Origin of the sequence: Mesorhizobium sp. M3A.F.Ca.ET.080.04.2.1 (assembly GCF_003952525.1) — a bacterium.
GTDB lineage: Bacteria > Pseudomonadota > Alphaproteobacteria > Rhizobiales > Rhizobiaceae > Mesorhizobium.
This window is the reverse complement of the sequence record NZ_CP034451.1, coordinates 4,785,875-5,696,812: the sequence shown is the minus strand read 5'-3', so window position 1 is coordinate 5,696,812 and position 910,938 is coordinate 4,785,875. Positions and strand designations below refer to the sequence as shown.

The 910,938-nt window shown below is 63.8% G+C and carries 828 protein-coding genes, 5 tRNA genes, 2 other RNA genes, 20 pseudogenes and 2 riboswitches (1 of these 857 running past the window's edge); of the genes and pseudogenes, 396 read left to right on the top strand and 459 right to left on the bottom strand.

Annotation, left to right across the window (positions count from 1 at the left end):
* The first annotated feature begins 53 nt into the window (after positions 1-53).
* Positions 54-992 (top strand): GlxA family transcriptional regulator, encoded by a 939-nt coding sequence (locus EJ074_RS27135; RefSeq protein WP_348627032.1) that lies wholly within the window; start codon positions 54-56, stop codon positions 990-992.
* Positions 993-1,013: 21 nt separating this feature from the next.
* On the opposite strand, the gene EJ074_RS27130 is transcribed toward EJ074_RS27135, so the two are convergent.
* From EJ074_RS27130 to EJ074_RS27075, 12 genes and pseudogenes are all read right to left on the bottom strand, one after another.
* The gene (locus EJ074_RS27130; RefSeq protein ID WP_095807092.1) at positions 1,014-1,358 is read right to left on the bottom strand and encodes a beta/gamma crystallin-related protein; all 345 of its coding nucleotides are present in this window, start codon (positions 1,356-1,358) and stop codon (positions 1,014-1,016) included.
* 140 nt (positions 1,359-1,498) lie between these two features.
* A complete protein-coding gene (locus tag EJ074_RS27125) occupies positions 1,499-2,347 on the bottom strand; it encodes a DUF1194 domain-containing protein (RefSeq protein WP_095807091.1) in 849 nt (282 codons plus the stop codon).
* Positions 2,348-2,433: 86 nt separating this feature from the next.
* Positions 2,434-4,995 carry an FAD-dependent oxidoreductase gene (locus tag EJ074_RS27120; RefSeq protein ID WP_095807090.1) on the bottom strand — a complete coding sequence of 854 codons (2,562 nt, stop codon included), beginning with the start codon at positions 4,993-4,995 and terminating at the stop codon, positions 2,434-2,436.
* A 156-nt stretch (positions 4,996-5,151) separates the two neighbouring features.
* Positions 5,152-5,907, bottom strand: coding sequence for an FkbM family methyltransferase (locus tag EJ074_RS27115; RefSeq protein ID WP_129553884.1), 756 nt, complete (start codon positions 5,905-5,907; stop codon positions 5,152-5,154).
* Positions 5,904-7,139, bottom strand: coding sequence for a hypothetical protein (locus tag EJ074_RS27110; protein WP_095807088.1), 1,236 nt, complete (start codon positions 7,137-7,139; stop codon positions 5,904-5,906). The genes EJ074_RS27115 and EJ074_RS27110 overlap by 4 nt, the downstream gene beginning before the upstream one ends.
* An 8-nt stretch (positions 7,140-7,147) precedes the next feature.
* A complete protein-coding gene (locus EJ074_RS27105) occupies positions 7,148-8,620 on the bottom strand; it encodes an aspartate aminotransferase family protein (RefSeq protein WP_095807087.1) in 1,473 nt (490 codons plus the stop codon).
* A gap of 30 nt (positions 8,621-8,650) precedes the next feature.
* Positions 8,651-9,658: an NAD(P)-dependent oxidoreductase gene (locus tag EJ074_RS27100; RefSeq protein WP_129553883.1), complete on the bottom strand. Its 1,008-nt coding sequence runs from the start codon at positions 9,656-9,658 to the stop codon at positions 8,651-8,653.
* On the bottom strand, positions 9,655-10,104 hold the full coding sequence (locus EJ074_RS27095) for an EamA family transporter (protein ID WP_095807085.1): 450 nt from the start codon (positions 10,102-10,104) through the stop codon (positions 9,655-9,657). Before EJ074_RS27095 ends, EJ074_RS27100 begins: the two co-directional genes overlap by 4 nt.
* A 122-nt stretch (positions 10,105-10,226) precedes the next feature.
* Positions 10,227-11,579: an FAD-binding oxidoreductase gene (locus tag EJ074_RS27090; protein ID WP_095807084.1), complete on the bottom strand. Its 1,353-nt coding sequence runs from the start codon at positions 11,577-11,579 to the stop codon at positions 10,227-10,229.
* A gap of 2 nt (positions 11,580-11,581) precedes the next feature.
* Positions 11,582-13,021, bottom strand: a complete 1,440-nt coding sequence (locus tag EJ074_RS27085; RefSeq protein WP_095807083.1) for a UbiA family prenyltransferase — start codon at positions 13,019-13,021, stop codon at positions 11,582-11,584.
* A gap of 249 nt (positions 13,022-13,270) precedes the next feature.
* A complete protein-coding gene (locus EJ074_RS27080; protein ID WP_165350019.1) occupies positions 13,271-13,534 on the bottom strand; it encodes a hypothetical protein in 264 nt (87 codons plus the stop codon).
* Positions 13,535-13,812: 278 nt separating this feature from the next.
* Positions 13,813-16,291, bottom strand: a pseudogene (locus tag EJ074_RS27075) (mechanosensitive ion channel family protein).
* A gap of 204 nt (positions 16,292-16,495) precedes the next feature.
* Between EJ074_RS27075 and EJ074_RS27070 the strand changes: the two are divergent.
* From EJ074_RS27070 to EJ074_RS27050, 5 genes are all read left to right on the top strand, one after another.
* Complete coding sequence (locus tag EJ074_RS27070) at positions 16,496-17,755, top strand: sarcosine oxidase subunit beta (protein WP_095807079.1); 1,260 nt, start codon at positions 16,496-16,498, stop codon at positions 17,753-17,755.
* 13 nt (positions 17,756-17,768) lie between these two features.
* Entirely contained in the window at positions 17,769-18,062 is a 294-nt protein-coding gene (locus EJ074_RS27065; protein WP_095807078.1) for a sarcosine oxidase subunit delta, read from the top strand.
* Positions 18,059-21,052 (top strand): sarcosine oxidase subunit alpha, encoded by a 2,994-nt coding sequence (locus tag EJ074_RS27060; protein WP_095807077.1) that lies wholly within the window; start codon positions 18,059-18,061, stop codon positions 21,050-21,052. Before EJ074_RS27065 ends, EJ074_RS27060 begins: the two co-directional genes overlap by 4 nt.
* A gap of 52 nt (positions 21,053-21,104) precedes the next feature.
* Entirely contained in the window at positions 21,105-21,692 is a 588-nt protein-coding gene (locus tag EJ074_RS27055) for a sarcosine oxidase subunit gamma (protein WP_095807248.1), read from the top strand.
* A 128-nt stretch (positions 21,693-21,820) separates the two neighbouring features.
* Positions 21,821-23,263 (top strand): MFS transporter, encoded by a 1,443-nt coding sequence (locus EJ074_RS27050; RefSeq protein ID WP_095807076.1) that lies wholly within the window; start codon positions 21,821-21,823, stop codon positions 23,261-23,263.
* Positions 23,264-23,268: 5 nt separating this feature from the next.
* Here EJ074_RS27050 and EJ074_RS27045 read toward each other — a convergent pair whose 3' ends face one another.
* Positions 23,269-23,973 carry a nitroreductase gene (locus EJ074_RS27045; protein WP_095807075.1) on the bottom strand — a complete coding sequence of 235 codons (705 nt, stop codon included), beginning with the start codon at positions 23,971-23,973 and terminating at the stop codon, positions 23,269-23,271.
* A gap of 227 nt (positions 23,974-24,200) precedes the next feature.
* Here EJ074_RS27045 and EJ074_RS27040 point away from each other — a divergent pair, with 227 nt between their 5' ends.
* The 5 genes from EJ074_RS27040 to EJ074_RS27020 are packed head-to-tail and all read left to right on the top strand — an operon-like array spanning position 24,201 to position 31,781.
* Positions 24,201-24,788, top strand: a complete 588-nt coding sequence (locus EJ074_RS27040) for an XRE family transcriptional regulator (RefSeq protein WP_095807074.1) — start codon at positions 24,201-24,203, stop codon at positions 24,786-24,788.
* 19 nt (positions 24,789-24,807) lie between these two features.
* Positions 24,808-27,261 (top strand): FAD-dependent oxidoreductase, encoded by a 2,454-nt coding sequence (locus EJ074_RS27035; protein WP_095807073.1) that lies wholly within the window; start codon positions 24,808-24,810, stop codon positions 27,259-27,261.
* Positions 27,258-28,163: a homocysteine S-methyltransferase family protein gene (locus EJ074_RS27030; protein WP_095807072.1), complete on the top strand. Its 906-nt coding sequence runs from the start codon at positions 27,258-27,260 to the stop codon at positions 28,161-28,163. Before EJ074_RS27035 ends, EJ074_RS27030 begins: the two co-directional genes overlap by 4 nt.
* The gene (locus EJ074_RS27025) at positions 28,156-29,337 is read left to right on the top strand and encodes a pyridoxal phosphate-dependent aminotransferase (RefSeq protein ID WP_095807071.1); all 1,182 of its coding nucleotides are present in this window, start codon (positions 28,156-28,158) and stop codon (positions 29,335-29,337) included. Before EJ074_RS27030 ends, EJ074_RS27025 begins: the two co-directional genes overlap by 8 nt.
* Positions 29,334-31,781 (top strand): FAD-dependent oxidoreductase, encoded by a 2,448-nt coding sequence (locus EJ074_RS27020; protein WP_095807070.1) that lies wholly within the window; start codon positions 29,334-29,336, stop codon positions 31,779-31,781. The genes EJ074_RS27025 and EJ074_RS27020 overlap by 4 nt, the downstream gene beginning before the upstream one ends.
* A 50-nt stretch (positions 31,782-31,831) precedes the next feature.
* On the opposite strand, the gene EJ074_RS27015 is transcribed toward EJ074_RS27020, so the two are convergent.
* The 7 genes from EJ074_RS27015 to EJ074_RS26980 all read right to left on the bottom strand — a co-directional run bounded on the left by EJ074_RS27015 (position 31,832) and on the right by EJ074_RS26980 (position 38,564).
* The gene (locus tag EJ074_RS27015; protein WP_095807069.1) at positions 31,832-32,419 is read right to left on the bottom strand and encodes an NAD(P)H-dependent oxidoreductase; all 588 of its coding nucleotides are present in this window, start codon (positions 32,417-32,419) and stop codon (positions 31,832-31,834) included.
* Positions 32,419-33,000 carry an NAD(P)H-dependent oxidoreductase gene (locus EJ074_RS27010; protein ID WP_165350018.1) on the bottom strand — a complete coding sequence of 194 codons (582 nt, stop codon included), beginning with the start codon at positions 32,998-33,000 and terminating at the stop codon, positions 32,419-32,421. Before EJ074_RS27010 ends, EJ074_RS27015 begins: the two co-directional genes overlap by 1 nt.
* Positions 33,000-34,397 (bottom strand): FAD-binding oxidoreductase, encoded by a 1,398-nt coding sequence (locus EJ074_RS27005; RefSeq protein ID WP_095807247.1) that lies wholly within the window; start codon positions 34,395-34,397, stop codon positions 33,000-33,002. The genes EJ074_RS27010 and EJ074_RS27005 overlap by 1 nt, the downstream gene beginning before the upstream one ends.
* Complete coding sequence (locus EJ074_RS27000) at positions 34,397-35,698, bottom strand: cytosine deaminase (protein WP_095807067.1); 1,302 nt, start codon at positions 35,696-35,698, stop codon at positions 34,397-34,399. Before EJ074_RS27000 ends, EJ074_RS27005 begins: the two co-directional genes overlap by 1 nt.
* Positions 35,699-35,884: 186 nt before the next feature.
* Positions 35,885-36,736: an ABC transporter permease gene (locus EJ074_RS26990; RefSeq protein WP_095807065.1), complete on the bottom strand. Its 852-nt coding sequence runs from the start codon at positions 36,734-36,736 to the stop codon at positions 35,885-35,887.
* Positions 36,723-37,541, bottom strand: coding sequence for an ABC transporter ATP-binding protein (locus EJ074_RS26985; RefSeq protein WP_095807064.1), 819 nt, complete (start codon positions 37,539-37,541; stop codon positions 36,723-36,725). The genes EJ074_RS26990 and EJ074_RS26985 overlap by 14 nt, the downstream gene beginning before the upstream one ends.
* 15 nt (positions 37,542-37,556) lie before the next feature.
* Positions 37,557-38,564: an ABC transporter substrate-binding protein gene (locus EJ074_RS26980; protein ID WP_095807063.1), complete on the bottom strand. Its 1,008-nt coding sequence runs from the start codon at positions 38,562-38,564 to the stop codon at positions 37,557-37,559.
* 253 nt (positions 38,565-38,817) lie between these two features.
* Between EJ074_RS26980 and EJ074_RS26975 the strand changes: the two genes are divergently transcribed.
* Positions 38,818-39,201, top strand: coding sequence for a RidA family protein (locus tag EJ074_RS26975; RefSeq protein ID WP_095807062.1), 384 nt, complete (start codon positions 38,818-38,820; stop codon positions 39,199-39,201).
* A gap of 70 nt (positions 39,202-39,271) precedes the next feature.
* A complete protein-coding gene (locus EJ074_RS26970) occupies positions 39,272-40,069 on the top strand; it encodes a creatininase family protein (RefSeq protein WP_129553882.1) in 798 nt (265 codons plus the stop codon).
* 7 nt (positions 40,070-40,076) lie between these two features.
* Here EJ074_RS26970 and EJ074_RS26965 read toward each other — a convergent pair whose 3' ends face one another.
* Together EJ074_RS26965 and cobD are read right to left on the bottom strand one after the other, a co-directional pair.
* Positions 40,077-40,589 (bottom strand): tyrosine phosphatase family protein, encoded by a 513-nt coding sequence (locus tag EJ074_RS26965; protein ID WP_095807060.1) that lies wholly within the window; start codon positions 40,587-40,589, stop codon positions 40,077-40,079.
* On the bottom strand, positions 40,586-41,638 hold the full coding sequence (gene cobD, locus EJ074_RS26960; protein WP_129553881.1) for a threonine-phosphate decarboxylase CobD: 1,053 nt from the start codon (positions 41,636-41,638) through the stop codon (positions 40,586-40,588). Before cobD ends, EJ074_RS26965 begins: the two co-directional genes overlap by 4 nt.
* On the opposite strand from cobD, the gene cbiB reads away from it, so the two are divergent.
* Positions 41,637-42,626, top strand: coding sequence for an adenosylcobinamide-phosphate synthase CbiB (cbiB, locus tag EJ074_RS26955; protein ID WP_095807058.1), 990 nt, complete (start codon positions 41,637-41,639; stop codon positions 42,624-42,626). The two genes, cobD and cbiB, sit on opposite strands and share 2 nt — an antisense overlap.
* Here the strand turns inward: cbiB and cobO are convergent.
* The 5 genes from cobO to EJ074_RS26930 all read right to left on the bottom strand — a co-directional run bounded on the left by cobO (position 42,623) and on the right by EJ074_RS26930 (position 45,748).
* Positions 42,623-43,252, bottom strand: coding sequence for a cob(I)yrinic acid a,c-diamide adenosyltransferase (gene cobO / locus EJ074_RS26950; protein WP_095807057.1), 630 nt, complete (start codon positions 43,250-43,252; stop codon positions 42,623-42,625). The genes cbiB and cobO overlap by 4 nt on opposite strands.
* A 1-nt stretch (position 43,253) precedes the next feature.
* Positions 43,254-43,775: a bifunctional adenosylcobinamide kinase/adenosylcobinamide-phosphate guanylyltransferase gene (gene cobU, locus EJ074_RS26945; protein WP_095807056.1), complete on the bottom strand. Its 522-nt coding sequence runs from the start codon at positions 43,773-43,775 to the stop codon at positions 43,254-43,256.
* The gene (locus tag EJ074_RS26940) at positions 43,768-44,559 is read right to left on the bottom strand and encodes a CbtA family protein (RefSeq protein WP_095807055.1); all 792 of its coding nucleotides are present in this window, start codon (positions 44,557-44,559) and stop codon (positions 43,768-43,770) included. Before EJ074_RS26940 ends, cobU begins: the two co-directional genes overlap by 8 nt.
* A 15-nt stretch (positions 44,560-44,574) precedes the next feature.
* Entirely contained in the window at positions 44,575-44,754 is a 180-nt protein-coding gene (locus tag EJ074_RS26935) for a CbtB domain-containing protein (protein ID WP_095807054.1), read from the bottom strand.
* A gap of 36 nt (positions 44,755-44,790) precedes the next feature.
* A riboswitch (cobalamin riboswitch) is annotated at positions 44,791-44,990 on the bottom strand.
* A 71-nt stretch (positions 44,991-45,061) separates the two neighbouring features.
* Positions 45,062-45,748, bottom strand: a complete 687-nt coding sequence (locus tag EJ074_RS26930) for a gamma-glutamylcyclotransferase (protein ID WP_095807053.1) — start codon at positions 45,746-45,748, stop codon at positions 45,062-45,064.
* Between the two features lie 156 nt (positions 45,749-45,904).
* Here EJ074_RS26930 and EJ074_RS26925 point away from each other — a divergent pair, with 156 nt between their 5' ends.
* Together EJ074_RS26925 and EJ074_RS26920 are read left to right on the top strand one after the other, a co-directional pair.
* Positions 45,905-46,909 carry a DUF1624 domain-containing protein gene (locus EJ074_RS26925; protein ID WP_095807052.1) on the top strand — a complete coding sequence of 335 codons (1,005 nt, stop codon included), beginning with the start codon at positions 45,905-45,907 and terminating at the stop codon, positions 46,907-46,909.
* Positions 46,906-47,376 (top strand): isoprenylcysteine carboxylmethyltransferase family protein, encoded by a 471-nt coding sequence (locus EJ074_RS26920; protein WP_095807051.1) that lies wholly within the window; start codon positions 46,906-46,908, stop codon positions 47,374-47,376. Before EJ074_RS26925 ends, EJ074_RS26920 begins: the two co-directional genes overlap by 4 nt.
* A 25-nt stretch (positions 47,377-47,401) precedes the next feature.
* Here EJ074_RS26920 and EJ074_RS26915 read toward each other — a convergent pair whose 3' ends face one another.
* Both EJ074_RS26915 and mgtE read right to left on the bottom strand, forming a co-directional pair.
* Positions 47,402-47,788 (bottom strand): MerR family DNA-binding transcriptional regulator, encoded by a 387-nt coding sequence (locus EJ074_RS26915; RefSeq protein WP_040969921.1) that lies wholly within the window; start codon positions 47,786-47,788, stop codon positions 47,402-47,404.
* 184 nt (positions 47,789-47,972) lie between these two features.
* Complete coding sequence (gene mgtE / locus EJ074_RS26910; protein WP_095807050.1) at positions 47,973-49,391, bottom strand: magnesium transporter; 1,419 nt, start codon at positions 49,389-49,391, stop codon at positions 47,973-47,975.
* 345 nt (positions 49,392-49,736) lie between these two features.
* On the opposite strand from mgtE, the gene EJ074_RS26905 reads away from it, so the two are divergent.
* From EJ074_RS26905 to sucD, 5 genes are all read left to right on the top strand, one after another.
* Positions 49,737-50,396, top strand: a complete 660-nt coding sequence (locus tag EJ074_RS26905) for a response regulator transcription factor (RefSeq protein WP_245420398.1) — start codon at positions 49,737-49,739, stop codon at positions 50,394-50,396.
* 131 nt (positions 50,397-50,527) lie between these two features.
* Entirely contained in the window at positions 50,528-51,718 is a 1,191-nt protein-coding gene (locus EJ074_RS26900) for an aminotransferase class V-fold PLP-dependent enzyme (protein WP_129553880.1), read from the top strand.
* A gap of 10 nt (positions 51,719-51,728) precedes the next feature.
* The gene (locus EJ074_RS26895; RefSeq protein ID WP_095809604.1) at positions 51,729-52,703 is read left to right on the top strand and encodes a CoA ester lyase; all 975 of its coding nucleotides are present in this window, start codon (positions 51,729-51,731) and stop codon (positions 52,701-52,703) included.
* A gap of 18 nt (positions 52,704-52,721) precedes the next feature.
* Complete coding sequence (locus EJ074_RS26890; RefSeq protein ID WP_095809605.1) at positions 52,722-53,906, top strand: malate--CoA ligase subunit beta; 1,185 nt, start codon at positions 52,722-52,724, stop codon at positions 53,904-53,906.
* Between the two features lie 13 nt (positions 53,907-53,919).
* Positions 53,920-54,819 (top strand): succinate--CoA ligase subunit alpha, encoded by a 900-nt coding sequence (sucD, locus tag EJ074_RS26885; protein WP_129553879.1) that lies wholly within the window; start codon positions 53,920-53,922, stop codon positions 54,817-54,819.
* Positions 54,820-54,930: 111 nt separating this feature from the next.
* Here the strand turns inward: sucD and EJ074_RS26880 are convergent, their stop codons facing one another.
* Both EJ074_RS26880 and EJ074_RS26875 read right to left on the bottom strand, forming a co-directional pair.
* Positions 54,931-55,914, bottom strand: a complete 984-nt coding sequence (locus EJ074_RS26880) for an acyltransferase (protein ID WP_165350017.1) — start codon at positions 55,912-55,914, stop codon at positions 54,931-54,933.
* A 313-nt stretch (positions 55,915-56,227) separates the two neighbouring features.
* Positions 56,228-56,312, bottom strand: a tRNA-Leu gene (locus tag EJ074_RS26875).
* A 181-nt stretch (positions 56,313-56,493) separates the two neighbouring features.
* Between EJ074_RS26875 and lipB the strand changes: the two genes are divergently transcribed.
* On the top strand, positions 56,494-57,237 hold the full coding sequence (lipB, locus tag EJ074_RS26870) for a lipoyl(octanoyl) transferase LipB (protein ID WP_095809405.1): 744 nt from the start codon (positions 56,494-56,496) through the stop codon (positions 57,235-57,237).
* Here the strand turns inward: lipB and EJ074_RS26865 are convergent.
* From EJ074_RS26865 to EJ074_RS26745, 25 genes are all read right to left on the bottom strand, one after another.
* Positions 57,137-58,498: a site-2 protease family protein gene (locus tag EJ074_RS26865; RefSeq protein WP_245454752.1), complete on the bottom strand. Its 1,362-nt coding sequence runs from the start codon at positions 58,496-58,498 to the stop codon at positions 57,137-57,139. The genes lipB and EJ074_RS26865 overlap by 101 nt on opposite strands.
* 477 nt (positions 58,499-58,975) lie before the next feature.
* The gene (locus EJ074_RS26860; RefSeq protein ID WP_176478509.1) at positions 58,976-59,659 is read right to left on the bottom strand and encodes an ABC transporter ATP-binding protein; all 684 of its coding nucleotides are present in this window, start codon (positions 59,657-59,659) and stop codon (positions 58,976-58,978) included.
* The gene (locus EJ074_RS26855) at positions 59,656-60,939 is read right to left on the bottom strand and encodes a lipoprotein-releasing ABC transporter permease subunit (RefSeq protein ID WP_095809407.1); all 1,284 of its coding nucleotides are present in this window, start codon (positions 60,937-60,939) and stop codon (positions 59,656-59,658) included. Before EJ074_RS26855 ends, EJ074_RS26860 begins: the two co-directional genes overlap by 4 nt.
* Positions 60,939-62,264 (bottom strand): proline--tRNA ligase, encoded by a 1,326-nt coding sequence (proS, locus tag EJ074_RS26850; RefSeq protein ID WP_095809462.1) that lies wholly within the window; start codon positions 62,262-62,264, stop codon positions 60,939-60,941. The genes EJ074_RS26855 and proS overlap by 1 nt, the downstream gene beginning before the upstream one ends.
* 574 nt (positions 62,265-62,838) lie before the next feature.
* The gene (locus tag EJ074_RS26845) at positions 62,839-63,123 is read right to left on the bottom strand and encodes a DUF1467 family protein (RefSeq protein ID WP_095809408.1); all 285 of its coding nucleotides are present in this window, start codon (positions 63,121-63,123) and stop codon (positions 62,839-62,841) included.
* Positions 63,120-63,524 carry a methylmalonyl-CoA epimerase gene (mce, locus tag EJ074_RS26840; protein ID WP_095809409.1) on the bottom strand — a complete coding sequence of 135 codons (405 nt, stop codon included), beginning with the start codon at positions 63,522-63,524 and terminating at the stop codon, positions 63,120-63,122. Before mce ends, EJ074_RS26845 begins: the two co-directional genes overlap by 4 nt.
* A gap of 128 nt (positions 63,525-63,652) precedes the next feature.
* A complete protein-coding gene (locus EJ074_RS26835; RefSeq protein ID WP_095809410.1) occupies positions 63,653-65,323 on the bottom strand; it encodes a ribonuclease J in 1,671 nt (556 codons plus the stop codon).
* 94 nt (positions 65,324-65,417) lie between these two features.
* Positions 65,418-66,239 (bottom strand): biotin--[acetyl-CoA-carboxylase] ligase, encoded by an 822-nt coding sequence (locus tag EJ074_RS26830; RefSeq protein ID WP_095809411.1) that lies wholly within the window; start codon positions 66,237-66,239, stop codon positions 65,418-65,420.
* Positions 66,240-66,243: 4 nt separating this feature from the next.
* Positions 66,244-67,686, bottom strand: coding sequence for an NADH-quinone oxidoreductase subunit NuoN (gene nuoN, locus EJ074_RS26825; RefSeq protein ID WP_095809412.1), 1,443 nt, complete (start codon positions 67,684-67,686; stop codon positions 66,244-66,246).
* 13 nt (positions 67,687-67,699) lie between these two features.
* A complete protein-coding gene (locus tag EJ074_RS26820; RefSeq protein WP_095809413.1) occupies positions 67,700-69,205 on the bottom strand; it encodes an NADH-quinone oxidoreductase subunit M in 1,506 nt (501 codons plus the stop codon).
* On the bottom strand, positions 69,205-71,178 hold the full coding sequence (gene nuoL / locus EJ074_RS26815; RefSeq protein WP_095809414.1) for an NADH-quinone oxidoreductase subunit L: 1,974 nt from the start codon (positions 71,176-71,178) through the stop codon (positions 69,205-69,207). The genes EJ074_RS26820 and nuoL overlap by 1 nt, the downstream gene beginning before the upstream one ends.
* Before the next feature lie 11 nt (positions 71,179-71,189).
* A complete protein-coding gene (gene nuoK / locus EJ074_RS26810) occupies positions 71,190-71,498 on the bottom strand; it encodes an NADH-quinone oxidoreductase subunit NuoK (RefSeq protein WP_095809415.1) in 309 nt (102 codons plus the stop codon).
* Position 71,499: 1 nt separating this feature from the next.
* The gene (locus EJ074_RS26805; protein ID WP_095809416.1) at positions 71,500-72,120 is read right to left on the bottom strand and encodes an NADH-quinone oxidoreductase subunit J; all 621 of its coding nucleotides are present in this window, start codon (positions 72,118-72,120) and stop codon (positions 71,500-71,502) included.
* 131 nt (positions 72,121-72,251) lie between these two features.
* On the bottom strand, positions 72,252-72,743 hold the full coding sequence (gene nuoI, locus EJ074_RS26800; protein ID WP_095809417.1) for an NADH-quinone oxidoreductase subunit NuoI: 492 nt from the start codon (positions 72,741-72,743) through the stop codon (positions 72,252-72,254).
* The gene (gene nuoH / locus EJ074_RS26795) at positions 72,743-73,786 is read right to left on the bottom strand and encodes an NADH-quinone oxidoreductase subunit NuoH (protein WP_095809418.1); all 1,044 of its coding nucleotides are present in this window, start codon (positions 73,784-73,786) and stop codon (positions 72,743-72,745) included. Before nuoH ends, nuoI begins: the two co-directional genes overlap by 1 nt.
* Before the next feature lie 2 nt (positions 73,787-73,788).
* Positions 73,789-75,870, bottom strand: coding sequence for an NADH-quinone oxidoreductase subunit NuoG (gene nuoG / locus EJ074_RS26790; protein ID WP_095809419.1), 2,082 nt, complete (start codon positions 75,868-75,870; stop codon positions 73,789-73,791).
* A 74-nt stretch (positions 75,871-75,944) separates the two neighbouring features.
* Positions 75,945-76,631 (bottom strand): NADH-ubiquinone dehydrogenase, encoded by a 687-nt coding sequence (locus EJ074_RS26785; RefSeq protein WP_095809420.1) that lies wholly within the window; start codon positions 76,629-76,631, stop codon positions 75,945-75,947.
* Between the two features lie 74 nt (positions 76,632-76,705).
* The gene (nuoF, locus tag EJ074_RS26780; RefSeq protein WP_095809421.1) at positions 76,706-78,010 is read right to left on the bottom strand and encodes an NADH-quinone oxidoreductase subunit NuoF; all 1,305 of its coding nucleotides are present in this window, start codon (positions 78,008-78,010) and stop codon (positions 76,706-76,708) included.
* A 10-nt stretch (positions 78,011-78,020) separates the two neighbouring features.
* Positions 78,021-79,298 (bottom strand): NADH-quinone oxidoreductase subunit E, encoded by a 1,278-nt coding sequence (locus tag EJ074_RS26775; RefSeq protein ID WP_095809422.1) that lies wholly within the window; start codon positions 79,296-79,298, stop codon positions 78,021-78,023.
* A gap of 33 nt (positions 79,299-79,331) precedes the next feature.
* A complete protein-coding gene (locus EJ074_RS26770; protein WP_095809423.1) occupies positions 79,332-79,736 on the bottom strand; it encodes a hypothetical protein in 405 nt (134 codons plus the stop codon).
* A complete protein-coding gene (locus EJ074_RS26765) occupies positions 79,736-80,926 on the bottom strand; it encodes an NADH-quinone oxidoreductase subunit D (protein WP_095809424.1) in 1,191 nt (396 codons plus the stop codon). The genes EJ074_RS26770 and EJ074_RS26765 overlap by 1 nt, the downstream gene beginning before the upstream one ends.
* 48 nt (positions 80,927-80,974) lie before the next feature.
* The gene (locus EJ074_RS26760) at positions 80,975-81,358 is read right to left on the bottom strand and encodes a four helix bundle protein (protein WP_095809425.1); all 384 of its coding nucleotides are present in this window, start codon (positions 81,356-81,358) and stop codon (positions 80,975-80,977) included.
* 25 nt (positions 81,359-81,383) lie between these two features.
* Positions 81,384-81,986, bottom strand: coding sequence for an NADH-quinone oxidoreductase subunit C (locus EJ074_RS26755; RefSeq protein ID WP_095809426.1), 603 nt, complete (start codon positions 81,984-81,986; stop codon positions 81,384-81,386).
* Between the two features lie 4 nt (positions 81,987-81,990).
* Entirely contained in the window at positions 81,991-82,572 is a 582-nt protein-coding gene (locus EJ074_RS26750; RefSeq protein WP_095809427.1) for an NADH-quinone oxidoreductase subunit B, read from the bottom strand.
* Entirely contained in the window at positions 82,563-82,928 is a 366-nt protein-coding gene (locus EJ074_RS26745; RefSeq protein ID WP_095809428.1) for an NADH-quinone oxidoreductase subunit A, read from the bottom strand. The genes EJ074_RS26750 and EJ074_RS26745 overlap by 10 nt, the downstream gene beginning before the upstream one ends.
* Positions 82,929-83,262: 334 nt before the next feature.
* Between EJ074_RS26745 and EJ074_RS26740 the strand changes: the two genes are divergently transcribed.
* The 8 genes from EJ074_RS26740 to EJ074_RS26705 all read left to right on the top strand — a co-directional run bounded on the left by EJ074_RS26740 (position 83,263) and on the right by EJ074_RS26705 (position 93,418).
* Positions 83,263-84,462: a winged helix-turn-helix domain-containing protein gene (locus EJ074_RS26740; protein ID WP_095809429.1), complete on the top strand. Its 1,200-nt coding sequence runs from the start codon at positions 83,263-83,265 to the stop codon at positions 84,460-84,462.
* A gap of 29 nt (positions 84,463-84,491) precedes the next feature.
* A riboswitch (cobalamin riboswitch) is annotated at positions 84,492-84,697 on the top strand.
* Positions 84,698-84,736: 39 nt separating this feature from the next.
* A complete protein-coding gene (locus tag EJ074_RS26735; RefSeq protein WP_095809430.1) occupies positions 84,737-85,165 on the top strand; it encodes a DUF1636 family protein in 429 nt (142 codons plus the stop codon).
* Between the two features lie 3 nt (positions 85,166-85,168).
* Positions 85,169-86,218, top strand: a complete 1,050-nt coding sequence (cobW, locus tag EJ074_RS26730; RefSeq protein WP_095809431.1) for a cobalamin biosynthesis protein CobW — start codon at positions 85,169-85,171, stop codon at positions 86,216-86,218.
* Positions 86,219-86,248: 30 nt separating this feature from the next.
* Entirely contained in the window at positions 86,249-89,776 is a 3,528-nt protein-coding gene (gene cobN / locus EJ074_RS26725; protein ID WP_095809432.1) for a cobaltochelatase subunit CobN, read from the top strand.
* Entirely contained in the window at positions 89,773-91,266 is a 1,494-nt protein-coding gene (cobG, locus tag EJ074_RS26720) for a precorrin-3B synthase (RefSeq protein WP_095809433.1), read from the top strand. Before cobN ends, cobG begins: the two co-directional genes overlap by 4 nt.
* A gap of 3 nt (positions 91,267-91,269) precedes the next feature.
* Complete coding sequence (locus EJ074_RS26715) at positions 91,270-91,902, top strand: precorrin-8X methylmutase (protein ID WP_095809434.1); 633 nt, start codon at positions 91,270-91,272, stop codon at positions 91,900-91,902.
* On the top strand, positions 91,899-92,657 hold the full coding sequence (locus EJ074_RS26710) for a precorrin-2 C(20)-methyltransferase (RefSeq protein ID WP_095809435.1): 759 nt from the start codon (positions 91,899-91,901) through the stop codon (positions 92,655-92,657). The genes EJ074_RS26715 and EJ074_RS26710 overlap by 4 nt, the downstream gene beginning before the upstream one ends.
* Entirely contained in the window at positions 92,654-93,418 is a 765-nt protein-coding gene (locus tag EJ074_RS26705; protein WP_095809436.1) for a precorrin-3B C(17)-methyltransferase, read from the top strand. Before EJ074_RS26710 ends, EJ074_RS26705 begins: the two co-directional genes overlap by 4 nt.
* On the opposite strand, the gene EJ074_RS26700 is transcribed toward EJ074_RS26705, so the two are convergent.
* A complete protein-coding gene (locus tag EJ074_RS26700; RefSeq protein ID WP_095809463.1) occupies positions 93,382-94,149 on the bottom strand; it encodes a cobalt-precorrin-6A reductase in 768 nt (255 codons plus the stop codon). The genes EJ074_RS26705 and EJ074_RS26700 overlap by 37 nt on opposite strands.
* Before the next feature lies 1 nt (position 94,150).
* Between EJ074_RS26700 and cbiE the strand changes: the two genes are divergently transcribed.
* Genes cbiE through cobT form a run of 7 tightly spaced genes read left to right on the top strand, consistent with a single transcriptional unit; the run spans position 94,151 to position 100,463 of the window.
* The gene (gene cbiE / locus EJ074_RS26695; RefSeq protein ID WP_095809437.1) at positions 94,151-95,392 is read left to right on the top strand and encodes a precorrin-6y C5,15-methyltransferase (decarboxylating) subunit CbiE; all 1,242 of its coding nucleotides are present in this window, start codon (positions 94,151-94,153) and stop codon (positions 95,390-95,392) included.
* The gene (locus EJ074_RS26690) at positions 95,389-95,775 is read left to right on the top strand and encodes a cobalamin biosynthesis protein (protein ID WP_095809438.1); all 387 of its coding nucleotides are present in this window, start codon (positions 95,389-95,391) and stop codon (positions 95,773-95,775) included. The genes cbiE and EJ074_RS26690 overlap by 4 nt, the downstream gene beginning before the upstream one ends.
* Complete coding sequence (cobM, locus tag EJ074_RS26685) at positions 95,772-96,536, top strand: precorrin-4 C(11)-methyltransferase (protein ID WP_095809439.1); 765 nt, start codon at positions 95,772-95,774, stop codon at positions 96,534-96,536. The genes EJ074_RS26690 and cobM overlap by 4 nt, the downstream gene beginning before the upstream one ends.
* Positions 96,533-97,348 (top strand): uroporphyrinogen-III C-methyltransferase, encoded by an 816-nt coding sequence (gene cobA, locus EJ074_RS26680; protein WP_095809440.1) that lies wholly within the window; start codon positions 96,533-96,535, stop codon positions 97,346-97,348. The genes cobM and cobA overlap by 4 nt, the downstream gene beginning before the upstream one ends.
* On the top strand, positions 97,345-98,661 hold the full coding sequence (locus EJ074_RS26675) for a cobyrinate a,c-diamide synthase (RefSeq protein ID WP_129553877.1): 1,317 nt from the start codon (positions 97,345-97,347) through the stop codon (positions 98,659-98,661). The genes cobA and EJ074_RS26675 overlap by 4 nt, the downstream gene beginning before the upstream one ends.
* The gene (cobS, locus tag EJ074_RS26670) at positions 98,658-99,428 is read left to right on the top strand and encodes an adenosylcobinamide-GDP ribazoletransferase (RefSeq protein WP_095809442.1); all 771 of its coding nucleotides are present in this window, start codon (positions 98,658-98,660) and stop codon (positions 99,426-99,428) included. Before EJ074_RS26675 ends, cobS begins: the two co-directional genes overlap by 4 nt.
* A gap of 24 nt (positions 99,429-99,452) precedes the next feature.
* On the top strand, positions 99,453-100,463 hold the full coding sequence (cobT, locus tag EJ074_RS26665; RefSeq protein WP_095809443.1) for a nicotinate-nucleotide--dimethylbenzimidazole phosphoribosyltransferase: 1,011 nt from the start codon (positions 99,453-99,455) through the stop codon (positions 100,461-100,463).
* A 123-nt stretch (positions 100,464-100,586) separates the two neighbouring features.
* On the opposite strand, the gene EJ074_RS26660 is transcribed toward cobT, so the two are convergent.
* Positions 100,587-100,662: transfer RNA gene (locus EJ074_RS26660), tRNA-Lys, on the bottom strand.
* 106 nt (positions 100,663-100,768) lie between these two features.
* Entirely contained in the window at positions 100,769-101,671 is a 903-nt protein-coding gene (locus EJ074_RS26655; RefSeq protein ID WP_095809444.1) for a PhzF family phenazine biosynthesis protein, read from the bottom strand.
* A 135-nt stretch (positions 101,672-101,806) separates the two neighbouring features.
* Here EJ074_RS26655 and EJ074_RS26650 point away from each other — a divergent pair, with 135 nt between their 5' ends.
* The 4 genes from EJ074_RS26650 (at position 101,807) to EJ074_RS26635 (ending at position 105,331) form a co-directional block, all read left to right on the top strand.
* The gene (locus tag EJ074_RS26650; RefSeq protein WP_095809445.1) at positions 101,807-103,096 is read left to right on the top strand and encodes an efflux RND transporter periplasmic adaptor subunit; all 1,290 of its coding nucleotides are present in this window, start codon (positions 101,807-101,809) and stop codon (positions 103,094-103,096) included.
* A gap of 4 nt (positions 103,097-103,100) precedes the next feature.
* Positions 103,101-103,805, top strand: a complete 705-nt coding sequence (locus EJ074_RS26645; RefSeq protein ID WP_095809446.1) for an ABC transporter ATP-binding protein — start codon at positions 103,101-103,103, stop codon at positions 103,803-103,805.
* A complete protein-coding gene (locus EJ074_RS26640; protein ID WP_095809447.1) occupies positions 103,802-105,019 on the top strand; it encodes an ABC transporter permease in 1,218 nt (405 codons plus the stop codon). The genes EJ074_RS26645 and EJ074_RS26640 overlap by 4 nt, the downstream gene beginning before the upstream one ends.
* 81 nt (positions 105,020-105,100) lie before the next feature.
* Entirely contained in the window at positions 105,101-105,331 is a 231-nt protein-coding gene (locus tag EJ074_RS26635; RefSeq protein WP_095809448.1) for a hypothetical protein, read from the top strand.
* Between the two features lie 13 nt (positions 105,332-105,344).
* Here the strand turns inward: EJ074_RS26635 and EJ074_RS26630 are convergent, their stop codons facing one another.
* Both EJ074_RS26630 and EJ074_RS26625 read right to left on the bottom strand, forming a co-directional pair.
* The gene (locus tag EJ074_RS26630; protein ID WP_095809449.1) at positions 105,345-106,061 is read right to left on the bottom strand and encodes a hypothetical protein; all 717 of its coding nucleotides are present in this window, start codon (positions 106,059-106,061) and stop codon (positions 105,345-105,347) included.
* A gap of 2 nt (positions 106,062-106,063) precedes the next feature.
* Positions 106,064-107,176 carry an endonuclease/exonuclease/phosphatase family protein gene (locus tag EJ074_RS26625; protein ID WP_095809450.1) on the bottom strand — a complete coding sequence of 371 codons (1,113 nt, stop codon included), beginning with the start codon at positions 107,174-107,176 and terminating at the stop codon, positions 106,064-106,066.
* Positions 107,177-107,339: 163 nt separating this feature from the next.
* Between EJ074_RS26625 and EJ074_RS26620 the strand changes: the two genes are divergently transcribed.
* Both EJ074_RS26620 and EJ074_RS26615 read left to right on the top strand, forming a co-directional pair.
* A complete protein-coding gene (locus tag EJ074_RS26620; protein WP_095809451.1) occupies positions 107,340-107,924 on the top strand; it encodes a BA14K family protein in 585 nt (194 codons plus the stop codon).
* Between the two features lie 171 nt (positions 107,925-108,095).
* Entirely contained in the window at positions 108,096-108,380 is a 285-nt protein-coding gene (locus EJ074_RS26615; RefSeq protein WP_095809452.1) for a PilZ domain-containing protein, read from the top strand.
* A 330-nt stretch (positions 108,381-108,710) separates the two neighbouring features.
* Here EJ074_RS26615 and ilvC read toward each other — a convergent pair whose 3' ends face one another.
* The 3 genes and pseudogenes from ilvC to EJ074_RS26600 all read right to left on the bottom strand — a co-directional run bounded on the left by ilvC (position 108,711) and on the right by EJ074_RS26600 (position 111,125).
* Positions 108,711-109,730 (bottom strand): ketol-acid reductoisomerase, encoded by a 1,020-nt coding sequence (gene ilvC / locus EJ074_RS26610; protein WP_095809453.1) that lies wholly within the window; start codon positions 109,728-109,730, stop codon positions 108,711-108,713.
* Positions 109,731-109,858: 128 nt separating this feature from the next.
* Positions 109,859-110,536 (bottom strand): TetR/AcrR family transcriptional regulator, encoded by a 678-nt coding sequence (locus tag EJ074_RS26605; RefSeq protein ID WP_095809454.1) that lies wholly within the window; start codon positions 110,534-110,536, stop codon positions 109,859-109,861.
* 134 nt (positions 110,537-110,670) lie between these two features.
* Positions 110,671-111,125 (bottom strand): annotated as a pseudogene (locus EJ074_RS26600) (MarR family winged helix-turn-helix transcriptional regulator).
* Between the two features lie 95 nt (positions 111,126-111,220).
* Between EJ074_RS26600 and EJ074_RS26595 the strand changes: the two are divergent.
* Together EJ074_RS26595 and EJ074_RS26590 are read left to right on the top strand one after the other, a co-directional pair.
* On the top strand, positions 111,221-111,526 hold the full coding sequence (locus EJ074_RS26595) for a Rieske (2Fe-2S) protein (RefSeq protein ID WP_095809456.1): 306 nt from the start codon (positions 111,221-111,223) through the stop codon (positions 111,524-111,526).
* 1 nt (position 111,527) lies between these two features.
* On the top strand, positions 111,528-112,241 hold the full coding sequence (locus tag EJ074_RS26590) for a glutathione S-transferase family protein (protein WP_165350016.1): 714 nt from the start codon (positions 111,528-111,530) through the stop codon (positions 112,239-112,241).
* On the opposite strand, the gene EJ074_RS26585 is transcribed toward EJ074_RS26590, so the two are convergent.
* Both EJ074_RS26585 and EJ074_RS26580 read right to left on the bottom strand, forming a co-directional pair.
* Positions 112,195-113,424: an NAD(P)/FAD-dependent oxidoreductase gene (locus tag EJ074_RS26585; RefSeq protein ID WP_095809458.1), complete on the bottom strand. Its 1,230-nt coding sequence runs from the start codon at positions 113,422-113,424 to the stop codon at positions 112,195-112,197. The genes EJ074_RS26590 and EJ074_RS26585 overlap by 47 nt on opposite strands.
* 92 nt (positions 113,425-113,516) lie before the next feature.
* Complete coding sequence (locus EJ074_RS26580; RefSeq protein ID WP_095809459.1) at positions 113,517-113,924, bottom strand: helix-turn-helix domain-containing protein; 408 nt, start codon at positions 113,922-113,924, stop codon at positions 113,517-113,519.
* Positions 113,925-114,060: 136 nt separating this feature from the next.
* Between EJ074_RS26580 and EJ074_RS26575 the strand changes: the two genes are divergently transcribed.
* Positions 114,061-114,954: an SDR family oxidoreductase gene (locus tag EJ074_RS26575; RefSeq protein WP_095809460.1), complete on the top strand. Its 894-nt coding sequence runs from the start codon at positions 114,061-114,063 to the stop codon at positions 114,952-114,954.
* 66 nt (positions 114,955-115,020) lie between these two features.
* On the opposite strand, the gene EJ074_RS26570 is transcribed toward EJ074_RS26575, so the two are convergent.
* The 3 genes from EJ074_RS26570 to EJ074_RS26560 form a co-directional block, all read right to left on the bottom strand.
* Positions 115,021-116,937, bottom strand: coding sequence for a potassium transporter Kup (locus tag EJ074_RS26570; RefSeq protein ID WP_129553876.1), 1,917 nt, complete (start codon positions 116,935-116,937; stop codon positions 115,021-115,023).
* A 146-nt stretch (positions 116,938-117,083) separates the two neighbouring features.
* A complete protein-coding gene (locus EJ074_RS26565; RefSeq protein ID WP_095808107.1) occupies positions 117,084-119,000 on the bottom strand; it encodes a potassium transporter Kup in 1,917 nt (638 codons plus the stop codon).
* Between the two features lie 92 nt (positions 119,001-119,092).
* A complete protein-coding gene (locus EJ074_RS26560; RefSeq protein WP_095808108.1) occupies positions 119,093-119,833 on the bottom strand; it encodes a pyridoxine 5'-phosphate synthase in 741 nt (246 codons plus the stop codon).
* A gap of 203 nt (positions 119,834-120,036) precedes the next feature.
* Between EJ074_RS26560 and EJ074_RS26555 the strand changes: the two genes are divergently transcribed.
* Positions 120,037-120,438, top strand: a complete 402-nt coding sequence (locus tag EJ074_RS26555; RefSeq protein WP_095808109.1) for an STAS/SEC14 domain-containing protein — start codon at positions 120,037-120,039, stop codon at positions 120,436-120,438.
* A gap of 9 nt (positions 120,439-120,447) precedes the next feature.
* Here the strand turns inward: EJ074_RS26555 and EJ074_RS26550 are convergent, their stop codons facing one another.
* From EJ074_RS26550 to EJ074_RS26500, 11 genes are all read right to left on the bottom strand, one after another.
* Positions 120,448-121,575: an ATP-dependent RecD-like DNA helicase gene (locus EJ074_RS26550; protein WP_095808110.1), complete on the bottom strand. Its 1,128-nt coding sequence runs from the start codon at positions 121,573-121,575 to the stop codon at positions 120,448-120,450.
* A 146-nt stretch (positions 121,576-121,721) separates the two neighbouring features.
* A complete protein-coding gene (locus EJ074_RS26545; RefSeq protein ID WP_095808111.1) occupies positions 121,722-122,072 on the bottom strand; it encodes a nitrile hydratase accessory protein in 351 nt (116 codons plus the stop codon).
* A complete protein-coding gene (nthB, locus tag EJ074_RS26540) occupies positions 122,059-122,718 on the bottom strand; it encodes a nitrile hydratase subunit beta (RefSeq protein WP_095808112.1) in 660 nt (219 codons plus the stop codon). The genes EJ074_RS26545 and nthB overlap by 14 nt, the downstream gene beginning before the upstream one ends.
* A gap of 11 nt (positions 122,719-122,729) precedes the next feature.
* A complete protein-coding gene (gene nthA, locus EJ074_RS26535; protein WP_095808113.1) occupies positions 122,730-123,335 on the bottom strand; it encodes a nitrile hydratase subunit alpha in 606 nt (201 codons plus the stop codon).
* Positions 123,336-123,402: 67 nt separating this feature from the next.
* The gene (locus EJ074_RS26530; RefSeq protein ID WP_095808114.1) at positions 123,403-126,567 is read right to left on the bottom strand and encodes an efflux RND transporter permease subunit; all 3,165 of its coding nucleotides are present in this window, start codon (positions 126,565-126,567) and stop codon (positions 123,403-123,405) included.
* On the bottom strand, positions 126,564-127,826 hold the full coding sequence (locus EJ074_RS26525; protein ID WP_095808115.1) for an efflux RND transporter periplasmic adaptor subunit: 1,263 nt from the start codon (positions 127,824-127,826) through the stop codon (positions 126,564-126,566). Before EJ074_RS26525 ends, EJ074_RS26530 begins: the two co-directional genes overlap by 4 nt.
* A gap of 262 nt (positions 127,827-128,088) precedes the next feature.
* Positions 128,089-128,685, bottom strand: a complete 597-nt coding sequence (locus tag EJ074_RS26520) for a LysE family translocator (RefSeq protein ID WP_095808242.1) — start codon at positions 128,683-128,685, stop codon at positions 128,089-128,091.
* A gap of 117 nt (positions 128,686-128,802) precedes the next feature.
* Positions 128,803-129,375: an acetolactate synthase small subunit gene (ilvN, locus tag EJ074_RS26515; RefSeq protein ID WP_095808116.1), complete on the bottom strand. Its 573-nt coding sequence runs from the start codon at positions 129,373-129,375 to the stop codon at positions 128,803-128,805.
* Between the two features lie 79 nt (positions 129,376-129,454).
* The gene (locus EJ074_RS26510) at positions 129,455-131,236 is read right to left on the bottom strand and encodes an acetolactate synthase 3 large subunit (RefSeq protein WP_095808117.1); all 1,782 of its coding nucleotides are present in this window, start codon (positions 131,234-131,236) and stop codon (positions 129,455-129,457) included.
* A gap of 260 nt (positions 131,237-131,496) precedes the next feature.
* Positions 131,497-132,087, bottom strand: coding sequence for an HD domain-containing protein (locus EJ074_RS26505; protein ID WP_095808118.1), 591 nt, complete (start codon positions 132,085-132,087; stop codon positions 131,497-131,499).
* Positions 132,084-133,235, bottom strand: a complete 1,152-nt coding sequence (locus EJ074_RS26500; protein ID WP_129553875.1) for a gamma-butyrobetaine dioxygenase — start codon at positions 133,233-133,235, stop codon at positions 132,084-132,086. The genes EJ074_RS26505 and EJ074_RS26500 overlap by 4 nt, the downstream gene beginning before the upstream one ends.
* 135 nt (positions 133,236-133,370) lie before the next feature.
* On the opposite strand from EJ074_RS26500, the gene EJ074_RS26495 reads away from it, so the two are divergent.
* The gene (locus EJ074_RS26495; RefSeq protein WP_095808120.1) at positions 133,371-134,225 is read left to right on the top strand and encodes a LysR family transcriptional regulator; all 855 of its coding nucleotides are present in this window, start codon (positions 133,371-133,373) and stop codon (positions 134,223-134,225) included.
* Positions 134,226-134,363: 138 nt separating this feature from the next.
* Positions 134,364-136,193 carry an ATP-binding protein gene (locus tag EJ074_RS26490; protein ID WP_129553874.1) on the top strand — a complete coding sequence of 610 codons (1,830 nt, stop codon included), beginning with the start codon at positions 134,364-134,366 and terminating at the stop codon, positions 136,191-136,193.
* 187 nt (positions 136,194-136,380) lie between these two features.
* Here the strand turns inward: EJ074_RS26490 and EJ074_RS26485 are convergent, their stop codons facing one another.
* Positions 136,381-137,172 carry a GGDEF domain-containing protein gene (locus EJ074_RS26485; RefSeq protein WP_095808122.1) on the bottom strand — a complete coding sequence of 264 codons (792 nt, stop codon included), beginning with the start codon at positions 137,170-137,172 and terminating at the stop codon, positions 136,381-136,383.
* Between the two features lie 122 nt (positions 137,173-137,294).
* Positions 137,295-138,236, bottom strand: coding sequence for a tRNA (adenosine(37)-N6)-dimethylallyltransferase MiaA (gene miaA / locus EJ074_RS26480; RefSeq protein ID WP_095808244.1), 942 nt, complete (start codon positions 138,234-138,236; stop codon positions 137,295-137,297).
* Here miaA and serB point away from each other — a divergent pair.
* Entirely contained in the window at positions 138,226-139,113 is an 888-nt protein-coding gene (gene serB / locus EJ074_RS26475) for a phosphoserine phosphatase SerB (protein WP_095808243.1), read from the top strand. The two genes, miaA and serB, sit on opposite strands and share 11 nt — an antisense overlap.
* On the top strand, positions 139,110-139,673 hold the full coding sequence (locus EJ074_RS26470) for a GNAT family N-acetyltransferase (protein WP_095808123.1): 564 nt from the start codon (positions 139,110-139,112) through the stop codon (positions 139,671-139,673). The genes serB and EJ074_RS26470 overlap by 4 nt, the downstream gene beginning before the upstream one ends.
* Here the strand turns inward: EJ074_RS26470 and EJ074_RS26465 are convergent, their stop codons facing one another.
* From EJ074_RS26465 to EJ074_RS26430, 8 genes are all read right to left on the bottom strand, one after another.
* A complete protein-coding gene (locus EJ074_RS26465) occupies positions 139,674-139,934 on the bottom strand; it encodes a toxin-antitoxin system HicB family antitoxin (protein ID WP_095808124.1) in 261 nt (86 codons plus the stop codon).
* A complete protein-coding gene (locus EJ074_RS26460) occupies positions 139,931-140,356 on the bottom strand; it encodes a putative toxin-antitoxin system toxin component, PIN family (protein ID WP_095808125.1) in 426 nt (141 codons plus the stop codon). The genes EJ074_RS26465 and EJ074_RS26460 overlap by 4 nt, the downstream gene beginning before the upstream one ends.
* Before the next feature lie 55 nt (positions 140,357-140,411).
* Complete coding sequence (locus EJ074_RS26455; RefSeq protein ID WP_095808126.1) at positions 140,412-141,923, bottom strand: DegQ family serine endoprotease; 1,512 nt, start codon at positions 141,921-141,923, stop codon at positions 140,412-140,414.
* A gap of 259 nt (positions 141,924-142,182) precedes the next feature.
* Positions 142,183-142,368, bottom strand: a complete 186-nt coding sequence (locus EJ074_RS26450) for a DUF2065 family protein (RefSeq protein WP_095808127.1) — start codon at positions 142,366-142,368, stop codon at positions 142,183-142,185.
* 5 nt (positions 142,369-142,373) lie between these two features.
* Positions 142,374-143,339: a protease modulator HflC gene (locus tag EJ074_RS26445; protein ID WP_095808128.1), complete on the bottom strand. Its 966-nt coding sequence runs from the start codon at positions 143,337-143,339 to the stop codon at positions 142,374-142,376.
* The gene (gene hflK, locus EJ074_RS26440; protein WP_095808129.1) at positions 143,339-144,451 is read right to left on the bottom strand and encodes an FtsH protease activity modulator HflK; all 1,113 of its coding nucleotides are present in this window, start codon (positions 144,449-144,451) and stop codon (positions 143,339-143,341) included. The genes EJ074_RS26445 and hflK overlap by 1 nt, the downstream gene beginning before the upstream one ends.
* A 246-nt stretch (positions 144,452-144,697) precedes the next feature.
* The gene (locus tag EJ074_RS26435) at positions 144,698-145,216 is read right to left on the bottom strand and encodes a dihydrofolate reductase (RefSeq protein WP_095808130.1); all 519 of its coding nucleotides are present in this window, start codon (positions 145,214-145,216) and stop codon (positions 144,698-144,700) included.
* Entirely contained in the window at positions 145,216-146,226 is a 1,011-nt protein-coding gene (locus EJ074_RS26430; protein ID WP_095808131.1) for a DUF4424 domain-containing protein, read from the bottom strand. The genes EJ074_RS26435 and EJ074_RS26430 overlap by 1 nt, the downstream gene beginning before the upstream one ends.
* A gap of 131 nt (positions 146,227-146,357) precedes the next feature.
* Between EJ074_RS26430 and cobF the strand changes: the two genes are divergently transcribed.
* Entirely contained in the window at positions 146,358-147,122 is a 765-nt protein-coding gene (gene cobF / locus EJ074_RS26425) for a precorrin-6A synthase (deacetylating) (RefSeq protein WP_095808132.1), read from the top strand.
* A 117-nt stretch (positions 147,123-147,239) separates the two neighbouring features.
* Here the strand turns inward: cobF and EJ074_RS26420 are convergent, their stop codons facing one another.
* The 6 genes from EJ074_RS26420 to EJ074_RS26395 all read right to left on the bottom strand — a co-directional run bounded on the left by EJ074_RS26420 (position 147,240) and on the right by EJ074_RS26395 (position 151,923).
* Entirely contained in the window at positions 147,240-147,581 is a 342-nt protein-coding gene (locus EJ074_RS26420; RefSeq protein WP_095808133.1) for a winged helix-turn-helix domain-containing protein, read from the bottom strand.
* A gap of 76 nt (positions 147,582-147,657) precedes the next feature.
* Positions 147,658-148,770, bottom strand: a complete 1,113-nt coding sequence (gene modC / locus EJ074_RS26415) for a molybdenum ABC transporter ATP-binding protein (protein WP_095808134.1) — start codon at positions 148,768-148,770, stop codon at positions 147,658-147,660.
* A complete protein-coding gene (modB, locus tag EJ074_RS26410) occupies positions 148,767-149,471 on the bottom strand; it encodes a molybdate ABC transporter permease subunit (protein ID WP_095808135.1) in 705 nt (234 codons plus the stop codon). The genes modC and modB overlap by 4 nt, the downstream gene beginning before the upstream one ends.
* Before the next feature lie 22 nt (positions 149,472-149,493).
* Entirely contained in the window at positions 149,494-150,285 is a 792-nt protein-coding gene (gene modA, locus EJ074_RS26405) for a molybdate ABC transporter substrate-binding protein (RefSeq protein ID WP_095808136.1), read from the bottom strand.
* Positions 150,286-150,669: 384 nt separating this feature from the next.
* Complete coding sequence (locus EJ074_RS26400; RefSeq protein ID WP_095808245.1) at positions 150,670-151,464, bottom strand: thymidylate synthase; 795 nt, start codon at positions 151,462-151,464, stop codon at positions 150,670-150,672.
* 147 nt (positions 151,465-151,611) lie between these two features.
* The gene (locus EJ074_RS26395) at positions 151,612-151,923 is read right to left on the bottom strand and encodes a DUF2853 family protein (RefSeq protein WP_129553873.1); all 312 of its coding nucleotides are present in this window, start codon (positions 151,921-151,923) and stop codon (positions 151,612-151,614) included.
* 167 nt (positions 151,924-152,090) lie between these two features.
* Here EJ074_RS26395 and ssrA point away from each other — a divergent pair.
* Positions 152,091-152,451, top strand: a transfer-messenger RNA (tmRNA) gene (gene ssrA / locus EJ074_RS26390).
* Between the two features lie 144 nt (positions 152,452-152,595).
* Here ssrA and EJ074_RS26385 read toward each other — a convergent pair.
* Positions 152,596-153,801, bottom strand: a complete 1,206-nt coding sequence (locus EJ074_RS26385; protein WP_095808138.1) for a multidrug effflux MFS transporter — start codon at positions 153,799-153,801, stop codon at positions 152,596-152,598.
* A gap of 174 nt (positions 153,802-153,975) precedes the next feature.
* Between EJ074_RS26385 and EJ074_RS26380 the strand changes: the two genes are divergently transcribed.
* The 4 genes from EJ074_RS26380 to EJ074_RS26365 all read left to right on the top strand — a co-directional run bounded on the left by EJ074_RS26380 (position 153,976) and on the right by EJ074_RS26365 (position 155,758).
* On the top strand, positions 153,976-154,659 hold the full coding sequence (locus EJ074_RS26380) for a TetR/AcrR family transcriptional regulator (RefSeq protein ID WP_095808139.1): 684 nt from the start codon (positions 153,976-153,978) through the stop codon (positions 154,657-154,659).
* A gap of 117 nt (positions 154,660-154,776) precedes the next feature.
* Positions 154,777-155,307 carry an SspB family protein gene (locus EJ074_RS26375; RefSeq protein WP_095808140.1) on the top strand — a complete coding sequence of 177 codons (531 nt, stop codon included), beginning with the start codon at positions 154,777-154,779 and terminating at the stop codon, positions 155,305-155,307.
* A 16-nt stretch (positions 155,308-155,323) separates the two neighbouring features.
* Complete coding sequence (locus tag EJ074_RS26370; RefSeq protein ID WP_095808141.1) at positions 155,324-155,521, top strand: DUF4169 family protein; 198 nt, start codon at positions 155,324-155,326, stop codon at positions 155,519-155,521.
* Positions 155,522-155,530: 9 nt separating this feature from the next.
* Positions 155,531-155,758 (top strand): ribbon-helix-helix domain-containing protein, encoded by a 228-nt coding sequence (locus EJ074_RS26365; RefSeq protein ID WP_095808142.1) that lies wholly within the window; start codon positions 155,531-155,533, stop codon positions 155,756-155,758.
* Positions 155,759-155,862: 104 nt separating this feature from the next.
* Here the strand turns inward: EJ074_RS26365 and EJ074_RS26360 are convergent, their stop codons facing one another.
* The gene (locus EJ074_RS26360) at positions 155,863-157,665 is read right to left on the bottom strand and encodes a chloride channel protein (RefSeq protein ID WP_095808143.1); all 1,803 of its coding nucleotides are present in this window, start codon (positions 157,663-157,665) and stop codon (positions 155,863-155,865) included.
* Positions 157,666-157,852: 187 nt separating this feature from the next.
* On the opposite strand from EJ074_RS26360, the gene EJ074_RS26355 reads away from it, so the two are divergent.
* Entirely contained in the window at positions 157,853-158,284 is a 432-nt protein-coding gene (locus EJ074_RS26355) for a helix-turn-helix domain-containing protein (RefSeq protein ID WP_095808144.1), read from the top strand.
* 51 nt (positions 158,285-158,335) lie between these two features.
* Here the strand turns inward: EJ074_RS26355 and EJ074_RS26350 are convergent, their stop codons facing one another.
* The 3 genes from EJ074_RS26350 to EJ074_RS26340 all read right to left on the bottom strand — a co-directional run bounded on the left by EJ074_RS26350 (position 158,336) and on the right by EJ074_RS26340 (position 164,562).
* Complete coding sequence (locus tag EJ074_RS26350; RefSeq protein ID WP_095808145.1) at positions 158,336-162,385, bottom strand: AsmA-like C-terminal region-containing protein; 4,050 nt, start codon at positions 162,383-162,385, stop codon at positions 158,336-158,338.
* Between the two features lie 198 nt (positions 162,386-162,583).
* Entirely contained in the window at positions 162,584-163,141 is a 558-nt protein-coding gene (locus EJ074_RS26345) for a hypothetical protein (protein ID WP_095808146.1), read from the bottom strand.
* Positions 163,142-163,143: 2 nt separating this feature from the next.
* The gene (locus EJ074_RS26340; RefSeq protein ID WP_129553872.1) at positions 163,144-164,562 is read right to left on the bottom strand and encodes an FAD-linked oxidase C-terminal domain-containing protein; all 1,419 of its coding nucleotides are present in this window, start codon (positions 164,560-164,562) and stop codon (positions 163,144-163,146) included.
* Between the two features lie 218 nt (positions 164,563-164,780).
* Between EJ074_RS26340 and EJ074_RS26335 the strand changes: the two genes are divergently transcribed.
* Both EJ074_RS26335 and EJ074_RS26330 read left to right on the top strand, forming a co-directional pair.
* On the top strand, positions 164,781-165,266 hold the full coding sequence (locus EJ074_RS26335) for a thioesterase family protein (RefSeq protein ID WP_095808147.1): 486 nt from the start codon (positions 164,781-164,783) through the stop codon (positions 165,264-165,266).
* 146 nt (positions 165,267-165,412) lie between these two features.
* Complete coding sequence (locus EJ074_RS26330) at positions 165,413-165,610, top strand: hypothetical protein (protein ID WP_095808148.1); 198 nt, start codon at positions 165,413-165,415, stop codon at positions 165,608-165,610.
* Positions 165,611-165,616: 6 nt separating this feature from the next.
* Here the strand turns inward: EJ074_RS26330 and EJ074_RS26325 are convergent, their stop codons facing one another.
* Positions 165,617-166,093 (bottom strand): Lrp/AsnC family transcriptional regulator, encoded by a 477-nt coding sequence (locus tag EJ074_RS26325; protein WP_095808247.1) that lies wholly within the window; start codon positions 166,091-166,093, stop codon positions 165,617-165,619.
* Positions 166,094-166,271: 178 nt separating this feature from the next.
* Between EJ074_RS26325 and EJ074_RS26320 the strand changes: the two genes are divergently transcribed.
* On the top strand, positions 166,272-167,096 hold the full coding sequence (locus EJ074_RS26320; RefSeq protein ID WP_095808248.1) for a DMT family transporter: 825 nt from the start codon (positions 166,272-166,274) through the stop codon (positions 167,094-167,096).
* A 16-nt stretch (positions 167,097-167,112) separates the two neighbouring features.
* On the opposite strand, the gene EJ074_RS26315 is transcribed toward EJ074_RS26320, so the two are convergent.
* On the bottom strand, positions 167,113-168,000 hold the full coding sequence (locus tag EJ074_RS26315) for a dienelactone hydrolase family protein (RefSeq protein WP_095808149.1): 888 nt from the start codon (positions 167,998-168,000) through the stop codon (positions 167,113-167,115).
* Positions 168,001-168,186: 186 nt separating this feature from the next.
* Here EJ074_RS26315 and EJ074_RS26310 point away from each other — a divergent pair, with 186 nt between their 5' ends.
* Complete coding sequence (locus EJ074_RS26310; RefSeq protein ID WP_095808249.1) at positions 168,187-168,621, top strand: hypothetical protein; 435 nt, start codon at positions 168,187-168,189, stop codon at positions 168,619-168,621.
* 6 nt (positions 168,622-168,627) lie between these two features.
* Here the strand turns inward: EJ074_RS26310 and EJ074_RS26305 are convergent, their stop codons facing one another.
* Positions 168,628-170,943 carry a glucose/quinate/shikimate family membrane-bound PQQ-dependent dehydrogenase gene (locus EJ074_RS26305; protein WP_095808150.1) on the bottom strand — a complete coding sequence of 772 codons (2,316 nt, stop codon included), beginning with the start codon at positions 170,941-170,943 and terminating at the stop codon, positions 168,628-168,630.
* Positions 170,944-171,123: 180 nt separating this feature from the next.
* Between EJ074_RS26305 and EJ074_RS26300 the strand changes: the two genes are divergently transcribed.
* On the top strand, positions 171,124-173,889 hold the full coding sequence (locus EJ074_RS26300) for a UvrD-helicase domain-containing protein (protein ID WP_129553871.1): 2,766 nt from the start codon (positions 171,124-171,126) through the stop codon (positions 173,887-173,889).
* 183 nt (positions 173,890-174,072) lie between these two features.
* On the top strand, positions 174,073-175,560 hold the full coding sequence (locus EJ074_RS26295; protein ID WP_129553870.1) for an esterase-like activity of phytase family protein: 1,488 nt from the start codon (positions 174,073-174,075) through the stop codon (positions 175,558-175,560).
* A 126-nt stretch (positions 175,561-175,686) separates the two neighbouring features.
* Here EJ074_RS26295 and EJ074_RS26290 read toward each other — a convergent pair whose 3' ends face one another.
* Positions 175,687-176,895 carry an MFS transporter gene (locus tag EJ074_RS26290; RefSeq protein ID WP_095808153.1) on the bottom strand — a complete coding sequence of 403 codons (1,209 nt, stop codon included), beginning with the start codon at positions 176,893-176,895 and terminating at the stop codon, positions 175,687-175,689.
* A gap of 139 nt (positions 176,896-177,034) precedes the next feature.
* Between EJ074_RS26290 and EJ074_RS26285 the strand changes: the two genes are divergently transcribed.
* Complete coding sequence (locus EJ074_RS26285; RefSeq protein WP_095808154.1) at positions 177,035-177,616, top strand: TMEM175 family protein; 582 nt, start codon at positions 177,035-177,037, stop codon at positions 177,614-177,616.
* 58 nt (positions 177,617-177,674) lie between these two features.
* Here the strand turns inward: EJ074_RS26285 and EJ074_RS26280 are convergent, their stop codons facing one another.
* Positions 177,675-177,956 (bottom strand): hypothetical protein, encoded by a 282-nt coding sequence (locus tag EJ074_RS26280; protein WP_095808155.1) that lies wholly within the window; start codon positions 177,954-177,956, stop codon positions 177,675-177,677.
* Between the two features lie 201 nt (positions 177,957-178,157).
* On the opposite strand from EJ074_RS26280, the gene EJ074_RS26275 reads away from it, so the two are divergent.
* On the top strand, positions 178,158-179,018 hold the full coding sequence (locus EJ074_RS26275; protein WP_095808156.1) for an SDR family NAD(P)-dependent oxidoreductase: 861 nt from the start codon (positions 178,158-178,160) through the stop codon (positions 179,016-179,018).
* Between the two features lie 7 nt (positions 179,019-179,025).
* Here the strand turns inward: EJ074_RS26275 and EJ074_RS26270 are convergent, their stop codons facing one another.
* The 4 genes from EJ074_RS26270 to EJ074_RS26255 form a co-directional block, all read right to left on the bottom strand.
* Positions 179,026-179,520, bottom strand: a complete 495-nt coding sequence (locus EJ074_RS26270; RefSeq protein WP_095808157.1) for a low affinity iron permease family protein — start codon at positions 179,518-179,520, stop codon at positions 179,026-179,028.
* 229 nt (positions 179,521-179,749) lie between these two features.
* Positions 179,750-180,388, bottom strand: coding sequence for a DapH/DapD/GlmU-related protein (locus tag EJ074_RS26265; protein WP_095808158.1), 639 nt, complete (start codon positions 180,386-180,388; stop codon positions 179,750-179,752).
* Positions 180,389-180,457: 69 nt separating this feature from the next.
* Positions 180,458-180,886, bottom strand: a complete 429-nt coding sequence (locus EJ074_RS26260; protein ID WP_095808250.1) for a CreA family protein — start codon at positions 180,884-180,886, stop codon at positions 180,458-180,460.
* A 137-nt stretch (positions 180,887-181,023) separates the two neighbouring features.
* The gene (locus tag EJ074_RS26255) at positions 181,024-181,530 is read right to left on the bottom strand and encodes a cytochrome b/b6 domain-containing protein (protein ID WP_165350015.1); all 507 of its coding nucleotides are present in this window, start codon (positions 181,528-181,530) and stop codon (positions 181,024-181,026) included.
* 219 nt (positions 181,531-181,749) lie between these two features.
* On the opposite strand from EJ074_RS26255, the gene EJ074_RS26250 reads away from it, so the two are divergent.
* The 3 genes from EJ074_RS26250 to EJ074_RS26240 all read left to right on the top strand — a co-directional run bounded on the left by EJ074_RS26250 (position 181,750) and on the right by EJ074_RS26240 (position 185,204).
* The gene (locus EJ074_RS26250; protein WP_095808160.1) at positions 181,750-182,325 is read left to right on the top strand and encodes an SCO family protein; all 576 of its coding nucleotides are present in this window, start codon (positions 181,750-181,752) and stop codon (positions 182,323-182,325) included.
* A gap of 64 nt (positions 182,326-182,389) precedes the next feature.
* Entirely contained in the window at positions 182,390-183,262 is an 873-nt protein-coding gene (locus EJ074_RS26245) for a 50S ribosomal protein L11 methyltransferase (protein WP_095808161.1), read from the top strand.
* Between the two features lie 97 nt (positions 183,263-183,359).
* A complete protein-coding gene (locus EJ074_RS26240) occupies positions 183,360-185,204 on the top strand; it encodes an aminopeptidase P family protein (protein ID WP_095808162.1) in 1,845 nt (614 codons plus the stop codon).
* A gap of 3 nt (positions 185,205-185,207) precedes the next feature.
* Here the strand turns inward: EJ074_RS26240 and EJ074_RS26235 are convergent, their stop codons facing one another.
* The 23 genes from EJ074_RS26235 to mraZ form a co-directional block, all read right to left on the bottom strand.
* Positions 185,208-185,504, bottom strand: coding sequence for an AzlD family protein (locus EJ074_RS26235; protein ID WP_095808163.1), 297 nt, complete (start codon positions 185,502-185,504; stop codon positions 185,208-185,210).
* A complete protein-coding gene (locus tag EJ074_RS26230; RefSeq protein WP_095808164.1) occupies positions 185,501-186,229 on the bottom strand; it encodes an AzlC family ABC transporter permease in 729 nt (242 codons plus the stop codon). The genes EJ074_RS26235 and EJ074_RS26230 overlap by 4 nt, the downstream gene beginning before the upstream one ends.
* A 105-nt stretch (positions 186,230-186,334) precedes the next feature.
* Positions 186,335-187,021 carry a TIGR02453 family protein gene (locus EJ074_RS26225; protein ID WP_095808165.1) on the bottom strand — a complete coding sequence of 229 codons (687 nt, stop codon included), beginning with the start codon at positions 187,019-187,021 and terminating at the stop codon, positions 186,335-186,337.
* Complete coding sequence (gene ligA / locus EJ074_RS26220; protein WP_095808166.1) at positions 187,021-189,228, bottom strand: NAD-dependent DNA ligase LigA; 2,208 nt, start codon at positions 189,226-189,228, stop codon at positions 187,021-187,023. The genes EJ074_RS26225 and ligA overlap by 1 nt, the downstream gene beginning before the upstream one ends.
* 131 nt (positions 189,229-189,359) lie before the next feature.
* Entirely contained in the window at positions 189,360-191,030 is a 1,671-nt protein-coding gene (recN, locus tag EJ074_RS26215) for a DNA repair protein RecN (protein WP_095808167.1), read from the bottom strand.
* Positions 191,031-191,038: 8 nt separating this feature from the next.
* Positions 191,039-191,908: an outer membrane protein assembly factor BamD gene (locus tag EJ074_RS26210; RefSeq protein ID WP_095808251.1), complete on the bottom strand. Its 870-nt coding sequence runs from the start codon at positions 191,906-191,908 to the stop codon at positions 191,039-191,041.
* A gap of 194 nt (positions 191,909-192,102) precedes the next feature.
* Positions 192,103-193,050 carry a UDP-3-O-acyl-N-acetylglucosamine deacetylase gene (lpxC, locus tag EJ074_RS26205; protein ID WP_095808168.1) on the bottom strand — a complete coding sequence of 316 codons (948 nt, stop codon included), beginning with the start codon at positions 193,048-193,050 and terminating at the stop codon, positions 192,103-192,105.
* 334 nt (positions 193,051-193,384) lie between these two features.
* A complete protein-coding gene (ftsZ, locus tag EJ074_RS26200; protein WP_095808169.1) occupies positions 193,385-195,037 on the bottom strand; it encodes a cell division protein FtsZ in 1,653 nt (550 codons plus the stop codon).
* A 67-nt stretch (positions 195,038-195,104) separates the two neighbouring features.
* Positions 195,105-196,412 carry a cell division protein FtsA gene (gene ftsA / locus EJ074_RS26195; protein ID WP_095808170.1) on the bottom strand — a complete coding sequence of 436 codons (1,308 nt, stop codon included), beginning with the start codon at positions 196,410-196,412 and terminating at the stop codon, positions 195,105-195,107.
* A complete protein-coding gene (locus tag EJ074_RS26190) occupies positions 196,409-197,347 on the bottom strand; it encodes a cell division protein FtsQ/DivIB (RefSeq protein WP_095808171.1) in 939 nt (312 codons plus the stop codon). Before EJ074_RS26190 ends, ftsA begins: the two co-directional genes overlap by 4 nt.
* Positions 197,335-198,261 (bottom strand): D-alanine--D-alanine ligase, encoded by a 927-nt coding sequence (locus EJ074_RS26185; RefSeq protein WP_095808172.1) that lies wholly within the window; start codon positions 198,259-198,261, stop codon positions 197,335-197,337. The genes EJ074_RS26190 and EJ074_RS26185 overlap by 13 nt, the downstream gene beginning before the upstream one ends.
* A gap of 399 nt (positions 198,262-198,660) precedes the next feature.
* The gene (gene murB, locus EJ074_RS26180) at positions 198,661-199,626 is read right to left on the bottom strand and encodes a UDP-N-acetylmuramate dehydrogenase (RefSeq protein ID WP_095808173.1); all 966 of its coding nucleotides are present in this window, start codon (positions 199,624-199,626) and stop codon (positions 198,661-198,663) included.
* Entirely contained in the window at positions 199,623-201,029 is a 1,407-nt protein-coding gene (murC, locus tag EJ074_RS26175; protein ID WP_095808174.1) for a UDP-N-acetylmuramate--L-alanine ligase, read from the bottom strand. The genes murB and murC overlap by 4 nt, the downstream gene beginning before the upstream one ends.
* Positions 201,026-202,150: an undecaprenyldiphospho-muramoylpentapeptide beta-N-acetylglucosaminyltransferase gene (gene murG / locus EJ074_RS26170; RefSeq protein ID WP_095808175.1), complete on the bottom strand. Its 1,125-nt coding sequence runs from the start codon at positions 202,148-202,150 to the stop codon at positions 201,026-201,028. Before murG ends, murC begins: the two co-directional genes overlap by 4 nt.
* 6 nt (positions 202,151-202,156) lie before the next feature.
* Complete coding sequence (ftsW, locus tag EJ074_RS26165) at positions 202,157-203,308, bottom strand: putative lipid II flippase FtsW (protein WP_095808176.1); 1,152 nt, start codon at positions 203,306-203,308, stop codon at positions 202,157-202,159.
* On the bottom strand, positions 203,308-204,708 hold the full coding sequence (gene murD, locus EJ074_RS26160) for a UDP-N-acetylmuramoyl-L-alanine--D-glutamate ligase (protein WP_095808177.1): 1,401 nt from the start codon (positions 204,706-204,708) through the stop codon (positions 203,308-203,310). Before murD ends, ftsW begins: the two co-directional genes overlap by 1 nt.
* A gap of 9 nt (positions 204,709-204,717) precedes the next feature.
* Complete coding sequence (gene mraY, locus EJ074_RS26155) at positions 204,718-205,800, bottom strand: phospho-N-acetylmuramoyl-pentapeptide-transferase (RefSeq protein ID WP_095808178.1); 1,083 nt, start codon at positions 205,798-205,800, stop codon at positions 204,718-204,720.
* Between the two features lie 26 nt (positions 205,801-205,826).
* Positions 205,827-207,260, bottom strand: a complete 1,434-nt coding sequence (locus EJ074_RS26150) for a UDP-N-acetylmuramoylalanyl-D-glutamyl-2,6-diaminopimelate--D-alanyl-D-alanine ligase (protein ID WP_095808179.1) — start codon at positions 207,258-207,260, stop codon at positions 205,827-205,829.
* Positions 207,257-208,711, bottom strand: a complete 1,455-nt coding sequence (locus EJ074_RS26145; RefSeq protein ID WP_095808180.1) for a UDP-N-acetylmuramoyl-L-alanyl-D-glutamate--2,6-diaminopimelate ligase — start codon at positions 208,709-208,711, stop codon at positions 207,257-207,259. The genes EJ074_RS26150 and EJ074_RS26145 overlap by 4 nt, the downstream gene beginning before the upstream one ends.
* Before the next feature lie 54 nt (positions 208,712-208,765).
* Entirely contained in the window at positions 208,766-210,490 is a 1,725-nt protein-coding gene (locus EJ074_RS26140) for a penicillin-binding protein 2 (RefSeq protein ID WP_095808181.1), read from the bottom strand.
* The gene (locus EJ074_RS26135; RefSeq protein WP_095808182.1) at positions 210,487-210,882 is read right to left on the bottom strand and encodes a hypothetical protein; all 396 of its coding nucleotides are present in this window, start codon (positions 210,880-210,882) and stop codon (positions 210,487-210,489) included. Before EJ074_RS26135 ends, EJ074_RS26140 begins: the two co-directional genes overlap by 4 nt.
* Before the next feature lie 4 nt (positions 210,883-210,886).
* Entirely contained in the window at positions 210,887-211,903 is a 1,017-nt protein-coding gene (gene rsmH / locus EJ074_RS26130; protein WP_095808183.1) for a 16S rRNA (cytosine(1402)-N(4))-methyltransferase RsmH, read from the bottom strand.
* Positions 211,900-212,358, bottom strand: a complete 459-nt coding sequence (gene mraZ, locus EJ074_RS26125; RefSeq protein WP_095808184.1) for a division/cell wall cluster transcriptional repressor MraZ — start codon at positions 212,356-212,358, stop codon at positions 211,900-211,902. Before mraZ ends, rsmH begins: the two co-directional genes overlap by 4 nt.
* A gap of 395 nt (positions 212,359-212,753) precedes the next feature.
* Between mraZ and EJ074_RS26120 the strand changes: the two genes are divergently transcribed.
* Positions 212,754-213,869 (top strand): cystathionine gamma-lyase, encoded by a 1,116-nt coding sequence (locus EJ074_RS26120; RefSeq protein WP_129553868.1) that lies wholly within the window; start codon positions 212,754-212,756, stop codon positions 213,867-213,869.
* Positions 213,870-213,874: 5 nt separating this feature from the next.
* Here the strand turns inward: EJ074_RS26120 and EJ074_RS26115 are convergent, their stop codons facing one another.
* From EJ074_RS26115 to EJ074_RS26090, 6 genes are all read right to left on the bottom strand, one after another.
* Positions 213,875-214,054, bottom strand: coding sequence for a type II toxin-antitoxin system RelE/ParE family toxin (locus EJ074_RS26115; protein WP_095808186.1), 180 nt, complete (start codon positions 214,052-214,054; stop codon positions 213,875-213,877).
* A 37-nt stretch (positions 214,055-214,091) separates the two neighbouring features.
* Positions 214,092-214,491, bottom strand: an RNA gene (gene rnpB / locus EJ074_RS26110) — RNase P RNA component class A.
* A 56-nt stretch (positions 214,492-214,547) separates the two neighbouring features.
* Positions 214,548-215,288: a transglycosylase SLT domain-containing protein gene (locus tag EJ074_RS26105; protein WP_095808252.1), complete on the bottom strand. Its 741-nt coding sequence runs from the start codon at positions 215,286-215,288 to the stop codon at positions 214,548-214,550.
* A 186-nt stretch (positions 215,289-215,474) separates the two neighbouring features.
* A complete protein-coding gene (locus EJ074_RS26100; RefSeq protein ID WP_095808187.1) occupies positions 215,475-216,242 on the bottom strand; it encodes an N-acetylmuramoyl-L-alanine amidase in 768 nt (255 codons plus the stop codon).
* On the bottom strand, positions 216,239-216,958 hold the full coding sequence (locus EJ074_RS26095) for a DnaJ family molecular chaperone (protein WP_095808188.1): 720 nt from the start codon (positions 216,956-216,958) through the stop codon (positions 216,239-216,241). The genes EJ074_RS26100 and EJ074_RS26095 overlap by 4 nt, the downstream gene beginning before the upstream one ends.
* A gap of 131 nt (positions 216,959-217,089) precedes the next feature.
* Positions 217,090-217,290 carry a hypothetical protein gene (locus EJ074_RS26090; RefSeq protein ID WP_095808189.1) on the bottom strand — a complete coding sequence of 67 codons (201 nt, stop codon included), beginning with the start codon at positions 217,288-217,290 and terminating at the stop codon, positions 217,090-217,092.
* Positions 217,291-217,480: 190 nt separating this feature from the next.
* Here EJ074_RS26090 and EJ074_RS26085 point away from each other — a divergent pair, with 190 nt between their 5' ends.
* The 3 genes from EJ074_RS26085 to EJ074_RS26075 all read left to right on the top strand — a co-directional run bounded on the left by EJ074_RS26085 (position 217,481) and on the right by EJ074_RS26075 (position 223,086).
* Entirely contained in the window at positions 217,481-221,092 is a 3,612-nt protein-coding gene (locus tag EJ074_RS26085) for a hydantoinase B/oxoprolinase family protein (protein WP_095808253.1), read from the top strand.
* 84 nt (positions 221,093-221,176) lie between these two features.
* Complete coding sequence (locus EJ074_RS26080) at positions 221,177-222,424, top strand: DUF3419 family protein (protein ID WP_176478435.1); 1,248 nt, start codon at positions 221,177-221,179, stop codon at positions 222,422-222,424.
* Positions 222,421-223,086, top strand: coding sequence for a class I SAM-dependent methyltransferase (locus tag EJ074_RS26075; protein WP_095808191.1), 666 nt, complete (start codon positions 222,421-222,423; stop codon positions 223,084-223,086). Before EJ074_RS26080 ends, EJ074_RS26075 begins: the two co-directional genes overlap by 4 nt.
* 6 nt (positions 223,087-223,092) lie before the next feature.
* Here the strand turns inward: EJ074_RS26075 and EJ074_RS26070 are convergent, their stop codons facing one another.
* Complete coding sequence (locus EJ074_RS26070; RefSeq protein WP_095808254.1) at positions 223,093-224,478, bottom strand: serine hydrolase; 1,386 nt, start codon at positions 224,476-224,478, stop codon at positions 223,093-223,095.
* 293 nt (positions 224,479-224,771) lie between these two features.
* Between EJ074_RS26070 and EJ074_RS26065 the strand changes: the two genes are divergently transcribed.
* Both EJ074_RS26065 and EJ074_RS26060 read left to right on the top strand, forming a co-directional pair.
* On the top strand, positions 224,772-225,566 hold the full coding sequence (locus tag EJ074_RS26065) for a GH25 family lysozyme (RefSeq protein WP_095808192.1): 795 nt from the start codon (positions 224,772-224,774) through the stop codon (positions 225,564-225,566).
* A 184-nt stretch (positions 225,567-225,750) separates the two neighbouring features.
* On the top strand, positions 225,751-226,929 hold the full coding sequence (locus EJ074_RS26060; RefSeq protein ID WP_095808193.1) for a lytic murein transglycosylase: 1,179 nt from the start codon (positions 225,751-225,753) through the stop codon (positions 226,927-226,929).
* 157 nt (positions 226,930-227,086) lie between these two features.
* On the opposite strand, the gene EJ074_RS26055 is transcribed toward EJ074_RS26060, so the two are convergent.
* Positions 227,087-228,307, bottom strand: a complete 1,221-nt coding sequence (locus EJ074_RS26055; RefSeq protein ID WP_095808194.1) for an alanine racemase — start codon at positions 228,305-228,307, stop codon at positions 227,087-227,089.
* A 126-nt stretch (positions 228,308-228,433) separates the two neighbouring features.
* On the opposite strand from EJ074_RS26055, the gene EJ074_RS26050 reads away from it, so the two are divergent.
* Both EJ074_RS26050 and EJ074_RS26045 read left to right on the top strand, forming a co-directional pair.
* A complete protein-coding gene (locus EJ074_RS26050; RefSeq protein WP_126063820.1) occupies positions 228,434-229,390 on the top strand; it encodes an IS481 family transposase in 957 nt (318 codons plus the stop codon).
* Positions 229,391-229,553: 163 nt separating this feature from the next.
* Entirely contained in the window at positions 229,554-230,474 is a 921-nt protein-coding gene (locus EJ074_RS26045) for a DMT family transporter (RefSeq protein ID WP_095808195.1), read from the top strand.
* A 370-nt stretch (positions 230,475-230,844) separates the two neighbouring features.
* On the opposite strand, the gene metF is transcribed toward EJ074_RS26045, so the two are convergent.
* Together metF and EJ074_RS26035 are read right to left on the bottom strand one after the other, a co-directional pair.
* The gene (gene metF / locus EJ074_RS26040; protein WP_095808196.1) at positions 230,845-231,762 is read right to left on the bottom strand and encodes a methylenetetrahydrofolate reductase [NAD(P)H]; all 918 of its coding nucleotides are present in this window, start codon (positions 231,760-231,762) and stop codon (positions 230,845-230,847) included.
* Positions 231,762-232,769 (bottom strand): metalloregulator ArsR/SmtB family transcription factor, encoded by a 1,008-nt coding sequence (locus tag EJ074_RS26035; RefSeq protein WP_095808197.1) that lies wholly within the window; start codon positions 232,767-232,769, stop codon positions 231,762-231,764. Before EJ074_RS26035 ends, metF begins: the two co-directional genes overlap by 1 nt.
* A 149-nt stretch (positions 232,770-232,918) precedes the next feature.
* Between EJ074_RS26035 and tsaA the strand changes: the two genes are divergently transcribed.
* The 3 genes from tsaA (at position 232,919) to EJ074_RS26020 (ending at position 234,822) form a co-directional block, all read left to right on the top strand.
* Positions 232,919-233,425 (top strand): tRNA (N6-threonylcarbamoyladenosine(37)-N6)-methyltransferase TrmO, encoded by a 507-nt coding sequence (tsaA, locus tag EJ074_RS26030; protein WP_129553867.1) that lies wholly within the window; start codon positions 232,919-232,921, stop codon positions 233,423-233,425.
* A complete protein-coding gene (locus tag EJ074_RS26025; protein ID WP_095808199.1) occupies positions 233,422-233,736 on the top strand; it encodes a DUF2293 domain-containing protein in 315 nt (104 codons plus the stop codon). Before tsaA ends, EJ074_RS26025 begins: the two co-directional genes overlap by 4 nt.
* Positions 233,737-233,859: 123 nt before the next feature.
* Positions 233,860-234,822, top strand: a complete 963-nt coding sequence (locus tag EJ074_RS26020; protein ID WP_095808200.1) for a D-amino acid aminotransferase — start codon at positions 233,860-233,862, stop codon at positions 234,820-234,822.
* Here EJ074_RS26020 and EJ074_RS26015 read toward each other — a convergent pair.
* Positions 234,810-235,445 carry an MOSC domain-containing protein gene (locus EJ074_RS26015; protein WP_095808201.1) on the bottom strand — a complete coding sequence of 212 codons (636 nt, stop codon included), beginning with the start codon at positions 235,443-235,445 and terminating at the stop codon, positions 234,810-234,812. The genes EJ074_RS26020 and EJ074_RS26015 overlap by 13 nt on opposite strands.
* 298 nt (positions 235,446-235,743) lie before the next feature.
* Here EJ074_RS26015 and EJ074_RS26010 point away from each other — a divergent pair, with 298 nt between their 5' ends.
* On the top strand, positions 235,744-236,178 hold the full coding sequence (locus EJ074_RS26010; RefSeq protein ID WP_245454751.1) for an isoprenylcysteine carboxylmethyltransferase family protein: 435 nt from the start codon (positions 235,744-235,746) through the stop codon (positions 236,176-236,178).
* Between the two features lie 108 nt (positions 236,179-236,286).
* On the opposite strand, the gene EJ074_RS26005 is transcribed toward EJ074_RS26010, so the two are convergent.
* The 3 genes from EJ074_RS26005 to ettA form a co-directional block, all read right to left on the bottom strand.
* Complete coding sequence (locus EJ074_RS26005; RefSeq protein WP_095808255.1) at positions 236,287-237,408, bottom strand: beta-ketoacyl-ACP synthase III; 1,122 nt, start codon at positions 237,406-237,408, stop codon at positions 236,287-236,289.
* Positions 237,409-237,537: 129 nt separating this feature from the next.
* Positions 237,538-238,305 (bottom strand): trans-aconitate 2-methyltransferase, encoded by a 768-nt coding sequence (tam, locus tag EJ074_RS26000; protein WP_095808203.1) that lies wholly within the window; start codon positions 238,303-238,305, stop codon positions 237,538-237,540.
* A gap of 38 nt (positions 238,306-238,343) precedes the next feature.
* The gene (ettA, locus tag EJ074_RS25995; RefSeq protein WP_095808204.1) at positions 238,344-239,993 is read right to left on the bottom strand and encodes an energy-dependent translational throttle protein EttA; all 1,650 of its coding nucleotides are present in this window, start codon (positions 239,991-239,993) and stop codon (positions 238,344-238,346) included.
* A 263-nt stretch (positions 239,994-240,256) separates the two neighbouring features.
* Between ettA and EJ074_RS25990 the strand changes: the two genes are divergently transcribed.
* Positions 240,257-241,525 (top strand): GGDEF domain-containing protein, encoded by a 1,269-nt coding sequence (locus tag EJ074_RS25990; protein ID WP_095808206.1) that lies wholly within the window; start codon positions 240,257-240,259, stop codon positions 241,523-241,525.
* Positions 241,526-241,565: 40 nt separating this feature from the next.
* Here EJ074_RS25990 and EJ074_RS25985 read toward each other — a convergent pair whose 3' ends face one another.
* Positions 241,566-242,570, bottom strand: coding sequence for a ribonuclease (locus EJ074_RS25985; RefSeq protein ID WP_095808207.1), 1,005 nt, complete (start codon positions 242,568-242,570; stop codon positions 241,566-241,568).
* Positions 242,571-242,765: 195 nt separating this feature from the next.
* On the opposite strand from EJ074_RS25985, the gene EJ074_RS25980 reads away from it, so the two are divergent.
* The 3 genes from EJ074_RS25980 to EJ074_RS25970 all read left to right on the top strand — a co-directional run bounded on the left by EJ074_RS25980 (position 242,766) and on the right by EJ074_RS25970 (position 246,670).
* Positions 242,766-243,698, top strand: coding sequence for an alpha/beta hydrolase (locus EJ074_RS25980; protein ID WP_095808208.1), 933 nt, complete (start codon positions 242,766-242,768; stop codon positions 243,696-243,698).
* Positions 243,699-243,848: 150 nt separating this feature from the next.
* Positions 243,849-245,024 (top strand): CaiB/BaiF CoA-transferase family protein, encoded by a 1,176-nt coding sequence (locus tag EJ074_RS25975; RefSeq protein ID WP_095808209.1) that lies wholly within the window; start codon positions 243,849-243,851, stop codon positions 245,022-245,024.
* Positions 245,021-246,670 carry a thiamine pyrophosphate-binding protein gene (locus EJ074_RS25970; RefSeq protein ID WP_129553866.1) on the top strand — a complete coding sequence of 550 codons (1,650 nt, stop codon included), beginning with the start codon at positions 245,021-245,023 and terminating at the stop codon, positions 246,668-246,670. Before EJ074_RS25975 ends, EJ074_RS25970 begins: the two co-directional genes overlap by 4 nt.
* 51 nt (positions 246,671-246,721) lie before the next feature.
* Here the strand turns inward: EJ074_RS25970 and EJ074_RS25965 are convergent, their stop codons facing one another.
* Positions 246,722-247,168 (bottom strand): CHRD domain-containing protein, encoded by a 447-nt coding sequence (locus tag EJ074_RS25965; RefSeq protein ID WP_095808211.1) that lies wholly within the window; start codon positions 247,166-247,168, stop codon positions 246,722-246,724.
* Between the two features lie 190 nt (positions 247,169-247,358).
* Positions 247,359-248,642 carry a cystathionine gamma-synthase family protein gene (locus EJ074_RS25960; protein ID WP_095808212.1) on the bottom strand — a complete coding sequence of 428 codons (1,284 nt, stop codon included), beginning with the start codon at positions 248,640-248,642 and terminating at the stop codon, positions 247,359-247,361.
* 124 nt (positions 248,643-248,766) lie between these two features.
* Here EJ074_RS25960 and EJ074_RS25955 point away from each other — a divergent pair, with 124 nt between their 5' ends.
* Entirely contained in the window at positions 248,767-249,225 is a 459-nt protein-coding gene (locus EJ074_RS25955; RefSeq protein WP_095808213.1) for an Lrp/AsnC family transcriptional regulator, read from the top strand.
* 128 nt (positions 249,226-249,353) lie between these two features.
* Here the strand turns inward: EJ074_RS25955 and EJ074_RS25950 are convergent, their stop codons facing one another.
* The 4 genes from EJ074_RS25950 to EJ074_RS25935 form a co-directional block, all read right to left on the bottom strand.
* On the bottom strand, positions 249,354-250,325 hold the full coding sequence (locus EJ074_RS25950; protein WP_095808214.1) for an ABC transporter substrate-binding protein: 972 nt from the start codon (positions 250,323-250,325) through the stop codon (positions 249,354-249,356).
* Positions 250,326-250,366: 41 nt separating this feature from the next.
* Entirely contained in the window at positions 250,367-251,521 is a 1,155-nt protein-coding gene (locus tag EJ074_RS25945; protein ID WP_095808215.1) for an ABC transporter permease, read from the bottom strand.
* Entirely contained in the window at positions 251,518-252,396 is an 879-nt protein-coding gene (locus EJ074_RS25940) for an ABC transporter permease (RefSeq protein WP_095808216.1), read from the bottom strand. Before EJ074_RS25940 ends, EJ074_RS25945 begins: the two co-directional genes overlap by 4 nt.
* A gap of 192 nt (positions 252,397-252,588) precedes the next feature.
* Positions 252,589-253,380 carry an ABC transporter ATP-binding protein gene (locus EJ074_RS25935; RefSeq protein ID WP_095808217.1) on the bottom strand — a complete coding sequence of 264 codons (792 nt, stop codon included), beginning with the start codon at positions 253,378-253,380 and terminating at the stop codon, positions 252,589-252,591.
* Positions 253,381-253,493: 113 nt separating this feature from the next.
* On the opposite strand from EJ074_RS25935, the gene EJ074_RS25930 reads away from it, so the two are divergent.
* On the top strand, positions 253,494-253,904 hold the full coding sequence (locus tag EJ074_RS25930; RefSeq protein WP_176478436.1) for a cupin domain-containing protein: 411 nt from the start codon (positions 253,494-253,496) through the stop codon (positions 253,902-253,904).
* 137 nt (positions 253,905-254,041) lie between these two features.
* Here EJ074_RS25930 and EJ074_RS25925 read toward each other — a convergent pair whose 3' ends face one another.
* From EJ074_RS25925 to EJ074_RS25905, 5 genes are all read right to left on the bottom strand, one after another.
* Positions 254,042-254,416, bottom strand: coding sequence for a hypothetical protein (locus EJ074_RS25925; RefSeq protein ID WP_176478437.1), 375 nt, complete (start codon positions 254,414-254,416; stop codon positions 254,042-254,044).
* Positions 254,417-254,418: 2 nt separating this feature from the next.
* Positions 254,419-255,870: a dihydropyrimidinase gene (gene hydA / locus EJ074_RS25920; protein ID WP_095808219.1), complete on the bottom strand. Its 1,452-nt coding sequence runs from the start codon at positions 255,868-255,870 to the stop codon at positions 254,419-254,421.
* Between the two features lie 79 nt (positions 255,871-255,949).
* Positions 255,950-256,129: a DUF559 domain-containing protein gene (locus EJ074_RS25915; protein WP_245420525.1), complete on the bottom strand. Its 180-nt coding sequence runs from the start codon at positions 256,127-256,129 to the stop codon at positions 255,950-255,952.
* A 258-nt stretch (positions 256,130-256,387) separates the two neighbouring features.
* Positions 256,388-257,638, bottom strand: a complete 1,251-nt coding sequence (locus EJ074_RS25910) for a Zn-dependent hydrolase (protein ID WP_095808220.1) — start codon at positions 257,636-257,638, stop codon at positions 256,388-256,390.
* A 69-nt stretch (positions 257,639-257,707) separates the two neighbouring features.
* Positions 257,708-259,036: an aspartate aminotransferase family protein gene (locus EJ074_RS25905; RefSeq protein ID WP_095808221.1), complete on the bottom strand. Its 1,329-nt coding sequence runs from the start codon at positions 259,034-259,036 to the stop codon at positions 257,708-257,710.
* 254 nt (positions 259,037-259,290) lie between these two features.
* Here EJ074_RS25905 and EJ074_RS25900 point away from each other — a divergent pair, with 254 nt between their 5' ends.
* Positions 259,291-259,920 carry a TetR family transcriptional regulator C-terminal domain-containing protein gene (locus tag EJ074_RS25900; protein ID WP_095808257.1) on the top strand — a complete coding sequence of 210 codons (630 nt, stop codon included), beginning with the start codon at positions 259,291-259,293 and terminating at the stop codon, positions 259,918-259,920.
* Positions 259,921-260,188: 268 nt separating this feature from the next.
* Here EJ074_RS25900 and EJ074_RS25890 read toward each other — a convergent pair whose 3' ends face one another.
* Entirely contained in the window at positions 260,189-261,061 is an 873-nt protein-coding gene (locus tag EJ074_RS25890; protein WP_129553864.1) for a helix-turn-helix transcriptional regulator, read from the bottom strand.
* A gap of 103 nt (positions 261,062-261,164) precedes the next feature.
* On the opposite strand from EJ074_RS25890, the gene EJ074_RS25885 reads away from it, so the two are divergent.
* Complete coding sequence (locus EJ074_RS25885) at positions 261,165-262,010, top strand: SDR family NAD(P)-dependent oxidoreductase (protein ID WP_095808222.1); 846 nt, start codon at positions 261,165-261,167, stop codon at positions 262,008-262,010.
* Complete coding sequence (locus tag EJ074_RS25880; protein ID WP_095808223.1) at positions 262,007-262,723, top strand: SDR family oxidoreductase; 717 nt, start codon at positions 262,007-262,009, stop codon at positions 262,721-262,723. Before EJ074_RS25885 ends, EJ074_RS25880 begins: the two co-directional genes overlap by 4 nt.
* Before the next feature lie 46 nt (positions 262,724-262,769).
* On the opposite strand, the gene EJ074_RS25875 is transcribed toward EJ074_RS25880, so the two are convergent.
* The 5 genes from EJ074_RS25875 to EJ074_RS25855 all read right to left on the bottom strand — a co-directional run bounded on the left by EJ074_RS25875 (position 262,770) and on the right by EJ074_RS25855 (position 267,410).
* On the bottom strand, positions 262,770-263,228 hold the full coding sequence (locus EJ074_RS25875; RefSeq protein WP_095808224.1) for a carboxymuconolactone decarboxylase family protein: 459 nt from the start codon (positions 263,226-263,228) through the stop codon (positions 262,770-262,772).
* Between the two features lie 11 nt (positions 263,229-263,239).
* On the bottom strand, positions 263,240-263,767 hold the full coding sequence (locus EJ074_RS25870) for an Rrf2 family transcriptional regulator (RefSeq protein WP_095808225.1): 528 nt from the start codon (positions 263,765-263,767) through the stop codon (positions 263,240-263,242).
* Positions 263,768-263,878: 111 nt separating this feature from the next.
* Complete coding sequence (preA, locus tag EJ074_RS25865) at positions 263,879-265,192, bottom strand: NAD-dependent dihydropyrimidine dehydrogenase subunit PreA (protein ID WP_095808226.1); 1,314 nt, start codon at positions 265,190-265,192, stop codon at positions 263,879-263,881.
* A 2-nt stretch (positions 265,193-265,194) separates the two neighbouring features.
* Entirely contained in the window at positions 265,195-266,559 is a 1,365-nt protein-coding gene (locus EJ074_RS25860; protein ID WP_095808227.1) for an NAD(P)-dependent oxidoreductase, read from the bottom strand.
* Positions 266,560-266,675: 116 nt separating this feature from the next.
* Positions 266,676-267,410: a gamma-glutamylcyclotransferase gene (locus tag EJ074_RS25855; RefSeq protein WP_129553863.1), complete on the bottom strand. Its 735-nt coding sequence runs from the start codon at positions 267,408-267,410 to the stop codon at positions 266,676-266,678.
* Positions 267,411-267,586: 176 nt separating this feature from the next.
* Between EJ074_RS25855 and EJ074_RS25850 the strand changes: the two genes are divergently transcribed.
* Complete coding sequence (locus EJ074_RS25850; protein WP_095808229.1) at positions 267,587-268,363, top strand: VOC family protein; 777 nt, start codon at positions 267,587-267,589, stop codon at positions 268,361-268,363.
* 34 nt (positions 268,364-268,397) lie between these two features.
* On the opposite strand, the gene EJ074_RS25845 is transcribed toward EJ074_RS25850, so the two are convergent.
* On the bottom strand, positions 268,398-268,886 hold the full coding sequence (locus EJ074_RS25845; protein ID WP_095808230.1) for a hypothetical protein: 489 nt from the start codon (positions 268,884-268,886) through the stop codon (positions 268,398-268,400).
* 210 nt (positions 268,887-269,096) lie between these two features.
* Here EJ074_RS25845 and EJ074_RS25840 point away from each other — a divergent pair, with 210 nt between their 5' ends.
* A complete protein-coding gene (locus tag EJ074_RS25840; RefSeq protein WP_129553862.1) occupies positions 269,097-269,495 on the top strand; it encodes a DoxX family protein in 399 nt (132 codons plus the stop codon).
* 20 nt (positions 269,496-269,515) lie between these two features.
* Here EJ074_RS25840 and EJ074_RS25835 read toward each other — a convergent pair whose 3' ends face one another.
* Entirely contained in the window at positions 269,516-271,942 is a 2,427-nt protein-coding gene (locus EJ074_RS25835; protein ID WP_095808232.1) for an FAD-dependent oxidoreductase, read from the bottom strand.
* A gap of 74 nt (positions 271,943-272,016) precedes the next feature.
* Complete coding sequence (locus EJ074_RS25830; RefSeq protein ID WP_145971899.1) at positions 272,017-273,555, bottom strand: trimethylamine methyltransferase family protein; 1,539 nt, start codon at positions 273,553-273,555, stop codon at positions 272,017-272,019.
* Between the two features lie 212 nt (positions 273,556-273,767).
* Between EJ074_RS25830 and EJ074_RS25825 the strand changes: the two genes are divergently transcribed.
* On the top strand, positions 273,768-274,358 hold the full coding sequence (locus EJ074_RS25825; RefSeq protein WP_095808234.1) for a hypothetical protein: 591 nt from the start codon (positions 273,768-273,770) through the stop codon (positions 274,356-274,358).
* A gap of 33 nt (positions 274,359-274,391) precedes the next feature.
* Here the strand turns inward: EJ074_RS25825 and EJ074_RS25820 are convergent, their stop codons facing one another.
* From EJ074_RS25820 to EJ074_RS25795, 6 genes are all read right to left on the bottom strand, one after another.
* Complete coding sequence (locus EJ074_RS25820) at positions 274,392-276,602, bottom strand: ABC transporter ATP-binding protein (protein ID WP_095808235.1); 2,211 nt, start codon at positions 276,600-276,602, stop codon at positions 274,392-274,394.
* Positions 276,603-276,654: 52 nt separating this feature from the next.
* Positions 276,655-277,812, bottom strand: coding sequence for an ABC transporter permease (locus EJ074_RS25815; protein ID WP_095808236.1), 1,158 nt, complete (start codon positions 277,810-277,812; stop codon positions 276,655-276,657).
* Positions 277,813-277,824: 12 nt separating this feature from the next.
* Positions 277,825-278,859, bottom strand: a complete 1,035-nt coding sequence (locus EJ074_RS25810; RefSeq protein WP_095808237.1) for an ABC transporter permease — start codon at positions 278,857-278,859, stop codon at positions 277,825-277,827.
* Between the two features lie 221 nt (positions 278,860-279,080).
* Positions 279,081-280,733 carry an ABC transporter substrate-binding protein gene (locus EJ074_RS25805; RefSeq protein ID WP_095808238.1) on the bottom strand — a complete coding sequence of 551 codons (1,653 nt, stop codon included), beginning with the start codon at positions 280,731-280,733 and terminating at the stop codon, positions 279,081-279,083.
* Between the two features lie 265 nt (positions 280,734-280,998).
* Positions 280,999-287,052 carry a translocation/assembly module TamB domain-containing protein gene (locus tag EJ074_RS25800; protein WP_095808239.1) on the bottom strand — a complete coding sequence of 2,018 codons (6,054 nt, stop codon included), beginning with the start codon at positions 287,050-287,052 and terminating at the stop codon, positions 280,999-281,001.
* A 2-nt stretch (positions 287,053-287,054) separates the two neighbouring features.
* Positions 287,055-288,983, bottom strand: a complete 1,929-nt coding sequence (locus EJ074_RS25795) for an autotransporter assembly complex family protein (RefSeq protein WP_095808240.1) — start codon at positions 288,981-288,983, stop codon at positions 287,055-287,057.
* Between the two features lie 279 nt (positions 288,984-289,262).
* On the opposite strand from EJ074_RS25795, the gene EJ074_RS25790 reads away from it, so the two are divergent.
* Positions 289,263-294,743: an alpha-2-macroglobulin family protein gene (locus tag EJ074_RS25790; protein WP_095808241.1), complete on the top strand. Its 5,481-nt coding sequence runs from the start codon at positions 289,263-289,265 to the stop codon at positions 294,741-294,743.
* 38 nt (positions 294,744-294,781) lie between these two features.
* On the opposite strand, the gene EJ074_RS25785 is transcribed toward EJ074_RS25790, so the two are convergent.
* Positions 294,782-294,958, bottom strand: a complete 177-nt coding sequence (locus EJ074_RS25785) for a hypothetical protein (protein WP_165349792.1) — start codon at positions 294,956-294,958, stop codon at positions 294,782-294,784.
* Here EJ074_RS25785 and pbpC point away from each other — a divergent pair.
* The 9 genes from pbpC (at position 294,957) to EJ074_RS25740 (ending at position 305,388) form a co-directional block, all read left to right on the top strand.
* Positions 294,957-297,047, top strand: a complete 2,091-nt coding sequence (gene pbpC, locus EJ074_RS25780) for a penicillin-binding protein 1C (RefSeq protein WP_245420527.1) — start codon at positions 294,957-294,959, stop codon at positions 297,045-297,047. The two genes, EJ074_RS25785 and pbpC, sit on opposite strands and share 2 nt — an antisense overlap.
* A gap of 187 nt (positions 297,048-297,234) precedes the next feature.
* Positions 297,235-297,975: a M15 family metallopeptidase gene (locus EJ074_RS25775; RefSeq protein ID WP_245420530.1), complete on the top strand. Its 741-nt coding sequence runs from the start codon at positions 297,235-297,237 to the stop codon at positions 297,973-297,975.
* 200 nt (positions 297,976-298,175) lie between these two features.
* Positions 298,176-299,204 carry a sulfate ABC transporter substrate-binding protein gene (locus tag EJ074_RS25770; protein ID WP_129553861.1) on the top strand — a complete coding sequence of 343 codons (1,029 nt, stop codon included), beginning with the start codon at positions 298,176-298,178 and terminating at the stop codon, positions 299,202-299,204.
* Positions 299,205-299,296: 92 nt separating this feature from the next.
* On the top strand, positions 299,297-300,148 hold the full coding sequence (cysT, locus tag EJ074_RS25765) for a sulfate ABC transporter permease subunit CysT (protein WP_095808660.1): 852 nt from the start codon (positions 299,297-299,299) through the stop codon (positions 300,146-300,148).
* The gene (cysW, locus tag EJ074_RS25760) at positions 300,141-301,025 is read left to right on the top strand and encodes a sulfate ABC transporter permease subunit CysW (protein WP_095808659.1); all 885 of its coding nucleotides are present in this window, start codon (positions 300,141-300,143) and stop codon (positions 301,023-301,025) included. Before cysT ends, cysW begins: the two co-directional genes overlap by 8 nt.
* Positions 301,026-301,037: 12 nt before the next feature.
* Positions 301,038-302,078 carry a sulfate/molybdate ABC transporter ATP-binding protein gene (locus EJ074_RS25755; RefSeq protein ID WP_095808658.1) on the top strand — a complete coding sequence of 347 codons (1,041 nt, stop codon included), beginning with the start codon at positions 301,038-301,040 and terminating at the stop codon, positions 302,076-302,078.
* Between the two features lie 196 nt (positions 302,079-302,274).
* On the top strand, positions 302,275-303,261 hold the full coding sequence (locus EJ074_RS25750) for a sulfate ABC transporter substrate-binding protein (protein ID WP_095808657.1): 987 nt from the start codon (positions 302,275-302,277) through the stop codon (positions 303,259-303,261).
* A 340-nt stretch (positions 303,262-303,601) separates the two neighbouring features.
* Complete coding sequence (locus tag EJ074_RS25745; RefSeq protein WP_095808656.1) at positions 303,602-304,051, top strand: Rrf2 family transcriptional regulator; 450 nt, start codon at positions 303,602-303,604, stop codon at positions 304,049-304,051.
* A gap of 182 nt (positions 304,052-304,233) precedes the next feature.
* Positions 304,234-305,388 (top strand): hypothetical protein, encoded by a 1,155-nt coding sequence (locus EJ074_RS25740; RefSeq protein WP_095808655.1) that lies wholly within the window; start codon positions 304,234-304,236, stop codon positions 305,386-305,388.
* 25 nt (positions 305,389-305,413) lie between these two features.
* Here the strand turns inward: EJ074_RS25740 and EJ074_RS25735 are convergent, their stop codons facing one another.
* The 7 genes from EJ074_RS25735 to EJ074_RS25705 form a co-directional block, all read right to left on the bottom strand.
* Positions 305,414-305,917, bottom strand: a complete 504-nt coding sequence (locus EJ074_RS25735) for a gluconokinase (RefSeq protein WP_245420594.1) — start codon at positions 305,915-305,917, stop codon at positions 305,414-305,416.
* Between the two features lie 44 nt (positions 305,918-305,961).
* Positions 305,962-306,948, bottom strand: coding sequence for an ABC transporter permease (locus EJ074_RS25730; RefSeq protein WP_095808654.1), 987 nt, complete (start codon positions 306,946-306,948; stop codon positions 305,962-305,964).
* Complete coding sequence (locus tag EJ074_RS25725; protein WP_095808653.1) at positions 306,945-307,925, bottom strand: ABC transporter permease; 981 nt, start codon at positions 307,923-307,925, stop codon at positions 306,945-306,947. The genes EJ074_RS25730 and EJ074_RS25725 overlap by 4 nt, the downstream gene beginning before the upstream one ends.
* Positions 307,922-309,469 (bottom strand): sugar ABC transporter ATP-binding protein, encoded by a 1,548-nt coding sequence (locus EJ074_RS25720; RefSeq protein ID WP_095808652.1) that lies wholly within the window; start codon positions 309,467-309,469, stop codon positions 307,922-307,924. Before EJ074_RS25720 ends, EJ074_RS25725 begins: the two co-directional genes overlap by 4 nt.
* Before the next feature lie 75 nt (positions 309,470-309,544).
* Positions 309,545-310,669 carry a sugar ABC transporter substrate-binding protein gene (locus EJ074_RS25715; RefSeq protein ID WP_095808651.1) on the bottom strand — a complete coding sequence of 375 codons (1,125 nt, stop codon included), beginning with the start codon at positions 310,667-310,669 and terminating at the stop codon, positions 309,545-309,547.
* Positions 310,670-310,964: 295 nt separating this feature from the next.
* Positions 310,965-311,993, bottom strand: coding sequence for a LacI family DNA-binding transcriptional regulator (locus EJ074_RS25710; RefSeq protein WP_095808650.1), 1,029 nt, complete (start codon positions 311,991-311,993; stop codon positions 310,965-310,967).
* A gap of 167 nt (positions 311,994-312,160) precedes the next feature.
* On the bottom strand, positions 312,161-313,393 hold the full coding sequence (locus EJ074_RS25705) for an MFS transporter (RefSeq protein WP_165350014.1): 1,233 nt from the start codon (positions 313,391-313,393) through the stop codon (positions 312,161-312,163).
* Between the two features lie 170 nt (positions 313,394-313,563).
* Between EJ074_RS25705 and EJ074_RS25700 the strand changes: the two genes are divergently transcribed.
* Positions 313,564-313,851 (top strand): DUF3175 domain-containing protein, encoded by a 288-nt coding sequence (locus EJ074_RS25700; protein ID WP_095808648.1) that lies wholly within the window; start codon positions 313,564-313,566, stop codon positions 313,849-313,851.
* A 42-nt stretch (positions 313,852-313,893) separates the two neighbouring features.
* Here EJ074_RS25700 and EJ074_RS25695 read toward each other — a convergent pair whose 3' ends face one another.
* Complete coding sequence (locus tag EJ074_RS25695; RefSeq protein ID WP_129553860.1) at positions 313,894-314,670, bottom strand: FadR/GntR family transcriptional regulator; 777 nt, start codon at positions 314,668-314,670, stop codon at positions 313,894-313,896.
* 99 nt (positions 314,671-314,769) lie between these two features.
* Positions 314,770-315,666: an NAD(P)-dependent oxidoreductase gene (locus EJ074_RS25690; protein WP_095808646.1), complete on the bottom strand. Its 897-nt coding sequence runs from the start codon at positions 315,664-315,666 to the stop codon at positions 314,770-314,772.
* A gap of 117 nt (positions 315,667-315,783) precedes the next feature.
* Here EJ074_RS25690 and EJ074_RS25685 point away from each other — a divergent pair, with 117 nt between their 5' ends.
* Positions 315,784-316,722 (top strand): NAD(P)-dependent oxidoreductase, encoded by a 939-nt coding sequence (locus EJ074_RS25685; protein WP_095808645.1) that lies wholly within the window; start codon positions 315,784-315,786, stop codon positions 316,720-316,722.
* A gap of 107 nt (positions 316,723-316,829) precedes the next feature.
* Here EJ074_RS25685 and EJ074_RS25680 read toward each other — a convergent pair whose 3' ends face one another.
* Positions 316,830-317,597 (bottom strand): FadR/GntR family transcriptional regulator, encoded by a 768-nt coding sequence (locus EJ074_RS25680; RefSeq protein ID WP_095808644.1) that lies wholly within the window; start codon positions 317,595-317,597, stop codon positions 316,830-316,832.
* Positions 317,598-317,769: 172 nt separating this feature from the next.
* The gene (locus EJ074_RS25675) at positions 317,770-318,759 is read right to left on the bottom strand and encodes a sugar-binding protein (RefSeq protein ID WP_095808643.1); all 990 of its coding nucleotides are present in this window, start codon (positions 318,757-318,759) and stop codon (positions 317,770-317,772) included.
* Between the two features lie 447 nt (positions 318,760-319,206).
* On the opposite strand from EJ074_RS25675, the gene EJ074_RS25670 reads away from it, so the two are divergent.
* The 7 genes from EJ074_RS25670 (at position 319,207) to pcaF (ending at position 326,901) form a co-directional block, all read left to right on the top strand.
* Positions 319,207-319,950: an ATP-binding cassette domain-containing protein gene (locus tag EJ074_RS25670; RefSeq protein WP_095808675.1), complete on the top strand. Its 744-nt coding sequence runs from the start codon at positions 319,207-319,209 to the stop codon at positions 319,948-319,950.
* A 49-nt stretch (positions 319,951-319,999) separates the two neighbouring features.
* Positions 320,000-320,998: an ABC transporter permease gene (locus tag EJ074_RS25665; RefSeq protein ID WP_095808642.1), complete on the top strand. Its 999-nt coding sequence runs from the start codon at positions 320,000-320,002 to the stop codon at positions 320,996-320,998.
* Positions 320,999-321,325: 327 nt separating this feature from the next.
* On the top strand, positions 321,326-322,327 hold the full coding sequence (locus EJ074_RS25660) for an ornithine cyclodeaminase family protein (RefSeq protein WP_095808641.1): 1,002 nt from the start codon (positions 321,326-321,328) through the stop codon (positions 322,325-322,327).
* The gene (gene hutH / locus EJ074_RS25655) at positions 322,324-323,805 is read left to right on the top strand and encodes a histidine ammonia-lyase (protein WP_095808640.1); all 1,482 of its coding nucleotides are present in this window, start codon (positions 322,324-322,326) and stop codon (positions 323,803-323,805) included. The genes EJ074_RS25660 and hutH overlap by 4 nt, the downstream gene beginning before the upstream one ends.
* Before the next feature lie 231 nt (positions 323,806-324,036).
* Positions 324,037-324,894, top strand: a complete 858-nt coding sequence (locus tag EJ074_RS25650; RefSeq protein WP_095808639.1) for a CoA transferase subunit A — start codon at positions 324,037-324,039, stop codon at positions 324,892-324,894.
* Positions 324,891-325,694 (top strand): CoA-transferase subunit beta, encoded by an 804-nt coding sequence (locus tag EJ074_RS25645; protein ID WP_095808638.1) that lies wholly within the window; start codon positions 324,891-324,893, stop codon positions 325,692-325,694. Before EJ074_RS25650 ends, EJ074_RS25645 begins: the two co-directional genes overlap by 4 nt.
* Before the next feature lies 1 nt (position 325,695).
* On the top strand, positions 325,696-326,901 hold the full coding sequence (gene pcaF / locus EJ074_RS25640; RefSeq protein ID WP_095808637.1) for a 3-oxoadipyl-CoA thiolase: 1,206 nt from the start codon (positions 325,696-325,698) through the stop codon (positions 326,899-326,901).
* A 71-nt stretch (positions 326,902-326,972) separates the two neighbouring features.
* Here pcaF and EJ074_RS25635 read toward each other — a convergent pair whose 3' ends face one another.
* Together EJ074_RS25635 and EJ074_RS25630 are read right to left on the bottom strand one after the other, a co-directional pair.
* Positions 326,973-328,025 (bottom strand): 3-carboxy-cis,cis-muconate cycloisomerase, encoded by a 1,053-nt coding sequence (locus EJ074_RS25635; protein ID WP_095808636.1) that lies wholly within the window; start codon positions 328,023-328,025, stop codon positions 326,973-326,975.
* 11 nt (positions 328,026-328,036) lie between these two features.
* Positions 328,037-328,147 (bottom strand): annotated as a pseudogene (locus EJ074_RS25630) (protocatechuate 3,4-dioxygenase subunit alpha); the annotation flags it as partial.
* Here EJ074_RS25630 and EJ074_RS30475 point away from each other — a divergent pair.
* Positions 328,133-328,261 (top strand): annotated as a pseudogene (locus tag EJ074_RS30475) (4-carboxymuconolactone decarboxylase); the annotation flags it as partial. The pseudogenes EJ074_RS25630 and EJ074_RS30475 overlap by 15 nt on opposite strands.
* A gap of 89 nt (positions 328,262-328,350) precedes the next feature.
* Here EJ074_RS30475 and pcaD read toward each other — a convergent pair.
* The 6 genes from pcaD to EJ074_RS25590 all read right to left on the bottom strand — a co-directional run bounded on the left by pcaD (position 328,351) and on the right by EJ074_RS25590 (position 334,185).
* A complete protein-coding gene (gene pcaD, locus EJ074_RS25615) occupies positions 328,351-329,163 on the bottom strand; it encodes a 3-oxoadipate enol-lactonase (RefSeq protein WP_095808635.1) in 813 nt (270 codons plus the stop codon).
* A 100-nt stretch (positions 329,164-329,263) separates the two neighbouring features.
* Positions 329,264-330,118: a sugar phosphate isomerase/epimerase family protein gene (locus tag EJ074_RS25610; RefSeq protein WP_095808674.1), complete on the bottom strand. Its 855-nt coding sequence runs from the start codon at positions 330,116-330,118 to the stop codon at positions 329,264-329,266.
* A 4-nt stretch (positions 330,119-330,122) separates the two neighbouring features.
* Complete coding sequence (locus tag EJ074_RS25605; RefSeq protein ID WP_095808634.1) at positions 330,123-330,899, bottom strand: ATP-binding cassette domain-containing protein; 777 nt, start codon at positions 330,897-330,899, stop codon at positions 330,123-330,125.
* Positions 330,896-331,888, bottom strand: a complete 993-nt coding sequence (locus tag EJ074_RS25600; protein ID WP_095808633.1) for an ABC transporter permease — start codon at positions 331,886-331,888, stop codon at positions 330,896-330,898. Before EJ074_RS25600 ends, EJ074_RS25605 begins: the two co-directional genes overlap by 4 nt.
* Before the next feature lie 160 nt (positions 331,889-332,048).
* On the bottom strand, positions 332,049-333,038 hold the full coding sequence (locus EJ074_RS25595; RefSeq protein WP_245420593.1) for a substrate-binding domain-containing protein: 990 nt from the start codon (positions 333,036-333,038) through the stop codon (positions 332,049-332,051).
* Positions 333,039-333,093: 55 nt separating this feature from the next.
* The gene (locus tag EJ074_RS25590) at positions 333,094-334,185 is read right to left on the bottom strand and encodes a LacI family DNA-binding transcriptional regulator (RefSeq protein ID WP_095808631.1); all 1,092 of its coding nucleotides are present in this window, start codon (positions 334,183-334,185) and stop codon (positions 333,094-333,096) included.
* 137 nt (positions 334,186-334,322) lie between these two features.
* Here EJ074_RS25590 and EJ074_RS25585 point away from each other — a divergent pair, with 137 nt between their 5' ends.
* Positions 334,323-335,354 carry a hydroxyacid dehydrogenase gene (locus EJ074_RS25585; protein ID WP_095808630.1) on the top strand — a complete coding sequence of 344 codons (1,032 nt, stop codon included), beginning with the start codon at positions 334,323-334,325 and terminating at the stop codon, positions 335,352-335,354.
* A gap of 116 nt (positions 335,355-335,470) precedes the next feature.
* On the opposite strand, the gene EJ074_RS25580 is transcribed toward EJ074_RS25585, so the two are convergent.
* On the bottom strand, positions 335,471-336,148 hold the full coding sequence (locus EJ074_RS25580; RefSeq protein ID WP_095808629.1) for a GntR family transcriptional regulator: 678 nt from the start codon (positions 336,146-336,148) through the stop codon (positions 335,471-335,473).
* Positions 336,149-336,290: 142 nt separating this feature from the next.
* Between EJ074_RS25580 and EJ074_RS25575 the strand changes: the two genes are divergently transcribed.
* The 8 genes from EJ074_RS25575 (at position 336,291) to EJ074_RS25540 (ending at position 345,085) form a co-directional block, all read left to right on the top strand.
* Positions 336,291-336,878 carry an amino acid synthesis family protein gene (locus EJ074_RS25575; RefSeq protein ID WP_095808628.1) on the top strand — a complete coding sequence of 196 codons (588 nt, stop codon included), beginning with the start codon at positions 336,291-336,293 and terminating at the stop codon, positions 336,876-336,878.
* Positions 336,871-338,661, top strand: a complete 1,791-nt coding sequence (locus tag EJ074_RS25570) for an alpha/beta fold hydrolase (protein ID WP_095808627.1) — start codon at positions 336,871-336,873, stop codon at positions 338,659-338,661. The genes EJ074_RS25575 and EJ074_RS25570 overlap by 8 nt, the downstream gene beginning before the upstream one ends.
* A gap of 5 nt (positions 338,662-338,666) precedes the next feature.
* On the top strand, positions 338,667-339,725 hold the full coding sequence (locus EJ074_RS25565) for an LLM class flavin-dependent oxidoreductase (RefSeq protein WP_095808626.1): 1,059 nt from the start codon (positions 338,667-338,669) through the stop codon (positions 339,723-339,725).
* On the top strand, positions 339,722-341,197 hold the full coding sequence (locus tag EJ074_RS25560; RefSeq protein ID WP_095808625.1) for an aldehyde dehydrogenase: 1,476 nt from the start codon (positions 339,722-339,724) through the stop codon (positions 341,195-341,197). The genes EJ074_RS25565 and EJ074_RS25560 overlap by 4 nt, the downstream gene beginning before the upstream one ends.
* Positions 341,198-341,260: 63 nt before the next feature.
* On the top strand, positions 341,261-342,265 hold the full coding sequence (locus tag EJ074_RS25555) for an ABC transporter substrate-binding protein (protein WP_095808624.1): 1,005 nt from the start codon (positions 341,261-341,263) through the stop codon (positions 342,263-342,265).
* Between the two features lie 84 nt (positions 342,266-342,349).
* Positions 342,350-343,210: an ABC transporter permease gene (locus tag EJ074_RS25550; protein WP_095808623.1), complete on the top strand. Its 861-nt coding sequence runs from the start codon at positions 342,350-342,352 to the stop codon at positions 343,208-343,210.
* Between the two features lies 1 nt (position 343,211).
* Entirely contained in the window at positions 343,212-344,012 is an 801-nt protein-coding gene (locus tag EJ074_RS25545; protein ID WP_095808622.1) for an ABC transporter permease, read from the top strand.
* Complete coding sequence (locus EJ074_RS25540) at positions 344,009-345,085, top strand: ABC transporter ATP-binding protein (RefSeq protein WP_095808621.1); 1,077 nt, start codon at positions 344,009-344,011, stop codon at positions 345,083-345,085. The genes EJ074_RS25545 and EJ074_RS25540 overlap by 4 nt, the downstream gene beginning before the upstream one ends.
* A gap of 5 nt (positions 345,086-345,090) precedes the next feature.
* On the opposite strand, the gene otsB is transcribed toward EJ074_RS25540, so the two are convergent.
* From otsB to EJ074_RS25520, 4 genes are all read right to left on the bottom strand, one after another.
* The gene (gene otsB / locus EJ074_RS25535; protein WP_095808620.1) at positions 345,091-345,873 is read right to left on the bottom strand and encodes a trehalose-phosphatase; all 783 of its coding nucleotides are present in this window, start codon (positions 345,871-345,873) and stop codon (positions 345,091-345,093) included.
* A complete protein-coding gene (locus EJ074_RS25530) occupies positions 345,870-347,663 on the bottom strand; it encodes a trehalose-6-phosphate synthase (protein WP_095808619.1) in 1,794 nt (597 codons plus the stop codon). Before EJ074_RS25530 ends, otsB begins: the two co-directional genes overlap by 4 nt.
* Positions 347,664-347,808: 145 nt before the next feature.
* Positions 347,809-349,971 (bottom strand): amylo-alpha-1,6-glucosidase, encoded by a 2,163-nt coding sequence (locus EJ074_RS25525; protein ID WP_095808618.1) that lies wholly within the window; start codon positions 349,969-349,971, stop codon positions 347,809-347,811.
* A gap of 38 nt (positions 349,972-350,009) precedes the next feature.
* Entirely contained in the window at positions 350,010-351,068 is a 1,059-nt protein-coding gene (locus EJ074_RS25520) for a glycosyltransferase family 4 protein (protein WP_095808617.1), read from the bottom strand.
* Between the two features lie 214 nt (positions 351,069-351,282).
* Between EJ074_RS25520 and EJ074_RS25515 the strand changes: the two genes are divergently transcribed.
* Positions 351,283-352,488 carry an ROK family transcriptional regulator gene (locus EJ074_RS25515; protein WP_095808616.1) on the top strand — a complete coding sequence of 402 codons (1,206 nt, stop codon included), beginning with the start codon at positions 351,283-351,285 and terminating at the stop codon, positions 352,486-352,488.
* A gap of 89 nt (positions 352,489-352,577) precedes the next feature.
* Here EJ074_RS25515 and EJ074_RS25510 read toward each other — a convergent pair whose 3' ends face one another.
* A complete protein-coding gene (locus EJ074_RS25510; protein WP_095808673.1) occupies positions 352,578-353,954 on the bottom strand; it encodes an aspartate aminotransferase family protein in 1,377 nt (458 codons plus the stop codon).
* A gap of 172 nt (positions 353,955-354,126) precedes the next feature.
* On the opposite strand from EJ074_RS25510, the gene EJ074_RS25505 reads away from it, so the two are divergent.
* Positions 354,127-355,254: an NAD(P)/FAD-dependent oxidoreductase gene (locus EJ074_RS25505; protein WP_095808615.1), complete on the top strand. Its 1,128-nt coding sequence runs from the start codon at positions 354,127-354,129 to the stop codon at positions 355,252-355,254.
* Positions 355,255-355,268: 14 nt separating this feature from the next.
* Here EJ074_RS25505 and doeB read toward each other — a convergent pair whose 3' ends face one another.
* The 10 genes from doeB to EJ074_RS25455 all read right to left on the bottom strand — a co-directional run bounded on the left by doeB (position 355,269) and on the right by EJ074_RS25455 (position 365,086).
* The gene (gene doeB / locus EJ074_RS25500) at positions 355,269-356,273 is read right to left on the bottom strand and encodes a N(2)-acetyl-L-2,4-diaminobutanoate deacetylase DoeB (protein ID WP_095808614.1); all 1,005 of its coding nucleotides are present in this window, start codon (positions 356,271-356,273) and stop codon (positions 355,269-355,271) included.
* A 5-nt stretch (positions 356,274-356,278) separates the two neighbouring features.
* Complete coding sequence (gene doeA, locus EJ074_RS25495) at positions 356,279-357,457, bottom strand: ectoine hydrolase DoeA (RefSeq protein WP_095808613.1); 1,179 nt, start codon at positions 357,455-357,457, stop codon at positions 356,279-356,281.
* A gap of 126 nt (positions 357,458-357,583) precedes the next feature.
* Positions 357,584-358,576, bottom strand: a complete 993-nt coding sequence (locus EJ074_RS25490; RefSeq protein ID WP_095808612.1) for a cyclodeaminase — start codon at positions 358,574-358,576, stop codon at positions 357,584-357,586.
* Positions 358,573-359,562 carry a hydroxyectoine utilization dehydratase EutB gene (eutB, locus tag EJ074_RS25485; protein WP_165350012.1) on the bottom strand — a complete coding sequence of 330 codons (990 nt, stop codon included), beginning with the start codon at positions 359,560-359,562 and terminating at the stop codon, positions 358,573-358,575. Before eutB ends, EJ074_RS25490 begins: the two co-directional genes overlap by 4 nt.
* Before the next feature lie 5 nt (positions 359,563-359,567).
* Positions 359,568-360,344, bottom strand: coding sequence for an ectoine utilization protein EutA (gene eutA, locus EJ074_RS25480; protein WP_129554093.1), 777 nt, complete (start codon positions 360,342-360,344; stop codon positions 359,568-359,570).
* 5 nt (positions 360,345-360,349) lie between these two features.
* Positions 360,350-361,009 (bottom strand): ectoine/hydroxyectoine ABC transporter permease subunit EhuD, encoded by a 660-nt coding sequence (gene ehuD / locus EJ074_RS25475; protein ID WP_095808610.1) that lies wholly within the window; start codon positions 361,007-361,009, stop codon positions 360,350-360,352.
* A 16-nt stretch (positions 361,010-361,025) separates the two neighbouring features.
* Positions 361,026-361,685: an ectoine/hydroxyectoine ABC transporter permease subunit EhuC gene (gene ehuC, locus EJ074_RS25470; protein WP_095808609.1), complete on the bottom strand. Its 660-nt coding sequence runs from the start codon at positions 361,683-361,685 to the stop codon at positions 361,026-361,028.
* A gap of 155 nt (positions 361,686-361,840) precedes the next feature.
* Positions 361,841-362,692, bottom strand: coding sequence for an ectoine/hydroxyectoine ABC transporter substrate-binding protein EhuB (ehuB, locus tag EJ074_RS25465; protein ID WP_095808608.1), 852 nt, complete (start codon positions 362,690-362,692; stop codon positions 361,841-361,843).
* 87 nt (positions 362,693-362,779) lie between these two features.
* Positions 362,780-363,565, bottom strand: a complete 786-nt coding sequence (ehuA, locus tag EJ074_RS25460; protein WP_095808607.1) for an ectoine/hydroxyectoine ABC transporter ATP-binding protein EhuA — start codon at positions 363,563-363,565, stop codon at positions 362,780-362,782.
* 135 nt (positions 363,566-363,700) lie between these two features.
* Positions 363,701-365,086 carry a PLP-dependent aminotransferase family protein gene (locus EJ074_RS25455; protein ID WP_095808606.1) on the bottom strand — a complete coding sequence of 462 codons (1,386 nt, stop codon included), beginning with the start codon at positions 365,084-365,086 and terminating at the stop codon, positions 363,701-363,703.
* Between the two features lie 83 nt (positions 365,087-365,169).
* Here EJ074_RS25455 and EJ074_RS25450 point away from each other — a divergent pair, with 83 nt between their 5' ends.
* The 8 genes from EJ074_RS25450 (at position 365,170) to EJ074_RS25415 (ending at position 372,267) form a co-directional block, all read left to right on the top strand.
* Entirely contained in the window at positions 365,170-365,652 is a 483-nt protein-coding gene (locus EJ074_RS25450) for an Lrp/AsnC family transcriptional regulator (RefSeq protein WP_095808671.1), read from the top strand.
* Positions 365,653-365,835: 183 nt separating this feature from the next.
* Positions 365,836-367,329 (top strand): NAD-dependent succinate-semialdehyde dehydrogenase, encoded by a 1,494-nt coding sequence (locus tag EJ074_RS25445; protein ID WP_095808670.1) that lies wholly within the window; start codon positions 365,836-365,838, stop codon positions 367,327-367,329.
* Positions 367,330-367,359: 30 nt separating this feature from the next.
* A complete protein-coding gene (locus EJ074_RS25440; RefSeq protein ID WP_095808605.1) occupies positions 367,360-368,739 on the top strand; it encodes an aspartate aminotransferase family protein in 1,380 nt (459 codons plus the stop codon).
* Between the two features lie 52 nt (positions 368,740-368,791).
* On the top strand, positions 368,792-369,895 hold the full coding sequence (locus tag EJ074_RS25435; protein ID WP_095808669.1) for an alcohol dehydrogenase family protein: 1,104 nt from the start codon (positions 368,792-368,794) through the stop codon (positions 369,893-369,895).
* Between the two features lie 190 nt (positions 369,896-370,085).
* A complete protein-coding gene (locus EJ074_RS25430) occupies positions 370,086-370,340 on the top strand; it encodes a DUF982 domain-containing protein (protein ID WP_095808604.1) in 255 nt (84 codons plus the stop codon).
* Between the two features lie 307 nt (positions 370,341-370,647).
* Positions 370,648-371,373: a DUF4142 domain-containing protein gene (locus tag EJ074_RS25425; protein WP_095808603.1), complete on the top strand. Its 726-nt coding sequence runs from the start codon at positions 370,648-370,650 to the stop codon at positions 371,371-371,373.
* Between the two features lie 21 nt (positions 371,374-371,394).
* Positions 371,395-371,994 carry a hypothetical protein gene (locus tag EJ074_RS25420; RefSeq protein ID WP_095808602.1) on the top strand — a complete coding sequence of 200 codons (600 nt, stop codon included), beginning with the start codon at positions 371,395-371,397 and terminating at the stop codon, positions 371,992-371,994.
* A 60-nt stretch (positions 371,995-372,054) separates the two neighbouring features.
* Entirely contained in the window at positions 372,055-372,267 is a 213-nt protein-coding gene (locus tag EJ074_RS25415; RefSeq protein ID WP_245420591.1) for a hypothetical protein, read from the top strand.
* Between the two features lie 139 nt (positions 372,268-372,406).
* Here EJ074_RS25415 and EJ074_RS25410 read toward each other — a convergent pair whose 3' ends face one another.
* Positions 372,407-372,670: a hypothetical protein gene (locus tag EJ074_RS25410; protein WP_095808668.1), complete on the bottom strand. Its 264-nt coding sequence runs from the start codon at positions 372,668-372,670 to the stop codon at positions 372,407-372,409.
* A 375-nt stretch (positions 372,671-373,045) separates the two neighbouring features.
* On the opposite strand from EJ074_RS25410, the gene EJ074_RS25405 reads away from it, so the two are divergent.
* The 3 genes from EJ074_RS25405 (at position 373,046) to EJ074_RS25395 (ending at position 375,849) form a co-directional block, all read left to right on the top strand.
* Positions 373,046-375,037, top strand: coding sequence for a protein-L-isoaspartate(D-aspartate) O-methyltransferase (locus EJ074_RS25405; RefSeq protein WP_095808600.1), 1,992 nt, complete (start codon positions 373,046-373,048; stop codon positions 375,035-375,037).
* Between the two features lie 94 nt (positions 375,038-375,131).
* The gene (locus EJ074_RS25400; RefSeq protein WP_095808599.1) at positions 375,132-375,335 is read left to right on the top strand and encodes a hypothetical protein; all 204 of its coding nucleotides are present in this window, start codon (positions 375,132-375,134) and stop codon (positions 375,333-375,335) included.
* A gap of 226 nt (positions 375,336-375,561) precedes the next feature.
* Entirely contained in the window at positions 375,562-375,849 is a 288-nt protein-coding gene (locus tag EJ074_RS25395) for a hypothetical protein (protein WP_095808598.1), read from the top strand.
* Positions 375,850-375,965: 116 nt separating this feature from the next.
* On the opposite strand, the gene EJ074_RS25390 is transcribed toward EJ074_RS25395, so the two are convergent.
* The gene (locus EJ074_RS25390; protein WP_095808597.1) at positions 375,966-376,280 is read right to left on the bottom strand and encodes a hypothetical protein; all 315 of its coding nucleotides are present in this window, start codon (positions 376,278-376,280) and stop codon (positions 375,966-375,968) included.
* A gap of 155 nt (positions 376,281-376,435) precedes the next feature.
* Between EJ074_RS25390 and EJ074_RS25385 the strand changes: the two genes are divergently transcribed.
* The 3 genes from EJ074_RS25385 to EJ074_RS25380 all read left to right on the top strand — a co-directional run bounded on the left by EJ074_RS25385 (position 376,436) and on the right by EJ074_RS25380 (position 377,930).
* Positions 376,436-376,639 (top strand): DUF2934 domain-containing protein, encoded by a 204-nt coding sequence (locus EJ074_RS25385; RefSeq protein WP_095808596.1) that lies wholly within the window; start codon positions 376,436-376,438, stop codon positions 376,637-376,639.
* 55 nt (positions 376,640-376,694) lie between these two features.
* Entirely contained in the window at positions 376,695-376,832 is a 138-nt protein-coding gene (locus EJ074_RS29840) for a hypothetical protein (protein ID WP_165350011.1), read from the top strand.
* A gap of 543 nt (positions 376,833-377,375) precedes the next feature.
* Positions 377,376-377,930: a response regulator gene (locus tag EJ074_RS25380; protein ID WP_245420589.1), complete on the top strand. Its 555-nt coding sequence runs from the start codon at positions 377,376-377,378 to the stop codon at positions 377,928-377,930.
* 44 nt (positions 377,931-377,974) lie between these two features.
* Here EJ074_RS25380 and EJ074_RS25375 read toward each other — a convergent pair whose 3' ends face one another.
* Positions 377,975-378,406, bottom strand: a complete 432-nt coding sequence (locus EJ074_RS25375; RefSeq protein ID WP_095808592.1) for a hypothetical protein — start codon at positions 378,404-378,406, stop codon at positions 377,975-377,977.
* A gap of 263 nt (positions 378,407-378,669) precedes the next feature.
* Here EJ074_RS25375 and EJ074_RS25370 point away from each other — a divergent pair, with 263 nt between their 5' ends.
* From EJ074_RS25370 to EJ074_RS25345, 6 genes are all read left to right on the top strand, one after another.
* On the top strand, positions 378,670-379,785 hold the full coding sequence (locus EJ074_RS25370) for a chemotaxis protein CheB (RefSeq protein WP_095808667.1): 1,116 nt from the start codon (positions 378,670-378,672) through the stop codon (positions 379,783-379,785).
* Positions 379,739-383,329, top strand: coding sequence for a CheR family methyltransferase (locus EJ074_RS25365; protein ID WP_095808591.1), 3,591 nt, complete (start codon positions 379,739-379,741; stop codon positions 383,327-383,329). The genes EJ074_RS25370 and EJ074_RS25365 overlap by 47 nt, the downstream gene beginning before the upstream one ends.
* The gene (locus EJ074_RS25360) at positions 383,326-383,712 is read left to right on the top strand and encodes a response regulator (RefSeq protein WP_095808590.1); all 387 of its coding nucleotides are present in this window, start codon (positions 383,326-383,328) and stop codon (positions 383,710-383,712) included. The genes EJ074_RS25365 and EJ074_RS25360 overlap by 4 nt, the downstream gene beginning before the upstream one ends.
* A gap of 822 nt (positions 383,713-384,534) precedes the next feature.
* Positions 384,535-386,484 carry a PrkA family serine protein kinase gene (locus EJ074_RS25355; RefSeq protein ID WP_095808589.1) on the top strand — a complete coding sequence of 650 codons (1,950 nt, stop codon included), beginning with the start codon at positions 384,535-384,537 and terminating at the stop codon, positions 386,482-386,484.
* Between the two features lie 20 nt (positions 386,485-386,504).
* On the top strand, positions 386,505-387,815 hold the full coding sequence (locus EJ074_RS25350; RefSeq protein WP_095808588.1) for a YeaH/YhbH family protein: 1,311 nt from the start codon (positions 386,505-386,507) through the stop codon (positions 387,813-387,815).
* Positions 387,816-387,825: 10 nt separating this feature from the next.
* Positions 387,826-389,376: a SpoVR family protein gene (locus tag EJ074_RS25345; RefSeq protein WP_129553859.1), complete on the top strand. Its 1,551-nt coding sequence runs from the start codon at positions 387,826-387,828 to the stop codon at positions 389,374-389,376.
* 7 nt (positions 389,377-389,383) lie between these two features.
* On the opposite strand, the gene EJ074_RS25340 is transcribed toward EJ074_RS25345, so the two are convergent.
* The 4 genes from EJ074_RS25340 to EJ074_RS25325 form a co-directional block, all read right to left on the bottom strand.
* On the bottom strand, positions 389,384-391,663 hold the full coding sequence (locus EJ074_RS25340; RefSeq protein WP_129553858.1) for a xanthine dehydrogenase family protein molybdopterin-binding subunit: 2,280 nt from the start codon (positions 391,661-391,663) through the stop codon (positions 389,384-389,386).
* 1 nt (position 391,664) lies between these two features.
* Positions 391,665-392,687: a xanthine dehydrogenase family protein subunit M gene (locus EJ074_RS25335; protein ID WP_095808586.1), complete on the bottom strand. Its 1,023-nt coding sequence runs from the start codon at positions 392,685-392,687 to the stop codon at positions 391,665-391,667.
* A gap of 1 nt (position 392,688) precedes the next feature.
* On the bottom strand, positions 392,689-393,309 hold the full coding sequence (locus EJ074_RS25330) for a (2Fe-2S)-binding protein (protein ID WP_095808585.1): 621 nt from the start codon (positions 393,307-393,309) through the stop codon (positions 392,689-392,691).
* A gap of 190 nt (positions 393,310-393,499) precedes the next feature.
* A complete protein-coding gene (locus EJ074_RS25325; RefSeq protein ID WP_095808584.1) occupies positions 393,500-394,108 on the bottom strand; it encodes an isochorismatase family cysteine hydrolase in 609 nt (202 codons plus the stop codon).
* A gap of 174 nt (positions 394,109-394,282) precedes the next feature.
* Here EJ074_RS25325 and EJ074_RS25320 point away from each other — a divergent pair, with 174 nt between their 5' ends.
* Entirely contained in the window at positions 394,283-394,714 is a 432-nt protein-coding gene (locus tag EJ074_RS25320) for a GFA family protein (RefSeq protein WP_095808583.1), read from the top strand.
* Positions 394,708-395,721, top strand: coding sequence for an ATP-dependent DNA ligase (locus tag EJ074_RS25315; protein WP_095808582.1), 1,014 nt, complete (start codon positions 394,708-394,710; stop codon positions 395,719-395,721). The genes EJ074_RS25320 and EJ074_RS25315 overlap by 7 nt, the downstream gene beginning before the upstream one ends.
* A 45-nt stretch (positions 395,722-395,766) precedes the next feature.
* Here the strand turns inward: EJ074_RS25315 and EJ074_RS25310 are convergent, their stop codons facing one another.
* Positions 395,767-396,978, bottom strand: a complete 1,212-nt coding sequence (locus EJ074_RS25310; protein ID WP_129553857.1) for an FAD-binding oxidoreductase — start codon at positions 396,976-396,978, stop codon at positions 395,767-395,769.
* Positions 396,979-397,124: 146 nt separating this feature from the next.
* Between EJ074_RS25310 and EJ074_RS25305 the strand changes: the two genes are divergently transcribed.
* Complete coding sequence (locus EJ074_RS25305; protein WP_095808580.1) at positions 397,125-397,406, top strand: hypothetical protein; 282 nt, start codon at positions 397,125-397,127, stop codon at positions 397,404-397,406.
* Between the two features lie 111 nt (positions 397,407-397,517).
* Here EJ074_RS25305 and EJ074_RS25300 read toward each other — a convergent pair whose 3' ends face one another.
* From EJ074_RS25300 to EJ074_RS25275, 6 genes are all read right to left on the bottom strand, one after another.
* The gene (locus EJ074_RS25300; RefSeq protein ID WP_095808579.1) at positions 397,518-398,342 is read right to left on the bottom strand and encodes a Ku protein; all 825 of its coding nucleotides are present in this window, start codon (positions 398,340-398,342) and stop codon (positions 397,518-397,520) included.
* Positions 398,343-398,347: 5 nt separating this feature from the next.
* Positions 398,348-398,527 (bottom strand): hypothetical protein, encoded by a 180-nt coding sequence (locus EJ074_RS25295; RefSeq protein WP_095808578.1) that lies wholly within the window; start codon positions 398,525-398,527, stop codon positions 398,348-398,350.
* Between the two features lie 80 nt (positions 398,528-398,607).
* A complete protein-coding gene (locus EJ074_RS25290) occupies positions 398,608-399,354 on the bottom strand; it encodes a metallophosphoesterase (protein WP_095808577.1) in 747 nt (248 codons plus the stop codon).
* Complete coding sequence (locus EJ074_RS25285) at positions 399,347-400,153, bottom strand: nucleotidyltransferase (protein WP_095808665.1); 807 nt, start codon at positions 400,151-400,153, stop codon at positions 399,347-399,349. Before EJ074_RS25285 ends, EJ074_RS25290 begins: the two co-directional genes overlap by 8 nt.
* 194 nt (positions 400,154-400,347) lie before the next feature.
* The gene (locus tag EJ074_RS25280; RefSeq protein ID WP_129553856.1) at positions 400,348-400,551 is read right to left on the bottom strand and encodes a hypothetical protein; all 204 of its coding nucleotides are present in this window, start codon (positions 400,549-400,551) and stop codon (positions 400,348-400,350) included.
* A gap of 69 nt (positions 400,552-400,620) precedes the next feature.
* Positions 400,621-400,836, bottom strand: coding sequence for a KTSC domain-containing protein (locus tag EJ074_RS25275; RefSeq protein ID WP_095808663.1), 216 nt, complete (start codon positions 400,834-400,836; stop codon positions 400,621-400,623).
* Positions 400,837-400,956: 120 nt separating this feature from the next.
* Here EJ074_RS25275 and EJ074_RS25270 point away from each other — a divergent pair, with 120 nt between their 5' ends.
* On the top strand, positions 400,957-401,562 hold the full coding sequence (locus tag EJ074_RS25270; RefSeq protein WP_095808576.1) for an alpha-ketoglutarate-dependent dioxygenase AlkB: 606 nt from the start codon (positions 400,957-400,959) through the stop codon (positions 401,560-401,562).
* 4 nt (positions 401,563-401,566) lie between these two features.
* Here the strand turns inward: EJ074_RS25270 and EJ074_RS25265 are convergent.
* The 4 genes and pseudogenes from EJ074_RS25265 to EJ074_RS25250 all read right to left on the bottom strand — a co-directional run bounded on the left by EJ074_RS25265 (position 401,567) and on the right by EJ074_RS25250 (position 405,333).
* Positions 401,567-402,906, bottom strand: a pseudogene (locus EJ074_RS25265) (sorbosone dehydrogenase family protein).
* Positions 402,893-403,345 carry a DUF2231 domain-containing protein gene (locus tag EJ074_RS25260; RefSeq protein ID WP_095808574.1) on the bottom strand — a complete coding sequence of 151 codons (453 nt, stop codon included), beginning with the start codon at positions 403,343-403,345 and terminating at the stop codon, positions 402,893-402,895. The pseudogene EJ074_RS25265 and the gene EJ074_RS25260 overlap by 14 nt, the downstream one beginning before the upstream one ends.
* 168 nt (positions 403,346-403,513) lie before the next feature.
* On the bottom strand, positions 403,514-404,590 hold the full coding sequence (locus EJ074_RS25255) for an HWE histidine kinase domain-containing protein (RefSeq protein ID WP_129553855.1): 1,077 nt from the start codon (positions 404,588-404,590) through the stop codon (positions 403,514-403,516).
* Entirely contained in the window at positions 404,590-405,333 is a 744-nt protein-coding gene (locus EJ074_RS25250; protein ID WP_165350009.1) for a Crp/Fnr family transcriptional regulator, read from the bottom strand. Before EJ074_RS25250 ends, EJ074_RS25255 begins: the two co-directional genes overlap by 1 nt.
* A gap of 212 nt (positions 405,334-405,545) precedes the next feature.
* Here EJ074_RS25250 and EJ074_RS25245 point away from each other — a divergent pair, with 212 nt between their 5' ends.
* Complete coding sequence (locus EJ074_RS25245) at positions 405,546-405,827, top strand: hypothetical protein (protein WP_245454750.1); 282 nt, start codon at positions 405,546-405,548, stop codon at positions 405,825-405,827.
* Between the two features lie 386 nt (positions 405,828-406,213).
* Positions 406,214-407,173: a dihydrodipicolinate synthase family protein gene (locus tag EJ074_RS25240; protein ID WP_095808571.1), complete on the top strand. Its 960-nt coding sequence runs from the start codon at positions 406,214-406,216 to the stop codon at positions 407,171-407,173.
* A gap of 115 nt (positions 407,174-407,288) precedes the next feature.
* Here the strand turns inward: EJ074_RS25240 and EJ074_RS25235 are convergent, their stop codons facing one another.
* From EJ074_RS25235 to EJ074_RS25190, 11 genes are all read right to left on the bottom strand, one after another.
* Positions 407,289-408,344, bottom strand: a complete 1,056-nt coding sequence (locus EJ074_RS25235; protein ID WP_129553854.1) for a GlxA family transcriptional regulator — start codon at positions 408,342-408,344, stop codon at positions 407,289-407,291.
* Positions 408,341-408,490, bottom strand: coding sequence for a hypothetical protein (locus tag EJ074_RS29835; RefSeq protein WP_165350008.1), 150 nt, complete (start codon positions 408,488-408,490; stop codon positions 408,341-408,343). The genes EJ074_RS25235 and EJ074_RS29835 overlap by 4 nt, the downstream gene beginning before the upstream one ends.
* A 2-nt stretch (positions 408,491-408,492) precedes the next feature.
* On the bottom strand, positions 408,493-410,046 hold the full coding sequence (locus EJ074_RS25230) for a trimethylamine methyltransferase family protein (RefSeq protein ID WP_095808569.1): 1,554 nt from the start codon (positions 410,044-410,046) through the stop codon (positions 408,493-408,495).
* 412 nt (positions 410,047-410,458) lie between these two features.
* Complete coding sequence (locus tag EJ074_RS25225; protein WP_095808568.1) at positions 410,459-410,881, bottom strand: cupin domain-containing protein; 423 nt, start codon at positions 410,879-410,881, stop codon at positions 410,459-410,461.
* Between the two features lie 73 nt (positions 410,882-410,954).
* Positions 410,955-411,995 (bottom strand): betaine/proline/choline family ABC transporter ATP-binding protein, encoded by a 1,041-nt coding sequence (locus EJ074_RS25220; RefSeq protein ID WP_129553853.1) that lies wholly within the window; start codon positions 411,993-411,995, stop codon positions 410,955-410,957.
* Positions 411,988-412,875: a proline/glycine betaine ABC transporter permease gene (locus EJ074_RS25215; protein ID WP_095808566.1), complete on the bottom strand. Its 888-nt coding sequence runs from the start codon at positions 412,873-412,875 to the stop codon at positions 411,988-411,990. The genes EJ074_RS25220 and EJ074_RS25215 overlap by 8 nt, the downstream gene beginning before the upstream one ends.
* A 146-nt stretch (positions 412,876-413,021) precedes the next feature.
* Entirely contained in the window at positions 413,022-414,014 is a 993-nt protein-coding gene (locus tag EJ074_RS25210) for a glycine betaine ABC transporter substrate-binding protein (RefSeq protein ID WP_095808565.1), read from the bottom strand.
* A gap of 135 nt (positions 414,015-414,149) precedes the next feature.
* Positions 414,150-415,421, bottom strand: a complete 1,272-nt coding sequence (locus EJ074_RS25205) for an FAD-binding oxidoreductase (protein ID WP_176478461.1) — start codon at positions 415,419-415,421, stop codon at positions 414,150-414,152.
* 73 nt (positions 415,422-415,494) lie between these two features.
* On the bottom strand, positions 415,495-416,382 hold the full coding sequence (locus EJ074_RS25200; protein ID WP_095808563.1) for a dihydrodipicolinate synthase family protein: 888 nt from the start codon (positions 416,380-416,382) through the stop codon (positions 415,495-415,497).
* 4 nt (positions 416,383-416,386) lie between these two features.
* Complete coding sequence (locus EJ074_RS25195) at positions 416,387-416,569, bottom strand: hypothetical protein (protein WP_095808562.1); 183 nt, start codon at positions 416,567-416,569, stop codon at positions 416,387-416,389.
* A complete protein-coding gene (locus EJ074_RS25190; RefSeq protein ID WP_095808561.1) occupies positions 416,566-417,279 on the bottom strand; it encodes a GntR family transcriptional regulator in 714 nt (237 codons plus the stop codon). Before EJ074_RS25190 ends, EJ074_RS25195 begins: the two co-directional genes overlap by 4 nt.
* A 449-nt stretch (positions 417,280-417,728) precedes the next feature.
* On the opposite strand from EJ074_RS25190, the gene EJ074_RS25185 reads away from it, so the two are divergent.
* A complete protein-coding gene (locus tag EJ074_RS25185) occupies positions 417,729-418,745 on the top strand; it encodes a 2-oxoglutarate and iron-dependent oxygenase domain-containing protein (RefSeq protein WP_129553852.1) in 1,017 nt (338 codons plus the stop codon).
* A 112-nt stretch (positions 418,746-418,857) separates the two neighbouring features.
* Here EJ074_RS25185 and EJ074_RS25180 read toward each other — a convergent pair whose 3' ends face one another.
* A complete protein-coding gene (locus tag EJ074_RS25180) occupies positions 418,858-419,736 on the bottom strand; it encodes a LysR family transcriptional regulator (protein ID WP_095808560.1) in 879 nt (292 codons plus the stop codon).
* Between the two features lie 134 nt (positions 419,737-419,870).
* Here EJ074_RS25180 and EJ074_RS25175 point away from each other — a divergent pair, with 134 nt between their 5' ends.
* The 3 genes from EJ074_RS25175 (at position 419,871) to EJ074_RS25165 (ending at position 423,314) form a co-directional block, all read left to right on the top strand.
* Entirely contained in the window at positions 419,871-421,109 is a 1,239-nt protein-coding gene (locus EJ074_RS25175; RefSeq protein ID WP_095808559.1) for an aromatic ring-hydroxylating dioxygenase subunit alpha, read from the top strand.
* 4 nt (positions 421,110-421,113) lie between these two features.
* Positions 421,114-422,181 carry a hybrid-cluster NAD(P)-dependent oxidoreductase gene (locus tag EJ074_RS25170; RefSeq protein WP_095808558.1) on the top strand — a complete coding sequence of 356 codons (1,068 nt, stop codon included), beginning with the start codon at positions 421,114-421,116 and terminating at the stop codon, positions 422,179-422,181.
* Between the two features lie 221 nt (positions 422,182-422,402).
* Positions 422,403-423,314: a LysR substrate-binding domain-containing protein gene (locus EJ074_RS25165; RefSeq protein WP_095808557.1), complete on the top strand. Its 912-nt coding sequence runs from the start codon at positions 422,403-422,405 to the stop codon at positions 423,312-423,314.
* Positions 423,315-423,409: 95 nt separating this feature from the next.
* On the opposite strand, the gene EJ074_RS25160 is transcribed toward EJ074_RS25165, so the two are convergent.
* From EJ074_RS25160 to acnA, 16 genes and pseudogenes are all read right to left on the bottom strand, one after another.
* Positions 423,410-424,732 carry an FAD-binding oxidoreductase gene (locus tag EJ074_RS25160; protein WP_095808556.1) on the bottom strand — a complete coding sequence of 441 codons (1,323 nt, stop codon included), beginning with the start codon at positions 424,730-424,732 and terminating at the stop codon, positions 423,410-423,412.
* Positions 424,733-424,743: 11 nt separating this feature from the next.
* A complete protein-coding gene (locus EJ074_RS25155; protein WP_095808555.1) occupies positions 424,744-426,270 on the bottom strand; it encodes an aldehyde dehydrogenase in 1,527 nt (508 codons plus the stop codon).
* Positions 426,248-427,192, bottom strand: a complete 945-nt coding sequence (locus tag EJ074_RS25150) for a dihydrodipicolinate synthase family protein (protein WP_095808554.1) — start codon at positions 427,190-427,192, stop codon at positions 426,248-426,250. Before EJ074_RS25150 ends, EJ074_RS25155 begins: the two co-directional genes overlap by 23 nt.
* 655 nt (positions 427,193-427,847) lie before the next feature.
* Positions 427,848-428,515 (bottom strand): annotated as a pseudogene (locus EJ074_RS25145) (TerC family protein); the annotation flags it as partial.
* A 231-nt stretch (positions 428,516-428,746) separates the two neighbouring features.
* The gene (locus EJ074_RS25140) at positions 428,747-429,328 is read right to left on the bottom strand and encodes an adenylate kinase (protein ID WP_095808551.1); all 582 of its coding nucleotides are present in this window, start codon (positions 429,326-429,328) and stop codon (positions 428,747-428,749) included.
* 158 nt (positions 429,329-429,486) lie between these two features.
* Positions 429,487-431,461: pseudogene (acs, locus tag EJ074_RS25135) on the bottom strand (acetate--CoA ligase).
* Between the two features lie 46 nt (positions 431,462-431,507).
* Positions 431,508-432,437: an alpha/beta hydrolase gene (locus EJ074_RS25130; RefSeq protein ID WP_095808550.1), complete on the bottom strand. Its 930-nt coding sequence runs from the start codon at positions 432,435-432,437 to the stop codon at positions 431,508-431,510.
* Complete coding sequence (locus EJ074_RS25125; protein WP_095808549.1) at positions 432,437-432,868, bottom strand: hypothetical protein; 432 nt, start codon at positions 432,866-432,868, stop codon at positions 432,437-432,439. The genes EJ074_RS25130 and EJ074_RS25125 overlap by 1 nt, the downstream gene beginning before the upstream one ends.
* Complete coding sequence (locus EJ074_RS25120) at positions 432,865-433,299, bottom strand: phasin family protein (protein ID WP_165350007.1); 435 nt, start codon at positions 433,297-433,299, stop codon at positions 432,865-432,867. The genes EJ074_RS25125 and EJ074_RS25120 overlap by 4 nt, the downstream gene beginning before the upstream one ends.
* A gap of 31 nt (positions 433,300-433,330) precedes the next feature.
* Positions 433,331-435,313, bottom strand: a complete 1,983-nt coding sequence (locus EJ074_RS25115; protein WP_095808547.1) for a CoA-transferase — start codon at positions 435,311-435,313, stop codon at positions 433,331-433,333.
* 2 nt (positions 435,314-435,315) lie between these two features.
* Complete coding sequence (gene phaC / locus EJ074_RS25110) at positions 435,316-436,425, bottom strand: class III poly(R)-hydroxyalkanoic acid synthase subunit PhaC (protein WP_095808546.1); 1,110 nt, start codon at positions 436,423-436,425, stop codon at positions 435,316-435,318.
* Positions 436,422-437,159, bottom strand: a complete 738-nt coding sequence (locus EJ074_RS25105) for a poly(R)-hydroxyalkanoic acid synthase subunit PhaE (protein WP_095808545.1) — start codon at positions 437,157-437,159, stop codon at positions 436,422-436,424. Before EJ074_RS25105 ends, phaC begins: the two co-directional genes overlap by 4 nt.
* A 21-nt stretch (positions 437,160-437,180) precedes the next feature.
* Positions 437,181-438,356 carry an iron-containing alcohol dehydrogenase gene (locus EJ074_RS25100; protein ID WP_095808544.1) on the bottom strand — a complete coding sequence of 392 codons (1,176 nt, stop codon included), beginning with the start codon at positions 438,354-438,356 and terminating at the stop codon, positions 437,181-437,183.
* A gap of 225 nt (positions 438,357-438,581) precedes the next feature.
* Positions 438,582-440,234, bottom strand: coding sequence for an acetolactate synthase large subunit (locus EJ074_RS25095; protein WP_095808543.1), 1,653 nt, complete (start codon positions 440,232-440,234; stop codon positions 438,582-438,584).
* Between the two features lie 56 nt (positions 440,235-440,290).
* Positions 440,291-441,313, bottom strand: a pseudogene (locus EJ074_RS25090) (isocitrate/isopropylmalate family dehydrogenase).
* 39 nt (positions 441,314-441,352) lie between these two features.
* A pseudogene (acnA, locus tag EJ074_RS25085) lies at positions 441,353-443,084 on the bottom strand (aconitate hydratase AcnA).
* A gap of 450 nt (positions 443,085-443,534) precedes the next feature.
* Here acnA and EJ074_RS25080 point away from each other — a divergent pair.
* From EJ074_RS25080 to EJ074_RS25055, 6 genes are all read left to right on the top strand, one after another.
* Positions 443,535-444,209, top strand: coding sequence for a response regulator transcription factor (locus tag EJ074_RS25080; protein ID WP_129553851.1), 675 nt, complete (start codon positions 443,535-443,537; stop codon positions 444,207-444,209).
* Positions 444,210-444,246: 37 nt separating this feature from the next.
* Positions 444,247-445,413 carry a sensor histidine kinase gene (locus EJ074_RS25075; RefSeq protein WP_129553850.1) on the top strand — a complete coding sequence of 389 codons (1,167 nt, stop codon included), beginning with the start codon at positions 444,247-444,249 and terminating at the stop codon, positions 445,411-445,413.
* A gap of 210 nt (positions 445,414-445,623) precedes the next feature.
* Positions 445,624-446,610 (top strand): ABC transporter substrate-binding protein, encoded by a 987-nt coding sequence (locus tag EJ074_RS25070; protein WP_165350006.1) that lies wholly within the window; start codon positions 445,624-445,626, stop codon positions 446,608-446,610.
* 422 nt (positions 446,611-447,032) lie between these two features.
* Positions 447,033-447,977 (top strand): tripartite tricarboxylate transporter substrate binding protein, encoded by a 945-nt coding sequence (locus tag EJ074_RS25065; protein ID WP_095806806.1) that lies wholly within the window; start codon positions 447,033-447,035, stop codon positions 447,975-447,977.
* A complete protein-coding gene (locus EJ074_RS25060; protein ID WP_095806807.1) occupies positions 447,974-448,459 on the top strand; it encodes a tripartite tricarboxylate transporter TctB family protein in 486 nt (161 codons plus the stop codon). The genes EJ074_RS25065 and EJ074_RS25060 overlap by 4 nt, the downstream gene beginning before the upstream one ends.
* 16 nt (positions 448,460-448,475) lie before the next feature.
* On the top strand, positions 448,476-450,017 hold the full coding sequence (locus EJ074_RS25055) for a tripartite tricarboxylate transporter permease (protein ID WP_129553849.1): 1,542 nt from the start codon (positions 448,476-448,478) through the stop codon (positions 450,015-450,017).
* Between the two features lie 121 nt (positions 450,018-450,138).
* Here the strand turns inward: EJ074_RS25055 and EJ074_RS25050 are convergent, their stop codons facing one another.
* The 4 genes from EJ074_RS25050 to EJ074_RS25035 form a co-directional block, all read right to left on the bottom strand.
* On the bottom strand, positions 450,139-451,236 hold the full coding sequence (locus EJ074_RS25050; protein WP_095806809.1) for a LacI family DNA-binding transcriptional regulator: 1,098 nt from the start codon (positions 451,234-451,236) through the stop codon (positions 450,139-450,141).
* A 126-nt stretch (positions 451,237-451,362) separates the two neighbouring features.
* Positions 451,363-452,904: an amino acid ABC transporter permease/ATP-binding protein gene (locus EJ074_RS30685; protein ID WP_095806810.1), complete on the bottom strand. Its 1,542-nt coding sequence runs from the start codon at positions 452,902-452,904 to the stop codon at positions 451,363-451,365.
* Between the two features lie 94 nt (positions 452,905-452,998).
* Positions 452,999-453,835, bottom strand: a complete 837-nt coding sequence (locus tag EJ074_RS25040) for an ABC transporter substrate-binding protein (RefSeq protein ID WP_095806811.1) — start codon at positions 453,833-453,835, stop codon at positions 452,999-453,001.
* A gap of 203 nt (positions 453,836-454,038) precedes the next feature.
* Positions 454,039-454,893, bottom strand: a complete 855-nt coding sequence (locus EJ074_RS25035) for a PfkB family carbohydrate kinase (RefSeq protein WP_095806812.1) — start codon at positions 454,891-454,893, stop codon at positions 454,039-454,041.
* A 102-nt stretch (positions 454,894-454,995) separates the two neighbouring features.
* Between EJ074_RS25035 and EJ074_RS25030 the strand changes: the two genes are divergently transcribed.
* Positions 454,996-455,991 carry an SIS domain-containing protein gene (locus EJ074_RS25030; RefSeq protein WP_095806813.1) on the top strand — a complete coding sequence of 332 codons (996 nt, stop codon included), beginning with the start codon at positions 454,996-454,998 and terminating at the stop codon, positions 455,989-455,991.
* Positions 455,992-456,093: 102 nt separating this feature from the next.
* On the top strand, positions 456,094-457,221 hold the full coding sequence (locus tag EJ074_RS25025; protein ID WP_095806814.1) for an FAD-binding oxidoreductase: 1,128 nt from the start codon (positions 456,094-456,096) through the stop codon (positions 457,219-457,221).
* A 182-nt stretch (positions 457,222-457,403) separates the two neighbouring features.
* Here EJ074_RS25025 and EJ074_RS25020 read toward each other — a convergent pair whose 3' ends face one another.
* The 5 genes from EJ074_RS25020 to EJ074_RS25000 form a co-directional block, all read right to left on the bottom strand.
* Positions 457,404-457,781 carry a RidA family protein gene (locus EJ074_RS25020; protein WP_095806815.1) on the bottom strand — a complete coding sequence of 126 codons (378 nt, stop codon included), beginning with the start codon at positions 457,779-457,781 and terminating at the stop codon, positions 457,404-457,406.
* A 97-nt stretch (positions 457,782-457,878) separates the two neighbouring features.
* Entirely contained in the window at positions 457,879-459,195 is a 1,317-nt protein-coding gene (locus tag EJ074_RS25015; protein WP_095806816.1) for an MFS transporter, read from the bottom strand.
* Between the two features lie 33 nt (positions 459,196-459,228).
* Positions 459,229-460,017 (bottom strand): SDR family oxidoreductase, encoded by a 789-nt coding sequence (locus tag EJ074_RS25010; protein WP_095806817.1) that lies wholly within the window; start codon positions 460,015-460,017, stop codon positions 459,229-459,231.
* A complete protein-coding gene (locus EJ074_RS25005; protein ID WP_207210055.1) occupies positions 460,014-461,030 on the bottom strand; it encodes a D-2-hydroxyacid dehydrogenase family protein in 1,017 nt (338 codons plus the stop codon). The genes EJ074_RS25010 and EJ074_RS25005 overlap by 4 nt, the downstream gene beginning before the upstream one ends.
* Positions 461,023-461,769, bottom strand: a complete 747-nt coding sequence (locus tag EJ074_RS25000) for an RraA family protein (RefSeq protein ID WP_095806818.1) — start codon at positions 461,767-461,769, stop codon at positions 461,023-461,025. The genes EJ074_RS25005 and EJ074_RS25000 overlap by 8 nt, the downstream gene beginning before the upstream one ends.
* A gap of 159 nt (positions 461,770-461,928) precedes the next feature.
* On the opposite strand from EJ074_RS25000, the gene EJ074_RS24995 reads away from it, so the two are divergent.
* Positions 461,929-462,876 (top strand): LysR family transcriptional regulator, encoded by a 948-nt coding sequence (locus EJ074_RS24995; protein ID WP_245420381.1) that lies wholly within the window; start codon positions 461,929-461,931, stop codon positions 462,874-462,876.
* 39 nt (positions 462,877-462,915) lie between these two features.
* On the opposite strand, the gene EJ074_RS24990 is transcribed toward EJ074_RS24995, so the two are convergent.
* A complete protein-coding gene (locus EJ074_RS24990) occupies positions 462,916-463,782 on the bottom strand; it encodes an MBL fold metallo-hydrolase (RefSeq protein ID WP_245420382.1) in 867 nt (288 codons plus the stop codon).
* A gap of 562 nt (positions 463,783-464,344) precedes the next feature.
* On the opposite strand from EJ074_RS24990, the gene EJ074_RS24985 reads away from it, so the two are divergent.
* The 13 genes from EJ074_RS24985 to dhaK all read left to right on the top strand — a co-directional run bounded on the left by EJ074_RS24985 (position 464,345) and on the right by dhaK (position 476,234).
* Complete coding sequence (locus tag EJ074_RS24985) at positions 464,345-465,676, top strand: ABC transporter substrate-binding protein (RefSeq protein ID WP_095806820.1); 1,332 nt, start codon at positions 464,345-464,347, stop codon at positions 465,674-465,676.
* A gap of 100 nt (positions 465,677-465,776) precedes the next feature.
* Entirely contained in the window at positions 465,777-466,745 is a 969-nt protein-coding gene (locus EJ074_RS24980) for a sugar ABC transporter permease (protein WP_245420383.1), read from the top strand.
* The gene (locus tag EJ074_RS24975; protein ID WP_095806821.1) at positions 466,742-467,692 is read left to right on the top strand and encodes a carbohydrate ABC transporter permease; all 951 of its coding nucleotides are present in this window, start codon (positions 466,742-466,744) and stop codon (positions 467,690-467,692) included. Before EJ074_RS24980 ends, EJ074_RS24975 begins: the two co-directional genes overlap by 4 nt.
* On the top strand, positions 467,689-467,895 hold the full coding sequence (locus tag EJ074_RS24970; protein ID WP_095806822.1) for a hypothetical protein: 207 nt from the start codon (positions 467,689-467,691) through the stop codon (positions 467,893-467,895). The genes EJ074_RS24975 and EJ074_RS24970 overlap by 4 nt, the downstream gene beginning before the upstream one ends.
* Before the next feature lie 2 nt (positions 467,896-467,897).
* A complete protein-coding gene (locus tag EJ074_RS24965; protein WP_095806823.1) occupies positions 467,898-469,004 on the top strand; it encodes an ABC transporter ATP-binding protein in 1,107 nt (368 codons plus the stop codon).
* On the top strand, positions 468,997-470,010 hold the full coding sequence (locus EJ074_RS24960) for an ABC transporter ATP-binding protein (RefSeq protein WP_095806824.1): 1,014 nt from the start codon (positions 468,997-468,999) through the stop codon (positions 470,008-470,010). Before EJ074_RS24965 ends, EJ074_RS24960 begins: the two co-directional genes overlap by 8 nt.
* A 62-nt stretch (positions 470,011-470,072) precedes the next feature.
* The gene (locus EJ074_RS24955; protein WP_095806825.1) at positions 470,073-471,716 is read left to right on the top strand and encodes a dihydroxyacetone kinase subunit DhaK; all 1,644 of its coding nucleotides are present in this window, start codon (positions 470,073-470,075) and stop codon (positions 471,714-471,716) included.
* A gap of 79 nt (positions 471,717-471,795) precedes the next feature.
* On the top strand, positions 471,796-472,395 hold the full coding sequence (dhaL, locus tag EJ074_RS24950; protein ID WP_095806826.1) for a dihydroxyacetone kinase subunit DhaL: 600 nt from the start codon (positions 471,796-471,798) through the stop codon (positions 472,393-472,395).
* Complete coding sequence (gene dhaM, locus EJ074_RS24945) at positions 472,395-472,784, top strand: dihydroxyacetone kinase phosphoryl donor subunit DhaM (protein ID WP_095806827.1); 390 nt, start codon at positions 472,395-472,397, stop codon at positions 472,782-472,784. Before dhaL ends, dhaM begins: the two co-directional genes overlap by 1 nt.
* Before the next feature lie 16 nt (positions 472,785-472,800).
* Entirely contained in the window at positions 472,801-473,103 is a 303-nt protein-coding gene (locus EJ074_RS24940) for an HPr family phosphocarrier protein (protein WP_095806828.1), read from the top strand.
* Between the two features lie 104 nt (positions 473,104-473,207).
* On the top strand, positions 473,208-474,782 hold the full coding sequence (gene ptsP, locus EJ074_RS24935; RefSeq protein ID WP_095806829.1) for a phosphoenolpyruvate--protein phosphotransferase: 1,575 nt from the start codon (positions 473,208-473,210) through the stop codon (positions 474,780-474,782).
* A gap of 16 nt (positions 474,783-474,798) precedes the next feature.
* Positions 474,799-475,221 (top strand): hypothetical protein, encoded by a 423-nt coding sequence (locus tag EJ074_RS24930; RefSeq protein ID WP_095806830.1) that lies wholly within the window; start codon positions 474,799-474,801, stop codon positions 475,219-475,221.
* Between the two features lie 26 nt (positions 475,222-475,247).
* Positions 475,248-476,234 (top strand): dihydroxyacetone kinase subunit DhaK, encoded by a 987-nt coding sequence (dhaK, locus tag EJ074_RS24925; protein ID WP_095806831.1) that lies wholly within the window; start codon positions 475,248-475,250, stop codon positions 476,232-476,234.
* 31 nt (positions 476,235-476,265) lie between these two features.
* On the opposite strand, the gene EJ074_RS24920 is transcribed toward dhaK, so the two are convergent.
* Complete coding sequence (locus tag EJ074_RS24920; protein WP_129553848.1) at positions 476,266-477,126, bottom strand: DUF1194 domain-containing protein; 861 nt, start codon at positions 477,124-477,126, stop codon at positions 476,266-476,268.
* A 185-nt stretch (positions 477,127-477,311) separates the two neighbouring features.
* Here EJ074_RS24920 and EJ074_RS24915 point away from each other — a divergent pair, with 185 nt between their 5' ends.
* Positions 477,312-482,117: a winged helix-turn-helix domain-containing protein gene (locus EJ074_RS24915; RefSeq protein WP_129553847.1), complete on the top strand. Its 4,806-nt coding sequence runs from the start codon at positions 477,312-477,314 to the stop codon at positions 482,115-482,117.
* A gap of 139 nt (positions 482,118-482,256) precedes the next feature.
* On the opposite strand, the gene EJ074_RS24910 is transcribed toward EJ074_RS24915, so the two are convergent.
* The 7 genes from EJ074_RS24910 to EJ074_RS24880 all read right to left on the bottom strand — a co-directional run bounded on the left by EJ074_RS24910 (position 482,257) and on the right by EJ074_RS24880 (position 488,010).
* Positions 482,257-483,387, bottom strand: coding sequence for an alcohol dehydrogenase family protein (locus EJ074_RS24910; RefSeq protein ID WP_245420396.1), 1,131 nt, complete (start codon positions 483,385-483,387; stop codon positions 482,257-482,259).
* Between the two features lie 59 nt (positions 483,388-483,446).
* The gene (locus EJ074_RS24905; protein ID WP_129554091.1) at positions 483,447-484,178 is read right to left on the bottom strand and encodes an SDR family oxidoreductase; all 732 of its coding nucleotides are present in this window, start codon (positions 484,176-484,178) and stop codon (positions 483,447-483,449) included.
* The gene (locus tag EJ074_RS24900; RefSeq protein ID WP_095806835.1) at positions 484,178-484,909 is read right to left on the bottom strand and encodes an SDR family oxidoreductase; all 732 of its coding nucleotides are present in this window, start codon (positions 484,907-484,909) and stop codon (positions 484,178-484,180) included. Before EJ074_RS24900 ends, EJ074_RS24905 begins: the two co-directional genes overlap by 1 nt.
* Positions 484,910-484,924: 15 nt before the next feature.
* Positions 484,925-486,028 carry a mandelate racemase/muconate lactonizing enzyme family protein gene (locus tag EJ074_RS24895; RefSeq protein WP_095806836.1) on the bottom strand — a complete coding sequence of 368 codons (1,104 nt, stop codon included), beginning with the start codon at positions 486,026-486,028 and terminating at the stop codon, positions 484,925-484,927.
* 40 nt (positions 486,029-486,068) lie between these two features.
* The gene (locus tag EJ074_RS24890; protein WP_095806837.1) at positions 486,069-486,620 is read right to left on the bottom strand and encodes a TetR/AcrR family transcriptional regulator; all 552 of its coding nucleotides are present in this window, start codon (positions 486,618-486,620) and stop codon (positions 486,069-486,071) included.
* Between the two features lie 348 nt (positions 486,621-486,968).
* Positions 486,969-487,688 (bottom strand): cytochrome c biogenesis CcdA family protein, encoded by a 720-nt coding sequence (locus tag EJ074_RS24885; protein WP_095806838.1) that lies wholly within the window; start codon positions 487,686-487,688, stop codon positions 486,969-486,971.
* A 10-nt stretch (positions 487,689-487,698) separates the two neighbouring features.
* Positions 487,699-488,010 carry a thioredoxin family protein gene (locus EJ074_RS24880; RefSeq protein WP_348626974.1) on the bottom strand — a complete coding sequence of 104 codons (312 nt, stop codon included), beginning with the start codon at positions 488,008-488,010 and terminating at the stop codon, positions 487,699-487,701.
* A 460-nt stretch (positions 488,011-488,470) separates the two neighbouring features.
* On the opposite strand from EJ074_RS24880, the gene dctP reads away from it, so the two are divergent.
* From dctP to EJ074_RS24865, 3 genes are read left to right on the top strand one after another with little or no spacing between them, the layout of a single operon-like run.
* Complete coding sequence (gene dctP / locus EJ074_RS24875; protein ID WP_095807028.1) at positions 488,471-489,589, top strand: TRAP transporter substrate-binding protein DctP; 1,119 nt, start codon at positions 488,471-488,473, stop codon at positions 489,587-489,589.
* Positions 489,590-489,649: 60 nt separating this feature from the next.
* Positions 489,650-490,753, top strand: coding sequence for a TRAP transporter small permease subunit (locus EJ074_RS24870; protein WP_095806840.1), 1,104 nt, complete (start codon positions 489,650-489,652; stop codon positions 490,751-490,753).
* Positions 490,754-490,756: 3 nt separating this feature from the next.
* Entirely contained in the window at positions 490,757-492,127 is a 1,371-nt protein-coding gene (locus EJ074_RS24865; protein ID WP_095806841.1) for a TRAP transporter large permease subunit, read from the top strand.
* A gap of 116 nt (positions 492,128-492,243) precedes the next feature.
* Here the strand turns inward: EJ074_RS24865 and EJ074_RS24860 are convergent, their stop codons facing one another.
* Positions 492,244-492,834 (bottom strand): hypothetical protein, encoded by a 591-nt coding sequence (locus EJ074_RS24860; RefSeq protein ID WP_095806842.1) that lies wholly within the window; start codon positions 492,832-492,834, stop codon positions 492,244-492,246.
* Positions 492,824-493,120, bottom strand: a complete 297-nt coding sequence (locus tag EJ074_RS24855) for a hypothetical protein (protein ID WP_095806843.1) — start codon at positions 493,118-493,120, stop codon at positions 492,824-492,826. Before EJ074_RS24855 ends, EJ074_RS24860 begins: the two co-directional genes overlap by 11 nt.
* 679 nt (positions 493,121-493,799) lie before the next feature.
* Here EJ074_RS24855 and EJ074_RS24850 point away from each other — a divergent pair.
* Entirely contained in the window at positions 493,800-494,225 is a 426-nt protein-coding gene (locus tag EJ074_RS24850) for a hypothetical protein (protein WP_095806844.1), read from the top strand.
* Between the two features lie 92 nt (positions 494,226-494,317).
* Entirely contained in the window at positions 494,318-494,872 is a 555-nt protein-coding gene (locus EJ074_RS30680; protein ID WP_095806845.1) for an SH3 domain-containing protein, read from the top strand.
* Positions 494,873-495,257: 385 nt separating this feature from the next.
* On the opposite strand, the gene EJ074_RS24835 is transcribed toward EJ074_RS30680, so the two are convergent.
* The 9 genes from EJ074_RS24835 to EJ074_RS24790 all read right to left on the bottom strand — a co-directional run bounded on the left by EJ074_RS24835 (position 495,258) and on the right by EJ074_RS24790 (position 504,732).
* Complete coding sequence (locus tag EJ074_RS24835) at positions 495,258-495,554, bottom strand: hypothetical protein (protein ID WP_129553846.1); 297 nt, start codon at positions 495,552-495,554, stop codon at positions 495,258-495,260.
* Positions 495,555-496,066: 512 nt separating this feature from the next.
* Positions 496,067-496,708: a hypothetical protein gene (locus EJ074_RS24830; protein WP_245420385.1), complete on the bottom strand. Its 642-nt coding sequence runs from the start codon at positions 496,706-496,708 to the stop codon at positions 496,067-496,069.
* Positions 496,709-496,838: 130 nt separating this feature from the next.
* Positions 496,839-497,360: a sigma-70 family RNA polymerase sigma factor gene (locus EJ074_RS24825; protein WP_245420386.1), complete on the bottom strand. Its 522-nt coding sequence runs from the start codon at positions 497,358-497,360 to the stop codon at positions 496,839-496,841.
* A 772-nt stretch (positions 497,361-498,132) separates the two neighbouring features.
* Complete coding sequence (locus tag EJ074_RS24815; RefSeq protein WP_040973253.1) at positions 498,133-498,846, bottom strand: ABC transporter ATP-binding protein; 714 nt, start codon at positions 498,844-498,846, stop codon at positions 498,133-498,135.
* Positions 498,843-499,580: an ABC transporter ATP-binding protein gene (locus tag EJ074_RS24810; protein ID WP_095806851.1), complete on the bottom strand. Its 738-nt coding sequence runs from the start codon at positions 499,578-499,580 to the stop codon at positions 498,843-498,845. The genes EJ074_RS24815 and EJ074_RS24810 overlap by 4 nt, the downstream gene beginning before the upstream one ends.
* The gene (locus EJ074_RS24805) at positions 499,577-500,569 is read right to left on the bottom strand and encodes a branched-chain amino acid ABC transporter permease (protein ID WP_095806852.1); all 993 of its coding nucleotides are present in this window, start codon (positions 500,567-500,569) and stop codon (positions 499,577-499,579) included. The genes EJ074_RS24810 and EJ074_RS24805 overlap by 4 nt, the downstream gene beginning before the upstream one ends.
* 1 nt (position 500,570) lies before the next feature.
* Entirely contained in the window at positions 500,571-501,443 is an 873-nt protein-coding gene (locus EJ074_RS24800) for a branched-chain amino acid ABC transporter permease (RefSeq protein WP_095806853.1), read from the bottom strand.
* A gap of 158 nt (positions 501,444-501,601) precedes the next feature.
* Positions 501,602-502,873, bottom strand: a complete 1,272-nt coding sequence (locus EJ074_RS24795) for an ABC transporter substrate-binding protein (RefSeq protein WP_095806854.1) — start codon at positions 502,871-502,873, stop codon at positions 501,602-501,604.
* Positions 502,874-503,262: 389 nt separating this feature from the next.
* Positions 503,263-504,732 (bottom strand): NAD-dependent succinate-semialdehyde dehydrogenase, encoded by a 1,470-nt coding sequence (locus tag EJ074_RS24790; protein WP_165350113.1) that lies wholly within the window; start codon positions 504,730-504,732, stop codon positions 503,263-503,265.
* A 162-nt stretch (positions 504,733-504,894) separates the two neighbouring features.
* Between EJ074_RS24790 and EJ074_RS24785 the strand changes: the two genes are divergently transcribed.
* Entirely contained in the window at positions 504,895-505,569 is a 675-nt protein-coding gene (locus EJ074_RS24785; protein ID WP_095806856.1) for an FCD domain-containing protein, read from the top strand.
* Positions 505,570-505,795: 226 nt separating this feature from the next.
* Here the strand turns inward: EJ074_RS24785 and EJ074_RS24780 are convergent, their stop codons facing one another.
* The 6 genes from EJ074_RS24780 to EJ074_RS24755 are packed head-to-tail and all read right to left on the bottom strand — an operon-like array spanning position 505,796 to position 510,643.
* Entirely contained in the window at positions 505,796-507,127 is a 1,332-nt protein-coding gene (locus EJ074_RS24780) for an FAD-binding oxidoreductase (RefSeq protein ID WP_095806857.1), read from the bottom strand.
* Positions 507,128-507,174: 47 nt separating this feature from the next.
* Positions 507,175-507,528: a cupin domain-containing protein gene (locus EJ074_RS24775; protein ID WP_095806858.1), complete on the bottom strand. Its 354-nt coding sequence runs from the start codon at positions 507,526-507,528 to the stop codon at positions 507,175-507,177.
* Positions 507,516-508,235 (bottom strand): ABC transporter permease subunit, encoded by a 720-nt coding sequence (locus EJ074_RS24770; protein WP_095806859.1) that lies wholly within the window; start codon positions 508,233-508,235, stop codon positions 507,516-507,518. Before EJ074_RS24770 ends, EJ074_RS24775 begins: the two co-directional genes overlap by 13 nt.
* Before the next feature lies 1 nt (position 508,236).
* Positions 508,237-508,950 carry an ABC transporter permease subunit gene (locus tag EJ074_RS24765; RefSeq protein WP_095806860.1) on the bottom strand — a complete coding sequence of 238 codons (714 nt, stop codon included), beginning with the start codon at positions 508,948-508,950 and terminating at the stop codon, positions 508,237-508,239.
* Between the two features lie 54 nt (positions 508,951-509,004).
* Positions 509,005-509,823 (bottom strand): transporter substrate-binding domain-containing protein, encoded by an 819-nt coding sequence (locus EJ074_RS24760; protein ID WP_095806861.1) that lies wholly within the window; start codon positions 509,821-509,823, stop codon positions 509,005-509,007.
* Positions 509,824-509,866: 43 nt separating this feature from the next.
* Entirely contained in the window at positions 509,867-510,643 is a 777-nt protein-coding gene (locus tag EJ074_RS24755; RefSeq protein WP_095807029.1) for an amino acid ABC transporter ATP-binding protein, read from the bottom strand.
* Positions 510,644-511,644: 1,001 nt separating this feature from the next.
* Between EJ074_RS24755 and EJ074_RS24750 the strand changes: the two genes are divergently transcribed.
* The 5 genes and pseudogenes from EJ074_RS24750 to EJ074_RS24730 all read left to right on the top strand — a co-directional run bounded on the left by EJ074_RS24750 (position 511,645) and on the right by EJ074_RS24730 (position 518,633).
* Positions 511,645-515,028 carry an adenylate/guanylate cyclase domain-containing protein gene (locus tag EJ074_RS24750; protein WP_095806862.1) on the top strand — a complete coding sequence of 1,128 codons (3,384 nt, stop codon included), beginning with the start codon at positions 511,645-511,647 and terminating at the stop codon, positions 515,026-515,028.
* Between the two features lie 25 nt (positions 515,029-515,053).
* Positions 515,054-516,356 (top strand): annotated as a pseudogene (locus EJ074_RS24745) (extracellular solute-binding protein).
* A gap of 169 nt (positions 516,357-516,525) precedes the next feature.
* Positions 516,526-516,825 (top strand): hypothetical protein, encoded by a 300-nt coding sequence (locus EJ074_RS24740; RefSeq protein ID WP_095806863.1) that lies wholly within the window; start codon positions 516,526-516,528, stop codon positions 516,823-516,825.
* 612 nt (positions 516,826-517,437) lie between these two features.
* Entirely contained in the window at positions 517,438-517,899 is a 462-nt protein-coding gene (rnk, locus tag EJ074_RS24735; RefSeq protein ID WP_095806864.1) for a nucleoside diphosphate kinase regulator, read from the top strand.
* Between the two features lie 170 nt (positions 517,900-518,069).
* Positions 518,070-518,633 (top strand): nucleoside-diphosphate kinase, encoded by a 564-nt coding sequence (locus tag EJ074_RS24730; protein ID WP_095806865.1) that lies wholly within the window; start codon positions 518,070-518,072, stop codon positions 518,631-518,633.
* A 323-nt stretch (positions 518,634-518,956) separates the two neighbouring features.
* On the opposite strand, the gene EJ074_RS24725 is transcribed toward EJ074_RS24730, so the two are convergent.
* Both EJ074_RS24725 and EJ074_RS24720 read right to left on the bottom strand, forming a co-directional pair.
* Complete coding sequence (locus EJ074_RS24725; RefSeq protein ID WP_095806866.1) at positions 518,957-520,375, bottom strand: amidase; 1,419 nt, start codon at positions 520,373-520,375, stop codon at positions 518,957-518,959.
* A gap of 61 nt (positions 520,376-520,436) precedes the next feature.
* Positions 520,437-521,798: a tetratricopeptide repeat protein gene (locus EJ074_RS24720; RefSeq protein ID WP_095806867.1), complete on the bottom strand. Its 1,362-nt coding sequence runs from the start codon at positions 521,796-521,798 to the stop codon at positions 520,437-520,439.
* A 236-nt stretch (positions 521,799-522,034) separates the two neighbouring features.
* Between EJ074_RS24720 and EJ074_RS24715 the strand changes: the two genes are divergently transcribed.
* Positions 522,035-522,958 (top strand): LysR substrate-binding domain-containing protein, encoded by a 924-nt coding sequence (locus EJ074_RS24715; RefSeq protein WP_095806868.1) that lies wholly within the window; start codon positions 522,035-522,037, stop codon positions 522,956-522,958.
* Positions 522,959-523,152: 194 nt separating this feature from the next.
* Here EJ074_RS24715 and EJ074_RS24710 read toward each other — a convergent pair.
* From EJ074_RS24710 to EJ074_RS24700, 3 genes and pseudogenes are all read right to left on the bottom strand, one after another.
* Positions 523,153-523,305 (bottom strand): annotated as a pseudogene (locus EJ074_RS24710) (aspartate aminotransferase family protein); the annotation flags it as partial.
* A 15-nt stretch (positions 523,306-523,320) separates the two neighbouring features.
* Positions 523,321-524,829 (bottom strand): CoA-acylating methylmalonate-semialdehyde dehydrogenase, encoded by a 1,509-nt coding sequence (locus EJ074_RS24705; RefSeq protein WP_129553845.1) that lies wholly within the window; start codon positions 524,827-524,829, stop codon positions 523,321-523,323.
* A gap of 285 nt (positions 524,830-525,114) precedes the next feature.
* On the bottom strand, positions 525,115-526,119 hold the full coding sequence (locus EJ074_RS24700) for a PLP-dependent aminotransferase family protein (protein WP_095806870.1): 1,005 nt from the start codon (positions 526,117-526,119) through the stop codon (positions 525,115-525,117).
* Positions 526,120-526,312: 193 nt separating this feature from the next.
* Between EJ074_RS24700 and EJ074_RS29975 the strand changes: the two genes are divergently transcribed.
* Together EJ074_RS29975 and EJ074_RS24690 are read left to right on the top strand one after the other, a co-directional pair.
* Positions 526,313-526,507, top strand: coding sequence for a hypothetical protein (locus EJ074_RS29975; protein ID WP_207210054.1), 195 nt, complete (start codon positions 526,313-526,315; stop codon positions 526,505-526,507).
* A 106-nt stretch (positions 526,508-526,613) separates the two neighbouring features.
* Complete coding sequence (locus EJ074_RS24690; RefSeq protein WP_207210053.1) at positions 526,614-527,408, top strand: LysR substrate-binding domain-containing protein; 795 nt, start codon at positions 526,614-526,616, stop codon at positions 527,406-527,408.
* A 665-nt stretch (positions 527,409-528,073) separates the two neighbouring features.
* On the opposite strand, the gene EJ074_RS29970 is transcribed toward EJ074_RS24690, so the two are convergent.
* Entirely contained in the window at positions 528,074-528,724 is a 651-nt protein-coding gene (locus EJ074_RS29970; RefSeq protein WP_207210052.1) for a hypothetical protein, read from the bottom strand.
* Positions 528,725-529,008: 284 nt separating this feature from the next.
* On the opposite strand from EJ074_RS29970, the pseudogene EJ074_RS24680 reads away from it, so the two are divergent.
* Together EJ074_RS24680 and EJ074_RS24675 are read left to right on the top strand one after the other, a co-directional pair.
* Positions 529,009-529,356, top strand: a pseudogene (locus EJ074_RS24680) (DUF5677 domain-containing protein); the annotation flags it as partial.
* Positions 529,357-529,390: 34 nt separating this feature from the next.
* A pseudogene (locus tag EJ074_RS24675) lies at positions 529,391-529,595 on the top strand (tyrosine-type recombinase/integrase); the annotation flags it as partial.
* 85 nt (positions 529,596-529,680) lie between these two features.
* Here the strand turns inward: EJ074_RS24675 and EJ074_RS24670 are convergent.
* Positions 529,681-529,756, bottom strand: a tRNA-Ile gene (locus tag EJ074_RS24670).
* A gap of 217 nt (positions 529,757-529,973) precedes the next feature.
* Here EJ074_RS24670 and EJ074_RS24665 point away from each other — a divergent pair.
* Positions 529,974-530,684 carry an SIMPL domain-containing protein gene (locus EJ074_RS24665; protein ID WP_095806872.1) on the top strand — a complete coding sequence of 237 codons (711 nt, stop codon included), beginning with the start codon at positions 529,974-529,976 and terminating at the stop codon, positions 530,682-530,684.
* Between the two features lie 230 nt (positions 530,685-530,914).
* On the opposite strand, the gene EJ074_RS24660 is transcribed toward EJ074_RS24665, so the two are convergent.
* Together EJ074_RS24660 and EJ074_RS24655 are read right to left on the bottom strand one after the other, a co-directional pair.
* Positions 530,915-531,262: a hypothetical protein gene (locus EJ074_RS24660; protein ID WP_095806873.1), complete on the bottom strand. Its 348-nt coding sequence runs from the start codon at positions 531,260-531,262 to the stop codon at positions 530,915-530,917.
* A 455-nt stretch (positions 531,263-531,717) separates the two neighbouring features.
* Positions 531,718-532,164 (bottom strand): YcgN family cysteine cluster protein, encoded by a 447-nt coding sequence (locus tag EJ074_RS24655; protein WP_095807031.1) that lies wholly within the window; start codon positions 532,162-532,164, stop codon positions 531,718-531,720.
* 195 nt (positions 532,165-532,359) lie between these two features.
* On the opposite strand from EJ074_RS24655, the gene EJ074_RS24650 reads away from it, so the two are divergent.
* The 3 genes from EJ074_RS24650 to EJ074_RS24640 all read left to right on the top strand — a co-directional run bounded on the left by EJ074_RS24650 (position 532,360) and on the right by EJ074_RS24640 (position 535,562).
* Positions 532,360-534,546 (top strand): OmpA family protein, encoded by a 2,187-nt coding sequence (locus EJ074_RS24650; RefSeq protein ID WP_095806874.1) that lies wholly within the window; start codon positions 532,360-532,362, stop codon positions 534,544-534,546.
* A 489-nt stretch (positions 534,547-535,035) separates the two neighbouring features.
* Positions 535,036-535,272, top strand: a complete 237-nt coding sequence (locus EJ074_RS24645) for a type II toxin-antitoxin system ParD family antitoxin (protein WP_095806875.1) — start codon at positions 535,036-535,038, stop codon at positions 535,270-535,272.
* Entirely contained in the window at positions 535,269-535,562 is a 294-nt protein-coding gene (locus EJ074_RS24640; RefSeq protein WP_095806876.1) for a type II toxin-antitoxin system RelE/ParE family toxin, read from the top strand. Before EJ074_RS24645 ends, EJ074_RS24640 begins: the two co-directional genes overlap by 4 nt.
* On the opposite strand, the gene EJ074_RS24635 is transcribed toward EJ074_RS24640, so the two are convergent.
* The 3 genes from EJ074_RS24635 to EJ074_RS24625 all read right to left on the bottom strand — a co-directional run bounded on the left by EJ074_RS24635 (position 535,559) and on the right by EJ074_RS24625 (position 538,066).
* Positions 535,559-536,425 carry an NAD(P)-dependent oxidoreductase gene (locus EJ074_RS24635; RefSeq protein WP_095806877.1) on the bottom strand — a complete coding sequence of 289 codons (867 nt, stop codon included), beginning with the start codon at positions 536,423-536,425 and terminating at the stop codon, positions 535,559-535,561. The two genes, EJ074_RS24640 and EJ074_RS24635, sit on opposite strands and share 4 nt — an antisense overlap.
* A 110-nt stretch (positions 536,426-536,535) precedes the next feature.
* The gene (locus tag EJ074_RS24630) at positions 536,536-537,183 is read right to left on the bottom strand and encodes a LuxR C-terminal-related transcriptional regulator (protein WP_095806878.1); all 648 of its coding nucleotides are present in this window, start codon (positions 537,181-537,183) and stop codon (positions 536,536-536,538) included.
* A gap of 7 nt (positions 537,184-537,190) precedes the next feature.
* A complete protein-coding gene (locus tag EJ074_RS24625; protein ID WP_095806879.1) occupies positions 537,191-538,066 on the bottom strand; it encodes a S1C family serine protease in 876 nt (291 codons plus the stop codon).
* A gap of 210 nt (positions 538,067-538,276) precedes the next feature.
* Between EJ074_RS24625 and EJ074_RS24620 the strand changes: the two genes are divergently transcribed.
* Entirely contained in the window at positions 538,277-539,227 is a 951-nt protein-coding gene (locus tag EJ074_RS24620) for a trypsin-like peptidase domain-containing protein (protein ID WP_095806880.1), read from the top strand.
* A 5-nt stretch (positions 539,228-539,232) separates the two neighbouring features.
* On the opposite strand, the gene EJ074_RS24615 is transcribed toward EJ074_RS24620, so the two are convergent.
* Complete coding sequence (locus EJ074_RS24615; protein WP_095806881.1) at positions 539,233-540,186, bottom strand: LysR family transcriptional regulator; 954 nt, start codon at positions 540,184-540,186, stop codon at positions 539,233-539,235.
* Between the two features lie 111 nt (positions 540,187-540,297).
* On the opposite strand from EJ074_RS24615, the gene EJ074_RS24610 reads away from it, so the two are divergent.
* The 3 genes from EJ074_RS24610 to EJ074_RS24600 all read left to right on the top strand — a co-directional run bounded on the left by EJ074_RS24610 (position 540,298) and on the right by EJ074_RS24600 (position 545,051).
* On the top strand, positions 540,298-540,939 hold the full coding sequence (locus EJ074_RS24610; RefSeq protein WP_095806882.1) for an FMN-dependent NADH-azoreductase: 642 nt from the start codon (positions 540,298-540,300) through the stop codon (positions 540,937-540,939).
* Between the two features lie 159 nt (positions 540,940-541,098).
* Positions 541,099-542,481, top strand: a complete 1,383-nt coding sequence (locus tag EJ074_RS24605; RefSeq protein WP_095806883.1) for a 3' terminal RNA ribose 2'-O-methyltransferase Hen1 — start codon at positions 541,099-541,101, stop codon at positions 542,479-542,481.
* Positions 542,478-545,051: a polynucleotide kinase-phosphatase gene (locus EJ074_RS24600; RefSeq protein WP_095806884.1), complete on the top strand. Its 2,574-nt coding sequence runs from the start codon at positions 542,478-542,480 to the stop codon at positions 545,049-545,051. Before EJ074_RS24605 ends, EJ074_RS24600 begins: the two co-directional genes overlap by 4 nt.
* A gap of 6 nt (positions 545,052-545,057) precedes the next feature.
* Here the strand turns inward: EJ074_RS24600 and EJ074_RS24595 are convergent, their stop codons facing one another.
* The 7 genes from EJ074_RS24595 to EJ074_RS24565 form a co-directional block, all read right to left on the bottom strand.
* A complete protein-coding gene (locus EJ074_RS24595; RefSeq protein ID WP_095806885.1) occupies positions 545,058-545,351 on the bottom strand; it encodes an HlyU family transcriptional regulator in 294 nt (97 codons plus the stop codon).
* 155 nt (positions 545,352-545,506) lie between these two features.
* Positions 545,507-546,184 carry a PadR family transcriptional regulator gene (locus tag EJ074_RS24590; RefSeq protein ID WP_095806886.1) on the bottom strand — a complete coding sequence of 226 codons (678 nt, stop codon included), beginning with the start codon at positions 546,182-546,184 and terminating at the stop codon, positions 545,507-545,509.
* 131 nt (positions 546,185-546,315) lie between these two features.
* Positions 546,316-546,696, bottom strand: a complete 381-nt coding sequence (locus EJ074_RS24585; RefSeq protein WP_176478390.1) for a DCC1-like thiol-disulfide oxidoreductase family protein — start codon at positions 546,694-546,696, stop codon at positions 546,316-546,318.
* Positions 546,697-546,762: 66 nt separating this feature from the next.
* Entirely contained in the window at positions 546,763-547,056 is a 294-nt protein-coding gene (locus tag EJ074_RS24580) for a GYD domain-containing protein (RefSeq protein ID WP_095807033.1), read from the bottom strand.
* A 198-nt stretch (positions 547,057-547,254) separates the two neighbouring features.
* Positions 547,255-549,282, bottom strand: a complete 2,028-nt coding sequence (rpoD, locus tag EJ074_RS24575) for an RNA polymerase sigma factor RpoD (protein ID WP_095806887.1) — start codon at positions 549,280-549,282, stop codon at positions 547,255-547,257.
* Positions 549,283-549,648: 366 nt separating this feature from the next.
* On the bottom strand, positions 549,649-551,592 hold the full coding sequence (gene dnaG / locus EJ074_RS24570) for a DNA primase (RefSeq protein ID WP_095806888.1): 1,944 nt from the start codon (positions 551,590-551,592) through the stop codon (positions 549,649-549,651).
* 137 nt (positions 551,593-551,729) lie between these two features.
* Complete coding sequence (locus EJ074_RS24565) at positions 551,730-552,092, bottom strand: RcnB family protein (RefSeq protein ID WP_095806889.1); 363 nt, start codon at positions 552,090-552,092, stop codon at positions 551,730-551,732.
* A gap of 362 nt (positions 552,093-552,454) precedes the next feature.
* On the opposite strand from EJ074_RS24565, the gene EJ074_RS24560 reads away from it, so the two are divergent.
* From EJ074_RS24560 to EJ074_RS24550, 3 genes and pseudogenes are all read left to right on the top strand, one after another.
* Positions 552,455-554,119: a Na/Pi cotransporter family protein gene (locus EJ074_RS24560; RefSeq protein WP_095806890.1), complete on the top strand. Its 1,665-nt coding sequence runs from the start codon at positions 552,455-552,457 to the stop codon at positions 554,117-554,119.
* Positions 554,120-554,232: 113 nt separating this feature from the next.
* Entirely contained in the window at positions 554,233-554,442 is a 210-nt protein-coding gene (locus EJ074_RS24555) for a DUF2061 domain-containing protein (RefSeq protein WP_095807034.1), read from the top strand.
* Positions 554,443-554,570: 128 nt separating this feature from the next.
* Positions 554,571-555,387 (top strand): annotated as a pseudogene (locus EJ074_RS24550) (MFS transporter).
* A gap of 12 nt (positions 555,388-555,399) precedes the next feature.
* On the opposite strand, the gene EJ074_RS24545 reads toward EJ074_RS24550, so the two are convergent.
* A complete protein-coding gene (locus EJ074_RS24545) occupies positions 555,400-555,957 on the bottom strand; it encodes a GNAT family N-acetyltransferase (protein ID WP_095806891.1) in 558 nt (185 codons plus the stop codon).
* A gap of 126 nt (positions 555,958-556,083) precedes the next feature.
* Between EJ074_RS24545 and EJ074_RS24540 the strand changes: the two genes are divergently transcribed.
* Positions 556,084-557,088 carry a hypothetical protein gene (locus EJ074_RS24540; protein ID WP_095806892.1) on the top strand — a complete coding sequence of 335 codons (1,005 nt, stop codon included), beginning with the start codon at positions 556,084-556,086 and terminating at the stop codon, positions 557,086-557,088.
* A gap of 54 nt (positions 557,089-557,142) precedes the next feature.
* Here EJ074_RS24540 and EJ074_RS24535 read toward each other — a convergent pair whose 3' ends face one another.
* Positions 557,143-557,592, bottom strand: a complete 450-nt coding sequence (locus tag EJ074_RS24535) for a GatB/YqeY domain-containing protein (RefSeq protein WP_095806893.1) — start codon at positions 557,590-557,592, stop codon at positions 557,143-557,145.
* A 270-nt stretch (positions 557,593-557,862) separates the two neighbouring features.
* Here EJ074_RS24535 and carA point away from each other — a divergent pair, with 270 nt between their 5' ends.
* A complete protein-coding gene (gene carA, locus EJ074_RS24530; protein ID WP_095806894.1) occupies positions 557,863-559,068 on the top strand; it encodes a glutamine-hydrolyzing carbamoyl-phosphate synthase small subunit in 1,206 nt (401 codons plus the stop codon).
* Positions 559,069-559,230: 162 nt separating this feature from the next.
* Here the strand turns inward: carA and EJ074_RS24525 are convergent, their stop codons facing one another.
* From EJ074_RS24525 to mntR, 4 genes are all read right to left on the bottom strand, one after another.
* Positions 559,231-560,499: a TCR/Tet family MFS transporter gene (locus tag EJ074_RS24525; protein WP_095806895.1), complete on the bottom strand. Its 1,269-nt coding sequence runs from the start codon at positions 560,497-560,499 to the stop codon at positions 559,231-559,233.
* 153 nt (positions 560,500-560,652) lie between these two features.
* On the bottom strand, positions 560,653-561,570 hold the full coding sequence (locus EJ074_RS24520; protein WP_095806896.1) for a neutral zinc metallopeptidase: 918 nt from the start codon (positions 561,568-561,570) through the stop codon (positions 560,653-560,655).
* Between the two features lie 134 nt (positions 561,571-561,704).
* The gene (locus EJ074_RS24515; protein ID WP_095806897.1) at positions 561,705-561,887 is read right to left on the bottom strand and encodes a hypothetical protein; all 183 of its coding nucleotides are present in this window, start codon (positions 561,885-561,887) and stop codon (positions 561,705-561,707) included.
* Positions 561,888-561,975: 88 nt separating this feature from the next.
* Entirely contained in the window at positions 561,976-562,428 is a 453-nt protein-coding gene (gene mntR / locus EJ074_RS24510; RefSeq protein WP_165350005.1) for a manganese-binding transcriptional regulator MntR, read from the bottom strand.
* 230 nt (positions 562,429-562,658) lie between these two features.
* On the opposite strand from mntR, the gene EJ074_RS24505 reads away from it, so the two are divergent.
* From EJ074_RS24505 to EJ074_RS24495, 3 genes are all read left to right on the top strand, one after another.
* The gene (locus EJ074_RS24505; protein ID WP_129553844.1) at positions 562,659-564,023 is read left to right on the top strand and encodes an Nramp family divalent metal transporter; all 1,365 of its coding nucleotides are present in this window, start codon (positions 562,659-562,661) and stop codon (positions 564,021-564,023) included.
* Between the two features lie 47 nt (positions 564,024-564,070).
* On the top strand, positions 564,071-564,922 hold the full coding sequence (locus EJ074_RS24500; protein WP_095806900.1) for a protein-L-isoaspartate O-methyltransferase: 852 nt from the start codon (positions 564,071-564,073) through the stop codon (positions 564,920-564,922).
* A gap of 88 nt (positions 564,923-565,010) precedes the next feature.
* Positions 565,011-565,661, top strand: coding sequence for a dihydrofolate reductase family protein (locus EJ074_RS24495; protein ID WP_095806901.1), 651 nt, complete (start codon positions 565,011-565,013; stop codon positions 565,659-565,661).
* A gap of 56 nt (positions 565,662-565,717) precedes the next feature.
* Here the strand turns inward: EJ074_RS24495 and EJ074_RS24490 are convergent, their stop codons facing one another.
* Entirely contained in the window at positions 565,718-566,584 is an 867-nt protein-coding gene (locus tag EJ074_RS24490; RefSeq protein ID WP_095806902.1) for a LysR substrate-binding domain-containing protein, read from the bottom strand.
* A gap of 100 nt (positions 566,585-566,684) precedes the next feature.
* Between EJ074_RS24490 and EJ074_RS24485 the strand changes: the two genes are divergently transcribed.
* The gene (locus EJ074_RS24485) at positions 566,685-567,284 is read left to right on the top strand and encodes a LysE family translocator (protein WP_095806903.1); all 600 of its coding nucleotides are present in this window, start codon (positions 566,685-566,687) and stop codon (positions 567,282-567,284) included.
* 48 nt (positions 567,285-567,332) lie between these two features.
* Here EJ074_RS24485 and EJ074_RS24480 read toward each other — a convergent pair whose 3' ends face one another.
* Positions 567,333-568,511 (bottom strand): MFS transporter, encoded by a 1,179-nt coding sequence (locus EJ074_RS24480; protein WP_095806904.1) that lies wholly within the window; start codon positions 568,509-568,511, stop codon positions 567,333-567,335.
* Positions 568,512-568,704: 193 nt separating this feature from the next.
* Between EJ074_RS24480 and EJ074_RS24475 the strand changes: the two genes are divergently transcribed.
* The 3 genes from EJ074_RS24475 (at position 568,705) to carB (ending at position 573,758) form a co-directional block, all read left to right on the top strand.
* Positions 568,705-569,061, top strand: a complete 357-nt coding sequence (locus EJ074_RS24475) for a helix-turn-helix transcriptional regulator (protein WP_095806905.1) — start codon at positions 568,705-568,707, stop codon at positions 569,059-569,061.
* Positions 569,062-569,194: 133 nt separating this feature from the next.
* Positions 569,195-570,001 (top strand): SH3 domain-containing protein, encoded by an 807-nt coding sequence (locus EJ074_RS24470; RefSeq protein WP_095806906.1) that lies wholly within the window; start codon positions 569,195-569,197, stop codon positions 569,999-570,001.
* A 253-nt stretch (positions 570,002-570,254) separates the two neighbouring features.
* Positions 570,255-573,758, top strand: a complete 3,504-nt coding sequence (gene carB / locus EJ074_RS24465; protein WP_095806907.1) for a carbamoyl-phosphate synthase large subunit — start codon at positions 570,255-570,257, stop codon at positions 573,756-573,758.
* Positions 573,759-573,813: 55 nt separating this feature from the next.
* Here the strand turns inward: carB and EJ074_RS24460 are convergent, their stop codons facing one another.
* The 3 genes from EJ074_RS24460 to EJ074_RS24445 all read right to left on the bottom strand — a co-directional run bounded on the left by EJ074_RS24460 (position 573,814) and on the right by EJ074_RS24445 (position 575,632).
* Positions 573,814-574,278, bottom strand: a complete 465-nt coding sequence (locus tag EJ074_RS24460; protein ID WP_129553843.1) for a cupin domain-containing protein — start codon at positions 574,276-574,278, stop codon at positions 573,814-573,816.
* Positions 574,279-574,778: 500 nt separating this feature from the next.
* Complete coding sequence (locus EJ074_RS24450) at positions 574,779-575,246, bottom strand: hypothetical protein (protein ID WP_095806909.1); 468 nt, start codon at positions 575,244-575,246, stop codon at positions 574,779-574,781.
* A complete protein-coding gene (locus EJ074_RS24445; protein ID WP_095806910.1) occupies positions 575,246-575,632 on the bottom strand; it encodes a DUF6152 family protein in 387 nt (128 codons plus the stop codon). The genes EJ074_RS24450 and EJ074_RS24445 overlap by 1 nt, the downstream gene beginning before the upstream one ends.
* A gap of 227 nt (positions 575,633-575,859) precedes the next feature.
* On the opposite strand from EJ074_RS24445, the gene EJ074_RS24440 reads away from it, so the two are divergent.
* Positions 575,860-576,180: a DUF1476 domain-containing protein gene (locus tag EJ074_RS24440; protein WP_095806911.1), complete on the top strand. Its 321-nt coding sequence runs from the start codon at positions 575,860-575,862 to the stop codon at positions 576,178-576,180.
* Positions 576,181-576,208: 28 nt separating this feature from the next.
* Here EJ074_RS24440 and EJ074_RS24435 read toward each other — a convergent pair whose 3' ends face one another.
* The 6 genes and pseudogenes from EJ074_RS24435 to EJ074_RS24410 form a co-directional block, all read right to left on the bottom strand.
* Positions 576,209-576,766 carry a DUF4142 domain-containing protein gene (locus EJ074_RS24435; RefSeq protein ID WP_095806912.1) on the bottom strand — a complete coding sequence of 186 codons (558 nt, stop codon included), beginning with the start codon at positions 576,764-576,766 and terminating at the stop codon, positions 576,209-576,211.
* A gap of 59 nt (positions 576,767-576,825) precedes the next feature.
* A complete protein-coding gene (locus EJ074_RS24430; protein ID WP_095807036.1) occupies positions 576,826-577,650 on the bottom strand; it encodes a carbohydrate ABC transporter permease in 825 nt (274 codons plus the stop codon).
* Position 577,651: 1 nt separating this feature from the next.
* The gene (locus EJ074_RS24425) at positions 577,652-578,566 is read right to left on the bottom strand and encodes a sugar ABC transporter permease (protein ID WP_095806913.1); all 915 of its coding nucleotides are present in this window, start codon (positions 578,564-578,566) and stop codon (positions 577,652-577,654) included.
* 122 nt (positions 578,567-578,688) lie between these two features.
* The gene (locus EJ074_RS24420; protein WP_095806914.1) at positions 578,689-579,957 is read right to left on the bottom strand and encodes an ABC transporter substrate-binding protein; all 1,269 of its coding nucleotides are present in this window, start codon (positions 579,955-579,957) and stop codon (positions 578,689-578,691) included.
* Between the two features lie 406 nt (positions 579,958-580,363).
* A pseudogene (locus EJ074_RS24415) lies at positions 580,364-580,851 on the bottom strand (N-acetyltransferase).
* A gap of 57 nt (positions 580,852-580,908) precedes the next feature.
* Positions 580,909-581,886 (bottom strand): transglycosylase SLT domain-containing protein, encoded by a 978-nt coding sequence (locus EJ074_RS24410; RefSeq protein WP_095806916.1) that lies wholly within the window; start codon positions 581,884-581,886, stop codon positions 580,909-580,911.
* 177 nt (positions 581,887-582,063) lie between these two features.
* Between EJ074_RS24410 and EJ074_RS24405 the strand changes: the two genes are divergently transcribed.
* On the top strand, positions 582,064-582,633 hold the full coding sequence (locus tag EJ074_RS24405) for a methylated-DNA--[protein]-cysteine S-methyltransferase (protein WP_129553842.1): 570 nt from the start codon (positions 582,064-582,066) through the stop codon (positions 582,631-582,633).
* Between the two features lie 34 nt (positions 582,634-582,667).
* Here the strand turns inward: EJ074_RS24405 and EJ074_RS24400 are convergent, their stop codons facing one another.
* On the bottom strand, positions 582,668-582,997 hold the full coding sequence (locus EJ074_RS24400) for a hypothetical protein (protein WP_095806918.1): 330 nt from the start codon (positions 582,995-582,997) through the stop codon (positions 582,668-582,670).
* Between the two features lie 279 nt (positions 582,998-583,276).
* Here EJ074_RS24400 and EJ074_RS24395 point away from each other — a divergent pair, with 279 nt between their 5' ends.
* On the top strand, positions 583,277-583,489 hold the full coding sequence (locus EJ074_RS24395; protein WP_095807037.1) for a cold-shock protein: 213 nt from the start codon (positions 583,277-583,279) through the stop codon (positions 583,487-583,489).
* Between the two features lie 373 nt (positions 583,490-583,862).
* On the opposite strand, the pseudogene EJ074_RS24390 reads toward EJ074_RS24395, so the two are convergent.
* The 3 genes and pseudogenes from EJ074_RS24390 to EJ074_RS24380 form a co-directional block, all read right to left on the bottom strand.
* Positions 583,863-584,471: pseudogene (locus EJ074_RS24390) on the bottom strand (glutathione S-transferase family protein).
* An 82-nt stretch (positions 584,472-584,553) separates the two neighbouring features.
* Complete coding sequence (locus EJ074_RS24385) at positions 584,554-585,414, bottom strand: EAL domain-containing protein (protein WP_129553841.1); 861 nt, start codon at positions 585,412-585,414, stop codon at positions 584,554-584,556.
* Positions 585,411-586,307, bottom strand: a complete 897-nt coding sequence (locus EJ074_RS24380) for an EAL domain-containing protein (RefSeq protein WP_095806921.1) — start codon at positions 586,305-586,307, stop codon at positions 585,411-585,413. The genes EJ074_RS24385 and EJ074_RS24380 overlap by 4 nt, the downstream gene beginning before the upstream one ends.
* Positions 586,308-586,510: 203 nt before the next feature.
* Between EJ074_RS24380 and EJ074_RS24375 the strand changes: the two genes are divergently transcribed.
* Positions 586,511-587,713, top strand: a complete 1,203-nt coding sequence (locus EJ074_RS24375) for a pyridoxal phosphate-dependent aminotransferase (protein ID WP_095806922.1) — start codon at positions 586,511-586,513, stop codon at positions 587,711-587,713.
* A gap of 60 nt (positions 587,714-587,773) precedes the next feature.
* Here EJ074_RS24375 and EJ074_RS24370 read toward each other — a convergent pair whose 3' ends face one another.
* Together EJ074_RS24370 and EJ074_RS24365 are read right to left on the bottom strand one after the other, a co-directional pair.
* On the bottom strand, positions 587,774-588,169 hold the full coding sequence (locus EJ074_RS24370; protein WP_095806923.1) for a cupin domain-containing protein: 396 nt from the start codon (positions 588,167-588,169) through the stop codon (positions 587,774-587,776).
* 82 nt (positions 588,170-588,251) lie between these two features.
* Positions 588,252-588,803: an isoprenylcysteine carboxylmethyltransferase family protein gene (locus EJ074_RS24365; RefSeq protein ID WP_095806924.1), complete on the bottom strand. Its 552-nt coding sequence runs from the start codon at positions 588,801-588,803 to the stop codon at positions 588,252-588,254.
* Between the two features lie 97 nt (positions 588,804-588,900).
* Here EJ074_RS24365 and EJ074_RS24360 point away from each other — a divergent pair, with 97 nt between their 5' ends.
* The gene (locus EJ074_RS24360; protein WP_348626972.1) at positions 588,901-589,809 is read left to right on the top strand and encodes an alpha/beta hydrolase; all 909 of its coding nucleotides are present in this window, start codon (positions 588,901-588,903) and stop codon (positions 589,807-589,809) included.
* A 332-nt stretch (positions 589,810-590,141) separates the two neighbouring features.
* Positions 590,142-592,193 (top strand): elongation factor G, encoded by a 2,052-nt coding sequence (locus EJ074_RS24355; protein WP_095806926.1) that lies wholly within the window; start codon positions 590,142-590,144, stop codon positions 592,191-592,193.
* An 804-nt stretch (positions 592,194-592,997) separates the two neighbouring features.
* Here the strand turns inward: EJ074_RS24355 and EJ074_RS24350 are convergent.
* Together EJ074_RS24350 and trxB are read right to left on the bottom strand one after the other, a co-directional pair.
* Entirely contained in the window at positions 592,998-593,894 is an 897-nt protein-coding gene (locus EJ074_RS24350) for a LysR family transcriptional regulator (protein ID WP_095806927.1), read from the bottom strand.
* Between the two features lie 72 nt (positions 593,895-593,966).
* On the bottom strand, positions 593,967-594,941 hold the full coding sequence (trxB, locus tag EJ074_RS24345; protein ID WP_095806928.1) for a thioredoxin-disulfide reductase: 975 nt from the start codon (positions 594,939-594,941) through the stop codon (positions 593,967-593,969).
* Positions 594,942-595,217: 276 nt separating this feature from the next.
* Here trxB and EJ074_RS24340 point away from each other — a divergent pair, with 276 nt between their 5' ends.
* The gene (locus EJ074_RS24340; protein ID WP_095806929.1) at positions 595,218-595,694 is read left to right on the top strand and encodes an Lrp/AsnC family transcriptional regulator; all 477 of its coding nucleotides are present in this window, start codon (positions 595,218-595,220) and stop codon (positions 595,692-595,694) included.
* Positions 595,695-595,768: 74 nt separating this feature from the next.
* Here EJ074_RS24340 and EJ074_RS24335 read toward each other — a convergent pair whose 3' ends face one another.
* The 5 genes from EJ074_RS24335 to EJ074_RS24315 all read right to left on the bottom strand — a co-directional run bounded on the left by EJ074_RS24335 (position 595,769) and on the right by EJ074_RS24315 (position 599,731).
* A complete protein-coding gene (locus EJ074_RS24335; RefSeq protein WP_095806930.1) occupies positions 595,769-596,398 on the bottom strand; it encodes an HAD family hydrolase in 630 nt (209 codons plus the stop codon).
* Positions 596,391-596,963, bottom strand: coding sequence for an SIS domain-containing protein (locus EJ074_RS24330; protein ID WP_095806931.1), 573 nt, complete (start codon positions 596,961-596,963; stop codon positions 596,391-596,393). The genes EJ074_RS24335 and EJ074_RS24330 overlap by 8 nt, the downstream gene beginning before the upstream one ends.
* A 7-nt stretch (positions 596,964-596,970) precedes the next feature.
* Positions 596,971-598,461: a D-glycero-beta-D-manno-heptose-7-phosphate kinase gene (gene rfaE1, locus EJ074_RS24325; RefSeq protein ID WP_095806932.1), complete on the bottom strand. Its 1,491-nt coding sequence runs from the start codon at positions 598,459-598,461 to the stop codon at positions 596,971-596,973.
* Between the two features lie 144 nt (positions 598,462-598,605).
* Positions 598,606-599,238 (bottom strand): LysE family translocator, encoded by a 633-nt coding sequence (locus EJ074_RS24320; protein WP_095806933.1) that lies wholly within the window; start codon positions 599,236-599,238, stop codon positions 598,606-598,608.
* A gap of 58 nt (positions 599,239-599,296) precedes the next feature.
* Positions 599,297-599,731, bottom strand: coding sequence for a thioesterase family protein (locus tag EJ074_RS24315; protein ID WP_095807038.1), 435 nt, complete (start codon positions 599,729-599,731; stop codon positions 599,297-599,299).
* Between the two features lie 235 nt (positions 599,732-599,966).
* Here EJ074_RS24315 and rfaD point away from each other — a divergent pair, with 235 nt between their 5' ends.
* Genes rfaD through waaC form a run of 3 tightly spaced genes read left to right on the top strand, consistent with a single transcriptional unit; the run spans position 599,967 to position 602,910 of the window.
* Positions 599,967-600,917 carry an ADP-glyceromanno-heptose 6-epimerase gene (gene rfaD / locus EJ074_RS24310; protein ID WP_095807039.1) on the top strand — a complete coding sequence of 317 codons (951 nt, stop codon included), beginning with the start codon at positions 599,967-599,969 and terminating at the stop codon, positions 600,915-600,917.
* Positions 600,890-601,897: a lipopolysaccharide heptosyltransferase II gene (gene waaF, locus EJ074_RS24305; protein ID WP_095806934.1), complete on the top strand. Its 1,008-nt coding sequence runs from the start codon at positions 600,890-600,892 to the stop codon at positions 601,895-601,897. Before rfaD ends, waaF begins: the two co-directional genes overlap by 28 nt.
* A complete protein-coding gene (gene waaC / locus EJ074_RS24300) occupies positions 601,894-602,910 on the top strand; it encodes a lipopolysaccharide heptosyltransferase I (RefSeq protein ID WP_095806935.1) in 1,017 nt (338 codons plus the stop codon). Before waaF ends, waaC begins: the two co-directional genes overlap by 4 nt.
* A 290-nt stretch (positions 602,911-603,200) precedes the next feature.
* Here the strand turns inward: waaC and greA are convergent, their stop codons facing one another.
* A complete protein-coding gene (gene greA, locus EJ074_RS24295) occupies positions 603,201-603,674 on the bottom strand; it encodes a transcription elongation factor GreA (protein ID WP_095806936.1) in 474 nt (157 codons plus the stop codon).
* Positions 603,675-603,946: 272 nt separating this feature from the next.
* Positions 603,947-604,489 carry a tetratricopeptide repeat protein gene (locus tag EJ074_RS24290; protein ID WP_095806937.1) on the bottom strand — a complete coding sequence of 181 codons (543 nt, stop codon included), beginning with the start codon at positions 604,487-604,489 and terminating at the stop codon, positions 603,947-603,949.
* A 178-nt stretch (positions 604,490-604,667) separates the two neighbouring features.
* Here EJ074_RS24290 and EJ074_RS24285 point away from each other — a divergent pair, with 178 nt between their 5' ends.
* From EJ074_RS24285 to EJ074_RS24260, 6 genes are all read left to right on the top strand, one after another.
* Positions 604,668-605,093 carry a DUF3775 domain-containing protein gene (locus tag EJ074_RS24285; RefSeq protein ID WP_095806938.1) on the top strand — a complete coding sequence of 142 codons (426 nt, stop codon included), beginning with the start codon at positions 604,668-604,670 and terminating at the stop codon, positions 605,091-605,093.
* A 135-nt stretch (positions 605,094-605,228) separates the two neighbouring features.
* A complete protein-coding gene (locus tag EJ074_RS24280) occupies positions 605,229-606,191 on the top strand; it encodes an extensin family protein (RefSeq protein ID WP_245420390.1) in 963 nt (320 codons plus the stop codon).
* Positions 606,192-606,299: 108 nt separating this feature from the next.
* Positions 606,300-607,124: an extensin family protein gene (locus EJ074_RS24275; RefSeq protein WP_095806940.1), complete on the top strand. Its 825-nt coding sequence runs from the start codon at positions 606,300-606,302 to the stop codon at positions 607,122-607,124.
* A gap of 148 nt (positions 607,125-607,272) precedes the next feature.
* Positions 607,273-607,980: an LssY C-terminal domain-containing protein gene (locus EJ074_RS24270; RefSeq protein ID WP_095806941.1), complete on the top strand. Its 708-nt coding sequence runs from the start codon at positions 607,273-607,275 to the stop codon at positions 607,978-607,980.
* A 196-nt stretch (positions 607,981-608,176) separates the two neighbouring features.
* On the top strand, positions 608,177-609,490 hold the full coding sequence (locus EJ074_RS24265) for a hemolysin family protein (RefSeq protein ID WP_095806942.1): 1,314 nt from the start codon (positions 608,177-608,179) through the stop codon (positions 609,488-609,490).
* A gap of 120 nt (positions 609,491-609,610) precedes the next feature.
* Complete coding sequence (locus EJ074_RS24260) at positions 609,611-610,912, top strand: glucoamylase family protein (RefSeq protein ID WP_095806943.1); 1,302 nt, start codon at positions 609,611-609,613, stop codon at positions 610,910-610,912.
* Between the two features lie 143 nt (positions 610,913-611,055).
* Here EJ074_RS24260 and EJ074_RS24255 read toward each other — a convergent pair whose 3' ends face one another.
* A complete protein-coding gene (locus EJ074_RS24255; RefSeq protein ID WP_095806944.1) occupies positions 611,056-611,661 on the bottom strand; it encodes an NADPH-dependent FMN reductase in 606 nt (201 codons plus the stop codon).
* An 89-nt stretch (positions 611,662-611,750) separates the two neighbouring features.
* Between EJ074_RS24255 and EJ074_RS24250 the strand changes: the two genes are divergently transcribed.
* Positions 611,751-612,143: a helix-turn-helix domain-containing protein gene (locus tag EJ074_RS24250; RefSeq protein WP_165350004.1), complete on the top strand. Its 393-nt coding sequence runs from the start codon at positions 611,751-611,753 to the stop codon at positions 612,141-612,143.
* Between the two features lie 450 nt (positions 612,144-612,593).
* Here the strand turns inward: EJ074_RS24250 and EJ074_RS24245 are convergent, their stop codons facing one another.
* Positions 612,594-612,989 carry an acyl-CoA thioesterase gene (locus EJ074_RS24245; protein WP_095806947.1) on the bottom strand — a complete coding sequence of 132 codons (396 nt, stop codon included), beginning with the start codon at positions 612,987-612,989 and terminating at the stop codon, positions 612,594-612,596.
* Between the two features lie 190 nt (positions 612,990-613,179).
* On the opposite strand from EJ074_RS24245, the gene EJ074_RS24240 reads away from it, so the two are divergent.
* Genes EJ074_RS24240 through EJ074_RS24230 form a run of 3 tightly spaced genes read left to right on the top strand, consistent with a single transcriptional unit; the run spans position 613,180 to position 616,921 of the window.
* Entirely contained in the window at positions 613,180-614,796 is a 1,617-nt protein-coding gene (locus tag EJ074_RS24240) for a GMC family oxidoreductase N-terminal domain-containing protein (protein WP_095806948.1), read from the top strand.
* Positions 614,793-616,004: a mandelate racemase/muconate lactonizing enzyme family protein gene (locus EJ074_RS24235; protein WP_129553840.1), complete on the top strand. Its 1,212-nt coding sequence runs from the start codon at positions 614,793-614,795 to the stop codon at positions 616,002-616,004. Before EJ074_RS24240 ends, EJ074_RS24235 begins: the two co-directional genes overlap by 4 nt.
* Entirely contained in the window at positions 616,001-616,921 is a 921-nt protein-coding gene (locus EJ074_RS24230) for an NAD(P)-dependent oxidoreductase (RefSeq protein ID WP_095806950.1), read from the top strand. The genes EJ074_RS24235 and EJ074_RS24230 overlap by 4 nt, the downstream gene beginning before the upstream one ends.
* A gap of 71 nt (positions 616,922-616,992) precedes the next feature.
* On the opposite strand, the gene EJ074_RS24225 is transcribed toward EJ074_RS24230, so the two are convergent.
* Positions 616,993-617,931: a diacylglycerol kinase family protein gene (locus tag EJ074_RS24225; protein WP_095806951.1), complete on the bottom strand. Its 939-nt coding sequence runs from the start codon at positions 617,929-617,931 to the stop codon at positions 616,993-616,995.
* Positions 617,932-618,783: 852 nt separating this feature from the next.
* On the opposite strand from EJ074_RS24225, the gene EJ074_RS24220 reads away from it, so the two are divergent.
* From EJ074_RS24220 to EJ074_RS24210, 3 genes are all read left to right on the top strand, one after another.
* The gene (locus tag EJ074_RS24220) at positions 618,784-619,305 is read left to right on the top strand and encodes a hypothetical protein (RefSeq protein WP_095806952.1); all 522 of its coding nucleotides are present in this window, start codon (positions 618,784-618,786) and stop codon (positions 619,303-619,305) included.
* 114 nt (positions 619,306-619,419) lie between these two features.
* Positions 619,420-619,677: a SemiSWEET transporter gene (locus tag EJ074_RS24215; protein ID WP_095806953.1), complete on the top strand. Its 258-nt coding sequence runs from the start codon at positions 619,420-619,422 to the stop codon at positions 619,675-619,677.
* Positions 619,678-619,729: 52 nt separating this feature from the next.
* Positions 619,730-620,224, top strand: coding sequence for a DUF2314 domain-containing protein (locus EJ074_RS24210; RefSeq protein ID WP_095807040.1), 495 nt, complete (start codon positions 619,730-619,732; stop codon positions 620,222-620,224).
* Between the two features lie 9 nt (positions 620,225-620,233).
* Here the strand turns inward: EJ074_RS24210 and EJ074_RS24205 are convergent, their stop codons facing one another.
* Both EJ074_RS24205 and EJ074_RS24200 read right to left on the bottom strand, forming a co-directional pair.
* On the bottom strand, positions 620,234-621,205 hold the full coding sequence (locus EJ074_RS24205) for a DUF3137 domain-containing protein (protein WP_129553839.1): 972 nt from the start codon (positions 621,203-621,205) through the stop codon (positions 620,234-620,236).
* Between the two features lie 81 nt (positions 621,206-621,286).
* Positions 621,287-622,336, bottom strand: coding sequence for a CapA family protein (locus EJ074_RS24200; protein ID WP_095806955.1), 1,050 nt, complete (start codon positions 622,334-622,336; stop codon positions 621,287-621,289).
* Positions 622,337-622,495: 159 nt separating this feature from the next.
* On the opposite strand from EJ074_RS24200, the gene EJ074_RS24195 reads away from it, so the two are divergent.
* The 5 genes from EJ074_RS24195 (at position 622,496) to EJ074_RS24175 (ending at position 630,092) form a co-directional block, all read left to right on the top strand.
* Positions 622,496-623,749, top strand: a complete 1,254-nt coding sequence (locus tag EJ074_RS24195; protein ID WP_095807041.1) for a hypothetical protein — start codon at positions 622,496-622,498, stop codon at positions 623,747-623,749.
* Positions 623,750-623,867: 118 nt separating this feature from the next.
* Complete coding sequence (gene uvrB / locus EJ074_RS24190) at positions 623,868-627,050, top strand: excinuclease ABC subunit UvrB (RefSeq protein ID WP_095806956.1); 3,183 nt, start codon at positions 623,868-623,870, stop codon at positions 627,048-627,050.
* Between the two features lie 331 nt (positions 627,051-627,381).
* Positions 627,382-628,908 (top strand): ABC-F family ATP-binding cassette domain-containing protein, encoded by a 1,527-nt coding sequence (locus tag EJ074_RS24185; protein WP_095806957.1) that lies wholly within the window; start codon positions 627,382-627,384, stop codon positions 628,906-628,908.
* 239 nt (positions 628,909-629,147) lie between these two features.
* Complete coding sequence (locus tag EJ074_RS24180; RefSeq protein WP_095806958.1) at positions 629,148-629,564, top strand: glyoxalase/bleomycin resistance/extradiol dioxygenase family protein; 417 nt, start codon at positions 629,148-629,150, stop codon at positions 629,562-629,564.
* 174 nt (positions 629,565-629,738) lie between these two features.
* A complete protein-coding gene (locus EJ074_RS24175; protein ID WP_095806959.1) occupies positions 629,739-630,092 on the top strand; it encodes a DUF1428 family protein in 354 nt (117 codons plus the stop codon).
* 97 nt (positions 630,093-630,189) lie between these two features.
* Here EJ074_RS24175 and EJ074_RS24170 read toward each other — a convergent pair whose 3' ends face one another.
* Positions 630,190-631,812 carry a tetratricopeptide repeat-containing sulfotransferase family protein gene (locus EJ074_RS24170; protein ID WP_095806960.1) on the bottom strand — a complete coding sequence of 541 codons (1,623 nt, stop codon included), beginning with the start codon at positions 631,810-631,812 and terminating at the stop codon, positions 630,190-630,192.
* A gap of 584 nt (positions 631,813-632,396) precedes the next feature.
* On the opposite strand from EJ074_RS24170, the gene EJ074_RS24165 reads away from it, so the two are divergent.
* The 3 genes from EJ074_RS24165 (at position 632,397) to EJ074_RS24155 (ending at position 633,642) form a co-directional block, all read left to right on the top strand.
* On the top strand, positions 632,397-632,609 hold the full coding sequence (locus EJ074_RS24165; protein WP_006202520.1) for a cold-shock protein: 213 nt from the start codon (positions 632,397-632,399) through the stop codon (positions 632,607-632,609).
* Between the two features lie 226 nt (positions 632,610-632,835).
* Positions 632,836-633,048: a cold-shock protein gene (locus EJ074_RS24160; protein WP_095807042.1), complete on the top strand. Its 213-nt coding sequence runs from the start codon at positions 632,836-632,838 to the stop codon at positions 633,046-633,048.
* Between the two features lie 192 nt (positions 633,049-633,240).
* Positions 633,241-633,642 (top strand): BA14K family protein, encoded by a 402-nt coding sequence (locus tag EJ074_RS24155; protein WP_095806961.1) that lies wholly within the window; start codon positions 633,241-633,243, stop codon positions 633,640-633,642.
* A gap of 69 nt (positions 633,643-633,711) precedes the next feature.
* On the opposite strand, the gene EJ074_RS24150 is transcribed toward EJ074_RS24155, so the two are convergent.
* Positions 633,712-634,353 (bottom strand): MBL fold metallo-hydrolase, encoded by a 642-nt coding sequence (locus tag EJ074_RS24150; RefSeq protein ID WP_095806962.1) that lies wholly within the window; start codon positions 634,351-634,353, stop codon positions 633,712-633,714.
* Positions 634,354-634,537: 184 nt separating this feature from the next.
* Complete coding sequence (locus tag EJ074_RS24145) at positions 634,538-635,431, bottom strand: branched-chain amino acid aminotransferase (protein WP_095806963.1); 894 nt, start codon at positions 635,429-635,431, stop codon at positions 634,538-634,540.
* A 260-nt stretch (positions 635,432-635,691) separates the two neighbouring features.
* On the opposite strand from EJ074_RS24145, the gene EJ074_RS24140 reads away from it, so the two are divergent.
* The 5 genes from EJ074_RS24140 to EJ074_RS24125 are packed head-to-tail and all read left to right on the top strand — an operon-like array spanning position 635,692 to position 639,629.
* Positions 635,692-636,225, top strand: coding sequence for a MarR family transcriptional regulator (locus EJ074_RS24140; RefSeq protein ID WP_095806964.1), 534 nt, complete (start codon positions 635,692-635,694; stop codon positions 636,223-636,225).
* Positions 636,212-636,931, top strand: coding sequence for a response regulator transcription factor (locus EJ074_RS24135; protein WP_095806965.1), 720 nt, complete (start codon positions 636,212-636,214; stop codon positions 636,929-636,931). Before EJ074_RS24140 ends, EJ074_RS24135 begins: the two co-directional genes overlap by 14 nt.
* A 51-nt stretch (positions 636,932-636,982) precedes the next feature.
* Positions 636,983-638,398 carry an ATP-binding protein gene (locus tag EJ074_RS24130; RefSeq protein ID WP_095806966.1) on the top strand — a complete coding sequence of 472 codons (1,416 nt, stop codon included), beginning with the start codon at positions 636,983-636,985 and terminating at the stop codon, positions 638,396-638,398.
* 56 nt (positions 638,399-638,454) lie between these two features.
* A complete protein-coding gene (locus tag EJ074_RS29830; RefSeq protein WP_165350003.1) occupies positions 638,455-638,619 on the top strand; it encodes a hypothetical protein in 165 nt (54 codons plus the stop codon).
* Positions 638,607-639,629: a glycosyltransferase family 1 protein gene (locus EJ074_RS24125; protein ID WP_095806967.1), complete on the top strand. Its 1,023-nt coding sequence runs from the start codon at positions 638,607-638,609 to the stop codon at positions 639,627-639,629. Before EJ074_RS29830 ends, EJ074_RS24125 begins: the two co-directional genes overlap by 13 nt.
* Positions 639,630-639,787: 158 nt before the next feature.
* Here EJ074_RS24125 and EJ074_RS24120 read toward each other — a convergent pair whose 3' ends face one another.
* From EJ074_RS24120 to EJ074_RS24110, 3 genes are all read right to left on the bottom strand, one after another.
* Complete coding sequence (locus tag EJ074_RS24120) at positions 639,788-640,147, bottom strand: tRNA-binding protein (RefSeq protein ID WP_095806968.1); 360 nt, start codon at positions 640,145-640,147, stop codon at positions 639,788-639,790.
* Positions 640,148-640,165: 18 nt separating this feature from the next.
* The gene (locus tag EJ074_RS24115; protein ID WP_095806969.1) at positions 640,166-640,666 is read right to left on the bottom strand and encodes a YbjN domain-containing protein; all 501 of its coding nucleotides are present in this window, start codon (positions 640,664-640,666) and stop codon (positions 640,166-640,168) included.
* 306 nt (positions 640,667-640,972) lie between these two features.
* Positions 640,973-641,275: an accessory factor UbiK family protein gene (locus EJ074_RS24110; RefSeq protein WP_095806970.1), complete on the bottom strand. Its 303-nt coding sequence runs from the start codon at positions 641,273-641,275 to the stop codon at positions 640,973-640,975.
* A 127-nt stretch (positions 641,276-641,402) separates the two neighbouring features.
* Here EJ074_RS24110 and lgt point away from each other — a divergent pair, with 127 nt between their 5' ends.
* From lgt to EJ074_RS24080, 6 genes are all read left to right on the top strand, one after another.
* Positions 641,403-642,257: a prolipoprotein diacylglyceryl transferase gene (lgt, locus tag EJ074_RS24105; RefSeq protein ID WP_095806971.1), complete on the top strand. Its 855-nt coding sequence runs from the start codon at positions 641,403-641,405 to the stop codon at positions 642,255-642,257.
* The gene (locus tag EJ074_RS24100) at positions 642,254-643,321 is read left to right on the top strand and encodes a class I SAM-dependent methyltransferase (protein WP_095806972.1); all 1,068 of its coding nucleotides are present in this window, start codon (positions 642,254-642,256) and stop codon (positions 643,319-643,321) included. The genes lgt and EJ074_RS24100 overlap by 4 nt, the downstream gene beginning before the upstream one ends.
* Before the next feature lie 88 nt (positions 643,322-643,409).
* Complete coding sequence (gene pgeF, locus EJ074_RS24095; RefSeq protein ID WP_095806973.1) at positions 643,410-644,204, top strand: peptidoglycan editing factor PgeF; 795 nt, start codon at positions 643,410-643,412, stop codon at positions 644,202-644,204.
* Positions 644,204-645,355 (top strand): Xaa-Pro peptidase family protein, encoded by a 1,152-nt coding sequence (locus EJ074_RS24090; protein WP_095806974.1) that lies wholly within the window; start codon positions 644,204-644,206, stop codon positions 645,353-645,355. The genes pgeF and EJ074_RS24090 overlap by 1 nt, the downstream gene beginning before the upstream one ends.
* Before the next feature lie 55 nt (positions 645,356-645,410).
* Positions 645,411-646,016, top strand: a complete 606-nt coding sequence (locus EJ074_RS24085) for a hypothetical protein (protein WP_095806975.1) — start codon at positions 645,411-645,413, stop codon at positions 646,014-646,016.
* 261 nt (positions 646,017-646,277) lie between these two features.
* A complete protein-coding gene (locus tag EJ074_RS24080) occupies positions 646,278-647,213 on the top strand; it encodes a ribose-phosphate pyrophosphokinase (protein WP_095806976.1) in 936 nt (311 codons plus the stop codon).
* Positions 647,214-647,317: 104 nt separating this feature from the next.
* On the opposite strand, the gene EJ074_RS24075 is transcribed toward EJ074_RS24080, so the two are convergent.
* Positions 647,318-648,202 carry a helix-turn-helix transcriptional regulator gene (locus tag EJ074_RS24075; protein ID WP_095806977.1) on the bottom strand — a complete coding sequence of 295 codons (885 nt, stop codon included), beginning with the start codon at positions 648,200-648,202 and terminating at the stop codon, positions 647,318-647,320.
* 126 nt (positions 648,203-648,328) lie between these two features.
* Here EJ074_RS24075 and EJ074_RS24070 point away from each other — a divergent pair, with 126 nt between their 5' ends.
* On the top strand, positions 648,329-649,558 hold the full coding sequence (locus EJ074_RS24070; RefSeq protein ID WP_165350002.1) for an MFS transporter: 1,230 nt from the start codon (positions 648,329-648,331) through the stop codon (positions 649,556-649,558).
* A 31-nt stretch (positions 649,559-649,589) separates the two neighbouring features.
* On the opposite strand, the pseudogene EJ074_RS24065 reads toward EJ074_RS24070, so the two are convergent.
* Positions 649,590-650,241 (bottom strand): annotated as a pseudogene (locus EJ074_RS24065) (glutathione S-transferase family protein).
* A gap of 382 nt (positions 650,242-650,623) precedes the next feature.
* Between EJ074_RS24065 and EJ074_RS24060 the strand changes: the two are divergent.
* The 5 genes and pseudogenes from EJ074_RS24060 (at position 650,624) to EJ074_RS24040 (ending at position 654,250) form a co-directional block, all read left to right on the top strand.
* Positions 650,624-651,268 (top strand): 50S ribosomal protein L25/general stress protein Ctc, encoded by a 645-nt coding sequence (locus EJ074_RS24060; protein WP_095806978.1) that lies wholly within the window; start codon positions 650,624-650,626, stop codon positions 651,266-651,268.
* 24 nt (positions 651,269-651,292) lie between these two features.
* Positions 651,293-652,018, top strand: coding sequence for an aminoacyl-tRNA hydrolase (gene pth, locus EJ074_RS24055; RefSeq protein ID WP_095806979.1), 726 nt, complete (start codon positions 651,293-651,295; stop codon positions 652,016-652,018).
* Positions 652,019-652,112: 94 nt separating this feature from the next.
* Positions 652,113-653,216, top strand: a complete 1,104-nt coding sequence (gene ychF / locus EJ074_RS24050; RefSeq protein ID WP_095806980.1) for a redox-regulated ATPase YchF — start codon at positions 652,113-652,115, stop codon at positions 653,214-653,216.
* A gap of 124 nt (positions 653,217-653,340) precedes the next feature.
* Positions 653,341-653,774 (top strand): annotated as a pseudogene (locus tag EJ074_RS24045) (MaoC family dehydratase).
* On the top strand, positions 653,771-654,250 hold the full coding sequence (locus EJ074_RS24040; protein WP_095806981.1) for a MaoC family dehydratase: 480 nt from the start codon (positions 653,771-653,773) through the stop codon (positions 654,248-654,250). Before EJ074_RS24045 ends, EJ074_RS24040 begins: the two are co-directional and overlap by 4 nt.
* A gap of 102 nt (positions 654,251-654,352) precedes the next feature.
* Here EJ074_RS24040 and EJ074_RS24035 read toward each other — a convergent pair whose 3' ends face one another.
* From EJ074_RS24035 to petA, 4 genes are all read right to left on the bottom strand, one after another.
* On the bottom strand, positions 654,353-654,898 hold the full coding sequence (locus EJ074_RS24035; protein WP_095806982.1) for an adenine phosphoribosyltransferase: 546 nt from the start codon (positions 654,896-654,898) through the stop codon (positions 654,353-654,355).
* A gap of 195 nt (positions 654,899-655,093) precedes the next feature.
* On the bottom strand, positions 655,094-655,966 hold the full coding sequence (locus tag EJ074_RS24030; protein ID WP_095806983.1) for a cytochrome c1: 873 nt from the start codon (positions 655,964-655,966) through the stop codon (positions 655,094-655,096).
* 19 nt (positions 655,967-655,985) lie between these two features.
* Positions 655,986-657,287: a cytochrome b N-terminal domain-containing protein gene (locus EJ074_RS24025; protein WP_095806984.1), complete on the bottom strand. Its 1,302-nt coding sequence runs from the start codon at positions 657,285-657,287 to the stop codon at positions 655,986-655,988.
* Positions 657,288-657,304: 17 nt separating this feature from the next.
* Positions 657,305-657,865 (bottom strand): ubiquinol-cytochrome c reductase iron-sulfur subunit, encoded by a 561-nt coding sequence (gene petA / locus EJ074_RS24020; protein ID WP_095806985.1) that lies wholly within the window; start codon positions 657,863-657,865, stop codon positions 657,305-657,307.
* Positions 657,866-658,176: 311 nt separating this feature from the next.
* Between petA and EJ074_RS24015 the strand changes: the two genes are divergently transcribed.
* Positions 658,177-658,521 (top strand): cupin domain-containing protein, encoded by a 345-nt coding sequence (locus EJ074_RS24015; protein ID WP_095806986.1) that lies wholly within the window; start codon positions 658,177-658,179, stop codon positions 658,519-658,521.
* On the opposite strand, the gene EJ074_RS24010 is transcribed toward EJ074_RS24015, so the two are convergent.
* Genes EJ074_RS24010 through EJ074_RS23995 form a run of 4 tightly spaced genes read right to left on the bottom strand, consistent with a single transcriptional unit; the run spans position 658,522 to position 663,188 of the window.
* Entirely contained in the window at positions 658,522-658,833 is a 312-nt protein-coding gene (locus EJ074_RS24010; RefSeq protein WP_095806987.1) for a DUF6665 family protein, read from the bottom strand.
* Positions 658,834-658,841: 8 nt separating this feature from the next.
* Complete coding sequence (locus tag EJ074_RS24005) at positions 658,842-660,725, bottom strand: ABC transporter ATP-binding protein (RefSeq protein WP_095806988.1); 1,884 nt, start codon at positions 660,723-660,725, stop codon at positions 658,842-658,844.
* On the bottom strand, positions 660,722-662,602 hold the full coding sequence (locus tag EJ074_RS24000) for an ABC transporter ATP-binding protein (protein ID WP_095807046.1): 1,881 nt from the start codon (positions 662,600-662,602) through the stop codon (positions 660,722-660,724). The genes EJ074_RS24005 and EJ074_RS24000 overlap by 4 nt, the downstream gene beginning before the upstream one ends.
* Before the next feature lie 25 nt (positions 662,603-662,627).
* On the bottom strand, positions 662,628-663,188 hold the full coding sequence (locus tag EJ074_RS23995) for a hypothetical protein (RefSeq protein WP_165350001.1): 561 nt from the start codon (positions 663,186-663,188) through the stop codon (positions 662,628-662,630).
* 283 nt (positions 663,189-663,471) lie between these two features.
* Between EJ074_RS23995 and EJ074_RS23990 the strand changes: the two genes are divergently transcribed.
* Both EJ074_RS23990 and soxR read left to right on the top strand, forming a co-directional pair.
* Positions 663,472-663,930 (top strand): tRNA (cytidine(34)-2'-O)-methyltransferase, encoded by a 459-nt coding sequence (locus EJ074_RS23990; protein ID WP_095806989.1) that lies wholly within the window; start codon positions 663,472-663,474, stop codon positions 663,928-663,930.
* Between the two features lie 148 nt (positions 663,931-664,078).
* Positions 664,079-664,522 (top strand): redox-sensitive transcriptional activator SoxR, encoded by a 444-nt coding sequence (gene soxR / locus EJ074_RS23985; RefSeq protein WP_095806990.1) that lies wholly within the window; start codon positions 664,079-664,081, stop codon positions 664,520-664,522.
* A 152-nt stretch (positions 664,523-664,674) separates the two neighbouring features.
* Here the strand turns inward: soxR and EJ074_RS23980 are convergent, their stop codons facing one another.
* Positions 664,675-664,932 (bottom strand): hypothetical protein, encoded by a 258-nt coding sequence (locus EJ074_RS23980; protein WP_095806991.1) that lies wholly within the window; start codon positions 664,930-664,932, stop codon positions 664,675-664,677.
* Between the two features lie 122 nt (positions 664,933-665,054).
* Here EJ074_RS23980 and hemF point away from each other — a divergent pair, with 122 nt between their 5' ends.
* From hemF to EJ074_RS29965, 5 genes are all read left to right on the top strand, one after another.
* Positions 665,055-665,969: an oxygen-dependent coproporphyrinogen oxidase gene (gene hemF, locus EJ074_RS23975; RefSeq protein ID WP_095806992.1), complete on the top strand. Its 915-nt coding sequence runs from the start codon at positions 665,055-665,057 to the stop codon at positions 665,967-665,969.
* Positions 665,970-666,228: 259 nt separating this feature from the next.
* The gene (locus EJ074_RS23970) at positions 666,229-666,489 is read left to right on the top strand and encodes a DUF1344 domain-containing protein (RefSeq protein WP_095806993.1); all 261 of its coding nucleotides are present in this window, start codon (positions 666,229-666,231) and stop codon (positions 666,487-666,489) included.
* Positions 666,490-666,758: 269 nt separating this feature from the next.
* The gene (locus EJ074_RS23965; RefSeq protein ID WP_095806994.1) at positions 666,759-666,944 is read left to right on the top strand and encodes a DUF1059 domain-containing protein; all 186 of its coding nucleotides are present in this window, start codon (positions 666,759-666,761) and stop codon (positions 666,942-666,944) included.
* 273 nt (positions 666,945-667,217) lie between these two features.
* A complete protein-coding gene (locus tag EJ074_RS23960) occupies positions 667,218-667,796 on the top strand; it encodes a hypothetical protein (protein ID WP_129553838.1) in 579 nt (192 codons plus the stop codon).
* A 78-nt stretch (positions 667,797-667,874) separates the two neighbouring features.
* Positions 667,875-668,861, top strand: coding sequence for a S8 family serine peptidase (locus EJ074_RS29965; protein ID WP_095806996.1), 987 nt, complete (start codon positions 667,875-667,877; stop codon positions 668,859-668,861).
* 53 nt (positions 668,862-668,914) lie between these two features.
* On the opposite strand, the gene EJ074_RS23950 is transcribed toward EJ074_RS29965, so the two are convergent.
* Genes EJ074_RS23950 through EJ074_RS23940 form a run of 3 tightly spaced genes read right to left on the bottom strand, consistent with a single transcriptional unit; the run spans position 668,915 to position 671,456 of the window.
* Positions 668,915-670,183, bottom strand: a complete 1,269-nt coding sequence (locus EJ074_RS23950; RefSeq protein ID WP_245420393.1) for a CCA tRNA nucleotidyltransferase — start codon at positions 670,181-670,183, stop codon at positions 668,915-668,917.
* Complete coding sequence (locus EJ074_RS23945; protein ID WP_095806998.1) at positions 670,180-670,812, bottom strand: CoA pyrophosphatase; 633 nt, start codon at positions 670,810-670,812, stop codon at positions 670,180-670,182. The genes EJ074_RS23950 and EJ074_RS23945 overlap by 4 nt, the downstream gene beginning before the upstream one ends.
* Positions 670,812-671,456, bottom strand: a complete 645-nt coding sequence (locus EJ074_RS23940) for a DUF1285 domain-containing protein (protein WP_095806999.1) — start codon at positions 671,454-671,456, stop codon at positions 670,812-670,814. Before EJ074_RS23940 ends, EJ074_RS23945 begins: the two co-directional genes overlap by 1 nt.
* Before the next feature lie 153 nt (positions 671,457-671,609).
* Between EJ074_RS23940 and EJ074_RS23935 the strand changes: the two genes are divergently transcribed.
* The 4 genes from EJ074_RS23935 to EJ074_RS23920 are packed head-to-tail and all read left to right on the top strand — an operon-like array spanning position 671,610 to position 678,450.
* A complete protein-coding gene (locus tag EJ074_RS23935) occupies positions 671,610-672,614 on the top strand; it encodes a MoxR family ATPase (protein ID WP_095807000.1) in 1,005 nt (334 codons plus the stop codon).
* Positions 672,614-673,546: a DUF58 domain-containing protein gene (locus EJ074_RS23930; RefSeq protein WP_095807001.1), complete on the top strand. Its 933-nt coding sequence runs from the start codon at positions 672,614-672,616 to the stop codon at positions 673,544-673,546. The genes EJ074_RS23935 and EJ074_RS23930 overlap by 1 nt, the downstream gene beginning before the upstream one ends.
* Positions 673,543-676,359: a DUF4159 domain-containing protein gene (locus EJ074_RS23925; RefSeq protein WP_095807002.1), complete on the top strand. Its 2,817-nt coding sequence runs from the start codon at positions 673,543-673,545 to the stop codon at positions 676,357-676,359. Before EJ074_RS23930 ends, EJ074_RS23925 begins: the two co-directional genes overlap by 4 nt.
* Positions 676,360-676,362: 3 nt before the next feature.
* The gene (locus tag EJ074_RS23920; protein WP_129553837.1) at positions 676,363-678,450 is read left to right on the top strand and encodes a hypothetical protein; all 2,088 of its coding nucleotides are present in this window, start codon (positions 676,363-676,365) and stop codon (positions 678,448-678,450) included.
* 61 nt (positions 678,451-678,511) lie between these two features.
* Here the strand turns inward: EJ074_RS23920 and clpS are convergent, their stop codons facing one another.
* From clpS to EJ074_RS23900, 4 genes are all read right to left on the bottom strand, one after another.
* Positions 678,512-678,817 carry an ATP-dependent Clp protease adapter ClpS gene (gene clpS, locus EJ074_RS23915; protein ID WP_095807004.1) on the bottom strand — a complete coding sequence of 102 codons (306 nt, stop codon included), beginning with the start codon at positions 678,815-678,817 and terminating at the stop codon, positions 678,512-678,514.
* A gap of 185 nt (positions 678,818-679,002) precedes the next feature.
* Positions 679,003-679,338 (bottom strand): hypothetical protein, encoded by a 336-nt coding sequence (locus tag EJ074_RS23910; protein WP_245420394.1) that lies wholly within the window; start codon positions 679,336-679,338, stop codon positions 679,003-679,005.
* 146 nt (positions 679,339-679,484) lie between these two features.
* Complete coding sequence (locus EJ074_RS23905) at positions 679,485-679,733, bottom strand: hypothetical protein (RefSeq protein WP_095807048.1); 249 nt, start codon at positions 679,731-679,733, stop codon at positions 679,485-679,487.
* A gap of 38 nt (positions 679,734-679,771) precedes the next feature.
* Positions 679,772-680,074 (bottom strand): hypothetical protein, encoded by a 303-nt coding sequence (locus EJ074_RS23900; protein WP_095807005.1) that lies wholly within the window; start codon positions 680,072-680,074, stop codon positions 679,772-679,774.
* A 235-nt stretch (positions 680,075-680,309) separates the two neighbouring features.
* Here EJ074_RS23900 and EJ074_RS23895 point away from each other — a divergent pair, with 235 nt between their 5' ends.
* The 3 genes from EJ074_RS23895 to EJ074_RS23885 all read left to right on the top strand — a co-directional run bounded on the left by EJ074_RS23895 (position 680,310) and on the right by EJ074_RS23885 (position 682,919).
* Positions 680,310-681,026 carry a response regulator transcription factor gene (locus EJ074_RS23895; RefSeq protein ID WP_095807006.1) on the top strand — a complete coding sequence of 239 codons (717 nt, stop codon included), beginning with the start codon at positions 680,310-680,312 and terminating at the stop codon, positions 681,024-681,026.
* Positions 681,023-682,432: an ATP-binding protein gene (locus tag EJ074_RS23890; protein WP_095807007.1), complete on the top strand. Its 1,410-nt coding sequence runs from the start codon at positions 681,023-681,025 to the stop codon at positions 682,430-682,432. The genes EJ074_RS23895 and EJ074_RS23890 overlap by 4 nt, the downstream gene beginning before the upstream one ends.
* Positions 682,433-682,538: 106 nt before the next feature.
* Positions 682,539-682,919 (top strand): YciI family protein, encoded by a 381-nt coding sequence (locus EJ074_RS23885; RefSeq protein WP_095807008.1) that lies wholly within the window; start codon positions 682,539-682,541, stop codon positions 682,917-682,919.
* A 27-nt stretch (positions 682,920-682,946) separates the two neighbouring features.
* Here EJ074_RS23885 and EJ074_RS23880 read toward each other — a convergent pair whose 3' ends face one another.
* Positions 682,947-683,183, bottom strand: coding sequence for a DUF1127 domain-containing protein (locus tag EJ074_RS23880; RefSeq protein ID WP_095807009.1), 237 nt, complete (start codon positions 683,181-683,183; stop codon positions 682,947-682,949).
* A 160-nt stretch (positions 683,184-683,343) separates the two neighbouring features.
* Here EJ074_RS23880 and EJ074_RS23875 point away from each other — a divergent pair, with 160 nt between their 5' ends.
* The gene (locus EJ074_RS23875) at positions 683,344-685,353 is read left to right on the top strand and encodes a BTAD domain-containing putative transcriptional regulator (RefSeq protein WP_095807010.1); all 2,010 of its coding nucleotides are present in this window, start codon (positions 683,344-683,346) and stop codon (positions 685,351-685,353) included.
* Between the two features lie 21 nt (positions 685,354-685,374).
* Here the strand turns inward: EJ074_RS23875 and EJ074_RS23870 are convergent, their stop codons facing one another.
* Both EJ074_RS23870 and EJ074_RS23865 read right to left on the bottom strand, forming a co-directional pair.
* Positions 685,375-686,853, bottom strand: coding sequence for an aspartate aminotransferase family protein (locus tag EJ074_RS23870; RefSeq protein ID WP_129553836.1), 1,479 nt, complete (start codon positions 686,851-686,853; stop codon positions 685,375-685,377).
* 90 nt (positions 686,854-686,943) lie between these two features.
* Complete coding sequence (locus EJ074_RS23865; protein ID WP_095807012.1) at positions 686,944-688,029, bottom strand: pyridoxal-phosphate dependent enzyme; 1,086 nt, start codon at positions 688,027-688,029, stop codon at positions 686,944-686,946.
* A 172-nt stretch (positions 688,030-688,201) separates the two neighbouring features.
* Here EJ074_RS23865 and EJ074_RS23860 point away from each other — a divergent pair, with 172 nt between their 5' ends.
* The gene (locus tag EJ074_RS23860) at positions 688,202-690,274 is read left to right on the top strand and encodes a transcriptional regulator (RefSeq protein ID WP_129553835.1); all 2,073 of its coding nucleotides are present in this window, start codon (positions 688,202-688,204) and stop codon (positions 690,272-690,274) included.
* Positions 690,275-690,313: 39 nt separating this feature from the next.
* Here EJ074_RS23860 and EJ074_RS23855 read toward each other — a convergent pair whose 3' ends face one another.
* The 4 genes from EJ074_RS23855 to EJ074_RS23840 form a co-directional block, all read right to left on the bottom strand.
* Entirely contained in the window at positions 690,314-691,351 is a 1,038-nt protein-coding gene (locus tag EJ074_RS23855; protein ID WP_095807013.1) for an MBL fold metallo-hydrolase, read from the bottom strand.
* A 196-nt stretch (positions 691,352-691,547) separates the two neighbouring features.
* Positions 691,548-692,729: a choline ABC transporter ATP-binding protein gene (gene choV / locus EJ074_RS23850; RefSeq protein ID WP_095807014.1), complete on the bottom strand. Its 1,182-nt coding sequence runs from the start codon at positions 692,727-692,729 to the stop codon at positions 691,548-691,550.
* Complete coding sequence (gene choW / locus EJ074_RS23845; protein WP_095807015.1) at positions 692,726-693,580, bottom strand: choline ABC transporter permease subunit; 855 nt, start codon at positions 693,578-693,580, stop codon at positions 692,726-692,728. The genes choV and choW overlap by 4 nt, the downstream gene beginning before the upstream one ends.
* A 112-nt stretch (positions 693,581-693,692) precedes the next feature.
* A complete protein-coding gene (locus EJ074_RS23840) occupies positions 693,693-694,628 on the bottom strand; it encodes a choline ABC transporter substrate-binding protein (RefSeq protein ID WP_095807016.1) in 936 nt (311 codons plus the stop codon).
* A gap of 235 nt (positions 694,629-694,863) precedes the next feature.
* Here EJ074_RS23840 and EJ074_RS23835 point away from each other — a divergent pair, with 235 nt between their 5' ends.
* Complete coding sequence (locus EJ074_RS23835) at positions 694,864-695,475, top strand: thymidine kinase (protein ID WP_095807017.1); 612 nt, start codon at positions 694,864-694,866, stop codon at positions 695,473-695,475.
* On the opposite strand, the gene EJ074_RS23830 is transcribed toward EJ074_RS23835, so the two are convergent.
* Positions 695,462-695,674 (bottom strand): hypothetical protein, encoded by a 213-nt coding sequence (locus EJ074_RS23830; protein WP_129553834.1) that lies wholly within the window; start codon positions 695,672-695,674, stop codon positions 695,462-695,464. The genes EJ074_RS23835 and EJ074_RS23830 overlap by 14 nt on opposite strands.
* Between EJ074_RS23830 and EJ074_RS23825 the strand changes: the two genes are divergently transcribed.
* The 7 genes from EJ074_RS23825 to EJ074_RS23795 all read left to right on the top strand — a co-directional run bounded on the left by EJ074_RS23825 (position 695,673) and on the right by EJ074_RS23795 (position 705,027).
* Complete coding sequence (locus EJ074_RS23825; RefSeq protein WP_095807018.1) at positions 695,673-696,062, top strand: cytochrome c family protein; 390 nt, start codon at positions 695,673-695,675, stop codon at positions 696,060-696,062. The genes EJ074_RS23830 and EJ074_RS23825 overlap by 2 nt on opposite strands.
* 301 nt (positions 696,063-696,363) lie before the next feature.
* The gene (locus tag EJ074_RS23820) at positions 696,364-697,452 is read left to right on the top strand and encodes a hypothetical protein (protein WP_095807019.1); all 1,089 of its coding nucleotides are present in this window, start codon (positions 696,364-696,366) and stop codon (positions 697,450-697,452) included.
* Between the two features lie 34 nt (positions 697,453-697,486).
* Positions 697,487-698,632 carry a hypothetical protein gene (locus EJ074_RS23815; protein WP_095807020.1) on the top strand — a complete coding sequence of 382 codons (1,146 nt, stop codon included), beginning with the start codon at positions 697,487-697,489 and terminating at the stop codon, positions 698,630-698,632.
* Positions 698,633-698,656: 24 nt separating this feature from the next.
* Positions 698,657-700,567, top strand: coding sequence for an AAA family ATPase (locus EJ074_RS23810; protein WP_095807021.1), 1,911 nt, complete (start codon positions 698,657-698,659; stop codon positions 700,565-700,567).
* Entirely contained in the window at positions 700,560-701,891 is a 1,332-nt protein-coding gene (locus EJ074_RS23805; protein ID WP_095807022.1) for a DUF6638 family protein, read from the top strand. Before EJ074_RS23810 ends, EJ074_RS23805 begins: the two co-directional genes overlap by 8 nt.
* 15 nt (positions 701,892-701,906) lie before the next feature.
* Positions 701,907-703,031, top strand: a complete 1,125-nt coding sequence (locus EJ074_RS23800) for a DUF2333 family protein (RefSeq protein ID WP_129553833.1) — start codon at positions 701,907-701,909, stop codon at positions 703,029-703,031.
* A 316-nt stretch (positions 703,032-703,347) separates the two neighbouring features.
* Positions 703,348-705,027 (top strand): formate--tetrahydrofolate ligase, encoded by a 1,680-nt coding sequence (locus EJ074_RS23795; RefSeq protein ID WP_129553832.1) that lies wholly within the window; start codon positions 703,348-703,350, stop codon positions 705,025-705,027.
* 79 nt (positions 705,028-705,106) lie between these two features.
* Here the strand turns inward: EJ074_RS23795 and EJ074_RS23790 are convergent, their stop codons facing one another.
* Positions 705,107-705,748, bottom strand: coding sequence for a cysteine hydrolase family protein (locus EJ074_RS23790; RefSeq protein WP_095809360.1), 642 nt, complete (start codon positions 705,746-705,748; stop codon positions 705,107-705,109).
* A 139-nt stretch (positions 705,749-705,887) separates the two neighbouring features.
* Here EJ074_RS23790 and EJ074_RS23785 point away from each other — a divergent pair, with 139 nt between their 5' ends.
* From EJ074_RS23785 to EJ074_RS23760, 6 genes and pseudogenes are all read left to right on the top strand, one after another.
* Positions 705,888-706,904, top strand: coding sequence for a helix-turn-helix domain-containing protein (locus tag EJ074_RS23785; RefSeq protein ID WP_095809359.1), 1,017 nt, complete (start codon positions 705,888-705,890; stop codon positions 706,902-706,904).
* Between the two features lie 48 nt (positions 706,905-706,952).
* Positions 706,953-707,414 carry a DUF4126 domain-containing protein gene (locus EJ074_RS23780; RefSeq protein ID WP_095809358.1) on the top strand — a complete coding sequence of 154 codons (462 nt, stop codon included), beginning with the start codon at positions 706,953-706,955 and terminating at the stop codon, positions 707,412-707,414.
* On the top strand, positions 707,411-708,787 hold the full coding sequence (locus EJ074_RS23775) for an FAD-containing oxidoreductase (RefSeq protein WP_095809357.1): 1,377 nt from the start codon (positions 707,411-707,413) through the stop codon (positions 708,785-708,787). The genes EJ074_RS23780 and EJ074_RS23775 overlap by 4 nt, the downstream gene beginning before the upstream one ends.
* A gap of 136 nt (positions 708,788-708,923) precedes the next feature.
* Positions 708,924-709,980 (top strand): annotated as a pseudogene (locus EJ074_RS23770) (succinylglutamate desuccinylase/aspartoacylase family protein).
* 250 nt (positions 709,981-710,230) lie between these two features.
* A complete protein-coding gene (locus EJ074_RS23765; protein ID WP_095809366.1) occupies positions 710,231-712,420 on the top strand; it encodes an anthranilate synthase in 2,190 nt (729 codons plus the stop codon).
* A gap of 5 nt (positions 712,421-712,425) precedes the next feature.
* The gene (locus EJ074_RS23760) at positions 712,426-713,373 is read left to right on the top strand and encodes a cation diffusion facilitator family transporter (protein ID WP_129553831.1); all 948 of its coding nucleotides are present in this window, start codon (positions 712,426-712,428) and stop codon (positions 713,371-713,373) included.
* 237 nt (positions 713,374-713,610) lie between these two features.
* Here EJ074_RS23760 and EJ074_RS23755 read toward each other — a convergent pair whose 3' ends face one another.
* Entirely contained in the window at positions 713,611-714,693 is a 1,083-nt protein-coding gene (locus tag EJ074_RS23755) for a hypothetical protein (RefSeq protein WP_129553830.1), read from the bottom strand.
* A 165-nt stretch (positions 714,694-714,858) separates the two neighbouring features.
* On the opposite strand from EJ074_RS23755, the gene EJ074_RS23750 reads away from it, so the two are divergent.
* The 5 genes from EJ074_RS23750 to EJ074_RS23730 all read left to right on the top strand — a co-directional run bounded on the left by EJ074_RS23750 (position 714,859) and on the right by EJ074_RS23730 (position 719,961).
* Positions 714,859-715,293, top strand: coding sequence for a DsrE family protein (locus tag EJ074_RS23750; protein ID WP_095809354.1), 435 nt, complete (start codon positions 714,859-714,861; stop codon positions 715,291-715,293).
* A gap of 72 nt (positions 715,294-715,365) precedes the next feature.
* Complete coding sequence (locus EJ074_RS23745) at positions 715,366-716,139, top strand: SDR family oxidoreductase (protein ID WP_095809365.1); 774 nt, start codon at positions 715,366-715,368, stop codon at positions 716,137-716,139.
* A gap of 48 nt (positions 716,140-716,187) precedes the next feature.
* On the top strand, positions 716,188-716,496 hold the full coding sequence (locus EJ074_RS23740; RefSeq protein ID WP_095809353.1) for a putative quinol monooxygenase: 309 nt from the start codon (positions 716,188-716,190) through the stop codon (positions 716,494-716,496).
* A 67-nt stretch (positions 716,497-716,563) separates the two neighbouring features.
* The gene (locus tag EJ074_RS23735; protein ID WP_129553829.1) at positions 716,564-717,667 is read left to right on the top strand and encodes an AbrB family transcriptional regulator; all 1,104 of its coding nucleotides are present in this window, start codon (positions 716,564-716,566) and stop codon (positions 717,665-717,667) included.
* Between the two features lie 182 nt (positions 717,668-717,849).
* Positions 717,850-719,961, top strand: a complete 2,112-nt coding sequence (locus tag EJ074_RS23730; RefSeq protein ID WP_095809351.1) for a TonB-dependent siderophore receptor — start codon at positions 717,850-717,852, stop codon at positions 719,959-719,961.
* 18 nt (positions 719,962-719,979) lie between these two features.
* Here EJ074_RS23730 and EJ074_RS23725 read toward each other — a convergent pair whose 3' ends face one another.
* The 3 genes from EJ074_RS23725 to EJ074_RS23715 all read right to left on the bottom strand — a co-directional run bounded on the left by EJ074_RS23725 (position 719,980) and on the right by EJ074_RS23715 (position 723,215).
* The gene (locus EJ074_RS23725) at positions 719,980-721,050 is read right to left on the bottom strand and encodes a siderophore-interacting protein (protein WP_095809350.1); all 1,071 of its coding nucleotides are present in this window, start codon (positions 721,048-721,050) and stop codon (positions 719,980-719,982) included.
* Between the two features lie 218 nt (positions 721,051-721,268).
* Positions 721,269-722,045, bottom strand: a complete 777-nt coding sequence (locus tag EJ074_RS23720; RefSeq protein ID WP_095809349.1) for an esterase family protein — start codon at positions 722,043-722,045, stop codon at positions 721,269-721,271.
* 3 nt (positions 722,046-722,048) lie between these two features.
* Entirely contained in the window at positions 722,049-723,215 is a 1,167-nt protein-coding gene (locus tag EJ074_RS23715) for an ATP-grasp domain-containing protein (RefSeq protein WP_095809348.1), read from the bottom strand.
* A gap of 395 nt (positions 723,216-723,610) precedes the next feature.
* On the opposite strand from EJ074_RS23715, the gene leuA reads away from it, so the two are divergent.
* The 4 genes from leuA (at position 723,611) to EJ074_RS23690 (ending at position 728,930) form a co-directional block, all read left to right on the top strand.
* Entirely contained in the window at positions 723,611-725,350 is a 1,740-nt protein-coding gene (gene leuA / locus EJ074_RS23705; RefSeq protein ID WP_095809346.1) for a 2-isopropylmalate synthase, read from the top strand.
* A gap of 191 nt (positions 725,351-725,541) precedes the next feature.
* Complete coding sequence (locus EJ074_RS23700) at positions 725,542-727,326, top strand: hypothetical protein (protein ID WP_095809345.1); 1,785 nt, start codon at positions 725,542-725,544, stop codon at positions 727,324-727,326.
* A gap of 114 nt (positions 727,327-727,440) precedes the next feature.
* A complete protein-coding gene (locus tag EJ074_RS23695) occupies positions 727,441-728,244 on the top strand; it encodes an alpha/beta fold hydrolase (protein ID WP_095809344.1) in 804 nt (267 codons plus the stop codon).
* 71 nt (positions 728,245-728,315) lie between these two features.
* The gene (locus EJ074_RS23690) at positions 728,316-728,930 is read left to right on the top strand and encodes a hypothetical protein (RefSeq protein ID WP_095809343.1); all 615 of its coding nucleotides are present in this window, start codon (positions 728,316-728,318) and stop codon (positions 728,928-728,930) included.
* On the opposite strand, the gene EJ074_RS23685 is transcribed toward EJ074_RS23690, so the two are convergent.
* A complete protein-coding gene (locus tag EJ074_RS23685) occupies positions 728,920-729,855 on the bottom strand; it encodes a metallophosphoesterase (protein ID WP_095809342.1) in 936 nt (311 codons plus the stop codon). The genes EJ074_RS23690 and EJ074_RS23685 overlap by 11 nt on opposite strands.
* Before the next feature lie 68 nt (positions 729,856-729,923).
* On the opposite strand from EJ074_RS23685, the gene EJ074_RS23680 reads away from it, so the two are divergent.
* Entirely contained in the window at positions 729,924-730,427 is a 504-nt protein-coding gene (locus EJ074_RS23680; RefSeq protein WP_095809341.1) for an NUDIX domain-containing protein, read from the top strand.
* Between the two features lies 1 nt (position 730,428).
* On the opposite strand, the gene EJ074_RS23675 is transcribed toward EJ074_RS23680, so the two are convergent.
* Positions 730,429-731,415 carry a glutathione S-transferase family protein gene (locus EJ074_RS23675; protein WP_129553828.1) on the bottom strand — a complete coding sequence of 329 codons (987 nt, stop codon included), beginning with the start codon at positions 731,413-731,415 and terminating at the stop codon, positions 730,429-730,431.
* Between the two features lie 291 nt (positions 731,416-731,706).
* Between EJ074_RS23675 and EJ074_RS23670 the strand changes: the two genes are divergently transcribed.
* From EJ074_RS23670 to EJ074_RS23645, 6 genes and pseudogenes are all read left to right on the top strand, one after another.
* Entirely contained in the window at positions 731,707-732,312 is a 606-nt protein-coding gene (locus EJ074_RS23670) for an N-acetyltransferase (protein ID WP_095809364.1), read from the top strand.
* A gap of 30 nt (positions 732,313-732,342) precedes the next feature.
* Positions 732,343-733,104 (top strand): 3-hydroxyacyl-CoA dehydrogenase, encoded by a 762-nt coding sequence (locus tag EJ074_RS23665; protein WP_095809339.1) that lies wholly within the window; start codon positions 732,343-732,345, stop codon positions 733,102-733,104.
* Positions 733,105-733,108: 4 nt separating this feature from the next.
* Positions 733,109-734,295: pseudogene (locus tag EJ074_RS30780) on the top strand (CaiB/BaiF CoA-transferase family protein).
* A 36-nt stretch (positions 734,296-734,331) separates the two neighbouring features.
* Entirely contained in the window at positions 734,332-735,093 is a 762-nt protein-coding gene (locus tag EJ074_RS23655) for a HugZ family protein (RefSeq protein ID WP_095809337.1), read from the top strand.
* Positions 735,094-735,267: 174 nt separating this feature from the next.
* Complete coding sequence (locus EJ074_RS23650; protein WP_095809336.1) at positions 735,268-735,606, top strand: metalloregulator ArsR/SmtB family transcription factor; 339 nt, start codon at positions 735,268-735,270, stop codon at positions 735,604-735,606.
* Between the two features lie 56 nt (positions 735,607-735,662).
* Positions 735,663-736,460 carry an RNA methyltransferase gene (locus EJ074_RS23645; RefSeq protein WP_095809363.1) on the top strand — a complete coding sequence of 266 codons (798 nt, stop codon included), beginning with the start codon at positions 735,663-735,665 and terminating at the stop codon, positions 736,458-736,460.
* A gap of 9 nt (positions 736,461-736,469) precedes the next feature.
* Here the strand turns inward: EJ074_RS23645 and EJ074_RS23640 are convergent, their stop codons facing one another.
* Together EJ074_RS23640 and EJ074_RS23635 are read right to left on the bottom strand one after the other, a co-directional pair.
* Positions 736,470-737,600: a hypothetical protein gene (locus EJ074_RS23640; RefSeq protein WP_129553827.1), complete on the bottom strand. Its 1,131-nt coding sequence runs from the start codon at positions 737,598-737,600 to the stop codon at positions 736,470-736,472.
* Positions 737,601-737,731: 131 nt separating this feature from the next.
* Positions 737,732-738,268 (bottom strand): EipA family protein, encoded by a 537-nt coding sequence (locus EJ074_RS23635; protein WP_245420711.1) that lies wholly within the window; start codon positions 738,266-738,268, stop codon positions 737,732-737,734.
* A 375-nt stretch (positions 738,269-738,643) separates the two neighbouring features.
* Between EJ074_RS23635 and EJ074_RS23630 the strand changes: the two genes are divergently transcribed.
* Together EJ074_RS23630 and EJ074_RS23625 are read left to right on the top strand one after the other, a co-directional pair.
* Positions 738,644-739,273 carry a histidine phosphotransferase family protein gene (locus EJ074_RS23630; RefSeq protein ID WP_095809333.1) on the top strand — a complete coding sequence of 210 codons (630 nt, stop codon included), beginning with the start codon at positions 738,644-738,646 and terminating at the stop codon, positions 739,271-739,273.
* A 234-nt stretch (positions 739,274-739,507) separates the two neighbouring features.
* Positions 739,508-739,876, top strand: a complete 369-nt coding sequence (locus EJ074_RS23625; RefSeq protein WP_095809332.1) for a response regulator — start codon at positions 739,508-739,510, stop codon at positions 739,874-739,876.
* Between the two features lie 107 nt (positions 739,877-739,983).
* Here EJ074_RS23625 and ctrA read toward each other — a convergent pair whose 3' ends face one another.
* Entirely contained in the window at positions 739,984-740,679 is a 696-nt protein-coding gene (ctrA, locus tag EJ074_RS23620) for a cell cycle two-component system response regulator CtrA (protein ID WP_006203583.1), read from the bottom strand.
* A gap of 445 nt (positions 740,680-741,124) precedes the next feature.
* Between ctrA and EJ074_RS23615 the strand changes: the two genes are divergently transcribed.
* Positions 741,125-741,502 (top strand): flagellar export protein FliJ, encoded by a 378-nt coding sequence (locus EJ074_RS23615; protein ID WP_095809331.1) that lies wholly within the window; start codon positions 741,125-741,127, stop codon positions 741,500-741,502.
* Positions 741,503-741,817: 315 nt separating this feature from the next.
* Here EJ074_RS23615 and EJ074_RS23610 read toward each other — a convergent pair whose 3' ends face one another.
* A complete protein-coding gene (locus EJ074_RS23610) occupies positions 741,818-742,093 on the bottom strand; it encodes a DUF1153 domain-containing protein (protein WP_006203587.1) in 276 nt (91 codons plus the stop codon).
* Between the two features lie 260 nt (positions 742,094-742,353).
* Between EJ074_RS23610 and mnmA the strand changes: the two genes are divergently transcribed.
* Positions 742,354-743,544 (top strand): tRNA 2-thiouridine(34) synthase MnmA, encoded by a 1,191-nt coding sequence (gene mnmA / locus EJ074_RS23605; protein WP_095809330.1) that lies wholly within the window; start codon positions 742,354-742,356, stop codon positions 743,542-743,544.
* 50 nt (positions 743,545-743,594) lie between these two features.
* Here mnmA and EJ074_RS23600 read toward each other — a convergent pair whose 3' ends face one another.
* Positions 743,595-744,560, bottom strand: coding sequence for a Gfo/Idh/MocA family oxidoreductase (locus EJ074_RS23600; RefSeq protein WP_095809329.1), 966 nt, complete (start codon positions 744,558-744,560; stop codon positions 743,595-743,597).
* Positions 744,561-744,802: 242 nt separating this feature from the next.
* Here EJ074_RS23600 and EJ074_RS23595 point away from each other — a divergent pair.
* Positions 744,803-744,879, top strand: a tRNA-Met gene (locus EJ074_RS23595).
* A 121-nt stretch (positions 744,880-745,000) separates the two neighbouring features.
* On the opposite strand, the gene EJ074_RS23590 is transcribed toward EJ074_RS23595, so the two are convergent.
* A complete protein-coding gene (locus tag EJ074_RS23590; protein ID WP_095806193.1) occupies positions 745,001-746,041 on the bottom strand; it encodes a proline racemase family protein in 1,041 nt (346 codons plus the stop codon).
* 158 nt (positions 746,042-746,199) lie between these two features.
* Entirely contained in the window at positions 746,200-747,033 is an 834-nt protein-coding gene (locus EJ074_RS23585; protein WP_129553826.1) for a GNAT family N-acetyltransferase, read from the bottom strand.
* Between the two features lie 303 nt (positions 747,034-747,336).
* Here EJ074_RS23585 and EJ074_RS23580 point away from each other — a divergent pair, with 303 nt between their 5' ends.
* Complete coding sequence (locus EJ074_RS23580; protein WP_095806195.1) at positions 747,337-748,224, top strand: hypothetical protein; 888 nt, start codon at positions 747,337-747,339, stop codon at positions 748,222-748,224.
* 9 nt (positions 748,225-748,233) lie between these two features.
* On the opposite strand, the gene EJ074_RS23575 is transcribed toward EJ074_RS23580, so the two are convergent.
* The gene (locus EJ074_RS23575) at positions 748,234-749,436 is read right to left on the bottom strand and encodes an ROK family transcriptional regulator (protein WP_095806464.1); all 1,203 of its coding nucleotides are present in this window, start codon (positions 749,434-749,436) and stop codon (positions 748,234-748,236) included.
* Between the two features lie 223 nt (positions 749,437-749,659).
* On the opposite strand from EJ074_RS23575, the gene EJ074_RS23570 reads away from it, so the two are divergent.
* The 6 genes from EJ074_RS23570 to ugpC all read left to right on the top strand — a co-directional run bounded on the left by EJ074_RS23570 (position 749,660) and on the right by ugpC (position 755,733).
* Positions 749,660-750,898 carry an extracellular solute-binding protein gene (locus EJ074_RS23570; RefSeq protein WP_095806196.1) on the top strand — a complete coding sequence of 413 codons (1,239 nt, stop codon included), beginning with the start codon at positions 749,660-749,662 and terminating at the stop codon, positions 750,896-750,898.
* A gap of 85 nt (positions 750,899-750,983) precedes the next feature.
* Positions 750,984-751,868, top strand: a complete 885-nt coding sequence (locus EJ074_RS23565) for a sugar ABC transporter permease (protein ID WP_129553825.1) — start codon at positions 750,984-750,986, stop codon at positions 751,866-751,868.
* Positions 751,868-752,713 (top strand): carbohydrate ABC transporter permease, encoded by an 846-nt coding sequence (locus EJ074_RS23560; protein ID WP_095806198.1) that lies wholly within the window; start codon positions 751,868-751,870, stop codon positions 752,711-752,713. The genes EJ074_RS23565 and EJ074_RS23560 overlap by 1 nt, the downstream gene beginning before the upstream one ends.
* Before the next feature lie 2 nt (positions 752,714-752,715).
* The gene (locus EJ074_RS23555) at positions 752,716-753,732 is read left to right on the top strand and encodes an SIS domain-containing protein (protein WP_095806199.1); all 1,017 of its coding nucleotides are present in this window, start codon (positions 752,716-752,718) and stop codon (positions 753,730-753,732) included.
* Entirely contained in the window at positions 753,732-754,670 is a 939-nt protein-coding gene (locus tag EJ074_RS23550; protein ID WP_095806465.1) for a PfkB family carbohydrate kinase, read from the top strand. Before EJ074_RS23555 ends, EJ074_RS23550 begins: the two co-directional genes overlap by 1 nt.
* Positions 754,657-755,733, top strand: a complete 1,077-nt coding sequence (gene ugpC / locus EJ074_RS23545) for a sn-glycerol-3-phosphate ABC transporter ATP-binding protein UgpC (protein ID WP_095806200.1) — start codon at positions 754,657-754,659, stop codon at positions 755,731-755,733. The genes EJ074_RS23550 and ugpC overlap by 14 nt, the downstream gene beginning before the upstream one ends.
* A gap of 71 nt (positions 755,734-755,804) precedes the next feature.
* Here the strand turns inward: ugpC and EJ074_RS23540 are convergent, their stop codons facing one another.
* From EJ074_RS23540 to EJ074_RS23505, 8 genes are all read right to left on the bottom strand, one after another.
* The gene (locus tag EJ074_RS23540) at positions 755,805-757,319 is read right to left on the bottom strand and encodes an aldehyde dehydrogenase family protein (protein WP_095806201.1); all 1,515 of its coding nucleotides are present in this window, start codon (positions 757,317-757,319) and stop codon (positions 755,805-755,807) included.
* 186 nt (positions 757,320-757,505) lie between these two features.
* Entirely contained in the window at positions 757,506-758,780 is a 1,275-nt protein-coding gene (locus EJ074_RS23535; RefSeq protein ID WP_095806202.1) for an RNA polymerase sigma factor, read from the bottom strand.
* Positions 758,777-759,151, bottom strand: coding sequence for a YciI family protein (locus tag EJ074_RS23530; protein ID WP_095806203.1), 375 nt, complete (start codon positions 759,149-759,151; stop codon positions 758,777-758,779). Before EJ074_RS23530 ends, EJ074_RS23535 begins: the two co-directional genes overlap by 4 nt.
* 105 nt (positions 759,152-759,256) lie before the next feature.
* Positions 759,257-760,351 (bottom strand): DNA topoisomerase IB, encoded by a 1,095-nt coding sequence (locus tag EJ074_RS23525; protein WP_095806204.1) that lies wholly within the window; start codon positions 760,349-760,351, stop codon positions 759,257-759,259.
* Between the two features lie 163 nt (positions 760,352-760,514).
* The gene (locus EJ074_RS23520; protein ID WP_129553824.1) at positions 760,515-761,399 is read right to left on the bottom strand and encodes a transglutaminase family protein; all 885 of its coding nucleotides are present in this window, start codon (positions 761,397-761,399) and stop codon (positions 760,515-760,517) included.
* 6 nt (positions 761,400-761,405) lie between these two features.
* A complete protein-coding gene (locus EJ074_RS23515) occupies positions 761,406-763,817 on the bottom strand; it encodes a circularly permuted type 2 ATP-grasp protein (protein ID WP_129553823.1) in 2,412 nt (803 codons plus the stop codon).
* A 6-nt stretch (positions 763,818-763,823) separates the two neighbouring features.
* On the bottom strand, positions 763,824-767,183 hold the full coding sequence (locus EJ074_RS23510) for a transglutaminase family protein (protein ID WP_095806207.1): 3,360 nt from the start codon (positions 767,181-767,183) through the stop codon (positions 763,824-763,826).
* A 272-nt stretch (positions 767,184-767,455) separates the two neighbouring features.
* Entirely contained in the window at positions 767,456-768,646 is a 1,191-nt protein-coding gene (locus EJ074_RS23505; RefSeq protein ID WP_095806208.1) for an acyl-CoA dehydrogenase, read from the bottom strand.
* Between the two features lie 100 nt (positions 768,647-768,746).
* On the opposite strand from EJ074_RS23505, the gene EJ074_RS23500 reads away from it, so the two are divergent.
* On the top strand, positions 768,747-769,658 hold the full coding sequence (locus tag EJ074_RS23500; RefSeq protein ID WP_095806209.1) for a LysR family transcriptional regulator: 912 nt from the start codon (positions 768,747-768,749) through the stop codon (positions 769,656-769,658).
* Positions 769,659-769,731: 73 nt separating this feature from the next.
* On the opposite strand, the gene EJ074_RS23495 is transcribed toward EJ074_RS23500, so the two are convergent.
* From EJ074_RS23495 to EJ074_RS23450, 10 genes are all read right to left on the bottom strand, one after another.
* Complete coding sequence (locus tag EJ074_RS23495; RefSeq protein ID WP_095806210.1) at positions 769,732-770,016, bottom strand: type II toxin-antitoxin system RelE/ParE family toxin; 285 nt, start codon at positions 770,014-770,016, stop codon at positions 769,732-769,734.
* Complete coding sequence (locus EJ074_RS23490) at positions 770,016-770,294, bottom strand: type II toxin-antitoxin system ParD family antitoxin (protein WP_095806211.1); 279 nt, start codon at positions 770,292-770,294, stop codon at positions 770,016-770,018. The genes EJ074_RS23495 and EJ074_RS23490 overlap by 1 nt, the downstream gene beginning before the upstream one ends.
* A gap of 62 nt (positions 770,295-770,356) precedes the next feature.
* The gene (locus EJ074_RS23485) at positions 770,357-772,678 is read right to left on the bottom strand and encodes a Tex family protein (protein ID WP_095806212.1); all 2,322 of its coding nucleotides are present in this window, start codon (positions 772,676-772,678) and stop codon (positions 770,357-770,359) included.
* 124 nt (positions 772,679-772,802) lie between these two features.
* On the bottom strand, positions 772,803-773,981 hold the full coding sequence (locus tag EJ074_RS23480; RefSeq protein WP_095806213.1) for a serine hydrolase: 1,179 nt from the start codon (positions 773,979-773,981) through the stop codon (positions 772,803-772,805).
* A gap of 25 nt (positions 773,982-774,006) precedes the next feature.
* Positions 774,007-775,203 (bottom strand): serine hydrolase, encoded by a 1,197-nt coding sequence (locus tag EJ074_RS23475; RefSeq protein ID WP_129553822.1) that lies wholly within the window; start codon positions 775,201-775,203, stop codon positions 774,007-774,009.
* Positions 775,204-775,439: 236 nt separating this feature from the next.
* Positions 775,440-776,474, bottom strand: a complete 1,035-nt coding sequence (locus EJ074_RS23470; protein WP_095806215.1) for an extracellular solute-binding protein — start codon at positions 776,472-776,474, stop codon at positions 775,440-775,442.
* A 28-nt stretch (positions 776,475-776,502) separates the two neighbouring features.
* Entirely contained in the window at positions 776,503-777,306 is an 804-nt protein-coding gene (locus EJ074_RS23465; protein ID WP_095806216.1) for an ABC transporter permease, read from the bottom strand.
* Positions 777,299-778,222, bottom strand: coding sequence for an ABC transporter permease (locus EJ074_RS23460; protein ID WP_095806217.1), 924 nt, complete (start codon positions 778,220-778,222; stop codon positions 777,299-777,301). Before EJ074_RS23460 ends, EJ074_RS23465 begins: the two co-directional genes overlap by 8 nt.
* Positions 778,222-779,316 (bottom strand): ABC transporter ATP-binding protein, encoded by a 1,095-nt coding sequence (locus EJ074_RS23455; protein WP_095806218.1) that lies wholly within the window; start codon positions 779,314-779,316, stop codon positions 778,222-778,224. The genes EJ074_RS23460 and EJ074_RS23455 overlap by 1 nt, the downstream gene beginning before the upstream one ends.
* A 125-nt stretch (positions 779,317-779,441) precedes the next feature.
* The gene (locus EJ074_RS23450; RefSeq protein WP_129553821.1) at positions 779,442-781,121 is read right to left on the bottom strand and encodes an amidohydrolase; all 1,680 of its coding nucleotides are present in this window, start codon (positions 781,119-781,121) and stop codon (positions 779,442-779,444) included.
* 259 nt (positions 781,122-781,380) lie between these two features.
* On the opposite strand from EJ074_RS23450, the gene EJ074_RS23445 reads away from it, so the two are divergent.
* The 4 genes from EJ074_RS23445 to EJ074_RS23430 all read left to right on the top strand — a co-directional run bounded on the left by EJ074_RS23445 (position 781,381) and on the right by EJ074_RS23430 (position 784,949).
* Positions 781,381-782,034, top strand: a complete 654-nt coding sequence (locus EJ074_RS23445; RefSeq protein WP_095806220.1) for a TetR/AcrR family transcriptional regulator — start codon at positions 781,381-781,383, stop codon at positions 782,032-782,034.
* A gap of 23 nt (positions 782,035-782,057) precedes the next feature.
* Positions 782,058-783,089: a histone deacetylase family protein gene (locus tag EJ074_RS23440; protein WP_095806221.1), complete on the top strand. Its 1,032-nt coding sequence runs from the start codon at positions 782,058-782,060 to the stop codon at positions 783,087-783,089.
* Positions 783,090-783,471: 382 nt separating this feature from the next.
* Positions 783,472-784,182 (top strand): helix-turn-helix transcriptional regulator, encoded by a 711-nt coding sequence (locus tag EJ074_RS23435; protein ID WP_095806466.1) that lies wholly within the window; start codon positions 783,472-783,474, stop codon positions 784,180-784,182.
* Entirely contained in the window at positions 784,179-784,949 is a 771-nt protein-coding gene (locus tag EJ074_RS23430; protein ID WP_095806222.1) for a helix-turn-helix transcriptional regulator, read from the top strand. Before EJ074_RS23435 ends, EJ074_RS23430 begins: the two co-directional genes overlap by 4 nt.
* Before the next feature lie 42 nt (positions 784,950-784,991).
* On the opposite strand, the gene EJ074_RS23425 is transcribed toward EJ074_RS23430, so the two are convergent.
* The 6 genes from EJ074_RS23425 to motA are packed head-to-tail and all read right to left on the bottom strand — an operon-like array spanning position 784,992 to position 789,862.
* Positions 784,992-785,429 carry a hypothetical protein gene (locus EJ074_RS23425; protein ID WP_095806223.1) on the bottom strand — a complete coding sequence of 146 codons (438 nt, stop codon included), beginning with the start codon at positions 785,427-785,429 and terminating at the stop codon, positions 784,992-784,994.
* A 19-nt stretch (positions 785,430-785,448) separates the two neighbouring features.
* The gene (gene flhB / locus EJ074_RS23420; RefSeq protein WP_095806224.1) at positions 785,449-786,531 is read right to left on the bottom strand and encodes a flagellar biosynthesis protein FlhB; all 1,083 of its coding nucleotides are present in this window, start codon (positions 786,529-786,531) and stop codon (positions 785,449-785,451) included.
* A gap of 21 nt (positions 786,532-786,552) precedes the next feature.
* On the bottom strand, positions 786,553-787,569 hold the full coding sequence (locus EJ074_RS23415) for a flagellar motor switch protein FliG (RefSeq protein WP_095806225.1): 1,017 nt from the start codon (positions 787,567-787,569) through the stop codon (positions 786,553-786,555).
* Between the two features lie 43 nt (positions 787,570-787,612).
* Positions 787,613-787,993 carry a flagellar motor switch protein FliN gene (fliN, locus tag EJ074_RS23410; protein ID WP_095806226.1) on the bottom strand — a complete coding sequence of 127 codons (381 nt, stop codon included), beginning with the start codon at positions 787,991-787,993 and terminating at the stop codon, positions 787,613-787,615.
* Between the two features lie 29 nt (positions 787,994-788,022).
* Positions 788,023-788,955 carry a FliM/FliN family flagellar motor switch protein gene (locus tag EJ074_RS23405; protein ID WP_095806227.1) on the bottom strand — a complete coding sequence of 311 codons (933 nt, stop codon included), beginning with the start codon at positions 788,953-788,955 and terminating at the stop codon, positions 788,023-788,025.
* Between the two features lie 34 nt (positions 788,956-788,989).
* The gene (gene motA / locus EJ074_RS23400; RefSeq protein WP_095806228.1) at positions 788,990-789,862 is read right to left on the bottom strand and encodes a flagellar motor stator protein MotA; all 873 of its coding nucleotides are present in this window, start codon (positions 789,860-789,862) and stop codon (positions 788,990-788,992) included.
* A 146-nt stretch (positions 789,863-790,008) separates the two neighbouring features.
* Between motA and EJ074_RS23395 the strand changes: the two genes are divergently transcribed.
* The 32 genes from EJ074_RS23395 to EJ074_RS23240 all read left to right on the top strand — a co-directional run bounded on the left by EJ074_RS23395 (position 790,009) and on the right by EJ074_RS23240 (position 819,722).
* Positions 790,009-790,785: a DUF1217 domain-containing protein gene (locus EJ074_RS23395; protein ID WP_165350000.1), complete on the top strand. Its 777-nt coding sequence runs from the start codon at positions 790,009-790,011 to the stop codon at positions 790,783-790,785.
* Between the two features lie 6 nt (positions 790,786-790,791).
* Complete coding sequence (gene flgF / locus EJ074_RS23390) at positions 790,792-791,514, top strand: flagellar basal-body rod protein FlgF (RefSeq protein ID WP_095806230.1); 723 nt, start codon at positions 790,792-790,794, stop codon at positions 791,512-791,514.
* 4 nt (positions 791,515-791,518) lie between these two features.
* The gene (fliI, locus tag EJ074_RS23385) at positions 791,519-792,928 is read left to right on the top strand and encodes a flagellar protein export ATPase FliI (protein WP_095806231.1); all 1,410 of its coding nucleotides are present in this window, start codon (positions 791,519-791,521) and stop codon (positions 792,926-792,928) included.
* Entirely contained in the window at positions 792,909-793,709 is an 801-nt protein-coding gene (locus EJ074_RS23380) for a hypothetical protein (RefSeq protein ID WP_095806232.1), read from the top strand. Before fliI ends, EJ074_RS23380 begins: the two co-directional genes overlap by 20 nt.
* 94 nt (positions 793,710-793,803) lie before the next feature.
* Positions 793,804-794,184 carry a flagellar basal body rod protein FlgB gene (gene flgB, locus EJ074_RS23375; protein WP_095806233.1) on the top strand — a complete coding sequence of 127 codons (381 nt, stop codon included), beginning with the start codon at positions 793,804-793,806 and terminating at the stop codon, positions 794,182-794,184.
* Positions 794,185-794,186: 2 nt separating this feature from the next.
* On the top strand, positions 794,187-794,606 hold the full coding sequence (gene flgC, locus EJ074_RS23370) for a flagellar basal body rod protein FlgC (RefSeq protein WP_095806234.1): 420 nt from the start codon (positions 794,187-794,189) through the stop codon (positions 794,604-794,606).
* A complete protein-coding gene (locus EJ074_RS23365; RefSeq protein ID WP_129553820.1) occupies positions 794,603-794,932 on the top strand; it encodes a flagellar hook-basal body complex protein FliE in 330 nt (109 codons plus the stop codon). The genes flgC and EJ074_RS23365 overlap by 4 nt, the downstream gene beginning before the upstream one ends.
* A 9-nt stretch (positions 794,933-794,941) precedes the next feature.
* Positions 794,942-795,730 carry a flagellar basal-body rod protein FlgG gene (gene flgG, locus EJ074_RS23360; protein ID WP_095806236.1) on the top strand — a complete coding sequence of 263 codons (789 nt, stop codon included), beginning with the start codon at positions 794,942-794,944 and terminating at the stop codon, positions 795,728-795,730.
* 6 nt (positions 795,731-795,736) lie between these two features.
* Positions 795,737-796,261, top strand: a complete 525-nt coding sequence (gene flgA, locus EJ074_RS23355; RefSeq protein ID WP_095806237.1) for a flagellar basal body P-ring formation chaperone FlgA — start codon at positions 795,737-795,739, stop codon at positions 796,259-796,261.
* A 149-nt stretch (positions 796,262-796,410) separates the two neighbouring features.
* Entirely contained in the window at positions 796,411-797,499 is a 1,089-nt protein-coding gene (locus tag EJ074_RS23350) for a flagellar basal body P-ring protein FlgI (RefSeq protein WP_245454887.1), read from the top strand.
* A gap of 8 nt (positions 797,500-797,507) precedes the next feature.
* The gene (locus EJ074_RS23345) at positions 797,508-798,065 is read left to right on the top strand and encodes a MotE family protein (RefSeq protein ID WP_095806239.1); all 558 of its coding nucleotides are present in this window, start codon (positions 797,508-797,510) and stop codon (positions 798,063-798,065) included.
* On the top strand, positions 798,062-798,766 hold the full coding sequence (flgH, locus tag EJ074_RS23340) for a flagellar basal body L-ring protein FlgH (protein WP_095806240.1): 705 nt from the start codon (positions 798,062-798,064) through the stop codon (positions 798,764-798,766). The genes EJ074_RS23345 and flgH overlap by 4 nt, the downstream gene beginning before the upstream one ends.
* Positions 798,767-798,784: 18 nt before the next feature.
* Positions 798,785-799,279 carry a flagellar basal body-associated FliL family protein gene (locus EJ074_RS23335; protein ID WP_095806241.1) on the top strand — a complete coding sequence of 165 codons (495 nt, stop codon included), beginning with the start codon at positions 798,785-798,787 and terminating at the stop codon, positions 799,277-799,279.
* Positions 799,276-800,007 (top strand): flagellar type III secretion system pore protein FliP, encoded by a 732-nt coding sequence (gene fliP / locus EJ074_RS23330; protein WP_095806242.1) that lies wholly within the window; start codon positions 799,276-799,278, stop codon positions 800,005-800,007. Before EJ074_RS23335 ends, fliP begins: the two co-directional genes overlap by 4 nt.
* A 224-nt stretch (positions 800,008-800,231) precedes the next feature.
* Positions 800,232-801,116, top strand: coding sequence for a flagellin (locus tag EJ074_RS23325; protein ID WP_095806243.1), 885 nt, complete (start codon positions 800,232-800,234; stop codon positions 801,114-801,116).
* Between the two features lie 239 nt (positions 801,117-801,355).
* Positions 801,356-802,240 carry a flagellin gene (locus tag EJ074_RS23320; RefSeq protein ID WP_095806244.1) on the top strand — a complete coding sequence of 295 codons (885 nt, stop codon included), beginning with the start codon at positions 801,356-801,358 and terminating at the stop codon, positions 802,238-802,240.
* 170 nt (positions 802,241-802,410) lie between these two features.
* A complete protein-coding gene (fliF, locus tag EJ074_RS23315) occupies positions 802,411-804,078 on the top strand; it encodes a flagellar basal-body MS-ring/collar protein FliF (RefSeq protein WP_095806245.1) in 1,668 nt (555 codons plus the stop codon).
* A 3-nt stretch (positions 804,079-804,081) separates the two neighbouring features.
* Entirely contained in the window at positions 804,082-804,699 is a 618-nt protein-coding gene (locus EJ074_RS23310; RefSeq protein WP_095806246.1) for a hypothetical protein, read from the top strand.
* Positions 804,696-806,156, top strand: coding sequence for a MotB family protein (locus tag EJ074_RS23305; protein ID WP_129553818.1), 1,461 nt, complete (start codon positions 804,696-804,698; stop codon positions 806,154-806,156). Before EJ074_RS23310 ends, EJ074_RS23305 begins: the two co-directional genes overlap by 4 nt.
* Positions 806,153-807,616: a chemotaxis protein MotC gene (locus EJ074_RS23300; RefSeq protein ID WP_095806247.1), complete on the top strand. Its 1,464-nt coding sequence runs from the start codon at positions 806,153-806,155 to the stop codon at positions 807,614-807,616. The genes EJ074_RS23305 and EJ074_RS23300 overlap by 4 nt, the downstream gene beginning before the upstream one ends.
* Positions 807,613-808,995, top strand: coding sequence for a flagellar hook-length control protein FliK (locus EJ074_RS23295; protein WP_095806248.1), 1,383 nt, complete (start codon positions 807,613-807,615; stop codon positions 808,993-808,995). Before EJ074_RS23300 ends, EJ074_RS23295 begins: the two co-directional genes overlap by 4 nt.
* On the top strand, positions 808,925-809,515 hold the full coding sequence (locus EJ074_RS23290) for a transglycosylase SLT domain-containing protein (protein WP_095806249.1): 591 nt from the start codon (positions 808,925-808,927) through the stop codon (positions 809,513-809,515). Before EJ074_RS23295 ends, EJ074_RS23290 begins: the two co-directional genes overlap by 71 nt.
* A 224-nt stretch (positions 809,516-809,739) precedes the next feature.
* Positions 809,740-810,408: a response regulator transcription factor gene (locus EJ074_RS23285; protein WP_095806250.1), complete on the top strand. Its 669-nt coding sequence runs from the start codon at positions 809,740-809,742 to the stop codon at positions 810,406-810,408.
* An 88-nt stretch (positions 810,409-810,496) separates the two neighbouring features.
* Positions 810,497-811,750 carry a flagellar hook protein FlgE gene (locus EJ074_RS23280; protein WP_095806251.1) on the top strand — a complete coding sequence of 418 codons (1,254 nt, stop codon included), beginning with the start codon at positions 810,497-810,499 and terminating at the stop codon, positions 811,748-811,750.
* 32 nt (positions 811,751-811,782) lie between these two features.
* Positions 811,783-813,237 (top strand): flagellar hook-associated protein FlgK, encoded by a 1,455-nt coding sequence (flgK, locus tag EJ074_RS23275; protein ID WP_129553817.1) that lies wholly within the window; start codon positions 811,783-811,785, stop codon positions 813,235-813,237.
* 3 nt (positions 813,238-813,240) lie between these two features.
* Complete coding sequence (locus EJ074_RS23270; RefSeq protein WP_095806253.1) at positions 813,241-814,290, top strand: flagellar hook-associated family protein; 1,050 nt, start codon at positions 813,241-813,243, stop codon at positions 814,288-814,290.
* Between the two features lie 22 nt (positions 814,291-814,312).
* Positions 814,313-814,660 carry a flagellar biosynthesis regulator FlaF gene (flaF, locus tag EJ074_RS23265; RefSeq protein ID WP_095806254.1) on the top strand — a complete coding sequence of 116 codons (348 nt, stop codon included), beginning with the start codon at positions 814,313-814,315 and terminating at the stop codon, positions 814,658-814,660.
* Complete coding sequence (flbT, locus tag EJ074_RS23260) at positions 814,657-815,094, top strand: flagellar biosynthesis repressor FlbT (protein WP_095806255.1); 438 nt, start codon at positions 814,657-814,659, stop codon at positions 815,092-815,094. Before flaF ends, flbT begins: the two co-directional genes overlap by 4 nt.
* Before the next feature lie 6 nt (positions 815,095-815,100).
* A complete protein-coding gene (gene flgD, locus EJ074_RS23255) occupies positions 815,101-815,508 on the top strand; it encodes a flagellar hook assembly protein FlgD (RefSeq protein WP_095806256.1) in 408 nt (135 codons plus the stop codon).
* Positions 815,509-815,528: 20 nt separating this feature from the next.
* A complete protein-coding gene (gene fliQ / locus EJ074_RS23250) occupies positions 815,529-815,795 on the top strand; it encodes a flagellar biosynthesis protein FliQ (protein WP_027165133.1) in 267 nt (88 codons plus the stop codon).
* A 246-nt stretch (positions 815,796-816,041) separates the two neighbouring features.
* Positions 816,042-817,904 (top strand): asparagine synthase (glutamine-hydrolyzing), encoded by a 1,863-nt coding sequence (gene asnB / locus EJ074_RS23245; RefSeq protein WP_095806257.1) that lies wholly within the window; start codon positions 816,042-816,044, stop codon positions 817,902-817,904.
* 174 nt (positions 817,905-818,078) lie between these two features.
* Positions 818,079-819,722: an MFS transporter gene (locus EJ074_RS23240; RefSeq protein WP_095806468.1), complete on the top strand. Its 1,644-nt coding sequence runs from the start codon at positions 818,079-818,081 to the stop codon at positions 819,720-819,722.
* Positions 819,723-819,725: 3 nt separating this feature from the next.
* Here EJ074_RS23240 and EJ074_RS23235 read toward each other — a convergent pair whose 3' ends face one another.
* Positions 819,726-821,507, bottom strand: coding sequence for a chloride channel protein (locus EJ074_RS23235; RefSeq protein ID WP_095806258.1), 1,782 nt, complete (start codon positions 821,505-821,507; stop codon positions 819,726-819,728).
* Between the two features lie 220 nt (positions 821,508-821,727).
* On the opposite strand from EJ074_RS23235, the gene flhA reads away from it, so the two are divergent.
* Genes flhA through EJ074_RS23220 form a run of 3 tightly spaced genes read left to right on the top strand, consistent with a single transcriptional unit; the run spans position 821,728 to position 824,949 of the window.
* Positions 821,728-823,815 (top strand): flagellar biosynthesis protein FlhA, encoded by a 2,088-nt coding sequence (gene flhA / locus EJ074_RS23230; RefSeq protein ID WP_095806259.1) that lies wholly within the window; start codon positions 821,728-821,730, stop codon positions 823,813-823,815.
* A complete protein-coding gene (fliR, locus tag EJ074_RS23225; RefSeq protein WP_095806260.1) occupies positions 823,812-824,564 on the top strand; it encodes a flagellar biosynthetic protein FliR in 753 nt (250 codons plus the stop codon). The genes flhA and fliR overlap by 4 nt, the downstream gene beginning before the upstream one ends.
* 1 nt (position 824,565) lies before the next feature.
* Entirely contained in the window at positions 824,566-824,949 is a 384-nt protein-coding gene (locus tag EJ074_RS23220; RefSeq protein WP_095806261.1) for a hypothetical protein, read from the top strand.
* 31 nt (positions 824,950-824,980) lie between these two features.
* Here EJ074_RS23220 and EJ074_RS23215 read toward each other — a convergent pair whose 3' ends face one another.
* A complete protein-coding gene (locus EJ074_RS23215) occupies positions 824,981-825,568 on the bottom strand; it encodes a transglutaminase-like cysteine peptidase (protein ID WP_129553816.1) in 588 nt (195 codons plus the stop codon).
* 447 nt (positions 825,569-826,015) lie between these two features.
* On the opposite strand from EJ074_RS23215, the gene EJ074_RS23210 reads away from it, so the two are divergent.
* The 4 genes from EJ074_RS23210 to EJ074_RS23195 all read left to right on the top strand — a co-directional run bounded on the left by EJ074_RS23210 (position 826,016) and on the right by EJ074_RS23195 (position 828,131).
* Positions 826,016-826,585, top strand: coding sequence for a rod-binding protein (locus tag EJ074_RS23210; RefSeq protein ID WP_245420351.1), 570 nt, complete (start codon positions 826,016-826,018; stop codon positions 826,583-826,585).
* A gap of 8 nt (positions 826,586-826,593) precedes the next feature.
* Positions 826,594-827,016, top strand: a complete 423-nt coding sequence (locus tag EJ074_RS23205) for a hypothetical protein (RefSeq protein ID WP_095806263.1) — start codon at positions 826,594-826,596, stop codon at positions 827,014-827,016.
* A gap of 79 nt (positions 827,017-827,095) precedes the next feature.
* Positions 827,096-827,620, top strand: coding sequence for a hypothetical protein (locus EJ074_RS23200; RefSeq protein WP_095806264.1), 525 nt, complete (start codon positions 827,096-827,098; stop codon positions 827,618-827,620).
* Between the two features lie 226 nt (positions 827,621-827,846).
* The gene (locus EJ074_RS23195) at positions 827,847-828,131 is read left to right on the top strand and encodes an SCP2 sterol-binding domain-containing protein (RefSeq protein ID WP_095806470.1); all 285 of its coding nucleotides are present in this window, start codon (positions 827,847-827,849) and stop codon (positions 828,129-828,131) included.
* Between the two features lie 77 nt (positions 828,132-828,208).
* On the opposite strand, the gene EJ074_RS23190 is transcribed toward EJ074_RS23195, so the two are convergent.
* Positions 828,209-828,823, bottom strand: a complete 615-nt coding sequence (locus EJ074_RS23190) for an N-acetyltransferase (protein WP_095806471.1) — start codon at positions 828,821-828,823, stop codon at positions 828,209-828,211.
* 217 nt (positions 828,824-829,040) lie between these two features.
* Positions 829,041-830,174 carry an ornithine/lysine decarboxylase gene (gene odc2 / locus EJ074_RS23185; protein WP_095806265.1) on the bottom strand — a complete coding sequence of 378 codons (1,134 nt, stop codon included), beginning with the start codon at positions 830,172-830,174 and terminating at the stop codon, positions 829,041-829,043.
* Positions 830,175-830,716: 542 nt separating this feature from the next.
* Between odc2 and EJ074_RS23180 the strand changes: the two genes are divergently transcribed.
* From EJ074_RS23180 to EJ074_RS23165, 4 genes are all read left to right on the top strand, one after another.
* Positions 830,717-831,916 carry an amidase gene (locus EJ074_RS23180; protein ID WP_129553815.1) on the top strand — a complete coding sequence of 400 codons (1,200 nt, stop codon included), beginning with the start codon at positions 830,717-830,719 and terminating at the stop codon, positions 831,914-831,916.
* Positions 831,917-831,919: 3 nt separating this feature from the next.
* Complete coding sequence (locus tag EJ074_RS23175; RefSeq protein ID WP_095806267.1) at positions 831,920-832,819, top strand: LysR family transcriptional regulator; 900 nt, start codon at positions 831,920-831,922, stop codon at positions 832,817-832,819.
* A gap of 143 nt (positions 832,820-832,962) precedes the next feature.
* Entirely contained in the window at positions 832,963-833,631 is a 669-nt protein-coding gene (locus EJ074_RS23170; RefSeq protein ID WP_095806268.1) for a DUF1007 family protein, read from the top strand.
* A gap of 7 nt (positions 833,632-833,638) precedes the next feature.
* Positions 833,639-834,841: a nickel/cobalt transporter gene (locus EJ074_RS23165; protein ID WP_095806269.1), complete on the top strand. Its 1,203-nt coding sequence runs from the start codon at positions 833,639-833,641 to the stop codon at positions 834,839-834,841.
* A gap of 28 nt (positions 834,842-834,869) precedes the next feature.
* On the opposite strand, the gene denD is transcribed toward EJ074_RS23165, so the two are convergent.
* Genes denD through EJ074_RS23145 form a run of 4 tightly spaced genes read right to left on the bottom strand, consistent with a single transcriptional unit; the run spans position 834,870 to position 837,836 of the window.
* On the bottom strand, positions 834,870-835,844 hold the full coding sequence (denD, locus tag EJ074_RS23160) for a D-erythronate dehydrogenase (RefSeq protein ID WP_095806270.1): 975 nt from the start codon (positions 835,842-835,844) through the stop codon (positions 834,870-834,872).
* 1 nt (position 835,845) lies between these two features.
* Complete coding sequence (locus EJ074_RS23155; RefSeq protein ID WP_095806472.1) at positions 835,846-836,052, bottom strand: hypothetical protein; 207 nt, start codon at positions 836,050-836,052, stop codon at positions 835,846-835,848.
* Between the two features lie 52 nt (positions 836,053-836,104).
* Positions 836,105-837,136: a cation diffusion facilitator family transporter gene (locus EJ074_RS23150; protein WP_095806271.1), complete on the bottom strand. Its 1,032-nt coding sequence runs from the start codon at positions 837,134-837,136 to the stop codon at positions 836,105-836,107.
* A gap of 13 nt (positions 837,137-837,149) precedes the next feature.
* On the bottom strand, positions 837,150-837,836 hold the full coding sequence (locus EJ074_RS23145) for a GNAT family protein (RefSeq protein WP_095806473.1): 687 nt from the start codon (positions 837,834-837,836) through the stop codon (positions 837,150-837,152).
* A gap of 83 nt (positions 837,837-837,919) precedes the next feature.
* Between EJ074_RS23145 and EJ074_RS23140 the strand changes: the two genes are divergently transcribed.
* Entirely contained in the window at positions 837,920-839,104 is a 1,185-nt protein-coding gene (locus EJ074_RS23140) for a pyridoxal phosphate-dependent aminotransferase (protein ID WP_095806272.1), read from the top strand.
* 11 nt (positions 839,105-839,115) lie between these two features.
* Here EJ074_RS23140 and EJ074_RS23135 read toward each other — a convergent pair whose 3' ends face one another.
* The 3 genes from EJ074_RS23135 to EJ074_RS23125 all read right to left on the bottom strand — a co-directional run bounded on the left by EJ074_RS23135 (position 839,116) and on the right by EJ074_RS23125 (position 841,892).
* Positions 839,116-839,877 (bottom strand): SDR family oxidoreductase, encoded by a 762-nt coding sequence (locus EJ074_RS23135; protein ID WP_095806273.1) that lies wholly within the window; start codon positions 839,875-839,877, stop codon positions 839,116-839,118.
* A 236-nt stretch (positions 839,878-840,113) separates the two neighbouring features.
* The gene (locus EJ074_RS23130) at positions 840,114-840,845 is read right to left on the bottom strand and encodes a tellurite resistance TerB family protein (protein ID WP_095806274.1); all 732 of its coding nucleotides are present in this window, start codon (positions 840,843-840,845) and stop codon (positions 840,114-840,116) included.
* Positions 840,846-840,962: 117 nt separating this feature from the next.
* Positions 840,963-841,892 (bottom strand): rhodanese-related sulfurtransferase, encoded by a 930-nt coding sequence (locus EJ074_RS23125; protein ID WP_095806474.1) that lies wholly within the window; start codon positions 841,890-841,892, stop codon positions 840,963-840,965.
* 160 nt (positions 841,893-842,052) lie between these two features.
* Here EJ074_RS23125 and EJ074_RS23120 point away from each other — a divergent pair, with 160 nt between their 5' ends.
* From EJ074_RS23120 to EJ074_RS23110, 3 genes are all read left to right on the top strand, one after another.
* Positions 842,053-842,691: a 2-dehydro-3-deoxy-phosphogluconate aldolase gene (locus EJ074_RS23120; protein WP_095806275.1), complete on the top strand. Its 639-nt coding sequence runs from the start codon at positions 842,053-842,055 to the stop codon at positions 842,689-842,691.
* 362 nt (positions 842,692-843,053) lie between these two features.
* Positions 843,054-844,529 carry a hypothetical protein gene (locus EJ074_RS23115; protein ID WP_245454745.1) on the top strand — a complete coding sequence of 492 codons (1,476 nt, stop codon included), beginning with the start codon at positions 843,054-843,056 and terminating at the stop codon, positions 844,527-844,529.
* Between the two features lie 127 nt (positions 844,530-844,656).
* Complete coding sequence (locus EJ074_RS23110; RefSeq protein ID WP_095806276.1) at positions 844,657-844,863, top strand: hypothetical protein; 207 nt, start codon at positions 844,657-844,659, stop codon at positions 844,861-844,863.
* Between the two features lie 108 nt (positions 844,864-844,971).
* On the opposite strand, the gene EJ074_RS23105 is transcribed toward EJ074_RS23110, so the two are convergent.
* Positions 844,972-845,046: transfer RNA gene (locus EJ074_RS23105), tRNA-Val, on the bottom strand.
* Positions 845,047-845,162: 116 nt separating this feature from the next.
* Positions 845,163-845,525: a response regulator gene (locus tag EJ074_RS23100; RefSeq protein ID WP_129554087.1), complete on the bottom strand. Its 363-nt coding sequence runs from the start codon at positions 845,523-845,525 to the stop codon at positions 845,163-845,165.
* A gap of 150 nt (positions 845,526-845,675) precedes the next feature.
* Between EJ074_RS23100 and EJ074_RS23095 the strand changes: the two genes are divergently transcribed.
* The gene (locus tag EJ074_RS23095; protein WP_095806277.1) at positions 845,676-846,632 is read left to right on the top strand and encodes an N-formylglutamate amidohydrolase; all 957 of its coding nucleotides are present in this window, start codon (positions 845,676-845,678) and stop codon (positions 846,630-846,632) included.
* 299 nt (positions 846,633-846,931) lie between these two features.
* Positions 846,932-847,705, top strand: coding sequence for a histidinol-phosphatase (gene hisN / locus EJ074_RS23090; protein ID WP_095806278.1), 774 nt, complete (start codon positions 846,932-846,934; stop codon positions 847,703-847,705).
* A gap of 34 nt (positions 847,706-847,739) precedes the next feature.
* On the opposite strand, the gene EJ074_RS23085 is transcribed toward hisN, so the two are convergent.
* Entirely contained in the window at positions 847,740-848,696 is a 957-nt protein-coding gene (locus EJ074_RS23085; RefSeq protein WP_095806477.1) for an alpha/beta hydrolase, read from the bottom strand.
* 467 nt (positions 848,697-849,163) lie between these two features.
* On the opposite strand from EJ074_RS23085, the gene EJ074_RS23080 reads away from it, so the two are divergent.
* Both EJ074_RS23080 and EJ074_RS23075 read left to right on the top strand, forming a co-directional pair.
* Entirely contained in the window at positions 849,164-849,631 is a 468-nt protein-coding gene (locus EJ074_RS23080; protein ID WP_095806478.1) for an Hsp20 family protein, read from the top strand.
* A 125-nt stretch (positions 849,632-849,756) separates the two neighbouring features.
* Positions 849,757-850,509 carry a sulfite exporter TauE/SafE family protein gene (locus EJ074_RS23075; RefSeq protein WP_095806279.1) on the top strand — a complete coding sequence of 251 codons (753 nt, stop codon included), beginning with the start codon at positions 849,757-849,759 and terminating at the stop codon, positions 850,507-850,509.
* Between the two features lie 8 nt (positions 850,510-850,517).
* Here EJ074_RS23075 and EJ074_RS23070 read toward each other — a convergent pair whose 3' ends face one another.
* Positions 850,518-851,570, bottom strand: a complete 1,053-nt coding sequence (locus tag EJ074_RS23070) for a low specificity L-threonine aldolase (protein WP_095806280.1) — start codon at positions 851,568-851,570, stop codon at positions 850,518-850,520.
* 489 nt (positions 851,571-852,059) lie between these two features.
* Here EJ074_RS23070 and gltB point away from each other — a divergent pair, with 489 nt between their 5' ends.
* Both gltB and EJ074_RS23060 read left to right on the top strand, forming a co-directional pair.
* A complete protein-coding gene (gltB, locus tag EJ074_RS23065; RefSeq protein ID WP_095806281.1) occupies positions 852,060-856,781 on the top strand; it encodes a glutamate synthase large subunit in 4,722 nt (1,573 codons plus the stop codon).
* A gap of 142 nt (positions 856,782-856,923) precedes the next feature.
* Complete coding sequence (locus EJ074_RS23060) at positions 856,924-858,378, top strand: glutamate synthase subunit beta (protein WP_095806282.1); 1,455 nt, start codon at positions 856,924-856,926, stop codon at positions 858,376-858,378.
* 106 nt (positions 858,379-858,484) lie between these two features.
* On the opposite strand, the gene EJ074_RS23055 is transcribed toward EJ074_RS23060, so the two are convergent.
* Together EJ074_RS23055 and EJ074_RS23050 are read right to left on the bottom strand one after the other, a co-directional pair.
* On the bottom strand, positions 858,485-859,696 hold the full coding sequence (locus EJ074_RS23055; protein WP_095806479.1) for a DUF459 domain-containing protein: 1,212 nt from the start codon (positions 859,694-859,696) through the stop codon (positions 858,485-858,487).
* A gap of 112 nt (positions 859,697-859,808) precedes the next feature.
* The gene (locus EJ074_RS23050; protein WP_095806283.1) at positions 859,809-861,029 is read right to left on the bottom strand and encodes a lytic murein transglycosylase; all 1,221 of its coding nucleotides are present in this window, start codon (positions 861,027-861,029) and stop codon (positions 859,809-859,811) included.
* A gap of 203 nt (positions 861,030-861,232) precedes the next feature.
* Between EJ074_RS23050 and galU the strand changes: the two genes are divergently transcribed.
* Positions 861,233-862,144 carry a UTP--glucose-1-phosphate uridylyltransferase GalU gene (gene galU, locus EJ074_RS23045; protein WP_176478380.1) on the top strand — a complete coding sequence of 304 codons (912 nt, stop codon included), beginning with the start codon at positions 861,233-861,235 and terminating at the stop codon, positions 862,142-862,144.
* 40 nt (positions 862,145-862,184) lie between these two features.
* Here the strand turns inward: galU and EJ074_RS23040 are convergent, their stop codons facing one another.
* Complete coding sequence (locus EJ074_RS23040) at positions 862,185-863,975, bottom strand: outer membrane beta-barrel protein (protein ID WP_129553814.1); 1,791 nt, start codon at positions 863,973-863,975, stop codon at positions 862,185-862,187.
* Positions 863,976-864,135: 160 nt separating this feature from the next.
* On the opposite strand from EJ074_RS23040, the gene EJ074_RS23035 reads away from it, so the two are divergent.
* Positions 864,136-865,137, top strand: coding sequence for a KpsF/GutQ family sugar-phosphate isomerase (locus EJ074_RS23035; RefSeq protein WP_129554086.1), 1,002 nt, complete (start codon positions 864,136-864,138; stop codon positions 865,135-865,137).
* Between the two features lie 41 nt (positions 865,138-865,178).
* On the opposite strand, the gene EJ074_RS23030 is transcribed toward EJ074_RS23035, so the two are convergent.
* The 11 genes from EJ074_RS23030 to EJ074_RS22975 all read right to left on the bottom strand — a co-directional run bounded on the left by EJ074_RS23030 (position 865,179) and on the right by EJ074_RS22975 (position 878,060).
* A complete protein-coding gene (locus EJ074_RS23030; protein WP_095806285.1) occupies positions 865,179-865,643 on the bottom strand; it encodes an NfeD family protein in 465 nt (154 codons plus the stop codon).
* Between the two features lie 28 nt (positions 865,644-865,671).
* The gene (locus tag EJ074_RS23025) at positions 865,672-866,622 is read right to left on the bottom strand and encodes an SPFH domain-containing protein (RefSeq protein WP_095806286.1); all 951 of its coding nucleotides are present in this window, start codon (positions 866,620-866,622) and stop codon (positions 865,672-865,674) included.
* A 135-nt stretch (positions 866,623-866,757) separates the two neighbouring features.
* The gene (hemH, locus tag EJ074_RS23020; protein WP_095806287.1) at positions 866,758-867,822 is read right to left on the bottom strand and encodes a ferrochelatase; all 1,065 of its coding nucleotides are present in this window, start codon (positions 867,820-867,822) and stop codon (positions 866,758-866,760) included.
* A gap of 144 nt (positions 867,823-867,966) precedes the next feature.
* A complete protein-coding gene (locus tag EJ074_RS23015; protein WP_129553813.1) occupies positions 867,967-869,985 on the bottom strand; it encodes a 5'-nucleotidase C-terminal domain-containing protein in 2,019 nt (672 codons plus the stop codon).
* Positions 869,986-870,333: 348 nt separating this feature from the next.
* Positions 870,334-870,708: a hypothetical protein gene (locus tag EJ074_RS23005; RefSeq protein WP_095806289.1), complete on the bottom strand. Its 375-nt coding sequence runs from the start codon at positions 870,706-870,708 to the stop codon at positions 870,334-870,336.
* Between the two features lie 85 nt (positions 870,709-870,793).
* Positions 870,794-872,239, bottom strand: a complete 1,446-nt coding sequence (locus tag EJ074_RS23000) for a homospermidine synthase (protein ID WP_095806290.1) — start codon at positions 872,237-872,239, stop codon at positions 870,794-870,796.
* Positions 872,240-872,350: 111 nt separating this feature from the next.
* Complete coding sequence (locus EJ074_RS22995; RefSeq protein WP_095806291.1) at positions 872,351-873,286, bottom strand: DUF3445 domain-containing protein; 936 nt, start codon at positions 873,284-873,286, stop codon at positions 872,351-872,353.
* A 35-nt stretch (positions 873,287-873,321) separates the two neighbouring features.
* Complete coding sequence (locus EJ074_RS22990) at positions 873,322-873,984, bottom strand: aminotransferase class IV family protein (protein ID WP_095806292.1); 663 nt, start codon at positions 873,982-873,984, stop codon at positions 873,322-873,324.
* A complete protein-coding gene (locus EJ074_RS22985) occupies positions 873,933-875,078 on the bottom strand; it encodes an aminodeoxychorismate synthase component I (protein WP_095806293.1) in 1,146 nt (381 codons plus the stop codon). Before EJ074_RS22985 ends, EJ074_RS22990 begins: the two co-directional genes overlap by 52 nt.
* A gap of 165 nt (positions 875,079-875,243) precedes the next feature.
* Positions 875,244-875,921, bottom strand: coding sequence for a proton-conducting membrane transporter (locus tag EJ074_RS22980; RefSeq protein ID WP_095806294.1), 678 nt, complete (start codon positions 875,919-875,921; stop codon positions 875,244-875,246).
* Between the two features lie 300 nt (positions 875,922-876,221).
* Positions 876,222-878,060, bottom strand: coding sequence for a M3 family oligoendopeptidase (locus EJ074_RS22975; protein ID WP_165349999.1), 1,839 nt, complete (start codon positions 878,058-878,060; stop codon positions 876,222-876,224).
* Between the two features lie 155 nt (positions 878,061-878,215).
* Between EJ074_RS22975 and EJ074_RS22970 the strand changes: the two genes are divergently transcribed.
* Positions 878,216-879,760 (top strand): sigma-54 dependent transcriptional regulator, encoded by a 1,545-nt coding sequence (locus tag EJ074_RS22970; protein ID WP_095806296.1) that lies wholly within the window; start codon positions 878,216-878,218, stop codon positions 879,758-879,760.
* 378 nt (positions 879,761-880,138) lie between these two features.
* Positions 880,139-881,974, top strand: a complete 1,836-nt coding sequence (locus EJ074_RS22965; protein ID WP_095806482.1) for a DUF882 domain-containing protein — start codon at positions 880,139-880,141, stop codon at positions 881,972-881,974.
* A 386-nt stretch (positions 881,975-882,360) separates the two neighbouring features.
* Here EJ074_RS22965 and EJ074_RS22960 read toward each other — a convergent pair whose 3' ends face one another.
* From EJ074_RS22960 to EJ074_RS22950, 3 genes are all read right to left on the bottom strand, one after another.
* Positions 882,361-883,332 carry a GDP-L-fucose synthase gene (locus EJ074_RS22960; protein WP_095806297.1) on the bottom strand — a complete coding sequence of 324 codons (972 nt, stop codon included), beginning with the start codon at positions 883,330-883,332 and terminating at the stop codon, positions 882,361-882,363.
* A gap of 9 nt (positions 883,333-883,341) precedes the next feature.
* Complete coding sequence (gmd, locus tag EJ074_RS22955) at positions 883,342-884,412, bottom strand: GDP-mannose 4,6-dehydratase (RefSeq protein ID WP_095806298.1); 1,071 nt, start codon at positions 884,410-884,412, stop codon at positions 883,342-883,344.
* A gap of 102 nt (positions 884,413-884,514) precedes the next feature.
* Positions 884,515-885,669, bottom strand: coding sequence for a dihydrodipicolinate synthase family protein (locus EJ074_RS22950; protein WP_095806299.1), 1,155 nt, complete (start codon positions 885,667-885,669; stop codon positions 884,515-884,517).
* 239 nt (positions 885,670-885,908) lie between these two features.
* Here EJ074_RS22950 and EJ074_RS22945 point away from each other — a divergent pair, with 239 nt between their 5' ends.
* The 14 genes from EJ074_RS22945 (at position 885,909) to EJ074_RS22875 (ending at position 902,191) form a co-directional block, all read left to right on the top strand.
* Positions 885,909-886,955, top strand: a complete 1,047-nt coding sequence (locus tag EJ074_RS22945) for a LacI family DNA-binding transcriptional regulator (RefSeq protein ID WP_095806300.1) — start codon at positions 885,909-885,911, stop codon at positions 886,953-886,955.
* Positions 886,952-887,968, top strand: coding sequence for a Gfo/Idh/MocA family oxidoreductase (locus EJ074_RS22940; RefSeq protein WP_095806301.1), 1,017 nt, complete (start codon positions 886,952-886,954; stop codon positions 887,966-887,968). Before EJ074_RS22945 ends, EJ074_RS22940 begins: the two co-directional genes overlap by 4 nt.
* On the top strand, positions 887,965-889,566 hold the full coding sequence (locus EJ074_RS22935) for an acyl CoA:acetate/3-ketoacid CoA transferase (protein ID WP_095806302.1): 1,602 nt from the start codon (positions 887,965-887,967) through the stop codon (positions 889,564-889,566). Before EJ074_RS22940 ends, EJ074_RS22935 begins: the two co-directional genes overlap by 4 nt.
* On the top strand, positions 889,559-890,335 hold the full coding sequence (locus EJ074_RS22930; RefSeq protein WP_095806483.1) for an enoyl-CoA hydratase/isomerase family protein: 777 nt from the start codon (positions 889,559-889,561) through the stop codon (positions 890,333-890,335). The genes EJ074_RS22935 and EJ074_RS22930 overlap by 8 nt, the downstream gene beginning before the upstream one ends.
* A gap of 9 nt (positions 890,336-890,344) precedes the next feature.
* On the top strand, positions 890,345-891,856 hold the full coding sequence (locus EJ074_RS22925; RefSeq protein ID WP_095806303.1) for an aldehyde dehydrogenase family protein: 1,512 nt from the start codon (positions 890,345-890,347) through the stop codon (positions 891,854-891,856).
* A gap of 58 nt (positions 891,857-891,914) precedes the next feature.
* The gene (locus tag EJ074_RS22920) at positions 891,915-893,168 is read left to right on the top strand and encodes an ABC transporter substrate-binding protein (RefSeq protein ID WP_095806304.1); all 1,254 of its coding nucleotides are present in this window, start codon (positions 891,915-891,917) and stop codon (positions 893,166-893,168) included.
* Between the two features lie 181 nt (positions 893,169-893,349).
* On the top strand, positions 893,350-894,309 hold the full coding sequence (locus EJ074_RS22915; protein ID WP_095806484.1) for a sugar ABC transporter permease: 960 nt from the start codon (positions 893,350-893,352) through the stop codon (positions 894,307-894,309).
* A complete protein-coding gene (locus tag EJ074_RS22910; protein WP_095806305.1) occupies positions 894,306-895,250 on the top strand; it encodes a carbohydrate ABC transporter permease in 945 nt (314 codons plus the stop codon). Before EJ074_RS22915 ends, EJ074_RS22910 begins: the two co-directional genes overlap by 4 nt.
* A gap of 23 nt (positions 895,251-895,273) precedes the next feature.
* A complete protein-coding gene (locus EJ074_RS22905; protein WP_095806306.1) occupies positions 895,274-896,389 on the top strand; it encodes an ABC transporter ATP-binding protein in 1,116 nt (371 codons plus the stop codon).
* 6 nt (positions 896,390-896,395) lie between these two features.
* The gene (locus EJ074_RS22900) at positions 896,396-897,913 is read left to right on the top strand and encodes a GMC family oxidoreductase (protein ID WP_095806307.1); all 1,518 of its coding nucleotides are present in this window, start codon (positions 896,396-896,398) and stop codon (positions 897,911-897,913) included.
* Between the two features lie 208 nt (positions 897,914-898,121).
* A complete protein-coding gene (locus tag EJ074_RS22890) occupies positions 898,122-898,883 on the top strand; it encodes a 3-ketoacyl-ACP reductase (RefSeq protein WP_129553811.1) in 762 nt (253 codons plus the stop codon).
* A 12-nt stretch (positions 898,884-898,895) separates the two neighbouring features.
* Positions 898,896-900,524 (top strand): choline dehydrogenase, encoded by a 1,629-nt coding sequence (locus EJ074_RS22885; RefSeq protein ID WP_095806309.1) that lies wholly within the window; start codon positions 898,896-898,898, stop codon positions 900,522-900,524.
* Between the two features lie 10 nt (positions 900,525-900,534).
* Positions 900,535-900,852 carry a Dabb family protein gene (locus tag EJ074_RS22880; RefSeq protein ID WP_129553810.1) on the top strand — a complete coding sequence of 106 codons (318 nt, stop codon included), beginning with the start codon at positions 900,535-900,537 and terminating at the stop codon, positions 900,850-900,852.
* 91 nt (positions 900,853-900,943) lie between these two features.
* On the top strand, positions 900,944-902,191 hold the full coding sequence (locus EJ074_RS22875; RefSeq protein ID WP_165349998.1) for an MFS transporter: 1,248 nt from the start codon (positions 900,944-900,946) through the stop codon (positions 902,189-902,191).
* A gap of 83 nt (positions 902,192-902,274) precedes the next feature.
* On the opposite strand, the gene EJ074_RS22870 is transcribed toward EJ074_RS22875, so the two are convergent.
* From EJ074_RS22870 to EJ074_RS22835, 8 genes are all read right to left on the bottom strand, one after another.
* Positions 902,275-903,120, bottom strand: a complete 846-nt coding sequence (locus EJ074_RS22870; RefSeq protein ID WP_129553809.1) for an EamA family transporter — start codon at positions 903,118-903,120, stop codon at positions 902,275-902,277.
* A gap of 4 nt (positions 903,121-903,124) precedes the next feature.
* Entirely contained in the window at positions 903,125-904,042 is a 918-nt protein-coding gene (locus EJ074_RS22865) for an endonuclease/exonuclease/phosphatase family protein (protein ID WP_095806313.1), read from the bottom strand.
* A gap of 204 nt (positions 904,043-904,246) precedes the next feature.
* Positions 904,247-905,797 carry a sodium:proton antiporter gene (locus EJ074_RS22860; RefSeq protein WP_095806314.1) on the bottom strand — a complete coding sequence of 517 codons (1,551 nt, stop codon included), beginning with the start codon at positions 905,795-905,797 and terminating at the stop codon, positions 904,247-904,249.
* 219 nt (positions 905,798-906,016) lie between these two features.
* Entirely contained in the window at positions 906,017-907,081 is a 1,065-nt protein-coding gene (locus EJ074_RS22855; RefSeq protein ID WP_095806315.1) for an ABC transporter ATP-binding protein, read from the bottom strand.
* An 11-nt stretch (positions 907,082-907,092) separates the two neighbouring features.
* Positions 907,093-907,884, bottom strand: coding sequence for an ABC transporter permease (locus EJ074_RS22850; protein WP_095806316.1), 792 nt, complete (start codon positions 907,882-907,884; stop codon positions 907,093-907,095).
* Positions 907,881-908,795 (bottom strand): ABC transporter permease subunit, encoded by a 915-nt coding sequence (locus EJ074_RS22845; RefSeq protein ID WP_095806317.1) that lies wholly within the window; start codon positions 908,793-908,795, stop codon positions 907,881-907,883. The genes EJ074_RS22850 and EJ074_RS22845 overlap by 4 nt, the downstream gene beginning before the upstream one ends.
* A 62-nt stretch (positions 908,796-908,857) precedes the next feature.
* Positions 908,858-909,964, bottom strand: coding sequence for an ABC transporter substrate-binding protein (locus EJ074_RS22840; RefSeq protein WP_095806318.1), 1,107 nt, complete (start codon positions 909,962-909,964; stop codon positions 908,858-908,860).
* A gap of 245 nt (positions 909,965-910,209) precedes the next feature.
* Positions 910,210-910,938, bottom strand: the 3' portion of a protein-coding gene (locus EJ074_RS22835) for an iron-containing alcohol dehydrogenase (protein WP_095806319.1). 444 nt of this gene lie beyond the right edge of the window; 729 of the gene's 1,173 nt are visible here — the last part of the coding sequence; its start codon lies beyond the right edge, outside the window; the stop codon is at positions 910,210-910,212.

The following is a 910,938-nucleotide window of genomic DNA, read 5'->3' as shown; positions in this document are numbered from 1 at the left end:
CAAAGCACCCGATCAAGAGATCTTTTGTATTCTTCCTCGTCCCCGACTTCACGATGATCGCCTTTGCGACGGCGCTCGATCCGCTGCGCTCGGCCAACCGGATGCTCGGCTACGACGCCTACAGCTGGCGTCTGGCAAGCATTGACGGCAAGCCGGTGCGCGCCTCGAATGGCGTCGAATGCGCCGTCAACACCTCGCTTGAGGAAGAGCGCAAGAAGATGTCGGGCGCGGATAGGCCGAACATGGCCATCGTGTGCAGCGGCGTCAATGTCGAGCGGTACTACAACAAGTCGGCTTTCGCCTGGCTGCGCGAGGAATACAATCGCGGTGTCGCCGTCGGCGGGCTTTGCACCGGCGCGCACATCCTGGCCGCGGCAGGCCTGCTCTCCAACAAGCGCTGCGCCATCCATTGGGAGAACCTGCCGGGCTTCTCGGAAGCGTTCCCGAAGGCCAATGTCTTTGCCGATCTCTTTGAGGTCGACCAGAACGTCTACACCTGCGCCGGCGGCACCGCCGCGCTCGACATGATGCTGAAGCTGATTGGCGACGATTTCGACGAGAGCCTCGTCAATCGCGTCTGCGAGCAGGTTCTGACCGACCGCGTGCGCAGTCCGACCGATCGCCAGCGTCTGCCGCTGCGCGCACGTCTGGGCGTTCAGAACTCGAAGGTGCTGACGATCATCGAACTGATGGAGGCGAACCTCTCAGAGCCGCTGTCGCTGATTGAGATCGCCGACCACGTCGATTTGTCACGGCGGCAGATCGAGCGCCTGTTCCGCACCGAGATGGGTCGTTCCCCGGCCCGCTATTATCTGGAGATCCGGCTCGATCGCGCCAGGCATCTGCTCATCCAGTCGTCGATGCCGGTGGTCGAGGTGGCTGTCGCCTGCGGTTTCGTCTCGGCCTCGCATTTCTCCAAATGCTATCGCGAGCTCTATGCGCGCTCGCCGCAGCAGGAACGGGTCGACCGCAAGCAGCTTCTCGCCGCCTGACCCGCACAGAGTGGGTGGGCTTCAGTACCGGTCGCAGTAGCACTCGGCCGACGAGATGCGATCGTTCCAGCCGGTGCCGCCGAAGTCCCGAACCCTGCGATTGAGCTCGATCGAACCGCCTCGCATTCCGGTGTGCTCATAGGCGACGAGCGTGCAACCGCGGCGCACCAGCACCGAGGAGATGCGATCATTCCAGAACTGGCCGCGACGGAAATTGACTGCGTCGTCGGGGCCCATTTCGAAGGAACGACCTCGGAAATTCGCGTGTTCGAACAAGACGCAGGCTGCCTCCCCGTAGAATTGGGCGCTCGCAGTGCCGGCAAAAATGGTCGACGCAACTGCGGTCAGGATGAACAGGCGTTTCATGTCATGCCTCATTGTTTGCTCGCTTCGAGCGATGGCGCCGATCCAGGCGCATTGCCACGGTAAGGTACTTAGAGCAAATCCAGGAAAAGTCTGTAGCGCTTTTCCGTCCCCAACTGCGTCGGGACAGATAGCTGGAACGGTCAGCGGGTGTCGTACATCCAGCTTCGGTTGCGCCACATTTTCTCGCCGGCCATGCAATCGGCGGCCGGCCTGTCGTCGGCAAGCACCACCGGCGGGCGCGCTGCCTGTTCGGCAGCCCATTGCGACGATGCAGGACCGGCAAGTTCGAGCACCAGCTTGCGCCGTACAGCCTCTGGAAATTGCGTCCAGTCATTGACCGGAATCATGAAGGCGCCCGCTCCCCCGATGACGCAGTCGCTGTAGTAGCGGTCGAGATTGTCGACGTCGAAGGCGCCGCCGTAGCCGCCTCGCGTCATCAGCGGCAGTCCGTTGATGGTGATGCCCTGCTTCACCACCTCGTCCCGCGTGATGTTGACCGGCGCACCCTGATTGTTGGGCCCATCCCCGGAAACGTCGATGACACGCTTGGTGCCCTGGAAACCGCTTTCGGCGAAAAGGTCGCTACCGAAGGTCAGTGCACCGGAGATCGACGTGCGCCGTGCACTGTCGGGCGGCCGCGCATTGAGCTGAGCGACGAAATGATCGGCGTCGGCGCGATTGGTGATCGGCGTCCACGGCACGATGACGCGCTGCCATGTCGTGCCGGCCCACTCGACATAGGTAACCGCGATCTTGCCATAGGTGCCGTCCGCGATGGCCTTCAGAACATTGTCGTGCGTCAGCGCGGCCGCGTAGCCGTGCCGCTGGATCTCGAGTTCATCCGGCGACATGGAGAGCGATACATCGACCGCCAGCACCAGTTCGACATCGACCGGCTCGACCGCGGTCGAGCGTGCCGTCAGGCCCAGGAACAGCGCCAGCGCGGCAGCGCCCGGAAGCCAGTGACCTCTGCGGCCGTAAGCGGACATGCCTTGACGGTAAGCGATATTCGATCTGTGGACAAAACAAAAAAGGCCCGGCAGCGACCGGGCCCTTTCGCGAACATTTGCAGCGCTCAGCTGCGCGGCTTGAGGTTCTCCGGGTCGTAGAGCGGCTTGTAGCCGACGCCGGCCACCTCCACCGGGTAGGTCTCGCTGAAATACTCCACCTGCAACTTCCGGCCCTCCTGGCAGTAGGCCCAGGGCAGATAGGCGAGCGCGATGTTCTTGCCGATCGTCGGGCCATAGGCGACGGAAGTGGTGAAGGAGCGGCGGCCAAGCTCGTCGACCAAAGTCTCACCGGTCGCGGGATCCTGCACCGGCATGGTGCCAACCGGATAGCGAGCAACGCCCTTGGAATCGAGGTTCTCGGTCATCACCAGGGTGCAGAGCATTGCCGGCTGGTGTTCGCGGGCCCGGTATTCAAGATGCTTGGCCTTGCCGCAGAAGTCGTTCTCCTTGACCTTCGGGCGGGCAAGGTCGGCCTCGAGCAGATTGTACTCCGTCAACAGGTCGGCGTTCTGCAGCCGCAGGCTCTTTTCCATGCGGCGCGTGTTGGCGTAGGTCTCGACGCCGAACGGCATGACACCGGTCGAGCGCAGCGCGTCCCAGACGGCCAGACCGTCCTCGTAGCGCATATGCAGTTCCCAGCCCTGCTCGCCGACATAGGAGATGCGGAATGCCGTCACGTCCTTGCCCCCGATGCGGATCGGCTTGATCGCGGCGAAGGGGAAATTCTCCGGCGTCAGCCCATTCGGATCCTCGACCACCTTCTGCAGGGTCGTGCGCGCGTTCGGCCCCCAGATACCGATGGTGACGTATTTCTCGGTCACGTCGGTGACGGTGACGTCGAAGCCTTTGTCCTGCGCGGTGCGCTGCATGTAGCGGAAGTCGCGTGGCCCGGCGTCGGCGCCGTCGATCACCCGGCAGCGGTCGGCCATCCGGATGACGGTGAAGTCGGCGCGCACCATGCCTTCCTCGTCGAGGAAGTGGGTGTAGATACCCTTGCCGATATTGTTGTCGCCGCCGATCTTGGCTGCGCACAGCCATTCCAGCAGGGCGACATGGTCTGGCCCTTCGACGTCGTACATCGAGAAGTGCGAGAGGTTGACGATGCCGCAATCCTCGCTCATCGCCAGATGCTCGGCATTGGAGACGCGCCAGAAATGGCGGTTGTCCCACTCGTTCTCGCGCACCGGCACGCGGTTGCCGTATTTTTCGAGGAGATGCTCGTTGGCGGCATAGCCGTGCGCACGCTCCCAGCCGCCCAGTTCCATGAAATAGCCGCCGAGCTCCTTCTCCCGCTCCCAGAACGGCGAGCGGCGGATGTTGCGCCCCTTGGAGAACGGCTCGCGCGGATGGACCGCCGGATTGTAGACCTTCATCGCCGTCTCGGTGCAGCGATCCCAGATGAACTGTTCCTTCGTCTGGTGCGGATAGAAGCGCGCATAATCGATGGCGTGATGGTCGATTTCAGTTCTGCCGTCGGTCATCCAGTCGGCGATCAGCTTGCCCATGCCTGGGCCGTCCTTGACCCAGATGGCGACGGCATACCAAAGGCCCCTCACCTTCTGGCTCTCGCCCATGGACGGGCCGCCGTCGGTCGTCACCTGCAGCAGGCCGTTGAAGGAATGGCCCTCATTGTAGCCGAGCTCGCCCAGGATCGGCGTCAGCTCCATGGCGCGCTCCAGCGGCGCCAGGATCTGCTCCATGTCGAGGTCGCGCTGCGACGGCGACAGCCGCGCCTGATCCTTCTCGAGCAGGTCGCGCGGATGGCAAAGGCGCGGATTGTTCTCCTCGTAGTAGCCCCACTCGATCTGCCCGCCTTCGGCCGTCTTGGGATCGCCGGTGTCGCGCATATAGGCCGAGTTGCCCTGGTCGCGCAGCAGCGGCCAGCCGATCTCCTTGCCGGTGCCGGCGAACTCGTTGTAGGGGCCGAAGAAAGTGAGCGGGTGGTCGATCGGCATGACCGGCAGGTCCTCGCCGACCATTTCCGCGGTCAAGCGGCCCCATATGCCGGTGCAGACCACGACATAGTCGGCTTCGATGGTGCCGCGCTCGGTCACGACGCCCTTGATGCGACCGTTTTCGACCATCAGCTCCTTGGCCGAGGTATTGGCAAAGGCCTGGAGCTTGCCGGAGGCTACACCCTGGTCGACGAGCTTGCCGGCAACCGTTTGTGAGCGCGGGATGACGAGGCCGGCGTCGGGATCCCACAACCCGCCCTGCACCATATGTTCTTCGATCAGCGGGAATTTCTGCTTGATTTCGGCGGGCTCGATCAGGCGGGCGCGAGTGCCGAAGGATTTGGCCGATGCGATCTTGCGCTTGATCTCGTCCATGCGGGCGTCGTCACCGACACGGGCAACCTCGAGCCCGCCGATGCGCGCGTAATGGCCCATCTTCTCGTAGAAATCGATCGAATAGAGCGTTGTCCAGCAAGACAGGAAATCGTGGCTGGTCGTATAGCAGAAATCGGAAGCGTGCGCGGTCGAGCCGATGTCGGTCGGTATGCCCGACTTGTCGATGCCGACAATGTCGTCCCAGCCGCGTTCGATCAGGTGATGGGCGACGGACGCGCCGACAATACCGCCAAGACCGACGATGACGACCTTCGCCCTTTTCGGAAATTCTGCCATTTCCCGCGACTCCAAAGTGGTAAGCAGGCGCGCCGGCGCCGGTTCGAATGGCGCACAATATGCAGACGAGGACGCTCGGGCTACCGCCTGTTTGCGACACGCGCCAAGGTGCGGCGCGACCCGGCGGGCTGGCCCGCTGTCACAGGAGATTTTGGCTCAAACGAAGGCCCAGATGTCCTCGGCCTGGAAGCCGACCTGGTAGCCGGCGGTCTTGAGTTTGACGATAACCTGACCGATCTCGGCGGCCGGCAGAGCGCCGACCTCGACCTTGATCATGCCGGGGCGGTAGCGCGTGAGGTCCAACTGATCGAACACCATCCAGTCAGCGCCTTCGCAATCGACCAGGAAAGCGTCGATATAGGTGATGCCGTTGCGGTCGAGCAGCGTCTGCAATGTTTCAGACGGGACCTCGATGTCCTTCAGATGCGGCGCGAACTTGTTGAAGTTGGCGTCCGCCTCGCCCCAGGCGTTTTTGCCGGACATCAGTTTGGTGTCGGTCACCGACGAGCAGCCGATGAACTCGATCGGCAATGTGCCCGACTCGAGCGCGACCGCGTCGAACGTGCGAACGGTGATGGTGCCCTTCGTCCTGGTCACCGCGACCGGCTCGATGACGAAGCGCTCGGCATCGGGATAGTTGGCGCGCAGCCGCTTCTGATTGTAGGGGATCGGCTCGACCAGCAGCGCACGCGCATGGGGAATGCGGCGCAGCCAGGGCGTCACATCGTCGAACAGCGCGCCGTCGCAGGCGCCGACATTGACCATCTGGAACGGCCGTCCGCCGCCGAAGCGGGCCGTGAGCGCCGCGCTGGCCAGGAACTTCGTGCCATGCAGGGCCGGTCCGCGATCGAGCAGGCCGGTGGGCAGGCCGAGCGACAGGAGAACACGCACGAGGCTGGACACCGAACTCATGATTTGTCTCCGGCGACTGCCTGCGGCGCGGCGCGGCGTCCGCCCTGGCTCGCTGACGCCCAGAGCCCGGTCAGCGGCACCACGAGCATAAGGAATGGCGGCAAGAGATTGGGAAAGTAGATGCGTGTATCGTGGATCGGGAAGACTGCGAACTTCGCCAGCACGCCGAGCACGAGCGCTGCAAGCAGGATCCCGGCGCGGCGGTCGAGCCGAAAGCCGGCGCGCCCGAGCCCAAACCAACCGGCCAGCGCCAGCACCGAGACCCCAACCCAACTGTTGAGGCTGACCGCACGAACCAATGAAGCGGCGAAGGCTTTGAGATAGGCCGCCACCGAGAAAGGCGGCTCGAAGCCGTCCATGTTGTAGTGCTGCTCGATGCTGGAGAACCACAGATGCGCCCACCAGCCGGGATGCTCGGCCCAGTGCGAAATGGCGAAATAGGCGATCAAGGACGCCACGAAGCCGGCCAGCGCGCCCCATGCCTTCTGCCGGAAAGCGACGAGCAGCACGGCGAAGATGGCGAGGAAGACGATGTTGTCGGGGCGCGCCAGAAAGGCGAGGAAGAGCAGGAGCGCGCTCGCCGCCTCGCGTTTGCTGAGATAGGCAAACAGTCCGCCGAGAAACAGCGCAGAGCACAAGAGGTCCGGCGTCGCGGCCCGCGCCACGTCGCCGAAATCGGCTATGATCAGAATGGCGCCCACGGCCGGCGCCAGCGCCAGCGCCCCCTGCGCGCGCAGCCAGAGCAGCGTGATGGCGCCGAATAGCAGCACCGAGAGCACCTGAACCAGGCGCATCGCCTCGACGGGCGAAACGACATGGCTGAGACTCGACAGGATCTCGGCATAGAGGAACTTGATGCGGTACATGCCCAGCAATGAATGGAAGTCGGCGGCGTTCTCGGCCATGTGGCTGCGGAAGCCGCCACCATCTTCGATCAGCGCCTGGTACTCGGCGGCCGGCACGCCGGCCTTGACCATGCTGTAGGCATAGTCGTGCAGCGCTTGCGGATCGGGGTGGGTGCGTTCCTCGGCGATCGCCAGGTAGGGCAGCATATCCCAATTGGCGTCAGGCATGATCCAGGCCGTCACTGCGGTGAGCAGGATATAGAGCGCGAAAGCTGCCGCCCCGATCGGCGCCGCAAATCGCGCATAGGTGCCCTCGCCCCAGGCCAGGCTGGCACCGGCGAGCCTTTCGAGCGGATTGGCGGGAGCAGCGGGCGGCCGGGTCAGCATCGCCTGCCTCAGCGGACCTGGCTTTTCACGAAGTCCTTCACGATCGCCACGATGCCGCGCGACAGCAGACTGTCGAAGGCGTCGACGAAGCGATCGACATGCTCGCGCTGGCAGATTAGGGGCGGCTCGAGCCGGATGACGTTGCGATTGTATTCGGTGAAAGCGACGAGCACGTCATAGTCGCGCAAGAGCAGGGCGCCGACGAAACCCGACAGCGATCCCTTCAGCTTGTCGTCGAGCACGCTTACCACCGGTCGCAGCACCATCGGCAGGGTCTGCGAGAAGTCGTGGAACTCGAGCCCGATCATAAAGCCCTTGCCGCGCACGTCCTTGATGATCTTTGGATATTTTTCCTTCAGCGCCTGCAATCGCTGCAAAAGGTATTCGCCCGTCGCAGCGGCGTTGTCGATCAGCCCCTCGTCATAGAGGACGTTCAGCCCCTCGATCGCGGTGACGCAGGCCTCGCCCATACCCCCGAAGGTCGCCATGGCATGGATCATCGCCGTCTTCGGCGTCCCGTAGGCCTTCATGTAAACATCGCGCTTGGCGATCATGGCGCCAACCGCGGCCTTGCCGGCGCCGAGCGACTTCGCCAGCGCCGTGACGTCCGGCACCACGCCATAATGCTCGAAGGCGTAGAAGCGGCCGGAGCGGCCGTAGCCGCACTGGACCTCGTCGGCGACCCACAGCACGCCATACCGGTCGCAGAGCGCGCGCAGCTTCTGCCAATATTGCGCCTCTGCCTGGATGATGCCGCCGCCGCCCTGGATGGTCTCGAGCACGATGACGCCGATCTCGGGATCGCTCTTGAACAGTCGCTCGACCGCGTCGATGTCGCCAAAGGGAACGCGCACGACATTGTCGGCCACCTTGAAGTCGGCGCGGTAGAGCTGGCCGTCGGTGATCGCCAGCACACCCTTGGTCTTGCCGTGGAAGGAATTCTCGGCATAGACGACCTTCGGCCGCTTCGGGCCTGCGGCGCGTTCGGCAAGCTTGACCGCCGCTTCCATCGCTTCCGAGCCGGAGGAACCGAGGAACACCATGTCGAGGTCGCCAGGCGAGCACTTGGCGATATTGTGCGCAAGCGCTGCCGCATATTGCGACATGAAGGCGATGGCGATCTCCTGGCGCTTTTCCTCCTGGAATTTCCTCCGTGCCTCCAGGATGCGCGGATGGTTGTGGCCGAAAGCCAAAGACCCGAAGCCGCCGAAGAAGTCGAGGATCTTGCGGCCGTTCTGGTCGATGTAGAACATGCCTTCGGCGCGCTCGATCTTGACCTTGTGGAAGCCGAGCAGCTTCATGAAATGCAGCTGGCCCGGATTGAGATGCGTCTTGAACAGGTCGGTGATGCGGGCGACATCCATCCCCTTGGCCTGCTCGACGCTGATCAGGTCGGGCTTGGCTATTGCTGCGGGCGCCAGCGCCGGCGCCTCCACTAGAGCGCGCGTGCCAGTGTGTTCCGGCTTGGCCATGACGGTCATCTCGAAAATCTCCCGTTGCCCTTCGTTGTCCTACTCGGCGGGCACATGATTGGTGGCGACTGCGTGGCCGTGTTTCTTGGCGCGGTATTCGCTGTAGGCGGCGATAAGCATGTCCTCGTCACGGTATTGCGGCACCCAGCGGAGCTGGCGCTCGGCCTTGGACACGTCGAGCACGCATTCCTCATCGGCTATCAGATACTGTTCCGGATCCATGATCGGCATGTTCATCAGGTCGAGCAGGTCCAGCGTGCGCTTGACCGCCCAGCCTGGCGTCGGCAGCAGGATCGACTTCGAACCGGCATGCTTGATCAGATGGCCGAGCAGCTTCCTGACCGGCGGCGGATTGAGCGAGCCGAGATTATAGGCCTCGTTCGGCACGCCGGCCTTCCAGGCCGCCCGCGCCGCCTCGGCGCAGTCGAACACCGAGATGAACTGGTAGGGATTCCTGCCGGAACTGATCATCGGCACCGGCAGATGCCAGTCGATCAGCTTGAACAGCTTTTCCAGGATGCCGAGACGGCCGGGCCCGATGATCAGGCGCGGGCGGAACAGCGAGATCGACATGCCGCGTTTGCGCCATTCGGCGGCGAGTTCCTCGGTCTTGAGCTTCGACCACCCATATTCGCCAAGCGGCGACACCGGATGATCCTCGGTCATCGGCAGCACCACGGTGTGGCCGTAAATCATGTCGGTCGTATAGTGGACGAGTTTCGATGCGCCGGCCTTGTCCATCGCCCGGATGATGTGCTCGGTGCCGTGGAAATTCACCGGAAAGAAGAAATCGTGCCGCTTGGCGCGCACCTGGATCGGCGACAGCATCTTGGCCGAGAGGTTGTAGACCATGTCATCGGCGCTGAGGCCAATCGCTGCGACCGACGCCGGATCGGTCACGTCGCAAGTGACGAAACGGACATTGCGATAATGCGACAGGTCGCTCTTGACGATGTCGGCGACGACGACGTCCTCGCCGTCCGCCGCGAGCTTCGGAGCAAGATGACGGCCGACGAAGCCGTCGCCGCCGAAAATCACATGTCTCATCGAACGATCTCGTTTGTGCCGATCTGGTCGGGGATGATGGAAGCCGTCTGGTGCTCGTGCCCTCGCCCGCCCAGATCGCGACCGCTCTGCGCGATCAGCACGGTGCCGACGCAGATGCAGGCGATGCCGGCGATGCGCCAGGCATTGAGGTCTTCGCGGAACACGAAATAGGCGAAGACCGCCACGGCGACATAGGCAAGGCTGAGGAAGGGATAGGCAAAGCTGAGCTCGACCTTCGACAATACATAGAGATGCGACGCCATCGAGATGACGAAGGTGCAGAGGCCGAGGAAAATCCACGGACTGAAGACGATCTGCAGCAGCTTGAAGAGCGGATTGACGCCCTCGAACGAGATCGGTCCCAGCGACATCATGCCTTGCTTCAGCATCAGCTGCGCCGCGGCATTCGTCATGACCGTGAACAGAATAAAGACTATGTATTTCATACGCTGCACCCGCCCCTGAGCGGTCCTACTACAAATCTGCAAACACTTCGTGAAGTCACAAGACGTTTTTGAGTAAACCGCGGTTTTAACGATTTGTTATCCATGATTTATTCAAGTTTTATCTATTCTGCGGCTTGCGCTGCCGCTTGGCTCACATCCAGTTTCTTTGCCGTCCGAGCCCAGAAGCTCGACATGAAGCCCGGGTCCCGAAGCGTCTCCAGCCGCTGCCATTCCGGGAAGGAGGCGGCGAAGGCCTCGGCGCTCATGCGTGCATCCTTGTAGGGATTGACGGCTCCGCCCGCCGCGACTGTGACGCGGTCCAGTTCCGCGAGCAGCCGCAGCGTCCTTTCGCCCCTGTTCGGAAAATCCAGCGTCAGTGTGTAGCCCGGTCTCGGAAATGACAGCAGTCCCGGCGAGCGAACGTCGCCAAAGCGCTTGAGCACAGTGAGGAAGGAGCTCTGCCCGGCTCGCCGCGTTGCTTCGAGCAAGGCGCGAACCGCGCTGCGCGCGTTCGCTTCGGGCACGACGCTCTGGTGCTGGAACAGGCCGCGCGGCCCATAGAGCCGGTTCCAGCCGCGAACACCGTCAAGCGGGAAGAAAAAGCTTTGGTAGCCGGCTTGGCGCGGCGTCGAGGACCGCCCCTTCCTCCATCGATAGGCTGCATTGAACAAGGTCAGGGACGTGCGGTTGAGAACATTGAACGGCGGCTGCACCGGCACTGCAAGGCGGCTGCCTGCCCGCGAAGCGGCATGCGAGCCGTGCTCGGCATGGTTGCCGGTCAACAGCAGGCCGCGCCCGCGCCCATGGCCGCCGGCAAGCTGGTCGATCCAGGCGACCACATATTCGTTGGCCTGGTCTGCCGCTTCGGCAAGCTCGAAGAATTCGCCGAGATTGCGGAACGGCGTCGCCTTCTCGACGATGTCGAGTGAGGGCACCCGCATCAATCGGATCGATGCCGACAGGATCACCCCGGTGAGCCCCATGCCGCCGACCGTCGCCCGGAACAGAGGGGCATTGTCCGTATGGGAGCAGCAATAGGTCCGCCCGTCGGACCTGAGCAGCGTCAGGCTTTCGACATGGCAGCCGAACGTGCCGCGCCGATGGTGGTTCTTGCCATGGACATCATTTGCGATCGCGCCGCCCAGCGTGACGAACTGGGTGCCGGGGACCACGGCCGGAAAGAAGCCGTAGGGCGCGGCGTGGGCGATAATCTCGCACAGCAGCACCCCTGCATCGGCCTCGATGATGCCGGTCTCGGCGTTGAAGGAGCGAATACGGTTCAGCGGCCGCATGTCGACCACTGCGCCGGCATGATTCTGGCAGCTGTCGCCATAGGAGCGGCCGTTGCCATAGCCAAGCAGCGAGCCCGGCTCGGCCGCGCCGCTCTTCAACAGCGCGATCGCCTCGTTGGCGGGAATCGCGCGCGGTGCCGACGGCGTCGCCCGTCCGAAGCTGCCGAAATGCTCAGCGGCCATCCTCACCAGCCCCAGCCGCCGGCGACCAGAAGGCTCGCGCCGAACAGCACGACGATCTGGCTGCGCCAGTCCCGGATGATGAAGACGACGGGATCGTCATGCATCTCGTCGCGGCGGGCGAGAATCCAGACGCGCATGGTGAGATAGAGCACGATCGGCGCCAGCGGCCACATCAGCCACGGGTGCGGATAGAGTTCGCGCACCGCCACGCTGTCCATGTAAAGCGCCAGCACCAGCGCCGAGGAGAAGGCGGAAGCCATGCCGGCCTGGGCAACGATCTCCTGGTCCTCCGTGCGGTAACCGCGGCCAGCGATGCGCTCCCCCGGCGGAATGGCCGTGGTGCGTAGTTCGACGAAGCGCTTCACCAGCGCCAGCGACAGGAAGAAGAAGATCGAAAATGCCAGCAGCCAGAAGGAGACGTCGACGCCGGTCGCCGCGGCACCCGCAAGCACGCGGATCGTATACAGGCCCGCGAGCGTCAGCACGTCGACCAGCAGCATTCTCTTGAACGACAGCGAATAGGCGGTGGTGACGACCATATAACCGCCGAGCACCCCGAGGAATTCGATCGGCAGCAGCCAGCCGGCCACGATACCGATCGCGAGCAGCACGCCTATGGCGCCAAGGCCGAACGGGATCGACAGCGCGCCGCTGGCGAATGGCCGGTTGCGCTTGGTGGGGTGCTTGCGGTCGAGCGCGAGGTCGAAGAAATCGTTGACGATATAGATCGCGGACGCAACGGCGCTGAACGACACGAACGCCAGCACGCAATCCCAGATCATGCTGACGTTGAAATATTCATGCGAAAGCACCATCGGCACCGCGATCAGCGCGTTCTTCAGCCACTGATGCACGCGCAGCATCTTGACGAAGGTCTTCGCAGTCGGCCTCGGCGTCGGCACCGTCTCGGCGCCATGCGCCGCCTGCCATCGCTGGGCGCTGCGGTCCGGGGCCACGACGATGGCGCGGCGCGCTGCGTCGAACACCTTGAGATCGTGGCGGCTGTTCCCGGCATAGTCGAAGCCGCCATCGCCATAGGCCGCAATCAGTGAAGCGCACTTCCTGCCCGAGGTCATGTTGTGCGGACCATCCGTCGCCAGCACGCGATCGAAGATGCCGAGATGAGAGGCGATCGCTTCAGCGAATTTGCGTGGCGTTCCCGTCGCCAGCACGATCCTGCGGCCTTCGCCATGCTCGGTGAGCAGGCGCTCCAGCAGCTCACGGCGATAGGGCAGCGAGGCGGCGTCGATATCGGTGCGGGCAGCGATCTCCTGCTTCAGCCTTGCCGGCCCCCCGGTCAGCCAGATCGGCAGCAGCAGAAGATAGAGCGGATTCTTCTTGATAAGTATGAAGAGACCTTCCCAGAGAAGGTCCGTTGCAATCAGCGTGCCGTCGAGATCGACCGCAAGCGGTATTGCGTTCCTTTCCGACCTCGCGTCCATTCCTGCCCTGCCTGGAGCGCATGACCCCGAGATTCCGATTTCGGAAAGGAATCATGCGCCGCTCAAAACCCGCGCCGTGCATCGGCGTCTTCGCGAACGATATAGCGGGGGATGGCGTAGCGAAGGTTAAACGCCCGGTTGTGGCGGACAGCGCGAGCGGTATTTCGGAGGCCATCGTTAAGCAGCGGCTACCAGAAACGATAAAAGGCCAGGCATCCGCCCGGCCTTTGCCCAGCCATGCTGCCGATGTTACTTGATGCGGGCCACGCCGCCCGAGATCTCGACCGTTTCCGAACCGGTCAAGGCTTCAAGGTCGCCATTGGGCAAGGTCACGAAACAGCCATTCGGACAGAACTCCACCGTCTCGCCGGCGGCCAGCGCCAGTTCGGTCTTGGCACCTCCTTCGGTCACCACCAGCGTTCTGGTCTGAGTGTCCCTGTTGATCGCGCTCGCCGCGAAAGCCGAGCCACTCGCGGCCAGAAATGCGATGCCGACAACGACAGACTTCCACATTTTGCGATACCGGTGTTTCCACCGCCTCTGTTCAATTGTGCAAGGCATTCTCGCCCTTTGCTGGTGAGCTTATATGAGATGCAAGCTGAACCGCAACTGAATGCCGCATTCATGCCACAATTGGTTTTCGCCCTCTGGATGAGGGCCGGTATCGGCTTACGCCCAATGTCCGGCAGCTACTGCATGCCGCGCAAAAGTGTGCAGCGGTTTTGCGAAAACGACATGCACAATACCAAAGACCTAAAGCCCGTCGCCAGGATCTCGCAGCGCTAAGCGCTTTAGTCGGGATCGGGCTTTCGTCCCTTCCGCTTCGTCTTCGCGAGACGCTCCCGCTCGGCAGCCGCTTCAGCCTCCAGCCGCTCCCGCTCGGCAAACTCGGCCTCGATCTTGTCGTCGTCGATCGGCCATGCCTCGTGCTTGGTGGGCTCGACGACCGCGCGCGGCGTCGACGGGATCTCGATGTGCTCCTTTTCGAAGATATCGAAGATGGCGAAGCGGATGTCGTTCTGCACGATGCTGCCGTTCAAGACGTCGGCAAGGAACACACGGATTTCGAATTCGAGCGCAGCCGCCCCAAAATTGGAGAACAGCACGAAAGGCTCGGGATTCTTCAGCACCATGGGATGGGCGCGCGCGATATCGAGAAGGAGGGCGTGGACGCGCTTGACGTCGCTGCCATAGGCAACGCCGATCTTGATCTCGACGCGACCGAGCTTGTTGCGGTGCGTCCAGTTGCCGACCGCGTTGTTGATGAGATTGGAGTTCGGCAGGATCACCGATTGCCGCTGGAACGTCTCGATCTCGGTAGCGCGCACGCTGATCCTCTTCACCGTGCCGCTTATCTCGCCAGCAACGATCCAGTCGCCAACCTTGAACGGCGAGCAGGATCAGGCCGGAGACGAAGTTGGAGACGACGTTCTGCAGACCGAAACCGATACCGAGCGACAGCGCTCCGGCAACCAGGGCAAGGTTGGAAAGATCGATTCCCGCCGCTGAAATGCCGACGAGGGCCGCGAGCGCCACACCGGCGTAGCCCACCGCCAGCCGGATCGAGTTGCGAACGCCGGCATCGACCTTGCCTCGCGCCATCACCGAGCCGTCGAGCCAGCCCTGGAACCAACGGGTCAGGAAATAGCCGATGACGAAGACGACGACGCCGGTCAGGATGCCGAGCACGGAAATGGTCACCGAACCGATCGTGACGCCCGTCGCCAGCTTGTAGGCCCAGGCCTGGATATCGCCGGGCTGGAAGCCCCACATCAGCAGGGTCAGCGGCAGGAAGATGAGCACGATCATCAGGTTGATGGCGATGCTGACCACAAGGCCGAGCTGGTCGAGCGCCGTATCCTCATAGCTGGAATTGGTGCTCAGCCAGCGGCCGACCGAGGTGTCGGCGAAACCGCCCTCCTCCCCGATCGCCCGCGCCGACAGAAAGCCGATATAGGCTGTGATCAGGACGGTGCCGGTTACCACCACTTGCAGCGAGACGAAGAGCGACAGACCGATATAGCCGAGCAGCGACGTTGCTATGGTGAACAGGCCGAGCCCGACGGCGATGAAGCGAAGCCAGGCCGGCCATGGGCGCCACGAGCCGTCACGGGCCCTGAATGGCCTCAGCAACCCCATCAGGATCAGGATGATGCCGACGACGATGGTGGCGACGAAGCTTCTGGCGATGGTCAGCGACAGCGGCGAGCCCATCTTGTCGTTGACGACCGAGAGGAAATAGTTGAAGCCGATGACCACGGCCATCGCCGTGGTCAGCCGGACCAGCCAGCGGGCCGGGCCGGTTTCAACCGGAATGAGGCGCCAGTTCGGCAGGCGCGGCTCCAAGGCCGCGTTGGTCAGGCGGTTGACGCAGAACACCACGCCGATGACAGACAGCAGCGCGTTGAGGAACAGGCCGATGTCGCCGCGCAAGACGTTGTAGTAGTTGAAGAAGAACACGGTCGAGGCGAGAAAGACCGCCAGCGCCATGCTCGGCAGCAGCGTCGACCAGAACGCCACCGAGAGCCGGCTGAGATAGGACGGCTCTTCGATGGAGGGGTTTGGCTCGAAGACACGTCCGAACAGCCGCCTGCCGCCGACCAGAAGCACAACCGCGAGCATCAGCGCCATCAGCGTCGCCGCAAGCATGGCCTGGAACTTGAACTTGATGGCGAAGCTCAGCCAGGACGCCACCGCCTTGTAAAGCCCGGTGAACTGCTCGTGCGCATCGGAAAAAGCCTGGGGACTCAGCGCATCGGTCAGTTCGTAGCGCTTGGTCAGGACGCTGCGGAACAGTTCGCTGCGCATGACGCTGATCCTGTCGACCAGTCCGTTGACGCGGATCGACAGGTTCTGCGCGCCGGCGACCACTGCATTGATCTCGGCCTTCTCGGACGCCAGCGCGGCGCGCTCATTGGCAACAATGGCCGGTTCCTGCTGCCCCTGCGCCGGCGGCGGCCCCAGCACCTCGATACGGCTGTTGATATCATTGAGGCGCGGACGAAAGGCGAGCGCGCTGGTCAGGGCTGCCCGCGATATCTCCTCGAGCTGCAGACGGATATCGACGAGGCCGGCATCGTCCTCGTCAGGATCGCTCACCTTCTTTTCGAGGCCGTCGGTCTTGGCCGCCAGGTCCTTGATGACCTTGGTCTGATCGGCGATGAGCTGCGCCGACCCCTGCCCGATGGCCTGCGCAACCGCGTCCAGCGAAGGCTGCGCCGCGGCGGCGACAATGACGACCAGGATCAGGCGTAGCAGTCGGAAGATCATGGGGTGACGGGCGAATCGCGGTCGAAAATTTTCGAAAATTCTGCCTTTGATAAAGACCGCCATACCGGGCGGCAAGCCGTCGCGGTTCCGCACCGCCAGGCGCAGTGGCGTCGGCCTGTCGAAAAGCGATGGCGCAATCTTGGCTTTACGCCTGCGGCCTGCTCTATAGTCTGCCGCCTTCGCACCAATAGGACGACAGGAAGAATGGCGGAATATTCAGCCTTTTCGCTGCTCAAGAACGCGCTGACCGGGAACCAGGATTGGAAACCCGCATGGCGCAAGCCCGACCCCAAGGCATCCTATGACGTGATCGTTATCGGCGGTGGCGGGCATGGCCTGTCCACGGCCTACTATCTCGCCAAGGAGCACGGCATCACCAATGTCGCGGTGCTGGAAAAGGGTTGGCTGGGTTCGGGCAATGTCGGCCGCAACACCACCGCCGTGCGCTCCAACTATCTGCTGCCGCAGAACACCCGCTTCTACGAACACTCGATGAAGATGTGGGAAAACCTGTCGCACGACCTCAACTACAACGTCATGTTCTCGCAGCGCGGCTGCCTCAACCTCGCACACACGCCGGCCCAGCTCGACGACTATGCCCGGCGCGGCAATGCCATGCGCCACCTCGGCGTCGACGCCGAACTGATGAGCGTCGGCCAGATCAAGCGGCTGGTCCCGGCTCTGGACGTGTCGGGCTCGGCGCGTTTTCCGATCCTTGGCGGGCTGATGCAGCCGCGCGCGGGCACCGCGCGCCACGACGCCGTCGCCTGGGGCTATGCACGCGGTGCCGACCGCCGCGGTGTCGACATCGTCGAGAACTGCGAGGTTACGGGCTTCCTGCGCGACGGTGACCGCGTCACCGGCGTGATGACCAGCCGCGGCGAGATCCGCGCCAAGAAGGTGGCGCTCGCGGTCGCCGGCAGCACAGGGCGCGTCATGCAACTCGCCGGAATTTCCCACATGCCGATCGAGAGTTATGTGCTGCAGGCCTTCGTCTCGGAATCGGTGAAGCCGATCATCGACACCGTGCTCACCTTCGGCATGGGCCATTTCTACATCTCGCAGTCCGACAAGGGCGGCCTGGTCTATGGCGGCGACCTGGACGGCTACAACAGCTATGCGCAGCGCGGCAGCTTGCCCATCGTCGACGAAGTGATGAGCGAGATGCTGGCGCTGTTTCCCGGCCTTGCCCGAGTACGCATGCTGCGCTCCTGGGGCGGGGTCTGCGACATGACGATGGATGGCTCGCCGATCATCACCACCGGTCCGGTGCCCGGCATGTATCTCAATTGCGGCTGGTGCTATGGCGGCTTCAAGGCCACCCCGGCCTCTGGCTGGTGCTTCGCCTGGACCATCGCCAAGGATGAGCCGCACGAGTTCAACGCGCCCTTCACACTCGATCGCTTCTATCGCGGCCTGATCATCGACGACAAAGGCCAGGGCGCGACGCCGCGGCTGCACTAGGGGTTGAAACACCATGCTCATCACCTGCCCCTATTGCGGCCCGCGCGACGTCATCGAATTCACCTATCAGGGCGACGGCAACCGCGAGCGGCCGCAGCCGGCCTCGCAGGACCTCGACGCCTGGAACGCCTATGTCTACGACCGGCTGAACCCGGCCGGCGACCACAATGAGATCTGGCAGCATTCCGGCGGCTGCCGCGCCCATCTGCGGGTCGTGCGCAACACCCTCACCCACGAGATCCTGAGCACGGCTTTCGCCCGTGGCGGACACAAGTCCGCGGGCCACAAGACCGAGGGCCGCTCGTGAGCCCGCGGCGCACCGAAACCGGTGGCCGCATCGACCGGCTGCGCACCATCCGCTTCACCTTCGATGGCGCGCCCTATACCGGGCACGCCGGCGACACGCTGGCTTCCGCGCTGCTCGCCAATGGCGTCACGCTGTTCGGCCGCTCCTTCAAGTACCACCGCCCGCGCGGCCTGCTCGCCGCCGGCGTCGAGGAGCCGAACGCGCTGGTGACGGTGCTGCGCGGCGAGGTGCGCGAGCCAAACATCCCGGCCACCATGGTCGAGATCTATGACGGGCTGGTGGCCGTAAGCCAGAACCGCTTTCCCTCGCTCGCCTGGGATATCAACGCCATCAACCAGCTCGGCGGCAAGCTCCTGTCGGCGGGCTTCTACTACAAGACCTTCATGGGGCCGGTGATCGGCCCGCTCAAGGGCACGCGCTTCTGGATGTTCTGCGAGCACTTCATCCGCCGTTCCGCCGGCCTCGGCAAGGCCGGTACTGCGCCCGATCCATCGCGCTACGAGCGCATGAACGCCTTCTGCGACGTGCTGGTGGTCGGCTCCGGTCCAGCCGGACTGATGGCGGCGAAGGCCGCGGCAGACCAGGGCGCGCGGGTGATCCTCGCCGAACTCGAAGCGCGTTTCGGCGGCTCCGCCAATTGGTCTGGCGAGACGATCGAAGCTGCGCCGGCCGCCGACTGGGCGCAGCGCATCGTTGGCCAGCTGGAGGGCAACGACAATGTGCGCCTGCTGCCGCGCACGACGGTCTGGGGCTATTACGACGGCAACACGCTTGCCGCGCTTGAACGAGTGACGGACCACAAGGAGGTCCCGGCCAAGGGTGAGCCGCGCCAGCGCTACTGGGCGATCCGCGCCAAGACGGTGGTTCTCGCCACCGGCTCCTTCGAGCGGCCTTTGGTATTTCCCGGCAACGACCGTCCGGGCGTCATGCTTGCCCATGCTGCCGAACGCTACGTCAATGAATTTGGCGTGCTGCCCGGCCAGCGCATTGCGCTGTTCACCAACAATGACAGCGCCTATCGCTCTGCCGTTGCGCTGAAGAAGGCGGGTGCCGCCGCCGTCGCCATCATCGACGTCCGAAGCGAGATTGCGAACGACATGCGCAGGTTGGCCAGCGAAGCCGAGGCCGAACTGCTGGCCGGCCATGCCGTGGTCGCGACCGAAGGCGGCAAAGTCCTGACGGGTCTCAAGGTGCGGCGCTTCGACACGATGAGCGGTGCGCTCAGCGGCGACGAGCGCAGCATCCATGCAGACTGCCTGGCTATGTCGGGCGGCTGGTCGCCGACCATCCATCTCGCCAGCCAGGCCGGCGCGAGAGCCGAGTGGGATTCGGCGCGGCAGGCCTTCCTGCCGCCGCAGCCGACGCAGCGCTGGATCGGCGCCGGCGCCTTTACCGGCAGCTTCTCGACGGCGCAAGCCATTGCCGAGGGCCGTGCCGCTGGCCTGTCTGCGGCCGGCGGAACGGCCTCGCTTGCTTCCCTGCCACTCGTCGAGCCCGCTCCCGGTGATCCTGATCCGGCGCCGGTGTTCGAGATCAAAGCCAAGGGCAAAGCCTTCGTCGACTTCCAGCACGACGTGACCGCCGAGGACGTGCGGCTGGCGCATCGCGAGGGCTTCGTGTCCGTCGAGCACCTGAAGCGCTATACCACGCTCGGCATGGCGACCGACCAGGGCAAGAATTCCAACGTGCCGGGCCTCGCCATCATGGCCGAGGCGCTCGGAAAGCCGATCCCGGAAGTCGGCACGACACGCTTCCGTCCGCCCTACACCGCCGTCTCGATCGGTTCGCTGGCGGCCGAGCGCTTCGGTGACTTGAAGCCGGAACGGCTGACGGCGATGCATGACTGGCACATCGACAACGGGGCGACCATGTATGCGGCCGGGCTGTGGTATCGTCCGATGATCTATGGCCTTGCCGGCGAGACGGTCGAGCAGGCGTATGTGCGCGAAGCCAAGGCTACGCGCGAGAGCGCCGGCATCGTCGACGTGTCGACGCTCGGCAAGATCGCCGTGCAGGGCCCGGATGCCGCCGAATTCCTCGACCGGGTCTATACCAACGTGTTCTCCACGCTGGCGGTCGGCAAGGCCCGCTACGGCCTGATGCTGCGCGAGGACGGTCTTGCCTTCGACGACGGCACCACTTGGCGGCTCGGCGAACAGGACTTCCTGATGACCACCACCACTGCCAATGCCGGCAAGGTGATGCAGCATCTGGAGTATTTTCTCGACGTCATCTGGCCCGAACTCAAGGTCACAGTCACCTCCGTCACCGACGAATGGGCGGGCGCCGCAATCGGCGGGCCGAAGGCCAGGGCGATCCTCGCCGCCTGTATTAGCGGCACCGCCGTCGACAACGCGGCCCTTCCGTTCATGGGCATCGTCCACGGCCGAATCGCCGGGGTGCCGGTGATGATCTGCCGCCTCTCCTTCTCCGGCGAAATGGCGTTCGAGGTCTATTGCGGCGCCGGCTATGGCACGCATGTGTGGGAGGCTCTGATCGAGGCCGGCAAACCGTTCGGCCTGGTCACCTACGGGCTCGAGGCGCTGGGCACGATGCGCATCGAGAAGGGCCATGTCACTGGCGCCGAGATCGACGGCCGCACCACGGCACGCGACCTGCATCTCGACTGGATGCTGTCGAAGAAGAAGCCGTTCATCGGCTCGGCCATGATGGACCGTGAGGGCCTCATCGCGTCCGATCGGTTGCAGCTCGTCGGCCTGATTTCTCTCGACAACCGGCCCTTCAACGGCGGCGCGCATATCGTCGAGGAGTTGGACGAAGCCGACCCGCACGATTCGATCGGCCACATAACCGCCTGCTGCTATTCGCCGGCGCTCGGCAAATACATTGCGCTCGCCTTGATCAAGGACGGCAAGGCGCGCCACGGCACGCGCGCCTTCGTTTCCGATCCGCTGCGCAACCGGTTCGGGCCGATCGAGATCGTCTCCAATCATTTCTACGATCCCGATGGGAGCCGCATGCATGGTTGATCGCCAATTACCCGAGCGCAAACTGCCCGAACGCCAGTTGCCGGATCGCCACCTGCCCGAACGCCTGTCGCCGCTTGAGCCGGTCTATCACCCGGGATCGCACGGCAATTTCGAACATGGTGTCGACGTCATTCTGTCGGAGACGCGGCCGGGCTCGATCCTGCAGCTTGCCGCATGGCCCGGTCAAGAAAAGCGTCTGATGTCCGCCATATACAAGGTTACCGGCCTTGCGCTGCCGGATGCCGCAGGCGGCGGTATCTCTAACGGAGCCAAGTCGGCATTCGGCTTCGCGCCGGGCAGGTTCACGGTGGTCGACGAAGCCGAGGGGCTGGCCTCCGCCTTCACAGGTGTCGTCACGCCTTTGGTCGGCACGCTCACCGACCTGTCGCATGGCCGCACGGCGATCCGCGTCGCCGGTCCGAAGGCCGAATGGGTGCTGGCGAAATTCTTCGCCATCGACTTCGCGCTGCCTGCCTTCCCGATGGGCGCCGGACGCTCGACCAACCATCACGACGTTTTCGTCCAGATCCAGCGCAGCGGCTCCGATCAGTTCGACATCTACGTCTTCCGCTCTTTCGCGCGCTCATTCTGGAAGGCCTTATGCCATGCCAGCGAGGAAGTCGGCTACGAGGTGCAGTAGGCGCAGCCGTCTGGCACCATCGACGGCCACGTCTGCTGCTTGAGCCTGAGCCCAGCGGGCGGGATAGATGGACAAACGCGGGCTTTTATCGAGGCGTGCGTCCAGGCAACCGGTTCGACCAATCTTCCATGACCGCAGAGACCACGGCGACAGCCACCACCCGCTTTGCTCCGGCGGGCGAGATGTCGATCCTGTTGCCGGCAACCGTCGCCTGCAGCGTTTTCATGACCAGCCTCGATCAGAATGTCGTGGTGACCGCTCTCCCCGGCATCGGAGAGAGTCTCGATCGGCCGGCAAGCCAGCTCGGTCTCCTGATCACCGTCTATGTCGCGAGCCTCATTGCCACAATGCCGCTGGGCGGCTGGTTGGCCGACCGTTTCGGCCTACGCAACGTCTATTGCTTTGCGCTGCTGGTCTTCGCCGGAGCTTCGGCGCTGTGCGGCGTGTCGGAAAACATCTGGATGCTTGTCGGCTCGCGCGCGCTGCAGGGTTTTGGCGGCGCGCTGATGGGCACCCTCGGGCAGGTCGTGATCCTGTCGAGCTTCCCGCGCGACCGAACGCTCAAGATCAACATGTACATCTCGCTCGCTGGCCAATCGGGGCCGCTGGTCGGGCCGTTGGTCGGCGGCGCGCTCACCACTTACGTCTCCTGGCGCTGGATCTTCTATATCAACATACCGATCGCGCTGACGGCAGCGTTGCTCGCCGCTTCGCTGTTTCCCTCGACCACAAAGCCGGCCCGCACGCCATTCGATTTTCCGGGCTTCCTGCTCGTCGGCAGCGGCATGGGATTGCTCGTCTTCGGCATGGATTCGCTCGCGGCCAAGGATGTCGCCGGCAGCATTGTCGGCGCCGAGCTCGGACTGGCGATCGCCATCCTGACCGTCGCCGCCTTCTATTGCCTGCGTGCCCGCAACCCGTTGCTCGACCTCAACCTGCTGCGCATCCGCACCTTCCGCATCAGCTTTCTCACCGGCGGCGGGCTCGACACGATCGGCCTGAGCTCCGTCGTCTTCCTGCTGCCCCTGATGTTCCAACTCGGCTTCGGGATGAGCGCCGTGGAGGCAGGATCACTGACCTTTGTCGCGGCGATCGGATCGCTGCTGATGCGCTTCTTCATGCCCCGCATCCTCAATCGCTTCGGCTTCAAGCGGGTGCTGGTCACCAACACGCCCATCGTCGCCGGCCTGGTCGCGGGCTTCGCCTTGATGCAAGCAAGCCTGCCGGCCTGGGTCGTGCTCGCCTACATCTTCACCTTCGGCGCCTTCCGCTCGGTGCAATGGGCATCGACCGGCAACCTGTCCTATTCCGACATAGCGCCGGAGCAGCTCGCCCGGTTCAGCGCGCTCTATTACATCCTGTGGCAGCTGGCAGTGGCGCTCAGCGTCGGCCTCGCGGCGGCGCTGCTGTCGCTTCTCGCCGGCAGCGGTCATGCCAGCGTCAACGACTTCCGCATCCTGTTCGTCATCGAAGGCTTGATCACGCTTTGCGCGCTATCGGCCTATCTCAGGCTCACGCCTCAGGACGGCGCCCATGTCAGTGGCCATGCCGCGCATATCAACGCTGAGTAGAGCGCCTATTCCGTGAACGTCACCCATTCCTCGAGTGGGGCGCGGTCGGTGCGGAATTCATTCTCGGGCTTGGATTTGTCCTCGTAGCCCAGCGCCATGCCGCAGACGACGATCTCCTCGTCGGGAATGTTGAGCACCGGCCGGATTTGGCGATGATAGGGAGCAAATGCGGCCTGCGGGCACGTATGCAGGCCCCTGCCCCGCGCTGCGACCATGATGTTCTGCAGGAACATGCCGTAGTCGATCCACGAACCCTTGTTCAGCCGCCGGTCGACCGTGAAGATCATGCCGATCGGCGCATCGAAGAAGACGAAGTTGCGGTCGTGCTGAGCCCGCATCCTGTCCACCTCGCGCCGGCCGATGCCGAGCGCGCCATAGAGGCCGAAACCATTGGCGCGGCGACGCGTCAGATATGGCTCGAAGAACTGGTCGGGATAATAGCGGTATTCGTCCCACTCCACCTTCTCGGCGCGGATGCCGGAATTGAGAATGGCGTCGCTGATGCGCTGCTTGACCTCGCCCTTGGTCACATAGACGCGCCACGGCTGCATGTTGGTCCCAGACGGCGCGCGCGAAGCGACGGAAAGGATATCGCGGATTGTGCCGTCGTCGACCATGTCCGGCAGGAAAGCGCGCACAGAGCGGCGCGACGTGATCGCCTCGTCGACGATCGCCGCATCTTTGGCAATCCGAGCGTTGTTCTCCAGCATGGGCCGTCCCTTCACGCATGGCCGGAACCCACAACCGGTTCCCGTGACGACCATCCGCAGACTTAAACCGACTTCCGAGCAGACGTCCCCAATCGCCGTTCGCGGGTGAGGCTTTGCATGAACCACAAAAAACGCGCAAGCTATTCTTGTGGCCCATGAAAAATCGCTTGATTTTTTCATGCGCTTACTCTCTCATGAAATTCACTCGATCTTTTTCACGAGAGACAATGGCCTCGACCGCAGTCAGCCCGGAACAGGACAATGGCGAGCGGCTGCTCGCCGGCGACATCCGCGCGCTGCGCAAGGCACGTGGCCTGACGCTCGCCGAAATCGCGCTCAGGCTTGGCCGTTCCGTCGGCTGGGTCAGCCAGGTGGAGCGTGGCCTCTCAGTGCCTTCGCTCGGTGATCTGCGGGCCTTCGCCGAGCTTTTCGGCGTACCGCTCAGCCTGTTCTTCAGCCACGACGTGCCGGTCGAGAAGGAGCGCGGCGTTGTCGTACGCTCGGGCAGCCGCCGCTCGCTTGGCACAAGCGAATCCGGCCTGGTGGAGGAGCTTCTGTCGCCCGATCTCGGAGGAAGCTTCGAGATGCTGCGCTCGGTCTTCGCCCCGGGTGCTGAACTCAAGACCCAGGCGCGCCGCCCGACCGAAGAAGCGGGCTATGTTGCCTCCGGCACTTTCGAGATCGAGATCGGCGGCGTCTGGCACCGGCTCGGCGAAGGCGACTCGTTCCGCTTCGAGGGCAAGCCGTTCCGCTGGCGCAATCCCGGTGCCGAGCCGGCGGTCCTCATCTGGGTGGTTTCGCCGCCGGTATACTGAATAGACTTTGGAGGAAAAAATGGCCGGTTTGCCGAGCACGGCACGCGTGGTGATCATCGGAGGCGGTGTCGTCGGCGCCTCGTCGCTCTACCACCTCTGCAAGGCGGGCTGGACCGATTGCGTGCTGCTGGAGAAGAACGAGCTGACTTCCGGCTCGACCTGGCATGCCGCCGGCAACGTGCCGACCTTCTCCTCGTCATGGTCGCTGATGAACATGCAGCGTTATTCGACCGAGCTCTACCGCGGCCTTGCCGAAGCGGTCGACTATCCGATGAACTATCATGTCACCGGCTCGCTGCGGCTCGCCCACAGCAAGGAGCGCATGCAGGAATTCCAACGCGCCAAGGGCATGGGCCGCTATCAGGGCATGGATATCGACGTCGTGGGCCTCGACGAGATCAAGCGCCGCTATCCCTTCATCGAGACGCACGACCTCGAGGGCGCGCTTTATGATCCGAGCGACGGCGACATCGACCCGGCGCAGTTGACCCAGGCGCTCGCCAAGGGCGCGCGCGACATGGGCGCCAAGATAATCCGCTTCTGCCCGGTCACCGGCGTTTCCCGTCAGAACGGCGAATGGCTGGTCACGACAACGCAAGGCGAAATCCGCTGCGAGATTGTCGTCAACGCCGCCGGTTACCGCGCCGCTGAGGTCGGAAAAATGTTCGGCCGAGAAGTGCCGATGATGGTCATGAGCCATCAGTACATATTGTTCGAGGAAATCCCCGAGCTTGCCGCCTGGACCAAAGAACAGGGCAGGAAGCTGCCGCTGCTGCGTGACGTCGACACGTCCTACTATCTGCGCCAGGAAAAGACCGGCATGAATCTCGGCCCCTATGAGCGCAATTGCCGCGCGCATTGGACCACACACAACGATCCGATGCCGGAGGAATTTTCTTTCCAGCTCTTCCCGGACGATCTCGACCGGCTGGAGCACTATCTCGCCGACGCTGTCGCCCGGGTGCCGATCCTCGGAACCGCGGGCCTCTCCAAGGTCATCAACGGGCCGATCCCCTACGCGCCTGACGGCAACCCGCTGATCGGGCGGATGCCCGGCGTGCCGAATGCTTTCGAGGCCTGCGTCTTCACCTTTGGCATCGCGCAAGGCGGTGGCGCCGGCAAGGTGCTGGCCGAATGGGTGACGGAAGGCCAGACCGAATGGGACATGTGGTCCTGCGACCCGCGCCGCTTCACCGCCTTCGCTTCGGCGCCCGACTATTGCGTCGCCAAGGGCATGGAGATCTACGGCAACGAATACGCCATCCAGTTTCCGCGCCATGCCTGGCCGGCGGGCCGCGACCGCAAGCACTCACCGCTGCACGAGCGCATCAAGGCGCTGGGTGGCCAGTTCGATCCCTATAATGGCTGGGAACGGGCCACCTGGTATGCGAAGCCCGGCGACGACACGTCGGAGGAATCGACCCTCACCTTCCGCCGCGACGGGCCATGGCAGCACCGCGTGCGCGAGGAATGCCTGGCGGTGCGCGACGCCGCCGGCATCCTCGACCTGCCCGGCTTCTCGCGCTTCAATCTCGAAGGCGAAGGCGCCGCCGAGTGGCTGGCGCTGCAGGTCACCGGCCTGGTCCCGAAGCCGGGCCGCATCGGCCTGGTCTATTTCGCCGACGACAAGGGCCGCATCGTCACCGAGATGTCGGTGGTGCGCCACAGCGAGGATCTGATGACGCTGATCACCGCCGCGGTGGCGCAATGGCACGATTTCGAATGGCTGAAGTCGCGCATGCCGGCCGATGCGGCCTTCACGCTGACCGATCGTACGGAGGAATACTCGACCCAGATCCTCCCCGGCCCGAACTCGCGCAATATCCTTGCCGAGGTATGCGGCGCGGATCTTGCGCTGCCTTGGCTGACGCATCAGGAAACCACCATCGCCGGCCGCTGGGCGAAGCTGGTGCGCGTCTCCTTTGCCGGCGAGCTCGGCTGGGAGATCCACACCAAGGTGGCCGACACCCTAACTGTCTTCGACGCCATCTGGGCCGCCGGCCAGAAACATGGCCTGAAACCTTTCGGCATGTATGCGCTGGATTCGCTGCGGCTGGAAAAGGGCTACCGTGCCTGGAAGGGCGACCTGTCGACGGATTATTCAATCCTGCAGGGCGGGCTGGAGCGCTTCGTCAAATGGGACAAGCCCGACTTCCGCGGCAAGACGGCACTTCTCAACGAGAAACAGCAGGGCGTGAAGAAACGCTTCGTGACATTGGTCGTCGAGGACCCCGGCGAATGCGATGCGCCTTACATGTCGACACTCTGGCATGACGGCAGCATCGTCGGCGAGACGACTTCCGGCGGCTGGGGCCACCGCGTCGGCAAGTCGATCGCGCTCGGCATGCTGCGTTCCGACCTTGCCCAACCCGGCACAGCCGTCGAGGTCGAGATCTTTGGCGACCGTTTCAAGGCCGTCGTGCAGAAGGACGAGCCGCTCTGGGATCCGAAGAACGAAAGGTTGCGGGCATGACGTCCGTCACTCTTACCGATGGCGGCATGGGCCAGGAACTGGTCCGGCGCAGCAAATCCGAGCCGACGCCTTTGTGGTCGGCCAGGGTGCTGATCGACGAACCGGACCTCGTGCGCGACCTGCATGCGGAATTCATCCGCGCTGGCGCCCGCGTCATCACCATCAACACCTATTCGGCGACGCCCGAGCGCCTGGCGCGTGAGGGCGCGGATGATCTGTTCAAACCCCTGCAGAAGCGCGGCATCGAACTCGCCCGGCAGGCCCGCGACGAATCCGGTGATGCCGCGATCGCCGGCTGCCTGTCGCCCCTGTTCGGCAGCTACGCGCCGGCGCTGACCATCTCTTTCGAGGAGACGCTTGACACTTATCGGCGCATCGTCGCGGAGCAGGTCGACGGCGTCGATCTCTTCCTGTGCGAAACCATGGCATCCGCGGACGAGGCGCGCGCGGCCGTCACCGCAGCGACGGAGAGCGGCAAACCTGTTTGGGTGTCGTGGACACTCGCCGATCATGGCATGCCGCGCCTGCGCAGCGGTGAAACCATCGCCGCCGCCTCGGCAGCACTCGGTGATCTGCCCGTCGCGGCGCGGCTGCTCAACTGCTGCCGGCCCGAAGCCATCGCCGCCGCTTTGCCGGAACTGATCGCCCTCGGCGGACCGGTCGGGGCCTATGCCAACGGCTTCACCTCGGTCGAGGCGTTGAAGCATGGCGGCACCGTCGAGGTGCTGCACGCCCGCCACGACCTTGATCCCGACGCCTATGCCGACCACGCAATCGGCTGGGTCGAGGCCGGCGCCGGCATCGTCGGTGGCTGCTGTGAGGTCGGTCCGGCTCACATCGCCGCGCTGCGAGACCGGCTCATCCAGGCCGGCCACCAATTATCCGGAGTATCCTATGCCTAGACCATCATCCCGTATCATCGGCATCGTGCCCTCGGGCAAGGATGGCTGGGAGGTTCATTTCGCCGCCTGGACGCGCAAGCAGGCCGGCGAAGACATCATCATGCTGTCGGTCGGCGACCATGACTTCGACACGCCGTCGGAAACGATCGAAGCCTGTGTGACCGCGGTTCGCGGCAGCAATCACCATTACACGCCGCTGCCCGGACTGCCGCGCCTGCGCAAAGCCATGGCGGCCGCCTCGACCGCTTGCACCGGTGTTCTGACGGACCCCGACGAAGTCATCGCCACCGCCGGCGGCCAGGGCGCGCTGTACGCCGCCGTGCAGGGCGTGCTCGACCCCGGCGATCACGCCATCGTCGTAGCGCCTTACTATGCCACCTACCCCAACACCTTCAGCGCCGCCGGCGCCAGCTTTACCGTGGTCGAGACGCCCGCCGAGGACGGCTTCCAGCCGCGCGCCGATAAGATCCGTGCGGCACTCAGGCCCAACACGCGCGCTATCCTGATTAACACGCCGAACAATCCGACCGGTGCTGTCTATTCGCGCGAACGGCTCGAACAGCTGGCGGGGATTTGCAACGAGCATGATCTCTGGCTGCTGTCGGACGAGGTCTACTGGACGCTGGGCGGTGGCGAGCACATCTCGCCACGTTCGCTGCCCGGCATGGCCGAGCGCACGCTGGTCATCAACTCCATGTCCAAGAGCCACGGCATGACCGGCTGGCGCATGGGCTGGCTGACCGGCCCGAAGGAAATGATCGCGCTGCTCACCAACCTCAATCTGGTGACGACCTACGGTTTGCCGGCCTTCATCTCCATCGCCTGCGCCGAGGCGCTCGAAAATCATTACGGCGTGGAGGAAATCGCCGAGCGCTACGCGGCGCGCCGCACCGCGATGCTCGATGCCGTGCGCGGCATGAATGACGTCACAGTGCACGGATCGAAAGGCGGCATGTATGTCATGCTCGACATATCCGCCATAGAGCCCGACGACGAGAAATTCGCCTGGGCGCTGCTCGAGAAGGAAAAGGTCGGCGTCATGCCGGGCTCGAGCTTCGGCGAGGCGGCCGCAGGCCATATCCGCATCAGCCTCTGCCAGCCCGAACCCGTGCTCAAGGAAGCCGCGCTTCGCCTGCGCCGCTTCGCGTCCCACTATCGCCGAGAGGCCGCATGACAAAGAGCGTTCCGTCCAAAGCCCGCGCTGTCATCATCGGCGGCGGCGTCTCCGGCTGCTCGGTTGCCTATCATCTTGCCAAGCTCGGCTGGACCGACATCGTGCTGCTCGAACGCAAGCAGCTCACCTGCGGTACGACCTGGCATGCGGCAGGCCTGATCGGGCAGTTGCGCGCCTCGCAGAACATGACGCGGCTGGCGAAATACTCGGCCGACCTCTACGTCAAGCTCGAAGCCGAGACCGATGTCGGCACCGGCATGCGCCAGGTCGGCTCGATCACCGTCGCGCTGACCGAGGAGCGCAAGCACGAGATCTACCGGCAGGCCTCGCTAGCCCGCGCGTTCGATGTCGACGTGCGTGAGATTTCGCCCGGCGAGGTCAAGGAGATGTATCCGCATCTCAACGTCTCCGGCGTCGTCGGCGCGGTGCACCTGCCGCTCGACGGCCAGTGCGACCCGGCCAACATCGCCATGGCGCTGGCCAAGGGCGCGCGCCAGCGCGGTGCTGCCGTCATCGAAAACGTCAAGGTGACCAAGGTCCATACCAGGAACGGCCGCGTCTCCGGTGTGTCCTGGGCGCAGGGCGAGGACCAGGGCACGATCGAGACCGACATCGTCGTCAATTGCGCCGGCATGTGGGCGCGCGAGTTGGGCCGGCAGAACGGCGTCACCATCCCGCTGCATGCCTGCGAGCATTTCTATCTCGTCACCGAGCCGATCCCCGGCCTCACCCGCCTGCCGGTGCTGCGCGTGCCGGACGAGTGCGCCTATTACAAGGAAGACGCCGGCAAGATGATGCTCGGCGCCTTCGAGCCGGTGGCGAAGCCCTGGGGCATGGACGGTATCCGCGAGGATTTCTGCTTCGACCAATTGCCCGAGGACATGGATCATTTCGAGCGGATCCTCGAAATGGGCGTCAACCGCATGCCGATGCTGGGCACCGCGGGCATCCACACCTTCTTCAACGGTCCCGAAAGCTTCACCCCTGACGACCGCTACTATCTCGGCGAAGCGCCGGAACTCACCGGCTATTGGATGGCGACCGGCTACAATTCGATCGGCATCGTCTCGTCCGGCGGCGCCGGCATGGCGCTGGCGCAATGGATCAATGACCGCGAGGCGCCCTTCGACCTCTGGGAGGTCGACATCCGCCGCGCCCAGCCCTTCCAGAAGAACCGCCGCTATCTCAAGGAGCGCGTCTCCGAAACGCTCGGCCTGCTCTATGCAGACCATTTCCCCTATCGCCAGATGTCGACCTCGCGCGGCGTGCGCCGCTCGCCCTTGCATGAGCACTTGAAGGCGCGCGGCGCCGTCTTCGGCGAGGTCGCCGGCTGGGAGCGCGCCAACTGGTTCGCCCGCGAAGGCCAGGAACGCGAATACCGCTACTCCTGGAAGCGGCAGAACTGGTTCGACAACCAGCGCGAGGAGCATCTCGCGGTGCGCAACGGCGTCGGCCTGTTCGACATGACCTCCTTCGGCAAGATCCGCGTCGAAGGCCGCGATGCCTGTGCCTTCCTGCAGCGGCTCTGCGCCAACGACATGGACGTGGCGCCGGGCAGGATCGTCTACACCCAGATGCTCAACGCCAAGGGCGCCATCGAGAGCGATCTCACCGTGACGCGGCTGTCCGAGACCGCCTATTTCCTCGTCGTGCCGGGCGCCACCTTGCAGCGCGACCTCGCCTGGCTGAGGCGGCACGTCGCCGACGGCTTCGTCGTCGTCACCGATGTGACCGCGGCCGAGGCCGTCATCTGCCTGATGGGTCCCGACTCGCGAAAGCTGATCCAGAAGGTCAGCCCCAACGACTTCTCCAACGACGCCAATCCGTTCGGCACCTGCCAGGAGATCGAGATCGGCATGGGTCTCGCCCGCGCCCACCGCGTCACCTATGTCGGCGAGCTCGGCTGGGAGCTCTATGTCTCGACCGAGCAGGCCGCGCATGTCTTCGAGGCGATCACTGAAGCCGGCGCCGATGTCGGCCTGAAGCTCTGCGGGCTGCATACGCTGGATTCCTGCCGCATCGAAAAGGCCTTCCGCCATTTCGGTCACGACATCACCGACGAGGACAATGTTCTGGAGGCCGGTCTTGGCTTCGCTGTGAAGACGGCCAAGGGCGATTTCATCGGCCGCGACGCGGTGCTGCGGAAGAAAGAGACTGGCCTGAGCCGGCGCCTGGTGCAGTTCCGGCTGCAAGATCCGCAGCCTCTGCTCTTCCACAACGAAGCGATCCTGCGCGACGGCAAGATCGTCGGTCCGATCACCTCCGGCAACTACGGCCACCATCTCGGCGGCGCGATCGGCCTCGGCTACGTGCCGTGCCAGGGCGAGAGCGAGGCGGATGTTCTTGGCTCATCTTATGAGGTGGAGATTGCCGGCGAGCGCTATGCGGCGGAAGCATCGCTGAAGCCGATGTATGATCCGAAGGCGGAACGGGTAAGGATGTGATCTCGTGATCTCTTCCTTCTCCCCGTTGAACGGGGAGAAGAGAGCTACTCTCAAAACCTCTCCAACCTCGCCCTGACCTTCGCCAGAAACGCCGCCCGGCTCTTCGGCGTCGAGGCATCCATCAGGTAATGCGCCAGGAAGAAGGTCTTGCACCGCGTCGCGCAGATCGCCCGCATGCCGCGCAGGATTGTCTTGCGTCCCGGCTGGCCGACGACGACGCTCCACCAGGTCGGCGCGCCGCAGGTGGTGATGACGCCGACCTTGGTGACATGCGTCATCAGCGATTTGATCCTGCCACCTCCGGGAGGCAGCTTGAAGGCGATGTCGGTCGCCCAGACGCGGTCGAACCAGCCCTTCAGCATCGCCGGCAGCCCGTACCACCAGGTCGGGTAGATGAAGAGGATCGCCTCGGCCCATTGCAGATGCTCGAAATGCGGCCCGAGCGCCGGATCGTCCGGCGCGTGATCATTGTAGGAACGTCGCTCTTCGCAACTCATCACCGGGTTGAAATTTTCCGCATAGAGGTCGAGCAGACGCACGTCCCAGCCTCTTCGCGTCAGCACCTCGACCGCAACGTCGCGGATCGCCGCGCAATAGCTTTCCGGCACCGGATGGCAATACACCACCAGCACGCGCATCAGAATTGATCCATTCTGGCCGCCACCTTGGCCATGAAGGCCTTTCGCGTCTCGTCGGTCGACAGGTTCATCGAGTAATGCGCGAGATAGGAGACGGGAGCATCAGGCTTGATGGTGGCCCGCAGCATGCGCTTGACGACCTTGCGCGGCGGATCGCCCATCAGCATGGCGCGAAAACGGCTGCCGCCATAGGTGGTGATGGCGGCGAGCTTGCCGATGTTGTGCAGCGTCGGCTCCACCTTGCCGTCGACCAGCTTGAAGGAGACGCCCGGCAGGAAGACGCGGTCGAAGAAACCTTTCAGGATCGCGGGATAGCCGTAGTTCCAGACCGGAAAGGACAGCACCAGCGCTTCCGCCTTGCGCAGCCTTTCGACATAGCCGGCGACGGCATCGTTCGGGCCGCGCTGGGCGTGGTAGCCGAGGCGCTCGGCACGTGTCATCCGCGGATCGAAATCCTCGGCATAGAGATCGCAGTCGTCGATCGCATGTCCCGCCGCGCTCAGCCGCTCGACGATCGTCCGATGCAGGCCGGCATTGAAGCTGGACTCCACCGGATGAGCGTAGAGCACGAGGACTTTCATCACCCCACCTTTTGCAGCCCCTTGAACAGGAAGGACTTGCCGGAGCGGTAGTCATAGGCCGGATTCTCCCAGGCGATCATCTTGCCGGGGTTGAGCAGCCCTTGCGGATCGGTCTCGCGCTTGAAGGCGAGTTGAACATCGTCGGTCCGCTTCATGCCGCCCTCCTCCAGCGTGTAGCGGTGCGGGTTGAAGATCCAGCAGCCATTGTCCTCATGGATGCGGATGATTTCATCCAACCGCTCCTCCGTGGTGAAGCGCACCAGCGGCAGGCCGGCCGCGCCGATCGCGCCGTCGAAGCGGATGAATTCGAGATGCGCCGGCACCTCGTCGCCGAAGCGGTCGACCATCGCCTTGACATGCGCGAGGTGATCCGGCGACGGATAGCGCGCCTGCAGATAGGTGATCGACGGATCGACCCGAATGGCCCGCAGCGTCGTGTGGTTCCAGGTCAATTCATAGGCCGGCGGCAATCCCTTGAGGTCGGCCTCCTGGTCGGCGCGGAACACGATCTCGCCCTTGCCGCTGCGTACCAAGGCGACGAACGCATCCATCGCATGCGGCGCGATCATGCACACCACGATGCTTTGTTCGCGCCGGAAGAACTTCTGGTGCCGCTTGAAATAGTCGTAAGGGATGGGCGCCGCGATCGGCGTGATCAGCTTGGCCAGTATGCCGTCCTGGACGGCGAGGTCGTTGCCGAAGCCGGCGGCGTCCATGAAATCGTCGAAGCCGACGATGACGTCGATCCAGTCGTAGCTTGCGGTCAGCGGCATCTCGACCTCGGTGATGATGCCGTTGGTGCCATAGGCGTGCATGACCTTGAGCACCTCGTCGCCCGTCAGTTCCATCACGCGCGGTTCGGCTTCCATTGTTACCGTCCTCAGCCGGATGACATTGCCAAGGTCGCGCAAGCCGCCCCAACGGATTGAGCCGACGCCGCCCGAGCCGCCGGCGACGAAGCCGCCGATCGAGGCCGTATTGTAGGTGGAAGGCGACATGCGCAATTCCTGCGCGGAATGCGCCCGCGTTGCCTTGTCGATCTCGGCCAGCACCGCTCCAGGCCCGGTCACCACGCGCCCCGGCGCGATGGCCTTCACCTCGTTCATTTCGGCAAGGTTGAGCACCACGCCGCCCGACAGCGGCATCGCCTGCCCGTAGTTGCCCGTGCCGCTGCCGCGCGGCGTCACGGGAACGCCATGGCGATGGCAGGCGGCGAGCACGCGGATCACCTCGGCCTCGTTCTTCGGGGTGACGATCAGATCACCCCTGACATGGTCGAGTTGCCGCTTGAGCACCGGGCTGTACCAGTAGAAGTCGCGGCTCTTCTGCTGCACGATGGCCAGATGGTCGTCGATCTTCAGCCCTTCGAGGTCGCGCTTCAGCGCTGCAATATCCATCATCCCACCATCAGTTCGTCGAGTTCGGCATAGTCGGGCAGACGTCGCTCGATCGCCCTGCCCTCGCGCACGACGATGCGGTCCGATTCCGGCCGCGACAGCAACTCGGTCCAGCTTCGCCCCTTGAAAAGGATGAAGTCCGCGCTGCCGCCGGTGGTAAGCGTGCCCGCACCGTCGAGCCGCATTACCTGAGCCGGCGTCGCCGCTACCGCCCGTGGCCAGTCGGCGACCGGATGATCGAAATGCAGAATACGCGTCGCCGTCCGGTAGACTTCCAGCATGTCGAGATCGCCATAAGCATAGAACGGATCGCGCGTGTTGTCGGAGGCGACCGCCACCTTGATGCCGCGCGCCTTCATCTCGTGCAGCAGCGTCACGCCGCGCCAGCGCGGGGTGGTGCCGTCGTTGCGCCTGTCCTGCAGGTAAAGATTGCACATCGGCAGCGACACCACGGCCAGGCCGGCTTTCGCCACCTTATCCAAAGTATCGAGCACCTCGAGATCAGGCTGGCGCGCCAGCGAGCAGCAATGACCGACCAGGATGTTGCCGTCAAAACCGTTCCACAGCGAGGCCTCGGCGATCTTCTTCAGCGAGACGGCCGCTGCGTCGTCGGTCTCATCGGCATGGAAGTCGAGGTCGAGCCCATGCTTGATCGCCTGCGCAAAGACCTGATCGAGCAATTGCTCGAGGTCGGGCACCATATAGGTGACGATGCCGAGCACCCCCTTGGCAGCCGCGACCCGTTTCGCCAGCCGCTCGAACCAGGCCTTGTCGCGCACACCCTCGATGCCGAGCAGGCAGGCGGCCTGCAGTTCGATACGACCACGCCAGGTTTCACGCATCGTCTCGAACACCGGCCACGAGATTTCCTCCTGCGGCGCGACGCTGTCGAGATGCGTGCGCAACGCCTTGGTGCCATGCGCGTAGGCGCAGCGCAGCGAAAAATCCATGCGGCGCGCGACATCGTCCGCGCTCCAGCGCGCGGCGCGGTCGACGCCGGTGGCATTGAGCGCGCCCATGAAGGTGCCGTCGGGATTGGGTTTTCGGGGCCAGATATGGCCCTTGTCGATATGGGTGTGGCAGTCGATGAAACACGGCAGCACGATGCGCCCGCCGAGATCGATGGCATCGGCCGGCGACTCGGCTTTGTCATGAGCGGCAATGCCTGAGATCTTGCCGTCGGCGACGGAGATGTCGGCAAGTGCGAAGCCGTCGGCGTCGAAGTTCCCGGCAAGGCCGGGCGTCAGCGACCAATGCAAGCGAGCATTGGTGAGATGGTAAGAACGAGAGGCTGGTATCAAGTCCTACCTCCCTCTGTCCTGCCGGACATCTCCTCCTCAAGGGGGGAGATCAGCAGCTTCGTCCATGCCGCTCTTGTTGCGACGTTTGTGATTGGCGAAATCCGAAATGAAATCCAATCTCCCCCCTTGAGGGGGAGATGTCCGGCAGGACAGAGGGGAGTGCTTCGCACCAACAACGAAATCACTCTAGCGCTCCTGCTTCAGCGCGCTCTCGTGCCAGCGGCGCAGGATCAGATGCGAGACCAGCGACAGCACCAGGAAGATGACGATGCCGGTGAGCGAGATCAGGATCAGCGCCGCGAACAGCCGCGGCGCGTTGAGCCGGTAGCCGGCCTCGATGATCCGCGAAGCGAGCCCGGACGACTGACCCTGCGCACCGGCGACGAATTCGGCCACCACGGCGCCGATCAGCGACAGGCCGCCGGCTATCTTCAGCCCGCCGAGGAAATAGGGCATCGCCGCCGGCAGGCGCAGATAGCGCAATTGCTGCCAGCGCGTCGCGCCATTGAGCTTGAACAGGTCGCGCAGATTGCGGTCGACCGAGTTCAGCCCAAGCGTGGTGTTGGAAAGGATCGGGAAGAAGGCAACGATCCAAGCACAGAGCAGAAGCTTGGTCGTCTGGTTGTTGATGTAGATGTTGATCAGCGGGAAGATCGCCACGATCGGCGTCACCTGCAGCACGATGGCGAAGGGGAAGAACGACATCTCCACCCATTTCGACTGCGCGAACAGCACCGCCAGTCCGACCCCGCCGATCACGGCGAGCAGCAGGCTGAGGAAGGTGATCCTCAGCGTCACCAGCAACGAGGAGAACAAAAGCCCGGCATCGTCATGCAGCGTCTGCAGCACCACGCCGGGGCGCGGCAGGATGTATTGCGGGATTTCGTTCCAGACGCAGATGCGGTCCCACAGCCAGATCGCCAGCACCATGATCGCCAGCGGCAGCACCCATTTGCCGATCCGCTCCAGGCGCTCCTGGCGGACGCGGCGCGCTTCCTCGGGATCCAGCTTCAGCGTGGCGTCTTCAATGGCCGTCATGGTGCAGTCCGGCGGTTGAGTTGATGGCTTTGACCAGCACGTCCGAGGCCTGCCGGCAAAGTGCTGCATAGTCGGGCGAAGTTCGAAATGCCTCATCGCGCGGATAAGGCGCATCGATCGCCAGTTCGCCGAAGACGCGCCCCGGCCGTGCCGCCATGACGACGACGCGGCTCGACAGGAACACGCTTTCGAAGACGCTATGCGTCACGAAGACGACGGTGAAGCGCTCGTCCTGCCACAGTTCCAGCAGGTCATTGTTGAGCTTGAAACGGGTGATTTCGTCGAGCGCCGCGAAAGGCTCGTCCATCAAGAGGATGCGCGGCTTGGTCACCATGGCGCGGGCGATCGAGACGCGCATCTTCATGCCGCCGGAAAGCTCGCGCGGCACGGCGTTCTCGAAGCCGGTGAGATGAACACGCGACAGCATCTCCATCACCGCCGGTTCGGCCTTGGTGCGCGACATTCCCTTGAGGCGAAGCGGCAGCCAGACATTATCGAAGACGCTCGCCCAAGGCAGCAGCGTCGGCTCCTGGAAGACGAAGCCGATATTCGACCGCTCCAGCGGGCCCCGCCAGTCGAGCTGACCGGAGGTCGGCGTCGACAGCCCGGCTATCAGCCTGAGCGCCGTCGACTTGCCGCAGCCCGACGGCCCGAGCAGGCTTAAAAAATCGCCTTCCCGGATCGCAAGGTCGACCTTGCTCAGCGCCGTAACACTGTTGGAAAAGACCTTGCCGACGTTGCGTAGCGAAAGCAGCATCGGGTTTTCACCCGATGCCGCAGCCGTCGCCACTTTCTCCTGGATCATGTCAGGCAGGCCGCCTTACTTTTTCTTCAGCTCCAGGCCGACGCCCTTGTTGATGAAGGCGAGCGTGTAGGCCTTCTTGATGTCGATGCCGGGCTGCGCGACCTTGGCCTTGACCATCTTGTCGTAGAAGCTCTGGATGCGCGCATCGGTCATGGCGCCAATGCCGAGCTTTTCCGAATCGCCGGAATCGACGACGCCGAACTTCTTCAGCTGCTCGATCGAGAAGGCGATCTGCTCATCCGTCATGTCCGGATTGTCCTTCTTGATCAAGTCGTTGGCGGCCTTGTTGTCGCCGTAGAGATAGTTGTACCAGCCCTTGGCCGAGCCATCGACAAAGCACTGGACGACCTCCGGCCGCTTGTCGATCGTGTCCTGCATCACCTCGACGGTGGTCGCATAGGTGTCCCAGCCATAATCGGCGAGCAGGAATTGATTGGGCACGAAGCCGCCTTGCTTCTGCACGGCGAAAGGCTCGGACGTCACATAGCCCTGCTGGATCGACTTCTTGTTGGCGATGAAGGGCGCCGGGTTGAAGGTGTAGGGCACGCGCTTGGCCGCGTCGAAACCGAGCTCGGTGACCATCCACTGGAAGAAGGTCTGCGCGCCCTCGTCGCCGAGAATATACTGGTCGGCATTCTTCAGATCCTCCCACTTGTCCAGCCCCTGCCCCGGCTGGGACATGATGACCTGCGGATCCTTCTGGAAGTCGGCGGCGACGACGCGCATCGGAATGCCTTGCTGGACTGCATCAAAAGCCGAGAGCAGGTTGCCGCCCATGTAGAAATCGATCTTGCCGGCGAGCAGCATCGGCCGGCCGCTGACCTGCGGGCCGCCCTGCATGATGGTGACGTCGAGCCCGCAGGCGGCATAGGTGCCGTCGGCCACGGCCTGGTAGTAGCCGCCATGTTCCGGCTCGGCCAGCCAGTTGGTGCCGAAGGTGACTTTCTCGTTGGCGGCCGCGCCCAGCGTGCTCGCCGCAAGCAGGGCAATCGCGCCCGCCAGCATCTTCTCTTTTCCGACCATTGACATCACCTTCTCTTGGCTCCGGCGCGCCACGCGCTGGGCTCGACTCCATTTGTTCAAGAAGCAAGACACATGCCACCGGCTGGGCCGCCTGATTGCGCGGCAGTCATTGCCAAGGCCGGAAGGGTCATGCTGTACGGCAGGCATCGTGCCCATTTTTCGGACGCCTGTCCATAATCGCCCGGGCGGCATGCACCGCATCTTGCAGGTTTCATGAATCGAGCCTTAGTCTGCCTCCCGACAGGAGATTGCCATGTTCAAATATCTCGCGCCCAAGTCGATCAAGCCGCCCTTCTCGCGCTACAGCCACGGCGTTGAAATCCCGGCAGGCAAGCGCCTGGTGCTGTGCTCGGGTCAGGTCGGTATCGGCCCGGATGAAACCGTTCCCGAGGATGCCGACGCGCAGACCGAGCTCTGCTTCAGGAATATCGCTGCGATACTGAGCGAGGCCGGGCTGACGCTGAACGACGTCGTACGCATCAACGCCTTCGTCACTAGTCGCGCGCATTTGCAAGCCTATATGGATGTCCGAAATCGGCTCTTTTCCGATCCCGCGCCGGCCTCGACGCTGATGATCGTCTCCGGCTTCGCCCGCCCGGAATTCAAGGTCGAGGTGGAGGTTCTAGCCGCAGGCTAGCAATTGCTTGCAGCCGCCAGGCGCTTTAGATCACCGCCAAGCCGAACAGCAGACCAATCGGGAGACGAAAATGACGACCGGACGCGTATGGTGGGGCGACTACCGGACGACCGAATACGCTTCGATCGATCCGGAAGCCACGATTGCCGTTCTGCCGCTTGCCGCGATCGAGCAGCACGGTCCTCACCTTCCGGTCTCGACCGACACCTCGATCATGATGGGGATGCTGGAAACGGTAATCGCTCGCCTGCCCGATGACCTCGATATCCGCATCCTGCCGGTCCAGGCGGTGGGCAAGTCGAACGAGCATCTGCATGCGCCGGGAACGCTCACCCTGCCGGCCGCCACACTGGTGGACGCCTGGACCGAGCTTGGCCTGTCGGTCGCCCGCGCCGGGGTCAGGAAGCTGATCGTCGTCAACTCGCATGGCGGCAATGAAGAGATCATGGGCATCACCACCCGCGAATTGCGCGTGCGCGCCAAGATGCTGGCGGTGAAGACGAGCTGGCAGCGCTTCGGCCGTCCGGCCGGCATGTATACCGAACTCGAGGATCGTCACGGCATCCATGGCGGCGATGTCGAGACCTCGCTGATGCTGCATTTCCGGCCGGACCTCGTCGACATGGGCAAGGCCGACAATTTCGTCTCGAATGTCGGCCGCGCCGAAAAGCAATTCGCCCTGCTGCGCCACACCGGCACGCATGCCTTTGCCTGGATCGCCAGCGACCTCAATCCGAACGGCGTCGTCGGCGATGCCGGCATCGCCACGGCCGAGAAGGGCCGCCTGACCGCCGAGCATCAAGCCGATGGTTTCATCGATCTTGTCAGGGATGTGCGCAAGGCCAAGCTTGCCGACTGGCTGCTCTAGGCGAGGATCATTGGGCCTGTAACGCGAGCTCGAACGGCGTTCCTTCAAAGGCATCCGCGCCGCGTCCGATCGCTTCGATCGCCGCGATCATGCGCCCATCGCGTCCGAGCAGCGCATCTGCGACGGCAATAAGCCGCGGATTGGGCGTCGCTGATGGCGAGACAAAGCGCAGCGTCTTGGCCAGTTCCGCCTCGTCGCGCCTCGGCGCCAGCGCAGCGGCAATGATATAGGCCGACGCCGTCGAGCGGCTGATGCCGGCATAGCAATGCACGACGAGCGGCTTCGCCCGGTCCCAACGGTAGGCGAAGTCGAGCAAGGCGCGCACATGCTCCTCGCCCGGCATGGTCATGCCCTCCTGGGCGACAGCGATGTCATGCATGACCAGATGCAGGTGGTTTTCCGCCAGGATAGAGGCCGGGCGGGTAACCTCGGTCCCCGCGGCAAGCAGCGACAGCAGCCGCTCGGCCCCGGTCCTCGCCACGGTCTCTTCGATCTTCGACAGGGGACAGACATGGATCATCGCGCGATCTCCTTCGGCCCATCCTCGCGCTGCGCGGCCCAGGCGGCAAGCGCGCTTTCGAGCCGTTGCCATTCCTCTTCGCCGGCCGGCAGGCCAGCCCGGAGGACTTGTGGCCGCTCGGCAAAATGACGAAGCAGGATGCCGCGCTCGCCAAGTGCCGAAAACAGGCCTGGAGCGTGAGGGAACGATAGATAACGGAACAAACTGGTGCCGCCAGCGACCGGAACTCCGAATCGACCGAGCAGCGCGTCGATGCGGTGGGCATCGGATGCCAGGCGTTGTCGCATGGCTGTTTGCCATTCCGTGTCTGCCAACGCGCGGATGCCGTATTCGAGCGCCGGTCCGGCAACAGCCCACGGGCCGAACTGCGCGTCCAGCCGCTCGGCCGTCAGCCGATCCGCAATCGCAAAGCCCAGCCTCACCCCGGCAAGGCCGAAGAACTTCCCGAAGGAGCGCAGCACCACGATGCCGCTCTCACGCGCGTCCCCGGCAATGCTGTGCTCCGTCGGGCCGACATCCATGAAGGCTTCGTCGACGACCAGGAGGCCGCCCTTGCTGCGCAGCCGCGCGGCAAGATCGAGCAGTCGATCCCGCTCGACGATACGGCCGTCCGGGTTGTTGGGGTTGACCAGCGCGGCGAGGTCGGCTTGCGCCAGCGCCTCGAAATCATTCACTTCGCCCACCGCGTGACCAGCGATCGCGGCGGCTCTGGCATGTTCGGCATAGGTCGGGCCGAGCACCAGCGCCTTGCCCGGCTTCACCAGCGAAGCGACGCGCGGCAAGAGAACCTGCGTGCCTGGCGCAGCCACGACCTGCTCCACCGACGGCGCGCCGTAAGCGGCGGCCGCAATTTCGGCCAATTCGCGCAGTTGTCCTGCTTCGGGCAATCGAGACAGGGCGGTGGCGGGCAGATCGAAAAGCGGATAGGAGTGCGGATTGATACCTGTCGAAAGATCGACGAAAGGCAGCGGTGCGTGAGGAAAGAGCGCCCTCGCCCGACCGAGGCTGCCGCCATGATCCACCGCCGCAATCCCTGCAAGAAGTTTCATGTCGATCCTGATCGCCTTCCTGTCACTTGCCGTTGAACTCGCCCTTGGTTATCCGGACTGGCTGTTCCGCGCCATCGGTCATCCCGTAACCTGGATCGGCAGGCTGATATCCTTTCTTGATCGCAGCCTCAACCGCGCCACCGATTCCGACGAATTGCGTCGTCGCCGCGGCGTCCAGGCATTGCTGGTCATCGTGCTGGTGCCGGCAGCCATCGGGCTGACGCTGCATATCCTGCTCTGGCTGATCTTTCCCTCTGGGCTGGTCGCCGCAGCCATACTCGGCTCCTCGCTTCTTTCACAGAAGAGCCTCGCCCAGCATGTCGAGGACGTTGCCGATGCACTCGAAACGGGCGGTCTGACGCTTGGCCGCATCGCCGTTTCGCGCATCGTCGGCCGCGATCCCGAAAAGCTCGACAAGGCAGGCGTCGCCCGCGCCGCGATCGAAAGCCTGGCCGAGAATTTCTCCGACGGCATCGTCGCGCCGGCCATCTGGACCGGCGTCGGCGGGCTGGCAGGCGGCGCCGCCTACAAGGCCGCCAACACCGCCGATTCGATGATCGGCCACCGCACGCCGCGCCACGAGGCGTTTGGCCGGGCGGCCGCCCGCTTCGACGACCTGATCAATCTGCCGGCCTCGCGGCTGACCGGCCTGCTCATCGTGCTGGCGGCCTTCCTCGTCAAGGGCGCCGATCCACGCAATGCCTGGCATGTGATGCAGCGCGACGCGAAGAAGCACCGCTCCCCCAATGCCGGCTGGCCGGAAGCCGCCATGGCCGGCGCCTTGGACCTGGCGCTCGCCGGACCGCGCAGCTACGCAGGCGTGATTGTCGAGGATGCCTTCATGGGCGAAGGCGGCCGCCGCGAAGCCGAGAGCACCGACATCCGCATGGCGCTAAGACTCTATCGCATCGCCGACCGGCTGCTGATTGCGCTGTTCGGCGTCTTGTCGGCGATCGTGATCTATCTGACCATTCTGATCAGCGGCTAAAACTCGATTCCCTGCTGCGCCTTAACCCCCGCCGTGAAATGGTGCTTGGTCAGCCCCATCTCGGTGACCAGGTCGGCCGCCTCCACCAGCAGCGGCTTGGCGTTGCGGCCGGTGACGACGACATGCAGGTCCTCGCGGCGCGCTTTCAGCGCCGCGACCACTTTCTCCAGATCGAGATAGTCGTAGCGCAGTGCGATGTTGAGCTCGTCGAGGACGACGAGGCTGATCGAAGGATCCGCCATCAGTTGCAGGGCCTTGGTCCAGGCAGCCTCCGCCGCGGCGATGTCGCGCTTCAGGTCCTGCGTTTCCCACGTGAACCCCTCACCCATCGCATGCCACACGACCTGGTCGCCGAAGGCGGCGAAAGCATCCTTTTCGCCGGTGTGCCATTTGCCCTTGATGAATTGGACGACGCCGACACGCTTGCCATAGCCGAGCATCCTCAGCGCCAGGCCGAAGGCAGCCGTGGTCTTGCCCTTGCCGGGTCCGGTGTTGATGATCAGCAGTCCCTTCTCGATCGTCTTGCCGGCCACCTCGGCATCCTGCACCGCCTTGCGCTTGGCCATCTTGGCGCGATGGCGTTCGGCGTCCCTGTCGTCGATGGTCTTGTCGTCGATCTCGGCCATGTCACTTCACCTTGAGCGGCAGCCCCGCCACCATCATCAGCACGCTGTCGGCGACGGCTGCGACTTGCTGGTTGAGGCGTCCGGCGGCGTCGCGGAACCGGCGCGCGAGCGCATTGTCCGGCACGATGCCGAGCCCGACTTCGTTCGAGACCACGGACCACGGTCCGCGCGGGCGCGACAGCACATCCGAGAGCCGTCGGCACTCTGCATCGATGTCATGGTCCGCCAGCATATGATTGGTCAGCCACAATGTCAGGCAGTCGATCAGCACCGGCTGGTGATCGGGCAAGGCCTCGATTGCGCCCGCCAGATCGAGCGGCGCGTCGATGGTGACCCAGCCTTCGCCGCGTCGCGCGCGATGCAGCGCGATCCGCTCGCGCATCTCGTCGTCATAGGTTTGCGCTGTGGCGATATAGGCCCAGGGCGACGGGCTTGCCGTCACCAGGGTCTCGGCATGCGCGCTCTTGCCCGAGCGCGCACCGCCTACGATGAAGGTCAGGCGACCTTCGGCGCGATCAGGCAAAGCTGTCGCGCAAGCTGGTCGCGGTGCCGGTGAAGCGTCCGCGCACCACGCCGACAACCGCGCCCAGAACCAGCCAGAACACCAGATCGGTGAGCGTCACGGCGACAACGAACTGGTGATGCAATCCTTCGGGAATCGCGGTCTCGAAGCTTTCCGGCTGCGGCGCGCCAATAATGTGAGGTGCCACGATCAGCGCCACGCCAAGAATGGCCAGCGGCAGCGACTTGCGGAAGGCAATCAGACCGAGCCCGGCCGCAGTCGCGATGACTGTCGAAACCCACCAGATCTGCCTCGGCAGCAGTTCGGCCGCCGGCATTGCCGGGAGTTCGGGCGGCAGGCCGAGGCCAGGCGCCAGTGTGAACACGGCAAAGCCAGCTAGGCCCCAGAACACGCCCTGGCGCCAGTTGCCGATGCCGCCCGCAAATTCCGAGACTGCGACCAGGATCAGCGCGAAGCCGATGCCGGTGACGATATTGGCGACGACATTGAAGGCGAATCGCTCGAAGCCGTCGGCCGGCGCCCAGCCCTCCTCCTCGGCTGGGGCAACTGCCTCGGCGGGCGCCGGGGCTGCGCTGCTCATCGCGCTGCCGGCGGCTGGAGCGGCTGCGCCCACAGGGTTGTCGTTGGTCGCGTGGTCATGGTGATGACCCTCGCCCGCCTTTTCATACACTTCCGCTTTGAGGATCAACGGAACGGTGGCATAGGCCTGCATGCAGGCGAGAACCACACCCGCCACGAGCCCGGCGATCGCCGCGATGAACACGACGTTGCGAAACAGATTCATGATGTCAAACCCTCGTCAGTGGCAGGGAAAAGCCATCGAGTGACGATAGTCGTGGGCAGCGTTGTGGACCGCATCGATATGCGAGAAGCCGACGAAGCCGACGACGAAAATGCCGAGCAGCGCGGCCATCGCCAGTTGCATGAAGCGCGACTGCGAGGAGACGGAAGCGCCGAGGGAAAAGGAAGCGGTATTCATGTCTTGTCCTTTCGCCCTCCACCCGAGGGCATAGAAGTCAACTTTCTTGTCGCCGGCAGGTCTCCTGGCTCGCGGATCCACGCCCTTCCCCACCTTCCCGAGGCAAATCCTCAGTGGTCTATGGGGCAGGACTACCGCACACAGTTGCGGGGGCAGCCACGGCTTTGGGCAGGAAGTCCACCCTCACCGCATTCCCTCTTGGCTCCAAAAACGGAACCGACGACATCGGCGACTATAGGCAGAATCGTCTCCCCCGGCAAACCAAATTCCGCCACGCTGGAGCGTGATTGCGGCACGGCTCGGTGTGCTAGGAGCCGGCGATTCTGGCAGCGACGAGCTGCTGCAGCCGCCACAGGTGAGCATCGTGAATGCCTCGGGCTTCGAGATTCCTGACGGTGTTGTAGAGATAGTCGGCGCCTGAACCCCAGTGGCCGCAGGAGGTCGCAAGCCTTCTGACCACCTCGCCTTCGCTGAGCACGCCGGTATAGGTGGTGCCCTTGCGGTTGATCACGAAGCCCAGGGCCCGAAATGGACCGCTGCCGCTGGCCAAGCTGAGCAGGCGCGGATGGTAGCTTGTCGGCTTGAGCGTCACCTCGCGCCTAAGCAGCTTGTTCAGCTGCTGACGGCGATCACCGTCGCTCAGCCGGAAGGCGACGCCCTTGCATTGCCCGCCGCGATCTAGCGCCATCATCAAGCCCGGGCTCTCTCTGGTGCCGCGCCAGCGTGTCATGTTCATACAGAAGGAACGGTGCCAGCCGCGCGCCACTGCGACCCGTTCCTCGACATGGTCGATCTCAGGCTTCCAGATCAGCGATCCGTAGCCGAACAGCCAGAGCGGCTCGGCGGCGGGGAGTTCAACCTCCAATGCATCGAGCATCGCTTCGTAGTCGGCGTCATCGAGATGCGCGGCATTTGGGTCGGGGCCACTGTCTTCGACGACCCGAAAACAACGGGCAACCAGTTCTTCGGTCAGAGACATCATTCTTGCGGACATTCGATGCACCTTGGGCCGCCGGCATCGCGCCGGCACTGACGGCGCGAGCTTAAGGGCCCCGAGCAGACGCCACAATGCGGGAGAGCAGCCATTCGCCCTCTGTTGTCGGCCCTAACCGTGATAGTCGTTGGGACGACTGAATCGGACTGCGAGATCATGAGCCTTCAAACGACGAACGAAGCCGTTCAGGACAAGCCGAAACACAGTCGCATCATCGCCATCGACATACTGCGCGGCATCGCGCTGATCGCGATGGCGAGTTACCACTTCACCTGGGATCTCGAAAACTTCGGCTACACCACACCTGGCCTGACCGCTTTCGGCTGGTGGAAGATTTATGCGCGCTGCATCGCCTCGACCTTCCTGTTCCTGGTCGGCGTCAGTCTGTTCCTCGCCCATGGCCGCCAGATCCGCTGGCCGGGCTTCTGGAAGCGTTTCGCCATGGTCGCCGCGTCGGCGATCGCCATCTCGGCTGTCACCTATGTCGCTACGCCGGACGGCTTCATCTTCTTCGGGATACTCCACGAGATCGCGCTGGCGAGCCTGCTCGGCCTTGCGTTTCTGCGGCTGCCGCCGTTGCTGACGGCGATCGTCGCTGCGGCCGTGATCGCGGCGCCCTATTATCTGCGGTCCGAATTCTTCGACCATCCGGCACTGTGGTGGGTTGGGCTGTCGGCGACCAACCCGCGCTCCAACGATTATGTCCCGGTGCTCCCCTGGTTTGGCGCGGTGCTTGCCGGCATCTGCGTGGCCAGGTTCGCATCGGCCTCCGGTCTTCTCGCTCGGCTGGGCGCCTGGATGCCTGGCCGCTGGGCCAATCCGCTCATCTTCATCGGCCGTCACAGTCTGGCCTTCTATCTTATCCACCAACCGCTGCTGTTCGGGTCTGTCTGGATATTGTCGCAGATCATGCCCGCGCCCCCGCAGGACAAGGAAGCGGGTTTCCTGAGCGCTTGCCAGGTATCCTGCGAGCAGCAACAGCAGGACACCAAGTTCTGTTCCAGCTATTGTGGCTGCATGCTGGGCGCGTTGAAGAGCGAAGGATCACTGGACAAGCTCTACAGCAACGATCAGACCGATATCTGGAAATCGCATCTTGCCGATCTCGCCAGCACCTGCACCTCGGCGACGGAAAGCCAGACGGAGGGAGGACAAGAATGAACGGAGCCAAGCACGGCATCATTCCCTGGCCGCCTGTGATCTATGTCGTGGCGATCGTGCTTAGCATCCTGCTCGGTTTGCTTTATCCCCTGCCCTGGATCGGCGACATCTTGGGCGAGATCCTGTTTGCCGCCGGCTGGGTCGCCCTGCTGGGGGTCGTTGCGCTTTGGATCACGGCGATCCGCGTCATGTTGCGGGCGAGAACCACGTTCGATCCCAATGCCGAGCCTGCCCATCTGGTTACGTCAGGTCCCTTCGGCATCACCCGCAATCCGATGTATCTCGCCAACACCCTGCTCTTGATCGGTGTGGCCTTCATCACCGGCATCGCCTGGTTCCTGCTCTTCGCCTTCCTCGCCGCCTTCGCCACGCAGAAGATGGCGATCGAGAAGGAGGAAAAAATCTTGGCGGCCAAATTCGGCAAGAAATACCGCGACTATGCCAAGCGAGTGAGGCGGTGGATTTGAGCGGGGGCCGCGCTCCCGTGAACGGTCAAGTGTTCACCCCAAGTTCGGCCAGTCGCTCGACACACGATTCCTCCGCCTGATCGAGCTCCGCCAGCGTTTCCTCGAGATCGCGCCGCTTCTGCCTAAGGTCTTCTCGTTTCTCTTCGATGCGCTTGATCATCAGCTTGAGCTGGCCGACCTCGCCGGGAGGCTCCTTGTACATCTGGATGATTTCGCGGATCTCGGCGATCGAGAAGCCGAGGCGCTTTCCGCGCATGATCTGACGGATGAGATGGCGGTCCGACGGGCGAAACAGCCGGGTGCGGCCGCGTCTGATCGGCTGCACCAGCCCTTCGTCCTCATAGAATCGCAGCGTGCGAGTCGACACGTCGAACTCGCGCGTCAGCTCGGTGATCGTATAATATTCCCGCATTCTCGCTCCCACGCCCAACGTCCAGGCATCGCCGCGCAAGAGCGTCGCCTTTCCCTCCGATCAACCCCATCATATGCCGGAATCGGCAGACGACCCCAAATCAGCCTCGCACGGCATTTACGTAAAAGTCAATTGACGGACGAGCCGAGGAGTTTGCATCGGCATCGCCTGAACCTCGGCAGCCTCATGGAACGCGGAACCACCATGTGGCGAGCCCGAGAAAAGCGAAGAAGCCGACGCAGTCGGTTACGGTGGTGACGAACACGGCGGAGGCCACCGCCGGATCGATCTTGAAACGATCGAGCACCAGCGGAATGAGGATTCCTGCCAGCGCTGCCGCGAACATGTTGATGATCATCGCGGCGGCGATGATCCCGCCCAGATTGGCATCGTGGAACCAGGTCCCGGCGACCATGCCGATCAGCACGGCAAAGACGATGCCGTTGATGAAACCCACCCCCAACTCGCGTCGTATGATGCGGGCGGCGTTGTAGATGTCGAGGTCTCTCGTCGCCAGAGCCCGCACGGTGACGGTCATGGTCTGCGAGCCGGCATTGCCGCCCATCCCGGCAACGATCGGCATCAGCACCGCCAGCGCCACGATGTGCTCGATCGTGCGGTCGAACAGGCCGATGACCGAGGCGGCCAGGAAAGCCGTAAGCAGGTTGACCAGGAGCCACGGCACACGCGAGCGCGAGGTTGCCAGGATGCTATCGGACAGCTCTTCGTCACCGACGCCGCCCATGCGCAACAAATCTTCCTCGGCTTCCTGTTGGATCACGTCGACGACGTCGTCGATGGTGAGCACGCCGACAAGCCGCTCGTTCTCGTCGACCACCGCCGCCGAGAGCAAGTCGTATTGCTCGAATTCGCGCGCCGCTTCTTCCTGGTCCATCGTGGCTGGAATGGCGTGGCGGGTCTCGCGCATGATGTCCTCGACCTTCACCGCGCGCTTGGTGCGCAGGATCTGGTCGAGGTCGACGGCGCCGACGAGCTTGAAGCTCGGATCGATGACGAAGATCTGGCTGAAGCGGTCTGGGAGGTTCTTATCCTCGCGCATGTAGTCGATCGTCTGGCCGACCGTCCAGAACGGCGGCACGGCGACGAACTCCGTCTGCATGCGCCGGCCAGCCGTCTCTTCCGGATAATCGAGCGCGCGCCTCAGCCTGATGCGTTCGGTGAAGGGCAGTTGCGACAGGATCTCGTCTTGGTCCTCTCGGTCGAGATCTTCGAGGATGTAGACGGCGTCGTCGGAATCGAGTTCCTGGACCGCTTGCGCAATCTGCTCGTTGGGCAGGTTGTCGACGATATCGAGACGGATCGCCTCATCGACCTCGGTCAGCGCCGAGAAGTCGAAATCGGTACCGAGCAGATCGACCAGCGCGCGACGCTGTTCGGGATGCAACGCTTCAAGCAGATCACCCAGTTCCGACTGGTGGAGGTCATCGACCTCGCGTTTGAGGGTCAGCGTGTCACGGTCGGCAATCGCCGCGCCGATCTGCGCCAGGAAGGATGCGCGCACGGCACCGTCCTCGCCATAGATGTCGGCGTGGTGCTCATCGGCGGGCGTGGCGCCGGTCGTCTCTCTGTCCTCGCCTTCCACCAGAGCCTCCCGCCAACAGCAATCCAGTAAGGGTGTGAAATCAGGTCTAGCGCATGACCCCGAAAACCGGAATCGGTTTTCGGGAACCCGAGCTTGGAGCAGCAGATAGCGCAACGCCCCGAATCGTCTTGGGAAGACGCCGCTCTAACACGCGGAATACTCGACAAAATGCGCCTGTTCCGCAACCGCCGGGATGCCACGAAGGGCAAAGGGATTCGCGTTCAGCCGGCGCGACAGCCCATGTCGCTGGGGAAAGAGCGTCACTGTGCGGTTGGGGCAGAATTGCTATGATGCAGGTCCAGAGGACCGCAACTGCGCAAGAATCGACAGGACAAACGGCAGGCCTTGAACCTCAAATCCAGGAAAACGAACGAAGCAGCGGGCGAGCAGCGCGTGCGCGTTGTCGTTGCCGAGCGCAATCCACTCGTTGTCTCGGCGCTCAGCGAAATGCTGGAATGCGATGGCCGTTTCGAGCTGGTGAGTTGCGTCCATGGCGGCCAGCAATTCCTGGAGCTGGCCGCGGACACCAAGTTCGATGTCGCGGTGATCGGCTGGAAACTCGCCGACATGGACGGTGCGGACATCCTGGCGGAAGTCCAGAACCGCAAGCTCGACATACGCATCACCGTCTTTTCCAACGATCACGACATCGGCATTCTGAAGCGGTGCGTGCGCCTTGGAGCCCAGGGCTATTGCTTCCAGTTCGACGATCCGCAAATCATCTTCGAGACCATTCTGGCGGTCGCGCACGGGCGCATCTGCATTCCCTATATCGACATCAACAGGGTCAACGACACGCCGCTTTCGCAGCTCACCGTGCGTGAGCGCGAGTTGCTTGCGGTGCTTGCCGATGGCTGGACCAATCTCCAGATTGCGACCCGAACCGGAATCTCGGAGAACACGGTGAAGTATCACCTCAAGAATCTCTACGACAAGCTCGACGTGCGCAATCGTGCCATGGCCGTAGCCCTCTATGCGACCGAGACGCGTCGAAGCCCAAAATAGCCGTTCGGGTAGTTTGACCGGGTAGGAGCGCACTACCCGCGCGTGGCGACATCCTATCCGGCAAGGTGTTGTTGCGACACAGCGATCGCACGACACTCCCCCGACAATCCAACGATCGGAGGAGTTCGCGCATGGCTGGGTTCACCCATCTTTTCATCCCTGGGCCCACCAACATTCCCGAAGAGGTGCGGCAGGCGATGAACCTGCCGATGGAAGACATGCGCGCTGCCTCGTTCCCCAACCTGACCTTGCCGCTGTTCGAGGACATCAAACGCGTGTTCAAGAACGAGACCGGCCGCGTCTTCATCTTCCCCTCGTCCGGCACCGGCGCCTGGGAAGCGGCGATGACCAATGTGCTCAGCCCCGGCGACCGGGTGCTGATGTCGCGCTTCGGCCAGTTCTCGCATCTGTGGGTCGACATGGCCGAGCGCCTCGGCTTCGAGGTCGACGTCATCGACTGCGAATGGGGCACCGGGGTTCCGCTCGATCTCTATGCCGAGAGGCTTCGCGCCGACAAGGCGCATCGCATCAAGGCGGTGTTCTGCACCCAAAACGAGACCGCGACCGGCGTCACCAGCGACGTCGCCGGCTGCCGCGCCGCGCTCGATGCGGCAAACCATCCGGCGCTTTTGTTCGTCGACGGCGTGTCGTCGATCGGCTCGATCGACTTCCGCCAGGAGGAATGGCGCGTCGACTGCGCCGTCAGCGGCTCGCAGAAGGGCTTCATGCTGCCCGCCGGCCTCGGCTTCCTGTCGGTCAGCCCGAAGGCGCTCGCCGCGGCGCGCGTCGCCACCCACCGGCGCTGCTACTTCTCCTTCGAGGACATGATCCGCGTCAACGATGCCGGCTACTTCCCCTATACGCCGGCCACGCAATTGCTGCGCGGCCTGCGCGCCTCGCTCGACCTGATCGCCGAGGAAGGGCTGGAGACCATCTTCGCCCGCCACCATCGCCTGGCCGAGGGCGTGCGCAAGGCGGTCGAGGCCTGGGGGCTGAAGCTGTGCGCCAAGGCGCCGCAATGGCATTCCGACACCGTCAGCGCCATCCTGGTGCCGGAAGGCATCGACAGCGCCGACGTCGTCAAGCGCGCCCACGGCGCCTACCAGACCTCGCTCGGCGGCGGCCTCAACAAGGTGGCCGGCAAGGTCTTCCGCATCGGCCATCTCGGCTGGCTGAACGAGGTGATGGTCTGCGCCTCGCTGTCGGCGGCCGAAATGGCGCTGCTCGACTGCGGCGTGCGCCTGGCGCCGGGCTCGGGCGTGGCGGCGGCGATCGAGCATTTCCGGCGCACGGCCGAAATGCCGGTCGCCCGGGCAGCGTGAGGGACGAGCCATGAGCCACACCATCAACCACCTCAAGAAACTGAGACTGCAGCGCAGCGAGCTGGCGGTGCCGGGCTCGAACCCGGAGATGATCGACAAGGCGGCCAGCAGCGCCGCCGACTTCATCTTCCTCGACATCGAGGACGCGGTGGCGCCGCCCGACAAGGAGCGCGCCCGCAACAACATCATCCAGGCGCTCAACGACATCGACTGGCGCGCCAAGGGCAAGACCGTGTCGGTGCGCATCAACGGCCTCGACACCCATTACATGTACCGCGACGTCGTCGACATCATGGAACAGGCCGGCGACAAGCTGGACACCATCCTGGTGCCGAAGGTCGGCGTGCCGGCCGACCTCTACATGGTCGAGGCGATGGTCAACCAGATCGAGATGGCCAAGGGTTACAAGACCCGCGTCGGCCTCGAGGCGCTGATCGAGACCGCGCTCGGCATGGCCAATGTCGAGGCGATCGCGGCCACCCCCGGCCGGCTGGAGGCGATGCATTTCGGCGTCGCCGACTATGCCGCCAGCACCAAGGCGCGCACCGTCAACATCGGCGGGCTCAATCCCGACTATCCCGGCGACCAATGGCACTTCGCGCTGTCGCGCATGACGGTGGCCTGCCGCGCCTACGGGCTTCGCGCCATCGACGGACCGTTCGGCGACTTCTCCGATCCGCAAGGCTACACGGCCGCCGCAAGGCGCGCCGCCGCGCTCGGCATCGAAGGCAAATGGGCGATCCACCCCTCGCAGATCGCTTTGGCCAACGAGGTGTTCTCGCCGCCGGAAAAGGAGGTCGCGCGCGCCCGCCGCATCCTCGAGGTGCTGAAGGAGGCCGAGGCGCTCGGCAAGGGCGCGGCCGCGCTCGACGGCAAGATGATCGACGCCGCCTCCGAGCGCATGGCGCGCAACGTGCTGGTGGTGAGCGAGGCGATCGAGCGCGCCGGCCAAGGCCATGGCGCGGCGCCCGGCCAGGCGCATTGAGATTCCCAGGAGGACAAGATGGACATTCACGAATACCAGGCCAAGGAACTGCTCGCCCGCCACGGCGTGCATGTGCCGCGCGGCGGGCTCGCCTACAGCCCCGAGCAGGCGACCTACCGGGCGCGCGAGATCGGCGGCTCGAAATGGGTGGTGAAGGCGCAGGTCCATTCCGGCGCGCGCGGCAAGGCCGGCGGCATCAAGCTGTGTTCCAATGACGAGGAGATCGCCAACGCCGCCGAAGCCATGCTCGGGCGCAAGCTGGTGACCCAGCAGACCGGCCCGCGCGGCAAGCTGGTGTCGCGGCTCTATGTCGAGGAGACGGTCAACATCGCGCAGGAGCTCTATCTCGGCTTCGTGCTCGACCGCAAGGCCGAGCGGGTCATGATCGTCGCCTCGGCCGCCGGCGGCATGGAGATCGAGGAGATCGCCGAGCGGCAGCCGGATTCGATCATCCGCGCCACCGTCGATCCCGGCGTCGGCATGCAGCAGTTCCAGGCGCGCGAGATCGCCTTCGGCCTCGGCCTGGAAAGCAACCTGATCGGCAAGGCCACCGAAACCATCATGGGCTGCTACCAGGTGTTCCGCGATTACGACGCCTCGATGCTGGAGATCAATCCGCTGGTGGTGACCCGCGACGGCAATCTGGTCGCGCTCGACGCCAAGATGTCGTTCGACGAGAACGCGCTGTTCCGCCGCCCGGAGATCTCGGAGCTGCGCGACAAGAGCCAGGAGGACCCGCGCGAGACCTTCGCCAGCGACCGCGGCCTGTCCTATGTCGGGCTCGACGGCAACATCGGCTGCATCATCAACGGCGCCGGGCTGGCGATGGCGACGATGGACATGATCAAGATCGCCGGCGGCGAGCCGGCCAACTTCCTCGACATCGGCGGCGGCGCCTCGCCCGAGCGGGTCGCCAAATCGTTCCGCGCCGTGCTCGGCGACAAGAATGTCGAGACCATCCTGGTCAACATCTTCGCCGGCATCAACCGCTGCGACTGGGTCGCCGAGGGCGTCATCAAGGCGATCCGCGAGGTCGGCGTCGAGGTGCCGCTGGTGGTGCGGCTGTCCGGCACCAAGGTCGAGGAAGGGCGCAAGATCCTGGCCGAGTCCGGCGAGGCGGTGATCGTCGCCGACACGCTGGCCGAAGCCGCCGAGAAGGCGGTCGCCGCCTGGCGCGAAGCCGCCAAGAAAAAAGCAGCCTGAGGGAGGTCGAGAAATGGCAATTCTGCTCAACCGCAGCACCCGCGTCATCGTGCAGGGCTTCACCGGCAAGATCGGCAGCTTCCATGCCGAGGACATGAAGCGCTACGGCACCAGGCTGGTCGGCGGCGTCACCCCCGGCAAGGGCGGCCAGAGCCATCTCGGCCTGCCCGTCTTCAACACCGTCAAGGGCGCGGTGCGCGAGACCCGCGCCGAGGCCAGCATCGTCTTCGTGCCGCCGCCCTTCGCCGCCGATTCGATCATGGAGGCGGCCGACGCCGGCATCAAGCTGTGCGTGTGCATCACCGACGGCATCCCCTCGCAGGACATGATGCAGGTCAAGCGCTACATGCGCCGCTACCGCTTCGAGGACCGCATGCGCCTCGTCGGGCCGAACTGCGCCGGGGTGATCACCCCCGGCCAGGCGCTGATGGGCATCATGCCGGGCAGCATCTACCTGCCCGGCCGCGTCGGCATCGTCGGCCGCTCCGGCACGCTCGGCTACGAGGCCGCCTCGCAGATGAAGGCGCTCGGCATCGGCGTGTCGACCAGCGTCGGCATCGGCGGCGACCCGATCAACGGCTCCTCCTTCAAGGACATTCTGCAACTGTTCGAGCAGGACGAGGACACCGACGCCGTGGTGATGATCGGCGAGATCGGCGGCCCGCAGGAGGCCGAAGCCGCGCTCTGGGCGCGCGACAACATGCGCAAGCCGCTGATCGCCTACATCGCCGGGCTTTCGGCGCCGAAGGGCCGCCGCATGGGCCACGCCGGCGCGATCATCTCGGCCTTCGGCGAATCGGCGCAGGAGAAGGTCGAGATCCTGAAGGAAGCCGGCGTCGTCATCGTGCCGACCCCTGCCTCCTTCGGCGAGGTCGTGGCCGAGACGCTGGCGCGGTCGAAGAGGGCGGCCTGAAAGACGGTCAGGCGGCGGGCGGGCAACTGCCAAAGTGCAAGGCGGTGGGGGTCGGCTCGTCTGGCCTTCCACCAACGCTTCCCGCTGTCCGGATCTTGCGGTGCCGAAGGATCAACTTGCGACAACGCGCGACTGCATGCGCAGCGTTCTCATCGGCACTTCCACAAGGCTATGGGTCAAGATCGCGAGTACTGCCGACACAATGACCGTTATGAGCAAAGTCGGCACCCACTCGTAGGATTGCCGCAACAGATACGCGATCGGAAAGTGCCAAAGATAAATCGAGTAGGATAGAAGCCCCACGCGGACGAGGACGGGCCGCGACAGGAAGCGATGGATTTCGGTTCGCCTGTCGGTCGCGGCAACCAGCAGCGCGGCCGCGCAAACCTCCACCAGTGGCTGCGCAATCACCAGTGAAGCTGGCGTATATATTTGCGTGCCTGCCATCACCAGCAGGATTGAGCATGCGGCGGCTTTGCCGATGCTGTCCAGCAGGGAGATGTCGTTGACGCTCGGCTTTGCCAAAGCCACGATCGTCCCCGCCAACAAACCCGTCAGACGAGCGTCAGGACGATAGTAAACCCATTCGCTAGGCAAGTTTTGCAGCAGCAAGAATCGCCAGATAGTTGCACCGCAGAAGATCGCGATCACTGCTGCGGTCGGCCGAGGCAGGCGCAGGATGACGACCAACGGCAATGGCCATATCAGGTAGAACTGCTCCTCGACGGCCAATGACCACGTGTGCCGAAGGGCTCCGTACTCAGGTTCATAGGGCGCGAAGAAGTCGGTCAGATAGACAGCCGCGATCAGCGTCTTTCCGGATGTCGCCTGACCAGCAAGCAGGACGGCAGCCAACATCAAATAGAGAGGCGGAGTGAGGCGCACCAGCCGGTTCCAATAGAAGCGGCCGAGATCGATGCTCTTGGTTTCGTCAAGCTCGTTGCGCAGTATGGATGTGATCAGAAAGCCGCTCAGCACAAAGAACAGATCGACCCCAAAAAAACCTCCGGCCAAGAACGGCACCTGACAATGGAACGCCACCACAGCCAGTACGCTGACTGCACGCAATCCGTCCAGCGGAGGATTGTGGATCACCAAAGCCTCCCCCGAGAAGTCGGGCGAAGGTATTACGACATTCTTTAACTTAGGGTTTCCTTGATCAGCGCGATGCACCGCGTGAAACGGACTCAGGCGACGCGTTTCAAGTCTTTGCTTGATCCATCATAGGGCCCCAGACGACGGCGCAGTTCTGGGCGGCAGGCACCACGCGGCAACGCTTCTTTGTGCCGCCGGCATGCTGTGGTTGTGGAACCGGCTCAACTCCATCGGCCCGGGCGCCGGACAGACACAACGCCGATCTGTGCGACCGCCGAGAATCGGCAGCAAGTCTGGATCTCAACGATTGAAATGGTGCGGTCGAGAAGACTCGAACTTCCACGGGTTGCCCCACAGCGACCTCAACGCTGCGCGTCTACCAATTCCGCCACGACCGCACGTGGTAGGAGCCGGAACCGACCGGCCCGGGGCCTGTAGCAAATCGTTTCCGGCGAAACAAGTGCGCCGTGCGGAATATTCGCCGCCGATATGCACAACCCTGCAAGGCCGGGTCGCCAGCCACCGGAACTGGACGTTTTAGCGGATTGCCGCCATATAAGCGCGAGTCGAGATCATGCCATGACAGAACGCAGCCAGATCGCCACGTCGTTCCTGCCCCTCCCCGGTTCGGCGCCGGTCGAATGGGTGATCGAGCCCGGCCTCACCTCCTATCCAGACGCGCTCGCCTTCATGGAGGCACGGGCCGACGCGATCCGCAATGGCGCTGCCGGCGAGATGGTCTGGCTGGTCGAGCATCCGCCGCTCTACACCGCGGGAACCAGCGCCCGCGTCGATGATCTGATCGACCCCGACCGGTTCCCGGTCTTCGCTGCCGGCCGAGGCGGCGAATACACCTATCACGGCCCCGGCCAACGCGTGGCCTATGTGATGCTTGACCTCAAGCGCCGGCGCGAGGACGTCCGCGCCTTCGTCGCCGCGCTCGAGCAATGGATCATCGGCACACTTGCCGCCTTCAACGTGCGCGGCGAGCGGCGTGAGGACCGCGTCGGCGTCTGGGTGGTGCGGCCGGACCGCCCCGCCCCGCCGGACGGTACGCCGGCCGAGGACAAGATCGCGGCCATAGGCATCCGGCTGCGGCGCTGGGTGAGCTTCCATGGCATTGCCATCAATGTCGAGCCGGAGCTCGGCCATTTCAGCGGCATCGTGCCTTGCGGCGTCTCGGATCACGGCGTCACCAGCCTGGTCGACCTTGGCCTGCCCGTCACCATTGCCGATGTCGACCTGGCGCTGAAAGCCGCGTTCGAGGATGTGTTCGGGCCTGCCGCTGCGCCTTTGGCGGAGCCGGAGCGCAAGGCCGGCTGATTTGCCTCAGGCCTACATCAGCCGCGCCAACGCCCACAGCACGCCGTAGCCATGGATGGCAAACCGCCAGCAGCGCGCCGGCCATGGCAAGCCTGTCGAAGGCATGGATCGGCTTCAGCTCGTGACGCGGCTTCACGCCGCTTCCCATGGTGAGCAGGCTGAGAATCGAGAACACCGCTCCCGCGATCAGCAGGAAACTGGGCGAAAAGCCGACATGCCAGCCGAGAGCAAGCAAAGCCGATAGCAGCAGGAACGACGCCAGCGCCAGCGCGATCGGCCCTGGGCAGATCTGGCGCAGCACCTGGCCGCCGTCGAACTTCCACACCGGCACCAGGTTGGCGATGTTGAACAGCGACGCGCAGCCGGCAAGCGTCGCCAGCAACGCGGCGGCCAGCCGATGGCCCTCGCTACCGGCAAGACCGCTAGCGGCGATCAGCACCGGCACCAGGAAAGCGGAGAAGCCTGCGCCCATCAGCGCCACGAAGGCGACTTCGAAGCGACTGTCATAAGGTCTTCCGCCGATGGCGACGCCGCCGAGCAGCGGAATGAAGATCATGCGCGCACGGCGATGCCCAGTCAGCCGGAACGCCGCCATGTGGCCGAGCTCGTGCAGCGCCACCACCGAGGTCAGGATAGCGGCGAGCGCCAGGCCACCAAGGTTGAGACCGAAGAAAGGCCACAGGATGAAGGCCGAGAGTACGGCAAAGCCGATCTGGCTCAGCGGATGCTCGAACCAGCCGCCCTTGCGATACTCACCGGTTCTTGCCCACACCTGCAGCTTGCCGAGCTCGCGGCGGAGCGCGAAGTAGCGGAAGATTAGGAAGGCAACGCCGCGATAGTGGTCGGTTTGCCTCAGCGTCACCCGCGTCGCATCGCCTTCGGATACGAGTTCGGCGGTCTCTCGATAGTTGGCCCAGAATGAGGGATCGAGCGCCGTGTCCTCAATGATACGCATCGAGAAACGGCTGCCCTCAACGACATCCTCGAACCGAGCCCTGCGCTCGATCGGCTGACCATCGCGGCCTTCCCAGGACAGTCTCAATCGCACAGCCCCTTCGCTATCCATGGCCTCGGCCGAGAGGATCTCGCCGGACCAGCCGGCGTCACGGCCGAGCGGCCACAGCGCCTGCCAGAGACGATGGCGGTCGGCCTGGACCAGGCGGCTGACGCGAACGGTGCACAGTCCCAGCGGCAGGCTCATCAAGAGAAAGATCAGTCCGAGATTTCCGGCCACGAGGATGACCGTCACAATGACCGACACTGCCTTTGCTCCCATGTCTGAAGCAGCAGCCTAGCGGGGGCAGGGCCAAGAAAAACTTAACAATGGGCGGGCTTGCCCGTCCCAAGGGCGGGCCTTTGCCCGCCCGCACAGCGGCGGTAACCGCCCCATCCTCACATGGCGCCGATCCAGAGCGCCATGGAAATGAGGAAGGTGCTCATGCAGACCAGCGAGATGACATCCTGAACCAGATCGGCCATAACTCTCTCCTGTTTGTGTAATGTTCATAATTTGTTCTAATTTTGTTCGAATGTCAACGATCGCCAATGGCGCGCCGGAACGAATCCGGCGATCCGTTCGGGCAAGGTTAAGGAAAGGTTGACGAAGCGTTAGGGCTCTATGGGAACGAGCCGAAGCCAAGTGCAGTCAAGATTGGGATCAGGCCGAGCCGAGGATGAAAGGGTCCGAAGCGCAGGAAACAGCCATACGGAAGCCGGCCGGCCCGAATATCGAACAGCCCTAAAGCGGCACTACCTTGCCGTCGGCCAGCGTCACGCGGCGGTCCATGCGGCCGGCCAGTTCGTGGTTATGGGTTGCGATCAGCGCGGCCAGACCGGACTGCCTTACCAGCGCCTCGAGCGCATCGAAAACGTAGGAGGCGGTGGTCGGATCGAGATTGCCGGTCGGCTCGTCGGCGAGAAGCACCAGCGGCGCATTGGCCACGGCACGCGCGATGGCGACGCGCTGCTGCTCGCCGCCCGAAAGCTCGGACGGCCGATGCTGCGCGCGCTTGCCAATCTGCATGTAGTCGAGAAGCTGGGCCGCCCGCTCGGCGGCGTCCTTGCGGCCGAGCCCTTTGATCAGCTGCGGCATCATGATGTTTTCAAGCGCGGAGAATTCCGGCAGCAGATGATGGAACTGGTAAACGAAGCCGACATCGTTGCGGCGGATCGCCGTGCGCTCCTCGTCCGACAGCCGGCCGCAGGCACGCCCGCTGAGGATCACGTCGCCGGCGTCCGGTCGCTCGAGCAGTCCCGCCGTATGCAGCAGGGTCGACTTGCCGGTTCCGGACGGCGCCACCAGTGCTACCATCTCGCCACGGTTGAGCGAAAAGTCCGCACCGTTGAGGATGGTGAGCTTGCGCGGCCCCTGGACATAGTGGCGCTCGACACCCTTCAGCTCGATTACGGCTTCGGCCATCACTCGTACCTCAAGGCTTCGACCGGATCGAGCCTGGCCGCCCGCCAGGCTGGAAACACCGTTGCCAGGAAGGACAGGCTCAGCGCCATGATGACGACATAGGTCGTCTCGCGCGCGTCCATTTTCGCCGGCAGCTGGCTGAGGAAATAGAGTTCCGGGTTGAACAGGATCCTGCCGGTCATCCAGGAGAAGAACTGCCGGATAGATTCGATGTTGAGGCAGATGACGACGCCGAGCAGCACGCCGGCTATGGTGCCGGTGACGCCGATCGCCGCCCCTGTCATCAGGAAGATGCGCAGGATCGCGCCCCGTGTGGCGCCCATGGTGCGCAGTATGGCGATGTCGTGTCCCTTGTCCTTCACCAGCATGATGAGGCCGGAAATGATGTTGAGCGCCGCCACCAGAACGATCAGCGTCAGGATCATGAACATGACGTTGCGCTCGACCTGCAGTGCCGAGAAGAAGGTCTCGTTGCGCTGGCGCCAGTCGACGAGGTCGATCGGCCGCTGCGCCGCCTGTTCGACCAGCGGCTTCAGCGCATCGACATTGTCGGGGTTGTCGACATAGATCTCGATGGTCTGCGCCCGCCCGTCCATGTTGAAGAAGAGCTGCGCTTCGGAAAACGGCATGTAGACGATCGAGCTGTCATACTCCGACATGCCGACCTCGAAAATCGCAGTGATCTTGTAGCCCTTCATGCGCGGCGTGGTGCCCAGCGGGGTGACGTCGCCGTCTGGCGAGATCAGCGTGATTGTGTCGCCGAGCACGAGGCCCAGATTCTCGGCCATCCGCTTGCCGATCGCCACGCCCTCGCCGGCGTCGAAGCCGTCGAGCGTGCCCTGCTTGATGTTGCCGGCGACAATCTGGATCTTGCCGAGGTCTTCGCCGCGAATGCCGCGCACCAGCGCGCCCACGCCGCCCCCGACATTGCCCTGCGCCAGCACCTGCCCGTCGATCAGCGGGATAGCGTATTTGACGCCGGCAACGCCATTGATGCGGCTCGCCACCTGGGCGTAGTCCTCCAGCGGCGAATCCAGCGGCTGCACGATCAGATGGCCATTGACGCCAAGGATGCGGGTGAGCAGCTCGGCGCGGAACCCATTCATCACCGCCATGACGACGATCAGCGTCGCGACGCCCAGCATGATGCCGAGGAAGGAGATCGAGGCGATGACCGAGATCACCGTCTCCTTGCGCCGCGAACGCAGATAGCGCCACGCCACCATGCGCTCAAAGCCCGAGAAGGCGCCTGCCGGAGATCGGACTGCAGCCGCCTCGCTCATCAGGCGATACCCAGGCGCTTCCCGGCGTCCGCGATCGGCAGCGTCTCGCGCTCACCGGTCCGGCGGTTCTTGATCTCGACTTCGCCGGCGGCCACGCCGCGCGGCCCGACAACCACCTGCCACGGCAGGCCGATAAGATCCGCGGTGGCGAACTTGCCGCCCGGCCGCTGGTCGCTATCGTCGTAGAGCACGTCCTTACCGGCCGCGGTGAGCGCCGCATAGAGTTCTTCGCAGACGCGGTCGCACTCTCCATCGCCCACCTTCATGTTGATCAGGCCGACGTCGAACGGCGCCACCGACTCCGGCCAGATGATGCCGTTCTCGTCGTGACTCGCCTCGATGATCGCCGCGATCAGCCGCGTCGGACCGATGCCGTAGGAGCCGCTCGAAACGAAATGGTCCTTGCCGTCCGGACCGGTCACCTTGGCGCCCATCGGCTTGGAGTATTTCTCGCCGAAATGGAAGATATGGCCGACCTCGATGCCGCGCGCGGAGAGCCGGTCGGCTTCCGGCACCTTCGTCCAGGCCTCCTCGTCATGCATTTCGTCGGTGGCGGCGTACGGGGTCGTCCACTGTTTCACGATGTCGCCGATCTCGGCGTCGTTGGAGAAATCGGTGTTCTCGCCCGGCACCGCAAGCGACAGATACTCGCGATCGCAGAACACCTGGCTTTCGCCGGTCTCGGCCAGGATGATGAACTCATGGCTGAGGTCGCCGCCGATCGGGCCGGTGTCGGCGCGCATCGGAATAGCCTGCAAGCCCATGCGCGTGAACGTCCTGAGATAGGAAACGAACATGCGGTTGTAGGCGGCCTTGGCGCCTTCATAGTCCAGGTCGAAGGAATACGCGTCCTTCATCAGGAATTCGCGACTGCGCATGACGCCGAAACGCGGCCTGACCTCGTCGCGGTATTTCCACTGGATGTGATAGAGGTTGAGCGGCAGGTCCTTGTAGGACTTGACATAGGCGCGGAAGATCTCGGTGACGACTTCCTCGTTGGTCGGCCCGTAGAGCATGTCACGGTCCTGGCGATCCTTGATGCGCAGCATCTCCTTGCCGTAATCGTCATAGCGGCCGCTTTCGCGCCACAGATCCGCCGACTGCACGGTCGGCATCAGAATCTCCAGCGCGCCAGCCCGGTTCTGCTCCTCGCGAACGATCTGGCAGACCTTGTCCAGCACCCGCTTGCCGATCGGCAGCCAGCTGAAGCTGCCCTGCCCCTGCTGGCGGATCATGCCGGCGCGCAGCATCAGCCGATGCGAGACGATCTCGGCCTCACGGGGGTTCTCTTTGAGAATGGGCAGGAAATAGCGCGACAAACGCATGGACTGGTCCGTGAGTGAGAATAGCGGCGCCGGAATCGGCGCAGCCGAGGCTGCTTGCCCGGGCTTCATAGCCATTTCATGACCGAATGGAAACCCGAGCGCCGCAAAGTGTTGCGGCCTTCTGGTACTCGCCGAAAAAGGGCTTCCGGGCCGCAAAATGCCGATTAAGCCAATTTGATCGATTCACAAGCAAGCCATGCCATACTATTGTGCAGTGCAGCACGATATTGCCCATTTGGAGGCAAAATTCTTCGTGACATTTTCACCTGCCTTGGTCTAGTGTGCGCCGATAACCGAGAGGGCGGAGAAAAATCTGCTCTCCTACGCGGTCAAAGTCTTGGGAGGATGCGATCTAGGCGCGGTAACTCGCTGCCGCCGGACACCGGAAACGGATCGGACGCGTTTAAATTGCAAGGCCTCGTGCCTTGCATTTTTTTTGGGCAATCATCTGCTTAGCACGATAAGTCGCCAAACCGCATTGCGCTGCGTCTGTCGCTGAAATCGGAAGCCGGCTTCCGATTCAACCGTCGCGCACGCATGCCGACATATACTTGCGAGAGACTGGCCGAGGCCCTTAATTGGCGTCGCTATGACTGAAGTTCGGCACGATGTGCGGGATGTCGTCGAAGCCCAGGCCGAGCCCTCTCGTCAGACCGTAAAAACCGCCAATGACGATCGCCGTGACGATCGTCGTGCGGATGACTGCGCGCAGCATATGCGGTCCGCGCGGTGCGCTCGAAACCGTGCCCAGCGTCACGTCTTTGTCCTCGTCCTGCGTGCGCAGGCTGAATGGCAGCACCGCGAACAGCACCAGCCACCAGGTGACGAAGAAGAGCGCTGCAAACGAAATCCAGCTCATGCCTGCTCCAGTTCGACCAGCGTGCCGAAGAAGTCCTTCGGGTGCAGGAACAGCACCGGCTTGCCATGCGCGCCGGTCTTCGGATTGCCGTCGCCGAGCACGCGCGCCCCGCTCGCCTTGAGATGGTCCCGCGCGGCCAGAATATCGTCGACCTCGTAGCACACGTGATGCATGCCGCCTGAGGGATTCTTCTGCAGGAAGGCGGCAATCGGTGAAGCGTCCCCGAGCGGCTCCAGCAACTCGATCTTGGTGTTGCCGACATCGACGAACACCACCGTCACGCCATGCTCCGGCAGCGCCTGCGGCTCGCTCAGCCGCGCACCCAGCGCATCGCGATAGACCGCGACCGCCGCAGCCAAATCCGGCACGGCAAGCGCGACGTGGTTAAGGCGTCCGAGCATATAACGCTCCGCGTTAGGGGAGTAAGGGAGTAGGGCAGTAGGGGAGTAGGAAAAAACAAGATTGAAGAACAGCAACTGCTCGCTCTTCCCTATTCCCCTACTGCCTTATTCCCCTATTCCCTTATTCGTCACCGCGTGACGAATACAGTCACCAGTGGCTTCTTGCCCCAGGCTTCATTGGCGGCGCCCCGCACGGCGCGGCGCACCGCCTCCTGCACCAGGTCGAGGTCTTTTCGGCGCTGGCGGGGGATGGAGTCCACCGCGCCGATTGCCGCATCGAGCATCAGGTCTTCCAGCGTCTCGCCGCTGGCATCGGCCTCGGCGACACCGATCGCCACCAGATCGGGATCGCCGGCAAGCTCGTATTTTTCGTCCAGCACGACATTGACTGCGACATGGCCGGCAAACGACAGCTTGCGCCGGTCACGGATGCCCATCGCCTGGTCGGTGCCGATCAGAATGCCGTCCTTGTAGAGGCGGCCGAACGGCACCTGGTCGATGATCGTCGCCGGGCCGGGCCAGAGCCTCAGCATGTCGCCGTCACGCACCTGCGCCACCTGGCCGATGCCCGACATCGACATCAGCGAACCCTGCGCCACCAGATGCGCCGCCTCGCCATGCACCGGCACGCCGATCTGCGGCCGCACCCATTCATACATCTTGCGCAATTCGCTGCGGCGCGGATGGCCGGAGACATGCACCAGCGCATCGCCGTCCTCAATGATCTTCATGCCAAGGTCGATGAGCCGATTCTTGATTTCGAGGATCGCCTTCTCGTTGCCGGGAATGGTGCGCGAGGAAAACACCACCGTGTCGCCGGCCGTAAGCGCCACCGATTTCATCTCGTCGCGCGACAGCTTCGCCAGTGCCGCCAGCGGCTCGCCTTGGCTGCCGGTGCAGATGATCACCAGGTTCTCGCGCGGGATGAAGCCGTAATCCTCCTCCGAGATGAATTCCGGCAATCCGTCCATATAGCCGAGCTCGGTCGCGACATCGATGACGCGCTTCAGCGAACGGCCGAGCACAAGGCACTGCCGGCCGGCATCGCGCGCCGCCCTGGCGATCGAGACGATGCGCCCGACATTGGAAGAGAATGTGGTGACCGCAACACGGCCCTTGGCCTTCTCGATCACCCCCTTCAGGCCTTCGCCTACCGCCACTTCCGAGGGCGACTCCCCTTCCCTCAGCGCATTCGTGGAATCGCAGATCAGCGCCAGCACACCCTTGTCGCCATAAGCGCGGAAGCGTGCCTCGTCCGTCTTCGGTCCGATCGTCGGCGCTGGGTCGATCTTCCAGTCGCCGGTATGGATCACCGTTCCGGCCGGCGTCGTTATCGCCAGCGACATCGGCTCGGGGATGGAGTGCGCCACCGGAATGGCCTCGATCTCGAAAGGACCGATCGTGAACTTCTCGCCGGCCCGATAAATCGTCGCGGGGATCTTCGGCGCGCCCTGCTCGCCTTGCCGCTTGGCTTCGAGCAGCCCGGCGGTGAACGGCGTCATCCAAACCGGGGCTTTGAGCTTCGGCCAGATGTCGAGCAGCGCGCCATAGTGGTCCTCATGCGCGTGGGTGATGACGATGCCGCGCAAGCCGTCCAGGTTCTCCTCGATGAAGCGCGTGTCGGGCAGGATCAGATCGACGCCCGGATGCGCGGTATCGGGGAATGTGACGCCGACGTCGACGACGATCCATTCGCGCGCATCGGCCGGCCCGTAGCCGTAGAGGGCGAAGTTCATGCCGATCTCGCCAACGCCGCCAAGCGGCGCGAAGACGAGTTCGGCGTTTCCGGTATTCGCCATGAATTCTTCCTTCCTGGCCGCTCAAGCCAAGCCGTTGGAGCAATTCCAGGAAAAGTGTGTCACGGTTTTCCGTCCGGAATTGCGCAAAAACAAACTATATCCGCGCCGATGCGACCGCGCCGAAATGCACGTCGCCGGCCGCGATCGTCAGAACAGATCCGTCCTCGTCGCGGATCACGAAACGGCAGTCCTCGTCAATGGTTTCAAAGACGCCGCGCACCACATTGCCGTCAATTCTGACAGCAACCTCACCGCCAAGGCCGGCCGCGCGCGCCAACCAGCGCTTCCTGATGGCCGTGAGTCCACGCCCGTCATCCCACAGCCTGGCATTCTCGCTCCACGCATCCGAAAGCGCCAGGAACAGCGTCTCGGCATCGCAATCGGCACCCAATGCCTGAAGCGATGTCGCCGGATAGGGCAGTCCCTCGGGATAGGCCACGACATTGACGCCGATGCCGACCGCGACCGCGAAACGGCCACCGTCCAGCATCGCCGATTCCAGCAGAATGCCGGCCAGCTTGGCGCCGGAGGCGAGCACGTCATTGGGCCATTTCAGCTCGAAGCGATTGCGTCCTTCGCTGCCGCCGTCGACAGCAACGGCGATCCGGCCTTGCGGGACGACGGCATCGAGCGCATCGGCAAGCGCAAGCCCGGCGACGAAACCGAGCGTCGCGGCGAGCGGCAATTCGCCGCCGGGGACCAGCAGCAATGTCGCCGCCAGATTGCCTTCCGGAGTGGCCCAGGCACGGCCGCGCCGGCCGCGGCCGCTTTCCTGCTTCTTCGATACGACCCAGAGCTTGCCGGGGTCGCCGGCGCGCGCATGTTCCAGCGCCAGCGCGTTGGTCGAGCCGACGCTGTCATGGGCCGCGAGCCGGAACCCCTCCGACGCCGCGGTTGGAGCCAGCCGAAATGCCATCCCGTCAGAAGAATGTCTTTGCGGCGGCTTCGGCCATCCCGCTGATCGAACCCCCGATCCAGGGCAGGATATAGAAAACCATGAAGGCGCCGCTGACGCCGAGCACGAGGCGCAACTCGCTTGCCATCGGCACAAAGCCGCCGACCGGCTCGTCGAACCACATGATCTTGATGATGCGCAGATAATAGTAGGCGCCAACCACCGAAGCCAACACGCCGATGATCGCCAGCGCATAGAGATGGGCGTTGATGGCGGCGAGGAACACGTACCATTTCCCCCAGAAGCCGGCGAGCGGCGGAATGCCGGCCAGCGAGAACATCATGATGGTGAGGATGGTGGCCATGACCGGGTTGGTCGAGATAAGGCCGGCCAGATCGCCGATCTGCTCGACATTGCCTTCCTTGCGCCGCATGGCGAGGATGAAGGCAAAGGTGCCGAGCGTCATCACCAGATAGATCAGCATGTAGATGGCGACGCCGCGCACGCCATCCTGGCTGTTGGCGGCAAGCCCGACCAGCGCATAGCCCATATGGCCGATCGAGGAATAAGCCATCAGCCGCTTGATGTTGGTCTGGCCGATGGCGGCAAAGGCGCCGAGCGCCATCGAAGCGATCGAAATGAAGACCACGATCTGCTGCCAGTCGGCGGCGATCGGCTTGAAGGCTCCCATGGTGACGCGCACGATCAGCGCCATCGCCGCCATCTTCGGCGCCGCCGCCAGGAAAGCAGTGATCGGCGTCGGCGCGCCTTCGTAGACGTCCGGCGTCCACATGTGGAAGGGCACGGCCGAAATCTTGAAGGCGAGGCCTGCGAGCACGAAGACCAGGCCGAAGACGAGGCCGAGCTGGCGCTCGCCGCCGCCCAGTGCTGTCGCGATCTCCTGGAAGCCGGTGTTACCGGTATAGCCGTAGACCAGCGATATGCCGTAGAGCAGCATGCCCGACGACAGCGCGCCGAGGACGAAATACTTCAGGCCCGCCTCGGTCGAGCGGATATTGTCGCGGTTGATCGCTGCCAGCACATAGATCGCCAGCGACTGCAGCTCGAGGCCGAGATAGAGCCCGATCATGCCGTTGGCCGAGATCATCAGCATCATGCCGAGCGTGCAGAGCACGATCAGCACCGGATATTCGAACTTGTCGAAATGCTCCTGCCTGGCGAAGCGCATCGACATGACCAGCGTCACCGCCGAGCCGATCAGCGCCAGCATCTTCATGAAGCGGCTGAAGGAATCCTGGACGAACGCGTTGCCATAGGCGGCCCCCTGGCCAGCGGAGAAGGCCAGCCACAAGCCGGCGACGACAAGCACGGCGACCGCGAGCCCGGTCACCGTCATGGTGTTGTTGGAGCGCGAATAGGCGCCCACCATCAGAAGGGCCAGCGCGCCGATGGCAAGGATCAGTTCCGGGGTCGAGAGCGAAAGGCTGGAGAGAAGGTCCGGCGTCATGGTATTTCCCCAGTCAGTTCGCCGCCGCGGTCTGCGCGGAATTGATGGATGCGGTGACGTTGGTGACGAGCGCTTTTACCGACTGCGTCGTGGCGTCGAACACCGGCGCCGGATAGACGCCGAAAAAGATGACCAGCGCCACCAGCGGGTAGATGATGACCTTCTCGCGCGCCGACAGGTCGAGCAGGTTCTTCAGGCTTTCCTTGGTCAGCGCGCCGAAGATGACGCGGCGGTAGAGCCAGAGCGCATAGGCGGCCGACAGGATGACGCCGGTTGCCGCGAAGAACGCCACCCAGGTGTTGACCCGGAACACGCCGAGCATGGTCAGGAACTCGCCGACGAAGCCGCTGGTGCCCGGCAGGCCGACATTGGCCATGGTGAAGATCATGAACACTGTGGCGTATTTCGGCATGTTGTTGACCAGCCCGCCATAAGCGTCGATTTCGCGCGTGTGCATCCGGTCGTAGATGACGCCGACGCACAGGAACAGCGCGCCGGAGACGAGGCCGTGGCTGAGCATCTGATAGATCGCGCCCTGCACGCCTTCCTGGTTCATCGCGAAGATGCCCATGGTGACGAAGCCCATATGGGCGACCGACGAATAGGCGATCAGCTTCTTCATGTCCTCCTGCATCAGCGCCACCAGCGAAGTGTAGATGATGGCCACCACCGAAAGCGTGAAGATCAGCGGCGCGAACATTTCCGAGGCGATCGGGAACATCGGCAGCGAGAAGCGCAGGAAGCCGTATCCGCCCATTTTCAGGAGGATGGCTGCCAGGATGACCGAGCCCGCCGTCGGCGCCTCCACGTGGGCGTCGGGCAGCCAGGTGTGCACCGGCCACATCGGCATCTTCACCGCGAAGGAGGCGAAGAAGGCGAGCCACAGCCAGGTCTGCATGTTGGCCGGGAAATTGTGCGTGAGCAGCGTGGTGATGTCGGTCGTGCCGGACTGGAAGAACATCGCCATGATGGCGAGCAGCATCAGCACCGAGCCGGCGAGCGTGTAGAGGAAGAACTTGAACGAGGCATAGACTCGCCGCTTGCCGCCCCAGACGCCGATGATGATGAACATCGGGATCAGGCCCGCCTCGAAGAAGACGTAGAACAGCACGATGTCGAGCGCGCAGAACACGCCGATCATCAGCGTCTCGAGGATCAGGAAGGCGATCATGTAAGCCTTCACGCGCTTCTCGATCGCCTCCCAGGAGGCGAGGATGCAGAGCGGCATCAGGAACGTCGTCAGGATCACGAACAGCATCGAGATGCCGTCGACGCCCATATGGTAGGAAATGCCCGAATCCAGCCAGGCGGATTTCTCGACGAACTGGAAGCCGGCCTGCGAATTGTCGAAGCCCTTCCAGATGAACAGCGAGACCACGAAGGTGAATGCCGTCGTGATGAAGGCGATGGCGCGGATGTTGCGGCGCGCGTTTTCACTGTCGTCGCTGATCGGCAGGATAAGCAGAACACCAACCAGCGGCAGGAAGGTGACCAGCGAGAGGATTGGCCAGTCGGTCATCAGAGCATCATCCAGGTGACGAGAGCGGCCACGCCGATCAGCATGGCGAAGGCGTAGTGATAGAGATAGCCGGTCTGCAGCTTGACGACCCGGTTGGTGACGTCGACGACGCGCGCCGAGATGCCGTCGGGGCCGAGCCCGTCGATGACGGCGCCGTCGCCGGTCTTCCACAGGAACCTGCCGAGGCGTTTCGCCGGCCGCACGAACAGGAAGTCGTAGAACTCGTCGAAGTACCACTTGTTGAGCAGGAAGCCGTAGAGCAGGCGGTGGTTGGCGGCGACGCTGCGGGGCAGTTCCGGCGAGCGGATATAGAACTTCCAGGCGATCGCGAAGCCGATGATCATGGCGACAAACGGTGCCAGTTCGACCCACAGCGGCAGTTCGTGCATCTCGTGCAGGATGTGGTTCTCCGGCAGCGTGAACAGCGATGCCTTCCAGAACTCGGCATAGGCCTCCCCGATGAAGGCGCCGTGGAAGATGATGCCGGCAAAGAGCGCGCCGGCCGCCAGTATGAACAGCGGCACCAGCATCACCGGCGGCGATTCATGGACATGGTGCATGACCTCGTGGCTGGCGCGCGGCTCGCCATGGAAGGTCATGAAGATCAGGCGCCACGAATAGAAGCTGGTGAAGCAGGCGGCGATCACCAGCAGCACGAAGGCAAGGCCGGCGACCGCGTTGTGGCTGGCAAAGGAAGCTTCGATGATCGCGTCCTTGGAGAAGAAGCCGGCAGTGCCGATCACCGTCGCCGGGATGCCGACGCCGGTCAGCGCCAGCGTGCCGATCACCATCATCCAGTAGGTTTTCGGGATAAGCGTCCTCAGCCCGCCCATCCTGCGCATGTCCTGCTCGTCGGAGACGGCGTGGATGACCGAACCCGAGCCGAGGAAGAGCAGCGCCTTGAAGAAGGCATGCGTGAACAGGTGGAAGATCGCCGCGCCATAGGCGCCGACGCCGAGCGCCACGAACATGTAGCCGAGCTGCGAGCAGGTCGAATAGGCGATGACGCGCTTGATGTCGTTCTGCACCAGGCCGACGGTCGCCGCGAAGAAGGCCGTGAAGGCGCCGATGAAGGTGACCACGGTCAGCGCCGAATGCGACAGCTCGAACAGCGGCGACAGCCTCGCCAGCATGAACACGCCGGCCGTCACCATGGTCGCGGCATGGATCAGCGCCGAGACCGGTGTCGGGCCCTCCATCGCGTCGGGGAGCCAGGTGTGCAGCGGCACCTGCGCCGACTTGCCCATGGCGCCCATGAACAGCAGCAGGCAGACGACCGTCAGCGCCGTGTGCTTGTCCAGCGCATGGCCGAGGAAGGTGAGCACGGCGGCTCCCTCCGGCGCGCCCTCTGCGGGAAGAAAGGATGCGGCATTGGCAAACACGGTGCCCAGATTGACCGAGCCGAACAGCACGAACACGCCGAAGATGCCGAGCGCGAAGCCGAAATCGCCGACGCGGTTGACGACGAAGGCCTTGATCGCGGCGGCGTTGGCGGAGGGCTTCTTGTACCAGAAGCCGATCAGCAGATAGGAGGCGAGGCCGACGCCTTCCCAGCCGAAGAACATCTGCACCAGATTGTCGGCCGTCACCAGCATCAGCATCGCGAAGGTGAACAGCGACAGATAGGCGAAGAAGCGCGGCCGGTTCGGGTCGTGGTGCATGTAACCGATCGAATAGATATGGACCAGCGCCGACACGGTGTTGACGACGACCAGCATCACCACGGTGAGCGTGTCGATCCTCAGCGCCCAGGCCACGTCGAGCCCGCCGGCCTGGATCCAGCGCAGCACCGGCACGGTGAACACCTCGCCATGGCCGTAGCCGACGGTGAAGAAGGCGATCCACGACAGTACCGCCGAGATCACCAGGAAACCGGAGGTGATGTATTCGGATGCCTTGGCGCCGAGCGAATTGCCGAACAGGCCGACAATCAGGAAGCCGAGCAGCGGAAGGAAGACGATGGCCTGGTACATGGTTGTTCCCGTCAACCCTTCATCTGGTTCACGTCTTCGACCGCGATCGAGCCGCGGTTGCGGAAGAAGACGACAAGAATGGCAAGCCCGATCGCGGCCTCAGCCGCGGCGACGGTCAGCACGAACAGCGCGAACACCTGTCCGACAAGGTCATGCAGCGCTGCCGAGAAAGCGACGAAGTTGATGTTCACCGCAAGCAGGATCAGCTCGACCGACATCAGAATGACGATGATGTTGCGGCGGTTCAAAAAGATGCCGAACACGCCGAGCGTGAATAGGATCGCCGATACGGTGAGATAATGCGCGATGCCGACGACCATCTCAGATGCCCTCGCCCGACTTGACCTTGCGGATTTCCATGCCCGTCGCCGGCGTGCGTCCGACCTGGGCGGCGATCGACTGCCGCTTGACCCCTTCCTTGTGGCGCAGCGTCAGCACGATGGCGCCGATCATGGCGACCAAAAGCACGAGGCCGGCAATCTGGAAGTAATAGAGGTAGTCCGTGTAGAGGATATCGCCGAGCGCCGCCGTGTTGGAGCGCGCCGCGAGATCCGGCGTCTGCTTGGCGACCGTCGAGGCCAGCTGCGGCGCAAAGCTGTAGCCGCCGAGCACGACGATCAGTTCCGCCGCCAGGATCAGTCCGACCATCGCGCCGATCGGTGCATATTGCAGCGCGCCCTGCTTCATCTCTGCGAAGTCGACGTCGAGCATCATGACGACGAACAGGAACAGCACCATCACCGCGCCGACATAGACGACGAGCAGGATCATCGCCAGGAACTCGGCGCCGGTCAGCATGAACAGCCCTGCGGCGTTGAAGAAGGTGAGGATCAGGAACAGCACCGAATGCACGGGGTTGCGCGACGAAATGACCATGAAGGCCGACGCCACGGCGACAAAGGCGAAGAGGTAGAAGAAGGCCGCCTCTAGTCCACTCAGCATGGGTTCCCCCGGGGTTCAAATTCCGATTCCGTTCCGCCTCGGATCCGAAATCGCGTGTTCCTTAGACGGGCGACGTTGCGCCGTCCACTTTTCTTGTTCCTTCTCCCTGTTGACGGGGAGAAGTGCGCCAATCACCGATAGGGCGCATCCAGCGCGATGTTGCGCGCCAGTTCCCGCTCCCAGCGATCGCCGTTCGCGAGCAGCTTTTCCTTGTCATAGTAAAGCTCCTCGCGCGTCTCGGTCGCGAACTCGAAATTCGGACCCTCGACGATGGCGTCGACCGGGCAGGCTTCCTGGCAGAAGCCGCAATAGATGCACTTCACCATGTCGATGTCGTAGCGCACGGTGCGGCGCGTGCCGTCGTTGCGGCGCGGACCGGCCTCGATAGTGATCGCCTGCGCCGGGCAGATCGCTTCGCATAGCTTGCAGGCGATGCAGCGCTCCTCGCCGTTGGGATAGCGGCGCAGCGCATGCTCGCCACGGAATCGCGGGCTGATCGGCCCCTTCTCGTGCGGATAGTTGATCGTCTCCTTCGGCGCGAAGAACTGGCGCATCGACAGGAAGAAGGCGCTGACGAAATCCTTCAGCAGCAGCGCCTTTGCGGCTTGGCCAAGAGCGGACATCAGGCAAACCCCGTGATCTTGAGGAAGGCCGCGGTGGCGACCACCATGAATAGCGACAGCGGCAGGAACACCTTCCAGCCCAGCCGCATCAGCTGGTCGTAGCGGTAGCGCGGCACGAACGCCTTCACCATCGAGAACATGAAGAACATCAGGCAGACCTTGAGCACGAACCAGATCAGCCCCGGCACCCAGGTGAATGGGGCGAAGTCGAACGGCGGCAGCCAGCCGCCCAGGAAGAGGATGGTGGCCAAGGCGCACATCAGCACGACGGCGACGTATTCGCCGAGAAAGAAGAGCAGGAACGGCGTCGACGAATACTCGACCATGTGGCCGGCGACGAGTTCCGATTCCGCCTCCACCAGATCGAACGGCGGCCGGTTCGTCTCGGCCAGCGCCGAAATGAAAAACACGATGAACATCGGGAACAGCGACAGCCAGTGCCAGTCGAGGAAGGTGTTGGGCAGGCCTATCCGCGTTCCCAGACCATCCTGCTGCGACAGCACGATGTCGGAGAGATTGAGCGAGCCGACGCAGAGCAGCACGGTGACGATGACGAAGCCGATCGAGACCTCGTAGGAGACCATCTGCGCCGCCGAGCGCAACGCGCCGAGGAACGGATATTTGGAGTTGGAGGCCCAGCCCCCCATGATCACGCCATAGACCTCGAGCGAGGAGATGGCGAAGACATAGAGGATCCCAACATTGATGTTGGCGATCGCCCAGCCCTGGTTGACCGGAATGACGGCCCAGGCCGAAATCGCCAGCACCGCCGAGACCAGCGGTGCCAAGAGGAACACGCCCTTGTTGGCACCGGACGGGATCACCGGTTCCTTGAACACGAATTTCAACAGGTCGGCGAAGGCCTGCAGCGTGCCCCAGGGCCCGACGACGTTCGGGCCGCGGCGCAACTGCACCGCCGCCCAGATCTTGCGGTCGGCATAAAGTATATAGGCGACGAAGATCAGAAGAACGACGATCAGCACGACTGACTTCAACAGGATCAGCAGCGCCGGCAGCACGTAGAAGGAGAAGAAGGTGTCCATGCTTATTCCGCCGCCTGCTTGAAGCCGCTCTTGGCCAGCGCCGAGCATTCGGCCATCACGGCCGATGCCCGCGCGATCGGGTTGGTCAGATAGAAGTCCTTCACCGACGAGGTGAAGCTGCCCTTGTTCAATCGGCCGCCGAGCTTCGCCACCCTGGCGACGTCCTCCCCGCTGCCGGCAAGCACCTGGTCGATGCGGGCGAGATGGGGGTATTCGCCATAGAGCTTGGCGCGTAGCTGCGCCAGCGAATCGAACGGCAGCTTCTTGCCGAGCACGTCCGACAGTGCTCGCAAGATCGCCCAATCCTCGCGCGCTTCGCCGGGCGCGAAGCCGGCGCGGTTGGTCTGCTGCACGCGGCCCTCGGTATTGACGTAGGTGCCGGACTTTTCGGTGTAGGCAGCCGCCGGCAGGATGACATTGGCGCGGTGCGCGCCGGCATCGCCGTGCGTGCCGATATAGACGACGAACGCCCCGCCGGTCTTGGCCATGTCGATCTCGTCGGCGCCAAGCAGGAACAAAAGGTCGGTCTCGCCGAGCATGCCCGCGACGCCTTTGCCGCCCTCGCCCGGCACGAAGCCGACATCGAGTGCGCCGACGCGAGCGGCTGCGTTGTGCAGCACCGCAAAGCCGTTCCAGTCGGCGGTGACGGCATTGACGGCTGCAGCGAGCTTTGCCGCCTGGCCGAGCACGGCCGCCCCGTCCGCACGCGCCAACGCGCCCTGACCGACGATGATCAGCGGATGCGCCGCCTGGTTCAGCACCTCGAAGAACTTACCGTTACCGGCGGCCAGATCCTTCAGCGACTCCGGACCGGCGCCGATAAGCTCATAGTCGTAGCGTGTGTCGCCGACCTCGCCGATGACGCCGACCGGCAGATTGCCGACGCGCCAGCGCTTGCGGATGCGGGCATTGAGCACCGAAGCCTCGAAGCGCGGATTGGCGCCGATGATCAGCACCGCGTCGGCCTGCTCGATGCCCTCGATCGTCGGATTGAAGATGTAGCTGGCGCGGCCGAGCGACGGATCGAGCGCGGCGCCGTCCTGGCGGCAATCGATGTTCCTCGAGCCGAGAGAGCCCATCAGAAGCTTGAGCGCGTAGATTTCCTCGACCGCCGCGAGATCGCCGGCAATGGCGCCGATCCGCTCCGGCGCCGTCTTCGACACCTCGTCCTTGACCGCCGCGAAGGCTTCCGCCCAGCTTGCCGGCACCAGCTTGCCGTTCTTGCGCACATAGGGACGGTCGAGGCGCTGCGTGCGCAGGCCGTCCCAGATGAAGCGGGTCTTGTCGGAAATCCACTCCTCATTCACCGCTTCGTTGACGCGCGGCAGGATGCGCATCACCTCGCGGCCCCTGGAATCGACGCGGATGGCGGAGCCGACGGCATCCATGACGTCGATCGATTCCGTCTTGGTCAGTTCCCACGGCCGCGCCTGGAAGGCGAACGGCTTGGAGGTCAGCGCGCCGACCGGGCAGAGGTCGATGACGTTGCCCTGCAGCTCCGACGTCATCGCCTGCTCGAGGTAGGTGGTGATCTCGGCGTCCTCGCCACGGCCGATCAGGCCGAGCTCGGAAATGCCGGCGACCTCGGTGGTGAAGCGGACGCAGCGCGTGCAGTGGATGCAGCGGTTCATCACCGTCTTCACCAGCGGGCCGATATACTTGTCTTCGACCGCGCGCTTGTTCTCGTGGTAGCGCGAGGAGTCGACGCCGAAGGCCATCGCCTGGTCCTGCAGGTCGCACTCGCCGCCCTGGTCGCAGATCGGGCAATCCAGCGGATGGTTGATCAGCAGGAATTCCATCACGCCTTCGCGGGCCTTCTTGACCATCGGCGTGTTGGTGAAGATTTCCGGCAGTTCGCCGTTGGGGCCGGGACGCAGGTCGCGCACGCCCATGGCGCAGGAGGCCTGCGGCTTGGGCGGACCGCCCTTCACCTCGATCAGGCACATGCGGCAGTTGCCGGCGATCGACAGCCGCTCGTGGAAGCAGAAGCGCGGCACTTCCGCGCCGGCGTCCTCGGCCGCCTGCAGCAGCGTGTAATGGTCGGGTACCGTTATCTCTTTCCCGTCGACCTTGAGCTTTGCCATTCGCCTCAAACCCTCGCGGATTTCCCGCAATCTCTCTTTCCGGACGCGACCGATGCCGCGCCCGGCATTTCATCTCACTGCTTCGCGGCCAGAGCCGCAGCTTGGCCAGTCCAGTCGTCGCGGCCAACGCGGCCGGCGAGCGACAGGTAGTCCTCGACCCAGGCGATCTCTGCCGCCGTCCAGGCGGCGATCTGGCCATAAGTCCAGATGCCGAGGCCGTTCAGCACCTTTTCCAGCTTTGGCCCGATGCCCGAGATCGCCTTCAGGTCAGAAGGCGTGGTGGGCTTCTCGATCGCGTTGGGCTGCTTGAAATCTTCCGGCATCAGGCCGGTCGCCGCCGCTTCCGCAACCGTGTCCGCGCCTGTCGCATCGAGCACCTTCTCGGTGGTGGTGCTTGCCACGATATCGGTCACGTCCCTGGCGAAAGTCTGCGCTTCTGCGATCAGCGTCTCGGTCGCCTTGCGTGCCTTGGACGAATGGGCGGCGGCTTCGCTCTGTGCCTTCAGATCGTCGAGGAACGGCTGCAGCATGCGCTGCGAGGCCTCGACCGCGCCGGAGACCGCGCCCATCCACATGCCGAAGGCGTGATTGGCCAGGCCGACGCCGAGTGCCGACACCGCTGCGGCGCCTGCAACGGGATGCGCGAAGAGATTGACGGCGCTCGCCATCTCCTTCGGCATCATTCTGGTCAGATCCTGGTTCATCTTCTCGAACTGGTTCAAATCGGGCATCAGTGAATAGGGTATCGAATAGGGCACCATAGACATCTCCTGGTCGTTTCCTCGTATGCCCCGTCCCTGCTTTCCGTCTCGGGCGATGCCCGTATTGCAAACTTCTACTCCGCCGCCACCATCACCGGCTCGACCCGGTGCGCGTTGCGTGAAAACTCGTCGATGCGGCGTTCCACTTCGCCGCGGAAATGCCGCATCAGGCCCTGGATCGGCCAGGCGGCCGCGTCGCCGAGAGCACAGATCGTGTGACCCTCGACCTGCTTGGTGACGTCGAGCAGCATGTCGATCTCGCGCTTCTGCGCTTCGCCGCGCACCAGCCGCTCCATCACCCGCCACATCCAGCCGGTGCCTTCGCGGCACGGCGTGCACTGCCCGCAGCTCTCATGCTTGTAGAAGTAGGAAAGCCTGGCGATCGCCTTCACGACGTCCGTCGATTTGTCCATGACGATGACGGCCGCGGTGCCGAGGCCGGACTTCAGGTCGCGCAGCGCGTCGAAATCCATCGGCGCGTCGATGATCTGCTCCGCCGGCACCAGCGGCACCGAAGCGCCGCCCGGAATGACCGCGAGCAGATTGTCCCAGCCGCCGCGGATACCGCCGCAATGCGTCTCGATCAGCTCGCGGAACGGGATCGACATCGCCTCTTCGAAAGTGCACGGATTGTTGACGTGGCCGGAGACGCAGAACAGCTTGGTACCGGAATTGTTCGGCCGGCCGAAGGACGAAAACCACGCCGCGCCGCGGCGCAGGATGGTCGGCGCGACGGCGATGGATTCGACATTGTTGACCGTTGTCGGGCAGCCATAGAGGCCGACATTGGCCGGGAACGGTGGCTTCAGCCGTGGCTGGCCCTTCTTGCCTTCGAGGCTTTCCAGCAGCGCCGTCTCCTCGCCGCAGATATAGGCGCCGGCGCCGTGATGCATGTAGACGTCGAAATCGTAGCCCGAGGTGTTGTTCTTGCCGATGAGCTTCGCCTCATAGGCCTCGTCGATGGCGCGTTGCAGCGCCTCACGCTCGCGGATGAACTCGCCGCGCACATAGATGTAGCAGGCGACCGCGCCCATGGCGAAACCGGCGACCAGCGCGCCCTCGACCAGCGTGTGGGGATCGTTGCGCAGAATGTCGCGGTCCTTGCAGGTGCCCGGCTCGGACTCGTCGGCATTGATGACGAGATAGCTCGGGCGCCCGTCGCTCTGCTTGGGCATGAACGACCATTTCAGGCCTGTCGGGAAGCCTGCACCGCCGCGGCCGCGCAAGCCGCTCGCCTTCATCTCGTTGATGATCCAGTCGCGCCCCTTGGCGATGAGTCCGGGCGTGTCGTCCCAGTGGCCGCGCGCCTGCGCTCCGGCCAACGACTTGTCGAACAGGCCGTAGATATTGGTGAAGATTCGGTCTTTGTCCTGGAGCATTGTTCGTCCCTCAGACCGGCTTTTTGCCGAAGACACGGATGTATTCGGCGACGCCGCCCTTGGCGAGCGCCTTGGCCTGCTTCACCCAATCGTCGCGCTCGATGCGGCCGCGGATATTGAGATAGCCGTCGACCCATTCGCGCTCGGCCTTTTTCCACGCAGCGACCTGAGCGAAAGTGTAGATGCCCACCGAATGCAGGACGCCCTCGATCTTCGGCCCGACGCCGGAGATCAGCTTGAGGTCGTCGACCGTTGCCGGCCGCGCGATGCCGGCGGGGCGATTCTTGTCGTCGAGCGACGGCTTTGCCGGCGCGGGCTGCTTGGCTTCCGGCGACTTGAACGCAGCAACCGGCTCTGCCTTGTTCTTCGGCCCGCTGCGCGGCTTCGAAACCGCCTCGACTTCCGGAGAAGCCTGGTTGGCATTGGCGGCGGAATGGCGCGGGGCCCTGACGCTCGCCGCCTTCTCCTCGGCCGGCGCGACCTTGACCGGCGACGGCGTGTTCAGCGCCGGGCTGGTTTCAGGCGCGTCTGTCTTCGGCTTGCCGGATTTCGATGGAGCGACCGGAGCCGCAGGGGCCTGTGAGATCACGGCCGCAGGCGCAATGGCAGGAGCTGCGGCTTTGGCTGCCTTTGCCGCAGCCTTCGATTCCTTCTCGCGGGTCGACTTCAGGATCGCCTTCTCGTTCTTCAGCGTCGTCAGGCCCGAGGCCGGTTCCGAGCCGGTGCGGCCGTTCTGCGGGCCAGGCGTGACCGAAGCGCCCTTGCCGCTTTCGTAGAGATCGATGATCTCGGCCAGCCGTTCCGGCGTCAGGTCCTCGAAGGTATCCTTGAAGATCATCACCATCGGCGCGTTGACGCAGGCGCCCAGGCATTCGACCTCCTCCCACGACAGCGTGCCCTTGTCGTTGGTGTGGAACTGGTCATGATGAATTTTCGACCGGCAGACATCCATCAGCGCTTCCGAGCCGCGCAGCATGCAGGGCGTGGTGCCGCAGACCTGGATATGGGCGCGGGTGCCGACCGGATTGAGCTGGTACTGCGTGTAAAAGGTCGCGACCTCGAGGCCGCGGATGCGCGGCATGCCGAGCATGTCGGAGATCGTCTCGATCGCCGCCTTCGTCACCCAGCCTTCCTGCTCCTGCGCGATCATCAGCAGCGGGATGATGGCCGACTGCTCGCGTCCCTTCGGATATTTGGCGATCCACTGCTGGGCCGCCGCCGCATTCGCCTCGTTGAAGGCAAAGGACGCTGGCTGGAGGCTGGCTTCTGCGAGACGGCGGACTGACATGATCTTCGCTTTATTGTTTCTGACTGATCCGAGTTAGTTGTAGGCGCGGTAGCATCGTTCAGACGGACTCAAAACGCACACGAACTCTTCCGGCCCGCGCTTCAAACGGACGTATTCATCATAGCGGTCGTATATCCAAGCGATCGGCTTGCAACGATAATAATCGGCATAAATCGAGGCGATGAGATTGTCATAGACGGCGCAGTTGTCTGCCGTAGGCGCCGTTCCGCCCACTAGAATACCCTCATCCATAAGCGGAACCTGCGTCTTCATGGCCCGCACTGTAAGCAAATCGCCTTCGGCAACTAGCTTGAAACCTTCATTGAGAAGATCAGCTGACGTGAGGCCACTTTCGGGCCCAGCAAGCGACGCGTCGGCCGAAACAGCAAAAAATGCTGCAGCCAGAAACGCCTTGGGTGCCCGAGTTGCCCCCACCATCACCGATCGACCTCACCAAACACGATGTCGAGGGATCCAAGCACGGCGGTGACGTCGGCCAGCATGTGGCCGCGGCACAGAAAATCCATGGCCTGCAAATGCGCGAAGCCGGGCGCGCGCAGCTTGCAGCGATAGGGTTTGTTGGTGCCGTCGGAGACGAGATAGACGCCGAACTCGCCCTTCGGCGCTTCGACCGCCGCATAGACCTCGCCGGCCGGCACGCGGTAACCCTCGGTGTAGAGCTTGAAGTGATGGATCAGCGCTTCCATGGAGCGCTTCATCGCCGCGCGCTTCGGCGGCACCACCTTGCCGTCGAGATTGGACACGGGGCCAGTGCTTTCCTTGCCGAGCAGCAGATCGATGCACTGGCGCATGATCTTCGCCGACTGGCGCATCTCTTCCATGCGCACGAGGTAGCGGTCGTAGCAATCGCCGTTCTTGCCGATCGGGATGTCGAAATCCATCTCGGAATAGCATTCATAGGGCTGTGACTTGCGCAGGTCCCAGGCCGCGCCCGAGCCGCGCACCATCACGCCCGAGAAACCCCAGGCCCAGGCATCCGCCAGCGAGACCGTGCCGATATCGACATTGCGCTGCTTGAAGATGCGGTTGGGCGTGAGCAGCGCGTCGAGGTCATCGATCGACTTCAGGAACGGGTCGATCCACTTGCCGATGTCCTCGATCAGCTGCGGCGGCAGATCCTGGTGAACGCCGCCCGGCCGGAAATAGGCCGCATGCATGCGCGAACCGGAGGCGCGCTCGTAGAAGACCATCAGCTTCTCGCGCTCGACGAAGCCCCACAGCGGCGGAGTCAGCGCGCCGACGTCCATCGCCTGCGTCGTCACATTGAGGATGTGCGACATGATGCGGCCGATTTCGGAATAGAGAACGCGGATCAACTGCCCGCGCTTCGGCACCTCGATACCGAGCAGTCGCTCGGCGGCGAGCGCGAAGGCGTGCTCCTGGTTCATCGGCGCGCAATAATCAAGCCGGTCGAGGTAAGGCACGGCCTGCAGATAGGTCTTGGCCTCGATCAGCTTCTCGGTGCCGCGATGCAATAGCCCGATATGCGGATCGACGCGATCGACCACCTCGCCGTCCAGTTCCAGCACTAGGCGCAAAACGCCATGTGCCGCAGGATGCTGCGGACCGAAGTTGATGTTGAAGTTGCGGACGGAGGTTTCAGCCATGGATCGCCCTTGGCGAATAGTGAATGGTGAATGGTGAATGGTGAACGGTCATTCGCGCTCTCCATCGAGCGACCGCACGAACGAGACCAAGCGTTTGCCGAGTCTGGTATATCCCGGCTCCATAGTTGCGACCTGCTCCTTGGACAACAGTCCAACGCGTCCGCAGAGCATGGTATGCGTTTCCAGTTCCTTCAACGAGCCTTGCGCTATGCGAAGGAATTGGATGAATGGCCGGCGCTGTGCGCGACCGAAACCTTCCGCAATGTTCGCCGGAATAGAAGCTGCACATCGCCGCATCTGGGCCGCTAATCCGAACATTTCCTCGCGCGGAAACCCACGCGTCAATGCGTAAACGGACTCGGCGATATCCATCGCCTCCTGCCAGACGATGAGATCGCGATAGTCGCGTATCTTTTCCGGCGTCTCGTCCATTCACCATTCACTATTCACCATTTACTCACTGTTTCGCCTTCTCATCGCCCGGAAGAACGTAATCCGTTCCCTCCCATGGGCTCAAAAAGTCGAAGTTTCTAAATTCCTGCTTCAATTCCACCGGCTCGTAGATGACCCGCTTGGCTTCGTCGTCGTAGCGCACCTCGACGAAGCCGGTCAGCGGGAAATCCTTGCGTAGCGGGTGACCCTCGAACCCGTAATCGGTGAGGATGCGGCGCAGGTCCGGATGGCCGGAGAAGAGTACGCCGTAGAGGTCGTAGGTCTCGCGCTCAAACCAGTCGGCGCCGGGATAGACGGCGGTCAGTGACGGCACCAACGTCTCCTCGTCGGCCTGCACCTTGAGACGAATGCGGACATTCTGCTTCGGCGACAACAGGTGATAGACGACGTCGAAGCGCCTGTCCCGCGACGGATAATCGGCGCCGCTGATGTCGATGAACGAGACGAACTGGCAGCGCGGATCGTCGCGCAGGAAGGTCGCAACCTCGATCAGATTGCCGGGCTCGACGGAAACGGTCAGCTCGCCATAGGCTAGCACCGCATCGCCGATGCGGCCGGTGAGCTTCTCGCCGAGATAGGTGGAGAGTTCGTTCAACGCCAGGGTCATCGGCTCACCGTTCGATCGTGCCGGTGCGGCGGATCTTCTTCTGCAGCAGAAGAATGCCGTAAAGCAGCGCCTCCGCGCTCGGCGGGCAGCCGGGCACATAGATGTCGACCGGCACGATGCGGTCGCAGCCTCGCACCACCGAATAGGAATAATGGTAGTAGCCGCCGCCATTGGCGCAGGAGCCCATCGAGATGACGTAGCGCGGCTCCGGCATCTGGTCGTAGACCTTGCGCAGCGCCGGCGCCATCTTGTTAGTCAGCGTGCCGGCGACGATCATGATGTCGGACTGGCGCGGGGACGCGCGCGGCGCGACGCCGAACCTCTCCGAGTCATAGCGCGGCATCGAGGTGTGGATCATCTCGACCGCGCAGCAGGCGAGACCGAAGGTCATGAACATCAGCGAGCCGCTGCGCGCCCAGGTGATCAGCGCCTCGGTGGAGGTGACGAGAAAACCCTTGTCGGCCAGCTCATTGTTGATTTCGAGGAAGAAGGGATCGTCCTCCCCCACCGGCCTGCCGGTGTTGGGATCGATGATGCCCTTGGGCTTCGGCGCGACGAGGGTGCCTGAACTCTCGTTCAATCCCATTCCAGCGCTCCTTTTTTCCATTCATAGGCAAAGCCGATGGTGAGCACCACCAGGAACACCATCATCGACCAGAAGCCGAGCATGCCGAGCTTGGCGAAGGACACCGCCCAGGGGAACAGGAAGGCCACCTCGAGATCGAAGATGATGAACAGGATCGACACCAGGTAGAAGCGGATGTCGAATTTCATGCGGGCATCGTCGAACGAGTTGAACCCGCACTCATAGGCGGAAAGCTTTTCCGGATCGGGATTGCGGTAGGCCACCAGAAACGGCGCGATGATCAGCGCCAGCCCAACGACCAGCGCCACGCCGATGAACAGCACAATAGGAAGATATGAACTTAGAAGTGCGCTCATGAGCGGATTTCCGTTGGCGGGCAATTCACTTGATTACAGCAACACACCCTATTGCGGAAGCGTGACAGATTAACCGCTGAACCGTTTTAGGGGGCCCTTGCTGCAACGCGGCGAGGGTTAGCGCAGCGTATCCGGCGAAGCAAGTCAAACCTTGCTCAAAACGCGGCCCTTGGCGCCATATCGGAAGAAACTGAACCGATCGGCTCCTGTTTGATTTCCTTCGTTTTTTACTCCACTTTTCTCTCCTGACACATCTGCCGCCATTTGGCTGCTAGCATGGTAGGAATCACCGGCCGGAAATCCGGGTAGAAGGGATCAGGGGCAAGGCACCTGGATGAAGGAACAAGTCTCGCTCGCCACGGCCAGGCGCGTCGCGCTCAGCGCCCAGGGCTTCAACGATGCGCGACCGGCCGGCACGCCGGATCGCCGGCACCTCGCCCGCGTGCTTTCCCGGACCGGCCTGCTCCAGATCGATTCCGTCAGCGCCGTTGTCCGAGCCCACTATATGCCGCTCTATTCGCGCCTCGGTCCCTATCCGCTTTCGCTGCTCGACAACGCTGCGCTCAATCGCAGGCGCACCGTTTTCGAATATTGGGCGCATGAAGCGTCCTTCCTGCCGGTCGAGACTTATCCGCTGATGCGCTGGCGCATGCAGCGTGCCGAGCGCGGCGAGGAAATGTATCTCGGCCTTGCCAAATGGGGTCGTGAGCGCAAGCAGATGATCGACGAGATCTACAGGCAGGTCGCCGACCGAGGACCGATCGCCGCCTCCGACATCGAGGGCCACAAGGGCAATGGCGGCTGGTGGGGATGGAGCGAGGCCAAGCACGCCTTCGAATGGCTGTTCTGGGCCGGCCGCATCACCACCGCCTACCGGCGCGGCTTCGAACGCTATTACGACCTGCCGGAGCGTGTTCTGCCGCAGGCTGTCCTCGACCTGCCTGTGCCTTCGGTTGAGGACGCCCATCGCGAATTGCTGCGCATTTCCGCCCGCGCCCATGGCATCGCCACCTATGGCGATCTGCGCGATTATTTCCGCCTGGCGCCGGGCGACACGAAGGACCGCATCGAGGAACTGGTCGAGATGGGCGAACTGCTGCCGATGAAAGTGGAAGGATGGGACAAGACCGCCTATCTCCACAAAGACGCCCGCTTTCCGCGCCGCATCGACGCGCGCGCCCTGCTTGCGCCCTTCGACCCCGTCGTCTTCGAACGCACGCGCACCGAAAAGCTGTTCGGCTTTCGCTACCGCATCGAGATCTACACGCCGGCCGAAAAGCGCCAGTACGGCTACTACGTGCTGCCCTTCCTGCTCGGCGACCGCATCGTGGCGCGTGTCGATCTGAGAGCCGACCGTCCGGCCGGCGTCTTGCGCGTCCACGCTGCTTATGCCGAACCCGGCGCACCGCCCGAGACGGCCGCCCAGCTCTTCGACGAGTTGAAGCAGATGCAGGGCTGGCTTGGCCTCGACAGCATCGAAATAACGCCGGCCGGTGACCTCGGCCCGGCGCTGGCCGACATCGCGGTGTCGTAGCCGCGCGTTGACAGGCCGGTACCTCTAAGCCTAAATCCGCCGCAGACGGTCTTCTCCCGGCAAAGGGAGGAGCCAAGAGGGAATGCGGTGCGGGCTTACAAAATCCCAAATCCGCGGCTGTCCCCGCAACTGTAAGCGACGAGCCTCGGCCGAACACCACTGGGCATTCCCGGGAAGGCGGCATCGAGGCGATGACACGCGAGCCAGGAGACCTGCCGTCTGAGACTTTACGTATCCGAACGCCCGGCGGGTTTTCCGGGCAAGGAGCCTGGTTTTGGATCGCAACGGCAGTTTTCCGGCCAATATCGCGGACTTTGCGTCCGAACCTGACGACGCCTTGGCAGGCGTCACCGTCATCGTCTGCTCGTCCTGCCGCGACGAGACCGGATCGGATGCGCATCCGCGCGCCGGCGCCCAGTTGGCCGAAGACGCGCGCCGTGCCGCATCGGGCGAAAGAGTCCGCATTCGAACGGTCGAATGCCTCGGCAACTGCAAGCGCCGTCTGAGCGCAGCACTTTTGCGCGACGGTTGCTGGAGCTACGTCTTCGGCGACCTCGACACGACCAGCGGCACCGATCTCGTCACCGGAGCAAAACTTTTCGCCACCTCGACCGATGGCCTCATCCCGTGGCGCGGCAGGCCCGATTCCCTCAAGCGCGGTCTGGTTGCCCGCCTCCCTCCCCTCGACCTCCTGAAGGACTGACCTATGGACGCCCCTAATTCGCCCAATCTTTCCCGTGTTCCCTGCACCGTCGTCACCGGCTTTCTCGGCGCCGGCAAGACGACGCTGATCCGCAACCTGCTTGAAAATGCCAAGGGCAAGCGGCTGGCGATCATCGTCAACGAGTTCGGCGATGTCGGCATCGACGGCGAGATCCTGAAAGGCTGCGGCGTCGATACCTGCCCGGAGGAAAACATCGTCGAACTGGCCAATGGCTGCATTTGCTGCACCGTCGCCGACGACTTCGTGCCGGCGCTCGACCAGATCCTGTCGCGCACGCCGAAGGTCGACCACATCCTGATTGAGACCTCCGGCCTGGCCTTGCCGAAGCCGCTGGTCCAGGCTTTTCAGTGGCCGAGCGTGAAGAGCCGCGTCACCGTCGACGGCGTCGTAGCCGTGGTCGACGGTCCGGCGCTGGCCGACGGCCGCGTCGCTTCCGACATGGATGCCCTGCAGGCGCAACGTGCCGCCGACGATTCGCTCGACCATGATGATCCGGTCGAGGAGGTGTTCGAGGACCAGATCGCCTGCGCCGACCTGATCATCCTGTCGAAGAGCGATTTGATGGACGCGGCCGGCTCGGAGCGCGCCAACGCGGTCATCGGCGAGCACGTGGCGCGCGCGGTCAAGGTCGTTCCGACCGCACAGGGCAAGGTCGACCCGTCGGTGCTGCTCGGCCTTGGCCTCGCCGTCGAAGACGACATCGAGAACCGCAAGACGCATCACGATGACGAGCTCGATCACGAGCACGACGATTTCGATTCCTTCGTCATCGATATCCCGTCGATCGCCAATCCGGATGAGCTTGCAAAGCGCGTCGCCGTTGCCGCCGAGCAGGAAAACGTGCTGCGCGTCAAAGGTTTCGTCGAGGTCGGCGGCAAGCCGATGCGGCTGCTGCTGCAGGCCGTTGGCCCGCGCGTCAACCATTATTACGACCGCGCCTGGACGGCGGAAGACGACCGCCGTTCGCGGCTGGTCGTCATCGGCCTCAAGGGGCTGAACCGCCCGGCGATCGAGCGTATCCTCGCCGGCTGAGGCCGATACGAAAGCCCGACACGACAAGCAATGCATATCCTCATCACGACATCCGCTTCGCTCGACGACCTCGCCGAGCCGATCGACCTCAGGCAGACGCCTGCGGATGTCGTGGCGCTGTCCTTCACCGACAGCGACCTCGCCGGTCTGGCTGCCGCCTGGAAGGGGAATGCGGAACACCTTCCGTCGATGCGGCTCGCGGCTTTGCGCGACCTCCGCCATCCAATGTCAGTCGATTTGTGGATCGACAGCGTCGCGCGTCATGCCAAGGTCGTTCTCGTCCGCATCCTCGGCGGCTATGACTGGTGGCGTTACGGCTGTGACCAGCTTGCGGCGGTGGCGCGCGACCGCGGCATAAAACTGGCGCTGCTGCCCGGCGAAAGCCATGACGAGGACCTGCGGCTGATCGAAGGCTCGACCTTGCCGCGTGCCGAACTCGACGCCCTGCTCGGCTATTTCCGCGAAGGCGGCCCGGCCAATATGGCGACGCTGGTTCAGAGATTGGCGCGGCTTGCCGGATCGGATGCGGCGGTTGCTGAGCCGGTCAGCGTGCCGAAGGCTGGATTTTACGAGCCGGAACGCGGCGTGGTCCCCCTCCCCCTTGAGAGGGAGGGAAATGCTGCCCCGATCATCCCCATCCTCTTCTACCGCTCGATGCTGCTTGCGGCCGACGTCGCGCCGATCGACGCGTTGGCCGAAGCTTTGCGGGCGCAGGGCATGACGCCCGTACCGATCTTTGTATCCAGCCTCAAGGATCCGACGTCTTTGGGCTTCGTCGAAACCGCCCTCGCCTCGCTGAACCCCGCAGCCATGGTCACTGCCACCGCCTTCGCCTCCGGCGCCGAGCCCGGTGCCGAAACCCTGTTCGACCGCGCCGCCGTGCCGGTGTTCCAGGTCATCGTCGCCACGACCAAGCGCGAGGTGTGGGAGCAAAACCAGCGCGGCCTGGCGCCCGCCGATCTCGCCATGCATGTCGTGCTGCCCGAGTTGGACGGCCGCATCCTGGCCGGCGCGATCTCGTTCAAGGGCGAGATCGAAGCCGACCCGGCGCTCGCCTTTCGAGCTTTCGCCAACCGGCCGGAAACGGATCGCGTGGCGCAGGTCGCGGCTCGCATCGGCGCCTTTGTCCGACTGCAGCGGACCGCGCGGGCGAGGCGCAAACTGGCCATCCTGATTCCGGATTATCCAAGCGCGCCAGGACGCACGGGGTACGCCGTCGGCTTGGATGTTCCGTCGAGCGTGCTCGCCATGCTGCATGACCTGAAGGAACAGGGCTATACGGTTGACAGGATTCCGCAATCGCCGCGTGGGTTGGTGGATGCGCTGAGGGTTGGTGGGCAGGGTCTTGCCTTGGAGGATTACCTCGCTCTGTCGGCAGAGCTTCCCGAAGCTTCGCGCGATGCGGTTGAGGCAGCTTGGGGAGGAGCTAAGCACGAAGCTCACGTCAATGCGCCCCCCTCTGTCCTGCCGGACATCTCACCCTCAAGGGGGGAGATTGAGCTGTCATCACAGCTTTCGCCAATCATCAGCGCTGCTGGGATCGCGCAGACGACAGAACTGCCAATCTCCCCCCTTGAGGGGGAGATGTCCGGCAGGACAGAGGGGGGTGTTCAAGCGCCGACCTCGACACACTTCCCCTTCCGCGCCGCGATCTTCGGCAACATCACGGTGGCGCTCGCCCCCGACCGCGGCCGCTCGGCCGACCGCCGCGCCGACTACCACGACCCAACTCTCCCCCCGCGTCATGACCTGATCGCTTTCGGCCTTTGGCTGCAAAAATCGCTCGGCGTGCACGCCATCATCCATGTCGGCGCGCATGGCACGCTCGAATGGCTGCCGGGCAAGACGGTCGCCCTCTCCGGCACCTGCTTCCCCGAGATCGTCACCGGGTCGCTGCCGGTCATCTATCCCTTCATCGTCTCCAATCCCGGCGAGGCGGCGCAGGCCAAGCGCCGGATTTCGGCCATCACGCTCGGCCATCTGCCACCGCCGCTGACCGGCGCCGGTCTCGACGAGGCGCAGCAGCGGCTCGAGCGGCTGGTCGACGAATACGCCCAGGCCGACGGACTCGACCGCCGCCGCCGCGATCGGCTGGCCAGGCTTATCGTCGAGACCGCGCAAAAATCCGGTCTGGCCGCCGAAGCGGGCGTTGGCGGCACCGATGCGCCGGACGAAGCGCTGCGCCGCATCGACGCCTGGCTCTGCGACCTCAAGGATTTCGCCATCAAGGACGGGCTGCACATCTATGGCCGCGCGCCGGAGGATGAACCCGATACCCTGCGGAGGCAAAGCGCGGAGGCCGAAAAGGCAGCCCTGCTCGCCGCGCTCGACGGCCGCCACATCAAGGCAGGGCCGGCCGGCGCGCCGGCGCGCGGCCGCTCCGACGTGCTGCCCACCGGCCGCAACCTCTTCACCGCCGACCCGCGCACCATGCCGACGCCGACCGCCTATGACCTCGGACAGGCGGCGGCGGAGGAAGTCGTGCGCAGCTACATGCAGAGCCATGGCGACTGGCCGCGCGCGCTGGTCATCGACCTCTGGGGCTCGGCCTCGCTGCGCACCGGCGGCGAGGAGATCGCCCAAGGCCTGGCTTTGATGGGCTGCCGGCCGCAATGGGATGCCGCCACCGGCCGCGTCACCGGCATCGAAGTGCTGCCGCCGGCGGCACTTGGCCGCCCGCGCATCGACGTCACCTGGCGCATTTCGGGCCTCTTCCGCGACATGTTCCCGACCCAGATCGCGCTGATCGACGCCGCCGCCCATGCGGTTGCCGGCCGCGATGAAGACGATTCCGAAAATCCCCTCGCCGCCGCGGCGCGCGCCGAGGGGAAAGTCAGCCCGCGCATTTTCGGCACCTCGCCCGGCACCTATGGCGCCGGTATCGAGGATCTGCTGTCGCGCGGCGAATGGGGTGCGCGCGAGGAGATCGGCCGCGCCTATCTTGAGGCCACATCGCACGCCTATGGCGGCGCTGACGGGGAAGCGATTTCCGCGCCCGGCGCCTTCGAGGGCCGCATTGCCGAAGCCGACCTTCTCGTCCACACCGGCGACGACCCGGGCCGCGATATCCTCGAAGGCTCGGCCGATGTCGCGTTCATCGGCGGGTTTTCTGCAGCACTGGCCGCGCTCGGCCGCAATGCCGACGTCATCGTGCTCGACACCACCGATCCGAAGAAGCCGAAACCGCGTTCGGTTGGCGAAGCGGTATCCCGCGTGGTGCGGGCGCGTGCCGTCAATCCGCGCTTCATTGCCGGCCAGATGCGTCACGGCCCGCGCGGAGCCTCGGAATTCGCTGAGACCGTCGATCGTCTCGTCGGCTTTGCCGAGACCACACATGCCATTTCCGCTGCGTTGATCGAAGCGGTGCATGACGCTTATGTGGGTGACCCGGAGGTTCGCGCCTTCCTCCTGCGCGAGAACCCGGCCGCCGCGAAAGTCATCGCGGAGCGGTTCCTGGCCGCGCGGCGGCGCGGCCTCTGGCATCCGCTCCGCAACTCCATCGACGACGATCTCGCCGCCTTGATCGCAGAGGCCCAGGCAAGCGGGGTGGCGGCATGAACGCCTTCTCGCGCCGCGGCGCCTGCCCTGCCTTGAGCGCGCCCATGCGAACCGGCGACGGATTGCTGGTGCGGCTCAATCCGGTCGCTGGAGGACTTGCCCTCAAGGCACTGATCGGACTCTGCGAATCCGCCCTGCGCCATGGCAACGGCATCATGGAGGTGACCGCGCGCGGCAGCCTGCAGATCCGCGGTCTGACGGCGGACAGCGCGCAGCTGCTGGCGGCCGAAGTGGATGCGCTGGGGATCGAGGTGCGGAGCGGCGTGCCGGTGGAGATCGGGCCGTTGGCCGGCATCGACCCGCAGGAGATCGCGGACCCGCGTCCGCTGGCGGATCGGATCAGGATTGCCATCCAAGAGGCCGGGCTGACGGCACGGCTGGGGCCGAAGGTGTCGGTGGTTGTCGACGGCGGTGGGCAGTTGGCCATGGATGCGGTGACTGCCGACGTAAGGCTGACTGCGGTGCGGACTGCAAGCGGCACCCAATGGAGCATGTCGGTTGCCGGCGACGCGCGCAGCGCAAGGCCGCTCACGATGGTCGATACGGACGGTGCACGCGATATCACCGTTGCGGCACTTCGGATGGTCGCTGAAAGAGGCCGCGAGGCGCATACGCGGGATTTGACGGAGCGGCAGTTGGCCTCCCTCGCAGGCTGGCATTCCTTCGCGCCCCCCTCTGTCCTGCCGGACATCTCCCCCACATGGGGGGAGATTGAGCTGTCGCCGCCGGTTTCGCTAATCGCAAACGCTGCGTCAACTTCGGACAAAAGAGGAGTGCCGGCGGCAGAGCTGCCAATCTCCCCCCTTGCGGGGGAGATGTCCGGGAGGACAGAGGGGGGTGTGAAGGAGCGCCAGCCTATAAGACGCCCCATTGGCACCTTCGATCTTGCGGATAGCCACGCCCTCGGCTTCGGCCTGCCCTTCGGCAGCATGCCGGCGCAAAATCTCATGGATCTCGCCGTTCAGGCTTCGGATCTCGGCACCACCGAAATCCGCTTTGCCCCAGGCCGCGCTCTGCTTTTCCTCGGCCTCACCGCATCCGCCTGCCCTGCCCTGCAAGCCTCAGCCGCCGCCCTCGGCTTCGTCACCAAGGCCGCCGATCCGCGCACCCGCATCGCCGCCTGCCCCGGAGCGCCCGCCTGCACTTCCGGCCGCATCGCCACCCGCGCCATCGCTGAAACGATCGCAACGGAGAGCCCCGACCTCTTCGATGCCTCGCTCACCCTTCACATTTCCGGCTGCGCCAAGGGCTGCGCCCATCCCGGCCCGGCAGTGCTGGCCCTGGTCGGCGACGAAAACGGAGCCGGACTTGTCGTGGACGGGACGGCAAAGGCCCTTCCTGCCGGATACAGGCCGGGCTATGACGCCGCGCGCGGGATCGCCGGCATTGCGGCGGCAACCCGTGGCGAACGACATCAAGGCGAGACCACCGCTGCCTGCCTGAGAAGGCTTGGCGCGGCCGGGGTCGCCGAACTCTATCGACGGAACTGAAGAATGGCCGCTTACGACTATATCCATGACGGGATGGCGATCTATGAGCGCTCTTTCGCCATTATCCGCGCCGAGGCCGACCTGTCGCGCTTCTCCGAGGCCGAAGCCGATGTCGCGATCCGCATGATCCATGCCTGCGGCCAGGTCGAGGCCGCCAGCCATTTCGTCTTTTCCAGCGATTTCGTCGCTTCTGCCCGGGCCGCGCTAGCGGCCGGCGCGCCGATCTTCTGCGACGCCGAGATGGTCGCACATGGCGTCACCCGTGCCCGGCTGCCGGCCGGCAATGAGGTGATCTGCACGCTGCGCGACCCACGCACCAGCGAAATCGCCAAGGAAATCAGCAATACCCGATCGGCCGCTGCAATCGACCTCTGGGGCGATCGCATGGCCGGCTCGGTGGTCGCCATCGGCAACGCGCCGACCGCGCTGTTCTATCTACTCGAAAAACTTCGCGACGGCGCGCCGAAGCCGGCCGCGATCATCGGCATGCCGGTCGGCTTCGTCGGCGCTGCCGAATCCAAGGATGCGCTGGCTGAGAACTCCTATGGCGTGCCTTACGCCATCGTGCGCGGCAGGCTTGGTGGCAGCGCCATGACGGCGGCGGCGCTGAATTCGTTGGCGAGGCCGGGCCTGTGAACGCTATATCCAAAGGACGCCTGATTGGCGTCGGCACCGGTCCCGGCGATCCGGAATTGTTGACGCTGAAGGCAGCGCGCGCGCTGGCCGAGGCCGACGTCGTCGCCTATTTCGCCAAGCGCGGCAACAACAGCAATGCGCGTGCCATCGTCGAGGCGCGCTTCCGGCCGGACATGATCGAGCTCCCGCTGCTCTATCCGGTGACGACCGAGATCGACAAGGACCACGACGACTACCGCTCGCAGATCACCGACTTCTACGAGCAGTCGGCCGAACAGGTCGCCGAGCATCTTGGCGCCGGCAGGATGGTTGCGGTGCTGTCCGAAGGCGACCCGCTGTTTTACGGCTCCTATATGCACCTGCACGTCCGGCTGGCGCATCGCTTTCCGACCGAAGTCATCCCCGGCATCACCGCCATGTCCGGCTGCTGGTCGGCGACCGGCCTGCCGATCGTCCAGGGCAACGACGTGCTGACCGTTCTGCCGGGCACGATGAGCGAGTTCGAGCTGACGCGCCGGCTGGCCGACACCGATGCCGCTGTCATCATGAAGGTCGGCCGCAACCTGCCCAAAATCCGCCGCGCGCTGGAAGCGACCGGCAAGTTGGCGAAGGCTGTTTATGTCGAACGCGGCACCATGCCCGGCAGCGTCTCGATGCGGCTCGCCGACAAGCCGGATGACAAGGCCCCCTATTTCGCCATCGTGCTGGTTGCCGGCTGGTCCGCCCGCCCTGGCGCTGCCGGAGCCAAGCCATGAGCGGCCGCCTCACCGTCATCGGTCTCGGGCCGGGCAATGCCGACCAGGTCACGCCGGAGGCAAGCCGCGCCGTGTCGGAAGCCTCCTTCTTCTTCGGCTACAAGCCTTATGTCGAGCGGCTGGAGTTGCGCCCGGACCAGATCCGTGTCGCCTCGGACAATCGCGAGGAGCTCGCCCGCTCCAACGAAGCGCTGGCCAAGGCCGCCGAAGGCCATAACGTCGCCGTCGTGTCCGGGGGCGATCCGGGCGTCTTTGCCATGGCGGCAGCCGTCTGTGAGGCGATCGAAGCCGGGCCGGCCGAATGGCGAGCGATCGACCTCGCGGTCGTTCCCGGCGTCACCGCCATGCTCGCCGTCGCCGCCCGCATCGGCGCGCCGCTGGGCCACGATTTCTGCGCCATCTCGCTCTCCGACAATCTGAAACCGTGGGACCTGATCGAGCTGCGCCTGCTCGCGGCGGCCGGCGCCGGCTTCGTCATTGCGCTCTACAATCCGATCAGCAAGGCCCGGCCCTGGCAGCTTGGCCGGGCTTTCGAATGCCTGAAGGCGATCCTGCCCGGCACCACGCCGGTGATCTTCGGCCGCGCCGCCGGTCGGCCCGACGAGCGCATCGAGGTGTTCCTGCTTGCTGATGCCGATGCGGAAAAAGCCGACATGGCGACCTGCATCATCATCGGCTCGCCCGAGACCCGCATCATCAAGCGCGGCGAACGCCCCGCGCTGGTCTACACGCCGCGCTCGGCAACGGGTTCGAAAAGATGATCGACGATTGCGGCCAGTTGATCGACCGTCTCGGCCGAACGAACGTCCGGCAGCGGCGGGCGACGCACCATGATGACCTCGATGCCGAGCGCCTGCGCCGCGGCGATCTTGCCATAGGTGGCCTCGCCTCCGCTGTTCTTCGATATGATGGCGTCAATGCCGTGTTTTTCGAGCAGCGCCCGCTCGTCGGCCTCTGGAAACGGTCCGCGCGCCAGGAGGTAGAGCGCGTCGGGCACCGCCAGCTTCGGCTCGACCGGGTCGACGCTGCGGATCAGATAGCGGTGTTGCGGAGCGGCCTCGAAGGCGGCCGCCTCCTGCCGGCCGATCGCCAGGAACACCTGTCGAGGCTTCGTGCCAAGCGCCTGCGCCGCTTCAGCAACGCTGTCCACCAGGGTCCAGCGATCGCCGGCAACTGGCTCCCAGCCCGAGCGCCTCAAGGCCAATATGGGAACGCCGGTTCGCCTGGACGCCTCGGCGGCATTGGCCGAAATGCGCGCCGCATAAGGGTGCGTTGCGTCGATCAGCAGGTCGACATGGTCCTGGCCGAGATAGGCGGCCATTCCTTCCGCGCCACCGAATCCACCGACGCGCACCGGCACGCCTTGGGCGACGGGGCTTTCCGTGCGGCCGGCCAGAGACAGCGTGACCGAGAAATCCTCCCGACGCACCAGCTTTCCCGCCAACTGCCGGGCTTCGGTGGTTCCGCCGAGGATCAGGATACGGTGGGTCATCATGCCTGCTAAGGGTCCGCGCGGCGCCAAGCTCACCTCAAAATGGCTAACGGTGGTCGGCCTCGGCGAGGACGGTGTAGCGGGTCTTGGCGATCCGGCCAAGCAGCGTATCGCGCAGGCCGACGTCGTTTTTGGCGGCAAACGGCACCTGGCGCTCGTTGCATCCTTGGCCAAGGGTGAAGCTCGCCCGTGGCCAACCCCCTTCGATGCCGAGATGCGCGATGTGCTGGCATTGAAAGGCAAGAATGTCTGCGTGCTCGCCTCCGGCGACCCGTTCTTCCATGGCGTCGGTGTCACGCTGGCGCGCAAGGTAAAGCCGGATGAGATGCTGGTCCTGCCGTCGCCGTCCTCCTTGTCGTTGGCCGCGTCCCGCCTCGGCTGGGCGCTGCAGGATGTCGAGACCATCTCGCTGCATGGCCGTCCGATCGATCTGATCCGTCCCTTGCTCCATGCCGGGGCGCGCATCCTTGCGCTGACATCGGACGGCGATGCCCCGGCGGCCATCTCGCGGTTACTCGAGGAGAATGGCTTCGGGCCCTCGCGGCTGACGGTCCTGGAAGCGGTGGGCGGTCCCGATGAGACGCGCCGCACCGCGCGCGCTGACGCTTTCGATCTCAAGAAGATCAATCCACTCAACGTGCTGGCGCTGGAAATTGAATCGACGCCGGATGCGCGCATCCTGCCCTTGACCGTCGGTCTTGCCGATCATCTGTTCGAGCATGACGGCCAGATCACTAAGCGCGAGATCCGCGCAATCACACTCTCGGCATTGGCGCCCCGCCGCGGCGAACTGTTGTGGGACATTGGCGCAGGCTCCGGTTCGGTCGGCATCGAATGGATGCTGGCGCATCCTTCGATGCGGGCCATCGCCGTCGAGGCCGACAAGGAGCGCGCCGCTCGTATTCACCGCAATGCCTCTCATTGCGGTGTGCCGGGTCTGGTCGTGATTGAAGGCTCGGCGCCCAAGGCGTTCTTCAAGCTGGAGACGCCGGATGCGATCTTCATCGGCGGCGGCGGCAGCGACGCCGGGGTGCTGGAGAAGGCGATCAAGGCCCTTCGTCCCGGCGGCCGGCTGGTCGCCAATGCGGTGACGCTGGAGCTGGAAGCGCTGCTGCTCGGCCAGCACACCAGGCGCGGCGGCGATCTCACCCGCATCGCGCTCTCGCGCGCAGCTCCGGTCGGCTCCATGCAGGCCTGGCGCCCGGCGATGCCGGTCATGCAGTGGAGTTGGGTCAAGCCATGATGGTCGCGGGCATCGGCAGCCGGAAAGGTGTGACGGCAAGCGACGTGCGCGCGGCGGTCGAGACCGCGCTCGAAGCGCATGGGCTGGCAATGACCGCGCTCTCCGCGCTGGCTACAGGCGAAACCAAACGCCAGGAGGAAGCCATTTTCCTGGCCGGGCGCGACCTCGCTCTCCCGGTGATCGTCGTTACCGACGACGCCTTGCAGGCCGCCTCCGCCGGCACGATCAGCCGATCCGAAACATCGCAGGCCCACGCTGGCACGCCGTCGCTATCGGAAGCCTCGGCTCTGGCGGCGGCCGGAAAAGGTGCAAGACTGCTAGGGGCCCGCACGGTGCTTGGCCCGGTCACCTGCGCCATCGCTCTTGGCGGAGGTGCCGCATGACCGTCCACTTCATTGGCGCAGGTCCTGGTGCTCCGGATCTCATCACCTTGCGCGGCAGCCGTCTGCTGGCGTCCTGCCCGATCTGCCTCTATGCCGGCTCGATCGTCGCGCCGGAACTGCTCGAGCATTGCGCGCCCGGCACCAAGCTGATCGACACCGCGCCAATGTCGCTCGACGAGATCGAGGCCGAATATGTTGTCGCCCACAGAGCCGGCCAGGATGTCGCGCGTCTTCATTCCGGCGATCTTTCGGTGTGGAGCGCGGTCGCTGAGCAGATCCGGCGGCTGGATAAGAACAGCATCCCCTACACCTTGACGCCCGGCGTCCCCTCCTTTGCCGCCGCGGCGGCGGCGTTGCGGCGCGAGCTCACCATTCCCGAACTTGCGCAAAGCCTGGTGCTTACCCGTGTCTCAGGCCGCGCCTCGAAGATGCCGCCGGGCGAGACGCTTGCCGGCTTCGGCCGCACCGGCGCCACGCTCGCCATTCACCTTGCCATCCATGCCATCGACCGCGTCGTTGCAGAGCTGACGCCGCTCTATGGCGCCGAGTGCCCGGTTGCGGTCGTCTTCCGCGCCTCTTGGCCGGACGAGCGCATCCTTACCGGCACGTTGGGCACCATCGAGGCGCAGCTGGCGGAAAATCCAATGGAACGCACGGCGATCATCTTCGTCGGCAGCGCGCTCGCGGCGCAGGATTTCGGCGAGAGCTCACTTTATGACGCCCACTACCAGCGGCGTTTTCGTGGACGGGACGGATTGTGAACGACAGCGCCTCGAACAGGATCGGACGGACGGTGGAGCAGGCGCTGGCGCGGCTAAACTTCAAGCCGCGCGAGCTGGAGCCCGGTCATGTCTGGCTGGCCGGCGCCGGCCCAGGCGATCCTGGCTGCCTGACGCTGGAGGTGCTCGCGGCGCTCGGGCAATGCGATGCGCTGGTCTATGACGCGCTGGTCTCGACCGATGTCGTCGCAGTCGCTGAAGGGGCCGAGCTTTTCTACGCGGGAAAGCGCGGCGGCCAGCCCTCGATGAAGCAGGACGATATCAACGCCCTGCTCGTCCGGCTGGCGGGCCAGGGCCGCCGCGTCGTGCGCCTGAAAGGCGGAGACCCCTATATTTTCGGGCGAGGCGGCGAAGAAGCGCTGGCCCTGGCACGAAAAAACATCCCGTTCCGGGTGCTGTCCGGCCTGACCTCGGGTCTCAGCGCGCTGGCCGCCACCAGCATTCCCGCCACCATGCGCGGCATCAACAAGGCCGTCATCCTCGCCACCGGCCATGCCGCCGGCACCGATGACGACATCGACTGGGCCGCAATTGCCCGCACCGGCCAGCCTGTCGTCGTCTATATGGGCATGGCCAATCTCCCGATCATCGCCGCCGCCCTGCTCAAGGGCGGCCTCGATCCCTCGACGCCGGCTGCAGTGATCGTCGCCGCGACCACGCCGCAGGAGCGGATTGTCGTCGCCACGCTCGCCACGATCGCCGAGAAAGCCGCCGCCGCCGGGCTTGCCTCGCCCGCGCTGATCGTCATCGGCGACATCGTCGCCATGCGCGCGACACTGGCGGGTGAGCGGTGACCGCCCGCGCGATCATCATCGGCGCGCCGCGCTCCGGCTCGGGCAAGACCAGCGTCACCATCGGCCTTTTGCGCGCGCTCGCCCGGCGCGGGCTGAAGGTGCGCGGGGCGAAGTCCGGACCGGACTATATCGACCCCGGCTTCCACGCAGCCGCGACAGGCCTGTCGGGCGTCAATCTCGACAGCTGGGCGATGTCGCCTTCCCTGCTCAACGCGCTGGCCGCGCAGGCAGCGGAGGACACAGAATACGTCATCCTCGAAAGCGCCATGGGCCTGTTCGACGGCATTCCCGCGCCGGAAGGGCGGACGGGCTCGGCAGCCGATCTCGCCCGGCTCTACGGTCTGCCGGTGCTTCTGGTGCTCGATGTTTCCGGCCAATCGACCACGGCGGCGGCTGTCGCCAAGGGTTTTGCCACTTACGATCCGGACGTGCGCATGGCCGGCGTCGTGCTCAATCGCCTGGGCAGCGAGCGCCATCGCCGGCTGTCGGGCGACGCCATCGAGGCGATCGGCCTGCCGGTGGTCGGCGCCATCATGCGCGACCCTACGCTCAATCTGCCGGAACGGCATCTCGGCCTCGTCCAGGCCGGCGAGTACGAAAACCTGATGGCGCATCTCGACCGCCTGGCCGACATGGTCGAGAAGTCGCTCGACATCGAAGCCATCCTGGCGCTGGCGACGCCGCTTGAGCCGGCACCCGGCAATTTCGGCGATGCATTGCAGCCGCCTGGACAACGCATCGCGCTCGCCGAGGATGCCGCCTTCACCTTCCTCTACCCGCATGTTGCCAGGCACTGGCGCAAAGCCGGCGCCGAGCTCGTTCCCTTCTCCCCGCTGGCCGACGAGGGGCCGGCGCAAGACTGCGATGTCTGCTGGCTGCCCGGCGGCTATCCCGAATTGCACGCCGGCAAATTGGCGGCCGCCGCCAAATTCCGGGCGGACACGACGCGTTTTGCCGCGACGAAGCCCGTGCACGGCGAGTGCGGCGGCTTCATGGTCCTGGGCGAGACGCTGGAGGACGCCGAGGGACAAAGCCACACCATGCTCGGCCTGCTTGGACATTCGACCAGCTTCGCCAAACGCAAGATGAACCTCGGCTACCGCGAGGCCCGCCTGCGTGCCGCCTGCCCGCTCGGGAGCGAAGGCACGCTCATCCGCGGCCACGAGTTCCATTACGCGCAGATGACTGCCACCGGCAATGACGAGCCGTTGGCCGATCTCGCTGATGGGCAGGGCAATCCGCTGGGTCCGTCGGGCTACCGGCGCGGCCAGGTCAGCGGCACCTTCTTCCACGCCATCGCGAGGGCCGCATGAGCGGCCTCTCCGAGCCCCGGCAATTGCTTGACGACATCTGCCTCAACATTGTCTTCTTCACGCGGCTGAGGCTGCCGTCGAGCGATTTCGGCGGCCGGAGCCTCGCCGATGCCATCTGGGCCGCCCCCTTTGCCGGCCTTGCAGTCGCCGTCATCGGCGCGCTCGCCTATGCGATCGCTGCCCAGCTCGGTGTTGCCCCCGGTCCGGCTTCGGCGCTCGCACTTGCCGCCACGATGCTCGCCACCGGCTGCCTGCACGAGGACGGGCTTTCCGACATCGCCGACGGCTTCGGCGGCGGCAGGACGCGCGAGAAGAAGCTGGAGATCATGCGCGACAGCCGCATTGGCGCCTATGGCGCCACCGCACTTGGCATTTCCCTGCTCATCCGCTGGAGCGCATTGTCCGAGTTGACCAACTCTGGGGAAGTTTTTCTGGCACTGCTTGCCGCGCATGCCGCCTCGCGCGGACTCTTCGGCGCCTTCATGCACCTTCTGCCGCCCGCCCGCGCCGACGGCCTGTCCGCCAATGCCGGCTCCGTGTCCGCCGAAACCGCCGTCATCGGAGCAGCCCTTGGCGCCGCCGTGGCCCTGCTGGCGCTCGGCCCCGGCGGCGCCATCGCCGCGCTGATCCTGCTCGGCCTGCTGTTCGCCGCCTTGCGTGCGCTTTGCCTCAGCCAGATCGGCGGCCAGACCGGCGACACGATCGGTGCGCTGCAGCAGCTCGGCGAGATCGCGGTCCTGCTCGTCGCTTCCGTTTGCCTTTCCTGATTCTGTTTCGGAGACCTTGCCCTGATGTCCTTCAAATCACTCGAAGACCTTCGCGCTGCCTGCCTCGATTTGCCGGCCGGAAGCGACGCCGCCGCCTCTGCCGTCGCCGGCCGCCAGGACACCCTCACCAAGCCGCAGGGCAGCCTCGGCCGGCTCGAATCGATCGCCGCCTGGTTGGGGCGCTGGCAGGGCCGCGACATGCCCAAATTAGACGAAGTGAAGGTCTTCGTCTTTGCCGGCAACCATGGCGTCACCGCGCAGGGCGTCTCGGCCTATCCGTCGGAAGTCACCGTGCAGATGGTGGCGAATTTCGCCGGCGGCGGTGCTGCCATCAACCAGCTTGCCCGCATTGCGGGCGCCAAGCTCGACGTCATTCCGCTCGATCTCGATCATCCGACCGGCGATTTCACGCAGGTGCCGGCGATGGACGAACAGGCGTTTCTCGCCGCTGTGTCGGCCGGTTACGACGCAGTGAGCAAGGACCTCGATCTCGTCTGCTTCGGCGAGATGGGCATCGGCAACACCACGCCGGCGGCGGCGATCTCGGCCGCCCTGTTCGGCGGCGGCGCGGAGAAATGGACGGGACGTGGCACCGGCGTCGACGATGCCGGCCTGATCCGCAAGATCACTGCGATCGATGCCGGCCTCGCCCGCCACGCAGGTTCACTGTCCGACCCGCTGAAGATCGCAGCCGCCCTTGGCGGACGCGAGCTTGCCGCGATTTTCGGCGCCACGCTTGCCGCGCGCCACAACAACGTGCCGGTGCTGCTCGACGGCTTTGTCTGCACCGCCGCCGTTGCGCCGTTGGCACGGCTGCATCCGACCGGCCTGGCCCACACCATTGCCGCCCATGTCTCGGCCGAATCGGGCCACCGCCGCCTGCTCGAAGCGCTCGGCCTGCCGCCGCTGCTCGACCTCGGCATGCGGCTCGGCGAAGGCTCCGGCGCCTGTCTCGCCGTCAACCTCGTGCGCTCGGCGCTGGAATGCCACGCCAGGATGGCGAGTTTCGCCGAGGCGGGTGTTTCGGAGAAGTAGTTCGGCAAACAAAGTGGCGGGCTGCCTTTCTGGCAGCCCGCCAGGCAAGCCTCAGACAGTCACCAATCGCCCAAGTGCCAGCCGTCTTAGACAGCGGATTTTCCATCGGATCTGAGAGAAATTTGGTGGGTGTGCACAGGATCGAACTGTGGACCCGCTGATTAAGAGTCAGCTGCTCTACCAACTGAGCTACACACCCACACTGCCGGGAAAACCCAGCGTCGGCGGCGCATATAGCCGCCGGTTTCGGCTATGTCCAGCCCTGCCGGATCATTTCCCGAGAAATCACCGAATTGCCGCAGCTGTCAGAGGGTTAACTTGCCTTCCGCGACTTTGACCGCATGGCCGCCAATGCGCGCGGAGGCCAGTTTTCCGCCGTCGACATTGAGCTCGAGCCGGATACGCGACGGCCTGCCCATCTCCAGTCCCTGCTCGATCCAGAGCTGCGAAATGCCGTCGGTCGGGCCGTCGAAATGCATGATCGCGCCAGCAAAAGCCGCTGCCGCCGAACCGGTCGCGGGGTCCTCGTAGGAGGGATTGCCGGGCACGATCATGCGCACATGGAAGGCGCTGTCGTGGTGCAGCGTCTCGCGGCAATAGATATAGGGGCTGGCGAAGGCCCATTCGCTTTTGCGCGGCGCGAGTTCCGACCAAGCCTGGTTGTCCAGCCTGGCCCGTGCCGCCTCTTCCAGGCCTGCAACCGGAATCATGACGTAGGGCACGCCAGCCGACCAGAAGGAGACGCGGTGATTCTCGAAGCCGAGCTCGTGCGGAGCGAGGCCAAGCGCTGCTCCGATTGCTTCCGGGTCGGCTTTGAGCTCCAACTGCTCCGGCAGTTTCGCGAGATCGAACTCCGCGAAGGTGGAACCGTCGTGCTTGCTCACCGCGCAACGCACGGGGCCGATATTCTCCTCCAGCACGAAGATGCCTGCCGCCTCGCCTGCCAGTTCCGCCAGGGCGATCGCCGTGCCGACCGTCGGATGGCCGGCGAACGGCATTTCGTAGTCGGGCGTGAAGATGCGGATCCGATTGCGGTGCTTGGGATTGTCGGGCGGCAGCACGAAGACCGTCTCGGAGAGGTTGAACTCGCGCGCGATGGCCTGCATGGCCGCGGTGTCCAGACCCTCACAGTCGAGCACCACGGCGACGGGATTCCCGGCCAGCTTTTCGGTCGTAAACACATCGTAAAGCAAGTAATTGCGCGCCATGGAGAAAACCTTCTGCCTCCGCCTCGAATGTCTGCGCCCAGCCCCAACATGAGCGAAATTTAATTTGAAATTCGAAGCTCGAAGCCTGATCTGTGCAAGATAGGGACATCGATTTTTTCACTATAGGGGTCCGGGGTGGACCAGCTTGTCAATCCGCCAAAGGCCGAATCCGATCCTTCCATCGAGGCGGCTCTCGGTCTCGACCGCAAGGGCATGAACCGCAAGCGCCGGCGCGGCTGGCTCTTTGCGGTGTTGACGCTCGCGTTGGTCGCTGCCGGCATCGGCGGCTACCAGTGGTATGCAGCCTCCCCGCCCAGGATCGAGTATACCACGGTCCCGGCGGCCATCGCCGACCTTACCGTTGCAGTGTCCGCCACCGGCACGCTGCAACCGCTGACGCAGGTCGACATCTCCAGCGAGCTGTCCGGCGTCGTCCGCTCTGTTGCGGTCAACGAGAACCAGCAGGTGAAGAAGGGCGACGTGCTGGCGACACTCGACACCGCCAAGCTCGAGGTGCAGATCGAGCGCGCCACCGCCTCGGCCAAGGCGGCTACCGCCGCCATCGAGAACGCCAAGGTCACGCTGCAGGAAGACGAGAATGCGCTTACCCGTGCGAGCGAGCTTACCAAGCGCGGCATGGCGACCGACCAATCGCTCGAAGCAGCGACCGCGACGCGCGACCGCTCCAAGGCGGCGCTGGACAGCGCCGAGGCCAATCTCGCCATTGCCCAGGCCGACCTCAAGGCGCAACAGACCGATCTAGCCAAAAGCACAATCTATGCGCCGATCGACGGCATCGTGCTGACGCGTTCGGTCGATCCCGGCCAGACGGTCGCATCCTCGCTGCAGGCGCCGGTGCTGTTCGTCATCGCCGCCGACTTGCGCAACATGGAACTGCAGGCGGCGGTGGACGAAGCCGATATCGGCACGGTCAAGCCCGGCCAGCATGCCCGCTTCACCGTCGATGCCTTCCCGGATCGTCCCTTCGATGCCGAGATCCGCGACATTTCCTACGCCTCGGTCACCACCGACGGCGTCGTCACCTACAACGCAAGGCTGGAGGTCGACAACAGCGAGCTGCTGCTGAGGCCCGGCATGACCGCCACCGTCTCGGTGGTCACCAGACAGGCCAAGGGCGTGCTTACCGTGCCGGCCACCGCCTTCCGCTATCGCCCGGCGCAGCAAATGGCCCGCGGCTGGAGCCTGCGCGATCTCTTCACCGGCCGCATGGGTCGCCCCAACTGGCGGCAGCGAGAGGTGACGAAGGCGCCGACCGACGGCTCGCGCACGCTCTATGTGCTGGAAAACGGCCGGCCGCGTCCGGTGAACGTCAGGATAGGCTCGACCGACGGCGAATTGACCGAGATCACGTCCGGGCTCGACGAAGGCGCTGAGATCATCACCGGCTCGCAGCAGCGGAGCTGATGTGATGTCGGCTCCCCTGCTCATCACTTTCGAAAAAGTCTGGAAGAGCTACGGGGAGGGCGAGGCGCGCGTGCACGCGCTCGCCGGTGTCGACCTCGCGATCCGCCGGGGCGAGTTCGTCGCCATCATGGGTCCGTCCGGCTCGGGCAAGTCGACGGCCATGAACATCATCGGCTGCCTCGACACGCCGACGGCCGGAACCTACAGCTTCATGGGCATCGATGCCGGCCGGCTCGACCGCAACCGCCGTGCCCTGCTGCGCAATCTCTATGTCGGCTTCGTCTTCCAAGGCTATAACCTTCTGCCGCGCACCACGGCGGCAGAAAACGTCGAACTGCCGCTGATCTATCGCGGCGTTGCCGCGCGCGAGCGTCGCCAACTCGCCATGCGGGCGCTGGCTGAGGTCGGCCTCACCGGACGCGAACATCACACGCCGGCCGAACTCTCCGGCGGCCAGCAGCAGCGCGTGGCGATCGCGCGCGCCATCGTCACCAGGCCGACGCTGCTCGTCGCCGACGAGCCGACAGGCAATCTCGACAGCGCGCGCACGCATGAGATCATGGAATTGCTGACCAGGCTCAACGCCGAGCTCGGCCTCACCATCGCCATGGTCACGCACGAGGCCGATGTCGCCGCCTATGCCGAGCGCACCGTGCGCTTCCTCGATGGCCATGTCGCCTCCGACACCGTGAACGCGGAGGCAGCATGATCTGGGAGACCATCCGCCTTTCGCTGATCTCCATCCGCAGGAACGTGCTGCGCTCCTTCCTGACGCTGCTCGGGATCGTCATCGGCGTTGCCGCCGTCATCGCGATGCTGACCATCGGCTCCGGCACCACCGAGAAGGTCAAGGCCGACATCTCCAAGCTTGGCAGCAACCTCTTGGTCGTCCGCTCCGGCCGCCCTGCCGGACCAGGCGGGCCGGGCGGGCTCGACCAGATCACGCGTCCCCTCGCCGCAAAAGATCTCGCAGCGCTCGTGGCGCATCTCAGCGGCGCCCGCGCGATCGCCCCAGCCTCGCAGAAGCAGGTCCGCGTCATCTTCGGCACGGAGAGCTTGACGTCCGGCGTCACTGGAACGGACAGCACCTATCTCGACGCGCGTGACTGGAAGCTCGTCTCCGGTCGCCCGTTCAGCGATTCCGAAACCCGGGCCGGCGCCGGCGTCTGCCTGATCGGCGAGACGGTGCGCCAGCAGTTCTTCGGTGCCGGCGATCCCGAGGGCGAGGTCATCCGCGTCAACCGCACCTCCTGCAGGATCATCGGCCTCCTCGAACCCAAGGGCTATACCGGTTTCGGCCAGGACCAGGACAATGTCGTGCTGATGCCGCTTGCCGCCTACCAGCGGCGCATCGCCGGCAACCGCGACATCGACTCGATCTACATCGCCGCCGACGACCGCACGCCGACCACCGAGTTGCAGCCCCGCGTCGAGGACATCCTGCGCGACACGCGCCGCATCACGCCGGACCGCGATCCCGATTTCTCGATCCGCGATATGACCCAGATAGCCGACGCGATGGCCAGCGCCACCACCACGATGACCGGCATGCTGGGCGCGGTCGCCGGCGTCAGCTTGCTGGTCGGAGGCATCGGCATCATGAACATCATGCTGGTGTCGGTCACCGAGCGCACCCGCGAGATCGGCATCAGGCTGGCGATCGGCGCGCATGAGAAGCACATCCTGATCCAGTTCCTGGTCGAGGCGACGGTGCTGTCGCTGCTCGGCGGCATCATTGGCATCCTGATCGGGCTGACGCTCGCCGGCCTCGCCGCGGCGACGCTGACCATACCCTTTGCGCCGAGCCCGGCGGTCATCCTGCTCGCTGTCGGGTTCTCGGCGCTGATCGGCATGGTGTTCGGATTCTTCCCCGCGCTGCGCGGTGCAAGGCTCGACCCTATCGAAGCCCTGAGGCATGAATAGGCAAAGTCGGCGCATTCGATCTGTTGCTCGACCACAGCCGATGGTAGACCGGGCACTAGGGCAGCATCGGGAACCAGGCGGATGAGCAAGAAGGCGCGTGTGATCCTTGCAGCGGTGGCTGTCGAAGCCATGCTGGGCGGCATCTGGTGGTATCTGGCCCGCTATGGGCTGGCCAATCCTGATCGCGTCGCCGCCAATTTCCAGGAAGTCGTCGGCCAGACGATGGGCATGGCGATGGGCGGCTTTCTCGGCCTTTGCCTGATCCTGTTTTTCGTTGCCGCCCGCAACGATCGCAAGGCGGCCAAATCATAGCTTGGCAGCAAAGCTAATCGCGGCCCGCAAAATGCCATTCGATGAGCGGCTTCATGTGACCCATCAGACCGTCCGGGAGATTGTCCGCATTGCGGATGACGACCGGCCCCTCGATCTCCGGCTCCGCTTCGGCGGCGATGAAGGCATTAATGCGCCGCGCGATCTCCTCGGCCGGCTCGGGGACATGATAGCGGCGGAAGATCACCGTGCCACTTGGGGCTGACAGGGCGTGATAGCGCCGGCCACGTTCGGCTCCCGAAAGGTCGAGTCCGGTTTCCTCGGCCACCTCGCGGACCATGTTGAAGTCGACATCGACGAGACCGTCACGGAAATCGATCGGCTCGAACGAGCCGGCGGCGAAGTAGATCCGGCCGGCATTGACCGTGTGCGAGCCCATGCGGATCGCCACCAGCGCATTGTCGCCGGCGACCAGCATGGCGTGCGCGTAAGCGTGCTCGGCGCCGCTCAGCGCGCGGTTCTTGCGCCACAGCATGAACGTCGAGTACTTCACGGCATGGCAGCGGCCGGTGAGCCTGTTGTCGCGATAGCCGAGCGCCGAAAGCAGCACCACGGTTCCGTCATAGAGCGCCGGCTTTGCGCTCGTCTCGCTTCGCCAGTTTTCGGCGATCGCAGCCCGGTTGCCTTGTTCGAAGGGATGCGGCGCGGGATCGAGCCGCACGTCGACTTCGTCGACCGGCAGGATGACGTTGCGCGGCAGATCGAAACTCACGGTCAGGCCATGTCCAGTGTAATAACAACCGGGCAATGGTCCGAGGCCTTCGGCCGATCCCAGCCGGCGCGCGGGTAACGCTCGACCTCCTGTCCCGCGGGAAAAATGGTTCGCCAGGGTTGGCCGTTACGGATGATGTCCGGAACAGCCGTGGCGTTCTTCGCCGCCAGCGCTTTCGACAGCAAGATGTAATCGAGCTGGCACAGGTGCCGCTCTTCCGGGCCGCGCGTGTGATAGAAGCTCCAACGGTCCATCTCCGGCCGCCGTTCAACGACATTCTCGCAGAAACCGCCGGCGGTGAGCACATTGATCGATGATTGGGCTTCGTCGACCACATGGAAGCGATAGCCGTCGAAACTGTCGCCCTCGATCTTCACCCGTTGCCGGTAGTCGTTCATATCGCCGCAGATCGCCCAGCGCTTGCCGGCGGCATGGTCCTTGCCGAAGCGATCCTCGATGATGCGGCGGACGGCCTGCGCCTCGGCGATGCGCAGCGGCATGGTCGCCTCGCGGCCATCGAGCCCGTTGCGCGGCGAGCCCATCGACTTGAAATGCACGAGATAGAGCGTCAGCGGCACGCCGCCGACAGTCAGATCGATTTCGAGGCAGTCGCGCCGGAAGATGCGGTCAGTCGCCAGATGCCCGAGCGTCGCGAGTTCCTGCGTGAACAGGCCGAACTGTTCGAAGGTGACATAGGCATGGCTGGTCATGCGCACGAACTCGATCGGCTGGCCCTGCGCGGTCTCGCTGCGCATCATCACCGCGACGTCGATGCCGCGAGTGTCATTGCCGGCAGTGGTGTACTTTTGGCGGTAGCCTTGGCCGATCATCTTGAACAGATAGCCGTATTCGAAGGCCTTCAGCGCCTCGATATTGTCGACTTCCTGCATGCAGATGATGTCCGCGCGGGTTGCAGCGATCGCGAGCGCGGTCAGCTGCCGCGTGTCGTCCGATTGGGCGATTGTGCGCGCCTGCTCGAGCGCCCTGTACTCGGCCTCGCTCTGGATATCGAACAGCGCCAGAGTGCGATCCTCATTGAGCTGGTTTCGATAACCGGAAAAATCGAACCTGTTCATCAGGTTCTCGACGTTGAAAGTGGCCAGGCGCAGCGACATGGCCGAGACCTTTGCCTAGAAGCCAAGACGAAGACAAGAGCCAGGCCCGCTCGGGATGGTTTACGGAACCTTTCTGTTCATCTTCCGTTCAGATGAAAAGTCCCATTAATAGGCCTCTTCCGGGGTGTGCTCGGCGTGGGGCCCTTAGTCCTTGGAGAGTGAAATGAAACCGCTCTTGTCTTCTCTCGGATCCGGGGCGATTTCCCTGGGTCTTCTTGCGGGCCTGACGGTGTCGTCGCTTGCCGGTCCTATCCTTCAACCTGACCTATCGACGGCGAGCAGCACGGCCGCACCGCAGATCATTCCTGTTCGCGACGATTGGGCCGGCGGCAACAACAATCAGCAAATGTATGACTGGCGCTGGCGCCGTGGAGGTGACTTCAGATGGCGGAACGATGGCTTCCGCGCACGCAATTTCTCCCGCAACTGGGACAACGGCAATTGGGATGGCAATTGGCGCTGGCGGCACCGTCATCGTCATCGGCATTTCGACAATGGTAGCGCGGCGCTTCTTGGGCTGGGACTCGGCCTAGGCCTGGGCAGCCTCGCCTACAACAACTACTACGACCCTTACTATTATGATCCCTATCCGCGTTATTACCAGCCGAGGCGGATCTACCGGACCGAGCGGCTCTCCAGGGCGCATGTCCGCTGGTGCTACAATCGCTACCGGTCGTATCGGGCCTGGGACAACACGTTCCAGCCCAACTATGGCCCGCGTCGCCAGTGCATCTCGCCCTACATCTGAGCCGCCCATCGGCATAGGAACGGAACGGCGCCAGATCTGGCGCCGTTTTATTTGGCAGTTCCGCATCCTCCCTGCCCAAGCGATAACTGTAAATTCATGAGGGGCATCTATCCATCCGGGCTGACGCCCACATCAGGATCGCAACGCAGCGATTGCGAGGACAGGCCCGCCATGGCCGAAAACGAAATCAGAGCCAAGCACCGGCAGCGCGTGCTCAAGGGCGCCGCAATCCTGACCGGCATCACCAATTCCGAGGTGAAGTGCACCGTGCGCAACATGAACCCCGGCGGAGCCGAATTGAAGGTGCCGATCGAAGCGCGCGTGCCCGACGAGTTCCTGCTCTATGTGCCGACCGATGGCATCGGCTACAAGGCGGTCGTCCGCTGGCGGCGCGAAGGCCGCATCGGCGTAGCGTTCACCGGCACTGAGCCGAAGCCGCATTGGCACTATGGCTGAGGCGATGGTGACCTCGGCCCGCGCGTGCCGAGCGAAGCGCGTTGTGTAGCACCCTTCTCCATCGCATGAGCACCAGAGCGCGAAAAGCCGGCGGATCGCTCCGCCGGCTCTGATCAACCAGCCATGGAATTTCGTTCTTGGCCTTGTCGCCCGGCTGTTCTTGGCGATCGCCCCAGCGCGACCGCAGGGCAAAGCCCGAGGACGCGCAAGGCAACGGAGCGTGGATCGCTTTAGTTCTTGGCCTTGTCGACCAGCTTGTTCTTGGCGATCGCCCCGCGCGACCGCAGGGCAAAGCCCGAGGACGCGCAAGGCAATGGAGCGCGGGTCGCTTTAGTTCTTGGCCTTGTCGACCAGCTTGTTCTTGGCGATCCACGGCATCATTGCGCGCAGCTTGGCGCCGACCTCTTCGATCTGATGGCTGTCATTGTTGCGGCGGATGCCCTTGAAGCGTGCGAGACCGGCACGGTACTCCTGCATCCATTCCGAGGTGAACTTGCCGGTCTGGATGTCCTTCAGCACGCGCTTCATCTCGGCCTTGGTCTCGGCGGTGATGATGCGCGGGCCCGAGACATATTCGCCCCATTCGGCGGTGTTCGAGATCGAGTAGTTCATGTTGGCGATGCCGCCCTCATAGATGAGATCGACGATCAGCTTCACCTCGTGAAGGCACTCGAAATAAGCCATTTCCGGCGCATAGCCGGCTTCCACCAGCGTCTCGAAGCCCGCGCGGATGAGTTCGACCAGGCCGCCGCACAACACCACCTGCTCGCCGAACAGGTCCGTCTCGCATTCCTCGCGGAAATTGGTCTCGATGATGCCCGAGCGGCCGCCGCCGACGCCGCAGGCGTAGGAGAGCGCCAGATCGAGCGCGTTGCCCGAGGCGTCCTGGTTGACGGCGACCAGGCACGGCACACCGCCGCCCTTCTGGTATTCACCGCGCACGGTGTGGCCGGGACCCTTCGGCGCGATCATGACAACGTCAACCGAAGCCTTGGGCTCGATGAGCCCGAAGTGCACATTGAGGCCGTGCGCAAAGGCGATCGCGGCGCCATCGCGGATGTTCGGCGCGATCTCGTTCTTGTAGATGTCGGCCTGCAATTCGTCGGGCGTCGCCATCATCATCAGGTCGGCCCACTTGGCGATATCCGCCACGCTCATCACTTTCAGCCCGTCGGCCTCGACCTTCTTGGCGGTCGCCGACCCCGGCTTGAGGCCGATGGCAATCTCCTTGACGCCGGAATCCTTCAGGTTGAGCGCATGCGCCCGGCCCTGGCTGCCATAGCCGATGATGGCGACCTTCTTGCCCTTGATCAGATTGAGATCGGCGTCACGATCGTAATAAACACGCATTTCGTCTTCCTTCCCGTTTGACGTTCAGACCACGATGCCGAAAAGTGTGAAGCGGTTTTCGGACGACATCATGCTCTATCTCTTTGATTTGGAGCCGGATTCAGATTTCAGGCCGACATGACCTGAAATCATCCGCCTCCAGGGCCTTGCGGCCGGTTGTTTGCTCCGAAAAGAGCGAGAAACTGCTGCGTCGCGCGTACGGCATCGCCGCCGATCGTCGCCTCAGTCGATTCCAGTCGGTCGCCCAGCAAAAGCCGGATCTGCACGTCGCGGGCGACCAGCCCGAAAAAAGTGCGGAACGCCGTCTCGGCGTCCTCGAAGTGGAGCAGCCCGGCCTGTCGGCCTGCTTCCAATACCGGTTTCAAACGCCTGGCAAGCGCGAAACGCCCATTCTGCAATACGATGGCGCCGAGGTCATCCTTACCCTCTTTGCGCTTGATTGGACCGGCACGGCCGACAGCGACGCGATTCAGCGCGACCGAGGTATCGCTGGAGATCACCTTCAGCCAGTCGGAGGCGAAACGTTCGAGGCTTGTCGTCAGCGAAGCGAGGTCGAGCCCCTTGCGGTCGACTTGCGCCACGCGCACCTTCGAGGCCTGCCATTGGACCGTCGCCGTCAGCAGCCCGTCGCGATCGCCGAACCATTTGTAGAGCGTTTCCTTTGAGCAGCTTGCCCGCCGCGCCACCGCGGTCATGGTCAGGCTGTCGCCCTCCTCGACCAGGAGACGCAGCACCGCGTCCAGAACGGCCTGCTGCCGCTCGGTCAAGGCCTCGCTGTTGTCGATCTCGGGAGCAGGCTGCAACACGCTTTCCCCGTTTCCTTGTAGGCGGGCACTGAAGCCGTACCGTACGTTACGGTTCGGCTTTATTGCGCATTCTGTCGTCCAACGCAAGGGCTATTGCCGAAAATCGAGACGAGGCGCGCCGAGAGGCCTCGCGGCTACTCGCCAATCCGGGGAACACGCAGCCGCCCGAGCAAATCGCCCAGCGCTTCCATCTCCTTGGCGGAGAGCTTGCAGCCCATCAGATCGGTGATGGCAGCGCCGTAGACCGCCCAAATACGGCGCCGCGTCTCCCGGCCGGCCGGCGTGATGCGCACGGTCTGGCCGCGGCCATCATCGGAGACAGCCAGCTTTTCCACCAGGCCCTCCGCCTCGAGCCGGGCCAAGAGCCGCGAAACGTTATACTGCGCCAAGAGCACGCGATCGATCAACTCGAAGGGCCGCAATCCCCCTCGCCGGCCTCGGCAAGCTCATGCAGCACGTCGTACCAGGCGAGCGGCGGCAGCCCGCCAGCCTTCAGTGCGTCCTCGGTCTTTTCGATCAGCTGGCGCGACACGCGCATCAGCCGGCCCCAGGCTTTGATGGCTTCGGGTGAAGGAGACTTCTTCGTCATCGCTGCAGCCTATTCGATAGATGCAATTGCATCAAGCTTGACGATCGATGCAGATGCATCCATATAGATGCAATTGCATTTAAAGGAGACATGCTGTGAAACATGAAATCTGCAAGATCGCCGACATTCCGCAAACCGGCAGCCTTGTCGCGCCTTTCTTCGGACGCGAGGTCCATGTCTGGCGCAGCGGCGAGCGCATCCGTGCCGCGGCCAACGCCTGCCTGCACTTCGGCGGGCCGCTCGCCTGCGAGGACGGCGCCTTCGTGTGCCAGTGGCATGGCGCCAAATTCGATATGGAAAACGGCGAACGGATCAACGGCCCGGCGCCGAAGGGCTCACGCCTGATGTTCCTGTCGACCCGCGTCGAGGATGGCGCCCTGAACTATGTCTGGGGAGAGTGAGATGACGACAAAACTCACCCTCGTCAGCCATCACCTGTGCCCCTACGTCCAGCGCGCCGCTATCTCGCTTGCCGAGAAAGGCGTGCCGTTCGAACGTGTCGACGTCGATCTTTCCAACAAGCCTGACTGGTTCAGGGCGATCTCCCCGCTCGGCAAGGTGCCGCTGTTGCGCGTCCAAAATAGTGACGAAGTGATCTTCGAATCCGCGGTCATCCTGGAGTTTCTCGAGGACACCGAGGCCAATCCATTGCATCCTGCCGATCCGCTGATACGGGCCAGGCACCGTGCCTGGATCGAATTCGGCTCGGCCATCCTCAACGCCATAGGCCGCTTCTATTCCGCTGCCGACGGAGCCGCTTTTTTCGCGGAAAGCAAGGCCCTGTCCGAAATGTTCGCGCGTGTGGAGGCGGAATTGTCGGCAAGGCAAAGCGGCCCATGGTTCGCCGGCGATCGTCTCTCGCTGGTCGATGCCGTCTACGGGCCGATCTTCCGCTACTTCGACACATTTGACGGCATCGGCGATTTCGGCATTCTCGCTGGCAAGCTTCGTGTTCAGGCGTGGCGCGATGCTTTGAGCACGCGGCAATCAGTGAAGGACGCAGTCGGCGCCGACTATCCACGGCGGCTGCTGGCCTTTCTGCGGGCGAAGGGATCCTATCTTTCCGAGATCATTCGGCTGCAGGCCACCGAAATTCCGCAAGCCCGATCCGCCTGAACGGGTCGATCACCGTCCCGGCGACCATGGCGGCGAGGAATTGCGGGCCCGGCGGGACTTTGGCCAGCATCGCCACCAGCCGGTCGCGGACCAGCGGCAGCGCCGCCGAGTCGGACTGATAGAACGGTGTCAGCGCCAATGACAGCGCCTGGAAGATGCGCACATGCCAACGGCGGGCAAGGGCGTAGGCTTCCAGCGCTTCGTCGATGCCGTTCGTCCGCGCCAGCGCCTGGCTGAGCGCGGCTGCATCGAGCAGCGCCATATTCGCGCCCTGCCCGAGTTGCGGGCTAGTCGAATGCGCGGCATCCCCAATCACCGCCATGCGTCGGCCGGTCGGTAGCTTCATGGTGTGGTGGCCATAGCGAGCCAGTGAAAGCTGCTCGAAATTCTCAACCTGGCGGGTGAAGACCTCGCATTCTGGCCACACTGAGACCACCCTCGCCTTCCAGGCGTCGAGCCCTGCCCTTTGGATGTTCTCGACGTCGGCCGGCTTCAGGCTCCAGAAGAAAGCGGCCATCTCTTCGGCGTCCGGTTCCGGCCGGCCGATCGGCAGCACGCCGACCATGATGCTTGCCTTGTCGTAGCGCTGCAGCAGCGCCCTTTTGTCGAAGCCGTTGCGCCAGCCGAGAGAAGCCCAGAAGGCGCCATAGGCGAGTGGCCGTGGCATTGCGGCGCCGCCAAGGTTCTGTCGCAGCCTGGAGCGCGCGCCGCTGGCATCGACGACCATTTCGAATGGTCCCAGCCGTTGTCCATTGCCGCAAACCAGCCTCGGCTGTTCGCCGATCTCCAGAGTCTCGATTTCAGTCTTGGTTTGGATCGCTATCGCTTCACGCTGCGCAGCGCGATACAGCACGCCGAAAAGGGCCGCTCGATGCACCGCGAGTCCGAAGCGGCCGCCGCGTCGCGCGCCGTAGCGGACATCGAGCACCGTGCGTCCGCTCTTCGCGTCCGTGCCGTGCAGCCGCTCAATGCGGCTTCCCAGCGACAGGATCTCGTCGAGCAAGCCGAGATCGGCGAGCACAGTCAGTCCGGTCGGCTGCAGGATCAGACCCGAACCGACCGGCTTCGGCTCGTCGAACCGTTCGAAGACGGTGACCTTATGCCCTGCCCGTTTGAGATAGAGCGCGGCGGCCAGCCCCGCCGGACCGGCGCCGGCAATCGCGATGTCGTAAGTTTTGTCCATGGCCCGCCCAGACCCAATCTGCGGGCACAATTCCTCATGGGCAGCGCCAAATCAACTTGGCGCATTGACGCTATCGCGGAAGAGACCGGGCCTCAGGCTCGGGCATCGAAGGCTGCCCGCGCTTCGCGCACCGCGTCATGGTTGAGTTCCGCCCACTGGACGAGTTGATACAAGGGAACCAACATCGATCGGCCCAGATCGGTAAGGCTATACTCGACGCTCGGCGGCTTGGTCGGGAATACCTGGCGATGGACATAACCGTCGCGCTGCAGCTCATACAGCGTCTGGGTGAGCATGCGCTGTGAGATGTCGGGCACCAGCCGCCGCAGCTCGCCGAAACGATAGGGTTTTTCCGCAAGCGCCATAACAAGCAACGAACTCCATTTGCCGTTGATGCCCTGCAACACGTCGCGAACCGGGCAGTCGGCCAAATTGGCGCCCTCCGTCATGGCCTTGTAGATCTCGATCTTGGATTTCAGATTGACGAATTTGCTGTCCATCGCCGGTTCCCTGGCTGTGCCTACCTCCCGAAAAACTGCCTTCTTTACGCCGGCTGGTCAATTCCTAATTTAGTGCTGGTCTCTTTTTGAGACCACCAATAGCACCCGCCTCCCGGCGCAAAATCAGGATCTATCTATGACCGAAACCCTTCTCGTTACCGGCGCCTCCGGCCAGCTTGGCCGTGGCGTCATCCGCCATTTGCTCGAAGCGCAAAAAGTCACGCCCTCACGCATCATCACCACCACCCGCGATCCGGAAAATCTCGTCGACCTGGCGGCGCTCGGTGTCACCGTCAGGGCGGCAGACTTCAACGACGCCGCCTCGCTGGAGAAGGCGTTTGCTGGCGCCGACCGTGTGTTGATCATCTCGACCGGCGAGCTCGAGCTTAAAAGCGGCCGGCGTCTCAAGCAGCATGAAGCGGCCGTCGCCGCGGCCAAGCAGGCCGGCGTCGCCCATCTTCTCTACACCTCGATGCCCAATCCCGAGCCGGGCTCGCCGGTTCTCTTCTCCGGAGATCACTACGGAACGGAGCAGGCGATCAAGGCCAGCGGTATCCCTTACACGATCTTCCGCAATGGCTGGTATCAGGAGAACCTGTTCATGGCGCTGCCACACGCCCTTTCGTCGGGCAAGTGGTACACTTCGGCAGGCGACGGGCGCATCGCCCATGGCTCCCGCGACGACATGGCCGCTGCGATTGCCGCAGGCCTGGCTTCCGATTCGAAGGCGAGCCAGATCTATACACTGACCGGTCCGCAGGCTTACACCACGGGGGAGATCGCCGCACTGGTAAGCGAAGTCACCGGCAAACCGCTAGAAGTCATTCAACTGCCGGATGAGGCGCTGACCGAGGGCGTCAAGGCGGCGGGTCTTCCGGAGGACCTCGCCCGTATCATCGTCTCCTTCGATGCCAACACGCGGGCCGGGCGTATCGACATGGTGACCGATGCGGTCGAGACGCTGTCGGGCCGCAAGTCGCGGACGCTCAAGGAGTTCGTGGAGGCAAACAAGGCCGCATTGCTCGGCTGAGGCCGGCAGCATTGCGAACGGCTGCCGCAGTGTGAAGGTCGCGCTCCTTGCGGGCGCGGCCTCTCTCTATATCGCCACCTGCGTGCCGATCTCGACGACGCGCCCCGTGGGGATCTGGAAGTACTCGGTCGCGTCCGCCGCGGTACGCGCAAGGCCGATGAACAGCCTGTCCTGCCAGACCGGCATGCCGGAATTGGGCGAGGCTTTCAGCGAGCGCCGCGACAGGAAGAACGAGGTCGTCATGATATCGAACTTCCAGCCCTGCTTGCGGCAGATCGCCAGCGCGCGCGGGATGTTCGGCTGCTCCATGTAGCCGAAGGTCAGCGTCACCCGCATGAACAGCTCGTTGACCGTCTCCATCTTGACGCGGTCGCTGTCCGGCACCACCGGCTGCGGCGCCGTCACCACCGACAGGATGACGTTCTGCTCGTGCAGCACCTTGTAGTGCTTGAGGCTGTGCATCAGCGCCGTTGGCGCGCTGAGCGGATCGCTGGTCAGGAACACCGCCGTGCCCGACACCAATTGTGGTTTTTTCTTCAGAAGGTTAGCCGCCAGCAAGTCGAGCGGGATCTCGTTGCGGCGGGTCTTGTCGAACAGGTAGCGGCTGCCGCGCACCCAGGTCCACATGCCGAGGATGATGGCGAAGGCCACCGCGAGCGAAGCCCAGCCGCCCTCGAACACCTTGACGATGTTGGAAGCAAAGAAGCCGATATCGATGAAGGCGAACAGCGCCGACAACGACGCAGCGACCCAGAACTGCCATTTCCAGATGCGGGTCATGACAACGAACAGCAGCACGGTCGTCACCAGCATGTTGCCGGTGACCGAGATGCCATAGGCCGAGGCGAGTTTGCTGGATTCGCCGAAGCCGACCACCAGCAGCATCACCACCAGCGCCAGCAGCATGTTGACGCGCGGCATATAGACCTGCCCGGACTGCTTTTCGGAAGTGTGCAGGATTTCCAGCCGCGGCAGCATGTTGAGCTGTACCGCCTGCCTGGTCAGCGAATAGGCGCCGGAGATGACAGCCTGGCTGGCGATCACCGTCGCCGCAGTGGCCAGCACCACCATGGGAATGAGCGCCCAGCCCTCGTTCATCTCGAAGAACGGGTGGCCAACGATGCCGTTCTTGGCGAGCACAAAGGCACCTTGCCCCGCATAGTTCAAGAGCAGGCAGGGAAACACGATCGCCAGCCAAGCCAACACGATCGGCTTGCGGCCGAAATGGCCGAGATCGGCATAAAGCGCCTCCGCACCGGTGACGGCCAGGAAGATGGCGCCGATGGTGACGAAGGCGACGTCCGGTGAGTGGATCAGGAAGGCGACAATGTAGTGCGGACTGATCGCCCACAGGATCTCGGGATCGGCAATGATGTGGTTCAGTCCGGAAAGACCGATAGCGAGGAACCAGACGGCCGTGATCGGACCGAAAATCAAGGCAACACCGCCCGTGCCAAACCGCTGCACGGCAAACAGGATGGCGAGGATCAGCAGCGTCAGCGGCACCACATAAGGCTGGAATGCCGGCGTCACCACATTCATGCCTTCGACCGCCGAAAGCACCGAGATGGCTGGCGTGATCACCGCATCGCCGAAGAAAAGCGATGCGCCGGCGATGCCGACGCCGAGAATGATCGCCGAGCGCGTCGCAAAACTGCTGCGTGCCAGTGCCATCAGCGACAGCACGCCGCCCTCGCCGCGGTTGTCGGCGCGCAGCACGAACATGATGTATTTGATCGTGACGATGATCGTCAGCGACCAGATGATCAGCGACAATACGCCCAGAATGTCGACACGATCCGCGACCTCGCCGCGTGAGGACGCCACAAGCGCCTCGCGAAATGCGTAGATCGGGCTGGTTCCGATGTCGCCATAGACCACACCGAGCGCGCCCAGCATCAGCACCTTGGTGCTGTGCTGCTCTATTTCCGGGTGGCCGGACGGATCGGCGGGTTCTGCCTCAGCACCGTTGGCAAGGGCCATGGACGACACTCCGATAAACGGGCGGTTCCTCTACGCTTGCTGCAGTGCAATATCAAGTGCCGTCACGTTAGGTCTCCCATGCCACCGGCGCAGGCCTCGCCGCATTTCAGCACGAGAAGAGGCGCATTGTCGGACGAACCGGGAGGTCAGATCGCCACCTGCGTGCCGATCTCGACGACGCGCCCCGTGGGGATCTGGAAGTACTCGGTCGCGTCCGCCGCGGTGCGCGCAAGGCCGATGAACAGCCTGTCCTGCCAGACCGGCATGCCGGAATTGGGCGAGGCTTTCAGCGAGCGCCGCGACAGGAAGAACGAGGTCGTCATGATGTCGAACTTCCAGCCCTGCTTGCGGCAGATCGCCAGCGCGCGCGGGATGTTAGGCTGTTCCATGTAGCCGAAGGTGAGAGAGACCCGCATGAACAGCTCGTTGACCGTCTCCATCTTGACGCGGTCGCTGTCCGGCACCACCGGCTGCGGCGCCGTCACCACCGACAGGATGACGTTCTGCTCGTGCAGCACCTTGTAGTGCTTGAGGCTGTGCATCAGCGCCGTTGGCGCGCTGAGCGGATCGCTGGTCAGGAACACCGCCGTGCCCGACACCAATTGTGGTTTTTTCTTCAGAAGGTTAGCCGCCAGGAAGTCGAGCGGGATCTCGTTGCGGCGGGTCTTGTCGAACAGGTAGCGGCTGCCCCTTATCCAGGTCGACATGATCAGTCCCATGACGCAGGCGACCGTGATCGAAACCCAGCCGCCCTCGACGATCTTGACCACGTTGGCGGAGAAGAAGCCCAAATCGATTGTGCCGAAGAGCAGCGCAAGCGCCAATGCGAGCGCAAGCTGCCATTTCCACAGCCAGCGCATCACCACGAATAGCAGGATCGTCGTCATCAGCATTTCGCCGGTCACGGAAATGCCATAGGCCGAGGCCAGCGCGCTGGAGCTGCCGAAGCCTACGACCAGCAGCATGACGCCCAGTGCGACCAGGAGATTGACGCGGGGCATGTAGATCTGTCCGCTTTGCATCTCGGACGTGTGCTGCACCTCGATGCGCGGCAACAGATTGAGCTGCACCGCCTGCCTGGTCAGCGAGAAGGCGCCGGAGATGACCGCCTGGCTGGCGATCACCGTCGCCGCAGTGGCCAGGCCGACCATCGGCATCAGCGCCCATTCAGGCAGCATCTGGAAGAATGGGTTGGTGGGCTTGCCCCCATGCGACAACACGTATGCGCCCTGACCGAAATAGTTGAGCAGCAGACAGGGGAAGACCACCGAAAACCAGGCCAGCACGATCGGCTTGCGGCCGAAATGGCCGAGGTCGACATAAAGGGCTTCGGCGCCGGTGACCGCCAGGAACACGGCACCGACCGTGACGAAGGCGCCCGTCGGCGTGGTGGCAAGATATGACACCGCATAATAGGGGTTGATCGCCAGGAACACGGAAAAGTCATCGACAATGTGGTAGAGGCCTGCAACGCCAATCGCCAGGAACCATATCGCGGTCACCGGTCCGAAAACGGCGGCCACCTTTCCGGTGCCGAAGCGCTGCACGGCAAAGAGCACCGCCAGGATCAGCAGCGTGATCGGAACGACATAGGCTTCGAGCGCCGGCGTGACGACCTTCAGGCCTTCGACAGCGGAGAGCACCGAGATGGCCGGCGTGATGATCGAATCGCCGAAAAACAGCGCGGCGCCGCAAAGCCCGATGCCCAGGATCAGCCGCGAGCCGTTGGGATAGGCGCTGCGGGCGAGCGCCATCAGCGACAGGGTGCCGCCCTCGCCCTTGTTGTCGGCCCTGAGCACGAAGGCGACATATTTGATGGTGACGATAATCGTCAGCGCCCATACGATCAGCGACAAGACGCCGAGCACATCTTCGCGGGCGACCAGTTCCCCGGAGGCGTGGAGCGCCTCGCGGAAAGCGTAGATCGGGCTGGTGCCGATGTCGCCATAAACGACACCGAGCGCGCCAAGCATCAGAACCTTGGTGCTGTGGTGGCGTTCGGTTTCAGCATGGTTCGACCGTTCGAGGGATTCTGCCTCGCTGCTGGCGTTGGCTAGTACCATGGACCCCACTTCAACACACGCGCCATCCCCCATGGTCGCCGCAATGAAAAGGACTCGCGAGAACCGCCGCAGCTACGCAAGGCTTGCTTGTCCTACCATCCACAGGCCTTCAAGAAACGCCCGACCGTACCGGCCATGCCATACTCCAGCGCATCGGCTGTCAACCCATGTCCGATCGATACTTCGGCCAATGCCGGAATGCGTTTGGCCAGCGCCGGCAGGTTGTTCGCCGTCAGATCGTGACCGGCATTGACATCGAGCCCGGCGGCAAGGGCGGCATCCGCGGTTTTTCCCAATCTTTCCAGCTCCTTCGCCGCCTTGGCGGAATCGGAATGGCAGCTGCCGTAGGGACCGGTATAGAGCTCGATCCGGTCGGCCCCGGTATTCAGTGCAGCAGTGACGCCAGCAGGATCAGCGTCGGAAAACAGCGACACGCGAAAACCACCCTTCTTCAGCCGTTTCACGATCGGAGTGAGGAACGCGGCCTGTGCGACGAAGTTCCAGCCGTGGTCCGATGTCGCCTGCGCCGGATCGTCGGGAACCAGCGTCACCTGCTCCGGCTGATGCTTTTCGACCAGGGCCAGGAAATCCTCGGTCGGATAGCCCTCGATGTTGAACTCCGCCCTGGGGAATTCGTCGTCGATGAGCGCCCTGATCTGCGGCAGGTCGGAATGCCTTGTATGCCGTTCGTCCGGCCGTGGATGCACCGTCAGCCCATGCGCGCCCGCGGCCAGCGCGATGCGGCCCAGCCCTGTGACGCTCGGCCATGGCAGGTCGCGTCGGTTGCGCAGCATGGCGACCGCGTTGAGATTGACCGAAAGCTTCGCGGGCATGATCCAGTGTCCAATTGAAGCAATTCAGGAAAAGGACTTTCCGTCCGGAATTGCGAAAGAACAAATACCAGAGCGGCTCAGCGGTTCTGTTGGAACGCTGAGCCCCTCTGCGTTCGCGCGCATCTATAGCGCCTTTGAAGGGAACAGATAGAGGGTTTCCGGTGTTCCAGATGACGAGATGGTGCCAACGCAAGGATTTGCCAGTGAATTTCCTCGAATCCGTGCCGGCGATACGCCGCATCGAGACCAATCGCGACGCGCTCTTTGCCATTGACGTGGTCGGCGATGTTTCGCCTGCCGACGCCGAGAACCTTTTCGGGCTGCTCCAGGCGGCCTATGCCCTCCACCCCAGGGTCGACGTGCTGGTGCGGCTGACCGACCAGGAAAGCGTCGATTGGGCGAACATTTCGCAGGAAACGCTCAAGCAGGGTGTGGCCGACGCCCTGGAACACGTCGTCCGCTGCGCGGCCGTCGGCGAACCCGACTGGGCATCCCTCGCCAGGGGCTTCCTCCCGAAGACTTTGCCTTTCGAATTCAGGCGTTTCGACGCTGAGGATGAAGAAGCCGCCTGGCGATGGCTGGGTGCCAGGCCGGCATCACAATGACGAATCGTTTCAACGCACGACAGTCAGCCGCTCGGCGGCACGCGTGATTGCAGTGTAGAGCCAGCGCTGCCTGGTTTCCTTGAACGCCCAGCTTTCGTCGAACAGCACGACGTTGTTCCACTGTGAGCCCTGCGCCTTGTGGACGGTCAGCGCGTAGCCGTAATCGAAATCGTCGAACCGCTTTTTCTGCTGCCAGGGGATTTCGGCGTCGGGATCTTCGAATGCCGCCTTGAGCAGCTTGATCTTCGCGACGCCGCGGTCGGGATCGTCCTCTTCCGGCGAGACCAGCAGGTTGATGCCGGGCTTTACCGTCTCGCGCGACGAGGTCATCACTTTCCACAGCGAGCCGTTGAGCAGCCCCTTGGCCGGGTCGTTGCGCAGGCAAACCAGCTTGTCGCCGGCCTGCGGATAGTCGGCATTGAACCCTTTGAGTTCGCGCAGCCGCTGGTTGTAGCGCCGCCGCGTGCGGTTGGTGCCGACCAGCACCTGGTCGGCCTTCATCACAAGCTCCTGGTTGACGCCTTCCCTGCCGATCACCTGCGCCGTGCCATAGTCGCCATGCATGAACTCGCGGCCCTCGCGGACGTCGAGGGCGAGGCGGATGATCGGATTGTCGCGCGCCTGGCGATGGATTTCCGTCAGCAGCACGTCCGGCTCGTGTTCGGTGAAGAAGCCGCCGCCAGAGATTGGCGGCAGTTGGGCTGGATCGCCCAGCACCAGGATCGGCGTGCCGAAGCTCATCAGGTCGCGGCCGAGCTGCTCGTCGACCATCGAGCATTCGTCGATGACGACCAGCTTGGCGCGAGCGATCGGGCTCTGCCGGTTGAGCGCGAAGGTCGGCGCGATCGACGTCTTGCCGGTCACCTCGTCCGCGACCGATTCCTCGCCCCTGGGCCTGTAGATCAGCGAATGGATGGTGCGGGCGTTGATTGCGCCCTTGGAGCGCAGCACCTGCGCTGCCTTGCCGGTGAAGGCGGCGAACTGCACCTGCCCGTCGACATGCTCGGCGAAATAGCGCGCCAGCGTCGTCTTGCCTGTGCCGGCATAGCCGAACAGGCGAAAGATCTGCGGCCGGCCCTCCTTCAGCCAGCGGCCGACCGCCTTCAAAGCTTCGTCCTGTTGGGGAGAGAACTCCATCAGCGCGACAGACCGGATTCGCGAGCGAAAGACAAGGTTGGAGCTCTCAACACAAGCATCGCCGACGGCGATCTCATTTCTTCAAGCGCGTGACGCTATCAGGCCATAACCAGAACGTAAAGTGAACACAAACTGAGTGAAGCGGCCTACCTGCCCAGCCCCGGATCATTCTCCAGCAGGATCGGCTTGCCGTGCGGCGTGGCGTGCGCGGCACGTTCCCAGGCCGCTGCAAGTACGTCGACCTCGCCCTTGCCGGCGACGCCCTTGGCCGAGAGCAGCCTTTCCAGCGCTGCCAGCCAATGCTCATAGTAATCATGGCCGTCTCCTGCGGCGCCGGGCTTCTTCACCTCGGCGGACAGGGCCTGCGCCCACTCGCTCCACGAGAACAGGCCCCTATCGTGCAGGGCCACGGTCATGGCAAAGGCCTGCGCCTGCCACGGCTCCGCGAAAACTGGATCGTCGAAACCCGTCGGCAGGTCGGCGTCATGCCGGCTCAAGATAGCTCTCCCAGGCATCGATAGAGACACTCAGCGTCGGATCGGCGCCCTCGCCCCAGATCTCCGTTCCGTCGAAGACAATCGTGTATACCCATTGCGGATTTTCGCCCTCGCCATGCGCATTGCTGTCGGGAAAGACGAAGCCGTCGCGCACGGCCTCGACGATTCCATTCTTGTCCCGTGCGTAACGTGGGAGGCGCGTATGGCTGATGGGATTGAAATTCTTCGTGCGCACGCGATCGCCCGTCCGGAAGCGTGCCGGCTTCGTGACCGGCCGATCGCACGGCCCACCTTTGGCGAGCACCGCCGGCACGTCCGCTGCTTTCAGCACTCTTTTGGGCGTCGCTGCCAGGTCCAGCGCCTTGCCGGCCTCAAGGTCGTTCTGCGTCACGAAACCGTGGCGCTCCAACAGAGTCTCCAGCGCCTTGATCCATATCTGATAGTAGCTCGAGCCGTAATAGTCGGCGGGGTGCAAGGATTCCCGCGCATGCCTGCTCTCATCAATGTTCCAGGCACCCATGGCACCGGCGGTCAGCGTGACGCCGAGCGCCCGCTTCTCCCACTCGGCATGGAAGTAGGGCTCGTCCGTTTCGGGCGCGACCGGGCCGAAACCCATCTGCCCACCGAGGTCCTGCGGCCCGTTCATTGAGGCTCCCTCTATTGCGGCTCTTTGGCCAGCGCGGTGCCGATCATCGCATCGCGGCTCACAAGCTCGGCCAGCCGCTCCGCGCTCCAGCCGTCGGTCCCCTTCGGCCGCATCGGCACCACAAGGTAGCGAAGCTCGGCCGTTGAATCCCAGACGCGGATCTTCTTGTCCTGCGGCAAAGTCAGTCCGAACTCCGCCAGCACGCCGCGCGGATCGATCACCGCTCGCGACCGGTAGGGCGGCGCCTTGTACCAGACCGGCGGCAGGCCGAGCACCGACCACGGATAGCAGGAGCACAGCGTGCAGACGACGAGGTTGTGCGTCTCCTCGGTGTTGAACACGGCCTGCATATGCTCGCCCTGACGGCCGGTGAAGCCGAGAGAGGCTATCGCCGCCGTGGCGTCGCGTTTCAGCCATTCGGCGTAGTCCGGATCGGTCCAGGCCTTCGCCACCACTCTGGCACCGTTGCGGGGACCGATCTTCGTTTCGTATGTGTCGACGATGGCGTCGATGGCCGCCGGATCGATCAGACCCTTCTCGGTCAGGATCGTCTCCAGCGCGCGCACACGCGCGGCGAACGGATCGAGCTCATTGTCGTGATCATGATCATGGGCCATGGCGCAAAACTAGAAGCGCGCGCTTTGCGCCGCAAGCATGTTACCTTGGGCCAACGGCGGCAGAAGGCTACTCGGCCGCCGCCTTTTGCAGTTCGACCACGCGATCGTCCTCCTGGTCGAACAGCGAGGGCTGCTCGCCGTTCTCGACGGCGTGCAGCGCCGGGCGGCTTTTCCTCGAGGAGAAGCTGAGCAGCCAGCCGGAGAAACGCTCGAAATAGACATAGATCACCGGCGTCACGAACAGGGTCAGCGCCTGCGAGGCGAGAAGACCCCCGACGACCGCCACACCGAGCGGCTGGCGCAACTCGGCGCTGGCGCCGGTGCCGAGCGCGATCGGGAAGGTGCCCATCAGCGCCGCCAGCGTCGTCATCATGATCGGCCGGAAACGCATCAGGCAGGCCTTATGGATGGAATCTACCGCCGACATGCCCTCGCGCCTGAGTTCCAGCGCCACGTCGACCATCATGATGCCGTTCTTCTTGACGATGCCGATCAGCATCAGGATGCCGATGACCGCGATGACGGAAAGGTCCATGCCGGCAAAGCGCAGCGCCACCACCGCGCCAAGCACCGCCGACGGCAGCCCGGTGAGGATGGTGAGCGGGTGGATGAAGCTCTCATAGAGCATGCCGAGCACGATGTAGATGGTCAGGATCGCGCCGCCGATCAGCAGGCCCTGGTTGGCGAGCGAATCCTGGAACGTCTTGGCGGTGCCGGCGAAGCTGGTGCCGATCGACCTCGGCATGCCGATCTGCTCCTTCAATTGGTCGATGCGGGCCACGCTGTCGCCGAGCGCCACGCCTTGCGGCAGGTTGTAGGAGATCGTCACCGCCGGAAGCTGGCCGAGCTGGTTGACGGTCAGCGCACCTGCGGTGCGGTCGACGCGTGCGAAACTGCCGAGCGGAACCAGGCTGCCGCTCGCGGTCCTGACCTGGATGGCGAGCATGCGCTCCGGCGACCATTCGATCCTGGGGTCGAGCTCCATGATCACTTCATAGCTGTCGGCCGAGCCGAAGATCGTCGAGACCTGGGCGGTGCCGAACCCTCCATAGAGGCTCGAGCGCAGCGTGTCGGTGTCGACGCCCAGCGTTGCCGCCTTGTCGCGATCGACGACCAGCGTCGCCTGCAGCGCGTTGTTCTGCAGATCGCTGGTGACGTCGGTGAAGTATTTATGGTCGGCGGCCATGGCGTCGTTCAGCTTCTGCGCCCAGACATCGGTCGCCCCGTTGTCGAGCCCTTGGACGACCAGCTGATAGGCGCTGGCGGAAGACCGCGAGCCGAGCCTCAGGTTCTGCACCGGCTGCATATAGGTTTCGATGCCCGCCACGTTGGACAGCTGCCGCCTCAGATCGGAGAGCACCTTCTCGATGTCGGGTCTCTGGTCCTTGTCCTTGAGCTGCACGTAAAGCTGGCCTTGATTGAGCGCATTGTTGCCGCTGCCGGCCGAATAGGCGACATGCGCCACGTAGGGCGAGTGCGAGAAGACGTTCGCCACCTGCCCCTGCAGCTTCGCCATGGCGTCGAAGGAAATGTCCTGGCGCGCGATGGTGGTCACCGAGATCTGGCCGATGTCCTCTTGCGGGAAGAAGCCTTTCGGCGAGACCTGGATCACCCAGACCGATGCCGCCGCGGTTCCGATGAAGAGGAGGAATACCAGGAAGGTATGACGCAGGCAGAAGCTGAGAACCCAGTCGTAGGCGCGCGTGAAAAGGTCATGCCTGTGACCGTCGCCATGCGCCTCGCGATCGGCCTTGGTGACCGACAGCAGCCGCGAGCACAGCATCGGCGTCAGCGTCAGCGAGACGAACATCGACGCCAGGATTGCCACGGTGACGACCACCGCGAATTCGTTGAAGATGCGGCCGATCACGCCGCCCATCAGAAGCACGGGGATGAACACCGCCACCAGCGAGATCGAAATCGAGATGATGGTGAAGCCGATCTCGCGCGCGCCCTTCAGCGCGGCATCGAATGCCGACAGCCCATCCTCCTCCATGTGCCGGAAGATGTTTTCCAGCATCACGATGGCGTCGTCGACGACGAGGCCGACCGCCAGCGTCAGCCCCATCAGCGAAATGTTGTCGACGGAGAAGCCGAACAGGAACATGGCCCCGAGCGTAGCGATCAGCGAGATCGGCACCGCCACGGCCGGGATGATGGTTGCCGTCACGCGGCGCAGGAACACGAAGATCACCATCACCACGAGGGCGATGGTCAAGAGCAGCGTGAACTGCACGTCGTCGACGGCTTGGCGGATCGATGTGGAGCGGTCGTTGAGCAGTTTGATGCTGGCGGCGGCAGGCATCTGCTCCTGGAAGGACGGCAGCATCGCCTTGACCTTGTCGACGACGTCGACGGTGTTTGCGTCGGGCTGTCGCTGCACCGCAAGGATGATCGCGCGCGTGCCGTCATACCAGCTCGCCGTGGTGGTGGTCTGAACCGAATCGACGACGCGGGTCACCTCGCCGAGCCGCACGGGATGTCCGTTCTTCGTGGCGATGATGATGTTGGAGAATTGCGCCGCGTTGTCGAGCTGCGTGTTGGCGGTGATGGTCAGCTGCTGCTTGTCATTCTGCAGCACTCCGACCGGTGTGTTGCTGTTGGCCGAAGCGATCGCCGTCTGCAATTGGTCGATCGAGATGCCGCGCGCGGCAAGCGCGGTTGGATCGATCTGGATGCGCACTGCATATTTCTGCTGACCGAAAATCGAGACCTGCGCCACGCCGTCGATCGTCGACAGTGACGGCGAGATTACGTTTTCGGCGAAGGCATCGAGATCGGTTAGCGGCACCGTGTCGCTGACCAGCGACATCAGAAGGATCGGCGCGTCGGCCGGATTGACCTTGCGATAGCTCGGCGGCGCCGTCATCTCCGGCGGCAGCGATTTCTGGGTGCGCGCGATCGCCGCCTGGACATCGGCCGCCGCGGCGTCGATGTCGCGATTGAGCACGAATTGAATGGCGATCGAGGTCTGGCCGAGCGAGTTGGTGGTCGAGATCGAGTCGATGCCGGCGATCGTGGCGAACTGCTTGATCAGCGGCGTCGCCACGGATGTCGCCATCGTCTCCGGTGAGGCGCCGGGCAACTGGGCCGAGACGTTGACCACCGGAAACTCGGCGCTCGGCAGCGCAGCCACCGGCAGGAACTTGTAGGCGAAGATGCCGCCCAGCACGAGCGCGAAGGACATCAGCAGGGTGGCGACGGGCCTGCGAATACAGAATTCGGAGATCATGGCCGCGCCTCGCCGCCCTTGTCGGCTTCCGCGAGCTTGGGAGCGGCCTGGCCGGTATCGTTGCTCGCCGCTTTGCCCTCATGCACGGCGGCGCCGTCCTTCAACCTTGTTTGGCCCTCGACGACGACCCTTTCACCGTTCTTCAGCCCCTGGCTGATGGCGCTGTTTTGACCTTCCGTCAGCGCCACCTGGACCGGCCGCATCTCGACCGTGTTGTCCGGCTTGACCACATAGACGAACGGCCCCTTCTGGCTGGGCTGCACCGCGACCGTCGGAACCGACGTCATTTGCGGCATCGTGCCGGCGTCGAGCACGACATTGACATACTGGCCCGGCCACAACGAAAGGCCGGGATTGGGAATGCTGGCCCTGGTCGCGATGGTGCCGGAAGCGGTGTCGACGCTGGAATCGACGAAATCGAGCGTGCCCTTGCCGATCGGCGTCGGATCGCCGTCCTTGGTCAGCGTCACGCCGCCCTCCTGCGGGTGAGCGAGCGCCTTGTGCAACAACGCAAGATTGCTTTCGGGCAGGGTGAAGTTCACCTGCAGCGGGTCCATTTGCGTGATGGTGACGAGCGGCGTTGCCGTGCTGTTGCCGTTGCTGGTGGTGACGAGGTCGCCGACGGAGACGTTGACGGCGCCGAGCCTGCCCGAAATCGGTGCCGAGATCGTCGCATAGCCCAACTGCACGGTGTCCGAATCGATCGTCGCCTTGTCGGCATCGATCGTCGCGGCCGCGGCCTTTTGCGCCGCCAATGCCTGATCGTAGGTCTGCTGCGTACCGGCCTGCTTGGCGACGAGGTCCTTGGCGCGCTGCAGATCCGCCGTAGCGCTGACCAGCATTGCCTGGTCCTTGACCAGCGCCGCCTGGTCTTTGGCCAGTTGCGCCTTCAACGCGCGGTCGTCGAGCGAGAATAGAAGATCGCCGGCCTTGACCATCTGGCCGTCCTTGACCGCAATCGACATGATCTGGCTGGAGACACGGGCATTTATGTTGACCACGGCGGGCGACGAGACAAAACCGATCGCGTAGCGGCGGATGGGGAAGTCCGCCGTCGTAGCCGTGGCGGCAACGATCGACGCGGAGCGCGCGCCGTTTCCGCCGGCCTTCTCGGACACCTTGGCCGGCTTGTCCGTCGCGGCGGCCGGTTGGCCTGAGATCAAGTGCTGGGCTTTGTCCCGCGCCGTGGGCGAAAGATACAGACCGGCTCCCGCAAGGCAGGCCACCGCAACCACTGCAAAGGCAATTTTTCCGCGCATCGACAACAAGCCCTCTCACCCGACACGCTGAATCCGGTGTCATATTTCAGCTCGTTCCGCGGCCATTTTCCCGCGAATTTCGCCGAATAGATAGGACACGGCTTTGGCGGAAAAGGGCCAAAGCGCGGCATTACGAAGATTTAATGTGCAGTGCACAATTGTTGTGCAGCCTGGATCAAGGCGATAAGGCCCGGCCCGCGGCGGCTGAAGGGAAGCGCAGGAACCACCATTTGCAGGCCCGCCCCACCTGAATATCGACGCACTAGCGAAGCATTGGCCACAGCGTCGCCGCGAGCAGTAAGCCCATGGCGATGTTGAACCATTTCAGCCGCGTCGGATCCGACAGGAACCCGCGCAGCGCCGTGCCGAAGCCTGCCCAGACGGAAACGCTGGGGAAGTTGACGATGGCGAAAGCGGCCGAGATCAGCACCACGGAGACGAACGGGTGATCGGGGTTGGTATAGACGGCCATGGCCGTAACGGCCATCACCCATGCCTTGGGGTTGACCCACTGGAAGGCGGCGGCATCGATGAAGCGCATGGGGCGCGAATTCGCCCCGCCACTGCCGTCCAAGGAGCGCGACCAGGCGATCTTCCAGGCCAGGTAAAGCAGGTAAGCGGCGCCAGCGACCTTGAGCGCGGTGTGCAGCGCCGGAAACGCAGTCAGCACCGCACCGAGTCCGAAGCCCACTGCCAGCAGCAGCAACAGAAAGCCGATGCTGATGCCCAGCATGTGTGGAACCGTCCTGACGAGGCCGAAATTGACTCCTGATGCCAGCAACATGAGGTTGTTCGGCCCCGGTGTGATTGATGTCACAAAGGCATAGACCAGCAGGGCAAGGAATGCGCTAAGTGACATCATATCCTCCCAGATATGTCAGCCTTATTGACCTTTCTTGCGGGACGCGCAAAGGCCACCACCGGGCGAGTGCCGGTCCAGAGAGGAGCAAAAGAGGCCGAGCGGCGATGGCCGCTATCACATGCCCTGCGGGCCGCGGTTCATCGCTGCGACGCCGGTGCGGCAGATCTCGACCAGTCCCAGCGGCTTCATGATGGCGATGAACTGATCGAGCTTGGAGCCCTTGCCGGTGATCTCGAAGATGAAATGCTCGACGTTGGCGTCGATGACGCTGGCGCGGAACGCATCCGCCAGCCTGAGCGCCTCGACGCGCGCCTCGCCGGTGCTGGCGACCTTGACCAGCGCCAATTCCCGCTCCAGCGGCCGCTCCTGGCCGAGTTCGTGCGCGCGAACGGTGAGGTCGACCACGCCGTGCACCGGCACGATGCGCTCCAGCTGATGCTTGATCTGCTCCAGCACATGCGGCGTGCCGCGCGTCACGATGGTGATGCGCGACAGGTGCTTCTCGTGCTCGGTCTCAGAGACGGTCAGGCTTTCGATGTTGTAGCCGCGCCCCGAGAACAGGCCGATGACGCGGGCAAGCACGCCCGGTTCGTTGTCGACCAGCACGGAAAGCGTGTGGTTTTCCGGCTTTTCGGTTTCCTTGGCGATGAAATAGGCCGAGCCGGTCGGTTGCAGCTGTGCGTTCATGACGTGAATCTCGATTTCAAACTCTTGATCTAAAGCTCTGTTTACAAACGGCTCCCCAGCCGCGGGTTCCGACCTTTGCCTACACCAATTCCCTGCCCTTGGCGTCGATGGCGTTGGCCACCGCCTCGTCGGTCGCCTCGTCCGGCAGGAGCATTTCATTATGCGCCTTGCCCGACGGGATCATGGGGAAGCAGTTGGCGAGCGTCGCGACGCGGCAGTCGAACAGCACCGGCTTCTTCACCGAGATCATTTCCTTGATCGCATCGTCCAGTTCATCTGGCTTGTCGCACCGTATGCCATGCGCGCCATAGGCTTCCGCCAGCTTGACGAAATCCGGCATCGCCTCGGTATAGGAATGCGACAGCCGGTTGCCGTGCAGCAGCTGCTGCCACTGCCGCACCATGCCCATGTATTGATTGTTGAGGATGAAGATCTTGATCGGCGCCTCATACTGCACCGCACAGCTCATCTCCTGCATCGTCATCTGCACCGATGCGTCGCCGGCGATGTCGATGACCAGTGCGTCGGGATGCGCGATCTGCACGCCGAGCGCTGCCGGCAAGCCATAGCCCATCGTGCCAAGGCCGCCCGAGGTCATCCAGCGGTTCGGCTTTTCGAAATGATAGTGCTGTGCCGCCCACATCTGATGCTGGCCGACTTCGGTGGTGATGTAGGTGTCGCGATCCTTGGTCAGCGCGTAGAGCCGCTGGATCGCATATTGCGGCATGATGACGTCGTTGTTCATCTTGAAGGCGAGCGAATCCCGCGCGCGCCATTTCGCGATCTGCTCCCACCATGGGTAGAGCGCCTTCTTGTCGGCCTTGGCGCTCGCCCGCCACAGCCGCACCAAATCCTCCAGCACGCGGCCGACATCGCCCAGGATCGGCACGTCGGCATGGACGTTCTTGTTGATCGAGGACGGGTCGATGTCGATATGGATCTTCTTCGAGTTCGGCGAGAACGCGGTGAGCCGGCCGGTGATGCGGTCGTCGAAGCGCGCCCCGATGCAGATCATCACATCGCAGTCGTGCATGGCCATGTTGGCTTCGTAGGTGCCGTGCATGCCGAGCATGCCGATCCAGTTCTTGCCCGAGGCCGGATAGGCGCCAAGCCCCATCAGCGTCGAGGTGATCGGGAAACCGGTGAGGTCGACCAGTTCGCGCAGCAGGTGGCTGGCTTCCGGGCCTGAGTTGATGACGCCGCCTCCCGAATAGATGATCGGGTTCTTTGCGCTCGCCATCAGTTCGACGGCGGCCTTGACCTTCTCGAGATCGCCCTGGATTTTCGGCTGATAGCTGGTGCGGGGCGCAGTCCGCGGCGGCACGTAGACGCCTTTGGCAAACTGCACGTCCTTCGGGATGTCGACCACGACCGGGCCCGGACGCCCGGTGGTCGCGACATGGAATGCTTCATGGATGGTGGCGGCGAGCTCGTTGACGTCCTTCACCAGCCAATTGTGCTTCGTGCATGGTCGCGTGATCCCGACCGTATCGCACTCCTGGAAGGCGTCGGACCCGATCAGCGAAGTCGGCACCTGTCCGGTCAGGCAGACCAGCGGGATGGAATCCATCAGCGCGTCCTGCAGCGGCGTCACCGCATTGGTGGCGCCGGGGCCGGAGGTCACGAGGAGAACGCCGGCCTTGCCGGTCGAACGGGCATAACCTTCCGCGGCATGGCCGGCGCCCTGCTCGTGCCTGACCAGAATGTGCTCGACCTCGTCCTGCTGGAAGATCTCGTCATAGATCGGAAGCACTGCGCCGCCCGGATAGCCGAAGACGTGCTTGACGCCGTTGTCCTTCAGCGCCTGCACCACCATTTCGGCGCCGGTCATCTCACGCCGTTCGTTCCGTTCGTTGCTCATCGGTCTGGTCCCGTACTGTTCGCTGTCTGGCGATTGCTGGTCGTTTAGTCGTGTTTCAGGCAATAAAAAAGGCCCCCCGGGGGAGCCTGTGTGATGCGCATGGGAGGTTTTCGCCCGGCGGTTACACCGCCTTGCCCACGCGCCTGCCTACGAGAATGAGTGCCGTTTTCATGGGCGCGGACAATAAGGGCGGTGGCGCGCCGCTGTCAACGGCCAAAGTTGACACATCGCGTGGACGCACCCAGCCTTCCTTCGGGACATTAGGCCGTCATTTCCTTCGCGAATTTTCGCACCACCCGTTCCAGCAGCGGCACGTAGTCGCGAAAGGCTCGCGTCTTCATGCCGGCTACCTTGCCGCCTTCGTCCCAGATGCGCACGCGCACCGCTTCCTCATGGAACGGGTTGCGGCGGAATTCGGCCACCTCCTCGGGGCTCATCGGCCCGCCTTGCAGCGACAGCGTATGGACCGAGGCCGGCGACAGCTTGCCGAAATAGGTCGGATCGGTGGCGCAGAGATAGCGTTTGGCCGAGACATGCAGCCTGACGCATTCGACGATGACCGGCGGGAAGAACGGCGCCAGCACCTCGCCGCCCGCCTCGTCGTGATGCTTGTCCTCGACGTCGTCCGGCGAGTAGGTGCCGAACTCGCTGGTGTAGTGGCCGATGTCATGGAGCAGCGCCGCCGCGACCAGTTCCTCCGGCGCGCCGTCCTGCTCGGCAAGCCAAGCGCCCTGCAGCATGTGCTCCGACATGGTGACGGGTTCGCCGAGATAGGATTCCGCCCCGCGGCGCTCGAAGATGTCGGCGATGAATTCGACGATGTTGCCGGCGTTCAGCTCGTTCGGGTTCATTCGGCTGCCTCGCTGAAGTTGTGCTCGATCGCCGCCAGGGTGGACAGCAGCCCGTCCTTGTCGGCGTAGCAACCCTGCAGCCAGCGTCTCCCGCTGCCCGAAAACGCCTTGCGCGCATGCATGACGCGGGTGTTGTCGACGATGAAGGACTGGCCCGCCTCCAGCTTGAAGGTCACCTCGAAGGCCGGATCCTCGATCAGCTCGGCGAACCGGCGGTAGGCGGCATAGTAGTGCTCCATGTCGGCGAATGGCACGTCGATCGCCGGTGCCAGCGAGCGGTTGTTGAAGCGGATGCAGATGAGCTCGCCATCGGGCCCGAGCTCGATCATCGGTCGTTTGGACTGGAGCCGCACTCCCGACGAGCCTGCATATTCGAAGCGTGCCGGATAGGAGGACAGCAGGCGAAAACCCTCGCGATCTTCGGCCTGCAGCGCGGCCGCCACTGCAAATCCGTCGACGACGCTGGATTCGCCGCCCTCGACCGTGTTCTCGATGCAAGCCAGTATCTGCAGCGTCGGCACCGGATCGCGGTAGGGATTGTCGGTATGCGCCTGCAGACCGAGATTGGTGTAGGCGAGATTGTTCGGGTTGACCTCGGCACGCACCTCGAACCAGCGCCCGTAATTGGTTTCGCGGATATAGCCGAAGAGGTCGGCCACCTTGCACAGCGCACCGGATTCCGCCGGCAGGCCGTCGATGACGGCGAAGCCGTAGGTCCGCACTGCCGCCAGCCATTGCCGCAGCGCGTTGCTGTCGCGGCTGACCTCCGCGTAAGAGGCGCGCGTGATGGAATTTTGCATCGAGGCCGAGGTCCAGCGCTTTATCGCGTCTTCGGTCCAGCCTGGCTGGCGATCCTCGCAACGATCATAGGCATGCGCGCGAAGCCAGCTTGCGGGGTAGCTGACCGTCTTGCCTTCCGGCAAAAACGTGACCTCGAGCGCCTCGCCTTTCATCGACGCTTCGCCGATGCGGGTCTCTGCCGGAATGTCGAGAATGGTGATCAGCCGCTGGCCGTTGCCGGTGCTGCGCGTCTTGCCGTCGAGCGCATTGTCGCGCAGCCACATGGCGTGGAAGCGGCTGCGTTTTCCGTCCTTCCAGGCAAGTTCGATCGTTCGCCCTCCGTCGCCAAGGGTTGCTGTCGTCAGCATGTCCGGAACCTCCAATCCCTAACCCGCCGTTGCGCGTGATTGCTTGCATGCTGGCGCCGACAGAGTCATAACTCAAATTATCGTTTTGTGGCCTATGACTCCGTATTTCTGATGGCTGCACCAGCTTTCGATAGAATGCCTCCACTTGACTGGCTGCGCAGCTTCGAGGCGGCCGCGCGCCTGTCGAACTTCACCGCCGCGGCCGCCGAACTTGGTCTGACGCAAGCCGCTGTCAGCCAGCACATCCGTCTTCTGGAAGGGCGTTTGAAGACGCGACTGTTCGCACGCTTGGCGCGCGGCGTGGCTCTGTCACCTGAGGGCGCCGCCTATCTCCCGCACATCCAGGCGGCATTCGCGACCATCGGCAACAGCACGTACGAACTGTTCGAGCCGCGCGCCGTGCAGACCGTCACCGTCCGTAATCCTATTTCCTTCGCCCTCTTGATGCTGGTCCCGGCTCTTCCCGATCTCGCGAAGGCGCTGCCGCTTGTCAGGCTCGATCTGGTGACCATCCACCGACCAACCGACTACGACCAGCCAGGCTCGGTGCTCGACATCCGCTTCGGCAATGGGTCTTTTCCCGGGCGCGAGGCGGCCCGGCTGACCGTCGAACGGCTTGTCCCGGTCGCCGCCCCAGACCTTGGTGGAAACAATGATTGGCTGTCGCTGCCCCTGCTTCTGGTCGCTGGCGCTCGCGAGATGTGGGCGGAATGGTTCGCAGCCGCGGGCCTTGTCGGACATCCCCGGCGCTCGCATCGCTTCGATAGTTTCGTCGCGGCAATGGAAGCGGCCAAGGCAGGCGCCGGAGCGCTGCTTGGCTCACGGCCTCTGATCGACGCTGCCCTCAAGGAGAAGACCCTTGTCAGCCTTTCGGATTTCGAGCTCTCGAGTCCATCGGGTCACTTCCTGACATGGCCCTTGTCATCCCGTCTCACCGGCGCTGAGCAGGATTTTCGCCGCTGGCTGCTTTCGCGCCTCGCCAAGGCCTAAAAATCGCACTGCCGCGAAAGAGCCTGTTCGATCGAATTTTCGCGACTGGCTTAACAGGCCTTACACCATTCGACCTCACCCGACTTTAACTCCAACCCGATAGGGTCGACCTTCAGGGGAATGGGATCAGAGTCACCGATGTTTGTCGAACGCGAAGCCTCCGTTGGGGAACCGACCTCGCAGGAGCGCCGCAACACTCAGCAGAACGACAAGCGCATCCTGGGCAATGTCGTCCAGTGCGACGGCGCGCGAGCGACGATCAGTGCCTATGCCGAGGATTCCGAAGGCACCGTCACCGGTCAGTGGACGGTCGGCAAGATGATATCGATCAATCTCGGCTCGACCCGTACGGTCGGCCTGGTCTACGCGATCGGCAAGTCGGATCGCGCGTGGAGCAGCGAGGGCCAGAACGCGATCGAGGTCAGCATCGAATTGATCGGTGAGGTGCGAGACGCCAGTGAACCGGGTGGCAAGCCGGTCTTCGACCGCGGTATCACCACCTATCCGCATATCGGCGCCATCGCCCACCGCATCAGGAGCCGCGACCTGCAGGCGGTCTACGATCTCGCCGGACGCCATTCGGTCACCATCGGCTCGCTGTCGCAGGATGAGGCGATCGACGCCAATATCGCCATCGACGACACGCTGGCGCGCCATTTCGCCATCGTCGGCACGACCGGCGTCGGCAAATCCACCGCTGTCTCGCTGCTCCTGCGCAAATCGATCGAGGCGCGGCCAGACCTGCGCGTGCTGATCCTGGATCCGCACAACGAGTTTGCCGCCTCGCTCCCCGAATATTGTGTGAAGGTCGATTCCAAGACGCTCGACCTGCCGTTCTGGATGTTCAGGCTCGAAGAATTCGCCGAGGTGCTGTTTCGCGGGCGCGAGACGGTGCCGGAGGAAGTGGACGTCCTGCGCGACCTGATTCCGGCCGCCAAGAACCTCTATCGCAATCCGAGCTCGGGCGCTTATGTGAGGCGCGGCAGCGATGCGCTGACAGCGGACACGCCGATTCCCTACCGCGTCGCCGACCTGCTCAAGCAGATCGACGAGCGCATGGGCATGCTGGAAAGCAAGAACGACCGACCGACCTTGAAGTCGCTGCGCACGCGCATCGAATCGGCAGCGGCCGACCCGCGCTACCGCTTCATGTTCAACTCGCGGCTGATCGAGGACACCATCCACGAGACGATCGGCAACATCTTCCGGGTGCCCAACCACGGCCGTCCGGTGACGTGCTTCGAGATGGCGGGCATGCCGTCCGAGGTTGTCAATTCCGTCTGCTCCGTGCTCGCCCGCCTGGCCTTCGACCTTGCGCTCTGGAGCGAGGGCCGGCTGCGGCTGCTGTTGCTTTGCGAGGAAGCGCACCGCTACATGCCGGCCGATCCGCGCCTCGGCTTCGCACCGACCAGGCACGCTTTGTCGCGCATCGCCAAGGAAGGCCGCAAATATGGCTGTTACCTCGGCGTCGTCACCCAGCGCCCGGGCGAGCTCGATCCGACAATTCTCTCGCAGTGCTCGACTTTCTTCGCCATGCGGCTCGCCAATGAGCAGGACCAGGCGATCATCCGCTCGGCGATCGCCGATTCCTCGGCTTCGACCCTCGCCTTCCTGTCTTCGATGGGCCAGCGCGAGGCCATCGCCTTCGGCGAAGGCGTGGCCACGACCATGCGGCTCAAATTCGAGAAGCTGGCCCCGGAATTCATTCCGGGAACAGCCAAGCGCGAGCAGACGCAGCCCGCCGAAGCCGGCGACGACGTCGATCTCGCCGCAATCGTCGAGCGGTTGCGCAACGTCCCGAAACCGCAGCAGTCCATGGCCTTCGCCGAGGCGGTCGATACCGGCCGCCAGGCCGGCGACCCCGACTACCGCAAGCCGGCTGCGCCGCGTCCTCCACCCGACGAGGACTTCGACCTGCGCTACGGCCTTAGGCCCTCGACCTTCGGCATGCGCCAACAGAACGACTAAGCCTGCATCTTATGATGTCCCTGAAAAGGACGGACGAGATGCAGACAAATTCCGCAAGGGAATTCGACAGGCTGAGGCGGATGGCACCGTTTGCGAGAACCGGAGCGGAGCGGACATAAGTCCGTGAGCACCGGAAGGGCAGGCAACGGTGGCATACGGCCAGCCTCACGAATTCAGTGGCGGAATTTCAGGCGCAGACGCGGTTGCGGCCCTGCTTCTTCGCCTCATAGAGATGGCGGTCGGCGCGGCGGTAGAAATCCTCGGCGCTCTCCTTGCGATCCCAGACGGCAAGGCCGACGCTGGTGGTGACCTTCAGCCGCACATTGCCCGAGACGATCGTCAGGTTCGCGATCGCCTTACGGATGCGCTCGGCGAAGCGCGCGAGCAACTCTGAATCCATGTTCGGCGTGACCACGGCAAACTCCTCGCCGCCCAGCCGCGCCACCACGTCGTGGTAGCGGGTCATGCCCCGCACGCATTGCGCGACAGTCCGCAGCACCTCGTCGCCGACATCGTGCCCATGGGTATCGTTGACCTGCTTGAAATGATCGAGGTCGAGGATCATCAGTCCGACCGGTCTGTTGATGCGGCCGAACTCCTCGAGATATTCCCGCAGCGCATCGTCGAAATAGCGGCGGTTCTGCATGCCGGTCAGGGCATCGGTGAGTGCCGCCTGCTCAAGCGTCAGCGAACGGGCGCTCAGCGAGACCGTCATGGCGCGCAGCTTGCCCTCCTCCCGCACCTGGCCGCGGATCAGCGGGTAGATGAAGAAGATGCCAAAGAACAGAGCCGCCCCCAGCAACGCCCCGGTCACGAACAGCAGCCTGTTGAGATAGATGATGCGTTCGAGACGCGACGCGGTATCGAGATCGGTCGCAATGTCCTGCAACTGGCCATAGGCGTGGAAGGTCACCAGGCCGGCGGCCAGGATCACGAAAATAAAGACAAAGAATGCGGATTCCGCCTTGTGGAAACGCATCAATTCCCCGCGGGAACAAACCCCGTGACGTTATGGCATCGCGTGGCCTTACGGATCGTTAACCTGAGCAATTCTGTGCAGGCTCAATCGCCCTTCAGGTCCCGATTGAGATCGCGAGTTGGTCAATCCCGGATTGGCCCGTCGCCAGCGCGAAGCCGCTGCCATTCCGCGCCCAGTTGATGCCTGAACCAGGTCATCTGGCGCTTGGCATATTGGCGCGTCGCGATCTTGGCGCGCTCGATCGCTTCCGGATAGCTTATGTGTCCGGCCATCGCAGCTTGCAATTCGCGAACGCCGATCGCCTTCATCGCCGGCAGGTCCGGATCGAGATCGAGCGCCATCAACTGCCGGACCTCATCGAGCGCACCTTTGTCGAGCATCTGGTCGAAGCGCGCGTCGATGCGCGCAACCAGTTCGGCGCGATCCGGCTCGATCATCAGGAGGCGCGCGCTGTCGCGGTCGATCAGCGGTTGACCACGCCCCGCTTGCCATTCCAGGATCGATCGTCCCGATGCGTCGAGCACTTCGAGCGCCCGCACGATGCGCTGGCTGTCGGTCGGTTTGAGTTGCGTGGCGACCGCGGGGTCCTCACGCATCAGGACCCGATGCAGTTGCTCGGCGCCCTGTTCCTTGAGCTTGGAGCGCCAGCGCTCGCGCACCGACGGCGGAATGTCGGGCATGTCCGAGATACCCTCGCAAAGCCCGCGAAAATAGAGGCCGGTACCGCCCGCGAAAATGACCGGCTGCCCCGACAGGACACCGTCTGCGATCAGTTTGCTCACATCGCGCAGCCAGGCCCCGGTGGAATAGGCGCTCGAGGGATGCACATGGCCGTAGAGCAAATGCGGCACGCGCGCCATTTCGGTGGTGCTTGGCCGTGCCGTGAGCACGTCGAGCACCGAGTAGACCTGCATGGAATCGGCATTGACGATAACGCCACTGTTGCGTTCGGCAAGATCGAGCGCCAGTGCCGACTTGCCGCTGGCGGTCGGTCCCGCTATCAGGATCGCGTTCTTCACGCGACCCTCGTCTGCCTGCTTGCCGGAATTTTCGATGCCGCTGATTGCCACGCTTGTGTCCCGTCCCGAAGACCGCGCCGTGTCGGTCCCGCTTGCGAATATGGCTTCGCGGGCGGCCGGCGCAAGCGCCGTTCGCTGGCTGGCTGAAGGCGTTGCCTGCGATCTCGCTTTGCCGGAGGTGCCGGAGATCGGTGAAATGACGGCCAACCTGCGCGCCGCGCTCGCCTCCGAGCCGATCGACGTCATCGTCCAGCCGGCCGAAGGCAGGAGGAAGAAGATCCTGCTTGCCGATATGGATTCGACCATGATCGACCAGGAATGCATCGACGAGCTCGCCGATGAGATCGGCGTCAAGGAGCATGTCGCGGCAATCACCGCGCGATCGATGAACGGCGAGATCGCCTTCGAACCCGCCTTGCGCGAGCGCGTCGCATTGCTGAAAGGCCTCGACACCATGGTGGTCGACCGCATCATCGCGAACCGGCTGACGCTCGCCGACGGCGCTCGCGCGCTTGTGCAAACGATGCGCGCCAACGGCGCCTGGACGGCTCTGATCTCCGGCGGCTTCGATGTCTTCACCAGCCGCATCGCGGCAATGCTGGGCTTCCAGGAAAACCGCGCCAACCGGCTGATCGAGGACGGCGGCAGGTTCGTGGGCACGGTGGCGGAGCCGATCCTCGGCCGCGCCGCCAAGGCCGAGGCGCTGCTCGACATTGCGGCAAGGCTCGGTTTGACGACGCAGGATGCCGTCGCGGTGGGCGATGGCGCCAACGATCTCGACATGATCCGGCTCGCCGGCACTGGAGTGGCACTGCACGCAAAGCCGGCCGTGGCCGAGCAGGCAAGAATCCGCATCGATCACGGCGACCTCACCGCGCTGCTCTACCTCCAGGGCTATCGCCAGGACGAGTTCGTACAGTGAAGCCCATTCGCACCGAGCGCCTCATCCTGCGCAACTGGGAAGAACGCGACCGCGAACTCTTCCATCGCATCAACTCCGATGAGCGTGTGATGGAGTTTTTCCCGTTCCGCCGCGACCGCGCCGCGGCGGATGCCAAGATGGACGAGGTCCGCGCCTGGATCGATCGGGATGGCTATGGTTTCGCCGCGGCCGAGATTGCCGCCACGGGCCAGTGCATCGGCTTTGTCGGGATAACCGGAACAGAGGATGTGGACGTCCTGCCGGACGGCATCATCGAGATCGGTTGGCGGCTGGCGCCCGAATTCTGGGGCAAGGGTTATGTGACTGAGGCTGCCGAGGCCTGGCTGGCCTATGGCTTCGAAACGCTGAGGGTGGACGAAATCGTCTCTTTCGCCGTCGCTGAGAACCACCGCTCCCTCGCCGTCATGAAGCGGCTCGGCATGCGCGCCGATCCAACTGCGGACTTCGATCACCCTGCCGTGCCGGACAGCCATCCTCATTTGAAGCGGCATGTCCTCTACCGGCTGTCGCGGAACGGCTGGCAAAAGAGGCGGTGCTGATCAATGTTCTCTTGAGGGCCGTTCATCGCCAGGCTGCGGTGAATCGTCTGGGACTCGATCAAGAAGGCTCGCGAAATCCTGCCCAGACGCATTGCCGGCCCGTTGGCGCAAGAAATCTGCAGCGGTCTCCACAGCACCGATCTTTTGTGCGACCGCGGAGGCGATCCATTGATTGAGTGACACACCGTCCGCCTTTGCCAGGCGCGCTGCCGCTTCCTTAACCGAATGGGGCAGCTTCAGCGGATAAGTTGCTTTGCTCATGTTCGAAATCCTTCCAACAACTGAGCCGGGGTTGCGACAAGGACGTTGAAGCGACCAACTGCAACCGAGAAATCTCGGCGGTTGTGTGTGACCAACGCATCCGCTCTACCATTGACGGCGGCCTCCAATACCATTTCGTCCTTAGGGTCAGCCAATTGCGGGCGCCAGAGGAAGTGGGGTTCAACAGGCTCCGCTAAGGCAGCGAAACCGGCTAGCAACCGATCCAGTTCAACGGCAGCCATGCCATGAACGGCCATCTGCTCCGGCCGCGCCAGCACTGCTTCGTACTCGAGAAACAACGCTGTCGTTACCAAGGGACGAAGCTGCCTTGCAGCGACCAACCGCAAGATCGCGAAGGAGGCACCATTCCTGCTTCGCAGTCCTGCCGTCAGAACGTTGGTGTCAAGGACGATCCGCTTCACAAGTCAAAATAGTACATCCTATGGGATGTTTCAACATGCAATGGATCGGTGAATGCTAATCCATGCGGATCGTCACGAAGCGCAATTCGCCGGACTTCGAGGCCAGCATCAGCAACGCGTTCTTGCGGCCCTGGTCCTTAAGCGCGCCGATCCGGTCCATGACATCCTTCGGCGTGCCGACCGATTCCTGTGCAATCTCGGTGATCACCTCGCCGGGCTGAATGCCGCGCTCGGCGGCGGCCGAATCCTTGGCAACGTCGGTGATGACGACGCCTGAGACATCGGCCGCGATGCTGAATTTCTGCCGCGTCTGCTCGTTGAGCTCGCCGATCGTCATGCCGAGCACCGAAGCCGTGGACACCGGAGCCGCCTTGTCGCCATTGTCCTGATCGGTATTGCCTTTCTCGCCACTGGCCAGCTTCTCGCCGTCCTCGAGCCGGCCGAGCGTCACCTTGACCGTCTGCTCGACGCCCTTGCGCACGATCACCACGTCCACCGCCTTGCCGACAGGGCTTTCAGCGACGACGCGCGGCAAGTCGCGCATCTCGTGGATGTCCTTGCCGTCGAATTTGATGATGACGTCGCCGGCCTGAACCGAACCGTTGTCGACCGGACCGCCCTTGATGACGCCGGCCACCAGCGCCCCCTTGGCGGTTGCCATGCCGAGGCTTTCGGCGATGTCGTCGGTCACCGGCTGGATGCGCACGCCAAGCCAGCCGCGCCGCGTCTCGCCAAACTGGCGAAGCTGGTCGACCACGCCCGCGGCAAGCTGCGATGGGATCGAGAAGCCGATGCCGATAGAGCCGCCCGACGGCGATATGATCGCCGTGTTGATGCCGATGACCTCGCCGATGCTGTTGAACAGCGGGCCGCCGGAATTGCCGCGATTGATGGCGGCGTCCGTCTGGATGAAGTCGTCATAGGGGCCGGAATTGATGTCGCGGTTGCGCGCCGAGATGATGCCGACCGTCACCGTGCCTCCGAGGCCGAACGGATTGCCGATCGCCATCACCCAGTCGCCGACGCGCATCTTGGTGGAATCGCCGAACTTCACCGCCGTCAGCTTGTGGCCCTTGGGATCGACCTTCAGCACCGCGACGTCGGTCTTGGTGTCGGTGCCGACAAGCGTCGCCTTCAGCGTCACGCCGTCTGAGAAATTCACTTCGATGTCGTCGGCATCGGCGATGACGTGGTTGTTGGTCACCACGATGCCCTGCTCGGCGTCGATGACGAAGCCGGAACCCAGCGACTGCACCTTCTGCCCGCCGCCTTTGTCACCGCCACGGTTCTTGAAGAAGTCGTCGAAGAAATCCTGGAAGGGCGAGCCTTCGGGAAGCTGCGGCATCGGCACCGCGCCCGGACCTTCCGTGCCTTTGACCGTCTGCGAGGTCGAGATGTTGACCACCGCCCCGAGCAGATGCTCGGCGAGATCAGCGACCGAAGGCGGCCCGTCTGCAGCGATCGTGGGGGCCACGAAAGACGGGACGGCAACAATGCCGACGACGAATGCGGTGGCGCCGGCGAAAAGCGTACGCCGCGCCGCGCGCAACAGGGTGTCGGATATCATCGTGGCCTCCCGGTGTTTCTGAAAGGGAACAGCGCTTCCGCAAAGACGCCTGTCCGGTTCATGTTGGCAAGAAATAAGGCACGTTTGCGGCTATAGCTATCGGCGAACGATAAATCGTCAATCGCCGCGGCACCAGGGCGCTGCCGAAAAGTGTGAAGCGGTTTTCGGATGACCTCATGCCCTATTTCTTTGATCTGGAAACGGATTCGGATTCCAGGTGGGTTCGACCTGAAGGTCATCCGGCTCTAAGGAATTTTCATTAGCCGCGCACCAGCCAGACGATGCCGACGCCGACTGCGATCGCGGCCAGCCCGCCAAATCGCAGCGCGCTCTCCGGCATCGACAGCACCTCCGCGGCGAGCTTCCGGGCCAGGCCCGGAAAGCCTCCATAGACCAGGCCCTCGATGACGAGAACCAGGCCGACTGCCGCAAGAAAATCCTGCACCGCCGCTACTGGGCGGTGCTGGGCTGCGTCGCCGGCGCCGCAGGCTGCGCCGGTCCCGGTTGCGGTGCTGCTGCCCCCGGTCCAGGGACAGGCTTGCTTTCCGGATCGCGGAAGAAGCGGAAGAACTCGGAGTTGGGCGACAGCACCATGGTGGTCCCGGTGTTGTCCAACGCCGTGCCGTAAGCGTTCATCGAGCGATAGAAGTCGAAGAAGGCCGGATCGCGCTGGTAGGCTTCCGCGAAGGTGGCACTGCGTTGCGCCTCGCCCTCACCGCGCAGGATTTCGGATTCCTTCTGCGCCTCGGCGACGATCTCGACGACCTCGCGATCGGCCCTTGCCTTGATGCGCTGCGCCGCCTCGTTGCCGCGTGCGCGAAGCCGCTCCGCCTCTGCGAGGCGTTCGGCCTTCATGCGGTCGTAGGTCTGCTGCGAGACTTCGGCCGTCAGATCGGTCCGGCGAATGCGCACATCCTCGATGTCGAGGCCGAGCGACGTGGCGTCCGGGCGCAACTGATCGCGCACCTCGCGCATCATGACGGCGCGCTCCTCGGAAAGCGCCGCTTCGAAGTCGCGCAAGCCGTAGACTCGCCGCAGCGCCGCGTCGAGGCGGGTCTTCAGGCGGGCTTCGGCCAGTTCCACCTGCCCCGACACCGCGGCGCGGAAGGTGCGCGGATCCGAAATGCGGTAGGCGATGAAGGCGTCGACCTCGTAGAACTTGCCGCCGGACACCTGGACGCGAATGTTGTCGAGATCGAAACGCATCACGCGCTTCTCGACCATCTGCACGCTGTCGGCGTCGAAGAAGGCGAACGGCGCCTTGAAGTAGACGCCGGGCTCGCTCTTGACGTCGATGATCTCGCCGAACCTCAGCACGATCGCCTGCTGGCCCGCGCTGACCACGAACACTGACGAATAGAGCAGGAAAAGAAGCACAGCCGCGATGACGGCGATGATGGGAAGACGGTTGGCCATCACTGGTTACCTCCCGTCGTGCCGCCCAGGGGGGCCGACGCCGTCGGCGCCTTCGGCTGCAGTGCCGGCAGCGGCAGATAGGGCAGCACGCCTTGCCCGTTGCCCTGCTCGACGACGACCTTGTTCGAGTCCTTCAGGATCTTCTCCATCGTTTCCAGATAAAGGCGTTTGCGCGTCACATCGGGCGCCTTGGCATATTCGTTGTAGACGGAGATGAAGCGCTGCGCCTCACCTTCGGCCTCCTGCACGACGCGGTTCTTATAGGCGGCGGCGTCCTCGCGGATCTGCGCCGCCGCGCCGCGCGCCTGGCCGAGTTTCTGATTGGAATATTGGTTGGCCTGCTCGACGAACTTGTCTTCGTCCTGCTCGGCCCGCTGCACCTCGTCGAAGGCATCGGCCACTTCGCGCGGAGGCGCCGCGTCCTCGATCGAGATCGCGTTGACCTGCAGCCCGGCCTTATAGCCATCGAGCGTCGTCTGGATGATTTCGCGCACCGAGGCAGCAATACCCTGGCGATCGTCGCGGAAGATGTCCTGTGCCGGCCGCCGGCCGACGGCCTCGCGCATGGCGCTTTCGGCCACTTGCGTCAGCATGCCGTCGGGATCGGACACGTCGAACAGATAGGCCCTGGGGTCGGAGACCTGATAAGCGACCGAGAACTGCACATTGACGATGTTCTGGTCGCCGGAGAGCATCAGCCCGGAGCCGCTGCTCGATCCGCCACCGATGCTGACCAGCTGTTCGGAAATCTTGGCCGTCTCGACCGTCTCGATCGGCCACCAATGGAAATGCAGGCCAGGCTGCGAAAGTTCTGCTTTCGGCTTGCCGAAGCGCAATTCCACCGCAACTTCGTCGGGCTGCACCGTATAGATTGCCTTGAAGGCCCAAAGCACGACCAGTGCCAGCGCGATCAGGCCGAAGACTGCGGGGCTGGCGCCGCCGCCGCCCGGAAGCGCGCGCCGCAACCTGTCCTGGCCGCGGCGGATGATGTCCTCGAGGTCGGGGGGTGAACCTTGCGGTCCGCTTGGCCCTTTCGGCCCCTGCCCCCAGGGTCCCTGATTGCCGCCGCCGCCCCACGGGCCGCCGCCGCCGCTCTTGTCGTTCCAGGGCATGAAAGTCCTTTCGCTCCGGTTCCCTCGGCCTTGCGGCGCAATCCTAACGCATGCCCCTGAAAACCGGTATCGGTTTTCGGAAAGGAATCACGCGCCAAATCAAAGTTTTACAGCGTCCTTTTGCGCCTCCGGTTGCAGGTGCGGCGCTGTATTGTCGTACTTCTATAGGGACGCCGTGCCGCGCTTTCAACGCGGTCTCCCGCCCGCGCCGTCCGATTTTGAGCCGGCAGCGACCCGTTATCCTCATCACCGATGGTCGCTGCGGCGCTCGTAGACGGTGTAGCGCGTCGCATGGCTGTCCTTTTCGCCCGCCGGAAAATCCTCGGCCCGCACGATCCGCCAGATGGCCGGATCGATCGGCGGAAAATGTGCATCGCCATCGACCTCGGCCAGCACATGGGTGACGTGGAGCCGGTCGGCAAGCGGCAGCGCCTGGGCATAGATTTCGCCGCCGCCGACGACGCAGATCTCCTCGGCGCCCGCCATGCAGCGGCCGCGCACCTTGGCCAGCGTGACCGCCTCGTCGAGCGAATGCGCGACCTCTATGCCCTCGGCGCGCCAGGTCTTGTCTCGCGTCACCACGATGTTGAGCCTGCCGGGCAGCGGCCGGCCGATGCCTTCATAGGTCTTGCGGCCCATGATGATGGGCTTGCCCATCGTGTCGGACTTGAAGCGCTTGAGATCGCTGGACAGCCGCCATGGCAAGCCGCCCTCGCGTCCGATCACGCCATTTTCGGCAATGGCGACGTAAATCGCGATGTCCATCAGCCGCCGTTCCCGCCGTCAGAGGGCTCGAGCAATAGAATATCGATGTCGTGCTCGGGATAAAAATCCTTGGCTGTCATCTCGAAGGTCGTGGGGCTCACCTTGCGGACATTGTGGCCGCAGAAGGAAACGAGATTGTTCGGGCTGCCCTTGTCGATCGTCAGCTTGAAATTGCCGATATTGCCTGATGCCCAATTGCCGCCGGTGGTCAGGATATAGGCGATCCGGTTCTCGAAATATTTCGGATAGCCGTCCGGGTCCGCCTTGGCCGCCTTTCGCACCGCGTTCTCGAACGCTTCGTCCATGCAGTAGCGGGTCTTGTAGGCGTCGTACTGACCCTGGAACTTGCCCTCATAATAGAAGTTGACCGAGGACGTGCCGCCAACGCTTGGCTTGTAGCTATGCGAGACATGGACGTCCTTGTTCGCGGGAAAAGTCGAGCCCCACCAATAGGTGGACCGCAACTGCCAGAACGGCGCGTAGGCGGTTTGCATCCCCGAGCCGTCATCGGCGGTGTCCTCGATGATGATGCCGCGGTTTTCCCAGTCCTCGGCGACATCCTTCGGCAGTTTCGCCAGCGCCGCCTTGGCGGCATCGCCGAACGGATAGAGCGGCACGTTCTGCGCCTTGAGATCGGCGGAGATGTCGATGCCCAGCGCAAACGCTCTTTGTTCAAGCTGCGGCTTTAAGTCCACGCCGTCGATCGTCACCTCGAAGCCGAGGAAATTGTCGCTCTGTGCTTCCGGGATGGCCGGCATCTCGTTTGGATCGCCCTCGATGTCGGGCATCGGGAAGGCGACGATGGCGTCGACATCCTTATCGGTGTTGTTGCGGAACACATAGTCGACCGTCACCTTATCCGGCGAGATGAAAAGGTCCTCGCTTTTCATGGCGACAGCGTCGCTGCGCGACAGGATCAGCCCTCCGGTGCCGAGTTCGGCGACGGAATCGTTGGCCAAGGCCGGCGCGGCCGAGAACATCAGGGCTGCGATGAGAATTGTGCGGAACATGGAATCCTTCTCGGCAAGACTGCCGGCGTCAGCCTAGCCGGTTCCACGCGGCGTTTCAAAGCCCTTCCGCGGCAGTCTGGGCAAGGGAGCCGTCTGGACACGCGAGGCCCGATCGGGCAGGAGAGCGCCTTATGCGCAAGCTTCTCGTCATCGGCATCGGCGCCGGCAATCCCGAACATCTGACGGTACAGGCCATCAACGGCCTGAACCGGGCCGACGTGCTGTTCATTCCCGACAAGGGCGCCAAAAAGAACGATCTCGCGGAGCTGCGTCGGCAGATCTGCGACCGCTTCGTCACCAACCCGCAGTCGCGACGGGTCGAGTTCGACGTGCCGGTGCGGGCCGAACCGACATCGTCCTACCGTGCGACCGTCGACGACTGGCACGAGGCGATCGCCGGGATCTACGAGACCCTGATCCGCGACGAGCTCGACGAAGACGGTTACGGCGCCTTCCTGATCTGGGGCGACCCTTCGCTCTATGACAGCGCGCTGCGCATCCTCGAGCGTGTGCGCGTCAGGGGCAATGTCGGTTTCGAGCTGGAGGTCATCCCCGGTATCACCGCCGTTCAAGCGCTCGCGTCAGCTCATGCGACGGCGCTGAACCGCATCGGCGATTCGATCCTGGTCACCACCGGCCGCCGCCTGACCGAGGAAGGCCTGCCGACCAATGCCGGTTCGACGGTAGTCATGCTCGACGGCAAATGCGCTTTCAATACGCTGGCCGACAAGGATGTGTTCATCCAATGGGGCGCTTATCTCGGCACGCCGGACCAGATCATCATCTCGGGGAGGCTCGGCGACGTTGGCGCCGAGATCGAAAGGGTCCGTGAGGAAGCCCGGCGCAAGCAAGGCTGGATTATGGACACGTATCTGCTGCGCAAGCCCGAGGAATAGGAATTAGGCAGTAGGGATTAGGCAGTAGGGCGATCGACAGTCGTCGATTCGCGCGCGTCGAGCAACTCGAGGACATCACTGCCCACTGCCTACTGCCTACTGCCTACTGCCTAATCCCTACCCTGCGTCGATTTCCGCCTGCAGGGCTTCCATATGCACGGCAGCCGCCGAGGTGGCAGCACGCTCTATGGCCCTGAAGCGGCTGACAACCGCAAGGCCGACTGCCGTCAACTGCGCGCCGCCGCCTTTCCTGCCGCCGGTCTGCGCCGCAACCAATGGCTTGCCGAACACCCGGTTCATGTCCTCCACAAGGTCCCAGGCGTGCTTGTAGGACATTTCCATGCCGCGCGCCGCGGCCGAGATCGAGCCGAAGGCCGCGATCTGCTCGAGAAGCTCGATCTTGCCGGGTCCAATTCGCCCATCTGGGTCTAGGTTTACGCGCAAACTCAGCGACGGCATCTCTTGTTCTCCGCGGTCATGCCGAGATTAACCCCTCTGCCGCCAAAGCGCTATTCCAATGCAACATAGCGATATTTCACCCATCGGCTTCGACCGGGAGCCCGGCCCCTGTCGTCGCGCTGTCGAAGCTCACCGTCTTGATGACGGCAAAGACCTTGCGGCCCAGCGCAAGGTTCAAGGTTCGTTTCGACTGGTCGGTGATGCGCGCCAGCACCGTCACGCCGTTGCAGTCGATGGCGATTTCCACCGTCGGTCCGATGCCTGGCCCGATCGCCGCGATCGTCCCCGCCAGTATGTTGAGCGCGCTGAGGCCCGCCGGATGCTCGGTTGCGATCATGACGTCGCGGGCACGGATCCGCAGCCGCACCGAAGCTCCTGCCAATTGCCCTAGGCGGGGCACGCGGATCTCGCCGGCAGGCGATCCCAGCACCGTCATGCCGAACGCCTCGTCATGACGCAGAACCTTGGTATCCAGCACCGCGCCGCCCTCGCCGCGCTCCTCCGCCGGCAAGAGATCCAGCCGCTGCATGATCGCTTCGGTCGCGCCGCAGGCTGCGACCTTTCCTTGCGCCAGCACCACGACGACGCTGGCCAGCCGTGCCACCTCGGCGATCGAATGGCTGACATAGACGATCGGGATCTTCGTCTCGTCGCGAAGCCGCTCGACATAGGGCAGTATCTCGGCCTTGCGCGCGTCGTCCAGCGAAGCGAGCGGCTCGTCCATCAGGAGCAGCCTAGGGCTGGCCAGCAGGGCACGACCGATCGCCACGCGCTGCTTCTCGCCGCCCGACAGTCTCGCTGGCCGCCGCTCGAGCAGATGGCCGATCCCGAGCAAGTCGACCACCGCATCCATATTGGCGTAGCGCTCGGCGGGCGGCGTGAACCAACGTCCATAGCGCAGATTTCCGGCGACGCTCATATGCGGGAAGAGCCGCGCATCCTGGAACACCATGCCGATGCGCCGCTTGTGCAGCGGCACGAAAACATCCGCAGCAGTGTCGACGAGTACGCGGTCGTCGGCCGCGATGCGCCCCTTGTCCGGTCGAATCAGGCCGGCAATCAGGTTGATCAGCGTCGACTTGCCCGAGCCCGACGGGCCGAACAGCGCCGTCAGCCGGCCCCCGCTTTCGAAATTCGCTTCGACGGCGAAATCGCCGAGGCGATGGCTGATGTCGACGGAGAGCGTCATTCGATATCCATCCGCCGGCCGACGCGTCGCGCCAGCACCTCCGAGGCGACCAGCGCCACCATCGAGATGAGGATGGAGATCAAAGTCAGTCGGAGTGCTCCGGCATCGCCCCCCGGCACCTGCGTAAAGGTGTAGATCGCCGAGGGCAGCGTCTGCGTCTCGTTGGGGATGTTGGAGACGAAGGTGATCGTGGCTCCGAACTCTCCCATGGCCTTGGCGAAGGAGAGGATCGCGCCGGCAATCAGGCCGGGCAGGATCAGCGGCAGCGTAATGGTGGCAAAGACCCAGAGCGGATTGGCGCCGAGCGTACCGGCCGCGGCCTCCATCTTGCGGTCGACGGCCTCGATCGACAGCCGGATCGCCCGCACCATCAGGGGAAAGCCCATGACGCCGCAGGCAAGGGCCGCGCCCGTCCAGCGGAACGAAAACACGATGCCGAAATGCTCGGCAAGGAAGGCGCCGGCGAGGCCCCGCTTACCGAAGGTGAGCAGCAGTAGATAGCCGGTCACCACCGGCGGCAAGATCAGCGGCAGGTGCACCAACCCATTGACAAGCGTCTTGCCCCAGAAACGGCCGCGAGCCAGCAGGAGCGCGATCAGGATGCCCGGTGGCAGGCTGGCGAACATCGCCACCGTTGCCACCTTGATCGACAGCCGGACCGCATTCCATTCTTCGGGAGTGAGGTCCAGCAGCCAATTCATGATTGCGTTTGCGAGGTCTTTCTCAGTTGCTCGGGCTGAGGATCGTGAAGCCCTGTTCCTTGAACAGCTCCGCAGCCTTGGCCGACTCGACGCACTTCAGGAAGGCAGCCGTATCCTTGTCCTTCGAATCCGCTGTCTGGGCAATCGGATAGATGATCGGCGGATGCGAATCTTCCGGGAAAGTGCCGACAATCTTCACGCCTTTTTCCGCATGCGCGTCAGTGGCGTAGACAATTCCGAGCGGGGCCTCGCCCGTCGACACCAGCTTCAGCGCGGCGCGCACGTTCTCGGCCTGCGCGACCTTGTCTTCGACCGAGGACCATATGCCCAGCGATTCCAGCGCCGCCTTGCCGTACTTGCCGGCCGGCACTGCCTTTATGTCGCCCATGGCGAGCCTGCCGCCGCCGATCAGCTTGGCGAGATCGAAGCCTTTGTCCACCTTGGCTTCGACCGTGGAATCCTTGGGCGCCACCAGCACGATCTGGTTGCCGAGCAGCTTCACTTCGGTGTCCTGCTTCGTCAGCTTCTTGTCTGAAAGATACTTCATCCAGTCGAGGTCGGCCGAGATGAAGACATCGGCGGGCGCGCCGCCTTCGATCTGCTTGGCCAGCGCCGAGCTTGCCGCGTAGGAAATGGTCGCCGCTTCGCCGACTTCGGGCTCGCACGCCTTGTTGACGGCATCAAGCGCGTTCTTGAGGCTTGCGGCGGCGAATACGATCACCTTGTCGCCGGCATGGGCAGGCGCCGACGCCATCAACGCCGCCGTCAGGCCGCCAATGGCGATCCTCTTCAATCCAAAACCGTTCCCCGTCATGAAACCTCCTGTTTGAAATTCGTCCGCCCAAAAGCCTTATCGATATATCCTGGAGAACATAACAATGAAAGCCTTTTTGCGCACAGTACCATTGAATGACGGGGCTTCCCAAGCCTCCGATAGACTCGAAACGATATAGCGGCGGCATCCGGGGTAGTTCGCTGCATGTCGCGCAAAAGTGTGCAGCGGTTTTGCGACCGAAAGCGCGTCGCCTGGATCCGTTTCAGCGCGGCGCGCTTTTTAATGGGCCTCGATTGCCAACGAAGCGGCCGCCGATCGGCAACTCGGAAAAAAGCAAGCTGGCTTCCGCGGTAAAGCTGCCGGGTCATGGGCGGCAGCACCTGCTGGCGGTCTTCTGCCGCGCCTGGAGCGGCCAATTTGGAGTCAGACCGCGATCGGCGCCTTGATGCTCGCGTCGGCAAAATAGTTCTCGAGGCGGAAATCCTCGAAGCGGAAGGCGAAAAGATCCTTCACCTCCGGGTTGATCCACATCGTCGGCAACGGCTTCGGCGTGCGCCGCATCTGCTCCCGCGCCTGCTCGAAATGATTCGAATAGAGATGCGCGTCGCCGAGCGTGTGGACGAAGTCGCCGGGCTTCAGCCCGGTCACCTGCGCCACCATCATGGTCAACAAGGCATAGGATGCGATGTTGAAGGGCACACCGAGGAAGATGTCGGCCGAGCGCTGATAGAGCTGGCAGGAAAGCCGGCCTTCCGAGACATAGAACTGAAACAGGCAGTGGCACGGCGGCAGCGCCATCGCCTCCACCTCGGCCGGGTTCCAGGCAGAGACGATCAGCCGGCGCGAATTGGGATTCTTGCGAATCTCCTTGAGGAGCCCCGCGATCTGGTCGATCTCGCCGCCATGCCCGTCCGGCCACGAACGCCATTGCTTGCCATAGACCGGACCGAGGTCGCCGTTTTCGTCGGCCCATTCGTCCCAGATGGTGACGCCGTTGTCGTTGAGATATTTGATGTTGGTGTCGCCCGCCAGGAACCACAGGAGTTCGTGGATGATCGACTTCAGGTGCAGCTTCTTGGTGGTGGTGACCGGGAAGCCGCGCGCAAGATCGAACCGCATCTGGTAGCCGAACACCGAACGCGTGCCGGTGCCGGTGCGGTCGCCGCGGTCGGCGCCGTTCTCCAGCACATGCTTCAGGAGGTCGAGATATTGGCGCATCGGCTCCGCCTCGATTCGGATGACAAGCAATCATAGCCGACTGGCCCACGGTAGAACACCGCAAAAGCCGGCCGCCAATATGAGCCCTGTAGCAGAGATCGACGGCGCCGGCACGATGTCGCCGTGCCGGCTGCCGAGGAACTTGCCTCAGAGGGCGCCGAGCTTGCCGAGATCCTTCGCCACAAGATAATAGAAAGTCACCCGGCTCTTGGTGTTGTCGGCGGCCATCGCCTTGCAGGCCTTCTCGATCGCACCGTCGGCCTTCTTGACGTCGGCGACGCCGAGCTTTTTGCCGACCCAGTTTTCCCGGACACGCTCGAGTTCCTTGGCGTCCGTGCAGGACACCAATGAGGAATCCCGATTCCTGAGCGCGATGCCCAGATGCTTGACGATCTTCTCGACCGCATCGGCGCTGGCGCCGGCGTCGTACTTCTTCACATCCGCAAGATAGTCGGCCATCAGATTTCCCCTGGTCGGCGCCACGGATCCGATCGATGAGGTTGTGGCGCGCCGCGCGACTTGTGCGCTAGGTCAGAAACTCCTCACCGGCAGCAGAGCTTCGATTGAGTGAACGCTCAAGTCAACCCTCGGCTGCACAGTTAGGCGAAGCGAACAAGTGCCGGTTTGGCCTTTCAATTTCCATCATCGATCCCTATATTCGCTTCGTCGGCTTGACCGACTATGGCGATAAACAGGCGATGAAATAAGCCGTTCGGACCCGGGGGCGGTACCCGGCGCCTCCACCAAAAACCGCTCTGGAGATCGGAGCGGCTTTTGCTGGGGGCGAAATAGGATCGACGAAGGTGTAAAGATCGTACTTTTGCCCGGCATTGTACCACCGTCATCGGGCTAAACTTATAGTTGCCAACGACAACTATGCGGAAGCTCGTCTCGCTGCTTAATGCAGTGCGAACGCTTCAAATCAAGTCCTAGAGGTTCGCACTTCTAGGCGGGGTTCGGAGGTACCTGGCAACAGAAACCTCCACCTTCTCTCTCTTCGCTCTCTTTCCAAATCCACCGAACGCTCGTACCGCGCGTATCCCGCCTTGGTGCTCGTGACATGGACGATGCGGCCAGTTCGTCACATGAAAAAGGCCGGTCTGCCCGGCCTTTTCATGTGACTGGCGGCTCTTACTCCGCAGGCGCTTCCACCGCTTCCCGCGCGCGGCCGAGCGTCACCTTGGCCAGGCTGAACGCGATGACCGCGCAGAGGGTGATTCCGGCAACCATCGGCAGCGGCGTGCCGTCGAAGAAGACGCCTGCGACGCCCATCGCCAGCGCGCCGATGGCGAAATGCAGCGTGCCCATCAGCGCCGAGGCCGTGCCGGCGATCTCGCCATGCTCTTCCATCGCCAGCACCGATGTGGTCGGAATGACGAGGCCGAGGAAACCGTAGCCGACGAAGAGCATCACCGCCATCACGTCGAGCCGGTCGACGCCCGAAGCCATGATCGCGAACAGCGCCACCATCACCGTGGCATAGCCGGTCACCGCGACCCAGACGACGCGCTTGAGGCCGAACCGATCCGCCAGCAATCCCGTCAGCTGCGACATGCCGATGAAGGCGACCGCGTTGATCGAGAAGAACACGCTGTAAACCGAAGGCGACAACCCGTAATGGTCGATCAGGATGAAGGACGAGCTCGACAGATAGACGAAGAAGCTCGCAATGCCGAAGCCGGCGATGGCCGTCAGCCCGAGGAAGTTGAGGTCGCCCAGCAGATAGCGGTAGGCCGAGAGCGCGGTTCCGAAGGACGAGCCGGCACGCTCCTCGACCGACCGCGTTTCCCTGAGCGAGGTGGCCAGTAGGATGGTAGCGAGCGCCGCAGCGCCGGTGACCGTCCAGAACACCGCGCGCCAGCCGAAGCTCTCGATGATCTGGCTGCCGGTCAGCGGCGCCAGAATGGGCGACACCGAGAACACCAGCATCAGCAGCGACATCAGCTTGGCTGCCTCGTTGCCGGTGTGCAGGTCGCGCACGATGGCGCGCGGCACTGCCATGCCGGCGCTGGCGCCGAGCCCCTGCAGGAAGCGGAACGCGATCAGCCATTCGATGGTCGGCGCCATCGCCGAGCCGACGCCGCCGACCATGAACAGTGCGAGACCGGCATAAAGCGGCAGCTTGCGCCCGACCATGTCCGAGATCGGACCGACGACGATCTGGCCGAAGCCCATCGACAGGAAGAAGATCAGCAGGCTCATCTGCACGGCGGCCGTGCCGGCGTGCAGATCCTGGCCGATCGACGGCAATGCGGGGAGATACATGTCGATCGCGAAGGGGCCGATTGCGGACAACAAGCCGAGCACGACCGCGATGCGGAGGAATTTGGGATTCATGATAGGGCTTCTTTCGGATCTGGTTGCCGCCGTGTTCCGGCGTCTACCCAAGGACGTTCCATCCCCGGAAAACCCGACATCCAAGAAACTCTCTGGTGAGCGGATTTCCCTTTATTGTGTCCACAAAATTAGACAGGCTTGTCCAATTCGTCAATCACCGCTATATAGATTTTTATGAAGCCGAGCGTTTCTCCTGACACTTTCCCGCCACGCAGCCACGAGGCCAAGCGCATATCGGTGGTCGGGGCTGCTGCTTCAGTTTTCTGCCGGGAAGGCTATGCCGGCGCCAATATCGACCTGATCGCGGCCGAGGCGGGCGTTTCGCGCCAGACCATTTATAATCATCATCGCGACAAGGAGAAGCTCTTCATGGCCGTGGTGCGCGACCTGACCGAGCGCTGCAACGCCGGCATCTTCGCCACCATCGCCACCTTCCCCGACCAGCCCGCCGATCTCGAGGCCGACCTGATCGCCTTCGCGGTGCGCATGAACCGCAACTGCATCTGCAACCGAGATGGCCGGTTCCTTCGCAAGTTGATTCAGGCCGAGGGCGAGCGCTATCCGGAACTCTTTGCCGAATGGCGAGAACAGGGGCCGGGCCGCACCTGGTCGGCGCTTGCCGCCCGCTTCGCCCGCCTTGCCTATGCCGGTCATCTCGCGATCGACGATCCCGACGTGGCGGCACGCCAATTCCTCGCGCTCGTCAATGCCGAATTGCAGATAACCTTCATGCTCGGGGGCACGCCGACGGACGACGAGGTGCTCCAATCCGCCACTCATGGCGTGCGCACGTTCCTCGCTGCCTTTGGCCTGCCGAAAGTGGCAGCCGTCAGGAAGGCCGCCCTCGCCCACGCTTGAGGGAATCAATTAACCGCGTCCCCCCTTGGCCTGAACGCTTCGCGCCTATATCCGGTTTACGCCGCGCCCAAGCTTGATTACAGCTATGGGGACGATTCAACGGAACCCGACCACCACATGGCCGACGACCACATCCGCTACGACATTCTCGCCCAGGAGGCATTGCGCGGCGTCATGCGTAAGGTTCTGGCGGAAGTCGCACGCACCGGCCTTCCGGGCAATCATCATTTCTTCATCACCTTCCTGACCGGCGCCCCTGGCGTGCGCATATCTTCGCGGTTGCGGGAGCGATATCCGGAGCAGATGACCATCGTCATTCAGTTCCAGTACTGGGATCTCAAAGTGACGGACACCGGCTTCGAGGTCGGCCTCTCCTTCTCCGACGTTCCGGAAAGGCTGGAGATTCCGTTTTCCGCCGTGCGCGGCTTCTATGATCCGTCGGTCAACTTCGAGCTTGAGTTTGACGTCAGGTCGGAAGGAAGCGCTGAGGACGAGGCTCCCACGCCGCCCGAGCCGGTCGCCGTGGTTGCTGAAAAGAAGCCGGAAACGAAGAAGAAGGCCGCCGAGGCCGAGAAGAAGACGGCCGTCGCCGATCCGGGCGGCAAGAGCGCCGACGTGGTTTCGCTCGACGCCTTTCGCAAGAAGTGAACGGACGGGCTGCGCAATGGGCGACGTCGTCAACCTTCGCCAAGCCCGCAAGCAGAAAGCGCGGATCGAGAAAGAACGCCAAGCCGGCCGGAACAGGACGCTGCATGGCCGCTCCAAGGCCGAGCGCGAACGTGACCGGCTGACTTCAGACAGAGTCGAAAAGTTCATGGACGGCCATCGCCGCGAAAAGCCCGGCGATCCCGGCGAACGCTGAGCACCTCGAATGGCTGCGGTCGAAAAACGCTCGGTGACGATCCGAGGCCACCGCACCAGCTTCTCTCTGGAGCAGCCGTTCTACGACGATCTTGTCGCCATCGCGGGGGCGCGTTCGATCTCGCTGGCAGCGCTTGTAGCCGAAATCGACGAAACGAGAACGCGCGACGCCAATCTCTCCTCCGCGCTGCGGCTTTATGTGCTGGCCTGGGCAAAGCGCGGGGGCAAGCCGCCTTGAGCAGCTCTAACATGTCTCCCGAAAGAGGGAACGGTTTCGGGACAAAGAGATGCGTAGAATCAAAAACCTAAAGCGCATGGAGCGAATCTGAAAGATCGTGCGCCTTACACTGGATCGCCGGCGCTCTGTCGCGCCTTGCGCTTGGCTCCGAAGCTGAGCAACGCTGAGCGCTCGCGCTCTTCAGCCTGCTTCTTCGAGCGCACCCGCATGAGGTCCTTCCAGCCGACATAGCCGACCAGCCGCTGCTCATCGCGCGAGACGACCGGCAGATGCGAGACATTGGCCAGGAGCAGCTTGTCGGACAATCCTTCGAGATATTCGTCGGGATAAGCGAGCGTGACCTTGCTGCCGGTAAGCAGTTCGCCGAGGGTCGTCTTGCGGTGCTTGCCGGCGCGGCGCCAGCGCAGGATCGCCGGCGGGTCGATGAGGCCGAGCACATGCCCGTCCTGGTTGATGACCGGGAAGCTCGGGTGCCTGGTGTGCGGCGCGGTCAGGAACGCCGCCGCGCCATGCAGCGTCATGGTCGACGGCACGCTCTCGACCTCGGTCGTCATCACTTCGCGCACCCTGGTCAGCGCGAAAGGATCGACCCGATACTCGCGGACGAGGTGATGCCCGCGCCGCGCCACCTTTTCGGTTAGGATCGAGCGCTTCATCAGCAGAACGGTGACGGCATGGGCGGTCGCGCAAGCCGCGATCAGCGGCACCAGCATATGAGTGTTGCCGGTGAGTTCGACCGCGAAGAACGTCGCGGTGAGGGGCGCGCGCATGGTGCCGCCCATGGTCGCTGCCATCGCGAGCAGCGGCCAGAAGCCCGGCGTCGCTTCCGGCAGGATGCCGGCAAGCACTGCTCCCATCGCGCCGCCCATGATCAGCAGCGGCGCCAGCACGCCGCCCGATGTTCCAGAACCCAATGCCACCGACCAGATGATGGCCTTCACCACGAGCAGCAGGAGTGCGGCGCCCGCGACGATACGGCCATCCAGCATGTTGACGATGTTGTCGTAGCCGACGCCGAGCGCCTGCGGTTCGATCAGCCCGCCGATGCCGACCACCAGGCCGCCGATCATCGGCCACCACATCCAGTGGATCGGCAGTTTTTGAAACGCATCCTCGCAGGCATAGACCATCTGCGTCAGCAAGCCCGAAAGAAGGCCGGCGGCGATGCCGATCAGCACCCAGCCGCCCAACCCGGCGACCGAAGCTTCCATGCTGCCCGCAAACGGAAAAATCGGCCCCGGCAGGTGCAGCAAGGTGCGCTCTACTTCTGCGATGATCGCCGCCACGGCGACAGGAATAAAACTGCGCGGCGTCCATTCGAACAGGAGCAGTTCGACGGCGAGCATGATGGCGGCGATCGGCGTCCCGAACACGGTCGTCATGCCGGCTGCAGCACCCGCCACCAGCAGCGTCTTGCGCTCATTGTCGCTGACCGGGAGCATCTGCGCGATCAGCGAACCGATGGCGCCACCGGTCATGATGATCGGGCCCTCGGCGCCGAACGGTCCACCCGAGCCGATCGAGATCGCCGACGACAGCGGCTTCAGCACCGCCACCTTGGCATCGAGACGAGAGCGGCCGAGCAGGATTGCCTCGATGGCTTCGGGAATGCCATGGCCGCGGATCTTCTCGCTGCCGAAACGAGCCATCAACCCGATAATCAGCGCGCCGATCACCGGGACGATCACGGCGCCATAGCCGAGCGGGGTGTCCTCAAGCCTGAGTTCGGCCAGACTGAACTGGCCGAAATAGGCAATGTTTGTGGAGAGCCGGATGAGCTTCAACAGCACGATGCCGGCGAACAGCCCGGCGGTCGCGACCACGACCGCTATGGCGGCGATGACGAGCACCCGCGCATCGGTGGTGAAGTCGCGAAGATGGCCGTTTCCGGCGTGAGACGTTTTCATTTCGGGAGCCTGAGCTTTCTGGCGGCGCAAGTGCCGTCCGGTTGTCGGCCGGCTTCATATCGTAATACGATATAATTCTTCAAGGCTGTTTTCGACCATCGCTCCGCGTCATTTTGGACAAGGATCGCGCCAGGCCCTGGCCTTCATAAGAGTTGAGCTTTGGCGCAAAAGAGCCATAAGTCGGGGTATGACGCATTCGCAAAAGCCGCGCCCCTCGATCAGCCAGGCCGAATACCAGCGGCTGTCGGAGTTCCGCTATCTAATCCGCCGCTTTCTGGAATTCAGCCAGCTTCAGGCGAATGAGGCCGGGCTCACGCCCCGCCAGCACCAGGCGCTGCTGGCGATCAAGGGTTACCCCAGTGGCGGGCCGGTGACGGTCGGCGATCTGGCCGAGCGGTTGCGCATCCGCCATCACAGTGCGGTCGAACTGGTCAACCGGCTTTGCGAGGCCGGTCTTGTTACGCGCGATCAGGACAAGGCCGACAATCGCCGCGTGCTGTTGCAGCTCACCCCCCTTGCCGACGACCGTCTTGCCGATTTGTCGGCCGCGCATCTCGACGAGCTTTCGCGCATCGAGCCCATGTTGCGGCGCCTGCTCTCTCGCCGGGAGCAGCCCTGAGCGCCATGGCCGGGAGGCGGCGAACGCCGCAGCCGTCCGAAGCGACCGCCGTCATCCGCCGTCCAGCGACTTCAGCAGATTCTCGATCGTGAATGGATTGGCATTGGGTTTCGGGAGCACTGGAGCGGAATCGTCGTTGACGCCGGGAAGCGAGCGGTCGACCTTCGGCTTCTGCTCAGCGGCCTTGCGCTCGGCTTCAAGCCTGGCCTGCTCGGCCTTCTTGCGATCCGCCGCGGCCTGGGCTTTCGCGGCCTCGTCGGCGGCCCCCTTGGCCTTCGCTTCTTCCTCCGCTCTGGCTTTGGCTTCGGCTTCTGCCTTTGCCTGCGCCTCGGCCTGAGCCTTGGCTTCAGCTTCTGCCTTGGCCCTCGCCTCTTCCTCCGCCCTGGCTTTGGCTTCGGCTTCTGCCCTTGCCTGCGCCTCCGCCTCTGCTTGAGCCTTGGCTTCAGCCTCCGCCCTGGCCCTCGCTTCTTGCTCGGCCTTGGCTTGCGCTTCGGCTTCTGCCTTTGCCTGCGCCTCGGCCTCGGCCTTGGCCTTGGCTTCAGCCTCGGCCTTCTGCCGCGCCTCTTCTTCCTGCCGGCGCAGTTCCTCCGCCGCCCGCTCGCGCTCGGTTTGCAGTGCCGCGTAATAGCGCGCCTCGCGCCGCAGCCTCTGCTTCTCGAGCAGCGACGCCTGCATTGCCTCGACGCGCTGCTGTTCCTTCTCCAGAGCACGCTGCGTCAGGAACTGCGCCAGCGGCTCGCTGTCGAACTGACGCGCCGTTGCGCCCAGCGGTCCGGCAACGCTGAAATTCATCGACGGCTCTGATCCCACCATCGCCTCGTCGCCGGCCCGGTAGTGGATCGTGCCGTTGGCTGTGACACTGCCGCCAACGAGGTCGGCGGTAACGTCGGCCGACAACGTTGCAGCCGGATTGTCGAGGCTGATCGGCGGCGCTCGCAGAACACCGCCGGCTACGGTGAAAGCGATCTCCGCGTCGCCTGCGGCGAAATTGCCGTCCCCGACGATCTGCGGCGCGAAACCGGCGGTCCTGGCCGCGTCCATGTCGCGGCCGATGACGTCGGCCTTGGCGATGATGGCGGCAAAGGCATCGGGATTGATGCCGGCGATGTGCAGCCCTTTCAGCGCTGCGGTGCCCGACCCGGACAAGGCGGCGATCATCGCATCGACCGACTTGCCGCTGGTCGACAGCGAGGCCGAAATGTCGGCGGCTCCGTTGATCCCGGTCTCAGGCAAGACCGCGGAGAGATCACCGCCGGCGAGTTTCATCTGCCCCGAAAACAGCCCGGTCCCGTCGGTGTTCTTCAGTTCGAACAGGCCGGTCAGTTCGCCGCCATAGAGTTTGGCCTTAAGATCCGAGACACGGATGCCTTCGCTGTCGAGCTTGAGGGTCAATGAGGCGTCGCGGGCCATGGCGAACGGTCCGGCGGCAAGGGCTGCCGTGTCGAGATCGAGATCGGCGCTGAACGGCAGGCTGGACTTCTGGCTGAAAGGCGCTGCCGGCCAGCCGCCCTTGGCGGCCATGAAAGACTGATCGCCGAACAGGGAAACCGCCAGAGGATCGAGATCAAGCTCATCGAGCGCCAGAGCGCCAGCCAGATGCGGCAACCCGTCCTTGACGTCGACATTCACATCGCCGGAAACCGCCGACTTGTTGATGGAGCCGTTGAGGCTGCTCAGCACCAGCAGCCCGTTGGCGAAATCGGCATCGGCCGCAAGCGATGTCGAGGTTCCGGTCCCCATGCCGGGCAGGCCGATGCCGGTCGTCATCAGCCAAGGCTCGATATCGGCGGCGTCAAGGCTGACCTTGCCCTTGGCGATTGCGCCTTGCGGCGGGTCCGCGATAGTGCCCAGGAAGCCGACCCTGAAGTCGTCGGCCGTCAGGCTGAAGCTGGTCGCCAGGCCACCGCCCAGCGTGCCCTTCGCCGACAAATCGGTGGTTGCCTGGCCGAGCATGCCGAGCGGCAGCGCCGGCAGGCCGTAGAGCGCCAGCAACGTCGTGGCGTTCGCATTCCTGGCGTTGAAAGTGAGCGCGACCGGCGCATCGAGCAGCCGGTCCGCGGTTCCCTTGCCGGACAACGAAGCCGAAAAGGCGGACCCGCCGGCCTTGCCTTGTGCGCTCAAGGCCAGCCCGGTCGTGCCATCGCCATTGTCGGCGGCGCTCGTCAGCAGATCGATACGGGCATCCTGGAACAGTTCGGGGTAGGCCGCCGCCCTGGCCGCCAGGCCCTTCAGCACTGCATTGCCGGGATAGTGTTGCGCCGCTACGTCGATCAGCGGCTTCAGGTCCACCGCCACAACCGAAGCGTCGAGCTTCCCGGTGGGGCTTTCCGGAAAATCCTTGACCCGGCCGGTGGCGCTGATCGATGCCCCGGCAAGCCCGCCGACCGAAAGCCTGTCGATCTCGAGCAGCCCTTGGCGCAGCCGCAGCGCCGTATCCACGGTGTCGGCCGTCAGCCCGCCGGCGCTGACCGGGCCCGCCCTGATCTGGAAATCGAGGTCGCGGTCCGAGAAGCGGTTGGCCCCCTTGTCGCTGACGAAGATCGAGGCGAAGGCCGCCAGCCCGTCGACGTCCAGGTCGCCGCCTTCCAGCCGCATCAGCACAGAGGGCCTTGCACCGTCGGGCTGGCTGGAATCGATGCTGCCCGAGAATCTCGCCTTGCCGAGAACCAGTTCGAGATCGCTGAAGGTCTGCCGGTTTTCGCTGAGGTCGACTTTGGCATGGAACCCCGCCGCCGGCAGCCGCCGGATCGCATCGTCAACGTCCTTCGACAGCCAGGCGGCAAAGCCGGACGGTTGCCCGACGGCAAGCAGCAGCGAGCCCTCAAAGCCAAAATGATCCTCGACGCTCAGCATGCCGTCCGCCTCCAGCGTCGCCCGGCCCGGCAGCGTCGCCGCAAGCGACTTCACCGACCAGCCACCCTCGACCGGCTCGGCCGACAGCCGCACATCGCGGACCGTGGTGTCGCCCGCCACCACCGCCGGCAGCCTGACCTCGACGGTGCCGGGTATGGTCGGCTTCGGCATGTGCAGCAGCGTTTGCTCGAGGCCCGCCATGCGCTGGTCGAGCGTCAGCCCGGTTCCGGCCGCTGCCCCCACCGCCTCGTCGAACTGGACCTGCGCGCCGCTCGCCTCAATCGAAAAGCGCGGCTTTGGACCAAGATCGACGGAAGCCTTGCCGTCGGCGGTATAGGGATTGTCGAGCGGACCGGTTTCGAAACGGAATTCGTCGATTCCGAGCTTTTGGTGATTGAGCGCGAATTTGCCGTTGATGCGAAAGCCCGGGTCCGGCTTGCCGGCGCTGACCTTGACCGGCTCGCCATCGGTGCCGCGTAGTTCGGCCGTGTTGCCGTCGGTGCCAGTGTTGTCGGAACTCGTGATCTTGAACTGGCCGGAATAGGCCGCCGCGCCCTTGACGATGCCGGCATTGCCATCGCTCTCGACGACCATCGGGTAGCCAGCTGGGTTGGCCTTCAGCCGCAGTCGCATCCGGCCGTCTGCCTCCACCTTGCCGGTGGAGGCGCTGACTTGCGCGCCCAATCCGTCGAAGCGCAGCGAGCCGTCCATTCGCCATGGCCCGGCAAGCGACTTCGCCGAAACGGCCGCGTTGATCTCGGAGATCAGATGACTGCGTCCGCCGGCGGCATGGCGCAGCTCGATCTGCCCTTCGGTCACCGTCAGCTTCTCGATCGCGATCTGGCCGGGATCGAAAGGCGTCGAGGGCCGTATCGCCCAGTCGACCGTGCCGTCGGCGGCGACATCTATGGTCCCTTTCGGATGCACCAGCCGCATGTCGAAGATCAGCAGCTCGCCGCGCAGAAACGGCGCGAGCTCGGCATCCATCGAGAAGGTCTCGACCGTCATGGCCGGCTGGCCCCCAGGACCGCCGGCAACCTCGACATTGGAAAACGTCACCGAAGGGAATGGCAGAAGCCGAGCCGTCGCGTCGCCTTTCACCGTCACCTTGCGGCCGAGAATGACGCTCGCCTCGCGCTCGAAATCGGCGCGGTAGCTGGTCCAGTCGATGAAATAAGGCACCACCAGCGCCGCGCACAGCACCAGCACGAAAAGTCCACCGAAGATCACGAACAGACGAGCGAGCATCGGCTCCAATGCGTCGGGTTAAGTCAGCCGCACTCTACCTGCATCCGCGTGTCGATAAAGAGGCAATTCGGCGGGGTCGGCGGGCAAACCGTGGGCGTCCCTGTGGCGGTCCAGAAGATATTGCAGCGATGCGTCTAGCGGGTCGCCGAACGCTTGCGACCAAACGGCAGCGCGATGAAGCACAAGCGAAACCGCTGATCAACCGCGTCGCAGAAGCCGTGTGAAAAATCCAGTTGGTTTGACGCGGTCCGCCGAAACATTGTGACCGATGATCTCCATCAAGGCCGTCAGTATCGCCCCCCTGCGAAGGCTCACCGCGAAATCTTTGGCGACAAATTCAAGCGTTGAATCGTGAAATGTCAGGATGAAATGCCGGTAGCCTGAGAACAGCTCAGGCATGTGCGACGGGTGAACCCGGTTTGCTTTTTCGAGGGATCCTATCCACGAGGAATTTCGGACTTCGAACGCGGAATACGGCTGCAGCCCAAGTCCGTAGAGACGATGACCGCTCAAGGCTTCGTCATTCGGCGGCCCGAATTGAACGGCGAGATAGGGATCTGCCGTCAGGATCGCGACGGACTGACCGCGGGTCGAAGGCGAAACAGAACGCGCATTCGTGCCGTCGAATCCCCGATCTGGGACGCTGACGATATAGGCGATCAACAGCCGCCCTTCAACCGCGAAAACATGCGGCAATGGAGCGCCTGCCGAGGATAGCGGCAGGTCGATCGGCGCCAGATTTTCCGCCTCTGACATCTCTATTGACGGGCTCCCGGCAATATCTTGCCCGGGTTCATGATGTTGAACGGGTCGAGCGCCTGCTTGATCGTGCGCATGACGTCGACGCCATGGCCGAGTTCGTGGCGCAGGAAGCCGATCTTGCCCTGGCCGACGCCGTGCTCGCCGGTGCAGGTCCCTTCCATGGCGATCGCCCGCATGTTCAGCCTGGCGACGAATTTTTCCGCCAGCGCGATTTCTTCCGGGCTGTCGGTATCCATCAGCACCAGCACATGGAAATTGCCGTCGCCGGCATGGCCGACGATCGGCGCGATCAGGCCCATTTCGGCAATGTCGGCTTCGGTCTCGGTCACGCATTCGGCCAGCCGCGAGATCGGCACGCAGACATCCGTCGACAGCCCCTTGGCGCCGGGACGCAGCGTCAGCGATGACCAGTAGGCATCGTGCCGCGCCTTCCACAGCTTCGTCCGCTCCTCGGCGACGCTGGTCCACAAGAACGATCCGCCGCCTTGCTCTTCGGCGATCATGCCGAATGTTTCGGCCTGCTCGGCAACCCCGGCGTCGCTGCCGTGGAACTCCACGAACAGGCACGGGCTTTCTGGATAGTCGAGCTTCGAATAGGCCTTCATGGCACGCATCTGCAGCGCATTGACCAGCTCGATGCGCGCCACCGGAATGCCCATCTGGATGGTCGCGATCACCGTGTTACAGGCCGCCTCCAGGCTTGGGAACGGACAGACGCCGCCGGAGATCGCCTGCGGAATGCCCTGCAGCCGAAGCGTGAGCGAGGTGATGATGCCGAGCGTGCCTTCGGAGCCGACCAGAAGCCGCGTCAAATCATAGCCCGCCGAGCTTTTCTTCGCCCGCTTGCCTGTGGTCACCGCCTCGCCGTCGGCCATGACGGCGGTCAGCGACAGAACGTTCTCGCGCATCGTGCCGTAACGCACGGCGTTGGTGCCGGAGGCGCGCGTCGCCGCCATGCCGCCAAGGGAAGCGTTGGCGCCAGGATCTATGGGAAAGAACAGGCCGGTGTCGCGCAAATGCCGGTTGAGATCCTCGCGCGTCACGCCGGGCTCGACCGTGCAGTCGAGGTCCTGCGGATTGACCGCGAGGATGCGGTTCATGCGCGAGGTATCGACCGAGACGCCGCCGCCCGGCGCATTGGTGTGGCCCTCGAGCGACGAACCGATGCCGAAGGGGATGACCGGCACGCGATGCGCCGCGCAGGCGCGCACGATTTCCTGCACCTCCGGAGTCGTCTCGACGAAGACCACTCCGTCCGGCGCCTGGGTCGGGATATAGGTCGTGGTGTGAGCATGCTGGCTGCGGATCGCCTCCCCGGTCTGAAAGCGCTCGCCGAACTGCTGCTTCAGGATGCCGAGCACCGCGGCGATGCCCTCCTCATTGCGCTCGACAGGATTGAGGTCGCTCAAAGCCATGGATTCCTCCGCGAATGGACCAGTGCCAACGCTTGTCATGAAGCTATGGATGATGCCTAAAGCAATTCCAGGAAAAGTGTGAAGCGGTTTTCCGTCCGGAATTGCCGCATAACAACGCAACTCAAGGAAAAGTGTGAAGCGGTTTCCGTGCGGAATTGCGCAGAACGACGAGAACCTCACCAGTTAGGCCCTGTCCAGCGACAATCAAGGAAGACCAGATGACGATCCCTGCCCCGTTCATTTCGCGAGCCATGGACATCGAGAAGGACTGGATCGACTACAACGGCCATCTCAACATGGCCTATTACAACGTGCTGTTCGACCGCTGCTCGGACGAGGCCTTCGAATTGATGGGCATGGGGCCGAATTACGCCAAGGAGCGCCGCCTCACCATCTACACCGCGGAGGTCCATGTCTGCTACGTGCAGGAGTTGCATCTCGACCACAAGGTCAAGGTCTCGTTCCAGCTCATCGACCACGACGAGAAGCGGTTGCGGGCCTATCAGGAAATCCGCCATGTCGACGGCTGGCTGGCCGCAACGTCCGAATCGCTCTCGCTGCATGTCGACATGTCGGGGCCGAAAGTCGCTCCCTTCCCGGCCGACGTGCTCGCCCGGATCGAAGCCATGCGCGCAGCCCATGCGGCGCTGCCGATGCCGGAGCGGGCCGGCCGCTCGATCGGCATCAAACGCAAGAGCGCTTGAAGGCCCCCGGCGCCCGCGTTAACCTTACCGAGGTTTTAACGTGAACAAGCCGATCGGGGCGTTGAGCGACTCAGCGGGGCGTTCGAGAAGGGACCTGATCGGGTTTGCGCGGGCGGCAGGGCGGAAATGCGGTTCGAGGAAAGTGCATGAAAACCGACATCAAGGTCGAGGTGGAGCGGCTGGCGGCCGATCCGCGCATCACCGACTATGATTTCTGGCGATCGCTCAAGAACGTCAACAACGAGATCTTCCACATTGCCAACAACAACGAGCCGATTCCCTTCGAGATGATCCGCTGGCGTGCGATCCTGAAACAGGCCCGCATGAAGCGCGGTCACGCCTGAATTCTTTTAACCCTCCTTCAGAATGCCCAGCGGCGAGCGCGGCTCGACCGGCGACGACTGTATGATCGCGGTGTTAGTCATCGCATAGGGAATGATCCTGTCGATCACCCGCTCGAGGTCCGTGACCGAGCCGACATGCGCCAGCGCGATGAAGCAGTCCTCGCCGGCCACCCGGTCGCATTGCGCGATTTCCGGCAGCTCGCGGATGATCTCCGTCACGATCGAGAGCTGCCCCGGTACCGGCCTGATCCTGAGCCAGGCCGAGAGCTTCATGCCGAGCGCCGCCGGATTGATCCTTACCGTATAGGCTTCGATCACGCCGCTCTCCTGGAGCTTGCGGATGCGCTCGGCCACGCTCGGCGCCGAGAGCCCCACGGCCCGCGCCAACTCGGCCGTGCTGGTCCGTGCATCCTTTTCCAGGAGCCGCAGGATCTTCAGATCCGCGCGGTCCAGATCGGTGTTTTCATTTCGAAGGCGTTTCAGGAAAACTAACTTTCTTCGATGCAGGATTAGGGTGGAGGAGCCTTTCATGACCCATATGATCGGCAGTTCTACCTGCGATAATGATCGCATGAAACCGCAAGGGCAAGTGCCCGCCGCAAACGTTATCACCCGCGAGGGGGATGCCCCGCGTCCCGCCCGCAGCGGTTGGTCCGATGCGCTGCCGCCGCATGTCTGGTTCTGCGTCAGTGCCGTGTTCCACTATCTCGGGCCGGCCTTCGCCGTGCTGCTTTTCGCCCAGGTCGGCGTGCTCGGCATGGCTTGGCTGCGCATAGCCACTGCCGCGCTCGTTTTCATGCCGTTGACGAAGCCATGGAGAGTGTTCGCTCACGCCGACCGCTCAGCACGCCTCCTCCTGCTGGCCTTCGGCGCCTGCCTGGCGGTGATGAACTGCTCCTTCTATCTGGCGCTCGACCGCTTGCCGATCTCGCTGGTCGCCGCGATCGAATTCGTCGGCACGATCGGTGTGGCGCTTGTCGGGTTGAGAAGCCAACGCAACTTTCTGGCACTCACCATCGCCGTCGCCGGAACCTTGCTGCTGATCGACGTCAAATGGTCGAGCGATCCGGTCGGCCTGTTTTGGGCCTTCCTCAACGGCGCACTCTTTGTCGCCTACATCGTCATCGGCCATCGCCTCGCCCAGACCGGTACCGGCATCGCCGGCCTCGGCGCGGCCATGGCAATCGCTTTCCTGGTCGTGTTCCCCATCGGGTTCAGCGAGGCGCTGCCGGCCTTCTCGGCCCCGCAGTTGCTGTTCGCCGCCGTTGGCGTCGGCGTCTGCTCCTCGGTCATCCCCTATATCTGCGACCAGCTCGCCATGGCGCAGCTGCCGCGGGCGAGCTTCGCGCTCATGCTCTCGCTGTTGCCGCTCACCGCGACCCTGATCGGCGTTCTCGTGCTCAGGCAGGTTCCCAGCCTCATCGAGTGTCTGGGCATCATGCTGGTGGTGACAGGCGTCGCCGTTCACAAACCATTGCAGGCGTAGTTCGCCGGCTTGCCCGTCAGGCGAGCTTCTCCTTCAGGAAGGCGATCGTGCGCGCCCAGGCCAGGTCCGCCGCCTTCTTGTCATAGCGCGCGGCCGAGGTATCGTTGTTGAAAGCGTGATTGACGCCTTCATAGACATGGAGCGTGTATTCGACATGCGCGGCATCGAGCGCCTTCTTATAGGCGTCGATGCCGGCGTCGATGCGCTCGTCCAGTCCGGCATAATGCAGGAGCAGCGCCGCCTTTATCTTGGGCACATCCTCGGCCTTGGGCTGCATGCCATAATAGGCGACGCCGGCGCTGAGGTCCGGCGCATTGACGGCCAGCGCATTCACCGCGCCGCCGCCCCAGCAAAAGCCGATCGCGCCGACCTTGCCGTTGCCGTCTTTGTCGCCCTTCAGATAGGCGACGGTCGCAACGCCATCGGCCGTTACCTGCTTGGCGTCGAGCTTGGTGAACAAGTCGCGGGCCTTGTCCTCGTCGGCAGGCGTGCCGCCAAGCGGCGACAGGAAATCCGGCGCCAGCGCGACGAAACCTTCCAACGCCACGCGCCGTGCGACATCGCGCATATGCGGATTGAGGCCACGGTTCTCGTGGACGACGATGACCGTGCCCAGCCTTCCAGACTGGCCCGCCGGCTTGACCAGATATCCCTTCATCTCGCCGCTGCTGCCGGGATAGGTGATGTCCTGCCCCTTAACGCGCGGATCGTTGTCCGCCACGATCGCCGCCTGCGCCGAATTCGCTGCCAGCATCGGCGCGATCGCGGCGGCCGCCGCGCCCGACCCCGCCAGCTTCGTCAGTTGCTCCATGAAACGGCGCCGGTCGAGCGTCAGATGGGTGTATTCGTCATAGGCGTCGATCATGGCCTGGGTGATGACGGGCTTGGCGACGGGTTCGGTCATGGCTCTCCTCGGCTTTTGCACGGCTTCGTGCGCAAGATAGGGTCGACGCACGCATGGTCCAGACGATGATGAGCATGCTGGGGCTCATCACGTTTTGGTCATTTCCGAAAGCCTTGTTGGTGCTGTCACAATGGGACGGGAAGCTGCCACATGCGCGGTCCGATCGGCGACGAAAGGAGAAGCTCCATGAACGTCCAGGACATCGTCAACACGGTTTCACAAAAGGCAGGCCTCGACCAGGCGACTACGGAAAAGGTCGTGGGCACTATTTTTTCCGTTCTCGAATACGAAGCCGAAGGCACCAGCGTTTCGTCTTTCTTCGACAAGATCCCTGGCGCCGGCGCGCTGGCGCAGCAATATGATGTGATGGCCGCTGGTGCGGCCGGTTCGGGCGGCGGCCTGCTGTCGTCGCTGCAGGGCGCGCTTGGCGGCGTGCTCGGCGAAAAGGCCGGTGCGCTCATCAACGGCGTCGCCGCGCTCAAGGCATCCGGGCTCGACATGGCGCAGATCCGCCAGGCCGGCGAAACATTGATCAAGCAGGCCGAAGCAGCCGCCGGACCCGATCTCACCAACCAGGTCCTCGGCCAGGTGCCCAGCCTCAGGGGCCATCTCGGCCTCTGATGTAGCCTACTGCGGCAGTGAATAAGCCATCACGTAGTCGCCAGGCTTGGTGCCGACCGAGCCGTGGCCGCCGGCGACGATGACGACGAACTGGCGACCGTCGGCGACCGTGTAGGTCATCGGCGTCGACTGCCCGCCCGCCGGCAACCTTGCCTTCCAGAGCTGTCGCCCGCTGGTGAGGTCATAGGCGCGCAGGAAATCGTCGACCGTTGCGCCTAGGAAAGCGACGCCGCCGGCGGTGATCATAGGTCCGCCAATGCCCGGCACGCCGACCTTGAACGGCAGTGGCAGCGGCGTCATGTCGTAGACGGTGCCGTTGCGATGCTTGTAGGCGATGTTTCCGGTCCTCAGGTCGACGCCGGCGACGTAGCCCCAGGGCGGCGCCTGGCACGGAATGCCGAGCGGCGACAGGAACGGCCCCATGACCACGGCGTAAGGCGCACCCTCGTTGCGGTTGAGCCCCTGTTCGCTGCCCTTGGCGTTGTCGCCCGGCGGGGGGACCTCCGCGCGCGGAATGAGCTTCGAGGTGAAGGCGAGATAGGTCGGCATGCCGAACATCACCTGCCGCAGCGGATCCACCGCGACACCGCCCCAGTTGAAGACGCCGAAATTGCCGGGATAGACCAGCGAGCCTTGCAGCGAGGGCGGCGTGTAGCGCCCCTCGTAGCGCAATTTCTTGAGCTCGATCCGGCACGCCAGCTGGTCGAACATGGTGATGCCCCACATGTCGGCCCCTGTCAGCGCCTTCGGGTTGAAGGAGAGATCGGATGCAGGCTGCGTCGGGGAGGTGTGGTCGCCCTCGATCGCACCGCCCGGCGCCGGCACTTCCTTTACCGGCACGATCGGCTCGCCGCTGCGCCGGTCGAGCACATAGATGTCGCCCTGCTTGGTCGGCCCGACCAGTGCCGGCACCTCGCCGCTCTGCGTCGTGATGTCGACCAGTATCGGCTGCGCCGGAACGTCCATGTCCCACAAATCGTGATGCACGGTCTGCCGCACCCAGCGCAATTGTCCTGTGTTGAGGTCGAGCGCCGTGATCGAGGAGGAGAATTTCTCGACATTGGCGCTGCGGCCCATGCCGAGCTGGTCGGGAGTCTGGTTGCCGAGCGGCACGTAGAGCAGGCCGAGCTTCTCGTCGGCACTCGGCGTCGACCACATGTTGGGCGAGTTGTTGGTGTAGTCTTGCCCTGCCGGCAGCGGGGCCGTCTGGTCCGGGTTGCCGGAATCCCAGTTCCACAGCAAAGCGCCGGTGCCGGCGTCATAGGCGCGGATGACGCCCGACGGCTCCTCCGTCGAATAATTGTCATTGACCGCGCCGCCGACGATGATCTTGCCGGCGACAATCAGCGGCGCCGATGTCGAATAGTAGTAGCCCGACTTCGGATAGGGCATGTTGGCCATCAGATTCAGCGTGCCGCCTTCGGCGAAGGACGGGCACACCTGGCCGTTCGCCGCGTCGAGCGCGATCAGCCGCGCATCGGACGTCGGCAGATAGATACGGCTTGCGCAAGGCTGCCCCGCCGCGATCTTGGGGTCGGCGTAGTAGGATACGCCGCGGCAGGTCTGGTGCTGCCGGTTGGGATCGAGCTTGATCTTCGGATCGTAGCGCCATTTCTCCTTGCCGGTCGCCGCATCGACGGCGATGGCGAAATTGTGCGGCGTGCAGATGAACAGCACATCGCCGATCTTGAGCGGCGTCACCTGGTAGGTCGTTTCGCCGATGTCGTCGGGACCTTTCACATCGCCGGTGCGATAGGTCCAGGCCGGCTGCAGCCTGGCGACGTTGTCAGGCGTGATCTGGTCGAGCGGCGAATAGCGCTGGCCGAACGGCGTGCGCCCGTAGAAGTGCCATTCGCCCGCCGGCATATCGCCGCCGAGATTGGCCGTCGGCGTCACCTTGTCTGTGCCGAGCGTTCCGCCGATATCCTTGGGGTCGGCGGTCATCGAATAGCCGGCAACCGCCAGCGATGCGAGCACCGCCAGGATGAGCGGCGCGCGTCCGTCCGGACCGGTGAAGCCCCGTCTTGCCCAAGGCGTCAGCAGCCACAGCGCGATGAGGACGATGACGCCGCCGCGCGGGCCGAGCTGCCACCAGTCGAAACCGGTTTCCCACACCGCCCAGCAAAGCGTGGCGAGCACGATCGCCGCGTAGAGCCACAGCCCTGCCGAGCTGCGCCGGAAAATGAGCCAGGCGGTGACCACGAAGGCGAGCCCGGCGATCAGGTAATACCAGCTGCCGCCCAGCGTCACGAGCCAAATGCCGCCACCGCCAACCGCCAGGCCGATGAGGAGAAGGACGACGGAGGTGAAGGTGACAGCCAAGATGATACTCCTTCGACTGTTTGCGCGCCTGCGGCGGCACGCCAGCAACGGCGCCGTCCCTGCCCAGCCGGCAGCTTTCTCTCGCAAGCTACGGCTGTCAAGCTGGCGTGGGACAAGGAGAAATAGAACAAAACGGAGACACTTCTAGCCTTTCGCTCCCGAATCACTACATTCGGGGTGATGCCCGGCTTTTCGGAAGATATGCCCTTCTTCGACGAACCGAATGCGCGGCCCGCGGCCCCGTCCGGCATTGCCGCGCGCGCCATGGCCGCCCGCAGCGCGCAGAATCGCGCGCCCGACTATCTCAACGGCCTCAATCCCGAGCAGCGGCTGGCGGTCGAAACCACCGAAGGTCCCGTGCTGGTGCTGGCCGGCGCCGGCACCGGCAAGACGCGCGTCCTGACCACGCGCATCGCCCACATTCTCAACACCAAAAAGGCCTGGCCCTCAGAAATTCTGGCCGTCACCTTCACCAACAAGGCCGCCCGCGAGATGAAGCAGCGCATTGGACTGCTGATCGGCGACGAGAATGTCGAGGGCATGCCCTGGCTCGGCACTTTCCACTCGATCGGCGTCAAGCTGCTGCGCCGCCATGCCGAGCTTGCCGGGCTGAAGTCCGATTTCACCATCCTCGACACCGACGACGTGGTGCGGTTGATCAAGCAGATCATCCAGGCCGAAGGGCTGGACGACAAGCGCTGGCCGGCCAAGCAGTTCGCCCAGATGATCGACAACTGGAAGAACAAGGGTCTCGGCCCCGACGAGATTGCGGAAGGCGATGCACGCAGCTTCGGCAACGGCAAGGGCCGCCAGCTCTACAGGGCCTATCAGGAACGGCTGCAGACGCTGAATTCCTGCGACTTCGGCGATCTGCTCTATCACCCGATCCGCATCTTCCGCGCCTATCCGGACGTGCTGAAGGACTATCACCGCAAGTTCAAATACATCCTGGTCGACGAGTACCAGGACACCAACACCGCGCAGTACATGTGGCTGCGCCTGCTGGCGCAAAGGCCAGGAACTTCGAGAAATGGGACTCCGGGCGGCCGCACACCGGGCGCTACGAAGTCGACTATCGATAGAACAGAGGGCGGTCACTACAGACCACCCGTTCCCGAAGAGGAACCGTTAGCCCGCAGCGATGAGTGGGATATTTCGGCCGAAGGCCGCAAGCCCGACCGGGCGTCCGAGCCGTTGCGAGGCCCCCGCAGAGGGCCCGCGCCGGCAGGCGCGGAACAGCCCGTGAGCGTAAATATCTGCTGCGTCGGCGACGACGACCAGTCGATCTATGGCTGGCGCGGCGCCGAGGTTGACAACATCCTGCGCTTCGACAAGGATTTCCCTGGCGCCACCATCATCCGGCTGGAGCGCAACTACCGCTCGACCGCGCACATACTGGGCGCCGCCTCCCACCTCATCGCCCACAATGAGGGCCGCTTCGGCAAGACGCTGTTCACCGACCGCAACGATCCCGAGGACGACAAGGTCCATGTCCATGCGGCCTGGGATTCGGAGGAAGAGGCGCGTGCCATCGGCGAGACCATCGAGGCCTATCAGCGCCCCGATAGAGAAGGCAATCGGCACAACCTCAACGACATGGCGATCCTGGTCCGCGCGTCCTTCCAGATGCGCGCCTTCGAAGAGCGCTTCATCACGCTCGGCTTGAGCTACCGCGTCATCGGCGGCCCGCGCTTCTACGAGCGCCTGGAAATCCGCGATGCGCTGGCCTTCTTCCGCGTCGTCGCCAACAGCGGTGACGACCTCGCCTTCGAGCGCATCGTCAACGTCCCGAAGCGCGGCCTCGGCGAGGCCACCATCCGCCAGATGCACGACACGGCGCGTGCCATGCGCATCCCGATGCTGGAGGCGGCCGCAACACTCGCCGAAAGCGACGAGCTGAAGCCGAAGCCGCGTGCGGCGCTGCGTGAGGTCGCAGCCAATTTCGAGCGCTGGCAAAAGGCGCTGGAAACGACGCCGCATACCGAACTCGCCGAGACCATCCTCGAGGAGAGCGGCTACACCGACATGTGGAAGAACGACCGCTCGGCCGAGGCGCCCGGGCGGCTGGAAAACCTCAAGGAGCTGATCCGCTCCATGGAGGAGTACGAGTCGCTGCGCGCCTTCCTCGAGCATGTCGCGCTGGTGATGGAGGCTGAGCAGGGCGAGTCGCTCGATGCGGTGTCGATCATGACGCTGCATTCGGCCAAGGGCCTCGAATTCGAGACCGTCTTCCTCCCCGGCTGGGAGGAAGGCCTGTTTCCGCACCAGCGCGCGCTGGACGAGGGCGGCCGCTCCGGGCTGGAGGAAGAACGGCGGCTTGCCTATGTCGGCCTGACGCGGGCGAAGAAGAACCTGCACATCTGGTTCGTCTCCAACCGCTTGATCCATGGGCTGTGGCAATCGACGATCCCGTCGCGCTTTCTCGACGAATTGCCGGAAACCCATGTCGATGTCGCCGACAGCGGCAGCAGCTACGGCGGTTATGGCAACCCTTACGGCGGCGGCTCTTTCGCCTCCGGCCGCGGCGGCGGCCGGCAAAATCCCTATGGCGCCTCGCGTTTCGACAATATCGGCACCGAGAAATCGGGCAGCTTCTCCAACACTTATGCGACCCCCGGCTGGCAGCGCGCGCAGGCGAACCGCACCGAGGCGACCGACCGCAACTGGGGCACGCGCTCCGGCCACCAGGTCGAACGCATCGGCTATGGCGAAACAGACTCCGGCTATGGCGCCGGCCGCACCAGCGTCAAGGGCCGCACCATCGAGGGCGAACTGGTGGCCAAATCGGTGGCCGACACCCCGTCCCCTTTCAAGCTCGGTGACCGCGTCTTCCACCAGAAATTCGGCAACGGCAACATCGCGGCCATCGACGGCAACAAGCTGACCATCGACTTCGACAAAGCCGGCCAGAAACGCGTGCTGGACGGTTTCGTCACCGGGGTCTGAGCTGCCCTGCCGCGCAAGTATCCGCCGACACCCGTCGCCTTCCATTAACATCAGCAACCCGCAGCCTCTGTCACGCAACCATCATGTTGGCGTCCTACACCGCTAGTCCTGGGTCTTCAGCGGCCCTCGAAGGCGGGCTCCACCTGCCCTTCAAACCAACCGTTATTGAAGGGGACATGAATCATGAAGACCCTGCGTCCGTCTGGGTATTGGCTGATCGCCGCAACGCTCGCTGCTTCCGCTGTTTCACATCCCGCGCTCGCCGACGGCACCGCTTACGTCAACAAGGGCCTCGTCGGCGTCGGCCGCATTCCGGCCAGCCAGAAGGATAAGTTCGGCGAGACCTTCGGCTCCGGCTCCGGCATGGCGATCGACACCAGGTCCTGGACGCGTGATGGCGCGACCTACAAAGGCTCGCTCTGGCTGCTGCCGGACCGCGGTTACAACGTCGTCGGCACCACCGACTACCGGCCGCGCCTCAACACGATCTCGATCGAGCTTGCCCCGACCGCGTCGGGCGCGGCACCCGCGGCTGGACAAGAACAGTCGGGCGTCAAGCCGACGGTCGCCGACACCATCCTCCTGACCGACGACAAGGGAGTGGACGCCACCGGCCTCGATCCGTTGAACGGCGTGCGTGCAGCCGCGGGCGACATGCCGATGCTGCCGCAGGCCGACAACGGCAAACTGGCCCTGGACGACGAGGCGATCGTGCGGCTGCCCGACGGCACCATGTTCATCTCCGACGAGTACGGTCCCAACATCTACCGCTTCTCGGCCGACGGCCACCTGATGTCGGCGACGCAACCGCCGGCCGCCCTGGTGCCGACGCGCCATGGCAAGCCGAACTTCGCTTCCGACAATCCTGGCGCGGGCGCCGCCGAGCCTGACCCGAAGGACCCCGACACCGGCCGCCAGAACAACCAGGGCCTCGAAGGCATGTCGATGACACCCGATGGCAAGTTCCTGATCGCCGTGCTGCAATCGGCGACCCGCCAGGATGGCGGCGATTCCGGCTCGACCCGCCAGAACACCCGTGCGCTGGTCTATGATACTTCCGACCTCGCCCACCTCAAGCTGGCGCACGAATATGTCGTGCCGCTGCCGGTGTTCAAGGACGCCAAAGGCAAGACCAAGGTGGCCGCGCAGAGCGAGATCGTGGCGCTGTCCGACAACAGCTTCCTGATGCTGGCGCGCGACAGCGGCAACGGCCAGGGCGTGAAGGGCGACGAGTCGATCTATCGCAAGATCGACATTGTCGATCTATCGGGAGCGACCGACATCGCCAACGGCCCGTTCGATGCCGCCGACAAGCCGGTGGCTGCGAAGGGCGTGCTCGATCCGTCGGTGACACCGGCCAAGCTCACCACATTTATTGACATCAATGACAAGGCCGAACTCGGCCGTTTCGGCCTGCATAATGGTGCGCCGAACGACAGGAACAACCTCTCGGAGAAGTGGGAGGCGATGTCGCTGGTCAGCGTGCTCGATCCGAAGCTGCCCGACGATTATTTCCTGTTCGTCGCCAATGACAACGACTTCCTGACCCAGGACGGTTTCCAGGTCGGCGCGGCCTACAAGGCCGAGGATGGCGCCGATGTCGACACCACTTTCCTGGTCTATCAGGTCACCCTGCCCGGCCTGTCGGGAAACAGCCTCGCCGCGAACTGACCCAATGGGGTATCATTTGGCCCAGCCCTGCGAGAAATTCATGGATGTCAGGCCTGCGATAGCATCGCGGGCCTGATCCATTTTGGGTGCCCTCGGCTTTCGCCGAAACGCCGAACCGGCTGATCGTTACTTTGCGTATTTGGCGCCGAACCCCAGTGCCACCATCGAGAAGATCGTGATCATGCCGGCAAAGGCGAGGCTCGCCGCGGTGGCGCTCGCCAAGCTCGACAGGATACCGATGCCGATGACCGGCAGCGCGTTGCCGCAGAAACAGCAGATGAAGAAGGCCGAGACCACTTCGGCGCGGCGGTTGCCTGGCGCGATCTGGTTCACCACCTGCAGGCCGCCTCGATAGCCGAGCGCCGCCGCCACGCCGCAGAGCGCGGTGGCAACGATCATAATCGCCATCGAGGCGAAGACCTGTGCCGCGACGATCAGCGCCACGGTCGGAATCATCAGGACGAGCGCGGCGAGCATGGTGAAGCGGCTGGGCAGCCGCGCCGTGACCAGGATCGTCGCCGCGGCCACGATCGACAGTTCGAAGAACAATCCGCCGGCCTCCGCGTGACTGGTCGCATTGAGTTGCTGCGCCAGGATGCTCGGCGCCAGCGCCGCATAGAAGCCGACCAGCGCCATCGCGCCGAAGCCGGTCACCGCAGGCGCCACGAACTGCGCGCGGATGCTGTCGGGAACCGAAAGCCGAGGTCGCATCGAGACATCGGAAATTCGCCCCGGCCTGGAGACCGTCTCTTGCGTGCGCCAGATCAGCAGGGTGATCAGCGCCAGCACGACAAGGTAGACGCCGAATGTCAGCCTCAACGGCCAGGGCGCATATTGGGCTAGCACCCCCGATAAGAGCGCGCCGACGCCCAGGCCGATGAAGTTGGTGCTGGTGGCGATAATGGCGGCGCGCGATTTGTCCTCACCTTCGATCAGTTCGGCAAGCCAGGCTGTCCCGGTTCCCGCGCCGACACCTATGCCAAGGCCGCTCAGGATGCGGGCGATGTCCAGCCATGCGAGATTTTCGGCGAAGAGAAAGAACAAGGCGCTTACGACGGCTACAGCCATCGCCGCCAGCGCGGCCGGACGGCGGCCGACAACATCCGACAGCCGGCCGAAGAACAGCAGCGCCGCCAGATTGCCGACCACATAGACGGCGTAGACCAGCGTCAACGTGATCTGCGAAAAGCCGAAGGCCTGCTTATAGATGACGTAGAGCGGCGTCAGCGCGGTGCTGCCGGCAAACAGCGCGGCGATCATTGCCGCGACGGCAGCCGTTCCGGCGCGGCCGCCGATTTCATTGTCGCGCGGCATGGTTTGGGTGTAGCTGGTCATGGCGACCTCCGGGAGTTGCAAGCCCAATCGCCTATATGGTGGCGCCGTTCCGCTTTCCCAACGCGCTGCTGACAATCCTGACAGTATGGTCTTATGCGGCGCCATTTCGTAATCTCGGACGATCCGCCAGGGAGGAACCATGGGCAAGGGACGGGTCGAAGCATTCACTGATGGCGTCGTCGCCATCATCATCACCATCATGGTGCTCGAATTGAAGGTGCCGCATGGCGAGGACCTCGCGGCACTGGCGCCGCTCTGGCCGATCTTCTTCTGCTATGTGCTGTCCTTCATCAATGTCGGCATCTACTGGAACAATCTGCACAACATGTTCCACACCGTGCAGCGCGTCGACGGACGCGTGCTGTGGGCCAACCTCAATCTTCTGTTCTGGCTGTCGCTGGTGCCGGTGACGACTGCGTATATGGGCGAGAACCACTTCGCGCCTGTGCCGGTCGCCGTCTATGGCATCGACCTTGTGCTCTGCGCCGTTGCCTACACCATCCTGGTCGTCAAGCTGGGCCATCTGCACGGCGCCGACACGACCTTCGCCAGAGCCATCGGCCACGACAAGAAGGGCAAGATCTCGCTGGTGCTCTACATTGCGGCCGTTCTGCTGACCTTGCTCAGCCAGTGGATCAGCGTGACGATCTACGTCCTGGTCGCCATCATCTGGTTTGTGCCTGACAAGCGGTTCGAACGCCTGATCGAAAGAAGCAGCTAGCGCCACTCCAGGAAAACTGCGCAGCGGTTTTCCGTCCGCAAAATGCGAAAAACAATGATTACTCCCGCATCGCCTTCAGCCTCTCGGCGACCGAGGCGGCAAGGTCGGCATAGCGCTCCTCCAGCCTTTCGGCCGCCTTGATGACCCGAAAATCATGGCCGAACTTCTCCAGTGCCATGCGTAGCTTCTCGGCGAAATCCGCCTGCTTCTCCAGTGCCGAAAACAACGTCTTGACCTGCGTCTCGCTGATATCGGGATTGCCAAGCATCTTGGGCACCTCGCGGCCCATCTGGTCGCCGGTGGCGGTCTGTTCCTTCAGGATGCCGATCCAGTCGGTCAATCGTCGAACTCCTCTTTGCCGGCAGAATGCGCGGCGCGCGCGGTCGCGGTCAACCCGTTGCCGCACATTGCGGGCAATCCGTTGCCGCCATTGCGGTCAATTCGTTGCCGCACATTGCGGTCAACCTATTGGGTCGAACCAGGCTTGTCTCGGCGCTGACCGGCGTTAAGTTCGGCCCGACTGAAAGCAAGGACCTCAATCATGACCAGCGATGCCGAAATCCAGTCTGCCCTGCCCGCCTTTGCCTCCGGCAACGTCGCCGTCATTACCGGCGGCGCCAGCGGCATCGGACTCGCCGCCGCGAAGCGCTTTGCGGCCATGGGCATGAAGACGGTGATTGCCGATCTCGGCGGCCCGCGTCTCGACCAGGCCCGGCAGGCGATCGCCGACTTCGGCGGCGATGTTCTCGCGCTCGCCACGGATGTTTCCAGGGCCGACGAGGTCGATCGGCTGGCCGAAACTGCCCATAACGCCTTCGGTGCGGTCTCGGTGCTGATGAACAACGCGGGCGTCGGCAACAACCCTGGCAAGCCATGGGAAAATCGAGATGCCTGGAAGCGACTTTTTGACATCAATTTCTGGGGTGTTGTGCATGGCGTCGAGGCTTTCGCGCCGCGCATGCTGGCGTCGGGAAAGCCCGCCCTGATCATCAACACCGGTTCCAAGCAAGGCATCACCACTCCACCCGGCAATCTCGCCTACAACGTCTCCAAGGCCGGCGTGAAGACCTTCACCGAGGGACTGGCACATGCGCTCCGCAACGAACCCGGCTCGAAGCTCGCGGCGCATTTGCTCATTCCCGGCTTCACCTATACCGGCCTGACCGAAGGCGCGACGGAGAAACCAGCCGGCGCCTGGACGGGCGAGCAGGTGATCGATTTCATGCTGGCGTCGCTCAAACGCGGCGATTTCTACATCCTGTGCCCCGACAACGAGGTCGCGCGGCCGACGGACGAAAAGCGCATGGCCTGGGCGATCGGCGACATCATCGAGAACCGCCCGGCCCTGTCGCGCTGGCATCCGGATCATAAGGATGCGTTTGCGGCTTTCATGGACCGCTGACGGACTCTCAGGCCGCCGCTTTCTTCTTGGAGCCGTTCTTCTTCGCCACGGCCTTCTTTGCGGCTGCGTCAGCGATCTTGCGGTCGTGGCTGGCCGCGGCCCTCCCAGCCACGGCTTTCTTGGCTGCTGTTTCGGCGATCTTGCGGTCGTGCCGCTTTGCCGCCGCTTCGCATTTGGAACGGATCTCCTCGACCTCGGATTCGGTCAGGTGCTCGATGCCGATGAAATGATTGTGAGCCTGGCTGACGCGGATCAGTTCGTCGAGCTTGGTCTGAATCGCGGCCCCATCACGGTTCTGTGTGTTCTGGATGAGAAACACCATCAGAAAGGTGACGATGGTGGTGCCGGTATTGATGACCAGTTGCCAGGTATCCGAGAAGCCGAAGAGCGGGCCACTGATCGCCCAGATCAACACGATCAGCACGCAGACGGCGAAGGTCGGCGGCGTGCCGGCCAGGTGAGCCACCCAATTGGCGACCCTGGTAAAATGTTTTTCGAGCATCCGATCCTCGTGAAACGCGGCGTTTCGGAAGAAACAGGCTCCAGCCCTCCCGGTTCCCAAGGAACATGTTTTCAATTTCCGCGCGTCTGCAACCGCGAAAGGCACTGAGGGATGAAAAGCAACCCGCCGGCGCCGGCTGGAAGACCTGCTCTCTCCGCTCAAAGCGGCTTATCCACTCCCTGCCGCTGGGCCGCATATCGAAACCACCATGGGCCGGAACAACCAGTGTTCAGGGTTGGCGTTCCCAGCGATCGAGGAAGGCCTCGATGGACATGGCTTGCACGTCGGGAATTGCCCTCGCCAGTTTGTCGGGCGTCCAGTCCCACCAGGCGAGGTGTTCGATGCGCGCAGCGATGTCGTCAGCGAAACGCTGGCGCAGCGGCTTCGCTGGAACACCGGTCACGATCGCATAGGCCGGCACGTCTCGCGTCACCACGGCATTGGCGCCGATGACCGCGCCGTTGCCGATAGACACATCGGGCATGACAACCGCGCCATGCCCGATCCAGACATCGTGACCGATGGCAACCGACTTGGCCTGCCGCCGCTCGCGAAACGCCGCATCGACGCCGAGCCAGCGGAAATATTCGTTCGGCCGGTAGCTGACCTTGTGCTGGGTCAGCCGCTCGATCGGGTGCTCCAGCGCATTGATGCGGCTGTTGGCAGCAATCGAGCAGAACTTGCCGATCGTCGTATAGATCGCCTCCGAATGGCGTTCGAAGTAAGAGAAGTCGCCCACCGTCACGTCGCGCAGGATCACCCGCTCGCCGATCGAGGCATAGCGGCCGAGTTTGCATCCCTTCAGCTCCGCGGTCGGATGGATGCGCGGCTCAGGATCCTTCAGGACGAGGTTTTCGGGGCGGTCCATGGCGCGGCTTTACGCCCCGGCGGCTGGTCCCGCAAGCCGGAGCCGATCGCCATCAGCCTTGGCCGGTCTCTATTGCGGCTTGCCCTTCGTCCACACCACGTTCTGGCCGTAGAGCGGAACGGTGGTGACGGACATCTTCGCCGAGCCGTTCTGCACCTGGCGCGAATGCGACAGGTAGATCAGCGTCTCGTTTTTCTTATCGTAGATGCGGTTCACCACCTGCTTTTTCCAGATCAGGCTGAGGCCTTGCTTGAACACCTCCTCGCCGCTTTCGCTGGTGTCGATGTCGCCGATGCTGATCGGACCGGTTTGGCGGCAGGAGATCGAGGAATCCGACGGATCCTCGAACCAGTTGCCCTTATGCAGCCGGTCGATGACACTGCGATCGAAATAGGCGACGTGGCAGGTGACCCCTTCGACTTTCGGGTCCTTGATCGCATCGATCATGATGTCGTTGCCGACCCAGTCGACACCGACCTTGCCGACCTCGTCCGCCATGGCAACACCGGCGCTCAGGGCAAGGAAGGCGGCGAAGACGCCGATCAGTTTTCGCAAGGAAGCCTCCTGGGTTCTCGTTTGCCGCAGTCAGGTGGGATAGGACCGTCGCATTTGCAAGCCGGTCGAGTCGAGGCACTCTAAGCTTGGCGGAATGCCAGCATCTGGCGCAGCACATCCGTCTTCAGGACGAAGTGCTGGACCAGCGCGCCCGCAATGTGCAGCAGCACCAGGTAGAGCAGGACGTTCTTGCCGACGACATGCACCAGGCCCGCTCCCGGCAACTGCAGGAACCAGGCGGCGGCGCCCGAGATCGGAACGACGAAGATGAGTGCGTAGATCGCGAAATGCGTTGCCTGGGCGAGCAGCCGCAGCGCCGGATGCTCCAGGCCCGAAACCGGTGGGACACCGCGCGTCCCCCGCAGCCAGAGCCGCCACGTTGCCAGGGCCAGCACCGCAAGACCAAGCACGACATGCATGTAGGCTAATGGCCAATCGCCGGCCGCAGCCTCTTGTCCCCGACGCAGTGAACGCCAGACATGCTCCATGCCGTCATGGGCAAGGAACTGGACCAGGATCAGCGCCGCGATGCTCCAGTGGAGCCATATCTGGGTCTTCGAATAGGATGCCACCGGCGAATCGGCCATCGTGCTGCTCCGTGAGGAAGAAGTCTTGCAACGCAGTCTGGAGGCGAAGTCGGTCAAAATAAGATCGGGCCGGCCGCGCATGGGCGGCCCTCCGATCCTGGCCGATTGCGGCAACGCGACATCTTGGCGCCGGCGGTCTCGAACCGTTAAGACTGTCGGCCAAAAGCACGTCAACTGAGCCGGAGCGGACGGCATGACAATCACGACGGACACTCCCTCATGATGCGTTCAATCCTGATCGGCATTCTTGTCCTGATGGCAGCGGGCATCGGCTGGCTCACCTTCGACTGGTACCGCAGTCACTATAGCGGCCAGCCGTTCGGCGCGCCCTTCACGCTGGTCGACCAGAAAGGCGCTCCGATCACCGAGGCCGCGTTCAGAGGTCATCCGAGCGCGGTCTTCTTCGGCTTCACGCATTGCCCGGAAGTGTGCCCGACGACGCTGTTCGAGCTGGCCGGCTGGCTGAAGACGCTTGGCGACGACGGCAAGAACCTGCACGCCTATTTCGTCACCGTCGACCCGGAGCGGGACACGCCGGAAGCCATCAACGCCTATGTCAGCAATTTCTCCGATCGTATCACCGGCATCACCGGAGAGCCTGACAAGGTGCATGCCATGGCCAAGGCCTTCAGCATCTACTGGAAGAAGGTGGACACCGGGAACGGCGACTACACGATGGACCACACCGCCTCGGTGCTGCTGCTCAATTCCAAGGGTGAGTTCTCCGGCACCATCGCCTATGGCGAAAGCGCCGACACCGCCATTGCCAAGCTGAAGCGGCTCGCGGCGGGCTAAGCATGATCCCAAAAAGTGGAACCCGGTTTCTGGAAAAGATCATGCTCGAGCAAGAGTCGACCTGATGCCGCAGACCAGGCTGCATCTCAACGCGACCAAGTCAGAGGCCGACCGCATCTTCGCAGCCCTTGCCGACGCCTTCGAAGATGACGGCCTGCCGATCGCAGTACTGGAGGTCGACGAAGACAAGGACATCCACGAAGTGTCGCTCTATGCCGATGGCGAGATCGATTCTGTCGAAGCGCGGATGAAGGACGTTCTCGCGGGCCTTGGCTTGCCGAAACCGGTGGAACGCGAAACGCTTCCCGAGATAGACTGGGTGGCACGCTCGCTGGAAGGGCTGAGGCCGGTGCGCGCCGGGCGTTTCCTCGTCCATGGTGCGCATGACCGCGGCAAGCGCCACAGCGGCGACATCGCCATCGAGATCGAAGCGGGGCTTGCCTTCGGCACCGGCCACCACGGCACCACCGCCGGCTGCCTCGAGACGCTGGAAAAGGTCGTGCGGCGCGAACATCCGCGCAATGCGCTCGATCTCGGCACCGGCAGCGCCGTGCTGGCGATTGCCTTGGCCAAGCTCGCGCATATCCCGGTGCTGGCGACCGACATCGACCCGGTCGCAGTCCGTGTGGCCGCCGCCAATGCGCGCCTAAACCGGGTCAAAGCACTCGTCGAGACGGTGACGGCGCCGGGTTTCCATCATCCGATCTTTCGCAAGCGCGCTCCCTTCGACCTGATCGTCGCCAACATATTGGCGCGGCCGCTGATGCGGCTGGCGCCGCAGATGGCCAGGCACATCACGCTCGGCGGCTCGCTGGTGCTCTCCGGCATTCTTGACCGGCAGCGCGAGGCGGTGATCTCGGCCTATGTCGGCCAGAGCTTCCGTCACGTGCGCACCTTGCACCGCGAAGGCTGGGTGACGATCCATCTCAAGCGTTGAACTGGACCAATCCTCACCCTCCGCGCGCGATCGAAAATCGATTCCGGTTTTTAGGACCATGCGCTACGGTTGTGGCAAGCATCGAGGAGAGGCCGTCATGTTCCAGACCTTTGATTCCGCTGGTGATCCGGCCGTGGGCAAGCCGCGCGTGGCGTTGCTGCGCCAGTGGCTGGCGGAGAACGGACTCGACGGCTTTATGGTGCCGCGCGCCGACGAGCATCAGGGCGAATATGTCGCCGACCGCTCGGCACGGCTGAAATGGCTTACCGGTTTCAGCGGCTCGGCCGGCGTTGCCGTCATTCTGCGCGACCGCGCCTTCATCTTCGTCGACGGCCGCTACACGCTGCAGGTGCGCAACGAGGTCGACCTCGGGATCTTCACCATCGAGAGCCTTGTCGACAACCCGCCGGCCACCTGGATCAAGGAAAATCTCGGCAAGGGCGCGCAGCTCGGTTTCGACCCATGGCTGCACACGATCGGCGAGGTCAAGGCGCTGAAGGCCTCGGCCGAACAGTCCGGCGCAACCTTGGTGCCGCTCGACGAGAACCCGATCGATATCGTCTGGAAGGACCAGCCCGGGCCGCCGCAGGCGCCGGTCGAGCTTCACCCGCTCAACTTTGCCGGCGAGCTCGCCAAGGACAAGCTGGCGCGGCTGGCGAGCGCGCTCCAAAGGGACGGCGCCACCCACGCCGTGCTCACCGACCCCTCTTCCATCGCGTGGGCGTTCAACATCCGCGGTGGCGACGTGCCGCATACGCCGCTGGCTCTGGGCTTCGCCGTGCTTGCAGCCGACGGCAAGCATCAGCTGTTCATGGACCAGCGGAAATTCTCACGCATGGTGGCCGCCTATCTCACCCAGCTTGCCGACCTGCACGATCCAGGTGAGTTCGAAACCGCCGTCGCTGCCCTGGCCGGGGACGGCGCCAGGGTCGCGCTCGATCCGGTGCTGGCGGCGGAAAAGCTGAAGATGCTGGTCGAGGACAATGGCGGCACGGTTGTTTCCGCGCCCGATCCGGCCCGCATTCCGCGCGCCACAAAAAACCAGGCCGAGATCAACGGCAGCCGCGCCGCGCACCGCCGCGACGGCGCAGCGGTCGCCAAGCTGCTCTGCTGGCTCGACCGCCAGGAGCCAGGCACGCTCGACGAGATTGCCGTCGTCACCAGACTCGAGGAGGTGCGCCGGCAGACCGGTGAGGAAACGCAGATGCCGCTGCGAGACATTTCCTTCGACACGATTTCCGGCGCCGGTCCGAACGGCGCCATCATGCACTATCGGGTATCGCGCGCCACCAGCCGCAAGCTTCAGAGCGGCGAGCTGTTCCTGCTCGATTCCGGCGCCCAGTACCAGGACGGCACCACCGACATCACCCGCACCGTGCCCGTCGGCCAGCCGACAGAGGAGATGCGCGAGCGCTTCACATTGGTGCTGAAGGGCATGATCGGCATATCGATGCTACGCTTTCCGGCCGGCACGCGCGGCTCGGAAATCGACGCCGTCGCGCGCATCGCGCTTTGGAGACATGGCTGCGATTTCGCCCATGGCACCGGCCACGGCGTCGGCTCCTACCTCGCCGTGCACGAGGGACCGCAGCGCATCGCCCGCACCGGCACCGAGAAGCTGCTCGCCGGCATGATGCTCTCCAACGAGCCGGGCTACTACAAGGAAGGCTCCTACGGCATCCGCATCGAGAACCTGGTCTTGGTAACGCCGGCCGAACAGATCGAAGGCGGCGACATCGCCATGCATGGCTTCGAGACGTTGACGCTGGCGCCTATCGACAAGCGCCTGGTCCGCACCGATCTGTTGACCCGCGACGAGTTGCACTGGCTCGACCAGTATCACGCACGTGTGCTGGCCGAGATCGGGCCCATGGTGGACGGCGAGACATTGGCGTGGCTGGAGAAGGCGACCGCGCCGCTGCCGCACGACACCAAGATCTGATTCTTATCCCACGAACTGGCGCGCAAGAATCAGAACTGCAGCGCCGGCCAGGAACATCGCCATCAGACCGCCACGCAAGGAGACGATGGCGGTGACAATCAGAGCAGCCCATTCGGCCGGGCCGGCGCTGAGTGCGGCGGGCGCGACCAGCGTCGTCAGCACCGCAGCCGGCACGGCGTTCAACCCAGCTTCGACGCGCGGATGAACGCTCTCGAAGCGCGAGATGACGAGGTGGCCACCGACACGGGTCAGATAGGTGGCGATCGCGCCGGCGATGATGATCCAGAATGTGGTGCTCATGGCCGCTCTCCCACGCCACTGTGATGGGGCGGCAGGATCACCGCCAGAAGCACGCCTGCAACAGCTCCGATGGAGACATGCCAGGGGGAGCCGACCGTCTTGTAGGCGATGATGGAGGCGATCGCGCTGGCGACGACCACGGGCGCCCAGAGCGGCCGCTTGCGGAAACCCAGGACTAGGCCGAGGAAGTAGATCGGCAGCAGGAAGTCGATGCCGAGCGCCTGGGTGTCGGGGATGAGCTTGCCGAACACCGCGCCCAGACCGCTTTCGATTACCCAGAGCACATAGACCGGCAGGCCGAGGCCCAGATACCAGGCAAAGCCGACCGTCTGTCCAGATGCGGCTCTCGCCTCGGCCACGGCATATTGCGGATCGGTCATGATGAAATAGCCGAGCGCCTGCTGCAGCACCGGCCAATGCGCGATGCGGCGGCCAAGGCCGGCGGAATAGAGCACGTGGCGAAAGTTCACCGCGAAGATCGACAGGACGATCAGCCACGGCGCCACATGCTGCCCGAACAGCTCGATCCCGACCATCTGGCTGGCGCCGCCGAAGATCAGCGCGCTCATCAGAAAGGCCTCGAGCACCGAAAATCCATTGTCGACGGCAAGCGCGCCGAACAGCATCGCGAACGGAGCCGCCGCGACAACGACGGGCATCGACAGCCGCACGCCATCCCAGAAATCGCTTCTGGCACTGCTATCGGAAATCGCTTCCGCCGACATCGACCGCTCCCTTGAGGCGTTTCATGTAGGGAGCGCGGGCTTCCTTGTCACACCAATTCGCTTGAGCCAACAATCAGCGGAACTGATCCCTGTGAGATGCGATCCCTAAACGGCGGTGCCCTGGATCGCCCTGCCCCAGTCGAGCAACGGCTTGGCGCGCAAGGTGAAGCCGACGAGGTCGTCGACCAGCGCCGGCGAATGGATCATGGTGGGATCGATGTCGTGTCGGACCACGAAATGCCGGTTGCGGACGGCTTGGGCAAGGTCGGCTTCGGCTACCTCTTCAAAACCGCGCGGCGCGCGTTTGAGGCAATCCTCGGGGTCGAGTGCGAGGCCGTTCTTCTTCAGCGACGTCACCATGGCGCGGAAGGCGGCCGGCTTGGTGACGATCGCCTTGCGCATCGCCTGCAGCAGTTCCGGGCTCGGTTGCCACCAGGCGACGCCGGCGAAACAGCTTTCGAGCCCGATATGGACGTAGAAAACGCCTTGCTCCATCTTGGTGCCGTCAGGCGACAGGATGGCCGACAGATGCCGGTTGTAGGGCCGCTTGTCCTTGGAGAAGCGCACGTCGCGGTTGATGCGGAACAGCGACTTCTTGCGATCTCCGCGCAGACCGAGCTTTGCCGCAGAAAAACGATCGCTGAGCGTCTCGACCAGAGCGCAGAACGGCTCGTGCAGTTCGCTCTCGTAGAGGTCGCGGTTCTCCTGGAACCACTCACGGCTCTGGTGAAAGTCCAGCGCCTTCAGGAACGGAATGGCTTTTTGCCCAAAACCCTTGAACACGCCGGCCATTAACCACCCCTGCCGATCCGCTGCAGCCAAGTGTCCTCGTCGATCACCTCGATGCCGAGGTCGGTCGCGGTCTTGAGCTTGGACCCGGCGCCTGGCCCCGCCACCACCAGATCGGTCTTGGCCGAGACCGAGCCCGCAACCTTGGCGCCCAGGCGTTCGGCCATCGCCTTGGCTTCCGAGCGCGTCATCTTCTCCAGCGTTCCGGTGAACACCACAGTCTTGCCGGAGACCTCGCTGCCGGCCGAAATCTCGACGACATATGGCTTCGGATGCACCTGAGCCAGCAGCGCGTCGATCACGTCGTCGTTGCGCTCGTTGCCGAAGAAGTCGCGCAACGCATTGATCACCGTATCGCCGATGCCGTTGATCGACGGGAAAACGTCATGCGGATCGTCAGCCTTTGCCGTCTCCTTCCCGACGCGGATCAGTTCTTCGATCGTTGAGAACTGCCGCGCAAGCACCGCCGCCGTCGTCTCGCCGATATGGCGGATGCCGAGCGCAAAGATGAAGCGGTCGAGCTCCGGCTCGCGCCGCGCATCGATCGCCGCAAAAAGCTTGTCGAGGCCTTCATAGTTTCGTTCCTCGACGCTGCGCACATTCTTGCGCGTCTTGCCGGACGCCTCTTCGCGCAGTCTCGCCTGCTCCTCTCGCCGCTCGGCCAGTGCCCTGGTAACGGCGGGGCGACGGTCCTTGAGCGTGAAGATGTCGGCGGCCGTCTTGATCAGGCCGGCATTGAAGAACAGGTCGATGTTCTCCGCGCCCAGGCCCTCGATATCCATTGCGCCGCGCGAGACGAAATGGCGCAATCCCTCCACGGCCTGCGCGGCGCAGATCAGCTCGCCGGTGCAGCGACGGCGCGAATCCTCCTTCCCGGTCTTCTCGTTGATCTCGCGCGTCGCCGGCGAGCCGCAGATCGGACAGGTGTGCGGGAATTGGTAGGGCACCGCGTCGGCCGGCCGCTTGTCGATGACGACGCTGACGATCTGCGGAATGACATCCCCTGCCCGCTGGATGACCACCGTATCGCCGATGCGCACGTCGATGCCGTCGCGGATCGGCTGGCCGTTGCTGTCGAAGCCTTTGATGTAATCCTCGTTATGCAGCGTGACGTTTTCGACGACGACGCCGCCGACCGTTACCGGTGCCAGCCGCGCAACCGGCGCCAGCGTGCCGGTGCGGCCAACCTGGATGTCGATCTTCTGCACGGTCGTCATCGCCTGCTCGGCCGGGAACTTGTGGGCGACCGCCCAGCGCGGCTCGCCGGTGACAAAGCCCCAGCGGCGCTGCAGCTCCAACTGGTCGACCTTGTACACGACCCCGTCGATGTCGTAGCCCAGCGCCGAGCGTTGCTCCTCGATCCGATGGTAGTGTTCGATCAGATTCTCGACCGATTTCGCCCGCACCATCAGCGGGCTGATCTTGAACCCCCACTCCGCGAACTTCTGCACCGAATCATATTGCGTCGGAGCGGGATCCGCAGTCGTGTAGCCCCAGGCATAGGCGAAGAATTTGAGATTGCGGCTGGCGGTGACGGCGGGATCCTTCTGGCGCAGCGAGCCGGCGGCCGTGTTGCGAGGGTTGACATAGTCCTGACCTCCGGCCGCGGTCGAGCGTTGCTTCAGCGCCTCGAACTCCGCGTAGGTCATGTAGACCTCGCCACGGATCTCGATGACCTCCGGCCAGCCCGAGCCCTTCAGTGTCTTGGGGATGTCGCCGATCGTCTTCAGATTGGCGGTGATGTCCTCGCCAACGGCGCCGTCGCCGCGTGTCGCGCCCTGCACGAACACGCCGTTTTCATAGCGTAGCGATGCCGACAGCCCATCGATCTTCGGCTCGGCGGTGAAGGCGATGTCGAGGTCCTTGTCGCGGTCGAAGAAGCGCCGCCCGCGCTCGATGAAATCGGCGACATCCTGGTCGGTGTAAGCCTTCGCCAGGCTGAGCATCGGCACCGCGTGGCGGACCTTGGCAAAACCTTCCGCCGGCGGCGCGCCGACCCGCCGCGACGGCGAATCCTCGCGCACGAGATCGGGAAATCGCTCTTCGATGGCGAGGTTGCGCCGCGCCAGCGCATCATACTCGGCGTCGGAGATCGTCGGCGCATCCTCGGCATGGTAGCGCCGGTCGTGCTCGGCGATCTCCCCGGCCAGACGCTTCAGCTCCTCCGCGGCCTCGCTTTCGCTCAGCGAGTCGACTGGTTTTTCCGACATGCGATGCTGTCCTCGACTTATGGCGCGCCACTATAAATCAGGATTCGCAGGCAGGGAGTCGACTTGCACAAAAATCATTCCTGAACAGCAGGATGCAGCCATCTGCTGACTCATCAAGGGAATCCGACTTTCTACGCCGCCGTGATGTTCTCGCGCAGCAACCGCTCCGCCGCCGCGCGTGCCTCCTCGGTGATCGTGGCGCCGGCAAGCATGCGCGCGATCTCTTCCTGGCGCGCGGCGCGATCCATCTCGGCAATGCCGGTGGCGACACGATCCTTGCCGGATTTGGAAATCAGGAAATGCGTTGCGGCACGCGCTGCCACCTGCGGAGCGTGGGTGACGGAAAGCACCTGCACCCGTTTCGACAGCCGCGCCAGCCGCTGGCCGATGGCATCGGCCACCGCCCCGCCGACACCGGTGTCGATCTCGTCGAAGACCAGGGTCGGCGCCGAGCCGCGATCGGCGAGCGCCACTTTCAACGCTAGAAGGAAGCGCGAGAGCTCGCCGCCCGAGGCCACCTTCATCATCGGCCCCGGCCTCGTGCCTGGATTGGTGCGCACCCAGAATTCGATCTGGTCGATGCCTTCTTCCATCCTGCTTTCGGCATCGCTCGCCAACTCGACGATGAACTCGGCGCGCTCGAGCTTGAGCGCCGGCAATTCCGCCATAACCGCCTTGGTCAGGCCGGCTGCCGCGCCATGGCGCAGCGACGACAGCTGGGTTGCCGAAATATCGTAGGCCTCGCGTGCGGCGGCCGCCTGCTTCTCCAGCCCCTGCAGGCGCTCCTCGCCCGCATCCAGGTCGGCAAGGTCGGCTGCCATCGTATCGCGCAACTGCGCCAGATCGTCGACGGCGACATTGTGCTTGCGCGAGGCGGCGCGCAGCGAGAACAGGCGCTCCTCCGCCTTTTCCAGGCGTTGCGGATCATATTCGGTGGCGCGCAGCGCTGCCTGCACGCCCGATTGCGCCGCATCGAGCGAGATCATCGCCTCGTCGAGGGACTTCAGCACATCCTCGAGCAGGCCCGGCGCCTCCCCCGCCTTGCGCTGCAGCCGCCGCAACAGGCTGGCAAGCTGCGGCAGCGGCGAGGACGGTCCCGACAGCACATCCTGGGCATCATGGATTTCGCCGGCGATCTTCTCGGCCCGCATCATCTGGGCGCGCAGTTCGGCAAGCTCGGTCTCCTCGCCCGGCTGCGGATCGAGCTTGGCCAGTTCGGCAACAGAGGCGCGCAGGTAGTCGGCCTCGCGCGCCGCCGCCTCGACCTTGGCGCGGTGCCTGGAGAGCTCCTGCTCGCAATTGCGCCAGTAGCGCCAAGCCTCGGCCGTTCCACGGACCGCGCCGAGATGGCCGCCGAAGCTGTCCAGCAATTCGCGGTGCGCGCCGGGATCGACGAGCGCGCGCTCGTCATGCTGGCCGTGGATCTCGACCAGCGCGCGACCGACATCGCGCATCAACGTCACGCTGGACGGCTGGTCGTTGACGAAAACGCGAGTGCGGCCGTCGGCCGTCTGCACGCGGCGCAGGATGATGTCGCCGTCGTCCTCGATATCGTTGTCGGCAAGCAGCAGGCGGGCGGGATGATTGCGCGGCACGTCGAACACCGCGATGACCTGTCCCTGCGCCGCTCCGTGACGGACCAGCGAAGCGTCCCCGCGCGCGCCGAGTGCGAGCGAGAGCGCATCGAGCAGGATGGATTTGCCGGCCCCCGTCTCGCCGGTCAGCACCGAAAGGCCGGGCAGAAAGTCGATGTCCAGCTTCTCGATCAGGACGATATCGCGGATCGAAAGTCTGGACAGCATCAGAAATGTCAGGCGCCGGTGATCAGCTTCCCGGCCTTGGATATCCACGATCCGGCATTCTCACGGGGCTGAAGCCCGTTGCTCTGCAGGAGCTTGTAGGAATCCTTATACCACTGGCTGTCCGGATAGTTGTTGCCGAGCACCGCCGCGGCCGTCTGGGCCTCCGAGGTCAGTCCCATCGCATAGTAGGCTTCGGTCAGGCGTGCGAGCGCCTCCTCGACATGGCGCGTGTTGGAGTAGGTCTCGACCACGGTGCGGAACCGCTTGACGGCGGCGATATATTCGCGGCGCTCGAGATAGTAGCGGCCGATCTGCATTTCCTTGCCGGCAAGCTGGTCGGTGGCAAAGCGGATCTTGTCCTTGGCGTCGTCGACATATTCGGAGGTCGGCCAGCGCGTCACCAGATCCTGCATGGTCTGAATGGTTTGGCGCGCTTCCTTCTGATCCTGGGTGACGTCCTTGATCTGGCGGTAATAGCTGAGACCGATGATGTACTGCGCATAGGCGGCCTCGTCGGTCGAGGGGTAGAGCGTCAGATAGCGCTTGGCGGTACCGATCGCCTCGTCGTAATTGCCGGCCCGATAGTCGGCGAAAGCCCCCATCACCATCGATTTGCGCGCGAATTCCGAATAGGGGTGCTGCCGGTCGACGGCATCGAACTTCTTGCTCGCCTCGTCGAGGCGGCCTGCGTTCAGATTGGCCAGGCCCTGATTGTAGAGAACGTCCGCCGGCTCGGTGTGATCGACATAGGTCGAGAGGTCGACATCCTTTTCGGACGACATGCAGGCCGACAGTACCAGCGAAGGGGCGATCAACGAAAACGCCAGGAAAACAGCCCGATGCGGCGCCTTCGATTGACCAACTCGCTTAAAGAACATGATTGGATTCCGCCCTTTCGGCGTCATTTCAGTCTGGGGCAGCAGCCATAAACCATAACTGCCTAATGCGGCAACGCTATCTGCGGCCAATCGCACATTTTTGTGGCGGCCCGGCGCGCTCCCCGAAGCTCAGCGATTTCACGGACTTGTGATGCAGCATTGCAACAGAGCCTGCCAGCCACGAGGCCGGAAAATCAGATCACCCAGGGCGCGTAGACCGGCCTGCTGACGGCAATCATCTCCGCGCTGCGGCCGCGCTCGCGCCGCGTCGTCTCGACGATTTCGAACGCCGCGCGATCCGAGAGCAGGCGCCGCAGCGCCGCCGCATTCATCCGGTGACCGCCGCGGTAGGAGCGGAAGCAGCCGATGAAGCGGGCGCCCGCCAGGGCCAGGTCGCCCATGGCGTCCAGTGTCTTGTGGCGCGCGAACTCGTTGGGGTAGCGCAGGCCGCCGACATTGATGACGCGGTTGTCGTCGCCGATAACCAGCGAATTCTCGAGCGACGAGCCGAGCGCGTAGCCGGCGGCCCATAGCCGCTCGACGTCCTTCATGAAGCCGAAGGTGCGAGCCCGCGCAAGGTCGCGGCGGAAGATGTCGGGATTGATGTCGGAAGCAAACAGCTGCCGGCCGATCGCCGGACTTTCGAAATCGATCTCGACCTCGAAGCGTGTGCCGTCATAGGGGCGGAACTCCGCCCAGGAGGCGCCGGCTTCGACGCGGACCGGTTTCACCACACGGATGTAGCGGCGCTTCACCGCCAAGATGTCGATGCCTGCATGGTCGATAGCCTCGACGAAGGCCATCGCGCTGCCGTCGAGGATTGGAACCTCCGGGCCATCGATCTCGATGACGAGGTTGTCGATACCAAGCCCGAACACCGTCGCCATCAGATGCTCGACCGTGCCGATGTGCGCGCCCGCTGGGTCGCCAAGCATGGTGCAGAGATCGGTAGCGCCGACTTCGGAGACCAGCGCGCGAAACTCGCGGCCTTCGCCCCCATTCAAGAGATGGAAGACTATGCCCGTGTCGGCATCGGCTGGCAGGAAATGAACCGTGACCGGCTTGCCGCTGTGCACGCCGGTGCCGGTCAGCGTCGCGCGCGATTTAACCGTGGTCTGATAGTCCTGCAAGACAAACCCCATAAGCCCTGATGCCCGTCCGCTTTGTCAGCCTGTTGAGCGTTTTGCAGCCAAATGGGAACAGATGGCGTCCGCGCGCTGCGGCAAAATGAACAAGGCTTGCGGCTCTGTATGATCGGCAGGCAGGGCCAACTCCCCGAATCCCGGCAAACCGACTTTAGTCCGGCGCGAAGATAGTCGCGCGTCCGGGAGACTCCAAATCACGCTTTCTTACCCCGTGTAACTGCTGCCCGGAGCGAGGAAACGCGCCTAACGATTTGATTTGTAAGGCATTTAAATGTCAACAGGCAGACGATTTCTCGTCTGCCTGTTAACAAGCGTTATATATCGTTAACGATCAGTTAGCCTGACGGCGCAGGAACGCAGGAATCTCCAGCTGATCGTCGTCCTGCACGGTGCGGCTCTGCGGCGTCAGCCGGCCCTGGTCGTCCAGTTGGCCGCGACGCGGCGCGTAGAGCTGCGGATCCTGGCTGGCGAGGCGACGCATCTCGGGTGCCGCCTGGCGCAGTTTCGGCTCGCGCGGCTGCGCCGGCTGCAGCCGTGCCGGCTCCTCCTCGCGGCGGGTCAGGCCGTTCGTCAGGCGCTTGATCAGCCCCATCGGCCCGCTGTTCTCATGATCGGCGGGGCGGCTCTTGGCTTCCACCTCGGCCTTCACCACCGGGGGAAAATCCTCGACACGCGGCATGCGCTGGGGCGCCGCGGCCATCGGCTGCGGCATCTCGCGCTGCGGCGCGGGCTGCACGACCTGCTGCTGCACTACTGGCTGCGGCGGCGCCGGCGGGGCCTGGAAGATCTTGCTCTGCGGCCGGAAGTCGTCGACCGGCGCCGGACGCGGCTGCGCCATCGCGGCCGCGTTTGCCTCGGCAAGCTGGATCGCTTCGGCGACCGGATCTACAGCGCGCGGCTCGTATGCGGCCTGCTGCTGAACCGGCGCAGGACGGCTTTCCTGGGCGGGCACCGCCGGGCGGTTCACCGGCTTCTGCGGCGCGCGGATCGAGATCGGCGCTGCGGCGATTTCGGCCGCCGACTTGTCGATGCCGGTGGCGACAACCGAGACGCGGATCACGCCTTCCAGTTCCTCGTCGAAGGTAGCGCCGAGGATGATGTTGGCGTCCTGGTCGACCTCCTCGCGGATGCGGGTGGCAGCTTCGTCGACCTCGAACAGGGTGAGGTCGCGACCGCCGGTGATCGAGATCAGCAGGCCCTTGGCGCCCTTCATCGAGGTCTCGTCGAGCAGCGGGTTGGCGATCGCTGCTTCGGCGGCGGCCATCGCGCGGCCCTCGCCCGAGGCCTCGCCCGTGCCCATCATCGCCTTGCCCATCTCGCGCATAACCGAGCGGACGTCGGCGAAGTCGAGGTTGATCAGGCCTTCCTTGACCATCAGGTCGGTGATGCAGGCGACACCGGAGTAGAGCACCTGGTCGGCCATGGCGAAGGCATCGGCGAAGGTGGTCTTGTCATTGGCCAGCCGGAACAGGTTCTGGTTCGGGATGACGATCAGGGTGTCGACGCATTTCTGCAGTTCCTCGATGCCCAGGTCGGCCGTCTTCATGCGGCGCTGGCCTTCGAAATGGAACGGCTTGGTGACGACGCCGACGGTGAGGATGCCCTTCTCGCGCGCGGCGCGGGCGACGACCGGAGCAGCGCCAGTGCCGGTGCCGCCGCCCATGCCGGCGGTAACGAAGCACATATGCGTGTTGGAGAGATGATCGATGATCTCGTCGATGCACTCCTCGGCGGCGGCGCGGCCGACTTCCGGCTGCGATCCTGCGCCGAGTCCCTCGGTGACATGCGCGCCGAGCTGGATCAGCCGCTCCGACTTCGACATGGTCAGCGCCTGCGCATCGGTGTTGGCCACCACGAATTCGACGCCGCGCAAGCCGGCGGTGATCATGTTGTTGACGGCATTGCCGCCGCCGCCGCCGACACCGAACACGGTGATGCGTGGCTTCAGCTCGGTGATGTCCGGCTTTTGCAGATTGATGGTCATTGTCTCCGTCCTTTGCCTTTCCCGCCGCTTCGCCGCTGCGGCCGCCTATGGGGCTGTCCCCGTCAAATTAAAAACTGTCTCTCAACCACTGACTCATGCGATGCAGTTTTCCGCCTGTTCCGGTCATCCTGAAACCGGAAAGTCCTTTCGCCGTATGGCTCTCGAAGCTCGCCATCTGCGGATAGATCAGCAGTCCGACCGGGGTCGAGAACGCCGGTCCCTTGGCCGCCTCGGGCAGGCCCGCCACGCCGAGCGGCCGGCCGATGCGCACGTTGCGTCCGAGGATGCGCCGCGCCGCTTCCGGCAGCCCCGCCAGCTGGCTGGCGCCGCCGGTGAGCACGACGCGTTTGCCGACGGCATTGCCGTAGCCCGACTTGTTCAGCCGGTCGCGCAACAGCTCCAGCGTCTCGTCGATGCGCGCGCGCACGATCCGCGTCATCACCGAGCGCGGTATCTGCAGCGGCACCTCGCCTTCCTCGCCGATCGGCTGGATCGATACCAGATCGCGGTCGTCGGCGCTGCCGGGCAGTGCCGAGCCGTGCATCACTTTCAGCCGCTCGGCGGCGTCGAGCGAGGTCGACAGGCCCTTGGCCATGTCGAGCGTGACATGGTTGCCGCCGATGGCGATCGCATCGCCATGCACGAACTTGCCTTCGGAGAACACCGAAATCGTCGTGGTGCCGCCGCCCATATCGATGCAGGCTGCGCCCATTTCGAGCTCGTCGTCGACGAGCGCCGCAAGCCCGCTGGCATAGGGCGTCGCCACCATCCGTTCGACCGACAGGTGCGAACGGTTGATGCAGAGTTCCAGATTGCGCATCGGCGCGGCATCGCCGGTCAGCACATGCATGTCGACGCCGAGCGCGTCGCCGACCATGCCGCGCGGGTCGCGAACGCCGCGTTCGGCATCAAGCGAGAACCCCACGGGAAGCGAGTGGATCACCTCGCGTTCGGCTTTCAGCGCCTGCTTGGCGCCCGCGGCGAGCACGCGCTTGATGTCGGCTTCCTCGGCCTCATGGCCGCCGAGATTGATGGTCGCCGAGAAGGCTTCGCTCTTCAGGCGCCCGGCCGTCATATTGACGATCAAGGAGTCCACGGTGAGCCCCGCCATGCGCTCGGCGGCGTCGACGGCAAGCCGGACGGCATGTTCGGCGCGGTCGAGGTCGACAACGACGCCGGACTTCACCCCTTGCGACTTCTGGTGGCCTATGCCGATCACCTGGATGCGGTGCGAGCGACCGCGCAGGAGCTTGCCGTCCTCGTTCGGCTTCAGCTTGGCCACCACACAGCAAACCTTGCTCGAGCCGACATCGAGCACCGTAAGCGTGCCCGACCGGCGCGAAGAAGCGTCACCGCTGCCGCCAAGCCAGCTCATATCTTCGTCTCCGGCTTGCGCTTGGTCAGGCTCTTCGGCTTTTCGCTGAGCGCAGCTTCGCGCTGCGTCGCCGCCTCCGGCGACAGCTCCACGACCAGCCGGTCGGACAGGCGCATGTCGACCGCGGCGATGTCGCGCGTCAAAAGCCCGTTGTCACGATCGAGCTTGACGAGTTCGGCGAGCGCCTGGTCCTCGCCGTCCTCCGGCAACTTGACCGTGATGCCGTTCTCCAGCTTCAGGTCCCAGCGCCGCTCGCCGACGCGGATATAGCCTTTGACCCGCGCGGCGAGTTCCGGGTAGCGCTTGACCTTGTCCACAAAACCAGGGGCAGCCGCCGGAGCGCCCGTGCCGACGATCAGCGGCAGCATCGCCTGCTTGCCGCCAGAGAAGGGCGCGATCACCTCGCCCGACCGCTCGATCACGGAAAGCGAATTGCCCTGCTGCCACAGGGCGAAAGCCTCACGCTCTTCGACGCGCACCTCCAGCGTGTGCGGATAGATCTTGCGCACCGCCGCGACCTCGACCCAGGGCAGCGTGGCGATGCGCTCACGCGCAGCCTCGGCGTCGAAGCCGATCAGCGACGTCCAGCCGTCGAGGCCGAGCCGGTCCAGGATGTCGATCTCCGACGTCTGGAGATTGCCGACGACCTTGATCTGATCGACGGCGAAGCCGGTGCGGGCCGTGACGCCCTGGACCACGACATCCGTGTAACCGCCGAGATAGGCGCCATAGGCGCCGCTCGAGCAGAGCAGCGCGGCCGAGAGGATCGCAGCCGAGAAGCGCGGCGGTTCGTATTCGCCGCTGCAGAGGCGCGCGAGCACCCGCATCGGCCGGCGAAGCTGACGCGGCAACACGAAATGATCGAACGGCAGCGGGATGCCAAACAGCACCGGACCGGCCCCGCCCTTGCCCTGTCCCCACCTCAACGCAGACACGAAGCGTCCTCCACCATCCAACTCAACAGATCGCCGAACGAATGTCCCGCGTGCGCGGCGATTTCAGGCACCAGAGACGTCGGCGTCATGCCCGGCTGGGTGTTGATCTCGAGCCAGACAACCTCGCCGTTTTCGGAGTGGCGGTCGTCGTAACGGAAGTCCGACCGGGAAACGCCCCGGCAGCCGATAGCAAGATGAGCCTTGAGGGCCAGTGTCTGTATTTTTTGGTAAATATTCGGTGAAATTTTAGCAGGGGTTTCGTGTTTTGATCCGCCGGCGACGTATTTTGAATCGTAGTCGTAGAAGGAATGACCCGTCGGGATGATCTCGCAGACCCCGAGCGCCACATCGCCCATCACCGCGCAGGTCAGCTCCCGCCCGTGGATGTAGCGCTCCACCATGACGGTCTCGCCGTACTTCCACTCGGGCGAGCCGATCACCTGCGGCGGATGCGACTGCCCTTCATGCACGATGACGACGCCGAAGCTCGAGCCCTCGTTGACCGGCTTCACCACATAAGGCGGCCTCATCGGATGCTTGCTCCGGATGGCGAAGCGGCTGGTCACCTTCGATTCCGCGACCGGAATGCCCGCCGCCTTGGCGATCTTCTTGGCCTGCTGCTTGTTCATGGCCAGCGCCGAAGCGAGCACACCCGAATGGGTGTAGGGGATCGCGAGATATTCGAGAATTCCCTGAATGGTGCCATCCTCGCCGAACGGGCCATGCAGCGCATTGAAGGCGACGTCGGGCTTAAGTTCGGCAAGCTCGGCTCCGACGTCGCGCGAAACGTCGACTCGAGTGACCTGATAGCCTTCCTTCTCGAGCGCATCGGCACACGCCTTCCCCGACGACAGAGACACGGGCCGCTCCGAGGAGAATCCTCCGAGGAGCACAGCCACATGCTTCTTCTTCATTCCCGTCATTCCCTCTCACGCCGGGCTGCAACCACCAGTTCCGCACCACATTCCCGAACATTGAGTCCGAGTCTTCCGGCAGGTTGCCCCCCAGACGGAAAACGCGACTTCACGCGTCGAACGACTCAAATCAGGAAACGCTTTAGAGCAGAGAATCAGAGAGTTGATTCCCTGGCAAGTGCTTATGATTCCGAGCGATTCACTTTCCGCGAAAACCGGCGCAAAAACCGTGTTGTGAGTCTTTGCGGCAACGGTCTTCAGGCCATTGCACCGCCTGAAGTTCAACCATCACTTGAACATCGCAAGGCGCTAATGCATGTTGCGCAGAAGCGCGCCGCGGTTCGGGGACATCGACACGCACCAAAGGCGTTCGCCTGAATGCGTTGCGGCGGGATGCGCCTAGAGCAGCTGTCCGAGGAATTCCTGGACGGCATGGCCCGGCCGGAAATTGCCGAGCCGCTTGATTTCCCAATGCAGCCGGATGCCCGAATTCTCGAGCACCCGCGCGCGCACCGTCTCGCCGAGATATTCGAGGTCGTAGCCGGTTGCGGTGCCGGTATTGATCATGAAGTTGCAGTGCATCGGCGACATCTGCGCGCCGCCGATCATCAGCCCACGACAGCCGGCCTTGTCGATCTCCTTCCAGGCCGATGTGCCATCGGGATTCTGGAAAGTCGAGCCGCCGGTCTTCTCGCGGATCGGCTGCACCGTCTCGCGATGGTTCTGCACGGCCTCCATCGCCGCCTTGATCGCGGCCTTGTCTTCCGGAAACCCCTCGAAGATGGCGGAGGTGAAGATCAGCCCTGCAGGCGCAGACGAGTGGCGGTAGGCATAGCCCATGTCGGCATTGCTCAGCGTATGGAGATTGCCCTTGCGGTCGAGCGCCCGCACCTCGACGACGCGCTCGCGCGTCTCCGTGCCATTGGCGCCGGCATTCATCCTCAGCGCACCGCCGACGGCGCCGGGAATGCCATGATAGAAATGGAATCCACCAATGCCCGCTTCATACGCGACAGCCGCGACGCGTTTGTCCGGCGTTGCCGCGCCCGCCTTGATTGTCGTGGGTCCGGTGACTTCGGCTTCGCCAAAGCCCTTGGCCGACAGTCTGATGACGAAACCCGAGATGCCGCCGTCACGCACCAGTAAGTTGGACCCGACGCCGACGACTGTAAGCGGGATCTCTTCCGGCACAGCGCTCAGGAAAGCGGCGAGATCCTCCTCGTCAGCCGGCTGGAACAGCGCCTCAGCCAGGCCGCCGGCGCGGAACCAGGTGATCTTGTCCATCTCGGCGTTGGGCGTGATGCGACCGCGCAGGCCGGCAAGCCGGTCGCCGAGTTTGTCGATCAATTCCTGCCCGCGCATCATGAGGGCGTCCCGCCGAGTTCCTTGGGCAGCGCATAGGCCCATTGCGTGATGTTGCCGGCGCCGAGGAAGACGACGAAGTCTCCAGGCTTGGCCAGATCGCGAATGGCCGGCGCGATTGCCGCGGCACCGTCGATATGGCGCGCGTCGCGATGGCCGCCGGCGCGGATCCGCGACACCAGCGCGTCGGAGGTCGCGCCTTCGATGGGCTCCTCTCCGGCCGGATAGACCGGTGCCACCATCACCGTGTCGGCGTCATTGAAGCAGACGGAGAATTCCTCGAACAGGTCGCGCAGCCGGGTGAAGCGGTGCGGCTGCGCGATGGCGATGACGCGCCCAGTGGTGGCGCTGCGGGCGGCCTTCAGCACGGCCGCGATCTCGACCGGGTGATGGCCGTAGTCGTCGAAGACCTCGACCCCGTTCCAGGAGCCGGTATGGGTGAAGCGTCGCTTGACGCCGGCGAAGGACGACAGGCCCTTCTTGATCGCCTCTGGCGAAAGGCCCAGCTCATGCGCCACGGCGATCGCCGCCGTCGCGTTGGCGACATTGTGCCGGCCCGGCATCGGCAACCGCAGTCCCTCGATCATCGTTGAGCCGCGCCCCTTGCGGTCGCGGATCACCACGTCGAACACCGACGTCGCCCCTTCAATGCGGTGATTGGTGAAGCGCACATCGGCCTGCGCGTTCTCGCCATAGGTGATGACGCGCCGGTCCTCGATCCGGCCGACCAGCGCCTGCACCTCCGGATGGTCGGTGCACATCACGCCGAAGCCGTAGAATGGCACGTTCTCGACGAATTGGCGGAACGCCTCGCGCACTTTGTCGAAGCTGCCATAGTGGTCGAGATGCTCGGGATCGATATTCGTCACCACGGCGATGTCGGCCGGCAGCTTCAGGAAGGTGCCGTCGCTCTCGTCGGCCTCGACCACCATCCATTCGCCGTCGCCCATGCGGGCATTGGTGCCATAGGCGTTGATGATGCCCCCGTTGATGACGGTCGGGTCGAGCCCCCCGGCCTCGAGCAGTGTCGCCACCATCGAGGTCGTCGTCGTCTTGCCGTGCGTGCCGCCGATCGCCACCGCCTGGCGGAAGCGCATCAGTTCGGCGAGCATCTCGGCACGGCGGACAACCGGAAGCAATTTTTCCCGCGCGGCCCTCAGCTCCGGGTTGGTCTTCTTGATGGCGGTCGAAACGACCACGACTTCGGCCTCGCCTAGGTTCTCCGCCTTGTGGCCGACGAAGCATTCGATGCCCTTGTCGCGCAGACGCTGCACATTGGCGCCGTCCGCCTGATCGGAGCCTTGCACTTTGTAGCCGAGGTTGTGCAGCACCTCGGCAATGCCGCTCATGCCGATGCCGCCGATGCCGATGAAATGCACGAGGCCAATCGTCTGCGGCATCTTCATGCGCGCGTCCTCCTGAAGTCCGAAACCGTTTTGCCGGACGCAATAGCCTCTGTCAGATCGGCGAGCAACCGCGCCGCGTCGGGTTTTCCGGCCGAACGGGCGGCCGCCGCCATGCCCGCCAGCCTGCTGGGGTCGTTCATGAGCCCTCCCACCAGCGCGGCGATCCGCTCGGCCGAAAGCGTCGACTGCGGGTGGAGCTCGGCACCGCCGGCGGCGGCGAGCGCCGCAGCATTCGCCGCCTGATCATGGTCCAGCGCGTGTGGATAAGGAACCAGCAGCGCCGGCCGGCCGATGACCGAGATCTCGGACACCGTCGAAGCGCCGGAGCGCGACATCACCAGATGCGCCGCAGCCATCCGTGCCGCCATGTCGGTGAAGAACGGCGAGACCTGCGCGTCGACCGCAAGCTCGGCATAGACGGCCTTCACCCGCCCGACATCTTCGGCGCGCGCCTGCTGTGTGATCAATAGCCGCTTGCGCTGCGCCTCGGGCAACAATGCGATCGCCGCCGGCACGGCATCGGAAAAGAACTGGGCTCCCTGGCTGCCGCCAAACACCAGAAAGCGGAACGGTTCGCCGTCCTTGGACGGCACATAGGGCGTTTTTGCCGCCTCCAGAACCTGCGGCCTGACCGGATTGCCGGTGGTCACCGTCTTGGCGCCGGCGGCACTCGCGCCTTCAGGCAGGAAGCCGCCGGCAATCGCATCGACACGGCCGGCCAGGGCTTTGTTCGCCCGGCCCATGACGGCGTTCTGCTCATGGATCAGCGTCGGCACCTTGCGCCGTGTCGCCGCATAGAGCGGCGGCAGCGTCGGATAGCCGCCGAAGCCGACCACGGCCTCGGGCTTGATCCTGGCCATGACCTCCCCCGCCTGCCGCACCCCTTGCCATATCCTCCAGAAGGACGAGAGCACAGCGATAGGATTCCTGGAGCCCAGAGTCGCCGATGCGATGGAGTGGACGGCGACGGCAGGGAACTGGCCGGAATAGCGCTCGGCGCGATGGTCGGTGGCGAGATGCACCTTCCAGCCGCGCTCGATCAGCTCATGCGCCAGCGCTTCGGCCGGAAACAGATGTCCGCCGGTTCCGCCAGCCGCAAGCAGGATGACACCCTTCGACATCCAGCCTCATTCCGCCGGCATGGCGCGTTGCGCGAAGACGAAGCCCATCTGCTTGCGCTTTTCAGGCCGCCTGCGCGTCAGCGCCAGCACCATGCCCATTGAGATGGCGATGGCGATCTGTGACGAGCCGCCATAGGAGATGAAGGGCAGCGTCATTCCCTTGGCGGGCATCAGCTGCAGGTTCACGCACATGTTGATCACCGACTGCAGGCCGAAGACGGTGACCAGGCCGCCGACCGCATAGCGCGTGAAGTCGTCATGTTCCTTGAGCGCCGTGTTGAGCCCGCGCAGCACGATGAAGGCAAAAATCGACATGATGAAGAAGCACATGATCAGCCCGAACTCCTCGCCCGCGACCGAGAAGACGAAGTCGGCATGACTGTCCGGAATCACCCGCTTGACGGTTCCCTCGCCAGGGCCGACGCCGAACCAGCCGCCATTGATCAGCGCCTCGCGGCCCATGTCGACCTGGAACGTGTCGCCCTCCCCGGTCAGGAACTTGTCGATGCGCGCGGCGACGTGCGGGAACACCGTGTAGGCGGCAAACAGCCCGGTCGCGCCGGTTATGCCGAGCGCCATGATCCACAGCCACGGCAGGCCGGCCATGAAGAACATGACGCCCCAGGTGCCGGTCACCAGCATGGTCTGGCCGAGGTCGGGCTGGGCAACCAGAAGCGAAACCACGAGGACGAGAAGCAGCAGGGCAAAGAGATTGCCGGGAATGTCCGGCTGGCGCTTGTGCTCGGCAAACAGCCAGGCGCAGATGATGACGAAAGCCGGCTTGAGGAATTCCGAGGGCTGGATGGAGAGGCCGGCGAGCGACACCCAGCGCCGCGCGCCCTTCACTTCGACGCCGACATAGAGCACCGCCACCATCAGCACCAGCATGATGGACAGGATCAGCAACGCCATTCGCCGGATCTGCCGCGATTCGAGAAACGAGACAGCCAGCATCACGCCAAGCGCCGGGATGGTGAAGATGATCTGCCTGGTGGCGAAATGGAAGCTGTCGAGACCGATGCGCTCGGCCACCGCCGGGCTGGCGGCGAAGGACAAAACGATGCCAAGGCCCATGAGCGACAGGAATGCCGCCAGGAACCAGCGATCGATTGTCCACCACCAGGTTGCGACCGGACTTTTGTCGAGACGGCTTTGCATCAACGTGGCCCTCCGATGGGTTTCACCCCATCAATAGCAGTCGCAGCTTGCCTGAAGGCTTCGCCGCGAACCTCGAAATTCTTGAACTGGTCGAAACTGGCGCAGGCGGGCGAAAGCAGCACCACAGCCTCGCCACCGCTATCGTTCGCGGCGTCGCGCGCGGCATGCTCGACCGCAGCGGCCAGCGTGCCGGAGATCTCGTAGGGCACCGCCTCACCGAGCGTTGCGGAAAAGACCGGCGCCGCTTCGCCGATCAGATAGGCCTTGGCGATGCGCGGGAAGAAGCCGCGCAAAGGCTCGATGCCGCCCTCCTTGGGCAGGCCCCCGGCTATCCAGTAGACGCGGCTGAAGCTGGATAGCGCCGGGGCCGCGGCGTCCGCATTGGTCGCCTTGGAATCGTTGATGAACAGCACATGATCCTTGCGGCCGACCTGCTCCATGCGGTGCGCGAGCCCCGGAAAGCTTTCGAGCCCCGCCTGGATCTCGCCGAGTTCCAGCCCGACTCTCAGGCAGGCAGCGACGGCGGCCAACGCGTTCTGCGCGTTGTGCTGGCCGCGCAGCGAACCGATGCCTTCCAGGAAGCCGACGCGGCTGTAGCGGCCATGTACGGCTTCCATCAGGTTGGTGCCGTCGGCGAAGTAGCCGTCGGTCAGCGGCAGACGCTTGGAAATGCGGATGACTTGCTTGCCGGCCCGCTCCAGCCGGTCGGCGATCTGGGCGCACCAGGAATCGTCGACGCCGATGATGGCGGTCTCGCTGCCGGCGACCAGCCTTTCCTTGATCGAGGCGTAATGCGCCATCGTGCCGTGGCGGTCGAGATGGTCGGGCGTCAGGTTGAGCAGGACACCTGCGGTCGGGTTGATCGAGGGCGCCAGATCGATCTGATAGGAGGAGCACTCGACGACATAGTGCCGGTCCGCCTTCGGCGGATCGAGCGTCATGATGGCGCGGCCGATATTGCCGCCCATCTGCGTGTCGCGCCCGGCTGATTTCAATATGTGGGAGGTCAGCGCCGTCGTCGTCGACTTGCCGTTGGTACCGGTAATCGCGATGAACGGCGCCGCCGGCGCCAGTTGGATGCGCTCGCGGCAGAAAAGTTCGATGTCGCCGATCACCTCTACGCCGGCGCCGCGCGCCAGTTCCACCGTCCAATGCGGCTTCGGGTGCGTGAGCGGCACCCCGGGCGACAGCACGAAGGCCGCGAAGCGCGACCAGTCGGCCGCGCGCAGGTCACCGGTTGCGATCCCCGCGGCGGCAGCCTTGGCAACGCTGTCCGGATTGTCGTCCCAGGCAAGGATTTCGGCGCCGCCCTCGATCAGCGAATGCGCGGTGGCAATCCCGGAACCGCCGAGCCCGAAGAGCGAAACGCGCTTGCCTGAGAAGGATGCGGCGGGGATCAACTGGTGTCCTTACCTGAGCTTGAGTGTGGAGAGGCCGACCAGGGCCAGGATGACGGCGATGATCCAGAAGCGGATCACCACCTGGCTTTCGGTCCAGCCGAGCTTTTCGAAATGATGATGGATCGGCGCCATCAGGAACACGCGCTTGCCGGTCATCTTGAAGTAGCCGACCTGGATGATGACCGAAAGGATCTCGACCACGAACAGGCCGCCGACGATGACGAGCACGATCTCGTGCTTGGTGGCGACCGCGATGGTGCCGATCAGGCCGCCCATTGCCAGCGAGCCGGTATCGCCCATGAAGATCGCGGCCGGCGGCGCGTTGAACCACAGGAAGCCGAGGCCGGCGCCGATCACAGCGCCGAGCACGACGGCGAGTTCGCCGGTGCCCGGCACGAAATGGATCTGCAGATATTCGGCGAACACCGCATTGCCCGATAGATAGGCGATGACGCCGAAGGACGCGGCCGCGATCATGATCGGCACGATCGCCAGCCCGTCGAGGCCGTCGGTCAGGTTCACCGCATTGCCGGCGCCGACGATGACGAAGCAAGAGAACGGCACGAAGAACCAGCCGAGATTGATGATGAATTCCTTGGCGAAGGGAAAGGTCAGCGACGAGGAGAACGGCGCCTGGCCGTTGTGCATGATCACCCAGGCGGCGATGCCGGCGATGACGAATTCGATCGCCAGCCGCGCCTTGCCGGAGAAGCCCAGATGCGACTGCTTGGTGACCTTGAGATAGTCGTCATAGAAGCCGATCGAGCCGAAGCCGACGGTGACCAAAAGCACCACCCAGACATAGATGCTGGAGAGGTTGGCCCACAGAAGCGAGGAGCCGATGATGCCGGACAGGATCATCAGGCCGCCCATCGTGGGCGTCCCCGCCTTCTTGAAATGCGTCTGCGGCCCGTCGGCGCGGATGGGCTGGCCCTTGCCTTGGCGCAGCCGCAGCGAATTGATGATCGTCGGTCCGAAGATGAAGACGATGAGCGCCGAGGTGATCAAGGCGCCGCCGGTGCGAAAGGTGATGTAGCGGAAGACATTGAAGGCCGAGATCTTGTCCGCGAAATCAACAAGTAAAGTGAGCATACGCTTCCGTCCCCCGGAGCCCGACCTCAGGTCGGTTCAATGGTTGTGGCTTCCGCCGGAAATTTGCCGAGCAAAGCCTCGACCAGCTTTGAAAATCCGATGCCCTTCGACGACTTGACCATCACCACGTCGCCGGGCTTGAGCGCCGACAGCAGGACCGGCTTCAGCTCTTCCGCTCCGGAGCGGTATTCCGTCTCGACGTCGGCCGGCAGAACCTCGGCCAGCGCACGCATCTCCGGGCCGCCGAGATAGACGTTGCGTGTTCCGGTGCCGATGATGAGCTCGGCGAGCGCTGCATGAAGTTTTGCCGAGTGGCTGCCGAGTTCCAGCATATCGCCGAGCACCGCGATGCGCCGTCCCTCGCCCCATACCGGCGTGGCGTTGAGCAGCGCCATGGCTGCCGCCATCGACGCCGGGTTGGCGTTGTAGCTTTCATCGATCAATGTGATCGGCCCCCTCGGATGGCGCAGTATGTGGCGCCTGCCGCGCCCGCGTTCGGCCGCGAGATCTGCGAGCGCCGCCACCACCTTGTCGAGATCGGCGCCGACCAGTTGCGCAGCGCCCAGCACCGCCAGCACGTTCTGCACGATATGGCGGCCGGGGGCGCCGACGCGAGCAGTCACCTCCCGCTTGCCGATCTTCGCGACGATGTCGGAATGATCGGCATGAAGCTCGCAATTGGTGAGCCGGAAAGTCGAGCGTGCGTTTTCGCCAAAGCCGAAGACATGCTCGATGCCGGCCTCTTTCGCCATTCTGTCGAGCAGCTTCCAGCGCGTGTCGTCGCGGTTGAGTAGCGCGGCGCCGCCGGACTCCACCCCCTCGAAAATCTCGGCCTTGGCATGCGCGATCTCGTCGAGGTTCCTGAAAAAGCCGAGATGGGCGGCAGCAATCAGCGTCACGATCGCGACATGCGGCCTGACCATCTTGACCAACGGCCGGATCTCGCCGGGATGGTTCATGCCGATCTCGAAGATCGCGTAGTCGCAATCGTCTGGCATCCGCGCGAGCGTCAGCGGCACGCCCCAGTGATTGTTGAACGACTGCGCCGAGGCGTGCACCTTCCCGACCGCCGACAGCACATGCCGCAGCGCTTCCTTGGTCGTCGTCTTGCCGGCGGAGCCGGTCACCGCGATGACCTTCGCCCGCGAGCGAGCGCGGGCGGCAACGCCGAGCTTCTCGAGCGCTGCAAGCACATCCTGCACCACGATCATCGGCGCCGTCAGCCTGCCGAGCGAGGGCAGCTTGCCTTCTGCGACCACCAGCACGGCCGCTCCGGCCTTGACCGCCGCGGTCGCGAAATCATGGCCGTCCATCGTCTCGCCCTTGATGGCGAAGAAGGCATTGCCGGGCTCGAGGCTGCGACTGTCGATGGAAATGCCGGTGATTCCTTCCGGCAGCGAGCCAATCGGCCTGCCGCCCATGGCTTCGACCAGCGCGTGCGACGTCCAGAGCAAGCTCATGCGGCGCGCTCCTTCAAGGCCTCGCGCACTTCCTCGTGGTCGGAGAAGTGGAAGGTTTCGGAGCCGATTGTCTGGCCTTCCTCATGCCCCTTGCCGGCGACGATCAGCGTGTCGCCCGCGTGAAGCATGGCCACCGCCTCACGTATGGCCTTGCGCCGGTCGCCGATCTCGATGGCGCCTGGCGCCGCCGCAAGGATTGCGGCGCGGATCGTTTCAGGGACTTCCGTGCGCGGATTGTCGTCGGTTACGATGACGACATCGGCAAGCCGGCTAGCGATCTCGCCCATGATTGGCCGCTTGCCGCGATCGCGATCGCCGCCACAGCCGAACACGACGACGACGCGGCTCGTGGTGAAAGGACGAACCGAGGCCAGCACGTTTTCCAGCGCGTCGGGCTTGTGCGCGTAGTCGACATAGACGGGAGCGCCGGCGGCGGTCGTACCGACGAGATCGAGCCGGCCCGGCGCCCCCTTCAATTTTTCCAGTGCAGCCAAGGCTTTGTCGACGGAAGTTCCAGTCGAGATGGCAAGGCCGGCCGAAACCAGCGCGTTGGCGATCTGGAAATCGCCGGCCAGCGGCAAGTCGATCTCATGCAGAACGCCGTCCACTTCGACCTCGGCGCGCTGGCGATGGCGCTCGTGCTCGACCCGCTTCAACATAAGGAAATCGCCATGGCGGCCGACCGTACGCACGGCCAATCCCGCCGCCCGCGCGGCATGAGCCGTCGGCTCAGACCATGGATCGTCGGCAAAGATGATGGCCGGCGCCCCCCTCGGCAGCAGCGTGTCGAACAGGCGCAGCTTGGCGCGGTGATAGTCCTCGACCGTCGGATGATAGTCCATGTGGTCGCGGCCGAGATTGGTGAAGCCGCCGGCGGCGAGTTTCACGCCGTCGAGGCGACGCTGGTCGAGACCGTGGCTCGAGGCCTCCATCGAGGCGCGGGTGACGCCGGCCTCCGCCAGTTCCTTGAGCAGCTTGTGAAGCGCCACCGGATCAGGCGTGGTCAGCGAGCCATATTCGTTGCGACCAGGGGCCACCACGCCGGTCGTGCCGATCGATGCGGCCGCCAATCCCGCCTGCTCCCAGATCTGGCGGGTGAATGCGGCGACCGACGTCTTGCCGCTGGTGCCGGTGACGGCGACCATGGTTTCAGGTTGTCGGTCGAAGAAACGCGCTGCGCTGAGCGCCAGCGCCAGGCGCGGGTCGTCCACCGCAAGAACCGGGATCGAAAGACCGGAGATTGTGCTGCCTTTGGCCGCCACGATTGCGGCAGCCCCGCGACGAGTGGCGTCCGCGGCATAACTCGCGCCATCCGCCTTGCTGCCCGCAAGCGCGAAGAAGACGACCCCCGGCTTAACCTGGCGAGAATCCGAGGAGAGACCGGTAACCTCCAGAGCGCGGGAAGCTGTTCCCTCGACAGGCAGGATACCGGCTAGATCTTTCAGATGCATCGAGTTCCGTTCACCGCAACAAAATAGCGCGCAGTTGCCGGCGCGCCCCAAGAATCACTGATAGGAAACCAGCGTTGCACCATTTTCATGGCTGAAATCTGGCTTAACGCCAAGCATGGAAGCCGCGCGCCTGATGATGTTTCCCGCCATGATGCCGGCGTTCGAGGCGGCGGTGGCCCCCATGCCGGGCTTTTCCGGCTTCGGTTCGTCGGCGATCGTCAGCACGATGTATTGCGGATCATCCATTGGAAAGGCCGCCACGAAGGCATTGAAATTCTTCTCTTTCGAGTAGCGGCCATTGACCACCTTCTCGGCCGTGCCGGTCTTGCCGCCGACGCGGAAACCCGGAACCCTGGCGCTCTTGCCGGAGCCCTTCTCGGCGTTGAGCGCATAGAGATAGCGCATCCCTTCCACGGTCTTGTCGCTGACCACTTGCTTGGCGACCTCCATCGCCTGCTCCGCGGTGCGCGGCAGGAAGGTCGGCTCGATCAGGTAGCCGCTCATCAGCGCCGCACAGCCAACAGCAGTCTGCAGCGGCGTCGTCGACACGCCGTGGCCGAAGGCGATGGTGATCGAATTGACCTGTTTCCAGACCTTCGGTTCGGTCGGGCGCGCCACTTCCGGCAATTCGGTCTGCATCTTCTCCAGCACGCCGAGGCGATGCAGGAATTCGCGGTGCCCCTCGATGCCCACCGCCTCCGCTTCCTTCGCGGAACCGATGTTGGACGAATAGATGAACACTTCCGGCACCGACAGCACGCGGCCCTTGCTGTGGAAGTCATGGATGGTCTGACGGCCGATGCGGATCGGCCGCGACGCGTCGAAGCGGCTCTCCAGCGTGACCTTGCCGGAATCGAGCGCCATGGCGGTGGTGAAGCTCTTGAAGGTCGAGCCCATCTCGTAGAGGCCGGCCGACATGCGGTTCAGCCGGTCCTTGTCCTGGGCATTGTAGGGATTGTTGGGATCGAAATCCGGGGCCGAGGCCATGGCCAGCACTTCGCCCGTCTTGATGTTGAGCACCACACCGCCCGCCGCGATCGCGTGGAACCGCTCCATGCCGGTGGCCACCTCATCGCGAACCACGTGCTGGACGCGCAGGTCGATCGACAGCTTTACCGGTTTCAAGTCCCTGGCGACGGCCAGTCCCGACGCCTGCAGATCGGTCAGGCCCTGGTCGTCGATATATTTCTCCATGCCGGAGATGCCCTGATTGTCGATATTGGTGAGCCCGACAATGTAGGAGGAGGTCTCGCCGCTCGGATAGAAGCGGCGTTTCTCGGTTCGGAAGCCCAGACCGGGGACGCCGAGCGCCATGATGTCGGCCTGCTGCTTCGGCGTCAGTTGCCGCTGCAGCCAGACGAAGCCGGCGCCGCTTTTCAGCTTGTGATAGGTCTGCTCGTAATCGATCTCGGGGAGCACCGTCGCCAGCTTTTCGATCGCCTCGTCGGCATCGACGATGCGGCGCGGCTCGGCGAACAGCGACGCCGTCTTGATGTCGGTCGCCAGCACCTCGCCATTGCGGTCGACGATGTCGGGCCGCGAAGCCGTAACCCTGCTCTGTGGGCCGCCTGACATGTCCGGGTTCTGCAGGCCAAGATAGACCAACCGGCCGGCGATGGTCGAATAGATGGTGAAGAATACCGCCATCGTCATGACGATACGTGTCTTGGCCTTGCCGCCGGTCGCCTTGCGGGCGGCGTCGACGACGATCGATCCGTCCTCGGTGGGCTTCTTGCGGCGCCTCAGCAGTTCACCGACCTTTGGAAGTCTGCCGATCATTGCGCGGTGCTCCCGGTAACGACCGGATCCTTGCCGGCCGAAGGACCCTTGCCGGAATTCTCGGCCATGGCGCCGGGCTCTTGCGACAAAAGATCCTGGATGTTGACCGGCTTCACCGGCACATCGTCGAGACCACCGATCTGGCGGGCGCTGACCGGCTCGAGCCCGAGCTGCGACTTGTAGGTTTCGGCAAGTTTCTGCAGCCGCGCCGGCTGCGTGAGCAGGCTCCAGTCGGCTTTCAGCAGATCGATCGTGTCTTCCTCATACCGGATCTGCGCCTGCAGCTTCTGCACCGACGCCAGCTGTTCCTCGGCCTCGCGCTTGGTCTTGTAGGTCAACGCCGCCGCCGAGACCATGACGGCGATCAGGACTATGTCGCTGGTACGAAACACGTGCTTACCTCTCCCCCGGCCGCTCGACAGCGGGAAGCTTTGGAAGGCCGAAGATCGAAAAGTCGCCTGCGCGCGCCGGCGCATCGGTGCGGATGGCCGCGCGCAGCCTGGCCGAGCGCGCCCGCGGATTGGCCTCGATCTCGGCTTCGCCTGGGGTGACGCCGCCACCGGATTTGCGGAAGGTCGCCAGCCGGGCCGGCGCGTCGGGCAGGTGGCGCGAGCCGGCCGCCGCATCGGCACGATCGGCGATGAAGCGCTTGACGATGCGGTCCTCCAGCGAATGGAAGGTGACGACGGCAAGCCGGCCGCCGGGCTTGAGTACGCGCTCCGCGGCGAACAATGCCCGAGCCAGCTCGCCAAGCTCGTCATTGACGAAGATGCGCAGCGCCTGGAAGACACGGGTGGCCGGATGGATCTTGTCCTTCGGCGCCCTGCCGATATGGGTGGCAATGGCGTCGGCCAGTTCGAGCGTGCGCTCGAAAGGGCGCTTCTCGCGCCGGCTCTCGATCATGCGCGCGATGCGGCCGGCATGACGCTCCTCGCCGAGGAAGCCGAAGATGCGGGCAAGATCGCCAGCCTTGAAGGTGTTGACGACATCGGCGGCGCTGAGCCCGGCCTGCGCCATGCGCATGTCGAGCGGTCCGTCGGCACGAAACGAAAAGCCGCGCTCCGCCTGATCGAGCTGCATGGAAGAAACGCCGATATCGAGCACGACGCCGTCGGCGCTCTCGACCTGTTCGTCCAGCGTCGAAAACGGCGCCTGCACGAGTCTCAGCCTGCCCGCGGCCTGTTCTTCCAGGGCCCGGCCCGCAGCGATGGCGTCCGGATCGCGGTCGATGGCGACGACCGAAGCGCCGCGCCCAAGAATGGCGGCCGTATAGCCGCCGGCGCCGAACGTTCCATCGACGATTGTCTCTCCTGGCTTGGGCGTCAGCGCCTCCAGCACCTCGGCAAGGAGGACCGGAATGTGGCGAGCCAGTCCGCCAACGGCGTGGGGATCATCGCCGCGGCCAGCCATCATTCCGGTCGCTCCCCGGGCTTCGTCCCCTGCCGAAGCTGCAACAGCCTGGCGCGTGCCTGCGCCCCATAGGCGGCAAGCCGGCCCGGCTCCCAGATCTGGAAGAAATTGCCGCGGCCGACAAAGGCCACCTCCGCCGAGATGCCCGTGTGCTCGCGGATGAAGTCGGTCATGCCGATGCGGCCGTCCTGATCGAGCTTCAGGAACATCCCGTCGCCATGGCAGAAGAACGACATGTCGTCCGCTGTCTGCAGGAAGGGATCCTCGAGCGCTATGCGTTGCTCGTAGCGGTCGAGCAGGTCGAGACCGCCGACGTCCATCGCAGGACGGTCGAGACAGCGCAGCGCATAGAGTTCCGAATAACCGCGCTTCTGCACGACCGAACGGAAATGCGCCGGAACGGACACCCGCCCCTTCGCATCGATCCTGTTGATTGCGTTCGACAGAAATCGGTCCACTACGCGTTACAGCCGCCGTCGCCGCTGTACCCCTTTCCATCTCTATACCCGCGCCGCCGCAGCGCGGTCCCTGCCCTGAACCCACCTTCGCAAGGGCAAAACCCGGCAAACGGGTGGCCGCTGCGGCTGCCCGATTGGCGTACGCTCCACCCTGACACGAAACGAAGGCTTGAGTATCGATATGGGATATCATGGGGCACTATGGGCGTCAACGGGAAGAGGCATCACAAACGCGTTCGACAACCAGGAAGGGCAGGCTACCGGCAAGTCTCGTCTTTATCGTCTATTAAGCCTAACGAAGCGTTTAGAGCCGTCTGGCCCAAAAGGACGCAGCTTGCCGCGGACTGCCGGCGCGCATAGCGTCGAGAGCTTCTGTTCAGCGAAGGATCGAGCCCATGTCGGAAACCGCGAACTCACGCGCTGCGGCACTTGTCCATCTGCGCAGCGGCGACTTCGCCAAGGGCGACCCCATCCCGTTGCCGCTGATCATGGCGTCCATCTTCCACTCGCCGGGTGACGCGACGGGATTCCACCAATATGGCCGTTTCAGCAATCCGACCTGGCATGCTGTCGAGCATGCGCTCGGCCATCTGGAAGATGCGCAATGCGTTGCCTTTCCCTCAGGAATGGCCGCGATTTCAGCGGTCTTCTTCGCGCTGCTGAAATCGGGGGACCGCATTCTGTTGCCTTCGGACGGGTATCACACGACCCGCGCGTTGGCAGAGCGCTTCTTGAAGCCGCTCGGCGTCGCCTATGACGTGAGGGCGACGTCGAACATGCTCGATGCCGGCTTTGCCGGCTACCGCCTGGTGTTCGTGGAAACCCCCTCCAATCCGCGTCTTGATATCTGCGACATCGCCGCCGCCGCCAAGGCCGCCCATGCGCAAGGCGCGATCCTCGTCGTCGACAACACGACGATGACCCCCTTTGGCCAGCGTCCGCTCGATCTCGGCGCCGAGATTGTCGTCTCGGCCGACACCAAGGCGATCAATGGCCACTCGGACGTGCTGTTCGGCCATGTCGCGACCCGCAATCCGGACATCGTCGCGAAAATCAAGGACTGGCGCGAGACCGCTGGCGGCATCCCCGGCCCGTTCGAAGCATGGCTCGTGCATCGCGGCCTCGAAACGCTGGAAATGCGTTTCGACCGCATGTGCTCCTCGGCGGAAACGATCGCCAGGCGGCTCAAGGCACATCCCGCGGTGAGCGGCCTGCGCTTTCCTGGGCTCGAGGGCGACGCCTCGCACAACCTCGCCCGAGCCCAGATGGAGCGCTTCGGCTTCATCATCTCCTTCGAATTGACATCTGAGGAAAAAGCCGAGGATTTCATCACCAGCTGCGCGTTGATCGAATCGGCAACTTCGTTTGGCGGCGTGCACACCGTGGCAGAACGGCGTTCGAAGCGCGGCGACTCCGTGCCGTCCGGCTTCGTGCGCCTGGCGATCGGCTGCGAACCGGTCGAACAGCTGTGGCAGGCGATCGAGGCGTCGTTGAATAGTGTCGGCAGCTAAGGCGATCACGGCGCCGGAACATCGGCTCCGATCTTGCGCCGACCGTGCAGCACGCGAACAATTTCGATATCGCTGTCGCTGACCCGATAGAAGCTAAGATATTCACCTAAGACGATGCGACGAATGCCCGGCGCAATGTCGTCTCGTGGAAAGCCTGAAAATGGTGGAGGGTCAACAACTCCCATCGCCGCTGCAAGCTGTTTGAATAGCTATAAGAACGAAAATGCCAGCTGGCCTGTAAGCCGGGTTCTGTATGGCCCCGCGCCTTGCGGCGCGAGAACGTGGCGGCCATTCATCTTGGGCGCATGTTGCCATGCGCCTCACGCAACCTACCCGGGCGGTGGGCCGGAAACAGCCCTCGAAGGTTTCCCCTCGCACCGCCCCTATTCGGTTTTGCTCCCGGTGGGGTTTGCCGTGCCGCTCCTGTTGCCAGTCGCGCGGTGGGCTCTTACCCCACCCTTTCACCCTTGCCGCAGCGCATACCGCGGCGGTTTGCTTTCTGTGGCACTTTCCCTGGGGTCGCCCCCGCCGGCCATTAGCCGGCACCGTGTCTCCATGGAGCCCGGACTTTCCTCACCCGCAGCCTTTCGGCTCTTGCAGGCGCGGCCGCCCGGCCAGCTGGCAAGGCGTATAAAGGGATTCCCGACTGAAAACGCAACAGAAAAGGCTGCGAATGTCTCAGGCGGGCGAACCCAGTGCTGCCATCTGCACCTTCACCTTGCTGCAATAGGCGGCCGAGATCGGGTTCATGCGCGTCGCGCCATGACCGGCATTGTATTTGAGGATCGTGCCGCAAGTCGTGCCGCCACCCAGACCCTGCGCCATGGCAAGATACTTCATGCCAAATTTGATGTTGGTGTCGGGATCGAAGAGGCCCTTGACCGAACCGGTATAGCCCATCATCCGAGCCGTTGCCGGCTTGATCTGCATCAGACCGATCTCGCCGGCGCCGCCGACCATGTTCGGCCGGTAATTGCTTTCGATCTTGATGACCGCCTTGGCGAGCGAAACGGGCACGCCATAGCTCGCCGCATAGCGGGCGATGATCTCCGAATATTGGCTGTCGCCGGCGGCAGAGGTCGGCGCCTCGACCTTTTCGGGGTGGATGGAAGCCGTCGCTGTCAGGTCGATGACCTGCCGGCTGCGCTTGGCGTGGCGCTTTGCGGTAGACTTCGCCGACTTCAGCGCGGCAACTTTCTGCGCTTTGCCCGGGGTGGCCTTCTGGATCTTTGCTGTCTTGTTCGGGGCCGCCTTCTGGGTCTTCGCTGTTTTGGCAGTCGGCGCTGCCTTTGGCTTCGCGGGAGCTACGGCAAAGCCGCTGTCCGCACGCGGGCTGAGGGCGGCGCTGTTCGCTGGGTTGAAGGCAAAAGTGATCACTCCGGCAGCAACGGCTGCCGCTACAACGGTCAATCTCTGCATGTAGTCCTGTTCTTTTAGAACCGCGCGAAGAATTTCGCGCAGCTTGGCCAACTCAACATCGGAGCATCCTGGGAGGATAGACGTCCGACAACTTTCGGGAGATGCGTTTGGAGAGCGAATTGGCACCAAAGAAGGCGAGGCAATTCACTTTCTATGACAAACTGTAATTTGGGCAGCTCGGATAGATTATCTGGACGAAGCTGCCTTCACCGAGGCCAGCAGCCTTTGCAAGGTGCAGATCGTCGAGTCATCGGCGGCGCCGTCAACCAAACGTCGGCGGAAATGCCGCTGAAACGCAGCGACGACGACTTCGGTCTGGCGATCGAAGTCGCCTGTGATTTCGACGCCGTAGCCGTAAAGCGCCAGCATCGACTGCAGCGCCTCGACATCTGTCCCGCAATCGCCGGCTTTCAGCACCGTGCCTGGCCTGACCGGCGCGGCAGGGACGAGGTGCCCGATACCGGCGGCAAAAAGCGCTTGCCAGGGGAACTTCTCGCCCGGGTCGACCTTGCGTCCCGGCGCCACATCGGAATGCGCGAGCACCCTTTGGGGCGGAACGGAATGTCGGCCGACAATTCCCGCGCACAGGCCGATCACGGCGTCGACCTGCCGCTTCGGGAAGGCTTTGTAGCCCAGGGCATGTCCGGGGTTGACGATCTCGATACCGACCGAGCAGGAATTGATGTCGGTGCGCCCGAACCACGAGCTCTTGCCGGCATGCCAGGCACGGTCGCTCTCGCGCACCATCTGGACGACGCGGCCGTCTTCGTGAACGAGATAGTGGGACGAAACCTCGCTCGCGGGATCGCACAGCCACGCCTCGGCGGCGGGGCCAGTGTCCATGCCGGTGTAGTGGAGCACGATCATGTCGGGCCTGAGCGTCTCGCGCCGGGGGCCGAAATTGGGTGATACCCTCACCTCGGCACCAGGCTGGTCCGGCAGGAAACCGCTCATGCGTGCCTGAGGCCTCGCTCGATCATCTCATAGGCGGCATTGATGGCAGCGACTCTCGTCGTGGCTATCTTGATGAACTCCTGCGGCAGGCCGCGTGCGATCAGCCGGTCGGGGTGATTGTCCGAAATCAGCTTGCGGTAGCGCTTCCTGACCTCCTCGAACGGCTTGCCCCGCTCGATGCCGAGAACAACATAGGGATCGGCGGCGCCCAGATTGACGTGCCGGGACAGGATGGCCTGGTAGTGCACCTCGTCGATCCTGAAGATTTCGGCGATGCGATGCAGGAATTGCCCTTCCCGTTCATGGACCATGCCGTCCGCTTTGGCGATGTGGAACAGCCCGTCGAGAATGTCTTCCAGCATCATGCAATTGGCGTGGCCGGAACCGCACAGCTGAGCCATGCGCTGGGCGTAAATCTCGAACCCCGCGACGTCGCGCTTGGCGAGGTCGTAAAGGCGGGCCACATTGCGTGTTTCGCTTGGCGGCACCTCGAAGATTTCCTGGAAAGCGCGCACCTCGTCCTGAGTGACGACGCCGTCGGCCTTGGCCATCTTGGCCGCGAGTGCGATCATCGCCACCGAAAACGCCACGCGGCGCCGCAGATCCGGGTCGCCGGAGAATACAGTCCGCACAGCCTCCACGACATCGGCGACGCCCGAGGACGCCGACGACGAAACACGAGCGATGAAGTCGCCGAGGCGGTCCCAAATCGACATGCGGCTTCTTAGTGCGAACCGGGCCTCGCTATCAAGCCGGGACGATGCCGCAGGAAAACTCGTCGACGGAGGTCCCAGGCAAGAGGAAGGCCGGCACAAGGCCGGCCTTCATGATTTCATCGGATTGAATTCTACTGCGCAGGTGCAGCAGGAGGTGTTGCCGGAGCCGGTTCAGCGGGCTTCGTGGTGTCAGGAGTGGCCGGCTTCATCGGCTGTTCGTTGGCCGGCGGATTGGTGCTCTGTGTGGTGGTATTGTCGGTGCCGCTGTCGCTACAAGCCGCGACCCCCAGCAGGGCGAGCGCCGAAACAGACGCCAGAATGAGCTTTTTCATGCTATCTCTCCTTCAGCAAACGCTCACATTTCGGTGAGCGGTCGCAGGGGAAATGCATCAGTCACGGCGCCGGTTTCGTAACGTTGCGTTTCCAAATGTAACATCAACTTGTGATTGCTGCAGCTGAAACGGCGAACTAACACAGCAGTCGCTCGCATCGATTGGACGATCAGAAATGCCGGAAGCCGCAATCAACAAGAAATGGGATTTCTGGATCGATCGCGGGGGCACCTTCACCGACATCATCGGCCGCAGTCCGCAGGGACAGTTGCACCCGCGCAAGCTCCTGTCGGAAAACCCTGAAGCCTATGCCGACGCTGCCATCCAGGGCATTCGCGATCTGCTGGGGCTGGCATCGGGCGCCTCTATTCCCGCCAACGTGATCGGCGACATCAAGATGGGCACAACCGTCGCCACCAACGCGCTGCTCGAGCGCAAGGGCGACCGCGTGCTCCTCCTCATCACCAAGGGGTTTCGCGACGCGCTGCGTATCGCCTATCAGGCGCGGCCGGACATCTTCGCCAAGGAAATCATCCTGCCGGAGCAGCTTTACGAGCGGGTGATCGAGATCGACGAGCGCGTGCGCGCCGATGGTTGCGTCGAGCGGCTGCTCGACATCGCCGCATGCCGCCCGGCGATCGAACAGGCCAAGGCCGACGGCATCGATGCGGTCGCGATCGTGTTCATGCATGCCTGGAAACATCCCGACCACGAGAAGGCGGTTGCCAAGATCTGCCGCAAGATCGGCTTCAGCCAGATCTCTGTCAGCCACGAGGTCTCACCGCTGATCAAGCTGGTGGGCCGTGGCGACACCACCGTGGTCGACGCATACCTGTCGCCGATCCTGTCGCGCTACGTGCAACGGGTAGCGGGGGAACTGGGCTCCGGCCCCCGGCTGATGTTCATGATGTCCTCAGGCGGGCTCACCGCTGCCGACATGTTCCAGGGCAAGGACGCGCTGCTGTCGGGTCCGGCCGGCGGTGTCGTCGGCATGGTCGAGACGGCGAAGCTCGCCGGCTTCGACAAGGTCATCGGCTTCGATATGGGCGGCACCTCGACCGACGTCGCCCATTTTGACGGCGAATACGAGCGCGCTTTCGACACCGAAGTCGCCGGCGTGCGGATCCGCGCGCCCATGATGCGTATCAACACAGTCGCCGCTGGCGGTGGATCGATCCTGCATTACGAGGCCGGCCGCTTCCGCGTCGGCCCCGACTCCGCCGGCGCCAATCCCGGCCCCGCTGCCTACAGGCGCGGCGGGCCGCTCGCCGTCACCGACGCCAATGTCATGCTCGGCAAGCTGCAGCCCGATTTTTTCCCGGCGATCTTCGGCCCAGGCCAGGACCAGCCGCTCGATGTCGCAACGGTCCGCGAGAAGTTCGCAGCACTGGCCGCCGAAATCGGCGATGGACGAACGCCGGAGGCGGTCGCCGAGGGCTTCGTCACCATCGCCGTCGAGAACATGGCCAACGCCATCAAGAAGATCTCGGTGCAACGCGGCTACGATGTCACCGAATACCTCTTGAACTGCTTCGGCGGCGCCGGCGGCCAGCACGCCTGCCTGGTCGCCGATGCGCTCGGTATGGAAGCCGTTCTCATCCATCCCTTCTCCGGCCTGCTTTCGGCATACGGCATTGGCCTGTCGTCGATCTTCGCCTCGCGCCAGCAGGCACTGCTCAAGCCACTCGCGGACGAGTCGCGATCGTCAATCGAGGAGCTCATCGCGGCACTTCGTGAAGACGTTGTCGCCGAGCTTGCGGCGCAGGGCATTGCGGAGACCGCCATTGTCTCGAAGCCGATCCTGCAGATCCGCTATGACGGCACCGACACGGCACTGCCGGTGAATTTCGAACACGGCTCGATCTTCCGCGCCAGAAACGATTTCGAGACCGCTCACAAGGCCCAGTTCGGTTTCGTCTACGAAGACAAGCCGATGATCGTCGAGGCGGTCGACGTCGAGGGCAGCGATGCCGTGGCAATCGGCCGTGACGAAAATGAATCAAGTCTCGAAGATGAGGCGGCAACTCCCTGGCAGACCCGGCAATTCTTTGCGGACGGCGGCTGGCGCGATGCCGGCATTTTCCGTCGTGAGGACCTGAAAGCCGGTCACAAGGTCGCTGGGCCGGCGCTCGTCATCGAGCCGAACCAGACCATCATTGTCGAGCCCGGCTGGCAGGCCGAAATCACGGCGAAAAACCATGTGCTTCTGCGCCGCATCGAAAAGAAGCGTCGGCAGGCCGCACTTGGCACCGAAGCCGACCCGGTGATGCTCGAAGTTTTCAACAATCTGTTCATGTCGATCGCCGAGCAGATGGGCGTGACGCTGCAGAACACCGCCTATTCGGTCAACATCAAGGAACGGCTGGACTTTTCCTGTGCGGTGTTCGACCGCCATGGCGCGCTGGTCGCCAACGCACCGCACATGCCGGTGCATCTGGGCTCCATGGATCGCTCGGTCGAAACCATCATCCGCCTCAACTCGGGCGACATCCATCCGGGCGACGTCTTCGCGCTCAACGCGCCCTACAATGGCGGCACGCACCTGCCCGACATCACGGTCGTGACGCCGGTCTTCGACGACACGCGCACCGAAATCCTGTTCTGGGCAGCCTCGCGCGGCCATCACGCCGATGTCGGCGGCACCGCGCCCGGTTCGATGACGCCTTTAGCGACAACCGTCGATGAGGAAGGCGTGCTGTTCGACAACTTCCGCATCATCGATCGCGGCCGTTTCCGCGAGAAGGAGCTCGAGACGCTTCTCACCGATCATCCCTATCCTGCCCGCAATCCCGCCCAGAATATCGCCGACCTGAAGGCGCAGATCGCCGCCAACGAGAAGGGTGTCGCCGAACTCCGAAAAATGGTCGCGCATTTCGGTCTCGATGTCGTGGAGGCCTATATGGGCCATGTCCAGGACAATGCCGCCGAAAGCGTGCGCCGGGTGCTCGAACGGCTGCCCGATAGCTCCGACTATGAATATCCCACCGACACCGGTCAGGTGATCAAGGTAAGGATCACCGTCGACCGCGAAAAGCGTGAGGCGACGGTAGACTTCACCGGCACCTCGCGCGTCATGAAGAACAATTTCAACGCGCCGGAGCCGGTCGCCCGCGCAGCCGTGCTTTATGCGTTCCGCGTCATGGTCGAGGACATGATCCCGATGAACGCGGGCTGCCTCAGGCCGATCAACATCGTCATTCCCGATGGCTGCATGCTCAAGCCCGCCTATCCCGCGGCAGTGGTGGCCGGCAATGTCGAGACCTCGCAGCACGTCACCAACGCGCTGTTCGGCGCCATGGGCGCACTCGCCAACGCGCAAGGCACGATGAACAACCTCACTTTCGGCAACCGGCAGTACCAGTATTACGAGACGATCTGCTCAGGCTCACCCGCTGGCCGAATGAATTCGGGCCGCGGCTTTGCCGGCACATCGGCCGTCCACACGCACATGACCAATTCGCGGCTCACCGATCCCGAAGTCCTGGAACTGCGCTTTCCTGTACTGCTGGAGGATTTCCACATCCGCGAGGGGTCCGGCGGCAAGGGCAAGTGGAACGCCGGCAACGGCACCAAGCGCACGATCCGCTTCCTCGAGAGAATGGAGTGCGCGATCCTCTCCTCGCACCGCAACCGGCCGCCCCAGGGTCTCGACGGCGGCGGCGACGGCCAGGCCGGATCGACCAAGATCCGGCGCAAGGATGGATCCATCGACACGCTGAAAGCCTGCGACCAGACGACGCTCGATCCCGGCGAGGCCGTCACCGTCATCACCCCGACGCCTGGCGGATTCGGCAGGGCATAAATATCAGCGCCGACAGCCTGTCACCCGCCTGTCATAACGCTGCGCTACCCGCTTGCGGTAATGCAAACGGGGAATCGCCTTGCCATGTCGGATGTTTCGGGAGACCTCGTTTTTCGCCGTGGCAAGGAAGTCGGAAAAGCGGTCTACCAGAACCGAGCGTTATCGAAGGAAGGCATTTCCGAGCGGCTTTTCGCCTTCCTGTTTTCCGGGCTTGTCTACCCCCAGATCTGGGAAGACCCGGATGTCGATATGGACGCCATGCAGCTCGGTGCTGGGCATCGCGTCGTCACAATCGCGTCGGGCGGCTGCAACATTCTGGCGTATCTTACCCGCTCGCCGGCCCGGGTCGATGCCGTCGATCTCAACGCCGCGCACATCGCGCTGAACCGCATGAAGCTGGAAGCGGTGCGCCATCTCCCGTCGCAAGGCGATCTGTTCCGCTTCTTCGGCTCCGCCGGGACCAGCCATAATTCGCAAGCTTACGACCGCTTCATCGCGCCGCACCTCGATCCGGTCAGCCGTCACTACTGGGAGCGTCGCAATTGGCGCGGCAGGCGCCGCATCGCCGTTTTCGACCGCAACTTCTATCAGACAGGGCTGCTCGGCCTGTTCATCGCCATGGGTCATCGCGTGGCGAAACTGTTCGGCGTCGATCCGGCCGGCATCATGAAGGCGCAGACCATCGCTGATCAGCGCCGCTTCTTCAACGAGCAGCTGGCGCCGGTCTTCGACAGGAAGCTCCTGCGCTGGGCGACGTCGCGCAAAGCCTCGCTGTTCGGTCTCGGCATCCCGCCGGCCCAGTACGACTCGCTGATCACCTCCGGCGACGGCAGCATGGCGAGCGTGTTGAGGGCGCGGCTGGAAAAGCTCGCCTGCGATTTTCCGCTGAGAAACAATTATTTTGCCTGGCAGGCCTTTGCCCGGCGCTATCCACAGCCCGGCGAGGCCGCACTCCCCGCCTATCTGGAGCAGGCCAACTATAAGACGATCCGCGCCAACATCGACCGCGTTGCCATCCACCATGCCAATCTGATCCAATTCCTGGCCGGCAAGGATGCGGGCGCTATCGATCGCTTCGTTCTGCTCGACGCGCAGGACTGGATGACCGACGACCAGCTCAATGCCCTGTGGACCGAGATCACCCGCACCGCGTCGGCCGGCGCACGCGTCGTTTTCCGCACGGCCGCCGAGCCCAGCCTGCTGCCCGGCCGCCTCTCCAGCTCGCTGCTCGATCAATGGCGCTATGAGGAAGAGGCCTCGCGCGAATATTCGGCGAAGGACCGCTCAGCCATCTATGGCGGCTTCCATCTCTATGTGAAGCGCGCCGCATGAGCGCGACCGACCTGCCGGCCAGCCACGCCGAACTGATGGATGGCGTTTATCGCTGGCAGCGCCACATCTACGATGTGACCCGCAAATATTACCTGCTCGGCCGTGACCGGCTGATTGCGGGGCTGGAGGTGCCGGAAGGCGGCTCCGTGCTCGAGCTCGGTTGCGGCACTGGCCGCAATATCGTTCTCGCCGCCAGCCACTATCCGGACGCCCGCTTCTTCGGCCTCGACATCTCGACCGAGATGCTGGAAACGGCCGGCGCCGCCATCGCACGCGAGGGCCTCTCGGCCAAGGTCAGCCTCGCCCGCGGTGATGCGACCGACTTCGACGCCAAGGCGCTTTTCGGCATCGAGCGCTTCGACCGCGTATTCGTATCCTACTCGCTGTCGATGATCCCTGGTTGGGAAAAGACCGTGGCGGCCGCACTGGCCGCACTTGCCCCAGGCGGCTCGCTGCATGTCGTTGATTTCGGCCAGCAGGAGGGCCTGCCGCGCTGGTTTCGGGCTATGCTGCGCGGATGGCTGCGGAAGTTCCATGTCGAGCCCCGCGCTTCGCTGCGTGACGTGCTGGAATCGGAATCTCAGCGCAGGAGCGCAACCTTCCGTTTCAAAACGCTTTATCGCGGCTATGCCTGGCTGGCTGTGGTTGGCTTTCGGAAATAGCAGGGCCTATTGATGTAGCGCCTTGACCAGCGCCGCTACCATCGTCTGCGGCCGGTAGCCGAGCTTTGCCGGCGTCAGGCCGAGCCGCACCACGACGAGTTGCTCGGACGGAATGATGGCGACGGTCTGGCCATCATGGCCTTCCATCCAGTAGGTGTCGTTTGGCAAACCGGCTGCGATGCCCGCGCCGGGGCTTTCCTCGTCGCCCGGGCCCTCGATCCACACCTGGCCTTTGCCATAGACCTTGGAGGCCGAGGCCGGCTGCCGCATCCAGTCGACGAAGCCGGCGGGGAGGATCTGCGTGCCGTTCCAGACGCCGCCCTGCAGCAAGAACTGGCCGAAGCGCGCCCAGTCACGGGCGGTGGCATAGAGGTAGGACGAGCCGACGAATGTCCCCTGCTCGTCGGTCTCCAGCACCGCGCTATGCATGCCGAGCGGTTCGAACAGCGCCGTCCGCGGCCATGCCAGCGCCTTCGCCTTGTCGCCGAGCGCGTCCTGCCACAGCCGCGACAGAATCAGAGATGTGCCGCTCGAATAGGAAAACGCCTTGCCTACCTCGCTGGTCAGCGGCTTGGCCGCGGCAAAACCCGCCATGTTCGGCTCGAGATAGAGCATGCGCGTCACGTCGGCGACGTCGCCATAATCCTCGTTGAATTCCAGCCCGCTCGACATCGCCATCAGGTCGGAAAGACTGATCGCCGCCCGTCCATCCGCTTTCCAGCCTGCGAACAGGTCCTTGTTGTCGAGCGCCAGCTTGCCGTCCTTCACCAGCGTGCCGACGATCGCGGCATTCACCGTCTTGGTCATCGACCAGCCGAGCAGCGGCGTTTTCGCCGAAAAGCCGTCGCCATAGCGCTCGGCGACGATGCGCCCGTTCTTCACCACCACGAGCGCGCGCATGCCGGCTCCGGCCATGGCCTGATCGTCGACGATCCTTGACACTTCGGGGTTTTGCGAAGCATCCACCCGCTCGCCCTCGGGCCAGAGCGCGTCCAGTTGGACCGCCGCCGACCGCGCAGCGCGCAATGACGTCTGCCTCGCTTTGCCGGTGTTGCCGTCTGGAACTGACGCGCAGCCGACCCCGTCACGCTCGACCGCGATGCTCTTGCCCAACACCCACAACAGGCCCGCCGAGACAAGCCCCCTCTCCTTGTCGACCGACACTTTCATCAGCTTGAGCAGCGGGTGACCCGGCGCCTGGACGTCGACCGCCAGCACGTCGTTCGCGTCTCGGCCGGCGATAAAGACATTGGAGCAGACGATCTTGGCCGAATAGCCGGCACCGACGCGGATCAGATCCGGCGGCGCGAAGTAGAGCCACGCCGCCACCGCGACCACCGACAGCACTGCGAGCCCCAGCAACCCTTTGATGAACCTTACGACAGCCCGCATCTTGCGCCCCCGCATCTTGCGCCTTGGATTTTCCGGCTCGCTTTGTGTCATTGATTTGCCGCCATTGCTTCCGCAAAATCGTCGGCGCTGTCGAGCGCGGTCAATGGATTATCAACCATGTTCGGCGATCAACAGTGGATGTCGCCCAAAAGTGCCAAGCGGTTTTGGGACAACGACATGCCGGAAGAATACGGGCGGTCCTGTGGGGCGACCGTTCGGAGGGGGCCAGCGCAAGCAACGGCCATCTGCAACGACCCATCAGCGGCCGGCTGAACCCGGCTCGGGGAACAGTGATGCGCCGTCTTGCGGCCGTATTGATGTTGACGCTGCTGGGCGCCTGCTCGACGGTAGACGATCTTTCGCCGCTGTCGCCGTCCAGTTCGGCGACCGTTGCCGTTCGCGCGCCCCGGTTCGAAGACTCCAAGCCGCATGAATGGGACAGCGGCGCGCCTTGGAACTACTCGATCCACGGTACAGACGTCTCCAAATACCAGACCTCCGTCGACTGGCCCACGGCCAAGGCCAGCGGCATCTCCTTCGCCTTCGTCAAGGCGACTGAAGGCGGCGACCGGTTCGACGATTATTTCAACGAGCACTGGGCCCGCACCAAGGCCGCGGGCATACCGCGCGCCGCCTACCATTTCTTCTATTTCTGCACGCCGGCCGCCGCCCAGGCGCGCTGGTTCATAGCCAATGTTCCGAGAGACGCATCAGCCATGCCGCCGGTTCTCGACATGGAATGGAATCCGAAGTCCCCGACCTGCAGGCTTCGTCCCGATCCGGCAACGGTGCGCAGTGAAATGAGCACCTTCCTGCAGATCGTCGAGCGCCACTACGGCAAGAAGCCGATCATCTACACCTCGCTCGATTTTTTCGACGACAACCAGCTTTCCAGCTTCCGCGGCTATCCTTACTGGCTGCGCTCGGTGGCGGGCCATCCGCGCCAGAAATACGGCAGCCACCCCTTCACCTTCTGGCAATACACCGGAACCGGCATCGTTCCCGGCATGGCGGGCAAGGCCGACATCAACGTTTTCAACGGCTCGGAAGCCGCCTGGAACAGGTGGCTACGGCAGAACACCCGTTGACATCGGGCTTTGCGCCTGCTTTTCGAGACCGCGGGGCGGCGATATATGCAACCGCTGATGATGCGGAGCGGTGCACCCAACCGGGTGCCGAACGGCGCTCCTGAACTTTGAAATCTGCGCAAGTTCCTGTCCAGACTCCGGATCGGGTCCAAGAGGGTCATGCGCCGATCTCGAGAGGAAAACGATGCGATTGCGCGTTGACGTCCTGGCGGCGCTGCTGGTTGCCGCTTTCGCCTGGCCCGCCGAGGCACAGGAATGCGGCGGCGATTTCGAAACCTGGAAGCAGGGAGTGGCGGCGGAGGCCAGGGCGGCAGGTGTCGGCAGCGTCGGGCTCGACGCCCTGGAAGCGGCCACCATCGATGAGAAGGTCCTGGCGCGCGACCGCGCCCAGGGCGTCTTTACCCAGACCTTCACCGAATTCTCGAACCGCATGATCTCGGCCTATCGCCTGAAGCAGGGCGCCGCGAATCTGAAAAAATATGCCGATGTCTTCGCGCGCGCCGACAAGGAATTCGGCGTGCAGCCAGCCGTCATTGCCGCTTTCTGGGGCCTGGAGACCGATTTCGGCGCCGTGCAGGGCGACTTCCACACGCTCAACGCTTTGGTCACGCTCTCACATGACTGCCGCCGCCCGCAGTTGTTCCGGCCGCAGGTGGTGCCGCTGCTGACGCTGGTCGACCGCGGAGTGCTGCCGGCCGACGTCAAGGGCGCCTGGGCCGGCGAGGTCGGCCAGACGCAGATCCTTCCCACCGACTATCTCGCGCGCGGCGTCGACGGCGACGGCGACGGCAAGGTCGACCTCCGCAACAGCGTGCCGGACGTGATCATGACCACGGCCAACAAGATCCTGTCGCGCGGCTGGAAGCGCGACCAGCCCTGGGTCGAGGAAGTGCGGGTTCCCGACGACATGCCCTGGGACCAGACCGGACGCACCAACAAGCTGCCATTGAGCCAATGGGCTCAGTGGGGCGTGACCAACCCCAACGGCACGCCGCTCGTCGACAACGGCCTGAAGGCCGGTCTCGCCTTGCCGATGGGCCGGAAGGGTCCCGCGTTCTTCACCTACGACAATTTCGACGTCTATTTGGAGTGGAACCAGTCCTTCACCTACGCGCTGACCGCGGCAGTGCTTGCGACGCGGCTTGCCGGCGCACCGCAATTCGACCCACGCACTCCTGAAACGGGTCTCAGCGGTGATCAGATGAAAGCGCTGCAGACCAAGCTCGAGGCCAAGGGTTACGACGTCGGCACGGTCGACGGCATTCTCGGAACGAACACCCGCGAGGCCATACGCAAGGAGCAGATGCGGCTGGGCCTGCCGGTGGATGGCTGGCCGACGCCGGATTTGCTGGCGAAATTGTGAATGGTGAATAGAGTGAATGGTGAATGGTGAATGGTGAATGGTGGATGGTGAATAGTAACGATTAAGCTTGCGATCTCGCGGTTAAGCCCACGAGCATCTCTCAATCACAGTTTCCTAATTCCCTATTCACCATTCACCATTCACTATTCACCATTCACTAATCCGCCATCGTCTCCAAACTCGCAAACCCCTCCGGCGCATCGCCTTCGTCGAACGGCGTCGTCAACTCGATGAATGTGTCGGGATAGAAGCCGTTGAAGCGCGTTCTGAGCGAGAGCGAGTAGGCGCCGATATGACCGATCTCGATCCAGTCACCGGTGTCGACCGTTTCCGGCAGCCAGAACGGCCGCGACAGTATGTCGACGGAATCGCAGGTCGCGCCGCAGACCTTGAACGGCACGATGTTCTTCTCGTCGCCATTGCGCGTGCGGATCGCGGGGTCCGGAATGAAGCGTGCCGGCAGCGTGATCTTGCCGGTCCATGAATCCGAGAGCGAGGCCCAGATGCCGTCATTGATGTAGAGCCGCTTGCCCTTTCGCAAGAGCACCCGCACGATCAGCGAAAGGCAGCGCGCCACGATGACGCGCCCTGGCTCCGCCACCAGCGGCAACTGGTCGAACTGGTACTCCTTCAGGTCGCCGGACAGCCGCGACATAAGCTGCCCAAGCGACGGCATCTCGATGTGCTTGCGATTGGGATCATGGCCATATTCGGCCGGAAAGCCGCCGCCGACATCGAGCCCGGCAATGTCGAAGGTCAGGCGATTGCGAACCCAGTCGGCCGAGGCCAGCGCCCGCTCATAGGTGTCAGGATCCTCGATCTGGCTGCCGACATGGAAGCAGAGGCCGACCTTGTAGCCGGTGCGGTTGAGCCGCTCTGCAAGCTCGACCGCATTGGCCGGACCTGCCCCGAACTTCTTCGACAACTCGTAGGCCGCATGCCCCTTCGTCTGGATGCGCACAAAGACCGTGATCGCGCCGGGATCGATGTCGAGCGCCCGCACCACGCGCGTCAACTTGGTGATCTCGTCCTCATGATCGAGCGAGATGACGCGAATGCCGTATTTCTCCAGGGCCAGCTTGATGTCCGACTGCGCCTTGATCGGATGCATGTAGAGCATCTCGGCTTCCGCAGAAACGGCGCGGACGGCGGCGAACTCGCCGGGCGAGGCGACGTCGAAGGCGCCGACGCCGGCTTCCACCAAGGTCCTGAGCACGATCTGCTCGCCATTGGTCTTGACCGCATAGGCGGTCTTGCCCGGGAACATGCCCATGAACTGCAAGGCATCGGCCTTCAGAACCTGCGGGCGGAAGCAGTAGACCGGATCGTCCGGGCGAAGCGCCAGTGCCGCTTCGCGAGCATTCTCGAATCGCTGCATGGACGAATCCTCAATCGGGCGCGCACAATTAATCCTAGCTAGCTGTGAGCTTTCGGGAGGTTGTCCATTCGGACCGGACCGAGGAGACTGGAGTTACCACGCTTCAGCATCCATCGGAGGATCCGAATGAACATCCATAAGAATGCCCGTCTCACACCGCTGCGTCGAGAGGAGATGGCGCTGTCGGTGATAGAAGGCGCTTTCTCCAAAGCCCATGCGGCGCGTGTCTACGGCGTGTCGGCCAAGATCGTGGCGCGCTGGGTCGAGCGCTACAAGTCCGAAGGGCGGGCCGGCATGATCGACCGTTCCTCGCGGCCCGCCCATATGCCGCAGGCCACCGCTGCGTTGATCGCCGAGCGCATCATGGCGCTGCGGCGGCAACGTTGGACCGGCAAGCACATCGCCCATGAGGTCGGCGTCTCGCCCGCCACCGTTAGCCGGGTTCTCAAGCGTGCCGGACTGTCGCGGTTGCGGGATATCGAACCGGCCGAGCCGATCCGACGCTACGAGCGCGAGCATCCTGGCGAGATGATCCATATCGATATCAAGAAGCTCGGTCGTTTCGAGCGCATCGGTCATCGCATTACCGGCAAGCGCACCGGCAATGCCAGCTCGCGCGGCAGCAGTTGGGAGTTCGTCCATGTCTGCATCGACGACGCCTCCCGCATCGCCTTCTCGCAGATCCTGCCCGACGAGAAAAAAGAAAGCGCCATCGCCTTCCTCAAGGCGGCGGTGGCCTACTACGCCAGCCTCGGCGTCACGATAGCCCGCGTCATGACCGACAACGGCTCCTGCTACAGATCAAAGGCCTTCGCCAAGGCCTGCCGCGATCTCGGCCTCAAGCACGTCAGGACAAGACCCTATACACCCAAGACCAATGGCAAGGCCGAGCGCTTCATCCAGACAGCACTGCGCGAATGGGCTTATGCCATCGCTTATCCGACTTCAGATCACCGCGCCGCAGAGTTGCCGGTCTGGCTGCACAGATACAATTGGCACCGTCCCCACGGGAGCCTAAAGTCCAAAACACCTATCAGTCGCCTCGCTCTAACCGAGGACAACCTGTTGAGGCTCCACAGCTAGCCGCCAAAGAAAACAGTTCTGTGTCTCCCCTTCCCGCGCGACCGGCCCCATCCTTTTCCGCCATGCTGAATTACCGCTCAGGTTTCGGGTGGCCCTTGCCGCCTGAGCGGATATCGGTTGCAGCTGTTCGGCGGCTGAGTTTGCCAGCGGCCTGGAGGTTTTGATGACGATGACGGCCGGCGCCGCGGCGACGCGCGGACCCATGACGCTCAAGGATTGGGCTCAGCTCCTGCTGCTTGGCGCGATCTGGGGCGGCTCATTCTTCTTCGCCCGCATTGCGGTGTCGGAAATTCACCCGCTGGCGTTGGTGCTGTTGCGTGTCGCGATCGCCGCGGCAGCGCTGCAGCTCTATCTGGCGATTCGCGGCCCCTCCTTCCGCCTCGCCTTGCCGCATGCCGGTTTCTTCTTCCTGCTGGGCCTTGCCAACAATGTAATCCCCTTCTCGCTGATCTTCGCCGGCCAGACCCAGCTCGGCGCCGGGATCGCCTCGGTCCTCAACTCGACGACGCCGTTCTGGACGCTGATCCTGGCCAATGCGCTGACAGTCGACGAGAAGCTGTCCTGGAACAAGCTCGCCGGCATCGCGCTGGGCATTGCCGGAACGGCGGTGATGATCGGCCCAGGCCTGCTTGCGGGGCTCGGCGGGCCGGTCTGGGCCAAGTTCGCTCTGATCGGCGCTTCGCTGTCCTATGCCATCGCGCTGATGATCGCGCGGCGCTTCAGAGGTGTCCCCTCACCGGTGATCGCGACCGGCCAGCTCACGGCCTCGACCATCATCATGATCCCATTGGTGCTCAGCGCGCTCGGCCCGGCCGGAGTGCTTTCGGCCTCGCCGCCCGTCTGGGCGGCAGTGCTGGCGTTGGCGCTGCTCTCGACCGCCTTCGCCTATATCCTTTATTTCAATCTCGTCGCCTCTGCCGGAGCCACCAACGCCTCGCTGGTGACATTGATCGTCCCGGTCAGTGCGATGCTGCTCGGTTTTCTCTTCCTTGGCGAGCGGCTGGAACTCTTCGAAATGGGCGGTATGGCGCTCATCGGACTCGGCTTGATTACCATCGACGGGCGTTTGCTCGGTCGATGGTAGCGGTTTCACGCCACACCGCCGCCACAATTTATTCACAACGGCCAAGCCCGGTTTTAGCGAAGAGTTTCAAGGCCTAACGGTAAATCGCAAGTCGCAAATTTCACAATCGCGTCGCATTGCAGCACATTTTCCGCTTGCCTGTGGCCCAAATGCCCCTAGAGTCCTGCCATAGCTCTTAAGAGGAGGCTATGACATGGGACTGACGAGGCCAATCAACGCATTGATGATTTGTGCAGCGTTCGCATTCATCGGAGCCCTTATCATAGGCGTTCTTCCCTGACCCGCCAAAGCCGGGAAGACCGAGCACCGAAAGCAGTCAACCAATTTGAAAAGGCCGGGTTCTACCCGGCCTTTTCCATGTCCGGCTGCTTCATGCGGCGGCCGACCCTGCCGCCTCTGCTTCATGCGAGCGGATGCCGATCATGTGGCAGACGGCGAACACCAGATCGGCGCGGTTCATCGTGTAGAAATGGAAATCGCCCACGCCGCGCTCGACGAGATCGAGCACCTGCTCCGCCGCCACGGCCGAGGCTACCAGCGCATGTGTCTGCGGGTCGTTCTCGAGTCCCTCGAATCGTTCGGCCAGCCAGGCCGGCACCAGCGCCCCGCAGCGTGACGAGAAATTGGCGACCTGGCTGAAATTGTGCACCGGCAGGATGCCAGGCACGATCGGGATATAGATGCCGGCGCGCCGCGCCCGCTCGACATAACGCTCGTAGAGGTCGTTGTCGAAGAAGAACTGAGTGATCGCGCGGGTTGCGCCGTTGTCGACCTTGCGCTTCAGCATGTCGATGTCGGTTGCGAAATCCGGGCTTTCGGGATGCTTCTCCGGATAGGCCGAAACCGAGATGTCGAAATCACCGACGCTCTTCAGCGCTCCGACCAGTTCGGCGCCATTGGCATAACCGTCGCGATGCGGACGGTAAGCAGTTCCCACGCCTGCCGCCGGATCACCGCGCAAGGCGACGAAACGGGTGACGCCCATTTCCGCGAATTCCTGGATCACCGTGTCGACCTGATCGCGGTCGGCATCGACGCAGGTCATATGCGCCGCCGGCGTCAGCGTCGACTCGGTGAGAATACGCCTGACCGTACGGGCCGTGCGCTCGCGGGTCGAACCGCCGGCGCCATAGGTGACCGACACGAATTTCGGCTTGAGCGGCTCCAGCCGGGTGACGGTGTCCCAGAGCCTTGCCTCCATCTCGTCCGTCTTCGGCGGAAAGAATTCGAACGAAACCCGGACCTTGTGGCCAATGTCGGGGCGGCGGGAAAAGCGGAACTGGTTCATCAGGCTGTTTCCCTTGCTTGGAACTGGTCGTTGGACGGATCGGCGATCAGCAGCCGGCGATCGCGGCCGAGCCAGAGCTTGACGGTGAGCCTTGCCTCGGCCTGGCCACGCGGCTCGAATTCCTGGCTGTCCTCAAGGTCGATGCCGGCTTCGGCGAACCAATCGGCGATCTGCCGGTCCGAGAAACCGAGCCGCATATGGGCGTGCTGGTCGCGCAGGAATTCCAGGCTGTGAGGCGCGAAATCGACGATGACCAGCCGGCCCGACGGGCGCAGCAGCCTGGCCGCCTCGCCGATGGCGCGGGCCGGATCGTCGAGATAGTGCAGCACCTGGTGGATCGTGACGAGATCGAAGGCGTTGCGCTCGACCGGCGGCGAAAAAATGTCGCCCTGGCGCACCTGCGCGTTGGCAACGCCGGCCTTGTCTAGATTGGCGCGCGCCACGGTCAGCATCTCGCGCGACATGTCGATGCCGACGCCGCGCCGGTAGAGCGGCGAGAATATCTCCAACAGCCGGCCCGTTCCGGTGCCCAGGTCGAGCATGGACTGGAATGGGCGTTTGCCGACCAGCTTGAGCAGGGCTGCTTCCACCGCCCGGTCCGGCACGTGCAGCGAGCGGATGCGGTCCCAACTCTCGGCGTTTTCCGAAAAATATTCGGCTGCCCGGTCCTGCCGCTTGCGCTTGACTGCTGCGAGCCGCTCCATGTCGCGCACCACCTGCGGATCGGTCTCGCGAATGCCCGAGACCAGACGCTGCACGAAGTCGCGTGAGTTGTCCGTATCCGTCAGCCTGAAGAAGGCCCACGATCCTTCCTGGTAGCGACCGATGAGCCCGGCATCGAGCAGCAGCTTCAGGTGGCGCGAGACGCGCGGCTGCGACTGGCCGAGGATTTCGGTAAGGTCCGACACCGTCAGGTCCCCGCGCGACAGCAGCACCAGGATGCGCAGGCGGCTGGATTCTGCCGCAGCCTTCAATGTATCTACCATCGTGTCGAGCGTGACGTGCATGGGCGGGTCTCGTTGAAAAGATATAAAGATATGTTTATGTCGATTTTGAAGCCCTGGCAAGCGCTATGTCGTTTCCGGACAAGAAAATGGCGCAGCCATGATCCGGGTGTGACCGGCGGTTCCTGCGCGGACTGAAAGGGACGAAGGCGATGTTCAAGACGCGCGAGGGTGAACAGCTCCTGGATGCCGATCCGGCGCACCTGCCGGCCGACAGCCATGTTGTCTTTATCGGCCGCGTCGTCTCCCCGTGGACGAGTCGCGAGGAATGCCCCAAGAACATGCGCGCTGCCCGTGAGGCAGAACGATCGGCAACCCTCCTGATCGATGAGCCCTACCGCCCAGGGCTGCAGAACCTCGACCGCGCGAGCCACATCGTCATCCTATCCTGGCTTGATCATGCGCCGCGGAATCTCATTGTGCAGAAACCCCGCCATGCGATTGAGCCGAAAGGCGTTTTCTCGCTGCGCTCCCCTGCCCGGCCGAACCCTGTCGGGCTGCATGTGGCGAGGATCGTGGCGTTCGATGGCAAGGCCGGCCGCATCGAGATCGACGCCATCGACCTGCTCGACGGCACGCCGCTCATCGACATCAAACCCTACTACGCTTCGACCGACGCTTTTCCGGAAGCGACGATCGCCGGGCGCGACGAGAAATGAGCGCGCCAACCGGCCGCCGCCGCGCCATCGCCAAGGCACTGACCGCGCTCTTGCCGCTCGGGCCATATGCCGACATGGAAAGAATCCGTGCCGACGCCGGTGCGGTGCATATGAAGACGTTGCCGCCGACGATCGCGGTATGGCTGGCGACCATCGCGCATGTCCGCCACGCCCATACCGACTACGAAAAGCTGCTCGCCGAAGGCTATGATCGCGACTCGGCGCGCTTCTTTGTCATCGGGCAGACCAATGAAGTGCTGACCCGCTGGCGAGCAACGCGCCTGCTCGATGAAGACGACGAGGACGGATGAGGCTGAAGCGGCCCCGGCATCCGTAGCCGCCCCGAGACGGCCAAGCAGGACCTGTGGCCTGGCTCTAGTTCGACAGGGACCGGAGGCTAGCCTGCCCTTGCCGCAATGACGAGAGGATCGAAAATGAGCCAAGCCGCCGAGCAAACTGGGTCGCTTCCCCTCCTCTCGGATCGTCACCTCGACCCGCACATCTATCCCGACGGTGTTGCCTTCCTGGATGGACAATATCTGCCGATGTCGCAGGCCAAGGTCTCGGTGCTGGACTGGGGTTTCCTGCATTCGGACGCCACCTACGACACGGTGCATGTCTGGGACGGCCGCTTTTTCCGCCTCGACCTGCATCTCGATCGTTTCTTCGGCGGGTTGGAAAAGCTGCGCATGACGATCCCCTTCGATCGCGACGCCGTCGCCGAAATCCTGCACAATTGCGTCGCGCTGTCCGGTCATCGCGCCGCCTATGTCGAGATGCTGTGCACGCGCGGCGCCTCGCCGACCTTCAGCCGCGATCCGCGCCAGGCGATCAACCGCTTCATGGCTTTCGCCGTCCCCTTCGGCTCGGTCGCCAATGCCGAACAACTGCGCCGTGGCCTGCATGTCGCCATCAGCGACAAGGTTCGCATCCCGCCCGCCTCGATCGATCCATCGATCAAGAACTATCACTGGCTCGATCTGGTGCGCGGCCTCTACGATGCCTATGACCGCGGCGCGGAAACCGCACTGATCCTCGACTTCAACGGCAACGTCGCCGAAGGTCCAGGCTTCAACGTGTTCTGTGTCAAGAACGGGAAGTTGTCGACCCCCGCGGACGCCGTGCTGCCTGGCATCACGCGCCGCACCGTGTTCGACCTGTGTGCCGAGCTGGGGCTGTCTGCCGCAGCGACGGACGTCAGCGTGGTCGCGCTCAAGACGGCGCACGAAGTCTTCATCACCTCGACCGCCGGCGGCATCATGCCGGTCACCACGATCGACGGCGCTCCGGTGGCCGATGGCAAGGTCGGCGCAACGACGGAACGCCTGATGCGACTCTATTGGCAGAAGCACGAGGACCCGGCCTGGTCGAGCCCGGTGGCCTATCAGGCTCTGTAGATCCACTGCTCCGGCACGCGGACCGAAATCTCCTCGCCGGACGTGATGACTCCGGGCTTCTCGACCCAGGCGACGAGGCCGCGCAGCCGCTTCGCCGCCTTCGGGAACAGCAATGCTCCGGCTTCGTGATCGGGCATGCGCGCATTCTCGGCGACGGAGCGGCCGGAGAGACGGCAAGGCCCGTTCTGCGCATCGACCTTGATGGTCACTCCACCCTTGAAGAACAGAAGTGAGCCCGCCGGCAGCATGGACAGATGCGGCACGCCCTCGATCAGCAAATTGGCGCCGATCCATTCCGGCTGGATCGCGGCAACACCCATGCGCTCCGCGACGATGGCAAGCTCGTCCGCCGCCACCAGCGACAGTTGCCTTTCGTTGCGCATCTCGGTGCCGCGCGGATACCAAGGCTCGCGCCCGCCGGAGCGCCGCGTCGCGCCGGCGTGGAAGTCCCCCTCGATGCCGTCGAAGCCAAGCCGCAGTTCCTCCACCGGTCTCGTCTCGAAATGATCGAAGGGCGCCTTGTAGAGCGCCGCCGCTCTCGCCGCGAGCTTGCGGCCCGGCACGATGTCGACATTCGGTTCGCTCACCGGGAAAAGCTCCGGGCTCGTTTTTGTATCCTGCATGTCGCCGGTCTAGACACCCTTTCCGATGCGGTCCAGTCGAAAGCACTGATGGTCCGATCAAGCGGCTTGATGGGCGTTCACGACTTTCTTACCTGAAATGCCATCGCCTTTCCGCATTGCCGCCGCCTGGCGGGATTATGTGACTTTGCGCATCGGAGGAGGAGACCATGCATCCCGCTCCCGCAATGGCCGCGCTCTGGCTGATCTGGGTCGTTACCTGGACGCTTGCAGCTTTGTGGCCGATCCGGCGCAAAAGCGGGCAGACCTTAGGGCGGAGGCCCGCTATCGGGCGCTGTGGATGGCCGGCACCATCCTGCTGTTCGTGCCGCCGCATGGCTATGCCGGCCGGCTGCGGCTGTGGACGCCAAGCCTTCCCGAGGCATGGATATGCGTTGCGCTGATCGCTGTTGGCCTGATTTTTTCCTGGTGGGCGCGCCTGCATCTCGGCAGGCTGTGGTCCGCCGCCGTGACAGCCAAGGCCAAGCATCGCGTGGTCGAAACCGGACCCTATGGCTTGGTCCGCCACCCCATCTATAGCGGCCTGCTGCTGGCAATCCTCGCTACGATGGCGGAAAAGGGCACCGTTTGGAGCATCGCCGGCGCTGCCCTGCTCATCCTCGGCATTTTCATCAAGGCACGGCTGGAAGAGAGTTTCTTGCGCGGCGAACTGGGCAGCGCCTATGACGACTATGCCAGGCGTGTGCCGATGCTGGTTCCGTTCGTGCCGGCTTGATGCATGTCGCCCAGAAGTGTGCAGCGGTTCTGGGGCAACGACATGCGTGAAAACAAGACCTAATGCACGTCGCCTGAATCCGTTTCAGCGCGATGCGCTTTAAGCCGGCTACAGCATCCGCAGCAACGCGCCGCCAATCGAATAGCCCGCGCCGAAGGCGCAGAGCAGGCCGAAATCGCCCGCCTTCATGTCGGCGTGATTTTCAGACAGCGCCACGATAGCGCCGGCGCCTGCCGTGTTGCCGAGCCGCTCCAGCACCATGGGCGCCCGGTCATGATCGACCTCATGCCCGAAGGAGAGCTTCAGGATCATCGCGTTCATGCGCGCATTGGCCTGATGCAGCCAGAAGCGGCGGATGCCTTGCGGTGTCAACCCGTGCTCGGCCAGGAATTCGACAATGAATTTGTGGCCCGCGACGGTGACTTCCTTGAACACCTTGTTGCCGACCTGCTTGATCAGGTTGCCCTCGAGATCGATCACGTAGGGATCGTCCTGGGCGGTGCGGGTGTGATAGCCGAGATTCGTACGGATGTTGTTCGACATCTGCGTCCAGGTCCGCGTATCGAGCACCTCGAAGCGCCCCGGCCGCTTCTCGCCCTGGTCCAGACCTTCGACGATCATGGCGACCGAGGCATCGCCGAAGATGAAATGCGTCTGGCGGTCGCGGAAATTGAGGTGGCCGGTGATGATCTCGGGGGTCGACACCAGGATGCGCTTGTGCGCACCCGCCCTGATGAGGTTGACCGCGACATGCAGCGCCGCCGCGGCGGAAGAACAGCCCAGCCCCATGTCGAAGCCGGCGCCCTTGGTGCCGAGCGCCTGCTGCATCTCGATGGCGATCGCCGGATAGGGCCGCTGATGATGCGAGGCCGAGCAGATCACCAGGTCGACGTCGGAGGGATCGACTCCGGCGTGGTCGAGCGCCTTTTTCGCCGACGCGATGCCGAACTCGGCTTGCAGCGACAGCGCCTCGTCGGGCCGCGCCGGGATCCGCGGTGACATCCGGGTCGGGTCCAGAATGCCTTCGCGCTCGATCACATGGCGGGTGCGGACACCCGATGCGTGCTCGATGAAGGCGCTGTCCGACTTCTGCAGCAACGCCTCGCCGGTGACGGCACGCCGCGCATTTTCGGTTTCGACCCAGCTGTTGAAGCTCTCGACCAGCTCTTCATTGGTGATGACGGGCTCAGGGATTTCGGCGCCGATGCCGCTGATGATGACGCGATGCATGTCCAACTGTCCGAGGCACGGGCTTGATGCGGGCACCGAACCGGCCCGCGCTACCCTTGTCGCATTTGCCCGGTTTATGCCAGCTTAAACCGCCGCTGGCGGCAGCTCTCGCGGCAAATTGAGCGGCGCTCAGGCCCGCTTGGCGATGATGAAGATGCGGGGAAAGCGCAGCAGCACCTTGCCGTTTGCCGTCTTGGGATAGGCCTTCGCGATCTTCGCCGTGTAGCTTTCGAGGAAGTGCTTTTTCTCCTCAGCATCGAGCGGATCGAGGAACGGCTTCAGCCCGGTCGACTTGACCCATTCGACGATCGCCTCGGCATCGGCCAGCGGATGGTTGTAGATCGTGTGCCAGATATCCACCCGATCCGCGAGCGGCGACAGAAGATCGTAGTAGAACGACACCGGCGGCAGCGGTGCACGCGCCGCGTGCTTGAGCTTGGCCGAGAACGGCATCTCGGCCGCCGCGTCCCGCATCAACTGGTGCGAAGGCTCTGCGAGATTGTCGGGCATCTGGATGGCCAAAGCGCCGCCCGGCGCCAGCAGTCCCACCAGTCGCTGCAACACCGCCGGATGCTCCGGCAGCCATTGGAAGACCGCGTTGGCGAAGATGACGTCGACCGGCTTCTCGGGCTGCCAACTGGCGGCATCGGCGAGCGCGAAATTGACATTGGGCAGCCGTGCCCTCGCCTTCTCGATCATGTCCGGCGAGGTGTCGAAGCCGCTGACCTCGGCATCCGGCCAGCGCTCGACCAGAAGCTCGGTCGAGTTGCCCGGCCCGCAGCCGATGTCGACGACGTGGCGCGGGAAATCGACGGGAACCTGTTGAGCCAAGTCCCGCGCGGGCCGCGTGCGCTCGTCCTCGAATTTGAGATATTGAGCGGCGGACCAGTCAGCCATTCGAGATTACCTCCCTTGTCTCGCCGCTCTCGCTTGGCTTATCGCGTCAGCCGCTTATGCGTCATGCGGTGCGGAGTGGCCGCTTCCGCGCCCAGGCGGCGAAGCTTGTCCTTCTCATATTCCTCGAAATTGCCCTCGAACCATTCGACATGCGCGTCGCCCTCGAAGGCGAGCATGTGGGTGGCCATGCGGTCGAGGAACATACGGTCGTGGCTGATGATGACGGCGCAGCCGGCATAGGCTTCCAGCGCGTCTTCCAGCGCGCTCAGCGTTTCGGTGTCGAGGTCGTTGGTCGGTTCGTCGAGCAGCAGCACATTGCCGCCGCCCTTCAGCATCTTGGCCAGATGCACGCGGTTGCGCTGGCCGCCGGAAAGATTGCCGACCTTCTGCTGCTGGTCGCCGCCACGGAAGTTGAAGGACGAGCAATAGGCGCGGCTGTTGACCTCGTGCTTGCCGAGCTTGATCACCTCGGCGCCGCCGGAGATCTCTTCCCACACCGTCTTGTTCGGGTCGAGCGCGTCGCGACTCTGGTCGACATAGCCGAGCCTCACCGTCTCGCCCTTGCGGATCGAGCCGGCATCCGGCGTTTCCTGGCCGGTGATCATCTTGAACAGCGTCGTCTTACCGGCGCCGTTGGGGCCGATCACACCGACGATGCCGCCCGGCGGCAGCCTGAACGACAGATCCTCGATGAGGAGTTCATCGGCGAAGCCTTTGTTGAGGCCCTCGACTTCGATGACGACATTGCCGAGGCGTTCGCTGGCCGGAATGACGATCTGCGTATCGGTCGGCTTGCGATTCTGCGACTGCTCGACCAGTTCCTCATAGGCCTTGATGCGCGCCTTGGACTTGGTCTGGCGCGCCTTCGGCGAGGACTGGATCCACTCGCGCTCGCGCCAGATCGCCTTCTGGCGGGAGTCGTCCTCGCGGCCTTCCTGGATCAGGCGCTTGGCCTTGGCGTCGAGATATTTCGTGTAGTTGCCCTCGTAGGGGATGCCGCGGCCGCGGTCGAGCTCGAGAATCCAGCCGGTGACGTTGTCGAGGAAGTAGCGGTCGTGGGTGATGATCAGCACCGAGCCCGGATAGTCGCGCAAATGCTTTTCCAGCCATTGCGTGGTCTCGGCGTCGAGATGGTTGGTCGGCTCGTCGAGCAGCAGCAGGTCGGGCTGCTCGAGCAGCAGCCGGCAAAGCGCGACGCGGCGGCGCTCGCCGCCCGACAGGTTCGTCACCTCGGAGTCGGCCGGCGGGCACTGCAGCGCGTCCATCGCCATCTCGACCTGCTGCTCGAGGTCCCACAGGTTGAGCCGGTCCATTTCGTCCTGGAGCTTGGCGGATTCCTCTGCCGTCTCGTCGGAATAGTTCATCATCAGCTCGTTGTAGCGCTCGATGATGGCGGTTTTCCTGGCAACGCCGTCCATGACGTTCTCGCGAACGGTCTTGCTGGCGTCAAGCTGCGGCTCCTGCGCGAGGTAGCCGACGGTGGCGCCCTCGGCCAGCCACGCCTCGCCCTGATACTCCTTGTCGAGACCCGCCATAATGCGCAGGATGGTCGACTTGCCCGAGCCGTTGGGCCCCAGAATGCCGATCTTGGCGTCCGGGTAGAAGGACAGGTGAATGTTGTCGAGCACCTTCTTGGTGCCGTAGGCCTTCGACAGGCCGGACATGTGATAGATGAACTGGCGAGCCACGCGCGCTTTCCCTGGAAACTGAAGTGTCAACTGAATGGGGATTTGCGCGCTATGTAGGCGATGAAGCGCCGAACGGCAATCGCTTTCGGCAGGCGCGGGCGATCCTGGAGGTTTCGCCGCATCGAAGCCTCCATCGCTTACGATCTTTTCGATCTGCGGCGCCGGTCCGCGAAAGCCGAGGTTAACCATTCCCCGTCAGAACGGATGACGTCGGGAAATCGCGGCCAAGATTGCGATTTCCGCAAAAAGATCGGGTCGATGGTTTGCTGAACGGTCTCCTGCTCCTTGCCGAAGCGGTTCTCTATTTCGGCGCCATGGTCACGCTCTTCCGTTTCAGGCGACGCATCGGGCTTGGCGTGTTCGTCTGCGCGATGGGCGTCATGCATTTCCTGGAAACCTATCTCGCCAGCGTCTTCTATGTGGCCCTGCCCTTCGGCATTGTCTCGCCGGGCTCGGCCGTTCTGTTTTCAGGCAAGCTGGTGATGCTGCTCCTGCTCTACATGAAGGAGGACGCCGCGACCGTCCGCCAGCCGATCTACGGGCTGCTGCTCGGCAACGCGCTGATGATCGGCCTGGTGCTGATCCTGCGTCTGCACGCGATCGCGCCGCTTCCCGATGGCCGGGTTCCCGACATCGCCTTCATCGACAAGATGGGCTGGCTGATGGTCTGGGGCACCTCGCTCCTTTTCGTCGACGCCATCCTGATGATCCTGCTCTATGAGAAGCTCGGCGCCTATCTGCGGAAGGTGCCTTTTGCACGCATCCTGGCGTCGGTCGCCTGCGTGCTGACATTCGACCAGGTCGGCTTCTTCCTGGCTCTCCATTTCGTCGCCGGCGCTCCGATCGAGGTCTTTTTCGGCGGCTGGTTCGCCAAGCTGGCGGCGGCGCTCGCCTATAGCAGCATGCTGGTCGCCTATCTCAGATGGGCCGAGGACCATGAGACCGCGCTGCCGCGCGGCCTTTCCGACGTCTTCGACACCCTCACCTATCGCGAGCGCTACGAGGCACTGGTCAAGCATGTCGGCCGCGATGGGCTGACCGGCCTGCTGCATCGCGGCAGCTTCGATGCCGACGGCGCTGCGGCCGTCGCGACGGCCATCAGGACCGCCAAGCCGCTCAGCCTGCTAATCGTCGATGTCGATCACTTCAAGTCGATCAATGACCGCTTCGGCCACGCCGAGGGCGACAAGGTGTTGAAATCGTTGGCTGCCGTGCTGACGGAGACTGTGGGCAGCAGCAATCAGGTGTTCAGGATCGGCGGCGAGGAGTTCGCCATTCTTTGCCCGCAACCGCATTCGCTGGCGAGACTGCTTGGTGAAACCATCAGGAGCGCGGTCAAGAGCTCTGCCCACACCAGCCGCTTCAACATCACCGTGAGCGCCGGAGTCTCCTCCGTAAGTGACACGACGAATTGCCTTGCCGACATCTTCGCTCTGGCCGACCAGCGCCTCTACAAGGCCAAATCGGGCGGGCGCGACCGGGTGATCGGCGAGCCGGGCTCCGAAGCCGTCACTTTACGAAGCCGCCCCTAGGACGATCCGGCCTCGGCGACCAGCACCTCTCATTCGCCGTTTACTGGAAACCGATCGCGTCGACCGTGCCCTTGGGACAGCCGGCCTTGCTGGTCGGGGCCGAGGCCAGAAGCAGATCGCCGAGCTTGCTGTCTGCGGCGATCGAACCGGACAGGCCGAGCGTCAGCTCGCCGATCATGCGCCTGCCGCTGGAAGGATCGACCAGGCACGAGACGCGCACGCGGTCTCCGGCACCGGCGCCGAAGGCATGGTCAAACGCGCTGCGGATCTGTTCCGAGGTCAGCTGCTTGCCGATGCTCCTGGTGAAAAGATCGCGCACCGCCGACGCGTTCACCGCGCGCATCAGATTGAGCGCGTCGGCGAAATATTCCTGCTGGCTTTTGCCGTAGCAGGTGCCGTGCTTGATCCACTCGTGGCGGTCCAGCTTGGAGGCGGTGCCCGGCATCACCCTGTCGAGCTCGGCGCGCGTTCCGGCATCGAGATCGACCGCCGGCAGCTCCTCCCAATGCGCGGGATTGTCATTCGCCTTGTCGCTCGCCGACACCTGGCAATAGAAATTGCCATTCGGCTGCGGCCAAAGCCCATGCAAGGTGAAATGGGTGGCCTCGAATTCGTTCCGGTTTTGGACCTTGCACTCAGGTTTGTTGGCCTTGGTTTCGCAGAAGGCTGGCTGCCAGCTCAGCGCGAAGACATATTCGGGTTTGCCCGAGCTAGGCTGCGGGGATTTGGCCGGGCCGGCGGGCGCCCCCGACGCACTGCCGCCGGTGACGTGACCGCAACTGGTCTTGACCCAGCGCCGCTCCGGGTCGGCGCCCGGCACCTGGATCAAGTAATGCGTGGGCTCGTCCTTGTTGCCGGCGAGCAGTTGATAGCTTTGTCCGGCCATGATTGAGATGTTGCCAGGATTCTTGCCGCTCTTGATGGCGTGGGTTGCGGGACAGGCCGCATCGGCCATGAACGAGCCGCTCATCTTCACATCGGCCCATGCAGTGCCGGTCAGCGCCGCCATGACCAGCGCCAGCGAGAAAGCCAAACCTGTCCGCATGATTATGTCCCGAATGAACGATGCCGCGGGGCCACACTGCCCCTGCATCCGTGTCAGAATTGCGATGGCGCGGATTGCAAGACAAGAGCGATCGACAGGCAATCAACGCAAATCCTTCGCGCCGCATTGACGCAAGTCCGGCGCCATCGCAAACAGGCTCGACATGTGCAGGAAAGCGCGCATCGGAGGGCAGGCATGTCGTTCAGCGAGCAACGCAGGGTGAAATCGCCGACAGGCGCCGAGATCAATCTCTACGTCAAGCTTGCCGAAGCCCGCCCACGTGCGGCGGTCCAGATCAACCATGGGCTTGCCGAGCACGCGGCGCGCTATGCGCGTTTCGCCGATTTCCTCAGCGAACGCGGCTTCCATGTCTACGCCCACGACCATCGCGGCCATGGCGCCACGAAGGCGCCCGACGCACCGCTCGGCAGGTTTGCGGATGTAGACGGCGTGGCCAAACTGATCGCCGATGTCGGCGCTGTTCACGACCTGATCGCAGCCGACCATCCCGAATTGCCGGTGATTGTCTTTGGCCATTCGCTCGGCGCCTCGATCGCGCTGAACTTCGTGCTGCGCCATTCCGAGCGCATCCATGCCGCCGCCATCTGGAACGGCAACTTCTCGCAGGGCCTGCTCGGCAAGTTCGCACTCGGCATCCTCGCCTGGGAACGAATGCGACTGGGCTCAGATGTGCCCTCGCGCCTGCTGCCCCGGATGACTTTCCAGGCCTGGGGCAAGGCAGTTCCCAATCACCGGACGCCGTTCGACTGGCTGTCGCGCGATGCGGCCGAGGTCGACAAATACATTGCCGATCCGCTCTGCGGCTGGGACGCCTCCATCTCGATGTGGCGTGACGTGGTCAATATGGCGCAGCACGCCGGCAACGATTCTAGCTTTGCCAACGTGCGCCGCGACCTCCACGTCAACCTTGTCGGCGGCGAGAAGGATCCTGCCTCGGACTATGGCAAAGCGGTGAACCATCTTGCCGGGCGCATGCAACGAATGGGCTTTTCGAATCTGGTTTCAAAGGTTTACGCCGAGACCCGCCACGAAAGCCTGAACGAGTTGAACCGAGATATCGTCATGAAGGATTTCGCCACCTGGGCGGACAGCGTGCTGAAGTCTTGATCGTGTGGCCCACAGTATGAGTCGTGACACAGCCGGTTACGATTGATAGTGCATGCGCCGAAAAGGGCGCAGCGGTTTGAATGCAGCGGTTTGAATAGAGACATGCCAAGAAAAGATGCGCGGCTGCGCGCCGTCAAACAACGGTGATCCATGACTGAGCCTCCGCTGAAAGGCATCCGCGTTATCGAGCTTGCCCGCATCCTTGCGGGCCCTTGGGCTGGGCAGTTGCTTGCCGATCTCGGTGCCGATGTCATCAAGGTCGAGAGCCCCGATGGCGGCGACGACACCCGCAAATGGGGTCCGCCCTTCGTCATGAGCCACGATGGCGAGAACCTGTCGGCCGCCTATTACCATTCCTGCAATCGCGGCAAGCGTTCGATCGCCATCGACTTCTCCAAGCCCGAAGGTGCCGATACGCTACGCCGCCTCGTCGCTGAGGCGGATGTCCTGATCGAGAACTTCAAGCTCGGTGGCTTGAAAAAATATGGCCTGGATTATGAGAACCTTAAGGCGATCAATCCGCGCCTTGTCTATTGCTCGATCACCGGCTTCGGCCAGACCGGGCCTTACGCGCCGCGCGCGGGTTACGACTTCATCATCCAGGCCATGGCCGGCATGATGTCGATCACCGGCGAGGCCGGCCGCGAACCGCAGAAGGCTGGCGTCGCCATCTCCGACCTGTTCACCGGTCTTTATTCGGTGATCGCCATTCAGGCTGCACTGCGCCATGCCGAGAAGACCGGAGAAGGCCAGCATATCGACATGGCGCTTTTCGACAGCCAGATCTCCGCGCTCGGCAACCAGAACCTCAACTATCTGGTTTCCGGCAAGTCGCCGGTTCAGATGGGCAACGCCCATATGAACATCGCGCCCTACGAGGTGTTGCCGGTTAGAGACGGACACATCATCCTCGCCGTCGGCAACGACGGTCAGTTCGGCAAGTTCTGCGCCGCGGTCGGTCTCAACGATCTGCCCGCCAACCCGGATTTCGCCACCAATCCCGCGCGCGTCGCCAATCGCGCGAAGCTGCGCGAACTGATCATCGAGACGCTGAAGACAGTCGATCGCGATCCGCTGCTGGCGAAGCTCGAGGCCGCCGGCGTACCGGCGAGCCCGATCAACAACATCGGCCAGATGTTCGACGACCCGCAGACGATTGCGCGTGGCATGCGGCTCGACCTCGACGACGGCCATGGCAATCTTCTGCCTTCCGTGCGTGCGCCGATGGTGATGTCGGGCACGCCGCTCGTCTACGAGCGCCCCTCGCCGCGCCTCGGCGAACACACGCAAGAGATCCTTGCCGAATTGGAGAGGTCAGGACGATGAAGACCGGCGGACGACTGATCGTCGAGGCGCTTGAAGCGAACGGCACCGACCGCATCTTCTGCGTGCCCGGTGAATCCTACCTCGCGGTGCTCGACGCGCTGCATGACTCGCCGATCCGCACCATCGTCTGCCGCCAGGAAGGTGGCGCCGCGATGATGGCCGACTGCCAGGGGCGGCTGACCGGCAAGCCCGGCATCTGCTTCGTCACCCGCGGCCCCGGCGCCACCAACGCCTCGGCCGGTATCCACATCGCCATGCAGGATTCAGTGCCGGTCATCCTGTTCATCGGCCAGGTCGCCAGCCACGCCAAGGAGCGCGAAGCCTTTCAGGAGGTCGACTACAAGCGCTTCTTCGGCGACATCGCCAAGTGGGTGGTCGAGATCGACGATGCTGCGCGCATCCTGGAATTCGTCACCCGCGCTTTCGCGGTCGCGACGTCGGGCCGTCCCGGCCCGGTCGTTGTCTCGTTGCCCGAGGACATGCTGACCAGCGAGGTCGAAGCGCCGGCTGCACTTGCCCACATGCCGGTGGAGACGCGTCCCGGCGAGGCCGAGCTCGATGCGCTGGAGAAACTGCTTGGCCAGGCCAAGCGCCCGTTCGTCATCCTCGGCGGCACGCGCTGGGACGCTGACGCGGTGGCGCAGATCCAGACAATCGCCGAGACATGGTCGCTGCCCGTCGGCTGCTCCTTCCGCCGCCAGATGCTGTTCGACCACCTTCATCCGAACTATGCCGGCGACGTCGGCATCGGCATCAATCCAAAGCTGGCGGCGGCGATCAAACAGGCCGATCTGGTGCTGCTCATCGGCGGCCGCATGGGCGAGATGCCGTCTTCCGACTACACGCTGCTGAAAAGCCCCTATCCTGACCAGGCGCTGGTGCACATCCATGCCGATGCTGGCGAACTCGGCCGTGTCTACCGGCCGACGCTGGCGATCAACGCCTCGCCCGCCGCCTTTGTCGAGGCCTTCGCCAGGCGCAAGCCGGCCGGTACGCCATCATGGGCAGCCGAGACGGCGAAAGCGCATGCCGACTATCTCGAATGGTCGACGCCGCCGGAGACCGGCCCCGGCGCCGTACAGATGGGCCCGATCATGAACTATCTGGAAAAGGCGCTGCCCGAGGACGCCATCCTATGCAACGGCGCCGGCAACTACTCCACCTGGGTGCATCGCTTCCACCGCTTCCGCCGCTTCGCCACGCAGGCAGCGCCGACCTCCGGCTCGATGGGCTACGGCACGCCGGCAGCGGTCGCCGCCAAGGCGCTGCATCCGGATCGCGAGGTCATCGCCTTTGCCGGCGACGGCTGCTTCCTGATGAACGGCCAGGAGTTCGCAACCGCCGTCCAGTACGACCTGGCGATCATAGTCATCGTCGTCAACAACGGCATCTATGGCACGATCCGCATGCACCAGGAGCGTGAGTATCCGAGCCGGGTCGTCGCCACCGACCTCAAGAATCCGGACTTCGCCGCCCTCGCCCGGGCTTATGGCGGCCATGGCGAGACGGTCGAGAAGACCGAGGACTTCGCGCCAGCCTTCGAACGCGCCAGCGCCAGCGGCAAACCGGCGATCGTCGAGATCAGGCTCGATCCCGAAGCGATCACGCCGACCCGCACGCTGACGCAGATCCGCGATAAGTCGTGACGGCAAGAACGAGGGGGCCGGCTGCCTCGTTCCTGCCCGCAAAAAAGTCCGCTACATCGATCCGGCGGCCTTCTCGATCTGCCCGCGGATCTCGCCATCCTTGTTGGCGGCGGTGTGGACGTTGACATAATATTTGCCGGCTTCGAGGTCGGCCGCCTGCGCATCGGTCAGCGTCGCCGATCCCTTGATCGGGCTCTTCAGCTTCTTGAACGGAATGACGGGCGGAGCGTTCTCACCCGCCGCGGCCGGACCGTGGATATGAGCGGCGACCGCCGGCCCGCTAAGACCGGAATATTTGACGTTCCAGCTGAGTTTCTTGCTGGTGGTGTCGAAGGTGAGCGTGGCTGTTCCCTTGCCCTTGGTGGTGACTGGCGGGCTCTGCTGGCTGCCGTCGAGCGTGGCCGTGTACTTCACGGTCTCGGCCATGGCCGGCGATGCGAGCAGGAAGGCGGTCGAAACGGCGAGCGCCGAGAGCATCGGCAAGAACTGAATGCGCATGAAGGACCTCCGTTTGGCTGGCGCAGCCGCCGCGGCTCCCCGGCATGCGGATGCGTCAACGAGAACGGTTTGGCGCCGCGATGTATCCCGCTACACGCATATTTTACCGCCGCCACGAAAAAAGGAGCCGTCACCCCGTTCGACCTCGGCGCGCAGCGCCCTGCCGCGCACCGACGCGAAAAAGTGGTGCTCAGACGCGTGCCAGCGCCTGCGCCAGGTCGGCGATGAGATCGTCGGGATGCTCGACCCCGATCGACAGCCTGACCGTGGTCTCAAGCACGCCGATGCGCTGGCGCACGTCGAAAGGAATACCCGAATGGGTCATGGCCGCCGGATGGCTGGCCAGCGATTCCGTCCCGCCCAGGCTTACCGCCAGCTTGAATATCTGCAGGCTGTTGAGAAAGGCAAAGGCTGCCGTCTGCCCGCCGCGTATATCGAAAGAGAAGGTCGAGCCGGCGCCACTGCACTGCGCCCGATAGGTGCGACCCGCGGGTGTGTCCTCGCCCACGAAGGGTAGATAGTGCACCTTCTCGACCTTGGGATGGTCGCGCAGAAATTCGGCGACAAGGCGCGCATTGTCGTTCGCTCGCTCCATGCGGATCGACAAGGTCTCGAGCGAGCGGCCGAGCATCCAGCAGGAATGCGGGTCGAGCTGCGTGCCGATTGCGCCGCGCAGCGCCTTGATCGGCTTGGTTATCGCCTTGCTGCCCATGGCAGCACCCGCGATCAGGTCGGAATGACCGCCGACATATTTGGTCAGCGAATAGAGGGACACATCCGCGCCGTGTTCGATCGGCCGCTGGAACACCGGCCCGAGCAGCGTGTTGTCGCACACGATGATTGGCGTCGCCCCTTGCCGGACGCCGATCTCGTCGGCGATCCTCCGCATCAGCTCGATGTCGACAAGGCTGTTGGTGGGGTTTGACGGCGTCTCGATCAGGATGACCGACACCCGGCCTTGGCTGACGGCTGCGTCGGCAGCGGCGCGCACCGCCCCCTCGTCGACCCCGTCCGCGAAGCCGACAGCATTGATGCCGAAGCCGGAAAGCGTGCGCGTCAGAAGCGTTTCGGTGCCGCCATAAAGTGGCTGCGAATGCAGGATGACGTCGCCCGGGCGAGTATAGGCGAGCAGCGTCGTCGCGATCGCCGACATGCCGGACGAGAACAGGATGCAGGCGTCCGTCCCTTCAAAGATCGCCAGCCGGTCCTCGACGATCTCGCTGTTGGGATGGTTGAAGCGCGAATAGACCAGGCCGGAAGCCGTGCCGCTCGGAGGTTCCTTGCGGCCGGAGGTGTAGTCGAAAAAATCGCGTCCCTCTTCCGCCGACTTGAACACGAAGGTCGAGGTGAGGAACACCGGCGGCTTGACGGCGCCCTCCGAGAGCTGCGGATCGAAGCCGTAGCTCAGCATCAGCGTCTCCGGGTGGAGCTTGTGGTTTCCAATGTGGGTTTTGGAAGGGCGCGGCGCGGTCATGGGCTTTTTCCTGCTTTTCGAGGAGTGTCGCACGGCAATTTAAGCCATCCAGATCAGGCAGTCCTTGCTATTTTTGGGCTCGTATGGCTGCCTTCCCGCAATCAATTGCCCGGAGAGGCCAAAAATGCCGCAGAAGATAGCCGACGACTTCGACCGCAAGATCCTGCGTGAACTGCAAGCCGACGCCCGCATCACCAACAACGAGCTTGCCGAGCGGATCGGTCTGTCGCCATCGCCCTGCCTGAGACGCGTGCGGCGGCTGGAAGAAGCCGGCGTCATCAGAGGCTACACCACGCTGGTCGATCCGGCCGCCTTCGGCTGGGGCATGGTCGCCATCGCCACCATCCGGCTCGGCCGTCAAAATGAGGACGAGATCGTCATGTTCGAGGACGCGATCCGCGGCTGGGAAGAGGTGCTGGAGTGCCACCTTGTCACCGGCTCGCGCGACTATGTGCTGAAGGTGGTCACCGGAAGCCTCGAACAATACGAGCGCTTCATCAAGGAAAAGATCGCGCGGCTGAAATGCGTCGCCTCGATCGAGACCAGCTTCGTCATGAACACCATAAAGGAACGGCGTCTCTGACACCGATGCATGTCGCCCAGAACTGCGCAGCGGTTTGGGGCAACATGGCGCAAAAAGAAAAAGAGCGGCTCTACAGAACCGCTCTTTCCAGAGGTCTCGTCCTCAAGCAACAGGACGTTGCCGTAGGCTTACTTGATCGCCTTGTCCGTGATCGCCGTCGTGTAAGCGCCGGAAGGCTCCTTGGCGATGATCTTCTGGTCGAGCAGCGCCTTGGCGGTGCGCTCATAGGTCGCCGGATCGAGCTTGCCGTCCGCGTTGTCGATCAGCTTGGCGACTTCGCCCATCATGCGCTTCTGGTGGTTCTCGTCCTGGCCGCCATTGTCCATGACGATCTCAGCCGCTTCATCCGAATTGTCGACGGCGTATTTCCAGCCCTTCATCGAGGCGCGCACGAAGCGCACCATCTTGTCCTCGAAGGCCGGATCCTTGAGCTTCGTCTCGAGCGCGTAGAGGCCGTCCTCCAGCAGGTCGTTGCCCATTGCCGAGTAGTTGAAGACGGTGAGTTGTTCCGGCTTGTAGCCGGCGTCGATCAGCTGCCAGTACTCGTTGTAAGTCATGACCGAGATGCAGTCTGCCTGCTTCTGGATCAGCGGCTGCACGTCGAAGCTCTGCTTAAGCACCGTGACGCCATCCTTGCCGCCATCGGTCTTGAGGCCGAGCTTGTTCATCCAGGCATAGAACGGATACTCGTTGCCGAAGAACCAGACGCCCAGCGTATGGCCCTTGAAGTCGGCTTCGGTCTTGATCGGCCCGTCTTTCGGGCAGACCAGTTCCATGCCGGCCTTCTTGAACGGCTGAGCGATATTTACGAGCGGCACACCCTTTTCGCGCGCGGCCAGCGCGCCGCCCATCCAGTCGACGATCACGTCGGCGCCGCCGCCGGCGATCACCTGCTCGGGCGCGATGTCGGGACCACCCGGCTTGATGTCGACGTCCAGGCCCTCGGCTTCATAGAACCCCTTGGCCTTGGCGACATAATAGCCCGCGAACTGGGCCTGCGTGACCCACTTCAGCTGCAGCGTCACCTTGTCGGCCGCCATCGCCTGGAAAGCGGCCAGCGACATTGCGCCGGCCAAGGCAGAAACTACAAGTCTTTTCATATTTTTACCCTCTGAGGTTAGCACCCTTGAACCCACCGCCCCTATCCACCACGGACAGAGGGATGCCAAAACGTGACGGCTCTCTCGGCGAGAGCGACCACGCCATAAAAGACCGAACCCGCAAGTGCTGCAACCGCGATTTCGGCCCAGACCATGTCGATGTTCATCCGCCCGACTTCCGTCGAAATGCGGAAGCCCATGCCGACAACCGGCGTGCCGAAGAACTCCGCGACGATGGCGCCGATCAGCGCCAGCGTCGAGTTGATCTTCAGCGCGTTGAAGATGAAGGGCGCCGCCGCAGGCAGCCTGAGCTTGATCAGTGTCGGCCAGTATCCCGAAGCATAGGTGCGCATCAGGTCGCGCTCCATGTGGCTGGACGCGGCAAGCCCGGCGACCGTGTTCACCAGCATCGGGAAGAAGGTCATGATGATGACCACCGCCGCCTTGGACTCCCAGCCGAAGCCGAACCACATGACCATGATCGGCGCGACGCCGATGATCGGCAGCGCCGACACCATGTTGCCGATCGGCAGCAGGCCGCGCCTGAGGAACGGCACGCGGTCCGCGGCGATAGCCGCAAGAAAGCCGGCGCCGCTGCCGGCGATATAGCCGAAGATCACCGCCTTGAAGATGGTCTGCTGCACATCGGCAGCAAGCACCGGCAGCGAATTGGCGATGCGGGCGCCGATGGCGCTTGGCGGCGGCAGCAGGATGAAGGGGATGCCGGCGCCGCGCGTCACCGCCTCCCAGATGATCAAAATCCAGGCGCCGAAAATCGCCGGAATGATCAGCCGCAGCGCCGTCCGAGCCCAGTTGGCCACGGGACGCAGAGAAGACAGCACCGCCACGCAGCGCCATCCGAGAAGCCACGCAGCAGCAAGGAGGAGGAAATACGGCGCCAGTGCCGTCCCTTCGAACCCGCCTATTCCGGCGATCAGTAGCCACGCCGCGAGATGCGCGCCGACGAACAGCACGACAGCCTCGAAGATGGGCGGCAGCCGCGTCATCGAGACGGCTGCCGCGATCAGCAGCAGGCCGAGAATGAGCCCCTTTGTCTCGAGATAGGGGGGTGCGACGGTGGCGGAGGGTTGTGCCAGCGCCGCGGCTTCCGGGCTCGACATCGGGCCAAGCGCCAGCGCAGCCAGGCAGAGCATCACCGCCAGCACCGGTTGCCAGGAGGGTCTTAGCCAATTCATGCCGGCCTCCCGCCCATAGCGCGGTCGACCAGGCGCCCGGCAATGCCGACCACGGTGACCAGCAGCGCCGCCACGATGGAGCCGGCCACGAGTGCCGACCAGATGTCGATCGACTGGCTGTAATAGGCACCGGAGAGCAGCTTGGCGCCGATGCCGGCGACGGCCCCGGTCGGCAGTTCGCCGACGATGGCGCCGACCAGGCTCGCCGCCACCGCGACCTTCATCGAGGTGAACAGGAACGGCACCGATGCCGGGACCCTGAGCTTCCAGAAGATCTGCGAGCGGCTGGCATTATAGGTATGCATCAGGTCGAGATGCATGAGCTCGGGCGAGCGCAGGCCCTTCACCATGCCGACGGCGACGGGGAAGAACGACAGATAGGTCGAGATCAGCGCCTTGGGGATCAGGCCCGTGATCCCGATCGCCGCCAGCACCACGATGATCATCGGCGCCACCGCCAGGATCGGGATGGTCTGCGAGGCGATGATCCACGGCATCAGGCTGCGATCGAGCGAGGCCACATGGACGATGCCGACCGCGATGATGATGCCAAGCGCCGTGCCGAAGGCAAAGCCGAGCAGCGTCGAGGACAGCGTCACCCAGGCGTTGTAGACGAGGCTCCGGTTCGAGGTGACGCTGCGCAGGAAGGTATTCTCGAAGAAATTCACCGCCACCTGATGCGGCGCTGGCAGCGTCGGCTTCGGCTGCGACAGCGTCTTGCCGATAAATTCGATCGTGCCAGGGTTCTGGTTGGCGCGTTGGTCGAGGTCGCGTTGGAACGGCGTGTTGAGGATGACGGCAAAGACGTACCAGACCACCACCAGGCCGGCGAGGATGGTGGTTACGGGGACGATCTTGGAGCGGAAGCTATCCATCAGCGCTCCCCTTCTCCTCTCTCCCGCGGGGAGAGAGTGGCCGGAGCGAAGCGAAGGCCGGGCGCCATCGTCTGGGGTGCTGCAACGTTGCTGTTCTTCGTCATCCTAGGGTGAAGCAAGGAGCGAAGCGACGCGGCGCAGATCCTAGGATGACGGAAGGCGCGGTTGGGCCGGTCCTCATCTCCCACCCCCTCAATCCTCATAGCTGTGCCCTGCCCGCAAACCATCGCGCACGCGCGCGGCGATCGCCAGGAATTCCGGCGTCTCGCGGATGTGGAGCGGACGCTTCCTCGGCAAGGTCGATTCGATGATGTCGGTGACGCGGCCGGGACGCGGCGACATGACGACGATGCGCGTCGAAAGATAGACCGCTTCGGGGATCGAGTGGGTGACGAAGCAGATCGTCTTGTTGGTCGAATCCCAGAGTTCCAGAAGCTGTTTGTTCAAATGATCGCGCACGATTTCGTCGAGCGCGCCGAACGGCTCGTCCATCAACAGAAGATCGGCGTCGAAGGCGAGCGCACGCGCGATCGAGGCGCGCTGCTGCATGCCGCCGGAAAGCTGCCAGGGATACTTCTTCTCGAAGCCGGACAGGTTGACCATTTCCAGCGTGCGCTTGATGCGCTGCGCCTGCTCGGCACTGCTGAGGCCGATGATCTCGAGCGGCAGCGCCACGTTGCGCTCGATCGTGCGCCAGGGAAAAAGGGCTGCGGCCTGAAAGACATAGCCATAGGCGCGTTTCTCGCGCGCCTGCTCCGGCGACATGCCGTTGACCGAGATCGCACCCGAGGTCGGCTTTTCCAGGTCGGCGATGACGCGCAGCAAGGTGGTCTTGCCGCAGCCGGACGGGCCGATGAACGACACGAACTCGCCCTTGCCGATGCTGAGGTCGACATCGGTCAGCGCCTGCACCGGACCGTCATTGGTCTGAAAGGTGAGGCCGAGCTTGCTTGCCAAGACGGCGGCTGGCGACTGTGCGGTCATTGGCTGCGGTCCGCCTGTCGCAGCCGCTGCCGCGCCGGCTGGAATCCGATTGCATTTGCCCTGATGTTGCTTTCCCCTTGTCCAATCCCACTCGATCGACGCCGCCCGGAGCCATGCCGATGTCGCCAGCACCCACTTGTCATGTTATTCGCCCTGATAGCACTTATGAAGGCAAGCAGGGGCTGAGCTATTTCGCCGGTATCGCCGCCGAGACCGTCGGCTCTTCCGGCATCTGCATGCATCTGCTCACCATGCCGCCCGGCGCCCGCGCCAAGGCCCATATGCATGACAACCACGAGACGGCGATCTATGTGCTCTCGGGCGAGGTCCATACCTGGTATGGCGACCGGCTCGAGCACCATACCGTCGTCAAGGCCGGCGACCTCTTCTACATTCCGGCAGGCGTGCCGCACCTGCCGGCCAATCTCAGCGGCGCGCCGTCTTCGGCGGTCATTGCCCGCACCGATCCCAACGAGCAGGAAAGCGTCGTCCTGCTGCCGGAACTGGATGCGCTGGTTGCCTAGAGCAATTCCAGGAAAAGTGTGACACGGTTTTCCGTCGGGAATTGCGGCAAGAGACAAGGCATTTTGCAGCCAAACGGAATCGCTTGGCGTCCCACAAATGCTGTCTCGCTTCGGAATCGAGGGAAAAACTCCAAGCGTCATTTGCACCGCGAGACTTCGCCCATCACGTTACCGTCCTCGCCGGCGATCACCAGCTTCTTGGCATTCTTCTTGCTGCGCTTGATGATGAACTTTATCGGCGACTGCCCCTCTTCGCCTTCCGCCTCGCATTTTGCCGTCACCACTAGCGATCCGTCGGCCTGCGCTTGGCTGTCGCTGAAGGTGCAGGCGCTGGCGGCCGTGATCAGCTCCTTGTCGGTCAGAAGCAGCATCCGATCGGCGGCGACTTCCTGGCCGTTTCTGTTGATGCAGCCATACTTGTCGCCATAAGGCTTGCTGAGGTCGATGCCGGCGGCAACGGCCGAGCCTCCGGCCAGCGCGGCCGCCGCGATTGCGAGAAAAATAGCGCGCACGCTCAAACTCCGGTCGCCGGAATGCCTGAACGCTCCACCTTGCGCGGAGCGGTGATGTCCTTCCAGGTCGACAGCGCCCGGTTGACCGCCGCGTTCGGCTCGCGGGCGACGAACTCGCCATGGCCGATCTTGGCTTTGATGTCCGCCTCTTCGATCGACAGTTCGCCGCGCGAGAAGACGAAGCGCGGCAGCCCCGTCACCTCGAAACCCTCGAACACATTGTAGTCGATCACCGACTGTTGCTTGTTGGCAGAGATCGTCTTCTTGCGCTTCGGATCCCAGACCACGATGTCGGCGTCCGCACCTTCGACGATCGCGCCCTTCTTCGGATACATATTGAGGATCTTGGCGATGTTGGTCGACGTCACCGCGACGAACTCGTTCATCGTCAGCCGCCCGGTGTTGACGCCTGTGGTCCACAGGATAGGCAAGCGATCCTCGAGACCGCCCGTGCCGTTCGGGATCTTGGTGAAGTCGCCGATGCCGTTGCGCTTCTGCTTGGTGGTGAAGGAGCAGTGGTCGGTGGCCACCACCTGCAGCGAGCCGGCCTGCAGGCCCGCCCAAAGCGAATCCTGATGCCACTTGCTGCGGAAGGGCGGGCTCATCACGCGGCGCGCCGCGTGATCCCAGTCCTTGTTGAAATATTCGCTCTCGTCGAGCGTCAGGTGCTGGATCAGCGGCTCGCCGAACACCCGCATGCCCTTCTGGCGCGCGCGGCGGATCGCCTCGTGGCTCTGTTCGCAGGAGACATGCACGACATAGAGCGGCACGCCTGCCATGTCGGCGATCATGATGGCGCGATTGGTGGCCTCGCCTTCCACTTCCGGCGGGCGCGAATAGGCGTGGCCCTCGGGACCGTTGTTGCCGGCAGCGAGCAGTTTTTGCGACAGTGCGGCGACCACGTCGCCGTTTTCGGCATGGACCAGCGGCAGCGCCCCAAGATCGGCGCAGCGCTGGAACGACGCATACATCTCGTCGTCGTCGACCATCAGCGCGCCCTTGTAGGCCATGAAGTGCTTGAACGAGGTGATGCCCCGATCGACGACGGTTGCCATCTCGTCGAACACCTGCTTGCCCCACCAGGTGATCGCCATGTGGAAGGAATAGTCGCAAGCCGCCTTCGAAGTCTTGTTGTCCCACATCTGCAAGGCTTCGAGCAGCGACTGCTGCGGCGCCGGCAGACAGAAATCGACCACCATGGTGGTGCCGCCGGAAAGCGCTGCCCGTGTGCCGGATTCGAAATCGTCGGCCGAATACGTGCCCATGAACGGCATTTCGAGATGGGTGTGCGGATCGATCCCGCCCGGCATGACATAGCAGCCGGTGGCATCGAACTCATGGTCGCCATGCAGGTCGGAGCCGATGGCGATGATCTTGCCGTGGCTGAACACCACATCGGCCTTCCACGTGCGGTCGGCGGTGACGATGGTGCCGTTCTTGATGACTTTGGTCATTCTCTTGTTCCCTTCTTCTGCACTTCTTTTGAGCGCTTCGGCTGTTCTCAAATCATCCGAGAGTTGGCCTGGACTGACGCTACATCACTCCAACTTGCCGCAATATCTCTTCCACGCAGCCGTCAAAGGAGCCCGCCAACTCGCCGGTCGAAAACCTGAGCACACGATAGCCCTGCCGGCCATGCCATGCATCGCGCGTTCGGTCTCTGTCCATCCGCTCCGGCGTAAAATGATGCTCTCCATCAACCTCGACGACCACGCCCTTCTCGTGCAGGACAAAGTCTGTATGGCCCGACGCAGCGCCCGTGCACGCTTGATGGCGACGGGATCGATCGCGGTCGGTGCCAAGGCGAGTACCCCCACCCTCAATCCCTCCCCACAAGGGGGAGGGAGGCTAGGCGTCGCGCTGTCATAGCCCAGTCATCAAAGCTCTGCGCAACAAGGAAAAGCGAGGACGATGCCAATTCCCCTCCCCCTTGTGGGGAGGGGTTAGGGGTGGGGGTACAGCGCCGAACCGTCACTCCACGATCCCCGCCGTCTCGACCACCGCGTGGAACAGCACGTCGGCGCCCGCCGCAGCCCATTCCTTGGAGATGTCCTCGGCCTCGTTGTGGCTGAGACCGCCGACGCAGGGGCACATCACCATGGTCGCCGGCGCGACCTTGGCCGCCCAGCATGCGTCGTGGCCAGCGCCGGAAATGATGTTCATATGGCTGTAGCCCAGCTTTTCGGTGGCCGTGCGCACGCGGCCGACCAGGGTCGGATCGAAGGTCACGGGATCGAAATGGCCCACCGCCTCGACCGAGCATTTCACCCCGAGCGGCTCGCAGATCTTCGGCGCCTCCTGCTCGATGCGGGCGCGCATGCTGTCGAGCTTGGCCTGGTTCGGCGAACGGATGTCGACGGTGAAGATCACCGTGCCTGGCAGCACGTTGCGCGAATTGGGCGAGAACTTCACTTGGCCCACCCCGCCGACGGCGCCAGGCTGGTTTTCCATGGCGACCGTCTGCACCATTTCCAGGATGCGCGCCATGGCGAGCCCGGCGTTGACGCGCATGTTCATCGGCGTCGAGCCGGTATGCGCTTCCCTGCCGGTCAGCGTGAATTCGAGCCACCACAGGCCCTGGCAGTGTGTCACCACGCCGATCTGCTTGTTCTCGGCCTCGAGAATCGGGCCCTGCTCGATATGATATTCGAAATAGGCGTGCATCTTGCGCGCGCCGACCTCTTCGTCGCCCACCCAGCCGATCCGCTTCAACTCGTCGCCGAAGGTCGCGCCGTCGAGATCCTTGCGGCCATAGGCGTAGTCGAGCGTGTGGACACCCGCGAACACCCCTGAGGCGAGCATGGCCGGCGCGAAACGCGCCCCCTCCTCGTTCGTCCAATTGGTGACGACGATCGGATGCTTGGTCTTGATGCCGAGATCGTTGAGCGAGCGCACGACCTCGAGGCCCGAAAGCACGCCGAGCACGCCGTCATATTTGCCGCCGGTCGGCTGCGTATCGAGATGAGAGCCGACATAGACGGGCAGCGCGTCCGGATCGGTGCCGGCGCGCGTCATGAACATGGTACCCATCTGGTCCACGCCCATCGCGAGCCCGGCCTCGTCGCACCAGGACTTGAACAGCGCTCTGCCTTCTCTGTCGGAATCGGTCAGTGTCTGGCGATTGTTGCCGCCGGCAATGCCGGGGCCGATCTTCGCCATCTCCATGATGGAATCCCACAAACGGTCTGAATTGATTCGCAGATTCTCGCCGGGGGCGGCCATTCCAAGTCCTCTCATTTCAATGTCCAACCGGGCGGCGGTTCCCGACGCCACCCGGTTGGTCGAAGCAGATTAGTCTATCGACCTCAGCACGTCCCTCACATGGTCGATCAGTTCGTTGATCTGGCCCTTGGTGATGATCAGCGGCGGCGACAAAGCGATGATGTCGCCGGTGGTGCGGATCAGCGCGCCACGTTCGAACGCCTTGACGAAGGCCGAGAAGGCGCGCTTGGTCGGGCTGCCGGCGATCGGCGCCAGCTCGATCGCACCGATCAGCCCGATGTTGCGGATGTCGATGACGTGCGGCTCGCCCTTCAGCGAATGCAGCGCATCCTCCCAATAGGGCGCCAACTCCTCGCCGCGGGCGAGCAGGCCCTCGTCCCTATAGGTGTCTAAAGTGCCGAGCGCGGCGGCGCAGGCGATCGGATTGCCCGAATAGGTATAGCCGTGGAAGAACTCGATCATATGCTCCGGGCCGGTCATGAAGGTGTCGTGGATCTCCTTCTTGACGAACACCGCGCCCATCGGGATGACGCCGTTGGAGACGCCCTTGGCCGTGGTCATGATATCGGGCGTGACGCCGAAATAGTCCGCCGCAAACGGCGTTCCGAGACGGCCGAAACCGGTGATGACCTCGTCGAAGATCAACAGGATGCCGTGCTTGGTGCAGATTTCGCGGAGCTTCTGCAGATAGCCCTTCGGCGGCAGGATGACGCCGGTCGAGCCTGCGACCGGCTCGACGATTACGGCAGCGATGGTCGAGGCGTCGTGCAGCGCGACGAGCCGCTCCAGCTCGTTGGCCAGTTCGGCGCCATGCTCCGGAACGCCCTTGGAGAAGGCGTTCTTTTCGGGCAAATGCGTGTGCGGCAGATGATCGACGCCGCCGAGCAGCGTCCCGAACATCTTGCGGTTGGTGACGATGCCGCCGACCGAGATGCCGCCGAAATTGACGCCGTGATAACCGCGCTCGCGACCGATCAGCCGGGTGCGCGAGCCCTCGCCACGGGCGCGGTGATAGGCGATCGCCATCTTCAGCGCCGTATCGACCGATTCCGAGCCGGAATTGGTGAAGAACACGTGGTCCATGCCCCGCGGCGCGATATCGACCAGGCGGTTCGCCAGCTCGAACACAATCGGATGGCCCATCTGGAAGGCCGGCGCATAGTCGAGCTCGGCCGCCTGCTGCTGGATCGCCTCCGTGATCTTCGGCCGGCAGTGGCCGGCATTGACGCACCACAGCCCGGCAGTGCCGTCGAGCACCTTGCGGCCGTCGCTGGTGGTGTAGTGCATGTCCTTGGCGGACACGAACATGCGCGGCGCCTGCTTGAACTGCCGGTTTGCCGTGAACGGCATCCAGAATGCGCTGAGATCGTTCGGCGTGACTTTCAGCCGGTTGGACATGACCAAGACTTCCCCTTGTAACCTGTTTCGGTGCGGCTAACGCTTGGTCTTCCCAGCACTTGGTCTTCGCGTCGTTTTCGTGCTACGCAAATTTTGACCGATTGGACAAACGTTAGCACCGCCCTGTCGGCGGTCAAGGGATTACTAGCGGAAATGGGGCATCGGAAGGGCGTTCCACAGGTCAAGGAAAAACTGGTCCAGAGAATTGGTCCAGATCGCCTGCAGGCCGGCGGCCGGCAAGGGTGACGGACACGATGGAAGGTTCAACTCCCCGTCGCACCCGTATCCAGCAGGAAAAGCGTGAACTTATCCTGGAAGCCGCGCTGGAAGTCTTCTCCACCAACGGTTTTCGCGGCTCGACCATCGACCAGATCGCCGAGGCCGCCGGCATGTCGAAGCCGAACCTTCTCTATTATTTCCGGCGCAAGGAAGACATTCACGAGACCTTGATGCAGCGCCTGCTGGACACCTGGCTGGCGCCGCTCAAGGAACTCGACGACATCGGCGATCCGATGACCGAGCTCAGGAGCTACATCCGGCGCAAGCTCGAGATGGCGCGCGACTTCCCGCGCGAAAGCCGGCTCTTCGCCAACGAGATCCTGCAGGGCGCCCCACGCATCATGCCGATGCTGGAGGGCGAACTGAAGACGCTGGTCGACGAGAAGGCCGCCCTCATCAAGAGCTGGATGCGCGCCGGCAAGATCGCCCGCACCGACCCGTGGCACCTGATCTTCTCGATCTGGGCAACGACCCAGCACTATGCCGATTTCGACGTCCAGGTGCGCGCCGTGCTCGGCCCCGACCGCGGCGGCGACGGCCGCTTCGAGGATGCCGCACGGTTCCTGGAGCAGTTGTTCCTGGATGGGCTGAAGCCGAAGGATTAGCGGACGTCCTCGTCGCTTGGCTGTTGCTATTCGTGCAAATTAGCCGAGGCCCTCGTCATTTCGTCATCCACGGGCGGAGTAAGGAGCGTAGCGACGCAGCGCAGACCCGAGGATCCATTCCGTGCCCTCGGAGCTCCGCTACCGTGCAGAATTCTGCATCGCTGCATCCCACGGCTAAGGTAACGGAACGGATCCTCGGGTCTCCGCGTCCGCTTCGCTCCCGCTCTGCCCGTGGATGACGAAGCCGATGGGCCTGTCACCAACCAACTCACGCGCTGCGGCGTTCGCTCGGAAGCCCCTCCAGCAACTTCTTGAGCTTGGCGATCGAGTTGTGCTCGGCGAGCGGCGTATAGACGATCAGCCGCATGTCCGAACCATCGTCGATCGAAAGGCTCATATGTTCGAAGGCCATCGCGCCGGCCGTGGGATGGCGGACATGCTTCACCCCCGCCAGTCTTCGCGCCACATCTCGCCTTGGCCACCAATCCCGGAACTCCGGGCTTGAGCGCATCATGAGCGCGATCAGCCGGTCGAAGTCTGGATCGCCGACATATTTGGCGCTCTCAGCGCGAAACGAAGCGAGCACAACGCGGGCGAGTTCTTCCCAGTCGACCAGCAGCCGGCGGTGATGCGGGCTGGTGAACACCAGATGGACGATGTTGCGGGCATCGCCCTCCAGCAGCTCATAGTCGCCGAACACAGCCGCAGCCGCTCGATTCCAGGCCAGCAAGTCCCAGCGCCGACCAACCACATAGGCCGGCTGCAGGACCAGGCTCTGCAACATATGCAACAGCGTGCCGTCGACCTTTTCGGGCACAGTCACGCGACGCTGTGGCTGCTGGCGGCCGGCAAGGATGAACAGATGCCGCTTCTCGACGCCATCGAGACGCAACGCCTCCGAGAGCGCCGAAAGCACCTCGACCGAAGGCCGCACGTCTCTGCCCTGCTCGAGCCAGGTGTACCAGGTCGTGCCGACACCGGCGATCATCGCCACCTCCTCGCGCCTCAGCCCGGGCGTGCGGCGTCTGCCGCCAGTCGCGAGACCTAAGTCCGCCGGCGACAGCCTTTCGCGGCGCGAGCGCAGGAAAGCGCCAAGCTCGCGGCGGCGACTGTCCTCAGCGGAATGGCTCACGGCATCCATGCCTCTATTATAGCAGTATCGATACCAGGATAAAGTTTGAACTGTTTGCGGTGCGCCCAGCGCCCCATCTTTCGCTCAGAGCAAGTGTAAGGAGGCTCTGATCATGGAACTCAAGGACAAGACCGTTCTGGTCACCGGCTCGACCGACGGCGTCGGCCGTGTCGTCGCCGAAAAGCTGGGTGCCGCCGGCGCGCGCGTGCTGGTGCACGGCCGCGACCAAGACCGAGGCAGGGCGACGGTGGCCGCCATCGAGGCAAGAGGTGGTAAGGCCGAATTTCTCACGGCCGACCTCGCCTCACTGGCCGAAGTGCACCATCTTGCCGATGCCGTGCGCGCCCGCACCGACCGGCTCGACATCTTGATCAACAATGCCGGCGTCGGCACCGGCGGCCAGGATGCGAAAAGGCAGGTCAGCGCCGACGGCTATGAGCTGCGCTTCGCCGTCAACTATCTCGCAGGCTTCCTGCTGACATCGCAATTGCTGCCCTTGCTCAAGGCAAGCGCGCATGCGCGCATCGTCAACGTCGCGTCAGCTGGCCAGCAGGCGATCGACTTCGATGATGTCATGCTGACCCACGGCTACAGTGGCGTGCGCGCTTACTGCCAGAGCAAGCTGGCGCAGATCCTGTTCACCATTGATTTGGCCGAACAGCTCAAAGGCACTGGCGTCAAGGCCAACGCGCTGCATCCGGCAAGCTACATGGATACCACCATGGTCAGGCAGGCGGGCGTCGAACCTTGGAACTCGGTCGAGACTGGCGCCGACGCCATCGTCAACCTCGTGGCTTCGTCGGCACTCGAAGTGCGCAGCGGCCTCTATTTCGACGGCCAGCGGGAATCGCGCGCCGATCCCCAGGCCTATGACGAAAGGGCACGCCATCGGTTGCGGACCTTGAGCCTCGAATTGATCGGACCTGCGTCCTCGACCTCCAGGGAACAGCACTCATGAACACCGAACACTGCGTGATCATAGGCGGCTCGTCCGGCATCGGCCTTGCCACCGCCAAACACTTGGCCAGTCCGACGATGAAAGTCACGATCACCGGCCGCAATGAGGAGAAACTGAAGAGCGCCTGGGAGAGCCTCGGCTGCACGGTCGGCAAGGCCGCTTTCGATGCGAGCAAGCCGGACGAGGTACGGTCGTTCTTCGAACGCCTGGGGCCGTTCGATCATCTCGTTCTCGCGGCGAGTGGCGGCAAAGGGCTTGGGCCGTTCGCAACCCTCGACCTTGCCGACATCGGCAGCGGCGTCGACGAAAAGATCCGCCCGCAACTATTCTGCCTGCAGGCCGCCTTGCCGACTTTGAACAGAGCCGGATCGGTCACGTTCATTTCGGCGGTCTCGGCCCAGCTCGCGATGCCTGGCATCGCTGGCATCGGCGCCGTCAACGGCATGCTCTTGACCGTGGCGCCGATCCTCGCGGTCGAACTGAAGCCGCTGCGCGTCAACGTCGTCGCGCCGGGGGTCATCGACACGCCCTGGTGGGACTTTCTGCCGGGCGAGCAGCGGCAGGCGGTTTTTGCCGAATATGCCGGCAAGACGCCGGTCGGTCGTATCGGTCGTGCCGAGGATGTCGCTTCGGCAATAGCTTTCCTGGTCTCCAACGGCTTTGTCACCGGCCAGGTGCTGACCTGCGACGGCGGCCTGCGCTTTAACGCGTGAACGACGAGGGCGCGCGGATCTTTCGTCCGCGCGCTGGCCGACCCGATCAAGCAGCCTTGGCAGCCGGCATCGGATGGATGGCATGGAACGGGACGCAAAGCCGGTTCCAGGTGTTGATCATGCCAAGCGCGACGGACAGCTTGACCAGTTCCTCTTCCGAGAAGTGTTCGAGCGTCCGGGCATAGAGTTCGTCCGACACGCCGTTATTGGCGATCAGGGTGACGGCCTCGGTCCAGGCAAACGCGGCGCGCTCGCGCTCGGAAAACAGCGGCGATTCCTTCCAGGCCGCCACCAGATAGAGCCGCGTCTCGGTCTCGCCGTCGTGCCTCGCCTCACGGCTGTGCATCTCGACGCAGTAGGAGCAGCCATTGATCTGCGAGGCCCTGAGCTTGACCAGATGCAGCAAGCTTTTCTCCAGCCCGCATTCGTCGACAGCCTTGTTGAGCGCCGACACCGCCTTCATGAGCTCCGGCGCCTTCGCGTAGAACTGCAGTCTCTGTTTCATGACCTTACCCTTCACACTTTGCTTGGTTGAAATTTTTGGCCCGATTTCTGCGGCCGCTGGTGTCGCTCGACGAAAGCGCAGCTTGCAGCGACCGAACGGGGATCGGCATCGCTCATGAAATCGGCAACGATGTTGGAAAGCTTCGCTTCGGCCAGCGCCGCGCGATAGGCGCGCTCGGCCTTCAGCATCGCGGCATTGATGCCGCACGGTTTCACATAGGCCGAGGCGTCGAGCTTTGCTGGGCCGCGCTGGCGGATCTCGCCGCATCGGAAGGCAGGGTCGCGCCCTTCGACCGCGAGCACGATGTCTAGCAGCGTGATGCGCTCGGCCGGCCGCGCCAGGCGGTAGCCGCCGGCAGGTCCCGGCACCGATTCCAGGATACGAGCAGTCGTAAGCTGATTGAGATGCTTCAACAGATAGCTCGGCGACAATCCGAAGGCTTCCGCCAGGGCGGCGCCCGATATGGTGCTGTTGCCTTTGACGCCGGCAAGTGTGGCGGCGCAGTGGATCGCCGCTTCGACGCCTTCCCCGAGTTTCATGGCCTGCCGCTCCTATTCATGGATAAGCTTTATCATGGATAATCCTTATCTGCAATAGGAGAGACAAAAACGGCGCCCGAAGGCGCCGCTGTTTCGCTCGACCGCGTGTCGCTATTCCGCGGCCACCTTGGCCATCGGGTTGTTCGGGTGCGTCGTCCAGTTGGCGTAGATCGGTGACACCGGCTTGCCGGTGCGCTGGTCTACCACCCCGGCGGCTAGGGGCTCCATGGTGATGCAGCCTTCCACCGGGCAGACATTGACGCAGAGATTGCAGCCGACGCATTCGGCCTCGATCACCTCGAAATGCCGCTTACCGTCCACCATGCTGGTGATGGCCTGGTGCGAAGTATCCTCGCAGGCGATGTGGCAGCGGCCGCACTTGATGCAGGCGTCCTGGTCGATATGCGCCTTGGCGACATAGTTCAGGTTGAGATACTGCCAGTCCGTGACGTTGGGCGTGGCGCGACCGATGATTTCGTTGAGCGAGGGATGGCCCTTCTCGTCCATCCAGTTCTCCAGCCCGGCGATCATCTCCTGCACGATCTTGAAGCCATAGGTCATCGCCGCGGTGCAGACCTGCACATTGCCGGCGCCGAGCGCCATGAACTCGGCCGCATCGCGCCAGGTGGTGATGCCGCCGATGCCAGAGATCGGCAGGCCGCGCGTTTCCGGATCACGCGCGATCTCGGCCACCATGTTCATGGCGATCGGCTTCACCGCGGGACCGCAATAGCCGCCATGCGAACCCTTGCCGTCGATGGTCGGCTGTGGTGCAAAACTGTCGAGATCGACGCCGGTGATCGAATTGATGGTGTTGATCAGCGACACGGCATCCGTTCCACCTGCGTGTGCCGCTCGCGCCGGCTTGCGGATATCGGTGATGTTGGGTGTCAGCTTGGTGATGACGGGCATGCGGGTGTTTGCCTTGCACCAGCGTACCACCATCTCGATATATTCCGGCACCTGGCCCACCGCCGAGCCCATGCCACGCTCCGACATGCCGTGCGGACAGCCGAAATTGAGCTCGATGCCGTCGGCGCCGGTTTCCTCGACCACCGGCAGGATCGCCTTCCAGCTCTCCTCCACGCATGGCACCATCAGCGAAACGACCACCGCGCGGTCCGGCCAGTCCTTCTTGATCTGCTTGATCTCGCGCAGATTGGTCTGCAGCTCTCGGTCGGTGATCAACTCGATGTTGTTGAAGCCGAGCAGGCGCCGATCGGCGCCCCAGATCGCGCCATAGCGCGGACCGTTGACGTTGACGACGGGCGGCCCCTCTTCACCAAGCGTCTTCCACACCACGCCGCCCCAGCCCGCCTTGAAGGCGCGCTCCACATTGTAGGCCTTATCCGTCGGCGGTGCGGATGCCAGCCAGAACGGGTTGGGCGACTTGATGCCGACGAAGTTGTTGCGGATGTCTGCCATGCTCATGCCCTCCCGTTAGAGGTCAGTGCCCGGTGGATGGATTCGGCGGCGTCGCGGCCTTGTGCCACGGCCGAAACCGTCAGGTCGTCACCGCCGAAGATGCAGTCGCCGCCGGCCCATACCTTCGCCAGCGAGGTGCGGCCTTCGGCATCGACCTTGATGCGTCCGCCCTCAAGCTCGATCTGCTCGCCGCTGCCGTTGAGTTGAGCCGGCACGAAGCTCTGGCCGATCGCCTTGAACACCTGGTCGGCGTTGAGCCTCAGCGTTTGGCCCGTGCCGGCCAGCTTGTCGCCATTCATGGCGGTGTATTCGAGTTCGATCGCCGACACTTTGCCGTTCTCGGCAATGACGCGCTTCGGCTGCAGCCAGTGTCGGATGGTGACCCCGTTGGCGGCGGCCAGATCCTGTTCGAAGCCGGAGGCGTTCATGTGCTCCTGACCGCGCCGGTAGCAGACAGTCACTTCTTCGGCGCCGAGCAGCTTCGACTGCACCGCGGCGTCGATTGCGGTCATGCCGCCGCCGATGACGACGACGCGCCGGCCGACCGGCAGGCTCGAAAGATCGCTCGCCTGCCTGAGTTCCGCGATGAACTCGACGGCGTTGGCGACGCCGTCAGCCTCCTCGCCCTCGGCGCGCAGCGCATTGACGCCGCCGAGCCCCAGGCCCAGGAATACCGCATCGTAGTTGCGGATCAGGTCGGACAGTTGGAAGTCGCGGCCGAGCGCCTTTCCGTTCTGGATGTCGATGCCGCCGATGGAAGTCACGTAGTCGACTTCGGCCTGGGCAAAATTGTCGACACTCTTATAGGCGGCAATACCGTATTCATTGAGACCGCCAGCCTTCGGCCGCGCCTCGAGGATCGTCACGTCATGACCATGGCGGGCCAGGCGATGTGCCGCAGCTAACCCCGACGGCCCGGCGCCCACCACGGCGACCGTCTTTCCGGTCGGTTCGGAACGCGTGTAGAACTGCTTGTTCTCGTCCATCGCGACGTCGGTGGCATAGCGCTGCAGCCGGCCGATCTGCACCGGCTTGCCTTCCGCGACCTCGCGCACGCAGACCTCTTCGCACAGCGTCTCGGTCGGGCAGACCCGGGCGCACATGCCGCCAAGGATGTTCTGATCGAAGATGGTCTTGGCCGATCCGAGCGGATTGCCGGTCGCGATCTGCCGGATGAACAGCGGGATGTCGATCGACGTCGGGCAGGCATTCATGCATGGCGCATCGTAGCAGAAATAGCAGCGATCGGCCTCGACCAGCGCTTCATGTTGATCGAGCGGCGGGTGCAGGTCGGAAAAATTGTCGGCATATTGCTCGGTGGACAGCCGGCCGCCGGCGATGCCCTCGATGAAATGACCAGTCGCCATTCCAGTTTCCCCTTTTGTTTTCATTTTGGGGAAGGCTAGCACGTTTTATTTTTTTATCAATTGGTCAATTTTCGGCCAAGTCCCTGTATTGCTTGCATAAAACTTGAGATTCTTACTCATGTTAAGGCCGCAGCCTCCAACGACGATGGTTCACCCCTGATCATCGCATGGCCATGGATCGACCTGATCTGATCAGCGACCAGTTCCTGCAGCCGCCACAGATTGCGGTCGTGGATGCCGAAAATCTCGAGGTGGCTGACAGTGTTGTAGAGATACTCCGCCCCGGAGCCGACATGGCCGCACGCGCGTGCCAGTATCTGCGCTACCCTTTCCAGCGGCTGCCGGAGCGACGTGCCTCGTCCGGACACTCCGACCCAGAAGCCCAGCGCCCGCAGCGATCCCCGTGCCGTGCGCACCGGAACCCACCTCACCGAACTGACGCTCTCGTGATCGTCGATCTCGCGCCGCAGCAGCCTCTCGATCTGGGCCGGCTTCTCGCCATCGGGCAGCCGGTAGATCACGCCATCGCAGCGCCCGCCGCGTTCGAGCGCCATCATCAGCCCCGGCTGCCCGGCGCTGCCCCTCCAGCGCACCAGATCCAGGCAGAAAGACCGATGCCAGCCATAGGCGGAAGCGCGCTGGTGCTCGACGGATTCGAAGACCGGCTTCCAGATCAGCGACCCATAGGCGAATACCCACAGCGGGCCTTCACCGGCTTCGCCGCAGAGACGCGCGGCGAGCGCGCGGAAATCGTCGTCGCCCAGTTGCGTCCAATCCCCGCTCGGACCAGGATCGACCTCTTCCCGATGGCACAGCGCCACAAGCTCCGGCGTGAGCGACATCCGACGCATGGAAAATACAGCCCCTCTTTGCCGGCAGCAAAGTCGAAAACCGCAGGATACGCAAGATCGCAGGCTCAACGCCTTGCCGTTCGCTATTTCTGGCCCAGATGTCGGTTTTCCGTCGCCGAGTTCGTCCTAGGATGGATCAACCGCGATCGCTGCCTGAACCGGTGAGGAGACCGACCATGCCGAATGCCCCCAAACCCTTCTTCTGGTACGAATTGCTGACCACCGACCTCGATGCCGCCGAGGCCTTCTACACCGCCGTTGTCGGCTGGCGCGCCGAGCCCTTCGACAGTGCGCCGGGCATGCCCCGCTACATCGTCATGAATTCCAGCGTGCGCGGCGTCGGCGGACTGATGACGCTGCCGGAGGAAGCCGCCAAGGCGGGAATGCCGCCTTCCTGGCTCGGCTATATCTACACCAAGGATGTCGACGCTTCGACGAAGGCGCTCAAGGACGCCGGCGGCGCTGTCCACCGCGCGCCGGACGACATCCCGGGCGTAGGCCGCTTTGCGGTGGTTGCCGACCCGCAGGGCGCGACCTTCATGTTCCTGCAGCCCAACCAGCCCGAACAGCCGCCGGTGCCCGCAACAACGGCAGGCCATATCGGCTGGCACGAGCTCTACACCTCCGACTGGAAGGCCGCCTTCGACTTCTATTCGGGACAGTTCGGCTGGACCAGCGCCGGCCAGTTCGACATGGGCGAGATGGGCACCTACCAGACCTTCGGCGCCGGCCCTGAATCGGGCGGCGGCATGATGAACAAGCCGCCGCAAATCCCGGTTCCGGTCTGGCTGTTCTATTTCAACGTCGACGCCATCGACGCAGCCGCCAAGCGCGTCACCGACAATGGCGGCAAGGTCTTGATGGGGCCGATGGAAGTGCCGAGCGCGCAGTGGATCATCCAATGCCAGGATCCGCAGGGCGCACATTTCGCGCTGCTGGCGCCAGGGCGATAACGCTCGCTCTGCTACAGCATCAACTGGCGCCGGATCATTCCGGCGTCAGCACCGCGACCTTGAGGCCGGGCTTCTTCGCGCCGCTGAGCTGCACGGTGGCCGGACCGGCGGACAGCTTGAAGCGCACGCTCTTGCGAATTCCCGGACAGGTCTTCACGCCGCTGTAACCCGTCGACTTCACGGTTTGGCCGTCCTGCACGACATCGATCCAGGCCTCATCAGACAGGCTGAACTGGAGCTCGCCTTCAGGTGGTACGGTCACGCTTGCGGTCGCGCCGAACGTGCCGGCCGCCGGTGCACGTCCCGGAGGCACTTCAAAGCTGACCGTGTCGACCGCTGCGAGCGAGAAACTCATCGCCTGCCCGACCCTCAATGCGGCGCCTGACTGAGCGGCGGGCGCCGCCGGAAACAGGGCCTGCTCGCGTGTGACCGGCCATTTGAAGGTATCACACCCGGTGTCGCCGGCCATGGCGAAGCTCGGGCTTGCAAGGATTGCGAAAAGGCTGATGACGACTTTTTTCATGGCAAAGGGAGCTCGCTCGTAGAGTGTATCTGCATATATATACAACTACAGAGGGATTTTTGCAACCACCGCGAGAATAAAAATATGGAGAGCGGCAGATCCAAGGGAACCGTTGCCAATCACCGATTGTTGATGGCAGGCCATGGGAAGTGAATGGTCCATTTCGGGCCGATAATTTATGGGCGGCGCAGGGGCAAAATGGAGTTTTAGATGAAGCTTTTTGAAGGGCTCGCCCGTTATCAGCCGCAGGCGCTCGCCGCGCTGCGGATCATGACCGCGCTGCAGTTCATCGAGCACGGCACCCAGAAATTGTTCAATTTCCCGGTCGGCGAGCACGCCGGCAGCTTGAGCGGGCTTCCGCTAGCGGCCGGGATCCTCGAATTCGCCGGCGGCATCCTGCTGGCGCTGGGACTCTTCACCCGCCCCGTGGCGTTCCTGCTCTGCGGCCAAATGGCGATCGCCTATTTCATGGCGCACGCGCCTCGCGACTTCTTCCCCGTCAACAATGGCGGCGACTCGGCGATCTCGTTCTGCTTCATCTTCCTCTATCTGGCATTCGCCGGGCCCGGCGCCTTCGCACTGGACAACCGCAACAACGCCAGGGCTTGACGGCAGGATACGCGCCCGCTTCAGGCGCGCATCCGCTGGAAGTTGGCATCGAACAACGGCGCAGCCTGAACGCGCGCCGCATGGCGCTTGCCGAGAATTTCGATTTCGAAACCGTCCGGCCGGTCGGCAATCTCCTTCGGCACATAGCCCATCGCGACCGATTTGCGCGAATTATGGGCATATCCGCCCGAAGTGACCCAGCCGCGCACAGCGCCATCGTGCCAGATCGCCTCGTCGCCGATGACGTCGGCATGCTCTGCATCGACAATGAAGGCGCGCAACCTGAGCTTGCCGCCCTGCTTGCGCTCGGCGAGCGCCGCCTCCTTGCCGATGAAATCTGCGTCCTTGCCATAGGCGACGAAACGATCGAGCCCCGCTTCGACCGGGCCGTAGATAGGCCGATATTCGCGCGCCCATGAGCCGTAGTTCTTTTCGAGCCTGAGCGCATTGAGAGCGCGCGCGCCGAACAGGCCGATGCCGAATTCCTGCCCGGCCGCCATCAGCGCCTGGAAGGCTGCGCGCTGATACTCCGGCGCCACCCAGATCTCGAAGCCCAGATCGCCAGTGTAGCTGACGCGGCCTACGAGGCACGGCGCCATGCCGATATCCATCCTTGCCACCGCCATGAAGGGGAACGCGGCGTTGGATGTATCGGCACGGGCGACCTTGGCCAGCACATCCCTCGCCTTCGGCCCGGCGATGGCGAGGCCGGTGAGTTTCTGTCCCAGCGCCTCGATGCGCGCGGATCCGTCCTTCGGCAGATGCGATTCGAACCAGCGCATGTGGTACTGCTCGGCGACGCCGGAACCGGCGATGAACCAGTCGCCGTCACCAACATTGGCCAGCGTGAAATCGCCGATCAGCTTGCCGTCATTCTTGAGCATAGGCGCGAGCGTCATGCGGCCGCGCTTGGGCAGTTTGCAGGCAAGCACGCGATCGAGCCACGCCTCGGCGCCCTGGCCGGTGACCCTGTATTTAGCGAAGCTCGAAATCTCCGCCAGGCCGACGCCCTTGCGAACGGCTGCGACCTCCTTGGCGACATGGTCGAAATCGCTCGAGCGCCGCCACGAGAATTCGTCCTTGACGCCCTCCGGCGCGTACCAAAGCGGCACTTCCAGCCCGTACGCCACGCCCCATTGCGCGCCCTCGGCCGACAGCAGATCGTAGACCGGCGTCGTCTTGAGCGGACGTGCGGCGGGCAGTTCTTCGTTGGGGAAGCGGATCGAGAAGCGGCGAGAATAGTTTTCGCGCACCTTGGCGTTGGTGTAGGCCATCGTCGCCCAGTCGCCGTAGCGCGCCACATCCATCGCCCAGATGTCGGCGCCCGGATCGCCCTCGATCATCCAGTTGGAGAGCGCCAGGCCGACGCCGCCGCCTTGGCTAAAACCCGCCATGACGCCGCAGGCGACCCAGAAGCCCGGCAGGCCGCGCACCGGGCCGACCAGCGGATTGCCGTCCGGCGCGAAGGTGAAGGGGCCATTGATGATCTGTTTGATGCCGGTTTTCTGAAAGGCCGGGAAATGACGGAAGCCGACTTCGAGTGATGGCGCGATGCGGTCGATATCGGGCTCCAGCAGCTCGTGGCCGAAGCTCCACGGCGTGGTGAATTCGGACCAGGGTTTGTTGGCCTTCTCGTAAGTGCCCATCAGCATGCCGCCGCGCTCCTGGCGCAGATAGAGCTCACCGTCGAAATCGACCGCGTGGATGATCTCGGTGCCGGTCTTCTGGTTCCAGTCGGCAACCTCGGGCATGTCCTCCGTGATCAGATACATGTGCTCCATCGCCAGCACCGGCAGTTCGAGCCCGACCATGCGGCCGACCTCGCGTGCCCACAACCCGCCGGCGTTGACCACGTGCTCGGCGATCACATCGCCCTTGCTGGTGACGACACGCCACAGCCCGTCGGGTCGGCGCACGATGTCCTCGACCTTGGTGAAGCGCTCGACCTGCGCGCCAAGCTTGCGCGCCGCCTTGGCGTAAGCATGCGTCACACCGGACGGATCGAGATGGCCATCCTCCTTGTTGCGAACCGCGCCGACGAATTGTTTCGGATCGATGAGCGGCATCAATTCGGCCGCCTCCTTCGCGGAGATCACTTCGAGATCGATGCCGAGATAGCGGCCTTTCGAGACCACGCCGCGCAGCCAGTCGAGCCGCGCCTCGGTGGCCGCCAGAAGCACGCCACCTGTGAGGTGCACGCCGGTCGCCTGGCCGGAAAGTTCCTCGATCTCCTTGTAGAGGGAGATCGTGTATTTCTGCAGCTTGGCGACGTTAGGATCGCCATTGATGGTGTGCATGCCACCCGCTGCATGCCAGGTCGAGCCGGAGGTCAACTCATCGCGCTCCAGAAGCACGACATCGGTCCAGCCATGGCGGGCGAGATGGAAGAGCACCGAACATCCGACGACACCGCCGCCTATCACCACGACCTTTGCATGCGACTTCATGGGATTTTTCTCGTTATTTCAGGGAGTCATGTAGACAAAGTGAATCGGAAAGGCAGCGCCAGGCGACGCTAACGTCACGGCTCGCCCTGCCCGATCGCTTCCTTGCGGCGTGCGACATAGGCTTCGAGAGCCTCGCGCACGCCGGGATCCATGATGGGCTCGACATATTCTTCCAGCGCCTTCTTCCAGAGCCGCGTCGCGCGCGCCGTCGCATCGGGCGCACCGGCCTCCTGCCAGGCTTCGTAATTCTGCCAGTTGGAGAGCATCGGCTGATAGAAGGCGGTGGCGTAGCGCTCCAGCGTGTGCGGCTCGCCGAAGAAGTGGCCGCCCGTCGGCACCGCGCCAAGCGCCTCGACGGCGAGTTCGTCCTCGTCGACCACAATCGGTCGCAGGAACTCCATCATGTGCTGGATCATCTCGACGTCGATGATCAGCTTCTCGAACGACGCCGTCAGCCCGCCTTCCTGCCAGCCGGCGGCGTGGTAGACGAGGTTGCCGTGGCCGAGCACCGCGCCCCACAGCGCCATCAGCGTCTCATAGGCGCCTTGCGCATCGGCGGCATTGGACGCCGAGCCAGGTGTCGTGCGGTAGGGCAGGTTGTAGCGCCGCGCCAACTGGCCGGAAGCGATGTTGGCCTTGGTGTTTTCCGGCGTGCCGAAAGCGGGCGCGCCCGACTTCATGTCGACATTGGAGGTGAAGGCGCCGTACATCACCGGCGCGCCCGGGCGAACCAGTTGCGTCAGCAGCACCCCGAACAAGGCTTCCGCATTCTGCTGCGCCAGCGCGCCGGCGAGCGTCACCGGGCTCATGGCGCCCATCAGTGTGAACGGCGTCACCGCCACCGACTGGCCGTATTCGGCCATGGTCATCAGCCCTTCCGCCATCATGTCGTCGAATCGGCGCGGCGAATTGACGGAAATGATGGTGGTAATGCCCGGATCATCCGCCATCTGTTCAAGCGTCAGCCCGCGTGAGATCGCCATCATCTCGATGCCGTCAAGCGCCCTGCCCCGGCCGATCGCCGAGACGTGGAAGCATTTGTCCGTCAGAGTCAGATTGGCAAAGTAAGTGTCGAGGTGGCGCGAGTTGGCCGGCAGCTCGATCGGCGCGCAGACCTGGTTGCCCAGCATGTGGATGCAGTTGAAATGCTGCGCCAGCCGGACGAGATCGCAATAGTCGGCGAGATTGCCGGCGCGGCGGCCGCGTTCCATGTCGTGCACGTTTGGCGGTCCGGCGACCAGCGTGAAGTTGATGGTGTTGCCGCCGAGATGAATGGCATGTGCCGGGTTGCGCGGCGTCAGCGTGTAGGAAGAACGCGTGGTCTTCAGCGCTTCGTCGACCATGCCGCGCTCCACGCGCACATTCATCGAGCCGTGATCGACCCTGGCGCCGGCACGTTCGAAGAGCGACAGCGCCCGCGGGCTCATCACCTCGATGCCGAAATTCTCGAGTATGTGCATCGAGGCCTGGTGGATCGCCTCGATCTGGTCGGGCGACAGCGGCGCCATCGGCGGATAGGGATTCACCACGCGCCGCAGCGGCAACTGGGGTATGGGGGATGGCCCGCGGTTGCTGCTCCGCTCGGGGCCGCGCTTGCGTCTTGGTTCTGTCATGGCGCCCATCAGAGCGCCGCCTTGCTTCTGCGGCTGTCAGAAATTCGTCATTTGCCGGCGCGATTTTAGCCGAGGCGGCATAAATCAGAATCGATGGCAAGAAAAGCGGCGCATCGGGTCGGAATATCGACAATGGATTTTTCTCGACGCCATGGCGAGCATTAAGGAACCGCGCAAGATTCCTTTTATGATTTCGGCCTATTCGTCTGATAATGCGTAGGTCGAGTTTTAGTAAAATTGTCGCCGTCTCTGTGCTGCTGGCGCTTTCCGCCTGCGCGACAGCGCCAAGCCATATCAACAATGTCTGTGCCGTCTTCGATCAGAACGACGGCTGGTTCGACAACTGGCAGGCTGCTGCCGAGCGCACCGAGCGGAAATACGGCGTGCCCGTTCCCGTTCTGATGGCGACTGTACGCAAGGAGTCCGGCTTCAAGAGCAACGCCCGGCCACCGCGCACCAAACTGCTCGGCTTCATTCCGTGGAAGCACGTCTCAAGCGCCGTCGGCTATTCGCAGGCGCTCGACGGCACCTGGTCGCAATATCAGATGGAGAGCGGCAACTGGGCGGCGCGTCGCTCTCGCTTTGCCGACGCGATCGATTTCGTCGGCTGGTATCATTCCAAGACCGCCGACACCCTCGGCGTCGCCCGCAACGACACCTACAACCTCTACCTGGCCTATTATCTCGGCTGGAGCGCCTATAGCCGTGGCAATCGCGGCGACGCCGGCGTGCAAAGCTACGCGCGCGCCACCGATCAGATGGCCCGCGACTACGCCGCGCAGCTAAAACAGTGCGGCAGTTGACCGGGGCGCGGAGCCGACGTTGGCGCTGCTCCCTTAGTTCGGCTTCGGCCTCTTGCCGCTCGGACGCTTCGGCGGCGTACCGGCGAAGCCCGGACCTGCACTGTTCGGCGCATCCTCCGGCACACCCTCATGCGCGGCATGCTCCTTGTCGAACTTGATGACCGGCTCCATCTTCGCCAGCACATCGTCCGACAGCCAGCAAAGGCTCATGTGACCGTCGCCGAGATTCTTCACCGGCGGCACCTTCGTCTCGCACAGATTGTCCGGCACCAGCCTCTTGTAGCCGCAGCGCGTCTGGAACGGGCAACCGGTCGGCGGGTTCATCGCCGAGGGTATGTCGCCTTCGAGCACGATATGCTTCTTGACCACGCTGGTGTCGGCGATCGGGATCGCCGACAGCAGCGCCTCCGTATAGGGATGATAAGGCGGCGAGAAGATCTGGTCCGTCGTGCCTTGCTCAACGATATAGCCGAGATACATGACGACGACCCGGTCGGCGATGTAGCGCACCACCGACAGATCGTGGCTGATGAACAGCATCGTCGTCTTGTTCTTGCGCTGGATATCCATCAACAGCTCGGTCACCGCCGCCTGGACCGAGACGTCGAGCGCCGAGACCGGCTCGTCGGCCACCACCACCTTGGCGTCACCGGCGAAGGCGCGCGCCACGCCGATGCGCTGCTTCTGGCCACCGGAGAGCTGGCGCGGCTTGCGCGTCTCGAACGCCCGCGGCAGCTTCACCAGGTCGAGCAGTTCCAGCATGCGCTTGCGCCGCTCGGCAACCGTGTTGCCGACGTTGAATTTCTCCAGCGTGCGGATGATCTGCGATCCGACCGTGTGGCTAGGATTCAGCGTGTCGAACGGGTTCTGGAAAACCATCTGGATCGACGACACCGTGTCGACACTGCGTTCCTCGATGCCGGTCGACTGGATCTCCTTGTTGGCCAGGGACACCGTGCCCGAGCTTGCGGTCTCCAGTCCGAGCAACACCTTGGCAAGCGTCGACTTCCCGCAGCCGGATTCGCCGACGATCGCAACCGTCTCCGACTCGCGCGCCGTGAACGAAATCGTTTCGTTGGCCTTGACGACGCGGCCTTCGCTCGAGCCGAACACCTCGCTGCCGCCGACCTTGTAGTATTTCTTCAGGTCCTGGATCTTGAGCACCGGCGCGCCGGGCTCGACCTTTTCGTTGACCTTCTTGGCGCCGGGCGGCAGCGCTTCCCAATCGATCTCGTTGAAGCGCACGCAGCGCGAGAAATGGCCCTCGTGCCCGTCGACCGCAATCATCGGAATTTCGGCGGCGTTGCAGACGCCCTCGACGAAATGGTGGCAGCGCGGCCCGAAATTGCACCCCTTCGGCCGCTCATGCGGCAGCGGCAATTGCCCGGGAATCGAAATCAGCGGCCGCGAATTCTTGTCGGCGCCGGGCAGCGGGATCGAGCGGAACAGCCCCTGCGTGTAGGGATGACGCATACGGTCGAACACATCCTCGATCTTGCCGGTCTCGACCGCTTCGCCGGAATACATCACCGTGATCTTGTCGCAGGTCTCCAGGATAAGCCCGAGATTGTGCGACACGAAGATCATCGAGGTGCCGAACTTCTCGCCCAGCCCCTTGACCAGTTCGACGATGCCGGCCTCGACCGTGACGTCGAGCGCCGTCGTCGGCTCGTCGAGCAGGAGCAGCGCCGGCTTCGACAACAGCGCCATGGCTATGACGATGCGCTGCTGCTGGCCTCCGGAAAGCTGGTGCGGATAGGAGCGCATCATACGCTCCGGATCGGGCAGCTTCACTGCCCGCACCATTTCGAGCGCTCGGCTATACGCCTCGTCCTTCGACACCTTGTCGTGGATCAGCGGCACTTCCATCAACTGCTGGCCGACCTTCATCGCCGGGTTGAGGCTCGCCATCGGCTCCTGGTAGATCATGGCGATCTTGTTGCCGCGGATGGAGCGAAGCTCCTCGTCGGACATTTCGCCCATGTCCTTGCCCTGGAACTTGATTCGTCCGCCCACGATCTTTCCGATGTTGGAGAGGTCGCGCATGATGCCGAGCGACACGGTCGACTTGCCGCAGCCGGATTCGCCGACAATGCCCATGGCCTCGCCGGGCATCACCGTGCAGGAAAAGTCCATCACCGCAGGTATCTCGCCCTTGCGGGTGAAGAAGGAAATCGAAAGGTTCTCGATCTCGATGATCGGCCCATCGGTTGGCTTGCCTGGATTTCGAACTGCCTCGTTCATGGGTCGCTCCAATCCTTGGTTCTTTTCCGGGCGAGGGCCAAAGACCTCGCCGTCAATCCTTCATCGACTGTTCACGCAGAGAGTCGGCCAAAAGGTTCAGTCCCAGCACGAACGACATCAGCGCAATCGTCGGCGGCAGCGCCGGATGGATGAAGGAGCGCAGCAGGCGGCTGGCATCCTTGATCGCGGTGCCCCAGTCCGGGCTCTCGGGCGCAAGGCCCAGGCCGAAATAGCCGAGCGTGCCGAGCAGGATCGTGGTGTAGCCGATACGCAGGCAAGCATCGACGATCAGCGGCCCGCGTGCGTTGGGCAGTATCTCCCAAAGCATGATGTACCAGGGCGATTCACCGCGCGTCTGCGCTGCCGCCACATAGTCGCGTGTCTTGATGTCCATGGTCAGCCCGCGCACGATGCGGAACACACCGGGACTCGATGCGAACACCACCGCCACGAAAATGTTGAGCTGGTTGGGATCGATATGGACGATCCGCAGCGGATCCTTGTCGAACACCAGGCCCGCATAGATCCAGCCGCCGAGGACCAGCGTCACCCCCATCAGGATATAAAGGCGGTCCGGCCGGTTCTTGAAGCGTGTCCAGAACAGCACGCAGAAGAAGATGATCGGGAACAGGAAGAACAGCCCGGCCATCGCATAGGGGATCGGCGTGTCCATGATGCCTGGCGTGACCAGGAGGTAGAACAGCAGGATAACCGGGAAGGCCAGCACCAGATTGGCCAGGAACGAAAGCACCGTATCGATCCTGCCGCCGTAGTAGCCGGCCGGCAGGCCGAGCGTGATGCCGACCATCAGTGCGAAACCGGTTGCCGCCGGCGCGATGATCAGCACGATCTGGCTGCCATAGACCATGCGAGAGAACACGTCGCGGGCCAGCTTGTCGCCGCCGAAATAGTAGACGAGCTTCGATGCCGGCTCGATCGCGCCGGGCAGCGAGTCCTTCATGATCGGCACCTGGGAGAGCGGATCGAAGGGCGAGATCGTCGAGGCGAAGATTGCGGTGAACAGCCAGAACAGGCAGATGCCCACGCCGGCGATGCCGACGCCGCTGTCGAAGAGCTGTCCATAGAGGCCGAGTTTCTTCTTGTAGACGAAGCTCGCCCCTATGACGATGACCAGTGCTATCCAGACAGGCCAGAAACGTCCCAGCACGCCGAGCACGACATTGAAGGCGCCGATATATTCGAACTGCATCCGCTTCGTCCCCTATTGAACTCTGATGCGCGGATTGAGGAATGCGTAGCCGACGTCGGAGATCAACTGCGTGATCAGCACGATGAACACCGAAACCAGCGAGCAGCCGAGCAAAAGGTCGATGTCGTTGTTGCCGGCCGCCTCGACCAGCGTGTAGCCGAAGCCCTGATAGCGGAACATCACCTCGACGATGACCACGCCGGTGAGCAGCCAGGGAAACTGAAGCATGATGACCGTGAACGGCGCGATCAGCGCGTTGCGCAGCGCATGCTTGACGACGACGGAGCTGAAGGAGAGCCCTTTGAGCCGCGCCGTTCGGATATATTGCTGCGTCATCACCTCGACCATCGAGGCGCGCGTCATGCGCGCGATATAGCCGATGCCGTAAATCGCTAGCGTCATCACCGGCAGGGTGAAATTGTAGAAGGTGAGGCCCTGGCTGGCCGAGGCGGCCGATCCGTTCAGCCAACCCAGCCATGACGCGAAGATGACGGTGAAGATGACGCCCGAGACATATTCAGGCGTCGCCGTCGAGGCGATCGAGGCAACGGACAGCGTGCGGTCGGTCCGCGATCCCTCCCGCATGCCGGCAAGGATGCCGACGAGCAACGAGATCGGCACCATCACCGCGAGGACCCAGAACATCAGAAGCCCGGTGGCGCTGAGCGCGGGAAAGAGCTTCGCGCCCACTGTCGTCTTGAATTTGGTCGAGCAGCCGAAATCGCCCTGCAGCACGCCGGAGAAGGTCGGCACCAGGGGGTCATTGCAGAACGAGAAGCGCTGCGCCGGCTTCCCGGTCGCCGGATCCGTCGCCGGCTGCTTGGGCAGGAGGCCCAGCCACTGACCGTAACGCACAAAGAAGTTCTGCCGGTAGCCATGCTCGACCAGCCAGCTCTCGAGCTGCTCTGCGGAGGTGTGCATTTCGGTCTGGCTGATCGCCAGCTTCTTCAGATTGGGATCGAGGTTGATCAGGAAGAAGACAATCAGGGTCAGGCACAGCATCGTCAGAGCCATTGTGCCGAGACGTCTCAGGATGAAAGAAAGCATGGCCGGCCCCTGCCGATGGGTTGGGGGAGCCTGCTTGCCCGTCCGGCCCGCCATGAGGCGGAGCAAGGCCGGCAAACAGACGATCGAATGCTGACGCCCTATTTTTGCACGAGCCAAGTCCGGGAGTCCGCAACTTTTTAGCTGCAGCGGCTCTCCGGCCGCGGATCAGGCAAGGAGGGGGACAAAGGGGCCGAATCGCCCCTTCGTCCGTTGGCTTTTGATCACGCCTGGTCGAGCCAGACCTTGCCGTAGTCGCGCTCGAAGGTCGGGTGCATCTTGTAGTTCTGCACCGCCTTCACGGAGTGGCTGTAGAGCTTGCGCCAGTAAGGCTGGATGATGATGCCGGAATCCTGCAGGATCTGCTCGATATCCTTCATCATCTCCTTGCGCTTGGTCGCGTCGGCGACCGCGAGCGCGGCGTTGAGCTTGGCGTCCCAGTCGGGGTTCGACCAAGCGGTCTCGTTCCAGGCCTCGCCGGTGCGGTAGCCGATCGCCAGAACCTGCACGCCCAGCGGCCGCATGTTCCAGTTGGTCGTCGACAGCGGATATTTCGTCCAGTCGTTCCAGAACGTCGAGCCCGGCAGAACGGTGCGCTTCACCTTGATGCCGGCGTCGCGCAGCTGCGCGGCGATCGCATCGCCGGTGTTCTTGTGCCAGTCCTCGTCGACCGAGATCAGCTCATGCTCGAAATCGGCCTGACCGGCTTCAGCCATCAAGGCCTTGGCCTTGGCTGGGTCACGCTTGATCTTCGCAAGCTCGTAATATTCCGGATGGATCTGGCAGACATGATGGTTCTCGGCCACCGTGCCGGCATTGCCGTAGCCGAGCTGGAGAACGACATTGTTGTCGACCGCGAGCTGCAACGCGTTGCGGACCTTCTGGTTGTCGTAAGGCTTGTTGTTGACGTTGGTGCGGCAGACGATCGTCGACGCCGTCACCACTTCCGACTTCACCAGATCCATGCCGTCGAGGATCGACACATAGTCGGCCGAGGTCTCGAAATTGGTGTGCACTTCACCCGCTTCGAAGGCGCTGACCATGGCAGCCGGGTCGGTGCCGTAGTCGATGAACTCGACGCCATCGAGGAACACTTCGCCGTCCCACCACTTGTTGTCGGCGCGGCGCTTGTAAACCACCTTCTGGCCGACATCGTAAGACACGAGCTCGAACGGACCGGTGCCGATCGGGCAGGCTTTGAAGTCGCCGCCTTTCTCGTCGAAGCTCTTATGGACGATGAGACCCGGATAGTCGCACATGTTCGGGATCAGCGCGATGTCAGGCTTGGCAAGCTTGAGCTTGATGGTCATGTCGTCGACCTTGGTCACGGCGCTCTCGTCGAGCTTGTCGTCCTTGACCAAAGTGCCGAGACGGCCGGGCATCGAGTTGCCCTCGGCCTTTTTGTCGGCCCAGCGCTTGAGATTGAATATGACGTCGTCTGCCGTGAAGGCGTCGCCGTTCGTCCAGGTCACGCCCTTGCGAACATGCAGCGTGTATTCGGTGGCGTCGTCGTTGACATCCCAGCTTTCCAGCAGATACGGACGGAACGTGTATTCGGTCGTGTATTTGACGAGCGGTTCGAGCGCCTGGCGCTCGGCATTGGCGATTTCCGACCAGTCGGATTTGCGCGGATCCTTCGGATCCTTGACCCACTGCGCGACCTTCAGGACGCCGCCCTTCTTGCCCTGCACGTCCTCGGCCCGTGCCGGTGTCGGATCGGCGAGACCGAGCAGCCCGTAAGCCATTGCCGTCGATGCGCCAAAAACGCTGGCGAGCGCGAGGAATTCGCGACGGTCGACATTGCCTGCCTTGGCTTCTTCGGCCAGGGCCAGGATGTGATCCGGGACGCGATCACCGTTACTCTTGTAGCTTGCCATGACTAACTCCCATTGTTGGCTTTTTGCCTTTTTAGCATTCCGCATCCAAACCGTGATGTCAAAGACGGTTTGAACTGAGAACATGTTGGCGAATGTGCAACTTTGGAATGAGGCCGGTTCGCGTGTTAGCGACAGCCCTGGCGCAAAATTGCTATTGCGTACCAGTTTTCGGACAAATATCGACGCCCGATTAAATCAATCTATTCGAGGGAACGCGGAATGCGCGAGCGCCGATCTTCGTCGCCTGCGCGCCACGGTGGGGGCGTCAGTATTCGCGTTCGTAGAAGATGCCGCCTTTGGCTTCGCCAGCATCGGTCGCCTCGCCGCGCAGCTTGACGCCACGCCCGACATTGAGGTCGATCGCCGCCTTGCCGGAACCCGGCTTGTCGCCCTTCTGGATCGTCACATAGGTGCGGTCGTTGAGGTATTTGCCGGCGGAGACGGCGGTGCCGCCCTTCTCGTCCGTGGTCACGTCCAGGTCGTCGACGCCGATGGCGCTGCGCAGGTTCTCGAGCAGCGACGTCGAGCCGCCGACGCCGGCCAGTTGCGCGGCCGCCTCGGCCAGCTGCGCGATCTGCAGCGGCGAAAGATTGGACATCGAGCGGCCGAAGATCAATTGCGCGAGCACCTCGTCCTCCGGCAGCGCCGGAACCGAGGAGAAGTTGAACTTCGGATTGGTCGCCTCGCCTTGGACCAGGATGGTGACGGTGGCGGTGCTCGTCGTCGTGGTCGCCGTCAGGTTGAGGTAAGGCACCAGCGAGCCGGAAAATCCGACCGTGCCTTCAGTGAAGGTCAGGCGCTTGGCGAGTATCGACAGCCGTCCGCGCTGCAGGGTGAAGGTGCCGACTGCTTGCGGCGACGATGCTGGGCCCGTCAGCCTGAGCGACCCGCCGAGCTCGGCGTCGACGCCCCTGCCCTGGATGAATATCTGGTTCGGCGCATTGACCGTCACGTCGAGGACGAGGCCGCCGCCGCCACCGCCGCCGCCGCTGGCGGACTCCGGGCGCAGCGCCTTGTCCTGCGCGCGCACGGCGCGGGGCGCGTTCTTGTGCTTGACATCGAGCGCCGAGAGCGACGCCGGCAGCTTGTCGGGGACGGTGATAACCGTCCGTCCCAGGTTGATGGTGCCGGCGATCACCGGCGCCGAGGCGAGCGGCCCCTTGATGGTCAGGTCGCCGCCGAGATTGGCGGTGACCACCCTGCCGTCGGTGTAACGCCCGTCGGTGAGCTTGACCGACAGGTCGGCGGGGAAGCCTTGCGCCGGATTGATGCCGACGGTGCCGCTGGCCGACAGGCTGCCGCGCGTCGACAGCGTGCCGGTCAGGCGGTTGATCCTGGCGACGCCGGAACCGATCGAAACCTCTGCGGCGATATCGTTGACCGCGAGCCCTGAGCGGGCGTCGATGAAACGGGCCCCCGAGGTGCTGACCGTGCCGCCTATGACGGGCGAGGACGCATGACCACGCACCTGCACGTTGACATTGGCCGTGCCGCTCAGCGCGAGCCCTTGCGCGGCAAGCTTCGCGGCGAGGAAGCTGAACGGCACTTTGCCGCTGAAGTCGAGCACCAGGGCCGGCGTGCCGGCCGTCATCACGGTGCCTCCACCCTTCAGGCCGAGTCCGGCGCCGTCGCTGATGTCGGCGTTGAAGGCAAGCTTGTTGCCGGCAAAGGTTCCTGTCGACGAGACGTTCAGGCCGCCAAGCCCTGCGGCGCGCGTCTGCGACGTCTGCACCCCGGCCGCAGTGATGTTGAAGGCCATGGACGGACTGGCGGCCGCGCCGGACACTTTCACGTTGCCCGAGATCGCGCCGGCCGCATCGAGGCCAGGCTTGAAACTGTTGGCGAGCGACGCCGGCACCTTGGCCAAAGTGGCGTTGATGTCGAGCGCCTGCCCGACCTTGCCCGTCGCGCTCGCCGTGCCGCCGCCGAGGTTGAGCACCAACCGGTCGAGCGTCGTCTGGCCGTTGGCGATGGTCACCGTCGATGCCTGCGCAATGGCCGCCTTGATGCCCTGGACCGTCGCCTGTCCGGAGGAGAGCTCGATCGTCGTCGTGCCGTTCACCACCTTCACGCGGCCGGTCGCCTTCGCGGGAATGTCTTTGATGGTGGCGCCGCCGGAGAAACCGGTCCAGTCGCCGTCTCGCTTCAGGTCGACATCGATGCCGCGGATTGTGGTTGTACCGGAGGTAATGCTCTCAGCGCGAACCTTGCCTGAGATAACGGGCGCGGCCAGATAATTGGCGATCTGAGCGTCGACGGTGACGTTCTTGGCGGCAAGGTCGCCGCGCCGGACCGCGGCCGTGCTCGCCTTGACCGCCACATTGGCCGAGCTGCCGGTTTTTGAGAAAGCGATCGTGCCGCGCACGTCGCCTTCCGCCTTTTCCAGGGCCAGCGCCGCCAGCGGCCCGATATCAGGCAGGTCGAGCGAGACGTTGCCGACCGGCACGAACGCCTCATCCAGCGCGAGATCACCGGAAATCTTGTTCTGACCCAGCGACAGCAACAGCCCGTTGATCGCGCTCTTGCCGTTGGTGGTCGCGAGCACTGCGCTGCCTTGCAGCGGCTGCCCGGCGACATTGCCCGTCAGTTGCACATTGGCCGCCGGATTGGCGGCGTCCGCCTTGCCGGTCGCCGTCAGCTTCAGTCCGGTGATCTCGCGCGCCGCGACCGTAAGGCGATCGCTGTTGACCGTCAGAGACAAGTCGGGCGCGGTGATGGGACCTTGCGCATTCATGGCAAAGGTAACGGCACCCTTGGCATCTTTCGACAGTGGCGAAACGTCGCTCAACGCTCCGGTGATGTCGGCGGCGAGCTTGCCACCGGCAAGGCTCGCCTGCCCGTCGGCGCTCAGCGCGCCCGAACTCAGCTTCAGGCCCTCGACATTGACATTGCCACTGGCATCGCGCTTCAGCGCGGCGCTCAACTGCGCGCGCTCGCCAAGCACGCCGCGCACGGCCGCTGGCAAGGCGGAAGACATGACCTCGGCCTTCAGATTGAGGTCGACGGCACCGTCGCCTAGCGATATTCGGCCGGCGACTTGGCTGTTGAGCGCATCGCTCTTGAGGGAGCCGCTGTTGACGGCGACGGCATCGCTGCTCAAGCGCCCGTCGACCTTCGCCGTAACCTTGCCGGCAATCAGCGGCGCGATCATGGGATTGTCGAGGGCGATCCTGTCCACCGACACCGTGCCGGAAACCGGACCAGCGCGCCCCTCGATATCGAACGCATCCGAATGCAGCACCAGTGTGAGGCCATCCACCTTGGCCTGGCTGGCTGCAATAGACGGCAGATTGGCGGAAACATCCAGGCGCGCTTGCGTGCTTTGGCCCGCCATCTTTGCCGACAACGACTGGACTTCGATCCTGACCGGGCTCTCGGCGCTGCCGACGGTCAGCGGAAGGCTGGGTCCCGATGACGCGAGGTCGAGCGAAAAGTCGCTGGCGCCATTTGGATTTATGGTGCCGGCTGCCTTGCCTGAAATCTTGTCGCCGGAAAGCGTGGCGTGGTCCAAGGCTACACCGCCCGCCAAGGTATAGGTGCCCGCGGCATCGAGGTTGAGCGGCCCGAGTCCGGCCTGCCGGGTCTGACTGGTCTCGGCCCCGGTGAGTTTTGCGTCGAAGCGAATATCGGGCCTGGACGATGCGCCCGTGACATGCGCCGTGCCGTTCAGGATTCCGGCAGCCTCGAGGCCTGGCACGAAATTGTTCGCAACCGCTGCCGGCAGATTGGCGAAGCCGGCCGCCAGGTCGAGTGTCGGGCCGGCGCTGCCGGTGACCGTCGCGGAGCCCCCACCCAGATTGAGCGAGAGCTTGTCGATGCTGGTCACGCCGTTGGCGATGGCGATGCTCGAAGGCTCGGCGATCGCCGCCTTGATGCCGCGCAGGGTCGCCTCGCCCGAAGCGATCTCGATGCTGGTCTTGCCATCGGCGATCTTCACGCGCCCGCTGGCCGTGGCCGGGATGCCCGACACCGTCGCGCCGCCGGCAAAGTTGGTCCAGTCGCCGTCGCGCTTCAGATCGATGCCGATGCCGCTGATCACCGTCGCGCCGGACGTCAAGCTGTCGGCCTTGATCGTGCCCGCAATCGCCGGGCTCTTGAGATAGTTGGCAATCAGCGCATTGACGGTGATCGTCTTCGCCGCCAACTCACCGCGCGCGATCGAGCCGCTGGCCGCATTGATGGCCAGCGTCGGAGCCTCGCCGTCCTTGGCGAAAGCGATCGTGCCATTGATGTCGCCTGTAGCCGACTGGCCGCCGAGGGCCGCCAGCGGAGCAATGTCGGGTACGGCAAGAGTCAGCGTGCCAAGCGGCAGGAAGTGATCGTCAAGCGCCAGATCTCCCGAAACCTTGTTGTCGCCGAGCGACAGGCTGAGCCCCTTGATCGAGCGCTTGCCGGCGGCGGTCACCAGCGACGCCCTGATGTCGAGCGACTGCTCCTCGACGCTGCCGGTCAAGGCGACGTCGGCAGAGGGGTTGGCGATGTCGGCCTTGCCTTTCGCCGACAGCTTGATGTCCTTCACCGTGCGGCCGGCTGCCGTCAGGCTGGCGCTGTCCGCCGAAACCGAGAAGTCCGGCGCCCAGCGCGGGCCGCTTGCGGTCAGCGCGAAATTGATCCCGCCGGCGAGCGGCGTGCCGGCAAGCGACGACAGCGTCGAGACATCGCCCAGCGTTCCCTTGACGTTGGCCTGGATGTCCGAGCCTTGCGCGCTGGCGGTGCCGCTGGCGCTGAGCGAGCCGGAGGTGAGTTCCAGCGCGTTGGCCGCGAACGCGCCTTGCGGATCGCGCGTCGCCGTAGCCGAGAACCTGACCCGTTCGCCCAGCAGCGAGCTGATCTGCGGCGGCAGCGCTTTTGACACGGCGTCGGCGTTCATCTTCAGCGTCATCGAAAGATCGGCGAGCGAGACGCCGGCCGTCAGAGATGCGTTGAGCGCATCGCTGCGCAGCGTGCCTTCATCGATGGTCACGGTCTCGCTGCTGATCGAACCGGAGAGATCTGCGGCGAGCTTGCCCGTGACCAGCGGCGTCAGCGTCGCCACATCGGTTGTCAGGCCCGCCGCCGCGAGCTTGACGCCGACCGGGCCGCTGCGGTTCTCGATATCGAAACCGTCGGAATGGATCGTTCCAGTCACATTGTTGAGCTGCGTGCCGCCGACGGCGACCGAGACCAGCGAGGCGCCGAGATCGACCATCGGCGCCTTGCCGTCGCCGAAGGCGCGCGCCGTGGCCTTTTCGACCGCGACGAGGATCGGCTGCGCGCTGGTGCCGACATCGATAGTGAACGGCTTGTCTTTGGCCGAGATCTCGACCGAGAGGTCGCTGGCGCCTTTCGGGTCGACATTGCCGGCGGCCGTGCCGTGCACGGAGTCGCTCTCAATGATGGCTCGTTCGATGTCCACCCCGCCGGTCGGGGTCGCGATGGCGGCGACATCGAAGTTCGTCTTGCCGGCAAACAGCGACTTGAACTTCTCCGGCAGGAAGCGCTCGAACTCGCCGTCCCCCTTGGCTTCGAAATAGTGGCCCTTGTCGCTCGACTGATGCCGGCCGGTGAGTTGGGTGACGATCTGCCGGTCGACGACGAATGTTCCGATGCCGCTCCAGTTGGCGAGCGGCCCGGTGCCCGACACGACGATGTCGACCGGCGGCGCATCGGGCAGCTTGAGCAGGTTGGCGATGATGCCGCCCGCGGGCTCCGAGGCCTTGAGGTCGACGTCGAGCTTGTTGTCGGCCGGCGCGAAATGGATCTTGGCGTCGACATTGCCCTGCTTGCCGTCGTGACGGGTGACGTTGAGCACCGTGTCGACCGCCAGCGGCGACGGATCGGCCTTGAGCGAGCCCTTGGCTGCAAGTTCCGCAATGCCGCTGCCTGCGAGTTCCTGCCCGAGCGCGATTTCGGGCAGGTCGATCTGCTTGACGTCGACCGAGACCGGCAGGCTGGTCGAGCCGGCTTGTGACGGCGTCTGACTTGCCTGCGGCAGCCGTGCCAGTTCGATGCGCTCGGCCGCGATCCGCTCGGCGTCGAAGTTGCGCGACAAGAGCGCGCTCGGCGACCAGTCGAGCGCCACCTTGCGCGCCACCAGCCAGGGACCGGCACGATCCTCCACCACCACATGGTCGAGCCTGAGCTGACCGGACCAGATGCCTTCTATGCCGTTGATGGTGACCTTGCGATCCTCGCTCGAGGCCATGCTCGAGATGATGCCGGCGAGATTCTGGCGGCCGCCCTCGGTGCCGGTCAGCACCGCGAGCGCGCCGACCGCCACCACCGCAAGCAGGAGCAGCGTGTAGAGGAATAAGCGAAGGATGCGCCAGAATATCTTCATGGTCAGAACGCCTGACCGATGCCGGCATAGATGCCGAAATGCGGATCGCCCGGGTCGCGGTTGAGCGGCACGGCGGCATCGATGCGCAGCGGCCCGAACGGTGTGAGATAGCGCAGGCCAACGCCGGCGCCAACCTTGACGTCCGAGAAATCCGGCGCCGATTTGGTCGAGACGCTGCCGGCGTCGACGAAAGGCACGATGCCGATCGTGTCGGTGACAGCAATGCGCATCTCAGCCGAGGTTTCGAAGAAGGAAAGGCCGCCGATCGGCTGGCCGTCGATGTCCTTCGGGCCGATCCCCTGATAGGCGTAGCCGCGCACCGAGCCGCCGCCGCCCGAATAGAAGCGACGATCTGCCGGCACGTCTTGCAGGCTGGCGCCGACGATGGAGCCGACAGAGACGCGCTCGGCCAAGACGAACTTGCTGGCCGTATCCAGCGACTGGTAGGCCGAGCCTTCGCCCTTCAGCTTCAGGAAGGTCGCGCCGTTGAGGATGTCGTAGCTCGGCTCGGCATAGGCGAGCAGCCTGAAACCCCTCGTCGGATTGAGCCGGTTGTCCCGGTTGTCATAGACATATTGTAGCGGAACGCTGGCGATCAGGTAGGTGTGCTTGCCGAAGACGTCGGTGATCTTCGAATAGTCGAGCGCGAATTCAGCCGAGACCCTCTGCTTCTTGGTCAGGTCATAGGAGACGCCCACATTGCCCTTGACCGAAAAATGGTCATAGGCGTCCGGATGCTCGAGGACCGTCTTGACGCCGGTGAAGAACTTCGACGCTGGCCCGAGCACGCCCGGTTTCTCGAACATGATGCCGGCATTGTAGTTGAGCTTTGAGATGTCATTGCTGCCGATCCCGCTGATCGAGCCGTCGATGCGAAGCTTCTCGGCCCGGCCAAACAGGTTGCGGTGGCCCCAATAGCCTTCCAGGCCCAGCCCTTCCGTGTTTGAGAAAGTGCCGCCAATGCCGAAAAAGCGCGGCTTGCGCTCGCTCACCTGGACATCGATCGGGATGTTGCCGCTGGCGTCGAGGCTGTCGTCTTCTTTGATGGTGACGCTGTTGAACACTTCGAGGCCGAGCAGCCGGTCACGCGCGTCGTCGATCTCCTGCGGCGAATATTGCTGGCCGCGCTTGAGGCCCGTCATATACTCCGTGAAATCGCGGTCGACTTTCTCGGTGCCCGCGACTGTCGTGTCGCCATAACCGGCGACCGGCCCGGCGGCCACGGTCAGCGTGACGTCGAGCGTCGAGGTGTCGTGATCGGCGACGATCTCGCGGCCCGTCACCTTGGCCAGCGGCCTGCCCTCCTCCTTTAGCGCCCGCACGATCGCCGCTTCGGCCTTGAGCACGGCACCGGATCCCGCATCGCCGCCCGCAATCAGGCCGAAATCGGCGCTGGCCAGACCGGCCGCGTCGCCCTTCAGCCTTATGTTGCCGAGCGTGAATTTCGGTCCCGCGGTTATGCTGATCGCCACCGGAATGGGTTGCGGGCCCTTGAACTCGGCATCGGGCGGCAGTTCGTCGATCGACTTGCCCTCGATGGTGATCGTGACCACGCCTTCATAGCGGGCATCGGCGTAGAGAGCGGCGACGAGTTGCTCGCGATCGCTGCGCGCCTTGGCCATCAGGCCGAGCGATCCCGAGACGGGACGCTCCTCGTCGCCCTTGAGCACGGAAGCGTTTTCCAACTTCTTGACCAGGTCCTTGTCGGCGTCGGGCGCATCGATAGTGACCGAATAGCGCAAGGGGTCGACGATGTCGGCGTCCTCGTCGCTGGATGAACCCCAGAGTTTGATGCCGAATATCTCGAAGGCGGCCGCCGGGCGCATTTCGCCGGCGAGCATGGTCGAGCAGGCCAACGCGAAAAGCAGGGCGCGCGGAAGCCCGCGCCCTGGCGCGATCCCCCCCGACATCTGCGTTTCATACGCCGGCATTAAGACAACCTAGTCGACAAAACTAAAATTGGAATGAAGTTTTGAAACGCTCGTAAAGGGGCCACAATCCAATTGTCTGAAATGGACCGGGCTTGGAATTCACACCTTTTACGCATTCGCAAGAAAGCGTGAACCCTTGTCCCGTGCAGGTTCTGTCGAAATACCGGCCTTTGGCCGGCGTGGAAACCGTTGGCGGGTTGAAAACCTGCCGCGTTCCGGCGTTGACAAGCTCGACTGAAGCTTGATCATGCCCGGACGCTAGCATGTCTGGAGGGTGATGTGGCAATGCGCGCGGCTCGGGGTCTCTCTTTCCTTCTCCTTCTCTTTTTCGCATTCAACGGTGCCGCGCAAGCGGCCGAAGCCCGAAGAATCGCGACCACCGACAATTCCGACTATTTCGGTTTCGACTTGAGGTCGGATCAGAATGTCAGCCTCGACCAATGCAAGACGACATGTCTCGGCGATCCCGCCTGCCGCGCCTTCACGTACAATACGAAGGCCAAATGGTGCTTTCTCAAATCCGACTACAATCAGCTCCAACCGTTCAGCGGCGCCGTCGCCGGCAAGATCGTCAATGTCGACGGCGACCCCGATATCGGCGCTCCGCCGGAACTTGCCTTCTTCCCCGGTTGGATGGCCGACCAGGCCCAGCAATTCCGCAACAAGCTGACCGACCCGGCCTATGACAAGCCGACCGAGGGACTGGCGGCGCTCGAGGCCGCGGCCGAGCAGGCGGCGTTGACCGGCGACCATCGCCTGGCCATGCAGAAGTATCAGGCAGCGCTTTCCGTCCTGCCGGACGACGGCGCTCTGTGGCTGGCGCTGGCGCGCGAGACCCTTGGCGTGCAACCGGCTGCCAACACCTCCGAGCCGTCGACCCTGCCGGCAAACGTCACCTCGGCCGCCTTCAATGCCTACAAGCTGGTTCGCTCCGCAAAGGCCCGCGCCGAGGCGCTGGCGCTGCTTGCCGCCGGCCTCGACAGGCGCGACCTCTTCCGGCCTTCGCTGCAAGCCTACGAGGCGAGCCTCGCACTGGTGAATTCGCCCGCGGTCCAGGCAGACTACGCCGACCTCAAGGCGCGCAAGGGCTTTCGCGTCATCGATCACTCGGTCGACGCAGATTCCAGCGCGCCGCGCATCTGCGCCCAGTTTTCCGAGGAATTGGTCAAGACCGGCATCGACTATTCGCAGTTCGTCACCGTCGACAACGCCGCCCCCAAAGCCGTCGAAGCCAAGGACAGGCAGATCTGCGTCGAAGGCCTGGAGCACGGCCAGCACTATGAGGTGACCTTCCGCGCCGGCCTGCCGGCGGCCGTCGGCGAGACCATCGCCGCCCCGGTCGTGCTGTCGATCTATGTCCAGGACCGCGCGCCGTCCGCCCGTTTCACCGGCGACAGCTTCGTGCTGCCGGCCGGCGCACGCCGCGGCATTCCGGTCGTCACCGTCAACATGAACGCCGCCAAAATGATGCTCTACCGCATCGGCGACCGCTCGCTGGCGCAGCTCCTGTCGGGCTACCAGTTCCTGCATCAGCTCGACGGCTACGACATCTCCAGCATTTCCGACCAGATGGGCGCTCCTGTCTGGGAAGGCACGCTCGAAATAACCAACGACCTCAACAAGGAAGTCACCACGTCCTTCCCGGTCGACGAGGCGATCCCGCAACGCAAGCCGGGCGTCTATGTGCTGACTGCGCAGCCGATCGACGACAAGGGCGACGACTACGGATCACGCGCCACGCAATGGTTTGTCGTTTCCGACATCGGCCTGTCCACCTATACCGGCCAGGACGGTCTTAACGTCTTTGCCCGTTCGCTCGGCTCCGCCAAGCCGATTTCCGGCGCCGAAGTGACGCTGCTGGCCAAGAACAACGAGATCCTCGGCACGTCGACCACGGACGCCGAAGGCCACGCCGTCTTCAACCCCGGCCTGACCCGCGGCGAGGGCGGCATGGTGCCGGCCGTGCTGATGGCCAAGCAGGGCGACAACGACTTCGTCTTCCTCGACATGGCCCGTGCCGGCTTCGATCTGTCGGATCGCGGTGTTGCCGGCCGCGCGTCGCCCGGCGCGCTCGACGTCTATGCCTGGACCGAGCGCGGCATCTACCGTGCCGGCGAGGACGTGCATGTCGCAGCCTTGGCCCGCGACGGTGCCGCCAAGGCGGTCGAGAACCTGCCGCTGACCTTCATCTTCACGCGTCCTGACGGCGTCGAGAGCCGCCGCCTCGTCAGCGATGGCGCCTCTGCCGGCGGCCACGCCGTCGATCTGCCGCTCGAGCCCAACGCCATGCGCGGCACCTGGACGGTGTCGATCTATACCGACCCCAAGCAGGCTGCAGTCGCGAGCCAGATGTTCTTGGTCGAAGACTTCGTGCCGGATCGCATCGAGTTCGACCTGACCGCCGACAAGACGGAGATCGCCCAGGGCGAGGCCGCCAATGTCAGCGTCGACGGCCGCTTCCTCTACGGCGCGCCGGCCGCAGGCCTGGCGCTCGAAGGCGAGATGACGCTGTCGACGACGGACAGGTGGGAAAGATTCAAGGACTTCACCTTCGGCCTCGCCGACGAGCAGTCGGCCGAGCCGTCGGTGACGCCGCTCTCGAACCTGCCCGCCGTCGGCGATGACGGCAAGGCGACCTTCCCGGTTTCGGCCGACCAGTTGCCGTCCACCACCAAGCTGGTCAATGCCAAGGTGACCGTGCGCATGCGCGAAGCCGGCGGCCGCGCGGTCGAGCGCTCGCTCAACATCGCGGTTCGTCCGCAAAAGGAGATGATCGGCATCCGCCCGAACTTCGCCGACGGTGAAGTGCCGCAGGGCGGCACCGCCAAGTTCAGCATTATCGCCGTCGATCCCAACGGCAAGCGTGAGGACCTGAAGGGCGCCCAGTGGTCGCTGGTCAAGGTCGAGCGCAATTACCAATGGTATCGCTCCAACAATTCCTGGAATTACGAGCCGGTCAACTTCACCAAGGCCGTCGCCAACGGCCAGGTCGACCTCAACGCCGACGGCGAAGCAAGCGTGTCGCTGCCGGTCGACTGGGGCCGCTACCGGCTCGAAGTCGAGACGGCTGATCCGGACGGTCCGGCGACCAGCTACGAGTTCGATGCCGGCTGGTATGTGTCTTCCACGACCACCGAGACTCCCGACGGACTGGAAATCGCCCTCGACAAGGACTCTTATGCTGCGGGCGAAGTGGCCAAGCTCAAGGTCTCGCCGCATTTTGCCGGCGAATTGCTGGTCACCATCGGCGCCGAAAAACTCTTGAAGACCGTCACCGCCTCGGTGCCTGCCGGCGGAAGCACGGTCGATATCCCGGTCGGCGATGACTGGGGCGCCGGCGCCTATGTCACGGCGACGCTGTTCAGGCCGGGCGATGCCCAGGAATCGCGCATGCCGGCGCGCGCCATCGGCGTCAAATGGCTGACCCTCGATCCGGGTTCGAAGAAGCTCGCCGTCACCCTGACGCCGCCCGAAAAGACGGCGCCCCGGCAGCAGCTGTCGATCCCGGTCGCCGTCAACGGCGCTCAACCCGGCAGCAATGCCTATGTGATGGTAGCCGCCGTCGACGTCGGCATTCTCAACCTTACCAATTACAAGGCACCCGATCCCGAGGACTGGTTCTTCGGCCAGCGTATGCTGGGCCTCGAGATCCGCGACCTCTACGGCCGCCTGATCGACGGCTCGCTCGGCACCACAGGCAAGCTGAGAACCGGCGGTGACGGCGCCAACATGCAAGCGCAAGGCAGCCCGCCGACCGAAAAGCTGGTCGCCTTCTTCTCCGGTCCTGTTCAGCTCGATGTCGATGGCAAGGCACGCGTTGATTTCGACATCCCCCAGTTCAACGGCACCGTGCGCGTCATGGCCGTCGCCTGGACAAAGGAAGCGGTCGGCCATGCCCAGACCGATGTCATCGTGCGCGATCCGGTGGTGATCACCGCCGGATTGCCGCGCTTCCTGGCACCCGGTGATGCCGCGACCATGCGGCTCGACATCGCCGACACCGACGGCCCTGCCGGCGACTATGCGCTGGCGGTTACCACCACCGGCGATCTGTCGACCGGCGACAAGCCCCTGCCTGAGAAGCTGACGCTCACCCCGGGCAAGCGGCAGACGTTGTTGTTCCCGCTCGTCGCCCATGCCGCGGGCGACGCCTCGATAACCGTCAAGCTTGCCCATGCCGACGGCACCAATGTCGAGCAGACGCTCTATCTTCCGGTGCGTCCGGCGCAGCTTCCCGTCACCAACCGCATGGTGGTCGACCTGAAACCCAAGGGCGGCGCTCTGCGGGTCGACAAGGAGCTGCTTGCTTCAAGCGTGCTCGACGGCGCTTCCGTCAGCGTCGGCATATCGCAGGCAGCCGCCTTCGACGTGCCCTCGCTGCTGATGACGCTCGACCGCTATCCCTATGGCTGCGCCGAGCAGACCACCAGCCGCGCCATGCCGCTGCTCTATGTCAACGACGTGGCTTCCAGCATTGGCATGGAGAGCGACCCCGACCTGCACGGCCGCATCCAGGATGCCGTCTACAAGGTGCTGAGCTATCAAGCCTCGAGCGGCAGCTTCGGCCTCTGGGGTCCGGGCTCCGGCGATCTGTGGCTCGACGCCTATGTCAGCGAGTTCCTGACCCGGGCACGCGAACAGAAATACGACGTGCCGGCGCAGGCGATGAACCAGGCGCTGAACAACCTGCAGAACTCGCTGGGCTACGATCAGGACGTCCAGGATCGCGGCAGCGAGATCGCCTATGCGCTCTACGTGCTTGCCCGCAACAAGAAGGCCTCGATCGGCGACCTGCGCTACTACGCAGATACCCAGCTCGAAGCTTTCACCAGCCCGATGGCAGTTGCCCAGCTGGCGGCGAGTCTGGCGCTCTATGGCGACACGCAGCGCTCGGAAGCCACTTTCCAGACGGCGTTGCGGCTGGCGCAGGCGAGCACGGAATACGACTACTACCGCTCCGATTACGGCTCGCCGCTCCGCGACGGCGCCGCGATGCTGGCGCTGGCGGCGGAATCGAAGCCGGTCCCGAGCATCGTGCCGCAGTTGATCAGGCTGGTCGCGAGGGAGCGCGCCGACGCCCGTTGGACCAGCACGCAGGATGAATCCTGGATGCTGCTCGCCGCCCGAGCCCTGAAGGAGGGCAATGATTCCATCGCGCTCTCCGTCAACGGCGCACCGCATTCGGGCGGCTACTCCGACCGTGTGTCCGGCGGCGACCTCATCGGCAGCCCGCTCACCATCGCCAACACCGGCACGACGCCGCTGCAGGCGGTGGTCACCGCGGTGGCGGCGCCGATGGATCCGCTGCCGGCCGGCGGCGACGGCTTCACCATCGATCGCACCTACTACAAGCTCGACGGCACCGAGGCCAACGTCACCGAGGCTAGGCAGAACGAGCGCTATGTTGTCGTGCTCAAGGTCTATGAGCAAAACAGCTGGCCCTCGCGCCTGCTGGTCACGGACCTGCTGCCCGCCGGCTTCGAGATCGACAATCCGAGCCTGGTCTCCAGCGCCCAATTGTCGAACTTCTCCTGGCTGGCGCAGACCGACGCCGCCCATCTGGAGTTCCGCGACGACCGCTTCGTCGCCGCCTTCAACCCCAACGAAGGCGACGGCGACCGCAATATCACATTGGCCTATGTCGTGCGCGCCGTGACGCCGGGCACCTACGCCCATCCGGCAGCAACGGTGGAGGACATGTACCGGCCGCAATATTCGGCCCGCACCGCCTCCGGCATGATGGAGGTCAAGGCGGAATAAGGTGCTTGCGAACATGACCGGGACGATGGCGCTGCCCCTCATCCGCCTGCCGGCACCTTCTCCTCGTATAGTGACGGGGAGAAGGGGTCTATCGCGACCGTCAGCATCTGTTCTGCAACGTTGGAAATTGGCGAAAGCCTCCGTGAAGGCTCTTTTCTCCCGGTCTCCATACGGGGAGAAATGCCCGGCAGCAGCGCGATGAGGGGCAGCGCCATGCTCTCAAAAAAATTCCTGCGCCGCACCGCCACGACTGCCGCCTCCTGCGCCGCCCTCTTGGCCCTTTCCGTCGTTGCCCTCTGGGAGCTCGACCGTGCCTTCCCACCGCCGCTGCCGGAGACGCTGACGGTCTCGACCGAAGTGCAGGATCGCGACGGCCAGTTGTTGCGCGCCTTCGCCACGCCTGACGGATATTGGCGGCTCGGAACCCGGCTCGACCAGGTCGACAAGCAGTTCGTCGACATGCTCGTCGCCTATGAGGACAAGCGCTTCTGGAATCACCGCGGCGTCGACGTTCTGGCGCTTTGCCGTGCCGCGGGCCAGTTTGTGAGCAGCGGCCGCATCGTCTCCGGCGGCTCGACCCTGTCGATGCAGCTCGCCCGGCTGATCGAGCCGCGCGACAGCCGCAGCTTCGCTTCCAAGGCCAAGCAGATCCTGCGCGCGATCCAGATCGAGCGGCGGCTTTCCAAGCGCGAAATCCTCGAGCGCTACCTGACGCTGGCGCCCTATGGCGGCAATCTCGAAGGTGTTCGTGCCGCCTCGCTTGCTTATTTCGGCAAGGAGCCGAAGCGCCTGACCGTCTCGGAAGCCGCCCTCCTCGTCGCCCTGCCGCAACTGCCAGAGAGGCGCCGGCCCGACCGCAACCTCGACATCGCGCATGCAGCGCGCGACCGCGTGCTCGCCCGCATGGTCTCGTCTGGCCTGCTCGGCGAGAGAGAGGCCGCGCGGGCCGCCCTCGACGACGTTGCCGGCCTGCGCCGCAAGCTGCCGGCACTGGCGGCACACGCTTCCTATGCCATGCTGCCCAAGGCCGAGCCCGGCAAGCCGCTGCAGCTCACTATCCGCAGGAGCGTCCAGCAAGGGCTGGAACAGGTGGCCAAGGAGGCAGCGAGGAAGCTTGGCCCGAAGCTTTCCATCGCCATGGTGATGGCCGATGCGCGCACCGGCGACATTCTCGGCGAAGTCGGTTCCGCCGATTTCTTCGACGCCAGCCGCTCCGGTTGGATCGACATGACCAAAGTCGTCCGCTCGCCCGGCTCGACGTTGAAGCCGTTCATCTACGGCCTTGCCTTTGAGCAGGGGCTGGTGGCGCAGGAGACCATCATCGAGGACAGCCCGGCCGATTTCGGCGGCTACCGGCCGAAGAATTTCGACATGGGCTATCAGGGCGACGTCAGCATCAGGCAGGCGCTGCAGCTGTCGCTTAACGTGCCGGCCATCCGTGTGCTCGACGCCGTCGGCCCGGCGCGGCTCACGGCGCGCTTCCGCCAGGCTGGCGTCCATCCGATCCTGCCGATCAACGAGGCGCCTGGCTTGGCGATCGGGCTCGGCGGTGTCGGCGTCACATTGCGCGATCTGGTGCAGCTCTATACGGGCCTCGCCAATGGCGGCAAAATGCACACGCTGCATGACGGCACCGAGCCGGCCGGTGCCCAGCGCACCACTGCCACCATCCTCGACGATCAGGCCGCCTGGCAGATCAACGACATCCTGTCCGGCGTGAAGCCGCCGGAAGGTGCCGCCCAGCGCGGCATCGCCTACAAGACCGGCACGTCTTACGGCTATCGCGATGCCTGGTCGGTCGGCTTCGACGGCCGCTACGTGCTGGGTGTCTGGGTCGGCCGCGCCGACGCCAGCCCTGTCCCCGGCCTGTCCGGCTATGTCTCGGCGGCGCCGATTCTGTTCGAAGGCTTCGTCCGCTCCGGTCTGGCCAGCGTGCCGCTGCCGAGCCGGCCGCCGGGTGCCTTCAATCCCAAACGCGACGAATTGCCGGTGACGTTAGCCCGCTTCGGCGCCGGTTCGGACGGGCTGGTGCAGGCCACGCCGACCGAACCGGCTCCCACCATTATCTTCCCGCCGAACGGCGCCCGCGTCGATCTCGGCACCAGTTCGGCCGCCGCCACGCCGCTGGTGCTCAAGCTGCAGGGCGGCCGTGCGCCGTTCCGCTGGCTCGCCAATGGCAAGCCGCTTGCCGGCATCGACCGACGCCGCACCGCGACTTGGCTGCCCGACGGCACCGGCTACTCGACGCTGACGGTGATCGACGCCGCCGGCCGCGCAGCCAGCGTGAAGGTTTTCGTTGAATAGAATGCGGCAAGCGATTCAGCGCCTTGTGCTTCTTGGCCGCATGTCCGGCGCGAGGCACCCCCCTCTGGCCTGCCGGCCATCTCCCCCTCAAGGGGCGAGATCATTCGCTTCACCGCCTTCGCCAATCTCCAACGTTGGAAAGATAGGGCCGGCGCGGGAGCTGCCGATCTCCCCCCTTGCGGGGGAGATGCCCGGCAGGGCAGAGGGTGGCGCCTCGCGCCAGCCTTGGTTGGTTGTATTCCTCGCGACGCTGGCACTCTTCTCCCCAGCCAGCGCCGATCCCCTGCCCTCAGGCTTTGTCAGGCTCGCCGATGTCGATGCGACCATTCGCCAGGATATCCGTTATGCCGGAGCCGACAATTTTCTTCGCCGCAAGGTCGATGGCTACGAGGCGCCGGTCTGCATCCTGACCGAGCAGGCCGCCAGGGCGCTTTCAAACGTGCAGAAAGCAATCGCGGCGAAAGGTCTAACCCTGGTGGTCTTCGATTGCTACCGCCCGGCGCGCGCCGTCGCCGATATGGTCCGGTGGACGATGCAAGGCGGGCCGCCCGATCCGCAATGGTACCTGAACGTCGACCGAGGTGATCTCATTGCCAAGGGATATGTCGGCGAGTTGTCCAGCCATTCGCGCGGCTCGACCGTCGATCTTGCGATCGCCGAGAAGAAAGGCAACGGCACGATACACCCGACCTGCGGAGCGCCCGACGCGGGCACGCTCGATTTCGGCACCGGCTTCGACTGTTTCGATCCGGCAAGCGAAACGGCCCGCCGCCCTCTCCCCATTGTCGCCGCGGCGAACCGCAAGATCCTTCTCTCCGCCATGCGCGCCGCCGGCTTCCGCAACTACGCGCGCGAATGGTGGCACTTTACGCTGGCGCCAGAGCCCTTCCCAAAACAGCGCTTCGATTTTCCGGTCACCGCTCAATAGCAGTAGACCTTGCCGCGCCCGGTGCCGGTTCTAGTTAGGCCGGCTGACGCGGGGTCCGGCCGCGCGCCGTTGAGGAAGTTATTTCCTCGACCAGCGATTGTCCGGCGAAAATTTGCTTCGAGGAGGTGAAAAAGGCAACATTCAATGCATCTAATTTCTATAAACTCGGTAGAGTTTGCAGCAGTTCAATGGAGGCGGAAATGACCAACCCTCATTTCAGGAAACTGCTCGGCGCGCTGGTCGCCACATCTGTCCAGTTCGGCACGCTCGGTTTCGCGCTCGCCGATACAACCATTCTGAACGTGTCCTACGACCCGACACGTGAACTCTACAAGGCCTATGACGAGGCCTTCGCCGCGCACTGGAAGGCCGAGACCGGCGAGACCGTCACCATCCAGCAATCGCATGGCGGATCGGGAGCGCAGGCCCGGGCCGTGATCGACGGGCTAGACGCCGACGTGGTCACGCTCGCGCTGGAAGGTGACATCAACGCCATCGCCACCAAGTCGAAAAAGATCGATCCTGACTGGCGCAAGAAGTTCGAGAACAATTCAGCGCCCTACACCTCGACCATCGTCTTCCTGGTGCGCAAGGGCAACCCCAAGGGCATCAAGGACTGGGGCGACCTGGTCAAGGACGGCGTCCAGGTGATCACCCCGAACCCGAAGACCTCGGGCGGCGCGCGCTGGAACTATCTGGCCGCTTGGGCCTATGCCAGCGCCAATGACGGCGGCGACGAAGCCAAGACCAAGGAGTTCGTTGCCAAGCTCTATGCCAATGCCCCCGTGCTCGACACGGGCGCGCGCGGCTCGACCGTGACATTTGCGCAGAAGGGCCTCGGCGACGTCCTGATCGCCTGGGAAAACGACGCCTATTTGGCGCTCGACGAGTTCGGCGCCGACAATTTCGACATTATCTATCCGCCGACCTCAATCCTGGCCGAGCCGCCGGTCGCCGTGGTCGACGCCAATGTCGACGCCAAGGGCACGCGCAAGGTGGCCGAAGCCTATCTCACCTACCTCTATTCCAAGGAAGGCCAGACCATCATCGCCAAGAACCATTATCGGCCTTCCAAGCCGGACTTGGTGCCACCGGAGGATCTCGCCAAGCTGCCACCGATCAAGCTGATCACCATCGACGATCCGCTTTTCGGAGGCTGGAAGAAAGCACAGCCTTACCATTTCGGCGACGGTGGTATATTCGACCAGATCTACAAGCCGGCCCAGTGAGGTCCGACGGTCGGCGAGCCTGACGTGGCATGCCTTTCGAAAGTGACGCGCGAAAAGCCATTCTGGTTGGATAAGAAGGGACGATCCAGCACATGACCACAGCACCCGCTCACGCGGGGTGGCGGTTCAGACAGCCGAGCGTCATTCCGGGCTTCGGATTGACGCTCGGCTTCTCGCTTGCCTACCTCACGCTCATCATCCTCATTCCGCTCTCCGGGCTGGTCTGGCGTTCGGCCGCGCTGGGCTGGACCGACTTCTGGGCGATCGCCACCGACCGCCGCACGCTCAACGCGCTCGAAATCAGCTTCGGCGCCGCCTTCATCGCCGCTGCCGTCAACGTCGTTTTCGGCACGCTCGTCGCCTGGGTGCTTGTGCGCTACCGCTTTCCGGGCCGGCGCATCGCCGATGCCATGGTCGACCTGCCTTTTGCGCTGCCGACGGCCGTGGCGGGCATCGCGCTCACCACTCTCTACGCCCCCACCGGCTGGATCGGCATGTTGCTGACGCCGCTGGGCCTCAAGGTCGCCTACACGCCGGTCGGCATTGTCGTGGCGCTTGTCTTCATCGGCCTGCCCTTCGTCGTACGCACCGTGCAGCCGATCATGGAAGAACTGGACAAGGAGGTCGAGGAAGCGGCCGCCACGCTGGGCGCGAGCCGCTTCCAGATCATCAGCCGCGTCCTCTTCCCGGGCCTGGCGCCGGCCATCGTCACCGGCTTCTCGCTCGCCTTCGCGCGCGGGGTCGGCGAGTATGGCTCTGTCATCTTCATCGCCGGCAATTTGCCGTTCAAATCCGAGATCGCGCCGCTTTTGATCGTCATCCGGCTGGAGGAGTACAACTATCCGGCCGCGACCGCGATCGCGGCGATAATGCTGGCGCTGTCCTTCCTGATGCTGCTTGTCGTCAATCTGGCGCAGACATGGAGCCGCAAGCGCTATGGCTGATCCCGAGATCAAATCCTACGAGCCGTTTCACGAGAGCCAGTCGGCCGCAGTCACCGAAAGCCGCCCGGCACGGGCCGTGCTGATGACCGTTGCCTTCGCCTTCCTTGCGATCTTCCTGCTCTTGCCGCTGATCATCGTCTTCAAGGAAGCCTTCGCCAAGGGCATCGAGGCCTACACGGAAGCGCTTACCAATCCCGACACACGATCCGCCATCCGGCTGACCCTGCTGGTGGCGGCGATCTCGGTGCCGCTCAACGTCGTTTTCGGTATCTCGGCGGCCTGGGCGATCGCCAAGTTCGAGTTCAAGGGCAAGGCCTTCCTGACGACCCTCATCGACCTGCCTTTCTCGGTCTCCCCGGTCATTTCGGGCTTGGTCTACGTCCTGCTCTTCGGCGCTCAGGGCCTGCTCGGCGCATGGCTCAAGGCGAACGGCATCCAGATTTTGTTCGCCGTGCCCGGCATCGTGCTCGCCACCATCTTCGTCACATTCCCCTTCGTCGCCCGCGAGTTGATCCCGCTGATGCAGGAGCAGGGCAATGGCGACGAGGAGGCGGCGCTCTCACTCGGCGCCAATGGCTGGCAGACCTTCTGGTATGTCACGCTGCCCAACGTCAAATGGGGCCTGCTCTACGGCGTGCTGCTCTGCAATGCCCGCGCCATGGGCGAGTTCGGCGCCGTGTCGGTTGTGTCGGGCCACATACGCGGCCTCACCAACACCATGCCCCTGCATGTCGAAATCCTCTACAACGAGTACAATGCCGTCGGCGCCTTCGCCGTGGCTTCGCTGCTTGCCGGCCTCGCGCTGGTGACGCTGGTTTTGAAAACACTTCTCGAGATGCGCTACGGCGCCGAGATCGCCGCGACGCGCGGACACTGAAAAGGGCCGATCATGGAAGTTCGCGTTGCCAACGTGCGCAAGGAATTTGAGCGGTTCCCGGCCCTCCACGACGTGTCGCTCGACATCAAGTCCGGCGAACTGATTGCGCTGCTCGGACCTTCCGGGTCCGGCAAGACGACCCTGCTCAGGCTGATCGCCGGACTGGAGCGGCCGACCAAGGGCGCCATCTTCTTCGGCGACGAGGATGCGTCGCAGAAGTCGATACAGGAGCGCAATGTCGGCTTCGTCTTCCAGCACTACGCGCTGTTCCGCCACATGACGGTCGCCGACAATATCGGCTTCGGCCTCAAGGTGCGGCACGGGGCGGCGCGCCCGTCCATGCAGGAAATCCGCCGCCGCGCTTCCGAGCTGCTCGACCTCGTCCAGCTTTCGGGTCTGGAGAAGCGCTATCCGGCACAGCTCTCCGGCGGTCAGCGCCAGCGCGTGGCGCTGGCCCGCGCCATGGCGATCGAGCCCAGGGTGCTGTTGCTCGACGAGCCGTTCGGCGCGCTCGACGCACAGGTGCGCCGCGAACTGCGCCGCTGGCTGCGCGAGATTCACGACGCCACCGGCCATACAACGGTCTTCGTCACCCACGACCAGGAGGAGGCGCTGGAGCTTGCCGACCGCGTCGTGGTGATGAGCCAGGGCCGCATCGAGCAGGTCGGCACCGCCGACGAGATCTACGACTCGCCAAACTCGCCCTTCGTCTACAGCTTCATCGGTGAATCGAGCTCGCTGCCGGTCAAGGTCGACAATGGCGAAGTCTGGATCGCCGACCGGCCTATCGGTGTGAAGGCGCCGCACGCCCCTTCCGGCCCCGCCCTGCTCTATTTCCGACCGCATGACGTCGATCTGCTGGACGACTGCAACGGCTGCATTGCCGGCACGGTTGCCGCCAGCCGCCGCGTCGCCGGCACCAGGCGCGTGGAATTGGAAGTGGGCGGCGAGCGTCAGCGCGTCGAGATCGAACTGCCGGTCGACCATCCGGCGGCGCAGAAGAGCAGGGTGGCGTTCAGGCCACGGCGCTGGAAGCTGTTCCCGGCTGCGTGAGCTCGCGCGTGTTGACTGCAGCCTCCCTCAAACATGCCCCAGTGAATCTGCTTGGACGAAAATCCTACCAAACAGCTGTTTCGACGGGGAATTTTCCGACCGACCGGGTTTGCTGCAGACAGCGTGTCTCGCCGTTCCGGGCTTTCCTTTCTATGGTCGCGCCATAATTCCCATCTCTCCCGAGGAGGCTCGTTTCATGAAACGCTTGTTGCTCGCCATTGCCACTGTCGCCGGCCTCGTCCTTACATCCTCCGAGGCCTGGACGGCCGACAAGCTGCTCAACGCCTCCTATGACGTCGGGCGCGAGTTGTTCGCGGAAGTGAACAAGGCCTTCATCGCCAAGCATCCCGGCGTGGCCATCGACCAATCGCATGCCGGAACCTCGGCGCAGGCGCGCGCCATCGCCGAAGGGTTGGCGGCCGATGTCGTCACCTTCAACCAGGTCACCGATGTCGACTTCCTGGTCAAGAAAGGTTTCATCTCGGCCGACTGGCAGAAGGACTTCCCGGACAACGCCTCGCCCTTCTACTCGCTGCCGTCCTTCCTGGTGCGTGCCGGCAACCCCAAGCACATCAAGGACTGGAACGACCTCGTGCGCGACGACGTGCAGGTGATCTTTCCCAACCCGAAGACATCCGGCAATGCGCGCTACACCTATCTCGCCGCCACCGCCTATGCCAAGGAAGCCTTCAAGGGCGACGACGCCAAAGTGAAGGAGTTCATCACCAAGCTGTTCAGCAACGTGCCGATCTTCGACACCGGCGGGCGCGCCGCCACCACCACCTTCGTGCAGCGCGAGATCGGCGACGTTCTGATCACCTTCGAATCGGAAACGCGCGGTATTCGCAAGGAATATGGCGACGACAAGTTCGAGCAGGTCACGCCCTCGGTGAGTCTGCTCGCCGAGTTTCCGGTGGCCATCGTCGACAAGGTCGCCGACGAGCATGGCAGCCGCGACCTCGCCAAGACCTATCTCGACTTCCTCTATTCGCCGGAAGGCCAGGACATCGCCGCCCGCAACGGCCTGCGAGCCCGCGACGCGACGGTGGCCGCCAAGTACAAGGCCGATTTCCCGGATGTTCGGCTGCTGACGGTCGATGAGGTCTTCGGTGGCTGGGACAAGGTGCAGAAGGAGCATTTCGCGGCAGGCGGCCTGCTCGACCAGGTCTACACCAGCCGCTAGCCGTTTCGCGCAAGACTGCGCAGCGGTTTTGGACGAACGACTGGGATCAACGATGCTGAAACGCGTCGCGCCTATCCCTTGCGTGACGCGGCTTCGGCCCTCAATCAGGAAGAGCAACAGGCCGGCATTTTGCCGGCTTTGTCGATGCCTCGTGCAGCGACGGGTCGGTTGCCGAAATTGCTGCGCCCATTGTGAAAAACATTACGAAGAATCAACGCGTTTATGCCTAAGCTGCGCTGGCAAATCGTTGGACCAGACAGCTCATTGGCCAATCTGTCATGATTTGCACACAAACAACCGCCAGATGCAGGCGATTGGGGTTTGATGAACTGAATCGGGCATGCTCACCAAAAAAGGCAAATACGGCCTCAAGGCCTTGGTGCATCTATCTGGATTGCCGGCCGGCCAGCTTGCATTCGTCAACGACATAGCGGTCGCCAACAACATCCCGAAGAAGTTCCTCGACGCCATCCTGGGCGAATTGCGCAATGCCGGCTTCGTGCAGAGCCGCAAGGGCAAGGAAGGTGGCTATCGCCTCGCCCGGCCGGCTTCCGAAATCAAGATCGGGCATGTCGTGCGCGTGCTCGACGGTCCGCTGGCGCCGATCCCTTGCGCCAGCCGCACCCAGTATCAGCGTTGCGACGACTGCGACGAGGCGACCTGCCAGGTCCGCCACATGATGCTGGAAGTGCGCCAGGCGATCGCAGAAGTTCTCGACAATCGCAGCCTTGCTGCCATGCGCGATGCCGACAACGACGATTTCCCGGCCGAACTGACGTCGCAGATTTAGCGCCATCCCGGGAAGCTCTTCCGCACACAACGGCGTGAAAACATTTGGTTGGAGCGGTTGCGGATTTCATCCAACGCCGAACCGCAGCGGCGCGCGTAGCGCAGGGTCCTGCCGCCGGTTGCGTCTGCGGCCTGGAGGCAGTAAAGCCGCTGAAGGATTGATCTGGGCTGGACACCTGACGAATGAGGCTGCCTTGGCTTCGCAAATCCCGCAAAGCCAACCGGAAGCCCTCTTCCGCCAACATCTATCATACCGAAATCATTGCCGACGTGCCGGTGCCCGAGCGCGGCGAATCCGTCCGTTTCTTCAGCCGCCGGCTGGTTCGCCCCGGCAAGCTGCGGGGCTTCTCGAACAAGGACTTTCGCGAAGGCCTGTTGTTCATTTTCTACCTCGGCGTCGCAGCCGTTCTGCCGATTGCCTGGTGGGCACCGATCTGCGGCTTTGTTTCGACGTTTCGGCGCAAGCGCCATTTCCGCAAGGAATTCGCGGCCTATGACGCCGCGGTGAGGGCAGTGCTTGGCGACGCTGTCGATGGAAAAAGCGTTTTCAAAGACTATCTTGCCGCTGCCCACCGCCGCCGTCTCATGCTGGCGGCCCATCTCGTTCCCGGCTGGCGCTGGTCGCCGGCGATCCGGCTGGAAGGCCTCGACGGCCTGCGCGAGGCCTTGCGGCAGGGCCGCGGCGCCATCGTCTGGTGCGATCAGTTCACTGCGCAGACCATCATCGGCAAACGCGCGCTTCATGAAGCCGGCATCGAAGCCCATCAGGTGAGCGTCAACTTCCACGGTTTTTCCGAAAGCAAGTTCGGCCTGCACGCGCTCAATCGTCCGCTGGTCAGGGTCGAGAACCGCTTTCTCAAGAGCCGCATCGTCTTCGAACGCGCCGATGCCTATCAGGTCACCGCGCGCATCCAGAAGACCCTGAAAGAGAACGGCGTCGTGCTGATGACCAACACCATCCATGCCGGGTCCGCCTTCACTGAAGCCGCCATGGGCGAGCGCGGCTGGACCCATCTCGCTGCGGCCCCAGCCAACTTCGCCGCGCGCGCCGGCGCGGCGCTGTTTGCCATGTCGACGCTCGAGACGGTGCCGTTCCGCGAGTACCGCGCGATCGTCAGCCCTGAACTGAAGCCTGACCTCGGCGGGACCGCACCCTCCCGGCCGGCCACAGACAAGGCGGCGAAGAACCTCGTGCTGCAGGCGGCGTATATTCTGCGCAAACGGGATCGCCTCTTGGAGGCGCTCAAGCTGCATCCGGAGCAGATGATGGCGTGGTCCGGCGCCAGCCGGCTCACCGAGCGGCAGGATCAACCCACGCTCGGCAGCGACGCGAGCTAATGGATGTCGCGCGCCTGAATCCTGCTTAGCCGAGCAGCTTCCTCGCAATGTCGGCAATGGAACGCGTCGCGTCCACCGTCACCGCCTGCTCATCAAGGCCCGGTTCTTCCAGAGTCGCGAACTGGCTGTCGACCAGGCTTGCCGGCATGAAATGCCCCTTGCGGCCGGCAACCCGGCGCCAGGCTGTCTCGCGATCGATCTTAAGGTAGACAAAGACGATGTCGGGAGAAAAGCGGCGCAGCCGGTCACGGTAGCTGCGCTTCAGCGCCGAGCAGGCTGCCACGGCCTTCTGCCCATCATGGACAGAGGCTGCAATGCGCTCGCCGATGGTATTGAGCCAGCCCTCGCGCAAGGCGTCGGTCAGCGGCTCGCCGCGCGCCATGCGCGCGACGTTTTCCGGCGGATGCAGGCGGTCGCCTTCGATGAAGACTGCCTGCAGCATGCCGGCCAGCGCCTCGCCGACGACCGTCTTGCCGCAGCCGGCAACACCCATCACCACAAGAGCTGGCGCCGAGCGGATATCGCTCATGCGCATCTCGCGAGGCGATTGTTCCTGCCGACGCTCATTCACCGTCAGCGGCTTGCCGGCGCCCGGCCATAGAGCAGCAGCATGGCGACGATGACGACGCCGTAGATGATCTGCCGCCCCGCTTCCGGCATCTGCATGACCGACAGGATCGACTGCAGCAGCGTGATCAGGATGACGCCGGCCACCGTGCCGAGATAGGAGCCGCGCCCGCCCAGGATCGAGGTGCCGCCCAGCACCACGGCGGCGATCGACGGCAGCAGATAGGCGTCGCCCATCGATTGCGCGGCCTTCGACGCATAGCCGGCCAGAAGCACGCCGCCGAAGGCCGACAGTCCGCCGGACGCCGCAAAGGCGATCATCACCACGCGGCGCGTGTCGATGCCGGACAGATAGGCGGCGCGCTCGCGGTTGCCGATGCCATAGACGGCCCGGCCGAAGCTGGTCCGGGTCAGCACGAAGACCATTGCCGCGCCGATCAGAGCCCAGATGATGACCGCATTGGGCACGGCGGGTATCGCAAAGCCGGTCGCCAGGTAGCGCATCGCCGCCGTCGCCGCGTCCTGCGGCGAGAACCCGCCCGTATAGACCACCATCAGCCCTTGCGCGACGGCATTGGTGGCCAAGGTGATGATCATCGAAGGAATGCGCAAATAGGCGACGCCGATGCCGTTGACGATGCCGATCGCCACGCCGCACAGGATGCCGAACGGAATGGCGAGCGCGACGCCGACCGGGCCGTAGGCAGCGGCGGCACTGGCCATCATGGCGCCGGTCGCCACGGCCCACGGCACCGAAAGGTCGATCTGCCCGAGCAGGATGACGAGCATCATGCCGGTGGCGATAACGCCCAGGAACGAGGCCACCTTGAGCTGCTGCAAGAGATATTCCGGCGACAGGAAGCTGCGCGAATAGAGGCTGCCGAGAAGCAGCAGCAGCAGGATGCAGGCGAAGGCCGTGACCACAGCGGGATCGGCGCGGCGAATGAACTTCGGCATGCGGCCGGCAATGCCGGCAAGCGTCGTTTCGCTCACAGGAACCACTCCAGCCGGTTGCGCACCCTGAACAGCGCGAAGGCGCCCAGGCTGACGGCGATCAACAGGATAACGCCCTGGAACAGAGGCTGCCAGAGCGGGTCGAAATCGAAGACGAACAGCAGGTCGCCGATCGTACGGAAGGCGAGCGCGCCGAAGATCGCGCCGATGGCACTGCCCTTGCCGCCGAACAGCGAGACGCCGCCGAGCACGACGGCGGCGATGGAAAACAGCGTGTAGGCGTTGCCGCTGGCATAGGCGGCCTCGCCCGTATAGGTGAAGAAGGTGAGGAACAGGCCGCCGATCGCGGCAAGCAGCCCCGCCAGCGTGTAAGCCAGGAACTTGCCCCTGCGGATCGGCACGCCGGACATATAGGCCGCCGTCTCCGAAGAGCCGGCCGCATAAGCCGCGCGGCCAAGCTCGGAGCGGCTGAACGGCACCCAGACGACCAGCACGACGACGAACAGCGCCACAAGGCTGGCCGGCACGACGCCGAAGAAGCGTCCCGTCAGGAAATCGGCGAGATCTTCATTGACCGAGCCGCCCGGAACCGGCCGAAGCAACAGCGCAAGCCCGAAGTAGACGGCACCGGTGGCGATGGTCGCGACGATCGGCTGCAGGCGGCCATAGATGACGATGGCGCCGTTGACGGCGCCGCACAGAAGTCCGGTGCCGAGCACGGCCACCACCCCGAAGGCGGATTCGAGCCCGGTGCCGATCACCAGCCAGGAAGCCAGGCAGTTGGTCAGTGTGAAGATCATGCCGACCGAAAGGTCGATGCCGGCGGTGAGCACGACCAGCGTCTGCGCCATCGCGACGAAGGCGAGAAGCACGCCCTTGTTCGCGGCCGTCTGCACGACGTTGGCGGTGAAGCCGGCCGGATGGTTGCCGCTGTAAATCGCGAACATGGCGATGAAGATGCCGAAGGCGAGCAGCGTCCCTCGCTGTTCGGCCAGCCAGTAGCGCCAGTCCTTCACGCCCCCTCCTCCTGCTTCATGCGGGCGGCCTCGCCATGGATGTTGAGCGCGCTGGCGATCAGCGCGCGCTCGGTGATCTCGGTTCCGACCAGCTCGCGCTTGACCGCGCCGTCATAGAGCACCAGCACGCGGTCGCAGCAGCCGATCAGCTCGTCATAGTCGGTCGAATAGAACAGGATCGCCGCGCCCCCATCGGCCAGCTTTCGCATCAACTGGTAGAGCTCCTGCTTGGTGCCGACGTCGATGCCGCGCGTCGGATCGTTGAGCAGGATGATGCGCGGCTGGCGCATCAGCCACTTGGCGATGACCACCTTCTGCTGGTTGCCGCCGGACAGCGCACCGACGGGGATGTCGAGACCCGCCGTCTTGATGGCCAGCAGCCCGACCATATCGTCGATCAGCCGCTGCTCGGCCGCGCGGTCGATGACGCCGGCTTTCGACAGTCTGTCGAGCGCGGCGAAGGATAGGTTCTCGCGCACCGTCATCGGCAGCATCAGACCCTCGGTCTTGCGATCCTCCGGGATGAGCGCCATGCCGATCCGGCCGTCGCTCGCTGCGGTCGGACTGGCGATCGAAACCGGCTTGCCGTCGACCAGGATCTGACCGGAGAGGCCGCGCAAAACGCCGAAGAAGGCCAGCAGCAATTCGCGCTGGCCTTGCCCGTCGAGGCCGCCCAGCCCCACCACCTCGCCGACGCCGACCGACAGCGAGACATTGTCCAGCCGATCGCTCCAGGACAGGTTGCGCGCCTCCAGCGCCGGAACCGCGTCGCTCGCCGCGCGCATCGGCTTTGGCGGGAAGATATGGCTGTATTCGCGGCCGATCATGAGCTCGACCACTTCATTGTCGCTCTTGGTCCCGGCAGCATAGCTGGCGACATTGCGGCCGTTGCGGAACACCGTGCATTGGTCGGCGAGTTCCGCGATCTCGTTCATGCGATGCGAGATGTAGAGTAGCGCGAGCCCCTCGGCGCGCAACCGCTTGAGCACGCCGAAAATCTTGGCGACGTCGGCCGCCGTCAGGGCCGAGGTCGCTTCATCGAGGATCAGGATGCGCGGCTTCCTGGCCAGCGCCTTGGCGATCTCGACCATCTGCCGGCGCGACAGCGGCAGGTCCTTGACCAGCGCCAACGGATGGATGTCGGAGGCGCCGGCGCGGGCAAGCGCTTGCTCGGCGATGCGCCGTTGAGCCTTGCGGTCGATCATGCCGAAGCGCTTCGGCGGGTCGGAGATGACGATGTTGTCGGCGACGCTGAGTTCCGGGATGAGCGATAATTCCTGGAAAATGCAGACGATGCCGGCCTGGTTGGCGGCAGCCGGCGAGGCGAACGTCACGTCGCGGCCGTCCAGCGTCATGCGGCCTTCGTCGGGAGCGGCGACGCCGGCCATGATCTTGATCAGGGTCGATTTGCCGGCGCCGTTTTCGCCGAGTATGCCATGAATGCTGCCAGCCGTGACCGTCAGCTCGGCCTTTTCCAACGCCCGCACGCCGCCGTAGCGCTTGGAGATGCCTTCCATGCGGAAGAGCGGAGCTGCGCCGTCCATCAGCCCTCCCAGGCCGGTTCGCGATTGGCATCAAGCGACCGGCGCCGCGGCTTCCTCGCGGCGCCGATTACAAGGCTACTTGTTTTCCTTGGTCTGGCCCATGATTTCCTGCGCGGTGAAATTGATGCCGCAAGTCGGGAAGGAATTGCCGACGAAGAAGTTGTCGGACTGGTCGGGGAAGTAATCCTGCCCCTCCTTGAAGTTCGGATCCTCGACGATTGCCAGCGGCAGCTTGACCGACTGCGGCACGACATTGCCCTCCAGCGCGGTGATCGCCGTTTTGATGGCGACAGCGACCTGGGCAGGTCCGGTGCCGGCCGAAGAGCATTTCAGGCCGTCGGCCGCATGGGCGGCGCAGAATTTGCGGAAGCCGTTTTCCGTCTCGCCGCCGAACGGCACGAAGGGATGCTTGGCGTCGATCATCGCCTGCACGATGCCGGTATCGCCGCCCTGCCCGGTGATGCCGACGAATGGGCCGTTGGTGGCGATCGCGTCGGCGGTAACCTTCTGCGCGGTCGGATCGTCCCATTTGCCTGCGACTTCGGTGACATCCCATTTCTTGCCCGAAGCATCCAGGACCTCATGGATGCCGTTGTGGCGGTCGGTGTCGACCGAGGTGCCGGCGACGCCGCGCACTTCGAGGATCTTGCCGCCGTCGGGGATATGGGCGATCAGCCACTTGGCCCACAATTCGCCGAGGCCCTTCTGGTCGACATTGACGTTGATGGCGTCCTTGGTGTCGAGGATGTTGTCGAAGGCGACGAGAACGACGCCGGCTTCCTTGGCGCGCTTGATCACCGGTCCGAACGCGGTCGGGTTCTGCGCGTTGACGACGATGGCGTCAAAGCCGGAATCGATGAAGTTGTTGATCGCCGATATCTGCGCCGGCACATCCTCGCCGGTCGACACCACCTTGAATTCCTTCAGCTTCTTGGCGACCTCGGGCTGCGCGGCATAGGCCTTGGCGGTCTGGATCATCTGGATACGCCAGGTGTTGGCGATGTAGCCATTGGCAAGTGCGATGCGGTACGGACCATCCTTCTTCGGATATTTGAAGAACTGCGTATCGGCCGCCCACGGCGCGAAACAGTCGGGCTCGGCCGCCGGCCCTTTTACGATCTCCGGTTCGGCGATCGCCGAAGAACTCAGCATGACGAATGCAGTGGCGGCAATGACGCCGCCAACCAGTGACTTGATCATCGGTATTCCTCCCAGTTGCAGTTCTGCTTTCTATGAAGTTCGAGCGCTTTCGGCAGGCACCTCCCGCCTTGTCCGAAGCGCGTGCCGGATGGCCCGAGCCGACCCGTGATCCTCCTCCATTGCCTCGCAGGGCGGCTCAGAAAACTATCATATTATCCATAATAAACAAGCTATTGCTGTTGCTTATGTATAATAAACAGCTTTCTCTTGCGATCTTGAACTTGCCCAAGCATCAAATGGTAGCGCTACCATCGTAGCGTGTAAACCGGCTTTCGCACAGTCGCGGATGTGTGTTTCAACGCGCTGTGCTTTCCCTGCGCATGAGTTCGTAGCCGAGATCCACGACCCGCTGCTGCGGTCTCTTTCCCGCGATCGCTGCAAGTGCCATCGCAATCGCCTGACGCCCGATCTCATAGCGATGCGTGCGGATGCTGGTGATCGACGGGAACGCCACCTGCATCATGTCGAGATCGTTGAAGCCGACGATGCCGATCGTCTTCGGCACCGCGATCGAGGCGCGATGGCACTCGAACAGGACGCCGAGAGCGATGTCGTCATTGTTGCAGAAAACCCCCTCCAGTGCAGGCACCTTGGCCAGCGCGTCGCGCAGCAGTTCGCGGCCAAGCGGCACGCTCGAAAGCAGCGGCGTCGTGGTGACGAGACGGGCGTCGAATAGGCCCGCGGCTTCCATCGCAGCGCGGTAACCGGCGAGGCGCCGCTGCGAACGCGGATCCATGCGGGCGCCGATGAAGCCGATCTTGCGGTAGCCGACCTCCAGCAAATGCTCGGTTGCCGCCCTGCCCCCGTCGAAATGCGAGAACCCGACCATCATGTCGACGGGGTGCGGTCCCGTCTCCATGACCTGCACCACCGGACAGCCGGCGTTTTCGAGCAGCTTGCGCGAGGTGGCGGTCTGGTCGATCCCGGCAACGATCAACGCGGCCGGACGCTGCGGCGCGAACACCTGCAGCAGCCGTTCTTCCTCCAGGCCGGAATAATGCGTGTTGCCAAGCTGGATGCGGAACGGGCTGTCGGAGAGGCTGTCATAGATGCCCCGCAACACCTCGGCGAAGACATTGTTGGTCAGCGACGGGACCAGCACACCGAACACCTCGGCACGCGCCGAAGCCAGCGCGCGGGCATTGGGGTCCGGAACATAGCCAAGCTCGTTGACGGCGGCCTCGATCTGGCGCCGCAGATCGTCCGAAACCCGGGCGGGCTCGCGGAGCGCGCGCGACACGGTAATTGCGCCCACGCCAGCCTTGCGCGCGACATCGGCAATGGTCGGACGGCCGCCGCCGCGGCGTGAGCGCGGCCGTGTCACGGCCCTGCCCTTTTCACCCAGAAGGAGGCAAGCAGCGCGTTGACGATCAGCACTTCAGTCCGCAGCCCCGTTTCGCAGCCCGTCCATTGCGGTCTGGGTCGCGCAGCCCATTGCCAATGTCAAGCGGATGGGGATGCGCCAGGCTGTCCAGTGGAGGTCGATGCCTCTCAGGCCAGCGCCTCGGCGCCCCGCCTCGCCCTCCACATCAGCAGCAGGATGGCGCCGAGGTTCATCAGATTCCAACCGATGCCGTTCAGGAAGGCTGCGGCATAGGAGCCTGTGAGATCATAGATCCAGCCTGACATCCAGCCGCCAACCGCCATGCCGAAGATTGTCGCCATCATGACGATGCCGACGCGCTGACCGGCCTCCTTTGCCGGCATGTAGTCGCGCACGATGATCGCATAGCAGGGCACGATGCCACCCTGCGACAGACCGAACACCAGCGACACGACATAGAGCGAGGCAAGGCCGTCGAACGGGATATAGAACAACAGCGACAGACACTGCAGCGCCGAGCCGATGAGCAGCGTCTTCACGGCGCCGATGCGGTCGGCGAGGAAGCCTGAGGCAATCCGGCTGACGACGCCCGCCGCCAACATGATCGACAGCATGTCGGCGCCGCGCGCCACGCCGTAGCCGAGATCCATGCAATAGGCGACGATGTGCACCTGCGGCATAGCCATGGCCATGCAGCAGCCAAAGCCGGCGATGACGAGCAGCACCTGAAGCGCTGACGGCGACAGCGAGATCGGCTGCACCCGCCGGCTGCCCGTGGAACCGGCATCGGTTTCACGGGGCGCGCCGCGCCTCAGCATCAGCGCCAGCGGCACCATGGTGACAATGCAGACGACCCCGATCGCCTGATAGGTGAAGCGCCAGCCTTCGGTTTGCATCAAATAAGGCATCACTGTCGGCCAGACCGCGCCGGCGAGATAGTTGCCCGAAGCCGCCGCTGTCACCGCGACGCCGCGCCGCCGATTGAACCAATGCGAGATGTCGGCGATCAGCGGCCCGAAGATCGCCGATGTGCCGACGCCAATCAAAAGCCCCTGCGCGAGGGTGAAGGCGAGGATCGAATTGGCGAGCGAGGCGAGCAGGAAACCGGCGCCAAGCGCCATGGCGGAGACCAATGCCGGAATCCAGAAGCCCAGGCGATCGATGGCGCGACCGACCAGCACGTTGCCGGCGGCAAAGCCGACCATTGTCGCGGTATAAGGCATCGAGGCCGCCGCGCGGTCGACGCCGAACTCAGCCTGCACGGCTGGCAGAACCACGACCACGGCCCACATGCCGACGGCGCCGATCGTCGCCATGAGCACTGAGATGGCGAGCCGCGTCCAGGCATAAGCGCTGTCGATGGCCGGGCTTTGTGCCCGGCTGGAGAGAGTTGTCCTCAAGGCGGCTCCTGTCCGCAGGTTCTGAAGTCCAGCGGTTCGGAGCTACTAATCGGTCCTTCGGCAAGGCAGCGAACAGCGCCACAACAGGCAATCCGTCGCGCCAGAATGGCGAGACGTCGCGGGAACCGGCATGCCAGCGCAGAGTTTTTCGAAGGAAAAGGAGTTCCGCCATGACTGCCAAGAGAAAATGGTCGGCCGAAGTGACAGAGCACAGCGATGCGCTGGATCTCGAGGAACACATATTCGAATCCGACGACGCCAGGAAGATCGCGGCCTCGCTCAAGCGATCGGCCGAACACAGCGATCGGCGCAAGGCCGAGCCGTTCCAGTCCGCCATGTCGATGCTGAATTTCTATATCAACCGCGCCGGCAGGAACCTGCCGGCATCGCGCAAGCGGGTTCTGGAAAGGGCCAAGGACGAATTGCGCATCGCTTTCGGGCGGGAAAAGGACGACTAGCCTCGGTGCGCAGGCCGACCAATCGGATATGGCCCTGCCGAACTATCTGGACTTTATGACCGCGTCGGTGTTGGCAAGCAGCTTGCGCACCGCGGCTCGCGCGGCTTCCGGACGCTGCAGCCGGATATTCCTCTCGATCGCCTCATGCAGCTTCTGCGCATGCTGCAGGTCGTCGACCTCCCGCGTCGTGAAACTGAACAGGTGGTCGAAAGCGGACTCGATCAAAACGCCGAGCGGCACCAGGAGGTCGTTGCCGGAAGCCCTCAGAATGGCGAGGTGGAAGCGCGTGTCGGCGCGTGTCCGCTCCTGCAGCGTCGCCGCCTCGCCCATCTCCCGGCAGGCCTGGCTGATCTCGGCCATCTGCTCTTCGGTGCGCCGCATCGCCGCGAAGGCCGTCGCCTCCGGCTCGATGATGTGACGGAATTCCTGCACGGTCTTCAGGAACACCTCGCGATCGGGCGAGGTCGCGTACCAGGCGAGCACGTCGCGGTCGAGCAGGTTCCAGCGTTCCTTCGGCTCCACCCAGCTGCCGATCTTCGGACGCGACGCCAGCAGGCTCTTGGCCATCAGCATCTTGATCGCCTCCCGCACAGCCGAGCGGCTGACGTCGAAGGTCTCCGACCATTTCGCCTCATTGGGCAGGATCGTGCCTGGCGGGTAATCCCCCCGCACGATCCTCAACCCGATCTCGCTGGCCAATGATGTATGCACACTGGCACCCGGGATGCGTGGCGCATTGGGCCGGCGATAGCCGGCATGGCGTTCGGCGGCCGCCGTTTGCGTCGGCTTTTTCTGATTGTTCGGCTTTGCATCCCGCATGTGTTCAGAAAGTCCGCTTTTCACAAGCTGTCAAGCACGGCAAGCCAGCTTTGCCTCAAGGCGCGCGGATGTGCACAACTGACCGGCGTTTGTCTGCCCTCATGCTGTCTTGACGTAGCGGCGCCAGCTGTGCTCGGGGCGGAAGCCGAGCACCTCCCGCGCCTTTCGGTTCGAAAGCAGCGTCTCGAATTCACCGAGCTCCGCCTTGACCGGCACGTTTGGATAGAACCGCCTCAACAGTTCGGCAGTCGGCAGGTCGGACGAAGTATCGTCGTTGGCCGCATTGAACACCTGATAGCCGAGCCCGTCCTTCTCGATGGCGCGCAAGGTGATCTGGCCGAGATCGCGGGCGTCGATATAGCTCCAGGCGATGCGCTTGCGGAAGCCAGGATCGGCGAACCATTTCGGGAACAGCGAATATTCGTGCGGCTCGATGACGTTGCCGATGCGCAGCGCATAGACGTCGAACCCGCTGCGCAGCGCGAAGGCGCGCGCCGTCTTCTCATTGACGATCTTCGACAGCGCATAGCTGTCCATCGGATCGACGTCATAGTCCTCGTCGAGCGGGAAATGCGTCGGATTGCGCGGCTCGTTGGCGAAGACCAGGCCGTAGGTCGTCTCGCTGGACGCGATGATCACCTTGCGGATGCCGAGCTTCACGGCCGCTTCGATGACATTGTAGGTGCCCATGGCATTGATGCGGAACACCTCATTGTCGGGTGTGATCATGATGCGCGGGATGGCGGCAAAATGGACCACCGCATCGACCGGCTGTGCTCGCAGCGACGGATCGAACTCATGCAGCCCCATATAGCTCGACAGCGCGTTGAACACCTGGCCGCTGTCGGTGATGTCGGTGATCAGTGTGCGCACCTTCGGATTGTCGAGCGGCTTGGTGTCGATGTTGAGCACCTGGCAGCCATGCTCGACCAGATATTGCACCACGTGTCGCCCGGCCTTGCCGCTGCCGCCGGTGAACATGATCCGCTTCGTCATTTTGCTCTCCACATTGCTCGGCCATTATGTGTATTGTCAGACAATATTGCATTCTGCAACGGTCTGCGGCAAGAAAAGCGGGCCAATTATCGATAATCCCAGACAGGACGATATGATATGACCACGACTGCCGCCCGCGAGAAAATCGGCTTCATCGGCCTCGGCCTGATGGGACACGGGATTGCCAAGAACATTGTCGACAAGGGCTATGCGCTGACCTTCCTCGGCCGCAAGAACCGCAAGCCGGCCGAAGACCTGCTCGGCCGCGGGGCACAAGAGGTTGCCACCCCGCGCGACGTGGCAACGGCTTCAGACATCGTGTTCATCTGTGTCACCGGATCGCGTGAGGTGGAAGCGATCATCCGTGGACCCGGCGGGCTGAAGGAAGGGCTTAGGCGTGGCTCGGTGGTCGTGGACTGCTCTACATCCGATCCGACCTCGACGGTGACACTCGCCGCCGAACTCGCAGCGCTTGGCGTCGAGTATGTCGACGCGCCGCTCAGCCGCACGCCGAAAGAAGCCTGGGAAGGCACACTCGATGCCATGGTCGGCGCGCCGGATGCGGTGTTTGCCAGGCTGAAGCCGGTGATCGAAACCTGGGCCGGCCGCATCGTCCATATCGGCGGCACCGGCGACGGCCACCGCATGAAGCTGCTCAACAACTTCATCTCGCTGGGCTACGCGGCGATCTATTCCGAGGCCCTGGCGCTGGCCGAGAAGGTCGGCATCTCGCCTTCCCGTTTCGACAGCGTCATCCGCAACGGCCGCATGGACTGCGGCTTCTACCAGACCTTCATGCGCTGGACGCTGGACGGCGACCGCGACGCGCACAAATTCACAATCGCCAACGCCTTCAAGGACCTTACCTACCTGGAATCGATGGCAGGCGCCGCCGGTATCGCCAATCCGCTCGGCAACGCCACCAAGAACGCCTTCGCCGGCGCCTTCGCAACCGGTCCGAAGGAACAATACGTACCGATGCTGGCAACGCATATCGCCAAGGTCAACGGCATCGATCTGAGCCCGATGAAGGATGGCAAGCGACAGGAGGTTTGACGGCTCGCGGGTCTTCTGCAGTCGCGGCGTCGCACTGGAGCTGAATCACATTCGCAAAGCGTGGCGGCATCCTGTTGTAGGAAATGGGTTTTCAAGCCGGTGCCGCGCTATCTCCTCGACCGCTCGATGACCTCGTTGGTGTTGGCAAGCAGCCTGTGCACGGCGGCTCTGGCGGCAGCCGGACGTTGCAGGCGGATGTTCTTCTCGATCGCCTCGTGCAGCGATTGCGCCCTGCGCTGATCGCTGTGCTCGCGCGTGACGAAGATGAACAGATGGTCGAGCGCCGACTCGATCAGCACGCCGAGCGGCACCAGCAGCTCATTGCCCGAGGCGCGCAGGATGGCGAGGTGGAAGCGCGTGTCGGCGCGCGTCCGCTCCTGCAGATGCGTCGCCTCGCCCATCTCGCGGCAGGCAGCGCTGATTTCGGCCATCTGCTCTTCGGTGCGCCGCATCGCCGCGAAGGCGGCGGCCTCCGGCTCGATAATGTGGCGGAACTCCTGCACCGTTTTCAGGAACACCTCCCGGTCGGGCGAAGTCGCGTACCAGGCGAGCACGTCGCGGTCGAGCAGGTTCCAGCGTTCCTTGGGCTCAACCCAGCTGCCGATCTTGGGGCGTGATGCCAGCAGGCTCTTGGCCATCAGCATCTTGATTGCTTCGCGCACCGCCGACCGGCTGACGTTGAAAGTCTCGGACCATTTTTGCTCATTGGGCAGTATGGCGCCCGGCGGGTAGTCGCCACGCACGATCCTCAGCCCGATCTCGGCGGCGAGCGAAGTATGCACGTTCTGCCCGGAGATCCGCGTCACGTCAGGATGACGCACGACGGCCGACTGGCCTGGCACGGCGGAGCGCTTCCTTGATTTGTCCTGTCGCATCGTCGTTCCGATGCGTCGGTCTTCCGCCGCAGGCCGGCGCCTGCAAAGATTGGCCGAACGCGCTTTTTTCGGGCGCGCGAAAGCGGGAGCCTGTCGCCCCTGCAGAGGTCGCGTCCATGTCCCAGGAAGGTGGCGGGGCGCCCGCAAAAAGGGGCGCCCCGGCGATCGAAGTCTACTTCTGTATGCAGGTGTCAACCGTATCCTTGGTGCATTCGTCGAGACCGGTGAAGACCGGATCGTCGACCTTCTTGCCTTCGATCAGGTCGATCATAACCGATGGCGCCTTGTAGCCCATTTCAAAAGGCCGCTGGCCGACCAGCGCGGTCACCAGACCGTCCTTGGCGATGGCCACTTCGTCGCCGATCGTGTCGGCGGCGCCGATGACGAATTCATTCTTGGCGATCTTGTCGGCCATCGGTTTGAACAGGTCGCGATAGGGCTGCGGCGCCCCGAACAGCGGCCAGCCGCCCATGATGCCGAAGGCATCGAGCTTCGGGTTGGCGGCGAGGATGTCGGTCATCGCCTGAACGCCCTTGGCCCCGTCGTCATTGGTGAACACCGGGCAACCGGCGACTTCCGTCCAGCCACCCTCGCCCTTCAGCTCCGCAAGGCCTTCCTTGCCCGACAGCGCATCGCGCATGCCCTGCGCGCGGCGCAGGATGTTGTCGGCCGCGGGATTGCCCTCGATGGTGCAGATCGTGCCGCCATTCGGCTTGGCCTTCTTGATGTACTCGCCGATCTTCTTGCCCATCAGGTAGTTGTCGGTGCCGAGATAGGTCTTGCGCAGCGCTGCGTCTTCCTTGGCCAGGTCAGCGTCGACGGTCATGATTGGGATCGACGGATTGGCGCTCTTGATCGTTTGCGCGATCAGCGGCGCGTTCGACGGCGAGATCGCCATCGCGACCGTGTCCGGCTTGCTCAGCATGTCCTGCACGATCTGCGCCTCCCCGGCTTCGTCCGAAGTCGAGGCCGGGCCGGTGTAGAAGCATTCATATTCGGAGCTGGCGTTTTCCTTGTTCCACTTCTCGCAGCCTTGGTGGATGGCTTCAAAGAACGGATTGTCGAGACCCTTTACCACGATGACGAGTTGTTTCTTGGCCAAAGCCGGCCCTGCCCCCAGCGCCATGGCGGCGACAGCGGCGAGCAAAAGTGATTTCCTCATATCAGTCCTCCCTTGAAAAAGACGGACACGGCGTGCCCGCCACACAAATCGACCTGAATACACGGCGACAGAGGGTCGTTCGCGAGCGCTCATGTCGCCGGGCCAAGCCGACAAGCATTTCCAGATGCGGCCAAAGGCCAGTTCGGCAAGTCTCTGCTGCCGGCCCCTTTCCGATTGCCTCCGTCGACAGAACCCCGGCCAGCCGCCGCGGCCTCGACATGATTTTCCTCCGACGCTCAGCTAATATCGGCTTGTCGCCAACGTCAATCTCTATTTGTCCTACAAAACTGATTTTTGGTGGGAAAGAAACCATGATTCATCCGACAATTGATTGACGCCGGTGCGGGCAATCGCATAATGGACTGAAAATCGCTGCCCCCGGGAGGAGCCTGGGAAGCGAGGCCGCGGCAGAAGCGCGAGCCGGATCACAGGGGAGGCTTAAGGGTGGTGTCGGTTCTCGAACTCACCAACATTTCCAAGCATTTTGGCGCGATCCAGGCGGTCAACGACGTCTCGTTCACGCTGGAGGCTGGCCAGGTCGTCGGCTTGATGGGCGACAACGGCGCCGGCAAGTCGACCCTGGTCAAGATGATCGCCGGAAATTTCCGCCCCAGCCACGGCACGATGCACATGGACGGCAAGGAGCTTGTCCTGCACAAGCCGGCCGAGGCCCGCCAGCACGGCATCGAGATCGTCCACCAGGACCTGGCGCTCTGCAACAATCTGACGGCGGCCGCCAACGTCTATCTCGGCCGCGAGCTGCGCAAGGGCGTCGGTCCGTTCCGCATCCTCGATTATGCTTCGATGTACAAGCGCGCCGGCCAGCTCTTCGCCGAATTGAAGTCCGAGACGCGCCCGCGCGATCTCGTCAAGCAGATGTCGGGCGGCCAGCGGCAGGCGGTGGCAATCGCCCGCACCATGCTGTCGCAGGCCAAGATCGTGCTGATGGACGAGCCGACGGCGGCGATCTCGGTGCGCCAGGTCGCCGAAGTGCTGAACCTCATCCGCCACTTGCGCGACCAGGGCATCGCCGTCGTGCTGATCAGCCACCGCATGCCCGACGTCTTCGACGTCGCCGACCGCGTTATCGTCATGCGGCGCGGCAGGAAGGTCGCCGACAAGAAAATCGCTTCGAGCTCGCCCGAGGAAGTCACCGGGCTGATCACCGGGGCCATCGAACAAGTCGCATAACGACGCCCGTGACGCTCATGCGTTTCACCTTGGGCAGGAAAGGTCGATAATGGCAGTCACTCTTGACCAGACCATCGCGCAGAAGCAGCACACCTTCGTGTCGCGCATGCTCTCCAGCCAGACTTTCTGGGTGGTGATTGCGGTCATCCTTGCGTGCCTGTTCCTGTCCTTCGCCACCGACGCTTTCGCCACGCAGAAGAACCTCTACAACATCACCCGCAACATCACCTTCGTCGCCATCGTCGCGCTCGGCATGACCTTCGTCATCATCACCGGCGGCATCGATCTGTCGGTCGGCTCGGTGCTCTGCCTGTGCTCGATGGTGCTGGCCGTCACCATGCACGCCGGCTACTCGATCGAGGTCGGCATCCTGGCCACGATCGTCACCGCTTTAGCCATCGGCGCTTTCAACGGCGTGCTGATCGCCTATCTCGAATTCCCGCCCTTCGTGGTCACGCTCGGCATGCTGTCGGTGGCGCGCAGCCTTGCCATGGTCGCCTCCAACAACACTGTCGTCTTCCAGTTCGGACCCGATCACGACAAGCTTCTGGCGCTTGGCGGCGGCGCCTGGGTGTTCGGCATCGCCAATCCGGTGCTCTACATGATCCTTCTGGCGCTGATCACCGGCTTCACCCTGCGTTGGACCAAATTCGGCCGGCACGTCTTCGCCATCGGCGGCAACGAGCACGCGGCGACGCTGACCGGTGTTCCGGTGCGCCAGATCAAGGTGGCAGTCTATATGATCTCTGCGTTCTCTGCGGGTCTAGCAGGTATCATTCAGACCGGTTGGCTGGGTGCGGTCACAACCAATCTCGGCAACGGCATGGAGCTTCAGGTGATTGCCGCCACCGTCATCGGCGGCGCTGACCTCGCCGGGGGCGTCGGCACCGCCTTTGGCGCCGTCGTCGGCGCCGCGCTGATCGAGGTGATCCGCAACAGCCTCGGCCTGCTCGGCATCAACGCCTTCTGGCAGGGCACCTTCATCGGCGGCGCCATTCTGCTGGCGGTGCTGTTCGACCGCATCCGCAACTTCCGGCGCAGCGACTGAAGGGCGGCCGGCGCTCGGCGCCGGCTTGCTCCTATCGCTCGGATTGGAACGCCCTCGCCGGTCGCTGTCTATGCGGGCTTGGCCCGAGACCTCGGCTCCGGCGTTGGCAGGCAGGGTCAGGAAGCGCATTGACGCCGCGAGCCCGATCAGGCCGATCGCGAGAAACACGATCCTGAAGTCCAAGACATCGGGTGCGGCTGCGCCTCTGGCAATCTGCGGCAGCTTGAGGACCAGCACAAGGCTGAGCCCGTCCAGAGCTTATCCAACAAACTTTCGTGCTGCCTCTCCGCCTGCTATGGGAGAGTGGGCTCGAGAGGGAAACTTGGGATGAAGCCCGTCTATATCGATTACCTCAACGCGCTCGATATCGAGGCGCTGGCGATGACCGATGCCGAGATCATCGGCGCCGTCGAGGCCGGGCTTGTGGCGCAGGGCAACGGCCAGACGGTGATCGAGCCGCGCGTCCATCTCGAGCCCGATCCCTCCTTTCACGGCCATTTCAACGTGCTGCGCGGCTATGTAGCTCCGCTCGATGTCGCCGGAGTGAAGATCGTCGGCGACTATGTCGACAACTACCTGCACGAGCTGCCCTCCGAATTCGGCATCCTCAATCTGTTCGATCCGCGCACCGGCATGCCGCGCGCCATCCTCGACGCCACCGCGATCACCGACATGCGCACCGGCGCCGTCACCGCCCTCGGCGCCAGGCATCTGGCTAAGAGATCATCGAAGGTGCTCGGCCATATCGGGGCGCGCGGCACCGCCTATTGGAACGTGCGCCTGCTCGACCATCTCTTCGACTTCGACGAGATCCGCGTCCATTCGCGGCGGCCGGAAAGCCGCGACGGCTTTGCCGCGCGGCTTGCCGGCGACCTCGGCAAACCGGTCATGGCCGCGGCGGACTGGAAAAGCTGCGTCGAGGGCGCAGACATCGTCGTCGAGGCTTCGCGGCTACCGGAGCCGCAGCCGCTGCTCAAGACCGAATGGATCAAACGTGGCGCGCTGGTGGTGCCCTATGGCACGATGAGCGCCGTCGAATTGTCGCTCACCGACGTCATGCAGAAGATCGTCGTCGACGACTGGGGCCAGTGCAAGGGCGGCAAGTTCGGCGCCTTGCGCGCCCATGTCGAAACGGGACGTCTGAGCGAGGAAACACTGCACGCCGAACTCGGCCAGATCGCAGCCGGCCTAAAGCCTGGCCGGCAAAGCGATGGCGAGACGATCCTGTTCTGGCATCGCGGCCTATCGCTCTCCGACATCGCGCTCGGCAAGGCGATGCTGGCCAAGGCCGCAAGCCGGGGCATTGGCCAGAGGCTGCGCTTCGCATGAGCCCGCTCGTTCTCACCGGCGCCGGCGTCAGCATCGAGGATGTCGAGGCTGTCGCGCGCAGGGCCTGCAGGGTCGAGGTCACGCCGACCGTCATCGAGCGATTGGTCAAGGCGCGCCAGGTGCTCGATGACGCTGCCGCGTCGGGGCAGCAGATCTACGGGCTGAATACCGGCCTTGGCGCCAATCTCGTCACCTCGGTTGAGGGCGACGCCGGTGCGTTCCAGCGGCAGTTGCTGGACGGCCGCGGCGCCGCGGTCGGCGCCGCGCTGCCCATGCAGCTCGTGCGGGCGACGATGTTTGCCCGCATCGCCATGCTTTCGGCCGGCGGCTCGGGTCTCTCGCCGCATGTGTTCAGCGCGCTGGTCGACGCGCTCAACGCCGGTATCCATCCCGTCATCCCGTCGCTGGGTTCGATCGGCGCCGGAGATCTTGTGCTGATGACGCCGATCGCCCGGGTGCTGATCGGCGAGGATGATGCCGACTATCAGGGCCGGCGCATGCCCGCGGCCAAGGCGCTGATGATGGCGCGCCTTGCCCCCGTCAGCCTGGCGGCGAAGGACGGCCTGTCGCTCATCAACGCCTCGGCCGTCTCCGTTGGCGCCGGCGCCTTGGCGCTTGTCGATGCCTTGTCGGCGCTGGAACAGCAGCAGCAGGCGGGCGCACTGTCCATGGCAGGCCTTGCCGCGAACCGCACAATTCTGGATCCCCGCCTGCACCTGGCACGACCTGCCGCCTGCCAGCAGGTGGCGGCTAGGACGCTGCGCGAGCTGCTTGCCGGCGACGAGGCGCTGGCCCCGACGGCCTTGCAGGATCCGCTGTCGGTCCGCTGCATGCCGTCTATCCATGGCGCCCTGATCCAGGCCATCGACCACGCTCGGTTGGCCGTAGAAATCGAACTCAACGCCGCTGCCGACAACCCGCTGGTGCTGGTCGATGATGCGCTTGTGCTGTCGACGGGCAATTTCCACACCGCGTCGCTGGCGCTTGCCTTCGAGACATTGGGTCTCGCCATCGCGCAGACGGCAGCGGCAAGTGCAGCGCGCTTTATTCAGCTCACCGGCTCGGGCCGCAACGGCCTGCCCAGATATCTGTCACCGCTGGGCGGGGTCTCCGCGGGCTTCGTGCCGCTGCAGAAGACCGCAACGGCGATCCTGACGGGTATCCGCCACAAGGCCAATCCGGTGATGCTCGACTTCCTGCCGGTGTCGGAAGGCGTCGAGGACCATGCGACGCAGACGCTTCTGGCCATCACCAAATGCGCCGATATGATCACGCTGTGGCGGCGGCTGATCGCGCTCGAACTGATGGCCGGCGCCCAGGCTGCCGACCTGCGCGAAGGCCTGACGCTGCCGCCGGCCACCGGCGTGATCCGTGCAGCGGTGCGCACCTTCGTTCAGCCGCTCAAGGAAGATCGGCCGCTCGGTCCTGAAGCCGAGGCGCTTTACGGCGCGCTCGCCGATGGCGGCTGGCTGGCCTGATGCATCCCGGACCTGTCAGCGCTGCCAGGCAAAAACCATGCATCAAATCAAAAACTTGAGCACGTCGCCTGAATCCCTAGCTGAGCGAGGCGCTTAGTGATGATAACTGCGACGAAGACAGCAGCCGCGAGCTGACGGCGAGCTTGGCATAGCCTGTTGCGATGCGTCGCCGGTCCGTAGAATACTTATATTCGGGATGCGAATTTTTCTCGAACCTCTGGGGCCGCGACCATGGTCAAGTTCCTGCCGCTGAAACAAGCCGTCGCGGAAAATCTGCATGACGGCGACGCGGTCGCGTTTGAAGGCTTCACGCATCTGATCCCGACCGCCGCCGCGCATGAGGCGATCCGCCAGGGTTTTCGCGACCTGACGCTGATCCGCATGACGCCCGACCTGATCTACGACCAGATGGTCGGCATGGGCATGGCGAAGAAGATGGTGTTCTCCTATCTCGGCAACCCGGGCGTCGGGCTGCTGAGGCGCGTTCGTGACGCTATCGAGAACGGCTACCCGCGCGAAGTCGAGGTCGAGGAGCACAGCCACGCCGGCATGGCCAATGCCTATGAGGCGGGCGCGGCCGGCCTCCCCTGCGCGGTGTTTCGGGGCTATCGCGGCGCCGGGCTTGCCGAGGTCAATCCCAACATCAGGACCATCGCCTGCCCTTTCACCGGCGAGCTGCTTGCCGCCGTTCCGGCGCTCAGGCCCGACGTCACCTTCATCCATGCCCAGAAGGCCGACCGCAAAGGCAATGTCCTGGTCGAAGGCATCGTCGGCATCCACAAGGAGGCAGTGCTCGCCGCCAAGCGCGCCGTGGCGACGGTGGAGGAAGTAGTCGACAATTTCAACGACTTGCACCCCAACCTCACAGTGCTGCCGAGTTGGACGATCGCAGCGATTTCGGTCGTACCGGGCGGCTCGCATCCCTCCTACACGCATGGCTATTACGAGCGCGACAACGCCGCCTATCTCGAATGGGACGAGATCGCTGCCGACCGCGACCGTTTCCAGGCCTGGATGCGGAACAACGTCATCGAGAGCAGCGCGGATGACTTTGCCGCCCGCGTCGAGCATCTGAGGAAGGCCGCATGAGCGACGGGAAGGAACTGGGCTTCACGCCCAACGAGATGATGACGATTGCGGCCAGCCGTGCGCTGACGAATGATGATGTCTGCTTCGTCGGCATCGGCGCGCCGTCTGCCGCCTGCAACGTTGCACGCCTGACGCACGCGCCCGACATCACGCTGATATACGAGAGCGGCACCATCGGGACCGCGCCCAATGTCCTGCCGCTGTCGATCGGCGACGGCGAATTGTGCGAGACCGCCGTCACCACCGTCACGGTGCCGGAGATGTTCCGCTACTGGCTGCAGGGCGGCCGCATTTCGATCGGCTTTCTGGGAGCCGCCCAGCTCGACAAGTTCGGCAACATCAACACCACCGTTATCGGCGACTACGCTCGTCCCAAGACGCGGCTGCCCGGCGGCGGCGGCGCGCCGGAGATCGCGACCTCGTCGCGGCAGGTCTACATCACCATGGCACAGTCGAAGCGCGGCATGGTCGAGAAGATCGACTTCTTCACCTCTTTCGGCCATGGCCAGGGCGGCGATCACCGCAAGCGCCTCGGCATCGACACCGCCGGCCCAACGCTCTTGATCACCGATCTTGCCATCTGGAGGCCGGACCCCGTTACAAAGGAATTTGCGGTCGTCTCCCTGCATCCGGGTGTCAGCCGCGAACAGGTGCAGGTGACCTGTGGCTGGACGGTCAAGTTCGCCGGGACCCTCGACGAGACGCCGGCGCCGACGGAACTCGAACTGAAGACGTTGCGCGACCTGCAGGCCCGCACCAGGGCCGCACATGCAGCAACCGGCAAAGGGAAAGCGGCATAGAATGGCCGAAGCATTCATCTGCGATTACATCCGCACGCCGATCGGCCGCTTCGGCGGTGCGCTGTCCTCGGTACGCGCGGACGATCTCGCCGCCATGCCGCTGAAGGCCCTCATGGATCGCAATGCCGGCCTCGACTGGGGCGCAGTCGACGACGTCATCTATGGCTGCGCCAACCAGGCCGGCGAGGACAATCGCAACGTGGCGCGCATGGCGCTGCTGCTCGCCCGGCTGCCGCAGGAGATTCCGGGTTCCACCGTCAACCGCCTGTGCGGTTCCGGCATGGATGCAATCACCATCGCCGCCCGCGCCATCAAGGCGGACGAAGCCGAGTTGATGGTCGCCGGCGGAGTCGAATCGATGACCCGCGCACCCTTCGTCATGCCGAAAGCCGACGCCGCCTTCTCGCGCAACGCCGAAATCTACGACACAACCATCGGCTGGCGCTTCATCAACCCGCTGATGAAGCAGCAGTACGGCATCGATTCCATGCCCGAGACCGGCGAGAACGTCGCCGAGGATTTCTCGGTCAGCAGAGCCGACCAGGACGCCTTCGCCCTGCGCAGCCAGGACAAGGCGATGGCCGCGCAGGCCAACGGCCGGCTGGCGAAGGAGATCGTGCTCGTGACGATCCCGCAGAGAAAGGGCCAACCAGTCCTTGTGTCCAAGGACGAGCATCCGCGCGCGGGAACGACCATCGAAGCACTGGCAAAATTGCCGACGCCGTTCCGCCGAGGCGGTACGGTGACCGCCGGCAATGCCTCGGGCGTCAATGACGGCGCGGCGGCTCTCATCGTCGCCTCGGAAGCGGCGGCCAAGAAGCATGGCCTGACGCCGCTTGCCCGCATCCTCGGCGGTGCCGTCGCAGGTGTAGCCCCGCGCATCATGGGCATCGGCCCGGCACCAGCCACGAAGAAGCTTTGCGCCCGCCTCGGCCTGACGCCGCACCAGTTCGACACGGTCGAGCTCAATGAGGCCTTCGCCTCGCAAGCCATTGCCGTCCTGCGTGAACTCGGTCTTGCCGAGGACGCTCCGCACATCAATCCCAATGGCGGTGCAATTGCGCTCGGCCACCCGCTCGGCATGTCGGGCGCCCGCATCACCGGCACGGCGGCGCTGGAGTTGCGCGAACGCGGCGGCCGCTACGCTTTGGCCACCATGTGCATCGGCGTCGGCCAAGGCATCGCGGTCGCGCTGGAACGGGTTTGACCGCCTTGTTGACGTTGTCCTTGTCGTAGCTGATGAAAGGCGACGTGCCGCGCACCCTTGGCCGACATGCGTTAGTGTCCGAGACTTTCGATTTGCGCGGCAAGCTCGGCCGCGAGCCTGAGCGCGGCAGCCGTCGCCACCACCATCTGCGGCAGGATGAGCCATTCCAGCGTCCAGGCGGAGCCTGAGCGCTCCTGCTCATGCACGAGCGCTTGGTGCGTTCCGGCAAGTTGCGTGGCATTGAAACGCGCGATCGCGACCAGCGCTTCGGCCTTCACCGGGTTGTGCCTTTGCGGCATGGCCGACGAGCCGCCGCCGCCGGACAGTTCGATGTCGGCGCCGGTCAGCGCCATCAGCGCGATGTCCTGGCCGAACTTGCCCAGGCTGCCGGTAACCAGCGACATCCAGGCGGCGAACTCGGCGAGCGCATCGCGCTGGCTATGCCATTGCGGCCCGTCGGCCAGCCCGAGCCTGGCAGCGAGGGCCGCGCGGACGGCGGGCGCTTTGTTGCCAAGTTTGTCGAGCGTGCCGGCCGCGCCGCCGAACTGCACCACGAGCAGCCGGCCCGCCTGTTCCTGGAAGCGTTGCTGGTGTCGCTCGAGCGGCGCCCGCCAGCAGCTTATTCGGTCTGCCACGGTGATCGGAATTGCCGGCTGCATGCGCGTCACCGCCATCAGCGCCCTACTCCCGAACTCCTCTTCGAGATTGGTAAGCCGCACGATATTTTCGCTGAGCAGCAGGCCGATATGCTCGACCGCCGAGGTCAGGCGCAGCACCAGGGAAGTGTCGACGACGTCCTGGCTGGTCGCGCCGAAGTGGACAAATTGCGCGTATGGCTCACCGACGGCCGCCCTGACCTGGCGCACCAGTTCCGGCACCACGATACCGTCATGAACGACCCCGGCGCGCAGCTTCGCCGTGTCCGGCCGGAACGCAGCCAGTGCCTGGAGGATCGCCGCCTCCGCATCATTCGGGATCACGCCGCATTCAGCCTCGGCTTCGGCCAGCGCCCGCTCGAAGGCGAGCATCGCCGCAATGTCGGCTTCTACGGAAAAATGCCGCGCCGCCTCTTCGTCGCCGAGCAGGCCGGAAAGCAGCGGATGATCGAAGGGCGATACGGTCATTTGGCCTACGGTCAGCTGTCGAAGAAGACCGTCTCCTTCTCGCCTTGCAGATGAACATCGAAGATATAGGTATCGCCCTGGCGCTCGGCGATCAGGGTGGGCAGGCGATGCGCGATGGCGGCAGCGCGACCGATTTCGACCGGCCGTTCCAGCAACTGATCACCGAGTCCGCCTGTGGGACGGTGTGGGCACGGCCCGGCCTGTCGAAGCGCGAGCGCTCGATCGTGACCCTGGCGTGTCCTCGGCACAGTTTACGTGCGCATCGCCGAGCACGGACCGGCGCACCTCGAGCCCGGCCTCGTACCGGGCGGCCCTCTTCGAGACATCATTCATGGGCCCGCCTTTCCTTGCCGAGCGAGGCGACGAAGCCGCGGACCAAGGTGGCGAGCGCGTCGGGCTGCTCTATGCAGGTAATGTGCCCGGCATCACGGATCACCTCGAAGCGCGCGCCCGGGATCAGACCGGCCAATGAGCGGACAAGGTCGGGCGGAGTGGAACCATCCTGGTCGCCGACGATGCAGAGCGTCGGCACCGCGATGCGGCGCGCGCTGTCGGTGAAGTCGGTATCGCGGACCGCGATGCAGGTGCCGACATAGCCAGCCAAGGCCTGCCTGGTCAGCATGTTGCGGCAGCCGGCAAGTTCGGCGCTGCGCCCCGCATGAAACTCCGGCGTGAACCACACTTTCATGACACCGTCGGCGATCGCCTCGATGCCGTCGCGCTCGATGGTTGCGATGCGGCTGTTCCAGCTTTCGTCTGTTCCGATCTTGTGCGCTGTATCGCTGAGGATCAGCGCCTCGACGCATCCCGGCCGTCGCGCATAGAACCGCTGCGCCACCATGCCGCCGACCGACAGGCCACAGAGCACGACCTTGTCGAAGCTGAAGTGGTCGATCAGGGCGCTGAGATCGTCGACGTGGTCGTCGATCGAACGCACGCCCTCGCCCAGATCCGACAGCCCATGGCCGCGCTTGTCGTAGAGCAGCAACGGCATTTCGCCGGCAAGCCGTGCGACGATCTCGTCCCAGATGCGGAAGTCGGTGCCGAGCGAGTTGATGAAGATGATTGGCCGCGCGCTAGCCGCCGCTTCGACATAGCGGTGGTGCAGCGTGACGCCGCCGATGCTGACGAATGGCACGAGTTCGATCCTCCAAGCTCACATTGCACGAGCTTGTTGCATCGGTAAATCCAAACCGTCCGGAATTGATCGCGCCGCCGTTTACCAGGAGTTCGGCTGCTTAGCCCAAAGTCAGCCCAGCCTTCCTCGCTTCCTCGCGCAGGAAGGGCAAGCCGACCTCGATGACGTCGCGCGGATCTTCCGCCACCGGCCGCCAGACGGCGAGCCCACCGGCGATATCGACATCGACATGGTTCATGCTTTCGAGCGTGATCGGCCCTTGATAGCCGATGTCGGCGATCGCCTTCATGCAGGCCGCCCAGTTCAGCATGCCGCGCCCCGGCACGCCGCGATTGGCCTCCGACACATGAACATAGCCGAGGAAGGGTGCTGCCGCCTCGAAGCCCGCGGCAAAGCTCTCTTCCTCGATATGCATGTGGTAAGTGTCGAGATGGATGAAGATGTTGTCGGCGCCGATGCGCTCGATGATGCGCGCCGCATCGATGCCGCGGTTCATGAGATGCGTCTCGTAGCGATTGCAGGGTTCGACACCGAGCTTCAGGCTGCGCGACTTCGCCGACTTCGCGGCACGTTCGAGGAAGCGGCACATGCCGTCGATCTCTCTTTGCGTCGGCGCCCGGCCAGTGGTCTTGCCGATCGTGCCATAGGTGACGCCGCCCAGCGCCTCGCTGCCGACCTCGTTGCACACCTTGAAGGCCGGTTGCAGGAAATCGAGCGCCTCTTCCGGGCGCTCGACCACGTCGAGCGCGCGCGGTAGCCCGAGCGACGGAATGAGCTGGACGCCGTAGTGACTGGCGAAGCCGCGGGTGCGCTTGGTGTCGATCTCCTCGGGTCTGAGCAGCGGGATTTCCATCAGGCCGATGCCGAGCTCCTTCAGCCTGTCCATCTGCGGCTCGATGCGGGCAAGGTCCCAGACCGGTGCGATGGCGAAAGTGTGCAGTCCAAAGGTGTTCATAAGCTCAGCCTCGTTGTTCATGCGCCGCCGCGGCGGCCGTGTCGCCGCCGCCGACGATGCGGCTGACGACTTCATTCATATTCGTCTTGGCGGTGACCAAGTCAGCGTCCGCGCGGCCGTGGCGGAGCACGACGATGCGGTCCGTGACCGACAGCACGTCGTTCAGCCGGTGCGAGATCAGGATCACAGCGATGCCTTCCGACTTCAGTCGGCGGATCAGGTCGAGCACGCTCTGCACTTCGCGCACGGCAAGCGCCGCCGTCGGCTCGTCCATGATGACGAGCTTCGGATTGAAAGTGAGAGCACGGGCGATCGCCACCGTCTGCTGCTGGCCGCCCGAGAACGAACCGACCGAGCGGTTGATCGAGGGCAGATGCGCCCCCAGCCGCGCGACCATCCGCGCTGCCTCGCGATCCATCGAGGCCTTGTCGACGAAGCCGGGGAAAAGGCCGAACAGCCGCTTCGTCGGCTCGCGGCCGAGAAAGATGTTGGAGGCGACGTCCTGTTGTTTGGCGAGCGAAAGATCCTGATAGATCATCTCGATGCCAAGTCGCCGCCGCTGACCGGGATCGAGCGCAAGGATGTCCTTGCCGTCGAACTCGATCGATCCGGTGTCGGCGCGGTAGATGCCGGTGATGGTCTTCATCAGCGTCGATTTGCCGGCGCCATTGTCGCCGACCAGCCCGACCACTTCGCCGGCCGCGACCGCCAGGTCGACGCCGTGCAGCACATCGACCGCGCCGAAGCTCTTCCGAATGCCGTGGAGCGAGAGAAGGGTCATACGCGCGACTCCTTCCTGACCTGATACTGGTCGATGAAGACGGCGAGGATCAGCACCGCGCCGATCGCCATCTGTTGGTAATAGGACTGCACCGCAAGCAGCGTCAGCCCGTTCTGCAGCACCCCCATGATCAGCGCGCCGATCATCGTGCCGAGGATCGAGGCGCGGCCGCCGAACAGGTTGGTGCCGCCGATGATCGCGGCGGTGATCGCGGTAAGCTCATAGTTGATGCCGGCGGTCGGGTCGCCGGCGTTGACCCGGGCGGTGAAGAGCAGGCCGGCAAGACCGGCGAGCGCGCCGGACAGCGTGTAGATGATGCGGCGGTGATGTTCGACCCGGATGCCGGCAGCGCGCGCCGCACCCTCGCTGTCGCCAAGCGCCAGCGTGTGCCGGCCGAAGCGCGTATAGGCGAGCACCGCGTGCGCGACGATCGCGGTGAGCACGAAGATGATCACCGGCATCGGAATGCCAAAGGGCCTCCCTTGCCCGATATAGACGATCTCGGGCGGCAAGCCATAGATCGCCCTGCCCTGCGAGATGACGAGCGCCAACCCGCGCGCCAGGCCGAGCATTCCGAGCGTGACGATGAAGGCCGGCACAAAGGCGCGGGTGACGAGTTGTCCGTTGATGTAGCCGGCGATGCCGCCTGCAAGGATGCAGACAATCACCAAGAAGACTGACGGCCAGCCGAGATTGACGACGACGAAGGCTCCCATCACGCCGGCGAGCCCCATCACCGAGCCGAGCGATAGATCGAGCCCGCCCGAGCCGATGACGAAGGTGGCGGCGATTGCCAGAACCCCAATCGTCGAGGTCGCCAAAAGGATGTTGAGGAAATTGCTGAGCGACAGGAAGAAAGGCGACAGCAAAGCCATCGCCGCGCTCAACCCCAGCAGCACCAGCAGCGACTCCAGCCTGATGTGGAGCCGTTCGACGGATGTGCGCTGCACCCGAGCCCAGAAACCGGGCTGCGCCGTTTCGGAAGACATGTGTTTCACCCTTCGGGTAGGGGAATAGGGGAGTAGGTCAGTAGGGGAGTAGGGAAATGCGGTAGCTCGGGACCCAATCGGAGAAGCGCAAACTATCGCCCCACCTACTCCCCTATTCCCTTACTCCCTTACTCCCTTACTCCCTTACTCCCTCTCTTCCTCACTTCACATACTGCAGCATCGGCTCCTTGCCGGCGTCGATCAGGTCCTTGGTCAGCACCAGGGTTGGCACGGCGACGCTCTCCTCGACCTTCTCGCCGGCCAGTGCCTTCTTGACGTTCTCGACCGCCTGCTTGCCGACCAGATAGGGAAGCTGCGCAACGGAGGCGTTGAGGCGGCCTTCCTTGATCGACTTCACCGCATCGACATTGCCGTCGACGCCGATGATCGTCACTTGCTCACCCTTGCCACCAGCATAGATCGACTCCACGGCGCCCAGCGCCATGGTGTCATTGGCGCAGAAAATGGCAACGAGATCGGGATGCGCCGTCAGCGTGTCGGTGGCGATCGAGGCCGACTTGTTGCGATCCCAATCACCCGGCAGCGAAGCGACGATCTGCAACCCGGGCGCCAGCTCCTTGAGCTTGTCGGCAAAGCCCTTGGCGCGCTTCTCGCCGGTGATGTTGCCCGACAGGCCTTCGATCACCAGCACCGGACCCTTGGCATCCTTGCCGAGCTTGGAGACGAGGTATTCGGCCCCTTGCGCGCCCGCAGCCACATTGTCGGAACCGATATGGAAGGTGACCTTGACGCCTTCCTTGTCGAGGACCGCCTGGTCGAGATTGTTGTCGAGGTCGACGATCTTGATGCCGGCGTCCTGCGCCGACTTCAGGCAAGGCAGGAGGTTGGTCGAGTTGATGGCAGCCGTGATCATCGCCACCGGCTTGCGTTCCAGCATGGTGTTGCAGAGGTTGAGCTGCGGCTCGGCCGCCTGGTCGCTTTCGGCCGCCTGCTGGAAGTATTTCACGCCGGCTTCCTTGGCGCCGTCGGCCACGCCCTGGGCCATAGCGCCCCAGAACGGATTGGCGAGCGTCTTCATCAGCACGCCATATTCGCCGTCCTCGGCCTTCGCAGCACCGATGGCCGACATTGCCAAAGCGACGCCAAAGGCAAGCGTAAATCGATTTATCTTAGGCATGAATGCTGTCATGTTTTCCTCCCTGTTGATGTCACGCGCCGCAAGCCAGAGCCAGGTGCGGCGCCACTCAGTTGTCGACAATGGGGCTATTGTCGGTCACCTCCCCCGAATGCGGGCCGCTGCCTGGCGAGCCAACGGATTCCCGCATCAACACCTTGCAGGGTTCGAGCCGCGCCCTTGGTGGGCCGCCCTGCCCTTCGATCCTGCGAAACAGAACCTCCATCGCATTGCTGGCGATCTCGTGCACCGGCTGCACCACGGCTGCAATTGCCGGCCATGTCACCTGCATCCATTCGGCGTCGTCGAAGCCGACCAGCGAAATGTCGTCCGGGCAGTGCCAGCCGCGCCGCCGAAATTCGGAGAGCGCCACCAGCGTGCCCTTGAGGAACAGCGAATAGACCGCGGTCGGCCGCTCGCCCTTGTCGACGCCCTTTGTGAAATAGTCGCGCAGCAGCGCCCGCAGCGGCTCGACCTCGCTTTCGGAAACCACCACGTCGATACGAATGTCCGGCGCCAGTTGCAGCGCCGTGCTGCGAAATCCTTCAAGACGAGCGCGCACCGTCGCCGCCTGCTGGCCAAGACCGACGACCAGGATGTGGCGGTGCCCTTTGCCGACAAGCGCGCGCGCCACCTCCGCGCTTGCCGCTGCGCTGTCGGCCGAGACGGTATCGAAGGCATCGTCGGCAAGCACGCGGTCGATGAGCACGCCGGTCATGCCGTTCGCCTTCATGAAGTCGGCCGCCGGTCCATGCTCGTTGCGCACCGGCGCCAGCACGACGCCGGCGACACGCCAGTCGTGCATGCGGGCCAGAATCTCCTTCTCGCGCGCTTCCGATTCGCGGCTGGAGGCGGCGACCAGCGTGTAGCCGCGCTGCTCCGCCAGGCTTTCCAATTGAGTGACCATCTGGCCGAAGAATTCGCTCTCGAACTCGGGCATGATGGCGCCGATGATGCGGCGCTTGGCCCGCCGCATGTCGGAGGCGAGCGGATCGACTCGGTAGCCGAGCAGTTCGACGGCATCGAAAACGCGTTGCGCGTTTTCCGGCTTCACCGTGGTGACGCCGGCCAGGACCTTGGAGACGGTGGCCGCGGACACGCCGGCATGGCTGGCCACGTCGTGGATCGACGGCCGCCGCTGCTGGGCCTCCTGTTGCGACATTTGATCTCCTCCCGCGGCGGGCGGCCACTCCAACCTTTGCCTAATCTAATCGATAAATCGATTTTTTGGTATTGTAAATCGTTTCATCAGGAGTAAAACACCGATAAGATGATCCAATCGCGCCGGGAGGATGAACCATGCCCGACAAGGCCTTGCCGCTGGTGATCAGCGCGCCCGAACCGCGCACACTCGACCTCATCTTCACACCCCCGCAGCTCGCGCTTTTCCGCAGGAAATATCGCATCGTCGAAACAACGCCAGAAGGCCTGTCCGAGTTGCCGACGGATATACTGGCCGAGGCACGCTATATCGTCGGTCAGCCACCCATCGCGCCGGAGACTCTGGAGAAGTTGCAGGCGCTGCGCTGCATCTTCAACGTCGAGACCAATCTCGTCAACAACATGCCTTATGAGACGCTGTTTGCCCGCGGCATCCACGTCGTGACCACCGGCCTTGTCTTCGCCGAGCCGGTGGCGGAGCTCGGTCTTGCCATGGCGCTCAACCTGGCGCGCGGCATCGTCGATGCCGATCTCGCCTTCCGGCAGGGCAAGGAACTGTGGGGCGGCGACGGCAACCAGACCGCCCGGCTGCTCTCCGGCGCCGAGGTGGGCATCATCGGCTTCGGCGACCTCGGCCGGGCGCTCAATCGGCTGCTCTCCGGTTTTCGCACACGAACCAGGGTCTACGATCCATGGCTGCCGCCATCGGTGCTCGTCGAGCATGGCGTCGAGCCGGCCAAGCTCGACAAGGTTCTCTCGGAAAGCGATTTCGTCTTCGTCGTCGCCTCCGTGACCAGCGAGAACCAGGGCTTCCTTGGAGCCGACGCCTTCGCGAAGATGCGGAAAGGGGCAGCCTTCATCCTGCTCAGCCGCGCCGGCGTCGTCGATTTTCCGGCACTGATGGCAGCGGTGAAGAGTGGCCATATCGTTGCCGCCAGCGACGTTTTTCCAGAGGAGCCCCTGGCCAAGAAACATCCGGTGCGCACCCTGCCCGGCTTCCTGCGCTCGGCGCACCGCGCCGGCGCGCTCGATATTGCCTTCAAGCGCATGGGCGACATGGTGCTGGAGGATATGGACCTCCTTGACCGCGGGCTGCCGCCGATGCGCTCCAAGCGCGCCGAGCGCGAGACCGTTTCGCGAATGCGCTCCAAGCCGGTCGACAGGAATTGATGAAGAGCACTTCTCGGAAATTGCGCAGCGGTTTTCCGGATCGGCAATCGTATCGAAGCTGAACCGCCGCAGCCGCCCGAGCGGCGGTGACTTCGAAATGCAAGATAGCGTGTAGCCTACACGGCGCCTCGCCGAAGCGCATTGCGGGCGATTCGCCAGGCGGTTTCGACATGCCGCCGTGCCGCCGCTTCGGCCTCCTCCGGCTTGCGTGCGCGGATCGCGTCCATGATCGCGTTCATCTCGGCAATGGCCGGCTCGCGGCGATTGGGGGATGCGATGGTCATGGAGCGCAACTGATTGATGCGCATGTTGAGCCCGTTGACGATTTCCCAGGCCATGGGTTTGTCGGCGGCTTCGAACAAAACCTCATAGAATCTTGCCGTCGCGCGCATCACCTCGACCGGCGCACCCGATGCCCAGGCCTCGACCAGCTTTTCCAGCGCCGCATCGAGCAAGGCGATCTGCTCGCGCGTCGCCGCCGCCGCGCACGCCTTCGCGGCCAGCCCTTCGAGCAAGGCGCGCAATTCGTAGATCTCGTCGGTGCGGCCGAGATCTGGCTTGGCCACGGCAGGGCCATGGCCCGGGACCATTTGCACCAGGCCCTCGGCTTCGAGCTGCCGCAACACTTCGCGCACCACCGAACGGCTGACCCCAAGCTGGTCGCAAAGCGGCCGCTCGACCAGCCTTTCGCCGGGCTGGAAGTGGAAGTCCATGATCGCCTCGCGCATGCGCTCCAGCGCCAGTGTTCTCAGCGTCTTTGCCGAGCGATCGATCCGCAGCGTGTCCTCAGTCATTCTCTTCGGCCTCTTACGTCGCTCAACAGAACAGATTCCATGGCCCGTTGACAAGGTACGCGACGTTCCGTAGTATGGTATACCATAAGATGATGTCAAAATCGATGCGACCCGCGACGCGGTGATTATCGGAGGAACTTCAGTGAAGCCGGCCATCCGCAAGATCGTGACGTATGTCGAGAACACGCTGATCGAGGGCGGCAAGGCAGCGCCGCAGCCGCTGCGCCTGATCGGCGTCGCCGCTGTTCTCACCAATCCCTGGGCGGGTCGCGGTTTCACCGAGGATCTATCGCCGGAGGTCCGCGCCTTTGCCCCCGTGCTCGGTGAAACGCTGACGCATGAAATCATCGCCGTCGCGGGCTCGGGCGAAGCGATCGAAGGCTATGGCAAGGCTGCCATCTGCGGCACGTCGGGCGAAGTCGAGCATGCGTCGGCGCTGATCCACACGCTGCATTTCGGCAATCACTATCGGCGCGCCGTCGGGGCCAAGACCTATCTCGCCTTCACCAATCTGCGCGGCGGCCCGAACACGCCGATCATGATCCCGCTGATGGACAAGAACGACGAGGGCCGCCGCTCCCACTATCTCACGGTGCATTTCCAGATCGGCGACGCCCCCGCCCCCGACGAGCTGGTGGTTGCGCTCGGCGCGTCCATCGGCGGACGCCCGCACCACCGCATCGGCGACCGCTACCAGGACCTGAAGGAACTCGGGGATCTGCATGGCTGACGCCGCGATGATCCGGAGCACGGCTCCCGATGGCACCGGCTTTATCCGGGCCGGTTCCGGCGCGCCTGTCCTTCTCATCCACGGCGTCGGCATGGATGCTTCGATCTGGCAGCCGCAGATCGCCTCGATGCAGGACCGGTTCGACCTCATCGCCATCGACATGCTCGGCCATGGCGTCTCCCCCCTGCCCCCGGAAAATGCCGGTCTGTCCGACTTCGCCGAGCAGGCTATCCGGCTGCTCGATCGTCTCGGCCTCAAGCGCGTCGCGGTCATCGGCCACTCCATGGGCGCGCTGGTCGCGCAGGAGATCGCCCTTCGTTCCCCCTCGCGCGTCAGTTCACTCGTCTGCCTCAATGCCGTGTTCCGCCGACCGCCCGAACTCGCACAGGCGGTGCGAGATCGAGCGGCCGCGCTCGGCGGCCCCGGCGATCCGTCAGCCATAGCCGCGACGATCGCCCGCTGGTTCGGCAATCCTGTCCCGCCCGCTCTGGAAGACGCGGCCGCGACGGCCCGCGCAGCGCTCGAAAGCGTCGATGCGGAAGGCTATGCACGAACTTATCGGCTCTTTGCATGCGCCGACACGGCGCATGCCGATCACCTGGCCGCTCTTGCCGCGCCGGCTCTTTTCATGACCGGGTCCGAAGACCGCAACTCGACCCCCGCAATGTCTGCCGCGATGGCGCGGCTCGCGCCGGCGGGGCAATGCCTTGTGCTCAATGGCGAAAAACACATGATGACAATCGCTTCGCCGGCAAAAGTGACTCAGCACATCACTGCATTTCTTGACCAAGTGGCGGACGTTTCGACAAGCGTTGACGTCGGCCCCGTATTCGACGTCGTCGAGTTCCGGCGTGCGCTCGGCTCCTTCCTGACCGGCGTCACCATCGTGACAACCATCGACGAGGCTGGCGACCCGCGCGGCTTCACTGCCAACTCCTTCACCTCGGTCTCGCTCGAACCGCCGCTCGTGCTTGTCTGCATCGCCAAGAAGGCTCTCGGGCACCAGGCCTTCTCGACTTCCAGGGGCTTTGCCGTCAACATCCTGTCGGAGGCCCAGAAGTCTGCGTCCGGCATCTTCGCCTCAAAGGCCGCGGACAAATTCGCCTCCGTGGTTTGGCAGCCCGGACAAACCGGAAATCCTCTGATCGATGGGTCGGTCGCGGTGTTCGACTGCGGCATGGAAAAGTTGGTCGACGCCGGCGACCATTCGATCCTCATCGGCCGCGTCCAGGCTTTCACCCATAGTGGCGCCCAGCCTCTCGGCTATTGCCGGGGCGCCTATGTCGCGCCGGGGCTCAGCCAGGAGGCCCTTGCCGCCGCACCGCCCGGAACCGAGGTCGGCGCCATCCTGGAAAGCGAAGGCCGCGTGCTGTTCTTCGAAACCGCCGACGGTTCTTATCAACTGCCGTCCGGACTTGGCCTTGGCACCGCCAGCGACGCTCGCAGCCTCAAGGGACGGCTCGCCGCCAAGGCCATCGATGCCGAACTCGGCTTTCTCTTCGCTGTATGGGACGATGCCAAGGACGCCGCCCGCACGCATGTCTATTATCGCGGCACGGTACAGGCTCCGCTCCCCGATGACGGCCAACTCCGCCTTGTCGATATCGAGCGGCTTGCCGATTTGAAGATCGCCGACCCGGCTGTCCGCTCGATGCTCGCCCGCTATGCGCGCGAACGCACCGAGGATCAGTTCGGCGTCTATATCGGCAACGAGGTCGAAGGCGAGGTCCGGCCGCTCGCCAAGCCAGCGCTGTCAGCGACAATCCATACCAGCCACGGGTGAGACCGATGAAGTTTTCGCTTTTTGTCCATATGGAGCGCTCGGACCTCGCCAAGCCGCATTCCGAGCTGCTGACGGAACTGGAAGAACTCGTCCTGCTCGCAGAACAGGCGGGCTTCGAAACAGCCTGGATCGGCGAGCATCACGGGATGGAGTTCACCATCTCGCCCAATCCGTTCATCAACATCGCCTATCTCGCCGCGAAAGCGAAAACCATCCGCCTCGGCACCGGAACCATCATCGCGCCCTTCTGGCACCCGATCAAACTTGCCGGCGAGGCGGCGATGACCGACGTCATCGCCGGTGGCAGGCTGGATCTGGGCATCGCGCGCGGCGCCTACAGCTATGAATACCAGCGCGTCTTCCCGGGGCTGGACGCCTGGGGCGCCGGTCAGCGCATGCGCGAAATGATACCGGCGATCCGCGGCCTCTGGGACGGCGACTACGAGCATTCCGGCGAGTTCTGGCAGTTCCCGCCAACCACATCCTCCCCCAAGCCCTTGCAAAAGCCCTACCCGCCGATCTGGGTCGCCGCCCGGGACCCGAATTCGCATGACTTTGCCGTCGCCAACCAATGCAATGTGCAGGTCACGCCGCTTGCCTCCGGCGACGGCGAGGTGGCGAGCCTCATGGATCGCTTCAACACTGCCTGCGCCGCCCATCCGCAGATCGCACGGCCGGAGATCATGCTCTTGATGCACACTTTCGTCGCCGAGGATGCGGCCGATGCCGACCGGCTTAGCCACGACCTGTCGACCTTCTATTGCCAGTTCGGCGCCTGGTTCCAGAACAAGAAGCCGGTGCATCAAGGCATATTGGCGCCGCTCACTGCCGATGAGACTGCGGCCATGCCGCAATATGCCCCGGACAAGATGCACCAGAACCTGGTCATCGGCGAAGCCGTCGAGGTGATCGCCAGGCTCAAGACCTATGAGGCGCAGGGCTACGACCAGTATTCGATCTGGATCGACAGCGGCCTCTCGCATCAGCGCAAGAAGAAATCGCTGCAGCTCTTCATCGACAGGGTGATGCCGGCCTTCCGGACGGCTGAAGCGAGGTCGCCATGAGCAGCACCGCCTTCAGGAACTACATAGACGGCCAGTTCGCCGAAGCGTCCTCCACCTTCGACAGCATCGATCCCTCAACGGGCATGCCCTGGGCGACGATGCCGGCCGCGACCATTGCCGATGTCGACCGCGCTGTGGAGGCCGCGCACCGGGCGTTGCGCTCCGGTCCCTGGGCGGCGATGACGGCGACCGCGCGCGGCAAGCTTTTGGTCAGGCTCGGCGATCTCGTCGCCGCCAATGCCGGCCGGCTGGCCGAGTTGGAGACACGCGACACCGGCAAGATCATCCACGAGACGCGCGCGCAGATCGCCTATGTCGGCGACTACTACCGCTACTATGGCGGGCTGGCCGACAAGCACGAAGGCGCCTTCATCCCGATCGACAAGGCCGACATGGAGGTCACCGTGCGGCCCGAGCCGATAGGCGTTGTCGCGGCGATCGTGCCCTGGAACTCACAGCTCTTCCTGTCTGCGGTCAAGCTCGGCCCGGCGCTGGCTGCCGGCTGCACCGTCGTCCTCAAGGCTTCCGAGGATGGCCCGGCGCCCCTCCTCGCCTTCGCCGAGCTCGTGCACGAAGCTGGATTTCCGGCCGGAAGCGTCAACATCCTGACCGGCTTCGGGCATGATTGCGGGCATCGCCTGACCAGCCATCCGCTGGTCGCCCGCGTCGCCTTCACCGGCGGCCCCGCGACTGCCAGGCGCATTGTCGCCAACACGGCCGAGAACCTCGCCTACACGACGCTCGAGCTCGGCGGCAAGAGCCCGGTCGTCGTCTTCGCCGACGCCGATCTCGACAGTGCCGCCAACGCTGTCGTGGCCGGCATCTTCGCGGCAACGGGGCAGAGCTGCGTCGCCGGCTCGCGGCTTCTTGTCGAGCGCTCGGCAAAGGACGACTTCCTTGCGCGACTGAAACAGAAGGCCGAAGCCATCGCCATCGGCGACCCGCAGGATCCCGCCACCGAGATGGGGCCGCTCGCCACCTCGCGCCAACGCGAACGTATCGAAGCGATCGTCGCGCAAAGCGTGGCCGGTGGCGGCCGGCTGGTCACCGGCGGCGGCCGGCCCGAGGGCAACTCTGTTGGCTTCTACTACGCGCCAACGATCGTCGAGGCGCCGGATCAGGCACTCGCCTGCGTGCGCGAGGAGTTGTTCGGCCCGGTGCTCAGCGTGCTCGCCTTCGACACCGAGGCGCAAGCGCTGGCGCTCGCCAACGACACGCCCTTCGGGCTCGCTTCCGGCGTCTTCACCAGCAATCTCGCCAAGGCGCATCGCGTGGCGCGCGGCATCCATGCCGGCGTGGTCTGGGTCAACACCTACCGCGCCGTGTCGCCCCTGGTCCCGTTCGGCGGCTACGGCCTTTCAGGGCTTGGCCGCGAAGGCGGCCTCGATGCCATCCGCGATTACACGCGCTCGAAGTCGGTGTGGATCCGCACCTCCGACGATCCGATCCCCGATCCCTTCGTCATGCGCTGAGGCGCCAAGGCGACGGTGCACTGAAGAACAACAAACGGAACAGACCAATCAGAGGAGAATGACATGAAGCTGATTTTCGCCGGCATCCTTGCCGGGCTGATGGCGACCACGGCCGCAAAGGCCGACGAAATGGTGTTCACCAGCTGGGGCGGAACGACCCAGGAAGCCCAGACGAAGTCCTGGGCAGAACCCTTCGCGGCCTCGTCCGGCATCAAGGTTCTGCAGGACGGTCCGACCGACTACGGCAAGCTGAAGGCCATGGTCGACGCCAAGAACGTGACCTGGGACGTCGTCGACGTCGAGATGGACTTCGCCATCAAGGCGGCCAAGGACGGCCTGCTCGAGCCGATCGACTTCGCCGTCGTGCCCAAGGCCGACCTCGACCCCCGCTTCAGCAACGAGCATGCCGTCGGCAGCTTCTACTATTCCTTCGTTTTGGCCTGGAACAAGGGCGCCGTTTCCGGTGAGCCGGCAAGCTGGGCCGACATGTTCGACACCAAGAAGTTCCCCGGCAAGCGCACCTTCTACAAATGGTCGGCGCCGGGCGTGATCGAGATCGCGCTGCTCGCCGACGGCGTGCCGGCCGACAAGCTCTATCCGCTTGACCTTGAGCGCGCCTTCAAGAAGCTCGATACCATCAAGTCGGACATCGTCTGGTGGGGCGGTGGCGCCGAATCGCAGCAATTGATCGCCTCCGGCGAAGCCGCCTTCGGCCAGCTCTGGAACGGTCGCGTCTTCGCGCTGGAGAAGGAGGGCGCCGATGTCGGCGTCTCTTGGAACCAGAACCTGACCGCCGCGGACGTTCTCGTGGTGCCGAAGGGCGCCAAGAACAAGGACGCTGCCATGAAGTTCCTCGCCGCAGCGGCCAGCCCGACCGGCCAGGCGAAATTCGCCGAGGCGAGCGGCTACGCGCCGATCAACACCAAGGCCAAGGCCGAGATGCCCGCCGACGTGGTCAAGGGTCTGCCCGACGCCCATGTCGACGGCCAGATCAACCTCGACATGAACTACTGGGCCGAGCATCGCGACGAGATCGCCACGCGCTGGTACGCATGGCAGGCGAAGTGACGTCCGCGCATTTCTGACAAGGATCGGGACGGCGCCGTCCCGATCCCCAACTCGGGATAGCGCCCACAACTTGGGAATACCGACATGTCGGTGGAAGCACGGCAAGGCATCGCGATCACGCGAGTACCGGCGGGCCTCGGCGGCCTGGTGCCGGCGCTGGCCCTGATCGGCCTGTTCTTCGTCGTCCCAGTTCTGGCGCTGCTGCTGCGCAGCGTCACCGATCCCGCGCCCGGCCTGCAGAATTATGCGGCGCTGCTGGGCGACGGCACTTACGCACGGGTGTTCTTCAACACCTTCCTGGTCGCCTTGGTCGTCACGATCGTCACGGTGCTCGTCGCGTTTCCGGTCGCCTGGATGCTGGCGATCATGCCGCCGGCGCTCGCCTCGATCCTGTTCGGCATCATCATCCTGTCGATGTGGACCAACCTGTTGACGCGAACCTATGCCTGGATGGTGCTGCTGCAGCGCACCGGCGTCATCAACCGGGCGCTGATGGCCGTGGGCATCATCGACCAGCCGCTGCCGCTCATCAACAATCTCACTGGCGTCACCATCGGCATGGTCTACATCATGCTGCCCTTCATGATCCTGCCGCTGGTCGGCAGCTTGCGGGCGATCGACCCGATGACGCTGCGCGCGGCCGCGCTTTGCGGCGCGAGCCCGCTCGCCGCCTTCCGGCGCATCCTGCTGCCGCTCTCGCTTCCCGGCATCGCCGCCGGCGGCCTGATGGTGTTCGTCATGTCGCTCGGCTACTTCGTCACGCCGGCGCTGCTCGGCGGCACCTCGAATATGATGCTCGCCGAAATGATCGCGCAGATGATCCAGTCTCTGCTCAACTGGGGGCTGGGCAGCGCCGCCGCTTTCATCCTGCTCATCGTCACCATGGCGCTCTATGCGCTGCAATTGCGCCTCGTTGGCGCCAAGCGCACGGCGGGAGGCGTCTGAAATGCTGCTCGACTATGACCGCCTCGGCTGGCTGAAACCTGCACTGCTCGCCTTCACCATGCTGGTCGCGGCCTTCCTGCTGCTGCCCGTGATCTTCATCGTGCTGCTTTCCTTCGGCTCGTCGCGGTGGCTGGCCTTTCCGCCGCCCGGCTGGACGCTGAAATGGTATCAGGAGCTGTTCGCCGATCCGTCTTGGATCGAGGCGGCGCTCACCAGCGCCCGTATCGCGGCGATGACGGCGGTGCTCGCGGTGGGCATCGGGATGCTCGCTTCTTTCGCGCTGGTTCGCGGCAATTTCGGTGGGCGCGAGATCCTGCGCGGTCTGCTGCTGACGCCGATGGTGCTGCCGGTCGTCGTCTTCGCCATCGCCATCTACGCTTTCTTCCTGCGTCTGGGGCTCGGCGGAACCACGGTCGGATTCGTCATCGCCCACACCGTGCTTGCGCTTCCCTTCGCCATCATCCCGATCGCGACGGCGCTTGAAGGTTTCGACAAGTCGATAGAGGACGCGGCCATCGTCTGCGGTGCGAGCCCTATGCAGGCCAAGCTTAGGATCACTCTGCCGTCGATTCGCATCGGCATCTTCTCCGCTGCGATCTTTTCCTTCCTCGCCTCCTGGGACGAAGTGGTCGTGGCGATCTTCATGGCCAGCCCCACCTTGCAGACCTTGCCGGTCAAGATCTGGGGCAGCCTGAGGTCCGACCTCACACCCGTCATCGCCGCCGCCTCCAGCCTGCTGGTCGCTCTGACGCTCGCCCTGATGGTCGCGACGGCACTCTTGCGCCGGAAGCTGCAGACATGACCCAGCCCTTCCTCTCGATCCGCAAATTGCGCAAGGCATTCGGTGCCTTCACGGCCGTTCATGACGTGACGCTGGACATTCCGAAGGGCCAATTCCTGACCTTTCTCGGACCGTCGGGGTCGGGCAAGTCGACGACGCTCTATGCCATCGCCGGCTTCCAGGATCCGACCGCGGGCGACGTGCTGCTGCAAGGGAAGTCGCTGCTTTCAGTGCCCTCGCACAAGCGTAATATCGGCATGGTGTTTCAGCGCTACACCCTTTTCCCGCATCTGAGCGTCGCCGAGAACGTCGCCTTCCCGCTCCGCGTTCGCCGTCGGCCTGACGTCGAGGTCAAGCGCAAGGTGGCCGACATGCTCGCCCTGGTGCGTCTCGAAAGCTTCGCCCAGCGGCTGCCGGCCGCGCTCTCGGGCGGCCAGCAGCAGCGCGTCGCGCTCGCCCGCGCGCTGGCTTACGATCCGCCGATCCTGCTGATGGACGAGCCGCTCTCGGCGCTCGACAAGAAACTGCGCGAGGAGATCCAGGCCGAAATCCGCCGCATCCACCGCGAGACCGGCGTCACCATCCTTTACGTCACCCACGACCAGGAAGAAGCGTTGCATCTGTCGGACCGCATCGCGCTGTTCAAGGAGGGCCGCATCGAGCAGATCGGCACGGGCGAAGACCTCTATCTCAGGCCGGCCACCGATTTCGTCGCCGGCTTCATCGGCAATTCGAATTTTCTCGCCGCCGAGCATCTGGAAACCGTAGGCGGGGCCTCCACCATCCGCCTCGGCGACGGCTCGCTTGTCTCCGGCATCAACGCAAATGGCAGCTTCGAGCGGGGTCAGAAAACCAGACTGATGATCAGGCCGGAGGCGTTTCGTCTCGAACGCGATGTGAACAACGCCGAGCTTTCCGTCGAGATCGTCGATGTCGCCTTCTACGGCGAGCGTCGACGCATCGTCGCGCGCACGGACGCCGGACAGGAAATCGACATCAGGCCGACATCATCGGCCGCGACAACGCATGATGCATCGCCCGGCCGGCGGCAGGTGTTTTTCGATCCGGGCAGTGCCTTCCTGTTTCCCGCTTAGCAGCGCTATGCAACCAGACCGCTGCGGCCTGCCTGTTTGGCCGGATCGCCGAAATTGGCCTCGAGCCAAGCGATCGCACCTGTGACGTCCTCAAGAACGAAGCGTGCCGCCGTCTCGCCCTGCGGCTTCACCCGGATCGACACCCCGCCGGCGGCATTGACCGTGTCGAAGCCGTTTTCATCCGATGTGTCGTCGCCGAGGAAAACCGGGCGCCGGCCGGTGAAGGGATCGAGTTGCATGAAGCGCCGGATTGCCGCGCCCTTGGCCGCTTCGAGCGGCATCAGCTCGACGCCGGCATTGCCGGCAATGACGCGATATCCTTGCGGCAATCGGGCAAGCGCCGTCTCGACCAGTTCCGTCGCGCGAGCCAGGAGATGCGGCGCCGCCCTTGTATGGATAGCAAGCACCGGGCCCTTGCGCTCGACATAGACGGCCTTGCTCGCCAGTTCCAGTTCGATCTCGTCGGCAAGTGCGGCCATGTCCGCCGGCTCGTCGGCGGCCTCGATCTGCCCGTCCGGCGTCAGCCTGTGCTCCAGCCCGTAGAGGCCGGCGATGCGCAGTTTCAAGGGCTTGAAAAGGTGGTCGACGGCCGCAATCGAGCGGCCGGTGATGAAGGCGAGCGCACCGTCCAGCTGGCGCTCGATCGTTTGCAGAAGCAGACGAAGCTCTGCGCTGACGGACACACTATCCGGATGCGCGGCGTGCTCCAGCAAGGTCCCGTCGATATCAAGGAAGAGCGCCCACCGGCCTTCGGGAAGGGCCGGCGTCAGGTCTGTTTGAATATTCATCGGTAACCGGCTGCCTGTCTGCGTTCGAAGATGGAGACGACATTGTCGTCGTTGGGGTTCGCCAACCGGTCGGACAAGGCCGTGACCCGGTCGAGCTCGCTGCGCTTTCGCAGTCGTGCCGCGTCGAGCAGCATGCTGCCGGCCCAGCGATAGACATTGTTGTCGCGCACGATCTCGCGCATGCGCCGCATGCGCTCGCGCTGTTCGTCCGGCCCCATGGTCAGCGCCTGCAGCATAGTCTCGCTCATCGTCGCCGCGTCGTAAGGGTTGACGATGAGCGCCTCCAGCAGCTCGCGCGACGCACCGGCGAAGGTGCTGAGCAGAAGAACGCCCTGCTCGTCGTCGCGCGCCGAGACGAACTCCTTGGCCACCAGATTCATGCCGTCATGCAGGCTGGTCACCAGGCAGATATCGGCCGCGCGGTAGATTTCGTAGACACCCTTTTGGGAATGATGCTCGGCCACCATGACGACGGGGCGGTAGGTCTCGTTGCCATAGCGCTCGTTGAGTTCATCGGCGAGGCGCAGGCATTCCTCATACAACTGCTTGTAGGCCGGCAGTGTGCCGCGGCTGGGCGCCGCGATCTGCAGGAACACCACCTTGCCGATCGTTTCCGGGTGTCGGATGAACAGCTCTTCCAGCGCATGGAAGCGGTCGAGGATGCCCTTGGTATAGTCGAGACGCTCGACCCCGACGCAGAGCTTGGCATCGGCCGGAATGCCGAACCGCTCGCGGACGTGCTCTCGGGACTCCTCGACCGACGGCAGGTTTTTCAGTAGCGCGACAGGCCATTCGATCGAGATCGGATAGGCATGCACCAGCGTCGTCTGGCCGCCATAGGACACGGCGGCATCGGCGCGTTCGATCCGGCTCTCCATGAAGCGGTCGACGCTCTCGGTGAAGTTGTTGGCGTGGAACTGGGTGTGGAAGCCGATGATCGAACTGCCCAGCAGCCCGTCGAGAATACGCTCGCGCCACGGGCAGATGCTGAAGACTTCCGAATTCGGCCAGGGAATGTGCCAGAAGGTGATGACGATCGCCTCCGGCAGGCGCTCGCGGATCATGCGCGGCAACAGTGCGAAGTGATAGTCCTGGACCAGCACGATCGGCCGTTCGTTGGTCGCCTCGGCCACCACCGTGTCGGCAAATTTCCGATTGACGGCTTCATATGCTTCCCAATCGGAGGCGCGGAAGATCGGGCGGGTGAAGGCGATATGGCACAGCGGCCACAAGCCTTCATTGGCAAAGCCGAGGTAATAGCCCTGATATTGGTCGTCCGTCAGCCAGACCCGGCGCAGCGTGTAGGAAGGATCGTCCGGCGGCACCTGCACGCGATCGTGCCTGTCGACGACGACATGGTCGGCGCTGCCGCCGCCATAGGCGATCCAGGTGCCGGCACAGGCGCGCGTGATCGGCTCGAGCGCGGAGACCAGTCCGCTCGCCGGAACCACCAGTTCCACACCGCCATCGTTGTTCTCGTTGTGGATATAAGGCTCGCGGTTGGAGACGACGATCACCTGCGCGTCCGGCAAGTCCTCTGCGAGGATCTTGCGCAGCGTTTCCGGTGACCAGGTAACGAGTGCTGCGTCGACGGACTGGCCGTTCTTCTCGAATTCGCGCAACACCTTGCGCGCGGCTTCCGAAGCGACATCGTCACCCGAGGCAAGTATGGTCGCCGCCTTTGAATGCTGACGATGGTGCCTGGATATTGAAAGAAAGATCGCGAAAGCGGAGAGTCCGAGACTTGCAAGGATAAGGACCCACAAAAGGTCGACGCCATACTGTGTCATTGAAGTGCCAGGTTGCCTCCGGCTGTCCGCTCTTTGTTTTCGTTTTTGCCGGCTACCGGGAGACCGGTCTAAGTTGGCAAACGCACGGCACGGGTATCGGTTCCGACATTTTTCGATTGCCGGATGTGCCTTGGGAAGTCTTGTTCTAGGTTCTTACGATGAGCGGCACCTGGCCCTCATGGCGGTCGGACAGGAAAGCAACCACGCGGTCGCCGACCCGCTGGAAGGTGAGATCCACCGCTTTGTCGCCGACGCTCAAATGCCGGAGCGTAAGCGTGTCGATGCCGATCGGCAGCCTCGGACGCGTGACCCGCAATTCGCCCTTCCAGCCGTCGATTTCCAGGCCGAGGCAGGCCTGCATCAGCATGAAGGCGGAGCCCGCCGACCACGCCTGCGGCAAACAGGCGACAGGATAGGCTATCGGCGCCTCGCCGGGCGCCCGGGTGAAGCCGCAGAACAGTTCCGGCAGCCTCATGTTGAAATGCACGGCCGACTCGAACGTGCCGCTCATCAGCCGCACCACGCTCTCGCGTTCGCCATAGCGGGCCAGGCCGACGCCGCAGAGCGCCGTGTCATGCGGCCAGATCGAGCCGTTGTGATACGACATCGGATTGAAGAAGATGGCGTCATCGGCGAGCGTCCTCAGTCCCCAGCCGGAATGGAAGGAGGCCGACAGCAATTGCTCGGCGACGGTCTTGGCGCGCTCCGGCTGCGGCAGGCCGACAAAGAGCAGATGCCCGGCATTGGAGGTCCGCACCTTGCAGGGCTCGCCATCGCCGTCGATGGCAAGAGCGTAGAAGTTGAGATCGTCCATCCAGAAGTCGCGCTCGACGGCCAGCCGCATCTCCTCGGCGCGGTTTTCCCAATGCTCGGCATCCGCAAACTCGCCGCGGCGGCGTGCGAGTGCCGCAAGCCCTCGGAAGGCGGCAAACACATAGCCTTGCACCTCGACCAGCGCGATCGGCCCCTTGGGGATGCGCCCGTCGGCATGGAAGACGGAATCGAAGCTGTCCTTCCAGCCCTGGTTGGCGAGACCGGACTCGGCGGCGCGCTGATAAGTGACGAAACCTGTGGCGCGGCTGGCCTCTTCCGTCCATTCGGCAGCCGCCTTGAGCGATCCCCAGAGCTTGTCGATGAAGGCCATGTCGCCGGTGCGGTCGGCATAGGCGGCGGCGAGATGGATGTAGAGAGGGGTGGTGTCGACGCCGCCATAGTAGCGGCCGAAAGGAAGCTCGCGCAGCGCCGCCATCTCGCCCTTGCGCGTCTCATGCATGATCTTGCCGGGTTGGGAGTCGCTGAAGGGCGACGTCTCGGTCGCCTGGTGCTCGGCCAGGAATGCCAGCACGCCGCGCGCCAGTCCGGGATTGAGCCAGAGCATCTGCAGGCTCGAGATCACGCCATCACGCCCGAAGGCTGTCGAGAACCAGGGAATGCCGGCGTAAGGATAAGGCCCGGTCGGGAGTTCGGTGGTGAGCAGCGCGACGTCGGCGCGGGCGCGCTCGACCCAGTCATTGAAGACGCGGCCGGAACTGCGGATGGTGGCGCCGTGCCGGCGCTTGGCGCGCATGCCGAAGCGGGCACGCGCGGCGGCGGCGCGGAAGCGGTCGCGGTTGGGAGCCTCGGAAGCTTCCGGCCCGACTTCGATATAAAGCAGCTTCTTGCTGCGCTTGGTCACCGCGATCAGGAAGTCAGCACGATTGTCCCCCAATTTGTCAGGCGCCTGCGAGAAGGAGATCGCCGACAGCCGCGGCAGTCCGTCAAGACCGTCATAGCCGAGCATGACGGACTCCTTCTCGGTCTTGGCGACATGCGCCGTGCCGCGCTTCGGCCGCGTCGACCCGCGCACCTCGAACATGTCGCGGAAATCGGCGGCGAAGTGCAGCGAGACCATGATGGTCGAATGCTCGCGGCTGTAGTTGGACAGCGTGATGCGCTCGAACAGCCTGTCCTGCCAGAGCAGCCTGACGCGTTCGATATGGATCGCGCCTTGCGGAATATCGCGCCCGGCGGCGCTCTGGATCGGCAGATTGGTCAGGTTGCTGGTGAACAGCACATTGTCCTGGCTGAGCGAGGCGCCGAGCAGCGACATCTGCCTGCCGCCGACGGTCAGCCGGAATTCGGAAAGCACACGGGTGTCATCGCGGAAGAAGCCGTCGCCGGCGCCCCTGATGTCGCCATAGGCGTCGGCGACCGCAAAACAATCACCCTGCTTGAGAGCGAACAGCCGGTGCGGCTCCCGTGGCGCCGTTTCGTCGAGTGAGGCAAGGGCCACAGCGGGATCGAGCTTTCGCTCGTCGAGCTCCATCATTTATCACCTCTTCGTGTTCCCGCCCGAAGCAGTGAAGGTCAGGAGGCTCTTGCCTCCTGGGCGCCGCTCAACCGCATATAGGCGGTGAGGTAGTCCCGCGCCATTCTGGTCGACGAAAACCGCTTTTCAAAGACCGCCCTCACCTGTCGCCGTTCGAGCCTTAAAAGGGAGGGAACCATCGCGACTGCGTCGTCCGCGGAGTCCACCACGAAGCCGGTCACGCTTTGATCGATGATCTCAGGCAGAGCCCCGCAATTCCAGGCGATCACCGGCGTGCCGCACGCCATCGCCTCGATCGCCGCAAGACCGAACGGCTCCGGCCAGTCGATCGGAAAGACGAGCCCGGCGGCATTGCCGAGAAATTCCGCCTTCTCATCTTCCGCGATCTCACCGACATAGTCGATCCGATCGCCGTCAATGAGCGCTTCGATCTCATCATGGAAATAGGCGCGGTCGTCGTCGCCGATCTTGGCCGCCAGCTTCAGCTTCAAGCCGGAACGCCGCGCGATCTCGATCGCCCGATCCGGCCGCTTGTCGCGCGAAAGACGGCCGAGAAAGGCCAGATACGGCTCTTCGGCTGGTGCGTCATAGTTGGGCTGGTAGGCGTCGATCGGGATGCCGTGATGGATCGTCGCGATCCAATTGGCCTCGGGCAATCCCCGCTTCTGGCTGTGCGAGATGGAGATCATCGGAAAGCGCGGGAAGCGTCGATAGGCCGGCGCGAGATCGACATAGTCGAGCCTGCCATGCGGTGTTGTCACCGTCCGTTCTGCAATGTGCTCGAAGAACGAGAAATGCTGAAAATGACTCAAGTGAAAGTGGATGACGTCGAACTCGCCGGCCCGCGCACGGACGTCCGAAAGCATGGCGAGATGCGCGGCGATCTCCGATTTCTTCGGTCTTGGATCGAGGCGTATGGCCTGATCGCGTCCCGGCACCAGGCGCGCCGACGTTTCGCTGTCGCCGCTCGCGAACAGCGTCACATCATGCCCGAGTTCCACCAGCGCTTCGGTGAGATACGAGACGATGCGCTCGGTGCCGCCATAAAGTCTCGGAGGAACGGATTCATAGAGCGGCGCGACATGGGCGATGCGCATTGCTTCCCTCAAACTGTTGATGGGAAGCAAAATGCGTCAGCCGCCATATCGTTCCTGCGCGATTGGCCGCAGTGCCGTAGAGCCGGATCGATGTTGGGTCGCGGGTCCATCTCAAAGGACCGGACCGACAATCCTCAACCCTCAAAGCTCTCAATTAAATCAACTTGATTTTCTTAAGTGGTATCATACACTTGCCTTGACTGGTACCTATCTCATGACGCTCAAGAAAGCCATCTCCGGCACCAATCTCGAACAGGCGAAGTCTCACAACAGGCGTGTCGTGATCGAAGCGATCCGTACCAACGGCGCTCTGTCTCGGGCGGCGATCGCGCGATTGACCGCGTTGTCGTCCCAGACCATCTCCAACATTGTCGAGGAGTTGGAGAAGGCCGAGCTGCTGCGGCCGGAAGCGACGCTGAGAGGTGCCCGCGGCCAGCCGGCTGTTCCCTATTCCATCAATCCAGATGGCGGCTATTCGATTGGGCTGCAACTCGACCATCAGCTCGCCGTCGGGGTCGTAACCGACCTCTCCGGCACGGTGCGCGGGCGCGTCGAGAAGAGCGTCGACCGTCCGACGCCGGCCGAAGCAATGCCGCTCCTGGCTGAGATCGCCCGCGAGCTGATCGACCTCACGCGCCTGGACCGGACGCGGCTACTGGGGATCGGCATGGCGATGCCCGGGCCGTTCGGCGTCGAAGGCATGACCTCGGTCGGTCCGACCGCCCTGCCCGGCTGGCACGACTTTCCGATGGCGGAAGAACTGGAACGGCTGACGGGCATTGCGGTGACTGTCGAAAACGATGCCACGGCGGCCGCCATTGGCGAACGGCTCTATGGCGTGGCGCGCAACCTCGACAGCTTCGTCTACCTGTTCCTTGGAACCGGGCTCGGCGCCGGCCTCTTTCTCGACGGCCATCTCTACAAGGGCAGCCGGCACAATGCCGGCGAGATCGGTCATATCATCGTCAAGCCGGACGGCCTGCCCTGCGGCTGCGGCAAGCGCGGCTGTCTCGAGCGCTACGTCTCCCTGCGCGCGGCTTACGAGAGACTGGATCTGCCCGATCCGGACCACGCATCGCCGGAAGTGCTCGAAGAGCTGCTGGCAAATGGCGACAGCCGGCTCGATGATTGGATCCAGGAAGCGGTCGATCCGCTGCGACAGGCGATCGACGTGGTCGAGATGGCGCTCGACCCGGAGACGGTGGTGCTGGGCGGCTTCATGCCGCTGCCGGTCATCGAGGCCCTCGTCAGCCGGCTCGAGCCACTGCATCTCTCGGTCAGCTCGACCAGCGCGCGGGTGACGCCGCGGGTGCTGGTCGGCGCCGCCGGCAAGGACACTTCCGTTCTCGGCGCCGCCGCGTTGCCGATCTTTTCGGAGACCAACCCGCAGTTCGACGTGCTGCAGAAGCCGGTCGGCTGATCAGCCATAAGAACGGCATCAACATTGTGGCGCGCTGAAGCGAGCAAGACTTGCGCTGGCTGGCCGATCGCCGGCGAGCCTCGGCCGTTTCATCGGTTCGGATGAACCTGCGGCAGGGCCGCATCGAGCGACCGCTCGAACGCGTCGACCACGGCATCGACCTGCGCCTCAGTGATGATCAGCGGCGGGCAGAAAGCGATGGCGTCGCCCATATTGCGCGAGATGACGCCGTTCTGCTGCAGCAAGCCGTTGACCAGCGCGCCGAGCGCGGCCGGCTTGCCCCACGGCGCCTTGCTCGCCCTTTCGGCGACCAGTTCGACAGCGGCTATGAGGCCAACGCCGCGCACTTCTCCGACCAGCGGATGCGCGGCGAGCTTGCGCAGCCGCGCCTGCAGATGCGCGCCGGCCTTGCGTGCATTGCCGACGAGGTCGCGTTCCTCGATCAGCTTGATGTTTTCCAGCGCCACGGCCGCGGCGACCGGATGGCCGCCGCCGGTGAAGCCGTGGCCGAAGGTGCCGATCCGGTCGCTCTCGTCGGCGATCGGATCGAACACCTTATCATTGATCAGCAGCGCCGAGATCGGCAGATAGGAGGAGGAAATCTGTTTCGACAGCACCATGATGTCGGGCTTGATGCCGAAGGTCGTCGAGCCGAACATCTCGCCGGTGCGGCCGAAGCCGCAGATCACCTCGTCGGCCACCAGCAGGATGCCGTATTTCGACAGCACCGCCTGGATCTTTTCCCAATAGCCGGCCGGCGGAACGATGACGCCGCCGGCGCCCATGATCGGCTCGCCGATAAAGGCGGCGATCGTGTCCGCCCCCTCTGCCAGGATCAGTTTCTCGAGGTCGTCGGCCAACCGGCTGGAGAATTGCTCCTCGCTTTCGCCGGGTTCGGCATCGCGCCAGTGATGCGGCGTCGACGTGTGCAGCACGTTGGCGATCGGCAGGTCGAAGGAAAGATGATTGTTCGGTAGGCCGGTCAGGCTGGCGGAGGCGATGGTGACGCCGTGATAGCCGCGCTTGCGGCTGATGATCTTCTTGCGCGCCGGCTGGCCGAGCGCGTTCGACCGGTACCAGATCATCTTGATCGCCGTGTCGTTGGCCTCGGAACCGGAATTGGTGAAATAGGCCTTGCTCATCGGCACCGGCGCCATCTGCACCAGCTTCTCTGCCAGGTCGATCAGCGGGACATGCGCCTTGGATCCGAAATCGTGATAGAAGGGCAGCTTCGACATCTGCCGGGTCGCTGCCTCGACCAGCCGCTTTTCCGAAAAGCCGAGGGCGACGCTCCACAGGCCCGCCATCGCCTCGATATAGCGGTTGCCGGCGATGTCCTCGACATAGATGCCGTCGCCCTTTTCGATGACGAGCGGACCCGCTTCCTGATGCTTGCGCGCATTGGTGTAGGCATGCAGATGATAGCGGATATCGCGGGCTTCAGGGGAATTCGGTCTGTCGTCCATGATGGCTCCTGTCTGCATTCGCGGCGGCCTGCTTGATGCATCATGGCGGGATGCGGCCGCAAGAGCCGCTGTGGCAGGATCGATAGCGCCATGAGATTTTCAAGACCGACAGAGACGGTATAGTCCCTGCTAAGGGCTGCGGCGCAGCGCATGCGCAAGCGAAGGGACATGCATGGAACAGGTTGACTGCGTAGTTGCCGGCGCCGGCGTGATCGGACTCGCGATTGCGCGCAGCCTGGCCGCGAAAGGCCTCGATACGCTTATCCTCGAGGCGGCCGACGCCATCGGCACCGAGACAAGTTCACGCAATTCCGAGGTCATCCATGCCGGGATCTACTATCCTCGAGGGTCGCTGAAGGCCGAGTTCTGTCTTGCTGGACGAGAGATGCTCTATCGCTACTGCGCGGAGCGCGCGGTTCCACATCGGCGCTGCGGCAAGCTGATCGTGGCGACGGATGAAGCCCAGGAGCCAGTGTTGGCCACCATCCACGCCAATGCCGCAGCCTGCGGTGTCGGCGATCTGCGTCTCCTCGCCGCCGCGGAAGCGCTGACCCTTGAGCCGGCGCTGTATTGCACCAAGGCGCTGCTTTCGCCGTCGACCGGAATCGTCGACAGCCACACGCTTATGCTGACGCTGCTCGGCGACGCCGAGGAAGGTGGCGCGATGCTGTCGCTCAACACCCGCATCGTTTCGGGCCGCATCGAAGCCGGCCGCATTGTTCTCCAGACGACCAATGCGACCACCGGTGAAAGCTTCGAGATAGCCACTTCGCGTCTCGTCAACGCCGCCGGCCTCGGCGCGGTCGCGCTCGCTGGCTCGCTTGATGGATTCGACCGGCAGTTCCTGCCCACGCTCCGCTACGCCAAGGGCAACTACTTCTCGGTGGCCGGCCGGGCGCCCTTCTCCCGGCTGGTCTATCCGGTGCCCGAGCCTGGCGGGCTCGGCGTCCACCTGACGCTGGACCTTGGCGGCACCGCCCGCTTCGGCCCCGATGTCGAATGGACCGATAGGCTTGACTATGGGGTCGATCCATCGCGCGGTGAGCGCTTCTATGCTGAAATCCGCAAATACTGGCCGGAACTCGCCGACGAAAGCCTGCAGCCCGCCTACAGCGGCATCAGGCCCAAGCTTTCCGGCCCGGGCGAAGCCAACAGTGATTTCGTCATCCAGGACGCACCGACCCACGGCGTTGCGGGTCTGGTCAATCTGTTCGGCATCGAAAGTCCCGGGCTGACGTCCAGCCTGGCGGTCGCAGAGCATGTGGCGCGCATCCTGATGCCTGACTCGCGCCGAGCCTGACGGATTGCCAAGAGTCAGCCGAGAACCTCGACGGCCAATACTGAAACGCAGTCGCCGGCCTTGACCAGCCCAGGAAAATGTCGCGCGGCCAGCAAGCCGGACATTCTGGCTCTGATCTCCTGAGGCGCGACGCCGGTGCGCCCGATCGAATGGATGCGCGCCACGACCTGGCCCTCTTCCACCGTCTCGCCGAGATCGACCATTGTCTCGATCATGCCGTCATCCTCGGCGAAGGCGAAGCAATCGCCCGAAGGCATGTCGAGCCACTGGGTTCTGCTCTTCTCGACCGCGCCATCGACAATGCCGGCATGGCGAAGCACGTTGAGGATGCCGCGGCGGGCGATGCGCACCGTCTCGGCCCGGGACGTGCCCCCGCCGCCGAGTTCGGTGGTGACGAAGACCTTGCCCATTTCCTCGGCCGCCGTGTCATACATGCCGACGGTGTCGATCTCGGCCATGCGCATCGAGAAGGGTGCCGAAAAAGCCTCCACCGCGGCAAAGGCCTTGGCTTCCTGCACCTTGTCCGGCAGCGTGTGCGCGGCGCAGAACGGCACAAAGTCCAGCGTCTTTCCGCCGGAATGGAAGTCGAACACGATGTCCGCGCGCGGCAGCAATTCGCGCTGGAAATAGTCGGCGATCTTCTCCGTCACCGTGCCGTCCGGCCGGCCGGGGAAGCTGCGGTTCATATTGCCTTTGTCGATCGGCGAGGTCCGGCTGCCGGCCCGGAACGCCGGATAGTTCATCGCCGGCACGATGATCACCGTGCCGGAGACATGCTGGGGATCGAGCGTGCGGGCGAGCTCGTAAAGCGCCAGCGGCCCCTCATATTCGTCGCCGTGATTGCCGCCGGTGAGCAGCGCCGTTGGCCCCTTGCCGTTGCGGACGACACAGATCGGGATGGTCACCGAGCCCCAGGCGGAATCGTCGCGGCTGTAGGGCAGGCGCAAGAAACCGTGCTGAACGCCGTCGCGCTCGAAGTCGACGGTCGCGGCGATCGGCGATGGACGCAGAGCTGACATCGGCCTCAGCCCTTCACGAACAGCTTGCGCGGCACGTTCGCCAGGCATTCGACGCCGGTCTCGGTGATCAGGATCGACTCGGTGATCTCCAATCCCATGGTTTCCAGCCACAGGCCGGTCATGAAATGGAAGGTCATGCCGGGCTTGAGTTCGGTGCGGTCGCCGGGGCGCAGGCTCATCGTGCGCTCGCCCCAATCCGGCGGATAGGAAATGCCGATCGGATAGCCGGTGCGGTTATCCTTGACGATGCCGTACTTCTTCAAGACGGCGAAGAAGGCATTGGCGATATCCTCGCAGCTATTCCCCGGCTTTGCCGCGGCAAGGCCCGCCTCCATGCCTTCGAGCGTCGCCTTCTCGGCGTCGAGGAAAGCTTGCGTCGGCTTGCCGAGGAAGACGGTGCGCGACAGCGGACAATGATAACGGTTGAAGCAACCGGCGATCTCGAAGAATGTGCCCTCGCCCGCCTTCATCGGCTTGTCGTCCCAGGTGAGATGCGGCGCCGAGGCGTCGGCGCCCGACGGCAGCAGCGGGACGATCGCCGGGTAGTCGCCGCCGATACCGTCGACGCCGCGCGTGCCGGCGTCGTAGATCTCGGCAACCAGATCGCATTTGCGCATGCCGACCTCGATCTTGTCGACGATGCGCTGATGCATGGCTTCCACGATGCGGGCGGCCTTGCGCATGTACTCGATCTCGGTCGGGCTCTTCACGGCGCGCTGCCAGTTCACCAGTGCGGTGGCGTCGACGAAGCGGGCGTTAGGCATATGCTTCTGCAGCGAGGCGAAGGCGGCAGCCGAGAACCAGTAATTGTCCATCTCGACACCGATGGTCAGCTTGTCCCAGCCGCGCTCCGCCAGCACGCTGGCGAGATAGTCCATCGGGTGCCGCTCGCTCGACTGCACATAGTGATCGGCGTAGCCGATGATGTTGTCATGCGCGAGGTAGGCGGTGCGCTTGGCACCGTTGGCATCCTGGCCGCGGCCATACCAGACCGGCTCACCCGACGGCGGCACGATGACGGCCTGATGCACATAGAAGGACCAGCCGTCATAGCCGGTCAGCCAGGCCATGTTCGAGGGATCGCTGACGATCAGCAGGTCGACCCCCTTGGCCTCCATGGCTTTCCGCGTTTTGGCGAGGCGATCGGCAAATTCGCTCCGCGAGAATTTCAGGTTTGGCTGCATCGTTCTTGGTCCTCGTTTGTTGGGCCTGGAGCCTGTTTCAACCTCGTTGAATGCGGCTCGTCTTTTGTCTGAGCCGATCTTCTCGGAAACCGGTTCTCAGTTTCCGGATCGCGCTGTGGCCAGGCATCAGCTTTCGAAAATGGTTCCGGCGTTCGTCGCCCGTGCGCGGTCGCGGGCCAACGTGGCGATCGCGGTGTCCTGGACCCCGGTGCCGGTGAGGTCGGCGATCGTGACGTCGCTGGCTGAACGCCTGCCGTGCCTGGCGCCGGCGATGATCTGGCCCAGTTCGGTGACTTGGGCGTCGGCCGCCATCACGCCTGCATCGATGGCATGATGAAGCTCGCCGAGACGCCGCGTCTGCCTGGCGCTGTCGGCGACGTAGAGGTCGGCCATGCGCAGGATTGCGGGTGCGATCTCGTTCTTGTGCTCTGCATCCGAGCCCATGGCGGTGATGTGCTGTCCGGCGGAGACGAAACCGGCCTTGATCAGCGGCTCGGTAGAAGGCGTCGTGGTGACGATGATGTCGGCGCCGGCCGCCGCATTCGCCGCATCCGGCTCAGCCCGCACCACGATGCCCAGCTTTTCGCGCAGGCGGGCGGCGATAGCCTCGGCCTTGGCCGCATCGCGTGCCCAGATGCGCGCTTCTTCGATCGGCCTGACGAGGCGCAGGGCCTCCAGTTGCAGATCGGCCTGCAGGCCGGCGCCGAAAATGGCCGCGACCGAGGAGTCTTCGCGCGACAAATACTTGGCTGCGACTGCGCCGGCAGCGGCGGTGCGGATGTCGGTGAGATAGCCATTGTCGAGCAGCAGCGCCTCGACCGTACCCGTCTTCGCCGAAAGCAGCACCATCATGCCGCCACCGCTGGGCAGGCCGAGCTTCGGATTGTCGAAGAAGCCGGAGCTGATCTTGACCGCAAATCCGTCAATGCCCGGCACATAGGCCGACTTTACATCGACCTCGCCATGGTTCTCGGGAATGTCGAGCCGCAGGATCGGCGGCATCGCCACCGGCAGCGTGGCCAAAGCGCGGAAAGCAGTCTCGACGCAGGCGACGGCATCGAGATCGAGCGTCACGACCTTGCGTAGCTCCGCTTCGGTGAGGATGGTCATGCGGCTCATGCGGCGCGCTCCGTTGCTGTGGCCGCCTCGCCGCAGACAATGCGGCGATGCAGGCCCATGTCGATGTTGCGGCCGGAAAGGATCAGCACCGTCTGGCCGCTGGTGCTCACCTTGCCGGAAAGCAGCGCGCCGATGCCGACAGCACCGGCGCCTTCGACGATCTCGCGCTCCTGTTCATAGGCATGGCGAATACCGGCGGCGATCTCGTCTTCGGAAAGCAGGATGACATCGTCGAGCAGGCGGCGGCACATGGCAAAGGTCAGCCGGTTGTCGAGGCCGATGCCGCCGCCGAGCGAGTCCGCCAGCGTCGGGAGTTCCTCGACCTGCACGGGCCGGCCGGCATCGAGGCTCGCCTTCATCGCCGCACCGCGCACCATCGAAACCCCGATGACTTTGCAGCTCGCACTCACGCCCTTCACCGCCGCGGCAACACCCGCCGCCAGCCCACCGCCGGAGAGCGGCACAAGCACGCTTGCTGCGTCCGGCACCTGCTCCATGATCTCCAGGCCGAGCGTGCCTTGCCCGGCGACGATGTCGGGATGGTCGAAGGGCGGCAGCATGACGAGCCCCTCCTGCGCCGCCAGCCTGTCGACCTCGTGCTGGGCATCGTCCTGGCTGTTGCCGACGATGCGGATCTCCGCGCCAAGGTGGCGGATGGCATCGACCTTGTTTTCCGGCACCAGCCGCGACATGCAGATCACGGCGCGGATGCCTTCGAGCTTTGCCGCATGCGCCAGCGCCAGACCGTGATTGCCGGTCGAAGCGGCGACAACACCGCGTGATCTCAGGTCAGGGCTCAACGCCGCGATCGCATTGGAGGCGCCGCGCAGCTTGAAAGCGCCGGTGGCCTGATGGTGCTCCAGTTTAAGGTGGACGGGATAACCAACCTGGTCTGAGAGGCTTCGCGACAAGACGGTCGGCGTCCGCTCGACCTTGTCGGCAATCCGGTCGCGGGCAGCGCGAATATGCTGAAGCGTGACTTCCATGTGGATCACTTGGCCAAGGGCTTGGTCATCAGGCGGCCGAATTCCGGACGCGCTGTCTCATCGCCGCAGAGCCGCAGGCAGTTCCAGGCGCTGGCCTGATTGCTGGTGACGACCGGGCGCCCGATCGCTTCTTCCATGCCGGGAACGGCAAGCGCTGCGCGCAGTGCCGTACAGGAGACGAACAGCGCATCGGCCTGGGCATGCGTGCTCTTGCGCGCCAGGCCAACGAGCGAGGCCGGCTTGATCCGCGCCATCTCGCGGTCATCCTCGAAGCCGAGGCAGGTGAAGCGGACGACGTCGAAACCGTGCGCTGCGAAATAAGCCGCCATCGGCCGGCTCGTCTCGACGGTATAGGGCGTAAGAATGCTGATCCGCTTCACGCCCAACGCGCTCAGGCCGCGCATGCCGGCCATGGGCGGCGTGACCACGGCAACGCCGGGCTTGGCCGCCTGGATCGCGGCCTCGATCTCGGCGTCGCCGATCACGACGGAAGCCGATGTGCAGGAGTAGCAGATGGCGTCGAGCGGCTCGTCCGGGAGGATGAGCGCCGCGCCAGCCGAAAGCGACGGCTGCATCTTGCGCAGGTTTTCCGGTGTCGTCGGATTGGCATAGGGAATGCGCGCGACATAGACCCCGATCCGCTCGCTCGCCACCATGCGGCGGAAATCCACCTCGCTGGTGTGGTCGGTGGCCAAGGCGATCAGCCCGACACGCTTTTCCAGCGGACGCGGATCAAGGGCGGGCCGGGTCGATGCCAGCCGGATTTCGGGCAGCGGTTTCATGGTTTTCATCTCTCGATCCTGCCGTAACGATGCTCCAGCCAGCGCAGGAGCACGACGGAGCAGAGGCTGATGACTAGGAAGAACGCGCCGACCAGCGTCATCGGCTCGATGTAGCGATAGTAGCTGTTGGCGACGCTCTTGGCCTGGTTCATCAGTTCGAGCACCGTGATCGCCGAGAGCAGCGGCGTCTCCTTGAACATGGCGATGAAGTAGTTGGCCAAGGCCGGGATCATCGGCGGGATCGCCTGCGGCAGGATGATGTGCGTCCAGGTATTGCGGCCGCTCAGATTGCAGGCCTTGGCGGCCTCCCACTGGCCGCGCGGCACATTCTCGATGCCGGCGCGATAGACTTCGGCCGTGTAGGTGCCGTAATGCAGGCCGAGCCCGATGACACCCGCCACCAGCGGCGGCAGCAGGATGCCGATGTCGGGCAGCACGTAGAAGATGAAATAGAGCTGCACCAGCAGCGGCGTGCCGCGGATGAACTCGGCGAACCAGCCGACGCTGCGCGCCACCAGCCGGTTCGGCGAACGCCGCGCCAGCGCGATTGCCAGCCCGACGATCGCCGCCAGGATCGAGCCGAGCACCGTCGCCAGGATGGTGATCTTCACGCCCTGGATCAGAGTCGGCATGATCTCGCGGACGAAATTCCAATCCCATTCCATTAGTGGGCCCATTCCATCAGACACGCACTCCGTCGAGACCGCGCGCCATGCGGCGCTCCAGCGAGCGCACGCCCCAGGAGATGATCAGCGCGAGCGCGAAATAGATCACCAACACGGAAACGAACGGCATCAGCGTGCTGCCCGTCTGCGAGCGCACCACCTGCGCCTGGAAGGTGAGATCGGCGAGCGAGATCAGCGACACGACGGAGGTCGCCTTGAGCAGTTCGATCGCGTTGTTGCCGAAGGTCGGCAGCATGATGAGCAGCGCCTGCGGCAGGATGACATGGCGCATGCCTTGCCAGCGGCCGAGATTGAGCGCCGTGCAGGCCTCGTATTGCTCGCGGCCGATCGACAATATCGCGCCGCGCACCACTTCCGCGCCATAGGCGCCGACATTCAAGCCAAGCGCCAGCACGCCGGCCTGCAGCGGCGTCAGCGACAGCCCGGCGAAAGGCAGCACGAAATAGGCCCAGAACAGCTGCACGAAGATCGAGGTGCCGCGGAAGAACTCTATGTAGATCGTGGCCAGCATCCGCACGAGGAAGAAGCGCGACACGCGCCCCAGGCCGGCGAGGAAGGCCATGATCAGAGCAAGCACCGATCCCATCAGCGTCAGCTCGATGGTGACGAGCGCTCCCTGCAATATCAGGCCGAGATAGCCGGACCACTGGGTCATTTGCGTTTCAAAATTTCCAATCGTTTGCGTTTGTGCGAGGCGGCGGTGACAGCAGATGAGGGGCGGAGCCAGCCTCGCAGAACTTCGCGCTGCCCCTCATCCGTCACTTCGTGACACCTTCTCCCCGTGGAACGGGGAGAAGGAAGAAGCATCCGCTACTTCGCCGCGCAGAGCTTCTCGCGCGTCGTCGACATCGCCGCCTTGGCCGAGAAGCCGTAGGGCTCGATGATCTTGGCGAACTCGCCCGACTTCTTCATCTTGGCGAGCTCGACGTCATAGGCATCGCGCAGCGCCTCGTCGCCCTTCTTGAAGGCGGCGCCGTCGCAATAGACCGGGGCGCCCTGCACCGGGGCGATCACTTCGAGGTTCGGATCATTGGCCTTCTTGATCAGGTCGTTGATCGAAAGGACCGGCAGCGAATAGGCGTCGATGCGGCCATCCTGCACCATCTTCAGCCCGCTCTGGCCGTCCGGAACGACGATGACGCGGTCGCGCGGCACGCCGGCGTTGAGCGCGAGTTTTTCCTCGGTGCCGCCGCCCGGCGCACCGATGGTGGCGGAGGCGTCCTTGGCGATGTCCTCATAGCTCTTGAAGCCTTTCGGATTGCCCTTCTTCACCAGCATCGCCTCGGCATCGCACAGCACCGGCTCGGAATAGGCAACCGCCGCGCAACGCTCCGGCTTCATGAACAGCCCCGCGGTGACGACGTCGAAGCGTCCGGCCTGCAGGCCAGGGATCATGGCGCCGTATTCGGAGATCGAGGCGACGATGTCGTTGACGCCGAGCCGCTTGAAGATCTCGCGTGCCACGTCGGGGGCGGCGCCCGAGACCTTGCCGTCGGCGGCCACCGCCGTGTAGGGCGGCTCGTTGGCGATGGCGACGCGGGCAAAGCCTTGCGCCTTGAGCTCCTCGAGCTTGGCGTCATCCGCCGAGCGCGCACCGGAGGCAAGCAGCATCGTGCTCACTGCGAGGCCGGCGACGCCAGCCAGAATGCCAAGTTTCTTCATCGTTCCCTACTCCTGTTTCTCTTCTGGTTTGCTCACTAGCGGCGATCTTGCCGCCTCGGGACGACTTCGTCGCCCGCTGCATAGCGGTCAGACGCGATGTCCGGCCGCGATGATCTTCTTCAGGAAGCTCTGCGTTCTTTCCTGTTTGGGATGGCGGAAAATCTCATCGGGCTTGCCTTCCTCCACGATCCTGCCGCGGTCGAAGAACAGCACGCGGTCGGCGAAGTCGTGGGCGAAGCCCATTTCATGGGTGACGAGCAGCATCGTCATGTCGGTCTCGGCCGCCAGCTTGCGCATGACGTTGAGCACCTCCTCGACCAGTTCCGGGTCGAGTGCCGAGGTGACCTCGTCGAACAGCATGATCCTGGGCGACAGCGCCAGCGCACGGGCGATCGCCACGCGCTGCTTCTGGCCGCCGGAAAGCTGCGCCGGCATGGCCTTGGCCTTGTCGGCCAGCCCGACCATGTCGAGCAATTCCATGGCCCGCTTTTCGGCCGCGCTACGGGCGACGCCCTTGGTCAGCATCGGCGCCAGTGTCACGTTGTCCATGACGCATTTGTGCGGAAACAGGTTGAACAGCTGGAACACCATGCCGATCTTCTGGCGCATTTTGGCGAGGTGCCGCTCGTCGGCCGGCATCAGCTGGCCGTTGCGCTCCATGTGGTAAAGCTGCTCGCCCTCGATCTGGATATGGCCACCGTCGATCTTCTCCAGCGTCATCAGGATGCGCAGGATCGTCGTCTTGCCGGATCCTGACGGGCCGATCAGCGCCAGTTTCTCGCCGGGCATGACCTGCATCGACAGGCCGTCCAGCACCTTGAAGGCGCCGAAGCTCTTCGAAATTGCATCGACCTTGATGATGGGCGCGGGCAATCAATTTCCCCGTTCTGGAGAAGCCTATGCCCTTAACGATGCGAAACGCGTCAAATCATGTCAATTAGGAAAATAATATCATGACAATATTTCCAGCGCGGCACAATTCCAGGGCAATGTGCGCTCCCTTGTGCATCAAATGGCGAGCAGGAGATGCTCCGGGTCGCCAAGCAGAAGCTTGGCGACAACGCTCAAGCCCGCGCGCAGTTCCCCCTCGGTGGTGGAACCCAGCGAGATTCGCACGGCGGGCTGCCAGGGCGTGTCGGCGATGCGGAACGAAGCGCCCGGCGCAATAGCCACGCCGCGCAGCCGCGCCTGTGCGACAAAACTCTCCTCGGCGCGGTCTCCCGGCAGTTCGAGCCAGAGATGCAACCCGTCGCGATGGCACCGATAGTCGACGCCCGCCAACATTTCCGCAACTATCTCCTGGCGCCGTCTGAGTGCCCCCCGCTGCCAGGTCACCAATTCCATCGCCGTGCCGTCATTGACCCACCGCGTCGCGATCTCCGCCACCATCGGCGTCGCCATCCAGTTCGACACCAGATGCCGGTTGGCAACCGCCGCGACATAGCGGTCCGGCACGGCGAGATAGCCGATGCGCAGGCCGGGCACCGTGATCTTGGTGAAGGAGGTGACGTAGAGCGTCCGTTCCGCCGCGAAAGCAGCGACGGCCGGCGGCCGCCCTTCGACCAGAGGCCCAAGCACATCGTTCTCGATGATGGCGATGTCGTGCTTGCGGGCGACCGCCGCGATCTGCTCGCGCCTTGTGGCGTCCATCAAGGTCGCCGTCGGGTTGATCACCGACGGCTGGATAAAGACGGCGCGGATGTCGGAGAGCCGGCACGCCTCGTCGAGCGCCTCGGGGATCAAGCCGTTGCCGTCGATCGGCAGGCCTTCCAGGTTGAAGCCGAGATAGCGGGAAAGCGGCACCAGCGTGTGGTGGCCGATCGCCTCGGTGGCAACCGTCGAGCCCGGGGGGGCCACGCTCATCAGCGCCACCGTCATGCCGGCCGTCGCGCCATTGGTGAGGCTGATGTTCTGCGGCGAGGCTTCAAGGCCGCAGAGCTTCAGCCATTCCACCGCGACGGCGCGATGACGCGGAAACACCATGTTCGGCCGGAACGACAGCGCCGAACTCGACGGCAGGTTCTCGGCCAGCCAACCCAGCGCCTGCTTCAGCTTCTCCAAGTGCATCGGCTCGCAGACCGGCTTCAGGATGGAAAGGTCGATGACCTCGCCCAACCGCTCCGGAATGTAGGGCGGCTCCGGCTCGCGGCGCTGCGTCTGGACGAAGCTGCCGCGTCCGACCTCGCCGGAAATCAGCCCACGCCGGATCAGTTCCTCATAGGCGCGGCTGACCGTCTGCACCGAAAGCTGCAGATCATCGGCAAGGCGCCGATGCGTCGGCAGCCGCGCGCCATTGGCAAGCCGCCCGTCATGGATCGCGCGCGCAATTTGATCGGCCAGCGAGAGATAGGCCGGCCGACGGATGAGAGCAGGATCTGGCCGCCATAATGTCATGACTTATTAGAGATCGAAATCAGTGCAATTGACAATCGAAATAATGCATCGTCATGGTGTCCCGGACAAAAGGCGAAGGCGGCATGGCGGCAGCGAAACTCGACCCGATCGACCTCAGGATCCTGGACGCCATCCAGCGCGACGGGCGCATCACCAAGCTGGCGCTGGCCGAGAAGGTCGGGCTGTCGCCGACGCCGGCCTGGATGCGGCTGCGCAAGTTGGAGAAAGCCGGCATCGTCTCCGGTTACCACGCAACGATCGCCATGCGCATCATCGCGCCCGTGGCGACAGTGCTGATGGAGGTGACGCTCGCCAATCACCGCCAGGCCGATTTCGACCGTTTCGAGCGCGCCGTACGCGACATTCCCGAGATCGTCGCCTGCTGGTCGGTGGGCGGCGGCGTCGACTATGTGCTGAAGGTCATGGCGCGCGATATCGACGCCTATCAGCGGCTGGTCGATTCCTTGCTCGAACGCGAGATCGGCATCGATCGTTATTTCACCTACATCGTCACCAAGACGGTCAAGGATGAAACCGTGCTGCCGGTCGCCGACCTGTTGCCGTGAGCAATAAGACGTCGCGGAGGCTGGGCCAATTTCACGGTTTGGCGTCATCAGCCGCCGGTCGAGCTATAGAGAGATCATCTGCTTCCGCGGGCCAATAGAGACAATCTCTCTACGGACGGACACTGAAACAGTCTCCTTTTTTGCCCGGCCCGATCGATGCTTGGACATCCAAGGGAGATGTCCATGTCCGCGCATTTTGCCCGCACGAACCATCATGAAGCGCTCGATCGCCTTGCCGATCGCCGGCTGCTGCGCGCGCTGGCCTACGTCGATGGCCATTGGACCGCAAGCGAGGCGGCGGAAAGTTTTGAGGTCACGGATCCGGCGACCGGCGCCACTGTGGCCTTCGTTGCCGCACTCGATGCAAAGCAGACGACGAAGGCAATCGACGCTGCTGCCCGGGCCTTGCGGGCCTGGCGCTCGGCCTTGCCGCAGGAGCGTTCGGCAACTCTAAGAAAATGGTTCGAGCTGATCGTCGCCGCCAAGGACGACCTGGCGCTGCTGATGACGCTCGAACAAGGCAAGCCGCTGAAGGAATCGCTGGGCGAGATCGACTACGCCGCCTCTTTCGTCGAGTGGTATGCCGAGGAGGCAAAACGCCTCAACGCCGAAAGCGTCACCAGCCACCTTCGCAATGCCGAGATGATGGTGCGGCGCGAGCCGCTCGGGGTTGTCGGCGTCGTCACGCCGTGGAATTTTCCTTCGGCCATGCTCACCCGCAAGGCGGCAGCGGCGCTCGCCGCCGGCTGCACGATTGTGGCGCATCCATCCTCAGAAACGCCGCTGTCGGCACTGGCGCTGGCCGAGCTTGGCGAGCGCGCCGGGCTGCCGGCCGGCGTCTTCAATGTCGTCACCGGCGATGCCCGCACGATTGTCGCTACGATGTGCGCTGATGCCAGGGTTCGCGCCATGAGCTTCACCGGCTCGACCGAAGTCGGCCGGCTGATCGCCGCCCAGAGCGCGCCGACGATGAAGCGGCTGGTCATGGAGCTCGGTGGCCACGCGCCGCTGATCGTCTTCGACGATGCCGACATCGACAAGGCCGTGACGATCGCCCTCGACGCCAAATTCGCCACCTCCGGCCAGGATTGCCTTGCTGCCAACCGCATCTATGTGCAGCGGGGAATCTATGGCCGGTTCTGCGCCGCTTTCGCCCGTCGCATCGAGCAGCTCCGCACCGGCAACGGGCTGTCCGGCGAGACCGATATCGGACCGCTGATGCATGAGCGCGCAGTCAAAAAGGTGGAAGAGCAGGTCGCCGATGCCCTCGCCCATGGCGCGCGTTGCCTGGCCGGCGGCAAGCGCCATGCGGCCGGGCCGCTGTTCTATCAGCCGACGCTGCTGGTCGATGTGCCGGACGAAGCGCTGATCATGCGGGAGGAAACCTTTGGTCCGGTCGCCGCTGTGACGCCATTCGAGGATGAGGCGGAGGTCGTTGCCCGCGCCAATGCCACCGAATATGGCCTCGTCGCCTATGTCGTGACCGAAAACGGCGCGCGGCAGGCGCGCCTGGGCCGTGCGCTGGACTACGGCATGGTTGCAATCAACCGGGTCAAGATCACCGGCGCGCCGATCCCGTTCGGCGGCGTCAAGCAGTCCGGCATCGGCCGCGAAGGCTCGCGCCACGGCCTGGAAGCCTTCACCGACCTCAAATACCTTTGCCTGGATGTCGCCTAAGCCACCCCCGGAATTTCAGGAGTCTCAAAAATGCTCGAACAATCCAACGAACTGTCAGCCTGGGACCGCGACCACTTCTTCCATCCCTCGACGCATATGGGCACCCATGCGCGCGGCGAATCGGCGGCTCGCGTCATGGCCGGCGGCGAAGGCGTCACCATCTGGGACAACACCGGCAAGAAGAGCATCGACGCCTTTGCCGGCCTCTATTGCGTCAATGTCGGCTATGGCCGCCAGAAGATCGCCGATGCCATCGCTAGCCAAGCGAAGAACCTCGCCTACTATCATGCCTATGTCGGGCACGGCACCGAGGCCTCGATCACGCTCGCCAAGATGATCGTCGACCGCGCGCCGAAGGGCATGTCGAGGGTCTATTTCGGTCTTTCCGGGTCCGACGCCAACGAGACCAACATCAAGCTGATCTGGTACTACAACAACGTTCTCGGCCGGCCTGAGAAGAAGAAGATCATCTCGCGCTGGCGCGGTTATCATGGCTCCGGCGTGATGACGGGCTCGCTGACCGGGCTGGAGCTGTTCCACAACGCTTTCGACCTGCCGCGCGCACCGATCATGCACACGGAGGCGCCCTATTATTTCCGCCGTGCCGACCGCTCGCAGAGCGAGGAGCAGTTCTCGCAATATTGCGCCGACAAGCTGGAGGAGATGATCCTCGCCGAAGGCCCGGACACGATCGCCGCCTTCATCGGCGAGCCGATCCTCGGCACCGGCGGCATCGTGCCGCCGCCGGCCGGCTATTGGGAAAAGATCCAGGCCGTGTTGAAGAAATACGACGTGCTGCTGGTAGCCGACGAGGTGGTGACCGGATTCGGACGTCTCGGCACCATGTTCGGCTCCGACCACTACGGCATCAAGCCCGATCTGATCACCATCGCCAAGGGCCTCACCTCGGCCTATGCTCCGCTGTCCGGGGTCATCGTCTCCGACAAGGTCTGGCAAGTGCTGGTCAAGGGTTCCGACAGACTGGGTTCGCTCGGCCATGGCTGGACCTATTCGGCGCATCCGATCTGCGTTGCCGCAGGCGTTGCCAATCTCGAGCTGATCGATGAGATGGATCTGGTCAGGAACGCCGGCGACACCGGCGCCTATTTCCGCGCCGAGCTTGCCAAGGCCGTTGGCAGCCACAGAAATGTCGGCGAGGTGCGCGGCGACGGCATGATGGCCGCAGTCGAATTCGTGAAGGATCGCGACAACCGCGTCTTCTTCGATCCGGCGCTGAAGGTGGGGCCGCAGATCGCCACGGCGCTCGCCGCAAGCGGCGTCATCGGCCGCGCCATGCCGCAGGGCGACATCCTCGGCTTCGCGCCGCCGCTCTGCCTGACGCGCGAGGAGGCTGACACGATCGTGGCCAAGACCGCCGACGCGGTAAACAGCGTATTGGCCGGCATCTGAAGCGAAACGGTTTTGCGTCCGGAACTGCGTGAAAGAAAAGGGACAGAGCGACGTGAATGCCATGACCGGAACCGTACCAGCAACAATGGCCGCCATGCTGCTCACGGGCCATGGCGGCTTGGAGAAGCTCGTCTACCGCACCGACGTGAAGGTGCCCTCGCCCGCTGCCGGCGAAGTGCTGATCAAGGTCAGCGCCTGCGGCATGAACAACACCGATGTCTGGGTGCGCCAGGGCGCCTACGGCACGGAAGAGGACGCGGGGGCCGTCTCGAGCTGGCGCCGGCAGGGCAACACGTTGACCTTCCCGCGCATCCAAGGCGCCGACACCGTGGGCATTGTCGTCGCCGTCGGCGACGGCGTGCCTGCCGCTCGCATCGGCGAGCGCGTCATGGTCGACTTCTCCATCTACAACCGCGACGACGATTCGCTTGCCGACATCGACTATATGGGTCACGGCCGCGACGGCGGTTATGCCGAATACCAGACCCTGCCGGCAGAGAATGCGCATGTCGTCGACACCGAGCTGAGCGATGTCGAACTCGCCACCTTCTGCTGCGCCTATCTCACCGGCGAGCAGATGCTGGAGCGCGCGGGCTTGAAGGCCGGCGAGCGTGTGCTGGTCACCGGGGCATCGGGTGGCGTCGGTTCCGGCATCGTGCAACTGGCGCGAGCGCGGGGCGCCATTCCATATGCGGTCGCCGGCAAGGGCAAGGAGCAGGCGGTGCTGGACATCGGCGCCGAGAAGGTGATCACACGCGGCGTGGCCGACTTGCCTGCAGCGGTCAACCAGGCGACGGGTGGCAAACCGATCGACGTGGTCGCCGATCTTGTCGGGGGCGCCGTCTTCAACGACCTGCTGCGCATCCTGCGGCCGGAAGGCCGCTACACGACGGCCGGCGCCATCGCCGGGCCGGTGGTGCAGCTCGATCTCCGCACCATGTATCTGAAGCAGTTGCAATTGCACGGTTCGAGCCAGGGCACGCGGGCGGATTTCCGCCGCATCGTGCGCTACATCGAGGAAAAGAAGATCCGGCCTCTGGTCGGCGGCGTCTACAAGCTCTGGGATTTCCACCGCGCCCAGACGGATTTCATGGGCAAGGACTTCGTCGGCAAGCTGGTGGTCGTGCCCGATTCAATGTGGAACGTACAGCCCTAGCCAGCGGCTCCATAGCCCGACCTGCTTGTCTCGTTCGTGACACAGGATCCGCAGGTCGGGCCATGCTCCGGCTCGACCGACCGGCAGCGATCCAACATTGCACCCGCGGCGCTCGCAAGGCCCTAACATACGTTGTTGCGAACCGTCTTTTGTCGGCGTCCTCTCTGGCAAAGCTGGACGGATCAGCGACATGCGGTCGAAACGGTTCCGAAAACCAGTGGTGGTGCAGCCAGGGCGCATCGATCGCGATCGCGTGGTTGCTTCGGTGTTCGATGCGGCTGACGTGCTGCTGCACGAGTGGCCGAGGCCGCATTCCCCGATGAGACGGCGTGCGCTCGAGGCCTGCCTCGCCGTGCTGCGCGATCAGAAACCACCACGGATAGCACGGCAGGCTTTCGTTACTGCAGCCAAGGATGCAAGAATCCTGCTGCGCGATCCAGGCTAGATGCTGTCGCCCAGAAGTGTGCAGCGCGCTTTAGTTTTTGTCTTGATGCATGTCGTTGTCTCAGAACGCCTGCACACTTCTGAGCGGCGCGCCTTAGATGCTGCGACACATCCCTTTGGCCGCCGGGGAAGCTGCTCTCGAGCGCTTGAACGTCGCAGCCCATCCCTCAGCCACCGCACCGGAATTCCCGAGCTGACGAGCGGGGGACGATCCACGCGCTCATGAGATTGCACCGCCGCGTTTGGCTGGGAACAAAGCCGAAGCACGATTGTTCGGCTCCACCCGTAAAGCAAAGGAGCTTGGGACCATGACCACGCCTAGAATCCTCGCCCCGTTGGCGATCGTTGCGGTGGCGTTTGCCTTTCCCGCTTTCGCGGCCGATGACGCGCAGAGCTTCGTCGACAAGGCCGCTAACGGCGGCATGTTCGAAGTGGATTCGAGCAAGATCGCGCAAGACAAGGCGAAGGACCAGCAGGTCAAGGATTTCGCCAAGAAGATGATCGCCGACCACGGGGCGGCAAACGAGAAGCTGCAAAGGATCGCCGGCGAGCAGAAGCTGAAGGTGCCGGCCGAGCCCGACGCGGCGCACAAGAGCGACTTGGAAAAGCTGCGGAACAGCAACGAGGGCGTGGACCAGCCCTATGTCGCGATGCAGCGCAAGGCCCACGCCGACGCGGTCAGTCTCTTCGAATTCTATGCCAGGGACGGTGACAATTCGAGCCTGAAGGCCTTCGCCGCCGAAACCCTGCCGACGCTCAGGATGCACCAGGACATGATCGAGAGGATCGCCGCCGCCGCAGGCATGCCGGCCGTCAAGTCAGCGTCGACACCGAAACCCGCCGCCCCGGTCCCCGGGGCCAACAGCTTCACCGAGACCCAGGCCAGGAACCGCATCCAGGACGCCGGCTACAGCGATGTCTCTGCGCTCGCCAAGGATGACCAGGGCGTCTGGCGCGGTCAGGCCAGGAAGGACGGCAAGAGCATCGCCGTTGCGCTCGACTATCAAGGCAACGTCTTTGCCGGCCAGCAGTAGACCACGAAGGGAGTCAACCAGATGCAAACGATCACCGCGCTATTCGACGACTATGACGATGCCTCCGACGCCGTAGGCGAATTGGAGTCCATGGGCGTGCCGGCGTCCAACATCAGCATCGTCGCGAACAACTCCGCCGGCTGGTACAAGGATGCACCCTCCTCGGCCGCCGAAGACGCGGCCGGCGGCGCCGGCATCGGCGCCGTCGTCGGCGGCGCCGGTGGCTTGATGACCGGTCTCGGCGCCATGGCTATCCCCGGGCTCGGCCCGGTGGTTGCGGCTGGCTGGCTGGCGGCGACCGCCGCCGGTGCGGTCGCCGGCGCGGTCGTTGGCGGAGCAGCCGGCGGCATCATCGGCGGCCTGACCGACGCCGGCGTGCGCGAGGACGATGCCCATGTCTATGCCGAGGGTGTCCGCCGTGGCGGCGCGCTGGTGACTGCGCGCGTCGACGAGGAGCTTGCTTCCAAAGCCCAGGAGATACTTCACAGTCCCAATGCGGTGGACGTCGCCGAACGTCGCGGCGAGTACGAAGCAGGCGGATGGGCCGTCTTCGATCCTGCGGCCGGCACCTATTCCGCCGAAGAAATCGAGCGCGAGGCAGCGCGTCGGCGCCGTGCATGACCTTCGTTGCCGGCTGACATGGTCGGCCGGCTCCCTCGACGAGCCAGGAAGGAACCCGGCATGAGACGAGTGCTGTTGCCGCTGATACTGACTGCGGCGGTTGTGCTGATCTGTTACTGGGCCTTCGTGTATGTCGGCACGAGCTGGCCCACGGCGCCCGTGAAGCGGGCGCCGGAACAGAACCAGGGCGGGAATGCGCCGCAGGATACGTCTCCGGCGGCCGGCGTGAAGAAGAACCCCCAGGATGCCAGCAAGATGCCGGGTGCCCAGTAAGCGGGTCCTGGACGAACCCGTTCGCGGTGACGCCAAACGTAGGGCGCTGAAACCGTGCAACGCTGAAAGGAGATGTGCAGACAAGGACTTAAGAAGGCAGCTTGAATCCGTTTCAGCGCGCGGTTCACTGACGGTCTCGTCATTCGCGCTCGACAAATTCGTTGAAACGGCTGGTGGCGCCGTCTGCAGTCATGTCCTGATGCAGGAAGGCAAGGTTGTTGTCGTCGAGTATCCGGAAGAAGTCGTCCCATTCTATCGGCTGCAGAGCCTCTTCCGCTTCGCCGAAATCGACCCGCAGGATCGCGCCTTTTCCTGATGTGCTGAGAACGGCGGGCCTGCCTCCGCGCGCTTCGATCCACGCCCGGATCACCTCGTGATTTGTGGTCTTCATAGCCTCGCTCATCGTGGTCTCCATGGCCCGTTGATACGCCAAGAAGAACCCGCACCCAGGCTCGATCGTTCCCGTATGCGTCGGCTTTCTCGAAGACCGGCTCGATCCAAATCACACACGAACAGTGCTGGGACAGCATGGGTGACAAGGGCCCGTCGCCATGATTGGCAACGGGCCCACGGCGGGGCTCGGATGGGACCCCGGATCGCTGGAGGGAAAAGCGATCTGCTACCGAACTGAACTGCGGTCGGAAAGTTCCGGGAAAAACTGCGGCAAGGAACCAACCGCGCGTCTGCTGGTTCAGCAAGTATCCAAGGCGATGATGCAGGCCAGCGAATACAGCGCGCCGGCGGATTTTCGCCCTACCGCGCGGCCGAGGAGACCCACATGCTCGATCTCACCCGCGAACGCCGTCGAATGGTCGATATCCATCTCAGCCGTCGTGGCATTCACGACCGCGAGATCCTGCAGGCAATGCGGGAGGTTCCACGCGAGGCCTTCGTCGACCCAGGTTTCGAGGAATTCGCCTACGAGGATGGCCCGTTGCCGATCGCCAACGGGCAAACGATATCACAACCTTACATCGTCGCCTTCATGCTGGAGATGGCAGCAGTCGGTCCCGGCGATCAGGTTCTCGAAGTCGGCACAGGATCCGGCTACGCGGCCGCCGTGATGAGCCGGATTGTCGACCACGTCTACACGATCGAACGCCACGCCGGTCTTGCCGAATCCGCCACGCAGCGCTTCCAGAAACTTGGCTACCGCAACATCGAAGTGCGGACCGGCGATGGCACCAAGGGCTGGCCCGAGGCTGCCCCTTTCGATGCCATCATCGTTGCCGCCAGCGGGCCGGGGGCGCCGCTGGCGCTGCAGCAGCAGCTCGACGTCGGCGGCAGGCTGGTCATCCCCGTCGGCGACGACCCCTACGAGCAGCGCCTGCTCAAGGTCACCCGCACAGGCGCCTCCACCTACAGCGAGGAGGATTTCGGCGCGGTACGCTTTGTTCCTCTGATCGGCGAGCAAGGCTGGCGGGAGGACCGCGTAAAAGGCGCCAGCCGGGTTGCCCCGCATCCGCGAACCCGCAGCCTGCCCGAGATGATCGCCGCGGCGGCCGAACCGCTGCCGGACTTCGACGATCCTGCCTTTGCGGAGCCGTTCGACCGCTTCGCCGAACGCAGGATCGTCCTGCTCGGTGAAGCCAGCCACGGCACCTCGGAATTCTACCGGGCTCGCGCGGCGATCACCAGCAGGCTGATCGAGAAGCACGGCTTCACCATCGTGGCCGCCGAGGCCGATTGGCCGGACGCAGCGGCGGTCGACCGCTATGTGCGCCACCGGCCGCCTTCGCCAACCGCCGGCCGGCCCTTCCAGCGGTTCCCGACTTGGATGTGGCGCAACACCGACGTCGCGGCCTTCGTGGCCTGGCTGCGCGGGCACAACGAAACGGTCGGGACCCCGACGCGCCAGGCAGGTTTCTACGGGCTTGACATCTACAACATGAGCGGCTCCATCGCCGCCGTCCTCGACTATCTCGATCGCGTCGACCCCGAGGCGGCAAGGATCGCGCGGGAGCGTTATGGCTGCTTGACCCCGTGGCAGACGGAACCTTCGACCTATGGCCGCGCAGCGCTCACCAGAGGCTACCGTCAATGCGAAGAGGCGGTGCTGCAGCAATGCCGGGATATGCTGGCGAGACAACTCGACGATGCCGGCATGGATGGCGCCGAGCTGTTCGACGCCGCACAGAACGCGCGGCTCGTCGCTTCCGCCGAGCGTTACTATCGCGCCATGTATTATGGCGGTTCGCAATCCTGGAATCTGCGCGACACGCATATGTTCGAGACCCTGGAACACATCCTGGAAGCGCATGGGCCGGAGGCGAAAGCCGTGGTATGGGCGCACAATTCCCACATTGGCGATGCGCGCTACACCGAAATGGGCATTTCGCGCGACGAAGTGAACATCGGCCAGCTTTGCCGCGAACGCTTCGGCAGCGCCGCCGCGCTGATCGGCTTCGGGACGCATACCGGGACTGTCGCCGCCGCGAAGGATTGGGATGGCGACATGGATGTGATGTCGGTACGCCCGTCCCGGGACGACAGCTACGAGCGGCTTTGCCACGACGCCGCCGTCCCGCGTTTCCTGCTCGATCTCGGACGCGACGTGAGCCTTTTCGATCGACTGACCGAGCGTCGGCTCGAGCGATTCATCGGCGTGATCTATCGGCCGGAAAGCGAATTGCACAGCCACTATGCCGACGCCTCGCTGGCCCGCCAATTCGACGCGTTCGTCTGGTTCGACGAGACCCGCGCAGTGACGCCTCTCGGGCCAGAGCACGCGGCGAGCGGGCTGCCGGAAACCTACCCGTTCGGACTCTAGGGCCGCAAGCCGGACAGCCGCTGATCGACTTTTTCCGTGGCTGGAACATCGGGCGCGTCTCGCTGTTGGGAGACCAAAGCAGTGAGGAAAGGCTATGAGCGGAAACCGACACACGAAATCGAGAAAGCCCAGCGATGCCGACATCGGCAGCGATCCTGGCATCGGCACGTCCAAAGGCACTTTCAAGGAAGGTGACGAGTTGGAGCGGGGCGAGAATACGATCGAAGGCGATGTCGAGAACGACACCACCGCCGCCGGCGGGATCGATCCGCGGCAGAAATTGCGAACGAACAAATGAAGCCGAAGGACCGTGAGTGTAGCGCTTAAGTTTGAGCACATCCAACCTGCATCGGTCACCTACTTGATGAACATAGAACAATTCATCAAGCGATGAACAAAGTCTCAATGCAGGCGAGATAAAGACTTCGTCCATGCCTTGATCACGAATTCTATCCTGCGGAACAGGGGCAATAGACCGGTGTTGTTCTCATATCGCAATCAGGCGATAAATGAGGAGATTTCCCATGATCAAACTTGTATCGGCATCTATTCTTGCTGTTGGTTTGGCCACGTCGGCCATGGCGCAAACCAGCGGCTCCGGCACCGGAACCGACAACAACGGCACCGGCACCGGCACGGTGACAGGCACCAACGGCGGTGCCGTCACGACTGATCCGAACACCACCAACAGCACAAACTCGACCGGATCCAATGGCATGAACGATCGCTGCAAGGACGCGGCGGGCAACGACGTCGACAACAACACCGCGACCGGCAACACGACCTCGGATATGCAGAACTGCAACAAGTAGCAGCGACGCACAATTCCCCCCTTGCGCCATTGAGCAAAGCCCGCCTGCCAGGCGGGCTTTCCACACGTGTCGCTCAGAAAGGCCCAGCCAGCAATGTCCGCACGCCGCTCTTTGGTTCAGTCCTTCGCGTAATCGCCGGGTTGGCGTCCACTCTTTGAGGCTTTCGCGTCCTTGGAGTGTTGCCCACTCGAGCGGCCGGCCCCAAAGCTCTTTTGCGTCGCCGCGCGGGGCGTTGCAGAGCCTGGAGGGTTCTGGCCATCGGATTGGTGGGTCTTGTCTTCCACCTCGCCACGCTTGCGTGTGAGACCGATAGCATCGTGCGGCTTTTCGTTGTTGGCCGCGGCTTGCGAAAATTGATCGGACGGATCTGGATCGGTATTGGCCGGGTATTTCCTGGCGCCGGTCTCGCGGCGGTTCTCACGCTCGTTCATGGCTGATCTCCGGTTGGCCTGTTGGATAACACGGCTGCGGGGGGAGCGTTCCCATAGGGTGCGGCCTGGTTACCTCCGGCTTTCGCGGCCATGGAACAAACCACCTCGCATCCGATTAGGCTGCGCGCGCCAGATCCGGCGCCCCGGAGGTAAGCATGGACCGGGAAGAACGCATCAGACGCCGCGCTCATGAGATCTGGGAGCGGGAGGGCCGGCCGGAAGGGCGGCAGCAGGAACATTGGGATCAAGCGGTGCAGGAAATCGAGGCGGAGGGCTCCGAGGCCGAACGCGGGCCGGTAGCGCCCGACCCGACAGTGGGCGCAGGCTCCGATCCAAACACCAACCGACCGGGAGGTTGAGCCCTGCGCAGCCAGGCAGAATCGTCTGGCCTGGGCGTCAATGGAGAGACTTCGAGTGCCACGTATCATTGCTTTGATTGCCATCCTGATCATCGTGCTGATCGTTGTCTGGACCTGGGTGGAGCGGGAACCGGAAGGCCCAGGCGGCGGGGCTCAGCAGCCGGCGCCCCATGCCATCGACCAGAACGGCTGAGGCGAAATGTCAGCCAGCGCCTGCAGCACGCCTTCCAGTATCAGCGACTTGCGGCCTCACCGGGTCTGCAGCCTGGTCTGCGGCGGCGGGCAGCGTTGGCTCGCAAGCCCCTGAAGAACGCCTCTGATACGACAGCAAGTCGACCGGCAGGGTCCCGGTCACTGCCATTGCGGCATAGGCCAGCGGCAACAGCAGGTGTTTCCCGGTTTCGAAGCGGCCGGACAAATGGTTCCGCCGCAAGGCCTGGCCCACCGGCAAAAGCATAGCGCGCCGGAACGACTCCATCCGCACCGCGTTCTAGGAACGACTTCCCTGGTGATTGCTATGTCCAAGCGTCCGCCCGAAACGAAACCGGTGCCGCAAGATCGACGGTCCCGGCAGCCGATTTTCAGCGAGGATGTGCCGCCTCGCATGCTCGACTTGGCCAGGCGCCTGGCCAAGGCCCTGCGCCAGCGGCCTGGGAACGCCGGTGCTGACGGCAAGGCGGGCCCTAACAAGGAAGCATGAAACGTGCGCGATCTGCGAGGGCTTCACATACTGATCGTGGAGGACGAGTGGCTCCTCGCCAGCGATCTGGCCCAGTTTTTCACCGACATGGGCGCCGTCATACTCGGCCCCGTCGCGACCGTGGAGCAAGCCGCCCGACACACCGAGGCGGCGGAAGCCGCCATACTCGACATCGATCTCCAGGGCCGGCGCGTGTTTCCGATTGCCGATGAATTGATGCGGCGAAACGTGCCTTTCGTTTTCTTCAGCGGCTACGAGGATATCGCTGTGCCGGAACACCTGAGATTCGCAAGCAGCCTCAGCAAATCCTCCAGCGGCGTCACTGTGGCGGATGCCCTTTTCCCCCCAGACCAGTCCCGGCCTGCGACCGACCGGCCAGACGACGACGTGTTCTCGCTGCTGCCCAAATTACGGCTTACGGCGCGTCTTTTGCTCGGCGACGTCAATGCCTCCGATCGGCTTGTCGAGCACACGCTTCAACAAGCCCTCGACGAAATCGACAGCCGGCCGGAGGGATCGACCATCGCCGACTGGTTGAACGCAATCATGCGCAGGTTGGCGCGAGCGCGCGGAGCAAGCCTGCTGCACTGACGCCTGGGCAGCCGAACCGCCGCAGGTCGTCAGGCGAGCGTCTTTCAATGCACGAACCGACTCCTCAGCCAGGCTAAGAGCCGATTGCCCCCCATGATCCTGCGAACCCGCGCCGCAGCCCAGCTCGCGCGCATGGTGGAGCCGGCGTGGCAGCTGCAGACGACTTCATGCAATTCCCAATCGGAGAGCTCGAAGAAGCGTCTCGCCTCGCCATACGTGTCCGAAGCCAGACCGGAGGCGCGCAGCAGCGGATCGTCGAACGCCACGGTGATCGGCGATCCCGGTGCCCGCGCTTCCTGTCGGACTGAGGGATAGAGATGCTCGGTACCGGTGAGCGCCGAAAGGCACCGCAGCGGGTTCTGGTCGAGCAGCTGCGCCCACCGCTCCAACCGCTGGTTTCTTGTTTCGAGCAGCGCCGGCGCAAGCGGATTGACCTCCGCGACAGCTTGCAATTGGTCGAGCGTCTGGTGCTTCATGACTGGCTCCTGTTCATCGTCGTCTGACCGGCTGTGACCGACCTTGGGAGCCCGCGTCCGAGGTGTGCAAGGCCGCGGGCCGATCAGTGTTGCCCACCGATCTCAGCAGGCGCCAAGCAGCGGCGCTTGCAGCGACACCAAACTGGCAGCCAATTCCAATGTTCCGCGCGCCCCATCGAAATTGACCACGGAACATCCCCTGACCCCCGTCGTTAACGGAAAGCTGCCCTCAATCTGAACTGGGCGTGATGTTGCAGGAAAACATGAACAGACCGCGGCCGCAGCCTGCCTCCGACCATCGTCGCAAGCCGGCCGCTGGATCCGAGCGGTCTCTTCGCCGCGCTTCTCGCGGGCATCACACCATCGTCATCGGCGCCTCCGCCGGCGGGATCGAGCCGCTGAAGCGGATCGTCAGCGACTTGCCGCCGGATCTGCCGGCAGCGGTTTTCGTCGTGGTCCATATCGGCCAGGTCAGCTACCTGCCGGAAATCCTCGATCGGGCGGGAGCGTTGAAGGCCTCGGTGGCCAAGAATGGCGCGACCGCCCAGACCGGCAATATTTACGTGGCGCCACCAGGTTTTCACCTGCTGCTCCATGGCGATCACATGATGCTGCGGCGCGGGCCGCGCGAGAACCTCGCCAGGCCGGCGATAGACCCGCTGTTTCGTTCGGCAGCGCTCAGCCACGGCGCAAGCGTCGTCGGTGTGCTGCTTTCGGGCGCGCTTTCCGACGGCACGGCTGGTCTGAGGGCCATCAAGGCCGTGGGCGGCCTCGCCGTGGTCCAGCACCCGAAGGACGCTCTCGTGCCGGCCATGGTGGAAAATGCGCTGCACTATGCCGAGATCGACCACTGCCTGCCGGCGGCGGAGCTCGGCGGTCTGCTGGGACAACTGGCGTCCGAACCAGCCGGCGAAACCTTTGCCGCCCCGCCGGGTGTGAGGCTGGAAGCGGCAATCGCCGCACAGGAGCACTCGACCATGAAAGATGAAGATCGACTTGGCGAACTGTCGGTGTTTACATGTCCCGAATGCCACGGACCGCTGTGGGAGATCGAAGACGGTGACATGCTCCGCTATCGGTGCCATACCGGGCATGCCTTCACGGCCGACGCGGTGATGGAGGCGCAGGCGATCGAGGCGGACGAGATCTTGTGGAGTCTGCTGCGGGCACATCAGCAGCGGGCCGCGTTTGCCCGGCGCATGGCCGAGCGGGAGCGGACACGGGATCGATCCGCGCTCGCGAGAGAGTTCGGCCAGCGGGCCAGGGAATATGAGGCGGATGCAGCCGTGATCGAGCGCATCCTCGAAAGCAGGCGGGTACAGGTACCAGACGATGGCGCAGTCGGCGAGGAAGGCAACGGCAACGAAGCCACGGACTAGTTCCCGCGAGCCGGCGCTAGAGCCCGCGGTCTTCCCCATCATCGGCATTGGCGCGTCGGCAGGCGGCATCGGCGCGCTGCAGAAATTCTTTCCGGAAGTGCCGGCCGATAGCGGCTTTGCCTATGTGGTCATCCAGCATCTCGATGCCGAGCACGAGAGTGTGCTTGCCAGCATCATCCAGCGCTGCACCGCGATCGAAACGCAGACCGCGGCCGAGGGTGTCCCGATCGAGCCGGACAATATCTACGTTATTCCGCCGGGCGCCTCTGTCACGATCGCGAACCGCCGTTTTCACGTGGCCAAGATGGCTGCGACGCGGGCCAAACGGACGCCGATCGACGATTTTTTCACCTCGCTGGCTCAGGAGCAGTCGGAGAATGCCGCCGGGGTCATCCTGTCCGGGACGGGCAGCGACGGCACCATCGGGCTCAGGGCGATCAAGGAGCGCGGCGGGCTGACGCTTGCGCAGGAAAGCGCAGAATATGACGGCATGATGCGCAGCGCCGTGCAGAGCGGCATGATCGACATGGTGCTTCCCGCGGAAGAAATGGCCGCGAAACTGGTCGGCTATTTCAGCCACGCCAAGCGCACCGAAAGCGAGCGCGACCGCCGCAAGCGCGACGTGGCCGAACAGCTTTCGCGCATCGCGGCACTGCTTCGCGTGCGCACCGGCCACGACTTCAGCGGCTACAAGGACAACACCATCTTGAGGCGCATCCAGCGGCGCATGCAGGTGCTGCAGATCGATGATCCCACCGTCTTCTACGAGCGGCTGCGCGACGAGCCGCAGCAGGTCGATCTTTTGTTCCAGGACCTGCTCATCGGCGTGACCAGCTTCTTCCGCGACCCGCAGGCCTTCGACGTGCTCGAACGCATGGTCATTCCCCAGTTGTTCGAGAACCGCAAGCCGGACGAGACGATCCGGGTATGGGTGCCTGGCTGCGCGACAGGCGAGGAAGCCTATTCGATTGCCATGCTGCTCAAGGAGAACGCGCCCCGGGGTGCCGCCTCGCCCAGCCTGCAGATATTCGCCACCGATATCGATGAGCGGGCGCTGGAAGTGGCCCGAGCCGGCCGCTACCCGGCAACGATTGCGACCGATGTCACGCCGAAGCGCCTCAAGGAGTTCTTCTCGCGCGAGGACGGCACCTACCGCGTCGCCGCCGAGTTGCGGGAGGTGTGCCTGTTCTCGGCGCACAATCTGTTGCGCGATCCGCCCTTTTCCAAGCTCGACCTGATCGCCTGCCGGAACCTCTTGATCTATATGGGCCCGGAACTGCAGGAAAAGATCGTCCCGATCTTCCACTATGCGTTGCGCAACAACGGCTATCTCTTCCTCGGCTCGTCAGAGAACGTCACCCGTCACGCGCGCCTGTTCTCGACCGTCGACAAGACGAGCCGCATCTTCCAGAAGCGCGGCGGGGTCGCCACGCAGCGGTTGCCGGAATTCCCGCTCGCGGCCGCGACCAGGCAGGCCGCCCCGCATGCTCGCCAGCGGACGACGACCGGAACCTTGCAGGAAATTGCCGAACGCCTGCTGGTCGAGCGCTACTCGCCGGCCTACGTGGTGATCAATGCCGGCGGCGAGTTGGTGCACAGCTCCGGCGGCACGGGCAAATATCTCGAGCTTGCCGCCGGCGCACCCGATCACAACGTCTTTTCCATGGCGAGGCGCGGCCTGCGCATGGATTTGCGGGCAGCGCTTCACAAGACCGTCAGCACCGGGCAGGTGGCGGTCCAGAACAAGATCAACATCGGCACCAACGGCGGACGCCAGACGATCAGCCTGGCCGTGCAGCCGCTGCCCTCCGACGGCTCGGCGGACCCTCTGTACATGTTGGTCTTCAGGGATGTCGGCGGCATCAAGCCTGAGGCCGATGACGAGCCCGTCCACACCACCGACGATGTCGAAAGCGCCAATGTCAACCAGCTCGAAAAGGAGCTGAGGGAAACCCGGGAGCGGCTGCAGATCACGACGGAGGAGCTTGAATCCTCCAACGAGGAGCTGAAGTCCTCGAACGAGGAGTTGTCCTCCATCAACGAGGAGTTGCAATCGTCCAACGAGGAACTGGAAACCTCCAAGGAAGAGCTGCAGTCGATCAACGAGGAGCTCCAGACCGTCAATGCCGAGCTCAACATCCGCGTCGACGAGCTCAGCCGCGCCAACAACGACATGGCGAACCTGCTCGAAAGCACGCAGATCGCGACCGTGTTCCTCGATCGCGACCTCTGCATCAAAAGCTTCACGCCGACGGCGCGCGACCTGTTCCGGCTGGTCGAAAGCGATGTCGGCCGGCCGCTCGCGCATGTCCGACCCCGCTTTCCCGCCGACGGACTTCAGACCGACATGGAGCAGGTGCTGCGCCGCCTCGGCACGATCGAGCGGCAGATCGAAGGCGCAGAGAGCGGCAGGCGCTACATCATGCGCGTGCTGCCGTACCGAACGGTCGACAACGTCATCGCCGGCGTCGTCGTCACCTTCGTCGACGTCACCCAGATCGCGCGGGCGGAGGAAAAGATCGGCGCGCTCACTCATGACCTGCGCAACCGCCTCGACAGCCTGGAAACGCTGCTGGACCTGGTGCCGGTGGGCATCTTCATCGCCGAGGACGGCGATGGCGAGGCGATCCGCGGCAACCGCTATGCGGTGGAACTCGCCGGCCGGCGAGCCACGGACGGCAAACTGACGACCGTGCCGGCCGAACTGCCGCTGATGATCAACGGCTCCGCGTTGAAACCCGACGACCAGCCTTTGCAGAAGGCGATGCGGACGGGCAAGGCTGTCCCCAGCTATGAGGCGCGGATCGCGCGGCAGGACGGCAGCAGCCTCGACGTGATGATGTCGGCCAACCCGCTGTTCGATGAGTCCGGCAGGGTTCGCGGCGCGATCGCGGCGCTGGTCGACATCTCGAACCACAAGGAGGCGGAGCGCAGCCAGGAGAGGCTGTTGCACGAGTTGCAGCATCGCGTGAAGAACATCCTGGCCACGATCACGGCGCTGACGTCGCGCATGATCCGCTCTTCGACCTCGATCGGCGATTTCTCGACCTCGTTCCAGGAGCGGTTGCACGCCATGGCACGAACGCACGAGGTGCTGTCGTCTTACAATTGGGGCGATGCCGACCTCGAGCAGTTGCTCAGGGGGACACTTACCCCATACGGCAGCAAGGAGCGGCAGAACATAATAATCCAGGGCAAACCGTTGCATCTGAGCGCAAGCGCCGCTGCGACGCTCGGCATGGTCTTCTTCGAGCTGGCCAGCAACGCCGCCAAATACGGCGCGCTGTCCACCGAGAGCGGCCGCGTCGAAGTCACCTGGAATGCCGATAAACCCGGGAAGTTGTCGATCCGCTGGAAGGAAATCGGCGGACCGCGTGTCAAGGAGCCGCCGCGGCGGAATTTCGGAACAAGCTTCATCCAGCAAAGTTTGGAGTATGAATTGGGTGGCAAGGTGGACCTGCGGTTCGAACCTTCCGGATTGGAATGCGATCTGGAAATACCGTTGTCCACGAATGCAGGTCCTTCGCTGCCCGGCAAGGAATGAATACGGACGCGCTTCTGACCGGCCTTAAGGTCCTCGTCGTCGAGGACACTTTCCTGCTCGCGCGCGATCTCGCCGATCAGCTGGCCGCGGCAGGATGCGCCGTGATCGGTCCGGCGCCCACTAACAAACAGGCGTTCGAGAAGATCGAGGGCGTCACCCTCGATGGAGCGGTCCTCGACGTCAATCTGCGTGGCGAACGCAGCTTCCCGCTCGCCGAGCATCTCTCCGCCTGCGGCGTCCCGTTTCTCTTCCTCACCGGCTATGACAGCGTGACTGTCTTTCCCGATCAGTTCCGGGACGCGCCGAGGCTCTCGAAACCGGTCGACCACAAAGTGTTGATCGACGCGGTGGCGCGGTTCCGCAAAAGCGCCGCCCCTGGCTGAGATCGCCCTTGCTCAGATCTTTCGTGCGGCTACGAGGCGCCGCGATCCTCGACCATCCGGCTTGCCATCTCGACGATATCCTCGATTGCCGCGGGCTTCGAAAAGTATGGCGCGCCGCGGAACACCTGGCCTGGAACGCAGGATCGTAGCCTGAATGCACGATGAAGGGCACGCCAAGGTCCTTGAGGCGGCTGGCAGCGATCCCGCGTTGTCCATCGAGCAGTTGGATATCTATGATGGCCACATCGGGTCGGTTGTCGTCCAACCAGCTTCCTGCTGCCCGTTCGGAGCCGGCGCAGGCAACTTCGAATCCTCTTGCCGCTAAGCCATTCGCCACGTCGGAGGCGATCAGATACTCGTCTTGTGCCAAGGGCGCCCTCATACCGGCCTCCTCAGCTTCAACTGTTCCTGCCGGCTTAACCGGACCGCCATCGGCCCGGTTCCATCAAATGGAACGGTACGGGCTGGCTCTCTCGAGGATGGAAGCGAAAATCGTCCAGGTGCCCCGGCGGCGATCGTCCCAGCCCTTCCCGTGCGCAATTCGCGGCCGCGGCGCTGTCATGCCTTGGCTCGCAGAGATGAGAACAGCTCCGGCTGCGCAAATCGCCAGTTGGAGCACGACATGACGCCCAGTGGTGGCGTTCCCAGCCTGAGCCTCGGAGGGGCGCAAAGGGCCGAAGGTGATAACCATCCATCGTCTTCAGTATTGCCGCCTGCTCTTATGAGCGTAATCTCGTGCCTGTGAAGGAACCACAATGACCTTCCGACAGTTGAAATGCTGGGTGCGGCTACCCCTCGACCCGCCCCCCTTGCGAGGCTGCCATGATTGAGAAAAAAAGCGACATCTTCGACTTATTCTCGGAGATCTACTCCAACGCAGCACAGGAGGAGATGAGCCTCCAGCAATATCTCCTAGCCTGCCGCGAGGACAAATCGATGTACGCCTCTGCGGCCGAGCGCATGGTGACCGCGATCGGCGAGCCGACTTTCTTCGATACCAGCGGCGACGAACGGCTTGGCCGGATATTCGCCAACAGGACGATCAAGATTTATCCGTCTTTCGCCGACTTCTACGGAATGGAAGACACGATCGAGCGCATCGCCGGCTATTTCCGCTATGCATCGCAAGGGCTCGAGGAACGCAAGCAGATCCTCTACCTGCTCGGGCCCGTCGGCGGCGGCAAGTCCTCCCTTGCCGAGCGTCTCAAGAAGCTGATGGAAGAGCGGCCCATCTATACTTTGAAAATTGGCGACAGGATCAGCCCGGTTTTCGAATCGCCGCTCGGCCTTTTCCATCCTGACCGCATGGGTGACCTTCTCGAGGACAAGTATGGCATCGCCCGGCGGCGGCTCAACGGCCTGATCTCCCCCTGGGCGTCGAAGCGGCTGGACGAACTGTCGGGCGACATCTCCAAGTTCAGCGTGGTCAAGCTGATGCCTTCGCGCCTGCGCCAGATCTGCATCGCCAAGACCGAGCCAGGCGACGAGAACAACCAGGACGTTTCGTCGCTGGTCGGCAAGGTGGACATCCGCCAGCTCGAAAATTTCAGCCAGTCCGATCCCGATGCTTATTCCTACAGCGGCGGGTTGAACCGGACGACGCAAGGACTTCTCGAATTCGTCGAGATGTTCAAGGCGCCCATCAAGGTTCTCCATCCTTTGCTGACGGCCACCCAGGAGGGCAACTACAACGGCACGGAGAATTTCGGCGCCTTCCCCTACCAGGGCATCATCGTTGCGCACTCCAACGAATCGGAATGGCTGCAATTCAAGAGCAACAAGAACAACGAGGCATTCCTCGACCGCATCCTGGTCGTCAAGGTGCCCTATTGCCTGCGCGTCACCGAAGAAAGACAGATCTACGAGAAGCTGCTGCGCGAGAGCGAACTGGCCGAAGCCCCGTGCGCGCCGGAGGTTCTCGACCTGCTCAGCCGGTTCACCGTGTCGACGCGCCTGGCCGAGCACGACAATTCGCCGCTCTATACGAAGATGCGGGTTTATAACGGGGAAAACCTGAAGGAGAGCGACCCGAAGGCAAAATCCATTCAGGAATATCGCGATGCCGCGGGTGTCGACGAAGGCATGACCGGGGTGAGCACGCGCTTCGCCTTCAAGATCCTGTCGCAGACCTTCAACTTCGACACCAAGGAAGTGGCCGCCGATCCTGTGCATCTGATGTACATTCTGGAAGCGGCGATCAAGCGCGAGCAATTCCCGAAGGAAACAGAAACCGCCTATCTCGATTTCATCAAGACAGAGCTTGCCGCTCGCTACGCCGAGTTCATCGGCCACGAGATCCAGAAAGCCTACCTCGAATCCTACAGCGAATACGGCCAGAACCTGTTCGACCGCTATATCGCCTATGCCGACGCCTGGATCGAGGATCAGGACTACAAGGATCCCGACACCGGCCAGATTCTGAACCGCGAGGTCCTCGACAACGAACTGTCGCAGATCGAAAAGCCGGCCGGCATCGCCAACCCCAAGGACTTCCGCAACGAGGTCGTGAAGTTCACCCTGCGCGCCCGCGCCAGGAACCACGGCCGCAACCCCTCTTGGACGAGCTATGAAAAGCTGCGGGAAGTCATCGAGAAGCGGATGTTCGGGCAGGTCGAGGATCTGCTACCGGTGATCAGCTTCGGCTCGAAGCAGGACAGCGTGACTGAGAAGAGGCACACCGAATTCGTGCAAAGGATGGTCGAACGCGGCTATACTAAGCGTCAGGTCCGCCGGCTGGTGGATTGGTATATGCGCGTGAACAAGGCGGGCTGAAACCAACCCCGGAAGTTCCGATGACCATCTTCATCGACCGCCGACTGAACCCGAAGGACAAGAGCCTCGGCAATCGCCAGCGCTTCCTGCGCCGTGCCCGCGCGGAGCTGAAGCAGACAATCCGCGAACGGATCCGGGCCGGCAAAATCGCCGATGTGGATGGCGAGCATGCCGTTTCGATGCCGGCAAACGGAACCAGCGAGCCACAATTCACCGACGCAAGGGACAGCGGCACGCGCCGTCATGTCCTGCCGGGCAACAAGCAGTTCGCTCCCGGCGATCGGATGCCGAAGCCGGGTGAAGGCGGCAATGTTGGATCCTCGCCGTCGATGAAGGAATCGGAAGACGACTTCCGCTTCGTCCTCAGCCGCGAGGAGGTGCTGGACCTCTTCTTCGAGGATCTCGAGCTTCCCGACATGGTCAAGCTCAATCTCAAGGAGATCGTCGCCTACCGGCCGCGGCGCGCCGGATTCGCTGCGACCGGCTCGCCTACCAACATCAACATTGCTCGCACGATGCGCAACAGCCATGGCCGTCGCATAGCGCTGAAGCGTCCCAAGCAGGAGGCGCTCGATGCGATAACCCTGGAGTTGGCAGCGCTCCAATCGGGCCCACCCGATCCCGCGGCGCGTCAACGCATCGTGGCGTTGCAGGAGGAACTCGATCGTCTCAAGCGCCGCCGCAGGGTGATCGCCTATGTCGATCCGGTCGATATTCGCTTCAACCGCTTCGACGCGCAGCCGCAGCCGAACGCCAACGCCGTGATGTTCTGCCTGATGGATGTTTCGGGTTCGATGGGCGAACGCGAGAAGGATCTTGCCAAGCGCTTCTTCGTGCTGCTGCACCTTTTTTTGAAACGGCGCTACGACCGCACCGAAATCGTCTTCATCCGCCATACGCATGAGGCTCAGGAAGTCGATGAGGACACATTCTTCTACAGCACGCAAAGCGGCGGCACCGTCGTTTCCACCGCGTTGGAGGAGATGCACCGCATCATCAGGAAGCGCTACCCGAGTCGCGACTGGAACATCTATGCTGCCCAGGCGTCCGACGGCGACAATTTCCCCACCGATTCCGATCGCTGCATTGCGCTCCTCGATGGTGAACTCATGCGCTTGTGCCAGTATTTCGCCTATGTCGAAATCATCGATGAGCGAGAGACGCACATCTTCGGCTCGACCGAGAACGGAACATCGCTTTGGCACGCCTATCAGGAGGTCAAGAAAGGCTGGCCGAACTTCCAGATGACGCGGATCGCCAAGGCCTCCGACATCTACCCGGTCTTTCGACAGCTCTTCACTAAGGAGAAGCCGCAGCGTGGAGGCGGCTGAAGGAGCACGGATGCCAAGGCTCGCTCCCAGTTCCGGTTTGCTGTTTTCCGGATCCGACTGGAATTTCCAGACCTTGTCGCGGGCTTACGACGCTATCGAGGCGCTCGGCATCGAAGAGCTCGGCCTCGACATCTATCCGGTGCAGATGGAGATCATCTCGTCCGAGCAGATGCTCGATGCCTATTCGTCCACCGGTATGCCGCTGATGTACCGCCACTGGTCGTTCGGCAAGCATTTCCTCTACCAGGAATTGCTGTACCGCAAGGGCGGTCGCGGCCTCGCCTATGAGCTGGTCATCAACTCCGACCCCTGCATCGTCTACCTGATGGAGGAAAACACCATGGCCCTGCAGGCCCTGGTGACGGCCCACGCGGCGCTCGGCCACAATCACTTCTTCAAGAACAACTATCTCTTCCGGCAATGGACCGATGCCGGCGCCATCCTGAGCTATCTGGACTTTGCCAAGGGCTATATAGCCCGGTGCGAGGAAAAGCAGGGCCTGGCCGCGGTGGAGGCCGTTCTCGATGCCGCGCACGCCCTGATGGGACAAGGCGTTTTCAGATATCGGCGGCCGCCGAAACTGTCCTCCGAAACGCAGCGCGAGGGACTGCGCGAGCGGTTGGAGTACGAGGAGCGCTCCTACAATGATCTCTGGCGGACCCTGCCCCAGTCGAAGGACGGCAAGAAGGCTGCCGAGACAGACGACGCGATCGCCGAGCGGAAGAAGTCGCTCCACCTTCCGGAGGAGAACCTGCTCTACTTCCTTGAGAAGAACAGCCTCATCCTGGAGCCGTGGCAGCGCGAAATCCTCAGGATTGTCCGCGTCATAGCGCAATATTTTTATCCACAGCGGCAGACGCAGGTGATGAACGAAGGCTGCGCGACCTTCGTGCATTACACGCTCATGAACGCCCTTTTCGATCGTGGCCGCATCAGCGAGGGCGCCATGCTCGAAATCCTGAGCAACCATTCGAACGTGGTGTTTCAGCCGGGCTTCGACGACCGGCGCTATTCCGGCATCAATCCCTACGCGCTGGGCCTCGACATGATGCAGGACATCCAGCGCATTTCGACGAACCCCACCGAGGAGGATCGCGACTGGTTTCCCGACTTCGCCGGCAATGGCAACTGGCGCGACACCTTGCTCGACGCCTGGGCCAACCATCGCGACGAGTCCTTCATCCGCCAGTTTCTCAGCCCGGCCTTGATCCGCAAATGGCGGATGTTCGTTCTTGCGGACGCGGCGAACGAGCCTTTCTACGAAGTCGCCTCGATCCACAATGAGCGGGGCTATGAAGCGGTCCGCAGCGCCCTTGCCCGCAGCTACGACATCGGCGCAAACAGCATGGACATCCAGGTCGTGGACGTGGACCTGCTCGGCGACCGTCATCTTCGCCTGCAGCACAAGGTCCATGACGGTATCGTTCTGGACGGCCGCAGCCGCGACGCGACGCTGCGCCATATCCGCAATCTCTGGGGTTACGAGGTGAGCCTCGAAGGCATAGACGCCCAGACAGGCGCCGCTCTTTACGAACGCTCCAGCAGCCAGGCCGGCGAATGACCGGCGGTCAGACCAGAAGCTGCTCTATCCTGATCGGCAGATCGCGGATGCGTATACCTGTTGCGTGATAGACCGCGCTGGCAACGGCGGCGGCCGTGCCGACATTGCCCAGTTCCCCCAATCCTTTGACGCCGGCCGGATTGACCGCGTGGTCGACCTCCGGCACCAGGATCACCTGCAGGTCCTTGATGTCGGCATTGACCGGCACGAGGTAGTCTTGGAGATCGCGGTTGACATAGCGCGCATAGCGCCTGTCGATCTCGGTCGCTTCATGCAGCGCCTGGCCGATGCCCCAGATCATGCCGCCCATCAGCTGGCTGCGGGCGGTGCGCGTGTTCATGATGCGGCCTGCCGCGAATGCACCGACCATGCGAGGCACGCGGATTTCACGCGTGTAGCGGTTGATCCGGACCTCGACGAATTCGGCGCCGAAGGCATATTTCACCGAATCCTCGTCCTGCTCGCCGCCATGGAATTCCGACTGGCCGGCATAAAGCTTTTTCAGCGCCTCGGGGCTCGCGCCCTTCGGCGCAAACTCGGCATATTCCTCGATCGCGCCGACTTGCATGAGCTTGAAGACGTCCTCGATCTTGGCCACAGCGCCGCCTTCCGCCGCGATCTTGCCATCGGCAAAGGCCAATTCCTCGTTGTGCGAGCCGGCAAGGGGCCCGCCTTCCTTCGTCGCGGCGGCTACGAGCTTGCTCCGGATCGCGTCGCAGGCCTTCAGCACCGCCGAGCACACGCTCGCGGTGGAGATCGATCCACCCGACACCGGCGCCGGTGGCAGGCTGCTGTCGCCCATCTCGACAGCCACCTTGTCGATCGCGACACCAAGGCGCTCGGAAGCCATCTGTCCGGCCACCGTGCGGATCCCGGTGCCGATTTCATGCGAGCCGCATTGCACCCGCACGCCGCCGTCGGAAGCTAGGCGCACGCGCGACGCGCAAGGGGCGACAGCGGTCGGATAGATCGCCGTGGCGCAGCCCACGCCGATCAGCCAGTCTCCCTCGCGCATCGCGCCGACTCCAGCATCCCGCTTCGCCCAGCCAAAGGCTTCGGCAGCCTGGTCATAGCACTGGATCAGCGAGCGGCTGGAGAACGGCCTCTTGCCGATCGGCTCCAGCTTCGGTTCGTTGATCCGGCGGAATTCGACCGGATCCATGCCGAGCGCCACGGCCATCTCGTCCATGGCGTTTTCCAGCGCGTAGACATACGGCGTCTCGGGCGGCGAGCGCATATAGCCCGGCGTGTTGCGGTCGGCCTGCACCAGCGAGACATGCGTCAGCACCGAGCCGTAGTCGTACATGCGGCTGGTCGCCGAAGTGCCGCCGACCACGTAGGAGTCCGGGCGTGACGTCACTTCCCAGCCTTCGTGGGCGAAAGCGGTGATGCGCCCGTCCCTGCCGGCGCCGATGCGGATGCGGTGGCGGGTTTCGGCGCGGTAGGTCTGGGTACCGAAGGCCTGCATGCGGCTCGTCACGCAGCGCACCGGCCGGCCAAGCCGCTTGGCGGCAACGGCTACGATCGCGGTGCGCGGCGTCATCGGCCCCTTCGAGCCGAAGGCGCCGCCGATGAAGGGACTGACGATGCGCACATTGGCCGGTTCGATCTTCAACTGCCTGGCGAGCTCCACCTTCCAGCCGGTGACGTTCTGCGACGGTTCGTGCACGATGAGCTGATCGCCCTGCCAGAGCGCCGTCGTCGAGAACAGCTCGATCGGATTGTGGTGCTGCGTCGGCGTCGAATAGCGAGCATCGATCTTCATCGCCGCTTGCGCATAGGCGGCATCGAAGTCGCCCGCTTTCACATCTTCCTTGTACATCGGGCTCTTGCCCGCGGCGGGAACGGTCTTCGTGCCCGCGCTGTCGAAGCTCGCGCTCGGCTTCTCCTCTTCGTATTCCGCGCGGATGAGTTGCGCGGCCTCTTCGGCCGCCTCGAACGTCTCGGCAACGGCGAGCGCGATGATCTGGCCGTCATGGAAGATCGTGCGGTCATGCAGCGGCCCGATCGACGTGGCGCCGGAGTTGCCGAATTTCGGCTTCTCGATCTTGTCCATGTCGCCATAGGTGACGATGTCGAGCAGGCCGGGTACCGCGCGGGCGTCATCCAGATGAAGCTTCGTCACCTTGCCCTTGGCGATGCTGCTGGTCGCCAGCGCGCCATAGGCGATGTTGGCTGTCGGCAGGTCCGCCGGATAATGCGCCTGTCCCGTGACTTTCAGCCGAGCATCGATGCGCGGCAGCGGTTCGCCCATGTTCTCCTTGGGCCTGGGAGCAGCTGCATTCATGTCACACCTTCATGTCACGGGTTTCCAGCAGCGCCCGCACCAGCGCTCGCTTGCCGAGTTCGATCTTGAACGCGTTGTGCCGGCCGGGATTCGCATGCGCGAAGGCGGCTTCCGCTGCTGTGCCGGCCGACATCTCGTCGAGCTTCTTGCCTTGCAGGGCTGCTTCCGCCGCGCTGGCGCGCCATGGCACCGTCGCCACGCCGCCCAGCGCGATCCGGGCCTCGCGAACGCTGTCGCCGTCGAGATCGAGCGCGACCGCCGCCGAGGCCAGCGCGAAGGCGTAGGATTGGCGATCGCGGATTTTCAGGTACATTGAACGCGCCGCCCACGGGAGGGCCGGCACCTCGATGGCGGTGACGATCTCGTCCGCCGCCAGTTCCGTCTCGATATGCGGCGTGTCGCCGGGCAGCCTGTGCAGCTTGGCAAAGGCAATGTTTCGCGCACCGCGCGAACCCTCCACACGGACCACGGCATCGAGCGCGATCAGAGCCTGGGCGAAGTCGCCGTGATAGGTTGCGATGCAGGCCTCGCTGGTGCCGAGCACTGCATGCTGGCGGTTGAAGCCTTCCATCGCCGCGCAGCCCGAACCCGGCACCCGCTTGTTGCAGGCCCAGGAAGTCTCGCGGAAATACTCGCAGCGCGTGCGCTGCAGCACGTTGCCGGCAAGGCTTGCCATGTTGCGGATCTGGCCGCTTGCCGCCAGTCGCAGACTGTCGGCTATGACCGGATAACGTCGTTTGACCTCGCTGTCGTCGGCCGCCTCTCCCATCCGCACCAGCGCGCCGAACCGAATTCCGTTGTCCCCGACCGTGATCTCCCGGAGCGCAGGCTCGTCCAGCCGATTGAGATCCAGCAGCCGGCTCGGCTGCGCGACGCCGAGCTTCATATAGTCGGCGAGATTGGTGCCGCCGGCGATGAATTGGGCGTCGGCCCGCGTTGGCTGATCGCCATCGGAGGCAAATCGGGACGCGACGGCGACGGCGGTGCGAATGTCCTGCGGCTGTTCATAGATGAAGGGGCGCATGTCAGGCTCCCCTCGTCTCTTCACGCGCCTGCACGACGGCCGCGACGATGTTCGGGTAGGCCGCGCAGCGGCAGATGTTGCCGCTCATATATTCGCGGATATCGTCTTCGGAGCCGGCGTGGCCTTCGTTGACGCAGCCGATGGCCGACATGATCTGGCCCGGCGTGCAGTAGCCGCACTGGAACGCGTCGTGATCGATGAAGGCCTGCTGCATCGGATGCAGCTTGCCGTCGCTCGATGCGAGCCCTTCCACCGTCGTCACCTCCCTGCCCTGGTTCATCACGGCGAAGCTCAGGCACGAGAGCACGCGCTTTCCGTCGACCAGCACGGTGCAGGCGCCGCACTGACCGTGGTCGCAGCCCTTCTTTGTGCCGGTCAGGCCGATATGGTCGCGAAGCGCATCGAGCAGGCTCGTCCTCGTATCCAGCGAAAGCTCGTAAGGCTGCTTGTTGACCCGCAGCGACAGGACGGCCGGCTCCCGCAGTTTCGACGCGGGTGCAGGCTGCGCCTCGGCCTTCGGCGGCGCCGCCAGCATCGGCGCGGCCGCGGCGACCGAAGCCGTGCCGGTCATGAAACGTCTTCGGCTGAGGCCAGTCGCGCTCGAGGTGGAGGTTCGGGACATGGCTCGCTCCTGGCTGGCTTGTATCGGGCGCTAACCTTTCAGCCGGCGTGTTGTTCCGGATTGATCGGTCCGAAACTCAGGCCGCTCACGCAGGAGTGACCGGCCCGTGGGGGAGCGCCGACGCCGCTGCCTCGCCTTTGGTAAGCGCCGAAGGAGCAGGCTGGGAGGTCGGACCGCGCTGCGCCCGCTCTCAGCTCCAGCTCGACAGGACTGTTTCCATCTCGACAGTTTCCACCTGCTGCGCGAAACGCTGATGGTAGACCGTCATCAGCGCGTCATGCGTGGCATCCGAGGAGCTGCAGAGCGCATCGGTGACCAGCACGACGCGATAACCGATGTCGATCGCGCCCAGGACCGTTGCCAGCACGCAGACGTCCGTCTCGCCGCCGGTGACCACCAGTGTGTCGATCCGGCGGGCGGCAAGCAGCGCCTGCAGCCTGCCCTCAGGCCAGGGGGAATAGACATGCTTGTCGATCACCTGCGCCGGCGGATAAAAAGCCGACAGCGGCGGCAGCAATTCGATCATCTCCCGGCCGACATTCTCGATCGTCATCGACGCCCAGCGCTCATAGTAGCGTCGCCAGCTGCCGACGCCCTGGCCGGGCCTCTCAGCCGGCACGAAGCGCGTGAAGATCGTCTGCTCGGCCTTCCTCTCGACAAGGCTGACAATCCTTGGCAGCACGCGGGTGATCCAGGGTGTCGCCCATTCCGATGGTTCGGCGAACAATCTTTGCATGTCGACGCAAAGATGCGCGCAATGCGTGCCGAGAGGACCATAGGTCAAGCCTGGAGCTGACATCAGGGTAGCAGCCGCGCTCGCTTCCCGCGGGACGGGGAAAACTGCGGGCGTCTCGATGGGGCGGAGCGGTATCTGGGAGTCAAGGTTTCATCCTCGGCAACAGTCGGACCAACGCTTTGCTTTGAAACCCGTTCCGCCCGGAAACCACATCCGCCCTCGAAACGTTCAAGCTGGATGAAAATGTCCGAAAATCCCGCCCAAGCCGCTCCTGTCGAACGCACAGGCGGATGCCTCTGCGGCAGAATTCGCTATCGCGTCACTGCAGATCCGCGTGTTCATTATTGCCATTGCGATATGTGCCGGCGCGCGACCGGCAGCGCGTTTGCCGTGCTCGCTTGGGTGCCGTTGGCCAGCCTGTCCTGGCGCGACGAAGAACCGGCCTACCGCCGATCCTCGCCGCTCGCCCGCCGCGCCTTCTGCCAAGCTTGCGGTTCTCCGCTTAGTCTTTCCTATGACGCGACGCAGGACGAGATCGCGCTCCACGTCGGAACTTTCGACGATCCCGCGGAACTGGAGCCTCGCTACAACTATGGATCGGGGCAACGGCTGGCATGGGTCTGCTGCGGCATCGACCTCCCGCATCACGACGCGGAAGAGCGATGGTAGCGGCCCCGAGGAATGGCTTCCCGCTGCCTCTGGACACGCCTCCCATGGAAGCGCGCACCGCCGATGAGCTGCCCGAGGAGAAAGGCACGTGGCAATACGAGCCGAAATGGGATGGGTTTCGCTGCCTCGCCTTCAAGGCCAGCGAAGCAGTGGACCTCAGGGCGAAGTCCGGCAAGCCGCTTGGCCGCTATTTCCCCGAACTCACAGCCATGCTGCGCGGTGTCGATGCGAAGAACTTTGTCATCGACGGCGAGATCGTCATCGAGATCGAGGGCCGCGCCTCATTCGATGCGCTGCAGATGCGGCTTCATCCAGCGGAGAGCCGGATAGCCAAGCTCAGCTTGGAGACGCCGGCGCAGTTGATCCTGTTTGACACCCTCGTCGCAGCCGGCGGCAGGCTGGTGCTCGAAGAGTCTCTGGCGGAGCGGCGGGCGGCAACAAAGGAGTTTGTGGCGAAGGCAGGCATATCCTCGCTGCGGCTCTCGCCATCCACCACCAACCTCGCAACCGCCCGGAAATGGCTGCAGGGCGCCGGTCATGGTTCGACCGATGGGGTCGTCGCCAAGGCGATGGCCGAGACCTATCGGCCGGGCGAGCGCGCGATGATCAAGGTCAAGCGGCTGCGCACGGCCGACTGCGTGGTCGGGGGATTCCGCTACCTCAACGGCAAGCAACAGGTGGGTTCGCTGCTGCTGGGTCTCTACAACGAACGCGGCCTGCTCGACCATGTCGGCTTCACCTCGACCATCGCCAATGACGAGCGGGCCGCGCTCACGGACAGGCTGGAGAAGCTGCGCGGCGGGCCGGGCTTCACCGGCAAGGCTCCGGGCGGGCCGAGCCGCTGGAGTACCGAGCGCAGCGGGCAATGGGAGCCGGTGCGGCCGGACCTCGTCGTCGAGGTCCGTTTCGATCACGTCACCGGCGACCGCTTCCGGCACGGAACAAAGCTGGTGCGCTGGCGGCCCGACAAGGCGCCGCGCCAATGCACGTTCGAGCAGATCGCGTAGGTCTCATTCGGCATGCTGTCGGGCACCACGGTGATTGGAGAGGTGTCACGCCTGGAAGGCGAACAGGTCCGCGTCGGCGTCTTCGCCGCCTCTGATCGAGGCCGAGACGATTTCGGAGGCGATCTGCGAAAAGAGGATGCCGTTGCCGCCATACCCCATTACCGCATGGACCCGCGGATGGCTTGGCAAAGTTCCTATGACGGGCAGGCCCGTGGTCGTCGAGCCAAACGAACCGCTCCAGGCAAATTCAGCCTCTGTGTCAAGCTGCGGGAAAATCCGGCCGAGTTTCCCGGCAAGGCGAAGCGTCTTTTCGGGTGTCAGGCTGTCGCGGCGCTCCTCGTCGGAAAAATCCTCATCCTCACCGCCACAGATGACGCGCCCGTCGATCGTCGCGCGGATATAGAGATACGGATCGGATGCCTCCCAGATCAGGGTCGTGCCCGGCCAGAGCTTCCCGGGTTGCCGACACGTCGCGATCGCCCAGGTCGAGATGACGCGGTGAGACACGTGCGGCACGATTTTCAGCAGCTCGTATCCAGTCGTCAGGACGAGGTGCCCCGCGCTGATGATTGGGCCGTGCCGCGTCGCAACCATCACGCCGAGGCGACCATCCTCGACCGCTGTCGCCTCCGCCGGAGCATAGAAGCGGGCCTTTCCTTTCAGCGTCTCAAGCAACAGTCCCGCGGTCAGCTTTCTCGGATCGAGGGCGAGATTGTCATGACTGAGAATTGCCGCCGCACGCCCGATGCCGAATTTTTCCAGCAAGGATGCACGGGATAGAAACCTTGCGCCGATGCCGACCTCGACGCGCGCTTGCGCTTCCTTGCGCAACTCGGACGGACCGAGCGTGTTGCCGGCGAGGTAAAGCGAGGGCGTGCTGGCCGCTTCGCAGCTGATGTCGAGTTCGCTGATCCGCCCTCGCAGATTGAGAAGGCCTAGACGTGACCTCCGCCATGCCCTGCGGGCGGCTGCGGCGCCGATCATAGCGGACAGCCTCGTCAAGGGTTGGTCGATTTCGAACTGCACCAACGCCGTCGTTGCAGCCGTCGATCCCTGGACCGGTCCGCGCCGGTCGATGCAGACGACGGAGTGGCCGTCACGCGTCAGCGCTTGCGCCATCATTGCGCCGCTGATGCCCATTCCGACGATGAGCACGTCCGTCTTGAGATCGCGAATGAGGCGGTTCACCGGCACATCGGGCGACCGATAGGTGGACCATACAGGCGTGCCGCTTCTGAGATCCAGCTTGCGATGCATGAAGTGTTCCCCGACTTTCAACCATAAGTCGGGGGACGCTTTGGCGTTCCACGCGCCACCATTGGGGAAGCACCTTGCTGCGGGCTGAAGGAACAACCGCCTGCCTGAGCGGTTCCTCAATGGAGGCTAGAATTGGAGGAACAAGGATGGACCCGCGCAACAAGCAACGATCGGCAAAACAGGACGAAGCCGAGGCTCCGGCCATCGAACAGCAGGATTGGGATACCCTTGAGGGCAACAGGATTCTGCCCGACAGCGTCGCCGTCAACGGCGACCCGCAGGACGATGTCGAAGCGGAGGGGACCCTCCCCGAAGAAGACGATGACAATCCCTACCAAAACAGCGACGAAGCCCTTCCCGAGGACGAGGAGGAGCGCGTCCTTTCGCGCGACCCGTCCAAGGAAGGAAGCCGGTTCGACGAGGTCTGACCAGATCAATTCCTGGGAAAGTGCGCAGTTGTTTTCCGTCGCAATGCCGCAAAACCAAACACTTGGAGCGGTTTCTTGTGAGAAGGTGAACCGGTCTGAATCCCGCCGGCCTCAAGCCGACTTGCGCTTGGCCTTGCTTTGCGCGCTCGGCTTGATGCCTTCCTTTGCCAGGCTCTTGCGCAGAACCGCGGCCAGGTCGATGACGTTCTCGCGCGGCTTCGGCGCAGCCTTCGGTGGCTTCTTGCCCTTGCGCTTGGCCTCGATCATCGCGATCAGCGCCTGCTCGTAGGTGTCCTCGAATTTCGAAGGATCGAACTTGGTCACCTTCTTGTCGATCAAAAGACCCGCGATTTCCAGCAGGTCCGGATCGTAGCTCTGCTTCTTCAAGCCTTCGAAGACGCTGTCCTCCGAGACCATTTCGTTGCGGTCGCGCAGTTCGGTGAGAAGCATGCCCTTGCCGAAGGGCTGGATCAGAACTTCGCGGCCGCGCTGGTAGAGGACGACGCAGGAGCGTGCTGCGACCCGCTTGTTCTTCATCGCCTCGCGCAAGACGGTGAATGCCTCCAACGCGGCGGAATCCGACGGCACCAGATAATAGGGCTTTTCCAGATAGCGTGTGTCGATCTCGGCGATGGGCACGAACTCGCCGATTTCCAGCGTGTGTTCGGAAGTCAGTTTCAGCGCCTTGATCTCGTCAGGCTCTACCTGGATGAAATCGTCCTTGTCGGTCTCGAAACCCTTGACCTGGTCCTCGGTGTCGACCGGCTCTCCGGTCTCTTCGTCTGCATAGACGCTTTTCACCGGCAGGCTGTCCTTGCGGTTCAAGATCCTGAAATGGATCTTCGACGCCTCGCTCGTGGCTCCGACGATCTTGACGCCGCAGGAAACCGACCCGACCTTCATGAAACCTTTCCAGACTGCGCGCGGCGCTGCCATTGCCCTTACCTTTCCCTTTGGCCGCCACCGGCATGCATTGGCGGCTCCTCGTTTTCATCCGGATTGGGCAATGGCGTCTCGTCAGGCAATTCATCCAGCGGCGGCTCCTTGACCGGGTCGGGCTTCCAGGTCGGAGCCGGCATCGGCGTGTCGCGGTCTGGATCTGGTTGTCTGGGGTCAGGCATTGAGGTCTTCCGTTGGTCACCGGCAAAACTCATGTCCGCCCGCATGGTTCCGAAGGGTGCCGCGGCCGCCGCGGGGCCGTTCAGATTTCAAGCAAGGCGTAGGGGCGGCCCGTCGGCTTGGTGACATGCTTGGCGACGTTGTAGACCCTGGCGCCGCCGGGAGTCCGGCCTTCGTAGGAACCGCGATGGGCGTGTCCGTGCACGACCGCGCTCACCTCGAATCGGTCGATCGTCTCGGCCAGCCGCGAGGATCCGAGGAACGGGAAGATTTCCAAGGGCTCGCCGGCAACGGTCTCGGCGATCGGAGCATAGTGCAGGATCACGAGCGTGCGCTTGGCGCGGACCTGGCGCATGGCATTCTCGAGCCGCATCGCCTCGTTGACGCTCTCGGCCACCATCGCCTTGATCGCGGGCTCGCCGAAGGAGCCGAGCATTCTGGGGCCGAAGCCGCCGACGAATCCCTTCACGCCGACAAAGCCGACATCGTTCAGTTCGACCGCCTGCCCGTCCAGGAGATGGACGCCGGCCTGGCGCAGCGTTGCCGAAACCTGTTCGACACAACCGCATTCGTAGTCGTGATTGCCGAGCACCCCGACGACGGGGATAGAGCATGCGCGCAGCTCCTCAGCCAGCAGCTCGGCCTCCCGGGGCTTGCCGAGGTTGGTGAGATCGCCGGTGAGGACAAGGACATCGGCTTCCCGAGACACCTCCCCAAACAGCTCGCGATAGGAGATGTCGGCATCTTCCTGGACATGCAGGTCGCCCATGGCGGCGACTTTGATGGTCCCGTTCCCGTTCGGCTTCGCTGATTTGGTCGGTTCAGGCATCACGTAGCTCTCCCACACCGCCGACGCCCGCAAACCCCCATTCCTTGACGTCGATCTCATAGTCGAGCTGCGACAGAAGCCGGCCGCGACAGACCTTGGTCCGTGAGGGCGGCAGCAGCCGTTGCCGCGCAAGCCGTTCCAGCAGATCGTCGAGCAGCCAGTCGGGAATGCGGTCGCGCTCGCTGGGATAGATCCATCGGAAACTGAGCAACTGCATCAGCAGCACTTCCCAATGGACGTCGAGATAGGTAAGCAGCCTTTGCCAGTCGATCTGGTCATGCGCTTTCAGGATCGTATGGGCGATATCGGCGCCGTCGTGGCGGCCTCTGTCCTGGATGAAGCATTTCGACCAGATCAGCTCGGTCGGACCGATGATCCTGACCCGGCTTCCCAGCAGTTCGATCTGACGGGCATGTTCCAGCCACTGGTCCTCGACCTGCATGGTGCCGTTGGCCGAAGCAAAGATCACGTCGAAGAAGTGCTTGCCATCGAAGACCTTTCCAAGCCAACGCTCGTCCCTGATCTCGACCGCATGGCCGATCTGCTTGAAATGGGCCAGAATGCGCGGACAGTCCCCGGCCTTGCAGAAGATATCGAGATCCTTGGTCGCACGGACAACGCCTGTGTAGGCGCTTACCGCATAGGTGCCGGCGACGAGAAAGGGAATGTCGGTGGCGGCGAGTTCGCGGATTGCATGCGTGTAGAAGGCTTCCGCCTCAGCGCTTTTTAGCGTCGGCTCGGCTTTGGCGTCGATGGCTGGAAGTGACTCCAACACGCCCGTCAACTCATCGTTGCCCATGAACCACTCCGGCTTCGGACCTTGTCCGTCTGCTCGATAACAGCCGGCGCCCTGGCTTGTTCCGTTGTCGGGTATTTCGTCCAGACCCCGCGCAATCGCGGCCAAGGCGGCAACGATCAAAACCTAAGCACCGCCCGTCTGCTCTGCAACCAAGCGAAAACAATGCCTTAAGGGCTATGAGCTTATCTGGCGCTCTAGTCTTTTTGCTCGCGATACAAACGCTCGGCGCCACGGTCGCTTTCGCGCCGCTCTACCAGTCCTCTGCGGCGACGGGTGGCGAGCGCATAGATGATCACAAGCAGAAGAATAACCGGCCCGCCGATCACAGCGAATGTCCACAAATCGGTGCCGAACATGACTTTCCCTTCCTGGTCGAAAGTGGCTGTTCCAGCAACCATGCGCTGGTCCTGGCTAACCGGCGAAGGATGGAAATGTTCCGGTTCGCCGGGCCGACGCCAATGCGCCGTTCAATGCCCGCGTCCGTGCTCGACCAATTGGAACCGGTAGCGATCGCGCACGAACTCGTTGAAGAACCGCCCTTTCGAGAAAGCAGATTTGAAGGCCGCATAAGTTTCGGGCTCGACCTCTTCATAGTCGTAGCGGTCGCCGCTCGGAACGAACCACACCGAAAGCGTCCTCGTCGCCGGATCATAGTGCATGTTGCGTATGGCGGTTGAAGGCATCTCCGGCATCCAGCTGGCGAATGCGTAATGCCCCGGCCGCTCCCTCGGTTCCGGGCAATGGGCATGATCATGCTGGTGGTGAAGCCTTGCAGGAAACCCTGAGCTCCCTATCTGGCAGCCATGCCAGCAATGAAACCCAGAACTATGACGTCGGCCCGGCAGGGCGATCTGTTCGCCCCCGCAGCCAGCTTGCCGCAAGGCTTTCTCTATCGGCCGGATCTGATCACGCGCGCCGAAGAAGACGAACTGGTTCTTCGCCTCGCCGGTCTGCCGTTCAAACCTTTCGACTTCCACGGTCATCTGGCCAACAGGCAGGTCGTCGGCTTCGGTTTGCGCTACGACTATGATCGCCGTCAGGTGGTGGAAGCGGACGCCATACCCGATTTCCTCTTGCCTCTTCGCCGCAAGGTCGCCGATTTTGCCCGCCGCCCGGCCGCGGAGTTCGCACAGGTTCTGATCAACGAATATCGGCCAGGCGCCGGCATAGGCTGGCATCGCGACAAGCCGCAATTCGAACTCGTCGCAGGTGTTTCCCTGCTGGCGCCGTGCAGCTTCCGGCTCCGGCGCAGGAACGGCGCGAGATGGGATCGGGAAACGATCGAGGTCGAACCAAGATCCGCCTATCTTATGGGCGGTCCGACGCGCGATGAATGGGAGCACAGCATTCCGCCGGTGGACCAGCACCGCTACTCGGTCACCTTCCGGACCTTGAGGCCCAATCCGTGACTTCCTACGAGGCCGGCGCCGCCGACGTCACCCGCCAGACGGTGTTGCCGACATCGTCGGCGATGAGCAGCGCGCCGGATTTGTCGACGGCGACGCCGACCGGCCGGCCCCTCGCCTCGCCCTTGTCGTTGAGGAAGCCGGTGACGACATCCTGCGCCATGCCGTTCGGATGGCCGCCGCTGAACGGCACGAAGACGACCTTGTAGCCGTTGAAGCGCTGGCGGTCCCAGCTGCCATGCTCGCCGACGAAGGCGCCGCCCCGATAAGCCTGCGGCAGGCTCGTGGCCGTGTAGAACGCCAAGCCCAGCGGCGCGACATGCGAACTCAGTGCGTAGTCGGGCGCAATGGCCTTGGCCACCATGTCCGGCCGTTGCGGCATGACGCGCGGATCGACATGCTGACCGTAGTAGCTGTAGGGCCAGCCGTAGAAGGCACCGTCCTTCACCGAAGTCATGTAGTCCGGCACAAGGTTCGGACCGAGCTCGTCACGTTCGTTGACAACCGGAGCGCTTTGCTCGTCGGCTCGAACGACAGGCCGTTCGGGTTGCGCAGACCGCTGGCGAAGATGCGCGACCGGCCCGTGGCGCGATCCACCTCCCAGATCGCCGCCCGGTCCTTTTCGGCCTGGATGCCGTTCTCGGTGATGTTGCTGTTCGAGCCGACGCCGACATAGAGCAAAGAGCCATCGGGGCTCGCGACCAGGCTTTTCGTCCAATGGTGGTCGATCGGACCGCCCGGGAGGTCCGTCAGCACCTTGCCCGGCGCGGTGATCTTGGTGTCGCCCGGCTGGTAGGGGTAGCGCACGATTGCGTCGGTGTTTGCCACGTACAGGTCGTTGCCGACCAGCGCCACGCCGAAGGGCGCGTTGAGGTGGTCGAGGAAGACGCCCTGATATTCAGGCTTGCCGTCGCCATTGCTGTCCCGCAGCAGGGTGATGCGGTTGCTGGACCCGGTGTTGCCGCCGGAAGTCACCCAGGACTCGACCCAGCCCATCACGATGTCTTTCGGCCGTTTGGCCGATGCTTCGTCGGGGGCTTTCGATTCCACAACGAGAATGTCGCCATTGGGCAACACATACAGAGACCGCGGATGCTGGAGGCCTTTGGCCAGGGACTGGATCTGCAGGCCCTGCGCGACGGCGGGCTTCTCGTCGTTCTTCCAGCCGACGACCGACGCCAGATGCATCGGTGGGAACAGATACTGGCGTATCTCCGGCAGTTTCGGATTTGGACCGATCTGGTCCTTCGGGTCCGTGTTGTCGTCGCTGCACCCGGCTGCGCCCAATGCGGCCGCACTCAGCAGCGCCGCCGTCGTCCATCTGATGGGTCCTTCAAATCGTCTCATCGGCCACTCCCACATGATGGCGATAGACCAGCCCCCAGCCGAGCCAGCCGGTGAACAACAGGATGACCACCACCAGGGCCGACAGGATCAGCCCGGTCGGGACCACGGAAGTCCAGGCGTCGCGCGTATGGACAAGCATGTTGAGGAAGGCGAGCACGAGCGCCACGAGATTTCCCCCCATGTGCAGCCATGCGGTCGGCTGCTCGCGTATGCGGCTTTCCCCGAGAAGATCGATCAAGCCCGCAAGGGCCGCCAGAATCCCGACGATGACACCGACCGTGACCAGCCAGGCCGAAAAATTGGCCCATGTCATTTCCGCGGTTCGCCAGTAGACGATGTCGGTGAGCAAGGTGCCGACAAAGCACGCGATGGGTATCGTGACAAGCATGGGATGGACGGGATGACCGGCTATTCTTGCCGTTGATCTTGGGTTTTTCATGCGGAAGCTCCTTTCCGCCAGACGCCGCGTTGGATTCAACAAGGCAGACAGGCGAATGTTCCTCCGAACCTGTTCCCGCGCTTCACTTGATCGTGAGGATTCGCTTGCGCCTGCGCGCCTCAGGCGGCATGCATCGGCAAGACATGGAAGCGTATGTCTAATTCCGCTTTAGGCCCGCGTGCGAATTGCGCGAAGAGGGATCTGGGCATCGAAACTGAGCCCCGTCGGCTCGATGCGCAAATCCACCGACGCTTCGAGTTCGTAAGGCAGCGTGCGGTGAAGGACCTCCCAGCCGAAGCCCTGTCGCGACGCCGGCTTCAGATCCTGCAAGCCGTTCTCGGTCCAGGTGAGCCGAAGCATGTCGTCATCATTGACGTTCCATTCGATGACGATCCGCCCTGCACGGTTGGAAAGCGCGCCATATTTCACGGCGTTTGTCGCCAGTTCATGCACGGCCAGACCGATGGTCTCGGCAGCCTTGGCCGCGAGCGCCAATGCGGGACCATTGATGGTCAGGTTCTCACCTTCCTTGGCCCCTGCGGCGCGCAACTCCTCCGCGATGATCGGCGCCAGTTCGACTTCGGACGAGCGATTGCGGGTGACAGCCGCCTGCACGCGCGCAAAAGCATTGATACGCCCGTCGAGATGCGCGGTGGCTTCGTCCAAGGACTCGCTCTGCTCCATGGTGCGCCGCACGATGGAACGGATCACCGCCAAGGTGTTGCGCACATGGTGCTGCAGTTCGGCAAAGCGTGCCTGCTGCTGTTCCCCGGCCTGTCTGAACCGGGTGATGTCCTGCCCGATGCCGCCGATATGGGCCACCTTGCCGGTCTCGTCGCGTATGGGGAAATCGGTGTCGCGCAGCCATCGCACCTCGTTGTCGCTCGGCCGGCATATGCGGTATTCGAAGACCACGCGCTCACCGTCGCGAACGCGCCGGATATGGGCAAGCACGTGATCGCGGTCCTGCGGCACGACCAGGTCGATCCATCTGGCAAAATTGTCGCCGGCAAGCGCCTTCTCTCGCGGCAGGCCATAGATCGCGTCGAATGGCGGTGTCAGGTACTCCCATTGCAAGGTCTCGGCATTGCGGATCCACAAAACGTCGGAAGCCGCCTCGCCGAACTGCCGCAGGTTTTCTTCGCTTTGGCGAAGGCGGACCTTGGCGCCTGCCCGCTCGTGCAAGGCCGCCCGAATTTCGGTCAAGTCGCGTTCGCGATGTTCATCTGCCGGGGTCTTGGACATCACTCCTCATTGGCATCGAGATGCCGGCCTTCCCGGTCAAGATGCAGATAGTTCGGATTGAACAACGCTGCGTCCTGCAGCGCCTTGAGATTGGGGATCATCAGGGTTCGATCTTTGAGGATGATGAGGTTTGATGCCCGCAATTCCTGCAATGTTCGATTGACATGCACCGTCGACATGCCGAGCGTCTCGCCAAGCTCGGTTTGCGTCAGCGGGAATTCGCAGCTGTTGTCACTGGTGCAGCCCGCGGCCTCAAGCCGAATGAAAAGTTCGCACAACAGGTGCGCCATCCGCTCCAGCGCATCGCGCTGGCCAAGGTTGACGGTCCACTCGCGCTGGATTGCCGCCGCGACCAGGGATTCCCACCAAAGCGCCTGGGTTATGCGGGGATGGCCGATCATCATTTCATCGAAGGACGTCCGCGAAATTTCGGAAACCGCCACCGGCGTGATCGCGCCGATCGAATGATCCATTTCCTTCAGGATGAACACATTGAGATCGCAAAGGTCGCCCGGCAGGAAGAAGGCGATGATCTGGCGGCGGCCGTCTTCCAGCGTCTTGTAGCGGCAAGCCCATCCTTCGTTGATAAGATTGATGAATTCCGGCTTCTCGCCCTCGTGGATGATGTCTTCGCGCGCGGCAAAGCGGCGCACGCGCTGCGCCGCGATCCTGACCAGCATTTCCTTGTCTGCCAGGGAAAGCCGCGTGAATTTTTCAAGCTTGCGGATCAGAGGCCGTCTCATCGCGTTGTCCTCTTGACCTGATACATCGATCGCGCGGCGTTTGACCTATCCTATGTTAACGTCGGGTGGTCGCACCGCAGTCCAAGGGTGGTTGTCCAGGAGACTCGTCATGGAAAATCCGCTTGCGATGCTCCGCGTGCTCGTGGCCGAAGACGAGTATTTCATCGCTCAGGATATCACGAACAGCCTTGCGTTGCTTGGAGCGACGGTGGTTGGCCCGGTCTCGAGCGGCAGCCCTGCGCGCCATCGCAGAACTCGATATCGACGCCGCGGTGCTGGACCTTAATCTCGAAGGGACCATCGACTTTGCGGTCGCCGACGAACTCACCCGCAGGAATCTTCCGTTCGTCTTCGCCACCGGCTACGACCCCGCCGTCATTCCCCCTCGTTTCGCCAGGATCGGCCTGTTCGAGAAGCCGTTCGACACCGCAGAATTGGCGCGGCACCTTCTTGACGTGATGCGTGACGATCCCCAGCCCGGCGCGAGCAATTGACCAAGTTGAGCTTGCCGCGCCGGCCCGCCCACCAGGTGGGCAGGGGCCGGGCCGGCTTGAGCTGGTTGCCACCATTGTCAGCCAAGATCCGAAACTAACTGAAGCCGGAAGTCGCGCCATAACCCTCGTTAACGATGCCTACCTGCATGTCGCGCAAAAGTGTGCAGCGGTTTTTGCGAAAACGACATGCATAAAGACAAAGCCCTAAGGCGCGTCGCCGGGATCCGTTTCAGCGCGACGCGCTTTAAAACCAACGATCCAGGTCTGCGACATCCGCGACCAGACGTGGCCGGCGGCAGCACCGTAGCCATAACTATTTGCTTGGCAAGCAGTGCTTCTCGGGGACAAACTGGCCAATCTGCCAGCCAGCCTCAAGGGGAATCCAAATGACCGCCAATGTGTTTTCCGGCTGCATGCCGGCGCTGATGACGCCCTGCACGAATGAGCGTCTTCCCGACTTCGACGCGCTGGTGCGCAAGGGACGCGAACTGATCGTCGCCGGCATGTCGGCGGTCGTCTATTGCGGTTCGATGGGCGACTGGCCGCTGTTGACCGACGCGCAGCGGATGGCCGGCGTCGAGCGCCTGGTTGAGGCCGGCGTGCCGGTGATCGTCGGCACCGGCGCGGTCAACACCGCCAGCGCCGTCGCCCACGCCGCCCATGCCCACAAGGTCGGTGCCCGCGGCCTGATGGTGATCCCGCGCGTCTTGTCGCGCGGCCCCTCGGTGGCGGCGCAGCGCCATCATTTCAAGGCCATTCTGGCGGCCGCGCCCGATCTGCCGGCGGTGATCTACAACAGTCCCTATTACGGCTTTGCCACGCGCGCCGATCTGTTCTTCGCGCTGCGCGCCGAGCACCCCAACCTGGTCGGTTTCAAGGAGTTCGGCGGCCCGGCGGATCTGCGCTATGCGGCCGAAAACATCACCAGCCGCGACGACGAGGTGGCGCTGATGATCGGCGTCGACACCGCCGTCTTCCATGGTTTCGTCAATTGCGGGGCTTCCGGCGCCATCACCGGCATCGGCAACGTGCTGCCGAAGGAAGTGCTGCACCTGGTGGGCCTGAGCCAGGCGGCGGCGAAGGGCGATGCCGAAGCGCGCCGCCTCGCCCAGGAGCTGGACGCCGCGCTGGCCGTGCTCTCCTCCTTCGATGAAGGCCCCGACCTGGTGCTCTATTTCAAGCACATGATGGTGCTCAAGGGTAACCCCGAATACCGGCTGCATTTCAACCAGACGGATGCCCTGAGCGACAGCCAGCGCGGCTATGCCGAGCAGCAGCTCAGCCTGTTCGATACCTGGTATGCGCAGTGGTCGCGACAGCCGCAGATGGCGAGATACGCCGCCTGATCATGGACGCGGCGCCGGGCTCGCCCGGCGCCGCCGCTTCGCGACGATGTTGATGTTCGCGCCGGGGAAGCAGGCGGAGTCTGATGGCCCCGCCAACAACCCTGCCGCAGGCTCGTCATCCCAGGCCCGGCCCGACCCAGGCGGGCACCGTGGCGCGACACTGCTGCGGCGAGAGCCCGTTGAAGGCTCTGAAGCACTTTGCAAAGTGCGAGGCGGATATGAATCCGCAGGCGATGGCGACATCGATGATGGGCATTCGCGTGCCTTCGATCAGGCGCTTGGCATGATCGACTCTGATCCGCAGGTAATGGCGCACTGGCGGCAGCCCCAGATGCACCGCAAACAGTCGTTCCAGTTGGCGGCGCGATATCCCTGCCCGGTCCGCCACCTCGTCCATGGGGAGCGGGAATTCGACGTTCTCCTCCATGATCCGCATTGCCATCACGAGCTTGTCGCTCACGCCGGTAAAGGCGAGACCCGAAGGCCCGGTCTGCCGGTTCGATCCTGAGCGCTGACCTTCGACGGTCGCGTGCCGGCACACCTCCTGCGCCACATACCTGCCTGCATGGCTGCCGATCAGGTCGACGGCAAGGTCGAAGGCGGCCAGTTCGCCGGCGCAGGTCGAATACTGCCCATCCTTGACGAAGAGAGAGTCGCGGATGCGCGGCTGGTTGAACATTTCTGAAAAAGCGGCAAGCCGCGACCAATGGATCGTGCAACGCGTGCCTGCCAGGAGACCGGTCTGGGCAAGCAGCCATGTCGCGGTTCCGACGGCTGATATCGCAACGCCACGGCGCGCCATCACCCGCAGAAACCGATTGAGTTGCGGGGTCAGTTGCCGCTCTACCGGTTCGCCTGCAACGACGGCAAGCTGGCCAAGTCTACGATCCTGTGGGTTGGAAGTCAGCTCATCGACGGTGACGTCAACGGGAATGGCGAGGCCGTTGGCGCCCTCGACCGGGCGCGCATCCAGGCCCGCGATCCGCCATCGGAAAAGCGGCAATCTCGATACCGTGTTGGCGATGCGGAACGGCTCGATGTAGGCGTGCAGCGCCAGATGCGAGAACCCCGGCAGCACCAGGACCACCAGGTCGAATGGCCGTTCCGCCGCCGCCGAAATTTCCGGCGTCGCCAACGACCTCATGGCGCTGATGTTGGCGGGTGCGTTCATCCGTATGTGACCAACGGTTTGCCGGACATGGCGTTCTGATCCTCGGCGTCTTCGTCCAGATATACCGGATGCGTGACCCTGCTGCGATAGACGCCGCCCTTGACCGGCAGCTGCGCCGCATAGACGTTGATCCGGTCAATGCGCACGCTCAGTAGTCCTCGTTCAGCGCGTCCACCGCCGGGATCTCGCGCGATCGACGGTCGATATAGGCGCGCAGTTCCTCGTCTTTCGCAATATCGAGAGTGGGCCCTTCATACTCGGCCAGCAGCCGACGGGCATGCTCAAGCGCCCGCTGCTTGATGTCCTTGGAGCCGTCCGCGTACCACTGCTCGATCGAGTTGTTGTCGAAAAGCTTTGGGATGAAGAAGGCCCGCTCGAAATTCGCCTGCGTGTGGGGGTGGCCGAGATAATGGCCGCCCGGGCCGACGTCGCGCACGGCAGCAAGAGCTTCGTCGAAGTCGTCCCACTGGACGCCCTGCGTCATGCGATAGCCCATCGAGCAGACCTCGGCGTCGACGACGAACTTCGCGATCGAGCAGTGCATGCCGGCTTCGTTCCAGCCGGCCGAATGCCAGATGTAGTTGGCGCCCGACATCAGCACCGCCATCATGGTCATGGCGCTTTCATAGCCGGCCTGCGCATCGAAGACCTTGGCGCCCCCGAGCAGGTTGGATGTGCGCCAGGGAACGTTGTAGCGGCGAGCCATCTGGCCGATCATGAAATTCATCAGCGAGATTTCCGGCGTTCCCGCCATCGGCGCTCCCGATTGCATCGACACGGTCGACAGATAGTGCCCATAGATTGCGGGGCAGCCTTTGCGGATCACCTGCGTGTAGGCGAGCGCCGAAAGCGCCTCCGCGTTGAGCTGCGCCACGGCCGCCGCCGTGGAGGCCGGCGTGTTGGCGCCGCCGAGAACGAAGGGCGAGCACAGCACCGGCTGGTTGCGCCGGCAGAAAGCGCGCATGGCGCCGAGCATGACCTGGTCCCAGACCAGCGGTGAATTGCCGTTGCAATTGCCCGTCGCCACCGCATGCGTCTCGAGAAAGCCTTCGCCGAAGAGGATCTCGCACATGTCGAGCACATCCTCGGCATTCTTGGGCGAGGTGGTCATGCCCATGAACATCTTGTCCGAATGCTTCATCGACGAATAGGTGATGTGCAGGTGCCGATGCGCAACGACAATGTCCATTGGCTCGACGATGTGGTGCGCCGACGAATGCAGCGCCGGCATCATGTGCGCCAGCTTGTGGAAGGTACCGAGGTCGGCGATCGTCGGGCCACGCCTGACGTCGTCGAGGTCGCGCATGTAGGGCGCGCCGGTCATCGGCACGAAAATCGACTTCGGCCCACCGAGTTCGACATTCTTCGCCGGATCGCGAGCGAAGTATTCGATCTTGGAAGGAATGGTCTTGATGAGTTCCATGACCAGGCCGCGGTCGAGATGGACGCGGTCGTCCGCGCGCACATCGGCCCCTGCCCTCTTCCAGTCCTCGATCGCGATCGGATCGCGAAACACCACGCCGACCTCTTCGAGGATCGCGAGCGAAGCCTCGTGGATACGCTCGACCTGCTCGGCATCCATCGGCTCCACAACCGGCAGGCCCCGCTTCAGCGTCGGCAGCATGTCGATCTTCGGTGCCGTGCGGATCGTGCGCCGCGCTTCCCGGCCGCCTCTACGAGAAACTTGCAGTTGAGCAGTCATACCGGCCTCCAGAAATAGCAACGCGGCCCGTTTGAGCCGGTCGGAACTATTGCCGGAGCCAGGAGATTTGACCAACTGCAAAAGTCTCACGCGTCTGTTGACTAAACTGCCACGCAGTTGCGCGCAGCCAGTTCGATCGCGTTGGAGGCTGATACGGGCTGCCCGTCAGCCTCGGCGCGATCTCGCTGAAGCAGCAGGACGCGTGCCCGGCCCCGGAGAAAATCCCAGCAAACCAGAGAAGGTTGACGATCGGGCTACCGCTGCACGGGCGCGCACTCGGCAAGCGGAAATAATGTCACGAGGCAGGCTATTTTTTGCGAGGCTCCAGGGCCGCGTCGCAAGCTCGCATCAGGTCGGAAGCTGACCTTCCGCCCTGCCTGGTTCTGGCGCAAGCCGCCCGAAGGCGGCCGCCTTACTCATCGGCGGCTGGTTCGCGTCTGGTGTAGATCAACAGAACCAGCGCCCCATCTTTGGACCCTGAACTGTGCGCGGCGTCCGGCGCCCTGCAACAATACTCACCCGGCCCAAGCGTGTGATCCTGATCGTAGAAGGATCCTTCGATCACATAGATCTGCTCGAACTCTCCCGGATGGGTGTGACTGCCCGCATATGCGCCGGCATCGACCTTCATCAGCATGGTTTTCTCGCCGCGCGCGGCATCTTCATACAGAGGCTTTATCCAAAATCCCGAAGCGTCCGTGGGCTCCCATTCCGCCGAGCTTGACGAAAAATATCGGGAGCCCAGGACAGGCGCTCGAATGCCAGATCTTGCTGAACTGCCACCTTCTATGGACCAGGTCTCCGCGGTGGACTCGCTGCGCTCATTGGCTTTCATGTTTTTCCTTTCGCTATCGAAATCCCCGGACGTTCTCGTAAACGATCATCGCGTCCGAGGGCCACTACATCCCTCACGCGGCGATGCCCGATGATAGAGCCGCCGTGATCTGACGAAGGGAAACCAGTCCGAGAGGCTGGTCGCTGTCGCCGGTGACGACGGCCGTGTCATGGGAAGAGTTCGTCAGTTCCTTGGCGGCGACTTCGAGCGTCGAGCCGGACTTCAGCTTCGGCAGCGACCTGTCGTCGGATCGCGGGGCGGGTTCCATGACGGCATCGATCCTTATGAAACGCCCGCGATTGACGTCCTTCACGAACCTCGCGATGTAGTCGTCGGCGGGTCTCAAGAGGATTTCCTGGCTGTCGCCCTGCTGGATGATCGACCCGTCCCGCAAGATGACGATCTGGTCGCCGAGCCTCAGCGCCTCGTCCAGGTCGTGAGTAATGAAGACGATGGTCTTCTTCAGCTCCGCCTGCAATTCGAGAAGCATGGTCTGCATATCGGTCCTGATCAGCGGATCGAGAGCCGAGTAGGCTTCGTCCATCAGAAGAATCGAGGCATCGTTGCTGAGAGCGCGCGCCAGCCCGACCCGCTGTTGCATGCCGCCGGACAATTCTTCGGGATAGCGCTGCTCAAACCCGACGAGGCCCACGCGCTCGATCCAGCGCGTGCCGATCTCGCGAGCCTTGCCCTTCTCGACCCCGCGGACCTCAAGCCCGAACGTCACGTTGTCGATCACGGTCCTGTGCGGCAGCAGGGCAAATCTCTGAAACACCATCGCCGTCTTGTTGCGGCGGAATTCCCGCAACTCCAGCTCGGACATTTCAAGAATGTTGCGTCCTTCGATTATGATCGAGCCGGACGTTGGCTCGATCAGGCGGTTGATGTGCCGGATCAGCGTCGACTTGCCGGATCCGGACAATCCCATCACGACCTGGATCTTGCCGGCGGGCATGGAGATGTTGATGTTGCTCAGCCCAAGAATATGTCCGTGCTTCTTTCCGAGTTCGGATTTTGACAACCCGTTCTGGACAGCGTTGACGTATCGCTCCGGAGACCGGCCAAATATCTTGTACAGATCGCGTATTTCGATCGACGCATCGCTCTTATTCATGTGCTGTACCCCGATGCTTCTGTAGGCGATGTCCGTAGGCCTGGCTGATGCGGTCGAAGATGATCGCGATGCCCACGATGGCAAAGCCGTTGAAGATGCCTTGTGTGAAATACTGGTTGGCGATGGCCTGCAGGACGTTCAGGCCGAGTCCCTGCACGCCGATCATCGAAGCAATGACAACCATTCCCAGCGCCATCATGATCGTCTGGTTGATGCCGGCCATGATCGTCGGCATGGCGAGTGGCATTTGGACCTTCCAAAGCTTCTGCCCGCGCGAGCAGCCATACGCGTCCGCTGCCTCCAGGACTTCCTTGTCGACCAGGCGGATGCCGAGGTCGGTGAGGCGGATGATCGGCGGGATGGCATAGATCACCACGGCGATGAAGCCAGGCACGCGGCCGATGCCCAGCAGCATGACCACCGGAATGAGATAGACGAAAGGCGGCATCGTTTGCATGACGTCGAGCACCGTCTGCATGGCGCCGCCCACGCGCTTGTAGCGGTTCATCAGGATGCCGAGCGGCAGGCCGATGGCAATGGAGAAGATCGTTGCCGTAAAGACGAGCGAAATCGTCTTCATCGCATCCTGCCACAGGCCGATGAGGCCAATCGCGATCAGCGTTCCCACGACGGCCAGAACCACGCTCCACTTACGCGCTGCAAACCACGCCACGGCGGCCAGCACAAGCACCACGAGCGGCCAGGGTGCGCTCGAAATTACCTCTTCGAAGAAGATCAGAACACGCTGCAGCGGGTAAAAGAAATTCTCGATCGACTCGCCGTAGACGCGTGTGAGGGCCCGGAGGGAACCGTCGATTGCCCGTTTGGCAGTCAGCAGGCCTTCAGGGTTCAATTGCGGGAATTTGAACAGCCAATCCATATCGCGATGCCCTATCGTGAGTGCGCCCGTTGGATACGCATTGCCGGCTACAGCCGACAGCAGAGATTAGACCCTATGCCGACACCGAGGCGCATAGGTGGAGGCCTCAAGAACGCTCGAAGCCCCCACCCGCTCGGCGCCAGACTTTAGAGCGCGGCCTTGACCTTTTCGGCGACGTCAGCCGGGACCCACTTGGTCCAGACTTCCGGCATGTTCTTGATGAACCACTTGGCCCCATCCTCGCCGTTCGCCTGGTTCTCGGTCATCCACAGCATCACCTTGCCGACTTCAGCCTGGGTCCAGCTGCGCTTGGCCAGATATTCCTTGACCGGGCCGACGTCGTCACGCTTGGTGAACTTGCTGCTGGCCAGCGTCACCATCTCAGCCTGTTTCCAATAGTTCGGCTTCGGGTCGGGGCAGTCCTGCTTCGAAGTGCAACGTGCCCACTCGGCGTCGTCATGCGCGCCTTCCAGACGCACCATCGGATACTTCACCAGAAGGGATGTCGGCGCCCAGTAAGCCGCGATAAAGCCCTGCTTGCGCTCGTAGGCCTTGGTGATGGCGCCGTCGAGAGCTGCCGCCGAGCCGCTCGGGATCAGCATGAAGCCCTTCTTGTCACCATCCATGGCCTTATACAGCTGCGCCGTCACAACCGTGTCGCCCCAACCCTGAGGCCCCTGGATGACGCCGCCTTTCGAAGGGTCTTCCGGAGCCGGAAACAGCTCCGGATGCTTCATGGCGTCGTCGACGGTTTTGATATCGGGATGCGCATCCGCGACATATTTGGGGATGTACCAGCCCGAAACCTGTCCGTCGCTGATCGCCGTGCCGATCTGGCTGATGCGTCCCTCGGCGGCGCCTTTGGTGTAGACGTCACCGAGCAGGCTTGGCGTCGATTCGGGCGAAATATCAGGCTGGCCCTTCTCGACCATCGCGGTGATGGTCGGCACGGTGTCACCCGCAACCGTCGTGGCGTTGCAGCCATAGCCGTTCGTAAGAATGAGCTTGTCGACATTGGACATGGCCTCGGCCGACTGCCAGCTGAACACCGCTAACGTGATGTCGCCGCAGGCCGCCTGCGCGGCACCCCCGCACAGCAGCCCTCCGAGGGCAACGGCAGAAAATAGTACTCTTCTCATGTAATCTCCTCCATACGCGTGGCTTTACTGACAAACCGACACCGAACCCACGCCGTCCGGCGAAACAGATCTCTGCGAGCAAGCAGGTGGATGCTAAGATGGTTTTCCTTCTTGTCGCGCCTCGGAACCGAGGCTTCACTCCAGGCCCGCCCTCCATTCACGAACCGCCATCTGGACCTTTGCGCCGAGCGTCGTGATTGGTTGAGGTGGCAGCATCCGCGGCGGCGGAAAGCTGGCGAAAATGCGGGTCAGGTCGGTCTGGACGCCTGTCGCGACCTCGGCGGCCGCTATCCCGGATGCGGTAGCCTTCGAAGCGCCAAGTCCATTGCAGCCGCAGGCGGCGAAAACCCCCTGCTCGACCTCGCCGAATGCGGGCACGCTGTTCCACGTCAGCGCCATGGCACCGCCCCAGCGGTGCTCCATGCCAACGTCCTTCAACGCCGGAAACCGCGCCGCAAACTTGCGCTCATGCAGAATGCCGGCGCTTGCGACTTCGCGATCTCCGGCGTTCAGGCCCGGATGGTACGAATAGCGCGATCGAACCAGAATGCGGTCGCCGCCCTGGGTGTTGATCCGGCGAACGGTCGTGCCCATCGGGAGGGCGGGCGTCGCGGCCCATTTCCTCTCTCCCGCCAGTCGCCTCGGGTCGAATTCCCTGGTCAGCGATGCATAGGTATAGACGTGCAGGAGCTGCCGCCGGAAGAAGCCGAAGCCCTGCGCATGACCGTTGTTCGCCAGGATGATCTTGGCCGCGCGGACGGACCCCTTCGGCGTCTTGACCAGCCATCCCGCACCGCTTTGTTCGAAGGAAATGGCAGGGGTGCGTTCAAAGACCTTCACAGGCCCCCTGAACGAGTCGGCAATGGCCCTGACATAAGCGGCTGGCTGAACGATCACCGTGCCTGGCGTGAATATCGCCGACGTGAATGTCTCAGTGCCCGTCACTGCGGCAGTTTCGGCCGCGCCTAGGAATTGATGGTCCTCTCCCAGCAGTCTTAGCTGTTCAGAATAAGCCACCAGGTGGCGGTCGCCTTCTGCAGTTGTCGCCATGCTGTAGCGGCCGCAGGGGTCGAAGATTTCGCGATCCCAGCCCTGCTCCTCCGCGAGTTCCTTGCCCAGCGAAATCGCTCGCCGATAGATGGCAATGTCTTGCTTGCTCTTTTTGGACGAGTCGCCGCTGAAGTCGTCGGACGAAACCTCGTGCGGCAAGTCGATGATGAAGCCGGAGTTGCGGCCCGCGGGGCCCTCGCCGACGACACCTGCCTCCAGCACCGCGACCTTCAGCCCGGGATCGAGCTGGGAAAGCCGGCGCGCCGCGGATAGCCCGGCGAAGCCGGCTCCGATAACCACGAAATCAACCGTCAGCGCACCTTCGAGCTGCGGTCGCTCGATACGCGGAGGCAGCATCGCAACCCATCCCGACACGCCAGGGTGTGTCGGGAAGCTGGAGGTTGCGAAGACTTTCGCTTTCGCGCTCACGTCAGGCCGCTTCCCTCTCGATAAGATTGCCGAGCGCCTGTCGCAGAGCCGCCACTTTGTCGGACGGGAGCGCCCGCAACGGCTTGCGGGGAATCCCCGCGCCATAGCCGGTCAGTTCGGCCGCGGCGTAAACCGACTGCACGTAGTCGCCTTCCCACAGAAGCGACATGACGGGCTCGAGCGACCTCCAGATCTCGCGGGCCTTGTCCCAATTTCTGGCGCCGGCCGCTTCAACCAAGGCTACGGTCGTCCTGGGGGCAAAATTCGCTCCGCCCCAGATGAGGCCGCTGCATCCCGCATAGAGCGCATAGGCGACCAGGTTGTCCGCGCCATTCATGACCGGAAGCCCGGTGCGGATCAGCGCGGCCTGCCTGCCGAGATCGCCGCTGCTGTCCTTCACCGCGCAGAAGCCGGGGATGGCGCAAAGTTCCTTGAGCAGCGACGGGGTGATCGCGACGCCCACCGCCTGAGGCACGTTGTAGCCGATGATTGGAAGTCCGCCATCGGCGACTTCCGAGTAGAAGTCCACGATACCCTGATCGTCCGTAGGCCCCTCGAAGAATGGCGGGAGCACCATCACGCCGTCCGCGCCGCTGCCTGCCGCGTGCCGGGTCTGCTCCACGACATCTTCCGCCAGCAGCGCCGAAGTCTGGGCGATGATCTTGGCGCGGCCGTTGATGAACTTCGCGCCCCGCTCGACCAGGGACCTCGATTCCTCTTTCGGCAGATAGACATGCATGCCGGTTCCGGAGCTCAGGACGAACCCCCGTACTCCGGCCGCGATGTAGCGTTCGATGTTTCGTTCGAGCCGTTGGAAGTCGATACGGCCTTGGGCGTCGAACGGTGTGGTGATGGCCAGGTTCAGGCCTGCAAAAAGAAAATCGGACATGCGCCTAAAACCTTTCCGGGCCGGACATTGTCAGATCCGACCAGATCGTTTTGAGCTGCGTGTATTGGTCGCGTGCCTGCAACGAGTTGCTCAAGCTGCCGAAACCCAATTGCTTGGGTCCGCCGAACGGCGTCGTCATCTCACCTTTGCCGAAGGAATTGACGCCGATGACGCCGGCTCCGATCATGTGACCGCCCCACCCAGATGCATATCCATTCCTTCTGGGGTCGCGTACATGGCAATGTTCTTTCGCGACAGATCGAGGTGAGCGCGAGTTATTTCAGCAGCTCGCTCGCCATTTCGAGATTCTATCGCCTCGATGATTTCATCATGCTGGTTCGATGCGGTGTCGAGGTCTCCCTGCATTTCCGCGTTGTTAGGGCGATAGAAGATTTTCGCGATACGCCCATGATCGATCAGCAGGCGACGCAAGCTGGGCAGCAGGTAGGGATTGTGCGCCATCTTGCCGATGCTCAAATGAAACTCGTCATTGAGGAAAACACGGCCATCGATGTCGCTTTGCCTGATCGCCTCTTTGAAACGGCTTTGGGTAAGCTTCAAAGCCTCGATCTCGGACGGCCTGGCGTTCTCTGCGGCAAGCTTTGTCGTCGCGACATAGATCATTGGCGCGACTAGGAAGAAATCCCGCAGCGACTGATAGCTCATCGACGCGACGCGGGCGGGCCGATTTGCCTCGAGCTCGATGTAGCCTTCCCCGGCCATCTGCCGCATGAGCTCGCGAACCGGCGGCCGCGACAAGCCAAACTCCTCGCTCAGCGCAACCTCGTCGACCACGGCTCCGGGCGCCAGTCGCATCGTCAGAATCCGTCGGCGCAGCACATGGTTCATCGTCGCCTTGCGGTCGGACGACAGAGGACTGCCTTCATCCATCTCCATTTGCGCTCCTCCCTCTGTCTACCTTAAGTCTACAAATTGTCTACAGTCAATAATAACTTTTGTAGACAGAGCTGGAAACGGGTCGAAATAACAGCCGCAACGCGATTCCAGGGCCGCCACACCTTGCCGCTGCGTGCCCCAATCGGGAGGCCGACAAGGTTCGGTTCAAGCACCTCGCTTCGAGACCATCGCGGCCGAGAGGAGCCCTTGACTATTGCCGGAACACGAAGGGGGTGACCTACTGCAAAAGTCTCACGCGCCTGTTGACTCAAGCGCCTGCGCCCTGGTCATTCCCCAGGGACCTGGAAAGCTCAACGCCAATTCCGCAGGCGGATGGTCACGAAGCGGCAGTTTACTTCACCTAACTTGGCCGAAATTTTTTTGCCGTTGTGGAGACTGGCAAACAGTCCAATATCGGCATGTCGCCCCTATCGCATGAAGGTGAATACATGTCCGTTGATCTGGTAGCCAAGCTTGACGACAAGCTGCGTGCAAAGCGCGAAAGCTTTGACAAGATCCCCGTGGTCGACATCGCGCCGCTTCTCGACGGCAGCGACAAGCAGGCGGTGGCCAAGCAGATCCGTTGGGCGCTGTCGAACACTGGATTCATGTATGTGAAGAACCACGGCATCGCGCGGGACTTCGTCGATTCCGTGTTTGACGTCAGTCGCCGGTTCTTCGAATTGCCCATGTCGGAAAAAATGGATTTGCACGTAAGCCAATCCGACGTGGCGCTGCGCGGATATATCGAGCCATTCGGAGAAAACACCGACCCAGGCAAGACGAAAGACCTGAAAGAGTGCTTTGACATTGGCCCCGAGCGGCCAACCCTGGAAGGGCCTTTCTTCGGCGCTAACCAGTGGCCATCAGGCTTCCCTGAGTTTCGCGAACTGACCTACGGCTATCACCAGAAGATGGTGGACCTGGCAAAGAAGCTGTTGAAGGGCATAGCGCTTAGCCTGGACCTTGCCGAAGATCACTTCGAGGGCTTGATGCACAATCCCATCAGCATTCAGCGCTTGCTTCATTACCCTCCGCAGACCGGCCATATAGGCGAAAACATCATCGGTATCGGAGCGCACACGGATTACGGCAACCTGACCATCCTGGCGCAGGACGACGTCGGCGGTCTCCAGGTGATGAACCGTGATGGTGACTGGGTCGAGGGCACGCCAATTCCCGGGACCTTCGTCATCAACATTGGCGATCTTATTCAGCGGCTGACCAATGATGTCTACCTCGCGAACATGCATCGCGTCGTGAATACCTCTGGGCGGGAGCGGTATTCGATCCCGTTCTTTATCGATGCAGACTTTGAAGCAACCATCGAGCCCCTGGCTTCTTGCGTCACCGTAGCCAACCCGCTCCGCTACAAGCCGGTGACATGCGGGCAGCATAAATTTGGGCGCTTTGCGGCCAGCTATGCCCACTTGGCAAAGGTGAATGAGCAACGGGTGGCAAGCTGAAAGAAGCCCACGCGGCATGCCTGTCGCCCAGCGCTGCGCAGCAGTTCTGGGCGAGACGCAAAGGACTCAAAGCGGTCGCCTGAATGTTCGGCGCGACGCGGTTTAGACGCCTTCAAGAACTTTCGGCGAGCCATTTGGCAAAAAGCCGTACTTTGGCCCCGGCCTTCGGGCGAATCTTCAAATAGAACGCCATGGGTGACGGCATTGCATCGGGCACAAGCTTGACCAGCCGTCGCTCGCGCATCAGGCTCTCGACCAGCCCGTCCCAGCCAAGGACCGCTCCGACATCGTCCTGAGCCGCCTGCAGCGCAATCATATAGTTGTTGACGGAGAATCTCCGACCCTTGGGATTGCCTTGTCCAAGCGCTTGAAACCAATCGTTCCAGTTGGTCCAATCGGTCTCCTCGTTGTTCATATGGATCAAGGGAACCTTTAACAGGTCTTCAACACTGGAAATATCGTGCTCCGAGGCAAATCTTGGAGTTCCAAGAGCGACGATCTGATCCCGGAACAGTTCGCGGCACTCATCGCCATCTTCCTGTGGAATTCCGTATTGAATGCTCAGGTCGCACCGAGTGGCCGCCCCGGGTACGTCGCTGACGATTTGCGCAACGGTAACGCTGGGGTGGCTTTTCCAGAATGCTGAAATTTTTGGCGTGAGCCACAATGAGCTGACTGCCGTGGTGGTTCGGATTGTCACGTCGACGGTTTCCGGCCGATCGCGTATCTGGGTGACGGCTTCCGAGATCGCCTCGAATCCGCGCTGAAGGGCAACGAACAAAAATGCGCCCTTTTCCGTCAGATCGACACCCCGGCTTCTACGCAGGAACAGGTCGCATTTCAGGTCGTTCTCGAGCGCCTTGATCTGGTGGCTGACCGCCGCGGGTGTGACGTTCAACTCCCGAGCAGCCTTCTTGAAGCTCCCGTTTCGCGCTGCCGCCTCGAAACAGATGAGAGCTGTCACCGAGGAAAGATCATAGGGTCTTGGCATCAGCGCCTCTGGACGGTTCGCTCAAACAGACAGATTAGATAAACTAAATCCGAACAAAAATTTATGCTATTGCCGAAATGAGGCCGGGGCGAAAAAATTGCAGCTTAAAACTCTGCAGCCCGTGGAATGCTTCTATGACCGCCTTCGCGCCCTCGATCTCAGACATGCTCAGACGCCGCTTGCCGGGCCATGCCCTTGAGCAGCCGTTCTACACCTCGCAGTCGGTTTACCAGATCGACCTTGAACAGATCTTTTACAAGCAATGGCTCTACGCGGCCCCGTCGTGCCAGCTTTCGAAACCGGGAAGCTATTTGACGGTGCGCGTCGGCGCCTACGAGGTGATTGTCGTTCGGGCACGCGACGGCCAGATCCGCGCCTTTCACAACTCCTGCCGCCATCGCGGCTCGATAATCTGCAAGGCGCGCGAGGGCCAGGTCGCCAAGCTCGTCTGCCCTTATCACCAATGGACCTATGAGCTCGACGGCAAGCTCATCTGGGCGAACGACATGGGGCCTGACTTCGACATGTCCAAGCATGGCCTGAAGCCCGTCCATCTGCGCGAGTTGGCCGGTCTGATCTATGTCTGCCTGTCGGACGATCCTCCGGATTTCGAGTATTTTGCCCGAACGGCTCTTCCCTATTTGGAAATTCATGACCTCAGCAACGCAAAGGTCGCCTACACGTCGACCATTGTCGAAAAGGCCAACTGGAAGCTGGTCTGGGAAAACAACCGCGAGTGCTATCATTGCAGCGCGAACCACCCGTCGCTCTGCCGTTCCTTCTCCCTCGACCCCGAGGTCGCGGGCGTGTCGCCGGACGGCTCCGTGTCAGCGGCTCTTCAGGCGCATTTCAACCGCTGCGAAGCCTCCGGCGCGCCGGCGCAGTTCCGGCTCGCGGACGACGGTCAATTTCGTCTGGCGCGGATGCCGTTGCAGCAGAAGGCCGTCAGTTACACCATCGATGGCAATGCGGCAGTCGCCAAGAATCTCGGGCATGTGGCTTTGCCTGACGCAGGCTCGCTGCTGATGTTCCATTACCCGACCACCTGGAATCACTTCCTGCCGGATCACTCGCTGACCTTCCGGGTGATGCCGCTCGGTCCGACGGAGACCGAGGTCACCACCACCTGGCTGGTGAACAAGGATGCCGTCGAAGGCAGGGACTACGACATCAAGCGCCTGACCGAGGTCTGGATCGCCACCAACGAGGAAGACCGCGAGATCGTTGAAGGCAACCAGCGAGGCATCTTCTCGCCCGCTTATGTCCCTGGGCCCTATTCGCCTGTGCAGGAAAGCGGCGTTTCGCAATTTGTCGACTGGTATGTGGCCTGCCTCGAGCGCTCGCTGGCGCCCAGGCTGATGGCTGCGGAGTAAGCGGATGAACGCCGTCACAAGACCCAATCTGGTCTTCTGGACCGACTTGGAAGAACTGGAATGCGCCTCCTTCCTTCCGGAGGCGCCGAACGTCCTGACCTTCTGCTTCCGGTCGCCGTCGGGAGGGCTGTTCAACTTCGAACCTGGGCAGTTCCTTACATTGGAACTGCCGGTCCCCGGCGGGCCCATCTATCGCACCTACACGATTTCGTCGTCCCCATCGCGGCCGACGTCATTGACGATCACGGTGAAGGCGCAGGCGGACTCGGCGGGAACGCGTTGGATGTTTGACAACTTACGTCCCGGCATGCGCCTGCGGGCAATTGGCCCCGGTGGCACTTTCTCGATCGCGCAACAGCCGGCTCGAAAGTATCTCTTCATCTCAGCTGGCTCGGGCATCACGCCAATGATGTCCATGACAACCCATTTGTACGATTCGGGGGTCGACCCGGATATCGTTTTTGTCCACTGCGCACGCAGGCCTTCCGAAATCATTTTTCGTGAACGGCTGGAGCATATGGCCTCGCGCGTAACCGGCATCGACCTGAAATGGGTGGTGGAAGAAACCGACCCCTACAAGCCTTGGACCGGCTACAAAGGCATGTTCAATCAGCTGATGCTGGGCCTGATGGCGCCGGATTATCTGGAACGCGAAGTGTTTTGCTGCGGCCCTGAACCCTTCATGCAAGCTGTGCGCGAGGCGCTGGCCGGTCTCGGCTTCGACATGGCGCACTATCATCAGGAAAGCTTTCGCGCGCCGCTCCCCGAGGCGGAGAACGTTCCGGACGATTTCATCCCTGGTGACAAGAACGAGGCCAAGATCGAGTTCGTCTTGTCCGGCGTTTCAGCAAGGTGCGTCGAGACGGATACGGTTCTAACAGCGGCGCGGTCGGCAGGGCTGGCGGTCCGATCGGGATGCAGCATGGGGATATGCGGCACCTGCAAGGTTCTGAAAACCGAGGGCCAGGTCCATATGGTTCACAACGGCGGCATCACGGAAGATGAGATCTCGGCCGGTTATATCCTTGCCTGTTGTTCCAACCCGATCGGCCTTGTGAAAGTTGACTTGTAGCCCGGGGAGCCATTACTGCTGGTCGGATATTGATTGGCGGGCGTCGCAGATCGTGAAGAGCGGTTCGGCGAATTTCCCTAATCTTGCGCCGCAATTGGATTTGGGAATCACGGCTGCAGTCGGTCGAACGCAGGCCATCGCGACGCCTTGCAACTAGCCCCTGAGCATCTCTTGCTCAAGTCGTGGCGTCGCGCGATCATCGCAGTGTTTGGGGGCTACAGATGGTTCGCCGTTATTACGACCTGCCGTCCTTGACCGCGTTGGCGGTTTTCGAGGCGTCTGCCCGGCATCTGTCGTTCAAGCTGGCAGCGGCGGAATTGAACGTCACCCCCGGAGCCGTCAGCCGACAGATCAAGGCGATCGAGGATGAGCTCGGCGTCCCGCTTTTTACGCGGTTGGGAACCGGTGTGGCTCTGACCAGCGCCGGCGAGGACCTTTATGGCGTGTTGGCCAGCAGTTTCTCGCGAGCGGCAGACATCGTCCGGAATGTAAAGCGCGGCGACCGTTCCAAGAACGTCACGCTGGCCTGCTCGGACGCCTTGGCATCGATGTGGCTGATCCCGCGCATGCCGGACTTCTGGGCGCGCCACCAGGACATATCCGTCGACCACCTTATCTCCGACAATCCTCGTGACTACCGCCGCGCCGAGGTCGAATTGCGCATCCGCTACGGATTCGGATCGTGGTCCGACGAAAATGCCGAGCTGCTTTTCGACGAGACGATTTATCCCGTTTGCGGGCCGGAATTTGCGAACAAGCACCGGGACGCGACGGCGGAGTCGCTGCCCGACCTGCCGCTGCTGCATGTTGATTGGGTTGATCCCGACTGGGCGAGCTGGGATGAGGTTCTGCGTCGCGCGGGCGTCCCGCACGGACCGACCCGGGGCCGGCGCTTCGGCAAATTCTTTGTGGCGCTCCAGGCCGCTCAGGCCGACCAGGGAGTTGCCGTGGGCTGGCACCGCCTGGTCAAAGCACAGATCGAGGAAGGCAAACTCGTCAGGCTGACGGATCTCGAATTGCCGGCACCGGGTGGCTACTATCTCACCTGGAATAACAACCGCACGCTTTCGCCTGCCGCCGAGACCCTGCGCGGCTGGATCCGGGAAGTCGCGGTACAAGAACGAGAGACCTGATATACACGGCCCAGAAGCGCCTTCGGTTCTGGGCAACCACATGCATCAAAGCAAATCGCGTCGCCTGGGTTCGTTTAGCGCGACGCGCTTCTATCTTAGAGTTCCTTGCCGGCGCGCTTCTGCATAGCCCATAGCTTCAGCGGCGCGCCGATCGACATCAACGGTTCTGGATAGAGGCGGGTCGGAGCCGGTTCGTTCAGGGCGTCCGCGATCATCGGCTCGTCGCTGCCGGCGGCAAGGTCGGCAGCCAGCATGCCATAGAGGGTACCCTGCACCGTTCCCAGGCCATTGCAGCATCCGGCGACGAACACCCGCTCCTCGATCTCTCCGAACGCCGGCGCGGAGTTCAGCGAGAGGCACAAATGCCCTCCCCACCGGTACTCCATCGGTATTTCGCCCAGCATCGGAAAGCGGGCCCGGAACGATCGATCATGCGCGTCGCCGATCTGATCGATCTGCTTCTCGCTCGTGGACATGTTCGGATTGTAGGTGAAGGTGTTGCGAACGACGATGCGATCGCCGATGCGACGGATGGTCGATCCCATCGGGTCGGCCGGAATCAAGCCCCAATGCGGCTCTCCACCGAGGGTCGCCTGCTCGCTCTTGGCAAGCGGCCTGGTCATGCTGGCATAGGTGAAGACGTGCAGCAGGCGCTTCTTGAAGAAGCCGAAGCTTTCGAGGTGACCGTTGACCGTCAGGATCAACCGCGGCGTGGTGATTTCGCCTTCCGTCGTTTTCACGGTGTGCAGCTTGCCGGTCTGCACGGAAGTGACTGCGGACTTCTCAAATATTCGCACGCGGCTCGACAAACCTTCGGCAACCCCGCGGACGAAGCCGGCGGGCTGTGCCATGACCGTGCCCGGCGTGAAGGTGCCGCCGACGAAGAAGTCGGTTCCGGTGATCTTTTTCAACTGCGGCGCGTCGAGCCGCTCGAATGGCTCGTCGAGGCCGGTCAGATGGTCCTCGAACTCGCGCAGGACGGCAAGTCCGCGATCGGTTGCGGCGCCGTGGAACTTGCCGGCGCGAACGAAGAACCGCTGCAATCCATATTCATCCGCCGCCGAGGCCGAAAACTCGATCGCGGCGCGATTCATGCGAATGCGCTTGCGGTCGTGGTTCTGGCTTCCGCCATAATTGTCGCCGCCAAGCTCGTGCGGCAGATCGATCATGAAGCCCGAGTTTCGCCCCGCCGCACCCCAGCCCACACGCTGGGCATCGATAAGGACGATGCGGTCTCCAGGCACGAGTTGCGAAAGCCGGCGGGCCGCGGCCAGCCCGGAAAATCCGGCGCCGACGATCACCCAGTCCGCCGTGTGCCGGCCGCGCAGCACCTCGGGCGCCTTGGGAGGCGGCAGGAGCCCGTACCAGCCGGACATGTTGATGTCGGCAGGCGTTCTTACAGCCTGATGTACGCTCATGGCCTGACGGGTTAGTCGACCGCGCGCGAGACCTTCTGGTCGGAGATGTCCGCCCAGATGGTCTTCAATTCGGTGTACTGGTCGTGGGCGTGCAGCGATTTGTCCCGTCCGCCAAAGCCCGAAAGCTTGAAGCCGCCGAATGGGGTCGAGATGTCTCCCTCGCCGTAGCAGTTGATGGTTACCGTTCCGGCGCGGATGTCGCGCGCGATGCGATGTGCCTTGCCGAGATTGGCGGTGAAGATCGAGGCTGCCAGCCCGTATTGCGTGTCGTTGGCGACCCGGACTGCCTCGTCGGCGTTGGCCACCTTGATGACCGACAGCACCGGCCCGAAGATTTCCTCTCGGGCGATCGTCATTTCGGGCGTGACGTCGTCGAACACGGTCGGCTCGATGAAATAGCCTTTGCCTTGCTTGTGGGCGTTGCCGCCCGTCACGACCTTGGCGCCTTCCGCGCGGCCCTTCTTGATGTAGCCCATGATGCTGTCGAACTGTTCTTTCGACACGATGGCGCCAAGCCGGTTGCCCGGATCCAGCGGCTCGCCCAGAGGCCATTCCTTGAGCTTGTGAAGCACGGTCTCGACCAGGCGGTCCTTGATCTTCTCATGGACGATCAGACGGGAATTGGACGAGCAGTTCTCACCCATGTTCCAGAACACGGCCTGCGTGACATGCTGTGCCACGACGTCAAGGTTCTCGGCGTCGTCCAGCACGATGCACGGGTTCTTTCCGCCGCATTCGAGCACGATACGCTTGAGGTTGGACCGGGCAGAATATTCCAGGAATTTCCGGCCGATATCGGTCGACCCGGTGAAGGCGACCATGTCGATATCCGGATGCATGCCCAGCGCCTTGCCGGTGATCTCGCCGGGACCGGTGACGATCTGCAGCACGCCCGGCGGCAGCCCGGCTTCATGCGCCAGTTCGGCAATCCGCAACGCCGACATGTTGGTCTGCTCGGCCGGCTTGACGATGACGGAATTGCCGGTCGCGAGTGCCGGACCGATCTTCCAGGCCAGCATCAGGATGGGGAAATTCCAGGGCAGCACGCAGGCCACCACGCCGAGCGGCTGGCGCACGATCATCGACACGACGTCATCGCCCGAAGGCGACGTCTGGCCGTAGAGCTTGTCGGTGGCTTCCGCGTGCCATTCCAGGCAGTGCAGCGCCTCGGGGATGTCTATGGTTTCGACGTCATAGATCGGCTTGCCGCTTTCGAGCGTTTCGAGCACAGCCAGTTCATGCACGTTGCGCTTCATCAGCTTGACGAGACGGCGCAGCACGCGCTTGCGCTCGCTGGGATGGGCGCGCGACCAGGCGCCGGAGTCGAATGCCAGCCGCGCCTTCTCGACAGCGAGATCGACATCGGCCTCGCCGCAGGAAGCGATTCTGGCGATGACCTGCCCCGTCGCCGGGTTGATGGTTTCGAAAGTATCGCCGGACTGAGCCGCCCGCGCCTTGCCGTCGATCACCGCATTGGTTGGCAGCGGCAGGCTGTCCGCCAGGTTCTGGTACTCATCACGCGTTAATAGCGATGACATTTTCGGAAGCCCTCTTTTGTGATTTTGCGGTGATGGAGGCAATGACGGCTTTGAGGGTGCGGATCGTCGTCTCGAGTTCCCGCTTCTGTTCGTCATCGAGCGCGCGCATCGGACGGCGCACGGGGCCAGCCGGCAGCCCGGCCAGTTCGCAGCCGAACTTGATGCTCTGCACGAACTTGCCGCCCTGCTCGAGAACGCGCATCAACGGCAGCAGCGCCGACATGATCTGCCGGCCCTTGGTGTAGTCCTTTTCGACCACGCAGGCTTCATAGAGGGCGATGTGCTCAGCCGGAAGGCAGTTGCCGGCGCCGCAGACCCAGCCCTTGGCACCCCAGGCGAAGAATTCGAGCGCCTGATCGTCCATGCCGCAGAACAGGTCGATATGCGGATAGTCGCGCGCCAGCGCGTGCAGTTGGTTCATGCTGCCGCTGGATTCCTTGATAGCGCAGAAATTGCTGCTGCGGCCGACACGGTCCAGGAATTCGAGGTCCATCATCGTGCTGGTACGGCCGGGATAGTTGTACAGCATGATCGGCAGATTGGCGGCCTTGTCGATCGCCAGCGCGTGATTGGCCAGTTCGAGCTGCGTCGGCACCGCATAGTACGGCGCTCCGATCAGGATCCCATCATATTTGAGATCCTTGGCGACCAGCGCATAGTCGATGCAATCCTCGGTGCGGATGGCGCCGACGCCCGCGATCAGGGGCACCTTGCCCTGCACCATGGTTTTGGCAAGCTTCAGCAGGCTGACGCGTTCATCGCGCGACTGGGCGTAATATTCGCCGGTCGTGCCGCCGACGATGATGCCGTGCACGCCCGACGACACCAGATGCTCAACCATGACGCAGAAGCCGTCGCGGTCGATCGATCCATCCGCGTGAAACGGCGTGGTGACGGGCGGAATAATGCCTTTGAACGACATCTACCTGGCTCCATTTTGCCTTTAGGCCGACGGTTATATGCAAGGATTGCGCGCTCGGCAGCCGAAATAATATCACGCGACAGGCTACTTTTTTGCGCCACGTTTGCCGAGCGACCTGCGCCACAAATTTTGCGCAAGGGGGTCTCTAAAAGCGCGTCGCGCTGAAATGGATTCAGGGGACGCGCTTTAAGTCTTTGTTTTGATGCATGTCGTTGTCCCAGAACCGCTGCACAGGGCGACATGCACTGGATGTTCAGATCCTGAAGATTGATCCAGCGTCGATCGGGTGCCACCAACGGCATTCGCGCGTGGCATGCGCAGCTTGGCGGCCGAGTACGCTATCGAGCCCGAGCCTATCAACCAGTGGAGGGCTCGCTCCTCACGACCGCATCGACTTCACCGTCGCAGGACTTATGGCGTCTGGCGGCATCACACCGCTGCGCCGGCTGGATGAGAAAGGGATCGCCGGCGCGGAGGGCTCCGCGCCGGCGTCCATCGCGCGTTCGCCGACCGCGCCGGACAGCGTTCAGATCGACTTGCCGCCCGCCCCCGGCATGTCGGCGAGTTCGAGCGCGCGGCGCTCGTCGCCGGCGCGCTCGGTCTCCTCCCCGTAGGGATTTCGCAGATGCACCGGGCGGGCGCGGCGGCGGAGGGCCATGTTGATCAGTTCGATGAACACCGAGAAGATCATGGCGGTGTAGATGTAGCCCTTGGGCACGTGCGCTCCGAATCCGTCGGCGACCAGCGCCATGCCGATCATGATCAGGAACCCGAGCGCCAGGATCTTCACCGTGGGATGGGCCTCGACGAACGAGGCTACCGGGCCGGAAGCGATCATGAGCACGATCATCGACAGGATCACCGCCACGGCCATGACCCAAATCTCGTTGGCCATGCCCACCGCGGTGACGATGCTGTCGATCGAGAAGACGAGATTGATCAGGGCGATCTGCGTGACGACGGCGGCGAAATTGGCCATTACCCTGGCACTGGCCTCGCCCTCCTCGCCCTCGAGGCTCGCGTGGATCTCATGGGTCGCCTTGTAGATCAGAAACAGACCCCCAGCGCCAGGATCAGGTCCTTGCCGGAGACCCCATGGTCGAAGAGATGAAATAGCGGCTCGGTCAGGCCAATGATCCAGCCGATGAACAGCAGCAGGACGAGGCGGGGTATCAGCGCCATCACCATGCCGGTATAGCGCGCCGACGCTTGCCGCTCCACCGGCAGCTTGCCGACGAGAACCGCAATCACCACCAGATTGTCGATGCTCAGCACCACCTCCAGCACGGTGAGGGTGAATAGGCTTGTCAGGGATTCCAGCATGGTGACCTCCTCAATTCGAGAACAGGGTTGGCACGCTCGCGTGCTCAAGGACGTGGCGCGTGGCGCGTCCGAGCAGCGCCTCGCGCGATTGGAAATGGCCGTAGCCGCCCGTCGGGGGCCAGGAAGTTTCGTTTGCGAGCACTACCGGCATGGCGGTGAACTTTCGAACTCTGCACTGGTCGGCCCCGTCGAGGCGCGCGATTGTGGGGCCGAAGACAGCTTCCAAAGCTGTCAAAGCCTCAGCTCTGCCAGCAGGTGGGAGGTCACATCATCCATGGGCAACAGGCCGTTGACCGTTCGAAGCAGACCGACCCCGCGATAGTATTCGGCGAGCGGTTCGGTCTGGGCCCGATAGGCATCCAGCCGAACCTTGAACGCCTCCGGATTGTCGTCCGAACGGATCGGCAGGCCTGCAGCCTTGGCCACGCACGCCCGATGGATGATGCGATCGAGAAGCGCCGCTTCGACCACCCTGAGCTCCAGCACAGCGTCAAGCTTGGACGCGGCATTTTCCAGCTCGGCATCGAAGGCCCTGGCCTGGCCGAGGGTGCGCGGAAAGCCGTCGAGGATGAAGCCGCTGGCCGCATCGGGATCGGCGATACGCTCAAGCACGCAGCCGATAACGATCTCGTCGCTGACGAGATCGCCGCGTTCCATGACCGCCTTTGCTGCACGCCCGACCGGCGTGTCCTTGGCGACGGCCGTCCGCAGCATTTCCCCGGTCGACAGCTGCGGGACGCCGAGCCGCTCCGCCAGCCGGGCGGCTTGCGTTCCCTTGCCGGCACCGGGTGGACCCAGCATGATCAATCTCATTCCTCTCCTCCTCAGATCCTCCAGGCAAGGCTGGTCGTGCTGGCGCAGCCGCAGGCCTTCACTGCCAGTCGCACCGATAAGCCGACGTTCCCGCCGGTGCCTTCGCTCCCATACGCGAGGCAGCCCGGGCTCCTCGGCTTGCGAAATGCGCCACGGGCTCATCGCACACTCTTGCGGTTCTGGCGGTTGTCGATGAGGTGGTCGATCACCGCCGGTTCGGCCAGCGTCGAGGTATCGCCAAGAGCTGCGAATTCGTCCTCGGCGATCTTGCGTAGGATACGGCGCATGATCTTGCCCGAGCGGGTCTTGGGCAGGCCGGGCGCGAACTGGATCTTGTCGGGGGTTGCGATGGGCCCGATCTCCTTGCGCACCCAGGCCGCGAGATCCCTGCGCAGATCGTCGCTCGGGTTTTCGCCCGCCATCAGCGTCACGTAGGCATAGATGCCCTGGCCCTTGATGTCGTGCGGGTAGCCGACAACCGCGGCCTCCGACACCTTTGGATGTGCGACCAGCGCCGACTCGACCTCGGCCGTGCCCATGCGATGGCCCGATACGTTGATCACGTCGTCGACCCGGCCGGTGATCCAGTAGTAGCCGTCCGTGTCGCGCCGGCAGCCGTCGCCGGTGAAGTACTTGCCTTTGTAGGTCGAGAAATAGGTCTGCACGAAGCGGTCGTGGTCGCCGAACAGCGTGCGCATCTGGCCCGGCCAGGAATCGGCGATGACCAGATTGCCCTCCCCCTCGCCCTGCAGGACCATGCCTGCGGCATCGACCAGTTCCGGCTTGACGCCGAAGAAGGGCAGCGTGGCCGAACCGGGTTTCAGATCGGTCGCGCCCGGCAGCGGCGTGATCAGGATGCCGCCGGTCTCGGTCTGCCACCAGGTGTCGACGATCGGGCAGCGGCGATCGCCGACGACGCGGTGGTACCACTCCCAGGCTTCCGGATTGATCGGCTCGCCGACCGAGCCGAGCACCCGCAGGGTGGCGCGCGAGGTCGCCTTGACGGGCTCCTCGCCGGCCGCCATCAGCGACCTGATCGCGGTGGGGGCGGTGTAGAAGATGTTGACCTTGTGCTTGTCCACGACATCCCAGAAGCGGGAAATCGACGGGTAGGTCGGGATGCCTTCAAAGATCAGCGTGGTGGCCCCGTTGGCGAGCGGCCCGTAGACGATATAGCTGTGGCCGGTGACCCAACCGACATCGGCGGTGCACCAGTAGACGTCTCCGTCGCGGTAGTCGAAGACGTATTGGTGCGTCATCGATGCGTAGACGAGATAGCCCCCGGTGGTGTGCAGCACGCCCTTCGGCTTGCCGGTCGAGCCCGAGGTGTAGAGGATGAACAGCGGGTCCTCCGCTTTCATCTCCTCCGGCGCGCATTCGTCGGCCACGGTGGGCGCGAGATCGTCGAAGTAGCGGTCGCGGCCCGGATGCATGTCCACCGGCGAGCCGGTGCGCCGGACGACGATGACGCTGGCGACCGTTTCGGGGATCCGCTCCAGCGCGGCATCGACATTGGCCTTCAGGGGCACCGTGCGGCCGCCGCGCAGTCCCTCGTCCGCCGTCACCAGGACGGCGCTCGAGGCGTCCGCGATCCGGCTTGCCAGGCTGTCGGGCGAGAAGCCGCCGAAGACGATCGAATGGACCGCGCCGATGCGGGCGCAGGCGAGCATCGCGAAGGCGGCCTCTGGTATCATCGGCAGGTAGATCGTGACGCGGTCGCCTCTCCTCACGCCCTGCGACTTCAGCACGTTCGCCCATTTTCATGACCCGGGCATGAAGCTCGCGGTAGGTGATGCTGAGATCGTCCTTGGGGTCGTCTCCCTCCCAGATGATCGCGACCTGGTCGGCGCGGTCGGCGAGGTGGCGGTCGATGCAATTGTAGGAGACGTTGGTGGTGCCGTCCTCGAACCATTCGATCGCGACATTGTCCGGAGCGAAGGAGGTGTTCTTGACTTTCGTGTACGGCTTGAACCAATCGATGCGCTTGCCGTGCTCACCCCAAAAGGCGTCTGGGTTCGTCACGGAGACATCATACATCGCCGCATAGGTCGCCTTGTCGGCGTGAGCCCGGCTCGACCACTCGACGGGCACGCGATAGGTCCCCGATTGCTGCTCCCTTGCACTTCCACTCATCTTTCCCTCCCGAAACTCATCGGCCGATGCAGGGCGTCAGCCGCCCTCAGCCAGTGTCCGTTGGCCGCCTCGCCATGAGGAAATCCGTGACCACCTTGATCTGATGCGGTTCGAAGAGCGGCGGGACGTGACCGCATTCGTCGAACCGGTGCACGACGGCATTCGGGTTACGCGCCAACATCTCGTCGCACAGTTGCGGCGTCAGCAGATCCGACTTGGCGCCGTGCAGGATCAGCGTCGGCACCTTGATCTGCTCCCAGTACTTCCAGATGTTGAGGCTGGCGAACCAGGCGCTGCGGAAGCCACGCGCGATCTCGCCGTCGCACAGCATGACGAACCGGTTGCGCTCATCGTCCCAGCGCACGCTGTGCATGGTGATATGGCGCCACTGCGGGTCGTCGAGGTCACCGTAGGGTGCCAGGATGCTGCGGAAGTACTCCTCCGCCGCTTCCATCGTCGCGAACGAAGCCGGCATGTCGCGCAGATAGCCGCCGATGCGCATCAAGCCGGTCGAAGAAACGAATGGCCCGATATCGTTGACCACCAGGCGGCGGATGCAGGAGCCGGGCATTCCTGCCAGAACCATCCCCACCAATCCGCCGAGGGACGTGCCGACCCAGTCGACCTCGCTTGCACCGAGCCGCGCGATCAGGGCGTTCATGTCGGCGCAATATTGCGGCAACGCATAGTCGTCGGGATCGGCCAGCGACGCGCTGCGGCCGCGGCCAGGCAGGTCGGGACAGACGACCCAGCGTCCGTGCATCGCCAACTCGGCCGCGAGAAAGTCGAAGTCCCTGCTTTGGCGGGTCAGCCCATGCAGGCAGAGGGTCGGAACGCCCCCCGCTTTGGGCGCCCATTCGACATAGGCGATCTTGTGGTAGCCCTTGGTCGAGAGGCCGAGCAGATAGTTGCTGCGGTCCGGTTCCAGCGGTTCCGGCGAGAGAGCGGCGCGTTGAAATGGAACGGTGTTGGACATCAGTAGAGGTCTTCGCGCCTTACGTGTCTGCGGATCTGCTGCACGCCCTCTATGGCGCGCTTGCGCGCCGTCCCAAAAGCCTCCTCCACTGTCGATGACACGATGTCATGGGCTTCGCAAAAGCCGGCCAATGTTGTGAACGCCGCTTCACAGGCAAGGTTTGCTCCGTGCTGCGGGGTGATTGGCCCTGCGGCGTATAGAGACTGCATGAGCGTCGACGCAGCCTGGAACATCTTGCCCTGCAGCTCGACCGCTCTGCCGAGCCCGTCACTTGCAGTCCTCAACATTGTGACGGCGGCATCGATATTCTTGGTGTGCTGATCGGCAACGGCTTCGGCGTTTATCCCAAGCACCTTGCCTTTCCAGACAACCGCCTCGAACTGATCGAGATTGAGCGCCGGCTGATGGTAACTCGCCATGCCGATTCTCATTTTTCCGTCGCCTTGCGGTCGAGATGCTTGCGGAACTCCTCAACCCCATCGGTGACCCGCCGCTTGGCGATGGAATAGGCTTCCTCGCTGGCCTTCGCGGTGATGTCATAGAGATCGCGCGAGCCGGCCAGCGCCGCCTCGAAGGCCTCCTTCGCCAGATTGGTCCGCTCTTCGGGCGTCAACTTCTGTTCAGTGAACAGGGACAGAAGCTGCGTCGAGGTGACGTGGAAGAGCTCGAGCTGCCGTTCGGCGACGGTATGGGTGCCCTTGCTGCCGACGCGCATGGCTTCGACGGCGGCGCCGATGTTCTTGCGCTGCTGTTCGACCATGGCCTGCGCATCGATGCCCGGCACCTTGAACTGGCCGACCATTTCCTTGATCTGGTCGCTGACGGCCTGAACGTCCGGGCCGAAGGATGTTGCTTTTGACATTTCGAGTTCTCCAGATCTGTTTGCAGCGGTTTCAGGGTCGGGCGGACAAGGCATGGGAGGCCTTTTGGGTCGGCCTTGCGGCCTTGGATTTCTCCAGCACGTGGTCGGCGGCCTCGTGCTGGCTTTCAAAGACGTGTGGGGCAACGTCGCGATCGGCGAGCGCCGAGCCGAGCTTGAGGCGAAGGAAGGCGCTGGTCGTGTAGCGGGAGACGTGGTCGTAGCACTCCCGCTCGACCTCGCTTGCCATGTTGAACCAGGCATCGCTCATGTAGGGCGCGATATCGATGGCGTCATAGTTGATGATCGCCGAGAAACGCCGGCCGACGCGCCGCGCCAATGAGTGCATGGCGTCCCTCACCGCGTTGACGTCGGCGCTGGTGTACACGCGGTAGCCGCCGAGGTTGAGGTAGAGAGTGTTGTGTCCCTCGTCGAACTCCATGCGCTCCGACAGGGGGCGATTGAGGAACAGCTCATCCAGTTTCATCGGCGCGTCGCCGAAGATCGCGGCGGCCATCAGGCGCGGCGAACGAACAATCGGCGTAAAGCGCATCTTCGAGAGGATGTCGCGCTCGATGTCGACGCCCGGCGCGACCTCGATCAGTTCGAGCCCCTCCTGGCCGAGCGAGAAGACGCAGCGCTCGGTGACGAACAGCACCGGCTGGCGCATCTGGCGTGCGAGTTGCCCGGAAAAGGTGATCTGCTCGACCTTGTCGACGAATTTCGATTGCTGGCCATCCTGCAGGATATGCAACTGGCCGTCCCTGACCTCGGTCTTGAGACCGCGTGCCGAGAAGGTCCCGCAGAACACCAGCCGCCGGGCATTCTGCGAGATGTTGATGAAGCCGCCGGCGCCCGCCAGCCGGTCGCCGAACTTGCTGACGTTGACGTTGCCCTGGGCATCGGCCTGGGCGAGGCCGAGGCAGGCGAGATCGAGCCCGCCGCCGTCATAGAAGTCGAACATCTGGTTCTGGTCGATGATGGCTTCTGCGTTGACCGCGGCGCCGAAATCGAGGCCGCTTTGCGGAATGCCGCCGATGATGCCCGGCTCCGCCGTCAGCGTGACCAGATTGATGATGCTCTCTTCCGCCGCGACCGCCGCGACCCCTTCCGGCATGCCGATGCCAAGATTGACGACACCGCCCATCGGCAGCTCGAAGGCGCAGCGGCGGGCGATGATCTTGCGCTCGTCCAGCGCCATCGGCACGTTGCGGTCGACCGGCGCGCGAAGCTCCCCCGAGAAGGCGCCGTTGTAATGTGTCGCGTAGGTTTGCGCATGGTGCTCGGGTTCGGCGACGACGACGCAGTCGACCAGCGCACCGGGGATCCTGACCGCGCGCGGATTGAGCGAATTGGCGGCCGCGATCCGCTCGACCTGGACGATGACGAAACCCTTGCAGTTCTTCGCCGCCATGGCCAGCGACAGGTTGTCGAGCGTCAGCGCCTCCTTCTCCATGGTCACGTTGCCATAAGGGTCGGCAGTGGTGCCGCGCAGGATCGCGACGTGAATCGGAAAGGCCTTGTAGAACAGCCACGGCTCGCCGCCGATCTTCATCAGCTCGACGAGGTCTTCGGTGGTGCGCGCGTTGAGCTTGCCGCCGCCGTTGCGCGGATCGACGAAGGTCTGCAGGCCGACCTTGGACAGGAGACCGGCCTTGCGGCCGGCGATCTCGCGAAAGAGGTGCGAGACGCAGCCGAGCGGCAGGTTGTAGCCCTCGCATTCGCCGCTGACCGCCTTGCGCGCCAGCTTTGGCACCAGCCCGAAATGGCCGCCGACCAGGCGCTTGACCATGCCGTCATGCGCCAGCCGGTTGAGGCCCTTCTCCGCGCCGTCGCCGGGTGCCGCGGCAAAGACAAGGCTCAAGTTGCGCGGCTCGCCGGTCTCGAGGAACCGCTTCTCCAATGCGCTGATCACGGCGTCCGGCGTGCCGACGCCGACGAAGCCAGAACTTGCGACCGTGTCGCCCGACCGGACGATGGCGACGGATTCGGCGGCGGAGACGATCTTGTTGCGCATCGTCAGCCGTCCCGCGCCTGGAGCCATTCGGCGATGCTCTTGGTGAGCGCGCCTTGCGATTTCGAGGACACGAACAGCCCGACATGCCCGCCAGGAAGCGGGATCTCGGTGTAGTCGGAACTGCCGACCTTCTTCGCCAGCGCCTTCGAGCAGGTGGGCGGGATGATGTGGTCGTCCAGCGCGAAGATGTTGAGCACCGGGACATCGATGGCGCCAAGATCGACCTCGCGCCCCGACAGCACGAACTTGCCCTGGTAGAGGCGGTTCTCCTGATAGAGTTCCCTGAGCCATTGCCGCCCCGCTGCGCCCGGATGGTCCGGCCTGTCGGCCAGCCACTTCTCCATGCGCAGGAAGTTCATCAGCTTGTCCTTGTCATCGATGATGTCGATGAGGTCGACATTGTATTTGGTCAGCGACCGCATCGGCGTCATCAGCGAGAAGATCGAGCTCATGAACTCGCCGGGGATGACGCCCAGCGCATCGACCATGCGGTCGATGTCTTCCGGCGAGAGGCTCCGCGTCCAGATGTTGAGGAAGCCGTGATGTGCCGCCGGATCGTCCACATCGGCATGAAAGTCGATCGGCGTGATCGTCAGCACGAGGTTCTTGACGCGCTCCTTGTGCAGCGCCGTGTAGCAGGTGGTGAAGACGCCGCCCTCGCAGATGCCGAGCAGCGTGATCTTGTCATGGCTCGTCTCGCGGCAGATGCGCTCCACGGCTTCGTCGATATAGTCGTCGACATAGTCGTCGATTGTGAGCCACCGCTCGTTGCGGCCGGGCTGCCCCCAATCGATGAGCCACAGGTCGAGCCCCTTGTTCAGCAGGCTGCGCACCAGAGAACGGTCGGGCTGGAGATCGGCCATGGTATAGCGGCCGATCAGCCCGTAGACGATCAGCACGGGCGTCTCGACCTGCTGGTCCGTCAGCGGTTCGTAGCGGAACAGCTCCACCTTGTCGCGGCGCTGGATGAGCGTCTTGGGCGTCGCGCCGACATCGACGTCGGCGTCCCGGATGCCGGCAAGCACATCCGCCCCCTTCTGCATCTTGCCCATGTTCTGGGCAAACTCCTCGAAGAAGCTGTTGAGCGCGGCACTGGCTTTGACGTCCGTCATGCCGCCCCCCTGTTCGAGCGCTTTCTGCCGACAGGCCGGGACATTTCGTTCCCTTCGGATAGAGCTTGACCGCTTGCGGGGCGCCGCTGTGCTCTCAGATGCGCGCGCAGCTCACGCCGTAGCTCGGTGACCTGCCGGGTCAACTCGTCGAAATCCTGCTGGGTCGGCAGACCGAACAGCTTGGCCATCTGATCGGCGATGCTCTGTTGTTTGAGACGAAGATCGAGCGCAGCGCGCAGCAGCTCGCGCTGCGCCGTCAAAAACTCTTCCGAGCGCTGGTTCCTGATCAGCTCCTCATTGGTGATGCCGCTCCACAGGTTGAACTGCTTGCGCCAGTCGTCGTTCGTCTCGGCGTCGCCCTTTGTGTCCTTGAGCGCCGCGCCGTAGCGGTCGAAGGCGCGGGTCCACGGCACCGAGACCACGGCGCGATAGGCAGCCATGCGCTGCTGGACCTCGATCCAGGCCGCCATCACCGCATAGATCTGCTTGTCCAGGCTCAGCATGTCGGCGAGCTGCGGGCCCTCGGCCATGCGCTTGATCGCTTCCGATATCTCACCGCCCTGTGCTGCCGCGAAAAGGCTGCTGTCGGCCGCGCGCGTGGTCAGAAACGGCATCATGGAATCCGACCACATCTTGCCTGCCGCCGCCGCCTTCTCCATCTGTTCGCGCCAGGCGTCGCTCATGCGAACGAACATCTGGGAAAGCTCCGGCTGCTTGTCTTGCCTGTCGGCCATGGCTTGCTTCGCCCTTCCCGATCAGGCCGCCGCACGGCGTCCGGCGAGCGCGTCGGCGTAGATCTGGAACGCCTGCTCATGCGTGAGCTCCCGCGGATTGTTGACCAGCAGCCGCGTCTGCTTCATCGCGTCCTCGGCCAGCTTGGCCAGGTCTTTTTCCGCAATTCCCACCGCCGACAGCGTGTCCGGCACCTCGCAGTCGCGGCAGATCGCGGTCATCTCGTCGATGAAGGCGGCAGCGGCCTCGGTCGCGGACGCCGGACGATGGTCGGGTTTCACGATCGCCAGCAGCTCGGCGTAGAGCACCGAAGCCGCCGGACGGTTGAATTCCAGCACATGCGGCAAGACCAGCGCATTCGACAGGCCGTGGGGCACGTGGAAGATCGCGCCGATCGGATAAGCCAGCGCATGCACGGCGGCGACCGGCGCGTTGGCGAAGGCCATGCCGGCCAGCATCGAGCCGAGCAGCATGCGTGAGCGTGCCTCCAGATCCTGGCCATTCGTGAAGACGGTCCGGATGTTGGCCGACAAGAGTTCCAGCGCCTTGCGCGCGAGCTGGTCGGACATCGGGTTCTTCTTGACCCTGCTCGTATAGGCCTCGATCGCATGCACCATGGCGTCGATGCCGGTCGCCGCCGTCACATGCGGCGGCAGGCCCAGCGTCAATTCGGGGTCGAGGATCGCCCAGTCCGGGATGAGACGCGGCGAGACCACGCCCTTCTTCTCCGTCGTCGGCGTTGTTACGATCGCGATCGGCGTCACCTCCGATCCCGTTCCGGCCGTCGTCGGCACGAGCAGCAACGGCAGGCGCTCGCCCTTGGCCATGCCGACGCCATAGATGTCGTCGAGCTTGTCCGGCGTCTTGGCGAGATAGGCGACGAGCTTGGCAGTGTCGAGCGCGCTGCCGCCGCCGATCGAGACGACGACGTCGACGCCCTGCCCGCGGCACAGTTCCGCCGCCGCTTCGATCACATGCGAAGGCGGATCGGCGACCACGTCCTCGAACACGGTCAAGGCGATGCCGGCCTCGGTGAGCGCCGCTTCCGCGCTCCGGGTCAGCCCCGCGCCTCGAACGCCCTTGTCGGTGACAAGCAGAACATGCCTGGCGCCATAACCCTTGACGAGTTCAGCGATCTTTTTCGATGCCCCTGCCTCGAAAAGAATGTTGGACGGCGCCTGGAAGGTGAATGGTGTCATGCTCAAATCTCCTGTCTCGCGCCTTCGGTCCTGTGCCTTGGCGCGGGACCTCATTCATCGCGGAGGCAAAAGCTTCCCCGCCCGGGCACCCCGACGGTGCCTGGCCAATCAAGAAGCCAATTCCTTGTTACAACCGCCCTGGGGGCGGTCCGGCTAAAACATTTCCGCTTTCCTCCGAAACGCGAAGTGCTCTAGCCTCGCACGGCCTCCGCCCGTGCAACTTGATCAGGCATCCGCAGGCTTCGACGTACGCCCCCGCAGTTCGTCGATGAGCACGCGAATGTTTTCCGAATAGTCGATCGGCACCGCCACGACATGAACCCCTCCGCCCTGGAAGGCGGCTTCGAGCGTCGGCGCGAACTCCTCCAGGGACTGGACCCGCGTGCCCTTCGCGCCATAGGCCTGCGCATAGGTCACGAAGTCCGGATTGCTGAAGGTCAGGCCGAAGTCCGGGAAGTTGTCGACCGCCTGCTTCCAGCGGATCATGCCGTAGGCGCCATCGTCGAGGATGAGCACGACGAGGTTCAGCTTAAGCCGAACCGCCGTCTCCAGCTCCTGGCTGTTCATCATGAAGCCGCCGTCGCCGCACACCGCCATGACGCGGCGATTCGGGTAGAGCATGGCAGCCATCATGGCCGAGGGCAGCCCCGCGCCCATCGTCGCCAGCGCGTTGTCGAGCAGCACGGTGTTGGCGACATAGGTCCGGTAGTTGCGCGCGAACCAGATCTTATACATGCCGTTGTCGAGCGCCAGGATGCCATTCTCGGGGATCACCCCGCGAATGTCGTGGACGAGGCGCTGCGGCGTCACCGGCCAGCGGTCCTCGTCGGCGCGATCCGCGATCTTGGCCAGGATCTCCTGGCGCAGCGGCAGCAGGGCGGCGGCGTTGGGCAGTTTGCCTTCGATCCGGTCCGCCAAAAGTTCGAGACTCGGGCCGACATCGCCCACCACCTCGGCATGCGGGAAGAAGACCTGCTCGACCGTCGCCGGCGTATAGCCGACATGGATCACCTTCGGTCCCTTCGGCCCCATGATGAAGGGCGGCTTCTCGACCGTATCGTGTCCGATCGAGATGATCAGGTCGGCCTTGTCGACCGCATCGTGCACGTAGTCACGCTCGGATAGCGCGGCGGTGCCCATGTAGAGGTTGGAGCCGCCGGGCACCGTGCCCTTGCCCATCTGCGTATTGAAGAACGGGATGCCGGTGCGCCGCACGAAGCTCGAGATACCATAGGTCCCGCGCGGCCGGCTGGCCGCGGCGCCGAACATGATCAGCGGACGCTTGGCCTGGATGATCATCTCGGCGGCGCGGTCGAGCGCGGTGCGATGCGCAACCGGAATCTCGATCGGATGGACCGGCACCACCGGCACGGCCTCCACCTCGTCGCCGGCGATGTCTTCAGGCAATTCGAGATGGACCGGGCCGGGCCGCTCCTCCATCGCGGTGCGGAAGGCATCCCGCACAATCGTGGGAATGCTGGCGGCACTGACGATCTGGCGGGTCATCTTGGTCAACGGCTTCATCGAGGCGATGACATCGACGATCTGGAAGCGCGCCTGGCGGCTGCTCATGATCGCCTTCTGGCCCGTGATCATGACCATCGGCATCGCGCCGAGATGGGCATAGGCCGCACCCGTCGAAAAATTGAGAGCACCCGGTCCCAAGGTGGAAATGCAGACGCCCGGCCTTCCGGTCAGGCGTCCGTAGGTGGCGGCCATGAATGCGGCGGCCTGCTCATGCCGGGTCAGGATAAGCTGGATCTTCGAATTGCGCAGCGACTCGACAACGTCGAGATTCTCTTCGCCGGGCACTCCGAAAATTCGATCCACCCCCTCGTTCTCGAGGGCGGCAACGAGAAGGTCTGATCCTTTTACCATCCGCATTTCGGTCCGCTTGTCTTGCTCGGGAGGAGCATTCGTTGTTTGCGTTTGTGTCATGCCAGTCGCTTTACGATCGCTGCCGCGAAGTCCTTCGTTGAGGTATTGCCGCCGAGGTCGCCGGTCCGGATGTTGTCGGTGTTCAGGACAGTGTCCACCGCCTTGCGGATCGCCTCTGCCTTCGCACCCTCGCCAACATGTTCCAGCATGAGGCAGGCAGCAAGCAGCAAGGCCAACGGATTGGCGATCCCCTTGCCCGCGATGTCGGGAGCTGACCCGTGGACCGCTTCGAAGATCGCGGCGTCGGGGCCGATATTGGCTCCCGGCGCCATGCCGAGACCGCCAACCAGGCCGGCGATCTGGTCGGAAAGAATATCGCCGAACAGATTGGTGGTCACGATGACATCGAACTGCTCGGGCTTCATGACGAGCTGCATGGCGCAGGCGTCGACGATGCGGTCGTCCATCGCGACGCGGCCTTCATATTCCTTAGCGATTTCCTTGCCGGCGGCGAGGAAAATGCCCGTGAGCGCCTTCAGCACGTTCGCCTTGTGTACGACCGTGACCTTCTTGCGCCCGTTGGCCAGCGCATAGTCGAAGGCGTATTTCACGATGCGCCGGCATTCGGCCTTGGTGTTGATGCCCTGCGAGATCGCCACCGCCTGCGGATCGTCGCCCACCGGGATGAAGTGCTCGAAGGCGACGTAAAGACCTTCGAGATTCTCGCGGATCAGCACGATATCGATGTCGTCATAGCGCCCGCCGGAGACCAGCGTCTTGGCCGGACGAACATTGGCATACAGTCCGAACGTCTCCCGTCACCGCACATTGACGGAGCGGAAGCCTCCGCCGACGGGCGTCGTCAGCGGACCCTTCAGAGCCAGCTTGGTACGGCGGATGCTGTCGAGCGTGGCCTGCGGCATGGGCTCGCCGCCCTGTTCGATGCCTGCCAGGCCGCCAAACTGACGGTCCCATTCGAACGGCGCGTTGACGGCGTCGAGAATCTGGACCACGGCATCCGAGATTTCAGGACCGATGCCGTCGCCGGGTATCAGGGTGGCGGGAACGGCTTTTGTCACGGTTCTTCTCCCTATCATGCTGAGATCGTTGATGTTTGATTACGCAGCCAGATCCCGCAGCACGTATTGCAGGATGCCGCCGTTCTTGAAGTAGTCGAGTTCGTCCAGCGTATCGATGCGGCAGACGATCGGGATGGTCTTCACGGTGCCGTCGCCATAGGTGAGCCTGGCCGCCATCTTCTGGCGCGGCTTGATCGCGTCGAGCCCGTCGATCTCGACCAGCTCGTCGCCCTTGAGGTTGAGCGAGGCCCAGGAGGTGCCGTCCTCGAAGACGAAGGGGATGACGCCCATGCCGACCAGGTTGGAGCGGTGGATGCGCTCGAAGGACTGGGCGATGACGGCGCGCACGCCAAGCAGGTTGGTGCCCTTGGCCGCCCAGTCGCGCGAGGAGCCGTTGCCGTATTCGACGCCGGCGAAGATGACCAGCGGCACGCCTTCCTGCTTGTAGGCCATCGCCGCGTCGTAGATCGACATCTCCTCCTTCGAGGGATAGTGGATGGTGTAGCCGCCCTCGCGGCCGTTCTCGCCCAGCATGTGGTTGCGGATGCGGATGTTGGCGAAGGTGCCGCGCATCATCACCTCATGGTTGCCGCGCCGGGTGCCGTACTGGTTGAAGTCGGCGACGCCGACGCCATGCTCGGTCAGGTACTTGCCGGCCGGCGAGGCGGCCTTGATCGAACCCGCCGGCGAGATGTGGTCGGTGGTGATCTTGTCGCCGAACAGGCCGAGCACGCGCGCGCCCCTGATGTCGCCGACCGTGCCGAAGCTGCGCGCCATGCCGGCGAAGTAGGGCGGGTTCTGGACATAGGTCGAGTTGTCGTCCCAGGCATAGGTCTGGCCTTCCGGCGCCTTGACCCCTTGCCAGTAAGCGTCGCCCTTGAAGACGTCGGCATATTTGCGCGCGAACAATTCGCGGGTGACGTTCTTCTCGATGAACTCCTGGATCTCGGCCGCGCTCGGCCAGATGTCCTTCAGATAGACCGGCTGGCCGTCGCGGCCCTCGCCGAGCGGCTCGGCAGTCAGGTCCCTGGTCACCGTGCCGGCCAGCGCATGCGCCACCACCAGCGGCGGCGAGGCGAGGTAGTTGGCCTGCACGTCGGGCGAGACGCGGCCCTCGAAGTTGCGGTTGCCGGACAGCACCGCGGCGGCGATCAGACCCTTGTCGTTGATGGTTTTCGAGATCGGCGCCGGCAGCGGGCCGGAATTGCCGATGCAGGTGGTGCAGCCGAAGCCGACCAGGTTGAAGCCGATCTGGTCGAGCTCCTTCTGCAGCCCCGACTTCTCCAGATACTCGGCCACCACCTGGCTGCCCGGCGCCAGCGAGGTCTCGCGCGAACGCCATCGGCGTGCCGAACTCGTCGACGATGACGGAATGGTCGATGACCAGGTCGACCGGCACCAGCGGATTGATCTTTTCCGGATCGCCGCCGAGCGCCTTGATGCCGTCGCGCATCGCCGCCAGGTCGACCACCGCCGGAACGCCGGTGAAGTCCTGCATCAAGACGCGCGCCGGGCGGTAGGCGATCTCGACGCCGGCGGTGCCCTTGTCGCTCAGCCAGCCGGCGACCGCCTGGATGCTCTGCCGGGTGACCGAGCGGCCGTCCTCGTTGCGCAAAAGGTTCTCCAGCAGCACCTTCATCGAAAAGGGCAGCTGCGAGACGCCGCTCAGACCGTTCTTCTCGGCCTCGGCGAGGTCGAAATAGACATAGTCGGCGCCACCCGCGGAGAGCGTGCGGCGGCAATTGAAGCTGTCGAGGGATTTGGCAATCATTTCCGCACTCCTCTCCGGGCGAGAATCCGCCTTGCCAAGCCCGCAGGCCAGAACGGCCTTATGCCGCTGAAGCCGGAGGATGCTTTGGGACCATTGCACAATAAACCACGAAAGGTGCGCCACCTGGAATATAGGCGCAAACCAGAGATAGCTGCACCTAACGCTTGTGTTGTTGAAATATATCTTTGCAGTTGTATGCCGATACCACAGGACATTCTTATAAAATTCATAAGAATATATCCTGGTTCGGCCCGCGCTGGAGCACAAACCAACAAAATTCCTCCCAGATTTTTGTCAGCCTCAACGAAGTATGAGTCTCGGCCGGATATTTGCTTGATATTGACCCGCAAAGCTGTCAGTAACCTGTCACTGAAGCGCCCCGAACGAACTGAAGGAGGTACGGGAAGCCCGGGGTGAGGTGCCTGCGACAGGGAGGGTTGTTCGGCAGCCATGCGTATTCTGTTTGTGGAGGACAGCGTCGATCAGGCCACGGCTGTGATCGGGCGCTTGCGACGTTCGGGCTATGCCGTCGACTGGGCGAAGGACGGCGAGAGCGCCAATCAGCTTTTCCAGGAGGGCGTATACGACCTGGTCCTGCTCGACCTGATCTTGCCAAAAGTGGATGGCGAGATTTTCCTCGGTCGTTTGCGAGCCAGGAAGGCAACTGTGCCGGTTCTGGTCATGACCGCACGTGGCGGGCTTGAGGAAAAGGTGCGGGTGCTCGACATCGGCGCGGACGACTATGTCGTCAAACCTTTCGAGCTCACCGAGATCGAAGCGCGGATTCGCGCGCTGCTCCTGCGCCCGCACGGCCATGCGAGCAGCACGATTACGATTGCAAATCTCACGTTCGACCTGGCTCGCCGGCGGGTGGAAATCGACGGTCATCACGTTCCCCTCGGGCAGCGGGAGTTCCGGCTGCTCGAACTGTTCCTTGGAAAGCTCGATCACCTGTTGACCAAGGATGCCATTCTGGATCACCTCTTCGCCTTCGATGAACCGGCGGCGCCGAATGCCGTCGAACTTTATGTTTCACGCCTGAGGAAAAAGCTCGCCGGCACACAGGTCGACATCAGGACGGTTTGGGGGGAAGGCTACGTCGCCGAACACAAAAAGCGGCAATGAAACGCATTCCATCCGCGCTCGATTGTTCGGCCGGCTGGTGCCGGTCTTCATCGTGCTCGGGCTCATCCTGTTTTCTTACATGCATTTCCACGCGCAGCGGGCGGCGGAGCGATCCTTCGACCATCTGATCGCCGCTTCGGCGCTGTCCATCGCTGACGCTGTCCAGTATGACGATGGCGCGCCGACGGTCGACCTGCCCTATTCGTCCCATGCAATCCTCGCAAGCCGCACCTCGAGCCGGATCTTCTACCGGGTCACCGCTCCGGATGGTTCGCTGATCACAGGCTATGGAGATCTCGCCGCCGATCTTCCACCCGCAAACTCCCCGAATCCCGAGTTCAGCAACGGGGTCTTTCTCGGCGTATCGGTGCGCATCTGCAAGCTCGGCCGCTTCATCTCGGGCGGCAGTCAATCGGGCTGGGTGACCATCGTCGTCGCGGAGACGGATGAGGAGCAGCAGCACTTTGCGTCGGATCTCCTGCGGCGATCGTTCGGGCCCGCGGCCGGCCTGATGCTGCTGGCGATCGGATTGGTCTGGCTGGCAGTCCGCGGCGCGCTGCAGCCGCTGGATACGATCGAGCGGGCGATTGTCGCCAACGACCCGTCGAGCCTCAAAGCGCTCGACATCCCGGTTCCCCGGGAAATCCGCCATCTGGTCGCGGCACTGAACTTCTTGATCGGGCGGTTGACCGCCCTGCATGCGCGCATGCAGAACTTCATCGCCGAGTCCGCGCACCAGCTTCGTACGCCGCTGTCCAATCTCAGCGTGCAGGTCGAATCGGCGATGGATGAACCTGACGGAAGCAGCGTGCGCCAGCATCTGCGCACCATCCACTGGAATGCGATCGTCGTCAGCCGCCTCGCCGATCAGTTGCTGGCCGACACGATGGTCGCGCACCGCGGCGAGATCGCGTCGCTGGTGCCGATCGACCTGCTGGAGCTGGTCGAACTCGCCACGGACGAGTTCGAGTCGCGGACGGGAACGAAGGTCAACCTGCGCATCGAAACCCTCGAAACCGCGCCGTATGTCGAGGGCGACGCCTTGATGCTGACCGAAGCGGTCAAGAACCTGCTCGACAACGCCCTGAAATACGCCGGCGCGGCAGAGCCCATAACGGTGCAGCTCAGTCTGGAGAACGGCCGCGCTGTCCTCAGGATAGAGGATCGCGGCCCCGGCATACGCGCGAGGACCGTCAGCACATAACCGAGCGTTTCGTACGCGGCTCACGCTCCCACAACACAGCGGGGAGCGGTCTTGGTCTTGCCATCGTCGCCAACGTCATGCGGCGCCACGATGCGATCCTGTCCTTCCATGATCGCGAAGGCGGAGGTTTGGTCGTGAAAATGGTCTTCCCCCCTATCAGCCTCCGGAAGAGTTCAGCCAATGAGGTGCCGGCTTCCGTTGGCGATGGGATTGGCGTTGATTTTCTGGGCGACCGCGTCGGCCGCCGACGTGGTGACCCGTTTCGGGCCGCAAGACGCCAGCTCGCACCTTGTGATCTGGGGATCGACCGATCTGCAGGAGCTGAAGCCCGTCATCGAAAGCTTCCTGAATCTCCATCCCAACATGTCCATCACCTATTCCGATCTCCAGTCGGCGGACCTTTACAACCGCATCAGGGCCGGCCGGCCCACCTCGCCGGACCTGACCATCAGCACGGCCGCCGACCTCCAGATCAAGCTCGTCAACGACGGATTCGCGCACGAACACTTCCTGTCGTCCGCAGCCTCCCCCCGTTGGCCCTCCTGGCGCAACGCGGCCTTCGCCATCTCGGCCGAGCCGGCAGTCACTGTCTACAACGTTGGCCTGTCGGCGCTTGGCCCACCCCCTCAGTCGCGCGAGCAACTTGCCCAGTTCATCGACCGAAACAGGGAGAAGCTGCGCGGCCGGGTTGCCACATACGACATCGGGCTGAGCGGCCTTGGCTATTTGTTCGCCACTCAGGACTCGATCCACTCCAACACATACACCGCGCTGGTGCAGAGCCTCGGCCGCGCGGACGTGGCACTTCATTGCTGCAGCGGCGAGATGCTGGACAAGGTCGAGAAGGGAGATGTCCTCATCGCCTACAATGTTCTGGGCTCCTATGCGCTCGCCCGCAAGCAGCGTGGTGCGCCCATCGAGATCGTCCTCCCGGCGGACTATACGCTGGTGCTCTCGCGCGTGGCGATGATTCCGCGCGAGGCCAAGCGTCCGGATCTGGGTGGAGCCTTTCTGGATTTCCTGTTGGCGCCGAAGATTCAGGCGCGCTTCGCGAGCTTGGAGAGTTATCGCCCGGCGGATTCGATACCATCGCAGCCGATTGCCCTGGACGCTTCGCTGCTGGTCTTTCTCGATCCCATCAAGCGGGCAAGGTTCATCAAAGCCTGGCAGGCCCTTATCCATTCGACGCGGCATTGAAGCGCTCTGCTCCTGGCTGCAATGCCGCGTCACTGCCATGGTCGAGAAAGGCGCACGGCCGTCGCCGGAGGGGTAACGTCGCCGCAGGCATTGCCGGCAAAGAGCCATCGCTGTCAGCGGCAGCATGCTTCCGCGGCGGACGTCGATCGGGTTTGGAACGTCAGGCTTTTGACAGCTTTGACGGCTAGCATCCCCAACTACTAACGGTCGCGACAGGCGACCGACGCTGTCGGGAGGGAGGAGACCTCGAGGCGGCAAGGGCTGCGCTCGAAATCAGTACGCCATTCGTATTCTCGTCGCGACCGACCGCGAATGCAGTGGATCATGACGCATCAAAACAGGACCTGTCCGGCTGGCACGGCTTGCATGAGCCTTGCGCGCAGGGTGGCGGGTCATTGGCAGGTCACAAGGGAGGAAGTTTGATGAAACATTACATTTTGGCTGCGCTTCTGGCTGGCGCGATGGCTGTGCCCGCCATGGCGGAGGACTATAAAATCCTGGCGCCGGCTGCGCCGGGAGGCGGCTGGGACCAGACCGCGCGCTCGATGCAATCGGCCCTGCAGGACGAGAAGATTTCCGGCAGCGTGCAGGTGACCAACGTTCCGGGCGCCGGCGGCACGATCGGGCTCGCCCAATTCGTCAACCAGGCCAAAGGCGACGCCAGCCAGCTGATCGTGGGCGGCTACGTCATGGTCGGCGCGATCCTCACCAACAGTTCGCCTGTGACGCTCGCCGAGGTGACGCCGATTGCCCGCCTGACCGGCGAGTATGAAGCCCTCGTCGTGCCCGCCGCGTCCGACATCAAGGACATGGCCGGTCTGGTGGCGAAGCTGAAGGCCGACCCGGGCTCCGTCTCCTGGGGCGGCGGCTCTGCCGGCGGCACGGATCACATCACGGCCGGCCTGATCGCCAAGGCCGCGGGTGTCGATCCGACCAAGGTCAACTACATCGCCTTCGCCGGCGGCGGCGAGGCTCTCGCGGCGATCCTTGGCAACCAGGTCACCGTCGGCCTTTCCGGCTACGGTGAGTTCAAGGAACAGATCAAGTCCGGCACCTTGCGCATTATCGGCATCTCCTCGGACGCCAAGATCGAGGGCATCGACGCCCCGACCTTCAAGGAGGCTGGAATCGACGTGTCGATCCAGAATTGGCGAATGGTCGCGGCCGCCCCCGGCATCTCGGCGGAACAGAAGACTGCCATCCTCGGTGACATCGACAAGATGGTGCAGTCGCCTTCCTGGCAGAAGGTGCTTGCGGACAAGGGCTGGGCCAACACCTACCTGGCCGGTGACGATTTCGCCGCGCAGCTCAAGAAGGACAGCGAGTCCACCTCGGAAATCCTGAAGCAGATCGGTCTGGTGAAATGAGCGATCCGCACCCGACCAAGAACGAACGCCGCCCCGACGGGGCGGCGTTCGCCATCGCCGCGGCCCTCCTGCTGGTCGCCGTCGGCATTGCGTGGAGCACGCTGAACAGTGGCGGCGTGGCCATATCCGCCCCAGTCGGGCCAAAGACGTTCCCCTATGTTGTCGCCACCGGCCTTTTCGTGCTCGGCGTGCTGACCGCGGTAGAGGCCTGGCGAGGCGACTTCCCCGAGCGCGGTGCTCAGGACCTGCCGCCGATGATCTGGATCGTTGGCGGACTCGCGGCGCAACTGCTGACCATGAAGACGTTGGGCTTCTCCATCGCGACCGGTCTGCTGTTCGCTGCCGCCGCCAAGGGTTTCGGCAAGGGGCCGCTGTGGCGGACGGTGCCGATCGGAATCGCGTTCTCCTTTGTCGTCTGGTTCGTTTTCGCCAAGGGCCTGCAGCTCTCGCTGCCAGCGGGTCCGCTGGAACAAGTTTTCTAGGCCCGGAGGCACGTTCATGGATACGTTTGCCCTGCTGGGACAGGGGCTGCTGACCGCCCTCGAACCGGCGAAACTTTTCTACGCGCTGATCGGCGTCACGCTCGGCACCGCGGTCGGCGTCATGCCCGGCATCGGTCCGGCGCTTACCGTCGCGCTGCTGCTGCCCGTAACCTACAAGCTCGATCCGGCGGGATCGCTGATCATGTTCGCCGGCATCTACTACGGCGGCATGTATGGCGGCTCGACCACCTCGATCCTGCTCAACACGCCCGGCGAAAGCGCCTCGATCGTGACCGCGCTGGAGGGCAACAAGATGGCCCGTTCGGGCCGCGGCGGCCCGGCGCTGGCCACCGCTGCCATCGGCTCGTTCGTCGCCGGACTGCTGGCGACGCTGGGCCTCGCCTTCATCGCGCCGAGCGTGGTCAAGTTCGCGCTGTCCTTCGGGCCGGCGGAATATTTCGCGCTGATGCTGCTCGCCTTCATGACCGTCTCGGCTGCCTTCGGCGACTCAACCCTGCGCGGACTGACCGCCCTTTTCATCGGCCTGGCGCTGGGGCTCATCGGCATCAACCAGCTGACCGGCCAGGCGCGTCTTTCGATGGGGTTCCCGAACTTGTTGGACGGCATTTCGGTCACCACCTTGGCCGTCGCGCTGTTCGCCATAGGCGAGACCCTTGCGGTCGTCTCGACCCATGCCTTCGGCGAGGAGAAGATCGAACGCGTAAAAGGCTCGGTCTGGATGACCCGCGAGGACTGGAAGCGCTCCTGGAAGCCGTGGCTGCGCGGCACCGCAATCGGCTTCCCGATCGGCGCCATGCCGGCCGGCGGCGCCGACATTTCGAGCTTTCTCTCCTATTCCGCGGAGCGGAGCTTTGCGAAACACCCGGAGGAGTTCGGCAAGGGCGCGATCGAGGGCGTCGCCGGTCCCGAGGCCGCCAACAACGCCTCGGCAGCCGGCACACTGGTGCCGCTCTTGACACTCGGCCTGCCCACCACGGCAACCGCGGCGATCATGCTGGCCGGCTTTCAGCAGTTCGGTCTTCAGCCCGGCCCGTTGCTCTTCGCCACCAATGCGCCGCTGGTCTGGGGGCTGATCGCCAGCCTGCTGGTGGCGAACTTCATGCTGCTGGTCCTCAACCTGCCGCTGATCGGCCTGTGGGTGAAGCTGCTCGCCATCCCCCGGCCGTGGCTCTATGCCGGCATCCTGGTGTTCGCGACGCTCGGCACGATCGGCGCCGACGGCTCGACCTACTTCCTCGGCCCGATCCCGATCTCGTTCGGCCTGGGTCTGTTGATGCTGTTCGGCATTCTCGGCTACCTGCTCCGGCGTTTCGGCTATCCGATCGCGCCGGTGGTGGTCGGCATGATCCTCGGGCCGATGTCGGAAAAGAGTCTCCGCCAGGGGCTGCAGATCAGCCAGGGCGATCCGATGTTCCTGTTCCACTCCTGGATCGCGGTGATCCTGTGGAGCCTGGCGATGACCGCGCTGCTCCTGCCGATGTACCTACGCTGGCGCGGCAGCCGGGCGCTGTCGCAATTCGGCGGCGACGAGGACTGATCGGGAGCCGCCCCGGCTACAAACGCAAACAAGGAGTTGGAGCGGTTCAACGTTCTGCGCAACGATGAACCGCTCCAATGCATGCGCTTAGAAGTGTGCAGCGGTTCTGAGACAACGTGCTCTATGGTTTCAACGGAGCAATCGACTGTCGTTCCAGAAAGCGCCCGGGCAGGATCACATGCTTGACCGGTCCTGATTGTCCCTCAATCCGGTCAAGCAGCATTTCCGTCGCGGCAACGCCGATCTGATGAGCCGGCTGGGCAATGGTTGCGATGCCAGGCTTCAGGAAGCTCATCCAATCCAGATCGTCGAAGCACACCAGTGAGAGTTCGCCAGGCAGGGCCAGACTCAATGAAGAAATCGCTTCCATTGTCCCGGTCGACATCACGCCGTCGGCCGCGAAAAGAGCCGAAGGCGGATCGCTCAGCTGAAGGACATCGATAGCTTCTTTGCGAGCACTGGCAGTGGAGTAGGCGCTCACACGCCTGATCAGCGCCGGATCGGGCTGAACGGCGAATGTCCGATGCGCCTCGAGGTAGCCCAGGAAACGCTGCCAGCTCGGATAGAGGTAGTGGACATTGGCGCCTGACAAAGGCACGTCGGCGAGAACCATCTCGAAATCGACCGAGGGCGTCGACCACAGCTCGGCGATGATGCCGATCCGGCGGTGGCCCGCTTCGAACAGCCGCGTCACGCAATCGCGCGCCGCCGCCACATTGTCGAGAACGACCGCATCGGTGTCGAGGCCCCGCACGATGCGGTCGAACTGCACGATCGGACAGCTCGAGGAGAGCGCGGTGCGCAAATGGCCGGCACCGTCCAGCGCAGCCGAGGACACCAAAAGCCCGTCCACCTGCTTCTCCAGCAGCAACTGGACAGCCTCCTGCTCGAGCTGCTCATTCTCGTCGCTGTTGGTGATGATCACTCCGAAGCCGCGCTTGCGCGCGACGTCGCTGATGCCTCGCAGCACGCTGGCGTAGAACGGGCTTTCCATGTCGCCGGCGACGACGCCGATGGTTTGCGTCTTGCCGGTGATCAGGCCACGCGCCAGGCGGTTCGGACGATAGCCGAGCGCCTCGGCTGCTTCGCGCACCTTCTGCTGGATGGCATCGCTGGCGTATCCATAGGAGCCAAGCACCCTGCCCGCCGTGGCCGGGCTCACGCCTGCCTTTCGTGCCACCTCGATGATGGTGACCTTGCTCGATGATCTGTCAGCCACCGTTCCGCCCTCTTACCCGCCGAGTCGCAACGAACATGCGCCCTCGGATCCTGCCCGCTGGTACAAGCTTCGCCTCCCAGGTGGCAAGCGGCTCAGACGGCCGGGCCGGGCCTGCCCGCCGGACGCTCAGAGCACCTCGGAAAGGAACCGGCGCAGCCGCGGGCTTTGCGGGTTGTCGAACAGATCCGAGGGGCGCCCGGCTTCCACGATGCGTCCTTCATCCATGAACACGACCTGGTCCGCGACCTTGCGGGCGAAGTTCATCTCGTGCGTGACGACCACCATCGTCATGCCGCGCCGCCCGAGATCGGCCATCAGGTTGAGCACGCCCTTGACGAGCTCGGGGTCGAGCGCGCTGGTGACTTCGTCGAAGAGCATCACCTCGGGATCGAGCGCCAGGGCCCTGGCGATGGCGACACGCTGCTGCTGGCCTCCGGAGAGATTCGCCGGCCGATGGTGCTTGCGCTCCAGCAGGCCCACATCGCGCAGCCGCATCTCTGCGATGCGCTCCGCCTTGTCCTTGGCCAGTCCTTTCACTTTGCGCAGGGCGAGCGTCACGTTGGCGAGCGCAGTCCGATCCGGAAACAGGTTGAATTGCTGGAAGACCATGCCGACGCGGCGCCTGAGCTGGTCGGGCGTCTGACGGTAGATGCTTTCGCCATCGAGCAGGATGTCGCCGGACCGGCATTCCACCAGCCGGTTCAGGCAGCGCAACAAGGTCGACTTGCCCGACCCGGACGGCCCGATCAGGCAGGTCACCGTGCCCGGCTGCACGGTCAGGCTGACATCGTGCAGCACCTGGACGGCGCCATATGCCATGTCGATGTTTCTCACATCGATGCCCCCTCCCCTAAAACTCGCGGCTTTCTCGCTGCCCGGTCCGGCCGGCGCGCCAGCCTCGCCCGAGACCTCGGCATCCGCGAGCTCCGCGACCTCCTTAAGGCCGCTGTGCACCTCGGTGAGGCGCCGCCCTGTCCGCATCCTTGCATCGATGTAGTTGACGAGGTGCGTGAGCGGCACGGTGATGACGAGATAGAAGATGCCGGCAAGCAGCAGCGGCGAGAGATTGCCGGTGACCACCGCCTGGTCCTGGCCGACCCGGAACAGCTCGCGCTCCGACGCCAGCAGGCCGAGGAAGTAGACAAGGCTCGAATCCTTCACATTGCCGATGAACTGGTTGACCAGCGCCGGCAGGACGCGCCGGATGCCCTGCGGAATCACCACCAGCCGCATGCCCTGGCCATAGGTCATCCCGAGCGTGCGCGTGGCATCGAGCTGGCCGCGCTCCACGCTCTGGATCCCGGCGCGGAAAATCTCGCCGATATAGGCGCCGGCGATCAAGCTGAGCGCCAGAATGCCGAGGGGATAGGGCGAAGGCCCGAAGAGATCACGGCCCATTCGCGCGAAGCCCTGGCCGATGATGAGGATGGTGACGATCGCCGGCAGGCCGCGGAATATATCGGTGTAGATGCGGGCGACGAGCTTGAGGGCCCGGTTGTCGGAAATTCCCATCACGGCCAGGACGATGCCGATCACGATGCCGAGCAGCGTCGAGGCCGCGGCAAGGATGAGCGTGTTCTTGAGGCCGACTGCGACCATCGTCGGCAGGACGGCGGCCATCGCCTCCCAGTCAAGGAAGCTGCGGCTAAAATGCTCGAACCAGCCCATTCAAACTCCATATGCGGAAAGAGCCGGGCCGCTGTGGCAGGCCCGGCCCGGTGTCAATCCTTTGCGCCGGTGTGGCTCGTAACAGGCCAGAACCTCAGGACTTCGGAAGGTACTCATCCGGCATCGGTGTGCCCGGGAACCACTTCTCGTGCAGCCGCTTCCAGGTGCCGTCCTGCATGGCTTCATGAAGCGCCTTGTTCAACGCTTCGCGGAAGGCATCGTTGCCCTTCTTCACGACGAATCCGGCCGGCGCATCGAAAGAAGGCACGTTCATGGTGATCTTCAGGCTGGGGTAGCGCTCGACATACTGCTTTGCCGATTCATAATCGGTGAAGTGACCATCGATCGTGCCGTTGTTGAGCGCGGCGACCGCGGAGTTGTTGTCGGGAAACTTGACGATGTCACCCTTCAGATTCTTCTCCGCATAGATCTCCTGCAACGTCCCCTGGATGACGCCGATGCGCTTTCCGGCGGTGCTCTCGTTGCTGCTGAGGGCGGGGTCGGCGGAGATGATGGAGAGGTAGCCGGCCAGATAGCCGTCGCTGAAATCCACCGTCTTCTTGCGCTCGTCCGTGGTTCCGATCGCGGCGACGCCGACATCGAAACGGCCGTTGGCTACCGAAGGCAGTAGGGCTGCGAAATCCATGCCGGTGAAGACGACCTGGTCCTCCTTGAAGCCGAGACGGTGCGCGACGTCGCGGAAAAGTTCCGCGTCGAAGCCGCTGAAAGTCCCGTCGGCCTCGGTGAAGACGTAAGGCTTGGCGTCGCCCATGGTGCCGACGCTGATGACGTTCGGATCGATGAGGTTGTAGGGATTGTCGGCCGCCTGGGCCTGCGGCGAACCGGTCACAGCCCCGAACGCCGTAAGCGCCGCGACTGCCAGCGCAAGGCCGCAGCCCGCCACCGCACGTCTGTTCAAGATTTTCTGCATTCAACTCCTCCGCGGAAAATGGTCACACATGAGATTTGACGCCGCGATCCCTCGTCCCTCAAACGTGGATTCTCCCGGCCAAACCAACGCACATCCGATCGAAAAGGCGCTCCATCAGCCCCATCGATATGAGAACGTTCTCATTTTGATATCAGCGAAGCGTGGCTTCGTCAACACGTCACTGGACATTGCAATATCGCGGCTCACCGCTTGGTCGACTCCGGCCCCGAGTGAGCACCGACATCTCTGCAGCCGATGTTGAGCTTTGCGGCATAGCCGAATGCGCCATAGTGGCCGCAGGTGGCGGCGGCTGCGATCGCCGCCTGGGCGAGGACATCCTGCGGATGCTCCTCTTTCAACAGGCCAAACAGCGTGCGCGCAATGAAGGTGTCGCCGGCACCGAGTGTGTCGACTGCATCGGTTGGCATTGCCGGCACCGAGAATCGGCCTTCGCTGCCGGCCAGCGTGGCCCCCTGCGTGCCGCGCGTGAGGAGCACCCATTTCGCCCCAACCGCGAGCAGATCCGTTGTGATGGCGGCGGCCTGAGCTTGCGAAAGATCACCCGCGGAGACCGAGGCGAGGAAACAGTGCGGCCCAATCTTTCCAAAGTGTTCGTGATCTCTGCGGGTCGAGAAGTCATAGGAAAGGCGCGTCATTGCAGCGGCCTTCTGGACATAGGCATCGAGCCCGCTCGACTGACCGACATGGACGGCCGAAAAGTCGCGAAGGAACATCTGGTCCCCTGATGAAGGCGCAAACATGGAGACGCCGAGATCGAAGCTGAGAAACACCCGGTCGTTCCCGCGATGGCCGATCAGGCAATAGGCGGTCGGTCCGTCGAGCCGCCGCAAATGGCTGATGTCGACCTGTTCCGCACTCAACGCCGCGTGGATGAGATCGCCGGCCGGATCCTTGCCGATGGCGCCGATATAGGCCGAGTGTCCGCCGAAGCGGCGGACATGGACGGCCACATTGAGGCAGTTGCCGCCCGGATACATCTGCGAGCGCGAGACATAGCAGTCGACCACATTGTCGCCCATGGCGGCGATCTTGACCATCTTGTCACTTTCGGACTATTGGATTTGTGAGAACGTTCGCACACTGCTCGACGCGATGTCAAATGGGGTGCGATCGATAAGCCATACGAGGAGCAAGCGGAAGTGAGACTCAACCCGGACGTCGGTCAGGCCCTGGCATCGCTGCACGCCAGGCGCGTCTCGCATGTCTTTCTGGTCGGCTGTGGCGGATCGCTCTCAGTCATGATGGCCGGCAAATATTTCCTGGACAGGCATGCGGCTTCGCTGGCTTCGGACGCCTACAATGCCGAGGAGTTCATCGGCCGCGACCCGCGAAGGCTCGGACCTGCCGCTGTCGTCATCTTGTGTTCGCAGACCGGCACCACGAAGGAAACCGTACGCGCGGCTCGACACGCCAGCGCGCGCGGCGCCGTCACCATCGGCATGACGCTCGATCCGAAGTCGCCATTGGCGGAAGCGGTCGACCACGTCGTCGGCTACCAGGCGTCCTACACAACGGGAGCGCCGATCGATTCCGCCTGCAGCAACTACGGCGTGCTCTACATGCTGCTCGCCGGCTTGCTCGACCAGACCGACGGATCGGCCCTGTTGCCGCCGCTGCTTGACAGCCTGGCACAACTCCAGCCGGCAATTGAACGTGCGCACCGCCGCTACGCCGGACTTTTCGAGGATTTCGCCCCGCGGTTTGCCGATCAGCAGGCGATATATACCGTGGCGAGCGGCGCGGCCTACGGCGCAGCCTATTCCTTTTCGATCTGCGTGCTGATGGAGATGCAGTGGTACGACTCTCAGGCGATCCATGCCAACGAGTTCTTCCACGGACCATTCGAGGTGGTCGACAGGGACGCCAATTTCGTCGTCATGCTCGGCCTCGACGAGACGCGCCCGCTTGCCGAGCGCGCGCGCGACTTCCTGCTGAAATACGGCAATCCCGACAGGATCCTGCTGATGGACGCGGCCGAGCTCGATTTGTCCGGCATGGACGCGCGCTTCAAGCCTTACCTGGTGCCGCTGGTGCTGTTCGACGCGTTGTGGCGCTTCGCCTACAGGCTGGCCGACCTGCGCCGGCACCCAATGCTGGAGGGGCGCCGCTACATGAAGAAGCTCGTCAACTATTGAAGATTGCCAAGCAATCGGAGGTCCCCTCCTCGAACCGCCTGACGTCCGTTGCACTCTAGCCTTCTTGGCCGGTCTAACGCCTCGCAAAACAAAGAGAGAGCCATGAACTCATCAGTCCAATCGCACCGTGTCGCCGTGGTGGGCGCCGGCATCTTCGGGGTGTCAACCGCGCTGCATCTTGCGCGCGCTGGTGCGCAGGTCACACTCATCACCGAAAGTACCGTCGCCAGCGGTGCTTCCGGACGCTCCCTGTCGTGGCTGAACTCGGCCCGCATACGCTCGGCCGCGTACCATGCCCTGCGCATGGCCGGGTTGGACCGGTACCGCACGCTGGCTCAGCAGCAGCCTGATGCCAACTGGCTGCGGTTCGATGGCGGACTGACGTGGGATGCAGACGACGAACGCAACGAAATCGCAGCCGTCTTCAAGCACGAGAAGGCGATCGGCTACGATGCGAGATTGCTGCGCCCGGAGGAGATCGCGGCTGTGACGCCGGGCATCGACACATCGGCCGTTACACCGCAGGGAGCGATTTTCAATCCAGCAGAAGGATGGGTGGATCTCCCCTCGCTCATCGGGCTGCTGCTCGGTGAGTTCAAGGCCCGTGGAGGAACGCTCCTGGAGAACGCCGGCCAGGCATCGGTGAACGTCGCCAACGGTCGCGCGCGCGGCGTAAGAAGTGCGCTCGGCGACCCCATCGAAGCGGACTCGGTTCTGGTCGCGACGGGCGCCGCGGTGCCGGCCCTTGTCGCCGAGTCCGGCGTCCGGATCCCGGACGCAACGCCGATCTCGCTGCTGGTGAGGACCAAACCCCTCAACTCACCTCTGAAGGCGGTCTTGAACACACCCCGCGTCGCCGTTCGACCCACCCTCGACGGCGCCCTGGTGCTGGACTCGGCATGGTCGGAAGAGGAGGTCGAAATCAACCCGGATGGGACCTACGGCGTCCGGGAAGAGACGGTGAAAGGCCTGTTGCATGCGGCCAGCCACGTCCTTGAAGGCAATCCTGAACTCGGACTCGATGGGTATGGGGTCGGACCGAAACCCATCCCTGCAGACGGCGAGCCTGTGCTCGGCCAGTTGGACTCTATCCCAGGCTACCATGTCGCGTTCAGCCACAGCGGGGCGACACTCGGCCTTATCGTGGGAGAACTGCTCGGCCAGGAGATCCTGACCGGCGAACCTCATCCAATGCTCGCCACCTTCCAGCCTGCCCGGTTTGTTTCGTGAAACAGGCCAGCAATCCATTGCCCGAACCAGCAGAACGATCCTGAGCTGCACGCCGGCGACTCTCGGCGCCGCGGTCGCCTTGCTGAGGAATCCGGTTTAACGTCGACGCGGCCAAAAGACGGCGATGGGCGTGAGGTCCCGCCCGGCGGCAAGAAATCTGGCGCGAGTACCTTGCGCCGAAATCAAGAGACAACCGCAACGAACTCGCATTGAACGAGTGACGGGCCGTCTGCCGTTAGCGGTCGAACATGGCGAGCCGGCCGCGAGTCCGGATCGGGGAACATCCGCAGCCATTCCTCATTCACGGCAGTTCTGTCGGTGCTGTCGCGGAGATAGACATCCACCTTGATGATGTCCTCCACGCTGCCGCCTGCGGCTTCGATGATGGCCCGCATATTGGCGAACACATTGGCTGCTTGACCCGCTAGCTCATCCGGCACCGCGCGCGTCGTCGGGCTGGCAGCGTGAATTGCTCCCGAAAAGACCATGCTGCCGATCCGGCAGGCATTGGGGATTGGATGTCTGTGGTTCAATCCTTCCACCGAAATGCTTTTGCGCATCGCGTCTGCTGATCCCTTGCGGACTTATTTCCAGGAAATGGTCGGCGACCGGCGGTGCCGTGCAACGTGAAGAGGGCCTGGGGCGCACTCGGGCGGGCTACCGTCTCGCGCGCAGGGCCGCGTCCTGACCCAGCCGCGAAGTGGCCCCAATGTCGGGACGTGACGTGGAAGGCTCATAGCCGGACGTCAGTTGAATTCCGCGCGTCTCTGGCAGCATGAGCGTCGCAGCAAACGCAATGCTGTAGCCCAGCAGCGCAACCAGGCCGATGGCCTCTGCCAGGCTGATATGCTGCGCCAATATCCCGATCGCCGATACAGCCGCCGCGCCGGCCGCTTTGCCGAAATTATAGGCGAAGCTCTGGCCGCTTGCGCGAATGGCGGAAGGGAAAAGCTCGGTGAAGAATGGTCCTAGCGCCGCATAGTTTCCGATCGTGAAAAAGCCGAACGGCGCGCCCAGGACAATCAGCGGCCAGCCCGAGAGGGGCAGGAACATGTAGGCGATGGTGATTGACCACGAGCACAACAGAAACAGCTGGAACGTCCGCCGCCGGCCCAGGCGATCGGCCAGATATGCGCTCGCCAGAAATCCGAAGAACGAGCCGCCCGTCACCACGAAAACGTAATATCCCGAAGCGCCAGGCGACAGCTCCCGCACCGTCTTCATGAAGGTCGGCAGCCAGTTGACGATCGCACCACCAACACCAATCACCCCGAATGCAAGCAGCGACGACAGCACCGTTATCGGCAGTGTTTCCGGCTGGAAGATCGCGCCCAATCCCGGACGATTTCCGGCTTTCTCGACGGACTCGCGCGTTTTGATGAAGATCTCCGGCTCCTCGATCTTGCGGCGCAGGTAGAGAACGAGAAGGCCAGGAAGGACGCCGATCATCAACAGAACACGCCAGCCATAGTCCTGGGGCAAATACGCCAGGACCAATCCTGCCAGTATAGCGGCCGCGCTCCATCCGACGCCGAATCCGCTCTGGACGGTGCCGACGGCCTTGCCGCGATGCTCGGCGCGGATGATCTCGCCCATGAGAACCGCGCCGGCGGCCCACTCGCCGCCGAAGCCCAGCCCTTGCATGATACGCAGGAACATCAGCTGCTGAAAATCCTGCGCAAAACCGGCGAGGAAGGTGAAACTGCAGAACCACAGGATCGTGACCTGCATGATGCGGGCCCGGCCAAAGCGGTCAGCCAGGTACCCGCAGGCCCATCCTCCGATCGCCGCGGAAAGCAGCGTTGCCGTCGCCAGATAGCCCGCCTGTGCCGTCGACATTCCCCAGGCCGCAATGAGAACCGGCAGCGCGAAGCTGAAGAGCTGTGCATCCATCGCATCGACTGCCCAGCCGGCGAAGCAGCCCCAGAAGGTGTCCCGCTCGCGGTTCGTCAACTGCTTGTACCAAGTGAACATTTCTTCCTCCCGTAGTGTCGTCGCGGCAGCCTGCTAAACGACCAATGGTGTGAGACCTCCGTCCATGGTCAGCGAAGCGCCCGTCACGTATGAGGACCTTGCGCTGGCGAGAAAAAGCACGGCGTCGGCCACTTCCTCGGGCCTGGCGTAGCGCCGCAGCGGGATCCGCTGCTCGTTCAGCCGCAGCAGCTCTTCCGGCGTCTTGCCGGTCATCTTGGATTCCACCTCGAGCGACAATTGCAGACGTTCGGTCATGGTGGCGGCGGGATTGAGCACGTTGACCCTCACGCCCGCGGGTCCCCATGCAGCCGCAAGCCCCGCGGAAGCGAGCATCAGCGCCGCGTTGGCGGCTCCGCCCGGCAGATGCATGGGCGAGGCGATTTTGCCGCCCGTGCCGACGATGTTGACGATTGTGCCGGCGCGCCTTTTGACCATCAGCGGCAGGACATAGTCCATCACGTTCATGTAGGTGAAGAATTTGGCATCCATCGCAATGCGCCATTTGTCCGGCGTCAACTCGTCCGGAGGAACTCTCCTGGCGCCTCCGGCCGAATTGACCAATGATGCAATCGGACCCACCCGTTCCTCGACCATGGCGACCATTTGCTTTGCGGAAAGTCCGTCCGAGAGGTCGGCGGCGAAGCTCGCAGCCGGCAGGCCATCGGCGGCGAGCTTTGCCTTTGCGGCGTCCAGGTTCTGCTGGCTGCGCGATACGATCACCACGCGGGCACCTTCTCTCGCGAAAGCCCGCGCGCAAGCCAGCCCTATTCCCTTGCTGCCGCCAGTTATCAGGACGACCTTGTCGTCGAGTTCGAGGTTCATGTCAGTGATCCTGTCTTAGGGCCATGGGCGCTATGGACGTTGATCGGGCTGCCCTTGGTGAATGCGATGATCTGGTCGAACGCGTTGCCGTAAGCGAACTCGTAGTTGTCCCGTTCAACATAGCCGAGATGCGGTGTGCACAGCGCGTTGGGAAGCCCGAGCAGGGCATCGTTCGCATCTGTGAGAGGCTCGCATTCGAATACGTCGATGGCAGCCTTTCCGGGGCGGCCACTCTTTAGCGCCGTCACCAGCGCTCCCGGCTGAATCAATTCGGCGCGGCTGGTGTTGACCAGCAAGGCGGTCGGCTTCATCAGGGCCAGATCATCAGGTCCGATCACACCGGCGGTCTCGGCATTCAGCCGCAGATGCAAACTGAGAACGTCCGACAGCCTGAACAGCGCCTCCCTGTCCGAAGCGGTCTCAAAGCCCTCGGACTGCGCGCGAGCTAGCGAGCCTTGGCGGCCCCAAACCAGCACCTCCATGCCGAAGGCCTTGCCGATCTGAGCGACCATCGCGCCCAATCGGCCGAAACCGTAGATGCCGAGAACACGGCCCCTCAGGCCCAACCCGATGGTCGTCTGCCAATGGCCTTGGCGCAGTGCCGCGGACTCGAATGGGATGTTGCGCATCGCTGCAATGATCAATCCCCAGGTCAGCTCAACCGTGGAATAGGACGGACGCGATGTGACGGCGGACGAAACGATGACGCCATGTCTGTCGCAGGCCTCCAGATCGATGTGGGGAATGTGGCCGTTCTGGCTGATGAGCTTCAGGTTGGGCAGACGACTGAGCAGGACTTCATCGACCCGGGTCCGCTCGCGCATCAGCACCAGCACATCGGCATCGTAAAGCCGACGGGCCAATACCTCGGCGTCATCGACGATATCGGTCCAGATGCTGATCTCATGGCCCTCCAGCTTGGCGAAGCAATCCAGTGTGCGGACCACGTCCTGGTAATCGTTGATGATGGCGACGCGCAGTTTTCGCGATGAAAGTTTTGCCGCGCTACGCATTGCTGGGCAGGTCCGCTACTGCGACGCCGGCATCGATCGCCTCGCACTTCGCCTCTTCGAACGCCGACTTTTTCAAAGCTTTCGCGAGAACCTCGGCGGCTCGGGCGATCGGGATGAAGCAGACGCCGGTTTCATCGGCGACCACGATGTCGCCCGGGCTCACCCTTATGCCGGCTATCTCGACGTCGCCATTGATCTCCACGGTCTCGATCCGCCATTTGCCGGTGACAGGCGTGATCTCGGTGGCCCAAATCGGATATCCGACACGCCGCGAATGCCCGAGGTCGCGGATTCCTCCAGAGACGATTGCTCCAGCTTCCCCTTGCCTGCTTCCCGTCTGGGCCGAAATTCCGCCCATGTTCGAAATGCCGGCGACGCCGTCTATGACGATCACGTCGCCCGGCAGCGCCAGGTTGTGAGCCTCGAATTCCGCCATTCGATTGACCTGATTTCTCGCCGTCTCGTAGACATGCTCGCGCTGCAGGATGTTGCGCACCGTTAGCGCCGGACCGACGATGGACGTCGAAGGCAAGGTCGGCTTCAGAATTGATGCGCTGATGGCGCCAGTGATGCCCAGCTCATCCATAATATCGGAAATAACGCTCGTGGCGTCGCCGATCCGCTGGAAGCCGTCGATCAACTCTTTGGGCGGCCGCGGCGCTCGCATCAGTCGGATGCGCTCAGGACTGATCTTGCCGGTGAGCTTCGGCAGCACGTCCGCGTAGGCGGGATCATTCATGGCGTATCCTCTGTTTTTGTACGGAGCTTTTACCACCGGCTGCGAGATGCGCGTATTCACTCGCATGTGTTCGGCTGCTCGTTCGAAACAGGATTGCCTGCCCGGTTCAGTGCGTCCAATTTAGATTCAGACACGAGCATCATTTCCCAGGTGAATAACGTGCGCCTCGATCTGAACCTGATCGCAGTCCTCGAAGCCATCATGCTGGAACGAAATGTGACGCGCGCGGCCTCCAGCCTGGCGATGAGTCAGCCCGCGGTCAGCAACGCCTTGCGGCGCGCTCGCAAGCTGACGAAAGACCAGCTCTTTCTCAAGACGGCGACCGGGGTCGAACCCACTTCACGCATGCTCGCGATGTGGCCCGAACTTCACCGCTCGCTGACGGCCATCCGCGCCTCCTTCGCACCTGACGACTTTGATCCCGCATCGGGCTCGACCAGTTTCCGGATCGCGATTACCGACAGCCTTGCGATGGAAGCGGTCAGCGCGATCGCGCTGAAGTTAGAGGCTGCATCCCCACGCGCCCGCGTCTCTTTTGCCGTCCATACCCATGAGGCCTCGCTGGACGCAATCGATCGCGGCACGCTCGACTGTGCGGTCGGCATGTTTGCCTCGCTGCCGCGGGAAGTGCACGTGCAAAGTCTGCGGACCGACCGCTATGTCTGCGTCATGCGCAGCGGGCACGAACTGGCCCAAGGCCTGACCCTGGACCAGTTCACCGCCGCGTCGCATGTCTTGGTGACCCCATCCGGTCTGGGACTGGGGTTGGTGGATGGCTGGCTCAGCCTGACCGGGCGGACGCGGACGATCGCCGTCGTGGTCAATCACTTTGCCGACGCGCTGAGAATTGTCTCTGGCAGCGACCTTCTCACATGCGTGCCGCTTGGCTTCTACTTGGGACCATGGCGCACCATCGCAGGTGAAAGTGGGCTCGTCGTGTGCGACCTGCCGTTCGAGACGGAGAAACTGCTCTACAAGCTGATCTGGCACGAACGACTGCATACCAATCCCGCCCACCAATGGTTTCGGGCACTGGTGGCAGACGTGTGCGGATCACCTTTGGATGAGCAGCCGAGTGGAGACGCAGCTTCCGCCGGCTTGGCATAGTGTGCCTTGCGAAGCGGAACGGCTTACTTGCGCAAACGCCTAGTCATGGCTCAAGGGCACATAGGTGTAGACATTCTCGGCGTCGCGGCGCACGCGGCCCAATCCGGGAAACGATATGTGCGCGCCACCCACAATATAGCCGTTCTTTGCCGCATCGGCGAATGCCAGCCTGTGCACGTTGGCCGCCTCCGAAGCGTTCCCATCATAGCCGATGGTTACGGAAGGATCTTTGAACTGCACTGCGGCGACATGCACGACGTCGCCCCATAGCACAACCTTCTCGCCCTTGCTCTCGACCACGTACATGGTGTGCCCCGGCGTGTGCCCGTAGGCCGCTTGCGCGCGTACGCCGGGGACGAGGTCGGTGTCGCCTTCGAAGACGGCGAGCTTGCCGGCTCGCATGTAAGGCGTGATCGATGCGGCCGCGGCTTCAAAGAACCGCTTCGCCTCAGCCGGAGCAGCGCGCATATTGGCCTCGCTAAGCCAGTAGTCGGTGTCTCGCTTGTCGGCGCGCACGATTGCATTGGGAAACACTCTATCGCCGCCGGCCATAAGACCACCGACGTGATCCGTATGCAGATGCGTGAGGTAGAGCTCGTCTACCTGCTCCGGGCGATACCCCGATGCACGCAGATTGCTCAACAGCTGACCTGTGGTCGGCCCCAGCAGCGACCCCGCGCCGGCGTCGATCAGGACCAGCTTGGCTCCGGTGTTCACAAGGAAGGAATTGTGCGAGGTCTCGACGACATCGCCGAGATAGTCGCGCTTCAAAGCGTCTTCGATCCTTGCCGGGTCGCCCTGCAGCAACTTCGTCGCGGGCAGCATATTGGTGCCATCGGACAGCGCCGTCACCTCGAAGTCGCCGACCATCAGGCGGTAAAACTTCGGCGCCCGGCTTTTCGCCATGGGCGCATCCGCGAACACGGGCCCGGCAAAGCTGCAGGCCAGGCACAGACAGCCAACCGCCAAGAAACCGCGACGGGTAGGATTGACGGCATCGCCGCCGGCAGGATGGGCGAAGCCTTCGGAGTCCGTGAACAAACGATCAAGTGTTTTCCGTGGGGCGACCATTTTCGAATCTCCGTCTGCGTTCCTGGCGCGTCACCGTTCTCGAAACGGCTAAGCCCGTCCAATTTCATTGTCAGGGCGGCCTCATTACTCCATTGAATAACCCCCGCTTGCTGCCCGGGGGGAGCGATCCCACCGGCTTCGATCGCCACGAACCGGACATGGTTCCGCGGCTGCCGGATCGCTAGGCAGCCATTTCTCAACGATTTCAAACACCGATCTTGCAATGCTGCAGTGCAGCAACGAATTTGCTTGCGTTGTTTAGTGAAAGTGCCATTACTAAACAAATCACTAAACATCGGCGAGGCACCGCACGCCACGTCAGGCCCTCGGAGGAGCGAGGGTCGAGGGGCTTTTTGAGACCGTCATCCGGACGCGTTTCGCAAATGGGAGGTAAGGCATGAAATCGACATTGAAACTGGCGTTGGGACTGGCCTCGGCCGTTACTGCGTCGACAGCCGTCTCGAGCGCCGCGCATGCGGAGGATCTCACACTGTGCTGGGCCGCCTGGGACCCCGCCAACGCCCTTGTGGAACTGTCCAAGGACTTCACAAAGGAAACCGGCATCGGCATGAAATTCGAGTTCGTCCCGTGGACGAACTATGCCGACCGTTTCCTCAACGAGCTGAACTCACACGGCAAGCTCTGCGACCTCATCATCGGCGACAGCCAATGGATCGGCGGCGCCGCAGAGAACGGCCATTACGTCAAGCTGAACGAATTCTTCGACAAGGAGAAGATCAGCATGGACGACTTCGTGCCGGCGACGGTCGTCGGCTATTCCGAATGGCCGAAGAACACGCCGAACTACTGGGCGCTGCCGGCCATGGGCGACGTCGTCGGCTGGACCTATCGCAAGGATTGGTTCTCACGGCCCGAGTTGCAGAAGGAATTCAAGGAAAAATACGGTTGGGACCTCGCGCCGCCGACCACCTTCGACCAGTTGAAGCAGATCGCCGAGTTCTTCCAGAAGCGGCAGATCGACGGCAAGACCGTCTATGGCGCGTCGATCTACACCGAGCGCGGCTCGGAAGGCATCACCATGGGTGCCATGGACGTGCTCTACAGCTATGGCTTCCAGTACGAGAATCCGAAGAAGGCCTACGAGATGGAAGGCTTCGTCAACTCCGAGAAATCGGTGAAGGGGCTGGAATTCTACAAGGCTCTCTATGACTGCTGCACGCCGCCCGGCGCCTCCAACAGCTATATGGGCGAAGGCGTCGATGCCTTCAAATCCGGACAGGTTGCGATGCACATGAACTTCGCATTCACCTGGCCCGGCCTGCAGAAGGACGAGAATGTCGGCGGCGACAAGATCGGCTACTTCGTCAACCCGAAGGGTCCTGACGGCGACCAGTTCGCCCAGCTCGGCGGCCAGGGCATTTCGGTGGTCTCCTACTCCGACAAGCAGGAAGCGGCGCTGAAATACATCAAGTGGTTCGCCAACAAGGATGTGCAGGCGAAATGGTGGTCGCTCGGCGGCTATTCTTGCCTGAACGCCGTCGTCAAGGACACGAAGTTTCCGTCCAGCCAGCCCTATGCACAGGCCTTTCTCGACTCGATGGCGGTCGTGAAGGACTTCTGGGCCGAACCCAGCTACGCGCCATTGCTGCAGGCCTCGCAGAAGCGCTTCCATGACTATGTCGTCGCCGGCCAGGGCTCAGCCAAGGACGCGCTCGACGGACTGGTCAAGGACTGGACGCAGGTTTTCCAGGACGACGGCAAGATGTAGTCGGGGCAAGATGTAAGGCTCCTCCCGAGCCAGACCGCAGCGTCCCGTGCCGCCCTGGCACGGGACGAGTTCAGACAAATTCCATCATCGAGACCGACCCGTGACCGAAGCAGGACTCACCATGCTCAATCGGACTGCGGACAGCGTTGCCCGGTCGACACCGGAACCGCTGGCCCGCAAGGTCCGTGGCATCAGCGACAAGGGACTCGCCTGGCTGTTCATCTCGCCGACGATCCTGCTGCTGCTCGCCATCAACATCTTTCCGCTGTTCTGGGCGATCTATCTGTCCTTCACCAACTACCGCGCCAATCGCCCCGGTGAGGTGGTGAAGAATCTGGGACTCGCCAACTACCGGCGCATCCTCGGCGACCAGGACATCTGGATCGCCATGCAGACGACGGCGCACTTCGTCTTCTGGACCATCCTCTTGCAGACGGTGATCGGCTTCACGCTGGCCTGGCTCATCGACCGCAAGTTCCGCGGTCACGCCTTCTGGACGACGATCATCCTGGTGCCGATGATGCTGTCGCCGGCAGTGGTCGGCAATTTCTGGCGCTTCCTCTACGAGCCGCAGATCGGACTCTTCGCTTATGTGGTGTCGTTCTTCACCGGCATCGCGCCGACGAATGTGCAGATGCTCTCCAACGTCGAGTTGGCGCCCTGGGCGATCGTCATCGTCGACACCTGGATGTGGACGCCCTACGTGATGCTGATCTGCCTGGCCGGCCTGCGCTCGATCCCCGAATACATCTACGAGGCGGCAGAGGTCGACCGCGCCTCCAACTGGCGCCAGTTCTGGTCGATCACGCTGCCGATGGCGCTGCCCTTCATCATGCTGGCGGTGCTGTTCCGCGGCATCGAGAACTTCAAGATGTTCGACATGGTCAACCTGTTGACCGGCGGCGGCCCCGGCTCGACCACCGAGGTCGCCTCGATCACGCTGAAACGGCAGGCCTTCGAGAGCTGGCGCACCGGCTATTCCTCGGCCTTCGCCATCATCCTGTTCGTCGCGGTGTTCGGTCTCGCCAACATCTACGTCAAGGCGCTCAACAAGGTGAAGCAGAGATGAGTCTGACCACTGCCCATTCCGTCGTCGCGCCGTCGTCGAACGCAAAGCGAATCTCTGGCGCGCTCGTCGTCGCCTATGCGCTGATCTCGATCGTGCCGCTGCTGTGGATCTTCGCCACCAGCTTCAAGACGCCGCCGGATTCGATCGCCTACCCGCCGAAGGTCGTCTTCCAGCCGAGCGTCGAAGGCTACTGCAACCTGTTCACCACCCGCACCAGGCAGACGCCGGAATACATCAACTCGCTCGGACCGGCGACGGGGCTCTGCGACGAGACGGTGCGCAAGCGCAACATGGTGATCGCCGGCCCTTCCAACTTCCTGCCGCGCTTCGTCAACTCGCTGATCATCGCCTTCGGCTCGACCTTCTGCGCGGTGTTCCTCGGCACGCTGTCTGCCTATGGTTTCTCGCGTTTCAAGGTCCCGCTCGCCGACGACCTTTTATTCTTCATCCTGTCGACCCGCTTCATGCCGCCGATCGCGGTCGCCATTCCCATCTATCTGATGTACCGCGAGATCGGCCTCTCCGACACCGCGCTCGGCATGATCCTGCTCTACACCGCCGTCAACGTCTCGCTCGCGGTCTGGCTGCTCAAGGGTTTCATCGACGAGATACCGCGCGAGTACGAGGAGGCGGCGATGATCGACGGCTACACGCGGCTCCAGGCCTTCTGGCGCACCGTTCTGCCGCAGGCGACGACCGGCATTGCCGCAACCGCCATCTTCTGCCTGATCTTTGCTTGGAACGAATATGCGTTCGCGGCGCTGCTGACTTCCGGCACGGCGCAAACCGCGCCGCCCTTCATCCCGACCATCATCGGCGAAGGCGGCCAGGACTGGCCGGCCGTGGCCGCCGGCACGACGATCTTCCTGGTGCCGATCCTCGTCTTCACCATCCTGCTCCGCAAGCAGCTCTTGCGCGGCATCACCTTCGGAGCGGTGCGCAAATGAGCACGATCCAGCCTGTAAAACGCAAATCGCGCTGGCCCGTCTGGGCAAGGCGCGGCCTGATGGAAAACATCGCCACGGCGCTGATCGCCATCGGTTTCCTGATGCTGTTCCAGCCCTTCGCGCTGTCGCTTTACAGCTACTCCTTCATCACCATGCTCACCGGCACCGTGATGTTCATCGTTGTCTCGAAGTTCCCGGAATAGTCATGGCCGAGATCCGTGTTCAAAACCTGAGGAAAGCCTTCGGCGCCTTTGTCGCCGTGCAGGATTCCAACTTCGTCGTCGAGGACGGCGAGTTCTTCGTCATGCTCGGGCCTTCGGGCTGCGGCAAGACGACGACGCTTCGAATGATCGCCGGCCTCGAACTGCCGACCGGCGGCAAGATCCTGCTCGGCGGCGAGGACGTCACCATGCGCCGCGCCCGCGAGCGCGACATCGCCTTCGTGTTCCAGCTCTTCGCGCTCTATCCGCATATGAACGTGCGCAAGAACGTCGGCTTCCCCCTGCTGGCGCAAGGCATCGCCTCGGCAGAGATTCGTCGGCGGGTGGAGGAAACGGCGAAGCTGCTGCGCATCGATCATCTGCTCGACAAGTCGGTTTCCGGCCTTGCCGGCGGCGATCGCCAGCGCGTGGCGCTCGGCCGCGCCATCGTGCGGCGTCCAAAATGCTTCCTGATGGACGAGCCGCTCGGCACCTTGGACACCGAGTTCCGGGATCTGATGGTGCACGAGCTGCGCGAGTTGCACACCCGCATCCGCGCCACCACGGTCTATGTCACGCATGACCAGATGGAAGCGATGTCGATGGCCGACAAGATCGCCGTGATGAACCACGGCGTCATCGAGCAATTCGGCACGCCGCGCGAAATTTACGATCGTCCGGCGACCATGTTCGTCGCCGAGTTCATAGGCTCGCCGCCGATGAATTTCTTGGGCTTCGGCGGCGGGCTCGCCAAGGGCGCGAAGGAAATCGTCGTCCAGGGCGCCAAGGTGGCGGTACCGGAGGTGCGCGAAGACGTAGCACCTACCGACATGGCGCTCGGGGTCCGTCCCGAGCACATCCGGTTCGACGATGCTTCGAAGCTGCGCGGCGCGATCTACGGCACCGAGTATCTCGGCACCACGCAGATCGTCGCGGTGGAGACCGCGGAGGGCATTATCAAGGCGCGGGTGCCGGCCGAAATCCGGCTAAGCCCTGGCTCACCGGTCGGGCTGGCGCTGAGCAGCGCACGATTGTCGCTGTTCGACAAAGGCTCCGGCCGCGCGGTGAAGACCGCCATACATGACAAGACAGCGGAGGCACGCCATGGCTGACGTCCATATGCAGGGTGTGACCAAGAGTTTCGGTGACACTGTCGCCATCCGCGACCTCGATCTGCAGATCAAGGACGGCGAGTTCGTGGTGCTGCTCGGCCCCACGGGCGCCGGCAAGACGACGACGTTGCGGCTGGTCGCCGGGCTGGACAGGCCGGACAGCGGCGCGATCCGCATCGGCGGTCGCGATGCGACCGCGCTGTCGCCGGCCGAGCGGGACACGGCTTTCGTCTTCCAGCAATATTCGCTTTACCCGCATCTGTCGGTGTACGACAACCTCGCCTTCCCGCTGCGCTCGCCGGCGCGGCGCTTCCCTGAGGAAGCGATCCGTCGCCGCGTCCAGGAAGTCGCGCGGCTGGTGCGCATCGACCACAAGCTCGAAAATCGCTCGACAAAACTGTCCGGCGGCGAAATGCAGCGCGTCGCCATCGGCCGTGCGCTGGTGCGCAAGCCTGCTATCTACCTGATGGACGAGCCGCTGTCGTCGCTGGACGCCAAGCTGCGCGCTGACCTCAGGCTCGAGCTGAAGCGCATCCAGTCCGAGCTCGGCGCCACCATGCTCTATGTCACGCACGACCAGATCGAGGCGATGACCATGGCCGACCGCATCGGCATCCTCTCCGACGGCGTTCTGGTGCAGATCGGCACGCCGCGAGCGATCTATTCTGAACCGGCAAATCTTCACGTCGCGGCCCGCCTCGGTCAGCCTGCGATCAACCTGTTGCCGGCCGGGCTGCTTCCGGACGGCGGCGCGCCCTCCGGAACAACGACGGTGGGCGCCCGCACCGAGCATCTGTCGATCGAGAAGGCAGCGAACGGCCATGCTGACGGCATCGTCGACTGGATCGAGCATCTCGGCGATCAGAACCATCTGCATGTGATGATCGGAGCAAAGAAACTGGTGACGCTCACCGATCCCGACACGCCGCTGGCAAAGGGTGACAGGGTGACGATCCGCTATCGCTCGCCGCTTTATTTCGGGTCTGACGGGCAAAGACTGATGTAGCCGATCCGCACTCCCATCCCGCACACCGATTGACGACCGCAGATACGGACTGGACGAAATCCATGAAGCACTTTTTCAACCGCAAGGACTCGATCGTAACCGAAGCGCTCGACGGCTTTCTCGCCACCGCAGGCTCGGGCACTCTGGCGCGGCTCGACGGATATCCGGAGGTCAAGGTCGTGCTCCGCCCCGACTGGGACAAGACGAAGGTCAGCGTCGTTTCGGGCGGCGGTGCCGGGCACGAGCCCTCGCATGCGGGCTTTGTCGGCGCCGGCATGCTGACCGCCGCGGTCTCGGGCGAGATCTTCGCTTCGCCCAGCGTCGAGGCGGTGCTGCAGGCGATCCGGGCGACGACCGGCGCGGCAGGGTGTCTGCTGATCGTGAAGAACTACACTGGCGACCGCCTCAATTTCGGTCTCGCCGCCGAGAAGGCGCGCGTCGAGGGTTTCTCCGTCGAAATGGTGATCGTCGCCGACGACATCGCACTGCCCGACATCGCGCAACCGCGCGGTGTCGCCGGCACGCTGTTCGTGCATAAGATCGCCGGGCATCTTGCCGAAACCGGCCATGATCTGGCGTCGGTGGCGGCTGCGGCGCGCGCGGCCGCAAAGGACATCGTTTCGCTCGGCATCTCGCTTTCCTCCTGCTCGATCCCCGGTCAGGCCCACGAAGACCGCTTCGGTGCCGAGGACGGCGAGCTTGGCCTCGGCATCCATGGTGAGCCGGGCGTCGAACGCATCGCGCTGCAGAGCGCCGGCAAGCTGGTCGCCATCATGGCCGAGCGTCTCGCCGCGCGAGTCGACACTGCAAGCCGTTATGCCTTGCTGATCAACAATCTCGGATCGGTGCCGCCGCTCGAAATGTCGCTGATCGCCAATGCGGTGCTGACCTCGCCGCTGGCACAGGCAGTGACCTTGACGATCGGGCCCGGGCATCTGATGACAGCGCTCAACATGAACGGCTTCTCCCTGTCGCTGATCAGGCTGGATGCGGCTCGCGAGGCAGCGCTGCTTGCGCCGGTCGGCCCGCATGCCTGGCTGCCGGCAAGACCCGTTGGTCCGGCAACCATCGTGCCGTTGGCCGAAACTTCCGACCCGGGCGTCGCGCCGACAGCCAGCCGCGACGCACGCGCCGAGCGGATCATAGCCGTGATCTGCGAGCGGTTGACCTCGTTGGAAGATAGGTTGAACGGACTGGATGCCAGAACCGGCGACGGCGACACCGGGTCAACGGTCGCGGCCGGCGCGCGCAGCGTGCTTGGCCGTCTCCCGACGCTGCCGCTTGCCGATCGCGCCTCCACTCTTGCTGCTGTTGGCGACACTCTGAGTTCGGCAATGGGCGGGTCCAGCGGCGTGCTGCTGTCGATCTTTTTCACCGCTGCCGCACAGACTCTGGGTTTTGGCGCGACTCTGCCCAAGGCGTTGCTGGCCGGCCTCGGCCGGATGTCTTTCTATGGCGGAGCCAGGGTCGGCGACCGCACGATGATCGACGCCCTGGAGCCTGCCCTGAAGGCGCTCGACGCCGGCAGCTTGGAAGAGGCCGCAAAGCAAGCGCGGCGAGGAGCCGAGGCCACCGCCGCGATGCACAGAGCGAAAGCCGGCCGGTCCGCCTATATTGGCGGTCATCTCGATGGCGTAGTCGACCCTGGCGCTTTCGCCGTTGCCGAGGTCTTCGCCGCCCTGGCGGAGTTGCACGCGACGGCCTAAGGCGGATAGCTATGTTCCAATTGCCTCTCCGGGAATCGTCCCATAGCGCGCAAGAAGGGCAACCAGGAGCACAGCCGGTATGGCCGCATCCGATTTCTCCAGATTGATCGCGTCGGCGGCGAATACCATCACGGCGCATGCCGATGAATTGACCGCGCTCGACCAGGCGATCGGCGACGGCGATCATGGGCTGAACATGAAGCGCGGCTTCGAGGCGGTGCGCGCCGAAGCGGACGCATTGGCTGCCAAGCCCCTGCCCGACGCGCTGAAAGCAATCGGCACCAAGCTGGTCATGACGGTGGGCGGCGCCTCCGGCCCGCTGTTCGGCACGCTGTTCATGACGCTCGGCAAGGAACTGCCCGCCGCCCCCGACCGCGCCGCGCTGAGCGCCGGACTGAACAAGGCGATCGAGGCAGTCGCGGCGCGCGGCAAATCGCAGCCTGGACAAAAAACCATGCTCGATGTGCTGCAACCGGTGTATGAGGCGCTGGCGCAGGGCAAGACGGCTACGGAAATCGCCGACGCCGCCGACCAGGCGGCGAACGCCACCGTGCCGATGAAGGCCCTGCGCGGGCGGGCTTCCTTCCTGGGAGAGCGCTCGATCGGGCATATGGACGCCGGAGCGCGCTCGACCGCGCTGCTGGTGCGGGCAGTCGCTGAAGTGATCGAGGGTTCTTGATGAGCAATGTCGGCATCGTCATCGTATCGCATTCGCCGCTGGTCGCCGAAGGCACGGCCGACATGGTGCGCCAGATGGTGGGCGACGAAGTGCCGCTTGCCTGGTGCGGCGGAAATGGTCATGGCGGGCTTGGCACCAGCGTCGAGGCGATCATAAGCGCGATCGACAAGGCCTGGTCGGATGCGGGCGTCGCGATCCTGGTCGATCTTGGCGGCGCCGAAACCAACAGCGAGATGGCAGTCGAGATGATCGGCGAACCGCGCGCGCACAAAATCGTTGTCTGCAACGCTCCGATCGTCGAGGGCGCGGTGATGGCCGCGACGGAAGCCTCCGGCGGCGCCTCGCTCAAGGAAGTCGTGGCGACGGCGCATGAATTGTCGCCGTCGTGATGAACGGGAACTGACGATGTCCGCATCTGCCGAAGCCACCGTTCTCATCACCCATGCCGTTGGCCTGCACGCACGTCCTTCGGTTAAGTTCACCAAGCTCGCCAAGTCGTTCGCGGCCGAGGTGGAAGTGGCGGTGGCGGCGAACGGTCCCTGGTTCGACGCCAAGAGCATCGTCAAGGTGATGGCAGCCAAGGCGCCGAAGGGAACGATGCTGCACATCCGCGCCAGGGGCGACGGCGCAGGCAAAGCGGTCGAAGCGCTGGTCGCTCTGGTGCAGCGCGACTTCGACGAGGATGCGGACCATGCCCGCTCCGCTTGAAACGGGCTACCCGGTGCAACAGTGCTGCAAGCTCTGTTTTTTGCGCAATTCCGGACGGAAAACCGCTATGCACGTTTCCTGGAATTGCTCTAGGAACGCGAGCCATGCGGATTGACGGTATTCCTGCCTCGGCCGGCTACGCCGAAGGACTGCTATTCGATCTCGACAGGCCGCCAGCGGCCTATCGAGGCAAGGCGAACGCGGCCGAGGAGAAGGCCGCGTTGGAGGCTGCCATCGCCAAGGCAGTGAGCCAGCTTGCCGCGATGCTCGAAACCGCCGATGGCGACGCCGCCGGCATTCTTGAATTCCACGTCGCCATGCTCGAGGACCATTCGCTCAGTGATCCAGCCTTCGCATCGATCGGTGCAGGACAGTTGGCCGACGCCGCCTGGAACCAAGCGCTTGACGCCGAGATCGCCGGATACGAAGCATCCGAGCAGGACTATTTTCGCGCCCGCGCCGCCGATTTGCGGGACATCCGCGATCAGGTGCTGCGGGCACTGAGCGAGGACGGTGAGAAGACCGCGCCGTCCGGCGCCATTCTCTATGGCGTCGACATCGCGCCGACACGTTTCATCGAGACCGATTGGAGCAAAGGCGGCGGCATTGCGCTCAAGGCCGGCAGCACGGCCAGCCACGTCGCCATGCTGGCGCGCTCGCGTGGCGTGCCGATGGTGGTGGGGCTTGGTGCTACGGCGGACAAGCCCACGGGGTTGGCGCTTCTGGACGCCGAGCATGGCGGCGTCGTATTCTCGCCCTCGCCGGGGGAGATCGAAGTCTTTCGGCGGTCGTCCTCCTCCTTCGCGGCCCGTCAAGACACGGCTCGGACCTTTCTGACGCAACCGGCGGTGACCAAAGCCGGCACCCCCGTGCGCGTCCAGGTCAACATCGCCTATCCTTCCGACGTCGACTGCATCGATATCGCGGCCTGCGATGGCGTCGGCCTGATGCGGACCGAGTTCCTGTTCGGCAAGACGCTGCCGGACGAGGAGACGCAATATCATGCCTATCGCAAGGTGCTGGAATGGGCGGGCAACAAGCCGGTCACCATCCGCACTATCGATGCCGGCGGCGACAAGCCGGTGCCCGGCTTCACCATCGAGGAGGCCAATCCATTTCTCGGCCTGCGCGGGATCAGGCTGTCGCTGGCAAGGCTCGACATCTTCCGGGTGCAAATCCGGGCATTGCTGCGCGCCGCCGTGCACGGCAATCTGAAGGTCATGTTTCCGATGATCGCCACGGCTGACGAATATGAGAGGGCTGCCGCGCTGTTCGCCGAAGAGCAGCAAGAACTGTCCGCGCTCGGCATAGCGCAGAAGATGCCGCCGCTCGGCATCATGGTGGAGGTGCCGTCGGTGGCGATCGCGCCGGAGGCCTTCGCCGACGTCGCCTTTTTCTCGATCGGCTCGAACGACCTGACGCAGTATGTCATGGCGGCGGCCCGCGACAATGCCGCCGTCGCAAACCTCAACTCGGTCCGCCACACGGCGGTGCTGCGGCTGATCGCTTCGGTTGCAGCCTTCGGACAAGCAAGAGCAATTCCCGTCAGTCTGTGCGGCGACGCGGGCGGCGACCCGACCGCCATTCCGGCGCTGCTCGACGCCGGACTGCGCGATCTTTCGGTCGCGCCCGCGCAACTTGCGATGGCCAAGGCGGCCATCGCTGAGGTCCCGGTCTAGGCGCGGTACGGTAGAGATGGACAAGACACCCGAAGCAGGCTCTGAAGAGGCGATCCGCGCCTATAAGACGATCCTGTCGCAGGTCATCGACCAGCGGCCGTCAGGCATGCGCCAACGCCTCGCCGATGCGCTCGGCAAACATCGCAGCTTCGTCACCCAGATCTCGAGCCCTGCCTATTCGATCCCCATTCCGTCAAAGCATTTGCCTTCCATCTTTTCCGTCTGCCATTTCAGCCCGGCCGAGCGCGACCAGTTTCTGGCCGCCTATCATCAGGCCCATCCCGGCAAGCTGCCGGCAGCCTCCGGTCCGCGCAAGACACGCCACGTCTCGCTCATCGTGCCGGATTTCGGCGACGACAAGCAGAATGCCGCGCTGGATCGGGCGATCAACGAGTTCATCCAGAAGATCACCAGCATCGCCAGCAAGGGCAGCGGCTGAGCGGGGAATTACTTGGGAGGACTGCCGTGAAAAAATTTCTCAATTCGGTGGACACGGTGCTCACCGAAAGCCTCGATGGCTTCGTCGCCGCCCATGCCGACATTCTCGCGCTCGGCGAGGGGCACAAATTTGTCCGCCGCAGAGCGCTCAAGCCAGGCAAGGTGGCGCTGATCTCGGGCGGCGGCTCCGGGCACGAGCCGCTGCATGGCGGGCTGGTCGGCCACGGCATGCTGGACGCCGCCTGCCCCGGCCAGGTGTTCACATCGCCGACGCCGGACCAGATGCTGGCAGCCCTACAGGCCGTCGACACCGGCGCCGGCTGCCTGTTCATCGTCAAGAACTATGAAGGCGACGTGATGAACTTCGACATGGCGGCCGAAATGTCGGAAGGCGTGCTGCAGGTGGTGACCAATGACGACGTCGCGGTCGAGAACTCATCCTATACGACCGGACGGCGTGGCGTGGCCGGCACGCTGGTGGTGGAAAAGATCGTCGGCGCCGCCGCCGAGCAAGGCATGGCCCTGCCCGAGCTCAAGGCGCTGGGCGATCGCGTCAACGCCGCGACGCGCTCGATGGGGGTGGCGCTGACCAGTTGCACTGTGCCGGCGGCGGGCAGGCCGACCTTCGAGATCGGCGACGGCGAGATGGAGTTCGGCGTCGGCATCCATGGCGAGCCCGGCCGGCGGCGCGACGCGCTGAAAAGCGCTGACGCGATTGCCGAGGAGGTTTGTGCCGCAATCGTCGGCGATCTCGCAGAACACGCCAAAGGACCGGCGCTGCTGTTCGTCAACGGCTTCGGCGGCACGCCGGCGATGGAGCTTTACCTGATGTACAACAGCGCCCGCAAAATCTTCGAGAAGTCCGGCGTCACCGTGACCCGCTCGCTGGTCGGCACCTATGTCACCTCGCTCGACATGGCCGGATGCTCGATCACCCTGACCATGCTTGACGAGGAGATGACGGCACTGTGGGACGCCCCGGTGCACACGGCGGCGCTGCGCTGGGGCATGTAGCCTCCGCGCCGTTCCACCCCATCGCCTGTCGTCATCGGCCCGGCGACTGAGCGATCATGTTGCAATCAACGGTACGGTCTGAACGCGCGGCGTAGCTGGCATGGATCACCTCGCCCATGTTCATGGAGATTTCACGCACCAGCTTTCGACGCACTGCGGTGGCGAACATGGCGGCCTCGGTGACGCCGATTGAAAATGCGTCTGGTCCGCCGATGACGCAGCGCTCGAAATAGGATTGCAGGTTGGAAGGGTCATACCTTGCAAACCCGTCCGCCCCGCCAATCCGGGGCAGTGCGATAGGGAGCCCGTTGATGGTCACACCTTCCGCGAGAAGGACCTGCCGGATGGGGTCAACGAGTGCTCCGGCATTGTTGGGTCCGTCTCCGGACACGTCGATAACCCTGCGCGGGCTGCGCAAGCCACTCTTCGCGAACAGATCTTTCGCGGCCGACAATGCGCCGGAGATCGAAGTTCCGCGGCCTTCAGTCAACGACAGAACCGCGAGCCTGTCTGCCAAAGTGAGAGCGTCCTGGCGGCTTTCGACAATTGTCCACGGCACAATGACGGTTTGCTGGCTTGGCCCTGCCCATTCCAGGTAGAGCACTGCGATTCTGCCTCGCTCTCCCGACTTGATCGCCCTCGCGATGTCCGCGTGGCGGAGGGCACCGACGTAGCCATCGCGCTGCACCCTTTGCTCGACTCGGCTCATCGAGGGCGAGACGTCCACGGCAAGGATCAGTTGCAGATCGACTTCGGCCAAGCCGCCCGCAGGACGGTTCGTCGAGTGAGCCTGTGGCGCTACCGCGAAGAACAGTGTGAACAGGCAGATGCCTGTGAGCCGCAGCAACGGTCCTGCACCCATACTTCCAGCAATCCACGCTAAGTAGTTCATGGCGAACCCCTCTCGCTGACAATGGAATTGTCGGTCCGAGGCGTCTCCCACGTCACGAACGGCTTCCGATCATTCGCCGAAATCGGCGCTCCCCAACCCGGTTTGGATGATGATGCCTCTCCGAACCGCCAAACCGTGCTAGGATCGAAGCATTGGACTGCGGCTTCGTGCTTGAGGGAACCGGCTTGAACAGCCCGCTGCCCACGACGTTCGAACTCAACGGCATTACCGCCGACGTGAGCAGCGAGACCTTGCGCGACAAGTCCAACAGGACAATCGCACTTCGCCACCAGACCTTCGCGGTGCTTCGTCACCTTTTGGAGAACGCTGATCGCGTCGTCACCAAGGATGACCTGATGAGGGCGGTCTGGAACGGGATCGCCGTCACCGATGACAGCTTGGTGCAATGCATTCACGAGATCCGTGCGGCGCTCAACGACGGTTGCCAGGCCATCGTGCAGACAGTGCCGAGGCGCGGCTACAGGTTGGTCCTTCCCTCAAATGCCGGACCGAGAATGACCACCATCCTGGCAGCAGAACTGGCCGCTGAGGGCCGCCCGGCAGACAAGGAGGAGCGGGGCGCTGCGGCACCTATCCGAGCGCACAGGCAGATCCTCGATCGCCTGCTGGTGCAACATGCGGGCCGTGTGTTCGCGAGCGCCGACGAAAGCGTCGTCGCGGAGTTCACGGGCCCTGTCGAGGCGTTGCGTTGTGCGAGTGAAATCCAGCATGAGGTCGACAGGCGGAACTGCGAAGTTCCCGAGGCAAAGCGCCTGCGCTTCCGCATCGGCGTTCACCTGGGTTATGTCATCGCTGATGGCGACCGCCTCGCGGGCGAGGCCGTGGAGGTCGCGGCTCAACTGCAAAGCCTGTCCCGACCGGGCGGAATTTGCGTCACGGAAGCGGTCCACGCCCAGGCTCACGATCGACTCCCGCTGGGATTTGTCGATCTCGGCGAGCACACGCTGAAGGACCTCGCGCATCCGTTGCGCATCTACCGCGTACCGCTTGCTGCGGAGGAGCCGGTCAGGTCGCCGTTTCGTGGTCTCGATGCCTTCGAATTCGAAGATGCCGATCTCTTCTTCGGCCGCGCGCGGGCGATTGCTGCCTGCACTGCCAGGCTGGAGCAGCAGGCAGCAAGCGGTACGGCATTCCTGCTCATCTACGGGATGAGCGGTTGCGGCAAGTCTTCCCTCCTGCGCGCTGGCCTGCTGCCGTCATTGACGCGGCCTGGAGCCGTGGCAGGCATATCCTTGTGGCGCCGCTGCCTGATCCGCCTCTCCGAGGGACCGGATGTATTCGCTGTGCTGGCTGCGGCCCTGCTTCACGAAGCTGCCGTGCCGGAACTCGCCTGCGAAGCAACAGCCGCAGAGTTTGCTCGGCTCTGCAGGAGCGCGCCGGATCAAGCGCTGGCGATGGTCCGACAGGCGCTTCGCAAAGCCGCCGGCCCGGCCCGCCCGCAAATCAGATTGCTGGTGGCCATCGATCAGCTGGAGGAGCTGTTCACCACGGAGAGGCAGCCGGCGACTCGCGAAGCCCTTGTGCGGTTCATGGCGGTGCTGGCCGCCAGCGGACTGGTCTGGGTGGTGGCGGTGATCCGTTCGGACTTCTTTCACCGCTGCGGCGAGGTCCCGGGTTTCTCGGCGCTCAAGGACGGCCTGGCCAGCTATGAACTGCTGCCGCCGACTGGCCCGGAGATCGCGCAGATCATCCGCGAACCAGCGGTCGTGGCCGGTCTCCGCTTCGAGGAGAGTGCCGAGTTGGGGCGGCTCGATGACGTGCTGCAGGCGGCGGCAGCTGCCGATCCCGGATCATTGCCGCTGCTCGAGTTTGTCCTCGACGCGTTGTACGAGGCCGGCCGCGAGCGCCGCGTTCTCACCTTTGCGCATTATCGTGCGCTTGGCGGGCTCGAGGGCGCAATCGCGAGCCGCGCCGACGAAGTCGTGGACTTGCTGGCGCCCGAGATCCAGGAGGCCTTGCCCGCGGTGCTGCGCGCCCTCACCACGGCAAGTCTGGGCGATGAAACGGTCACGGCACGTCCGGCCCTGTTCACCGAAATTGCAAGCACTTCGACGCGATCGGCCCTTGTCAGCGCCCTGATCGACGCACGGCTCCTCGTCAGCGATGAGGACGCCGAAGGGCACGTCTTCGTTCGCATTGCGCATGAAGCACTGTTGAGCCGTTGGCCGCGCGCCCGTGACATTGTGAATGCAAACCGGAACTTTCTCGCGACGCGCGAGCGCCTCAGGGCCGACGCCCACCGCTGGCACCTGGAGAGCAGGAATCGAGAGCTTCTCCTTCCGTCCGGCAAACGCCTGGCGGAGGGCGAGGAACTGATGCTGTCAAGACGCGAGGAGGTCGACGATGCCGTCCTTGAATACATCGAGGCGTCCTTGCGTGCCCATCGGCAGAAGGAGGAGGAGGACCGGCACGCAGAGCTGGCGCTGATCGAGGCCGCCGAAGAGGCAAAACGCGAGCGCCTGGAGCGCGAGGCCGAGCGCCGGAGCCTCGCGGCCACCGCAGCAAACCGGCTTGCCCGGCGGACGCGCAATGCCGCGATTGTGGCGCTGACGCTCGCTCTCATGGCGGGCGCAGGCGCACTGGTCGCCTTCAAAGCGCGGGAGGAAGCAAGGGGCCAACGCGACCAGGCGATCCGCAATCAGTTCCTTTCGCTCTCGTTCCTTTCGGAGCAGTCCACCGCGGCAGGCAACACCGAGGCTGCGATCCTGTTGGCGCTTGAAGCACTGCCCTCGAAAGACCAATCCGAGCGGCCATATCTCTTCGAGGCGGAGGCAGCCCTCTACAAGGCTCTGCTGGCGCACCACCAGATCAAAATCCTTCGACCTGGCGCCGGTGTGGCGGATGCGGCATTCAATCCGACCGGCGATCGCATCGTCACCGCATCCTACGATAAAACTGCAGCCGTCTGGGACATCTCCAGCGGCGCCGAAACTGCAGTTCTAAAAGGTCATGAAGAGGCCTTGGAGAGGGCCGAGTTCAGCCCAGACGGGAGCCGGATCCTGACGGCCGCGAGGGACGGCACTGCACGTCTCTGGGACGCCGTCTCGGGAGAACAGCTCTTCATCCTGCGGCCGGTAGGCAACTATCCAACGGCAATCTTTAGCCCGGATGGCACCCGGGTGCTGACGGCGGGGGAGGACAGCGATGTAACGCTCTGGGACGCTCGGACCGGAAAGAAACTCCTGAGTGTAGACAGCGACGGATATGCGCGCGCTGCTTTCAGTTCAGACGGCCGCAGCTTCGCGGCGGCACGCAAGCATCTTGTTTCGATCTGGAATACCGCAGATGGCGTACTGACGCGGTCAATCCCAGGGAACTGGCCCTACACCCTGGCGTTCAGCCCGGACGGAAGCCGAATGCTGGCCGGCCCGTGGGGTTGGCATTCACACCGCGACACTTCCAGCCTTTTCGATTTGTCGAAAGGAACGGAGATCGCAAAGTTGGCCGGCAGCAAGAGCGACACGCAATTGAACGGCGTGATTTTCAGTCATGGGGGCCAGCGAATCGCTACGGTATCCCTCGATGGCACTGCCCGGATTTGGGACGGAGCGTTGGGAACGCTGGATGATGTGCTCGGCCAGGAGGTTTCCGGGCTGAAGGCAGACACCGACACCGATGAACGCGATCAGGAGATGAACGGTGCTTTCACCCCGGACGACCGCTTCCTGGCGACCGCCTCGGTCAATGGGCCGATCCGCATCTGGGACGTTGAACGCGCCTCGTTGGTCACGACGATCGCCGGTCATGAATCTTTGGTTGAGCATCTGGAGTTCAGTCCGGTTGACGGCAACATTCTTCTCACGGCTTCACACGATGGCACCGCCCGGCTGTGGGATGTCGACGGTGCCCTGACGACAACGCTTTCTCATGAATATCGGCCGACTTTCGCGGTCTTCAGCCCCGACAATGTCCACCTGCTGACCGGTGGCGGCGACAGCGCGGCGCATCTGTGGAACGTCGTCAGCGGGCGCGAGACAATCCGGCTCGATACCCATGAGATCGTTCAAAACGCGGCGTTCAGTCCCGACGGAAGGCGCGTCGCGACGGCATCCCTTGGGGGCGAGGTCCGAATTTGGGATGTGGCGAGCGGATCCGAGACCGCCCAGTTCCGGTCCCATGGCGGCCTGATCCAGATCCAGTTTGGCCGCGATGGCAAATCGCTGCTTACCGCATCGATCAACGGTACCGCGCAGCTGTGGGACGCGGCGACCGGCACCGAGCTGGCCGCCATCAATACGAGCAGCAATCTGCCGCAGGCCATCCTTAGCCCCGACGGACGTCTGATCCTCGCGGCCAGGGAAGACAATGCCGGCCACATCCTTAAGACGGGCGGGACTGAACTCAAGGCGCTTGTGGGGCATCAGGATCGCATTACGGCAGCGGCCTTCAACCCGGATGGCCGACTGGTCGCCACCGGCTCCCTCGACCACACGGCCCGCATTTGGTCGACCGCGGACGGAGCAAACGTCGGAATTCTAGAGGGACACACCGGGGCGGTCACGGTGGTCGCCTTCAGCCCCGACGGTCAGTCGCTGTTGACTGGCTCACGCGATGGAACCGTCCGGATCTGGGGCGTCCCAGGAGGACCGGAAAGGGCCGTTCTGAGGGGCCACAGCGGCGCCGTGGACAGCGCCCGGTTCAGCCCCAGTGGTTTGTACGTCGTGACCGCGTCCTCGAAAGATCACACGGTCCGCCTGTGGTCGACGCAATCGGCGCGCCAGATTGCCGTCCTCGGCGGCCCGGACGAAGCAGCCGTTCGACCGGGCTTTACACGTGCAGCTTTCAGCTCCGACGGCACCCAGGTCGCGATTGTTTCCGGCGAAGAAATTGTCCGCATCGTCCGCCTCTTCCGGACCCCCAAGGACCTCATTGACTTCGCCCGGCGTGCCGTCCCTCGCCGACTCACCCCTTGCGAGCGGCGAAGCTTCTTCCTGCCTGCAGACCCTGCAACAGGTACTTGTCCGGGCTGAGACCAATGGGGCGCAGTGAACCGCCATCCCAAGAGACGGGCGCTTTGGTACGCCGATAGCGTTTGAGAACCCGTCATTCCAGCGCCTTTGGCCGGCGGCAGTGGCATGCCACCGCGAACGGCGAGCCCGAAATCAATCATCAAGCAGGGATTTCAAGCACGATTTTGCCGACGATGGATTTTGACAGAAAGTCTTGCTGGGCCTTGGCAATCTCCTCCAGCCGATAGGTCTTGGCCACGACAGGACGGATCTCTCCACGCTCGATGTAGGAGACGAGATTGTCGAAGACGATGTCTTCCTGGAAGGTGCAGCCGAAGAAGGTCAGATCCTTCAGATAAAGAGTGCGAATGTCGAGTTCGACAAGTGGGCCGGCAATCGCGCCAGCAACGGCGTAGCGGCCACCCTTCTTGAGAACATCCAGCAAAGCCGGAAAACCGGGGCCAGCCGCAACATCGATCGCAACATCCACCGCCTCCTTGCCAAGCCTGGCGACCAGGTTTTCGCCGCGCGCAACGACCTGATCCGCGCCGAGGTCCAGCAACAACTGTGCTTTTTGCCGTCCTGCTATTGCAGTCACATAGGCGCCGCGCCGCTTGGCCAGTTGAACGGCCGCGGAGCCGACACCGCCGGAAGCGCCGGTGATAACGACATGCTCTCCAGCCTCTACGCTGGCCCGATGCAGCATCCCTTCAGCCGTGGAATAGGCGCAAGGCATGGCCGCGAGTTCATTGTCGCTCCAGTCGCAATCGACCTTGAACGTTTCACGAGAGGGAGCCTTGGTGTACTGGGCGAAACCGCCATCGCATTCCGAGCCGAATGTCCAGCACTCGAAGGGCCGGTAATTGACATAGGTGCGGAGAAGATTTCGGACGATGACACGCTCTCCGATGCGGTCACGGCTCACGCCCTCGCCGACGGCGGCGATATGTCCGCAGCAATCGGCACCCTGGATACGCGGAAACGCAAGCGGAACGCCAGACCAGCTTGTGTCATCATCCTGGGCCGAAGCAAAGCCCTGCCTTGCACCGGAATCAGTGCCGCTCGTGACCGCCTTCGAATACCAGCCGATCCGCGTGTTGATGTCCGTATTGTTGACGCTTGCGGCCGAAACTCGGATCAGCACTTCGCCAGCGGCAGGCGTCGGAACCGGGAGGTCGGTGCGAAATTCCAGTTTGTCAAATCCGCCATGGCCAACCAGAACCACGCCCATCATGGTGGTCGGAATTTCGGCTTTGCTGCTGACGGCACCCTCTTTGCCAGGCCTGTTCATTTCACCAATACCCTTGGTTGGTGTTCCTGCAAGGCGGCTTTCGCTGTCATCCAAGCCGTTCAGGGCAGGCTGAGCTTTGCCATGCGGCCGCCATCGATGGTCCAGACCTGGCCGGTGACGAAGCCTGCTTCCGGCGAGGCGAGCCAGGCGACAAGCGCGGCGACCTCTTCCGGCTTGCCGGTACGTCCGACCGGATGGATGCGGCCGATCTCGTGGCGGAAGGCAGCTGGGTCCGGCATACTCTCGATGAAATCTTGGTTCAGGTCCGTGTCGATCCAGCCCGGCGCAACCGCATTGCAGCGGACACCCTCAGTCCCGTGATCGACGGCAACAGCGCGGGTCAACCCATGCAAGCCCGACTTCGACGCACAATAGGCCGCATGCTTCGGGTTCGATCCCAGCCCTTCGATGGAGCCGATATTGACGATGGCGCCTTTCGACGCCTTCAGATGCGGCATCGCGGCCTTGATCAGCATGAACGGAGTGGTGAGGTTGACGGCAACATTCCGCTCCCAGTCGGCAAGCGACATGTCCTCGACCAGCGCTTCCTGCATCATGCCCGCATTGTTGACGAGGACATCAAGCCGGCCGGCCTTGGCCACTACAGCCTCCACGGTCTTTCCAGCAGAACCTGGATCGGTGAAATCCGCCGCAATGCCCTCGAATTCCACGTCCTGCCCGCGCTGGGCAGTGAACACGCGTGCACCCTCGTTCCGGAGCCTCAGGGCGATCGCCCGGCCAATGCCGGACCGGCCGCCCGTGACCAGCGCCGCCTTGCCTTCGAACCGCATCACGCCACCGCCTTTCCGCCGTTGACCTCGACCAGCGAGCCGCACATGTAGCGCGCCGCATCCGAAGCAAGGAAAAGCACGACATCGGCGATATCTTCCGGCTCGGCGATGCGGCCGAGCGGCACGGTTTTTCCGAGTTCGGCAACCGCCGTGTCCGGATCAAAGCCGCGCTTGATGAAGCCGGTGCGCAGCATAGGCGTATTGACCTCATTCGGGCAGACGGCATTGATGCGAATGTTCTGGTGCGCGTGGTCTATGCCCATGCACTGGGTCAGCGAGGCGATCGCCGCCTTGGTCATGCAATAGACCGCATGGTTCGGGCCGGGACGAAGGCCCCAGCACGAAGCGGTGTTGACGATTGCGCCGCCGCCGCGCGCGGCAAGCAGCGGGATTGCGGCGCGGCTGATCCGGAATGGAGCCTGGACGTTGACGCCCACCGACAGATCCCAGTCGGCATCGGTCGTTTCGGTCACCTTGCCGCGCGTGATCACACCGGCATTGTTGATGACGATGTCGAGGCCGCCGAGCGCTTCGAAGGCCGCCTGGGGCAAGCCGTCGGCATAGGATGCTTCCAGCAGGTTGCCGGGCAAACGGGCATCGGCCTCGACACCGGACACGTCGCGGTCAGCAACCGCTACGCGGGCTCCCTCGGCTCGAAGCTGCCTCGCGATGACGGCGCCGATGCCACCGGCAGCCCCGGTTACAAGCGCGAGTTTTCCAGAAAATCTCATACTACTGTCCAAGGTTCAGAAGCTTGCGACGGGGCTACCGAAGATGCCTGCGTCAGGCGTCACGCCGAGACCCGGGCCCTTCGGAAGTGCGATGTGACCGCCTTCGATGCGGACACCGTTCCTGCTGTCGTAATTGCCCTCGATATACGGCTCCGCGATCCACACACCCTCGCACAGCTTGGGGCCAATGGTTGCACCTGCCTGCGCGCAGGCGGCAGCGAGAATATCGCCACCCCAGGCGTCGTCGCAGGTGTGCGGAAGATTGCGCGCGGCGCAGATGTCGCGGAAGGTCGCGAAGTTGTGCAGACCGCCAATGCGGGTCACCTTCATGCCGAACCCGTCGACGAGGCCGGTGCCGACTGCGGTGATCACGGTGCTGAGGTTGACGCTGTTTTCGTCCATGTAGATGCCGTGGTGCACCTGCGGCCGGATCTTCTGGAGGTCCTCAATCGTGTTGCACGGCTGCTCCATGATGAACGGAACATCGAGGCATTCACGGCTTGCCCGAAGCGCGTCACGCGTGGTCCAGCCGCGATTGGCATCGACCGCCAGGCGCATGCCCGATCCCTTGATCACTTCCCACACCTTGCGGACGACTTCGATGTCAACCTCAACCGGGCGACCGCCCACCTTGACCTGCAGGCGCGGATAGCCTTCTTCCATCTTCTCGCGGGCGATACGGGCAATGTCATCGGGAGTGCCGACACCGGTCGCGTAATAGGAGGGCACCTTGTCGGTTGCCGCGCCACCCAAAAGCTGGGCAACGCTCAAACCGAGCTTCTTGCCGATAAGATCGTGCGCCGCCATGTCGATGGCTGCCTTAGCGTAATTGTGCCCGTTCAGCAGGCTGTCCATCTGGCGCTGGAGAGAGAGCGGCCAGACTTCCGAGCCTACGAGCCCCGGAGCCATTTCCGTGAGCGCGGCGAGCGCACCACTGGCATGGGATTCGGCATAAGTCGGGCCAACGGGGCAGGTTTCACCCCATCCCTCGGTTCCATCTTCCCCGACGAGGCGGACAAGTGTCGTCCTCAACGACCACACCTTTGCATTCGCCATCGTATAGGGGCCGTTCTTTACCGGCAGATCGTGACTATAGACATCGATTTGCTTGATCTTCATGTGTCAGGCTCCCAAGCGCTCAGAACTGGTGGAAAGGAATTCATGCGATACCTTCGGCCGCAAGGGCTGCCTTCGCCGCTCGAAGGGCCGCAGCCGTCGCCCGATTCCGCCCCTGCAGGCGGGCTGTCTGTGTCATGCCTTCGTGAAGAAGGAAGAGCGTTTCGGCGACTTGCTCGATATCTCTGTCGGGCGCGATGGTTTGTAGACGTATGCGAAACTCATCGGCGAGCCGAGCCTTGTGATCCGTGACGATCTCTCGGATTGCGGCGCTCTCGGGATGCTCGGCCAAGGCATTCAGAAAGAGACAACCAGTGTTGGCCACTTCATTCAACCAGTCTCCGAGGCGGATGATTGGATAAAGGACATGATCGATCCCAGTTTCAGGGCCACCCGCAAGCCAATCGAAATAGGTCTTGTCACGATGCTCCAGCGCGCCCACCACCATGGCTTCCCGGCTTGGAAAATACTTGTAGAGCGTCCTCAGGGACACGTCGGCTCCCGCCCGCAGTGCTTCCACGCCTTGCTCGGCAAAACCTTGTTCGGCAAACTGCCGGTCGAGGTCGCTCGCGATCTTCTGTTTTGTCGTGCTCATGCGTCCAACGGTAGAGTGAACGCTCTACTTTGCTGGCTTGAAAGCGACTCCTTTTGGTAGGACAACGCCGCCCTGGAGCAAGGCGCGGTGGCGGGAATACTCCTGACGCAGTTCCGTGCGATCTCGCCGTTGATCTGGCTCGCACTCGCGTTTCGGGTACGGCCAGCAGGTGCTGCCGAGACCTCCACTACGTGAGTTTGCAATACTCAAACAGTTTTCTTACGCTGCGCATGTCGGCGTGAGTTTGCGCCGGGCACATGGGCTCGGCCCGCGATCGCGAGAACGTGTATTCGTGTTCCAGCAAGGAAAACGGACGGGGCATGCCGCCGCCGGAAGCCTTTAGGCGATTCAGAGCTGCGTTGTCAGCGCCGTCAGCCATTCGGGAGAGATATCGACCAGCACGGTCTCCAGCCTCTTCTCATAACCAGAAAGGATCGCCATGGCAGTCAGGATCAGCACGGCGCCCAGCGCGACCTTCAGGCCGCCGCCGGCACCGGCAATGCGGCCACGCCAGCGCAGCAAGGTTTCGCGCGACAGCTTGCCGAGGATCAACAGAGGCAGGGCGGCACCAATCCCGAACAGAACCATGGTTGCGGCAACCTGGCCGAGGTTCCGGCCCTGAGCGGCTAGAACGGAAGCCGCGCCGAGCGTCGGGCCGACGCAGGGGCTCCACACGGCGCCAAGCAGCAGGCCGACGCCGAACTGGCCCCAGGGGCCTGTGGCCGAAAAACTGCCGAAACGCTGCTCGATCCAGTTGCCGGCGGGACCGGCGGCCAGTGCGACCCGCGCCTGCAATCCCGGCAAGACCAGCGCCGCGCCGAGAACAAACATCAGCACCGCGGCGGCTCTGCGAAAGACTCCGCTATCTATTCCTATGGAAAACCCGATCGTGGCGACGAAAAGTCCGATCGCTGAAAAGGATATCGCCAATCCGGCCGCCAGCGCGGCGGGCCCGTAGCGATGCTGGGCGACAGCAGCGCCCAGCACGACCGGGATAAGCGGCAGCACGCAGGGCGACAGCGTCGACAACAGCCCTGCCAAGAACGAAAGACCGAAACCGAACGGCATCGCCCGTTGGTCAGCTTGTGCTGTCGAGCAACCGCTTGATGGCGTCCGCCTTGGTGACGCCGACGAGCCGGCCGACCTCCTTTTTGCCCTTGAAGGTGATCAGCGTGCTCTGCATCCGGGCACCAAAGGCGCGGACGACATCCTTCTGCGCATCGAAATCGACCTCGAAGACGGCTATGTCCGCGTATGCGGCCGACGGCAGTAGCTTGGCCAGGACCTGCTTCTGCGCCTTGCAGATTGGACACCACGAGGCGCTGATGTCGACCAGGATCGGCTTGCCCGCTTTCTGTGCGTCCTCGAACGCCTGCGGTGTATAGGCCATGCGATCGCCGGCCTTGGCCGTTTGGGCGCAAGCCAGGCTTGATAAGACGCTCAATGCTATGAGAAACCTGCGGCGGTCGAGCATTTTTCCTACTCCATGGCGTTGCGGACAGGCCCGACACGCGGGCATGAGATCACAGTTCGTTATTCGTGCCGCCACGGCCAATCGTTACAGGTTCGCGGCAACGTTGCCGATCCGCCGAGCAGCCGGAAAGATCAACGCCAAAAATGCCGTCTGAAATGTCTACTGGCGCGCGGTGCTTGAAAAAGTCTGCACCGTACTATGTTACCTTATAGGCTGTGGGGTTTCTTCCGCATCTTTGACGGCGCTTGCAGCTCGGCTGGAAACGATTGCGAGAAGGCAGGTTGGCCAGCAAAGGGTGTCTCTTGTGAGATTATCTATCATTTGAGGTCGGCAGCGGCTCAATCGTATGTCCGTTGCAGCGCAGGGAGGAAAGACGATGGATCGGGAAACGCATTCCAAATCAAGGCGAAGCTTTCTGAAGGCGAGTGGACTTGTCGCTGGGCTAACGGCGACGGCGGTTACGTCTCCTTGGGTTCAAAGGGCCGGAGCCGCCGACACGATCACATGGAAAATTCAAACCTCATGGCCTGCCGGTGTCGGGCTTGAAACTTTCCAGAACTGGTGCGGGACCATCAAGGAAAAGACCGGCGGCCAGCTCGAATTTCAGCCGTTCAAGGCGAAGGACATCGTCGGCGACTTTGAACTCCTCGATGGGGTGAAGAACGGCGTCCTCGAAGCGATGAACTCGTTTTCACTGTACTGGGCCGGTAAGCTTCCCGCTACGGCGTTCCTGTCCTCTTACACGATGGGGCTACGCTATCCGCACGAATGGGACATCTTTTTCTATTCGAAAGGCGGCCTGCAGGCCGCGCGCGACCTTTATGCCAAACAAGGTCTTTACTACGTCAACCGCATTCATCACGGCCCGAACATCATCCACTCAAAGACACCGATCCGCTCGATCGAGGATTTCAGGGATCTGAAGCTGCGTGTACCGGGCGGGATGATCGCAGAGACATTCGCGAAAGCCGGCGCCAAGACCACGCTGCTGCCGGGCGGCGAGGTGTTCTCAGCGCTGGAGAAAGGCACGATCGATGCGGCCGACTACACGGGACCGGCGGTAAACTGGGCGCTCGGCTTCCAGCAGGTGACCAAATACATTTCCATGGGACCGCCCGGACTGATGTCGGTGTATCAGCCCGTCGACCTGATGGATTTCGCCGTCAACATGAATGTCTGGAACCAACTCCCCGATAAGCTCAAGAAGTTCGTGGAAGACGAGATCCAGGTCTATTCGAACACCCATTTCGGGGCGATCCAGAAGGCCGACATGGAGGCCTGGCACAAATTCACCGACGCGGGCATTGAAATCAATCGGCTTGGACCGGAGGACCTCCAGAAGTTCCAGGAAATCGCGGTGCCGATCTGGTTCGAGTGGGCCAACAAGGACAAGGACGCGGCGCGCATTTTCAAGCTGCAGCTTGAGGTGATGGAGAATCCGACTGTCGGCTACGTAACGCCGGAAATGTATCAGGGACTATCGATCAACCTCTGAGGCTCTCCGCGCCCGGCCCCTGCCCGGGCGGGCGCACTCTCCTTCAAGAGGCAGTCGCCGATGCCCTCACTCACATTTGTGCTGCCGCACTGGCTCTACTGGTCGAGCCTCGTGCTTTTTCCGATTGCCGCGGTCTTCTTCGTCTATCGCGAGCGTGCTCGACCCGATGCCGGCCGAGCCAACCTGTTCCTCGCCTATTTCTTCCTGGTCACAGCCGGTTTTCTAGGCATGCACCGTTTCTACCTGAAGAGCCGCTGGGGGTTCTTGTTCATCCCGTTCTTCGTCGCTGTTCTCTGGACCAGTGCCCAGGTGCGGGATGGGCGCGAAACATTGTCTCTGACCCGCTCCCAGGCCGAACACGCCGAAAGAGCCCTGGCGCAAACCAGAGCCGACATCACGTCCGGCAAGAGCGGTGCTGCCGGTCGCCTCCCCAAGGCCGAGGCGGATGCGGCAACCACGCGTACCAATAACGCTGCCGCCCTCGCTGAGCTCGCCCGCTCGAACACCGTTGCCCGAATTGCCGGAATTCTCCTCGGCATCGTTCTCGCAGGCGACATCTTTCTGATGCCGGGCCTGGTTCGCCGCGCTCGCGAACGCGAGATTCAAGTGGCCCCGACCGGCACCCATCCTTTGGTGACCGACGTGCCTGCCACGCCGATCAAAGCTCCGCTCGCCGTCTTCCGTCCGGTCGACCGGCTGGTCAAAGTGACGGGCGAGTTGGTCGCCTACTGGTCGGTCCTCGCGGTCATCGCCTACTATTACGAGGTCGTGGCCCGTTACGTTTTCAATTCGCCGACGAACTGGGTGCATGAGAGCATGTTTCTTATGTTTGGCATCCAGTACATGCTGGCAGGAGCCTATGCCTATCGCGACGAGACCCATGTCAGGGTAGACATCGTCTACAGCCACCTCTCCGAGCGCGGTCGGGCCATCTGCGACATTATCACCTCGGCCTTCTTCTTCCTGTTCACGGGGACCATGCTGGTTACAGGCTGGCGTTTTGCCAGTGACGCCATGGCGGTTGGCGAACGCTCGTTCACGGAATGGGGCATTCAATACTGGCCGGTGAAGCTCGCGATCCCCATCGGGGCGGCGCTCCTGTTGCTTCAGGGTCTGTCCCGGCTGATGCGCGATATCGCCACTGCATTCGGAAGGACCAGCTGAGCGATGGGTCTCGAGCTTCCGATCCTTTGGCTCAGCATATTGATGTTCGGTGGTCTGGGCGTGCTTTTGCTGCTCGGATTGCCGATGGCCTTTTGCACCGGCAGCCTTGCCGTGCTTTTCCTCTTTCTGTTCGGCAATTCGGCCATGCTGAACATGCTGCCGTCTCGAGTCTTCCCGTTCATGACGGATTATCAGCTCTCGGCGGTGCCGCTTTTCATCTTCATGGCCGCGATCCTCGAGAAGGCGGGCATCATCGAGGAGTTGTTCGATGTCGTCTACAAATGGCTGGGCGGACTGAAGGGCGGGCTCGCTTCGGCCACGGTGATCTCCTGCACGCTGCTGGCCGCGATGGTCGGCGTGGTCGGGGCGACGGAAGTGACGATGGGCATGATCGCGCTGCCTGCCATGCTGCGCCGCAACTACGACGCCAAGCTCGCTTGCGGCTCGCTTCTTGCTGGCGGGACCCTCGGCATTCTCATACCGCCTTCCGTCATGGCGATCGTCTATGCCGTCGTCGCGCAGCAGTCGCTGGGCGAACTCTTGATCGGGTCGGTGTTTCCTGGGCTGCTGCTGTCCGGGATGTACGTCGTTTACGTGACGGCGCGCTGTTACATCAACCCCAAGCTCGGCCCAGCGTTGCCGCCGAACGAACGCATCGCCTTCGCCCAAAAACTCAAGCTTTTGCGCCGCACGTTCATGCCGATACTGCTGATCCTGCTTGTGCTCGGGGTCATCTTCATGGGCATTGCCACGCCCGTCGAGGCCGCCGGCATCGGCACGTTCGGTGCTTTCATCGTCTGCGCCGCACACCGGCGCCTAACCTGGGACACGATCCGGGAAGCCAGTGTCGCGACGCTCAAGGCCACGGCGATGGTCATGTGGATATTCTTCGGCGCCACCATGTTCGTCGGCTTCTTCATCCTCAAGGGCGGGCAGAACTTCGTCGCCGAATCCATACTCGGAACAGGCTTGGCGCCTTACGGCGTCCTTGTTCTGATGATGATCATCCTGTTCGTCCTTGGCATGTTTCTGGACTGGGTGGGCATTCTCCTTCTCACCGTGCCGATATTTCTGCCCATCCTTAAGTCGCTCGAATTCGGCGGCACGTTCGGCCTGGCCGGTGTGGCTCCTGAAGACGTGCCGCTGTGGTACGGCGTCATTTTCATGGTCAACATGCAGATGGCGTTCCTGAGCCCACCGTTCGGCTATTCGCTGTTCTATCTGAAGAGTGTTGCCCCGCCGGAGATATCGATGGCGACGATCTTCCGATCCGCGGTCCCCTTCCTGTGCCTGCAGGCGGTCGGAGTGGCACTGTGCATCGTGTTTCCCTCGATCGTCCTCTGGCTGCCGAAGGTCATGTACGGAGGCAATTGACCGCGTTTGCGGCTTTCGTCATCAACGCCGCAGATCTCTTTCGTCTGGCTCGGTCTCGACTTGAGCAGCAATGCGCCGTACTGGTGTCATCAAGAACGATCTGAACCATTCCCAATTCATACAGATCGCGACGCTTCTGGCGTGCGGTACAGAACAATGCGCCCTGTCGGAACGAGTTGGGAAAGAAAGTCGAAGTCCCGGACGTTCCCCGTGAGCACGCTTGCACCCAGTTGCCGCGCCTGAAGGAAAACCAGAGCGTCGTTGAGGAACTTGCGTTCGTAACCTTCGCCCTTTGGCAAATTGCTCGTTCGGAAGAGCAGGCCAGCGAGGATGCCGGCTTGCCCCCAGATTGCAATATCGGGGGCATGAATTCTGTGCTGCGGTATATCCGCGATCGTGGCTTGGATCGTTTCCAGAACAGCCTTCGTAGATGTATGCTTCGGATCCAGTCGGCCGAACATGTGTGTCAGTTCGGAAAGGCTCACCGCCGAATGGTGGCACAGCCGATACGTTAAGAGCGTATCCACCCCTGCCGGCGATCGACCCTGCAGAACATCCAGATAGACGGTGGTGTCCAGAAACAATGGACCGCCGATAATCGGTTCGTCGTCGCTCCATGGCAGATCGTCATCGGCCCGGCGCGCGAGTGTTCCCTGGCGTTTCTGGGGCTTGAGTGCTCGGAGGGTTTCGGAAAGATCAAATCCCAAGGTCGATATCCGAGGGGATGCTGCCTTTGCGCTTGACGAGACGAGCCCCGAAATCGTCCTCCAGCGCCAGGCGCGACAGCGCAAGCTCCAACAACTCGGTGTCCGAAGTGACGTGGGCGCGCTTCTTGGCCGCGGCGAGCAGGTCCGACGATACACGCCCCGACAAACGCGTGTTCTTAGCAGAGCCGAGCAGACCAACGGCCCTCGCCTGCTCAAGGACCAGCTTGTTACGGGTCAGCGCGACCTTTGCTTCGCTGTCTGCAGCAGTATGGATTTGAGCACCCATGCCAACCTCCTGCGTTGAACATAACGTAGTATACGTTCAACACATTTGCAAGAAGCACTCGAGTCTCTGCAAACTGTGCATGTAGACAGGTTGTTGACGTAAGGCGCATCGCGGATGCTCGAGCGCCGGGCTCGTATGCGCTCAGTCCAGCGAACCTCACATAGCTCAACAGGGTTCGCCGAGCCAAGCGGCACGGAGCGGATCACCGCGTCCCATATCTCTCCTTCAGACTTGCTTCGCCCAGCTATGGCCTCGTGTCGCCAGTGCCTGCCCCAGGATTCGTCCATGCTCGGAGGCAACGCGGCAAGACATGCTCTTGAGAGCTTGTCCTTGGGTACAGCCGGCGAAATGACGACAATGTTTGCGACTGGCTCGGAATAGTTTCCGGGCAAGCTTGGTATATGAAGCATCGAGGTGAAGTTTGTCCGCACTCACCATTCTTGAAAATTTCCGGGTGCTCAAGCACAGCATCTCAGGCGCCCGAATGCGGGAGATGAGCACGCGTGTGCGAGTATCTGCGCCGACCTGCTCACGACCGAAGATTCTGCCAATCGGACCGGGCGTCCCCCTGCCCCATCTTCCAAGCTGGGTCGCCCCTGCGGAGAAACGCCAAGTCGACCGATAGCCCGGCGGCGGAAATCAATCCGAAACAAGAACGCATTTCGAACGGGAGGAACACATGGCAAGCAATCAAACGATTTCGCAGCGCTTCGAAGAATACCAGCCCTCTAAGACACTCTGGTTTTGGTCGGTCGCGGGCGCCGTGGTGCTGACAATGATCGTCGGCTTCACGGCCGGCGGTTGGACCACGGCCGGAACGGCGTCTGAAATGGCGAAGACCTCGGCAATGAAGGCCAGGGCCGAACTCGTCGCCAATCTCTGCGTCCAAAAGTTTATCACAGCGTCGAACGCCGGCGATAACCTGGCCAAGCTCAAGGGAACGTCTTCCTACCAGAGAGACAGCTTCATCAGCGACGGCGGGTGGGTGAAACTGGCCGGAATGAAGAAAGACGCCCCGGGAGCCGCGGACCTGTGCGCGGAAAAATTGGCGGCAATGGACACGATCCCGACCAGCAACGTGGCTCAGGACAACAGCAAAGGTTGATCGCCACTTTTCGTCCGGAGTGCGCCATCGGGCGGCGTCTCCCACGGCTGACGAAGATGATCGATCCCTTTCGCATTCGCAGGTGAACGACCATGCATTCCGGTGTCGGTTTCTTGACAGTCCGCCGGCAGGTCAAACGACGGTTACACTTCGTATTCGTCCTTCTCATTCTTACAACTGCGTTGGTCTCGATACCCGCAACGACGACAGGGCTGCGGGCTGAGGTCCGGACTCTTCCGCTGCCCCGCTTCGTCTCACTGAAAGCTTCACCCGCCAATCTGCGCGTCGGGCCGGGCACAGGCTACGACATTGAATGGGTCATGACACGACCGGGCATCCCCCTGGAAATCTACCAAGAGTATGACAATTGGCGCCGTGTAAGGGATTGGGAGGGGACCACCGGATGGATCTACAGTCCGCTGTTGTCAGGGCGCAGAACCGGTATTGTCGCTCCCTGGGCGAACAATGAAGTAGCGCTGCGCAAGAAACCGACAATCGATGGTCCTATCACGGCCTGGCTCGAGCCTCGCGTCGGGGTCAGACTGACAGGGTGTGACGGGAAATGGTGCGCTGTTGCCCTAGGGATGACGACCGGCTTCGTCAGACAAACCGACTTGTGGGGCGCATATCCCGGCGAAGTGCTTTGAACGGTGCCATATATGACCGACCGAACCGTATTGATTTCCGGCGGAGGCATTGCGGGACCTACACTTGCCTTTTGGCTCGCAGCCGCCGGGTTCCGGCCGATTCTGATCGAACAAGCGCCTCGCTTGCGCACTGGGATCGAGGCGGACATCAATCGCGTCTTCCGATTTGATCCATTCACCAGGAGAGAGCGATTGAACATCGTAATGTCCGTCGGGCAGCCGTGCCGCAAGCCCGACGTAGCGGTAACAAGTGCCTGCTGAATCTTTGCCTGTGGCCGAGATCGGCCGCTCCGCAAGATAGCCCGCTATGGCACTTCCGACGCTAGCAGCATCGTCGCGGCGCGGATATCGGCAAGCCTTATGTCTCGGTCGTCCGATCTGGCCGTCACGACGGGAACTCGGGCCGATCCTTCGCCTGCGGGATATAATCCCGGATAGCGACGACCCAATCGTCCCTTACCGTGGCCAGGACCAGGCGGCAGCCTTGCGGATAATATCTCGGCAATGCCGCGGCCTGATCGGCGAGGATCGCTCCATTCAGCCCACACAACTCTCCCCCAAGCAGCCAACCTTGAGGTTTGTTGGTGCCCACCACCGCGATGTACTCCCCATCGCAGGGATACCCAATCAAACCAACTTCCTCGTAGTCGTTCAGTCTGCGCATCGCGTTGGTTTTATTCAAAACAAGTTACCTCTCCTTGGTTGAAGAAGTCGGCAAGCATCACGGTGTAACGGCCCGGCATCACCCCAGCCTGACGCCGGGCCGTGAGGAAGCGCCCGCGCGGTCGCACTTCCTGATCGTTATGACGCGGGGTCAAAACGCGGCCCCATGCGACAAGGTCTCGTTTGCGCAAGCTACGAGCGGTATCGCTGAACCGTGTTGGCGCGCCTGCGCCAGCCACACCCCGCGACTCTCCTGGGAGAGTCCCTTCATGGCGGCTCGCGCCGCCGAGGTGATTTCAAAGGCACCGCAAGAAGCACACTGAAACTCTACCTTGCGGAACGTGATTTCGGCCTCCAAAGCCGTTCCAGCGCAGACCGGGCATGAGGAGGGAAAATATCTCCTCTCAAAAGGCAAAATGTTCATCGTAAGGTCTCTCTAGAATCCTCTCCGAAGGCGAAGCGGCTAGACCGGAACGGTGGGCGGCTCTGGCGGATCGCGGACGGAATGCGGCTATCAATCCTGGGCGGTGATCAACCTCTTATCTTGTGAGAAACATTCCTCCGCGTAGCGACTTCGATCTGCTTTGCTTCCACTTCGAGCCTGTCCGGAGCGGCCGAGCCCATCAAGGCGTAGGCCGTACCCCCCGATTGCCAGTAGACCGTTGGGACGCGGCCGTCAGTGGCCGGAGTCGGCGGGACTGCGTCTTCGCCGTTCATTGGGGCGGCGACGAGGGTGATGCGCCCGACGCTTGGTGTGTCAGCCGTCACAACCAGGCTTTGTTGACCATTCCAGGGCTGCACCTGGACATCTTTGACCACCCAAACAGACGGAAGAGCCGGCATGCTGACGTTGACGGCGCCAACCAGCCGTTCGATCTTGTCCTGCTTCGGCTCGGCACCTTTCTCCGGGCCTGCATTGAGCTGCGCGACGCGCAAGGCGTCCCTCGCGGCCAGGATGAAGGTTTCGTCAGCCGTCTTGCCTCCCTGGCGAAGCGGCACGGTCAACGAGTTGGCCGACCAGCCGATCGCCACCAACGCGACCGCGGCGACTTGAAGCCGGAGCAGGCTAAGCACCTTCCTGCGGCGAAACGCTCCTTCCAGTCGCTTCGCCTTCTCCACGCTCGCGCTGGGCGGGAACAGCCGCCGCGGCTGGGAGTCGCGCAACGCCTCCATAGCCTGTGCGTGAGCAAAGACCTCCGCCGCCAGTTCCGGCTCTCGTGCAAGCCGGGCTTGCAGGTCGGATCTCTGCGACTGCGAAAGCTCACCGTCCAGCAGGCGGCCGATATCCTCTTCGGAAATCTTATCAGTGGGCCACATCGCGCCCTCCCACGATCTTGAAATGACGGGAAGACCCGCCGTCCGTATTTTCCAGGTTTTGCTTCAACGCCGCGCGAGCGCGGCTCAGGCGGGACATCACCGTTCCTGACGGCACGCCCAGCAGCTCGGCCGCTTCCGCATAGGTGAAGCCGAGTACCCCGACCAGATGCAGTATCTCGGCTTGATCGGCCGGAATTCGCGCCAGAGCCTTTCTTACATTGGAGAGTTCCGCAGAATGCTCTTGCGCAGGCGGCAATGCTGACTCGGACACATCCGCGAATGTTGCTAGGCGCTGCCGTTCGGCATGGGCCCGGCTAGCATGTGTGAGAAACGTGTTGCGAACGATCGTAACGAGCCAGGGCAGCAATGGGCGAGAACTGTCATAGCTGGTGGCCATTGACAGGGCGCGGACAAGCGCCTCCTGAACCAAATCATCCGCCTCAGAGTCGTTGCCGGTCAGGACGCGACCGTAACGCCAAAGATCCTCCAGGTACGGTATGACGTCCAACTTCGTTTTCATATCACCAGAGCTGTTTCTACTCCTTGGGCCACCCTAGCCAACCCGCTCGCGCCAAAGCGCGCGGCCCAGCGGTCAAGGACAGGGACAGGCAACCGCTGGGCCGGATGGGAGCGTACTCCTCCCGACTGCAAGAACTGAGAGCCATGCATCGTCAGTTGCTTGCGCCGCTCCCTGGTTCCGACATGGCCTCGAAACGCTTCCACGTCGGGCTCACCCTCCTTGCACCATTTACCAAGGCCGGTCGGAAACTATTCCAGACGACAGCGAAATTCTTTTTTTGGAGGGCGGGCAGGCCTCATCGGCAAAGGACTGCGGAATAGAGTCCCTTGCTCAAGGGTATCATAAGGAGCCGGGATTCACCCGAACGGCAAGGATCGATAGCGAGAGAGATCGCGAATGCAATTTGGCGAGATAATTGCAAACACGTTCGCCGCAATCTTGGTGATATGCGGTCTCGCCCTCATCTTCTTGGTAGCCGGAAGGCCGCTCTTCCCGAGGCGCCACGCGCGAATGGTCGTGATCTTGCCAGCCGATCAGAATACGACTGCCTCGACCTGCAACACCCATCCGCATCTGCCGACGACTTCAACCTTGCCCTCGCCCCGTCCCGGCCTACAGGAAGAATCTGAACTGTAATACGGACGAGGCAAGAGGCGGCGTGGGGCCGGTCAATACGAGGGCGGACAGACCTTGTGCGTGTTGCTCGGGCAAGCCGGCAGCATTCGTAGACGACTGGCAAGAAGGCGTCAGCTTAGAGGCTTCAGACTCCACCCATGTAAATGTCCATGATCTGACGGTCGTCGCGGACGTCTTGCGGGCTGCCCTCGAAGCGTTTCGAGCCGGCGGCCAAGATGTAGAGCTTATCTGCGATCGGCATGGCTTCACGGATGTTCTGCTCGACCATCAATATGCCGATGCCTTGCTTCGTCAGCGTCGTGATGCGCTCCAGCGTCTCGATCACCATGGCCGGTGATAGGCCGGCGGAAGGCTCGTCGAGCAGGATAAAGCGTGGCTCCGAAACCAGTGCGCGGGCCAGCGACAGCATCGCCTGCTCGCCGCCCGACAACGCGCCCGCCGCCGTTTTGCGCCGCCTGGCCAGCGACGGATACTGGTCGATCAATGTCTCAATGCGCCTTTCCACCAGCCGCTTGTCGGCGATAGCGTAACCGCCCATGCGCAGGTTCTCCATCACCGTCAGGCGCGGGAACACGCCACCGCCCTGCGGCATCAGCACCAGCCCCTGCCGTACCACCTCGTGCACGGGCAGATTGGACAGCACGGTCTCGCCAAGGCGGGCGGCGCCGTTCCACACCGGCAGCGCTCCGGCGATGGCCTTCAGCAAGGTGGATTTGCCGCAGCCGTTCGGCCCGAAGATGCAAGTGATTTTTCCGAGCTCGGCCGTTAACGAGATACCATGAACGATCTCCTGTTTGCCGTAGCCGGTGACGATGTTCTCGGAGGCCAGCGTGCTCATTGCGGGCGTCCCAGGTAGGTCTGCATGACTTCAGAATTGCGCACGATGTCCTCGAAGGCGCCGCTGGTTACCACCCGTCCCGAATCCATGACGATGATTCGATCGCAGACGTTGCGAACCATCTCCATGTCATGTTCGATGACGAGGAAGGACACGCCCTGTTTGCGCAGCCGGGCAATCGCTTCCAGGATGATCTTCCGGATGTTGGGGTGGACGCCTGCCGTTACCTCGTCGAGCAGGATCAGCGATGCTTGCCGCATGACGGCGCGACCAAATTCCAGCAGCTTCTGCTGACCGCCGGACAGGTCCGAGGCGCGGTTGTCGGCGACATGCTCGAGCTTGAGGAGGGTAAGTGTCTCGGCCGCGCGCTCGTGTGCGCCCTGCCAGTGACCTTCCGCCGCCGCCGCAAGAAGGTTCTCGGTCACCGTCATATTGTCGAAAAGGGCCGGGATCTGGAAGGTACGGGCCAGGCCGAGCCGGGCGACTCTGTGCGCGCTCATTCCGGCGACGGCATGGCCGTCGAAGCAGATCTCGCCCTTGTCCGGCATGATCGTGCCGGAAACGAGGCTGAACAGGGTCGATTTTCCGCAGCCATTGGGGCCGATGAGCCCGGCAATCTCGTGCCGCCCGACCGCCAGTTCGACGCCGTTGGCGGCCTTGATGCCGCCGAAATGCTTAAAGAGCCCGCGCACGCTCAGGATCGGATCGGCTGCCGACTGCATCCCGCCGCTCATGGGTGACCTCCCTCACCGCTGCCGATCAGCTTGTCCAGGACTTTGTCCAGCGCGTCGTTCTTGCGCCTTGCGAACAGCCCGGCGATGCCGTTGGGCAGAAACAGCACCACCAAGACGATGGCGGTGCCGAGGATGGCGATGTAGAAGGCGGTGTCGCCCCAATACATCCAAATCAGCCGGTTGACGACGAACAATGCGACGCCGCCGATGGCCGGTCCCCACAGCGTGCCCAGGCCGCCCAGCAGCACCATCACTACCATCTGGTCGGTGATGTCGCCGCCGAAAACGGACTTCGGATTGATGAAGGTAACCCAGTAAGCAAAGATGGCGCCGAAGACGGACGCCGTGACAGCGCTGAGCACGAAAGTCTGCAGCTTGACCAGGGCCGTGTTGATGCCCATCGCCTCTGCCGCTGGCTCGTGGTCGCGTAGCGCCTTCACCTTCAGCCCGAAGCGCGAACGCTCGAACAGCGCCCAGGTGAGGAAGTACGTCAGCACGGCGGTCCCGACCATAGCGAAATAGAAGAAGCGTTCGTTGAGATATGGAGGCAGTCCGATACCACCGATGCCGCCGGTGAAATCCATTGCCGAAGCGAACTGGATCAGCACCTCGGCAAAAGCCCAGGTGGCGATGGCGAAGTAGGCGCCACGCAGCCTCAGTGTCGGTGCGCCGATGATGACCGCGCACAATGCGGTCACCACCATGCCGGCGGGAATGGTAGCTGAGAAAGGCAACCCGAAAGGATCGCCCATCAGGAACGCGGTTACATAGGCGCCAAGACCGAAAAAGGCCGACTGGCCGAAATTGATGTAGCCGGCATATCCGCCCAGCATATTCCATGAGCAAGCGAGCCCCGCCCACATCAGCGCGCCTGTGGCGATGCGCAGCCAGTAATTGTTCACCGTCCATGGCAGGGCGCCTAGCACGACGATGATGATGGCGAGGAGAACGAGGCCTCGCCATTGCGCGTTTGTCGGTAGCAGCGCCATGTCAGAGCCCCCGCCGCAGGATCCCACGCGGGGATATCAAAAGAACTAGAAACAGCGTGGTAAAGATCGCCAGCAGCGAATAGCTGGCGCCGACATAGGTCGAGACGAAAGCTTCGATGACGCCTAGCAAAAGGGCCGCCACCAGCGCGCCCTCGACAGAACCCAGACCGGCAAGAACGGCTACGAAGAAGGCAAACAGCGTGTAGCGCAAGCCGACCTCCGGATTGACCGAGTAGATCGCCCCCATCAAGACCCCGGCCATGGCGGTGATGCCGGCATAGAGGCCATAGACATTGGCGCTCAGTCGTCCGATGTTGACACCCATCAGTGCGGCATTGTGCCGGTTCTCGGCAGTTGCGCGGATCGCCAGTCCGTAGCGGGTGCGATAAAGAAACAGGAAGAGCCCGCCGGCGATCGCCGCGGCGAACACCGCTGCCACAACCCGGATCAACGGAACCGTGACCGGGCCGATCGCCAGACTTTCGCCGCTCAGCGCGGTTGTGACGTTGCGGGTGTTGAAGCCCCACGCGGTCAGCATGCCGCCGCGCAGTAGCGTGAACAAGCCGAAGCTGAGCGCCAGGGCCATCAACTCCGGCCGCGCCGTGCGGCTGTTACGAACATTGTAAAGCACCGGGCCGATCAGATAACCGAGGGCGCCGAAAAGAACGAACGCCAGCGGGATCGCGAGGAAGCCGTCGAGCCCGAGCCACGCGGTGATGTAGTAGCCGAGATAGCCGCCCAGCACGACCCAGCCGCCGACCGCGAAGTCGATGACGTGCAACACCCCGAAGGCGAGCTGGAAGGCGATGGTAAAGGTGGCGATGACACCGCCGATCAGGAGGCCATTCAGCAAGGTCTGGAGAAAAAGATCCAAGGCGACATCCGTTTTTCGTCAAGCAACGGGAAGGCGGATATTCCGGCAAGCCCGGATGGGCAAAGCGGAACGGTCCATCGTTCTACAGCTATGCGCACCGGTGCCGCACCCATCGGCAGATGCGGGCGGCAAAACCGTCCGCATCTGCCCGTGCACGCCTATTTCCAGGCCGGCAGTGGGTAGATGTAGTCGGCTGCCGCGGCCTCCTTCGGCCCGACCGCGACAGTCTTGCCGCCCTGGATCTGGACCAGGACCGGCACGGGCTGGATGTTGTCGTGGTAATGCGGGCCGTCCTTCTCGAACTTGATCGGCCCGTAGAAAGTTTGGATGTCGGTTTCGGCGATGGCATCCTTCAACGCCACTCGGTTCTCGGGCGTCAGCGCCGGCTTCTTGCCCAAGCGCTTCAGCGCATCGCCCAGCACCAGACCGCTGGCCGCGCAGGCGGCGGCCGTGTAGTCCGGCTCGCCTCCCAGTTTCTTCTGCGCCATCTGGGCGAAGTCCTTGGCCGTGCCGAATACGTCGTCCTTGTAGGCCACTGTAGGCAGCCAGACCACCACGCCCGTCGTGCCGTCGGCATCGGCGCCGAGCGCCTGGGCGAAGGCCGGATTGGTGATACCGTAGTGCATGATCAGCGCCTTCGGCCGGTAGTTCAGCGACTTCGAGGTCTTGACCACATTGATCAGAACCTCCTCATGGCCACCGACAGCGACGATGTCGGGGTTGAGCGCCGCGATCTTGGAGATGATCGGCGTGAGGTCCCCTTCCGGCGGCACCAGCTCGTAGGTGGCCAGTTCGAGGCCGGCGGCCTTGGCGCCGTCGCGAAAACCTTCGCCCGTCTCCTTCGAGAACGGCTCGTTGACGCTGATCACAGCAACAGTCTTCGCGGCCGGTTTGGAAAGCTTCGCCAGCACGCCCAGCGACAGGCCCGAAGTCGTATCGACCGCCGGGATAATGCCGAAATTGAACTCAGGCTTCGCCTTCCAGACGTTGGGCGATTCGGCCGAACCGGAGATCATCGGCACCTGGTACTTCTGACAGATCGGCTGTACGGCAATGGTCGAGCCGCTGGTATAGGGACCGAACAGCACGTCGACCCCGTTTTGCACGATCAGCCGCTCGGCGGCGTCTGCACCCGTCGCCGGGCTGCTCTGGTCGTCGCCGTAGAACATCTCGACCTTGAAGCGGTCACCAGCTACCTCCACGCCGCCCTTGGCGTTGATCGCATCCGCCCAAAGGTCATAGCCCTGTTTGGTCAGGTTGCCGCCGAGGATGTTCTCGCCCGAGAGCGAGGTGATCACGCCCGCCTTGAAGGTCGCCGCTTGGGCGCGCGCCGTTCGCACGAACGGCATGCCGAGAGCACCGGCCGTGACGGCCATGGCGCTGCCGCCAAGGAACCGACGGCGCGAGAAAGAACGATCGATTGGAGCCATTTTGCAAATCCTCCCTTGCTTTTTATGGCGGTGATGCCGCTTTCGATAACCTTTCCCATCGATGCTCCAATTGGAAAATCGGTGGCACTTTTACTTCGTCTTGGGCAGCGCCCGTTCGCTCAGTGTAGAAGCCGGTTTAGATCAACACGACTTACTCCAGCCCGACTGGCCGATCGTGCAAGAGCTACCTCGATCGCCGGTTCGCCAAATCCATATATAGCTCCCGACTTGGCAGTTCCCATGTCTGAGCCGTCGCCTGGACAATTTTCTCCTACTTGCAGTTTTTCTGTCAGGCGGCGGAATTTTGGGGCCGTTTTGCTCGCAAACTTGCCATACGTGAGCGCAGTGCCGGCCGCTTTCGATCCCGGTTGCCGGGTCTGGTCATGTCGTTACCAGTTGGTCGCGATGTATTTTGGTTGGAGATATTCAAGCAGGCCATGATGCCCTCCCTCCCGGCCGAGCCCGCTCTGCTTCATCCCTCCAAACGGCGCTGCCGGGTCTGAGACTACGCCGCGATTGATGCCGACCATCCCACTTTCGATACGTTCGGCGACACTCAGGGCGCGCCTGAGATCACCACTGAAGACGTAGGATACGAGGCCATACTCGGTTTCGTTCGCTAGCCGTACAGCCTCGTCTTCCGTATCGAAGGGCGATACCGCTGCGACCGGTCCAAAGATCTCCTCCCTCGCAATATCGGAATCGTGAGATACGTCAGCAAGCACTGTAGGAGGATAGAAGAAGCCCACGCCAGACCGCGGTTTACCGCCCGTTTCGATACGCGCCCCGCGGGCAACGGCATCCTTCAGCAAGCGATCGACCTTCTCCACCGCGGTCGCTGTAATAAGCGGCCCGAGTTGGGTCGTCGCGTGAAGACCCGGCCCCACTGAAAGTGACGACATTTCCTCGGTAAGCCGGCGGACAAAAGCATCGTAGATGCCGCGCTGCACATAGAAGCGGTTTGCCGCGGTGCAGGCTTCTCCGCCGTTGCGCATTTTGGCGACCATGGCGCCGGCGACGGCATCCTCGAGATTCGCATCATCGAACACGATGAAAGGAGCGTTGCCACCGAGTTCCATCGAGCAACTGATGACCCGGTTGGCGGCCTCGCGCAGCAGGATGCGGCCAACGGCGGTCGAACCCGTGAATGACAGTTTACGCACCCGACTGTCGTGCAGCATCGCGCTCACCACAGGCCCTGCGGCCGTGGTCGTCACGATGTTGACGACACCTTCGGGCAGACCGGCTTCCATGAGGATCGCGCCGATCGTCAACGCGGTCAGCGGCGTCTCAGCCGCCGGCTTCAGGACGCACGTGCAACCGGCCGCGAGCGCCGGGGCGATCTTGCGGGTCGCCATGGCAGCAGGAAAATTCCAGGGCGTGACGAGCACGGCAATGCCAATCGGCTGGTATTGAACCAGGATTCGATTAGCGCCGCCCGGCGCATAGCCTATGTCGCCGAAAGTGCGCACCCCTTCCTCAGCATACCAACGGAAGAACTCTGCGGCATAGGTCACCTCGCCGCGAGCGTCCGGGAGTGCCTTGCCGTTCTCCAGCGATATCAGTTGCGCCAGCCTTTCGGCACGATCGAGCATGAGCTGATGGCAGCGCATCAGGATGTCCGATCGCTGGCGTGAGGGTGTTTGCCTCCACATCGTCGCAGAGGCCTCCGCAGCATCGATTGCCCGGATGCCGTCGGTGACTGCGCCGTCTGCGACAGATGCAATCGTGCGCCCATTGGATGGATCGGCGACATAAAACCGATTGCCGCCGGTTGCACTTGTCCATTTGCCGCCCACCAGCAGCTCCACAGGAGCGCCTGCAATGATAGCCCCAGCATCCGCCCTAAAAGGCTCGATGTCCCTTGCTGGCTGAGTCACACTCGACCTCTCGCGGTTTAGAAAACCCGTGCAACCAATCTGTGATTGCCCGGGACCAATATGAAATTGGTATTGAAACCGGTGTCAAGATAGATCAAATTGGTTGCGGAGAAAATTGCCGATTCGTCCAGGAGTGGGCCTATGACGGTCGTTCTGAGAGATTTCATTGAGGCGGAAGGATTGCAGCCAGGCGACCGGCTGCCCCCTGAGCGCGATCTAGCGGTCAAACTCGGTTTGCCGCGCACGGCCCTGCGGCGCATGCTGGCCGAGATGGAGCAAGAGGGGCGCCTTCTTCGGCATGTAGGGCGTGGCACTTTCGTCGCCGAGCGCGGCGCGACCGCAAGTGCTCCGTACCGCGCACAGAATGCCTCCCGGAAGGAACTGTGGACTTATCCCGCTGAGGTCTTCGAAGCACGATTAATCATCGAGCCGAAGGTGGCCGCGCTCGCCGCGTTGCGGGCGACGCCCTACGAAACCGAAGAGATGCAGAAAGTCATCCAGCATGGCAGCACCGCCGCGACGCTGGCGGAGTTCGAGCGCTGGGACGCCGCGTTCCATCAATTGGTAGTGGCGGCGGCCCGCAACGGATTGCTGGCCTCGCTCTACGAAGGTATTCACTCGCTTCGGGCGGGGCGGCTGTGGGGGCGCATGAAAGAGCAGTCTCTGACGAAAGAGCGTATGCAGGAGTATACGGCTCATCATCGCGCGATCCTGCAGGCGATCATTGACCGGGATGGCGGGCAGGCCGAACAAAGAATGCATAACCATATCTTGACCGCGAGAGCCAACATCCTCGGATCAGAGACAATGGCCTAGGAAGGTATCGCCAACAATACTGTCAGACTGCCGTATGAGCGGGATGGCGGCCCTTCGAACTCTGCTCGCTTGTCGCCCTATTCAAGGCGGGGCACCTTACACACTTTAACGGATCCACGGCGCGCGGATTGACCGCCCGTCAGTCCTGGACAATGAGTGCCAGGCAGATGCAATGCGAAAGGTTGCGGCGATGTGCACCCGGGCCTGACCGCAAGGAAGAGCAAGGTCATGGCCGCTTTTCTTCGCGCTGCCGGCGGCGCATGGCACGCTTATCCCGCCATTCATACAGGGAATAGACAAGCGGGATGAACCACGGCTTGCCGCGGTAGAATGGTACGGCCTTCGGCGCGGGGTCGAAATCGAAGGCGGACTGCGCCTTTTCGGCTTCACCGAGGATCTTGAAGGCAGCCTTCTTGCCCAGCCAGCGGGCCCAGACCACTCCGGAGCCGCAGAACCCGGTGGCGTAAACCGTATCGCCCGAGGTGAAAATCCGGGGCAACATGTCGCGATGCATGGCGACCTGGCCAAACCAACTATGCGTCAGGCCAACGCCCTCCAGCTCGGGGAAAATCCGGCCAAGTTCGCTGCGCAAATGGGTGGTCGGCGCCAGCGCGTCACCCGCCGTGGTGCCGTCCCGGCCGCCGAAGAGGATGCGCGATCCGTCCGCCGAAGGGCGATAGTAATAGCTGAGCTGGCGCATGTCGCCACACATCATGCGCCTCGGCATCAACCGGTCCATCGCTCCTTCTGCCAATGGCTCGGTAGCGATGATGCGGCTACGCACCGGCACAATACGGCGGCGCAGCCAAGGATCGAAGCCGTCAGTATAGGCATCCGTGCAGATCAGCACCTTCCTGGCGAAGACGTCGCCGCGCGATGTTCTCACGCGGACCCCGCCGGCCTCGGCGATTGTTCCGGTAACGGCTGTGTTCTCATGGATCACCGCCCCGGATGCGGTTGCCACCCGCAGAATACCAGCAAGCAGCTTGGCCGGATGCAGGCCACCGGTATCCATCCGCACGAATCCACCCGTGTAGAAATCCGTCCCGATGTAGCTCGGCACGTCCAACCGGGCGACGGGATAAGCCTCGATGCCAAGCAAACGCCGCAGTAGATCGGCGGAGCGACTGAGTTCGTCATATTCGTCCGCATTGATCGCGCCGACGAAGAGGCCGGAGAGATGGAAGTCACAGTCCACCTTCTCCTCCCTCACAAACGCCCATAGGTCTTCCCGCGCGGCCTTTCCCTCCATCAGGATCTCAGTGGCGCGGGCCTCGCCGAATCGTCTGATCAACTCCTTGCGCCCGGGTCGAATGCTCCCGCTCGCCATGCCGCCGTTACGGCTGGAAGCCGCCTGCCCCAGCGCCTGGCGATCAAAAAGCTGGATACTGCGACCGGCACGAGCAAGCTCGATGGCCGCCGAAAGTCCTGCATAGCCTCCCCCAACGATCGCCACGTCGCATTTGGGGACGACGGGGTGGACTGTGAGAGGAGCGAAGGTGCAATCGTCCCACCAATAGGGCGTGGATTTGAAGGGGTCAGCCGAATCTGCGGTCATTGGAAAAACCAGCTTTTGGTCGGACAAGCGCGGGCAAGCAAAACCGGTCAATCACGTGAGACCCAGAGTTTGCGCGTAGTTTCGATGGCGCGCCATACACCGGTGAACCCCGGATGCATGACGAAGGCATCGCCAGCCGCGATGCGGCGCGGCTCGCAGCCATCCTCAATGAGTTCGGAGACACCTGAAAGGATGTAGCAGAACTCGAAAGTCTCGCCCTTAATCGAACGATAGGCGCCGGGCGTGACCTCCCAGACTCCTGCCTTCACGCCGCCGTCGGCGGTCTGGGCGATATCCCAGCTCAGAAAACGTGGATCGCCCTCCACAAGGCGGTCAGGCAGAGGTTGCCCCTTGCGGGGGCACGGAAGAGCATCCTGGTCGATGAACGTCAACTTGGACATGGGGATGTGGCCTTTCTGCGGGTCAAACGCCGTTCGAACCAAAGTTGCCGTTCCAGAAGCTTCAAGGCGGTCAGTCCGACGACATTGAGGGTGAGATAGAAGACGGAAGTGATGATGAAGATGTCCATAATGGCGAAGGTTTCGCTCATCAGGCGTTTGGCCCAACCCGTGATTTCCAGCACAGCGATGGTTGAGGCGAGGCTGGATTCCTTGACGATGATGGCAACCTCGCCGCTGTAGGATGGCAGCGCTTGTCGCAAGGCCAACGGGAACGTGATCCGGCGCAAGACAATCCAGGGCGACATGCCGCACGCTTCCGCCGCCTCGATTAGCCCGCGCGGCAGCGACAGGAAGGCGGTGCGAAAGATTTCGGCTGTGTAGGCGCCGGTGTTCAACAGGACCGCGAGAATGGCTGCGTGCAAGCCGTCGCCGATAAGCCACCAAATCAGCGGGTTGGCGCGAAGGAACCCGACCTGCCCTAATCCGTAGTAGATCACGAATATCTGCACCAGCATGGGCGTGCCGCGAAAGACAGCGCAATAGGCGTCGGCCGCCTTGCAAACCAAGCGATTGCGCGAAGTGCGGGCGAGCGCCAGCAGGATGCCGAAGGGCAGTCCCAAGCCCACGCCGAACACCGAGATCAGAAGCGTGGTCTTTGCGCCGGTGAGAAGGAACGGGATCGCATAGGCAACAATGGTGAAATCCATTCTAACCTCCGCTGAAGCCGCGGTTGATATGGCGCTCAGCCAGGCCGAACAGGGTCTGGCTGACCGCTGTCATGGCGAAGAACAGAGAAGCGGCGATGCAGTAGAAGAGAAGTGGCGAGCGCGTGATGCCGGCCGCTATGGCCGCCATGCGCATCAGTTCCTGCATGCCGACGATGGAAACGAGCGAAGTATCCTTGATCGTCATCTGCCAGACATTGTTGACCCCGCCGAGAGCAAGTCTCAACGCGAGTGGCAGCGTGATCCTGAAAAAGGCGACCTGTGGCGGTAGCGCCAGAGACTTCGCGGCTTCAAGAAGGCCTTTGGGAACGGCTTCCAAAGCACCGCGCATCACCTCGACTGAATAGGCGCAGGAAATCGTCGCGATGGCGAGGATGCCGATGATGGAAGGATAGGCACTTTCAGCCATGTCCCGGTAGCCGAAGGCGACGGCGACCTTCTGCACCCAGTCGACGGAGCCGAAGAACAGGAGATAGATCACGAGAAGGCCCGGCACGCCCCGCACGACGATGCTGTAAACGTCGATCACCTGGGACAGCACCGGGACTCGCTGCCAGCGGGCGATGGCAAACGGGACGGCTGCGATCAACCCGATCACCATGCCGACCAGACCGATGCAGATCGTGACGAAGGCGCCGCGCAGCAAAGCGAGCCCCCAGCCCTGCTCCACAATCAGCGACCAGAAAGTTTCAAACATGGACGACACCCGTCAGGCCGTCGCGGACTGCGACGGCCGGTTGTTGCGAGAGGATCACTTCTTGCAGGCAATGGTGTAGTCGTCCTTGAACCACTTGAGGGAAGACTCCTTGATCTTACCTCCATTGATCATGTTGCAGAGCGCAGCATCTACCTTGGCCTTGAGTTCGGCATTGCCCTTGCGCATGCCGACGCCCATGCCGTGGCCGAGGGTTTCAGGATCGTTCATCGCCGTAATCTTCACGTCGATCTTCGTGAAGTTGGCGCCGTCAGGCGTAGCGAGGAAATCCATCCAGGTCGGGGAGTCGCCGAAAGCAGCATCCAGGCGGCCAGCCGCAAGGTCCGCGGTCTGCTGCGTGGTGGCATCGTAAGTCTTGAGATCGGCGCTGGTCGCCCGCTTGCCGATGAATTTGGCATAGGTCGTGCCTGTCACGACGCCGACACTCTTTCCGGCGAGAGCCTTTTCGATCTCCTCGAGATTCTTGAGCCCGGCAAGGGGCGAGTCTTTGGGGACCACGAAGTAGAGCGGCGTGGTGGCGTACGGGATGGAGTAGTCGATCTTCTTCTGGCGCTCGGCAGTGATTCCAAGGCCGGAAATGATCACGTCGAAGCGGTCGCTATCCATGGAGGGAACCAGCGAGCTGAAAGCCTGCACCACGAATTTGCACTTCATCTTGAGTTCGGCGCAGATGCCGTTGGCGACATCGGCGTCGAAGCCGGTGACGTTTCCGTTGGCGTCCGCCATGCTGAACAACGGCGCGTCGCCTTCCGTACCGACGCGTAGGACGCCTTCCTCGGCGCGCGCGGCACCGGCTGCGGCGGCGAGCATCAACCCCGACAGGAAAATCGAGCGAAACGCTTGCACTGAAAGCATGAGTGTTACCCCTTTTTCTTTGTTCTAGTGAAGAAAACCGCGTTCAGGCGGCGGCTGGCATGACGCTGGAGAGAAAACGTTTCACCGCCTCCGAGGCGGGGTTGCGAAACAACTCTTCCGGCGCATCGTCCTGCTCAAGGATACCTTTGCGCAGGAATATCATTCGGTTCGACACGTCGCGTGCAAACCGCATTTCATGGGTGACGAGAAGGATGGTCGCACCCTCCTCGGCAAGCGTGCGGATCACCTTCAGCACCTCGCCTACGAGTTCAGGATCGAGCGCGGATGTGGGCTCGTCAAAAAGCATGATCTTTGGTCGCATCGCCAGCACCCGCGCGATCGCCACGCGCTGCTGTTGACCGCCCGAAAGCTGACTGGGATAGCGATCGCGGAACTCGGCCATCCCGACCTTGGAAAGCGCCGAAAGCGCCAGATCCTCGGCCTCCCGCCTTCCTTTCCCGAGCACGTAGACGAGCGCCTCCGTCACGTTGCCGATCACAGTGCGGTGCGGCCAGAGATTGAAGCTCTGGAACACCATGCCAGTCCGCTGGCGAAAGAGTCGGATCTTCGCGCGGTTGGTGATTTCGCTCTTGCCCTGTCGATTGGAGGAGATGGAGATCGCATCGCCCATCACCTCGATCTTCCCCCAGGTCGGCGTCTCCAGAAAGTTTATGCAGCGCAATAACGTACTCTTTCCCGAGCCAGACGCGCCGATAAGGGAAATGACCTCCCCTTCGGGCATCTGGAAAGTGACGTCGTTGAGGACCCTGACTGCGCCGAAGGCCTTGCTGAGTTCATCAACCTTGAGAACCGGGCGCATGTCATGGCGCCTGGAGTCCCATTCAGCTTGCATCTTCTCGACAGCGGGCGCGGCCCAGTTGTCCGACATTTGCGCGAGTTCGTTAATTGCGGCTTGGCGACTGTGACCATCGCTACCGCTGCCCTCGGCGGCGGCGCCGGATCGATATCCCTTGCTGTCAGTCACACTCATCAGCTCCCTGCCTCCAGCAATTAGGCGCAACCAATCTTTGGATTGCTCGAACCAATATGACATTGGTATCGCAACCGGTGTCAAGATAGATCAAATTGGTTGCGCAAGAAATCTGCTGCACTTCAGCGGAAGCGGCCGTGTGACGGTTGTTTTGAGCCAGGCGATCGACTGCGTTCTGAGCGCGATCTCGCGGTCGAGTTCGGTTTGCCTCGCCCCGCCCCGCGGCATGATCGCCGAGACGGAGCAAGACGAGCGCCTTCTTCGTCATCCGGGGCGTGCACTTCGCTGCCGAGTACTGCGCGACCGCAGGCGCTCCCGCCGAGGTCTTCGAAGCGCGATTGATCATCGAAGCGAACGTGCGCTTGCGGCCCTACGGAGGACGCCCTACGAATCAAAGAGATCGGAAAGGCACACACGACAATCGTTTGTCGGAAGCAATGAGCACCACCGCTGCCTCCGCCCCGCCCGCATCAGCCCCAAGGCTGAGGCAGGAGGAGCGCTGGATCACGGTTGCCGCACTGCAGGCTATAACGCCGGGAACGCGCTATCATTTCATGCGCGCGGATGTCGTGATTGGAGCCGTTTGCGGATTGTTCGCTTTGTAGTGCAGGTAAGACCACCTCCATTTGATGTACTCGTCCCATTCGGGACCGAGTTCATCGAATTCAAGTCTCAGGATCCGCCCCGCGCGGACGTCATGCGGTCGGTGCGTGCGATAGGATCGCGCACGGCCCTAAGCTGGCACTGCTCCTCGCATAAGAGGCGCGACCCAACTTAGCGTTTGCGATATATTGCTCGGGCAAAGCCTCCGCCGCCTGGGAGGTAGGCACGTGGATGTTCGGGCATGGCTGGTGAGCCTCGGTCTCGGCGAGTATGCCGAGGCCTTCGGTGCCCACGACATCGATGAAGAGGTGCTCCCAAGCCTGACCGCCGACGATCTGACGGCGCTCGGGATCACGTCGATTGGCCATCGGCGCAAGTTACTCAGCGCCATTGCAGCCCTTGCCGAGGATCAGATCCGGCCCACCGCGGCTCAGCCTTCGCCTGCCGCCTCGGAATCTCGCGCAGAGCGGCGGCAACTCACTGTGATGTTCGTCGACCTCGTCGGCTCGACCCAGCTTACGCAGGCGCTCGACCCGGAAGACATGCGCGAAATCATTCTCGCGTATCAGCAGGCGGTTGCGCGCGAGATCGCTCGCTACGACGGGCGCGTCGCCAAGCTGATGGGCGACGGCGTGCTCGCCTATTTCGGCTGGCCACAGGCGCACGAGGATGACGCCGAGCGCGCCGTACGAGCCGGCCTTGCCGCTGTTTCGGCCACCGGTCGGCTGAACGCACCCGGCGGCAAGTCACTAGCGGCGCGAGTTGGCATCGCCACGGGACTGGTCGTCGTCGGCGACCTGGTCGGCGAAGGTGCTGCACAAGAGGAAGCCGTTGTTGGAGACACGCCCAACCTTGCTGCCCGGCTGCAGGCACTCGCAGAACCTGGCGCAGTCATCATCGCCGACACAACGCAAAGGCTGATCGCCGGGCTGTTCGCGACAGCTGACCTCGGTGAGCGTCTTTTGAAGGGCTTTGCCACTCCGATGCGATGCCAGCGCGTTGTCGGTGAAACAGCCACTGAAAGCCGGTTCGAAGCACGGCACTCCGTGCTTGCACCTCTGGTCGGGCGGGACCGTGAGCTGGCACTCCTGCTCGAAAGCTGGCACCGCTCGGCAACGGCGGAGGCTCGGGTCGTACTGCTCAGCGGCGAAGCGGGCATTGGCAAGTCGCGCCTGATTGCGGCCCTGGCGGAGCGGGTGGGTACCAAACCGCACGCCGAGCTGCGCTTCTTCTGCTCGGCCCATCACACGAACAGCGCGCTGCATCCTCTCATAATGCATCTCGAGCGAGCGGCGGGTTTTGTCAGTGACGACAGTGCCGATAGCAGGTTCGACAAACTCAGGGCACTGTGCGCCAGGCTGCAGTTGGAGGCGGGCGAGGTGCTGCCGCTGCTGGCTGTCCTGTTGTCGGTCGAAGCAGGCGAACGCTACCAGCCGCCCAGATTGCCGGCGCCGACGCTCAGGGCGCGCACGTTGGCGGCGTTGATACGGCTTGTCGAGGTGTCGGCAGCGAACAAGCCGGTGCTTGTGCTGGTCGAAGACGCGCACTGGATAGATCCGACGACGGCGGAGTGGCTCGCGATGCTGGTTGAGCGGCTCGCTGGCCTGCGCGCCTTGTTGGTGGTGACGGCACGACCGGAATTCGAGCCGCGCTGGAAGACTCTATCATCGATAGAGATGGTGCAGCTCGAACGACTCGAACGCGAACACGGCATAGCGATCATAGAGCGCGTTGCAGGCAACAAAAAGCTGCCTCGCGAGATTGCCGATCGGATCCTGGCCAATACGGAAGGTGTACCGCTGTTCGTCGAGGAGCTAACCCGGACGGTCCTCGACTCCGGGCTGCTGCGAGAGGCCGAGGGGCAGTATCTCGCGATCGAGCCGCTGCCCGACCTGGCAATTCCATCGACCCTGCAAGACTCGCTGATGGCGCGCCTCGACCGGCTGTCGCCGGTCAAGGAGACGGCTCAGATCGGCGCCTGCATCGGGCGCATCTTCGGCCGCCGGCTGCTCGCTGCGGTGAGCGGAACGGACCATGCGCGGCTCGACGATGCACTCCACCAGCTCGAACGGGCCGAGCTGGTGTTTCGCAGCGGCACCGCGCCGGAGACGACTTACACGTTCAAGCATGCGCTGGTGCGCGACACTGCCTACCAGAGCCTGTTGAAGAGCCGGCGCCAGCAAATCCATGGCCGGATCGCAGCAGCGCTCGAAGGCGAGTTCGCCGAAATCGCCGAGGCCGAACCCGAGACCGTGGCGCAGCATTACACGCTGGCCGGATTGGCGGCTGAGGCCGTGCCATGGTGGCTGCGGGCGGGGCAACGCGCGATGGCAAGATCTGCCAACCGCGAGGCCGCCGCCCACTTCTCCAAAGGGCTTGAGCTTATAGTGTCGCTGCCCGCTTCCGAAACCCGCCTCAGGCAGGAAGTTGCGCTGTGGACTGCGATGGGTTCGGCTCTCGTTCCGGCCAAAGGTTGGGCCGCCCCGGAGCCTCTGCAGGCATTTTCGACCGCGCGGGAGCTTGCCGCGCGGCTCGGCGACAAGATCCAGCTATTTGCCGCGGTACGCGGCGAGAGCGCCTGCCGAACGATCTCGGGCGACCTGCGCGCCGCCGAAGCGCTCGCTCACCAGTGCAGGACGCTTGGGATGGAGCTCGCCGAGGCATCCGCCGATTCGGAGTACTTGCTGGAGGGACATCATCAGCTCTGGGGCGTCAATTTTTATCTGGGCAAGTACGGACCGGCTGAATCCTTTGTCAGATATGGTCTCAGAACCTACGACTACGAGCGGCATCGGCACCTTGCGTGGGGTTATACGGGGCACGATCCCGGCGTTTGCTGCAGGTCCTTTCATGCGCAGATGCTATGCATATGCGGTAAGCCTGATGGGGCGATCCAGCAGGCAAGGGAAGCCGTCGCTCTGGCCCAGCGTGACTCGCACCCCCTTAGTTTGGCGCAGGCACAGATGGCGCTCGGCGTTGTCCACCTCCTCCGGCGAGAGCCCGGCGAGGCGCGATTCTGGACTGAAAAAGCCATTGCTGTGTGCACCGAGTTTGCCCTCCCGCTTCTGCTAGGACAGGCTCGCGCTTTCTTCGGCTGGGCGCTTGCCGGCCTGGGAGAGTTGGATGATGGGATTGGCGAGATGCGCGGTGGGATCGCAGCGATGGCCGCGACCGGCGCCGACATGGGGATGGCCGCTTATCTGTGTGCGCTAGCGCGGGCTTGCGGCGAGCGCGGCGAGACAAGCGAGGGACTGGCCGTTCTGGAGCAGGCGTTCGACACGCTCGCTAAATCAGGCTCTACATATCAGCTGCCCGAGCTGTTGAATGCGAAAGCAGAGTTGCTGTCACGGGTGGACCCGCCTGGCGACGCCGCCGAAGACCTTTTGCGGCAGTCTCTGGCCGCCGCCCGCGAGCAGGGCGCGGTGTTGGCCGAGTTGAGAGCCGCTTTTCGCCTCGCGGGACTTTGGGTCAATCGCGGCCGCGACAAGGAGGCGCGATCGTTACTCGCACCGGTCTATACGACTTTCAACGAAGGCCTCGACACGCCTGACTTATTGGAGGCCGGACTCCTGCTGCAACGGCTTTCGCAAGGAGCGACTGCGCAACCCTAAGGAGGATTGGGGCATGCTCAACCGAATGTGGATCGGCCTGTTGGCGGTCATTGCACTGCTGCCGCCTGGTGGCCGGGCTGTTGCGACCGAACTCACGATCCTGTGGGCGGAATGGGATCCGGCCAACTATCTGCAGGAACTCGCCAACGAGTATGAGAAGGAGACAGGGGTCAAGGTCACGGTCGAGACCGTGAACTGGCCCGACTTCCAAGATAAGGCATTCATGGAGTTCAATGCCCACGCCGACGCCTACGACATGGTCGTCGGCGATTCGCAATGGCTTGGAGCTGGTGCCACGGAGGGTCACTATGTCGAGCTGACCGACCTCGTCAAGGAGACCGATCTGACCAAGGTCATGACGCCGGCGTCGATGACTTACTATTCAGAATATCCAAAGGGCAGCGGACGCTACTGGGCCATTCCGCTCGAGGCCGACGCGGTCGGCTGGGCCTACCGCAAGGACTGGTTCGAGAATCCTGCCGAAATGAAGGCCTTCAAAGAGAGGTACGGCTACAATCTCGCCCCGCCGAAAACCTGGATGCAGTTGCGCGACATCGCCGAGTTCTTCTACCGACCACACGCCAATCCGCCGCGCTATGGCGTGGCGATCTACACAGAGCAGCACGGCGACGGTCTGATCATGGGCTTCATGTCCGAGTTGTTCAGCTATGGCGGCGAACTCGGGAACTACAGCACTTGTGCGATCGAAGGCATCGTTAACTCGCCGCAGGCCATCAGGGCGCTTGAGGCTTACAAGAAGCTCTACTCCTTCACGCCGCCGGACTGGGGCAATACCACCAATCGAGAGGAAGACCTGGCGATCACCGGCGGTCTGGCGGCAATGAGTATGAACTTCTTCGCCTTCTTTCCGGCACTGGTGAACCCAGCGACAAATCCGAACGCCTCCGTCACGGGATTCTTCGCCAGCCCGGCTGGACCGGACGGAGATCGATTCACGGCTCTGGGTGGCCAAGGTATCTCGATCGTGTCTTATTCGCGCAAGCAAGCGGAAGCCAGGAAGTTCCTCGCATGGCTCGTTCGCGATGACACCCAACGAAAATGGGCGGACCTTGGAGGCTATACCGCCGACGCCCGCATTCTGCAGTCGGAGACGTTCCGCAACGCTACACCGTACAATGAAGCGTTCTACCAGAGCCTATTCGTGGTGAAGGACTTCTGGGCAGAACCCTATTACGCCAAGCTCATCGAGCAGATGAACGCACGTCTGGCACCTTATGTGCTCAAGGATGGCGGATCGGCAAAGGAGACGCTTCGACGGGATCGCGGCCGACTGGAAGACGACCATCGCCGAAAACGGATGCAAATAGCGGCAAGCGGAACGGCAGCTTCGCATGGGGACACCAGCGAGCGGGATCGGCCCTTCCCTTTTCGGACGCGATACCCATTTTGACAGGTCGAGCGATCGCGCCGGAAGCGTACTCATTTTCACTAGAGGGGTGATTTCGCTCACGACGGCATCTGAAAAGGAATCTTACGATGATCACTGGTGCCCAATGCCGCGCCGCTCGCGCGCTGGTCGAATGGACCCGCGAAAAGCTCGCCAGCAATTCAGGCGTGGATGAGTTGGTCATCGAAGAATTCGAGCGTCGGATCACCCTCCCCGACCGGGACATCTGCGACGCACTGCAAACCGCGCTCGAAAAGGCCGGCGCTGTTTTCATTGCCGAAAACGGCGGCGGTATTGGCGTTCGCCTGAAGCTCAATCGCTCCGAGGTCCGGCGAATCGGCATTCTGGAGAATGAGGGTGGCATCGTCGGAACCGACGCCGTTCCATAGGCTCAGGTTTGCCAGGGATCGACGAATTCAGATCTCAGCCCCGTCAATGGGCAATTTCAGAATCCCGCGTTTGCTGACCGGGTGCAAGCAAGGAGATCGTCATGAAGGTTCTGTGGGGGTGATCTCACCGAGGAGGAGCAGACAGCGCCTAAGCTCATGAATCGCGGACCCTCCCGGCTCTATCGAAAGAATTGGCCGAACGGCTTGTCTTCGGGCTGGCGCAAAAGAGACCGCACGGGACCGGCATAAACAGGACTGGAAGAGAACTGGTGATAAAGACGCTGCTCGGCGGTCGCCGCGAATAGCTCAAGAGTGACACCGCTGAGGCGGCTGCCTTGACTTCCGGAATTGCTTCCCCAACTATGCTCTTATGAACGCCGCTGCTAAAATTCTTTGCGATTTTCTTTTCCGGGTTTGCCCCATCGCGGGATCTTAACCCCCGGCTCGGCTGGCATGTGCCCCGAGCCGAGGGGCTAGATTTCCATCGATATGGGATGATCCGCAGGGCTGCACGTCCCCGGGCATCGCCGCTTCGAGCAAAAAATTTCTTCGAATTGGCCCGTTTCCGCTACCTCGATAGCGGCTGACCCACCAGAAATTATGAGAATTCAAATGCTGCACAATACAAAAACTCGGCGTAAGCCGAACATCCGCATCTCGCAGTCGGATTACGCACGTCTGTCGGCGCTGGCGACCACTGTGGCCGCACGAAACCCAGTTGCGTCCGATGAACTGCTTGCCGAACTCGAGCGTGCGCGCGTCGTCGCCGATGGCTGGGTCTCTGCCGGCACTGTCCGGATGGGCTCGACTGTGACGTTCAAGCCCGACACAGGCGATCGGAAAACGGTCACGCTCGTTTATCCGGGCGAAGCGAACATTTCTGAGGGGAAGGTTTCAATCCTGACGCCTATCGGCACGGCCCTGATCGGCCTCTCGGCTGGACAGTCGATCATGTGGACCGCCCGAGACGGACGCCGGCACGAACTGTTGGTGCTTGGTGTGAACCATCCCACCCCGGAAGACGATAGCCCCGACCGCCTCGCACCTTCGTCTGCGATCGCGGCGAGCCTCTAAACATGGGCGTCTCGGTCCGTCTCCTCAATCACGCAGGCAGTCTGATCGCGGGAGTCTGACCCCTGAGCCGGCCTGTTCTGGTCCGGCGCAGGGGTAGCCTTCCACCCGCCGATCAATTGCTTGTTGCCGGATACCCTTGGAGAGGCCCGGCTGGAGACTGGAGACGCACCATGCCCAATATCGACACTTGCCAGCTGACCACCAAGGACTACACCATTCTTGAGGTGATCCGGGAGCGCCATCCAATCCGCGATGAAACCTTCTCGGCCATTCTCCAGCGGAAGATTTCGAGCGCAATTGTGATGTTTCGCGATGACATCCCGGCAAACGTCGTGACACTCAGCAGCCGGGTGGCCTATCGGGTGAACGACGGCCCTGCCGAAACCCGCATCGTCGCACATGACCAGATGCGCGGTCTGGTTGGCATGCTTTTGCCTATCACCAATCCGCGAGGCTTGGCGTTGCTCGGTCTGGCCGAGGGCCAGTCGATGTCTATTCCGACAGTGGACGGCAGCCTTGAAACGCTGACGGTGCATGAAGTGGTTTATCAGCCAGAAGCCGCAAGGCGCGAGAGGCTGAAGCTGGCGGGAGTTACCGCGCCCGGCTCGCACCGACTGGGCGGGCCGGGTCTGCGCATTGTCCATCGTTCCGATGAGCCCGATGGTGGAGCTCAGAACAAGGTTGCGGCGGCCTTCGACACCGGGTTCGACGACCCCGGGCCGTCGGCCGCCTGAGAACTCGACTATCGAGGCTGTGAAGGCGAGTAGACAAAGGTCCCGTCGATCCTCGCCCTCACGCCCTGTATGCCCCGGAATAGATGAATTCCGGCGCGCCTTGCCTCGATTGGGAAGTTGTCGACGCAAATAATTGCAGCGTCAGCTGCGCTCTGGTCGGTTATTGACGTTGGAGACTCCCCCGACGTGGTGATGTGCGCGCTCACAGCTGTCTGCGTACATGAAAGCGAGCAGCCTTCGAGTCGCTGCCCGAACGACATTGAAGGGAATGCGCGGGCGCGATGAAGTCCACCGGATCGCCTGTGAGAGCAACAATTTTGCACTTATGCGGCATTTAATTCCGTTTGCCTTCCAGGTCGAGCCTGCTCGAGCGAATAGGCGGCCTGCAGCACCTCGAGATCGGCGAAATTCGGACCGACGATTTGCAAGCCGATCGGCAGTCCCGATGATGACCACCCGCAAGGCACTGAGCAGGCAGGCTGCTGTGTAAGGTTAAACGGATAGCTGAAGCCTGCCCAGTCTGTCCAACGTGCGCCTTCGGCCGGATTGGGAACTTCTTGCCCAGCATCGAAAGCGACCACCGTGGTTGCCGGCGTCAACAACAGGCTGTAGCGCTGATGGAAGGCACGCATTCTGGCTCCCATCTCCGATCGATCCAGGGTAGCCTTCTGGAACTCGTGCAGGGAGATGCGAGCCCCTTCGACGGCAACCTCGCGAAGACCGGGATCGATCCTGTCGCGCTCTTCGTCGGGCACTGAACGCATGCGGTAGGCTGCACCTGCAAACCACAACGTGTTGAAAATGGCTTGGCACGGTCCGAGAGGCGGATCGACTTCTTCGAGAATCGCGCCCAATTCGCGGAACACATCGATCGTCTCGCGAAAGATGGCGACAATTTCGGGGTCGACATCGAGGTGGCCAAGATTGGCGCTGAAAGCAATGCGTTTGCCTGCGAGGTCTGCGGTGAGATTATCGTGGTAATTCAGCCCATCCGGCTTCAGGGCGTGCCAATCGCGACTGTCGGACTTGGATAGGATGCTCAACATAAGCGCGGCGTCACGCACCGTGCGGGTCATTGGGCCAGTATGAGCGACGGTACCGAAGGGGCTTGCCGGATAGGCAGGCACACGCCCAAAGCTCGGCTTCAGGCCAACGATCCCGCAGAAGGCGGCCGGAATCCTGATCGATCCGCCGCCATCGGTACCGACGTGCAGGCTGCCGAGATCGGCGGCCGCGGCCGCGGCGGCACCGCCGCTGCTGCCACCGGCGGTCTTGGTCGTGTCCCACGGATTGCGGGTGACACCGAAGCGGGGGGAATCCGTCACCGCCTTCCAGCCCATTTCCGGCGAAGTGGTCAGGCCGAGGATAACCGCGCCGGCCTCTTTCAGCCGGGCCACGGCCGGAGCGTCGAAATCTGCAGGTGCCCGGCTGTCAAAGACGTGGCTGCCAAAACTGGCGGCCCAATCCTTGGACAATAGCAAATCCTTGACGGTGCAAGGGACGCCGTCAATGCAGGAGAGCGGCTTGCCTGCCTTCCAGCGCTTCGCGGATGCCTCGGCCGCGGAAAGGGCCGGCCCTGGCAGCACCTGGGAGAACGCATTGATTGATGGATTGATGCGCTCAATGCGATCGAGAGCAGCCGCACACGCGTCAACCGGACTTACCGCGCCACTCTCAAAACCGGCGGTCAATGCTTGGGCATCCGGCTGCGTGCCGGTCTGTTGAACAGCTATACTGGTCATTGGCTCTGCTATTTGAATGCGGACTTTTGGCTCGGACTGACGGGCGTCCGTGACGAAAGTTCTAATTTATCGTAGAGATCCGGGCCTGGGCTTTTGCGGCTTCGCGGTTGAGGCCGAGGTTCTGGTAGACGTTGACCAGGGCTGTGTTGGCCGGCACCGAGTTGGGGTCGTATGCGCGCTCGGCTTCCAGCATCTGCTGGGCTTGGGAGTAGCGACCGGTCTTGATCGTGCTGTCGAGCAGTATCTGGTGGAACAGCGCCCTTTGCGCGTGGCTGCCGCCGATCTCGAGGATGCGCGGGATGGCCAGGGTCATCTTGCGGAAGGCAGTCTCGAAGTCACCACGGGCATGGGCAAGCAGGCCCTCGCAGGCGACGATGCAGACATCGCCCCACGCCTCGCGGGTGAGCGCCGGGGTCTTGGCCGAGAAGGCACGCAGGTTCTGCATCAGCTGGTCGGCCTCGGGCAACCCGGCCCGGGCCAGCCCGTAGACATACTGCATGGTCAGGAACGGCTGCACGAAGTCGTCGACACGCGGCTTGAGATAGGTACCGAGCTCCTGCCAGCGATTGCCGACGTCGGCGCCCACCAGCTCCAGCCGCATCAGCAGCGAGACCGCGCCGATCTGATCCTGGGAATATTCCTTCCACACGCCCCAGATACGCTCGTCATAGAGCCTGAGCGCGTCCTGGTAGCGGCCGAGATTGATGTAGTTGAGCGACAGGTGCCACCAATTGTGGGTCAGCATGAAGGAGTTGAGGTCGACCCAGGTCTTGCTGACATCGGTCAGGAACTCGACGCCCTCGTTTATGCGCCCCTGCGTGATCATCACATGCGCCAGCGCATGGTGAGCCCAAGGCTCCTTGCGCTTCATCTCGACGGCTTTCCAGGCCGAGGCTTCCGCGTCCTTCAGCAGATGGCACTGCTCATAGCCGAAGGCGGCGAGGCCGTGCATGTAGGGGATGTCGGCATTGTGGTCGATCACCTGCTCGGCCACCGCCAGCATTCCCGCGCAATTGCCGAGATTGAAATGATGGTACTGCGCCTGCTTGACGATGGCGAGGTCGCGGGGAAACTCCTCCAACGCCTGATGCGATAGCTTGATGGTTTTTGCGACATCGCCGTCGACCCAGGCGCGGACGATGGCGGTCGTCATCTGCTCGCGCCGGCTGGCGCCGGCTGCCGCGGCTTGCGCCTTCTCGATGAAGGGGCGGGCAAGGCCGGGAGCGTCCTTGCTTTCAAGAAACATGTAGAACATCGCCGCATAGGCGTTTGCGAGGCAGCTGTCGGGCTCTTCCTCGACCGCCTTGAGGATGCTGGCGGCCTTGTTCTCATAGGCCAGGAAGCCTTCGACAAAGTCGTTGATGCCGGCAACCGTCGCATCCGAGCTGGTCGTGACGGTGTTTCCGAGCCAATCCTGGCGCATGTTGTCCTCCAGTTTGCTTTCGTGTGCCCGCTGAGGCGATCAGCCGACATAGGCCGGTCGCGATCGAACAGGACAATCCTCCCGGCAAGGCGTCGAAGTCCCGATCCGGCACTGCTCGGATCCGACAGTGCACCCTACCTGCGTCTTACCACCAGAGGCAGCTTGCCTTCACAGGCTCGATATGAATAATGTTTTTTTGAGATTGCATTCACCGGTTTCTACGATGAAGGGCGGGGATGAAATTCAGCCTCCGGCAGCTCAGTTACGTGCGGGCAGCTGCCAGACATCGCTCTATTGCAACCGCCGCAAAACAGCTGAGCATTTCCCAGAGTTCGATCTGGGCGGCGATCGACAGTTTCGAATCGTCCTTTTCGATTCGATTGTTTGTTCGCCAGCCCAGCAAGGGGCTCGTGCTGACTCCCACCGGCAAGACCTTGCTTGAGCGGATCGAGTACCTTTTGCAGCAGGCCGAGACACTCGATGCCGAGCTTCTCGGCATTTCGGCACAGGTTCGTGGCGAATTGCATATCGGATGCTTTGCTCCCATAGCGCCGCTTACCCTGCCTTCGATCCTTCAGGGGATGACAGTGCGCTACCCGGATCTGAGGATCCAGGTTCTCGAGGGAGATCTGCCCTTCGTGAATTCACTGCTTGATGCCGGGACTGTGGACGTGATCCTCAGCTATGACCTCGGCTTGCCCAGCGGTGTCCTCTTCGAGAAGCTGGGCCAGGCCAGGCCACATGCCATTTTTGCCAGCGATCATCCGCTGGCCTCTCAAGATCGGATCTCGCTGCGGGACCTCGGGTCGGAACCCATGATCCTTCTCGATCTGCCGGAGTCGCGCACCTATTTCGACCTTTTGTTCAAGATAGCCGAGATGTCCCCGAACATCATCTATCGGACGGGAAGCTATGAGACGGTGCGAAGCTTCGTATCCGCAGGCCTGGGCTTTTCGATCCTGAACCTGCGACCTCAGATCGACCATGCCTACACAGGAAAGCAGGTCGCTTGCGTGCCGTTTGCGGAAGCGCTGCCGATGCCCTCCATCGGGGTCGGCTTGCGGCCGAACGATTACCCCTCGCCGGCGCTTAAGGAGTTCGTGCGGGAATGCCGGCGTTTCTTTACGCCTGAGCGGTGTAACAGGCTCTTCGTGACCTGAGGCGAAGACGGTCGAGGCGTTCCGCGTCCAGCGGCTTCAGGCCGTTTCCGCCAGCACTCTGCGCAGCGTATCGGACATTTGGTCGATTTCGGCCTCGCTCAGCATCAATGGCGGTGACAGCGCGATCGTGTCCCCGGTGACGCGGATCATCAGCCCTCTGCCCAGGCGCGCTTCATCGCCTCATAGCCTCGGGCGCACCACAGCCCGGCCGTGCCATCGAGGATCTTCCTGCCGTCCGACGACGTGTAGTACATCCCCTTCGCCGAGGCGATCAGCCTGGGATCCGCCTTGAAGTCGCGATTTGCCGTAAACGGCATCCAGAACTGATCGAGATCGTTAGGTCTCATTGCCTCGGCCGCCTCTCAAGCCTTGGTGTCGGAACCGGAATGGAAGTTGAAGACCGCGCCTTCGCGGATGCCGGAAGGCCAGCGCGTGGTCATCGTTTTGAGACGGGTGTTGAAGCGCACGCCCTCCATGCCATGGATGTGGTGATCGCCGAAGAGCGATCTCTTCCAGCCGCCGAAGGAGTGATAGGCCACCGGCACCGGAATCGGAACGTTCACGCCCACCATGCCGATCTTCACGCGGCTGAAGAAGTCACGCGCCGTATCGCCGTCGCGGGTGAAGATTGCGGTGCCGTTTCCATATTCATGGGAATTGATCATATCGACGGCCTCCGCATAACCCTTGGCGCGCACGACCGACACGACCGGCCCGAAAATCTCGTTCTTGTAGATCGACATGTCGGTGGTGACGTTGTCGAACAGGCAGCCTCCGAGGAAATATCCGCCCTCGTACCCCTGAAGCTTGAGATTGCGGCCATCGACCACCAGCTTCGCGCCCGCGGCTTCGCCCTCGGCAATGTATCCCTTGATCCGGTCGAGAGCTTCTCGGCTGATGACGGGTCCCATGTCTGAATTGGGATCGGTGTAAGGGGCGACATTGAGCGACTGCACCTTGGGGGTCAGCTTGGCGATAAGCCGATCGGCGGTCTCCGCGCCCACCGGGACCGCGACCGAGATCGCCATGCAACGTTCGCCGGCCGAGTCGTAGCCGGCACCCATGAGCGCGTCGACCGCCTGATCCATGTCCGCATCGGGCATGATGACCATGTGGTTCTTAGCACCGCACAGCGCCTGAACGCGCTTCCCGTTCGCGGTGCCGCGGGAATAGATGTACTGGCCGATAGCGGTCGAACCTACGAAGCTGACCGCGTCGACAAGTGGATGGTCAAGCAGAGCATCAACGGCTTCCTTGTCGCCATTGACGACGTTGAACACGCCTGCCGGAAGACCGGCTTCATGGAACAGTTCGGCAATTCGAAGAGGGACGGAAGGGTCGCGCTCTGAAGGTTTCAGCACGAACGTGTTTCCACACGCGATCGACACCGGATACATCCAAAGCGGCACCATGGCAGGGAAATTGAATGGCGTGATGCCGGCAACGACCCCAACCGGCTGACGGATCGCAAAAGTGTCCACTCCGCTTGCGACCTGCTCGGAGTACTCGCCCTTCAACAGCTGTGGGATGCCGCAGACAAATTCGACGACTTCGATCCCGCGCGCGATCTCGCCCTTCGCGTCGGGAATGGTCTTGCCATGTTCGGCCGAAAGCATTTTTGCCAGCTCGTCGATATGCTGGTTGAGCAGGTCGCGGAAACGAAACATCACCTGCGCACGTTTTGCCGGTGGCGTGGCGCCCCAGGCCGACTGGGCTTCCCACGCCACCTTCACAATGGCGTTGACCTCGGCCTTGCTGGCCAGCTGTACGGTCGCGATCTGCTCGCCGGTAGCGGGATTGAACACCTGGGACATGCGCTCGCCCTTGCCATCCACCCGCTTGCCACTCACGAAATGGCCAATCGTCGTCATGTGAGAACCCCCTCTGTCTGATCTGTGGCCGCACGCTTGGCGGCCTGAAATGCGAACGCGTCATGACCGCGAAGGTCACGGCGGCGTCATGCCGAACTTGGTCCCGCTGAGGACTAGTTGCGCGAAACGGCTGTCCAAGAGCTATGGACAGATTCCAGCAAACACCCGCGCAGATGATGCCAGATCGGACACGCCGAGCACGTCCGCATGGCTGGAGCCCTCAAACCGCGATGTCAGTCTACGATCTTCTTGCGATCGGCTCGATGGGCGGGCTTGGCTTGCTGCTCAGACGAGGGTCTCCGCGATCTCCCTCAGCCGGGCTATTCCGGGCCGGATTCGTTCCTTCGGGATGGAGGAAAAGGCCATGCGGAAGAAGCGATCGTTGGACGAGCCGCCGTGAAAAAGAGCGTTGCCCGGTTCGATCACGACCCCGGCGCCGAGCGCTTTCTGCGCCAGCTGGCTGGCGGAAAAACCTTTCGGTCCCTCGAGCCAGAAGGATGAACCGCCAAACTTGGTCTGGCGCTTCCATCCAGGGAAGTCGGCGTCCAAACCTGACGACAGTTCATGCCAGCGCTCCGCATAGACGCGCTTCATGCGCGAGAGATAGGCATCGTGATGCCCGAGCGCGAGAAAGAGAGCGACGGTGCGCTGATTGTTGCTGGGAGGATGGCGCATCATCAGTCCGCGCAAGCGCCGCAGCTCGGCAATCAAACGGCTGTCCGCAACCACAAAGCCAAGTCGCAGCCCTGGCATCAGCGACTTGGAAAAGCTGCCGACATAGATCACCCGGGAACTGCGGTCGAGCGCCTTCATCGGCATCGTGGCATCGCCGCTGAAATCGGTCTCGACCTCATAGTCGTCCTCAATAATGAGGGCGTCGGTGTTTTCGGCCCATGCAAGCAAGCGATAGCGCCGCTCGAGGCTGAGGGTCGCATTGGTCGGGAACTGATGGCTGGGTGTGGCGAAAACAAGTTCCGCCGAGCCGAGCTGATCGAGGTCCAAACCTTCATGGTCCACCGGGACGGCCTGGATGTTGGCCCCAGCCATCGCAAAGATGTCCCTCGCGGCATAGTAACCGGGGTTCTCCATCGCGATCTGAGTGCCGGGTCTAATCAGCACGGCACCGAGCAGATAAAGCGCATTTTGCGATCCGAGCGTGATCAGGATTTCCTCGGGCCGTGCAAAGATGCCGCGCTTGGTCAGAACCTTGGTCCGGATCTGCTCTATCAACAAAGCATCATCGGCCAGATAGAGATCGTCGGTCCAGGCATTGAACCATTTCTTGCTCATTGCCTGCCGGACGCAATCGCGCCAGGCCACGATCGGGAACAGCGACAGGTCAAGCTGCCCGTAGACGAAGGGATAGGGATATCCCGGTCATACGCCGGGAGCCGCTTTCTACACGCTGACCAGCAAGGGCGAGCACATCATTTTCATCGGCGACACGATCCACGTCGCGGCGGTTCAGTTTCCCGACCCGGACGTGACCATCGCCTATGACCAGGATGACAAAGGTGCCGCCCTGGTCCGCAAACAGGCGTTCGCCTCGTTCGCCGCGCACGGCGACCTCATCGCGGTACCGCATCTGCCTTTCCCGGGCATCGGCCATATCCGCGCCGATGGCAAAGGCGGCTATGACTGGGTACCCGTGACCTACACGAATCGAGACGCGCATTGATTTCAAGCAGCGCAAGCACGGCAAAATCGCCGGTCGGAATCTCCGCCGGCGATTTTCCTTGTGCATCCTTTGTTCAATGTTGGAGCGATGCACTATTGGGGTGGGATTGACCCGGCTGCGCACCCTGCTCGATGATCGCCTTTTCATCCCTGCGCCTAACGGGCGCGGTGTACTTCCCACGCCCCGGGCAGAAGCACTCATTCCGTTGGTTGCGGGCGTGCTACGCCAGATCAGAGCTATATTGGAACCGGCGACGTTTGACCCGGTGAGCAGCGACCGGGTGTTCACGCTAGCACTGGAAGAGAACCCGGCAATCATGCTTGGTCCGAGCCTAGTCCAGCGTGCTCGAGCAGGCGCGCCCAACCTTCGACTACGACTTGCTGTGCCGAACCGGAAGCAAATCCCGACCCTGCTCGAAAGTGGCGACGTCGATATCTTTGTGGGCATTGCAACGGGGGCGGAGAATGCCTGGATTGGGCGGAGGCTGTTTGACGACGATTTCGCCACTGCCCAGCGCAAAGGCCACCCTCGTGGGAGGGGGCCGCTCGATCTCGATGCGTTTTGCGGTGCCGCGCATCTGCTCGTTTCATCCGAGGGGAATCCGTTTTCCGGATTCATCGACAGGGCCTTAGGCGCGATCGGCCGCTCGCGCCTGGTCGCGATGTCAGTGCAAAGTTATGCAGTGGCGCCGACGATCGTCGCGGGAAGCGATCTCCTCTGCACCCTGCCGACAAGAATGCTTCGGCATTTCGATGCATCGCTCGATCTCTTCGCACCCCCGATTTCACTGAAAACTATCGGGATCAGCGCCTACTGGCATCCCAGGCATCAGGAAGATCCGGGCCATCAATGGCTGCGCGCGCAACTCTTTGCTGCGGCTGGCTCGGTTGAACTCAACTAGCTGAAGCCGAGTGGCATGGCGGTGCGTGCCGCGCGCGGCATGCCGGGCCTCAAGATCGTCCCGCAATATCGCGTTCGCCAATCCGGCCCATCCCATGGTGGTTCCCCACGAACATGCGGCATTCGAATTTCCGTCCCCTCCTCCCCAGTGAAGTCAAAGGGAAACCGGCCGCTCGTGTCGGACTGGCGCAATTCCAGACATGGCGGAACGGCCGTGGCAGAATACTGGAGACCTATGTCGATAGGCGCTGCGTAGAGATGTAGTCAGGTTCGAATTGACGCGGCGCTGAGGCCTGGGACCGCGCTCCACCACACCAGCCAGGTACCGGAACATCTCGCCGAAAAGTGCGGGGTAGCCTGCCAATATGCCCTCGCGCGCCATCCGGATAATGCGGTCGGGATTGTCGGGAAACAGGAACTCGGCGTCGAGCAAGATTTCCAGCGAGCTGCCTGAAGCGCGCCGAAGGCGCTCCCAACCTCGGTCGCGCCGCGCGGATGATCTCCTGCCAGCGGAAGGCGCTGTCAGTCACGATAGTGGCCCCGGTCGCCTGCGCCAGATACATAGCGATTTCGAAGTTCGGCCCATCTGCATCAGGCGCATCTGGCCGCCTTCCTTGCCGCCATTGAAGATGCCGTCCTGCAAGGCCGCAAGCGGGTCCTCCTCTTTCAGCCGCTCCAGCTCGGACAATATTTCCGCGATGCCGGCCGCATCCAGATCGGGAAACTTCTCACGCATCCGGCCTCGTGCGCGTTCCGGGGCCACATCAGCATGTCGCGCATGAAGTCGACACGCACCAACTCCTCCAGGCGCGGCTCTCCGCGGAGGCTTATGTCGATCCCAGCGGCACGGTCCTCCCCCATCGCCATGGTTTCGCGGCGGAGATGGTAGTCGAAGGTCCACGGGTCCGAAATGAGGTTGATCAATCCGGCGTCTACCAGCGGCATGACGTTGAGGAAGAATGCCACAGCCTTCAGGAATTCGAGATGGTAGCTGCGCGGATTCTCGGTCGGCCGGTACTTCTCGGCGATGGTGCCGGAGTGGACGAACGGCGTTTCGACGATCAGCTCGCCGAAGTAGAGCGACGCGCCCAGGGCAAACTCTACGATGGACTGCGGATGGAGCGATCCGGTGTATACCGCGCGCGGCCGCCCGTCGGGTTTTGGCAGGAGCGATAGAAGATCGGTTTCGAGCGGCCAGAGCGCCTCGTAGAGAAAATAGACTTCCCTGATCTGGTCATCGGTCAGCTCCCGTCTGACCACTGTCCAGTCCTTGCCCGCGTCTAAACCCAGGATCGAGAGGATGCCGCGATGAAACACGAGATTGCGCTCGCGGATGCTTTGTTCAGTTCAGCTTGGCCGCAGCGCCGATGGCCTGGACTTGCAACAGACGCGGTAGGGATGTCCTGACCCGCAACCGCAGGGCGCGCCCGACGCGAACTCCTTCGTCGGCGGGACCTTCTTAAGAGTTTCGCGTTCCTTCTCGGTCCGACCGAACGCATCTTGGTAACGGACGCTGCCGTCCTTGAACCCCACATAAGTTTCGCCACCGAAGTTCCAAAGTTCGTCGTGCGGCGGGAGCAGCGTAGCGGCAAGGCCGGCCCATGCGTCGCGCGCATCTGAACAAGGCGCTCTCTCACCTCCATGTCCGCGCGATCCAGATCGCGTCCGAGATGGAGAACGGCTATGCTGACGGCGCAATGGCCCGGTGGCGCACGCTTCACGAAGTTGCCTGCGTTGCGATGCTCCTGGACGATGGCGGCGAAGCGCTCGCCGAGCGCTACGTCGCGCATGAGATCGTTGAGGCGAAGAAGGGCCTCGGGCAATATCAGCAATGCCATACGCGCCTTGGTTATGCTCCCTTTGCGAAACGTGCCGCCGCGCGCATCGAAAAGGACTATGCCGATGCGATCCGCCGCTACGGCAAAGAGTTTGGCGGCGATTATGGCTGGGTCGTGGCGCATTTGGGGAACCCAAAGCCCAATTTCAGCAATATTGAGGATGCCGCGGGCGCCTGACTTTGCACGGGCTGAGAAAGTCGCTCGGCGTTTATCTGGCCGAAGCAGAAGCCTCGACCAGACAGCTCATGGACGTGCTCGGTCACGATGATATCGATCATGCCGAGCTCTATTCGCGCGAGGCATCGCAGGTTCGGCTGGCGGTCCAGGGGATGGATCGAGTCGTGCGCGTCTGGTCACCCGCAAGCCGATGCTTGGCGAACCTATTGGCGAACCTCGTGGCGAACCACCCTATAAATCATTGATAAATAACGATAATGGTGGGCCCGGAGGGACTCGAACCCCCAACCAAGCGGTTATGAGCCGCCGGCTCTAACCATTGAGCTACAGGCCCCACGCGGGCTGGCTTAGTGTTTTTCGGCTCGCGGCACAAGGCTTTCGAAAGCGCTGGCGGGGAATGCTAAAATCGGCCCATATTCCGGCGATAGATCGGCTTGCGCCCATTCGGGCGTGAACAGGTTCCGGGTATTGCAGGCAGTGCGACGAATCCAGGCTTTTTCGAGCCGAGTCCGTGCCGGCAAGGAATGGCCCAACCATATCGAGGAGGTTTCATGACCAGACGTCTTCTGACCTTTGCGCTCGCTGCTGCGGTCGCTTTTCCGGCGCTGGCGAGTGCCGCCGATTCGCCGACCCCTCCACGCATTGTCGTGTCGGGCGAAGGCGAAGCGACGGTCGCGCCCGACATGGCGATCCTGACGCTCAGCGTCATGCGCGAGGCCAAGACCGCGCGCGCCGCGCTCGATGCCAACAACGATGCCATGGCGGCGGTGATCGCCGCGATGAAATCCGCCGGCATCGCCGATCGCGACTTGCAGACCGGCGGCATCCAGATCAACCCGCGCTACAACTACACCAACAAGCCCGACGGCAGCCAGGAGGCCGAGCTTGTCGCCTATCAGGTGACCAACACACTCTCTGTGCGTGTGCGCGACATCGACAAGACCGGTGACATTCTCGACAAGGCGGTGTCGCTCGGCGTCAACCAGGGGGGCGGCATCGCCTTCACCAACGACGATCCCAAGGCCACCATCACCGAGGCGCGTAAGGAGGCCGTCGCCGACGCGATCGCCAAGGCCAAGACGCTCGCCTCGGCGGCCGGCGCCAGTCTCGGGCGGGTGCTGGAGATCACCGACCAGAACGTCGTGCCGGTGCCGATGCCGATGAACGCAAAAGCCTTTGATGCCGCGCGCGCCGCCGTGCCTGTGCAGGCCGGTGAAAACGCCTACACCGTCCAGGTGACCGTCACATTCGAGCTGAAATAGCCAAGTCCGACCTGATCAATGAACAAAAAACCCCGGAGGGAACCGATCCTCCGGGGTTTTTTCGAGCCGCGCGCTTCGGACATGCCGAAGGGGCTCCGCTACCAAAGACTGACCCTCATGTTGACCTTGACCGACCCTCCGAAGGCCATCCCTCCGGATCTTCGAAGAAGATCATGCACAGAGGGGATCGGCGAGGAGCGTGCTTCATGCCGCTCCCCGCCGATGAAGCCTCAGCGGTAGATCACCGGGCAACCGCGCACGTTGGCGAACACAACGACCACGCGATCGCCATACTGACGACCGGCCACCTTCACCGTGCGGCGGCTGACGTCGACGATCCGGACGCGATGCAGGCCCATGCGCTCAGCCTTGTCGAGGGCGCGGTCCGGCGAGCAGCGGTCGCGACGCCATTCGCGACGGTAATATCCGTCATCGTCATCGCCTGTGTAGACGCCGAAGCGCGGATCATGGTTGTTGCCGAAGCCGAGATAGAGGCTGTCCGCATGCGCCGGAATGGCGCCTAGCGTGCCAAGGCCGACAAGGGCCGAAAGGGCTGCCGTCTTGATGGTGTTGAACATCGTCTTCTCTCCTTGTTGAGGGCTCTCGCCCAGTCGGTGGTTGGCGAACTGGTGTTTGGCAAACCGATGACTGCAGAATGCCCCTTCCTGTCTGAACCATTTGCGAACCGGGCGTTCATGTCCGGTTCATGTGGCAGGAAAAGGGAATTCTCCCGCTGCCATCGCCCCTTCACTCTGAAACCTGCCGCCCAAACGCGTCGTCGCGCCGCCGGTTCCCGTCAAAACCGTCTTACGGCTTGTCAAAGGCAGACCGGTCAGGTTCGTCCTCAACGGGCGAACCGTCAGGGTTCGTCCTCAATAGGCGAACTCGTCAGGGTTCGTCCTCAACAGGCGAACCCGTCAGGGTTCGTCCTCAACAGGCGAACCCGTCAGGGTTCGTCCTCAACAGGCGAACCCGTCAGGGTTCGTCCTCAATAGGCGAACTCGTCAGGGTTCGTCCTCAACAGGCGAACTCGTCAGGGTTCGTCCTCCAGCATGTAATCGAAATAGTCGTCCGGCTCGGCCAGATCGGTTTCCTTGGCCCTCACCCGGCCGCGGATCGAAATTCCCGCCTGATGCACGGTCTCCCCGCTTCCGGAAACCAGCCGGTGCCACCAGTAGAGATCATGGCCTTCGGCGATCAGCCGGTAGGCGCATGTCTTGGGCAGCCAGCTGATGGTACGCACATTTTGCGGGGTCAGCCCGACGCAATCAGGCACGCGCGCCAACCGGTTGGCGTAGTCCGCACAACGACAGGTTTCTGCATCGAACAGCCGGCAACCGACGCTCGTCCAATAGATGTCGCCCGTATCTTCATCCTCGAGCTTCGACAGGCAGCATTTGCCGCAGCCGTCACAGAGCGATTCCCACTCGGCTGGGGTCATCGCCTCGAGCGGCTTGGTCTTCCAGAAAGGCGCATCCATGCCGGGGATTTGGCGCTGCCGGGCCTTTTGGTCAAGCATCGCAGTGAGCGCGGCCCAATATCAACATTAGAAAAACATGGAATTGCCTTCAAAACGCCCGCCGAGCAACCTTGGTTGGGGCCAATGCCTTGAACTGGAACCAATTGCGGTTGATGAAAGTTTGGGCAGGGATGGGACCCCAAAAGGAGAATTGAGATGAAACGCCAACCACGGATTCTGGCAGGCACGGCAATCGGCCTGCTGATGGCATCCGCGCCGTTGGGCGCGTTCCCGCTGCAGGGAAGTGCCGCTTTCGACACCCCGCGCGGAGCGCCACTGATTCTGGCGCAATCGAGCTGCGCCGAAGGCCAATCGGCCGAGGAATGCGCGCAAGGTGGTCAGCAAGGGGAAGCCCAGCAGCCGAAGAAGAAGAAGCGCGAGCAGCAACAACAGACCGAATCGGCCCCGGCCGAGCAGCCCGCCGAGCCGGAGCAGAAGCCGCGCAAGAAGCGGCAGGACCAGCAGCAGCAGATGGACACCGGCCAGGCCGGGGAAGCAGCGCCTGCAGAGCAGCAGTTCAAGCCGCGCAAGAAGCGCGACCAGCAGCAGCAGATCGAGGCTGCGCCGGCCGATCAGGGCGGCCAGCCCGCAACCGAAGAACAGCAGCTCAAACCGCGCAAGAAGCGTGACCAGCAGCAGCAGACCGAGACGGCTCCCGCCGATCAGGGCGGCCAGGCCACGACGGACGAGCAGCAGATCCAGCCGCGCAAGAAGAAGCGCGATCTCCAGCAGCAGCTCGAATCGGCACCGGCCGAGCAGGCTCAGCCTGCGCCTGCGAACGACAACCAGCAGCTCAAGCCGCGAAAGAAGAAGCAGCAGCAGATCGAGGCGGCTCCTGCCGAAGAGGCCGCTCCGAGCGAACAGGCTGCGCCGGCCACCACCGATCAGCAATTGAAACGCAAGAAGAAGCGGGATCAGCAGCAGCAGACCGAGACGGCTCCCGCCGAGCAGGCTCCAACCCAGAATGCTGAACCGGCGCCGGAAGAGCAGCAGGCAGCTCCCGCCCAAGGCGAAGAGCCGACAAACAAGCTGAAGAGGCGCAAGGCGCTCGGCCAGCAGCAACCGGCTGCCGAGCAGCCGGTGACCGGAGAACAGCCCCCGTCCGGCGAACAGCCGGCGACCGGCGAGCAGGCCGCGCCGGCGCAGGGCGAAGCCCCGGCCCAGGGCGAAGCCACCACCGCCAAGCAAGGTGAAGCTCCGCTTCTGGACAGCCAAAAGGACGTGCTGCGCCGGCATAAGGGGCGCAACGCCCAAGGCGCAGGCACCGGCGAAGACCAGAATGCTCAAGGCCAGGCTGAGCAGCAGGGCGCAAAGCAGGTCCAGAAACTGGCGCCGGTCGATCAGGGCCCGCCGCCCACCGACGACAAGGCGGCGCAGCAGGAGATCAAGCCTGAGAAGATCGTTCCTGTTACCGAGGAACAGGGCAAGCGGATCGAGCTTACGCCCGAGCAGGTTGTCCGCGAGCGCCGGCGGCCTGAGGGCGCGGACGTGGTGAAGCAGTTCGGCGACCGTGTGATCCTTCAGTTCAACAACCAGACGATCGTGGAAAGCAACGAGGCTCCTCGCATCACGCGCGGCGCCAAGGATGTCTACTACGAGGATCTGCCGCGTGGCCGCACCCGCGAAACCGTGCTGCGCGACAATGGCATCAGGATCGTCACCATTCGCAACCGCAATGGTGACGTCATCCAGCGTTCGCGCATCATGCCGGATGGCCAGGAATATATCCTGACCTATGTCGACGAGCGGTATTACCAGGATGTCGACGATTGGCGCGATCCGGGCGAGGACCTGCCGCCGTTGCGGCTCGACATTTCGCGCCGGGACTACATCCTGGATTCGGAGGATGTCGAGGATCCGGACGAGTACTACACCTTCCTCGAGCAGCCGCCCGTGGAGAGAGTGCAGCGCCTCTACTCGGTCGACGAGGTCAAGCGCTCGGCCCGCATTCGCGACATCGCCCGCCGTATCGACCTGGACACGCTGAACTTCGACTTCGGCTCGGCGACGATCTCCGATGAAGAGGTGCAGAAGCTTGAAGGCGTGGCCACCGCCATGGACAAACTTCTGAAGAAGAACCCGGCCGAAACCTTCCTCATCGAGGGCCATACGGACGCGGTCGGCACGCCCGATGCGAACCTGGCGCTGTCGGACCGGCGCGCCGAGGCGGTTGCCGAAGCACTGACCAACGCGTTCGGCATTCCGGCCGAGAACCTCACGACGCAGGGCTATGGCGAGGAGTACCTCAAGGTGGATACGTCCGGCCCGAACCGCGAGAACCGCCGCGTCGCGATCCGCCGCATCACCTCGCTGGTGGCGCCGGTGGCGAGCAACGAGCAGTAAAGCGCGTTTGATTTCAAGCTCCTGATCCGATTTCCGGAATCAGCACGAAAGGATGAAGGCCCGTCCACCCGGACGGGCCTTTTCGTTGAAGCGAAAGAAGAATTGTCCCTTTAGTCGCCGCGTTCATTGAATCGCCGCATTGCGACACCCAAATTCAAATCAGGGCGTTCCCTGCCCTGTCCCGACTCCAGCGGGACACATAGGCCCCGTCGGTCCCCTCTCCGGCGGGGCTTTTGTCTTTGAAACAAATCTCAGCTGCCGCAACGCCTTCGTCTTCTCGGCCTTCAGCCTCGTCAACTTAGCAAGGGTAAAGAGGGCTACTGCATGTCGCGCAAAAGTGTGCAGCGGTTTTGCTAAAACGACGTAAAAGCAAAGACCTAAAGCGCGTCGCCTGGATTTGTTTGAACGCGACGCGCTCTTAGAGAACAAGCGGCAACCTTGCCAACTTGAGCATACCTTGATACCATCTATTGGTATTGGAGATGCAGGATGTCCAAAAACACCTCCGTGACCCTTGGCGATCAGTACGACGCATTTATCCAGCGGCAGATAGCAAAGGGCCGCTTCGGCTCGGCGAGTGAAACAGTCCGCGCAGGTCTTCGCCTCCTCGAAGAACAGGAATTGAAGCTCGAGCAGCTTCGTGCCGCTATCGACGAAGGAGACATGTCGGGCAGCCTCGAGCCATTCGACATTGAGGCGTTTCTCAATGCGAAGAAGCGCCGATGAAAAGAACGGTCCGGATTTCGCCGCGAGCGAAGCGGGACCTCGATGGTATCTGGGATTATTCGCTGAATCAGTGGGGCGCTGAGCGGGCAGAAGCCTACATCCGCTCAATCCACTCCGTGGTCACGTTGATGGACCAGTTTCCAGCAATAGCGCGGAATGCCTCGGACGTCAGGCCTGGCCTGCTCAAATATGCTGTCGGTTCTCACGTGGTGTATCTGCGAATGAATCACCAATCCATCGATATTGTGCGCATTTTGCATCAACAGATGGACTACCCCAGGCACCTTTAGAAGGTTCGCGTTATCCTCGTTTCCGATTTGGCGAACACCTCGTCCGGCACGAAGAAATCGCCGGCCAGCGCCCCCTTGGCGCCGGGCGCATAGATCGAAAAATCGGTGACGCCTTCGGCGCGCAGCACCTCTTCGTCGATGTAGAAATTGCCCGTCGCATCGCGCGACGGCCGCAGGAAGATCGCATGCGCGGCATCGGCCATGATGTCGGGCGAGCGGCTCATCGCCGCTACGGTCGCGCCACCCAGAAGGTTGCGCACCGCGGCCGTGTCGATGGTCGAGATCGGCCATAGCGAATTGACCGCGATATCGTCTCTGGCAAACTCGGCGCTCATGCCCAGCGTGCACATCGACATGCCGAACTTGGCCATGGTGTAGGCGACATGGTTCTTGAACCACTTGGCCTTCATGTCGAGCGGCGGCGCCAGATTCAGGATGTGAGGATTTTCGGCCAACTTCAGGTGCGGAATGCACATTTTCGAGACCAGGAAGGTGCCGCGCGTGTTGATCTGATGCATCAGGTCATAGCGCTTCATGTTGGTTTCCAGCGTGCCGGTGAGCTGGATGGCGCTGGCATTGTTGACGCAGATGTCGATGCCGCCGAACCGTTCCACGGTCTTGCTCACTGCCTCGGCGACCTGGGCTTCCTCGCGGATGTCGCAGAGCACCGGCAGCGCCTTGCCGCCGGCCTGCTCGATCTCCTCGGCCGCACTGTAGATCGTGCCCGGCAGCTTCGGATGCGGTTCGGCGGTCTTGGCGGCGATCGTCACATTGGCGCCGTCGCGCGCTGCGCGCAGGGCGATCGCCAGCCCGATGCCGCGCGATCCACCCGAGATGAACAGCGTCTTTCCCTTGAGCGACATGCTTGTCTCCCTCTGCGATTTCGCGAGGCAACTTGCGCGGCCGACAGGCTCGGTGCAAGGCCCAAGAAGATTACGCTGCGTCGTGCGGCAACGGGGAAGCGTCGCCCGCTTCAGACCAGCACCAGCCCCTGCCGCATCGCAATGGCGATGGCATCGGTGCGGTTGGAAGCGCCGAGCTTGACCAGGATCGCAGCGACGTGGAACTTCGCCGTGTGGACCGAAATGTTGAGTCGCCGCGCGATCACCTTGTTCGGCGCGCCTTCCGCCAGCAGCGCCAGCACTTCCGCCTCGCGCGGCGACAATGCCGGGCGAACCTGGTCGTCGTCGAGTCCCTCGTCCTCGGACGGTTCTGTGTGGAAGTCGCCATGAGCGGCCACCGCCGACGGTCCGGCCCTGCTGATCCGATAACCGGACGCTGCCAGTCGCAAGGCGGCGGCAATCAGCAGGCCGTCGGCTGAGGGCGGCAGCACTGCCAGGACGTTGCCATTGAGCCCATCGCGGACGGCGCGTCGCGAAAGCAGAACCATCGGCATGGTCGAACCGGCGGCCCGGCTTTCCAATGCGGCCTCGTCCATTAGCGCGACATCGGCGACCTGGCTCATATTGCTTGCTGCGAGCGCCGGCAGCAGATCGTCGCTGGCCGCAAGCGCGTCGGCCAGTTGCTCGGCGCGCGCCGCGTCGCCGAGCGCGATCAGCACGGTCAGCCGGTGGGTAGCGCGATCCGGTCTTGCGATCGTTTGGGCTGCGCTGACGGCCATTTTCCTCTCAGCTCAACGGTTTTTCGCCGATGGTGATTGAGACGTCGCGCCGAGCGCCACCACTCGACACGCCGAGCGTCACCGTCGCGCCGGCGCTGTCTGGGCCGAGCCTGCGGATCAGTTCGCGCGGCCCATGCACGGCTTCGCCGTTCCAGGCCACGATGATGTCGCCGACATGCAGGCCGGCGGCCTTTGCCGGGCCACTGTCGTCGAGGCTCATGACCATGGCGCCATGCGTGTCGCCGTTTCGGATCGGGTGCAGCCCGGCGCCTAGATAGCCGCGCGCGACGTGGCCCTTCTCGCGCAGCGTCGTAGCCGCGCGTTCGATCGTCTCGTAAGGCATCACCAGCACCCGGCGGCGCGGTCCGAAGAGCAGCATGCCGATCAGCCCGCCTTTGGCATCGAGCACCGGGCCGCCCTCGAACCGGCTCCCGGTGTTGATGGCGAGGTTGATGCGCCGGTCGATGGTGCCGCCGCGCATCGAACGCCAGGCAGGACCGACCTCGCCGACAGTGCCGAAGACCGCAAGCCCGGTGCCTTCACTGTTGCCGACGGCGATCGCGATATTGCCGGCGCGCACAGGACCAGCCTGAGCCAGCTGCGGCAGGTCTGCTGTTGCCGCAGCCGGCTTGAGAAGCGCAACGCCCGTCGAAGGATCGCGGCCGACCATCTCCGCCTTGGCGGTTTCGCCCGACGCCAGCGTCAGCTCGATCTCTTCGCCGGCCTCAACCGCTTCCTCGGCGGTGACAAAGAAGCCGTCGCGCCAGTGGAAGGCGCTCGCGCTGCGGTGGTGATGCGTGGCAAAGCTCGCCAGCGCCGGCGCGGCGGCCGCCGCAGCATCGGCAATGGCGTCGGAAAAGGCTGCAAGGTCGAAAGCGCTCATGGCAATCATCTCCTGGGTTCGATGACCCAGATATCGCTCAGCGGCACGTCCTGCGGTACTCGCCTGACGGCTAGTCTGGCCGCCCACTGCCCATATGGTCAGGTCGCGGCAGCTGCGGCCGCTCCGCACATATAGTGCGTGCCGCTCAAAAGTACCGCGCGGTTTTGGAAACGGCATCCATCGCATTGCCGCAAGACACGGAGCACCGCCATGGCCTTCGCCGCCGAGAAATTCCAAGCCGATGACGTCTTGCTCGATGCCTATTCGGCGACCGTCGCGGATGCGGTCGACCGGATCGGTCCGGCCGTCTGCCGCATCGAGCGCACCGGTGACGCCGGCGGCCACGGTTCAGGCTTCGTCATCGCGCAGGACGGACTGGTGGTCACCAACTTCCATGTCGTCGGCGACGCGCGCGCCGTGCGGGTCACGATGCCGGATGGCGCCGTGCGCGACGGCCGCGTGCTCGGCCGCGATCCCGACACCGACATCGCGCTGGTCCGCGCCGACGGCAGTTTCGCCGATGTCGCGCCGCTCGGCGATTCCAAGCGTCTCCGCCGCGGCCAGATCGCGATCGCCATCGGCAATCCGCTCGGCTTCGAATGGACGGTCACCGCCGGCGTCGTCTCCGCGCTCGGGCGCTCGATGCGCGCCTCGACCGGCCGGTTGATCGACGACGTCATCCAGACCGATGCCGCGCTTAACCCCGGCAATTCCGGCGGCCCGCTGGTGTCGTCGGCGGGCGAGGTGATCGGCGTCAACACCGCGATGATCCATGGCGCGCAGGGCATCGCCTTCGCGGTCGCCTCCAACACCGCCAATTTCGTCATCTCCGAGATCATCCGCTTCGGCCGCGTGCGGCGCGCCTTCATCGGCGTTTCAGCCGATACGACCAACCTGCCCCGCCGCGCGGCGCTGCTGTCGCAGGTTTCCACCAACACGGCCGTGCGGCTGCGCAGCGTCGAGAAGAACGGGCCAGCGGCGAAAGCCGGTTTGAAGGAAGGCGACATCATCGCCGCCATCGACGGCCGGCCGGTCACCGGCGTCGACGATCTCGTACGCATGCTCGATGCCGAGCGGATCGGCCGTGAGACGCTCTGCACTGTCGTGCGCCGCACCGGCGTCAGCCAGGTGAGGGTGATACCGGTGGCAAGGGCTGGCTGAGAAAGTCATGCCTGTTGATGGGTCGTCTCCAGCCCCTCCTCCGTCCACACGCCCGGCTCCATCTCATGGAAGCAGCCTAGTTGTCGTTTGAACTGGTCGATGAGCCAGGCCGCCGCCGGTTTCGGGCTGCGATCGGTTCGGTGCATGGCATATAGGGGCGAACGCGCCTCGCTGTAGGGTTCGAGGTCGAGTTCGACCAGCCTGCCGCTGGCCAGATCTTCGGCCATCAGCCAACGCGGCAGGCCGCCCCAGCCCAGCCCCTCGCGCATCAGCGCATGCTTGGTGCGAACGTCGGTCAGTCGCCAGGTGCGGTAGGCGAAGACGCCGTAGTCGCGCCCCCGCGTCCGCTCCGACTGATCGAAGACAACGAGTTGAGTGTGCTCGCGCAGGTCCTCGATCGCGATCGGTTTCGGCAGCAGCGTCAGCGGATGGCCGGGAGCCGCAGCCGGCACGATCGAGACATGGCCGATGCGCAAGAGATGCACGTCGGCTTCGCCGAGCAGGCCTCCGATTCCCAGATCGGCATGCCCGCCGACAACCTGGTCGACGATCAGGCCGAGCGTCCCGACATGCAGTCGCAGGGTCACCGTCGGAAATTGCGCCTCGAACGCTCTCAGTACCCGAACCAGCACCGGCGAAGGCAGCGCCACGTCGACCGATATAGTCACTTCCGCTTCCAGGCCTTGCCGGTAGCCGTCGGCGCGCGAGCGGATGCGTTGCAGCACGCCCACCATGCGCCTTGCGTCCTCCAGCATCGCCTTGCCGACATCGGTCAGTTGCGGTTCGCGAACGCCTTCACGCTCGAACAATTTCAGCCCGAGTTGAGCCTCTAGGTTGGCGATGCCGTAGCTGATCACCGACTGCGCCCGGTTGAGCTTGCGGCCGGCGGCCGAGAAACTGCCGGTATCGGCCACCGCGACCAGGATCTGAAGCTGATCGAGAGTCGGATTTGGCTGCATGATCGATCCATGTTCTAGATGGGTTACATGCAAATTATACCTGTTTTTCAGATTGGTCAGCAATCCCATATTGGTGGGGAAAGTTCAATCCAACCCCAAAGGGACACCGCCATGTCTATTCTGCTTGTTACGTCCAGCCCGCGCGGCGCCGCTTCGCATTCGACTCACGTCGCCACCGATCTCGCGCAAAAGCTGCTTGCCGCCGATCCGTCGGCCAAGCTGGTCGTGCGCGATCTCGTCGCCAATCCGCTGCCCCACATCGACCCTGATTATGCGACCGGCATCTACACGCCCGTCGAGGCACGCAGTCAGCGCCAGGCCGAAGTGGTCGGCGTCTCCGACGCCGTGCTCGAGGAGCTGTTTGCGGCCGATACTGTCATTCTCGCCACCGGCTTCATCAACTTCAACATCTCGTCGACGCTGAAGTCGTGGATCGACCACATCGCCCGTTCGGGCAAGACCTTCGCCTATGGCGCGAACGGCCCGAAAGGTCTCGTCGCCGGCAAAAAGGTCTATATCGTGCTCGCTTCCGGCGGCATCTATTCCGAAGGTGCCGCCGTGCAGATGGACCACGCCATTCCCTATCTGCGCGGCGTGCTCGGCTTCCTGGGTATGACCGATGTCGAGGTCATCCGGGTCGAGGGTGTCGGCATGGGCGCCGACGCGGTCACCGCCGCGCTCGCCAAGGCGACCGCCAGGGTCGATGTGATCGCGGCTGGAACCGCCGGCAAACGTGTTGCGGCGGCGGCGTAAACGCACGCCATCCTTGGCCGAAATAAAAGGCAGGCGCCGGCCCGGCGCCTGCCTTTTTGCTTGCGCGCACTCGGTCAGTTGCATTGCGCCCAGCCGAGATCCAGCAGATAGCCGTGCAACGCCATTGGTTATTCTGCCGGTCTGCGCTATCGGTCGCGCATGTTCCTGTCCGTTGCTACAACGCATCGTCCGGCCACAGATCTCGGTTTCTTGCTGTACAAGCATCCCGATCGTCTGCACGAGACCGACCTGGCCTTCGGCAAGGCTTGGCTGTTCTATCCGGAGGCAACCGAACAGCGTTGCGAGGCTGCGCTTCTCCTCGACATCGACCCGATCGGACTCGTACGGGGCAAGGGTCAGGCAGAAGGCCTGCTGGACCAGTATGTAAATGACCGGCCGTACGCGGCATCGTCCTTCCTGTCAGTGGCGCTCAACAAGACGCTGCGGACCGCGATGACCGGCATTTCAAAGGAGCGCCAGGACCTGGCCAACAGCGACCTGCCGCTTGAAGCCGTGCTGACCCCGCTGCCGATGCTTGGTGGGGAGGCTCTAGTCCGAGAGCTGTTCGAACCCCTGGGGTGGACCGTCGACCTGACGCCGATCGAAAATGCCGGACATGGAGCCGGCAACCGGCAATACGGCCAACTGAAGCTGACGGGGAAAGGCCGGCTGAGCGGCTTGCTGAACCACCTCTATGTCCTGATCCCGGTCCTTGACGACGCAAAGCACTACTGGGTCGGCGAGGCCGAGATCGACAAGCTGCTGTCCAAGGGCGAGGGTTGGCTGGAAAACCATCCCGCCAAGGACGTGATCGTGCGGCGCTATCTGCGCAATCGCGGTCCGTTGGCCCGCATCGCCCTGGAGCGGCTGGCTCCCGAGACGGTGGGAGAATCGCTGCGTCCCGAAGTCAGGAGCGCACCCGAGGAGGCGCTGGAGATGCCTATTCGGCTGAACGACCTGCGCATGGACGCGGTGGTCGACGCCATTCGGGCAACCGGTGCAAACGTTATCGCGGATCTGGGATGCGGCGAGGGCAAGCTGCTCTATCGGCTCGTGCGCGAGCGATGGGTCCACAAGCTGTTCGGACTTGATCCCGCAATTCGCGAACTGGAGTGGGCTGCGAAGCGTCTCAAGCTGAATGAGTTCGGTGGACCGCCCGAAGGTCGGGTCACGCTGTTGCATGGATCGCTGACATACCGGGACAGCCGCTGGGCCGAAGCCGACGTCGCCGTGATGGTCGAGGTCATCGAGCACCTCGACGAAGACAGGCTGCCTTTGGTCGAACGCATCGTTTTTGGCGAGACGGCGCCGAAGTCGGTGATCGTGACCACTCCGAATGCGGACTATAACGCACTGTTTCCGAACCTGGGCGCGGGCAATTTTCGCCATCCCGACCATCGCTTCGAATGGAGCCGCGCCCAGTTCGAAGTCTGGGCGGCCAAGATCGGCGAGACCTATGGCTATGCCGCCGCCTTCAGCGGCATCGGGGCTGCCGACACCGTCCTGGGAGCGCCCACGCAGATGGCGGTGTTCACGCGATGAGAGAGCCCGACAAGACCGACCTTGCCATCCCTGATTTTGCGCTCGTCGTGCTGATCGGCTCGACCGGATCGGGCAAATCGACTTTCGCCGCCAGGCACTTCCTGCCGACCGAGGTCATCTCCTCGGATCGCTGCCGCGCACTCGTTTGCGATGACGAGACCGATCAGGACGTTTCGGCGGACGCCTTCGAATTGATGCGCGAGATTGTTGGCAAGCGGCTCAAGCACCGCAAGCTGGCGGTCATCGATGCCACCAACGTGCGGGCAGCCGACCGCAGGGCCTGGATTGAATTGGCACGCAAGTGGCACGCCCTGCCTGTCGCCGTCGTCATCGATCCGGGTGTCGACGTCTGCGTCGCGCGCACTGCGTCGCGACCCGACCGGCAGTTCGGCGCGGGAGTAGCCCAACGCATGACGACCGAGATCCGCAAGGGTCTCGGCGGCCTGCAACGCGAGGGCTTCCGCCAGGTCTGGAAGCTTGGCAGCGAGGCCAGCATCGAGGCTGCCAGGGTCTCGCGCCAACCGCTTTGGACCGACAAGCGGGACGACCCCGGACCGTTCGACATCATTGGCGACATCCACGGCTGCGCCGATGAACTTCAGACCCTGCTCGGCCAACTCGGCTACGGCGTCGCCTGGTCCGAGGATCGCGGTGACCGAACGGTCGTCGTCACTCCGCCAGAGAGCCGCAAGATCGTCTTTGTCGGTGACATCGTCGATCGTGGTCCCAACTCGCCCGACGCCCTGCGCATCGTCATGGGCATGGTGGCGGCCGGCACTGCCTACTGTGTCCAGGGCAACCACGAACGCAAGCTCGGCCGCTGGCTGGAAGGCCGCAAGGTCACGGTTGCTCACGGCCTGCAGCAAACCATTGACCAGTTGGAGACTCAAGATCGCGGCCTGCGAGAGGCCCTGCCGGCCTTCCTCGACGGTCTGCGCAGCCATGTCTGGCTGGACGGTGGACGCCTGGCCGTTGCCCATGCCGGCCTGAAGGAGGAAATGATCGGACGTGGTTCGGGCGCCGTGCGCGAATTCGCTCTCTATGGCGAGACCACGGGCGAGATCGATGAATTCGGCATGCCAGTCCGCGCCGACTGGGCCACGGCCTATCGCGGCAAGACGGCCGTCGTCTATGGCCATACGCCGATGCTGTCGGCCGAATGGGTCAACAACACCCTGTGCATCGACACCGGCTGCGTGTTCGGCGGCAAGCTGACGGCCTTGCGCTGGCCGGAGCGCGAGCTTGTCGAGGTGCCGGCACTCCAGGTCTGGTCCGAACCGATACGTCCATTGGGGGGAGCCGATCTCGGCAAATCGGCCCAGGCCGACGCCGACGGCGTCCTCGACTACCAGGACGTTTCCGGTCGCCGCTGGATCGAGACCGAACTGAGGGGCCGTATCGTCGTTGCCGAGGAGAACGCGTCGGCGGCGCTGGAGGTGATGAGCCGCTTCGCACTGGCGCCACAATGGCTGGTGTATCTGCCACCGACGATGTCGCCGTCCGAGACCAGCAGCCAAAGCGGCTGGCTCGAGCGCCCCGAGGAAGCCTTCGCTCACTTTCGCGAACGTGGCGTCGCTCAGGTCGTATGCGAGGAAAAGCATATGGGTTCGCGGGCGGTCATTGCGCTGTGCCGGGACGCGCGGACGGCGCGCGAACGCTTCGGCGTGTCGGGCAACGAGACCGGCGCGATCTGGACCCGGACGGGACGCTCCTTCTTCAAGGACGCCGCCGTGACGGAAGGCCTGCTTGCCCGTCTTCGCACCAGCGTCGATGCAGCGTATCTGTGGAACGAACTGAGCAGCGATTGGCTGCTGCTGGATGCCGAGATAATGCCTTGGTCAGCCAAGGCGGGCAGCCTGATCGAAAGCCAGTACGCGCCGGTGGCGACGTCCTCGGCCGCCGGCTTCCAGGCCAGCCACGAGGCGTTGGCTCGGGCTATGGCGCGCGGCGTCGATGCGGCCGGACTGCGGGCGCGGTTCGATGACCGGGCTGCGCGCGCGACCAAATACGCCGCCGCCTGGGCGCCCTACGTATGGCCGGTCTCAAGCATCGACGACCTCAAAGTCGCGCCATTTCACCTGCTCGCCAGCGAAGGACATGTCGGCTTCGACAAGGATCACGTATGGCACATGACGCTTGCGGCCCGCCTGGCCGCCGAAGATGGCGTGACTAGCACACGCTGGCGCACGGTCGATCTTGCCGACTCCGACGCGTGTGCGGAAGCAATCGCGTGGTGGGAGGCGCTGACGGGCTCGGGCGGCGAAGGCATGGTGGTCAAGCCGCGCGACTTCGTCAGCCGCGGCCAGAAAGGACTCATCCAGCCGGCGTTGAAAGTGCGTGGCCGGGAATACCTGCGCATCATCTACGGCCCCGAATACGATGCGCCGGACAACCTCGTTCGCCTGCGGGAGCGTGGCCTGGGTGGCAAGCGCAGTCTGGCACTCAGGGAGTTCGCGCTCGGTCACGAGGCGCTGAAGCGGTTTGTGGCGAAGGAACCGCTGCGGCGGACACACGAGTGCGTGTTCGGTGTGCTGGCCCTGGAGAGCGAACCGATCGACCCCCGACTGTAGAGATGTCTAACCGAACATCCGCTCACCCTGTTCGTCGACCAGTTGGATGCCCTTCTTGATCGAGATGTCGACGGCATCGTCCAGTCCGGCGAAACGGTCGGCCCGGATGAATCTGTGCTCCTTCACCACGCCGTCGATTTCCTTCGAGACGACGCCGCAGGTCTGGTACTGGCCCTCCGCCTTGTAGGGCGTGGCGCTGATCAGGAATCCCTTGTGCTCGACCTGTTTTGCCGGCTTTGCGCTTGCGGGCTCGTTCGCCTCACCACCGCCTCCGCCGAAAAGGCGTTTCAGAAATGACATAGCGCATCCTCCAACGGCAATCGTCCTGCATCACATAGCGTGTTGCAGGACGATTTTCACTACAGGAGCATCCCGAAAACTGTGCGGCGGTTTTCGCGGTCATGCTTTGCTGTCCTCGGGTTTCGCCGGCCAACGGCCGCCTCAGGCTCGCCGGCTCAGCGGCGCGACAGCGCCTCGAGTGCCGCCGCGGCGTCTTCCAGTATGCTGATCGCCTCGGCCTGCTTGTCTTCCGGCGCGTCGACGATATCGCCGAGCGCGGCGCGCAGCCGGTGACGCAGCGCGCGGAACCGGTCGCGCTTCTCATCCCGCTTTTCACGGCGACCGCGCCAGCCGCCATCCTCGTCGCCCCAGCCGAACCAGTCGCGCGCCTTGGCCATCTTGCGGCCAAAACGCTCGAGATGGTCGAGCACGTGGTCGATCATCTCGCGGTTTTCCTCGAGATGCGCCCTGCCCGCTTCGGTGATCGAGAACACCTTCTTGTTGCCTTCGCTCGAGGAGACGGCATAGCCCGCTTCTTCGAGGAAAGTCAGCGTCGGATAGACCACGCCCGGGCTCGGGCTGTAGATGCCGCTGGTGCGCTCCTCCAGGGCCTTGATGATGTCGTAGCCGTGGCGCGGCGCCTCGGCCAGAAGCGACAGCGTGATCAGCTTCAGGTCGCCATCAGCAAGCATGCGCCCGGCGCGGAACATCTCGCCGGGGCCACCGCGGCCGCCACCGCGCATGCCTTGCCCGAACGGCCCGAAGCCGCCGCCGCGGCCGCCGAATTTGCCGGCCATGTGCATGAACATGCGCTCGCCGAAATGATTGTGCCGAAAATGATCGTCTTTGTGCATGGATTGCTCCTCAAGTTCTATCTTACGATATATCTTAAATAACGCGCCACGCCTGCCGATTCAAGATATATCATACGATGTATCGTAGATGCACCCAGCGGCAGTTGACAGCACGGTTAAGCGCAGGCGCTCTACCAGCGGCCCTTGCGCCGATTCCAGGCATAGAGAAGGTCGGCGAAACGGTCGTAGACGAAGCGCGTCAGGGGCAGCACGGCAGGATTGCCGAACAGCACCGCCAGCCAGCTTTCGACTGGCGTCAACCGCCACACTGCGATCGCGACATCGGCGCCCGCAAGCAGCCTGCCTTCGGCATCGGTCGCATGCAGCCGGCGGCGGATGTCCTCCAGCGAGGCTCCGAATGCCGAGAGCGCGGCCGGCTCGAGATTTATGTCGCGGAATTCGATGCGGCCGGCCTTGACCGCCTCGATCAGCCGGCGCTTCTGCCGGACGATGCCCGCGTCGCAGACCGGGCAGCGTGTATTGTACCAGACGGTCAGCAGAGGCGTGGGCATGGCGCGACTATCGGGGATGCGGCGCGGCCCCGCAAGCACCGCGCCGGTGCATGCCCGAGCCAGACTTCACCCGAGCGAACTGATGATCTCGCGATAGGCGAATTCCGGAAAGGCCTTCATCGTCCGCGTCCTGACATTGCCGCCCGATGACAGCATCAGCGCGAAACGGGCAAGCACGGCATCGTCAGGCGCTTCGACCACGGCGACCATGTCGCATTCGCCCATGGTCAGATAGAACGCCTTGAACGATCCGCCCATGTCCCCCAGCAGCTTCTTGGCAGCATCGAGCCGCTTCGGCGACTCCCGCACATTCTTGGCTCCCATCTCGGTCCAGTTGATAAGCACGATGTAGGTTGTCACGGCACACCTCCCTCCGGCGCCACGGAGCTGGCGCCTGGCCGTTGCGACCGGCGCCGGGGCGGGCATCCGGCTTGTCGCCCACAAATGCATCCGACACCGAAATTATCCTCCCGGCGGGCACTCCCGGCAAGAGCGGCGCAGGCAAAGGAAAGGGCGCCACGAGGACGCCCTTTCGAATTCCTGGTCTGATTGTCGCTATCAGCTGTCGAGGAAGCTCCTGAGCTTGCGCGAGCGGCTCGGGTGCTTGAGCTTGCGCAGCGCCTTGGCCTCGATCTGGCGGATGCGCTCGCGCGTCACCGAGAACTGCTGGCCGACCTCTTCCAGCGTATGGTCGGTGTTCATGCCGATGCCGAAGCGCATGCGCAGAACACGTTCCTCGCGCGGCGTCAGCGAAGCCAGCACGCGGGTCGTGGTCTCGCGCAGATTGGCCTGGATGGCCGCGTCGATCGGCAGGATCGCCATCTTGTCCTCGATGAAGTCGCCGAGATGCGAATCCTCCTCGTCGCCGACCGGCGTTTCGAGCGAGATCGGCTCCTTGGCGATCTTCAGCACCTTGCGCACTTTTTCCAGCGGCATGGCCAGCTTTTCGGCCAGCTCCTCCGGCGTCGGCTCGCGGCCGATCTCGTGCAGCATTTGGCGCGAGGTGCGCACGATCTTGTTGATCGTCTCGATCATGTGCACCGGGATGCGGATGGTGCGCGCCTGGTCGGCGATCGAACGGGTGATCGCCTGCCGGATCCACCACGTCGCATAGGTCGAGAACTTGTAGCCCCGGCGGTACTCGAATTTGTCGACCGCCTTCATCAGGCCGATATTGCCTTCCTGGATCAGGTCGAGGAACTGCAGGCCGCGGTTGGTGTACTTCTTGGCGATCGAGATGACGAGCCGAAGGTTCGCCTCCACCATCTCCTTCTTGGCGATCGCTGCCTCGCGCTCGCCCTTCTGCACCTGGTTGACGATCTTGCGGAATTCCTGGATCGAGATCGCCGTCTCGGTGGCGAGGTTCTGGATCTCGGCGCGCAGTTCCTTGATCGCGTCCTTCTCGTTCTTGGTGAATTCCTTCCAGCCGCGCGAGGTGAGGTTGGCGATCGAGCGCGTCCAGTTCGGATCGAGCTCCGAACCCTGATATTCCCTGAGGAACTCTTCACGGCGCACGCCATAGCTCTCGGCGAGCCTGAGCAGCTTGCCCTCGTTCTGCACCAGACGCTTGTTGATGTCGTAGAGCTGCTCGACCAGCGCCTCGATGCGCGCCGCATTGAGCGACAGCGATTTCACCGCCTTGATCAGCTGGTCCTTCAGTTCCTTGAGGCGACGGTCCTGGCTGGGCGAAAGCGTGCCGGCCGCGGCGAGACGGTTCTCGACCTGCTGGTCCTGCAGCTTGCGCAGCTTCTTGTAGGTGTCGGCGATGACGTCGAGCGTCTCCATCACCTGCGGCCGCAGTTCCGCTTCCATCGCGGCCAGCGACAGGCTTGCCTCGTCCTCGTCGTCTTCCTCTTCCTCCAGCCCGCGCGTGTCGCCGCCGACATTGGTGATGTCGTCTTCTTCTTCGCGTGCGGCCGCGCGGCCGCGCGGCTTTTCTTCGGGCTTGGGCGTTTCCTCGATCCGTTCGACCACCGGCGCCTGCTTGGCCTCGGGGCCGGCATAGGTCGCTTCGAGGTCGATGATCTCGCGCAAAAGGATCTTCGATTCGTTGAGCTCGTCGCGCCAGATGATGATGGCCTGGAAGGTCAGGGGGCTTTCGCAGAGGCCCGCGATCATCGTCTCGCGGCCGGCCTCGATGCGCTTGGCGATCGCGATTTCGCCTTCGCGCGACAGAAGCTCGACCGAGCCCATTTCGCGCAGATACATGCGCACCGGATCGTCGGTGCGGTCGGTCGGCTCTTTCTTGGTTGTCGTGGTGGCGACGGCGGTGCCGGTCTGCTCGGCGAGCTCGTTGGCGTCGTCTTCGCTGTCACCGGCCGCCTCGGCCTCATTCTCCTCGCCAGCCTCGTCATCCTCGACGACATTGATGCCCATGTCGTTGAGCATGGCATTGATGTCTTCGATGCGATCCGGATCGGTCTCTTCCGATGGCAGCACCGCGTTCAGTTCGTCGAGTGTGACATAGCCGCGCTTCTTGGCGGCCTTGATCATCTTCTTGACAGCATCGTCGGAAAGGTCGAGCAGAGGGCCATCGGTGGCGCCTTCGCGTTCGGTCTCGACCTCTTCCTTTTCCTTTGTCGCCATTCTTTGTCGTCTCCAAGCGGCTGATATCGAAGCCGCGTAAGCTGCCGGACCGGTCATACCGGATGCGCTCGCGCCAGAACGCTTCTTACCGGGCCAGTAACCGCATCTCTCGTTAAGTCCAGATTAACCCTGGTATCTGTGGCAGGCCTTTTGCCTGTCCAGTCACCAGTTCCTCACATCGCTCAAAATTTCCCACCGACGCGGGGGCACGGTTAACGTTTCGAATCGTCCTGATTCCGCCAATCTGCCTGAAGGTCAAGCGCCTCTCGCATGATTCGCCTGAAAAAAGCGAATCAATTACCCGACTTAGGGGCGTCGATTCGACGCGCTGTGCATTTCCACTTCGATTTCGCGGCAGCCCAGGACCTAAACGCGCCCGGCTCTGCCCGACGAAACGCCGAACCCTTCGATCAGCGCTTCCGTTGCCTGTACATCATTGAATTGCGCTTGAATCTCGACGAGATGCCGGAAGTTTTCATCCGAAGGGTCTGCATCGAGCGCCGCCTGCGCCTGTTTCAGCTCTCTATGTAAGGTGCGCGCGCTGCGCTGCAAGTGCAGCGCCTGGTTGAAGGCGTCGCGGGCGTCGTCGAGCGCCGCGGTTTCGAGCGCCGGCCACTGCCGCGCACGCTTGATCAGCGCCACCGCGCGTTCCCAGATAGCACCACAGCCGGCGCGCTCGATGGTGGCAATGACGGCGTCGCGATCGTCGGCCGCGTCATGCGCCATGGCGTCGAGGATGGCAGCGTGCAGCCGCCGCAGGTCCGAATTGGCGAGGTCGAGGAATTCGACATGGGCGAAATTCTCGTCGATCAGCGCAGGATGATTGATCAGCGCCACGATGATCGTCGCCTCGCGCACCGACATGCCCTCGCCGGCCCGCTTGATCAGCGCCGAGCGTCCGAGGCTTTCGGTGATCGCCGTGCGCCCGCCGGCCGCCGGACCTCGCCCGAAGGCACCACCGGCAGCCTGGCCCTTGCCGCGCTCACCGGGCCGGCCGTCCGGCCGCTGTTGGCGCGCACCACGCTGCGTGCCGAAGAAGCTCAGCACCCGCTCGCGCATTTCTTGGCTGTAGTGGTAGCGCGTACTTTCGTCGCGGATGCGGCCGGCGAGCCCGCGCAGCGTCTTTTCGAGCTCCGCGCGCCGTTCCGGCGTGTCGAAGACGCCGCCCGCCGTCTCACGCATCCACAGCAGGTCGGCGAGCGGCCGGGCCTCGGCCAGCACCGCGCGGAAAGCGTCCGGTCCATCTGCCTTGACCAGGTCGTCCGGATCCTTGCCTTCGGGCAGCAGCGCGAAGCGCGCCGATCGTCCAGGCTGGACCCCCGGCAGCGCAAGGTCGGCGGCGCGCCACGCCGCCTTCAGCCCGGCCTGGTCGCCGTCGAAGCAGAGCACCGGCTCGCCGGCCATGCGCCACAAAAGCTCCAACTGGTTTTCGGTGAGCGCGGTGCCGAGCGGGGCAACGACATTCTCGAAGCCGGCCTGCGCCAGGACGATCACGTCCATATAGCCTTCGACCGCGATCACCGTGCCGCCCTTGGCCAGCGCCCTGCGGGCGCGGGCAAAATTGTAGAGCACGTTGCCCTTGTGGAAGAGCTCGGTATCGGGCGAGTTCATGTATTTGGCCAAAGCATCAGGCGCCAGAGCGCGCCCGCCGAAAGCGATGATCCTGCCGCGCGAATCCGGGATCGGGAACATGATGCGGTCGCGGAACCAGTCATAGGAAACCGGCACATCATCGCCGTGCCGCACCAGCCCGCAGGCCTCTATGTCGGCTTTCGGCACGCCCTTGGCGGCCAGATGTTCCTTCAGCGCGTTACGGCTGTCCGGCGCATAGCCGAGGCGGAAGGACTGCTGCGTTGCCGGCGTCAGTCCACGATCCCGCAGATAGGCCCGCGCCTTCGCCCCGTCGGCGCTCTGCAGCCGCTCCTGGAAGAAGACGGTCGCCATTTCCATGACGTCGGTCAGGCTGGCGCGTTCCTTCTCGCGCCGTTCCTCCTCTGCGTCGCGCACCGGCATCGGCACGCCGGCCATGTCGGCGATCTTCTCGACCGCTTCGGGAAAGCTAAGGCCGTCGAGCTCGGTCAGGAACCTGAAATGATCGCCCGACACCGAGCAGCCGAAGCAGTGATAACGCCCCTTCTTGTCCTCGCAGTGGAAAGACGGACTCTTCTCGCCGTGAAATGGGCAGCAGGCCCAGTAGTCGCCGCGCGACGCGTTCGTCTTCTTCCTGTCCCAGGCGACGCGCTGGCTGATCACCGATGATATCGGCACGCGGTCGCGTATCTCGTCGAGGAAGGCGGGTGGAAAGCGCATCGGAAAAGGCTCGTTTGCCCTCCATATAATCAAGCCGCCCGGGCGCGACGACTCGCAAAAAATCATCGTACCCGCTTTTCACAGACAAAAAGAAGGGCGGCCGCGGGACCGCCCTTTTTGGTGCGGACATTGCCCGATCAGTGCGCGGCGATGGCGCCGAAGATGACACCGGACACGATGCCGACCAGCAGGTAGTCGTTGCCGACGCGGATCCATTCCTGGCCGGGACCCGGGCGGCGCAGCCCGTAGCGGTTCCAGTCGCGCACCGCCTGGTGACGCTTCCATGCGGCATATCTCTGGCCGTTGCGCCAGTGGCTGCGCTTCACCACGACCGTCCTCTTCACCACCACCTTCTTCTTCACCACGACCGGCTTGTGCCAGTCGACCTGGATGACGTTCGACTGCATCGCGCTCGGCTGATTGAGCGGCGCGGCCTGGCCGGAAAAGGCCGAGGCGGCCAGCATGGAGGCCATGACGGCGGAAAGGATGAGGCGCTTCATGATCGGTACTCCTTGGTTGTCGATAGGCAAGGAGTAGCGGCGCCCGGATGAACCGAAACTGAACGATTGCATTACAATTCTGTAATGATTTCCGACGGTTATATAAACACCCTCATCAATGCACACGAATGGAATCAACACTCCTTGCGCCGACCGGTCTCCATCGGACCTGCCGTCCGGCTTGCCCATGCAACCAATGTGCTTTCATCCATTTCCGACACGCGCCGTCGCCTGTCAGCCACAGGCCAATTCGTGCATAATTTATTACCCGGCTAAAATCGGTTTGGAGTAACTTCGGCTCCTGAAATGCTTATGATTCGGCCTCTTTTCCGCCTGCCTGCCGCCTCGCCGCGAGGCCGCGCATGAGCGGGTCCGTCGTCCTGCTGCACCTTGCCGGCGCAGTGGCGCTGATGCTGTTTGCCACCCGCCTGGTCAAGACGGGCGTCGAGCGCGCCTATGGCGACATGCTGCGCCACAGGCTGCGCGCCACCATGCGCAATCCGATCATGGCGGTGCTGGCCGGCTGTGGCCTGGCCATCGCGCTGCAGAGTTCCACCGCCGTCACACTGCTGGTCGGCTCCTTCGCCGGCGCCGGCATCGTGTCGGGCGCCGCCGGGCAGCTCGCTGTGCGTGGCGCCGAGATCGGCTCTGCGCTGGTCGCCAAACTGCTCACCTTCGACCTGTCGCTCCTGGTGCCGTTGTGCCTGGTCGCTGGGACCGTCATGTTCATGGCCACCGAGCGGCGCGACTGGCGCCAGTCCGGCCGCATCCTGGTCGGCATCGGGCTGCTGATCCTGTCGCTGGAGATGATCGGCCAGGCCTCCGAGCCGCTGCGCGACAGCCAGCTCATGCCGGTCATCATCACCTATTTCTCCGGAGACGCCATAACCACTTACCTGCTGGCGGCGCTGATCACCTGGCTGTTCCAGTCGAGCATCGCAGCTGTCCTGCTGATGGCGACGCTGGCGGGCCGCGGCGTGATCACTCCGGAGCTCGGCGTGGTCCTCATCCTCGGCGTCAATCTCGGCTCGTCGGTCATCGCGCCGGTGCTGACCCGCTCGGCAGCGCCGGAAGTCCGCGTCGTGCCGATCGGCAACCTCTTGATGCGCGGGCTCGGCTCGCTCGTCATGCTGATCCTGTTCATGATCTTCAGGCCGCAGTTCGCCTTCCTCGGCGCGACCGCTTCGGACCAGATCGTCAACGCCCACATCCTGTTCAACGTCATCATCCTGCTTGCCGGCCTGCCGCTCGCCGGTCTGGTGTATCGCGCGTCGGAGAAGATCGTGGCGATTGGCGGCAAGGCCGAGCCGGCAGCCGGCCTCGACGTCGTCGAATTGTCGGCGCTCAACGAGAGCGCGCTCGACACGCCGAGCCAGGCGCTGGCCAACGCCACCCGCGAGGTCGTGCGGGTCTGCGAGATCGTCGAGATCATGCTGAAGCGCATCATCGAGCTCTACGAGAGCGCCGATGCCGGCAAGATCAAGGCCTTGGCGGCACTCGACGACCGCGTCGACCAGAAGCATGCGGCGATCAAGCTCTATCTCGCCAAGGTCACCAAGAACCCACTGACCGAGGACGAGGCGCTGCGCTGCCAGGAACTGATCGGCGCCTGCGTCAAGCTGGAGCAGGTCGGCGACATCATCGTGCGCAACATGCTGGTGCATGTCCGGAAGAAGCTCGAGCGCGGGCTGGAGTTCACGCCCGAGGGGTGGCGCGAGCTCTGCGCCTTCCACGCCTCGGTGCTGGCCAATGCGCGGCTGGCCTTCAACGTGCTGGTCTCGCGCGATCCCGAGACGGCGCGCCAGCTGGTGCTGGAGAAGGATCTGCTGCGCGAGCGCGAGAAGGAAACCAGCGCCAGCCATTTCCTGCGGCTGCGCGACGGCACCGCCAAGAGCGTCGAGACCAGCTCCATCCATCTCGACACCATCCGCGATCTCAAGCAGATCAACTCGCTGCTCGCATCGATGGCCTATCCCGTGCTCGAGGAGCGCGGACTGCTCGGCGGCTCGCGGCTGAAGGCCGGCTAGCGACAGTCGTGCGGCAAGGCTCGTCCGCAGCGGTGCAGAAATTAGGCTTTGCCCATCCTCGCTTCTCTCGGCTAAGAAGTTGGTCGAGTTAGTCTGGGAGGATGACCGCGTTGATAGACACCCATTCGCGCAGCTTCGCCAAAGCGCTTTCCTGGCGCGCCACCGGCACGATCGACACGATGATCATCTCACTGGTCGTCACCGGAAGCGTAAAGCTCGCGGCCACGATTGGCGTGACCGAAGTCATCACCAAATCGCTGCTCTATTATCTGCACGAACGGGCCTGGCTGAAGATCCCTTACGGCCGCCGAAAGGTCGCCTAGTTCCTGAACCGAGCAGACCCGTTTTGGGATCCGCTGAAGAAAAGCTAAAGCGGCGTCGACAATTTCTGCATTGCCGGCTGCGCTCCGGCATGATCTGAGGCGGTGCATTCCGTCCGACGCGTTTTTGAATCATGCTTGCGCTGATTGCCCTGTTCATCGCCGCCTTCGCCTTCGGCACCACCGAATTCGTCATTGCCGGCGTGCTGCCGGAGGTCGCGCGGGGGTTGGCGCTCGACCTTCTGGGTCATGGGAGCGCTGGGCCTCGTCGCGATCCTGGCCATGCTCGCCCTGCTGCCGCGCACGGCCGGGGCCGCGAACCGGCCGGCTGGCCTGGCGCGGGAAGTGCGTGTGCTGGGACGCCAGCAGGTCTGGACGTCGCTTATCCTGATGCTGATGCTGATGATCGGCCAGTTCGGCCTCTTCACCTACATCACCCCGACCCTGGTCGAGGTCACCGGCCTCGACGAGAACTTGATCCCCTGGGTGCTGCTGCTCAACGGGGTCGGCGCCACGATCGGGGTCTTCATCGGCGGCAAGCTCTCCGATTGGAAGCTGATGCCGTCCTTGATCACCATGCTTTGCCTGCAGGCCGTGATGCTGGCGGTGATCTATGCCGTCAGCCCCTATCCGGTGCCGATGGTTGTGGCGATCGTCATCTGGGGCGGCCTCAACTTCGCCATCGGCGCACCGATCCAGACCCGCATTCTCGCCTGGACCGCCGACGCCTCCAACCTTGCCTCCTCGCTCATCCCGTCCGGCTTCAACGTCGGCATCGCGCTCGCCGCCTCGCTCGGCGCGGCGATCCTTAATGCCGGCTACGGCTATCGCAGCCTGCCCCTGGCAGGCGTGCTCGCCATGCTGGTGGCCGTGACTGTGGCCGTCGCCTCGCAGGCGTGGGAATGGCGCAGCCGCGCGACGCCGCCGCTGCCGGCAGCGGCTGAGTAGAGCCGGGCCCGATCAAAGATCGATCCGGAACCTCAAGCTCTCGGCACCGCCATAGGCGGCATCCTCGAGGAAGCGCCCCACCAGCCTGCCGCCATTCGCGCTTATCACCTTCTGCGAGGCGGGGTTGCCCGGCTTGGCGGTGATCTCGACATACTCAAGACCGACCGCCCTCGCCTCCGCCAGCATCAGCCGCAGCGCCTGAGTGGCATAGCCCCGGCCTCGCTTCCACGGCACCACGGCATAGCCGATATGGCCAAGCACATGCGGCGGCAGCTCGGATGTGCCATTCTGCCAGCGAAGGCCAATCGAGCCGGCCGCTTCGCCATCCCAGATCCAGCGGCGAAAACCCGGCAGGCGCGGCACCTTGGTGCCGTCGGGCAAGGCGATCGGCGGCCCCTTCGCCTCGGGATCGTCGAGACTGGCGAGAAAGGCGACAGGATCTTGCGCGATGGCCGCCAGCTGCTCGCGCGTGGCTTCCAGCAGCCGCACATTGTCCGGCGACCAGCCGCGCTCCAGCGCCGCCTTGTAGGACGGCAGATGTTGGAGCGCAGGTTTGACGATTTCGATCATGACCGATCGCGGATTTCCAGCAAGCTGCACCTAAACTAGAAGTGTTTCGCCGATTGGCGCGATACCTCTTATGATCGTTCTCGGGTGATTCACCGCAAGTTAATTGTGAACGGGGGAATTGAGCTGGTGCGGTTGAAATTTGTTCCGCTGGGTGTCGCCACTATCTGCAGCGTCCTCATCGCCTTCGCGCTGGCGATGACACCTCGCTCCTTCGCAGCGTCGCGGGCCTCGGACATTCCCGACTGGCTGCAGCGCCATGTCGGCGATGGCGAAGGGCAGATCTCGCAAATAGTGTTGGAGCGGGCGCGCGCGCTTTACCAGAAGAAGGTCAGCGAAGGTTCGGTCGCGAATCCCTGCTACTTTGCCATGGACGCGACGCGTCCAGGCGATCTGGGCAACAGTGTGCTTGGCCAGCGTTACTACATCATCTGTGAAACCAAGCAGCTCTTTCGCGCGGTCTCGTCCGGCCATGGCAGCGGCCGCAACCTCAAAGGCGTTGCCAATTTCTCCAACGGCAGGCGTTGCGCGAAAAACTTCGGCAATGCGATGGACTCGGAGCTGACGGCCGGCGGCGCCTACATGACCGCCGAAGCGAAAACTTCGTTCAAGGGCTACTACCGCGTCGGCGCAAAGCAGGATGCGGTGTTCATGCGCACCTTCATCCAATTCGATGGTGAAGGCGAGACCGCAAACGCTAGGCAGCGCGTCATCGGTGGCCATCCGGCGGCACTGCTGCGGGGAATGTGCATGCGCAAAAATCCGCAAAGCTCTTACGCCGACCACGACGGTTTTGTCCCGTTTGGGAAATTGGTGAACTACGCCGGCGGGCGCAGCAATGGCTGCACCAGCTGGTCGCCCGCCGATGCCGAGCAGATCATCCCGCTGGTCAAGAACAACCCGACGACGCTCTACATCTATCCTGAATCGCGCGACATCGCGGCGATCGCCCGCGCCAAGGCCGCCGGCCAGTCGCTGTCAGGCGCTGGCCTCTATTGGAACGCGTCCTGCCTGAACGAGATCGGCTCGCCGAAATTCTGGCCGAAGAAGACGCTCGAGCCGATTATCGCGCAGTACAAGAAGGACCATCCGGCACCACCGCCGCAGCCGGTGCCGATCTGCAAGGGACCTTGAGACTGTCGCCGCTCGCCAGCGGCGGCGGCCACGTAGCAACGCAACAGCCTTTCGTTACTGCAGCAGCCCTTTGACGATGGCGCTTGCCTTGGCGAAGTCCATCTGTCCGGCATATTTCTGTTTCAGCGCGCCGATCACCTTGCCCATGTCCTTCTGGCTGGCAGCACCCATTGCAGCGATCGCTTCGCGCGCCGCCGCCGTGATCGCCGCGTCGTCGAGCTGTTGCGGCAGGAACTCGCGGATGATCTCCATCTCGCCGCGCTCCTGGGCAGCCAGTTCCGGCCGCTTGCCGTCCTCGAACGCCTTGGCCGACTCCTCGCGCTGCTTCACCATCTTGGCCATGATCTGCAGGATTTCTTCTTCGCTCGCCGCCGGCTTGCCGGCGCCGCGATTGGCGATGTCGCGGTCATGGATGGCGGCCTGGATCAGCCGCAGCGTCGGCAACCGGTGCTTGTCCTGCGCCTTCATCGCGCTCTTCATGGATTCGGCGATTTTCTCGCGCATCGTGCTTCTCCTTCGAACGCGGCGGACAATAGCTTTGCCGAACGGACAAGGCAAATCCCGGCAAGTATCTGATTTTGCTTGCCGAAATAAATCGATGCCGTTCGGAGGCAGCCTCATTGACCGCCTCGGTGCCTTCCCCTATGTACTGAGCCTCGCATGAACTGAAACTTTGGTTGCGCGCAGGCCCGCGAATTCGCCGCTGCGCGCTATTTGCTGCGCGGATCGTCCCGTGGACGGGATGGTCCGGAAGCAGTCTTTAGGAGTGCCGCCATGGCCGCCACGACTGCCCCCTGGGTCACGGAGAAGCCGACCGCCCTTCTGGTCCTTGCCGACGGCACGGTGATCGAAGGTCGCGGCCTCGGCGCCACCGGATCGGCGGTTGCGGAAGTGTGCTTCAACACCGCGCTCACCGGCTACGAGGAAATCCTCACCGACCCGTCCTATGCCGGCCAGATCGTCACCTTCACATTCCCGCATATCGGCAATATCGGCACCAACGACGAGGACATCGAGGACCTCAATCCGGCGGCGCGCGCCGGCGCTGTCGGCGCAATCTTCAAGGCCAATGTCACCGACCCCTCCAATTACCGGGCAGCCGGACATCTCGACCAGTGGCTGAAGCGGCGCGGCATCATTGCCCTTGCGGGCATCGACACACGTGCGCTCACCGTGCTGATCCGCGAGAAGGGCTCGCCGAATGCCGTCGTCGCGCATGCGCCCGACGGCAACTTCGACATCGACGATCTCAAGCGCCGCGCCGCTGCCTGGTCGGGCCTGGTCGGGCTCGATCTTGCCAAGGAAGTCACCTCTGGCCAGTCCTCCGTCTGGCGCGAGACACCTTGGATCTGGAACGAAGGCTTCGGCGAGCAGGACGAGCCCTCGATGCATGTCGTTGCCATCGACTATGGCGTCAAGCGCAACATTCTGCGCCTGCTTGCCGGCCTCGGCGCCAAGGTCACCGTCGTGCCGGCCAAGACCGATGCGGAAGAGATCCTTGCCATGCAGCCGGACGGCATCTTCCTGTCCAACGGCCCCGGCGACCCGGAAGCCACCGGCGGCTATGCCGTTCCGATCATCAAGGACCTGCTCAAGACCGACATCCCGGTGTTCGGCATCTGCCTCGGCCATCAGATGCTGGCGTTGGCGCTCGGCGGCAAGACCGAGAAGATGCACCAGGGCCACCATGGCGCCAACCACCCGGTCAAGGACCACACCACCGGCAAGGTCGAGATCGTCTCGATGAACCATGGGTTCGCCGTGGATGCCGACTCGCTGCCCGACGGCGTCGAGGAGACCCATGTCTCGCTGTTCGACGGCTCGAACTGCGGCATCGCGCTGACCGGCCGGCCGGTGTTCTCGGTGCAGCATCACCCCGAGGCTTCACCGGGACCGCAGGATTCGCACTACCTCTTCCGCCGCTTCGTCAATCTTATCCGCCAGCGCCGCGGCGAAGAAGCGCTGGCCGAACGGGCCTAGCGGCCTAAGGGTGTTGAGATTCAGGTCAGGCCGAATCGAAGACGCGAAGCGACCAAAATGGCGGGTTCCGAGATCGGAGCGGAGCGTACTTGAGACACGTGAGCACCGGAAGCGCAGGAAGCCGCCATTTGCAGGCCGGCATCACCTGAATATCAACACCCCTCAAACCGCGTCGGTCACCGCTTCCTGGGCGTGCATGCGCTCGACTTCCTTTGGCGTCGGCTTGGCCACCTTCGTCACGAAGACGATTGCCGCCAACGTCATGAAGATCGCGCCGAGCACGTAAGGCGCACCGCCGAACACCACTAGCGCGCTTGGACCGGTGAACCAGGAAAATATCCCCGTATAGAGCAGCGGCGTGATGATCGAGGTGATCGAGAAGATCGATGTCATCGCGCCCTGCAGTTCGCCCTGCGCCGAAGGTGGCACCTTGGCCGCGGCAAGGCTTCTGAGCGGCGGGTCGGCGAGCGACTCCAGGCAACCGGCGACGATCACCGCATAGATCATCCAGCCTTGCGTCGACAACGCATAGCCGAAGGCGCTGAGCGCGGTGAAGGTGAGGCCGATCGCCGCTGTCTTCCATTCGCCGAGCTTCGGGACGATCCTGGGCAGCACCGTCGCCATGACGATCGCCCCGCACAGGCCGAAGACTCCGAGCGAAAGGCCGATCTGCTGCTCGTTCCAGCCGTAGCGGTAATTGGAGACGAAGGACCATACAGCCGGATACATCATGTGCCCGAGCGTCATCAGGAAGAAGGCAAGGCCGATCCAGCCGATGCCCGGATAGTTGCGCATCTGGACGAGCGTGCCGACCGGGTTGGCCCGCTTCCATTCGAAGCGGCGGCGGTGCTTGTCGTCGAGCGTCTCCGGCAGAAAGAACAACCCGATGAGGAAATTCACGAAGGCGAGCCCCGCGGCGAAGTAGAACGGCACGCGCGGCCCGAAGGTGCCGAGCAGCCCGCCCAGCACCGGGCCGATGATGAAGCCGACGCCGAAGGCGATGCCGAGCAGGCCGAAGTTCTTAGCCCGGTTGTCGTCGGTGGAGATGTCGGCAATGAAGGCGGAGGTCGTCGAATGGCTGGCGCCGGAGATGCCGGCCAGCACTCGTCCGATGAACAGCATCGGATAGGACCAGGCGACGGCGCAGATCAGATTGTCGATGGAAAAGGTGAGCACCGAGGCAAGCAGGACGGGCCGTCGGCCGAAGCGATCGCTCAAGCCGCCGATGATAGGGGCAAACACGAACTGCATGGCTGCGTAGACGAAGAACAGCCAGCCGCCTTCGATCGCCGCCTCGCTGATGCCGACTCCGGTCAGTTCCCGCAGATAGGCGGGCAGCACCGGCATGATAATTCCGAAGCCGATGATGTCGAGCAGCAGCGTGGTGAAAACGAGGGCAAGTCCCCGCTTGGCCGTCTTGGGATCGATCATGATGGGGTCAAGCTCCTCGGCCGCCCTCGGACCAAGACGGGAGCACCTTATAGGCGAGCTTGTTGCCTGGAACAACAAGCGAGCAATAGCAAATACTCATTCTGGCAGTGAGTTGCCGGCAGCGCTGCCAAACGCCTGACGATAATGTGTCGCTCAGACCGGGTTGTTGAAAGTATCGCAGTCCGAAAGCTTCCCGCTCTTGTAGCCGCGGGCCAGCCAGGTCTGCCGCTGTGCCGAGGTGCCATGGTTGAAGCTTTCCGGAACGACATAGCCCTGCATCTTCTTCTGCAAGGTGTCGTCGCCGATCTGCTTGGCCGCGTTTAGCGCGCTTTCGATGTCGCCCTGCTCCAAAATCCCCTTTTGTCCGGTGTAGTGCGCCCACACCCCGGCGAAGCAGTCGGCCTGCAGTTCGACCTTCACCGACCATTGGTTGGCCTCGGCTTCGCTCATCCCTTGCCGCATCTGGTTGAACTTCGGCAGGATTCCGGTGAGGTTCTGCACGTGGTGGCCGACCTCATGCGCGATCACATAGGCCCTGGCAAACTCGCCGGAAGCTCCGAACTGCTGATCCAACTGCTGGAAGAACGTCATGTCGAGATAGACCTTGTGGTCGTTCGGGCAGTAGAACGGCCCCGCCGCCGACGAGGCGAACCCGCAGGCCGAGCGGATCTGGCTGCTGAACAGCACCAGCTTCGGATCTTCATAGGTTAAGCCGTTCGCTTTGAAGATGCCCGTCCAGGTGTCCTCGGTTTCTGCCAGCACCGTGGCAACGAACTGCTTCATCTCGTCGGAAGCCGGCGCGCCGCCCTGGGAACTGTTGTCTTCGGTGATCTGACCGCCGCCACCCGGCAGCGAGCCGCCGTCGCTCAACACTTGCAGCGGATCGATTCCGAGTGCCTTCAGGCCGAAATAGAGCACCACCAGGATGATAATGGTCGACATGGACATCCGTCCGCCGCCGGCACCACCACCGATCGGGATGCGGAACTGGCCAGGGCTGCCGCCGAAACCACCGCTGTCACCGCGCTGATCCTCAATATTGTCGCTCTGACGACGGCCTCTCCAAAGCATGGCAACTCCTCGCGATGCGTATGTCAGGTCCGGTCCGCGACCGCCCCCTCGTAACAATTAGCCCAATGTCACTTCAAGGCACAGCTTTTTTGGGTTGTGCGGAGGGTGAGATCCGGAGCCCGTCGTTTTCAGCCTCACTGCTTTGTGCCGGCGCTTTTGCCGTCGGAGCTTTTTGAGCGCTCCTCGGACCGCGCTGCGCCTTTCTTCAGCGGGCGGCCGGTTTCGGCCTCGGTCTTGCGCTTGTCCAAGGCTGCCGCCTGCCGTAATCCCTTTGCCGCCTCCTTGCCTTTTTCGGTCGGTGCGTGTTCGACGCCCATCGCATTCCTCCCTGGCCGCCATGATCGCGGACTGGAGACGAACGCGCTGGATGCTTGGCGGTTCCAGCTTGACTGGAAACCGAGGGGGTCAGCGCGCGGTCATCGCTCTGCGGAAAGCTTCCAGCGTCTCGGCACTGACATGGTGCTCGATGCCCTCGGCATCGATCCGCGCCGTCTCGGCGCTGACACCCAGCGAGCGCAGGAAGGCCTCGACCGTCTGGTGTCGGATGCGGCTTTCTTCGGCGACTTTGCGGCCTGTCTCGGTCAGGAACACGCCGCGATAGGGCTTTCTCGAGACCAGCCCGTCGGCGCACAGCCTGGTCAGCATCTTCGCCACGGTCGGCTGCGCGACGCCGAGCCTTGCCGCGATATCGACCTGACGCGCCTCATTGCCGTCTTCGATGAGATCGGCGATCAGTTCGACATAGTCTTCGACAAGCGCGCCGCGGCGCGCTTCCCGCGTCTGCCGAAAGCCCTCCGAGTGGATTTCGGCATCGGGGAGCGCGTTTTCGCGTCGAACCGGTCTGTTCCTCAGCGCCAATACGCGCCCCTCCTTGGGATTGAATCGGCTCCGCATTCATAGCACGGACCCGGCGTAGTCTGGCCGTTTATTTGCATTCCCACGCCGACGCAACCGGCCTTCGCGGCGGGTGGCCAAGCGCTGTTTGCGCATATCACGAAAGCACGATCAATGAAATATAGCCTATTGCATAATGTTGAGCCATGGCGTAAATAGAGGCGGTAATCCTACCCTCTTCACCGGAATGCCTCATGTCCGACGCCGATGCAGCAGCCGTAGCCCGATCCGCCTGGCGGTTTGACAGGGTCGACGACGAGCCACCGAGCCTGCGCGAGGTCAACGCCTCGATCAGGGTGCCGCAGACAGGGGTCTGGTTCCGTCGCCTGTTCGCCTTCATCGGACCCGGCTACATGGTTTCGGTCGGCTACATGGACCCCGGCAACTGGGCGACCGACCTCGCCGGTGGCGCCCAGTTCGGCTACACGCTGCTCTTCATCATCATGCTGTCCAACCTGATGGCGATCCTGCTGCAGGCGCTGGCCGCGCGGCTCGGCATCGCCACCGGCCGCGACCTGGCCCAGGCCTGCCGCGCCTACTATCCTCGCCCGGTCAACTTCCTGCTCTGGATCGCCTGCGAACTGGCGATCATCGCCTGCGACCTGGCCGAGGTCATCGGCACGGCGATCGCGCTGCAGCTGCTGTTCGGCATTCCGCTGATCGGCGGCGCCATCATCACAGCGCTCGACGCTTTCCTGCTGCTCTTCCTGATGAACAAGGGCTTCCGCTTCCTCGAAGCCTTCATCATCGCGCTTCTGATCATCATTTTCGGCTGCTTTGCCGTGCAGATCGTGGCCGCCGCCCCTCCGGTCGGCTCGATACTGCATTCCATGTTCGTGCCGTCGTCGCAGATCGTCACCAACCCGGAAATGCTCTACATCGCCATCGGCATCATCGGCGCGACCGTGATGCCGCATAATCTGTACCTGCATTCCTCGATCGTGCAGACCCGCGCCTATGAGCGCAACGACGCCGGCAGGCGCGACGCGATCAAGTGGGCCACGACGGATTCGACCATTGCGCTGATCCTGGCGCTGTTCGTCAACGCATCCATCCTCATCGTCTCGGCCGTGGCCTTCCACAACACCGGCCATCAGGATGTCGCCGAGATCGGCCAGGCCTTCGAACTGCTCTCGCCGCTGCTCGGCCTGGGCATCGCCTCAACGCTGTTCGCGGTGGCGCTGCTTGCTTCGGGCCTCAATTCGACGGTCACGGCAACGCTGGCCGGCCAGATCGTGATGGAGGGCTTTCTTAGGCTGCGCATCCCGCAATGGGCGCGCCGCCTGCTGACGCGCGGCATCGCCATCGTCCCCGTGGTGATCGTCACTGCGCTTTACGGCGAAAAAGGCACCGCCCAGTTGCTGGTCTTCAGTCAGGTGATCCTGTCGATGCAACTGCCCTTTGCCGTCGTGCCTCTGGTGCAGTTCGTGTCGGACAAGAAGAAGATGGGCAAGTTCGCCATTCCGCGTGCCGTCGCGTTGCTGGCCTGGGTGGTCGCCGCCATCATCCTGGTGCTCAATTTCAAGCTGCTCTACGACACGGTCACCGGTTTCGGCTGAGATCACGACCGGCGACAAACCGGCTGGCTGCGCTATGTTCGTAGGACATGACGCGTTCCGCCGAAGCTCGAAAATTCTATGCCAGACTGATGGCCGCCCAGGCGCGATCCGCCGGCCCCCGCCTTGAAGAAGCATTCGCCTCGGTGCCGCGCGAGGCATTTCTCGGCCCTGGGCCGTGGACGATCATCGCCGGCGACGGCCGGATCGAAACCCCGAGTGACGATCCAAGCTTCATCTACCAGAACGTGCTGGTTGTGCTCGATGCCGACAAGGGCATCAACAATGGCGAGCCGATCCTGCACGCCATGTGGATGGGCAAGATCGCGCCAAAGCCCGGCGAAGCCGTAGTCCATATCGGTGCCGGCACCGGCTACTACAGCGCGCTGCTGGCAAAGCTCGTCGAGCCCGGAGGGGCCGTTGCCGCCTTCGAGCTGGAGGCTGACCTTGCCGAGCGCGCCAGGCAGAACCTCGCGTCGTATCCGAATGTACAGGTCATCCATGGCGATGCGGTCGCCAGCGCGCTGCCGCCCTCCGACATCATCTATGTCAATGCCGGGGTCGCGGCCCCTCCCCTCAATTGGCTCAAGGCCCTGAACCCTGGCGGCCGGCTGGTCTTTCCATGGCGCCCGGCCGAACGCATCGGCCTTGCGGTTGTCGTCACCAGAACGCAGGCGGGCTTTTCCTGCGAGCCGTTCATGGGCTCCTGGTTCATCCCTTGCGTCGGCGCTTCCGCCGTTGGTCCGTCCGCGAAAATCCCCGACCGGGACAAGGCGGCGCGAAGCCGCTCGATCTGGCTTTCCGCCGACAGGACACCGGACCGCACCGCCACCGCCATCTTCGAGGATGTCTGGTTCTCGTCACGCGCCGTTCGCGCCGACAGCAAGCGCCAAAGAAATTGACAGACCCGTGTCGGAACGGAGCCTTGCGGCTCGTCCTTAGGCTGACAGCCCTGCCATGACGGCGCGGATAACGATAAGGGAGAGACAAATGCGAAAGATCATCGCCGCCACATTCGTCAGCCTCGACGGCGTCATGCAGGCGCCGGGCGGACCGGAAGAGGATCCGGTCGGCGGCTTCAAATTCGGCGGCTGGACGTTTCATTACTTTGATGAGGTGGCAGGCGCCGCTTTGGATGAATTATTCTCCAAACCCTTTGCCCTGCTGCTCGGCCGCAGAACCTACGACATCTTCGCCGCATACTGGCCGTATCAGAAAGATAAGATCGCAGATGCCTTCAACCCCGCGACCAAATATGTGGCGACGCACCGCCCGGATTCCCTGACTTGGGAGAACACCCACTCGCTTGGGCCAGATGTCGTGGCAAGGCTCCGGCAGCTCACAGAGGAAGACGGACCTGACCTGCTCATTCAGGGATCAGGCAATTTGATCCAGACTCTGCTCGCCAACGGGCTGATCGACGAGATCCGGCTGATGATCTTCCCGTTGTTGCTCGGCAAGGGCAAGCGACTGTTCGGCGACGGCGCGATGCCGGCTGCCTTCAGGCTCACCAGGTCGCAGGCCTCGAGCACCGGCGTGATCATGGCGAACTATGAACGCAGCGGCGAGATCCGCACCGGCTCGTTCGCCCAGGAGGAGCCTTCCGAGGCTGAGCTCGAGCGGCGCCGCACCTGGAAGTAGAACCGGCGATCCGTTCCTCGCCTCCACGAATGCGGAGGGGCGAGGGGAACTCGCGCTCACGCTGCCTGACGGTAGCGCGCCAAGCCTTTGCGGATATGATCCGCGAAGGCTTGCGCGGGCGGTGTGACGGCGTGTTTCGGCAGATGCAGGTTCACGGAAAACTCCGGCAGAGGCGGAAGGCCGGCATCGGACAGGATGTCGAGATCGACAGGCACCGTCGAGGCAAGCCACGTGGTCACCGCAAGGTCCGAACGCACCGTCGCCGTCGTGGCGTCGATATTGCCGTTTTCGAACACGGTGCGCCAGTCGAGCCCATGCTCACCGAGCGCGGCCAGCACCGCCGGTCGGAACGCGCAGGTGTCGGCGACGATCGAGACCGGCAGCGGTCGTTTCAGCCGTGCCGTTCCGCCTCTCGCGCCGACCCAGACCAGCCGGTCGACGAGCAGGCATTCGCCGCTTGATCGCCCGGCCCGCTCCTCGATGATGGCAAGATCGATTGTCCCTGCCGCAAGTGCCGCCGCGAGTTCGGGCGAGGAGGCGCAGACCAGCGAGATCTCCACCTGCGGAAAGGCTTCGGCATAGGCCTTCAGCACCGGCTGGAGCAGCGTGCCGACAAGATCGTATGGCACGCCGAGCCGCACCTGTCCGGCAACCACCTTGCCCCGGATCTCTGCCAGGATCTCGTCATTCAACTGCAACAGCCGCCTGCCGTTGTCGAGCAGCCGCTCGCCGGCGCGCGTCAGCCTCAGGCCTCGCCGGTCGCGCTCGAACAATGTCTGGCCAAGCACCTCCTCCAGCCGCTTGACGTGTTGGCTGACCGCGCCTTGGGTCAGATGAAGCGCGTTGGCGGCGGCCGTCATGCTCGCCTTCTCGGCTGTGGTCACGAAGGTGCGAATGAGGGTCGTGTCGAGATCGCGGATCATAAATGGCATTATATTTTGTAATTCAATCCATATCAAACATTGCATTTACTGATGATGCAGGACGGCTAGATTCCGACGCTCCTTCCACCGGGGAAGCCAGATGTCCGAGACCGTTATCCCTCTTGTCCTGTTCGCGCTGGTCTCGACCTCGACGCCTGGGATCGCGACAACCCTTTCGACGGCGTCCGGCGCGCAGTTCGGCTTTCGCCGGTCGGTGCCGCTGATGGCCGGCAGCGCGGCGGGATTGGCATCGGTGGCGGCTGCCGGCGCGGCAGGCCTCGCCGGACTGCTCACCGCCGTCCCTTCGCTGCAACTCGCGATGAAGATCGCCGGCTCGATCTACCTGATCTGGCTGGCGCTCAAGATCGGCCGCAGTGGCCCGCCCAATCTCGATGTCAGCATGGCCAGGCCGAACAGTTTTTTCGGCGGCGCCGGCATTCAGTGGATGAACCCGAAGGGCTGGGCGATGGGATTGGGTGCTGCCGCCTCCTTCGCGGCACTGGCCGACAGTCCCGTCCAGCTTGCGCTACTGCTCGGTTCGGTGTTCGGCCTTGCCGCGGCCTTTTCTTTGTCGCTCTGGTGCGTAGCGGGCACGCTGCTCGCCCGGCTGCTCAAGACCGAGCGGCAGTGGCGCGCGCTCAACATCGTCCTTGGCCTGCTGCTGGCCGCCTCGATCCTGCAGATGTGGCGGCCAGCTTGAGAGCGGCGTCGCACGACGTAGCGTCGCGCAAGGCAACCAGTTCCGATCTTATTCCGCCGGCATGGCGACTGGCCGGGCAAGCACCCGACCGGCAAGCACGACGCCCAATCCAGCGATAGGGAACAGCGCCGCGATCAGGCCGAGATCCGCCGGCGCGCCGAGGCGCAGCACGGCAGCGCCGACGATCGCGCCGAGCGCGACGCCGAAATAGAGCGCCGAAGCATTGAGCGACAGCACGATTGGCGCCGCATCAGGCGCGATCCTGATGATGCGGCTCGCCTGCGCCGGCGCGAAGGCCCAGCCGACGATGCCCCACGGCACCATCATGACCAAGAGTGCCGGGCCGGCGATCGTGTGCGGCAGGAAGGTCGGAATCAGCGAGAAGGTGACGAGCATCGCTGCACTCAGCGCCAGCGACCAGCCGACGGTGCGGGTCGCGCCGAAGCGGTCGGCCGCCTGGCCGCCGGCGATGTTGCCGATGACGGCGCCGATGCCGAAGGCGAGCAGCATTCCGGGCAGCGCCAGCGGGCTCAAGCCCACACCGTCGATGGCCAACGGCGCGATGAAGGCGAACACCGTGAAGGCGCCGGTCAGCGCCAGCACCGTCGTCGCCAGGATCGGCATGATGCCGGGACGGAGCGCCGCCGCCACCCGCGCCTTGAGCGGCAGCCTGGTGCCGATGATGCCGCGCGGCAAGCGCCACCACAGGATCGCGCCGGCAAGCGCGCCGAGGCCGGCGACTGCGAAGAAGGTGCCGCGCCAGCCGGCGATGGCCGCGACCAGCGCGCCGAGCGGCGCGCCGACCGCAACCGCCACCGTGGTGCCGCCGACGACGACGGCGATGGCGCGTGCGCGATGGTGATCATCGACCAGGGCTACCGCTGTCCCTTGGGCGGTCGCGGCGAACAGGCCTGACGAAAGCGCCATGACGATGCGGGCAATCAGCAGCAGCTCGAAGGACGAGCTGAGCGCGGCAGCAACATTGCCAACGACGAAGAACACCAGCGTCCACAGGATCACGCGCCGCCGGTCCCACTCGCCGGTCAGCGTCGCCAGGACCGGCGCGCCGATCGCATAGGCAAGCGCGAAGGCTGTGATCAGGGAGCCGGCGAGCGGAACGGAGATGCCGGCATCGGCGGCGATGTCGGGCAGGAGGCTGGAAATGACGAAGCCTTCGGTCGAGATCGTGAACGATCCGAGCGCTAGCCAGTAGAGCCGCTTATCCATGGGATCTGTCCTTAGTTCAAAAGTCATTGAACAATTGGACATGGCAGCACGTTATGTCAACGGACCCTGGGAAAAATAGCTGAACCCTGCTGACAGCTCTATGTCAGCACGAGGCCGGGATGAACGGATCGTCCGGGTCCGCCGAAGGAGGAGACGCGTTGAACTCGGCCGTGTTTGTGCTTAATTCTGGTCCATGACCTTGCCCCACCCCAACGCTGACCAGATCAGCCTGCCGATCGTGCTCGCCGTGCTCGGCGACCCGACCAGGCTTGCCATCGTGCGCTATCTCGCCAGCAAGGAAGGCGTGCCGCTGAGCTGCAGCAAGTTCCTCGATCTCGCCTCCAAGACCAACCTCAGCTACCACCTCGCCAAGCTGCGCGAAGCTGGCGTGACCCGCGCCGAGGTGGTCGGCACCAGCCGTCTGATCACGCTGCGCCGTGCTGATCTCGATGCCCGCTTCCCCGGCCTGCTCGACAGCGTGATAACGGCGGCCGGTGAGGACAAGGCGCTGCCGGTGATTGGCACAGCGGAGACCGAGATCGACGCCTGAATTGGTCATGACCCTTCGGCCCGGATTTTTCCGATGACATCGCGCAGCAACGTCTCCTATAAACGCCTCGGCTTGCGATGGCGCTCCTTGAGTCGCGCCGTGTGAATTGCAGTGCATTGCCCATGGCCGAAGGATGAGGCGCACAGTCACGCTCCGATCGACGCTGCAGATACTGTTCGCCGCTCAGCTGCTGGTGGCCGTCCTGCCGGCTTTCGCCCAGGACGCGCCAGAGACGGTCATCTCCATCATCGGCGGCCTGGCGCCGGACGACCTCCTCAACATTCGCGCCACCGCTTCAGCGGGCGGAAAGGTGACGGCGCGGCTGCCAAACGGAGTGGCTGTCAAGAATCTCGGCTGCAATGTCGTCAACGGCTATCCATGGTGCAAGATCGAGGACACCCAGGGCGCGAAGATCGTCGGCTGGGCGCCGGCGCGCTATCTCAGCCCCGGCAATCCGGCACCCGCGCCCGACGACAGCGCCGCCCCGGTCACCGAAGTCAGCGCTTCGCCCGCCGAAGCGCCGCCGCCCGATATCAGCGCGCGCCTGGGCAGCGCCGACCCGGCCGAGCCGCCCTCCGCTGCCGATATCGGCAGGACCGCCATGCAGGACGCCTATGGCCTCGCCTTCGCGGCGTCAGCGGCAACCTCGGGCTCCGAAGCTCCTGCCCCGGATGCCGCCGGCGGCATTCCCTGCGCGCGCCGCATCGGCCAGCCGATGACGCGCTGCCAAGTCTCGGTCGCGCGTGCAGGCGGCGACAGCGACGTGACCGTGGCCTGGCCGGACGGCGGCACGCGGCTCATCCTCTTCCGCGACGGCCAGCCGTCCGGCTCGGACTCGCCGGACAAGTTCCGTTTCACTCGCGAGGGCACGCTCAACATGATCCGCGTCGGCGTTTCCGAGCGGTTTGAGATTACGGATGCGTTGGCGCTGGGGGAATGAAATAGGGAAGTATGTTTCGCAGCCCGCTTGAACCTGTCTCCTCCCCTACTCCCCTACTCCCCTACTCCCCTACTCCCTCCCCTACTCCCCTACTCCCTTACTCCCCTACTCCCTCATTTTCGGGGTTACATCCGCCAAAACTCTTCCCTATAAGGCCCTCCTAGCCTGATACCAGAATCGCAAGCACAACCGGCCGGGTCCTCCCCCCGCCCGGTTTTTCGTGCAAGCCGCTCGCCGAACGGAACCTGTAGACATGCCAAGACGTACCGACATCAAGTCGATCCTGATCATCGGGGCCGGCCCCATCGTCATCGGCCAGGCATGCGAGTTCGACTATTCCGGCACCCAGGCGTGCAAGGCGCTGAAGGAAGAGGGCTTCCGCGTCATCCTGGTCAACTCCAATCCGGCCACCATCATGACCGATCCGGAGCTGGCCGATGCCACCTATATCGAGCCGATCACGCCGGAAGTGGTGGCCAAGATCATCGCCAAGGAACGCCCCGATGCGCTGTTGCCGACCATGGGCGGGCAGACGGCGCTGAACACGGCCTTGTCGCTGCGCCGCATGGGCGTGCTCGACCGCTACAGTGTCGAGATGATCGGCGCCGACGCGCATGCCATCGACAAGGCCGAGGACCGCGCCCTGTTCCGCCAGGCGATGAGCAAGATCGGCCTGGAGACGCCACGCTCGATGCTGGCCAACGCCACCGAGGTCAAGGACGCCGACCGCAAGATCCATGAGGCCGAGCGCGCCGCGCTCAAGGCCGAAAACCCGGAAAACCTCGATGCCGCGCTCGACGCGCTCGAAACGCGCTGGAACCTCGGCGAAGGCGACCGCAAGCAGCGCTACATCGGCCATGCCATGGGGGTCGCCGCCCAGGCGCTCGACCATGTCGGCCTGCCGGCCATCATCCGCCCTTCCTTCACCATGGGCGGCACCGGCGGCGGCATCGCCTATAACCGCGCCGAATTCTACGACATCGTCCAGTCCGGCCTCGACGCGTCCCCGACCACCGAGGTGCTGATCGAGGAGAGCGTGCTCGGCTGGAAGGAGTATGAGATGGAGGTTGTCCGCGACAAGGCTGACAACTGCATCATCATCTGCTCGATCGAGAACCTTGATCCGATGGGCGTGCACACCGGCGATTCCATCACCGTCGCGCCGGCGCTGACGCTGACGGACAAGGAATACCAGATGATGCGCAACGCCTCGATCGCGGTGCTGCGCGAGATCGGCGTCGAGACCGGCGGCTCCAACGTGCAGTTCGCCGTCAACCCGGCCGACGGCCGCCTGGTGGTGATCGAGATGAACCCGCGAGTCTCGCGCTCCTCTGCGCTGGCCTCCAAGGCGACCGGCTTCCCGATCGCCAAGGTCGCCGCCAAGCTCGCCGTCGGCTACACGCTGGACGAGTTGGAGAACGACATCACCGGCGGCGCCACGCCGGCTTCCTTCGAGCCGTCGATCGACTATGTGGTGACGAAGATCCCGCGCTTCGCCTTCGAGAAATTCCCCGGCGCCGAGCCGGTGCTGACCACCGCCATGAAGTCTGTCGGCGAAGTGATGGCCATCGGCCGCACCTTCCAGGAATCGCTGCAGAAGGCGCTGCGTGGTCTAGAGACCGGACTGACGGGCCTCGACGAGATCGAGATTCCCGGCATCGGCCACGGGACTGCGCCAGCCAGCCACGTCGACGACCGCAACGCCATCCGCGCCGCGCTCGGCACGCCGACCCCCGACCGGCTGCGCATGGTGGCGCAGGCGATCCGCATGGGCACGTCGCTCGAAGACGTGCACGCCATGTGCAAGATCGACCCGTGGTTCCTGGAGCAGATCGCCGGCATCATCGCCATGGAGGAGCGCATCCGCGAGCATGGCCTGCCGCAGGACTCGACCAATCTGCGCATGCTGAAAGCCATGGGCTTCTCCGACGCCCGCCTCGCGTCGCTGACCAAGACCGACCTGGAAGTGATTCAGAAGACTCGACAAAAGCTCGACGTTCATCCGGTTTATAAGCGCATCGACACCTGCGCGGCCGAGTTCGCCTCGCCGACCGCCTACATGTACTCGACCTATGAGGTGCCCTTCGCCGGCGAACTCGCCAACGAGGCGCGCGTCTCGTCGCGCAAGAAGGTCGTCATCCTCGGCGGCGGCCCCAACCGCATCGGCCAAGGCATCGAGTTCGACTATTGCTGCTGCCATGCGGCCTTCGCGCTGCGCGATGCCGGCTACGAAGCGATCATGGTCAACTGCAACCCGGAGACCGTGTCGACCGACTACGACACCTCCGACCGCCTCTATTTCGATCCGCTCACGGCGGAGGACGTGCTGGAGATCCTGCGCGCCGAGCAGGCCTCCGGCGAGCTCGTCGGCGTCATCGTCCAGTTCGGCGGCCAGACGCCGCTGAAGCTGGCCGACGCGCTGGAGAAGGCCGGCATCCCGATCCTCGGCACCTCGCCCGACATGATCGATCTGGCGGAGGACCGCGACCGCTTCCAGAAGCTCCTGCACAAGCTCGGCCTCACCCAGCCGAAGAACGGCATCGCCTATTCGGTCGAGCAGGCCCGCCTCGTCGCCGCCGAGCTCGGCTTCCCGCTGGTGGTGCGCCCGTCCTACGTGCTCGGCGGCCGCGCCATGCAGATCATCCATGACGAGGGCATGCTGCAGACCTACCTGCTCGACACCGTGCCCGGCCTGGTGCCGGAGGACATCAAGCAGAAATACCCCAACGACAAGACCGGCCAGATCAACACGCTGCTCGGCAAGAACCCGCTGCTCTTCGACACCTATCTGACCGGCGCCATCGAAGTCGATGTCGACTGCCTCTGCGACGGCAAGGATACCTTCGTCTCCGGCATCCTGGAGCATATCGAGGAGGCCGGCATCCATTCCGGCGACAGCGCCTGCTCGCTGCCGGTCCACGCTTTGCCGTCCGACCTCGTCGACGAGTTGGAGCGCCAGACCGCCGCACTCGCTCGCGCGCTCAATGTCGGCGGCCTGATGAACGTGCAGTACGCGATCAAGGACGGCACGGTCTATGTGCTGGAGGTCAACCCGCGCGCCTCGCGCACCGTGCCCTTCGTCGCCAAGACCATCGGCCGTCCCATTGCGAAAATTGCCGCCCGCATCATGGCTGGCGAGACGCTGGAAAACGCCTTCGCCCACTACGGCGCCATGCCCGACCCGCGCAATCCTGGCCACATCGCGGTCAAGGAAGCCGTCTTCCCCTTCGCCCGCTTCCCCGGCGTCGACATCTTGTTGGGGCCGGAAATGCGTTCGACCGGCGAGGTGATGGGCCTCGACCGCGACTTCGCCCTTGCCTTCGCCAAGAGCCAGCTCGGCGCCAATGTCGACCTGCCGCGCTCCGGCACCCTGTTCGTCTCGGTGCGCGACGAGGACAAGAAGGGCATATTGCCGGCGGTGAAGCGCCTCTCCGGCCAGGGCTTCAAGGTGCTCGCCACCTCCGGCACCGCCCGTTTCCTCGCCGAGAACGGGGTGGTGGCGGAAAAGATCAACAAGGTGCTCGAAGGCCGACCCCACATCGAGGACGCCATCCGCAACCGCCAGGTCCAGATCGTCTTCAACACCACCGACGGCCAGAAGGCGGTGTCGGACTCCAAGTCGCTGCGCAGGGCAACGCTGATGCAGAAGGTGCCTTATTACACGACGCTGTCGGGTGCGGCGGCCGTGGCAGAGGCGATTGCGGCGCTGCGGGCTGGGAACCTCGAAGTGCGGCCGCTGCAAGAATATTTTGGGTGAGGCTGCCAGCCCCTCCCTTCTCCCTTGTGGAGCCCACAAGGGAGAAAGCGGAACCTCACCCCTGCCCCTCATACGCCCTCCCATCCTTGTGCAGAAACCGTCCATCCGAACTCGGGCTCATCATGTCGATATTCGAGCAGGTGATGACATCGTCCGGGTTGCGCGAGCCGACTTCCAGGTAGCGCGCCGTGACCGATGACCGGTTGATCATGTGGTGGCCGTTGCCGCTGTTCTTGGCGAAGGCAGCACTATCGCCGGCCTTGAGCAGCGTTTCGCCGCCATCCTCGACCAGCGTCAGTTCGCCCTCCAGCACGTAGACGAGCTCGTCCTCATGGCTGTGCCAGTGGCGCTGGCTCGACCAGCCGCCGGGCGGCAGCGTCATCAGGTTGACGCCGAAATCCTTCAGGCCGCCCGCATCGCCGAGGCGGCGGCGGGTGCGCTCGGCGCAGGGCTGGTCGAAGGGTGGCGGATAGCCGGAGCCTTTGCGGACGGGCACAGCGGATAGGTCGATCTTGGGCACGGAACACTCCCGAATGATGTCGCAATTTAGTTCGCGGCGAGCGCAGCCACAGAGCCAGCTTGCGGAATTTGCCAGGATATTGGAGCGATGCCGCCCGCGACTGCGCTCTACGGCGCCCCCCTCTGTCCTGCCGGACATCTCCCCCACAAGGAGGGAGATCAGCCGTCATCGCGGCTTTCGCCAATCGTCGACGTTGCAGGATTGGCGAGGCGCCGAAGCCGCCAATCTCCCCACAAGTGGGGGAGATGTCCGGCAGGACAGAGGGGGGCGCCGTAGAGTGATTTCCGACCCCGTCTTCTCAGCGCACCACCGGACAGCGACGCTGGAACCGCACCCGCTTCCCGGCATTCTGCCCGTGGGCTAAAACCTTGCGATGGACGAGATGCCCGAAGACGAGATCGACCTGCGCTGCCCGCACGTCGTCGCCTTGACGTCGTCCGACTGCAACTTCTCCTCAGGGCGGATTCAGACCTCAGCACCGGCCTTCTGCGCGCCGCTCGCTACAGAAACCCGATGAACCGTCCGGCCAGCAGCACGCCTATCCACAGCGCCAGCGAAAGCGCCGCCAGCATGGCCGCCAGACCGCCCGCCGGCTCGTCTCCGCCGCGTCCGCGGCCGAGCCACAGGAAGCCGAGAAAATTGATCCCGGCGAGTAGGATCAGCGTCATCTTGGCGAGGAAGATCGGCATCGCCGCATAGGCGCTGGCCCGCACCGAAAACAGCAGCGAGCCGGTGACAAGCGCGCCGGCGAAAGCGACGAATGCCGTGCGGCGCAGCAGGCCGGTAAACGCCGCGTAGGGCAGCGCGCGGAACATCCCGCAGACCCTGAGATCCATCAGGGCGACGCTGGTCAGCAGCGCGCCGACCGCCAGGATGTGCAGCGCGTTGACGATCGGATAGGCGACAAAGGAGGCTTTCAGCCCTCGCACCAAGGCAAGCTGCTCGATGCCGGCCAGAAACTCCGCCATCAGGCCGGCGGCACACGGTCGGGATAGACGTCATAGTTCTTGCCGCCGACGCTGATGCGCACCGCCTTCATGCGCTTTTCCGACTCGTCGCGGGAGCGGTGGCCGATCGCGGTCACCTCGTCGCCGACCTTGGCGACCTCCTCCGTGAAGCCGGCGGCGATGGTGCGGGCGGGCGGCGCCATCTCCACCCGCCAGACCTCGCCCTCCGCATCGACGTCCAGCGTCGCATGCGGATTGCCGATATAGATCGCCGCGATCTTGCCCTTGAGCTGAAAGAAGTCGTCCTGCGTCCACGACCAGCCGTGATGGGCATACGCCGTCCCGGCGACAAGCATCAGCGATGCCGCCAGCGCGACGCCGCGTATCCGGTTGAAAGATGACTGCATCGCCAGTCTCCTCCACTCCTCCTGCCAGTGGTCGAAAGTAGGCCACGGCAGGGCCAGGTCAAATCACATCGGAGCTTCAGCCCGGCATGGCACGAATTTCGGTTCCGCGGCGTCCACGGCACGATCAGGCCTTGCTACAGGCCTTCATGCTCCCCACTTTCGTTTCTCCTGGCCGCTCTTTCTCATGCATCGGAGGCGGTCGAACTCACGTGTGAGCGAGGCAAACCATGAGCAGCATGAGGGACCGTCAGGAAGGTTTCGAAAAGAAATTCGCAATGGACGAGGAGACGAAGTTCAAGGCCGTGGCGCGCCGGAACAAGCTGCTCGGCCTGTGGGCCGCAGAAAAGCTCGGCAAATCCGGCGCGGATGCCGACGCCTATGCGAAAGAGGTGGTGCGCGCGGATTTCGAGGAAGCGGGCGACAACGACGTGTTACGCAAGGTCCGTGCCGATTTCGACGCGGCAGGCGTCGCCCAGTCGGATGCTCAGATTCGCCAGGCCATGGACGAGTTGCTGGCAACGGCGATCGAGCAGATCAAGGCGAGCTGAGGACCCGTTGCGGCGGGCAGAACCACCCTCACCCCTGGTGCGCCACCGCCAGTTCCTTGACATGCTTCTCGTGCATCTTCAGCACCGGCAGCGTCTTCTTGGCGAATTCCTTCATCGCCGGGTCGTCGCCCGAATTGGCGTAGGTGCTGAACAGCGCCACAGCATCCCTGTGCGCATCCGTCTGCATCTTGATGTATTTGGCGTCGAAATCCTTGCCGCTCGCGCTCTTCAACTCGTCGAGCATCTGCTGCTCCTTCGGCTGCAGCGCGGGGCCTGCGGGCTTGATCGAGGCCGTCGTCTGGCCCTGGCTCATCGCCGCCTTGAAATCCTCGGCGGCCTTGGTGTGGTCCTTGATCATCTCATCGGCAAAGGCCTTGACGTCGTCCGACGGTGACTTCTCCTCGGCCAGCCTGCTCGACTGAATCTCGAACTCGTTGGCGTTGGGCACGGTGGTGACGAAAGTCTGCGTGTCGACCTTGTTGTCTGCCGCCATTGGCGCGACGTCGTTGCCGTCGTTCGACTGGGCAAAGGCGGCCGGCGTGCCGGCAAGGAGCGCGATGGCGGTCGCGGTCAGAAGCGTTTTCATCTGGAATCTCCGATCAGCCCCTTCCACTTCCAACGCGAAATGGCGCTGCCGGTTGCGTCCTATCCCTTCACCCCGCCGGCAGTGAGCCCCGACACAATCTTGCGCTGGAAGATCAGCACCAGCACCACCAGGGGCACGGTGACGATGACCGAAGCGGCCATGATGTTGCCCCAGGGGATCTCGAATTGCGAGTTGCCGGACAGCAGCGCGATCGCCACCGGCACCGTGCGCTGCGCGTTGTTGGAGGTGAAGGTGAGCGCGAACAGGAACTCGTTCCAGGCGCCGATGAAGGCGAGCAGGCCGGTGGTGACCAGCGCCGGCCACATCAGCGGCAGGAAGATGCGGGTGATGATGATCCATGGCGTCGCGCCGTCGAGGATCGCCGCTTCCTCGACCTCGACCGGCAGGTCGCGCACGAAGGTGGTGAGCACCCAGACCGTGAACGGCAGGGTGAAGATCATGTAGGAGAAGATCAGCGCCACCAGCGAATTGTAGAGACCGGCCCAGCGGACCATCTCGAACAGGCCGGCCAGCACCGCCACTTGCGGAAACATCGACACCGACAGGATGGCGAGCATCAGCGCCGAGCGGCCGCGGAAGCGAACACGCGCCAGCGCATAGGCCGCGGTGACGCCGAGCAGCAGCGAGATCAGCACCACGGCGCCCGACACGACCAGCGAGTTGACGAGGTTGCGCAGGAAGGCGCCTTCGGTGAGCACATTGGCGTAGTTGGCGAGGCTGGGCGACTTCGGCCAGAGATTCGCCTCGAACAACTCGCTACCCGATTTTAGGCTGGTGACGATGGCATAGTAGAACGGAAACACCGCGACGAAGACGATCACCGCCACCAGCAGGTAGAAGGCCGCGCGCTTCAGCATCGCCATCTCAGCGGCCTCCATCCAGGCTGATGCGGGCGACGCGGATATAGGCGATGGTGAGCAGCGCCAGGATCAGGAACAGAAGCGTCGAGGCTGCCGAGCCATAGGCGAACTTGTCGAACTCGAACAGGTTCTCGCGCGCGAACACAGACATCGACTTGGTCTGCACATTGTTGGGCGTCAGCACATAGATCAGGTCGAAGATGCGCAGCGCGTCGAGCCCGCGGAAGATCACCGCCACCATCACCGCCGGGCGGATCAGCGGCAAGGTCACCCGCCAGAAGATCTGCCAGGGACTGGCGCCGTCGAGCCTTGCCACGTCGATGATCTCGCGCGGCAACATCTGCAACGCCGCCAGGATCAGGAGGGCCATGAACGGCGTCGTCTTCCAGATGTCGACGATCAGCACCGCGACCATCGCCGTGTCGGCGCTCGCGGTCCAGGCGATCTTGGTCTGGATCAGGCCGAGACTGAGCAGCACGACATTGATGATGCCGAACTGGTCGTTGAGCATCCACTGCCACATCTTGGCCGAGACGATCGTCGGGATGGCCCAGGGGATGAGGATCGCCGCCCTGACGACGCCCCGGCCGCGGAATTCCGCGTTCAGCACCAGCGCGACGATCATGCCGAGGATCGTCTCGCAGGTCACCGAGACGGCCGTGAAGCGCACGGTGTTCCACACGGCGCGCCACCAGACCGGGTCGACCAGCAGGCCGTCATAGATCACCCGGCCGCTTGGCATGCTGAGCACCGAGAAATAGTTGTCGAAGCCGACCCATTGCCGAGCCTCGAGATCGGCGAGCGAAGCATCGGTGAAGCTGAAATAGATGGTGCGGATCAGCGGCCAGCCGGCGACGGCGGCAAGCACCAGCAGCATTGGCGCAAGGAACAGCCATGCCGAGCGCACGCGCTGGCGCATCAGCCGCGAGGGCGGCGGCCGCGCGGCGACCGCAGGCGTTGGCGGCACTCGCGCTATCGCCGTTTCGCCGGCCCAGTTTCCACTGGTGCGAACAATTGGGCCGGACCGTGCCGGCTCTGTGGTCACCAGCCTTTGCCCTTCAGCTTGGTCAGCCTTGCTTCGAGATCGGCGAGGTTGTCGGCGGCATTTCCCTCACCCGACAAGGTCTTGTGCACGGCTGTCCAGAACTGGCTCGAGGCCTCGTTGTACTTGATCTTCACCGCGGCCGACGGGCGCGGCACGGCATTGAGGAACACCTGCTTCCAGCGTGGGATGATCGGCTGCTCCCTGGCGATGTCGGCATCCTCATAGAGCGCCTCGATCGTCGGCAGATTGGATGTCTTCAGCGTCCGGTATTTCTGCATTTCGGGCGAGGCGATGAACTTCACCATGTCGATCGCCGCATCCGGGTGCTGCGAATATTTGGAGACGGCAAGGTTCCAGCCGCCGAGCGTCGCCGCGGGCCGCGCGCCCTCGCCCGTGCCTGCCGGCAGCGGCACCACGTCGAACTTGCCCTTGATCGGCGAGTCCGCGCCATTGCCGAGCGCATAGGCATAGGGCCAATTGCGCATGAAGACGGCATTGCCGGTCTGCCAGACGCCGCGCGATTCTTCTTCCTGGTAGGCGAGCACGCCCGGCGGCGAAATGCTGCCGATCCACCCCTTGGCCATGTCGAGCACAGCCACGGCCTTTGGATTGTTGATTGAGACGGTACCGTCCGGCTCGATGATCTGGCCGCCGCCGTTCGACGTCACCCATTCGAGCGCGTCGCAGGTCAGCCCCTCATAGGCGTTGCCCTGGAAGACGAAGCCCCAGATGTCCTTGTTGCCGGCGGCCCGCTCCTTGTCCATGACGAGCCTGGCGCTGTCTGCCAGTTCCTTCCAGGTGGTCGGAACCTTGGCGCCGTACTTGTCGAGGAGATCCTTGCGGTAATAGAGCGCCGGCGCATCGGTGAAGATCGGCAGCGCCACCAGCTTGCCGTTGACGGTCTGCGACTGGATGATCGACGGGAAATGGGCGCCGACGACATCTTTTGTCGCTGCAGTCAGGTCGACCAGCTGGCTGGCCAGTTGCGGCGCCCAGATGACGTCGGTCTGGTAGACGTCGATGTCGGTGTTGCCGGCGGCGAGCCATAGCCTGTACTGGCCGAACTGGTCGGTCGTCGACGACGGCATGACCACGATGTTCACCTTGTTGCCGCTCTGCTTCTCGTAGCGGTCGAGGATCTCGCGAAGCACCTTGATGCCGTTGCCGGTGTCGCCGGAGACGATCGACAGGTCGACGGCCCACGCCGGAGCGGCCAACAGCAGGGCGCCGGCCGCAAACGCCACAAATGCGTGGAAGAGCTTCATGACGGTGGATCTCCCTGTGGAACCGGTGGCGCGGAGCTCCACACGCCGCCAGCTCATCGGGCCCTCCACCCCGCATCGGAATGCGGAACGTGCCTTTCGGTTCCCCGGCGCCGCCACACACGCGACAGGACCGGTGCCCCGCCGAACGGCTCCTGTTGGCTAAGTGCGACGCGACCTACGCCATCCGCTAAAGCGGGCGGACTCCGAAACCCACCGCCCCGGAGCCCGCCTTGGAGAGGCTTGTACATGCCGGCACAGCCCCCTCCGACGCCTTGCCTGCGTCGATCCACCGATCGGCCGCCCGGCGCCATGACGAATTAGCATGTTCTAACGTCAGGCTGTGTGAAGCGGTTCACAATGCCGCCGTGGATTTGGCGTGGAGCTCTCGGCAGGTGCCGGAAATTGGCTAGCCTTCCCAGGTGACCGGGATCATGCCGAGCCGCTCATAGAGCCTGAAGGCGGCGGCGTTCTTGACCGTATTGCTCTTGAGATCGACATGAGCCGCGCCCTTGTCGCGAAAGGTCAGGAAGACCTGCCGCATCAGCGCCTCGCCGATGCCGCGTCCCTGGCCTCGGGATGAACGGCGAGATTCTTGACGAAGCCGGATGTCCAGCAAAGCGCGGCGCCCGCCAGCAGGCCCTTGGCGTCGATGACGAGAAAGCAGAGTTGTGGATCGAACTCGGCATCGCCAGCAATACGCCCCCACCAGTCCTCGAACGGTCCGTCGGGGCCGTCGTCGAACACCTCTTCCAGCAGCGCGTGCAGCGCCTGCGCGTCCCTGTGCTCGAACGGACGCATCACGAAGCCGTCCGGCCAATGCGGCGGGGTCAGCGCATCGTCGAGAATCTTGCGAATGCGGATGTCGTTCGGGGCTGGCGGGCTAGGACTTTTCATACCGGTTGCCTAGGCGCCGTTCCAGCTTTTGGGCGTCAGCCGCCGAAGGCACGGCGCTCAGGCGTCGGGCGGCAGCCGGCGGCGCGTGCGATCGACGCCGAGGCCGGTGGCTTCGAGCAGACCCTTGCGCTTGGCGTCGTAGTAATAGCCGCTCTGGTAGAGCTGGTCGGCGCGCTTCTCATTGCCGCCCGACACCAGCCAGGCGCCGCGCAGATACTTGACGGCGTATTTCAGGTTGGTCTCGGCGTCGAACAGGCCGCTGGCCGGACCATCATAGCCCATGCCGCGCGCCGTCGCGTGCTTGATCTGCATCAGCCCCCAATGGCCGTGATTGTAGGCCTTCGGGTTGAAGGTGCTCTCACGGTTGACGACATGGCGCACCAGATCAATCGGCACTTCATAGATCGCCGAATATTTCTCGATCAGCCGCTCGATCTCTCCGCGCGGACCGATGGCGTGCTTCACTGGCTGACCAGGTGCGGCAAGCAGCGCCGGGTTCTCCGGCGACACATAGGCGACCTGCTGGACGCCCGGCATTGGCGCAACTTTTGCCGTCTGACCGGTGACGGGCATGGCGACGCCGGCCGTCGCATAGACGGCCGCGTGCTTGAGCGAGCCGGGTCCGGTCGGCGACGCGCCGGCCATCAGCACCGGCGGTGGCGGGAATTGTCCTGCAACAGGCGTCGAGCCGGCGAAGGCCGTGGGCTGCGTTGGCGGCGGCAGCGCCGCGCCGGGCTGAGCCGGGGGCGGCAGCGCCACGCCGGGTTGTTCCGGCGGCGGGAGCGCACCCGGAGTCCCGGTTGCTGAAGCATCGCCGGTCAGCGCTGCTGTCTGGACCTGCGCAAGACCGGAAGGTTCGGGCAGCACGGCAACGGTTTCGGGCAGCGCGACGGTCGGCGTGTCCTCTTCGACGGCAGGCGTGGACGCCGCCGCAAGCGCCGGCGTGGCCTTCGTCTGCGAGGTCGAGGTGCAGCCGCTGAGGCCAGCCGCGCCAACGAGCACGCCGATCGCCGTGAGGATGATTTTCGCTGCCAAGCCCTGCAGGTCCGCTTCGTCGGTTGTTAAGAAGTCCTTACACCAGCGATTCCGGCCGGGCAATCGGGACCACCCCGCGGTTTTCGGGTGGCGGGACTCGCAGCAAACTGCAATATTGTTCCCTATCTGTACCGTGCATGTACGCGGTTTTTCGCGGTTTGCGGAAAGGAGCGCGCCATGGAAAATGCATCATCGATCACGGCCGGCCACGCAGTGTTAGAAACAGTGATCGGCTTCATGGGCATAGCCTGGAGCGAAAATGGCCTGATCCGGCTCTGCCTGCCCGAGCACAGCCGCGAAGCGGTCGAGCGTCGGCTGTTTCGCCATGCCGGGGTTTCCGCCTCGACCCGGCAACCGCAATGGGTGGTCGAATTGATCGCCTCCATCAAATCCTACGCGGCCGGGGAGGATGTCGATTTCTCGAGCGTGCCGGTCGATCTCGCCGGCGTCGACGACTTCCGCCTCGCCATCTACGATGCCGCGCGCAAGCTTGGCTTCGGCGAAACCACCACCTATGGCGAACTGGCCAAGCGCGCCGGCCATGCCGGGCTTGCCCGCGAGACCGGAGCCGCCCTTGGCGCCAATCCGGTGCCGCTGGTTATTCCCTGCCATCGCATCCTCGCCGCAGGCGGCAAGATCGGCGGCTTTTCGGCGCCCGGCGGCTCGGCCACCAAGGAAAAGATGCTGGCCACGGAGGGCGTACGCCTCGGGCGGCCGCCCGCCGCCCAGGCTTCATTCGGGTTCTGAATCCAAACAGGACTGCCAGGCGGCGATCGGCCGTTTAGTCCTGCGGGAACAGGCGGCGGCGGAAACGCCGCTCGAAATCCGGCCGCTTGCAGACATAGACGGGACAAGACCTGGTGTCGGCGCTGGGCACATAGGCCCTCGCTCGCACCTCGCCCATCGTGCAGAAGCGCTCGTCGCGCACATAACGGTCATAGAGCGGCAGTCCCGGCACCCGCGTCGATTGATAGCGCAGGATGACGGCGCCCTGCCTGGCGATCGTCGCCCGCACGCGATCGCAGCTCATGCGCGTCGGGTCGTAGCGCGAGACGGCCTGCGCTTCGGCGGCGACCAGCATCAGGCAGGCGGCAAGCACAATGGTTCTCATGGTTGCTCTCCCAAAGACCGGCAGAACGCCGTTGCTCTCTATAACGCACGCCTGGACGCTAAATTTCCACACGGCCGGCGACCTCATTCAAGACGGCGGAACCGCCCTTGCCAATTCATCTTGTTTTCATCCGCGAACCATCCTATATGCGACCCATTGAAATTGGCCGATCGATCGGGCCTCGCGATCTTCGCGTTTGCTGACGTCTATCTCCAAAATTTCGATACCACCGGCCGGATCCGATCCGGTCAAACGAAGCAAATGCGAAGGACATTCTCAATGGCATCTGGAACGGTCAAGTGGTTCAACGCCACCAAGGGCTACGGCTTCATCCAGCCCGACAATGGCGGCGCGGACGTTTTCGTCCATATCTCCGCCGTCGAGCGCGCTGGCATGACCAGCCTCATTGAAGGCCAGAAGATCAACTTCGAGATCGAGCAGGACCGCCGTACCGGCAAGTCCGCTGCTGGATCTCTGAGCAAGGCAGCCTGATTTCGCTTAAGCATTATGCGGCCAAGCGTTATCGCTTGGCGTCGCAAGAATGCGACTAAGCAAGGCCGCGCACTGGGCGAGAGCCTGGGGCGCGCGGCAAGTCACGGATGTACTGACGGTCGCGCGACAAGCGCGCCGGAGCGGAAGGACCCGACAAGTCGAAGCAGCAGATTGCTGCCGGCCCGGCCCCGACGCTCCCGATCAGGCTACCGACATAGGAAGGCGGGCATTGTCCCGCCTTTTTTGTTGTCTGGATTTTGAACGTGGTGATTGGCGAAATGGCGGAGCTGCTTCCTTCTCCCGTCTCTATACGGGGAGAAGGCGCCGTCACAGAAGCTTTCCCCATTCGCCACGCTTCGCGCGAAAGAATTCCTCAGGGCAGCCACTCGATCGGCACATGCCCCTTGTCCGCCTCGACCCGTTTCAGCCACTCCACCACCGCCGGATAGGCATCGAGCTGAAAGCCGCCCATCTCGGCGGCGTGGGTGTAGGCATAAAGCGCGATATCGGCGACGCTGTAGCTGCCTGCAGCGAAAAAGGCGTTGGCTTCCAAGTGCCTGTTCATCACGCCGAGCGCCTTGTTGCCGCGCTCCAGCGTCAGCGCCAGCCTTTCCGGCGTCGCGTCCTTGGCACGTTCGGGGAAGGTGAGCAGCGCCTTGCGCACAGCGATTTAAGGCTCATGACTGTATTGCTCGAAGAACAGCCACTGATAAACCAGCGCCCGCTCGTACCTGTCGGCGGGCAGGAAGCGCGTGCCCTCGGCGAGATAAAGCAGAATGGCGTTGCTCTCGGCGACACGCCTGCCGTCATCGAGCTCGAGCAACGGCACCATGGCGTTCGGATTCTTGGCGATATACTCCGCCTTGCGCGTCTCGCCCGTATGCGAGCTTACCTCGACATTGGTGAAGGCGATGCCGAGCTTGGCCATCAGCAGCCGCGGCTTGTAGCAATTGCCGCTGTCGATCATGCTGTAAAGTATCATGGGCCCCTCCATCGCCGTGGCAAATGAAGAAAGCTATCGTGCTGGGAGCAGCGGCATCCAGTGATTTGTTTTGGCGCAACCATCAGCGGCGCTGATGCAACGGTACGACTTTGTCGTTGGCCTCAAGCAGCGAGTCGATCGACAGCGGCTCTTCGTTGAAGATCGTTCCGGCACGGGCCGGGCGAGCGAGCAAATATCCCTGCAGCAGGTCCACGCCGCCATCCAGCGCGACGCGCAGATGAGCGGCCTGCTCGATGCCTTCGACCAGCACCTTGGCGCCGCGGTCGTGCAGCATCGACACCAGCGGCCGGAAGAACCGCTCGGCCGCGGCATGGCGGCAGAACTCGGCGAACCAGCCGCCGTCGATCTTGACGATATCGGGCGAAAGCAAGTTGATCCGTTCCTCGGTCGAATGGCCGGTGCCGAAATCGTCGATGGCGATGCGAATGCCGCCACGCCTCATCTCGCGCACGAGGCTGACCAGAACATCGTCATCGGCCAGCTTTTCGGTGATTTCGCAGACCAGCAGTGCCGGCTCGAGGCCAAATTCGCCGAGCTGCCTGGTCATCACGCGGATCTCGGCCAGCGCCCGCCCGAGGTGATCGTTGATCAACGGATCGTAGTTGAAGAACAACGTCAGGTCGTCGACGCCGATATTGCTGTAGTTGCCGAGATGCAGCCTCCGACACATGGTTTCGACGAACAGGCGATCCGGCGCGGGCACGCTGTCGAAGAACACCGACGGTGCCACTGGCTGCGCGACCCGCCGCGGCTCGATCAGCGCTTCGACGGCGACGGGCTTGAGCGTCCTGCCCCGGGGCGCGAAGATCGGCTGATAGGCGCTCCACAGCCGGAACTCGCCATAGATGCCGAACTGGAGGCCGATCTCGTCGGCGAAGATCGCTTCGGCGACGTTGCGCCGTCTGTCGGGGCGCCTGTTCATGGCGATGCCTTGCGTCCGAACACCCTCGCCTGCCGAGCCGCTGGCGCCGATGCCGGGATGGCCGTGGCCTGCGACTTGATTTCTGCCGCCGAGGCCTGGGGGTCCTTGGTCAATCTGCGAAAGCTTGTGGGGGCAAGTTCTGGCCGGGCGAGGACATAGCCCTGCACCATCGAGGCGCCCGACTTCTCGGCAAGTTCGAGCTGCCAGTTCTCTTCGATGCCTTCGAAGACCGTGCGGATGCCCTGACTTTCGAAACTCTCAACCATCGCCGTAAGCAGCGCAAAGCCGGCGCCGGATTCCATCAGCTGGGAGATCCAGTGGGCGTCGAACTTGACGATGTCCGGCTTCAATTCCTTGACGCGGTTGATGTCGGACTCCTCAGCGCCGTAGTCGTCGACGGCGATGCGGAAACCATTGGCCCGAAGCGCCTCGACAAAACTGTAGAGCGTCTCTTGCGATGCCGATTTCTGCTCGGTGACTTCGCAGACGATGCGGCGCGGCTCGATGCCGGCCTCGTGCAGCACCAGCCGCATGTCGCGCAGCGCCTTGTCGACAACGGCTCGCTCGGTGAACACCGAAGGGTCGAAATTGACGAAGATGGATGCCTCGTCCGGCAGGCAGGCTCCGGCATTCAACAGATGCAGCGTGCGCGTCAACGCCTCGACATGCAGCCGATCGCTCGCCGGACAGGTGTTGAAGAAGCTCATGGGCGACTGCGGCTCGCCGTCGCGAAACGGCCGGATCAGCCCTTCGAAGGCGACGAGCGAAAGCTTGCCTTCGCTGAAGGCGAAGATGGGCTGGAACGCGCTCTGCAGCGAATGGATGCCCCAGACAGCGGTGGAGGTGCCGTCGTCCAGGCGGATGATGTGGGCAAGCCCGATGCTGCGCGACAAGGGTTCCTCGCTCCGCAAAACTTGGCGGAAATCAGTCCGCCATTCTGCCAGCGAAGGGTTTACCGGTCGTTGATGAACTTAGAATTGCCGCTCACCGCAGCTTGCGCGCTGCTTCATCCGACAAGGCTTGCGCTTGGGCCGATGATGCGACATGAGAGGCGCCGCGGCCGCTCCTGGCCGCGCCTTCCTGGAGACACTCTGTCATGGCCTTTCTTGCCGACGCCCTTTCCCGCGTAAAGCCTTCCGCGACCATCGCGGTGACGCAGAAAGCGCGCGAGCTGAAAAATGCCGGTCGTGACATAATCGGCCTCGGCGCCGGCGAGCCGGATTTCGATACGCCGGACAACATCAAAAATGCGGCGATCGACGCGATCCGCCGCGGCGAGACCAAATACCCGCCGGTTTCCGGCATCGCGCCGCTGCGCGAGGCGATTGCCAAAAAGTTCAAGCGCGAGAACAATCTCGACTACCGGCCGGAGCAGACCATCGTCGGCACCGGCGGCAAGCAGATCCTGTTCAACGCTTTCATGGCGACCCTGAACCCCGGCGACGAGGTCATCATCCCGCGTCCCTACTGGGTGAGCTACCCTGAAATGGTGGCGATCTGCGGCGGCACCTCCGTGTTTGCCAACACCTCGATCGACAACGGCTTCAAGCTGACGGCAGAGGTGCTGGAGATGGCGATCACGCCGAGGACCAAGTGGCTGCTGATGAACTCGCCGTCCAACCCTTCGGGCGCCGCCTACACCGAGAGCGAGCTCCGGGCGCTGGCCGACGTGCTGCTCAAGCACCCGCATGTCTGGACGCTTACCGACGACATGTATGAGCATCTGACCTATGGCGATTTCGTCTTCAAGACCATCGCCGAGGTCGAGCCGCAGCTGTACGAGCGCACGCTCACCATGAACGGCGTGTCGAAAGCCTACGCCATGACCGGCTGGCGCATCGGTTATGCCGCGGGCCCGGTTCCGCTGATCAAGGCGATGGACATGATCCAGGGCCAGCAGACCTCAGGCGCTTGCACCATCGCGCAATGGGCTTCCGTCGAGGCGCTGAACGGGCCGCAGGACTTCATCGCCAAGAACAAGGCGATCTTCCAGGGCCGGCGCGACCTTGTCGTGTCGATGCTCAATCAGGCGCGCGGCATCACGTGCCCGTCGCCGGAGGGCGCCTTCTATGTCTATCCTTCCTGCGCCCAGTTGATCGGCAAGAAGACAAAGAGTGGCAAGCTCATCGAGAGCGACGAGGCCTTCTGCTCGGAATTGCTCGAGGCCGAGGGTGTGGCGGTGGTGTTCGGCTCGGCCTTCGGCCTGGGCCCGAACTTCCGCATCTCCTATGCCACCTCGGACGCGCTGCTGGAGGAAGCCTGCACGCGCATTCAGCGATTTACGGCGTCGCTGGTCTGAGCTGCAACGCAGTCATCGATCAATGAAACCCGGTCTGAGGCCGGGTTTTGTCGGGCGCTCTCAGCCGCCATACTGCTCGTCGGAGACCGCCTCAAGCCAGTCTGCGTGGCTGCCGTCCAGCGCCTCCTGCATCGCGACATGGGTCATCGCGCTCTTCGGACCGGCACCATGCCAGTGCTTTTCGCCAGGCGCGAAGGAGATGACGTCGCCTGCCCTGATCACCTCGATCGGACCGCCCCAGGTCTGCGCCAGACCAGCGCCGGCCGTGATGTAGAGCGTCTGGCCAAGCGGATGCGTGTGCCAATGCGTGCGCGCGCCGGGCTCGAAACTGACCAGCGTCGCCCTCAGCCGCGCCGGATCCTCCTTTTCAATGATCGGCGTCTGCAGCACTCGGCCGGTGAAATACTTTTCCGGCGCGATGACGGTCGGCACGCTTCCGCAGGCAATGATCTTCATGGTCTTGATCCCTCGAACTGGCTGCACCCAACCGGATGGCCATCTCTTCGAGCCGACCGCCGGTCCCTTCGCGCCGACGGCATCACCAACGCAGTCGCGGCCAGAACAGCCCCGCGCGCTTCCGATGGGCGTCGTAAGCGCCGGCGAGCTCGGTACGCGAGAACTTCTTCTCCTCGTCGAGCGCCGCGATCAGATAGATGGCGAATATGCCGACAACCGGCATCACGGCCCATACCGACCAAGTGGCGGTGCCCCACCCGGCCCAGAATACGATGTAGGAAGTATAGAACGGGTGGCGGATATAGAAGAAGGGTCCCTCGGTCACGAGACCCTGTGGATTGCCGGCGTCGAAGGCAAAGCTCAGCCGCGCCCTGCGCGACCGCAGGATCGCCCACCAGAACAGCATGGAGCTCACAAGCTGGACAATCAGGCCGACGATCTTGGCCAGCGGTGGCTGTGGCAGGATCCAGATGATCGCCAGAAAGAACAGGGTCGTGATGGCCACGGACGCCGAGATGATCGCAGCGCCCAACGACATTTCGGACGACTGAAAATGAGCCCGCATCGACCAGAGATATTGGCCGACCGTGATGATGCTGGCGGTCGACACAAGAAGATCGAGCCAAAACTCCATGTCCCTCCTAAATCAGCCATGAAAAGGCTGAGCACATCCGGCCACGGGCATACATCCTTCCTTAACCAAAAATTTAAAGGAGGTGTAGACCGGGGAGATGCGAAATTGCCGGCAATGCAATCAGAAGGTTCAATCCGGCATGCCTGTGGCCGAGCGAACGATCCGGACACCAGAAGCTGATTTGCGCGTCAGCGATTCGTCTGGAAGTGGCTTGCCGATCGTCATGATCCACGGATCAGGCAGTTCGCGCGCAGTGTTCGCGCGACAATTCGAAAGCTCTTTGGCCGATCGGCATCGGCTGATCGCATTCGACCTGCCTGGACACGGCGATTCATCGGATGCCAGCGATCCGGTCGCGACTTACTCGCTCGGCGGTCTCGCCCAAGCGGCCGCTGAGGTTTTCGATCGCATGGCTATCGACCGCGCCATCGTTTTCGGCTGGTCGCTCGGCGGCCATGTCGCCATGGAACTGGCAAGCTTTCATCCTGCGTTCGCAGGGCTGATGCTCACCGGCGCGCCGCCGGTCTCGAAAGGACCTTTCGGGATGCTTCGAGGCTTCCATGCCAGCTGGGACATGTTGCTCGCTTCCAAGAAGGTTTACTCGGATCGCGACGCCGAAAGGTTCGAGGCACTGTGCTTTGGCGACAGCGCTGGTCCGTCATTTCGCCGGGCCATATTGCGGGCAGATGGTCGCTTACGCTCTGCAGTGACGCGCGGCATGTTCACCGGTCGGGGCGCCGACCAGAAACAGGTGGTCGAGCAGGCTCAATTCCCCGTGGCCATCGTCAACGGCGAGAACGACCTCTTCGTGCGGCTGAGTTACTTCGAAACGCTGGCTTGCCGCTCCCTCTGGGAACACTGTCACGTCATCCCCGGCGCGGGACACGCCCCGTTCTGGGAACGCCCGGAACTTTTCAATCCGTTGCTCGCGCGCTTCGCCGAAACGGTGGCGACACGCGAAGAAGGCGTGGCGAGGTCGGCCGCACGCGAGCTTCGGGTCGGCTGACCGCAACTGCGGACGGTTGCGACCGTCGCTGAGAGTGAGGACGGCGTAAGAATTCACGCTCGCCCCGGACACTGCAAGCGGTCCAGGGCGAGTCTCGCCAAACCGGCGCCGCGCGATAATACGAGCGCCCTGCGCAGCCGACAGTAAGCGCCCGCCCTGAGTGCGCAGGCAGACGCCTGACCAACCAAGCCGGCGCAGTTCCTATTTTTCTTGCCCTCCCCACGAACCCGTGTGACGATGGCATTGGGCAGGTGGTGAGTAAAAAGCCCCGCCCGCGACGGCCGAACAGGCCGGCCGCCGCTCACAGGGAAACGCCTGAGTGGAGGTCAGCCATGGGTACTCGCGCCGGAGGACGACGCACGGGACCGAAATGCATTGCCATAGTCGGTCCCTTCGCAAGCGGTAAAACGACACTTCTCGAAGCAATCCTCGCCCGCACGGGCGCCATCCCCCGCCAGAATCCCGTTTCATCGGGCAACACCGTTTCCGATCATTCGCCCGAGGCCCGCGCCCACGCCATGAGCGTCGAGGCGACTTTTGCCACCACGGAGTTCATGGGCGAGCAATTCACCTTCGTCGATTGCCCCGGCTCCATCGAATTCGCCTTCGAGGCCGAGCCGGTGCTTGCCGCCTGCGACGTCGCTGTTGTCGTGGCCGAAGCGGACGAAAAGAAGATTCCCGCCCTCCAGCTCATCATGCGCAAGCTCGACGATCTCGGCGTGCCGCGCATCCTGTTCCTGAACAAAGTGGACAAGGCGATCGCCGGCGTGCGCGAGACGCTGAAGCTGCTTCAGCCCGCGAGTTCGGTGCCATTGCTGCTGCGCCAGATCCCGCTGCGCAAGGACGGCGTCGTCATCGGCTCGATCGACCTGGCGCTGGAGCGCGCCTACGTCTACCGCGAATATGCCGAAAGCGAGGTTGCCGAAATTCCGGGCGACGAGAGGGCGCGCGAGCTGGAGGCACGCTTCTCGATGCTGGAGACCTTGGCCGACCATGACGACCAGTTGATGGAACAGCTGCTGGAGGAGATCGAGCCGCCGAAGGACGCGATCTTCGATGATTTGGCGGCCGATCTGCGCGGCGGCGCGGTGACGCCGGTGCTGATCGGCACAGCCGAGAAGGGCAATGGCGTGATGCGGCTGTTGAAGGCGATCCGTCACGACGCCCCGGATGTCGAGGCGACCAGAAAGCGCCTTGGAGCACCCGACGGCAACCAGACCGTCGTGCAGGTCATGAAGACCATCCACACGGCCCATGGCGGCAAGCTGTCGGTGTCGCGCGTGCTCTCCGGCCAGTTGGCCGACGCAGCCGAACTTTTCCTCTCCAACGGCGATTCGGCCAAGGTTTCCGGCATCTACAGGATGCTGGGCAAGGACCAGGCTAAGCTGACATCGGCCAAGGCGGGCGACACCGTCGCCCTGGGCAAGCTCGACAATGTCAAGACCGGCCAAACGCTGAGTTCGGTCAAGGGCGGCATCAAGCCGCTGATCACCCTGGAGCCGCCGCAACCGGTATTCGCCTTCGCGCTGCGCCCCAAGGAGCGCAAGGACGAGGTCAAGATGTCGGCCGCGATCCAGAGGCTTGCCGAGGAGGATCCATCGCTCAGCCTGCGCCACAATCAGGACTCGGCCGAAACCGTGCTGTCGGGACATGGCGAGATGCACCTGCGTGTCGTGCGCGAGCGCCTTGAAGGCAAGAACCAGATCCCGATCGAGGGTCACGCACCTGTGGTGCCCTACCGCGAGACGATCCGCAAATCCGCCCAGCAGCGTGGCCGCCACAAGAAGCAGTCCGGCGGCCATGGCCAGTTCGGCGACGTAGTGATCGAGATCAAGCCGTTGCCGCGCGGCTCGGGCTTCCAGTTCACCGACACCATCACCGGCGGCGTGGTGCCGAAGACCTACATACAGTCGGTGGAGACTGGCATTCGCGACTATCTGAAGACAGGCCCGCTCGGCTTCCCGGTCGTCGATGTCGCTGTCAACCTGTCGGATGGATCCTACCACGCCGTCGACTCCTCCGACATGGCATTCCAGATGGCAGCGAAGCTCGCCATGAAGGAAGGCATGGCGGCCTGTTCGCCGGTCCTGCTGGAGCCGATCATGAAGGTGGAAATCGTCACACCGTCCGATGCGACCTCGAAGATCATCGCGCTGATCCCGCAACGGCGAGGCCAGATCCTCGGTTATGACGCGCGGCCCGACTGGCCGGGCTGGGATGTGGTCGAGGCGACCATGCCTCAGGCCGAAATCGGCGATCTGATCATCGAGCTGCGCTCGGCGACGGCAGGCGTTGCCAGCTACAAGGCGTCGTTCGACCACATGGCCGAGCTGACCGGCCGCCTGGCAGACGAGGCGATGAACACCAACGGTAAGGCTGCCTGACTGATTTTGATGATGACAGGAAGACGGCGTCCGGATCCTCCGGACGCCGTTCATTTTGCGACCGTCTTCCTGTGAGGCAGATGGCAGGTCCGCCGCAGCAGGAAAAAATGGTTCGGACGCGGTAGCTGCCTGAGCCCGGCCCGTCCGAGTGATGCCCCCATCTCCCGAACTGACCAACCGCGTCCTATGCTGTGCTTAGCTGTCGGAGCGCGTCTTCGACATGTTACCCGATGTTACATGTCACTGTTACGTGGCTCTGATGGAGGCATTTTCGGTATCGTCGTGCTGCGGGCAACAAAAAAGCCGGATCAGTAAAGATCCGGCTGAGTTTGATTGGAAGTGCCGATTAGGGCTAACCTCCAGAGGGGAACACTCGGGGCGCTAATGGGAGGAGAACGCGCCCTGGAGATGAACTATATATGTGCTCATCATGCCCAAGAAACAAGCATCTATTTTGCAACACACGCATGCAAAAAGACGCAGGCTGTGGTCCAACCCATGCCGAAGACCGATAGGACCAGAAAAATCGCCGAATTCGGGGCCTTTCCGGCCCGAAAGCGATCGCTGATATGCAAGTCGACGCGGATTCTGTTCGGAAATACGCAAAATCGGAAATGATGTGGTTTCAGGCAGGTCGCGTTTATTTTTGCGGCAGCAGGGTCAGGCGGGCTCTTCCAGCCTCGGCCGCGCGCTGACCTTTGGCGCAGCACCCGCGCGGTCCCAGGCTGCAATCATGGCGGCTGGCTGACCATCATCGCATAGGGCTACGGGGGGAGCGACGAGCGGTCCGCGCCGCCTGGTATGTCAGTAAGACCAGCTGCGCGCCTTGGCGATGATGAAGTCGCGGAAGACGTGTAGTTTCGCTTGGTTCTTCATCGCATCTGGATAGGCGAAATAGGTGTCGAAGGACGGCACCTCCGTCTCGGGCAGCAGCTGGATCAGGTTGGAATCCTTGTTGATGACGTAGTCCGGCAGCATGGCAATGCCGGCGCCGCCCTGGACCGCGCGCTTGATCGACAGGATGTCGTTGATCTGCAGTGTCGGCACCCGTTGCCCGCCTTCGAAATCGCCGACGGTCTCCAGCCAGTTGAGTTCCGACAGATGCGAGGGAACGGGCACGCCGAAGGTGACGATGCGGTGATTTCTCAGCTCCGCGACCGAGGCCGGCTTGCCGAACTTCGCCACATAGGAAGGCGCGGCGTAGAGATGAAAATGCACGGTGAACAGCCGGCGCTGGATCAGATCCGGCTGCTGCGGCTGCCGCAGCCGGATGGCGCAGTCGGCCTGGCGCATGGTGAGGTCGAGTTCCTCGTTCGCAAGGATCAGCTGCAAGCTGATCTCCGGATAAAGCTCGATGAATTCCTGCACGCGCTCTGTCAGCCAGCCGGCTCCGAGGCCGACCGTAGTCGTCACCCTCAGCACGCCGGAGGGGCGATCCTTCGTCTCGGTCAGCCGCGACTTGATGGTTTCCAGCTTCATCAGCACGTCGTGGGCCGTGCGGAAGAGCATCTCGCCCTGCTCGGTCAGCACCAGGCCGCGAGCATGGCGATGGAACAACGGCACGCCGACGTCGTGCTCCAGCGCGCTGACCTGCCGCGAGATCGCCGACTGCGACAAATGCAGCGTTTCGGCGGCATGGGTAAACGACCCAGCCTCCGCCGCAGCGTGAAACACGCGTAGCTTGTCCCAGTCCAGCGCCATGATTCCCCTCTTGTTGCCTTTGGCGTCTGAATGAAAAATCAGGCTTTTAAACGGCTTTTCTCAGCCGATTGCTTATTCCGCCGCTTCGCGGTGAACCTCAATCCCGGCGAGATATTTTTCGGCCTCGAGCGCGGCCATGCAGCCGAGGCCGGCCGCCGTCACCGCTTGCCGATAGACGTCGTCGGTGACATCGCCTGCGGCGAAGACACCGGGAACGTCGGTGCGGGTAGAATTCGGCGCCGTCCACAGATAGCCGTTCGGCTTCTGCTTCAGCTTGCCGACGAACAGTTCCACCGCCGGCGCATGGCCGATCGCCACGAACACGCCGTCGATCTTCAGCCGCGAGACTTCTCCGGTCACCACATTGCGCAGGGAGAGCCCCTCGACCGAGGGCGGCAACGGGGCCTTGCCCGGCTGTCCGGTGATCTCGTCGACGACCGTATCCCAGATGACGCGCACATTGTCCTTCTTGAACAGCCGTTCGCGCAGGATCCGCTCGGCGCGGAAATCGCTGCGCCGGTGAATGACGGTGACGCTCTTGGCGAGGTTGGCGAGGTAAAGCGCTTCCTCCACCGCGGAATTGCCGCCGCCGACCACCGCGACGTCCTTGCCGCGGTAGAAGAAACCGTCGCAGGTAGCGCAGGCCGACACCCCGAAGCCCATGAAGGTCTGCTCCGAGGGGATGCCCAGCCATTTGGCCTGCGCGCCGGTGGCGATGATCAGCGCATCGGCCGTGTAGACCGTGCCGGAATCGCCGGTAGCGAGGAACGGCCGCACATTGAGGTCGACCTCGGTGATGATGTCGTTGACGATTTCGGTGCCGACATGCTCGGCCTGCTTGAGCATCTGCTCCATCAGCCAGGGACCCTGGATAGGATCGGCAAAGCCCGGATAGTTCTCGACATCGGTGGTGATCATCAGCTGCCCGCCCTGCTGCAGGCCGGCGACCAGCATCGGTTTCAGCATGGCACGGGCGGCGTAGATTGCCGCGGTATAGCCGGCCGGGCCGGAGCCGATGATGAGAACGGGAGCATGTTTGGTGTTCATAGAAAAGTCCCCTGCGGCCCAAAGCCGTGGTTTTGTCGTCGGTAATGTAAGTGTTGCCCGCCAAGCCAGCAAGGCAACTTACCTTTCGTCCCCGGAAAGCTTCCGACGTGCCTCGCGGTTCCGCGCACGATAGTTGGCAGCGCGCAGCCATGCGGAGCGCTGCCCGCCATATCGGGCAATATCGCGGCCAAGACCAGCAAAAATCATCCGCAAGGGATGGAATGCGACGCAAAGTCTAATTACAAACCGCGAAAGATTCTTGCGCGAAAGTCGACCATGCCGCTCAAAGCCGATCTCGATGCCATCGACTGGAAAATCCTGCGCGAGCTGCAGAATGACGGCCGTATGACCAATGTCGAGCTGTCGAACCGGGTCGGCATCTCGGCGCCGCCTTGCTTGCGCCGCGTCCGGCGCCTGGAAGAGGCCGGCATCATCCGCGGCTATCGCGCGCTCCTCAACGCCCCGGCACTTGGCATGGATGTCGTTGCCTTCTGCCTGATCGGTCTGCATCATCAGGCCGATGCCGAGTTGAAGACGTTTGCCGAGCGCACGCGCGGCTGGCCGATCGTGCGCGATGCCTGGATGGTGTCAGGCGAATCCGACTTCCTGCTGCACTGCGTGGCCAGCGATCTCGGCACCTTCCAGACGTTCGTCATCGAGGAGCTCGCCTCGGCCCCCAATGTCGACACGGTGCGCACCGCGCTGACGATCCGCCGCGTCAAGGACGAAGGGCTGGTGGCCTTTCCGGGCTGACTGGAGGCGCCGAGCTTCCAGCAAAAGCGCCGCAAAACCAGCGGCTTGGCGCTCGGCCCTGAATCACTATGCGATCAAAGCGCCCGTATCGCGGCGAGCAGTCCGTCGAGATCATGCGCATCGCATAATGGCGAAACGGAGAGCCCGCCCATCATCGAACCCTTGCCGTCGACCAGCCAGCCGCGTCCAAGGCCGGCGCGCTGGCCTGCTTCCATGTCGGCCGGCTTGTCGCCGACGATCAGCGAACGCTTCAGATCTATGCCGAGCCGGCGCGCAGCCTCGACCAGCATCCCGGGGTTAGGCTTCCGCATCGGATGGTCGGCGACCGCCAGCGGTCCCGAGCCGGCCTCGTGATAGGCACAGGCAAGCACCATGTCGACGGCGGCATTCCGCTCGGCAAGCAGGCCAAGCACCCGCCGGTTGACGGTCGCGAATACGTCCCAGCCGAAATAGCCCCGCGCGATGCCGGACTGGTTGGTGATCACGATAACCGGGATGCCCTGTCGGTTCGCGCCCTCTATGGCAGGCGCGATCTCGTCGCGCAGCACAATGTCGTCCGGATCGTCGGGATAGCCGGTATCGACATTGATCGTGCCATCACGATCGAGAAAGAGCGCCGGAAGGCCGGCTGGAAAGCTGCTGCTTCCGACTCGTTCGATCCAGAGGCCGGGCTCGGCGAGCGGATGGACGGCACCCTCAGCCATTGCTGAGACGCGCTTCCACCGCTTCGCACAGATGGTGATAGAGGCAAAGGTGCCCCTGCTGGATGATCGGCGTCGAGGTCGACGGCACGTTGAGCAGGATGTCGGTCAACGGCTTCAGCTTGCCGCCGGTGTCACCAGTGAGGCTGATCACCGTCATGCCCATGGCCCGCGCCTGCTCGGCGGCGGCAAGGATGCTGGGCGAATTGCCGCTGGTGGAGATGGCGAGCAGGACAGCGCCTTCCGAGCCGTGCGCCTCGACCTGGCGCGAGAAAACCGTGTCGAAGCCGTAGTCGTTGCCCCAAGCCGTCAGCACCGCCGCGTTGGCCGGCAGCGCAATGACATTGTAACCCTTGCGCTCCTTCAAGAAGCGGCCGACCAGTTCGCCGGCGATGTGGATGGCGTCGCTCGCCGAACCGCCATTGCCACAGATCAGCAAAGCCTTGCCCTGCGACAGCGCCTCGACGACGGCTGCAACCGCGCGTTCCATCTCCTCGGTGAGGTCGCGCTCGACCATCGCCGTGATCGCTGCCGCCGAGCGGACCAGATAGTCGTTCAGTTCTGACATGAAATCCTCAATTCGTGCCGCCGGCGCGCAGCTTGCCGATCGTGCCGGTCGTGCTCTTGCCGGCGACGAGGTCGACCAGCACCACGCGCCCGCCGGCCTTCTGCACCACCTCGGCGCCGACCACGGTCTCGATCGTGTAGTCAGCGCCCTTGACCAGGATGTCGGGCTTCAGCGCTTCGATCAGTTCGAGCGGCGTGTCCTCCTCGAACACGACGACCGCGTCCACGGAAGCAAGAGCCGCCAGCACGCAGGCGCGGTCGTGCTGGTCGTTGACCGGACGTCCGGAGCCCTTGAGCCGTCGCACCGAGGCATCGCTGTTCAGCCCCAGCACCAGCCGATCGCACTGGCTGCGCGCGGCGTGCAGCAGGCTGACATGGCCGGCATGCAGGATATCGAAGCAGCCATTGGTGAAGCCCACCGTCAGGCCTTCCTCCTTCCAGGCGGCCACCATCCTGGCCGCTGCGCCGGCATCGAGAACGGCGTCCTTGTGAGCGACCGGTCCGTGCGAGCGAAACAGCGCGCCGGACAGTTCTTCGACCGACAGCCGCGCCGTGCCGCGCTTGCCGACCACGACGCCGCCGGCCGCATTGGCGATGACGGCGGCATGGACGCGGTCGGCGCCCGCCGCGAGCGAAAGCGCGAAGGTCGCGATGACTGTGTCGCCTGCGCCCGAAACGTCGAACACCTCGCGCGCCTGCGTCGCGATATGGCGGGCATCTTCGGCGGTGACGACGCTCATGCCCTTTTCGCTACGCGTTGCAACGATGAAATCGAAGCCATGCGCGGCGATCAGGTCGCGCGCCGCCGCCACGATCTCGTCATCGCCAAACACCGCATGCCCGACCGCCTCGCCGAGTTCCTTGCGGTTCGGCGTCACGGCCGTGGCGCCGGCATAGCGCCCGTAGTCGCGGCCCTTCGGGTCGACCAGGACCGGCTTTCCGGCATCGCGGCAGATCGCGATCAACTCTCCGGCGACCCCGTCGAGCAGGATACCCTTGCCGTAGTCCGACAGGATGACGACGTCGGCGCGGGCGAGTGCCGCTTGGAAATGCTCGACCAGCATCGCCCGCTCGCCGCGGGAAAGCGGCTTGATCTCCTCCTCGTCGAAACGCAGCACCTGCTGGTTCAGCGCGCTGAACCGGCTTTTCGAAGAGGTCATGCGGTCCTGATGCTGCGCCAGTCCGTCGGTGTCGGCGCCGAGGTCGCCGAGCATGCGAACGAGATTGTCACCGGCTTGGTCGGCGCCGATTACCGACACCGGGATTGCCGCGCCACCCAATGAGACGATGTTGGAGACCACGTTGCCGGCGCCGCCCATGGCCAGCATCTCGCCCCGCCCATGCAGCACCGGGATCGGCGCTTCCGGCGAGATCCGTTCGATCACGCCACTGACGAAGCGGTCGAGAATGAAGTCGCCGACCACCAGCACCGTGACCTCGCCGAAGCGGGCGATGGTGCGATGCAATGGTTCCGGAGAAGGCAGATGGTGCTTGATCATCTCACTGGCATGCGCCCGAAAGGCTGGTCTGGAGTTGCAGCGCCAAAGTCGCAGCGCCGGTCGTTCTTCGCGATGCCGATATACCGCAAATCGGGCCAGCGCAACGGCGGGCCTGGGCCGGCTTGCGACTAGCTGGCAGTCGGATCAGCTCTTTTGCAGGGCAACATGAACGCCGAGGCCGACAAGCACGGCACCTCCCGCGCGCTGCATCAAGCGTTGCGCACGGCCCGAGCGCCGCAGCCGCGCAATCATCGCGCCGGCCAGCAAGACGCAAACAATGTCGGCCGAGGAGAACATCAGGTTGACGACGGTTCCGAGCACGATGAACTGCATCCAAATCGGGAACGCCGCCGAGGCATCGATGAACTGCGGCAGGAACGCCATGAAGAAGATCGCTGTCTTCGGATTGAGCACCTCGACGGCAATGCTCTCGAAAAAAGCGCGGCGGGCCGATTTCCGCTCGATGGCGGGCAGCGCCATATCGCCATCCGTGCGTTTGCGGAACATGGAGACGCCGAGCCAGACCAGATAAAGCGCGCCGACGAGCTTGACCGCCAGATAGAGCGGCGGCGCCGCATGGAACAGGACGGACAGGCCAGCGGCGGCCGCGAAAACATGCACATAGCCGCCGAGATGGATGCCCAGAGCCGCCGTCAACCCCGACCAGCGTCCGCGCGCCATGGTCTGCGCAGCGGCGTAGAGCATGGCAGGGCCGGGAATATAGGCGAAGATCGCCGTGGTGGCCAAAAACGCGATGAGCAGCTCTGTCGACGGCATCTGGTCCCTCACGATATGCCGGGCGGCGGGAGCCGACTGAAGCGGGAACTTTGCGGCCTCACTGTGGCGATGAACCGGTCCGCCCTGATTTGGCCAGAACGCGCGCCATGAACTTCTCACGGTCGATTACCGCGCGCTCGTGAAAACCTTCCCCGATCAGTCCGTTCTCGTCCCTGCACGACACCTTGAAGCGCAGCTTCCGCCCCTCCACGGCGACAAGCTCGACATCGGCGGTGACCGTCATACCGACGGGCGTGGCGGCAACGTGGCTTACGTCGACATGCGTGCCGACCGTTTTCTCATGGCTGCCAAGGAACGGACGCAACGCCTCGACGCACGCCCACTCGATGAAGCCGACCATGAAGGCGGTGGCGAAGACCGGTGGCATGTCGTTGAAGCCCGCGAAGGCCGGTGTCATGGCCGGCACCGTCAGGGAATCGTCGACCCGCACGGTTTGAAGATGGCGAAGGCCAGGCTTTAAATCGGATGTCATGATCATACCAAGGGCAAGAAGCGCACGCCGACGGTTCTTGCCGCGGCACTCGAAAGCGCCGTAGTTGCTTCGACTGACAAGCAGTTCGGCGCGCGGCAGAGCTTATGGCGCAAGCCGTTCCGCCGATCCAGCCCTACATTCGTCGTAGCCGATGGTCCGTGGCAGCGACCTTTATCGACACTACCACCGGCCTCGCCTATAAGGGCCGGATTCGGCAACGCAAGCAGAGGCCTTCATGATCATCGTCACTGGCGGCGCCGGTATGATCGGCTCCAACATCGTCGCCGCGCTCAATTCCGAAGGTCGTGACGACATCGTCGTCGTCGACGATCTGACCGATGGCCACAAGATCGCCAACCTGGCCGACCTTCACATTGCCGACTATCTGGACAAGGACGAGTTCCTGGCCCGGCTCGAAGACGGCCGGCTCGGCCGCATAGAGGCGGTTTTCCACCAGGGCGCCTGCTCGACCACCACCGAATGGAACGGCAAGTTCATGATGGAGGTGAACTATGCCTATTCGAAGCGGCTGCTGCATGCCTGCCTCGGGCTGCGCGTGCCCTTCCTCTATGCGTCCTCCGCTTCGGTCTATGGCGGCGGCAGCGAGTTCCGCGAGGAGCCTGAGTTCGAACGCCCGCTCAACGTCTATGCCTATTCGAAAAAGCTCTTCGACGACTATGTCCGCCGCAACGTGCTCGGCACCGATCATTCCCAGGTGGCGGGCCTGCGCTATTTCAACGTCTACGGGCCGCGCGAGGCGCACAAGGGCGCCATGGCCTCGGTCGCCTTTCACCTGTTCAACCAGGTCGGGCGCGGCGAAAACCCGAAACTGTTCGGCGCCTATGACGGCTTCGGCCCGGGCGAGCAGAGCCGCGATTTCATCCATGTCGGCGATGTCGCCGACGTTAATCTGTGGCTGTGGAAGCGCGGCACGAGCGGCATCTTCAACTGCGGCACCGGCCGGGCCCAACCGTTCCGAGCTATCGCCGAAACGGTGATCGGCACGCTCGGTAAGGGTGAGATCGAATTCATCCCCTTCCCCGACCATCTCAAGGGCAGCTACCAGAGTTTCACGCAGGCGGATATGTCCCGCTTGCGCGCGGCAGGATACAATGGACAATTCCGGACTGTCGAAACCGGTGTCAGAGACTATGTCGAATGGCTGAGAGCCCAACGATCCTCGTGATCGGCCCACGCTGGGTGGGCGACATGGTCATGTCGCAGTGCCTGTTCTCTGCGCTCAAAGAGCAGCATCCAAACGCCGCGATCGACGTGCTGGCGCCCGGCTGGGCGGCGCCGCTGGTCAAGCGCATGCCCGAAATACGCTATCAGATCGACTTCCCGCTGATGCCAGGCGCGCTCGAATTCGGCAGCCGCCGGCGCTTCGGCCGCCTGCTGCGCGGCCGCTACGACATCGCCTATGTGCTGCCGGGGAGCTGGAAATCGGCACTGATCCCGTTCTTTGCCCGCATTCCCCGCCGTGTCGGCCATCTCAGGGAGATGCGCTACGGCTTGCTGACCGACATCGTCCCCTTGCCTGACGCCCTCAAGCGGCGCACGGCACGCGCCTATTTCAGCCTGGCCCAGGGCGGCACGTTTCGCGCGCCGCAGTTCATAGTCGATGCGGACAACCAGGCGGCCCTGCTCGACCGGTTCGGGCTCGCTTCGGGAAAATTCGTCGCCTTGATGCCGGGGGCCGAGTTCGGCCCTGCCAAGCGCTGGCCCGGCGAATACTATGCCGAACTGGCTCGCGCCATGATGGCGAAAGGGCTCGGCGTCGCTCTGCTCGGCTCGAAGAAGGACGCCAGCGTCACCGGCGAGATTGCCGCGCTGGCGCCTGGCGCCGTCGACATCGCCGGCAAGACAAAGCTTGAGGACACTATCGACCTGATCGCCGCGGCGAAGCTCGCCGTTTCGAACGACAGCGGGCTGATGCATGTCGCGGCAGCCGTCGGCACGCCGATCGTCGCCGTCTACGGCTCGACATCGCCCGAGAACACGCCGCCGCTGAGCGACCGTTCGGAGCTGATCTGGCTCCACCTCTCCTGCTCGCCCTGCCACAGCAAGACCTGCCCGCTTGGCCATCTCAACTGCCTGAAGACGCTCGACGTCGCGAGGGTCGAAGCGGCGGCCGACCGATTGCTTGAGGTTGCGGCAGCCGCATGAGGGTACTGATCGTCAAGACGTCCTCGATGGGCGATGTCATCCATAGCTTCCCGGCCGTCGAAGATGCGCTTCAAAATTGCCCCGGCCTAAGCTTCGACTGGTGCGTGGAGGAGGCTTTCGCCGGCATAGTCGCCATGCACCCGGCGATAAAATCCATACACAAGGTAGCGATCCGGCGCTGGCGCAGGACGCTTTTCAATGGCCAGACGTGGCGCGAGATGGCCGTCCTGCGCCGCACGCTCCGCACGGCGCATTATGACCTGGTCATCGACGCGCAAGGGCTGTTGAAATCAGCGGTCGTCGCAAGACAGGCCGGCACGGCGACCGCCGGCTTCGATCGATCGAGTGCACGCGAGCCCTCAGCGACGTTGTTCTACAACCGCCGGTACGCCGTACCGCGCGACCTCCACGCCATCGAGCGCACGCGGCGGCTGTTCGGGCTGGCGCTTGGCTACGAGCCCGATCTTTCGCGCCTTGGCTCCGGCATCGTGCCGCCGCAAGGCAAGCTTCCCCTGCCCGAGGGCAGGCTTGCCTTCCTGCTCCACGGCACCAGCCGCGAAGACAAGAAATGGCCGGTGGAGGACTGGACCGAGACGGCACGGCAAATGGTGTCCCGGCACCTTACCCCGGTCGTCACCTGGTCGAACGAAGCGGAAAAGCGTGTGGCCGAGGCGATCGCCAGCGCCGCGCCAGGCACCGTGCTGATCCCCAGATCACCCCTTGTCGAGATCGCTGCCATCCTCGGCCGGTCGGCGCTGGTGATCGGGGCCGACACCGGCCTCACCCATCTCGCCAGCGCCTTCGGCCTGCCGACCGTGGCCATATTCCTGGCGACCGAGCCGGGTCTCACCGGCCCGCGCGGCCCGTACTCCTCGACCTTGCTGGCATCCGACGGCGGCAAGGTCACGCCCGCCAAGGTGATGGCTGAGGCTGAAATGCTGATGCAGCGGCAGACACTCGATCAGACGGCCGGCGCTGCCCCCCATTGCCCTACCGGGCATTTCTCCCCGTGAACGGGGAGAAAGAGGCTGGCCGAGATGCGGGCACCCATCTGCAAATGCTGAAAATTGGCGAACTCATCAACGACAGGCCCCTTCTCCCCGTTCACGCCCGTTCACGGGGAGAAGATGGCGGCAGCCAAATGAGGGCGGCGCCGGCGTTTGCAAATTGCAAAAGGACTGTAGGCCTAGAAGCGCGTCGCGCTGAAACGTATCCGGGCGGCGTGCTTTAAGTCTTTGATTTGATGCATGTCGTTGCCCCAGAACCGCTACACACTTCTGGGCGACATGCATTGGCTTTCAATTTAGATGAACTGCACCTGGACGATCTCGTAACCCCGCGCGCCGCCGGGCGCATTGACCTCGATCGCGTCGCCGACTTCCTTGCCGATCAGCGCGCGCGCGATTGGCGAGGAAATCGAGATGCGGCCGGACTTCACGTCGGCTTCCTGGTCGCCGACGATCTGATAGGTCTTCTTTTCCTCGGTGTCCTCGTCGACCAGCACCACGGTCGCGCCGAACTTCACCTTGTCGCCGCTGAGCTTCGAGACGTCGATGACATCGGCCCGCGCGATCAGGTCCTCGAGTTCGTTGACGCGGCCCTCATTATGGCTCTGCGCCTCCTTCGCAGCGTGATACTCGGCATTTTCTGACAGGTCGCCATGCGAGCGCGCTTCGGAGATCGCCTCGATGATGCGTGGACGCTCTTCCTGCTGGCGCCAGCGCAGTTCTTCCTTCAATGACGCGAACCCCTCGCCTGTCATCGGGACCTTGTTCATGTTGCCTGCCCTTTCCTGCCGCCACCCCCGCTTGCCGGGAATGGCCCTGTCGATGGGTACAAAAAGAAAACGGTCCGGCAGCCTCGGGCTAACGGAACCGTTTCACCACAATTTCCCCGAATATAGCGATCTTTTCGCGATTTTCACGCCCAAAAAACAAGTTTGGCAAAAACATCGCTGCTTTCGCAGGCTTACCCGGCGTCAATTGCAGCAGGGAACAGCAAAACCGGCTGTAATTGCTTACAGCCGGTTCGCGGGCTCCGGAGTTTCAATCAGCTTTTCAGGAAATGATCGATCTGCTCGGCCAACATCCCGTATTCGCGCGAGCCCTTGCCGGTCCGCTTCTCGATCTCGCTGAGCTGCTTCTGCGCGCCGGCAAGGTCGCCCATCTGCAGATGCGCCTCGCCGAGATATTCGCGCACCAGCGTGTAGTCGGGGTTGATGCGCAGCGCTTCCTCATAATAGCCGAGGCCGACGGTGATGCGGCCGGAGTGGCGGTGCGAATAGCCAAGATAGTTGAGGATGCGCGGATCTTGCTTGTTGGCGGCGAGCGTCAGCACCGAGATCGCCTCGTCATAGCGGCCGGCCATCGCGAGGTCGTGACCTGCCTCATAGATGCTGTCGTCATCGAGCATGCCGTACTGCGGCACGACGCATTTCTTCTTCTTCTTGTCCCAGACTTCGCCCTTCTTGCACTGGGTGGTGCCGCCACTGTTGCCGCCACCACCGCCTTCGCCTGCCGCAAAGGCGGGCGCCGCAAACAGCGGCAAGGCAACGGCAACAGCCATGACCTGAACAAGCAAACGTCTGCGCATCGAAGCCTCCTTGAGCGTGACAATGCGAGACTAACGCCGCTTTTGCTCCGTTTCATCCCCGAAAAGGCGCCGGCACCGAACTATTTTGCGGGCTTGGTAGCCGCTTTTTGTGTCCGGACGTGACGCCGGCCGCAAATCCGCTATCATCGGATCAAGCGCATCACGCGGAGAAAGGCCAGTGCAGCAGCGCCTCGAGAAGGAATGGGAGCTTTCCATCGACCCGGACACGGTGCGCCTGTTCATCCTCAAGGCCAAGGCGCTGAGCGCCGCCGTCAACGAGGATTACGACGACGGCGCCGAGCATGAGGTCGAGTTCGACGGCGACAGGCACGACAACCACCATCATGACGGCCTGATCGAGGAATCGTCGGAAGACCTCACCGGGGAAGAGTTTCGCCAACTCATCGATGACCTCAATGTCGATGAGGCGGCCGAGCTCATCGCGCTGGCCTGGGTCGGCCGCGGGGATTACGACGCCTCCGAGTGGGCGGACGCGGTGGCCGCCGCGCGTGAGCGTGTAAACAAGCGCACTGCAAAATATCTGCTTGGCCTGCCATTGCTCGCCGATTGGCTGGAAGAAGGCCTCGAAGCCATCGGCGCGTAACGCCCAAGTAATCGATTGTGATCGCTACGGCGCATCTTTACGGCAACTTCAACCCGCCGGCGCCGTTTCCGGGCGATGGCAACGCTTGGCCTTTCAGGATTCTGCAGACTGGCGCTGCGCTTGGCCGCGGCCGCCATGCTGATTTTGCCCGCGCAGGCCCGGCACCATCACCGGCATAAGAGCCATCTGCCGCCCGTCAGCCGGAATGCCACGCCGCAAATGCCGCCGACGGCGCCTATTCCGGAGCCGCGGCCCGACGCTGCCGACAGCACCGGTACGGGGACTTCTGAGCAGGGTGCCCAGCAGCAGCCGTCGACCCACGATGACTTCGTGCCACAAACGCCGGCAGTCGTTGCGACGCCCCCTGAAAAGCCGACAGAGCCGGAAGCGGAGCCTCCAAACGCGGCACCAGTGCCTGCGGAAAAGCCCCCCGAGATTGACAAGGGCGAGACTGGCAAGGACGAGAGTGGCAAGGACGAGACTGGCAAGGGTGAAACTGGCGAGGAGAAAATTCCCGCCGATCCGCGTTCAGCCGAGCTTCCCGCCGACAAGATGCCGGAGCAAGAGGTGGCATGCCGTGAACGGCTGAAAGCGCTCGGCGTCGACTTCGAGGAACACCAGGCCGAGCACGACGCCGAAATCGGCTGCTCGATCCCCTACCCTATCGTGCTGAAGACGCTCGGCAAATCCATCGCTATCGGCTCCGGCACCGAATTGAATTGCCAGATGGCCGAAGCTGCGGCGCGTTTTGCCGCCGATGTCATCCAGCCGGCGGCAAAGGCCGAGTTTGGGACGGACCTGAAGTCGATCGGCCAGGCGTCCGCCTATGTCTGCCGGCCGCGCCATAACGGCGGCAGGCTGTCGGAACACGCCTTCGGCAATGCGCTCGACATCGCCTCCTTCACGCTGTCGGACGGCCGCAAAATCGAAGTCGGTCCCGTGCCGCCCGAACAGGATGCAAAATTCCTGAACACCGTGCGCAAGGCTGCCTGCGGGCCGTTCAAGACCGTGCTCGGTCCAGGCAGCGATCCCGACCATTCGCTGCACTTCCACCTTGATCTCGAGCCGCGCCGCCACGGCGGCACGTTCTGCCAGTGAAAATCAAGAACAGTGCCGTAATTCGGCCGCAGGCATGAACGCCGGCGCTGATCTTTCCTTTACTCTTGCCGACTAGACTTGTGCCATCCGGGGACAGGATGCCTTTCGATGGCCACGAGACTTGGCGCCATGCTTGCCGTGGCGCGGCAGAACAATTGCGCCCGTATCGTCGCCGTCAGGCTGACCGCTGCGTTTGCGGTCGCGGCCGTGTCGGCCTGCACGACCGGCGACGTCTTCTCGCTCCAGCCGGCCGTCGACGTGGGCAGCCAGACAGCGGCGGTAGCCGAAGTGCCGCAATATTCCGGCATGCAGCGCCTCGTCCCGTCCGATCCCTATCTGACGACAGCCGCCTATCCGCGCATGGATGAGCCGATGTCGCCGCTCGAGCAGATGCCCGCCAGCGAGATCGACTGCCGCAACGAGTTGAGGCGTCTCGGCGTCGTCTACACCGACATCCAGCCGATCCATGAAGGCCAGTGCGGCATCGATTTCCCGGTGAAGGTCTCGGCCATCGGCAGCGTCCAGATGAAGCCGGCCGCCACGCTGACTTGCAACATGGCCGCCACCTTTGCCGCCTGGACAAGGAACGAGCTCGTGCCGGCCGCCCGCTGGCGCTATTTCTCCGGTGTCAGAACCATCCACCAGGGCTCGAGCTACTCCTGCCGCAACATTGCCGGCGAAGGCGTCCTGTCGGAGCACGGCAAGGGCAACGCGCTCGACGTCATGAGTATCGAGCTCAACAATGGCGACGACATCGACGTCCGCAAGCCCGGCCTGTTCGCATTCCGCACCCGCGGCTTTCTCAACAATGTGCGCGCCGATGGATGCCAGTATTTCAACACGGTGCTCGGCCCCGGCTATAATTACGACCACCGCAACCACTTCCATTTCGACGTCAAGTACCGCAGGAGCGGCCACCGCGCCTGCCGCTAGGAGCACGTCCGGGAAAGGGAAACGCTTAGGCTCGGCGGCCTTGCCGTAGCCCTGCGTCTGGAATTGCGCAAAAGCAAATAGTTAGAGCCCCTGCCCAATCAACCCGACGCCGCATAGAGTGGCCGGGTGTGGTCTTGGGAGTGGCCTTGTGAGCAAGCGAGGGCTGAGGCGGCGCGCAACGATCTGGCTGGTGGCGTTCTGCGCTTTCTATCTGGCGTTTGCCTATTTCGCTGCGCCGGAATTTTGGACCTGGCGGGAACGCGGCTTCCGCACCGCGCACTTCGAGATGGTGACGCACACTCCGCAGGGCATTCCCGGCGACCCGATCAATGTCGGGCTGGTCGGCACCAAAAAGGAAGTCGTCCACGCCTTTGCCGTTGCCGGCTGGGACACGGCCGATGCGGTGACGCTGAGGACCGCAATCGACATCGGCGAAAGTGTGCTGTTTTCCCGTCCCTATCCCGATGCGCCGGTGAGCCGACTGCTGTTCGAGGGTCGCGCCCAGGATCTCGCCTTCGAAAAGCCGGTCGGCGACAGCGCCGACCGGCGCCACCATGTGCGCTTCTGGCAGACCAACACGGCCGGCTACGACGGCCGTCCGCTCTGGCTGGGCTCTGCCAGCTTCGACCGCGGCGTCGGCTTCAGCCACGACACAGGCGCGATCACCCATCACATCGGTCCCGACATCGATGCCGAGCGAAACTTCCTGATCGGTGACCTGAGGGCGGCGGGCATGCTGATCTCGACCACCGAAATACCCGGCATCGGCGCCACCAAAATCGGACGCAATGGCGGCGGTGACCCTTATTTCACCGACGGCATGGCTGTAGTCGGCGTACTCAGACAATTGCCCTGATGCATGTCGCCCATAAGTGTGCCGCAGTTCTGGGCAACGACATGCATAAAAGCAAAGACCTAAGCGCGTCGCCTGGATCCGTTTCCGCGCGACGCACTCTAGCGTTTCGGGCAATTTCTTATTGGCAATGCGCAAGAATGGAAAAACATCCAAAGCGCTATTTTCGAATGCACTGCAGCAATGCTATTGACCGCGCATGCTTTACGTTGAAATCGCGATCGTGGCCGCCCTTATCTTGGTGAATGGCCTTCTGGCAATGTCCGAACTGGCCATCGTCTCGTCGCGACCGGCGCGCCTCAAGGCGATGATCGACAGAAACGTCAAAGGCGCCGGCCGCGCGCTGGCGCTCGGCTCCAACCCCGGCAAGTTTCTGTCGTCGGTGCAGATCGGCATTACCCTGGTCGGCGTGCTTTCCGGCGCCTTTTCCGGCGCCACCCTGGGCGAGCGGCTGGCTGCCTTCCTGGCATCCGCGGGCGTCCAGGAAAACATTTCCGACCCGCTTGGCGTCGGCATCGTCGTGGCTCTCATCACCTATGCCTCACTGATCGTCGGTGAGCTCGTTCCGAAGCAGATCGCGTTGCGGGACCCCGAGCGCGTGGCGGTCCGCGCCGCGCCAGCCATGACAATCCTCGCCACCGTTTCGGCGCCTCTGGTCTTCCTGCTCGATATCTCCGGCCGGGCCGTGCTCTGGCTGCTCGGCCATCGCGGCGAGTCGGAGGAGAAGGTCACCGACGAGGAGATCAAGATGCTGGTCGCCGAGGCCGAGCATCACGGCACCATCGAATCCGACGAGCGGCGCATGATCGCCGGCGTCATGCGTCTTGGCGACCGGGCGGTGCGCGGCGTGATGAGCCCGCGCACCGAGGTCGACTGGATCAACCTGCAATCGGACGAGGCAGCCATCCGGCGCCTCTTGATGGAGACCCAACATTCGCGTCTGCCTGCCGGCGACGGCAATGTCGATGCCATGATCGGCGTCGTTCAGACGCGCGATCTGCTGGCAGCGATCCTCGGCGGCAAGGCGTTGGAACTGCGCGAGCATGTACGCGCGGCGCCCATTGTGCATGACCAGGCCGACGCTCTCGACGTGCTGCAGAGGCTGAAGGAATCAGACGTGCCGATGGCGCTGGTGCATGACGAATATGGCCACTTCGAAGGCATCGTCACGCCGGCCGACATACTGGAAGCGATCACCGGCGTGTTCCGATCCGATGTCGATGCCGGCGAAGAGGAAAACGCTGTCAAGCGCGAGGACGGCTCATGGTTGCTCGCCGGCTACATGCAGGCCGACGAGATGGCAGACGTGCTGGGCATCGACCTGCCGGAGAACCGCGACTACGAGACGGTCGCCGGCTATGTGCTGTCGCATCTGCATCATCTGCCCACGACCGGCGAATGCGTCGATGCTGAAGGCTGGCGCTTCGAGGTCGTCGATCTGGACGGCCGGCGCATCGACAAGCTGATTGCCACCCGCCTGCCGGACGGCCACCGCCCGATGGCGCGGCGGTGAGCAATCGGCAAATTTGCCCGACCGTTGATCCATTGACGCGCTATGAGGCTCTGCTTTCCTCACTTATGATTGACCGGCACAAAGGTGCAAAGCGCAGCGACAGCGTCTATTTCGGCAACCATGGATGTATCGAGCGACCACCCGCTGACCGACGAGCTTCTCGCGAACGTCCAGCGCCTGTCGTTCGACTATTTCCTCAACGAGGCCAATCCGGTCAACGGCCTGGTCGCTGACCGCAACACCGCAGGATCGCCCGCCAGCATAGCCGCCGTCGGACTTGCTTTGTCGTCTTATCCGGTTGGCATCGAGCGTGGATACATGACGCGTGCTGCCGCCGTCGAGCGGACGCTCGCCACGCTTCGCTTCTTCCGGGACGCGCCGCAGGGGCCAGAGCCCGACGCCACAGGCTGCAAGGGCTTCTACTATCATTTCCTCGACATGAAGACCGGACGCCGCGTCTGGAATTGTGAGCTGTCCACAGTCGATACAGCGCTTCTGCTTGCCGGTGTCCTGGTCGCCGGTGCCTACTTCGACGGGGACGACGAATCCGAACTGGAAATTCGCCGGATTGCCGATGCGCTCTACCGCCGCACCGACTGGCGCTGGGCGCAGAATGGCGGCGCCACCGTCACCCATGGCTGGCGGCCCGAAAAAGGGTTTCTGCGCTACCGCTGGGAAGGCTATGACGAGGCGCTCATCCTCTACATGCTGGGCCTCGGCTCGCCGACCTTTCCGCTGCCCCCGGAGAGCTATGCGGCCTGGCTGTCCACCTACAAGTGGAAGAAGATCTACGGCCGGCAACTGGTCTATGCTGGTCCGCTCTTCATCCACCAGTTCTCGCACATCTGGATTGATTTTCGCGGCATTCGCGATGCCTTCATGCGCGATCACGGCAGCGACTATTTTGAGAACAGCCGCCAGGCGACCTATCTGCAGCGCGACTACGCCATCCGCAATCCGAAGGGCTTCGCCGGCTATGACGAGAATTGCTGGGGCTTGACCGCCAGTGACGGCCCGAGCCCGACGAAACGTCGAATCAGGATCGGCGGGCGCCGCTTCTACGGCTATCACGCCCGCGGCGCGCCTTTCGGTCCAGATGACGGCACCCTATCACCATGGGCGGCGATCACCTCGCTGCCGTTCGCGCCGGAGATCGTCCTGCCGACGCTGCGCTATTTCCACGAGATCGATCTGCACGAGGGCAACCCCTACGGCTTCACCGCAAGCTTCAACCCGACGATCGCCGCCATTGACGGTCGGGCCTGCGGTTGGGTGTCGCCTGACCATGTCGGCATAAATCAGGGGCCGATCGCCCTGATGATAGAGAACCATCGGTCCGGCTTCCTCTGGCAACTGATGAGCCGCGTGCCGGCGATCACCACAGGGCTGCGACGCGCCGGCTTTTCGGGCGGCTGGCTGTAGGAAAGCGCGACGAGTGAGCCCGTCGCACCCGGCAGTTTGATCGGCCGCATGCGTCATCCGGCGAGTTGGCCACTCCCCGGAAATGAAAAGGGCGGCGCAAGCGCCGCCCTGTATCCCTTGGGAGGATAAACTTGATCGGCGGCTCAGGCCGCCTTGGCTTCCGCGGCGATCGCATCGGCGGCACGGGCCGCCTTGAGCACCTTGGCCCACCAGGCAACATCGTTGATCAGAGTTGCGGCTGACTGGTTCAGATGCTCGATGTCTTCCAGCTTCTTCTCGCCCTGGCGAACGGCCAGGAAATCACCCCAGGCGATGTGGACGGCCGACTTGACCGGCGCCATCTGCAGCTCGACGGCATGCAGGCGCAGCTGCTCGACGGCGCGCGAACCGCCGACGCTGCCATAGCCGACGAAGCCGGCAGGCTTCTTGTTCCACTCATTGGCGGCATAGTCTATGGCGTTCTTCAGCACCGCTGTCGGCCCGTGATTGTACTCGGCGGCGGTGAAGATGAAGCCGTCGAACTCGGCCACCTTCTTCTGCCAGCGCTGCGCCACCTCGTTCTGCGACGGCGCCCAGGCGGAGGATGCGACCTCGTCGAAGAAGGGCAGCGGAAAGTCGCGCAGGTCGACGACTTCGACATCGATGTCGGCATGGGTCCTGGCGATCTTGGCGATCCACTGCGTCGGCACGTCGGCGAAGCGGGCGGCGCGCGTCGAACCGACGACGATGGCGATTTTGGGTTTGGACATACGGGACTCTCCTTGCGGTATTTTAGGTATCGTTTGGATACCGGCGCTATATGTGATACTGACAAAGCGCGATGCAAGGAGGCACATTTTTGTTACCGAGGCACCCGTACAACACCGAGGACTGCCGGGCCGTGTCGGAAATCCTGCAACGGGTCGGCGACAAATGGACTGTTCTGGTGGTCGGCAAGCTGGGCGGCGGAGCAATGCGCTTCAATGAATTGCGCGCGGCCGTCGGCGGCATTTCGCAGAAGATGCTGACCACCACCTTGCGTGGTCTGGAGCGCGACGGCTTCGTCACGCGAAAGGTGTTTCCAACCATTCCGCCGCGTGTCGACTACGAGCTCACCGAACTCGGGCACGAGCTGCTGGTGCCCGTCGGCGCGCTCGGCGAATGGGCGCGCAAGAACACTCAAAGGGTCAAGGCCGCGCGCGCGAAATTCGATGAAATGCAAAGCTACGGCCGTTTCTTTCCAACGACTTAGGCCTAGCGCCCTGTGCTGTATCAATCGTCTTGCGGGTTCGATGCTCCGACCTGCATAGGCCATCGGTCCGGCGTCATTCCAAGCTCCGGCCGGTCGATCGCAGAGTTCGCTGCTTGCTCGCCCCTGACACAATCGCTTGCCGCTCCTGCCGGTCCTCGCAAAATCGTCGCCGGGCAGATTGCACAGCTGCCCGCCGGCGTGCCAATGCCCCGGCCTCGGGAGACGCAGCCCATGTGGCCGTCGGCTTCCTTGATCTGCGTATAGGCAGTCGCTTCGAGCAGGCAAAACACTGCCGCAAGCGTCGCTGCGACCACGTTGTTCAGCGATAGTTGACGCACTGTCTTCCTGCCGTGCCAGGCGGTCATGGTCACGCAAATGTGCGATGCCGACTGTGAAGAGCATCACGCGGGCGTCGCCGATGCCGTTACCTGACCCGCAGGAATCTCGCGATCAGCTCTCAGCCGGAACCGGCTTCGGCTTGCCCTCACCGTCCAGCGCCACCATGACGAAGTCGGCATGGGTGACCATTTCCATCAGGTCGGAGAGATAACGCTGCGCCCAGGCCTCGACCTTGAGCGTCATCGAGGTGCGGCCCACGCGCTCGACATGGGTGTAGATGCAGAGCGTGTCGCCGATCTTCATCGGCTTGGCGAAGGACATTTCCTTCACTGCGGCCGTGACCACGCGGCCCTTGGCCCGTTCGGCCGCGCGGATGCCGCAGGCAAGATCCATCTGCGCCATAACCCAGCCGCCGAAAATGTCGCCGGCCGCGTTGGCGTCGGACGGCATGGCCAGCGTCCTCAGCGTCAGGTCGCCGAGCGGCTTTCCATCCGTATAGTGTACCATGCGAGGTCCTTCAGCCGCTGCTTTCCCGAAGCCGTAGCAATGCGGTTGCAATGTCGCAAGCTTTGCTGAAAGCGAAAAGCGCACCGCTCACTCGGTCGCTTTTTTCACAAGCCATGCCGGAAGCCACGGCGACGCCATAAGCCGGCAATGTCTAGGCTAGGCCCCGGATTTCGGAGCCCGCCCGCCCATCATGCAGACCTATGATTTCATCATCGTCGGCTCCGGCTCGGCCGGCTCGGTCCTTGCCGAAAGACTGTCGGCCTCGGGCCGCTTCTCGGTGCTGGTGCTGGAGGCCGGCGGAACCGATCGCAGGTTCTACGTCCAGATGCCGCTCGGCTACGGCAAGACCTTCTTCGATCCGGCCGTCAACTGGAACTACAAGGCCGAGCCCGACGCCGGTCTTGCCGGCAATACCGACCACTGGCCCCGCGGCAAGCTGCTCGGCGGTTCGAGCTCGATCAACGCCATGGTGTTCATCCGCGGCGCGCGCGAGGATTTCGACGCCTGGGCCGCCGCCGGCAATCCCGGTTGGAGCTATGACGACCTGCTCCCCGCCTTCAAGGCGCTGGAGGACAACGAAGCCGGCGCCGACCAGTGGCGTGGCGTCGGCGGTCCCTTGCACATCACCGATTGCTCGAGCGCGGTGCACCCGCTGACCAAGCGCTACCTGGCGGCGGCCCAGCAGGCCGGCCTGCCGCTCAATCCAGACTTCAACGGCGCCTCCCAGGAAGGCGTCGGCGTCTACCAGATCACAACCAGGAACGGCCGCCGCATGTCCGCAGCCCGCGCCTTCCTGCGTCCGGCGATGAAACGCGGCAACGTCCGCGTCGAGACCAACGCGCTGGCGACGAAAATCCTGTTCGAAGGCAGGCGCGCCGTCGGCATCGAGTACCAGCAGAACGGCGAGACGAGAACCGCGCGCGCCGGCCGCGAGGTCATTCTGTCGGGCGGTTCGATCAATTCACCGCAACTGTTGCAGCTTTCCGGCGTCGGTCCCTCGGCGCTGCTTGGCAGCCTGGATATCCCGGTTGTCCACGCCAACGAGAATGTCGGGGCGAACCTGCAGGACCATGTCGGCATCAACTACACCTTCAAGGGCAAGCTGCCGACGCTCAACCAGATCCTGCGCCCCTGGTGGGGCAAGCTCTTGGTCGGCATGCAATACATCCTGCTGCGCTCCGGCCCGCTGTCGCTGTCGATGAACAATGCCGGCGGCTTCTTCCGCACTGACCCGTCCTTGGCGCGCCCTAATATGCAGCTTTATTTCCAGGCCTTCTCCACGGTCATTCCGAAGAGCGGCGAGCGCCCGATCCTGACGCCCGATCCATGGCCGGGCTTTTCCATCGGCCTTTCCAACTGCCGCCCGTCGAGCCGCGGCGAGATCATGATCCGCTCGAAAAATCCGCGCGACTATCCACGGATCACGCCCAATGCCTATTCGACGAATGCCGATGTCGACGAGATGCTGGCGGCGGTGAAATTCGTGCGCAAGATCGCCTCGATGCCGGCAATGGCCGAGATCATCGAGGAAGAGGTTTTGCCTGGACCCTCAATCACTTCCGATGCCGATCTGATTCAGGATTTCAGGAAGCGTTCGGGCACCGTCTATCACCCCGTCTCGACCTGCCGCATGGGGCCGGACGCCGCGCGCGCCGTGGTCGATCCGCGGCTCCGAGTGCACGGGTTGAGCGGCCTGCGCGTCATTGACGCCTCGATCTTTCCCGACAACATCACCGGCAACACCAACGCCGCCTCGATCCTCACCGGATGGAAAGGCGCCGAGCTGGTTCTGGAGGATCAGAAATGAAGATCAGCGACGTCAAGACCTGGGTTGTCGGCAATCCGCCACCCGGCATCGGCGGCAAGTATTTCATCTTCGTCAAGCTCACCACCGATGGCGGCGTGGTCGGCTACGGCGAGGCCTACAACGCGACCTTCTCAGGCCATGTGACCGCCAGGATGATCGAGGACATGGCCGAGCGTTATCTGGTCGGCCGCGACCCGCACGACATCGAGAACCTCTTCCGCCGCGTCTATTCCTCCGGCTTCACCCAGCGCCCCGACGTGTCCGGCATGGGCTGCTTCTCGGCGCTCGAAATGGCCTGCTGGGACATCATCGGCAAGGAAGCGGACAAGCCTGTCTACAAGCTGCTCGGCGGCCGGGTGCACGAGACATTGCGCTCCTACACCTATCTCTATCCGCAAACCGGCAGCGTTCATTCCGAGGATGCGCGCGGCAAGAACGTCTACAACGATCCCGACATGGCCGCCGCCTGCGCGCTGGAATATGTCGAGCAGGGATTCAACGCCGTGAAGCTCGACCCAGCCGGCCCCTACACCGCTTTTGACGGGCACCAGCCGCGCCTTGTCGACATCGACCTCTCTGCGCGCATGGTCAAGGCGATCCGCGAGGCGGTGGGCACCAGGGCCGACATCCTGTTCGGCACGCATGGCCAGTTCACCGCTTCGGGCGCGCTGCGGCTCGCGCGCGCGATCGAACCTTACGATCCGCTGTGGTTCGAGGAGCCGGTGCCGCCTGACATGCCTGAAGTGATGGCGCAGGTCGCGCGCGGTACGTCGATCCCGATCGCCACCGGCGAGCGGCTGACGACGAAGTTCGAGTTCGCACGCATCATCGAGAACCGGGCCGCGACCATCCTGCAGCCGGACCTTGGCCGCTCCGGCGGCATCCTGGAGACCAAGAAGATCGCCGCCATGGCCGAGGCCTACCACATCCAGGTCGCGCCGCATTGCTATTGCGGGCCGATCGTCGGCGCCGCCAACATCCAGCTCGCGGTGACCTTGCCCAATTTCCTCATCCTGGAATCACTGAAGCAGTGGGACGGTTTTCACGCCACGCTGCTCAAGAAAAAGATTGAATGGCAGGACGGCAACGTCATCCCGTCGAAGGAGCCGGGTCTCGGGGTCGAGCTCAACGAGGCGGTCTGCGAGGCGCATCCCTATGACGGCAAAGACCTGCATCTGCAGATGATGCAGACGCCGCTGATGCCGTGACCGCGCGCCTCGCCTACGGCTTCATCGGCCTTGGCCATCTCGGCGGCAATCTCGCCGCCAGCCTGCTGCGCAACGGCTTTACCGTCACCGTCTTCGATCGCGAGCCAGCGGCGATAGAGCGTCTTGTTGCGCTCGGCGCCACGGCGGCGGTCAGTCCTGCCGAGGCCGCCTGTGCCGGCAATGCGATCACCTGCCTGCCCTCTCCAAGAGTGAGCGAGGCGGTGCTCGCCGGCCCCGACGGATTGCTTCAAGGCCTGCCCGCGGGCGGCACCTGGATCGAGATGTCGACCAACGGCCGCGACGAGATCCTGCGGCTGGCGGAACTGGCTTCGGCGAAGGGCATCGAAACGCTGGAATGTCCGGTCACCGGCGGCGTGCATCTGGCGGCGGCAGGAAGAATCACCGCGCTGGTCGGCGGCGATGCCGCGCTCTACGAGCGGCACCGGCCGGCGATCGAGGCAATGTGCGCGAAGTCCTTCCTGATGGGCCCGGTCGGCTCCGCGGCGGTGATCAAGGTCATCACCAACATGTTGGCCTTCATCCACCTCGTTGCCGCCGGCGAAGCGCTGATGCTGGCCAAGCAGGGCGGGCTCGATCTCGCGCAAGCCTACCACGCCATCGTCGCTTCCTCCGGCAACAGCTTCGTTCATGAGACCGAGAGCCAGTTGGTGCTGAACGGTTCCTACGACATCGGCTTCACCATGGAATTGGCGCTGAAGGATCTCGGCTTCGCGCTTGCCATGGGCAAGGATCTCGGCGTCCCGCTCGATCTCGCCGCTCGCGTCAACGCCATTTTCGAGCAGGGCAAGCGGACCTATGGCGGCGACGCCTGGTCGACGCAGATCGTCAAGCTGCTCGAGGATGCGGTCGGAACCGAGCTTCGCGCTCCGGGCTTTCCGGCCACGCTGCAGCCATAGCCGGCAAATTTTTTGCCAGCCATTTCAGCAAGCTAGCGGCGCTCGCGGAATCTGCCCGAGAGGGAGTTGATTCAACATCTCAGCGTCAGCGCCCCGGGCAGGATCTCGAAGGTTGCCGGGATCCGCCCCGGCGACTCGCCGTCTATGTCGACCAGGGCGCCGTTCTTCTCGGCATCGCCCACCGGTTCCACCAGCACCTTGCGGCCACGCAATATGGCGATCGCAGGATGGTTGCGATGACGGCCGCCATAGAGCAGGCGAATGTCCCGGATCAGCCCCAGCTTGTTCGCCGCCCGAACGATCACGATGTCGAACTCTCCGTCGGAGAGGTCGGCGTCCGGCGCGATCATCATGCCGCCGCCGAAGAACTTTCCGTTGGCTACCGCCACCAGCGCCATGCGCGCCTCGACCGCATCGCCGTCATCGATGGTGATCCTGACATTCTGAAAGCGGTAGCGCATGAACTCCAGCACCGTGCGCCAGAAGAACAGCGCCTTGGCTGAGACCCTGCCCTTGCGTTTGTCAGCGTTGACCGCGCGGTCCGTCGCGCCGGAGAGGCCGAGGCTGGCGATGTTGATGAAGTGGCGGCTGGCCAGCGCGCCGTGATCATCGATATAGCAGACGCGCCCGGCATCGACTTTTCGCGTGTCGGCCTCCGCAATGTGCTTCAGCGTGGCGTCGATGCCGCGCGGCAAGCCGAGCCCTCGCGCGAAATCGATCCCCGTGCCGCAGGGCAGGAGCGCGAGCGCGCTCGTGCGCCCGCTCTCCTGCTTGACCTGCAGCAGGCCGTCGGCAACCTCGCTGGCTGTGCCGTCGCCGCCTGCCGCGATCACCAGTTCGCAGCCATTGGCCGCGAGGTCGATCGCCAGCCGTTCCGCATCGCCGCTGGTCTGTGTCTCGCGCAGATCGAATTCGCCGAAATGCCTGTTGAGCGATGCAGCCGCCTCCGGCCAATGGTGTTTGAGCCTGCCGCCCCCGGCAATCGGATTGAGAACCACTCCGACCTTCAAACGCACCTCCCCGAAGCAGTGTCGCTCGAAACCGTACGGCGGTTTGGATCAGCGACATGCATCATCAAGAGCCTGGAGCGGCCCCGGCAATTCCTTTGCCGGCATTGAAACGCGGGCCGGCTGGGAGGGCAAGGCTCCAGTGTCCAGGGGCCGCAGAATAACGAGAGCAGGCTGGCCAAGCGGTTCGGAGCTTGAGTCGGTGGACTTGTTCACGATGGTCCCCGATAATCCCGCTATCCACAGCTTCGCGGGCATTCCGCAAGGCCCTTACCCGGCGTACATTCAACCCATCTCAGGCGGCTACCTGACGCCCCGCCGAAAGGCAAAGCGCAAGGCGGATTTCCTGAGGCCCGTATGGCCCTGATCAAGAGCAGGTTCGCCTGTTGGAGGGATGGATGCATACGGGGCCGCGGAAAGCGTGCGAACGCCGACGGCGGACCGATGCTGCCATGAAGGCGGTGAAACCTTCGATGGCGCGCTGAGCGAAGCTCGCGAGAGTGGAGTTCGGCGTGGTCTGGAACGGGCGCCGCCCTGGGTGGCGACTGGCAGGGCCGTCAAAATCAAGGCTGGCCTGGCGCGACATCTTTCGGGAGTTGCTGCCGAGACCGGATCCTGATCTGACAGGGAGGCGCTGGGAGAGATCCCAGCGCCGACTGTCTTTCGGTCCTGCCCGGTCCGTGATCTCTCGCTGTTTCACGCCCTGCATCCTTAGCGGTTGGGCTGCTGCCGATGCTATCGTGCAACAGTCGGAGGCCGAGCACCGCGCCGTCATGCACAATTCATAATCGCGGCCAAATCCCGCCTTGTTCGACGGCCATTGATCGTCGCGAAGGAATCCGAAGGGACAGGACCGTGATCAAGACCGCCCTTGTCGCAATGACCATTGTCGGTTGCGACTGCGACGCCAAGCTCTGCGAATTTATTGGCGAGACGCCAGCCAAATGGGCGACGATCGCCGACTGCGAGGCGGCGATGAAGAGCCAGATGCTGCACCAGCGCAACTTCGGTTATCCGCTGGTTTCGGGCATCTGCCGCACCAAGGGCTCGGCATCGTCCTCCGAACTCGCCGCGAAAGCATCGGGACCGGAGCTGAAGCCGGTCGACAGCACCGTCGAGACCACCGCTCCATTGCCGCCAGAACTCAGCCATCGCCCAAGCGTGCCCCTCGGAGCGACGGTGACGGCCAGCGAGACCGAAGCCGCGCGACCGGTTGCCTTCGAGGCTGCGCTCGACGGCGGCAGCGCCGTGCTCTACCGCACCAAAGCCGGCTACGCAGTGGTCAAGACCGATCTCGGTCGCGCCGCCTCGGCGACGGTAGACATGGCGAAGCGCTCGGCGAACTGGCTGGCCGGGCTGCTGCCGAGTGGGCTATAGGCGCCTAGAACCAACGAACCCTTCGTTGGTCCAGCCGAACGAAGTCCTTTCCAGGACTCGCCCGCTCTGGCATATGCTGCGCAGCACAATCGTGCTTATCGAAAGTTTCCCGCTTTGCATCCCGCAATTGAATTCATCGGTGCGCTGGCCGCGCTCATCACCACGCTTGGCTGGATTCCGCAGGTCGCCAAGGTCGCACGCGAGCGGCGGGCGGGCGACATTTCGCTCTTTGCCACCGGCTCCATCGCCACCGGCGTCTTCCTGTGGACGCTATACGGCGTGATGATTGCGTCGTGGCCGGTCATTCTGGCCAACGGCATCACCTTCCTGTTCGTGATCGCCATCATTGGCATGAAGCTTCGCTTCGGTTGAAAATTCCGGCTCGATGCTGGATGATCCGCGCATCCGGGAGGGGGACCGTTTCATGAGATTTGCCGTTCGTGCCGTACTGTGCCTGCTGTGGGTGTTTGCCTCGCAGCCGGCCGGGGCGCAGGCCACCGATGCGAGTGACGATCACGTCACAATCTTTGCCCCCGGCGATCCGGAAATGGCGGCGGCCACGCAAAAGGCGCTTGCCAGCCTGGACGAGTTCCTGGCCCTCGCCGACGCGCCGCCGCCGGGCACCTCGCGCTTCAAGCTGAAGGTCAAGATCAAGGACGGCAACGTCACCGAACATTTCTGGGTCGTGCCCTTCCGCCGCACCGAAACCGGCTTCGTCGGAATCTTGTCGAACCAGCCCGCCGAGGTCCACACCGTGGTGCTCGGCCAGATCATTGAATTCACCAGGAATGACATCTCCGACTGGGGATACACAAAGGCGGGCCACCAGGTCGGCAGCTTCACCGTCTGCGTGATGCTCAAGAGGATGTCGGAAGACGAGGCGGACTATATGCGCAGCAAATTCGGCTTCGACTGCTGAACTGGCGCTTTATCCGATCTGCTCGTCCCGCGCTCCGATCTTGCGCACCAGCGCTGCCGTCGCCAGCATCGTGCCGAGGTCGGCAATCATCGGCGCGACATGCGTGTTGTAGTCGATCGGCATCGAAATATCCGGCAGTTCGAAAAAGTTCTTGGCTCGCGGCATCAACAGGAAGCCGTCGCTGCCGTTCAGCGCCACTCTCGCCTGATCCTGCGGCGAGGTCTCGACAAGCCAGGTCAGGGCCTGCGCCAGTCGCCCTGTGACCAGAGGCCGTGCCGCTTCGACATTGTCGGTGCGGAACTCGTAGACATCGTCGAGTTCAGGCACGCCGCAGGTCAATTCCTGCAGTCTGTTCGAGAATATGCCGCGGAAGAAACCGACCACCCTGTTGGCCTTGCGCGCCGCCACCAGCATGCCCGGGAATGGCTCGATGGTTTCGAAGGCGACGACAACGCCCTTGAAGACCGTCCTTTCGCTCTTGCCGGATCCTTCCGACAGCCTTGCCTCGAAAAGCTCAAACGGAAAATTTTCGTAGCGCCCCGATATAGTGTCGTCGAAGCTCTGCCGGTTGAAGGCGCCGACCGTCTCGCGCGGCAGCCTGTCGAAGGAGTTCGGCCGCGCACCGTGCTGGTAGCGCACCTCCCGCACGAAGCCGAAGATCATCGGCAGGAGCGTGTCGCGGAAGGACTGCTGCAGCCGCGTTGCCGGCTTCATCGCCTGGAAATAGAGCAGCATCGCCGCTACGAACCCGCCGAAATAGAGAAAAACATGCGGAGTCGAGAACCATCGCTCGTTGGGATCGGCTAGCTTGCTGAAAAGCCAGGCGACAACGCCGATAAAGAGGACGAGCAGGCCGAGGAACAGCGGCACCCGCCAGCGGACCTGCCGGTAGGCCGTGGCCCGCTTCGCCTCATAGGCCTCGATGTCGCGCCTGATGCCGGCGATGACCGCCTCGCTCGGCATGAAATCCGCTGCTTCCATGGCTTCCCCCCAACCGCTGCCGGACAACGGCCATCATAGCGGCTTTTCACGCGAAAATCGCCATGCCTGGCGGATCTGCATTCAAGACCGCGGGCCTGGAAAGATCACGCCAAGGCGCGTTTCGGCTTTGCGTTTCAAGTCCCCCTTCAGCCCTTCCAGCGCAACCAGCCTTTCATCGTCGCCGGCGCGGAGACGCATGAAGAAATGCATGCGGTAGGCGGCGATTGCACCGCGCGTTCCGGCATCGGCGCTGATGTCGACGACCAGGATCGAGCCGATGCGACCCGGCCATGGCTGCCTGGCAAAGGCGGTGCCGAGGAAATCGCCCAGGCCGTAGGCCACCAGACTGCGGCCGATCCGTTCGATCGGCTGCACGACATGGGCGTGATGACCGGCGATCAGGCCGACGCCATGCCCCGCCAGCCGTCTAGCCAGTTCCCGCTCGCCTAGCCGGGGAAAGTGACGGAACTCCCAGCCCCAGTGCGGCACCGCACACACAAGGTCGAGTTCCGCGAGCGCTTCGCGCGGCCATTCAGCCGGGTCGCTCGCCATCGAAACTCGACCCTGGAATGCCTCTTCCCCGGCATTGCGCCAGAGCGTGAAGGCCGCGAAGCCGATCGACAGCGGCCCAGCCGCGAGGCGCTGGACTTGTCCGCCCGCGACGGTGCCGATGGTGCGGATGCCCAGCCTGTCGAGCGCCGCAACCGTCTCTTCGAAGCCGACGACTCCCTGGTCGAGCGCGTGGTTGTTGGCGAGCGACAAGACCAGCTTGTCACGGGCGATCCCAGCAGCCGCAACCGCATCAGCCAGGAAGCGTTCGGTCATTGCGTGGCGGGCTCCGAGCCTGGTGCCCAGGACCGCTCGTGGCCGCTCGACGATCGGGCTCTCGCAATTGCCGATAACCAGATCTGCTGAAGCGAGCAGCGCCGAGATCATCGGATCGAATTCCGGCGTGCCGCTGTTGGCCACCGCCGAAATGTCGCCAATGAAAGCAAGCCTTACCCTTTGCACTGGCGGCGGATCGATCAGCATTGCGGACGAGACTGCGAACCCATGCCTGTCGCCGCCAAGCGACGGCTTCAGGAAACGCGGCAGCCAGGACAGCTTGTAGGAAAGCGGATAGTTCGACACGCGATGCCCATTCGTTTGCCTTGTGTAGACGGTTCCTCCGAGCGGTTGAAGCGGTCCCACGGGCAGGCGTTCGGTTAACACCAGGCGCAGATCCACCTCCCGACAGGCATCAACGGCCAAACAGGTGTATGTTGGCTGCGTTGTGAATGGAGAATGACGATGACGCGCACGGTCGGCCTGGTGGTTGTCGCCTTGTTTTTTTCCTTGCCGATCTCCTCGGTCGCTGCGGAAATGCCGGGGGCCGCCAAAACACTGTTCGAGGCGAAGACCGTTTCCGAGCGGAACTCCGCTCTTTCCGCGCTGGAGGCTGCAGCTCCTGGCAGTCCGGCATCGGCCTATGCCGCCGGCGCCGGCGAATTCTTCACCGCCCTGGAAATCCTGGCGAGTGGCCTTCACCGCCACGGTTTCGAGAGCCCGCAGTCCTTCATGCTGCCGCTGATGCGGCTTCCGGTGCCGGACAATCCCAACCCGCAGCCGCTGACTTATGAACAATTCCGCGCCATCCTGGCTGCCTTCCGCGACCGGCTGGAGAAATCCGCCGCTACGCTCGGCTCCGTGCCCGGCGATGCCGACATAGGCATGGTGGTCGACCTCACGCGCGTCGGCATCGATCTCGACGAGGACGGCAACATCGCACCGGATGAGAGTGCCGCAGCGATCATGGCTGCCCTGTCGCGCGGCGGCACACCGGATTCTGCCGTCCCTTCACTCACTTTCCGGTTCGACCGCGCCGACGGCTACTGGCTTCAGGGCTACGCCGAGTTCCTGATGGCCCAGGCCGATTTTTGGTTGGCGCATGACTTCCGCAATGCCTTCGACGGCTCCTTCCACATGCTCTTCCCGCGCGCGCGACTGCCGCTGCAGGATTCGCTCGTGCCGCTGGACGGTGGCATGAGCGGCAACATCTTCTCGTCGGAATGGCGCTTCGCTGACTTCATCTCGCTGGTGCATCTCGTCAACTGGCCGGTGATCGAGCCGGAGCGTCGGCAAGCAGCGCGTCGCCATCTCCTGGAGATGATCCGGCTTTCGCGCGAGGACTGGAAAGCCATCCGCGCTGAAACGGACAATGACCGCGAATGGCTGCCGGGTCCGCAGCAGAAGGGCCTCAATCCTCTCACCGGCCTCGAGGTCGGCGAGGAGCAGTTGCAGGCATGGCTCGCCACTTTAACTTTGGCCGAGGACCTTCTGGAAGGTCGCGTGCTGCTGCCGCATTTCCGCATCGCCGGCAAAGGCATCAACATGAAGCGGTTCTTCGACGAGCCGAAACCCTTCGACCTCGTTCTGTCGATCACCGGCCCAGCCATCGCGCCTTATCTCGAGAGCGGCAAGATCCTCACCAGCGACGACTTCGATCAGATACAGCATGAGTTCGGCGGCGCCGGCTTCCTGACTTTCGCGCTGTGGTTCAATTGAAGGTGGCGTAGCTGCTCGACACCACTCCTGACAGCCCTCTGTCAGCAGCGTCGGTGCCGGTAGCTTGCCTCACCACTCCGCTCTTTCCATTTCGGGCGAGTCCTCCCATATTCCGCCCATGGCCAAACTCCCCGACAAGAAAACGCCGTCCCAGGCGCCGGACGATCATGGCACGCCGAAGCGGCGCAGCCCACTGACCGAATTCCTCGACGCCGCCGAACCGTTGGAACGTGGCGGCTTTTCCGAAGCACCTCAGGCCGAGTTCGCGGGCGCGCCGCTGACCGGCTCGATCGCCGATTGGGCCGGGCAGATCGAGCGCGAGGCGGAAAAACAGCCGAAGGCGAAAACGCCCAAGAAGATCCCCGAACGCTCCGCTGCCCCCGGGCGCACCGCGCGCGGCACTTCGATGGGCGGCGCCGCCTCCGCGAAGGAACGCGCGGCCGCCGGCCTCAACCCGGTCGCCGGGCTCGATATCAGCCTGGAGGACGCCGAGCAGGTTTCGTCCAGCGGCGTCACCGCCACGGTCGCCGCCCTTTCGGCGCTGATCGAATCCGGCAACCCGCTGCACAAGGACGGCCAGCTCTGGACGCCGCACCGGCCGGCCCGGCCGGAAAAGTCCGAGGGCGGCATCGCCATCAAGATGGTTTCGGACTTCGAGCCGGCCGGCGACCAGCCGACCGCGATCAAGGACCTTGTCGAGGGCGTCGACCAGAACGACCGCACCCAGGTGCTGCTCGGCGTCACCGGCTCCGGCAAGACGTTCACCATGGCCAAGGTGATCGAGGAGACGCAGCGCCCCGCGCTGATCCTGGCGCCCAACAAGACACTGGCCGCGCAGCTCTACGCCGAGTTCAAGAAGTTCTTTCCCGAGAACGCGGTCGAGTATTTCGTCTCCTATTACGACTACTACCAGCCGGAGGCCTACGTTCCGCGCACCGACACCTACATCGAGAAGGAATCTTCGATCAACGAGCAGATCGACCGCATGCGCCACTCGGCGACGCGCTCGCTGCTGGAACGCGACGACGTCATCATCGTCGCCTCGGTCTCCTGCATTTACGGTATCGGCTCGGTCGAGACCTATACGGCGATGACCTTCCAGATGCAGATCGGTGACAGGCTCGACCAGCGCGCCCTGCTCGCCGACCTTGTCGCCCAGCAATACAAGCGACAGGACATTAACTTCGTGCGCGGCTCCTTCCGCGTGCGCGGCGACACGATCGAGATTTTTCCAGCCCACCTCGAGGACCGCGCCTGGCGCATCTCGATGTTCGGCGACGAGATCGAGGCGATCACCGAGTTCGATCCGCTGACCGGCCAGAAGACCGGTGAGCTGAAGAGCGTCAAGATCTACGCCAACTCGCACTATGTGACGCCGCGCCCGACCTTGAATCAGGCTATCAAGTCGATCAAGCAGGAACTGCAACATCGCCTGCAAGAGCTTGAAAAGGCAGGGCGTCTATTGGAAGCGCAGCGGTTGGAGCAGCGCACGCGCTTCGACCTCGAAATGTTGGAAGCGACCGGTTCCTGCGCCGGCATCGAGAACTATTCGCGCTATCTCACCGGCCGCCAGCCGGGCGAGCCGCCGCCGACATTGTTCGAATATGTGCCGGACAACGCACTGATCTTCATCGACGAAAGTCACGTCACCGTGCCGCAGATCGGCGGCATGTATCGCGGCGACTTTCGCCGCAAGGCGACGCTGGCCGAGTACGGCTTCCGGCTGCCCTCCTGCATGGACAATCGCCCGCTGCGCTTCGAGGAATGGGACGCCATGCGCCCGCTCTCGGTCGCGGTCTCGGCGACGCCCGGCGGCTGGGAGCTCGACCAGTCCGGCGGCGTCTTCGCCGAGCAGGTCATCCGCCCGACTGGACTGATCGACCCGCCGGTCGAGGTGCGTCCGGCCAAGACCCAGGTCGACGATGTCGTCGGCGAAATCCGCGACACCACCGGGCAGGGTTATCGCACGCTGGTCACGGTCCTCACCAAGCGCATGGCCGAGGACCTTACCGAATATCTGCATGAGAACGGCATCCGCGTCCGCTACATGCACTCGGACATCGACACGCTGGAGCGTATCGAGATCCTGCGCGACCTGCGCCTCGGCGCCTTCGACGTGCTGGTCGGCATCAACCTTTTGCGCGAAGGCCTAGACATCCCCGAATGCGGCTTCGTCGCCATCCTCGACGCCGACAAGGAAGGGTTCCTGCGCTCGGAAACCTCGCTGATCCAGACCATCGGCCGCGCCGCCCGCAACGTCGATGGCAAGGTCATCCTTTACGCCGACCAGATCACCGGCTCGATGGAGCGCGCGATGGCGGAGACCAACCGTCGCCGCGAGAAGCAGATGGAGTGGAACGCCGCCAACGGCATCACGCCGGAATCGGTCAAGTCGCGCATCGCCGACATCCTCGACTCGGTCTACGAGAAGGACCATGTGCGCGCGGACATCTCGCAGTTCACCGACGATGCCGGCGCGATGGTCGGCAACAACCTCAAGACCCATCTCGAGGCGCTCGACAAGCAAATGCGTGATGCCGCCGCCAATCTCGACTTCGAGAAGGCGGCCCGCATCCGCGACGAGATCAAGCGGCTTCGCGAGATGGAACTTGCCATCTCCGACGACCCGCTGGCGCGCGAGGTGGAGGGCCAAAGTCCCGCCTCGGGCCGTGAGAAGGGCAAGCACAACAAGGGCGTTGCCAAACACCGTACGGCCGAAGAACAGGAGCGTTTCCGCAGGCTCGACGAAGCACGCGCCGCCGAAGAGGCGGCGAAGGCTGCCCGGCCCAACATGTTTCGCAAGCCGCATCTCGACGAGATGGGCGCCGATGGCGCAATGCCGGTGAAGAAGCCGCTCTTCGCCAAGCCCTCGATCGACGACATGGGGCCTGGCACCGACATGCCGACGCCGGCGGGCGCGGTGTCGCGCTCGTTGTTCAAGAAGCAGTCGGCCGCCGAGGCGCACGGCTCCGACTTCGGCATTCCCGGTGACCCCAGCAAATCGCTGTTCAAGAAGAACTCACTCGACGAGATGACCGTGCGCCGCACGGAAAAGCCCGTCGAGGGAAAGGTCCCGGCGAATCCCCAGCCGATTTCCCCCCAAATCGGGAAGATGTCCGGTTCACCTTCCGGAGCTGCAGCGCAGCCGCAGCGAAGGACGGGCAGGACAGAGGGAGGCGCGAAAGAACGCGACGACAAACCAATTGTCCGTCAGCGCGTCGGCATCGGCTCTCACGAGGATCCGGCCGACGAGCGTCGACAGAAACGCCGGCCCGGCAAGACGGGGCGCCCAGGGCACTGACAGCGTCTTCACCTTCTCTCCTTGGGGAGCTATGACCCGGCCAGTTCCCGGCCGACATGGCCCTTGCCATTCGCCCCTTCCCGGTATACCCAACCTCCTAACTCGAACGTCTGGAAAGGAGGGCTGCGTGTCTATCGATCACCACCGTCAGCGCGGCCCTGTCTGTGCCCTGCGAGCTTGCTTGCAGGGCTGACCAGGACGGTCCGGGATTTTCCCCGCTTCGATTTTTGGTCTGCCCTTCGTGGTGCCGCCGAGTTTGGCCTGATGGCCTGCCGGCACACCGTCAAAGTGCATCAACCGGAGTTTCTCCGGGCAGACCAGAGAAATCGACATGGCCCTGATCAGCCTTAGATCGCTCGGCGTCACTATGAGTGCGCCGCTCTTTTCCAACCTCGACCTCACCATCGGCTCCGGCGACCGGCTCGGCATCGTCGCCGCCAATGGCCGTGGCAAGACCACCCTGCTGAAATGTCTGGCCGGCGAGGTCGAAGCCACCGCCGGCGACATCACCAGGTCGAGAGGCCTGCGCGTCGGCCGCGTTGAGCAGTCCGTGCCCGGCGCGCTGTTCGACCGCAGCTTCCATCAGGTCGTCGCCGGTGCCTTGCCGCCGGAGCAGCCCGACAGCGAACTCTGGCGCGTCGACGTGGTGCTGGATTCACTCGGCGTGCCCGAGGAAATGCGCGGCCGGCCGATGCGGGCCTTGAGCGGCGGTTGGCAGCGGCTGGCGCTGATCGCCCGCGCCTGGGTCACCGATCCGGACGTGCTCTTGCTCGACGAGCCGACCAATCATCTCGACCTTGCCAGGATCAGTCAGCTGGAAGGCTGGCTCAACGCTTTGCCGCGCGAGGTGCCGGTGATCGTCGCCAGCCACGATCGCGCCTTCCTCGACGCCACCACCAAGCGCACACTGTTCCTGCGCCCGGAACAATCGCCGGTGTTCCCCCTGCCCTATTCTCGCGCCAAACATGCGCTCGACGAGCTCGACGCCTCGACGGCGCGCAGGTTCAAGCGCGACATGAAGATCGCCCGGCAATTGCGTCGCCAGGCCGCCAAGCTCAACAACATAGGTATCAATTCCGGCAGCGACCTGCTGACAGTGAAGACAAAACAGCTCAAGGAACGCGCCGAGAAGCTGGAAGATGCAGCCACCCCGGCACATCGCGAGCGCTCGGCCGGCGCGATCAGATTGGCGAACCGCGGCACCCACGCCAAAGTGCTTATCACACTCGACGATGCGGCGGTAGAAATGCCTGACGGCACGCTGTTGTTCAGGACGGGCAAACGCCACATCTGCCAGGACGACCGCATCGTGCTGCTCGGCCGCAACGGCGTCGGCAAATCGCGCTTCATCGCCATGATCCGCAACGCCATCGTCGAGCCCGGAGCAGTGCAGAACATCAAAGTGACGCCATCGACGGTGCTCGGTTACAGCGACCAGGCACTGTCGAGCATCGGCGACGCCGACACGCCGCTGGCAATGCTTTCGCGAACCTTCGACGTCGGCGAGCAACGCGCCCGTTCGCTTCTTGCCGGCGCCGGAGTCGCCGTCGAGATGCAGGAGCGCAAGATCGGCGCGCTATCTGGAGGGCAGAAGGCGCGGCTGATGATGCTGGCGCTCAGGCTCACCGACCCAAACTTCTACCTGCTCGACGAGCCGACCAACCACCTCGACATCGACGGCCAGGAAGCGCTGGAACAAGAATTGCTGAAGCATCAGGCAAGCTGTCTGCTCGCCTCTCACGACCGTTCCTTTATCCGCGCCGTCGGCAACCGCTTCTGGCTGATTGACAAACGGCGGCTGATGGAAATCGACAGCCCGGAGGCGTTCTTCCGCTCCGTAGCTGAAACGCCCAGTTGAGCGAGCGGCCGGCACTCCGGCGGGCCTAGCCACTTCTCCAGCCCTCGCGGCGCGACAATTGCGCTCTTATTGGAGCCTGCCGATGCAAGTTCGTTTTGCGCCTTTCGGTCTAACGAACCGTTGTTGCCCGGCTCATCCAGCGCAGGCCTTCTAAAAATTCCTCGCGACCGTGTAGGATAGGTGTCGCCTCGTCCGTCCTATGGTCGCAACGCCAATCAACCGAGAAGAGGACCCCGCAGATGACTGACCAGACCCCACCCCGGGCGAAAGTGCTTGGCGGATTGACCCCCTATTTGCAGGTCGACGGCGCCATCAAGGCCGCCGAATTCTACAAGAAGGCCTTCGGCGCGGAGGAGGTGTTTGCCTATCCGCCGGACGAACAAGGCCGCACCATGCATATCCATCTCCACGTCAACGGCTCGACGCTGATGCTGGGCGACGCCTATCCCGAGCACGGCCATCCGCATCAGGCGGCGCAGGGCTACACGCTGCAGCTCCATCTCGGCAGCGACGACATCGACGCCTGGTGGAAGCGCGCGGTCGACGCCGGCTGCGAAGTCGTCACGCCGCTCCAGGTGATGTTCTGGGGCGACCGTTGGGGCCAGGTGAAGGACCCCTTCGGCGTCGCCTGGGCGATGAATGCGCCGGTGAAGTAAACTCGGCTTGTCTGCCTCTGCCCAGTTTGAGAGGCCGGATCGCCCTGAATAGCCCTTCGCAATTCGGCTGGCAATCCGTGTGAGAGGTAGCGGCGCATCTTGCAATCCTCGTTCGACCTCGCATCGCCTTCTCTCAAGAACCTGAGAAGGTTGGTCGCTAAGAAAGGAACCCCAATGTCCTATGTCGATGGCTTCGTGCTTGCCGTGCCAAAGGCAAATCTCGAGCAATACAAGAAGATGGCTGAAAAGGCCGGCGCCGTCTGGAAGGAACACGGCGCGCTCGCCTATGTCGAATGCACCGGCGACGACGTGCCCTACGGCGAACTCACCTCGTTTCCGCGCGCCGTGCAGGCCAAGGAGGATGAGATCGTTATCTTCGCCTGGGTCGTCTATGCATCCAGGCAGAACCGCGACGCTGTGATGGCCAAGGTGATGGCCGACGAGCGCTTGAAGGCGGACTGGGCGACGATGCCCTTCGACGGCAAGCGCATGATCTTCGGCGGCTTTCAGCCGTTCATCGAGCTGTAGGCGCGAGACAACGCCAGCGTCGGCAGATCACAATCCTTTGCGATTGGCCGAGATGCTCGTCGAAGCCGAGAGGCGTCGGCCGAACGGCGACGAGTGACTAGCTCAGCCTGTCCAGCAGCGGCTTCAGCCGGTCGCCGTAGCGCTTCCACAGGTCGACGGAGCCCTGATACATCGGCTGGCGCACCTGCGCCGCCGATGCCGTTCGCACCGCACGGTCGGTCTCGTGGAACGACAGCACCTTGTCGTCCCAGGGCAGGCCGAGATGGGCCATCAGCGCCCGCGTCTGCGCTTCCTGGTCGGCGACGAAATCCTCATAGCGCACATCGTGCACGACACCGGACAGCACCTTGTGCCAATGCGCCATGATGTCGGTGTAGAGGTTGTGGAAGTCGGCAAGCTCGGCGAGATCGTAGCCATAACGATGGCTGTCGCCGCGGAAATGCACCTTGAAGATCGAGAGACACGTGGCCGCCGCGTCGCGCGCGCAATGCACGATCTTCGCCTTCGGCAGCATCATATGCAGGAAGCCGACCAGCAGGAAGTTGCCCGGCATCTTGTCGGTGACATGACGGAAGCCCGGATAGCGGGTGTGCAGCATGTCGAGATAGGCCTGCCCGGCTTCGGCAAAAGCCGTGTCCGGCATGTCGGCGATTCCCGACGGAAAGCCGCCCGGCATGCTCATCGGGAACTGCTTGCCGACGACCGTCTTCAGGATGCTGAGCTCGCCGGCGCCAAACACCTGCGGATGGCTGGCGATGATCTGCTCGACCAGCGTCGTGCCGGAACGCGGCATGCCGACCACGAAAATCGGCGCGTCGTCGGAGATGTCGCTCGGCCGGTGCTTGTCGAAGAAGGCCTTGTCGAACACCGCCTTCATCGCCTCGAACTCATCGCGCGTCCTGGCCGGATCGTAGTCGATGCCCTTGCGGCGAATGGCGTTGCCCTCGGCGAAATAGTCGAAGGCGCGGCCGTAGTCCTTCAGATCGTCATTGGCCTTACCGAGGCCGAAGGAGAGCTGCATGCGCGCGAGGCTGTCCTGCGGCGCCTTGCTATGCTGGGCCTCCATGCCGGCAAGCTCGCCATCGCGCTCCGTCTGGCGCTTGACTTGCGTCAGCAAAAGCCAGGCCTTCGCCATCGCGGGAGCGATCGCCACCGCCTGGCGGGCAAGATCGGCAGCCTCGGAGAGCTTGCCCTTCTCCATCATGGCCACGCCAAGCCCGTAGAGCAGTTCCGCATCCTTGGGCCGGATCGACAGCGACTCGCGGAACAGGGCGATCGCGTCGTCCAGCCGCCCGGCTTCCTGCAGTGTTTCCGCAAGGCCGATACGGGCGCGGACATGGAACGGGTTGCGGCCGATGGTGCCGCGATAGATCTCCTCGGCCGCCTCGAACTGGCCGAGTTGTTTCAGCGACGAGCCGAGATTGTCGCGCGCGGCAAGCTGGTCCGGACGGATGTCCACCGCGCCGCGGAAGAAATCGACGGCGGCAGCGACACGACCGAGGTCGCGCATGACGGTCCCCATATTGTTGAGGAAGTCCGCATTCCTGGGCTGCAGCGTCACCGACTGCTCTATGAGGTCGAGCCCCTCCTCGCTTCGGCCGGTCTGATGCAGCAGCAATCCGAGGAAGTGCAGCGCTGCGGCGTGGTCCGGCTTCTGTCCCAGCACCTGCCGGTAAAGCGACTCGGCTTCCTGCCGGCGCCCGGCCTGATGCAGTTGCAGCGCTCTCTGCGCATAAGGATCGAGCGGGCTTGCCGAACCGGCTTTGCCACTCGCGCCCGCCGCTCTTCTCTGATCTCTGTTAATGGGAAACCTGCCGTGTTTGTCCGCCCGCCGAACTAAGCCATGCGGGCCGGAGATTCAAGACTGGCCTGACGTATGAGCCTGCACGGCACGCCGATCCTCGTCGTTCCGACATCGGTTGCAACTCCAGTTTGCACGTTTGGCGCCGCGGAAAATCAAAGCGCCAGGAGGGCTATACTGACCTATGCTTGAGCGTGCGCTGACCCCAGATATGAGGTCTATTCGAGAGGCAGCGTCAGGCGTGCCGGGGGCCGCCCGCGAAGGTTGTCTTGCCACTATCACGTTTCCGTGTAATAAATTTCGTGTTCGGGCATTTGCGACCCGGAGAGCGGCACGTTTTGGACGACCTTTCCCCGATAGTGTGAATCTCTGACGGCCCCGTATTTCGGCGGGGGGTTTGACCATGCGCAAATGCATGACTGCCGAAGCAACCACCAGGACTTGCCCAAGGCGCAAGGCAGCGGGCAGACCACAACACTGATACGGGTGAAGGAGTTTCCCCAATGGCCCAGACCGGCACCGTAAAGTTCTTCAACGCCACCAAAGGCTTCGGCTTCATCACGCCCGACGGCGGCGCCAAGGACGTGTTCGTCCACATCTCGGCGATCGAGGCTTCGGGTTTGCGCACCCTCGTCGATGGCCAGAAGGTCACCTTCGACGTCGAGCCGGACCGCATGGGCAAGGGCCCGAAGGCGGTCAATCTGCGCGCTGCCTGATTGTCCGCCGGCCCGCGATCAAGGGCCCGGCACGATCGTGAACCGGCTTCAGTGCCGGGCTGAATTTCGAAGGCGCGGCGGTTCCGTCGCGCCTTTTTCGCGGCCGCAAAATCCCGCCCGAGGGAGCGAAAACTTTCTCTTGCCGATAGCGCTAAAATAAAGGACAAATTTCCTCTCGGGCATTTGCCGGCCCGAGACTGACTTGATGGGATCAAAGGAGTTTCCCATGCCGCAGACCGGCACCGTCAAATTCTTCAACCATGCCAAAGGCTTCGGCTTCATCACGCCGGATGATGGCGCGAAGGATGTCTTCGTCCACATTTCGGCTGTGCAGGCGTCGGGTCTTCCCGGTCTTGAGGATGGGCAGAAAGTGACATTCGACACCGAGCCGGACAAGCGCGGCAAGGGTCCGAAGGCCGTCAATCTGTCGATCAGCTAACCCGGCTCAGGACAGATCGGACGGAGGTTGATGAGGCGGGTACGCTCTCGCCCGGGTAAGATTTTGCCCAAGCCGCGAAGTTGTCCAGCCGAATTCCGTTCAGCCTCCGTTCAGCCACGGTCTTCTATTAATCTTTGCTAAAGCCGGTCCGCATCCCCGAACATACCCGGGCCGGCGCGAAGGAGACCGAAAATGAACCGAATTCTCAAGACCGCCATTTTGACCGCGGGCATTGCCGCAACCACCTTGGCCACCTTCTCCGCGGCCAATGCGGATGACTGGCGTTGGCATCGTCACCACCATGGTGATGCGCTCGCGGCCGGCGTCGTCGGCCTGGCGGCAGGCGCCTTGATCGGCAGCGCGCTCAGCAATCCCGGGCCGAGATATTATGATCCAGCCTATGATGATGGCTATTATGTCGACCCGCCGGTCCGCCGCTACTATGCGCCGCGCGTGGTCTATGCCGACCGCTATGCCGAACCGTGGACCCGTGCCTGGTACGAGTATTGCTCGGACCGTTACCGCACCTTCAATTCGCGCACCGGTACCTTTACCGGCAATGACGGCGAGCAGCATTTCTGCGTCGCCAACTAAACATTTAAGTTCCCTGCCCCAGCAAAGGCGCCGCCATTGAGCGGCGCTTTTCTTTGCCGGTTACGCAGATCAGATGAGAAACGGATTGGTCCGTCGCTCCTCACCGAAGCGGCCGCCCGGCCCGTGGCCGCAGATGAAGCCGATATCGTCGCCGAGCGGCAGCAGCTTGTCCTTGATCGAGGCGATCAGCGCGGCGTGATCGCCGCCCGGCAGATCGGTGCGGCCGATCGAGCCGCTGAACAGCACGTCGCCGACATGGGCGAACCTAGCCACGCGGTTGTAATAGACGACATGGCCGGGCGCATGGCCCGGGCAGTGCAGCACCTCGAACACATGCTCGCCGAACGACACCATGTCGCCTTCGCTGAGGAAACGGTCCGGCACGCAGTTGCGCACCGGGTCGGTAAGGCCGAAGCGCCTGGCCTGGTTTTCGAGATTGGCAAGCAGCGGCCGGTCGGCCTCGTGCGGTCCGATGATGTCGAGGCCGAGCGCATCCTTCAGGTCCATCGCGCCGCCGGCGTGATCGATATGGCCATGTGTGATCCAGATCGCCCCGGCGGTGATGGCATTGTCCTTGAGCACCGCCAGTATCTTGTCGACATCGCCGCCGGGATCGACGACGACGCCGGCCTTGTCGTCCATGTCGAACAGGATGGTGCAATTCTGCTGGAAGGGCGTGACCGGCACTATGCCGGCGTTGAGCTGACCCATGGCTTTCCTTTCCAAGTCTGGCTGGAGCGCCTCAGCTCTGCACAGAATCGCTGAGCCGCTCTAAGTGTTTGTTTTTGCACAATTCCGGACGGAAACCGCTACGCACCATTCCTGGAATTCTCTAGTGAAAACAAACAGGGGCGGCTCGAAAACCGCCCCGTTGCGTCAGAACCTGCGACTGTTTCTATTCTGCGGCGATCGCGTGCTTTGGTTGCACGGCAGCGGAATAGTCGTTCATCAATGTCTTGGCGATCTCGCCGACCTCGAATCGGTATGGGCCGATTTCGGAGACCGGAGTGACTTCGGCAGCAGTGCCGGTGAGGAAGCACTGCTCAAAACCCTCGAGTTCGTCCGGCATGATCGCGCGTTCGATCACTTCCACACCCCGGTCCTTGGCAAGCCCGATCACCGTGCGGCGGGTGATGCCGTCAAGGAAGCAGTCGGGCGTCGGCGTGTGTATCTTGCCGTCCTTGACGAAGAAGATGTTGGCGCCCGTCGCTTCCGCGACCTGGCCGCGCCAGTCGAGCATCATGGCGTCGGCATAGCCCTTGGCTTCCGCCGCATGCTTGGACAGGGTGCAGATCATGTAGAGGCCGGCGGCCTTCGACTTGGAGGGCGCGGTGCGCGGATCGGGCCGGCGCCATTCGGCGATGTCGAGACGGATGCCCTTGAGCTTCTGCGCCGGATCGAAATAGCTCGGCCACTGCCAGATGGCGATGGCGCAGTTGATGCGGTTGTTCTGCGCCGAGACGCCCATCTGCTCGCTGCCGCGCCAGGCGATCGGGCGCACATAGGCGTCCTGGAAACCCTGCTTCTTCAGAAGCGTGCGGCAGGCCTCGTCGATCTCGGCCACCGAATAGGGAATCTTGAAGCCGAGCAGGCGCGCCGACTCGTGCAGCCGCTCATTGTGCTCGGTCAGCTTGAAGATCTGGCCGCCATAGGCGCGCTCGCCCTCGAAGACGGCGCTGGCATAATGCAGGCCATGGGTCAGCACGTGGATCTTGGCGTCGGTCCATTTGACGAACTCGCCGTTCATCCAGATAAAGCCGTCCAGTTGATCGAAGGGAACGGATGCCATGGGAACCTCCCGCGGGCGCGGCCCGCATATCATTGTGTCGTTCAGCGTTTCGTGTCAGCCGCGCGACGGCGTCTGGAACGTCAGCCGGTGCCCGCAAGCGTAGGCGGATAATCAAAGCATGGCAAACTCAGGAAGTTCCAGAAAAACGACTTCCGCTTGCCTTTTCGATCGCAATCCGCCGAAAAGCTTGTCAAAAATTACCATTACCGGGAAATTACGTCAACAGTGCTGACATAATTTCCGTTTCGCATGGAGAAGAGATGACGGATCGAAACCCCGCAGCCGGAAAACCGATCAGGACGGCGGTCACCGACGAGGACGGTATCGACTTCGCCATCATCGAGCTGTTCTTCTTCGCCTACCGCGATTTCACTTCCGATCCCGACCAGATCCTGGCCGATTACGGCTTCGGCCGCGCCCATCACCGCGTGCTGCATTTCGTCAACCGCAGGCCCGGCCTCACGGTTGCCGAGTTGCTGGACGTGCTGAAGATCACCAAGCAGAGCCTGGCGCGGGTGCTGAAGCAGTTGATCGACACCGACCATATCGTCCAGCTGCAGGGTCCGCGCGACCGCCGCCAGCGCGAGCTCTACCCCACCGCCAAGGGCCGCGCCCTGGCGCTAGCGCTCGCCCGGCCACAGTCGCGCCGCATCCGTGCTGCATTGGAGGATTCCGGTGCCGCCGAACGCGCTTCGATCGAAAGATTTCTGGAGGCGATGGTCAATCCGGAACTAAGAGCGCAGATCGACATTGTGCCTGCGCAGACATCGGGGAAAAACCATGGAGACCAGTGAGAAGGTAGATCATCCGGCGGCGCCCGACGATGATGCGCCGCATCTGCTGGTGGTCGACGACGATACCCGCATCCGCAACCTGCTCAAGCAGTATCTGTCAGAGAATGGCTTTCGCGTCACCGTCGCCGGCAATTCCAGCGAGGCCCGGCGCAAGCTCGCAGGGCTCGATTTCGACCTGCTCGTGCTGGACGTGATGATGCCCGGCGAGACCGGCGTCGACCTCACCAAGGCGTTGCGGGCCGAGAAGAACGTGCCGATCCTGATGCTGACGGCGCTCTCGGAGACCGACAGCCGCATCACCGGGCTAGAGGCCGGCGCCGACGACTATCTGCCGAAACCTTTCGATCCGCGCGAATTGATCCTGCGCATCAACAACATACTGCGCCGCGGCGGCCCGACGGCGACGCCCAAGGTCGAGCAGCTGGTGTTTGGCCCCTATACATTCCAGATCGCCAAGCGCGAGTTGAAGCGCGGCGGCGAGGCGCTGAAGCTGACCGACCGCGAACAGGAGATCCTGGCCATCTTCGCGGCGCGCGCCGGGGAGACCATACCGCGCCACGAACTCGTCGGCGACGAATCGGACGTCGGCGAGCGCACGATCGATGTCCAGATCAACCGGCTGCGCCGCAAGATCGAGCGCGATCCGTCCAACCCGGTCTGGCTGCAGACCGTGCGCGGTATTGGGTATCGGCTCAGCGTGGAATAACATGCTCATCGACGGCCTTTGGTGAACGGCCATCGACGAGCGGAAGGGCGAATGGCGACCACGCAACTGGAACAGCCCGAAGGCGGCGGCCACGGCGAACTCGCGATGCGCACGCTAAGAGCGATGCCGCGCGCCTGGAACCGGTTCTGGCGCCTGGTCGCGCTCTACATGCCGAAGCGGCTCTATGCTCGCTCGCTGATCATCGTCATCGCCCCGATGATCCTGTTGCAGTCGGTGGTCGCCTTCGTCTTCATGGAACGCCATTGGCAGACGGTCACCCAGCGCCTGTCGCAGGCGACCGTGCGTGACATCGCCGCCATCATCGACATGATGGAGACCTATCCGCACGACGCCGACTACGCCAACATCATCCGCATCGCTCAGGATCGCATGCAGCTGAAAGTGGATCTGCTGCCGCCCGATCCGCTGCCGCCGCCCGGCCCAAAACCGTTCTTCTCGATCCTCGACGAGGCCCTGTCGTCGGAGATCACTAGGCAGATCAACCGACCCTTCTGGATCGACACGGTCGGCAATTCTAACATCGTCGAAGTCCGCGTGCAGTTGGAAGGCAAAGTCCTGCGCGTCTTCGTGCGCCGCAGCCAGGCCTACGCCTCGAATACCCATATCTTCCTGATCTGGATGGTCGGCACCTCGCTGGTGCTGCTGATGATCGCCATTCCCTTCCTGCGCAATCAGATCCGGCCGATCCTCACGCTCGCCGAGGCTGCCGAGAGCTTCGGCAAAGGGCGGCCGATGCCGCGCGATTTTCGTCCGCGCGGCGCCGAGGAGGTGCGCCGTGCCGGCTTTGCCTTCATCCAGATGCGCGAGCGCATCGAGCGCCAGATCGAGCAGCGCACGGCGATGCTCACTGGCGTCAGCCACGACCTCAGGACCATCCTCACCCGCTTCAAGCTGCAGCTGGCGCTGGCCGGCGGCAAGGCCGAAACCAAGGCCGCGCTCAACCAGGACATCGACGACATGCAGTCGATGCTGGAGGGCTATCTCGCCTTCGCCCGCGGTGAGGCTACGGAAGACGCCGGCCGCTTCGACCTGCAAGCCTATTTCCAGAAGCTCGGGGAAGAAGCTTTGCTGCGCAGATGCAAGCTGTCGACAACGCTTGTCGGCGATCCGACCGTGCATGTGCGGCCCAACGCCTTTGCCCGGCTGCTCTCGAATGTGATCGGCAACGCCTTCCGCTACGCCAAGACCGTCGAAGTCGATGCCAATCACGGTCGCGGCTCGCTGACGGTCACCATCGACGACGACGGTCCGGGCATTGCGCCCGAAAAGCGCGAGGAGGTGTTCAAGCCGTTCCTCAGGCTCGACGAGGCGCGCAACCTCGATGCCAGCGGCACCGGCCTCGGCCTGTCGATTGCCCGCGACATCGCCCGCAGCCATGGCGGCGACATCAGCCTCGAAGACAGCCCGCTCGGCGGCTTGCGCGCCGTGATCAAGGTGCCCGCGTAAGTCGGGGCAAGGACGGGAGTCATCCGCCCGTCATGAAACCATGGTCAAGAGCGCGCATGAAGCGCGCGACCCAGATCGATTCGGCCCTGCCGCCAGGCTTCGATCCCGTGCCCGCCCGGGTGCGCTGGAGCGAAGCGCAAGCTGCTGCCTGGTCGCCGCTCCGCCATCACAAGGGCTGGGCTAAAAATCTTTCCAGCGAAGGGCAGCCATGCGCATCCTGATGGTCACCGACGCCTGGCGGCCGCAGGTCAATGGCGTCGTGCACACGCTGGAACGGCTGACCGAGACACTGAAAACTTTCGACGTCCAGGTCGACTTCCTGACGCCGAACACTTTCCGCACCTTGCCGCTGCCGACCTATCCGGACATCCGCCTGGCGCTTACCACGCCAAGCCGCGTGGCGCAGCTGATCGATGCGCGCAAGGCCGACCATATCCACATCGTTACCGAAGGTCCGCTCGGCATCATGGCGCGCCGTTATTGCCGCAGGGCCGGCCGCCCCTTCACCACCAGCTATCACACGCGCTTCCCCGAATATCTCAGCGCCCGCCTGCCGGTGCCGGAGCGTTGGACCTACAACTGGCTGCGCGACTTCCACAATTCCGGACACGGCACGCTTGTCGCCACGCGGTCGCTGGCGGACGATCTGGCCGCGCGCGGCTTCGACAAGCTGAGGCCTTGGACGCGCGGCGTCGACACCGAGCATTTCCGGCCGGAAAAGCACAAGCAGACGAGCTTTCCCCGTCCGGTCTTCCTTTGCGTCGGTCGCGTCGCGATCGAGAAGAACCTGAGCGCCTTCCTCGACCTCGACCTGCCCGGCAGCAAGGTGGTGGTCGGCGAGGGACCGGAATTGGCGAAGCTCAAGGCACGCTATCCGAACGCGCATTTTCTCGGCCATCGCCCGAACGACGAACTGGCGGAAATTTACGCATCGGCCGACGTGTTCGTCTTTCCGAGCCGCACCGACACGTTCGGCAACGTCATCATCGAGGCTTTAGCCAGCGGCACGCCGGTGGCCGCCTACCCGGTGACCGGTCCGATCGACATCGTCGGCGACGGCATCGGCGGGGCCGTGTCCGAGGACCTAGGCGAGGCCGCGCTCAAGGCGCTCCAGGTCGACCGCGCCGAGGCGCGCCAGCGCGCTCTGCGCTACAGCTGGAAGGCCTGCGCCGAAATGTTTCTCGACGTCGTCGAGGAAGCGCTGGGAAAGACGCGCAAGCTCGCGGCGTGAACGCCTTGGCGTATAGGATGCGTTGAGATTCAGGTCAGGCCGAGCTGAGAATGGTGGGCTCCGAGAACCGGAGCGGAGCGTCGTCTTTGGATATGTGAGCACCGGAAGCGCAGGAGACTGCCGTTCGCAAGCCGCCCTCACCTCAATATCAATGCATCCTAAAACAGCCGCCCGCCGTCCGGCACCCTGCGCTCGATGGCGCCGAGCACCACGGCGCCCTCCTCGTCGGGAAAGCCCAGCGTCAGCACTTCGGACATGAAAGGGCCTATCTGGCGCGGCGGGAAGTTGACCACGGCAAAGACCTGCCGGCCGATCAGTGTCTCCGGCGCATAGTATTTGGTGATCTGCGCCGAAGATTTCTTCACGCCGATCACCGGGCCGAAGTCGATCTTCAGCTTGAATGCCGGCTTGCGCGCCTCGGGGAAAGGCTCGGCTTCGATGATCGTGCCGGCGCGGATATCGACACGGTCGAAATCGGCAAAGCTGATCTCGGGCTTGCGCGCGCCACTTGAACTCATTGCAAATCCCGGCGGCGTTCAGGCAGTTCCATGCGTTTCGAACAGCACGCTGGACAGCGCGTCCTTGGCCGACGTGCCGGACCAGACGACGAACTGGAAGGCCTGGAAATAGCATTCGCAGGCTTCGAGCGCCGACGACAGCAACACCTCGACCTGCTGGCTCGACGGCTCGACCCCGCCGGCCAGCAGCAGCGACTGCCGGAACATGATGGCGCCTTCCTGCTCCCAGAGGTCGAAATGGCCGAACAGCATCTGCTCGTTGATCAGCGACAGGAGCCGCATCACTTCGAGCGTGCGCATCTCCGGCACCTTGATGTCGAAGGCGCAGGCCAGATGCAGCGCCTCAAAATCCTCCATCCACGAGAAGGAGACGTGATAATCGGTCCAGCTGCCTGCCACCGAAATCGAGATCTCGTCGTCGCCGGCGCGCTCGAAAGCCCAGTCGTTGTTGTGCGCCACCTGCTCGATCACATCCACCGGGTGGATTTCGCGGGAGAATTCGAGTTCGAGGAGTTCCATGAATGCTTCCTGTGTTCAGGGGAGCGCCACACGCTCCGCGGGGCACACACGACGAACAATCCTGTCCAGAACTCGGACGGCCGGGGCTTTCACAGACCCCAACCGGACCCCACCGCCCGGCGCATGACCCAGCTTCGAATCATGCAACAAATTCAGTCTATTGATCGGGAGTCGCGTGAACAGCCCAATTTTTCGCACTGCGTCATTCGCATGTGGAAAGGCGCTGTCACAAAGATTCATGCAATGCCGGTAAGCGATTCACGGCAAAGCGATTTTTCGGATCGCGCTTTGTGGAAAAGTTTACGATTATTTTTTCGTTTTGGGCTTCGCCGCCGCCGTAGGTGCGGCCTGTCCCGTCAATTCGGCGAGCTTTGCCTCCAGCGCCTCGATGCGCGCCGCAAGCAGGATGTTGTCTTCCCTGGCCTTGACGGCCATCTCGCGCGCGGCCTCGAACTCCTCGCGCTGCACCACATCCATTGAGTTGAGGATGCGCTCCGCCTGGCCCCGGAAGGCCGTCTCCACCTCGCGCCGCACGCCCTGGGCGGCGCCCGCGGCATCGGTCATCAGCTTGGCGAATTCATCGAGAATGCGGTTCGGTCCGTTCGACATGGCAGATCCTCGCTTGCTGAGTTTGACGTAGTGGCGAGCGGCGCCGAATGCAAGCGAAGCCTGCCTTGACCCCGCCAAAAGCCTGCCGCATGGTCCGCGCCGATCGATCACCCACCGGGAGACCAGTTTGAGCGAATACTTCCTGCTGCCGCTGGCCTCCCTGCCCTTCCCAAACATCGATCCGGTGATCGTCCATGTCGGACCGCTGGCGGTGCATTGGTATGGCGTCGGCTACATCGTCGGCATCCTGTTTGCCTGGTGGTACGCCAAGCGGCTTGTCACCAATCCGCGGCTTTGGCCGGATGGCAAGCTGCCGATGAAGGCGGAAGATCTTGACGACTTCATCGTCTGGGCTGCGATCGGCGTGGTGCTCGGCGGGCGCACCGGCTATGTGCTCTTCTACGACTTGCCGCGCTACATCGCGCATCCGCTCGACATCTTCGCGGTCTGGCAGGGCGGCATGTCTTTTCACGGTGGGTTGCTCGGCGTGATCCTCGCCATGACGCTGTTTTCGCTCAGGCGCGGCATTCACACCTGGACGCTGTTCGACGTCGTCTCGGCCGGGGTGCCGGTTGGCCTCGGCCTCGTACGCCTCGCCAATTTCGTCAATTCCGAGCTCTGGGGCCGGCCGACGGACGTGCCCTGGGCGATCGAATTTCCCAATGGCGGCCCGTTCACTCGTCATCCGAGCCAGATCTACGAGGCATTGCTGGAGGGCCTCATATTGTTTCTGGTGCTGCGTTTCCTCACCCATTCGCGGCTCAAGCTGAAGACGCCGCGCTTTGTCGGCGGCGCTTTCATCTGCGGCTACGGCCTGTCGCGCATCTTCGTCGAGTTCTTCCGCGAGCCGGATCAGCAGCTCGGCTATCTGCTCGGCACCAACTGGCTGACCATGGGCATGATCCTCTCCACGCCGATGGTGCTCGCCGGTATCTGGGCCATGGCAACCGCAAAGCCGGTGACGCAGCCGCAGGCGGCATGACCCGGCTGAAGGACCGCATCGTCGACCTGATCGGCGCGGTGGGGCCGATCCCGGTCAGCGAATACATGGCGCTCTGCCTGTTCGATCCCGAGCATGGCTACTACACGACGCGCGAGCCGTTCGGCGCCGCCGGTGACTTCATCACCGCGCCGGAGATCAGCCAGATGTTCGGCGAACTCGTCGCCGTCTGGCTTTACCAGTCCTGGCAACGCATCGGCCGGCCGCTGCCTGTCACCGTGGCCGAGATCGGGCCGGGGCGCGGCACGCTGATGAAGGACATGCTGCGCACCTTGCTGCGCCTCGATCCGGCTTTCGCCGGCGACGCCTCCTTTGCCATGGTCGAGACCAGCCCGCGCCTGACCAAGATCCAGCAGGCGACCCTTGCCGGCCAGCCGGTGAAGCTCGCCTGGCATGAATCCGTGGACGCGCTGCCCCGGCAGCCGCTGATCATCGTCGGCAACGAGCTGTTCGACGCCGTGTCGATCCGCCAGTTCGTTCGCACTGGAGCAGGCTGGCGCGAACGCCTGGTGGGCCTCGATGACGCCGACCGGTTGCATTTCTTCGCCGGTGCCGGCTCGGTCGACCCGTCGCTGCTGCCCGACGACGCTGTTGATGCGCCGGAAGGATCTATCGTCGAGATTGCCCCTGCCCGCGCGGCGCTTATGTCGGCGATTGCCGAACGGATCGCGGTCCAGAGCGGCGCCGGGCTGTTCATCGACTATGGCTATTTGCGACCGGGTGTCGGCGACACCTTGCAGGCCTTGCGCAGACACGATCACGAAGATGTGCTGGCCAATCCGGGCGAGGCCGACCTCACCGCCCACGTCGATTTTGCCGCCCTTGCCGCCACCGCGCAAACACACGGCCTCGCGGCACAGTTGGCGACGCAGGGTGACTTCCTGCTCGGCATGGGCCTGCTCGAGCGTGCCGGCGCGCTCGGCGCCGGTGCGGACAGCAAGACCCGGCAGACCATCTCCGATGCCGTCGAACGCCTCGCCGGCCCCGACGCCATGGGCAAGCTTTTCAAGGTCCTGACGATCCTCCCGGCGGTGGAGGCCGGCTGACATCGGCCCCAAACCCATACAGGCTGGTCCGGCCACTTGCCGGAACTTCGCCTTGACGAAATGGCCGCCAGAGACAACAAACCCATCCATGCTGAATCAGACGAAACCAGATCCAGTAAGGTCGCCTCATCTGGACGAGGTGAAGGCGAAAGGCATCCGCCACGGTTACTTCACCCGCATCGGCGGCGTTTCAAGAGGCATCTACCGTGGCCTCAACATCGGCATGGGGTCGAACGATGACCAGGCGCTGGTTGCGGAGAACCGCCGCCGCGTCGCCGAATGGATGGGTGTCTCGGTCGACCATCTCTTGACTGCGCATCAGGTCCACTCCCCGGACGCCGTCATCGCCCGGGAGCCTTTCGCAGGCCCGCGCCCCACGGCCGACGCCGTCGTCACCGATCGGCCCGGCATCGCGGTCGGCGCCTCGACCGCGGATTGCGGGCCGGTGCTGTTCGCCGATGCCGAGGCCCGCGTCATCGGCGCAGCACACGCCGGATGGAAAGGCGCCTTCACAGGCGTGCTCGAAAACACCATTGCGGCGATGGAGGGCTTGGGCGCCCGCCGCGACCGCATCGTCGCTGTTCTCGGCCCCTCTATCGGACCCGAGAACTATGAAGTCGGACCGGAATTCGTCGCCCGCTTCGCTGAGGCCGACGCCGCCAACCACAGCTATTTCAGGCCGTCGGCCAATGCGGGCCGCTCGATGTTCGATCTCAACCGATATACGGTCGATCGGCTGCGCAAGGCCGGCGTGATCGCTGAAGGGCTCGGTCGCTGCACTTACGCGGAGGAAGACCTTTTTTATTCTTACCGGCGCACCACCCACCGCGGGGAAGCGGATTACGGGCGGCAGGTATCGGCAATCGTTTTGGAGAAAGAGTAATGGCGCTGCATTTCGAACGTTCGGAATTCGACGCGCGGCGCGACCGCCTGCTGATCGAGATGGCCGAAAAGAAGCTCGACGCCGTGCTGCTGTTCGCCCAGGAGAGCATGTATTGGCTGACCGGCTACGACACGTTCGGCTTCTGCTTCTTCCAGTGTCTGGTGGTGAAGGCTGACGGCTCGATGGTGTTGCTCACCCGCTCCGCCGATCTCAGGCAGGCGCGCCAGACCTCGATCATCGACAACATCACACTGTGGACCGATCGAGACGGTGCAAACCCGGCGATCGACCTGCGCAACCTGCTCAACGACCTCGATTTGCTGGGGGCCCGCATCGGCGTCGAATATGATACGCACGGGCTCACCGCTTACAATGGCCGCCGCCTCGACGAGCAGTTGCAGACCTTCGGGCAGATCGCCGATGCGTCCGGCATCGTGGGCCGGCTGCGACTGTTCAAGAGCCCGGCCGAAATCGCCAAGGCGGAGAAGGCGGCAGGTCTTTCCGACGACGCCCTCGATGCCGCCTTGCCGCTGATCAAGCAGGGGGGCGACGAAGCGCTGATCCTCGCCGCCATGCAAGGCGCGATCTTTGCCGGCGGCGGCGACTACCCGGCCAACGAGTTCATCATCGGCTCCGGCATCGATGCCCTGCTTTGCCGCTACAAGTCCGGACGCCGCAAGCTGAACAAGAACGATCAGCTGACGCTGGAGTGGGCGGGCGTCTTCCACCACTATCACGCTCCTATGATGCGCACGGTGCTGACCGGCAAAGCCTCGAAGCGCCACCAGGAACTGTTCGATGCCGCCCGCGCCGCCATTCTCGCCGTCGAGAAGGCGATGACGCCCGGCAACACTTTCGGCGACGTCTTCGACGCGCATGCCCGCACGCTCGAGGCGCACAATCTCACCAAGCACCGCCTGAACGCCTGCGGCTATTCGGTCGGCGCCCGCTTCACCCCGTCCTGGATGGACATGCCGATGTTCTACCAGGGCAATCCCGAACCGATCGCGCCCAACATGACGCTGTTCGCTCACATGATCATCATGGACTCAGAAACCGAGACCGCGATGACGCTCGGCCGCACCTATCTCACCACGGAATCGGCGCCGAAGCCGCTCTCGCGCCATGATCTCGACTTGATCGTGCAGTGAATCCATAATGATGGGCTCACGCGGGGGCGTTCGCCAGCAGGGAGTTTTCAGGCAAATGAGACGATCGCAGGTGACGACCGTGTCATTGCTTGCGGCGCTGGCGCTTACCGCTTGCACCAATGCCAAGGACGTGCTGGAGCCGTCCGCCATCACACCGCCGGCGAGCTCCGCCCAATCCGTGCCCGCCGCCCAAGGCGCATCGGCCGCCACATCGCCGACGACGAGCTCGCCGGCTCCGGCACCGGCAGCTTCGGCACCCGCCACGCCGGCTCAGACTGCCGCCCTGGCCAAGACCCGGCTCCAGGTTGCCCCGATCGTCGGCGCCTCGGTGGAGGCCGCAGCCCCGCTGACGGCGGAACTGCAGACGCGTGCCAAGCAGCGTGGCGTGACGCTGGTCGGCAGCACCGACCAGACGGCAACGCATGTGCTGAAAGGCTATTTTTCCACCATGACCGAAGGCAAGGACACCACGGTCATCTATGTCTGGGACATCTACGACCCGTCCGGCAACCGGCTGCATCGCATCAATGGCCAGCAAAAGTCGGCTTCGGCGGGCAGTGGCGAAGGCTGGCCGGCGGTCGCGCCCGCGACCATGCAGGCCATCGCCGACCAGACGATCGACCAGTTCGCTGCTTGGCTTGGCACCGGCGGCGCCGGCTGAGCAACGGTTCCAGGAAAGTGCGCAACGGCATTTCGTTCGCAACTGCATCAAAGCAGAGAGGCGGAGCGTTCAGAGATTCTGCCGGGCGCCGAACCGGTCCCGCGGACCTGTTGCCGGCTTGCGATGCTCTCGGCCTTTGATGCAGCCGGCTGAAGGATTCCCAATTACGAGGCTTGCAATACCGGCGCGGGCCGCTAAAAGCCCGCATCAAAGGCTCACGAGAGTCTGTCAGGTCTCTCCATCCTTCACCAGGAACGGTGCATGAAGCTTTTCGCGGGCAATTCCAACAGGGTGCTGGCCGAAGCGGTCGCTCGCTATCTCAACATCCCGCTGGGGAAAGCGAGCGTCAGACGCTTCGCCGATCAGGAGATCTTCGTCGAGATCCAGGAGAATGTCCGCGGCGAGGATGTCTTCATCTTGCAGTCGACTTCTTATCCGACCAACGATCATCTGATGGAACTGCTCATCATGATCGACGCCTTCATGCGCTCTTCGGCCCGGCGCATCACGGCTGTCATTCCCTATTTTGGATATGCCAGGCAGGATCGCCGCGCCTCCGGCCGCACGCCGATCTCGGCCAAGCTGGTCGCCAACATGATCACGCGCGCCGGGGTCGACCGCGTCCTGACGCTCGATCTCCACGCCGGCCAGATCCAGGGCTTCTTCGACATCCCGACCGACAATCTGTTCTCGGTGCCGGTCATGGCGCGAGACGTGAAGGCCAAATACAAGCAGCTCGCCAATGTCGTCGTCGTCTCGCCCGACATCGGCGGCGTGGTCAGGGCGCGCGCGCTGGCCAAGCGCTTCGATGCGCAATTGGCGATCGTCGACAAGCGTCGCGAACGCCCAGGCGAATCCGAGGTCATGAACATCATCGGCGCCGTTGCGGGCAAGGACTGCCTGCTGATCGACGACATCGTCGATTCCGGCGGCACGCTCTGCAACGCCGCTGACGCGCTGCTTGCCAACGGCGCCACCAGCGTCACCGCCTATATCACCCATGGCGTGCTCTCGGGCGGCGCGGTCGCCCGCATTGCTGGCTCGAAGCTGCAGGAACTGGTGATCACCGACTCCATCCAGCCGACCCAAGCCGTGCTCGACGCCCCCAACATCCGCGTCATCTCGATCGCCGACCTGATGGGCGAGGCGATCTCGCGCACGGCAACCGAAGAATCGGTGTCGAGCCTGTTCGACTAAAGCGCGTCGCGCTGAACAGATTCGAAAGGCGACGCACTTTAAGTTTTTTTTATTTGATGCATGTCGTTGCCCCAGAACCGCTGCACCCTTATGGGTGACATGCATTAGACCGCCCCAGCTTCCGACCTTGCAGGGCCGCTGGGCCGCTTGTGTCCCTCGCTCGGTTCGCGCGCGCCCCGCATATAGCCGCGGGGTGAGGTTCCAAGCATGCGCTTGAACATGGTGATGAAGGCCGGCACGCTGTCATAGCCGAGATCGAGCGCCACCCTGGTGATCGGCTCGCCGTCGGCAAGCCTGGGCAGCGCTGCGAACAGGCAGGCCTGCTGGCGCCAGGTCGACAGCGGCAGGCCGGTCTGGCGGTGGAAAGCGCGGGTGAAGGAGCGCCGGCTCATGCCTGCGGCATTCGCCCATTCGTCGATCGTCGCATGCGGCGACGGGGCAGCCACAAAGCGCCGGCAGAGTGCGGCCAGCCTCGGATCCGACGGGAACGGCAGGCCGAGCGGCCGTTCCGGCAGGTTGGGGATCTCATGCAGCAAAAGCCCCATGATCAGCCCGCCGCGGCCTTCCAGTTCGGCGCCCTGCGGCAGCTTTTCCGATTCCACGATCAGGCTGTGCATCAATTCGGTGATGCCGACGACACGCAAGCCCTCCGGCAGCCCGGCAATGGCCCCGGGCGTGACATAGACCGAACGCATCGAGACATCGCCCAGCATCTCGACGGAATGCTCGATGCCTGCGGGGATCCACATCGCATGGTCTGGCGGCACCATCCACCGCCCGTGCTTTGTCGTCACCAGCACGACGCCTACCAGCGCATGCAGCAACTGGCTGCGGCTATGGCGGTGCAGGGGTACATGATAGCCGTCGGGATACTCGTTCGGAAGCGCTACCGCAGGCGCGACGACTTCCTCCAGCCACTGCCAGCGCGTTTGATGCAGCCGGCCAAGCTCGGCCGCATCGCCCCTGAATATCTCCCTGCCGTGCGGCATGGTTGTGGCCCACTCGCGAAACAATTGGACCAAACCACGAAAGAAGTCGCCATTCAAGCAGAATATAAGGCACCCAGCCTATACGGCTGGCCGCGGTTTGCCGCCAGAAGTCCACGGAGCATTGCCTTGACCGATACGACCGCCACCACCGTCGCGACGCCAGCGACGGCAACCAACATCTCGGCGCAGGCGACGGCATTCACCGTCATCCTTGCGGTGAGCTTCTGCCACTGCATAAACGATATCATGCAGTCGCTGTTGGCGGCCATCTATCCGCTGCTCAAGGAAAACTACGGTCTCGATTTCTGGCAGATCGGTCTTTTGACCTTCACCTTCCAGGTGACGGCATCGCTGCTGCAGCCGCTGATCGGCATGATCACCGACAAGCGGCCGATGCCCTATTCGCTCCCCTACGGCATGGCTTCGTCGCTGATCGGCCTGGTCGTGCTCGCTTATGCCGGCCATTACTGGCTGCTCCTGATCGGCGCCTCGCTGATCGGTATCGGTTCGGCGATCTTCCATCCGGAATCCTCGCGCATCGCCCGCTTCGCCTCTGGCGGCCGCTTCGGCCTGGCGCAATCGCTGTTCCAGGTCGGCGGCAATTTCGGCCAGGCGATGGGCCCGCTGCTGGCAGCCTTCATCGTCGTGCCCTTCGGCCAGACCAGCATTTCCTGGTTCGCCATCGGCTCGCTGATCGGCATCATCGTGCTGTGGCAGGTCGGCGGCTGGTACAGCCGGCTGCGCGCCTCGATGGCCACCCGCAAGCAGCCTGTTCACGTCTCACCCTTCGCGCGCAAGAAGGTGATGGGCGCGCTCGCCGTGCTGACGCTGCTGGTGCTGACCAAGAACGCCTACATCGCCTCGATCTCCAGCTACTACACCTTCTACGCCATCCATAAGTTCGGCGTTTCGGTGCAGATGTCGCAGGTGATGCTGTTCCTGTTCCTCGGCGCCTCGGCGCTGGGCATCCTGCTCGGTGGCCCGTTTGGCGACCGCTACGGACAGAAGGCGATGATCTGGTTCTCGATCGTCGGCGTGCTGCCGTTCACCCTGGCGCTCCCCTACGCCAACTTCGAATGGACGATGGTGCTGACGGTGCTGATCGGTCTGATCCTGTCGTCGGCCTTCTCCAACATCGTCGTCTTCGCTCAGGAACTGGTCCCGGGCCGCGTCGGCATGATCGCCGGCATCTTCTTCGGTTTCGCCTTCGGCATGGGCGGCATCGCCGCGGCGGTGCTCGGCGTCATAGCCGACATGAAGGGCATCGACTTCGTCTACCAGCTCTGCTCCTACCTGCCCTTCCTCGGCCTGCTGACGGTCTTCCTGCCGAACATGAGGGAGGCGAAGAAGGCCTGACGTCCAGAATTGGAATTGTCGGGCCGGGCAGTCAGTCCGGCTCGGCCGCGCTCCTGACTGGTGGCAGCTCCGGCGCTTCCAGTCCGCCGAAAGGATCGCGCCAGGCATCGATCGCCTCGAGCCGCCGGTACCAGCGGCTGACAGACGGATAGTCATCGAGCGGCAGCCTGGCGACACTGTTGAAAGGCAGCAACGTCGCCATGCGAAAGTCTGCATAGGATACCGTCTCCAACCAGCCACACTTGTTGTGAAAGCGCCGTATCCAGGAGTGCAGCGGCCGTGTGGAACCGCCTCAGTCCCTCCTCGACCAGCGCTTGGTCGATCGGGCCGAGCCGGTAGCGCTGCTTGGTGCCGCGCTCGAAATGCACCATGTCGCAGGCCCGGACAAAATTCTCCTTGCCCCAGCTCAGCCACCGGATCATGTCCGGTTCGTCGTCGCCGCTGCGCCAGAAATCCGAACGCGCGTCGCGCGAAAGCCGGCAGGCGATTGCGTCGGCTTCCCACAGGCTCCATCCCGGGCCGGCTAGTATGGGTATGGTCAGGTTTGGGTTGAGCGCGCGGTAATGCTCGGTTTGCCCGGGCGCCATGGGCGCGGCGAATTCGAACGCGATTTTCGCCTCGAGATGCCGCGCCACGGCAACGGCCAGGCGAGGATTGGGATTGCGGCTGAACAATAGTTTCATGTCGGTCCACACAGATCTTTCGGATGTCCGCCCCCAGGACGATTGAAATCCGCCCAATGCTACATCCAATGCTTTCATCCGGAGAGGTGTCGCGCGACCGAGGTGGAACTTGTATGAAGCCGAAGCGTCGGCCATGCCCTGCCGGAAATTCTCATGAACGCCCAGCCAAGCTTCCGCGGCTTGCACCCTCGCCCGCCTTCCGCTATAGAGCCGCCACCCGCGTAGACACCCTTGGAGGCAACGCGGAGGAAGGCCGGCTAGGCCTGCATGATCCCCAAATCGGATTTTGGACCAGATCGTGCAAGGCCATGACGGCTTTCGACGTTTACGGCGGAGCATTGAGCTTGCCGCGGACGCTCCATAACACGCGAAAGGAAATGCCATGAGCCACGATACTTACGAGCTCAAGGCCGAAGCGCGCGAACAGGTCGGTAAGGGGTCCGCCCGTGCAGTTCGCCGCAACGGTAAAGTGCCTGCAGTCATTTACGGCGACAAGCAGCCTCCCCTGGCGATTGCGCTGAACTACAAGGACGTCTTCTACAAGATCCACGGCGGCGGGTTCCTGACCACGATCGCCACGATCGATGTCGACGGCAAGAAGATCCAGGTCCTGCCGAAGGACTTCCAGCTCGATCCAGTCAAGGACTTCCCGGTCCATGTCGACTTCCTGCGCATCGGCAAGGACACCGAGGTCAATGTCGACGTTCCCGTTCACTTCATCAACGAGGAGAAGTCGCCCGGCATCAAGCGCGGCGGCGTGCTCAACATCGTTCGCCACGAAGTCGAGTTCCACTGCCCGGCCAATGCGATCCCGGAATTCATCACCGTCGATCTTACCGGCACCGACATCGGCGATTCGATCCACATCTCGGCGGTTACCCTGCCGGCCGGCGTCAAGCCGGTGATCTCCGACCGCGATTTCACCATCGCGACCATCGCCGGCTCCTCGGCGATGAAGCCGGAAGCGGCGGAGACCACCGAAGTGGCCGAGCCTGAAGCGGCGGCTGCTGCGGCCGAAGAGAAGTAAGCTCTTCCGCGCCCGGAGGCGACGATGCTTGTCTTTGCAGGCCTCGGCAATCCGGGCGCGAAATATGAGAACAACCGGCACAATGTCGGCTTCATGGCGGCGGACGCGATTGCCCGCCGCCATTCCTTTTCGCCCTGGTCGAAGAAATTCCAGGGCCTGATTTGCGAAGGCGTGCTCGGCGGCGAGAAGATCCTTCTGATCAAGCCGCAGACCTTCATGAACCTGTCCGGACAGTCGGTTGGCGAGGCACTGCGCTTCTACAAGCTCGGGCCTTCCGATCTGACCGTCTTCTACGACGAGATCGACCTCCCGGCCGGCAAGGTCAGGATCAAGGTTGGCGGCGGCTCCGGCGGCCATAACGGCATCCGCTCGCTCGACCAGCATGTCGGCAAGGATTTTCGCCGCGTGCGCATCGGCGTCGGCCATCCAGGCGTCAAGGAGATGGTGCATGGCCATGTGCTCGGCGACTTCGCCAAGGCCGATCGCGAATGGCTCGACGTCCTGCTCGACGCGATTGCCGACGATGCCGGATTGCTGGCCAAGGGCGACGACAGTTCCTTCATGAATCGCATCACGCTGGCGCTGCGCGAAAAGCTGGTGCCGACCGGCGACGACGACCGACCGCCGCCGAAGCCGCCGAAGGCCCAGAGCCACATCCGTCAGGCGCGCCAGCACCAGGCGCCGGCAAAGTTGCCTGAAAGCGGGCCGATGGCTGCGATGCTGAAGAAGCTGTTTGGCGGCAAAGACTGAGGCCGACCAGGGATCGCAGCGCAGGACTTGACGATCGTCGCCGCTTTCGCCCATAGCCCTCACCAAATCGAACTCCCGATAGGACCGAAAGAACATGGGTTTCAAATGTGGCATCGTTGGCTTGCCCAACGTCGGCAAGTCGACGCTGTTCAATGCGTTGACCAGGACGGCCGCCGCGCAGGCCGCCAACTATCCATTCTGCACGATCGAGCCGAACACCGGCGAGGTGGCGGTGCCCGATCCACGTCTGCAGAAGATCGCTGAGGTCGCCAAGTCCAAGGAGATCATCCCGACCCGCATCTCCTTCGTTGACATCGCCGGTCTGGTGCGTGGCGCCTCCAAGGGCGAAGGGTTGGGCAACCAGTTCCTGGCCAATATCCGGGAGGTCGACGCCATCGTGCATGTGCTGCGCTGCTTCGAGGATGACGACATCACCCATGTCGAGGGACGCATCGATCCGGTCGCCGACGCCGAGACCGTCGAGACCGAGCTGATGCTCGCCGATCTCGAAAGCCTCGAACGCCGCATCGTCCAGATCCGCAAGCGCGCTGCCGGCAAGGACAAGGAAGCAATGACGGTGCTGCCGCTCATGGAAGCCGCGCTCGAGCTGCTGCAGGGCGGCAAGCCGACCCGCATCCTGCTCGAGGGCATCGCGGCCGAGGACCTGCGCATCCTGCAGGGGCTCAACCTGCTCACCTCGCATCCGGTGCTTTATGTCTGCAACGTCGCCGAGGCCGATGCCGCGACCGGCAACGAGCACAGCAAGGCCGTGGAAAAGATGGCTGCCGCGCAGGGCGCCAGCACCGTGGTGATCTCGGCGGCGATCGAAGCCGAAGTCGCCCAGCTTTCCGACGAAGAGGAAATGGAATTCCTAGCCTCGCTCGGCCTCGATGAGCCGGGTCTCAACAAGGTGATCCGGGCCGGCTACGAGCTGTTGCAGCTCATCACCTACTTCACCGCCGGGCCGAAGGAGACGCGCGCCTGGACCGTGCACAAGGGCGCCAAGGCGCCACAGGCCGCCGGCGTCATCCACACCGATTTCGAGCGCGGCTTCATCCGTGCCCAGACGATCGCCTATAACGACTTCGTCACGCTGGGCGGCGAAGTCGCGGCCAAGGAAGCCGGCAAGGCGCGCGACGAAGGCAAGGAATATGTCGTCCAGGACGGCGACGTCATGCTCTTCAAGTTCAACACCTGATTTTGCCCGGCAATTGGCTGGTGGCTGCGCTCGGCTCCGCTCACCAGAAATCACTTGACCGAATTGCCTTGAGCCTTCATCCGGGATGCCCAACCTTGGGGATCACGCATTCCGGATTGTCGACATGACCCGAAAGACCTGGGCCTACGAGGATTTCGTCGAGGGCGCCACGCTCGACCTCGGCAGCAAGGATGTGAGTGCCGCCGAGATCATTGAATTCGCCAGCGAATTCGACGCCCAGCCGATGCATCTCGATGAGGAGGCCGGCAAGGCGAGCATCCTCGGTGGTCTTTCGGCTTCTGGGTGGCACACCTGCGCGATGTTATTCGACTCGCAGGTCGCCGGGATCGAGCATGTGAAGTGGAAGAAGCCGTCCTGGCCGGCGACCGGCTCACCGGCACAGTCACCGTGCTTTCCAAGCGCCAGTCGAAGTCCAGGCCGCAGCTCGGCCTGGTTGCCATGCGCAGCGAGCTCTTCAACCAGCGCGGCGAGAGTGTCTTCGAGCTCGAGAACACTGGCATGTTCCTCGCGCGTGATGCCGCACAGGGCCTGTCATGACTTTGGACGAGTTCTTCCTGATCGGCGAAACCGTCACGCTCGGCTCGCACAAGTTCGAGGCCGACGAGATCAAGGCCTTCGCCCGCAAGTACGACCCGCAGGCCTTTCATGTCGATGAGGAAGCCGCGCAGAAGAGCGTTCTCGGCGGGCTCTGCGCCTCCGGCTGGCACACCGCCGCCACCTGGATGAAATACAATCTGCAAAAGCGCATGGAGACCGAGGGCGTCCGCTGGACCGGCCCTGGACCGCAGCCGGAATTCGGCCCCTCGCCCGGCTTCCGCAACCTGAAATGGCTGAAACCGGTCTATGCCGGCGAGACAGTGACCTTCACGCGCACCGCGCTCGCCCATCGCCCGCTTGCCGCGCGCCCCGGCTGGAACCTGCTCACGCTGCGCTCGGAAGCGTTCGATTCGACAGGCGCCAAGGTGATCGAGTTCGACAGCGCTGTGTTGGTGAGGGTGAATGGTGAATGGTGAAGGGTGAATGGTGAATAGTAAGTAGTAAGTAGTAGCCAGGGAGCTACTATTCACTATTCACTATTCACTATTCACTATTCACTATTCACCATTCACCACCAATCAATGCCCCTCGAAGCCGATCAGCGTCCGGACCGGCACGCCGAGCGCTTCCAGCTTCCGGCGCCCGCCGAGATCCGGCAGGTCGATTACGAAGCAGGCGGCAACGATGTCGGCGCCGATCTGCCTGAGCAGCTTCACCGCCGCCTCCGCCGTACCCCCGGTGGCGATCAGATCGTCGACGAGGATGACCTTCTCACCCTCCGAGACGCCATCCTTGTGCATCTCCATCTCGTCGAGCCCATATTCGAGGCTGTAGGCGACGCGCACGGTCTCGTAAGGCAGCTTGCCCTTCTTGCGGATCGGCACGAAGCCCGCCGAAAGCTGGTGCGCCACCGCACCGCCGAGAATGAAGCCGCGCGCCTCGATGCCGGCGATCTTGTCGATCTTCAGCCCGGCGTAAGGATGCACCAGTTCGTCGATGGCGCGGCGGAAGGCGCGCGCATCGCCAAGCAAGGTCGTGATGTCCCGGAACAGGATGCCGGGCTTGGGATAGTCGGGGATGGTGCGGATCGCGGCAAGCAGCGTGTCTTCGAGCGACGATTTCATCAGGCGGCTCCCCGGCCCATGATCTGAGATTCGGGCAATGATCGTGAACGGACCGATCGTAGCCGCCCGCAAGGATGACGGCTACCGCCTACCGGAAAATTGTCTGGCAAATGATCAGATCGGCGTGCCGAGGCAGTTGAAAGACAAAGGGCGCCCTGCGGCGCCCTTCAAGATCTTGTGGGACTGGTCGCGGGCTCAGTGCGCCACGTCGGCCCACACCCGGCGCTTGGTGAGATAGACCAGCGCGCCGAACAGAACCAGGAAGATCAGCACGCGGAACCCGGTCTTCTTGCGGTCTTCCAGATGCGGCTCCGCGGCCCACATCAGGAACGCCGACACGTCGCGCGAATACTGGTCGATCGTCTGCGGCGAACCGTCGTCATAGGTCACCTGGCCGTCTGAGAGCGGCTTGGGCATCTTCAGCGACACGCCGGACAGGAAGTACGGATTGTAGTGCGTGCCTTCCGGGATCACCATGCCGGCCGGCGGCGTCTGGTCGTAGCCGGTGAGCAGCGAATGAATGTAGTCCGGACCGCCCTGGGCGTACTGGGTGAAGATGTCGAAGACGAAGCGCGGGAAGCCGCGCTCGACACCGCGCGCCTTGGCGAGCAGCGACATGTCGGGCGGAGCGGCGCCGCCATTGGCGGCGGCGGCTGCCTGCTCGTTCGGGAACGGCGCCGGGAAGTGATCCGACGGCTTGCCCGGGCGGTCGAACATGTCGCCGGCGTCATTGGGACCGTCATGGATCGTGTAGCTGGCGGCAAGCGACTTCACCTGCGCGTCGGAATAGCCGAGGTCCTCTAGCGTACGGAACGCCACAAGGTTCATCGAGTGGCAGGCCGAGCAGACTTCCTTGTAGACCTTCAGGCCGCGCTGCAGCTGGGCCTTGTCGTAGGTGCCGAAGGGACCCGCGAAGCTCCAGCCCATTTCCTTCGGTTCATTGATCGGGAAATGCGTCGGCGCGGCCGCGTTGTGTTCCTCCTCGGCGGCAAAGGTCCCTGCACCTGACATACAAGTACCCGCGACCACCAGGCCAAACAAAGCCAGCGAGGTGAGAATCTTCTTCATGCCAAATCCCCTCAGATTCTCAGCCTTTGGTTTCCGGCGCGGCCGTCGCGCCCGCCGGATGCCCGCTGCCGCCCTTTTTCTTTTCCAGCACCGCCTCGGTGATCGAGTTCGGCAGACGCCGCGGCGTCTCGATCAGGCCGAGCACCGGCATGATCACCAGGAAGAAGGTGAAGTAGAACAGCGTCGCCATCTGCGCCATGAACACATAGCTGCCCTCCGCCGGCTGCGAGCCCAGCCACCCGAGCAGGATTGCGTCGGCCACGAACAGCCAGAAGAACAGCTTGTACCAGGGCCGGTAGACCGCCGAGCGCACCTTCGATGTGTCGAGCCACGGCACCAGGAACAGCATGGCGATGGCGCCGAACATGCACAGCACGCCGCCGAGCTTCGAGTTGATCGGCCCGATGTTGAAGGTGATGGCGCGCAGGATCGCGTAGAACGGCAGGAAGTACCATTCCGGAACGATATGGGCCGGCGTCTTCAGCGGGTTGGCGATCGTGTAGTTGTCCGGATGGCCGAGATAGTTCGGCAGGTAGAAGACGAAATAGGCGAAGAAGAACAGGAACACGATCATGCCGAACGCGTCCTTGATGGTCGCATAAGGCGTGAACGCAACCGTGTCGGTCTTCGACTTGACCTCGATGCCGGTCGGGTTCGACTGGCCGACGACATGCAGCGCCCAGATGTGCAGCACGACGACGCCTGCGATCATGAAGGGCAGCAGATAGTGCAGCGCAAAGAAGCGGTTGAGCGTCGGATTGTCGACGGCGAAACCGCCAAGCAGCAGTTCCTGGATCCAGTTGCCGACCAGCGGAATGGCGCTGAAGAAGCCGGTGATGACGGTGGCGCCCCAGAAGCTCATCTGGCCCCATGGCAGCACGTAGCCCATGAAGCCGGTCGCCATCATCAGCAGGTAGATGATGCAGCCCAGGATCCATAGCAGCTCGCGCGGCGCCTTGTAGGACCCGTAGAACAGTCCGCGGAAGATGTGAATGTAGACGGCGACGAAGAAGAACGAGGCGCCGTTGGAATGGAGATAGCGCAGCAGCCATCCCGAGTTCACGTCGCGCATGATCTTCTCGACCGAATCGAAGGCGAGATTGGTGTCGGACGTGTAGTGCATGGCCAGCACGATGCCGGTCAGGATCTGCGAGGCCAGCATGATCGACAGGATGCCGCCGAACGTCCACATGTAGTTGAGGTTGCGCGGCACCGGGTAGGAGACAAAGCTGTCATGGACCAGCCGCGGCAGCGGCATGCGCGCGTCGAACCAGCGCTCGATACCGGTCTTGGGCGTATAGGTCGAGTGTCCCTCGCTCATCGAATTATCCCCCTGCCTCAACCGATAAGGATCTTGGTATCGGAAATGAATTTGAATACCGGGATCGCCATGTTCTCCGGCGCCGGACCTTTGCGGATGCGGCCGGCAGTGTCGTATACCGAGCCATGGCAGGGGCAGAACCAGCCGCCGAAATCGCCTTCCTGGCCTAGCGGGATGCAGCCGAGATGGGTGCAGACCTGCACCATGACCATCCAGGCTTCCTTGCCGGCCGTTGTGCGGTTGGCATCGGTCGCCGGGGCATCTGCAGGCAGGTTGGCGTTGCGCGCGATCGGATCCTTCAGCTCGTCAAGGCTTACCGCCTCGCCGTCCTTCATTTCCTTTTCGGTGCGGTTGCGCACCACGACCGGCTTGCCGCGCCACTTGACGATCAGCGAGCTGCCGGGCTGCAGCGAGGAGACGTCGACTTCGACCGAGGCGAGCGCCAGCGTCGAGGCATCCGGCTGCATCTGGTCGATGAACGGCCAAGCGACGGCGCCCGCACCGACCACGCCGGCCATGCCGGTGGCAATATAGAGAAAATCGCGACGGTTGGGATCGTGGATGTCGGTTGCGCTCACGGGTGCCTGATCCTTTCGCCTCTTTCCGTGCCGGCGGCCGAGCCTTGTCCCGCTCAATCGCGCCGGCCCGACAGCGCATGGCGAACAGGCTAGCGAATTCCTCCGGCATTTGGAGTTCGGTTTATGCGTGAAGCCCGTTTTTGTCCAGACGGGTGAAGGCACAAGGGCAGATTGTCGCGGGTGCCTGGCGCGGCCCCGCCAAGCGGTGCGCCGACTGCCCCTCGAGCGCCCCGAAACAACGGGAAATCCTGCCCGTTTTCCAGCCCCTACCCGGCTCGACAGCGGCAGATGGCGCGGGCTATTCTGGAGCCATGGCGCATGTCATCGAGCGTGACAGATGGGCGCAAGCGCCCGACCGTTGGCAAGGTGAGCTGCAATGCGGCGCCTTCGGCTCCAATAGCTGCCTGATCTTCAACTACCTGCCCGAGATCGGCGGCGGCCCGCGCCTGCACAAGCACCCCTACGCGGAGATCTTCATTGTCCGCTCCGGCACCGGCCTGTTCACGGTCGGCGACCAGGAGATCGAGGCCTCGGCCGGGCAGATCCTCATCGTGCCGCCCGGCACGCCTCACAAATTCACCAATCTCGGCCCCGGTCCGCTCGAGACCATCGACATCCACGAGAATGGCAGCTTCATCACGGAATGGCTGGAGTAGCTAGCTGGCCCCCAGCCTGACCAACACCGCCCGCGGGATATCGTACTCGCGGATCGCGGCGTCATGCTTGCGAAAACCGCAGAGCTCGCGCTGGATGAAATATGCGTGGACGGCAGCCGCCGCTTCCTTGAGCAGCCGGCTGCGATGCTCGCCCTCGCCGTTCTCGCGCAGCTTCGCCAGAGTCTGCTCGACGCGCTGGCCGGCGCGGCCAAGAGCGGCCGCCTTCTCGGCGAGGATTTCGTGGCCGAGCAGGTCGAACGCACTTTCCTGGGCGCCGCTTCGTCCAAAATTCGTGGGCATCCGTACCGACATGGCCCGTTCTACTCCGCCGGCCGCGTCTCTTCCAGCGCGCTTTCCTCGTTGAACAGGAAGCCGCCGGACTGCCGTTTCCACAGCCGCGCATAGAGCCCGTCGAGCGCGACCAGCTCGTCATGCGTGCCTTGCTCGACGATGCGACCGCCGTCCAGCACCACCAGACGATCGAGTGCTGCGATGGTCGACAGCCGGTGAGCGATGGCAATCACTGTCTTGTTCTCCATCAGCCGCGCCAGATTTTCCTGGATCGCGGCCTCGATGTCGGAATCGAGCGCCGAAGTCGCCTCGTCGAGGATCAGGATCGGCGCGTCCTTGAGGAACACGCGCGCGATCGCGACGCGCTGGCGCTGGCCGCCGGAGAGCTTCACGCCGCGCTCGCCGACATAGGCCTCGTAGCCGACGCGCTCGCGGTTGTCGCGCAGCCCCATGATGAACTCATGCGCCTCGGCCTTTTTCGCCGCGGCGATCACCTGAGCGTCGGTCGCATCCGGCATGCCGAGCTTGATGTTGTCGCGCAGCGAGCGATGGAACAGCGCCGTGTCCTGGCTCACCACACCGATATTGGCGCGCAGCGAATCCTGCGTCACATGCGCGATGTCCTGGCCGTCGATCAGGATCTTGCCGCCTTCGAGATCGTAGAGCCGCAGGATCAGATTGGCCAAGGTCGTCTTGCCGGCACCCGACGGACCGACCAGTCCGACCTTCTCGCCCGGCCGCACGACGAGATCGATGCCGTCGAGAACGCCCGCTCCCTTGCCGTAATGGAAGGTGACGCGACTGACGTCGATGCGTCCCCCGTTGACGAACAGTTCGCTGGCGTCCGTCGCATCGATCAGCCCGAGCGGCTGCGAGATCAGCGCCTTTGAATTTTCCAGCACGCCGAGATTCCTCAGGATGCTGTTGAGCTGCATCATCAGCCGGCCAAGCAGCATGTTGAGCCTGAGCACCAGAGAAAGCGTGAAGGCGACGGCGCCGACGGTGATCGAGCCTTCCACCCAGAGATAGATGGCAAAACAGGCGATCGCCGTGATCATCACCCCCGAAAGCGTCGTCAGCGCCATGCGCACCCCGGTCAGCCGGCGCGTGAACGGCCGCAGCGCATCGAGATAGATGTCGAAGCCGTTGCGGATATAGCGGTCGTCGCCATCGGCCGAAAACAGCTTCAGCGTCTGCACGTTGGAATAGGAATCGACGATGCGGCCATTGATCATCGAACCGGCCTCGGCCGTCGCCTCGGCATGCTTGCGGATCGCCGGCAGATGAAGCCTGGCCAGCCAGGCGAAAGCCACGATCCAGATGACCACCAGCACCGCCAGCCTGAGATCGAGGCCGGCGACCAGCGCCAGCGTCGTCACCGTGTAGACGATCATGAACCAGACGACCTCGAGGAAGCTCTCCATCAGGTCGCCGGTCGCCTGCCCCGCCTGCCAAACCTTTGTCGCGATGCGGCCGGCGAAATCGTTCTGGAAGAAGGCGTAGGACTGACGCGAGACATGCCGGTGCGCCTGCCAGCGCACCAGATTGTAGAAGCCCGGCGTGATCGTCTGCTCGTCGACCAGCGCCGACAGACCGACCACCAGCGTGCGGATGACGAGCACCACCGCGCCCATGAACAGCAGCTCGGGACCGGCGGCCGCCCACAGCGCATGCCAGCTGCGCTGTCCGGGCAACTGGTCCAGTATGTCGACCAGCCGACCGACGAAGTAGAACAGCCCGGCTTCGACCAGCGGCGCGACGCCGCCGATGACCAGCATGGCGAAGAAGGCGAGCTTTGCCTGCCCGACATAGTGCCAGATGAAGCCGCCGACGCTGGCAGGTGGCCGAAGTGTCGCCGGCTCGCGGAACGGGTAGACCCAGCGCTCGAACCAGCGGTAGACGGCCTTCATCATTCGGCGGCTTCACCCTTGGCTATCGCATCGTTGGCGGCATCGGTGGGCGCGTCGTCGAGCAGGAAGCCACCGGACTGGCGCTGCCAGAGCTGGGCATAGAGCCCGCCTTTGGCGACCAGTTCGTCGTGCGACCCTTCCTCGATGATGCGGCCCTTGTCCATGACGACGAGCCTGTCCATCGCGGCGATGGTCGACAGCCGATGCGCGATGGCGATCACGGTCTTGCCCTGCATGAGCCTGTAGAGGTTCTCCTGGATCGCCGCCTCGGCTTCGGAATCGAGGGCCGAGGTCGCCTCATCGAGGATGAGGATCGGCGCGTCCTTCAGCATGACGCGGGCAATTGCGATGCGCTGGCGCTGGCCCCCGGACAGTTTGACGCCGCGGTCGCCGACATAGGCGTCGAAATTCTTGCGGCCTTCGGAATCGGAAAGCTCGGCGATGAAGTCCAGCGCCTCGGCCCGCTTGGCCGCCTCGACCAGCATCTCTTCAGTCGCGTCGGGCCGGCCGTACAGGATGTTTTCACGCACCGAGCGGTGCAGCAGCGAGGTATCCTGTGTCACCATGCCGATCTGCGCGCGCAGCGAATCCTGTGCCACCGCCGCGATCTCCTGGCCGTCGATCAGGATCCGGCCGGCTTCCAGGTCGTAGAAGCGCAGCAGCAGGTTGACCAGCGTCGATTTGCCGGCGCCCGAGCGGCCGACAATGCCGACCTTCTCGCCAGGCTTCACAGTCAGCGACAGGTTCTCGATGACGCCCTTCTGCCTGCCGTAGTGGAAGCGGATATCTTCGAAACGGATCTCGCCCAGGCTGACGGCGATGTCCTTGGCGCCCGGCCTGTCTTCGACCAGGCGCGGCAGCGAGATCGATTGGATGCCATCTTGGACCGTGCCGATATTCTCGAACAGGCCAGACATCTCCCACATGATCCATTGCGACATGCCCCACATCCTGAGCACCAGGCCGATGACAACGGCCACCGCCCCGATCGTCACCGCATCGCCGAGCCATAGCCACAGCGACAGCGCCGTGACGGAGAACAATAACAGCGCGTTCAAGATGTAGAGCAGGCCGTAGAGGATGGTCACCAGCCGCATCGAGCGGTAGACCGTCTCGAGGAAACCCGCCATGCCTTCTCTGGCGAAGCCCGCTTCGCGGCGCGCGTGGCTGAACAGCTTTACCGTCTGGATGTTGGCGTAACTGTCAACGACTCGACCAGTCATGGTCGAACGCGCATTGGCCTGCTCTTCTCCGACCCTGCCCAATCGAGGGATGAAATAACGCAGCAGGGCGATGTAGCCGACCAGCCACACAGCCAGCGGCGCCGCCAGCCGCACGTCCGCCGAGCCGACGATGAACAACATGCCAAGGAAGTAGACGATGACGTAGTTGAGAACGTCTATGATCTTCATGACGCAGTCGCGCACGGCAAGTGCGGTCTGCATCAGCTTGGTGGCGATGCGGCCCGCGAACTCGTCCTGGTAGAAAGCCATGGACTGTTTCAGCAGGTAGCGATGCACCTGCCAGCGGATGCGCATCGGATAGTTGCCCATCACCGTCTGCTGGTTGAGCAACGAACGCAACCAGACGGTGCCGGGCAGCGCAACCAGCACGATGAAGGCCATGCCGGCGAGCTTCCAGCTCTCTGTCTGCAGAAAGGTTTCGCGGTTCTGCGCCGACAGCCAGTCGACGATGCGGCCCATGAAACCGAACATCCACACTTCGGCGACGGCGATTGCCGCCACCAGCAAGGCGTCCAAAATGATGTAGGGCCAGACGCCGCGCGTGTAGTGCACGCAGAAGGCGACCAGCGTCTTCGGCGGCTCGACCGGCTCCGCGGCGGGAAACGGATCGAGCCTTTTTTCAAACCAGCGGAACATTTCCGGGCACTCGACTGTCTTGCGCTCACGCGGCGCGGGATTGATGGACAAGCTTGCCTGGCCGCGCGGCGCCGCGGGCCGGCGATACGGAATCGACCGCATCGCCGGCCCTGCTTCGCGCAATATAGGGTGTCGCGGGCTTTTCGCCGACAGGCTGCCGGGCCGATGATCCTGACGACAAGCTGTCGCCGGCCCGTGCTTTGTTGCCCGGCCGGATCATCCGGATGATGCGGCGCACCAGCGAAGGCCGGCTGGGGTCGGGCACGGCATGCGAGAAATCGACGTCCGGAAGCATGCCGCGATGCGGACGTCGGCGCGTCTCGGCGTGCACCGCTGACGAATAGGTTTCGCCGATCAGCAGCGCCCAAGTCGCCATCTTGCGCTCGTGCAGGGTTCTCGAGCCGGGTATTTTGTAGGGATCGAACACTGGTCCGTCCTCCATGTGCAATTGCGATAAAAAGGGTGAAACGAACACGACCGCCGGCATTCGGCCGGAGGCACGGAATGCGTCGGTCCAGACACGACAGACGTCGGCCGTGACACGTTCAGGTGGGACGTGGCGTCCCTTTGGCAGTTTGAAAAACATCGCGAGATTCCTTCGAGAGCCGAAACTGGGCTCGGCGGGAATCGGTGCGATGAGGACTTAAAGTGTCAGGAAAATCGTCGTACCGAAACCGCCGTCGGGCGTAGATGGCCCCAGGAGAGGCGCTGGATGTGCATAGTCATCATGTGGTCCCCTCCCTTCGGTTCGGGTTGACGATGAGTGGCATATACTCGATTTCGCAGAATATGGCCACCCGCCAGTCCAGAAATCGGAAAACCCGCGAAGCCGCTGTGGCCGATCTGCCACTTATTAGAAGGATGCGGAAATGAACGATTGTCTCCGCATCGCGCTCTACCAGCCGGATATTGCCGGCAACACCGGGACAATCCTGCGCTTTGCCGCCTGTCTTGATCTGGGGGTCGACATCATCGAGCCGGCCGGCTTCCCGCTCTCCGACCGGACGCTGAAGCGGGCCGGCATGGATTACCTCGAAATGGCGGCGCTTTCCCGCCATGCCGACTGGCACGCCTTCGAGGATTGGCGCCGGACGAACGCCCGCCGCCTCGTGCTGCTCACCACCAAAGCCGCGATTCCCTACACCGATTTTGCTTTCGCCGCCGGCGACGTCCTTCTGTTCGGTCGCGAATCCGCTGGCGTGCCGGAACAGGTTCACCAGGCGGCGGATGCGCGACTGACCATTCCGATGCGCCCTGGCGCGCGGAGTATCAATGTCGCGCTGTCCGTCGCCATGGTCGCCGGCGAAGCCCTCCGCCAGTTCGGATAGGATCCTCAGGCCTTCCCCGCTCTGGCTTACCGCCTCGGCTCCAGCCGTCACTTTCACCCAGGCGCACATTCGCTTTCTCCTGCATTTGCCCTGTCAGGATTTCTTCGCTACAAGCTCAACTTAACTTGAGGTCAAGCGGAAAATTCGAATGACTCCGGCAAAGGAATTGACGGTCGGCCAGGTGGCCATGCGCAGCGGCGTCGCGGTATCGGCGCTGCATTTCTACGAAGCGCGCGGCCTGATCCGCAGCCACCGGACATCGGGCAACCAGCGGCGCTACGGCCGCGACGTGCTGCGGCGCGTGGCGATCATCCGGGTCGCCCAGGAGGTCGGCATCTCGCTTGCCGAGATCGCCGCGGCGCTCGGGTCGCTGCCCGAGGGGCGTACGCCGACGCGCGAGGATTGGAATCTGCTTTCAACGGCCTGGCGCGACGGACTCGACCACAAGATCAGCCAGTTGAAGAAGCTGCGCGACGGCCTGACCGACTGTATCGGCTGCGGCTGCATGTCGATCGACAAATGCCCGCTCAGGAACAAAGAAGACCGTCTGGCGCGAGAGGGTACGGGCGCAAGGCGGCTGGCGGTACGCTGATGGTCTAGCTCCAAGGCGCGTTGAGATTCAGGTCAGGCCGAGTCGAAAATGGTGGTTTCGAGAACCGGAGCGGAGCGTACTTTTCGTACGTGAGCACCGGAGCGCAGGAAACCGCCATTTGCAGGCCGGTCTGACCTGAATCTCAACGCGCCTTAATCCGCCGCCGGCAGCCGCCGCATGGTGAATTCGATGACGTCGCCCGGCCGTTCGAACCAGCTCTCGATCTCGGTCCAGTAAGCTTGCTTGGGGAAGCGCTCGAACCATTCCTTCGCCTTGAGCCGCGCCGCCGGTCGGGGCAGCACGAAGGTCTCGCGCAGGAATCCATCGCGAGGCTGCCCTTCGCGCTCGGCACGCGAGCGCTCCAGCCTCTTCTTCAGTCCATCCAGCGGCGGTCTTGCCGGCGCGCGCACGAAGGAAACTCCTTGCAGCTTGGTCAGACAGGACTTGACCCTTGCCCTTAAGAGATTAGGGATCGCGCGCGGAAAAAACGAGTCATTTGTCAGGCAAGTGGTGCCTGCGACTGGAGAAAGAATTGCAACGACGTGACCTTCCCCCGGAGCTGCCGGCCGACATCGAACAGAAGAAGATGAAGGCCCGCCTCTGGTTCGAGGCGCTGCGCGAGCGCATCTGCGGCACGTTCGAGCAGATCGAAGAGGAGCTTCAAGGGCCGCAATCCTCATGGTCGCCAGGTCGTTTCGAGAAGACGCCGTGGGAGCGCGACGAAGGCAAGGGCGGCGGCGGCACGATGTCGATGATGCACGGCCGCGTCTTCGAGAAGGTCGGCGTGCACACCTCGACGGTTCATGGCGAGTTCTCGCCCGAATTCAGGAACCAGATTCCCGGCGCCGAGGAGGATCCGCGCTTCTGGGCGAGCGGCATTTCGCTGATTGCGCACCCCTGGAACCCAAACGTGCCGGCCGTGCACATGAACACGCGCATGGTTGTCACCACGCGCCAGTGGTTTGGCGGCGGCGCAGACCTGACGCCGGTTCTCGACCGGCGCCGCACTCAGGACGATCCGGACACGCTGGCTTTCCATCGCGCCATGAGATTCGCCTGCGAGAAGAACGCCGCAGTCGCCGACTACGAGAGCTACAAGGCATGGTGCGACGAGTACTTCTTCCTGCCGCATCGCGACGAGCCGCGCGGCATCGGCGGCATCTTTTTCGACTGGCTGCACTCGGACGAGGACAAGGGCGGCTGGGATGCCGATTTCAACTTCGTCCAGGACGTCGGCCGTTCCTTCCTCGTCGTCTATTCACACCTGGTGCGGGCCAATTTCAACGACAACTGGACCGATGGCGAACGCGACGAACAGTTGATCCGCCGCGGCCGCTACGTCGAATTCAACTTGCTTCACGATCGCGGCACCATCTTCGGCCTGAAGACCGGTGGCAATGTCGCATCGATCCTGTCCAGCCTGCCGCCGGAGGTAAAGTGGCCGTAACAATCTGGTGAATCGAAGGCTGGCCTCATTGATGTCCCATTCGCCGAATCTTGGCGGGCAATGTGGCGGGGATGATTTCTTTTTCGTCTAATATCCTTTTGAAAAAATTGAGTTATTTAACGTTGGCGGGTCGGGAAGCGCCGGCGGCCGGAGTGAGAATCATGAACTCTCACAGGCCGCGACCCGACGCGACCGGACGACCCTGATAGAGAGGGGTGCCTTGCCAAACGGGTGCCCGCATTTCCAGGAGAGCATGCCAATGCGCAAGCTTATTGTGACGGCAGCAGCCGCTGCCTTTCTCGCCTCCAGTGGCGCCGCGTTCGCGGCGGTCAAGCACACCACCGGAACGGTAAAGAGCTTTGATGGAACGGCCATGAGCCTGGTTCTGGACGACGGGTCGACCTTCACCCTGTCCAAGGACTTCAAGGATCCTGGCATCCAGACGGGTGAGAAGGTGCGCGTTTCCTGGGACAAAAGCGGCAAGAACAAGATCGCCGAGGCCGTCAAGATCATGAAATGACGTCCTGCTCTTCACGAGCAGATTCTATCGTTCTCAGGCAGCAAGGAAGGCGGAGCAGCAACAGCTCCGCCTTCCGTTCGAATGCAGCCCAAGAATGGCGATTTGCCGTTTGGCTTTCGATGCAACCGAAACCGGCGGCATGTGTTATTGTTGTCCACCTGAGCAATTCCAGCAAAGTGCGCACCGGTTTCCGCGCGGGGATTGCATGAACGACTGATAGCTGGAGCCGGTCAGATCTGGGCCGCTTCGAAGCGAGGAAAGGAAAGCCCATGAAGGAATTCCAGTGCGGATCGCTCGTCCCGGGCTGTGAATGGCATACGCGCGCCGAGGAGGAGGCGGAGGTCATGCGCCGCGCAGTGGAGCATTTGCGTGAGACACATGGCGAAACGATTATTCGCGAGACGATGATCGAGGCGATCCGCTCGCGCATCCAGAAGGTCCGCGACGCGGCTTAGATTTCCCGCCTGCGTCACCGCCTGCCAGCGGCGGCAGCCCCCGTCGGCGCCTGACGTTGTGCCCGCCGTCAGCGCTATGTTGGCGAGCGGATACCCGAGGGCGGATTTTAGCCCGGCAACCCGCTCAAATCATATTTCAGCCCGCTAAATAAACCTCGCGGTAACTAGGCCGTGCGATCGTCGGACCAATAATCCGGCTGCACCGGGCCACCCGAGAAGCCCCTCGCCATCCAGGCGCTGACCCGGAGACAGAGAGGCGAGGTATTTTCGCGGATGCGCGAAAGGCACGGCAGTCGGGACAGGTTCAGCGTGGTGGCGCTTCTGCTCTGCGCGCTCCTTGCAGCGTCTCCGGCAGCGGCCCAGGAATTCACGACATCGCTGGTCGACATCCACCAGGGCTCTTGGCTCAGTGACAGGGCGAGAGGGCTAGGCAACGGCGGCTACGAGCTGCAGAACGGGAGCTGGGTCTCGTTCAACCAGTGGTACCGCACGAGTTGGGTCGACATGCATGTCGACCTGCTTACCCAGATCACCGAGGACACCGGCATTCTGTGGGGTTTCGGCACCGGCGAAGAAGGCGAGAAATATCGGATCGAGCCCAGCCTGAAGCTGGGCTTCCTTACCCAGGTGCATCCGAGTGCCAACAGCATTCTGTCCTTCTCCTTCACCACGGTCATCGGCGGCAATCTGAGCGAGAAGTCGTGCGAGGCCGATTACGGCGATCCGGGCACCTACAACGTCAACTGTCGGCTCGCGGCCGGCCTGTTGGCACCCGAGGAGACCTTGAAATATCTGGTTAACGCTAAACCAGAGACCCAGCGTCTCTGGCTCAACTACCGTGTTACGTTCTGATCGGGGCGCGCGCGTGAGAGCAGCCGCCGAAATTCGCGATCATCCGTCCTGGCTCTTGTCTTGATCTGGAGTAAGAACATGCCGTGCAATCCTTGGAAGTTGGGCGTCGCCGTAGCTCTGGCCCTGCTGCCGGCATCGATGGCGATGGCGGATGATAAGCTCGGTCCGGACCCGCTGTCTGCGATTTGCAACGGCGGTCAGTCCGATCAGGCCATATGCCTGAGCGCCACGGTACCAACCGCGACGACGCAGGCCGTGCAAGGCTGGATGAGCCCTGATGTCGGCGCCGCCTGGGCCGCCGGCTACAAGGGCAAGGGCGTTACGATCACCGTCGTCGACGACTTCTCCAGCAGCTCGCGCTTCAGCGGCAATCTCGGCCTCGGCACGCAGTATCAGCGGCATGGCGAATGGACCCGCGAGGAAGCAAGCATGATTGCTCCCCTGGCGACCATCAAATCGAAGGACTTCAGCACCAATTCGGCCGTCACGCTGGCGCCGGGGCTGAACGTGCTGAACCTTAGCTACGGCATGTATGCCAAGGCCGGCTACAGCGTCAGTCAGATCAGGTGGAGCCCGGAGGAGTCTTCAATCATCTCCTACGCCACCAATGGGAAAGCCGTAGTCGCGAAGGCGGCCGGCAACGACTCGGTCGCCGTCGGCGGCATCACGGGCGGCCAGCAGGACTATCTCGACATCGCCCTGGTCGGAAAGGCCTCGGCGATCTTCGTCGGCGCGCTGTCCACGAACGGCACGACGGCCAACCCGGCCCAGCTCGCCTGGTATTCGAACTATGCCGGTTCCAACCCGCTCGTGCAGAGCCACTTCCTGGTGGTCGGCGTCGACGGCAGCAAGACCGGCCTCTATGGCACGTCCTTCGCCGCGCCCATCATAGCCGGCTACGCCGCCATCATCGGCAGCAAGTTCACCAGCGCGACGGCCACTCAGATCACCAATGACCTGCTCAAAACGGCCCGTACGGACACGCTGGCCAACTATAACCCCTCGATCTACGGCAAGGGCGAAGCAAGCCTTTCGCGTGCCCTGGCTCCGGTGTCGATCAAGTAGGAAGATGCCGCGCCAGGCCGATCCGCCATGACGCGGTCCGGCTGGGAATAGCGTTACGTTCCAAGTGCCTGTGCGGCGCGTTCGAGCAGCGCGTCGCGCCCCAGCGCGAAGCCCGACTCGACCCATTCCTTTTCGAGATTCTTCAAGGTGGCGCCGAGCTTCGGGCCGGGCGACGCGCCGAGCGCCGTCAGGTCGGCACCCTTGACCGGAAACACCGGCCTCGCCCATTTCCGGGCGAAAGCGAGCTGGCGCGACAAGCCGCCCGCTTCCATCATCGCCTGATTGTCCTCGACGGCACGTGATCGCGCGGACGCCAGCGCAAGCCTCAGCCGGTCGATAAACCCACCCGGGTCACCGAAGTAGAGCTTCTTTGCCAGTTCCGTTTCGGTCGTCCTGGAGTCCGGCGCAACGGTCAGCGCCCAACGCCGCAGGCGTTCGATCTCGTCCTTCGAAAATCGCAGCCGTTCGCCGAGCGTCCTCATGCGCGCGGCATCGGGCGGGACGATGGCTTCCAGCCTGAGCAGCGGATCGGCCGGCCAGGCCAGGTCCTTCTCGGTCCTTACCAGCCCGTGTATGGCATCGATGCCCCATTTCTCGCTCTCTGGCAGAACGGCAGAGAGAACGCCCGCCTGGCGCATCCACAACAGGGCGCGCGAGGGATCGGGTGCCGAAAACAGCTTCTTCAGCTCCGACCAGACGCGCTCGGCCGAAAGCCGGCTCAGTCCGTCCTTCAGCCTGGCGCAGGCCTTTAGGCCCTCGGCATCGGGCCGACCGTCGCCATACCAGGCAAAAAAGCGGAAGAAGCGCAGAATGCGCAGGTAATCCTCGCGGATGCGCGCTTCCGCATCGCCGATGAAACGCAGCCGCCGCGCCTCGATATCGGCGACGCCGCCGACATGGTCGACGACCGTCCCGTCGGCTTCGGCATAGAGCGCGTTGATGGTGAAGTCGCGCCGCTCGGCGTCAAGCTTCCAGTCGCGCCCGAAGATCACCTTCGCCCTGCGGCCATCGGTCTCGACATCGGCCCTGAGCGTCGTGACCTCGTAGGCCTTGCCGCCGCCGATCGCCGTGATCGTGCCATGCTCGATCCCGGTCGGCACCGTCTTGAACCCTGCCGCCTCGGCGCGTCGGATTGTCTCTTGCGGCACTGTCGTCGTGGCAATGTCGATGTCTGCCACCGGCTGGCCGATCAGTGCGTTGCGCACCGCCCCGCCGGCCACGCGCGCCTCCTCGCCACCCTCCTTCAGCGCCCCAAGCAGTCGCTGCAGGTGCTTTTCGCCGAGCCAGTCTGCCCTGCCTGAAAGAGATACCGTGGCGCTCACCCATAAAGCCTTTCGTAGAGCGTGCGAATGATGCCCGCGGTCACGCCCCAGATGCGCTGGCCGCCATAGGGCATCTCGTAGAAGAACCATTCGAGATCGTTCCACATGCGGCTGTCGCGAGCGTGATTGGCGGGATCCATCAGGAAGCGAAGCGGCACTTCGAAGACGGCGTCGACCTCATCGGCATTGAGCGTCAGGGAAAACCCCGGGCGCACCACCGAAAGCACCGGAACGATGCGGTAGCCGCTCCCCGAGACATAGTCCGGCATGCGGCCGATGATCTCGACATGAGCACGGTCGAGACCGATCTCCTCGAAGGTCTCGCGCAGCGCCGCCGCCTCCGGCCCGGGGTCTGTCGGATCGATCGTGCCCCCGGGAAAGGCCACCTGCCCCGAATGGCTGCGCAACCTCTCGGCCCGCTTGGTCAGCAGCACGGTGGCGCCGTCGGCATGATCGACCACCGGGATCAGCACCGCGGCATCGCGCAGTGGCTTTATGTGCTTGAGCCTTGGGTGACCGGGATTGAAGCGGTGGTCGCCGAACTCGTCGCCGGTTTGCGCCTCGGCCTGCGCCGCGACGCGGACGCGAAAATCCGCGATCGAGAACGGCATTGGCGCCATCTGGTCCATCACGCGCTCAGCCGCCTGAGCTTCTCGGCCGGCATGATCGGATAGACCTCGCCACCGGAGCGGACGGCAAACATGGTCCTGCCGCCAATATCGATTTCCTCGCCGTGCTCGACGAGTTCGTACATCACCGGTCTGGCCACCAGCGCTTCAAGGCGCCCGCGCACCAGGACATAGGGTTTCAGCCCGCCGGTCGCGTCCTCGTCGACGAACCGCAGCGGATGGCCCGGGCCGGCCTGGACGACATCACCGACATTGGTGCGGAAGGTGATGACCTGGCCGTCGCCAACTCCCGAAACGTTCATCTCGACGGCAATGAACGGCGCGTCGGCGACGCGGATGCCGACGCGCTCCACCGGGGTCACCAGATAGGTTTTCCCGTCTGCGTCCTTGCGCAGCACGCTGGAGAAGAGCTGCACCAGCGGCATGCGCCCGATCGGCGTGCCGAGATAGAACCAGGTGCCGTCGGCCTTGATTTCCATGTCGAGATCGCCGCAGAACTCGGGATTCCAGCGCTCCACCGGAGCCGGTCCCTTGCCGGCCCGGGCCGCCCGCGAGATCAGCGCTTCCAGCCCACGCGCCTCGGTGGCGCCAATCAGGCTTTGCTCGCCCAGGCCCTGTTCGCGATGTCGGGATTGATCGGTCATCGTCACGAAATAGTCACTGTTGTCCCGCTTGTCAGCCTTGTCAGCCCAAGTCTGTGATTTAAGTTCAAACCCAGACGCCAGGCGAGACCGAATCGCGGCATTCTGCGACCTTGAGAATGCGGGCCGGTATTTCCAACCACAAGGATCAACGGCATGAGCGTGATGATCAAGGAAAGCCCGATGAGCGAAAAGGCCATGATCGACCAGGCCGAAAAGGCGCTGGCCGACATCTCGAAGGTTCGCGATGCCGTCGGGCGGGTGATCTTCGGCCAGGAAGCCGTCGTCGAGCGCACGCTGGTGGCGCTTCTTGCCGGCGGCCACGCGCTGCTGGTGGGCGTGCCGGGCCTCGCCAAGACCAAGCTGGTGGAGACGCTTGGCATCGTGCTCGGTCTCGATTCCCGCCGCATCCAGTTCACCCCCGACCTGATGCCGTCGGACATTCTGGGATCCGAGGTGATGGAGCAGGACGAGTTCGGCAAGCGCTCCTTCCGCTTCATTTCCGGGCCGATCTTCGCGCAATTGCTGATGGCGGACGAGATCAACCGCGCTTCGCCGCGCACCCAGTCGGCGCTCCTGCAGTCGATGCAGGAGTATCACGTCACCATCGCCGGCGCGCGCCACGACCTGCCCTCGCCCTTCCATGTGCTGGCGACGCAGAACCCGCTGGAGCAGGAAGGCACCTATCCGCTGCCTGAAGCCCAGCTCGACCGTTTCCTGATGCAGGTCGACATCCTCTATCCGGAGATCGACGCCGAGCGCCGCATCCTGCTCGAGACCACGGGTGTCGACGAGGCCAGGGCCGGCAATGTGCTGCAGCCGGCGCGGCTCAAGGAGATCCAAACTCTGATCCGCCGCATGCCGGTGCCGGAAAGCGTCGTCGAAGCGATCCTCAAGCTGGTTCGCTCGGCCCGTCCGGGCCAGGGCAATGCCGATACCGACAGGCACGTCGCCTGGGGTCCTGGGCCGCGCGCCAGCCAGGCGCTGACCCTGTGCGCCCGCGCCCGCGCCCTGTATGATGGCAGGCTGGCACCGTCGGTGGACGACATCCGGGCGCTCGCCGAACCGGTGCTGCAGCATCGTATGGCGCTGACATTCGCCGCCCGCGCCGAAGGCACCTCCGTGCGCGACGTGGTGGCGAAACTGGCAAAAGGCATCTGATGGGTCGAATAGGCGAGGTCCAGGCACCGGTTGCGACGCGCGACGCGCTCGCCCGCGGCCGGTTGCGGGCTTCGCTGGTGCCGGACCTGCTGGTCGAGGCGCGCCGTATCGTCAACACGGTGATCGCCGGTTGGCACGGCCGCCGCAAGCGCGGGATCGGCGAGAACTTCTGGCAGTTCCGGCCCTATGTCGAAGGCGACTCCTCGCGCATCGACTGGCGCCGCTCGGCCCGGGACGACCATACCTATGTGCGCGACCGCGAATGGGAGGCTGCCCACACCGTCTGGCTGTGGGCAGACCCCTCCTCTTCCATGCTCTACAAATCGGCCGGCGCCACCGTCTCGAAGGAATCGCGCGCGCTGGTGCTGGCGCTCGCCATGGCCGAGCTTCTGTCCCGCAGTGGCGAACGCATCGCCTGGCCGGGCCTGAGTGATCCATTCACCGCGCGCAATGGTGCCGAGCGGATCGCAGCGCAGCTCAGCCATGCCGCTTCGTTGCCGGCCAAGCCCGATCTGTCCGCCATCCGCCGCTTCTGCGACATCGTCATCGTCAGCGATTTCCTCGATCCGGTCGAGGAGACCAAGGCCTGGCTCGACGTGCTTGCCCGCCACGGCGTGCGCGCCCATCTGATCGAGGTCGCCGATCCGGCCGAGGAGAACTTCCCCTATGCCGGCCGCACCGAATTCACCGACCCCGAGACCGGCGACAAGCTGACCGCCGGCCGCGCCGAAATGCTGGGTGAGGAATACCGTCTGCTCTACACCGCCCGGCGCCAGGAACTGGCCGGCTGGTGCAAGCGACTCGGCTGGAGCTTCACCGTCAACCACACCGACCGGCTCGCATCGGAAGCGCTGGTGCGCGTCCACCTGGCGATGACCGCCAGCAGCGGTCATTCTGGATTGGCCGCCGCTGGCGGAAAGGCAGTCGCATGAACTGGCTGCCGCTGTCCTTCGGTGCGCCCATGGTGCTGTGGGGCCTCCTGGCTCTGCCTGTGATCTGGTGGCTGCTGAGACTGACGCCGCCGAAGCCGCAGATGGAGGTCTTTCCGCCGCTCAAGATCCTCGCCCGCGTCCTGCGGCGCGAGGAGACCCCGCAGCAAAGCCCCTGGTGGCTGACCCTGCTCAGGCTGCTGATGGCCGCCCTGATCATCATCGCGCTCGCCGAGCCGGTCTTCAATCCGCGCGAGAAACTGCCTGCGGAGGGTTCGGCCCTGGCGCTGGTCATCGACAACGACTGGGCAAGCGCATCCGATTGGGGCAAGCGCGTCGCCACCGCCGAGCGGCTGATTGCCGATGCCGGGTCGAACGGCGTGCCGGTCGTCATCGCCTTCACTGCCGAGAAGCCGAACGCCGAGATCGGTCCTTTCGATGCGTCGGCCGCCCTCGATCGCCTGCGCGCCGCAAAGCCGCGTCCGATCCCGACCGACCGGCCGGCCGTTTATGCCCGCGTCGCCGGTGCCTTGGAACGTCTGCCCGGCGCCAGCGTCGCCGTGCTTGCCGATGGGCTCGCTGCCAAGGGCGACGACGCCGCGTTCAAGACGCTTCTGGAAAAGAACGCGTCCCGGTTGGTCTGGGTTACGTCCGACCGGCTTGCGCTGACCGGCCTGACCGGTGCCGACAACCAGGTCGACGGCTTCGCGCTGACCGCCATCCGAGCGGCAGGGGATCCGGCACCGGCGCAAGTGACGGCGGGCGCCTTCGACGACAAGGGCCGTCGCATCGCTGACGCGACGCTGACCTTCGCGCCCAACCAAACCACCGCCACCGCCACGATGGCAGTGCCGTTCGAGCTGCGCAACGACTTCGCCTCTGTCGCCCTCGACGGCGAGCATCAGGCGGGTGCCGTGCGCGTCCTCGACGAAAGCTCGAAGCGCCGCCGCGTCGGACTGCTGTCGCAGGCAGAGGCCGACCAGGCACAGCCGCTTCTGTCGCCGCTCTACTACATCCGCCGCGCGCTGCAGCCCTTCGCCGATCTGGTCGAGCCGTCGAGCGCCGATCTGGCCGACGCCATTCCGCAACTTCTCGACCAGAAGCCGGCGATGATCATCATGGCCGATGTCGGCACGATCCCCGAGCAGGTCCGCCAGCGGCTGGTCGACTGGGTCGACAAGGGCGGCACGCTGGTGCGCTTTGCAGGATCGCGGCTCGCCGCTTCCGGCAATGACGACGACCTCTTGCCGGTCAGGCTGCGCAGCGGCGAGCGCGCGCTGGGCGGCGCTTTGTCGTGGACCACGCCGCAGCCCGTCACCGAATTTCCGAAGACCGGACCTTTCGCCGATCTGGCGCCGCCGACCGAGGTGACGGTGAGCAGGCAGGTGCTGGCCGAGCCGACGCCCGACATCGTCGAGCGCACCTGGGCGACCCTTGCCGACGGCACGCCGCTGGTGACGGGCCTGAAGAAGGACAAGGGCACGCTCGTGCTCTTCCACGTCACGCCGGAGGCGACCTGGTCGAACCTGCCGATCTCCGGTAGCTTCGTCGAGATGCTGAGACGCATCGTGCAATTGTCGCGCAACCAGGGTGCAGCTGTAGCCAACGCCGAGGCCGCCGCTGCGTCGCTGGCGCCTTATCGCATGATCGATGCCGACGGCATGCTGGTGCCGCCGACTCCCGATGCGCGGCCGCTGGTGCCAGCCGCCGGCCCGCTGCCGGTCACCCTGGAAAACCCGCCCGGCCTCTACGGCTCGGAGACCGGCGTTTTCGCCCACAACCTGCTCAATGCCGCGAGCACGTTTGCACCGCTCGTTCGCCCGCAGGTCTCGCTGCCGGTCACCGCTATTCCCTATGCCTTCGATGAATCCGAGAACCTCAAGGGTCCTCTGGTGGCCACGGCGCTCCTGCTGATGGTGCTCGACACGCTTGCCGTCTTTTGGATGGGAGGGCTTTTGTCGCGCCGGCCGCGTCGCGCCGCAGCAGTCGCCGCTGCCGTCCTGATCGCGCTCGGCGGGGTCTTCGGTCACGCCGACCTTGCCCGCGCCGACGATGCAAAGCCTGGCGATTCGCAGGCGATCGACGACATTTCCAAGACCCGCATCGCCTATGTCATCACCGGCGAGCCCGGCGTCGATTCGATCAGCCGCGCCGGCCTCGAGGGGCTGACCCGCTTCCTGATCGAAAAGACGGCGCTGGAGCCTGGCCCGCCTGCCGGCGTCGACATAGCCAAGGACGAGTTGTCCTTCTATCCGCTGATCTACTGGCCGATCGACGCCACCGCGCCGATGCCGAGCCAAGCGTCGATCGCCCGCATCGACGCCTATATGCAGCAGGGCGGCACGGTCCTCTTCGACACCCGTGACCAGTTCTCCAACGGCATCGGCGCCAGCTCGGCGAGCCCGGCGACAGAGCGTCTGCGCGACATCCTCGGCAATCTCAACGTGCCGCCATTGGAGCCGGTGCCATCCGATCACGTGCTCACGAAATCCTTCTTCATCCTTCCGGAATTCCCGGGCCGCTTCAATGGCAGCCCGCTCTGGGTCGAGACTTCGCTCGACGCCAGCAACACCGAAAACCGTCCGGTGCGCACCGGTGACGGGGTGTCGCCGATCATGATCACCGCCAATGATTTTGCCGGTGCCTGGGCCATCGACGAGAATGGCGATCCGATGCTGCCGACCGTGCCCCCGGATCCGATGCAGCGCGTCTATGCGCTGCGCGCCGGGGTCAACATCATGATGTATATGCTGACCGGCAACTACAAATCCGACCAGGTGCATGTGCCCATCCTGCTCGAACGGCTGGGCCAGTAGCTCATGAACTGGTCGATATCCTTTGAGCCGCTGGTTTCCTGGCCGCTTTTCGGCCTTGTCTTTGCGCCGCTCTTGTTATTGGCGCTGGCCGGCCTGTGGTTCCGCCAGCGCGGCTCGCTGCTGCGCTGCATCGCGCTGCTCGCGCTTGGCGCGGCGCTGCTCAATCCCGTTTTCCTCGACGAGGAGCGCGAGGCGTTGAAGAGTGTGGTCGCGGTCGTGGTCGACCGCAGCCAGAGCCAGGACATCGGCGACCGCACCAGGCAGACCGACGAGGCGCTGGCTGGCCTTCAGCAGCGCCTCGGCCGTTTCAAGCAATTCGATGTGCGCGTGGTCGAGGCCGGAAAGTCGGAAGCCGCCGAAGAGCGCACCGAGACCAGGCTGTTCAGCGCGCTGGAAAGCGCATTCCGCGATGTGCCGCCCTCGCGCATCGGCGGCGCCATCATGATCACCGACGGCGAGGTGCACGACGCCCCGGCCGGCGCTCCGGACTTCAACGCCCCGCTGCATGCCCTGATCACCGGCGAGGAGCATGAGAAGGACCGCCGCATAAGGTTCGAGAACGCGCCGCGCTTCGGCCTTGTCGGCAAGCCGCTCGACATGAGCTACCGCGTCATTGCCAGCGACGGTGAAACCGGCCCCGTCGACGTCCGGGTCTCGGTCAATGGCGAGCAGGTCTCGGTCGAACACGCGACCATCGGCCAGCCGATGAAGCTTGAAGTCACCATCCCCAATGCCGGCCGCAACATCGTCGAGCTCGCCATCGACCACGAACCGGGTGAGCTGACCGACGCCAACAACCGCGCCATCGCGCTCGTCGACGGTATCCGGGAGAATCTGCGCGTCCTGCTCGTCTCCGGCGAGCCGCACGCCGGCGAGCGCACCTGGCGCAACCTGTTGAAGTCCGATGCATCGGTGGATCTGGTCCACTTCACCATCCTGCGGCCGCCGGAGAAGCAGGACGGCACGCCGATCAACGAGCTGTCGCTGATCGCCTTCCCGACGCGTGAGCTGTTCGTCGAGAAGATCAAGGATTTCGACCTGATCATCTTCGACCGCTATCAGCATCGCGACGTGCTGCCGATCCTCTATTACGACTACATCTCCGAATATGTCGAAAAGGGCGGCGCGCTGCTGATCGCGGCCGGCCCCGAATATGCCGGCGAAAGTTCGATTGCCCGCACGCCGCTGATGTCGGCGCTGCCGGCCATGCCCAGCGGCGAGATCGTCGACAAGGCCTTCTATCCGCGTCTTACCGATCTCGGCCAGCGCCATCCCGTGACGCGCGGCCTCGATGGCGCCGCCAGCGAGCCGCCGCACTGGAGCCGCTGGTTCCGCACCATCGGGGTCAAGAACCCCGAGGGCGAGGTGGTGATGAAGGGGGCTGACGAGCGACCGCTGCTTCTCCTCGACCGCAAGGGCGAAGGCCGTGTCGGCATGCTGCTTTCGGACCAGGGCTGGCTGTGGGCGCGTGGCTTCGAGGGCGGCGGACCGCATGTGCAGCTCTACCGCCGCATTGCCCATTGGCTGATGAAGGAGCCGGAGCTTGAAGAGGAACGGCTGACCGCTGACGGCCGTGGCATGGTGCTGGAGATCCGCCGCCAGACGATGAGCGACGATCCCGGGCCCGCCCAGGTGATCACGCCGTCGGGCAAGGCGATGACGGTCAAGCTCGAAAAAGCCGAGCCCGGCATCTTCACCGGCAGCCTGCAGACCAGCGAGATCGGCCTCTACCAGGTCGGCAATGGCGACCTCACCGCGCTTGCCCATGTCGGTCCGATCAACGCGCCCGAATTCTCCGACGTCATTTCCACCGAGGACAGGCTGAAGGCCCCTGCGGAGGCGACCGGCGGCAGCGTTCGCCGGCTGGCGCAGACCTCCACGCTCGGCAGCCTCGCCGGCGGCGTGACCTTGCCGTCGATCGTGCCGGTCCGCTCCTCTGGCGCTGCTTCCGGCGACGACTGGATCGGCCTGCGCACCACCGACGACAGCACCCTCAAGGCCGTTTCGCGCGTGCCGTTGTTCGGCGGCTTTCTCGGCCTCGGCCTGCTGCTGCTGGCAATCGGCTCCATGTGGTATCGGGAGGGGCGCTGAGCTTCTTACCTCTCCCCTTATGGGGAAGTCGGATTGCCCCGATTTGCCCTGCCAGAGCGCCCTACTCTTCCGGCTCGGTCGTGAACAGCAGCGGATAGCCCTTGGCCTTGCCGGCATCGGTGGCCCGCGCGGCCTTCGTCTCGGCGACATCGCGCGTGAACACGGCGACGACGCACACACCGCGTGTGTGCGCGGTGATCATGATGCGATGGGCCTGGTCCTCGCTGAGCTTGAATTCACCCTTGAGCACCGTCACCACGAACTCGCGCGGCGTGAAATCGTCATTGACCAGGATGACCTTGTAGAGCTTTGGCCGCTCTGTCTTCGGCTGCGTCTTGGCACGGGGTTTGAGGACGGTCTCGGGCATCGCAATCGGCCAGTTGTGAACCAAAGCAATTCCAGGAGGAGTGCTCAGCGGTCTTCCGTCCGGAATTGCGCAAGATAACCGCCATGCACGCTTCCATTTTCTCACGCTGGAGAGCATACGTCCATTTCTCCGCCGGAGATGGCAGATTGCAGACGGACTCTATGTGGGGGAGCGCTGAATGGCGTTCAACGGCCCTGCCGTCCGGCAGTGCGGCGGATGCCGGATCGCCCGGAGCCGCCATCGCCCATGCCGGAAGCGCGCTCCCGGAGCGCGGCAACCATCCAGGCGGCAAAGCTTATCAGGGTCGCGCCGGTCAGCACGATCAGCATCCAGCTCTGCGCCGGCGTGATGTAGTCGAAGCTCGATGAAATCACCGGCGCGAAGAGTTCCGGCTCGGTTCTGCCGCTGGCGGGATCAGGCACAGGGCTGGCCGTGAAGATGATCAACGCTCTTGCCGCCGCGGTGGCGACCAGGCCGCCGAGGGTCAGCGAGCGCATCAGGGACGAAAGCCGCTTCTTCATGCGGATTGTCCTACGGCACCGGCATTGCTATCGGGTTAAGGATCGGAGCGCGCGGCGGAAGCTCCGGCGTCAAGCTTCGGCCGCCAGAAAGCCGCCCCAGCCACAATGGCTGGAGCGGCTTGCAAGATCAGCTGCGAGAGCCTGGATCAGGACTTCTTCACGTCCTTCTTCGGCGCCTTCTTCACCGGGCACTTGTGGGTCTTGGTCACCTTGCAGACCTTCTTGGCGGAAACCTTCTTCGGAGCGGTCTTGGCCGGAGCGGCAGCGGCCGGAGCCGTGGTGGTCGTCGAAGCAGCCGGAGCAGCGGTCGTGGTCGCGGCAGCATTGCCGAGAGCCGGCATCGAGAAGGCGAGAGCAACACCGAGGCCGAGGGCGGAGAGGAGGGACTTTTTCATGGTTTCATTTCCTTTTTTCGTGCGGGTCGAGGTGAGCGTCACTGAACCGGGTCGATCGGTGTCACTCCAAGCAGCTTCAAAGCATTTGCGAGCATCCGGATGCCCTGTGCCTGTTTCTTGGCGGCGCAGAACCGGTTTCCCTTTCTTTGCAGTGCTTTCGCCGCGGTGACCTGCGTTGCCGCGGCATGGGTTTCGAGGGCTTCGTCAACTTGACGGCTGAGATTGGTGCAGCGCTCGGTCCGGGTGATCGGCGTAACCTTTGCGTTGGAGGCACCGGCCGCGGCTGTGATGAGCGACATGCTGAGCAACGCCCCCATCAAGCTGATCGTGAACCTCTGCATTGGCCTTGTCCGTTACTCCGGAAACTCGCGTCGCAGCCGATGACCTGACCGCCACGGCACCGGTTATGCCCTTGTAATTTTTCACGAGTTTTTCCCGACTGTAGAATTTTGTTTCTAAATTGTTTCTGGGGAGGCCAATGCGGCCACTATCGCCGCCCCTGGCCAAGATGTGGCCCGAATTCTATCGTGTGGGTGTCACCGAAAGACGGCTTGGCCAAGCAACCGCGGGGTTCTCGTGAAATCCGACGCGCACATACTCATCGTCGATGACGACAAGGGCATACGGGACCTGCTTCAGGAGTTTTTCCAGAAGCGGGGGCTGCACACGACGGTGGCCGCCGACGGCACCGAGATGGAAGCGATCCTGCGCCGAGCGCAGGTCGACCTCATCGTTCTGGATGTCATGCTGCCCGGCAAAAGCGGACTGGAGCTCTGCCGCGAGATCCGCGCCAACTACACCACCCCGATCATCATGCTGACGGCGGTCACCGAAACGACGGATCGGGTCGTCGGCCTCGAAATGGGCGCGGACGACTATGTCCCGAAACCCTTCGACCCCCGCGAGCTCCTGGCGCGCATCCGGGCGGTGTTGCGGCGCAACGGCGCGGCCGAGCCGCGCCGGCCCGCGGCCAGGCAGGTCTACCGCTTCGCCGGCTGGACCATGGACTGCTCACGCCGTCGTCTGACGGCACCCGACGACGTCCGCGTGGAGCTGACGATGGCGGAGTTCAACCTGCTGCAGACCTTCGTCAAGAGCGCACAGCGCGTGCTCACCCGCGAGCAGCTGATCGAGCTGTCCGGCGGCGATACCGGCTACAGCTTCGACCGCAGCGTCGACATCCTGGTGAGCCGCCTGCGCCGCAAGATGGAGGACGACCCCAAGACGCCGAAGCTGATCCTGACCGTGCGCAGCGGCGGCTATCAGTTCCTGCCTGAAACGACGTCCGAATGAGACGCTTCCTGCCGCAAACCCTGCCGGTCTGGGTGCTGCTGATCGTGATTGCCGGCCTGATGATCAGCCAGGTGGCAACGCTCTACATCGTCTCGCGCGACCGCGCCGCAGCCAATGACGTGGTCGATCTCTACCGTCTCAACGACCGAGCCTATTCGCTCGTGCAGCTGATGCATGACGCCACGCCGGAGGAGCGCAAGGCGACCGCGTCCGGCCTGTTCAACGCCACCTATGCGCTGACGGTCACGGACACGCCGGCGGTGACCTCGTCGATCGCAGGTGATGACCAGCTCGCCGAGCTGGAGGATATCCTGGTGGGCCGCTTGTCCAAATTCGGCATCACTGACGCGCGTGTGCGGCGCGACCCCGCCACACAGGAGGCCGACATTCCCGACGGCCGGGTCGCGAACAAGGACGTCGGCCAGGTCGAGCGCGACCTTCTGGTGCTGGCCGCGGATTTCGCCCAGAGCGACAAGCTGACCGCATCGCTGCGCTTCGCGGACGGGCAGTGGCTGAACTTCACCGAGCCGATCACCCCGGCCGGACCGATCCTCAGCTTCGACAGCCTGCCGCTCTATGTCCTGATCGCCGGGCTTGTGGTGGTGATGTCGATCTGGTCGCTGCGCCGCCTGACCGCGCCCTACCGGATGATGGAAACCGCGGTCAACCGCATTGGCAAAGACCTGAAGAGTCCGCCCATCGCCGAGACCGGCAGCCGCGAGATCCGCGCTGCTGCAAAGGCGGTCAACGCCATGCAGAGCAGACTGCGCGACTATGTCGAGGATCGCGAGCATCTTGCCGCCGCCCTGGCCCACGATCTGCGCACGCCGCTGACCAGGATGCGATTGCGCCTCGAACTGCTGCGGAAATCGCCGGCGCGCGAGGCGCTGGCGCACGACCTCGCCGACATCGAGAGCATCGCCAGCTCGGTCATCGACTTCGCCAAATTCGAGGTCACCGAGGAAAAGGCTGAGCGCATCGACTTCTGGTCGTTGGTGGAGGCGGTCGCCGACGCCTTCGAGGACGCCTCGTTCGACGACGACGCAGCGCGCTCGCGCGGCCTGATCTGCACGGCGCGACCGGTGGCGCTGCGTCGCTGCGTCACCAATCTCGTCCAGAACGCCGTGACTTACGGCAAGAAGGCTCATCTCAGCGTGCAACGCTCGGGCGATGCGATCAAGCTCACCATCCGCGATGAGGGCCCGGGCATCCCGCAGGCCAAGCTGGATGAGGTGTTCGGCTCTTTCGTGCGCATAGAGCAATCGCGCAACCGCGAGACCGGCGGCCTGGGCCTCGGCCTCACCATTGCCCGCAACATCGCCCGGGCCGCAGGCGGCGAGATCAGTCTTTCCAATCATCCCGGCGGCGGCCTGCTGACGGAACTGCGCCTGCCGCTGGCAGCTTGAGTCAGCAGGCGGCCAGTCGCCTGCCCTCCAGGGCCGGATCGGGGCTGGATCGGCGGCGCCATCCTTGTGATAGTGCCGCGCCACAACGGCTCGAGGAAACCGAACCATGTTCTACGCAATCCTTGCCTATCACGTCGAACAGACCGTGCAGTCCTGGACGCCCGAGGAGGATGCGGCGCTGATGAAAGACCTGCTCGAGATCAACGACAGGCTGACCCGCGCCGGCAAGCTTGGACCGGCGGCGAGGCTGGGCGCGACCGCGCAAGCCGTCACCCTGCGCGGTCCCGGCGACGGCATGGTGATCGACGGTCCCTTTGCCGAAACCAAAGAACAGTTGCTCGGCCTCTATGTCATCGATTGCGCAAACCAGGATGAAGCAATTGCGGTGGCGCGCGACCTCAGGCGCGTCAATCCCACGGCCGTCTACGAGATAAGGCCGATCATGCTTTATCTGCCGGGGGCGCCGCTGCCTGCTGGGGCAGGCTGAGGACAGCCAGCCCGGCAACATCGGGGGTCACCGCAATGGGCGCTGCCGGGTGAGGCGGCCGCCAGCCGCGACATCGGCCGGGGCTTCATCGGCAGGGTAGCCGAGATCCTTCAGTTCGGGCATCGACAGGCCGGCCAAGGCCCTGCGCTGCATGGCATCCCGGTATCGGCGCCGCAGCGCCGCGAGGACGGTCGCGATATTGGCGGCGAACGTGCCGGCATGGCGGGTGGTCGGCTGGAAGGTCCTCAAGCTGATATAGGTCATTGTCACGCTCCCTCGTTGGAACTCACGAGGGCAATGTCCCGCCGGCGCGCTTTGCCAACGTTCATCCACGTGTGAAACCTTCGGAAAAACCGCGCTAAATCGTCGTTAAGTCGGCGGCGGGACGTGATATTCTTCCAACGGCTGTTTCACGGGGGCCGGAGTGCACATTCGATTGCTTGGCGGCATCGAGGTTGTCTCCGCAGACGGACAACCTCTGCACTTCGCGACGCGCAAGACGTCGCTGCTCTTTGCCGCGCTCGTTCTGGCCGGACCCAAGGGGGTTCGCCGCGAAAGGCTGGCGGCTATGCTGTGGGCCGACAGCGGCGAGCAGCAGGCGCGAAACAGCCTGCGCCAGGCCCTGGTCGACATCAGGCGCCTGTTTCCGTCCACCGGCGACGAAGCCATTCGCATTGAAGGCAATGCCGACACCATCTGGCTGGCGGCGAATGCCGAGGAAACCGACATCTGGATTTTCGACCGGAAGATTCAGGCCGAAGACGGCACGAGCCTGACGGCGGCAGCCGACCTCTACTACGGTGACCTGCTCGATGGGCTGTCATTTCCCGGCGAGATCGACGAATGGTTTGCGCCACTTCGGGCGAGCTATACCCGTAAGGCGCTGGAGTTGGCCGAGCGGCTGAGCCTCTTGCCCGAGTTGGGGCCGCGCGAGGAACAAGCCTGTGAAACACTGGCCGAACGGTTGGTCACGCTCGATCCGTGCGCCGAGCAGGCCCACCGGGCCCTGATCCGCATCCTGCGCCGCCGCGGCAAGACCAATGATGCCTTCCGACAGTTCCTGACCTGCAAGGACGCGCTGCAGCGCGAGCTCGGTGTCGAGCCCGAAGAAGCGACGCGGGCGCTGGTCGAACGCATTGAAGCGCCCGTCACAGCGCGCCTGAAAGAGCCGACGCCCGAGGTCGAACCGTCCCGCCTGGAAGCGACGGCGGAGCCGCCGCACCCGACTGCCTCGGTGCCGGAAAAGCCGTCGATTGCCGTCCTGCCGTTCCAGAACATGAGCGGCGACCCCGAGCAGGAATATTTCACCGACGGCGTGGTCGAGGAGATCACGACGGCGCTGTCGCATGTGAACTGGCTGTTCGTCATCGCGCGCAATTCCGCCTTCGCCTACAAGGGCCAAGCCGTCGACGTCACGCGCGTAGCGCGGGAACTCGGGGTGCGCTACGTGCTGGAGGGCAGCGTCCGCAGGGCGGGCAGCCGGCTGCGTGTGGCAGGCCAGCTCATCGAGGCGGCGGCGGGCGTGAGCCTCTGGGCCGACCGTTTCGAAGGCGATGTCTCCCAGGTGTTCGAACTGCAGGACCTCGTCGCATCCAGCGTCATCGGTGCAATTTCGCCCAAGCTCGAACAGGCCGAGATGGCGCGCGCCAAGCGCAAACCCACCGAAAGTCTCGACGCCTACGACCACTATCTGCGCGGCATGGCAAGCCTTTACCGCTGGACGAAAGAAGGATTGGAGGAGGCTCTGCCGCAGTTCTACAAGGCTATCGAGCGCGACCCCGATTTTGCCGCCGCCCAGGGCGCGGCCGCCTGGTGCTATTTCTGGCGAATGGCGAATGGCTGGATGAGCGACCGCCAGAAGGAAGCCGCCGAGGTCTCCCGGCTGGTCGGCAACGTCGCCATTTCAGGCCAGGACGACGCGGTGGCGCTGGCCTTCAGCGGCCTGGCGCTGGGCTATATCTTCGGCGACTACGAGGCCGGCTCGGCACTGGCCGACCGCGCGCTTGTGCTCAACCCGAACTGCGCTGCCGCCTGGAGCGCCAGCGGCTGCCTCAAGGCGTGTCACGACGATCCCGACATCGCCATCGAGCATCTGTCGCGGGCAAGACGGCTGAGCCCGCTCGATCCGCTGACCTTCTTCATGCAGACTTTTACCGCCTTCGCCCATTTCGTAGCCGGGCGTTACGATGCCGCCTGGCCGCTCGCCGAGGCGGCTTCCCGCGCGCAGCCCTATTATCTCACCGGATTGCGCGTGGCGGCGGCCAGCAACGCCATGGCCGGCAGGCCCGATGCCGCGCGCAAGTATATCGCGCGTTCGCTGCAGCTCGACCCGGAACTGACGCTCTCCAGCCTCAAGCACCGCGTTGGGCAGATCAGGCCAGCCTATTTCGCCAAATATGTCGAGGCGCTGCGGCTGGCCGGCTTGCCCGAATGAGGCGGCTTGAACGGGCTCACGTCAGATGAGGCCCGCAACCTCGACTTCCCTGCCGATGCGAAGCGTTTCACGCACCAGCAGGTCGAGATCGTCGCGCCGCGTGCGGTGATTGGTGATCGCCACTCTCAGGCAATGCCGGCCGTGAATCGTGGTGTCGGACAAGGCGGCGATGCCTTCTTCCTGCAGGCGCAGCATAAGCTCGGTGTTGAAGGCCTTGAGCTGTTCCTCGGAAGCGCCCTCCACCCGATGACGGAAGCAGACGATGTTGATCGTGGTCGGCACTGTTAGTTCGAGCGCCGGCTCTGCTTCGATCAGACTGGCGAGATAGCGTGCCTGCGCGATGTTCTGGTCGATGAGCCGGCCGAACTTCTCGACGCCGTGCTCCTTCAGTGCCATCCAGATTTTTAAGGCGCGGAAACCACGTGATGTCTGCAGACCGAAATCGTGCAGCCATTGCCCTGAGGCGAGACCGCGCGGCGTCGATTCCAGATATTCCGGCGTGACAGCGAAAGCGTTGCGGTGTGCGGATGCGTCGCGCACCAGCGCGCATCCCGCCTCGAACGGCACGTGCAGCCATTTGTGCGGGTCAAGCGCAATGGAGTGGGCCTGCTCGATGCCGGCCACAAGCGACGCGTTCTGCGGCGCGATGGCGATCAGCGCACCGATGCAGCCGTCGACATGGAACCACATGTCTTCCTCGGCCGCCAACGCGGCCAACGATCGAAGATCGTCCAGGGCGCCCGTGTTGACGGTGCCGGCGGTGCCAATCACGCAGGCCGGCTTGAAACCTGCCTCACGATCCTCCGCGATTGCGCGCTTGAGCGCATCGACGTCGATCCGCAACGCGGCATCCGTTGGAATGCGCCGCAGCGCCCGGTTGCCGAGGCCGAGCACCTCCATCGCCTTGCGATGGCAGGAATGGACCTGGTCGGAAGCGTAGAAGCGCAGCGGCTTCGGGATCGCGCCGACGCCACTCTCCCGAACATCGACACCTGCCTTGGCGTTGCGCGCCACGGTCAGTCCGATGATATTGGCCATCGAGCCGCCGCTGACCAGCGTGCCGCTGGCCGAGGCCGGGAAACCGACCATCTCCTTCAACCAGTCGACCACCTGGCTGTCCATCAGCCCGGCGGCATGGTTGCCGCCGCCGAGATTCGAGCCCTGGATCGCCGCCAGGAAGTCGCCGAGCGCGCCGGTGAAATTGCTCGAGCCCATATACCAGGACCAGAAACGCGGATGGATGTTGCCCATCGGATAGGCCATGACATTGCGGGCAACCTCGCCGTAGACGTCGGCGATCAACGACGGTTCGTGCGGCAGCGGTGCTGAAAAGAACGCGCGAACCTCGGCCGGCATCTCGCGCCACACAGGACGTTCCCGCACATCCCGCAGATGTCCGATGGCGTCGTCGACGATCCGGTGCGACAGAGCCTGAACATCGGCCCAGTCCGCCGGATCGAGCGTTTCTTCAGTGGCCATTAGTTCCCGCAAGCTGTCCATGCGATTTCTCCCACAGCCTTTCCCAGATCGGCCGATGTGCAACCAATCACGGCGGCGCCACCCGAAAACGAATGGCGCCGCGACTTGGCTTCAGGCGTCGAACTGGCAGCTCGGCGTCGACCGCGACAGCGCCGTTTCCTCCGCATCCATCTCGGCCTCGATGCCGTCGAAAAGCGGCGTCGACATGTAGCGCTCGCCGGTGTCGGGCAGCATGCACAGGATCACCGACCCGGCCGGCGCAGTTCCGGCGATCTGGCGCGCCACGGCGAAGGTGGCACCGCCTGAGATGCCGGTGAAGATGCCTTCCTGCTGCGCCAGCGCCTTCGCCCATTTGATGCCTTCGGGACCCGCAATCGGCACCACCTCGTCATAGTAGCGCTTGTCGATCGCCTCCTGCAGCACGTTGGGAATGAAGTCCGGCGTCCAGCCCTGGATCGGATGCGGCTCGAAAGCCGGGTGGCTCGCCGCCGGCGCGCCGCCGGCGCCGCGCTCCTGCCCTTTGCCGCTGCCGATCAGCTGCGCGTTGGCCGGTTCGGCCAGCACGATCTTGACCTCCGGTCGCTCGCGGCGCAGCACGCGGCCGACGCCGGCCACCGTGCCGCCGGTGCCGTAGCCGGTGACCAGCACGTCCAGCCTGGAGCCCGCGAAATCGTTGATGATCTCGCGCGCCGTCGTCGCCTCGTGGATAGCGGCATTGGCTTCGGTTTCGAACTGGCGGGCCAGGAACCAGCCATTGGCTTCGGCGAGCTCGACCGCCTTCTTGTACATCCCGAAACCCTTCTGGGCGCGCGGCGTCAGCACCACCTTGGCGCCGAGCATGCGCATCAGCTTGCGGCGTTCGACGGAGAAGCTGTCGGCCATCGTCACCACCAGCGGATAGCCCTTTTGCGCGCAAACCATGGCGAGCCCGATGCCGGTGTTGCCGCTCGTCGCCTCGACCACGGTCTGGCCGGGCTTCAGCTTGCCGCTGCGCTCGCCTTCCTCGATGATGTTGAGCGCCAGCCGGTCCTTCACGGAGGCCGCCGGATTGAAGAACTCGGCCTTGACATAGATCGTCGCATGGGCCGGGCCGAGATTGTTGATACGGATCACCGGCGTGTCGCCGACCGTGTCCAGAATGCTGTCGAACAGCCGGCCGCGACCGGCAGTGGTCCTGATTTTTAACTTCTGCAGCATGGGCTTCTCTCCTCGATATCTCACATGCCGGTTACAAACCGGCGGCTTCGGCGGCGCGGTTTCGACACGTTGCCGCGCTAGGGTTGCTCGACCTGCCGCGGATGCGGCAACGGCGGCATTCCGGCACGGAATGGGGCTGCCGGATGCTTCCTGTCGTCTTTGGTGATAGAACATGGACCAACTGGTGAGCGTTGGAGAGAGCGTGGAAACATACGTGGAATCCACCCGATCGAGCCTGAACGACACCGTCGCCGGCCTGTCCGTACGACTGCTTGGGCAACTGGCGATTGCTCGTGGCGGCGCGCCCGTCACGCTGCCTTCCTCGCGCAAGCTGCGCGCATTGCTTGCCTATCTGGCGCTCGCGCCACACCCGGTCAGCCGCAGCCGGCTTTGCGAACTTCTCTGGGATGTGCCCAACGATCCGCGCGGCGAGCTTCGCTGGTGCCTGAGCAAGCTTCGCGGCGCCTTGGACGAGCCGGGCCGCCACAGGATCGAGACCGAAGGCGACACGGTGGCGCTTCGCCTCGTCGATTTGCATGTCGATGCCCTCGAAGCGGCCGCCGCGGCGACGGAAGGTATCGATACGCTCAGCCTCGAACGCCTGCGGGCGCTCGAGCAACTTTTTGCCGGCGATTTCCTCGACGGGCTGGAGCTCGATCGAAGCCCGCATTTCACCAGCTGGCTGACCGCTCAACGCCGCCGTTTCAGCTCATGCCACGTCGCCGTTCTGGAGCACATCATCGGTCTTCTCCCGCAGGGCGCCGATGAAGCAGGCGTCTATCTGGACAAATGGCTGGAGCTGGCGCCGTTCGACGGGCGCGCGCATGTCGCGCTGCTGGAAAGTCTCGCACGGCGCGGACAGATCGGCGCCGGCGAGGAGCACCTTGCCACCGCGGCGGAGCTGTTCCACTCGGAAGAGCTGGATTTCACCCCGTTGCGCGAGGCATGGCAGGAGATCAGGGCCCGCAACCTCAGCGCGACGCCCTGCGCCCGATCCGGGCTGCCGTTCCTGGCTCCGCAACCGCCGATCGTTGCGGCCGATTCCGAACCGGCTGCGACGCGCCGGGCCTCGCTGGCGGTGATGCCGTTTGCGGAAGCCGCCGGCATCGGCACTTTCCGCGGTGGGCTGGCCGACGGCCTGACGCACGACATCATCACGCGCCTCGCCAAGCTTCGGGATTTCTTCGTCATCGCCCGCGGCTCGGTCTTTGCGCTCGCCGAGAAGGACATCGCACCCGAAGACGCCGGGCGCAGGCTCAATGTCGACTATGTTGCGACGGGCTCGGTCCGCAGCCTGTCCGGCCGCGTCATGGTCGCGGTCGAGCTCGTCGAAGTGCGCACGGCCAGAATTGTCTGGACCGAGACCTTCGAGCACAGGCCGGATGAAATCTTCACCGTCATCGAGGGCATCGGCAACAGCATCGTCTCCTCGATCGCGGCCGAGATCGCGATGGTCGAGCGCAATCGCGCGATGCTGAAGGCGCCCAACTCGCTCAATGCCTGGGAGGCCTATCATCGCGGCCTCTGGCACATGTACCGCTTCACCCGCCAGGAGAACGAACTGGCGCAGCAGTTCTTCAACGAAGCGCTGAAGCTCGACCCCACCTTCGCCCGCGCCTATGCCGGGCTTTCCTTCACCCATTGGCAGAACGCCTTCCAGCGCTGGGGCGATCGCGACCGGGAGGCGGCCCTTGCCTTTGAAAGCGCCGGCCAAAGCCTTCTCGTCGACGACCGCAACCCGGCCGCGCACTGGGCCATGGGCCGGGCGCTATGGATGCGCGGCGACGGGGACGGGTCTTTGCTCGAGCTGTCGAAGGCCGTCGACCTCAGCCCGAACTTCGCGCTCGGCCATTATGCATTGTCCTTCGTGCACTCGCAGTCCGGCGACCCGCAATCGGCGATCGGCTCATCCGACCACTCGCGCCATCTCAGCCCGTTCGATCCGCTGCTGTTCGGCATGATGGGCGCGCGCGCCATGGCCCATGCGCGGCTGGGCGAATTCGAGCAGGCCTCGGAATGGGCCCTGAAGGCGGCAGCCCGGCCCAATGCCCATGTCATTATCCTGGCCATCGCCGCGCATTGCCTGGCTCTGGCCGGGCGACTGGACGAGGCGCGGAAGTTTGCCGCCGCGATCCGCAACACCTTGCCGGATTACCGGGCCGACGATTTCATCGCCACCTTCCGCTTCGATCGTGACGGCCAAGCCCTGTTCCGCAATGGCGCCAAGCTCATCGGATTGCATTGATCCACCGGCAACGCCGGCATCACCTGAACATCGGCACGCCTAGCGCATGAGCGGTCCGCTCGCCTTCCTCCACGCATCGATGCCGCCCTGGATGTGGCGGGCGCTGGCAATGCCGACGTCCTGGGCCGCCTGCACGGCCATCGCCGAGCGTTCGCCGAAGGCGCAATAGAACAGGATCTGCTTGGTCGTCGATTTTGCCAGCTCGTGCAGCATGCCGCCCGGGGTGATGTTTTCCTGCAGCCGCGCATAGGGCAGATGGATCGCGCCCGGAATGACGCCGTGGCGCTCGCGCTCGGTCTGCTCGCGCAGGTCGATCAGCGCCACATCGGGCCGTCCGACCAGCGCCAGCGCCTCTTCGGCGGTCACCGACCAGCCGCGACTGGCGATGTCGTCCTGGTGCAGCCCGACCCTCATATTGGCCGGCACCGCGACATCCATCATCTTCGGGTTGGAAAGCTTCAGATTGTTCATGATCTCGACATATTCGTCGACCGATTTCACCTGCAGGCGCGGGTTGAAAGCTTTCTCCTCGCCGATGGTCGACACGGTCTCCCCCTTGTAGTCGTGCGCCGGGAAGATCAGCGTCTCGTCCGGCAGCTTGAGCAGGCGGCCGAAGATCGACTCATACTGCTGCCGCGGATCGCCGTTCTGGAAATCGGTGCGCCCGGTACCGCGAATGAGCAGCGTATCGCCGGTGAAGACGCGGTCCGGCAGGATGAAGCTGTAGGAATCGTCGGTATGGCCAGGCGTGTAGATGACGTCCAGCGCCAGCCCCTCGATGGCCAGCTTGTCGCCGTCGGCAAGCCGCATTGACACCACGTCCGCCTTGGTCTGCTCGCCCATGACGGTGACGCAATGCGTCTTGTCGCGCAACGCGCCGAGACCGGTGATGTGATCGGCATGGAGATGCGTGTCCACCGCCTTGACCAGCCTGAGATCGAGCTCGTTGACCAGTTGCAGGTAGCGCTCGACCTTTTCCAGCACCGGATCGATGATCAGCGCCTCGCCGCCGCGGCGGCTGGCGAGCAGGTAGGAATAGGTGCCCGAAACGGAATCGAAGAGCTGACGGAAGATCATCCACGCCCCCTTGCGGCTGCCGGCCTAGATCGGCTCCCCGGCAGCATAAGACAAGCATGGGATGCCCGCCAGCGGAACACCCCATGCTAGGCCTAAAGGCTGAGGCTTCATGCAGTCGCCCACAAGTGTGCAGCGGTTCTGGCGACATGCAAGCACCAACGCGCGTCGCCTCACTCCGCTCGGCACGACGCGCTTTCTAGCGCCGTAAGACCGCGCTCAGCACGTCCCGGACGCCGATCGCGCCGACGAAGCGCGACTGCTCGTCGAACAGCGCCACCGGCGCTGTCTGCGACCGGTGCATGGCCAGCATCACCGTCTTCAGAGACGTGCCGGGATTGGCCCAGAACACTTGACCGCCTTCGTCCGGCTGCCTCTCGACATCGGCGCAGGACACCCAAACCGCAGGCTTTCCGTGGCGTTCGGCCGCCGTCACCAGCCCATGCTCATCGATCTTGAAGCGCGTCGTCTTGCGGCGGTCGAGCCACACCCAGCCATTCTCGCCTTGTTCGAGATCCCGCCGGTCGCGCATCACGTTCCAAGCTGTCAGCACCGAAAGCGGATTCACATTGGCGATGAAGTCCCGGACGTAGTCGTTGGCGGGCCTGAGCACGATGTCTTCGGGCGCACCGGTCTGGACGATCCGACCGCCCTCCATGATTGTGATGTGGCTGCCGATCTTCAGCGCCTCCTCGAGGTCGTGGCTGACGAAGATGATGGTCTTCTTCAGCTCCGCCTGAAGCTGCAGAAGCTCGTCCTGCAGCTTGGTGCGGATCAGCGGATCGAGCGCCGAGAACGGCTCGTCCATCAAAAGGATCGGCGCCTCGGTGGCGAAGGCCCGAGCAAGACCGACACGCTGCTGCATGCCGCCCGAAAGCTCATGCGCGTATTTCTTCGACCACTGGTCGAGGTTGACGAGCTGAAGCTGCTTTCTGACCCGCTCCTTGCGCTCGGCTTCCGGCACGCCGGCAAGCTCGAGGCCGAAGCCGACATTTTCCTCCACGGTGCGCCATGGCAGCAGACCGAACTGCTGGAACACCATCGCGACCTGCTTCTGCCGCAACCGCCGCAACGTCGCTTCGTCGCACGTCACGACGTCGACGGTGCGGTCGCCGTCCTTGACCAGCACCTGCCCGCGCGACACGACATTGAGCCGATTGACGGCCCGGAGCAGCGTCGACTTGCCGGAGCCCGACAGGCCCATCAGCACCGAGATCTCGCCTTCATGCACGGTGAGGCTTGCACCCGCGCAGCCCAGCACATTGCCGGTCTTTTCGAGGATCTCGGCGCGGCTGGCCCCTTGATCGATCAGCGCCAGCGACCCAGCCTGGTCGGCGCCGAAGACGATATCGACATTCTTGAAATCAACGGCGACGGTCATTTCTTGCCTCCAACGCCGATGCGGGTCATGCGGTCGAGCACGATAGCGAGCACGACGATGGCGAGGCCGGCTTCAAGTCCGAGATCGATGCGGCGCGAGCCGAGCGCGCGGTTGATTTCAGTGCCGAGGCCGCCGGCGCCGATGAGCGCGGCAAACACCACCATCGACAGTGACAGCATGATCGACTGTGTCAGTCCCGCCATGATGGTGGGCAGCGCCGAGGGCAATTCAACCTTCCATAAAAGCTGGCTCTTGGTGGCGCCAAAGGATTCGCCGGCCTCGATGATCGCCTTCGGCACCGAGACGACGCCCAGATGGGTAAGTCTGACGGCGGTCGGGATGACGAAGATGATGGTGACGATCAGGCCGGGCGCATTGCCAAGGCCGAACAGGGTCAGCACCGGGATCAGGTAGACGAAGGTCGGCAGCGTCTGCATCAAGTCCAGCACAGGCAGCATGAAGCGATAGACCTTCGGCTTATGCGCCGCCCAGATGCCGAGCGGCACGCCGATCGCCATGGCCATGGCAGCCGCCGCTACCACCAGCACCAGCGTTTGCACCGTCTGCTTCCATAGGTTCTGGTTGATGATGAAGAGAAGGCCGATGAAGACCGCGATGGCCAGCGGCCGCGAGCGCTGCAGGAACCAGGCGATGACGGCTATGACCAGCGCCAGGAGCACCGGCGGCACCAGGAGCAGAATGTCGACCAGACCGTCGAGCAGGAAATTCAGGCCGTTGGAAAAAGCCCTGAAGATGGTGTCGAAATTGTCGGTGAGAAACCCGAAGAAAGCCTTTCCCCACGGACCTATGGGGATTTTGTAGGCGACCAGAAATTTCGAAATTGGATCCATCTTCCCCTCATTGATCTTCGCTGTCCTTGCCGGACAGTCTCACAGCATATGAAAAAGGGCAGCCTTTTCCAGTGGCTGCCCTTCATTCGATCATGCCGACCTCAAAGCCGGCTCAGCCCCCGAGCGCGGTCTTGACCGCGGCGGCGGCGTCGCCGCCGTCGAAGGTGGTGACGCCGGCGATCCAGGGCGTCACTGCATCCGGATGCTTCTTCAGCCAGTCCGTCGCGACGGTGTTGGCATCGCCACCCTTGAGGATGGCGTCCATCATTTCGCCTTCCATGTCGAGATTGAACTTGAGATTGGCGATGAATTTGCCGACGTTCGGACACTCGGTGGTGTAGCCCTTGCGCACGTTGGTCGAGACGGTCGCGGCGCCGAAGCCGCTGTCGCCCATGCCGTCGAGGTAGGTGATCTTCATGGCCCCCATGACGGGATGCGGCGTCCAGCCGAGGAAGGCGATCCATTCATTGTTCTTCATCGACTGCTCGGCCTGCGTCAGCATGCCGGCCTCCGAGGATTCCACCAGTTCGAAGCCTTCCAGATTGTCCTTCGGGTTCTTGATCATGTCGAGGATGATGCGGTTGCCGTCATTGCCGGCCTCGATGCCGTAGATCTTGCCGCCGAACTTGTCCTTGAACTTGCCGAGGTCGGTCAGCGTCTTGACGCCGGCATCCGCGACATAGGTCGGCACGACGATGCCGTAACCGGCGCCAGCGAGGTTCTGGCTGATGGTTTCGACCGAACCGTCAGCAGTATAGTCCTTGATGTCGTTGGTCATCGACGGCATCCAGTTGCCGAGGAAGACGTCGAGGTCCTTGTTCTTCAGCGAAGCATAGGTCACCGGCACCGAAAGCTGGATCACCTGCGGCTCGTAGCCGAGCGCGGTGAGCAGCACCGACGCCAGACCGGTCGTGGCCTGGATGTCGGTCCAGCCGACATCCGACAGCCGCACGGCCTTGCAACTCGCCGGATCGCCCGCGTAAGCAGCGGTCGTAGACAGAAGCGCCGCCAGGCCGAGCCCGGCGACGAAAGATTTCATACGCGACATCAACTTTTCTCCCATTGCGATTCTTAGGCGATGCGAATTCACGGTTCTTGCGCCGCCTTGTTTCGTCAGCCAAACATCATTTTGAAGTGGTTTCAAGCGGTGCCACATCACGATGAACGCCGCGCGCTGGCCATTCAGCGACATGCCGTCGCTTTTCCGATAGGTGTCGCTTTTTTGGTGGACGGTGCAGCCGCCCCCTCCCCGCCGCTCGGCAAGTCGTCTTAAAAGGACAGCCATGGCAAAGCTGTATTTCCACTACGCGACGATGAACGCCGGCAAGACGACGATGCTCCTGCAGGCGTCCTACAATTATCGCGAGCGCGGCATGACGACGATGCTGTTCGTCGCCGGCCACTATCGCAAAGGTGACAGCGGGCTGATCTCGTCGCGCATCGGCCTCGAGGCCGAAGCGGAGATGTTTCGCGACGGCGACGATCTCTATGCCCGTGTCGCCGAGCATCACCAGCACCAGAACGTCCATTGCATCTTCGTCGACGAAGCGCAGTTCCTCGAGGAAGAGCAGGTCTGGCAGCTTGCCCGCATCGCCGACCGACTTAACATTCCGGTCATGTGCTATGGCCTGCGCACGGACTTCCAGGGCAAGCTGTTTTCCGGCTCGCGCGCGCTGCTCGCCATCGCCGACGAGCTGCGCGAAGTGCGCACCATCTGTCGCTGCGGCCGCAAGGCGACGATGGTGGTGCGCCTCGGCCCCGACGGCAAGGTTGCGCGACAGGGCGAGCAGGTGGCAATCGGCAAGGACGTCTACGTCTCGCTCTGCCGCCGGCACTGGGAAGAAGAGATGGGCCGCACCTTGCCCGACGATTTCATCGGCTTCATGAAGCGTTGAGCGGATCGGCCGCGTCACGTCGCATAAATCGCCAGCCGAGCCGCATGCCAAGCGTCGCCAGCGCGATCAACCGCCACGCCCGTGTCGGCCCGAGTGCATGCGCCTGATCCGCAGAGATCGCGCCGCCATCGCGAGCGTAGCGTTTGTTAAGGCTTCGGCCGTATAAGGCCGAGAGCCAGAATTCTTCGGGATCAGCCATGCTTCGCGCCATTTCGTCTGCCGTCATCTTCCTGCTTGCCGGCGGTCTTGCCGCGCATGCGGGTGGCGACGCGGCGCTCGGCAAGAAGGTCTTCAATCGCTGCATCGCTTGCCACGAGGCGGCGACCGACCGCGACAGGGTCGGCCCGCATCTGATGGGCGTCGTCGGGCGCAAGGCCGGCTCGGCGGAAAGCTTCGCCAGCCACTATTCGCAGGCCATGAAGGAGGCTGGCGCGGCCGGGCTCGTTTGGGACGAAGCCAACCTAGCCGAGTATCTCAAGGCGCCCAAGCAGAAGGTTCCCGGCAACAAGATGGGCTTCAGCGGACTGACCAGCGACGAAGACATCGCCAATGTGATCGCCTATCTCGAGGCCGACCCGAAACCGTGAGCAGCGCCAAGAGGCTGGCATCGGCCATGTTTGAAGCGATCATTTCGGCGACAATTCGATGGTATGCCTCAAGCGGACTAAGGCGCCGTAAAAACAGGAAGTTAAGTCATATCAGCTAAAGCCGGACGAAGGCGACGCGCACTACTGGCGCCATTGGCATGCTTGCCTTGTCTTTCAAGGGCCTGAGCAATTCTTTTGTTTTGACGCGCCTCCTTGTCTTCCTTCTTTCAATCGCCTGAGGCGCCACATATATTCGCCGCCACGTGCGACACGAAACCGGATGCCGAAGCGGGAGGCCCCTATGGCGACATTGCAGAATTTCGATGCCGAGATTGCCAAGACCAAGCAGGTCGTCGATGACATGCGCACCAAGATCGAGCAGTCCGGGACAGTGCTCGATACACTCGCCCAGGCCGACAAGAAGATCGGCGACGCCAATTTCGACATCGAGAACGCCCGCATCGAAGACGTGGTGAAGCAGCAGAAGATCATGGAAGGCAACATTGCCGACCTGATCATCGGGCTTGAGGACGCCACCAATGTCTTCGGCGCCGAATTCGAGAGCATGAAGAACTATACCGGCTGGGAAAACTTCGTCGGTGTCTTCTCGGAGCAGAGCAAGCAGCGCATGCGCACGGACCGCGTACGCAACATGTCGCTAGCCGGCAACCTGCAGGAACTGCTCGCCAAATCCGACACCATCGTCGGCATCCTGAAAGCCCAGAAGCAGATCCTCGACCAGCGCTACAAGACGTCGGAGGCCAGCCTGTCGCAGGTTATCGAACGCCGCAAGGCGACCATGGCCAACCTCGAGGCGGTTCAGAAGCGCATCGAGGAGTTGAATCCGATGCTGCTCGACATCGAGAACAAGATCGCCGCTTCCACCAGCCAGAAAGATCGCACCCAGCTCGAAGGCGAGCGCTCGAAAATGGCGACCGAATACAACGAGAAACAGGCCAAGGAGCAGGAGCTGCTCGCCGAGAGCCAGACGCTGGAGCGATATACCTCGATGTTCCAGACCTTCGTGGACTCGCTGAACAATCAGATCGCGGCGCAGTCGACGCTGATCAACAAGCTGACCATCGATACCGAGCAGCGCATCGTCCTCTACAAGGCGCTGGAAGATTCGCTGAAGACGGCCGCCCAGCAGGACGTGGCCCACAAGATCAACACGCTGGGCAGCCAGGTCGACAACACGGCCGAAGAGACGATGGCCGGCATCGGCGCCGCCTCGCAGAAGCACATCGGCGACCTGCTCGAGATGCATGAGAAGAACATGGTGGCGAGCGCCGACATCCAGCGCCGCAAGAAGCTGGCTGACGATGCCTTCGCCCGCCGCTTCGACGAGGTGATGAAGAAGCACAATTCGGCGAACTACGTGCAGCAATAGGCGGCGCGCCCGCAGTCTTTTCCAGGGCAGCGAAATGACCCCTGAAAACGAAGCGGCGGCACGCTATTTCTCCGCCATCACGGCGGCGCTGAGCGGGCTGGAAGTGTTCATGCGCGACGACCGCTCGCCGCTCTACCGGCATGGCATCGTGGCCAGGATCGTCGCCGAATACATCGCCCGTCTGGACAAATCCTTCGCCTGCTGGCGCAACCGGCTCGGCTTCATGGACACGTTCCGGATTTCGCGTGCCGACAGCGGCTATCCCGTCTTCCAGAACCTGCTTGAACTGGAGAACGATCGCCGCCAGGCCGATGCGCGACTTGCCAATATCCCGCTGGCCGGCGAGTTGCGCGACGAGATGGCCGACTTCATCCTGCGCCACAAGGAATTTCCGGAAGCGCTGCAGAGGTCGATGGCCGAGCGCCTCTACCTTGAGGATGTCAAGAGCGAGGCGACCTTCGGCCCGTTCATTCTTGCGCAGACGGCGAAGGTCTCGGTCAACCCCAAGACCTTGCGGCCCTATTACCTCGTCCACTGGGCCTCGTTCGACGGCACCGCCAACCTGCCGCTGATCTATATGGTGACCGTCGAGGACTCCTCGGAGAGCATGATACGCCAACTGGTCGATGCCAATGGCAAGCTGAACGAGCGGGTCGAGATTCCGCTTCCTGTGGACGGCCTGCTCAATCCCGAGCTCGCGCACCGCTTCGACGACTTCACCGAGAAGAACTCGGCCTATTCCCTGTCGCCGGCGACCATCGCGGTCAATCTCGACAAGGATTTCGAACCACTGCATCCCAAGCAACTCCGGCGCGTCGTGCTTGGCCCCTTCTATTCCGCCGGCATCACCGAGAACAATTCGACCGTGGCCGAGGTTCTGTCCAAGGTGCGCAAGCCCGAGAATGCCTGGCTGCTCACCTGGACCATCCAGGAGGTCTATTCCAAGGGCGAGAAGCCGGGCCGCAAGGGTCTCTTCTCCAGCGAGAAGTCGACACAGGAATTCTTCATCGACACCGACAATCTCGAAGCCGCGCGACAGGGCGTTTCGAGCTACGAGAACCATGCGCTGATCCCGCACGAGGCCTACCAGGCGCTCTATGCAGCCGGCGAGGCACAGCGGATTTTTTCCGGCTACAAGGTCCACATCCTGTCGAACGGGCAGGTCATCAGCGATGTGTGACCGTCAAACCGCGGAGCATCCTTCATGGACACCGGCCTGACCACCATCCCCGAAGCGGCAATCGAGAAACACCGCGCCACGGCGCAGAGCTTCATCACCCGTATTGTCGTGCTGGAGGACCCTTCGCGCGAATCCGGTACCGTGCTCGCCGGCACCAACCGCCGTTTCGTCTCGACCGTGTCGGTCGGCTCGGTACGGCGCACACGCGAGGTCGAGCTGTCGAAAACGGTGGCCGCGGTGCATCCCGACGACCAGTTGATGACCATCCCGCAGCACACGCTGCTCTACCGCGCCCGGCGCGGCCTGGCGATCGCGCTCGCCATCTCGGATGTCTTCGCCGAAGGTTCCGACCTCGAAAGCCTGCAGGCGAAGAATGCGCGCGCACCGCTCGAAGGCGACGAGGCTGCGACCTTCAAGAAGCTCCTGTCGGCCTCTGCCTATGTTTCGGCGTTCAGCCTTGCGTCCTATCTGTTCCAGCTTATCGACAGCGACGGCGAAGCGCCGAACGACATCCCCGAACCCGACTTCCTCTTCGACACGCCGCAGGATGCGGTGAAGTCGATCGTGGCTGGCCTCGACAAGGCGATTGCCGGCTCGAAGGACGATGCCGACCTGATGACGCGGGCGCGCGCCTTTGCCCGCGTCGCCATCGACGGCCTGCTCGCGCGAAAAGGCCGCTTCGACGGCATCGGGCCGTTCGAGAACGCTCACATCCGCATCGACGTGGACGATTTCACCCTCGACGGCTTCGACGTGGCGCCCGGCAAGCGATCGAAGCCGCTGGTGATGACCTTCAAGAAGCCGGAAGAAGTGGTCGGCAACCACATCGCCAAATTCCAGTCGGTCAGGCTCGCCAAGATGCTCATGGCCTATGACTTCGAGCGCGAGCTCAATCCCTTCGTCGAGCTCGGCGGCTTCCTGTTCACCTTCATTGGCGACGGCGCGCCGGGCACCGGCAAGACGACGCTGATCCAGATGATCGCCGGCCTCGTCAACGGCTACTGCCAGGTCGCCGGCTATCCCTTCGCCTACGAGAATTTCGGCGTCGATCAGATCTCGTCCTACCAGGGCAAATCCGGCCAGAACTGTCGCCAGTTCATCAACAACGTGCTCAATCCGCGCGCCATTGGCTTCGGCACCATCGACGACATCGACCAGGTGGCGGCGCGTCGCTCCGACGACCGCGCGTCGGCCGGCCAGCAAGAGATCACAGGCGTCTTGATGGACGCCTTTGCGGGCGCCTCGACGGTGGTACGCGGCAATTGCTCCTTCGGCATGTTCTCCAACTACCCCGAGAACGTCGACGACGCGCTGCGCCAGCGCGCCGGCGCCCGCTGGCTGGTCGACGGCCCGCAGACCCGCGACGACTACATCGACATTTTCGTGCTGCTCGCCGGCAAGAACCACAAGATCCCGCTGGGCAATCACAAGCTCTATGCGGCGCAGGAGATCCAGCGCGCCGTGGCCGAGGCCTATGAGGAGCATGAGAAGCCGCAGGAAGACGGGCTGATGAAGGTCTATGAGCGCTACATGAAGGAGAACGGCGCGCCGAAGACGCTGGCCGATATCGGCACCTATCTGCACATGATCAAGGACGCCGAGCCGCGCTTCACCGGCCGCGCCATCAAGAACGTCACCGACGCCATCAAGATGCGTGCCATGGACATCGAGCTGCCAGACGACTGGTTCGAGAAGCCGGAAGCCTTCATGCACAAGAGCTACGACGACAAGAAGGCGATGATCGAGGAACTGCGCGGCCCGTTCTCGATGGAGATGGTCATGCAGGAGATCAACCGCTATGCCGATTCCGAATTCCGCTATTCCGACAAATCCGATGACGCGGCGGTCGAGAAGCTGCTGCGCGACGCACGGCTGCGCGAACGCGCCGCTCGCGAGATGGACGAGCTGAAGAAGAAGGGCCTGTGGGATGCGTAGACCTTCGTCGGCGGCGGGCACGCCCGCCACCCAAAAACCCGACCTTCTGCGCGACAACGAGCTGATCTATGGCAGGCTGCTTCCTGTCGACGAACCGCATCTCATCCAGCGCTACAACAAGGCGCTCGTCGCCTTCGGCCTTGAGCCCACCAAGCTGCAGAGCTTCCAGATCGACCGCACCGGCTTCTCGCCCGAGATCGCCGAGGAGTGCGGCGACCATGACTATCTCGATCCCAACGAGGTCAACCGCCGCTTCATCATCCTGACGCCGGCGCAGATCGACCTGCCGGTGGTGCACACCGCCTTCTCCAACACCTCGCAGCTGATGTTCGAGTTCATGTCCAAGAACCGGCGCGCCATCGATGCGCTGACCATCAAGGACGTCATCTACGGCGAGATCGAGGACTCCGTTCCCAAGGTCAACGACATCGAGGACCTGCTGTCGATCAACCAGGTCGAGTTCAAGGTGCTGTCGGCCGAGGATGTGCTGGGCAAGGCGGCCGAGCTCGGCAAGCTGGTCGACCGGCTGAAGCAGGAGCCCGATGCCTGGCGCGACAATGCCATGCTTGAGCGCATGGTCGACTTGGCCAAGGTCTGCGGTGATATCCGCGAGAACGCGCTGGTCCCCGACCAGGTGATCTTTCGCCACAACGCGTACTGGACCAGCCATTTCGGCGGGCTTTACGTGTTCGTCGACCCTGATCTGACCACCGTCATCAGTGACCCGGCCGCGCCCGGCTTCCGCCGCTCGCGCCCCTGGCAGGTGAGTTATCTGTCGATCAACGACGCCGACAGGGTGTTCCGCTTCCTCGCCGAAACCGGCCGCCTCGACCTGCCCCGCGCCTCCTGGATCGAAGCGTCAGGTTACCTCGAGCACCGCGCCGAGATGGTGGTCCGGGCGCTGATCCGCGAAGCCGAGCCCAACCGCAACCTGACCAACGTGGACAAGGTCTGGCTGCAGACCTGGATCCATGGCCATGCAGACCTGATCACCCAGGACGGCAACTTCCCTTTCCTTAATGCAGCCAAGCGCGAAATCGCCCAGTTTGGCCATCTCAAGGTCGAGGACGTCCCTCCGCGCCAGCGGTTCCTGGTCGTGCGCGCCAGGCCCGATCACCCCGATGCCTGGCTGACCAACCAGCTGATCTCGGATTTCGTGCCGCAGGATTTCGTCTCGCGCTACGTCTTCAACAAACCTGGTTTCTACCGGGACTTCGACGGCTTCAGCGACGCCTGGCGATCGCATGTTGTCGACGTTCTGAAAACCACATATTTGAAGGACAAGGCGGCGTTCCGGACGCGCCTTTACGGCTTGACTGATTGAGGGGTGACGAGAGCCATGCTTGATCCGATCGTGAGTTTCTTCACCCGAATCTTCCAATGGATCGGCCGCGGCATCGGCGTCGTCATCGGCATCCTCCTGTGGCCGTTCGTCTGGGCGGGCCGCTGGTATGGCCAGCGCGGCTGGATCCTGAAGGCCGTCGTGGGCCTCGCCCTTCTGGTGCTGATCGGCCTCTACGCCAACTTCTTCTACGCCACCCAGTGGTGGAACAGTTTCGACCCGAACTATCCCGACAAATACACCTTCGAGAAGCGCAACGTTTCGGCCGGCGAGCAGGTCACGGCCGGCGCCGGCACCGACACCGCCAAGACCTGCGGCAACTCCGCCGTCGCCCAGGTGGCTGCCGATTTGACCGACTTCAATGTCAATCAGAATGCCTGGGTCTCCTCGATGATCCTCTACAAGCTCGGCTTGTTCGGCGTCGACTGGGACCATACCCCCTGGATGGACAACAAGGCTTCCTTCCAGCGCGGCATCAACCAGGCCGTGCGCCGCACCGCGACCGAGCTTGCCGACAATCTCGGCCGCGTCCGCACCACCTCGCAGATCGACGCAGACCTGCAGGACGCGCGCGGCAATCTGCAGTTCGATGAGGAAACCTGGTATTTCGGCCTGAACCCGTTCGGCCCCAAAACGCCGACGCCGAGCTACTACCGCGATGCCGTGCGCAAGCTGCGCTCCTTCAATGCCCGGTTAGCCGCCTGCCAGGCGACGTTCGATGCCCGCGCAGACAATCTGAAGCAGTATATCGACCGCATTTCCAGCGACATCGGCTCGACATCGGCGATCCTCAAGGAGCGCGCCGAGAACCACAATAATGGCTGGTTCGATTTCCGCGCCGACGACCGCTTCTGGTTCGCCTACGGACAGCTTTATGCCTATTACGGGCTGATGAAGGCCGCCCAGGCCGACTTCGAGGACGTGATCAAGGAAAAGCACCTGCAGAACCTTTGGGACACGATGGACTCGCAATTCGTCTCGGCGCTGCGCATTCAGCCCCTCATCATCGCCAATGGCCGCGAGGACGGCTGGCTGCTGCCGACGCATTTGACGACCATGGGCTTCTACATACTGCGCGTGCGCTCCAACATGGTCGAGATCAGCAATGTCCTGAGCCAATAGCGCGAGAGCCGACCGTCGGGCGATGGCGGATTTGCGGCGTCGCTTCTGTCGCTTTTCGCGCATTGCACGGCTGTTTTGAGACTGCGGAACGGCAATCGCTCTGGCTTCTATACGGCCCAACGACCAGGGGCCAAAGACGCCGCGAAGGTCGATCGGCAACAGCAATCGTCTTTCTTTGCAGGAAACTTATTTGCATGAAAGTTGACGCCGCGACAGCGACAGGGTTAGAACATGCCCTTGCGTCCGGGCGGCGTTTCGAGCATGCACAAATCATCGAACCCCTCCCCTCCACTGCCCAATCCAGAGGAAAGCCGTCATGGCCGAAGTGAAGTCCGACATCGAGATCGCGCGCGCCGCCAAGAAGAAGCAGATCCAGGAGATCGGCGCCAAGATCGGCATTCCGCACGAGCATCTTTTGCCCTATGGCCATGACAAGGCGAAGGTCTCGGCCGAGTTCATCAAGTCGGTGAAGGGCAACCGGGACGGCAAGCTGATCCTGGTCACCGCGATCAACCCGACGCCGGCCGGCGAGGGCAAGACCACGACCACGGTCGGCCTCGGCGACGGCCTGAACCGCATCGGCAAGAAGGCGATCGTGTGCATCCGCGAGGCCTCGCTCGGCCCGAACTTCGGCGTCAAGGGCGGCGCTGCCGGCGGCGGCCTGGCGCAGGTGGTGCCGATGGAGGACATGAACCTGCATTTCACCGGCGACTTCCACGCCATCACCACCGCCCACAACCTGCTGTCGGCGCTGATCGACAATCACATCTACTGGGGCAACGAGCTCGGCATCGACACCCGCCGCGTCGCCTGGCGCCGCGTCATGGACATGAACGACCGCGCGCTGCGCGAGATCATCTGCTCGCTCGGCGGCGTCGCCAACGGCTACCCGCGCGAGGCCGGCTTCGACATCACCGTCGCCTCCGAGGTGATGGCGATCCTGTGCCTGGCCACCGACCTCAAGGACCTCGAGAAGCGCCTCGGCGACATCATCGTCGCCTACCGCCGCGACAAGTCGCCGGTCTATGCCCGCGACCTCAAGGCCGACGGCGCCATGGCGGTGCTTTTGAAGGACGCCATGCAGCCCAACCTGGTGCAGACGCTGGAGAACAATCCGGCCTTCGTGCATGGCGGCCCGTTCGCCAACATCGCGCATGGCTGCAACTCGGTCGTCGCCACCACGACGGCGCTCAAGCTTGCCGACTACGTCGTCACCGAAGCCGGCTTCGGCGCCGACCTCGGCGCCGAGAAGTTCTTCGACATCAAGTGTCGCAAGGCGGGGCTGAAGCCGGCGGCGGCCGTCATCGTCGCCACCGTGCGGGCCATGAAGATGAATGGCGGCATCAAGAAGGAAGAGCTCGGCAAGGAGAACATCGAGGCGGTCAGGAAGGGCTGCCTCAACCTCGGCCGCCACATCGAGAACGTCAAGCAATTCGGCGTGCCGGCGGTGGTGGCGATCAACCACTTCACCACCGACACCGAGGCCGAGGTCCAGGCGATGAAGGACTTCGTCAAGGCGCAGGGCGCCGAGGCGATCCTGTGCAAGCACTGGGCGCAGGGCTCGGCCGGCATCGAGGACCTGGCCAGGAAGGTGGTCGAGATCGCCGAATCCGGCGCTTCGCAGTTCTCGCCGCTCTATCCCGACGAGATGCCGCTGTTCGAGAAGGTCAACACCATCGTCAAGCGCATCTACCGCGGCGACGAGGCGATCGCCGACAAGTCGATCCGCGACCAACTGCATGCCTGGGAGCAGGCCGGCTACGGCAAGCTGCCGGTGTGCATGGCCAAGACCCAGTATTCCTTCTCCACCGATCCCAACCTGCGCGGCGCGCCGACCGGCCACACCGTGCCGGTGCGCGAGGTCAGGCTGGCCGCCGGCGCCGGTTTCGTCGTCATCATCTGCGGCGAGGTCATGACCATGCCCGGCCTGCCCAAGGCGCCGTCCTCGGAAAAGATCTTCCTCAACGAGACCGGCCAGATCGAAGGCCTGTTCTAGATCTAACTTAGGATCGGCTGACCCGACTGCCAAAGGGCGCCGCGGCAACGCGGCGCCCTTTTCGCATTCCGCGCCGCGGCTACGCCGCGTTGCGGGCCAGCGCCCGCTGGTTCGACGCATAGATCGAGTCGCGTTCCGGGAGGGCGCCGGTCTTCAGGCAGTCGATCCATTCGGCGGTCTTTAGCACCGCGGCGAAGCGCGATTGCAGCACGACACTCACCACGCGATGAATGTCCTCGGCCGACGCGTAGCCGGCGCTGTTGGCGTAGGGCACCGAACCGCTCGCGTCCGATAGGAACTCGACCGAGAAGCCCATATGCACGGCATGGATGATGGTCGACAGATCGCAATTATGCGTCATGTAGCCGACGACCGTGATCGTATCGATGCCGTTGCCGCGCAGCCAGTCTTCCAGGTTGGTGCCGGTGAAAGCTGAGGGCAGCTTCTTTTCGACATAGTGGTCGCGGACACGCCGGGCGATCTCGGGATGCAGGTCCCCGCCAGGGCTGCCGCTGGCGAAGATCGGCGAAGTCTCGGGCGCCATCTGCCTGACGACGACGACCTTGATGCCGGCCCTGGCCGCGGCATCCATGGCGCGCGCCACGTTGGCGACACTATCGGCGAAGGGCGGATGCTGGATGGCGAGATTGCCGCCGTCATAATCGTTCTGGACGTCGACGACGACGAGCGCGCGGCGCGGCTGGCTGGCTGGTGCTGACATGGCGGTTTCCTTTCGACCGGGTTGACGACCGGAAGCTAGACTGGACATGCTGGCCTAGAAAGTGGCCCGATTGACATTATTCAAAAGAATTGGGACACTTCTCCATCCCAAGCCTTGCCTCACTCCCACGGTGTCTGACTTGCGCAATCCGATCATCGCCGCGATCGCCTTTGACGGCATCAGCGCCTTCCACCTTTCCGTGCCATGCCTGGTTTTTGGTGCGGACCGCACGCAACTTGGCTTGCCGCGCTTCGACTTTCGCGTCTGCGCGATAGAGAAAGGGCAGATCCATACCGACGCCGGTTTGACCATTTCGGTCCCACACGATCTCTGTGCGTGTGATGAAGCCGATATCGTCATCGTGCCAAGCTGGAAGGATCTCGATGTGCCTTTGGCGGAGCCGCTCAAGCATGCGCTGCGCAAGGCGCATCGGCGCGGCGCGCTGATCGTGGGCCTATGCCTCGGCACCTTCGCGATCGCCGCCGCCGGACTGCTTGCCGGGCGAAAGGCGACGACGCATTGGGCCTATGCCGACCAGTTGCAGGCTCTTCATCCCGACATCGCTGTCGATGCCGACGTTCTCTATGTCGACGACGGCGACATCGTCACTTCGGCCGGCGTCGCCGCCGGGCTCGACTGCTGCCTGCACATCGTGCGGGACCGCTACGGCGCCGCGGCAGCGCTTCGCCTCGCCCGCCACGTCGTGCTTTCGCCGCACCGGCAGGGCGGACAGGCTCAGTTCATCGAACGCCCGCTGGCGCCGACGCCCAACGCCGACCGGTTCACCAAGGCCCTCGACGAGGTGCGGACGACACTCGGCCAAGCCCACAGCCTCGATAGCGTGGCTGACAGCGCCGGTCTCACCCGACGTACGTTCACGCGCCGCTTCCAGAAGTCGATCGGCGCCAGCTTCGGTGAGTGGCTGGCCGACCAGCGCGTGGGCCTGGCGCAGCGGCTGCTGGAAGAGACCGACAAATCGATCGATGTCGTGGCCTTCGAGGCCGGCTTCGGCAGTGCCACCTCGTTGCGCCAGCATTTCGCGGCGCGGCTCAAGATCTCACCGCTGCAATACAGGCGAGAGTTTTCCAGGAATGATCGTGACGAGCATCCAGCTCTGGCTGGGAAAAGCCGTGGCCAGAAGCACGGCCTATGCTAGCTTGCCGTCCCCGGACCGCGCAACGATCCGCGAATTGAGGGGTCGATCATGCTTTACATCCTTGCATTGCTGATTGGTGTCGTCGCCGGCCTGCGAGCCGGAACGGCGCTTGCCGCCACCGCTTGGGGCGCCTGGCTCGGCTGGCTGCCGGTCGCGAACAGCTGGGCAAGTTTCATGGGCCACTGGATCGCCGTAGGCATCTTCACCATCCTGGGAATTGTCGAGCTCATCACCGATCAATTGCCGTCGACACCCAGCCGCAAGGTGCCGGAGCAATTCGGCGCCCGTATCGTCGTGGGTGCCTTCTGCGGAGCCGTGATCGGCGCCCCTGCCGGCGCCACCATCGGCGGCCTGATCGCCGGCGCGATCGGCGCGGTGGTCGGCACGCTGGGCGGCGCGGAAGCGCGAGCGCGCTTGGCCGCTGCATTCGGCAGGGATCCGCCCGCCGCCTTCATCGAGGACGCGGTGGCGATCGCCGGCGGCCTGCTGATTGTAGCCGTCCTCACATGACGGCCAGGAGCTTCGACGCCATCATCATCGGAGCGGGCCAGGCCGGCCCGTCTCTCGCCGGCCGGCTTGACACTGCCGGCATGAGCGTTGCGTTGATCGAGCGCAAGTTCGTCGGCGGCACTTGCATCAACACCGGCTGCATGCCGACCAAGACGATGGTGGCAAGCGCCTATGCGGCGCATCTTGCCCGCCGCGCCGCTGACTATGGCGTCGCGCTCTCCGGTCCTGTTGGCGTCGACTTCAAGCGGATCAAGGCGCGCAAGGACAAGGTGACAAACGACGCACGCGCCAATCTGGAAAGCTGGATCGCCGGGATGAAGGGCTGCACGCTTTACCGTGGTCACGCCCGCTTCGAATCCGCGAGCACCGTGCGCGTCGGCGGGCATCTGCTGACCGCACCAAAGATCTTCCTCAACACTGGAGGGCGCGCCTCGGTGCCCGAACTGCCCGGCGTCAAGGACATTCCCTATCTCACCAATTCCTCGATGATGGATCTCGATGTACTGCCCAGCCATCTCGTCGTCGTCGGCGGCAGCTACATCTCGCTCGAATTCGCGCAGATGTTCCGCCGTTTCGGTTCGAAGGTCACGGTGATCGAAAAGGCGCCGCGGCTGACCGTCCGCGAGGACGAAGACGTCTCGGCCGCCATCCTGTCCATCCTCGAAAATGAAGGCATCACTGTCCATGTCGGCGCCGATGACATCGGCTTCGCCAGACAAGGCAACGACATCGCCGTAAGCTTCGGTGCCGGCAAGCCTCCGGCCGTCGGCTCGCATGTGCTGCTGGCGCTGGGACGCAAACCCAACACCGACGATCTTGGCCTCGACAAGGCCGGCATCGAGATCGACAAGCGCGGCTACATCGTCGTCGACGACCAGCTTCGCACCAGCGTGCCAGGCATTTGGGCAATGGGCGACTGCAACGGCAGGGGCGCCTTCACTCACACCTCCTACAACGACTACGAGATCGTCGCCGCAAATCTGCTCGACAACGATCCGCGCAAGGTGAGCGACCGCATCGATGCCTATGCGCTCTATATCGATCCGCCGCTCGGCCGCTGCGGCATGACGGAGGCCGCTGTGAGGAAGGCCGGCCGCCGCGCAGTGGTCGGCCAGCGGCCCATGACCCGTGTCGGCCGCGCCATCGAAAAGGGCGAGACGCAAGGCTTCATGAAGATCCTGGCAGATGCCGACACCGGCGAAATCCTCGGCTGCTCGGTGCTCGGGCCGGGTGGCGACGAGGCGATCCATTGCGTGCTCGATCTGATGTATGCCAAGGCGCCGATCTCGACGCTGGCGCGTGCCATGCATATCCACCCCAACGTCTCCGAGCTTCTGCCGACCATCGCCCAGGAGCTGAAACCGCTGGTCTGAGCTAAGGTCTGTTGCTCTCCCCTCCGGCGCTGCCTCACCGCCAAATGGTTCGGATTGCGCCTACAGCGCGGCTTGCGCTGGACCACTGACAACCGGCTGCGAACATGCATCGCTGGCCTTCCATCGGAGGCACCTCATGCAAAAGACGATCGAGCGCATCGCCGGCGACAGCGAAGGCGTCGCCTACGAATTCCCGGTCTTCCGTTTTGAGGGCAGCGACAAGGCGGCTCCGACCGCCTATCTGCAGGCAGCCCTCCATGCCGGCGAACTGCCGGGCGTCGTCGCCATCGATGCGCTGATGCCGATGCTTGCCGGGGCTGAGACCGAGCGCCGTATCAGGGGTTCGATCACCGTCGTGCCATGGGCGAATCCGATCGGCCGAGCCCAGTATCATTTCGGCGAGCACCAAGGCCGCTTCAATCTCGGCACCCGCACCAATTTCAACCGCGCCCTTCCCGCTGCTTGCCGCGCCGGACGCCAAGCTCCTGCCTGACGCAAGCCTTGGCGGCGCCGACCGCCGGTTGAAGACGCGGCTGCTCGAGCTTTCGCTTGGGCACGACATCGTGCTCGATCTGCACTGCGATGACGAAAGCCTTGCCTATCTCTATATCCACACCAGCCTGTGGCCGGCGATGGCCGATTGCGCGGCCGCCATGGGGGTCGACACGGTGCTGCTGTGGAGCGAGGACAGCAGCGGCACCTTCGAGGCCGCCTCGATCATGCCCTACCAGATTCAGCCGGCGAGCGTCGCGCGCTTCGACCGGCGCGTCGTCACCACGGTCGAGTATCGCGGCATGCTCTACGTCGACGGCGCGTTGGCTGCTTCCGACGCGCAAGGCCTCTATCGCCTGCTGGTGACGCGCGGCGTCATCGATGATCCGTCAGTCGCCAGCCCCCGCAGCTTCACAGGAGCCGTCGTGCCGCTGGAAAACATCGATATGATGCCCTCTCCCAGGGCCGGCGCGATCCTCTACGACGTCAAGCCCGGCGACCGGGTCGAGACGGGCGCCAGGCTGGCCACAATCGTCCATTCACCCGGCGAGGTGGACGGGCGCACGGAGGTGTTCGCCCCGCAGGCTGGATTCATTCTGACCCGGCGTTCGCGCCGCATCATCCGCGCCGGCGAGGACCTGCTGAAGCTTGCCGGCGACAAAAGGAGCCGCGATGCGCGCTCCGGCACGCTGGAAGACTGAGCGCCGTTCTCGACGGCGCCCTACCTTCACCGTCTGTATTGAATCCAGTTGCGCGGCAGCCCGTTCGCCGCTATGGGAGTCGCCATGAACATGCGTTCGAACAAGACCGTTTGGTGGTGGGCTCGCTGACAGCGGCCAGTTCGAACGCGCGTGCGTAAAGAGAGGGTGGCCGCAGCGGAATGTCCGGGCGGCCATTTGTTTTTTCAAGCCATTCCCGGGTCCGTTGCCCAAAACGCTGATGGAGACGGCAATGACGACAACAGTTCTGGACAACGGGGCGGAGCGCTTCGTCACTGCGGGCGGCGTGACGATCACCCGCGAACGCCATCAGCAGCCCTATGAAGGCGCGATCGACGCCTATGTCGACGGCCTGAATTCCCGTCGTGGCGCGGTCTTCTCCTCGAACTACGAGTATCCGGGTCGTTACACGCGCTGGGACACGGCCATCATCGATCCGCCGCTGGTGTTCTCGGCGCGCGGCCGCGCCATGCGCATCGAGGCGCTGAATGCCCGCGGCGAAGTGCTGTTGCCGGCGATCGGCAAAGCGCTGAGCGGACTTGCCGAGGTCTCCATCACCGAGACTTCGAAGCGGCTTATCCGCCTCGATGTCGCCAAGCCAGGCCGCGTCTTCACCGAGGAGGAGCGCAGCCGCGTCCCGTCGGTCTTCACCGTGTTGCGCGCCGTCACTGCGCTGTTCAGGACAGGCGAGGACGCCAATCTCGGCCTCTACGGCGCCTTCGGCTATGACCTCGCCTTCCAGTTCGACCCTGTCGACCACAAGCTCGAACGCAGAGAGAGCCAGCGCGACCTGGTGCTGTTCCTGCCCGACGAGATCCTGGTCGTCGACCACTATTCGACCAAGGCCTGGACCGACCGCTACGACTATTCCGGCGAGGGTTTCTCGACCAACGGCCTGGCGCGCGACGCCGCCGTCGAGCCGTTCAAGACCGCCGACCGCATCCCGCCGCGCGGCGACCATGAGCCGGGCGAATATGCGAGCCTGGTGCGCCGGGCGATGGAGAGCTTCAAGCGCGGCGACCTGTTCGAGGTCGTGCCGGGCCAGATGTTCTACGAGCGCTGCGAGACCCAGCCCTCCGACATTTCGCGCAAGCTGAAGTCGATCAACCCCTCGCCCTATTCGTTCTTCATCAATCTCGGCGAAAACGAGTATTTGATCGGCGCCTCGCCGGAGATGTTCGTGCGCGTCAATGGCCGCCGCGTCGAGACCTGCCCGATCTCCGGCACCATCAAGCGTGGCGACGACGCCATTTCCGACAGCGAGCAGATCCTCAAGCTGCTCAATTCCAAGAAGGACGAATCCGAACTCACCATGTGCTCGGACGTCGACCGCAACGACAAGTCGCGCGTCTGCGAGCCGGGTTCGGTGCGCGTCATCGGCCGCCGCCAGATCGAGATGTATTCGCGCCTGATCCACACCGTCGACCACATCGAGGGCCGGCTGCGCGAAGGCATGGATGCCTTCGACGCCTTCCTTTCGCACGCCTGGGCGGTCACCGTCACCGGCGCGCCGAAACTCTGGGCCATGCGCTTCATCGAGCAGAACGAGAAGAGTCCGCGTGCCTGGTACGGCGGCGCGATCGGCATGGTCAACTTCAACGGCGACATGAACACCGGGCTCACGCTGCGCACCATCCGCATCAAGGACGGCATTGCGGAGGTGCGTGCCGGCGCCACGCTGCTCTTCGACAGCGTGCCCGAGGAAGAAGAAGCCGAAACCGAACTGAAGGCATCCGCCATGCTCTCCGCCATCCGCGACGCCAAGACCGGCAACGCCGCTGGCGCCGAACGCACCACCGCGCGCGTCGGCGACGGCGTCAACATCCTGCTGGTCGACCACGAGGACAGCTTTGTCCACACGCTAGCCAATTACTTCCGCCAGACCGGCGCCAATGTCTCCACCGTGCGCAGCCCGGTGCCGGAAGAGGTGTTCGAGCGGCTGAAGCCCGATCTCGTCGTGCTTTCGCCCGGCCCGGGCACGCCGAAGGATTTCGACTGCGCCGCCACCATCAAGAAGGCGAGGAGCCGCGAGCTGCCGGTCTTCGGCGTCTGCCTCGGCCTGCAGGCGCTGGCCGAAGCCTATGGCGGGGAGCTCCGGCAACTGCACATCCCGATGCACGGCAAGCCGTCGCGCATCCGCGTCTCGAAGCCCGGGATCATCTTCTCGGGGCTCCCGAAGGAAGTGACGGTCGGCCGTTACCACTCGATCTTCGCCGATCCGGTGCGCCTGCCCGACGACTTCGTCGTCACCGCCGAGACCGAGGACGGTATCATCATGGCCTTCGAGCACCGCAAGGAGCCGATCGCCGCGGTTCAGTTCCATCCCGAATCGATCATGACGCTCGGCCACAATGCCGGCATGCGCATCATCGAGAACATCGTTGCGCACCTGCCGCGCAAGGCCAGGGAAAAGGCTGCCTAGCAACGATGGCCTCGATGGAAGACACGACGGCGGTCGCGGCGAAAGCCGCCGCGAAGCGCAAGGTCGCCGGCCTCGCCTTCTGGTCGATCGTCATCGCCTTCCTGGTGATGGGGCTGAAGTTCGTTGCCTGGCAGAGGACCGGCTCCGTCGCGCTTTATTCGGACGCCCTGGAGTCCATCGTCAACGTGATCACTGCGGCTGCCGCCTTTTGGGCAATCCGCATCAGCCATAAACCGGCCGACACCGATCATCCGTTCGGTCACCACAAGGCCGAATACTTTTCCGCCGTGCTCGAGGGCGTGCTGATCGTCGTTGCGGCGCTGCTGATCATCGCCAAGGTCTGGCAGTCACTCCAGAACCCGGCATCGCTCGAACAGCCCTGGCAGGGTCTGGCGATCAATGCCGGCGCGGCTCTGGTCAACGCGATCTGGGCCTTCGTGCTGATCCGCAACGGCCGCACCGAACGCTCGCCGGCTCTGGTCGCCGACGGCCAGCACATCATGACCGACGTGCTTACCTCGCTCGGCGTCATCGTGGGACTTGTCGCCGCGGTGATGACCGGCTGGCACATCCTCGACCCCCTGCTTGCGCTGCTCGTTGCGCTGAACATTCTCTATCAAGGTTGGAAGCTTACCGGAGAATCGTTGAGCGGCCTGATGGACCGCGCCGTCGACACCCAGGAGCATATGCATATCCGCGACATCATCTCGGCCAATTCGAAAGGCGCGCTCGAGGTGCACGACCTGAAGACCCGCATTGCCGGCCGCGCGACCTTCATCGAATTTCATCTGGTCGTCGATGCCGACATGACGGTCGGTGCCAGCCACGTCATTTGCGACCGCATCGAGGATGCGCTGAAAGCCGAGATCCCGTCGGTGCGCGTCACCATCCATGTCGAGCCGGACGACGAGGCGAAGCTGCCGAAAGGCACCTCGGCGGTGCCCTTCGCCTGAGACTCGCCCTTAGCTTTACCCTTCCTAAGGCCTGTTGAGATTCAGGTCAGGCCGAGTCGAGAACGGTGGCTGCCGAGAACCGGAGCGGAGCGTACTTGAAGTACGTGAGCACCGGCCTCCGCCGGCCGAAGCCTTGTCTTACTCCCACGTCACTTTCATGAATGCTTCGGCCGGCGAAGGCCGGAAGCGCAGGAAACCGCCGTTCGCAGGCCGGCATCACCTGAATATCGACAGGCCTTACGGCGAGCAGGCCGACTGCGGCATTGGATTCAGCCGGTAGATCTTGTCGTCGGATCTCGTCTTGCCGTCCGCCGCCCTCGAGCAGAGGTCGACGATGGCAAGCGCGCTGTTGGGGTTGGCCAGCATCATCGTGCCGTTGGCGCCCCGCTTGAGGAAAATCTCCTTCTGCGAGATGTCGCAGGCGAAATCGCTCATCTTGGCGCTTGCCGAACAGCGCCATTGGTCGGCCTCGCCCTGGCAGGAATAGGTCTGCGTGACCTTGGCTCCCTTCTGGCGGGTGGTGACTGAAACGGCGATGTCGGCGCCGTCGGGCCAATTGGCGGCATCGCCGGTTGACGCGAAGGAGGCGAGCTCGATCGGGCCGCGGAAGACGCGGATCGATTGCGTCGCTTGGTCGGGATGCGACTTCAGATGCGCGTCATCGTAGTCGCGGCCATAGCAGAAGGGCTGGTCGGCCTTCAGCCGCTCGCGCAGCGGATCCCCCAGCGCCGGATCGATCGGGTCGATACGCGCGAACTCCGCCTTGCAGGTGTCGGTCGGCATCGGGTCGAGGCGGAAATTGTCGTCGTCGCTGCCCAGCGCCTGCTTATCGTACTCCGCCGCGCCGAGTTCCTCCTCCGCGCCGGCGTCGAGATAGACATCAGCCTGAAGGTTGGAGACGATGAGCCGGCCCTTGTCGTCGACCTTGAGCGAGGCAAGCGTGCGGTCGCATTCCATGCCGCAACGGATGGCGCTCGCCTTGTCGCTCGGATCCTCCTTGTTGCACCAGCCAGCGGCCCACTCCGGCTTCGTGGCGCCGCGCACCCTGGTGGTGAGAAAACCGTTATAGGCGACGTCCGACATCGTGCTCGGTTCTTCGTTCGGCCGGCTGACCGGGTCGCGACCGTAGTAGAAAAAGATACGCGCCACCTTCTGGTGCGGATGTGCCTTGAGGTGGGCGGCATCATAGTCGCGGCCGAAGCAGGCATCGGCGCCATTGGGACTGAGTTCTGTGAGCTTGGGAGCATCTTCGGCAAGTGCCGATCCGGCAACGAACAACACAGCGCCCAGCACTGCGCCCACCGCAATCTTGGACGTCATGTGATCCCTCCTCGCACCGCAGGACGTAGTCGCAACTTATGCTAGTCTAGGGAGAATTCCAGGAGAAGTGTGTAACGGATTCCGCCCGCAATTGCGCAAGAACATACGGTTGGCGAAGCTGGGGCCACGCAGGACTGCGAGAGCCGGCCGATCGAGGAGGATGCGATGCTGCGCCGTGATATTTTCCGCGCCGGCCTGGCCGGAACAGCAAGCCTATTCGGCCTGCGCCGGGCAAGTGCCGCCACGGGCGAGGAACGGCTGAAGGTCGCCTACCACCTCAGCGACGTCGACAAGGTCAATTTCGTGCTCGGCAACATCAAGAACCACTACGAGGGCACCGGCGGCAATGTCGACGTCGTGCTGGTGGTGCATGGCCCGGCGCTCGCGGCCTTCAAGGCGAAAAGCGCGTCCGGCGCGACGTCCAGCCGGTTTGCCGGCCTCGTCCAGCAGGGGCTCACGCCGCAGGCCTGCGGCAACACCATGGACGGCATGAACCTCACGCTCGCCGACCTGCTGGCCGGCTTTCACGTGGCCGACAAGGGCGGCGTGGTCAAACTCGCCGAACTGCAGCGCCAGGGCTATGTCTATCTCCGGCCTTGAGCAACAGCGAGCTTGAACGCCGGGTCGGCAATGGCCTACGAAAGGGCGGGATATTTCGGAGGCCAGACCATCATGACGACACTTGTCATTCCCGACCTGGCCGGCAAGGTGGTGCTGGTCACCGGCGCGTCGACCGGCATCGGCGCTGCACTTGCCCATGCCTATGCCCGGCAGAAATGCCGCGTGGCGCTCCACTACAATTCGAGCCGCGACGCCGCCGAAAGGCTCGCCAATACCATCCGTGACGATGGCGGCGAGGTGTTTCTCACCCAGGGCGACTTTTCGCTGCCGTCCGATGTCGAGCGTGTGGTGGAGGAAAGTGCCGGACATTTCGGCCGGCTCGACGGGCTGGTCAACAATGCCGGCGGCATGCTCGGCCGCGTTGCCTATGCCGACCAGGACGAGGCGCACTACGACGCGGTAATGGACCTCAACGCCCGCTCGGTGCTGACCGCTTCCCGAAAAGCCATCCCGTGGCTGAAGCGCCAGGGCGGCTTCATCATCAACACCACTTCGATAGCCGCCCGCAACGGCGCCGGCGGCGGCGCCGGCCTTTACGGCTCATCCAAGGCCTTCGTCTCCAATGTGACCCGCGGCTTGGCCAAGGAGTTGATCGGCTTCGGCATCCGCGTCAATGCGGTCGCCCCCGGCACCATCCTCACGCCCTTCCATGAACGCTATTCGACCGCGGATCAGGTCAAGGCCATGGTCGCCACCATCCCACAGGGCCGCGCTGGAACGGCCGAGGATTGCGTCGGCGCCTATTTGTTCCTGTCGTCCGAGCTGCTGAGCGGCTACATCATCGGCCAGGTGATCGAGGTCAATGGCGGCCAGTTGATGCCGTGAGCCGCCGACTGCATACTCGCATGGCGCGCAACCTGGAGGGAGTGAGGAATGTACGGACTGATCGGCAAGATGCGGGCGGCGCGCGGCCAGCGCGACGCGGTCATGGACGTGCTGCGCGAAAGCACCGCCGCGCTCCCTGGCTGCCTCAGCTACATCATCGCCACCGACCCGGTCGACGCCGATGCGATCTGGGTGACCGAGGTGTGGACCGACCAGGCGAGCCACAAGGCCTCGCTGCAATTGCCGCAAGTCCAGGCAGCGATCGCCAAGGCGAAGCCCTTCATCGCCGGCTTCGAGTTCCAGGTCGAGACGCAGCCGGTGGGCGGCTTCGGCCTGCCCGCCGATAAGTCTGGCTGACCTGCGAAGCATATTTTCGCCGGAGAAACGGGTTCGCATTTTCCCGCGATCGGTCTAAGAGCGCGATATGGACTCCTCGCCAGAGCAGCCGCCTCTCGACAAACAGCCCATTGAACGCATGGCGCGCATGCGCTCGCCACAGCAGTGGCTGGCGCTGCTGGCGGTCTCGCTGCTGTTCGCCGCTGCGCTGGAACTCGCAGCACTGCCAGCGGCGCTGCTCATTGGCCCGATGCTGGCGGCGATCCTCGCCGGCACCAATGGCGCCACCGTGCGCGTGCCGCGCCTGCTCTTCGGCTCCGCGCAGGCCGTGGTGGGTTGCCTAGTCGCCGCTTCGATCTCGGCCGACATCTTCCCGGTCTTCTATGCCGAATGGCCGCTTTTTCTCGGTGCTGTCACGGCCACGCTCGCGGCTTCCAGCCTGCTCGGCTGGCTGATCAGCCGCTGGCGCATTTTGCCGGGCACCACGGCAGTCTGGGGCTCCTCGCCGGGTGCCGCCACCGCCATGGTGCTGATGGCGGGCGCCTTCGGTGCCGACCAGCGACTCGTCGCCTTCATGCAGTATCTGCGCGTCATCTGCGTCTCGATGACGGCTGCGCTTGTCGCGAAGATGTGGGTCGACACATCCGGCGTCGAAGTGCCGCCGATCATCTGGTTTCCGCCGATCGAACCGCTGCCGTTCGCCGCCACCATCGCCATCGCAATCGTCGGCGGTCTTGCGGGAAAACTCTGCCGGCTGCCCTCGCCATTTTTTCTCGGCACCTTCATCTTCGGCGCGGTAGTCCATCTCGGCCTCGGCGTGCCGATGCAACTGCCGCCCTGGCTGCTGGCCATCAGCTACGCCATGGTCGGCTGGTCGATCGGATTGAACTTCACGCGGCCGATCCTGCGCCACGCGATGCGGGCACTGCCGCAGATCGTCGGCTCGATCGTGGTGCTGATCGCCTTCTGCGGCGGCCTTGCCTTCCTCATCAGTCACCTGACCGGCGTCGATCCGCTGACCGCCTATCTGGCGACCAGCCCCGGCGGCATGGACAGCGTCGCCATCATTGCCGCCGCGGCGCAGAACGTCGACATCTCCTTCGTCATGGCGCTGCAGTCAGCCCGCTTCCTGATCGTGCTGCTGCTTGGGCCGAGCATGGCCCGCCTGATCGCCAGAAGCGTTAGGGAATAGCGCCCGTCGAATCCCGACGCCGCTAAACAGCTTCCGAACAATCGCCCTCCGACGCGCCCGACCAAAGTGCTTTGGCGGCAGTACGGGCCGATATCTCAACAGGCGCAAAAAATACTTGACTCTTATACTCATATTTGAGAGCGCGGGATCGCAATCAAGCATGGGACAGTGGAGACGAGTTGATGCGCAAACGGCCGACGACATGGCGCCAGGAAATAGCAGTGCTGGCCGGAGCCGCCGTGCTTAGCCAGGCGTTACCGGCCGCAGCGCAGGACAGCGCCGACGCCACGGTGCTCGGCAACATCGACGTCACCGCCGAGAGCGATGATATCCTCGTGCAGGACGGTTATGTCGCCAAGAAGGACCGCATCGGCACCAAGATTGATACGCCGATCGCCAAGATCCCGCAGGCGGTTTCGGTCGTCACTCAGAAGCAGATCGAGGATCAGAAGCCGCGCACGCTGAACGATGCGCTGGGCTACACGGCGAGCGCCAATCCCAACAGCTTCGGCTTCGACACCCGCTACGACGCCTTCTTCCTGCGCGGCTTCCAGGCCTTCTACAACGGCATGTTCCGTGACGGGCTGCGCCAGTACAACGGACCTTCGGCCTGGTTCAAGACCGAGCCCTACGGCATCGAGGGCGTGACCATTCTCAAGGGCCCTGCGTCCTCGCTCTATGGCATCAGCGGGCCCGGCGGCATCGTCAATGTCGTCACCAAGCGCCCCAAGGACGAGCCGTTCCACGAGATCGAATTGCTGGCCGGCGAGCACAACCGCTTTCAGGCTGCACTCGATGCCTCCGGCCCGGTGAACGGCGACGGCAGCCTGCTTTACCGCTTCACCAGCCTCGGCCGCCTGAGCGAGACAGACCTGCCTGCCTATCCCGACGACAAGCTCTATCTGGCGCCGGCCTTCACCTTCAAGCCGGACGAGGACACCAAGCTCACCATTCTCGGCGAATATTCGAAGTCCGTCACCGGCGGCACCGCGGCCTTCTACAATTCGGCCTATGGCGTGCTGTCGAATGTCTATGAAGGCGATCCTGCCTGGAACGATTTCAGCCAAGACCAGGGCCGCCTCGGCTATGAGTTCGAGCACCGCTTCAACGACGTGCTGACGGTACGGCAGAACCTGCGCTACGACGCCGTCGACAGCGACATCGAGTATAGCGGCCACTATTCGATCGGGGCCAACCAGCCGCTGCAGCGCTACTGGGGCCACTATACCGAGAAGATGAAGAACTTCGTCGTCGACAACATGGCGCAGTTCGAGTTCGACACTGGGCCGATCAGGCACACCGCGATCGCCGGCCTCGACTATGCGTGGTCGAACTATGACGCCGGCAGCGGCGTGTCCTTCGTCTCCGTCGAAGACATCGAATCCGCGCCGGTTCCCTACTATGGCGGCCAGCGGATGAACCAGCTCGGCACCTATCTGCACGACCAGATGGAGTGGAACGACTTCACCCTGTTCGCCAGCGGCCGCTACGACTGGGTGGACACCACTTCCACTGCTGCCGATTCCAGCCAGTCGAGGCAGAAGGACAGCGCCTTTTCCGGCCGGGTCGGCCTCTCCTACCAGACCGAATGGGGCATCACGCCCTACGTGAACTACTCGACCTCGTTCTCGCCCAACATCGGCTTCGTCTATGACGACATCAACAGCGACGTCAGCCACGTCGCCCGGCCGACCATTGCGACGCAGAAGGAGATCGGCGTCAAATACGAGATACCGGACCGCAATGCCACGGTCAGCGCTGCCCTGTTCGACATCCACCAGCAGGACGGCGTCGTCTTCGATGCCTCGACCGGCATCAACAAGCAGCGTCAGCTTGACCTCAACTCGCGCGGTTTCGAGCTGGAGGGAAATGCCTCCCTCGCCAACGGCTTCAGCTTCATCGCCTCCTACACCTATCTGCGCATGAAGATCGAGCGTGGCGCGGAAGGCACGGTCGGCAAGGAGCTCTCGGCAACGCCGAACCATATCCTGTCGCTCTGGGGCCACTACCAGTTCGAGAACGGCGCGCTGGGGGGACTGGGCCTTGGCACCGGCCTGCGCTTCGCCGGCGCCAGTTACGGCGACGACACCAACACTTTCAAGAACGACGCGCGCGCCTTCGTCGATGCCTCGCTGTCCTACGATTTCGGCTATCGCAATGCCAAGCTGGAAGGCGTGAAACTTCAGGTCAACGCCAAGAACCTGTTCGACAACCAGCAGACGATCTGCTCCGCAGGCTATTGCTACCGCGACGAAGGCCGCTCGCTGTTCGGGAGCCTGCGCTACCGCTTCTGATCTGGTGGGGGGCGGCGACTACTCCTCGCCGCCCTCTGCGCCCTGCGCACCCCGGCGCCAATAGGCGGTGGCCAGATGCCGCTCGCGCGGCAGGCCCCATTCCTTGCGCAGGATTTTTCGGATCTCGCGGAAGTCGGAAAACTCGCACCCGGCCCAAACATAGAAATCTCCGGCCGAAGGCCCGCGCTCGCGCAGCGCGGCCGGCAAGAGACCGGCCGTGCCGGCCTCTTGGCCCTGCCGGTAGAGCCAGTTGACGGCGATGTTGTCGTCTTCCGTAAGCGCAATCCGGTCCTCCGGACCATCGACCTCGACAAGGACCTCGGCGCGGATCGACGGCGGAATTTCCTCCAGGATTCTGCCAATGGCCGGCAGCGCCGTGTCATCGCCGAGGAGAAGCAGATTTTGCGCCTCCGGGACGCCGCCGCCGCCGGGACCGATCATGCCGACGACGTCGCCGGCCCGCGCGCTCAGCGCGAAATCCGCCGCCGGCGTTTCGGTGCCTGGATGCAGCACAAAATCGATGTCGAGCCAACCGCCGGCGACGTCCAGCGCCCGGATCGTGTAGACCCGGACCGTGAGCGCGTCCTCGCCCGAAGGCCACACCATCATCCCGTCGACGCCCATCAACGGCCACACCGGCTGTCGACCGGCGGGCGGCAGCAGGAGCCTCACATGCAGCCCGCCATGGGCGAAACGGCCGAGATCGCGGCCCGCGAAGCGCACGCGCTGCATGTGCGGCGACAGCCGCGTCGAGGATTGCACGCTGATCTCGCGGAAGAAGACGGGTGTGCCGGCATGGCTGCCGTCACCCTGCCAGCGCAGGCCGTTCGTCGTCCCCAACTGCCCGGCTATGTGACCAGCAACGATCATCTTCATATAGGCCAAGCAGGTCTCGTCCTGGGCGGCGACCCGGATCAGCATGCCCCCCTCCTCGGCAGCGGCATGCAGCGAGCCGTAATGCATACGGAGCGCCCACTGATCCGCGTGGCCGATTTCGATTTCGCAGACGCTGTGCTCGGCGCGCAGCCTGTCCATGACCGCCTGGATCCCGTCGTTTCGGATATGGGTTTGCGCGCTGAGCTGAACCATCGCCAGGCCTTTCGACAAAGGTGGAGGCGATCGGCCCTCAGGCCGATGCCATCGTCCCGGCGGGCATGCCACAGCGTCTGCGATGTTTCCACAAAAAGATGACAGGAACAGTCATATTTTTAGATCAATATCGGCGGATGACCGGCACGACGGCTTCAGTTGCAGAAGGCGATCCGATCGGCGCCCAGCGAAAAGGTCATGTCACCGACGCCTTGGCATCAGTCCAATCGCTTCATCAGGTCGTCATCCAGCCAGCGGCCGAAGAAATAGACGAGTTGCTTGTGCCACCATGGCCAGTCATGGCTGACGTCGCCGCCCCAATAATCCACCCAGGCCGGAATGGACTTGTCGCGCAGCACCTGCTCCAGCTCGCGCGTTTCGACCAGCATGCGCTCCTCCCACGCGCCCTGCCCGCAACAGAAGATCAGTCGTAGGGCGCGCAGCCGCCCGAGCAGCTTCTGGTCGACGATGCCGGGCAGATAGTCGAGCGGCGAGTTGAAGTAGACATTGCCCTCGAGCATCCGCCCGAAGAAGTCGCGGGTCGAATAGACGCCTGACAATGAGATCACGCCGCTCGCCAGCTCCGGGAAGCGGAAGACGAAATTCGACGAGTGGTAACCGCCCATCGAGCAGCCGCAGAACAGCGGCTTCAGCGTGCGCCCGCCATTGGCCTTGGCGGCAACCGCCGAAAGTTCCGGCAGCGCCTCCTCGCGCACATAGCGGAAATACGCCTCGTGGCGCGCGATGCGATGGGTCGCATCACCATGCTTGTCGAAGAAGGATTCCGAATCGATCCCGTCGAGTGTGAACAGCTGGATGCGGCCAGTGTCGATGAATTCGCTGAGCGCGCCGACGCCGCCCGAATCCTCGAACTGGTAGAAGCGCCCCTGCGAGGTCGGGAACACCACCACCGGCCGTCCGGCATGGCCGTAGCGCTTGTATTCCATGTCTCGGCCAAGGTTGCGGGCATGTCCCTTATGGTAGGAGACGTCCATCGCTCATGCCTTTTCCGCGTGGATATAGTCGACCGCCTGGCGCAGCGCCTTCGGGTCCTTCGAACGCATCTGGTAGGCGTAGTTGCCCATGGCGCGGCTGAAAACCTCTTCGATGGCCTGGTGGTGGACGATCTTGTCGCCGTGGGCGGCTAGCACGTCCTCATGGCTGTGCAAATAGTCGACATGCCGTTTGCGGCTGGCATAGGCGGTGAAATACTTGCCCTTGTAGGGACCGCCGGCAGCGTTCTTGACCACCATCTCGGCCCATGCCGCATAGACGTCGATGTCGAAGGTGTAGTTGATTGCGTCGGTCATCCAGGCCCCGGGCGGGCGCATGTTGACCTCCAGCGCGATGATGCGCTTGTCGCTGGTCTCGAACAGCTCGATGTGGAAGAAGCGCTCGCGCACGTCGAACGCCTTGAGGATCTTTCGGCCTGCCTGCTCCACCGCCGGCGTGATCTCGGGGAAGCAGGTGTAGCTCATATGGCGGTCGCGGTTGACCACCTCCATGACGCTCTGGTCGTAGCGGTGGCTGGCCGCCAGCACCACCTCGCCGTCGCGGTTGACCAGCCCGTCGAAGGTCACCACCAGGCCCTCGATGAACTGCTCCATGACGAAGCTGACCCCCTCGGGCTTGTCCTTGAAGAACTGGTCTAGTTCTTTTGCGTTGGAGATCTTGAACGTGTTCGAGGCGCCGGAACCTGAATCCGGCTTCACCACCACCGGATAGCCAACCCGCCGGATGAAGGTCATGGCGCCGGCACGGTCGGAGCATTTGCGCTGCGGAATGGTCTCGACGCCGCTCTTGCGAAAGAACGCGCGCATGCGGCTCTTGCGCTTCAGGTTTTTCACGAAATCGAGCTTGGTGCCGAAGACGTTGAAGTCGGTGCGGATGTTGGCCTCGAGTTCCAGCCAATGCTCGTTGAGGGACTCGAAGCGATCGATACGGCCCCACTTGTGGATGAAATGTCCCATCGCCCGGAACACCGTGTCGTAGTCCTCCATGTCCGCCACGCGGTAATACTCGGAAAGCGCCGCCTTGAGCTTGCCGCTCAGCGTTTCATAAGGAGCATCGCCAATACCGAGCACGGTGGCGCCGGCCTTCTTCAGCCGGTCGCAGAAATCGGCGCCGTTGGCCGGAAAATGCGGCGAGAAGAACACGAAATTCATGCACGACCTCCTCCGGGCCACGATGGACCGCGTCGGGCAAGTGTGGCGTATTTGCCTGATGCGGGGAAGAGCCCGCGATCCGTTCGGCAGGGCGGCACTTGCCTCCGGAAAGCCGCTCCTGTAAGAGACCGCCATGGCTACGCGTACCCGCTTCGTCGCTTCCTCTCGCACCGGCTTTGCCGGCGAGACCGTGCGCGCGCTCGCTTCGACCCTGCTTCTTCTCGGCCTTATCGGCGATCGCCGGGCTCGCTGAAGGAGCGCCCGGCGGTCGATGCCCGCCGCTAGAGGCGCACGCTCCTTGGCAAAGTCACATCAAGCGAACGAAATTCTGGTAGAGGCGACGCTCGCCACCAACCCGCCCAAGGCGGGCATGCGAGCCGTCCGGAGAAACGACGATGAACGCAAGAGAAGAAATTCGCGCCGGCGAGGCTGAAAGCGAGAAGCGCACGGCCGGCCACATGCCGGAGGCAGCCCGTAAATACCAACCCTACCCCACCGTCGGCCTCACCGACCGGACCTGGCCGGCCAAGGTCATCGAAAAGGCGCCGATCTGGTGCTCGGTCGACCTGCGCGATGGCAACCAGGCACTGATCGACCCGATGGGCCACGAGCGCAAGGCGCGTATGTTCGCGCTGCTGCTCGACATGGGCTTCAAGGAGATCGAGATCGGCTTTCCCTCGGCTTCGCAGACCGACTTCGATTTCGCCCGCTGGTGCATCGAGGAAGGTGGCGTGCCCCGGGACGTATCGCTGCAGGTGCTGGTGCAGTGCCGGCCCGAGCTGATCACGCGCACCTTCGAGGCGCTGAAGGGCGCGCATCGGCCGATCGTGCATTTCTACAACTCGACCAGCGAGTTGCAGCGCCGCGTCGTCTTCGAGAAGGACGTGCCCGGCATCAAGCGGATCGCCACCGACGCCGCCAAGATGATCACCGACATGGCGGCCAAGGCGGGCGGCGGCTACCGCTTCGAATATTCGCCGGAAAGCTTCACCGGGACCGAGCTCGAGGTCGCGCTGGAGATCTGCAACGCCGTCACCGAGATCGTGAAGCCGACGGCGGAGAACAAGCTGATCATCAACCTGCCCTCGACCGTCGAGATGTCGACGCCCAACGTCTATGCCGATCGCATCGAATGGATGTGCCGCAACCTCGACAATCGCGAGAACCTGATCATCTCACTGCACCCGCACAACGACCGCGGCACCGGCGTCGCCACCACCGAGCTTGGCCTGATGGCAGGCGCCGACCGTGTCGAGGGAACGCTGTTCGGCAATGGCGAGCGCACCGGCAATGTCGACATCGTCACCCTGGCGCTCAACATGTACACGCAGGGCGTCGATCCCGAGCTCGACTGCTCCGACATCAACCGGATGAAGGACGTCTACGAATATTCGAACCAGTTGAAGATTCCGGAGCGCCATCCCTATGTCGGCGAGCTCGTCTATACCGCTTTCTCCGGCTCGCACCAGGACGCCATCAACAAGGGCATGAAGGCGCTGCGCAAGGCCAACACACCGGTCTGGGAAGTGCCTTATCTGCCGATCGACCCGGCCGATGTCGGCCGCACCTATGAGGCGATCATCCGCATCAACTCGCAATCCGGCAAGGGCGGCATCGCCTATGTGCTGCATGCCGATTACGGCCTCAACCTGCCGCGCAACCTGCAGATCGAGTTCAGCCAGGACATCCAGGCGATCACCGACGCGGAAGGCAAGGAGGTTCCGGGCAAGCGCATCCATGACCGTTTCCTCGAGACCTATGTCGATCAGCCCGGCGCGCGGCTGAAATTCCTCGATCACCAGACCTATCCCGATACCGAGGTCAAAGGCCGGCGCGTGGTCGAGGCGGTCATCCTCGACAACGGCAGGGAAGTGACTATCACCGGGACCGGAACTGGCCCGATCGATGGCTTCATCGACGCGCTGTCGCGTCATATCGGCATCGAGATGTCGGTTCTCGACTATTCCGAGCATTCGCTCCAGCGCGGCTCCAATGCCTCGGCCATCTCCTATGTCGAGATGGAACATCCGGCCGGCAAGCTGTTCGGCGCCGGGATAAACACCAACATCGTCGCCGCCTCGCTGGAGGCGGTGGTTTCGGCCGCCAACCGCATCCTCGAGCGCAAGGCCGGCTGATCATTCAAGCCCTTGGGCGCGGCGCGTTCGCGAGAGCGCGCCGGCTCTCGGAACAGATGCCCGCCACTTCGTTAACCGAGCGGGAACTTTCCCGTGGCTTACGCGATCGCATAATACAAGCATTCTTGTGTGCCGGCCCGGGCCCTATATGATCGCGCCCTAACCTGTGCCGACTTCGGAAGGATCGACACTTGGAGCCTGCCACGCCTGCCGCCCCCGCAGTGCGCGAGACATTGGAGCGACTGCTTGCCAGCGAAACGTTCGGACGGTCCGAGCGCGCGCGCCGGCTGTTACGCTACCTGGTCGAGCGCGAGCAGGCCGGCGAAGGCGACAGGCTCAAGGGCCTCTCCATCGCCATGGATGTCTTCGGCAAGGATCGGGATTTCGATCCTGCGACCGATGCCGTGGTCAGGGTCCAGGCCGGGCGGCTGCGCGAGCTGTTGGCGCATTATTTCGACAACGAGGGCGTTGCCGAGCCGGTGCGCATCGCCATCCCTCGCGGCGGCTATGTCCCTTCCTATGAGCTGAATGGCATCCGCCTGCCGGCCGAAGCCGAGCATGCCAAGCCCGGCAAGAGCGCCTCGCCGCCAACCGACGTTGTAGAGCCCGCGCCGGACCGGTTCGAGACCTTGGCGGCAGCGGACGCCGCGCCGCTGATGACCACCACTGCCGCGCCGTCGCTGACGCGCCAATTGCGATTCTTCTGGGCCGCCATGGTTCTCGTCATCGCCATGCTGGGTTTGCTCATCTTTCGTCAGGGCGGCCACATCTTCGCCGGCGGCAGCGACAAGGTCGTGCCGGTCCAGACTGCCGGCACGCCGACCGCCCCTGCCTCAGCCGCCTTTGACGGCTTGCCGCTCATCTACATAGCCCTCAGAGCCGAGGGCCCGGAAGCAGCCCGTGTCGCCCTTTCGCTGCGCGCCGGACTTGCCGGCTTCGACACGATCGACTTCATCGGACGTGACGCCGACGCAAGCCGCGATGAAACGGCTGATCCGATCAGCTTCGTTTTCGAAGTCACGCCCGGACCTGACAGCGGCGACGTGACTGTGGAACTGCAAAGCGTTGCGACCGGACGCGTTCTCCTGTCGCGCAACCTGACCCCGGCCGAAAACGCGCCTTCAGCGGTCGAAGGCAGCATCGCCGGCCTTCTGACGTCGACCATTCCCGCCTCCGGCCTGATCTACAGCTACATCGACCAGAGCGGAGTCCAGACCAGCCAGATCCAATGCCTGGTGCTCGACGATCGTTATTATCTCGACCAGAGCGCCAAGAGCCACGAAGCGGCCTATCGTTGCCTGGAGAAGCTCGTCAGCCAGAGCACCAAGTCGTCGCTCGTCTATTCGGAGCTGGCTTCCCTGCATTTGGAGGCCGTCACCGATCACTACGCCTACCCGCCCGTAACGTCGATCGAGCAGGCAATGTCGTTTGCCCATCGCGCCATCCAGATGGGACCGATGAGCCCGCATGCCCATCGCGCCTACGGCTACATCAATTCTCGCCTCGGCAATACCGACGAGGCGATCCGCTGGATGCGCAAGGCCTATGAACTCAATCCATACGATCTCGGCATGGCCGCTGCCTATGGCTACGGCCTCATCTTCGCCGGCAAGTACCAGGAAGGCACACCGATCCTCGGCCATGCCGTCGACGCCTTCAGCGGCCATCCGACCTGGTGGGACTACGGTCTTTTTATCGGCGCCTTTATGCAGGGCGACATGAAAAGGGCCGCGATTGCCAGCGAGTCGCTCAGAACGACGGCATCGAAGTCGCATTATCTGGCCGCACGCCTGATCGGCGCCAAGATTTCCGGCCGTGACAAGCTCGCAAGCGAGCTCGTCAACGAACTCACCGCCGAATTCCCTAAATTTGCCGCCGATCCCCGAGCGACCTTCGCCGACAGGAAGTATCCCGCCGACCTGATTGACCGGCTGGTGCAATCCTTGCGTGCCGCAGGGCTCGGCAACCCGAGCTGACGGTCACGACAGACCAGCAATCGCGAAGATTTTACTGGCTAACGATCCGGCCAGGGAGCATCCAGCCACGGTCAGGCAATTGCTCCTCGTTTTGCTCCCCAGCCAACTCCGTCCATGCCACTCTACCCTCATGCCGCCGAATGCGGCGTTGGCCCGAAAACGATCGTCTTCCTGCACGGTTTCGGTGGCTGTCATGAGATCTGGCGCGCGGTGATCGCCGCACTGCTGCCGGCCGTCAGGGTGCTGGCCTATGACATGCCGGGGCACGGGCTTTCCCTGGATTGTCAGGCAACGGGCGGCGCCAAACAGGCTGCACTGACCATCCTTGCGGATCTGGCAGACCGCCGTCTGGGAAAAGTGCACCTTGTCGGCCATTCCATGGGCGGAGCCATCGCGACGTTGATGGCGCTTGCCGAGCCCGAAAAAGTGGCCTCGCTGACGCTTCTGGCGCCTGGCGGTTTCGGTCGGGAGATCAACGCGCCGTTGCTGCGCCGCTATGCTGCGGCGGTCGACGCGGACAATATCCGCGCCTGCCTTGCCGCCATGTCCGGACCGCAGAGCGTGCCTCCTGCCGAGACGCTGGACGTGCTGTGCCGGATGCGCGGGCGACGAGGTCAGTCGCGGAGCCTTGTCGAGACGGCGGCGATGATGACCAGGGATGGCCGCCAAGGTATGATCCCGCGGGAACGGCTGGAAAGGCTCGACATGCCGGTCATCGTGGTATGGGGAACCGAGGATCCGCTTCTGCCCGTCTGCCAGGCCGATAGCCTGCCGGCGCATTTCCATCTGCATCACGTGCTGGATGCCGGCCACATGCTGGTCGAGGAAGCGCCTGACTTGATTGCTGAGGTCGTTCGCCGCAACACAAGACGCCGCGGCAGGCGTGTGAGGCCGGCATTCGGCGCGGCCGCCAGCTGACCAGCCGTCCTGCCGTGCATTTTGTCGTAGGCTGTGTTAACTCGCTGTTAACCAACAGCGAGGCAGTCGCCATGGACAGCGGCGAAAAAATCACCCCCATCGAACCGTCGCGAAAGCTGGCGGACGCGATCCGCGACGTCAAGAATGCCTTTGCCGACCGCGACGACGTGGTGGTCGACATGCGTGAGGCGCATCGCATGCGGCTCGATCTGATCGCCGGAGAGCTCGCGCCGGTCTTCGCCGAGGTGCCGGCGGACATCGACAATTTCGACTTCACCGTTTCGTCCGGCCTGCAGCCGCGGCTATGGATCGATGCCGTGAGCCATGTCGCCATGGGGCGCGACCGCCGCACCTACCGGTTCCTCAGGGACACGCGCATCGGCCGCGTGGTGCTGGCCGAATCCACCGACATGAAGTCGGTAGCCGATGCCGTGACGCGCTACGTGGCCGAGCGCGTTGTCGAGCGGCAGCGGATGATGGAAGGCGTGTCACAAAGCGCCGCGCCTGGCCTGCATCGCGCGGCGGTCCTGGAAGCCGAACCGCCGCTCCAATCCGAGACCCGGCGAAACGGCTGGACGACCTTCTTCGCGGGCCTTGGCCTGATTGCCGCCGGCGCGCTGGTCGGCCTGGCGGTTTCGCTCGTGCTGTTCTGGGACCGCATTGCCCAGATGAAGGTCAGCTTCTGACCAGCTGACGAACCGTTTCGGCCGGCACGGCAAGGTCCAACGTCTGCAGGTCCGAGGGCGGCAATGCCGGCCCGGTCAGGCCGCGACGTGTCAGCCGGATGTCCCAACGGCCCGGTTCGCCGTCGATTTCGAACAAATTGTACTGCGCCGCCGGATGCTTGCCGCCGGGCGCCTGGCCGGCGGCGGCGACGCCGACCACCGGGACCTTGGCGCCACGAGTCCCAACGGTGAACAGCGTCGGCAGATGCGAATGTCCATGCAGGACAAGCTCGGCGCCGTGCCCTCGAATGATCTTGTTGAACCGCGCAATGCCGAACAGGCGCTTGTGCTGCGAGACCGCGCCACGCACCGGCGGATGATGGATCATGATGGCTCGGAAAAGCCCTTGTTTAGACGTGTTGTCGAGGATCTTGCCGAGCCGGTCTGCCTGACCCTCCATGAAGAAGCCATTGGCCATGAAGGGAGCCGTGGCGCGCGCCGTCGTGACGCCGATCAGCGCGACATTGCCGCGCACGCGCAGATAGGGAAAGGAATTGCGGTCGACCGGACTGTTGACCCCGTCTCCCGTCATCCACGCCGCCCATGAACGGCATACCTTGTCGAACGCGCCCGGCACATAGGCGTCGTGGTTGCCGGGCACCACGGACACGTCGTTCGGCGAGCCGAGCGTCTCCAGCCAGTGCTTTGCCATCTCGATCTCGCCGTCGAGGGCGAGGTTGACGAGATCGCCGGTCACGGCGAGGTGGTCGGGCGCATTGGCCTTGATGTCGGCGACGATCGAGTCGATGACCGCGTCGTGCATATGGCGACGGCGGTTGCGTTGCCAGTTGACGTAGCCCAGCACGCGCTTGGACGCGAGGTCGCGATAGGTTACATCGGGCAGCGGCCCCAGATGGACATCGGAAATATGCGCGAGCCTGAACATAGCTCATTCTTAAGCGACCCCGCTCGGCCTTTCTACTCACCGTTTCCTGCCAGCTTGCGGTTTCGTGGATGACCGGCGCTACGGATCCAGAAGAAGCGTTCCGCCAGACCGGCTGGCCGGGGTTGAGAGCGAAGCTGTTCCACCTCTATTTTCTGTTGCGGCGTCCGATGACGCTTGGCGTGCGCGGCCTGGTCTTTGACCGGGGCTCGAACGCGATCTTCCTCATCCGCCACACCTATGTTCCGGGCTGGCAATTGCCGGGCGGCGGCGTCGAGGTTGGCGAGACGCTTCTTCAAGCGCTGGCGCGCGAACTGGCCGAGGAAGGCAACATCGCGCTCACCGCGCCGCCGGTCCTGAAGTCGATGCATTTCAACCGGCGCGCCAGCCGGCGCGATCATGTCGCCCTTTATCTGATCGAGACCTTCAGTCAGACCGCACCGAAGCGCCCTGACCGTGAGATTGCCGAAGCCGGCTTCTTCCGGCTCGACCGCTTGCCCGAAGGCACGACGCCCGCAACCCTGCGGCGAGTTGCCGAGATATTCGGTGGGGAAAAGGCCTCGGCCTACTGGTAGTTCACGCCGCCTTCCTGAACCTGCCGCGGTCGTGCGGCGCGGCATAGTCCAGCTCGGGCCCCAAGGGAATGATCCCCGTCGGGTTGATCGATTTGTGGCTGCCGTAATAATGCGACTTGATGTGGTGCAGGTTGACCGTGGCTGAGACGCCCCGCACTTGATAAAGGTCGCGCAGATAGTTCGACAGGTTCGGATAGTCGGCGATGCGGCGCAGATTGCATTTGAAGTGGCCGACATAGACCGGATCGAACCGGACCAGGGTCGTGAACAGCCGCCAGTCGGCCTCGGTGAGGCGATCGCCGACCAGATAGCGCTGTTTTGACAGCCGCTCTTCCACCATGTCGAGAGCGCCGAACAACTCGCCGAACGCCTCCTCATAGGCTTCCTGCGTTGTGGCGAAGCCGGTGCGATAGACGCCGTTGTTGATAGCCGGATAGACCAGCGCATTGATCCTGTCGATCTCGGAACGCAGCGCCTTCGGGTAGAAGTCGCGGCTCGCGTCTCCCCAATCGTCGAACGCGGAATTGAGCATCCGGATGATCTCGGAGGACTCGTTGCTGACGATTGTCTCCTGGCTTTTGTCCCAGAGCACCGGCACCGTCACCCGGCCCGAATAGGCTGGATTGGCCTTGACGTAGATCTGGTGGAGGTAGTCGAGCCCGTAGAGCGTATCGCCGGTGGCACCGTCCTCGGCTTTGAAGGTCCAGCCGTTCTCGCCCATGAAATGATGCACGACAGAGACGGAAATGATGCCTTCCAGCTTCTTCAAGGCGCGGAAGATCAGCGTGCGGTGCGCCCATGGACAGGCAAGCGAGACATAAAGGTGGTAGCGGCCAGGCTCGGCCTTGAAGCCCTGCTTGCGACCCTCCGCCGGCGCGCCGTCGCGCGTCACCCAATCGCGCCATTGCGCTTCCGCACGCACGAACCTGCCGCCACTGTCGACGCTCGGCGCCCGATCCGTCCACTTGCCTTCGACCAGCAATCCCATGCGGAATCTCCTCGTGCGTTTCATCAGTATTTAGGCCTATTGCGGGGTTGTCGAAGCCCACAGACGCTGAACAGTTCGTCAAACGACCAACCAGACCGTCAAGCGGCGGCAGAAAGGTCGAAAGCGCCAATTGCGGAGGCAGGAAATTGATGGTAGCGGAGGCGCCCATGTTCGACTTTGCCTCCATCCGGTTCGACCGACGACGAAAGGGCGCCCGCGCTTGATGAAGCGCTGACTGGCGAACGCTGCCGCTTGCAGCAACCTTTCCTCGCATACCGGAACGCAAAGACCATGAGCCTTGCCGACGTGAAATACCTGCCGGAAACCCCGGCGCATGATCCTCAAATCGAAGACATCAACGAGGAGGCCTTCGGCCCCGGCCGTTTCGTGCTCGCCGCCTACAAGATCCGCGAGTCCGGTGGGCATGACCGGTCGATGTCCTTTGTCGCCGTCGACGGCGACACGGTGGTCGCCTCGGTGCGCATGACGCGCGTTGCCGCCGGCGCCGGGCGCGCCATGATGCTCGGCCCGCTCGCCGTTCGTCCCGCCTTCAAGAATCTCGGCATCGGTCGCAAGCTTGTCGCGATCGCGGTCGAAGCGGCGGCGAAGGCGGGCGCGCCGGCGGTGATGCTGGTCGGCGACGAGCCCTATTATGGTCCGCTCGGCTTCAAGCGGTTTCCACGTGGCCAGGTCACCATGCCGCGTCCGGTCGATCTCGACAGACTGCTCCACCATGAGATCAAGCCGGGCGCGGTGGCCCGCTTTGCCGGAGAGGTCTGCCATGCGGACACGGCGCGAGTTGCGGACCTGGCGCCGGCTGCGGGCCGGACATCGGTCAATCCGCAGGCCTCGATCGATCCGGTCATTCAGATTGCGTCCCAGCAGCGCGCCTCGTAGCATGACGCGAAATCCTGGGAGGATGCAGGCATGAACCCCAATGGCCAGATCGCGATCGTCACCGGCGGCGGCTCTGGCCTCGGCGAGGCGACGGCGCGCACGCTTGTTGCCCAGGGCGCCAGCGTCGCCATACTGGACGTCGGCATCGAGCGCGCGACGAAAGTGGCGGCCGATATCGGCGGCATCGCCGTTCAATGCGACGTTAGCAGCGGCGACAGCGGCACGGCTGCCGTCGCCGAGGTGGCGAAGACGCTCGGCGAGCCGCGCATCCTGGTCAATTGCGCCGGCATCGCCATTGGCGTGAAGACGGTCGGCAAGGACGGTCCGCACCCGCTCGACCAGTTCCGCAAGGTAATCGAGATCAATCTGATCGGCACCTTCAATATGATCCGTCTGGTCGCCGATCGTGCGGCGAAGCTCGATCCTTTGCCTGGCGGCGAGCGTGGCGTCATCGTCAACACCGCTTCCGTCGCCGCCTATGACGGCCAGATCGGCCAGGCCGCCTATGCAGCCTCGAAAGGCGGCGTCGTCGCCATGACGCTGCCGGTGGCGCGCGATCTCGCTCGCTCCGGCATCCGCGTCTGCACCATCGCGCCCGGCATATTCAAGACGCCGATGATGGCCGGAATGCCCCAGGAGGTTCAGGATTCGCTGGGCGCCGCGGTGCCCTTCCCGCCCCGTCTCGGCGAACCTTCCGAATATGCAGCGCTCGCCTTGCACATCATCGAGAACCAGATGCTGAACGGCGAAACGATCCGCCTCGACGGCGCCATCCGCATGGCGCCGAAATAGCGGCATGTCTGGAGCGCCGACAAACATCGGCGTCACCGCCGAGAAGACCGGGCCGCTGGCCGGCCTGAAGGTCATCGAATTGGCCGGCCTTGGTCCGGTGCCGCTCGCCGCATTGATGCTGTCGGAGATGGGCGCAGAGGTGCTGCGCATCGAGCGGACCGGTGGCGATCAACCGCTTCTGCCGCTCCCGGAAGAGTACGACCTGGACCGCCACGGCCGCGCCATCCTGCGCGTCGATCTGAAACGGCCGGGTGGCGGCGAACTGTTGCTGCGCCTTGTGGAGAAGGCCGACATCCTCCTCGAAGGCTTCCGTCCCGGGGTCATGGAACGGCTGGGCCTGGGGCCGGATGCGGCGCTCGAACGCAACCCGGCGCTGATCTACGGCCGCTTGACCGGGTTCGGCCAGCATGGACCGCTTTCCGGCCGAGCCGGTCACGACATCACCTATCTTGCCTATGCCGGCCTCCTGCACGCCTTCGGCCGGCAAGGGTCGCCGCCCGTGCCGCCGCTCAACCTCGTCGCCGACCAGGGCGGCGGCGCCATGATGCTGATCGCCGGCGTGCTGGCCGCCCTCTTCCGGCGTTCCCGCACCGCAAGGGCGAGGTGATCGACGCTGCGATGGTTGAGGGCGCGGCGATGTTGGCCGCACCCATCCACGCCTTTATGGCCGCGGGCTTATGGAAGGACAGGCGCGGTGAGAACCTGCTCGATTCCGGCGCACCCTTCTACGACACCTATGAGACGGCGGACGGCCGGCATGTTGCGATTGGCTGTCTCGAACCCCGCTTCTTCGCCGAATTCGCCAGCCTGCTGCCGCTCGACCGCGCTTTCGTCCACAGCCAGTACGACCGGAGCTCCTGGCCTCAGATGCGAGCCGCCATAGCCGCCAGGATCAGGCAAAAGACACGCGACGAATGGGCCGGATATTTCTTTGCAACCGACGCCTGCGTCGCGCCGGTGCTTTCATTGAGCGAGGCAAGCGACAACCCGCACAATCGCGCTCGGCAAAATTACGTGACTTCCGGTCCCCTGCACCGGCCAGCCCCAGCGCCACGCTTTTCCGTTGCAGTGCTTGAGCCTGCCGTGGCGCCGAGCTCCGCCGATCGCCAGCCGGAGCTTGTGCTAAAGCGGTTCGGCTTGCTCGAGAGCGACGTCGCGGCCCTTGTCAAATCGGGACTTCTAGACCGATAACCGGATGATGAATATCAACTTACAGCGGTGAGCGCTTTGCCCGAGCAGAAGAAGGCTGTCATCCGCGAGACCGACGCCGGGGCGATCAGGCTGGCGAAGACGCTGCTCCGCTCGGCCCGCTTCGGCGCGCTCGCCGTGATCGAGCCCGGCACCGGCTCGCCTTTGGCAAGCCGGGTCGGCTTGGCGACCGATGTCGACGGGACGCCTCTGATCCTGGTTTCGATGCTTTCGGCCCACACCGGTGCCCTTCTTGCCGATCCGCGATGCTCGCTGCTCGTCGGCGAGCCTGGCAAAGGTGATCCGCTGGCGCATCCGCGCATGACCTTGATATGCCGCGCACGGCGCCTGGACCGCGGGGCGCCCGATCACGCCCGCGCCGAACGGCGCTACCTCAATCACAATCCGAAGGCGAAACTCTACGTCGGCCTTGGCGATTTCTCGCTGTTCCGGCTCGAGGCCGAACACGCCAGCCTGAACGGCGGCTTCGGCAAGGCTTATCTTCTCGATCGCACCGACTTCATCACCAGCGGCCCCCTTGCCGAGGATTTGGCAGCCGGCGAACAGTCGGCGCTCGATCACATGAACGCAGACCATAGCGACGCGATCGCCCTCTATGCCCGTCATTTCGCGAAGGTCGAAGGCGACGGCTGGATCGCTACCGGTTTCGATGCGGACGGGATGGATCTCGCCTGCGCGGACATGACCTGCCGGGTCTTTTTTCCCCAGCCTCTCGAAACGGCGGGTGAGTTGCGCTCCATGCTGGTCGAGATGGCCAGGACCGCGCGCGCAGCCAGCTAGCCACATACCGACAGTTAATCGTCTTGAATCAAAAGCAACTCTTGAGATTTAGATGAAATGATCTACCTTTCGTTGCAGCGCTGATTCAGCGGCGCATATGCGAATCTGAACTTATTGAATCAGGCTCCATTGCCCCCATGGCGCCTTGGATGAGCCGGAATTCATGGGGGATCTATGATCTCGAACAAGCTAATCGCCAATGCCGAACCGGCGGCCGCGTTTCTGACGCTCATGGGCAATGAGAAGCGGCTGCTGATCGTGAGCTACCTGATCGACGGTGAAATGTCGGTCGGTGCCATCGCCGAAAAGGTCCAACTGAGCCAGTCGGCGCTCTCGCAGCATCTCGCCAAGCTTAGGGCGCTGAACCTCGTCGAGACGCGCCGTGACCGGCAGATGATCTATTATTCTTGCAAGTCGGACGCGGTGCGCGAGTTGCTTCGCATGCTGGAAGGCATTTTCGGCGAGGACGATCTTTCCCAGATGGCCTATAGGATGCGTCGCGCCGGGGCTTGACGATCGCTTCTGTCCTTCACTACCTCGCTGACGATTTCCTCGCCGGCGAGCATCGCATGAACCTCATCCCGATCGACGATCCGCACGACCCGCGCGTCGCCGCCTATCTCGATATTCGCGAGCGCGATCTCGTCGGCCGCCATGGGCGCTTCGTCGCGGAAGGCAAGGTGGTGCTCGATCTTCTCTTGTCGAGCCGACGTTTCGCGGCCGAATCCGCTCTCATCCTCGAAAACAGGCTGGCCGGACTCGATCCCGTCTTGCGCAAGGCCCCAGCGGACTTCCCGGTCTATGTTGCCACAGGCGAGGTCATGGACCGGATCGCCGGCTTCCACATGCATCGCGGCATACTGGCGATCGGCAGCCGCGGCGATCCCCAGCCCGTCGAGGCCCTGTTGGCGAGAATGCCCGCCAGCGCGCTGATCGTCGTTCTCGTCGGCATATCCAATCATGACAACATGGGATCGATCTTTCGCAACGCCGCAGCCTTCGGCGCGCAGGCCGTGCTTCTCGATCCCACTTGCTGCGATCCGCTTTACCGCAAGGCGATCCGCGTCTCAGTCGGCGCGGCCCTGAAGGTTCCCTTCGCCGCCTTCAGCGATAGCGCAGGTTTCACCGCAGCACTTGATCGGTTTGGCTTCAGCCAGTTCGCGCTGTCGCCGCGCGGCGAGACCGACATCCGTTCCGCGGACCGCCCGCCACGACTGGCGCTATATCTCGGCACGGAGGGCGAGGGGCTGCCGGAAGATCTGCTTGCTCGCCTGCGCACGTTGCGGATCGGCATGGCGGAAGGCTTCGACAGCCTCAATGTCGCGGCTGCGTCCGCGATCGCCCTGCATCACTTTTCCAAGAGGTAGCAGCGCGTCTCAGGTCGACGGATCGGCCTTCTGCAGCGCCCTCACGCGATCCGCAAGACTGATGCCGCGCTCGCCGGCGCCTTGTTGCCCTTCACGGGACGTTGCCAGGGCTTTGGCGATCGGCGAATCCGGTCCGTCGAGTCTCATGGTCAGATTGACGACCTCCGCCGCCAACTCGTTCATTTGTTCGCGCAGCGCCGCGCCGGCTTGAACGGCATCGCTGCCTGGCCTGGCCGCACCGGCGAGATCAGTCTTCAGCCGCTTGTTCTCGCGGGCGAGCGCCATCAGCCTCGCCTCGAGGCGCTCCCGATCGCCTTCGAGCTTTGCGATCGCCTGCTCGACGCCCTCGCTTGCGCCGACTGGGCGGCGGGTGCCGTTTGCGGCCTCCTGTTTCGGGCGCTCGCGAAACTGCGCGAGCGCCTTCTGTTGCCGATCGAGCTTCTCCTCGCGATCGGCGAGCGTCGCAAGCAGGCGCTCGACTTTCTTGTCCAGTTCGGCGGCTCGCTTCTTCTCAGCTTTCAACGCGTCGCGCACGACCCTGCCCTCGGCTGCGATCTCCTGATTGCGCCGGTCCGCTTCCTTGCGTTGGCTGCGCAGCGTTGCAATGTCGCTGGCAAGTTTTTCCAGCTCCGATTCCCGCGCCACGAGCTCGATCTGGCGATTGCTGGAGGAAAAGCTGGCGTCGTCGTACATCTGCCCGAGCTTTTCGAGCTCCAGCCCCCGCTTTTCAAGCGCGCGCTCGGCCTGCGCCAGCTTTTCGGAAAGGCGCTGCAGCTCTTCCCCGCGCCGCTGAAGCTCCTGGTTCTTGGCTCCAAGATCGGACAGGGCCTGGTCCTTGTCCTTCCTCTCGACTGCAAGCCCTTTCAGGGCCTCCTGGCCGCGGCCGATCTCGACCAGTTGCTCGGCCACCTTCTCCTGCAGGCCCTTGACGGTCATCTCGAGCCTTCGCGTCGTCATTGCGAACTCGGCCCGGACCCCGTCCTTGTCCGCCTGGATCTCGGCCCGGGTCAACGGCATCGAGCGCTCGAGGCGCCGGCGCGTCAGGACGACGGCGCGACGCCAGATAGCGGGCGCGACCAGCGACACCAGAAAGACCGCGCAGAGAAAGCCGAGGGCGAAGAACAGGGCCGACTGGACCAAGGTGGACTATCCGATAGCAGGGTGACGGTGCTCGACTGTGCTGCCCTTGGCATGGCGGAAATCCGCCGCCACGGCAAGAGCGTGCCGAGGCGCAGCGGGAGTTATCCGGTCGCTTGAACGACGTGGACCGATCAGAACGGATTCCAGGTCGGCCTCTGCGTCAGCTTCAGATAGCCGAGGTTGACGCCAAGCCGGGCGCCGACACCGGTGCGGATCGGCACCAGCAGCACCCGGTTACTCTGCAGCACGTTGAAGCCGACGCCCGCCACGACATAGGCCGAGCCGGCAACACCGCCGAAACGGTTGTAGAGGCTGCTCACGTCATCGAGATTATAGACCAGGATCATCACCCGCGAGCCCTCGCCGCCGAAATCCCAGCCGAGCGACGGACCCTGCCAGAACACCTTATGGTCGCCGGCGTTCTTGGTATAGAGCGTGCCTTCGCCATAGGTCAGGCCGCCGATCAGCGCCCCCGATCCCTCCTCGCCGAGCAGGTAGCCGTTGGGCAGGCCGTAGGAGGCGAAGATCTTCTCCACCACGGTGGCCAGGCCGCCGGACGTCGCGCCGAAGAATTTGTGGCCGGAATCGACAATCTCCTGGGCGGTGTATTCCTGGGCCCGCAACGTGGAGGCTGAGAAAACGAGGACCCCCAGGAGGGCAATCGTCATGGTGAGGACGCGGACGCAGGTCCGGTCATAGAATCGGGAAAACATGCTTCCAAATCTCCGTCAGGGAGCACTTTCGCCGACGCCTCGCATCCCCCTACGGCTCTTGCCGGCCGCTTGAGATGACTATCACTGGCAAACTATGCCGTAATCCTTTTTCAACCATTAAGCTTCCACAGGAAGATGGCGGTTCGAAGGCTCCCTTCGCGGCCGCTTGCGGGCGCGGACACCATTTTCACCAGCGGCAATTCTGGATTTGTTGATGCAGGGGCGGGCGCTGTGTATTCAGAATGTCTTGGAAAAGAGCGTGATTCGCGTAGGCGGGCGCGAAAATCGATCGCTCGGCCATGAAATTGTGAACTAGCAGGGATTTCTAAGATGGCCGAGCTCTTCACCCTTACCGCCCCCGACCTGGCAGCTCTTCTGTGCAGCCGAGTCTGCCACGACATCATTTCGCCGGTAGGCGCGATAAACAATGGCCTCGAGCTGCTCGACGAAGGCGGCGCCGACGAAGACGCCATGAAGCTGATTCGCCAGAGCGCGAGGAACGCTTCGGCGCGGCTGCAGTTCGCGCGCATCGCCTTCGGCGCGGCGGGTTCGGCCGGCATGATGATCGACACCGGCGACGCGGAAGCCGTGGCGATTGCCTTTCTCAAAAACGAGAAGCCGGAGCTTGTGTGGAACGGCCCCCGCGCGCTGTTGCCCAAGAACAAGGTCAAGCTGCTGCTCAATCTCATCCTGGTCGCCAACGCCGCCATTCCGCGTGGGGGCAAGCTAGTGGTCACGCTGGAGAATCTCGAGACCGAGCCGCGCTTTTCACTGTCGGCCAGCGGTCCGATGCTGCGCGTGCCGCCGAAATTCCTCGAACTCCATTCCGGTCATAAGCCGGAGGAGCCGATCGACGCCCACTCCGTCCAGCCTTACTACACCCTCCTCCTGGCCCGAGAGGCCAATATGACGATCTCGATACACGCGACGGCGGACGAGATCGTGCTGTCGGCGGCCTGAAGGTACGGTCAAGAACAGGCAAAGTACTGACCCGCGCCGATACTGCGGCCGACCGCGCCAAGGACAGCAACGGCCGATGTTGCGTCGGTATTGGGTTCGGCCGCAGAAAACTGCCTGGCCGCGTCTTTGCAAAAACTTTACCTAACGGCTTTCCCGCTTCTTTACCAGTTTGATCTATGATCCTCCTGGTTACCCGGACGTGCCGGTTCGCCGGTTGGGATAGAGGACCCGGAAATGAAGCGCTGCCTGTTCGTCGACGATTCCAGCGTCATCAGAAAGGTCGCAAAACGCATCCTTGGCGGCTCGGATATTGCGGTCATTGAAGCGGCCAACGGCCTTGAGGCCGCCGAAATTTGCGCGACCGACATGCCAGACGTCATCGTTGTCGATGGCGGCCTGCCGGACATGCCGGCGGTGGATCTCATTCGCCGCATCCGTGCGATGGATGGAGCGGTCAAGCCGCAGATTCTGGTTTCCCTGGTCGAGGTCGATGTCGCCTCGATCATGCGCGCCAAGCGGGCGGGTGCCCAGGGCTACCTGCTGAAGCCGTTCAACCGGGCGCAGTTGCTCGATAGCTTCCGCTCGCTCAAGATCGCTGCCTGACCAAGACGTTTCCAGCCGAAAGACGTGGCGGTTTTCCGTCCGGAATGCCGACAACAAAAAACCCGGCCGGAGCCGGGTTTTTTCCCAAACAATCGTGAAAGGCTTGCTCAGGCGCTGACCCGGATGTCTTCCGGCTCGCGCAGAACATAGCCGCGACCCCAGACGGTCTCGATGTAGTTCTGGCCGCCGGACGCCGCGTCGAGCTTCTTGCGCAGCTTGCAGATGAAGACGTCGATGATCTTCAGTTCCGGCTCGTCCATGCCGCCATAGAGGTGGTTGAGGAACATTTCCTTAGTGAGCGTGGTGCCCTTGCGAAGCGAGAGCAGCTCCAGCATCTGGTATTCCTTGCCAGTCAGATGCACGCGCTGGCCACCGACTTCCACCGTCTTGGCGTCCAGGTTGACCACCAGGTCGCCGGTGGTGATGACCGACTGCGCGTGGCCCTTCGAGCGGCGGACGATGGCATGAATGCGCGCCACCAGCTCGTCCTTGTGGAACGGCTTGGTCATATAGTCGTCGGCGCCGAAGCCGAGGCCGCGAACCTTGTCCTCGATGCCGGCCATGCCGGAGAGAATGAGGATGGGCGTCTTGACCTTGGAGAGCCGAAGCGTGCGCAGCACTTCGTAGCCCGACATATCGGGGAGATTGAGATCGAGAAGGATGATGTCGTAGTCGTAAAGCTTGCCGAGATCGACGCCTTCTTCGCCGAGATCGGTCGTATAGACGTTGAAGCTTTCCGATTTCAGCATCAGCTCGATGCTTTGTGCGGTTGCACTGTCATCTTCAATCAGCAGAACACGCATTTCATTCCCCTTTTCTGCTTCCGGGCCGTGTCATGACCGCCCGGGACCGGAGCAGCGTTTGCCTGAACAGAAGGTGCCACCGACTGGTTAACAAATCCTAATTTCGTGTCGACCACGATAGCAGAATTTTTAACCCCTTTCTACACCCGCTTGAATCTAATAACGAATCACAGACCCAAATCGCTAATGCACCACATTAATAAGCCACGCTAAGTGACTCCAGAGACTCGCAGGCCGCGTTTCCCACCAGCGCCGGAATTTTTACCCGGCCTTAAGTCCTCGGCCGTATGATTAACAATGCCCGTAAACGAATGGTTACCGCCGGCAAAAATCTTTAGGGCTTTGTTTTCCATAGCGCTGGGAAAGCCGGGGGACACGGGCGACGCTTGGGCCTTTCGGGGCGGATTGGACGATATGCAGGTGTGCGTTTGCGGAGTATCGAATCATGAAGTCACGTGAAAACCTCGTTCGGCTGAAGCAGTTTCAGGTGAATGAGAAGCGGCGCCAGTTGCTGCAGCTCGACATGATGATCGCCGAGTTCGAGCGCATGGCCGTCGAGTTGGAGCTTCAGATCGCCGCCGAAGAGAAGAAAGCCGGCATCACCGATATCAATCATTTCGCCTATCCGACCTTCGCCAAGGCGGCGCGCCTGCGCCGCGACAACCTCAGGAATTCACAAAGCGACCTCGCCCTGCAGCGAAGCACTGCCGAATCATTACTCGGCGAAGCTGAAGCGGAGCTTTCCAAGGCGGAGATGCTGGAATCCCGCGACAGCAAGATCCGCGAGGCGGAACTGGGCGGCCGCAGCGCCATGATCGGCTGATCGCCGAACGCCACCATTTCTGTCGGCGAGAATTCCCGGCATGCCGCTAAGCCGCGAGCCAGTTTAACTGCCCCGCCACCGGCGGGCCAGCGTCACGACATTACCGCCATCGTCTCGGTTCGCCGGTCCGCACGGGCATCCTTGGTGCTGTGTTTCGAGCAGTGCCTGTGCTGGGCAACCCACGAGATCGCGGCGGAACTGCCGCAGGCCTTTTTGCGACCCATCCGCCGCAGGCCTTGCAAGGCTAAGCTGGAGCGCCAACAGCGAAAAGGGCGCGAATTTCGCGCCCTTTCCTGTTTCCGGCGATCTAAAAGCCTAGTGCCGGTATTGCTGGATTCGCGTTGTCCGCAACCCGGCAAGACCGTATTCGTCGATCGATGCCTGCCAGGAGAGAAATTCTTCGGTGGTAAGCTTGTAGCGCTGGCAGGCTTCCTCCAGGCTAAGCAGTCCACCGCGCACCGCCGCCACCACTTCCGCCTTGCGCCGGATAACCCAGCGCCGTGTATTCGTCGGCGGCAGATCGGCTATCGTAAGAGGGCTGCCGTCGGGCCCGATAACATATTTGACTCTAGGTCTAACCAGATCGGTCATCGTACTCTCTACAAAAAACTCAAAGACCCAATCCCCGCCACAGTACCGCCACAGCTTTAAAATTTGCCTAAGCGAACCCTAATGACTAGGTAAGGATCGTGAATGTCGCGTTAGGGTTTTGTTCGCAATTTGAATAAATCGCCGGCCGCCCTTGAAATTGCTGGCAGAAATCGCCTCCGGCGGAGCGAAGCTGGCGCACCCGAAAGGCTTGACCTATATTCCCGCCATTGGCATTCAGCGCCATGCACGATGATAGCACCATGAACAGCCTCGATCTCCCTGGACGTCCCGAAGACACCCGCGTCGTCGTCGCCATGTCGGGTGGCGTCGATTCGTCCGTCGTCGCCGGCATCCTGAAGCGCGAGGGTTATGACGTGGTCGGCGTCACCCTGCAGCTCTACGATCATGGTGCGGCCACCCATCGCGCAGGGTCCTGCTGCGCTGGCCAGGACATCGACGACGCCCGCCGCGTTTCGGAGACGCTGGGCATTCCCCATTACGTGCTTGATTACGAGGAGCGCTTCCGCAAGGCGGTCATCGATCCTTTCGCCGAGAGCTATGTCGCCGGCGAAACGCCGATCCCTTGCGTGTCTTGCAACCAGACGGTCAAATTCGCCGATCTTCTTGCCACCGCGCAGGATCTCGGCGCCGATGCGTTGGCCACCGGCCACTACATCCGCTCGCGCGCCAATGGCGCGCATCGCGCGCTCTACCGGCCGGTCGATGCCGACCGTGACCAGAGCTACTTCCTGTTCGCCACCACGCAGGCTCAGATCGACTATCTGCGCTTCCCGCTGGGCGGTCTGTCGAAGCCGCAGGTGCGGGCGATTGCCGAAGAGATGGGGTTGACCGTTGCCGCCAAGCAGGACAGCCAGGACATCTGCTTCGTGCCGCAGGGCAAATATTCCGACATCATCGCCAAGCTGAAGCCGGCAGCCGCCAATCCGGGCGATATCGTGCATATAGACGGCCGCGTGCTCGGCCGCCACGAGGGCATCTTGCGCTACACGATCGGCCAGCGCCGCGGCATCGGCATCGCCTCGGGCGAGCCGCTCTATGTCGTTCACCTCGACGCGGACCGGGCGCGCGTCGTGGTCGGCCCGCGCGAGGCGCTGGAGACGCACAAGATCTATTTGCGTGCCATGAACTGGCTGGGCGATAATCCGTTGTCGGACATTCCCGCGGGCGGGCTCGAGCTTTTCGCCAAGGTTCGTTCGACCAAGCCGCCACGCCCTGCCGTGCTGCATCATCGCGACGGCGTGACCTCGGTGGAACTGGTCGATGGCGAGTCCGGCATCGCGCCCGGCCAGGCCTGCGTGCTCTATTCGGATGACGGCAACGAGGCGCGTGTCTTCGGCGGCGGCTTCATCGAACGCTCCGAGCGCGGCGCCGAGGCCGAGGCCATGCTTTCCAAGCTGACGCAGCGGCCCGCGCAAGTCCCGGCCGAGTAGCCTACGCCCTCGACCAGCCGCCCCAACTCAGGATTGCCTTTATGGACGGCTCAGGCGGACGGACCGCTATGCGTCACCGTGCCCGCGGTCAGGATGCGCAGCACCCTGATCGCTTCCTCGCCGTCGGTGCGCGGTTCGGCGCGCGTTTCGATGCACTGGATGAAATGGGCGAGTTCCCGCGTCAGCGGCATGCCTTCGCCGACAGGCACGTATGACGGTTCGTTGGCGGTGAAGGCCCACTGGCCGCTGTCCTGCCATACGGCGTGCCGATAGACGGCAAGCTTGCGTTCCCAGGGTTCCACGTCGTCGAACACGGCCATGGCCTTGGTGCCGACGACGGTCAGCCGCCGCTCGCGGTAGGGATTGAGCCGCGAAGCAAAGAGATGGCTGCGCAAGCCGTTCGGAAAGCGCATGTGCAGATGCGCGAAGTCGCTCAGATTGTCGAGCAGCGCCGCGCCCTCGCCCCTCACCTCGATCGGCTCGGTGCCGGTGATGGCGAGGATCATCGAGAGGTCGTGCGGCGCGAGGTCCCAAAGCGCATCGTTTTCGGTATGGAACTTGCCGAGGCCCAGCCGGTGCGAATGGATGTAGCGCACCTCGCCGAGCTCGCCACTGTCGATCAGCCCCTTGAGCGTCTCGAAGGCCGGATGAAAGCGCAGCACATGGCCGACCATGAAGACGCGGCCATTGTCCCTTGCCGCCTGCACCGAGCGTTCGGCGTCGGCAACGGTCAATGCGATCGGCTTTTCCACCAGCACGTCCTTGCCGTTCTCGATCGCGCGCACCGCCGTATCGGCGTGGAATTGCGGCGGCAGCGCCATGACGACGGCGTCGACATCTGTGCGGCTGAACAGCTTGTCCGGTTCGATTGCCAGGCAGTCCTGCTCGCTGGCGAAGCCTTCGGCTCGAGCGCGGTTCTCATCGGACACGGCATGGAGCGCGCCGAGCGCCTTGAGGGTGCGGATATGGTTGCTGCCCCAGTATCCGCAACCGAGGACTGCGATGCGCGGCTTCATTCGCTCAAGCTCTAGAGTTTCATCGCCGATGACATAGCGACGTGCCCCGTCGAACTCAACCCCGGCGCATGCGCTCATCCATCTGCCAGGCAACGCATTTCCGGGAGGAGATTATGCTGGCATGCCTGCCGCATCCGCGCTTGACAGCTTTGCCCCGCCAACCTTATATCCGCGCGACCTTGGCGATAGCCTCGAAATTGCCCGCTGAAGCGGGCGGTTCCCTCGAGCTCCTCGCCACTCCTGGCGGAGTAGCTCAGTTGGTTAGAGCACGGGAATCATAATCCTGGGGTCGGGGGTTCAAGTCCCTCCTCCGCTACCATCTCTCCCCTTGTCCGACCCGGAGACATAGGTAACAGCTTGTCCCTAAGACATGGGTGACAACCCTTCGGCGTCTCCTTCGGCCAGACCTGCGGGGCGGCACGCAGGCTTGGCGTTTCGCACTACTGCTTCACCGAGGTCGAGGTGCCCCACGTGTCCGACAGCACGTAGCCCTGCGGGTACGGGTCCGTCGGATCAAGATAGTAATTGTGCTCGCCGGTGATCCAGGCGCGGCCGGTGATCTCCGGAACGACCGCCTTGCGCCCCGCAATGTCCGCAAGCTCCACGATCCTGCCGGTGAAGCGCGAGCCGATGATCGATTCATGGATCAGCACGTCGCCCACCCCCATCAATCCGCGGGCCCGCAGCACCGCCATGCGGGCCGATGTCCCGGTTCCGGTCGGGCTGCGGTCGGAGCGTCCCGGCGACACGATGCAGGTGTTGCGGGTGACGTTGCCGGGGCCCTGGAAAGGCATCGCGAACTGCACGATCGACACGCCGCGCACATTGTCGAATTCCGGATGCACGACATCGAGCTGTTCGCGCGCCGCGCGGCGGATCTTCTCGCCGGCCACCGCCAATTCGCGAGCCTCGTCGGGGGTGACTGAGAAGCCGAGCGCCTTGGCATCGACGATGGCGTAGAACATGCCGCCATAGGCAATGTCGACCTTCAGCGTTCCGAGCCCCTCGACCTCGATGCTGGCGTCGAGGCGCTCGGCAAAGGCGGGCGCGTTGCGGAAGGTGATCGACAGGCATTTGCCGTCGCGGCATTCGGCGCGCACCTCGATGACGCCGCCCGGCATGTCGAGCTTGAAGCGCGTCTCGGGCTCGTGCATCGGCACCATGCCGGTCTCGAGCAGCACGGTGGCGACGCAGATCGTGTTGGAGCCGGACATCGGCACGTATTCCGTCGGCTCCATGATGATGGCACCCGCTGCGCAATCCTCGCGCGTCGAGGGCACCAGCAGATTGACATGCCGTGCGACGCTGCCGCGCGGCTCGCAGATAAGCATGCGCCGCACATGGTCGTGATCGCGTTCCATGGTGATCATCTTTTCCATCATCGTGCGGCCCGCCGGCGGCAGGACGCCGCCAACGATGACATCGCCGACCTCACCTTCGGCATGGCAGCCGACGACACGAATGCTGGCTTTCGTACGCATTGTTGCTCCTTGGCGACCCGGACTACTTGCCGGAAAGATAGCGTGGATAGCCGCGCGAGTCCTGGATGACCACCGTTTTCAGAACACAAATTCCTCGGCCGCAAACCGGCTCTGGCGCATGCCGCCGCCGATCGGCACCTCCGACGGCACATCCGGCGTCAGCCCAGTTCCAGCGTCGTGATCCCGAAGACCTTGGCGGCGACATTGTCGGGCGTGCCGCCTTTGTACATCCGGGTCGTGGTGAAGCCTGGACGCATGCCGGCGGACTCGAGCGCGGCGATGAGCCCGCCATTGCTGGCTGGCACGTCGACATGCAGCGTCTCGCCTTCCACGCTCTCGGCGAGCTCAGCCAGCAGCCCCAGCGCAACCTCCGTGCCGTCGGCGAACAGCGGCCCGATCTTGAAGCCGTCGCGGCATCGCCGCGCGACGCCATAGCCTGCAATGCCGGTACGATCGCTCGCGATCAGCGCCATCCGCGGCGCTCGCAGCCATCCTTCGAGAAACACCCGCCGCGGTGCTGGAAAGCACTGACGGTCGTAGGCCTGGATAGCCGCGTAGCTCTCCGGCGTCGCTGGCCGGATGTCGGCGCCGCGAATCAGGCCGTCGGGTCGTCCGCTGTAGCGAACCGTCTCATAGGCTGGCACGAAGCCCATGCGCTGGTACTTGGCCCGCTGCTCGGCCACGCCATCGAGGCCGATGATCCGGCCACCGAGCCTTGTCATGCCGGCATCCCAGACTGCCTTGCCATGGCCTTGGCCGCGGTTGCCCGGTCGGCAGATGTAAAGGCCGATGAACCCAAAGCCGGCGCCATAGGCAACGGCCGAAATGCCGGCCACCATCTCGCCGGCGACGAAGGCGCCGATGAACCCTTCGGGATCGGCTGCCCGGAACAGGCCGGCGTCGTCGATGCCTGGGTTCCAACCCTCCCCGGCCGCCCAATCGACGAGCGTTTCCACCTCGCTGGCGGTCAGCGTCCTGATCTCTCTCAGCATTGTTTCACTCGGGCAGCGAACCAGTCGAAAGAACTCTCGCCACGATAGGTCGCGGCCCGCGGCTTTGCAAAGGCTGCACTTTCACGTACGCCCGTCGGAGCGTCGAAGATCACGCTTGCAAGATTCAACGCAGGGCTGTAGGCCAGACTACGGCAGAAAGGGCGTTTTTCCGAGCCAAGACAGACGGTTAGAAAAAACGGCCGCTGTCGTCGGCGATTGTTCCAACGGGCAGCTGGACACAACCGGCGAAGGCTATAAATCTGGATTCGGTCGGGGTGGGCGACGGAAGGGACACCGCAGGGAATGGCGCTGACAGCCGAAGAAATCGCTGGTCATCCGGCAGCGCTTCGCAGTGTTCAGGAGCAATCGCGCGCACTCATCGGCGTCTATGAGACCAGCCCAAGGCTCGCGGGCGTCTTTGCCACTCAGCAGCGCTGGCTGCTCGGCCATGTCGGGCTCGCCATGCATTTCAGGTACGATCCCCAGGACCGCCGTACTGAACTCACAGCCGCCCGCTTCATCGATGTCGTAAGACGCAACTCCGTCGCCAGCCGCAACACTGCCGAGGCATTTCTCAAGGAGATGCTGCACTACAACATCGCCGAATATGTTTCGACGGGCAGCGATGGGCGCGCCCGTCCCATGCGGCCGACCGCTGCCACGATAGAGACATTCGCCGCCTGGATCCATGCCCACCTCAGAACCCTGGACCGCATCGATGATGGAAACCGGCTGGCAAGCTTCCTCGAGCGGCCCAAACTGGTGGCGAGACTGCAGCCGCTGATCTGCGACGGACTGCTTCAGTGCGAGCCGGTGCGGGAACCTGAGCAGACTTTCTCGCTGTTTATCTGGCTGAACAATGGCGGCATCGTCATGGACTGGCTGATGTCCGGTATCGATCCGGAAGACGTCAATTTGGACAGGATCCCGACCGGCGTGATCTCGATCAGCGAATTTGCGCATTGGCTGAAGCTCTCGCGCACCCATCTGGCGCGCAAGCTCCGCGACGCCGAAGCGCTTGGCAGCATCGGCTGGGTTGGCCAGCGCGGACATTCCGTCATGTGGATTTCGCGGAAGTTCTACGAGGAATACATGGCCGCCCAGGCCGCCAAGCTCGCTGTCGTCGACACGGCTTTCGAGGCATGTTTTTCGGGCTGCGGACAAGCTGGCCCCAATGCCGGTTCAGGCTGACCTCGCTGCCTATCCAGCCTTGAGGATCGCCGAGAAGCGCGGATCGAAGGCGCGGCCGATCGGCTCGGCCGCGGCACCGACCGCGATCGCCCAGGGGTCGGTGATGCCGAGTTGCAGGCGCGGCAATCGCCGTCCGGGACGATCGGCGATGGACGGCAGCAGCGGATGCATGGCCTGCAGCAGGCGGCGGGCGAGCGAAGCAGGGGCGCCGCTCGTGAGGATGACCGTCTGTGGATCGAGCATCGTTTCGATCAGATGCACGCTCCAGCGCAGATCGTGCGCGGCAGCCTCAACCCAGGCCGCCACCTTCGGATCGTCGGCCAACGCCAGCGTATCCAGGCGTTCGTAAAGCTGCGCGTCGGCGGGATTGAGTCCCAGGTGCTGGTAGAGAGAAGCCAGCGAGGCTCGGTGTTCGAGCGGCGTCGAGCCTGGGCCCGCCGGCGACAGCAGCGCCAGGCCGATCTCGCCGGCATTGCCGTTGCCGCCGGTGTAGAGTTCGCCGTTGAGTATGAGCCCGGCGCCGATGCCGTAGCCGACATAGAGGCAGACCGCGTGGTCGATGCCATGCGCCGCGCCGACGATGCGTTCCGCCGTGGCGCAGGCGGCGGCGTCGTTCTGCAGGCCGACATCCAGCCCGGTGCCCGCGGCGAGCGCCTCGAGCAACGGGAATTGCTGCCAGGCTGGCATCATCCATTTGTCGTCGGAATTGTTCAACCCGAACGGTCCCGGCATGGCGACGCCGAGCCCGACCAGCCGTCGCTCCGATTGCGCGGAGATGCCTGCCAGCTCATGCCGGACGCGGGCAACGAGATCGAGGATGATCTCGACGCCTGCCGACGGTTCGTCGAAGGGCAGGTTGGCCTCGGCGCGCGCCATCACCTTGCCGATCAAATCGACCACCACCACCCGTCCCAGGTGGCGGTCGATCTGCAGCCCGACGGCGAAAGCGCCCTCGGGCACCAGCCGGTAAGGCGTGAAGGGCTGCCCCCTGCCCTTGCGCACCGTATTCAGCGCCACTACCAGACCGTCGCGCTCGAGATCCTCGATGATGTTGGAAACCGCCTGCTTGGTCAGTTGCGTCGCGCGCGCCAGGTCGGCGCGCGACAGCTGGCCGTTGAGCCGCAGCGCCTCGATCATGACGCGGCGATTGTGGGCACTGGTGCCCTCTTGGTTGGTGCCGCTTTTGGCGCGGATGGGACTGATGTCGTGCACCGTCGTTTCCCCTCTTGACTCCATTTAAGGATTGATCGACTAATTAAGTCAAGCGAATTGACTTAATGGCGCAAGCCCGGCGGATTGAGAAAAAGACGGCAAGGCCAGCAAGCCTCTTGCCGCGCCCCGACGGCAGACCGAGGTCACACGCGATAGTCGTTCGAGAAGGTGGTGCCTTGCCTTTCGCCGCCAACTCGCCAATGCCGAAAATGGGAGATGACAAATGCTGAAATCGATCGGTAGGACAATTCTGGGCGCGGTCTTTGCGGGCGGATTACTGGTGCCGCACGCCTTCGCCGAAACGACTTTGAACGCGCTGTTCATGGCGCAGGCCGCCTACAGCGAGGCCGACGTACGCGCCATGACGGAAGCCTTCACCAAGGCCAATCCCGACATCAAGGTCAATCTGGAATTCGTTCCTTACGAAGGCCTGCACGACAAGACCGTGCTCGCCCAGGGCTCCGGCGGCGGCTATGACGTCGTGCTGTTCGACGTCATCTGGCCGGCCGAATACGCGACCAACAAGGTGCTGGTCGACGTCTCCTCGAAGATCACCGATGACATGAAAAAGGGCGTGTTGCCCGGCGCCTGGACCACCGTCCAGTACGAGGGCAAATATTACGGCATGCCCTGGATCCTCGATACCAAATACCTGTTCTACAACAAGGAGATCCTGGAAAAGGCCGGCATCAAGGCGCCGCCGAAGACCTGGGACGAGCTCAGCGAGCAGGCCAAGATCATCAAGGACAAGGGCCTGCTTGCCACTCCGATCGCCTGGAGCTGGTCGCAGGCCGAGGCCGCGATCTGCGATTACGCCACACTGCTCAGCGCCTACAAGGGCGACTTCATCAAGGACGGCAAGCCCGACTTCCAGAACGGTGGCGGCCTCGAGGCGCTGAAATATATGGTCGCGAGCTACAAGTCCGGCCTGACCAATCCGAACTCCAAGGAATTCCTCGAGGAGGACGTGCGCAAGGTTTTCCAGAATGGCGACGCCGCCTTCGCGCTCAACTGGACATACATGTACAACATGGCCAACGACCCGAAGGACTCCAAGGTCGCCGGCAAGGTCGGCGTCGTGCCGGCGCCGGGCATCGCCGGCAAGAGCGAGGTCTCGGCCGTCAACGGCTCGATGGGCCTCGGCATCACGGCCGTCAGCAAGCACGCGGATGAGGCCTGGAAATACATCGAGTTCATGACCTCGCAGTCGACGCAGAACCAGTACGCCAAGCTCTCGCTGCCGATCTGGGCGTCCTCCTATGACGACCCCGCCGTTGCCAAGGGTCAGGAAGAGCTGATCGCCACGGCAAAGGTCGGTCTCGCCGCCATGTATCCGCGGCCGACAACGCCGAAATACCAGGAGATGTCGACAGCGCTGCAGCAGGCCATCCAGGAATCGCTGCTCGGCACGGCCTCTCCGGAAGATGCCCTGAAGACGGCTGCCGAAAACAGCGGTCTCTGAGCCATCGATCCTCGAATCGCGGGCGGCTTTATGGCCGCCCGTGTTGTTCGGGCCTGCATCTCCAAGAACGGGAAGAGGCGCCTCAATGTCGGGCACCTGGATGACGACACGTGCGTGGCTGCTGATGCTGCCGCTTCTCGCGGTCATGGTCGCCGTCATCGGCTGGCCGCTCGTCGACACGGTCGGCCTTTCCTTCACCGACGCCAAGCTGGTCGGCACGGCGGGCAATTTCGTCGGCATCGACAATTATGCGAAGATGCTGACCAGCTCGAATTTCTCGCGCACGCTGGTCACCACCACCTGGTTCGCGGTCATCTCGGTCGCCGCCGAGATGGTGTTCGGCGTGCTGGCGGCACTGTTGCTCAACCAGGAATTTCGCGGCCGCACGGCGCTGCGCGGGCTGATGATCCTGCCCTGGGCGCTGCCGACTGTCGTCAACGCCACGCTCTGGCGGCTGATCTACAATCCAGAGTATGGCGCGCTGAACGCGGCGCTGACGCAGCTGCACGTCATCGACACCTACCGCTCCTGGCTGGGCGAGCCCGGAACGGCACTGGCTGCGCTGATCGTCGCCGACTGCTGGAAGAACTTTCCGCTGGTGGCGCTGATTGCGCTGGCCGCGCTCCAGGCGGTGCCGCGCGACATCACCGCCGCCGCTTTGGTCGATGGCGCCGGTCCGTTCGCCCGTTTCCGCTTCGTCGTCCTGCCCTATCTTGCCGGGCCGCTGATGGTCGCGCTGGTGCTGCGCACCATCGAGGCCTTCAAGGTCTTCGACATCATCTGGGTGATGACCCGCGGCGGGCCCGCCAACAGCACCCGCACGCTGTCGATCCTCGTCTATCAGGAAGCCTTTTCCTTCCAGCGCGCCGGTTCCGGCGCCTCGCTGGCGCTGATCGTCACCCTGCTCGTCACCGTGCTCGCAGTCGCTTACGCGGCTCTGGTCCGCAAGACCGCGGGGAGTGCCGCCTGATGGAACGCAGGAGCCCGGGCTTCACCGCCTTCATTTATGTCAGCGCGGTTCTGCTCGCCGCAGTGATCCTGGCGCCGCTGGTCTGGCTCTTCGTCATGAGCATTTCGCCGGCGGCCGATCTTGCCGCCAAGCCGCTGCGCTGGTGGCCGCAGAGCGCCGACTTCTCGCGCTATGCGCAATTGCTTTCGACCGCCGAAAACAGCGCCGGAGCCGCTTTCACCGCATCGCTGCGCAACAGCCTGGAGGTCGCCGGCATGGCGACGCTCGCTGCCATCCTGCTTGCGGTGCCGGCCGGCTGGGCTGTCTCGCGCACGCCATCCGTCGGCTGGTCGCTGTCGATGGTGATCGCCACCTACATGCTGCCGCCGGTGGCGCTTTCCGTGCCGCTCTATATGGGCCTGTCCTATCTCGGCCTGCTCAACAACGTCTTTGGCCTGGCGCTGATCTATCTGACCATCCTGGCGCCCTTCACCACCTGGCTGATGAAGTCGGGCTTCGACGCCATTCCCCGCGAGATCGAGGCCGCCGCCATGATCGACGGTGCCGGTCTGTTCCAGACCTGGCGTATGCTTACGTTGCCGCTGGCCGCGCCTGTGGTGGCGACATCGGCGCTGTTTGCCGTGCTGCTCGCCTGGGACGAGTTCTTCTATGCCTTGCTCTTCACCTCGGACCAGCGGGCCAAGACGCTGACCGTCGCCATTGCCGACCTCGCCGGCGGCCGGGTTTCAGACTACGGGCTGATCGCCACGGCCGGCGTCATCGCCGCCCTGCCGCCGGTGCTGATCGGCCTCGTCATGCAACGCGCGCTGATCTCGGGACTGACCAGCGGCGGCGTGAAAGGATAGTGATGACTGCTGAAAGACCCCGCCCCTCCGGGCTCGTCGCGATCGACCGCGAAATGGCGCGCCAGCATGGGGATGCGATCGCCTCGTTCGAGAACAACAGAGATATCGCCGGCAAGGTCGCGGCTTCGCTAACGACAAATGGCCGGCTGCTGCTGCTCGGCATGGGCGGCTCGCATGCCGTCGGCCGCGCTGTCGAGCCGATCTATCGCGCCCATGGCATCGACGCCGTGGCGATCCCGCTCTCAGAGCAGCTCGGCCAGCCATTGCCGCTGACCGGCAGGATGGTCCTCGTCACCTCGCAATCCGGCGAGAGCGCCGAAGTCGTGCGCTGGTTTGCCGAAGCCGGCTTGCCCGCAGATACGTTCGGGCTGACGCTGGAAGCCAGTTCCTTCCTGGCCCGCACGGTCCCTTGCCTCGTCGGCGCCGGCGGCACCGAGCTAGCGTTTGCCGCGACCCGCAGCCTGACCGTCAGCTTCGCACTGCACCTCGCCATCCTGGCCGCGCTCGGCCATGACCCTGCCGCTGCGCTTGCAGCACTGCAAAACCCGCAAGCGATCGAAACCGACGCCGCCTTGGCTGCGCTGAGCGATGTGGCGGCCATCGTCACCTCCGGCCGCAGCCTGCAGGGCCTGGCCGAAGCGCTGGCGCTTGGCCTCACGGAGCTTTCGCGCCTGCCCTGCTATTCCCTCGAGGGCGGTCAGCTTCGCCATGGACCGATGGAGATGCTCGGCCCCAACATCGGCGTCATCCTGTTTCGCGGCGACGATCCGACATCCGACCTCGTCACCGCAATGGCGGCTTCCGTCGTCGAGGCCGGCGCGCCGCTGGTCATCTTCGATGCCTCAGGCAAGCCGCCGGTCGCGGGCGCGGTCACGCTTACCTTCAAACCGGCTTCCGGGCTGGCCGCGATCTTCGCCATGCTGCCTGCGGCGCAGCGCCTGATGATCGCCTTCGCCGATGCCCATGTCGAGAATGCCGGAACGCCGGTTCGCTCCACCAAGATCACTCGGAGCGAATGATGCGGCCGCTTGCAGTGATCGGCAACGTCAATGTCGACCTGATCGTCGGCCCGGTCGCGCCATGGCCGAAGGCGGGAACCGAGACCGTCGTCGAACATGACGATTTGCGCGTCGGCGGACAGGCCGGCAACACGGCGCTCGCCTGGCAGGCCCTGGGCATCGACTTCGACATCGCCGCCAATCTCGGCGACGACCAGTTCGGCCGCTGGCTGCGCGAGGCTTTTGGGTCTCGTGCGGAGACATGGCCGGTTCATCCCGAAGGGACGACGCTGTCGGTGGGCATGACCCATCCGGACGGCGAGCGCACCTTCTTCACCACGCGCGGTCACCTGCCGCGCTTCAGCCTCGGCGACGTGCTTGCCGTTCTGGACGGCAACCGGCTCTCGGGCGGCTATGCGCTGCTCACCGGCTCCTTCCTGACTGACGACCTGACGCAGCAGTACGCCGCGCTTTTCGACTGGGCCGATCAGCATCAGATTGCCGTCGCCCTCGACACCGGCTGGCCGATGGAGGGTTGGACCGCTGCCAACTGCGCTGCGGCCCGCGCGTGGCTGTCGCGATCCGATCTGGCTCTCTTCAACGAGGTCGAGACGACGACGCTAGCGAGCCTGCGGAATCCCGCGCAGGCGGCTCGCGAGATCCGTCACGGCATGAAGGAGCGCGCGACCGTCGTCGTCAAGCGCGGACCGGAAGGTGCGCTTGCCATCGGCCCGGATGGGCAAATCGTCGAAATGTCTGCGCCTCGCGTCACCGTCGTCGACACGATCGGTGCCGGCGATGTCTTCAACGCCGCCTTTCTGGCCGCCCTGGCGCAGGAGCGGCCGCTCGCGTCCTGCCTTTCCGCGGCCACCCGCGTAGCGTCCCGCGCCATCTCAACCTTGCCCCGCGACTATGGCGGGCCGATGCTTTTCGAGGAAGCCGTCAATGAGCGCGCTTGAGATCCGAGACATCCGCAAGAACTACGGCGCCGTCGAGACGCTGAAGGGCATCGACATTGCGTTGGAAAGCGGCGAGTTCCTGGTGCTGCTCGGCTCCTCCGGCTGCGGCAAGTCGACCTTGCTCAACATCATTGCCGGTCTTGCCGAGGCAACGAGCGGTGACGTCTTGATCGGCGGCCGCTCGGTGCTGGGCGTTCACCCGAAGAACCGCGACATCGCCATGGTCTTCCAGTCCTATGCGCTCTATCCGAACCTGACCGTGCACCGGAACATCGGCTTCGGCCTGGAGATGCGCAAGGTCCCGGTGGCCGAGCGCGACAAGGCGGTGCGCGAGGCGGCCAGGCTCTTGCAGATCGAGCCCCTGCTCGACCGCAAGCCTGGCCAGCTATCCGGCGGTCAGCGCCAACGCGTCGCCATCGGCAGGGCGCTGGTGCGCAAGCCGCAAGTGTTCCTGTTCGATGAGCCGCTCTCCAATCTCGACGCCAAGCTGCGGCTGGAGATGCGCACCGAGCTCAAGCGCTTGCACCAGATGCTGCAGACCACGGTCGTCTATGTCACCCACGACCAGATCGAGGCGATGACGCTGGCGAGCCGAATCGCGGTCATGCGCGACGGCCGCATTGAGCAGCTCGGCACGCCGGAGGAGATCTACAACCATCCGGCCACGCTTTATGTCGCGGGCTTCGTCGGCGCTCCGTCGATGAACATGCTGCAAGCGGAGATCCAGGATGGCAAACTTGCCATCGTCGGCGCGAATACGCGGCTGGCGCTGCCGCCCCGCTACGCGAAGCTGTCCGGAGACGACGCTCCGGTCGTCGTCGGGATCAGGCCCGAGGCGCTCAGGCTTGGACCGGGCAGCGGCGCTGAACTGTCCTTGCCGGTCGAGGTCGACGTCGTCGAGTTGACCGGACCCGAGCAGGTCACCACCGCCCGGATCGGCGCACAAAGGCTGACGGCAACCTTGCCGCCGCAGGTCCGCGTCGCCAAGGGCCAGCGATGCACCTTCATTTTCGACGAAGACGCGCTTCGCCTCTTCGATCCCGCGACCGGCAACGCCCTCTGAGCAAGCAGGTCGGCCGGCGGAGAGGTGGGGCGGATCAGCGTTCGGCGGAAGGCTGATCCGCTGCAAGGACCTCAGTCGATGTCGAAGGAGACGCCCTGCGCCAGAGGCAGCGCCTTGGAGAAGTTCACCGTGTTTGTGGCGCGGCGCATATACGCTTTCCAGGCATCGGAGCCGCTCTCACGGCCGCCGCCGGTCTCCTTCTCGCCGCCGAACGCGCCGCCGATCTCCGCACCGGAAGTGCCGATATTGACGTTGGCGATGCCGCAATCCGAACCGTCCACGCCGAGGAAACGCTCGGATTCCTGCAGGTCGCGGGTGAAGATCGACGATGACAGGCCGGCGCCGACCGCATTGTGCAGGTCGAGGGCCTCATCGAAATCGGAATATCTCATCACATAGAGGATGGGCGCGAAGGTCTCTTCCGTCACCGGGGCAACCTGCTTCGGCATCTCGACCAACGCCGGGTGCACATAGTAGGCGTCGGGATGACCGTTCTCGACGCGCGTGCCGCCGGTGACTTTGCCGCCATGCGCTTCCGCCTCCTTCAGCGCCTTCTGCATGTTGTCGAAGGCCGCCTTGTCGATCAGCGGACCGACCAGCGCCGATGTCTCCAAGGGATTGCCAACGGAGACGCTCTCATAGGCCTTCTTCAGTCGCGGCAGCAGCGCGTCATAGACGCTGTCATGCACGAACAGGCGCCTGAGCGTCGTGCAGCGCTGGCCGGCCGTGCCCATCGCGCCGAACGCGATCGCGCGCAGCGCCATGTCGAGATCGGCGGTCGGACAGACGATGCCGGCATTGTTGCCGCCAAGCTCCAGCACCGCACGCGCAAAGCGCTTCGCCAGACGCGGGCCGACCTCGCGGCCCATGCGGGTCGAGCCGGTGGCCGAGACCAGCGGCACCTTCGAATGATCGACCAACGCCTCGCCGACGGCACGATCGCCGATCAGCACCTGCAGCAGGCCTTCCGGCGCGTCGGCGCCGAAGCGCTTGGCGGCGCGCTTGAAGATCGCCTCGCAGGCAAGTGCGGTCAGCGGCGTCTTTTCCGACGGCTTCCACACCACCGCGTCGCCGCAGACCAGCGCAAGTGCTGCGTTCCACGACCACACCGCGACCGGGAAGTTGAAGGCCGAAATCACGCCGACGACGCCGAGCGGATGCCAGGTCTCCATCATGCGGTGTCCAGGACGCTCGGTGGCGATGGTGAGCCCATACAGCTGGCGCGAAAGACCGACCGCGAAATCGCAGATGTCGATCATCTCCTGCACTTCGCCGAGGCCCTCGGACGGGATCTTGCCGACCTCGATCGAAACCAGCCGGCCGAGTTCCGCCTTATGCGCGCGCAGTTCCTCGCCGAGCAGGCGCACCAGTTCGCCGCGCTTGGGCCCCGGCACCAGCCGCCAGGCCTGGAAAGCCTTGTGCGCGGCATCGATTGCCCTGCCCGTATCGGCCGCCGAAATGGTCCTCAGCGCCGCGATCTGCTCGCCAGTCACCGGGCTGCGCACAACGAGGTCGCCGCCGGAAAGCGCGTCTTTGCCGACGCCGAGCTTTTCCAGAAGTGAAGCCGTTTCCTTCGCTATGGTCATTGTTATCCCTTTCACATCCCGCCGCTCAGTGGCGATGGGGAGACACCTTGAATCATGCCTGTGGGTGCCGGTTCCGGCACAGTCGGCGCTTTGATGGCGTGGAATTACTCGTTTCAGGGAAAAACCGCCACCCCGGCATGGTCCAACCCCGGTCTGCAAAATTGGGCCAGGCTGCGGAGGTGCGGATCAGCGCGCTTTCTTCTGGATCGGCTTCGCGGCGCTTTCCTTGATCAGCCGGTCGATATGCATGCGGATATGCGCAGCCTCTGCGGCGGTATTGGCAAGCGCGATCGCCCGGTCGAACGCCACACGCGCTTCCTCGTTGCGGCCAAGCTGCATCAGCAGGCCGCCCCGCAGTCCGAAGAAGTGGAAATAACCGGACAGTCTCTCTTCCAACGGCTCGATCAGGGCAAGTGCCGCCTCCGGCCCGCGCACCTTGCTGACGGCGACGGCGCGGTTCAGCGTCACCACCGGCGACGGCTGCATCTGCTCCAGCAGGCCGTAGAGCAGGTCGATCTCGGTCCAGTCGGTCTGCTCGGGCGTTGCCGCCCGCGCATGCAGCGCCGCGATTGCGGCCTGCACCTGATAGGGACCAGGCTGGCGATGGCGCAGCGCCTTGTCGACCAGCGCCAAACCCTCGTCGATCATCTTGCGGCTCCACAGCGACCGGTCCTGGTCCTCCAGCAGCACGATCTCGCCATTCTGATCGAAACGCGCCGGCGCGCGTGCATGCTGGAGAAGCAGCAGCGCGGTCAGCCCCATGATCTCGGGTTCCGCCTGGAAGAGCCGCAGCAGCAGGCGCGCGAGGCGGATCGCCTCCTCGCAGAGCGGAGCTCGCGCCGGCGCCTCGCCGCCATTGCTCGAATAGCCCTCGTTGAAGATGAGATAGATCATAGCCGCGACCGCCGCGAGCCGCTCCGAGCGCTCGACGGCACCCGGCGTCTCGAACGGTACGCCGGCGTCGGCAATCCGCGCCTTGGCACGGGTAATGCGCTGTTCCATGGCGCTTTCGCCGACCAGAAAGGCGCGCGCGATCTGCTTGACGGTGAGACCGGAGACGATGCGCAGCGCCACCGCGATTTGCTGCGTGGCCGGCAGGTCCGGATGGCAGCAGATGAACAACAGCCGCAGGATGTCGTCGCGGTAATGCGCGCCGTCCAGCCGCTCGGCAATGTCGCTCTCGGCATCCTCCAGATCGGAGATATGCTCCTCTTCCGGCATCGGCGCCTGCTTAGCCCGCTTGCGCACCGCGTCGATGCCGCTGTTGCGCCCGACGAAGATCAGCCACGCCGCCGGATCGCGCGGCGGTCCGTTCTTCGGCCAGTTCTTGAGTGCCCTCAGGCATGCATCCTGGAAAGCTTCTTCCGCTGCATCGAGGTCGCGGAAATAGCGCAGCAGCGCGCCCATCGCCTGCGGGCGGGCGGTGCTGATCGCGTTGCTGATCCAGGCAAGCTCGGTCATGCTGGGACCTTGGTCGGGTTGAAGATCGAGATCGGCCTGATCTCGTAGGATCCGCCGCTCGGATTGACTTCGGACAGCTCGCGCGCAAACGCCACGGCCTCATCGAGATCGCGGCAATCCAGCGTGTAGAAGCCAAGGAATTGCTCCTTGGTCTCGGCAAACGGACCATCGAACACGACCGCCTCGCCCTTGACCTTTCGCAGCGTCGTCGCGGCGGTCGTCGGCAACAGCCGCGCCACCGGACCGAGCCGGCCCGCCTTGGCATATTTGTCCTGGACGTTGAGGAGCTTTGCCATGACCTCGTCGTCCTGTTCCTTGCTCCAGGAGCAGACGACGTCTTCAGAGGCGTAGCAGAGGATGGCGTAGAGCATGGTGCGTCCTTTCCGTATCAAAGGACGCGACAGTAGGACCCTTCCCGACACAAGGTCGACAAAAAAATTCATAGGACGATCACGGACTTACTGTGGCGGCGTTCGTCAGGCTCCGTGCGCCTGCAGCCACCTCAGAACCAGCGTCTCCTCCTCGTCGAGGCCGTTGATAAGGCGCTGTCGCTTGTTGGCTTCGGCCATCTCGTTGAGCAGCCTGCCTTCCGACCACGCTTCGAAGACCAGCGGATGGATGTAGCAACGGCGGCACACGGCTCGCGTATTGCCCAGCCTTTCTGCCACCTTGTCGATGATGCTGTTCATCGCCCGCTTCCGCTGGGCGGCACTCTCCGGAAGTTCGGCCTGGGCGAACAGCGACGCCGCATGGATGGTGCCGCCCCATGTGCGAAAGTGCTTTGAGCTGAATTCGGCGCCAGCGGCCGCGCGAATATAGGCGTTGACGTCCTCCGAGCGAACGGGCCGCCGATTGCCGTCTTCGCCGAGATATTGGAACAGCTTCTGGCCGGGCAGATCCTGCGCTCCTCGTACCACTCTCGCGATGCGGCGATCGACCAGCTTCAGCTTCCATTCCTTGCCGGACTTGCCCTTGAAGGCAAAGCGCAGGCTGGAACCTTCGATGTCGACATGGCGGTCGCGCAGCGTGGTCAGGCCGAAGCTCTTGTTGTCCCGGGCATAAGCGGCGTTTCCGACGCGGATCATCGTGTTGTCGAGCAGCCAGACGATCGAGGCGACGACGCGTTCCAGCGGCAGGCCGCGCCGGCGCAAATCGGCGTCGACCTGGCGCCGCAGCCCAGGCAGGCTTTCCGCAAAAGCGACGAGGCTGGAATATTTGACGCCGTCCCGCTCCTCGGTCCATTGCGCATGATAGCGATACTGCTTGCGGCCGCGCTGGTCCCGTCCGGTCGCCTGGATGTGGCCGTTCGGATCGGGGGAGATCCACACATCCGTCCAGGCGGGCGGAATGACGATCGCCTTGATGCGGTCAAGCGTCGCTGGATCGACGGCGCGGCCGTTCGGTCCGAGATAGGAAAATCCCTTGCCTTTTATCAATCGGCGAATGCCGGGATCGGCGTCGCTCACATAGCTCAACGAGGCGCGTTCGGCGGACGTCTGCGCACCGTTCTTCTGCGTTTCCTCGTTGACTGCCAGCTGGTCGGAGGACGGTTGTGCTCGTTGTTGCAACATGATGGCTCCACGGAACTGCGTCCGTAGATAAGCCGCGTGCCCGGGCCTGGTTCCCGCGACGCCGATCGATCGGCTTCAACTCGGCCGTTCGCGTCTCATCAAATGCGCTGCGGTTGGCATTCTGAGGTCGGGAAGCAATCGTGGTCCGCACCGCTATTGGGCGTCACACGTTCTCGACCGCGACCGGGATGACGTCGACGGCTTGCTCGCCGACTTGGCCGCCCGTGGTTTTCAGCACGCCGACGATCGGTGCCACGTCGGAATAGTCGCGGCCGTAACCTGCGGTGATGTGGTCGTTGCTTGCCCGCATGCCGTTGGTCGGATCGAATTCCTGCCACCCGGCGTCCCGACCGCACCAAGCCTTGACCCAGGCATGCATGGCATCAGCCCCTTCGAGCCGCGGTTTGCCTTTCGGCGGTATCGTACGAAGGAAGCCGCTGACATAGCCGGCCGGAATGCCGAGCCCGCGCAGGCCGGCGATCATGATGTGCGAGAAGTCCTGGCAGACGCCACGTTTCAGCGCGAAGGCGTCGCTCGCCCGCGTCTCAACCGTGGTCGCTTTGCCGTCATAGGTGAAATCGCGGTGGATGCGGTTGCAGAGGTCGATGGCGATGGCGACCGTGGAACCCGAGAGACTTTGCCGCGCATAGTCGGTGATCGCCGCATCGATGCCGGCATGGTCGCTGGCTGCGAGGAAGTGATGCGGCGCCGATGGCGACAGCGAGCGCACCGAATCGAGCTCCGTCTTCAGGCCATGAACGTCCGGGGACACGTCGAGGCCGGGTTCCGGCCGCGAAACCGACACGCGCGCGCTCATCCTGATGTCCAATTTCTCGTGCGCGTCGCGAAAGGCGATCGAGGTGACGCTGTTGCCGAAGAAATCGGCGAAATCGGCGCGCTCGGCCGGCGATGGCTGGAAGGACAGCGAGGCGGCGATCACCCGCTGCACACCGGCGATCGTCTGCGGCATCACCCGCACCTGGTGCCGCCCCCCGCCGGCGGCAGTGGCATAGTCGTAATGCAGATGAAGCCTGATGTCGTACAGCATCGCCGCTTATCCGAAATAGGCCTTGGCCAGCCTGCTGTAGAGGTCGCCGATCTGGTTGGCGAGTTCGTCGAGCACCTGCGCGGTCATATCGGAGGGCTCCATCACGGCGATGGCAGTGTTGAGCTGCAGGACTTCCTTGGCAGCGGGCGACATGTGCCCCTCGCCGCCGACCGAGGGCAGCATGCCGATCTCGGCCTTCAACCGTTCGAGCTGGAACAGGATCGAGCGGGGATTGAGCGGGTCGAGCGCCAGAAGGTCGATCACGGTGCGCCGCCCCGCCTGCACGGGATACTGCCGGCGATGGGTCATGACGCTGTCGCCGATCTCCAGCATCATGTCGAGCGCGCCGTCGGGAGCGTCCGCCCTGGTCAGGCAGGCGAGCGTGCGGGCGATCTGGATGCCGCGCTCGAGCCGGCGGCCAATCTCCAGGAAGCGCCACCCGGCGAAGCGGTACATGTTTTCGTGCAGCAGGCCGGAAAAGCCGGCGAGCTTGCGCAGCATCACCGTCATCGCCCGCGTCGCGTCGTCGCCGGGCGCCACTGTGCTGGCGAATTGGTGGATCGTCTTCGACAGGTCCTTCAGCGCCAGCCAGCCATCCGGCGAGAAGCGGTCGCGGATCTGGCCGGCGCTATAGACGGCGCTGTCCAACGTGCTGATCAGCCCCAGTGGGATCGCGGATTCAACCTCGATGCCGAACGGTTCGAGATAGTCCCTAATGTCGGCGAGCAGCGGCATCTCGGGATCGGAGGTTTCCGCCAGCCGCACGTGATAGGCGCGCAGGATACGCACCGTGTCTTCCGACCGCTCTATGTAGCGGCCAAGCCAGGTCAGGTTCTCCGCTGCACGGCTCGGCAGGCTGCCGGGCATGGTGCGGATGAAGCCGTCGCTTTCCTGCGGCAGCAGGGTCTCGCGCTCGACCGGCCTGTCGCTGACCACCCAGACGTCCGCCGCCTGGCCGCCGCGCTGCATGGCGATCGCCGTCGGATCGAGCGAGAAGCCGACCCGAGCGAACCCGCCCGGCATCACCGTCCAGCCGTCGGGCGTGCGCGCCAGATAGACGCGCAGGCTGGCCGGGCGCGGTTGCAGCCGGCCGTCGGCGAACACCGGGGTCGTCGAAAGCGTCACCGCTTCCTGGCCGACGAAGGCTGCGCCTTCCCTTTCGATGCGCGCGACCAGTTCCGCCCGCTCCTCCGCCGAAAGCGCTGAGCCCAGTCGTGTCGCGCCGTCGTCTTCGAAAGCCACCCGTGTCGACAGCGCCGGACCGACGACCAGGCGCTCGATATTGGCAAGCACATGGTTGCGCTCGGCCTGCTGCCCGCACCACCAGGTGGCGACGTTCGGCAGGGACAAATCCTCGCCCCGCAATTCGCGCGATATCCTGGGCAGGAAGGAAAGCAGCGCTCGCGTTTCCATCAGGCCCGAGCCAAGCGCATTGACCGCCGAGACGGCGCCACGGCGGATCGCCTCGACCAATCCGGGCGTGCCGATCTGCGAATCCGCGTTGAGTTCGAGCGGATCGGCGAAGGCGGCGTCGAGCCGCCGCCACAGCACCCCGATCGGCTTCAGACCAGAGACGGTGCGCACCATCAGCTTGCCGCCGGAGACGGTCAGGTCCTCGCCCTCGAGCAGCATGATGCCGAGATAACGTGCGATATAGGCGTGCTCGTAATAGGTCTCATTGAGCGGTCCAGGCGTCAGGATGGCGACGCGACCGCCGGATTCCTTCGCCATGCCGTTCAGCGCATCGCGAAAACGGCGAAAGAAGCCGGCCAGGCGGTGCACATGCATCTCGCCATAGATGTCCGACAGGGCTCGCGTGGTGGCGACGCGGTTCTCCAGCGCGAAACCGGCGCCCGATGGCGCCTGCGTTCGGTCGCCCAGCACCCACCAGCGACCGTCAGGACCACGGCCAAGCTCGAAAGCGAGCATATGCAGGAAATGGCCGCTGGCCGGCCGGGTGCCGACAACCGGACGCAGATATTCCGGGCTGGCCGCAATCAGCCTGGCCGGCAGGATGCCTTTCTCGACCAGGCGGTTCGGGCCATAGATGTCGGCGAGGATCGCCTCGAACAGATCGGCGCGCTGGATGAGGCCGGCACTGATCTCGGCCCACTCCAGCTCATCGATCAGCAACGGGACATGCGCCAGCGGCCATGCACGCTCGTTGGCGCCGGCCTTGTCATAGACGCGATAATAGACGCCGGCGTCGCGCAGATACTGGTCGGCGCGGGCAAATCGCTGTGCGAGCCTGTCCGCGCCCAGGTCGCCGAGAGCCTCGATGAAGGACCGCCAGGCCGGGCGCGGATTGCCTGAGGCGTCGACCATCTCGTCGACGACCCCTTCGATCGGCCGATAGTGCTCCAGCAGGCTGTTCGCCTGCGGCCTACCGCGCACCCTCTTCTGATTCCCCTTTGCCATTGCCGATCAGAGTCTCTGAGGCCGCCGCAGGTCAAGGGTCATCGGGAACTCCTCGGAAGCTTCCTCTTGTCGCAGCTCATAGGTTCCAGGCGTATGACCGCGCGGCTCGAACCGGGCAAGCCGCCGGGCTTCGGCCTCATTGCCGTTCACCGGGAAGGTGTCGTAGTTGCGACCGCCGGGATGCGCGACATGGTAGACGCAGCCGCCGACCGAGCGGCCCGACCAGCGGTCGTAAATGTCGAAGACCAGCGGCGTGTTGACGGGCAAGGCCGGATGCAGGCCTGAGGCCGGCTGCCAGGCCTTGAAGCGCACGCCCGCCACGGCCACCTCGCGATTGTCGGTGACTTTCATCGGCACGATGCGTCCGTTGCAGACGACGGCGTGACGCTCCGGATTGAGCCCTTCCGTCTTCACCTGCAGCCTTTCCACCGAGGAATCGACGAAGCGGACGGTCCCGCCGATGGCGCCCTGCTCGCCCATCACATGCCAGGGCTCCAGCGCCTGCCTGAGTTCCAGCTTGACACCGGCGTGCTGCACCTCGCCGCAAAACGGGAAACGGAATTCGAGCTGGGCGGCGAACCATTCGGAACGGAAGTCGAAGCCGTTGAGCTTCAAGTCCTCCAGAACGTCCAGGAAGTCCGCCCAGACATAATGCGGCAGCATGAAGCGATCGTGCAGCGAGGTCCCCCAGCGCACGAACCGTCCGTCGAGCGGGTTCTTCCAGGCGCGTGCAATGATGGCCCGGACCAGCAATTGCTGGGCGAGCGACATGCGCGCATTGGGCGGCATCTCGAAGCCGCGGAACTCGACCAGTCCGAGCCGGCCCGTTGGACCGTCCGGCGAGAACAGTTTGTCGATGCAGATTTCCGAACGATGCGTATTGCCGGTCACATCGGTGAGCAGGTTGCGGAACAGCCGGTCGACCAGCCACGGCAAGGGCGCCTCGCCCTTGTCGGGATGCGGGACCTGCGCCAGCGCGATCTCGAGCTCGTAGAGGGAATCGTGCCGCGCCTCGTCGAAGCGTGGCGCCTGGCTGGTCGGGCCGATGAACAAGCCTGAGAACAGGTAGGACAGCGACGGATGGCGCTGCCACTGCAGCACCAGGCTTTTCAGAAGGTCCGGCCGGCGCAGGAATGGACTGTCGTTGGGTGTGGCGCCGCCGACCACGACATGGTTGCCGCCGCCGGTGCCGGTGTGGCGGCCGTCGATCATGAACTTGTCGGTACCAAGTCGCGACTGCCTGGCTTCCTCATAGATCGCCGTGGTCGTGGCGACGCATTCCTGCCAGCTGGCAGCCGGATGGATGTTCACCTCGATGACGCCGGGATCGGGCGCCACGCGGATGACATTGAGGCGCGGATCGTGCGGCGGGGCGTAGCCCTCGATGTGCACAGGCAGGCCGATGGCCTTGGCCGCGTTCTCGGCCGCCGCCACGAGTTCGAGATAGTCTTCCAGCGCCTCGACCGGCGGCATGAACACGCAAAGCCGCCCGTCGCGCGGCTCGACGGTGAGCGCGGTGCGCACCGCGCCGCCGATCTCGGTGATCTCTTGTTCGATGCGGTCCTGCTGGCCGGTCGCGACGGTGAAGGACACCGCCTGCTGGCGCCGCGCCATTTCATCGGCGCCGTCAGGCTCTGCCTGGGCGGCTCTCGGCAGGATTGTCTCGCGCGCCGGCAAGGCCCCGCGCGGCACCGACGGATCGACCGGCACGATATAGGGAAATTGCGCCGGCGGCACGTAAGGAAGTGCGCCGAGCGGCAGGCGGTAACCCACCGGAGAATCGCCCGGCACCAGGAACAGGCGGCCGCGCCGCGTCTTCCATTTCTCCGAACGCCAGCGCTGCCCCGCGGCTTGGCTGTTCCAGCGCTGGACCGGCAGCACATAGCCGGAGGGCCTGGTCAGCCCGCGCTCGAAGACGCGCGCCATGCGGCTGCGCTCTTCCGGGTCCTCCAGCTTCGAGTTGGAAGGGTCGACATTGTCCGGCAGCTTGCCTTCCTTGAGCAGCCATTCGCCCGGATCCTCATAAGCCTCGCTGACCAACGACGGCTCGATGGCGAGTTCGCCGGCGATCGCCTTGAGCAGCTTCTCTGCCTGCTCCGGCCCGACAGCGGTGTTGCCCGTCTCCCGTGCGATCAGCGAGGGGTCGCTCCACACCGGCTCGCCATCGGTGCGCCAGTAGAGCGAGAAGGTCCAGCGCGGCAGGCTTTCGCCCGGATACCATTTGCCTTGGCCGTAATGCAGGAAACCGCCCGGCGCAAAGCGTTCGCGCAGCCGGCGGATGAGCTGATCGGCCTTGTCGCGCTTGGTCGGGCCGACCGCCGCGGTGTTCCATTCGGCGGACTCGAAATCGTCGATCGACACGAAGGTCGGCTCCCCGCCCATCGTGAGCCGCACGTCCTGCTCGCGCAAAATGGCATCGACCTTGTTGCCAAGCGCATCGAGCGCCTCCCAGCTTTCGTCCGAGAACGGCTTGGTGATGCGCGGATGCTCGGCGATGCGGTCGACCCGCATGTCGAAGCCGAAATCGACATTGGCGAAGCTCGCCATGCCGGAGATCGGCGCGGCGTTGCGGTAGTGCGGGGTCGCGGCCAGCGGCACATGGCTTTCGCCGGTCAGCAAGCCGGAGGTCGGGTCGAAGCCGATCCAGCCGGCGCCCGGAATATAGACCTCGCACCAGGCGTGCAGGTCGGTGAAATCGACCGAGGTTCCGGGCGGTCCGTCCAGCGAGACGAGATCCGGCTTGAGCTGGATCAGATAGCCGGAGACGAAGCGCGCGGCGATGCCGAGATTGCGCAGGATCTGCACCAGCAGCCAGCTCGAATCGCGGCACGAGCCCTTGGCCGCGGCGAGCGTCTCCTCCGGCGAATAGACGCCTGTTTCCATGCGCACGATATATGCGATCTCGCGCTGCAGCCGCGCGTTGAGGCCGACGAGGAAGTTGACCGTGTTGGTCGGGCTCCGATCGATGCTTTCCAGGAATTTCGACAGCAGCGGCCCGGCCGGTTCCGGCGTCCGGTAGATGGCCAGGTCTTCCCGGATCTCTTCCGGATAGTCGAACGGAAAGGTTTCGGCCGCCTCCTCGACGAAGAAGTCGAACGGGTTGTAGACCGTCATGTCGGCGACGAGGTCGACCTCGATCTTGAGCTCGTTGACTGGCTCCGGGAAGACGAAGCGGGCGAGGAAATTGCCGTACGGGTCCTGCTGCAGGTTGACGAAGTGATTCTTCGGCTCGACCTTCAGCGAGTGGCTGAGCACCTTGGTGCGCGAATGGGGCGCCGGCTGCAGCCGGATCACCTGAGGGCCGAGCACCACCGGCCGGTCATATTTGTAGTGGGTCAGGTGGTGGACGGCTGCCAGAATTGCCATGGGTCCCCGGAGAATGGCGTTTCAACCGCCTGACCCTGACACAAGTCCCGGGCATTCTCCAAGCGGATGTTGCGCTGCACTTCGTAAGTCCAGGGCGGAGCGACGCGAAGCGGAGCGCAGACTCCCGAATCCATGCCGCGACCTTGGCCGAATCCACAGCGGCTCAGAAGATGGGCTGCTGGGTTGCGATCCTTCGCAGTGTGCACCGCAGCGGCCCTCGATGTCAGGGCATCGATGCTCGGGTCAAGGTCCGAGGATGAGCCATCGGCCGCTCAGAAAAACGCCTGCAGCCCGGTTTGCGCCCGTCCCAAGATCAGCGCATGCACGTCATGCGTGCCCTCATAGGTGTTGACCGTCTCCAGGTTCTGCGCATGGCGCATCACGTGATAGCCGATCTGGATGCCGTTGCCGCCATGCATGTCGCGGGCCTGGCGGGCGATATCGAGCGCCTTGCCGCAATTGTTGCGCTTGACGATGGAGATCATCTCGGGCGCCATTTTGCCTTCGTCCATCAGCCGTCCGACGCGCAACGAGCCCTGCAGGCCGAGCGCGATCTCGGTCTGCATGTCCGCGAGCTTCTTCTGGAACAGCTGCGTGCCGGCGAGCGGCTTGCCGAACTGCTTGCGGTCGAGGCCGTATTGCCGCGCCCGATGCCAGCAATCCTCGGCAGCGCCCATGGCGCCCCAGGAGATGCCGTAGCGTGCGCGGTTGAGGCAGCCGAACGGACCTTTGAGACCCGAAACGTTGGGCAGCAGCGCCTCCTCGCCGACCTCGACGCCTTCCATCACCACCTCGCCCGTGATGGAGGCCCGCAGCGACAGCTTGCCGCCGATCTTCGGCGCCGACAGCCCCTTCATGCCCTTGTCCAGCACGAAGCCGCGGATCTGGTTGTCGTGCGCGGCCGACTTGGCCCAGACGACGAAAACGTCGGCGATCGGCGCGTTGGAAATCCACATCTTGGAGCCGGAGAGCTTGTAGCCGCTCGCCGTCTTCTCGGCCCTTGTCTTCATGCCGCCGGGGTCGGAACCGGCATCGGGCTCGGTGAGACCGAAGCAGCCGATCCACTCGCCCGACGCCAGCTTCGGCAGGTATTTCCTGCGCTGCTCTTCCGAGCCATAGGCATGGATCGGAAACATGACCAGCGACGATTGCACGCTCATCATCGAGCGGTAGCCGGAATCGACGCGCTCGACTTCCCGCGCCACCAGCCCGTAGGTCACGTAATTGGCACCGAGCCCGCCATATTCCTCCGGAATGGTGATGCCCAGCAGGCCGGCCTCGCCCATCTCGCGGAAAATCGAGGGATCGGTCTTCTCGTCGGCGTAAGCTTCCTCGATACGCGGTGCGAGCTTGTCGGCCGCGAATGCGGCCGCGCCGTCGCGCACCATGCGTTCGTCCTCGGAAAGCTGATCCTCGATCAGGAAAGGATCGTTCCACACGAAGGCGTTCTTCTCGGCGGCCATGGCTCCAGTCTCCAGATTGAGATGCCCCGGCTTATCGGCCTGGGGGTCAAAAAAATCAAACAAAATTGCATCACCGATCAATGAGCGTTAGTAATAGATCATGAACGTTCAACGCCGCCTGCTGCCGAACATCAGCGCCCTTGCCGCCTTCGAGTCTGTGGCGCGTCTCGGCTCCTTCACCGCCGCCGCCCGCGAACTCGATCTGACGCAGGGCGCCATCAGTCGGCAGATCAGCCTGTTGGAGGAGCAGTTCGGCCGCCGGCTGTTCGAGCGCGACAGCCGCAATGTCCGGCTCTCGACGGCCGGCGAGATCTATGCCGAGGCGGTGCGTTCAGCGCTTGGTCAGTTGCGCGATGCGGCGCTGGGATTGATGAGCAATCAGCATAGCGGGGTGCTCAACCTCGCCATCCTGCCCACCTTCGGCACGCGCTGGCTGATGCCGCTGATCCCTGATTTCGTCGCCCGCCACCCCGACATCACCATCAATTTCGCCACCCGCATCGGCCGCTTCGACTTCGCCCGCGAGCGCCTCGACGCGGCTATCCATCACGGCCTGCCCGAGTGGCCGGACGCCGATTGCACGCTGCTGATGCGCGAGACCGTCATGCCGGTGGTTTCACCCGAATTTCTGGCTCGCGGTGCCATCGCGACGCCGGCCGATATCAGCCGCCTGCCTTTGCTGCACATGGCGACGCGACCCGGTGCCTGGAGCGAATGGTTCGAAGAGCAGGGTCTCAGCGCGCCGACCGGCCCCGGCATGCAGTTCGAGCAATTCGGCACGGTCGCCCAGGCCTGCATGGCGGGGCTCGGCGTGGCGCTGCTGCCGGAAATCCTGATTGCCGGAGAATTGCAGCGCGGCCAGTTGCTGCCGGCGCCGGGCCAGCCGATGCAGAGCCGCAGCGCCTATTATCTGGTCGTGCCGCATGACAAACGCGGCTATCCGCCGGTCGTCAGTTTTCGCGACTGGCTGCTGGGCCAGATCGCCAAGGAGCCGGCTGTCCTGGCGTGGTAGCTACTTGCACTTCATCGTCTCCGCGAGCGCCGCGCCAAATGCGCGCGCGTCGCCGTTGCATCTCGACGTTCAGTTAAAGCAGTTCCTGCCACCGCCGCGCACCATGAACGACGCGCACGATCTCGGCCCCGCCCTCGATCTGGCGATAGAGGATAAGGTAATTTCCTACAGGAAACGTGCGTAAGTCCGCCCGTACTTCCGGCCGGGCAACGCCCATTCCCGGCATTTCGGCGATGCGCTGGCAATGGGTGAACATCTCGTCATACCAGCGCAACGCCGCCGACGGACTATCCTCGGCGATGTAAAGCGCGATCGCCTCGATATCGGCCTCTGCTTCTGGTCGTAAGCGCAGTGTCATTACGACTTGCGTTCGGCGATTTTCGCTTCGAGCTTGTTTTTGATCCGGGTGAAAGCCTGATTGCCGTCGACCGCGTTGCCGCTTGCCATGCCTTCATCCCAAAGACGGCCCAGTTCGTGGATAGCCTGATCGCGCTGTGTCCTGCGAAATTTCCAGTCGCGCAATGCCTCCCGCATGACTTCGCTTGCCGAGGCGTATTCGCCAGCAGCGACGACTTCCCGCATCATGTTTGCCATTTCGGGAGTGAGGGCAACACTCACTTTCTCTACATTCGCCATGCAGATATGGTAGGCAACCTTACTACCGATTGCAAGGAAGGAACTCTTTACGCGTCCGCCCGCTACTTCCGCTTCATCGCCTCGGCAAGCGCCGCGCCGAAAGCACCCTGCGCCGGCCGTTCGGGCTGGCGCTGCGGCGCCGGCGAGCGCGGTGCGGGCTTGCCGCCGCTGCTGTCACGCTGGCCGCCCCGAGGCGCCCCACCCTGGCCGCCATCCTTGCGCATCGAGAGGCCGATACGATTGCGCTTGATGTCGACATCGACCACCCGCACCTTCACGACATCGCCGGCCTTCACCACTTCATGGGCATCCTTGATGAAGCGGTCGGCGAGTTGCGAGACATGCACCAGCCCGTCCTGGTGCACGCCGATATCGACGAAGGCGCCGAAGGCGGCGACATTAGTGACCGTGCCTTCGAGGAGCATGCCGGGCTTCAGATCCTTGATGTCGTCGACACCCTCCGCGAAGGTCGCCGTCTTGAAGCCGGGGCGCGGATCGCGGCCGGGCTTCTCCAACTCGGCGATGATGTCGCGCACAGTCGGCAGGCCGAAGCGCTCGTCGACGAAGACGCGTGGATCGAGGGCCTTGAGCGCGGCGCTGTCGCCCATCAGCGAACGCACGTCGCGGCCGCAGGCGGCGACGATCTTCTTCGCCACGCCATAGGCTTCCGGATGGACAGAGGACGCATCGAGCGGCTCGGCGCCGTTCGGGATGCGCAGGAAGCCGGCGCACTGCTCGAAGGCGCGCGGCCCGAGGCGCGACACGTTCAACAGTTCCCGGCGCGTCGCGAATGGACCGCCCGCGTCGCGATGCGCGACGATGGCTTCCGCAAGCGAGGGCCCCAGCCCCGAGACGCGCGCCAGTAGCGGCGCCGATGCCGTGTTGAGGTCGACGCCGACGGCGTTGACCGCATCCTCCACGACGGCCTCGAGAGAGCGCCCGAGCCGGTACTGGTCGACATCATGCTGGTACTGGCCGACGCCGATCGACTTCGGCTCGATCTTGACCAGCTCGGCGAGCGGGTCCTGCAGTCGTCTGGCGATCGACACCGCGCCGCGCAGCGACACGTCGAGCCCGGGGAATTCCGCCGCCGCCGTGGCGGAGGCCGAATAGACCGAAGCGCCGGCTTCGCTGACGATCACCTTCAGCGGCTTTGGCCCGCCGTCCGCAGGCAGGCTGGACAGCATGTCGGCCACGAGTTTCTCGGTTTCGCGGCTGCCGGTGCCATTGCCGATCGAAATCAGCTCCACCTTGTGCAGGCGGATGAGCTTCGCCAGCTCGGCCTGCGTTCCGCGCACGTCATTCTTCGGCGGAAACGGATAGACAGTGCTCGTCGCCACCAGCTTGCCGGTGCCATCGACCACCGCCACCTTGACGCCGGTGCGGATGCCGGGATCCAGACCCATGGTGGGCCGCGAGCCGGCGGGAGCGGCAAGCAAAAGATCCTTCAGATTGCGGGCAAAGACATGGATCGCCTCGTCCTCGGCCCGCTCGCGCAGGTCGCGCATCAAATCGAGGGTCAAGTGTAATGACAACTTGATGCGCCAGGTCCAGCCGGCGACCTCCATCAGCCAGCGATCGCCGGGCAGGCTGGCGCCGATCGCGTAGGCATTGGCGATCATGCGCTCGACCGGCCTCACCGGCGAGGCATCGTCGGCATCGACGTCGATATCGAGCGACAGCACCTCCTCGTTGCGGCCGCGCAGCATCGCCAGCGCGCGATGGCTGGGCACATTTGCCCAGCGCTCGACATGGTCGAAATAGTCGGAGAATTTCGCGCCTGCCTCCTGCTTGCCGTCGACAACGCGAGCGCGCAGGAAGGCGCGTTCCTTCATATAGCTGCGCAGCTTGCCGACCAGGTCGGCATTCTCGGCGAACTGTTCCGACAGGATATCGCGCGCGCCTTCGAGCGCCGCCTTGGCGTCGGCTACCTCTTCGGTGACATAGGCGAGCGCCAGTTGGGCCGGAACTGCGGAACGGTCGGCCAGGATCGCCTCGGCCAACGGACCGAGCCCACGCTCCTTGGCGATCTCGGCCTTGGTGCGGCGCTTCGGCTTGTAAGGCAGGTAGATGTCTTCGAGCTCGGCCTTGGTGTTTGCCGCGGCGATCTTGGCCTCGAGCTCTTCAGTCAGCTTGCCTTGCTCGCGGATCGAGCCGAGGATCGTCTCGCGGCGCGCGTCGAGCTCACGCAGATAGGCAAGCCGTTCGGAAAGGTCGCGCAGCTGCGTGTCGTCGAGCCCGCCGGTGACTTCCTTGCGGTAGCGCGCTACGAACGGCACCGTGGCGCCCTCGTCCAGCAGACCGATCGCCGCCGCGGCCTGCTCAGGCCGCGAGCCGATCTCGGCCGCGATGATTGCTGCGATGCGCTTGATGTCCGATGCCATGCCGGTCCCTGTCGAAAAGAACGGGCGACCATAGGCCGGGATGCCGGCCGCGCCAACCGCGCTGTTTTCACCTGGCAGAGAAGGTCCACAGGAAACAGCGACATGGGATCAAGAGTCGACGGTCTCAGACCATCCCGCTGAGCGCCTCGAAAAACGCCACGAGAGCGAGGTCGAGCCCGTTGTCGACTGGCTCCGCCTGAGACGACATCTTGGCGATGACCACCTCGGTCTTCGGGTTGACGTAGAGCCATTGGCCATGGATGCCGATGCCGCAGAAGGCGCCGCTTGTCGCGCCGGTCTGGTACCATTTGTTGCGGTAGCGCCCCTTGGGAAACAGGAACGCCATGGTGCCTCGTTGCCAGGCTTCGTGGCTGCCGCCGGCGGTGATCGTGTCGCGCACCCAGTCTTCCGGCACGATGCGGCGGCCGTTGGCCGTGCCGCCCTGCCGCATCATCTCGCCGATGCGGGCGAGGTCGCGCGGCGTCATCGACATACCGCCGGCGGTACGCGCCGTGCCTTCCATGTCGACCGTGACCGACATTTCGCTGGCGGCGCCGAGCGGCCGCCACAGTTTCTCGGCCAACAGATCGCCGATGCGCTTGCCCGACGCCCGCTCCAGCAGGATACCGAGCAGGTCCGAGTTGGGCGAGCGGTAGCGATAGGTCAAGCCGTGTGGCTCGGCGAGACGCGGCAGCGTCAGCAGGAACGCCGCAAGGCTTTCCAAACCGCCGCCGGGGTTCCACAGGGTCGCACGGCGATAGCGGGCGAAAGCGTTCTCGGGATCGAGATAGTCCTCGTCGAAATCGAGGCTGACGCTCATGTCGAGCACATGCCTGACCCTCGCATCGCCATAGGCCGAGCCTTTTGCCTCGGGCATGTATTGCGTCACCGGCGCTTCAGGATCGAACAGGCCCTCGCCTTCCAGGATGCCGGCGAGAATCGCCGTCACCGACTTGCTGATGGAGAAGACGATATGGCGCGCGCCGAACGCCATGTGCGGTGTCGACCAATCGCCGACCATGCGGCCGGCCTTCATGATCGTCAGCCCGTCGGTATCGGAACGATTGAGGAGGGCTTCGACGGTTTCTGCCCCGCCGGCCAAAGCGAGCTCTTCTTCGAGCAGCGCACCGAGAGGCTTTGCCGGCTCCTCGCCATCCGGTGCGGCTGCAACAGGCACGCTCGGCACCAACTCGCCGACATTCTGGAACGACCATTGGCTGAACGGCCTCAGCCGCCAATTGTCGAGCCGCACATCCTTGCGGGCAAAGCCATAATTGATCTCGAACGCAGTGTTGCCGGCCACGATCTTGTCTTTCTACAGCGAGACGTCAGGCCAGTGCGGCGGCCATAGCGTGCACGGCCTTCAGCGTCGCCACCGAATAGGCGATGTTGGTGAAATCCGGATAGCTCGAAAGCTTCACCACCACCATCCTGTTGCCCCAGTCGATATGGATCAGCTGTCCGAACACACCGCGGCACATCAATGCGCGCGAGCGCGGATCCTCGATCCAGAACTGGTTGCGATAGCTGCCTTCCGGCAGGCTGGGATTGAAGGTGGACGCATGCTTGCCGCTGCGCGTCGCCTCGATCCATTCGCCCGGGATCACGCCGCCCCCATTGTCGAGGATCAGTTGGCCGAAACGGCCATAGTCGCGCAGCGTCGCGTTGAAGCCGCCATCGGCCACCGCGTAGCCGGCGCTGTCGACGGTGAAGCAGGCGCTCTCGTCGGCGCCGAGCTTCTGCCAGAGCTCTTCCGAGACAAGCTGCGCCAGGCGCTTTCCGGTGACCCGCTCCATGACGAAGGCGAGCACGTCCGTCTCGATCGAGCGATACTGGAATGCCTCGCCATGCTCCCGCACCTTGTCCTTCAGCCGCAGGATGAGTTCGAACAGATGCGACGGCCACTGGAAGTCGGGATCGCTGTCCGGCGGGATCGGCTTCCAGCCCGTGGCGACATCGACCTGGCCGATTTCGGAATAGCGATCGGTATACTCCTCGCAGAAGCGCACGCCGGTCGTCATGTCGAGCACGTGCTGCACGCTTGCGCCTTCCCAGCCCGTCGCACCGAGTTCCGGGAGATAGTCTGTCACTAGTTTGGCGGGATCGATCAGCCCGCGGCCGACCAGGATGCCGAAGACCGAGCCGGTGATCGACTTCGCCATCGACTGCGACAGATGCAGCGTGCGCTCGTCCATGCCGTTGAAGTAGCGCTCATAGGCGATCTTGCGGTCCTTCAGCACCAGAAAACCGTCGGTGTAGGTCTCGTCGAGCAATGCGGCGAGCGTCGTCGCAGCACCGTCGCTGTCCAGCACCGGCAGTTCGTCGAGGTCGACCTCGGCCCGCTCGAAACGATGGCGGTGGCCGCTGCCGCGCCAGACCTCGGCGGTCGGCAGGAATTCGCGGATGTGCTGGAAGGCCCAGCGGTTCCACGGCGGCCGGTCCCACTCCAGCTTCGGCAAGACCATTGCCGGCGGCGAGCCCTGCATGATCGGCGGTCGCGGATCGGAATTTCGGTACGACTGCATGAGAATTTCCTTGCCGCATGTGACCACCGCTCTCCTGTTCGCCGCGGTGAGGAGCGGCCAGCACAGCGGACGAAAAGTTCTCGAAGGGCCTTTCCAGTGACGAACACCCGAAGCCATGGCGACAGCAGTGCCGCCAGGCAGATCAGGGGCGGCGCGACGCTGCGAGTTCAGCGCCGCCCCTCATCCGGCCCTTCGAGCAGCCTTCTACCCGCAAGCGGAGAGAAGGAAGAGTGCTGCTACTTCTGAACGTCCGTCCAGATGCGTGTGTAGAGTTGCTGCACCTCGGGCGAGCAGGGGGTGATGAACTCGCCCACTTTTTCGAACTCCGGCGGCACTACCAGTTCGGGCGCATCCTTCATATCATCGGGCATAAACGCCTTCGACCCCTTGATGCCATTGGCATATTTGGCGAATGCGGAGATCATGGCGGCATTCTGGGGATCCATGATGAAGTTCATGAAGAGCTTTGCGTTCTCGACATTCTTCGCATCTTTCAGGATGGCAACACTATCCATGAAGAAGGGGAAGCCCTCCTTCGGGTAGCCGAACTTGACATCGGGGTTCTTGATGCGCGAGCGCATGATGGCGCCGTTCCAGTAGTAGACGGCCGAATAGTCGCCGGCCGGTAGCTTCTCGGTCACGCTGTAGTCCATGGCCAGCCATTTCGGCTTGGCCTCGACGAGCTTGTCGCGCACTTTTTTGAGCAGTTCCTTGTCGTCCGTGCACCAGTTGCCGCCGAGATACTTGATGGCGGCGAACATCACGTCGTTCATTTCCGGTGCGACGTTGATCTTGCCGACCAGTTCCTTCGGCGGATCGAGGAAGATGGCGGAAGTGTTGATGTCGCCGCTATAAACCTTGGTGTTGACGCCTATGCCGGTCAGGCCCCACTGCCACGGAACCGTATAGTGACGGCCCGGATCCCAGGGAACGTTCACCCAGCGCTCGTCGACATTCTTGAAATTCTCCATCTGGTCGGGCCGAGCCTCGAGCAGAAGCCCTTCCTTCACCCAGATCGGCACGTAGTTGGCCGAAGGCACCACGATGTCGAAGCCGTGACCACCGGCGCGCACCTTGGCGAGCGCGGTGTCGTTGGAATCGTAGTCGGTGACCGTTACCTTGACCTTGTAGGTGTCCTCGAACTTCTTGATCATCTCGGGGCTGGTGTAGTCGCCCCAATTGAAGATGTTGAGTTCGCCTCCCGCATACGCACTTCCGGCAAAAGCAAACAATGCTAATGCCGCCGTGGCTGCCGTTGTCTTCCATTTCATTGCTGTTCTCCCGTTTGGCAATGGTTGGTCATGGTTTGCGCCGATTGACGAAGTAGAAAACGGTTACGAGCACCACCGAGAGCGCCAGGAAAACCGTGGCGATGGCATTGATTTCCGGACTGGTTTCGCGTCGCAATTGGCCGAGCATGTAGGTGGGTAGCGTATCCTGCCCGCCGGACTTGACGAATTCGGTGATGACGACGTCGTCGAGCGAAATGACGAAGGCGAGCATGAGGCCGGCGATGATGGCTGGCCTCAAGAGCGGCAGCGTCACGAAACGGAAGGCTTTCCAAGGCGTGGCGTATAGATCGGCGGCTGCGCGCTCCAGAGTCAGGTCCATGCTCTCCAGCCGTGCCCGGATCGGCAGGTAGGCGAACGGGATGCAGAAGGCGGTGTGCGCTGCGATCAGATAGCCGAGCCCTGAATAGCCGGTCCAGACCTTGATGCGCGAGAACACGATTAGGAGCGCGACACCAGTGACGATCTCCGGCACCATCAGGGGCTGGTTGATGAAGGCGTATTTGAAGGTCAGGCCGGGATACGGCGGCGTGCGGGTCGTGGCCAGCGCAGCCATGGTGGCGACAATCGTCGAAAGCGCGGCAGCCGAGATCGCCAACACGAGCGATCGGACGGAGGCGTCTTGCACGGCCGAATTGTGCCAGGCCGAAATAAACCAGCGCAGCGAGAAGCCGTCCCAGCGCGACAGCGAATCCGCCGCGTTGAACGAATAGGCGACGAGCGCGGCCATCGGCAGATAGAGCGCGAAGAACGTCACAAGCGCCACGAAGCCAAAGCCGGGCTGCGCCTGTATGTCGAACGGTCGCTTAGCCATGGACGCCCTGCGAGCGGGAAGCGTTGCGCACGTAGAACAGCAGCGCAATCATCACCAGCGCCATCAGCGTGATCGAGATGGCCGCGCCCAGGGGCCAGTTGCGGCCCGCGCCGAACTGCAGTTCGATTAGGTTGCCGAGCATCATGTTCTTGCCCCCGCCCAGCACACGCGGAATGACATAGGCGCCGAGCGAGGGGATGAAGACCAGGATCGAGCCGGCGATGAGGCCGGGCTTGACCAGCGGAATGATGATACGGCGCAGAACCTGCCAGCGGCCGGCGTAGAGGTCATATCCGGCCTCGACCAGCCGGAAGTCGAGCTTCTCCATCGAGGCGTAGATCGGCAGCACCATCAGGGGCAGATAGACGTAGACCATGCCGAGCAGGATGGCTGTGTCGGTATTCATGATCTGCAGCGGTTGTTTGATAATGCCGAGCGCCATCAGCGCTGTGTTGACCAGGCCTTCGTTGCGGATCACCTGTTGCATGGCGAAGGTGCGGATCAGCAGGTTCGTCCAGAACGGAATGGTCACGAGGAAAACCCAGACCTCGCGCGTCTTCGGCGGTCGCGTGGCAATGAAATAGGCCGTGGGAAAGCCGAAGAGCAACGTCAGTACGGTGGTGTAGGAGGACAGGCTGATCGAACGCCAGAGGATGCTCAGGTGCGCGTCCGCCATGCCCAGCGTATCGTCGAAGATGTCACGCTGGAACAGGACCGATGTCCATCCGTCCAGCGAGAAGGTACCGAACTGCACGTCGCCGTAGTCGCCCTTCAGCATGAAGGAATAGGCCAGCATCACGAAAAGCGGCCCGGTGGCGGCCAGAAGGATGATGACGAGCGCCGGCGTCGACAGCAGCCAGCGCGTGCGCACGTCGCGCCGCTCCGCTTCCTTGGCGACTTGTTCCGCGCTGGCCATCAGTCCCTCAGCACCTGCGCTGCGTCGTTGCCGATCGAGATGCCGACCTTGTCGCCGCGCTCGAAGCCGCAGCCGGCGCTGCGCGAGTTCTGCTGGCGCACGGTGAACGCTTCGCCGCTGTCCAGGCGGACATGGATATGCGTATCGGTGCCGAAATAGACGATGTTTTCGACCGTGCCCGACAGGTCGCCCTTGCCGCTGGTCAGTTTGGCGTGTTCCGGCCTGACCACGACGGTGGCATCGCCCTTCGGCGTGAATCCTTCGGCCAGGGTCGCTTCGATCGTGGCACCGGATTTCAGTGTCGCTCGCGCCTTGCCATTGCCGATGGTGGCGATCGCCGCGGTGAGGAAATTGCTCTCGCCGATGAAGTCGGCGACGAAGCGTTCCGCCGGCTTGTCGTAAATGTCCCAGGGCGTACCGACCTGCAGGATCTTGCCGGCCGACATCACCGCGATGCGGTCGGACATGGTCAGCGCCTCTTCCTGATCGTGGGTGACGAAGATGAAGGTGATGCCGGTCTCGTGCTGCAGCCGTTTCAGCTCGATCTGCATCTCCTTGCGCAGCTTGTAGTCCAGGGCCGACAGCGGCTCGTCGAGCAGCAGCACCTTCGGCTGCGGCGCCAGCGCCCGGGCCAGCGCCACGCGCTGCTGCTGGCCGCCCGAGATCTGGCTGGTGCGGCGCCCCTTCAGCGCCTCCATCTTGACCAGCTTCAGCATCTGGGCGACGCGCGCCTCGATCTCGGCTTTCGGCTTGCCGAGCATTTCCAGGCCAAAGCCGATATTTTGCGCCACCGTCATGTGCGGAAACAGCGCGTAGCTCTGGAAGACGGTGTTGACCGGGCGCTTGAAGGGCGGCAGCGGCGCGATGTCCTGGCCATGCAGCAGGATCTCGCCAGCGGTTGGGAAATCGAAGCCGGCGATCAGTCTCAGCAGCGTCGTCTTTCCGCATCCGGACGGGCCGAGCAGCGTGAAGAACTCGTTCTCGCGGATCGACACCGAGACCGTGTCGAGAGCGGCTACCTCGTTTTCACCGGTTCCAAATACCTTGCGTACACCGCGAACTTCAATCGCGTTCTTATCCGGTTGTTCCGGCACGAGTACCCCATTGAGAGAGCCTGCTCTTGGCGGCAGATTTGTTCCTGTTCGATTGTCACCATAAGCCAATCGGCTTGGCAACTGCGGAGCTTCACTGGACCTAGAGAGCAATTCCTGTGCCATCGTCAGGCCTGATAAGTGATCCTTCCACCACAGATGGTGGTCGCGGTTCGAACGGTGTGCAACGCTTCCGGCGCGGTCTTCTCGATATCGGCCGACAAGACGACGATATCGGCGAGGTATCCGGTTCTCAGGCGCCCCTTGCGATGTTCCATGAACTCGGCATAGGCGCCCTCCACGGTGTAGGCGGCAAGCGATTCATGCAGCGAGAAGCGCTGGTCCGGATCGGTTTCTGCCCACGATTTGCGTGTCATCGCCGCCTGAATGGCTCGGATCGGATCGATCGGCGATACCGGCCAGTCAGAAGCGAAGACGACATGGGCACCCGCTTTCTTCAGGGTTCGCCAGGCATAGCTCAGCGGCCAGCGGGCCTGCCCGATGCGCGCCACGGTCGGCTGCAGCGGAAAATCCATGGCCCCGGGCGCATGCGGCGGCTGCATGGAAGCGACGACTCCGAGTTCGGCGAAGCGCGGCACGTCGACCTCGGTGATGACCTCGATATGTTCGATGCGGTGCCGGCTGTCGCGCTTGCCGTTCGCTCTCTCAGCCGCTTCGTAGCCGTCAAGCACGGCGCGTACGGCGCCGTCGCCGATCGAATGCACCGCGATCTGCAGCCCGCGTTTGTCGATGGCGGTGGCGAGATCGACGAATTGCCGGGGCGTGAACAGCGGCTCGCCGGCCCAATCCGATCGGTCGGCATAGGGCTCGATCATGACAGCCGTCCAGGAATCGAGCACGCCGTCATAGAACACCTTGACGATGCCCGACGACAGCCATTCGCTGTTGTAACGCTCGGCCATGGCTGAGGCCTTGCCGAGCATGTCGAGCGTCATGAAATTCTTGTAGTGGAACGGGACCTGCACGCGGCAGGGCAGGCCTTCCTCGGCCTCGATCTCGGCCAGCAGTTCGAGCTGGTAGAGGTTGCCATCCATGTTGTGGATGGAGGTGATGCCGTGGCGTGCGCACCAGGCAAGTCCCCGCCGCATGATATCGCGGTCGGCGGCACGTTCTTCCACCGACGGCATCGTGTCCGGCTCACCGCCGGTGGACAGCCCCAACCGCACACGCCCCTCGCCGGCAAGCTCGAGCACTGGACCGAACGCCTCGCCCTCGCGCAACTCGCCTTCGGCCATACCGTCGTCGCCCATGACGATTTCATTGCCCGGACCGAGCTCGCGCCCGTGCAAAACCCCTGCCCTCTCCAGCGCCCTGGTGTTGGCCCACATCGTGTGGTGGTCGGGAGCGGCCATGACGAAAGGCCGGTCCGGCAGGATCGCATCGAGATGGTGGCGCGTTATCCTCTCGCCATCGAGCACGGTGTAGTCGACGCCCTGTCCAACCAGCATCTTGGCGTCGGGGCGCGCTTGCGCGTAGTCGCGGATCGCCTTTTGCAGCGTTTCGAAACCGTGGACGCCAGCCAGTTGCAAATGGGCAAGCTCGGCCGCACCCGAGAACAGATGCATATGCGCTTCGATGAACCCCGGCAGGACGGACCCGCCCTGGGCGTCGACAACATTGGTAGACGGTCCCTTCAGCTCTTCGACTGCTGCACGGCTGCCGATGGCAATGATGGCGCCGCCCTTGACGGCAACGGCCTCGGCGGCGGGATTGTCAGCGTCCATGGTCAGCACCGGACCGTTGATGACGATCAGATCGGCATGTTGACCCGCACCCGTGACAGACATCGCGACTCCGCGCTTTTGACGGCTGGCTGAGACCGACGCCCGTTGTGCCCAACCACCTGCACTCCGCCGGAGCGGCGGTGTCGGACAAGAAATGATGCCGGCACGCCGTCTTCGAAATTCCCCTTGTTATCCTTGGAGACAGCGTTGATAAAGAATGCGACTAATCATTCGCGTTTGTCAACGTTCGGAATTTCGAATGTATTGTGGACACCACCCTCCGCCTGTTTTGGGACCGGGCGGGGAACGAGGACATCGAGCAGTGAAGCGCAGTTTCGACCGCAAAACCAAGATAGCGCTCGAACCGCGCAAGCAGCCGCGGCAGCAACGGTCGAGCAAGGTGGTCGACAGGATTCTCGACGCGGCGCTGATCTTGACGCGGGAGCAAGGGACCAGGACACCGACGACACTTGCGATCGCACAGCGTGCCGGCCTGTCGGTCGGTTCGGTCTACCAATATTTTCCCAACAAGGAAGCCATTCTTCTCGACCTTGCCCGGCGCTGGCTGTCGTCCTTCCCCGAGGTAATAGCCAAGCGCATCAAGGTCGCTCCGCCCACCAACCGCGAAGAGTTTCGGCGGGAAGTCCGCAAGCTCTTCATCGATACATCCAGGCTCTATCTCGAAAACGCCACCCTGATGCCGGTGATCGAGGCGATATCCGGCAACGCCGATCTCAGGCCAATTCAGAACGAATATGACGACCAGATCATCGCTCTGTACGCCGCATGGCTGCAGCATGTGAACCCGGCTCTCGAAGGCAAGATCGCCAGCCGGCTCGGCCTGGTGATGATGGAAGTCGGGCATGCCTGCCGGCTCGTGGGGCTGAAGAGGGATCGCAGGACGTTCGACCTCATCGAGGACGACGTGGAAGCCATGTGGCTCGCCCTATTGAGCCCCTATCTCAACCTCGACTAAGCCCCCGTTTGGAAAGGAATTTCATGAAGACTGTCTATTCGCCTTTCCATGCCGGGCACGCAGGGCAGATGGAACTGGTTACGTCGCAGATCGTGCCGGGTTTCGAGAAGCCGTCGCGGGCGGAATTCATCAGGGCGCGGGTGGAGAGAGAGAAGCTCGGGCCGATCATCGGGCCGGTCGAGCACGATCTTGCGGCCGCCAAGCGCGTCCACGAAACCGACTACATCGATTTTCTGCCGACGGTGTGGCCGGAATGGGTCGCCGCCGGCTTCAAGGGTTCGGCCATGGGTTTCGCCTGGCCGACGCGCGGCCTGCGCGGTAATGTGCCGCCCAAACGCATCGACGCCTTGCTGGGCTACTATTCCTTCGATGCCGGCGCCACCTTCGTCGAAGGCACCTGGGCCGCGATCAAGTCCTCCTATGACGTCGCCCTGACCGCGGCGGCGCTGGTCAGGGGCGGCGAGCGGAGCGCCTTCGCGCTCTGCCGTCCGCCCGGTCATCACGCCGGCGCTGCCTTCATGGGCGGCTACTGCTTCATCAACAACGCCGCCGTGGTCGCGCAATGGTTCCGCGACCAGGGCGCCAGGCGCGTCTCGATCCTCGATGTCGACTACCACCACGGCAACGGCACGCAGGAGATCTTCTATCGCCGCGGCGACGTCCAGGTGCTCAGTCTGCACGGCGACCCGATGGTCGAGTACCCCTTCTTCCTCGGCCATGCCGACGAACGCGGCGAGGGTGAAGGCGAAGGCTTCAACGTCAACTATCCGATGCCCTTCGGCACCGGTTGGGGCGCATGGAGCGCTTCGCTGGAAGACGCCTGCGCCAAGCTTGCTGCCTATGCGCCGGACGTCGTCGTGGTGTCGCTTGGCGTCGACACTTTCGAGAAAGATCCGATCAGCCAGTTCAAGCTGAAGAGCGAGGACTATCCCAGGATCGGCCGCCGCATCGCCAGGCTCGGCCTGCCGACGCTGTTCGTCATGGAGGGCGGCTACGCGGTGGAAGAGATCGGCGTCAACGCCGTCGGCGTGCTGACCGGCTTCGAAGATCGCTGACGCATCGGGCGAAGGACGAGCCCTCCACGGAGCATCCGAGCGGAGATTTCTTCGCCGCCAGGCAATATAGCCCCGGCTACTGAGTCGCGTCGCGAGTCCATCAGATTCGATTTTGTCAAATCGCGTTTGATGTCGGATTCATCTGCGGGTAGATTAGACCCGAATCAGCCGGTCCACGGGGGGCGCGGCGACCACCCAAAGTCTCAAGTTCCGGCATACGGCCGGTACCAGACGCGGACGGCTTCGCGTTCCCCAAAGGATTCGGCTTGATTGGGCGCTGCGCGCCCTTGTGTGTGTCTTCGTAAACGTGACGCGTTTCGGGTCCGGGCGCTGGCCGATGCCAGCACCGGGCACAGGGATCGATTCCGGCCAGAATATCAAAATGAGCAGTCCCGCCGCGCTTCTCAAATCCGATGCATCAGGTTCACGCCTTGCGTCCCGCGGCGATCTCACCGGCTTCTTCATGCAATTGGCCGCCGAGATCGGCGCCGACAGCTACATGCTGGTTGCCATCGTCCACGACGAGGATCGCAACGATGCGCGCATCGTCGCCTCGAATTGGATCTTCGACGCGATCGAACTGATCGGCAAAAAGCTGATCGCCGGCCTCGCGCTCGGGCCATTGACGGCCGCTCCCGGCACACGCCCGAAGGCTCTGGTGGCGGCGCATGCGCCCGACGCCGGCACCCTGCTGACCGGCGAGGAGGCACGGCTGCTCGACGTGCTCGGCCATGCCGAAGTCTATTCATTGCGGCTCAATGTCGGTCGTCAGCGCCTGTTCGCGCTCTTCTCGGCCGCGGAGCCCGGCAAGATCGACCTGCCGGCGCTGATGAAGGCGCAACTGAAATGCTGCTACGCGCTGTCGGACATCCCGCAACTGATCGCCGCCGCCGCCATGCAGGATCCGCTTTCCGACCGCGAGCGCGAATGCCTGTTCTGGGTGTCCGAAGGCAAGACCACGGATGAGGTGGCGCTCATCCTCGGCGTCTCGTCCAACACCGTCAACAGCTACATCACCCACGCCATCCAGAAATTCGCGGCCAGCAACCGCGCCATGGCGATCGCAACGGCGATCAGGAGCGGCATCATTTGAAACACGCGCATATCAAAGCGACCGCCGAAGCTCTGTTCAACGATCAGCGCAATCCGTTCGGCGCCTTCTCCCTCGGCTCCGAGACCCATCACGCGGTCACGGTTCCGGACGCCGTGCGGCGCTGCCGCTGGATCGCCGTCGACATTAACGCCTCCGCCTTCGGACTGTTCTTCGTCAGCCCGTCGCTCGAGCGGGCGCGCCTCGTTGCCTGCTTCGATTCCGACTACCCTGCAACGGCCGTCGCAACGAAGTTCATCTCCGGCGCCAATGGCGAGGAGATGGTCCGCCACAGCCGCATCTCGACGGCACCGCGCTGGTGGGCCGACGATGTCATTGCCGGCTCGCAGCACACCCTCCAGAACCTTGCCTGGGCTGAGCGCACCGTAGCTCTTGCGCCCGGCACGAACGGAATTGCCTTCCCGGTCCACGCCGAGCGCGGCCAGTGTGGCCTGGTGGTTTTCCTGGGGTCGGAAATGACCCTGTCCGACGACATCATGTATGAGATCCATGCGCGATGCTTCACGCTGTTCGCCGCGGTCGCCCGCATCCGGCCGAGCGATGCCGGTAGGACGCGGTCGATTTCCAAGCGCGAGCTCGAATGCCTGAAGCTGACCGCCAATGGCAACACCAGCGAAGAGATCGCGAAGCTTTTGAAGCTCTCGGTCCACACCGCCAACCAGTATCTCACCCAGTCGACGCAGAAGCTCAATGCCGTCAACCGCAACCAGGCGGTGGCCAAGGCGCTGCGGCTCGGCCTGATCGAGTAGGCCGCTCAGGCCAAAGCGTTCGAAAGCTCTTCGAAATCTTTCTTACGGACAGGCGAGCGGCTCGCTCTTACGCAGGCGGGCCTGTTCGACGGCATCCTCGAGCAGCGCGGTGTTGTGCTCCGGGGTTTCGCCCGGCTTCTCGAACGACACGTAGTTGACCACCACCGAGGCTCCGTGTTCGTTCAGCGTCAGCTGGAAATAGATAGTGACGCCGCGCGGTCTGAGTTCGAGATCGAGCACGATGCGCGGATGGCCGCTCCAGTCGACATGCGCTTCGCCGCCATGGCCAAGCCTCAGCGTGCCCGGCTGGAAGAAGAGCTCGGCCGCCGAGTCCACCAGATCCGACAGGCAGGCGAAATGCTCCAGCCGGATGAAGGCGATGTAGTCGGCGACCTCGATCAGCCTGAGTTCGCCCACCACGCCTTCGATGGCCTTGGCGACGATGAGCTCGCGTGAATTGGCGTGTGGTTGCCGGTTCATGGATAGAAGCAGCTTCCGTTCATGAGGTTACTCTGCGCTCGGCCTTTTTCGAGTAGACGATCCGCACCAGCTCGGCCACGGCCTGGTAGAATTGCGACGGGATCACGCTATCAACCGAAACTTGCTTGTACATGGAGCGGGCGAGCGCGACGTCCTCGAAGATCGGAATGTTGTGTTCGGTTGCGATCTCGCGGATCTTGAGCGCCACCAGATCCTGGCCCTTGGCGACGACCACAGGAGCGGAGTCTTCCTCGCGCACATATTTCAGCGCGATCGAATAGTGTGTCGGGTTGGCGATGACCAGCGTTGCTCGCGGCACCGCCGTCATCATGCGCCTGCGCGCCCGGTCGCGCGCCAGCGAGCGCAGGCGGGACTTCACGATCGGGTCGCCTTCCGACTGCTTCAGCTCGTCCTTCACTTCCTGCTTGGTCATGCGCAGGTCCCGCCGCCAGTGGAAGCGCGACCAGACCAGGTCGGCCACCGCGATCAGCCCCGTGACAAAGACGATCGCCACCAGGATGTCGACGGCGATGCCGCGGATGACCATGCCGAACGCGATCGGATTGGTGATCATGCCGGCGAGCAGCTTGCGATGATCTTCCGACAGCGTGAAGGCAAGCACCGCGATGGCAAAAGCGAGCTTGGCCAGCGATTTCGCGAACTCGACGAGGCCCTGCACCCCGAACAGCCGGCTCCAGCCCTTGGCGATCGAGATGCGCGACAGCTGCGGCCTGACGCGCTCGCCGATGAACTGCGGAAGGTTCTGGAACACCGAGGCGCCGACGCCGGCGACCACCAGCAGCACCAGCAGGCTCACCACGGCCCGGCCGATCTCGATCAGCACCTGCTTGTAGAGCGCGATCACGTCGGTCTCGGTGTCCATCGGCCAGGCCTCAGGCTTTGCCAGGAACATCGACAGGAACATGCCGAGGTCGACGATGGCGTCCTTGGCGTAAAACACGGTGAACACCAATATGGCCAGGAAGGAAGCGAAGATCGCCGTCTCGCGCGAATGGGGCAGCTTGCCCTGCTCGATCGTGTCGCGGATCTTCTTTTCTGTGGCTTCCTCGGTTTTGGAATCCTTGTCGACCGCCTCAGCCATGGTGTCCTGACCGAATTGTCGTCAGGCAGCTTCGGCCGGGCTTTGCGTCGACGGAAGCTCGAAAGCCCCCTCGCGCGACAGCCGGACGGTCGCCACCGCGATGGTCTTGCGGGCCGCCATGATGTCGGCCAGCGCGATGCCTTCCGACCCTTGTCCGAGTTCGGATTCGATCATGCGCCGCGAGCGCGCGCCGATCGCCGACAGCACGGATTCGGTGAGCGCCGGCGGCGCGCCGCGCAGCGCCAGCGTGACGAGTTCCGTCGACAGGCCGTCGAACAGCAGCACGCGCGCCTTCTGCGTCAGCAGCGGCAGATCGTCGAAGGCAAACAGCCGCGACTTAACCCCGGCTAGATCGGGCGTGCCGGCTTCCTCCAGATCCTGCATGAGCTCGTCGAGTTCCGGCTTGGCCATTTCATTGAGCAGGCTGGCGACGCGCTCCTGACCGGCCGAGGTGTCCTTGGTCGTCTTCTCGGACAGCACGCTGGCGCGCAGCTGGTTCTCGACGATCCTGGTTGCCGCGTCCGGAATGTTGGCCATCGTCACCATGCGCTTGATGATCTGGCTGCGCATCGGCTTTTCCATGGTCAGCAGCACATTGGCGGCCGCCTGCGGCGCAAGCTTCGACAGCACCATGGCCGCGGTCTGCGCATGCTCGCCCGCCAGATAGGTCCCAAGGCGCGACGGCTCTAGCTTTTCGAGGTCCGGCCAGATCGGTGGCGGCCCCTCGGCCACGGGCTCGAACTTCCTGTCGCCCATGATGGCGCTCATCTCTTCGGGCGACAGAGACTCGTTGAGGATCGTGTCCATCCTGTCGGCGGAATCGAGCAGGCCGGCACCCTCGGTGAACTCGGCTTCGAATTCGGCGACAATGCGCTCGAGATCGTTCTGGGGAATGGTGCGCAGCAGCCGGGCGCCCTCGATCAGCGCCTTCAGCTCTTCCTGCTTGAAGAATTTGAGCAGCCGGCTGGCCGAGGGCTTGCCCATCGCCACCAGTATTGCGGCCGCCTTCTGCGGACGCGTCAGCGTCAGATTCGTCATCCTGCCTGCCCCTGCCCTCGCCGCATGCGTCCGCCGTCCATGTCTATGCGCTCTTGGCCGCGGCGATGATCTCGGTCAGCCGGATGCCGAAGCGGGAGGGATCGTTCTCCAGAACCGTGATTTCGCCGCGCGCGATCTTGCGGCCGTTGACCACCACGTCGACCGGCTCGCCGATGCGGCGATTGAGCGCCACCGTCGAGCCCTTTTGCAGCGCCATCAATTCCGAGACCGGCATCTCGGTGCTACCGAGAATGATCTGCACGTCGACCGGAATGCTCATGATGATGCCTGAGGTGGCGCCCGTCGGGGAGGAGGCGTCGGGGCGCCTCTCTTCCTCCCGAAGCACGCCGCGCAGTTCCTCGATCGCGCGGTCGAGCTGCTCGTTGGGCTGATCCGGTTCGGCTTCCAACTGGGTCTGTGCCATGCGTCGTCTCCAAGAATTCCGGCCTGGCATCAGCCAGGTATCAGTCCGTCGATGAAGTCCTGTCCGGCATCGAAGGGATGCCTGATGCGGACGGTGTAGTTTTGTCCGAGCTTTCCGAACTCACAGACGAACAGCGTCCTGTCGCGGGCGCTGAGCCTTGCCTGCGCGTGCGCGTGTTCCTCGAATTCGATCACCTGGCCGGGTTGGAAGCCGTCGAGATCGCCAAGCGTCAGTCTGGCCAGCGGCATGGTGGCTTCCAAACGCACCGTCGAGCGCATGACCTCTTCCGAGAAGCGTGCCCGCCAGTCGCCCGTCTGATCGTCCTCGCCGCTGTGGGCCGTGGCGCCGCGCGTGGCCAAGAGAATACGCTGCGGGATCATCACCGTGACCGTGCCGGTGTCCGTCGGGGTTGAGACGCCGAAGACGATGCGGATCGAAGCGCCGTCGCGCAGCACGCGCCGCCTTGCCTCGATGCCCGACATGGCCCGGGGCACCGGCAGGCGCAGTTCGAGCGAACGGCGCCCCGACCCGTTCAGCGCCACTGCCACCTCCTGGAATACCATCGTCGCGACATCGGTCTCGATCTGCGACAGCTCGCGTTCTATGGGGGACACGGGCTGATCGGGATCGCCGCCGAACAGGGCGCAGACCATGACCGCAATCGCTGGCGCGTCGATCACCAGGGTCATGGCATCGGCCGATGTCGGCGACGGAATGATGGTCATGGCGAAGGTTTCGCCGGCGCGCGAGCGCGCCTCGGGAACACGGCCGACTTCCACCGCCTGCAGGTCGACCGTGACCGGTGCGCCGAGTTCGCCGGCAAGGGCTTTCTGCAGCAGCGGCAGCGCCCGTTCCGCCATGCCCCGTCCGACGCCGATCACCTGCGCGGCCTCGCCGCTGTCGCCGACGAGACGCTCGATGATCAGGGCCCGGGTTTGTGACGGACTGCCCGGACTGGTCATGACGGCAAGCGGTCCTGACTGTCTTCGCGCATGATCAGGCCGCCTTCTTCTCGGCGCCCGTGTTCATCGTGCTCTGCTCGACGGCGTCGATCGTCGGCCGCTCATAGGACGAGATGGTCTTGCGGCCGAACTCGATCGCCACCTGCGGCAGGGCGCCGTTCATGTAGGCAAGCAGCGTCTGCTTGACGATGATGTAGAGGCGGTTCCTCTTCTCGCGCACCGTCTTGATCTTGGTGGCGACCGGACCGACCACCGCATAGGAGAGGAAGATGCCGAGGAAGGTTCCCACCAGCGCGGCGCCGATCAGCCCGCCGAGGATTTCCGGCGACTGGTCGAGAGCCCCCATCGCCTTGACCACGCCGAGCACCGCGGCCACGATGCCGAGCGCCGGCAGGCCGTCGCCCACCGCCACCATGGCGTGATAGGCCTTGAGCTTGTCGGTGCGGATGGTCTGGATCTCTTCGTCCATCAGCGCCTCGATCTCATGCGAGCGGGCATTGCCGATGATGATGATGCGGCAATAATCGCAGATGAAATGCGTGAGGTCGTGGTTCTTCAGCACGGTCGGGAATGCCTGGAAGATGGCCGACTCGTCCGGGTTGTCGATATGCGCCTCGACCTCGCTGCGCGATTTCGACCGCAGCTCGCGCATCAGGCTGTGCAGAACGCCGAGCGTCTCGAGATAGTCCCGCTCCTTCGGCACTGCCTGCTTGAAGGCTTCCAATATGCCCTTGCCGGTGTCCTTGACGGTCTTCATCGGATTGGCGACGAGGAAGGTGCCGAGCGCGGCGCCGCAGATGACCACCGCTTCCCAGGGCTGGACCAGCACGTGGAGGTGCCCGCCCATGGCCATGAAGCCGCCGAGGACGCAGCCGAGCGTCACCACAAGTCCGATCAGAATGCCCACGACAGGTCCTTCCGCATGTCACGTCGTCGGATCAGGCTAGTCTTCGTGCCTTGTGTGAGGCTTGAATCCTGCTCCGGAACCCGATTCAGCTTCGCGCAAGGAAACCTGGCTATCGTTTCGTCATAGCTTCGGCCGGAGGCGCCCGCGTGTTGAACACCTATACGAGCTACCAGCTCATCGCCAAGGACATTCCCAAGGCCATCGATCAGGTCGAGTCGCAGCCGGCCGTGAAACGCGAGACCGAGTACTATCTCGCCAACATCGGCAACGCCAAAACCATCGACGATTTCGTCGGCAACACCCGCCTGTTCAACTATGCCATGAAGGCATTCGGACTCGAAGACATGGCCTATGCCAAGGCTTTCATGGTCAAGGCGCTCAAGGAGGGCGTCTCCGACGAGGACAGCTTCGCCAACAAGTTGACCGACAAGCGCTACGCCGAATTCGTCAAGGCGTTCAACTTTGCCGCCCATGGCGAGACCGCCACGATCTACACCTCCGCCCAGCAAGGCACGGTCGACAAGTACATGCGCCAGACGCTGGAGGAAAACGCCGGCGAGACCAATCAGGGCGTTCGGCTGGCGCTCTACTTCCAGCGCAAGGCGCCCACCATCACCAACTGGTACGACGTGCTCGCCGACACCGCGCTCTCCAGCGTGGTTCGCACCGCGCTCGGCCTGCCCGATTCCTTCGCCTCCGCCGACATCGACAAGCAGGCGCAACTGTTCGAGCAGAAGCTCGACATCGCCGATTTCAAGGACACGGACAAGCTGAGCAAGTTTCTGACCCGCTTCACCAGCCTGTGGGAGATCAACAACCCCACATCCACGGCGCAGACGTCGGTCGGCGTGTTGTTCGCCCAGCCAACCACGGTCGGCATCTCCACCGACCTGATGATGGCCATGCAGAAGCTGAAGTTCTGAGGCATCATGCAGGACAGTCTCTACGTCGCCCTCTCCTCGCAGATCGCGCTCGAGCGCCGCCTCGACACCATCGCCGACAATGTCGCCAACGCCTCCACCATCGGCTTCCGCGCCACGGGCGTGAAATTCGAGGACGTGGTTTCCGGCACCGGTCTGAAGTCGGTCTCCTTCGCCTCCTCGGGCAAGACCTATCTTTCCACTGCCCATGGCTCGATGACCGAGACAGGCAATCCCTTCGACTTCGCCATCCAGGGCGATGCCTGGTTCGCCATCCAGACGCCGGCGGGTACCGTCATGACCCGCGACGGCCGTTTCTCGATGAACGAGAATGGCGAACTGATGTCGATCGAGGGCTATCCTGTGCTGGACAGCGGCGGCGCGCCGATCCAGCTCGATCCGCGCAACGGGCCGCCCAAGGCCGGCGCCGACGGGTCGCTGCGGCAGAACGAGCAGCTGGTCGGCGCCATCGGCCTCTACACGTTCGATCCGGGCGAGAACTTCGTCCGCTACGGCAATTCGGGGATCGTTCCCGCGCGCACTCCGGAGCCGGTCACCGACCGCTCCGACGTCGGCGTCGCGCAAGGCTTCCTGGAAGAATCAAACGTCAATCCGGTGCTGGAGATGACGCGGCTGATCATGGTTCAGCGCGCGTTCGAGAACACGGCGGCGCTGATCCGGCAGACCGACGCTTCCAGCGACGAAGCCATCAAGACGCTCGGCTCGAAATAGCGGCATGGCCACCGCACCTTCCTTGATACGCGCTCCTGAGAAGCCGGCGGAGGACCGGCTGGCCGGGCTCGAGCGCATCTGGCGGCGGTTCGACAATCCGCAGACGCTGCTCAGCCGCGGCGGCCGTGTCAGCGAGATCTCTCCCACCCACTACAAGGTGCGCGGGCTTTCCGACATTGCCCGGCTCGGCGATATCGTCGAGCAGCGCGGCAACGCCGGCAGCCGCCGCGGCGAGATCGTCAAGATCGGTCGCGACGAGGTCGTGGTCGCGCCGTTCGAGCGCAGCGCCGACGCCGGCATCGGCGACGCCGTGTTCCGTCGCGGCCCGCTCGCGGTCACCCCGCATGCCTCCTGGCGCGGGCGGGCCATCGACGCACTGACCCGGGCGATCGACGGCGGCCCGCCGCTGATCAGGCCGAATGCCGCCTATGATGCGGAGGCTGCTACGCCGGGCGCCATGTCGCGCCAGCGCGTCGGCACCGGCTTTCTCACCGGCGTGCGCGTCATCGACATCTTCACCCCGCTCTGTTTCGGCCAGCGGCTTGGCATCTTCGCCGGCTCCGGCGTCGGCAAGTCGACGCTGCTCGCCATGCTTGCCGGCTCCGAGGCCTTCGACACGGTCGTCGTCGCTTTGATCGGCGAGCGCGGCCGCGAGGTGCGCGAGTTCCTCGAGGATACGATCGGCGTCGAAAGCATGGCCAAGACCGTCGCCGTCGTCGCCACCAGCGACGAGAGCGCCATGATGCGTCGGCGTGCGCCCGACACCGCCATGTGCGTGGCCGAGCATTTCCGCGACCAGGGCCACCGCGTCCTTCTGGTACTCGATTCGATCACCCGCTTCGCGCACGCCTTGCGGGAGGTGGCGACTGGGACCGGCGAGCCGCCGGTCGCGCGCGGCTACCCGGCCTCGGTCTTTACCGACCTGCCGAAGCTGCTCGAGCGCGCCGGACCCGGTGCCGAGGGCCCCGGGGTTAGAGGCAAAGGCTCGATCACCGCCATCATCTCCGTGCTGGTCGATGGCGACGACCACAATGATCCAGTGGCAGACTCGGTGCGCGGCATTCTCGATGGCCATGTCGTGCTCGACCGCTCGATCGCCGAGCAGGGTCGCTATCCGCCGGTCAATCCGCTGTCGTCCATCTCGCGTCTCGCCGACAAGGCCTGGAGCGCCGAACAGCGCATGCTGGTGACCCGGTTGAAGTCGATGATCTCGCGCTTCGAGGACACGCGCGACATCCGCCTGCTCGGCGCCTACCAGAGCGGCGCCGACGCCGAGCTCGACATCGCCGTGCGCCAGGTGCCGCTGATCTACGAAGCGCTCACGCAATCGCCGAGGGACCGTGCCTCGGCGGATCCGTTTGCCGACCTCGCCCGCCATCTCAAGGGGAAGCTGAATGGCGATCAAGGAAACTGAGCTTCAGTACACCGAGCGCCTTTTGCGCGAGATGATCGCCGAGGCCCGGGCCGCAGAGGAAGCCGAAGCAGACATTGCCAGAGCTGCCAACGCGAAGGCTGCCCGCGCCATGGCTGGCAGGGCCGCCGCCATTCTCGCCAGGGCAACCAGGCCTCCCCTGCCCAGGGCTCCGCAGCCTGAGACCGTCGAGACCATGCAGGCCAGCCGCGAGTCGCTGATCGATGGGCTGTTTCCGCGCACCGATTGGCCGCAGCCGCCGCGATCCGAGTTCCCGCGCCTGACAGACAAGACGGCCGACCGGCGCAGCGATTTCGTCATCGCCGCCCTCGGCATCGCGCTCGGCCTGATCTGTGCGCTGTTTCCGTGGTACATCTTCTTCAATCAGGACCAGTTCGGCGTGCAGGCGATCAAATTCGGCGGCAGCGGCACCAATGACGGGCGCGTTGCCGGCGAATCGCAGCTGGAGAATCGAGGGGCGCCGCCGACGTCAAAGAACGTTCCCGATCTCGACCTGCTCGCCACCGGCACCTTGCAGGACGAGCCGGAAGACCCCGACAAGGCGCCCGGGCTCGACGAACAGCCCTTCCCTGCCGCGGTTTCGGAATTCAAGATGGTGCATGTCGCCAATGGCCGCGCCATGATCGAGGACGACACCGGCCTGTGGATCGTTCAGCGCGGCTCGGTGCTGCCCGATTCCAGCCGCGTCAGCTCGATCGAGCAGCGCGGCGGCAAATGGGTCATCGTCACCAGCACCGACAAGGTGATCGAGCTTTCCAGGTAATCGACGGTGGACAGCGCTGGCGGCTGCGGCCTGCCGCGCAAGGTCCGCGCAAGACTGGCCACCTAGTCTTGTGCGCACTCGCCCGGAGATTCCCATGGAACCCGTCAACCTATTCGATCTCGCCACCAGGCAGTCGCAGTGGCTTGCCGTTCGTCAGTCCACGGTTGCATCCAACATCGCCAATGCCAACACACCGGGCTACACGGCAAACGATGTCGAGCCGTTCGAAAAGGTTCTGGACCGGACCGCGGTCACGCTCAGCGCCACGCAGTCCGGGCATCTTGGCGCCGAAACGGCCAATGCCGGTTTCGCCGTCAAGCCGCAGGAGGACAACGGCTCGATCATGCCGTCGAAGAACACGGTGGTGCTCGAGGACGAGTTGATGAAGGCGGGCGAGATCCGCCGCTCCTTCGAGCTCAACACGGCGATCGTCAAGGCCTTCCATTCGATGCTGACGATGGCGGCGAAGGGCTGACGATGGACGCGCTGACCGCAGCCCTCAAAGTCGCTTCGTCCGGCCTTGGCGCCCAGTCGGAGCGCCTGCGCGTGGTGTCGGAAAACCTCGCCAACGCCCAGTCGACCGGCACCTCGGCGGGCGCCGATCCCTATCGCCGCAAGACGATCACCTTCGCTTCGGAGCTCGACCGCGCCACCGGCGGCTCTCTGGTCGAGGTCAACTCGATCGACCGCGATCCATCGGACTTCCCGGTCGAATTCCAGCCCGGCAACGTGGCTGCCGACGAACGGGGATATGTCAAGATGCCCAATGTCAACGTGCTGGTCGAAATGGCCGACATGACGGAGGCCAACCGCTCCTATGAGGCGAACCTCCAGGTCATCAAGCAGGCGCGCGATCTGATCTCCATGACCATCGATCTGATGAGGAACCAGTCATGATCGGCGGTATCGGCGCGCTGCAGTTCAAACCGGCAATCGATGGCGCCGACGCGGCGGCGCCTGGCCTGCTGCCTGGCGGCGTGGGTCCGCAAGCCGGCGAGAGCGTCGGCAGTTCCTTCGCCGACCTTCTCAGCCAGGCCGCATCGAAGACGGTGGGCACGCTGCAGAACGCCGAACAATTGTCGATCCAGGCGCTCAAGGGCGATGCCGACACGCGCCAGGTGGTCGATGCCGTGATGAGCGCCCAGCAGGCGCTGCAGACGACGATCGCCATCCGCGACAAGGTCGTCTCCGCCTATCTCGAAATCAGTCGCATGAATATCTAGGACCGCGTCATGAAAGCCCTTGCCATCGCCGCGACCGGCATGAATGCCCAGCAGACCAATCTCGAGGTCATCGCCAACAACATCGCCAACATCAACACCACCGGCTACAAGCGCGCCCGAGCCGAATTTTCGGACCTGCTCTACCAGGTCGACCGCACGCAAGGGGTGCCCAACCGCTCGAACACCTCGCTGGTGCCGGAAGGCGTTTCCATTGGTCTCGGCGTCAAGACCACGGCCGTGCGCAACGTCCACACCCAGGGCGAGCTGACCAGCACCGGCAACAGCTTCGACCTGGCGCTGACCGGCAGGGGCTGGTTCCAGATCGAGGGCGCCGACGGCGGCACGCTCTACTCACGCGCCGGCGCCTTCAACACCAACGCCACCGGGCAGTTGGTGACCGTCGACGGCGCCAACGTGATCCCGGCCATCACCGTGCCGACCGACGCGGTCGAGGTCATCGTCAACAAGACCGGCCAGGTCTTCGCCCGCATCGAGGGCCAGACCGACCTCCAGCTCCTCGGCCAGCTCCAGCTCGCCAATTTCGCCAACGAGGCCGGCCTGGCGCCGCTCGGCGACAACCTGTTCCAGGAGACGGCGGCCTCCGGCCCGGCCAATGTCGGCGTGCCCGGAGATCCCGGCTTCGCCACGATCGAACAGGGCTATCTGGAGTCGTCCAACGTCGATCCGGTCAAGGAGATCACCGAACTGATCTCGGCGCAGCGCGCCTACGAGATGAACTCCAAGGTGATCCAGGCTGCCGACGACATGGCGTCCGTGGTTTCCAAGAACATCAGGTAGCGCACCATGGCGAAGCCGATCTCCTGCTCCGCATTCCGCTGCGCCGCGCTGGCACTGGCGCTGGTCGCCGGCGGCATGCCGGCATTTGCGCAGGACTCGGACGGTCAGTCGGCGAACCAGATCGCGGCCGGTCAGGCGGCCGGCGAAGCGGTGCTGATACCCAATCGCGTCATCTATCCCGGCGAGGCCATCGAGCTCGCCGCGCTCCAGCAGGTGACGCTTATTGCGGGCAAGCACAGACCGGACGGCATGGCGACACGCGCCGAGGAACTTGAGGGCAAGGTTGCCAAGCGCACCCTCGTGCCCGGCCGGTACATTCCGACAGCCGCCATACGCGATGCCTGGCTTGTCGAGCAGGGTGCCTCGGTGCAGGTCTACTTCACCGCCGGCGCGCTCACCATTTCGGCGACGGCCGTCACCTTGCAGCCGGGCGCTGCCGGCGACCTAGTCAAGGTCCGCAACGTCGACAGCGGCAAGATCATTTCCGGCACGGTGATGGCGGACGGCAGCATCAGGGTCGGCGCGTCGTGATGCGTGCATTGGCCATCCTGCTGAGCGCGGCAATCGGTCTTCAGCCCGCGCTCGCCGATGGGCTCACCCCCAAGGCCAAGCGCGAGCTTGTTTTGAAGAACGGCACTGCCTCCAGCGATCCGGAATACGACCCCGAGACCACCACGCGCATGTTCCGCGTCTCGACCGGGCCGAGCACGCTGCCGCCCGGCCAGGTCGCCGCGCGCATCAAGGACATCGCCCAGCTGCAGAGCGCGCGCGACAACCAGCTCGTCGGCTACGGCCTGGTCATCGGCCTGGCGGGAACCGGCGACAGCCTGCGCAACTCGCCTTTCACCGAACAGTCGATCCGCGCCATGCTGGAGAATCTCGGCATTGCCACCGAAGGCGGCAGCGCGCGCGCCAAGAACGTCGCCGCCGTCATCGTCACCGCCAACATGCCGCCCTTCGTCCAGTCGGGCGCCCGCATCGACATGGACGTCTCCTCGATGGGCGACGCCTCCTCGCTTGCCGGCGGCACGCTGGTGATGACGCCGCTGAAGGCTGCGGACGGCGAGATCTATGCCGTCGGACAAGGTTCGGTGATCGTCGGCGGCTTCAGCGCCAAGGGCCAGGCCGAACAGCTGACACAAGGCGTTCCGACCGCCGGTCGCGTGCCGAACGGCGCCATAGTCGAGCGTTCGGTGCCGGCCGAATTCGACGACCAGGGCGTGCTGACGCTGCAATTGCGCAATCCCGATTTTTCCACCGCCATCCGCATTGCCGACGCCATCAACGACTATACGTCGCAGCGTTTCGGCATGCGCGTCGCCGCCGAGCGCGACGCCCGCACCGTGCAGATCAGGCGGCCGAAGAACGTTTCCGCTGCGCGCTTCTACGCCGAGATCGAAAACCTTGTCGTGGAGTCGGACGCGCCGGCGCGTGTCGTCATCGACGAGCGTACCGGGACCATCGTCATCGGCAACAACGTCAGGATCTCGCGCGTGGCCATCAGCCACGGCACGCTCACCGTGCGCATCACCGAAGCGCCGAAGGTCGTTCAGCCCGCGCCCTTCTCCAAGGGGCACACAGCGGTCGAGCCCTTCACCGCGATCGAGGCGACCCAGCCCAATGCCCGCGTCGCAGTGCTCGACGGTCCCGATCTCGAAACGCTCGTCTCCGGCCTCAACCGCCTCGGCGTGAAGCCCGACGGCATCATCGCCATCCTGCAAGGCATCAAGTCGGCCGGTGCCCTGCAGGCCGATCTGGTCCTCCAATAGGCACGCCGATGATCGACCTCTTCTCCCCGAACAAGCATAGCCTGCTCGCCGCCGCCGTGCTTGCCTTGATGGCCAGTGCCTCCGGGCATGCGGAGGAAGTGCGTCAGGTGCTGCCCGGCGGCCAGGCGCCGGCACAGCCGGGCCAGCTGGCACACCAGAAGGCACCGGACGAAAGCGAGATCCAGCGCTTCTGCTCCAACATCGCCGACGCCGCGCGCGACCGCCGCTATGCCTTGCAAGCCGAGGAGCTGAAGCAGCTTCAGGCCGGCGTCGACGAGCGCATCAAGGCGCTGGAGGAAAAGCGCGCCGAATACGAGCAATGGCTGAAGCGCCGCGAAGTCTTCCTGGCCCGCGCCGAGGACAGCGTCGTCAAAATCTATGCCGGCATGAAACCCGACGCCGCGGCGGAGCGCCTGGCAATGGTCAATGCCGAGCTCGCAGCCGCCATTCTGATGAAGCTCGATTCACGCAAGGCCGGCGTCATTCTCAACGAAATGGACCAGAAGGCGGCGGCGGCGCTCACCGGCATCATGGCCAGTGCGGCGCGAAGGGTTGATCCATCATGAGAAGCAGGTTCCTCGTCCTTCTCGCCATCGCGGCACTTTCCGGCTGCGGCACCGACCTCAAGGAGGTCGGCCGGGAACCTGCGCTGTCGCCCGTCGGCTCCGGCATCGGCAATGGCGGCGTGGCCCCCTACAGCTACCCCGAGCCGCCGGCCGCACCAGTCAAAAAATTTTCGCTCTGGGACGACCGCCAGAGCCGGCTCTTCACCGATCCGAGGGCGCTGCGCGAAGGCGACATCCTGACCGTCAACATCAAGCTGAACGACAAAGCCAATTTCAAGAACCAGAACGACCGAAGCCGCACCGCGGCACGCAAGCTCGGCTATGACGTCATGCTCGGATGGGACGGCACGAGCACAAGCGGCAAGGGTGACGCCGGCCTGAGCTCCAGCACCGAAACCAATGCCGATGGCGAGATCAAGCGGTCGGAGAATCTGGAGCTCAACGTCGCGGCGGTCGTCACCGCGGTGCTGCCCAACGGCAACCTGATGATCAGGGGCTCGCAGGAGGTGCGCGTCAACTACGAGCTTCGCGTGCTGACCATCGCCGGCATGGTGCGGCCGTCCGACATTGGCGCCGAGAACACGATCCCCTATGAGCGGATCGCCGAAGCGCGCATCTCCTATGGCGGCCGCGGCCGCGTCAGCGAGATCCAGCAGCCGGCCTACGGCCAGCAAATCCTCGACCAAGTTCTTCCATTCTAGCACGGGGGCACCGCGGACGTGGCGAATGTCGAGCAGGCGCAGCCCAGGAAGGGACCATCTCTTGTGGTCCAGCTCGCCATGCTGCTGGTCATGACGGGCGCCGCGGTCGGCATGGGCTGGGTCTCCGGCGGCTATCTCAAAGAGGGCGAAGGCCCGAAGCCGGTCCCCGTCGCACCGGAAAACGCCGGCGAGGGCGAAAGGCCAGCCGAAACCGGCAAGCCGGTTGCCGGTCCCACGGTTGTCCCGCTTGCGGCGATCACCACCAATCTCGCCTCGCCCAGCGAGGTCTGGATGAGGCTGGAGGCATCGGTGCTCTATGACGCGCCGCAATCGTCGGAAATGACCGACCAGATTCATCAGGACCTGCTCGCGTTCATACGCACGCTGAAGATGCACCAGATCGAGGGCGCCAGCGGCTATCAGCATCTGAAAGCCGATCTCGAGGAGCGCGCGGCACTGCGCAGCGGCGGCCACGCCAAACAGATACTGATCAGGACGATGCTGCTCGAATGAGAAAGTTCCTCGTCGCCACGGCGCTCGTCGTCCTCACCACTTCGCTCGCCACGGCCCAGCAGCTCGATCTCGGCGGCATCGGCCGGGCCGACGGCACCACCGTCGGCTACATCATCCAGATGTTCGGCCTGCTCACCGTGCTCTCGGTGGCGCCGGGCCTGTTGATCATGGTGACGAGCTTCACCCGCTTCGTCATCGCCTTCTCGATCCTGCGTGCGGGCATCGGCCTGCAGTCGACGCCGGCCAACCTGATCCTCATCTCGCTGTCGCTGTTCATGACCTTCTACGTCATGGCGCCGACTTTCGATCAGGCCTGGAATACCGGCGTCAAGCCGCTGATGGACAACCAGATCACGCAGGCCGAGGCCTTCGACAAGATTTCCGACCCGTTCCGCACCTTCATGCTGCACAATGTGCGCGACAAGGATTTCGACCTGTTTGCCGACCTGGCCCGCGAGCGCGGCCAGACCGTCTCGCGCGAGACCGTCGACCTGCGCATCCTGGTTCCGGCTTTCATGATCTCGGAAATCAGGCGCGGCTTCGAGATCGGCTTCCTCATCGTGCTGCCGTTTCTCGTCATCGATTTGATCGTCGCCACCATCACCATGGCCATGGGCATGATGATGCTGCCGCCGACGGTGGTCTCGCTGCCGTTCAAGATCCTTTTCTTCGTGCTGATCGACGGCTGGAACCTTTTGGTCGGCAGTCTGGTGCGATCCTTTACCTGACTGCCGCATGCGGCGCCGGGCTGGTGCCGTCACGCGCAACTATCGCACAAATACAGCTTCGATTAACCGTCGGGTTTAGCTCTTTGGTAGGGACTCATCTGCATAGTCCCTCCAGATGGCGGGTGATCGGGTCTCAGCGATCATTGGCATGATGCCGCACCGTCATACCGGAAGAGCCGGTATGTCAAAAAAACCAGCGTAAAAAAATCAAGGTACGAGTAGCCATGTCCAGTATCATGACCAATTCTGCGGCTCTGACCGCCCTCCAGAGCCTGAACAACACCAACAAGCAGCTCGAGATCACCCAGTCGCGCATTTCGACCGGTTATCGCGTCGCCACCGCTTCCGACAACGCCGCCTACTGGTCGATCGCCACGTCGATGAAGTCCGACAACAAGGCTCTCTCGGCCGTTCAGGATTCGCTCGGCCTCGGCGCCGGCAAGGTCGACACCGCCTATACCGCCATCAACGACGTCAAGGACCAGGTCGACGAGATCAAGACCAAGCTGGTCACTGCCCGCGGCGCCAGCCAGGAAGACCAGCAGAAGATCGCGACCGAAATCAAGGCCATCCAGGACCAGATCAAATCGTCGGTCACCAACGCCAACTTCGCCGGCTCGAACCTGCTGCAGAACGACGGCACGGCGGCGTCCGACCTGAAGATCGTCGCTTCCTATAACCGTACCGGCGCGACCGTCACCATCGACACCATCAACGTCGCTGCTGCCGACACCCAGGTTCTCGACGTCGCCGGCACCGGCGGCATCGTCGGCGGCCTGCTCGCCGCGACCTTCTTCGACCCGAGTTCGGCTGCCGTCGCTGACACGGCCATCGACACCGCGCTCGGCACGGTTGAAACGGCGCTCGGCAAGCTCGCTACCGGCGCCGCCTCGCTCGGTGCCGCCAAGTCGCGCATCGATACCCAGCAGAGCTTCCTCTCGAACCTCTCCGACTCGATCGACAAGGGCGTCGGCTCGCTGGTCGATGCCGACATGAACAAGGAATCGACCCGTCTGCAGGCGCTTCAGGTGCAGCAGCAGCTCGGCATCCAGGCGCTGTCGATCGCCAACGGCAACTCGCAGTCGATCCTGTCGCTCTTCCGCGGCTGATCGCTCCAAACGCTCCAGTCATTTGCATCGGGCCGCGCGACCAGCGCGGCCCGATTTTCGTTGCGTGAATGTTTGCCTTCCCGTGTTCAGAGCATGGCTTTAACGCGCCATTAACGATGACGCGCTAGTTATGGTTAACCAATCGCTATGACGGGCAGACCGGTAGGTCGAAAGGCATGACGCCCCCGCCGAAGGTTGACCGGCATGCGCAGGCATGTCTGCTTTGAAAGGGGTGTATCTTGGCAAGCATCATGACCAACGCCGCGGCATTGACCGCGCTTCAGAGCCTGAACAACACCAACAAGCAGCTCGAGACCACCCAGGCGCGAATCTCGACCGGCTATCGCGTCGCAACCGCTTCCGACAACGCCGCCTATTGGTCGATCGCCACGTCGATGAAGTCCGACAACAAGGCTCTCTCGGCCGTTCAGGACGCGCTCGGCCTCGGCGCCGGCAAGGTCGACACCGCCTATACCGCCATCACCGACATCAAGGACCAGGTCGACTCGATCAAGGCCAAGCTGGTTACCGCCCGCGGCGCCAGCCAGGACAACCAGCAGAAGATCGCGACCGAAATCAAGGCCATCCAGGAACAGATCAAGTCGTCGGTCACCAATGCCAGCTATGCCGGCTCCAACCTGTTGCAGAACGACGGCACGGCCGCTTCCGACCTGCAGATCGTCGCCTCCTACAACCGTACCGGCACGACGGTAGCCATCGACACGATCAACGTTGCGGCCACCGACACGCAGGTGCTCGACATCGCCGGCACTGGCGGCATCGTCGGCGGCCTGCTCGCCACGACCTTCTTTGATCCGAGCTCGGCTGCTGTCGCTGACACGGCAATCGACACCGCCCTCGACAGCGTCGAAACGGCGCTTGCCAAATTAGGGACCGGCGCTGCCTATCTCGGCGCCGCCAAATCGCGCATCGACACCCAGCAGAGCTTCCTGTCGAACCTCTCCGACTCGATCGACAAGGGCGTCGGCGCGCTTGTCGACGCCGACATGAACAAGGAATCGACCCGCCTGCAGGCCCTGCAGGTGCAGCAGCAGCTGGGCATCCAGGCGCTGTCGATCGCCAATGGCAACTCGCAGTCGATCCTGGCCCTGTTCAAGAGCTGATCCCCAGCCTGACTTCCTCGCTCTTCGGAAGGCCGCGCCCCCAGCGCGGCCTTTTTTGTTTCGCGGCGGGTCGGTTCCACCGCACGGGCGTCGGACAGCGCACTATCATCCTCGCACAAGCTTCACCGTCTAGTCTGCCGGCGGACAGTCATGCTGGGAGCGGTTGAATCGTGCCGGAACAGATCCAGAGCATCATTGCGAATCTGCGCAACTTCGGCGTCAGGCGTCTCGCTCTGATGGGCGGCATCGCTGCCCTGGTCATGACCGTCATCGGCGTCGCCTCGATCTACCTCAACCGTCCCGCCTACGAGACGCTCTATGTCGGGCTCGATCGCTCCGATGTGAACCAGATCGGCCTGGTGCTGGGCGAGGCCGGCATCGGCTTCGATGTCGGTGCCGACGGCACCTCGGTGCTGGTGCCCGCCGGGACCACGGCGCAGGCGCGCATGCTGCTGGCCGAAAAAGGCCTGCCCACCAGCGCCAATGCCGGTTACGAGCTGTTCGACAATGTCGGCTCGCTCGGCCTGACCTCCTTCATGCAGCAGATCACCCGCGTGCGGGCGCTGGAAGGCGAGATCGCACGCACCATCCAGTCGATCGCCGGCATCAAGGCAGCCCGGGTCCACATCGTGATGTCCGAGCGGGCCAACTTCCGCCGCGACGAGCAGCAGCCTTCGGCATCGGTCGTCATCCGCTATTCCGGCATTGACGCCCAGAAGAGCGCGATGTCGATCCGTCACCTCGTCGCCGCGGCGGTGCCCGGGCTCTCGGCCGACAAGGTCACGGTGCTCGATTCCAACGGCAACCTGCTTGCTGCCGGTGACGATCCCTCCAACACCAGCGCCGCCCGCACGCTCGGCGTCGAGCAGACGGTCGAGGCGCAGATCGGCGACAACATCCGCCGGGCGCTGACGCCCTATCTCGGTCCCGACAATTTCCGCGCCAGCGTCAAGGCCGACGTCAACACCGATACCCGCCAGACGGAAGAGACCATCTTCGATCCGGAATCGCGCGTCGAGCGGTCGGTGCAGTCGGTGCGCACCAACGAGGCCAGCAACCAGAAACAGGCCACGACCCCGACCAGCGTCGAGCAGAACCTGCCCCAGACCGAGGCGCCCAGCACCGAAGGGCCGCAGTCGTCCTCACAGAACGATCGCAAGGAAGAGATCACCAACTACGAGATCAACTCGAAGAAGATCGCCACCGTTTCCAACGGCTATTCGGTGAACAAGATGTCGATCGCGGTGGTCGTCAACCAGGAGCGGCTCAAGACCATCCTCGGCAAGGACGCCACGCCGGAGCAGATCGCCAAGCGCGTCGCCGAAATCCAGAAGATGGTGGCTTCCGCCAGCGGCTTCGACGACAAGCGCGGCGACGTCATCGACGTCTCTGCTGTCGAGTTCATCGACGGCCTCGACGGCGAGCCGGTCGACCAGCCTGGTATCCTCGCCTCCATCGGCACGTACACCGGCACGCTCATCAATGCCGGCGCCTTCATCATCGTCGTCTTCCTGGTCGCCTTCTTCGGCCTGAAACCGATGGCTGCCGCGCTGACCGCCTCGGCCAAGCCGGCGGCTCTCACCGGCCCGAGCTTCGACGACGTCCAGCGCTCGCTGCCGACACCCGAAGCACCGGTGGCCGCGATCACCGCCGAGGCCCCGCCGCCGTCCATCGGCGCCATACCGGGAACACGCCCCGGCGCCACCCCGCTCGATGACCTGCGCCAGAAGATCCGGCCGGCTCCGCAGGAGCGGCTGGCGCGCATGGTCGACCTCAATGAGGAGCGCACCGCGCAGATCCTGCGCAAATGGGCTGCAGCGCCGGAGGCAGCGGTATAGGCCATGGCTTCGGCACTCTTCGATCTCCTGCCCGATTTCGGCGCGCGCGCTCCTCGCGCCGGCCAGGCGCCGCCCGCCGCCGAGCACAAGCCGGCCGAACCGGCGCCGCAAGCCGATATCGGCGCGCTGATCGCCGAGGCGGTCGCCGATGCAGAAGCCGCGCTGGAGGCGCGTCTGGCGCTGGCGCACCAGGCGGCGCTCGACGCCGAGCGCCAGGCTAACGACGAGGCCGCGCAAGCATTTCTGGAAAGTTTCGGCGGCGATCTTGGAGCGGCGGTCGCCGCCCGCATCGACACCATGGAGGCCCGCGTCAGCGAACTCGCCGGCGCGACCATTGCCCGCATCATCGGTGGCCTCCTCAGCGAGGATCTGCAAAAGCGTTCGCTGGCCGCGCTTTCCCGCGCGATAGGCGCCGCAGTCGCCGACAGCGAGGCGGTGCGCATCGGCGTTCGCGGACCGCTTTCGCTGTTCGAACCGCTGAGGCAGGCGCTTGGGTCCCGTGCCGCCAATCTCGATTTCGCCGAAGTCCCGGGCTTCGACCTCACCGTGACGATCGATGAGGCGGTGTTCGAGACGCGCATCGCCGAATGGTCGGCCTCGCTTTCGGAGGCCTTGTCATGAGCGCCGTCGACCACGGCGAGGCCGTTCACGAGATCATCATCGTCAAGCGCAATCACGACGGGCATGACGACGGCCACCACGGCGGCGTCTGGAAGATCGCCTTCGCCGACTTCATGACCGCGATGATGTGCTTCTTCCTCGTCATGTGGCTGATCAATGCAGCCAACGAGCAGACCAAGGCCGCCGTCGCCAGCTACTTCAATCCGGTCGAGTTGATCGACCGCAACTCCAGCCGCAAGGGCCTGGAGGACCTCGGCGACGGCCCGAGCAAGGTGGGCCTGACCGCCGACAACCCGCAGGATGGCGCAAGCAAGGCGGGCGAGGACGGCAAGGGCGGTGCCGGCTCTTCCGATCGCAAGCAGACGAAACAAGCCACGCAGAAACCGTCCGACTTCTCCGACGAGCATCTATTCGCCGATCCCTATGCCGTACTCGCGGAAATCGCCACCGACACCGGCGTGATGCAGAACGTCAGCGCCAAGGGCGAAGGCGGCGCGCGGAATGCCGGCCCGGCGACCGGCGCCTCCGGTGGCGAATCCTATCGCGATCCGTTCGCGCCTGATTTCTGGTCGCAGCAGGTAGCCACGCCCGGTGCCGAAGCCAGTGCCGAACGACAGAAGATCGAAGGCGATCCGGCCAAGCCCGGAGACAAGATCGCCGAGAGCCAGGTGCCGAAGGTCAAGGCCGTGCCACCGGCGCCGCCGCAATTGGAAGCGCCGCTCGAGCCCTTGACGGGGCCGCAGAAGCCGGGCGCCAAGCCAGTCGCCGGATCGGCTGGGGCGAAAGGCGCGGCCGGCGAAGGCGAAGAGAGCAAGGGCGAGAAAATCCGGGGACGGATAGCCGAGGTCGACAAGGCTGAGGCCGAACAAGCTCAGGCCGAACAGGCCATCGCGACCGATGCGAAAACCGAAATCGAACAGGCCGAGCCGGCCAAGCCGGAGATGGCAGAGGCTGAGCCGGTTTCCGACAAGGGCGAAAGGGGCCCGAGCAGCGCCGCCCTCGAGGCCGCGGCCGAAATCAAGCAGGAATTGGCCAAGGCCTTCGCGCCGGGCGAGAAGCTGGCGGAGGGCGTCTCCGTCGAGGCCACCGACAAGGGCGTCGTCATCTCGATCACCGACCAGCTCGACTTCGGCATGTTCGAGATCGGCTCCGCCGTGCCGCGACGCGAAATGGTGCTGGCGATGGAGAAAATCGGCCACATCATCAACGAGAAGAAGGGCACGATCACCATCGGCGGCCATACCGATGCGCGGCCGTTTCGCAGCGATGCCTATGACAACTGGCGGCTGTCCACCGCGCGCGCCCATTCCGCCTACTACATGCTGGTGCGCGGCGGCGTCGACGAAAGCCGCATCACCGAGGTCGCCGGTTTCGCCGACCGTCAGCCCAAGATCGCAACCGATCCGCTGGCGGCGGCCAACCGCCGCATCGAGATCCTGATGGCGACCGGCGGATGAGAGCCAGGACCGTCATCGGCCGCGCCATCGGTCTGCTGCTGCTCGGTGCAGGATCGATTCCCGCGGCCTTCGCGCAGGACGCCTTGCAGCCTTACCAGCTGGTCCGCTCGCTGCAGTTGGTCCAGGATCGCATTGCCGGCGGTGACCATGCCGCGCTGCCCATGCAGGCCAAGCTTCTCGAGCTGGCCGATGCCAGGCTGCGCGCCGCCGATGCCGAGGACTTCAAGGACCCCAAGAACTTTCGCGCGTTGCTCGTCTACGGCATGAGCGGCGGCAATCCCGTCACGGTCGCGGCAGCGGCTTCGCGTGCGACGGCCGACCCGCAGAGCCTCACCATCGCCAAGGGCATCGTTGCCTACCTGAACGGCCAACCCGCGGTGGCGATCGAAATCCTGAGGCCGATCGATCCGATGAGCGTCCCGAGCGACCTTGGTGCCTTCCTGGCCTTGGTCAAGGGTTCGCTGCTTGCGCCCGAACAGCCCACCGCGGCGCTTGCCCTGCTCGACGAGGCCCGCCTGCTCAGTCCCGGCACTCTGGTCGAGGAGGCGGCACTTCGCCGTTCGGTCGGCATCGCGGCGGCGCAGGGCGACGCGGCACGCTTCGCCCTTGCCTCGACCCAGTATGTCGAAGCCTTTCTCTATTCGCCCTATGCCAGCCAGTTCGCTGATTCCTTCGTTTCCGGGGTCATCGCGCTGCATATGTCGATCAGCCAGGACAAGCTCGCCGACATCACCGCGATGATGGATCCCGAGCGCGAGAAGGTGATCTATCTGCGCATCGCCCGCCGGGCCGCGATCGATGGACTTGCGGACCTTTCCGCCTTCGCCTCGGCGCGTGCCGAGCAGGGCCGGGACGGCAACGACAATCAGGACGATCCCCGTGCCCAGCTCTACTCCAGCCTGTCCACGGTGACCTCGGCCACCATAGAAGACGTACGCCAAAAGCTCGGCAAGATCGACCGCGGCAAGCTCTCCGAGGGCGATCGCGCTTTGCTCGACGCAGCGCAAGCCATCGCCGACGGGGTCGTTGCGCGGCCTGCCGCTGCCTCGCCAGAAGCGGTAGCAGCAGGCCTTGCGCCCAAGCCCGTCGAGGTGCCTGAGCCGCAATCGGCGGCTGACAACGCCGCGGAGACCGACCCAGACGCGGCGGGCCTGCCGCCGGTGGAAGGCGCGACGTCCGAGAAGCCGGCCGTCGCGGCATCGAGCGAGCCAGCCGCGCCCGCGCCTCTGGACGCCTCGGCACCTGGCGACGCGCCCCCAACAGCACCGGCATCGGCAGAGCCGACGGCCGCCGCCGCGGAACCGGCAGCGCCGGGAACGGTCGTGCCGGCCCCCGTCGTGCCAGCTTCGGCATCGGCGCCGGCAGGGCTCGATCCCCACGACCCCACCGACGCCGCCATGATGACCGCGCGCCGAAAACTCGAACAGATCGACCAGCTACTTGGAGCAGCTCCCCAATGACCCCCAGCCTTGGCCAGGCCCTTTCGGGAATTGTGTCCGCCGCTGCCCACTCGAAGCCGTCCGCTGCGGATGCCAAGAGCAAGGATGACAGTTTCGGCGACATGGTGAAGGGCACCGAAAAGCAGCCGGGCCGGCACGCTCAGCGGCAGGCAGCACTGCAGACCACGCCACCGTCGGCGCGCGCAGCCAGGGATTCCGCGCAGACGAAACTGGCCGACGACGAACCGGACGCCGCTGCTTCTTCAGGACCGACGGCCGGCAAGGCCGAGAAGGAGCACCGCGAGCCTGGGCAGCTCGACGCCGGCGTCGGCGGCGACGCGACCGGCGTGGCCGCGAATATGCCTTCGCTTCAGGACCGGCTACCGCTGCTCGTAGCGCTGCATGAGATGAGGCAGTTCTCGACCTCGCCCGGCGCCGCCACGGACGAAGTCGCTGCGGAAACCTCGGTCCCGGCTGGGACCCACGAACCGCGAATTCCCGAACTCTTGGCTGCCGGCGATAAGGCGCAATCCGTGCTGGCCGAAGATGCCGCCGCCGGCGCCGTCGCTCGCTTCAGCCGCGCCACCACCGCCACTGCGTATTCGGCTATCGAACGCAGCCAGGCATTGACTGCCGGGACCGGGTTCGACGAACCGGTGCAGCGTGGCGATCGGTCGCCTGCACAGCAGCAGGACCGTGACGCAGTCGATATCGCGGAGCTGACCTCCAAGCGGCCGGCGCCGGAGACGAAGGAGCCCGAGACAATCAAGCTGTCCACCTCGTCCGCGCAGGTGAAACAGGCTTCGTCGGCCGGGCGCATCGATGTGGTCGCCCAGCAGAGCTTTCCCGTGCCGGCGCAAAATCCGATGAGCCAGACGGCATCGGCGCTGATCGAGGCGATCGCCTCGGACGAAGGCGTTCAGCAGGCCTTCTCGAGCGCTCCGACGCGCTCACAGCCGACCAATTCTGTTGCCGTTCCGACACATGTCCTGAAGATCGAGTTGCACCCTGCCGAGCTTGGCGCGGTGACGGCCAGCCTGCGCCTCTCCGGGGAGCAGCTTTCGATCGAGATGAAGCCGGAGACGCACGAGGCTCACCGCCGTCTGACCGCCGACAGCGATGCCATCGTCAAGTCCATGCGCAGCCTCGGCTTCGACGTCGACACGGTCACCATCCTGCAACCCTCGATAGCAGCCCATGCGGCCGGCCGCGCCGATGCAACCAGCGCGTCGCCGCTGTCGGGGGGCCGTGATCAGCCTTCGTTCCAACCGGGGAATTCGGGAGGCAACAGTGCCGGGGGCGACCGGCAACCGGGAAGGAACGACGGCCATGGCGCACAGGAATTCGGCCGCGCGGCTTCGCCTCTTCGCGAGCGCGCTGGCGACGATATGTATATTTAGCGTCGGTTCCGGCGCCGCAGCCGCGGCCGCCAACCCATGCGAGCCGGAGATCCTGCGCGCTGCCGATCGTTATGGCGTGCCGGCCGGGATCCTTTATGCGGTCGGCCTCACCGAGACCGGCAAAAAGGGCAGCCTTCAGCCTAACGCCATGAATATAGAAGGAAAAGCCGTCTTTCCGCGCAGCCGGGGCGAGGCGCTTGCCAGGTTCGAGAGTGCCCGCCGCGAAGGCAAGACGCTGATCGACCTCGGCTGCATGCAGATCAACCATCGCTATCACGGCGCGCAGTTCAGCAGTGTTCAGGACATGCTCGACCCGCACCAGAACGTCGATTACGCGGCGCGCTTCCTGGCCAGTCTCCATGCCCGTCACGTGACCTGGTCGATGGCCGTCGCCCGCTACCATGCCGGCCCCGACAACGACCCCGCGCAGAAGATCTATGTCTGCCGGGTCATCGCCAACATGGTCGCGACCGGCTTCGGCAAGTGGACGCCGAACGCCAGCGCTTTCTGCAACCAATAGTTGCTACGTCGGACGGCGGCCAACCATCCTCTCCGCGCGCCGTTCTCAGAGGCCCGGCGTCGCCTGCGCCTTGTCGCTGCCACGTCACCCGCGCGACCGCTTTATTACGGCTCTCCAAAAAACTCCCAAGAAAATAGCTACAAGAAATGACGGTTTTTCAGGATTCGCCGCACCCGCTAGGCCTTTCCGCACGGGGCAGATGAGATGATTCGGAGGGCGGGCCGATGATCGTGATCGTTGATGAGCGCGAGCTCGTAACTGAAGGCTACAGCTCACTTTTCGATCGCGAGGGCGTTGCCACCGCGGGGTTCGCGCCGGGCGAGTTCGGCGAGTGGGTGAGTTCCGCAGCCGACACCGATCTGAGATCGGTCAGGGCCTTCCTCATCGGCGACTGCCGCGAAGGCGCCATCTCGCCGCGCCAGATCCGTGACCGCACCGGCGCGCCAGTGATCGCGCTCAGCGAACAGCATTCGCTCGAACACACATTGCGGCTGTTCGAAAGCGGCGTCGACGACGTGGTGCGCAAGCCTGTCCATATCCGCGAGATTCTGGCCCGCATCAGCGCCATACGCCGCCGAGCCCATGAAGAAGCGGCCTATACCGAGGTCGGCTCGATGCGCATCTTCATGGACGGGCGCGATCCGGAGATCGATGGCGAGCCGCTGCCGCTGCCGCGCCGTGAGCGCCGGATACTGGAATATCTGGCCAGCAATCGCGGCCGGCGCGTGACCAAGACACAGGTCTTCAACGCCATCTACGGCATCTTCGACGAAGAGGTCGAGGAGAACGTGGTGGAGAGCCACATCAGCAAGCTGCGCAAGAAGCTGCGCGAGAGGCTCGGTCACGACCCGATCGATTCCAAGCGGTTCCTCGGCTATCGGCTGGTGTTTTGATGGCCGGCGCAACCATTTGCCCCGCCAGCCTCGCGCAAGACAAGAGGCATAGCTTGTAGCTTCCACCAGGCACTGCGGAGAAGTATCGATGAGCCTCTACGGAATGATGCGGACCGGCGTTTCCGGCATGAATGCCCAGGCCAACCGCTTGTCCACCGTGGCTGACAACATCGCCAACTCCGACACCACCGGCTACAAGCGCTCCTCGGCGGAATTCTCGACGCTGATCATGCCGACCACCGGCGGCGCATACAATTCCGGCGGCGTCACGACCACCATCCGCTCGGCCATCGGTTCGCAGGGCGTGCTGCAATACACGACCTCGGTCTCGGATCTCGCCGTCAACGGCGACGGTTTCTTTGTCGTGCAGGATGCCGGCGGCACCCCTTATCTCACGCGCGCCGGCGCCTTCGTGCCGGACGCCGAGGGCAAGCTGGTCAACGCCGCCGGCTATCAGCTGATGGCCTACAGCTACGCCAATGGCGATCCGGCGGCGACCGCCAACGGTTTCGAAGGCCTCGTGCCGGTGCAGATCTCCGATCAGGAGATGACGGCGACGCCGAGCACGGAAGGCAATTTCAATGGCAACCTGCCGGCCGGCGCGACGCCGCCCTCCGGTCCCTTGCCCTCCAGCAACGATCCCACCGCCGAGTACACCTCGAAGTCCTCGCTGGTTGCCTACGACAATCTCGGCAACAAGGTGCTGCTCGACGTCTATTTCACCAACACCGGCACCGGCACCTGGGAGGTCTCGGTCTTCGACCAGTCGCAAGCGACCGCCGGCACGTCCTTCCCGTACACGGGCGGCGCGCTGGGCACAGCCAATCTCACCTTCGACACCACCACCGGCAAGCTCACCGGTGCGACCACGGGCATCTCCTTCACGGTGCCGAACGGCGCGACCCTCGACCTCGATCTGTCCAAGCTGACGCAACTCGGCGCCGGCTTCACCGTCTCCAATGCCAACGTCAACGGCAATCCGCCAAGCACGATCGAGAAGATCCAGATCGGCAGCGACGGCATCATCTACGCACAGTTCGAGGACGGCTCGACCAAGCCGCTCTGGAAAATCCCGCTGGCCGACGTCCAGAGTCCCGACAACCTCACCGCCATGCCCGGCAATGTCTACGTGCAGAGCGCCGACTCCGGCACTGTGCGCATCGGCTTCGCGAATGAAGGCAAGCTTGGCTCCATCGTCTCGGGGGCTTTGGAGAACTCCAACGTCGATATCGCCGAGGAACTGACCAACATGATTGCAGCGCAGCGCAGCTACACTGCCAATTCCAAGGTCTTCCAGACGGGTTCCGATTTGATGGATGTCCTGGTCAACTTGAAGAGATAACCGGCGGGCGCCGGCCCGCGTGAAAGACCCGCATGTCGCTTTCCACCGCATTGAGCATCGCCCAGTCGGCGCTTCTGGCCACTTCGAAGCAGACCAGCGTTGTTTCGCGCAATGTCGCCGACGCGTCGAACACAGACTATGCTCGCCGCGTCGCCGTGGTCACCAGCACGGCGCCCGGCGCCCGATCGGTGGAAATCCAGCGGGCGACCAACGATCTCCTGTTTCGCCAGAACCTGAGCGCGCTTTCGGCTTCCAGCGGCCAGAGCGCGCTGTATGCCGGCATGGACCAGCTCGACCTGTCGGTCAACGGCGTCGACAACGCATCGTCCGCCTCGACCGCGATCGCCAATCTGCAGCAGGCGCTGCAGCTTTACGCGACGACGCCGTCGAACCAGAACCTCGGCGCCAACGTCATCGACGCGGCCAAGCAGGCGGTGCGATCGCTGAACGACGGCACCACGGCAATCCAGGACTTCCGCACCCAGACCGACAGCCAGATCGCCACCGCCGTCAGCGATCTCAATTCGCTGCTCGGTCAGTTTCAGGACGCCAACAAGGCTGTCATCTCGGGCACCCGCTCGGGCACCGACGTCTCCGACGCGCTCGATCAGCGCGACGCGATCCTGAAGAAGATCGCCGAATACGTTCCGATCTCGACCTTCACGCGCGGCGACAACGACATGGTGATCACCACCACCGACGGCACGACGCTGTTCGAGACGGTGCCGCGTTCGGTGACATTCACGCCGTCGTCCGGCTATTCGGCCGGCGCTGCCGGCAGCAGGGTCTACATCGACAACGTGCCGCTGTCGGCCGGTTCCGGCGACAACACCACCGCCGTCGGCAAGCTTGCCGGCATGATCAAGCTGCGCGACAGCGTCGCCTCGACCATGCAGAGCCAGCTCGACGAAATCGCCCGCGGCCTCATCACCGCCTTCGCCGAGACCGCGCCGGCACAGCCCGACGCCGCGGGCCTGTTCACCTGGTCGGGCGCGCCGTCGATCCCGCCGGCGGGCACGTTGGTCGACGGCCTCGCGGGTTCGATCAGCGTCAACGCCGCCTTCGATCCGAGCGCCGGCGGCAACCCCGCGCTCCTGCGCGACGGGGGTGCCAACGGGTTGGCCTATGTCTCAAACACCGCTGGCGCCGCTTCCTATTCCGACCTGTTGATCGCCTACTCCGACAGGCTGGATCAACCGATGGCATTCGATACGTCTGCCGGCATCACCATCACCTCCGGCGTTTCCGACTATGCGGCCAACGCGATCGGCTGGTTCGAGGGCGTGCGCCAGCAGGCATCGACCAATGCCGACGCCAAGGAGGCGCTGGCCACGCGCACGGCCGAGGCGCTGTCGAACGACACCGGCGTCAATGTCGACCAGGAAATGTCCCTGCTTCTCGACCTCGAGCACACCTATCAGGCATCGGCCCGCATGATGAAGACCGTCGACGACATGCTGGATGCCCTGCTGGGCGCGGTGGGATAAGCCATGAAAGCGACAGCCGTTTCCTCAGCCGCCATCTCCAACGCCCTGCGCTACCAGCAGATGCGCATGCAGGCTGATCTCGTCAAAGCGACGACGGAAACCCAGACCGGCAAGGTGGCGGATGTCGGCCTCGCGCTTGGCGGGCGCACGACCCAGGCCGTCACCTTCCAGCGCGATCTCGACCGGCTCAACGGCATCATCGATTCCAATTCGCTGGTCGCCGCGCGCCTGACATCGACGCAGGATTCGCTTGGCCAGCTGTCGGATGTCGCGCAGGACCTGCTGACGGCGCTGACCAGCGCCGTGTCGGGCGACTCCTCGACCAGCGTCACGCAGACCTCCGGCGCCACCGCGCTGCAGCAGATGACGGCCATCCTCAACACCAGCGTGAATGGCGAATATCTGTTTGCCGGCACCAACACCGACGTCAAGCCGATAGACGATTTCAGCGCCGCCGGTTCACCCGCCAAGGCAGCGTTCGATGCTGCCTTCACCAGCTACTTCGGATTCCCCCAGAACGACCCGGCCGCCGCGGGCATCACCGCCGCCCAGATGGACGATTTCATCACCACCGCCGTCGAGCCGCAATTCCTGGGCTCCGGCTGGCAGACCAACTGGTCGAGCGCGACGGACGATCAGATCACCAGCCGCATCGCCTTGAGCGAGACCACCCAGACCTCGGTCAGCGCCAACGAGCAGGGCATCCGCAAGCTCGCCATGGCGGCTGCCATGGTCAGCACTCTCTTTACCGGCAAAATCAGCGAGGCGGGCCAGAACACGATCGTCAGCCGCGCGCAGAAGCTGGTCGGCGAAGCCATCGGCGGCATCGTCCAGGTGCAGTCCGAAGCCGGCCTCGCGCAGAAGCGCGTTTCCGACGCCAGCGACCGCATGAAGACCCAGGTCGATCTCTTCGAGAAGCACATCATCGACCTCGAAGGCGTCGATCCCTCCGAGGCCGCGACCCGCGTTGCCGACCTGACGCAGCATATTGAGACGTCCTTCGCCCTGACCGCGCGCCTGCAGCAACTCAGCCTGTTGAACTACCTGACCTGACAACCGGAACCGAGCTTCCACGATGTATCAATTCTCCTACGCCGACATCCAGACCGACTCCGTCGCCGATGCCAAGGACCGGGAGCGGCAGCTCTTGACCCGTTCGATCGACATGTTGGCCGCCGCAGCGGCCGTCGGCCATGACTCGATGGAAGCGGTCGAGGCGCTGCATTTCACCAATCGCATCTGGACCACCTTCGTCGAGGATCTCGGCTCCAGCGAGAATGCCCTGCCGAAGGAACTGCGCGCCAACCTGATCTCGATCGGCCTGTGGCTGCTGCGCGAGACGGAGGACATTCGGCAGGGCCGAACCAGCAATTTCGAAGGCTTGATCGAGGTGTCGCAGATCATCCGGGACGGTATCCAATGACCAACACGCTCAAGATCTCGCTGAAGCCGAACGAGAAGATCTACATCAACGGTGCCGTCATCCGCGTCGACCGCAAGGTCTCGCTCGAGCTGATGAATGACGTCCAGTTTCTGCTGGAGAGCCATGTCATCCAGGCCGACCAGGCCTCGACGCCGCTGAAGCAGCTCTATTTCATCGTGCAGATCATGCTGATGAACCCGCAGGGCGCCTCCGAAGCCCGCGAGATGTTCCGCCGCTCGCTGCCCTTGCTGATCGCCAGCTTCGAAGACGGTGAAATCTGCAGCGCGTTGAAGCAGATCGATCGCATGGTCGGCGAGGATCACATTTACGAAGCGCTGAAGGCGATCCGGGCGCTGTATCCACTGGAACGCCGCGCGCTTGGCGGCAATGACGACGTTGTGGAACCGCCGCGCGCGCTGGCAATGGGAGCATAGGGGACGATGACCGTTGACATGACGACGACCATTCCGGCGGGCGCCAACTCGACCACCACGGCGACCTCCAAGACCGCGGTCGACTACCAGTCGTTCCTGAAGCTTCTGATTGCCGAGATGAAGAACCAGGATCCGACCAAGCCGATGGACTCCACGCAATATGTCGCGCAGCTCGCGACGTTCTCGCAGGTGGAGCAGTCGGTCCAGGCGAACACCAAGCTCGACCAGATCATCCAGTCCTCGGCGCTGTCGCAGGCAGACGCCCTGATCGGCCGCTCGATCACCTCCGCCGACGGCAAGACGACCGGAACGGTTGCTTCGGTGAAGCTCGCCAGTAGCGGCCTGATCGCCGTGCTGCAGAACGGCACGGAAGTCCCGGTCGGCACCGGCGTCTCGATCAAGCCGGCCAGCTAGGCAGACAGCGCGATCCAGCCATGAACGAGGCCGACGCCCTCGATATCGTCCAGTATGCGGTGTGGACGGTGCTCACCGCCTCCGCGCCGGTGGTGCTGGTGGCGATGGCGGTCGGCATCGGCATCGCGCTCATCCAGGCGCTGACCCAGATTCAGGAGATCACGCTGACCTTCGTGCCGAAGATCGTCGCCATCATGCTGGTGGTGGCGTTGACCGGCCCGTTCATCGGCAGCCAGATCTCGGCCTTCACCAATGTGATCTTCGAGCGCATCGAGCACGGCTTCTGATCCGTGCCCGTCACCTCGATGTCCTGAGCCGGAAGACCGCTTGCGGCCCGTCTTGTCGCGGCTAGAGCAATTCCAGGAAAAACGTGAAACGGCTTTCCGTCCGGAGTTGCGTCAAAACAAAGGGATAGAGCGGTTTGCCGTTTCCGTGAAACGGTGAACTGCTCTAGATTGTGACCCGCGCCGTCTTCGGCGGTGTAGGACGGTCTTCGGGGACGCGATGGATCAGGCAAAGGCGGCCGAGGGGCCATGTGCGGGATAGCCGGCGTCTGGCGAAAGCGCGCTCCGATCGGCGCCGGTGATCGTTCCGACATTGCCCGCATGATGCAGGCTCTGGCGCATCGCGGCCCTGACGATCACGACAGCTGGAGCAACGCTAGGCTGGCGCTCGGCCATCGCCGGCTCAGCATCATCGACCCCTCCCCTGCAGCGCGTGAGCCGATGCTGACCGCGGCCCGCGACGGCGTGCTGTGCTACAACGGCGAGGTCTTCAATTACCGCTCGCTGCGCAAGAACCTGGAAGCGGAAGGCCTGCAATTTCGCACCGTCTCCGATACCGAGGTGGTGCTCCTGGCCCTGCATCACTGGGGCCCTGACAAAGCCGTGCCGCTGTTCGACGGCATGTTCGCATTCGCCTATTTCGATGCCCGCGACGGCGCGCTTTGGCTTGCCCGCGATCGGCTGGGGATCAAGCCGATGTCGTTCGCCGACACCGGCCAGCGGCTGCTGTTTGCCTCCGAGGATAAGGCGATCCTCGCCTGCGCCGGCTTTGCGCTGAAAGCAGACGCGCGTGAGATCACATTGCGGCTGGCCTGGCAGAGCCGCGATTCGAGCTTCAGCGTCTTCGACGGTATCGAACGCCTGCCGCCTGCGGGGCTCTGGAAGATCACCGAAGACACGGTCGAGAAACGCCGGTACTGGCATGTGCTCGACGTCCTCGACACATCGCGCATCGTCGGCGACAGGACGTCCGACGCCGAGCAGATGGCGGCGCTTGCGGGACTGCTGGAACAAAGCGTGGAGCTGCACTGCATCGCCGACGCCAACCTCGCCACCGCCTGCAGCGGCGGCATCGATTCCGGCCTGATCACGGCACTTGCGAGGCGCTACAGGCCTCGGATGCACGGCTATGTCGTCGATCCAAAGCTCGGCCGCAGCGAGGCTGGGAGCGCCGAGCGGACCGGACGCCACGTCGGCGTCAGTCTCCGCCGCGTGCCCATCGACCGGGACGGGTTCTTCGATCTCTGGCCGCGCGCGATCTGGCATCTCGAAAGCGACGGCTGGCACGCCAGCGTGGCCGGCCTGTTGGCGCTCGCCGACCGATGCCGGGCAGATGGCGTCAAGGTGCTGCTCACCGGCGAGGGCGCGGACGAACTGTTCGGCGGCTACAAATGGCAGGCGTCCACCATGAGGTTGTGGCGCCCCTCGTGGCTGCGGCGCCTGCTTCGCTCAAAGTCGGTCGATCGGAAATTCGCGCAGCTTCGCCGCGCTCCTTTCCGCAACTCGATCGGCCGCGGCTCGCCATGGGATCGCAACATCGTGCTGAGGGCCTTGTCGCCGGAGTTGAATTTCCTGCAAACCAAGCTGTTCGACCGGCTCGAGGGCGTGAACCCGGAGAGCGACCGCGCCTTCCTGGCAAGTTGCCTTTACGATCTCTATTCGCATCTGCAGGACCTGCTGCACCGGCATGACCGTCTCAGCATGGCTGCGTCCGTCGAGCTTCGCGTTCCCTTCCTGGAGAACCGGCTGATCGATTTCGCCATCCATCTGCCGAGGCGTCAGAAGTACCGCAACAGAACCGGCAAATGGCTGCTGAAGAAGGTCGCGGAACAGCACCTGCCGCGAGAAAACGTCAATGCGTCAAAGATCGGTTTTGAGATGTCAGCGGCATTCTCGGCCGGAACGCAAGGCCTGCTGCGCGGCGGTCACTTGCGTGACGCTATGAAATGGTCGGCATCCGAGCTGGATGATCTTATCGAGCTGGCAAGGAGCCAGGAATCGTCCCGGCTGCGGCTCGTCGGCATGGAAATGCTGCTGCGCCTCAATACAGGCGGCGAAACGATCAGCGGCCTGACTGAGGCGCTGCACGCCGCAGCAAGGGACGGCCGCTAGCGCAGTTTCAGGAAGGGCTGGTTGGTCCAGACCCGCAAGATGCTTGGCCTAAGGCCGCACCGACGCATTTTCGCCTTTGCCTTACTGTTGTTGGACCACGATCCTTGGCGAGTCGCCGCGCGGCCGAGGCTTGTGGGGCGGGCGGAAACCTGCAGCAAAGGCGGGACAACGATCATGATCGATGACGAGCCGGAAAGCGAACGCGTCTCCGCGCTGGCGCCTTTCCAGCACGGCATCTTCCGCGCCGTCTGGTCGGCCAGCCTGGTGTCGAATTTCGGCGGCCTGATCCAGGGCGTCGGCGCCGCCTGGATGATGACCACCATTGCCACCTCTTCCTACCAGGTGGCGCTGGTCCAGGCCTCCACCACTTTGCCGATCATGCTTTTCGCGCTCGTCGCCGGCGCTATCGCCGACAGCTTCAACCGCCGCAAGGTCATGCTGGTGGCACAGATCTTCATGCTGGTCGTCTCGGCGCTGCTCACCATGTTCACCTGGTTCGGCTGGATGACACCGTGGACGCTGCTTGCCTTCACCTTCCTGATCGACAGCGGCACGGCGCTGAACAGCCCGTCCTGGCAAGCCTCCGTCGGCGATATTGTGCCGCGCGCCAAGGTGCCGGCCGCCATCGCGCTCAACTCGATGGGTTTCAATATCACGCGCAGCGTTGGCCCGGCGATCGGCGGCGTCATCGTTGCCGCCGCTGGCGCAGCCGCCGCCTTCGCCGCCAACGCCATCAGCTATATCGGCCTGATCTTCGTGCTGTTCCGCTGGAAGCCGAGCCTGCCCGAGCCGACGCTGCCGCGCGAGTCGCTTGGCGCCGCGATGGGCGCCGGCCTGCGCTATGTCGCCATGTCGCCCAACATCGCCAAGGTGCTGGTCCGCAGTTCGGCTTTCGGCTTCAGTGCCGGCGCGGTGCTGGCGCTGCTGCCGCTGGTGGCGCGCGATGTCGTCAAAGGCGATGCATTGACCTACGGCATCATGCTCGGCGCCTTCGGCATCGGTGCCGTCGGCGGCGCGCTGATCAGCGTCAGGCTGAGACAACTGCTATCCAGCGAGATGATGGTGCGCATGGCCTTCGCCGGCTTCGCGCTCTGCGCCTTCAACGCTGCCGTCAGCCTCAATGCCTGGCAGACATCGGCGGGCTTGCTCATCGGCGGCGCCTGCTGGGTGATTGCGCTCTCGCATTTCAACGTCACGGTGCAGATGTCGACGCCGCGCTGGGTGGTCGGCCGCGTGCTTTCCGTCTACCAGACAGCGACTTTCGGCGGCATCGCGCTGGGCAGTTGGATCTGGGGTGTCGTCGCCGACGCGCATGGCGCCGAGACCGCATTGATCGCGGCCGCGGTCGCGATGCTGGCCGGCGGCGCCATCGGCTTCTTCCTGCCGCTGCCGCAGCAGCCGACGCTCAATCTCGATCCGCTCAACCGCTTCAAGGAACCGATGCTGGCGCTCGATCTAAAGCCACGCAGCGGCCCCATCGCCATCATGATCGAATACATCATTCGCGAGGAGGACGTGCCGGAGTTCCTCGCCACCATGGCCGAGCGCGGCCGCATCCGCCGCCGCGACGGCGCCCGCAACTGGACGCTCGCCCGCGATTTGGAAAATCCCGGCATCTGGATCGAGCACTACCACACACCGACCTGGATCGAGTACATCCGCCACAACCGGCGTGCGACCCATGCCGACGCCGTCGTCGGCGAGCGCATCCGCGCTCTTCACAGCGGCGAGAACCCACCGCGCGTGCGCCGCATGATCGAGCGCCCGACGACCGCCGGCACGGCCCTTGTCTCGCCAAAGGGCCCGATCGAGCACTGACTTCTACCCCTCGCCGGAGAGATCCCGCCGCGCCTTGTCGAGTTCTTCGGCATAGCGCCGCATCAGGTGGCTTTCAGTGAGCAGACCAAGAACGATGCGATCGTCGAAATCCTCCACCACGGCCAGTTCCTCGGCGCCCGCGCGCTGGAAGGTTTCGGCGGCCGACTGGACGTTCATCGACGGCACCAGCACCGCATCCTTGAATTGGGCCATCGCCCGCACCGGTGTGGCGCCGTCCGACAGATCGCTGTGCAGTTCGGCGACCAGCAGCACGCCGACATAGTGCTGGCCCTGCTCGACCGCGATGACGCGCTGCGCCGAGCCGAGCGGGATTTCCTTGCGGAACTCGGCCAGCGTCGTCGCGGCATCGATGGTGCGGACGTCCTTGCGCATCATCGACCCCGCGGTGAGGCTGCGCATCCAGCCGACGTCGTGGGCGCTGCGGATGGTCTCGCCGCGCAGATGGAAGCGCCAGGTCGAGAACGAATACCCGAAGGTTTCGCGCACCAGGATCGCCGATATGATCGAGGCCGCCAGCACCACGCCTGTCAGCGTCAGGTCGCGTGTCGATTCCAGCGCCAGGAAGGTCATGGTCAGCGGGCCGCCGACGACGCCGACGGCAAGCGAGGTCATGCCGACGACGGCGGCGACCGCCGGGTCGATGCCCGTCGCCGGCGCGGCCAGCGCCATCACGCCGGCAAAGACTTTTCCGAGCAGCGCACCCAGGAACAGCGAGGCGAAGAACAGGCCGCCGCGAAATCCCGAGCCCAGCGAGATGGCGGAGGCGGCAAGTTTCAGTACGAAGACGCTGGCTACCACGCCAATCGCATAGTTCATCGCGAATTCGCGGTGCAGTGCGCCGTGGCCGCTGGAAAGCACCTGCGGCGTGACCAGCCCGAGCAGCCCGACGACGATGCCGCCGATGAAGGGTCGAAGCGAGGCGTCGATCGTCAGTCGCACGAACAGGCGTTCGACGATGCTCACCAGATGCATGATGGCGATCGAGGCGGCGCCGCCGAGCAGACCGAGCAGCAGGAACGGCACATATTGGCTGGCGGTCAGCGTCGGCAGGCCGGACAGTTCAAGCGGAAACGGCACGCCGCCGAACATTTCCGCCGTCAGCGAGGCCGCGATCGATGCCGTCATCACCGGCGCGACATTGGCGACGGAATAGATGCCGATGACCAGCTCGAAGCCGTAGAATGCCCCGGTCAGCGGCGCGTCGAAGGCGGCCGCGATCGCACCCGCGGCGCCGCAGCCGACCAGGACGCGGACGTCGTTGCGGCGCAGTTTGAAGGCGCGCGCCAGCCGCGAGGCGATGCCGGAGCCGATCTGGGTGTACCCTGCCTCGAGCCCGACCGAGGCGCCGAAGCCGCTGGAGATCATCGTCTGGCCGACGATGATGAACGTATCGGTGAGCGACATGCGCCCGCCATAGAGCGCATTGGCTTCGATCGGGTCGACCGGCGTGCGGAATTTCCGCTTCCGCAGCCAGATCACGGAGAGGCCGAGCAGCAGGCCGCCGATTGCCGGAAATGTCGCCTGCGCCGGGCTGGCCAGCGAAAACATCGCCGAGAGCCTTCCGCCCGGCTGCACGTCGAAGAGCAGCCAGTGCATGCCTTGCACGAACTCGCTCATGCCGGTGACCAGCGCGCCCGCGATCACGCCGACAAGGCCCGCCATCAGCACGATGACGATGCCGCGCGCCTCGAGCACGGGGATCGAACTGATCAGCACCGCGCGAAGCCGGCGGGCATAGACTTGCGGTTCGTTTCTGGCAGGCAACGGAGCGGCTCGCCGGCGTATGCGGGTGATGGAAAGCTGCCGTGCCTGATACGCCCGGCGGCATTGCGTGGCAACCGCAATGCCGATCGCTTGTGGCGCCATTTTGGCGCTGCGCCGAAATACGAAGCTCGGGACGTAGCCGGTCTCCCACCTTCGCGCAAGCTTGGAGGACTACGGTCGAAAGGCTGCCTTGCGCGGCAGACTGGAATTTGGGGACGATATGGCGATCAGCGAAACACTCCCGTCGGGCCTGGTGGCCAAGAACGGCCGCGACGTCTTCTTCGCCCTCGGCATCGTCGTCATCCTGGCGGTGCTATTCCTGCCGATCCCGGCCTTCCTGATCGACATCGGCCTCGCCTTCTCGATCGCGCTCTCGGTGCTGATCCTGATGGTGGCGCTGTGGATCCAGCGGCCGCTGGATTTCTCGTCCTTCCCGACGGTGCTGCTGATCGCGACCATGCTGCGGCTGTCGCTCAACATCGCCACCACCCGCATGATCCTGTCGCATGGCAACGAAGGCACGCATGCCGCCGGCTATGTGATCTCTGGCTTCTCCAAGCTGGTGATGTCGAGCGACTTCGTGATCGGCCTCATTGTCTTCATGATCCTGATCGTGGTGAACTTCATCGTCATCACCAAGGGTGCCACCCGCATCGCCGAGGTCGGCGCGCGCTTCACCCTCGATGCCATCCCCGGCAAGCAGATGTCGATCGACGCCGACCTCTCGGCCGGCATGATCGACGAGAAGACGGCGCAACTGCGCCGCCGCGAGCTGGAGGAGGAATCCTCCTTCTTCGGCTCCATGGACGGCGCCTCCAAATTCGTGCGCGGCGACGCCATCGCCGGCCTCATCATCACCGCCATCAACATCGTCGGCGGCATCGCCATCGGCTACCTGCGCCACGGCATGGGCCTCGGCCAGGCAGCCGATGTCTTCATCAAGCTGTCGGTCGGCGACGGTCTCGTCACCCAGATTCCGGCGCTCATCGTCTCGCTCGCGGCTGGCATGCTCGTCTCCAAGGGTGGCACCCGCGGCTCGGCCAACCAGGCCGTTTTCGGCCAGCTCGGCGCGCATCCGCGCGCGCTTTATGTGGCGGCCTCGCTGCTCATCATCCTGGGCCTGATGCCCGGCCTGCCGCTGTTCCCGTTCTTTGCGCTCGCCGGCGCCATGGCCGGTCTCGGCTACGTCATACCGCTGCGCCACAGCCGGGCGCTGGCCGTCGCCGAAGCCCAGAAGAACAAGGAGAAGGCCGACAAGGCCGAGGAAGAGAAGAACTCGGTCAAGGCCTCGCTTGCCACCGCCGAGATCGAGCTTTTGATGGGCAAGCAGCTGTCGACCAGGCTGCTGGTGGCGCACCAGGAGCTGGTGTTCCGCATGTCCAAGATGCGCAAGAAATTCGCCCAGCAATACGGCTTCGTGGTGCCGGAAGTGCGCGTCGCCGACGACTTCGCCATTCCGCCGAAAAGCTACCAGATCAAGGTCCACGGCACGGTCGTGGCCGAGTACCAGATGCGGGTCGGCGAGATCATGGTGCTGCTCGGCACGCGTGGCGTGCCCGACATCCCCGGCGAGGAGATCCGCGAGCCGGCCTTCGGCATGCGCGCCTATTCCGTGCTGGAGACTTTCGCCGAGGATCTGAAACGCGAGAACTTCACCTTTGCCGACAACATGTCGGTGCTGCTCACCCATCTCTCGGAGGTCATCCGCAACAACCTGCCGCAGCTCCTGTCCTACAAGGACATGAAGGCGCTGCTCGAACGCCAGGACCCCGAATACCGCAAGCTCGCCGACGAGATCTGCACCTCGCATATCTCCTATCCCGGCCTGCAGGCGGTGCTGAAGCTGCTGCTTGCCGAGCGCGTCTCGATCCGCAATCTGCACCTGATCATCGAGGCCATCGCCGAGATCGCGCCGCATGTGCGCCGCACCGAGCAGATCGTCGAGCATGTCCGCATCCGCATGGCGCAGCAGATTTGCGGCGACCTCTCGGAGGGCGGCATGCTGAAGGTGCTGCGCCTCGGCAACCGCTGGGACCTCGCCTTCCATCAGAGCCTGAAGCGTGACGCCAAAGGCGAGGTGCGCGAGTTCGACATCGACCCGCGCCAACTCGAGGAATTCGGCCAGGACGCCACCAAGGCGATCCGCAAGCATCTGGAGGCCGGCGAGCGCTTCGTTCTTGTCACCGCGCCGGACGCGCGCCCCTATGTGCGCATGATCATCGAGCGGCTGTTCACGACGCTTCCCGTGCTCTCCCATGTCGAGATCGCCAAGGGCGTCGAGATCAAGGTGCTCGGGACGATCTCGTGAACGCGCTCTCGCAAGGCGTCGTCATCGCCGCCTTCCTCGCCTTCTGCCGCATCGGCGCCTGCTTCATGCTGATGCCGGGCCTGTCGAGCGCCCGCGTGCCGCTCCAGGTCCGGCTGTTCGTTTCGGTCGCCGCCACCGGCGGCCTGCTCGCCTTCCTGTGGGACCGCATCTTCCCCTTCGTCGATCCGCGTCCGCAGATCCTGGCGCCGATGATCGTCTCGGAGCTTCTGGTCGGCGGGCTGATCGGCGCCATGACCAGGCTCTACATGGAGGCGCTGCGCTTCATGGGCTCGGCTATCGCCATGATGATCGGCTATGGCGGCTCCGGCGGGCCGGCGATCGAGGAGCCCGAGCCGCAGGCGGCGCTTGCCGCCATCATCTCGTTTTCGGCGCTGCTTCTGCTCTTCGTCTTCGATTTCGACCACGAGATCGTGCGCGCGCTGGTCGCGTCCTACACGGTCGCCCCGGTCAACGTCTTCTTCAACCCGCAGGCCGCGCTGGTCGACCTCACCGACACGGTGTCGGACGCGTTCTTCCTGGTCATCCGCCTCGGCAGCCCCTTCGTCGCCTATGCCATCCTGGTCAACCTGACCATCGGCTTCGTCAACAAGCTGACGCCGCAGATTCCGGTCTATTTCATCTCGCTGCCCTTCGTCATCGCCGGCGGGCTGATCATCTTCTATTTCGCCATCGGAACCTTGCTGTCGCTGTTCGTCGATGGGTTCGTCGACCTGACGCTGGCGAGGTGAAATGACCACGCGCAAGGATCGCCTGAAGAAGCTGGTGCTGGTGCAGGAGCAATTGAAGGCGCTGCACGAGACCCGCCATGCCGGCTTCCTCGCGGCCGCCGCCGCGGCCGAAGCCGAGGCGAGGCAGCTTACCGAGCGTTTCGACGCCGACGGCTCGCTGGCCGGCCTGTTTCCGGAGCTATACCATCGCCGCATCGCCAATGCGCTGGAGCAGCAGGAGGCGAACCTTGAGAGTGCTCGCCAGGAAGCGGCGCTGATCGCCACCGCGACGGCACGCACCAACATGGTCGAGCGCGCCTACAAGGATGTTCGCCGTCGCGACGAGCGCGAGCGCACCGACCGCGAGCGGCTGGACCTCATCAGCCAGAAGCGGGGACATGAATAGAAGCGGTCTACCGCGGCGAGGAAAACTCGCGTCAGCTGCCAGTCGCGGTCGTCCCGACCGGCTTGGCGGCCCCGATCCGCTCCCAGCGCCTGCCATTCCCCTGCGCCTGTCGAGCGAAATAGCTGTAAGGCGTGCTGGCCCAGTCGCGAACGGAGTTCGTGAGATTGTCGAGCACCAGATCGCCTTCGCTGGTGCGCACCGTCAGCACCGTGTGCCCTTCGCCGTGACGGCTTGCCACGGTAAGCAGCAGCGCCGAGGGCGGCCAGCCGCGCTTCATCAGCTCAAGCTTCTTCAAGATCGCGATATCCTCGCAATCGCCGGAAACGGTCGGCACGCGCCACTCGTCGTCCTTGCCCACTGTGGCTTGGTCGCTTAGCTCGGTGATGCGTGAATTGACCGAGCGGTTCACCTGGTTCAATTGCGCGCTCAGCCCAGGCCGCAGCGTGACGACCTTTTTCTCGCCCGCCGTGCTGCACAGGCCGGGTTGGCGGCTGCAAAACGAATAGAAGGCGGGCGGTGCGAACACCTCGCCGCTGGTCTCCATCATCGTCCCGGCCTGCGCGGCAAATGGGCAGGCAAGCGACAGCAAAAATGCGAACAGCGCGACATCGCGTTTCACAATCGAGGTCTCCAATGCGTGGCTTTAAGGATGAGCGGGCCGAGTTAATGAGCGGTTTCTAAAGCGCCAAATCTGGCCGGCAGCGGGGCACGGTCGCTAACATATTACAACGTCGGAAAATAACACTTGAGCTATGAGCGGAAAGCCAAGGCCGTGCAGGATGGGCTTCGGCCGCGTTCAGACGCTCCCGCGGCTTTCAATATGAAATACTATCCATGTCACCACATTGATGCGTTCGGTCATCGGCGGGATCGAAACGAAGCGGACTCGGCCATGGCCCAAGCAGGACCGGGTTCGGCCGCGACATAGAAGGAGATCCCAAGCGGGGCCGCCGCTTGTGATTCTTACAGCAGAGTGTGCCTGCCGCCTTTCCGCTCCTCGCAAGCCTGCCACAAGCTTGTTGAGCCATTGTGCAGATACCAAAGCGCGGCAAAAGGCGGACCCTTCTTGGCGATCTCACCCCCCAGCGACATCGTGATGGACGTTGCGCGCGCCGCCGAGCCGGCCGATGTCGAGGCTGCGCGTGCGGCGCTCGCGAAGCGCGTTGGCGCTGCGGCGGGACCGTTCTCGGTTGACCAGACCGCATCCGTTGATGCCGGTTCGCTGCTGTCGCGCGCGACGGCCGACAAGGCCGAAGCGGCAAACCCTGCGAAGAAATTCCAGCGCTTCGAGGCGATGGTGCTGCAGACCTTCATCCAGAACATGATGCCTAAGGATGTCGAGGGCGTTTACGGCAAGGGCCTGGCCGGCGACATGTGGAAATCGCAACTATCGGAACAGCTCGCCAATGTCATGGCGGCGCGCGGCGGCATCGGCATCGCGAAATCGATGCTGACCGACCACTATCTCGACGGACAGCGCAAGGTGCCGGTCGGCCCGGTTTCCGGCGGGCCGCAGAAGACGGAGATCGACCAGCAAACCAGACTGTCTATCTCGATGCTCGAGGAACTCGAGCGCAAGGCCGCGCGGTCGATGACCGGCGACGACGCGGCAACAAAGACTGACATCAATATCTAGGGACATACATGGCCGAACAATCGGACTATTCCTATCTGCCTGCACGGACCGGCGCGCCGGAAACGCCGGCCGCCTTCGCGCGGCCGGGCAACCTCGCCGCCATCATCGGCCGCATCGAGGAAGCGGTGGATGAGGAGACGGCCGGCATCCGCAGTGGGACCAGTTACGACCTGAAGGCTTCGAATGCGCGCAAGAGCCGCTATCTTTACGAACTGACCCGCGCCTTGAAGGGCGCCAACGAGATCGAATTCCTCGAGCAGCATCGCGAGGGTCTGTCGAGGCTGCGCCAGAAGCTGGCCAAGAACGAGGCCGCGATCCTTGCCCACCTCAACGCCGTCAACGAGGTCGCCACGCTGCTGAAGAACGCCATCCAGCGCGCCGATGCCGACGGCACCTACTCCGCCAGCGAGTTCGGATGGGCAAGAACATGATCCCGGACCGCTGGACTGCGTGGGCAAAAAGTGCTGCCGGTCCTTGGACAGGCATCATGCTCAGACAGACCGATAAAGCATGATCAAGTTCATCGCCGCCGCGCTGTGGATCTGCGCCGTGACGCTCGGCGCAGTCTTCTTCTCGTTCCAGGCGGCGAGCGAGCGAGGCGTCGGCGAACCGCCGAAGCCGATGCTGGGCGGTCTCGACTACGTCAAGACCGACATCATCTCGGTGCCGCTGATCCGCAACGCCAGGATCGACGGATACTTCCTGACCAAGCTGGTCTACACGGTGGAGCCGGACCAGATAAAGAAGCTGTCGATCCCGGCGCCCGCGCTGATCACCGACCAGGTCTATTCCTACCTCTACTCCAACCCGCAGATCGACTTCACCAAGAAGGACACGATCGATCTCGATGCCTTCCGCAAGGCCCTTCGCGACACCATCAACGCCCGCGTCGGCGTCGAACTGGTGCATGAGGTGCTGATCGACCAGGTCAATTTCCTGTCCAAGGACGAGATCCGCGACAACGCCCTGCGCCGCCGCAAGGGCGCCGGTGAAACCGCGCAGGAAATGACCAAGGCATTCAAGACCGAGCATTGATCGCGCGATGCATGTGGCCCAGAAGTGTGCAACGGTTCTGGGACAACGACATGCATCAGAATAAAGGCCTAAAGCGTCCTTCGCGCGGCGGCGCGACATGGCGCATGGCGACCGCGTTGACGTAAACGTCAATCCGAAGCTATATGCGGCAGCGACCGTGGTCGCGACATGCGGCTCGGCCGAGAAAGCGCCGATGCGCTTCAATGCAATGAATAGGAGAACCGCCATGGGCGTTCAGGAGATTGCCGAAAGCATCAGGTCGCGCGTGGCGAGCGCGGGGTTCGAGCATTCGGTCAAGTTCGACACCGGCAGCGACGGTGTCATCGTCATCGACGGCGCCACAGTCTCGACGACCGACGCCCCGACCGATTGCACGGTCAAGCTTTCGCTCGAGGACCTCGACTCGCTGATCGCCGGTGACCTCAACCCGACCATGGCCTTCATGGCCGGCAAGCTGAAGGTCGAGGGCGACATGACGGTCGCCATGGCGCTCAGCCAGCTGCTCGGCTGATCGACCATAAGAAGTTGGCGCGATGCGGCGCCGCGAGACGCCGCATCGGCAGCACCAGGTGACGAGTTCGTTCCGCGTCAGGCGGCGAAGCCCAGCGCCCGCCCCTTGATCTTGCGGCCCGCCGCCCTGATCGTGCCCTTGACGCCGTTCAGCGCACCTTCCTTCAATTCCAGCGCAAGCAACCGGTGCCGCTCGTAAGGGCCAGGCATCGCAAGGGAGCCGGTGCGATCGGCCGAGAAGCCGAACCGCCCGTAATAGGGCGCATCGCCGACGAGCAGGATCGCGCCATGGCCGAGCCGCGCCGCCTCGGCGATTGCGTGCTGCATCAGCGCCGAGCCGATGCCGGCGTTCTTGGACGTCGGCTCGACGGCGAGCGGGCCAAGCAGGAGCGCTGCCGGACCATTCTCGCCAAGCGTGATGTCCCAGAGCCGCACGGTCCCCACGATCGCGCCCGACAGATCGCGTGCCACAAAGGCGAGGCCTTCCGACGGCCGCCGGCCGCGCCGCAGCTTCTCGGACGACTTCTTCTTGCGCTTCGGCCCCATGGCCCGGTCGAGCAGAAGCTCGCGCGCCGCCACGTCGGCGATGCCTTCGGCAACAATCGAAAACGCGCGGGCAATCTCGCCGCTCGAGTGAGAAATGTCGCCGAAGTCGACTGAGGGGGTCGCCGCGCGTGGAGCGCCCCTGTCCATCTGCCGCAGGCGGCCGAGTCGGGTCAAACCGACCCCCTCGGGCCGATGCGCGGCAATCTCTCCCTCGAGGGGAGAGACTACCCAGCGCACGGAATTCTCAACTATGAAATCTGCAACGTCCATATCCGCGATCCTTCACCGGCGGAGATCTGTTCCACAAGCGAGCCGGAGCGGGCGGTGAATTCGCCCGCACCGGATGATCTGAAGGCTTGCGCCTTCAGATCACGTAGGATCGGAGAGGCTCGAAGCCGTTGAACGCCACCGACGAATAGGTCGTGGTGTAGGCGCCGGTGCCCTCGATCAGCACCTCGTCGCCGATGGTCAGCGACAAGGGCAGCGGATAAGGCGTCTTCTCGTACATCACGTCGGCCGAGTCGCAGGTCGGACCGGCGAGCACGCAAGGCGCGGTCTCCGAGCCGTCATGGCGAGTGACGATCGGATAGCGGATCGCCTCGTCCATGGTCTCGGCGAGGCCGCCGAACTTGCCGATGTCGAGGAACACCCAGCGCACGTTGTCGTTGTCGGCCTTCTTCGAGATCAGCACAACTTCCGACTTGATGACGCCGGCGTTGCCGACCATGCCGCGGCCCGGCTCGATGATCGTCTCCGGCAGCGCGTTGCCGAAATGCTTGCGCAGCGCCGAGAAGATCGCCTGGCCATAGGCCTGTGCCACCGGCACGTCCTTCAGGTAACGGGTCGGGAAGCCTCCGCCCATGTTGACCATCTTCAACACGATGCCTTCCTCGGCGAGCGTCGCGAACACCTTCTTGGCATCGCCCAGCGCGCGATCCCAGGCCGTCAGATCCGTCTGCTGCGAGCCGACATGGAACGACACGCCGTAGGCGTCGAGTCCCAGCCCCTTGGCGTGGCGAAGCACATCCACCGCCATCGCCGGCACGCAGCCGAACTTGCGCGACAGCGGCCATTCGGCGCCCTCGCCGTCGGTGAGCACGCGACAGAACACGCGCGAGCCCGGCGCGACGCGAGCGATCTTCTCCACCTCCTCGACGCAATCCACCGCATAGAGGCGGATGCCCAGCTGATAGGCGCGCAGGATGTCGCGTTCCTTCTTGATGGTGTTGCCGAAGGAAATGCGGTCCGCCGGCGCGCCGGCATCCATCGCCATCTCGACCTCGGCAACGGATGCGGTGTCGAAGGACGAGCCCATCGAAGCAAGCAGGCGCAGGATCTCCGGTGCCGGATTTGCCTTCACCGCATAGTAGATCCTGGAATCGGGCAACGCCTTCTGGAAGGCGCGGAAATTGTCGCGCACGACGTCGAGATCGACGACGAGGCAGGGGCCGTTGGGACGTCGGGTGGCGAGAAAGTCGAGGATGCGCTGGGTTGCCATCAAAGTCTCTCCATCTGCGCCTTGCGGCGCGCACAAAGGCTGCGGGACGCGGGCGCTCGGCCTCGCGAACTCGCGGTGGACAAAGGCGGGACGGAAAATCCATGGAACCAGCCGGTGGAGACCCCGGAACCACGGATCGCCGTCTCGCGGCGGTGAACCTTGGCCTTGCCCGGCCTCGGTTCGCTTTGTCTGCCTTGGCTTGGATGGGAGAACCCGTCCGCACTGCCGGCAATGAAGGTGTGCCTCTTTAGTAACCCCGGTCTTTGGACAACCGGAAGAGAACCAGAAAGGCCCGCACCGTCGTTGCTTCAAGGTGTCCTCGATCTTGTGGTTGGCCACTGACCGACTGGAGTGGTTGGCTCCAGTTACCTTACCGATTGCCCTCACCATTCGAGGATCGGCGGACACCCACAGGCACGTGCGACTTTGGGCAACCGCGATATAAGAGCGAAGGTTTTCACAATCAATAAAAATCGTAGGCGCCGGTTGTAAAATTTGCGGCATCGAACAATCTTTGGGACACCGTATCCGGAAATCGAACGATGCCAACAACTCATGGCCCACTGAACGCCTTCCTCGATTTAGGCCAACTACCCGTAATCAATGCGGAATCTGGTCCGCTTGCCGGCCTGCGCCTGGCCATCAAGGACATCTACGACGTCGCCGGCTTCCGGACCGGCTGCGGCAACCCGCGTAAGTTCGAGGATGCTGCCGCCGCCAGCCAGACGGCGGCCGCCGTGCAGGTGATTCTCGATGCCGGCGCGCGATTCGTCGGCAAGACGCAGACCGACGAGCTTGCCTTCTCGCTGATGGGCCAGAATGCGCATTTCCCCTTCCCGGTGAACCCGGCCGCGCCCGAGCGCGTCACCGGCGGCTCGTCGTCGGGCTCGGCTGCGGCAGTGGCGGGCGGGCTCGCCGATATCGCCGTTGGCTCCGACACCGGCGGCTCGATCCGAGCGCCGGCCAGCTTCTGCGGCTTGATCGGACTGCGCGCAACGCACGGCCGCATCTCGCTCGACGGTGCGATGAAACTTGCCCCCAGCTTCGACACATTCGGCTGGTTCGCGCGCGACATCGATATTTATGAGAGGGTCGGCAAGCTCCTGCTGGGGGCCGATCCGCATCAGCAGGCGCTCGATCGTCCATTGTCGATCGGCTGGCTGGACGCCTTCGTCGCCGGTCCGGCCGAAACCGGCGAATATGGGACGATGAAGGCGCGAGCAGCCGACGTCTTCGGCGAAACGGAGGCCGTCGATCGTCAATTCGCCTCCTCGCCAGACGAGCTCTATTGGTGCTTTCGCCGGCTGCAGGCTTTTGAAGCCTGGCAGGTGCATGGCGAGTGGATTTCGAGCGGCGATCGTGGGCTGGGCCTCGGAGTCGACGAGCGCTTCGCTTTCGGCCGCGCGATCGACGCCAAGACTGTCGAGACCGAGACCGCTCGTCGGCTGGCCTTCCGCTCCGAGCTCGCCGATCTGCTCGGCGCCAATAGCTTTCTCGTGCTGCCGACGGTTCCGGGCGCGGCCCCGCTCATCGGCAATTCGCCGGACCAGTTGCAGGCCTATCGTGAGCGGGCGCTGCATCTTCTTTGCCTCTCCGGCCTGTCCGGCTTCCCACAGATCACGCTGCCGCTCGGGTCTGTCGACGGCGCGCCATTCGGTCTGTCGCTGCTAGGCCCTTCCGGCAGCGACATGGCCTTGATACGGCTCGGCCGCAAACTTCTCGAGGCGGCGCGAAAGGCCTGAGCCATGGACACATTGACCCGCATGCGCGCCTTCATCGACGTGGTCGAGGCGGAAGGTTTCTCGGCCGCCGCGCGCAAGATCGGCCGCTCGAAGGCGCTGCTGTCGAAATATGTGCGGGAATTGGAGGACGAGCTTGGCGCGCTGCTTCTGAACCGCACCACGCGGCAGTTCTCGATGACCGAGGCCGGCCACACCTACTATCAGCGCGCCTCGGAAATCGTGCGCGAGGTCGACAGCCTGGCCGATGCCGTGCGCGAATCCTCCGGCGACGTGCGCGGCAGGATCAAGCTTTCCGCGGCCCGCACCTTCGCCGATGCGCCGATCGGCCAGTCGCTGATCGACTTTGCCAAGCAGCATCCCGACATCGTGCTCGACATCCATCTCGACGACCGCTTCGTCGACCTTGTCGAGGAGGGCTTCGACCTTGCCGTGCGCATTTCGCGGCTGGAGAATTCGTCGCTGATCGCCAGGCGCCTGGCGCCGTTCTCGGTCAGGCTCTGCGGGTCGCCGGAGTTCCTTGCAAGGCATGGCAAGCCGACGCGCCCCCAGGATCTCGCCAGCATGCCTTGCATCGTCGACACCAATGGCCGCTCGCTCGCCAACTGGCGCTTCAAAGGTGACGGCGAGGATACGGTGAGCGTGACCGTCTCCGGCCCGATCGAAGTCAACAGCCCGATGGCGGCTCGGGCTGCTGCCGTGTCGGGGCTGGGGTTCACCATCCTGCCCGATTTCATCGCTGCTCCCGACATCGAGGCCGGCCGGCTGGTCAGCGTTCTCGACGATCGCATCCTGTCGGGCAGCGGCATCTTCGCCGTCTACCCGCACCGCCGCTATCTGCCTGCCAAGGTGCGTGTCTTCGTTGATTTCCTGGTGCACTGGTTCAGGACCCGCGACGGCGCGTGATGCATGTCGCCCAGAAGTCTGCAGCGTAAGAGCGCGCCGGCTGAATCCGTTTCGCGCGACACGCTTTGGCGGCACGTCCCAATTTCGCCCGCTTTCTGATAACTCTCGGGGCCACCTCCGAAATCGATGGAATCGCAGCCAGAATGAACTTGAAACGGCACGCAGCCATGCTGGCTTCGGCCATTGCCGCAACATTCACCACGGTCGAACCTGCCGAGGTGCATCCGCATGTCTTTGCCGAAGCCCGCCTCGACGTCATTCTGGGTGAAGATCACCAAACTGTGAAAGCGTTGCGCCATCTCTGGCGTTTCGACGACCTTTTTTCGAGTACGGTGATGATGGAGTTCGACAAGAACTCCGATCTGAAGCTTGACGACAACGAGCTCAAGCAAGTGGCCGACACCGTCCATTCCTCGCTTGCCGAGTTCAACTATTTCCAGCTTGTCACCCAGGACGGCAAGGACGTGCCGATGGTTCCGCCGCCGCATCTGATGGCCAATTTCGACAATGACCAGCTGATCATCCTGTTCGAATCCGAGCCGAAGACGCCGATCAAGCTCGCCGGCAAGATCGACATCGGCGTCTACGATCCGACCTTCTATACCGCGATCGACTTCACCGACGACGCCAACCTCACTGTGGAGGGCCTGCCATCTACCTGCACCAAGAAGGTCGTCCGTCCCGATCCCGACGAAGCGATAAAGGAAAACCAAAAGACCCTGACAGAAGCCTTCTTCAACGATCCGACCGGCACCGACATGAGCAAGATCTTCGCCACCAAGCTCGAACTGAACTGCCAGCCAGAAGGATGACCCGGTGATGAGACCATCGCTGCGCTTGGCAGTCGGCCTTGCGGCCGCCACCCTGGTGATGACGCATACTGCCGGCGTCGCCCACGCTCAGAGCTCGCTCGGCATCGGCACCAATGACGGGATGGCTCCCAGCACCACCGGTCCGTTCGCCCATGTCCTGATGTGGATCAATCTCAAGCAACAGGAATTCTATCATTCGCTTGCCGCCGCCATGAAGGCGATGCGCCAGGACGGCAGCAAGCTGTGGCTGCTGGTCGGCCTTTCGTTCGCCTATGGCATCTTCCACGCCGCCGGGCCTGGCCACGGCAAGGCGGTGATCTCCTCCTACATGGTCGCCAACGAAGTGGCGCTGAAGCGCGGCATCATGCTGTCCTTCGTCTCCGCATTGCTGCAGGGTCTCACGGCGGTCGTCGTCATGGTGCTTGCCTATTTCGTGCTGCGCGGCACCGCGGTGTCGATGACCGATGCGGCGTGGTTCCTCGAAATCTCGAGCTATGTGCTGGTGACCCTCTTCGGCGCCTGGCTGCTCTGGCGCAAGGCGGGCCCGGCCATCCTGCGCCTGTTCGGCGCCCGCCACGCCCACAGCCTGTCGGCCGCCCATGCCGGCCATTCGCATGCTGGGCACACGCACGCCGGGCACTCGCATGCAGGCCCTTCGCACGCGCATGCGCATGCGGCCCATGTCCATGCCTTGCACGCGCATCACGACCATGATCATGCAGGGCATGCGCACAGTCACGAGGTCCATGACCGCAGCGCGCACCACCATCACGACAATTCCGCACACGATCATGCTGGTCATCATCATGACCATGGTCCCGGCGAGGTCTGCGACACCTGCGGCCATTCGCACGCGCCGGACCCGGCGCTGCTTTCGGGCGACCGCTTCGACTGGCGCACGGCCTGGTCGGCGGTGGCGGCCGTCGGCATCCGTCCCTGCTCCGGTGCGCTGATCGTGCTGAGCTTCGCGCTGCTCAACGGGCTTTGGATGGGCGGCCTGCTGTCGGTGCTGGCGATGTCGATCGGCACCGCGATTACCGTTTCGGCCCTCGCGACGCTCGCCGTGACGGCCAAGAACTGGGCCGTCTATTTCGCCGGCGAGGGACGCCTTGGCAACCGCATCCATTCGATCGTCGAGATCGGCGGCGCCGCCTTCATCTTCATGGTCGGGCTGCTGCTCTTGTCGGCGAGCCTTAGCGGCGGCGCCTGAACACACGGACGCTGCGACTCCGCTTTAGCTAGCCGATCTCCCCGCTCAGCTCGTCCTCGATATGGGCGCGGATGATCTCGTCGAAATTCTTCTCGGCGACAAAACCCAGTTCCCGCGAACGCCGCGCCTCGAATCGCGTCGGCCAGCCTTTCACGATCGCCCAGACCGTCTCGTCGGGCTGCTCGCGGATCCGCTTCACCACCTCGGCTCCGGCGATGCGCTCCAGCGCCTCGATCTGCTCGCCGACCGTCACCGCGACACCCGGCATGGTGAGGTTGCGGCGCGGCCCGACCGCATCGCCGTCGATCTCGGCCGCATGGATCAGGAAGTTCACCGCCGAGCGCGGGCTGGCATGCGTATGCAGCACCGAGCGCGGCACCGGCAGGATCGCTTCCTGGCCGCTGAGCGGCTCACGGATGATGCCGGAGAAGAAGCTGGAAGCGGCCTTGTTGGGCTTGCCCGGACGCACGCAGATCGTCGGCAGCCGGATGCCGACGCCGTCGAAGAAGCCGCGCCGCGTATAGTCGGCAAGCAGCGCCTCGCCGATCAGCTTCTGCGTGCCGTAGGAGGTGAGCGGCGTCGGGTGGAACTCGTCCGGGATGACGTCCGGGAACGGCGCCCCGAACACGGCGATCGACGAGGTGAAGACCAGGCGCGGCGCAAACGCCGCCAGCCGCACGGCGTCATAGAGCGCGCGCGTGCCGTCGAGATTGACCCGGTAGCCGAGGTCGAAATTGGCCTCGGCCTCGCCCGAGACAACACCCGCAAGGTGGAAGATCACGTCCGGGCGTGAGGCGACAAGGCTTGTCGCCGCGCCCGCTGCCGCGAGATCGCCGGTGTGAATTGAGACATCCACGCCTTCGATCGCCGGCGCCTGCGGCGGCACGATATCGTGCAGGTCGAGAGCCGATATCTTGCGCCCGCGCAGCATCCCGTCCCTGGCCAGCCGCGCGGTCAGCTTGCGGCCGACCATGCCGGCCGCGCCCGTGATCAGAATTCTCATGTCAAAGACCCTTCTTGCGCTGGCTGCGCCCGCGCAGCCACAGAACCACGAATAGCCCCACCATGAAGATTGCGGCGATGACAGCCGCAAGGACCGTTGATACTTTTCCGGCGGCCAGCATGACAGTCGGCAGGAAATAGGCGGCAAGGCCAAACAGCAGCAGTATCAAGCCAGCGGCGATCGCCGCGTTTCGCGTCTCGCGATCCATCAGCAGGCGCTCCTCGCTTCGAGGCCGTTCGGCATCATCATGGAATTGGGCATCAGTGATAGTGGCGTCGATCGCGTGGCGCATCATGGGAATGGTCGAGGTCATGATGGTGGCCGTGCTCGTCATGGCTGTCGGTGCATTGGCCAAACTCAGGCTCCACCGTGGCATGATCGATGCCGTGCATGGCCGCAAGCCGCTTCTTGATGGCGCTGACGGCGGCGTAGGCGTCGACACCATCGTTCAGGCAGGCATGCAGCGTCGCCATGTTGCTGGTTCCGTCGAGCGACCAGACATGCATGTGATGCACCTCGCGCACGCCATTGACGGCGCCTTCCAGATCCTTGGCGATCAAATCCCTGTCGAGGCTTGCCGGCACGCCCTCTAGCAGCACATGGGCGGCCTCGCGCATCAGCGACCATGCCGTCGACAGGATCAGCAGTGAAACCAGCACGGAAAGGATCGGGTCGATCGGCGTCCAGCCGGTCGCCAGGATGATCAGGGCTGCCGCGATTGCCGCGGCCGATCCCAGCAGGTCGCCCAGCACGTGCAGTATTGCGCCGCGCATGTTGAGGCTTTCGCGATCGCCGCCATGCAGCACGAAGAAGCAGGCGATGTTGACCAGCAGGCCGGCGAGCGCCACCACCAGCATCGGCCCGCCCAAGACTGGCGCGGGATGGATCAGCCGCCCCCACGCTTCATAGACGATCCACAGCGCGATGGCGAAGATGGCGACGCCGTTGGTGTAGGCGACCAGAGTCTTGACCCGCGCGAACCCGTAGGTGAGACGCCCCGTCGCCGGACGTCCAGCGAGATGGAAGGCGTACCAGGCGAGGCCGAGCGCGATGGCGTCCGCCAGCATGTGGCCGGCATCGGCAAGCAGCGCCAGCGATCCCGTCAGCAGGCCTCCCAGCGCCTCGGCAACCATGAAGCCGCCCGTCAGGCAAGCAGCGATCAGCACCCGCTTCTTGTCGGCCGCGCCATGCACGTGACCGGCCCCATGGCCGTGCCCATGTGAGGCGTGGTCATGTGAGGCGTGGTCATTGTCATGTGGGGCGTGGTCATGTCGTTCATCGTCGTGCGCCATCGCCGAACTCCTGTTACGCCCCGAGCCCGGCGCGGAAATCTTCGAGCCGCCGCCTCTGCTGGCCATCGCCGTCGAAATTCGCCGGATCGAGCCAGGCCTCATAGGCTTTGCGCAACGCCGGCCACTCCTTGTCGATGATCGAATACCACGCCGTATCGCGGTTTTCGCCTTTTACCACAAGATGCTGGCGGAAGATGCCTTCGAACTTGAAGCCGAAACGCTCAGCCGCCCGCTTCGACGGCTCGTTGCGGTTGTTGCATTTCCATTCGTAGCGACGATAGCCGAGTTCGTCGAAAGCATATTTGGTGAACAGGAACTGGGCCTCGGTCGCCGCCGGCTTGCGCGAGATCAGCGGCCCCCAATAGATGTTGCCGATCTCGATGACGCCGTTGCCGGCATCGATGCGCATCAGCGTCTGGCGGCCGGCGACCTTGCCGCTTGCCTTGTCGATGACGGTGAAGAACAGCGGATCCTCGCTCGCCTCGACCTTGTCCAGCCAGGGCTGGAACGCAGCTCTGGTTTCCGGCGGATAATCCGGCAGCCAGGCGAAGCGGCCCCCGGCATCGGGCACCGACGAGGCTTCGTACAGCCCGTCGCCATGCCTTGCAGCGCTCAATGGCTCGAGCCTGACATAGCGACCCTCCAGCGCCTTGCGCTCAGGGCGCGGGCGCGGCTGCCAATCCTTGAGGTTTTCGGGCACCGGGAACTCCAATCCGTTTGACATTTGCCAGCGGACGCTCACAAAAACGTTCGCTCACAGAAAGAACCACAGGGACGGGAAAAATGCTCCACACGATTGCGGCCTTCGACCGTCTCGGCGAGGAAAACGCGTTCGCGGTGCTCGCGCGCGCCACGGCCTTGGCACAGCAGGGCCGCGACATCATCAACCTGGGCATCGGCCAACCGGACTTCAAGACGCCGCAGCATATCGTCGAGGCGGCGGTCAAGGCGTTGCGCGACGGCCATCATGGCTACACGCCCGCCAACGGGCTGCTCGCCACTCGCGAGGCGGTGGCGCGCCGAACGCTGACCACCACCGGCGTCGAGGTGTCGCCCGAGAACGTGATGATCCTGCCCGGCGGCAAGCCGACCATGTTTGCCGCGATCCTGATGTTCGGCGAACCGGGCGCCGAGATCCTCTATCCCGATCCCGGCTTTCCCATCTACCGCTCGATGATCGAGTTCACGGGGGCGGCTCCTGTGCCGGTGCCGATCCGCGAGGAGAACGGCTTCGCCTTCTCGGCCGAGGAGACGCTCTCGCTGATCACGCCGAACACCAGGCTGCTGATCCTCAATTCGCCGGCCAACCCGACCGGCGGCGTGACGCCGCGCGCCGAGATCGAGAAGCTGGTCAAGGGGCTGGAGAAGCACCGCCAAGTCGCCATCCTTTCCGACGAAATCTACGATGTCATGACCTATGACGGCGAGATGCATTGCTCGCTGCTTGGTTTTCCGGAAATCCGCGACAGGCTGATCGTCCTCAACGGCTGGTCGAAGACCTGGGCGATGACCGGCTGGCGCATGGGCTGGTCGATCTGGCCGAACGGCGAGAAGGGCGCCCACCTCTACGACAAGGTTCGCAAGCTCGCGGTCAATTGCTGGTCCTGCGTCAACGCGCCGAGCCAGTATGCCGGTATCGCCGCAATCGACGGCCCACAGGACGATGTCGAGAAGATGATGCGCGCCTTCGACAACCGCAGGAAGATCGTCGTCGAGGGGCTGAATGCGCTGCCCGGCGTTTCCTGCATCACGCCCAAGGGCGCCTTCTATGCCTTCCCCAACGTGTCGAAGACCGGCTGGAAGGCGAAGAAGCTTGCCGCGGCATTGCTCGAGGAGGCCGGCGTGGCGCTGATCGGCGGTCCCGATTTCGGCATTCTCGGCGAAGGCTATGTCAGGCTCTCCTATGCCAATTCCGAGGAGAACATCCTGCGCGCGCTGGAGCGGATCGAGGCCTTCCTGAAGAAATAAGCGCCGGGTCGCTATCCGCGCCCGACGAAGGGCATCTTCGTCGCCATCACCGTCATGAACAGCACATTGGCGTCGAGCGGCAGGCTCGCCATGTGGAGCACGGCGTCGGCGACGCGCTGCACATCCATCACCGCCTCGGCCGCGATGGAGCCGTTGGCTTGCGGCACGCCGACCGTCATCGCCTGCGCCATGTCGGTCAGCGCATTGCCGATGTCGATCTGGCCGCACGCGATGTCATAGGGCCGGCCGTCGAGCGCCAGTGTCTTGGTCAGCCCGGTGATGGCGTGCTTGGTCGCGGTATAGGGCACCGAGCCCGGCCGGGGCGCATAGGCCGAGACCGAGCCGTTGTTGATGATGCGGCCGCCCATCGGCTTTTGCCGGCGCATGGCGCCGAAGGCGGCGCGGGCGCACAGGAACGAGCCCGTGAGGTTGACGCCGACGATATCGTTCCAGACCTCGACCGGGATTTCGTCGATCGGCGTCGATTTGTAGCCCATGCCCGCATTGTTGAAGAGCAGGTCGACGCGCCCGAAAGCCTCCAGCACGGTCTCGAACATGTCATCGACCTGGTCGGCCTTGCTGATGTCGCAGGCAACGGCCAGCGCCTTGGCCTCTGTCTTCCCCGCCTCGGCGATCGCGTGTTCGAGCACCTGCTTGCGGCGGCCGCAGAACACCGTGTTCCAGCCAGCCGTAAGCAGCGCCGTGGCGACGCTCTTGCCGATGCCGGTGCCGGCGCCGGTGACGATAGCGGTCTTCTCTGGCATGGCGGTCATCGACGTGCTCCCGGGTCATTGCTGGAAGAACGTGTGGCATCGCAAATGACGCGGGCCGTGGCAAGCAGCTGTTGTCGACAGGGGCCGACAAAAAGGGCGGTCATTGTCGACCGCCCTGATCTGAACCGTGCTTGGGAGGAGGAAAGCCGGTCCGACTGGTTAGAATGATGCGCTTGCGGGGTTAACCAAGGCTTAACGACCGGAAAAGGCGCTCCTCCAGCGTTTACCAAGCTGGGCTACCAGCGCGGATTGGGCGAGGTTCCCGCCGGCACCTTGGCAGCCGCCACTGTCGCCTCGACATGGTCGACCAGCGCGTCCGGCAGGCCGAGGCGGCCAGCGAGCAGGTCGAGATAGCCGCGCTCGGTGCGGGTATCGGGATCGATGGTGAGGCGCGAGGCGGTATAAAGTTCGAGCTTCTGTGCGTCGGTCTTGGCGCTTGCGACCAGCGTGTCGAGGTCGAGCGGGCGCTCGAGCTCGTCCATCAGGAACTTTTCCGCTTCCGCGCCGATGCCGGCAAGCTTGAGCTTGTCGGCAATCTTTTGCCGCTCCTCGTCGTCTATGTGACCATCGGCCTTTGCCGCCGAGATCATCGCCCGCACCAGGGTCAGGGTGAACTCGTCCTCGCCCTGCGGCGCCTGCGAGGGATGGAAAGCGGTATCGGCCGGCGGCGGCAGCAGTTCGGGCTCGCCGGCTGCCGGTGCCTGGGCCGGTTGCTGTCCGCTTTTGTAGTTCTGGTAGGCCTTGTAGGCGAGGCCGCCGATAGCGGCCAGTCCGCCGAGCTTGATGGCGGCACCCGTCACTTCCCGGCCGGCGCCTGTGCCGAGCAGCACGGCGGCCAGCGCGCCGGCGGCCAGCGGATTGTCCTTTGCCATCTGCACCGCCTGCCCCGCCTTGTCGCGGACCGTCGATCCCGTGCCAGGAACTTGCGAGCCGAGAAGATCGTCGAGCAGCTTCTTGGGGTCGAGCATCAATGCCTCCAGAATTGGCCCGGCCGAATACGCCGGGCGGGGTGTCGGACCGGCAAGAGGTAGGCTTCAGGCTTTGACATTACAATGACGGGAAGCGTTTTGGTGAAACTGCGGCGCTCAGCTTCCGATGTGACGCCTGCCGCCGCGCGCTTGAGCCATTTCCACCTGGCGATGACGCTCGGCATAGCGGGCGCGGTCCTCGTCCGAACGCGTCTCGAAGCAATGCGGACAGGAAATGCCGGCGGCATAGCGCGGCGAAAGCCGGTCCTCGACGGTGAGCGGATGCCGGCAGGCGCGGCAGAGTTCGGCCTCGCCCTCGGCCAAGCCATGCGACACGGACACCCGCTCGTCGAAGACGAAGCACTCCCCCTGCCACAGGCTTTCGGCGGCGGGTACGTCTTCGAGATATTTCAGGATGCCGCCCTTGAGATGAAAGACGTTCTGAAAGCCGAGAGACTTCACATAGGCCGTGGCCTTCTCGCAGCGTATCCCTCCGGTGCAGAACATCGCGACCTTGCGGCCCTCGAGTTCCTCTCGGTGCTGTTCCACCCAGGCCGGAAATTCACGAAAGCTGGCGGTTTTCGGATCGATCGCGCCCTTGAATGTACCGATCGATACCTCGTAGGCATTGCGCGTGTCGATCACCAGCGTATCCGTATCCGAGATCAGCGCATTCCAGTCCGCCGGCGCGACATAGGTGCCGGCGCTTGTCGCAGGATCGATATCGTCTATGCCCATGGTGACGATCTCGCGCTTCAGCCGAACCTTCATGCGATGGAAGGGCATCTCGGCCGCGCCGCTGTATTTGACCTCCAGGCCGGCCAGCGCTTCGATCGCCTGAAGGTGGTCGATCAAGGCGGCGATCGCGTCTTCGCTGCCTGCGACCGTGCCGTTGATGCCCTCATGCGCCAACAGCAGCGTGCCTTTGATGCCGCGGCCGCAGCAGAAGGCCGCAAGCGGCGCGCGCAAGGCCTCGAGGCCCTCAAGTCGGGCAAACCTGTAAAGCGCGGCGACGCGGACCGGCTGAATTTCCTTGGCTGTTGTCATGGCCATGCCACTAGACCGTGCTGAAAGCGGTTTCAAGGCAGGGGAAAATGGGCCCGGCTTTGCGGTCCGCTGCGTGACATCGCGACACGCCTGCCTTCGTGGACTTGGGATACCCCATCTGCTAATCGGTTGAAATCGATCGGAACGGAGAGACCAGCGAATGCCCAGCAAGACCGAGAAGCTCCTGTCGCTGCTCAACGGCCAGCCGGTCATTCCGGTGCTCAAGATCGCAAGTGTTGCCGATGCCGTGCCGCTTGCACGGGCTCTTGCGCGCGGCGGCCTGCCGGCGATCGAGATCACCCTGCGCACCGCCGACGCGCTGGAAGCGATCCGCCGCGTGGCCGCCGAAGTCGAGGAGGCTGTTGTCGGCGCCGGCACCATTCTCGACGCACAGCAGTTCGACGAGGCAGCGCGCGCCGGCTCGAAATTCATCGTCAGCCCCGGCGTCACCGGCCAGCTTCTCGATGCTGTAAAGGACAGTGCCGTGCCGCTTCTGCCCGGCGCCATCACGCCCGGCGAAATCCTGGCCGCGCGCGAGGCTGGTCTGCGCTTCCTGAAGTTCTTCCCGGCCGAGCAGTCCGGCGGCATCGCCTCGCTGAAGGCCTTCGCCTCGCCGCTCGCCGACGTGAAGTTCTGCCCCACCGGCGGCATCACCGCCAAGAATGCTCCCGACTATCTCAGTCTGCCCAACGTCATTTGCGTCGGCGGCTCGTGGGTGGCGCCGGACGATCTCATCAAGGCCGGCAAGTGGGACGAGATCGAAGCGCTTGCGCGTGAGGCCAGCAGGCTGAAGAAATAGCCCCTCCCCCGGCGCAAATCCGACCGCCTTTCGCCGATCTGGCAACGGGCTTGGGGTGCAGTCAGCAGCAGACCTTGACCTTCTCCACATTCCCTGGCGGCGGTGAGCCGAGTGCATCACCAATCTGGTCATGCAATGCCCCGTTGACGACAACGGTTTCGGCCTGCCTCGCTGCCACGCAGCCGATGCGGCCGAGCAAGAAACCGATGCCAATAAAGTGTTCGTCATGAATTTCCCCAGGTGGGGACGTGGGCGATTTAATCTGCCAATGAATTTCTCACCAACACTATCGCAGCGACAAGCAAGGGCGACTCAGGCGGACCTTCACCGGCATCCGCCTGGCAGCAAACCGGAATAGAAGAATGCACGGCTTCGCGGCGATTTTGAAAAGGGCGATCCTCGCCAAGGCGCCCGGCGACCCGCGATCGATGTTGATCGCCGTCAACAGGAACGACGGGCTCGGCGGTCGCCTGCTGGCGATGGCGAACGCCAAATCCCTGGCCGACAGGCTTGGCTACCGCTTCGGCTTCAGCTGGAACAGCAAGGCCGTCACCGACCAGCAATCCCACACGGTCGACGTGGTCGAAAAGATATTCTCGGCCGAGTTCATCGATCGGTATTGGCTGGGCGACAAGATCAAGGCGTCCAAATTTGGCGTGCTCGGCGGGGCTCCTTTCACACCGTCGGACCTCGATGCCGTAGCAAGGCAGGGCAAGCTGCGCGGCTGGGTCTGCGATCATTTCGACGTCCTCGACTACTTCCGTGACGGTGGGGCCGAACCGGTCCGCAGATCCGAAGCCCTGCGGAGCTTCGGCTTCTCGCGCGAGGTGCGGCAGGCGCTTGAAGCCGCCGGCAAATGCCGCTTCCCCGGCCCAATGGCCGCCCTTCACCTGCGCAGCGGTGACATCATCTACGGTCATCATCGCCGACGGCTGGTTTTCGCCGAGAAGGCCATCCCGTCCACCTTGGCCAAAGCGATCGTTGCGGAGCTTTCAGCCCGGGGACTGAGAACGCTTCTGATCGGCCAGGATCGCACCACGCTCGATTATCTCAAGGCCGAGACAGGAGCATGGCGGACCGACGATTTCGGCGCCGGCGAATTCAACGACGAGACCCAGCATACCTTCTTTGAAATGGCGCTGATGGCCAGATGCCAGCAGATCCATGCAGGAGGCAGCATCTACGCGGCGGTTGCGTCGGCGATGGGTGATGTGCCCAGCGCTGCCGCGGTTTTCGGCAATTCCCAGGCTTCCGGGATCATCCTCGAGGAGTTGCGCAAGCATGGGTCCGACTACCATCCGCTCGATGCCGCCTTCGGATATCAATGGGCCTTCCTGGCCATGGAAGACGATCTGAGCCCCGCGCGGGCAAGAGAAATCCTGGAGAGGGCATCGGCGCTGGATCCGGCAAACGACGCCTATGACCTGAAATTCGCCGCGGTGTGCTTTCGCCAAGGCGACCATGCTGCCGGCGAGGCCAGGCTGAAATCATTGATGGGGAGCCAACACGGGAGCCGGACGCGCAGGAGGATCCTGCCGATGCTGGAGCTCTTGATCAAGGTGGTTGGGGGGCGCTGCATGTTCACCAGGGACCTTGAGGCTTTCCTTGCCGCGGCAAGGGCCGGGCATCCGCACGCCATGGCCTGCGCGGCCTACATGCTGGCCGACATAGCGGGAGAGGCGCGGCAGGCGCTGGAGATGGCGACGAGGCTGGTTGAGGCAGAGCCGAACAACCGAATCTTCCGGCAAATCAGGCGTCGTGCAGCGCAGGGCAAGAAGCCGAGGTCGGGCCGGCTGGCGAAGGCGCGCTGGCGGCTGGGCCTGCTGCGCTGGCGCTGATCCCTTCGACGATCGTGTCGGTCACCGGCATCTTTTTTCGCCGGCGTCTCGAAATTTCCGTGAACCATTTCCTTGGGGCATGCGACCCAGCGCTGCACAACCAAAGCGGTTCCACCAAGGAGAGCATATGAACTACGCTGTTTCGAGAAACGTCTTCCTCGCCGTCGTCGCCGTTTCGCTACTGGCCGGCTGCAAGACAACCACCACAAGGACCTGCGACCAGCTGAAGCCGACCGTCACCTACCACGGCAAGTGCTGCGGGGTGGGCGATGCGCCCTGCCGCGAAGGCAAGGGCGGCAACCAGGGGCATTCACCTGATCCGACGCCGCAATAAGCCGCCAGACCGTTCTCGCCTGCCCTGGTCCTGCCGGGGCGGGCGGAGCCGTAGCCGTGCTCTCACAAGACGGCAATCGGCGTCTATCGATCAATTGGTTTGGCTGGATGGTGGGCGTGACAAGGATTGAACTTGTGACCCCTGCAATGTCAATGCAGTGCTCTCCCGCTGAGCTACACGCCCATCCGAAGCCGCGCATACACCATTTTTGGTTCGGCGCGTCAATAGCAGGAATGGGAAAAGAAAGCTTCGCTTTGCCGCACCGGCGGGAGCCGCCGATGCGACGCCCGACGAATATTTCAGGCCGCCTGCAGCATCTTCTCGACCTCGTTGACGAGGTCGCGCAGATGGAACGGCTTCGACAGCACCTTGGCGTCTTTCGGCGCCTTGGAGTCCGGGTTGAGCGCGACCGCGGCGAAGCCGGTGATGAACATCACCTTGAGGTCGGGATCGATCTCGGTGGCGCGACGGGCAAGCTCGATGCCGTCCATCTCCGGCATGACGATGTCGGTCAGAAGCAGCGAGAAAGGCTCCTCGCGCAACCGCTCATAGGCGCTGGCGCCATTGTCGAAATCGCTGACCTGATAGCCGGCGCGCTCGAGCGCCTTGACCAGGAACCGGCGCATATCCTCGTCGTCTTCCGCCAGCAGAATGCGTGCCATCATATCCCGTCCGAATCACCCGCCCCAAGCCTGCCGCCGGGCAAGCCCGTTAACCATCCTGTATATGAGGATGTGACGGTAAACATCAAGTGAACGATGGGCGTATCAGGCCTACTTCCAAGGGGCGTTCCGGCTACCGAAAAGCTGGACATGCGGGCCCCGGAATGGCAGGCTTCAAATCATGATGCAGTGCTGTTTCCTGGTTCGTTCAAATTGAAGACGGCAGCCGAGGATTTTTCGGTCGTTCCACCCTTCGAAATCCGATCGGGCGCCGAGCAACGCGTCCCCTTCCTCTTCAACTCGCCGCACAGCGGCCGCCACTATCCCGAACGCTTCCTTGCCATGGCGCGGCTGGACCGCAATGCCATCCGCCGCTCGGAAGATTGCTATGTCGATGAGCTGTTCGGTGGCGCCGTTGCGCTCGGCGCGCCGTTGCTGGCGGCAAACTTCCCGCGCGCCTATCTCGACGTCAACCGCGAGCCCTGGGAACTCGATCCGCGCATGTTCGCGGAACCGGTGCCATCCTTCTGCAACATCCGCTCGGCCCGCGTCGCCGGCGGCCTGGGCACCGTGCCCAAGCTGGTTGGCGAGGGTCTCGACATCTATCCCGGGCGCTTGCCGCTGGCCGAGGCCGTCGGGCGTATCGAGACCGTCTACAAGCCCTATCACGAAACGCTGAAGCGGTTGCTGACGCGGACCCATGCCAGGTTCGGCTATGCCGTGCTGATCGACTGCCACTCCATGCCGGCCAGCATCCGGGTCGGCGACAACGGGGCGCGGCCGGACTTCATCATCGGCGACCGCTTCGGGATTTCGGCGAGCGCGGCGCTGACCGAGACGGCAATCGGCCTGCTTACCGGCCTGGGCTACACGGTCGCGCACAACAAGCCCTATGCAGGCGGCTTCATCACTGAGCACTACGGTCGGCCCGCGCGTCATCTGCATGCCCTGCAGATCGAGGTCAATCGCGGCCTTTACATGAATGAGCGGACATTTCAGAAGTCAGGCGGCTTCGATGCACTCGCCGACGATCTGACGCGATTTGCGGCCGACCTCATGTCGATGCCCGACCATCACTTCGTCGACCTGCCGCTTGCCGCGGAGTGATGAGCCGATAGCGGGTCAAAAAAAGACCGCATCGTTTTCACGACACGGTCGAAGTCTAGGGAGGAAACGCCCAAGGAGGGCATGGACAGGACAGCCTGTCCAAGAACAAAACTATTGTGCGATGCACAAATGTCAATCGACTTCAGTCTTTTTTGATTCAACATGATGTGGAAATTGCGATTCGTTGACGCGTACGTGGCATTCGGGCAACAGTTGCCGCGGCGTTAGGCAGGCCCAAGGGCCTTGTCCCAGCCCGGAAACAGCGGCAAACGACAGGTTGCTGCAAGCGGGAGAATCACGTGGATATCAGCATCGACTTCATGCGGCGTATCGCGCATGCCGCCGCCGCCGAGACCTTGCCGCGCTTTCGCAGCCAGGGCGCCGTGACCAACAAGGAGGCTGCCAGCTTCGATCCCGTGACGGAAGCGGACCGCGAAGCCGAACGGGCCATCCGGTCACTGATTTCCGCGGAATTTCCTGAGCACGGCATCCTCGGCGAGGAGCACGGCAGCGAAAATATCGCCAGCCGCCATGTCTGGGTCATCGACCCGATCGACGGCACACGTGCCTTCATCTCCGGACTGCCGGTGTGGGGCACGCTGATCGGGCTGACGGTCGACGGGGATGCCGTCGCCGGTCTGATGTCGCAGCCCTTCACCGGCGAGCTGTTCTACGCCAATGGCTCGGGATCGCACTATGAAGGTCCGGGCGGACCGCGCCGGCTCGCCACCCGCAAGACGACGGAGCTTGCCAAGGCGACGCTGTTCACCACCACGCCGGCGCTGTTCAAGGGCGACGCGCGCTTGCGCTATGATGCCTTCGAAAAGCAGGTCCAGCTCGCCCGTTACGGCACCGACTGCTATGCTTTCGCAATGGTCGCGGCGGGAAGCGTCGACATCGTCGCCGATCCAGGGCTGAAGCCTTATGATATCGTGGCGTTGATCCCGATCATCGAGAAGGCCGGCGGTGTCGTGACCACCTTCGAGGGCGGACCGGCGGAAAATGGCGGCGACATACTGGCCGCCGCAACGCCGGAGTTGCACGCCGCGGCGATGGCCGCGCTGCGGAACTGATCGGCAGTCGGGGCAAGCGGCTGCGATCGGGCGATCAGTCGGCGTCGCCGGTTCCCGGAATGAAGGCATCGAAGGCCGCGAGAAGCTGCTCGCGATAGAGATCCCTTTCCTGCAGGATCTCATGACGAGCGCCGTCGATCATCAGCAGCGAACCGACGCGCAGCCGCCTCGCATAGACCTCAACCGCCTTTGTGGAGACGACCTGGTCGGCGCCGGCGGCGACGATCAGCATCGGCACCTGGATCCTTGCCATGAAGCCGGGATCGCTGATCGCCTCGGAAGCCTTGGCGGCAGCCCTCAGCCAGCGAATGGTCGGGCCGCCAAGAGCCAGCTCCGGGTACGTCTCGTAGATGCGCGTGTTGCGCCTGTAGCGCTGCGGATCCGACGTCACCTTGTTGGCTTCGAAGGGCAAGGTTTCTCTTGGCCGAGGCCCCCACGCGGCATAGAGGCGGCCAAGGCCGAGCCAGCAAAGCACCGTGCAGATGCGCCGCACGGTGGTGATCGAGACCGGCAGATCCGGCAGGGTCAGGAATGGCGCAATCAGCACCATGCGCCGCACCCGGTTGACCATTGAAGGCGAGGCAAGCAGCGCAACCACCGCTCCGGCCGAGTGGGCCAGGATGTAATAGGGGCCGCGGCAATCCGGCAGCACCACCTCTCCAAAGAACTGCTCCAGATCCCCGGCATAGTCGAAGAAGCTGCGGACATAGCCGCGCTGCCGGTTGCGGATCAGCCGGCTTGATCCACCCTGGCCGCGCCAGTCGAGTGTGGCGACGCCGAAGCCTCGGTCGGCAAGGTTGCGGATGGTCTCGAAATATTTTTCGATGCACTCGTTGCGGCCGGTGAGCAGCACCACCGTGCCCTGCAGCGGCCGGGAGACGGCGCCGAACACGCCGTAGCGAATTTTCTTGCCGTCGCGGGTGGTGAAGAGCCCGCCGCCGGCGTTCTGCGGTGCCGGGTTGTCCTCGGTCTGATGGAAGAGATCCGTCATTCGGCGCTTCGTCGCGTTGTCGCCCGATTGTTTCTCAGCCGCCTGGGGCGAGGCGTCGGCATGGTGATAGACGGCCATGCGGCAAAAGCAAAGGCGTTGTGGGAATTGCCCTGAACAGGGAAGGCCGGAAGCACCTGTGGCGCTTCCGGCCTCTGTCGATCCGGGAGGAAGGGACGTTAGCACCCGGCTCGGCCTCATGCGGCGCCAACAGCGTCGCTTGTCTGGGATCCTGGCCACAGAACTAGCGCATCGTGGCTGAACGGATGCCGAAGCCGCGGTTCATCTGGCGTTCATCGGCGCGCAGGTCCCGCCAATTTGATCGGTTGAAAAAGTCTTGAAATGGCTTTTGCCCATCCCCAAATGACTTTTGCGGCCGCCAACCATGGGGTCGCTGGCCCATCCGGAACGCCTTTGAAGGGTTTCGCACCGGCCATACGCAAACCATGTTGCTCACAGGAGAACACACCATGCGTCACGTTGATTTTTCCCCGCTTTATCGTTCGACCGTCGGCTTCGACCGGCTGTTCACCATGCTCGATTCGCTCGGCCAGCCCGAGACCGCGCAGACCTATCCGCCCTATAACATCGAGCGCACCGGCGAGAACGCCTATCGCATCTCGATGGCCGTCGCCGGTTTCTCGGAAGACGAGATCTCGATCGAGGCGCACCGCAATGTGCTGACCGTCAAGGGTGAACGCAAGGAAGAGGGCAATGGCGAAGGTTCCGAGCTGCTCTACCGCGGCATCGCCTCGAGGGCCTTCGAGCGCCGCTTCCAGCTCGCCGACCATGTCGAGGTCGAGGGCGCCACGCTGAAGAACGGACTGCTCTTCGTCGACCTCAAGCGCAACATTCCCGAGGAGCTGAAGCCGCGCAAGATCGCTATCACCTCGTCTTCGGACAAGGCCAAGCAGATCGAAGCCAAGGCCGCGGCGTAACCCAGGAAAAGAGCCGTCTTGTTCCCAGACGAAGCGGCGCCGCGAGGCGCCGCTTTTTCCTTGTGCCATCGGCAACCGGCGCTTGTGGCCCTTTTGAAGCCCGTATTGCCCGTTCATGAAGGGCCATGTTCGATTCTTCCCTGGCTCTCACCTCCACCATCGCAATCACCTTCCTGCTGGCGGGCATCGTCAAGGGCGTCACAGGCATGGGGCTGCCGACGCTGGCCATGGGATTGCTCGGCACTGTCATGCCGCCGGTCACCGCCGCCTCGCTGCTGATCGCTCCATCCTTCATCACCAATGTCTGGCAACTGTTCGCCGGCCCAAGCGTCGCTGCGATCCTGCGCCGGCTCTGGCTGATGATGGTGGGCATCGTGCTCGGCACCGTTGCAGGTTCGCAACTGCTCGCCAGCGACAATGTCGAATGGACGACCGCCGGCCTCGGCGCCGCGCTCGTGCTCTACGCTGCCTACACGCTGCTGGCTCGGCAGCCCAGCGTTCCCGCGAAAGCCGAGCGCTGGTCTTCCCCCTTTGTCGGCTTTCTCACCGGCCTTGTCACCGGCGGCACCGGAGTGTTCGTGGTTCCAGCCGTTCCCTACATCCAGGCGCTCGGCCTGAGCCGGGACGATCTCATCCAGGCGCTCGGCCTTTCCTTCACGGTTTCCACCATCGCCTTGGCGCTGGGCCTTGCATCGCATGGCGCCTTCGATGTCGGACATCTGGCGATGTCGTCGCTTGCGGTAGCGCCTGCCTTGCTCGGCATGTGGCTGGGGCAGGTGCTGCGGCAGCGGATCAGTCCGGCGACGTTCCGCCGCTGGTTCCTGATGTTCCTGATCCTGCTGGGGCTCGAGCTTTTGACGCGGCCCATTTTCGCCTAGACCAGAGTTTATCCAGCCAGCAACCGACCGAGGCGATCGACTTCTTCTGTCGTGGTCGCGAAGCTGGCGACGAAGCGATAGATCGCTTCGCTGTCGCCGAGGTGGCCATCAAAACCCTGCGGCACGCCCCATTCATAAAACTTGGCACCGGCCGCCTGCAGCCGTTCGGCAACGGCGCGGTCGAGGACGGCGAACACTTCGTTGGCCTGCGGCAGCCAGGCGAGCCTGCCCGCCGGCGCGTCCTCGATCGTCTCGCCCAGATGCGCAGCCATGGCATTGGCGTGACGCGCCATTCTCAGCCACAGTTCGTCGGTGAAATAGGCTTCGAACTGGGCCGAGATGAAGCGCGCCTTGGAAAAGGTCTGCCCGGCGCGCTGGCGCAACAGGCGCAGATCCCGACCGAGGTCGGGATTGAGGATGACGACCGCGTCGGCCATCCAGCAACCATTCTTGGTCGCACCGAAGGAGACGAGGTCGACGCCGCTCTTCCAGGTCATTTCAGCGGGCGAGACACCGGTGGCGGCGATCGCGTTGGCAAAGCGGGCACCATCCATGTGGAGCGGCAGCCCGTGCCGGCGACTGACCTCGGCAATCGCCTTGACGTCGTCCACGGTATAGACCGTGCCGACTTCCGTCGCCTGGGTGATGGTCACCGCCATCGGCTGGCCGGCGGGCGCGAGATCGCGCGAATAGCGCCTGATTGCCGTGTCGAGAGCATGCGGGTGGATGCGCCCCAAAGGCCCGGGCACGGGCGCCATGCGTGCTCCGCCGGTGTAAAAACCCGCCGCGCCGAATTCATCGACATTCATATGTGCTTCGGAATGGCAAAGCGCGATCCCGCCGATGCGGTTCAACGCCGCCATCGAGAGCGCGTTGGCTGCCGTGCCGGTCGCCACGAACAACACTTGAACGTCGCGTTCGAAGATCTCGCTGAAGCGCTGGTAGACGGCGCGGTCCAGGTCGCCGTCGCCGTAGGCGGTTGCAATGCCGGTGGCGTGGCGGGACAGGTTGGCCGAAATGTCGGGATGGACGCCCGCCCAGTTGTCGGATGCAAAGAACATCGAATGGTCCGTAGCTGATTGCTGAAACGGGCGCGACTTGATCGCTTTGGTTTTCCAAGCGCAAGGGCCAGCCGGCTCAAAACCGGTAAAGCCAGTCCTCTGACGGAAACGATCGAGACCGAAGCTTTCGTGTTGCGCCATTCTCACGAAATTTTGTGTCGCCGCCGAGCCAAGTTTTTTGTGAATCGGTCTTGTGCGCTCCCCTGATTTCTGTCATAAAAATTTAGGACAGTAGTGCTGTCTTATTTTATCGCGCAAAGCAGGCTGGACTGGCGTATCATTGCTGCCATCCCGGCCATTGTCGCGAGCGATGGGTAGACGGCTCGGCTCTGGCCTGTACGATACCGGATGCGAACCGGGCGTATAGCCGTATGGTTCGGTAGATTTCGCGAGACGTGCAGCAAGGATGAAGGGAAGCGTTGCGCTTCCCAAGGCAAACCAGCGCCCGAAGGCAATCAGCGCCAAGAGGACGGAACGGAGGACAGGACGATGACGCAACTGACGCCATCTGCGATCGACGGCCAGGCCGCGCAGACGAAAGCGGCAGCCGTCAAAAATCTGACCCGCACCGCCGACGGTCCCACCGCACAAGGCCTTTACGATCCGCGCAACGAGCATGACGCCTGCGGCGTCGGCTTCATCGTCAACATGAAAGGCGCCAAGTCGCACCAGATTGTCGAGGACGGTCTGGCGATGCTGGAAAACCTCACCCATCGCGGCGCCGTCGGCGCCGATCCGCTGGTCGGTGACGGCGCCGGCGTTCTGGTGCAGATTCCGGACCGGTTCTTCCGCGAGGAGATGGCGGCCCGGGGCGTCGAACTGCCTCCTGCCGGCCAATACGGCATCGGCCACTGGTTCATGCCGCAGGACGCGACCCTTCGTTCCCATATCGAGGACATCATCGCCGAAGCGGCGCAATCCGAAGGACTGCCGCTGCTCGGATTCCGCGATGTACCGGTCGACAATTCATCGCTGTCGAAGGCGCCCGGCATCGTGGCGTCCGAGCCGTTCCACCGGCAGGTATTCATCGGCCGCACGCCGGACATTCCCGATGACGAGGAGTACGAGGCAAGGCTCTATCTGCTGCGCAAGGTCATCTCCGGCCGCATCTACGCCGAGAACGACAACAAGGATATCGGCGCCTACTGCGTGTCGCTGTCGGCGCGCACCATCGTCTACAAGGGCATGTTCCTGGCCTATCAGGTCGGTGCCTATTACAGGGATCTGTCCGATCCGCGCTTCGAGACGGCGCTGATTCTGGTCCACCAGCGCTTCTCCACCAACACCTTTCCGTCGTGGAAGCTGGCGCATCCCTATCGCATGGTCGCGCATAACGGCGAGATCAACACGGTGCGCGGCAACAACAACTGGATGGCGGCGCGCCAGGCCTCCGTCGATTCCGAGCTGTTCGGCAACAACATCTCGAAGCTGTGGCCGATCTCCTACGAAGGCCAATCGGATACCGCCTGCTTCGACAACGCGCTCGAATTCCTGTTCCAGGGCGGCTACAGCCTCAGCCACGCCATGATGATGCTGATCCCCGAGGCCTGGGCCGGCAACAAGCTCATGGATCAGGACCGCAAGGCCTTCTACGAGTACCATGCCGCGCTGATGGAGCCGTGGGACGGACCGGCGGCGGTCGTCTTCACCGACGGGCGCCAGATCGGCGCCACGCTAGACCGCAACGGGCTGCGTCCGGCGCGCTACATCGTCACCGATGACGACCGCGTCATCATGGCTTCGGAAGCCGGCGTGCTGCCGGTGCCGGAGGACAAGATCGTCCAGAAGTGGCGCCTGCAGCCCGGCCGCATGCTGCTGATCGATCTCGCCAAGGGCCGCATCATCTCCGACGAGGAGATCAAGGCGGAGATCGCGACCAAGCACCCCTATAAGACCTGGCTCGCCAACACGCAGCTCATCCTGGAAGATCTGAAGCCGGTCGAGCCGCGCGCGCTGCGCAAGGACGTCAGCCTGCTCGATCGCCAGCAGGCCTTCGGCTACACGCAGGAAGACACCAAGCTTCTGATGGCGCCGATGGCCACCACCGGCCAGGAAGCGGTCGGCTCGATGGGCACCGACACGCCGATCTCGGCGATGTCGGACAAGTCGAAGCTGCTCTACACCTATTTCAAGCAGAACTTCGCCCAGGTCACCAACCCGCCGATCGACCCGATCCGCGAGGAATTGGTGATGAGCCTGGTGTCCTTTATCGGGCCGCGGCCTAACATTTTCGACCTGGTCGGCACGTCGCGCCGCAAGCGGCTGGAAGTGCGCCAGCCGATCCTGACGAATGGCGATCTCGAGAAGATCCGTTCCATCGGCCATACCGAGGACCGCTTCGACACCAAGACGATCGACATCACCTACGGCTCGAACGAGGGTGCGGGCGGCATGCAGGGCGCCATCGACAGGCTCTGCGAGCGGGCGGAGGCAGCGGTCGCCGGCGGCTACAACATCATCATCCTATCCGACCGCCAGGTGGGTCCGGACCGGATCGCCATCCCCGTGCTTCTGGCGACGGCGGCGGTGCACCACCACCTGATCCGCAAGGGTCTTCGCACCGCGGTCGGGCTGGTCGTGGAATCCGGCGAACCGCGTGAGGTGCATCATTTCTGCTGCCTCGCCGGCTATGGCGCCGAGGCGATCAACCCCTACCTCGCTTTCGACACGCTGCTCGACATGCACAAGCGCGGCGAACTGCCGGAAGAGGTCGACGAGCACGAGGTCGTCTCGCGCTACATCAAGTCGATCGGCAAGGGCATCCTCAAGGTGATGTCCAAGATGGGCATCTCGACCTATCAGTCCTACTGCGGCGCGCAGATCTTCGACGCCATAGGTCTGAAGTCGGACTTCGTCGAGAAGTATTTCACCGGCACGGCGACGCTGATCGAAGGTGTCGGTCTGGACGAAGTCGCCGCGGAAACGCTCAGCCGCCATTCCGATGCCTTCGGCAGCGATCCGGTGCTTCGCAACAGCCTCGAGGTCGGCGGCGAGTACATGTTCCGCATGCGCGGCGAGGCGCATATGTGGTCGCCGGATGCGGTCGCTACCTTGCAGCACGCCGTGCGCCAGGGCTCCTGGGACACGTTCAAGGAGTATTCGGCCCAGATCGACAGCGCGACCGCGCGGGCGCAGACCATCCGCGGCCTGTTCAAGATCAAGTTCGCCGAGGAAACCGGCCGCAAGAAGGTTGCCCTCGACGAGGTGATGCCGGCCTCCGAGATCGTCAAGCGCTTCTCGACCGGGGCGATGTCCTTCGGTTCGATCTCCAGGGAAGCGCACACCACCCTGGCGCGCGCCATGAACGCCATCGGCGGCAAGTCGAACACCGGCGAGGGCGGCGAAGAAGCCGATCGCTACCTGCCGCTGCCCGGCGGCGGCAAGAACCCGGAACGTTCCGCGATCAAGCAGGTCGCCTCGGGCCGGTTCGGCGTGACGGCGGAGTACCTGGTCAATTCCGATGTCATGCAGATCAAGGTCGCGCAGGGCGCCAAGCCCGGCGAAGGCGGCCAGTTGCCCGGCCACAAGGTCGACGCGACCATCGCCAAGGTCAGGCACTCGACGCCCGGCGTCGGCCTGATCTCACCGCCGCCGCATCACGACATCTATTCGATCGAGGATCTGGCGCAGCTGATCTACGACCTGAAGAACGTCAACCCGGCGGCCGATGTCTCGGTCAAGCTGGTGTCGGAGGTCGGGGTCGGAACGGTTGCAGCCGGCGTCGCCAAGGCGCGCGCCGATCACATCACCATCTCCGGCTATGACGGCGGCACCGGCGCCTCGCCGCTGACCTCGCTCAAGCATGCCGGCAGCCCATGGGAGATGGGCCTTGCCGAAACGCACCAGACGCTGGTGCTCAACGGTCTGCGCTCACGCATCGCGCTGCAGGTCGACGGCGGCCTGCGCACCGGGCGCGACGTCATTATCGGCGCGCTGCTCGGCGCCGACGAGTTCGGCTTCTCGACCGCGCCGCTGATCGCGGCGGGCTGCATCATGATGCGCAAGTGCCATCTCAACACCTGCCCTGTCGGCGTGGCGACGCAGGATCCGGTGCTGCGCAAGCGCTTCAAGGGTACGCCCGAGCACGTCATCAACTTCTTCTTCTATGTGGCCGAAGAGGTGCGCGCGCTGCTCGCCGAAATGGGTTTCACCCATCTCGACCAGATCATCGGCGACACCGATCTCCTGGAGAAGCGGGACGTCATCCAGCACTGGAAGGCGCGCGGGCTGGACTTCTCGAAGATGTTCTTCAAGCCCGATGCGCTGCACGATGCGCTGCACTGGACCGAGCGGCAGAAGCATCCGATCGACGACGTGCTCGACCGCAAGCTGATCGAACGGGCCAAGCCGGCGCTGGAAGCCAGGCAGCCCGTCACCATCGAGCTGCCGATCCGCAATGTCGACCGTTCGGCGGGCGCCATGCTGTCGGGCGAAGTCGCCAAGCGCTTCAAGCACAAGGGCCTTCGCGAGGACACGATCCAGGTGAAGCTCACCGGCACGGCCGGCCAGTCCTTCGGCGCCTTCCTTGCACGCGGCGTCTCCTTCGAGCTCGTCGGTGCAGGCAATGACTATGTCGGCAAAGGCTTGTCGGGCGGCCGCATCGTCATCCGGCCGCCGGAAGAGGCCAAGATCGTGGCGGCTGAATCGATCATCGTCGGCAACACCGTGCTTTACGGCGCCACGGAAGGCGAGGCCTATTTCGCCGGCGTCGCCGGCGAGCGCTTCGCCGTGCGCAATTCCGGCGTCGTCGCGGTCGTCGAAGGCGTGGGCGACCACGGCTGCGAATACATGACCGGCGGCATCGTCGTCGTCCTCGGCAAGACCGGCCGCAACTTCGCCGCCGGCATGTCGGGCGGCGTCGCCTATGTGCTGGACGAGAAGGGCGATTTCGCCGAACGCTGCAACATGGCCATGGTCGAGCTGGAGCCGGTTCCGGAAGAGGACGATTTGATGGAGAAGCTGCTCCATCACGGCGGCGACCTCGACCATAAGGGCCGCGTCGACGTCTCCGGCGACATGACCAGCCACGATGAGGAGCGGCTCTATCAGCTGATCTCGAACCATGTCCATTACACGGGTTCGGTGCGCGGTCGCGAGGTCCTCGATAACTGGCAGGCTTTCCGGCCGAAATTCCGGAAAATCATGCCGGTCGAGTACCGGCGCGCGCTGATCGAGATGGAACGCATGCGCATGAGCGTGGCGGCGGAATAGGCATCGGCCAGGCCGGGGAGATGAATCTCCGGCCGCCATCCTCACCAACAATCCTGGCCCCGGACTGCGGTTGCCACGGCAGCCTTATGGGGTTAACGGGTGCGCGACAAAAGCGTGCCTTCGGAACAGCAGGGACTGGACTATGGGCAAGGTAACTGGATTTCTCGAGATCGACCGGCAGGTGCACAAGTACCAGCCAGCTTCCGACCGCATCCGGCATTTCCGCGAATTCACGCTGCCGATGTCGGACAAGGAAGTCGAGAAACAGGCCGCGCGCTGCATGGACTGCGGTATTCCGTTTTGCCATGGGCCGACCGGCTGTCCGGTCCACAACCAGATCCCCGACTGGAACGACCTCGTCTACAATGGCGACTGGGATGCCGCGATCCGCAACTTGCACTCGACCAACAATTTTCCGGAGTTCACCGGCCGCATCTGTCCCGCACCGTGCGAGGAAGCCTGCACGCTGAACCTCGAGGACATCCCGGTCGCCATCAAGACGGTCGAGCAGGCGATCGCCGACAAGGCCTACGACACCGGCCATATCCGCCCCTATCCGCCGGAGAGGAAGACCGGCAGGCGCGTCGCTGTCATCGGCTCCGGTCCGGCCGGCATGGCGGCGGCGCAGCAGCTCGGACGCGCCGGCCACGACGTGCATGTCTATGAACGCGAGAGCCGGCCTGGCGGGCTGATGCGCTACGGCATTCCCGACTTCAAGATCGAGAAACACTATATCGATCGCCGCATCGAACAGATGCAGGGCGAGGGTGTGACCTTCCATTGCGGCATCAATGTCGGCGTCGACAAGAAGGTTTCGGAACTGCTCGCCGATTACGATGCGGTGCTTTATTGCGGCGGCTCGGAAACGCCGCGTCCGGCCAATATTCCGGGCGACGATCTCGGCGGCGTCTATGACGCGATGCCCTATCTGGTGCAGCAGAACCGCCGCGTCGGCGGCGAGCCGATCCAGTCGGTGGCATGGCCCTCGCATCCGATCCTCGCCAGCGGCCAGCATGTCGTCGTGGTCGGCGGCGGCGACACCGCGTCCGACTGCATCGGCACCGCGTTCCGGCAAGGTGCTGTGCGCGTCACCCAGCTCGACATCCGTCCGCAGCCGCCCGAGAAGGAAGACAAGCTCGCGGTGTGGCCGTACTGGGCGACGAAGATGCGCACGTCTTCCTCGCAGGCCGAGGGCGCCGAGCGCGAATTCCAGGTGGCGACGCTCGAATTCATCGGCGAGGACGGCCAGCTCACCGGCGTCCGCTGCTGCGAGGTCGACGAGAAGCGCAAGCCGATCGCCGGCACCGAATTCGTCATCCGCGCCGATCTCGCCTTCATCGCCATCGGCTTTGCCGGTCCGGCGTCCGACAGCGTGATGAAGGAACTCGAAGGCGAGATAAAGGTCGTCACCGACAGCCGCCGCTCCAGGAATGTCGAGGCCAACGACCGCGACTACAAGACCAGCGTCGACAAGCTCTATGTGGCGGGTGACGTTCGCCGCGGCCAGTCGCTGGTGGTGTGGGCGATCCGCGAGGGCCGCCAGGCGGCGCGCTCCATCGACGAAGCGCTGATGGGATCGAGCGTCCTGCCGCGTTAGAGCGGTTCACCTTTTCAGGGAAACGGCCAACCGCTCCCATCTATTTGTTCTTGTCGCAATTCCGGGCGGAAAGCCGTCGCCCGGATCCGTTTCAGCGCTAAGCGTTTTAGCGATTGATCGCCGTCGTCGTGTCCGACGAAGCGGTCGGTGTCTTCGGCGGCCAGGAGAAATCATCGGCACGGCCTGGCGAGGCAGCCGGCGCCTTGCCCTCGACCGTCAGCTTTTCACCCGGCAGGTTCGGGTCGGGCTTGGCGGGCGGTGCAGCACCCAGAAGTTCGGAGCCGCCATCGAGGGCGGGATCGCTGAGCAGCATCGGCGGCGTGCGGTCGACGATGACGGGTGCCGAGGCCGGCTTCGACTCCTCCACGGGAGCTCCGGCCGGTGCGGAGACCGTCGTGACGCTTCCAGGCGCAGCCAGTCCGAGTATCTTGGCCAGCGGCTTTTCCGTATAGAAGGCGAGCTTGCGCTTGCCGGCCTTGCTCACGTTGATGCCGTCGTCGGAGCGCAGGCGCACCGCCTGGCCGTTGACGTCCGGACCCGAGGTGACGAAGGCGCCGTTCTCGTCGACGAAGCCGTCCCAGACATCGACGAACTCGCCGCCATGATTCTCGGCGGCCGAGTGATAGATGTCATTGAAGGCCAGCATATCCGAGGACATCTTCGCCACTCGAAACGCCGGCATGCCGACCCACAGGAACGGCACCTTGGCGTCCTGTATGGCCTTGCCCATGGCATCGGTGCGACGCTCATATTCCTTGGTCCAGTTCTCCGAACGCGGCTGCTCGCGCACGTCGCCGACCCGCATCTGCTGGCGGTCGTTGGAGCCAAGCATGACGATCACAACGGATGGTTTCTCCGTCTCGATCAGCGACTTGATCTCGACCGGCCAGTTGTAGAAATCGTCGCGCACGAAGCCGGAAGAGCCATTGCTGCGCGACACCACCCTGACGGCTGCGTTGTCGGCGAAGGCGGTGTCGAGGCCTTCAGCCAGCCCGCTCGCCATGAAATCGCCGACCACCAGCACCACGCGCGCATCAGGCGCCTTTTCGACGACCGGGATCTCCGGTTCGGGCGGCGGGCGCGGCTTGGATTTCCTCAGCTTCGGCTTTTGCCTTGGCCTCTCGAACTCAGGCAGCGGCTCGATCCGCTCGCTGCGGCGCGGAAACAGAAGGTCGCGCAGCGACCAGCCGCGGCTTTGCTCCTGCGCGAAGGCAGGCGTGTGGAAAGCACTGGCGCCGGCGACGGCAAGCACGGCGACGGCCACAACGAGGATCGGCAGGCGGCAAACGATCGACCAGATACGCGCAACCGGAACCAATCGTTTCTCCATCCCTTGCCGCATGACCGGGTGACGCGGTCAGTCATGCGCGAGCCGAAGCGCTACCGCATCCTGGCCGTCTTGAAAAGGATACCTCGCGCCATGGTCGGCCCTACTGCTTGCGGAGCCATTTCAGCACTTCCAGGCTCGGATAGCCATCCTGGGTCAAGCCAACCTTTGCCTGGTAGGCCATGATGGCGGCCTTCGATCCTTCGCCGATCTTGCCGTCGAACTTGCCTTCGTAATAGCCGTGCTCAGAGAGCCGCTTCTGCAACTCCTGCCGCTGCTCGAACGTCAGCTTGGTGAAGGGCCGCTGCCAGTCCTGCACCAGGCCGTTGCCGCCGGCGATCTCGTCGGCCAGCAGGCCGACGGCCAAAGCATATTTGTCGGCGTTGTTGTAGGCCTTGATGACCGAGAAATTCCTGACCATCAGGAAGGCCGGGCCGCCCCTGCCGTCCGGCACCTTCAATGTCGCCTTGTCGCTCAGGTTCCTGAACGGTTTGCCGCTGGCCCGGACGACGCCGAGCGCCTGCCATTGCGCCAGCGTCTTCGCCCCGGCGGGCAACTTGCCCGGCGGCAGGGTGACCTCGTAACCCCAGGTCTTGCCGGCCTGCCAGCCATTCTTCTTCAAAAGGTTGGCGGAGGTCGCCAGCGCATCGGGGATGGAATTCCAGATGTCGCGGCGGCCGTTGCCGTCCATGTCGACCGCATAGCGCTGGTAGCTGGTCGGGATGAACTGGGTCTGCCCCATGGCGCCGGCCCACGAGCCCATCAGGTGGCTCTCGTCGATGTCGCCGGTCTGCAGGATCTTGAGCGCGGCGATCAGTTGGGTGCGGGCATATTTCGACCGCTTCGGGTCGCCATAGGCAAGCGTCGCCAGCGAGCGGATGACATTGCGCATGATGTCGTCGCGCTTGAGAATCTCGCCATAGTTCGATTCCATCGACCAGATGGCGAGAAGGATGTTGCGGTCGACGCCGAACCGGGCCTCGATTCGATCCAGCCACGGCTTCCATTTGCGCGCCATCGCCCGTCCGTTGGCCACCGACTGGTCGTGCACGCGATTGTCGAAATAGTCCCAGGCGGGAGCGGTGAATTCCGGCTGCGTGCGGGCCTTTTCCAGCACCACCGGATCGGGCTCGATGCCCCGCATGGCTTGGTCATAAACAGTGCCCGAAACGCCGCCGGCCACCGCCGTGGCCCGGAAGCCGGCGACCCATTGGCGGAACCCCGCATCAGCGAAAGCGGGTCCTGCGGGCACCAGCAAGGCGAGCGAGAGGCTGGCGGCGGTCACCAGTGCCGTCAGGCGCCTTGCAGTGTTGCGAACGGACATCTTTTCCTCCTTCGTCAAATCAGGAAGATCATTGAACGCCGAAGCCGGTTAGTATTTAGTTTACCATAGGTGCCGCCGGGAACGAAAAGAGGTCCCGACGCTTTCAGGCCCAGTCAAATTTTTCAATAGTTGTTTGTTAGTCCATGATTTCGGCGTGAAGATGTGCCGGAAGCGAGTTTGGCAGCAGACCCCTCAAGCGGATAATTGGCATCATGAAACGAGTTCGCAAGGCAGTATTCCCAGTCGCCGGCCTCGGCACACGGTTTCTACCGGCCACGAAAGCCATTCCGAAGGAAATGCTGACTGTCGTCGACCGGCCCGTCATCCAATATGTGGTGGATGAGGCGCGCGATGCCGGTATCGAACATTTCATTTTCGTGACCGGCCGCAACAAGGCGGTCATCGAAGACCATTTCGACGTCCAGTTCGAGCTCTATGACACGCTGGCCCAGCGGGGCAAGGACGACCAGTTGACTCGCCTGCAACGGCTGCAGCCGGCCCCTGGGCAGACCAGCTTCACGCGCCAGCAGGTGCCGATGGGGCTTGGCCATGCCGTGTGGTGCGCGCGCGAGCTTGTCGGCGACGAGCCCTTCGCGCTGCTCCTGCCCGACATGATCATGCAATCGGAGAAGAGCTGCATGAAGGACATGGTCGAGCTCTACGCCGAGACCGGCAACAACATCATCGCCGTCCAGGAATGCGACCCGGCCGAGGCGCATAAATACGGCATTGTCGGCCGCGGCGAGGACACCCATCACGGCTTTCGCATCACCGGGATGGTGGAGAAGCCGAAGCAGGGCACGGCGCCGTCCAATCTCTTCATCAACGGGCGCTACATCCTGCAGCCTGAGATTTTCGGCATTCTCGAAGGCCAGGAGCGCGGCGCGGGCAACGAGATTCAGCTGACGGATGCGATGCTGAAGCTCGAGAAGCAGCAGCCCTTCTACGGCTATCACTATAAGGGGCGGACCTTCGACTGCGGCTCGCCTGAGGGCTTCGTCGAGGCCAATGTCGCCTTCGCGCTCTGGCGCAGCGACATGAACGAGAGCATGGCCGGTGTCATTCGCACCCTGCTCGACGAGGTGCGTCCGGCGGAGCGGCGCGCCGCGTCCTAGCCTGATCGGGTGTTGCCCGGACCCCGCTTCGGTGGCACCGTCAGCGTTGCACCTTCAGGCCGAGATAGACGCTGTTGGCGATGTAGTCGCGGCCCGGCAGGTTGCTGGTGAGCTTTTCAGTCCTGACCCGCGTGGTGAGGCCGGCATAGCGGTTCAGCCACCATGTCAGCCCGGCCTCCGCGCCCAGGATCAGGTCATGCCCGTCGGAGCCGGTATAATCGCGCCAGTCGAGGCCAAGCGCTGAATTCGCCGTCAGGTTGGCGCGAACCTGCCGCTCACCGGTGAGCCGGCCCGAATAGAGGACATCGCCGCTCTCGCCGGCCGTGGTGGTGCTCTCGATCGTGGTCTTTCCGGTCAGGCCGATGATGGTGCCGCGTTCGGGCGACCATTTGAGATCGGCGTTGACATAGGGCCCCACATTGGCCGGCAGTCGGTCGTCGTCGATGCCTTCGCGCAGCCATCCGACCGAGAATTCGCCGGACAGCTTCTCATCCATATCGAGCTCGAGGCCGGCGCGCGCGCCGAACCGTGTCGAGGAGCGTTCGAAGCCGTTGGAATCGACGCGCTGATCGTAGATCCGGCGACCGACTTCGACTTCGCCGAACGGGGTGATGGCCGGCGAAACCTGATAGCCGGTGCGCAAGGTCGCCGAGTAGAGCGTGGAATCGCGATCCTTCTGCGACAGCATGGTGCCATCCGAGAGCTTGGCGTCCCCGTAAAAGTCGTGCGTGACGGCGCCGGTCAGCGCGTAGCGCATCTTGCCGACATCCTTCTCGATGCCGAGGCTGCCGTCCACGCTCTGCCGCAGCGGCTGCGAGGTGACGCCGGCAATGGCATCAGGCGAGGAGGCCGATTCCGGCACCGCTTCGTAGCCGAGCCTGGCGATGGCGCGCAGTTCGTTGTCGAGATCGACGTTCAACTGGCCCTCGATGCGGCCCTGCGCATCGTTGATGTCCTCGCCCGACAGCGTGTTGCGGAAGATTCCATAGCCGTCGATGACGGCCGAATTCTCGCGCCAGTCGGACGTTGCCGAGAACCGCAGCGCCGTCTCGGACAGCACCGCCGGGCTGCCGCCGCTGCTGGAATTGGCGTTGGACGTTGCGGTGACGCCTTGTTCGAGCGTCGGCCGCAAGACAAAGCTGCCGACCTTGATGCCGGTCGCGGTGAATGGATCGTCTTGCGGTTTCGCCTTCTGGCCTTCGATCGAGCCGGTGCGCTCGGCGCCGGGATCGAGCTTCTGCTTGTCGAGGCTATCGATCGTGACGGCGCGGCGGTTGGTGCCGTCATCGCCCGCGGTTGCGGTATCGGCCCGCTCATCGATGGCGGCGGTGTTAGCCGTGCTGCCGGCGGACTGGCCGGGCTTGTTGTTGGTTTTTTTGCCGGCAGGCTTGGTGTCGTTTTTGGCGTCGCCGTCGGCCCCGCGCCGGCCTGCGGTCGAGGGCCGGCGCGGCTTGGCCGGAGGCTGATTGGCTGCGAACGGGTCGTCACCGGCCTGCGGCTGGTCGAAAATGCTTGCCGTGGCACCCGCAGCCTGGTCTTCGTCCGCGACCGCACCTGGGCTCACCGGCTGGTAGGTATTTGCTGGCGTTGCGTCCTGAGCAGTCTGGACCGCCGGCGATGCCTGGTCCAGCGATCCCTGCGCCCTGAGCTGCCTGGCCTTGCGCTGCTGGTCGGCCAGAATGGCCGATTCGGAGACCTCGCCGCGCAGCTCGGTCTCCTGGGCATGGAGTGCCACCGGGCGCAGCAATGCCAGAATGCTCGCCGCCACCAGCAGCGTGCCGACGGCTATGCCCTTTTGACCTCTCTTCGTATCAGGCTGGGGCCCGGACATCGTCACCACTGCTCGCGCGGCGCAGGCGCGCCATACTTACCGAACCGTAAAAGCGGATGGTTAACGGAGGGTTGAGGCAGGCCGGCTCCGCTACCTCAAATAGCCGCCAAACGGCAATTCCGTTGGACAGGCGGGCGGCATGGCGCTAATGGCATCTGCCATGCATGCGGGGTCCTCGGAAAGAAAGCAGCCGGACAGACAGGCTGCCATTGAATCGGCGCTGAGAACGGTGGCGACGGAACAGGCTGGCGTGGCGGTGCTTGCCGCGGCGCTCGGCAATGGCCTGGCCGAGCCGTTCGCAGCCGCCGTCGATACCATCTCGCGAATCGAAGGCCGGGTGATCGTCACCGGCGTCGGCAAGAGTGGCCACATCGGGTCGAAGATCGCGGCCACCCTCGCCTCGACCGGCACGCCTGCCTTTTTCGTCCACCCGGCCGAGGCCAATCACGGCGATCTCGGCATGATCGCCAAGGACGACGCCATCATCGCCATGTCCTGGTCGGGCGAAAGCAAGGAGCTGATGGGCATCGTCGCCTATTCCCGGCGCTTTTCGATTCCGCTGATCGCTATCACCTCGGGCGAGAGTTCGGCCCTGGCGCGCGCCGCCGACGTGGTGCTGCTGTTGCCGCCGGCCCCTGAAGCATGCCCGCACGGGCTGGCGCCGACGACATCAGCTCTGCTCCAACTCGTCATGGGCGACGCGCTGGCGATCGCCCTGCTCGAGGCGCGCGGCTTCACGCCCGACCATTTCCGCACCTTCCATCCGGGCGGCCAGCTCGGCGCCAATCTGGCCCTGGTGTCGGAGATCATGCGCACCGGCGATCAAGTTCCGCTAGCCCTTGTCGGCACCAAGATGCCGGAAGCGGTGATGACGCTGTCGCAGAAGAAAGTCGGTTGCGTCTGCATCGTCGATACGGACGGCAAACTGGTCGGGATCGTCACCGACGGCGATGTTGCGCGCAACCTGCACCGCAATCTGGCCGACGTCACCGTTGACGAGGTCATGACGCGCACGCCCAAGACGATCGATGCGCAAACGCTTGCCGGCACGGCGATCGCCATGCTCAATGAGCACAATATCGGCGCGCTCGTGGTGACCAAGGACAATACGCCAATCGGCGTGGTTCATTTCCACGATCTGTTGCGCATCGGCGCTGCTTGACCGGCTAAACTGATCGCTTGGAGCATCCCGCTCCGGGCGCTCTAGACGGCCTCCACCGTCAGTTCCAGATCGGTGTCGGCGGCGCCGGTCACACGCACCTGCGTGCCGACAGGCAGGTCCGGACCGGAGACGCGCCACAGCGTGTCGCCGAGGCGGATGCGTCCACGGCCGTTCTTGATCGGCTCCGCCAATGTCGCTGTGCGGCCGACCATCTGCGCGCCGCGGCGGTTCAGCAGCGGCTGGTCCGCATTGGCGTTGCGATCACTCACCACCTTCTTGCCGATGAAGGCTGAGACCAGCGACAGCACGAGAAAGGCGAGGACCTGGAGCTGCCAGGTCCAGAACGCGGCCTCCCAGACCAGCAGCGACGCCGCGCCGATGATGAGCGCGGCGATGCCGATCCACAGCATGAACACGCCAGGCGCCACGATTTCCAGCACCAGCAGCACGAATCCGAGGACCATCCAGTTCCACGGCCCGAGTTCCGAGACGATGCGCTCGATCATTGACGTTCTCCCACCAAGATGGCGTGACTCAGCTGTCCGACGGGCGCACGACCGGCGTGCGCGAGCCCTGCCGTTGCGGGCCGGAAGGGCCATCGGCCTTGAACACTTCGCGGGCAATCTCGCCGATGCCGCCGAGCGACCCGATCAGCGACGAGGCTTCGAATGGCATCAGCACGATCTTGTTGTTGCTGGACGAGCCGATCCTGGCCAGCGCCTCGGTGTATTTCTGGGCGATGAAGTAGTTGATCGCCTGCACGTCGCCCTTGGCGATGGCTTCCGACACGACCTGGGTCGCCTTGGCCTCGGCTTCCGCCGAGCGCTCGCGCGCTTCGGCGTCGCGGAAGGCGGCTTCCCTGCGGCCCTCGGCCTCGAGGATCTGCGACTGTTTCATGCCTTCGGCGGCGAGGATCTGGGCGCGCTTGTCGCGCTCCGCTATCATCTGGCGGCTCATCGAATCCACCAGATTGGCCGGCGGGTTGATGTCCTTGATCTCGACGCGGGTGATCTTGATGCCCCAGGGGTGCGCGGCCTCGTCGACGACGCGCAGCAGGCGTTCGTTGATCGCATCGCGGTTGGACAGCAATTCGTCGAGATCCATCGAGCCCATGACGGTACGGATGTTGGTCATGGTGAGGTTGAGGATGGCGTTCTGCAGCCCGGAGACCTGGTAGGCCGCCTGTGCAGCATTCAGAATCTGGAAAAAGGCGATACCGTCGACGCCGACGATGGCGTTGTCGCGGGTGATGATCTCCTGCGTGGGGACATCCAGCACCTGCTCCATCATGTTCATCTTGGCGCCGACGCGCTCGAAGATCGGGTTGATGATGTTCAGGCCGGGCGTCAGCGTCTTGGTGTAGCGGCCGAAACGCTCCACTGTGTAGTTATAGCCCTGTGGCACCGTCCTGATGCCTTTGAAAAGAAGGAGGATGACGAGGAATACAAGAACAATGATGGCAATGTCGAAACCGCTAAAGCCCATTTCGTTTCTCCCTCAAAAGGCGGCGACCTCACGGAATCACTTAAGTGTGTTTCCGAAGCGTTACAATCAGGTGATCACGAATATTGATTAGCGAAGGCTTGTGTGCACTGGTTTTGCAGCCTTGCTGCCGGCACCTCAGACCCAGCCCGACAATTCCCGGCGCACCATCGCTTCGACGACCGCCATGCCCTCGGCGCTGTCGTTCAGGCAAGGGATGTGGGCGAAATGCTTGCCGCCGGCATGATGGAAGGTCTCGGCCGCTTCGCGGCCGATCTCGTCCAGCGTCTCGATGCAGTCGACGGAAAAGCCCGGATTGACGATGGCGATCGACTTCACGCCCTCTTTCGCCAGCTTCTCGACCGTCACGTCGGTATAGGGCTGCAGCCATTCCTGCGCGCCGAAGCGTGACTGAAAGGTGGTGATGAGCTTCTTCTCGTCCCAGCCGAGCCTTGCTCGCAGCAGCCGAGTCGTCTCGAGGCAATGCGCCTGATAGGGATCCCCCTTGTCGGCATAAGGCTTGGGGATGCCGTGATAGGAAGTGATCACCACCTCCGGCTCGAAATCGAGGCTGGTCAGATGCTTTTCGATCGAACGCGCGAGCGCCTCGATATAGATGGGCTCGTCATAGTAGGGCGGCACGCTGCGGACTGCCGGCGCGTGCCTGATCTTCATCAGCGCGCGGAACAACTGGTCGTTGGCGGTCGCCGTCGTCGTCGCTGAATATTGCGGATAGAGCGGAAAGGAAAGGATCCGGTCACAGCCCTGCTCGACCAGCCGGCGCGTGACGCTCGCCGTCGAAGGATTGCCGTAGCGCATCGCCCAGTCGACCACGACGTTCGGCAGGTCGCCGAGAGCTTCCGCCAGCTTGTCGGCCTGCGCGCGGGTGAAGGTGCGCAGCGGAGACTCGTTTTTCTCGGTATTCCAGATCCTGGCGTAGTTGGCGCCGGATTTTTTCGGCCGTGTGGTGAGCACGAGGCCGTAGAGGATCGGGTACCAGATCGCCTTGTTGAGCTCGATGACGCGTGGGTCGGACAGGAATTCCCGCAGATAGCGCCACATCGGCTTGAACTCGGTGCCGTCCGGCGTGCCGAGGTTGATCAGCATGATGCCGATCTTGCCCGTCCGCGCCGCCGCGGCGCCCGTCAGCGCCGGGCCGATGGTCACGGCGGCTTTTGCGTCGGCGGGATCGGCAAGCGTCATCAACTATCTCCGGGATCGGTGCGAAACTAGCGATGCCGCGCCGGTTTTCAATGCTGCCTGTGGCCGCACCTTATCCCGTCACCGTTCGAAAACGGAACACCCGCCCGGTGTCCCGGACGGGTGCCCATGAGTTCCGGAGGAAGCCTACTTCGCGGCCGGGGGAATGGTCAGCGTCCCGCCGAGCGGCAGCCGGCGCGGCTTGTAGTCCTTGTTGGCCTCGGAGATCAGCTTCCATTTGGTGCCGTCGCCATAGGCTTTCTTGGCCAGGTCCCAGTAGGTGTCGCCGGCGGCGATCACGTGGCTGCTCTCCGGGCTGCTCCCGGCCGGCTTGGCCTCCGTTGGGGCTGTTTCGGCAGGCTTTGCTGCTTCGGCTGGTGCCGACGTTGCCGTTTCAGCCGGAACGCTGGGCGGCGTGCCGGCGATGTCGCCGGAATTTGACGGCAGGGCCGGCATTGCTGGCTCAGCGGTCGCGGGCGCCGTCTCCGCCGGCTTCGCCGGTTCGGCGGCCGGCGCCGTCGCGGCCGGTTTCGCGGGCTCCGCTGCCGCTACGGTCGCGCCGATCTCGGTGATGCGGCCGTCGAGCTTCGGCGTGTAGGGCCGGTGCGCGCCAAGATAGTCGGCCACCACCTGCTCAAGGCCCGGACCATAGTCATAGGCATCCGAAGCCTTCTCCGCGAAGACCTTGTAGCCGTCGCCGCCCTGGCGGACATAGTTGTTGGTGGCGACGAGATAATGCTTGTCCGGATTGATCGGCGTCCATGCGCCGTTTTCCATCACCTCGACGGATTTGACGCGACCTGCGTTGGGGGCGGCCGATTTGTCGAAGGAATATTTCAATCCGGCGACCTGCGGGAAGCGTCCGGCGCCATCCTCGATCTGGCTGAGGCCGCTTTCCAGGGCGGCCACCAGATCCTTGCCGGAGATCTTGAAGGTCGCCAGCGTGTTCTGGAAGGGCAGCACGGTAAGCACCTCGCCCATGGTCACGACACCCTGGTCGATCGAGGCGCGCAGGCCGCCGCCGTTCGTAATGACGATCTCGACGCCCTGGCCCTTCACGCGATCGAGGACGGCGTCCGAGACGAGATTGCCCATCTCGCATTCGCGGGCGCGGCAATTCTCCCGGCTGCCGTCGATGGGCTTGGTGGTCTCGGCGACTTCCTTGTTCTTCAGCGCCTCGATGGGCGCGCCCAGTTCCTTGATGCGGGCGAGAACGGCAGGATCCGGCGTGATCGACTTGTCGAGATAGATCGGGTCGCCGCTCGCTTCCTTGACGACGCCGTTGTCGTCGAACACCACCTTGAACTCGCCGAGATATTTCGAATAGGACGCCGCCTGCACCACCGGCACCTTGGAGCCGTCGGGGTTGTCGACCATCGTCGGATAGGGGCCAGCCGCCTTCGGATCAGTGTTGGACAGAAGCGTGTGGCTGTGGCCGCCGACCACGATGTCGACGCCGGGGATCTTGGCGATCACGTCGCGTTCGCGGTTATAGCCGATATGGGTGACGGCGATGATCTTGTTGACGCCTTCTCCCTTCAGCTTCTCGACCTCGGCGGTGATCGATTTGACGTCGTCCTCGATGGCGATGTTCGGCCCGGGCGAGGCGAGCTCCGGCGTGTCGTTGGTGACGGCGCCGACAATGCCGATCTTCTGTCCACCGACGTCAAGCACGATCGACGGCTTGATCTTGCCCGCGGCGCCAGACTTGTCGTTGGGCACCACATTGGCGCTGACGATCGGGAACTTCGCCTTGTCGAGGTAAGGCACCAGCGCGCTCTCGCCGTCGTCGAACTCGTGATTGCCGAGCGTCACGGCGTCGGGCTTGATCTGGTTGAGAAACTCCTCCTCCGCCGCACCCTTGTAGGTGATGTAGAACAGCGACCCTTGGAAGCTGTCGCCTGCGTTGAGCAGCAGCACATTCTGGCCCTCGAGCTTCTTGCGCTCCTGGGCGATCGCGGTGATCAGCCGACCGGCGCCGCCAATGCATTCGCCCTTGGTTTCCTCCTCGGCAGAGCAAGTCGATTCGTACTTGTTGTTGCCTTCGATGCGGCTGTGCCAATCGTTGAAATGCAGAATATTCAGCGTGTAGTCGGCAAAGGATGCTCCGGCCGACAGGCCAAGCGTCGAGGCAGACAGGGTTAGAATGGCGGCAATCTTCTTCATCTTTGTCTCCCGGATAAGCTGACTCGAAGGTGCTTAATCCCCTCGCTTGACCGCAACATTACAGTCAGCTCGGGATCATGTTCACATCGCGTTTCGGTCGATGCAAGCGGAAATCAGGAGCGGTTTGCCGGCACAAAAAAGGACGGCGGCTTCACGCCGCCATCCTTCATTCATGTCGATATTTTTCCGGATCTGACCTGACGCATTTGCCCGACGTCAGGGGAATGCACCTGCTGCAAATTGCCTACTGCATGTCGCGCAAAAGTGTGCAGCGGTTTTGCAAAAGCGACGTGCATAAGAACAAAGACCTAAAAGCGCGTCGCCTGATCCGTTCCAGCGCGATGCGCTCTAGGCCCGGCGCGTCAGGACGAAGTTCTGGCCGCTGGCGCTGGTGCAATTGAGCTGGCTGGTCGAAATCATCAGGCAATTGAAGCTGACCGGAGTCTGCCGGATCAGCGAGGTGCCATGGATCTCGACCGAGGTCGGGCCGGTCATGGTGTAGCTGCCCTCGGACAGCTTCTGGCCGGTGTCGGTCGCGACAGTGGTGAAGCTGCCGGCGGCAAAGGTCGACAGGCCAGTGCCCTTGGCGTCGATCCAGTTGCCTTCGACGCCCTTGGGCGCCGTCATTGAGGGCTGATCGGACGGGCCGGTGGTGGTGCAGGCGGCAGCGGCCAGAAGGCCTGCCGCGGCGCCCGCCGAAAGCAATTTGCGCGCAACGGTCATTTGAAAATCCTCTCCTCATTCCGCGCCTTTTCAATCGCCCGATTTCCGGGCGATTGCAAGGCGGAGACCGCAGCAGGCCTGGCTGCTATCGCACCAGGATGTTGCGGAACTGCCACGGGTCGTTCCGGTCGAGATCCTCGGGGAAAAGACCCGGACGATTGTCGAGCGGCGTCCAGTCGGTATAGTAGCCCTTGACCGGTCCGAGGTACGGAAACTGCACGTCGAGGCAGCGCCGGTAATCCATCTCGTCGGCCTCGACGATGCCGGCCATCGGATTTTCCAGCGCCCAGACCATGCCTGCAAGCACCGCTGAGGTGACCTGGAGGCCGGTGGCGTTCTGGTAGGGGGCAAGCCTGCGCGCCTCGGCCAGCGACAGCTGCGAGCCGTACCAGTAGGCGTTCTTGTCGTGGCCGTAGAGCAGCACGCCGAGTTCGTCGATGCCGTCGACCAATTCGTTCTCGTCGAGGACGTGATGCACTGGCTGCGCCTTGCCGGCGGCGCCGAACATCTCGTGCAGCGACAGCACCGCGTCGTTGCAGGGGTGGTAGGCATAATGGCAGGTTGGGCGATATTGCACCTTGCCCTTCTTGCCGCGCAGGGTGAAGAAATCGGCGATCGAGATCGCCTCGTTGTGGGTCACCAGGAAACCGTATTGCGGGCCGGGCGTCGGACACCAGCTGCGCACGCGCGTGTTGGCGCCAGGCTGCTCCAGGAAGATGGCCGCCTGCGAGCCATCCTTGTGCTTCCTGCCGTTCTTCGGCATCCAGTTCTCATGCGTGCCCCAGCCGAGCTCGGACGGCTGCATGCCTTCCGAGAGAAAGCCCTCGACCGACCAGGTGTTCCAGAACACGTCCATCGGCTTCGGCTTCTTGGTGCGCTGGGTATCGCGCTCGGCGATGTGAATACCCTTGACGCCGGCCTTCTTCATCAGCCTCGCCCAGCCCTCGCGGTCATGCTCCGCCGGCTCGCTGAACTCGAGCCCGAGATCGGTGGCAAGATTGACGAGCGCCTGCTTGACGAACCACGAGACCATGCCCGGATTGGCCCCGCAGCAGGAGACCGCCGTGGTGCCGCCGGGGCTCTTCTCCTTCTCCTGGCGCACGCTTTCGCGCAGCGCATAGTTGGTGCGCGACGCGTTGTCGGCCGTGTCGTCGAAATAGAAGCCGAGCCACGGCTCGACCACCGTGTCGATGTAGAGCACGCCGAGCTTGCGGCAAAGCTTCATCAGCTCGAGCGAGGAGGTATCGACCGACAGGTTGACGCAGACGCCCTGGCCACTGCCATTGGTGAGTAGCGGGGTCAGGAGCTTCTTGTAGTTCTTCCTGGTCACCGCTTCCTGCACGAAGGCTATCCCCCGCTCGTCAAGGAGCTTGCGGTCGGTGTCGCGCGGGTCGATGACCGCCATGCGCGACTTGTCGAACTTGAAATGGCGTTCGATCAGCGGCAGCGTCCCCCGCCCGATCGAGCCAAAGCCGATCATCACGACAGGGCCGGTGATTTCACCGTAAACGGGCCAGTTTTCATTCGCCATTTTTTCGCACACTCCTTCGAACCCGGGCAAAGCCGGCAATTTTCGCCGGTAGCCCTACACCACAGATCACTGTCATAAACCAGCGAAAAGCGCCAATTGCCGGCGATCTCTTCAAGCCCCCTTGGCCATTTGAGCGAGGTATCCGACCAGACGGTCACGGTCGGCGGTCAGGCCCTTGTAGTCGAGCTGCGCCTGGTCGAGGGCATTGAGCTGTTCGGCAAAGGAAGCCGCCAGCGCAATCCTGTCGGCATGGCGGGCGAGCACGGACAGCGGATCGAGATGGATGCGGATGGTGAAAAGAATGTCGCGCGAGACCGGCAGCTTGCGCAGCGTCTGGCGCTCGACGCGGATAAAGGCGTGGGCGTTGATGTCGCCGTCCGCGAAGCGCGTCGGACGGTTGGTGGCGCGGTCGATGCGCTGGGCGCTGTAGAGCGGATGATAGAGCGCATCATCCGCCTGGATCGACCAGTTGAAGCGTTCCACCGCCTGGCCCTGCAGTCCGTCGAACATGCGGTTGATGAGATCGGCCGGGCGCGTGCCGGGGCCGAACCCCGGCACCGGCGCATGGATTTCCTGCAGCGGCTTGCCGAATTTTTCGAGCAGGGACCAGGACGAGGGAAAGCAGAGCGAGCCCGCCGCGAGCCGCCAGCCGTTCCCGCCGCGACGCATCAGGATAAGGTCTTCCTGGACCAGCAGGGAAGCCCGGAAGAGCGGTGCCTCTCGCAATCCGGAGGGCGGCTCGTCGACCGCTCCTTCGAGGCCGATCACCTCGACAGTTGAGCCAGCGGCGCGATGGCTCTCGGGGTATTTTGCCGGGAGATAGGCGCTGAGAAGGTCGAGCACTTCCTGCTGCGCATCGCGGGTGCCGTGTTCCTCGACAAAGACTTTTTCCGGGATTTCGGCGTAAAGCCGTCGCTTTTCGGCAAGGTGCGGCAAAAGAAATTCATCGACCTCGATCCAGCGTTCGAGTTCGAGCGGCTTCAGACCGATGGTGAAAAGTTTCGAGGACCCGTCATAGGGCGTGTGGGTCGGCTGGCGAATGGTCATGCTTTCTCAAACAGAAACGGCTGCCCGATCCGGCGTCAGCCCAATTGCGCCGGAATCAGCCCGCGCAGCGAATTGCCGACGAAGATCGCCTTCGCCGAGTTCAGATCGTCGAAGGTGTAGATGGCTTCCGCGGCGCGGCCTTCGTCCAGAAGCTCGCCGCGCAGTATTCCAGGCAAGAGGCCGCAGTCGAGCCGGGGCGTCGCCAGCACGCCGTCGCCAAAGTCGGCAAAGAGGTTGGTGATCGTGCCCTCGCAGAGTTCGCCGCGTTCGTTGGCGAGCAGAACTTCGTCGGCCTGGTTGGTGAGATATTCCGCGCGTGCGTGCGTGAAGACCTGCCGCCGGCTGGTCTTGTGGCGCAGCAGCATGTCGCCGGAATCGAGCCGGGTTCGTGCCAGCCGCAAGCGCCAGACCTTGTCGGCAGGAACCGGCTCGTAAGGCTGCGCTGCTGCTGTCGCCTCGCCGCTGCGCTGCAGGGCAAGGCGGACGCGCAGAGCGACCTGCTGGCCGCCGACAGCATCCATCAGCGCCTTGCCGATCGGCTGCGGCTCGCAGTCGAAGCCCAACTCGCCGGCGGACGCATAGAGCCTTGCCAGGTGGCGGTCGAAACGCAGGAAACCCGAAGCCGGCTCCCAGCGCATCGTCTCGATCAGCTCGAAGTCGGCACTGTTCCCGTCGCGAAGCGCGCTTTGAGCAGACACTCCCGATACTCCTCCTCAGCGGTGGAATCGAAGACGACGCCGCCGCCGACATTGTAGACGGCCTCGCCATCGGCAAAGAGCGAGATGGTGCGGATCGCGACGGAAAAGCGCATCGTGCCGCCGGGGGCGATCCAGCCGATAGCGCCGCAATAGACGTCGCGCGGCACGCCCTCCAGATCGCGCAGGATCTCCATGGCGCGGATCTTCGGCGCGCCGGTGATCGACCCGCACGGAAACAGTGCGGCGAAGATCCGGCGGATGCCGACATCGGGCAGCAGCCTCGCGCGCACCCGGCTCACCATCTGGTGCACGGTCGGATAGGTCTCGATGCGAAACAACTCCGGCACCTCAAGCGTGCCGACCTCGCTGATCAGCGAGATGTCGTTGCGCAGCAGGTCGACGATCATCCGGTTCTCGGCCTGGTTCTTCTCGTCGTTGCGAAGGAACGCCTTCAGCCGCGCATCCTCGGTCCTGGTCGAGCCGCGCGGCGCCGTGCCCTTCATCGGGTGCGTCTCGATCATGCCTTCGGCGTCGATCTCGAAGAACAGTTCGGGCGAGCGCGACAGCACGACCGGGTCGCCGAGCGAAACCAGCGCGCCGTATTTCACAGGCTGGCGCGCGGTCAGCGCGTTGAAGGCGGCCAGCGGATCGCCGGACCATTGCGCGTGCACCGGAAAAGTCAGGTTGCCCTGGTAGCAATCGCCCTTGCGAAGGTGGTCGTGAAGCCGCGCGAAGCGGATGGCATAGTCGTCTGCCGACCAGGCCGCCCTGGCGTCGAAGATCGGACCGTTGGTGGCGGCCCCGTTGCTGCCCGGCACGGTCTGCTCGACGGGAGCGTCGAAGACGCCGAGGCAGATCAGCGGCGCACGGCGGTTTTCCGGCAGCAGCGGCACCAGCTTCGGCTCGAGCAGGTAGCCGGCCTCATAGGAGAAATAGCCCGCCAGCCATCTGCCCTGGTCCGATGCCGCCTGCGCGGCTTCCAGCGCGGGCGCGAACTCGTCCGCGCTGCGCGCGACGATGATCTCATGCGGACGATCGAAGACCAGCTGGCGAGCGGTCTCGTCGTTGCGGAAGATTGCGGAAGGCAGGGACATGAGCCTCGAATGCGATCAATTGCCGTCGATCGCTCTATATGGGGGCTCGGCGAGGTGCAATCGACAGAACGGCGTCGGGCGGCGCAAAGCCGGCTCTGGTCCAAATACCTGCCCCAAAACGGCGCCCGCGCCGAACGCCGCTTTCGTTGAGGTAGGCGAGCGGCATCAGCTGTTGCTGGCGGTTCCCGCCGAGGGGAAGAGACGGGCGAATTCCGCCTCATCGCCGGCAGCCAGCAGTTTCGCCTGCTCGACCCACTTCTCGCGCGCAATACGCCCGTCGAAACTGAGCACTTCCTCGATACGCTTGACGTCGTCCTCGCTCCAGGCGGCGATCTGGGCATAGGTCGTGACGCCCTGTTCCCTGAGCAGCCTTTCGTTGACCGGCCCGATGCCGATCAGGCGGCGCAGTTCGTCGGCCTTGCCACCCGCCGCATTGAGAGCGGCGCTCTTCTTCGGAGCCACGGCAGCCTTTTTCGGCGGCGCAGCCGCCGTTGGCGCGGCCGGCTTCCTGGCAGGCTTCGATCTTGGCGTTGAGGGCTGGGCGGCAGCAGGTGTCGAAATCAGCGCCGAAGGCGCCGGCGCCGAGGCCTTGTCTGCACCGACCCCGGCAGGCTTGGTAGGCGCTTCGCGAAGCTGGCGCTCGATGTCGTCGCGGGCGCGGACACATGCGTCGAGTTCTCCGGCCAGCCGATCGGCGTCGGCACGCATCCTGTCGCGGTCACCGCGCGTGCGATCAAGGTCGGCGCGAAGGCTGTCGAGGTCGCTGCGCAATCGGCCCCATATGAACCAGCCCAGCAAAACACCCGCAACGAAGGCCAAGAGCATGTAGAAGAAGGTGCTCATTCTCTCCTCGTCCGATGCCGGCCAGGGCCCAGAGGGGCGACCTTGCCGCAGTCATCGTCATTGGCTTCGCAGTCGAGAAAACCCGGCCTCATTCAGCTGCCGGCCACTGGCCTTCGCCGATGCCCCGTCCTCGCGTTCGCCGAGCGCAACGAGAGCCCGCTCTGGCTGCCTGATCCGTCCGGCTGAGCTTGGCTGGAGGCTATCATAAGGCGCAGACACGTGGAAGAACAGATATTTAGGTAAGAAATAGACCTGGCCCGAACACGCGCTTTCTGGCTTGTGCTCCCCTAGCACACGCCGTCACCTTTCGAGCGCCTCCAACTCATCGATGAGGGCCCCGATCACGCCGAGGCCGATCTGCCAGAAGCCCGGATCGGTGGCATCGAGGCCGAAAGGCGCCAGCAGCTCGGAATGATGCTTGGTGCCGCCGGCGCGCAGCATCTCGAAATACTTCTCCTGGAAGCCGCGCTCCGCATTCTGGTAGACCGCGTAAAGCGAATTCACCAGGCAATCGCCGAAGGCGTAGGCATAGACGTAAAAAGGCGAATGGATGAAGTGGGGTATGTAGGTCCAGAAGACCTCATAGCCATCGCGCAGCTTGATCGCGGGTCCAAGGCTCTCCGCCTGCACTTCCAGCCAGAACTGGCCGAGCCTGTCCGAGGTCAGCTCGCCGTTGCGGCGCTCGGCATGCACCTTGCGCTCGAATTCATAGAAGGCGATCTGGCGCACCACCGTGTTGATCATGTCCTCGACCTTCTGGGCGAGCATGGCCTTTCGTTCGCGTTTGTCGGCCGTCTGGTCTAGCAGCGAGCGGAAGGTCAGCATCTCGCCGAAGACGGAAGCGGTCTCCGCCAGGGTCAGCGGGGTCGCCGCCATCAGCGCGCCCTGGCCGGCGGCCAGCACCTGGTGCACGCCATGGCCGAGTTCATGCGCAAGCGTCATCACATCGCGCGGCTTGCCCATGTAGTTGAGCAGCACGTAAGGGTGCGCGGACGGCACGGTTGGATGGGCGAACGCGCCGGGCGACTTGCCGGGCCTTACCGGCGCATCGATCCATTTGCGGTCGAAGAAGCCGCGCGCGATTTCCGCCATCTCGGGCGAGAAGCGCTGATAGGCCGACAGAACCGTATCCCGGGCGTCGTCCCAGCGGATCACCGCCTGCGGGGTCTCCGGCAGCGGCGCATTGCGGTCCCAGTGGTTCATCACCTCCATGCCGAGCCAGCGTGCCTTCATCGCATAGTAACGGTGCGACAGGCGCGGATAGGCTTCCCGCACGGCAGCGGCCAGCGCGTCGACCACGTCGCGCTCGACGCGATTGGCGAGATGGCGTGAATCGGCGATGTCCTCGAAGCCGCGCCAGCGGTCCGAAATCTCCTTGTCCTTGGCCAGAGTGTTGGTGATGAGGGTGAAAGTGCGCAGATTCTTGCGAAAGGTTGCGGCGAGCGCCTCGGAGGCGCGGCGGCGCACTTCGCCGTCTGCGTCCTGGAGCCGGTTGAGGGCCGGTTCCAGCGCCAGTTCTTCGCCGTCGAGGTCGAAGCGCAGATCGGTCATCGTCTCATCGAAGAGGCGGTTCCAGGCCCCGCGACCGGTCACCGACTTCTCATGAAACAACTGCTCGACCCGGTCTTCCAGCTGATAGGGCTTGTCCTTTCTGAGGTCGAGCACCCAGGGTCGGTAATGCGCGAAGGTCGGATCGGCGGCAAGCGCGCCCTCGACCATCGCATCCTCGATCAGGTTGAGTTCCAGCGCGAAGAACAGGAGATGCGCGCTGGCGTCCGTCATCTTTTCCTGGACATCGCCGTAAAGCTTGGCGCGCTGCGGATCGGCGGTGTTGCCGGCATAGATCAGCCCCGCATAGGACACGATGCGGCCGATGAGTTCCTCCAGCGCTTCGTAGGCCTTCAGCGCTTCGCCGAGCCTGCCGCTGCTGTCGCGCCCGGCCTCTGCGGCGAGCGTCCCTTTCCAGCGGGTCTCGAAGGCGATGGCATCGCTTGCAGCCCTGGCGATGTCACGCTTCAACTCCGGTGCATCCATGCCGGCATAGAGATCGGCGAGATTCCATTCCGGCAGGTCGCCGAGTTCCGCCGCACCCTGACCGGACGCCGTCGCTGCAAGCCCCCGACCAAACATCATCCGCATCAGCAATACCTTTTTGAATCACGACCAGAATCAAAGGGAAAGGAGAAGCCGGTCAAATCCTAAGGAATTCGTTCACCGGGTTTTTTGAAACCTTATTTAGAACCCTGTGCCAAGATGATCCATGGGGTTTCTCGGGCAGGCAACTCAAGACAGTCATGACAGGTTCCATACTCATAGTCGATGACGATCCCGTGCAGCGCAGGCTGCTCGAGGCCGCGGTGACGAGGTTCGGCCACACCGCGATCGTCGCCGACGGCGGCGAGGCAGGCCTCGATGTGCTCGACGGGTCGAATGCGCGCGAGGTGTCGGTCGTCATCCTCGACCTGGTCATGCCCGGCCTAGACGGCATCGCCGTGCTGAAGGCGATGCGCGAGCGCGGCATCAACGTCCCGGTCATCGTGCAGACGGCGCAGGGCGGCATCGAGACCGTGGTTTCGGCGATGCGCCAGGGCGCCTTCGATTTCGTCGTCAAGCCTGCCTCGCCCGACAGGCTGCAGACCTCGATCTCCAACGCGTTGAAGGTCGAGGCAATCGAGGACGAGGTGAAGCGCGCGTCGCGGCGGCGCGGCGGCCATCTGACTTTCAAGGACCTGATCACCCGCAGCCCCGCGATGGACCGGGTCATCCGCCTCGGCCAGAAGGCAGCAGCTTCGAACATTCCGATCCTGATCGAAGGCGAATCGGGCGTCGGCAAGGAACTGGTGGCACGCGCCATCCAGGGCAGCGGCGATCGTCGCTCGAAACCCTTCGTCACCGTGAATTGCGGTGCCATCCCCGACAACCTCGTCGAGTCGATCCTGTTCGGGCACGAAAAAGGCTCCTTCACCGGCGCGACCGACAAGCACACCGGCAAGTTCGTCGAAGCGCATTCGGGAACATTGTTCCTGGATGAGATCGGCGATCTGCCGCTCGACGTGCAGGTGAAGCTGCTGCGCGCCGTGCAGGAGGGAGAAGTGGACCCGGTGGGCGGCCGTTCGACCGTGAAGGTCGACATTCGTCTCATCTCGGCGACGCATCGCAACCTTTTGCAGCAGGTCAAAGATGGCAGATTCCGCGAGGACCTGTTCTACCGCCTGAACGTCTATCCGATCTTCGTGCCGCCGCTGCGCGACCGCCGCGACGACATCCCTTACCTCGTGCGGCACTTCATGGAAAAGGTCGCGCCCGCCGATCCGCGCCGCCGCCTCACCGGCATATCTGCCCAGGCGCTGGCGATGCTGCAGGCCTATGACTGGCCGGGCAACATCCGCCAGCTGGAAAACGCCGTCTTCAGAGCCTCCGTGCTCGCCGATGGCGACCTCTTGACCGAGGAGGAATTCCCGCAGATCCGGGCCCAGGTGGAAGGCACGATCATACTCGAGGCGGAGCCGGCATCGGCCGTCGCCGAAATGGCCGTGGACGAACCGTCGGCGGTCAATGGCGTCGCTTCCGCCGAGGACAGCGGCGAGGGCGCAGGATATGGAGCGCCGGCGAGGCTGCAGCCTCGCTTCGGCACGCTCAGGGCGCTCGACGAACGCGGCAACGTGCGGGCGTTGGCCGAGGTCGAGCTCGAGATGATCAAGCTGGCGATCGACCGTTATAACGGGCAGATGAGCGAGGTCGCCCGGCGCCTGGGCATAGGCCGGTCGACACTCTACCGAAAGTTGAAAGAATATGGCATTGATCCCGAAGCGGGTCGTGTCGATCGGCTCGCCTCCTGAATCGGAAGACCCCGGCGGGCCCCTCGGTTTCAAGTTTGAATCAATTTTTTGGCTCCCGACTCGGGCAGCCTGGATTTCCTGCGATTCGCACGCTGCGATCACGCAATAAGGCTGGCGGTAACAGATCGTGTTTCGGCTTGAGCCGAATTCATGATCTAAACCAGTGATTTACCACGAAACGCAGTGCATCATTTTTGACGGGATATCGCCATGGTGTTACCGCATTTCGGCTTCAATAAGCGATGATTAACCATTAGGGTCGATATTCGGATGTGCTAGTTCTGCATCCGTTTGGTCAAATCCGGGGACAAACGGCAGCCTGCAAGGCCATTTGATTTGAACAAAGTCGAGCGATACAAGAACGGGCGGCATTTCCACATGAGCGTCTGGCCGAGATGGCTGGCTGCCGTGATTCTGGCCGTCGGGGTTCTCTCAGCTGCCTCGTCCGGGGCGAGGGCCGAAGTTCGTTCGCTGAAGCTCTATCACCTGCACACGCACGAAAAGGCGGAGATCGTCTTCAAGCGCAATGGCCGCTACGATCCGGAAGGCCTGCGCAAGATCAACATCCTCCTGCGCGACTGGCGCCGCAACGAACCGACCAAGATGGATCCGCGGCTGCTCGACCTCGTGTGGGAAGCCTATCGGCAGGCCGGGGCGACGGACTACATCCAGGTCGTCTGCGGCTATCGTTCGCCGGCCACGAATTCGATGCTGCGCAGCCGCAGCAGGGGCGTTGCCGAGAAAAGCCAGCACATGCTCGGCAAGGCGATGGACTTCTACATTCCCGGCGTGCCGCTGAAGAAGCTGCGCAATATCGGGCTCAAGATGCAGGGCGGCGGCGTCGGTTACTATCCGACGTCGGGTTCGCCTTTCGTGCATATGGATGTCGGCAATGTGCGCCACTGGCCGGGGATCAGCCGTCAGGAGCTGGTCAGCCTGTTCCCGAACGGCAAGACATTGCATGTGCCGAGCGACGGCAGGCCGCTGCCGGGCTACGAACAGGCGATGGCTGCCTACAAGGCACGCAAGGGTGCCGGGACGCCCAACATCGAACTCGCCAGTGCCGGAGGCTCGACCAAGCGATCTGGCGGACTGCTTGCAGCCTGGTTTGGTGGCGGCGCAGACGAGGCCGATGATGACGCCGATACCGGCGGCGGCGCTCCGGCGCCTCAGCAGAAGGTCGTGAAGCAGGTGGCGATGGCCAAGAGCAGCAATCTGCCGGGCATCGCAATCGTCGCTCCGAAGGACGCCAAGCGCGCCAACATTCCGCAGATCGCCGACGACGGCAGCGACGATTCGCAGCCGCAGCAGGATACGCCTGAGACCATCATCGCCGCGCTGCCGCCGAAGGAGATTCCGTTGCCGGCCTTCGCGCCGCGTCCGAAGGCCGATGTCGGCCAGGCGCCTGAGAATGTGCCATTCGGTATGGCGGATGCCACGGCTACGACCGAGCAGGCTGTAGCGACCGCTCATGCGCCGGCCAATGTGCCGTTCGGCATGGCCGACTCCGGTGCGCCCCAGACCGGCGCCGATCCGGCCCAGGTCGCGGTCAACAACGTTCCGCTGCCCACCCGGCGGCCGGATTTGCCGGCGGAGCTGGCGCCCAAGGACAAGGCTGTGCTTCTGGCTCTGGCCGATACGGCTTCGCAGGACAAGAGCGCGACCGATGCGTTCTCGGTGCTGCCGACCGAGCGGCCCGATGCGAGCAAGCCGGATGAGATCAAGGCAGTTCTCGAACAGGCCAACGCAACGACCGAGGCCGGCGCGAGCGGCGCCGAATATCAGCTTGCGTCGCTGACGGAACCGCAGCCCCGTTCCGCTTTCAACGATCCCTCGGGTCTCGACGCGGCATCGCCGCGGGACGCCATCGCTGCCCGCCCCGCCGGGACCGATCCTGCGCAGGCGATCGGCGCCGGCGTGAAGACAACGCGCAAGGAAGCCAGGCCTTCCACCCGGGACCTGAAACCCGGGCCGAAGGCGATGGTGGTCGCAGCGCCGCCGCAGGCGGCGCGCTGGGCCCTGGGCAGCGGCGAGAATATCGCCGCCGTTTCCGACCCGACGACGGGTCCGCGCTATGCCTACAACATCGTCCATACGGCGCCGAGCGAGGTCTACACGGCGGGCTTCCAGACGGACGGCGAGGTGCAGGATGCCAGCCGGTTCAGCGGCAATGCGGTGAAGTTCCTTTCGGTCGCACGGTTTCAGACGAAATAGCGGACTTGCCATCCAGAGAAGCCGCGCCCGGCAAGAGCGCGGCTTTTTTTCGTCATGGACTAGGTGGCGCAAGGCACCGTTGCGGCGCTTCCAATCCAATGGGCGGAAACCAGCCGACGACAGCGATCGGCAACGGCAATCCGTCCGAATCCGAGCCAGCCAAATTGTCCCACGAAGCCGGAAGCGCCGAGGCCGTCAGACACGCCGTGACCCTGCCGGCAGCGCCTCACTGCATGTCGCGCAAAGGTTTGCAGCGGTCTTGCGAAAACGACATGCATAAAGACAAGGACCTAATGCATATCGCCCAGAAGTGTGTAGCGGTTCTGGGGCTACGACATGCATCGACTTAAAGCACGTCGCCTGAATCCGTTTCAGCGCGTCACGATTTAGCGAGCCTGCCCCAGCCGGATCTCGCCCGTCTCGAGACGCTCCAGAAACCAGCCGTAGGTCTGTTGCAGTCCGTCGCGCAGCGAATAGTTCGGTCGCCATCCGGCTGCGAACAGGCGCGACACGTCCATAAGTTTGCGCGGCGTGCCGTCCGGCTTGGTCGGGTCGAACACGATCTCGGTGCCGGCTCCCACGACCGACACGATGGTGTGGGCGAGTTCCGCGATGGTGACGTCCTCGCCCGAGCCGACATTGACATGGCTGTCGTCGGAGTAGTTTTTCAGCAGCCAGACCAGTGCATCGGCTGCATCGTCCACATGCAGGAACTCGCGCCTGGGCCTGCCTGAACCCCAGACCTCGATCGTCTTGCTGCCGCTCCGCTTCGCCTCATGCGCCTTGCGCATCAGGGCCGGCACGACGTGACTGCTGTTGAGGTCGAAATTGTCGCCCGGGCCATAGAGGTTGGTCGGCATTGCCGAGACGAAATCGGCGCCATACTGCCGCCGGTAGGCCTGGCACAGTTTCAGCCCGGCGATCTTTGCGACCGCGTACCATTCGTTGGTGGGCTCGAGCGGACCAGTCAGCAGCGCATCCTCCGGGATCGGCTGCGGCGCCAGTTTCGGGTAGATGCAGGATGAGCCTAGAAACAGGAGCTTTCGGACCTCGCTGCGGAACGCAGCCTCAATGACATTGGTTTCCACGACAAGGTTTTCATAGAGAAAATCCACCGGAAGCCGGTCGTTGGCCAGGATCCCGCCGACCTTGGCCGCTGCCATCACCACGGCATCGGGCCGATGCTCGTTCATCCAGCGCCGAACCCCGGCCTGGTCGAGAAGATCGAGCTCATCGCGCGGGACCGTCAGGGCTTCGCAGTCCTCGCACGCCAACCGGCGCACCACCGCCGAGCCGACCATCCCGCGATGCCCGGCAACGAAAATCCGCTTGCCCCTCAGGTCGAAGATTTCTCCCATCGACACGTCCTACGCTGAATGGCCGCCATGCCATGCGCCGCTTGCGGCAGAGGCCATGTCGGCTTTCACCATTTCCGCCACCAATTCCCTGAAGCCGGTCGTGTGCGACCAACCCAGGCTGCGTTTGGCCTTGGAGGCGTCACCGAGCAGCGTGTCCACCTCGGTCGGGCGGAAATAGCGCGGGTCGATGCGCACCAGCACCGATCCTGAGGCCGCGTCGATACCAATCTCGTCGACGCCTGCGCCCTGCCAGCGAATGGTCCTGCCGGTCTCGGCGAAAGCCAGCTCGACGAACTCGCGCACCGAATGCCCCTCGCCCGTCGCCAGCACGAAATCGTCCGGCTCGTCGTGCTGGAGTATACGCCACATGCCCTCGACATAGTCGCGCGCATGCCCCCAATCGCGCATGGCATCGATGTTGCCGAGGTAAAGCGTGTTCTGCAGTCCGTGATGGATCGCGGCTACGGCGCGCGTGATCTTGCGAGTGACAAAGGTTTCGCCTCGCATCGGGCTCTCGTGATTGAACAGGATGCCGTTTGCGGCAAACATGCCGTAGGCCTGACGATAATTCACCGTGATCCAATAGGCATAGAGCTTCGCCGCGGCGTAGGGCGAACGCGGTCGGAACGGTGTCGCTTCGTTCTGCGGAACTTCCGCCACCTTGCCGTAAAGCTCCGACGTCGAGGCCTGGTAGAAGCGCACCGACTTCTCCAGGCCGAGGATGCGGATCGCCTCAAGCAGCCGGAGCGTTCCCAGCGCGTCGGAGTTGGCCGTGTATTCCGGCGTTTCGAAGCTGACCTGGACATGGCTTTGGGCGCCGAGATTGTAGATCTCGCTCGGCTTCGTCTCCTGCACCAGCCGGATCAGATTGGTCGCGTCGGTCAGATCGCCATAGTGCAGGAAGAAACGCGCCCCGCTCTCATGCGGATCGACATAGATGTCGTCGACGCGCTCGGTGTTGAAAGAAGACGACCGGCGTTTGACGCCATGGACGACATAGCCCTTCTGCAGCAGCAGCTCTGCAAGGTAGGCTCCGTCCTGCCCCGTTACACCCGTAATGAGGGCCACTTTGCCTGCCATTGCCGTATTTCATCCGCATGCATTTCGGCAAGCGAATACAGATTTGGCCTGAGAACGCAAATCAAACCGGCGAGATACTCTTCAGCCACTCCTATAGTCGGCTCAGACACCGGCAACGGCGCAGAGAGCTTTCATTCTGGCGACGGCAAGGTCCGGGTCGGCCAGCAACCCTGCCTGATCGGCGAGCCGGAAGACGTCGGCATAGTGGCCTATGCCGCGTGCCGACTGCATGCCGCCCACCATCGCAAAATGATCCTGGTGCCCGTTCAGCCAGGCCATGAAGACGATGCCGGCCTTATAATACTCGGTCGGCGCCTCGAAGATCTTACGCGACAGCGGCACGGTCGGCCCCATCAATGCGTCGTAGCCGGCTCGATCATTCTCGGCCAGCTTCGCCAACGCCGCGCTGGCTACCGGCGCGATGGCGTCGAAAATCCCGAGCAGCGCATGCGAATGTCTCTTGCCGTCGCCGGCGATCAGTTCGGGATAGTTGAAGTCGTCGCCGGTGAACATGATGACGCCCTCCGGCAGCCGGTCCCGCAGCGCGAGCTCCTTGTCTGCATCGAGCAGCGATATCTTGATGCCCTCGATCTTGTGCGCGTGGCGATCGATAATCGCAACGACGGTGTCGAGCGCCGGTTCGAAATCCTGGCTGCCCCAATAGCCTTTCAATGCCGGATCGAACATGTCGCCCAGCCAGTGCAGGATGACCTTGCCGGAAGCCTGCGAGAGAAGACGGTCGTAGACATGGGCGTAATCGCCCGGGCCCCTGGCGGCTGCAGCCAGCGCGCGGCTCGCCATCATGATCGCTTTGCCGCCTTCGCCCTCGATGAAGGCGAACTGCTCCTCATAGGCGTGGATCACGTCGGCCAGCGTCTTTGCCGCCGCTGGCGCCAGATGGTCGGTCCCCGCCCCGGAAGCGAGGTCGGCGCCCTTTGCCGTGCGCGCTTCGGCAATGGAGCGCCGGATTAGTTCCTTCGCGCTTGTCCAGTCGAAACCCATGCCGCGCTGCGAGGTGTCCATCGCCTCCGCGATGCGGAAGCCCAGCCGCCACAGATGATGGCGGAACGCCATTGTCTTGTCCCAGTCGATGACCGGCCGCGACCATGGATCCGTCATGGCGAATGGATCTGCAACGACATGGGCGGCGGCATAGGCGATGCGCGAGAATTGCGCGCCGATCCGGGGTTCGGCCGGTTGGCCGACCAGCCGATAGCTGGCACGGCTGCCATTTTCCGAAGGCAGGGTGATGACCATGAAGCTCTCCCTTTTCGGCGGCTATAACTGGAACGTTCCAACAAATCAAGGCGCTTCGTGACTCGGCGTTCCGTGATCCGAACTGCCGCGCCCTACACCTGCGGAGCTTCCGAATTTCCACGTTTTCCGATGCTGGTCAGCGGTTCTGGTCGGTTTCGTACGAATCGGGATTGACTCTCATTTGTCGCGATGATTAGAACGTTCCAATAGCTTTTGTCCAAGAAGGGAGACGCTTCGGGATGGCCAGCCGGGCCAAGGCGACGATCCTGGACATCGCCCGGGAAGCCGGCGTGTCCAAATCGACGGTGTCGCTCGTGCTGCAAGGCAGCGGGCTGATCCGGCCCGAGACCGCGACCAGGGTCCGCAAGGCAATCGAGGACGTCGGCTATGTCTACAACCGCGGCGCCGCCAATCTGCGCAAGGCTCACTCCAACGTCATCGGCATGGTGATCAACGATCTCACCAATCCCTTTTTCGCCGAGCTTGCAGTGGGCATGGAGCGAGTCTTTCAGGCTGCCGGCATCGTGCCGTTCATCGCCAACACCGCGGAAAATCCCGTCCGCCAGGAAGAGGTGCTGAAATCGCTGATGGAACAGGGTGTTGCCGGCCTGATCGTGTCGCCGGCCCGCGGCACCACGCCGGGCGCCTTCCGCCGCATCGAAACGGCCGGCGTGCCGATCGTCTTCGCGATGCGTCGTTTGCCCGAAAGCCGAATTCCGGTGATTGCACCCGACAATCATCGCGGCGCTTTTCTCGCCACCGAGCATCTGATCCGCAAGGGGCATCGCCGCCTGGCGTTCTTCGGCGGCTCCTCCGACCTCGTCGTCTATCACGAGCGCCTCGGCGGATTTCTGGAAGCATGTGACGCGCTTGGCATAGCCGAGCGGACCATCGTCGAGGGCGAGACCAGTCGCAAGGGCGGCATGGCTTGCCTGGAGACCGCCTTGGCGGCGTCCGAGCCGCCCACGGCTGCGCTCTGCTTCAACGACGCCGTCGCCTTCGGCGTCATGTTGGCGCTGCGCAAGCGCGGGCTCGAAGCGGGAACGGATTTTGCGGTCGTCGGCTTCGACGACGTGGTCGAGGCGGAGCATTACATGCCGGCGCTGACCAGCGTCGCAGTCAACACCGCAGGCCTCGGCGAACGCGCCGCCCATGCCATGCTAAAGATGATCCAATCGCGCACCACACGCGCCGAGGACCATATCGGCGCCATCAGCCTCGTCGTCAGGGAAAGCTGCGGCCCGGATCGCAACACCCAGCGCATCGGAACAGGAGATCCGGCATGACCGTGAAATGGGGACTGATCGGCGCCAGTACGATCGGCAAACAGTTCATGATCAACGCCATTCGCGCCCAGGCCGACGGCGAGATCGCCGCCGTTATGAGCTCCAGCGCCGAGCGTGCCCGGGCCTATGCCACGGAAAACGGCATTGCTGCCGCTGTCTCCTCGCTCGACGCACTCCTCGCTGCAGACATAGACGCCGTCTATATCTCGACCACCAACGAACTGCATCTCGACCAGGGTCTCGCCGCCATCAAGGCCGGCAAGCATGTGCTGTGCGAAAAGCCGCTGGCGCTGACCAGTGCCGATGCCAGAAGGATGGTCGCCGCCGCCAAGGCTGCCGGCATCGTCTTCGGCACCAACCACCATCTGCGCAATGCCGGCGCGCACCGCGCCATGCGCGAGGCGATTGCCGCGGGTCGGATCGGCAAGCCGATCGCGGCGCGCGTCTTCCATTCCGTGTTCCTGCCGGAGACTTTGCAGGGCTGGCGCGTCACCAGGCCCGAAGCCGGTGGCGGCGTTGTGCTGGACATCACCGTACACGACGCCGACACGCTGCGCTTCGTGCTCGGCGTCGATCCGGTCGAGGTCTCAGCCTTCACCCAGTCGGCCGGCATGGCCAGCGGCGGGCTAGAAGACGGCGCCATGTGCATCTGGCGCTTCAAGTCCGGCGTCATTGCCCAGTCGCATGAGGGTTTTACGACCAAGTTCGCCGGCACCGGCTTCGAAGTGCATGGATCGGAAGGTTCGCTGATCGCCACCAATGTGATGACGCAGAAGCCGGTCGGCTCGGTGCTGCTGCGCACCGCGGCTGGCGAGGAAGAGCTGAATTTCGACCGCGAGGATCTCTACACCCGTTCGCTGCGGCAGTTCCATGCCGCAATCCGGGGCGACGGCCAGCCCTCCGCCACTGGCGAGGACGGTATCTGGTCGCTGGCGTCCGCCGAGGCCGCGCTGCAATCCGCCAGGACCGGCAAGGCGGTTATGATCGATCCGCAACTGGGGAGCCTCGCGTGAGCAAGCTCGTCTCGGCGGCTTACGCCGCCAACCTGATCGAGGACGGCATGGTCGTGTCGGTGTCGTCGTCTAGCGGCCTTGGCTGCCCCGACGCCGTGCTAGCCGCGATCGGCGCGCGTTTCGATACGGATGGCCATCCGAGGAACATCACCACGCTGCACCCGATCGCCGCCGGCGACATGTACGGCATCAAGGGCATCGACCACCTCGCCAAGTCAGGGCTGTTGAAGCGAACGCTCTGCGGCTCCTACCCCTCCGGGCCCTCCTCCGCCGAGCCGCCGCGGATATGGCAGATGATCGGCGACAATTCGGTCGCCGCCTACAACGTGCCCTCCGGCATCCTCTTCGACATGCATCGCGAGGCTGCGGCCAAGCGGCCGGGCGTGCTGACCAAGGTCGGCCTCGACACCTTCGCCGACCCGCGCCACCAGGGCTGCGCCATGAATGCCGCGGCGGGCGAGCCTATCGTCTCGGTGCAGCAGTTCGACGGCGAGGAATGGCTTTATTTCCGCGCCATCGTCCCCAACATCTCGATCATCCGCGCCACCACGGCCGACGAGCGTGGCAACCTCACCTACGAGCATGAGGGCGCCTATCTTGGCGGGCTGGAGCAGGCGCTGGCGGCCCGCAACAACGGCGGCATCGTCATTGCACAGGTCAAGCGGGTGGTCGAGAACGGCACGTTGAAGCCGCATGACGTGCGCGTGCCGGGCGTGCTGGTCGACCATATCGTCGTCGCGCCCGATCAGCTGCAGACCACGCAGACGCCTTACGATCCGGCAATCTCGGGTGAAATCTTCCGGCCGCTCTCGACCTTCCGCACGCCGGAGATGAACATCCAGAAGGTGATCGCGCGCCGCGTCGCCATGGAGTTGCGCGACGGCATGGCCGTCAATATCGGCTTCGGCATCTCAGCCAACGTGCCGCGCATCCTTCTCGAGGAAGGCCAGCACGGCAAGGTCACCTGGGTGATCGAGCAGGGCGCGGTCGGCGGCGTGCCGCTGCTCGATTTCAAGTTCGGCTGCGCCTCGAATGCCGAGGCGATCATGCCCTCGCCCCACCAGTTCACCTATTTCCAGGCCGGGGGCTTCGACGCTTCGCTGCTGTCCTTCCTGCAGATCGACCGCAACGGCTCGGTCAACGTTTCGAAGCTCTCGGCCAGACCACATGTGACGGCCGGCGCCGGCGGCTTCGTGGACATCACGTCGCGAGCGAAGAAGATCGTCTTTTCCGGCTTCTTCAATGCCGGCGCCAAGCTTTCGCTCGCCGATGGCGCCATCCGCATCGATCAGGAAGGCAAGGTCAAGAAGATCGTCGAGGAGGTCGAGCACATCTCCTTTTCCGGCAAGCGCGCCGTCGCGCAAGGACAGGACATCACCTATGTCACCGAGCGCTGCGTGATGAAGCTGACGCCTGACGGGCTGATGGTCACGGAGCTTGCGCCCGGCATCGACCTCGAACGCGACGTTCTTGGCCAGGCCGACACACCGCTCGCAGTCGCCAACGACCTGAAGGTGACGCCCTCGCCGCTCTACCATGACCGGCCGATCGGCCTGTCGTTGAATGGCGACGCCTCGCTCGGAGGCGCGCATGGCTGAGCGTCTCGTCAGCTTCGAGCAGGATGGCGCCGTCGGCATGGTCACGCTGCGGCGGCCGGAAAAGTTCAATGCGCTCGACATCCCGATGCTGCGCGCGCTCGAATCGGCGCTCGACGAGGCGGAACTGGGCGACGGCGTCCGCGTCGTGCTCCTGCGCGGCGAAGGCAAGGGCTTTTGCGCCGGCGGCGACGTCGAGGCCTGGGGTGCGATGAGCGCAGCCGATTTCCAGGTGCAATGGGTCCGCTATGGCCACCGCGTTTTCGACCGGCTGGCGCGGCTCAGGCAGCCGACCATCGCGGTGCTGGCGGGCCACGCGCTCGGCGGCGGGCTGGAACTGGCCGCGGCCTGCGATTTCCGCGTCGCCGAAACCCAGGTGAAGCTTGGTTTCCCCGAAACATCGATCGGCGTCGTGCCCGGCTGGTCCGGCACGCAGCGCGCCGTCCGCCGCTTCGGCGCCCAGGCAGTCCGGCGCATGGCGCTCGGCGGCGAGATCTTTCTGGCGGCCGATGCATTTGCCCTGGGCATCGTCGACCGCGTTGTCGATACTGGAAGGGCGTTCGACGAAGCGAAAGCGTGGGCAGACAAGATCGCCGAACGCGGGCCGCTGGCGAGCGAGGCCGCCAAGCTGATGATCGCCGTCGCCGAAGGCGAGGAAAGCGCTGCCGCCACCGAGGCGCTCGCCAGCGGCTTCATTGCGCTGACGACCGATCTCAAAGCCGGCGTCGGCGCCTTCAAGGCCAAGCGGAAGCCGGCCTTTTCGAGATCCTAGAGGAATATCATGAACGCACCCCTCAACATCGCCATGCCGGCCGAGGCGTCTGCAGCGCCGAGGAGCTACAAGCTCCTGATCGACGGCAAGCATGTCGACGCTCGCGACCGCCGCACCATCGAGCGCAGCAGCCCCGGCCATGGTTTTGCCGTCTCGCGCTATGCCCTGGCCGGTGCTGCGGAAGTTGAAGCTGCTGTGCAGGCCGCGCACAAGGCGTTCGAAACTGGCCCTTGGCCGCGCATGAAGGCATCGGAACGTGCTGCGGTGCTGCTCAAGGCGGCCGACTTGATCGAGAGCCGGCTGGAAGAGATCGCCCGCCTCGACGCGCTGGAGTCCGGCAAGCCGATCGCCCAGGCGCGCGGCGAGATCGGCGGTGCTGTCGACATCTGGCGCTACGCCGCCTCGCTTGCCCGCACCCTTCACGGCGAGAGTTATGCCAACCTCGGCGATTCCATGCTCGGCGTGGTGCTGCGCGAGCCGATCGGCGTCGTCTCGATCATCACGCCGTGGAACTTCCCTTTCCTGATCATCAGCCAGAAACTGCCCTTCGCGCTCGCGGCCGGCTGCACGGCGCTGGTGAAGCCGAGCGAGATGACCTCGGCCTCGACTTTCGTGCTCGGCGACATCCTGCTCGACGCAGGCCTGCCGGCCGGCGTCGTCAACATCCTTGCCGGTCTTGGCAGCGACGTTGGCGCGCCGATGGTCAACCATCCGCTGGTCGAGATGGTGTCCTTCACCGGCTCCACCCGGGTCGGCAAGATGACCATGGCCGCCGCGTCCAATTCGCTGAAGAAGGTCTCGATGGAGCTCGGCGGCAAGAACGGCCAGATCGTGTTTCCCGACGCCGACCTCGAAGCGGCAGCCGATGCTGCTGTGTTCGGCGGCTTCTTCAACGCCGGCGAATGCTGCAACGCCGGCAGCCGGCTGATCGTCCATGAGGCGATCGCCGACGACTTTCTCGGCGCGGTCAAGTCGCTGGCGCAAAAGGTCAGGGTCGGCGATCCGCTCGACGACCGCACCAAGGTCGGCGCCATGATCTCGTTCGACCACCTCGCGAAAGTCGCCGGTTATGTGGCGTCAGCCGCCAATGACGGCAGCGAAGTCTACTACGGCGGGCGGCAACTGGCCTCGAATGCCGGCCAATATCTCGACCCGACCATCATCTGCGGCGTTACCGAGGACATGGCGATCGCGCGCGAGGAAGTGTTCGGGCCAGTGCTGTCGGTGCTGACTTTTGAAACGATTGAAGAGGCATTGCACATCGCCAACAACACGCCCTATGGTCTGTCTGCGGGAGTGTGGAGCGCCGATATCGACACATGCATGTCGGTGGCGCGCGGTGTGCGTTCGGGGACGGTTTGGGTGAACACGTTCATGGAAGGTTATCCCGAACTGCCCTTCGGCGGCTACAAGCAGTCCGGTCTAGGACGCGAACTCGGCAAACGCGCCGTCGAGGATTACACCGAGGAAAAGACTATCCAGTTTCATCGCGGCCAGCGCACCGGATGGTGGGTCGGCTGAGTTGGGAGCGCCCGGCGGACATCCGCCGGTCATATGCATGCAACAAGGGAGGTAGTACATGTTGCGCAAATTGCTTATCGGAACGGCTCTTGCGACGAGCTTTGCATTCTCGGCGCATGCCGCGGACGTCAAGGAAGTGCAGATGCTGCATTGGTGGACGTCGGGCGGCGAAGCGGCTGCTCTGAACGTCCTCAAGGAGGATCTGTCCAAGGAAGGCTATGCCTGGAAGGACGTGCCCGTGGCCGGCGGCGGCGGCGACGCTGCCATGACCGCGCTGAAGGCGATGGTCGCGGCCGGCAACTATCCGACCGCCTCGCAGATGCTCGGCTACACCGTACTCGACTATGCCGCCGCCGGCGTCATGGGCGACCTCACCGAAACTGCCAAGAAGGAAGGCTGGGACAAGTCCGTTCCGGCCGCCCTGCAGAAGTTCTCCGTCTATGACGGCAAGTGGGTCGCGGCTCCGGTCAACGTTCACTCCGTCAACTGGCTGTGGATCAACAAGGCGGTGATGGACAAGATCGGCGGCACCGAGCCGAAGACCTTCGACGACTTCATTGCCTTGCTCGACAAGGCCAAGGCAGCGGGAGTCATCCCGCTCGCGCTCGGGGGACAGAACTGGCAGGAAGCCACCATGTTCGATTCCGTCGTGCTGTCGACCGGCGGCCCGGAGTTCTACAAGAAGGCGATGAACGACCTTGATGAGGAGTCGCTCAAGTCCGACACGATGAAGAAGTCGTTCGACAACCTCGCCAAGCTGGTCACCTATGTCGATCCGAACTTCTCGGGCCGCGACTGGAATCTCGCCACCGCCATGGTCATCAAGGGCGACGCGCTGGTTCAGGTCATGGGCGACTGGGCCAAGGGCGAGTTCCACGCCGCCAACAAGACCCCCGGCACCGACTTCCTCTGCTACCGTTTCCCGGGCACCGACGGCTCGGTGATCTACAACTCCGATATGTTCGGCATGTTCAACGTTCCGGAAGACCGCAAGGCCGCCCAGGTCGCTTTGGCCACCGCAACGCTGTCGAAGAGCTTCCAGTCGGCCTTCAACGTCGTCAAGGGTTCGGTTCCGGCCCGCACCGACGTGCCGGACACCGACTTCGACGCCTGCGGCAAGAAGGGCATCGCCGATCTGAAGGCCGCCAACGAAGGCGGCACGCTGTTCGGCTCGCTGGCCCAGGGCTACGGCGCGCCTCCGGCCGTCGCCAATGCCTACAAGGACGTGATCTCGAAATTCGTCCATGGCCAGATCAAGACCTCGGACGAGGCCGTGACCGAATTGGTCAAGGCGATCGACGACGCAAAGTAACGCGTTTTGCTGGGGCAATTCCAGGAAAAGTGCATAGCGGTTTTCCGTCCGGAATTGCATAAACAAAACCACTCGAGTCTCCCCCGCTCAGGCGGGGGAGGTCTCCTGTCGAGACATGTTCGGGATTGTCGCCTGGCGCCCCGCGCCGGCACGTCCCCACGAACCGGTACTGGATGAGCCGATGAGCACAGTTGCCGAAACACGCATCAAGCTGACGCCGGAGCACGACGCCCGCCCCACCGCGACAGTCCGCTCGCGGTTGCAGGATCTGTTGCCGAAGATCGTTCTAGCGCCGAGCTTCGCGGCGACGATCGTCTTCGTCTATGGCTTCATCCTGTGGACGATCTATCTGTCGTTCACCAACTCCAAGACCTTCCCGTCCTATGACATCACGGGCGCCCGCGCCTATCAGCGGCTGTGGCGCTGGACCTTCGAGAGCGACCCGCCGTCGAGCTGGTACACCTCGATCACCAACATGGGCATATTCGGCTTCCTCTACATCCTCATCTGCCTTGCGCTCGGCCTGTTCCTGGCGATCCTGCTCGACCAGAAGATCCGGGGCGAAGGCGTGCTGCGGCCGATCTACCTATACCCGATGGCGCTGTCCTTCATCGTCACCGGCGTCGCCTGGAAATGGTTCCTCGACCCAGGCCTCGGTCTCGAGCAGACGCTGCATCAATGGGGCTGGACGAGCTTCCATTTCGACTGGATCAAGAACAAGGATTTCGTCATCTACACCGTGGTCATCGCCGGCGTCTGGCAGGCCTCGGGCTTCATCATGGCGATGTTCCTTGCTGGCCTTCGCGGCATCGATGGCGAGATCATGAAGGCGGCGCAGATCGATGGCGCCACCACCTTCCAGCTCTACCGCCGCATCGTCATTCCGCTGTTGCGGCCGGTGTTCCTGTCGGCCTTCATCGTGCTCGCTCACCTCGCCATCAAGTCCTACGACCTGGTCGTGGCGCTGACCAGCGGCGGGCCGGGCGGCTCGGCGTGGCTGCCGTCCAACTTCATGTACGAGTTCACCTTCAAGCGCAACGAGATGGCCGTCGGCTCCGCCAGCGCGGTGATCATGCTGATGACGCTGACGGCGATCATCGTGCCATACCTCTATTCCGAGCTCCGGGAGAAGCCGCGATGAGCGCCGTCACCTCACCTGCCCGCCAGGCCTCGAGCGGCGCCGGCGCCAGGACGCTCAACCGCATCGTCATCTACGGACTGCTCGCGCTGTTCGCGCTGTTCTACCTGATGCCGCTCTTCGTCATGCTGGTCACCTCGTTCAAGAGCATGGACGAGATCCAGAACGGCAATATGCTGGCGCTGCCGCAATCGCCGACCATCGAGCCCTGGTTCAAGGCCTGGGGCGAGACCTGCGTCGGCCTGACTTGTGCGGGGATCAAGGGTTACTTCTGGAACTCCATCAAGATGGTGGTTCCGGCGGTGCTGATCTCGACGCTGCTCGGCGCGCTCAACGGCTATGTGCTGACCAAATGGCGCTTCCGCGGCCACACGCTGGTCTTCGCGATGATGCTGTTCGCCTGCTTCATACCGTTCCAGTCGGTGCTCTTGCCGATGGCGACGATCCTCGGCAGCCTCGGCCGCTTCGGCGTCACGCTGCAGAACGCGACCGGCTTCAATTTCGGCCTCGGCAATTCGACGGTCAACCTGGTGTTCGTCCACGTGGTCTACGGCCTGGGCTTCACCACGCTGTTCTTCCGCAACTATTACGAAGCCTTCCCGACGGAGCTGATCAAGGCGGCGCAGGTCGACGGCGCCTCCTTCTTCCAGATCTTCCGCCGCATCATGCTGCCGAACTCGATGCCGATCTTCGTCGTCACCGTCATCTACCAGTTCACCAATATCTGGAACGACTTCCTGTTCGCCTCCGCCTATGCCGGCACCGGCGATGTCATGCCGATGACGGTGGCGCTGAACAATGTCGTCAACACCTCGACCGGCGTCGTCGAATACAACGTCAACATGGCTGCGGCGATGATCGCCGCCCTCCCTACCCTGATCGTCTACGTCGTCGCCGGCCGCTATTTCGTGCGCGGGCTGATGGCCGGCGCGGTCAAGGGCTGACCCTCTTTCTTGAAGGAACGACCATGGCTTTTCTGGAAATTGATGGGCTGAAGAAGCGCTTCGGGAATGTCGAGATTCTGAAGGGCATCAATGTCGAACTCGAAAAGGGCGGCTTCCTCGTGCTGGTCGGTCCATCCGGCTGCGGCAAATCCACTCTGCTCAACACCATCGCCGGGCTGGAGAACATCTCCGAGGGCGAGATCCGCGTCGAAGGTCGCGCGATCAACGATCTGCACCCTTCCAAGCGCGACATCGCCATGGTCTTCCAGAGCTACGCCCTCTATCCGAACATGACGGTTGCCGGAAACATCGCCTTCGGCATGGAGATGCGCGGCGTGCCGGCAGCCGAACGCCAGGCTGCCATCGACAAGGTCGCCAAAACCCTGCAGATCGGCCACCTCTTGCAGCGCAAGCCGAGCCAGCTTTCCGGCGGCCAGCGCCAGCGCGTCGCCATGGGCCGTGCGCTGGTGCGCGACCCGAAGCTCTTCCTGTTCGACGAGCCGCTCTCCAACCTCGACGCCAAGCTGCGCGTCGACATGCGCATCGAGATCAAGCGCCTGCATGCGACGACCGGCACGACCATCGTCTATGTCACGCATGACCAGATCGAGGCGATGACGCTGGCGACCAAGATCGCCGTCATGCGCGACGGCGAGGTGCAGCAGTTCGGCACGCCGGCCGAGATCTACAACAATCCCACCAATGTCTTCGTCGCCGACTTCATGGGCTCCCCGGCGATGAACCTGATCCCGGCCAAGATCGGCGCCAATGGCAGCGGCTTTTCTGTGGTGCTCGATCGCGAGGCGCGCCAGCCGATCACGCTGGCGCTGCCCGGGGCGCCGGCGGGCCTTGCGGCCTTCAGGGACAAGCCGGTGATCTTCGGCGTCCGCCCGGAGGCGCTGACCGATCCTGAAGGCGCCGAGCGCAACGGGTCCGACATCGCCACGGCCGATTGTCATATCGAGGTGGTCGAGCCGGCCGGTTCCGACACCTTCGCCGTCACCAATCTCGGCGGCAAGGGCGTGGTGGCGCGGCTGCGCGCGGATGCCCGGATCCAGCCCGGCACCAGCACGCCGCTCGCCTTCAACCTCAGCAAGGCGGTGTTCTTCGATCCGGCCACCGAGAAGCGCATTCTCTAACCCACCATGACAAATCCGGATATCGTCATCATCGGCTCCGGCATTGGCGGCGCCACGATCGCCGCCGGCTTGGCCGGCAGCGGCGCCTCGATCCTGATCCTGGAGCGCGGCGAACCCTTGCCGGCGACGCCGCATGCGCGCTCGACCCGCTCGATCTTCGTCGACGAGCACTACCGGCCGAAGGAGATGTGGCGCGAAGCCGGCGGGCCGGCCTTCAACCCCGGCAACTACTATTATGTCGGCGGCAATTCGAAATTCTTCGGCGCCGTGCTGATCCGCTACCGCAAGGAGGATTTTTCCGAGCTGGAGCATTTCGGCGGCATCTCGCCGGCCTGGCCGTTTTCCTATGACGAGTTCGAGCCCTGGTACTCTAGAGCCGAGCAGCTTTTCCGCGTGCGCGGGACGCTCGGCGAGGATCCGACCGAGCCGTTCCATTCTATGCCCTACCCCTTCGAGGCGGTGCCCGACGAGCCGCCGATCGCGCGCGCCCGCGCCGAGCTGAAAAGGCTCGGGCTGCATCCAGCCTCGCTGCCGCTCGGGGTCGACATCGAAGCCTGGCTGAAGGACGGCAGGACCGGTTGGGACGCTTTCCCGAACACCGGCCAGGGCAAGATCGATGCCCAGACTGGCCCTCTGGCGGCCGCGCTCGACGACTCCAACATCAAGCTGGAAACCGGCGCCCATGTCGATTGGCTGGAGCCCGCGCCGGACGGCAAGTCGATCGCCGCCATCCACTACACCCAGGGTGGCGCGCAGAAGAGGCTCACGCCGAAGCTCGTCATCGTCGCGGCCGGCGCGGTCAATTCCGCCGTCATCCTGTTGCGCTCGCCTTCCGCCAACAACGGCAAGGCAGGCGGCAAGGGTCTCGCCAACAGCTCCGACCAGGTCGGCCGCAATTTCATGAACCATAATTCCAGCGCGATGCTGGCAATCGATCCGCGCCGCCGCAACGATGCCGTCTATCAGAAGACGCTGATGCTCAACGACTACTATCTGTCGGACGGCAAGGGCGGCAAGCCGCTGGGCAACGTTCAGTTGCTCGGCAAGATCGACGGCAACATGCTGAAGGCCAACGTCAAGCTTGCGCCGAAATTCGCGCTCGATTTCATGGCCGGCCATGCCGTCGACTGGTACCTGATGTGCGAGGACCTGCCCGATCCGGAAAGCCGCATCATGGTCGACGGCAAGGAGATCGTCATGCAGTGGCGGCGCTCCAACATGCAGTCGCTGGAAGGCCTGACCAAGGTCATGCGCGAGAATTTTCGCGCCTGCGGCTATCCCATCGTCCTGTCGCGTCCCTTCGACAAACGCACGCCCTCGCATCAGTGCGGCACCGTGCGCATGGGCAACGATCCGGCGACGGCGCCGCTCGACCCGTTCTGCCGCGCCTTCGACCACCGAAACCTCTTCGTCGTCGACGGCAGCTTCCTGCCGACCTCTGCAGCGGTCAATCCGGCGCTGTCGATCGCAGCCCAGGCGCTACGCGTCGCCGACCACATCCGCAGGACGGAGCTTTCTGCATGACACGACAGCGCTGCCCCTCATCCGCCTGCCGGCACCTTCTCCCCGTGAACGGGGAGAAGGGGGATGGCCGCGTCCCCGGCGTCCTTTCCTTAGCGCTGGCGATTGGTGAAAGCGCCGATGACAGCGCCCTTCTCCCCGTCACTATACGGGGAGAAGTGCCGGGCAGGGCGATGAGGGGCAGCGCCAACTTCCACAGGACCAATTTCCAATGAGCCGCCCCGCAGCCATCGTCACCGGAGGCGCGCGCGGCATCGGATTGGCCTGTGCCGAGGCGCTGGCCGACGCCGGCTTCGACATCCTTGTCGCCGAGCTCGCCGAGAAGCCCGCTGATGGACTTGCCGACACCATCACCGGACGCGGGGCGAAGTTCGCCTACGCGCGTTGCGACGTCGCCGATCTTGCCCACCATGCCGCGCTCGTCGAGGCCGCGACGGATGCATTCGGCCGCATCGATTGCCTGGTCAACAATGCCGGCGTCGGCGCCGTGGTGCGGGGCGACCTTCTGGAGCTGAAGCCGGCGAATTTCGACCGCGCGATGGCCATCAACCTGCGCGGCACGGTATTTCTCAGCCAGGCCGTTGCCAAGGCCATGCTTTCGGCGCCGGCAGGTTCGGCCAGATCGATCATCACCATCACCTCGGTCAGCGCCGCGATGGCGTCGCCGGAACGCGCCGACTACTGCATCTCCAAGGCCGGCCTTTCCATGTGGGTGAAGAACCTGGCGCTGCGCCTGGCAGCGGAAAACATCGGCGTGTTCGAGGTGCGGCCGGGCATCATCCGCACCGACATGACCTCGGGCGTTTCCGCCAAATATGACGCGCTGATCGACGGCGGGCTGGTGCCGGCCGAACGCTGGGGCGAAGCCGCCGACGTCGGCGCGGTGGTCGCAGCGCTAGCCTCCGGCAGGTTCGGCTTTTCGACCGGATCGGTCATCGATGTCGACGGCGCGCTTTCCGTGCCTCGCTTGTGAGTGAGTGGAACCATGGCTGACTACATCATCGTTGGCGCCGGCCCGGCCGGCTGCGTTCTGGCCAACCGGCTGAGCGAGGATCCGTCCCATTCGGTCCTGCTCCTGGAAGCCGGCGGCAAGGACTGGCATCCCCTGATCCACATGCCGGCGGGCTTTGCCAAGATGACCAAGGGCATCGCCTCCTGGGGCTGGTCGACGGTGCCGCAGAAGAACATGAAAGACCGGGTCTTCTGGTACACGCAGGCGAAGGTGGTCGGCGGCGGCTCGTCCATCAACGCGCAGATCTACACGCGCGGCAATGCCCGCGACTATGATGCCTGGGAGAAAGAAGAGGGCCTGGCCGGCTGGAGCTATCGCGACGTGCTGCCCTATTTCAAGCGCGCCGAGAACAACCAGCGCTTCGCCAACGACTATCACGGCGACCAGGGACCGCTCGGCGTCTCCAACCCGATCTCGCCGCTGCCGATCTGCGAGGCCTATTTCCGCGCCGGCCAGGAGATGGGCATCCCCTTCAATCCGGATTTCAATGGCGCCAGCCAGGAAGGCGTCGGCTATTATCAGCTCACCCAGAAGGACGCGCGACGCTCGTCCGCCTCCGTCGCCTATCTGAAGCCGATCCGCGCGCGCAAGAACCTGACCGTCCGGACCGACGTGCTCGTCACCCGCGTCGTCGTCGAGAAAGGCCGCGCCATCGGCGTCGAGCTTGTCGACAAGCCTGGCGGCGAGAAGACGATCCTGCGCGCCGAGCGAGAGGTTATCGTCTCCTCCGGCGCCATCGGATCGCCGAAGCTGTTGATGCAATCCGGCATCGGCCCGGCCGACCATCTGCAGTCGGTGGGCATAACGCCGGTCCACGATCTGCCCGGCGTCGGCTCCAATATGCAGGACCATCTCGACCTGTTCGTGATCGCCGAATGCACCGGCGACCACACCTACGACAACTACGCCAAGCTGCACCGCACGATGTGGGCGGGCCTGCAATATCTGCTGTTGAAGAAAGGGCCGGTGGCCTCCAGCCTGTTTGAGACCGGCGGCTTCTGGTATGCCGACCCGACCGCCGCCTCGCCCGACATCCAGTTCCATCTCGGCCTCGGCTCCGGCATCGAGGCCGGCGTCGAGAAGCTGAATAACCCCGGCGTGACGCTCAACTCCGCGTTCTTGCGCCCGCGCTCGCGCGGCACGGTGCGACTGAAGAGCGCCGACCCGGCCGACCATCCGCTGATCGATCCGAACTACTGGTCGGATCCGCATGACCGCGACATGTCGATCAAGGGTCTGCGGCTGGCGCGCGAGATCATGCGCCAGAAGGCGCTCCAGCCCTATGTGCTGCGCGAGGTGCTGCCGGGCCCTGCCCTGCAAAGCGATGCCGACCTCTTCGACTATGCCTGCCGGACATCCAAGACCGACCATCACCCTGTTGGTACCTGTCGAATGGGCCATGACGGGATGAGCGTGGTGACGCCGGATCTGAGGCTGCGCGGCATAGAAGGCCTGCGCGTCTGCGACGCCTCGGTGATGCCGCGCGTGCCTTCCTCCAACACCAATGCACCGACGATCATGGTCGGCGAAAAGGGTGCCGACCTGATCCTCGGCCGCGAGCCGCTGCCGCCGGCCGTGTTCAAGGGCAACCAGGCGGCGTGAGGGCCAAACGATGATCCGCCACTGCGTCTTCGTTCGCTTCCGCGACGACGTTCCCGCCGCTGAACGCACGGCGATCCACGCCGATCTCGAAGCGCTGCGCTCCTTGATCGACGGGATGGGGAAGGTCCATTTCAGCGTGAATGTCAGCCCCGAGCCTTTCGCGCGCGGCTGCACGCATGGCTTCACCGTCGACTTCCGCGACGCAGCAGCCCGCGATGCCTATCTGGTCGATGAAGCGCATCGGCGCGCCGGCGCCAGGCTGGTCGCGGCGCTCGAGGGCGGCACCGACGGGCTGATGGTCTTCGACCTCGAGCTTACGCAAATGTGACCGCCGGTTTACCGAAAACCGGCAAACGGACGGTTCTCTTTTGTGCCTTTGGGAACATATCGTTCGCCGGGGGATGCAAAGGAGGACCGCCTTGAATCTCACCGCCGAGCAGAAGAAGACCGTCGTCGCATCCTTCCTGGGCTGGACGCTCGACGCGTTTGATTTCTTCCTTTTGACATTCCTGCTCACCGACATTGCCACTGAATTCCACTCCGACGTGCCGGCCGTCTCGAAGGCATTGTTCCTGACCCTGGCGACGCGCTTCATCGGCGCATTCGTCTTCGGCATGCTGGCCGACAGATACGGCCGCAAGCCCATCCTGATGCTTAACATCGTCAGCTATTCGGTGATTGGCGCGCTCGCCGCCTTCTCGCCCAATCTCGGCATATTCCTGGCCCTGCGCGCCCTGTTCGGCATCGCCATGGGAGGTGAATGGGGGCTGGGCAGCTCGCTTGCCATGGAATCCATTCCGCCCAGGGCCCGCGGCATGGTCTCGGGCATCCTGCAATGCGGCTATCCGGCCGGCTACCTGCTCGCCGCGGTGGTCTACGGGCTGATCTATCAGCAGAAGATCGGTGGCTTCACCGTCGGCTGGCGCTTGATGTTCCTGCTCAGCTTCGTGCCGGCGCTGATCGTGCTGTTCATCCGCACGCACGTGCCGGAATCGCCGGCCTTCGTCGAAGGCCGCGCGCAGGCGCGGCCCGGCCTTGTCGAGACGCTGCGCAGACACTGGGGCATCGCGCTCTATGCCATCGTGCTGATGATGTTCTTCAACTTCTTCAGCCACGGCACCCAGGACCTCTACCCGACCTTCCTGAAGAAGCAGCACGGGTTCGATCCGCACACGGTGAGCTGGATAACCGTCGTCGCCAATATCGGCGCCATCGTCGGCGGCTTGGCCTTCGGCGCGTTGTCGGAGAGGATCGGCCGCGTCAATGCGATTACCCTTGCCTGCGTGATTGCCTTGCCGGCCATCCCTCTCTGGGCCTATTCGACCACGCCCTTCATGCTCGCCATCGGCGCCTTTGTCATGCAGGTCGCGGTGCAGGGCGCCTGGGGCGTCATTCCGGTGCACCTCAACGAGCTTTCGCCGGGCGCCGTGCGGGCGACCTTGCCCGGCTTCATCTACCAGGCCGGCAATCTCGCCGCTTCCTATGGCGGACCCTATCAGGCCGGCATCGCCGAATCCCCCGGCGGCAGCTACGGCCACGCTCTGGCCCTGTTTGCCGGTGTGGTCGCCGTCTGCATCATCGTCGTCATCCGCTTCAGTCCGGAGCGGCGCGGCCAGGTCATGACGGTGCTGGACCACGAGGTCGGAGCAGTTCCAGGAAAAGTGTGAAGCGGTAAGGCTCGGCGACTTTGCCTGAGCACTCCGTCCGGAGTTGCCTCAAAACAGCAGGATGGAGCTGTTGATCAGGCGCTCTATCCGAGCCTGAGCGCGACGACGCCTGCGACGATGCTGAGCGCGGCAGCGCCGCGCCAGCCCGTCATCTTCTCGCCCAGCGCGAAGACCGAGATCATCATGGCGAACAGGATCGAGGTCTCGCGCAGCGACGCCACCGAAGCGATCGGCGCCTTGGTCATCGCCCACATGACGATCCAGTAAGCGGCACCGCTGAGCACGCCGGTGAGCAGCCCCGCCTTCCAGTCGCGCGCCAGCACCGGAAGCGACTGCGGCCCACGAAAGGCCAAGCACAGCACCAGCGCCCACGCGGCGTCGCAGACGAACAGCCATGCCGCATAACTTGTCGCGGTTGCAGCCAGTCGCGCGCCGCTGCCGTCGGACAGCGTGTAGCTGGCGATGAAGATCGATGTCCCGAGCGCGAAGGCCACGGCGCGCAGATTGAGCCGCTCAAGATGGGCGCCGCCGCGAAACGACATGACCAGCGTTCCGGCCGACAGCAGCAGGATGCCGAGGATGGCAAGCGGCGCCGGAACCTCCCGCACCACGACGATGCCGCCGAGCGCGGAGAGCAACGGCGCGGTGCCGCGCGCCAGCGGATAGGTCTGGGCAAAATCGCCGGCCTTGTAGGCGCCGATCAGGAATGTCCGATAACCCATGTGGAAGAACACCGAGGCGAGAATGAATGGCCAGACCTCGGCCTTTGGCACGTCGACGAAAGGCAGCACCACGAGCGCGGCGGCGCCCATGCCGAGCGTCATCAATGTGATCGACAGGAAGCGGTCGAGATGGACCTTGACCAGAGCGTTCCAGATCGCGTGCATGGCTGCCGCCGAAAGCACTGCAAGAAAGACGAAGAGCGTCACTGTTTCACCTGTCCGCCGACCTTGAGACGATCCCCGGCGTCTCGAGATCGATTTCGACCCTCAGCGGAAAGTGGTCGGAAGCAACCTCGCCGATATCGGCGCCGACCGAGCGCACCCGCGGCGCCAGCATGCCGGCGATGAAGCAGTGATCGAGCCGGCGCCTCGCCAGCTTGCCGTCGATGATCTTCTCATGCGTATGGAAGTCCCGCACGGGCTCGCTGGCAACGGCAGCGGCATCGACGAAGCCGTCGATGTAGACGGCGCCGCGGTGATAGGGCGTGCTGCCGACGATGCGCCGGTATTCAGCACTTCCCGGCTCCATGTTGAAATCGCCGAGCCAGATCGCCGCCTGCGGGCATTCCGGTTCCGGCTGGCCATTGCTCCAGTTGCGTTCCGGCTCGTCGTCGGCACCGCTCCACGGGCCACCCTCGGATGGCGCCCGGCGATGCTCGGCAAGCAGGTAGTCGATCTGTGCCAGCCGCTCCTCGGCCGCAACATGCGCAAGATGCAGCGAGAACAATCGCACTGGTCCGGCCGGCGTGCGGATCATGCATTCGAGCGCCGCGTTGCGGGTGTTGAGCGGCCTGAGCGTGCGGCGCAGCGGCAGCGTGTGCAGCCGCGACCAGACGATGGGCAGCTTCGACAGAACCATCGTGCCGAACTGCCGGCGGCGGTTGAGGAGACGGCCGTCGCGCCTTTCGCTGGCGTCCATGTCGAAGGCCGGGCCGTACACCCAGTGATAGTCTGGCAGCAGCCTGGACAGCATCTCCGGCTGGTCGTCCTCATTGCTGCGCTGCCAGTGACGCTCGACCTCCTGCAGGGCGATGATATCGGCGCCGTCGACGAGGCGCGCGGCGCGCGCCAGATCATAGCGGCCGTCGCTGCCGAACCCGTACTGGATGTTGTAGCTGACCAGCTTCATCGATTAACCGGCTGAATATCCGGCCCGGCAGTAGCGCCTCGGCCGGAGCGTTGCAATGGACCGCAGCAGTGCGCGGCATGGTCCAGCCGCGCATCCGCTCTACTGCATGTCGCGCAAAACCGTGCAGCGGTTTTGCGAAAACGCCATGCAAAAAACATAGACCTAAAAGCGCGTCGCCTGGATCCGTTTTCAGCGCGACGCGCTCTAAGTGGTCAGCGGCTGGAACCGCCCCGCCGGCGACGCCGCCAGTTCCGACCAGTCGATCTCTTCTTCCAGACGGTGATAGGCCTCGTCGCCGATCGTCCCGTCGCGGCGCAATTCCTCCAGCGTATCGCGCTGGCGCTTGATGGCGTAGAGGCGCAGCCGGTCGTACTCGGTCGCCGCCTGCGCATCCTCGTGGTTCTCCGCGACCCGGCGCTGGGCCTCATATTGCTCGCGCACCACGGCCGCCGCAGCCGACGTCTTGCGGCTCAGCACGTCGAGCGCGGCCTGCATGATGGCGACCCGCGCCTGAGCCACTTCGCGGTCTATCGTCGTATCCCTTTCGAAGTCGAGCAGGCGCAACAGCGGCTTCAAGCTCATGCCCTGCAGCACCAGCGTGCCGAGAACGACCGCGAAGGCGGCAAGCACGATCGGATCGCGCCCCGGGAAATTGCCGGGCAAGGCAAAGGCCACCACCAGCGTCACCAGCCCCCGCATGCCGCACCAGCCGACGAGCACGGCCCCGCGAAACGTCGGCGCATCCCGACTTTGCTCGTCGCCGCCGAAGCGGGCAAGCCGTCGTATGATCGCGACGTATCCCAGGACCCAGACGAGGCGGGCCGCGATGACGACGGCCAGCACCGTTGCGGCGAAGAGAAATGCATCGCCTTGCCCGTCCCCGGAGAGCCGGCCGACGATCGACCGCGCCTGCAGCCCCATCAGCACGAAAGCCAGCACGTTGAGCACGAACACCGCCGACTCCCAGACCGAATAGGTGCTGACGCGCCTGCGGGCCGACATATGGCGCGGCGCCGTGCGGGCGATGGTGATGGCGTAGACGACGATCGTGATGATGGCCGAGAGACCGATCCTGTCGGCGATGATCCAGACCGCGAAGGTTCCGGCGAACTGCACCACCGTGCTGCTCGCCGCATCCTCGATGCGCGTCAGCGTCAGCAGCGAGAAACGGCCGAACAGATAGCCGGCGGCAACGCTGCCCACCGTCGACAAAAGGACGACCGGCACTGCGTCCTTGAGCATGACCGTGCCGACGGCAGCCGAAACCGCGATCCGGTAGATCAGCAGTGCGGTGGCGTCGTTGAGCAGGCTCTCGCCCTGCAGGATGGCGGTGAGGCGGTGCGGCACCTTGAACTGCCCGAGCACGGCGCTCGCCGCCACCGCATCAGGCGGTGCGACGATGGCGCCGAGGGCGATGGCTGCCGCGATCGGCAGCCCTGCCATCTTCCAGCCGACGAAGGCGACCACCACGGTGGTGAAGATGACGGCGCCAAGCGCCAACAGCACGAGCGAAAGCCGGTAGCGCTTCAGGTCGCGCAGCGAGGTGTCGTAGGCGGCATCGAGCAGCACCGGCGCGATGAAAAGCGCGAGCGCCAGATCCGGATCGATCTCGATCATCGGCGCGCCGGGCAGGAAGGCAATGCCCGCCCCGGCGAGCGCCAGCAACGACGGATAAGGAACCTCCAGCCACCGCGACACCGCCGTCAGTGCGACGGCGATCAAAAGCAGGACGAGGGTGAGTTCGAAGAGCGCCATGGCTCATCGTAGCGATGGAAGCAGGCGTTGGCATTGCAAAAAAGTGAATGGTGAATGGTGAATGGTGAATGGTGAATGGTGAATGGTGAATGGTGAATGGTGAATGGTGAATGGTGAATGGGCACTGTCAGAAGAATTCGAGCACGTAAAGCGCTCCCTTGGCCGATTACCATTCACTATTCACCATTCATCATTCACCATTCACTATTCGCTCTTTCCCTAATGCAGCACCAGCATATCGCCCGATGAGAAGGAGATATCCGCCTTCGCGCCGACGACCGGTGGCGGTGTCGACGAGTTGTTGAACGTGTCGAGCGAGACCGTGTTGCCGCCGATGCCGACGCGCACCCGGATCACCGAGCCGAGGAAATGCACTTCGGCGATTTCGCCGGACAGGCTGGTGTCGTGGCCCGGCTGCCGCCCGAGCGAGATCGCCTCGGGCCTGAGCGCCAGCGACAGCGTGTCCCCCGCCTTCGAGCCGTTGAGCTTGCCCTTGAGCGACACTTCCTGCGCGTTGACCTGCACCTTGCCCGAAGCGGCATCGGTGACCCTGCCCTCCAGCACGTTGAGCGTGCCGACGAAATTGGCGACGAACTTGGTCGCCGGCCGGTTGTAGATCTCGAACGGCGTGCCGACCTGCTCGGCCTTGCCGCCATACATGACGGCGATGCGGTCGGAGATGGACAATGCCTCTTCCTGGTCGTGCGTCACGAAGATGGTGGTGATGCCGAGCTTCTTCTGGATCGAGCGGATCTCCTCGCGCAGCGAAATACGCACCTTGGCATCGAGCGCCGACAGCGGCTCGTCGAGCAGAAGCAGCTTCGGCTTCGGCGCGATGGCGCGCGCCAGCGCGATGCGCTGCTGCTGGCCGCCGGAGAGCTGATAGGGATAGCGATCGGCCATCTGCGGCAGCTTGATGATGTCGAGCATCTCCGCGACGCGGGCATCGATCGCCGCCTTTGACATGCCCGCCACCTTCAGCCCGAAGCCGATATTCTGCGCCACCGTCAGGTTGGGGAATAGGGCATAGGCCTGGAACACCATGCCGACATTGCGCTGGTTCGGCTTCAGCCTGGTGATGTCCTTGCCGGCAACCACGATCTTGCCGGCGCTCGGCTCTTCGAAGCCGGCCACCATGCGCAGCACCGTCGTCTTGCCGCAGCCGGACGGGCCGAGGAAGGAAACGAATTCGCCCGGCGCCACGTCGAGATTGAAATCCTCGACCACCGTCGTGGCGCCGAAGGACTTTCGCACGTGCTGGATGGAGAGGAACGGCTCGGCCATGGCTTCTTCTTTCAATTCGGGCGGTTCGCCGATCTCGGCGCAAAACGGGACAGCACCTGGATCAGCGACATGCAGCCCCAGGTTATCACAAAAGCGATGATGGACAGGGCGGCCGGTTCATAGGCGCGGTTGGCCACCAGGTTCTGCAGATAGGGACCGAAGGCGGGACGGTTGAGCAGGCTGGCCATGGTGAACTCGCCGATGACGATGGCGAAGGTGAGGAACGCACCCGACAACACGGCGATCAGCACATTGGGCAAAATGACCCGGGCGATGATCGTGCCCCAGCCCGCCCCCAGGATCTGCGCGGCCTCGGTCAGCGTGCGCACGTCGATGGTGCGAAGACCGGTATCGACGGCACGATACATGTAGGGCAGCGCAAGCGCCGCATAGCCGATGACCAGCAGCGCGTTAGCTCCCAAATTCGACCCCAGGAACGGCAGCGGTGAATTCGAACCGTACATCCGGATATAGCCAAAGACGATGACGATGGCCGGGATGACCAGCGGCAGCAGCGTGATGAATTCCACGACCGGCCTTATCTGCGGCAGGCGCAAGCGGATCCAGTAGGCCGTAGGCACGACGATCAGCACGCCGAGGATGATGGTGAAGACGGCGACGATCACGGAAAACATGAAGGTCGCCTGGAACTGGCTGTCGCCCAGCACGACCTTGTAGGCGTCGAACGAATAGACGCCGCGTCGCATGCGCAGCGAGAACTCGATCGTCGCGATCAGCGGGATAAAGAAATAGGCCGCGCCGAGAAGAAAGACGACCCAGGCCCAGAACCTGCCGGACTTCATTTCAGCCACCTCTCCGAGCGCGTCCGGAACCAGATGTAGAAGATGTTGGCAAGCCCGGTGATGAAGATCATGCCGAAAGCGATCGCATAGCCGAGATGGGCGTTGTGCAGCACGTCGCCGCGGATCTGCGCGTAGAGCAGGATCGGCACGATGTTCAACGAAGAGCCGGTCAGCGCGTACGCGGTCGCAATCGCCCCGAAAGCATTGGCGAAGAGCAGGATGACGGTGCCGAGGAAGCTCGGCCATAGCACCGGAATGACCACCATGCGCCAATATTGCGCCTGGGTGGCGCCGAGCGTGGCGGCGGCCTCGCCCCATTCCCGCTTCAGCCCATCGATCGCCGGCACGATGATGACCACCATCAGCGGGATCTGGAAATAGACATAGGTGATCGTCAGCCCCCAGAACGACAGCAGGTTGAAGCCATGCGCATAGATGTTCAGACCAACCAGCGTGTTGAGCAGGACCGTGACGAGGCCGAGGCGGCCCAGCGTTGCGATGAAGGCAAAGGCCAGCGGCACGCCGGCGAAATTGGACGCGACGCCGGAGAAGGTCAGAGTCGCCGATCGTATCCAGTTGGGCAGTCCGCCGCGCACGATCGCGATGGCTATGGCGAGGCCAGCGAAAGCGCCGATCAGCGAAGACGCCAGACTGACCTTTATGGAGATCCAGTAGGCGGCCACGATGTTGGCCGAGAAGAGCGCGACGATGTTTGCAAAGGTGAATTCGCCCGCCTCGTTCTGGAACGCGCCCAGCATCAGGTAGAGCGTGGGTAGGATCAGGAACATGATGGCGAAGACGAAGAACGGCGTGACGCCAAGCCACTGCGTGGGCAGCTTCAGGCTTCGTGCCTCGGCTGGCGGCGCAGTCTTTCCCGCAATTGCTTTGTTGGAGAGCGAGAGATCGGTCATGCGCCGGTTACCGTCCTGAAAAGCAGCCGGGCGGCCAAGGCCGCCCGGCCAATATCATGCTGTTACTTCACGTTGGCGCCGACAACGGCGTCCCAGTTCTTGGTGATGGCTTCCTTTGCCTTGCCCTGTTCGTCGAGAGTTGGGAACACTGCGGCGGCATAGGATTCCGCCGGCGGCATCTTCGCCAGCATCTCGGCCGGGATCTTGCCGTTCTTGGCAAGGTCGTTGAAGCGGATCGGGTGGCAATAGCCCTTCAGCCAGCCGATCTGGCCTTCGTCGGAGTAGAGATACTCGAGCCAAAGCTTGGCGGCGTTCGGATGCGGCGCAAAGGCGCTGATCGCCTGCACATAGACACCGGCGACGACGCCCGTCTTCGGCACGATGACGTCGACCGGCGGATTGCCCTTCAGCGTGTCGCGACCGGAGAGCGCGTTGTAGTCCCAGGTGACCAGGATAGGCGTCTGGCCCTGGGCAAGCGTCGCGGTCTTGCCGATGACCGGCACGAAATTGCCGGCGGCATTGAGCTTCTTGAAGAAGTCGAGGCCGGCGGTGCCGGCAGCCTCGCCGGCGGCTGCACCACCGGAGAGGCCGGCGGCGTAGACGGCCTGGATGGCCTGGTTCGAAGCGCGCGGATCGCCGGCAAGGGCGACCGAGTTGGCGAATTCCGGCTTTTGCAGGTCAGCCCAGTCCGCCGGCGCTTCCTTGACCAGGTCCTTGTTCACCTGGAAGGAGAGCACGCCGTAATAGTCGCCGGTCCAGAAGCCGTCGGCATCCTTGGCGCTGTCGGGAATGGAATCCCAGGTCGACACCTTATAGGCCTGGATCAGGCCGTCGTTCTTGGCCGAAGGACCAAAGGACAGGCCGACGTCGATCACGTCGGGTGCCTGCGGGCCCTTGTTGTCCTTGTTGGCCTTGATCGCCTCGATCTCGTCGCCCGAACCCGCATCCGGGTTGAGTTCGTTTACGGTGATTTCCGGATACTTCGCCTTGAAGCCGGCGATGACATCGCCGTAACCGCACCAGTCATGCGGCAGCGCGATGGTGGTGAGCTGGCCCTCCGCCTTCGCCGCCTTGACGAGATCGTCCATCGCATCGGCGGACGAAATCACCGTCGACGCGAAGAGCGCCGCGGCCGAAAGGGAAAGCACTTTCCCCGTGAATTTGAACATGTGTTCTCTCCGTTGAACTGACGCCGTTGGACGCCTGCGATGCGGTATCGTTTTCCTGTGACAGCCAGATGAAAGCTTCGTGAAACCGGCGCCCCGCAGCACGAAAAAGTAAACTCTTTTTAACCGGTTGTAGCAATCGCCTCGCGATTATTTTTCCGGCTAAACAATCTCCTCCTGGTCTTTCGCCCTTCTCCCTTTGCTTTCCCCTTGTTTTCAGATCAACTTCCGGCGCGCCGCAGCCGATCTCAGACTGTGCCGGCGATGGTGTTTTCGAGCAGCGTCAGCGCCGCCTTTTTGGTGAGCTTGACCGGATTGCCGCCGGCGGTCGGGTCGACCACCGCCATGTCGGCGATCAGGCCCTTGCGCTTCTTGTCCATGTCGAGACCCTTGATGAGGCCGGGCAGCGCATGCGGCACCTTGAGCTCCTTGCGCAGCTTGATGATCGCCTTGGCGAAACCGTCGAAGCCGCCCTTGATGCCGCAATAGGCGGCAAGGCGCGCGATGCGGTCCTCGATCGCCTCGCGGTTGAAGGCGAGCACATAGGGCATGAACACGGCGTTGGTCATGCCGTGGTGGGTGTCGTAGAGCGCGCCGACCGGATGCGACAGCGAGTGGATGGCGCCGAGCCCCTTCTGGAAGGCGGCGGCGCCCATGGCGGCTGCGCTCATCATATGGGCGCGGGCGGCAAGGTCCTTGCCGTTGGCGAAGGCCTTGGGCAGGTTCTCGAACACCAGCCTGATGCCTTCGACGGCGATGCCGTCGGCCATCGGGTGATAGCCCGGCGCGCAATAGGCCTCGAGACAGTGGGCGAGCGCATCCATGCCGGTGCCGGCGGTGATGAAGCCCGGCATGCCGACCGACAGCTCCGGATCGGCGATCACGATCGCCGGCAGAAGCTTCGGATGGAAGATGACCTTCTTGGTGTGGGTCGCCTCATTGGTGATGACGCCGGCGCGTCCCACTTCCGAACCGGT

What these genes read in the sequence shown, in the direction of transcription:
- EJ074_RS27135 (WP_348627032.1), top strand. Translation starts at nt 54, where the DNA reads ATGATCGCCTTTGCGACGGCGCTCGATCCGCTGCGCTCGGCCAACCGG.
- EJ074_RS27130 (WP_095807092.1), bottom strand. Translation starts at nt 1,358, where the DNA reads ATGAAACGCCTGTTCATCCTGACCGCAGTTGCGTCGACCATTTTTGCC.
- EJ074_RS27125 (WP_095807091.1), bottom strand. Translation starts at nt 2,347, where the DNA reads ATGTCCGCTTACGGCCGCAGAGGTCACTGGCTTCCGGGCGCTGCCGCG.
- EJ074_RS27120 (WP_095807090.1), bottom strand. Translation starts at nt 4,995, where the DNA reads ATGGCAGAATTTCCGAAAAGGGCGAAGGTCGTCATCGTCGGTCTTGGC.
- EJ074_RS27115 (WP_129553884.1), bottom strand. Translation starts at nt 5,907, where the DNA reads ATGAGTTCGGTGTCCAGCCTCGTGCGTGTTCTCCTGTCGCTCGGCCTG.
- EJ074_RS27110 (WP_095807088.1), bottom strand. Translation starts at nt 7,139, where the DNA reads ATGCTGACCCGGCCGCCCGCTGCTCCCGCCAATCCGCTCGAAAGGCTC.
- EJ074_RS27105 (WP_095807087.1), bottom strand. Translation starts at nt 8,620, where the DNA reads ATGACCGTCATGGCCAAGCCGGAACACACTGGCACGCGCGCTCTAGTG.
- EJ074_RS27100 (WP_129553883.1), bottom strand. Translation starts at nt 9,658, where the DNA reads ATGAGACATGTGATTTTCGGCGGCGACGGCTTCGTCGGCCGTCATCTT.
- EJ074_RS27095 (WP_095807085.1), bottom strand. Translation starts at nt 10,104, where the DNA reads ATGAAATACATAGTCTTTATTCTGTTCACGGTCATGACGAATGCCGCG.
- EJ074_RS27090 (WP_095807084.1), bottom strand. Translation starts at nt 11,579, where the DNA reads ATGGCCGCTGAGCATTTCGGCAGCTTCGGACGGGCGACGCCGTCGGCA.
- EJ074_RS27085 (WP_095807083.1), bottom strand. Translation starts at nt 13,021, where the DNA reads ATGGACGCGAGGTCGGAAAGGAACGCAATACCGCTTGCGGTCGATCTC.
- EJ074_RS27080 (WP_165350019.1), bottom strand. Translation starts at nt 13,534, where the DNA reads ATGTGGAAGTCTGTCGTTGTCGGCATCGCATTTCTGGCCGCGAGTGGC.
- EJ074_RS27070 (WP_095807079.1), top strand. Translation starts at nt 16,496, where the DNA reads ATGGCGGAATATTCAGCCTTTTCGCTGCTCAAGAACGCGCTGACCGGG.
- EJ074_RS27065 (WP_095807078.1), top strand. Translation starts at nt 17,769, where the DNA reads ATGCTCATCACCTGCCCCTATTGCGGCCCGCGCGACGTCATCGAATTC.
- EJ074_RS27050 (WP_095807076.1), top strand. Translation starts at nt 21,821, where the DNA reads ATGACCGCAGAGACCACGGCGACAGCCACCACCCGCTTTGCTCCGGCG.
- EJ074_RS27045 (WP_095807075.1), bottom strand. Translation starts at nt 23,973, where the DNA reads ATGCTGGAGAACAACGCTCGGATTGCCAAAGATGCGGCGATCGTCGAC.
- EJ074_RS27040 (WP_095807074.1), top strand. Translation starts at nt 24,201, where the DNA reads ATGGCCTCGACCGCAGTCAGCCCGGAACAGGACAATGGCGAGCGGCTG.
- EJ074_RS27035 (WP_095807073.1), top strand. Translation starts at nt 24,808, where the DNA reads ATGGCCGGTTTGCCGAGCACGGCACGCGTGGTGATCATCGGAGGCGGT.
- EJ074_RS27030 (WP_095807072.1), top strand. Translation starts at nt 27,258, where the DNA reads ATGACGTCCGTCACTCTTACCGATGGCGGCATGGGCCAGGAACTGGTC.
- EJ074_RS27025 (WP_095807071.1), top strand. Translation starts at nt 28,156, where the DNA reads ATGCCTAGACCATCATCCCGTATCATCGGCATCGTGCCCTCGGGCAAG.
- EJ074_RS27020 (WP_095807070.1), top strand. Translation starts at nt 29,334, where the DNA reads ATGACAAAGAGCGTTCCGTCCAAAGCCCGCGCTGTCATCATCGGCGGC.
- EJ074_RS27015 (WP_095807069.1), bottom strand. Translation starts at nt 32,419, where the DNA reads ATGCGCGTGCTGGTGGTGTATTGCCATCCGGTGCCGGAAAGCTATTGC.
- EJ074_RS27010 (WP_165350018.1), bottom strand. Translation starts at nt 33,000, where the DNA reads ATGAAAGTCCTCGTGCTCTACGCTCATCCGGTGGAGTCCAGCTTCAAT.
- EJ074_RS27005 (WP_095807247.1), bottom strand. Translation starts at nt 34,397, where the DNA reads ATGGATATTGCAGCGCTGAAGCGCGACCTCGAAGGGCTGAAGATCGAC.
- EJ074_RS26990 (WP_095807065.1), bottom strand. Translation starts at nt 36,736, where the DNA reads ATGACGGCCATTGAAGACGCCACGCTGAAGCTGGATCCCGAGGAAGCG.
- EJ074_RS26985 (WP_095807064.1), bottom strand. Translation starts at nt 37,541, where the DNA reads ATGATCCAGGAGAAAGTGGCGACGGCTGCGGCATCGGGTGAAAACCCG.
- EJ074_RS26980 (WP_095807063.1), bottom strand. Translation starts at nt 38,564, where the DNA reads ATGGTCGGAAAAGAGAAGATGCTGGCGGGCGCGATTGCCCTGCTTGCG.
- EJ074_RS26975 (WP_095807062.1), top strand. Translation starts at nt 38,818, where the DNA reads ATGTTCAAATATCTCGCGCCCAAGTCGATCAAGCCGCCCTTCTCGCGC.
- EJ074_RS26970 (WP_129553882.1), top strand. Translation starts at nt 39,272, where the DNA reads ATGACGACCGGACGCGTATGGTGGGGCGACTACCGGACGACCGAATAC.
- EJ074_RS26965 (WP_095807060.1), bottom strand. Translation starts at nt 40,589, where the DNA reads ATGATCCATGTCTGTCCCCTGTCGAAGATCGAAGAGACCGTGGCGAGG.
- cbiB (WP_095807058.1), top strand. Translation starts at nt 41,637, where the DNA reads ATGTCGATCCTGATCGCCTTCCTGTCACTTGCCGTTGAACTCGCCCTT.
- cobD (WP_129553881.1), bottom strand. Translation starts at nt 41,638, where the DNA reads ATGAAACTTCTTGCAGGGATTGCGGCGGTGGATCATGGCGGCAGCCTC.
- cobO (WP_095807057.1), bottom strand. Translation starts at nt 43,252, where the DNA reads ATGGCCGAGATCGACGACAAGACCATCGACGACAGGGACGCCGAACGC.
- EJ074_RS26940 (WP_095807055.1), bottom strand. Translation starts at nt 44,559, where the DNA reads ATGAATCTGTTTCGCAACGTCGTGTTCATCGCGGCGATCGCCGGGCTC.
- EJ074_RS26935 (WP_095807054.1), bottom strand. Translation starts at nt 44,754, where the DNA reads ATGAATACCGCTTCCTTTTCCCTCGGCGCTTCCGTCTCCTCGCAGTCG.
- EJ074_RS26930 (WP_095807053.1), bottom strand. Translation starts at nt 45,748, where the DNA reads ATGTCCGCAAGAATGATGTCTCTGACCGAAGAACTGGTTGCCCGTTGT.
- EJ074_RS26925 (WP_095807052.1), top strand. Translation starts at nt 45,905, where the DNA reads ATGAGCCTTCAAACGACGAACGAAGCCGTTCAGGACAAGCCGAAACAC.
- EJ074_RS26920 (WP_095807051.1), top strand. Translation starts at nt 46,906, where the DNA reads ATGAACGGAGCCAAGCACGGCATCATTCCCTGGCCGCCTGTGATCTAT.
- EJ074_RS26915 (WP_040969921.1), bottom strand. Translation starts at nt 47,788, where the DNA reads ATGCGGGAATATTATACGATCACCGAGCTGACGCGCGAGTTCGACGTG.
- EJ074_RS26900 (WP_129553880.1), top strand. Translation starts at nt 50,528, where the DNA reads ATGGCTGGGTTCACCCATCTTTTCATCCCTGGGCCCACCAACATTCCC.
- EJ074_RS26895 (WP_095809604.1), top strand. Translation starts at nt 51,729, where the DNA reads ATGAGCCACACCATCAACCACCTCAAGAAACTGAGACTGCAGCGCAGC.
- EJ074_RS26890 (WP_095809605.1), top strand. Translation starts at nt 52,722, where the DNA reads ATGGACATTCACGAATACCAGGCCAAGGAACTGCTCGCCCGCCACGGC.
- sucD (WP_129553879.1), top strand. Translation starts at nt 53,920, where the DNA reads ATGGCAATTCTGCTCAACCGCAGCACCCGCGTCATCGTGCAGGGCTTC.
- lipB (WP_095809405.1), top strand. Translation starts at nt 56,494, where the DNA reads ATGACAGAACGCAGCCAGATCGCCACGTCGTTCCTGCCCCTCCCCGGT.
- EJ074_RS26855 (WP_095809407.1), bottom strand. Translation starts at nt 60,939, where the DNA reads ATGAGCGAGGCGGCTGCAGTCCGATCTCCGGCAGGCGCCTTCTCGGGC.
- proS (WP_095809462.1), bottom strand. Translation starts at nt 62,264, where the DNA reads ATGCGTTTGTCGCGCTATTTCCTGCCCATTCTCAAAGAGAACCCCCGT.
- EJ074_RS26845 (WP_095809408.1), bottom strand. Translation starts at nt 63,123, where the DNA reads ATGAGCTGGATTTCGTTTGCAGCGCTCTTCTTCGTCACCTGGTGGCTG.
- mce (WP_095809409.1), bottom strand. Translation starts at nt 63,524, where the DNA reads ATGCTCGGACGCCTTAACCACGTCGCGCTTGCCGTGCCGGATTTGGCT.
- EJ074_RS26835 (WP_095809410.1), bottom strand. Translation starts at nt 65,323, where the DNA reads ATGGCGAATACCGGAAACGCCGAACTCGTCTTCGCGCCGCTTGGCGGC.
- EJ074_RS26830 (WP_095809411.1), bottom strand. Translation starts at nt 66,239, where the DNA reads ATGGCATTTCGGCTGGCTCCAACCGCGGCGTCGGAGGGGTTCCGGCTC.
- nuoN (WP_095809412.1), bottom strand. Translation starts at nt 67,686, where the DNA reads ATGACGCCGGACCTTCTCTCCAGCCTTTCGCTCTCGACCCCGGAACTG.
- EJ074_RS26820 (WP_095809413.1), bottom strand. Translation starts at nt 69,205, where the DNA reads ATGACCGACTGGCCAATCCTCTCGCTGGTCACCTTCCTGCCGCTGGTT.
- nuoL (WP_095809414.1), bottom strand. Translation starts at nt 71,178, where the DNA reads ATGTACCAGGCCATCGTCTTCCTTCCGCTGCTCGGCTTCCTGATTGTC.
- nuoK (WP_095809415.1), bottom strand. Translation starts at nt 71,498, where the DNA reads ATGGTCGTCGGCATCGCGCATTATCTCACCGTATCGGCGATCCTATTC.
- EJ074_RS26805 (WP_095809416.1), bottom strand. Translation starts at nt 72,120, where the DNA reads ATGCTGAGTGGACTAGAGGCGGCCTTCTTCTACCTCTTCGCCTTTGTC.
- nuoI (WP_095809417.1), bottom strand. Translation starts at nt 72,743, where the DNA reads ATGTCCGCTCTTGGCCAAGCCGCAAAGGCGCTGCTGCTGAAGGATTTC.
- nuoH (WP_095809418.1), bottom strand. Translation starts at nt 73,786, where the DNA reads ATGGACACCTTCTTCTCCTTCTACGTGCTGCCGGCGCTGCTGATCCTG.
- nuoG (WP_095809419.1), bottom strand. Translation starts at nt 75,870, where the DNA reads ATGGCAAAGCTCAAGGTCGACGGGAAAGAGATAACGGTACCCGACCAT.
- EJ074_RS26785 (WP_095809420.1), bottom strand. Translation starts at nt 76,631, where the DNA reads ATGGTGCCCTATTCGATACCCTATTCACTGATGCCCGATTTGAACCAG.
- nuoF (WP_095809421.1), bottom strand. Translation starts at nt 78,010, where the DNA reads ATGCTCCAGGACAAAGACCGAATCTTCACCAATATCTACGGCCTGTTC.
- EJ074_RS26775 (WP_095809422.1), bottom strand. Translation starts at nt 79,298, where the DNA reads ATGTCAGTCCGCCGTCTCGCAGAAGCCAGCCTCCAGCCAGCGTCCTTT.
- EJ074_RS26770 (WP_095809423.1), bottom strand. Translation starts at nt 79,736, where the DNA reads ATGGTGGGGGCAACTCGGGCACCCAAGGCGTTTCTGGCTGCAGCATTT.
- EJ074_RS26765 (WP_095809424.1), bottom strand. Translation starts at nt 80,926, where the DNA reads ATGGCTGAAACCTCCGTCCGCAACTTCAACATCAACTTCGGTCCGCAG.
- EJ074_RS26760 (WP_095809425.1), bottom strand. Translation starts at nt 81,358, where the DNA reads ATGGACGAGACGCCGGAAAAGATACGCGACTATCGCGATCTCATCGTC.
- EJ074_RS26755 (WP_095809426.1), bottom strand. Translation starts at nt 81,986, where the DNA reads ATGACCCTGGCGTTGAACGAACTCTCCACCTATCTCGGCGAGAAGCTC.
- EJ074_RS26750 (WP_095809427.1), bottom strand. Translation starts at nt 82,572, where the DNA reads ATGGGATTGAACGAGAGTTCAGGCACCCTCGTCGCGCCGAAGCCCAAG.
- EJ074_RS26745 (WP_095809428.1), bottom strand. Translation starts at nt 82,928, where the DNA reads ATGAGCGCACTTCTAAGTTCATATCTTCCTATTGTGCTGTTCATCGGC.
- EJ074_RS26740 (WP_095809429.1), top strand. Translation starts at nt 83,263, where the DNA reads ATGAAGGAACAAGTCTCGCTCGCCACGGCCAGGCGCGTCGCGCTCAGC.
- cobW (WP_095809431.1), top strand. Translation starts at nt 85,169, where the DNA reads ATGGACGCCCCTAATTCGCCCAATCTTTCCCGTGTTCCCTGCACCGTC.
- cobN (WP_095809432.1), top strand. Translation starts at nt 86,249, where the DNA reads ATGCATATCCTCATCACGACATCCGCTTCGCTCGACGACCTCGCCGAG.
- cobG (WP_095809433.1), top strand. Translation starts at nt 89,773, where the DNA reads ATGAACGCCTTCTCGCGCCGCGGCGCCTGCCCTGCCTTGAGCGCGCCC.
- EJ074_RS26715 (WP_095809434.1), top strand. Translation starts at nt 91,270, where the DNA reads ATGGCCGCTTACGACTATATCCATGACGGGATGGCGATCTATGAGCGC.
- EJ074_RS26705 (WP_095809436.1), top strand. Translation starts at nt 92,654, where the DNA reads ATGAGCGGCCGCCTCACCGTCATCGGTCTCGGGCCGGGCAATGCCGAC.
- EJ074_RS26700 (WP_095809463.1), bottom strand. Translation starts at nt 94,149, where the DNA reads ATGACCCACCGTATCCTGATCCTCGGCGGAACCACCGAAGCCCGGCAG.
- cbiE (WP_095809437.1), top strand. Translation starts at nt 94,151, where the DNA reads ATGCCTGCTAAGGGTCCGCGCGGCGCCAAGCTCACCTCAAAATGGCTA.
- EJ074_RS26690 (WP_095809438.1), top strand. Translation starts at nt 95,389, where the DNA reads ATGATGGTCGCGGGCATCGGCAGCCGGAAAGGTGTGACGGCAAGCGAC.
- cobM (WP_095809439.1), top strand. Translation starts at nt 95,772, where the DNA reads ATGACCGTCCACTTCATTGGCGCAGGTCCTGGTGCTCCGGATCTCATC.
- cobS (WP_095809442.1), top strand. Translation starts at nt 98,658, where the DNA reads ATGAGCGGCCTCTCCGAGCCCCGGCAATTGCTTGACGACATCTGCCTC.
- cobT (WP_095809443.1), top strand. Translation starts at nt 99,453, where the DNA reads ATGTCCTTCAAATCACTCGAAGACCTTCGCGCTGCCTGCCTCGATTTG.
- EJ074_RS26655 (WP_095809444.1), bottom strand. Translation starts at nt 101,671, where the DNA reads ATGGCGCGCAATTACTTGCTTTACGATGTGTTTACGACCGAAAAGCTG.
- EJ074_RS26645 (WP_095809446.1), top strand. Translation starts at nt 103,101, where the DNA reads ATGTCGGCTCCCCTGCTCATCACTTTCGAAAAAGTCTGGAAGAGCTAC.
- EJ074_RS26640 (WP_095809447.1), top strand. Translation starts at nt 103,802, where the DNA reads ATGATCTGGGAGACCATCCGCCTTTCGCTGATCTCCATCCGCAGGAAC.
- EJ074_RS26635 (WP_095809448.1), top strand. Translation starts at nt 105,101, where the DNA reads ATGAGCAAGAAGGCGCGTGTGATCCTTGCAGCGGTGGCTGTCGAAGCC.
- EJ074_RS26625 (WP_095809450.1), bottom strand. Translation starts at nt 107,176, where the DNA reads ATGTCGCTGCGCCTGGCCACTTTCAACGTCGAGAACCTGATGAACAGG.
- EJ074_RS26620 (WP_095809451.1), top strand. Translation starts at nt 107,340, where the DNA reads ATGAAACCGCTCTTGTCTTCTCTCGGATCCGGGGCGATTTCCCTGGGT.
- EJ074_RS26615 (WP_095809452.1), top strand. Translation starts at nt 108,096, where the DNA reads ATGGCCGAAAACGAAATCAGAGCCAAGCACCGGCAGCGCGTGCTCAAG.
- ilvC (WP_095809453.1), bottom strand. Translation starts at nt 109,730, where the DNA reads ATGCGTGTTTATTACGATCGTGACGCCGATCTCAATCTGATCAAGGGC.
- EJ074_RS26590 (WP_165350016.1), top strand. Translation starts at nt 111,528, where the DNA reads ATGACGACAAAACTCACCCTCGTCAGCCATCACCTGTGCCCCTACGTC.
- EJ074_RS26585 (WP_095809458.1), bottom strand. Translation starts at nt 113,424, where the DNA reads ATGGACAAAACTTACGACATCGCGATTGCCGGCGCCGGTCCGGCGGGG.
- EJ074_RS26580 (WP_095809459.1), bottom strand. Translation starts at nt 113,924, where the DNA reads ATGGACAGCAAATTCGTCAATCTGAAATCCAAGATCGAGATCTACAAG.
- EJ074_RS26575 (WP_095809460.1), top strand. Translation starts at nt 114,061, where the DNA reads ATGACCGAAACCCTTCTCGTTACCGGCGCCTCCGGCCAGCTTGGCCGT.
- EJ074_RS26570 (WP_129553876.1), bottom strand. Translation starts at nt 116,937, where the DNA reads ATGGCCCTTGCCAACGGTGCTGAGGCAGAACCCGCCGATCCGTCCGGC.
- EJ074_RS26565 (WP_095808107.1), bottom strand. Translation starts at nt 119,000, where the DNA reads ATGGTACTAGCCAACGCCAGCAGCGAGGCAGAATCCCTCGAACGGTCG.
- EJ074_RS26560 (WP_095808108.1), bottom strand. Translation starts at nt 119,833, where the DNA reads ATGCCCGCGAAGCTTTCGGTCAATCTCAACGCGGTCGCCATGCTGCGC.
- EJ074_RS26550 (WP_095808110.1), bottom strand. Translation starts at nt 121,575, where the DNA reads ATGGAGTTCTCTCCCCAACAGGACGAAGCTTTGAAGGCGGTCGGCCGC.
- nthB (WP_095808112.1), bottom strand. Translation starts at nt 122,718, where the DNA reads ATGAACGGGCCGCAGGACCTCGGTGGGCAGATGGGTTTCGGCCCGGTC.
- nthA (WP_095808113.1), bottom strand. Translation starts at nt 123,335, where the DNA reads ATGGCCCATGATCATGATCACGACAATGAGCTCGATCCGTTCGCCGCG.
- EJ074_RS26530 (WP_095808114.1), bottom strand. Translation starts at nt 126,567, where the DNA reads ATGATCTCCGAATTCTGTATTCGCAGGCCCGTCGCCACCCTGCTGATG.
- EJ074_RS26525 (WP_095808115.1), bottom strand. Translation starts at nt 127,826, where the DNA reads ATGCGCGGAAAAATTGCCTTTGCAGTGGTTGCGGTGGCCTGCCTTGCG.
- EJ074_RS26520 (WP_095808242.1), bottom strand. Translation starts at nt 128,685, where the DNA reads ATGTCACTTAGCGCATTCCTTGCCCTGCTGGTCTATGCCTTTGTGACA.
- ilvN (WP_095808116.1), bottom strand. Translation starts at nt 129,375, where the DNA reads ATGAACGCACAGCTGCAACCGACCGGCTCGGCCTATTTCATCGCCAAG.
- EJ074_RS26510 (WP_095808117.1), bottom strand. Translation starts at nt 131,236, where the DNA reads ATGAGCAACGAACGGAACGAACGGCGTGAGATGACCGGCGCCGAAATG.
- EJ074_RS26505 (WP_095808118.1), bottom strand. Translation starts at nt 132,087, where the DNA reads ATGAACCCGAACGAGCTGAACGCCGGCAACATCGTCGAATTCATCGCC.
- EJ074_RS26500 (WP_129553875.1), bottom strand. Translation starts at nt 133,235, where the DNA reads ATGCTGACGACAGCAACCCTTGGCGACGGAGGGCGAACGATCGAACTT.
- EJ074_RS26495 (WP_095808120.1), top strand. Translation starts at nt 133,371, where the DNA reads ATGCCTCCACTTGACTGGCTGCGCAGCTTCGAGGCGGCCGCGCGCCTG.
- EJ074_RS26490 (WP_129553874.1), top strand. Translation starts at nt 134,364, where the DNA reads ATGTTTGTCGAACGCGAAGCCTCCGTTGGGGAACCGACCTCGCAGGAG.
- EJ074_RS26485 (WP_095808122.1), bottom strand. Translation starts at nt 137,172, where the DNA reads ATGCGTTTCCACAAGGCGGAATCCGCATTCTTTGTCTTTATTTTCGTG.
- serB (WP_095808243.1), top strand. Translation starts at nt 138,226, where the DNA reads ATGCCGCTGATTGCCACGCTTGTGTCCCGTCCCGAAGACCGCGCCGTG.
- EJ074_RS26465 (WP_095808124.1), bottom strand. Translation starts at nt 139,934, where the DNA reads ATGAGCAAAGCAACTTATCCGCTGAAGCTGCCCCATTCGGTTAAGGAA.
- EJ074_RS26455 (WP_095808126.1), bottom strand. Translation starts at nt 141,923, where the DNA reads ATGATATCCGACACCCTGTTGCGCGCGGCGCGGCGTACGCTTTTCGCC.
- EJ074_RS26445 (WP_095808128.1), bottom strand. Translation starts at nt 143,339, where the DNA reads ATGGCCAACCGTCTTCCCATCATCGCCGTCATCGCGGCTGTGCTTCTT.
- hflK (WP_095808129.1), bottom strand. Translation starts at nt 144,451, where the DNA reads ATGCCCTGGAACGACAAGAGCGGCGGCGGCGGCCCGTGGGGCGGCGGC.
- EJ074_RS26435 (WP_095808130.1), bottom strand. Translation starts at nt 145,216, where the DNA reads ATGGACATCGCGATTTACGTCGCCATTGCCGAAAATGGCGTGATCGGA.
- EJ074_RS26430 (WP_095808131.1), bottom strand. Translation starts at nt 146,226, where the DNA reads ATGTTCCGCACAATTCTCATCGCAGCCCTGATGTTCTCGGCCGCGCCG.
- cobF (WP_095808132.1), top strand. Translation starts at nt 146,358, where the DNA reads ATGCGCAAGCTTCTCGTCATCGGCATCGGCGCCGGCAATCCCGAACAT.
- EJ074_RS26420 (WP_095808133.1), bottom strand. Translation starts at nt 147,581, where the DNA reads ATGCCGTCGCTGAGTTTGCGCGTAAACCTAGACCCAGATGGGCGAATT.
- modC (WP_095808134.1), bottom strand. Translation starts at nt 148,770, where the DNA reads ATGACGCTCTCCGTCGACATCAGCCATCGCCTCGGCGATTTCGCCGTC.
- modB (WP_095808135.1), bottom strand. Translation starts at nt 149,471, where the DNA reads ATGAATTGGCTGCTGGACCTCACTCCCGAAGAATGGAATGCGGTCCGG.
- modA (WP_095808136.1), bottom strand. Translation starts at nt 150,285, where the DNA reads ATGACGGGGAACGGTTTTGGATTGAAGAGGATCGCCATTGGCGGCCTG.
- EJ074_RS26400 (WP_095808245.1), bottom strand. Translation starts at nt 151,464, where the DNA reads ATGCGCCAATATCTCGACCTCCTGAAGCATGTGCTGGAGAACGGCGCC.
- EJ074_RS26395 (WP_129553873.1), bottom strand. Translation starts at nt 151,923, where the DNA reads ATGGCCGACTATCTTGCGGATGTGAAGAAGTACGACGCCGGCGCCAGC.
- EJ074_RS26385 (WP_095808138.1), bottom strand. Translation starts at nt 153,801, where the DNA reads ATGAATCCCAAATTCCTCCGCATCGCGGTCGTGCTCGGCTTGTTGTCC.
- EJ074_RS26380 (WP_095808139.1), top strand. Translation starts at nt 153,976, where the DNA reads ATGAAGCCGAGCGTTTCTCCTGACACTTTCCCGCCACGCAGCCACGAG.
- EJ074_RS26375 (WP_095808140.1), top strand. Translation starts at nt 154,777, where the DNA reads ATGGCCGACGACCACATCCGCTACGACATTCTCGCCCAGGAGGCATTG.
- EJ074_RS26370 (WP_095808141.1), top strand. Translation starts at nt 155,324, where the DNA reads ATGGGCGACGTCGTCAACCTTCGCCAAGCCCGCAAGCAGAAAGCGCGG.
- EJ074_RS26365 (WP_095808142.1), top strand. Translation starts at nt 155,531, where the DNA reads ATGGCTGCGGTCGAAAAACGCTCGGTGACGATCCGAGGCCACCGCACC.
- EJ074_RS26360 (WP_095808143.1), bottom strand. Translation starts at nt 157,665, where the DNA reads ATGAAAACGTCTCACGCCGGAAACGGCCATCTTCGCGACTTCACCACC.
- EJ074_RS26355 (WP_095808144.1), top strand. Translation starts at nt 157,853, where the DNA reads ATGACGCATTCGCAAAAGCCGCGCCCCTCGATCAGCCAGGCCGAATAC.
- EJ074_RS26350 (WP_095808145.1), bottom strand. Translation starts at nt 162,385, where the DNA reads ATGCTCGCTCGTCTGTTCGTGATCTTCGGTGGACTTTTCGTGCTGGTG.
- EJ074_RS26345 (WP_095808146.1), bottom strand. Translation starts at nt 163,141, where the DNA reads ATGTCAGAGGCGGAAAATCTGGCGCCGATCGACCTGCCGCTATCCTCG.
- EJ074_RS26340 (WP_129553872.1), bottom strand. Translation starts at nt 164,562, where the DNA reads ATGGCTTTGAGCGACCTCAATCCTGTCGAGCGCAATGAGGAGGGCATC.
- EJ074_RS26335 (WP_095808147.1), top strand. Translation starts at nt 164,781, where the DNA reads ATGACGATCCCTGCCCCGTTCATTTCGCGAGCCATGGACATCGAGAAG.
- EJ074_RS26330 (WP_095808148.1), top strand. Translation starts at nt 165,413, where the DNA reads ATGAAAACCGACATCAAGGTCGAGGTGGAGCGGCTGGCGGCCGATCCG.
- EJ074_RS26315 (WP_095808149.1), bottom strand. Translation starts at nt 168,000, where the DNA reads ATGACCGAACCCGTCGCCAAGCCCGTCATCACCCAGGCCATGATCGAC.
- EJ074_RS26310 (WP_095808249.1), top strand. Translation starts at nt 168,187, where the DNA reads ATGAACGTCCAGGACATCGTCAACACGGTTTCACAAAAGGCAGGCCTC.
- EJ074_RS26300 (WP_129553871.1), top strand. Translation starts at nt 171,124, where the DNA reads ATGCCCGGCTTTTCGGAAGATATGCCCTTCTTCGACGAACCGAATGCG.
- EJ074_RS26295 (WP_129553870.1), top strand. Translation starts at nt 174,073, where the DNA reads ATGAAGACCCTGCGTCCGTCTGGGTATTGGCTGATCGCCGCAACGCTC.
- EJ074_RS26290 (WP_095808153.1), bottom strand. Translation starts at nt 176,895, where the DNA reads ATGACCAGCTACACCCAAACCATGCCGCGCGACAATGAAATCGGCGGC.
- EJ074_RS26285 (WP_095808154.1), top strand. Translation starts at nt 177,035, where the DNA reads ATGGGCAAGGGACGGGTCGAAGCATTCACTGATGGCGTCGTCGCCATC.
- EJ074_RS26275 (WP_095808156.1), top strand. Translation starts at nt 178,158, where the DNA reads ATGACCAGCGATGCCGAAATCCAGTCTGCCCTGCCCGCCTTTGCCTCC.
- EJ074_RS26270 (WP_095808157.1), bottom strand. Translation starts at nt 179,520, where the DNA reads ATGCTCGAAAAACATTTTACCAGGGTCGCCAATTGGGTGGCTCACCTG.
- EJ074_RS26265 (WP_095808158.1), bottom strand. Translation starts at nt 180,388, where the DNA reads ATGGACCGCCCCGAAAACCTCGTCCTGAAGGATCCTGAGCCGCGCATC.
- EJ074_RS26260 (WP_095808250.1), bottom strand. Translation starts at nt 180,886, where the DNA reads ATGGCGGACGAGGTCGGCAAGGTCGGTGTCGACTGGGTCGGCAACGAC.
- EJ074_RS26255 (WP_165350015.1), bottom strand. Translation starts at nt 181,530, where the DNA reads ATGGCCGATTCGCCGGTGGCATCCTATTCGAAGACCCAGATATGGCTC.
- EJ074_RS26250 (WP_095808160.1), top strand. Translation starts at nt 181,750, where the DNA reads ATGATGCGTTCAATCCTGATCGGCATTCTTGTCCTGATGGCAGCGGGC.
- EJ074_RS26245 (WP_095808161.1), top strand. Translation starts at nt 182,390, where the DNA reads ATGCCGCAGACCAGGCTGCATCTCAACGCGACCAAGTCAGAGGCCGAC.
- EJ074_RS26240 (WP_095808162.1), top strand. Translation starts at nt 183,360, where the DNA reads ATGTTCCAGACCTTTGATTCCGCTGGTGATCCGGCCGTGGGCAAGCCG.
- EJ074_RS26235 (WP_095808163.1), bottom strand. Translation starts at nt 185,504, where the DNA reads ATGAGCACCACATTCTGGATCATCATCGCCGGCGCGATCGCCACCTAT.
- EJ074_RS26230 (WP_095808164.1), bottom strand. Translation starts at nt 186,229, where the DNA reads ATGTCGGCGGAAGCGATTTCCGATAGCAGTGCCAGAAGCGATTTCTGG.
- EJ074_RS26225 (WP_095808165.1), bottom strand. Translation starts at nt 187,021, where the DNA reads ATGGCCGGCGTGTTCAAGGGTTTTGGGCAAAAAGCCATTCCGTTCCTG.
- ligA (WP_095808166.1), bottom strand. Translation starts at nt 189,228, where the DNA reads ATGTCGGAAAAACCAGTCGACTCGCTGAGCGAAAGCGAGGCCGCGGAG.
- recN (WP_095808167.1), bottom strand. Translation starts at nt 191,030, where the DNA reads ATGCTGTCCAGACTTTCGATCCGCGATATCGTCCTGATCGAGAAGCTG.
- EJ074_RS26210 (WP_095808251.1), bottom strand. Translation starts at nt 191,908, where the DNA reads ATGTTCTTTAAGCGAGTTGGTCAATCGAAGGCGCCGCATCGGGCTGTT.
- lpxC (WP_095808168.1), bottom strand. Translation starts at nt 193,050, where the DNA reads ATGGGGTTTGTCTTGCAGGACTATCAGACCACGGTTAAATCGCGCGCG.
- ftsZ (WP_095808169.1), bottom strand. Translation starts at nt 195,037, where the DNA reads ATGACCATCAATCTGCAAAAGCCGGACATCACCGAGCTGAAGCCACGC.
- ftsA (WP_095808170.1), bottom strand. Translation starts at nt 196,412, where the DNA reads ATGAGCTGGCTTGGCGGCAGCGGTGACGCTTCTTCGCGCCGGTCGGGC.
- EJ074_RS26185 (WP_095808172.1), bottom strand. Translation starts at nt 198,261, where the DNA reads ATGAAGAAGAAGCATGTGGCTGTGCTCCTCGGAGGATTCTCCTCGGAG.
- murB (WP_095808173.1), bottom strand. Translation starts at nt 199,626, where the DNA reads ATGATGCGCGGGCAGGAATTGATCGACAAACTCGGCGACCGGCTTGCC.
- murC (WP_095808174.1), bottom strand. Translation starts at nt 201,029, where the DNA reads ATGAAGATGCCGCAGACGATTGGCCTCGTGCATTTCATCGGCATCGGC.
- murG (WP_095808175.1), bottom strand. Translation starts at nt 202,150, where the DNA reads ATGTCGAAGGGTGTCATCCTGCTTGCGGCTGGCGGAACCGGCGGACAT.
- ftsW (WP_095808176.1), bottom strand. Translation starts at nt 203,308, where the DNA reads ATGCAAAGCCGTCTCGACAAAAGTCCGGTCGCAACCTGGTGGTGGACA.
- mraY (WP_095808178.1), bottom strand. Translation starts at nt 205,800, where the DNA reads ATGCTCACTTTACTTGTTGATTTCGCGGACAAGATCTCGGCCTTCAAT.
- EJ074_RS26150 (WP_095808179.1), bottom strand. Translation starts at nt 207,260, where the DNA reads ATGAGCTTGCTCTGGACGTCGCACGCGCTGGTCGAAGCCATGGGCGGC.
- EJ074_RS26145 (WP_095808180.1), bottom strand. Translation starts at nt 208,711, where the DNA reads ATGCATCTGAAAGATCTAGCCGGTATCCTGCCTGTCGAGGGAACAGCT.
- EJ074_RS26140 (WP_095808181.1), bottom strand. Translation starts at nt 210,490, where the DNA reads ATGATCGGCAGACTTCCAAAGGTCGGTGAACTGCTGAGGCGCCGCAAG.
- rsmH (WP_095808183.1), bottom strand. Translation starts at nt 211,903, where the DNA reads ATGATGGCTGGCCGCGGCGATGATCCCCACGCCGTTGGCGGACTGGCT.
- EJ074_RS26120 (WP_129553868.1), top strand. Translation starts at nt 212,754, where the DNA reads ATGTCGGAAACCGCGAACTCACGCGCTGCGGCACTTGTCCATCTGCGC.
- EJ074_RS26115 (WP_095808186.1), bottom strand. Translation starts at nt 214,054, where the DNA reads ATGGGAGTTGTTGACCCTCCACCATTTTCAGGCTTTCCACGAGACGAC.
- EJ074_RS26105 (WP_095808252.1), bottom strand. Translation starts at nt 215,288, where the DNA reads ATGCAGAGATTGACCGTTGTAGCGGCAGCCGTTGCTGCCGGAGTGATC.
- EJ074_RS26100 (WP_095808187.1), bottom strand. Translation starts at nt 216,242, where the DNA reads ATGAGCGGTTTCCTGCCGGACCAGCCTGGTGCCGAGGTGAGGGTATCA.
- EJ074_RS26095 (WP_095808188.1), bottom strand. Translation starts at nt 216,958, where the DNA reads ATGTCGATTTGGGACCGCCTCGGCGACTTCATCGCTCGTGTTTCGTCG.
- EJ074_RS26090 (WP_095808189.1), bottom strand. Translation starts at nt 217,290, where the DNA reads ATGAAAAAGCTCATTCTGGCGTCTGTTTCGGCGCTCGCCCTGCTGGGG.
- EJ074_RS26080 (WP_176478435.1), top strand. Translation starts at nt 221,177, where the DNA reads ATGTCGGATGTTTCGGGAGACCTCGTTTTTCGCCGTGGCAAGGAAGTC.
- EJ074_RS26075 (WP_095808191.1), top strand. Translation starts at nt 222,421, where the DNA reads ATGAGCGCGACCGACCTGCCGGCCAGCCACGCCGAACTGATGGATGGC.
- EJ074_RS26070 (WP_095808254.1), bottom strand. Translation starts at nt 224,478, where the DNA reads ATGCGGGCTGTCGTAAGGTTCATCAAAGGGTTGCTGGGGCTCGCAGTG.
- EJ074_RS26065 (WP_095808192.1), top strand. Translation starts at nt 224,772, where the DNA reads ATGCGCCGTCTTGCGGCCGTATTGATGTTGACGCTGCTGGGCGCCTGC.
- EJ074_RS26060 (WP_095808193.1), top strand. Translation starts at nt 225,751, where the DNA reads ATGCGATTGCGCGTTGACGTCCTGGCGGCGCTGCTGGTTGCCGCTTTC.
- EJ074_RS26055 (WP_095808194.1), bottom strand. Translation starts at nt 228,307, where the DNA reads ATGCAGCGATTCGAGAATGCTCGCGAAGCGGCACTGGCGCTTCGCCCG.
- EJ074_RS26050 (WP_126063820.1), top strand. Translation starts at nt 228,434, where the DNA reads ATGAACATCCATAAGAATGCCCGTCTCACACCGCTGCGTCGAGAGGAG.
- EJ074_RS26045 (WP_095808195.1), top strand. Translation starts at nt 229,554, where the DNA reads ATGACGATGACGGCCGGCGCCGCGGCGACGCGCGGACCCATGACGCTC.
- metF (WP_095808196.1), bottom strand. Translation starts at nt 231,762, where the DNA reads ATGAACCAGTTCCGCTTTTCCCGCCGCCCCGACATTGGCCACAAGGTC.
- EJ074_RS26035 (WP_095808197.1), bottom strand. Translation starts at nt 232,769, where the DNA reads ATGCACGTCACGCTCGACACGATGGTAGATACATTGAAGGCTGCGGCA.
- tsaA (WP_129553867.1), top strand. Translation starts at nt 232,919, where the DNA reads ATGTTCAAGACGCGCGAGGGTGAACAGCTCCTGGATGCCGATCCGGCG.
- EJ074_RS26025 (WP_095808199.1), top strand. Translation starts at nt 233,422, where the DNA reads ATGAGCGCGCCAACCGGCCGCCGCCGCGCCATCGCCAAGGCACTGACC.
- EJ074_RS26020 (WP_095808200.1), top strand. Translation starts at nt 233,860, where the DNA reads ATGAGCCAAGCCGCCGAGCAAACTGGGTCGCTTCCCCTCCTCTCGGAT.
- EJ074_RS26015 (WP_095808201.1), bottom strand. Translation starts at nt 235,445, where the DNA reads ATGCAGGATACAAAAACGAGCCCGGAGCTTTTCCCGGTGAGCGAACCG.
- EJ074_RS26010 (WP_245454751.1), top strand. Translation starts at nt 235,744, where the DNA reads ATGGCCGGCACCATCCTGCTGTTCGTGCCGCCGCATGGCTATGCCGGC.
- EJ074_RS26005 (WP_095808255.1), bottom strand. Translation starts at nt 237,408, where the DNA reads ATGCATCGCGTCATCATCAGCGGCATCGGCGCCGAAATCCCTGAGCCC.
- tam (WP_095808203.1), bottom strand. Translation starts at nt 238,305, where the DNA reads ATGGCTGACTGGTCCGCCGCTCAATATCTCAAATTCGAGGACGAGCGC.
- EJ074_RS25985 (WP_095808207.1), bottom strand. Translation starts at nt 242,570, where the DNA reads ATGCGGACAGGTTTGGCTTTCTCGCTGGCGCTGGTCATGGCGGCGCTG.
- EJ074_RS25980 (WP_095808208.1), top strand. Translation starts at nt 242,766, where the DNA reads ATGTCGTTCAGCGAGCAACGCAGGGTGAAATCGCCGACAGGCGCCGAG.
- EJ074_RS25975 (WP_095808209.1), top strand. Translation starts at nt 243,849, where the DNA reads ATGACTGAGCCTCCGCTGAAAGGCATCCGCGTTATCGAGCTTGCCCGC.
- EJ074_RS25970 (WP_129553866.1), top strand. Translation starts at nt 245,021, where the DNA reads ATGAAGACCGGCGGACGACTGATCGTCGAGGCGCTTGAAGCGAACGGC.
- EJ074_RS25965 (WP_095808211.1), bottom strand. Translation starts at nt 247,168, where the DNA reads ATGCGCATTCAGTTCTTGCCGATGCTCTCGGCGCTCGCCGTTTCGACC.
- EJ074_RS25960 (WP_095808212.1), bottom strand. Translation starts at nt 248,642, where the DNA reads ATGACCGCGCCGCGCCCTTCCAAAACCCACATTGGAAACCACAAGCTC.
- EJ074_RS25955 (WP_095808213.1), top strand. Translation starts at nt 248,767, where the DNA reads ATGCCGCAGAAGATAGCCGACGACTTCGACCGCAAGATCCTGCGTGAA.
- EJ074_RS25950 (WP_095808214.1), bottom strand. Translation starts at nt 250,325, where the DNA reads ATGAAAAGACTTGTAGTTTCTGCCTTGGCCGGCGCAATGTCGCTGGCC.
- EJ074_RS25945 (WP_095808215.1), bottom strand. Translation starts at nt 251,521, where the DNA reads ATGAATTGGCTAAGACCCTCCTGGCAACCGGTGCTGGCGGTGATGCTC.
- EJ074_RS25940 (WP_095808216.1), bottom strand. Translation starts at nt 252,396, where the DNA reads ATGGATAGCTTCCGCTCCAAGATCGTCCCCGTAACCACCATCCTCGCC.
- EJ074_RS25935 (WP_095808217.1), bottom strand. Translation starts at nt 253,380, where the DNA reads ATGACCGCACAGTCGCCAGCCGCCGTCTTGGCAAGCAAGCTCGGCCTC.
- EJ074_RS25930 (WP_176478436.1), top strand. Translation starts at nt 253,494, where the DNA reads ATGCCGATGTCGCCAGCACCCACTTGTCATGTTATTCGCCCTGATAGC.
- hydA (WP_095808219.1), bottom strand. Translation starts at nt 255,870, where the DNA reads ATGACCAAAGTCATCAAGAACGGCACCATCGTCACCGCCGACCGCACG.
- EJ074_RS25910 (WP_095808220.1), bottom strand. Translation starts at nt 257,638, where the DNA reads ATGGCCGCCCCCGGCGAGAATCTGCGAATCAATTCAGACCGTTTGTGG.
- EJ074_RS25905 (WP_095808221.1), bottom strand. Translation starts at nt 259,036, where the DNA reads ATGTCCAACCGGCTGAAAGTCACGCCGAACGATCTCAGCGCATTCTGG.
- EJ074_RS25900 (WP_095808257.1), top strand. Translation starts at nt 259,291, where the DNA reads ATGGAAGGTTCAACTCCCCGTCGCACCCGTATCCAGCAGGAAAAGCGT.
- EJ074_RS25890 (WP_129553864.1), bottom strand. Translation starts at nt 261,061, where the DNA reads ATGGATGCCGTGAGCCATTCCGCTGAGGACAGTCGCCGCCGCGAGCTT.
- EJ074_RS25885 (WP_095808222.1), top strand. Translation starts at nt 261,165, where the DNA reads ATGGAACTCAAGGACAAGACCGTTCTGGTCACCGGCTCGACCGACGGC.
- EJ074_RS25880 (WP_095808223.1), top strand. Translation starts at nt 262,007, where the DNA reads ATGAACACCGAACACTGCGTGATCATAGGCGGCTCGTCCGGCATCGGC.
- EJ074_RS25875 (WP_095808224.1), bottom strand. Translation starts at nt 263,228, where the DNA reads ATGAAACAGAGACTGCAGTTCTACGCGAAGGCGCCGGAGCTCATGAAG.
- EJ074_RS25870 (WP_095808225.1), bottom strand. Translation starts at nt 263,767, where the DNA reads ATGAAACTCGGGGAAGGCGTCGAAGCGGCGATCCACTGCGCCGCCACA.
- preA (WP_095808226.1), bottom strand. Translation starts at nt 265,192, where the DNA reads ATGGCAGACATCCGCAACAACTTCGTCGGCATCAAGTCGCCCAACCCG.
- EJ074_RS25860 (WP_095808227.1), bottom strand. Translation starts at nt 266,559, where the DNA reads ATGGCGACTGGTCATTTCATCGAGGGCATCGCCGGCGGCCGGCTGTCC.
- EJ074_RS25855 (WP_129553863.1), bottom strand. Translation starts at nt 267,410, where the DNA reads ATGCGTCGGATGTCGCTCACGCCGGAGCTTGTGGCGCTGTGCCATCGG.
- EJ074_RS25850 (WP_095808229.1), top strand. Translation starts at nt 267,587, where the DNA reads ATGCCGAATGCCCCCAAACCCTTCTTCTGGTACGAATTGCTGACCACC.
- EJ074_RS25845 (WP_095808230.1), bottom strand. Translation starts at nt 268,886, where the DNA reads ATGAAAAAAGTCGTCATCAGCCTTTTCGCAATCCTTGCAAGCCCGAGC.
- EJ074_RS25840 (WP_129553862.1), top strand. Translation starts at nt 269,097, where the DNA reads ATGAAGCTTTTTGAAGGGCTCGCCCGTTATCAGCCGCAGGCGCTCGCC.
- EJ074_RS25835 (WP_095808232.1), bottom strand. Translation starts at nt 271,942, where the DNA reads ATGAAGTCGCATGCAAAGGTCGTGGTGATAGGCGGCGGTGTCGTCGGA.
- EJ074_RS25830 (WP_145971899.1), bottom strand. Translation starts at nt 273,555, where the DNA reads ATGACAGAACCAAGACGCAAGCGCGGCCCCGAGCGGAGCAGCAACCGC.
- EJ074_RS25825 (WP_095808234.1), top strand. Translation starts at nt 273,768, where the DNA reads ATGCGTAGGTCGAGTTTTAGTAAAATTGTCGCCGTCTCTGTGCTGCTG.
- EJ074_RS25820 (WP_095808235.1), bottom strand. Translation starts at nt 276,602, where the DNA reads ATGAACGAGGCAGTTCGAAATCCAGGCAAGCCAACCGATGGGCCGATC.
- EJ074_RS25815 (WP_095808236.1), bottom strand. Translation starts at nt 277,812, where the DNA reads ATGCAGTTCGAATATATCGGCGCCTTCAATGTCGTGCTCGGCGTGCTG.
- EJ074_RS25810 (WP_095808237.1), bottom strand. Translation starts at nt 278,859, where the DNA reads ATGCTTTCTTTCATCCTGAGACGTCTCGGCACAATGGCTCTGACGATG.
- EJ074_RS25805 (WP_095808238.1), bottom strand. Translation starts at nt 280,733, where the DNA reads ATGGCAAGCTACAAGAGTAACGGTGATCGCGTCCCGGATCACATCCTG.
- EJ074_RS25800 (WP_095808239.1), bottom strand. Translation starts at nt 287,052, where the DNA reads ATGAAGATATTCTGGCGCATCCTTCGCTTATTCCTCTACACGCTGCTC.
- EJ074_RS25795 (WP_095808240.1), bottom strand. Translation starts at nt 288,983, where the DNA reads ATGCCGGCGTATGAAACGCAGATGTCGGGGGGGATCGCGCCAGGGCGC.
- pbpC (WP_245420527.1), top strand. Translation starts at nt 294,957, where the DNA reads ATGCTCTCAAAAAAATTCCTGCGCCGCACCGCCACGACTGCCGCCTCC.
- EJ074_RS25785 (WP_165349792.1), bottom strand. Translation starts at nt 294,958, where the DNA reads ATGGCGCTGCCCCTCATCGCGCTGCTGCCGGGCATTTCTCCCCGTATG.
- EJ074_RS25775 (WP_245420530.1), top strand. Translation starts at nt 297,235, where the DNA reads ATGCCCGGCAGGGCAGAGGGTGGCGCCTCGCGCCAGCCTTGGTTGGTT.
- EJ074_RS25770 (WP_129553861.1), top strand. Translation starts at nt 298,176, where the DNA reads ATGACCAACCCTCATTTCAGGAAACTGCTCGGCGCGCTGGTCGCCACA.
- cysT (WP_095808660.1), top strand. Translation starts at nt 299,297, where the DNA reads ATGACCACAGCACCCGCTCACGCGGGGTGGCGGTTCAGACAGCCGAGC.
- cysW (WP_095808659.1), top strand. Translation starts at nt 300,141, where the DNA reads ATGGCTGATCCCGAGATCAAATCCTACGAGCCGTTTCACGAGAGCCAG.
- EJ074_RS25755 (WP_095808658.1), top strand. Translation starts at nt 301,038, where the DNA reads ATGGAAGTTCGCGTTGCCAACGTGCGCAAGGAATTTGAGCGGTTCCCG.
- EJ074_RS25750 (WP_095808657.1), top strand. Translation starts at nt 302,275, where the DNA reads ATGAAACGCTTGTTGCTCGCCATTGCCACTGTCGCCGGCCTCGTCCTT.
- EJ074_RS25745 (WP_095808656.1), top strand. Translation starts at nt 303,602, where the DNA reads ATGCTCACCAAAAAAGGCAAATACGGCCTCAAGGCCTTGGTGCATCTA.
- EJ074_RS25740 (WP_095808655.1), top strand. Translation starts at nt 304,234, where the DNA reads ATGAGGCTGCCTTGGCTTCGCAAATCCCGCAAAGCCAACCGGAAGCCC.
- EJ074_RS25735 (WP_245420594.1), bottom strand. Translation starts at nt 305,917, where the DNA reads ATGAGCGATATCCGCTCGGCGCCAGCTCTTGTGGTGATGGGTGTTGCC.
- EJ074_RS25720 (WP_095808652.1), bottom strand. Translation starts at nt 309,469, where the DNA reads ATGGACGGCGCAGCTCCGCTCTTCCGCATGGAAGGCATCTCCAAGCGC.
- EJ074_RS25715 (WP_095808651.1), bottom strand. Translation starts at nt 310,669, where the DNA reads ATGATCAAGTCACTGGTTGGCGGCGTCATTGCCGCCACTGCATTCGTC.
- EJ074_RS25700 (WP_095808648.1), top strand. Translation starts at nt 313,564, where the DNA reads ATGACTGCCAAGAGAAAATGGTCGGCCGAAGTGACAGAGCACAGCGAT.
- EJ074_RS25695 (WP_129553860.1), bottom strand. Translation starts at nt 314,670, where the DNA reads ATGCGGGATGCAAAGCCGAACAATCAGAAAAAGCCGACGCAAACGGCG.
- EJ074_RS25690 (WP_095808646.1), bottom strand. Translation starts at nt 315,666, where the DNA reads ATGACGAAGCGGATCATGTTCACCGGCGGCAGCGGCAAGGCCGGGCGA.
- EJ074_RS25685 (WP_095808645.1), top strand. Translation starts at nt 315,784, where the DNA reads ATGACCACGACTGCCGCCCGCGAGAAAATCGGCTTCATCGGCCTCGGC.
- EJ074_RS25680 (WP_095808644.1), bottom strand. Translation starts at nt 317,597, where the DNA reads ATGCGACAGGACAAATCAAGGAAGCGCTCCGCCGTGCCAGGCCAGTCG.
- EJ074_RS25675 (WP_095808643.1), bottom strand. Translation starts at nt 318,759, where the DNA reads ATGAGGAAATCACTTTTGCTCGCCGCTGTCGCCGCCATGGCGCTGGGG.
- EJ074_RS25665 (WP_095808642.1), top strand. Translation starts at nt 320,000, where the DNA reads ATGGCAGTCACTCTTGACCAGACCATCGCGCAGAAGCAGCACACCTTC.
- EJ074_RS25660 (WP_095808641.1), top strand. Translation starts at nt 321,326, where the DNA reads ATGAAGCCCGTCTATATCGATTACCTCAACGCGCTCGATATCGAGGCG.
- hutH (WP_095808640.1), top strand. Translation starts at nt 322,324, where the DNA reads ATGAGCCCGCTCGTTCTCACCGGCGCCGGCGTCAGCATCGAGGATGTC.
- EJ074_RS25650 (WP_095808639.1), top strand. Translation starts at nt 324,037, where the DNA reads ATGGTCAAGTTCCTGCCGCTGAAACAAGCCGTCGCGGAAAATCTGCAT.
- EJ074_RS25645 (WP_095808638.1), top strand. Translation starts at nt 324,891, where the DNA reads ATGAGCGACGGGAAGGAACTGGGCTTCACGCCCAACGAGATGATGACG.
- pcaF (WP_095808637.1), top strand. Translation starts at nt 325,696, where the DNA reads ATGGCCGAAGCATTCATCTGCGATTACATCCGCACGCCGATCGGCCGC.
- EJ074_RS25635 (WP_095808636.1), bottom strand. Translation starts at nt 328,025, where the DNA reads ATGACCGTATCGCCCTTCGATCATCCGCTGCTTTCCGGCCTGCTCGGC.
- EJ074_RS25610 (WP_095808674.1), bottom strand. Translation starts at nt 330,118, where the DNA reads ATGAACACCTTTGGACTGCACACTTTCGCCATCGCACCGGTCTGGGAC.
- EJ074_RS25605 (WP_095808634.1), bottom strand. Translation starts at nt 330,899, where the DNA reads ATGACCCTTCTCTCGCTCCACGGCATTCGGAAGAGCTTCGGCGCGGTC.
- EJ074_RS25600 (WP_095808633.1), bottom strand. Translation starts at nt 331,888, where the DNA reads ATGTCTTCCGAAACGGCGCAGCCCGGTTTCTGGGCTCGGGTGCAGCGC.
- EJ074_RS25595 (WP_245420593.1), bottom strand. Translation starts at nt 333,038, where the DNA reads ATGACAGCATTCATGCCTAAGATAAATCGATTTACGCTTGCCTTTGGC.
- EJ074_RS25590 (WP_095808631.1), bottom strand. Translation starts at nt 334,185, where the DNA reads ATGTCGCAACAGGAGGCCCAGCAGCGGCGGCCGTCGATCCACGACGTG.
- EJ074_RS25585 (WP_095808630.1), top strand. Translation starts at nt 334,323, where the DNA reads ATGCCCGACAAGGCCTTGCCGCTGGTGATCAGCGCGCCCGAACCGCGC.
- EJ074_RS25580 (WP_095808629.1), bottom strand. Translation starts at nt 336,148, where the DNA reads ATGACTGAGGACACGCTGCGGATCGATCGCTCGGCAAAGACGCTGAGA.
- EJ074_RS25570 (WP_095808627.1), top strand. Translation starts at nt 336,871, where the DNA reads ATGGCTGACGCCGCGATGATCCGGAGCACGGCTCCCGATGGCACCGGC.
- EJ074_RS25565 (WP_095808626.1), top strand. Translation starts at nt 338,667, where the DNA reads ATGAAGTTTTCGCTTTTTGTCCATATGGAGCGCTCGGACCTCGCCAAG.
- EJ074_RS25560 (WP_095808625.1), top strand. Translation starts at nt 339,722, where the DNA reads ATGAGCAGCACCGCCTTCAGGAACTACATAGACGGCCAGTTCGCCGAA.
- EJ074_RS25555 (WP_095808624.1), top strand. Translation starts at nt 341,261, where the DNA reads ATGAAGCTGATTTTCGCCGGCATCCTTGCCGGGCTGATGGCGACCACG.
- EJ074_RS25550 (WP_095808623.1), top strand. Translation starts at nt 342,350, where the DNA reads ATGTCGGTGGAAGCACGGCAAGGCATCGCGATCACGCGAGTACCGGCG.
- EJ074_RS25545 (WP_095808622.1), top strand. Translation starts at nt 343,212, where the DNA reads ATGCTGCTCGACTATGACCGCCTCGGCTGGCTGAAACCTGCACTGCTC.
- EJ074_RS25540 (WP_095808621.1), top strand. Translation starts at nt 344,009, where the DNA reads ATGACCCAGCCCTTCCTCTCGATCCGCAAATTGCGCAAGGCATTCGGT.
- otsB (WP_095808620.1), bottom strand. Translation starts at nt 345,873, where the DNA reads ATGAATATTCAAACAGACCTGACGCCGGCCCTTCCCGAAGGCCGGTGG.
- EJ074_RS25530 (WP_095808619.1), bottom strand. Translation starts at nt 347,663, where the DNA reads ATGACACAGTATGGCGTCGACCTTTTGTGGGTCCTTATCCTTGCAAGT.
- EJ074_RS25525 (WP_095808618.1), bottom strand. Translation starts at nt 349,971, where the DNA reads ATGATGGAGCTCGACGAGCGAAAGCTCGATCCCGCTGTGGCCCTTGCC.
- EJ074_RS25520 (WP_095808617.1), bottom strand. Translation starts at nt 351,068, where the DNA reads ATGCGCATCGCCCATGTCGCGCCGCTCTATGAATCCGTTCCTCCGAGA.
- EJ074_RS25515 (WP_095808616.1), top strand. Translation starts at nt 351,283, where the DNA reads ATGACGCTCAAGAAAGCCATCTCCGGCACCAATCTCGAACAGGCGAAG.
- EJ074_RS25510 (WP_095808673.1), bottom strand. Translation starts at nt 353,954, where the DNA reads ATGGACGACAGACCGAATTCCCCTGAAGCCCGCGATATCCGCTATCAT.
- EJ074_RS25505 (WP_095808615.1), top strand. Translation starts at nt 354,127, where the DNA reads ATGGAACAGGTTGACTGCGTAGTTGCCGGCGCCGGCGTGATCGGACTC.
- doeB (WP_095808614.1), bottom strand. Translation starts at nt 356,273, where the DNA reads ATGTCAGCTCTGCGTCCATCGCCGATCGCCGCGACCGTCGACTTCGAG.
- doeA (WP_095808613.1), bottom strand. Translation starts at nt 357,457, where the DNA reads ATGCAGCCAAACCTGAAATTCTCGCGGAGCGAATTTGCCGATCGCCTC.
- EJ074_RS25490 (WP_095808612.1), bottom strand. Translation starts at nt 358,576, where the DNA reads ATGAGCCGCATGACCATCCTCACCGAAGCGGAGCTACGCAAGGTCGTG.
- eutB (WP_165350012.1), bottom strand. Translation starts at nt 359,562, where the DNA reads ATGGAAGTCACGCTTCAGCATATTCGCGCTGCCCGCGACCGGATTGCC.
- eutA (WP_129554093.1), bottom strand. Translation starts at nt 360,344, where the DNA reads ATGAAACCGCTGCCCGAAATCCGGCTGGCATCGACCCGGCCCGCCCTT.
- ehuD (WP_095808610.1), bottom strand. Translation starts at nt 361,009, where the DNA reads ATGGAATGGGATTGGAATTTCGTCCGCGAGATCATGCCGACTCTGATC.
- ehuC (WP_095808609.1), bottom strand. Translation starts at nt 361,685, where the DNA reads ATGACCCAGTGGTCCGGCTATCTCGGCCTGATATTGCAGGGAGCGCTC.
- ehuB (WP_095808608.1), bottom strand. Translation starts at nt 362,692, where the DNA reads ATGAAGAAACTTGGCATTCTGGCTGGCGTCGCCGGCCTCGCAGTGAGC.
- EJ074_RS25455 (WP_095808606.1), bottom strand. Translation starts at nt 365,086, where the DNA reads ATGACATTATGGCGGCCAGATCCTGCTCTCATCCGTCGGCCGGCCTAT.
- EJ074_RS25450 (WP_095808671.1), top strand. Translation starts at nt 365,170, where the DNA reads ATGGCGGCAGCGAAACTCGACCCGATCGACCTCAGGATCCTGGACGCC.
- EJ074_RS25445 (WP_095808670.1), top strand. Translation starts at nt 365,836, where the DNA reads ATGTCCGCGCATTTTGCCCGCACGAACCATCATGAAGCGCTCGATCGC.
- EJ074_RS25440 (WP_095808605.1), top strand. Translation starts at nt 367,360, where the DNA reads ATGCTCGAACAATCCAACGAACTGTCAGCCTGGGACCGCGACCACTTC.
- EJ074_RS25430 (WP_095808604.1), top strand. Translation starts at nt 370,086, where the DNA reads ATGCGGTCGAAACGGTTCCGAAAACCAGTGGTGGTGCAGCCAGGGCGC.
- EJ074_RS25425 (WP_095808603.1), top strand. Translation starts at nt 370,648, where the DNA reads ATGACCACGCCTAGAATCCTCGCCCCGTTGGCGATCGTTGCGGTGGCG.
- EJ074_RS25420 (WP_095808602.1), top strand. Translation starts at nt 371,395, where the DNA reads ATGCAAACGATCACCGCGCTATTCGACGACTATGACGATGCCTCCGAC.
- EJ074_RS25415 (WP_245420591.1), top strand. Translation starts at nt 372,055, where the DNA reads ATGAGACGAGTGCTGTTGCCGCTGATACTGACTGCGGCGGTTGTGCTG.
- EJ074_RS25410 (WP_095808668.1), bottom strand. Translation starts at nt 372,670, where the DNA reads ATGAGCGAGGCTATGAAGACCACAAATCACGAGGTGATCCGGGCGTGG.
- EJ074_RS25405 (WP_095808600.1), top strand. Translation starts at nt 373,046, where the DNA reads ATGCTCGATCTCACCCGCGAACGCCGTCGAATGGTCGATATCCATCTC.
- EJ074_RS25400 (WP_095808599.1), top strand. Translation starts at nt 375,132, where the DNA reads ATGAGCGGAAACCGACACACGAAATCGAGAAAGCCCAGCGATGCCGAC.
- EJ074_RS25395 (WP_095808598.1), top strand. Translation starts at nt 375,562, where the DNA reads ATGATCAAACTTGTATCGGCATCTATTCTTGCTGTTGGTTTGGCCACG.
- EJ074_RS25390 (WP_095808597.1), bottom strand. Translation starts at nt 376,280, where the DNA reads ATGAACGAGCGTGAGAACCGCCGCGAGACCGGCGCCAGGAAATACCCG.
- EJ074_RS25385 (WP_095808596.1), top strand. Translation starts at nt 376,436, where the DNA reads ATGGACCGGGAAGAACGCATCAGACGCCGCGCTCATGAGATCTGGGAG.
- EJ074_RS25375 (WP_095808592.1), bottom strand. Translation starts at nt 378,406, where the DNA reads ATGAAGCACCAGACGCTCGACCAATTGCAAGCTGTCGCGGAGGTCAAT.
- EJ074_RS25370 (WP_095808667.1), top strand. Translation starts at nt 378,670, where the DNA reads ATGAACAGACCGCGGCCGCAGCCTGCCTCCGACCATCGTCGCAAGCCG.
- EJ074_RS25365 (WP_095808591.1), top strand. Translation starts at nt 379,739, where the DNA reads ATGGCGCAGTCGGCGAGGAAGGCAACGGCAACGAAGCCACGGACTAGT.
- EJ074_RS25360 (WP_095808590.1), top strand. Translation starts at nt 383,326, where the DNA reads ATGAATACGGACGCGCTTCTGACCGGCCTTAAGGTCCTCGTCGTCGAG.
- EJ074_RS25355 (WP_095808589.1), top strand. Translation starts at nt 384,535, where the DNA reads ATGATTGAGAAAAAAAGCGACATCTTCGACTTATTCTCGGAGATCTAC.
- EJ074_RS25350 (WP_095808588.1), top strand. Translation starts at nt 386,505, where the DNA reads ATGACCATCTTCATCGACCGCCGACTGAACCCGAAGGACAAGAGCCTC.
- EJ074_RS25345 (WP_129553859.1), top strand. Translation starts at nt 387,826, where the DNA reads ATGCCAAGGCTCGCTCCCAGTTCCGGTTTGCTGTTTTCCGGATCCGAC.
- EJ074_RS25340 (WP_129553858.1), bottom strand. Translation starts at nt 391,663, where the DNA reads ATGAATGCAGCTGCTCCCAGGCCCAAGGAGAACATGGGCGAACCGCTG.
- EJ074_RS25335 (WP_095808586.1), bottom strand. Translation starts at nt 392,687, where the DNA reads ATGCGCCCCTTCATCTATGAACAGCCGCAGGACATTCGCACCGCCGTC.
- EJ074_RS25330 (WP_095808585.1), bottom strand. Translation starts at nt 393,309, where the DNA reads ATGTCCCGAACCTCCACCTCGAGCGCGACTGGCCTCAGCCGAAGACGT.
- EJ074_RS25325 (WP_095808584.1), bottom strand. Translation starts at nt 394,108, where the DNA reads ATGTCAGCTCCAGGCTTGACCTATGGTCCTCTCGGCACGCATTGCGCG.
- EJ074_RS25320 (WP_095808583.1), top strand. Translation starts at nt 394,283, where the DNA reads ATGAAAATGTCCGAAAATCCCGCCCAAGCCGCTCCTGTCGAACGCACA.
- EJ074_RS25315 (WP_095808582.1), top strand. Translation starts at nt 394,708, where the DNA reads ATGGTAGCGGCCCCGAGGAATGGCTTCCCGCTGCCTCTGGACACGCCT.
- EJ074_RS25310 (WP_129553857.1), bottom strand. Translation starts at nt 396,978, where the DNA reads ATGCATCGCAAGCTGGATCTCAGAAGCGGCACGCCTGTATGGTCCACC.
- EJ074_RS25305 (WP_095808580.1), top strand. Translation starts at nt 397,125, where the DNA reads ATGGACCCGCGCAACAAGCAACGATCGGCAAAACAGGACGAAGCCGAG.
- EJ074_RS25300 (WP_095808579.1), bottom strand. Translation starts at nt 398,342, where the DNA reads ATGGCAGCGCCGCGCGCAGTCTGGAAAGGTTTCATGAAGGTCGGGTCG.
- EJ074_RS25295 (WP_095808578.1), bottom strand. Translation starts at nt 398,527, where the DNA reads ATGCCTGACCCCAGACAACCAGATCCAGACCGCGACACGCCGATGCCG.
- EJ074_RS25290 (WP_095808577.1), bottom strand. Translation starts at nt 399,354, where the DNA reads ATGCCTGAACCGACCAAATCAGCGAAGCCGAACGGGAACGGGACCATC.
- EJ074_RS25285 (WP_095808665.1), bottom strand. Translation starts at nt 400,153, where the DNA reads ATGGGCAACGATGAGTTGACGGGCGTGTTGGAGTCACTTCCAGCCATC.
- EJ074_RS25280 (WP_129553856.1), bottom strand. Translation starts at nt 400,551, where the DNA reads ATGGTTGCTGGAACAGCCACTTTCGACCAGGAAGGGAAAGTCATGTTC.
- EJ074_RS25275 (WP_095808663.1), bottom strand. Translation starts at nt 400,836, where the DNA reads ATGCCTTCAACCGCCATACGCAACATGCACTATGATCCGGCGACGAGG.
- EJ074_RS25270 (WP_095808576.1), top strand. Translation starts at nt 400,957, where the DNA reads ATGCCAGCAATGAAACCCAGAACTATGACGTCGGCCCGGCAGGGCGAT.
- EJ074_RS25260 (WP_095808574.1), bottom strand. Translation starts at nt 403,345, where the DNA reads ATGAAAAACCCAAGATCAACGGCAAGAATAGCCGGTCATCCCGTCCAT.
- EJ074_RS25255 (WP_129553855.1), bottom strand. Translation starts at nt 404,590, where the DNA reads ATGTCCAAGACCCCGGCAGATGAACATCGCGAACGCGACTTGACCGAA.
- EJ074_RS25250 (WP_165350009.1), bottom strand. Translation starts at nt 405,333, where the DNA reads ATGAGACGGCCTCTGATCCGCAAGCTTGAAAAATTCACGCGGCTTTCC.
- EJ074_RS25240 (WP_095808571.1), top strand. Translation starts at nt 406,214, where the DNA reads ATGACCGCCAATGTGTTTTCCGGCTGCATGCCGGCGCTGATGACGCCC.
- EJ074_RS25235 (WP_129553854.1), bottom strand. Translation starts at nt 408,344, where the DNA reads ATGAACGCACCCGCCAACATCAGCGCCATGAGGTCGTTGGCGACGCCG.
- EJ074_RS25230 (WP_095808569.1), bottom strand. Translation starts at nt 410,046, where the DNA reads ATGACTGCTCAACTGCAAGTTTCTCGTAGAGGCGGCCGGGAAGCGCGG.
- EJ074_RS25225 (WP_095808568.1), bottom strand. Translation starts at nt 410,881, where the DNA reads ATGAAAGCCAATGAGCGCAGCGAGTCCACCGCGGAGACCTGGTCCATA.
- EJ074_RS25220 (WP_129553853.1), bottom strand. Translation starts at nt 411,995, where the DNA reads ATGAATAAGAGCGATGCGTCGATCGAAATACGCGATCTGTACAAGATA.
- EJ074_RS25215 (WP_095808566.1), bottom strand. Translation starts at nt 412,875, where the DNA reads ATGGATTGGCTGTTCAAATTCCCGCAATTGAACCCTGAAGGCCTGCTG.
- EJ074_RS25210 (WP_095808565.1), bottom strand. Translation starts at nt 414,014, where the DNA reads ATGAGAAGAGTACTATTTTCTGCCGTTGCCCTCGGAGGGCTGCTGTGC.
- EJ074_RS25205 (WP_176478461.1), bottom strand. Translation starts at nt 415,421, where the DNA reads ATGCTGCCTCCGCGTATCGAGCGACCGCAGCTCGAAGGTGCGCTGACG.
- EJ074_RS25200 (WP_095808563.1), bottom strand. Translation starts at nt 416,382, where the DNA reads ATGTCCGATTTTCTTTTTGCAGGCCTGAACCTGGCCATCACCACACCG.
- EJ074_RS25195 (WP_095808562.1), bottom strand. Translation starts at nt 416,569, where the DNA reads ATGATCGGAGCCGGCGTCATCGGCGTCAATTCCTTCGGCAAAGGTGAG.
- EJ074_RS25190 (WP_095808561.1), bottom strand. Translation starts at nt 417,279, where the DNA reads ATGGAGATGGATGAAGGCAGTCCTCTGTCGTCCGACCGCAAGGCGACG.
- EJ074_RS25185 (WP_129553852.1), top strand. Translation starts at nt 417,729, where the DNA reads ATGTCCGTTGATCTGGTAGCCAAGCTTGACGACAAGCTGCGTGCAAAG.
- EJ074_RS25180 (WP_095808560.1), bottom strand. Translation starts at nt 419,736, where the DNA reads ATGCCAAGACCCTATGATCTTTCCTCGGTGACAGCTCTCATCTGTTTC.
- EJ074_RS25175 (WP_095808559.1), top strand. Translation starts at nt 419,871, where the DNA reads ATGACCGCCTTCGCGCCCTCGATCTCAGACATGCTCAGACGCCGCTTG.
- EJ074_RS25170 (WP_095808558.1), top strand. Translation starts at nt 421,114, where the DNA reads ATGAACGCCGTCACAAGACCCAATCTGGTCTTCTGGACCGACTTGGAA.
- EJ074_RS25165 (WP_095808557.1), top strand. Translation starts at nt 422,403, where the DNA reads ATGGTTCGCCGTTATTACGACCTGCCGTCCTTGACCGCGTTGGCGGTT.
- EJ074_RS25160 (WP_095808556.1), bottom strand. Translation starts at nt 424,732, where the DNA reads ATGAGCGTACATCAGGCTGTAAGAACGCCTGCCGACATCAACATGTCC.
- EJ074_RS25155 (WP_095808555.1), bottom strand. Translation starts at nt 426,270, where the DNA reads ATGTCATCGCTATTAACGCGTGATGAGTACCAGAACCTGGCGGACAGC.
- EJ074_RS25150 (WP_095808554.1), bottom strand. Translation starts at nt 427,192, where the DNA reads ATGTCGTTCAAAGGCATTATTCCGCCCGTCACCACGCCGTTTCACGCG.
- EJ074_RS25140 (WP_095808551.1), bottom strand. Translation starts at nt 429,328, where the DNA reads ATGAGATTGATCATGCTGGGTCCACCCGGTGCCGGCAAGGGAACGCAA.
- EJ074_RS25130 (WP_095808550.1), bottom strand. Translation starts at nt 432,437, where the DNA reads ATGTCCAACACCGTTCCATTTCAACGCGCCGCTCTCTCGCCGGAACCG.
- EJ074_RS25125 (WP_095808549.1), bottom strand. Translation starts at nt 432,868, where the DNA reads ATGAGAATCGGCATGGCGAGTTACCATCAGCCGGCGCTCAATCTCGAT.
- EJ074_RS25120 (WP_165350007.1), bottom strand. Translation starts at nt 433,299, where the DNA reads ATGTCAAAAGCAACATCCTTCGGCCCGGACGTTCAGGCCGTCAGCGAC.
- EJ074_RS25115 (WP_095808547.1), bottom strand. Translation starts at nt 435,313, where the DNA reads ATGCGCAACAAGATCGTCTCCGCCGCCGAATCCGTCGCCATCGTCCGG.
- phaC (WP_095808546.1), bottom strand. Translation starts at nt 436,425, where the DNA reads ATGACGGACGTCAAAGCCAGTGCCGCGCTCAACAGCTTCTTCGAGGAG.
- EJ074_RS25105 (WP_095808545.1), bottom strand. Translation starts at nt 437,159, where the DNA reads ATGGCCGACAGGCAAGACAAGCAGCCGGAGCTTTCCCAGATGTTCGTT.
- EJ074_RS25100 (WP_095808544.1), bottom strand. Translation starts at nt 438,356, where the DNA reads ATGACACCATTCACCTTCCAGGCGCCGTCCAACATTCTTTTCGAGGCA.
- EJ074_RS25095 (WP_095808543.1), bottom strand. Translation starts at nt 440,234, where the DNA reads ATGGTAAAAGGATCAGACCTTCTCGTTGCCGCCCTCGAGAACGAGGGG.
- EJ074_RS25080 (WP_129553851.1), top strand. Translation starts at nt 443,535, where the DNA reads ATGCGTATTCTGTTTGTGGAGGACAGCGTCGATCAGGCCACGGCTGTG.
- EJ074_RS25065 (WP_095806806.1), top strand. Translation starts at nt 447,033, where the DNA reads ATGAAACATTACATTTTGGCTGCGCTTCTGGCTGGCGCGATGGCTGTG.
- EJ074_RS25060 (WP_095806807.1), top strand. Translation starts at nt 447,974, where the DNA reads ATGAGCGATCCGCACCCGACCAAGAACGAACGCCGCCCCGACGGGGCG.
- EJ074_RS25055 (WP_129553849.1), top strand. Translation starts at nt 448,476, where the DNA reads ATGGATACGTTTGCCCTGCTGGGACAGGGGCTGCTGACCGCCCTCGAA.
- EJ074_RS30685 (WP_095806810.1), bottom strand. Translation starts at nt 452,904, where the DNA reads ATGGGCTGGTTCGAGCATTTTAGCCGCAGCTTCCTTGACTGGGAGGCG.
- EJ074_RS25040 (WP_095806811.1), bottom strand. Translation starts at nt 453,835, where the DNA reads ATGCAGAAAATCTTGAACAGACGTGCGGTGGCGGGCTGCGGCCTTGCG.
- EJ074_RS25035 (WP_095806812.1), bottom strand. Translation starts at nt 454,893, where the DNA reads ATGGTCAAGATCGCCGCCATGGGCGACAATGTGGTCGACTGCTATGTC.
- EJ074_RS25025 (WP_095806814.1), top strand. Translation starts at nt 456,094, where the DNA reads ATGAACTCATCAGTCCAATCGCACCGTGTCGCCGTGGTGGGCGCCGGC.
- EJ074_RS25020 (WP_095806815.1), bottom strand. Translation starts at nt 457,781, where the DNA reads ATGCGCAAAAGCATTTCGGTGGAAGGATTGAACCACAGACATCCAATC.
- EJ074_RS25015 (WP_095806816.1), bottom strand. Translation starts at nt 459,195, where the DNA reads ATGTTCACTTGGTACAAGCAGTTGACGAACCGCGAGCGGGACACCTTC.
- EJ074_RS25010 (WP_095806817.1), bottom strand. Translation starts at nt 460,017, where the DNA reads ATGAACCTCGAACTCGACGACAAGGTCGTCCTGATAACTGGCGGCAGC.
- EJ074_RS25005 (WP_207210055.1), bottom strand. Translation starts at nt 461,030, where the DNA reads ATGCGTAGCGCGGCAAAACTTTCATCGCGAAAACTGCGCGTCGCCATC.
- EJ074_RS25000 (WP_095806818.1), bottom strand. Translation starts at nt 461,769, where the DNA reads ATGAATGATCCCGCCTACGCGGACGTGCTGCCGAAGCTCACCGGCAAG.
- EJ074_RS24990 (WP_245420382.1), bottom strand. Translation starts at nt 463,782, where the DNA reads ATGGCGAAAAGCCGGGCGCCGAAGTTTTACCGCCTGATGGTCGGCGAC.
- EJ074_RS24985 (WP_095806820.1), top strand. Translation starts at nt 464,345, where the DNA reads ATGAAATCGACATTGAAACTGGCGTTGGGACTGGCCTCGGCCGTTACT.
- EJ074_RS24975 (WP_095806821.1), top strand. Translation starts at nt 466,742, where the DNA reads ATGAGTCTGACCACTGCCCATTCCGTCGTCGCGCCGTCGTCGAACGCA.
- EJ074_RS24970 (WP_095806822.1), top strand. Translation starts at nt 467,689, where the DNA reads ATGAGCACGATCCAGCCTGTAAAACGCAAATCGCGCTGGCCCGTCTGG.
- EJ074_RS24965 (WP_095806823.1), top strand. Translation starts at nt 467,898, where the DNA reads ATGGCCGAGATCCGTGTTCAAAACCTGAGGAAAGCCTTCGGCGCCTTT.
- EJ074_RS24960 (WP_095806824.1), top strand. Translation starts at nt 468,997, where the DNA reads ATGGCTGACGTCCATATGCAGGGTGTGACCAAGAGTTTCGGTGACACT.
- EJ074_RS24955 (WP_095806825.1), top strand. Translation starts at nt 470,073, where the DNA reads ATGAAGCACTTTTTCAACCGCAAGGACTCGATCGTAACCGAAGCGCTC.
- dhaL (WP_095806826.1), top strand. Translation starts at nt 471,796, where the DNA reads ATGGCCGCATCCGATTTCTCCAGATTGATCGCGTCGGCGGCGAATACC.
- dhaM (WP_095806827.1), top strand. Translation starts at nt 472,395, where the DNA reads ATGAGCAATGTCGGCATCGTCATCGTATCGCATTCGCCGCTGGTCGCC.
- EJ074_RS24940 (WP_095806828.1), top strand. Translation starts at nt 472,801, where the DNA reads ATGTCCGCATCTGCCGAAGCCACCGTTCTCATCACCCATGCCGTTGGC.
- ptsP (WP_095806829.1), top strand. Translation starts at nt 473,208, where the DNA reads ATGCGGATTGACGGTATTCCTGCCTCGGCCGGCTACGCCGAAGGACTG.
- EJ074_RS24930 (WP_095806830.1), top strand. Translation starts at nt 474,799, where the DNA reads ATGGACAAGACACCCGAAGCAGGCTCTGAAGAGGCGATCCGCGCCTAT.
- EJ074_RS24920 (WP_129553848.1), bottom strand. Translation starts at nt 477,126, where the DNA reads ATGAACTACTTAGCGTGGATTGCTGGAAGTATGGGTGCAGGACCGTTG.
- EJ074_RS24910 (WP_245420396.1), bottom strand. Translation starts at nt 483,387, where the DNA reads ATGAACAGGCCTGGCAAAGAGGGTGCCGTCAGCAGCAAAGCCGAAATT.
- EJ074_RS24905 (WP_129554091.1), bottom strand. Translation starts at nt 484,178, where the DNA reads ATGCGGTTCGAAGGCAAGGCGGCGCTGGTCACGGGCGGCCGGTCCGGC.
- EJ074_RS24900 (WP_095806835.1), bottom strand. Translation starts at nt 484,909, where the DNA reads ATGAGATTTTCTGGAAAACTCGCGCTTGTAACCGGGGCTGCCGGTGGC.
- EJ074_RS24895 (WP_095806836.1), bottom strand. Translation starts at nt 486,028, where the DNA reads ATGAAGATCAAGCAAATCGATGTCTATAGTCACGATCTGCCGGTAAAG.
- EJ074_RS24890 (WP_095806837.1), bottom strand. Translation starts at nt 486,620, where the DNA reads ATGAGCACGACAAAACAGAAGATCGCGAGCGACCTCGACCGGCAGTTT.
- EJ074_RS24885 (WP_095806838.1), bottom strand. Translation starts at nt 487,688, where the DNA reads ATGCCGTTCGGTTTCGGTCTTTCGTTCTTGGCAGGGCTGTTGTCGACG.
- EJ074_RS24880 (WP_348626974.1), bottom strand. Translation starts at nt 488,010, where the DNA reads ATGGCCTATACACCGCAGGCGTTCGAGGACGCACAGAAAGCGGGCAAG.
- dctP (WP_095807028.1), top strand. Translation starts at nt 488,471, where the DNA reads ATGGATCGGGAAACGCATTCCAAATCAAGGCGAAGCTTTCTGAAGGCG.
- EJ074_RS24870 (WP_095806840.1), top strand. Translation starts at nt 489,650, where the DNA reads ATGCCCTCACTCACATTTGTGCTGCCGCACTGGCTCTACTGGTCGAGC.
- EJ074_RS24865 (WP_095806841.1), top strand. Translation starts at nt 490,757, where the DNA reads ATGGGTCTCGAGCTTCCGATCCTTTGGCTCAGCATATTGATGTTCGGT.
- EJ074_RS24855 (WP_095806843.1), bottom strand. Translation starts at nt 493,120, where the DNA reads ATGGGTGCTCAAATCCATACTGCTGCAGACAGCGAAGCAAAGGTCGCG.
- EJ074_RS24850 (WP_095806844.1), top strand. Translation starts at nt 493,800, where the DNA reads ATGGCAAGCAATCAAACGATTTCGCAGCGCTTCGAAGAATACCAGCCC.
- EJ074_RS30680 (WP_095806845.1), top strand. Translation starts at nt 494,318, where the DNA reads ATGCATTCCGGTGTCGGTTTCTTGACAGTCCGCCGGCAGGTCAAACGA.
- EJ074_RS24830 (WP_245420385.1), bottom strand. Translation starts at nt 496,708, where the DNA reads ATGGAGGCGTTGCGCGACTCCCAGCCGCGGCGGCTGTTCCCGCCCAGC.
- EJ074_RS24815 (WP_040973253.1), bottom strand. Translation starts at nt 498,846, where the DNA reads ATGAGCACGCTGGCCTCCGAGAACATCGTCACCGGCTACGGCAAACAG.
- EJ074_RS24810 (WP_095806851.1), bottom strand. Translation starts at nt 499,580, where the DNA reads ATGAGCGGCGGGATGCAGTCGGCAGCCGATCCGATCCTGAGCGTGCGC.
- EJ074_RS24805 (WP_095806852.1), bottom strand. Translation starts at nt 500,569, where the DNA reads ATGGCGCTGCTACCGACAAACGCGCAATGGCGAGGCCTCGTTCTCCTC.
- EJ074_RS24795 (WP_095806854.1), bottom strand. Translation starts at nt 502,873, where the DNA reads ATGGCTCCAATCGATCGTTCTTTCTCGCGCCGTCGGTTCCTTGGCGGC.
- EJ074_RS24785 (WP_095806856.1), top strand. Translation starts at nt 504,895, where the DNA reads ATGACGGTCGTTCTGAGAGATTTCATTGAGGCGGAAGGATTGCAGCCA.
- EJ074_RS24780 (WP_095806857.1), bottom strand. Translation starts at nt 507,127, where the DNA reads ATGACCGCAGATTCGGCTGACCCCTTCAAATCCACGCCCTATTGGTGG.
- EJ074_RS24775 (WP_095806858.1), bottom strand. Translation starts at nt 507,528, where the DNA reads ATGTCCAAGTTGACGTTCATCGACCAGGATGCTCTTCCGTGCCCCCGC.
- EJ074_RS24770 (WP_095806859.1), bottom strand. Translation starts at nt 508,235, where the DNA reads ATGGATTTCACCATTGTTGCCTATGCGATCCCGTTCCTTCTCACCGGC.
- EJ074_RS24765 (WP_095806860.1), bottom strand. Translation starts at nt 508,950, where the DNA reads ATGTTTGAAACTTTCTGGTCGCTGATTGTGGAGCAGGGCTGGGGGCTC.
- EJ074_RS24760 (WP_095806861.1), bottom strand. Translation starts at nt 509,823, where the DNA reads ATGCTTTCAGTGCAAGCGTTTCGCTCGATTTTCCTGTCGGGGTTGATG.
- EJ074_RS24755 (WP_095807029.1), bottom strand. Translation starts at nt 510,643, where the DNA reads ATGCGCCCGGTTCTCAAGGTTGATGAACTCAGCAAGGCCTTCGGCGCA.
- EJ074_RS24740 (WP_095806863.1), top strand. Translation starts at nt 516,526, where the DNA reads ATGATCACTGGTGCCCAATGCCGCGCCGCTCGCGCGCTGGTCGAATGG.
- rnk (WP_095806864.1), top strand. Translation starts at nt 517,438, where the DNA reads ATGCTGCACAATACAAAAACTCGGCGTAAGCCGAACATCCGCATCTCG.
- EJ074_RS24730 (WP_095806865.1), top strand. Translation starts at nt 518,070, where the DNA reads ATGCCCAATATCGACACTTGCCAGCTGACCACCAAGGACTACACCATT.
- EJ074_RS24725 (WP_095806866.1), bottom strand. Translation starts at nt 520,375, where the DNA reads ATGACCAGTATAGCTGTTCAACAGACCGGCACGCAGCCGGATGCCCAA.
- EJ074_RS24720 (WP_095806867.1), bottom strand. Translation starts at nt 521,798, where the DNA reads ATGCGCCAGGATTGGCTCGGAAACACCGTCACGACCAGCTCGGATGCG.
- EJ074_RS24715 (WP_095806868.1), top strand. Translation starts at nt 522,035, where the DNA reads ATGAAATTCAGCCTCCGGCAGCTCAGTTACGTGCGGGCAGCTGCCAGA.
- EJ074_RS24705 (WP_129553845.1), bottom strand. Translation starts at nt 524,829, where the DNA reads ATGACGACGATTGGCCATTTCGTGAGTGGCAAGCGGGTGGATGGCAAG.
- EJ074_RS24700 (WP_095806870.1), bottom strand. Translation starts at nt 526,119, where the DNA reads ATGAGCAAGAAATGGTTCAATGCCTGGACCGACGATCTCTATCTGGCC.
- EJ074_RS24665 (WP_095806872.1), top strand. Translation starts at nt 529,974, where the DNA reads ATGACCAGACGTCTTCTGACCTTTGCGCTCGCTGCTGCGGTCGCTTTT.
- EJ074_RS24660 (WP_095806873.1), bottom strand. Translation starts at nt 531,262, where the DNA reads ATGTTCAACACCATCAAGACGGCAGCCCTTTCGGCCCTTGTCGGCCTT.
- EJ074_RS24655 (WP_095807031.1), bottom strand. Translation starts at nt 532,164, where the DNA reads ATGGATGCGCCTTTCTGGAAGACCAAGCCGCTCGAGGCGATGACCCCA.
- EJ074_RS24650 (WP_095806874.1), top strand. Translation starts at nt 532,360, where the DNA reads ATGAAACGCCAACCACGGATTCTGGCAGGCACGGCAATCGGCCTGCTG.
- EJ074_RS24645 (WP_095806875.1), top strand. Translation starts at nt 535,036, where the DNA reads ATGTCCAAAAACACCTCCGTGACCCTTGGCGATCAGTACGACGCATTT.
- EJ074_RS24640 (WP_095806876.1), top strand. Translation starts at nt 535,269, where the DNA reads ATGAAAAGAACGGTCCGGATTTCGCCGCGAGCGAAGCGGGACCTCGAT.
- EJ074_RS24635 (WP_095806877.1), bottom strand. Translation starts at nt 536,425, where the DNA reads ATGTCGCTCAAGGGAAAGACGCTGTTCATCTCGGGTGGATCGCGCGGC.
- EJ074_RS24630 (WP_095806878.1), bottom strand. Translation starts at nt 537,183, where the DNA reads ATGGCCGTCAGCGCAGCCCAAACGATCGCAAGACCGGATCGCGCTACC.
- EJ074_RS24625 (WP_095806879.1), bottom strand. Translation starts at nt 538,066, where the DNA reads ATGAGCGCTTTCGACCTTGCAGCCTTTTCCGACGCCATTGCCGATGCT.
- EJ074_RS24620 (WP_095806880.1), top strand. Translation starts at nt 538,277, where the DNA reads ATGGCCTTCGCCGCCGAGAAATTCCAAGCCGATGACGTCTTGCTCGAT.
- EJ074_RS24615 (WP_095806881.1), bottom strand. Translation starts at nt 540,186, where the DNA reads ATGCAGCCAAATCCGACTCTCGATCAGCTTCAGATCCTGGTCGCGGTG.
- EJ074_RS24610 (WP_095806882.1), top strand. Translation starts at nt 540,298, where the DNA reads ATGTCTATTCTGCTTGTTACGTCCAGCCCGCGCGGCGCCGCTTCGCAT.
- EJ074_RS24605 (WP_095806883.1), top strand. Translation starts at nt 541,099, where the DNA reads ATGTTCCTGTCCGTTGCTACAACGCATCGTCCGGCCACAGATCTCGGT.
- EJ074_RS24600 (WP_095806884.1), top strand. Translation starts at nt 542,478, where the DNA reads ATGAGAGAGCCCGACAAGACCGACCTTGCCATCCCTGATTTTGCGCTC.
- EJ074_RS24595 (WP_095806885.1), bottom strand. Translation starts at nt 545,351, where the DNA reads ATGTCATTTCTGAAACGCCTTTTCGGCGGAGGCGGTGGTGAGGCGAAC.
- EJ074_RS24590 (WP_095806886.1), bottom strand. Translation starts at nt 546,184, where the DNA reads ATGCACAAAGACGATCATTTTCGGCACAATCATTTCGGCGAGCGCATG.
- EJ074_RS24585 (WP_176478390.1), bottom strand. Translation starts at nt 546,696, where the DNA reads ATGCCCACGCCTCTGCTGACCGTCTGGTACAATACACGCTGCCCGGTC.
- rpoD (WP_095806887.1), bottom strand. Translation starts at nt 549,282, where the DNA reads ATGGCGACAAAGGAAAAGGAAGAGGTCGAGACCGAACGCGAAGGCGCC.
- dnaG (WP_095806888.1), bottom strand. Translation starts at nt 551,592, where the DNA reads ATGCGCTTTCCACCCGCCTTCCTCGACGAGATACGCGACCGCGTGCCG.
- EJ074_RS24565 (WP_095806889.1), bottom strand. Translation starts at nt 552,092, where the DNA reads ATGAAGCGCCTCATCCTTTCCGCCGTCATGGCCTCCATGCTGGCCGCC.
- EJ074_RS24560 (WP_095806890.1), top strand. Translation starts at nt 552,455, where the DNA reads ATGAGCGGGTCCGTCGTCCTGCTGCACCTTGCCGGCGCAGTGGCGCTG.
- EJ074_RS24545 (WP_095806891.1), bottom strand. Translation starts at nt 555,957, where the DNA reads ATGATCGAAATCGTCAAACCTGCGCTCCAACATCTGCCGTCCTACAAG.
- EJ074_RS24535 (WP_095806893.1), bottom strand. Translation starts at nt 557,592, where the DNA reads ATGCGCGAGAAAATCGCCGAATCCATGAAGAGCGCGATGAAGGCGCAG.
- carA (WP_095806894.1), top strand. Translation starts at nt 557,863, where the DNA reads ATGGCCGCCACGACTGCCCCCTGGGTCACGGAGAAGCCGACCGCCCTT.
- EJ074_RS24525 (WP_095806895.1), bottom strand. Translation starts at nt 560,499, where the DNA reads ATGATCGATCCCAAGACGGCCAAGCGGGGACTTGCCCTCGTTTTCACC.
- EJ074_RS24520 (WP_095806896.1), bottom strand. Translation starts at nt 561,570, where the DNA reads ATGCTTTGGAGAGGCCGTCGTCAGAGCGACAATATTGAGGATCAGCGC.
- EJ074_RS24515 (WP_095806897.1), bottom strand. Translation starts at nt 561,887, where the DNA reads ATGGGCGTCGAACACGCACCGACCGAAAAAGGCAAGGAGGCGGCAAAG.
- EJ074_RS24505 (WP_129553844.1), top strand. Translation starts at nt 562,659, where the DNA reads ATGTCCGACGCCGATGCAGCAGCCGTAGCCCGATCCGCCTGGCGGTTT.
- EJ074_RS24500 (WP_095806900.1), top strand. Translation starts at nt 564,071, where the DNA reads ATGACGCGTTCCGCCGAAGCTCGAAAATTCTATGCCAGACTGATGGCC.
- EJ074_RS24495 (WP_095806901.1), top strand. Translation starts at nt 565,011, where the DNA reads ATGCGAAAGATCATCGCCGCCACATTCGTCAGCCTCGACGGCGTCATG.
- EJ074_RS24490 (WP_095806902.1), bottom strand. Translation starts at nt 566,584, where the DNA reads ATGATCCGCGATCTCGACACGACCCTCATTCGCACCTTCGTGACCACA.
- EJ074_RS24485 (WP_095806903.1), top strand. Translation starts at nt 566,685, where the DNA reads ATGTCCGAGACCGTTATCCCTCTTGTCCTGTTCGCGCTGGTCTCGACC.
- EJ074_RS24480 (WP_095806904.1), bottom strand. Translation starts at nt 568,511, where the DNA reads ATGGATAAGCGGCTCTACTGGCTAGCGCTCGGATCGTTCACGATCTCG.
- EJ074_RS24475 (WP_095806905.1), top strand. Translation starts at nt 568,705, where the DNA reads ATGACCTTGCCCCACCCCAACGCTGACCAGATCAGCCTGCCGATCGTG.
- EJ074_RS24470 (WP_095806906.1), top strand. Translation starts at nt 569,195, where the DNA reads ATGAGGCGCACAGTCACGCTCCGATCGACGCTGCAGATACTGTTCGCC.
- carB (WP_095806907.1), top strand. Translation starts at nt 570,255, where the DNA reads ATGCCAAGACGTACCGACATCAAGTCGATCCTGATCATCGGGGCCGGC.
- EJ074_RS24450 (WP_095806909.1), bottom strand. Translation starts at nt 575,246, where the DNA reads ATGGCGGAGTTTCTGGCCGGCATCGAGCAGCTTGCCTTGGTGCGAGGG.
- EJ074_RS24445 (WP_095806910.1), bottom strand. Translation starts at nt 575,632, where the DNA reads ATGCAGTCATCTTTCAACCGGATACGCGGCGTCGCGCTGGCGGCATCG.
- EJ074_RS24440 (WP_095806911.1), top strand. Translation starts at nt 575,860, where the DNA reads ATGAGCAGCATGAGGGACCGTCAGGAAGGTTTCGAAAAGAAATTCGCA.
- EJ074_RS24435 (WP_095806912.1), bottom strand. Translation starts at nt 576,766, where the DNA reads ATGAAAACGCTTCTGACCGCGACCGCCATCGCGCTCCTTGCCGGCACG.
- EJ074_RS24430 (WP_095807036.1), bottom strand. Translation starts at nt 577,650, where the DNA reads ATGGCGATGCTGAAGCGCGCGGCCTTCTACCTGCTGGTGGCGGTGATC.
- EJ074_RS24425 (WP_095806913.1), bottom strand. Translation starts at nt 578,566, where the DNA reads ATGCGCCAGCGCGTGCGCTCGGCATGGCTGTTCCTTGCGCCAATGCTG.
- EJ074_RS24420 (WP_095806914.1), bottom strand. Translation starts at nt 579,957, where the DNA reads ATGAAGCTCTTCCACGCATTTGTGGCGTTTGCGGCCGGCGCCCTGCTG.
- EJ074_RS24405 (WP_129553842.1), top strand. Translation starts at nt 582,064, where the DNA reads ATGGAAAATGCATCATCGATCACGGCCGGCCACGCAGTGTTAGAAACA.
- EJ074_RS24400 (WP_095806918.1), bottom strand. Translation starts at nt 582,997, where the DNA reads ATGAGAACCATTGTGCTTGCCGCCTGCCTGATGCTGGTCGCCGCCGAA.
- EJ074_RS24395 (WP_095807037.1), top strand. Translation starts at nt 583,277, where the DNA reads ATGGCATCTGGAACGGTCAAGTGGTTCAACGCCACCAAGGGCTACGGC.
- EJ074_RS24385 (WP_129553841.1), bottom strand. Translation starts at nt 585,414, where the DNA reads ATGAACAGGCGCCCCGACAGACGGCGCAACGTCGCCGAAGCGATCTTC.
- EJ074_RS24375 (WP_095806922.1), top strand. Translation starts at nt 586,511, where the DNA reads ATGGCCTTTCTTGCCGACGCCCTTTCCCGCGTAAAGCCTTCCGCGACC.
- EJ074_RS24370 (WP_095806923.1), bottom strand. Translation starts at nt 588,169, where the DNA reads ATGAAGATCATTGCCTGCGGAAGCGTGCCGACCGTCATCGCGCCGGAA.
- EJ074_RS24365 (WP_095806924.1), bottom strand. Translation starts at nt 588,803, where the DNA reads ATGGAGTTTTGGCTCGATCTTCTTGTGTCGACCGCCAGCATCATCACG.
- EJ074_RS24360 (WP_348626972.1), top strand. Translation starts at nt 588,901, where the DNA reads ATGCGAAATTGCCGGCAATGCAATCAGAAGGTTCAATCCGGCATGCCT.
- EJ074_RS24355 (WP_095806926.1), top strand. Translation starts at nt 590,142, where the DNA reads ATGGGTACTCGCGCCGGAGGACGACGCACGGGACCGAAATGCATTGCC.
- EJ074_RS24350 (WP_095806927.1), bottom strand. Translation starts at nt 593,894, where the DNA reads ATGGCGCTGGACTGGGACAAGCTACGCGTGTTTCACGCTGCGGCGGAG.
- trxB (WP_095806928.1), bottom strand. Translation starts at nt 594,941, where the DNA reads ATGAACACCAAACATGCTCCCGTTCTCATCATCGGCTCCGGCCCGGCC.
- EJ074_RS24340 (WP_095806929.1), top strand. Translation starts at nt 595,218, where the DNA reads ATGCCGCTCAAAGCCGATCTCGATGCCATCGACTGGAAAATCCTGCGC.
- EJ074_RS24335 (WP_095806930.1), bottom strand. Translation starts at nt 596,398, where the DNA reads ATGGCTGAGGGTGCCGTCCATCCGCTCGCCGAGCCCGGCCTCTGGATC.
- EJ074_RS24330 (WP_095806931.1), bottom strand. Translation starts at nt 596,963, where the DNA reads ATGTCAGAACTGAACGACTATCTGGTCCGCTCGGCGGCAGCGATCACG.
- rfaE1 (WP_095806932.1), bottom strand. Translation starts at nt 598,461, where the DNA reads ATGATCAAGCACCATCTGCCTTCTCCGGAACCATTGCATCGCACCATC.
- EJ074_RS24320 (WP_095806933.1), bottom strand. Translation starts at nt 599,238, where the DNA reads ATGCCGTCGACAGAGCTGCTCATCGCGTTTTTGGCCACCACGGCGATC.
- EJ074_RS24315 (WP_095807038.1), bottom strand. Translation starts at nt 599,731, where the DNA reads ATGACATCCGATTTAAAGCCTGGCCTTCGCCATCTTCAAACCGTGCGG.
- rfaD (WP_095807039.1), top strand. Translation starts at nt 599,967, where the DNA reads ATGATCATCGTCACTGGCGGCGCCGGTATGATCGGCTCCAACATCGTC.
- waaF (WP_095806934.1), top strand. Translation starts at nt 600,890, where the DNA reads ATGGCTGAGAGCCCAACGATCCTCGTGATCGGCCCACGCTGGGTGGGC.
- waaC (WP_095806935.1), top strand. Translation starts at nt 601,894, where the DNA reads ATGAGGGTACTGATCGTCAAGACGTCCTCGATGGGCGATGTCATCCAT.
- greA (WP_095806936.1), bottom strand. Translation starts at nt 603,674, where the DNA reads ATGAACAAGGTCCCGATGACAGGCGAGGGGTTCGCGTCATTGAAGGAA.
- EJ074_RS24290 (WP_095806937.1), bottom strand. Translation starts at nt 604,489, where the DNA reads ATGCGCAGACGTTTGCTTGTTCAGGTCATGGCTGTTGCCGTTGCCTTG.
- EJ074_RS24280 (WP_245420390.1), top strand. Translation starts at nt 605,229, where the DNA reads ATGCTGATTTTGCCCGCGCAGGCCCGGCACCATCACCGGCATAAGAGC.
- EJ074_RS24275 (WP_095806940.1), top strand. Translation starts at nt 606,300, where the DNA reads ATGGCCACGAGACTTGGCGCCATGCTTGCCGTGGCGCGGCAGAACAAT.
- EJ074_RS24265 (WP_095806942.1), top strand. Translation starts at nt 608,177, where the DNA reads ATGCTTTACGTTGAAATCGCGATCGTGGCCGCCCTTATCTTGGTGAAT.
- EJ074_RS24260 (WP_095806943.1), top strand. Translation starts at nt 609,611, where the DNA reads ATGGATGTATCGAGCGACCACCCGCTGACCGACGAGCTTCTCGCGAAC.
- EJ074_RS24255 (WP_095806944.1), bottom strand. Translation starts at nt 611,661, where the DNA reads ATGTCCAAACCCAAAATCGCCATCGTCGTCGGTTCGACGCGCGCCGCC.
- EJ074_RS24245 (WP_095806947.1), bottom strand. Translation starts at nt 612,989, where the DNA reads ATGGTACACTATACGGATGGAAAGCCGCTCGGCGACCTGACGCTGAGG.
- EJ074_RS24240 (WP_095806948.1), top strand. Translation starts at nt 613,180, where the DNA reads ATGCAGACCTATGATTTCATCATCGTCGGCTCCGGCTCGGCCGGCTCG.
- EJ074_RS24235 (WP_129553840.1), top strand. Translation starts at nt 614,793, where the DNA reads ATGAAGATCAGCGACGTCAAGACCTGGGTTGTCGGCAATCCGCCACCC.
- EJ074_RS24210 (WP_095807040.1), top strand. Translation starts at nt 619,730, where the DNA reads ATGAGATTTGCCGTTCGTGCCGTACTGTGCCTGCTGTGGGTGTTTGCC.
- EJ074_RS24205 (WP_129553839.1), bottom strand. Translation starts at nt 621,205, where the DNA reads ATGGAAGCAGCGGATTTCATGCCGAGCGAGGCGGTCATCGCCGGCATC.
- EJ074_RS24195 (WP_095807041.1), top strand. Translation starts at nt 622,496, where the DNA reads ATGACGCGCACGGTCGGCCTGGTGGTTGTCGCCTTGTTTTTTTCCTTG.
- uvrB (WP_095806956.1), top strand. Translation starts at nt 623,868, where the DNA reads ATGGCCAAACTCCCCGACAAGAAAACGCCGTCCCAGGCGCCGGACGAT.
- EJ074_RS24185 (WP_095806957.1), top strand. Translation starts at nt 627,382, where the DNA reads ATGGCCCTGATCAGCCTTAGATCGCTCGGCGTCACTATGAGTGCGCCG.
- EJ074_RS24180 (WP_095806958.1), top strand. Translation starts at nt 629,148, where the DNA reads ATGACTGACCAGACCCCACCCCGGGCGAAAGTGCTTGGCGGATTGACC.
- EJ074_RS24175 (WP_095806959.1), top strand. Translation starts at nt 629,739, where the DNA reads ATGTCCTATGTCGATGGCTTCGTGCTTGCCGTGCCAAAGGCAAATCTC.
- EJ074_RS24165 (WP_006202520.1), top strand. Translation starts at nt 632,397, where the DNA reads ATGGCCCAGACCGGCACCGTAAAGTTCTTCAACGCCACCAAAGGCTTC.
- EJ074_RS24160 (WP_095807042.1), top strand. Translation starts at nt 632,836, where the DNA reads ATGCCGCAGACCGGCACCGTCAAATTCTTCAACCATGCCAAAGGCTTC.
- EJ074_RS24155 (WP_095806961.1), top strand. Translation starts at nt 633,241, where the DNA reads ATGAACCGAATTCTCAAGACCGCCATTTTGACCGCGGGCATTGCCGCA.
- EJ074_RS24150 (WP_095806962.1), bottom strand. Translation starts at nt 634,353, where the DNA reads ATGGGTCAGCTCAACGCCGGCATAGTGCCGGTCACGCCCTTCCAGCAG.
- EJ074_RS24145 (WP_095806963.1), bottom strand. Translation starts at nt 635,431, where the DNA reads ATGGCATCCGTTCCCTTCGATCAACTGGACGGCTTTATCTGGATGAAC.
- EJ074_RS24140 (WP_095806964.1), top strand. Translation starts at nt 635,692, where the DNA reads ATGACGGATCGAAACCCCGCAGCCGGAAAACCGATCAGGACGGCGGTC.
- EJ074_RS24135 (WP_095806965.1), top strand. Translation starts at nt 636,212, where the DNA reads ATGGAGACCAGTGAGAAGGTAGATCATCCGGCGGCGCCCGACGATGAT.
- EJ074_RS24130 (WP_095806966.1), top strand. Translation starts at nt 636,983, where the DNA reads ATGGCGACCACGCAACTGGAACAGCCCGAAGGCGGCGGCCACGGCGAA.
- EJ074_RS29830 (WP_165350003.1), top strand. Translation starts at nt 638,455, where the DNA reads ATGAAGCGCGCGACCCAGATCGATTCGGCCCTGCCGCCAGGCTTCGAT.
- EJ074_RS24125 (WP_095806967.1), top strand. Translation starts at nt 638,607, where the DNA reads ATGCGCATCCTGATGGTCACCGACGCCTGGCGGCCGCAGGTCAATGGC.
- EJ074_RS24120 (WP_095806968.1), bottom strand. Translation starts at nt 640,147, where the DNA reads ATGAGTTCAAGTGGCGCGCGCAAGCCCGAGATCAGCTTTGCCGATTTC.
- EJ074_RS24115 (WP_095806969.1), bottom strand. Translation starts at nt 640,666, where the DNA reads ATGGAACTCCTCGAACTCGAATTCTCCCGCGAAATCCACCCGGTGGAT.
- EJ074_RS24110 (WP_095806970.1), bottom strand. Translation starts at nt 641,275, where the DNA reads ATGTCGAACGGACCGAACCGCATTCTCGATGAATTCGCCAAGCTGATG.
- EJ074_RS24100 (WP_095806972.1), top strand. Translation starts at nt 642,254, where the DNA reads ATGACCCGGCTGAAGGACCGCATCGTCGACCTGATCGGCGCGGTGGGG.
- pgeF (WP_095806973.1), top strand. Translation starts at nt 643,410, where the DNA reads ATGCTGAATCAGACGAAACCAGATCCAGTAAGGTCGCCTCATCTGGAC.
- EJ074_RS24090 (WP_095806974.1), top strand. Translation starts at nt 644,204, where the DNA reads ATGGCGCTGCATTTCGAACGTTCGGAATTCGACGCGCGGCGCGACCGC.
- EJ074_RS24085 (WP_095806975.1), top strand. Translation starts at nt 645,411, where the DNA reads ATGAGACGATCGCAGGTGACGACCGTGTCATTGCTTGCGGCGCTGGCG.
- EJ074_RS24080 (WP_095806976.1), top strand. Translation starts at nt 646,278, where the DNA reads ATGAAGCTTTTCGCGGGCAATTCCAACAGGGTGCTGGCCGAAGCGGTC.
- EJ074_RS24075 (WP_095806977.1), bottom strand. Translation starts at nt 648,202, where the DNA reads ATGCCGCACGGCAGGGAGATATTCAGGGGCGATGCGGCCGAGCTTGGC.
- EJ074_RS24060 (WP_095806978.1), top strand. Translation starts at nt 650,624, where the DNA reads ATGAGCCACGATACTTACGAGCTCAAGGCCGAAGCGCGCGAACAGGTC.
- pth (WP_095806979.1), top strand. Translation starts at nt 651,293, where the DNA reads ATGCTTGTCTTTGCAGGCCTCGGCAATCCGGGCGCGAAATATGAGAAC.
- ychF (WP_095806980.1), top strand. Translation starts at nt 652,113, where the DNA reads ATGGGTTTCAAATGTGGCATCGTTGGCTTGCCCAACGTCGGCAAGTCG.
- EJ074_RS24040 (WP_095806981.1), top strand. Translation starts at nt 653,771, where the DNA reads ATGACTTTGGACGAGTTCTTCCTGATCGGCGAAACCGTCACGCTCGGC.
- EJ074_RS24035 (WP_095806982.1), bottom strand. Translation starts at nt 654,898, where the DNA reads ATGAAATCGTCGCTCGAAGACACGCTGCTTGCCGCGATCCGCACCATC.
- EJ074_RS24030 (WP_095806983.1), bottom strand. Translation starts at nt 655,966, where the DNA reads ATGAAGAAGATTCTCACCTCGCTGGCTTTGTTTGGCCTGGTGGTCGCG.
- EJ074_RS24025 (WP_095806984.1), bottom strand. Translation starts at nt 657,287, where the DNA reads ATGAGCGAGGGACACTCGACCTATACGCCCAAGACCGGTATCGAGCGC.
- EJ074_RS24015 (WP_095806986.1), top strand. Translation starts at nt 658,177, where the DNA reads ATGGCGCATGTCATCGAGCGTGACAGATGGGCGCAAGCGCCCGACCGT.
- EJ074_RS24010 (WP_095806987.1), bottom strand. Translation starts at nt 658,833, where the DNA reads ATGTCGGTACGGATGCCCACGAATTTTGGACGAAGCGGCGCCCAGGAA.
- EJ074_RS24005 (WP_095806988.1), bottom strand. Translation starts at nt 660,725, where the DNA reads ATGATGAAGGCCGTCTACCGCTGGTTCGAGCGCTGGGTCTACCCGTTC.
- EJ074_RS24000 (WP_095807046.1), bottom strand. Translation starts at nt 662,602, where the DNA reads ATGTTCCGCTGGTTTGAAAAAAGGCTCGATCCGTTTCCCGCCGCGGAG.
- EJ074_RS23995 (WP_165350001.1), bottom strand. Translation starts at nt 663,188, where the DNA reads ATGTTTTTCAAACTGCCAAAGGGACGCCACGTCCCACCTGAACGTGTC.
- EJ074_RS23990 (WP_095806989.1), top strand. Translation starts at nt 663,472, where the DNA reads ATGAACGATTGTCTCCGCATCGCGCTCTACCAGCCGGATATTGCCGGC.
- soxR (WP_095806990.1), top strand. Translation starts at nt 664,079, where the DNA reads ATGACTCCGGCAAAGGAATTGACGGTCGGCCAGGTGGCCATGCGCAGC.
- EJ074_RS23970 (WP_095806993.1), top strand. Translation starts at nt 666,229, where the DNA reads ATGCGCAAGCTTATTGTGACGGCAGCAGCCGCTGCCTTTCTCGCCTCC.
- EJ074_RS23965 (WP_095806994.1), top strand. Translation starts at nt 666,759, where the DNA reads ATGAAGGAATTCCAGTGCGGATCGCTCGTCCCGGGCTGTGAATGGCAT.
- EJ074_RS23960 (WP_129553838.1), top strand. Translation starts at nt 667,218, where the DNA reads ATGCGCGAAAGGCACGGCAGTCGGGACAGGTTCAGCGTGGTGGCGCTT.
- EJ074_RS29965 (WP_095806996.1), top strand. Translation starts at nt 667,875, where the DNA reads ATGCCGTGCAATCCTTGGAAGTTGGGCGTCGCCGTAGCTCTGGCCCTG.
- EJ074_RS23945 (WP_095806998.1), bottom strand. Translation starts at nt 670,812, where the DNA reads ATGGACCAGATGGCGCCAATGCCGTTCTCGATCGCGGATTTTCGCGTC.
- EJ074_RS23940 (WP_095806999.1), bottom strand. Translation starts at nt 671,456, where the DNA reads ATGACCGATCAATCCCGACATCGCGAACAGGGCCTGGGCGAGCAAAGC.
- EJ074_RS23935 (WP_095807000.1), top strand. Translation starts at nt 671,610, where the DNA reads ATGAGCGTGATGATCAAGGAAAGCCCGATGAGCGAAAAGGCCATGATC.
- EJ074_RS23930 (WP_095807001.1), top strand. Translation starts at nt 672,614, where the DNA reads ATGGGTCGAATAGGCGAGGTCCAGGCACCGGTTGCGACGCGCGACGCG.
- EJ074_RS23925 (WP_095807002.1), top strand. Translation starts at nt 673,543, where the DNA reads ATGAACTGGCTGCCGCTGTCCTTCGGTGCGCCCATGGTGCTGTGGGGC.
- EJ074_RS23920 (WP_129553837.1), top strand. Translation starts at nt 676,363, where the DNA reads ATGAACTGGTCGATATCCTTTGAGCCGCTGGTTTCCTGGCCGCTTTTC.
- clpS (WP_095807004.1), bottom strand. Translation starts at nt 678,817, where the DNA reads ATGCCCGAGACCGTCCTCAAACCCCGTGCCAAGACGCAGCCGAAGACA.
- EJ074_RS23910 (WP_245420394.1), bottom strand. Translation starts at nt 679,338, where the DNA reads ATGAAGAAGCGGCTTTCGTCCCTGATGCGCTCGCTGACCCTCGGCGGC.
- EJ074_RS23905 (WP_095807048.1), bottom strand. Translation starts at nt 679,733, where the DNA reads ATGAAAAAGTCCCTCCTCTCCGCCCTCGGCCTCGGTGTTGCTCTCGCC.
- EJ074_RS23900 (WP_095807005.1), bottom strand. Translation starts at nt 680,074, where the DNA reads ATGCAGAGGTTCACGATCAGCTTGATGGGGGCGTTGCTCAGCATGTCG.
- EJ074_RS23890 (WP_095807007.1), top strand. Translation starts at nt 681,023, where the DNA reads ATGAGACGCTTCCTGCCGCAAACCCTGCCGGTCTGGGTGCTGCTGATC.
- EJ074_RS23885 (WP_095807008.1), top strand. Translation starts at nt 682,539, where the DNA reads ATGTTCTACGCAATCCTTGCCTATCACGTCGAACAGACCGTGCAGTCC.
- EJ074_RS23880 (WP_095807009.1), bottom strand. Translation starts at nt 683,183, where the DNA reads ATGACCTATATCAGCTTGAGGACCTTCCAGCCGACCACCCGCCATGCC.
- EJ074_RS23870 (WP_129553836.1), bottom strand. Translation starts at nt 686,853, where the DNA reads ATGGACAGCTTGCGGGAACTAATGGCCACTGAAGAAACGCTCGATCCG.
- EJ074_RS23865 (WP_095807012.1), bottom strand. Translation starts at nt 688,029, where the DNA reads ATGCTGCAGAAGTTAAAAATCAGGACCACTGCCGGTCGCGGCCGGCTG.
- EJ074_RS23860 (WP_129553835.1), top strand. Translation starts at nt 688,202, where the DNA reads ATGGACCAACTGGTGAGCGTTGGAGAGAGCGTGGAAACATACGTGGAA.
- EJ074_RS23855 (WP_095807013.1), bottom strand. Translation starts at nt 691,351, where the DNA reads ATGATCTTCCGTCAGCTCTTCGATTCCGTTTCGGGCACCTATTCCTAC.
- choV (WP_095807014.1), bottom strand. Translation starts at nt 692,729, where the DNA reads ATGACCGTCGCCGTTGATTTCAAGAATGTCGATATCGTCTTCGGCGCC.
- choW (WP_095807015.1), bottom strand. Translation starts at nt 693,580, where the DNA reads ATGGATCCAATTTCGAAATTTCTGGTCGCCTACAAAATCCCCATAGGT.
- EJ074_RS23840 (WP_095807016.1), bottom strand. Translation starts at nt 694,628, where the DNA reads ATGTCGCGTATGAAATCTTTCGTCGCCGGGCTCGGCCTGGCGGCGCTT.
- EJ074_RS23835 (WP_095807017.1), top strand. Translation starts at nt 694,864, where the DNA reads ATGGCAAAGCTGTATTTCCACTACGCGACGATGAACGCCGGCAAGACG.
- EJ074_RS23825 (WP_095807018.1), top strand. Translation starts at nt 695,673, where the DNA reads ATGCTTCGCGCCATTTCGTCTGCCGTCATCTTCCTGCTTGCCGGCGGT.
- EJ074_RS23830 (WP_129553834.1), bottom strand. Translation starts at nt 695,674, where the DNA reads ATGGCTGATCCCGAAGAATTCTGGCTCTCGGCCTTATACGGCCGAAGC.
- EJ074_RS23820 (WP_095807019.1), top strand. Translation starts at nt 696,364, where the DNA reads ATGGCGACATTGCAGAATTTCGATGCCGAGATTGCCAAGACCAAGCAG.
- EJ074_RS23815 (WP_095807020.1), top strand. Translation starts at nt 697,487, where the DNA reads ATGACCCCTGAAAACGAAGCGGCGGCACGCTATTTCTCCGCCATCACG.
- EJ074_RS23810 (WP_095807021.1), top strand. Translation starts at nt 698,657, where the DNA reads ATGGACACCGGCCTGACCACCATCCCCGAAGCGGCAATCGAGAAACAC.
- EJ074_RS23805 (WP_095807022.1), top strand. Translation starts at nt 700,560, where the DNA reads ATGCGTAGACCTTCGTCGGCGGCGGGCACGCCCGCCACCCAAAAACCC.
- EJ074_RS23800 (WP_129553833.1), top strand. Translation starts at nt 701,907, where the DNA reads ATGCTTGATCCGATCGTGAGTTTCTTCACCCGAATCTTCCAATGGATC.
- EJ074_RS23795 (WP_129553832.1), top strand. Translation starts at nt 703,348, where the DNA reads ATGGCCGAAGTGAAGTCCGACATCGAGATCGCGCGCGCCGCCAAGAAG.
- EJ074_RS23790 (WP_095809360.1), bottom strand. Translation starts at nt 705,748, where the DNA reads ATGTCAGCACCAGCCAGCCAGCCGCGCCGCGCGCTCGTCGTCGTCGAC.
- EJ074_RS23780 (WP_095809358.1), top strand. Translation starts at nt 706,953, where the DNA reads ATGCTTTACATCCTTGCATTGCTGATTGGTGTCGTCGCCGGCCTGCGA.
- EJ074_RS23775 (WP_095809357.1), top strand. Translation starts at nt 707,411, where the DNA reads ATGACGGCCAGGAGCTTCGACGCCATCATCATCGGAGCGGGCCAGGCC.
- EJ074_RS23765 (WP_095809366.1), top strand. Translation starts at nt 710,231, where the DNA reads ATGACGACAACAGTTCTGGACAACGGGGCGGAGCGCTTCGTCACTGCG.
- EJ074_RS23760 (WP_129553831.1), top strand. Translation starts at nt 712,426, where the DNA reads ATGGCCTCGATGGAAGACACGACGGCGGTCGCGGCGAAAGCCGCCGCG.
- EJ074_RS23755 (WP_129553830.1), bottom strand. Translation starts at nt 714,693, where the DNA reads ATGACGTCCAAGATTGCGGTGGGCGCAGTGCTGGGCGCTGTGTTGTTC.
- EJ074_RS23750 (WP_095809354.1), top strand. Translation starts at nt 714,859, where the DNA reads ATGCTGCGCCGTGATATTTTCCGCGCCGGCCTGGCCGGAACAGCAAGC.
- EJ074_RS23745 (WP_095809365.1), top strand. Translation starts at nt 715,366, where the DNA reads ATGACGACACTTGTCATTCCCGACCTGGCCGGCAAGGTGGTGCTGGTC.
- EJ074_RS23740 (WP_095809353.1), top strand. Translation starts at nt 716,188, where the DNA reads ATGTACGGACTGATCGGCAAGATGCGGGCGGCGCGCGGCCAGCGCGAC.
- EJ074_RS23735 (WP_129553829.1), top strand. Translation starts at nt 716,564, where the DNA reads ATGGACTCCTCGCCAGAGCAGCCGCCTCTCGACAAACAGCCCATTGAA.
- EJ074_RS23730 (WP_095809351.1), top strand. Translation starts at nt 717,850, where the DNA reads ATGCGCAAACGGCCGACGACATGGCGCCAGGAAATAGCAGTGCTGGCC.
- EJ074_RS23725 (WP_095809350.1), bottom strand. Translation starts at nt 721,050, where the DNA reads ATGGTTCAGCTCAGCGCGCAAACCCATATCCGAAACGACGGGATCCAG.
- EJ074_RS23720 (WP_095809349.1), bottom strand. Translation starts at nt 722,045, where the DNA reads ATGGACGTCTCCTACCATAAGGGACATGCCCGCAACCTTGGCCGAGAC.
- EJ074_RS23715 (WP_095809348.1), bottom strand. Translation starts at nt 723,215, where the DNA reads ATGAATTTCGTGTTCTTCTCGCCGCATTTTCCGGCCAACGGCGCCGAT.
- leuA (WP_095809346.1), top strand. Translation starts at nt 723,611, where the DNA reads ATGAACGCAAGAGAAGAAATTCGCGCCGGCGAGGCTGAAAGCGAGAAG.
- EJ074_RS23695 (WP_095809344.1), top strand. Translation starts at nt 727,441, where the DNA reads ATGCCACTCTACCCTCATGCCGCCGAATGCGGCGTTGGCCCGAAAACG.
- EJ074_RS23690 (WP_095809343.1), top strand. Translation starts at nt 728,316, where the DNA reads ATGGACAGCGGCGAAAAAATCACCCCCATCGAACCGTCGCGAAAGCTG.
- EJ074_RS23685 (WP_095809342.1), bottom strand. Translation starts at nt 729,855, where the DNA reads ATGTTCAGGCTCGCGCATATTTCCGATGTCCATCTGGGGCCGCTGCCC.
- EJ074_RS23680 (WP_095809341.1), top strand. Translation starts at nt 729,924, where the DNA reads ATGACCGGCGCTACGGATCCAGAAGAAGCGTTCCGCCAGACCGGCTGG.
- EJ074_RS23675 (WP_129553828.1), bottom strand. Translation starts at nt 731,415, where the DNA reads ATGGGATTGCTGGTCGAAGGCAAGTGGACGGATCGGGCGCCGAGCGTC.
- EJ074_RS23670 (WP_095809364.1), top strand. Translation starts at nt 731,707, where the DNA reads ATGAGCCTTGCCGACGTGAAATACCTGCCGGAAACCCCGGCGCATGAT.
- EJ074_RS23665 (WP_095809339.1), top strand. Translation starts at nt 732,343, where the DNA reads ATGAACCCCAATGGCCAGATCGCGATCGTCACCGGCGGCGGCTCTGGC.
- EJ074_RS23650 (WP_095809336.1), top strand. Translation starts at nt 735,268, where the DNA reads ATGATCTCGAACAAGCTAATCGCCAATGCCGAACCGGCGGCCGCGTTT.
- EJ074_RS23645 (WP_095809363.1), top strand. Translation starts at nt 735,663, where the DNA reads ATGAACCTCATCCCGATCGACGATCCGCACGACCCGCGCGTCGCCGCC.
- EJ074_RS23635 (WP_245420711.1), bottom strand. Translation starts at nt 738,268, where the DNA reads ATGACGATTGCCCTCCTGGGGGTCCTCGTTTTCTCAGCCTCCACGTTG.
- EJ074_RS23630 (WP_095809333.1), top strand. Translation starts at nt 738,644, where the DNA reads ATGGCCGAGCTCTTCACCCTTACCGCCCCCGACCTGGCAGCTCTTCTG.
- EJ074_RS23625 (WP_095809332.1), top strand. Translation starts at nt 739,508, where the DNA reads ATGAAGCGCTGCCTGTTCGTCGACGATTCCAGCGTCATCAGAAAGGTC.
- ctrA (WP_006203583.1), bottom strand. Translation starts at nt 740,679, where the DNA reads ATGCGTGTTCTGCTGATTGAAGATGACAGTGCAACCGCACAAAGCATC.
- EJ074_RS23615 (WP_095809331.1), top strand. Translation starts at nt 741,125, where the DNA reads ATGAAGTCACGTGAAAACCTCGTTCGGCTGAAGCAGTTTCAGGTGAAT.
- EJ074_RS23610 (WP_006203587.1), bottom strand. Translation starts at nt 742,093, where the DNA reads ATGACCGATCTGGTTAGACCTAGAGTCAAATATGTTATCGGGCCCGAC.
- mnmA (WP_095809330.1), top strand. Translation starts at nt 742,354, where the DNA reads ATGAACAGCCTCGATCTCCCTGGACGTCCCGAAGACACCCGCGTCGTC.
- EJ074_RS23600 (WP_095809329.1), bottom strand. Translation starts at nt 744,560, where the DNA reads ATGAAGCCGCGCATCGCAGTCCTCGGTTGCGGATACTGGGGCAGCAAC.
- EJ074_RS23590 (WP_095806193.1), bottom strand. Translation starts at nt 746,041, where the DNA reads ATGCGTACGAAAGCCAGCATTCGTGTCGTCGGCTGCCATGCCGAAGGT.
- EJ074_RS23585 (WP_129553826.1), bottom strand. Translation starts at nt 747,033, where the DNA reads ATGCTGAGAGAGATCAGGACGCTGACCGCCAGCGAGGTGGAAACGCTC.
- EJ074_RS23580 (WP_095806195.1), top strand. Translation starts at nt 747,337, where the DNA reads ATGGCGCTGACAGCCGAAGAAATCGCTGGTCATCCGGCAGCGCTTCGC.
- EJ074_RS23570 (WP_095806196.1), top strand. Translation starts at nt 749,660, where the DNA reads ATGCTGAAATCGATCGGTAGGACAATTCTGGGCGCGGTCTTTGCGGGC.
- EJ074_RS23565 (WP_129553825.1), top strand. Translation starts at nt 750,984, where the DNA reads ATGTCGGGCACCTGGATGACGACACGTGCGTGGCTGCTGATGCTGCCG.
- EJ074_RS23560 (WP_095806198.1), top strand. Translation starts at nt 751,868, where the DNA reads ATGGAACGCAGGAGCCCGGGCTTCACCGCCTTCATTTATGTCAGCGCG.
- EJ074_RS23555 (WP_095806199.1), top strand. Translation starts at nt 752,716, where the DNA reads ATGACTGCTGAAAGACCCCGCCCCTCCGGGCTCGTCGCGATCGACCGC.
- EJ074_RS23550 (WP_095806465.1), top strand. Translation starts at nt 753,732, where the DNA reads ATGCGGCCGCTTGCAGTGATCGGCAACGTCAATGTCGACCTGATCGTC.
- ugpC (WP_095806200.1), top strand. Translation starts at nt 754,657, where the DNA reads ATGAGCGCGCTTGAGATCCGAGACATCCGCAAGAACTACGGCGCCGTC.
- EJ074_RS23540 (WP_095806201.1), bottom strand. Translation starts at nt 757,319, where the DNA reads ATGACCATAGCGAAGGAAACGGCTTCACTTCTGGAAAAGCTCGGCGTC.
- EJ074_RS23535 (WP_095806202.1), bottom strand. Translation starts at nt 758,780, where the DNA reads ATGACCGAGCTTGCCTGGATCAGCAACGCGATCAGCACCGCCCGCCCG.
- EJ074_RS23530 (WP_095806203.1), bottom strand. Translation starts at nt 759,151, where the DNA reads ATGCTCTACGCCATCCTCTGCTACGCCTCTGAAGACGTCGTCTGCTCC.
- EJ074_RS23525 (WP_095806204.1), bottom strand. Translation starts at nt 760,351, where the DNA reads ATGTTGCAACAACGAGCACAACCGTCCTCCGACCAGCTGGCAGTCAAC.
- EJ074_RS23520 (WP_129553824.1), bottom strand. Translation starts at nt 761,399, where the DNA reads ATGCTGTACGACATCAGGCTTCATCTGCATTACGACTATGCCACTGCC.
- EJ074_RS23515 (WP_129553823.1), bottom strand. Translation starts at nt 763,817, where the DNA reads ATGGCAAAGGGGAATCAGAAGAGGGTGCGCGGTAGGCCGCAGGCGAAC.
- EJ074_RS23510 (WP_095806207.1), bottom strand. Translation starts at nt 767,183, where the DNA reads ATGGCAATTCTGGCAGCCGTCCACCACCTGACCCACTACAAATATGAC.
- EJ074_RS23505 (WP_095806208.1), bottom strand. Translation starts at nt 768,646, where the DNA reads ATGGCCGCCGAGAAGAACGCCTTCGTGTGGAACGATCCTTTCCTGATC.
- EJ074_RS23500 (WP_095806209.1), top strand. Translation starts at nt 768,747, where the DNA reads ATGAACGTTCAACGCCGCCTGCTGCCGAACATCAGCGCCCTTGCCGCC.
- EJ074_RS23495 (WP_095806210.1), bottom strand. Translation starts at nt 770,016, where the DNA reads ATGACACTGCGCTTACGACCAGAAGCAGAGGCCGATATCGAGGCGATC.
- EJ074_RS23490 (WP_095806211.1), bottom strand. Translation starts at nt 770,294, where the DNA reads ATGGCGAATGTAGAGAAAGTGAGTGTTGCCCTCACTCCCGAAATGGCA.
- EJ074_RS23485 (WP_095806212.1), bottom strand. Translation starts at nt 772,678, where the DNA reads ATGGCATCGGACATCAAGCGCATCGCAGCAATCATCGCGGCCGAGATC.
- EJ074_RS23475 (WP_129553822.1), bottom strand. Translation starts at nt 775,203, where the DNA reads ATGCAGTCGTACCGAAATTCCGATCCGCGACCGCCGATCATGCAGGGC.
- EJ074_RS23470 (WP_095806215.1), bottom strand. Translation starts at nt 776,474, where the DNA reads ATGAAATGGAAGACAACGGCAGCCACGGCGGCATTAGCATTGTTTGCT.
- EJ074_RS23465 (WP_095806216.1), bottom strand. Translation starts at nt 777,306, where the DNA reads ATGGCTAAGCGACCGTTCGACATACAGGCGCAGCCCGGCTTTGGCTTC.
- EJ074_RS23460 (WP_095806217.1), bottom strand. Translation starts at nt 778,222, where the DNA reads ATGGCCAGCGCGGAACAAGTCGCCAAGGAAGCGGAGCGGCGCGACGTG.
- EJ074_RS23450 (WP_129553821.1), bottom strand. Translation starts at nt 781,121, where the DNA reads ATGTCTGTCACGGGTGCGGGTCAACATGCCGATCTGATCGTCATCAAC.
- EJ074_RS23440 (WP_095806221.1), top strand. Translation starts at nt 782,058, where the DNA reads ATGAAGACTGTCTATTCGCCTTTCCATGCCGGGCACGCAGGGCAGATG.
- EJ074_RS23435 (WP_095806466.1), top strand. Translation starts at nt 783,472, where the DNA reads ATGAGCAGTCCCGCCGCGCTTCTCAAATCCGATGCATCAGGTTCACGC.
- EJ074_RS23425 (WP_095806223.1), bottom strand. Translation starts at nt 785,429, where the DNA reads ATGAACCGGCAACCACACGCCAATTCACGCGAGCTCATCGTCGCCAAG.
- flhB (WP_095806224.1), bottom strand. Translation starts at nt 786,531, where the DNA reads ATGGCTGAGGCGGTCGACAAGGATTCCAAAACCGAGGAAGCCACAGAA.
- EJ074_RS23415 (WP_095806225.1), bottom strand. Translation starts at nt 787,569, where the DNA reads ATGACGAATCTGACGCTGACGCGTCCGCAGAAGGCGGCCGCAATACTG.
- fliN (WP_095806226.1), bottom strand. Translation starts at nt 787,993, where the DNA reads ATGGCACAGACCCAGTTGGAAGCCGAACCGGATCAGCCCAACGAGCAG.
- EJ074_RS23405 (WP_095806227.1), bottom strand. Translation starts at nt 788,955, where the DNA reads ATGACCAGTCCGGGCAGTCCGTCACAAACCCGGGCCCTGATCATCGAG.
- flgF (WP_095806230.1), top strand. Translation starts at nt 790,792, where the DNA reads ATGCAGGACAGTCTCTACGTCGCCCTCTCCTCGCAGATCGCGCTCGAG.
- fliI (WP_095806231.1), top strand. Translation starts at nt 791,519, where the DNA reads ATGGCCACCGCACCTTCCTTGATACGCGCTCCTGAGAAGCCGGCGGAG.
- EJ074_RS23380 (WP_095806232.1), top strand. Translation starts at nt 792,909, where the DNA reads ATGGCGATCAAGGAAACTGAGCTTCAGTACACCGAGCGCCTTTTGCGC.
- flgB (WP_095806233.1), top strand. Translation starts at nt 793,804, where the DNA reads ATGGAACCCGTCAACCTATTCGATCTCGCCACCAGGCAGTCGCAGTGG.
- flgC (WP_095806234.1), top strand. Translation starts at nt 794,187, where the DNA reads ATGGACGCGCTGACCGCAGCCCTCAAAGTCGCTTCGTCCGGCCTTGGC.
- EJ074_RS23365 (WP_129553820.1), top strand. Translation starts at nt 794,603, where the DNA reads ATGATCGGCGGTATCGGCGCGCTGCAGTTCAAACCGGCAATCGATGGC.
- flgG (WP_095806236.1), top strand. Translation starts at nt 794,942, where the DNA reads ATGAAAGCCCTTGCCATCGCCGCGACCGGCATGAATGCCCAGCAGACC.
- flgA (WP_095806237.1), top strand. Translation starts at nt 795,737, where the DNA reads ATGGCGAAGCCGATCTCCTGCTCCGCATTCCGCTGCGCCGCGCTGGCA.
- EJ074_RS23350 (WP_245454887.1), top strand. Translation starts at nt 796,411, where the DNA reads ATGTTCCGCGTCTCGACCGGGCCGAGCACGCTGCCGCCCGGCCAGGTC.
- EJ074_RS23345 (WP_095806239.1), top strand. Translation starts at nt 797,508, where the DNA reads ATGATCGACCTCTTCTCCCCGAACAAGCATAGCCTGCTCGCCGCCGCC.
- flgH (WP_095806240.1), top strand. Translation starts at nt 798,062, where the DNA reads ATGAGAAGCAGGTTCCTCGTCCTTCTCGCCATCGCGGCACTTTCCGGC.
- fliP (WP_095806242.1), top strand. Translation starts at nt 799,276, where the DNA reads ATGAGAAAGTTCCTCGTCGCCACGGCGCTCGTCGTCCTCACCACTTCG.
- EJ074_RS23325 (WP_095806243.1), top strand. Translation starts at nt 800,232, where the DNA reads ATGTCCAGTATCATGACCAATTCTGCGGCTCTGACCGCCCTCCAGAGC.
- EJ074_RS23310 (WP_095806246.1), top strand. Translation starts at nt 804,082, where the DNA reads ATGGCTTCGGCACTCTTCGATCTCCTGCCCGATTTCGGCGCGCGCGCT.
- EJ074_RS23305 (WP_129553818.1), top strand. Translation starts at nt 804,696, where the DNA reads ATGAGCGCCGTCGACCACGGCGAGGCCGTTCACGAGATCATCATCGTC.
- EJ074_RS23300 (WP_095806247.1), top strand. Translation starts at nt 806,153, where the DNA reads ATGAGAGCCAGGACCGTCATCGGCCGCGCCATCGGTCTGCTGCTGCTC.
- EJ074_RS23295 (WP_095806248.1), top strand. Translation starts at nt 807,613, where the DNA reads ATGACCCCCAGCCTTGGCCAGGCCCTTTCGGGAATTGTGTCCGCCGCT.
- EJ074_RS23290 (WP_095806249.1), top strand. Translation starts at nt 808,925, where the DNA reads ATGGCGCACAGGAATTCGGCCGCGCGGCTTCGCCTCTTCGCGAGCGCG.
- EJ074_RS23285 (WP_095806250.1), top strand. Translation starts at nt 809,740, where the DNA reads ATGATCGTGATCGTTGATGAGCGCGAGCTCGTAACTGAAGGCTACAGC.
- EJ074_RS23280 (WP_095806251.1), top strand. Translation starts at nt 810,497, where the DNA reads ATGAGCCTCTACGGAATGATGCGGACCGGCGTTTCCGGCATGAATGCC.
- flgK (WP_129553817.1), top strand. Translation starts at nt 811,783, where the DNA reads ATGTCGCTTTCCACCGCATTGAGCATCGCCCAGTCGGCGCTTCTGGCC.
- EJ074_RS23270 (WP_095806253.1), top strand. Translation starts at nt 813,241, where the DNA reads ATGAAAGCGACAGCCGTTTCCTCAGCCGCCATCTCCAACGCCCTGCGC.
- flaF (WP_095806254.1), top strand. Translation starts at nt 814,313, where the DNA reads ATGTATCAATTCTCCTACGCCGACATCCAGACCGACTCCGTCGCCGAT.
- flbT (WP_095806255.1), top strand. Translation starts at nt 814,657, where the DNA reads ATGACCAACACGCTCAAGATCTCGCTGAAGCCGAACGAGAAGATCTAC.
- flgD (WP_095806256.1), top strand. Translation starts at nt 815,101, where the DNA reads ATGACCGTTGACATGACGACGACCATTCCGGCGGGCGCCAACTCGACC.
- fliQ (WP_027165133.1), top strand. Translation starts at nt 815,529, where the DNA reads ATGAACGAGGCCGACGCCCTCGATATCGTCCAGTATGCGGTGTGGACG.
- asnB (WP_095806257.1), top strand. Translation starts at nt 816,042, where the DNA reads ATGTGCGGGATAGCCGGCGTCTGGCGAAAGCGCGCTCCGATCGGCGCC.
- EJ074_RS23240 (WP_095806468.1), top strand. Translation starts at nt 818,079, where the DNA reads ATGATCGATGACGAGCCGGAAAGCGAACGCGTCTCCGCGCTGGCGCCT.
- flhA (WP_095806259.1), top strand. Translation starts at nt 821,728, where the DNA reads ATGGCGATCAGCGAAACACTCCCGTCGGGCCTGGTGGCCAAGAACGGC.
- EJ074_RS23220 (WP_095806261.1), top strand. Translation starts at nt 824,566, where the DNA reads ATGACCACGCGCAAGGATCGCCTGAAGAAGCTGGTGCTGGTGCAGGAG.
- EJ074_RS23205 (WP_095806263.1), top strand. Translation starts at nt 826,594, where the DNA reads ATGGCCGAACAATCGGACTATTCCTATCTGCCTGCACGGACCGGCGCG.
- EJ074_RS23200 (WP_095806264.1), top strand. Translation starts at nt 827,096, where the DNA reads ATGATCAAGTTCATCGCCGCCGCGCTGTGGATCTGCGCCGTGACGCTC.
- EJ074_RS23195 (WP_095806470.1), top strand. Translation starts at nt 827,847, where the DNA reads ATGGGCGTTCAGGAGATTGCCGAAAGCATCAGGTCGCGCGTGGCGAGC.
- EJ074_RS23190 (WP_095806471.1), bottom strand. Translation starts at nt 828,823, where the DNA reads ATGGACAGGGGCGCTCCACGCGCGGCGACCCCCTCAGTCGACTTCGGC.
- odc2 (WP_095806265.1), bottom strand. Translation starts at nt 830,174, where the DNA reads ATGGCAACCCAGCGCATCCTCGACTTTCTCGCCACCCGACGTCCCAAC.
- EJ074_RS23180 (WP_129553815.1), top strand. Translation starts at nt 830,717, where the DNA reads ATGCCAACAACTCATGGCCCACTGAACGCCTTCCTCGATTTAGGCCAA.
- EJ074_RS23175 (WP_095806267.1), top strand. Translation starts at nt 831,920, where the DNA reads ATGGACACATTGACCCGCATGCGCGCCTTCATCGACGTGGTCGAGGCG.
- EJ074_RS23170 (WP_095806268.1), top strand. Translation starts at nt 832,963, where the DNA reads ATGAACTTGAAACGGCACGCAGCCATGCTGGCTTCGGCCATTGCCGCA.
- EJ074_RS23165 (WP_095806269.1), top strand. Translation starts at nt 833,639, where the DNA reads ATGAGACCATCGCTGCGCTTGGCAGTCGGCCTTGCGGCCGCCACCCTG.
- denD (WP_095806270.1), bottom strand. Translation starts at nt 835,844, where the DNA reads ATGAGAATTCTGATCACGGGCGCGGCCGGCATGGTCGGCCGCAAGCTG.
- EJ074_RS23155 (WP_095806472.1), bottom strand. Translation starts at nt 836,052, where the DNA reads ATGGATCGCGAGACGCGAAACGCGGCGATCGCCGCTGGCTTGATACTG.
- EJ074_RS23150 (WP_095806271.1), bottom strand. Translation starts at nt 837,136, where the DNA reads ATGGCGCACGACGATGAACGACATGACCACGCCCCACATGACAATGAC.
- EJ074_RS23140 (WP_095806272.1), top strand. Translation starts at nt 837,920, where the DNA reads ATGCTCCACACGATTGCGGCCTTCGACCGTCTCGGCGAGGAAAACGCG.
- EJ074_RS23135 (WP_095806273.1), bottom strand. Translation starts at nt 839,877, where the DNA reads ATGACCGCCATGCCAGAGAAGACCGCTATCGTCACCGGCGCCGGCACC.
- EJ074_RS23130 (WP_095806274.1), bottom strand. Translation starts at nt 840,845, where the DNA reads ATGCTCGACCCCAAGAAGCTGCTCGACGATCTTCTCGGCTCGCAAGTT.
- EJ074_RS23125 (WP_095806474.1), bottom strand. Translation starts at nt 841,892, where the DNA reads ATGACAACAGCCAAGGAAATTCAGCCGGTCCGCGTCGCCGCGCTTTAC.
- EJ074_RS23120 (WP_095806275.1), top strand. Translation starts at nt 842,053, where the DNA reads ATGCCCAGCAAGACCGAGAAGCTCCTGTCGCTGCTCAACGGCCAGCCG.
- EJ074_RS23115 (WP_245454745.1), top strand. Translation starts at nt 843,054, where the DNA reads ATGCACGGCTTCGCGGCGATTTTGAAAAGGGCGATCCTCGCCAAGGCG.
- EJ074_RS23110 (WP_095806276.1), top strand. Translation starts at nt 844,657, where the DNA reads ATGAACTACGCTGTTTCGAGAAACGTCTTCCTCGCCGTCGTCGCCGTT.
- EJ074_RS23100 (WP_129554087.1), bottom strand. Translation starts at nt 845,525, where the DNA reads ATGGCACGCATTCTGCTGGCGGAAGACGACGAGGATATGCGCCGGTTC.
- EJ074_RS23095 (WP_095806277.1), top strand. Translation starts at nt 845,676, where the DNA reads ATGCGGGCCCCGGAATGGCAGGCTTCAAATCATGATGCAGTGCTGTTT.
- EJ074_RS23085 (WP_095806477.1), bottom strand. Translation starts at nt 848,696, where the DNA reads ATGACGGATCTCTTCCATCAGACCGAGGACAACCCGGCACCGCAGAAC.
- EJ074_RS23080 (WP_095806478.1), top strand. Translation starts at nt 849,164, where the DNA reads ATGCGTCACGTTGATTTTTCCCCGCTTTATCGTTCGACCGTCGGCTTC.
- EJ074_RS23075 (WP_095806279.1), top strand. Translation starts at nt 849,757, where the DNA reads ATGTTCGATTCTTCCCTGGCTCTCACCTCCACCATCGCAATCACCTTC.
- EJ074_RS23070 (WP_095806280.1), bottom strand. Translation starts at nt 851,570, where the DNA reads ATGTTCTTTGCATCCGACAACTGGGCGGGCGTCCATCCCGACATTTCG.
- gltB (WP_095806281.1), top strand. Translation starts at nt 852,060, where the DNA reads ATGACGCAACTGACGCCATCTGCGATCGACGGCCAGGCCGCGCAGACG.
- EJ074_RS23060 (WP_095806282.1), top strand. Translation starts at nt 856,924, where the DNA reads ATGGGCAAGGTAACTGGATTTCTCGAGATCGACCGGCAGGTGCACAAG.
- EJ074_RS23050 (WP_095806283.1), bottom strand. Translation starts at nt 861,029, where the DNA reads ATGTCCGTTCGCAACACTGCAAGGCGCCTGACGGCACTGGTGACCGCC.
- EJ074_RS23040 (WP_129553814.1), bottom strand. Translation starts at nt 863,975, where the DNA reads ATGTCCGGGCCCCAGCCTGATACGAAGAGAGGTCAAAAGGGCATAGCC.
- EJ074_RS23035 (WP_129554086.1), top strand. Translation starts at nt 864,136, where the DNA reads ATGCATGCGGGGTCCTCGGAAAGAAAGCAGCCGGACAGACAGGCTGCC.
- EJ074_RS23030 (WP_095806285.1), bottom strand. Translation starts at nt 865,643, where the DNA reads ATGATCGAGCGCATCGTCTCGGAACTCGGGCCGTGGAACTGGATGGTC.
- EJ074_RS23025 (WP_095806286.1), bottom strand. Translation starts at nt 866,622, where the DNA reads ATGGGCTTTAGCGGTTTCGACATTGCCATCATTGTTCTTGTATTCCTC.
- hemH (WP_095806287.1), bottom strand. Translation starts at nt 867,822, where the DNA reads ATGACGCTTGCCGATCCCGCCGACGCAAAAGCCGCCGTGACCATCGGC.
- EJ074_RS23015 (WP_129553813.1), bottom strand. Translation starts at nt 869,985, where the DNA reads ATGAAGAAGATTGCCGCCATTCTAACCCTGTCTGCCTCGACGCTTGGC.
- EJ074_RS23005 (WP_095806289.1), bottom strand. Translation starts at nt 870,708, where the DNA reads ATGACCGTTGCGCGCAAATTGCTTTCGGCGGGCGCCGCGGCAGGCCTT.
- EJ074_RS23000 (WP_095806290.1), bottom strand. Translation starts at nt 872,239, where the DNA reads ATGGCGAATGAAAACTGGCCCGTTTACGGTGAAATCACCGGCCCTGTC.
- EJ074_RS22995 (WP_095806291.1), bottom strand. Translation starts at nt 873,286, where the DNA reads ATGACCATTCGCCAGCCGACCCACACGCCCTATGACGGGTCCTCGAAA.
- EJ074_RS22985 (WP_095806293.1), bottom strand. Translation starts at nt 875,078, where the DNA reads ATGTCCCTGCCTTCCGCAATCTTCCGCAACGACGAGACCGCTCGCCAG.
- EJ074_RS22980 (WP_095806294.1), bottom strand. Translation starts at nt 875,921, where the DNA reads ATGAGCACCTTCTTCTACATGCTCTTGGCCTTCGTTGCGGGTGTTTTG.
- EJ074_RS22975 (WP_165349999.1), bottom strand. Translation starts at nt 878,060, where the DNA reads ATGCGGATGATGTTTGGTCGGGGGCTTGCAGCGACGGCGTCCGGTCAG.
- EJ074_RS22970 (WP_095806296.1), top strand. Translation starts at nt 878,216, where the DNA reads ATGACAGGTTCCATACTCATAGTCGATGACGATCCCGTGCAGCGCAGG.
- EJ074_RS22965 (WP_095806482.1), top strand. Translation starts at nt 880,139, where the DNA reads ATGAGCGTCTGGCCGAGATGGCTGGCTGCCGTGATTCTGGCCGTCGGG.
- EJ074_RS22960 (WP_095806297.1), bottom strand. Translation starts at nt 883,332, where the DNA reads ATGGGAGAAATCTTCGACCTGAGGGGCAAGCGGATTTTCGTTGCCGGG.
- gmd (WP_095806298.1), bottom strand. Translation starts at nt 884,412, where the DNA reads ATGGCAGGCAAAGTGGCCCTCATTACGGGTGTAACGGGGCAGGACGGA.
- EJ074_RS22950 (WP_095806299.1), bottom strand. Translation starts at nt 885,669, where the DNA reads ATGGTCATCACCCTGCCTTCGGAAAATGGCAGCCGTGCCAGCTATCGG.
- EJ074_RS22945 (WP_095806300.1), top strand. Translation starts at nt 885,909, where the DNA reads ATGGCCAGCCGGGCCAAGGCGACGATCCTGGACATCGCCCGGGAAGCC.
- EJ074_RS22940 (WP_095806301.1), top strand. Translation starts at nt 886,952, where the DNA reads ATGACCGTGAAATGGGGACTGATCGGCGCCAGTACGATCGGCAAACAG.
- EJ074_RS22930 (WP_095806483.1), top strand. Translation starts at nt 889,559, where the DNA reads ATGGCTGAGCGTCTCGTCAGCTTCGAGCAGGATGGCGCCGTCGGCATG.
- EJ074_RS22925 (WP_095806303.1), top strand. Translation starts at nt 890,345, where the DNA reads ATGAACGCACCCCTCAACATCGCCATGCCGGCCGAGGCGTCTGCAGCG.
- EJ074_RS22920 (WP_095806304.1), top strand. Translation starts at nt 891,915, where the DNA reads ATGTTGCGCAAATTGCTTATCGGAACGGCTCTTGCGACGAGCTTTGCA.
- EJ074_RS22915 (WP_095806484.1), top strand. Translation starts at nt 893,350, where the DNA reads ATGAGCACAGTTGCCGAAACACGCATCAAGCTGACGCCGGAGCACGAC.
- EJ074_RS22910 (WP_095806305.1), top strand. Translation starts at nt 894,306, where the DNA reads ATGAGCGCCGTCACCTCACCTGCCCGCCAGGCCTCGAGCGGCGCCGGC.
- EJ074_RS22905 (WP_095806306.1), top strand. Translation starts at nt 895,274, where the DNA reads ATGGCTTTTCTGGAAATTGATGGGCTGAAGAAGCGCTTCGGGAATGTC.
- EJ074_RS22900 (WP_095806307.1), top strand. Translation starts at nt 896,396, where the DNA reads ATGACAAATCCGGATATCGTCATCATCGGCTCCGGCATTGGCGGCGCC.
- EJ074_RS22890 (WP_129553811.1), top strand. Translation starts at nt 898,122, where the DNA reads ATGAGCCGCCCCGCAGCCATCGTCACCGGAGGCGCGCGCGGCATCGGA.
- EJ074_RS22885 (WP_095806309.1), top strand. Translation starts at nt 898,896, where the DNA reads ATGGCTGACTACATCATCGTTGGCGCCGGCCCGGCCGGCTGCGTTCTG.
- EJ074_RS22880 (WP_129553810.1), top strand. Translation starts at nt 900,535, where the DNA reads ATGATCCGCCACTGCGTCTTCGTTCGCTTCCGCGACGACGTTCCCGCC.
- EJ074_RS22865 (WP_095806313.1), bottom strand. Translation starts at nt 904,042, where the DNA reads ATGAAGCTGGTCAGCTACAACATCCAGTACGGGTTCGGCAGCGACGGC.
- EJ074_RS22860 (WP_095806314.1), bottom strand. Translation starts at nt 905,797, where the DNA reads ATGGCGCTCTTCGAACTCACCCTCGTCCTGCTTTTGATCGCCGTCGCA.
- EJ074_RS22855 (WP_095806315.1), bottom strand. Translation starts at nt 907,081, where the DNA reads ATGGCCGAGCCGTTCCTCTCCATCCAGCACGTGCGAAAGTCCTTCGGC.
- EJ074_RS22850 (WP_095806316.1), bottom strand. Translation starts at nt 907,884, where the DNA reads ATGAAGTCCGGCAGGTTCTGGGCCTGGGTCGTCTTTCTTCTCGGCGCG.
- EJ074_RS22845 (WP_095806317.1), bottom strand. Translation starts at nt 908,795, where the DNA reads ATGACCGATCTCTCGCTCTCCAACAAAGCAATTGCGGGAAAGACTGCG.
- EJ074_RS22840 (WP_095806318.1), bottom strand. Translation starts at nt 909,964, where the DNA reads ATGTTCAAATTCACGGGGAAAGTGCTTTCCCTTTCGGCCGCGGCGCTC.